This is a genomic window from Micromonospora coriariae (assembly GCF_900091455.1).
In the GTDB taxonomy this organism is placed as follows: Bacteria; Actinomycetota; Actinomycetes; order Mycobacteriales; family Micromonosporaceae; genus Micromonospora; species Micromonospora coriariae.
On sequence record NZ_LT607412.1, the window covers coordinates 1,593,825 to 2,506,537 of the forward strand.

Annotated in this window: 855 protein-coding genes, 10 tRNA genes, 1 other RNA gene, 12 pseudogenes and 2 riboswitches (1 of these 880 only partly in view); of the genes and pseudogenes, 368 read left to right on the forward strand and 510 right to left on the reverse strand. The window is 71.7% G+C overall.

The window, feature by feature from the left end:
- The 4 genes in view from GA0070607_RS07405 to GA0070607_RS07420 are tightly spaced (each overlapping or abutting the next) and all read right to left on the reverse strand, a layout consistent with a single transcriptional unit that may run on beyond the window.
- Positions 1-802 carry the 5' portion of an AAA domain-containing protein gene (locus GA0070607_RS07405; RefSeq protein ID WP_089017521.1) on the reverse strand. It extends 521 nt beyond the left edge of the window, so the window shows 802 of its 1,323 coding nt (coding positions 1-802); the start codon lies at positions 800-802; the stop codon falls past the left edge of the window.
- Positions 799-2,313, reverse strand: coding sequence for a hypothetical protein (locus GA0070607_RS07410; protein ID WP_089017522.1), 1,515 nt, complete (start codon positions 2,311-2,313; stop codon positions 799-801). The genes GA0070607_RS07405 and GA0070607_RS07410 overlap by 4 nt, the downstream gene beginning before the upstream one ends.
- Entirely contained in the window at positions 2,310-3,440 is a 1,131-nt protein-coding gene (locus GA0070607_RS07415) for a hypothetical protein (RefSeq protein ID WP_089017523.1), read from the reverse strand. The genes GA0070607_RS07410 and GA0070607_RS07415 overlap by 4 nt, the downstream gene beginning before the upstream one ends.
- Positions 3,437-4,237, reverse strand: a complete 801-nt coding sequence (locus GA0070607_RS07420; protein ID WP_089021708.1) for a hypothetical protein — start codon at positions 4,235-4,237, stop codon at positions 3,437-3,439. Before GA0070607_RS07420 ends, GA0070607_RS07415 begins: the two co-directional genes overlap by 4 nt.
- Before the next feature lie 103 nt (positions 4,238-4,340).
- On the opposite strand from GA0070607_RS07420, the gene GA0070607_RS07425 reads away from it, so the two are divergent.
- The 3 genes from GA0070607_RS07425 to GA0070607_RS32265 all read left to right on the forward strand — a co-directional run bounded on the left by GA0070607_RS07425 (position 4,341) and on the right by GA0070607_RS32265 (position 7,536).
- Complete coding sequence (locus tag GA0070607_RS07425) at positions 4,341-6,803, forward strand: AAA family ATPase (RefSeq protein ID WP_089017524.1); 2,463 nt, start codon at positions 4,341-4,343, stop codon at positions 6,801-6,803.
- Positions 6,800-7,213: a hypothetical protein gene (locus tag GA0070607_RS07430; RefSeq protein WP_089017525.1), complete on the forward strand. Its 414-nt coding sequence runs from the start codon at positions 6,800-6,802 to the stop codon at positions 7,211-7,213. The genes GA0070607_RS07425 and GA0070607_RS07430 overlap by 4 nt, the downstream gene beginning before the upstream one ends.
- 170 nt (positions 7,214-7,383) lie before the next feature.
- Complete coding sequence (locus tag GA0070607_RS32265; RefSeq protein ID WP_157743100.1) at positions 7,384-7,536, forward strand: hypothetical protein; 153 nt, start codon at positions 7,384-7,386, stop codon at positions 7,534-7,536.
- 55 nt (positions 7,537-7,591) lie between these two features.
- Here GA0070607_RS32265 and GA0070607_RS07435 read toward each other — a convergent pair whose 3' ends face one another.
- From GA0070607_RS07435 to GA0070607_RS07450, 4 genes are read right to left on the reverse strand one after another with little or no spacing between them, the layout of a single operon-like run.
- Positions 7,592-8,002, reverse strand: a complete 411-nt coding sequence (locus GA0070607_RS07435) for a GIY-YIG nuclease family protein (RefSeq protein ID WP_089017526.1) — start codon at positions 8,000-8,002, stop codon at positions 7,592-7,594.
- Between the two features lie 9 nt (positions 8,003-8,011).
- Positions 8,012-8,275 carry a hypothetical protein gene (locus GA0070607_RS07440; RefSeq protein WP_089017527.1) on the reverse strand — a complete coding sequence of 88 codons (264 nt, stop codon included), beginning with the start codon at positions 8,273-8,275 and terminating at the stop codon, positions 8,012-8,014.
- Positions 8,272-8,535, reverse strand: coding sequence for a DivIVA domain-containing protein (locus tag GA0070607_RS07445; protein WP_089017528.1), 264 nt, complete (start codon positions 8,533-8,535; stop codon positions 8,272-8,274). Before GA0070607_RS07445 ends, GA0070607_RS07440 begins: the two co-directional genes overlap by 4 nt.
- Positions 8,532-8,786, reverse strand: a complete 255-nt coding sequence (locus GA0070607_RS07450; protein WP_089017529.1) for a protein kinase family protein — start codon at positions 8,784-8,786, stop codon at positions 8,532-8,534. Before GA0070607_RS07450 ends, GA0070607_RS07445 begins: the two co-directional genes overlap by 4 nt.
- A 239-nt stretch (positions 8,787-9,025) precedes the next feature.
- On the opposite strand from GA0070607_RS07450, the gene GA0070607_RS07455 reads away from it, so the two are divergent.
- Positions 9,026-10,273, forward strand: a complete 1,248-nt coding sequence (locus tag GA0070607_RS07455; RefSeq protein ID WP_157743101.1) for a helix-turn-helix transcriptional regulator — start codon at positions 9,026-9,028, stop codon at positions 10,271-10,273.
- Positions 10,270-10,800 (forward strand): flavoprotein, encoded by a 531-nt coding sequence (locus GA0070607_RS07460; RefSeq protein WP_089017531.1) that lies wholly within the window; start codon positions 10,270-10,272, stop codon positions 10,798-10,800. Before GA0070607_RS07455 ends, GA0070607_RS07460 begins: the two co-directional genes overlap by 4 nt.
- A 288-nt stretch (positions 10,801-11,088) precedes the next feature.
- Here GA0070607_RS07460 and GA0070607_RS34080 read toward each other — a convergent pair whose 3' ends face one another.
- The 7 genes and pseudogenes from GA0070607_RS34080 to GA0070607_RS34090 form a co-directional block, all read right to left on the reverse strand.
- Entirely contained in the window at positions 11,089-11,427 is a 339-nt protein-coding gene (locus GA0070607_RS34080; RefSeq protein WP_456299228.1) for a helix-turn-helix domain-containing protein, read from the reverse strand.
- Entirely contained in the window at positions 11,333-11,797 is a 465-nt protein-coding gene (locus GA0070607_RS34085; RefSeq protein WP_456299229.1) for a helix-turn-helix domain-containing protein, read from the reverse strand. The genes GA0070607_RS34080 and GA0070607_RS34085 overlap by 95 nt, the downstream gene beginning before the upstream one ends.
- A 104-nt stretch (positions 11,798-11,901) precedes the next feature.
- The gene (locus GA0070607_RS07475) at positions 11,902-13,980 is read right to left on the reverse strand and encodes an AIPR family protein (protein ID WP_089017534.1); all 2,079 of its coding nucleotides are present in this window, start codon (positions 13,978-13,980) and stop codon (positions 11,902-11,904) included.
- The gene (locus GA0070607_RS07480) at positions 13,973-14,962 is read right to left on the reverse strand and encodes a PD-(D/E)XK motif protein (RefSeq protein WP_089017535.1); all 990 of its coding nucleotides are present in this window, start codon (positions 14,960-14,962) and stop codon (positions 13,973-13,975) included. Before GA0070607_RS07480 ends, GA0070607_RS07475 begins: the two co-directional genes overlap by 8 nt.
- Positions 14,962-17,676, reverse strand: coding sequence for a Z1 domain-containing protein (locus GA0070607_RS07485; protein ID WP_089017536.1), 2,715 nt, complete (start codon positions 17,674-17,676; stop codon positions 14,962-14,964). Before GA0070607_RS07485 ends, GA0070607_RS07480 begins: the two co-directional genes overlap by 1 nt.
- On the reverse strand, positions 17,676-19,178 hold the full coding sequence (locus GA0070607_RS07490; protein ID WP_157743102.1) for an ATP-binding protein: 1,503 nt from the start codon (positions 19,176-19,178) through the stop codon (positions 17,676-17,678). Before GA0070607_RS07490 ends, GA0070607_RS07485 begins: the two co-directional genes overlap by 1 nt.
- Before the next feature lie 268 nt (positions 19,179-19,446).
- Positions 19,447-19,766, reverse strand: a pseudogene (locus GA0070607_RS34090) (helicase); the annotation flags it as partial.
- A gap of 346 nt (positions 19,767-20,112) precedes the next feature.
- On the opposite strand from GA0070607_RS34090, the gene GA0070607_RS07500 reads away from it, so the two are divergent.
- Positions 20,113-20,586 (forward strand): very short patch repair endonuclease, encoded by a 474-nt coding sequence (locus GA0070607_RS07500; protein ID WP_231931127.1) that lies wholly within the window; start codon positions 20,113-20,115, stop codon positions 20,584-20,586.
- A 42-nt stretch (positions 20,587-20,628) separates the two neighbouring features.
- On the forward strand, positions 20,629-21,933 hold the full coding sequence (locus GA0070607_RS07505; protein WP_089017538.1) for an ATP-binding protein: 1,305 nt from the start codon (positions 20,629-20,631) through the stop codon (positions 21,931-21,933).
- 18 nt (positions 21,934-21,951) lie between these two features.
- Here GA0070607_RS07505 and dcm read toward each other — a convergent pair whose 3' ends face one another.
- A complete protein-coding gene (gene dcm / locus GA0070607_RS07510; RefSeq protein WP_231930891.1) occupies positions 21,952-23,739 on the reverse strand; it encodes a DNA cytosine methyltransferase in 1,788 nt (595 codons plus the stop codon).
- 503 nt (positions 23,740-24,242) lie between these two features.
- Here dcm and GA0070607_RS07515 point away from each other — a divergent pair.
- The 5 genes from GA0070607_RS07515 to GA0070607_RS07535 are packed head-to-tail and all read left to right on the forward strand — an operon-like array spanning position 24,243 to position 34,381.
- Complete coding sequence (locus GA0070607_RS07515) at positions 24,243-25,721, forward strand: ATP-binding protein (RefSeq protein ID WP_089017539.1); 1,479 nt, start codon at positions 24,243-24,245, stop codon at positions 25,719-25,721.
- 47 nt (positions 25,722-25,768) lie between these two features.
- On the forward strand, positions 25,769-28,567 hold the full coding sequence (locus GA0070607_RS07520; RefSeq protein WP_089017540.1) for a Z1 domain-containing protein: 2,799 nt from the start codon (positions 25,769-25,771) through the stop codon (positions 28,565-28,567).
- On the forward strand, positions 28,564-29,571 hold the full coding sequence (locus GA0070607_RS07525; RefSeq protein ID WP_089017541.1) for a PD-(D/E)XK motif protein: 1,008 nt from the start codon (positions 28,564-28,566) through the stop codon (positions 29,569-29,571). The genes GA0070607_RS07520 and GA0070607_RS07525 overlap by 4 nt, the downstream gene beginning before the upstream one ends.
- The gene (locus GA0070607_RS07530; RefSeq protein ID WP_089017542.1) at positions 29,568-31,577 is read left to right on the forward strand and encodes an AIPR family protein; all 2,010 of its coding nucleotides are present in this window, start codon (positions 29,568-29,570) and stop codon (positions 31,575-31,577) included. Before GA0070607_RS07525 ends, GA0070607_RS07530 begins: the two co-directional genes overlap by 4 nt.
- A gap of 38 nt (positions 31,578-31,615) precedes the next feature.
- Positions 31,616-34,381 carry a sigma factor-like helix-turn-helix DNA-binding protein gene (locus GA0070607_RS07535; RefSeq protein ID WP_089017543.1) on the forward strand — a complete coding sequence of 922 codons (2,766 nt, stop codon included), beginning with the start codon at positions 31,616-31,618 and terminating at the stop codon, positions 34,379-34,381.
- 130 nt (positions 34,382-34,511) lie between these two features.
- Here GA0070607_RS07535 and GA0070607_RS07540 read toward each other — a convergent pair whose 3' ends face one another.
- Complete coding sequence (locus tag GA0070607_RS07540; protein WP_089017544.1) at positions 34,512-40,058, reverse strand: AAA domain-containing protein; 5,547 nt, start codon at positions 40,056-40,058, stop codon at positions 34,512-34,514.
- A 409-nt stretch (positions 40,059-40,467) separates the two neighbouring features.
- Here GA0070607_RS07540 and GA0070607_RS07545 point away from each other — a divergent pair, with 409 nt between their 5' ends.
- A complete protein-coding gene (locus GA0070607_RS07545; RefSeq protein ID WP_157743103.1) occupies positions 40,468-41,430 on the forward strand; it encodes an HNH endonuclease signature motif containing protein in 963 nt (320 codons plus the stop codon).
- 324 nt (positions 41,431-41,754) lie between these two features.
- On the opposite strand, the gene GA0070607_RS07550 is transcribed toward GA0070607_RS07545, so the two are convergent.
- Positions 41,755-42,645 carry a replication-relaxation family protein gene (locus GA0070607_RS07550; protein ID WP_089017546.1) on the reverse strand — a complete coding sequence of 297 codons (891 nt, stop codon included), beginning with the start codon at positions 42,643-42,645 and terminating at the stop codon, positions 41,755-41,757.
- Between the two features lie 218 nt (positions 42,646-42,863).
- On the opposite strand from GA0070607_RS07550, the gene GA0070607_RS07555 reads away from it, so the two are divergent.
- Positions 42,864-43,217, forward strand: a complete 354-nt coding sequence (locus GA0070607_RS07555) for a nitroreductase/quinone reductase family protein (RefSeq protein WP_089017547.1) — start codon at positions 42,864-42,866, stop codon at positions 43,215-43,217.
- Here the strand turns inward: GA0070607_RS07555 and GA0070607_RS32950 are convergent.
- On the reverse strand, positions 43,199-43,462 hold the full coding sequence (locus tag GA0070607_RS32950; protein ID WP_197701243.1) for a hypothetical protein: 264 nt from the start codon (positions 43,460-43,462) through the stop codon (positions 43,199-43,201). The genes GA0070607_RS07555 and GA0070607_RS32950 overlap by 19 nt on opposite strands.
- Before the next feature lie 124 nt (positions 43,463-43,586).
- Between GA0070607_RS32950 and GA0070607_RS07565 the strand changes: the two genes are divergently transcribed.
- Positions 43,587-44,216 (forward strand): hypothetical protein, encoded by a 630-nt coding sequence (locus GA0070607_RS07565; protein ID WP_089017548.1) that lies wholly within the window; start codon positions 43,587-43,589, stop codon positions 44,214-44,216.
- A gap of 323 nt (positions 44,217-44,539) precedes the next feature.
- A complete protein-coding gene (locus GA0070607_RS07570) occupies positions 44,540-45,625 on the forward strand; it encodes an endonuclease/exonuclease/phosphatase family protein (protein ID WP_157743104.1) in 1,086 nt (361 codons plus the stop codon).
- A gap of 96 nt (positions 45,626-45,721) precedes the next feature.
- On the opposite strand, the gene GA0070607_RS07575 is transcribed toward GA0070607_RS07570, so the two are convergent.
- The 4 genes from GA0070607_RS07575 to GA0070607_RS07590 form a co-directional block, all read right to left on the reverse strand.
- Positions 45,722-47,062 (reverse strand): nicotinate phosphoribosyltransferase, encoded by a 1,341-nt coding sequence (locus GA0070607_RS07575; RefSeq protein WP_089021711.1) that lies wholly within the window; start codon positions 47,060-47,062, stop codon positions 45,722-45,724.
- Between the two features lie 44 nt (positions 47,063-47,106).
- Positions 47,107-49,215, reverse strand: coding sequence for an MMPL family transporter (locus GA0070607_RS07580; RefSeq protein ID WP_231930892.1), 2,109 nt, complete (start codon positions 49,213-49,215; stop codon positions 47,107-47,109).
- A 201-nt stretch (positions 49,216-49,416) separates the two neighbouring features.
- Positions 49,417-50,061 (reverse strand): LuxR C-terminal-related transcriptional regulator, encoded by a 645-nt coding sequence (locus GA0070607_RS07585; protein WP_089017551.1) that lies wholly within the window; start codon positions 50,059-50,061, stop codon positions 49,417-49,419.
- A 205-nt stretch (positions 50,062-50,266) separates the two neighbouring features.
- Positions 50,267-51,535 (reverse strand): SdrD B-like domain-containing protein, encoded by a 1,269-nt coding sequence (locus tag GA0070607_RS07590; protein WP_089017552.1) that lies wholly within the window; start codon positions 51,533-51,535, stop codon positions 50,267-50,269.
- 249 nt (positions 51,536-51,784) lie between these two features.
- On the opposite strand from GA0070607_RS07590, the gene GA0070607_RS07595 reads away from it, so the two are divergent.
- The 3 genes and pseudogenes from GA0070607_RS07595 to GA0070607_RS07605 all read left to right on the forward strand — a co-directional run bounded on the left by GA0070607_RS07595 (position 51,785) and on the right by GA0070607_RS07605 (position 52,873).
- Positions 51,785-52,105 carry a GYD domain-containing protein gene (locus GA0070607_RS07595; protein WP_089017553.1) on the forward strand — a complete coding sequence of 107 codons (321 nt, stop codon included), beginning with the start codon at positions 51,785-51,787 and terminating at the stop codon, positions 52,103-52,105.
- Positions 52,106-52,238: 133 nt separating this feature from the next.
- Positions 52,239-52,421, forward strand: a pseudogene (locus tag GA0070607_RS07600) (VOC family protein); the annotation flags it as partial.
- 14 nt (positions 52,422-52,435) lie between these two features.
- Positions 52,436-52,873, forward strand: coding sequence for a VOC family protein (locus GA0070607_RS07605; protein ID WP_089017554.1), 438 nt, complete (start codon positions 52,436-52,438; stop codon positions 52,871-52,873).
- A gap of 12 nt (positions 52,874-52,885) precedes the next feature.
- Here the strand turns inward: GA0070607_RS07605 and GA0070607_RS07610 are convergent, their stop codons facing one another.
- The 5 genes from GA0070607_RS07610 to GA0070607_RS07630 all read right to left on the reverse strand — a co-directional run bounded on the left by GA0070607_RS07610 (position 52,886) and on the right by GA0070607_RS07630 (position 58,130).
- The gene (locus GA0070607_RS07610) at positions 52,886-54,142 is read right to left on the reverse strand and encodes a hypothetical protein (protein ID WP_157743105.1); all 1,257 of its coding nucleotides are present in this window, start codon (positions 54,140-54,142) and stop codon (positions 52,886-52,888) included.
- A 92-nt stretch (positions 54,143-54,234) separates the two neighbouring features.
- Entirely contained in the window at positions 54,235-55,035 is an 801-nt protein-coding gene (locus GA0070607_RS07615; RefSeq protein WP_089017556.1) for a PPOX class F420-dependent oxidoreductase, read from the reverse strand.
- 85 nt (positions 55,036-55,120) lie between these two features.
- Positions 55,121-56,269, reverse strand: a complete 1,149-nt coding sequence (locus GA0070607_RS07620) for an epoxide hydrolase family protein (protein ID WP_089017557.1) — start codon at positions 56,267-56,269, stop codon at positions 55,121-55,123.
- Positions 56,270-56,399: 130 nt separating this feature from the next.
- Positions 56,400-56,927 carry a WapI family immunity protein gene (locus GA0070607_RS07625; protein WP_089017558.1) on the reverse strand — a complete coding sequence of 176 codons (528 nt, stop codon included), beginning with the start codon at positions 56,925-56,927 and terminating at the stop codon, positions 56,400-56,402.
- A 54-nt stretch (positions 56,928-56,981) separates the two neighbouring features.
- Complete coding sequence (locus GA0070607_RS07630) at positions 56,982-58,130, reverse strand: hypothetical protein (RefSeq protein WP_089017559.1); 1,149 nt, start codon at positions 58,128-58,130, stop codon at positions 56,982-56,984.
- Between the two features lie 233 nt (positions 58,131-58,363).
- On the opposite strand from GA0070607_RS07630, the gene GA0070607_RS07635 reads away from it, so the two are divergent.
- Positions 58,364-59,914, forward strand: coding sequence for a gluconokinase (locus GA0070607_RS07635; RefSeq protein WP_197701244.1), 1,551 nt, complete (start codon positions 58,364-58,366; stop codon positions 59,912-59,914).
- Positions 59,915-59,983: 69 nt separating this feature from the next.
- Positions 59,984-61,276 carry a serine hydrolase gene (locus tag GA0070607_RS07640; RefSeq protein WP_157743106.1) on the forward strand — a complete coding sequence of 431 codons (1,293 nt, stop codon included), beginning with the start codon at positions 59,984-59,986 and terminating at the stop codon, positions 61,274-61,276.
- A 7-nt stretch (positions 61,277-61,283) separates the two neighbouring features.
- On the opposite strand, the gene GA0070607_RS07645 is transcribed toward GA0070607_RS07640, so the two are convergent.
- The 4 genes from GA0070607_RS07645 to GA0070607_RS07660 form a co-directional block, all read right to left on the reverse strand.
- Entirely contained in the window at positions 61,284-62,069 is a 786-nt protein-coding gene (locus GA0070607_RS07645; RefSeq protein WP_157743107.1) for an LppX_LprAFG lipoprotein, read from the reverse strand.
- A gap of 120 nt (positions 62,070-62,189) precedes the next feature.
- Complete coding sequence (locus GA0070607_RS07650) at positions 62,190-62,948, reverse strand: MerR family transcriptional regulator (protein ID WP_089017562.1); 759 nt, start codon at positions 62,946-62,948, stop codon at positions 62,190-62,192.
- A gap of 50 nt (positions 62,949-62,998) precedes the next feature.
- Entirely contained in the window at positions 62,999-65,383 is a 2,385-nt protein-coding gene (locus tag GA0070607_RS07655; protein ID WP_231930898.1) for a putative bifunctional diguanylate cyclase/phosphodiesterase, read from the reverse strand.
- A gap of 707 nt (positions 65,384-66,090) precedes the next feature.
- Positions 66,091-66,324 (reverse strand): zinc-ribbon domain-containing protein, encoded by a 234-nt coding sequence (locus GA0070607_RS07660; RefSeq protein ID WP_089017564.1) that lies wholly within the window; start codon positions 66,322-66,324, stop codon positions 66,091-66,093.
- Positions 66,325-66,438: 114 nt separating this feature from the next.
- Here GA0070607_RS07660 and GA0070607_RS33235 point away from each other — a divergent pair.
- Positions 66,439-66,808, forward strand: a pseudogene (locus GA0070607_RS33235) (type II toxin-antitoxin system RelE/ParE family toxin).
- On the forward strand, positions 66,805-67,122 hold the full coding sequence (locus GA0070607_RS33240) for a helix-turn-helix domain-containing protein (RefSeq protein WP_231930899.1): 318 nt from the start codon (positions 66,805-66,807) through the stop codon (positions 67,120-67,122). The pseudogene GA0070607_RS33235 and the gene GA0070607_RS33240 overlap by 4 nt, the downstream one beginning before the upstream one ends.
- Before the next feature lie 94 nt (positions 67,123-67,216).
- Here the strand turns inward: GA0070607_RS33240 and GA0070607_RS07670 are convergent, their stop codons facing one another.
- From GA0070607_RS07670 to GA0070607_RS07685, 4 genes are all read right to left on the reverse strand, one after another.
- Positions 67,217-68,095 (reverse strand): SRPBCC family protein, encoded by an 879-nt coding sequence (locus GA0070607_RS07670; RefSeq protein ID WP_089017566.1) that lies wholly within the window; start codon positions 68,093-68,095, stop codon positions 67,217-67,219.
- Positions 68,088-68,645 carry a winged helix-turn-helix domain-containing protein gene (locus tag GA0070607_RS07675; RefSeq protein ID WP_089017567.1) on the reverse strand — a complete coding sequence of 186 codons (558 nt, stop codon included), beginning with the start codon at positions 68,643-68,645 and terminating at the stop codon, positions 68,088-68,090. The genes GA0070607_RS07670 and GA0070607_RS07675 overlap by 8 nt, the downstream gene beginning before the upstream one ends.
- Positions 68,646-68,747: 102 nt before the next feature.
- Positions 68,748-70,091, reverse strand: coding sequence for a class I SAM-dependent methyltransferase (locus GA0070607_RS07680; protein WP_089017568.1), 1,344 nt, complete (start codon positions 70,089-70,091; stop codon positions 68,748-68,750).
- Positions 70,088-71,485: an FAD-binding oxidoreductase gene (locus GA0070607_RS07685; RefSeq protein ID WP_089017569.1), complete on the reverse strand. Its 1,398-nt coding sequence runs from the start codon at positions 71,483-71,485 to the stop codon at positions 70,088-70,090. The genes GA0070607_RS07680 and GA0070607_RS07685 overlap by 4 nt, the downstream gene beginning before the upstream one ends.
- A gap of 93 nt (positions 71,486-71,578) precedes the next feature.
- Between GA0070607_RS07685 and GA0070607_RS07690 the strand changes: the two genes are divergently transcribed.
- From GA0070607_RS07690 to GA0070607_RS07700, 3 genes and pseudogenes are all read left to right on the forward strand, one after another.
- On the forward strand, positions 71,579-72,049 hold the full coding sequence (locus GA0070607_RS07690) for an aminoacyl-tRNA deacylase (protein WP_172899003.1): 471 nt from the start codon (positions 71,579-71,581) through the stop codon (positions 72,047-72,049).
- 52 nt (positions 72,050-72,101) lie between these two features.
- Entirely contained in the window at positions 72,102-72,386 is a 285-nt protein-coding gene (locus GA0070607_RS07695; RefSeq protein ID WP_089017571.1) for a DUF427 domain-containing protein, read from the forward strand.
- A gap of 128 nt (positions 72,387-72,514) precedes the next feature.
- Positions 72,515-73,045: pseudogene (locus tag GA0070607_RS07700) on the forward strand (GlxA family transcriptional regulator); the annotation flags it as partial.
- Between the two features lie 6 nt (positions 73,046-73,051).
- On the opposite strand, the gene GA0070607_RS07705 reads toward GA0070607_RS07700, so the two are convergent.
- The 8 genes from GA0070607_RS07705 to GA0070607_RS07740 all read right to left on the reverse strand — a co-directional run bounded on the left by GA0070607_RS07705 (position 73,052) and on the right by GA0070607_RS07740 (position 81,678).
- On the reverse strand, positions 73,052-73,513 hold the full coding sequence (locus GA0070607_RS07705; protein WP_089017572.1) for a hypothetical protein: 462 nt from the start codon (positions 73,511-73,513) through the stop codon (positions 73,052-73,054).
- Between the two features lie 28 nt (positions 73,514-73,541).
- Positions 73,542-75,494 (reverse strand): vWA domain-containing protein, encoded by a 1,953-nt coding sequence (locus tag GA0070607_RS07710; RefSeq protein ID WP_089017573.1) that lies wholly within the window; start codon positions 75,492-75,494, stop codon positions 73,542-73,544.
- A gap of 2 nt (positions 75,495-75,496) precedes the next feature.
- Positions 75,497-77,002 carry a sigma 54-interacting transcriptional regulator gene (locus GA0070607_RS07715; RefSeq protein ID WP_089017574.1) on the reverse strand — a complete coding sequence of 502 codons (1,506 nt, stop codon included), beginning with the start codon at positions 77,000-77,002 and terminating at the stop codon, positions 75,497-75,499.
- Positions 77,003-77,070: 68 nt separating this feature from the next.
- A complete protein-coding gene (locus tag GA0070607_RS07720) occupies positions 77,071-78,147 on the reverse strand; it encodes a hypothetical protein (protein WP_089017575.1) in 1,077 nt (358 codons plus the stop codon).
- A gap of 76 nt (positions 78,148-78,223) precedes the next feature.
- On the reverse strand, positions 78,224-78,874 hold the full coding sequence (locus tag GA0070607_RS07725; protein WP_089017576.1) for a response regulator transcription factor: 651 nt from the start codon (positions 78,872-78,874) through the stop codon (positions 78,224-78,226).
- Positions 78,871-80,130, reverse strand: a complete 1,260-nt coding sequence (locus tag GA0070607_RS07730; protein ID WP_089017577.1) for a histidine kinase — start codon at positions 80,128-80,130, stop codon at positions 78,871-78,873. The genes GA0070607_RS07725 and GA0070607_RS07730 overlap by 4 nt, the downstream gene beginning before the upstream one ends.
- A 64-nt stretch (positions 80,131-80,194) precedes the next feature.
- Positions 80,195-80,692 (reverse strand): hemerythrin domain-containing protein, encoded by a 498-nt coding sequence (locus GA0070607_RS07735; RefSeq protein ID WP_231930900.1) that lies wholly within the window; start codon positions 80,690-80,692, stop codon positions 80,195-80,197.
- A 5-nt stretch (positions 80,693-80,697) separates the two neighbouring features.
- The gene (locus tag GA0070607_RS07740; RefSeq protein ID WP_089017579.1) at positions 80,698-81,678 is read right to left on the reverse strand and encodes an aldo/keto reductase; all 981 of its coding nucleotides are present in this window, start codon (positions 81,676-81,678) and stop codon (positions 80,698-80,700) included.
- 70 nt (positions 81,679-81,748) lie between these two features.
- Between GA0070607_RS07740 and mgrA the strand changes: the two genes are divergently transcribed.
- The gene (mgrA, locus tag GA0070607_RS07745; RefSeq protein WP_089017580.1) at positions 81,749-82,744 is read left to right on the forward strand and encodes an L-glyceraldehyde 3-phosphate reductase; all 996 of its coding nucleotides are present in this window, start codon (positions 81,749-81,751) and stop codon (positions 82,742-82,744) included.
- 29 nt (positions 82,745-82,773) lie between these two features.
- On the opposite strand, the gene GA0070607_RS07750 is transcribed toward mgrA, so the two are convergent.
- Positions 82,774-83,703 carry a lytic polysaccharide monooxygenase auxiliary activity family 9 protein gene (locus GA0070607_RS07750; RefSeq protein ID WP_089017581.1) on the reverse strand — a complete coding sequence of 310 codons (930 nt, stop codon included), beginning with the start codon at positions 83,701-83,703 and terminating at the stop codon, positions 82,774-82,776.
- 110 nt (positions 83,704-83,813) lie between these two features.
- Here GA0070607_RS07750 and GA0070607_RS07755 point away from each other — a divergent pair, with 110 nt between their 5' ends.
- Positions 83,814-84,917 (forward strand): RNA-guided endonuclease InsQ/TnpB family protein, encoded by a 1,104-nt coding sequence (locus GA0070607_RS07755; RefSeq protein ID WP_197701245.1) that lies wholly within the window; start codon positions 83,814-83,816, stop codon positions 84,915-84,917.
- Positions 84,918-85,178: 261 nt separating this feature from the next.
- Positions 85,179-85,301 carry a ribosomal protein bL36 gene (locus GA0070607_RS07760; RefSeq protein ID WP_089017583.1) on the forward strand — a complete coding sequence of 41 codons (123 nt, stop codon included), beginning with the start codon at positions 85,179-85,181 and terminating at the stop codon, positions 85,299-85,301.
- 89 nt (positions 85,302-85,390) lie between these two features.
- Here GA0070607_RS07760 and GA0070607_RS07765 read toward each other — a convergent pair whose 3' ends face one another.
- The 3 genes from GA0070607_RS07765 to GA0070607_RS07775 all read right to left on the reverse strand — a co-directional run bounded on the left by GA0070607_RS07765 (position 85,391) and on the right by GA0070607_RS07775 (position 86,584).
- On the reverse strand, positions 85,391-85,732 hold the full coding sequence (locus GA0070607_RS07765) for a VOC family protein (RefSeq protein ID WP_089017584.1): 342 nt from the start codon (positions 85,730-85,732) through the stop codon (positions 85,391-85,393).
- Between the two features lie 91 nt (positions 85,733-85,823).
- A tRNA-Ala gene (locus GA0070607_RS07770) sits at positions 85,824-85,896 on the reverse strand.
- Positions 85,897-85,993: 97 nt separating this feature from the next.
- Positions 85,994-86,584 (reverse strand): YqgE/AlgH family protein, encoded by a 591-nt coding sequence (locus GA0070607_RS07775; protein ID WP_089017585.1) that lies wholly within the window; start codon positions 86,582-86,584, stop codon positions 85,994-85,996.
- Between the two features lie 355 nt (positions 86,585-86,939).
- Between GA0070607_RS07775 and mdlC the strand changes: the two genes are divergently transcribed.
- A complete protein-coding gene (mdlC, locus tag GA0070607_RS07780) occupies positions 86,940-88,535 on the forward strand; it encodes a benzoylformate decarboxylase (protein ID WP_197701246.1) in 1,596 nt (531 codons plus the stop codon).
- A 27-nt stretch (positions 88,536-88,562) separates the two neighbouring features.
- Here the strand turns inward: mdlC and GA0070607_RS07785 are convergent, their stop codons facing one another.
- The 11 genes from GA0070607_RS07785 to pruA form a co-directional block, all read right to left on the reverse strand.
- Positions 88,563-89,519 (reverse strand): hypothetical protein, encoded by a 957-nt coding sequence (locus tag GA0070607_RS07785; RefSeq protein WP_089017587.1) that lies wholly within the window; start codon positions 89,517-89,519, stop codon positions 88,563-88,565.
- A 55-nt stretch (positions 89,520-89,574) separates the two neighbouring features.
- On the reverse strand, positions 89,575-90,090 hold the full coding sequence (locus GA0070607_RS07790) for a hypothetical protein (RefSeq protein ID WP_231930901.1): 516 nt from the start codon (positions 90,088-90,090) through the stop codon (positions 89,575-89,577).
- A 134-nt stretch (positions 90,091-90,224) separates the two neighbouring features.
- Positions 90,225-90,905 carry a hypothetical protein gene (locus GA0070607_RS07795; protein WP_089017588.1) on the reverse strand — a complete coding sequence of 227 codons (681 nt, stop codon included), beginning with the start codon at positions 90,903-90,905 and terminating at the stop codon, positions 90,225-90,227.
- 125 nt (positions 90,906-91,030) lie between these two features.
- Positions 91,031-91,406, reverse strand: a transfer-messenger RNA (tmRNA) gene (gene ssrA, locus GA0070607_RS07800).
- 104 nt (positions 91,407-91,510) lie between these two features.
- The gene (smpB, locus tag GA0070607_RS07805) at positions 91,511-91,990 is read right to left on the reverse strand and encodes an SsrA-binding protein SmpB (RefSeq protein ID WP_089021714.1); all 480 of its coding nucleotides are present in this window, start codon (positions 91,988-91,990) and stop codon (positions 91,511-91,513) included.
- A 149-nt stretch (positions 91,991-92,139) separates the two neighbouring features.
- Positions 92,140-93,015 carry a permease-like cell division protein FtsX gene (gene ftsX / locus GA0070607_RS07810; RefSeq protein WP_089017589.1) on the reverse strand — a complete coding sequence of 292 codons (876 nt, stop codon included), beginning with the start codon at positions 93,013-93,015 and terminating at the stop codon, positions 92,140-92,142.
- Positions 93,016-93,082: 67 nt separating this feature from the next.
- The gene (gene ftsE / locus GA0070607_RS07815; protein WP_030331491.1) at positions 93,083-93,763 is read right to left on the reverse strand and encodes a cell division ATP-binding protein FtsE; all 681 of its coding nucleotides are present in this window, start codon (positions 93,761-93,763) and stop codon (positions 93,083-93,085) included.
- 118 nt (positions 93,764-93,881) lie between these two features.
- Complete coding sequence (gene prfB, locus GA0070607_RS07820) at positions 93,882-95,003, reverse strand: peptide chain release factor 2 (RefSeq protein ID WP_089017590.1); 1,122 nt, start codon at positions 95,001-95,003, stop codon at positions 93,882-93,884.
- Between the two features lie 64 nt (positions 95,004-95,067).
- Positions 95,068-95,583 (reverse strand): PadR family transcriptional regulator, encoded by a 516-nt coding sequence (locus GA0070607_RS07825; RefSeq protein WP_089017591.1) that lies wholly within the window; start codon positions 95,581-95,583, stop codon positions 95,068-95,070.
- 143 nt (positions 95,584-95,726) lie between these two features.
- Positions 95,727-96,530 (reverse strand): tryptophan 2,3-dioxygenase, encoded by an 804-nt coding sequence (locus GA0070607_RS07830; protein WP_089017592.1) that lies wholly within the window; start codon positions 96,528-96,530, stop codon positions 95,727-95,729.
- A gap of 62 nt (positions 96,531-96,592) precedes the next feature.
- Positions 96,593-98,221 (reverse strand): L-glutamate gamma-semialdehyde dehydrogenase, encoded by a 1,629-nt coding sequence (pruA, locus tag GA0070607_RS07835; protein ID WP_089017593.1) that lies wholly within the window; start codon positions 98,219-98,221, stop codon positions 96,593-96,595.
- A gap of 352 nt (positions 98,222-98,573) precedes the next feature.
- Between pruA and GA0070607_RS07840 the strand changes: the two genes are divergently transcribed.
- A complete protein-coding gene (locus tag GA0070607_RS07840; RefSeq protein WP_231930902.1) occupies positions 98,574-99,638 on the forward strand; it encodes a hypothetical protein in 1,065 nt (354 codons plus the stop codon).
- Positions 99,639-99,656: 18 nt separating this feature from the next.
- On the opposite strand, the gene GA0070607_RS07845 is transcribed toward GA0070607_RS07840, so the two are convergent.
- The gene (locus GA0070607_RS07845) at positions 99,657-100,166 is read right to left on the reverse strand and encodes a DUF6912 family protein (RefSeq protein ID WP_089017594.1); all 510 of its coding nucleotides are present in this window, start codon (positions 100,164-100,166) and stop codon (positions 99,657-99,659) included.
- Positions 100,167-100,382: 216 nt separating this feature from the next.
- On the opposite strand from GA0070607_RS07845, the gene GA0070607_RS07850 reads away from it, so the two are divergent.
- A complete protein-coding gene (locus GA0070607_RS07850) occupies positions 100,383-100,610 on the forward strand; it encodes a helix-turn-helix transcriptional regulator (RefSeq protein WP_089017595.1) in 228 nt (75 codons plus the stop codon).
- A gap of 101 nt (positions 100,611-100,711) precedes the next feature.
- Positions 100,712-101,302 carry an Rv3235 family protein gene (locus tag GA0070607_RS07855; protein ID WP_089017596.1) on the forward strand — a complete coding sequence of 197 codons (591 nt, stop codon included), beginning with the start codon at positions 100,712-100,714 and terminating at the stop codon, positions 101,300-101,302.
- Positions 101,303-101,600: 298 nt separating this feature from the next.
- Here GA0070607_RS07855 and secA read toward each other — a convergent pair whose 3' ends face one another.
- A complete protein-coding gene (secA, locus tag GA0070607_RS07860; RefSeq protein ID WP_089017597.1) occupies positions 101,601-104,528 on the reverse strand; it encodes a preprotein translocase subunit SecA in 2,928 nt (975 codons plus the stop codon).
- A 168-nt stretch (positions 104,529-104,696) separates the two neighbouring features.
- On the opposite strand from secA, the gene GA0070607_RS07865 reads away from it, so the two are divergent.
- The gene (locus GA0070607_RS07865; RefSeq protein WP_089017598.1) at positions 104,697-105,845 is read left to right on the forward strand and encodes a GNAT family N-acetyltransferase; all 1,149 of its coding nucleotides are present in this window, start codon (positions 104,697-104,699) and stop codon (positions 105,843-105,845) included.
- 2 nt (positions 105,846-105,847) lie between these two features.
- Complete coding sequence (locus tag GA0070607_RS07870; protein WP_089017599.1) at positions 105,848-106,954, forward strand: GNAT family N-acetyltransferase; 1,107 nt, start codon at positions 105,848-105,850, stop codon at positions 106,952-106,954.
- Between the two features lie 78 nt (positions 106,955-107,032).
- Here the strand turns inward: GA0070607_RS07870 and hpf are convergent, their stop codons facing one another.
- From hpf to efeU, 8 genes are all read right to left on the reverse strand, one after another.
- The gene (hpf, locus tag GA0070607_RS07875; protein WP_089017600.1) at positions 107,033-107,677 is read right to left on the reverse strand and encodes a ribosome hibernation-promoting factor, HPF/YfiA family; all 645 of its coding nucleotides are present in this window, start codon (positions 107,675-107,677) and stop codon (positions 107,033-107,035) included.
- A 247-nt stretch (positions 107,678-107,924) separates the two neighbouring features.
- On the reverse strand, positions 107,925-108,632 hold the full coding sequence (locus GA0070607_RS07880) for a ComF family protein (RefSeq protein ID WP_408630870.1): 708 nt from the start codon (positions 108,630-108,632) through the stop codon (positions 107,925-107,927).
- A gap of 4 nt (positions 108,633-108,636) precedes the next feature.
- Positions 108,637-110,421, reverse strand: coding sequence for an LpqB family beta-propeller domain-containing protein (locus tag GA0070607_RS07885; protein ID WP_089017602.1), 1,785 nt, complete (start codon positions 110,419-110,421; stop codon positions 108,637-108,639).
- Positions 110,418-112,175, reverse strand: coding sequence for an MtrAB system histidine kinase MtrB (mtrB, locus tag GA0070607_RS07890; RefSeq protein WP_089017603.1), 1,758 nt, complete (start codon positions 112,173-112,175; stop codon positions 110,418-110,420). The genes GA0070607_RS07885 and mtrB overlap by 4 nt, the downstream gene beginning before the upstream one ends.
- Positions 112,176-112,187: 12 nt before the next feature.
- A complete protein-coding gene (mtrA, locus tag GA0070607_RS07895) occupies positions 112,188-112,877 on the reverse strand; it encodes an MtrAB system response regulator MtrA (protein WP_089017604.1) in 690 nt (229 codons plus the stop codon).
- A gap of 219 nt (positions 112,878-113,096) precedes the next feature.
- Positions 113,097-114,374 (reverse strand): iron uptake transporter deferrochelatase/peroxidase subunit, encoded by a 1,278-nt coding sequence (gene efeB, locus GA0070607_RS07900; protein ID WP_089017605.1) that lies wholly within the window; start codon positions 114,372-114,374, stop codon positions 113,097-113,099.
- Positions 114,375-114,399: 25 nt separating this feature from the next.
- Positions 114,400-115,533: an iron uptake system protein EfeO gene (gene efeO / locus GA0070607_RS07905; protein ID WP_089017606.1), complete on the reverse strand. Its 1,134-nt coding sequence runs from the start codon at positions 115,531-115,533 to the stop codon at positions 114,400-114,402.
- Positions 115,534-115,555: 22 nt separating this feature from the next.
- Positions 115,556-116,500, reverse strand: a complete 945-nt coding sequence (gene efeU / locus GA0070607_RS07910) for an iron uptake transporter permease EfeU (RefSeq protein WP_089017607.1) — start codon at positions 116,498-116,500, stop codon at positions 115,556-115,558.
- 157 nt (positions 116,501-116,657) lie between these two features.
- Between efeU and GA0070607_RS32735 the strand changes: the two genes are divergently transcribed.
- Entirely contained in the window at positions 116,658-116,810 is a 153-nt protein-coding gene (locus tag GA0070607_RS32735; RefSeq protein ID WP_172899004.1) for a hypothetical protein, read from the forward strand.
- A gap of 92 nt (positions 116,811-116,902) precedes the next feature.
- On the opposite strand, the gene ahcY is transcribed toward GA0070607_RS32735, so the two are convergent.
- The 14 genes from ahcY to GA0070607_RS07980 form a co-directional block, all read right to left on the reverse strand.
- Positions 116,903-118,402: an adenosylhomocysteinase gene (gene ahcY, locus GA0070607_RS07915; protein ID WP_089017608.1), complete on the reverse strand. Its 1,500-nt coding sequence runs from the start codon at positions 118,400-118,402 to the stop codon at positions 116,903-116,905.
- 275 nt (positions 118,403-118,677) lie between these two features.
- Positions 118,678-119,841: a mannose-6-phosphate isomerase, class I gene (gene manA / locus GA0070607_RS07920; RefSeq protein WP_089017609.1), complete on the reverse strand. Its 1,164-nt coding sequence runs from the start codon at positions 119,839-119,841 to the stop codon at positions 118,678-118,680.
- Between the two features lie 3 nt (positions 119,842-119,844).
- Positions 119,845-120,852, reverse strand: a complete 1,008-nt coding sequence (locus GA0070607_RS07925) for a cation diffusion facilitator family transporter (RefSeq protein WP_089017610.1) — start codon at positions 120,850-120,852, stop codon at positions 119,845-119,847.
- 58 nt (positions 120,853-120,910) lie between these two features.
- Positions 120,911-122,107 (reverse strand): SIS domain-containing protein, encoded by a 1,197-nt coding sequence (locus tag GA0070607_RS07930; protein WP_089017611.1) that lies wholly within the window; start codon positions 122,105-122,107, stop codon positions 120,911-120,913.
- Positions 122,104-122,289: a Trm112 family protein gene (locus tag GA0070607_RS07935; RefSeq protein ID WP_030490836.1), complete on the reverse strand. Its 186-nt coding sequence runs from the start codon at positions 122,287-122,289 to the stop codon at positions 122,104-122,106. The genes GA0070607_RS07930 and GA0070607_RS07935 overlap by 4 nt, the downstream gene beginning before the upstream one ends.
- Positions 122,290-122,350: 61 nt before the next feature.
- On the reverse strand, positions 122,351-123,736 hold the full coding sequence (locus tag GA0070607_RS07940; protein ID WP_089017612.1) for a phosphomannomutase/phosphoglucomutase: 1,386 nt from the start codon (positions 123,734-123,736) through the stop codon (positions 122,351-122,353).
- A 68-nt stretch (positions 123,737-123,804) separates the two neighbouring features.
- A complete protein-coding gene (locus tag GA0070607_RS07945; protein ID WP_197701247.1) occupies positions 123,805-124,863 on the reverse strand; it encodes a hypothetical protein in 1,059 nt (352 codons plus the stop codon).
- A gap of 163 nt (positions 124,864-125,026) precedes the next feature.
- On the reverse strand, positions 125,027-125,659 hold the full coding sequence (locus tag GA0070607_RS07950) for an endonuclease V (protein ID WP_089017613.1): 633 nt from the start codon (positions 125,657-125,659) through the stop codon (positions 125,027-125,029).
- A gap of 158 nt (positions 125,660-125,817) precedes the next feature.
- Positions 125,818-126,096, reverse strand: a complete 279-nt coding sequence (locus GA0070607_RS07955) for a hypothetical protein (RefSeq protein ID WP_157743108.1) — start codon at positions 126,094-126,096, stop codon at positions 125,818-125,820.
- A 27-nt stretch (positions 126,097-126,123) separates the two neighbouring features.
- A complete protein-coding gene (locus GA0070607_RS07960) occupies positions 126,124-126,225 on the reverse strand; it encodes a mycothiol transferase (protein WP_231930904.1) in 102 nt (33 codons plus the stop codon).
- Positions 126,226-126,398: 173 nt separating this feature from the next.
- Complete coding sequence (locus tag GA0070607_RS07965; RefSeq protein WP_089017616.1) at positions 126,399-126,839, reverse strand: hypothetical protein; 441 nt, start codon at positions 126,837-126,839, stop codon at positions 126,399-126,401.
- A complete protein-coding gene (locus GA0070607_RS07970; RefSeq protein WP_089017617.1) occupies positions 126,836-131,134 on the reverse strand; it encodes a toxin glutamine deamidase domain-containing protein in 4,299 nt (1,432 codons plus the stop codon). The genes GA0070607_RS07965 and GA0070607_RS07970 overlap by 4 nt, the downstream gene beginning before the upstream one ends.
- 16 nt (positions 131,135-131,150) lie before the next feature.
- Positions 131,151-131,483 (reverse strand): hypothetical protein, encoded by a 333-nt coding sequence (locus GA0070607_RS07975; protein ID WP_089017618.1) that lies wholly within the window; start codon positions 131,481-131,483, stop codon positions 131,151-131,153.
- Positions 131,480-131,902, reverse strand: a complete 423-nt coding sequence (locus GA0070607_RS07980) for a YbaB/EbfC family nucleoid-associated protein (protein WP_089017619.1) — start codon at positions 131,900-131,902, stop codon at positions 131,480-131,482. Before GA0070607_RS07980 ends, GA0070607_RS07975 begins: the two co-directional genes overlap by 4 nt.
- Positions 131,903-131,980: 78 nt before the next feature.
- On the opposite strand from GA0070607_RS07980, the gene GA0070607_RS07985 reads away from it, so the two are divergent.
- On the forward strand, positions 131,981-133,225 hold the full coding sequence (locus tag GA0070607_RS07985) for an SUKH-3 domain-containing protein (RefSeq protein ID WP_089017620.1): 1,245 nt from the start codon (positions 131,981-131,983) through the stop codon (positions 133,223-133,225).
- Here the strand turns inward: GA0070607_RS07985 and GA0070607_RS07990 are convergent.
- Positions 133,220-134,659 carry an aldehyde dehydrogenase family protein gene (locus tag GA0070607_RS07990; protein ID WP_089017621.1) on the reverse strand — a complete coding sequence of 480 codons (1,440 nt, stop codon included), beginning with the start codon at positions 134,657-134,659 and terminating at the stop codon, positions 133,220-133,222. The two genes, GA0070607_RS07985 and GA0070607_RS07990, sit on opposite strands and share 6 nt — an antisense overlap.
- Before the next feature lie 141 nt (positions 134,660-134,800).
- Here GA0070607_RS07990 and GA0070607_RS07995 point away from each other — a divergent pair, with 141 nt between their 5' ends.
- Both GA0070607_RS07995 and gabT read left to right on the forward strand, forming a co-directional pair.
- On the forward strand, positions 134,801-136,237 hold the full coding sequence (locus tag GA0070607_RS07995) for a gamma-aminobutyraldehyde dehydrogenase (protein ID WP_089017622.1): 1,437 nt from the start codon (positions 134,801-134,803) through the stop codon (positions 136,235-136,237).
- 5 nt (positions 136,238-136,242) lie between these two features.
- The gene (gene gabT / locus GA0070607_RS08000; protein ID WP_089017623.1) at positions 136,243-137,514 is read left to right on the forward strand and encodes a 4-aminobutyrate--2-oxoglutarate transaminase; all 1,272 of its coding nucleotides are present in this window, start codon (positions 136,243-136,245) and stop codon (positions 137,512-137,514) included.
- A gap of 97 nt (positions 137,515-137,611) precedes the next feature.
- On the opposite strand, the gene GA0070607_RS08005 is transcribed toward gabT, so the two are convergent.
- From GA0070607_RS08005 to GA0070607_RS08030, 6 genes are all read right to left on the reverse strand, one after another.
- Entirely contained in the window at positions 137,612-138,289 is a 678-nt protein-coding gene (locus tag GA0070607_RS08005; protein ID WP_089017624.1) for an RlpA-like double-psi beta-barrel domain-containing protein, read from the reverse strand.
- Between the two features lie 63 nt (positions 138,290-138,352).
- Positions 138,353-139,024, reverse strand: a complete 672-nt coding sequence (locus GA0070607_RS08010; RefSeq protein WP_089017625.1) for a M15 family metallopeptidase — start codon at positions 139,022-139,024, stop codon at positions 138,353-138,355.
- Positions 139,021-140,151 carry a D-alanine--D-alanine ligase family protein gene (locus tag GA0070607_RS08015; RefSeq protein ID WP_089017626.1) on the reverse strand — a complete coding sequence of 377 codons (1,131 nt, stop codon included), beginning with the start codon at positions 140,149-140,151 and terminating at the stop codon, positions 139,021-139,023. Before GA0070607_RS08015 ends, GA0070607_RS08010 begins: the two co-directional genes overlap by 4 nt.
- On the reverse strand, positions 140,148-141,176 hold the full coding sequence (locus GA0070607_RS08020) for a threonine ammonia-lyase (protein WP_089017627.1): 1,029 nt from the start codon (positions 141,174-141,176) through the stop codon (positions 140,148-140,150). Before GA0070607_RS08020 ends, GA0070607_RS08015 begins: the two co-directional genes overlap by 4 nt.
- A 122-nt stretch (positions 141,177-141,298) precedes the next feature.
- Complete coding sequence (locus tag GA0070607_RS08025) at positions 141,299-142,363, reverse strand: sensor histidine kinase (RefSeq protein WP_089017628.1); 1,065 nt, start codon at positions 142,361-142,363, stop codon at positions 141,299-141,301.
- On the reverse strand, positions 142,360-143,025 hold the full coding sequence (locus tag GA0070607_RS08030; protein WP_089017629.1) for a response regulator transcription factor: 666 nt from the start codon (positions 143,023-143,025) through the stop codon (positions 142,360-142,362). The genes GA0070607_RS08025 and GA0070607_RS08030 overlap by 4 nt, the downstream gene beginning before the upstream one ends.
- 153 nt (positions 143,026-143,178) lie before the next feature.
- On the opposite strand from GA0070607_RS08030, the gene GA0070607_RS08035 reads away from it, so the two are divergent.
- From GA0070607_RS08035 to GA0070607_RS08045, 3 genes are read left to right on the forward strand one after another with little or no spacing between them, the layout of a single operon-like run.
- The gene (locus GA0070607_RS08035) at positions 143,179-144,456 is read left to right on the forward strand and encodes a GAF domain-containing protein (RefSeq protein WP_089017630.1); all 1,278 of its coding nucleotides are present in this window, start codon (positions 143,179-143,181) and stop codon (positions 144,454-144,456) included.
- Between the two features lie 48 nt (positions 144,457-144,504).
- A complete protein-coding gene (gene adh, locus GA0070607_RS08040) occupies positions 144,505-146,010 on the forward strand; it encodes an aldehyde dehydrogenase (protein WP_089017631.1) in 1,506 nt (501 codons plus the stop codon).
- Positions 146,010-146,354: a DUF779 domain-containing protein gene (locus tag GA0070607_RS08045; RefSeq protein WP_408630871.1), complete on the forward strand. Its 345-nt coding sequence runs from the start codon at positions 146,010-146,012 to the stop codon at positions 146,352-146,354. Before adh ends, GA0070607_RS08045 begins: the two co-directional genes overlap by 1 nt.
- Positions 146,355-146,508: 154 nt before the next feature.
- On the opposite strand, the gene GA0070607_RS08050 is transcribed toward GA0070607_RS08045, so the two are convergent.
- The 7 genes from GA0070607_RS08050 to GA0070607_RS08080 all read right to left on the reverse strand — a co-directional run bounded on the left by GA0070607_RS08050 (position 146,509) and on the right by GA0070607_RS08080 (position 154,305).
- Positions 146,509-147,261 carry a G5 domain-containing protein gene (locus GA0070607_RS08050; RefSeq protein WP_231931129.1) on the reverse strand — a complete coding sequence of 251 codons (753 nt, stop codon included), beginning with the start codon at positions 147,259-147,261 and terminating at the stop codon, positions 146,509-146,511.
- Positions 147,262-147,593: 332 nt separating this feature from the next.
- A complete protein-coding gene (locus GA0070607_RS08055; RefSeq protein ID WP_089017633.1) occupies positions 147,594-148,796 on the reverse strand; it encodes a saccharopine dehydrogenase family protein in 1,203 nt (400 codons plus the stop codon).
- Positions 148,796-150,217, reverse strand: coding sequence for an NAD(P)/FAD-dependent oxidoreductase (locus tag GA0070607_RS08060; RefSeq protein WP_089017634.1), 1,422 nt, complete (start codon positions 150,215-150,217; stop codon positions 148,796-148,798). Before GA0070607_RS08060 ends, GA0070607_RS08055 begins: the two co-directional genes overlap by 1 nt.
- Positions 150,214-151,056, reverse strand: a complete 843-nt coding sequence (locus GA0070607_RS08065; RefSeq protein WP_231930906.1) for an ABC transporter permease — start codon at positions 151,054-151,056, stop codon at positions 150,214-150,216. Before GA0070607_RS08065 ends, GA0070607_RS08060 begins: the two co-directional genes overlap by 4 nt.
- Positions 151,053-151,967 (reverse strand): ABC transporter permease, encoded by a 915-nt coding sequence (locus tag GA0070607_RS08070; RefSeq protein WP_089017635.1) that lies wholly within the window; start codon positions 151,965-151,967, stop codon positions 151,053-151,055. The genes GA0070607_RS08065 and GA0070607_RS08070 overlap by 4 nt, the downstream gene beginning before the upstream one ends.
- The gene (locus GA0070607_RS08075) at positions 151,964-153,115 is read right to left on the reverse strand and encodes an ABC transporter ATP-binding protein (protein WP_089021717.1); all 1,152 of its coding nucleotides are present in this window, start codon (positions 153,113-153,115) and stop codon (positions 151,964-151,966) included. The genes GA0070607_RS08070 and GA0070607_RS08075 overlap by 4 nt, the downstream gene beginning before the upstream one ends.
- Positions 153,116-153,120: 5 nt before the next feature.
- Positions 153,121-154,305, reverse strand: coding sequence for a polyamine ABC transporter substrate-binding protein (locus GA0070607_RS08080; RefSeq protein WP_089017636.1), 1,185 nt, complete (start codon positions 154,303-154,305; stop codon positions 153,121-153,123).
- Positions 154,306-154,511: 206 nt separating this feature from the next.
- Between GA0070607_RS08080 and GA0070607_RS08085 the strand changes: the two genes are divergently transcribed.
- The 3 genes from GA0070607_RS08085 to GA0070607_RS08095 all read left to right on the forward strand — a co-directional run bounded on the left by GA0070607_RS08085 (position 154,512) and on the right by GA0070607_RS08095 (position 157,936).
- Positions 154,512-155,024 carry an Lrp/AsnC family transcriptional regulator gene (locus GA0070607_RS08085; protein ID WP_089017637.1) on the forward strand — a complete coding sequence of 171 codons (513 nt, stop codon included), beginning with the start codon at positions 154,512-154,514 and terminating at the stop codon, positions 155,022-155,024.
- Positions 155,025-155,198: 174 nt separating this feature from the next.
- Entirely contained in the window at positions 155,199-156,545 is a 1,347-nt protein-coding gene (locus tag GA0070607_RS08090) for an aspartate aminotransferase family protein (protein WP_089017638.1), read from the forward strand.
- Complete coding sequence (locus GA0070607_RS08095) at positions 156,530-157,936, forward strand: NAD(P)/FAD-dependent oxidoreductase (RefSeq protein WP_089017639.1); 1,407 nt, start codon at positions 156,530-156,532, stop codon at positions 157,934-157,936. Before GA0070607_RS08090 ends, GA0070607_RS08095 begins: the two co-directional genes overlap by 16 nt.
- A 31-nt stretch (positions 157,937-157,967) precedes the next feature.
- Here the strand turns inward: GA0070607_RS08095 and GA0070607_RS08100 are convergent, their stop codons facing one another.
- Positions 157,968-158,342, reverse strand: a complete 375-nt coding sequence (locus GA0070607_RS08100) for a DUF3499 domain-containing protein (protein WP_089017640.1) — start codon at positions 158,340-158,342, stop codon at positions 157,968-157,970.
- Between the two features lie 154 nt (positions 158,343-158,496).
- On the opposite strand from GA0070607_RS08100, the gene GA0070607_RS08105 reads away from it, so the two are divergent.
- Positions 158,497-158,946: a metallopeptidase family protein gene (locus GA0070607_RS08105; protein WP_074316962.1), complete on the forward strand. Its 450-nt coding sequence runs from the start codon at positions 158,497-158,499 to the stop codon at positions 158,944-158,946.
- Between the two features lie 54 nt (positions 158,947-159,000).
- On the opposite strand, the gene GA0070607_RS08110 is transcribed toward GA0070607_RS08105, so the two are convergent.
- The 6 genes from GA0070607_RS08110 to GA0070607_RS08135 all read right to left on the reverse strand — a co-directional run bounded on the left by GA0070607_RS08110 (position 159,001) and on the right by GA0070607_RS08135 (position 165,487).
- Positions 159,001-159,258: a WhiB family transcriptional regulator gene (locus GA0070607_RS08110; RefSeq protein ID WP_007455784.1), complete on the reverse strand. Its 258-nt coding sequence runs from the start codon at positions 159,256-159,258 to the stop codon at positions 159,001-159,003.
- Between the two features lie 468 nt (positions 159,259-159,726).
- Positions 159,727-160,056: a phospholipase gene (locus GA0070607_RS08115; RefSeq protein ID WP_089017641.1), complete on the reverse strand. Its 330-nt coding sequence runs from the start codon at positions 160,054-160,056 to the stop codon at positions 159,727-159,729.
- Between the two features lie 17 nt (positions 160,057-160,073).
- Positions 160,074-161,468 carry a DUF4331 domain-containing protein gene (locus GA0070607_RS08120; RefSeq protein WP_089017642.1) on the reverse strand — a complete coding sequence of 465 codons (1,395 nt, stop codon included), beginning with the start codon at positions 161,466-161,468 and terminating at the stop codon, positions 160,074-160,076.
- 49 nt (positions 161,469-161,517) lie between these two features.
- Entirely contained in the window at positions 161,518-161,796 is a 279-nt protein-coding gene (locus tag GA0070607_RS08125) for a hypothetical protein (RefSeq protein ID WP_089017643.1), read from the reverse strand.
- 161 nt (positions 161,797-161,957) lie between these two features.
- Entirely contained in the window at positions 161,958-164,468 is a 2,511-nt protein-coding gene (locus GA0070607_RS08130) for a bifunctional FO biosynthesis protein CofGH (RefSeq protein WP_089017644.1), read from the reverse strand.
- A gap of 77 nt (positions 164,469-164,545) precedes the next feature.
- Positions 164,546-165,487, reverse strand: coding sequence for a hypothetical protein (locus GA0070607_RS08135; RefSeq protein ID WP_089017645.1), 942 nt, complete (start codon positions 165,485-165,487; stop codon positions 164,546-164,548).
- A 98-nt stretch (positions 165,488-165,585) separates the two neighbouring features.
- Here GA0070607_RS08135 and cofD point away from each other — a divergent pair, with 98 nt between their 5' ends.
- Both cofD and GA0070607_RS08145 read left to right on the forward strand, forming a co-directional pair.
- A complete protein-coding gene (cofD, locus tag GA0070607_RS08140) occupies positions 165,586-166,533 on the forward strand; it encodes a 2-phospho-L-lactate transferase (protein WP_089017646.1) in 948 nt (315 codons plus the stop codon).
- A complete protein-coding gene (locus GA0070607_RS08145; protein ID WP_089017647.1) occupies positions 166,530-167,618 on the forward strand; it encodes a coenzyme F420-0:L-glutamate ligase in 1,089 nt (362 codons plus the stop codon). The genes cofD and GA0070607_RS08145 overlap by 4 nt, the downstream gene beginning before the upstream one ends.
- A gap of 16 nt (positions 167,619-167,634) precedes the next feature.
- On the opposite strand, the gene GA0070607_RS08150 is transcribed toward GA0070607_RS08145, so the two are convergent.
- Positions 167,635-168,621 carry a winged helix-turn-helix domain-containing protein gene (locus GA0070607_RS08150; protein ID WP_089017648.1) on the reverse strand — a complete coding sequence of 329 codons (987 nt, stop codon included), beginning with the start codon at positions 168,619-168,621 and terminating at the stop codon, positions 167,635-167,637.
- Positions 168,622-169,058: 437 nt separating this feature from the next.
- On the opposite strand from GA0070607_RS08150, the gene GA0070607_RS08155 reads away from it, so the two are divergent.
- Entirely contained in the window at positions 169,059-169,676 is a 618-nt protein-coding gene (locus GA0070607_RS08155; protein WP_089017649.1) for an NUDIX hydrolase, read from the forward strand.
- Here GA0070607_RS08155 and GA0070607_RS08160 read toward each other — a convergent pair.
- Positions 169,645-170,736 (reverse strand): mannose-1-phosphate guanylyltransferase, encoded by a 1,092-nt coding sequence (locus GA0070607_RS08160; protein WP_089021718.1) that lies wholly within the window; start codon positions 170,734-170,736, stop codon positions 169,645-169,647. The genes GA0070607_RS08155 and GA0070607_RS08160 overlap by 32 nt on opposite strands.
- A 62-nt stretch (positions 170,737-170,798) precedes the next feature.
- Entirely contained in the window at positions 170,799-171,944 is a 1,146-nt protein-coding gene (locus tag GA0070607_RS08165) for a glycosyltransferase family 4 protein (RefSeq protein WP_089017650.1), read from the reverse strand.
- 154 nt (positions 171,945-172,098) lie between these two features.
- Between GA0070607_RS08165 and GA0070607_RS08170 the strand changes: the two genes are divergently transcribed.
- A complete protein-coding gene (locus tag GA0070607_RS08170) occupies positions 172,099-172,788 on the forward strand; it encodes a TIGR03089 family protein (RefSeq protein ID WP_089017651.1) in 690 nt (229 codons plus the stop codon).
- An 18-nt stretch (positions 172,789-172,806) separates the two neighbouring features.
- Here the strand turns inward: GA0070607_RS08170 and GA0070607_RS08175 are convergent, their stop codons facing one another.
- Both GA0070607_RS08175 and GA0070607_RS08180 read right to left on the reverse strand, forming a co-directional pair.
- Positions 172,807-174,786: an acetoacetate--CoA ligase gene (locus GA0070607_RS08175; RefSeq protein ID WP_089017652.1), complete on the reverse strand. Its 1,980-nt coding sequence runs from the start codon at positions 174,784-174,786 to the stop codon at positions 172,807-172,809.
- Between the two features lie 230 nt (positions 174,787-175,016).
- Positions 175,017-175,535, reverse strand: a complete 519-nt coding sequence (locus GA0070607_RS08180; protein WP_089017653.1) for an acyl-CoA thioesterase — start codon at positions 175,533-175,535, stop codon at positions 175,017-175,019.
- A 23-nt stretch (positions 175,536-175,558) separates the two neighbouring features.
- Between GA0070607_RS08180 and GA0070607_RS08185 the strand changes: the two genes are divergently transcribed.
- Positions 175,559-176,224 carry a hypothetical protein gene (locus tag GA0070607_RS08185; protein WP_089017654.1) on the forward strand — a complete coding sequence of 222 codons (666 nt, stop codon included), beginning with the start codon at positions 175,559-175,561 and terminating at the stop codon, positions 176,222-176,224.
- A gap of 51 nt (positions 176,225-176,275) precedes the next feature.
- Here the strand turns inward: GA0070607_RS08185 and GA0070607_RS08190 are convergent, their stop codons facing one another.
- Positions 176,276-177,568, reverse strand: coding sequence for a Bcr/CflA family efflux MFS transporter (locus GA0070607_RS08190; RefSeq protein ID WP_231930909.1), 1,293 nt, complete (start codon positions 177,566-177,568; stop codon positions 176,276-176,278).
- 256 nt (positions 177,569-177,824) lie between these two features.
- The gene (locus tag GA0070607_RS08195) at positions 177,825-178,994 is read right to left on the reverse strand and encodes an acyl-CoA dehydrogenase family protein (RefSeq protein ID WP_089017655.1); all 1,170 of its coding nucleotides are present in this window, start codon (positions 178,992-178,994) and stop codon (positions 177,825-177,827) included.
- A gap of 249 nt (positions 178,995-179,243) precedes the next feature.
- Here GA0070607_RS08195 and GA0070607_RS08200 point away from each other — a divergent pair, with 249 nt between their 5' ends.
- Together GA0070607_RS08200 and GA0070607_RS08205 are read left to right on the forward strand one after the other, a co-directional pair.
- On the forward strand, positions 179,244-180,671 hold the full coding sequence (locus GA0070607_RS08200) for a UDP-glucose dehydrogenase family protein (RefSeq protein WP_089017656.1): 1,428 nt from the start codon (positions 179,244-179,246) through the stop codon (positions 180,669-180,671).
- 150 nt (positions 180,672-180,821) lie between these two features.
- Positions 180,822-185,717, forward strand: coding sequence for an SCO7613 C-terminal domain-containing membrane protein (locus GA0070607_RS08205; RefSeq protein ID WP_089017657.1), 4,896 nt, complete (start codon positions 180,822-180,824; stop codon positions 185,715-185,717).
- Between the two features lie 435 nt (positions 185,718-186,152).
- On the opposite strand, the gene purE is transcribed toward GA0070607_RS08205, so the two are convergent.
- From purE to mca, 6 genes are all read right to left on the reverse strand, one after another.
- Positions 186,153-186,644, reverse strand: a complete 492-nt coding sequence (gene purE, locus GA0070607_RS08210) for a 5-(carboxyamino)imidazole ribonucleotide mutase (protein WP_089017658.1) — start codon at positions 186,642-186,644, stop codon at positions 186,153-186,155.
- A 53-nt stretch (positions 186,645-186,697) separates the two neighbouring features.
- A complete protein-coding gene (locus tag GA0070607_RS08215) occupies positions 186,698-187,873 on the reverse strand; it encodes a 5-(carboxyamino)imidazole ribonucleotide synthase (RefSeq protein WP_089017659.1) in 1,176 nt (391 codons plus the stop codon).
- 151 nt (positions 187,874-188,024) lie between these two features.
- Entirely contained in the window at positions 188,025-190,061 is a 2,037-nt protein-coding gene (locus GA0070607_RS08220; RefSeq protein ID WP_089017660.1) for a thioredoxin domain-containing protein, read from the reverse strand.
- A 74-nt stretch (positions 190,062-190,135) separates the two neighbouring features.
- The gene (locus GA0070607_RS08225; protein WP_172899171.1) at positions 190,136-192,616 is read right to left on the reverse strand and encodes a putative bifunctional diguanylate cyclase/phosphodiesterase; all 2,481 of its coding nucleotides are present in this window, start codon (positions 192,614-192,616) and stop codon (positions 190,136-190,138) included.
- Between the two features lie 232 nt (positions 192,617-192,848).
- Positions 192,849-193,142: a hypothetical protein gene (locus GA0070607_RS08230; RefSeq protein WP_089017662.1), complete on the reverse strand. Its 294-nt coding sequence runs from the start codon at positions 193,140-193,142 to the stop codon at positions 192,849-192,851.
- Between the two features lie 48 nt (positions 193,143-193,190).
- Positions 193,191-194,072, reverse strand: coding sequence for a mycothiol conjugate amidase Mca (mca, locus tag GA0070607_RS08235; RefSeq protein ID WP_089021720.1), 882 nt, complete (start codon positions 194,070-194,072; stop codon positions 193,191-193,193).
- A 197-nt stretch (positions 194,073-194,269) separates the two neighbouring features.
- Here mca and GA0070607_RS08240 point away from each other — a divergent pair, with 197 nt between their 5' ends.
- Together GA0070607_RS08240 and greA are read left to right on the forward strand one after the other, a co-directional pair.
- The gene (locus tag GA0070607_RS08240) at positions 194,270-194,710 is read left to right on the forward strand and encodes a DUF4307 domain-containing protein (RefSeq protein WP_089017663.1); all 441 of its coding nucleotides are present in this window, start codon (positions 194,270-194,272) and stop codon (positions 194,708-194,710) included.
- A gap of 169 nt (positions 194,711-194,879) precedes the next feature.
- Positions 194,880-195,377, forward strand: coding sequence for a transcription elongation factor GreA (gene greA / locus GA0070607_RS08245; protein ID WP_089017664.1), 498 nt, complete (start codon positions 194,880-194,882; stop codon positions 195,375-195,377).
- 60 nt (positions 195,378-195,437) lie between these two features.
- On the opposite strand, the gene ilvA is transcribed toward greA, so the two are convergent.
- The 4 genes from ilvA to GA0070607_RS08265 form a co-directional block, all read right to left on the reverse strand.
- A complete protein-coding gene (gene ilvA, locus GA0070607_RS08250; RefSeq protein WP_089017665.1) occupies positions 195,438-196,658 on the reverse strand; it encodes a threonine ammonia-lyase in 1,221 nt (406 codons plus the stop codon).
- Positions 196,655-197,557 (reverse strand): DUF4328 domain-containing protein, encoded by a 903-nt coding sequence (locus GA0070607_RS08255; RefSeq protein ID WP_231930911.1) that lies wholly within the window; start codon positions 197,555-197,557, stop codon positions 196,655-196,657. Before GA0070607_RS08255 ends, ilvA begins: the two co-directional genes overlap by 4 nt.
- A gap of 73 nt (positions 197,558-197,630) precedes the next feature.
- Entirely contained in the window at positions 197,631-199,040 is a 1,410-nt protein-coding gene (locus GA0070607_RS08260) for an amidase (protein ID WP_089017667.1), read from the reverse strand.
- Between the two features lie 12 nt (positions 199,041-199,052).
- Positions 199,053-200,195: a cystathionine gamma-synthase gene (locus tag GA0070607_RS08265; RefSeq protein ID WP_089017668.1), complete on the reverse strand. Its 1,143-nt coding sequence runs from the start codon at positions 200,193-200,195 to the stop codon at positions 199,053-199,055.
- A gap of 68 nt (positions 200,196-200,263) precedes the next feature.
- Between GA0070607_RS08265 and GA0070607_RS08270 the strand changes: the two genes are divergently transcribed.
- The 5 genes from GA0070607_RS08270 (at position 200,264) to GA0070607_RS08290 (ending at position 204,344) form a co-directional block, all read left to right on the forward strand.
- A complete protein-coding gene (locus GA0070607_RS08270) occupies positions 200,264-200,713 on the forward strand; it encodes an HIT family protein (protein WP_089017669.1) in 450 nt (149 codons plus the stop codon).
- Positions 200,714-200,767: 54 nt separating this feature from the next.
- On the forward strand, positions 200,768-201,430 hold the full coding sequence (msrA, locus tag GA0070607_RS08275) for a peptide-methionine (S)-S-oxide reductase MsrA (protein ID WP_089017670.1): 663 nt from the start codon (positions 200,768-200,770) through the stop codon (positions 201,428-201,430).
- A 395-nt stretch (positions 201,431-201,825) separates the two neighbouring features.
- Positions 201,826-202,755 (forward strand): ribonuclease Z, encoded by a 930-nt coding sequence (locus GA0070607_RS08280; RefSeq protein WP_089017671.1) that lies wholly within the window; start codon positions 201,826-201,828, stop codon positions 202,753-202,755.
- A complete protein-coding gene (locus GA0070607_RS08285; protein ID WP_089017672.1) occupies positions 202,752-203,267 on the forward strand; it encodes a GNAT family N-acetyltransferase in 516 nt (171 codons plus the stop codon). The genes GA0070607_RS08280 and GA0070607_RS08285 overlap by 4 nt, the downstream gene beginning before the upstream one ends.
- A gap of 120 nt (positions 203,268-203,387) precedes the next feature.
- Complete coding sequence (locus GA0070607_RS08290) at positions 203,388-204,344, forward strand: S1C family serine protease (protein ID WP_089017673.1); 957 nt, start codon at positions 203,388-203,390, stop codon at positions 204,342-204,344.
- Between the two features lie 92 nt (positions 204,345-204,436).
- Here the strand turns inward: GA0070607_RS08290 and GA0070607_RS08295 are convergent, their stop codons facing one another.
- Entirely contained in the window at positions 204,437-205,807 is a 1,371-nt protein-coding gene (locus tag GA0070607_RS08295) for a cystathionine beta-synthase (RefSeq protein ID WP_089017674.1), read from the reverse strand.
- A gap of 72 nt (positions 205,808-205,879) precedes the next feature.
- On the reverse strand, positions 205,880-206,236 hold the full coding sequence (locus GA0070607_RS08300; RefSeq protein ID WP_089017675.1) for a YkvA family protein: 357 nt from the start codon (positions 206,234-206,236) through the stop codon (positions 205,880-205,882).
- A 149-nt stretch (positions 206,237-206,385) separates the two neighbouring features.
- On the opposite strand from GA0070607_RS08300, the gene GA0070607_RS08305 reads away from it, so the two are divergent.
- The 3 genes from GA0070607_RS08305 (at position 206,386) to GA0070607_RS08315 (ending at position 209,588) form a co-directional block, all read left to right on the forward strand.
- The gene (locus GA0070607_RS08305) at positions 206,386-207,438 is read left to right on the forward strand and encodes an SGNH/GDSL hydrolase family protein (protein ID WP_089017676.1); all 1,053 of its coding nucleotides are present in this window, start codon (positions 206,386-206,388) and stop codon (positions 207,436-207,438) included.
- Complete coding sequence (locus GA0070607_RS08310; RefSeq protein ID WP_089017677.1) at positions 207,435-208,247, forward strand: SGNH/GDSL hydrolase family protein; 813 nt, start codon at positions 207,435-207,437, stop codon at positions 208,245-208,247. Before GA0070607_RS08305 ends, GA0070607_RS08310 begins: the two co-directional genes overlap by 4 nt.
- Before the next feature lie 78 nt (positions 208,248-208,325).
- The gene (locus tag GA0070607_RS08315) at positions 208,326-209,588 is read left to right on the forward strand and encodes an acetyl-CoA C-acetyltransferase (RefSeq protein ID WP_089017678.1); all 1,263 of its coding nucleotides are present in this window, start codon (positions 208,326-208,328) and stop codon (positions 209,586-209,588) included.
- A 12-nt stretch (positions 209,589-209,600) separates the two neighbouring features.
- Here GA0070607_RS08315 and GA0070607_RS08320 read toward each other — a convergent pair whose 3' ends face one another.
- The 4 genes from GA0070607_RS08320 to GA0070607_RS08335 all read right to left on the reverse strand — a co-directional run bounded on the left by GA0070607_RS08320 (position 209,601) and on the right by GA0070607_RS08335 (position 211,916).
- Positions 209,601-209,921: a hypothetical protein gene (locus tag GA0070607_RS08320; RefSeq protein WP_089017679.1), complete on the reverse strand. Its 321-nt coding sequence runs from the start codon at positions 209,919-209,921 to the stop codon at positions 209,601-209,603.
- Positions 209,922-209,965: 44 nt separating this feature from the next.
- Positions 209,966-210,724, reverse strand: coding sequence for a Bax inhibitor-1/YccA family protein (locus GA0070607_RS08325; RefSeq protein ID WP_089017680.1), 759 nt, complete (start codon positions 210,722-210,724; stop codon positions 209,966-209,968).
- 188 nt (positions 210,725-210,912) lie between these two features.
- The gene (locus GA0070607_RS08330; RefSeq protein ID WP_089017681.1) at positions 210,913-211,728 is read right to left on the reverse strand and encodes a Bax inhibitor-1/YccA family protein; all 816 of its coding nucleotides are present in this window, start codon (positions 211,726-211,728) and stop codon (positions 210,913-210,915) included.
- 107 nt (positions 211,729-211,835) lie between these two features.
- Positions 211,836-211,916: transfer RNA gene (locus GA0070607_RS08335), tRNA-Leu, on the reverse strand.
- Between the two features lie 101 nt (positions 211,917-212,017).
- On the opposite strand from GA0070607_RS08335, the gene GA0070607_RS08340 reads away from it, so the two are divergent.
- Positions 212,018-213,892 (forward strand): hypothetical protein, encoded by a 1,875-nt coding sequence (locus GA0070607_RS08340; protein WP_089017682.1) that lies wholly within the window; start codon positions 212,018-212,020, stop codon positions 213,890-213,892.
- Between the two features lie 91 nt (positions 213,893-213,983).
- Here GA0070607_RS08340 and GA0070607_RS08345 read toward each other — a convergent pair whose 3' ends face one another.
- The 14 genes from GA0070607_RS08345 to GA0070607_RS08415 form a co-directional block, all read right to left on the reverse strand.
- On the reverse strand, positions 213,984-215,315 hold the full coding sequence (locus GA0070607_RS08345; RefSeq protein ID WP_089017683.1) for an NAD(P)/FAD-dependent oxidoreductase: 1,332 nt from the start codon (positions 215,313-215,315) through the stop codon (positions 213,984-213,986).
- 102 nt (positions 215,316-215,417) lie between these two features.
- The gene (locus tag GA0070607_RS08350) at positions 215,418-215,978 is read right to left on the reverse strand and encodes a hypothetical protein (RefSeq protein WP_408630899.1); all 561 of its coding nucleotides are present in this window, start codon (positions 215,976-215,978) and stop codon (positions 215,418-215,420) included.
- 61 nt (positions 215,979-216,039) lie between these two features.
- Entirely contained in the window at positions 216,040-217,473 is a 1,434-nt protein-coding gene (locus GA0070607_RS08355) for a DUF58 domain-containing protein (protein WP_089017685.1), read from the reverse strand.
- Positions 217,473-218,480: an AAA family ATPase gene (locus GA0070607_RS08360; RefSeq protein WP_089017686.1), complete on the reverse strand. Its 1,008-nt coding sequence runs from the start codon at positions 218,478-218,480 to the stop codon at positions 217,473-217,475. Before GA0070607_RS08360 ends, GA0070607_RS08355 begins: the two co-directional genes overlap by 1 nt.
- The gene (locus tag GA0070607_RS08365) at positions 218,480-219,064 is read right to left on the reverse strand and encodes a hypothetical protein (protein ID WP_089017687.1); all 585 of its coding nucleotides are present in this window, start codon (positions 219,062-219,064) and stop codon (positions 218,480-218,482) included. The genes GA0070607_RS08360 and GA0070607_RS08365 overlap by 1 nt, the downstream gene beginning before the upstream one ends.
- Before the next feature lie 55 nt (positions 219,065-219,119).
- A complete protein-coding gene (locus GA0070607_RS08370) occupies positions 219,120-219,917 on the reverse strand; it encodes a DUF4129 domain-containing protein (RefSeq protein WP_089021721.1) in 798 nt (265 codons plus the stop codon).
- A gap of 20 nt (positions 219,918-219,937) precedes the next feature.
- On the reverse strand, positions 219,938-220,678 hold the full coding sequence (locus tag GA0070607_RS08375; RefSeq protein WP_408630872.1) for a uracil-DNA glycosylase: 741 nt from the start codon (positions 220,676-220,678) through the stop codon (positions 219,938-219,940).
- A complete protein-coding gene (locus GA0070607_RS08380; RefSeq protein ID WP_089017689.1) occupies positions 220,671-221,357 on the reverse strand; it encodes a dienelactone hydrolase family protein in 687 nt (228 codons plus the stop codon). The genes GA0070607_RS08375 and GA0070607_RS08380 overlap by 8 nt, the downstream gene beginning before the upstream one ends.
- 210 nt (positions 221,358-221,567) lie before the next feature.
- Positions 221,568-222,050 (reverse strand): LppU/SCO3897 family protein, encoded by a 483-nt coding sequence (locus tag GA0070607_RS08385; RefSeq protein WP_231930912.1) that lies wholly within the window; start codon positions 222,048-222,050, stop codon positions 221,568-221,570.
- Between the two features lie 130 nt (positions 222,051-222,180).
- A complete protein-coding gene (locus tag GA0070607_RS08390; RefSeq protein WP_089017690.1) occupies positions 222,181-223,164 on the reverse strand; it encodes an HAAS signaling domain-containing protein in 984 nt (327 codons plus the stop codon).
- On the reverse strand, positions 223,161-223,493 hold the full coding sequence (locus GA0070607_RS08395) for a PadR family transcriptional regulator (protein ID WP_089017691.1): 333 nt from the start codon (positions 223,491-223,493) through the stop codon (positions 223,161-223,163). The genes GA0070607_RS08390 and GA0070607_RS08395 overlap by 4 nt, the downstream gene beginning before the upstream one ends.
- A 59-nt stretch (positions 223,494-223,552) precedes the next feature.
- Positions 223,553-223,798, reverse strand: a complete 246-nt coding sequence (locus GA0070607_RS08400) for a hypothetical protein (RefSeq protein ID WP_157743110.1) — start codon at positions 223,796-223,798, stop codon at positions 223,553-223,555.
- A gap of 394 nt (positions 223,799-224,192) precedes the next feature.
- Complete coding sequence (locus tag GA0070607_RS08410) at positions 224,193-225,122, reverse strand: Ppx/GppA phosphatase family protein (RefSeq protein ID WP_089017694.1); 930 nt, start codon at positions 225,120-225,122, stop codon at positions 224,193-224,195.
- Positions 225,123-225,162: 40 nt separating this feature from the next.
- Positions 225,163-226,197 carry an ArsR/SmtB family transcription factor gene (locus GA0070607_RS08415; protein WP_157743111.1) on the reverse strand — a complete coding sequence of 345 codons (1,035 nt, stop codon included), beginning with the start codon at positions 226,195-226,197 and terminating at the stop codon, positions 225,163-225,165.
- Between the two features lie 109 nt (positions 226,198-226,306).
- Between GA0070607_RS08415 and GA0070607_RS08420 the strand changes: the two genes are divergently transcribed.
- Positions 226,307-227,185 (forward strand): alpha/beta hydrolase family esterase, encoded by an 879-nt coding sequence (locus GA0070607_RS08420; protein ID WP_089021723.1) that lies wholly within the window; start codon positions 226,307-226,309, stop codon positions 227,183-227,185.
- On the opposite strand, the gene GA0070607_RS08425 is transcribed toward GA0070607_RS08420, so the two are convergent.
- The 4 genes from GA0070607_RS08425 to eno are packed head-to-tail and all read right to left on the reverse strand — an operon-like array spanning position 227,182 to position 230,269.
- The gene (locus tag GA0070607_RS08425) at positions 227,182-227,724 is read right to left on the reverse strand and encodes an amino-acid N-acetyltransferase (RefSeq protein ID WP_089017696.1); all 543 of its coding nucleotides are present in this window, start codon (positions 227,722-227,724) and stop codon (positions 227,182-227,184) included. The genes GA0070607_RS08420 and GA0070607_RS08425 overlap by 4 nt on opposite strands.
- Complete coding sequence (locus tag GA0070607_RS08430) at positions 227,721-228,278, reverse strand: DUF501 domain-containing protein (RefSeq protein ID WP_089021724.1); 558 nt, start codon at positions 228,276-228,278, stop codon at positions 227,721-227,723. Before GA0070607_RS08430 ends, GA0070607_RS08425 begins: the two co-directional genes overlap by 4 nt.
- A gap of 34 nt (positions 228,279-228,312) precedes the next feature.
- A complete protein-coding gene (locus GA0070607_RS08435) occupies positions 228,313-228,954 on the reverse strand; it encodes an FtsB family cell division protein (RefSeq protein ID WP_089017697.1) in 642 nt (213 codons plus the stop codon).
- Between the two features lie 31 nt (positions 228,955-228,985).
- Positions 228,986-230,269, reverse strand: coding sequence for a phosphopyruvate hydratase (eno, locus tag GA0070607_RS08440; RefSeq protein WP_089017698.1), 1,284 nt, complete (start codon positions 230,267-230,269; stop codon positions 228,986-228,988).
- Between the two features lie 213 nt (positions 230,270-230,482).
- Here eno and GA0070607_RS08445 point away from each other — a divergent pair, with 213 nt between their 5' ends.
- Both GA0070607_RS08445 and nudC read left to right on the forward strand, forming a co-directional pair.
- Complete coding sequence (locus GA0070607_RS08445; RefSeq protein ID WP_089017699.1) at positions 230,483-231,175, forward strand: hypothetical protein; 693 nt, start codon at positions 230,483-230,485, stop codon at positions 231,173-231,175.
- A gap of 11 nt (positions 231,176-231,186) precedes the next feature.
- Positions 231,187-232,038: an NAD(+) diphosphatase gene (nudC, locus tag GA0070607_RS08450; RefSeq protein WP_089021725.1), complete on the forward strand. Its 852-nt coding sequence runs from the start codon at positions 231,187-231,189 to the stop codon at positions 232,036-232,038.
- A gap of 22 nt (positions 232,039-232,060) precedes the next feature.
- Here nudC and GA0070607_RS08455 read toward each other — a convergent pair whose 3' ends face one another.
- The 4 genes from GA0070607_RS08455 to mfd form a co-directional block, all read right to left on the reverse strand.
- Positions 232,061-233,680: a DUF885 domain-containing protein gene (locus GA0070607_RS08455; protein ID WP_089017700.1), complete on the reverse strand. Its 1,620-nt coding sequence runs from the start codon at positions 233,678-233,680 to the stop codon at positions 232,061-232,063.
- Between the two features lie 98 nt (positions 233,681-233,778).
- The gene (locus GA0070607_RS08460) at positions 233,779-234,786 is read right to left on the reverse strand and encodes a nucleoside triphosphate pyrophosphohydrolase (RefSeq protein ID WP_089017701.1); all 1,008 of its coding nucleotides are present in this window, start codon (positions 234,784-234,786) and stop codon (positions 233,779-233,781) included.
- 2 nt (positions 234,787-234,788) lie between these two features.
- Positions 234,789-235,577, reverse strand: a complete 789-nt coding sequence (locus tag GA0070607_RS08465) for a hypothetical protein (RefSeq protein ID WP_089021726.1) — start codon at positions 235,575-235,577, stop codon at positions 234,789-234,791.
- A gap of 48 nt (positions 235,578-235,625) precedes the next feature.
- Positions 235,626-239,267, reverse strand: a complete 3,642-nt coding sequence (mfd, locus tag GA0070607_RS08470) for a transcription-repair coupling factor (RefSeq protein ID WP_089017702.1) — start codon at positions 239,265-239,267, stop codon at positions 235,626-235,628.
- Between the two features lie 253 nt (positions 239,268-239,520).
- Between mfd and GA0070607_RS08475 the strand changes: the two genes are divergently transcribed.
- Positions 239,521-240,435 carry a cyclase family protein gene (locus tag GA0070607_RS08475; protein WP_089021727.1) on the forward strand — a complete coding sequence of 305 codons (915 nt, stop codon included), beginning with the start codon at positions 239,521-239,523 and terminating at the stop codon, positions 240,433-240,435.
- A gap of 19 nt (positions 240,436-240,454) precedes the next feature.
- Here GA0070607_RS08475 and GA0070607_RS08480 read toward each other — a convergent pair whose 3' ends face one another.
- Both GA0070607_RS08480 and GA0070607_RS08485 read right to left on the reverse strand, forming a co-directional pair.
- On the reverse strand, positions 240,455-241,105 hold the full coding sequence (locus GA0070607_RS08480) for a response regulator transcription factor (protein ID WP_089021728.1): 651 nt from the start codon (positions 241,103-241,105) through the stop codon (positions 240,455-240,457).
- Between the two features lie 5 nt (positions 241,106-241,110).
- The gene (locus tag GA0070607_RS08485; protein WP_089017703.1) at positions 241,111-242,385 is read right to left on the reverse strand and encodes a sensor histidine kinase; all 1,275 of its coding nucleotides are present in this window, start codon (positions 242,383-242,385) and stop codon (positions 241,111-241,113) included.
- Between the two features lie 189 nt (positions 242,386-242,574).
- Between GA0070607_RS08485 and GA0070607_RS08490 the strand changes: the two genes are divergently transcribed.
- The gene (locus tag GA0070607_RS08490; RefSeq protein ID WP_089017704.1) at positions 242,575-243,735 is read left to right on the forward strand and encodes a serine hydrolase domain-containing protein; all 1,161 of its coding nucleotides are present in this window, start codon (positions 242,575-242,577) and stop codon (positions 243,733-243,735) included.
- Between the two features lie 34 nt (positions 243,736-243,769).
- Here the strand turns inward: GA0070607_RS08490 and GA0070607_RS08495 are convergent, their stop codons facing one another.
- Positions 243,770-244,810, reverse strand: coding sequence for a S66 family peptidase (locus tag GA0070607_RS08495; protein ID WP_089017705.1), 1,041 nt, complete (start codon positions 244,808-244,810; stop codon positions 243,770-243,772).
- 223 nt (positions 244,811-245,033) lie between these two features.
- On the opposite strand from GA0070607_RS08495, the gene ppc reads away from it, so the two are divergent.
- Positions 245,034-247,820: a phosphoenolpyruvate carboxylase gene (gene ppc, locus GA0070607_RS08500; protein WP_089017706.1), complete on the forward strand. Its 2,787-nt coding sequence runs from the start codon at positions 245,034-245,036 to the stop codon at positions 247,818-247,820.
- A 68-nt stretch (positions 247,821-247,888) separates the two neighbouring features.
- Here ppc and GA0070607_RS08505 read toward each other — a convergent pair whose 3' ends face one another.
- On the reverse strand, positions 247,889-248,722 hold the full coding sequence (locus GA0070607_RS08505; RefSeq protein WP_089017707.1) for a hypothetical protein: 834 nt from the start codon (positions 248,720-248,722) through the stop codon (positions 247,889-247,891).
- A 54-nt stretch (positions 248,723-248,776) separates the two neighbouring features.
- Between GA0070607_RS08505 and GA0070607_RS08510 the strand changes: the two genes are divergently transcribed.
- Positions 248,777-249,940, forward strand: coding sequence for a DNA recombination protein RmuC (locus tag GA0070607_RS08510; RefSeq protein ID WP_089017708.1), 1,164 nt, complete (start codon positions 248,777-248,779; stop codon positions 249,938-249,940).
- A 58-nt stretch (positions 249,941-249,998) separates the two neighbouring features.
- Here GA0070607_RS08510 and GA0070607_RS08515 read toward each other — a convergent pair whose 3' ends face one another.
- Together GA0070607_RS08515 and GA0070607_RS08520 are read right to left on the reverse strand one after the other, a co-directional pair.
- Positions 249,999-250,427, reverse strand: coding sequence for a hypothetical protein (locus GA0070607_RS08515; RefSeq protein WP_089017709.1), 429 nt, complete (start codon positions 250,425-250,427; stop codon positions 249,999-250,001).
- Between the two features lie 58 nt (positions 250,428-250,485).
- Complete coding sequence (locus tag GA0070607_RS08520; protein ID WP_089017710.1) at positions 250,486-251,472, reverse strand: 4-hydroxy-3-methylbut-2-enyl diphosphate reductase; 987 nt, start codon at positions 251,470-251,472, stop codon at positions 250,486-250,488.
- Between the two features lie 185 nt (positions 251,473-251,657).
- Here GA0070607_RS08520 and xseA point away from each other — a divergent pair, with 185 nt between their 5' ends.
- Positions 251,658-252,872, forward strand: coding sequence for an exodeoxyribonuclease VII large subunit (gene xseA / locus GA0070607_RS08525; RefSeq protein WP_089017711.1), 1,215 nt, complete (start codon positions 251,658-251,660; stop codon positions 252,870-252,872).
- A gap of 46 nt (positions 252,873-252,918) precedes the next feature.
- On the forward strand, positions 252,919-253,140 hold the full coding sequence (locus GA0070607_RS08530; RefSeq protein WP_053655421.1) for an exodeoxyribonuclease VII small subunit: 222 nt from the start codon (positions 252,919-252,921) through the stop codon (positions 253,138-253,140).
- Between the two features lie 43 nt (positions 253,141-253,183).
- On the opposite strand, the gene GA0070607_RS08535 is transcribed toward GA0070607_RS08530, so the two are convergent.
- Together GA0070607_RS08535 and GA0070607_RS08540 are read right to left on the reverse strand one after the other, a co-directional pair.
- On the reverse strand, positions 253,184-254,035 hold the full coding sequence (locus GA0070607_RS08535; protein ID WP_089017712.1) for a hypothetical protein: 852 nt from the start codon (positions 254,033-254,035) through the stop codon (positions 253,184-253,186).
- Between the two features lie 219 nt (positions 254,036-254,254).
- Positions 254,255-255,031 (reverse strand): DUF4245 domain-containing protein, encoded by a 777-nt coding sequence (locus GA0070607_RS08540; protein WP_089017713.1) that lies wholly within the window; start codon positions 255,029-255,031, stop codon positions 254,255-254,257.
- 159 nt (positions 255,032-255,190) lie between these two features.
- Between GA0070607_RS08540 and glpX the strand changes: the two genes are divergently transcribed.
- The gene (gene glpX, locus GA0070607_RS08545) at positions 255,191-256,222 is read left to right on the forward strand and encodes a class II fructose-bisphosphatase (RefSeq protein WP_089017714.1); all 1,032 of its coding nucleotides are present in this window, start codon (positions 255,191-255,193) and stop codon (positions 256,220-256,222) included.
- Positions 256,219-257,190, forward strand: coding sequence for a DMT family transporter (locus GA0070607_RS08550; protein WP_089017715.1), 972 nt, complete (start codon positions 256,219-256,221; stop codon positions 257,188-257,190). Before glpX ends, GA0070607_RS08550 begins: the two co-directional genes overlap by 4 nt.
- A 35-nt stretch (positions 257,191-257,225) precedes the next feature.
- Here GA0070607_RS08550 and GA0070607_RS08555 read toward each other — a convergent pair whose 3' ends face one another.
- On the reverse strand, positions 257,226-258,143 hold the full coding sequence (locus GA0070607_RS08555) for an NAD-dependent epimerase/dehydratase family protein (protein WP_089017716.1): 918 nt from the start codon (positions 258,141-258,143) through the stop codon (positions 257,226-257,228).
- A 139-nt stretch (positions 258,144-258,282) separates the two neighbouring features.
- Between GA0070607_RS08555 and GA0070607_RS08560 the strand changes: the two genes are divergently transcribed.
- Entirely contained in the window at positions 258,283-258,978 is a 696-nt protein-coding gene (locus GA0070607_RS08560) for a TetR/AcrR family transcriptional regulator (RefSeq protein ID WP_089017717.1), read from the forward strand.
- Positions 258,979-259,005: 27 nt separating this feature from the next.
- Here the strand turns inward: GA0070607_RS08560 and GA0070607_RS08565 are convergent, their stop codons facing one another.
- The 6 genes from GA0070607_RS08565 to GA0070607_RS08590 all read right to left on the reverse strand — a co-directional run bounded on the left by GA0070607_RS08565 (position 259,006) and on the right by GA0070607_RS08590 (position 264,351).
- Entirely contained in the window at positions 259,006-259,974 is a 969-nt protein-coding gene (locus tag GA0070607_RS08565; protein WP_089017718.1) for an NAD(P)/FAD-dependent oxidoreductase, read from the reverse strand.
- 105 nt (positions 259,975-260,079) lie between these two features.
- Positions 260,080-260,733 carry a rhomboid family intramembrane serine protease gene (locus GA0070607_RS08570; protein ID WP_089017719.1) on the reverse strand — a complete coding sequence of 218 codons (654 nt, stop codon included), beginning with the start codon at positions 260,731-260,733 and terminating at the stop codon, positions 260,080-260,082.
- Between the two features lie 114 nt (positions 260,734-260,847).
- Positions 260,848-261,525, reverse strand: coding sequence for an aggregation-promoting factor C-terminal-like domain-containing protein (locus GA0070607_RS08575; protein WP_089017720.1), 678 nt, complete (start codon positions 261,523-261,525; stop codon positions 260,848-260,850).
- Between the two features lie 277 nt (positions 261,526-261,802).
- On the reverse strand, positions 261,803-263,218 hold the full coding sequence (locus GA0070607_RS08580; protein ID WP_089017721.1) for a PhoH family protein: 1,416 nt from the start codon (positions 263,216-263,218) through the stop codon (positions 261,803-261,805).
- 421 nt (positions 263,219-263,639) lie between these two features.
- Positions 263,640-263,975: a hypothetical protein gene (locus GA0070607_RS08585; RefSeq protein ID WP_074316807.1), complete on the reverse strand. Its 336-nt coding sequence runs from the start codon at positions 263,973-263,975 to the stop codon at positions 263,640-263,642.
- Positions 263,976-264,006: 31 nt separating this feature from the next.
- Positions 264,007-264,351: a hypothetical protein gene (locus GA0070607_RS08590; RefSeq protein WP_089021729.1), complete on the reverse strand. Its 345-nt coding sequence runs from the start codon at positions 264,349-264,351 to the stop codon at positions 264,007-264,009.
- Between the two features lie 264 nt (positions 264,352-264,615).
- On the opposite strand from GA0070607_RS08590, the gene GA0070607_RS08595 reads away from it, so the two are divergent.
- The 3 genes from GA0070607_RS08595 (at position 264,616) to otsB (ending at position 266,467) form a co-directional block, all read left to right on the forward strand.
- On the forward strand, positions 264,616-265,059 hold the full coding sequence (locus tag GA0070607_RS08595) for an XRE family transcriptional regulator (protein ID WP_089021730.1): 444 nt from the start codon (positions 264,616-264,618) through the stop codon (positions 265,057-265,059).
- A 162-nt stretch (positions 265,060-265,221) separates the two neighbouring features.
- Positions 265,222-265,575 (forward strand): hypothetical protein, encoded by a 354-nt coding sequence (locus GA0070607_RS08600; RefSeq protein WP_074316803.1) that lies wholly within the window; start codon positions 265,222-265,224, stop codon positions 265,573-265,575.
- A gap of 67 nt (positions 265,576-265,642) precedes the next feature.
- On the forward strand, positions 265,643-266,467 hold the full coding sequence (gene otsB, locus GA0070607_RS08605; RefSeq protein WP_089017722.1) for a trehalose-phosphatase: 825 nt from the start codon (positions 265,643-265,645) through the stop codon (positions 266,465-266,467).
- Between the two features lie 5 nt (positions 266,468-266,472).
- On the opposite strand, the gene GA0070607_RS08610 is transcribed toward otsB, so the two are convergent.
- The 4 genes from GA0070607_RS08610 to GA0070607_RS08625 all read right to left on the reverse strand — a co-directional run bounded on the left by GA0070607_RS08610 (position 266,473) and on the right by GA0070607_RS08625 (position 271,578).
- On the reverse strand, positions 266,473-267,243 hold the full coding sequence (locus tag GA0070607_RS08610; protein ID WP_089017723.1) for an isoprenyl transferase: 771 nt from the start codon (positions 267,241-267,243) through the stop codon (positions 266,473-266,475).
- A 31-nt stretch (positions 267,244-267,274) separates the two neighbouring features.
- Positions 267,275-268,417, reverse strand: coding sequence for an NAD(P)/FAD-dependent oxidoreductase (locus tag GA0070607_RS08615; RefSeq protein ID WP_089017724.1), 1,143 nt, complete (start codon positions 268,415-268,417; stop codon positions 267,275-267,277).
- 418 nt (positions 268,418-268,835) lie between these two features.
- Positions 268,836-269,696 carry a hypothetical protein gene (locus tag GA0070607_RS08620; protein WP_089017725.1) on the reverse strand — a complete coding sequence of 287 codons (861 nt, stop codon included), beginning with the start codon at positions 269,694-269,696 and terminating at the stop codon, positions 268,836-268,838.
- A gap of 37 nt (positions 269,697-269,733) precedes the next feature.
- Entirely contained in the window at positions 269,734-271,578 is a 1,845-nt protein-coding gene (locus GA0070607_RS08625) for a phosphoenolpyruvate carboxykinase (GTP) (protein WP_089017726.1), read from the reverse strand.
- 383 nt (positions 271,579-271,961) lie between these two features.
- Between GA0070607_RS08625 and GA0070607_RS08630 the strand changes: the two genes are divergently transcribed.
- The 3 genes from GA0070607_RS08630 to GA0070607_RS08640 all read left to right on the forward strand — a co-directional run bounded on the left by GA0070607_RS08630 (position 271,962) and on the right by GA0070607_RS08640 (position 273,880).
- Positions 271,962-272,552 carry a GtrA family protein gene (locus tag GA0070607_RS08630; RefSeq protein WP_408630873.1) on the forward strand — a complete coding sequence of 197 codons (591 nt, stop codon included), beginning with the start codon at positions 271,962-271,964 and terminating at the stop codon, positions 272,550-272,552.
- Between the two features lie 63 nt (positions 272,553-272,615).
- Complete coding sequence (locus GA0070607_RS08635) at positions 272,616-273,329, forward strand: GtrA family protein (RefSeq protein ID WP_089017727.1); 714 nt, start codon at positions 272,616-272,618, stop codon at positions 273,327-273,329.
- Positions 273,326-273,880: a MaoC/PaaZ C-terminal domain-containing protein gene (locus GA0070607_RS08640; RefSeq protein WP_197701249.1), complete on the forward strand. Its 555-nt coding sequence runs from the start codon at positions 273,326-273,328 to the stop codon at positions 273,878-273,880. Before GA0070607_RS08635 ends, GA0070607_RS08640 begins: the two co-directional genes overlap by 4 nt.
- Before the next feature lie 43 nt (positions 273,881-273,923).
- Here GA0070607_RS08640 and GA0070607_RS08645 read toward each other — a convergent pair whose 3' ends face one another.
- Both GA0070607_RS08645 and GA0070607_RS08650 read right to left on the reverse strand, forming a co-directional pair.
- Entirely contained in the window at positions 273,924-274,496 is a 573-nt protein-coding gene (locus tag GA0070607_RS08645) for a PH domain-containing protein (protein ID WP_089021733.1), read from the reverse strand.
- Positions 274,497-274,582: 86 nt separating this feature from the next.
- A complete protein-coding gene (locus GA0070607_RS08650; protein WP_089017728.1) occupies positions 274,583-275,458 on the reverse strand; it encodes a biotin--[acetyl-CoA-carboxylase] ligase in 876 nt (291 codons plus the stop codon).
- 84 nt (positions 275,459-275,542) lie between these two features.
- On the opposite strand from GA0070607_RS08650, the gene GA0070607_RS08655 reads away from it, so the two are divergent.
- The gene (locus tag GA0070607_RS08655) at positions 275,543-277,126 is read left to right on the forward strand and encodes an acyl-CoA carboxylase subunit beta (RefSeq protein ID WP_089017729.1); all 1,584 of its coding nucleotides are present in this window, start codon (positions 275,543-275,545) and stop codon (positions 277,124-277,126) included.
- An 8-nt stretch (positions 277,127-277,134) separates the two neighbouring features.
- On the opposite strand, the gene GA0070607_RS08660 is transcribed toward GA0070607_RS08655, so the two are convergent.
- From GA0070607_RS08660 to GA0070607_RS08675, 4 genes are all read right to left on the reverse strand, one after another.
- Positions 277,135-278,004, reverse strand: a complete 870-nt coding sequence (locus GA0070607_RS08660) for a hypothetical protein (protein WP_089017730.1) — start codon at positions 278,002-278,004, stop codon at positions 277,135-277,137.
- Positions 277,997-278,497, reverse strand: a complete 501-nt coding sequence (locus GA0070607_RS08665) for a SigE family RNA polymerase sigma factor (protein ID WP_089017731.1) — start codon at positions 278,495-278,497, stop codon at positions 277,997-277,999. Before GA0070607_RS08665 ends, GA0070607_RS08660 begins: the two co-directional genes overlap by 8 nt.
- A 62-nt stretch (positions 278,498-278,559) precedes the next feature.
- Positions 278,560-279,543, reverse strand: a complete 984-nt coding sequence (locus GA0070607_RS08670) for a ketopantoate reductase family protein (protein ID WP_089017732.1) — start codon at positions 279,541-279,543, stop codon at positions 278,560-278,562.
- Positions 279,544-279,574: 31 nt separating this feature from the next.
- Positions 279,575-280,318, reverse strand: coding sequence for a M50 family metallopeptidase (locus GA0070607_RS08675; protein ID WP_089017733.1), 744 nt, complete (start codon positions 280,316-280,318; stop codon positions 279,575-279,577).
- 101 nt (positions 280,319-280,419) lie between these two features.
- On the opposite strand from GA0070607_RS08675, the gene GA0070607_RS08680 reads away from it, so the two are divergent.
- Positions 280,420-280,971: a Uma2 family endonuclease gene (locus GA0070607_RS08680; protein WP_089017734.1), complete on the forward strand. Its 552-nt coding sequence runs from the start codon at positions 280,420-280,422 to the stop codon at positions 280,969-280,971.
- Positions 280,972-281,098: 127 nt separating this feature from the next.
- The gene (locus GA0070607_RS08685) at positions 281,099-281,854 is read left to right on the forward strand and encodes a GH25 family lysozyme (protein WP_089017735.1); all 756 of its coding nucleotides are present in this window, start codon (positions 281,099-281,101) and stop codon (positions 281,852-281,854) included.
- A 108-nt stretch (positions 281,855-281,962) separates the two neighbouring features.
- Here the strand turns inward: GA0070607_RS08685 and GA0070607_RS08690 are convergent, their stop codons facing one another.
- Together GA0070607_RS08690 and GA0070607_RS08695 are read right to left on the reverse strand one after the other, a co-directional pair.
- Complete coding sequence (locus GA0070607_RS08690; RefSeq protein WP_089017736.1) at positions 281,963-282,196, reverse strand: hypothetical protein; 234 nt, start codon at positions 282,194-282,196, stop codon at positions 281,963-281,965.
- Positions 282,197-282,273: 77 nt separating this feature from the next.
- Positions 282,274-284,259, reverse strand: a complete 1,986-nt coding sequence (locus GA0070607_RS08695) for a serine/threonine-protein kinase (RefSeq protein WP_089017737.1) — start codon at positions 284,257-284,259, stop codon at positions 282,274-282,276.
- 90 nt (positions 284,260-284,349) lie between these two features.
- On the opposite strand from GA0070607_RS08695, the gene GA0070607_RS08700 reads away from it, so the two are divergent.
- The 5 genes from GA0070607_RS08700 to GA0070607_RS08725 all read left to right on the forward strand — a co-directional run bounded on the left by GA0070607_RS08700 (position 284,350) and on the right by GA0070607_RS08725 (position 289,233).
- Complete coding sequence (locus GA0070607_RS08700) at positions 284,350-284,562, forward strand: acyl-CoA carboxylase subunit epsilon (RefSeq protein ID WP_089017738.1); 213 nt, start codon at positions 284,350-284,352, stop codon at positions 284,560-284,562.
- 88 nt (positions 284,563-284,650) lie between these two features.
- Positions 284,651-285,109 carry a hypothetical protein gene (locus GA0070607_RS08705; protein WP_089017739.1) on the forward strand — a complete coding sequence of 153 codons (459 nt, stop codon included), beginning with the start codon at positions 284,651-284,653 and terminating at the stop codon, positions 285,107-285,109.
- 1,372 nt (positions 285,110-286,481) lie between these two features.
- Positions 286,482-287,624, forward strand: a complete 1,143-nt coding sequence (gene mycP / locus GA0070607_RS08715) for a type VII secretion-associated serine protease mycosin (protein ID WP_089017741.1) — start codon at positions 286,482-286,484, stop codon at positions 287,622-287,624.
- A gap of 290 nt (positions 287,625-287,914) precedes the next feature.
- Positions 287,915-288,583, forward strand: coding sequence for a Maf family protein (locus GA0070607_RS08720; protein ID WP_089017742.1), 669 nt, complete (start codon positions 287,915-287,917; stop codon positions 288,581-288,583).
- Positions 288,580-289,233: an O-methyltransferase gene (locus GA0070607_RS08725; RefSeq protein ID WP_089017743.1), complete on the forward strand. Its 654-nt coding sequence runs from the start codon at positions 288,580-288,582 to the stop codon at positions 289,231-289,233. The genes GA0070607_RS08720 and GA0070607_RS08725 overlap by 4 nt, the downstream gene beginning before the upstream one ends.
- A gap of 75 nt (positions 289,234-289,308) precedes the next feature.
- Here GA0070607_RS08725 and GA0070607_RS08730 read toward each other — a convergent pair whose 3' ends face one another.
- From GA0070607_RS08730 to GA0070607_RS08740, 3 genes are all read right to left on the reverse strand, one after another.
- Positions 289,309-290,064: an ABC transporter permease gene (locus tag GA0070607_RS08730; RefSeq protein ID WP_089017744.1), complete on the reverse strand. Its 756-nt coding sequence runs from the start codon at positions 290,062-290,064 to the stop codon at positions 289,309-289,311.
- A gap of 17 nt (positions 290,065-290,081) precedes the next feature.
- A complete protein-coding gene (locus GA0070607_RS08735; RefSeq protein ID WP_089017745.1) occupies positions 290,082-291,041 on the reverse strand; it encodes an ATP-binding cassette domain-containing protein in 960 nt (319 codons plus the stop codon).
- A 121-nt stretch (positions 291,042-291,162) separates the two neighbouring features.
- Positions 291,163-291,762, reverse strand: coding sequence for a PadR family transcriptional regulator (locus GA0070607_RS08740; protein WP_089017746.1), 600 nt, complete (start codon positions 291,760-291,762; stop codon positions 291,163-291,165).
- A gap of 148 nt (positions 291,763-291,910) precedes the next feature.
- Between GA0070607_RS08740 and GA0070607_RS08745 the strand changes: the two are divergent.
- Both GA0070607_RS08745 and GA0070607_RS08750 read left to right on the forward strand, forming a co-directional pair.
- A pseudogene (locus GA0070607_RS08745) lies at positions 291,911-293,661 on the forward strand (acetyl/propionyl/methylcrotonyl-CoA carboxylase subunit alpha).
- Positions 293,662-293,797: 136 nt separating this feature from the next.
- Positions 293,798-295,237: a GuaB1 family IMP dehydrogenase-related protein gene (locus GA0070607_RS08750; RefSeq protein ID WP_089017747.1), complete on the forward strand. Its 1,440-nt coding sequence runs from the start codon at positions 293,798-293,800 to the stop codon at positions 295,235-295,237.
- Between the two features lie 66 nt (positions 295,238-295,303).
- Here GA0070607_RS08750 and GA0070607_RS08755 read toward each other — a convergent pair whose 3' ends face one another.
- Entirely contained in the window at positions 295,304-295,882 is a 579-nt protein-coding gene (locus GA0070607_RS08755) for a TetR/AcrR family transcriptional regulator (protein ID WP_089017748.1), read from the reverse strand.
- An 81-nt stretch (positions 295,883-295,963) separates the two neighbouring features.
- Here GA0070607_RS08755 and GA0070607_RS08760 point away from each other — a divergent pair, with 81 nt between their 5' ends.
- The 4 genes from GA0070607_RS08760 to GA0070607_RS08775 are packed head-to-tail and all read left to right on the forward strand — an operon-like array spanning position 295,964 to position 300,657.
- Positions 295,964-296,410, forward strand: a complete 447-nt coding sequence (locus GA0070607_RS08760; RefSeq protein ID WP_089017749.1) for a DoxX family protein — start codon at positions 295,964-295,966, stop codon at positions 296,408-296,410.
- Between the two features lie 25 nt (positions 296,411-296,435).
- Complete coding sequence (locus tag GA0070607_RS08765; RefSeq protein ID WP_089017750.1) at positions 296,436-296,918, forward strand: MarR family winged helix-turn-helix transcriptional regulator; 483 nt, start codon at positions 296,436-296,438, stop codon at positions 296,916-296,918.
- A complete protein-coding gene (locus tag GA0070607_RS08770; RefSeq protein ID WP_089017751.1) occupies positions 296,912-298,645 on the forward strand; it encodes an ABC transporter ATP-binding protein in 1,734 nt (577 codons plus the stop codon). The genes GA0070607_RS08765 and GA0070607_RS08770 overlap by 7 nt, the downstream gene beginning before the upstream one ends.
- Positions 298,642-300,657 (forward strand): ABC transporter ATP-binding protein, encoded by a 2,016-nt coding sequence (locus GA0070607_RS08775; protein WP_089017752.1) that lies wholly within the window; start codon positions 298,642-298,644, stop codon positions 300,655-300,657. The genes GA0070607_RS08770 and GA0070607_RS08775 overlap by 4 nt, the downstream gene beginning before the upstream one ends.
- 59 nt (positions 300,658-300,716) lie before the next feature.
- Here the strand turns inward: GA0070607_RS08775 and thrS are convergent, their stop codons facing one another.
- Entirely contained in the window at positions 300,717-301,934 is a 1,218-nt protein-coding gene (thrS, locus tag GA0070607_RS08780; protein ID WP_089017753.1) for a threonine--tRNA ligase, read from the reverse strand.
- A gap of 517 nt (positions 301,935-302,451) precedes the next feature.
- On the opposite strand from thrS, the gene GA0070607_RS08785 reads away from it, so the two are divergent.
- Both GA0070607_RS08785 and GA0070607_RS08790 read left to right on the forward strand, forming a co-directional pair.
- Positions 302,452-303,072 carry a DedA family protein gene (locus GA0070607_RS08785; protein WP_089017754.1) on the forward strand — a complete coding sequence of 207 codons (621 nt, stop codon included), beginning with the start codon at positions 302,452-302,454 and terminating at the stop codon, positions 303,070-303,072.
- A 115-nt stretch (positions 303,073-303,187) separates the two neighbouring features.
- Positions 303,188-303,826: a DUF998 domain-containing protein gene (locus tag GA0070607_RS08790; RefSeq protein WP_089017755.1), complete on the forward strand. Its 639-nt coding sequence runs from the start codon at positions 303,188-303,190 to the stop codon at positions 303,824-303,826.
- On the opposite strand, the gene GA0070607_RS08795 is transcribed toward GA0070607_RS08790, so the two are convergent.
- The gene (locus tag GA0070607_RS08795) at positions 303,799-305,202 is read right to left on the reverse strand and encodes an NAD(P)H-quinone dehydrogenase (protein WP_089017756.1); all 1,404 of its coding nucleotides are present in this window, start codon (positions 305,200-305,202) and stop codon (positions 303,799-303,801) included. The two genes, GA0070607_RS08790 and GA0070607_RS08795, sit on opposite strands and share 28 nt — an antisense overlap.
- 106 nt (positions 305,203-305,308) lie before the next feature.
- On the opposite strand from GA0070607_RS08795, the gene GA0070607_RS08800 reads away from it, so the two are divergent.
- Complete coding sequence (locus GA0070607_RS08800; RefSeq protein WP_089017757.1) at positions 305,309-305,764, forward strand: gamma-glutamylcyclotransferase; 456 nt, start codon at positions 305,309-305,311, stop codon at positions 305,762-305,764.
- A gap of 237 nt (positions 305,765-306,001) precedes the next feature.
- Here GA0070607_RS08800 and GA0070607_RS08805 read toward each other — a convergent pair whose 3' ends face one another.
- The 4 genes from GA0070607_RS08805 to GA0070607_RS08820 form a co-directional block, all read right to left on the reverse strand.
- Positions 306,002-306,961 (reverse strand): GNAT family N-acetyltransferase, encoded by a 960-nt coding sequence (locus GA0070607_RS08805; RefSeq protein ID WP_089017758.1) that lies wholly within the window; start codon positions 306,959-306,961, stop codon positions 306,002-306,004.
- 44 nt (positions 306,962-307,005) lie between these two features.
- Positions 307,006-307,746, reverse strand: coding sequence for an SCO6745 family protein (locus GA0070607_RS08810; RefSeq protein WP_089017759.1), 741 nt, complete (start codon positions 307,744-307,746; stop codon positions 307,006-307,008).
- Between the two features lie 104 nt (positions 307,747-307,850).
- Entirely contained in the window at positions 307,851-308,825 is a 975-nt protein-coding gene (locus GA0070607_RS08815) for a coiled-coil domain-containing protein (RefSeq protein WP_089017760.1), read from the reverse strand.
- A 4-nt stretch (positions 308,826-308,829) separates the two neighbouring features.
- A complete protein-coding gene (locus GA0070607_RS08820) occupies positions 308,830-309,459 on the reverse strand; it encodes an MBL fold metallo-hydrolase (protein WP_089017761.1) in 630 nt (209 codons plus the stop codon).
- 93 nt (positions 309,460-309,552) lie between these two features.
- Between GA0070607_RS08820 and GA0070607_RS08825 the strand changes: the two genes are divergently transcribed.
- Positions 309,553-310,515 carry a DUF4349 domain-containing protein gene (locus GA0070607_RS08825; protein ID WP_172899174.1) on the forward strand — a complete coding sequence of 321 codons (963 nt, stop codon included), beginning with the start codon at positions 309,553-309,555 and terminating at the stop codon, positions 310,513-310,515.
- Here GA0070607_RS08825 and GA0070607_RS08830 read toward each other — a convergent pair.
- Entirely contained in the window at positions 310,472-311,731 is a 1,260-nt protein-coding gene (locus GA0070607_RS08830; protein WP_089017763.1) for an amidohydrolase, read from the reverse strand. The two genes, GA0070607_RS08825 and GA0070607_RS08830, sit on opposite strands and share 44 nt — an antisense overlap.
- A 544-nt stretch (positions 311,732-312,275) precedes the next feature.
- Entirely contained in the window at positions 312,276-313,859 is a 1,584-nt protein-coding gene (locus GA0070607_RS08835) for an acyl-CoA mutase large subunit family protein (RefSeq protein ID WP_089017764.1), read from the reverse strand.
- Positions 313,860-314,065: 206 nt separating this feature from the next.
- Here GA0070607_RS08835 and GA0070607_RS08840 point away from each other — a divergent pair, with 206 nt between their 5' ends.
- Together GA0070607_RS08840 and GA0070607_RS08845 are read left to right on the forward strand one after the other, a co-directional pair.
- Positions 314,066-316,123, forward strand: coding sequence for a serine/threonine-protein kinase (locus GA0070607_RS08840; protein WP_089017765.1), 2,058 nt, complete (start codon positions 314,066-314,068; stop codon positions 316,121-316,123).
- A 47-nt stretch (positions 316,124-316,170) separates the two neighbouring features.
- Positions 316,171-317,838 carry a phospho-sugar mutase gene (locus GA0070607_RS08845; protein WP_089017766.1) on the forward strand — a complete coding sequence of 556 codons (1,668 nt, stop codon included), beginning with the start codon at positions 316,171-316,173 and terminating at the stop codon, positions 317,836-317,838.
- 181 nt (positions 317,839-318,019) lie between these two features.
- Here the strand turns inward: GA0070607_RS08845 and GA0070607_RS08850 are convergent, their stop codons facing one another.
- Positions 318,020-318,697, reverse strand: a complete 678-nt coding sequence (locus GA0070607_RS08850) for a GOLPH3/VPS74 family protein (RefSeq protein WP_089017767.1) — start codon at positions 318,695-318,697, stop codon at positions 318,020-318,022.
- A gap of 76 nt (positions 318,698-318,773) precedes the next feature.
- Positions 318,774-319,406, reverse strand: a complete 633-nt coding sequence (gene upp, locus GA0070607_RS08855; protein ID WP_089017768.1) for a uracil phosphoribosyltransferase — start codon at positions 319,404-319,406, stop codon at positions 318,774-318,776.
- A 136-nt stretch (positions 319,407-319,542) separates the two neighbouring features.
- Between upp and deoC the strand changes: the two genes are divergently transcribed.
- From deoC to GA0070607_RS08905, 10 genes are all read left to right on the forward strand, one after another.
- Complete coding sequence (deoC, locus tag GA0070607_RS08860) at positions 319,543-320,502, forward strand: deoxyribose-phosphate aldolase (RefSeq protein WP_089017769.1); 960 nt, start codon at positions 319,543-319,545, stop codon at positions 320,500-320,502.
- Between the two features lie 4 nt (positions 320,503-320,506).
- Positions 320,507-321,937: an aldehyde dehydrogenase family protein gene (locus tag GA0070607_RS08865; RefSeq protein ID WP_089017770.1), complete on the forward strand. Its 1,431-nt coding sequence runs from the start codon at positions 320,507-320,509 to the stop codon at positions 321,935-321,937.
- Positions 321,930-322,754, forward strand: coding sequence for an aldehyde dehydrogenase family protein (locus GA0070607_RS08870; protein ID WP_089017771.1), 825 nt, complete (start codon positions 321,930-321,932; stop codon positions 322,752-322,754). The genes GA0070607_RS08865 and GA0070607_RS08870 overlap by 8 nt, the downstream gene beginning before the upstream one ends.
- Positions 322,755-323,177: 423 nt before the next feature.
- Positions 323,178-323,645, forward strand: a complete 468-nt coding sequence (locus GA0070607_RS08875; protein ID WP_231930913.1) for a BlaI/MecI/CopY family transcriptional regulator — start codon at positions 323,178-323,180, stop codon at positions 323,643-323,645.
- Between the two features lie 10 nt (positions 323,646-323,655).
- Positions 323,656-324,561, forward strand: coding sequence for a M56 family metallopeptidase (locus GA0070607_RS08880; RefSeq protein WP_089017773.1), 906 nt, complete (start codon positions 323,656-323,658; stop codon positions 324,559-324,561).
- 190 nt (positions 324,562-324,751) lie between these two features.
- Positions 324,752-326,002, forward strand: a complete 1,251-nt coding sequence (locus GA0070607_RS08885; RefSeq protein WP_089017774.1) for a cytochrome ubiquinol oxidase subunit I — start codon at positions 324,752-324,754, stop codon at positions 326,000-326,002.
- 10 nt (positions 326,003-326,012) lie between these two features.
- The gene (locus GA0070607_RS08890) at positions 326,013-327,020 is read left to right on the forward strand and encodes a cytochrome d ubiquinol oxidase subunit II (RefSeq protein WP_089017775.1); all 1,008 of its coding nucleotides are present in this window, start codon (positions 326,013-326,015) and stop codon (positions 327,018-327,020) included.
- Complete coding sequence (cydD, locus tag GA0070607_RS08895) at positions 327,017-328,693, forward strand: thiol reductant ABC exporter subunit CydD (protein WP_089021734.1); 1,677 nt, start codon at positions 327,017-327,019, stop codon at positions 328,691-328,693. Before GA0070607_RS08890 ends, cydD begins: the two co-directional genes overlap by 4 nt.
- Complete coding sequence (gene cydC / locus GA0070607_RS08900; RefSeq protein ID WP_089017776.1) at positions 328,690-330,540, forward strand: thiol reductant ABC exporter subunit CydC; 1,851 nt, start codon at positions 328,690-328,692, stop codon at positions 330,538-330,540. Before cydD ends, cydC begins: the two co-directional genes overlap by 4 nt.
- Positions 330,541-330,608: 68 nt before the next feature.
- A complete protein-coding gene (locus GA0070607_RS08905) occupies positions 330,609-331,283 on the forward strand; it encodes a permease prefix domain 1-containing protein (protein ID WP_089017777.1) in 675 nt (224 codons plus the stop codon).
- 97 nt (positions 331,284-331,380) lie between these two features.
- On the opposite strand, the gene GA0070607_RS08910 is transcribed toward GA0070607_RS08905, so the two are convergent.
- The gene (locus tag GA0070607_RS08910; protein ID WP_089017778.1) at positions 331,381-331,722 is read right to left on the reverse strand and encodes a PadR family transcriptional regulator; all 342 of its coding nucleotides are present in this window, start codon (positions 331,720-331,722) and stop codon (positions 331,381-331,383) included.
- Positions 331,723-331,894: 172 nt separating this feature from the next.
- Here GA0070607_RS08910 and GA0070607_RS08915 point away from each other — a divergent pair, with 172 nt between their 5' ends.
- Together GA0070607_RS08915 and GA0070607_RS08920 are read left to right on the forward strand one after the other, a co-directional pair.
- The gene (locus tag GA0070607_RS08915; RefSeq protein ID WP_089017779.1) at positions 331,895-332,857 is read left to right on the forward strand and encodes a DNA primase; all 963 of its coding nucleotides are present in this window, start codon (positions 331,895-331,897) and stop codon (positions 332,855-332,857) included.
- 39 nt (positions 332,858-332,896) lie between these two features.
- Positions 332,897-335,293, forward strand: a complete 2,397-nt coding sequence (locus GA0070607_RS08920; protein WP_089017780.1) for a transposase — start codon at positions 332,897-332,899, stop codon at positions 335,291-335,293.
- A gap of 189 nt (positions 335,294-335,482) precedes the next feature.
- Here the strand turns inward: GA0070607_RS08920 and GA0070607_RS08925 are convergent.
- From GA0070607_RS08925 to GA0070607_RS08940, 4 genes and pseudogenes are all read right to left on the reverse strand, one after another.
- Positions 335,483-336,075, reverse strand: a pseudogene (locus GA0070607_RS08925) (GTP-binding protein).
- A gap of 1 nt (position 336,076) precedes the next feature.
- Entirely contained in the window at positions 336,077-336,448 is a 372-nt protein-coding gene (locus tag GA0070607_RS08930) for a DUF742 domain-containing protein (RefSeq protein ID WP_089021735.1), read from the reverse strand.
- 98 nt (positions 336,449-336,546) lie between these two features.
- Positions 336,547-336,951, reverse strand: coding sequence for a roadblock/LC7 domain-containing protein (locus GA0070607_RS08935; protein ID WP_007455462.1), 405 nt, complete (start codon positions 336,949-336,951; stop codon positions 336,547-336,549).
- On the reverse strand, positions 336,948-340,604 hold the full coding sequence (locus tag GA0070607_RS08940) for a nitrate- and nitrite sensing domain-containing protein (protein WP_089017781.1): 3,657 nt from the start codon (positions 340,602-340,604) through the stop codon (positions 336,948-336,950). Before GA0070607_RS08940 ends, GA0070607_RS08935 begins: the two co-directional genes overlap by 4 nt.
- 503 nt (positions 340,605-341,107) lie before the next feature.
- Between GA0070607_RS08940 and GA0070607_RS33250 the strand changes: the two genes are divergently transcribed.
- Entirely contained in the window at positions 341,108-341,401 is a 294-nt protein-coding gene (locus GA0070607_RS33250) for a hypothetical protein (protein WP_231930914.1), read from the forward strand.
- 4 nt (positions 341,402-341,405) lie between these two features.
- Here GA0070607_RS33250 and GA0070607_RS08950 read toward each other — a convergent pair whose 3' ends face one another.
- Positions 341,406-342,485, reverse strand: coding sequence for an adenosine deaminase (locus GA0070607_RS08950; RefSeq protein WP_089017783.1), 1,080 nt, complete (start codon positions 342,483-342,485; stop codon positions 341,406-341,408).
- A gap of 52 nt (positions 342,486-342,537) precedes the next feature.
- Positions 342,538-342,951, reverse strand: a complete 414-nt coding sequence (locus tag GA0070607_RS08955) for a PPOX class F420-dependent oxidoreductase (protein WP_089017784.1) — start codon at positions 342,949-342,951, stop codon at positions 342,538-342,540.
- A gap of 143 nt (positions 342,952-343,094) precedes the next feature.
- On the opposite strand from GA0070607_RS08955, the gene GA0070607_RS08960 reads away from it, so the two are divergent.
- Positions 343,095-343,592, forward strand: coding sequence for a MarR family winged helix-turn-helix transcriptional regulator (locus GA0070607_RS08960; protein ID WP_089017785.1), 498 nt, complete (start codon positions 343,095-343,097; stop codon positions 343,590-343,592).
- 1 nt (position 343,593) lies between these two features.
- The gene (locus tag GA0070607_RS08965) at positions 343,594-344,604 is read left to right on the forward strand and encodes a putative RNA methyltransferase (protein ID WP_089017786.1); all 1,011 of its coding nucleotides are present in this window, start codon (positions 343,594-343,596) and stop codon (positions 344,602-344,604) included.
- Positions 344,605-344,606: 2 nt separating this feature from the next.
- Here GA0070607_RS08965 and GA0070607_RS08970 read toward each other — a convergent pair whose 3' ends face one another.
- The 4 genes from GA0070607_RS08970 to GA0070607_RS08985 form a co-directional block, all read right to left on the reverse strand.
- On the reverse strand, positions 344,607-345,287 hold the full coding sequence (locus tag GA0070607_RS08970; RefSeq protein ID WP_089017787.1) for a DUF4272 domain-containing protein: 681 nt from the start codon (positions 345,285-345,287) through the stop codon (positions 344,607-344,609).
- Positions 345,288-345,398: 111 nt separating this feature from the next.
- Positions 345,399-346,679 carry a thymidine phosphorylase gene (locus tag GA0070607_RS08975; RefSeq protein ID WP_089017788.1) on the reverse strand — a complete coding sequence of 427 codons (1,281 nt, stop codon included), beginning with the start codon at positions 346,677-346,679 and terminating at the stop codon, positions 345,399-345,401.
- A 70-nt stretch (positions 346,680-346,749) separates the two neighbouring features.
- Positions 346,750-347,457, reverse strand: coding sequence for a cytidine deaminase (locus GA0070607_RS08980; protein WP_089017789.1), 708 nt, complete (start codon positions 347,455-347,457; stop codon positions 346,750-346,752).
- A 141-nt stretch (positions 347,458-347,598) separates the two neighbouring features.
- Positions 347,599-348,075, reverse strand: a complete 477-nt coding sequence (locus GA0070607_RS08985) for a hypothetical protein (RefSeq protein WP_089017790.1) — start codon at positions 348,073-348,075, stop codon at positions 347,599-347,601.
- 382 nt (positions 348,076-348,457) lie between these two features.
- Between GA0070607_RS08985 and GA0070607_RS08990 the strand changes: the two genes are divergently transcribed.
- The 4 genes from GA0070607_RS08990 (at position 348,458) to GA0070607_RS09005 (ending at position 355,544) form a co-directional block, all read left to right on the forward strand.
- Positions 348,458-353,083: a golvesin C-terminal-like domain-containing protein gene (locus tag GA0070607_RS08990; protein ID WP_089017791.1), complete on the forward strand. Its 4,626-nt coding sequence runs from the start codon at positions 348,458-348,460 to the stop codon at positions 353,081-353,083.
- A 192-nt stretch (positions 353,084-353,275) separates the two neighbouring features.
- Positions 353,276-353,902, forward strand: coding sequence for an SMI1/KNR4 family protein (locus tag GA0070607_RS08995; protein WP_089017792.1), 627 nt, complete (start codon positions 353,276-353,278; stop codon positions 353,900-353,902).
- 202 nt (positions 353,903-354,104) lie between these two features.
- Complete coding sequence (locus GA0070607_RS09000) at positions 354,105-355,022, forward strand: AfsR/SARP family transcriptional regulator (protein WP_172899006.1); 918 nt, start codon at positions 354,105-354,107, stop codon at positions 355,020-355,022.
- A 120-nt stretch (positions 355,023-355,142) separates the two neighbouring features.
- Positions 355,143-355,544, forward strand: a complete 402-nt coding sequence (locus GA0070607_RS09005) for a peptidoglycan-binding domain-containing protein (RefSeq protein WP_089017794.1) — start codon at positions 355,143-355,145, stop codon at positions 355,542-355,544.
- An 88-nt stretch (positions 355,545-355,632) separates the two neighbouring features.
- On the opposite strand, the gene GA0070607_RS09010 is transcribed toward GA0070607_RS09005, so the two are convergent.
- The 9 genes from GA0070607_RS09010 to GA0070607_RS09050 all read right to left on the reverse strand — a co-directional run bounded on the left by GA0070607_RS09010 (position 355,633) and on the right by GA0070607_RS09050 (position 367,517).
- Positions 355,633-356,913, reverse strand: a complete 1,281-nt coding sequence (locus GA0070607_RS09010) for an ABC transporter permease (RefSeq protein WP_089017795.1) — start codon at positions 356,911-356,913, stop codon at positions 355,633-355,635.
- A 3-nt stretch (positions 356,914-356,916) separates the two neighbouring features.
- On the reverse strand, positions 356,917-358,272 hold the full coding sequence (locus GA0070607_RS09015; RefSeq protein WP_089017796.1) for an ABC transporter permease: 1,356 nt from the start codon (positions 358,270-358,272) through the stop codon (positions 356,917-356,919).
- A complete protein-coding gene (locus tag GA0070607_RS09020) occupies positions 358,269-359,945 on the reverse strand; it encodes an ABC transporter ATP-binding protein (RefSeq protein ID WP_089017797.1) in 1,677 nt (558 codons plus the stop codon). Before GA0070607_RS09020 ends, GA0070607_RS09015 begins: the two co-directional genes overlap by 4 nt.
- 123 nt (positions 359,946-360,068) lie before the next feature.
- Positions 360,069-361,136, reverse strand: coding sequence for a BMP family lipoprotein (locus GA0070607_RS09025; protein WP_089017798.1), 1,068 nt, complete (start codon positions 361,134-361,136; stop codon positions 360,069-360,071).
- Between the two features lie 276 nt (positions 361,137-361,412).
- Positions 361,413-361,754, reverse strand: a complete 342-nt coding sequence (locus GA0070607_RS09030; protein ID WP_089017799.1) for a hypothetical protein — start codon at positions 361,752-361,754, stop codon at positions 361,413-361,415.
- Positions 361,755-361,816: 62 nt separating this feature from the next.
- Positions 361,817-363,622 carry a glycoside hydrolase family 13 protein gene (locus tag GA0070607_RS09035; protein WP_089017800.1) on the reverse strand — a complete coding sequence of 602 codons (1,806 nt, stop codon included), beginning with the start codon at positions 363,620-363,622 and terminating at the stop codon, positions 361,817-361,819.
- Between the two features lie 78 nt (positions 363,623-363,700).
- On the reverse strand, positions 363,701-364,636 hold the full coding sequence (locus GA0070607_RS09040; RefSeq protein WP_231930915.1) for a sugar ABC transporter permease: 936 nt from the start codon (positions 364,634-364,636) through the stop codon (positions 363,701-363,703).
- Positions 364,633-366,270, reverse strand: a complete 1,638-nt coding sequence (locus GA0070607_RS09045) for an ABC transporter permease subunit (RefSeq protein ID WP_089017801.1) — start codon at positions 366,268-366,270, stop codon at positions 364,633-364,635. The genes GA0070607_RS09040 and GA0070607_RS09045 overlap by 4 nt, the downstream gene beginning before the upstream one ends.
- Complete coding sequence (locus tag GA0070607_RS09050; protein ID WP_089017802.1) at positions 366,270-367,517, reverse strand: sugar ABC transporter substrate-binding protein; 1,248 nt, start codon at positions 367,515-367,517, stop codon at positions 366,270-366,272. The genes GA0070607_RS09045 and GA0070607_RS09050 overlap by 1 nt, the downstream gene beginning before the upstream one ends.
- 199 nt (positions 367,518-367,716) lie before the next feature.
- Here GA0070607_RS09050 and GA0070607_RS09055 point away from each other — a divergent pair, with 199 nt between their 5' ends.
- From GA0070607_RS09055 to GA0070607_RS09065, 3 genes are all read left to right on the forward strand, one after another.
- Positions 367,717-368,763: a LacI family DNA-binding transcriptional regulator gene (locus GA0070607_RS09055; RefSeq protein ID WP_089017803.1), complete on the forward strand. Its 1,047-nt coding sequence runs from the start codon at positions 367,717-367,719 to the stop codon at positions 368,761-368,763.
- 32 nt (positions 368,764-368,795) lie between these two features.
- Entirely contained in the window at positions 368,796-370,430 is a 1,635-nt protein-coding gene (locus GA0070607_RS09060) for a glycoside hydrolase family 13 protein (RefSeq protein WP_089017804.1), read from the forward strand.
- A gap of 206 nt (positions 370,431-370,636) precedes the next feature.
- Positions 370,637-371,008, forward strand: a complete 372-nt coding sequence (locus GA0070607_RS09065) for a VOC family protein (protein WP_089021737.1) — start codon at positions 370,637-370,639, stop codon at positions 371,006-371,008.
- Positions 371,009-371,054: 46 nt separating this feature from the next.
- Here GA0070607_RS09065 and GA0070607_RS09070 read toward each other — a convergent pair whose 3' ends face one another.
- The 6 genes from GA0070607_RS09070 to GA0070607_RS09095 all read right to left on the reverse strand — a co-directional run bounded on the left by GA0070607_RS09070 (position 371,055) and on the right by GA0070607_RS09095 (position 375,762).
- Positions 371,055-371,492: a hypothetical protein gene (locus GA0070607_RS09070; protein ID WP_089017805.1), complete on the reverse strand. Its 438-nt coding sequence runs from the start codon at positions 371,490-371,492 to the stop codon at positions 371,055-371,057.
- 81 nt (positions 371,493-371,573) lie between these two features.
- On the reverse strand, positions 371,574-371,960 hold the full coding sequence (locus GA0070607_RS09075) for a GntR family transcriptional regulator (RefSeq protein WP_089017806.1): 387 nt from the start codon (positions 371,958-371,960) through the stop codon (positions 371,574-371,576).
- Positions 371,960-372,883 carry a YhjD/YihY/BrkB family envelope integrity protein gene (locus tag GA0070607_RS09080; protein ID WP_089017807.1) on the reverse strand — a complete coding sequence of 308 codons (924 nt, stop codon included), beginning with the start codon at positions 372,881-372,883 and terminating at the stop codon, positions 371,960-371,962. The genes GA0070607_RS09075 and GA0070607_RS09080 overlap by 1 nt, the downstream gene beginning before the upstream one ends.
- A gap of 79 nt (positions 372,884-372,962) precedes the next feature.
- Complete coding sequence (locus tag GA0070607_RS09085; RefSeq protein WP_231931131.1) at positions 372,963-373,427, reverse strand: 2'-5' RNA ligase family protein; 465 nt, start codon at positions 373,425-373,427, stop codon at positions 372,963-372,965.
- Between the two features lie 130 nt (positions 373,428-373,557).
- Positions 373,558-374,583, reverse strand: a complete 1,026-nt coding sequence (gene trpS / locus GA0070607_RS09090) for a tryptophan--tRNA ligase (RefSeq protein WP_089017809.1) — start codon at positions 374,581-374,583, stop codon at positions 373,558-373,560.
- 33 nt (positions 374,584-374,616) lie between these two features.
- Positions 374,617-375,762, reverse strand: coding sequence for a hemolysin family protein (locus GA0070607_RS09095; protein ID WP_089017810.1), 1,146 nt, complete (start codon positions 375,760-375,762; stop codon positions 374,617-374,619).
- 246 nt (positions 375,763-376,008) lie between these two features.
- Here GA0070607_RS09095 and galE point away from each other — a divergent pair, with 246 nt between their 5' ends.
- Entirely contained in the window at positions 376,009-376,938 is a 930-nt protein-coding gene (gene galE, locus GA0070607_RS09100; RefSeq protein ID WP_231931132.1) for a UDP-glucose 4-epimerase GalE, read from the forward strand.
- Between the two features lie 232 nt (positions 376,939-377,170).
- Positions 377,171-378,340, forward strand: a complete 1,170-nt coding sequence (galK, locus tag GA0070607_RS09105) for a galactokinase (protein ID WP_089017812.1) — start codon at positions 377,171-377,173, stop codon at positions 378,338-378,340.
- Here galK and GA0070607_RS09110 read toward each other — a convergent pair.
- The 8 genes from GA0070607_RS09110 to GA0070607_RS09145 form a co-directional block, all read right to left on the reverse strand.
- On the reverse strand, positions 378,337-379,632 hold the full coding sequence (locus tag GA0070607_RS09110) for a sulfate adenylyltransferase subunit 1 (RefSeq protein ID WP_089017813.1): 1,296 nt from the start codon (positions 379,630-379,632) through the stop codon (positions 378,337-378,339). The genes galK and GA0070607_RS09110 overlap by 4 nt on opposite strands.
- Positions 379,632-380,543, reverse strand: a complete 912-nt coding sequence (gene cysD / locus GA0070607_RS09115; protein WP_089017814.1) for a sulfate adenylyltransferase subunit CysD — start codon at positions 380,541-380,543, stop codon at positions 379,632-379,634. Before cysD ends, GA0070607_RS09110 begins: the two co-directional genes overlap by 1 nt.
- Before the next feature lie 73 nt (positions 380,544-380,616).
- A complete protein-coding gene (locus tag GA0070607_RS09120) occupies positions 380,617-381,447 on the reverse strand; it encodes an inositol monophosphatase family protein (RefSeq protein WP_089017815.1) in 831 nt (276 codons plus the stop codon).
- A gap of 134 nt (positions 381,448-381,581) precedes the next feature.
- Complete coding sequence (gene pth / locus GA0070607_RS09125; RefSeq protein WP_089017816.1) at positions 381,582-382,172, reverse strand: aminoacyl-tRNA hydrolase; 591 nt, start codon at positions 382,170-382,172, stop codon at positions 381,582-381,584.
- Between the two features lie 94 nt (positions 382,173-382,266).
- Entirely contained in the window at positions 382,267-382,953 is a 687-nt protein-coding gene (locus tag GA0070607_RS09130; RefSeq protein WP_089017817.1) for a 50S ribosomal protein L25/general stress protein Ctc, read from the reverse strand.
- Between the two features lie 308 nt (positions 382,954-383,261).
- Complete coding sequence (locus GA0070607_RS09135; protein WP_074316637.1) at positions 383,262-384,242, reverse strand: ribose-phosphate diphosphokinase; 981 nt, start codon at positions 384,240-384,242, stop codon at positions 383,262-383,264.
- Between the two features lie 57 nt (positions 384,243-384,299).
- Positions 384,300-385,838 (reverse strand): bifunctional UDP-N-acetylglucosamine diphosphorylase/glucosamine-1-phosphate N-acetyltransferase GlmU, encoded by a 1,539-nt coding sequence (gene glmU, locus GA0070607_RS09140; RefSeq protein WP_089017818.1) that lies wholly within the window; start codon positions 385,836-385,838, stop codon positions 384,300-384,302.
- Between the two features lie 106 nt (positions 385,839-385,944).
- Positions 385,945-386,016 (reverse strand) — tRNA-Gln (locus GA0070607_RS09145).
- A 485-nt stretch (positions 386,017-386,501) separates the two neighbouring features.
- On the opposite strand from GA0070607_RS09145, the gene GA0070607_RS09150 reads away from it, so the two are divergent.
- Both GA0070607_RS09150 and GA0070607_RS09155 read left to right on the forward strand, forming a co-directional pair.
- A complete protein-coding gene (locus tag GA0070607_RS09150; protein WP_089017819.1) occupies positions 386,502-387,467 on the forward strand; it encodes an acyl-CoA desaturase in 966 nt (321 codons plus the stop codon).
- Positions 387,468-387,691: 224 nt separating this feature from the next.
- Positions 387,692-388,372, forward strand: a complete 681-nt coding sequence (locus GA0070607_RS09155; RefSeq protein ID WP_089021738.1) for a TetR/AcrR family transcriptional regulator — start codon at positions 387,692-387,694, stop codon at positions 388,370-388,372.
- A 6-nt stretch (positions 388,373-388,378) separates the two neighbouring features.
- Here the strand turns inward: GA0070607_RS09155 and GA0070607_RS09160 are convergent, their stop codons facing one another.
- The 6 genes from GA0070607_RS09160 to GA0070607_RS09185 form a co-directional block, all read right to left on the reverse strand.
- Positions 388,379-388,858, reverse strand: coding sequence for a DUF4383 domain-containing protein (locus GA0070607_RS09160; RefSeq protein WP_089017820.1), 480 nt, complete (start codon positions 388,856-388,858; stop codon positions 388,379-388,381).
- Positions 388,859-389,038: 180 nt separating this feature from the next.
- The gene (locus GA0070607_RS09165) at positions 389,039-389,494 is read right to left on the reverse strand and encodes a DUF4383 domain-containing protein (RefSeq protein WP_089017821.1); all 456 of its coding nucleotides are present in this window, start codon (positions 389,492-389,494) and stop codon (positions 389,039-389,041) included.
- Positions 389,495-389,595: 101 nt separating this feature from the next.
- A complete protein-coding gene (locus tag GA0070607_RS09170; protein ID WP_089017822.1) occupies positions 389,596-391,413 on the reverse strand; it encodes an ABC-F family ATP-binding cassette domain-containing protein in 1,818 nt (605 codons plus the stop codon).
- 134 nt (positions 391,414-391,547) lie between these two features.
- The gene (locus GA0070607_RS09175) at positions 391,548-392,498 is read right to left on the reverse strand and encodes a 4-(cytidine 5'-diphospho)-2-C-methyl-D-erythritol kinase (RefSeq protein ID WP_089017823.1); all 951 of its coding nucleotides are present in this window, start codon (positions 392,496-392,498) and stop codon (positions 391,548-391,550) included.
- Positions 392,499-392,607: 109 nt separating this feature from the next.
- Positions 392,608-393,477 (reverse strand): 16S rRNA (adenine(1518)-N(6)/adenine(1519)-N(6))-dimethyltransferase RsmA, encoded by an 870-nt coding sequence (gene rsmA / locus GA0070607_RS09180; RefSeq protein WP_089017824.1) that lies wholly within the window; start codon positions 393,475-393,477, stop codon positions 392,608-392,610.
- 46 nt (positions 393,478-393,523) lie between these two features.
- A complete protein-coding gene (locus GA0070607_RS09185) occupies positions 393,524-394,423 on the reverse strand; it encodes a TatD family hydrolase (protein WP_089017825.1) in 900 nt (299 codons plus the stop codon).
- A gap of 154 nt (positions 394,424-394,577) precedes the next feature.
- Between GA0070607_RS09185 and GA0070607_RS09190 the strand changes: the two genes are divergently transcribed.
- The gene (locus tag GA0070607_RS09190; protein ID WP_089017826.1) at positions 394,578-395,825 is read left to right on the forward strand and encodes a hypothetical protein; all 1,248 of its coding nucleotides are present in this window, start codon (positions 394,578-394,580) and stop codon (positions 395,823-395,825) included.
- A 60-nt stretch (positions 395,826-395,885) separates the two neighbouring features.
- Here GA0070607_RS09190 and metG read toward each other — a convergent pair whose 3' ends face one another.
- Complete coding sequence (gene metG / locus GA0070607_RS09195) at positions 395,886-397,688, reverse strand: methionine--tRNA ligase (RefSeq protein ID WP_089017827.1); 1,803 nt, start codon at positions 397,686-397,688, stop codon at positions 395,886-395,888.
- Positions 397,689-397,846: 158 nt separating this feature from the next.
- Here metG and GA0070607_RS33255 point away from each other — a divergent pair, with 158 nt between their 5' ends.
- On the forward strand, positions 397,847-399,022 hold the full coding sequence (locus GA0070607_RS33255) for a hypothetical protein (protein WP_231930916.1): 1,176 nt from the start codon (positions 397,847-397,849) through the stop codon (positions 399,020-399,022).
- A gap of 75 nt (positions 399,023-399,097) precedes the next feature.
- On the opposite strand, the gene rsmI is transcribed toward GA0070607_RS33255, so the two are convergent.
- Positions 399,098-399,937, reverse strand: a complete 840-nt coding sequence (rsmI, locus tag GA0070607_RS09205; RefSeq protein WP_408630874.1) for a 16S rRNA (cytidine(1402)-2'-O)-methyltransferase — start codon at positions 399,935-399,937, stop codon at positions 399,098-399,100.
- Between the two features lie 93 nt (positions 399,938-400,030).
- On the opposite strand from rsmI, the gene GA0070607_RS09210 reads away from it, so the two are divergent.
- The 3 genes from GA0070607_RS09210 (at position 400,031) to GA0070607_RS09220 (ending at position 404,241) form a co-directional block, all read left to right on the forward strand.
- The gene (locus GA0070607_RS09210) at positions 400,031-401,740 is read left to right on the forward strand and encodes a dolichyl-phosphate-mannose--protein mannosyltransferase (RefSeq protein ID WP_089017829.1); all 1,710 of its coding nucleotides are present in this window, start codon (positions 400,031-400,033) and stop codon (positions 401,738-401,740) included.
- 435 nt (positions 401,741-402,175) lie between these two features.
- The gene (locus GA0070607_RS09215) at positions 402,176-403,459 is read left to right on the forward strand and encodes a VWA domain-containing protein (protein ID WP_089017830.1); all 1,284 of its coding nucleotides are present in this window, start codon (positions 402,176-402,178) and stop codon (positions 403,457-403,459) included.
- Positions 403,459-404,241, forward strand: coding sequence for a peptidase (locus tag GA0070607_RS09220; RefSeq protein ID WP_089017831.1), 783 nt, complete (start codon positions 403,459-403,461; stop codon positions 404,239-404,241). The genes GA0070607_RS09215 and GA0070607_RS09220 overlap by 1 nt, the downstream gene beginning before the upstream one ends.
- Before the next feature lie 50 nt (positions 404,242-404,291).
- Here GA0070607_RS09220 and GA0070607_RS09225 read toward each other — a convergent pair whose 3' ends face one another.
- Positions 404,292-404,561 carry a hypothetical protein gene (locus tag GA0070607_RS09225; RefSeq protein ID WP_089017832.1) on the reverse strand — a complete coding sequence of 90 codons (270 nt, stop codon included), beginning with the start codon at positions 404,559-404,561 and terminating at the stop codon, positions 404,292-404,294.
- 206 nt (positions 404,562-404,767) lie between these two features.
- Here GA0070607_RS09225 and GA0070607_RS09230 point away from each other — a divergent pair, with 206 nt between their 5' ends.
- The 3 genes from GA0070607_RS09230 to GA0070607_RS09240 all read left to right on the forward strand — a co-directional run bounded on the left by GA0070607_RS09230 (position 404,768) and on the right by GA0070607_RS09240 (position 406,876).
- Positions 404,768-405,424 (forward strand): 4'-phosphopantetheinyl transferase family protein, encoded by a 657-nt coding sequence (locus tag GA0070607_RS09230; protein WP_089017833.1) that lies wholly within the window; start codon positions 404,768-404,770, stop codon positions 405,422-405,424.
- Positions 405,425-405,626: 202 nt separating this feature from the next.
- Entirely contained in the window at positions 405,627-406,550 is a 924-nt protein-coding gene (locus GA0070607_RS09235) for a DUF4352 domain-containing protein (protein WP_089017834.1), read from the forward strand.
- A 134-nt stretch (positions 406,551-406,684) separates the two neighbouring features.
- Positions 406,685-406,876, forward strand: a complete 192-nt coding sequence (locus GA0070607_RS09240; RefSeq protein WP_089017835.1) for a general stress protein CsbD — start codon at positions 406,685-406,687, stop codon at positions 406,874-406,876.
- Between the two features lie 290 nt (positions 406,877-407,166).
- Here GA0070607_RS09240 and GA0070607_RS09245 read toward each other — a convergent pair whose 3' ends face one another.
- On the reverse strand, positions 407,167-408,252 hold the full coding sequence (locus tag GA0070607_RS09245; RefSeq protein WP_089017836.1) for a Gfo/Idh/MocA family protein: 1,086 nt from the start codon (positions 408,250-408,252) through the stop codon (positions 407,167-407,169).
- 107 nt (positions 408,253-408,359) lie between these two features.
- On the opposite strand from GA0070607_RS09245, the gene GA0070607_RS09250 reads away from it, so the two are divergent.
- From GA0070607_RS09250 to GA0070607_RS09260, 3 genes are all read left to right on the forward strand, one after another.
- Positions 408,360-409,127 carry a hypothetical protein gene (locus tag GA0070607_RS09250; protein ID WP_157743113.1) on the forward strand — a complete coding sequence of 256 codons (768 nt, stop codon included), beginning with the start codon at positions 408,360-408,362 and terminating at the stop codon, positions 409,125-409,127.
- A 73-nt stretch (positions 409,128-409,200) separates the two neighbouring features.
- Positions 409,201-410,052: an LLM class flavin-dependent oxidoreductase gene (locus GA0070607_RS09255; protein WP_089017838.1), complete on the forward strand. Its 852-nt coding sequence runs from the start codon at positions 409,201-409,203 to the stop codon at positions 410,050-410,052.
- Positions 410,049-410,474, forward strand: a complete 426-nt coding sequence (locus GA0070607_RS09260) for a nucleoside deaminase (RefSeq protein WP_089017839.1) — start codon at positions 410,049-410,051, stop codon at positions 410,472-410,474. The genes GA0070607_RS09255 and GA0070607_RS09260 overlap by 4 nt, the downstream gene beginning before the upstream one ends.
- 164 nt (positions 410,475-410,638) lie before the next feature.
- Here GA0070607_RS09260 and GA0070607_RS09265 read toward each other — a convergent pair whose 3' ends face one another.
- The 3 genes from GA0070607_RS09265 to GA0070607_RS09275 are packed head-to-tail and all read right to left on the reverse strand — an operon-like array spanning position 410,639 to position 412,348.
- Positions 410,639-410,956 carry a hypothetical protein gene (locus GA0070607_RS09265; protein WP_089017840.1) on the reverse strand — a complete coding sequence of 106 codons (318 nt, stop codon included), beginning with the start codon at positions 410,954-410,956 and terminating at the stop codon, positions 410,639-410,641.
- 31 nt (positions 410,957-410,987) lie between these two features.
- A complete protein-coding gene (locus GA0070607_RS09270) occupies positions 410,988-411,488 on the reverse strand; it encodes an anthrone oxygenase family protein (protein ID WP_089017841.1) in 501 nt (166 codons plus the stop codon).
- A 5-nt stretch (positions 411,489-411,493) separates the two neighbouring features.
- Entirely contained in the window at positions 411,494-412,348 is an 855-nt protein-coding gene (locus tag GA0070607_RS09275) for an NAD(P)H-binding protein (RefSeq protein ID WP_089017842.1), read from the reverse strand.
- Positions 412,349-412,444: 96 nt separating this feature from the next.
- On the opposite strand from GA0070607_RS09275, the pseudogene GA0070607_RS34270 reads away from it, so the two are divergent.
- Positions 412,445-412,540 (forward strand): annotated as a pseudogene (locus tag GA0070607_RS34270) (AraC family transcriptional regulator); the annotation flags it as partial.
- 50 nt (positions 412,541-412,590) lie between these two features.
- Here the strand turns inward: GA0070607_RS34270 and GA0070607_RS09280 are convergent.
- The 6 genes from GA0070607_RS09280 to GA0070607_RS09305 all read right to left on the reverse strand — a co-directional run bounded on the left by GA0070607_RS09280 (position 412,591) and on the right by GA0070607_RS09305 (position 419,513).
- Positions 412,591-412,664, reverse strand: a tRNA-Ala gene (locus tag GA0070607_RS09280).
- A 431-nt stretch (positions 412,665-413,095) separates the two neighbouring features.
- Positions 413,096-413,878, reverse strand: a complete 783-nt coding sequence (sepX, locus tag GA0070607_RS09285; protein WP_172899007.1) for a divisome protein SepX/GlpR — start codon at positions 413,876-413,878, stop codon at positions 413,096-413,098.
- 218 nt (positions 413,879-414,096) lie between these two features.
- Positions 414,097-414,747, reverse strand: coding sequence for a GNAT family N-acetyltransferase (locus GA0070607_RS09290; RefSeq protein ID WP_089021740.1), 651 nt, complete (start codon positions 414,745-414,747; stop codon positions 414,097-414,099).
- A gap of 147 nt (positions 414,748-414,894) precedes the next feature.
- A complete protein-coding gene (locus tag GA0070607_RS09295) occupies positions 414,895-416,208 on the reverse strand; it encodes a molybdopterin molybdotransferase MoeA (protein ID WP_089017844.1) in 1,314 nt (437 codons plus the stop codon).
- Positions 416,205-417,167, reverse strand: a complete 963-nt coding sequence (locus GA0070607_RS09300) for a UTP--glucose-1-phosphate uridylyltransferase (protein ID WP_089017845.1) — start codon at positions 417,165-417,167, stop codon at positions 416,205-416,207. The genes GA0070607_RS09295 and GA0070607_RS09300 overlap by 4 nt, the downstream gene beginning before the upstream one ends.
- A 9-nt stretch (positions 417,168-417,176) precedes the next feature.
- A complete protein-coding gene (locus GA0070607_RS09305) occupies positions 417,177-419,513 on the reverse strand; it encodes a diguanylate cyclase (protein ID WP_089017846.1) in 2,337 nt (778 codons plus the stop codon).
- Between the two features lie 85 nt (positions 419,514-419,598).
- On the opposite strand from GA0070607_RS09305, the gene GA0070607_RS09310 reads away from it, so the two are divergent.
- Together GA0070607_RS09310 and GA0070607_RS33265 are read left to right on the forward strand one after the other, a co-directional pair.
- A complete protein-coding gene (locus GA0070607_RS09310; protein ID WP_089017847.1) occupies positions 419,599-420,276 on the forward strand; it encodes a 5-formyltetrahydrofolate cyclo-ligase in 678 nt (225 codons plus the stop codon).
- A pseudogene (locus tag GA0070607_RS33265) lies at positions 420,273-420,479 on the forward strand (FmdB family zinc ribbon protein); the annotation flags it as partial. The gene GA0070607_RS09310 and the pseudogene GA0070607_RS33265, both read left to right, overlap by 4 nt.
- Positions 420,480-420,493: 14 nt before the next feature.
- Here GA0070607_RS33265 and GA0070607_RS33270 read toward each other — a convergent pair.
- Positions 420,494-420,697 (reverse strand): hypothetical protein, encoded by a 204-nt coding sequence (locus GA0070607_RS33270; RefSeq protein ID WP_231931242.1) that lies wholly within the window; start codon positions 420,695-420,697, stop codon positions 420,494-420,496.
- Between the two features lie 209 nt (positions 420,698-420,906).
- Here GA0070607_RS33270 and GA0070607_RS09320 point away from each other — a divergent pair, with 209 nt between their 5' ends.
- Entirely contained in the window at positions 420,907-421,455 is a 549-nt protein-coding gene (locus tag GA0070607_RS09320; RefSeq protein ID WP_089017849.1) for a flagellar biosynthesis protein FlgA, read from the forward strand.
- 55 nt (positions 421,456-421,510) lie between these two features.
- On the opposite strand, the gene GA0070607_RS09325 is transcribed toward GA0070607_RS09320, so the two are convergent.
- The gene (locus tag GA0070607_RS09325; protein WP_074316562.1) at positions 421,511-421,693 is read right to left on the reverse strand and encodes a hypothetical protein; all 183 of its coding nucleotides are present in this window, start codon (positions 421,691-421,693) and stop codon (positions 421,511-421,513) included.
- A gap of 104 nt (positions 421,694-421,797) precedes the next feature.
- Here GA0070607_RS09325 and GA0070607_RS09330 point away from each other — a divergent pair, with 104 nt between their 5' ends.
- On the forward strand, positions 421,798-422,118 hold the full coding sequence (locus GA0070607_RS09330; RefSeq protein WP_089021741.1) for a hypothetical protein: 321 nt from the start codon (positions 421,798-421,800) through the stop codon (positions 422,116-422,118).
- Between the two features lie 19 nt (positions 422,119-422,137).
- Here the strand turns inward: GA0070607_RS09330 and GA0070607_RS09335 are convergent, their stop codons facing one another.
- On the reverse strand, positions 422,138-422,620 hold the full coding sequence (locus GA0070607_RS09335; RefSeq protein ID WP_089017850.1) for a DUF2231 domain-containing protein: 483 nt from the start codon (positions 422,618-422,620) through the stop codon (positions 422,138-422,140).
- A gap of 195 nt (positions 422,621-422,815) precedes the next feature.
- Here GA0070607_RS09335 and GA0070607_RS09340 point away from each other — a divergent pair, with 195 nt between their 5' ends.
- Together GA0070607_RS09340 and GA0070607_RS09345 are read left to right on the forward strand one after the other, a co-directional pair.
- Positions 422,816-423,244 carry a Fur family transcriptional regulator gene (locus tag GA0070607_RS09340; protein WP_089017851.1) on the forward strand — a complete coding sequence of 143 codons (429 nt, stop codon included), beginning with the start codon at positions 422,816-422,818 and terminating at the stop codon, positions 423,242-423,244.
- A 61-nt stretch (positions 423,245-423,305) separates the two neighbouring features.
- The gene (locus GA0070607_RS09345; protein WP_089017852.1) at positions 423,306-424,169 is read left to right on the forward strand and encodes an oxygenase MpaB family protein; all 864 of its coding nucleotides are present in this window, start codon (positions 423,306-423,308) and stop codon (positions 424,167-424,169) included.
- Positions 424,170-424,188: 19 nt separating this feature from the next.
- Here the strand turns inward: GA0070607_RS09345 and GA0070607_RS09350 are convergent, their stop codons facing one another.
- From GA0070607_RS09350 to GA0070607_RS09395, 11 genes are all read right to left on the reverse strand, one after another.
- Positions 424,189-425,142, reverse strand: coding sequence for a RecB family exonuclease (locus GA0070607_RS09350; RefSeq protein WP_408630875.1), 954 nt, complete (start codon positions 425,140-425,142; stop codon positions 424,189-424,191).
- A gap of 12 nt (positions 425,143-425,154) precedes the next feature.
- Positions 425,155-425,769, reverse strand: coding sequence for a MarC family protein (locus GA0070607_RS09355; RefSeq protein WP_089017854.1), 615 nt, complete (start codon positions 425,767-425,769; stop codon positions 425,155-425,157).
- A 40-nt stretch (positions 425,770-425,809) separates the two neighbouring features.
- The gene (locus tag GA0070607_RS09360) at positions 425,810-426,682 is read right to left on the reverse strand and encodes a PHP domain-containing protein (RefSeq protein WP_089021742.1); all 873 of its coding nucleotides are present in this window, start codon (positions 426,680-426,682) and stop codon (positions 425,810-425,812) included.
- 70 nt (positions 426,683-426,752) lie between these two features.
- The gene (locus GA0070607_RS09365; RefSeq protein ID WP_089017855.1) at positions 426,753-427,952 is read right to left on the reverse strand and encodes a hypothetical protein; all 1,200 of its coding nucleotides are present in this window, start codon (positions 427,950-427,952) and stop codon (positions 426,753-426,755) included.
- Positions 427,953-428,008: 56 nt separating this feature from the next.
- A complete protein-coding gene (locus GA0070607_RS09370) occupies positions 428,009-428,752 on the reverse strand; it encodes a SigE family RNA polymerase sigma factor (protein ID WP_231930917.1) in 744 nt (247 codons plus the stop codon).
- Between the two features lie 103 nt (positions 428,753-428,855).
- The gene (locus GA0070607_RS09375; RefSeq protein WP_089017856.1) at positions 428,856-429,731 is read right to left on the reverse strand and encodes a PH domain-containing protein; all 876 of its coding nucleotides are present in this window, start codon (positions 429,729-429,731) and stop codon (positions 428,856-428,858) included.
- Positions 429,732-429,737: 6 nt separating this feature from the next.
- The gene (locus GA0070607_RS32740; RefSeq protein ID WP_165942702.1) at positions 429,738-429,896 is read right to left on the reverse strand and encodes a hypothetical protein; all 159 of its coding nucleotides are present in this window, start codon (positions 429,894-429,896) and stop codon (positions 429,738-429,740) included.
- 116 nt (positions 429,897-430,012) lie between these two features.
- Positions 430,013-430,759 (reverse strand): DUF6758 family protein, encoded by a 747-nt coding sequence (locus GA0070607_RS09380; RefSeq protein WP_331716446.1) that lies wholly within the window; start codon positions 430,757-430,759, stop codon positions 430,013-430,015.
- Positions 430,760-430,771: 12 nt separating this feature from the next.
- On the reverse strand, positions 430,772-431,395 hold the full coding sequence (locus GA0070607_RS09385) for a TrmH family RNA methyltransferase (protein WP_089021743.1): 624 nt from the start codon (positions 431,393-431,395) through the stop codon (positions 430,772-430,774).
- A gap of 53 nt (positions 431,396-431,448) precedes the next feature.
- The gene (locus GA0070607_RS09390; protein ID WP_089021744.1) at positions 431,449-431,964 is read right to left on the reverse strand and encodes a hypothetical protein; all 516 of its coding nucleotides are present in this window, start codon (positions 431,962-431,964) and stop codon (positions 431,449-431,451) included.
- A gap of 103 nt (positions 431,965-432,067) precedes the next feature.
- Entirely contained in the window at positions 432,068-432,583 is a 516-nt protein-coding gene (locus tag GA0070607_RS09395) for a MaoC family dehydratase (RefSeq protein ID WP_089017858.1), read from the reverse strand.
- 548 nt (positions 432,584-433,131) lie between these two features.
- Here GA0070607_RS09395 and trxA point away from each other — a divergent pair.
- The 3 genes from trxA (at position 433,132) to GA0070607_RS09410 (ending at position 435,030) form a co-directional block, all read left to right on the forward strand.
- A complete protein-coding gene (trxA, locus tag GA0070607_RS09400) occupies positions 433,132-433,494 on the forward strand; it encodes a thioredoxin (protein WP_030329190.1) in 363 nt (120 codons plus the stop codon).
- 154 nt (positions 433,495-433,648) lie between these two features.
- Positions 433,649-434,089, forward strand: coding sequence for a hypothetical protein (locus GA0070607_RS09405; protein ID WP_089017859.1), 441 nt, complete (start codon positions 433,649-433,651; stop codon positions 434,087-434,089).
- Positions 434,086-435,030: an HTTM domain-containing protein gene (locus GA0070607_RS09410; protein ID WP_089017860.1), complete on the forward strand. Its 945-nt coding sequence runs from the start codon at positions 434,086-434,088 to the stop codon at positions 435,028-435,030. Before GA0070607_RS09405 ends, GA0070607_RS09410 begins: the two co-directional genes overlap by 4 nt.
- Here the strand turns inward: GA0070607_RS09410 and GA0070607_RS09415 are convergent.
- Positions 434,994-435,413, reverse strand: a complete 420-nt coding sequence (locus GA0070607_RS09415) for a thiol-disulfide oxidoreductase DCC family protein (RefSeq protein ID WP_089017861.1) — start codon at positions 435,411-435,413, stop codon at positions 434,994-434,996. The two genes, GA0070607_RS09410 and GA0070607_RS09415, sit on opposite strands and share 37 nt — an antisense overlap.
- Before the next feature lie 93 nt (positions 435,414-435,506).
- Here GA0070607_RS09415 and GA0070607_RS09420 point away from each other — a divergent pair, with 93 nt between their 5' ends.
- Positions 435,507-437,573: an intein-containing Rv2578c family radical SAM protein gene (locus tag GA0070607_RS09420; RefSeq protein WP_089017862.1), complete on the forward strand. Its 2,067-nt coding sequence runs from the start codon at positions 435,507-435,509 to the stop codon at positions 437,571-437,573.
- 26 nt (positions 437,574-437,599) lie between these two features.
- A complete protein-coding gene (locus GA0070607_RS09425; RefSeq protein WP_089017863.1) occupies positions 437,600-438,007 on the forward strand; it encodes a CoA-binding protein in 408 nt (135 codons plus the stop codon).
- Positions 438,008-438,083: 76 nt separating this feature from the next.
- Here GA0070607_RS09425 and GA0070607_RS09430 read toward each other — a convergent pair whose 3' ends face one another.
- Positions 438,084-439,280, reverse strand: coding sequence for an acyl-CoA dehydrogenase family protein (locus GA0070607_RS09430; protein WP_089017864.1), 1,197 nt, complete (start codon positions 439,278-439,280; stop codon positions 438,084-438,086).
- 177 nt (positions 439,281-439,457) lie between these two features.
- Between GA0070607_RS09430 and GA0070607_RS09435 the strand changes: the two genes are divergently transcribed.
- A complete protein-coding gene (locus GA0070607_RS09435) occupies positions 439,458-439,994 on the forward strand; it encodes a DUF4190 domain-containing protein (protein WP_089017865.1) in 537 nt (178 codons plus the stop codon).
- Between the two features lie 37 nt (positions 439,995-440,031).
- Here GA0070607_RS09435 and GA0070607_RS09440 read toward each other — a convergent pair whose 3' ends face one another.
- The gene (locus GA0070607_RS09440; RefSeq protein ID WP_089017866.1) at positions 440,032-440,937 is read right to left on the reverse strand and encodes an SDR family NAD(P)-dependent oxidoreductase; all 906 of its coding nucleotides are present in this window, start codon (positions 440,935-440,937) and stop codon (positions 440,032-440,034) included.
- Positions 440,938-441,052: 115 nt separating this feature from the next.
- Between GA0070607_RS09440 and GA0070607_RS09445 the strand changes: the two genes are divergently transcribed.
- The gene (locus GA0070607_RS09445) at positions 441,053-441,571 is read left to right on the forward strand and encodes a DUF4190 domain-containing protein (RefSeq protein ID WP_089017867.1); all 519 of its coding nucleotides are present in this window, start codon (positions 441,053-441,055) and stop codon (positions 441,569-441,571) included.
- A 45-nt stretch (positions 441,572-441,616) separates the two neighbouring features.
- Here the strand turns inward: GA0070607_RS09445 and GA0070607_RS09450 are convergent, their stop codons facing one another.
- Complete coding sequence (locus tag GA0070607_RS09450; RefSeq protein WP_089017868.1) at positions 441,617-442,573, reverse strand: HpcH/HpaI aldolase/citrate lyase family protein; 957 nt, start codon at positions 442,571-442,573, stop codon at positions 441,617-441,619.
- 129 nt (positions 442,574-442,702) lie between these two features.
- Here GA0070607_RS09450 and GA0070607_RS09455 point away from each other — a divergent pair, with 129 nt between their 5' ends.
- Positions 442,703-443,527: an SDR family NAD(P)-dependent oxidoreductase gene (locus GA0070607_RS09455; protein ID WP_089017869.1), complete on the forward strand. Its 825-nt coding sequence runs from the start codon at positions 442,703-442,705 to the stop codon at positions 443,525-443,527.
- 10 nt (positions 443,528-443,537) lie between these two features.
- Complete coding sequence (locus GA0070607_RS09460; protein ID WP_231930919.1) at positions 443,538-443,813, forward strand: hypothetical protein; 276 nt, start codon at positions 443,538-443,540, stop codon at positions 443,811-443,813.
- 141 nt (positions 443,814-443,954) lie between these two features.
- Here GA0070607_RS09460 and GA0070607_RS09465 read toward each other — a convergent pair whose 3' ends face one another.
- Positions 443,955-444,914, reverse strand: a complete 960-nt coding sequence (locus tag GA0070607_RS09465; protein WP_089017871.1) for a DMT family transporter — start codon at positions 444,912-444,914, stop codon at positions 443,955-443,957.
- A gap of 104 nt (positions 444,915-445,018) precedes the next feature.
- Between GA0070607_RS09465 and GA0070607_RS09470 the strand changes: the two genes are divergently transcribed.
- The gene (locus GA0070607_RS09470; RefSeq protein WP_089017872.1) at positions 445,019-445,726 is read left to right on the forward strand and encodes an HAD family hydrolase; all 708 of its coding nucleotides are present in this window, start codon (positions 445,019-445,021) and stop codon (positions 445,724-445,726) included.
- A gap of 18 nt (positions 445,727-445,744) precedes the next feature.
- Here the strand turns inward: GA0070607_RS09470 and GA0070607_RS09475 are convergent, their stop codons facing one another.
- Both GA0070607_RS09475 and GA0070607_RS09480 read right to left on the reverse strand, forming a co-directional pair.
- Complete coding sequence (locus GA0070607_RS09475) at positions 445,745-446,275, reverse strand: hypothetical protein (RefSeq protein ID WP_089021745.1); 531 nt, start codon at positions 446,273-446,275, stop codon at positions 445,745-445,747.
- A gap of 15 nt (positions 446,276-446,290) precedes the next feature.
- Positions 446,291-447,160: a PhzF family phenazine biosynthesis protein gene (locus tag GA0070607_RS09480; RefSeq protein ID WP_089017873.1), complete on the reverse strand. Its 870-nt coding sequence runs from the start codon at positions 447,158-447,160 to the stop codon at positions 446,291-446,293.
- Positions 447,161-447,193: 33 nt separating this feature from the next.
- On the opposite strand from GA0070607_RS09480, the gene GA0070607_RS09485 reads away from it, so the two are divergent.
- The 3 genes from GA0070607_RS09485 (at position 447,194) to GA0070607_RS09495 (ending at position 450,358) form a co-directional block, all read left to right on the forward strand.
- A complete protein-coding gene (locus GA0070607_RS09485) occupies positions 447,194-448,480 on the forward strand; it encodes a magnesium transporter MgtE N-terminal domain-containing protein (protein WP_089017874.1) in 1,287 nt (428 codons plus the stop codon).
- The gene (locus GA0070607_RS09490; RefSeq protein ID WP_089021746.1) at positions 448,473-449,123 is read left to right on the forward strand and encodes a DUF1003 domain-containing protein; all 651 of its coding nucleotides are present in this window, start codon (positions 448,473-448,475) and stop codon (positions 449,121-449,123) included. Before GA0070607_RS09485 ends, GA0070607_RS09490 begins: the two co-directional genes overlap by 8 nt.
- A gap of 86 nt (positions 449,124-449,209) precedes the next feature.
- On the forward strand, positions 449,210-450,358 hold the full coding sequence (locus GA0070607_RS09495; protein WP_089017875.1) for an Mrp/NBP35 family ATP-binding protein: 1,149 nt from the start codon (positions 449,210-449,212) through the stop codon (positions 450,356-450,358).
- Positions 450,359-450,411: 53 nt separating this feature from the next.
- On the opposite strand, the gene GA0070607_RS09500 is transcribed toward GA0070607_RS09495, so the two are convergent.
- Together GA0070607_RS09500 and GA0070607_RS09505 are read right to left on the reverse strand one after the other, a co-directional pair.
- Entirely contained in the window at positions 450,412-450,834 is a 423-nt protein-coding gene (locus GA0070607_RS09500; protein ID WP_089017876.1) for a Sec-independent protein translocase family protein, read from the reverse strand.
- A 76-nt stretch (positions 450,835-450,910) separates the two neighbouring features.
- A complete protein-coding gene (locus tag GA0070607_RS09505) occupies positions 450,911-452,371 on the reverse strand; it encodes a S1C family serine protease (protein ID WP_408630900.1) in 1,461 nt (486 codons plus the stop codon).
- Positions 452,372-452,670: 299 nt separating this feature from the next.
- Between GA0070607_RS09505 and GA0070607_RS09510 the strand changes: the two genes are divergently transcribed.
- Positions 452,671-453,240 carry an O-methyltransferase gene (locus GA0070607_RS09510; protein WP_074319132.1) on the forward strand — a complete coding sequence of 190 codons (570 nt, stop codon included), beginning with the start codon at positions 452,671-452,673 and terminating at the stop codon, positions 453,238-453,240.
- A gap of 6 nt (positions 453,241-453,246) precedes the next feature.
- Here GA0070607_RS09510 and GA0070607_RS09515 read toward each other — a convergent pair whose 3' ends face one another.
- On the reverse strand, positions 453,247-454,722 hold the full coding sequence (locus tag GA0070607_RS09515) for a leucyl aminopeptidase family protein (RefSeq protein WP_089021747.1): 1,476 nt from the start codon (positions 454,720-454,722) through the stop codon (positions 453,247-453,249).
- A 146-nt stretch (positions 454,723-454,868) separates the two neighbouring features.
- The gene (locus GA0070607_RS09520) at positions 454,869-455,036 is read right to left on the reverse strand and encodes a DUF3117 domain-containing protein (protein WP_007455245.1); all 168 of its coding nucleotides are present in this window, start codon (positions 455,034-455,036) and stop codon (positions 454,869-454,871) included.
- Positions 455,037-455,226: 190 nt separating this feature from the next.
- On the opposite strand from GA0070607_RS09520, the gene GA0070607_RS09525 reads away from it, so the two are divergent.
- Positions 455,227-456,045, forward strand: a complete 819-nt coding sequence (locus GA0070607_RS09525; RefSeq protein ID WP_089017878.1) for a PaaX family transcriptional regulator — start codon at positions 455,227-455,229, stop codon at positions 456,043-456,045.
- A gap of 4 nt (positions 456,046-456,049) precedes the next feature.
- Positions 456,050-456,841 carry an enoyl-CoA hydratase-related protein gene (locus GA0070607_RS09530; protein ID WP_089017879.1) on the forward strand — a complete coding sequence of 264 codons (792 nt, stop codon included), beginning with the start codon at positions 456,050-456,052 and terminating at the stop codon, positions 456,839-456,841.
- A gap of 24 nt (positions 456,842-456,865) precedes the next feature.
- Here the strand turns inward: GA0070607_RS09530 and GA0070607_RS09535 are convergent, their stop codons facing one another.
- From GA0070607_RS09535 to GA0070607_RS33955, 4 genes are all read right to left on the reverse strand, one after another.
- Positions 456,866-457,489 (reverse strand): hypothetical protein, encoded by a 624-nt coding sequence (locus GA0070607_RS09535; protein WP_089017880.1) that lies wholly within the window; start codon positions 457,487-457,489, stop codon positions 456,866-456,868.
- A 13-nt stretch (positions 457,490-457,502) separates the two neighbouring features.
- Positions 457,503-458,084 carry a DNA-3-methyladenine glycosylase I gene (locus GA0070607_RS09540; protein ID WP_089021748.1) on the reverse strand — a complete coding sequence of 194 codons (582 nt, stop codon included), beginning with the start codon at positions 458,082-458,084 and terminating at the stop codon, positions 457,503-457,505.
- Positions 458,085-458,150: 66 nt separating this feature from the next.
- Positions 458,151-458,645 carry an SRPBCC family protein gene (locus GA0070607_RS09545; RefSeq protein WP_089017881.1) on the reverse strand — a complete coding sequence of 165 codons (495 nt, stop codon included), beginning with the start codon at positions 458,643-458,645 and terminating at the stop codon, positions 458,151-458,153.
- Positions 458,642-459,241: a DivIVA domain-containing protein gene (locus tag GA0070607_RS33955; RefSeq protein WP_089017882.1), complete on the reverse strand. Its 600-nt coding sequence runs from the start codon at positions 459,239-459,241 to the stop codon at positions 458,642-458,644. The genes GA0070607_RS09545 and GA0070607_RS33955 overlap by 4 nt, the downstream gene beginning before the upstream one ends.
- A 155-nt stretch (positions 459,242-459,396) precedes the next feature.
- Here GA0070607_RS33955 and folP point away from each other — a divergent pair, with 155 nt between their 5' ends.
- Entirely contained in the window at positions 459,397-460,266 is an 870-nt protein-coding gene (gene folP / locus GA0070607_RS09555) for a dihydropteroate synthase (protein ID WP_089017883.1), read from the forward strand.
- Between the two features lie 67 nt (positions 460,267-460,333).
- On the opposite strand, the gene ndhC is transcribed toward folP, so the two are convergent.
- Positions 460,334-460,711: an NADH-quinone oxidoreductase subunit A gene (ndhC, locus tag GA0070607_RS09560; protein ID WP_089017884.1), complete on the reverse strand. Its 378-nt coding sequence runs from the start codon at positions 460,709-460,711 to the stop codon at positions 460,334-460,336.
- A gap of 129 nt (positions 460,712-460,840) precedes the next feature.
- On the opposite strand from ndhC, the gene GA0070607_RS09565 reads away from it, so the two are divergent.
- The 3 genes from GA0070607_RS09565 to GA0070607_RS09575 all read left to right on the forward strand — a co-directional run bounded on the left by GA0070607_RS09565 (position 460,841) and on the right by GA0070607_RS09575 (position 465,540).
- On the forward strand, positions 460,841-462,289 hold the full coding sequence (locus GA0070607_RS09565; protein WP_089017885.1) for a hypothetical protein: 1,449 nt from the start codon (positions 460,841-460,843) through the stop codon (positions 462,287-462,289).
- Between the two features lie 376 nt (positions 462,290-462,665).
- Positions 462,666-464,513, forward strand: a complete 1,848-nt coding sequence (locus GA0070607_RS09570; protein ID WP_089017886.1) for a 2-oxoacid:acceptor oxidoreductase subunit alpha — start codon at positions 462,666-462,668, stop codon at positions 464,511-464,513.
- Positions 464,506-465,540 (forward strand): 2-oxoacid:ferredoxin oxidoreductase subunit beta, encoded by a 1,035-nt coding sequence (locus GA0070607_RS09575; protein ID WP_089017887.1) that lies wholly within the window; start codon positions 464,506-464,508, stop codon positions 465,538-465,540. The genes GA0070607_RS09570 and GA0070607_RS09575 overlap by 8 nt, the downstream gene beginning before the upstream one ends.
- Positions 465,541-465,636: 96 nt before the next feature.
- On the opposite strand, the gene GA0070607_RS09580 is transcribed toward GA0070607_RS09575, so the two are convergent.
- Together GA0070607_RS09580 and GA0070607_RS09585 are read right to left on the reverse strand one after the other, a co-directional pair.
- Entirely contained in the window at positions 465,637-467,439 is a 1,803-nt protein-coding gene (locus GA0070607_RS09580; protein ID WP_157743116.1) for a trypsin-like serine protease, read from the reverse strand.
- Positions 467,440-467,797: 358 nt separating this feature from the next.
- Complete coding sequence (locus tag GA0070607_RS09585; RefSeq protein WP_089017889.1) at positions 467,798-468,442, reverse strand: FMN-dependent NADH-azoreductase; 645 nt, start codon at positions 468,440-468,442, stop codon at positions 467,798-467,800.
- A gap of 82 nt (positions 468,443-468,524) precedes the next feature.
- On the opposite strand from GA0070607_RS09585, the gene GA0070607_RS09590 reads away from it, so the two are divergent.
- The gene (locus tag GA0070607_RS09590; RefSeq protein ID WP_089017890.1) at positions 468,525-469,010 is read left to right on the forward strand and encodes a MarR family winged helix-turn-helix transcriptional regulator; all 486 of its coding nucleotides are present in this window, start codon (positions 468,525-468,527) and stop codon (positions 469,008-469,010) included.
- An 8-nt stretch (positions 469,011-469,018) separates the two neighbouring features.
- Here the strand turns inward: GA0070607_RS09590 and GA0070607_RS09595 are convergent, their stop codons facing one another.
- Positions 469,019-470,032, reverse strand: a complete 1,014-nt coding sequence (locus GA0070607_RS09595) for a potassium channel family protein (protein ID WP_089017891.1) — start codon at positions 470,030-470,032, stop codon at positions 469,019-469,021.
- A 168-nt stretch (positions 470,033-470,200) separates the two neighbouring features.
- Here GA0070607_RS09595 and GA0070607_RS09600 point away from each other — a divergent pair, with 168 nt between their 5' ends.
- From GA0070607_RS09600 to GA0070607_RS09625, 6 genes are all read left to right on the forward strand, one after another.
- Entirely contained in the window at positions 470,201-470,713 is a 513-nt protein-coding gene (locus tag GA0070607_RS09600; protein ID WP_231930921.1) for a SigE family RNA polymerase sigma factor, read from the forward strand.
- 11 nt (positions 470,714-470,724) lie between these two features.
- Positions 470,725-471,840, forward strand: coding sequence for a hypothetical protein (locus GA0070607_RS09605; protein WP_089017892.1), 1,116 nt, complete (start codon positions 470,725-470,727; stop codon positions 471,838-471,840).
- 114 nt (positions 471,841-471,954) lie between these two features.
- The gene (locus tag GA0070607_RS33960) at positions 471,955-472,452 is read left to right on the forward strand and encodes a helix-turn-helix domain-containing protein (RefSeq protein ID WP_157743117.1); all 498 of its coding nucleotides are present in this window, start codon (positions 471,955-471,957) and stop codon (positions 472,450-472,452) included.
- Between the two features lie 137 nt (positions 472,453-472,589).
- Positions 472,590-473,189 carry a ClpP family protease gene (locus GA0070607_RS09615; RefSeq protein WP_089017893.1) on the forward strand — a complete coding sequence of 200 codons (600 nt, stop codon included), beginning with the start codon at positions 472,590-472,592 and terminating at the stop codon, positions 473,187-473,189.
- A 339-nt stretch (positions 473,190-473,528) separates the two neighbouring features.
- Positions 473,529-474,281 carry a hypothetical protein gene (locus GA0070607_RS09620; protein WP_089017894.1) on the forward strand — a complete coding sequence of 251 codons (753 nt, stop codon included), beginning with the start codon at positions 473,529-473,531 and terminating at the stop codon, positions 474,279-474,281.
- 161 nt (positions 474,282-474,442) lie between these two features.
- Positions 474,443-475,012, forward strand: coding sequence for a YcxB family protein (locus GA0070607_RS09625; protein WP_089017895.1), 570 nt, complete (start codon positions 474,443-474,445; stop codon positions 475,010-475,012).
- A 576-nt stretch (positions 475,013-475,588) separates the two neighbouring features.
- On the opposite strand, the gene GA0070607_RS09630 is transcribed toward GA0070607_RS09625, so the two are convergent.
- From GA0070607_RS09630 to GA0070607_RS09650, 5 genes are all read right to left on the reverse strand, one after another.
- Positions 475,589-475,664 (reverse strand) — tRNA-Arg (locus tag GA0070607_RS09630).
- 312 nt (positions 475,665-475,976) lie between these two features.
- Positions 475,977-477,203 carry an MFS transporter gene (locus tag GA0070607_RS09635; protein WP_089017896.1) on the reverse strand — a complete coding sequence of 409 codons (1,227 nt, stop codon included), beginning with the start codon at positions 477,201-477,203 and terminating at the stop codon, positions 475,977-475,979.
- Between the two features lie 101 nt (positions 477,204-477,304).
- A complete protein-coding gene (locus tag GA0070607_RS09640) occupies positions 477,305-477,646 on the reverse strand; it encodes a GMC oxidoreductase (protein ID WP_089017897.1) in 342 nt (113 codons plus the stop codon).
- Positions 477,647-477,655: 9 nt separating this feature from the next.
- Positions 477,656-479,047: a glycoside hydrolase family 6 protein gene (locus GA0070607_RS09645; RefSeq protein ID WP_089017898.1), complete on the reverse strand. Its 1,392-nt coding sequence runs from the start codon at positions 479,045-479,047 to the stop codon at positions 477,656-477,658.
- Between the two features lie 234 nt (positions 479,048-479,281).
- Positions 479,282-479,932, reverse strand: coding sequence for a CGNR zinc finger domain-containing protein (locus GA0070607_RS09650; protein WP_089017899.1), 651 nt, complete (start codon positions 479,930-479,932; stop codon positions 479,282-479,284).
- 325 nt (positions 479,933-480,257) lie between these two features.
- On the opposite strand from GA0070607_RS09650, the gene GA0070607_RS09655 reads away from it, so the two are divergent.
- On the forward strand, positions 480,258-481,478 hold the full coding sequence (locus GA0070607_RS09655) for an MFS transporter (RefSeq protein ID WP_089017900.1): 1,221 nt from the start codon (positions 480,258-480,260) through the stop codon (positions 481,476-481,478).
- Positions 481,479-481,553: 75 nt separating this feature from the next.
- On the opposite strand, the gene GA0070607_RS09660 is transcribed toward GA0070607_RS09655, so the two are convergent.
- Positions 481,554-482,045, reverse strand: coding sequence for a MarR family winged helix-turn-helix transcriptional regulator (locus GA0070607_RS09660; protein WP_089017901.1), 492 nt, complete (start codon positions 482,043-482,045; stop codon positions 481,554-481,556).
- Positions 482,046-482,084: 39 nt separating this feature from the next.
- On the opposite strand from GA0070607_RS09660, the gene GA0070607_RS09665 reads away from it, so the two are divergent.
- From GA0070607_RS09665 to GA0070607_RS32280, 3 genes are all read left to right on the forward strand, one after another.
- The gene (locus GA0070607_RS09665) at positions 482,085-482,711 is read left to right on the forward strand and encodes a mycothiol-dependent nitroreductase Rv2466c family protein (protein ID WP_089017902.1); all 627 of its coding nucleotides are present in this window, start codon (positions 482,085-482,087) and stop codon (positions 482,709-482,711) included.
- A gap of 80 nt (positions 482,712-482,791) precedes the next feature.
- Entirely contained in the window at positions 482,792-483,127 is a 336-nt protein-coding gene (locus tag GA0070607_RS09670) for a GNAT family N-acetyltransferase (RefSeq protein WP_231930922.1), read from the forward strand.
- A gap of 168 nt (positions 483,128-483,295) precedes the next feature.
- Complete coding sequence (locus GA0070607_RS32280; RefSeq protein WP_157743118.1) at positions 483,296-483,481, forward strand: hypothetical protein; 186 nt, start codon at positions 483,296-483,298, stop codon at positions 483,479-483,481.
- Between the two features lie 259 nt (positions 483,482-483,740).
- Here the strand turns inward: GA0070607_RS32280 and GA0070607_RS09675 are convergent, their stop codons facing one another.
- Positions 483,741-484,049 (reverse strand): helix-turn-helix domain-containing protein, encoded by a 309-nt coding sequence (locus GA0070607_RS09675; RefSeq protein ID WP_089017903.1) that lies wholly within the window; start codon positions 484,047-484,049, stop codon positions 483,741-483,743.
- 683 nt (positions 484,050-484,732) lie between these two features.
- On the opposite strand from GA0070607_RS09675, the gene GA0070607_RS09680 reads away from it, so the two are divergent.
- Complete coding sequence (locus GA0070607_RS09680) at positions 484,733-485,533, forward strand: SDR family NAD(P)-dependent oxidoreductase (protein WP_089017904.1); 801 nt, start codon at positions 484,733-484,735, stop codon at positions 485,531-485,533.
- Positions 485,534-485,559: 26 nt separating this feature from the next.
- Here the strand turns inward: GA0070607_RS09680 and GA0070607_RS09685 are convergent, their stop codons facing one another.
- The 6 genes from GA0070607_RS09685 to GA0070607_RS32745 all read right to left on the reverse strand — a co-directional run bounded on the left by GA0070607_RS09685 (position 485,560) and on the right by GA0070607_RS32745 (position 491,680).
- Positions 485,560-486,627 carry a DUF2855 family protein gene (locus GA0070607_RS09685; RefSeq protein ID WP_089017905.1) on the reverse strand — a complete coding sequence of 356 codons (1,068 nt, stop codon included), beginning with the start codon at positions 486,625-486,627 and terminating at the stop codon, positions 485,560-485,562.
- Between the two features lie 115 nt (positions 486,628-486,742).
- Entirely contained in the window at positions 486,743-488,212 is a 1,470-nt protein-coding gene (locus tag GA0070607_RS09690) for a glycoside hydrolase family 130 protein (RefSeq protein WP_089017906.1), read from the reverse strand.
- On the reverse strand, positions 488,209-489,261 hold the full coding sequence (locus GA0070607_RS09695) for a glycosyltransferase (protein ID WP_231930923.1): 1,053 nt from the start codon (positions 489,259-489,261) through the stop codon (positions 488,209-488,211). Before GA0070607_RS09695 ends, GA0070607_RS09690 begins: the two co-directional genes overlap by 4 nt.
- Entirely contained in the window at positions 489,258-490,394 is a 1,137-nt protein-coding gene (locus GA0070607_RS09700; RefSeq protein ID WP_089017907.1) for a glycosyltransferase, read from the reverse strand. The genes GA0070607_RS09695 and GA0070607_RS09700 overlap by 4 nt, the downstream gene beginning before the upstream one ends.
- Before the next feature lie 111 nt (positions 490,395-490,505).
- Entirely contained in the window at positions 490,506-491,510 is a 1,005-nt protein-coding gene (locus GA0070607_RS09705; protein ID WP_089017908.1) for a glycosyltransferase family 4 protein, read from the reverse strand.
- Complete coding sequence (locus tag GA0070607_RS32745) at positions 491,507-491,680, reverse strand: hypothetical protein (protein ID WP_167517360.1); 174 nt, start codon at positions 491,678-491,680, stop codon at positions 491,507-491,509. Before GA0070607_RS32745 ends, GA0070607_RS09705 begins: the two co-directional genes overlap by 4 nt.
- Positions 491,681-492,294: 614 nt before the next feature.
- On the opposite strand from GA0070607_RS32745, the gene GA0070607_RS09715 reads away from it, so the two are divergent.
- Together GA0070607_RS09715 and GA0070607_RS09720 are read left to right on the forward strand one after the other, a co-directional pair.
- Complete coding sequence (locus tag GA0070607_RS09715) at positions 492,295-492,846, forward strand: DUF5994 family protein (RefSeq protein WP_157743119.1); 552 nt, start codon at positions 492,295-492,297, stop codon at positions 492,844-492,846.
- 170 nt (positions 492,847-493,016) lie between these two features.
- On the forward strand, positions 493,017-494,198 hold the full coding sequence (locus GA0070607_RS09720) for a low temperature requirement protein A (RefSeq protein WP_089017911.1): 1,182 nt from the start codon (positions 493,017-493,019) through the stop codon (positions 494,196-494,198).
- Positions 494,199-494,255: 57 nt separating this feature from the next.
- Here GA0070607_RS09720 and GA0070607_RS09725 read toward each other — a convergent pair whose 3' ends face one another.
- Both GA0070607_RS09725 and GA0070607_RS09730 read right to left on the reverse strand, forming a co-directional pair.
- Positions 494,256-494,588: a nuclear transport factor 2 family protein gene (locus tag GA0070607_RS09725; RefSeq protein WP_089017912.1), complete on the reverse strand. Its 333-nt coding sequence runs from the start codon at positions 494,586-494,588 to the stop codon at positions 494,256-494,258.
- Between the two features lie 39 nt (positions 494,589-494,627).
- Positions 494,628-495,407 (reverse strand): SDR family oxidoreductase, encoded by a 780-nt coding sequence (locus GA0070607_RS09730; protein ID WP_089017913.1) that lies wholly within the window; start codon positions 495,405-495,407, stop codon positions 494,628-494,630.
- A gap of 115 nt (positions 495,408-495,522) precedes the next feature.
- On the opposite strand from GA0070607_RS09730, the gene GA0070607_RS09735 reads away from it, so the two are divergent.
- A complete protein-coding gene (locus GA0070607_RS09735) occupies positions 495,523-496,038 on the forward strand; it encodes a winged helix-turn-helix transcriptional regulator (protein WP_089017914.1) in 516 nt (171 codons plus the stop codon).
- 89 nt (positions 496,039-496,127) lie between these two features.
- Here GA0070607_RS09735 and GA0070607_RS09740 read toward each other — a convergent pair whose 3' ends face one another.
- On the reverse strand, positions 496,128-497,597 hold the full coding sequence (locus tag GA0070607_RS09740) for an MFS transporter (RefSeq protein WP_231930924.1): 1,470 nt from the start codon (positions 497,595-497,597) through the stop codon (positions 496,128-496,130).
- Positions 497,598-497,885: 288 nt separating this feature from the next.
- On the opposite strand from GA0070607_RS09740, the gene GA0070607_RS09745 reads away from it, so the two are divergent.
- On the forward strand, positions 497,886-498,365 hold the full coding sequence (locus GA0070607_RS09745; RefSeq protein WP_089017916.1) for a winged helix-turn-helix transcriptional regulator: 480 nt from the start codon (positions 497,886-497,888) through the stop codon (positions 498,363-498,365).
- 9 nt (positions 498,366-498,374) lie between these two features.
- Here the strand turns inward: GA0070607_RS09745 and GA0070607_RS09750 are convergent, their stop codons facing one another.
- Positions 498,375-499,550, reverse strand: a complete 1,176-nt coding sequence (locus tag GA0070607_RS09750) for a zinc-dependent alcohol dehydrogenase (RefSeq protein WP_089017917.1) — start codon at positions 499,548-499,550, stop codon at positions 498,375-498,377.
- 170 nt (positions 499,551-499,720) lie between these two features.
- On the opposite strand from GA0070607_RS09750, the gene GA0070607_RS32285 reads away from it, so the two are divergent.
- Positions 499,721-499,864 (forward strand): hypothetical protein, encoded by a 144-nt coding sequence (locus tag GA0070607_RS32285; RefSeq protein ID WP_172899008.1) that lies wholly within the window; start codon positions 499,721-499,723, stop codon positions 499,862-499,864.
- A 53-nt stretch (positions 499,865-499,917) separates the two neighbouring features.
- Here the strand turns inward: GA0070607_RS32285 and GA0070607_RS09755 are convergent, their stop codons facing one another.
- The 5 genes from GA0070607_RS09755 to GA0070607_RS09775 are packed head-to-tail and all read right to left on the reverse strand — an operon-like array spanning position 499,918 to position 507,307.
- Positions 499,918-502,134 (reverse strand): glycoside hydrolase family 27 protein, encoded by a 2,217-nt coding sequence (locus tag GA0070607_RS09755; RefSeq protein ID WP_089017918.1) that lies wholly within the window; start codon positions 502,132-502,134, stop codon positions 499,918-499,920.
- Positions 502,135-502,181: 47 nt separating this feature from the next.
- Positions 502,182-504,275, reverse strand: a complete 2,094-nt coding sequence (locus tag GA0070607_RS09760; protein WP_089017919.1) for an alpha-galactosidase — start codon at positions 504,273-504,275, stop codon at positions 502,182-502,184.
- Positions 504,272-505,093 (reverse strand): carbohydrate ABC transporter permease, encoded by an 822-nt coding sequence (locus tag GA0070607_RS09765; protein ID WP_157743121.1) that lies wholly within the window; start codon positions 505,091-505,093, stop codon positions 504,272-504,274. Before GA0070607_RS09765 ends, GA0070607_RS09760 begins: the two co-directional genes overlap by 4 nt.
- Positions 505,093-506,010: a carbohydrate ABC transporter permease gene (locus GA0070607_RS09770; RefSeq protein WP_089017920.1), complete on the reverse strand. Its 918-nt coding sequence runs from the start codon at positions 506,008-506,010 to the stop codon at positions 505,093-505,095. Before GA0070607_RS09770 ends, GA0070607_RS09765 begins: the two co-directional genes overlap by 1 nt.
- 1 nt (position 506,011) lies before the next feature.
- Positions 506,012-507,307 (reverse strand): ABC transporter substrate-binding protein, encoded by a 1,296-nt coding sequence (locus tag GA0070607_RS09775; RefSeq protein ID WP_089017921.1) that lies wholly within the window; start codon positions 507,305-507,307, stop codon positions 506,012-506,014.
- A 147-nt stretch (positions 507,308-507,454) separates the two neighbouring features.
- On the opposite strand from GA0070607_RS09775, the gene GA0070607_RS09780 reads away from it, so the two are divergent.
- From GA0070607_RS09780 to GA0070607_RS09820, 9 genes are all read left to right on the forward strand, one after another.
- On the forward strand, positions 507,455-508,213 hold the full coding sequence (locus GA0070607_RS09780; RefSeq protein WP_231930926.1) for an SDR family NAD(P)-dependent oxidoreductase: 759 nt from the start codon (positions 507,455-507,457) through the stop codon (positions 508,211-508,213).
- Between the two features lie 37 nt (positions 508,214-508,250).
- On the forward strand, positions 508,251-508,961 hold the full coding sequence (locus GA0070607_RS09785; RefSeq protein ID WP_089017923.1) for a FadR/GntR family transcriptional regulator: 711 nt from the start codon (positions 508,251-508,253) through the stop codon (positions 508,959-508,961).
- Positions 508,958-510,103, forward strand: a complete 1,146-nt coding sequence (gene dgoD, locus GA0070607_RS09790; RefSeq protein WP_089017924.1) for a galactonate dehydratase — start codon at positions 508,958-508,960, stop codon at positions 510,101-510,103. Before GA0070607_RS09785 ends, dgoD begins: the two co-directional genes overlap by 4 nt.
- Positions 510,097-510,945 (forward strand): aldose epimerase family protein, encoded by an 849-nt coding sequence (locus GA0070607_RS09795; RefSeq protein WP_089017925.1) that lies wholly within the window; start codon positions 510,097-510,099, stop codon positions 510,943-510,945. Before dgoD ends, GA0070607_RS09795 begins: the two co-directional genes overlap by 7 nt.
- Positions 510,946-510,956: 11 nt before the next feature.
- A complete protein-coding gene (locus tag GA0070607_RS09800) occupies positions 510,957-511,580 on the forward strand; it encodes a bifunctional 4-hydroxy-2-oxoglutarate aldolase/2-dehydro-3-deoxy-phosphogluconate aldolase (protein ID WP_089017926.1) in 624 nt (207 codons plus the stop codon).
- Positions 511,577-512,518 carry a sugar kinase gene (locus GA0070607_RS09805; RefSeq protein WP_089017927.1) on the forward strand — a complete coding sequence of 314 codons (942 nt, stop codon included), beginning with the start codon at positions 511,577-511,579 and terminating at the stop codon, positions 512,516-512,518. Before GA0070607_RS09800 ends, GA0070607_RS09805 begins: the two co-directional genes overlap by 4 nt.
- 29 nt (positions 512,519-512,547) lie before the next feature.
- Positions 512,548-513,432, forward strand: a complete 885-nt coding sequence (locus GA0070607_RS09810; protein ID WP_089017928.1) for an SMP-30/gluconolactonase/LRE family protein — start codon at positions 512,548-512,550, stop codon at positions 513,430-513,432.
- 103 nt (positions 513,433-513,535) lie between these two features.
- On the forward strand, positions 513,536-514,639 hold the full coding sequence (locus GA0070607_RS09815) for an L-dopachrome tautomerase-related protein (protein WP_089021753.1): 1,104 nt from the start codon (positions 513,536-513,538) through the stop codon (positions 514,637-514,639).
- A gap of 70 nt (positions 514,640-514,709) precedes the next feature.
- Positions 514,710-515,237, forward strand: coding sequence for a DUF421 domain-containing protein (locus GA0070607_RS09820; protein ID WP_089017929.1), 528 nt, complete (start codon positions 514,710-514,712; stop codon positions 515,235-515,237).
- 39 nt (positions 515,238-515,276) lie between these two features.
- On the opposite strand, the gene GA0070607_RS09825 is transcribed toward GA0070607_RS09820, so the two are convergent.
- The 8 genes from GA0070607_RS09825 to GA0070607_RS09860 all read right to left on the reverse strand — a co-directional run bounded on the left by GA0070607_RS09825 (position 515,277) and on the right by GA0070607_RS09860 (position 525,607).
- Positions 515,277-516,032, reverse strand: coding sequence for a dienelactone hydrolase family protein (locus GA0070607_RS09825; protein ID WP_089017930.1), 756 nt, complete (start codon positions 516,030-516,032; stop codon positions 515,277-515,279).
- Positions 516,033-516,144: 112 nt separating this feature from the next.
- Positions 516,145-516,825, reverse strand: a complete 681-nt coding sequence (locus tag GA0070607_RS09830) for a response regulator (RefSeq protein ID WP_089017931.1) — start codon at positions 516,823-516,825, stop codon at positions 516,145-516,147.
- Positions 516,822-519,374, reverse strand: a complete 2,553-nt coding sequence (locus GA0070607_RS09835; RefSeq protein ID WP_089017932.1) for a sensor histidine kinase — start codon at positions 519,372-519,374, stop codon at positions 516,822-516,824. The genes GA0070607_RS09830 and GA0070607_RS09835 overlap by 4 nt, the downstream gene beginning before the upstream one ends.
- Positions 519,375-519,450: 76 nt before the next feature.
- The gene (locus tag GA0070607_RS09840) at positions 519,451-520,332 is read right to left on the reverse strand and encodes a potassium-transporting ATPase subunit C (RefSeq protein ID WP_089017933.1); all 882 of its coding nucleotides are present in this window, start codon (positions 520,330-520,332) and stop codon (positions 519,451-519,453) included.
- Positions 520,332-522,527 carry a potassium-transporting ATPase subunit KdpB gene (gene kdpB / locus GA0070607_RS09845; RefSeq protein WP_089021754.1) on the reverse strand — a complete coding sequence of 732 codons (2,196 nt, stop codon included), beginning with the start codon at positions 522,525-522,527 and terminating at the stop codon, positions 520,332-520,334. Before kdpB ends, GA0070607_RS09840 begins: the two co-directional genes overlap by 1 nt.
- A gap of 20 nt (positions 522,528-522,547) precedes the next feature.
- Entirely contained in the window at positions 522,548-524,203 is a 1,656-nt protein-coding gene (kdpA, locus tag GA0070607_RS09850) for a potassium-transporting ATPase subunit KdpA (protein WP_089017934.1), read from the reverse strand.
- Entirely contained in the window at positions 524,203-524,292 is a 90-nt protein-coding gene (gene kdpF / locus GA0070607_RS09855) for a K(+)-transporting ATPase subunit F (RefSeq protein WP_089017935.1), read from the reverse strand. The genes kdpA and kdpF overlap by 1 nt, the downstream gene beginning before the upstream one ends.
- A gap of 274 nt (positions 524,293-524,566) precedes the next feature.
- The gene (locus GA0070607_RS09860) at positions 524,567-525,607 is read right to left on the reverse strand and encodes a TRM11 family SAM-dependent methyltransferase (protein ID WP_089017936.1); all 1,041 of its coding nucleotides are present in this window, start codon (positions 525,605-525,607) and stop codon (positions 524,567-524,569) included.
- Between the two features lie 72 nt (positions 525,608-525,679).
- Between GA0070607_RS09860 and GA0070607_RS09865 the strand changes: the two genes are divergently transcribed.
- Entirely contained in the window at positions 525,680-526,492 is an 813-nt protein-coding gene (locus GA0070607_RS09865; RefSeq protein WP_089017937.1) for a zf-HC2 domain-containing protein, read from the forward strand.
- A gap of 8 nt (positions 526,493-526,500) precedes the next feature.
- Here the strand turns inward: GA0070607_RS09865 and GA0070607_RS33285 are convergent, their stop codons facing one another.
- From GA0070607_RS33285 to GA0070607_RS09880, 3 genes are all read right to left on the reverse strand, one after another.
- The gene (locus GA0070607_RS33285) at positions 526,501-526,707 is read right to left on the reverse strand and encodes a CGNR zinc finger domain-containing protein (RefSeq protein ID WP_331716456.1); all 207 of its coding nucleotides are present in this window, start codon (positions 526,705-526,707) and stop codon (positions 526,501-526,503) included.
- Positions 526,708-526,793: 86 nt separating this feature from the next.
- Positions 526,794-527,456 carry a TetR/AcrR family transcriptional regulator gene (locus GA0070607_RS09875; RefSeq protein WP_089017938.1) on the reverse strand — a complete coding sequence of 221 codons (663 nt, stop codon included), beginning with the start codon at positions 527,454-527,456 and terminating at the stop codon, positions 526,794-526,796.
- A 51-nt stretch (positions 527,457-527,507) separates the two neighbouring features.
- Complete coding sequence (locus tag GA0070607_RS09880; RefSeq protein WP_089017939.1) at positions 527,508-527,765, reverse strand: hypothetical protein; 258 nt, start codon at positions 527,763-527,765, stop codon at positions 527,508-527,510.
- Positions 527,766-527,906: 141 nt separating this feature from the next.
- Here GA0070607_RS09880 and GA0070607_RS09885 point away from each other — a divergent pair, with 141 nt between their 5' ends.
- From GA0070607_RS09885 to GA0070607_RS09930, 10 genes are all read left to right on the forward strand, one after another.
- On the forward strand, positions 527,907-528,122 hold the full coding sequence (locus GA0070607_RS09885; RefSeq protein ID WP_089017940.1) for a helix-turn-helix transcriptional regulator: 216 nt from the start codon (positions 527,907-527,909) through the stop codon (positions 528,120-528,122).
- Positions 528,123-528,463: 341 nt separating this feature from the next.
- The gene (locus GA0070607_RS09890; protein WP_089021755.1) at positions 528,464-529,630 is read left to right on the forward strand and encodes an acyl-CoA dehydrogenase family protein; all 1,167 of its coding nucleotides are present in this window, start codon (positions 528,464-528,466) and stop codon (positions 529,628-529,630) included.
- Positions 529,620-530,834 carry an acetyl-CoA C-acetyltransferase gene (locus tag GA0070607_RS09895; protein ID WP_089017941.1) on the forward strand — a complete coding sequence of 405 codons (1,215 nt, stop codon included), beginning with the start codon at positions 529,620-529,622 and terminating at the stop codon, positions 530,832-530,834. The genes GA0070607_RS09890 and GA0070607_RS09895 overlap by 11 nt, the downstream gene beginning before the upstream one ends.
- Positions 530,835-530,848: 14 nt before the next feature.
- The gene (locus GA0070607_RS09900; protein ID WP_089017942.1) at positions 530,849-533,005 is read left to right on the forward strand and encodes a 3-hydroxyacyl-CoA dehydrogenase NAD-binding domain-containing protein; all 2,157 of its coding nucleotides are present in this window, start codon (positions 530,849-530,851) and stop codon (positions 533,003-533,005) included.
- Positions 533,002-534,147 carry a CaiB/BaiF CoA transferase family protein gene (locus tag GA0070607_RS09905; RefSeq protein WP_089017943.1) on the forward strand — a complete coding sequence of 382 codons (1,146 nt, stop codon included), beginning with the start codon at positions 533,002-533,004 and terminating at the stop codon, positions 534,145-534,147. Before GA0070607_RS09900 ends, GA0070607_RS09905 begins: the two co-directional genes overlap by 4 nt.
- 253 nt (positions 534,148-534,400) lie before the next feature.
- Positions 534,401-535,720, forward strand: a complete 1,320-nt coding sequence (locus GA0070607_RS09910; RefSeq protein ID WP_197701250.1) for a reverse transcriptase family protein — start codon at positions 534,401-534,403, stop codon at positions 535,718-535,720.
- Between the two features lie 138 nt (positions 535,721-535,858).
- The gene (locus tag GA0070607_RS09915; RefSeq protein WP_157743122.1) at positions 535,859-536,317 is read left to right on the forward strand and encodes a YbaB/EbfC family nucleoid-associated protein; all 459 of its coding nucleotides are present in this window, start codon (positions 535,859-535,861) and stop codon (positions 536,315-536,317) included.
- Positions 536,318-536,321: 4 nt separating this feature from the next.
- Positions 536,322-536,663, forward strand: a complete 342-nt coding sequence (locus tag GA0070607_RS09920) for a WXG100 family type VII secretion target (RefSeq protein WP_089017945.1) — start codon at positions 536,322-536,324, stop codon at positions 536,661-536,663.
- Positions 536,647-537,723 carry a WXG100-like domain-containing protein gene (locus GA0070607_RS32955; protein ID WP_456299230.1) on the forward strand — a complete coding sequence of 359 codons (1,077 nt, stop codon included), beginning with the start codon at positions 536,647-536,649 and terminating at the stop codon, positions 537,721-537,723. The genes GA0070607_RS09920 and GA0070607_RS32955 overlap by 17 nt, the downstream gene beginning before the upstream one ends.
- Positions 537,724-537,737: 14 nt before the next feature.
- A complete protein-coding gene (locus GA0070607_RS09930) occupies positions 537,738-538,007 on the forward strand; it encodes a hypothetical protein (protein ID WP_089017946.1) in 270 nt (89 codons plus the stop codon).
- Here GA0070607_RS09930 and GA0070607_RS09935 read toward each other — a convergent pair.
- Positions 537,905-538,846: a cytochrome c oxidase assembly protein gene (locus GA0070607_RS09935; protein ID WP_231930931.1), complete on the reverse strand. Its 942-nt coding sequence runs from the start codon at positions 538,844-538,846 to the stop codon at positions 537,905-537,907. The genes GA0070607_RS09930 and GA0070607_RS09935 overlap by 103 nt on opposite strands.
- Positions 538,843-539,334 (reverse strand): DUF2243 domain-containing protein, encoded by a 492-nt coding sequence (locus tag GA0070607_RS09940; RefSeq protein WP_089017947.1) that lies wholly within the window; start codon positions 539,332-539,334, stop codon positions 538,843-538,845. The genes GA0070607_RS09935 and GA0070607_RS09940 overlap by 4 nt, the downstream gene beginning before the upstream one ends.
- Positions 539,335-539,521: 187 nt before the next feature.
- Here GA0070607_RS09940 and GA0070607_RS09945 point away from each other — a divergent pair, with 187 nt between their 5' ends.
- From GA0070607_RS09945 to GA0070607_RS09960, 4 genes are all read left to right on the forward strand, one after another.
- On the forward strand, positions 539,522-540,778 hold the full coding sequence (locus GA0070607_RS09945) for a DUF2786 domain-containing protein (RefSeq protein WP_089017948.1): 1,257 nt from the start codon (positions 539,522-539,524) through the stop codon (positions 540,776-540,778).
- 148 nt (positions 540,779-540,926) lie between these two features.
- Complete coding sequence (locus GA0070607_RS09950) at positions 540,927-541,283, forward strand: YciI family protein (protein ID WP_231931134.1); 357 nt, start codon at positions 540,927-540,929, stop codon at positions 541,281-541,283.
- Positions 541,280-542,533, forward strand: coding sequence for an RNA polymerase sigma factor (locus GA0070607_RS09955; protein ID WP_089017950.1), 1,254 nt, complete (start codon positions 541,280-541,282; stop codon positions 542,531-542,533). The genes GA0070607_RS09950 and GA0070607_RS09955 overlap by 4 nt, the downstream gene beginning before the upstream one ends.
- A gap of 35 nt (positions 542,534-542,568) precedes the next feature.
- Positions 542,569-543,195 carry a dihydrofolate reductase family protein gene (locus tag GA0070607_RS09960; protein ID WP_231931135.1) on the forward strand — a complete coding sequence of 209 codons (627 nt, stop codon included), beginning with the start codon at positions 542,569-542,571 and terminating at the stop codon, positions 543,193-543,195.
- Positions 543,196-543,358: 163 nt separating this feature from the next.
- Here the strand turns inward: GA0070607_RS09960 and GA0070607_RS09965 are convergent, their stop codons facing one another.
- The 4 genes from GA0070607_RS09965 to GA0070607_RS09980 form a co-directional block, all read right to left on the reverse strand.
- A complete protein-coding gene (locus tag GA0070607_RS09965; RefSeq protein WP_089017952.1) occupies positions 543,359-543,532 on the reverse strand; it encodes a CsbD family protein in 174 nt (57 codons plus the stop codon).
- Positions 543,533-543,616: 84 nt separating this feature from the next.
- A complete protein-coding gene (locus GA0070607_RS09970; protein WP_089021758.1) occupies positions 543,617-545,872 on the reverse strand; it encodes a heavy metal translocating P-type ATPase in 2,256 nt (751 codons plus the stop codon).
- Between the two features lie 12 nt (positions 545,873-545,884).
- Positions 545,885-546,865: a hypothetical protein gene (locus GA0070607_RS09975; RefSeq protein ID WP_089021759.1), complete on the reverse strand. Its 981-nt coding sequence runs from the start codon at positions 546,863-546,865 to the stop codon at positions 545,885-545,887.
- A 14-nt stretch (positions 546,866-546,879) separates the two neighbouring features.
- The gene (locus GA0070607_RS09980; protein WP_089017953.1) at positions 546,880-547,089 is read right to left on the reverse strand and encodes a heavy-metal-associated domain-containing protein; all 210 of its coding nucleotides are present in this window, start codon (positions 547,087-547,089) and stop codon (positions 546,880-546,882) included.
- 153 nt (positions 547,090-547,242) lie between these two features.
- Between GA0070607_RS09980 and GA0070607_RS09985 the strand changes: the two genes are divergently transcribed.
- Complete coding sequence (locus GA0070607_RS09985) at positions 547,243-547,539, forward strand: metal-sensitive transcriptional regulator (RefSeq protein ID WP_030329541.1); 297 nt, start codon at positions 547,243-547,245, stop codon at positions 547,537-547,539.
- A 31-nt stretch (positions 547,540-547,570) separates the two neighbouring features.
- Here GA0070607_RS09985 and GA0070607_RS09990 read toward each other — a convergent pair whose 3' ends face one another.
- The gene (locus tag GA0070607_RS09990) at positions 547,571-549,664 is read right to left on the reverse strand and encodes a heavy metal translocating P-type ATPase (RefSeq protein ID WP_089017954.1); all 2,094 of its coding nucleotides are present in this window, start codon (positions 549,662-549,664) and stop codon (positions 547,571-547,573) included.
- A 311-nt stretch (positions 549,665-549,975) separates the two neighbouring features.
- Between GA0070607_RS09990 and GA0070607_RS09995 the strand changes: the two genes are divergently transcribed.
- Both GA0070607_RS09995 and GA0070607_RS10000 read left to right on the forward strand, forming a co-directional pair.
- Positions 549,976-551,352 carry a YibE/F family protein gene (locus GA0070607_RS09995; protein ID WP_089017955.1) on the forward strand — a complete coding sequence of 459 codons (1,377 nt, stop codon included), beginning with the start codon at positions 549,976-549,978 and terminating at the stop codon, positions 551,350-551,352.
- Between the two features lie 166 nt (positions 551,353-551,518).
- Positions 551,519-551,649, forward strand: a riboswitch (cyclic di-AMP (ydaO/yuaA leader).
- Between the two features lie 4 nt (positions 551,650-551,653).
- Positions 551,654-552,673 carry a coiled-coil domain-containing protein gene (locus tag GA0070607_RS10000; protein ID WP_089017956.1) on the forward strand — a complete coding sequence of 340 codons (1,020 nt, stop codon included), beginning with the start codon at positions 551,654-551,656 and terminating at the stop codon, positions 552,671-552,673.
- 57 nt (positions 552,674-552,730) lie between these two features.
- On the opposite strand, the gene GA0070607_RS10005 is transcribed toward GA0070607_RS10000, so the two are convergent.
- Positions 552,731-553,450, reverse strand: coding sequence for a carbonic anhydrase (locus GA0070607_RS10005; protein WP_089017957.1), 720 nt, complete (start codon positions 553,448-553,450; stop codon positions 552,731-552,733).
- 199 nt (positions 553,451-553,649) lie between these two features.
- Here GA0070607_RS10005 and GA0070607_RS10010 point away from each other — a divergent pair, with 199 nt between their 5' ends.
- Complete coding sequence (locus tag GA0070607_RS10010; RefSeq protein WP_089017958.1) at positions 553,650-553,988, forward strand: helix-turn-helix transcriptional regulator; 339 nt, start codon at positions 553,650-553,652, stop codon at positions 553,986-553,988.
- Between the two features lie 51 nt (positions 553,989-554,039).
- On the forward strand, positions 554,040-555,287 hold the full coding sequence (gene mycP / locus GA0070607_RS10015; protein WP_231930933.1) for a type VII secretion-associated serine protease mycosin: 1,248 nt from the start codon (positions 554,040-554,042) through the stop codon (positions 555,285-555,287).
- A 97-nt stretch (positions 555,288-555,384) separates the two neighbouring features.
- Here mycP (GA0070607_RS10015) and GA0070607_RS10020 read toward each other — a convergent pair whose 3' ends face one another.
- The 7 genes from GA0070607_RS10020 to eccCa all read right to left on the reverse strand — a co-directional run bounded on the left by GA0070607_RS10020 (position 555,385) and on the right by eccCa (position 564,186).
- Entirely contained in the window at positions 555,385-556,740 is a 1,356-nt protein-coding gene (locus GA0070607_RS10020) for a WXG100 family type VII secretion target (protein WP_089017959.1), read from the reverse strand.
- Positions 556,741-556,756: 16 nt separating this feature from the next.
- Positions 556,757-557,323: a WXG100 family type VII secretion target gene (locus GA0070607_RS10025; protein WP_089017960.1), complete on the reverse strand. Its 567-nt coding sequence runs from the start codon at positions 557,321-557,323 to the stop codon at positions 556,757-556,759.
- Between the two features lie 37 nt (positions 557,324-557,360).
- Positions 557,361-558,887 (reverse strand): S8 family serine peptidase, encoded by a 1,527-nt coding sequence (locus GA0070607_RS10030; RefSeq protein WP_089017961.1) that lies wholly within the window; start codon positions 558,885-558,887, stop codon positions 557,361-557,363.
- Positions 558,888-558,970: 83 nt separating this feature from the next.
- Positions 558,971-559,249: a WXG100 family type VII secretion target gene (locus GA0070607_RS10035; protein WP_074316323.1), complete on the reverse strand. Its 279-nt coding sequence runs from the start codon at positions 559,247-559,249 to the stop codon at positions 558,971-558,973.
- 25 nt (positions 559,250-559,274) lie between these two features.
- Positions 559,275-559,583: a WXG100 family type VII secretion target gene (locus GA0070607_RS10040; RefSeq protein ID WP_074316322.1), complete on the reverse strand. Its 309-nt coding sequence runs from the start codon at positions 559,581-559,583 to the stop codon at positions 559,275-559,277.
- Positions 559,584-559,757: 174 nt separating this feature from the next.
- Positions 559,758-560,009: a hypothetical protein gene (locus GA0070607_RS10045; protein WP_172899009.1), complete on the reverse strand. Its 252-nt coding sequence runs from the start codon at positions 560,007-560,009 to the stop codon at positions 559,758-559,760.
- Positions 560,010-560,223: 214 nt separating this feature from the next.
- Positions 560,224-564,186 (reverse strand): type VII secretion protein EccCa, encoded by a 3,963-nt coding sequence (eccCa, locus tag GA0070607_RS10050; RefSeq protein ID WP_089017963.1) that lies wholly within the window; start codon positions 564,184-564,186, stop codon positions 560,224-560,226.
- A 169-nt stretch (positions 564,187-564,355) separates the two neighbouring features.
- Between eccCa and eccD the strand changes: the two genes are divergently transcribed.
- Positions 564,356-565,753, forward strand: a complete 1,398-nt coding sequence (gene eccD / locus GA0070607_RS10055) for a type VII secretion integral membrane protein EccD (protein ID WP_089017964.1) — start codon at positions 564,356-564,358, stop codon at positions 565,751-565,753.
- A 58-nt stretch (positions 565,754-565,811) separates the two neighbouring features.
- On the opposite strand, the gene GA0070607_RS10060 is transcribed toward eccD, so the two are convergent.
- Positions 565,812-566,999, reverse strand: coding sequence for a type VII secretion protein EccE (locus tag GA0070607_RS10060; protein WP_089017965.1), 1,188 nt, complete (start codon positions 566,997-566,999; stop codon positions 565,812-565,814).
- A gap of 162 nt (positions 567,000-567,161) precedes the next feature.
- Between GA0070607_RS10060 and eccB the strand changes: the two genes are divergently transcribed.
- From eccB to GA0070607_RS10100, 8 genes are all read left to right on the forward strand, one after another.
- A complete protein-coding gene (eccB, locus tag GA0070607_RS10065; protein ID WP_089017966.1) occupies positions 567,162-568,688 on the forward strand; it encodes a type VII secretion protein EccB in 1,527 nt (508 codons plus the stop codon).
- 87 nt (positions 568,689-568,775) lie between these two features.
- Positions 568,776-569,144: a hypothetical protein gene (locus GA0070607_RS10070; protein WP_089017967.1), complete on the forward strand. Its 369-nt coding sequence runs from the start codon at positions 568,776-568,778 to the stop codon at positions 569,142-569,144.
- The gene (locus GA0070607_RS10075; protein WP_089017968.1) at positions 569,137-570,429 is read left to right on the forward strand and encodes a WXG100 family type VII secretion target; all 1,293 of its coding nucleotides are present in this window, start codon (positions 569,137-569,139) and stop codon (positions 570,427-570,429) included. Before GA0070607_RS10070 ends, GA0070607_RS10075 begins: the two co-directional genes overlap by 8 nt.
- Positions 570,430-570,631: 202 nt before the next feature.
- A complete protein-coding gene (locus tag GA0070607_RS10080; protein ID WP_157743124.1) occupies positions 570,632-570,991 on the forward strand; it encodes a hypothetical protein in 360 nt (119 codons plus the stop codon).
- Positions 570,992-571,262: 271 nt separating this feature from the next.
- Positions 571,263-572,057, forward strand: a complete 795-nt coding sequence (locus GA0070607_RS10085; protein WP_089021761.1) for a hypothetical protein — start codon at positions 571,263-571,265, stop codon at positions 572,055-572,057.
- A gap of 128 nt (positions 572,058-572,185) precedes the next feature.
- Positions 572,186-572,527: a YkvA family protein gene (locus tag GA0070607_RS10090; RefSeq protein WP_089017970.1), complete on the forward strand. Its 342-nt coding sequence runs from the start codon at positions 572,186-572,188 to the stop codon at positions 572,525-572,527.
- Between the two features lie 32 nt (positions 572,528-572,559).
- Positions 572,560-572,967: a pyridoxamine 5'-phosphate oxidase family protein gene (locus GA0070607_RS10095; RefSeq protein ID WP_089017971.1), complete on the forward strand. Its 408-nt coding sequence runs from the start codon at positions 572,560-572,562 to the stop codon at positions 572,965-572,967.
- Positions 572,968-573,331: 364 nt separating this feature from the next.
- Complete coding sequence (locus tag GA0070607_RS10100) at positions 573,332-573,994, forward strand: C39 family peptidase (protein ID WP_089017972.1); 663 nt, start codon at positions 573,332-573,334, stop codon at positions 573,992-573,994.
- A gap of 9 nt (positions 573,995-574,003) precedes the next feature.
- Here GA0070607_RS10100 and GA0070607_RS10105 read toward each other — a convergent pair whose 3' ends face one another.
- Entirely contained in the window at positions 574,004-575,308 is a 1,305-nt protein-coding gene (locus tag GA0070607_RS10105) for an FUSC family protein (RefSeq protein WP_089017973.1), read from the reverse strand.
- A 48-nt stretch (positions 575,309-575,356) separates the two neighbouring features.
- The gene (locus GA0070607_RS10110; RefSeq protein ID WP_256482448.1) at positions 575,357-575,527 is read right to left on the reverse strand and encodes an antitoxin; all 171 of its coding nucleotides are present in this window, start codon (positions 575,525-575,527) and stop codon (positions 575,357-575,359) included.
- A gap of 203 nt (positions 575,528-575,730) precedes the next feature.
- Here GA0070607_RS10110 and GA0070607_RS10115 point away from each other — a divergent pair, with 203 nt between their 5' ends.
- A complete protein-coding gene (locus GA0070607_RS10115; RefSeq protein ID WP_089017974.1) occupies positions 575,731-576,849 on the forward strand; it encodes an AI-2E family transporter in 1,119 nt (372 codons plus the stop codon).
- On the opposite strand, the gene GA0070607_RS10120 is transcribed toward GA0070607_RS10115, so the two are convergent.
- Complete coding sequence (locus tag GA0070607_RS10120) at positions 576,844-577,521, reverse strand: dienelactone hydrolase family protein (RefSeq protein WP_089017975.1); 678 nt, start codon at positions 577,519-577,521, stop codon at positions 576,844-576,846. The two genes, GA0070607_RS10115 and GA0070607_RS10120, sit on opposite strands and share 6 nt — an antisense overlap.
- A 168-nt stretch (positions 577,522-577,689) precedes the next feature.
- Here GA0070607_RS10120 and GA0070607_RS10125 point away from each other — a divergent pair, with 168 nt between their 5' ends.
- Positions 577,690-577,947 (forward strand): hypothetical protein, encoded by a 258-nt coding sequence (locus GA0070607_RS10125; protein WP_408630876.1) that lies wholly within the window; start codon positions 577,690-577,692, stop codon positions 577,945-577,947.
- 110 nt (positions 577,948-578,057) lie between these two features.
- Here the strand turns inward: GA0070607_RS10125 and GA0070607_RS10130 are convergent, their stop codons facing one another.
- The 10 genes from GA0070607_RS10130 to GA0070607_RS10175 all read right to left on the reverse strand — a co-directional run bounded on the left by GA0070607_RS10130 (position 578,058) and on the right by GA0070607_RS10175 (position 591,624).
- The gene (locus GA0070607_RS10130; RefSeq protein ID WP_089017976.1) at positions 578,058-580,430 is read right to left on the reverse strand and encodes a glycoside hydrolase family 65 protein; all 2,373 of its coding nucleotides are present in this window, start codon (positions 580,428-580,430) and stop codon (positions 578,058-578,060) included.
- Positions 580,427-581,221: an HAD family hydrolase gene (locus GA0070607_RS10135; protein ID WP_089017977.1), complete on the reverse strand. Its 795-nt coding sequence runs from the start codon at positions 581,219-581,221 to the stop codon at positions 580,427-580,429. Before GA0070607_RS10135 ends, GA0070607_RS10130 begins: the two co-directional genes overlap by 4 nt.
- Positions 581,222-581,282: 61 nt before the next feature.
- Complete coding sequence (locus GA0070607_RS10140) at positions 581,283-581,747, reverse strand: DUF4442 domain-containing protein (protein ID WP_089017978.1); 465 nt, start codon at positions 581,745-581,747, stop codon at positions 581,283-581,285.
- A 63-nt stretch (positions 581,748-581,810) separates the two neighbouring features.
- Positions 581,811-582,797 (reverse strand): hypothetical protein, encoded by a 987-nt coding sequence (locus GA0070607_RS10145; protein ID WP_089017979.1) that lies wholly within the window; start codon positions 582,795-582,797, stop codon positions 581,811-581,813.
- A gap of 93 nt (positions 582,798-582,890) precedes the next feature.
- Positions 582,891-584,240, reverse strand: coding sequence for an ABC transporter ATP-binding protein (locus GA0070607_RS10150; RefSeq protein ID WP_408630877.1), 1,350 nt, complete (start codon positions 584,238-584,240; stop codon positions 582,891-582,893).
- Between the two features lie 75 nt (positions 584,241-584,315).
- Entirely contained in the window at positions 584,316-586,526 is a 2,211-nt protein-coding gene (locus GA0070607_RS10155; protein ID WP_089017980.1) for a bifunctional glycosyltransferase/CDP-glycerol:glycerophosphate glycerophosphotransferase, read from the reverse strand.
- A gap of 15 nt (positions 586,527-586,541) precedes the next feature.
- Positions 586,542-588,611, reverse strand: coding sequence for a DUF5941 domain-containing protein (locus tag GA0070607_RS10160; protein ID WP_172899010.1), 2,070 nt, complete (start codon positions 588,609-588,611; stop codon positions 586,542-586,544).
- Complete coding sequence (locus GA0070607_RS10165) at positions 588,608-589,354, reverse strand: ABC transporter ATP-binding protein (RefSeq protein ID WP_089017981.1); 747 nt, start codon at positions 589,352-589,354, stop codon at positions 588,608-588,610. Before GA0070607_RS10165 ends, GA0070607_RS10160 begins: the two co-directional genes overlap by 4 nt.
- 1 nt (position 589,355) lies before the next feature.
- On the reverse strand, positions 589,356-590,183 hold the full coding sequence (locus tag GA0070607_RS10170; protein ID WP_089017982.1) for an ABC transporter permease: 828 nt from the start codon (positions 590,181-590,183) through the stop codon (positions 589,356-589,358).
- Between the two features lie 70 nt (positions 590,184-590,253).
- Positions 590,254-591,624: an L-serine ammonia-lyase gene (locus GA0070607_RS10175; RefSeq protein WP_089017983.1), complete on the reverse strand. Its 1,371-nt coding sequence runs from the start codon at positions 591,622-591,624 to the stop codon at positions 590,254-590,256.
- 315 nt (positions 591,625-591,939) lie between these two features.
- Here GA0070607_RS10175 and GA0070607_RS10180 point away from each other — a divergent pair, with 315 nt between their 5' ends.
- Positions 591,940-592,149, forward strand: a complete 210-nt coding sequence (locus GA0070607_RS10180; protein ID WP_007454856.1) for a PspC domain-containing protein — start codon at positions 591,940-591,942, stop codon at positions 592,147-592,149.
- Positions 592,150-592,420: 271 nt separating this feature from the next.
- On the opposite strand, the gene GA0070607_RS10185 is transcribed toward GA0070607_RS10180, so the two are convergent.
- The 7 genes from GA0070607_RS10185 to pdxH all read right to left on the reverse strand — a co-directional run bounded on the left by GA0070607_RS10185 (position 592,421) and on the right by pdxH (position 598,537).
- Positions 592,421-593,236 (reverse strand): DUF4230 domain-containing protein, encoded by an 816-nt coding sequence (locus GA0070607_RS10185; RefSeq protein ID WP_089017984.1) that lies wholly within the window; start codon positions 593,234-593,236, stop codon positions 592,421-592,423.
- Positions 593,237-593,335: 99 nt separating this feature from the next.
- Positions 593,336-594,499 carry an acyl-CoA dehydrogenase family protein gene (locus tag GA0070607_RS10190; protein WP_089017985.1) on the reverse strand — a complete coding sequence of 388 codons (1,164 nt, stop codon included), beginning with the start codon at positions 594,497-594,499 and terminating at the stop codon, positions 593,336-593,338.
- Positions 594,500-594,543: 44 nt separating this feature from the next.
- On the reverse strand, positions 594,544-594,849 hold the full coding sequence (locus GA0070607_RS10195; protein ID WP_007454850.1) for a type II toxin-antitoxin system VapB family antitoxin: 306 nt from the start codon (positions 594,847-594,849) through the stop codon (positions 594,544-594,546).
- Between the two features lie 188 nt (positions 594,850-595,037).
- Complete coding sequence (locus GA0070607_RS10200; protein ID WP_089017986.1) at positions 595,038-595,640, reverse strand: nitroreductase family protein; 603 nt, start codon at positions 595,638-595,640, stop codon at positions 595,038-595,040.
- A gap of 24 nt (positions 595,641-595,664) precedes the next feature.
- Entirely contained in the window at positions 595,665-596,594 is a 930-nt protein-coding gene (locus GA0070607_RS10205) for an aldose 1-epimerase family protein (protein ID WP_089017987.1), read from the reverse strand.
- An 18-nt stretch (positions 596,595-596,612) separates the two neighbouring features.
- A complete protein-coding gene (locus GA0070607_RS10210; RefSeq protein WP_089017988.1) occupies positions 596,613-597,911 on the reverse strand; it encodes an MFS transporter in 1,299 nt (432 codons plus the stop codon).
- Positions 597,908-598,537, reverse strand: a complete 630-nt coding sequence (gene pdxH / locus GA0070607_RS10215) for a pyridoxamine 5'-phosphate oxidase (protein WP_089021764.1) — start codon at positions 598,535-598,537, stop codon at positions 597,908-597,910. The genes GA0070607_RS10210 and pdxH overlap by 4 nt, the downstream gene beginning before the upstream one ends.
- Before the next feature lie 280 nt (positions 598,538-598,817).
- Here pdxH and GA0070607_RS10220 point away from each other — a divergent pair, with 280 nt between their 5' ends.
- The 3 genes from GA0070607_RS10220 to sepH all read left to right on the forward strand — a co-directional run bounded on the left by GA0070607_RS10220 (position 598,818) and on the right by sepH (position 602,587).
- A complete protein-coding gene (locus tag GA0070607_RS10220; RefSeq protein ID WP_089021765.1) occupies positions 598,818-599,924 on the forward strand; it encodes a citrate synthase 2 in 1,107 nt (368 codons plus the stop codon).
- Positions 599,925-600,194: 270 nt separating this feature from the next.
- A complete protein-coding gene (gene serC, locus GA0070607_RS10225; RefSeq protein WP_089017989.1) occupies positions 600,195-601,322 on the forward strand; it encodes a phosphoserine transaminase in 1,128 nt (375 codons plus the stop codon).
- A gap of 185 nt (positions 601,323-601,507) precedes the next feature.
- On the forward strand, positions 601,508-602,587 hold the full coding sequence (gene sepH / locus GA0070607_RS10230; protein ID WP_089017990.1) for a septation protein SepH: 1,080 nt from the start codon (positions 601,508-601,510) through the stop codon (positions 602,585-602,587).
- A 96-nt stretch (positions 602,588-602,683) separates the two neighbouring features.
- Here sepH and thpR read toward each other — a convergent pair whose 3' ends face one another.
- From thpR to GA0070607_RS10255, 5 genes are all read right to left on the reverse strand, one after another.
- Positions 602,684-603,262, reverse strand: coding sequence for an RNA 2',3'-cyclic phosphodiesterase (gene thpR / locus GA0070607_RS10235; protein ID WP_089017991.1), 579 nt, complete (start codon positions 603,260-603,262; stop codon positions 602,684-602,686).
- 11 nt (positions 603,263-603,273) lie between these two features.
- A complete protein-coding gene (locus GA0070607_RS10240) occupies positions 603,274-603,783 on the reverse strand; it encodes a hypothetical protein (protein ID WP_089017992.1) in 510 nt (169 codons plus the stop codon).
- A gap of 157 nt (positions 603,784-603,940) precedes the next feature.
- On the reverse strand, positions 603,941-605,224 hold the full coding sequence (locus GA0070607_RS10245; RefSeq protein WP_089017993.1) for an MFS transporter: 1,284 nt from the start codon (positions 605,222-605,224) through the stop codon (positions 603,941-603,943).
- A 71-nt stretch (positions 605,225-605,295) separates the two neighbouring features.
- Positions 605,296-605,745: a MarR family winged helix-turn-helix transcriptional regulator gene (locus tag GA0070607_RS10250; RefSeq protein WP_172899011.1), complete on the reverse strand. Its 450-nt coding sequence runs from the start codon at positions 605,743-605,745 to the stop codon at positions 605,296-605,298.
- Between the two features lie 118 nt (positions 605,746-605,863).
- On the reverse strand, positions 605,864-607,342 hold the full coding sequence (locus GA0070607_RS10255) for an NCS2 family permease (RefSeq protein WP_089021767.1): 1,479 nt from the start codon (positions 607,340-607,342) through the stop codon (positions 605,864-605,866).
- Between the two features lie 88 nt (positions 607,343-607,430).
- Between GA0070607_RS10255 and GA0070607_RS10260 the strand changes: the two genes are divergently transcribed.
- Positions 607,431-607,676: a DUF2530 domain-containing protein gene (locus GA0070607_RS10260; RefSeq protein WP_089017994.1), complete on the forward strand. Its 246-nt coding sequence runs from the start codon at positions 607,431-607,433 to the stop codon at positions 607,674-607,676.
- A gap of 37 nt (positions 607,677-607,713) precedes the next feature.
- Here the strand turns inward: GA0070607_RS10260 and GA0070607_RS10265 are convergent, their stop codons facing one another.
- Positions 607,714-608,643 (reverse strand): DUF3027 domain-containing protein, encoded by a 930-nt coding sequence (locus GA0070607_RS10265; RefSeq protein WP_172899178.1) that lies wholly within the window; start codon positions 608,641-608,643, stop codon positions 607,714-607,716.
- Between GA0070607_RS10265 and GA0070607_RS10270 the strand changes: the two genes are divergently transcribed.
- Complete coding sequence (locus GA0070607_RS10270; RefSeq protein ID WP_089017996.1) at positions 608,642-610,243, forward strand: MFS transporter; 1,602 nt, start codon at positions 608,642-608,644, stop codon at positions 610,241-610,243. The genes GA0070607_RS10265 and GA0070607_RS10270 overlap by 2 nt on opposite strands.
- Complete coding sequence (locus GA0070607_RS10275) at positions 610,240-610,890, forward strand: futalosine hydrolase (RefSeq protein WP_089017997.1); 651 nt, start codon at positions 610,240-610,242, stop codon at positions 610,888-610,890. The genes GA0070607_RS10270 and GA0070607_RS10275 overlap by 4 nt, the downstream gene beginning before the upstream one ends.
- Positions 610,891-610,904: 14 nt before the next feature.
- Here the strand turns inward: GA0070607_RS10275 and GA0070607_RS10280 are convergent, their stop codons facing one another.
- Positions 610,905-611,747 (reverse strand): helix-turn-helix domain-containing protein, encoded by an 843-nt coding sequence (locus GA0070607_RS10280; RefSeq protein WP_089017998.1) that lies wholly within the window; start codon positions 611,745-611,747, stop codon positions 610,905-610,907.
- Positions 611,748-612,252: 505 nt separating this feature from the next.
- On the opposite strand from GA0070607_RS10280, the gene GA0070607_RS10285 reads away from it, so the two are divergent.
- Entirely contained in the window at positions 612,253-613,101 is an 849-nt protein-coding gene (locus GA0070607_RS10285) for a 1,4-dihydroxy-6-naphthoate synthase (RefSeq protein WP_089017999.1), read from the forward strand.
- On the opposite strand, the gene GA0070607_RS10290 is transcribed toward GA0070607_RS10285, so the two are convergent.
- Together GA0070607_RS10290 and GA0070607_RS10295 are read right to left on the reverse strand one after the other, a co-directional pair.
- Positions 613,062-613,448 (reverse strand): cold-shock protein, encoded by a 387-nt coding sequence (locus tag GA0070607_RS10290; protein WP_088986676.1) that lies wholly within the window; start codon positions 613,446-613,448, stop codon positions 613,062-613,064. The genes GA0070607_RS10285 and GA0070607_RS10290 overlap by 40 nt on opposite strands.
- 27 nt (positions 613,449-613,475) lie before the next feature.
- Positions 613,476-614,099 carry an HAD family hydrolase gene (locus GA0070607_RS10295; RefSeq protein WP_089018000.1) on the reverse strand — a complete coding sequence of 208 codons (624 nt, stop codon included), beginning with the start codon at positions 614,097-614,099 and terminating at the stop codon, positions 613,476-613,478.
- A gap of 83 nt (positions 614,100-614,182) precedes the next feature.
- On the opposite strand from GA0070607_RS10295, the gene GA0070607_RS10300 reads away from it, so the two are divergent.
- A complete protein-coding gene (locus GA0070607_RS10300) occupies positions 614,183-616,669 on the forward strand; it encodes a helicase-associated domain-containing protein (protein WP_089018001.1) in 2,487 nt (828 codons plus the stop codon).
- A 15-nt stretch (positions 616,670-616,684) separates the two neighbouring features.
- Here the strand turns inward: GA0070607_RS10300 and GA0070607_RS10305 are convergent, their stop codons facing one another.
- Positions 616,685-616,921 (reverse strand): hypothetical protein, encoded by a 237-nt coding sequence (locus tag GA0070607_RS10305; protein WP_089018002.1) that lies wholly within the window; start codon positions 616,919-616,921, stop codon positions 616,685-616,687.
- Positions 616,922-617,016: 95 nt separating this feature from the next.
- Positions 617,017-617,901, reverse strand: coding sequence for a L,D-transpeptidase family protein (locus tag GA0070607_RS10310; protein WP_089018003.1), 885 nt, complete (start codon positions 617,899-617,901; stop codon positions 617,017-617,019).
- A 173-nt stretch (positions 617,902-618,074) separates the two neighbouring features.
- Here GA0070607_RS10310 and GA0070607_RS10315 point away from each other — a divergent pair, with 173 nt between their 5' ends.
- Positions 618,075-619,754: a DNA repair helicase XPB gene (locus tag GA0070607_RS10315; protein WP_089018004.1), complete on the forward strand. Its 1,680-nt coding sequence runs from the start codon at positions 618,075-618,077 to the stop codon at positions 619,752-619,754.
- A gap of 337 nt (positions 619,755-620,091) precedes the next feature.
- Here GA0070607_RS10315 and GA0070607_RS10320 read toward each other — a convergent pair whose 3' ends face one another.
- Positions 620,092-620,778, reverse strand: a complete 687-nt coding sequence (locus GA0070607_RS10320) for a hypothetical protein (protein ID WP_157743125.1) — start codon at positions 620,776-620,778, stop codon at positions 620,092-620,094.
- A 194-nt stretch (positions 620,779-620,972) separates the two neighbouring features.
- On the reverse strand, positions 620,973-621,929 hold the full coding sequence (locus tag GA0070607_RS10325; protein ID WP_089018006.1) for a zinc metalloprotease: 957 nt from the start codon (positions 621,927-621,929) through the stop codon (positions 620,973-620,975).
- A gap of 246 nt (positions 621,930-622,175) precedes the next feature.
- On the opposite strand from GA0070607_RS10325, the gene GA0070607_RS10330 reads away from it, so the two are divergent.
- Positions 622,176-622,661 carry a carboxymuconolactone decarboxylase family protein gene (locus tag GA0070607_RS10330; protein ID WP_089018007.1) on the forward strand — a complete coding sequence of 162 codons (486 nt, stop codon included), beginning with the start codon at positions 622,176-622,178 and terminating at the stop codon, positions 622,659-622,661.
- Between the two features lie 61 nt (positions 622,662-622,722).
- Here GA0070607_RS10330 and GA0070607_RS10335 read toward each other — a convergent pair whose 3' ends face one another.
- A complete protein-coding gene (locus GA0070607_RS10335) occupies positions 622,723-623,475 on the reverse strand; it encodes a TIGR03089 family protein (protein WP_089021768.1) in 753 nt (250 codons plus the stop codon).
- Between the two features lie 143 nt (positions 623,476-623,618).
- Here GA0070607_RS10335 and GA0070607_RS10340 point away from each other — a divergent pair, with 143 nt between their 5' ends.
- Entirely contained in the window at positions 623,619-624,623 is a 1,005-nt protein-coding gene (locus GA0070607_RS10340) for a hypothetical protein (RefSeq protein WP_089018008.1), read from the forward strand.
- Positions 624,624-624,712: 89 nt separating this feature from the next.
- On the opposite strand, the gene ligD (GA0070607_RS10345) is transcribed toward GA0070607_RS10340, so the two are convergent.
- Positions 624,713-625,624 (reverse strand): non-homologous end-joining DNA ligase, encoded by a 912-nt coding sequence (ligD, locus tag GA0070607_RS10345; RefSeq protein ID WP_089018009.1) that lies wholly within the window; start codon positions 625,622-625,624, stop codon positions 624,713-624,715.
- Entirely contained in the window at positions 625,614-626,555 is a 942-nt protein-coding gene (gene ligD, locus GA0070607_RS10350) for a non-homologous end-joining DNA ligase (RefSeq protein WP_089018010.1), read from the reverse strand. The genes ligD (GA0070607_RS10345) and ligD (GA0070607_RS10350) overlap by 11 nt, the downstream gene beginning before the upstream one ends.
- Positions 626,556-626,640: 85 nt before the next feature.
- Between ligD (GA0070607_RS10350) and ku the strand changes: the two genes are divergently transcribed.
- The 6 genes from ku (at position 626,641) to GA0070607_RS10380 (ending at position 632,079) form a co-directional block, all read left to right on the forward strand.
- Entirely contained in the window at positions 626,641-627,672 is a 1,032-nt protein-coding gene (gene ku, locus GA0070607_RS10355; protein WP_089018011.1) for a non-homologous end joining protein Ku, read from the forward strand.
- A gap of 73 nt (positions 627,673-627,745) precedes the next feature.
- Positions 627,746-628,384, forward strand: a complete 639-nt coding sequence (locus GA0070607_RS10360) for a DUF4241 domain-containing protein (protein ID WP_089018012.1) — start codon at positions 627,746-627,748, stop codon at positions 628,382-628,384.
- A gap of 111 nt (positions 628,385-628,495) precedes the next feature.
- A complete protein-coding gene (locus GA0070607_RS10365; RefSeq protein ID WP_089018013.1) occupies positions 628,496-629,209 on the forward strand; it encodes an FKBP-type peptidyl-prolyl cis-trans isomerase in 714 nt (237 codons plus the stop codon).
- Positions 629,210-629,395: 186 nt separating this feature from the next.
- Positions 629,396-630,220 (forward strand): SCO6745 family protein, encoded by an 825-nt coding sequence (locus GA0070607_RS10370; protein ID WP_089021769.1) that lies wholly within the window; start codon positions 629,396-629,398, stop codon positions 630,218-630,220.
- A gap of 32 nt (positions 630,221-630,252) precedes the next feature.
- Positions 630,253-630,909 carry an HAD family hydrolase gene (locus GA0070607_RS10375; protein ID WP_089018014.1) on the forward strand — a complete coding sequence of 219 codons (657 nt, stop codon included), beginning with the start codon at positions 630,253-630,255 and terminating at the stop codon, positions 630,907-630,909.
- A gap of 159 nt (positions 630,910-631,068) precedes the next feature.
- The gene (locus GA0070607_RS10380; RefSeq protein ID WP_089018015.1) at positions 631,069-632,079 is read left to right on the forward strand and encodes an NADPH:quinone reductase; all 1,011 of its coding nucleotides are present in this window, start codon (positions 631,069-631,071) and stop codon (positions 632,077-632,079) included.
- Between the two features lie 187 nt (positions 632,080-632,266).
- Here GA0070607_RS10380 and GA0070607_RS10385 read toward each other — a convergent pair whose 3' ends face one another.
- Positions 632,267-633,901, reverse strand: coding sequence for a fatty acid--CoA ligase (locus GA0070607_RS10385; protein WP_172899179.1), 1,635 nt, complete (start codon positions 633,899-633,901; stop codon positions 632,267-632,269).
- Positions 633,902-633,972: 71 nt separating this feature from the next.
- On the opposite strand from GA0070607_RS10385, the gene GA0070607_RS10390 reads away from it, so the two are divergent.
- Positions 633,973-634,464 (forward strand): NUDIX domain-containing protein, encoded by a 492-nt coding sequence (locus GA0070607_RS10390; protein ID WP_089018017.1) that lies wholly within the window; start codon positions 633,973-633,975, stop codon positions 634,462-634,464.
- Positions 634,465-634,512: 48 nt separating this feature from the next.
- Here the strand turns inward: GA0070607_RS10390 and GA0070607_RS10395 are convergent, their stop codons facing one another.
- Positions 634,513-635,544, reverse strand: a complete 1,032-nt coding sequence (locus GA0070607_RS10395; RefSeq protein ID WP_089018018.1) for an aldo/keto reductase — start codon at positions 635,542-635,544, stop codon at positions 634,513-634,515.
- 117 nt (positions 635,545-635,661) lie between these two features.
- Here GA0070607_RS10395 and GA0070607_RS10400 point away from each other — a divergent pair, with 117 nt between their 5' ends.
- Entirely contained in the window at positions 635,662-636,294 is a 633-nt protein-coding gene (locus GA0070607_RS10400) for a TetR/AcrR family transcriptional regulator (protein WP_089018019.1), read from the forward strand.
- Positions 636,295-636,351: 57 nt separating this feature from the next.
- Here GA0070607_RS10400 and GA0070607_RS10405 read toward each other — a convergent pair whose 3' ends face one another.
- The gene (locus GA0070607_RS10405; protein WP_089018020.1) at positions 636,352-638,028 is read right to left on the reverse strand and encodes an MDR family MFS transporter; all 1,677 of its coding nucleotides are present in this window, start codon (positions 638,026-638,028) and stop codon (positions 636,352-636,354) included.
- A gap of 239 nt (positions 638,029-638,267) precedes the next feature.
- Between GA0070607_RS10405 and rfaE2 the strand changes: the two genes are divergently transcribed.
- Positions 638,268-640,115 (forward strand): D-glycero-beta-D-manno-heptose 1-phosphate adenylyltransferase, encoded by a 1,848-nt coding sequence (gene rfaE2 / locus GA0070607_RS10410; protein WP_089018021.1) that lies wholly within the window; start codon positions 638,268-638,270, stop codon positions 640,113-640,115.
- Complete coding sequence (locus GA0070607_RS10415; RefSeq protein ID WP_089018022.1) at positions 640,112-640,990, forward strand: glycosyltransferase family 2 protein; 879 nt, start codon at positions 640,112-640,114, stop codon at positions 640,988-640,990. Before rfaE2 ends, GA0070607_RS10415 begins: the two co-directional genes overlap by 4 nt.
- A 55-nt stretch (positions 640,991-641,045) precedes the next feature.
- On the opposite strand, the gene GA0070607_RS10420 is transcribed toward GA0070607_RS10415, so the two are convergent.
- The 3 genes from GA0070607_RS10420 to GA0070607_RS10430 are packed head-to-tail and all read right to left on the reverse strand — an operon-like array spanning position 641,046 to position 643,213.
- Positions 641,046-642,152, reverse strand: a complete 1,107-nt coding sequence (locus GA0070607_RS10420) for a glycosyltransferase family 9 protein (RefSeq protein WP_089018023.1) — start codon at positions 642,150-642,152, stop codon at positions 641,046-641,048.
- A gap of 9 nt (positions 642,153-642,161) precedes the next feature.
- Positions 642,162-642,710 (reverse strand): Hsp20/alpha crystallin family protein, encoded by a 549-nt coding sequence (locus GA0070607_RS10425; protein WP_089018024.1) that lies wholly within the window; start codon positions 642,708-642,710, stop codon positions 642,162-642,164.
- Positions 642,710-643,213, reverse strand: coding sequence for a DUF2231 domain-containing protein (locus tag GA0070607_RS10430; RefSeq protein ID WP_089018025.1), 504 nt, complete (start codon positions 643,211-643,213; stop codon positions 642,710-642,712). The genes GA0070607_RS10425 and GA0070607_RS10430 overlap by 1 nt, the downstream gene beginning before the upstream one ends.
- A gap of 166 nt (positions 643,214-643,379) precedes the next feature.
- Here GA0070607_RS10430 and GA0070607_RS10435 point away from each other — a divergent pair, with 166 nt between their 5' ends.
- Positions 643,380-643,997 carry a pyridoxamine 5'-phosphate oxidase family protein gene (locus GA0070607_RS10435; RefSeq protein ID WP_089018026.1) on the forward strand — a complete coding sequence of 206 codons (618 nt, stop codon included), beginning with the start codon at positions 643,380-643,382 and terminating at the stop codon, positions 643,995-643,997.
- A 51-nt stretch (positions 643,998-644,048) separates the two neighbouring features.
- On the opposite strand, the gene GA0070607_RS10440 is transcribed toward GA0070607_RS10435, so the two are convergent.
- Positions 644,049-644,456 carry a VOC family protein gene (locus GA0070607_RS10440; RefSeq protein WP_089018027.1) on the reverse strand — a complete coding sequence of 136 codons (408 nt, stop codon included), beginning with the start codon at positions 644,454-644,456 and terminating at the stop codon, positions 644,049-644,051.
- Between the two features lie 234 nt (positions 644,457-644,690).
- On the opposite strand from GA0070607_RS10440, the gene GA0070607_RS10445 reads away from it, so the two are divergent.
- From GA0070607_RS10445 to GA0070607_RS10470, 6 genes are all read left to right on the forward strand, one after another.
- Entirely contained in the window at positions 644,691-645,164 is a 474-nt protein-coding gene (locus tag GA0070607_RS10445) for a hypothetical protein (RefSeq protein WP_157743126.1), read from the forward strand.
- Between the two features lie 15 nt (positions 645,165-645,179).
- Entirely contained in the window at positions 645,180-645,824 is a 645-nt protein-coding gene (locus tag GA0070607_RS10450; RefSeq protein ID WP_089018029.1) for a class I SAM-dependent DNA methyltransferase, read from the forward strand.
- Between the two features lie 100 nt (positions 645,825-645,924).
- Positions 645,925-646,293, forward strand: coding sequence for a DUF4267 domain-containing protein (locus GA0070607_RS10455; RefSeq protein WP_231930935.1), 369 nt, complete (start codon positions 645,925-645,927; stop codon positions 646,291-646,293).
- A 180-nt stretch (positions 646,294-646,473) separates the two neighbouring features.
- Positions 646,474-646,905 carry a hypothetical protein gene (locus tag GA0070607_RS10460; RefSeq protein ID WP_231930936.1) on the forward strand — a complete coding sequence of 144 codons (432 nt, stop codon included), beginning with the start codon at positions 646,474-646,476 and terminating at the stop codon, positions 646,903-646,905.
- A 110-nt stretch (positions 646,906-647,015) separates the two neighbouring features.
- Positions 647,016-647,429, forward strand: coding sequence for a PH domain-containing protein (locus GA0070607_RS10465; protein ID WP_089018031.1), 414 nt, complete (start codon positions 647,016-647,018; stop codon positions 647,427-647,429).
- Positions 647,430-647,589: 160 nt separating this feature from the next.
- Positions 647,590-647,859 (forward strand): hypothetical protein, encoded by a 270-nt coding sequence (locus GA0070607_RS10470; RefSeq protein ID WP_157743127.1) that lies wholly within the window; start codon positions 647,590-647,592, stop codon positions 647,857-647,859.
- Positions 647,860-647,932: 73 nt separating this feature from the next.
- Here GA0070607_RS10470 and GA0070607_RS34100 read toward each other — a convergent pair.
- Positions 647,933-648,112: pseudogene (locus GA0070607_RS34100) on the reverse strand (DUF2716 domain-containing protein); the annotation flags it as partial.
- A 129-nt stretch (positions 648,113-648,241) separates the two neighbouring features.
- On the opposite strand from GA0070607_RS34100, the gene GA0070607_RS10480 reads away from it, so the two are divergent.
- Entirely contained in the window at positions 648,242-648,682 is a 441-nt protein-coding gene (locus GA0070607_RS10480; protein ID WP_197701252.1) for a tyrosine-type recombinase/integrase, read from the forward strand.
- Between the two features lie 245 nt (positions 648,683-648,927).
- Here GA0070607_RS10480 and GA0070607_RS10485 read toward each other — a convergent pair whose 3' ends face one another.
- The 3 genes from GA0070607_RS10485 to GA0070607_RS10495 all read right to left on the reverse strand — a co-directional run bounded on the left by GA0070607_RS10485 (position 648,928) and on the right by GA0070607_RS10495 (position 651,084).
- On the reverse strand, positions 648,928-649,236 hold the full coding sequence (locus GA0070607_RS10485) for a hypothetical protein (protein ID WP_089018035.1): 309 nt from the start codon (positions 649,234-649,236) through the stop codon (positions 648,928-648,930).
- A 487-nt stretch (positions 649,237-649,723) separates the two neighbouring features.
- Entirely contained in the window at positions 649,724-650,524 is an 801-nt protein-coding gene (locus GA0070607_RS10490) for a hypothetical protein (protein ID WP_157743128.1), read from the reverse strand.
- Positions 650,521-651,084, reverse strand: a complete 564-nt coding sequence (locus tag GA0070607_RS10495) for a hypothetical protein (protein ID WP_089018037.1) — start codon at positions 651,082-651,084, stop codon at positions 650,521-650,523. Before GA0070607_RS10495 ends, GA0070607_RS10490 begins: the two co-directional genes overlap by 4 nt.
- A gap of 305 nt (positions 651,085-651,389) precedes the next feature.
- Between GA0070607_RS10495 and GA0070607_RS10500 the strand changes: the two genes are divergently transcribed.
- A complete protein-coding gene (locus tag GA0070607_RS10500) occupies positions 651,390-651,746 on the forward strand; it encodes a tyrosine-type recombinase/integrase (RefSeq protein WP_089021771.1) in 357 nt (118 codons plus the stop codon).
- Between the two features lie 17 nt (positions 651,747-651,763).
- Here the strand turns inward: GA0070607_RS10500 and GA0070607_RS10505 are convergent.
- Positions 651,764-651,837: transfer RNA gene (locus tag GA0070607_RS10505), tRNA-Thr, on the reverse strand.
- Between the two features lie 143 nt (positions 651,838-651,980).
- Between GA0070607_RS10505 and GA0070607_RS10510 the strand changes: the two genes are divergently transcribed.
- Positions 651,981-653,744 carry a metallophosphoesterase family protein gene (locus tag GA0070607_RS10510; protein WP_231930938.1) on the forward strand — a complete coding sequence of 588 codons (1,764 nt, stop codon included), beginning with the start codon at positions 651,981-651,983 and terminating at the stop codon, positions 653,742-653,744.
- A gap of 156 nt (positions 653,745-653,900) precedes the next feature.
- Here the strand turns inward: GA0070607_RS10510 and GA0070607_RS10515 are convergent, their stop codons facing one another.
- The 6 genes from GA0070607_RS10515 to tmk all read right to left on the reverse strand — a co-directional run bounded on the left by GA0070607_RS10515 (position 653,901) and on the right by tmk (position 659,854).
- Entirely contained in the window at positions 653,901-654,740 is an 840-nt protein-coding gene (locus tag GA0070607_RS10515; RefSeq protein ID WP_089018039.1) for a PSP1 domain-containing protein, read from the reverse strand.
- Between the two features lie 299 nt (positions 654,741-655,039).
- Positions 655,040-655,720 carry a hypothetical protein gene (locus GA0070607_RS10520; RefSeq protein ID WP_089018040.1) on the reverse strand — a complete coding sequence of 227 codons (681 nt, stop codon included), beginning with the start codon at positions 655,718-655,720 and terminating at the stop codon, positions 655,040-655,042.
- The gene (locus GA0070607_RS10525; RefSeq protein ID WP_089018041.1) at positions 655,720-656,025 is read right to left on the reverse strand and encodes a hypothetical protein; all 306 of its coding nucleotides are present in this window, start codon (positions 656,023-656,025) and stop codon (positions 655,720-655,722) included. Before GA0070607_RS10525 ends, GA0070607_RS10520 begins: the two co-directional genes overlap by 1 nt.
- 1 nt (position 656,026) lies before the next feature.
- The gene (locus GA0070607_RS10530) at positions 656,027-656,356 is read right to left on the reverse strand and encodes a YbaB/EbfC family nucleoid-associated protein (protein ID WP_053659404.1); all 330 of its coding nucleotides are present in this window, start codon (positions 656,354-656,356) and stop codon (positions 656,027-656,029) included.
- A gap of 145 nt (positions 656,357-656,501) precedes the next feature.
- Positions 656,502-657,758, reverse strand: a complete 1,257-nt coding sequence (locus GA0070607_RS10535) for a DNA polymerase III subunit delta' (RefSeq protein WP_089018042.1) — start codon at positions 657,756-657,758, stop codon at positions 656,502-656,504.
- Positions 657,758-659,854 (reverse strand): dTMP kinase, encoded by a 2,097-nt coding sequence (gene tmk, locus GA0070607_RS10540; RefSeq protein WP_157743346.1) that lies wholly within the window; start codon positions 659,852-659,854, stop codon positions 657,758-657,760. The genes GA0070607_RS10535 and tmk overlap by 1 nt, the downstream gene beginning before the upstream one ends.
- 309 nt (positions 659,855-660,163) lie before the next feature.
- Here tmk and GA0070607_RS10545 point away from each other — a divergent pair, with 309 nt between their 5' ends.
- The gene (locus GA0070607_RS10545; RefSeq protein WP_089018043.1) at positions 660,164-661,372 is read left to right on the forward strand and encodes an amino acid deaminase/aldolase; all 1,209 of its coding nucleotides are present in this window, start codon (positions 660,164-660,166) and stop codon (positions 661,370-661,372) included.
- A gap of 42 nt (positions 661,373-661,414) precedes the next feature.
- Here GA0070607_RS10545 and GA0070607_RS10550 read toward each other — a convergent pair whose 3' ends face one another.
- Positions 661,415-662,020 (reverse strand): TetR/AcrR family transcriptional regulator, encoded by a 606-nt coding sequence (locus GA0070607_RS10550; RefSeq protein WP_089018044.1) that lies wholly within the window; start codon positions 662,018-662,020, stop codon positions 661,415-661,417.
- A gap of 226 nt (positions 662,021-662,246) precedes the next feature.
- Here GA0070607_RS10550 and GA0070607_RS10555 point away from each other — a divergent pair, with 226 nt between their 5' ends.
- Entirely contained in the window at positions 662,247-663,590 is a 1,344-nt protein-coding gene (locus tag GA0070607_RS10555) for a D-arabinono-1,4-lactone oxidase (RefSeq protein WP_089018045.1), read from the forward strand.
- Here GA0070607_RS10555 and GA0070607_RS10560 read toward each other — a convergent pair.
- The 7 genes from GA0070607_RS10560 to GA0070607_RS10590 form a co-directional block, all read right to left on the reverse strand.
- Positions 663,566-664,792: a CapA family protein gene (locus GA0070607_RS10560; RefSeq protein ID WP_231930939.1), complete on the reverse strand. Its 1,227-nt coding sequence runs from the start codon at positions 664,790-664,792 to the stop codon at positions 663,566-663,568. The two genes, GA0070607_RS10555 and GA0070607_RS10560, sit on opposite strands and share 25 nt — an antisense overlap.
- A gap of 80 nt (positions 664,793-664,872) precedes the next feature.
- Entirely contained in the window at positions 664,873-667,713 is a 2,841-nt protein-coding gene (gene topA / locus GA0070607_RS10565) for a type I DNA topoisomerase (RefSeq protein ID WP_089018046.1), read from the reverse strand.
- A gap of 422 nt (positions 667,714-668,135) precedes the next feature.
- Entirely contained in the window at positions 668,136-668,885 is a 750-nt protein-coding gene (locus GA0070607_RS10570) for a hypothetical protein (protein WP_089018047.1), read from the reverse strand.
- On the reverse strand, positions 668,876-669,418 hold the full coding sequence (locus tag GA0070607_RS10575) for a nucleoside/nucleotide kinase family protein (RefSeq protein ID WP_089018048.1): 543 nt from the start codon (positions 669,416-669,418) through the stop codon (positions 668,876-668,878). Before GA0070607_RS10575 ends, GA0070607_RS10570 begins: the two co-directional genes overlap by 10 nt.
- A 116-nt stretch (positions 669,419-669,534) precedes the next feature.
- Positions 669,535-671,883, reverse strand: a complete 2,349-nt coding sequence (locus GA0070607_RS10580) for a sodium-translocating pyrophosphatase (RefSeq protein ID WP_089018049.1) — start codon at positions 671,881-671,883, stop codon at positions 669,535-669,537.
- Positions 671,884-672,207: 324 nt separating this feature from the next.
- Positions 672,208-672,645 (reverse strand): ATP-binding protein, encoded by a 438-nt coding sequence (locus GA0070607_RS10585; protein WP_089018050.1) that lies wholly within the window; start codon positions 672,643-672,645, stop codon positions 672,208-672,210.
- Positions 672,642-672,998: an STAS domain-containing protein gene (locus GA0070607_RS10590; protein WP_089018051.1), complete on the reverse strand. Its 357-nt coding sequence runs from the start codon at positions 672,996-672,998 to the stop codon at positions 672,642-672,644. The genes GA0070607_RS10585 and GA0070607_RS10590 overlap by 4 nt, the downstream gene beginning before the upstream one ends.
- A 140-nt stretch (positions 672,999-673,138) precedes the next feature.
- Between GA0070607_RS10590 and GA0070607_RS10595 the strand changes: the two genes are divergently transcribed.
- The 3 genes from GA0070607_RS10595 (at position 673,139) to GA0070607_RS10605 (ending at position 676,469) form a co-directional block, all read left to right on the forward strand.
- Positions 673,139-675,517 carry a DEAD/DEAH box helicase gene (locus tag GA0070607_RS10595; RefSeq protein ID WP_089021774.1) on the forward strand — a complete coding sequence of 793 codons (2,379 nt, stop codon included), beginning with the start codon at positions 673,139-673,141 and terminating at the stop codon, positions 675,515-675,517.
- A 95-nt stretch (positions 675,518-675,612) separates the two neighbouring features.
- Positions 675,613-675,816: a hypothetical protein gene (locus tag GA0070607_RS10600; RefSeq protein ID WP_089018052.1), complete on the forward strand. Its 204-nt coding sequence runs from the start codon at positions 675,613-675,615 to the stop codon at positions 675,814-675,816.
- 74 nt (positions 675,817-675,890) lie between these two features.
- Positions 675,891-676,469 carry an LURP-one-related/scramblase family protein gene (locus GA0070607_RS10605; RefSeq protein WP_089018053.1) on the forward strand — a complete coding sequence of 193 codons (579 nt, stop codon included), beginning with the start codon at positions 675,891-675,893 and terminating at the stop codon, positions 676,467-676,469.
- 319 nt (positions 676,470-676,788) lie between these two features.
- Here the strand turns inward: GA0070607_RS10605 and GA0070607_RS34105 are convergent, their stop codons facing one another.
- The 7 genes and pseudogenes from GA0070607_RS34105 to ssd form a co-directional block, all read right to left on the reverse strand.
- Complete coding sequence (locus GA0070607_RS34105; protein ID WP_089018054.1) at positions 676,789-677,262, reverse strand: Rv3654c family TadE-like protein; 474 nt, start codon at positions 677,260-677,262, stop codon at positions 676,789-676,791.
- Positions 677,263-677,276: 14 nt separating this feature from the next.
- Complete coding sequence (locus GA0070607_RS10615) at positions 677,277-677,723, reverse strand: TadE family type IV pilus minor pilin (RefSeq protein ID WP_269458420.1); 447 nt, start codon at positions 677,721-677,723, stop codon at positions 677,277-677,279.
- A complete protein-coding gene (locus GA0070607_RS10620; protein ID WP_081883916.1) occupies positions 677,720-677,887 on the reverse strand; it encodes a DUF4244 domain-containing protein in 168 nt (55 codons plus the stop codon). The genes GA0070607_RS10615 and GA0070607_RS10620 overlap by 4 nt, the downstream gene beginning before the upstream one ends.
- Positions 677,888-677,907: 20 nt before the next feature.
- On the reverse strand, positions 677,908-678,588 hold the full coding sequence (locus GA0070607_RS10625; protein WP_231930940.1) for a type II secretion system F family protein: 681 nt from the start codon (positions 678,586-678,588) through the stop codon (positions 677,908-677,910).
- A pseudogene (locus GA0070607_RS10630) lies at positions 678,588-679,481 on the reverse strand (type II secretion system F family protein); the annotation flags it as partial. The pseudogene GA0070607_RS10630 and the gene GA0070607_RS10625, both read right to left, overlap by 1 nt.
- A gap of 341 nt (positions 679,482-679,822) precedes the next feature.
- Positions 679,823-681,034: a TadA family conjugal transfer-associated ATPase gene (locus GA0070607_RS10635; protein WP_089018055.1), complete on the reverse strand. Its 1,212-nt coding sequence runs from the start codon at positions 681,032-681,034 to the stop codon at positions 679,823-679,825.
- Positions 681,031-682,134: a septum site-determining protein Ssd gene (gene ssd / locus GA0070607_RS10640; RefSeq protein WP_089018056.1), complete on the reverse strand. Its 1,104-nt coding sequence runs from the start codon at positions 682,132-682,134 to the stop codon at positions 681,031-681,033. The genes GA0070607_RS10635 and ssd overlap by 4 nt, the downstream gene beginning before the upstream one ends.
- 294 nt (positions 682,135-682,428) lie before the next feature.
- Between ssd and GA0070607_RS10645 the strand changes: the two genes are divergently transcribed.
- Positions 682,429-683,103, forward strand: a complete 675-nt coding sequence (locus GA0070607_RS10645) for a TMEM175 family protein (protein ID WP_231930941.1) — start codon at positions 682,429-682,431, stop codon at positions 683,101-683,103.
- Positions 683,104-683,196: 93 nt separating this feature from the next.
- Here GA0070607_RS10645 and GA0070607_RS10650 read toward each other — a convergent pair whose 3' ends face one another.
- Positions 683,197-683,781, reverse strand: a complete 585-nt coding sequence (locus GA0070607_RS10650; protein WP_089018057.1) for a hypothetical protein — start codon at positions 683,779-683,781, stop codon at positions 683,197-683,199.
- Positions 683,782-685,320: 1,539 nt separating this feature from the next.
- Between GA0070607_RS10650 and GA0070607_RS10655 the strand changes: the two genes are divergently transcribed.
- Positions 685,321-688,344, forward strand: a complete 3,024-nt coding sequence (locus GA0070607_RS10655; RefSeq protein WP_197701253.1) for an N-6 DNA methylase — start codon at positions 685,321-685,323, stop codon at positions 688,342-688,344.
- 67 nt (positions 688,345-688,411) lie between these two features.
- Here the strand turns inward: GA0070607_RS10655 and GA0070607_RS32290 are convergent, their stop codons facing one another.
- From GA0070607_RS32290 to GA0070607_RS32295, 4 genes are all read right to left on the reverse strand, one after another.
- Positions 688,412-689,089: a hypothetical protein gene (locus tag GA0070607_RS32290; RefSeq protein ID WP_157743129.1), complete on the reverse strand. Its 678-nt coding sequence runs from the start codon at positions 689,087-689,089 to the stop codon at positions 688,412-688,414.
- A gap of 783 nt (positions 689,090-689,872) precedes the next feature.
- On the reverse strand, positions 689,873-690,274 hold the full coding sequence (locus GA0070607_RS10660) for a hypothetical protein (protein ID WP_089018059.1): 402 nt from the start codon (positions 690,272-690,274) through the stop codon (positions 689,873-689,875).
- A gap of 204 nt (positions 690,275-690,478) precedes the next feature.
- On the reverse strand, positions 690,479-691,030 hold the full coding sequence (locus GA0070607_RS10665) for an NUDIX domain-containing protein (RefSeq protein ID WP_231930943.1): 552 nt from the start codon (positions 691,028-691,030) through the stop codon (positions 690,479-690,481).
- A 10-nt stretch (positions 691,031-691,040) separates the two neighbouring features.
- Positions 691,041-692,372, reverse strand: coding sequence for a helix-turn-helix domain-containing protein (locus tag GA0070607_RS32295; RefSeq protein ID WP_157743130.1), 1,332 nt, complete (start codon positions 692,370-692,372; stop codon positions 691,041-691,043).
- Positions 692,373-692,592: 220 nt separating this feature from the next.
- Between GA0070607_RS32295 and GA0070607_RS10675 the strand changes: the two genes are divergently transcribed.
- From GA0070607_RS10675 to GA0070607_RS10735, 13 genes are all read left to right on the forward strand, one after another.
- On the forward strand, positions 692,593-692,913 hold the full coding sequence (locus tag GA0070607_RS10675) for a hypothetical protein (RefSeq protein WP_089018061.1): 321 nt from the start codon (positions 692,593-692,595) through the stop codon (positions 692,911-692,913).
- A gap of 244 nt (positions 692,914-693,157) precedes the next feature.
- Positions 693,158-694,081 (forward strand): hypothetical protein, encoded by a 924-nt coding sequence (locus tag GA0070607_RS10680; RefSeq protein WP_231930945.1) that lies wholly within the window; start codon positions 693,158-693,160, stop codon positions 694,079-694,081.
- A gap of 85 nt (positions 694,082-694,166) precedes the next feature.
- A complete protein-coding gene (locus GA0070607_RS10685; RefSeq protein WP_089018063.1) occupies positions 694,167-695,036 on the forward strand; it encodes an FtsK/SpoIIIE domain-containing protein in 870 nt (289 codons plus the stop codon).
- Positions 695,033-695,242 (forward strand): hypothetical protein, encoded by a 210-nt coding sequence (locus tag GA0070607_RS10690; protein ID WP_089018064.1) that lies wholly within the window; start codon positions 695,033-695,035, stop codon positions 695,240-695,242. Before GA0070607_RS10685 ends, GA0070607_RS10690 begins: the two co-directional genes overlap by 4 nt.
- An 86-nt stretch (positions 695,243-695,328) precedes the next feature.
- Positions 695,329-695,769: a DUF6197 family protein gene (locus GA0070607_RS10695; protein WP_089018065.1), complete on the forward strand. Its 441-nt coding sequence runs from the start codon at positions 695,329-695,331 to the stop codon at positions 695,767-695,769.
- Positions 695,766-696,068, forward strand: a complete 303-nt coding sequence (locus GA0070607_RS10700; protein ID WP_089018066.1) for a hypothetical protein — start codon at positions 695,766-695,768, stop codon at positions 696,066-696,068. Before GA0070607_RS10695 ends, GA0070607_RS10700 begins: the two co-directional genes overlap by 4 nt.
- A complete protein-coding gene (locus GA0070607_RS10705; RefSeq protein ID WP_089018067.1) occupies positions 696,065-696,469 on the forward strand; it encodes an RRQRL motif-containing zinc-binding protein in 405 nt (134 codons plus the stop codon). Before GA0070607_RS10700 ends, GA0070607_RS10705 begins: the two co-directional genes overlap by 4 nt.
- Complete coding sequence (locus tag GA0070607_RS10710) at positions 696,469-697,164, forward strand: hypothetical protein (RefSeq protein WP_089018068.1); 696 nt, start codon at positions 696,469-696,471, stop codon at positions 697,162-697,164. Before GA0070607_RS10705 ends, GA0070607_RS10710 begins: the two co-directional genes overlap by 1 nt.
- Positions 697,161-697,427 carry a hypothetical protein gene (locus tag GA0070607_RS10715; protein ID WP_089018069.1) on the forward strand — a complete coding sequence of 89 codons (267 nt, stop codon included), beginning with the start codon at positions 697,161-697,163 and terminating at the stop codon, positions 697,425-697,427. Before GA0070607_RS10710 ends, GA0070607_RS10715 begins: the two co-directional genes overlap by 4 nt.
- Positions 697,427-699,220: a replication initiator gene (locus GA0070607_RS10720; protein ID WP_089018070.1), complete on the forward strand. Its 1,794-nt coding sequence runs from the start codon at positions 697,427-697,429 to the stop codon at positions 699,218-699,220. The genes GA0070607_RS10715 and GA0070607_RS10720 overlap by 1 nt, the downstream gene beginning before the upstream one ends.
- A 29-nt stretch (positions 699,221-699,249) precedes the next feature.
- On the forward strand, positions 699,250-699,522 hold the full coding sequence (locus GA0070607_RS10725) for a helix-turn-helix domain-containing protein (RefSeq protein WP_089018071.1): 273 nt from the start codon (positions 699,250-699,252) through the stop codon (positions 699,520-699,522).
- On the forward strand, positions 699,522-700,793 hold the full coding sequence (locus GA0070607_RS10730) for a tyrosine-type recombinase/integrase (protein ID WP_231930947.1): 1,272 nt from the start codon (positions 699,522-699,524) through the stop codon (positions 700,791-700,793). Before GA0070607_RS10725 ends, GA0070607_RS10730 begins: the two co-directional genes overlap by 1 nt.
- Before the next feature lie 351 nt (positions 700,794-701,144).
- Positions 701,145-701,948 carry an HAD family hydrolase gene (locus GA0070607_RS10735; RefSeq protein WP_089018072.1) on the forward strand — a complete coding sequence of 268 codons (804 nt, stop codon included), beginning with the start codon at positions 701,145-701,147 and terminating at the stop codon, positions 701,946-701,948.
- Between the two features lie 81 nt (positions 701,949-702,029).
- On the opposite strand, the gene GA0070607_RS10740 is transcribed toward GA0070607_RS10735, so the two are convergent.
- Complete coding sequence (locus tag GA0070607_RS10740) at positions 702,030-702,776, reverse strand: Fic family protein (RefSeq protein ID WP_089018073.1); 747 nt, start codon at positions 702,774-702,776, stop codon at positions 702,030-702,032.
- Between the two features lie 387 nt (positions 702,777-703,163).
- Here GA0070607_RS10740 and acs point away from each other — a divergent pair, with 387 nt between their 5' ends.
- The 6 genes from acs (at position 703,164) to GA0070607_RS10770 (ending at position 715,267) form a co-directional block, all read left to right on the forward strand.
- Positions 703,164-705,128, forward strand: coding sequence for an acetate--CoA ligase (acs, locus tag GA0070607_RS10745; RefSeq protein WP_089018074.1), 1,965 nt, complete (start codon positions 703,164-703,166; stop codon positions 705,126-705,128).
- Positions 705,129-705,396: 268 nt separating this feature from the next.
- Entirely contained in the window at positions 705,397-708,192 is a 2,796-nt protein-coding gene (locus GA0070607_RS10750) for an immune inhibitor A domain-containing protein (protein WP_089018075.1), read from the forward strand.
- A gap of 372 nt (positions 708,193-708,564) precedes the next feature.
- The gene (locus GA0070607_RS10755; RefSeq protein ID WP_089018076.1) at positions 708,565-710,871 is read left to right on the forward strand and encodes an immune inhibitor A domain-containing protein; all 2,307 of its coding nucleotides are present in this window, start codon (positions 708,565-708,567) and stop codon (positions 710,869-710,871) included.
- 322 nt (positions 710,872-711,193) lie between these two features.
- On the forward strand, positions 711,194-713,587 hold the full coding sequence (locus tag GA0070607_RS10760) for an immune inhibitor A domain-containing protein (protein WP_089018077.1): 2,394 nt from the start codon (positions 711,194-711,196) through the stop codon (positions 713,585-713,587).
- 157 nt (positions 713,588-713,744) lie between these two features.
- A complete protein-coding gene (locus GA0070607_RS10765) occupies positions 713,745-714,257 on the forward strand; it encodes a hypothetical protein (protein ID WP_197701254.1) in 513 nt (170 codons plus the stop codon).
- Between the two features lie 77 nt (positions 714,258-714,334).
- Positions 714,335-715,267: an alpha/beta fold hydrolase gene (locus tag GA0070607_RS10770; RefSeq protein WP_089018078.1), complete on the forward strand. Its 933-nt coding sequence runs from the start codon at positions 714,335-714,337 to the stop codon at positions 715,265-715,267.
- A gap of 4 nt (positions 715,268-715,271) precedes the next feature.
- Here the strand turns inward: GA0070607_RS10770 and GA0070607_RS10775 are convergent, their stop codons facing one another.
- Complete coding sequence (locus GA0070607_RS10775; protein ID WP_089018079.1) at positions 715,272-715,637, reverse strand: hypothetical protein; 366 nt, start codon at positions 715,635-715,637, stop codon at positions 715,272-715,274.
- Complete coding sequence (locus GA0070607_RS10780) at positions 715,634-718,543, reverse strand: SseB family protein (protein WP_089021780.1); 2,910 nt, start codon at positions 718,541-718,543, stop codon at positions 715,634-715,636. Before GA0070607_RS10780 ends, GA0070607_RS10775 begins: the two co-directional genes overlap by 4 nt.
- Positions 718,544-718,695: 152 nt before the next feature.
- Between GA0070607_RS10780 and mycP (GA0070607_RS10785) the strand changes: the two genes are divergently transcribed.
- Positions 718,696-719,913, forward strand: coding sequence for a type VII secretion-associated serine protease mycosin (gene mycP, locus GA0070607_RS10785; RefSeq protein WP_089018080.1), 1,218 nt, complete (start codon positions 718,696-718,698; stop codon positions 719,911-719,913).
- A 114-nt stretch (positions 719,914-720,027) separates the two neighbouring features.
- Here the strand turns inward: mycP (GA0070607_RS10785) and GA0070607_RS10790 are convergent, their stop codons facing one another.
- Together GA0070607_RS10790 and GA0070607_RS10795 are read right to left on the reverse strand one after the other, a co-directional pair.
- Positions 720,028-720,321, reverse strand: coding sequence for a WXG100 family type VII secretion target (locus GA0070607_RS10790; protein WP_089018081.1), 294 nt, complete (start codon positions 720,319-720,321; stop codon positions 720,028-720,030).
- Positions 720,322-720,344: 23 nt separating this feature from the next.
- A complete protein-coding gene (locus GA0070607_RS10795) occupies positions 720,345-720,665 on the reverse strand; it encodes a WXG100 family type VII secretion target (RefSeq protein WP_089018082.1) in 321 nt (106 codons plus the stop codon).
- Between the two features lie 426 nt (positions 720,666-721,091).
- On the opposite strand from GA0070607_RS10795, the gene eccE reads away from it, so the two are divergent.
- The 4 genes from eccE (at position 721,092) to rarD (ending at position 724,887) form a co-directional block, all read left to right on the forward strand.
- Positions 721,092-722,891: a type VII secretion protein EccE gene (eccE, locus tag GA0070607_RS10800; protein WP_408630901.1), complete on the forward strand. Its 1,800-nt coding sequence runs from the start codon at positions 721,092-721,094 to the stop codon at positions 722,889-722,891.
- A 61-nt stretch (positions 722,892-722,952) separates the two neighbouring features.
- Positions 722,953-723,339, forward strand: coding sequence for a phage holin family protein (locus tag GA0070607_RS10805; RefSeq protein ID WP_089018084.1), 387 nt, complete (start codon positions 722,953-722,955; stop codon positions 723,337-723,339).
- 127 nt (positions 723,340-723,466) lie between these two features.
- Complete coding sequence (locus tag GA0070607_RS10810; protein ID WP_089018085.1) at positions 723,467-723,943, forward strand: GNAT family N-acetyltransferase; 477 nt, start codon at positions 723,467-723,469, stop codon at positions 723,941-723,943.
- A 17-nt stretch (positions 723,944-723,960) separates the two neighbouring features.
- Complete coding sequence (gene rarD, locus GA0070607_RS10815) at positions 723,961-724,887, forward strand: EamA family transporter RarD (RefSeq protein WP_089018086.1); 927 nt, start codon at positions 723,961-723,963, stop codon at positions 724,885-724,887.
- 7 nt (positions 724,888-724,894) lie between these two features.
- Here rarD and GA0070607_RS10820 read toward each other — a convergent pair whose 3' ends face one another.
- The 3 genes from GA0070607_RS10820 to GA0070607_RS10830 all read right to left on the reverse strand — a co-directional run bounded on the left by GA0070607_RS10820 (position 724,895) and on the right by GA0070607_RS10830 (position 727,142).
- Positions 724,895-725,602, reverse strand: a complete 708-nt coding sequence (locus GA0070607_RS10820) for an anti-sigma factor family protein (RefSeq protein ID WP_089018087.1) — start codon at positions 725,600-725,602, stop codon at positions 724,895-724,897.
- On the reverse strand, positions 725,599-726,114 hold the full coding sequence (locus GA0070607_RS10825; RefSeq protein ID WP_089021781.1) for a sigma-70 family RNA polymerase sigma factor: 516 nt from the start codon (positions 726,112-726,114) through the stop codon (positions 725,599-725,601). The genes GA0070607_RS10820 and GA0070607_RS10825 overlap by 4 nt, the downstream gene beginning before the upstream one ends.
- A 245-nt stretch (positions 726,115-726,359) precedes the next feature.
- Positions 726,360-727,142 (reverse strand): IclR family transcriptional regulator, encoded by a 783-nt coding sequence (locus GA0070607_RS10830; RefSeq protein ID WP_089018088.1) that lies wholly within the window; start codon positions 727,140-727,142, stop codon positions 726,360-726,362.
- Between the two features lie 154 nt (positions 727,143-727,296).
- Here GA0070607_RS10830 and GA0070607_RS10835 point away from each other — a divergent pair, with 154 nt between their 5' ends.
- Positions 727,297-728,526, forward strand: coding sequence for an MFS transporter (locus tag GA0070607_RS10835; RefSeq protein WP_089018089.1), 1,230 nt, complete (start codon positions 727,297-727,299; stop codon positions 728,524-728,526).
- Here GA0070607_RS10835 and GA0070607_RS10840 read toward each other — a convergent pair.
- The 25 genes from GA0070607_RS10840 to paaA form a co-directional block, all read right to left on the reverse strand.
- Complete coding sequence (locus GA0070607_RS10840; RefSeq protein ID WP_089018090.1) at positions 728,502-729,575, reverse strand: polyprenyl synthetase family protein; 1,074 nt, start codon at positions 729,573-729,575, stop codon at positions 728,502-728,504. The genes GA0070607_RS10835 and GA0070607_RS10840 overlap by 25 nt on opposite strands.
- A 101-nt stretch (positions 729,576-729,676) precedes the next feature.
- On the reverse strand, positions 729,677-731,230 hold the full coding sequence (gene nuoN / locus GA0070607_RS10845) for an NADH-quinone oxidoreductase subunit NuoN (protein WP_089018091.1): 1,554 nt from the start codon (positions 731,228-731,230) through the stop codon (positions 729,677-729,679).
- Between the two features lie 52 nt (positions 731,231-731,282).
- Complete coding sequence (locus GA0070607_RS10850; RefSeq protein WP_089018092.1) at positions 731,283-732,818, reverse strand: NADH-quinone oxidoreductase subunit M; 1,536 nt, start codon at positions 732,816-732,818, stop codon at positions 731,283-731,285.
- Positions 732,819-732,882: 64 nt separating this feature from the next.
- A complete protein-coding gene (gene nuoL, locus GA0070607_RS10855; protein WP_089018093.1) occupies positions 732,883-734,808 on the reverse strand; it encodes an NADH-quinone oxidoreductase subunit L in 1,926 nt (641 codons plus the stop codon).
- Positions 734,809-734,819: 11 nt separating this feature from the next.
- A complete protein-coding gene (nuoK, locus tag GA0070607_RS10860; protein ID WP_089018094.1) occupies positions 734,820-735,137 on the reverse strand; it encodes an NADH-quinone oxidoreductase subunit NuoK in 318 nt (105 codons plus the stop codon).
- The gene (locus GA0070607_RS10865; protein WP_089018095.1) at positions 735,137-735,907 is read right to left on the reverse strand and encodes an NADH-quinone oxidoreductase subunit J; all 771 of its coding nucleotides are present in this window, start codon (positions 735,905-735,907) and stop codon (positions 735,137-735,139) included. Before GA0070607_RS10865 ends, nuoK begins: the two co-directional genes overlap by 1 nt.
- Positions 735,904-736,545 (reverse strand): NADH-quinone oxidoreductase subunit NuoI, encoded by a 642-nt coding sequence (gene nuoI, locus GA0070607_RS10870; protein WP_089018096.1) that lies wholly within the window; start codon positions 736,543-736,545, stop codon positions 735,904-735,906. Before nuoI ends, GA0070607_RS10865 begins: the two co-directional genes overlap by 4 nt.
- A gap of 1 nt (position 736,546) precedes the next feature.
- On the reverse strand, positions 736,547-737,899 hold the full coding sequence (gene nuoH / locus GA0070607_RS10875) for an NADH-quinone oxidoreductase subunit NuoH (protein ID WP_089018097.1): 1,353 nt from the start codon (positions 737,897-737,899) through the stop codon (positions 736,547-736,549).
- Complete coding sequence (locus tag GA0070607_RS10880; protein ID WP_089018098.1) at positions 737,896-740,403, reverse strand: NADH-quinone oxidoreductase subunit G; 2,508 nt, start codon at positions 740,401-740,403, stop codon at positions 737,896-737,898. Before GA0070607_RS10880 ends, nuoH begins: the two co-directional genes overlap by 4 nt.
- A complete protein-coding gene (gene nuoF / locus GA0070607_RS10885) occupies positions 740,403-741,719 on the reverse strand; it encodes an NADH-quinone oxidoreductase subunit NuoF (protein WP_089018099.1) in 1,317 nt (438 codons plus the stop codon). The genes GA0070607_RS10880 and nuoF overlap by 1 nt, the downstream gene beginning before the upstream one ends.
- A complete protein-coding gene (gene nuoE, locus GA0070607_RS10890; RefSeq protein ID WP_089018100.1) occupies positions 741,716-742,882 on the reverse strand; it encodes an NADH-quinone oxidoreductase subunit NuoE in 1,167 nt (388 codons plus the stop codon). Before nuoE ends, nuoF begins: the two co-directional genes overlap by 4 nt.
- On the reverse strand, positions 742,879-744,204 hold the full coding sequence (locus GA0070607_RS10895) for an NADH-quinone oxidoreductase subunit D (protein ID WP_074316043.1): 1,326 nt from the start codon (positions 744,202-744,204) through the stop codon (positions 742,879-742,881). The genes nuoE and GA0070607_RS10895 overlap by 4 nt, the downstream gene beginning before the upstream one ends.
- Positions 744,201-744,938 carry an NADH-quinone oxidoreductase subunit C gene (locus tag GA0070607_RS10900; RefSeq protein WP_089018101.1) on the reverse strand — a complete coding sequence of 246 codons (738 nt, stop codon included), beginning with the start codon at positions 744,936-744,938 and terminating at the stop codon, positions 744,201-744,203. The genes GA0070607_RS10895 and GA0070607_RS10900 overlap by 4 nt, the downstream gene beginning before the upstream one ends.
- Positions 744,935-745,612 (reverse strand): NuoB/complex I 20 kDa subunit family protein, encoded by a 678-nt coding sequence (locus GA0070607_RS10905; protein ID WP_074316038.1) that lies wholly within the window; start codon positions 745,610-745,612, stop codon positions 744,935-744,937. Before GA0070607_RS10905 ends, GA0070607_RS10900 begins: the two co-directional genes overlap by 4 nt.
- Before the next feature lie 14 nt (positions 745,613-745,626).
- The gene (locus GA0070607_RS10910) at positions 745,627-745,992 is read right to left on the reverse strand and encodes an NADH-quinone oxidoreductase subunit A (protein WP_007454588.1); all 366 of its coding nucleotides are present in this window, start codon (positions 745,990-745,992) and stop codon (positions 745,627-745,629) included.
- Positions 745,993-746,126: 134 nt separating this feature from the next.
- Positions 746,127-747,404: a geranylgeranyl reductase family protein gene (locus GA0070607_RS10915; RefSeq protein WP_089018102.1), complete on the reverse strand. Its 1,278-nt coding sequence runs from the start codon at positions 747,402-747,404 to the stop codon at positions 746,127-746,129.
- Positions 747,405-747,542: 138 nt separating this feature from the next.
- The gene (locus GA0070607_RS10920) at positions 747,543-747,767 is read right to left on the reverse strand and encodes a hypothetical protein (protein WP_089018103.1); all 225 of its coding nucleotides are present in this window, start codon (positions 747,765-747,767) and stop codon (positions 747,543-747,545) included.
- Between the two features lie 88 nt (positions 747,768-747,855).
- Positions 747,856-748,566: a demethylmenaquinone methyltransferase gene (locus GA0070607_RS10925; protein ID WP_089018104.1), complete on the reverse strand. Its 711-nt coding sequence runs from the start codon at positions 748,564-748,566 to the stop codon at positions 747,856-747,858.
- A gap of 113 nt (positions 748,567-748,679) precedes the next feature.
- Positions 748,680-749,990 (reverse strand): LPXTG cell wall anchor domain-containing protein, encoded by a 1,311-nt coding sequence (locus tag GA0070607_RS10930; RefSeq protein ID WP_089018105.1) that lies wholly within the window; start codon positions 749,988-749,990, stop codon positions 748,680-748,682.
- A gap of 489 nt (positions 749,991-750,479) precedes the next feature.
- Positions 750,480-751,670, reverse strand: coding sequence for a cyclic dehypoxanthinyl futalosine synthase (gene mqnC, locus GA0070607_RS10935; protein ID WP_089018106.1), 1,191 nt, complete (start codon positions 751,668-751,670; stop codon positions 750,480-750,482).
- A gap of 174 nt (positions 751,671-751,844) precedes the next feature.
- Positions 751,845-752,954: a 1,2-phenylacetyl-CoA epoxidase subunit PaaE gene (paaE, locus tag GA0070607_RS10940; protein WP_089018107.1), complete on the reverse strand. Its 1,110-nt coding sequence runs from the start codon at positions 752,952-752,954 to the stop codon at positions 751,845-751,847.
- A complete protein-coding gene (gene paaD, locus GA0070607_RS10945; protein WP_089021782.1) occupies positions 752,951-753,427 on the reverse strand; it encodes a 1,2-phenylacetyl-CoA epoxidase subunit PaaD in 477 nt (158 codons plus the stop codon). Before paaD ends, paaE begins: the two co-directional genes overlap by 4 nt.
- Positions 753,421-754,146 carry a 1,2-phenylacetyl-CoA epoxidase subunit PaaC gene (gene paaC, locus GA0070607_RS10950; RefSeq protein WP_089018108.1) on the reverse strand — a complete coding sequence of 242 codons (726 nt, stop codon included), beginning with the start codon at positions 754,144-754,146 and terminating at the stop codon, positions 753,421-753,423. The genes paaD and paaC overlap by 7 nt, the downstream gene beginning before the upstream one ends.
- Positions 754,143-754,430 carry a 1,2-phenylacetyl-CoA epoxidase subunit PaaB gene (paaB, locus tag GA0070607_RS10955; protein WP_089018109.1) on the reverse strand — a complete coding sequence of 96 codons (288 nt, stop codon included), beginning with the start codon at positions 754,428-754,430 and terminating at the stop codon, positions 754,143-754,145. The genes paaC and paaB overlap by 4 nt, the downstream gene beginning before the upstream one ends.
- Complete coding sequence (gene paaA, locus GA0070607_RS10960) at positions 754,427-755,494, reverse strand: 1,2-phenylacetyl-CoA epoxidase subunit PaaA (protein WP_089018110.1); 1,068 nt, start codon at positions 755,492-755,494, stop codon at positions 754,427-754,429. Before paaA ends, paaB begins: the two co-directional genes overlap by 4 nt.
- 372 nt (positions 755,495-755,866) lie before the next feature.
- Here paaA and GA0070607_RS10965 point away from each other — a divergent pair, with 372 nt between their 5' ends.
- Positions 755,867-756,853, forward strand: a complete 987-nt coding sequence (locus GA0070607_RS10965) for a serine hydrolase (protein ID WP_089018111.1) — start codon at positions 755,867-755,869, stop codon at positions 756,851-756,853.
- Positions 756,853-757,815 carry a serine hydrolase gene (locus tag GA0070607_RS10970; protein WP_089018112.1) on the forward strand — a complete coding sequence of 321 codons (963 nt, stop codon included), beginning with the start codon at positions 756,853-756,855 and terminating at the stop codon, positions 757,813-757,815. The genes GA0070607_RS10965 and GA0070607_RS10970 overlap by 1 nt, the downstream gene beginning before the upstream one ends.
- 49 nt (positions 757,816-757,864) lie before the next feature.
- Here GA0070607_RS10970 and GA0070607_RS10975 read toward each other — a convergent pair whose 3' ends face one another.
- Genes GA0070607_RS10975 through GA0070607_RS10985 form a run of 3 tightly spaced genes read right to left on the reverse strand, consistent with a single transcriptional unit; the run spans position 757,865 to position 760,665 of the window.
- Complete coding sequence (locus tag GA0070607_RS10975) at positions 757,865-758,716, reverse strand: menaquinone biosynthetic enzyme MqnA/MqnD family protein (protein ID WP_089018113.1); 852 nt, start codon at positions 758,714-758,716, stop codon at positions 757,865-757,867.
- Positions 758,668-760,041 carry an MFS transporter gene (locus GA0070607_RS10980; protein WP_089018114.1) on the reverse strand — a complete coding sequence of 458 codons (1,374 nt, stop codon included), beginning with the start codon at positions 760,039-760,041 and terminating at the stop codon, positions 758,668-758,670. The genes GA0070607_RS10975 and GA0070607_RS10980 overlap by 49 nt, the downstream gene beginning before the upstream one ends.
- A 39-nt stretch (positions 760,042-760,080) precedes the next feature.
- Complete coding sequence (locus GA0070607_RS10985; RefSeq protein ID WP_089018115.1) at positions 760,081-760,665, reverse strand: winged helix-turn-helix domain-containing protein; 585 nt, start codon at positions 760,663-760,665, stop codon at positions 760,081-760,083.
- Positions 760,666-760,844: 179 nt separating this feature from the next.
- Between GA0070607_RS10985 and GA0070607_RS10990 the strand changes: the two genes are divergently transcribed.
- Together GA0070607_RS10990 and GA0070607_RS10995 are read left to right on the forward strand one after the other, a co-directional pair.
- On the forward strand, positions 760,845-761,909 hold the full coding sequence (locus GA0070607_RS10990; RefSeq protein ID WP_231930950.1) for a DUF222 domain-containing protein: 1,065 nt from the start codon (positions 760,845-760,847) through the stop codon (positions 761,907-761,909).
- A gap of 16 nt (positions 761,910-761,925) precedes the next feature.
- The gene (locus GA0070607_RS10995; protein ID WP_231930951.1) at positions 761,926-764,106 is read left to right on the forward strand and encodes a HelD family protein; all 2,181 of its coding nucleotides are present in this window, start codon (positions 761,926-761,928) and stop codon (positions 764,104-764,106) included.
- On the opposite strand, the gene GA0070607_RS11000 is transcribed toward GA0070607_RS10995, so the two are convergent.
- Positions 764,086-764,691 (reverse strand): hypothetical protein, encoded by a 606-nt coding sequence (locus GA0070607_RS11000; RefSeq protein ID WP_089018116.1) that lies wholly within the window; start codon positions 764,689-764,691, stop codon positions 764,086-764,088. The two genes, GA0070607_RS10995 and GA0070607_RS11000, sit on opposite strands and share 21 nt — an antisense overlap.
- 198 nt (positions 764,692-764,889) lie before the next feature.
- Between GA0070607_RS11000 and GA0070607_RS11005 the strand changes: the two genes are divergently transcribed.
- The 5 genes from GA0070607_RS11005 (at position 764,890) to GA0070607_RS11025 (ending at position 768,402) form a co-directional block, all read left to right on the forward strand.
- Entirely contained in the window at positions 764,890-765,528 is a 639-nt protein-coding gene (locus GA0070607_RS11005) for a transporter (RefSeq protein WP_089018117.1), read from the forward strand.
- Positions 765,525-765,836, forward strand: coding sequence for a transcriptional regulator (locus GA0070607_RS11010; protein ID WP_089018118.1), 312 nt, complete (start codon positions 765,525-765,527; stop codon positions 765,834-765,836). The genes GA0070607_RS11005 and GA0070607_RS11010 overlap by 4 nt, the downstream gene beginning before the upstream one ends.
- On the forward strand, positions 765,833-766,783 hold the full coding sequence (locus GA0070607_RS11015; protein ID WP_231930953.1) for an ABC transporter ATP-binding protein: 951 nt from the start codon (positions 765,833-765,835) through the stop codon (positions 766,781-766,783). The genes GA0070607_RS11010 and GA0070607_RS11015 overlap by 4 nt, the downstream gene beginning before the upstream one ends.
- Positions 766,784-766,797: 14 nt before the next feature.
- Entirely contained in the window at positions 766,798-767,535 is a 738-nt protein-coding gene (locus GA0070607_RS11020) for an ABC transporter permease (RefSeq protein ID WP_089018119.1), read from the forward strand.
- Between the two features lie 93 nt (positions 767,536-767,628).
- Complete coding sequence (locus GA0070607_RS11025; protein ID WP_089018120.1) at positions 767,629-768,402, forward strand: VOC family protein; 774 nt, start codon at positions 767,629-767,631, stop codon at positions 768,400-768,402.
- Between the two features lie 41 nt (positions 768,403-768,443).
- Here the strand turns inward: GA0070607_RS11025 and GA0070607_RS11030 are convergent, their stop codons facing one another.
- The 4 genes from GA0070607_RS11030 to GA0070607_RS11045 all read right to left on the reverse strand — a co-directional run bounded on the left by GA0070607_RS11030 (position 768,444) and on the right by GA0070607_RS11045 (position 773,606).
- A complete protein-coding gene (locus GA0070607_RS11030; RefSeq protein ID WP_089021784.1) occupies positions 768,444-769,256 on the reverse strand; it encodes an ABC transporter ATP-binding protein in 813 nt (270 codons plus the stop codon).
- Positions 769,256-770,362 (reverse strand): FecCD family ABC transporter permease, encoded by a 1,107-nt coding sequence (locus GA0070607_RS11035; protein ID WP_089021785.1) that lies wholly within the window; start codon positions 770,360-770,362, stop codon positions 769,256-769,258. Before GA0070607_RS11035 ends, GA0070607_RS11030 begins: the two co-directional genes overlap by 1 nt.
- 82 nt (positions 770,363-770,444) lie before the next feature.
- On the reverse strand, positions 770,445-771,380 hold the full coding sequence (locus GA0070607_RS11040) for an ABC transporter substrate-binding protein (protein WP_089018121.1): 936 nt from the start codon (positions 771,378-771,380) through the stop codon (positions 770,445-770,447).
- A 112-nt stretch (positions 771,381-771,492) separates the two neighbouring features.
- Positions 771,493-771,558, reverse strand: a riboswitch (cobalamin riboswitch).
- A gap of 170 nt (positions 771,559-771,728) precedes the next feature.
- Positions 771,729-773,606 carry a M14 family zinc carboxypeptidase gene (locus tag GA0070607_RS11045; RefSeq protein WP_089018122.1) on the reverse strand — a complete coding sequence of 626 codons (1,878 nt, stop codon included), beginning with the start codon at positions 773,604-773,606 and terminating at the stop codon, positions 771,729-771,731.
- 211 nt (positions 773,607-773,817) lie between these two features.
- On the opposite strand from GA0070607_RS11045, the gene GA0070607_RS11050 reads away from it, so the two are divergent.
- The gene (locus GA0070607_RS11050; protein WP_089018123.1) at positions 773,818-775,173 is read left to right on the forward strand and encodes a C39 family peptidase; all 1,356 of its coding nucleotides are present in this window, start codon (positions 773,818-773,820) and stop codon (positions 775,171-775,173) included.
- Between the two features lie 62 nt (positions 775,174-775,235).
- Here the strand turns inward: GA0070607_RS11050 and GA0070607_RS11055 are convergent, their stop codons facing one another.
- The 3 genes from GA0070607_RS11055 to mqnE all read right to left on the reverse strand — a co-directional run bounded on the left by GA0070607_RS11055 (position 775,236) and on the right by mqnE (position 777,228).
- Positions 775,236-775,526, reverse strand: a complete 291-nt coding sequence (locus tag GA0070607_RS11055; protein WP_089021786.1) for a DUF4229 domain-containing protein — start codon at positions 775,524-775,526, stop codon at positions 775,236-775,238.
- A gap of 71 nt (positions 775,527-775,597) precedes the next feature.
- On the reverse strand, positions 775,598-776,035 hold the full coding sequence (locus GA0070607_RS11060; protein ID WP_089021787.1) for a hypothetical protein: 438 nt from the start codon (positions 776,033-776,035) through the stop codon (positions 775,598-775,600).
- Positions 776,036-776,058: 23 nt separating this feature from the next.
- A complete protein-coding gene (gene mqnE, locus GA0070607_RS11065; RefSeq protein WP_089018124.1) occupies positions 776,059-777,228 on the reverse strand; it encodes an aminofutalosine synthase MqnE in 1,170 nt (389 codons plus the stop codon).
- A 235-nt stretch (positions 777,229-777,463) separates the two neighbouring features.
- On the opposite strand from mqnE, the gene GA0070607_RS11070 reads away from it, so the two are divergent.
- The 4 genes from GA0070607_RS11070 to GA0070607_RS11085 all read left to right on the forward strand — a co-directional run bounded on the left by GA0070607_RS11070 (position 777,464) and on the right by GA0070607_RS11085 (position 783,685).
- Positions 777,464-779,038 carry a C40 family peptidase gene (locus GA0070607_RS11070; RefSeq protein WP_089018125.1) on the forward strand — a complete coding sequence of 525 codons (1,575 nt, stop codon included), beginning with the start codon at positions 777,464-777,466 and terminating at the stop codon, positions 779,036-779,038.
- 114 nt (positions 779,039-779,152) lie between these two features.
- A complete protein-coding gene (locus tag GA0070607_RS33295; RefSeq protein WP_089018126.1) occupies positions 779,153-780,715 on the forward strand; it encodes a hypothetical protein in 1,563 nt (520 codons plus the stop codon).
- A 196-nt stretch (positions 780,716-780,911) separates the two neighbouring features.
- Complete coding sequence (locus GA0070607_RS11080) at positions 780,912-782,957, forward strand: DEAD/DEAH box helicase (protein WP_089021788.1); 2,046 nt, start codon at positions 780,912-780,914, stop codon at positions 782,955-782,957.
- Between the two features lie 107 nt (positions 782,958-783,064).
- Complete coding sequence (locus GA0070607_RS11085) at positions 783,065-783,685, forward strand: putative glycolipid-binding domain-containing protein (RefSeq protein ID WP_089021789.1); 621 nt, start codon at positions 783,065-783,067, stop codon at positions 783,683-783,685.
- A gap of 25 nt (positions 783,686-783,710) precedes the next feature.
- Here GA0070607_RS11085 and cds1 read toward each other — a convergent pair whose 3' ends face one another.
- The 3 genes from cds1 to GA0070607_RS11100 all read right to left on the reverse strand — a co-directional run bounded on the left by cds1 (position 783,711) and on the right by GA0070607_RS11100 (position 786,220).
- Positions 783,711-784,802 carry an L-cysteine desulfhydrase Cds1 gene (gene cds1 / locus GA0070607_RS11090; RefSeq protein WP_089018127.1) on the reverse strand — a complete coding sequence of 364 codons (1,092 nt, stop codon included), beginning with the start codon at positions 784,800-784,802 and terminating at the stop codon, positions 783,711-783,713.
- 31 nt (positions 784,803-784,833) lie between these two features.
- Positions 784,834-785,664: an SDR family NAD(P)-dependent oxidoreductase gene (locus GA0070607_RS11095; protein ID WP_089018128.1), complete on the reverse strand. Its 831-nt coding sequence runs from the start codon at positions 785,662-785,664 to the stop codon at positions 784,834-784,836.
- Between the two features lie 97 nt (positions 785,665-785,761).
- The gene (locus GA0070607_RS11100; RefSeq protein WP_074315983.1) at positions 785,762-786,220 is read right to left on the reverse strand and encodes an Lrp/AsnC family transcriptional regulator; all 459 of its coding nucleotides are present in this window, start codon (positions 786,218-786,220) and stop codon (positions 785,762-785,764) included.
- A 269-nt stretch (positions 786,221-786,489) separates the two neighbouring features.
- On the opposite strand from GA0070607_RS11100, the gene GA0070607_RS11105 reads away from it, so the two are divergent.
- Complete coding sequence (locus tag GA0070607_RS11105; protein WP_007454516.1) at positions 786,490-786,756, forward strand: BldC family transcriptional regulator; 267 nt, start codon at positions 786,490-786,492, stop codon at positions 786,754-786,756.
- A gap of 101 nt (positions 786,757-786,857) precedes the next feature.
- Here GA0070607_RS11105 and GA0070607_RS11110 read toward each other — a convergent pair whose 3' ends face one another.
- A complete protein-coding gene (locus GA0070607_RS11110) occupies positions 786,858-787,487 on the reverse strand; it encodes a UbiX family flavin prenyltransferase (RefSeq protein ID WP_089018129.1) in 630 nt (209 codons plus the stop codon).
- 162 nt (positions 787,488-787,649) lie between these two features.
- Between GA0070607_RS11110 and GA0070607_RS11115 the strand changes: the two genes are divergently transcribed.
- The gene (locus GA0070607_RS11115) at positions 787,650-788,612 is read left to right on the forward strand and encodes a terpene synthase family protein (RefSeq protein ID WP_089018130.1); all 963 of its coding nucleotides are present in this window, start codon (positions 787,650-787,652) and stop codon (positions 788,610-788,612) included.
- Here the strand turns inward: GA0070607_RS11115 and mqnP are convergent.
- Entirely contained in the window at positions 788,609-789,520 is a 912-nt protein-coding gene (mqnP, locus tag GA0070607_RS11120; protein WP_089018131.1) for a menaquinone biosynthesis prenyltransferase MqnP, read from the reverse strand. The two genes, GA0070607_RS11115 and mqnP, sit on opposite strands and share 4 nt — an antisense overlap.
- A complete protein-coding gene (locus GA0070607_RS11125; RefSeq protein WP_089018132.1) occupies positions 789,520-790,980 on the reverse strand; it encodes a menaquinone biosynthesis decarboxylase in 1,461 nt (486 codons plus the stop codon). The genes mqnP and GA0070607_RS11125 overlap by 1 nt, the downstream gene beginning before the upstream one ends.
- A 164-nt stretch (positions 790,981-791,144) precedes the next feature.
- On the opposite strand from GA0070607_RS11125, the gene GA0070607_RS11130 reads away from it, so the two are divergent.
- Together GA0070607_RS11130 and GA0070607_RS11135 are read left to right on the forward strand one after the other, a co-directional pair.
- Complete coding sequence (locus tag GA0070607_RS11130; protein WP_089018133.1) at positions 791,145-792,020, forward strand: alpha/beta fold hydrolase; 876 nt, start codon at positions 791,145-791,147, stop codon at positions 792,018-792,020.
- Positions 792,021-792,142: 122 nt separating this feature from the next.
- A complete protein-coding gene (locus tag GA0070607_RS11135; protein WP_089018134.1) occupies positions 792,143-792,958 on the forward strand; it encodes an alpha/beta fold hydrolase in 816 nt (271 codons plus the stop codon).
- A 34-nt stretch (positions 792,959-792,992) separates the two neighbouring features.
- On the opposite strand, the gene GA0070607_RS11140 is transcribed toward GA0070607_RS11135, so the two are convergent.
- Positions 792,993-793,547, reverse strand: coding sequence for a carboxymuconolactone decarboxylase family protein (locus tag GA0070607_RS11140; protein ID WP_089018135.1), 555 nt, complete (start codon positions 793,545-793,547; stop codon positions 792,993-792,995).
- 106 nt (positions 793,548-793,653) lie between these two features.
- Between GA0070607_RS11140 and GA0070607_RS11145 the strand changes: the two genes are divergently transcribed.
- Positions 793,654-794,130, forward strand: coding sequence for a MarR family winged helix-turn-helix transcriptional regulator (locus tag GA0070607_RS11145; protein ID WP_089018136.1), 477 nt, complete (start codon positions 793,654-793,656; stop codon positions 794,128-794,130).
- A 22-nt stretch (positions 794,131-794,152) separates the two neighbouring features.
- On the opposite strand, the gene ccsB is transcribed toward GA0070607_RS11145, so the two are convergent.
- Genes ccsB through hemL form a run of 6 tightly spaced genes read right to left on the reverse strand, consistent with a single transcriptional unit; the run spans position 794,153 to position 800,205 of the window.
- Positions 794,153-795,130, reverse strand: a complete 978-nt coding sequence (gene ccsB, locus GA0070607_RS11150; protein WP_089018137.1) for a c-type cytochrome biogenesis protein CcsB — start codon at positions 795,128-795,130, stop codon at positions 794,153-794,155.
- Complete coding sequence (gene resB, locus GA0070607_RS11155; RefSeq protein ID WP_089018138.1) at positions 795,130-796,785, reverse strand: cytochrome c biogenesis protein ResB; 1,656 nt, start codon at positions 796,783-796,785, stop codon at positions 795,130-795,132. Before resB ends, ccsB begins: the two co-directional genes overlap by 1 nt.
- Positions 796,785-797,648: a cytochrome c biogenesis CcdA family protein gene (locus tag GA0070607_RS11160; RefSeq protein WP_089018139.1), complete on the reverse strand. Its 864-nt coding sequence runs from the start codon at positions 797,646-797,648 to the stop codon at positions 796,785-796,787. Before GA0070607_RS11160 ends, resB begins: the two co-directional genes overlap by 1 nt.
- Positions 797,648-798,214 (reverse strand): TlpA family protein disulfide reductase, encoded by a 567-nt coding sequence (locus tag GA0070607_RS11165; RefSeq protein ID WP_089018140.1) that lies wholly within the window; start codon positions 798,212-798,214, stop codon positions 797,648-797,650. Before GA0070607_RS11165 ends, GA0070607_RS11160 begins: the two co-directional genes overlap by 1 nt.
- On the reverse strand, positions 798,214-798,861 hold the full coding sequence (locus GA0070607_RS11170; RefSeq protein ID WP_089018141.1) for a histidine phosphatase family protein: 648 nt from the start codon (positions 798,859-798,861) through the stop codon (positions 798,214-798,216). Before GA0070607_RS11170 ends, GA0070607_RS11165 begins: the two co-directional genes overlap by 1 nt.
- A 6-nt stretch (positions 798,862-798,867) precedes the next feature.
- On the reverse strand, positions 798,868-800,205 hold the full coding sequence (hemL, locus tag GA0070607_RS11175; RefSeq protein WP_089018142.1) for a glutamate-1-semialdehyde 2,1-aminomutase: 1,338 nt from the start codon (positions 800,203-800,205) through the stop codon (positions 798,868-798,870).
- 164 nt (positions 800,206-800,369) lie between these two features.
- Between hemL and GA0070607_RS11180 the strand changes: the two genes are divergently transcribed.
- Positions 800,370-800,705 (forward strand): STAS domain-containing protein, encoded by a 336-nt coding sequence (locus GA0070607_RS11180; protein WP_007454492.1) that lies wholly within the window; start codon positions 800,370-800,372, stop codon positions 800,703-800,705.
- 204 nt (positions 800,706-800,909) lie between these two features.
- Here GA0070607_RS11180 and GA0070607_RS11185 read toward each other — a convergent pair whose 3' ends face one another.
- The gene (locus GA0070607_RS11185) at positions 800,910-802,523 is read right to left on the reverse strand and encodes an ABC transporter permease (RefSeq protein ID WP_089018143.1); all 1,614 of its coding nucleotides are present in this window, start codon (positions 802,521-802,523) and stop codon (positions 800,910-800,912) included.
- The gene (locus tag GA0070607_RS11190; RefSeq protein WP_089018144.1) at positions 802,520-803,419 is read right to left on the reverse strand and encodes an ABC transporter ATP-binding protein; all 900 of its coding nucleotides are present in this window, start codon (positions 803,417-803,419) and stop codon (positions 802,520-802,522) included. Before GA0070607_RS11190 ends, GA0070607_RS11185 begins: the two co-directional genes overlap by 4 nt.
- A gap of 91 nt (positions 803,420-803,510) precedes the next feature.
- Here GA0070607_RS11190 and GA0070607_RS11195 point away from each other — a divergent pair, with 91 nt between their 5' ends.
- On the forward strand, positions 803,511-804,005 hold the full coding sequence (locus tag GA0070607_RS11195; protein ID WP_089018145.1) for a GbsR/MarR family transcriptional regulator: 495 nt from the start codon (positions 803,511-803,513) through the stop codon (positions 804,003-804,005).
- 9 nt (positions 804,006-804,014) lie between these two features.
- Here the strand turns inward: GA0070607_RS11195 and GA0070607_RS11200 are convergent, their stop codons facing one another.
- Together GA0070607_RS11200 and GA0070607_RS11205 are read right to left on the reverse strand one after the other, a co-directional pair.
- Entirely contained in the window at positions 804,015-804,569 is a 555-nt protein-coding gene (locus GA0070607_RS11200; protein WP_089018146.1) for a response regulator, read from the reverse strand.
- Positions 804,566-808,933 carry a HAMP domain-containing protein gene (locus tag GA0070607_RS11205; protein WP_089021790.1) on the reverse strand — a complete coding sequence of 1,456 codons (4,368 nt, stop codon included), beginning with the start codon at positions 808,931-808,933 and terminating at the stop codon, positions 804,566-804,568. Before GA0070607_RS11205 ends, GA0070607_RS11200 begins: the two co-directional genes overlap by 4 nt.
- Positions 808,934-809,271: 338 nt before the next feature.
- On the opposite strand from GA0070607_RS11205, the gene GA0070607_RS11210 reads away from it, so the two are divergent.
- Positions 809,272-811,347: a SpoIIE family protein phosphatase gene (locus GA0070607_RS11210; protein WP_089018147.1), complete on the forward strand. Its 2,076-nt coding sequence runs from the start codon at positions 809,272-809,274 to the stop codon at positions 811,345-811,347.
- Between the two features lie 83 nt (positions 811,348-811,430).
- Here GA0070607_RS11210 and GA0070607_RS11215 read toward each other — a convergent pair whose 3' ends face one another.
- Positions 811,431-812,789, reverse strand: a complete 1,359-nt coding sequence (locus GA0070607_RS11215) for an FAD-binding oxidoreductase (RefSeq protein WP_089021791.1) — start codon at positions 812,787-812,789, stop codon at positions 811,431-811,433.
- A gap of 96 nt (positions 812,790-812,885) precedes the next feature.
- Between GA0070607_RS11215 and GA0070607_RS11220 the strand changes: the two genes are divergently transcribed.
- Positions 812,886-814,982: a S9 family peptidase gene (locus tag GA0070607_RS11220; RefSeq protein ID WP_089021792.1), complete on the forward strand. Its 2,097-nt coding sequence runs from the start codon at positions 812,886-812,888 to the stop codon at positions 814,980-814,982.
- A gap of 19 nt (positions 814,983-815,001) precedes the next feature.
- A complete protein-coding gene (locus GA0070607_RS32305; RefSeq protein ID WP_157743131.1) occupies positions 815,002-815,178 on the forward strand; it encodes a hypothetical protein in 177 nt (58 codons plus the stop codon).
- Positions 815,179-815,233: 55 nt separating this feature from the next.
- Here the strand turns inward: GA0070607_RS32305 and GA0070607_RS11225 are convergent, their stop codons facing one another.
- The 6 genes from GA0070607_RS11225 to GA0070607_RS11250 all read right to left on the reverse strand — a co-directional run bounded on the left by GA0070607_RS11225 (position 815,234) and on the right by GA0070607_RS11250 (position 821,419).
- Positions 815,234-817,357, reverse strand: coding sequence for a bifunctional polysaccharide deacetylase/glycosyltransferase family 2 protein (locus GA0070607_RS11225; RefSeq protein ID WP_089018148.1), 2,124 nt, complete (start codon positions 817,355-817,357; stop codon positions 815,234-815,236).
- A 2-nt stretch (positions 817,358-817,359) separates the two neighbouring features.
- Positions 817,360-817,782: a superantigen-like protein SSL4 gene (locus tag GA0070607_RS11230; protein WP_089018149.1), complete on the reverse strand. Its 423-nt coding sequence runs from the start codon at positions 817,780-817,782 to the stop codon at positions 817,360-817,362.
- A gap of 113 nt (positions 817,783-817,895) precedes the next feature.
- Positions 817,896-819,419: an FtsX-like permease family protein gene (locus GA0070607_RS11235; RefSeq protein WP_089018150.1), complete on the reverse strand. Its 1,524-nt coding sequence runs from the start codon at positions 819,417-819,419 to the stop codon at positions 817,896-817,898.
- Complete coding sequence (locus GA0070607_RS11240; RefSeq protein ID WP_089018151.1) at positions 819,416-820,117, reverse strand: ABC transporter ATP-binding protein; 702 nt, start codon at positions 820,115-820,117, stop codon at positions 819,416-819,418. The genes GA0070607_RS11235 and GA0070607_RS11240 overlap by 4 nt, the downstream gene beginning before the upstream one ends.
- A complete protein-coding gene (locus GA0070607_RS11245) occupies positions 820,114-820,650 on the reverse strand; it encodes a PadR family transcriptional regulator (protein ID WP_089018152.1) in 537 nt (178 codons plus the stop codon). The genes GA0070607_RS11240 and GA0070607_RS11245 overlap by 4 nt, the downstream gene beginning before the upstream one ends.
- Before the next feature lie 199 nt (positions 820,651-820,849).
- Positions 820,850-821,419 (reverse strand): TIGR03086 family metal-binding protein, encoded by a 570-nt coding sequence (locus GA0070607_RS11250; protein WP_089018153.1) that lies wholly within the window; start codon positions 821,417-821,419, stop codon positions 820,850-820,852.
- Between the two features lie 31 nt (positions 821,420-821,450).
- Here GA0070607_RS11250 and GA0070607_RS11255 point away from each other — a divergent pair, with 31 nt between their 5' ends.
- Positions 821,451-822,248: a helix-turn-helix domain-containing protein gene (locus GA0070607_RS11255; RefSeq protein WP_089018154.1), complete on the forward strand. Its 798-nt coding sequence runs from the start codon at positions 821,451-821,453 to the stop codon at positions 822,246-822,248.
- Between the two features lie 28 nt (positions 822,249-822,276).
- Here GA0070607_RS11255 and GA0070607_RS11260 read toward each other — a convergent pair whose 3' ends face one another.
- Genes GA0070607_RS11260 through GA0070607_RS11285 form a run of 6 tightly spaced genes read right to left on the reverse strand, consistent with a single transcriptional unit; the run spans position 822,277 to position 827,872 of the window.
- Entirely contained in the window at positions 822,277-823,815 is a 1,539-nt protein-coding gene (locus GA0070607_RS11260) for a SpoIIE family protein phosphatase (protein WP_089018155.1), read from the reverse strand.
- A 2-nt stretch (positions 823,816-823,817) separates the two neighbouring features.
- Positions 823,818-825,179 (reverse strand): sensor histidine kinase, encoded by a 1,362-nt coding sequence (locus GA0070607_RS11265; RefSeq protein ID WP_089018156.1) that lies wholly within the window; start codon positions 825,177-825,179, stop codon positions 823,818-823,820.
- Entirely contained in the window at positions 825,176-826,198 is a 1,023-nt protein-coding gene (locus GA0070607_RS11270; protein WP_408630878.1) for a SpoIIE family protein phosphatase, read from the reverse strand. The genes GA0070607_RS11265 and GA0070607_RS11270 overlap by 4 nt, the downstream gene beginning before the upstream one ends.
- Positions 826,186-826,605 carry an ATP-binding protein gene (locus GA0070607_RS11275; RefSeq protein WP_089018157.1) on the reverse strand — a complete coding sequence of 140 codons (420 nt, stop codon included), beginning with the start codon at positions 826,603-826,605 and terminating at the stop codon, positions 826,186-826,188. The genes GA0070607_RS11270 and GA0070607_RS11275 overlap by 13 nt, the downstream gene beginning before the upstream one ends.
- Complete coding sequence (locus tag GA0070607_RS11280; protein ID WP_089018158.1) at positions 826,602-827,012, reverse strand: STAS domain-containing protein; 411 nt, start codon at positions 827,010-827,012, stop codon at positions 826,602-826,604. Before GA0070607_RS11280 ends, GA0070607_RS11275 begins: the two co-directional genes overlap by 4 nt.
- Positions 827,012-827,872: an STAS domain-containing protein gene (locus tag GA0070607_RS11285; protein ID WP_089018159.1), complete on the reverse strand. Its 861-nt coding sequence runs from the start codon at positions 827,870-827,872 to the stop codon at positions 827,012-827,014. The genes GA0070607_RS11280 and GA0070607_RS11285 overlap by 1 nt, the downstream gene beginning before the upstream one ends.
- A gap of 165 nt (positions 827,873-828,037) precedes the next feature.
- Here GA0070607_RS11285 and GA0070607_RS11290 point away from each other — a divergent pair, with 165 nt between their 5' ends.
- Positions 828,038-828,394, forward strand: a complete 357-nt coding sequence (locus GA0070607_RS11290) for an STAS domain-containing protein (protein WP_089018160.1) — start codon at positions 828,038-828,040, stop codon at positions 828,392-828,394.
- A 13-nt stretch (positions 828,395-828,407) separates the two neighbouring features.
- On the opposite strand, the gene GA0070607_RS11295 is transcribed toward GA0070607_RS11290, so the two are convergent.
- Positions 828,408-829,559: an MFS transporter gene (locus GA0070607_RS11295; RefSeq protein ID WP_231931142.1), complete on the reverse strand. Its 1,152-nt coding sequence runs from the start codon at positions 829,557-829,559 to the stop codon at positions 828,408-828,410.
- A 173-nt stretch (positions 829,560-829,732) separates the two neighbouring features.
- Here GA0070607_RS11295 and GA0070607_RS11300 point away from each other — a divergent pair, with 173 nt between their 5' ends.
- From GA0070607_RS11300 to GA0070607_RS33300, 4 genes are all read left to right on the forward strand, one after another.
- Positions 829,733-830,425 (forward strand): FadR/GntR family transcriptional regulator, encoded by a 693-nt coding sequence (locus GA0070607_RS11300; protein WP_089018162.1) that lies wholly within the window; start codon positions 829,733-829,735, stop codon positions 830,423-830,425.
- 39 nt (positions 830,426-830,464) lie between these two features.
- Positions 830,465-830,938: a large conductance mechanosensitive channel protein MscL gene (gene mscL / locus GA0070607_RS11305; RefSeq protein ID WP_089018163.1), complete on the forward strand. Its 474-nt coding sequence runs from the start codon at positions 830,465-830,467 to the stop codon at positions 830,936-830,938.
- Between the two features lie 79 nt (positions 830,939-831,017).
- Complete coding sequence (locus tag GA0070607_RS11310) at positions 831,018-831,269, forward strand: hypothetical protein (protein ID WP_089018164.1); 252 nt, start codon at positions 831,018-831,020, stop codon at positions 831,267-831,269.
- Between the two features lie 83 nt (positions 831,270-831,352).
- Positions 831,353-831,724 carry a hypothetical protein gene (locus GA0070607_RS33300; RefSeq protein WP_231930955.1) on the forward strand — a complete coding sequence of 124 codons (372 nt, stop codon included), beginning with the start codon at positions 831,353-831,355 and terminating at the stop codon, positions 831,722-831,724.
- A gap of 95 nt (positions 831,725-831,819) precedes the next feature.
- On the opposite strand, the pseudogene GA0070607_RS11315 reads toward GA0070607_RS33300, so the two are convergent.
- Positions 831,820-832,890: pseudogene (locus GA0070607_RS11315) on the reverse strand (benzoate/H(+) symporter BenE family transporter); the annotation flags it as partial.
- Positions 832,891-832,945: 55 nt separating this feature from the next.
- On the opposite strand from GA0070607_RS11315, the gene GA0070607_RS11320 reads away from it, so the two are divergent.
- From GA0070607_RS11320 to GA0070607_RS11350, 7 genes are all read left to right on the forward strand, one after another.
- On the forward strand, positions 832,946-833,506 hold the full coding sequence (locus tag GA0070607_RS11320; protein ID WP_231930957.1) for a helix-turn-helix domain-containing protein: 561 nt from the start codon (positions 832,946-832,948) through the stop codon (positions 833,504-833,506).
- Between the two features lie 79 nt (positions 833,507-833,585).
- Positions 833,586-834,305, forward strand: coding sequence for a PP2C family protein-serine/threonine phosphatase (locus GA0070607_RS11325; protein ID WP_089018166.1), 720 nt, complete (start codon positions 833,586-833,588; stop codon positions 834,303-834,305).
- Between the two features lie 102 nt (positions 834,306-834,407).
- Positions 834,408-834,746 carry a PadR family transcriptional regulator gene (locus GA0070607_RS11330; protein WP_089018167.1) on the forward strand — a complete coding sequence of 113 codons (339 nt, stop codon included), beginning with the start codon at positions 834,408-834,410 and terminating at the stop codon, positions 834,744-834,746.
- Complete coding sequence (locus GA0070607_RS11335) at positions 834,743-835,588, forward strand: ATP-binding cassette domain-containing protein (protein WP_089018168.1); 846 nt, start codon at positions 834,743-834,745, stop codon at positions 835,586-835,588. The genes GA0070607_RS11330 and GA0070607_RS11335 overlap by 4 nt, the downstream gene beginning before the upstream one ends.
- Positions 835,585-836,277, forward strand: a complete 693-nt coding sequence (locus GA0070607_RS11340; protein ID WP_089018169.1) for a hypothetical protein — start codon at positions 835,585-835,587, stop codon at positions 836,275-836,277. Before GA0070607_RS11335 ends, GA0070607_RS11340 begins: the two co-directional genes overlap by 4 nt.
- Positions 836,278-836,345: 68 nt before the next feature.
- Entirely contained in the window at positions 836,346-837,536 is a 1,191-nt protein-coding gene (locus GA0070607_RS11345; RefSeq protein WP_089018170.1) for a GNAT family N-acetyltransferase, read from the forward strand.
- A gap of 80 nt (positions 837,537-837,616) precedes the next feature.
- Positions 837,617-838,828 (forward strand): hypothetical protein, encoded by a 1,212-nt coding sequence (locus tag GA0070607_RS11350; protein WP_408630879.1) that lies wholly within the window; start codon positions 837,617-837,619, stop codon positions 838,826-838,828.
- Between the two features lie 12 nt (positions 838,829-838,840).
- Here the strand turns inward: GA0070607_RS11350 and GA0070607_RS11355 are convergent, their stop codons facing one another.
- Together GA0070607_RS11355 and GA0070607_RS11360 are read right to left on the reverse strand one after the other, a co-directional pair.
- Positions 838,841-839,923 (reverse strand): NAD-dependent epimerase/dehydratase family protein, encoded by a 1,083-nt coding sequence (locus tag GA0070607_RS11355; RefSeq protein WP_089018172.1) that lies wholly within the window; start codon positions 839,921-839,923, stop codon positions 838,841-838,843.
- 117 nt (positions 839,924-840,040) lie between these two features.
- The gene (locus tag GA0070607_RS11360; RefSeq protein ID WP_231930958.1) at positions 840,041-840,418 is read right to left on the reverse strand and encodes a hypothetical protein; all 378 of its coding nucleotides are present in this window, start codon (positions 840,416-840,418) and stop codon (positions 840,041-840,043) included.
- Between the two features lie 149 nt (positions 840,419-840,567).
- On the opposite strand from GA0070607_RS11360, the gene GA0070607_RS11365 reads away from it, so the two are divergent.
- Positions 840,568-840,639: transfer RNA gene (locus tag GA0070607_RS11365), tRNA-Lys, on the forward strand.
- A gap of 85 nt (positions 840,640-840,724) precedes the next feature.
- On the opposite strand, the pseudogene GA0070607_RS11370 reads toward GA0070607_RS11365, so the two are convergent.
- From GA0070607_RS11370 to GA0070607_RS32310, 3 genes and pseudogenes are all read right to left on the reverse strand, one after another.
- A pseudogene (locus tag GA0070607_RS11370) lies at positions 840,725-840,937 on the reverse strand (site-specific integrase); the annotation flags it as partial.
- Between the two features lie 1,484 nt (positions 840,938-842,421).
- Positions 842,422-842,841 carry a hypothetical protein gene (locus GA0070607_RS11375; protein ID WP_157743132.1) on the reverse strand — a complete coding sequence of 140 codons (420 nt, stop codon included), beginning with the start codon at positions 842,839-842,841 and terminating at the stop codon, positions 842,422-842,424.
- A 357-nt stretch (positions 842,842-843,198) separates the two neighbouring features.
- Positions 843,199-843,924, reverse strand: coding sequence for a hypothetical protein (locus tag GA0070607_RS32310; protein WP_157743133.1), 726 nt, complete (start codon positions 843,922-843,924; stop codon positions 843,199-843,201).
- A gap of 1,127 nt (positions 843,925-845,051) precedes the next feature.
- Between GA0070607_RS32310 and GA0070607_RS11380 the strand changes: the two genes are divergently transcribed.
- Together GA0070607_RS11380 and GA0070607_RS11385 are read left to right on the forward strand one after the other, a co-directional pair.
- Positions 845,052-847,691: a TIM-barrel domain-containing protein gene (locus tag GA0070607_RS11380; protein WP_231930960.1), complete on the forward strand. Its 2,640-nt coding sequence runs from the start codon at positions 845,052-845,054 to the stop codon at positions 847,689-847,691.
- 254 nt (positions 847,692-847,945) lie between these two features.
- A complete protein-coding gene (locus GA0070607_RS11385) occupies positions 847,946-848,863 on the forward strand; it encodes an META domain-containing protein (protein ID WP_157743134.1) in 918 nt (305 codons plus the stop codon).
- Positions 848,864-848,889: 26 nt separating this feature from the next.
- Here the strand turns inward: GA0070607_RS11385 and GA0070607_RS11390 are convergent, their stop codons facing one another.
- The 5 genes from GA0070607_RS11390 to GA0070607_RS11410 all read right to left on the reverse strand — a co-directional run bounded on the left by GA0070607_RS11390 (position 848,890) and on the right by GA0070607_RS11410 (position 851,088).
- On the reverse strand, positions 848,890-849,261 hold the full coding sequence (locus tag GA0070607_RS11390) for a hypothetical protein (RefSeq protein ID WP_089018177.1): 372 nt from the start codon (positions 849,259-849,261) through the stop codon (positions 848,890-848,892).
- 64 nt (positions 849,262-849,325) lie between these two features.
- A complete protein-coding gene (locus GA0070607_RS11395; protein ID WP_089018178.1) occupies positions 849,326-849,652 on the reverse strand; it encodes a hypothetical protein in 327 nt (108 codons plus the stop codon).
- Positions 849,639-850,370 (reverse strand): hypothetical protein, encoded by a 732-nt coding sequence (locus GA0070607_RS11400; RefSeq protein ID WP_157743135.1) that lies wholly within the window; start codon positions 850,368-850,370, stop codon positions 849,639-849,641. Before GA0070607_RS11400 ends, GA0070607_RS11395 begins: the two co-directional genes overlap by 14 nt.
- Positions 850,367-850,729, reverse strand: coding sequence for a WXG100 family type VII secretion target (locus GA0070607_RS11405; RefSeq protein ID WP_089018180.1), 363 nt, complete (start codon positions 850,727-850,729; stop codon positions 850,367-850,369). Before GA0070607_RS11405 ends, GA0070607_RS11400 begins: the two co-directional genes overlap by 4 nt.
- Positions 850,726-851,088: a hypothetical protein gene (locus tag GA0070607_RS11410; protein ID WP_231930962.1), complete on the reverse strand. Its 363-nt coding sequence runs from the start codon at positions 851,086-851,088 to the stop codon at positions 850,726-850,728. The genes GA0070607_RS11405 and GA0070607_RS11410 overlap by 4 nt, the downstream gene beginning before the upstream one ends.
- A gap of 269 nt (positions 851,089-851,357) precedes the next feature.
- Between GA0070607_RS11410 and GA0070607_RS11415 the strand changes: the two genes are divergently transcribed.
- From GA0070607_RS11415 to GA0070607_RS11450, 8 genes are all read left to right on the forward strand, one after another.
- Complete coding sequence (locus GA0070607_RS11415) at positions 851,358-851,774, forward strand: YbaB/EbfC family nucleoid-associated protein (RefSeq protein ID WP_089018181.1); 417 nt, start codon at positions 851,358-851,360, stop codon at positions 851,772-851,774.
- Between the two features lie 3 nt (positions 851,775-851,777).
- A complete protein-coding gene (locus GA0070607_RS11420; RefSeq protein WP_089018182.1) occupies positions 851,778-852,098 on the forward strand; it encodes a WXG100 family type VII secretion target in 321 nt (106 codons plus the stop codon).
- A gap of 9 nt (positions 852,099-852,107) precedes the next feature.
- Positions 852,108-852,596 (forward strand): WXG100-like domain-containing protein, encoded by a 489-nt coding sequence (locus tag GA0070607_RS11425; protein ID WP_231930963.1) that lies wholly within the window; start codon positions 852,108-852,110, stop codon positions 852,594-852,596.
- Complete coding sequence (locus GA0070607_RS11430) at positions 852,589-853,077, forward strand: hypothetical protein (RefSeq protein ID WP_089018184.1); 489 nt, start codon at positions 852,589-852,591, stop codon at positions 853,075-853,077. The genes GA0070607_RS11425 and GA0070607_RS11430 overlap by 8 nt, the downstream gene beginning before the upstream one ends.
- Positions 853,074-853,430 carry a hypothetical protein gene (locus GA0070607_RS11435; RefSeq protein ID WP_089018185.1) on the forward strand — a complete coding sequence of 119 codons (357 nt, stop codon included), beginning with the start codon at positions 853,074-853,076 and terminating at the stop codon, positions 853,428-853,430. The genes GA0070607_RS11430 and GA0070607_RS11435 overlap by 4 nt, the downstream gene beginning before the upstream one ends.
- 200 nt (positions 853,431-853,630) lie before the next feature.
- Positions 853,631-854,086 (forward strand): MarR family transcriptional regulator, encoded by a 456-nt coding sequence (locus GA0070607_RS11440; protein WP_089018186.1) that lies wholly within the window; start codon positions 853,631-853,633, stop codon positions 854,084-854,086.
- Between the two features lie 71 nt (positions 854,087-854,157).
- A complete protein-coding gene (locus tag GA0070607_RS11445; protein WP_231930964.1) occupies positions 854,158-855,363 on the forward strand; it encodes a low temperature requirement protein A in 1,206 nt (401 codons plus the stop codon).
- Between the two features lie 55 nt (positions 855,364-855,418).
- Positions 855,419-856,462, forward strand: coding sequence for a P1 family peptidase (locus tag GA0070607_RS11450; protein ID WP_089018188.1), 1,044 nt, complete (start codon positions 855,419-855,421; stop codon positions 856,460-856,462).
- On the opposite strand, the gene GA0070607_RS11455 is transcribed toward GA0070607_RS11450, so the two are convergent.
- Entirely contained in the window at positions 856,416-857,609 is a 1,194-nt protein-coding gene (locus GA0070607_RS11455) for a low temperature requirement protein A (RefSeq protein ID WP_089018189.1), read from the reverse strand. The genes GA0070607_RS11450 and GA0070607_RS11455 overlap by 47 nt on opposite strands.
- Before the next feature lie 276 nt (positions 857,610-857,885).
- Between GA0070607_RS11455 and GA0070607_RS11460 the strand changes: the two genes are divergently transcribed.
- A complete protein-coding gene (locus tag GA0070607_RS11460; RefSeq protein WP_089018190.1) occupies positions 857,886-858,350 on the forward strand; it encodes a hypothetical protein in 465 nt (154 codons plus the stop codon).
- Between the two features lie 40 nt (positions 858,351-858,390).
- Here GA0070607_RS11460 and GA0070607_RS11465 read toward each other — a convergent pair whose 3' ends face one another.
- Positions 858,391-860,793 carry a glycoside hydrolase family 65 protein gene (locus tag GA0070607_RS11465; RefSeq protein ID WP_089018191.1) on the reverse strand — a complete coding sequence of 801 codons (2,403 nt, stop codon included), beginning with the start codon at positions 860,791-860,793 and terminating at the stop codon, positions 858,391-858,393.
- A gap of 173 nt (positions 860,794-860,966) precedes the next feature.
- On the opposite strand from GA0070607_RS11465, the gene GA0070607_RS11470 reads away from it, so the two are divergent.
- The gene (locus GA0070607_RS11470; RefSeq protein ID WP_089018192.1) at positions 860,967-861,593 is read left to right on the forward strand and encodes a phosphatase PAP2 family protein; all 627 of its coding nucleotides are present in this window, start codon (positions 860,967-860,969) and stop codon (positions 861,591-861,593) included.
- Positions 861,594-861,628: 35 nt separating this feature from the next.
- On the opposite strand, the gene GA0070607_RS11475 is transcribed toward GA0070607_RS11470, so the two are convergent.
- The gene (locus tag GA0070607_RS11475) at positions 861,629-862,465 is read right to left on the reverse strand and encodes a prepilin peptidase (RefSeq protein WP_089018193.1); all 837 of its coding nucleotides are present in this window, start codon (positions 862,463-862,465) and stop codon (positions 861,629-861,631) included.
- A 590-nt stretch (positions 862,466-863,055) separates the two neighbouring features.
- Here GA0070607_RS11475 and GA0070607_RS11480 point away from each other — a divergent pair.
- From GA0070607_RS11480 to GA0070607_RS11535, 12 genes are read left to right on the forward strand one after another with little or no spacing between them, the layout of a single operon-like run.
- Positions 863,056-863,622, forward strand: coding sequence for a hypothetical protein (locus tag GA0070607_RS11480; protein WP_089018194.1), 567 nt, complete (start codon positions 863,056-863,058; stop codon positions 863,620-863,622).
- A complete protein-coding gene (locus GA0070607_RS32965; protein ID WP_089018195.1) occupies positions 863,616-864,584 on the forward strand; it encodes a hypothetical protein in 969 nt (322 codons plus the stop codon). Before GA0070607_RS11480 ends, GA0070607_RS32965 begins: the two co-directional genes overlap by 7 nt.
- Positions 864,581-865,234 carry an SAF domain-containing protein gene (locus GA0070607_RS11490; RefSeq protein WP_089018196.1) on the forward strand — a complete coding sequence of 218 codons (654 nt, stop codon included), beginning with the start codon at positions 864,581-864,583 and terminating at the stop codon, positions 865,232-865,234. Before GA0070607_RS32965 ends, GA0070607_RS11490 begins: the two co-directional genes overlap by 4 nt.
- A gap of 2 nt (positions 865,235-865,236) precedes the next feature.
- The gene (locus GA0070607_RS11495) at positions 865,237-866,037 is read left to right on the forward strand and encodes a P-loop NTPase family protein (RefSeq protein WP_089018197.1); all 801 of its coding nucleotides are present in this window, start codon (positions 865,237-865,239) and stop codon (positions 866,035-866,037) included.
- Complete coding sequence (locus tag GA0070607_RS11500) at positions 866,027-867,568, forward strand: CpaF family protein (RefSeq protein ID WP_089018198.1); 1,542 nt, start codon at positions 866,027-866,029, stop codon at positions 867,566-867,568. Before GA0070607_RS11495 ends, GA0070607_RS11500 begins: the two co-directional genes overlap by 11 nt.
- A 4-nt stretch (positions 867,569-867,572) precedes the next feature.
- Positions 867,573-868,475: a type II secretion system F family protein gene (locus GA0070607_RS11505; RefSeq protein WP_089021796.1), complete on the forward strand. Its 903-nt coding sequence runs from the start codon at positions 867,573-867,575 to the stop codon at positions 868,473-868,475.
- A 5-nt stretch (positions 868,476-868,480) separates the two neighbouring features.
- Positions 868,481-869,350, forward strand: coding sequence for a type II secretion system F family protein (locus GA0070607_RS11510; protein ID WP_089021797.1), 870 nt, complete (start codon positions 868,481-868,483; stop codon positions 869,348-869,350).
- A 24-nt stretch (positions 869,351-869,374) separates the two neighbouring features.
- The gene (locus tag GA0070607_RS11515; protein ID WP_089018199.1) at positions 869,375-869,578 is read left to right on the forward strand and encodes a hypothetical protein; all 204 of its coding nucleotides are present in this window, start codon (positions 869,375-869,377) and stop codon (positions 869,576-869,578) included.
- A 5-nt stretch (positions 869,579-869,583) separates the two neighbouring features.
- The gene (locus tag GA0070607_RS11520; RefSeq protein ID WP_089018200.1) at positions 869,584-870,027 is read left to right on the forward strand and encodes a TadE/TadG family type IV pilus assembly protein; all 444 of its coding nucleotides are present in this window, start codon (positions 869,584-869,586) and stop codon (positions 870,025-870,027) included.
- Positions 870,024-870,491, forward strand: coding sequence for a TadE/TadG family type IV pilus assembly protein (locus tag GA0070607_RS11525; RefSeq protein ID WP_089018201.1), 468 nt, complete (start codon positions 870,024-870,026; stop codon positions 870,489-870,491). Before GA0070607_RS11520 ends, GA0070607_RS11525 begins: the two co-directional genes overlap by 4 nt.
- Positions 870,488-870,931, forward strand: coding sequence for a pilus assembly protein TadG-related protein (locus tag GA0070607_RS11530; RefSeq protein WP_089018202.1), 444 nt, complete (start codon positions 870,488-870,490; stop codon positions 870,929-870,931). The genes GA0070607_RS11525 and GA0070607_RS11530 overlap by 4 nt, the downstream gene beginning before the upstream one ends.
- Positions 870,932-870,945: 14 nt before the next feature.
- Positions 870,946-872,031 (forward strand): LysM peptidoglycan-binding domain-containing protein, encoded by a 1,086-nt coding sequence (locus tag GA0070607_RS11535; RefSeq protein WP_089018203.1) that lies wholly within the window; start codon positions 870,946-870,948, stop codon positions 872,029-872,031.
- 22 nt (positions 872,032-872,053) lie between these two features.
- Here the strand turns inward: GA0070607_RS11535 and GA0070607_RS11540 are convergent, their stop codons facing one another.
- Positions 872,054-872,905 (reverse strand): Rieske 2Fe-2S domain-containing protein, encoded by an 852-nt coding sequence (locus GA0070607_RS11540; protein WP_089018204.1) that lies wholly within the window; start codon positions 872,903-872,905, stop codon positions 872,054-872,056.
- 153 nt (positions 872,906-873,058) lie between these two features.
- Between GA0070607_RS11540 and GA0070607_RS11545 the strand changes: the two genes are divergently transcribed.
- Positions 873,059-873,874, forward strand: coding sequence for a crotonase/enoyl-CoA hydratase family protein (locus GA0070607_RS11545; RefSeq protein WP_089018205.1), 816 nt, complete (start codon positions 873,059-873,061; stop codon positions 873,872-873,874).
- Here GA0070607_RS11545 and GA0070607_RS11550 read toward each other — a convergent pair.
- The 8 genes from GA0070607_RS11550 to GA0070607_RS11585 form a co-directional block, all read right to left on the reverse strand.
- On the reverse strand, positions 873,861-877,562 hold the full coding sequence (locus GA0070607_RS11550) for a discoidin domain-containing protein (RefSeq protein ID WP_089018206.1): 3,702 nt from the start codon (positions 877,560-877,562) through the stop codon (positions 873,861-873,863). The genes GA0070607_RS11545 and GA0070607_RS11550 overlap by 14 nt on opposite strands.
- Before the next feature lie 85 nt (positions 877,563-877,647).
- Positions 877,648-880,512: a galactose-binding domain-containing protein gene (locus GA0070607_RS11555; protein ID WP_089018207.1), complete on the reverse strand. Its 2,865-nt coding sequence runs from the start codon at positions 880,510-880,512 to the stop codon at positions 877,648-877,650.
- Positions 880,513-880,670: 158 nt separating this feature from the next.
- Positions 880,671-882,338 (reverse strand): glycoside hydrolase family 13 protein, encoded by a 1,668-nt coding sequence (locus GA0070607_RS11560; protein ID WP_089021798.1) that lies wholly within the window; start codon positions 882,336-882,338, stop codon positions 880,671-880,673.
- 99 nt (positions 882,339-882,437) lie between these two features.
- Complete coding sequence (locus tag GA0070607_RS11565) at positions 882,438-883,325, reverse strand: carbohydrate ABC transporter permease (RefSeq protein ID WP_089018208.1); 888 nt, start codon at positions 883,323-883,325, stop codon at positions 882,438-882,440.
- A 12-nt stretch (positions 883,326-883,337) separates the two neighbouring features.
- On the reverse strand, positions 883,338-884,291 hold the full coding sequence (locus GA0070607_RS11570) for a carbohydrate ABC transporter permease (protein WP_089018209.1): 954 nt from the start codon (positions 884,289-884,291) through the stop codon (positions 883,338-883,340).
- A gap of 86 nt (positions 884,292-884,377) precedes the next feature.
- Positions 884,378-885,757 carry an ABC transporter substrate-binding protein gene (locus tag GA0070607_RS11575; RefSeq protein ID WP_089018210.1) on the reverse strand — a complete coding sequence of 460 codons (1,380 nt, stop codon included), beginning with the start codon at positions 885,755-885,757 and terminating at the stop codon, positions 884,378-884,380.
- Positions 885,758-886,133: 376 nt separating this feature from the next.
- On the reverse strand, positions 886,134-887,135 hold the full coding sequence (locus GA0070607_RS11580; protein WP_089018211.1) for a LacI family DNA-binding transcriptional regulator: 1,002 nt from the start codon (positions 887,133-887,135) through the stop codon (positions 886,134-886,136).
- 160 nt (positions 887,136-887,295) lie between these two features.
- On the reverse strand, positions 887,296-888,771 hold the full coding sequence (locus tag GA0070607_RS11585) for a dihydrolipoyl dehydrogenase family protein (RefSeq protein ID WP_089018212.1): 1,476 nt from the start codon (positions 888,769-888,771) through the stop codon (positions 887,296-887,298).
- 93 nt (positions 888,772-888,864) lie between these two features.
- On the opposite strand from GA0070607_RS11585, the gene GA0070607_RS11590 reads away from it, so the two are divergent.
- Positions 888,865-889,965 (forward strand): serine hydrolase domain-containing protein, encoded by a 1,101-nt coding sequence (locus GA0070607_RS11590; RefSeq protein ID WP_089018213.1) that lies wholly within the window; start codon positions 888,865-888,867, stop codon positions 889,963-889,965.
- Between the two features lie 38 nt (positions 889,966-890,003).
- Here the strand turns inward: GA0070607_RS11590 and GA0070607_RS11595 are convergent, their stop codons facing one another.
- The gene (locus tag GA0070607_RS11595; RefSeq protein ID WP_089018214.1) at positions 890,004-890,924 is read right to left on the reverse strand and encodes a phytoene/squalene synthase family protein; all 921 of its coding nucleotides are present in this window, start codon (positions 890,922-890,924) and stop codon (positions 890,004-890,006) included.
- 65 nt (positions 890,925-890,989) lie between these two features.
- On the opposite strand from GA0070607_RS11595, the gene GA0070607_RS11600 reads away from it, so the two are divergent.
- From GA0070607_RS11600 to GA0070607_RS11650, 10 genes are all read left to right on the forward strand, one after another.
- Positions 890,990-892,132: a polyprenyl synthetase family protein gene (locus GA0070607_RS11600; protein ID WP_089018215.1), complete on the forward strand. Its 1,143-nt coding sequence runs from the start codon at positions 890,990-890,992 to the stop codon at positions 892,130-892,132.
- A gap of 28 nt (positions 892,133-892,160) precedes the next feature.
- Complete coding sequence (crtI, locus tag GA0070607_RS11605) at positions 892,161-893,642, forward strand: phytoene desaturase family protein (RefSeq protein WP_089018216.1); 1,482 nt, start codon at positions 892,161-892,163, stop codon at positions 893,640-893,642.
- A complete protein-coding gene (gene idi, locus GA0070607_RS11610; RefSeq protein WP_089018217.1) occupies positions 893,639-894,259 on the forward strand; it encodes an isopentenyl-diphosphate Delta-isomerase in 621 nt (206 codons plus the stop codon). The genes crtI and idi overlap by 4 nt, the downstream gene beginning before the upstream one ends.
- Positions 894,249-895,193, forward strand: coding sequence for a MerR family transcriptional regulator (locus GA0070607_RS11615; protein ID WP_089021799.1), 945 nt, complete (start codon positions 894,249-894,251; stop codon positions 895,191-895,193). The genes idi and GA0070607_RS11615 overlap by 11 nt, the downstream gene beginning before the upstream one ends.
- Positions 895,194-895,269: 76 nt before the next feature.
- Entirely contained in the window at positions 895,270-895,926 is a 657-nt protein-coding gene (locus GA0070607_RS11620) for a polysaccharide deacetylase family protein (protein ID WP_089018218.1), read from the forward strand.
- A gap of 154 nt (positions 895,927-896,080) precedes the next feature.
- Positions 896,081-896,153, forward strand: a tRNA-Glu gene (locus tag GA0070607_RS11625).
- Positions 896,154-896,184: 31 nt separating this feature from the next.
- Positions 896,185-896,258: transfer RNA gene (locus GA0070607_RS11630), tRNA-Asp, on the forward strand.
- 99 nt (positions 896,259-896,357) lie between these two features.
- Positions 896,358-896,431: transfer RNA gene (locus GA0070607_RS11635), tRNA-Phe, on the forward strand.
- A gap of 749 nt (positions 896,432-897,180) precedes the next feature.
- Positions 897,181-898,065 (forward strand): hypothetical protein, encoded by an 885-nt coding sequence (locus GA0070607_RS11645; protein ID WP_089018220.1) that lies wholly within the window; start codon positions 897,181-897,183, stop codon positions 898,063-898,065.
- Positions 898,066-898,327: 262 nt separating this feature from the next.
- Positions 898,328-898,750, forward strand: coding sequence for a tyrosine-type recombinase/integrase (locus GA0070607_RS11650; protein WP_231930968.1), 423 nt, complete (start codon positions 898,328-898,330; stop codon positions 898,748-898,750).
- On the opposite strand, the gene GA0070607_RS11655 is transcribed toward GA0070607_RS11650, so the two are convergent.
- From GA0070607_RS11655 to GA0070607_RS11665, 3 genes are all read right to left on the reverse strand, one after another.
- Positions 898,747-899,073, reverse strand: a complete 327-nt coding sequence (locus GA0070607_RS11655) for a hypothetical protein (protein WP_089018221.1) — start codon at positions 899,071-899,073, stop codon at positions 898,747-898,749. The two genes, GA0070607_RS11650 and GA0070607_RS11655, sit on opposite strands and share 4 nt — an antisense overlap.
- A gap of 235 nt (positions 899,074-899,308) precedes the next feature.
- Positions 899,309-899,689, reverse strand: a complete 381-nt coding sequence (locus GA0070607_RS11660) for a VOC family protein (protein ID WP_231931144.1) — start codon at positions 899,687-899,689, stop codon at positions 899,309-899,311.
- A 54-nt stretch (positions 899,690-899,743) separates the two neighbouring features.
- Positions 899,744-900,607 (reverse strand): hypothetical protein, encoded by an 864-nt coding sequence (locus tag GA0070607_RS11665; RefSeq protein WP_089018223.1) that lies wholly within the window; start codon positions 900,605-900,607, stop codon positions 899,744-899,746.
- Positions 900,608-900,773: 166 nt separating this feature from the next.
- Here GA0070607_RS11665 and GA0070607_RS11670 point away from each other — a divergent pair, with 166 nt between their 5' ends.
- Positions 900,774-901,301: an SRPBCC family protein gene (locus GA0070607_RS11670; protein ID WP_089018224.1), complete on the forward strand. Its 528-nt coding sequence runs from the start codon at positions 900,774-900,776 to the stop codon at positions 901,299-901,301.
- A 23-nt stretch (positions 901,302-901,324) separates the two neighbouring features.
- Here GA0070607_RS11670 and GA0070607_RS11675 read toward each other — a convergent pair whose 3' ends face one another.
- Entirely contained in the window at positions 901,325-902,029 is a 705-nt protein-coding gene (locus tag GA0070607_RS11675; protein ID WP_089018225.1) for a DUF2786 domain-containing protein, read from the reverse strand.
- Positions 902,030-902,155: 126 nt separating this feature from the next.
- On the opposite strand from GA0070607_RS11675, the gene GA0070607_RS11680 reads away from it, so the two are divergent.
- Entirely contained in the window at positions 902,156-902,578 is a 423-nt protein-coding gene (locus GA0070607_RS11680; RefSeq protein ID WP_089018226.1) for a hypothetical protein, read from the forward strand.
- 55 nt (positions 902,579-902,633) lie between these two features.
- On the opposite strand, the gene GA0070607_RS11685 is transcribed toward GA0070607_RS11680, so the two are convergent.
- Positions 902,634-903,023, reverse strand: coding sequence for a hypothetical protein (locus tag GA0070607_RS11685; protein ID WP_089018227.1), 390 nt, complete (start codon positions 903,021-903,023; stop codon positions 902,634-902,636).
- 155 nt (positions 903,024-903,178) lie between these two features.
- Here GA0070607_RS11685 and GA0070607_RS11690 point away from each other — a divergent pair, with 155 nt between their 5' ends.
- Positions 903,179-904,522, forward strand: coding sequence for an ABC transporter substrate-binding protein (locus GA0070607_RS11690; protein ID WP_089018228.1), 1,344 nt, complete (start codon positions 903,179-903,181; stop codon positions 904,520-904,522).
- 64 nt (positions 904,523-904,586) lie between these two features.
- Here GA0070607_RS11690 and GA0070607_RS11695 read toward each other — a convergent pair whose 3' ends face one another.
- Positions 904,587-905,333 (reverse strand): enoyl-CoA hydratase/isomerase family protein, encoded by a 747-nt coding sequence (locus GA0070607_RS11695; RefSeq protein ID WP_408630880.1) that lies wholly within the window; start codon positions 905,331-905,333, stop codon positions 904,587-904,589.
- Positions 905,330-906,187: a 3-hydroxyacyl-CoA dehydrogenase family protein gene (locus GA0070607_RS11700; RefSeq protein WP_089018230.1), complete on the reverse strand. Its 858-nt coding sequence runs from the start codon at positions 906,185-906,187 to the stop codon at positions 905,330-905,332. The genes GA0070607_RS11695 and GA0070607_RS11700 overlap by 4 nt, the downstream gene beginning before the upstream one ends.
- A gap of 176 nt (positions 906,188-906,363) precedes the next feature.
- Between GA0070607_RS11700 and GA0070607_RS11705 the strand changes: the two genes are divergently transcribed.
- Positions 906,364-906,666 (forward strand): hypothetical protein, encoded by a 303-nt coding sequence (locus tag GA0070607_RS11705; RefSeq protein WP_089018231.1) that lies wholly within the window; start codon positions 906,364-906,366, stop codon positions 906,664-906,666.
- Between the two features lie 70 nt (positions 906,667-906,736).
- Here GA0070607_RS11705 and GA0070607_RS11710 read toward each other — a convergent pair whose 3' ends face one another.
- Positions 906,737-907,516: a class I SAM-dependent methyltransferase gene (locus GA0070607_RS11710; protein WP_089018232.1), complete on the reverse strand. Its 780-nt coding sequence runs from the start codon at positions 907,514-907,516 to the stop codon at positions 906,737-906,739.
- A 53-nt stretch (positions 907,517-907,569) separates the two neighbouring features.
- Here GA0070607_RS11710 and GA0070607_RS11715 point away from each other — a divergent pair, with 53 nt between their 5' ends.
- Positions 907,570-907,959: a PPOX class F420-dependent oxidoreductase gene (locus GA0070607_RS11715; RefSeq protein WP_089018233.1), complete on the forward strand. Its 390-nt coding sequence runs from the start codon at positions 907,570-907,572 to the stop codon at positions 907,957-907,959.
- Positions 907,960-908,038: 79 nt separating this feature from the next.
- Here GA0070607_RS11715 and GA0070607_RS11720 read toward each other — a convergent pair whose 3' ends face one another.
- Together GA0070607_RS11720 and GA0070607_RS11725 are read right to left on the reverse strand one after the other, a co-directional pair.
- On the reverse strand, positions 908,039-908,248 hold the full coding sequence (locus tag GA0070607_RS11720; protein ID WP_007073996.1) for a BldC family transcriptional regulator: 210 nt from the start codon (positions 908,246-908,248) through the stop codon (positions 908,039-908,041).
- Positions 908,249-908,498: 250 nt separating this feature from the next.
- Positions 908,499-909,338 carry a hypothetical protein gene (locus GA0070607_RS11725; protein WP_089018234.1) on the reverse strand — a complete coding sequence of 280 codons (840 nt, stop codon included), beginning with the start codon at positions 909,336-909,338 and terminating at the stop codon, positions 908,499-908,501.
- 193 nt (positions 909,339-909,531) lie between these two features.
- Here GA0070607_RS11725 and GA0070607_RS11730 point away from each other — a divergent pair, with 193 nt between their 5' ends.
- Both GA0070607_RS11730 and GA0070607_RS11735 read left to right on the forward strand, forming a co-directional pair.
- The gene (locus tag GA0070607_RS11730) at positions 909,532-910,614 is read left to right on the forward strand and encodes a Glu/Leu/Phe/Val family dehydrogenase (RefSeq protein ID WP_089018235.1); all 1,083 of its coding nucleotides are present in this window, start codon (positions 909,532-909,534) and stop codon (positions 910,612-910,614) included.
- 299 nt (positions 910,615-910,913) lie between these two features.
- Positions 910,914-911,129, forward strand: coding sequence for a DUF3073 domain-containing protein (locus GA0070607_RS11735; RefSeq protein WP_074315844.1), 216 nt, complete (start codon positions 910,914-910,916; stop codon positions 911,127-911,129).
- Between the two features lie 164 nt (positions 911,130-911,293).
- On the opposite strand, the gene amcA is transcribed toward GA0070607_RS11735, so the two are convergent.
- Entirely contained in the window at positions 911,294-911,530 is a 237-nt protein-coding gene (amcA, locus tag GA0070607_RS11740; RefSeq protein WP_089018236.1) for a multiple cyclophane-containing RiPP AmcA, read from the reverse strand.
- On the reverse strand, positions 911,499-912,602 hold the full coding sequence (gene amcB / locus GA0070607_RS11745; protein WP_331716457.1) for a cyclophane-forming radical SAM peptide maturase AmcB: 1,104 nt from the start codon (positions 912,600-912,602) through the stop codon (positions 911,499-911,501). Before amcB ends, amcA begins: the two co-directional genes overlap by 32 nt.
- Between the last annotated feature and the right edge of the window lie 111 nt (positions 912,603-912,713).

Genomic DNA, 912,713 nt, shown 5'->3' on the forward strand with positions numbered 1-912,713 from the left:
GCGCCCACCCGGTCGACGCGGCCATCTCCACGGCCGCGTCGACCGGACCGTGACCGAACCCCGAGGTAGCGAACGACAGCGACCGCTCGCCGGCGGTAGTGCCAGCTTGGAAACCGGTGAACGGGTAGAACGCCTCGGCCACCACCGGCGCCGCCGAGGGCGGCAGTCGCCAGGACACCGGCAGCCGGTGCACCGGCAGCTCCGGGTTGTGCCGTAGCAGCGCCGCCACCGCCGACTGCATCGGATCCCAGGTCAGGCCAGTCCACCGCTCGGTCTCGACGGTGGAGAACGGATCCAGTTGGCCGGGGTCGCCGACGAACAGGGCCCGCTCGAACCTGGCGGCAACGCGCAGCAGGGCGTCGGACCGCATCTGGTACGCCTCGTCAACGATCGCCCAGGGCCAGCAACCTTCCGACACCATCGACCACTTCGCGGCCGTACCGATGATGACGGAGGGGCCGCCCAGGTCGGCGACCTTGGCGGCGACCCGGACCGTCCCGTACTGCTTGATCCGCTCGCTGGCCGTGTAGTCGTTCGCCGAGAGCCGGCCGATGTGCAGGTCCGGCGCCTTCTGGGCGAGCCGGTCGACCAGGTCGTCGACCTGCTCGTTGGTCTGCGCGATGACGATCAGCGGCTGGCCGGCCCGGGCCAGCTCGATGGCGGCGCGTACCACGAGGGTCGACTTGCCGGCCCCGGGCGGCGAGTCAACCACCACGCCGAGATGCTTGCCGGAGCGCAGATCGGCCAGGACGTCGGTGATCACCTGCTCCGCCTGCTCCGCAGGGGTACTGAAGCCGGTCATGACCACTCCTCGCGTGCGTCCTCGGCGGACGGAGCACCGTCGTCGAAGGGTGCGGGCGGTCCGCCGTGTGTCCACGGCGTCTCCTCCCGCGTCGGGAAGGCGCCGGCCGGGAAGAACGTGTCGGTGAGCGTGGTGTAGCAGAGCCGCTCCCCCACCCCAGGCACGCTGCCCGGCGGCGGGGTCAGCGACGACCCCATTCCGCCGGCAAGCTCCAGCACCACCTCGGCGCTGCCGTCGTCGTTGCGGGCCATCGAGACGACCGTCGCCTTCTGGTTGCCGGGCCGGTCCGGCGAGAACAGCTTCGTACCGGGGGTGACCAGCACGGGGTCGGCCGTGGTGACCGTGATCCAGGGGCGCAGGACCCGCTTCTTGCCGCTGCTGTCCACCCGGGTCGGGTCGGCCGCGGTCACCTCGCCGACGAACGCCTCGCCGGTGAGCCGGTAGTCGGCCATCACCATCGGATCGTCGTAGGCGCGCTGCACGTCGTACGACGCCTGGGCCCGCTCCAGCCGGTGCAGCCGCTTGGCCGCCGCCACCGCTCCGTCCCGGCGGGCCTGCGGAAAACCGCCCCCGTCGACGTACTCAGTGAAGTTGGTGAAGGCATCGCGGTCCTCAGCCCAGCGCCCGGCGACCCGGGACCCGACGGGCAACTCGCGGAGCAGCGACACTCCCTGCCACATCAGCCGCCAGGTCGGCTCGAGCTGCGACCGCAGGAGGTCTTCCAGCTCGGCGCGTCTCCGGTCGACCAGCGAGTCGGTGCTGACCGCCCGCTGGTACGCGGTCATCGCCGGCGCCAGGACCTCGTTGTCGAAGCTGGGGTCGGTGATCGGGCCAGCCGGCGGCCAGGTCACAGGGTCCTCGGCGGCCGCCGCCGCCTGTGCGCCGGTCAGGCCGTCCGGCGGTGCGATCCATGCCAGGAGCGCGGCGAGCTGAGCGTCCTCGAGCGGGCTCTGACCGGTCGCCCAGTGCAGGGTCAGCGCCTGCGTCATCGCGACGAGCGAGCAGGAGCCGGGATGTTCGGCCCGCTCGGCGAAGTAGGTCAGCCAGCGGCCGAGCAGCGGCACGGACGGGTGCACCGGGTAGTCGCCGTCGGTGCGCCGGAACCGGGTGGAGCGGCCGAAGAGGCGGGTGAAGCCGGCGCCGCCCGGGTTGGGGACGAGCAGTTGGGGCGCGTCGGCGTACCGGATCCGGATGTCTTTGCCCCGATTCACCGACACCGCTTCCAGCTCACCGCGGAAGCTGTCGATGTACGGTAGGACGACGGCGGCGAGCTCGGCGGCGAAGGCGAAGCGCTGATCCCGGTTCCGCGGCTGCGGGACGATCAGCAGCGTCGGGGCGTCCGGGTCGTCGCCGACCATCGCGGCGAGCGGCGCGTTCGCCTCACCGGCCATGGTCAGCGGGATGAAGACCAGGGGCCGCTCGGTGACGTGCGTGTGGCGGACCAGGGTGGTTCGCTGTGCGCGGCCTTCGACAACGGCTTCGGCGCGCGCCAGGGTGGTGAGGGTGGTCATCCGGCCACCCCGCTGATCAGCTCGGCCCGGAGTCGGGCGGCGGCCCGCAGCAGTTCCGCGGCCTCGTGCTGGTCCGCGGCGGGCGCCCGCTGGTCACGGGCGATAGCGAGGGCCGTCTCCACCCGGTCGATGCCGCCCATCTCCTCCAGGGCCGCCTTGCCGAGGGCGGCGGTGCACCCGCGGGCCTCGTGCCGGCAGAGGTACGCCAGCTCGCAGCTGGCCAGGCACTCCGGCGAGTACCGGGCCTCGACCTCTTCAAGGGCGGCGATGAGCGAGGCGGGCGAGCGGGTGGGCACGCCCTTGTCGTCGGGCGCCAGGTCGAAGGTCAAGTCGGCGGGCAACTCGGCGAGCAGGGCGTCGACGCGGGTCATCCGGGTCAGCTGCCGGCGTACCACGGCGAGTTGCTTGCGCACGTCGACCCGGACGGCCATCGGCTGGTTGGAGAAGTCCCGGGGGCAGACCAGCACCACGTCGTGGGACACGACCTCCGGGTCGTAGCCGGCCTCACCGAGCATCTCCCGCATGGCGAGCACGTAGACGGCGGCCTGGGTGGCTGCGGCGGCTACCTTGCCGGAGTCGGCCTGCCCGTCGATGACGGCGAACGACTTGATCTCGACGACGTGGAAGAGGCCGTCGTGCTGGAACGCGATCAGGTCGGGTTCCAGGTAGGCCTGCTGACCGGCGACCTCGAGCCGCAGCAGCGGGTGGTCGAAGAGCGTGCCAGCGCCGTCAGCCTGGGCCGCGGCCCGAGTCAGCAGGGCCTTCGCTCGGGAGTAGCGCACGTCCTGGCTCTCCCGGCCCGCCACCGATTCGAGGTCGTCGTAGGACACCTCAGGGACGCTCAGGTCGAGCAGGTCGCGGAGCAGGCTGAGCAGCTCGGCGCAGCCGTTGGCCTTGACCTGCGCCTCGAAGACGTTGCCGCGGGTGATGGCGAACTGCGACTGGCCGAACCGGGCGGGGTAGTCGACGTACGCGGCGAGGCGCTGCTTGTCGACCCCGGCGCAGTCCAGAACGGCGCGGCGGGCGCAGCCCGGGTTGCCGGTGAGGGCAGCGATGGTGCGGGCGTTGTGCCGGGCGGGCTCGACGCCGCCCCGGATCGCGGCCAGCCGCTGGCTGGTGCTGGTCATGCCAACCCCCTGATGACCCTCAGCCGGCTACCGAAGAGTTGTTCGGCCTCGTCGAGCTGGGCTCGCGCGCGGTCCGCCGCCGCGGCGCGCTGCGCCCGGTCGGCGTCGGCGTGCACCTCCAGCTCGGCATGAGCGGCGTTGATGACGATCGCCGGGTCTGCGGCCTCGTGCCCGTCGACCGCGCCGGGGATGCTGGTGGCGAAGCGGCGCAGCAGGCGGGCCACCGTGAGGGTCCGCTCCGGCATGCGCCCGACCTGCTCGGCGACCTTGATGGCGGCCGTCAGGAAGTCCACCCGGGGGCTGAGCGGGCCGATGATGCGCCGCTCCAGCGGCCAGGTTGACACGCCGAGCAGGCCACGGGCCGGCGCGAGGTGTTCGGCGGTCAGCGCCGAACAGAGGTAGTAGGGCCGAGAGTGCCGCGCGGTGCGAAACGAGCGTTCCTCGTCGCGTCGCAGGTGGGTCAGCTTGGCTGCGGCGAGGCCAGGACCGGCGGCGCCGAAGAAGGCGTTGTGCACCTCGGTGATGAGCTTCGGCGCGGTGGGAGCGGACAGGAGCGTGAGAGCGTGGTGGACCTGGTCGCGCACCGACACCAGGGGTGCCTCATCCGCCGCCGGCTGACCGGCGTCCGGCGTGTCGTCAGCCAGGTCGGTGAGGGCCCGCTCCCAATCGCGCTCGGCGGACCGTAGCTCGGCGCGCAGGGCCCGGGCTCGGGCCTGGTCGCGTGCCACGACTGCCCGTCGGACCGCCGCCCGCAGGTCGTCGATCCGACGTTCGAGGTTCTCTATGGACTCAGCCACATCGAGCATGCTACAAGTTCCAGTGTTTCCCAGCAATCCCCCGTAACCAGGATTGTTGATACGGGGAACACTACTTACGGTTACGCCTGGAAGGGAGACCCGCATGGCCTGGGACCAATCCCTACTTGACCAGGTTTTTGACCGGTTGGCTGAGAGCAACGTGGCCGACGACGTAATCGACCTCGTCCTTGCGGCCTACGTCGGCGACGTCGCCCTCGACGGAGTCCTCGCCGGCGAGGCCGTCGACCTTCCGGAGCGGGACCCCGCCCTCCGCTCACGGCCGCGACCGCTCTACCTGGAGTCCATCACCGTCGCGGGCTTCCGGGGCGTCGGTCCACAACAGGCTCTTCGGCTCCAGCCGCACGCCGGGCTCACCCTCGTTGTCGGCCGTAACGGCTCCGGCAAGTCCAGCTATGCGGAGGCCGTCGAGCTCGCCCTCACCGGCGACAGCGCCCGCTGGGCCGACCGCAACAGCGTCTTCAAGGACGGCTGGCGCAACCTGCACTGCGGGTCGCCCTGCGAGGTCGAGGTGCAGCTCCGCGCCGAGGGAGCCAGCAAGCCCATTCGCGTACGGCGAAACTGGCACGACGAACACACCCAGGCCCACCAGGGCATCGGCAGCGTCTTGACGGACGACGGGGAGCGCTACACGGAGACGGCGGAGCTGGGCTGGCGCGAGCCACTCGACACGTACCGCCCGTTCCTCACCGCGAGCGATCTCGGCCGCCTCGTCACCTCCACCCCCAGTGGCCTCTTCGACGCCCTCGCACCGATCCTCGGCATGGATCCGGTCGTCGAGGCGGACAAGCGGCTGATGCGGGTCCGCCGTGAGTTCAACGAGCAGATCACGTCGGTCAAGACGGCCCGCGATGCGCTGCGTACGGCGCTTGTGGGGGTCGACGACCATCGGGCGCAGGCCATCGCCGCGCTCCTGGCGAAGCGGACCGTCGATCTCAACGCTCTCGACCAGCTACTCGCCGACGCCGGAAGCGACACCAACGACCCGCTCGCCGTGGCGGCCCGCCGCGTGGTCGCCGTCGCTCTCCCCGACCACGGATACGCCCTCGAGGTTGCGAACGAGCTCGCCGCCGCGGCGGCGCAGATCGCGGAGCTCTCCACCACCCGCGCCGGCACCGCGGACCAGGCGGCCCAAGTGCTACGGATGGCCGTCGCCTTTCATGACGAGCACGGCGAGAGCCCCTGTCCGGTCTGCGGCAGCGGAGCACTGGATGCTGCCTGGCGCGCTCGGGCCGGGGACACTCTGGATCAGCTTCAGCGCGACACGGTCGCCGTTGACCAGGCGCACCGCCGGCTGCAGGACGCGCGGTCCCGCGCCGCGCGGCTGCTCGATCTCGACCGGCGGGTCAGCGCCGACGACTTGGAGGCGATGGCCGCCGCCCTCGACCAGCCCGAGGCGGTGAAGCGGTTCCGCACCAAGGCCGACGAGCTGCGCATCCCCGCTGCCGAACTCACCGCCGAGCAACTCGCGGCGCACCTACGGGCGGCGTATCCGCCGCTGGTCGAGGCGTTCGCGGCGGTGCAGGACGAGGCGAGCGCCTGGCTGCGGCAGCGCCACGACGCCTGGCGTGAGCATGCCGCCTCGTTGCAGGACTGGCTCAACCGGGCCCGCACCGGCGCCGAGAACGACGCGAAGCTGAAGCGGGTCAACGCCGCCCGCGACTGGCTGCGGAGCGCGATCACCGCGCTGCGCGACCAGCGGTTCGAGCCCTTCGCCCAGCGCTCACAGGAGATCTGGGACGAGCTGCGTCAGGAGAGCAACGTCGAGCTGAGTGGGATGCGGCTCGACGGCACCAACACCCGCCGCAAGATTTCCTTCCCGGCCAAGGTCGACGGCACCACGACGTCCGCGATGGCGGTCATGAGCCAGGGCGAGCTCCAGGCGCTCGGCCTGTCCGTGTTCCTGCCCCGCGCCTGCGCCGACGACAGCCCGTTCCGGTTCGTCATCATCGACGACCCGGTGCAGAGCATGGACCCGTCGAAGGTCGACGGCCTGGCGCAGGTGCTGGCCGGCTTGGCGCAGACCCGGCAGGTCGTGGTGTTCACCCACGACAACCGGCTACCGGAAGCGATCCGCCGGCTGCGCATCGAGGCCACCATCTGGGCGGTCACCCGGCGCGACGAGTCGGTAATTGAGATCCGGAAGAACAGCGACCCGACCGAGCGGTACCTCAACGATGCCACCGCGATCCTCAAGGCGGAGGGGCTGGCCGACAACGCCCGCTACCCGCTGGTGTCCGGCTTCTGCCGGTCGGCGTTGGAGGCGGCGTGCCACGAGCGGATCCGACGGGAGCGCATCAGCCGCGGCGAACGGCACGGCGACGTCGAGGAGCTCATCGAGAAGGCGCTGACGCTCAACCAGGTGGCCGCCCTGGCGCTCTTCGGTGACATGCACCAGGGCGGCAAGGTTCTCAGTCGGCTCAACAAGTTCGGCGGGTGGGCCGGTGACGCGTTCCAGGCCTGCAAGCAGGGCGTACACAAGCCCGGAACGTTCGATCTTGAGGTGCTCGTCCGTGACTGCCGCCGCCTCGTCGAGGAGTTGCGATGACCACTCCGACCGCCGCCTCGGCGCAGAGTTGCCTGGACACCGCCGACCAGCTGCTGACCAGCGTCATGCGCGGTACTCGTGGCGCCTGGCCGCGCGCCTGCGCCTGGCTGCTCCGGCTGGCGTTGGAGACCGCGATGGACGACTACTGGCTGCGGTCGCGCCCGGAGATCGTTTCGATGCGCGCCCGGTCGCCCCAATTTCTCGTCCTTGACCGCTACGCCGGCCGGCACATCGCCGCCCGGGCCGGTTACGCCTGGTCGGCGCTGTCCAGGGCGGGCCATCACCACAGCTACGAGCTCGGCCTCACCGCAGGCGAGCTCCGCCGGCTGCGGGAGATGGTGGCAGCAGTGGTGCACGACTTGGCGCGCGCGCAGGTCGAGCAGGCGCGGGGAGCCGATGACGGTGCTTGACGTGGAACGCCTCCGGCGCGTCGCAGCGGCTGCCGATCGCTGGGCCAAGTCCCTCGGGTCACCCTGAGCCGCCGCCAGGCTGACGACGTTCAGCCGGGCTCCACCTGCATCGACGACTGCCCGTTCCGGCTGTGCCCGTTCCGCCGAAGGGGGACAAGTTGCCGTACTAGATGGACGAGACCTTCTGCGCCCACCAAATCGACCTCGTCGGGCACTGGTTTCGCTCGCCCGGGCGGGCGGACTGGCAGGCGGTCAACCGGGAGGACCTGCGGACGTTCTCGCGCGAGATGTCCGAGCGGATGGCCCCCGCCTGGCGGAAGTGAGCGTTGTCAGCGCAGCAGGTGGCCCACGAGCGTCTTTGGCTGGCTGCCGCCTCCGTTACTCGCCACCGCCTGCCGCGCGGCGGGGCCTGGGGATCTGCCGGTTGAAGCGTGGCTTCAGGGCTAGGACCAAGGCTTCCTTCGCACCCTCCGGGTTGTCGGTCTCCTGCCATCGGACCTTGCACCGACCCAGCCAGCCCGCGATGTCTGCGGCCGACGCCGCGTTGTGCGGAGTGTCGAGGAGCTGTCCGACCTGGTCGTGCAGCACCGATGACTCGCGGTTGCCGGTCAGGTGCTGCCGGAGACGACCCCGTAGACCCCGCCTGGTCCGGCCGACGTAGATGACCACGCCGCCGTCGAGGACCACGTGCACGCCGGGCGCGCGGGGAGCGTCGGCGACGGTCTCCATGGTGTACGGCTGGGGAGCCGTGAAGCCGGCCAGCAGGTCGTCGTGGGTGGCGTCGGGCATCCCCGGAGGCTACCGGCGTGGGCCCTCATCCGTGGCCCCGCAGGAGCCGTCGTGGTCGTCGCGGCGTCGACAGCGGCCGGCTCCGTCGAGCTTGGCGTCACACCAGATTCGGGCACGCAGGAACTGTTGATCCTCCTCGCTGAGGGTGGTCTCGCCGAAGTCGATGGCGGTGACGTGGCCGAGCGAGTCGCGTAGGGCTGCGGCGAGGGCGATGGCCCCGTCGAGGCTGGTCAGGGTGGTGGGGAGGTGAATGATCCAGCGGGGTGAGGTCATCGCTGCCACCGACTGTTCGGTGAACCTGGATCGGTGTGGCGGCAGCCGGTGTGCCGGGACTGCCACTGCCGCAGCGCCTGGCGGATGCGTTCGGCCTCGGTGTTTGCCGTGGTCAGGTCGCGGTGCAGTCGTTCGAGTTCGTCGGCTAAGCGGTTGAGGTAGTCGTGCACCTGAGCGGGGTCGAGGCCGCGCCAGCGCGTGTCGAAGGAGGCAATGCGGGCGTGGTGTGGGTGCAGGCGTTCCCCGGTCACGTAGATCATGGCTGCGACACATTCTGCTCGGCGATCAGCCTGCGGATCTGCCGGTCGGTGAGGCCGCGTTGGTCGAGGACCCGGCGACCCCAACGGTGCAGCCGGCAGGGGTGGGAGGCCCGGTCGTTGCGGCAGCGCGGGCCCTCGGGCCACTGCTCGGAGACGTGCACGGTGATCGCCTTCACGGCGAAGGTGATGTCTTCGGCGGTGACGTAGGGCGGTAGGGGTAGTTCACCGAGGATCTCGTCGATGGAATCCATGGTCCTTCCTGGTTGTCGGGTTCGGCGCCGAGGCGGGCGGGGACGGCGGCTCGCCGTTCGGGGGACGACGGGATACCGGAGCCCAGCACCCGCCCCGGGCCATGCCCCCAGCTTCGGCAAGAAGCTGACCAGGAACTACAGCGTCCGAGGGGCCTCGGTGACGCAGAAATGAGGCGTCTCCGTACCCCCTGATCGACGGACTGTTACTACAGTGGCGGCAGACGGAGGGAGATCGGCTCGTGGCCGTGAAGCGACATCGGCTCTGCCAGCGACGCAAAGCCCTCGGGTATAGCCAGGAGCGCTTTGCCGAGATTCTGGGCGTGGAGCGGTCAACCGTGGTGCGCTGGGAGAACGCCGAGACGGATCCTCAGCCCTGGCATCGAACCCGCATCGCCTCCGCGTTGGGAGTTACGCTCGAACAGCTCGACGACATGCTTGTCGACGTGTCGGTGGCAACACATCGAGGGCAGGCCATGGGAGATGAGACCCCTAATCCCGCTTCCGGCGCTGCCCGGCTGGAGCTGTTGAACGGCCTCCGAACCTACCTGACCAACTACCTCACAGCACCCGCTGGGCCAGCTCAGTCGCTCCTCGAGGTGCGGCGAAGCGTTGGCCGAGCGCACAACCTCTACCAGCGAGCGAGCTACACATCCGCCTCCCGCTTGCTGCCGGACGTGCTCAGCCAGGCGACGGACCTGTCCAGCAGGTCCACCGGGATGCATCGCAGCAGTTCTTTCCGGCTGCTCGCCGCGGCGTACATCGCGGCGTCAAAGCTGGCAACCAAGGTGGGCGACGGCGAGACCGCCTTACTGACCGCCGACCGGGCTTCCACGGCGGCGCGGCTCGCCGACGACCAGCCGCTTGCGGCCGTTGCGGCATACCAGGCGGCGTGTGGTCTCATGCGGCTGCCCGGACGGGTAACCGAAGCCGAGCAGGTCGTGCGGACCAGCATCGTCCGGCTGACAACCACCGCCCCCGCAAACGACCCCGACCTGCTCTCCGCTCAGGGCGCATTGCTGCTTCTTGCTGCCGTGATGATGGCCGGACAGGGCAACCCGAAGGAAGCAGGTCAGTTCCTGACGCAGGCCGAAGGGCTGGCAACGACGCTGGGCTCTGACCGCAACCGGTTGTGGACAGGCTTTGGCCCGACAAACGTCGTTATCCACGCGGTCTCCGCCGCGGTTCGGGCTGGCAACGCGGACCGGGCGCTGGAGATCGGAGCGCGGCTCGACACCTCGCGGCTGCCGACGGGGTTGGTTGGCCGAAGGGCACAGGTGCACGTCGACTTGGCGGCAGCGACGATGAGGTCGGCCGGCGACAGATCGGTATCGGTCCTGCACCTGCTCGAAGCCGAGCGGATAGCCGCCGAGATGGTCCACGCCAACGTCCAGGCGCGCATGCTCCTGCTCGACCTGCTGTCCAAGGAGCGACGAGCGGGGACACCGGGGCTGCGGCCGCTGGCTGAACGGGCCGGGCTGCTCGCATGACTCGACGGGGTGTGTTGTCTCTGGTCGCCTGCGCCGCTCCTCCCGTGCTGCGCATCGGCGAGCTGATTGAGTTGCTGCAGGAAGACGGGTGGATCGTATGCGTCACCGCTAGCCCGACGGCTGCCACTTGGATCGATCGGGAAGCGCTACAGCGGCAGACTGGCTATCCGGTCCGGGTCGAGTGGCGGATGCCCGGCGACCCTGAGCCGCACCCCCCGGCGACCACCGTTGCCGTCGTACCGGCCACGTTCAACGTCATCAACAAGTGGGCGCAGGGAATCAACGACGCGCTCGTGCTTGGCATCCTCAACGAAGCGCTTGGCGCTGGCATCCCGGTGTACGCGTTTCCGAACGTCAAAGCGCAGCTCGCCAAGCACCCAACCTATGACCGGCACCTGCAGCTACTCCGAGAGGCGGGCATCATCATGACGCCGCTGCCCGCCGACGTGGACTGGCGAATGGTCGCGGACAGCCTCCAAGCCCCCGCGCACGGCAGTTCTGGCGCTGCGGCTGGGCTAAACAGCTGACGTATGCGCGCCTTCGACCGGCGTTCAACCATGCGAGCGACGGCGGGTTCAAAGGGTGTGCGCAAGGAGTTCGGCGAGCTTCTCGGATGGGTGCTTCGCTCGACCAGGGTGCCCACTGCGGACTTGATGTCTTTGCCGAGGATCAGATCGCCCTCCCAGTGGCCGGGCACCGCACGATCGTCGGCCTCGGCGGGCCGTTCGCTGATCATGACCATGTCCGGGATCCGGCCGGTGTTCTCGTACCGCCGGCGGGCACGGCGCTGACTCGGCCGGTGCGCAGGCAGCGAGCTAGTTCTCGGCGTAGCTCACCGCGGCCCTGCACGAACAGCGCCTGATAGATGGTTTCAGAGGATCGCGGGGAAACTCGATTGGCAAGCGCCGCGAGATCTCTTGCGGTGGCCAACCGGCCTGCAGGCACTCGGTGACCTTCCCGGCCAGCCGCGCACAGGCCAGCTTCGGCGTCTTCGGCCGTCGGGCCCGCGCTCGCGCTCGCTGGTGAGCCCGCCAGGCACGGTAGTCGGTCCGGCTGCCGCTACCACCCACTTCCCGGGACACCGTCGAGGTGGCCTTGCCGAGCCGGGCAGCGATCGCCGTGAACGACTCGCCGCCACGCAGGCCAAGACTGATTTCCTCCCGGTCGGCAAGAGGCGGATCGCACCGGGCGTTTCGATTCGTGGCGCACGACGGTTCGGACGATCTCATGCGAGCAGCCGACCTTGCGGCCGATCTCCCTCAACGACAAGCCCTTAGCGCTCAACCGGCGGGCCAACTGCCGTTGCTCCACAGTCAGATGGGCGGTCATCAACAACTCCCTCGATCGAATCGATGCATTCTCATCGACTCGTCGAGCCCATTGCGCTGACCGACTGAACCCGCCCCCTCTGCTCCTGCCGAATGTTGACCCCCTCGCTGGTTGTTGATGTTCAGCTGTGGGTCTTTGATGGCCGGGGACGCGACCGAGGCTGCGGTCTTCGACTCGGCAGCTGTCGCCCTCCATTGAGGTGACTTCGGTTGCAAACGCCCGCGCCACGGCGCCGGCTCGATTCCGTGCGCGCGACGGAACGCGAAATCGACCAACTGCCCAAGCCGCCAGACTGGTAGCTACCGGGAATCATCCGGCAGCTCTACCGGCAGCCCCAACGCGCGTAGGCGGCCGTAGGTCTCAAGCGCGACCAGACTCTGAGCCTCGGTAGGGATCTTGATCGGTAGGGCACCACATACGTTGAGAATTCCGACCTCCTTAGGGGTGACGTGGCGGCGTTCCCGGCCCCATCTAAGAACGTCCTGCCAGAAGGTTCTGCCTGCCGTAACGACGGTGGTCTGAGCCGCGATGCCATTGAGGATGCGCTGGTCCTGTGCGCCGTCCCTTGCGCGGGCAGATGCTTCGCGGCCCTCGATGGTGGCCTTCCGCAAGTCAGGATGCCAATCCACGTGAACCTTGCTGACGGCCCGCCAACAGTCTTCGTGTTTGGCCCATTCAGTGACGTTTGCGCGGTTCCCCTCGGGACGTTGTAGGATCGTCAGAACAGCTCTACCGGCCTTCACGAGACCATCTCTGACAATCGATGGCAGAGCTTGATCCCGCCATACGGCTTCGAAGTCGAAGGCGCGGCCAAGACGCCTCAGATCAAAAGCGAGCTTGGCGATCGCATATGCGACGATGTTCGCTCGATACCCACCCTCGTACCAATCTTGTTTCGGGATCAACAATTCAAGGTTCTTCCATACGATCGCCTTGGCGATCGACGCCCGGTAGTAAGACTCGGAAAAGTAATCAGGCGAGTCTTCCCACTTCTTCGAGACGTCGGCGGCAAAGGCTGCGAAGTTCCGTTGAGCGCCTCTGCTTACGACGTGAGGCTGCTCAGCCCAAGCCATCGAATATTTTGCAAGGTCTGTCTTGCCGAACAGTTGCTCGCGGGGATACTCGAGATCAAATTCCTTCCGCTTCTTCGCCGTCAGTCCGGACCTGGCGTCTAGGTACTGTCCGCGCGCTCTCTCGTAGAACCACTTGGACTGCTTCAGCGAACCGTCGAGTGATGGAGCGTAGACACGCCGCGAGAATTGCTCAATCCGAACATGGAAAGGGTGGTTGGAGAAGAAGTCCGCTTGACTCACGCGGTTCTGACTGTTCGCGTACTCCGAAATCTTCGGCACCACATCGGCCGCATTGTTCGAGTCGACGATCGACAATTTCATCTGAACGAATACATCGGAAAGGTCAACGTTGTTAACGAATGCCGCATGGATGGAAGCTGTAGTCTGGCCACCATTGACGATCTGGAGATTCCGGATCTTTGTGAGCCGGGCGGTGGTGCCGTCAGAGTCGAGTTCCACAGCCTCCGCCGTGGCCGATATGCCGTTGTTATAGGCGAAAAACATCTGTGGAGCCGATTCCAGCGTCGTCTTGATTCCTCTGTTGACTGAGCCACGCGACTGCAGAAAGACTCGCACATTCTGCTCTAGCAGGCGAGTACCCCATCGATCGTAAATCGCCGCGAGTTGGGCACCCGGAATGACTACGAGGTAGCCGTCGTAATCGGCCCCCTTCACGGCAGCACGGAGCGCCGGAAGTGGAGCAGGAAGGTCATTCACCAGATCGAGCTCAAGCTCCTCGCGCTCACCCCCGGCCACGACGTACCGGTGCAGGCGTCCGAGATCCCAGACGTTGTGGGTAATCGGTACGCCGTCTATCTCGCCAGCTGGGACGCTGTCGACCCGGCTGCTCAGCACCCGGTTGGTGATCACGATGATTCGAACTTTGTTGACGACAGCCCACGTCGTCGCAATCATCTCAGCGAGATCAAACGCCGGTTGAGCCTGCTCCAAGCCGTCCCTGAAAGTAGGGTCGAGCGAACGGAGGATGAAGTTGCGGGCACGATTGTTGATGGCGCGGAGGTCGGTTGCGGTCAGCGTCTCCGGCCGCTCTGCCTGCCGGAAGTCGACGATGATCAGGGTTAGCACGCCGACGGCTTCCCGAGGATCGCCGGCGTAGCCGTCGACGCGGACGCCACGGACGCCCAAGTAAGGCGCCCGATCGGCGGTTTCGATCTCCCCGGCCGTTATCAGGTATTCCGTCACGACGTCAAAGAACGAGTCCTCGGCAAACGATCCCGTGGCTTCCGAGTGCGCGAGGACCTCTTGATAGAGCTGGTTGTGGTAGATGTCCAGCGCGTTATCCACGGGCAGCCTCCAGATCGGAGAGCATCGTCTCAAGCGTGACGACGAAGCTGTCAATCTCTTTAAGTTCAACCTGATATCTGACTCTACCGATGCCAGTCCGTAGGATGTCGGGAGTGATCCTCGGGAAATCTGGTCTGACCTGATATATCGACATTCCGTCGATAGACCAGATGTTGGTATACGAGTCTTCCTCCCGATAACCAGTTGCCGCCAGCCGAGACTCCAGCAGGTCACTGGCCCACGGCGCATGGTCCTCGAAGCAAGTTCGCAGGCGACTCACCCAGCCGTGGAGCGTAGTCGCGTCAGCGCCCTCGCGAGGTATCTCGTTGACCGAGAAGACCACTAGGTAGAGGGCTTCGAACGACACCATGTCCAACTGGTGCTCGGAGCTGATGCTGACCGCCGGTACGGCTCCGCCCCGCTGCGTCTTCACCTCGATGGCAGTCGGAGAAAACTCGAAGTCCTTAGGCCCGTCCAGCGGACCCCACCATCCCGTTACCGCCTCTTTAGCGCCGATCGACGGAATCAGATGCTCCTGAATGAGCCTGAGCTCGCCGACCAATCCCTTCTGCTCCGAGTTGGTGAGGACATGTGAAGGAGCTCCCCGCATGAGGTGGTGCCAGCGCCAGGTTCGGGCAATTACCCTCCGGACCGCGTCCGACTCAGTAGGAGCCAGGCCGGCTGCCTCCATAATGTCGACGCAGAGGCGGTGGAATAGGTCCGTCGACCCCGCATCCTTCAGCGCAAGCCAGAGGTGCACCTTGCCCGCTTTGTCTGCGTCGCCGAAAGAAAGCTCGACGCCACGCAGTTCCGGCAGCGTCGCGTCGCCGATCGAGGACGGTTGAACGGACATGGTCCAAGCCCTGCGCCCCCTAGCGTCCCTCGCCCAGTAGCAGTCCCAGCGGTGGCCCGGATCGGCTCGGACTGCTGTGGCGGTACCCATCGTGGTCGCGGGGCGCAGACCCGCCCAGGGATCGCTCATCAGTCTTCGCCCTCAAGCTCGTCGTCCGAGTCGACACCGAAGTGTTCGCGGAACCAGACGGTGTTCACGACAAACTCGACTCGCTTCTCCGACTGTCCCGGAGGTGACGGCGGGAAGCTGATCCCCCAAGCGGCCACAAGAGCCGGTAAGTTGGGCCCGCCGCCGTCGCTCGAAGTCGTTAGGCGTACCAGGTGCAACATGAGCAGTGGCTTCGCCCGGAAACGGCGGTATGCGACGTCAGGATAGTTCACAGGATCCCCGTCCGGCGAGGGGTTGTCTCGCCGATAGTGCTCCTCTGCAGCCTCGCGCTGGGCGTCCGGCATACCAGCGCGTTCGATGCCCCGTGATGCCACCTTTTGGTTGTTCCCGATGTACAAGGTGTTCCCGCTCGAGCGGGACCCGGTAGACCGCTTCTGATAAACGACGCGCAGATCGTTCAAGGTCTCGTAATCGGCTCGCTCAACCAGCGGCTCCTTCACGCTGGGTTGCCGGCCGACGAGCAGGACGTCCCAACTCCGAAGCGTGGACGCAGCACGCTCTTCGATGTAAGCGACGACGGGTCCGCTCTGCGTCTTGGTCGAGCCTGGATCCTGCTTGTAATCGCGCACGAATGATGCCACGAGTTCCGGCGAAACACTGGAAAATAGCCAGCTGCCGCCGAGAGGTATTGGTGTTACGCCGGAGGCGTGGACGGCGGTCACAAGTGAACGGATGCGCCGGACGTTGTAGTCAGAGTCACGTGCAGACACGGGTGTGGTTTCGATTTGCGACCCGCCGAGGCCGATGCTGACGACGAAGCGCTTGCCTGTCCCCATTTTGTTACGCGCCGTAACGATGAGACTGTCTGGATGGCTTCTGACCCGCAAACCAAAGTCCTCAGGAGTGGCGCCCGAGGCCTCCATATCTTTCAAATCGTCGCGTAACATCTCGATCGACTCGGCGATGTGTGCGTACCATCCCTGCGCGTCCTCCGGCATCCAAATCCGGCAAAGGTCCTCGTAACCGGGTCGGTAGCCGAACCAGCGGCCCATCTGCATCAATGTGTCGTACATGACCGAGCTACGTAGGAAGTACGTGATGCTGAGGCCTTCCAGGGTCAGACCTCGGGAGAGGGAGAATCCGCCAACCGCGATGACGTTGAGGCCGTTCTCGAAGTCGCTGTAGTTCAGCTTACCGGCCGACTTGTTGTTGACCTCAACGACGCGGATGGGCGCGGCGGCATCGTGGAGGACTCTGAGGACATCCTCCCACCGTTGACCGGCCTCGCCGTACTCGGTCTTCCAAGTGTTCTCCAATTCAAAAATCTCGGGCACTGCACGAGCCTCGACCGGATCGAGCGCCCCGCTGATACGGAGCGCGTTCTGCAGCTCCTCAAGATAGGAGTGCACGTGATTCCGGAGTTGGGACTGCACTCGGGTGAACCGAGACGCGTTGATCAGCATCGAATTGTGTTCCAATGCCCCTCCGCGGAGGATCCGGATGGCTCTGACCAGCAAGAACGCCCGCACAGCGAACCGCAGGCTGTCAGGCAAACCTTCGATGATTTGCGTTATCCGGTGTTTGACCGGGATGACGTCGTCCGAGTCGTTAATGGGTCGCAAAAACTCGTCCGGCGATTCGAGGAACACCCTTCTGGCACCAAGGTAGTTGCTAGGTGGGTCCAAGCTGACGATGAAATCGCGCGGGAAGAGGTCTTGGCCAAGCATCTCATCATCGCTCTCAGGGTCGATGAAGATGTTGGCGAAAGGCGTGGCGGTGTAGCCTACGTACGAACTGCGCTCGAACATGGCGAGAAGCTCTCTGATCTGCGCATTGATGGTGGACGCCGCGTTGGGATTTTGGCTGACGTTAATCGATGCGTTGTCTGCCTCATCGTCGATCAGCAGCAGGGGAGAGTTGATGCGGCCGCCCTGCAGGCTGGTTTTCAGCCACTGGGTCAGGTTGGCAAGAGTGTTGGCATTCTTCTTAATAACGAACACGGCAGGCTCGTTCAGATTCTGCAGTGGAACGCCTACCTGACTGGCTGCGGCTTGGCTGAAGTCCTTCGTCGAGCTGGTGAAGTGTGAAGGGCGGCGCTGCAGATCGATCCGGCCGACGCCTACGACCTTGCCGAGCTTGTTTTTGCCTGCTCCCTTCTCGAAGCCGATGAACCCCTCGTCCACCCTGGATTGCGTCTGGTTTCGGAGGTTGTTGTGGATTCCCGCGATGACAATGATCACCCGGTAGCCTGCGTCGGCGGCCTTGCAGACCAGTCCGAGGTAGTTCGCTGTCTTGCCGGACTGGACGTTTCCGAGCACCAGACCCTTCCGGGCCCACACACCAGCTTCCCGAGGATTTCCCAGCAAGCCGAGAGTGCGGTCGGACACTTCGCCCAGTGTCGCCAGGACGGGGACACCCATGCCCTTCGTGGACAACAGCTTTCTGTACCTCAGCCAATAATAGGGATCGATGGACGCCTTAGCGTCCGGGAGCCAAGGTTCGTGCTTCACCTTGACGACGTTCCCGATGGTCAAGATCACAGCATGTCGGGTCTCAAGAAGACGCGCGAGTTGTTCGGCGTCATCGTCCGAGACCGAACTGAATTTGGGCAGCGGCCGGAAGTCATCAATTGTCGTACGGATCAATTGAGGAGTAAGCTGGTCCGCCGGCAAGCTGGTCAGCTCGGCGGTGACCACTCGGTCTAGAGCGTCGATCACTCCAAGCTCGGCTGACATCAGGTTTCCTCCGTCATTATCTGGTCGACGACTCTTGCGGTCTCTTCCCAATTGGCGTCGAACGGAGGGGATGACTTCAGCATCCTCGTGATCCGCTCCCAGCTGAGCCCGCGCTGCAGCAGCGAGGCGACCGTACTCCGAGTGATCTCGCTCAGCTCTTCGACGCTGACCGAAGCGGCGTTGACTCGGTCGGGTGCCTCACTCATATCGTGCAGGAGGCTGTCCACTGGCAGGGTCCGCGAGAACACGTTCAGGACAGTCAGGAGCTGGGTGCGGCGGTCGGCGGGGAGATCCGCGAGCATCGACTGGATCAGAGGGTGCTCGGAGTTGATCTGATAGCGGATCCCGGTGCGAGTGTGAATTCGTTGCCATGTCGGAATCTCTGCCAGCGCAGCTTTCCGGACTCCCCGATGTGTGTAGATTCTTTTCGATGTCGCGACAATCGCCTCGATCAGAGTCTTGAGGCGTCGTCGCACGTAGTCCGGCGGCTCTGCACTGGCCTTCAAGACGTTGATCTTCCAAGATTCGTCCAGTGAACTCGGAATATCGAGTAGGACCCTGGTCAGCTTGGTCCTCTCAGTTTGCTTCGCGATACCGAACCAGGTCCCCCACATGATCAGGCGACGAGCCCGGTAGAGGTAGAACCCCTGGTTCTTGATGAATCCATCCCGTCCACCTAGGCGCTCCCACGCGTCTTGGTCCACGTTGCTGTGATGTGGGAGGGTGAAGGGCTGCATCGTTACGGCGCCGGCTTTGGTCCAAATTTTCTCCACGGGTCCGGCGATGGTCGCGGCGTACTTGCGGGCGAAAGGATCGAACGCAGCGAGCTCTCGGCTGTTGACTGAGATTCGTATGGTGCGATGACCGCCCTCGCGCTCCAAAAATCGGTGAAAGACCATCTCTAGATGACATGCCGCCTCGGAGACGCGCCTTGCAAATGTTCGAGAGTCGTTTCCATCGTCAGTTCCGCTGACAATGCGGTCCAAGTTCTGCCAGACCACCAGCGTGCCTGTCTCGCCGACACGGTCGGACCAGGGGACTTCGGTGGCTGGGGGCCGGCTGACGTACCACTCGTCTCGGCGGCTGACCTCGTCCAGGTCCCACCGGGCGGTACTGATGACCTCCGACTGCTTTGTCAGCACCGTCATCCGTCGGCACTGGGAAAACGATGCAGTCTTCATGCCCATGCCGAATCGTCCTAGGTCGTCGGGCTGGCGTCCTTCGGAGGGGCTGGTGCTCGCGAGGCGCATCGCCAGGTGCAGTTGCTCAGCGCCCATGCCGTACCCGTCGTCCAAAATCCCGATGGCGGAGTCGGATCCATCGAACTTGGCGAAGATTTCGACACGCGTTGCGTCGGCAGATACGGAGTTGTCGACGATGTCGGCAAGGGCGGTCTCCAAGCTGTAGCCAAAATCGCGCAGGCTCTCTACCAGGCTTGCCGCGCTCGGACGCGCCTCGAACCCGAAGTTCCCGGCGTCCGACGGAACGTTTCCGTCTAGCAAGCTTCCCCCTCGTGTCCCTGAACCACCCCACGTGCCACCTATGATGATCTTCAGGGTGGTTGTTGCAGTCCACTGTTCAGGTACGTTGTCCTAGACGAGTAGTTCCGACTGCCGGTTAGTGGTCGAACGGTCAGTGGTCGAAGGCGATCAGGGATTGGGTGGCCTGGGTCGGCGCCGGGCGCGTGGAGGCGGTCGCCGCCGCGGCGCTCCCCCAGCCGGGATTCCTGCTGGACTGTCCCGGATCGGCCAGGGCCACGAGGGGGTCTGGGGCCCTGACCAGCTCGGACGGCTTGTCGTCCGCGGCGGACAACCGGCCGATGCGTAGCTCGGCCGCCGTGCGGCCAGGCGGTCGACCAGGTCGTCGACCTGCTCGTTGGTCTGCGCGATGATGATCAGCCACTCGCCGGCGGCGGCCAGATCGAGGGCGGCGCGCACCACCAGGGTCGCGCCGGCCCCAGGCGGCGAGTCGACCACCATCCCACGGTGTTCACCGGAGAGTAGATCGGCCAGCACGGCCTTGATCACCCGTCCCGCCTCGACCGCGGGCGGTCTTCCAGCCCGGCAAGCATCGGTCCCACCTCCCCACAAAGGCGTCCCCGGACACTACCGGCGAAATTCCTGCTAGCGGGACCCCCGATCTCTTTCCGGCAAGCTGGACCAGGGCCTTCGCACTCAGGACTGGACCAACGATGTTGCCTGGAGCGACAACCTCCTCTGAATTGGCAGCACGGAGAGGCTCAACCCTGTGAGCTGCAGCACTGGCACGATGACGGCTCGCAAACGAGGAGTCACCCCCCTGCCTCTGAAGGCTGCATTCCATCGACGGAAGCGGCAACTGTCCGGAATCTGACAGCGCTAGGGTTGTCCGACACGAGTGATAGGGATGACGCGTGCAGCAAACATGGTCGCTGCGACGGAGCGTGGGGGCGTGACGATGACCAGCGGCTCTGGGGAGTCGGCCGCTCGTCGGCCAGCTCCGTTGAGTGAAGCGGTCTCCAACCAGATGAAGCGAATGCGCCGGGCCTCCACCAAGCCGGAGCTACTCATCCGCCGAGAACTGCACCGCCGCGGCCTGAGGTTCCGGATCAACCATCCTGTACTGCCGGGACGACCTGACATCGCCTTCACCAGAGCACGTCTCGCGGTCTTCGTTGATGGGTGCTTCTGGCATCAGTGTCCGAAGCACGGGGTGATGCCGAAGAACAACCGTGAGTGGTGGCAGGCGAAGCTGCGTCGGAACGTCGAACGGGACAGGGAGAAGGACGCGGCACTGACGGCGCTGGGCTGGCAGGTTCGGCACTTCTGGGAACACGAGGACCCGGTGGCCGTGGCGGATGAGGTGGAGCAGACATGGCGACATCTACGGACACCGCCGGCGCCTGTTTCAAGATCAGGACGTAGGTTGTGACATCCTGGTCGTCACCAGGGACGAGCTGACGGAGGTGGGCAGATGCCCGGCAAGGCGTGGTTCGACGTCGCACCCTCGGCTGCACGCTTGACCAACTCGCTTCGCGACATCGGTTATGACTTCCCGACCGCAGTGGCCGACATCGTCGACAACAGCGTCGCCGCCGGCGCCTTGCGCGTGGAGGTGATGATCGAATTTGCCGGGTCGAAGACCCGGGTCTACATCGCCGACGACGGACGCGGCATGTCTCCCGGTGCGCTGCTGGAGGGGCTCCGACTGGGCACGCGTCGCTCCTACAAGACAGGGGATCTCGGCCGCTACGGGTTGGGTCTCAAGACCGCGTCCCTGTCGCAGTGCCGTTCGGTTGCAGTGATTTCCCGCAGCACCCCCGACGTTGTGCGGACCTCAGCCCGAGTCCTCGACCTTGACGTGGTCGAGGAATGGGATCAGTGGATCGTGATTGATCCCGGCGCGGATCCGGATATCGCCAGAGCCCGTCAGTGGCTGGCCGAGGGCACCGGGACTGTCGTCCTCTGGCGCAACCTCGACCGGGTGCTGCCGGAGAAGCGTCCCGAGGGGGGCTGGGCACGCCGGCGACTGGAAGCGCTGGCAACAAAGACGGCGGAACATCTCGGAATCGTGTTCCATCGATTCCTCGAAGGCGTCGGCGGACGCACTCCGCTCGTCATCACCGTCAACGGTCAGAAAGTGCGGGCATGGAACCCGTTCGCTCCTGACGAGGACTGCCTTTCCGAGCTGCCCGCGCAGCGCTTTGAGATCGCCGCCGGCGATGTCTCGGGCCATGTTGACCTTCGCCGTTTCATCCTGCCGTCCCGTGACAGATTTTCCAGTCCAAGCGAGTTCGAGCGACTGTCGGGGCCGTTGAACTGGAACCGGCAGCAGGGTCTCTACGTCTACCGGGCCGACCGACTGGTTCAGTGGGGCGGCTGGAGTGCCATCCGCGGCATCGACGAGCACACCAAGATGGCCCGGGCCTCGCTCGACTTCAGCACGGACCTCGACTCGGCCTTCAATATCAACGTCGCGAAGATGCGGGTGTCGCTACCGGCCCAGTTGCGTCAGATGCTGGAGGTGCCGGTCAACGAGCTGTGCGGCTACGCCAACGACGCTTACCGCAAGAGCGCCCGGGTGAAGGCAAAGCCCTTGCCCCTGGACCTCAGCGCGTCAGCCGACGTGCGGTCCGCCACACAGGCGGCGACGACCACCGGGCTCGCCCTGCGAGCGGCGGCGATGCAGTCCGGCGAGTGGGCCGCCTGGCAACGAATCGCGGCGACCCTGCGCAAGGACGCCCCGGAGATCGCCCAGTCGTTGGGATTGGAGCCGTGAGCCGTTGACGGACCCGGCTCAGAAGAGCCGTAGCGGGTCCGCGCGGGACTCCGAGCAGAGCTTCTGGAGCGGGCAGGCGTTGCATTCCGGATCCACCGGTCGGCACAGACTGTTGGCCAGCTCGACCAGACCCAGATGGGCTCGCCGGGCGTCCGAATCAGCGCCGATCATTCGGGCGATCTCCAAGCGGCCGTCCGTGAGCCGGTTCCGACGATCGACAGGATCACCGCTGAAGCGGGCGGCAACCCGGAGTACGCCCTTCGTCACAAGAACGGGCTCCTCGGACTCCTCTTCGCTGTGTGCGGGCACCACGAGAATCGCGAGATCGGCCACCGCTTCGGTGAGCCCCGGGACTTGGCGGAGCTGGTCGTCGTCATGGAGCAGCTCCGGGTTGTCGGCGAGCCGGCCGGCCAGTTCCAGAATCGCCCCGGCTCGGCCCGGCCGCCCAGCCCACTTGCTGATCTCCAGCAGCTCAGCCTCCGCGAGGACGGTCTCCTGCGGCTCACGCCAGCGGGCCAGGAGTGGCCAGATGAAGCGCACCACCTCGGCCGGCGCGCGGTCCAGAAGCATTTCGGCCTGAATCACCTGCCAGCGGGTTTCCGCCCTCAGCCACGGAAGGCCGCGGACCGCAGCGCTGTCGAACCACGCGGCGAGAAGCGCAGCGATGTCCTGCGTCGTCGCGGGCACCGGTCGCGGATCGTCCAGAGCCGCGCGGACAGCGCCGGCGAGATGCTCCCCCAGCAGCGGGGGAACGGCATTACCGATCTGGCGGAACGCCGCAGACGGTGGCCCGGCGAAGCGGAACCAGTCCGGGAACGTCTGAAGCCGCGCCGCCTCGCGAACCGTGATGGTGCGGTTCTGCCGCGGATGGATGTACCAGTAGCCGTCCTTGGCGATGTGTGCCGTGATCGTGCGCGACAGGTTATTTTCGTCGAGCCGCTTGTACTTGTCGTCGAAGATGTCCTCGCGGTATCGCTTGACGTCGTCCGGGAGATCCCGGTACCGAGTGGTGGCGTCCATCGCCTCGAAGGCGCGAGCGTCGTCTTCGCGGACGGGCCGCGTGACGTGGTCGAAGATCTTGTTTGCGTCGTCCTCGGGCACCGACTTCCGCATGCGCCGCTGGAACTCGCTCTGCGGTCGGTCGTAGTCGGTCCAGCCCTCCGCGCCACCCGCCGGCCGCCATCCGCCTTCCACTTCCGGGAGGTCGCCGATGGCATTCCAGACCGTCACCCGCTCGCGCTGTTCCTGAGGCCATGTGAAAGCCGCGCCGTCGCGGAGCGCCACCAGGATGAGTCGTTGGCGGAACTGCGGAACGCCATAGCGGAAGGTCTCCACCGAGCGTTCCTCGACCGAGTAACCGATCGACTCCAGCTCATGGACCATGGTCCGGAGGATGAACATCTCCTTGTCCAGTGCCATGTCCGGCACGTTCTCCATGAGAACAGCCTGAGGGCGGGCGATGCGAGCGATCTCAAGGTAGGAGCGCCACAGGTCCCGGCGCTCGTCGTACGGGTCACGCAGCCCGTGACGGACCCGGTGCCTGATCTTCGAGCGCCCAGCCTTTGAGAACGGCTGGCAGGGAGGGCCGCCAGCGAGGAGTTCCACTCCCGCCGCCTTGATCAGTTCAGCCACCTGCCGAACCCGCTCCGGATCCCCTAGGTCCCAGTCGACGCTCATCCCGCCGTGGTGATGTCGGTGGGTCTCGATCGCTTCCTCGTCATGGTCGACCGCGATCACGACCTGGTATCCAGCGGCTTCGAGTCCCAAACTGAGACCGCCAGCACCGCTGAACAGGTCGGCGGCCAAACGGCCGCCACTGGCCCTGAGCCTCGATGCCAAGGAGACGAGCTCCTCGGGCTCCGAGCAGGCGTCAGGGTGAGGAGCGAGGCGAAGGAAAGGACCGCGAACCAGCTTGACCCCGTACCCGCGGCGACGAACAGGGGCGGCTGGGGGCTGGTCTTCACTGGTCACGATCAGGCAGATTACCGCCAGGTCGCCTGTGTCGACGATCGCCCATCCCGACACACCGCCGACTCATTGCGTGCTGCTGTCAACCCGACCGTTGACCTGAGCAACCAACCATCCATACGGTTGGAAGCATCGTGTGCAAAAGGCATGTAACGACCGGAAGCGCAATAAACGATCTTGGCGCACCGCGTGAGAGGAGCATCACCTCCCTATACTCGCGCTGTCTGTATCCAGGTCCAACGTTGCGCCCGCACATCGGGGAGGCGCTGATCCGGTCGGACAGCAACGAACGCAACTGTGCGGCGCCCCCGAGCTCCGTGCCCGACTGGAGCCGACCTGCTTTGAGCTACGACATCGCCAACCCGGATCCCGCCGGAACCATCACATCCCTCCGGTCCTTCGGGTACAGCGTCGAGGCCGCCGTGGCGGACCTCGTTGACAACAGCGTCTCGGCCGGCGCCCGGCGTATCGACGTCTACTTCACCTGGGCGGGCCCTGCCTCGTGGGTGGCGGTCGTGGATGACGGCAGAGGCATGACGACCGAGGACCTTGTCAGCGCGATGACGGTCGCCGCCCGCGGCTCCTTCAAGGCTCGCGCATCTGAGGATCTGGGCCGGTTCGGTATGGGCCTGAAGAGCGCATCGTTCTCGCAGGCCGCCCGACTCACGGTTGCGACAAGCCCCGAGGCCGGCGCAGCTGAGGCTGTCCGCACCTGGGACCTGGCGGTCGTGTCCGCCACCAGCGAGTGGCGCCTGCTGCACGGCACCGATGACGAAACCGCTGAAACTCTGGCCCGGCTGCGACCGGACGGGGGTGTCGGCACAACCGTGATCTGGCGAAGTCTGCACCGGTTCGACGTCGACGGCCTGGCGGTGGAGGACACCCGCGCGCAGAAGCAGTTCTACACCGAGGTGACCCGCGTCGAGGAGCACCTCGGTATGGTCTTCGCCCGTTTCCTGACTGGCCGGAACCGGATCACGATGGCGGTCAACGGCACTCCGGTAAAGGCGTGGGATCCGTTTCTGAGCGGCCATCCTTCGGTTCAGCGACTTCCCGCCGAAGAGTTGCCCGTCGGTTCGCACACCGTGCGGATCGAGCCGTTCATCCTGCCCCATCCCAAGAAGCTCGACTCCGAGCAGCAGGAACAGGCCGCCGGTCCAGCCGGCTGGCTCGACCAGCAAGGGTTCTACGTCTACCGGCGGGACCGGCTGATCGTCGCTGGCGACTGGCTCGGCATCCGCGGTTTCCGCCGCGACGAGCGGTACAACTTGGCGCGGATCGTGGTGGACGTCCCGGCTGAGGCGGACGCCGAATGGGCCATCGACGTGCGGAAGTCGACGGCAGTGCCTCCGGTAGGTGTTCGACGCCATCTCCAGCGCATCGGCACAGCGACCCGCAGCAGGGCCGCCGAGGTGCTCAGCCACCGCGGTCGGATCGCCGCCCGGGAGCACGGCGCCGAGTTCATCTACGCCTGGCGGGTGGACAAGCGCGACGGCAGCATCCGATGCCGCATCAACCGCGACCATCCGCTGGTGCGGGAGGTCATGCAGGGCGGCCCCGATGCGGCCGTCGACGCCAAGGCGCTGATCAGGCTGCTTGAAGAGACCGTCCCGGTGGCCGCGCTGCGGATCATGCACGACGGTGACGTGGCGGATGACCCCGAGCCTTTCCTCGGAGCGGCACCCAAGGAAGTGGGCGACGTGGCGAACCGCATCTACGCCGCGTTCGTCGCCCAGGGCCGCACCCCTCGCGAGGCGAAGGAGCGCCTCGCGCTCATGCCGCCCTTCGACCAGTTCGACGGCTTCTGGCAACAACGCTGACGGCCCTACCGCCGCCGACCGCACATCAGATCAACGGGGAGGGCCACATGACCGCGCAGACGCAGGACAACCATGACGCGATGCAGCAGGCGATCCGGCTCGTGCTCGCACTGCTTCCTCAGGACCGTCAGGCAACGCACGACGAGATCGCGGAGAGCGTCGATCCGATCTGGGTGATGCAGCAGTCCCGCGGCCAGTTGCTTGACCGGGACGTCCTGCTCAAGGAGATCGAGTCGCGGGTTGCGGTGTGGCAGGACGACTCGGTCGGTTTGAAGGACGATCGCAACCACATCGAATGGCTCACCGAGGCTCAGCTGGAGCGCAGCTGGGACTTCTGGGACCGCTACCGCCGGTATCTCGAGGATGTCCGCCTGATGCCGCCGCGGGTCGTCCGGCGACTGGACCAGAGCACGGACCGCATCCTGCGCCAGATCGAGGACCCCCGACGTCCGGGCGCCTGGCGTCGTACCGGCCTCGTGGTCGGCCAGGTGCAGTCGGGCAAGACCGGCAACTACATCGGCTTCGCCAGCAAGGCGGCCGATGCCGGTTACAAGCTCATCGTGATCCTGGCCGGCATCCACAACAGCCTCCGGAGTCAGACCCAACTCCGGGTCGATGAGGGCCTGCTCGGCTTCGACACGCAGTACCAGCAGCGCTATGACGAAGCCACGAACACCGCACGCATCGGCGTCGGCGTGATGCCCGGCGTGAAGCGGCTGAAGATCGCCTCACTGACGAACAGCGCGGAAGGTGGGGATTTCAAGCAGCAGATAGCCAGGAACCTCAATCTGCCGATCGGTGACTACCCGGTCGTTCTCGTAATCAAGAAGCACAAAAGCATCCTTGAGAACGTCCGCAAGTGGATCGTCGAGGTTGAGGGCGTGCCCGTCGGGGACGGTAAGTCCAAGGTCGTGCGGGACATTCCTCTCCTCGTCATCGACGATGAGGCGGATCACGCGTCCGTCGACACGACCAAGGACGATGACACTGACCCCTCGACGATCAACCGGTCGATCAGGCATCTGCTCAACAGCTTCGACAAGGCTGCATACGTCGGATACACCGCGACGCCCTTCGCCAACATCTACATCAAGCCGAAGGCGGACCACGACACGTTCGGGCTCGACCTGTTCCCCGAGAGCTTCATCGAGAGCCTGCCTGCGCCTTCGAACTACCTCGGCCCGGAGCGCGTGTTCGGGCTGAACGCGACGGACCCGGATGACGACGGGATCAGAGCTCTTCCGATCTTCCGCCCCGTCCATGACCACGAGGCCTGGATGCGTCCGCGGCACAAGAAGGAGTGGGTGCCGCCGGAGGAACTTCCCCCGTCACTCCGCGAGGCGATCGACTCCTTCATTCTGACGTGCGCCGCCCGTCGGGTACGCGGACAGGGTTCGCAGCACAACTCCATGCTCGTCCACGTCACGCGGTTCGTCAGCGTGCAGAACCGGATCCGCGACCAGATCGACGAGCACGTCAGCCTGACGCGTGACCGACTCCGCGACGGCATGGGCGGCGAAGCCACCCACGTGCTCGCCCGACTCCGACTCCTGTGGGAGAGGGACTTCACCACCACCAGTGCGACGTTTTCGGCGGAGGAAGCCTCGCCGGTCCAGTGGACCGACGTAGAGAAGGAGCTGCGACCGGCTCTCCGGAAGATCGATGTCCGGGCTGTCAACGGCACCTCCCGCGACGCGCTCGAGTACTACGAGAACCGCAAGGCCGGTCTGTCCGTCATCGCCGTGGGTGCGGACAAGCTCTCCCGCGGCCTGACGCTGGAAGGCCTCAGCGTCAGCTACTACCTGCGCACGTCGAGTATGTACGACACGCTGCTGCAGATGGGCCGCTGGTTCGGTTACCGCCCCGGCTACGAGGACCTGTGCCGGCTGTACACGACGCCCGAGCTCTTCAACTCGTACGGTGAGATCACGGCAGCGGACAACGAGCTCCGTCAGGACTTCGCGGAAATGGCGCGCCTCGGCCAGACGCCGGAGAGCTTTGGACTGCGCGTGCGCGCTTCTCCGGCCGGGCTGGCGGTCACCGCCGCCAACAAGATGCGACGCGGCGTCAAGGTGCGGCTCAGCTACTCCGGCGAGCTTCCTGAGACGACGGTCTTCAGCCTGCATGCCGAGGCTGTCCGGCGGAACTTCGACATCCTCGAACGCTTCATCACCGGCTTGGACGAGCAGAACGCTCCTGTACTCGACGGGACCAGCCTGGTTTGGCAGGGCGTGCCGCCCACCGAGATCATTGACGGTTTCCTCGACGGATACATTTCCGACCGCGGCTCCTACCGGGTGCGCCCGGCGCTCATCGCGCAGTACATCCGTGGCTGCATTTCGGTGGGCGAGCTGTCGCGTTGGACGGTGAGACTGGTGGGCACGCCCACCGGAAGGCCGCGCAAGATTGGCACTCAGCGACTTCGCCTCGTGACCCGTTCCCGTCCGGATGGCTTGCAACCGGAAGAAGGACGGCACACCATCAAGCGCGTGCTCAGTCCAGCGGACGAGAGCAGGGATCTCTCCGGTGAGCTCCGAACACGCGCGCTGGAAGCGACGAGCGCAGCGCGTCGGCTCGAAGCCGACCGCAAGGGGAAGGAGTTCAAGGAGCCGAACATCCCCACCGGGCAACCACTCCGGAGGTTCCGGCCCGTGCAGGAGCCGTTACTCCTGATCTACCCGATCGAACACCCCGAGGCTGAGAACGACGCCAACCTTCCTCCGTTGGTCGGCTTCGCGATCAGCTTCCCGTTCTCGGAGCACCCGACCGAGACCGAGTACGTTGTCAATGACGTCTGGAGGCAACTCGAGATCGATTTCTTCGATGACGAGGATCCGGACGAGTGACGATCCGAGAAGAAGACTGGGGGCCCCTCGAGGCTGAACACCACCCGTACGGCATCGTCGCCCGACGGCTTTTTCCACAATCGCCGCACGACATCTTCCTGGCGGTTCAGCAGCCAACCGGGAGACGGGTGCTCCTTCTGCGGGTGCCGGCATCTGCCGGTCAGACGGTGGTCGATCAGTTTCCGTCGTTGCCCAGCACCCGCGGTCTTGTGATCGAGTTCGCGACGGCGCCCGACGGCAGCACCGAGCTTCGGGTCGTCCTCACCGTGGACGAGCGGCGCGAGGTCTTCAATCCGCTGATCGCCGACATGGCTGCGACCGCACAGGCAGCGGTGGGCCCCGTTGAGGCTCTGACTGCGGCCATCGAGCGCTTCGAACACTGGCGTCATCTCCTCCAGTCCATCCGCGACACGGGGCTCAGTGAAGAGGCACGACGCGGTCTGTTCGGGGAGCTGATCGTCCTACGCGACCACCTTTGTCCGGTCCTGCCGCCTCAGGAGGCGGTGTCGGCCTGGCGTGGGCCGATCGGGACGAATCAGGACTTCGAGCTGGCCAACTGTGCCATCGAGGTCAAAACGGGGACGGGGAGAAACCCTCGGAGCATCGTCATCGCGAGCGAGCGTCAGCTCGATGACACCGGGACAGACCACCTGCTGCTGGCCCACCTGTCGCTGGACGAACGTCGGGGCGGCTCGGGCGAGTCGCTCAATGCCGTCGTCGACTCCCTGCGTCAGGCGTCACCGTCCGCGGCGGTACGAGCAGAACTTGATGATCGGCTCATCCGTGCCGGCTACCTTTCCGAACACCGGCATCTGTACGACGAGCTCCGCTACACCGTCCGGGGAACGGACTTCTGGCACGTCACCGACGACTTTCCGCGCATCACGGAGGCTGACCTACGGCCAGGGGTCGGGGGCTGCCGCTACCGAATCAGCACTGTCGGACTGGACCAGTACGGTGTATCCGCCGAGCGGGTCGCCAGGATTGTCAAGGGGGAGGCATGAGCCAGACCAGCCTGTCGGCTTACGCGCAGGAACTCGTCGCCGACGTGCTCGCCACAGCCGAGGCGGAGAACGCCACCGCTCCGGACACCTTCACCCGACGTGTTCTGGATGAGTTGGAGCAGGCCGGCGAGGTGGAGAACACCTTCACCGCGTACCACAAGGCCCTCGGTCTTGAGGTCAACGGCTACGGAATGAACGAGTCCCTCGGGACCCTGGATCTGTTCATCACCCAGTTCAGCCTTCAGCCGGAGGAAGCTCGCCTGACTCGGAGCCAAGCTGAGGGGCACTTCAAGCGGCTGCTGACCTTCGTGCGCAAGTGCCGTGACGGTCTCGCCAGGGACATTGATGAGTCGTCGGACGTGCATGACATGTGTGTCGCGGTTGAAAAGGCTCTGCCCAACGCTCCGCGGATCCGACTGTTCCTCCTGACGGACACCGTCAGCGCGGTTTCGACGCTGCCGCCCGGCGAGCTGGACGGTCTCACCGTCACCCACGAGGTCTGGGACATCAACCGGCTCCACCGGCTGGCTTCCTCGGGGACGCTCAGCGAGCCGATCGCGGTCGAGTTCGATCCACCGCTCCCCTGCCTCGCGACGCCCGAGACCGACCGCAACTACTCCGTCTTCCTAGCGATCATCCCGGGACAGGAGTTGGCCGACCTCTACGGCCGGCACGGCACACGGTTGCTGGAGCTGAATGTCCGGTCGTTCCTGCAGACCAAGGGTGGGGTCAACAAGGGGATCCGGGACACCCTTCTGCACAACCCGGACCGTTTTCTGGCCTACAACAATGGCATCACCGCCACAGCTTCGACCGTCGAGTTCACTGAACTGCCCGAGGGCGGTCAGGCGGTCAGCAAGATCCATGATCTGCAAATTGTCAACGGCGGTCAGACCACGGCCTCGATCCACTACGCGCACACGCGTGACAAGGCGGATCTCAGCCGCGTCCATGTACAGATGAAGCTGACCCGGGTCTCCCCCGACCGCCTGCAGGAAATCGTTCCGGAGATCTCCAAGTACTCGAACACCCAGAACAAGGTCACGGTCGTCGACTTCAGCTCGAACCACCCGTTCCACGTTGCCATCGAACAGGTCACGCGATCACTCTGGGCACCGGCTGCGGACGGAAGCGGGCAGGAGACGAAGTGGTTCTACGAACGCGCCCGAGGGCAGTACACCGACGCCCTAGCCCGCGAACGCACCCCAGCCAATCAGCGCAAGTTCAAGAGCCTGCATCCGACCGCGCAGAAGTTCACCAAGGCTGATGCTGCCAAGTTCATTCACTCATGGGCCGGACTTCCCTACCTGGTGAGTCGAGGGGCTGAGAAGAACTTCCGCGAGCTCATGATGCGGATGGGTGACAATGCCCCGGAGGTTGACAAGAGCTACGCGCAGCGTCTGCTCGCCAAGGCAATGCTGTTCAAGGCCACCGACAAGATCGTTGCAGCGCGAGACTTCGGCGGCTACAAAATCAACATCACCTCATATTCGATAGCTCGGCTCGTGGAGGCCACCAACCGGCGGGTGGACCTGGACCGCATCTGGCGGGAGCAGGGGCTGTCGCCCGCGCTCGCCGCTGCTCTCGACGACCTGTGCGCGCCCGTCCGCGAGGTGATCGTCAACCCGCTCCGAGGAGGCGCCAACATCGGCGAATGGGCAAAGCGTCCGGACTGCTGGGAGTCGGTGCTCGCCATCCCATGGACGGTCCCCGACGATCTCGCGGCCGAACTGGCGGACCAGCCGCTGGAGGACAGCGCTCCGACAGCTTCGGATGAAACCACCGCAGGCGATGTCGCTCTGGTGATGGCTGTCTCCGCCCCCGGATGGTTCGCTCTGGCCAAATGGGCCAAGGAGACGAGGAATCTCCAGCCCTGGCAGCGACAACTGGCGGAGACTGTCGGCCGCTATATCAACAACAGCTGGCCGGTTGCCGAAAAGCAGGCATCGCAGGTACTGCGGGTCATGGCCGAGGCACAGCGGCTCGGGTTCAAGAGCGCGCCCTGACGTCGTGGCGCGCACCGAACGAGAATGAAAGGAACACTGTGACCAGCGCGGCATTCGCGGATCTACCTCCCGAGGCGTACCACGACGCGTCCTGGATCCAGGTGCTGCCCTGGCTCACTCACCACACTCCCGCAACCGCACGGGAACTCACCGAGCTCACGCCCTCGCCGGACTGGTGGCTCACGGAGTCGCCTGCGGTCACGACGATGACGGCCCAGCATGACGCTCTCTGTCGTTACCTCGCCCGACTCTTCTTGGTACGGCACTCGGAGGAGGTTTTCGGACCCAGCTTCCCGACCGTCCCCCGCAGCCTGCCCCTGTCCACCCTGTCGAGCGGAGCCCGGGCCAGAACCGCGTTCCAGAGACTTCAGGCGCAGAACTTCGCTGATCTTGAGTCGTTGTCGGTCAGGGACCTGTATGACGTCCGCGGCACGGGACAGGGCACGGTCGAGGAGGTCATCTCCGCGCTCGTGTCCGCCGCCATCATCCGCTCGGGTGATCCGAACGCCAGCGACCGCTTCGAGAGCGAGGAGCAAGCGGAGACTGCGTCGGCAGCAGTGCTGCCCCCGGCGCAGGCACAATTGCTCGAGGACCTCGGGCAACTGGCAGCGTGGCGCCACATCCGACAACGCGGCGAGCAGTCGCTGCTGAAGGTCGTCATCGACGACGGTGCGCCCGAGCAAATCCAGGAGGTGGCGCTTCGGCTGAACTCCCTGACCGCCGGAGACATCGCCGCAGACAGCGGCAGCTCCGATCCCGTCCTCGAGTTCACCGCCCTCCTGTCGGAGTTCGATGATCGACAGTTGCGGATCCTGCGGGACAGATTCCTCGGCAGACCCCCGAAAAAGCTCGCCCAACTTGCGAGCGAGTTCGATTTATCGCGCGAGCGTGTGCGTCAGATCGAGAACAAGATCAGGGACCTGCTCGCCGGGAGCTTCCACTTCGGCACCAGCATTGGCAATCTCCTCGCCAGTCTCCGAGCTGAAATCCAACCGATCGCCGCGCTGGACCGCCTGATCACGCTGCACCCTGATCTCGCCCGTGACGTTCCCGGCGTCGACGTGCCGCTGTGGCTGGTGCTCGACCGCCTCGATGACTACTTCGAGGTCACCGACGGGTGGGCCGCCGCGCCCGACGTGAATACAGCCCGCGAGCAGACGCGAACGCTACTCGAGGACTTCGCAACTGAGCACGGTCTGGTTGACCTCGCCGCGGTCACCGCAGCCACCACCATGCCCAGGACCGAGCTGCTCGCCTGGTTGACCTGGTGCGGCTACACGCTGCACAACAACCAGATCCTGACCCGCATCCGATCGCTCAGCGACCATGCGGCAGGGCTGCTGGCAGCGACGGGCGAGCCTCTCCACATCGACGAGCTGCAGCTGCACATGGGCCGGGACAACAGCATCCGTAGCCTCGCCAACCAGCTGGGCGAGGACGAGCGCTTCGTCAGGACCGACCGGGCGACGTGGGGGCTCGCCAGCTGGGAAATGGAGGAGTACACGTCCATCCGGCAGCAGATCGGCCTGGAGCTTGCAGCAACGGGAGGCGAAATCGAGATCGGCCGCCTGATCGAGTCGATCACCAGCCGCTTCGACGTATCTCCCAGCAGTGTCCAAGCCTATGCCGGCAACGGCGACTACGAGATCGCACAGGGCGTCGTGCGACGTCGTGAATCGCCGGTGGCACCGCGTAAGGCCCCAACCGCCACCCGCCGACTCTTCCGACACGACGACTGGTGGAAGTTCCGCATCACCATCACCCGGGACCACCTTCGCGGATCCGGCTTCCCTGTCCCCTCTGGCGTGGCAAACCTCGTCGGATGCGCTCAAGGGGAGGTGGTGGAGCTGGAGTCGGATCTCGGCACTCAGAGCATCCGATGGACAGGGCTCCAGCCTGCGAGCGGCACCATCAAGAGGTTCCTGGATCGGCTCGAAGCGCGCGAGGGACAGATGGCGTTCCTCGAGTTCGGTCCGTACGAGCGCTTCAACCTCTCCATCGAGGATCCGGTCGACCCGGAGGCGGACCAGCTCGACCAGGCCGTGGCCTTGATCGGCGCCGAGGGAGTCGGGACCCCGGAAGAGGCGACGATGGCGCTCGCCGACGCGGCTGGTCTTCCGCTCGATGCGAAGCCTCGTCGTATTCTTGCGGCCTACCGGCAGCGCGGCGACGACGACATCGCGGGGCTCCTGGAGCAGGTTTGGACACGCCCCCGGCATCAGTGGGCGAACCAGGCTGAGGTCGTTGATCGCGCCGCTGCGGAGACAGCGCAGAGCGGACCCGGCGAGGCAGATGGCGGGAACGAGACAACGGCCAATGACGACCTAGACAACCACAGCACAGGCACGGACGAGCTGACCGAGAGCGGATCCGTGGATCAGGACGACGATCAACTCCTGGCCGGCAAAGGCTGGGTGCCGGTGCCGACGGGCTATCGCAGTGTCGGCTGGGTTCGGCCGCACGAGGCGGAGGCGGCCGTGCTGGCCTACCAGCTGCACGCCGATGTTCCCGTGCATGACGGCGAAAAGATCACGGGCTGGGCCAGGTACGTCGATGACAGCTCTGTGGACGCCTCAAGGTTCCGCGCGAACGTCACAGTCTGCAGGTCCCGGACGCATGGGGAGCGGATCGTCTGCTGGATCCGCGAGCATGAAGCGTTCAGCATCACCCAGGCTGCGGCTGAGATGCGTTCGGTGTCGATTTTCGGCCCTGATGACACGACGGCGGGCCTCGTTGAGTACTTCGAGCCGGGCAGCGCGGCGGCTGAACGCTACAGGAGCACGACCCGGCTCCTGCGTGCGTAAGGCGAACGGCAACACGGCTGACGGAGACGACGCAAGGGGCCGCTGGCGGCCCGATCGCTGGTCGCTCGCGACGACCGAGGCGGCCGTGACCCCATCCGAAGGTGGAGGTGACGGCCGCCTCGGCGTCCGGTCACGAGTGGTTGGAAGATGCGTCAGCCACCCGGCTGCTGGCAACAGCCAGTTCCTCGGCGGTGAAGAGCGATCGGAACTGCGGATGCAGTACGACCGCCTCGGCTGTCAGATCCACGCGACCCCGCTCCCAGAGGGCCGTGAACCCGTCAGAGACGGCAGGGTTGGCCAGCAACTGTCGGGCCGTCGCCAATCCGCCCTTCGCAGTAACCATCCTGAGCAGCAGACCTGCGTTGTAGTTCGCCTCGTCCCGCGCCCGCTCGTAGGTCTTCACCATCGCCGCGTGAAAGACCGCTTCCAGCTCCCGTCCCTCCAGCTCAGCCCTGGACGGTGCCTGTCTGGCCGGTGGACGTCCTGTCACAGCTTCGGCTGAGAGCCTCTGTGTACTTCCGCCCTGAGCGATCAGCCTCAGCAGCCGGGTGACACTCCGGTACCGGTTCGCCGCAGCACTACCCGGGGCAAAGTACTGGACCATTCCTTCCGGCGAGCCGTCGCGGTCCTCGACCGGGCTGTCCTGTCGGTTTCTCGCCGCTTCCACGACGGCCTTGGCCTCGTTCTGGCGTACCCAGCAGACCACTCGGGGCCCGCCGGGCTCCGCCCGGTCGATCCGGACGTTGGCCCGGTGTTTCCGCGCCTCCGCCGACGTGATGGGGTGGAATCTGGCCCAGCCGAGCATCTTGCCGTCGTGCCGGACCGGCACGTCCTGGCGATGCCGGTAGCTGCTGATCACCGCTCCCGCCTCATATGGACGCAGCCAGGCGACACTTCGATAGCCGGCCGGCACCGGCGCGTCCGGATCATCCTCCGTCTCCTGCTGTTCGCTCCCGGCCCGGTCCCGGGTTAGCGGCCGTGAGTCGGACAGGGCGGTGGCAGGTCCGACACCCGTCGGCGAGGAAGCCGTTTGCGGCTCGTCGCTGCCCTGCCGGGCCCCTGTCGGCGACCCGGGCGCAGGTGCTTCCGCTTGCTTGGGGACAGCAGGCGTCTTCGCCGTCTCAAGCTCTGATGGGTCGTCTCGTACGGAAACGCCAAGAACCGGCTGCGATGCAGGTGTTTCGTACCCGTCCACCGTCGGATCCTCGACCGATGCCTCCTGCTCAGTGCGCTCCTTCACCGGCTCGGCGTCAACGACCGATCCGACCTCGTCGCGCCAGTGCCGATCCACGACAACCACCAGCCGATCCTGCTGAGGCAGGGACGGCACGTCGATGACCGGCGTGGCGTCGATGAACGTTGCCCCGTCCACGGCAGGTGCGGGGGCGGCGACGGGCGGGGCGACGCCGATACCCAGCTCCTCGATGCGCTGCCACAGCGGCTCCATCGCCGCCTCCGGATCTCGGCTGAACACGCTCCCCCGGATCCGCACGAACACGCAGTTGCCAACCCGCTCCAGCACCGCCTGGCGGCGCATGTCGCTCTCCCACTGCTCCGGCCCGTGGTAGGCGTCGCCGTCGCATTCGATGGCGAGGCGGCGGCCGTTCGGGGCGGGCAGCACGAAGTCGATCCGGTAGCTGCCGATGCGGAACTGCGGCAGCGGCCGGTAGCCGCGCAGCAGGATGCGGCGCAGCACCGCACGTTCGAAGTCGCTGTCGCAGCGCTTCTCCAGGTCGTCATACGCCTCGTCGGCGACGGTGACGTTCTGACAGTAGGTGAGCAGCAGGCCGCGGGCGTCGTCCTCGCGCATGTCGGCGGGTTGCACGGAGTGGAAGACCCAGAGCTGGTCGCGGGCCCGTGACGCGGCCACGTTGACTCGGCGGTGGTGGTCTCGCTTGGTGAATGCCGACACGGGTCCCTGGTGCGGGGACACGACCAGGGAGACCAGCACGATGTCACGTTCGTCGCCCTGGAAGGTGTACGAGTCACCGACGCGCAGCCGGCGGCGTTCCATCTCCTCCTCGCCGACGGTCTCGCGAATCCGGGTGAGCAGGTAGAGGGCCTGTCCACTGGTGCTGAGCAGGCTGACCACGCCGATGGTCCGGCCGGCGTACACGGGGTCGGCGACGATCGCTGCGACCCGTGCGACCAGGGCCTCGGCCTCGGCGACGTTGACGTTGCCGTAGGTGGTGAGGTCCTGCCGGATGCCATCGGGCACGTGCACCGCGATCACCGGGTCGCCGATCCCGGCGGGGCGGTCGGTGCGCAGCGGCTCGATCTCGCCGCCGTAGTAGGTCTGGCTGGAGAAGCCGATGATGGCCGGCACGGAGCGGAAGTGCTCAGTGAGCAGGATGCGTTCGGGCGAGCGGCGGACCGCGTGGTCGTAGAGGCTGCTCTCCGGGTCGAAATGCTCGGCCGATGGCACGTCGACCAGATGCGAGTTGATCAAACCGGTGACGGCGCCGACGAACGACAGCTGCGGACCGATCTGCTGGTCGTCGCCGACGACCACGGCCCGCTCGGCGAGGCTGAGGATGGGCAGCGAGAACACGTCCGCCTGGGACGCCTCGTCGACAATCACCACGTCGAAGTGGGCGCCACCGGCGAACTGTTCGATGGCCCGGTCCACGGACATGACCCAGACCGGCACGGCGTCCACCGCCGCGCTCATCGCCCGCTGGGCGTGGGCCTGCCACAGGGCGGCGTTCTTCCCCGTACCCTTGCCGATCTTGCGCAGCGCGGTGGTCCAGTCGGCGAGCGCCGCCCGGCGGCGGTCGTCGAGGGCCTTTGAGACCTCCAGCCAGGAGGAGGCGACGACGAGTTCCTGGGTGAGGCGGCGGATGCGCTCCCGGATCTGCTCGACGCGCCGGCCGAGGGCGACCGGGTCGACGCTGCCGACCACCGTGTCGAACCAGGTCTGCGCCTGCCGCCACTGCCACCGGTGCAGGCAGTCCATGCCGTTGTCGGCGAGCGTGGGCGCGGTGCCGTCGTCGATGCTGGCTGCCCACGCGGGCGCTGCCTCCCGCAGCCGGGCCGACAGCTCACGGAAGCGTCGCGCGTCGGGACGCAGCGCGGCGAGCCGGCGCACCTCGTCGAGGTACGAGTCCCAGCGATCGAGGTCGGCGCTCTGCCGGCTGAGGTCGAGCAGCCGCCACAACTCGCTGGCATCCGTACCCGACATGCCGGCCTGAAGCGCGGCAGCCACCTCGCGTTCGGCGGCGACCAGGCGGTCATGGGTGAAGACGGTGGCGCAGCGGGTGACCAGGTCCGCGATGGTGGTCAACCGCTGGGTGTCCACGGTCGTCGCGATGGCCGGGAGCAGCCCGCGCAGGGTGGCGTGCAGCGCCGGCCAGCGGCGGCGGTCCCAGTCGAGAGCGGACTCGGCCTCGGCGAGCAGCCGGCCGGCCCACGTCTCGGGATTCGCCGCGACCGGGATGGTGAGCTCGAGCGGCTGGGTCCACTCCTGCCAGCGGGTGGTCAGCTCCTGGCGCAGCCGCTGCCGTCCGACGTAGGCGACGACGATATCGACGTCGTCGGTGGTCCGCAGGATCTCCCCGTCGATGCGGCAGTCGGCGGCGAGCTTGGCCAGGGTGCCCTGAAAGACTCGGCTGACGCCCTTGCCGGCGGCAAAGCGTTGCCGCAGCTCACCGAGCTGCGCGAGCAGGCGGCGGGGCTCGGCCAGGTGAGCGTCGGGCACGGTGACCTGGTGGCCGGCGATGACCCGGGTGGCGGCGGTGAGTTCGCCGAGGGCCCGCTGGCAGGCCTCGACGTGGTCGTGCCACATCTGCTGCCAGTTGGGGTCGGCTTGGAGCAGGGTGCCGAGCCGGTCCGTCCAGGAACCCTCCCGGGCGGCCAGCACGGTCAGCGCCTCGCGCAGCTGCGCGGCGAGGTCGTCGAGGGGCTGCGGGCCGAATGCGCGGACCTGCGGCAGGGCCGCGCCGGCGGCGGCAAGCTGGTTCAGCTCGCGGGTTGCCTCGTCCAGCCGCCGTCGGTCGCCGAGAACGGCCGCCGCCGGTGGCAGGTCGGCCGCCGTCGGCAGGTGGCGCAACGCCTGCAGCCGATCCTGCTTGACGGTACGGCGGGCGATGTCGAGCAGCTCGGTGAACTCGTCGGCGCTCAGCGGCGCCTTGAGGTGCGGTGGCAGGTCGTCGGGGATGTCGCCGTAGCGCTCGGCCCGTTCCCGCAACCAGACGCCGACGTCGCTCGGGGAGAGCCCGATGCCGTCGATCTCGTGGTGGGCGGCCTCATTCTCGGCCATGGTACGCAGGCCGCCGAGGGCCTGACCCAGATCGCGTTCGGCCTCCCCGAGCTGGCGGCGCAGCCGGTCCACCCGCTGCTGTTCGCTCCGCTTGTCCAGGGTCGCCCCGCGGTCGGAGAGTTCGCGGGCAGCCAGTTGGAGCTGCACGAGCTGGTCGGTGGAGCGGCCCAGCACAGCCAGGCACAGCGACTGAATCTCCTGCGGCAGCCCGTCGCGCAGGACCCGCAGCGGGTCCTCCTTCTGCGCGACCACCAGCACCCGCTTGCCGTGGGCCATCAGGTGGCAGATGAGGTTGCGGATGGTGTGCGTCTTGCCGGTGCCGGGCGGGCCCTGCACTGCGACGTTGCGGTGCTGGGCGAGCCGGCGGGCGATCGATTCCTGCGCCTCGTTGGTGGGCAGCGGCATCAGCAGACGCTCACCCAGCGGCGTCCAACGTTCCGGCTGGTCCTGCGGCATCTGCAGCTTGCTGGGTTCGTGCGCGAGGATCGCGGCGAGCGCGCCGATGCTGGCGTCGTCGCCCGCGAGCAACCGGGCGCGCAGCTGTTCCAGGAAGCGGCGCAGCATCCGCTGCCGCGGCCGGGTGAACAGCACGCCGGTGTCGTGCACATGCGGGCCGGTGGGGGCGGGCTGGTCGGCGTCCCGGACGACCGGGTCCTGGCCGAGGCGGCGCAGCGCACGTTCGAGGAACTCCCGGCGGGTGAACTCGTCCCACACGTCGAGGTCGAGCTGGCCGCCGGAGCCGGCGAGGGCGAGCAGCTGAGCGAGGTAGCGTTCGTCGAGGCCGCTCAGCGGGTCGGTCTGCAGCCGGGCCGCGCCTTGGGGGACCACCGTCACCAGGGACCGGTCGGCGTCGAACTCGATCGCCACCGGGGTGACGATGAGCGGGTACTGCACCCGGTGCCCGGCGACCTCCGTCCGGATGACACCGTGACCCCAGACCAGCTCGTCCGAAGCCGCGTTCATGTCGACCCGATGCTTCAGGTCGAACAGACTGCGGTGCAGCTGGCGTACCTCCTCGATGCGCCGGGCCTGCTCGGCCCATGGCCGCCACTCCTGCTCCCGCCACGCCTCGAGTCGCGCCCGCAGCGGCTCAATCTCCTCCTCCGCGCCGACCAGTCGGGGTTCCGTGCCGTACCCGAGAGGGCCGTTCAGGTACGGCGCGAACTGCGCGGGCACCCGCAGCGGACGGGCCGGTGCCGGCAGCCCCACCCGCAGCCAGCTGGCGCCGTCGGCGGAGACACCGACCTCGCAGGCCGGGTGATCGGGGAACGCATGCTGCCAGAAGGCGCCGACGGTGGGGACCGTCCGGGCGGGCTTCTCCATCTGCGCCCGCACGGCCATCAGGTAGTCGACCAGCGAGGTGGCCCGGTCGAGGATCAGCTTGGGCGACTCGGCGGAGGACGTGGAGCGGGAGAGCATGGATCACCTTCGCTGGTTGCAACATGTGGATTCTGACAAACCGACAGACCTCATCTGGCGGCTATCCAGTCGTGCTGGGGAGGAAATCGATATCGAAGCCAAAGCTTGCACCCAGCCCGGCGCCATCGCCTGTTCAGAGCACCTCGTACGCGGCTTGGCTCAATCGCGGCGCTGCTACTTGATATCGCCAGCCTTCACTCACACCTAAGCCCGACGCACATCACTCCCGACCTCCCCGGTGGCGGTCCTCGCACACTACCTGCACCGGTCCTGCAGACGGGATCCCCCAACCGTCAGAACTTCAAGCGGGACGACGGCTTGAGCAGGAACGATCGACTGCCCGAAGCGCCCCATGAGTTCACTACCGAGGGGCAGCGAAGCTCGTGCGGCTGCTGTAGAAACCTCTGCCATGAACCGTGCATGGAGTCTGCTGACCATCGACGAGTCGGAGCGGCAGTTCGCCGGAAACCTCGGGTACACCGACGTTCTGGGCAGCAGGTATGCCTGGGACAGCACCGTCCCGAACCACCGCGCTGTTCAACCGGGTGATTTAGCCGTCCTGCGCAACGGTAGCCATGTGCTCGGCGTCGGCTGGATCGACGACGTGCAGACCGAGACAGCAACGAAGGTAAGGCGTCGCTGCCCAAGCTGCGGCAATACCGCGTTCAAGACACGGAAGCAGTTGACCCCGCGCTACAAGTGCTCGCCCTGCCAGAACCTGTTCGACGAGCCCTCTCAGGAACAGATAAATGCCACTGTCTATATGTGCGACTACGCTCGCACCTGGAGGCCGACGACAGACGTCCGGGTGACGAATGTAGCGTCTGCATATCTCAATCGCTCGGCCCAGCAATCGATACGGCCACTGGACCCTGAACTGATCACCCGGCTGCTCGGACAGGCCTACGATCCCAGCCTCCGATGGTGGGTTGAAGCCACCGACCCGCAGCTACCGGCTGGCCATCGCCCCAGACTGGGTCATGTTCGCATCGGCCAAGCTCAGTTCCGGCAGGTACTGCGCCAACGATTCGGGGACCGCTGTCTCATAACCGGACCGCAACCCGCGCAAGCCATCGAAGCAGCCCACCTATACCGCTATTGCGACACGCCGAAGCATGACATCGCCGGCGGCGTCCTCCTTCGCCGAGATCTCCACTCGCTGTTCGACGGCTTCCTCCTCGCCATCGATCCCTCGGACTGGGTGGTGCGGCTGAGCCCTTCTCTCGACCCGTTTCCAGATCTGGCTCAGCTCGGCGAAAGGCACTTGGCCATCCCGCCCCAGGTCCGCCCGCGCGAGGAGTACCTGGTGGCTCATCTGAGATGGGCCACAGATCTCTGGAAACCAAAAAACGACAAGCGGGACGCCGGATAGCGTTCCCGCGGATCAGGTGGACCGGCACTACCCGAAGCGCGACGTCGTATGCCGCTCATGGGATCTGTCACGGCGGGGTGGTTGGTGTGAGTGTCGGGGCGGTCGCCAGTTCTGTCGCCGGAGGCCGACCCTGACAGATCCGTGAGAGCTGTTGAGGTACGCCGGGCGCTGCACGGGCGACCTGCAGCCCCGCGCCCCTGTCCCGCCCCTCGGGGCCATACGACGCGCGGCTTTCGCTGCGTACTAGGTGGCGGGTGTGGGCGCGCGGGGCCGCGTATGGGCCACCTACACCACGCGACGCGTCCCGTCTGCCCCGCCGCCCCATCAGGGGGCCCGCCCGCCCGCTCGGGCGGGCTCGGCGAGGTTGGGTAACTCGGCGTCGTGGGCGGTGTCGGTGTAGGGCAGATCAATGAGGCGGTGCCGGCAGGCGCCGAAGCCGGACAGCTGCCACACCTGCTCGGCGGGGCTGGCGCCGGTGGCGGCGCGCAGTTCGGCGGTGGTGGTGGCGATGATCGCCTGCGGACCGACCTCGGCGAGGCGGTGGTGCAGGTTCGCCTCCCGCCGGGCGGAGGGTAGATGGAACAGGACTGGCCACGCCCAGTTGCTCAGGCGGACCAGCCGTTCGTACTTGGCGATTTTCTCGGTGAGGATGTCGAGGCGTTCGCGGCCGGTGTCGTACTCGAGAAAGAACGGCACGGACCGTCCGTGCTCGGTCCACACCCCGGCGCCGTCGGGGCGGGGCAGTCCGGTCGGTCCGTGGACCATCATCTGCGGGTTGCCGCCTCGGCGGTAGAACACGCCGGGCTCGTGGAAGGCCGACGTGGGCTGCCACCGGTCCAGGGCCGTGTCGGGGTAGGTGCGGGCGTGGGCGGCGAGGCCGATGAAGACCTGGTTGCCGCCGAGCAGGTGCGGCAGGTCCGGCCGTGCGGTCAGGGACTGCTTTCGGCGGCGGGCCTGGTCCCGGCGTGGTCGTCCGAGTCCACGTTGGGCGTGGACGTGGTCGTAGCCGAGCTGGTCCAGGACGTAGTGGTACGGGTAGGAGCCGCCGTAGGCCCGGTTGGGTCGGAACCGGTCTGTCGCCCGCAGGACGGTGAGGCGGCGTAGCCGGCGTTGGGCGAAGTCCAGGGACGGGAACAGTGCGGCGGCGATCTGGGCGGTGGTGAGGACTCCATGGTCGTAGAGCCAGCCGAGGAGGCGGTCGTCGCGGGCGGTGATGCCTCAGCGCGCTTCCGCTCCTCCTCGGCGATGAGCGCCGCGCGCATATCCGCCTCGGCGTCGGACAGCTCTGCACCACGTCGTGGCGGAGCAGGTCCGCAGCCGCAGCGACTGGATCCGCCTCGTCAATGCGGGTGTCCCGGATCCGCCGCGAGCGCCCGCCAAGGCTCATAGCCTGGGAAGCGGGAGCACTTCCGGCAGGATCGACGGAGGACACCGTGACCGAAGCCATCAGGGACGCCCTGGAGGGCGTCAGCGAGATCGACCTCACCGTGACCGGCCGGAAGACCGGGCGGCAGATTTCGCACCCGGTGTGGTTCGTGCAGGAGGACGAGAGCCTGTTCCTGGTCCCGATCACCGGCTCGGACAGCGACTGGTACAAGAACGTGCAGCGGACACCGATGATCCAGGTGGCCTCGAACGGCACGGCGTTGAGTACGAGCGCCACCGCGATCACCGACGCCGACCGGGTCAACCACGTCGTGGAGATGTTCTGCGACAAGTACGGCGCGGATCAGGTGCAGGCGCATTACCCGAAGCGCGACGTCGCCGTTCAGGTCGCGCTCGGGTAACCCGGTGCAGAGGTGGTACCCGGGGCCAGGGTGGCGCTGACCAGCACCGGTGCCGCCGGCGGTATCCGTCGGTTGGCGACCAGCGCGTCGCGCCGGCGGAGAACCAGGCGACCGGCGCGCTCCCGCAGCTCCCGCGCCGTCTGGCCCAGCTCGAACGCGATCCGGGCCGCCTCGTACGCCTCGGCGGCGCCCGGCTCCGCCATCCGGCGCTCGCGCAGGTCGTCCCAGTCGGCCCGATCATCCATCACTCGGTCCCCTCGCCCATGATCGGCATCTCTGCGAGCCATCGCTTAAGAGCCCCACGACGCACCGGGCGGCGGCGCTGTTCGTCACGTCCAGTTCCTCCACGGTGATCGATCGACTTCTAAGATGCACGTCGTGCGCGATGATGGTGAGCTCCCCGCGGGCCAGGACGGTTCGGGTCGGCGGTGGCTGGGCCGTACCCGGCTGGTCCTGGTGCTGTGTGGCGCGGTCGTCGCCGTCGTGGCCGCCACCGCGGGTGTCAGGTGGTTCGTCGGCGAACCCGATCCGGCCGCGGGTGGGAAGCGGTCGATCGGCTACGGCTGCCCCGTGTTCGGCTCGGACCCGGGTCCTCCGAAGGAGTGCGGTCCGCCCGCGGCCCTGGACCCGCGCCGCGCACCGGTGACCGAGGGGCAGCGGACGGCGGTCAGGGACAGGGCCAGGGCCATTCGCCTCGCCGCGTCGCACGCCGGCTGGTGCATGACCGGCGCCCAGCCGGAATGTGCCCGTCAGCCGGCGTCACACGAACCGACCCAGCACGATGTCGACGCGGCTCGGCTGTGGCTGAGCCGGACGGAGGCCTCTGCGAGCACGGCACGGCTGGCTCGTCCGGGCGATCCAGGTCATGTGGGCGGGCTGCTCTACGCGGCTCGCCTCGATGACGTCTGTGTCATCGGCCATTTCGAGCAGGTGCCGAGCGGTGTGAGCGGCGAGGAGATCGTCGGCCTCCTTCCCGACGGGACCTGTCTGCCCGACTGACGAGCCGAGCGTCGCCGCCGACGCAGGCGGGCAGCCGACCGGACCGGGCTCCGCTCCGACAGCCGCCGCCCTGATCGGCGTCCGCCGGCCCGACGCGGATGCCGACGTCAGCGTCGAGTACCCGTACCGGTTGGCGGGTGGGGCCGAACCGCCGATATCCACGGCTGTCTCCGACCGCCTCGCGGCGATACGGTGCACGCACACCGCCTCGGGCCGCGCCCCGCCGACAGGTCGCGACGCCGCCTTCCGCGTCCCCATCCGCACCACCGGATCGATCTCACGTCCGACGCCGGCGTAGTCGCCGGGAGAGAGGATCGACAAGGATGCTCCCGACACCCACCACCTCCTGGCGAGCGGCGAGGGTCACGCTCGCAGCCGCCATCGCCCTGGTCAGCCTCGGCGTTTTCGGCGCACCCGTGCACGCCGAAGGTAAATCCAAGGTCACCGTGATGACCCGGAACCTCTTTCTGGGCGGCGATCTGACGCCATCCATCGGCGCGCCGACGCCGGGGGCGTTCCTGGCCGCGAACTCCGCGCTGTTGAGCCACGTCGACCTGGTCGACTTTCCCGCCCGGGCGAAGCTGCTCGCCCGCGAGATCACCAAGAACAAGCCGGACCTGGTCGGACTGCAGGAGGTCGCCCTGTGGCGCACCGGCACGTTCGGTGACCCCGCACCCGCCACCGAGATCCGGTACGACTACCTGGCCCTGCTGATGGGCGAGCTGAGCCGCTCCGGTCACGCGTACGACGTCGCGGTCGTACAGGCCGAGGCCGATCTGGAGGCGCCGGCGGGCGCGCCGCACTTGCTCGACGTCCGGCTCACGATGCGCGACGTGATCCTGGTGCGTCACGGCGGCCGGGTGAAGGTGACCGACTCCTCGTCCGGCACCTTCGTCAACAACCTCACCTTCACGCTCGCGGCGACGAACGGGACCGTGACCAGCACCCGCGGTTGGACCGCTGTGGACGTGGTGCACGGGCGACGCCCGTTCCGGTTCGTGAACACCCACCTGGAGGCCTTCCACCCTGGTGTGCGGGTGCTGCAGGCGCGCGAGCTGCTGGCCGGCCCCCTCGCCACAGCACCGGGTGACGTCATCCTCGTCGGGGACCTCAACACGGGCCCCGAGCTGCCCGTCGCCGAGAACCGGCTCGCCTACGCCGCGCTGGTGGCCGGTGGGATGCGGGACACGTGGCAGATCCTGCATCCGGGTGAACCGGGCTACACCGCGGGTCTGGGCGACGACCTGAACCAACCCGCCGACGCGGTCGAGCACCGCATCGACATGGTCCTGTTCCGGGGGGCGGTCGTTCCCGTCTCGAGCCTCATCTTCGGCACCGAGCGGCAGACCCCCGACGGCCGGTGGGCATCGGACCACCTCGGCTACCTGGCCGTGCTGGCCTTGAAGTAGCGCGAACGCTGCTCCGGGCTGGCGCCGACGCGCCAGCCCGGAGTTGCCGCCGGCCCGCCGCGATGACCGCCCCGACAAGTCCGCCCGGCCTGGCTGTCAGTACGTTCCGCCCCGCCCCACCTGCGCGGACACCCGCTCGTGCAGCGCGGTCAGGGCCGGGCTGACGGCGGCGGTGAGCGGCTCCGGGTCCGCCAGCCGGCGCGCCGGCTCCGGTAGCCAGGCGAGGTCCGCGTCGAACCGGCCGCGCGCGGCGCGTACCTCACCGGCCGGGTCGGTGTCGGCCAGGCGACGGCCGCCGCGCATGACCGGGACGAGCAGCGGCTCGCGGTCGCCCGGTGGCGGTTCGTCGCGCAGCCCCACCACGTCGCCGTCGGCGCCGGTGGGATCGCGGAAGACCTGCTTGGGACCGGGCAGGGTGGCCTTGCCGGGAGAGAGCTTGAGCACCGGCCGGTCGCCGACGGCCACCAGCTTGTAGGCGCTGTCCAGGGACGGCGCGTCGAACGAGACGCCCATGCGGGTGCCGACGCCGTACGCGTCGATCGGTGCGCCCGCGGCGACGAGGGCCGCTATGACGTTCTCGTCGAGGCTGCCGCTGGCCACGATCTGGGCCTGGGTCAGCCTGGCGTCGTCGAGGATCGCGCGGGTCTGCACGGCGAGCGCGGCGAGGTCTCCGGAGTCGAGCCGCACGCCCATCGGGCCGGTCAGTCCCAGCTCCGCGATGACCTCGACGGCGGCTCGTACTCCGGCGGGCGTGTCGTAGGTGTCGACGAGGAACACCGGGTTCGTCGGGAAGTCGGTCGCGAACGCGCGGAACGCGGCACGCTCGTCGGGGAACGCCTCGACGTACGAGTGGGCCATGGTCCCGGACGGCGGCAGTCCGTAGCGTCGGGCGGCCTCGACGTCGCTGGTCGCGGCGAAGCCGGCGATCGCGGACGCCCGGGCCACGCCCGCGCCGGCCTCGATGCCGTGCGTGCGGCGGAATGCGAAGTCGACAAGCTGCGCGTCGCCGGCCGCGACGCGGCACCGGGCGGCCTTGCTGGCGATCGTGGTGTGGAAGGTGATCAGGTTCAGCACGCCGGTCTCCACCAGCTGCGCCTCGGCGATCGGCGCGGTGACCTCCAGCAGCGGTTCGTCGGCGAACACCACGCGGCCCTCCGGCACGGCCCAGACATCACCGGTGAACCGCAGCCCCGCGAGCGCTGCAAGCGTCGCTTCGTCGAGCCCGACGGTGTCGCGCAGGTAGCCGAGTTCACCCTCGTCGAACGCGAAACCCTCCAGGAACGCCAGCGCCTCGGCCAGCCCGGCGGCCACCAGGAAGCCACGCTGCGGCGGTAGGCGGCGGACGAACAGGCTGAACGTCGCGCGCTCCACCATGTCCCGGCGCAGGTAGCTGGCCGCCATCCGCAGCTCGTACAGGTCGGTACGCAGCCCGGTCACGGTTCCTCCATCGGCACTGGCACGGTCGGCGTTGACAACTCGCGCTACCCGTTCGCCACGGTCGCCGGCTCCGGCGGGGTGCGCGGTCCGCCGGCCGGCCGCTCGTCGCCGTGCCCCGGCCACCACGCCTTGTGCCCGATCAGCGCGGTCAGTGCCGGAACGAAGAACATCGACATGACGAACGCCGACAGCACGATGCCGATCGCCACCGCGAAGCCCATCTGCTGCAGGAACGAGATCGGCGCGAGCAGCAGCACCGCGAACGTCCCGGCCAGGATCAGTCCGGCCGCCGCGACGGTCGGGCCGGCGTGTTCCACACCGATGGCGGCAGCCTCGTGGGGCGCGTTGCCTTCGCGCGCTTCCTCGCGTAGTCGGGCGATCATCAGGATGTTGTAGTCGGTTCCGATCGCCACCACGAAGAGGTAGAGGATGATCGGCAGTTGGAAGGTGACACCGGGCTCGCCCCGCAGCCCTTGGAAGAGGTAGACCGTGGCGCCCAGCGTGGCGGCGAAGTTGAGCAGCACCGCGATCACGAGGTAGATCGGCGCGACCAGGCTGCGCAGCAGCAGCGCGAGGATGAGCGCGATCAGGCCGGCCGCGACCGGCAGGATCACCGACAGGTCTCGGTTGTTCGCCGAGTTGATGTCCGCGAAGATCGCGGTGGTCCCGCCGACCAGCGCCCGGGTGCCGGGCGGTGCCGCCGCGTGCACGGCATCGCGCAGGTCCTCGCGGACGAGGGTGATCGCCTCGTTGGAGACCGGGTTCTCGTTGAGCAGCAGGTTGACCCGGGCCACACTCGGGTCGGTGCTGCGCTCCGGGGGCTGTGCCTGGCCCACACCCGGGGCTTTCGCTACGGCCGCCGCGAAGTCGTTGACCTGCTGCTCGGTCAGCGGCGACCCGTTACCGGTGGTCAGGTAGACCTCGGTGGGGGCGAGCGCGCCGGCGGCGAACCCGCGCTGCAGGTCCTGCGCGGCCTTGGCCGACTCGGTGTCCTGCGGGAAGCCGGCGCTGAAGTCGTAGTCGGCCTTGTAGCCGAGCACGCCTGCGGCGAGCGCGACCAGCAGGACGCCCGATGCCGCCGCGACGAGTGCCGGCCTGCGCCCGACGAGCGTGCCGAGCCGGTGCGAGATGGTGGCCTTGGGCGCACGCTGCCACGCCTTCGACGGCCAGAAGACGTATCGGCCGAGCAGCGAGACGACCGCCGGGATGAGAGTGAGTGAGGTGATCAGCATGACGCCGACCGCGATGGCGAGCGCCGGGCCGAGCGAGCCGAAGAAGCCCAGGGAGGCCAGGAGCAGCACGAGGAACGCGACGATGACCGCTCCGGCAGCCGAGGTGATGACCTCGCCGACCCGCTGGACGGTGACGATCATCGCGGTGCGCTTGTCGTCACCGGCGCGCAGCCGCTCCCGGTAGCGGAAGAGCAGGAACAGGATGTAGTCGGTGCCGATGCCGAACAGCACGATCAGCAGGATCGTCTGCAGGTCCTGGCTGACACTGAGGTCGAATGCCTTGCCGGCGGCGGCGACGAGACCGGTCGTGATGCTCAGGACGACGCCGACGACCACCACGGGCAGCAGCGCGGCGATGGGGCTGCGGAAGATGATCAGGATCAGTCCGATGATCAGGATGATCGTCGCGATGCCGACCACGGCGAAGGCATTGTTGAAGGTGTCCTCGTTGTCGACGAAGCTCGCCACGTCGCCGGCCACGCCCGCGGTCAGCCCACTGTTCGCCAGCTCCGGGCCGATGTCCGCGCGCAGATCGCGTACGGCGTCGAGCAGCGCTGGATCGTCTGGGGCGGGGGCGTCGAGCCCGACGTTGATGATCTGCACCGACTTGTCCGGCGCGACAGCTGGCGGACCGGTCAGGTAGCCGGACGTGTGCGGGATGTTCTTGCCCTTGAGCGACTGGGCGAGCTGGCCCACCTTCGCCTCGTCCGCCGGCGTGAGCTTCTGCCCGTCGGCGCGCTTGACCACGATGATCGCCGTTGCGGTGGCCTGCTGCGGAAACGCCTTCTGCCCGAGCTCGGTGGCCTGCACGGACTCGTACGAGCGGGGCAGGAAGCTTTCCTGATCGGCGGAGGTGATGTCGCTCAGCGACGGTGTGGTGAGGATGATGGCGGCTGCCGCGAGCACCCACCCGGCAATCACCCACCACGCTCTGCCCACAACGAACCTGCCCAGCCGCTCGAACATGGTTTCCCCCGCGTGTTCGGCACCACCGACTCTGGGCCCGTAGCGCCCAGGGCACCCCGCCCGTCACTCTGCGGGCAGTCCTCGCTACCCGTGGTGCAGAGTACCGTCGCCCGGCACTCCTTCTCGGATGGTTGGGCTCCGGGGAGTACGTGAGTTTCAGCTGTTCAGGTACGCGAGCGCCGCGAGCACCCGCCGGTTGTCGTCGTCCGACGGTGGCATCCCGAGCTTGCTGAAGATGTTGTTGATGTGCTTGCTCACCGCCTTGTCCGTGACGAACAGCCGGCCCGCGATCGCCGCGTTCGACCGCCCCTCGGCCATCAGACCCAGCACCTCCCGCTCCCGGGCGGTGAGGTCCCGCAGTGGCTGCATGCCGGAGTTACGGGCCAGCAGTTGGGTGACCACCTCCGGGTCCATCACCATCCCGCCGCCAGCCACTCGGCGTAGCGCGTCGATGAACTGGCCGACGTGGGACACCCGGTCCTTGAGCAGGTAGCCGACTCCCCCGCTGCGGCCGGCGAGGAGTTCGCGGGCGTACAGCTGTTCGACGTGTTGGGACAGCACGAGGACCGGCAGCCCGGGCATCTGCATCCGGGCCGCGAGGGCGGCTTGCAGGCCTTCGTCGGTGAAGGTGGGTGGGAGGCGTACGTCGACGACGGCGATGTCGGGGCGGTGCCGGGTCAGCGCCGGCAGTACGGACGGCCCGTCGGCGACGGCCTCGACGACCTGGTGTCCGTTCGCGTGCAGGATGTGCGTCAGTCCGTCCCGGAGGAGGGCAAGGTCCTCCGCGATGACAACTCGCACGGCAGCTCCATGACAGCCTGCTCGTCCCGGCGCTGGCGCTGCACATCGGCCCCCGCACCTGGTGGCCGAGCGCCCTGGCGCGGCCAACGTTCCGGCCGGTCGCGGCGCCGCCGGTCGAGCGGGCACCGGCGGCGTAGGAGATCCCGCAGGAGACGGGGCCCTGACCGGCGACAGCGCGCCGGTCAGAGCCCCGTGGGCGACCTGGTCAGCCGACGCTGACCAGACCGATGTCGAGGACCGTCTCCGCGCCCTGCGCGAGCTGCACCACTTCGGACTGCGCCGACTGCTGGTCCGGCCCGTCGAAGGTGACGAAGACGTCGGAGTCGGTGGCGTCGTCACCGGTGTCCGGTGTGGTGAACCGGTACGTGGTAGAGAAGAGTTCGGCGAGCAGCTCGTGCTGCCCGTCGCGCAGCGCCACCCGGTAGGTGCCGTCCGCGTTGACTGTGATGTTCCGCGTGGGGCCGTCGGACGGCAGCACCGACAGGGCCAGTTCACCGGTGGACAGCCCGGTCTCCTCCGGGTCGCGCTGGCCGTCAGCGTCCGCGTCGAGCCAGACCCGGCCGGTCAGGTACGCGGCGGTGCCGTAGACGAAGCCGCCCTGGTACGTGTTGCCGCGCGGGTCCTCGCCGGGAGTACTGGTGGAGAGGGTGACGGTCACCGGCAGCGGGTCGCCGGGCTGGCCGCCCTCCGGCACCTGGCCGCTGAATGAGAGCACCGGGGTCTGCGCGCCCGGCGCGAGCGGGCCGTTGACGCATTCCCATTCCTGATCGGTGGCGACAGTGGTGCACTTCCAGGACGGGTCGGACTGGTTGCCGACGCCCCCGAACAGGCCGGCGGCAGCGACGACCCGGACCCGAACGTCCTCGGCGGTCTGGGTGCCGTTGTTGGCGAAGTGCATCGGGTGCTTGACCCAGTCCCCGGCCAGTACCTCGTACCCGGGGATCTGCACAACGCTGGAGACGTAGAGGTCGGGGTAGACGACGCCGGCGTCGTAGGTGACGGTCTGCCGGGTGGTGTTGTTGCGGGTGCTGGACTCCCTGCTGGTCGACGAGACGGTGGCGATGATGTCGCCCGTCTCGCCGTCGGCGCCGGGCCGGAACCGCACCCCGAAGGCCATCGGGGCGGCCTTCTGCCCAGCGGGCAGCGCGGCGTGGGTGCAGACCAGGCTGGCGCTCAGCGCGCACTGCCAGCCGTCCGCCGCCGGGCCCTCGCCGTCGACGTACGCGTTGGCGGGCAGGTCGACGGTCACGGTGACCCCGTCGGCGGTCGCGACCCCCGCGTTCGCGACCGTCATGTCCGTCATCACGGTCTCACCCTGCACGGGGATCCGCGACCGGTCGACGGTGAGCCCGACCGTGAGGTCGGCACGATGCACGGCGGCCGACGCGGGGTTCGCGACGCCCACTGACCCGAGGGTCGTGGAGAGGACTGCCAGCGCGAGTACCGCGCCGACCCGTCGGTGGAGGATGCTCATGCAACTCCCTGTCTGTAGGGACGGTGGCCTGCTGTGGCCACCCCGCGGCAATCCGGACAGACCCAAGATCACCGATACTTCCAGACGTTTGGCGACGGTCGCCGACGCGTCGTTACATCGGGCGGGGGAGGAATCCGTCCCCGCTTCGGCGACCAGCCCCGGGGTCATGACTAGCCGCCCGGGGAACGGGTACGCGCGACCGTGGTGGCGACCGGGCAGTGCTGACACCCTCTGGCAGGAGGCACACGCATGGCGAAGTTCCTGTTGAGATCGACCTACACCATCGAAGGGGTCAAGGGGTTGGCCAACGACGGCGGCACGAAGCGCGCCGAGGTCGTCCGCAAGTCGATCGAGGCGGCCGGCGGGCAGATGGAGTCGATGCACTTCGGGTTCGGTGATCACGACACCTTCGTGTTGTGTGACCTCCCCGACAACAGCGCGGCGGCCGGGTTGGCCATCGCGATCCGAGCGGCGGGCGGCGTGGACACGAGGATCACGCCGGTGCTGACCCCGAAGGAGGTCGACGAGGCGACCCAGCGCAAGGAGGAGTACCAGCCCCCAGGGAGGTGAGCGTCCGCTGATCCGGCGCACCCGCCGGTTGACGCGCGGCTCGGCCGGGACTCGGGCGGAACGGCGGGACGCTGTCCCGTGGCCAGCCGCTACGCGGGCGCGTCGTACCCCGTCGCTAGCGTGGCGTCAGCCCCTGGCCTTCACCGCCGACGACCGGGCCGCCGTCCAGGCGTTCCACGACGCCGCAGTGAAAGCCGGCGCGGAGGTGCTGCACGCGCCCCGCGTCTGGCCGGAGTACCCCCCGACCTACTTCGCCGCGTTCGTCCGCGACCCGGACGGCAACAACGTCGAGGTCGTCTGCCACACCCCCGAGTGATTGGACCTACCGACGTGGAACAACGGATCAGCCTGGTCACCCTCGGAGTCGCAGACGTGGCGCGCGCAAAGGCGTTCTACGAACACCTCGGCTGGCGCGGCCAGGAGGTCGAGGAGACGGTGTTCTTCCAGGCCGGCGGCCTGGCGGTGGTGCTGTGGGGCCGGGACAAGCTGGCCGACGACGCGGGCGTCGACGATCCGGGCACCGGCGGCTTCGGTGGGGTGACCCTGGCGCAGAACGTCCGCTCGCGGGTCGAGGTCGACGAGGTGATCGCGGCGGCGGTGGCCGGCGGCGCCGAGGTGACCAAACCGGCCCGGGAGACGTTCTACGGCGGCTACGCCGGCTACTTCACCGACCCGGACGGTCACGTGTGGGAGATCGCCTGGAACCCCGGTTTCCCCCTCGCCGAGGACGGCACCATCACCGTCCCCGACTTCGGCACCACGGACTGAGCCGGAGAACGATCACGGTCCGGTCGTGGGGCAGAGCAGCCGGTCCAGCAGCGGTAGTTGCAGGGGATCCAGGCAGAGCGTGATCAGGGCCGCGGCCTCCGGCGACGCTGATGGACTGGGCGAGGCCGGAGCGGTCGGTGTGGGCGACGCGGTGGGCATGATGGGACGGTTCACCGGGGGCGGGTCCGTGGTCGGAGCCGGCCCGGGTGTCGGCGCGGTACTGGTGGGCGGGACCGGCGCGCTCGGCGGCCCCACAGTGGTCGGCGGGCCAACGGCGGTGGGCGGTGCCGGCGCGACCGGCACCGTCGGCCGCACGGAAGTCGTGCTCGGTGCGGCGTACGGCGCGCCGCCGGTGGTTCGGGCCGGCAGCGTACGGCCGACCGACCCGGCCCAGCCCCGCTCCGGTGCCACCGGCCCGACGGGAAGGACCGGGAGAAGGTCGCCGACGGCCTTCGGCACGTCCGCGGCCACGACGATGCCCGCTTCGGCCCGTTGCGCTGGGCCGGTCGTTTGCGGCCCGAACGCTCCTGGGCCGAGTGTCGCGACCACCACCGTCGCGACGGTGGCGACGGCGACCCCCCGGCGATCGGGGCGCAGCGCCGTCCACGGCGCTTCCTGGGGTCCAACGAGCGGCGGCGGTGTCGGCCGTGCGCCCTGGTGGACGTCGAGCAGGGCGTCGATCTGCGCGGTGACGGCGGCGCGTTCCCCGGCGGCGGCAGCGATGGCGAGGGTGAGGTAGAAACGGGCGTTCACCGCGGCGGTGGCCGGCACGAGCAGCCCGCCGAGCGGGCTGCGGTCGGTGGTGTGCAGCAGGGTGAGGGGTACGTCGGGGTGGTGGGCGGGGGCGGCCAGGTCCGCGTACCGCCATTCGCGCCGGTGCTCGCCCCCGGCGAACGCCACCCGGTGGCTGGTCACGACGGCCACGCCGGCGTCGACGACCCGCAGGCCGGTCGGCGGGGCGCCGTCGGGTGTGTCGGCGAAGGTGACGGGGCCCGGGGTCGGCAGGCCGGCGACGTGCCGCGCCTCGGCCTCGACCAGCTCTGCCATGGGGAGTACGCGGAACACGAGTTCGTCGTCGGCGAGATCCACGGGCAGGCCGGTGCGCGGCTGCGTGCACCCGAGGAACCCGGCGGCCTCGATCCGCAGCCGGCTCAGGTGGTCGTTGCGCCGGAGCCAGGCGTCGGTCTCGGTGCGGTACTCGCGTCGTCGCCGCTCGTTTTCGCGCTCGGCCCAGGCGATCCGCCAGGGGGAACATGCCAGTGAGGTCACGGTCACACGCGGTACAACCGCTCATCTACGGGACAGGCAACGCGGACGGGATCGATGCTTCCCTTTGTTCCCGAAAGGCGAGAATTGACAGACTAGAGCACCTCAAGCCGTGCCGTCGCCTCAGCGGGGACGATCGCGAAGTGCACGGTCCGGCCGGTCCTGCGCCGTCCGAGGCGGTGCATCAGTGGCACGAGCACCCCGTGCAGCAGCGGGTACTTGCGGCGCAGCGTGCGGGCGGCGTCGCCGTACTCCGGGCCGGTCAGCCGGCGGGCGGTGGCCTGGATCGCCGGGCCGGTCGGCACGCCGCGCGCGGTCGAGGCGGCGACGGTGACCGTCGGGTTGTTGCCGATCCGCCGGGTCTTCCAGGCCCGTTCGAAGCTGCGCACGTACGCCCGCTCGCCGGCCACGGCGATGCTCACCGGCGTCGCGACCGGGCGGCCGTCGCGGCGGTACGTGGTCAGCAGGACCGTCTTCTGCCCGCCGAACGGGGTCAGCTCCGGCACGCTGGACGGCGAGATCGTGCCCAGTACCCAGCCCCGCTCCCGCCACCGGTACGCGAACGCCACAGCGGCCACCACCACGGCACCGGCGATCGCGAGGGTCTGCCCGGTGGTGCCGCCGAGGTTGCGGTCGGCGACGTGCACGACCGTGTGGGCCGTCCCGCCGACCGCGTAGCCGGCCAGCGCCACGGTGAACGCGTCGGCCCAGATGGTGGCGAGCAGCACTGTCACGCCGATGCCGAGTTGGAAGGCGCCGACGTCGTGCACGAAGTGTCGGTGCGGCGGAAAGTCGGCCCAGGCGCTGAACGAGGCCGGCGCGAGCAGCGCCCACACCCCGACGATGACGCTGGCCAGGCCGAGCAGGGCGGCGGCGGGTCGCACGATTGATCTCATGCAGACCTGACGAGGCAACGCTGCCGGGCGTGACAGGCCAAGGGTGGAGCCGGGCCGACGAACGGCCCGGCTCCACCAGCGGTCACTACGGGCGCAGCGAGGTGAAGAACTGCCTCATCTCACCGGCGAGCAGGTCCGGCTCCTCCAGCGGCATGAAGTGCCCGCCCCGGCCGGGCTCGCTCCAGTGCCGGATGTCGGTGCAGGCCCGCTCGGCGCTGGAGCGGGGCATGTCGGCCTGCGAGGGTTCGGTGCTCACCGTGAACGCGGCGGGCGCGGTGATGTCGGGTCGTGGGGTGTTGAGGTCGAAGTCGAAGTACTGCCGGAACGACGAGCCGATCGTCCCGGTCGCCCAGTAGAGCGTGATGATGGTGAGCAGGGTGTCCCGGTCGAAGCTGTTTCCCAGGTCACCGTGGTTGTCGCTCCAGTCCCGGTACTTGTCGACGAGCCAGGCGGCCAGCCCGACCGGGGAGTCGACAAGCGCCGCCGCGAGGGTGTCCGGCCGGGTGCCCATGATGGCGCTGTAACCGCCGTCGGTCTCGTCGTACGCGGCCTCGGCGTCCAGGTAGGCCTGCTCGGTCGGGGACAGCGGACGGGCGTCGAAGCTGGCCGGGAACGGTGGGTGGATCATGTGGATGCCGGCCACCTGCTCCGGGTACAGGGCACCCAACCAGCCGGTGGCCACCCCGCCGATGTCGCCGCCGAAGGCGCCGTAACGCTCGTAGCCGAGCACGTCGGTCATCAGCTCGTGCAACGTACGGGCCAGCACCGCCCGGGTAAGCGGTTCCTTCGGCAGCTCCGACCAGGCGAACCCGGGCAGGGACGGCACCACCACGTCGAACGCGTCGGCCGGGTCGCCGCCGTACCGGCCGGGGTCGGTGAGCCGGTCGACCAGCGGCAGCATCTCGACGAAGCTGCTGGGCCAGCCGTGGCTCAGGATCAGCGGCAGCGTCGTGGGCGCGCCGGCCGGACGGACCGCGCGGACATGCAGGAAGTGCAGCTTGCGGCCGCCGACGACGGCCAGGTGGTGCGGGTACGCGTTGAGCTCCGCTTCGCGGGCCCGCCAGTCGAACCCGTCGCGCCAGTAGGACACCAGGTCCCGCAGGTAGTCCGGGTCGGCGCCGCCCTGCCACGGCTGGTCGCCGCTGCGGTCGGTGAAGCGGGTACGGGCCAGCCGGGCCCGCAGATCGTCGAGGACCGCATCGGACACGTCGATGCGGAACGAGGAGAAAGACATTGGTCCTCCGATTAAGGAGGGCGCTCCCCGACGCGAGAGGTCAGCTGAGGGGGACGGCCGAGAAGAGCGCCCAGGAATGACGATTGGTGGTCACCGGGCTCACCTCCTCTCGTGGCTGACGGAGATCACCTTACCCGAACGGGCCGAGCATCGGACCCCGGGCCGGGAATCGGGACGGCGCGCGCGGCGGGTACGCCTCGCAGTGCTCGGTCCACTGCTCGGCGGCGACGGCCAGCACGTCCGCGGAGACGGTGAGGATCAACGGGTAGATCGCGGTGGACGGCCGGCGCATCCACGGCGGCAGCGACTCGGCGGAGAACTCCACGATCAACTCCAGCCGGCGACGGCGGATCACCCGGCTCCGCAGGGCCAGGTTCGGTTCGGTGAAACGGACCATCGCCGGTGTCGGGCTCGGCCCGCCGGCTGCCTTCGCCTGCCCGCGCAGCCAGCCGCCCAGCGCGCGGGCCTCCTCGACCATCAGGCTCGGGTAGTGGTGCGACCAGGTCTGACCGTCTGCGGTGCGGGCGTCCACCTCGATGAGCAGCCAGTCGTGCCAACCGGGCGCGGCCCGGTCGGGGTCGTCGGGCGGGTCGATGCCGGGCTGGTAGCCGACCGGGCGGATCCGCACCCGCGCACCGTCGTCAGACCGGATCTCCACCCGGTGATTCTGGCCGATCGAACCCGACGGGCGGGCCAAAACCGGATTAAACGGTCACTTCGCGACGGTTCGCCGCACGCCTCGGTGCTCGGCGCAGGCGTTCGACCGGCCGCCGGTCAGGCTGATCGAGCCGTCGCGGCACTGCACCAGGTAGCCCCGGCCGGCCCAGAACTGCGGCACACAGTCGAACCAGTCGCACACCTCGGCGGCCGGCCGGCGGATGCGGGTGCCGCCGCAGAAGTCGTACCCCAGCGGGTTCACCGGCGCCCCGCAGCGCGGGTCGCGTGTCGTGGTGGGCGACGGGCGCGGCGACTTCGCCGGCTTGGGCGACGTGCGGGGCGCCGGCGGTGTGGCCGCCGGGCGGACCAGCGCGGGAACCACACTGGGAGTGGGCGCGGGGGTCGCGGCGACCGCGACCTCGGCGCCACCGGTCGGGTCGGACGGGTCCGACTCGATCAGCGCCGCCGGCACCAGGAGCGCGACGGCCGCGGCCACCGCGACGGTCCGCCGACCACCGGGCACCAGCGCGGAGAGCCGGGCCTGCGCGGGCGTGGCCGCGGCCGGCCGGAACGGCTTGAGCTGTGCATGCTCGGCGATCAGCTCGTCGAGCTGGGCGAGCACCGCGGGACGCTGCTCGATCGCGTCGGCGAACGCCAGGGTGAGCTTGAACCGGAAGTCCGCCGCCGCGTCGGTGGGCAGCATCAGCCCGGAGGTACGCCGCCGGTCCAGCACCTGGATCAGGGTGACCGGGGCCGCCGGGTCGTGGGCCAGGCCGGTCATCCGGCCGTACGCCCAGTCGCGCCGACCGCGACCGCCGAGCAGCACCAACCGACGGCTGGTGATCACCGCCATGCCGGCGTCGGCGACCCGGACGCCGTCGGGGCGGCGCGGGCGCAGCGGCCCGGACGGCGGGGCGACCGTGAGATCCGGCGCGGGCAGCACAGTGGTGTGCCGCACCTCGACCAGCTGCGCGGCCGGCAGCGCCCAAAGCACCACCTCGTCGGCGGCCAGCTCCAGCGGCAGGCCGGCACCGGCCGCCACGGAGCCCTGGAAGTCAGCGGCCAGTGCGCGCAGCCGCCGCAACTCGTCGTCGCGTCGCCGCCACGCCGCCTCCGCGCCACGGAACGTGCTGACCCGCCGAACGTTCTGCCGGTGCGCCCACCGGTACCGCCATGTGGAACCCGTCGAATCAGTCTTTGCCACGCCGACTCCTTCGCCGCGCAGGCCACCAACCGGGGTGTCACACGTGTTAACAGCGGCGGCGCGCCACCCGGACACGCTAGAAAGGGGCGAAGTAACCGATCGGTGGAGTAAACCGAACGATTGGGCGATGGTGCACCTTCCCCCGTGTCCTGCGGGGACGGTCGCTGTCTCGGTAACGTCAGCCGCAGCCGGGGGCGACGCCGGGGCACCGCTGCGCGAAGGGGGTGACGATCGTGCCGCAGGGCACCCGGTTCGGGGTGGTGGTCGGCGTCGACATCGGCACCACCAGCACCAAGACGGTCGCGTACGACACCGGTGGACGGCAGCTCGCCAGCCAATCGGTCGGCTACCCGCTCAACAACCCTGAGCCCGGGTACGCCGAGCAGGACCCGCACCTCATCCTCGACGCGGTGCTGGAGTCGATCCGCGCGGTGGTGGCCGAGCTGGACGAGCCGGTGGCCGGACTGTCGTTCGGCTCCGCAATGCACAGCCTGATCGGGCTCGACCCGGCCGGCAACCCGCTCACCCCCTCGTTGACCTGGGCCGACGCGCGATCCACCAGGCAGGCCGAACGGCTGCGGGCGGTCCCGTCCGGCCTGGCCCTGCACCGGCGGACCGGGACACCGATGCACCCGATGTCGCCACTGCCCAAGCTGCTCTGGTTCGCCGAGCAGGAGCCGAAGCTCTTCGAACGGGTCGCCCACTGGGTCGGCATCAAGGACTGGGTGCTGCTGCGGCTCTGCGACGCGCTGGTCACCGACCACTCCGTCGCCTCGGCCACCGGCCTGATGGACATCCACAAGCTGGAGTGGGACAGCGAGGCGCTGGCCATCGCCGGCATCACCGAGGACCAACTGCCCCAACTGGTCTCCACCACCACCGTGCTGCCCGGGCTCACCGCACGGGCCGCGGCGGCGACCGGCCTGCCGCAGCGCACCCCGGTGGTGGTCGGCGCCGGTGACGGTCCGCTGGCCAACCTGGGCCTCGGCGCGGTGCAGCCCGGCATGGTGGCCTGCACGATCGGCACCAGCGGCGCCATGCGGGTCATGGTCGAACGGCCCGGCGTGGATCCACTCGGCGGGGTGTTCTGCTACGCGCTGACCGAGGACCGCTGGGTCGTCGGCGGCGCGATCAACAACGGTGGCATCGTGTTGCGCTGGGCCGGTGAGGCGCTCGCCCCGGACCTGGGCGAGCGCTCCGAGCAGGAGCTGGTGGCACTGGCCGCCCGGGCGCCGGTCGGCTCGGGCGGGCTCATCATGCTGCCGTACCTGCACAGCGAACGGGCGCCACACTGGAGCGCGCTGCCGCGCGGCGCGTACGTGGGGCTGACCCACGCGCACCGCCGGGAGCACCTGGTACGGGCCGCGCTCGAGGGAGTCTGCCAGCAGCTCGCGCTGGTGCTCAGCTCCGTGCGCGCGGCCGGCAACGAGGTCCGCGAGATCCGGGCCGGCGGTGGTTTCGCCCGCAGCGGCCTGTGGCGGCAGATGCTCGCCGACGTGCTCGGCCTGCCGGTGAGCTTCCCGGCCGGGCACGAGGGGTCGGGCTTCGGCGCGGCCCTGCTCGGCATGCAGGCGCTGGGGTTGATCCCCAGCATCGACGTGGCCACCGACCTGGCGCGCATCGAGGAGACCGTCCGCCCCGACCCGGCCGCCGCCGCCACGTACGCGGCGCTGCTGCCGCTCTTCGCCGAGCTGTACGACGCGCTGGCGCCCACATTCTTCTCCATGCGCCGGCTCGCGCCCGGCCTGCCCACGGAGCGCTTCCCCGCGGCGCCACCGATCTGACGACCGCCCGGACGGGTGACGCCGAACGCGACGACCCCAGCCACCGCCCGCACTTCATATCGTGCAAACGTGAAAAAAAGCGACAAGCAGCACTCATCTTCTCAGTTGGCCCGCGTACCCCTGAAGTGGCTGATCGCGGCGGTCGCGCTGATCATGGTCGCGACGACCGGGCCGGCCACCGCGGACGGTCCCGGCCCGGGGGACGAGCCCGGGGTGGAGCCGACGCCGGAGCGGGCGCCGACCAGCGAGGTGTCCTGGCTGTCGTTCCCCGGTGGGGTGTTCGCGGTGGACCCGCTCGGGCACACCGTGCGGTACCGGGCCTGCGACGGCGACACCGGCCGGGTCGCCGACCCGGACATGATCGTCGCCGCCGGGGTGGCCAGCGGCGAGGTCACCGTCGAGGACAGGAGCTACCGCTACCGGGTGCCGCTGATCGGGCGGAGCCAGGGCACGCTCGCGGTGATCCGCCGCCACCACCCGCTGACCGAGCTGACCGGCGAGGTGGTCACCAGCCCGCAGCCACCCACCGATCCGGTCGCGGGAGCCCGGCTGTTCCCACTCAGCGGGCAGCTCGCCCGGGTGGTCGCCGACGCGAGCCTCAACCCGTCCGGGGTCACCGTCCGGGACCTGTCCGGCCGGTACGGCGATCAGCAGATCGCGGTCAACGGCTCGCTCCGCCCCAAGGCGGCCAGCGTGATCAAGCTGTGGATCCTGGTCGAACTGCTCCGCCGCGTCGACTGTGGACAGGCCTCCCTCGACGACGGCGTACTGGTCACCCCGGCCGACGTGGTCGGCGGCACCGGCCAGCTGCAGTTCGAGACCTTCCCGCAGGTGGTCACCCTGCACCGGCTCGCCCAGTACCTGATCAAGTACAGCGACAACATCGCCGCGAACGTGCTGATCACCTACCTGGGCGGGTTCGCCCCGGTCAACGCCCTGATCGACTCCATGAACCAGCGCTCCACCATCCTGGCCCGCCGGATGCTCGACAGCGCCGCCGCCCAGCGCGGCGAGGAGAACTACACAAGCCCCGACGACGTGGTGTCATTGCTCGGCGCGGTCTGGGACGGCGACATCCTCAGCCCCGCCTCCCGCGACCTGATGATCGGCTTCATGCGGGAGCAGACCCTCAACACGAAGATCCCCGCGGCGCTGCCGCCCGGGGTGCCGGTGGCGCACAAGACCGGTGACCTGCCCGACGCCTCACACGACGTCGGCTACTACCTGATCCCCGGCACGGAGACCGCCGTCGCGTTCCTCACCGCCGGACCGATGGATACCGGCGACGAGACGGTCCGCCGGATGGCCCGCACCGTCTACGACTACCTGGTCACCCCGACGGACGGGGCCTATGAGGAGTGAGCCGGGCTCAGGCGCCGGGGATGTTCGCCGGCGGGTCCTCGCCGACCAGGTCGGCCGCCGGCGGCTCGGCCGTCACCGGCTGCCCGAAGTCCGAGTACGTCAGGTCCAGCTGCGCGGTCTGCGACTGCTCGCTGGCCAGCTCGATCCGGTAGCGGACCAGCCGCCCCTGCTCGTCGACAGTGGCGGTGAACGGCACCGCCGCCGCCCTGTCGCCCAGCACGGCCCCGACCCCGCTGCCCAGCACCGCGCCACTCGCACGCAGGTCCAACGTGCCGGCGTACTCCCGGACACCGGTCTGGCGAACCTGGGCCGGCGCGGTCAACGTGCCGGCCAGCCGGGTGTTGTCCAGGCCCTGCTTGGCGGCGGGCGATCCCTCGGCGCCGACGTGCCACCAGGTGCGGCCGTCCCAGACCGGCACCCGGCGGTCCGGGGCGGTGACCCGCACGTAGACGTCCGGCCCGGTGGTCAGCCGCTCGATCTTCACCTCACCGGTCGGCACCTTGAGCGAGGTGGTCTCCAGGCCGCGCCGCGCCTTCGGGTCCCAGAGCACCACAGTGCCGTCCCCGCCCGCCTCACCGCCGGCGCCTACTGTCAGCTTGTAGGTCTGCTGGTCGATCTTCGCCGCCGCGGCGACCAGCACGCTGACCGGGTCGGTCGCGGCCGGGGCGGGTGACGCGCCGGCCGCCGGGCGACCCGCGTCGGGCTCGTCGCCCCCGACGGCCAGGGCCCACACTCCGGCGGCGATCGCCACGGCCAGGACGGCGCCCGCCGCGACCAGCTTCGGCTTGTTCACGGTCATCTCCCCCGAGCGGCGCGCCCGCCGGCCGGTGGCCGATCGACGCTGACCGCGGTGCGGTCCGGCCAGACTAGCCGGACCGCACGGACCGCTGTTTCCGGTCGGCCTCCCGGCCGATCAGGCGCGGCTGATCGCGTTGGCGTGGATCGCCTCGTTCAGGTACGCCGCCAGCCCCGGCGCCATGTTCTCGTAGTGCCCGGTGAACCGCTCGTCGGCCAGGTACATGTCGGCCAACCCGGTGTGCATCTCGTACGAGCACTCGTAGAACCAGCGGCCGATGATCTGCCGGTGCTCCTCGGCCAACTCCATCGCCTCGGGGCCGTCCGCCGGGGCGCCCGAGGCCAGCACCGCGACGATCCGCCGGCCCCAGTCCTCGTTCTCCGCCTTGATCCGCAGCCAGTCGTCCTTCGTGTAGCGCGACGCCCGCCGGTTCGACTCCCGGTACGCGTCGGTGTCACCCCAACGCTGCTCGGCCTCGACCTCGTGCTCCTCGGGGTTGAAGTCACCGAAGACCTCGAACCGCTCCTCCGGAGTGAGTTGGATGTTCAACTTGCTCGCCTCCATCGCGAACTCGATCGCCGTGACCATCTCCTGCAACCGCTTGATCCGTACCGTCAGCAGCTCGTGCTGGCGACGCAGGTGCGCGGCCGGGTCGGCCGCCGGGTCGTCGATGATGGCGGCGATCTCCTCAAGCGGGAAACCCAGCTCCCGGTAGTACAGGACGAGCTGCAACCGTTCCAGGTCCGCGTCGTCGTAGCGGCGGTAGCCGGCCGTGGTCCGCCCGCTCGGCGAGAGCAGCCCGATCTCGTCGTAGTGGTGCAGCGCCCGTACCGTCACGCCGGCGACCTTCGCCACCTGACCCACCGTGTACGCCATGGTTCCCCTCCCTTCCGGAAACCAGGCTCCCGCCTGCCGCTACGTCAGGGTCAAGGCCGATTCTGACCCACCGTGCCGGGGCCGTCCGGGCGCCCGTACAGATAGCCCTGACCGCGTGGGCAACCGATCGCGGTGACCGCCGCGTGCTGGCGCTCGGTCTCCACCCCCTCGGCGACCACGGCCAGGTCGAACGCGCCGGCCAGCCGGGTGACCATCTCCACAGTGGCGTACGCCCGGTCGTCCGTTCCCAGCCGGGCCACGAACGAACGGTCGATCTTCAGCTCGGTGGCCGGGATGCGGTGCAGGTAGCTCAGCGACGAGTAGCCGGTGCCGAAGTCGTCGATGGCGATGCCGATGCCCAGTTCCCGCAGCTGACGCAGCCGCTCCAGCACCGCCTCGGTCCCCTCGATCAGCGCCGACTCGGTCAGCTCCAGGGTCAACGCGCGCGGCGCCAGCCCGGCGCCGGCGGTGGCCTCGGTGACCGTGGCGATCAGGTCCGGCCGGCGCAGGTGCGCCGCGGAGATGTTCACCGCGACGGTCGCCTCCGGCGCCCGGTCCCGCCAGGTCGCCGCGGCCCGGCACGCCTCGTGGATCACCCAGCGGTCGATCGGCAGGATCAGCCCGGTCTCCTCCGCCAGCGGCAGGAACCGGGCCGGCGCCAGCATCCCGAGCCGGGGATGCCGCCAGCGCACCAGGGCCTCGGCGCTGCGTACCGCGCCGGTCGCCAGATCGACGATGGGTTGGAACTCCAGGCGCAGCTGCTCCTCGTCGACGGCCCGACGCAGGTCGGCGATCAGCTCGGCCCGGGAGACGGCCGATTCGCGCAGCGCCGGGGTGCACGTCCGGTACGCGGACTTCCCGGCCGCCTTGGCCGCGTACATGGCGATGTCGGCGTCGCGCAGCAGGTCGGTGTGGGAGGCGTGCTGCGGCCCGTACTCGGCGATGCCGATGCTCGCCGACGGGTGCACGCCGACGTCCTCGTCCCCGTCGGAGGGTTGCAGGGCGTCCAGCAGCCGTTCGGCGAGGCGCTCCGGGGGTACCGGTCGGTCGCCGTGGACCAGCACCGCGAACTCGTCGCCGCCGAGCCGGGCGATGGTGCCGTCACCGTCGACCGCGGCCCGCATCCGGGCTGCCAGCCCGGTGAGCAGGGTGTCCCCGGTGGCGTGCCCGAACCTGTCGTTGACCTGCTTGAACCCGTCCAAGTCGAGCAGCAGGACGGCCACCGGCCGGCCGTCGCGCAGGGCCAGACGCAGCCGCCGGTTGAACAACAGCCGGTTGGGCAGACCGGTGAGCTGGTCGCCGTACGCGAGCCGGCGCAGCCGGGCCACCAGGCGCAGGTTCTCGTTGGCGGCCAACCCCTGGCGTACCGCGAGAGCCGCGAGCAGCACCATCATCGTCACGAAGACCAGCGGCGGCGTCTGCCCGGTGGGCCGGCGGGCCAGCACCACCGCGATGATCGCCCCGCCCACCGGCAGGTACGGCAGCGCCACCCGCCACCACGGCGGCGGCGACGACTCGGCGGTGTCGTCGGTGCCGTCGCAGTCCGGCGGCGGCGGGTACCCGGCGGCCAGGCCGATCAGCAGGTAACTCAGCGGCCAGCACAGGTCGATCAGGTGGCCGGCGGCGTAGTCGGCGCGCGCGACCAGCGAGACGTACCCGACATCGGCGACCACCCGGATGGTGAGGCTGGCCGCGAGCACACTCAACGGCCGCCACACCGGCCGGGCCGGACCGACCACCGCGACCAGGATGGTGAGCTGCATCAGGTCGAACATCGGATAGAGCAGCCCCAGCGTGCGGTCCGGGTCGGCCAGCTCGGCGGCGGCGACGCCACGGAACACCAGCACCCAACCGATCGGCACCAGCGCCAGCGCGACGATCACCCCATCCAGCAGCGTCCGGGCCCGCCCGACGGCGGTCCGGGGCGCGGAGGGCGAACAGAGCAGCGCGGCGGTGCCGGTGAGGATGCCGGCGGTGAAGACCGCCCCGACAAGCGGCGTGTGCGGCAGGTCGCCGCCAACGACCCGTTGCGCCGTCCAGATCGCCCGGCCGAGCGCGGCGAGCACCATGGTGGCCGCGAGCAGCGTCCAGAACCGGCGCAGTGGAACTGGTTGACGGCGAGCGGCCCCGACGCAGGCAACGGTGGCCCAACCGGCGACCAGCAGCGCGCCCAGGTCACTGACCAGCGCGACGCCGGGCAGCGCGGCGACCAGCCAGAACGACTCCGCGACCAGGACCGCGCCCGCGAGAAGCAACCCGGCGCGGCCCGATCCGGCCAGCGCGACGCCCATCGACTGTCCGCCCGCGGCCGCCCCGGTCGCTGGCGCTGCTGCGGCCGGCGCCGGGATGGTCGGGTCGCCGGGTGCGGGTGGCACGCCGTTCAGCTCCGCGGGAGTGCGCTCCCCCGCAGTCTGCTTCACGTCCTGTCGCGACACGGTCGCTCCGGCTCTTCGTCGTGCGTGCACCCTCGGCGGACCGGTCCACGGCAAACCCCGAAAGCCTAGTCAGCGTCCGAGGTGCCCGCCAGGGACCGGACGCGCGCAAATCGAGCCGGTCCGGCCACAAAGGAGACCGCGTCGGGACGGGCCTCCTCTGGTACGCGCCCCTGTAGAGCTGCCCCAGGAATGGGGCAAGCGGAGTGCCGGGGGCGGGCTCTTTTCTGGTCGGGATGGCCCGGGTCGCTCGGGCTGGCCCGGGTTCCTCAGGTTCGCCATGTGTCCTAAGGCTCGCCCGGCTTGCTCCGCTGGGCCCGCCGGTGGTTGTCCGCGTGGGGCCGGGCAGGTCGTGCCCGGTGCCCCACATTCGGGGCAGCTCGACAGGACGCGAGGGTGACACCTGCCCCTCGCCAGAACACGGCGAGCACCGGCGCGGCCGACGCCCTTTTGGACGCGAGGTGCTCGCCGGCCCCCGGGAGGGGGCACCACCACGTCGGCGGCGGTAGGTGTGCGACCGGTGCGGTCAGCGGCCGGCGGAGCGGTTCCAGGGTGAGCGGGGCAGCCTGGTGCCGGCCAGCGGACGGCGGACGCGGCGGTGCTTTCGTCGCCCCGGGGTGCAGGGCGGACGAGGGGCGGTGTGCACCGGGAGGCCGGACGACGGCGGCGGCCGGCGGATCAGCCAGCACAGGAAGCGGGCCATCGGCGGCTCAGCCGACCGGGAGACGGTCGGCGTCGGACTTGGAGATCTCGTACTGCGCCCCGCAGAACGTGCACTGCTGTGCATACCTGGTGCGGATCGGGATGAGCGGGATGAAGAACAGGGTGAACCTGGTCGACCGTCGGGTGATCACCTGCGCCGCGTGGTTGCCGCAGTTGCGGCAGACCTCCTGCACGACACCCGAACGGTCGACCTTGGTACGTAGACCAAAGATGAAGAACATCGCACGCCAGTACCCACTCCAGCCGGATAAGTCACCGAATCCGGCCAGCGAATCGTCACAGCCGTGAGCTGCTGATCGCAGCCAGACAGGTTTAGTGATTGGTATACTGATGAGGTGCGCCAGGAGGAGTGGGAGGTCTTCGTCGTCGACGAGGTTCGGGCCTGGATCGACAGCCTGGACCAGGCGACGTTCGCCCGGGTTGTGCAGGCGATCGACGCGCTCGCCGAAGCCGGACCAGGGCTGGGCCGGCCGTTGGTCGACACGATCACCGGGTCGTCGATAGCGAACCTGAAGGAGTTGCGGCCGGGCACAGTCCGCATCCTCTTCGTCTTCGACCCTTGGCGCGCGAGCATTTTGCTCGTTGCCGGGGACAAGGCGGGCCAGTGGTCGAGTTGGTATCGACAGGCCATCCCGCCCGCTCGCCGAGCAACGCTACGAGATCTACTTGAAGGAACGCGCACATCAGGAGGGGGGACGGCGGTGAGTGGTCACGTGCGGTGGGCGGACATCCGGGCGGAGTACGTGCAGCGCGCTGGCGGCGAGGCGGCTGTCCAAGCGGGCAAGGAGGAGCTGCTCTCGCAGGTCGTCGGGCACCGTCTCGCGGAGGTGCGACGGGCCCGTGGTTTCACTCAGCAACAGATCGCTGAGCGGATGGGCGTGACCAAGGGCCGGGTGTCCCAGATCGAGCAGGGCCGGATCTCCGGTCAGGACGTCGTGGCCAGGTACGCCGCCGCACTCGGCGGCCGGCTGCACCAGGCCATCTACTTCGATGACGGAGACATCGCCGCCATCGCCTGAGCCATCAGCGGACCCCTGACCCCCGCATGGGCCGACGCGCGGCGAGCGCCGGCCCGTGGTGCGTGGGCCGGCGCTCGTAAGGGCCGTTACCGCGTCAGCTGGCCGCTGCGGTCGCCTCGGTTTCCAGGCCGGGGACCTCGGCGGGGAGCCAGATCGGCTGCCAGTCGGGCACCTCGTGGAAGCGGCGCAGCTCCGCCAGGCCGGCCACCGACCCGCTCCAGGCCGCGTACGGGGGGTTGCCCTCGTCGAAGCCGCTCTGCACGAAGGTCAGCGTGGTCCGGCCACCGGACTCGGCCAGCTCCCAGGTCGAGACGCCGGTGGGCCCCCAGTCGACGGACATCTTGCGGCCCGGCTCCAGGTCGACCACCTTGGCCGCGTACCCGGCGTCGAAGCCGCCCATTGCGTACCGGCCGCCGACCCAGGGCTCGATGCCGATCGGGAAGCCGAACCAGGCGCTGGCCTGCTCGGAGTCGGTCAGCGACTGCCACACCTTGTCGGCGGGGGCGGCGATGACCAGTTCGCCGCGCAGGTCGGCGGAGGTGAAGTCGGTGCGCGGCAGCGGCGGCCGGCCCTCCAGGTGGGCGGCCAGGTTGGCGATGGCCAGCGCCCAGTAGGTCTGGAGCACGCCGCGGATGCTGGAGCCGCTCATCGCCTCGGCGAAGTCGAAGTGGCTCTGCGTCAGCGTCAGCACTGTGCTGTCGGCGCCCTCGGCGGTCAGCTGGAACTCGGTGGTGGTCTCCACCCCGTCCAGCAGCCAGGTGAAGCGCAGCGTGTCGTCGTCGGCGTGCACCAGCCGCTGGTGCGCGGCGTCGCCCTCGGGGGTGTACCGGCCCCAGAACTCGTACCGCTGAGGCAGCTCGACCTCGGCGTGCTCGGCCAGCCAGCGGCGCAGCTCGGCCGGGTCGGTCAGGGCCTGGCGGACGCGCCCGACGGGCGCGGAGAGGCGGGCCTGAACCTTCATCGGCTCACTCATGGTTGTTCCCTTTCGGATAGCAGGCCACGGCGAGCTTGAAGGCATCCCCTTCGCTGCCGCCGTAGCGGGTGAACAGGTCCTGAAGTGCGGTTTGCAGGTCGTGCAGGAACTGCTGGCGTTGCTCGGCCGGCACCCGGATCTCGCCGGAGACCCCGATCGAGGGCAGCTCGGGCGCCGCCCGGTCCAGGGCGGCGATGTCGGCCTGCACCTCCTCCATCAGGTCCAGCAGGTAGCCCAGGCTCAGCTCGTCGCGGGCCCGGCGCAGCCCGATCCGGCCGACCAGCCGGGGCGAGAGCCAGTAGGAGCGCGCGGCGGCCTGGTAGATGCCCTCGGTGATGCCGCGGACCTTGCGCTCGTTGACCAGCTCGACCAGGCCGGCCGCGACGAGCTGCTTGACGTGGTAGTAGACGCGCTGCGGCGTCTGGTCGAGCCGGGCCGCGACCTCGGTGCAGGTGCGCGGCTCGGCCAGTTGCCGCAGCACCTCGACACGCTGCGGCTTGAGCAGGACTTCGGCCTGCTCGATCTGCTCCAGGTACAGGACGTCTCTCATGGCAAAATCAGTTTGTACGTACAAAATTTGTTTGTCAATGGCTTCGCGAGAAGCCGCGCCGACTTTTCGGCGCGGCTTCAGGCGACGGCGGTCACGAGACCATCAGGGCAGCCAGTCGGGCCGCAGCGGATAGCTGCTCCTAACCTCCGGGCCGTTTTGGGTGGCCAGCACCTGGTGCAGCTGGATGCCGTTGCGCTCGAACGCCATCCGCGACCCGGCCATGTACAACCCCCACACCCGGGCGGTGCCCGCACCCACCTCCGAGACGCAGAAGTCCCAGTGCTCGACCAGGTTGCGGCACCAGGCGGCCAGCGTCAGCGCGTAGTGCTGGCGCAGGTTCTCCTCGTGGTGCACCTCCAGCCCGGCGTCGTGCACCTCGCTGATCAGCCGACCCGGGCCGGCCAGCTCCCCGTCCGGGAAGACGTACCGGTCGATGAACGCGCCGGAGCGGTGCGGCGCCCGATTGTCCGCCCGCGTGATGCAGTGGTTCAGCAGCCGCCCGTCCGGCCGGAGCCGGTCCCGCAGAGCCCCGAAGTACGCCGGGTAGTTGCGCACCCCGATGTGCTCGGTCAATCCGATGGAGGAGATGGCGTCGAACTGCTCCGCCGGCGCGTCCCGGTAGTCCAGGTGCCGCACCTCGGCCAGCTCGGTCAGCCCCTCCCGCTCGATCGCCGCCTGCGCCCACTGCGCCTGCGCCTTGGACAGGGTCACCCCGAGCGCCTTGACCCCGTACTCGCGCGCCGCGTGCCGGACCATGCCGCCCCAGCCGCAGCCCACGTCCAGCAGCCGCATCCCCGGCTTGAGCGCGAGCTTGCCGGCGACCAGGTCGTACTTCGCCGCCTGGGCCTGCTCCAGCGTGTCCTCCGGAGACCGGAACACCGCGCAGGTGTACGTCATCGACGGGCCGAGCACCTTCTCGTAGAAGGCGTTCGAGACGTCGTAGTGGTGCGAGATGGCCGTGCTGTCCCGGATGCGCGAGTGCCGCAGCCCGTTCACCACCCGCTTCCAACGCGGTTGCGCCTCCTGCGGCGGAGCCGGCGGCGGCAGCAGCCGCTCCCAGCCCAACCCCCGGACCAGCGCCAACCCCTCGGCCAGCGACGGTGGGCGCAGCTTCAGCTCGTCCTTGAGCACCCGCAGCGCCTCGTACGGGTCGCCCGGATGCAGCCCCTGCAACGCCAGGTCACCACTGACGTAGGCCCGGGCCATGCCCAGGTCGCCGGGGGCCGTGAGCAGGTACGACAACCCCCGCTCGGAACGGATCGACAGGGTGATGCCCGCGTCGGACGGGCCGACGGCGCTGCCGTCGTACCCGGTGATCCGCACCGGCAGCGGCCCCGCGGTGACCGCGCGGATGACATCCGCCACGGTCGGACCCGTTCGCCGGCCCCCCGCCGGCGGGGTGGCGGGGACGCTCGCCGCCCCCTGATCTCGGTCGGTCAGGCTCATGCTCGTGCTACCGCCTTTTCGTACAGTCCCGTCAGCCGGTGGTCCGGGTCGTAGCGGTCTTTCACCGCGCGCCACGTGTCGCCCCCGTAGAGGCGATCGAAGGCGTCCCGGTCGTAGTACGCGTCGGAGTAGAGCGACTTGTGCCCGCCCGACTCCGACACCCTGCGTTCGATCGTGCGGTTGACGTCGCCGTCGGCGGCGCCGGGCGCGATCGGCACGCTCCCCCAGAACCCAATGTTGACGTAGTCCTGCCCCGGCTGGAGGGGATACAGCGGCCAGGACCGCGCCGAACCGGGACCCGCCGGCTCGCGCAACCGCAACGGACAGAGCCACACCGGGTTCATCCCCACCGCGCCGGCGAACCAGCGCAGGAAGTCGGCGGTACGTTCGAGCGGGATCTCCACATCCTGCACCACCCGCTCCCGGGCCGGCTGGCCGCGCAGCCGGTCGATCCGGGCCGCCACCTGGTGCCGGTGCTCGAGCCGGACCAGCCGGTGGTAGACGTCGCTGCGCCGGTAGCGCGCCGGCCAGAGCCGCCGCACCACCGGGTGCTGGGCGCCGAACGCCGCCGAACACCAGAACCAGTCGGTGTCCCAGCGCCACAGGTAGTCGTACCCGGTGAGCACGTCACGGGTCCGTTGGCGCAGCGACCGGTAGTAGATCGCCTGGCCGGTGTAGTCGCTGGGCGGCTCGGCCGCGTCGGTGAACGTGGCCAACACCAGGTACGCCTCGCCGGGGCTGAACATCACCCCGTCCATCGCGTCGACCGGTTCGCCGGCCCAGGACCGGGTCGCGGTCACCTCGGCGATCGCGTCGGTGAGCGCCTCCAGCCGGGTGAACCGGATGTTGCGCAACGCCACGTACCGGCCGATCGGTTGCAGCTCGATGCGTAGCCGGGTGGCGTAGCCGAGGCTGCCCAGGGAGTTGGGGAACGCGGTGAACAGGTCCGCGTGCTCGCCCTCCGGCCGGGCGGTGACGATCTCGCCGGAGCCGGTGAGCACGTCCAACTCCCGTACCGACTCGTGCGGCAGGCCGTTACGGAAGGAGGTCGACTCGATCCCGAGGCCGGTGACCGCCCCACCCAGCGTGATGGTGCGTAGCTGCGGCACCACCAGGGGCATCAGCCCGTGCGGCAGCGTCGCGTCGACCAGGTCCTCGTACGTGCACATGCCCTGCACGTCGGCGGTGCGCCCGGTCGGATCGACCGACAGCACCCGGTTGAGGCCGCTCACGTCGAGCCCCGGCGTCCGGGGAGCGGACCGGGGTCGGAACAGGTTGGAGGTCCGTTTGGCGAGCCGGACAGGCTCGCCCGTGGGCACCGCGGCGTACGACCGCCGCAACGTGTCCACCGCTTGATCATGGTCAATCGAGTGATCCACACGCTCAGCGCGCATGTGATCACCTTACGCCCGTCCCCCGGGAACCGTGGGATGTCGACGGTGGCCATTTCCCGTCCGGTGCCTGGCCCGGCGGTTACCGTGGCGAGCATGCCGTCGCCCGCGATCACCGCCCTGGACGCCGCCGGCCTGCCCTACCGGCTGATCTCGCACGGCGCGGTCGGCAGCCTGGCGGAGGCGGCCGCCGTCCGGGGCGTGGCCGTCCCGGACGTGGTCAAGACGATCGTGGTCCGCCGTGGCGCGGACGACCACCTGTTCGTGCTCACCCCCGGCGACCGGGTCATCTCCTGGCCCAAGCTGCGGGCCCTGCTCGGCGTGCACCGACTCTCCATGCCGGACGCGGCGGGCGCGCTGGCCGCCACCGGCTACGAGCGCGGCACCATCACCCCGTTCGGCGCGAGCACCGCCTGGCCGGTGGTCGCGGACGAGCGGCTGCGCGGCCGGGAGATCACCCTCGGCGCCGGCGAGCGAGGCCTCGCCGTCGCGGTCGACGCCGACGCCGCGATCGCCGCCCTCGACGCCACCGTGGCCGACGTCACCGATCCACAGCCGACCCGCTGAGCCGCCGGGGCGACCGCTGCCGCCGTCGGCGCCAGGGCCTAGTCTTGGTCGTATGCCGAAAGCCGTGTGGAACGACCTGGTCGTCGCCGAGAGCGACGACACCGTGCTGGTGGAGGGCAACCACTACTTTCCCCGCTCCGCCCTGCGCGACGATCTGATCCGCGAGTCCGCGACGCACACCGTCTGCCCGTGGAAGGGCACCGCCTCCTACTACACCCTGGCCCACGAGGGCAGCACCAGCGAGGACGCGGTCTGGTACTACCCGGAGCCGAAGCCCGACGCCGAGATGGTGCGTGACCGGGTGGCGTTCTGGAAGGACGTCCGGGTCGTCGACTGACGGCCATCTGGCACCGGCTCGCGGTGGCCCTCGGCTTACCGTCCGGCCGGCTCTCGTCGCGTTGCCTCAGCCCCGGTAACTCCAGGCCCGGGGTGCGGTCGCGGCGACCAGCACGGCCTCAGCCACCCGCCGGGCTGCTCGACGGGCGTCGCGCCACCACCCACTGGGCGTACGCCGAGCGGTTCCGCCGCCTGCACGTCATCCGCCATGACCACGGCAGCGAGGTGGCCAACCGGGCGGCTCGCCGCTGCGTGATGCCGCCGTGGCGGGATGGCGGCCAGGCGCAGTACATCGAACGGCCGGTGCCGAAGGCCACCGACACCAGCACCGCTGGCGCCCGGGAGTGGGCCCGGCAGCGGCTGCACGAGCCGATCGCGCTGCGGGACCTGGCCGAACAGGCCCGGATGAGCGTGCGTACCTTCACCCGGCGCTTCCGCTCGGAGACCGGCCTGAGCCCGGCGCAGTGGCTGCTCCAACAGCGCACCGACCACGCCCGCCTGCTGCTGGAGACGACCGACCTCACCGTCGACCAGATCGCCAACCGCAGCGGCTTCGGCACCACCGCCGCCCTGCGCCAGCAACTCCACCTGCGCATCGGCGTCGCCCCCTCGGCCTACCGCCGCACCTTCCACCCTCGCGCCGAGCTGCTCAAGAGCTGACGCGACTCAGGTGCGGAGCATGTGGAGTTGGGCCTGATGCTTGGGGAGGTGGACCCGGGTGTGCAGGTCCAGGGTGCGCGACCAGGGCAGCGTGTCCTCGACGTTGAGGTCGAAGCCCTCCCGCAGGTGGGTCTCGACCGGGGTCTCCGCGGCCAGGCCGAGCTGGTCGACCAGCTCGCACAGGCGTTCACTGGTGCCGTGCAGCAGCGCGGCCAGACCACGCAGGCCACCCTGCTCGGCGACCAACGCGTCGAGCTGCGGACGGTGCATGTCGTCGAGGTCGTAGTACGCGAACGTCGACCCGGCCAGCAACGCCTCGGTGGCCTGGATCATCAGCTCGTCGTTGGCCACCAGGTGCGCCACGATCTGCTCGGCGCTGAGCTGCCCCTCCGGCGGCGGACCGAAACTCGCTCCGTCGATCTCCGCGAACACCGCGTCGTACGCCCGCCGCAGCCCCCCGCTCTCCACACCCCCAGTCAACCCCGCCGGGCGGGGGTTAGCGGCGGGATTGGCGGGAGCGGAGGTAGTCGCTGACCACGTACTCGCCCAGGTCGTCGGTGTCCGGGGTGAACATGCGGCCCCGGCTGCGCCGGGCCACCGCGTCGACGAAGCGGCGCAGGCCCGGGTCGTCGCCGAGCATGAACAGGTTGAGGGTGGCGCCGTAGCGGCTGAGCCGGTCCACCTCGCGGACGGTCGCCTCGATCGTCTCCGGCAGCGGCGGCCAGTAGAACAGCGCCTCCCCGTCGTCCGGATCCAGGTGAGCTGTCGGCTCGCCGTCGGTGACCACCAGCACCACCGGCTCGGCGTCCGGATGCCGACGCAGGTGCCGACCGGCCAGCCGCAGCGCGTGCTGGAGGTTGGTGCCCTGCTCCATGTCCGGCTCCACGGCGGCCAACTCCTGCTGGCTGAGCGTCATCGCCTCCCGGCCGAAGCCGACGATCTGCAGGGCGTCCTGCGGGAACCGCGTCTCCATCAGGTGCGCCAGCGCCAGCGCCGTCTGCTTCATCGGCCCCCAGCGCCCCTGGGAAATCATCGAGTACGACAGGTCGACGCAGAGCACCACCGCCGCGGACGCCCGCCTCTCGGTCTCCACCACCTCGAAGTCGTCCACCGCGAGCTGCACCGGCACACTCGGCCCGGCCCGGCTCACCGCCCGGGTGAGCGTACGGACCACGTCCAACGGCTGCTCGTCGCCGTACTGCCAGGGTCGGGACCCGCCGCTGACCTCGCCGGCGGCACCCGCCGAACGCAGATCGTGCTGGCCGCGCGGGCCGGCTGTCAGGTCGGCGAAGACCCGCCGCAGAGCGGTCCCGCCGAGCCGGCGCAGCGCCTTCGGGCTCAGCGTGAGCCCATCCGCGTCCCGGCTCACCCAGCCCTGCCGGCGTAGTTCCCGCTCCAGCTCCCGCAACCGGCGCACATCGTCGGCGGCGCTCCGGCCCAACGTCCGGGCCACCGCGTCGACGTCCACGTCGTCCAGGGTCGCTCCGGGGTGCTCCTGGTCGAGCTGGTCCAGCAGGTCGTCCAGCTCGCCGATCTCGCCCAACGCGCCGGCCGCGTCGGCGTAGCCCAGCGGCTGATCGCCCCGGACCCGCTCGCCGCGCCCCCACCGCAGGTCCGGCCGCAACGCCCGCAGGTTCGCGTCCAGCGCGGACATCTCCCCGGCGAGCTGGTCGCCGAGCGACTGCCGCATCAACCCGGCCAGCTCCGCGCGCTGCCGGTCGGAGAGCGAGTTCATCAGCCGCTCACCGGCCGCCGAACGCCGGGCCAACACGTCGATCAACTCGTCGACGGTCTCCGGCCGCTCCGGGAAGAAGTCACCGTGCCGGCGCATGAACTCGGCGAACGCGTCGGTGGTGTCCTCCGCGCGGCCGTGCCGGGCCAGCAGGTCGTTCAGGTCGCTCATCATCTCGGCGAGCCGCCGCTGGACGGCGGGGTCGGCGGAGGCGCGCACCGCGTCGCGCAGGCCGGCGAAACGCTGGCCGAGCACGTCGCCGCGAAGCTGGTCGAGGATCTGCTGGTACGACCGCCGGGCGTCCTCGCTGGCCCACTGGTAACCGGCCAACTCCTCCACCGCCCGCGCGGTGGAGCGGGGCAGGTTGTCCAGCACCGACTCGGCGAACCGCGCGCCCTCGTCGTCGCGGCCACGAAGCTCGTCCCGCTCGGCGGCGAGTGCCTGGTCGAGCAGGGCTCGCGCCCGGGTGACCGCACCGTCCAGGTCACCCCGGCGCAGCGCCTCCCGGCGCAGCCGGCGGGCCCGGGCCGCCAGGTCGTCCAGCCCGCCACGCCCCTGCGGACCACGGCGCAGCAGGTCGCGCAGCGCCTCCCGCAGGCTGCCGCCGGCCAACACCTCGGCGCCGACCGCGTCCACCGCCTCGCGCACGTCGTACGGTGGCGCGAGCGGGTCGGGGCCGCCGCGCCACTGCCCGTACCGGAACCGGTTGCCGGCCACGGTCAGCCCCGGCCGCCGTAGACGGTGCGCCCCGAGTCGGTGACGTCCTTGCCGAGCCGGCGGGTCAGGTGCAGCCCCTCCAGCACGAACTCGACACCAGCGGCGGCCTCCTCCGGGGTGGGCGCGTCACCCAGGCCGAGCCGGTCCAGCACCTTCGCCAGCCCGGGCACGGTGCCCACCTGGCGCAGCAGCTCGGCAGCCCCGACCAGCTCACCGGTCTCGATCGCCGCGCCGTCCTCGACCAGGCCGGTGAAGCCGGACAGGTCCAGCCCGGCCAGGTGGGCCCGGAACGTCTCGGCAGTCGCGGTCCGCAGCAGGTGGGCCAGGATCTCGATCTCCCGCCCCTCCTCGCCGCTCTCGAACTCCACCTTGCCGCGCAGGGTGCTGGTCACCGACACCGCGTCGCCGACTCGAGCCACGGCAGCCTCCGATGCAAGGAAGGGCCCCTTGTTATCGCCTTCGGTTGTAGAGGGGCCCCCTTTTAACACCTCGCCGGAGGCGGCGAGCAGGCCGGCGCGGCGCAGCGCGGCAGCGGCCACGGTCTCGGCGGCGGCGATGGCGAACCGGGCGGAGACGCCCGAGCGCGGGTCCACCGACGGTGACTCGCGCACCGCGCGGGCGAACCGGGCCAGGACCTCCAGGACGTGCTCCGGCACCTCGGCGACCAGGTCGGCCTCCTGCCGGATCAGCTCCAGCTCCAACTCCAGGTCCAGCGGATAGTGGGTACGGATCTCCGCACCGAACCGGTCCTTGAGCGGGGTGATGATCCGGCCCCGGTTGGTGTAGTCCTCCGGGTTGGCGCTGGCCACCAGGAGCAGGTCCAGCGGCAGCCGCAGCTGGTAGCCGCGGACCTGGATGTCCCGCTCCTCCAGCACGTTGAGCAGCGCCACCTGGATCCGCTCGGCCAGGTCGGGCAGCTCGTTGACGGCGAAGATGCCCCGGTTGGTGCGGGGCACCAGCCCGAAGTGAATGGTCTCCGGGTCGCCCAGAGTGCGGCCCTGGGCGATCCGGATCGGGTCGACGTCACCGATCAGGTCACCGACGCTGGTGTCCGGGGTGGCCAACTTCTCGCCGTAGCGCAACGAGCGGTGCAACCAGCCGACCGGCTGGTCGTCGCCGGCCTCCGCGACCTGGGCGCGGGACGCCGGGGTGAGCGGGTGCATCGGGTGCTCGTTGAGCACCGAGCCGGGGATGACCGGCGTCCACTCGTCGAGCAGCGCGCCGAGGGAGCGGATCAGCCGGGTCTTGCCCTGGCCCCGCTCGCCGAGCAGCACCATGTCGTGCCCGGCCAGCAGCGCCCGCTCGACCTCGGGCAGCACGCTGTCGTCGTACCCGACGATGCCGGGGAAGCGGGCCTCGCCGGCACGCATCCGGGCCAGGAGGTTGTCGCGGAGTTCCTGCTTGACGGTGCGGTACTGGTGACCGGCCGCCCGAAGCGCGCCGAGCGTGCCGGGCAGGTCGGCCGGTGGAACCGGGATTACCGGGGAGGGCGCAGTCACCCGACCCACGCTAGCTCACGTTAAGAAGGGACCCCTATACAACGAAATCCGTTAACAAGGGTCCCCTCCTTACACGCTCAGGCGTGACCGCAGCGTCGGCAGGCGCCGCGGCGGCGCAGGTGGTACGCGTACGTGGCGGCGCCCAGCGCCACCCCCCAGAACGGCCAGAGCAGCATCGGCGCCCCGGCCAGGCTGAACCCGCGGGTGAGCTGCCAGAACTCGGGGTTGCTGAGCAGCCCCAGAGTGGCCGCGGTCACCGCAACGGCGACCAGGGTGGCCGGCACCACGGCCAGCTTCACCGGCACCCGGCGGCCGGCCAGCCCGGGCATCCAGCGGGGGAACCGCTCGCCCCACCGCTGCACCAGCCCGAGGGTGAGGATCGCGCCGACGGTGGCGAACGCGCCCAGCCCGAACCCGGCCCACACCAGCCCGGTGTCCCGCATCTCGGTCAGGAACTCCCGGGAGATCCCCAGCGGGATGCCGGCAGCCCAGGCGAACCGGGTCACCGCGTACGCCAACGGGATGGCCGCGGCGATGCCGGCGGCCCACCGACCCCAGCGCGCGGCGGCGGCCGGGGTGGTCCAGCCCCGGTCGGTGTCGTCGCGACCGCAGCCGACACACGCCCCGGTGGTGCGGCGCTGCCACGCGAGCAACGCCCCGGCCAGCAGCAGCCCGCCGACGAGGGCGGCGAACCGGGCGTACAGCGCCCAGTTGAAGATCTCCGCGTAGTCGACCGGCGGCCAGCCGAACGGCGCCCCGATGATCAGCATCGGCAGGTAGCCGAGGACGACCAGCACCCGGGCGTCCGGAACGACCACGGCGAGCACGAACGCCACAGTCCAGCCGTAGCCGGCGAGCAGCGCCCGCAGCGGGCCGGGCGGGCGTACCGCCGGGCGGCTCATCGCCAGCGCGGCCACCGCGGCGGTCAGCAGCACCCCGGCGAAGAGCGGCGTGGCCAGTTCCACCGGCACCAGGCGCAGCAGGTTGACGTCGCCGCCGTGCGGGTCGTTCACGCCGAACGGATAGCCGGCGCCGGTGAGCGTGCCGAGCAGGGCGAGGACACCCCACAGGCCGAGCCAGCCGGCGGCCAGCGGGGCCAGCCGGTCGGGCCAGCGGGAGTCGGTACGGGGTCTGGAATCATTGATCGTCGTCATGCTCCCAGCCTCGGCCGGCAGCCGGTCGGGCCCCTCCCGGGCAGCGGTGAATCCGCTCCCCCCTCCGAGGGACCGGTCAGCCGGACGGGGTGACGAAGCCGGACTCGTAGGCGGCGATCACCGCCTGGGTGCGATCACGGACACCCAACTTGGCCAGCACGTTGCCGACGTGCGTCTTGACCGTCTCCACCCCGACCACGAGGTGCGCGGCGATCTCCGGGTTGGACCGGCCGGTGGTCATCAGCCGCAGCACCTCGGCCTCCCGCTCGGTGAGCCGGGCGGCGGCCAGCCGGTCACCGCCCGCCGGCCCGTACGCGCCGGCCAGCCGGCGGATCGCGGCCGGGAAGAGCAGCGACTCCCCCGCCGCGACCACCCGGACCGCCTCGACCACCTCGGCCGGCCGGGCCCGTTTGAGCAGGAACCCGGCGGCGCCGGCGCGCAGCGCCTCGTAGACGTACTCGTCGTTGGCGAAGGTGGTGACCACCAGCACCCGGGGCGGATCGGCGGAGGTGGCCAGCAGGTGACGGGTGGCCTGGATGCCGTCGATGCCGGGCATCCGCACGTCCATCAGCACCACGTCCGGCCGGTGCCGGGCGACCAGCGGCGGCACCTCGGCGCCGTCGGCGGCCTCGGCGAGCACACGGAGGTCGGGTTGGGCGTCGATGATGGCGCGCAGCCCGACCCGGATCAGCTCGTCGTCGTCGACGATCAGCACACCGGTGGTCATCGCGTCCCCTCGTACGGCAGGCGGGCCCGGATCAGCCACCGGCCGCCGTCCGGGCCCACGCTGAGCCGGCCGCCGAGCAGCAGCACGCGTTCCCGCATCCCGTCCAGGCCGCGGCCGCCACGGCCCGGGTCGGCCCGTCCCGCGTCGGCGCGACAAGCGTGGCGCACCGCGTTGGCCAACTCCAACTCCAGCGCGTCCGGGTGCAGGTCCAGCCGCAGCGTCACCGGCCCGTGGCCGTACCGGGCGGCGTTGGTCAATCCTTCCTGGACGATCCGGTAGCCCTCCCGGGAGACCACCGACGGCACCTGCGACACGTCGCCGGCGCGGTGCGCGTGTACCGCCAGGCCGGTCGCGCGGGCGTCGCTGACCAGCCGGTCCAGGTCGGCGAGGGTACGCTGCGGCGCCACCGCAGGCCGGTCGCCGCCGGTCTCCCGGAGCAGCCCGAGGACGTGGTCCAGCTCGTCCATCGCGGTCCGCCCGGCCTCCTCGATGGCGGTGAGCGCCCGCCGGACGAACTCCCTGTCGGTGTCGAGCACCTCGCGGGCGGCCCCGGCCTGCAGGGTGGCCACGGTCAGCGCGTGACCGACCGAGTCGTGCAGTTCCCGGGCCAGCCGGTTGCGTTCGGCGAGCCGGGTGGCCCGCACCTCCAGCGCGGCGATCCGCTCCGCCGGGGCCGGGCCGAGCAGCACCGGCGCCATCGACCCGGCGAGCGCGCCGAGCCCGGCGACGGCGTAACCGAGCCCGACCAGCAGGACCACACCGGTCAGCGTCAGCCAGCCGGTGTCCCGCCCGTCCAGTGGCCCGAACCGTTCCCGGCTGACCAGGTCGGCGCCGATGCCGAACTGCTGCGCGATAAAGGCCAGCGCCATCGGCACCGCCGTGATCAGTGCGACCATCACCAGCGCGCCGATGATGAGGTGGGTGGCGATCCACAGCGCGCTGCGCAGCCGGGTGTCCCGGTCGCCGCTGTGCCCGGGCGCGGGGTCGGGCAGGTCGACGCCGAGCAGCGCCCGCACGGCGGCGATCTCCAGCGCCCGGCTGCCGTCGAGCAGCAGCGGCACCACGGCGATCACCAACGCGATCACCAGCAGGGCGAACACCAGCGGACGGGGGATCTCCGAGCCGGTGAGCAACTGGACGAAGGTCACCCCGAGCAGGCCGTACGGGAGCGCCAGCACCCCGCCCAGCAGCAGGAACACGCCGCGCCGCCAGGTGCTGCCGGCGACCAGTGGGGCCAGCGCCGCTCGGGGAGTCACCCCGCCATTCTGCTGCCGTCACAGGCGTCCGCGACTCCCCCGTGCCGGGGAGATCGGACCGCGTTCAGCGGTGGTCGGCCACGTACGACTGCGGGTCCTTGTCCCGGAAGGGCAGGTCACGCCCGTTCTTGTGCTCGCCGTAGAAGGTCAGCCAGCGGTGGCCCAGCTCGGCGCGCAGCTCACTGCTGGCATGCCGGCGGAAGTCGGGCAGGGCCTCGTCCTCCTCCTCGGCCAGGTGCTCGCTGTTCTCCCGGCGGGCCGTGCCGACCGCCGCCCACCAGCGTTCCGAGCCGACCGGGTGCAGCTTGGATTCGGCGATGGCGTCCCGGATCTTGTTGTGGTCGCCGATCGCGTCGGCGGTCTCGTCCTCGCCGTCGTCGCCGTGCTTGACCAGGTGCGGGTAGAGGATCGCCTCCTCGGCCTCGGCGTGGATGTCCAGGTGCAGGGCGAGTGCGTCCCAGATCGCCAACAGTTCCTGCTCGTCGCGGGCATCGTCCAGGCGGGCGAAACCGCGCCGGAAGGCGGCGTGGTCGTCCAGGATCAGTGCGGTGATTTCGTCCACTGTGCTCACTTTCCCGTCAGGCCGGTGAACCGGGCGCGCAGCATGCGGGGCATCGCGGCGAGGCCGGTGACCGGGCGGAACCGTTTGGCGGCCTCGACCAGCGCGGCGTACTCGTCGTCGGTAAGGTCGATGTCCGCGGCGGCGGCGTTGCGTTCCATCTGCTCCACTCCGGACGCGCCGGGGATGGCCAGCACGTTCGGGTGGCGCAGCACGTAGGCCAGCGCGATCTGGCTGGGGGTGGCGTCGTGCGCGTCGGCGACCTGGCGCAACGTGTCGATCAGGGCGGTGCCCCGCTCCAGGTTCTCCGGCAGGAAGTACGGGTTGGCCCGCCGGACAGCGCCGGTCGGCGGGTTTCCCGCGTCGTACCGGCCGGAGAGGAAGCCCTGGGCCAGCGGGCTGTACGCGATGACCACCCGGCCGGCCTCCCGGGCGTACGGCAGCAGGTCATGCTCGGGCGCGCGGTCCAGCATGCTGTAGCGGACCTGGTTGCTGAGCACCCGCCGGCCGAGCGCCGCCTCGGCGACCTGCCAGCGGCGCAACCCGTAGTTGCTCACCCCGACCTCGCCGACCAGCCCAATGTCCTGCAGGACCCGCATGCCGCGCATGGTGCTGTGGTCGGCGACGAGCGGGTTGGGTTGGTGCACCTGGTAGAGGTCGATGCTGGTGACGCCGAGCCGGGCCGCCGAGGCGACCGCCCGCTGCTGCACCACCGCGGCCACCGGCAGCACCGGCAGGATCTTGCTGGCGATCACCACCTTTGGCCGGTCGTCGCCGAGGGCCGCGCCGAGGATCCGTTCGCTGCGCCCGAAGCCGTAGATCTCCGCGCTGTCGAAGACCGTCACGCCCAACTCGACGGCCCGCCGCACGATCTGCGCCGCCTGCCGCTCGAAGTCCGGGCCGTACCCCCACTCCCGGGAGCCGAACTGCCAGGTACCCAACCCGATCTTGGAAAGCGGTTTGGGGGTGTCGAGCGCAATGAAACGCATGGTGCCGAAACTACCCCGATGTCCCGGTTCACACGCCCGATCCCCGGCACGGTGGGCCGGAGTTACCCTCATGATCGTGACCTATCTCGCCGCGGATGACCGCTACGACACAATGACCTACCGGCGCAGCGGACGCAGTGGCCTGCGGCTGCCCGCCGTCTCCCTCGGCCTGTGGCACAACTTCGGCCCGGACCGCCCGTTTGAGCGGCAGCGCGACATCGTCCGGCGCGCCTTCGACCTGGGTGTCACCCACTTCGACCTGGCCAACAACTACGGCCCGCCGCCCGGTGCCGCCGAGGAGAACTTCGGCCGGATGCTCGCCACCGACCTGAAGCCGTACCGGGACGAGCTGGTGATCTCCAGCAAGGCCGGCTACCTGATGTGGCCCGGCCCGTACGGTGAGTGGGGCTCGCGCAAGTACCTGATCTCCTCGCTGGACCAGTCGCTGAGCCGGATGGGGCTCGACTACGTCGACATCTTCTACTCGCACCGGTTCGACCCGGACACCCCGCTGGAGGAGACGATGGGCGCGCTCGACGCCATCGTCCGCTCCGGCAAGGCCCTCTACGTGGGCATCTCGAACTACAACTCCGAGCAGACCGCTCGGGCCGCCGCGATCCTCGGCGAGCTGGGCACGCCGCTGCTGATCAACCAGCCGTCGTACTCGATGCTCAACCGGTGGACGGAGGCCGACGGCCTGCTCGACACGCTGGAGCAGGTCGGGGCCGGCTGCATCGCGTACAGCCCGCTGGCCCAGGGTCTGCTGACCGACCGCTACCTGGGCGGCATCCCGGCCGACTCCCGGGTGCGCACCAGCGTCTTTCTCAACGAGAGCGACCTCAGCGAGGAGAAGATGGCCACCATCCGGGGGCTGGGGGCGGTTGCCGAGCGGCGCGGCCAGTCACTGGCCCAGCTCGCGCTGGCCTGGGCGCTGCGCGACCCGCGGATGACCAGCCTGATCATCGGGGCGAGCAGCGTCGGGCAGCTGGAGACGAACATCGCCGCGCTGGACAATCTCGACTTCAGCGCCGAGGAGCTGGCCGAGATCGACCGGCACCTGGCCTGAGCAACCGCCGGGTCGAGGGCGGGCCCGGGTCACCAGATCCGGCGCCGCCCGGCCCGGTGGTTGCGCACCCCGCACTGCCGACCGACCGGCACGGCACCGGTGCGGCGCAGCCGACCCGCGCCGACCAGCAGCGCGATGAGCAGCACGGCGGCGGCACCGGCCAGCACCGGCCACCGGCCTCGGAGGTCGGTCACCGACGCCACGGGCACGCCCGGGTCGGCCGCCGCCGCGACCGCCGGCTCGGTGGCGGCCGGCCGGCTCGCGGCGGTACGCGGCACCACCGGTGCCCCCTTCGTCGCGGCGGCCGGTTTCGGGGTGCCCGTCGCCGTGCCACCACGCGCCGCGCGGAACACCACGTCCGAGCAGGAGTAGTAGGTGTCGGGCGTGTTGGAGTTCTGCCAGATCGTGTAGATCAGGTGTCGACCGTTCCGGCCCGCCGGCAGCCGGCCCGGCAGCTGGTACGCCCCGGCCCGCACCGGCGGGTCGGTCACCGTCAGAAACGGGCGCGACTCCAGATCAGCCCAGGTCAGCGGTGCGCGCGGGTCGTAGCCGGGCCCTGTGACATAGAGCCGGAAGGTGCCCCGGTGCTCGATTGTGGTCCGGTACCGGAAGGTGAACCGGGCGCCGGCGGTCAGCTCGGTGCTCGGCCAGTCGCTCCGGGGCAGGTCCAGCCCCCGGTACGCGGAGAGTCCCCCGCTGCACAGCTCACCGTCCGGGATCTTCTCGCGGTCCCGGCCGTTGATCGCGGCGACCCGGACGTTGTCCCACTCGCGCACCGCCGCACCCGCCTCGACCGCGGCCCGGCAGGCGCTGGTGGCCGCGGACCGGCCCTCGGGTCCGCAGGCCGCGGCCCGGCTGATCGGGCTGGTCGGGGCGCCGTGCGCGGCGGCGGGCGCGGCGCTGAACGGCACGGCCGCGACGGCGACCAGCACGGCGGCGAGCACTCGGCGCACGCTCATCGGTGTCGCGGCGTGGATACCCCTGCCTTCAGGCGGGGGAGGAAACGCCGCTTCCTCCCCTCAAGCGCAGAGTCATATAGGCAAATGCCAGAACGTGAAGCGTGGGTGAGGTGGTGAAGCGAGCGTACAAGTACCGCTTCTATCCGACCCCGCCGCAGGCTGAACAGTTGAACCGCACCTTCGGATGCGTGCGTAAGGTGTACAACCTGGCGCTGGATGCGCGCACCCGTGCGTGGGCGGTCGACCGGCAGCGCAGCACGTACGTGCAGTCGTCGGCGTGGCTGACTGAGTGGAAGCGCACCGAGGAGCTGGTGTTCCTCAATGAGGTCAGTTCCGTGCCGTTGCAGCAGGCGTTGCGGCACCTGCAAGCCGGGTTCGCCGCGTTCTGGAACAAGCGCGCCAGGTACCCGCGGTTCAAGTCCAAGCGCAAGTCTCGGGCGTCGGCGGAGTACACCCGATCGGCGTTTCGCTGCCGGGACGGGCAACTCACCCTGGCCAAGATGGACGCCCCGCTGACCATCGTGTGGTCCCGGCCCCTGCCCGACGGCGTCGAGCCGTCCACGGTCACGGTGTCCCGCGACCCGGCCGGTCGGTGGTTCGTGTCCCTGCTGGTCGAGGATCCCACCGTCACGCCGCTCCCGCCGGTCGACACGGCGGTAGGGGTGGACGCGGGCATCACCAGTTTGCTCACCCTGTCCACCGGGGAGAAGATCACCAACCCGCGGCACGAGCGCGCCGACCGGCGCAAACTGGCCAAAGCGCAACGCAACCTGTCCCGTAAGGCCAAGGACTCCGCCAACCAGGCCAAAGCCCGCCTTGCGGTGGCCCGCATCCATGCCCGCATCGCCGACCGGCGCCGCGATCACCTGCACAAGCTGTCGACTCGACTCGTCCGCGAGAACCAAACGGTCGTGATCGAAGACCTCAGCGTGCGCAACATGCTGCGCAACCACTCGCTGGCCCGCGCCATCTCCGACGCGGCGTGGACATACCTGCGCAGCATGATCGAGTACAAGGCCGCCTGGTACGGGCGGCAGGTTATCGCCGTCGACCGCTGGCATCCGAGCACGAAGACCTGCTCGGCGTGCGGACGGATCAACACCGCCATGACCCTCGGCGTCCGCGCCTGGACGTGCCCCGGCTGCGATGCCGTGCACGACCGGGACGTCAACGCCGCCCGCAACATTCTCGCCGCCGGGCTGGCGGAGAGGTAAAACGCCTGTGGAGGGACGATAAGACCCGACCCGCGCAAGCGGTGAAGGCACGGCCCGGTGAAACAGGAACCCCCTCGGGTGACCGAGGGAATCCCCGCCCTTCACGGCGGTCGAAGATGTCAAGGTGTGACCTCCCGCGCAGTGGTACGGGCGCGGGGCGGCAAAGGTTCGACGCCGGACGGCCGGGAATCGCGGCACCGGCCACGGCGTTCCGATACGCGGTACGGATCGAGGCCGAACCCCCAGGCCGAGGAGGCAGACATGAAGGTACGCACCTCGTTGCGCGCGCTCAAGCAGAAGCCGGGTTCGGTGGTGGTCCGCCGGCACGGCAAGGTGCTCGTGGTGAACCGCGCGAACCCGCAGTGGAAGAGCCGCCAGGGCTGATCCCACTCCCAGACATACCGTCGAAAACGCCCTGACCGGACCATTTCCGGGCAGGGCGTTTCACGTGCGCGGGCGGTACCGGCCTGGCCTCAGACGGGCTCACCGCCGAATCCGATCTCGTTGCCGTCCGGGTCACGGAAGGTGGCCTTGCGGACCCCGTTGTCGTAGGTCTCGCGCTCGGACGGCTCCAGGCCGCGCTCGGCGATCTGTGCGATGCGGGCGTCGAAATCGCTCACGAAGACGGTGTGCATGGCGTGCCCGGCATGTTCGGGCCGCACCTCGATGAAGACGTACCGGTGGTCGGCCAGTTCCCACACCGCCTCGATGTCGTTCGGCAGGAACGACGGTGGGGCGCCGAGGAGTCGCTCGTACCAGGCCGCCGCGGCGGCGCGGTCGCGGACGGGGATGCCCGCGAACAGGTCTACGGTCATGAGGCCATGCTAGGGGGCGCGGCCACAGAAGATCAGAAATGACAAACGCCCTGGCGCGGGATCAGATCCCGGACCAGGGCGTTTCGCAAGGTGGAGCCGAGGGGACTCGAACCCCTGACCCCCACACTGCCAGTGTGGTGCGCTACCAGCTGCGCCACGGCCCCTTGCTGTGTCCCGGTCGCCCGGGCACTGGGAAACTATACACATCCCGACCGGCATGGTCATCTCGCGGGGTCCCCGCCGACGCCACCCCCGGGCCGGTCAGTTGAGCGCCACGTCCGGCGGGAAATGGGCGACGGCGGCCATCATCCCGCCCTGCCGGCGCAGCACCATCGGCCACAGGTCGTCCGGCCGGTCGACGAAGGCGTCACCGGGCAGCGCGTCCAGCAGGAACCAGGAGCCGTCGGCGATCTCCTGCTCCAACTGGCCGCTGCCCCAGCCGGAGTAGCCGGCGAAGACCCGGATGCCGCCGATGCTCTCCCGCAGCCGCTCCGGGTCGACCGAGAGGTCGATCGTGCCGACCGCCCCGGATACCTGGTGGAAGCCCTTGACCCGGCGCAGCGGCTGGCGCATCCGCGCCAGGCAGATGGCCGAGTCGGGCTGCACCGGGCCGCCCTCGAAGAGCACCGCCGGGTGGCGGGCCAGGTCGTTCCAGTCGCCGAGCACGTCGGCGACCGGCACCTCGGTGGCCCGATTCAGCACCACGCCGAGCGCGCCGCCCGGCTCGTGGGCGACCAGCAGCACCACCGTACGGTCGAAGTTCGGGTCCTTGAGGGCCGGAGTCGCGACCAGCAGCCGCCCGGTCATCGACTCCATCGCCCGTCCGCCGATCGCCTGGCCCTCTCCCTGCATCCCACACACCCGTCAACCGTGAACCCGCGCCGGGGATCCGTCACCCACCGGATCCGCACGGTGCACCGGGATCATCCGTGCTGTCAACGCCATGCCTGGCACCATAGCCTGCGTCCCGGGTGCTGGCTAAGGTCTGACCGGCGGGTGATCGGACAGTTGAGACGGAGGGCCGATCGGCACCGACTGCGGCGGCCGCGGCGATCGACGGCGTCGCGCTGCCCTCCTCGGGGTACGCCAGGGTGCGCCCGGTCACGACGCTCGGGAAACGCCCGAAAGGTCCGTCACATCCCGATAGATTCGGCTGATCGAGAGGGCGGCGCGGTCGTCCCTGCGCGCGACACGGAGGCAGGTGGCGATGGCAACGGTCCGGGACGCGACGTACGACGTGCTCCGCACCCTCGGCATGACCACCATCTTCGGCAACCCCGGCTCCACCGAGGAACCGTTCCTGCGGGACTTCCCGGCCGACTTCCACTACGTCCACGCCCTGCACGAGGCGACGGCCGTCGCGATGGCCGACGGCTACGCCCAGGTCACCGGCGCACCCGCCCACGTCAACCTGCACACCTCCCCGGGCACCGGCAACGGCATGGGCAACCTGGTCACCGCCTGGCACAACAAGACGCCGCTGATCGTCACCGCCGGCCAGCAGACCCGCGAGATGCTGCTGCTCGAACCCCGGCTCACCAGCCGCCGGGCCGCCGAGCTCCCCCAGCCGTACGTGAAGTGGGGCTACGAGCCGGTCCGGGCGCAGGACATCCCGGCGGCGCTGCTGCGCGCGTACGCGACAGCGGTGCAGCCGCCGGCCGGGCCGGTGTTCCTCTCCCTGCCGATGGACGACTGGGACCAACCGGCCGACTCCCCACCCGCGCCGCGCACGGTGGCCACCCGGTTCGCACCGGACCCGCAGCGACTGGCCGAGTTCGCCCGAGCCCTGGCCGGCAGCCGGAACCCCGTCCTGGTGTTCGGGCCCGGGGTGGACCGGTCCGGGAGTTGGTCGACCGCGATCGCGCTGGCCGAGCGGCTGGCCGCGCCGGTCTGGTCGGCCCCCGCGCCGGAACGGGCCGTGTTCCCGGAGGACCACCCGCAGTTTCGCGGGGTGCTGCCGTTCGCCATCAGGCCGCTGGCCGAGGCGCTGCGTGAACACGACACAGTGCTGGTGGTCGGCGCTCCGGTGTTCCGCTACTACCCGCACGTGCCGGGCGATCATCTGCCCGCCGGTGCCCGCCTGCTGCACGTCACGGACGACCCGGACGAGGCCGCCCGGGCCCCGGTCGGGGACAGCCTGCTCGGCGATCCCGGGCTGACCCTGGCCGCGTTGCTCGACCTGGTGCCGCCGGCCGACCGGCCACCACCGGCACCCCGGGCCGTCCCGGCGCCGCCGGAGGTCACCGCACCGCTGAGCGCCGACGCCCTGTTCGCCGCGCTGGCCGCGCACTGGCCGGCGGACGGGGTGCTGGTCCAGGAGTCACCGTCCAACCTGTCCGCACTGCGCCGCCGGCTGCGGATCACCCGCCCGGCGTCGTACTTCACGATGGCCAGCGGCGGGCTCGGCTACGGCCTGCCGGCCGCGGTCGGGGTGGCGCTGGCCGAACGGGACACCGGGCGCGGCCGACCGGTGGTGGCGGTGGTCGGCGACGGCTCGTTCCACTACTCGGTGCAGGCGCTGTGGACCGCCGCCCGGCTGTCCCTGCCGGTGGTGGTGGTCGTTCCGGTCAACCAGCAGTACGCGATCCTCAAGGCGTTCGCCGAGCTGAAGGAGACGCCCGGGGTGCCCGGACTGGACCTACCGGGCCTGGACATCACGGCGATCGCGGCCGGCTACGGATGCGCCGCCGAGGTGATCGAGTCACCCGACCAGCTCGGCTCGGCGCTCACCGCCGGACTGCGTGCCGACGGTCCCACCGTGCTGCCGGTGCCGATCAGCACCGACGTGCCCAGCATCCTCTGACCGGCACGTCCGGCCCACCTCAGCCGGTCAGCGCGGAGCGATCGACAGCGGGGTGCCGGTGGAGACGTCCAACACCGGCCGTGCGCCCAGCGGCGCGGCCAGGGTGACGGTGACCGGCTCCAGTTTGAGCAGGTCGGGGCAGGGGCCGGTGGACCGGGCGGTGAAGCCGCCGCCGACCACCACCACGTCCGGCCGTTCCTGCACGAGTGGAGTGATCCCGGTGTCGCAGGCGCCCACACCGAGCCGGACGGTCAGCCGCGCGCCGTCGACGGCCATCAGGTCCTGAGCGGACAGCAGTCCGTCCGGCAGCGGTCGCGCCGGGGCGGTGGGGTCGGGGACGGGAGTGATCGCCGTCGGCGCGACGGCGAGCCGCGCCACCGGAACGGCCAGCTCCTCGACGGTGAACAGCCAGGCCGGGACCTGCGCCTCGCCCCGGCTGGTGCGGACCGGCACGGTGCCCAGCGTGACGCCGGTGACGGTCAGCGGAAGGCAGGCGGTCTCGGGGCCGCTGCTGACCCAGCCGTCCGGGCCGGGTTCGACGGTGGGGCCGGGAGTCGGCAGTCCCGGTCGCTTCGGCCGCCCGGGGCAGGGCAGCGGGTCACCCTGGTCGAGCTGCCGGTACGCCTCGGCGGCGCTGACCAACGGCAGTGTCAGTCGACCGTCCGGGAAGCGGATCTCCCCGCCGACCCGGGTGGGCGGGATGGGCACCTGCTCCCGGTACCAGCCGGCCCGGAAGGCGGCCTCGGTGTCGGGGGTGAAGCGTGGGTCACCGATCAGCACGGTCGGCCCCTGCAACGGGACGTACCCCGTGCGCCACCCGGGGCCGGGCCGCCACGCCTGCGCGACCTCGGTGGCCCGCTGGTCGAAGGCCTCCCACCGGTGCGCCGGAGCGGTGGGTCCATCAGCCGGCCCGCCGCCAGTCGGGGCGCAGCCGGCCGCGAGCAGCAGCAGGGGCAGACCGAGGAGCAGAATCGATCGACGCATGCGGGGTTCGACGCTTCCGTCGACGCCCCGGTTCCCGCCGTCGGCGGGCCCACCCTCAGGTCTCGCCGCCCAGATCCATCTGGTACGCCTGCCACAGCAGATCCGCGCCGCGCCGCCGGTGCCGTGCCAGCGTCCGCAGCAGGTACGCGGCCCGGTGCCGCAGCTCGTCCGGGCTGGCGTCGGCCTGCTCGGCGACCCGCTGCACGGCCAGGAGCGCGGCGCCGATCGCGGTGTGCTCCCGGGTCAGCAGCCGGACTCCGTGGCAGAGCCGGGGCGCGTGGGTGAGCAGTTCCCGGTAGAGCCCGCCCGGACCCTCAGTGACCTGCACGTGCTCGGTGAAGCCCTGTCCTACCGGGTGCAGCCGCAGCAGCACCCGTTCACGCCAGTGCGGCTCGCTCGGCGCCGCGGCGACGGCTCGGGCCAGCGCGTGCAGGTCACCGGCGAGCCCCGCCGGGCGGGGGTCACCGGGCAGCCCGGTGGACTGCCGTTCGCTGGGGAGGCTGGCCGGATGCGGTCGCGCGGCGGGCGGCCGGGCGACGACTGACGGCTGCTGAACCGGACCGGTGACCATGGGCACCTCCCGCGCGTGCGCTGCTACCGCATACCGCGATGGTGAACCCGCCCGTCCGCCCCTGTCCAGGGCCCCTGGCCGCCTCTTCTGCCCCACCCGCCGCACCCGTCCCGCGGGCCCCACCCGTACGCGGCTCAGCCGCCCAGCGGGTGCTCCGCGAGGCGACGCAGTGCGCCGGCGACGGCATGGGCGTCGCCGTCTCGGCCGTCGGTGGGGCGCCCGGTGGTGATCGCGTCGGCCAGCGCCCGCAGCTCGGAAGGGGGCAGGGGCAGGCCCATGCCGTGCAGCGGGATGGTGACCCGCCGTCCACTGGTCCGGTCGGTGGCGACGATGATCGGCTGCCCCCGCGCCGGCCGGTCGTGGCCCTCCGCCTCGCGGTGCGGCACCATCCCGGCGTCGATCCGGGCGGTGGCGAGGTCGACGGTGCGGCTGCCGAACGCGCCGCGCACCCGCGCCCGGCTGCCGTCCAGCCAGGCGGCCGTCCGCAGCACCCGCAGCACCAGGTAGACGCCGAGCAGGGCGAACGGCAGCCCGCACAGCCCGACGAGCCGGACCGATCCGGGCTGGTCCCAGCCGCCACCGCCACCGGAATCCTGCAGCTCGGGCGGCAGCATCCCCGGTGGCAGGTCGCGGGCCTGCTCATAGGAGGCGAACCCGTCGCCGGGGCCGGTCAGCTGGCGCAGCAGCCCGTCAGCGACCAGGGGCAGCAGCACGAACGCGGCACCAACCGCGGCGATGAACACGCCGGCCAGCACCGAGACGGTGCGCTGACCGGGTGACGCGCCGACCGACAGGCGCAGTTCTTCGATTCGCACAGTCGGCAGCGTAGGCGAGCCGGGCTGCGGCCGCGTCCCGGCGTCCGCCGGGGGTGCGAACACCCGGGGACCCCCGGATACGACGATGCGCCCCGGCCGGTGGCCGGGGCGCATCGCTTTCGAGGTGGTGGAGGTGCCGGGAATCGAACCCGGGTCCTTCGCCGGTTTGTCAGGGCTTCTCCGAGCGCAGCTCGCTGTGCCTCTACTCGGCCCCACCGCTCACGCGAGCAAGTTGGTGTGACGGGCCCAGTCGCTGATTGATCTCGCCGCACGGACCCCGCGACCGGGTCCGATTGGCCAGCCTTCTAGCTGATGCCGGCTACTGGGACGAAGGCGTTCCCAGGCCGACAGACTTAGCTACTCGCCTCAGGCGGCGAGAGCGAAGTCAGCGCGATTGTTCTTGGCGCTTATAAGTTTCCGACGACCGATTCTCGAGACGACGTCGGCTTCCTCGGCTCGCTTCCCCTGTCGCTGCGTACGAAGTCGAAACCAGTCACCCCCTCGACAGGCCGCCGATGTGGCGGCACTGACAAGACTAACGCCTGCCGCAACGGGTTTCATCCCGAGCCCCGGGCCGGCGTGCCGACCCGGACAAACGGGACAAACTAGTCGTCCATGCCCTTGCCGCGACGGCCGCTGACCCGGGCGATCTCCCGGTCCGCGTCCCGCTTGGCGAGGTCCTGGCGCTTGTCGTACGACTTCTTGCCCTTGGCCAGGGCGATCTCCACCTTGGCCCAGCCGTCGGAGAAGTAGACCTGCAACGGGACCATTGTCAGGCCGCCCTCGCGGGTCTTGCCGATCAGCCGGTCGATCTCCCCACGGTTGAGCAACAGCTTGCGGGTACGCCGGGGCTCGTGGTTGGTCCAGGTGCCCTGGGTGTACTCCGGGATGTGCATCGCGTGCAGGAACAACTCGCCGTTGCGCTCCTGGGCGAACGCGTCCACGAGCGACGCCCGCCCGGCCCGCAGCGACTTGACCTCGGTGCCGGTCAGCGCCATGCCCGCCTCGTACGTGTCGAGGATCGAGTAGTCGTGGCGCGCCTTCTTGTTGGAGGCGACCACCTTGCGCCCCTTTTCCCGTGGCATCGGCGCCACCCCCTCTCCTGATCATCGCCCACCGGGGTGACCCCGGCCGGACAACCGATCATGCTACCTGAATCACAAGGACCCTCCCGCGCCGTTTATTTCCGGCGCGGGAGGGTCCCCGGGAGACGACGGGACGACCCGTACGGTCGCTACACCCGCAGGTAGAAGCGGAGGGTGGTCCAGGCGGTGGCGGCGCTGATCAGGCCACCGACGCCGGCCATCAGCGGGAAGATGAACAGGATGTCGCCCCAGCTGATCGGCGAGAGCAGGCCCTCCAAGGCCTTGAGCGACCCGTCGAAGAGCAGATACTTCGCCGCTATCAGTGCCACCAGGCCGAGCAACGAGCCGATCAGGCCGGCCACCACGGCCTCCAGCACGAACGGCGCCTGGATGAACCAGTTGGACGCGCCGACGAGCTTCATGACCGCCACCTCACGCCGCTTGCTGTACGCGGCCACCTGAATGGTGTTGGCGACCAGCAGCAGCGCGGCGACCGCCATCACGATGGCGGCGGCCAGGGCGATGTTCTGGATCGCGGTGAGGATGTTGAAGACCTTGTCCAGCAGTCGGCTCTGGTCGATGATCTCGTCGACGCCCTCGGTGTCCTTGTACTGGTCGTAGATGTTCTTGTACTGCTCCGGGTTGTTCAGCTTGATCCGGAACGACGGCGGAAGGCTGTCCTCCTTGACGGCGCTGATCAGGTCAGGCGCGTCCTGGAACATCTCCTGGAACCGCTTGTACGCCTCGGCCTTGTCGACGTAGATGACCTCGCTGACCAGCGGGTCGGCCTCGAGCTTCGCGTTCATCTGCTCGCGCTGCTCGTCGGTCACGTCGGTCTGCAGGAAGATCGAGACTTGGATGTTCTTGTAGTAGAGGTCCTTCATGTCGTCGACCTGGCGGTACATGAGACCGCTGGCGCCGAGCATGGTCAGCGAGACCGCCATCGTGATGATCATCGCGATGGTCATGGTCACGTTGCGCCACAGTCCGACCAGTACCTCGGACAGGACGTATTTCACGCGCATCGGGGGTTCCTCCGGGTCTCCGGCATGAAGTGTTCGTCGTCAGGCTGCGCAGGGGTGGAGCGCCGGCTCACCCGTAAACGCCGCGGGCCTGGTCACGGACGATGCGACCGCTCTCAATCTCTACGACGCGGCGGCGCATCTGGTTCACGATGTTGGAGTCGTGGGTGACCATCACGACGGTCGTGCCGGTGCGGTTGATCCGGTCCAGCAGACGCATGATCTCGATCGAGGTGTCCGGGTCCAGGTTTCCCGTGGGCTCGTCCGCGAGGAGGATCAGCGGACGGTTCACGAACGCCCGGGCCACGGCGACCCGCTGCTGCTCACCACCGGAGAGCTCGTGCGGGTAGCGGTGCTCCTTGCCACCGAGCCCGACCAGCTCCAGCACCTCCGGCACGACCCGGCGGGCAACCGCCTTGGTCTTGCCGATCACCTCAAGGGCGAACGCCACGTTCTCGTACGCGGTGCGGTTCGGCAGCAGCCGGAAGTCCTGGAAGACGCAGCCGATCGAGCGCCGGAAGTGGGGTCGCTTCCAGGAGCGCATCGAGGTGACGTCCTTGCCGTTGACGACGACGCGCCCCTTGTTGGGGGCGACCTCGTGCAGCAGCATCTTGATGATCGTGGACTTGCCGGAGCCGGATGGACCGATGAAGAAGACGAACTCGCCCTTCTCGATCGAGACGGACACGTTGTCGAGCGAAGGCCGGGACGCCTTCGGGTACGTCTTCGTCACTTGCTCAAGCTGAATCACGGGTGGTGAGTCTACGCGGTGTGACGACAGAGCCAAGCCCCACGCCCCGCACAGGCGGCGCGCGTCCTCGAATTAGGGCTTAACCAGGAGATCGACGACGCGCTCCGCCCGCGTGTGATCACGCACCGTCGCCGGCGAGCTGTCGCTGCTTGCGCCAACGGATACCCGCTTCGATGAAGCCGTCCAACTCGCCGTCGAAGACCGCGCTCGGATTGCCGGTCTCCTGCTCGGTTCGGAGATCCTTCACCATCTGATACGGGTGCAGGACGTAGGAGCGCATCTGGTCGCCCCACGAGCCGGCCGCGTTCTCCTTGAGCCCCTCGAGCTTGGCCTGCTCCTCCTGGCGCTTGCGCTCCAGCAGCCGGGCCTGGAGCACCCGCAGCGCGGAGGCCTTGTTCTGCAGCTGGGACTTCTCGTTCTGGCAGGTCACCACGATGCCGGTCGGAATGTGGGTGAGCCGGACCGCCGAGTCGGTGGTGTTGACGCTCTGCCCGCCCGGGCCGGAGGAGCGGTAGACGTCGACCCGCATCTCGTTCTCCGGGATGTCGATGTGGTCGGTCTGCTCGGTGACCGGCAGGACCTCCACGCCCGCGAAGCTGGTCTGCCGGCGGCCCTGGTTGTCGAACGGGCTGATCCGGACCAGCCGGTGGGTGCCCGACTCGACGCTGAGCGTGCCGTACGCGTAGGGCACCTTCACCGCGAAGGTGGCCGACTTCAGGCCCGCCTCCTCGGCGTACGAGGTCTCGTAGACCTCGGTCGGGTAGCCGTGCCGCTCCGCCCAGCGCAGGTACATCCGCAGCAGCATCTCGGCGAAGTCCGCCGCGTCCACGCCGCCCGCGCCGGCCCGGATGGCGACCAACGCCTCCCGGGAGTCGTACTCGCCGGAGAGCAGGGTGCGGACCTCCATCTCCTGGATGGCCTTGGTCAGCCCGGTGATCTCCGATTCGACCTCGGTCAGCACGCCCGGGTCCGACTCGGCCTCGGCCAGCTCCAGCAGCACCTTGGCGTCGTCGAGCTGCGAACGCAGGCTGCCCAGCTTGCTGATCTCGCCGTTGACGTACGACAGCTGCGAGGTCACCTGCTGAGCCTTGGCCTGGTCGTCCCACAGGTCCGGGGCGGAAGCCTGCTCCTCCAGCCGAGCCTTGTCCTCGTGCAGACGGTCAAGGTTGAGGACGGCCTCGATGTTTCGCAGGGTCGCGTCGAGTTCCTTGAGCTGTTCGGCGTAATCGGCAGCGGTCACGACAGACAAGCGTACTGTGTCGCGGGCGCAGCAGCTCGTTCCCTATGCGCGAACCCGCCGCTGGTCACCCGACGGGAGCGGACTTCAGCCACGACAGGGCCGCGCGGTGGTAGGCGACGGCGAACTCCAGCGCGCTGGCGTCGTACGTCTCCCCGTCCCGTTTGGCGTTCTTCACCTGTTCCCGCACCTGGGCGAGGGCCTCGGTGTGGTATTCGTTGGCGGAGGCGTACAGGCTCTTGAGCTGGCTGGCGGAGTGCAACTCGCCGAAGGCCATCCGAAGCGCTATCGGGTTGCGGATGGTGTCCCGCCCCGGGTTCTCCGTCAGCCAGCGGGAAAATGTCCGTTTCCCGCTGGCGGTGAGCGAGTACGGCTGGCTCATCCGCGGCCCCGGCTTGCCGAGCCGCACCAGACCCCGCTCGGCCAGCACCGGCAACTCGCGGTAGACCTGGCTGCGGGTCATCGACCAGTACGGCGCCAGCCGGCGCTCAGCGGCGGCCATCAACTGACCACCTGTCATGGGACCCTCGTGGAGCAGCCCGAGCAGGGCCGCCGCCGTGGGGTTGACTCCGGAATCCGCCATGCCCACTACGCTGCCACTTTGCGCTCGCGGCGTCCAGGATTTGACGGTTTGCCACCCGACAGGACTTCCTATGTGCACTGTCGGTCGCAGACTGTCCGTTGAGGACTATCGATGGATTGCGCGGGCCGGTCGCGACGACCCGGTCAGAGCCGGCTGCGCAGCTCCCACAACTCCGGATAGAAGCGCGTCTCCACCCGGGACCGCAGGTAGGCGCCGCCGGCCGACCCGCCGGTGCCCGGCTTGGTGCCGATCTGCCGCTCGGCCATCAGCACGTGCCGGGCCCGCCACAGGGAAAACGCCTGATCGTGGGCGACCAGCGCCTCCGCGAGGTCCCAGAGCGGCCCGAACCGCTCCCGGTCCGCGGCGATCCTGGCGTACGCCGCGAAGCGCGCCTCGGCGTCGCCGACCGGGAACCCGGCCCGGGCGAGCACGGCCAGGAAGCCGTCCCAGAGGCTCGGCTCGACCAGTCGCCGCTCCAGCCGGTCCCGTTCGGTCGGCGGCAACCGGCGGAACCGGTGCAGGAAGTCCGGGTCCTTGAGCCCGGAGAGGAACTCGATCTCCCGGAACTGCACCGACTGGAACCCGCTGGCCGGGGCGAGCTTGGTGCGGAAGGCCAGGAAATCCTGCGGCGTCATCGTGTCGATCACGTCGACCTGGCCGACCAGCACCCGCTCCACCACGTGGCAGCGTTCCAGCCGCACCCGGGGCAGGTAGGTCTCGCCGGCCAGCATCCGGTCACGGGCGTCGGACAGCTCGGCGAGCAACAGCTTGAACCACAGCTCGTACACCTGGTGGATGGTGATGAAGAGCAGTTCGTCGTGGGAGGCCGGGTCGGACTCCGGCACCTGCGCGGCGAGCAGATCGGCCAACCGCAGGTAGTCGCTGTAGGTGAGCAGGCCGCCCTGTTCCCCGAAGCGGGGATCGGGCGCGGGGGTGGGGTGCGTCACCCCGGCCAGGCTACCGCCGGCGGCAGCGCCACGCGCGCCGCCGGCGGTCGTCGCCGGTCAGCTCAGCCCATGTGCGGGTACGTGTGGTCGGTCGGTGGAACGAACGTTTCCTTGATCGTCCGCGGCGACACCCAGCGAACCAGGTTGAGCCAGGAACCCGCCTTGTCGTTGGTGCCGCTGGCCCGGGCGCCACCGAAGGGCTGCTGCCCGACCACCGCGCCGGTGGGCTTGTCGTTGATGTAGAAGTTGCCGGCCGCGTACCGCATGCGCTCACCGACCGCGTCGATCACCCGGCGGTCGGTGGCGAACACCGACCCGGTCAGCGCGTACGGGGCGATCGACTCGGCCTGCGCGACCACGTCGTCGAAGCGGGCGTCGTCGAAGACGTGCACGCCCAGGATCGGCCCGAAGTACTCGGTGGTGAACGTCTCGTGGGCGGCGTCGCTGCACTCGAAGAGCGTCGGCCGGACGAAGTATCCGACCGAGTCGTCGGCGGTCCCGCCGGCCAGCACCCGGCAGGTGTCGTCGCCGGAGATCAGTTCCAGCGCGGCGGTGTGCCGGGAGAACGCCTTGTCGTCGATCACCGCGCCGCCGAAGTTGCTGAAGTCGGCCACGTCGCCGTAGGTGAGCGAATCGGTGGTGGCGGCCAGCCGGTCCCGCAGGCCACCCTCCCAGAGCGAGCGCGGCACGTACGCCCGCGAGGCCGCCGAGCACTTCTGGCCCTGGTACTCGTAGGCGCCGCGGATCAGCGCGGTGTGCAGGGCGTCCACGTCGGCGCTGGTGTGCGCGACCACGAAGTCCTTGCCACCGGTCTCGCCGACCAGACGGGGGTAGCCCCGGTAGCGGGCGATGTTGTCGCCGACGGTCCGCCACAGCTGCTGGAAGACCTTGGTCGAACCGGTGAAGTGGATGCCGGCCAGGTCCGGGTCGGCGAGCACGACGTCCGAGACCTCCTCGCCCCGGCCGGTGACCATGTTGATCACGCCGGGCGGCAGGCCGGCGGCCTCGAACAGCCGCATGGTGAAGTGCGCGGCGAACTGCTGGGTCGGGCCCGGCTTCCAGATCACCGTGTTGCCCAGCAGCGCCGGCGCCGAGGGCAGGTTGCCGGCGATGGCGGTGAAGTTGAACGGGGTGACCGCGTAGACGAAGCCCTCCAGCGGGCGGTGGTCGAAGCGGTTCCAGACGCCGGGCGAGGAGCTGGGCTGCTCCTCGAGCAGGCGCCGGGCGAAGTGCACGTTGAACCGGAGGAAGTCGATGAACTCGCAGGCCGCGTCGATTTCCGCCTGGATCGCGGTCTTCGACTGCCCGAGCATGGTGGCGGCGTTGAGCGTGTCCCGCCACGGGCCGGCGAGCAGCTCGGCGGCACGCAGGAAGATCGCGGCGCGCTCCTCGAACGGCAGCGCCCGCCACATCGGGGCGGCGTCCTTGGCCGCCTTGATCGCGGCGCGGGCGTCATCGTGGGTGGCGTGCGCGGTCACACCGAGCACGTGCGCGTGCCTGTGCGGCTGCACGACGTTGATCGGGTCGCCGGCGGCCATCCGCTGCTCGCCGCCGATGGTCATCGGCAGGTCGATGCGCTCGGCGGCGAGCTCGGTCAGCCGCCGCTGGAGCCGGTCCCGGTCGGGGCTGCCCGGCTCGTAGTTGCGAACCGGCTCGTTGCGCGGCTCGGGTACGGAGAACACGGCATCCATCAAGGCTCCTGGCGATCTCGACAGCGGTGGCGAAACCGGACCCGCGGGCACCGACCGGACGGCCGGACACCGGACGCCACGCGGGAGGGCCGAGCAGCGGCGGGACCTCCCACGATTCTTCCATGCGGGGGTGCCCGCCTCACCTGCACCACCGCCCTCGCGCCAAGGACCGCCCCACCCCTCCTCTCCTTACCGCGAAGGCGCGGGCGGGTGGTCCGGCCCGGACAGCGGGCACCCGTCCGGCGTCAGCCGCACCGGTCGGCACCGGTCGCGGCCGTCCCGTGACGGCGGAAGGTCCATCGGGCCCGCGTACCCTGAATGGTCGGTGACCTGCCGCCTCGAAGGGGAGACGATGACCAAGCAGCCCGGCCGCGTCCCGGCCGCGGAGTCGGACGAGCCGGTGGTCGACCCGGCCATCCCCAGCGGTCGGTCCATGCCCGCGCCCGGCGCGGCCGCGCTCGCGCTGCTGGCGCTCGGTTGGCTGGCCGCCATGCTCTGGTCGACCCGGGAGGCGATCGCCTCGTCGGCGGCCGGGGTCACCGCGATCAGCCTCTCCGCGTTCGCCCTGCCGGGCGTGATCTCCGCCGCGCTGGTGGCGGGGGCTGCCGTCGCCCTGGCGTTCGGCAACCTCCTGTTCCGCCGGTACGGCGACGGGGTCACCCTGCGCTTCGTCGGCGCGATCGGGGCGGGGATGGTGGTCGGTCTGGCCGCCGCGCTCGCGATCAACCTCACCTACTTCGACACCTCGACCACAAACGTGATCGCGGGCACCACCGCCGCCGCGGCGATCATCGGTGGCGCGGTGGCCGGCGCGCGGACGGCACCGGCGGTCGGCGCGGTGACGGCCGCCGCGCTGGGCACTCTGGTCTTCGTGGTCGCGTTCAGCCGCGCCCGGGACCCACTGTTCGACCTCTTCGGCGCGGGCGACAGCCAGGAGTCGCTGGTCAACGCGGCGAAGTGGGTGTCGCGCACCGAGTCGCTCGTCGCCGGCGTGCTGGCCGGGCTGCTCGCCTTCGGCTACCTGAGCTGGGCACGGCGCCGGGCCGTGCGACGCGATCCCGACGCGCCGGCGCTGCGCTGGCCCGCGTACCTGCTCGCCGGGGCCGGGCCGGGGCTGCTCCTGCTGCTCGCCGAGGTGATCATCCGGATCGGTGGCCGGTCGCTGCTCGACCTGGCCGGCGCGCTGAGCGAGGCGGACGCTGTGGCGCAGACCTCGCTGGGCACCTCGCGGGTGGACAACGGCATCTGGGTGCTCTTCGTGGGGGCGCTGACCGCGCTCATCGCGTTCGGCCGCACGCTCGGCCCGGCCCGATCCGATGACGAACCCGTTGCGGCCGACGACTCCCCCGCACCGGACACGGACCACCAGCCAGATCCGGCCGACGCGGACCCGGCCGAGGCGGACCGGGCCCGCTGACCCCGGCCGGCGTGCGGCTCAGCCGGCGGCGCGCAGCAGCAGGTCCAGTTCGCTGACGTCGTACCACTCCAGCTCGTGGTCCTCGGCGCCGTCGACGGTGAACTGGGCGTCCGGGTCACCGGCGGCGGCCTCGGCCACCACGTCGGCCGCGGCGGCGACCTCCTCGACCGCGTCCGTGCCGTCCACGTGGATCGCCGCGACGGCACCCACCGGCACCGCGTCGGCCAACGTCACAGTGCTGGAACCCAGCTCACCATCACCCCGCCCCAGCGCGGCGCGCGGCAGGTCGGCCGAGACGACGACCCGGCGGCGGGGCGCGGCCGGGTCGGCGCGGAGCAGGTGCAGCGCGTCCTGGGCGGCCCGGGTGAACGCGACGTACTCCAACTCCTCCTCATCGCCCTCGGCGTACCACTCGCGCAGCGCCGGGGTCACCGCGTGCGCCTGGTCGGCGGTCAGCCCCTGCTCACGCAGGCGGGCCAGCATCGGTACGGTCGCCGGCACGTACACCCGGACAAGCTCGTCGGTCACCGGTCGTCTCCCCGCTCAGTCCTCCACCGGCGGCCGCCGGCACGGGCGCAGATCATGCCGCACGCCGTGACCGTCATACACCTCGCCTCCGGCCGGTGGAAGTTCCCCGCCGGTGTGTCCCGCCGAGCCTGGTTCGCCGCGGGGCCGTACGGGTGCTGGGCGGTCCGGGCTGTCGATGGCAAACTGAGGCAAACGACATCAACACCGGGAGTTCCTGTGGAGCCGAGGTTCCTGCTGCTCTCCGACGTCGCCGCCGAGCTGAACGTGTCGGACTCGCAGGTCTACCACATGGTGCGCAGCGGGGAGCTGCCGGCGATCAAGATCGGTGGCCGCGGTCAGTGGCGGGTCGAGCGCGCCCGGCTGGAGGAGTACATCGCGCACAAGTACGCCGAGACCGCCGACTGGGTCCGTGGCAACCCGCTCGTCGACCGCGACAGCGAGTAGCCACAGCCACCTCTTGCGCCATTGACCGGGGCCGTTCCATCACTCAGAATCGTGCGTGTCGAAGGCAAACGAAAGCAAACGCAGGATCAGAAGGGGCAGCGATGAGTGAGTCGCGATCCGGTCCGTCCCGGCCACCCGTGCGGCTGCGGCCCGTCCCGCCCATCGACCCTCCGTACGCCGACGAGGCCGACGGGGCGTACTGGCCGGCGCCGACCCACGGCCAGCTCGCCCTCGACCTGTTCGCCTCGACGCGGCCAGATCCGGTCCGGCCGTCGGACCGGCGCGCCGCCCTCCGCCGGATGCCCACCCGGCCGGCCACCCACCCGGGCACGCCGCTGCCGTCGTCGACCGTGACGGAGGCGACCCGCGTCGCGCACCGCTTCGTCGGCACCTGCCTGGAGGTGGTCAACGGCTACCGGTCGCCGGCGCAGTTGCGGCCACTGCTCGACCCGGCTCAGGCCAGCGACCTGCTCACCGAGCTGGCCCGGGCGTCCGGGCGAGCCGGGTCACCCCGCCGCCGCGCCGCACGGCCGGCGGTCCGGCTGCGCCGACTGCGCGCCTGCGAGCCGCGGGAGGCCGCCGTGGAGGCGGCCGCGGTGCTCACCGGCGCGGGCGGCCGGAGCTGGGCGATGGCGGTCCGCCTCGAGCACCGCCGAGGCCGCTGGCTCTGCACGGCACTGCACGTCCTCTGATCGAGGCCTTCGCCGACCGGAGACGCCCGGTCGGGGCCGGGGAGGGCTGCCCGGCGGCCGGTCCCGGGATTGATCGACTCCATGTCGCCGACATCGGGGCATCTCGACGCCACGACACCACGACATCGCCGATATCGAGTCGATCACCTCGTCCAGCGGGCCCCGATCCCACCCCGTGCGGACCCGGCACGGCGGCCCCGCCGGGCCCCGATCCCGCCCGGTCTGCGCCGGCTCTCCCGCTGGAGACACGGACGGGCCCCGGCCAGATCGGCCGGGGCCCGTCGCGCTCTGCTGTCGGTCAGTTGCCGCCGTTGGGGGCGCCGTGGCAGCGCTTGTACTTGCGGCCCGAGCCACACGGGCACGGCGCGTTACGGGACGGACCGTTGCTGGCCTCCGCCTGGTTCGGCGCGGGCCGCCGGGCGGGAGCCGACGGGACCGCCGGGCCACGCAACCCGGAAGCCGGCCGCTGCGGAGCCGACGGAGCCGTCCGACCCGGCGCCGCCGGGGCACCCGGAGCCGGTCGACCCACACCGAGCGCCGGGGCCTGCTGCTCGGCCTGCTCGACGGCCACCGCACCGGGGCTGGACTCACCGTCGATGGTGGGGGCGGAGTATTGCAGGCCCTGCCGCTGCGGCGCGCGGTTGAGGCCCTTCGCCCGGATCTCGACCGGCTTGTCGAGCAGCGTGACCTCGTCCGACTCCGCGGCCGGCTCCGGCTCGGTCACCTGGACGTCGACGTTGTAGAGGAAGCCGACCGTCTCCTCCTTGATGCCGTCCATCATGGTGGCGAACATGTCGAAGCCCTCGCGCTGGTACTCCACCACCGGGTCGCGCTGGGCGTACGCCCGGAGGTTGATGCCCTCCTGGAGGTAGTCCATCTCGTAGAGGTGCTCGCGCCACTTGCGGTCGATCACCTGGAGCAGCACCATCCGCTCGAGCTGGCGCACCCCCTCGGTGCCGAGCTGCTCCTCGCGACGGTCGTACGCGGCGTGCGCGTCCTCCTTGAGGCGGGCGACCAGGAAGTCGGCGTCCATGCCGGCCCGGGAACCGCCGGCCTCCTCCTCCAGCTCCTCGATCGTCACGCCGACCGGGTAGAGCTGCTTGAGGCTGGACCAGAGCTGCTCAAGGTCCCAGTCCTCGCCGTAGCCCTCGGAGGTGGCACCCCGCACGTACGCCTCGACGGTGTCGTCGATCATGTTGCGGACCTGGTCGGAGAGGTCCTCGCCGTTGAGCACCCGCAGCCGCTCGGCGTAGACGACCTGGCGCTGCTTGTTGAGCACCTCGTCGTACTTGAGCACGTTCTTGCGGATCTCCGCGTTCTGGCCCTCGATCTGGGCCTGGGCGCTCTTGATCTGCCGGGTGACCATCTTCGACTCGATGGGCACGTCCTCGGGGATGTTGAAGCGCTCCATCACCGCCTCGACCGCGCCGGCCCGGAAGCGCCGCATCAGCTCGTCCTGGAGCGACAGGTAGAAGCGGGACTCGCCCGGGTCACCCTGCCGGCCGGCGCGACCCCGCAGCTGGTTGTCGATCCGCCGGGACTCGTGCCGCTCGGTGCCCAGCACGTACAGGCCCCCGGCCGCGGCGACCTCGTCCGCCTCGGCGTCGCAGGCCTGCTTCCAGTTGGGCAGGACCTCCTCCATCGCCTTGGCGTACTCCTCCTCGTTCTCCACCGGGTCGAGGCCGCGCTGGCGCAGCTCGTTGGCGGCGAGGAACTCGGCGTTGCCGCCGAGCAGGATGTCGGTGCCACGGCCGGCCATGTTGGTAGCCACGGTGACCGCGCCCTTGCGCCCGGCCTGGGCCACGATCTCGGCCTCCCGGGCGTGGAACTTGGCGTTCAGCACGTTGTGCGGGATGCCGCGGCGGCGCAGCAGCTGGGAGAGGATCTCGGAGTTTTCCACCGACACGGTGCCGACGAGCACCGGCTGGCCCATCTGGTGCCGCTCGGCGATGTCCTCGATCACCGCGTTGAACTTGGCCTTCTCCGTCTTGTAGATGACGTCCGGCCGGTCCTCGCGGACCATCGGTCGGTGGGTCGGGATGCTCACGACGCCGACCTTGTAGACCTTGTTGAACTCGCTCGCCTCGGTCTGCGCCGTACCGGTCATCCCGGACAGCTTGTTGTAGAGGCGGAAGTAGTTCTGGAGGGTGATGGTGGCCAGGGTCTGGTTCTCCTGCTTGATCTCCACCCCCTCCTTGGCCTCGATCGCCTGGTGCATGCCCTCGTTGTAGCGACGGCCGTGCAGGATGCGGCCGGTGAACTCGTCGACGATCAGGACCTCACCGTCGCTGACGATGTAGTCCTTGTCGCGCTTGTACAGCTCCTTGGCCTTGATGGCGTTGTTCAGGTAGCCGACCAGCGGAGTGTTCACCGACTCGTACAGGTTGTCGATGCCGAGCCGGTCCTCGACCTTGGCGACGCCGCGTTCGGTGACCGCGATGGTGCGCTTGGAGTGGTCGACCTCGTAGTCACCCTCGCCGTCGGTGCCGGGCTGGAGCCGGGCCACCACGCCGGCGAACTCGCCGTACCAGCGGGCCGAGTGCTCGGCCGGACCGGAAATGATCAGCGGGGTACGGGCCTCGTCGATCAGGATCGAGTCGACCTCGTCGACCACCGCGAAGTTGTGCCCCCGCTGGACCAGTTCGTCCTTCGACCAGGCCATGTTGTCGCGCAGGTAGTCGAAGCCGAACTCGTTGTTGGTGCCGTAGGTGATGTCGCACTCGTAGGCGGCCCGGTGCTCGCTGGCCGGCCGGTTGGGCAGCACCACGCCGACGGTCAGCCCGAGGAACTCGTGCACCCGGCCCATCCAGGCCGCGTCGCGCTGGGCGAGGTAGTCGTTGACGGTGACCACGTGCACGCCGTCGCCGGAGAGCGCGTTGAGGTAGACGGCCATGACCGAGGTCAGCGTCTTGCCCTCACCGGTCTTCATCTCGGCGATGTTGCCGAAGTGCAGCGCCGCGCCGCCCATCACCTGGACGTCGTACGGCCGCTGGCCGAGCACCCGGGCGGCCGCCTCGCGGGCCACCGCGAACGCCTCCGGCAGCAGGTCGTCGAGGGTTTCGCCGTCGGCGAGCCGCTCGCGGAACTGCTCGGTCATGCCGCGCAGCTCCTCGTCGGTGAGGTTGACGTAGTCGTCCTCGATCGAGCTGACGGCATTGGCGATGGCCTTGAGCCGACGCACCATGCGGCCTTCGCCCGCGTTAAGGACCTTTTCCAGAATCGACACGGATCAACGCTCCCCTAGACAGTCTCGAACCATCGTAGGCGCTCCATCGGCGCGATGGTCACTGGTGGCGGCGGTCCACCCCGCCGAACCCGACATAACTCGCGCACCGGGTGCGTACCGCAGGTTATCCGGTTACGCCGTCGGCGAACGTTCCGGCACGATGCACGGGTGGAGCCTGTGGAGATCATCGAGGACGGCCTGCTGCTGCGGCCCTGGCGGGACACCGACGCCGACGCGGTGCACCGCGCGTGCCAGGACCCGGACATCCAGCGCTGGACCACCGTACCGCGCCCATATCTGCCGGAACACGCTCACGGATTCGTGACCGAATTGAGCGGGCGGGCCTGGGCCGAGGGCACCGGGGCGCCACTCGCGGTCTGCGACCCGGTCACCGGCGACCTGCTCGGCTCGTGCGGGCTGGTCTCCATCGCCGGCGGCACCGGTGAGATCGGCTACTGGACGGCCCCGTGGGCGCGCGGCCGGGGGGTCACCGTCCGGGCCGCCCGAGCGTTGGCCCGCTGGTCCTTCGACACGCTCGGGCTGCGCCGGCTGGTCTGGCAGGCCGAGGTGGGCAACCACGCGTCCCGGCTGGTCGCGCTCCGCGCCGGGTTCCGGATCGACGGCCGGCTGCGGTTGGCCGACCCGGCGCCCGGCGGTGCCGCGGACGGCTGGGTCGGTTCACTGCTACCCGGCGAGGTGCCCGCCCCCGGGGCCACCGGCCCGGCCGGTCCGGGCACCCTGGCTGCCCGGCGAGCCGCCGTCTTCGGCCGCCCCCAGCCCACCCTGTTCGCCACCGCCGGGGCCGGCGAGCTGCCGCTACGGCCGATGGAGGAGCGGGACCTGGACGCCGTGGTGGAGACCTGCCGCGATCCGGAGACCATCCGCTGGACGACGGTGCCGGACCCGTACGAGCGCGCCGACGCGCAGTGGTACCGCGGCTTCAGCCGGGAGGCCTGGGCCCGGGGAGACGCCGCCTGCTACGTGCTCGCCGACCCGGACGACCGGTACGCCGGCTCGATCGACCTGCGGCTCTCCCCCGCCGATCCGCTGCTGGCCGATGTGGGCTTCATGACCGCCCCGGCGGCCCGCGGCCGGGGTTACATGCCGGCCGCGCTGGCCGCGCTCAGCGCGTGGGGCTTCACCACGCTGGGCCTGGCTCGGATCGAATGGAAGGCGAACGTGGGCAACACGGCCTCGCGCCGGGTGGCGGAGAAGGCGGGTTTCGCCTTCGAGGGGACCGCCCGGGGCGGGGTGCAGCACCGGGGTGAGCGGGTAGACGCCTGGGTGGCCGCACTGCTCGCCGAGGACCTGACGTGACAATGAGGCACGTCGTCGAGGCGCACGGGATCCGCCTGCGCCCGTTCCGCGCCGACGACGCCGCCGACGTGGTCGCCGCCTGCGCGGACCCGGTGAGCCAGCGGTTCGTGCCGAGCCTGCCGGCGCCGTACACCGAAACCGACGCCCGGTGGTGGATCGACTCCGGTGCCCCGGCGACCTGGACCGGGGGCGGTGCGGCGTACGCGGTCGCGGACCCGGCCACCGACCGGCTGCTCGGCGGGATCGGGCTGAACAACCCGGCGCCCGACCGGGGCCAGGTCGAGATCGGCTACTGGGTGCGGCCGGAGGCGCGCGGGCGGGGGGTTGCCACAGCCGCCACCCGCGCGCTGAGCGAGCACGCGTTCGCCACCGGGACGATCCGGCTGGAGTTGCTCACCGACCCGGAGAACGGGCCCAGCCAACGGGTCGCGCTGGCCGCCGGTTTCCGGTACGAGGGGGTACGCCGGTCGGCCGGCCCGAGCCGGGGCGACGGCCGGCACGACCTGCTGGCCTGGGTACGCCTGGCCGGCGACCCGCCCGGGCCGACCGCCCGGCTGCTGCCCGACCTGCCCGGCGGGATGCTCACCGATGAGGTGGTGGCACTGCGCCGGCTCGCCCCAAACGACGCCGAGCTGATGTACCGGCTGCACAGCCGACCCGAGGTGGTGGCGAACCAGGCGCCACCTGTGCCGCCGGAACGGGCCGCGATCGAGCGCCGCTGCCGGCTCGCGGAGAGCGGGTGGCTGACCGGCGACATCGCCCGACTGCTGATCACCGACCGGGACACCGGCGAGCCGGCGGGCAGTTGCGGGTTGTCGTACACGGACGTGGCCAGCGGGGAGGCGTCGCTGGGCTACGCGTTGCTGCCCGACTGGCGGGGCCGGGGGTACGCGACACGGGCCGTCCGGCTGCTCGCCGGGTGGGCGTTCGGGCCGGCCGGTATCGCTCGGCTGACCGCCGGCACCGTGCCGGAGAACACCGCCTCCCACCGGGTGCTGGAGCGGGTCGGCTTCCACCGCGAGGGCTTGCAGCGTGCCCGGCTCCCCGGCCTGGCCGGCACCCGCCTCGACGACCTGACCTTCGCCCTGCTACCCGCCGACCTCCGCTGACTGATCAGGGAGTCGTGGTGGGCGGTCGGCACCGTTTCGCGGCCTCCCCGCCCACCACGACCCCCGTGATCGACGTGGTCAGGGCCGGTCGGTGGCGAGGGAGATGATGCCGTAGTCGTAGGCGTGGCGGCGGTAGACGACGCTGGGTCGCCCGGACTCCTTGTCCTGGAACAGGTAGAAGTCGTGGCCGACCAGTTCCATCTCGAAGAGCGCGTCGTCGATGGTCATCGGTTCCGCCGGGTGCACCTTCTCCCGGGCGATGTGCCACGGCTGCCCGTCGTGCTCGTCCTCGACCCGCTCCACGAGGGCCGTGCCAGAGCGGGCACCGTCACCCGGCGCGCTCAGCGGGGCGGCCACCAGGTCCTCGACCGGCAGGCCGGCGGTGGCGGCGGCGACGGAGATCGGCGCGTGCCGACCCCGGTGTACGCGGCGGCGGTCGGCCGCACGGCGCAGCCGGGTGTCCAGCTTCGCGATCGCCGCGTCGAGTGCGCTGTAGAAGTCGTTCGTGCACGCCTCGGCCCGGATCACCGGGCCCCGGGAAACGCAGGTGATCTCCACCCGCTGGCAGTGGTCGGCCTGGCGCGGATTGCGCTCGTGAAACAGCTCGACATCGACACGAATGAGTTTGTGGTCGTAGCGTTCGATCTTTGCGAGTTTCTCGGCTACGTGCACCCGGTAATGGTCCGGCACTTCGACGTTTCGGCCCTTGACCACGATGTCCACGTGACCTCCCTTGTTCGGACGGTCTTCGATCCGGTTACCCGGCCGCGCGCCCTGGGGAGCCCCCGCTGGCGTCGACCGGTCAGTGCGGCTACGCCTCCTCTCACCGCCGAGGGCGGGTGGGATTGACCTCCTACCCCCGACAGCGAAACGCTAACTCGTGTTCGCCCGGCAGTCACCCCATGTTGCCGAGACCGCCGGTGATTTTTCGCAGCTCATACACCAACGGGTGAAACGGAAACACGAACGGTTACGAAGGTCGTTTCTTCTCGGTTGCCGCGAGCACAGCGGCGACGCCCGGCGCCTGCCCGGTCGCGGCCAGCACGCGGGCCGACGCGGCCAGGGTCACCCCGGTGGTGACGATGTCGTCCAGCAACACGACGACGGGCGCCACACCCGAGGTGCCACCCCCGCGCCGAGCACCGGACCGGGGTTGGAAGGCCGCCTCGGCAGCCGCCGCCCGGCCGGCGCTGTCCAGCGTCACCGAATCGGGCCGGGGCAGCGCCCGCAGCGGCCGGTGCACCCGGACCGGCCAGCCGGCACGGCTCAGTCGCGCCGCGCAGTGCCGGGCCAGCCGGTCCAGGTGGTCGCCGTAGCGGGCCCGGGCCGCCGCCGCGGTGTCCGGCACCGCCACCAACGCCAGCGGACGGGCCCCGCCGACCGCCGCCGCGACGACCTCGGCGAGCAGCGCGCCAAGCGGGCGGGCCAGCCCGTGCCGGCCGTGGTCCTTGTACGCCAGCAGCGCCTCGCGCAGCGGGCCGGCGTACGGGCCGAGGGCGACGCAGGGCGGCAGGCCCGCTGGAGCGGGGGTGGGACGGACGGAACGGGGACGCAGCGCGCCGAGCGTCGTCACGCAGGTCGGGCAGATTCCGTGCCGCAGACCGGGCCGACGCTCCCGGCAGCCCGCGCAGTCGGTGGGCAGGACCAGGTCGCCGAGGTCGGCCCAGAGCCCGCGCACGATGTCAGTAGAGAAAGAACGGGGCCGACGGGTTGCTCGGGCGGAGCCCGGCCGGCGGTGGAGCGACGTCCCGGACCCGTGCGGCCTCGATCCGCTCGAACGGACTGCTGCGGTAGGCCACCCCGTTCGCCTCGTACATGTACCCCCCGCTGGGCGACAGCACCTCCGGGGGCGCCGTCAGGTGGTTGACCTTGGCACCCACGTCGGTCTTCAGCGGCGTCTCCAGGGCTCCGTCCACGCTGATCCCGTAAATCGCCGGCTGACCGGCCGACCCGGCCGCCACCAGGCTGTCCTCGCCGTTCCAGTCCACTGCGCTGAGGCCGGTCAGCGAGGTGACGAGTGCCCGGGGCGGGCCGATGGAGACCCCGCCGCCGTCCAGGTTGACCGCCGCGACGTAGAGCCGGCCGCCGGCGATCAACGCGACCCGCTGGCCGTCCAGCGATGCGGCCACCGCTGTGACCTCGGGGGTGGGGAGGTTGAGCGGCACCTGGTACATCCCGGCGTCCTCGTCGAAGCGGTAGAGCCGGCCATCGGCCACCACCAGGCCCCGGCCCGGTCGGGCGTCGACGGTGCGCAGCCAGACCGGGCGGCTGATCGAGGCGTAGTCGTCCCCGCTCCGTTTGAGCCCGGGGCCGGTGCCCACCGCGAGTCGCTGCCGATCCCTGCCGGCGGCGACCACCATCGCTGCGAGGATCCGGCCCTCGGCCCGCGCGAGGCCCGCGGACACGATGTTGCGGTTGACCTCGGCCGACAACGGCACGTCGCCGCTGGGCTCGCCGGCGAAGTCGAGCGGGCGGATGGCGCCCTCGTAGACGCCGAACCGCTGCGGGTCCTCTCTGATCGGGTAGAGCGGCTCGGAGTCCCGGCGCGCTTGCAGATCCTGCACGGGCTGCGAGTTGTTGCGAACCTTCAGCTCCAGCTCGCCCCGCAGGTCGCCCAGCGACCAGGCCAGCTGGGTGATCAACCGGTCGATCTGGGTCTGGTCGTCACCGGACATGTCCAGGTTGACTTCCCACCGGTTGTTCGCGCCGGTGGCGTTGTTGACCAGCTCGGTGCGGTCGGGCAGCCCGACGACACCGGGGCGCAGCCAGTCGGACGGGCCACCGACCAGCCACTTCACCACCTCGTTGACCCGGCGTTCGTCCGGTACGGCCATCGGCAGATAGCGCTGATCGGGCACCAGACGGCTGCCGTCGGAACTCCAGAAGTAGATCGACTCGTCCTGGTAGTACCGCTGAAGGGCGTTGTCGCTGAGCAGCAGCACGTTCGGCGGGTCGAGGACGTACAGGCCGGCCCGCTCGTCGTCACCGCCGAACACCGCGCTGCGCACCCGGAACTCGTACCCCGTCTCGGTCGCCACCGGCGGGGCCAGTGTGCCGTTGGCCCGCAGCAGGCCGAGCTGCTGCACCTTGATCTTCACGGTGGTGGTCGAGTCGCTGTTGCCGGTGAAGACGGTCTCACCCAGTCGGACCACGTTCAGCGCGACCTCGCTGCCCTTCTTCTCCTGCAGTTTGGTCTGGTGCTCCGGAGCCACGAACAGCTTGACCCGCTCGTAGGCCCGGTCCGGCTCACCGGCGGCGGCGGCCAGGAAGTTGCGCACGAACGCGTCGATGTCGCTGCCGCTGGCCGTGCGCGTCGGCGGCTCACTGCGCTGGCCGTTGATCGAGCCGGCCTCCGTCGCGGTCCCGCCCTTGCCGTCCACCCGCACGTCGGACGACGCCGGGATGCCGCACCCCCCACCCAGCAGCAGCGCCGCGCCGAGTGCCCCGACCAGGACCTGCCGCCTCACGATCGCACCTCCGCACGCTGGGCGTCCTCGGCCGACGCCGGGTCGCTCGCCGGCGTGCCGCCGGTGCCGGGACCGATGGCCAACGGGCCGCCGACGCGGGGGCCACCGAACGGCAGCGCGGCATCGGCGGGCACCAGCCGCAGCGGCGAGGTGGTCAGCCGGTCCCCCGCGCGGGCCGGCAGGGTGAGCCGGAACTGCGCGCCCTGCCCCGGCGCACCCCACGCCTCCAGCCAACCGCCGTGCAGCCGGGCGTCCTCGAGGCTGATGGACAGGCCCAGACCGGTGCCACCGGTCTGCCGGGCCCGGGACGGGTCCGCCCGCCAGAACCTGTTGAACACCAACTTTTCCTCGCCCACCTTGAGCCCCACGCCACGGTCCCGGACCGTGATCGCCACGGCGGTCTCGTCGATGCCGAGAGTGATCAGCACCGGCCGCGCCTCACCGTGCTCGACGGCGTTGCCGACCAGGTTGCGCAGCACCCGCTCGACCCGGCGCGGGTCGACCTCGGCGATCACCGGTGTGCTCGGCAGGTCCAGCTCGATCGGGACGCCCACCCGCTCGGCCAGGCCGGCGAGCCGGTCGACCACCCGGTGCACCACCGGCACCAGGTCGGTCGGCTCGGCGTCCAGCATGGCGAAGCCCGCGTCGAACCGGCTGATCTCCAGCAGGTCGGTGAGCAGTTCCTCGAACCGGTCCAGCTCGGCCTGGAGCAGCTCGGCGCTGCGCGCCACCGCCGGGTCGAACTCGTCACGCTCGGCGAAGATCAGGTCGGCGGCCATCCGGACCGTGGTCAACGGGGTACGCAGCTCGTGGGAGACGTCGGACGTGAACCGGCGCTGCAACCGGGACATCTCCTCCAGGCGGAGGATCTGCCGTTGCAGGTTGGTCGCCATCTGGTTGAACGACGCGGCGAGCAGAGCGAGGTCGTCCTCGCCGTTGACCACCATCCGCTGGTCGAGCAGGCCGGCGGAGAGCCGCTGGGCCGTCCGCGCGGCGACCCGGACCGGATTGACCACCAGCCGGGTGACCAGGGCCGCGAGCAGCCCGAGCAGGATCACCAGGGCGACCCCGGTGGCCACCACTGTGGCTCGGGCGTCGGCGGCGGTGCCGTCCTGCCGGGTCAGGGGCACGAGGTAGTAGAGCTCGATCTGGCCGAACTGGGTGGGCACCGGCGAGCCGTAGACCAGGTATTTGGTGGATTTTCCGGTCAGTTGGCCGGTGCGGATCTGGCTGGCCACCTTGCCGCTGGCGACCGCGGCCCGCAGCTCCGGGCTGATCAATGGCTGGACGTTCGCCGCGGGCGCGGTGCGGGTCTGGATGACGTTCGGATAGCCGTCGGCGGTGATCGCCACCACCACACCACTGATCTGCTCGGGGTCGCCGCCGGCCAGGTAGTTGACCGTGTCCTCGATCGTCTCCTGGAGCTGCGCCTCCTGCGGCTGGCCGTACAGGGAGACCTGCTTGGCCGCGTAGCCGGCGCCGCTGTTCACGCGCTGCTGGACGTCGGTGCGGGCGCTGTCGAGCAGGATCGTGGTGATCTTGTCAGCGATCAGGTACGCGAAACCCCCGACCAGCAGGCTGGAGGCGACCAGCGTGATGGTCACCACCCGCACCTGAAGCGAGCGGCGCCAGGTCTGGTGGACCCGCGCCACAGTCCGGGCGGCCTGCCCGCTCAACGCACGCCAGAGCTCCCAGCCGGCGTGGGGCCGGCGGGCAGCCGTCGTCTGAGGGTGCGGGGGCGGGGAGGTTGACACAGTGTGACCAGGTTATCCGGTCCCCGCCTTATAGCCCACGCCCCGCACGGTGAGGATGATTTCCGGCCGCTCCGGGTCCGGCTCGATCTTGGCGCGGAGCCGCTGTACGTGCACGTTGACCAGCCGGGTGTCGGCCGCGTGCCGGTAGCCCCAGACCTGCTCCAGCAGCACCTCACGGGTGAAGACCTGACGCGGCTTGCGGGCGAGCGCGACCAGCAGGTCGAACTCCAGCGGCGTCAGCTTCACCTCCTCGCCGTTGCGGCTGACCGTGTGCGCGGGCACGTCGATGGTGATCTGGTTGCCGGTTGGCCCGATGGTCAGCATCTCCGGCGCCACGTCCTCGCCCCGGCGCAGCCGGGCCCGCATCCGGGCGACCAGCTCCTTGGGCTTGAACGGCTTGACCACGTAGTCGTCGGCGCCGGACTCCAGGCCGAGCACCACGTCGACGGTGTCGCTCTTGGCGGTCAGCATGACGATCGGCACGCCGGACTCCGCTCGGATCGACCGGGCCACGTCGATGCCGCTCATTCCGGGCAGCATCAGGTCGAGCAGGACGATATCGGGACGACTGTCGCGGAACGCCGCCAACGCCCGCTCGCCGTCGGCCACGAACGAGGGCAGGAAGCCCTCGCTACGCAGCACGATGCCGAGCATCTCGGCGAGCGCGGGGTCGTCGTCGACCACCAGTACCCGGGCTCTCATGGGATTAATATTGCATCCCCGTTCAGTTCGGTGGGACCGGCGTCACCCGGTAACGGATAGCGCCGCCGGCAAGCATGTCACCGCGACCCGCGGCGGCGGCGCCACGTGGTGCGGGATCCGGCACGGATGAATCCCCGCCGGGTTACCCATGATCCCCCTCGGTGCCGCCCGGCGCCACCGCTGCTTCGGCCGGTCGCCCTGTCGCGATCCGGACGGCCGTCAGCCGAAGAGCGCCCGCCCCCAGTGGTCGCCGCCGTCGCGCACGCCGGGCGGACAGGCGAACAGGCCGCTGGAGACGTGCCGGAGGTATTCGTTCATCACGTCGTGCCGGGCCAACCGGGTCTGGATCGGCACGAACTGCCGGCGCGGATCCCGCTGGTAGGCGATGAAGAACAGACCCGCGTCGAGCCGGCCGAGGCCGTCCGAGCCGTCGACGAAGTTGTAGCCGCGGCGTAGCAGGTGGGCGCCGTTGTTCCGGCTGGGGTGGGCCAGCGTGACGTGGGCGTGCTCGGCGATCAACGGCTGCCCGTCGGCATCGCGTGCGGCGAAATCCGGCTCGTCGAACTCGTCGGTGCGGCCCAGCGGGGCGCCGCTGCCCTTCGTCCGGCCGACGATCTCCTCCTGCTCGGCCAGCGAGGTCCGGTCCCACGTCTCCACGAGCATCCGGATCTTGCGGGTGACCAGGTACGAGCCCCCGGTCATCCAGTCCGGCCCGTCGCCCGGCTGCACCCACAGCTGGTCGCGCAGCAGGTCGGTCTCCTCGGCCTTCAGGTTGGCCGTGCCGTCCTTGAAACCGAACAGGTTGCGCGCCGTGGCCTGATCGCGGGAGGTCGACGAGGTACGGCCGAAGCCGAGCTGCGACCAGCGGACGCTCACCACACCCATGCCGAGCCGCGCCAGGTTGCGGATCGCGTGCACCGCCACCTGGGGATCGTTGGCGCACGCCTGCACACAGAGGTCGCCCCCGGAGAGCTGCGGCTGCAACGCGTCGCCGGGGAACTTCGGCAGCTCGGCCAGGGCGGCCGGGCGCCGGTCGGCGATGCCGAATCGGTCCCGGCCGTCGGCGTCGCGGAACAGCGTCGGCCCGAAGCCGATGGTCAGGGTGAGCTGCGAGGGGGGCAGGCCGAGCGCTTCGCCGGTGTCGTCCGGCGGGGCCTCCGGCATCCCACCCACCGCACCGAGCACCCCGGCGTCCCGCCCGGCGGTCATCCGCGCGGCGGCCGCCGTCCACTCCTGGAGCAGCTCGACCAGCCGGCCGCGATCCTTGGTGATCACGTCGAAGGCGACGAAGTGCAGCCGGTCCTGGGCCGGGGTGACGATGCCGGCCTGGTGCTCGCCGTGGAACGGCACCGCCTGCGCCGGGTGGTCACTGGCCGCGGCCGGGTCACGGGAGCCGCTGATCAGCGCGCCCGCGCCGGCCGCCACCCCGGCGACTCCGGCCACCCCGGCACCGGCGAGCGTGATCGCTCGCCGCCGGGTCAACCTGCTCCCGCTCATCGACTCGACCCTCCCTGACGTCCGGTCACCGGGCGACGACTGCGGCGACCTTGCTGATCGGCTCGGCGAGGGCGTTGATGCCGTCGGAGAGCGCCTTGAGCTCGGCCTTGCTCAACGCGGTGTGCAGCTTCCACCCGTCGCCGTCGCGGTGCTCGCCGAGCAGCGCCTCGACGTTTGTGAACTCGGTGTCCAGCTGCTTGACCAGCTCCGGCGAGCGCTGCTCCAGCGCCGGGCGGAGGGCGGACACGGCAGCCTTGGAACCTTCCAGGTTGGCGGCGAAGTCCCACAGGTCGGTGTGCGAGTAACGGTCCTCCTCGCCGGTGATCTTGCCGCTGGCCACCTCGTCGAGCAGTTCCTTGGCCCCGTTGGCGAGCTGGAGCGGGGAGAGCTTCTCCGCGTTGGCCTTGGCCACGATCTCCTTGACGTCGACCAGCAGGCGGTCGGCGATCGGGCCGTCCTTGCTGATGTCGCCGGACTGCCAGAGGTCCTTCTCGATCCGGTGGAAGCCGGTGAACTCCATCCCCTCCTCGATGACCTCCTCGCGGCCGTCGATCTTGGGGTCGAGGTCACCGAAGATCTCGGCCACCGGCTCGATCCGCTCCCAGTAGGTGCGGGCCACCGGGAAGAGCGCCTTGGCCTTCGCCACGTCGCCGGCCTTGACCGCTGCGACGAACTCCTCGGTCTTCTCCAGCAGCGCGGCGGTCTGGCTCTTGACGTAGCGCTGGTAGTTGTCGGTCGCGCCGGCCAGCGCGGCGTCGGCGGTCAGCGGCTCGGCGGACCCGCTGACCTTGAGCGCGCCGCGGATGCCCTTGCCGCTCATCCCCGGCTTGCAGGCCGTCTCGTACGTGCCGGCCGGCAGCTCCACGTGCAGCTCGCGGCTCAGCCCGGGGGCGATGTTCTCGACCTCGCCCATCACCCGGTCGCCGGAGGCGTACACGTAGAACTCGGTCACCTTCGCGCCCGAGTTAGTGATCTTGAAGGTGGCGGTGCCGGCGCCGAGGTCGGTGGTGCCGACCTCACAGGCGGTGTCGGTGGCCTTGACCACGATCGGGCCGCCGGCCTCGGCCGCGTCACCCTTCTCGGAGTCGGAGCACGCGGCGACACCTGTCGTCGCCAGCACGCCGGCAGCGGCCAGCGCGAAGAATCGGGTGGTACGCATCTGGGCTGTCTCTCCTCGTGGGTCAGGCACGCTGCGGCGTGGACGCCGCCTCGGCCCCGGTGCCGGTGTCGGCCCCGCGCTCGGGAACGGTGGTGGTGGTCGCGCCGGTCGTCGGCGCCGTCTCGGCCTCGGGGCCGGCCGGCGCCGCGACGGGTGCCGGCGTACGGCGGGTCGGGCGCAGGAAGAGCAGGAGGACCGGTACGGCGTACCCGATCCAGGCGATCGTCTCCAGCACGGTGGGCGCGGGGGTCACGTTGAACATTCCGGCGAGCAGCGCGGCGTACCAGGTGCTGGGGTCGAGCGCGGTGGTGATGTCGAAGGCCAGGTCGTTCAGGCCGGGCAGGACCCCGGCCTCCTGGAAGTCGTGCACGCCGTACTTGAGGATGCCGGCGGCTACCAGGATCAGCAGCGCCCCGGTCCAGGTGAAGAACTTGCCGAGGTTGATTCGCAGGGCGCTGGCGTAGAGCAGCACGCCGAGCGCCACGGCCGTGGCGATGCCGCCGATCAGCGCGAGCAGCGGTCCGCTGTCGCCGGCCGCGCCCTGGGCGGCGGAGTAGAAGATCAGCGCGGTCTCCAGGCCCTCCCGGATCACCGCGAGGAAGGCCATCCCGGCGACCGCGAGGGACCCGACGGCCAGCGCCTCGGTGAGCTTGCCGCGCAGCTCGCCGGCGATGGTGCGGGCGGCCCGCCGCATCCAGAAGATCATCCAGGTGACGAAGACCACTGCGGCGACGGAGGTGATCGCCTCGAACAGCTCGCGGTCCTCGGAACGGGCCAGCAGCGAACTCGAGGTGTACTCGATCAGCCAGCCGAAGAGCACCGAGAGGGCCACTGCCAGGGCGACGCCCGCCCACACCTGGGGCAACCGGTCCCGGCGCTGCGACTTCACCAGGAAGGCGACGAGGATGCTGACCACCAGGGTCGCTTCCAGGCCCTCCCGCAGGCCGATCAGGTAGGTGGCGAACATCGGAGCTCCGGGATCGTTAGGTATGGCTCAGCTAACTTAGGACAGCCATACCTTCCCCCAGTTCAGAGGCCTCGTCAAGTCGTTCTTTACATGCTCAGCGACCGTCCGTCGGTCGACGATCAACCACCCGCGGTCCGGCTGTGGGAGGATCCCCGCCGTGAAGGCATTCCTGCCGTGGCTGGCGGTGCTGGCCGTGGTGCTGCTGCTCAGCGCGCTGCGCCTGCGGCCACTGGCCACCGCCGTGTCGCTCGGCTGGCTGGCCTGGTGCGTCTGGACCTGGTTCCGACCCACCCGCCGCCGCTCGGGCTGACCCGGCGCCCCAGCTTCGCCCGCCCACACCGGGTGCGGAGACGACGAACCGGGCCGGCCGCGAGAGCAGCCGACCCGGTACGGAAACGTCGATCAGTAGCGGTAGTGGTCCGGCTTGAACGGCCCTTCGGTGGAGACGCCCAGGTAGGCGGCCTGCTCCTTGGTCAGCGTGCTCAGCTTGGCGCCGAGTGCGCCCAGGTGCAGCCGGGCCACCTTCTCGTCCAGGTGCTTGGGCAGCACGTAGACGCCGATCGGGTACTCCTCGGTCTTGGTGAACAGCTCGATCTGCGCGATCGTCTGGTTGGCGAACGAGTTCGACATCACGAAGCTCGGGTGCCCGGTGGCGTTGCCCAGGTTCAGCAGGCGGCCCTCGGAGAGCACGATGATGGCGTGGCCGTCGGCGAAGCGCCACAGGTCGACCTGCGGCTTGATGTTGACCCGCTCGACGTCGGGACGCTTGGCCAGGCCGGCCATGTCGATCTCGTTGTCGAAGTGGCCGATGTTGCCGACGATGGCCTGGTGCTTCATCCGGGCCATGTGCTCGTTTGTGATGACGTCGAAGCAGCCGGTGGCGGTAATGAAGATGTCCGCCTGCTCGACCACGTCGTCCAGGGTGGCCACCTGGTAGCCGTCCATCGCCGCCTGGAGCGCGCAGATCGGGTCGACCTCGGTCACCACGACCCGGGCGCCCTGGCCGCGCAGCGACTCGGCGCAGCCCTTGCCCACGTCGCCGTAGCCCATCACGACGGCCATCTTGCCGCCGATCAGCACGTCGGTGGCCCGGTTGATGCCGTCGATCAGCGAGTGCCGGCAGCCGTACTTGTTGTCGAACTTGCTCTTGGTCACCGAGTCGTTGACGTTGATCGCCGGGAAGAGCAGCGTGCCGGCGCGGTGCATCTCGTAGAGCCGGTGCACACCGGTGGTGGTCTCCTCGGTGACGCCCTTGATGCCGGAGGCGATCCGGGTCCAGCGCTGGTTGTCCTCGCCGAGCGAGCGGTGCAGCAGCTCGAGGATGACCGCGTACTCCTCCGAGTCCGCGGATTCGACCGGCGGGACGGCCCCGGCCTTCTCGAACTCGGCGCCCTTGTGCACCAGCAGGGTGGCGTCGCCGCCGTCGTCGAGGATCATGTTCGGGCCCTGCCCGTCCGGCCAGGCGAGCACCTGCTCGGTGCACCACCAGTACTCCGGCAGGCTCTCGCCCTTCCAGGCGTAGACCGGGACGCCGGCGGGGGCGTCGGGGGTGCCGTTCGGGCCGACGACGATCGCGGCGGCGGCGTGGTCCTGGGTGGAGAAGATGTTGCAGGACGCCCAGCGCACCTGCGCGCCGAGCGCGACCAACGTCTCGATCAGGACGGCGGTCTGGATGGTCATGTGCAGCGAGCCGGTGATCCGCGCGCCGGCGAGTGGCTGTGCCTCGGCGAATTCCCGGCGGATCGACATCAGGCCGGGCATTTCGTGCTCGGCGAGCTGGATCTCCTTGCGCCCGAACTCGGCGAGCGACAGATCCGCCACCTTGAAGTCGCCTTCGGCGAGCGTGCTCGGCCGGGCCTCGGACGGCGTACCGCTGGCGGACGCCGGGAGGGTGCTGGTCATGAAAGCTCCTGTCGAACGATGTCTGCGCCGACCCTCCACCTTACGCGCGCCAGCGACGGGCGCCCGGGGGACGGTCGACGGACAGCGCACGGGGCGGTCGGTGATGGACGGAAACACCGTCCACTCCCGCCGCCCCGCGCATCCCCCCGGTTTGGTTCCCCGCACGTTGTCGGACCGTCGTCGCGATAACGCTGCGTACTCATAGAGTCACACTCAGCCAGAGCAGCGTCAAGCTATTCCGGGAAAGTCCGACTTGCGGCGTGGCGCCGGGTACGTCAGCCCAGTCCTGCGGTGGCAACGTAGGCCTCACCGTCACCGCTGATCCGTAGCGGCTCGCCGGCCGCGGTGCCGATCGCGGCCTGGCCGGACACGAGCGTCAACGCCCCCGCCCCGTCGTCCACGGTGACCGAGCCGGCGCCGCAGAGCACCACCCGGGGGCCGGGAAGCGGCAGCGTCACCGAGGGCACGACCGTCCCGACCCGCACCCGGTGCAGCGCGAAGTCGTCCACCGGCACCGGCCAGCACTCCACCCCCGGCCCGACCGGCTGAGCGGCCCGTACCGGATCCTCGAGCACCTCGAAGCGCAGCACCCGCAGCAGCTCGTCGACGTCGACCCGCTTCGGGGTCAGCCCGCCGCGCAGCACGTTGTCGCTGGCCGCCATGATCTCCACTCCGCAGCCGCTCAGGTAGGCGTGCAGGTTGCCGGCGGGCATCCAGATCGCCTCCCCCGGCGTCAGGCGCAGGTGGTGCAGCAGCAGCGCGACCAGCACACCCGGGTCCCCCGGGTAGGCCGCAGCCAGCCGGCGGGCCAGCTCCGCGTCCGAGCCGTCGGCCGACGCCGCCAGCACCGAGCCCAGCAACTCGTCGCGCTCGGAGACCGGCCAGGCGAGCAGCGTCTGCACCGCGGTGCGCAGCCCCACCGTCCCCGTCCGCAACGCCGCGACCACCGGCGCCAACGCCGGTACGCCGAACGCGGCGAGCGCCTCGGCCGACACCATCGGGTCCCGGAAACCGCACAGCGCCTCGAACGGGGTGAGCGCCACCAGCAGCTCCGGCTTGTGGTGCGGGTCGGAGTAGTTGCGCTCCCCCGGCGGACGCCCGGCGTCCGCCGCGTAGCCCACGCGGGCCTGCTCGGCGTCCGGGTGGGCCTGCAGGCTCAGCGGAGCGTCGGCGGCGAGCACCTTGAGCAGGAACGGCAGCCGGGTGCCGAAGCGCTCGGACACCCGCTGGCCGAGCCACTGCCCCGGCTCGTCGCGTACCAGGTCGCAGAGACTGACACGGAGGCCCGCCCGCTCCACGCTGGCCGGGGCGCCCGGGTGGGCGCCCAGCCACAGCTCCGCCTCCGGGCCGGCACTGGGCACCGGCCGCCCCTGCAGCAGGGCGATCGCGGAGCGGGACCCCCAGGCGTAGTCCCGGATCGGCCCGTACAGCAGCTCCACCCGTCAGCCCCCGGGCCGCCCGGCCGCCTCGCCGGACGCACCCTCGGGTTGCGGTACGGCGGTGTCGGCGGCGGCACCGGTGCCGGCCTCGGCGGCGGCGGCGCTGAAGATGTCCGGCTCCAGATAGATCACCCGGGCGATCGGCACGGCGGCGCGGATCCGCGCCTCCGCGGCGTTGATGCCCCGGGCCAGGTCCTGAGCGCTCTCGCAGGCCGGCACCCCGATCTTCGCGGCCACCATCAGCTCCTCCGGGCCCAGGTAGAGCGTCTTCATGTGGATGATCCGCTCGACCTCTGGACCGTTGGTGATCGCCCGCTCGATGGCGTCCAGGTCATGCTGCTCGGCACCTTCACCGAGCAGCAGGCTCTTGGTCTCGATGGCCAGCACGATGGCGATGGTCACCAGCAGGATGCCGATCATCGCGGTGCCGGCCGCGTCCCACTCGCCGTTGCCGGTGATCAGCGTCATGGTGACGCCGAACAGCGCGAACACCAGGCCGACCAGCGCGCCGAAGTCCTCCAGCAGCACCACCGGCAACTCCGGCGCCTTGGCGCGGCGGATGAAGCGCACCCAGGACTGGTTGCCCCGGATGTGGTTGGACTCCTTGATCGCGGTCCGGAAGGAGAACGACTCCATGATGATCGCCGCCACCAGCACCACCACCGGCAACCAGTGCCAGGACTCGATTCCCCCCTTGTGGTGCCACTTGTGGTACGCCTCGTACAGGGCGAACAGGCCACCGACGCTGAACAGCACGATCGACACGATGAACGCGTAGATGTAGCGCTCCCGGCCGTACCCGAACGGGTGCTGCGGGGTCGCCTCCCGCCTGGCGCGCTTGCCACCGAGCAGCAGCAGGCCCTGGTTGCCGGAGTCGGCGACCGAGTGGATCGACTCGGCCAGCATCGACGACGAACCGGAGAGCAGGAACGCGACGAACTTGGTGACTGCGATGCCGATGTTGGCCAGCAGGGCGGCGACGATCGCCTTCGTCCCGCCGTTCGCGCTCACGCCACCGCTCCGCTTCGCCGCATGGCTCCGCGCGTGCCGCGCCGCCGCCTACATCCGTTCACTGGTTCGACAGCTCCTTCATCTCGGTGATGGCCGGCACCGCCATCGGGTCGAGCCCGTGGGCCAGGGCAAGGTAGATCGAGGCGAAGTCCGGTACGGCGATCAGCGACGCCAGCCGCTCCAACGCCGACCCGCCCTCGGCGGTCACCACGTCGCAGCGCACACCGCGGCGTTCGGCGAGGGTCTGCACCGCGTCCGCGCGGCGCTCCTCGACCGCCAGCGGCTCGTCCGTGTCGTCCTCGGCGTTGAGCCCGCCGTCGCGCAGCAGCACCAGCCGCAGCCGGGTGCCCTCGCCGTCGTCCTCCGCGGGATCGGCGAAGATGTCCCGCTCCCCCTCGGCCAGACCACCGAAGACGCCGTCCAGCAGCCCGACCCGGCCCCGGCCGGCCTCGCCGAGCGCCCCGGTGACCACCGGGTAGCGGGCGTTCGCCGACAGGGTGTCACCGAACCGGCGGGCCGCCACGGTGGCCAGCGGCGACGAGCCCCAGACGATCGGAACCGAGCCGGCCAGGCCCAGGGCCAGCGACTTCGCCGGGTTGACGAAGGACTCCGCGGTGGAGCGGCAGCGGTCCGCGTCCGCGTCGAGCCGCGCCGCGGTCTCCGCCAGGTCCGCCTCGTTGACCTTCACGAGCCCGAGCGAACGGGCGGCGAGCAGGACCGGCACGGTGAGCGCCCAGAGGCTCGCCCGGGCCGGTGCGCGCCGGGGGACCGGGATGAACGGCGCCCGGGCCCGCTCGGCGACCGACTGCAACTGCGAGTCGGGGGCACCCACCGCGACCAGCCGGGCGCCACGCCGGTGCGCCGCCTCGGCGGCGCCGAGCGCCTCCGGGCTACGACCGGACGCGCTCACCGCGATGACCACGTCGGCCGCGCCGACCCAACCGGGTACGCCGGCGCTGCGGTGCGCGATGACCGGCACCGGGCAGCGCGGCCCGGCGACCGTGGCCAGCACGTCCCCGGTACGCCCGGCGGTGCCGATGCCGGCGATGACCACGGCCCGGGGCCGCCCGTCGTCGGCGAGCACCGCCAGGTTCGCCTCGGCGGCCAGCGCGGCCGACTCACGGACCTGCGCGCCGGCCGAGGCGGTGTGCCGCAGCATGCCGCCCGGGTCGTGCTCGGCCAACGCCTCCGGGCTGTCGAGCAGGGCCTCGTCGGCATCGCGGCGTCCGCTGACCCCGGCCGTACCGTCGATCATGACGGCTGTCCGGGGCCGCCGCGCGCCTCGTCGAGCAGCAGCACCGGCACGTCGTCACGGACCTCGAAGATCCGGCCGCACTCCGTACAGGTAAGCGTCTGCGCCTCGGCGTCGTAGGTCAGCGGGGCGTGGTGCGTGTCCGGACAGGCGAGAATCTCGAGCAACTGCGGATCCAGGGCCATGGCACGGCTCCTTCCACGTGTGCGGCTTCACCGGCGGCGGTGCCGACCGGCGCAGGCGATCTTATCGGCGAACCCGGCCCAGCACCTCGTCCCGGAGCGAGACCATCCGCTCACGGGTGGGCGCCTCGACGTTGAGCCGCAGCAGCGGCTCCGTGTTGGAGGCTCGCAGGTTGAACCAGGCGCCGTCCGGGAAACGCAGGGTGAGCCCGTCCATCTCGTCGGCCACCGCCTCGGGGTACGCGGCCCGCACCTCGGCCACCGCCGCCGTCTGGTCGACGACCGTCGAGTTGATTTCACCGGAGGCGATGTAGCGCTCGTACTCGCCGGCCAGCACGGACAGCGGCAGCGACTGCTCGCCGAGCGCGGCCAACGTGTGCATCGCGGCGAGCATCCCGGTGTCGGCGAACCAGAAGTCCCGGAAGTAGTAGTGCGCGGAGTGCTCGCCGCCGAAGACGGCGTTGGTGCGGGCCATCTCCGCCTTGATGAAGGAGTGCCCGACCCGGGCGACCACCGGCTCCCCGCCGTGCTCCCGGATGATCTCCGGCACCGCGTTGGAGGTGATCAGCCCGTGGATCACGGTGGAACCCGGGTGCTTGGCCAGCTCCCGTGCGGCCACCATGGCCGTGATCGCCGACGGTGAGACGGGCTCACCACGCTCGTCCACCACGAAGCAGCGGTCGGCGTCGCCGTCGAAGGCGAGCCCGATTTCCGCTCCGTGCTGGACCACCGCGCGCTGAAGGTCGACCAGGTTCGCCGGATCCAGTGGGTTGGCCTCGTGGTTGGGGAAGGTGCCGTCCAGCTCGAAGTAGAGCGGCACGATCTCCAGCGGCAGGGCCGACAGGGCGGCGTCGCCGAGCACGGTGGGGACCGTGAATCCGCCCATCCCGTTGCCGGCGTCGACCACCACCTTCAGTGGCCGGATACCGGAGAGGTCGACCAGCTTGCGCAGGTAGGCGGCGTAGTCGGGCAGCAGGTCGCGCCGCTCGGCCGGCCGGACCGGATCGCCGGCCGGGCGGGCCTCGCCCGAGTCCAGCAGGGCCTGTGCCCGCTCACGGATCTCCGCCAGACCGCTGTCCTGCCCGATCGGGCGGGCACCCGACCGGCACATCTTGATGCCGTTGTACTGCGCCGGATTGTGACTGGCGGTGAACATCGCACCCGGCAGATCGAGTGAGCCGGACGCGAAGTAGAGCAGGTCGGTGGAGGCCAGCCCGATCTCGATCACCGAACGTCCCTCGGCGCGGACGCCGGCGGCGAAGGCTGCGGCCAGCCCGGGCGAGGTGGCCCGCATGTCGTACCCGATGACGACCGCGTCGCCCGGCTCGTCGGTGCTGTTGAGCAGCTGGGTGAACGCGGCTCCGAGGGCTTCGGCGACCCGTTCGTCCCACTGGTCCGGCACCGTCCCTCGGACGTCGTACGCCTTCACGATCTGGGACAGATCAGACACAGCTTTCGCTCCTTGGCCGCAGGTTCCACCGGACCTGAGCGTATCGGAGCGTCCGGGTCCGGCCCCGCTCAGCCGGGCAGCCGAGGCATGATCACGGTGTGGTCGCCACCAGCGGCGGCGGGCGGGTCGCCGGGGCCGGGCCGACCATCCGGAGTGCCCGGCATGGCCTGCGTGGCGTCGGGCGGCGACGGGGGGCCGGCCGGCCGGGCGCCGTAGACCCCGCCGGTCGCGGGCCGGGGTGCCGGCACCGCGGTGTAACCGCCGGACGGCGCCTGCTGCCCGTACACCGGGCCAGGCTGGCCGGGCGCGGCCAGCGGCCCACTCCCGGAGCGGTAGGTGGTGCCACCGGGGTTGCCCGGCAGCGGCCCGGACAGCCCGTCGGCCGGCTTCCGGTCCTGACGCGAGCGACGGAACAGCAGCACGATGAGCAGCAGGCCGACCGCCACCATCGCGATGCCGAAGAACATCACAGGCGAGCCGCCGGATGATTCGGCTGCGGTCGCCGTGGTGTCGGGTGCGCCGGAGACGCCACCCACCACGGCCTGGTTCACCGCATCGTCGGCCGGGGCGGCCTCGGTGGTCGCGCTCGGGGTGGGCGACGGTTTCTTCGACGGGGTGGGCGACGCCGAGGCCCGGCTGGTCAGCCTCGACGAGTCGGAACCCCGACCCAACTCGTGACCGGTCGCGGTGAGCGCCACGCCGGTCACCGCGAGCCGGCCAGCCGGCGCGCCGGCGGTGAACGCCACCCGGTACCGCACTGTGATGCCCTTGCCCTTGCACAGGGTCGGCTTCGTCGGCGAGGTCTGCGCGGTCGCCACGCTGCCACCACCACCGGTGAGGGGCACCGGGAACCAGCGCCCGCCCGCGTTGACCTGCACCCTCACCTGATCCGGCTCGAGGCCCGAAAGACGCAGACCCAGGGCGCTACGCAGCAGGACGCACCCGTCGGAGCGCTTGCGCACCGCGACGTTCACCCCCTGCGGGGAGCCGCCGGCGGCGAAGCTGCTGGCCGCACCCACCCGGACCGAGTCGTCGTCGGCCAGCGCGGGGGACGCACCGAGCATCACCAGACCGCCCACCAGACCGCAGACCGTCGCGAGACGCGCCGCGCGCCGACGTACCGTCATGATCACCTCACCGTTCCTCCCCGGGTGGGGTCCGCGGGTCAGGCTACTACCGGGCCACCCCCACCACCTGTCATAGAGCGGCCCGCATGTGTGCGGCGTTACGGTTTCCGACCCCAACCCGCCGACCTGCTACGGGTGCCTCGCGCCGCCGGTTTCCGACTGGTCAGACCGCCGCCGCGAGAGCGTCCCGGCAGAGCCGGTCAGCGGTACGGGTGGTCTCCGGCAACCGGTAGCGCGGGGCCAGCGCGAGCACCTGCGCGGTGGCGTTGGCCAGGCTCATCCGGTGCCCGACGCTGACGAAGACGGGCTTCACCCCGGCCTGGGTCCGCAGCACCCGACCGACGACGTCTCCCCCGTCGCGCAGCGGCGACCAGGCACCCCGCTCGGTGGGCGGCGGAACCCACTCGCCGACCAGCGGCGTCTTCCCGACCCCGATCGCGGGCAGACCGGTGACCACCCCGAGATGACAGGCGAGCCCGAACCGGCGCGGATGGGCCAGCCCGTGCCCGTCGCAGACCAGCAGGTCCGGGCAGGTGGTCAGCCGGTCCAGCGCGGCGAGCAACGCGGGCAGCTCACGGAAGGCGAACAACCCCGGGACGTAGCCGAACGCGGGTCGGCCCACGCTGACCGCCGAGTCCACCACGGCCAGCGTCCGGGCGTCCAGCACTGTCACGGCCGCCGCGAGCAGGTCACCACTCTTCGCGTACGCGACGTCCAGGCCAGCCACCGTGGCCGGCGCGGTCGGCCCCGGCCCGACCAGGTCGACCAGCGGCCGCAACTCCTCCTGTACGGCCACCGCGGCCTCGTACTGTGCGGCCTCTTGCCGTGCGGCCTCTTGCTGTACGGCCTCTTGCTGTAGGGCCTCCGCGGCGTCTTGCGATGATCCACTCGACATCGGCGACATCGGGCTGTCCCACCGCCTTCGATGCCGCGATATCCCCGATCCGGAGTCGATCACCCTTGGCGCGGGCCGTCGGCGTCGTCCCCAGCGGCGTCGCCCTCCGGCCCGCCCCGAGTCGGGCCGCTCCCGGTGGTGCCGGCGTCGCCGGTGTGGCCCTCGGCAGGCTTCCCTGTCGCACCGAAGGCGATCGCGAAGGCGATGCCGATGGCGACACCGAAGGCGACACCGCCCTTCGAACCAAACGAGGGGATGCCGATCGCCAGACCGAGCAGGATGCCCACCGGCCACGCCCACGCCTGGGACTTGCCGTTCACCCTCTTCGGCTCTGCCATCCCTCGATGTTATTCGGCCGCCCCCGATCACTGACCGACCCGTCCGTCGATCCGCTCGCGAAACAGGTCGGCGTGGCCGTTGTGCCGCGCGTACTCCTCGATCACGTGCACCAGCAGCTCACGCAGCACGATGGTGTTGCCCCTGGGCTGCCGCCCTGCACCCCGAGATCGGACGCCTCGACGAACCGTTCGGCGAAGTCCACCTCCGACCGCCAGTCACGCCACGCCTGCGCGACCACCTCCGGATCGGCCACCGCACCGTCGAAGTCGGGATCGTCGTCCGGTACCAAGGTTGCGCCTCCCTAACTGGACGCCAGGTCGGGGTCCGCGCCTGGATCGCCAACGGCGCGGAGCTGCTCCTCGAACATCACGAACGTCCGCTGTCGGATTCCTCGGATGAGAGCCTGTTCTCTAGGCGTCAGGTGACGCCCTTCGGCGTCTGCCAGGTCCTCAATGGACCGCACCGTCTCATAGAGGGCGAAGATCGGCCCCTCACCGCTCAGATAGTGCGCCCGAAATGCTTCCACCTCCTGTACGAAGTCTTCCCTGGTACGGCCGAAAATTTCGCCGCCGACGCCCAGGGTGATTTCCACGAAGAGGTCGTTCTTCTCCTGCCACCCGCCGGTGTCGATAGCCACGCGCCAGACCCGGGCGCCACCGTCAGGGGTCTCCACGATCTTCACGGGCGACTGGTAGTAGAGATAGAAGGAGGGGAGCCTCAGGCTGCCGGGTGCATCGGTCACTTGGGCTTCTCCTCGAACGTCGACTGCAATGCCTGCCAGAACAGCTGCTGCTCGCGAAGGCGAAGGCCATCTGCGATTGCTCGCTCACGTTCCGTCAAGGGTCGGCCCTGGGCGAGGGCTTCCACGTCGCGACGCACCTCATAAAGCACATGCTCCCAAACTGCGACAGCATCAAGCGCGGCCAGGTGCAGGCGGAACTCAGCTATGTGGCCGTTGCGCATCCGCAGCCCGAGCTGCACGTCGCGGTAGCCGCTGCTCATCGGAAACAGGAATCGGTCCTCAAAACTCACGATCACGACGTCTGGGCGATCGCGTAGCCGGGCCAGGGCCGCGTAAAGATCACCGAGACAGCGAAACTCGACCTTCGCCGCGGCAAGGTCGAGCACCTTCGACGCATCACCCTGATGCTTGTTCACCTTGTCCAGCGCACGGCGACGATCCTTTGGTTGAGGACGCCAGCCGGGCTCACCGACACGCAGGTCGCCGATTTGGGCCAGAGACACCGCGAGCTGGTTCAGGTCAACTTGCGCCACGGCCGCCGCCGAGTAGAGGTCGTCGAGGTAGTGGCTTACATAGGTACCGTCGGCGCGCCGACGGTCGTCGAATCCTGCCTGGGCGACCAGACCGTGCCGCACGCGAATGCTGGCGCTGATCAATCGCTGCTCGTCGGTGAGAGGGGTCGGATCTGGCTGGGGTACCCCGTGGGTGTTCCTCGGCCCCAACTCTGCTGCGTCCTGCTGGGAGACGTCGTCGAGCACCTCTGCCAGCACGTCGATGGCCTGCTGATGAGTCGCCAGGTGCAGCAGGGTCAGCGGACGGGCCGTCAGCGAGGTCGCCAGCTCGGGCGTGGTCAGGATTATCCGCGCCAGGCGCGGCTGCCGGACCAGCTGCCTGACCAGCAACTCGGCCAGTTTCGGCTCGGCGTGCGGCGGCTCCCGCCCAGCGCTGTCCAGCATGTCGCGGACCCGGACGTCGGTGAACAGCCGCGCCACATCGCGGGCCGAGGCCTCGTCCAACTCCGGCAGCAACCGGCGGAGGGTCGGCGGGTCCACGGCCTCCGCGAACTCAGCGGCAATCACGCCAGCGGCGAAGACCTCGTCCAGGCTGCCGGCCAGCGAGACCGTCCGGGCCTGGCCGCCTCGGGCGATCGAATCAGCGGAGGACGAAGCATCGGCAGGTTCGCCGTCCGGTGACGTCAGGGCCGGATCAGCCGAGCCCGGACCGTCCAGCAGCAGGTGCATCCGGTTGATGTACGGGTCGCCCTGGCCGCCGTCGTCGCGCGCCGGTGGGTGGTCCGGCAGGTCGGGGCGTTCGCTGAACCGGCCCCGGGGCAGCCCGCCGAGCGGCATCGGCCGGCCGTCTCCGCTCAGTACCAGCGCGTCGATGCCGACCACGTCGGGGTACAACGGCCGGTCGCGGATGAGGCCGGTCTGCGGGTCGACGTAGAGCACCGTGCCGTTCTGGTTGAGCGCCACCCAGGCGTGCGAGCCACCGTGCGCCCACTCGGTGACCAGGAACGCGTAGCTGCCGTGGCCACCCAGCAGCAGTTGGTCGTGCAGGTTGGCGTAGCCCCGCTCGGCGGTGCGCCGTGCCTGCGCCGGGTGCGGCAGTTGGCCGGCGGGCGGGGCGAGGAGTTGCTGGAAGCGTCCGCCGGTCACGTCCTCGACCCGGCCCGGGCCGCCCGCCTCGCCCCGGATCGGGCGCCGGGTGTCACCGTCGAGGTAGCCGTCGAAGGTGCGCGGCGCCGACACCCGCGGTCGCCCGTGCACCCACGTCTCGAACAACGACAGGGTGCAGTCCAGGCAGTTGATGCCTCGGGTCGCGTCGGCGCGGGGGCCGCCGTCGTTCAGCAGCCGGAACCAGCCGCCCCGGCGGGGGTCGGCGGTGCGGGTGACGGTGCCGTCCGGCTCGCGGGGCATCCGCCGTTCGACGTCGACCTGGTGCAGGGCCAGCGGCGGACGGAGCCCGCCGGGCCGCCCGTACGGCCGGGTGTCGTCGATCGGCGGTGGCACGTCGTCGCCGGTGAGCACCGACCGGTCGACGGTCTCCACAGCACCGAGTGCGAGTGCGCCGACGTCCTCGTTGGCCTGCCGGAAGTGGGCGTCGCCGACGTCCACGACCCGCGGCGCCGTGGTGCCGGCCAGCACCGCGTCGGCCAGGTCATGGCATTCGGAGTACGCGCGCAGCTCGTCGTATGCGGTCCGCTGCCAGCCGTCGGCCCAGCGGGGATGCCCGGTTTGGCGCAGCTGCCGGGCGTAGCTGGCGTACTCGGCTGCCCGTCGGTCGTGCTCGGCGGCCCGGGTGCGCAACCGATCGGCCTCGGACTGCCGGCGGTTGTTCTCGAACGAGGTCCGCTGGGACTCGTAGTAGCCCTGGTAACGCCGCCGCTCGACGGCGTCGGCCTCGGCGGCCCACCGGGCCGCGTACCAGTCGCTGTTTTCGAGGTCGGGCAGCGACGGATCGTCGGACGCCGCCACGTCGGCGGGGATCGGCGCGCGGCCGCGAGCCGGTTGGGCGGGTACGCGGATCGGCGCGGGGGCGTCCCGCGTCGGGAAGCGCGATCGGGCGGTGGATCCATGCTGCGCCGAACCGGTGGCCGTTGCGCTCCAAGCGCCGGTCACCGGCGTACCCGGGGTGGTCACGACACCGGGCGGCGAGCCGGCCGCCGGGCCGGTCGACGTGATCGGCGGCGGCGGGCCGGTCATGGTCGGCGCGACCGCGCCCGGCGTGGTGGCCTGCGGGCTGGCCGGGTTGCCGGTGGCGACACCGGCGGCCGGCCCGCTGCTCGCATCGGGGGTGGCGGGCATGGGCGCGGCGACCGAGGAGAGGGTGGGATCGGCTGCGGCGGGGGTGAGCGTCGGATCTGCCACGACCGGAGGCGGTGCACCCGGCCGTTCGGCCGGCTGCCGCTCAGCGACGTCGCCCGGCTGGTTCGACGACGGCCCGGTCTCGGGTGGGAGCAGCGGATGGGCCGCCCCGTTTACGGACGGCCCGACGGCGGCCAGCGGCGGCGGCCCGGGCTCGGGCGGGACCACCGGCGACGACGTGTGGTCGGGCGCCACCGGCACCGCCGAGGCGACGACGTCCACCCCGGCGACGGCCGCCGCCGACGCCTGCGCCGGAACCACCGAAGACGGAACCGCCGAAGACGGGACCGCCGACGACGGAACGACTGCCGGCGAAGCCGCAGCGGACGAGCCCGCCTCCGGAGAGGCCAGCCCGGCACCGGTCATCGGGGCGACGGGTGTGAGGGTGGGGCCGAGTGGGGAGCCGGCGAGGGCGGCGGCCTGCGCGTCGAGCCGAGCGTGCAGCGCGCGGTCGGCCTGCCCCGTCGCCGAACCGGTGGCCCCGGACGCGGCGGCCCGCGCCACATCCTCCACCGAGGTCAGGCCCTGGCCGGTGGCGAGGCTGGCGGCGCTCTCGGCGAGCACCTCGCCGGTCATCTCCCGACCCAGGTGCTCGCCGACCCGCGCCGCGCGCCCGGTCGCGTGCCGACCCAGGCCGGCCAGCGGCGCGACCGCCCCGCCGGCGAGGCCGCCGACCGCCGATGCGCCGAGGTCGGTCAGGTCCACGCCGTGCGCACGCCCGGTCGAGTTCTGGTACGCCTGGGTGGCGAGGCTGACCCCGGCCTCCTCGGCGGCCTCCTCCAGCCCTCCGCGGGCGGCTCGCGTGGCGAGCCCGCGCACACCGCCCCGGGTGACCTCCTTGGCCGCCCGCTCGCCGGCTTCCTTGAGCCCGTGCCGGAGGGACTTGCCGGCCAGCTGCCCCGTCAGTCGTTTGACGATCTGCTGGATCAGCAGCCGGGTCGCGGTGATCGCCGCGCCCGCCGCCGGGGATGCGGCACCGGCGGTGAGCAGCGCTGCCACCGCCACCGAGAGCAGCTCGATGACCAGGATGCCCAGCTCGATCCAGACTTCCAGCTTGGCGCCCTCGATGTCGCAGCCACACTCCTCGACCAGGCGGCCCAGGTCGGCGGTGACCGCGAGCAGCACCGGCAGCGGCGCGTCGTCGCCGTCCGCGATCCCCCGCCAGGCCGCCTCGAACGCGGCGTCGACCATTCCGACGCCGCCGTATCCGCTGCGCACCTCGGCGGCGGCCGCGGCCGCGTCGGTGTGCGGGCCGGCGAGTACTGCGGCGACGTCGTACCACCGGTCGGCGACGTCCCAGACGGCCCGCTCGTTCCCCTCCGGCCACTGCACGCCGACCGCCCAGTCGAGGGCCTCGTAGATCCAGCCGGGCACGTCCCAGGGTGCGTAGTCCAGTGGGTGCGGAATCGGGCTGGGCAGCACGCTCATCCGGATCGCCCCGCCGTCAGCGCTGGTCGGCGGCCCGGTCGAGCCGGGCGGAGCTGGCGCCGTCGGTCTGCACGCTCGCGTCGACCGCGAGGACCACGTCGGTGCCCAGCTCGGTGAGCCGGTGCCCGACGCCCGTCCAGGCCCGCAGCACGGTCTGCTCGATGCCGCGGTAGCTCCGCTCGAACGCGGCGCCGATGTCGTCTTGGCCCCAGGGCCGGGCGCCGCTGGCGGCCTCGATCTCGCCGCCCTCCGCCGCGCGGCGGGCGGTCACCGCCTCGCCGGCGAGGGCCAGGTCGGCACCGCCCCGGCGGGCCCGCGCCGGATCGAGCCAGAGCTGCCCATCGGTCACGACGACTCCTCGCGCCGCCCGAGCACGGCGTCGGCGCGGCCGAGCAGGGCACCGTAATCCCCGGTGCGCAGGAACTCCGCCGACCCGGAGCCTGCGGGCATGCTGGCGGTGACCAGTTCACGGGTGGCTTCGGTGGCGGCGACCGTGGCGGCGCGGACCGTTTCGGTGATCTTCCGGCTCAGCGCCTCGGCATTCCGGTCCCGGTAGACGGCCGGGTCCAGCTCCACGGCGACCAGCTCACCCCGGGCGCCGACGGTCGCGCTCACCTGGCCGTCGGCGGACCGCCGGGTCACCCGCAGCTCGGCCAGCCGCGTCCGCAGATCGTCCAACTTGGACCTGAGCTGCTGGTACTGGCCGTACACGTCGTCGAATCGGGCCCGTAGCTCGCGATTGGCGTCCCGGTCCACGCGTTCGCTCACCGCCGCTCCTCCCGTCACCGTCGGTAGGCCGAACCATACCGGCTGCCACCGGTCCGCGTAGTCCGGTAGTTTCGGTGCGTGATCGACCGTCAACAGGCCGAGCAGCTCGCGGCCGCCTGGGCCCATCGGGATTCGCTGCGGCTCGGCTACGAGTGCACGCCGACGGTCGACGAGTTCGACCTCGGCTACGTCATCCTGTCCGCTGTGGCCACCCGAGAGCGTGCGCTCCCCGGTGACCTGCCGACCACCGTCGTCGACAAGGCGACCGGCGAGGTGACCACCTGGCCCAGGGTGCCGACGCAGGTGGTGGCGGAGATGTACCGGCGCAGCCGGCCCGACGGTCCCACCGCTCCCCGCACCGTCGACCCGGAGGGCCGGCTACTGCGGGAGATCCACCGGCTGCCGACCCCGGACACCGTCGCGCACCTGACAGTGGGGGGCCGGATCTGGACGGCCCAGGGCGCGAAGGGGGACGGACGACCGCGTCACCATCCGCTGGTGCGGGCATACCTCGACGAGTTGCCGGCCGGTGCGCTGGTCCGCGGCGGCGACCGGCACGCCGAGCTGATCGTCGTCTCCGACGTCCTGCACGAGTACGACCACCGGCGGACCGCCGAGGGCATCGCCCCGATGGGTCCGGGCGAGGCGGCGACGCTGCTGGAGGACGCCCGGTTCGAGACCTTCCGGATCCGTGAGCCGGGCGACCCCGCTGGCGGCCCGGCGGAACGCCCCTGCGATTCGTGCGTCAACTTCCTCGTGCACGCCAACGTGCTGCCGATATCGCATCGGGCCTTCTCGCAGCCGTGGCGACCGGAGCCCGCGCCCGACCCCGACCCGGGCCGCTTTCCGCCCGACGTCGCCAACGCGCTGGTGGCGGCCGGTTGGCGACCGCACATCGGGGATCAGATCATGGCCGCCGCGGCGGTGCGGGACGTCACCGCCGTGCCGGGACGGGCCCACCGGCACGCGGCCTTCCCGGCCGCCGTGGAGGCGCTGACCGCGTTCCCCAGCCTGGTCGGCGCGCGGCGAGGCCCGGGCGAGCAGGTGCGGATCTCCCGCTTCGACATCCGCCCGCACACCATCGCGCACACCGCCGACACGCTCGCCGACTTCGGGGCGGTGCTCGGCGTACGGCTCTTTCCGATCGGCACCGAGCAGCAGGACAGCATCCTTGCGGTGGACGAGCGTGGCCGGGTCTTCGCACTGGACCAGGCCGGCGAGTGGTTCCTCGGCGACACCATCGACGCCGCGCTCACCACCCTGCTGCTCGGCCGCGCCCCCGCCCGGGTCCGTGACGACGGCACCTGGCAGGGCGCCCTATAGCGCCAGGCCGGTCAGCACCATGACCCGTGGCTCGGTGTAGTCGTCCATCGCGCTGCGCAGCCCCTCCCGGCCCACGCCGCTGCCCTTGACGCCGCCGTACGGCATCTGGTCCGCCCGGTACGACGGCACGTCTCCGACGATCACCCCGCCCACCTCCAGCGACCGCGCGGCGGAGAAGGCCACGTCCAGGCGCCGGGTGAACACGCCCGCCTGCAACCCGTACGCCGAATCGTTGACCGCGGTGAACGCGGCCTGGTCGTCGGCGACGGGGGCGACCACGAGCACCGGGCCGAACACCTCCTCGGCGACCACCTTGGCGCCCGCCGGCACGCCGGTGAGGACCGTCGGAGGGTATGTCGCGCCGTCGCGCTCGCCGCCCACCTGGACGGTCGCGCCGGCAGCCACCGCCTCGGCCACCCACGTCTCGACCCGGCGGGCCGCGTCCTCGGACACCATCGGGCCCACGTCCGTCTGCTCGGAGGCGGGGTCCCCGGTGCGCAGCGCGCGCACCGCCGCCACAAGCCGGGGCAGGAAGTCGGCGAAGAGGTCGTGGTGCACGTACACCCGTTGGACGGCGATGCACGACTGGCCGGCCTGGTAGTTGGCGAAGGTGGCGATCCGCTGCGCGGCGAAGGCCAGGTCCTCGTCCGCCGTCCAGTCCGCGCAGATCACCGCGGCCGCGTTGCCGCCCAGCTCCAGCGTCACGTGCTTCTCCGGCGCCTGCCGACGGATGACCGCGCCGACCGGCCCGGACCCGGTGAACGACACGACCGGCAGCCGGGGATCGGTGACCAGTTCGGCGGCGCGGGAGTTCGGCAGCGGCAGGACCGAGAACATGCCGGCCGGCAGGTCGGTCTCGGCCAGCAGTTCGCCGAGCAGCAGCGCGGACAGCGGTGTCGCCGGAGCGGGCTTGACGATGATCGGCGCGCCGACCGCGATGGCCGGTGCCACCTTGTGCGCGACCAGGTTGAGCGGAAAGTTGAACGGCGCGATGCCCAGCACGGGCCCTCTCGGCACTCGCCGGACCAGCGCGATCCGCCCGCTGGCGGTCGGGTCGGTGTCGAGGCGTTGCAGCTCACCGGAGAACCTGCGGGCCTCCTCGGCAGCCCAGCGGAAGGTGGAGACGGCCCGCCCGACCTCGGCGCGGGCCCATTTCAGCGGCTTGCCGTTCTCGGCGGTGATCAGGGCGGCGACCGGGTCGGCGCGTTCGGCGAGCCGCCGGGAGACGTGGTCCAGGGCCGCCGCGCGGGCGTGCGCGGGTAGGGCCGCGGCCTGCGTGGCCACTCCGGCGGCCGCGGCGACGGCGGCCTCGACCTGGTCGGCGGTGGCGAGGGTGGTACGTCCCACCGGTCGACCGTCGTACGGGTGGTGGACGGTCAGCTCGCCCTCGCCGTGGGCGGGGCGGGAGGCGACGAAGAAGGGTGCGGGCTCCACGCCGAGCAGCGTAGACGAGGAAGCAGCCGACGGAAACAGTCGCCGCAGCCCTTGTCTGCCGCGAATTCAGTAGCCAAGATGGCAGACAGATTGCGATAACCACCGCAGACCGCACCCGGCCCCCCTCGGAGAGACCCAGCCATGAGTGACCAGCAGCAGCTGCGCAACTTCGTCAACGGCTCCTACGTCGAACCGGCCGACGGTGGCTACGCCGACCTGATCGACCCCTGCACCGGTGAGGTGTTCGCCCAGACCCCGGTCTCCGGCGCGGCGGACGTGGACGCGGCGATGACCGCCGCCGCGACCGCCTTCGAGAGCTGGCGGGAGGTCACCCCCGCCGAGCGGCAGCGGGCGATGCTCAAGCTCGCCGACGCCGTGGAGGCTCGGGCGGCGGAGCTGGTCGACGCCGAGGTCCGCAACACCGGCAAGCCGCGCCAGCTCACCGCCGAGGAGGAACTGCCGCCGGCGGTGGACCAGTTCCGCTTCTTCGCCGGCGCCGCCCGACTGCTGGAGGGGCGGTCCGCCGGGGAGTACATGGCCGGGCACACCTCGTACGTGCGACGCGAGCCGATCGGCGTCTGCGCCCAGGTCACCCCGTGGAACTACCCGCTGATGATGGCGGTCTGGAAGATCGCCCCGGCGCTCGCCGCCGGCAACACGGTGGTGCTCAAGCCGTCGGACACCACGCCGGTGTCGACGCTGCTGCTCGCCGAGATCGCCGCGGAGTTCTTCCCACCGGGAGTGTTCAACGTGGTCTGCGGGGACCGGGACACCGGTCGTACCCTCGTCTCGCATCCGACCCCGCAGCTGGTGTCGATCACCGGCTCGACCCGCGCGGGCATGGAGGTCGCCGCCGCGGCGGCCCCCGACCTGAAGCGGACCCACCTGGAACTGGGCGGCAAGGCCCCGGTGGTGATCTTCGACGACGCGGACGTGGCGGCGGCCGCCGAGGCCATCGCGCTGGGCGGCTACTTCAACGCCGGGCAGGACTGCACGGCGGCCACCCGGGTGCTGGCCGGGCCGGGCATCCACGACGACTTCGTGGCGGCGCTCGCCGAGCAGGCCCGCTCCACGAAGACCGGCGCACCGGACGACGCCGACGTGCTCTACGGCCCGCTGAACAACGCCAACCAGCTCGCCCGGGTCAGCGGTTTCGTCGACCGGCTGCCGGACCACGCGGCGATCCAGACCGGCGGCTCCCGCCAGGGCGAGCGCGGCTACTTCTACGCGCCGACCGTGGTCTCCGGGCTGCGCCAGGCCGACGAGATCATCCAGGACGAGGTGTTCGGGCCGGTGATCACCGTGCAGCGGTTCTCCGACGAGGACGAGGCGGTGCGCTGGGCCAACGGCGTCGACTACGGCCTCTCGGCGTCGGTCTGGACGAGGGACCACGGCCGGGCGATGCGGATGACCCGGCGGCTGGACTTCGGCTGCGTCTGGGTGAACACGCACATCCCGTTCGTCTCCGAGATGCCGCACGGCGGATTCAAGCACTCCGGGCACGGCAAGGACCTCTCGGTCTACAGCCTGGAGGACTACACCCGGATCAAGCACGTCATGCACAACATCGAGAGCTGATACCTGTGACCTCATCCGAAGAGCTGCACAAGCGGCGCGGGGCGGCGGTCGCCCGGGGCGTCGGTAGCGTCATTCCGTCCTACGTGGACAGAGCTGGTGGAGGGACCCTCACCGACGTCGACGGCCGGGAGTGGATCGACTTCGCCGCCGGCATCGCGGTGACCAGCGTCGGCAACTCCGCGCCGAAGGTGGTCGAGGCGGTACGCGCGCAGGTCGAGAGGTTCACCCACACCTGCTTCATGGTCGCGCCGTACGAGTCGTACGTGGCGGTGTGCGAGCAGCTCAACGCGCTGACGCCGGGCGGATTCGAGAAGCGCTCGGCCCTGTTCAACTCCGGCGCCGAGGCGGTGGAGAACGCCGTGAAGATCGCCCGACACGCCACCGGGCGGCCGGCGGTCGTGGTCTTCGACCACGCGTACCACGGCCGGACCAACCTGACCATGGCGTTGACCGCGAAGAACATGCCGTACAAGCACCGGTTCGGGCCGTTCGCGGGTGAGATCTACCGGGTGCCGATGTCGTACCCGCTGCGCGACGGCGGGCTGTCCGGCGCGGACGCGGCGGCGCGGGCCATCGAGATGATCGAGAAGCAGGTCGGCGCGGAGAACGTCGCCGCGCTGCTGATCGAGCCGATCCAGGGCGAGGGCGGCTTCGTGGTGCCCGCGCCGGGTTTCCTGCCGGCACTGAGCCGCTGGGCGAGGGCGGCCGGGGTGGTCTTCGTCGCCGACGAGATCCAGACCGGCTTCTGCCGTACCGGCGACTGGTTCGCCTGCCAGCACGAGGGCGTCGAGCCCGACCTGGTCACCCTGGCCAAGGGCATCGCCGGCGGCCTGCCCCTGGCGGCGGTGACCGGCCGGGCCGAGCTGATGGACGCGGTGCACGTCGGCGGGCTCGGCGGCACGTACGGCGGCAACCCGCTCGCCTGCGCTGCCGCGCTGGCCACCATCGAGACCATGCACGAGCTGGACCTGGCCGGCGCGGCCCGTCGGATCGACGCCGTGCTGACACCCCGGCTACGGGCCATCGCCGAGCGGGACCCCCGGATCGCCGAGGTACGCGGTCGCGGCGCGATGCTCGCCGTCGAGCTGGTGCAGCCCGGCACGCTCATCCCCGACCCGTCGGCCACGGCGGCGATCTCGGCCGCCTGCCACGCCGCCGGCCTGCTCACCCTGACCTGCGGCACGTACGGCAACGTGCTGCGCTTCCTGCCCCCGCTGGTGATCTCCGACGCCCACCTGACCCGGGGCGCGGACATCCTCGACGCCGCCTTCGGCTGACCGAAGGAAGGGCCCCTTGTTAACGCCTGGTGTATAACAAGGGACCCTTCCTAACGGCGGGGTGAGCGGAACGGCGGGGTGAGCGGAACCGGCAGGGTCAGCGCAGGACCTCGACGGTGTTGCGGCGGACCACGTTCTTGCCCGGCTCACGGATCTGGTCCATCGCCGCCGTGTTGAGCAGCACGCAACTGCCCGACGGGCCGGTGACAGTCACCGTGGTGGCCTTGTTGTTGTCCAGGTTCGTCACCCGCAGCCGGGTGCCCACCGGGAACTGCCCGCTGGTCGCCGCCGGCGCCGCGCCCTCGGCGAAGAAGGTGATCGCGCCCGAGCAGGCCGAGCGGGGCGCCGGGCCCGGCGCGCCGGGAGACGCGGACCCGGGCCGGACCGTGCCGGCCGCCGGCGGCGCGGCGGGCGGTACGGCCTCACCGTCCAGCCGTTCCACGACGTTGCGGCGGATCACGTTCTTCCCCTTTTCACGGACCAGCTCCATCGCGGCGGCGTTGAGCAGCACACAACTGCCCGACGGACCGGTCACCGTCACCGTGGCCGCCCGGTTGTTGTCCAGGTTGGTCACCCGCAGCCGCGTACCCACCGGGAACCGGTCGCTGGTCGCGGCCGGCGCTCCGTCCTCCGCCGAGAAGGTGACCGAGCCCGTGCAGACGGACTGCCGCGCCGGTGCGGTGCCGGCGAACCCGAAACCGGTCCCCACCGCCACGCCCGCCGCGGCGAGCACCGCCACGGTCGCCGCCAGCACGTGCTTGCGCTGCACCCTCATCGCCGTCACTCCCGTCCTCGGTGTGTCCTTCACCGCGTGGTACGGACGGGAGCGCCCTACCGTTCAGCCGACGCCAGCACCGATCGCCTCGGCGGCCAGATCCACCGGTCCGTACCGGGTGCGTGGCGCCCCGGTGATCACGGCCCAGTAGCGGTCCCCGTACGACCAGTGCCACCACTCGGTCGGGTAGTTCACCAGTCCGGCGCCGCCGAGCGCCTCCACCATGATCTGCCGGTGCCGCCGGGCGGCCCCGTCGATGGTGGGGGCGTCGGTGAAGCAGGCGTCCGCGCTGTCCTCCGGCGTGGCGTCGACGGCCGTGCCGAGATCCAACTCCACGCCGTCGTCGGTGCACAGGGTCAGATCCACGGCCCCGCCGGTGCTGTGCGGGGCCACCTCGACCGGCGAGACGAACTTGGTGGTCTCCCGGTGCAGCCGCTCCGGCGACCAGTCCGGGTGCCGCCGGCGCAGCTCGTCCCGGTAGCCGGTGAAGATGGTCAACTGTGCCCGGTACGGCCGGTACCCCTCGATGACCAGCAGGCGCATCCCGGCGGGCAGCGCACGCTGCGCGGCCAGCAGCCGGTCCGCGACGCCTACGCGCAGCCGGGCGTACGCGCCGGACGGGTCGGCGGCGCGCCGGTCCAGCCGCAGTTCGGGCAGCTCGCGCAGGTCCACCAGGGGGTCGCCGTCGTCGGCGCTGGGTACCGCCGCCACCCGGGGATCGGAGAGCAGGATCACCGGGTGCCCCGCGTGGCGGTCACGGGTCGGGACGCGTGCCGGGTACGGGCCAGCTCGACCAGCCGGTCCACCACCTCCCGGTAGCCGACGCCGGCCGCCGCCCACACCTTCGGATACATCGAGTGCGCGGTGAAGCCGGGCATCGTGTTCAGCTCGTTGACGTACAGCTCACCGGTCGTCTCGTCGTACAGGAAGTCGACCCGGGCCAGGCCCCACCCGCCGATCGCGGCGAACGCGCGCAGTGACAGCTCGCGTACCCGCTCGGTCACCTCGTCGGGCAGCACAGCCGGGACGATCATGGGGTCGGCGTCGCCGAAGTACTTCTGCTGGTAGTCGAACCAGCCGCCGGTGACGCGCACCTCGCCCACGGCCGACGCCTCCGGGCGCCAGCCGCCGAGCACCGCGCACTCCAATTCGCGGCCGGTGACCCCCTGCTCGACCATGACGAGCTGGTCGTGCCGGAGCGCCTCCTCGACGGCGACGGCCAGGTCGTCGCCCTCCGCGACCCGGGAGATGCCGATCGAGGAGCCCATGCTGGCGGGCTTGACGAACAACGGCCGGCGCAGGCCGAGCACCAGCTTCTCCGGGTCGTCGGCCGCGCGGTAGGTGTGCGCGTCGAACGCGACGTGCGGTGTGATCGGGATGCCGTCGGCGCGCAGCGCCCGCTTCATCGCCACCTTGTTCATGCCGACGGCGGAGGCCAGGATGCCGCACCCGACGTACGGCACGTCCAGCGACTCCAGCAGCCCCTGCACCACCCCGTCCTCACCGAACGGGCCGTGCAGCACGGGGAAGACCACGTCCAGCTCCGCGTGCACCGCGCCGGGGGCGTTCACCGCGGACACCTGCACGGTGCCCGGACGCGGGCCGGAGCGCAGCTCGACCGCCGGTCCGGTCACCGCCAGCCGGTCGTCGATCGCCCGCTCGGCGGCGGGCCGGTCGCGCAGCTCGGCCAGCACCGCGTCGGGCATCAGCCGGTATGCGCCGGTACGGGTGACGCCGATGGCGACCGTGCGGTACCCGCCGCCGGCGAGCGCCCGGGCCACGCCCAGCGCGGAGGCACAGGAGACCTCGTGCTCCGCCGACGGACCTCCGAACAGGATTCCGATCCGAGTTGGCGCGCTCATGCCGCCGCTCCTTCCACAGTCGCCAGCTCGGCGAGCCGCTGGACCGTCAACCGGGCCACCAGCGCCGCCTCCACATTTCCGCCGGTCAGCACCACACCGACCGTTCGTCGCCGCGCCGCACCGGCCTCGGCGGCGAGCCGGAGCGCACCGGCCAGACCGGCCGCCCCGGACGGCTCGACCAGCACCTTCAGCTCCATCAGGAGCAGCCGGAAGGCCGCCGCGATCTCGTCGTCGTCGACCCGGACGACCCCGCGCAGGGCGGTCCGCAGGATGGCGAACGGCAGTTCACCCACGCAGGACGGCCGCAGCCCGTCGGCGATCGTGGGCGCCGGGGTGACCGGAACCCGCTCGCCGGCCGCGAGGCTGCGGGCCAACGAGTCGCAGCCCACCGGCTCCACGCCGTACACCTCGATATCGGTGTTGGCGGCGGCCAGGCAGGCGCCCGCCACCCCGCCGCCGCCACCCACCGGGACCACCAGCGCGTCCAGCGGGGTGCCGATGCGCTCAGCCTCCTCGATCAGCTCAAGGCTGGCGCTGCCCTGCCCCGCGATCACGTCCGGGTGGTCGTACGCGTCGATGACGGGGTGACCGGTCTGCTCGCTGAGCCCCCGGGCCGCCGCCACCCGCTCGTCGACGCTGGTGCCGGCGAACACCACCCGCGCCCCCGCCGCCCGGGCCCGCTCGACCTTTGTCGGCGCCGCGTCGACCGGCAGCACGACGGTGGCCGCGAGCCCGTGCTGCCGGGCCGCCAACGCCACGGCCACCGCGTGGTTGCCGGTGCTCTGCGCGATCACCCCGTCCCGCCCGGCCGTGGCGAGGCGGCCGACCGACCGCAGCGCGCCGCGCATCTTGTACGAGCCGCCGTCCTGGAGGTTCTCCGCCTTGAGCAGGACCCGGGCCCCGGCCAGAGCGTCGATCACCGGGGACCGCAGCACGGGGGTGCGGACCACCCGGCCGGAGAGCCAGTGGGCGGCCTCCTCGACGTCGGCACGGCACAGACCCGCCGGAGCAGCGGTGCGGGGCATGGGTTCTCCTTCTGTCGGGCTGGGGCCGGGACCGGGCCCACGGCTGGCGGACGGTTGTTTTCGGGCACGCCGGAGGCAGGGATGCCGCGACACGCGGACCCCGGGGACGGCGGATGGGAGCGCTAGGGCGGGGTGGGTAGCTGGACGTCCACCCGCAGGCCGCCCTGCTCGCCGGGTCGGGCCGCGATGATGCCGTCGTGCGCCTGGGTGATCGAGCGGGCGATGGCCAGGCCGAGGCCGGCACCGCCGCCCTGCGAGGTGCGATCCCGGGCGAGGCGGCGGAACGGCTCGAAGAGACCGGCCACCGCCTCGGCCGGCACGGGCTGACCGGTGTTGACCACGGACAGCGCGGATGTGCCGCCGACCGTGACGGTCAGCGAGCCGCCGCGCCGGTTGTACTTGATTCCGTTCTCCACCAGGTTGGTGACCAGGCGTTCGAGCAGCACCCGCTCACCGACGACGACCCGGGGCGCCAGGTGGGTGTCGATCGTCACGGCGGCCTCCCGGGCGCGGTCGCGGTATCCGGCGAGCACCGCGGCGGCGATCTCGTCGAGCCGCTGCGGGGTACGCGAGCGCAGGCCCTGGTCGCTCTCGCTGAGCGCGAGCAGGCCCTCGATCAGCCGCTCGTTGCGCTCGTTCGTCTCCAGCAGCTGGCCGGTCAACAACTCCAGTTGCTCAGCGGTGAGCGACCGCGCCATCCCGACCTCGATCAGCGTCCGCTGCACCGCCAGCGGGGTGCGCAGTTCGTGCGAGGCGTTCGCGGCGAACCGCCGCTGCCCCTCGTACCCGGCGGAGACGCGCTCCATCATCTCGTCGATCGCCCGGGACAGCCGGGCCAGCTCGTCGCGGCCCCGGGGCCGGATCCGGTGGCCGAGGTTCTGCGGGCCGAGGTGCCCGATCGGCTCGGCCAGGTCGCGGACCGGACGCAGGCACCACGCCGCGCCGAACCAGAGCGCCACCAGGGTGGCCAGGACCACGACCAGCGTGGCCACCAGCGGCAGCACGAACCCGCCCCGGTGTGCCGGCGCGCAGACCTCCATCAGGCCGGGTACCGGCAGTTCGCAGAGCTGCTGCCCGCGGGCCCAGATCAGCCGGCTCAACCACCTGCCGACCGTCGGCAGGAGCGGCCCGGCCAGCAACGCCAGCAGGCCGACGAGCAGCACCCGGCGCCGGGGGGTCCAGCTCACGCCGGGCCACCGAGGCGGTAGCCGGCCTTGGGCACTGTGTGGATGACCGCCGGGTCGCCGAGCTTCTTGCGCAGGGTCATGACGGTGACCCGTACGGCGTTGGTGAACGGGTCGGCGAACTCGTCCCAGGCCTGCTCCAGCAGCTCCTCGGCGCTGACCACCTGCCCGGAGGCGCGCAGCAGCACGTGCAGCACGGCGAACTCCTTCGGGCTCAGCGCCAGCGCCCGGCCGTCCCGGGTGGCCACGTGCCGGGCCACGTCCAGCACCACGCCGTCCTGCGCAAGCACCGGCGGGAGCGCCGGGGTGGACCGCCGGCCGAGGGCCTGCACCCGGGCGACCAGCTCGGCGAAGGCGAACGGCTTGGTCAGGTAGTCGTCCGCGCCGAGGTCCAGACCGGCCACCCGGTCCCGGATGCCGGCCGCCGCGGTGAGCAGCAGCACGCGGGTGCCCACCTGGGAGTCGGCGATGCTGCGGCACACCTCGTCGCCGGTGTGCCCGGGCATGTCCCGGTCCAGGACCGCGACGTCGTACCGGTTGACCCCGATCCGCTCCAGCGCACCGTCGCCGTCGTAGCAGACGTCGACGGCCATCGAGAGGCGCCGCAGCCCCTCGGCCACCGTGTCCGCCAGCAACCGCTCGTCGTCCGCCACCAGCACCCGCACGTTTCCGCTCCCCCTGGTTCCGCTCGTCCGGCATACCGTCGCAGGCCGGGGTTAAGGGTTCTGTAAGAACTCTGCGCCATCCGTCGCGGAGGGACCGGGCGGTTGGCGATCCGGGGTGAGCTGCGTCACGATGGGGGCCGAGGAGGTCGCCCGATGGCTGACCCGTGGCTCGCCCTGGAGTTCGGCGTCGATCCGGCGGAGCGGATCGCGCAGGTCGGCGCCGCCCACGAGGCGTTCCTCGCCGCCGGCGCCGCGCCGCACCGGGTGCGGGAGGTGGTACGCCGCTCGTGGGAACGTTCGGCGCGGCTCGACCCGGAGGCCACCCCGCCGGTCGACCTGACCGACGACGCGCTGGCGGGCTACCGGGCCGCTCACCCGCTGGCCCGGGTGCTGCCGCTGTTCCGGGACCTGCTGGGCGGCATCGCACAGGACGGCGCGCACCTGATGGCGGTCTGCGACGCGTACGGACGGCTGCTCTGGGTGGAGGGCCATCCGGGAGTGCGCCGGCACGCCGAGCGGATGAACTTCGTGCCCGGCGCACTGTGGGATGAGAGGCACGCCGGCACCAACGCCCCCGGCACCGCGCTGGCCGTCGACCACAGCGTGCAGATCTTCGCCACCGAGCACTTCAGCCGGCCGGTGCAGCGCTGGACCTGCGCCGCGGCGCCGATCCACGACCCGATCACCGGGCGGCTGCTCGGCGCGGTCGACATCACCGGCGGCGACCACCTGGCCAACCCGCACAGCCTGGCGCTGGTCCGGGCCACCGCCCGGGCCGCCGAGGCACAGCTCGCCAGCGACCGACCGGTGGAGCCGGGCGTCGCCACGGTGACCGCGCTGGGCCGGGACGAGGCCGAGCTGCGGTTCGACGGGCGGCGGATCCGGCTCGGCCGCCGGCACAGCGAGCTGCTGGTGCTGCTGCTGCACCATCCCGAGGGACGCACCGGCGAACAGCTCGGCCTCGACCTGTACGGGGACGACCGACTGCACCCGGTCACCCTGCGCGCGGAGCTGTCCCGGCTGCGCCGGGTGCTCGGCCCCGAGCTGCTCGACTCCCGCCCGTACCGGCTGCGGGGCACCGTCCGCGCCGACTTCACCACCGTCGCCGACCGGTTGGACCAGGGCGATCCGGCGGGCGCGCTCGACGCGTACTCCGGGTCGTTGCTGCCCGGCTCGGACGCACCGGGAGTGACGCGACTACGCCGGCTCATCGACGGCCAGCTCCGCGCGGCCGTGCTGGCCACCGCGGACCCGGCGCTGCTCGCGACCTGGACCGCGACGTCCGCCGGGGCCGACGACCTGACCGCCTGGCAGGCCCTGGCACGGGCGTTGCCGGCGGGCGCGCCACGCCGGCCGCTCGCGCTCGCCCGCGTCGACCAGCTCGCCGGGGAGTACGACCTACCGCGCGCAACGTGGCTGCAACGTTCCTGAAACTACCGTCGCCGTCGGCACACCCGCACAACGACGGCGGAGGTAACCATGACGCGCTACGACGCGCCCACCCACTGGCAGTCCCGTTACGACCACTTCATCGGCGGCGAGTACGTCAAGCCGCACGGCGGCGCCTACTTCGAAAACCCGACCCCGGTCACCGGGCAGACCTTCACCGAGGTCGCCCGGGGCACCGCACCCGACGTGGAGAAGGCCCTGGACGCGGCGCACGGCGCCGCCGACGCCTGGGGGCGCACCTCGGTGGCCGAGCGCGCCCTGATCCTCAATCGCATCGCGGACCGGATGCAGGAGAACCTGGAGTCGCTGGCCATCGCGGAGAGCTGGGAGAACGGCAAGCCGATCCGCGAGACGCTGGCCGCCGACATCCCGCTCGCCATCGACCACTTCCGCTACTTCGCCGGGGCGATCCGGGCGCAGGAGGGCTCGCTCGGCGAACTCGACGACGACACCGTCGCGTACCACTTCCACGAGCCGCTCGGCGTGGTCGGGCAGATCATCCCGTGGAACTTCCCGATCCTGATGGCCACCTGGAAGCTGGCGCCCGCGCTGGCCGCCGGCAACGCCGTGGTGCTCAAGCCGGCCGAGCAGACCCCGGCGTCGATCCACTACTGGCTGTCGCTGGTGGCGGACCTGCTGCCGCCGGGCGTGCTCAACATCGTCAACGGCTTCGGCGTGGAGGCCGGCAAGCCGCTGGCGTCCTCGGCACGGGTGGCCAAGGTGGCGTTCACCGGTGAGACCACCACCGGGCGGCTGATCATGCAGTACGCCAGCGAGAACATCAAACCCGTCACCCTCGAACTGGGCGGCAAGAGCCCGAACATCTTCTTCGACGACGTCAGCGCTGCTTCTGATGACTTCCTGGACAAGGCGCTCGAGGGCTTCACCATGTTCGCCCTCAACCAGGGCGAGGTCTGCACCTGCCCGTCGCGGGCGCTGATCCAGCAGGGCCACTACAGCGACTTCCTCGCCGCGGCCGTCGCGCGCACGGAGGCGATCGTCGCCGGGCATCCCCTCGACACCGACACGATGATCGGGGCGCAGGCCTCCAACGACCAACTGGAGAAGATCCTGTCCTACCTGGACATCGGCCGGCAGGAGGGCGCCAAGGTGCTCACCGGCGGGTCCCGCGCGGACCTGGGCGGCGAACTGTCCGGCGGGTACTACGTCCAGCCCACGATCTTCGAGGGCGACAACTCGATGCGGGTCTTCCAGGAGGAGATCTTCGGACCGGTGGTCTCGGTGACCTCCTTCGCCGACCTGGACGACGCCGTCAAGACCGCGAACGACACCCTGTACGGGCTGGGCGCGGGCGTCTGGACCCGGGACATGAACACCGCGTACCGGGCTGGGCGGGCCATCCAGGCGGGCCGGGTGTGGACCAACTGCTACCACGCGTACCCGGCGCACGCCGCGTTCGGTGGGTACAAGCAGTCCGGCATCGGCCGGGAGAACCACAAGATGATGCTGGAGCACTACCAGCAGACCAAGAACCTGCTGGTCAGCTACTCGACGCAGAAGCTCGGCTTCTTCTGATGTCCGTCGTCTCCATCACCCCCGCGGCGGCCGAGTTGATCCGGTCGCTGCGGGGGCGGCACGGGCCGCTGATGTTCCACCAGTCCGGCGGCTGCTGCGACGGCAGCGCCCCGATGTGCTACCCGGCGGGCGAGTTCCGCACCGGCGGGTCCGACGTCCTGCTCGCCTCGCTGGCAGTGGACGGGGTGCCGGAGCCGGTCGAGTTCTGGATGTCGACCGCCCAGTGGGAGCTGTGGAAACACACGAGGCTGACCGTCGACGTGGTTCCGGGGCGCGGCAGCGGCTTCTCCCTGGAGGCCCCGGACGGCGTCCGCTTCCTCATCCGCTCCCACCTCGCCGCCTAGGTCACCCCTCTCCGGCGGCGTGGGCGGCGGAGGCATGCCGCACTGGAAAGCGTGATACCTCTGAGGCATCAAAATGACTCAGAGGTATCACGCTCGGAACCCAGTCCTCCGCCGCACGGGATGACGCTGCGTGACCGTCGGGCGCGCCGCAGGATCAGTCGCAGGCGGTGCCGTCGCCGTCGCGGTCCAGGTCGTAGATGTCATCGCCGATCACCCTGATGGGTCCGCTGACGTAGGCGGGGCCGTTGCCACTGCCGCCCGAGCAGTCGACGTCACTGGCAATCGGGACACAGCCGCTGTAGTTCGGGTCGCAGTTCGCCTGCGGTGCCTTCTTCGTGCCGACAGCGACGACCTGGGTCACCGGTTGCTTCGTCACGACGGACCTGACCAGCTTCTTGGCAGTCCGCACGCCGTCGGTGGTGGTCACCTCGTACGTCAGGGTCTTGACACCGTTGACGCCCTTGGTCCGCACGACCCGCTTGCCCACGGCGAGGGACGAGTCCTTGACGGTCCGCTCGCCGTACCGGATGGTGGCCCGCTCCGTCACGGTCGTCACCTGCACGACCGGCGCGGCCACGGCGGTGGACGTGGTCGGGGCCGGCGAGGAGGCGGCGGGGTCGGCGGAGAGGGAGGGTTCCGCCACCGGCGACAACTCCTGCGCGGGGGCCTCCTCGGTCGGCTCGGCGGGCGCGGCCACGATGGGCTGCTGCGGCTCCTCGGCCGCGGTGCCGGTCCGGGTGGGCTCCGGCTCGCCGACCAGCGCGCCGACGATGGCGGTGCCGGCGCAGCAGAGCAGCAGGATCGACAGGGCCACCGAGCCGAGAATCACGGCGAGACGGCGACCCGGGCTCGCCCGGCGGAACCAGTTCGGGGCGGCGGGCGGTCGGGGCGCGGGCGGTGGATACATGGTCACGGCGATGAGTGTCGTCGCAAACACTGCGTGCAATATCCGCCGTCGCGCTCGTCACCTGCGCCGTTCCGGTCCCCGCCGCTGGTCGGAGGGCGACCGCCGGGCAACCGCTCGGTCCGGGTGGACGGGCCGATCGTGCGGCACGACGATGCACAAAATACGCAAAGGGCCGCTTGTCGGCACAGTGCACGGCCGATCCACACAGGACAGCTCGGAACGACCGATGACCGTCAGGTAGACGACACCATCCCGTCAGCGGGCGTCGAGGAGGGGCTGTCGTGGATTCCAGGGTGGACCTCCGGCCGGCCCGTACATGGCCCCGTAGCGGCTCATCGCTCCTCCATCCCCCAAGGCGAGCCGTACGCGTTCAGCAGGTCGAGGAAGGGCATCGGGGGCAGCGCCTCCGGGCCGAGCACCCCGACGCCGGACCAGGTGCCGGTGGCGAGCAGTTCCAGCGCCACCACCGGGTTGACCGCCGTCTGCCAGACCACCGCCTGGTGGCCGTACTCCCGCATGGACCACTCGTTGTCGACGACGTGGTAGAGGTAGACCTCCCGGGGCTGCCCGTCCGGGCCCAGGCCCCGCACCCAGGTGCCGGCGCACGTCTTGCCGCGCATCCGCTCACCGAGGGTGGCCGGGTCGGGCAGGCAGGCGGCCACCACGTCCCGCGGCGACACCTGGACGCCGCGCACACTGACCGGCGCGGTCGAGTCCAGGCCGAGCTTGTGCAGCGTCCTGAGCACCTCGATGAACTCGTCGCCGAGGCCGTACTTGAAGGTGACCCGGCGGGCCTTGACCCAGCGCGGGATGAGCAGCACCTCCTCGTGCTCGACGTTGACGCACTCGACCGGCCCGATCCCCTCCGGGAAGTGGAAGACCTCCGGTTCGGAGAACGGTTCGGTGGTGTACCAGCCCCGGTCCTGCTCCCAGACCACCGGCGGGTTGAGGCACTCCTCGATCGTGGTCCAGATCGAGAACGAGGGCGCGAAGTCGTAGCCGTCGACTGTGAGGTTCGCTCCGTCCCGGACGCCGATCTCGTCGATCTCGCTGAACAGCTCGTCGGCGGCGTACCGGGCAAAGACGTCGGACAGGCCGGGTTCGACACCGATTCCGCACAGCGCCAGCCGGCCGGCCGCGGACCAGTCGTCGGACCGCGCGAACTGCGCGTCGCCGAGCAGCACCCCGGTCTCGGCGTACGGGCGGGACGGGTGCGGCTGGGACAGCGACATCGCCATGTCCAGGTAGTCCGCGCCGGCCGCGAACGCACCGTCGAAGATCGGCATGACGAAGCGTGGGTCGACGGCATTGAGCACGTGGGTGATCCGGTGCTCCCGGCAGAGCGCGGCGACCCCGTCGGCCGAGGACGCGTCCACCTGGGCGGCGACGAAGCGGTCCCCGTGCCCGGCGACGGCGCGCTCGGCGCGCGCGGGGTCGTGGTCGGCGACCACCATCGTGTCGAAGAAGGACCGTCGGGCGGCGATGGCTACGGCGGCGGAGCCGACGCCACCGGCGCCGACGAGCAGGACACGCATCAGGAATCAAACCCCAAACCGAGACGATCGAGAGTACGGAGCCAGAGGTCGCGCCGGCCCTCGCGCGCGTCGGCGCGGGCCAGTGACCAGCGGGTGAGATTGATGCCGACCGAGCGGACGGGTTCCGGTGGGAACGGCAGTGGCTTACGGCGGACCAGATCGAGCCCGGTCAACGGGGTGTCCCCGCCGGCCAGCAGGTCGAGCAGCACCCGGGCGCCGAAGCGGGTGGCGCCCACGCCGAGACCGGTGTAGCCGGCCGCGTACGCCAGCCGACCGCCGTACGCGGTGCCGAAGAACGGGCAGAACCGGGTGCAGGTGTCGATGACGCCACCCCAGCGGTGGCTGAAGCGCACGTCGGCGAGCTGCGGGAACGTGGTGAAGAAGTGCGTCGCGAGGGTGGCGAAGGTGGCCGGACGCTGCTCCAGCTCCGGCGCGACCCGGTTGCCGTAGTGGTAGACCGCGTCGTACCCGCCGAAGAGGATCCGCCCGTCGGAGGTGATCCGGTAGTAGTGGAACTGGTTGCCGGTGTCGGCCAGTCCCTGCCGGTTGCGCCAGCCGACCGCGTCCCGCTGCGCCGGGGTGAGCGGCTCGGTCATCAGCACGTGGTCGTAGACCGGCACCAGGTACGCCCGCAGCCTGCGCAGCAGCGGCGGGAAGGCGTTGGTGGCCAGCACCACCCGCCGGGCCCGTACCGACCCGGGCGCGGCGTCCGGCCCGCCTGCCGTCCGCGCCCGCAGCGCGCCGCCGTCGGCGCGCAGCCCGGTCACCCGCGTGTGCTCGTGCACCCGGACGCCGAGGTCGAGGCAGGCACGGCGCAGCCCCCACGCCAGCCTCGCCGGATCCAGCATGGCCACCCGGCCGGCGTCGAACATCCCGCCCAGGTACGTCGGCGAGTTCACCTCGGCGCGCACCTCGTCGCGGTCCAGCAGCCGCACCTGGTGGCCGTACCGGCGGGCCAGCTCCGCGTCGGCGGCGAGCCCGGCCAACTGGTACGGCTCGACGGCCACGGCCAGCTCGCCGGTGCGCTCGAAGTCGCAGTCAATGCCGAATTCGGCGACGGTGGCGGCGATGGCGTCCAGGTTCTCCCGGCCGAGACGCTCCAGCTCGCCTACCTCGTCGGGGAACCGGTCGACGCCGTTCGCCAGGCCGTGGGTGAGCGAGGAGGCGCAGAACCCGCCGTTGCGCCCGGACGCGGCCCAGCCGCAGGTGCCCGCGTCGACCAGCAGCACGTCGCGGTCGGGCTCGGCCTGCTTGGCCAGCAGGGCGGCCCAGAGCCCGCTGTACCCGCCGCCGATCACCAGCAGGTCGGCGTGCTGCGGGCCGGCGAGCGGTGGCAGCGGGTCGGGGCGGTCCGGGCGGTCGAGCCAGTACGGCAGCGGGGCCGCGTCGGCGAGCGCCCGGCCGGTATGCGGGACGGTCATGACTGCCGGCGCGCCTGGGCGACCGGTGCCGCGCTGGCCAGCAGGTTGGCGCGGCGGGAGCGCCGGCCGCGCAGCGAGCTGAGCCCGACCAGCAGCAACGCGATCGCGAACATCGCGGTGCCGATGACGTTGACCTGCGGCGGGATGCCCCGCTGGGCGGCGCCCCAGACGTACATCGGGAACGTGACTGTGGTGCCCGCGTTGAAGTTCGTGATGATGAAGTCGTCGAAGCTGAGCGAGAAGGCCAGCAGCGCGGCGGCCACGATGCCGGGCAGCACCAGCGGCAGGGTGATCCGCCGGAAGGTCTGCCACTCGCTGGCGTACAGGTCCATGGCGGCCTCCTCCAGCCGCCGGTCCATCCCGGCCAGCCGCGCCTTGACGGTGACCACCACGAACGAGACGCAGAACATCACGTGCGCGATGACGATCGTCCAGAAGCCCTGCGGCACCCCGGCGGAGACGAAGAGGGCCAGCAGCGAGGTGCCCATCACCAGCTCCGGGGTGGCCATCGGCAGAAAGATCAGCACGTTGATCCCGGACCGACCCCGGAAGCGGTGCCGGACCAGCGCGAACGCCATCAGGGTGCCGAGCACTGTGGCGACCACCGTGGCGATGAAGCCGATCTGCACGCTGCGGACCACCGCGTCGCACATGTCCGACGTGGCGCACGGCTGACGCCAGTTGTCGACTGTGAACTCGTTGAAGTCGTACGACAGCCGGCTGGACGGGCGGTTGAACGACAACCCGGCCACCACCAGGATCGGCAGCGCCAGGTAGCCGAGCACCAGCAGCGCCACGATCATCACCCAGCGGTCGGCCAGCCAACGGGAAAGCCTCACAGCACCTCCTCCGTGCCGGCCCTGCGCAGGTAGCCGAAGACCACCGCGAGGATCGCCGCCATCAGCAGGAACGACAGCGCGGCGCCCTGCGGGTAGTCCAGCCGGACCAGGAACGCCGAGTCGATGACGTTGCCGATCATGTACTCGTTCGGGGTGCCGAGCAGCTCGGCGTTGATGTAGTCGCCGCTGGCCGGGATGAAGAACAGCAGCGTGCCGGCGACCAGGCCCGGCATGGACAGCGGCAGGGTCACCCGGCGGAACGCGTGCAACGGGCTGGCGTACAGGTCGCTGGCCGCCTCCAGCAGCCGGTGGTCGAGCCGCTCCAGGCTCGCGTACAGCGGCAGCACCAGGAACGGCAGGAAGTTGTACGTCAGGCCGAGCACCACCGCGAACGGGGTGGCCAGCAACCGGCCGTCCGGGGCGAGCAGGTGCACGTCGCGCAGCAGGCCGACCAGCGCGCCGTTGTCCGACAGGATGGTCTTCCAGGCCAGCGTACGGACCAGGAAGCTGGTGAACATCGGCGCGACCACGCAGACCAGCAGCAGGTTCTTCCACCGGCCGGCCTTCTGCGCGATGGCGTACGCGAGCGGGTAACCCAGCAGCAGCGCCAGCACCAGGGCCACGCCCGCGTAGCCGAACGAGCGCAGGAACTGCGGCCAGTACGCCTGCAACACGTCCGGGTAGTTGCCGAACGCCCAGGTGAACGCGTACCCGGTGGAGAGCGAGCCGCTGGGGTCGTAGAGGCTGGCCGCGGCGAGCTGCACCAGCGGCACGCCGAAGAACACCAGCAGCCAGGCAGCGCCGGGCAGCAGCAACAGGTACGGCAGCAGGCGGTGCCGCCCGGACCGGGCGGCCGGCGGCGTGGGCGGCGGCTGCCCCGATCCCGTGGGCACCTGGGCCAGGACGGTCACGACGACGCACCCACCGGCTCGTCGACCACCGGCGAGGTCCGGTCGCTGTCGGCGGCGTCCCGGGGCAGCAGGAACGCGTGCCGTGGATCCCAGTACGCCACGGCTTCGCTGCCGACCGGCACCTGAGCCGCCGCCCCGCTGTTGGCCGTGAACACCGACAGCTCGGTGCCCCAGCCGGTGCGCAGCAGGTACTGGGTGCTGACCCCGACGTAGGAGGCATCGGTGACGACTCCGGTGACGTGCTGGTGACCCGCAGGCACCTGGTCGGCGGAGCCGACCAGATTCAGCTTCTCCGGGCGTACCCCCAGGTGGACCGGGCCACGTTCGGCCCGGGACCGGCCGGCGGGCACCGAGAAGCGCGCGCCGTGCGCCGTCACCGCCACCTCGCCGGCAGCGGTGCCGGCGGCCTCGCCGGCGAGCAGGTTGGACTGGCCGAGGAAGTTCGCCACGAAAGCGGTGGCCGGGAACTCGTAGATGTCGGCCGGGGCGCCGAGCTGCTCGATCCGGCCGGCGTTCATCACCGCGACGGTGTCGGCCATCGTCATGGCCTCCTCCTGGTCGTGCGTGACGTGCACGAACGTGATGCCCACCTCGGTCTGGATCCGCTTCAGCTCGATCTGCATCTGCCGACGCAACTTGAGGTCGAGAGCCCCCAGCGGCTCGTCGAGCAGCAGCACCTGCGGCTGGTTGATGAGCGCACGGGCCAGCGCGACCCGCTGCTGCTGACCGCCGGAGAGCTGGGCCGGGCGGCGGTTGCCGTAGTCGTCGAGCTGCACCAGCGACAGCATCCGCATGACCTCGTCGTCGACCGAGCGGATGCCGCGACGACGCAGCCCGAACGCCACGTTCTCGAAGATGTTCAGGTGCGGAAAGAGCGCGTAGCTCTGGAACACGGTGTTGACCGGCCGCTTGTACGGCCGCAGCCGCGCGATGTCGCGGTCGCCGAGCAGCACCTGACCGCTGGTCGGCTCCTCCAGGCCGGCGATCATCCGCAGCGTGGTGGTCTTGCCGCAGCCGGACGCGCCGAGCAGGGCGAAGAACGAGCCCTGCGGGACGGTCAGGCTGAGGTCGTCGACCGCGGTGAAGATGCCGAACCGCTTGGTGAGGTTGGCCAGGCGCAGGTCGCCGGCCGGTGTCTCGCGCGTCATCCCCGTCACGCCCCGATGACCTGCTGGAACTTGCCCTCGTACTCCTTCTCCTGCTTCTCGTCCAGGGCCATGAACACCTTGGACTTCGACAGCAGCGCATCGTCCGGGAAGATCAGCGGGTTGGCGGCCAGCTCGGGGTCGATCTTCTCCATCTCGGCCTGCGCACCCTTGACCGGGCAGATGTAGTTGACGTACGCGGCGAGCGTCGCGGCGACGGCCGGCTCGTAGTAGTAGTTGATCAGCGCCTCGGCGTTGCCCTTGTGGGTGGCCTTGTTGGGGACCATCATGTTGTCGCTGAACAGCATCACGCCGGAGTCGGGCGCGACGAACTGCACCTTCGCGTTCTCGCTGGAGAGCTGGATGACGTCCCCGGACCAGCCGATGCACGCGGCGATGTCACCCTTGGCCAGGTCGGGTGCGTAGTCGTTGCCGGTGAACTTGCGGATCTGCCCGGAGTCGACGGCCTTCTTGAGCTTGTTGAGCGCGTCGTCGAACTGGGCGGTGGTGAAGTTGGCCGGGTCGTGCCCGTTGGACCCGAGCAGCAGGCCCATGGTGTCGCGCATCTCGCTGAGCGCGGTCACCTTGCCCTTGAGATCGGGACGGGTGAGCAGCTCGTCGACGGTGCGCAGCTCCTTGGTGACGCTGCCGTTGTACGCCAGGCCGGCAAGGCCGGACTGCCACGGGATGGAGATCCGGTTCTCGGGGTCGAAGGAGCGCTTGAGCAGCGACGGGAGCAGGTTGGCCTGGACGTTCGGGATCTTCGCCGGATCGAGCTTCTGGATCCAGCCGAGCCGGATCATCCGGGCCGCCATCCAGTCGGTCAGCACGATGAGGTCCCGGTCCGTGCTCTGGCAGGCCGCGAGCTGGTTCTGCACCTTGCCGAAGAACTCGTTGTTGTCGTTGATGTCCTCGGTGTACGTGACCTGAATGCCGGTCTTGGTGATGAATCCGTCCAGGCTGGGCCGCTTGGACTCGTCCTTCTCGTCCACGTCCATGTACTGCGGCCAGTTGGAGAAGGCAAGCTTCTTCTCGGTGCCGGAAAGGTCTTCGCTGACGCAGCCGGCCTCGGTCTGCTGCGCGCCCTTGGTGCCGCAGCCGGCGAGGCTGCCGCCCGTGGCGAGGAGCGCGGCCGAACCGAGAGTGCCGGTGAGCAGTCCACGCCGGGTGAGGGGCCGGAGGGGAGTACGCATGACGACTCCTAAGGGGTCATCGTCGGCGGGCGGGACGAGGGTGGCGCGCCGGCGGGAGGGTCAGGTGCCATGGACGACTGATCCTGACATGAGGTGACCTTCCTTACAAGGGATTCCGTTGCGGGAATAGCGATGCACGACGAAATACGCCAGACTGCGCGAGGACACACGCGCGACATCACGATTCAGGACATGGGGAGCGGACGATGACGAACCGGCAGCACGAGAACGGCAACGGCGGTCGACGCGTCGCTGTCCGTGAAGGTGCCAATCACGCTCTGCTGGATGACGTGGCCAAGCGGATCATCGAACAGCTCCAGGAGGACGGCCGGCGACCGTACGCCACCATCGGCAAGGCGGTCGGGCTCTCCGAGGCGGCGGTACGCCAGCGGGTGCAGCGGCTGCTCGACTCCGGCGTGATGCAGATCGTCGCGGTGACCGATCCGCTCCAGCTCGGCTTCCCCCGCCAGGCGATGATCGGCCTGCGCACCGACGGCGACCTGGAGGCGGTGGCCGACCGGCTGGCCGAGCTGGAGGAGGTCGACTACGTGGTCATCACCGCCGGGTCGTTCGACCTGCTCACCGAGGTGGTCTGCCGCAACGACGACCACCTGCTGGAGATCCTGCAACGACTGCGCGCGGTGCCCGGGGTGCTGTCCACCGAGGCGTTCGTCTACCTCAAGTTGCGCAAGCAGACCTACACCTGGGGCACGGCCTGACGCCACCCAGGGTGCGAATTCCGTTGTTGGGACTCTAACCGCTCGCTGATTCCGTTGCGTACTAGCCAATTGACCATCGATACCACTTGCCCCCGAACCCGATACTGTGCGATAACCGTGGGCAGAGCGGCCGGCCTCACCCCTTTGACCGGCCCGACGACCGATGGGGCTGACATGGCCAACGCCACCGACCACCTCTGGATGCACTTCACCCGGATGGCGAGCTACTCCGCCGGCGAGGTGCCGACCATCGTGCGCGGCGAGGGCGCGTACGTGTGGGACGCGCAGGGCCGCCGCTACCTGGACGGGCTCGCCGGGCTCTTCGTCGTCAACGCCGGCCACGGCCGCACCGAACTGGCCGAGGCGGCCGCCAAGCAGGCCGGCGAGCTGGCCTACTTCCCGCTCTGGTCGTACGCCCACCCCAAGGCCGTCGAGCTGGCCGAGAAGATCGCCTCGCTCACCCCCGGCGACCTCAACCGGGTCTTCTTCACCACCGGCGGCTCCGAGGCCGTCGAAGCGGCGTGGAAGCTGGCCCGGGCCTACTTCAAGCGCACCGGCCAGCCCAACAAGTACAAGGTGGTCAGCCGCTACATCGCCTACCACGGCACCTCGATGGGCGCGTTGTCGATCACCGGGCTGCCCGGCATCAAGAGCGACTTCGAGCCGCTGGTGCCCGGCGCGATCAAGGTCCCGAACACCAACTTCTACCGGGCACCGGAGCACGGCGACTCGCCCGAGGCGTTCGGCCGCTGGGCCGCCGACGAGATCGGCCGGGCGATCGAGCGGGAGGGGCCGGACACGGTTGCCGCGGTCTTCCTGGAACCGGTGCAGAACTCCGGCGGCTGCTTCCCACCCCCTCCCGGCTACTTCGAGCGGGTCCGGGAGATCTGCGACGCGTACGACGTGCTGCTCGTCTCCGACGAGGTGATCTGCTCGTGGGGGCGGCTCGGCGAATACTTCGGCGCCGTGCGCTACGGCTACCAGCCGGACATCATCACCACCGCGAAGGGCATCACCTCCGGGTACGCCCCGCTCGGGGCGATGATCGCCAGCGACCGGCTGATGGAGCCGTTCCTCACTGAGACCGGCATGTTCGCCCACGGGGTGACCTTCGGTGGCCACCCGGTCTCCTGCGCGGTCGCCCTGGCCAACCTGGAGGTCTTCGCCCGCGAGGACCTGGTCGGGCACGTACGCGCCAACGAGGACGCGTTCCGGTCCACTCTGGAGAAGCTGAACGACCTGCCGATCGTCGGCGACGTCCGCGGCGACGGCTACTTCTACGGCATCGAGCTGGTCAAGGACAAGACGACCCGGGAGACCTTCGACGAGGCCGAGTCGGAGCGGTTGCTGCGCGGCTTCCTCTCCACGGCCCTGTTCCAGGCCGGGCTCTACTGCCGGGCCGACGACCGGGGCGACCCGGTCGTGCAGCTCGCCCCGCCGCTGATCGCCGAGCAGCAGCACTTCGACGAGATCGAGCAGATCCTGCGCACGGTGCTCACCGAGGCATGGGCACGACTCTGAGCGGCGACCCCGCCGGGCACTACCGGGAGCTGTCGCACTGGCTGTCCACACTGGATGAACCGCTGATCCCACGACCGGCGCTGCCCGGCGACGCGGACGCCGACGTGGCGATCGTGGGCGCCGGCTACACCGGGCTGTGGACGGCGTACCACCTGGCCCGGGCCGAGCCGACGCTGCGGATCATCGTGCTGGAGAAGGAGATCGCCGGATACGGCGCGTCCGGTCGCAACGGTGGCTGGTGCTCGGCGCTCTTCCCCACCTCGCTGACCGGCCTGGCCCGCCGGCACGGCCGGGACGCGGCGATCGCCATGCAACGGGCCCTGCATGAAACGGTGCGCGAGGTGGGCCGGGTGGTCGCGGCGGAGGCCATCGACTGCGACTGGGCGGACGGCGGCACGGTCACCCTGGCCCGCACCGGCCCCCAGCTCGCCCGGGCCCGGGCCGCCGTGGACGAGGCCCGCGCGTTCGGCTTCGGCGCGGAGCATCTGGCGCTGCTCGATACCGGCGAGGCCGCCGCCCGCTGCGCCGCCGAGGGGGTACGCGGTGGGACGTACACCCCGCACTGTGCGGCCGTGCACCCGGCGAAGCTGGTCCGTGGCCTGGCCCGGGTGGTGGAACGGCTCGGGGTCACCATCCACGAGCGGACGCCGGTCGCCGCGATCCGGGCCGGCGCGGCGGCCACCGCGGCCGGGACGGTACGGGCGCCGGTGGTGGTCCGGGCGACCGAGGGGTACACGCCCACGCTGCCCGGTCAGCGGCGGGCCGTGGCACCGGTGTACTCGCTGATGGTGGCCACCGAGCCGCTGCCAGCGGAGACCTGGGCGCGGATCGGGCTCGCCCAGCGCGAGACGTTCTCCGACCATCGGCACGTGATCATCTACGGCCAGCGCACCGCGGACGGCCGGCTGGCCTTCGGCGGGCGTGGCGCTCCGTACCATTTCGGGTCCCGGGTCTCCCCCGGCTACGACCGCGAGCCACGGGTCTTCGCGGCGCTGCGCCGGACGCTCGGAGAGCTCTTCCCGGTGCTCGGCCAGGACGTGCCGGTGACGCACACGTGGGGTGGCCCGCTCGGGGTGGCCCGGGACTGGGCGGCCTCGGTCGGCTTCGACCGGGCCAGCGGGCTGGCCTGGGCGGGCGGCTACGTCGGGGACGGGGTGGGCTCCAGCAACCTCGCCGGCCGCACCCTGGCCGACCTGATCCGCGGCGAGCGCACCGAGCTGACCGCCCTGCCCTGGGTCAACCACCGCTCCCGGCGCTGGGAGCCCGAGCCCCTGCGCTGGCTGGCCGTCAACACCGCCCTACGCCTGATGACCAGGGCGGACGCAACAGAACTCCGCACCAACCGCCCCTCCCGCCAGGCAAAAACCCTCTCCCGCCTCCTGGGCAACTAACCCACCCCCCGGAGGCCGGGACGGCGGTGGGTCAGTGGTTGGGGGGGATCACGCGGAGGTGGCCTCGGCGGCCGGTGGAGTGGGACTGGTCGGGGTGGGACCGGTCGTGCGGGTCCTCGGGCGGCCTCGGGGCCGGGCGGGCGGCCTCGCGGACCGCCTCGGCGAGCGCCACCAGATCGTCGGTGGTGGGCGGCGGGGGCTCGAACTCGCCCTCGTGCCGGACCACGTCCCAGCCCCGCGGCGCGGTCAGGCTGCGGGCGTGCGGCTCACACAGGTCGTACGTGTGCGGCTCGGCGAAGGCCGCCAGCGGACCCACCACCGCCGTCGACTCGTTGTAGACATAGGTCAATGTGGCGACCGCTTGCCGGGGGCAGCCGTTACGGGAGCAGCGCCGTGGTGACCTCACGGCGGCAGGGTATCTCCATTACCGGGTCCGGCGCATCGCTTCGCGTTGCGACACGCCCGTCGTGGTGATCACAATCCACCCGTCCGGCTCACGCCGCGCCACGCCAAGCGGCGCTGCCGCTGACCGGCCCGACGCGAGGGCTACCCTTTCCCTCATGACGAGCCCGGAACACCGCCGCCCCGGTTCCGGCCGGCGCGCCCATCGCGACCGGCATGGGCGCGGGCTGCGTGGGCGGTTGGTACCGGCGACCGTGCCGCTGGCGCGGACCAAGGCGGAGGTCTTCGACGACCTGGTTCTGGACACCGTCGAGACGCTGGAGCGCCGGTTCGCCAAGGAGTTGGCCGGCGTCGAGTTCGCGGTCGAGGACGTCCCGCCGGACCTGAACGTGTACGACTCCGATGTGCTGGAGGACGGCGAGGTCCCACTGGCCCGGCTGCTGCCGGGCCGTCCGGGCCGACAGGAGGTCCCGCCGCGGATCGTGCTGTACCGGCGGCCCCTGGAGTTCCGGGCGATGGACCGCGAGGACCTGGCCGACCTGGTGCACGACGTGATCATCGAACAGGTGGCGAACCTGCTCGGGGTCGACCCCGACGAGTTGGCCTGAGCCGTCCCCGCGCGGGCGAGCCGGGCGGCCCCCACCGCCCCGACTCCGCACCGCTCAGGCGGCCCGCCGCTTCAACTTGCGCCGCTCCCGTTCCGAGAGCCCACCCCAGATGCCGAACCGCTCGTCGTGACCGAGAGCGTATTCGAGGCATTCGGTCTTGACCTCGCAGCGCGAGCAGATTCGCTTCGCCTCGCGGGTCGAGCCGCCCTTCTCGGGAAAGAACGCCTCGGGGTCGGTCTGCGAGCACAGCGCCCGCTCCTGCCACTCCGGCGCGTTTCCGAGCAGGTCGGCCACCTCAAGCTGGCCGTCCATCAAATGCCTCCTTGTCGCGCACCGGCGTCATCGCCGCTGCAACCCCCCACGCGAAAGGCGTGCTTGTCCGTCCGGTCCCATTTTGTTGCGTTCCGTGCGAACAACCCCATTCAAATTACACGCGTGTAATGCGTGCGCCGTCAAGCCAAACTTGATAATGGAGTCGCCCTCCCGACACCCCCGGCCGACCACTCGGGCCGTCCAGCCTCGCAACCTGCCCTATCGATTCAGACCCCGGCCGAGTAACGCCCTCTCCGGCGAGTTGCCCGACTTTTCTGCCGTGGCGCTCCCTCGGGAGGCCACCCCCGCGACGACGGCTGGAGCACCGAACGACCCCTTCCAACAAAGCTGATCTTGGTGGGAGAAAGGTTAACGCGGCGCGGCCAAGACCGCCCGTCGAGCGGCGGACACCGCACGCGCCCCGTCCACAATGTGGACGGGGCGCGACGGACAGAAGGCGCGGTATGGTCAGCCAGCGGCTCCGAACCCGCTGCTCGGCCACACGAACTCGGCTATCGCTCCACCATGGACGGAAACCGTCCCCACTGGCGTACTCTCGTCCCACCAGACGGTATAGATGCCGGCCGGGAGATCGGGGTAGACCGCACTGTGGAACGAGCCGTCCCGCACCCGACGCTCCCGCACCGCCGAGTGGGTCCGCCGGTCCTCGGCCCGACTGATCTCGATTTCCCGGCCGTGCAACTCCCGGCCGGTGTAGACGATCAGGGCGCCCGTCTCGCCGCCCAGATCGAGCACGACGGTCCCGGTCTCCGACGGCCCGTACGCGTGCTCGTGCATCCGCCGCCCCCCCGCGGTCAGGACGACGCCGACGGGTTGTTGAACCCGTCGTACGGCGTACCGAGGTAGGGGAAGTTCCCGAGGAACGGCGCGGTCACGTCGGCGGCGCTCAACCCCGGGGTGACCGCCAAGGCCGCAGCATCCGGGCGGAACGTCTTGTCCACCAGCGGAACGGTCACCCCGGCGATCGCCCGCAGCGCGATGCTGACCACGTCGTCGCCGACGCGCCGGCCGTTCGGGAAGCCGGCCAGGTCACCGCCCAGCACACCGAACCGGTCCGGACGCCGGCTGGGCGGGATGGCGGTGTTCAGCCGCAGCATGTCGGCCTGCACATCGCCGGTGGCGTTCGTGAACCCGTCGATCAGCCCGGCCGGCACGCCGGTGAGCAGGATCGCCACCAGATCCGCCCGGGGCTTCTTCGCCTTGCTGAGCTTGTCCAGGTTGGGAAAGACGTCCGGGTAGAGCGCGGGCAGCAGCGCGGCCAGCTCCGGCTGCTCGACGAACTGCGCGAACCGCTTGTCCTCCGACGGCGGCAGCGAGTTCCACAGGTCCTTCTTGGACATCGGCACGATGACCTCGTTGAACAACGGGTTGCCCAACCGAGACACCTGGGTGAACGGGCCGGCGGAGGTGTCCGCGGCCGCCCCGTCGCCGAGCACCCGGACCTGCCGCCGCGACGCCGACGTCCACACGCCGATCACCGACGCCCGGTCGGCCGCGCCGTACCGGTTGGCACGCCGGCGCACCCGGCTCAGCGGCACCTGCACGGCGATGCTGTGCACGTTCATCCGGTCGGTGGCGTTGACCGGCTCCCCCTCGGCCTTGAAGACCTTCTTGCCGGCCACGTGCAACTGTTGGAACGGCCGGAGCGTACCGAGGTCGAAGATCGCCCCCAGGTCGACGAAGAAGCCGTCCGCGCGCTGCCCGGCGAAGACCCGCTCCCCGGTGGAGAGCGAGTAGGTGGCCTGCCGGACCAGCTCCGCGTACTTCGGTGTGGACAGCGGGCCGACGTTGCACGGCGGGCACTGCAGCTTGTGCGCCAACCGGTGCTCCCGGCCGTCGGCCACCCGGGTCAGGCTGTAGAACTGCCGCCGGTTCCAGTTCTTGCTGTCCAGCGAATCGATCGGGCCCGTGTTGTAGAGAAAACTGTTCGGATTGGTGATCTCGGTCGTGAATTCGAACCGGTAGGTGACATCCGGATGGCCGTCGCCGTCGTTGTCGATATGGATCTCGTACCGCACGTCGTCGCCGAACTCGAAGAAGTTCGGGCCCCCGGAGGGGAGCTGCAACGGCACGTAGTTGGCGATCAGCGTGACCGAGTCGGGCTTGTCGGGGCTGACGAACGCGTACAGGTCGGAGCTGTCGGCGACCGGATCCTTGGCTATCTCCGGGGCCTCACGGTGGGAAGACATGGCGGACCAACCTCACTGGGCGGGGACAGGATGGCGAGCGGAACGTCGGTCAGCGCCGGGCGGCGCGCCGCAGCCGATCCGCCAGGCCGCGGTCGCGTACCTCGATCCGGGAGTCACCGACGAAGACGTCCATCGTTCCGGAGGCCGCGTCACGCAGGTGCACGACGATCGGGTCGTCGGCCCGACCGGCCGCGCCCGGAGCGTTCTGCGCGGCCGACAGGCCCGGCACGGTGAGCGCGGCGGCGCCGAGGGTGGCGCTGGCCGCGGCGGTCAACGTCTGCCGGCGGGTCAGTCGCGGCCACTGCCGCTTCCGCTGATCACTGGTCATGGGCACCCTTTCCGGCGGTGGCGCGAACGCGCCCGCGGGGACGGACGGGTCCGGTGCCGCCTACCGACGCCGCCGGGCCCGTGGGGGACACCGGCGGCGGTCCTCGCCGCGACCGCCACCGGCATCGCTTGGTACGGCCGGCGGCGGGAAAAGGTTCGAACTCAGGGCCGGACGTGACCGTACGCGGTCGTGCGCTTGCGGGCCGGCCGACCGGCCGCCGTGGCGATCGCCCGCAACTGCTCCTCGGTCCGCGCCGAGCCGTTGCCGGAGCCGGCCATCCGGGAGATGGTCTCCTCCATCAGCGTGCCGCCCAGGTCGTTGCAGCCGCCCTGGAGCATCGCCACAGTGCCCTCGTCGCCCAGCTTCACCCAGGAGCACTGGATGTTGTCGATCCGGCCGTGCAACAGCAGCCGGGACATCGCGTGCACCACCCGGTTCTCACGCCAGGTCGGCCCGGGCCGGGCGATGCCGGCCAGGTAGATCGGGGCGTTGGTGTGCACGAACGGCAGCGCGACGAACTCGGTGAAGCCGCCGGTGCGGTCCTGCACGCCCGCCAGCACCCGGAAGTGCGCCAGCCACTGCCCGGGATGGTCGACGTGGCCGTACATCATCGTGGAGCTGGACCGGATGCCCAGCTCGTGGGCGGTGCTGACCACCTCGACCCAGGCGGCGGCCGGGAGTTTGCCCTTGGTCAGCACCCAGCGCACGTCGTCGTCGAGGATCTCCGCGGCAGTGCCCGGGATGGTGTCCAGCCCGGCCTCGCGCAGCTGGGTCAACCACTCGCGCACCGGCACGCCCGCCTTCGCCGCGGCGGTGACGATCTCCATCGGGGAGAACGCGTGCACGTGCATCCCCGGCACCCGGGCCTTGATGGCGCGCACGATGTCGGCGTACCCGGTGACCGGCATCTTCGGGTCGATGCCGCCCTGAAGGCAGACCTCGCTGGCGCCGGCCGCCCACGCCTGCTCGGCCCGGTCGGCGACCTGGTCGACGGAGAGACGGTACGCGTCGGCGTCCCGCTCGCGCTGCGCGAAGGCACAGAACCGGCAGCCGACGTAGCAGACGTTGCTGAAGTTGATGTTGCGGTTGACCACGTAGGTGACGTCATCGCCGACCGCGTCCCGACGCACGTCGTCGGCGAGCCGGCACAACTCGTCGAGCGCCGGCCCGTCCGCGCCGAACAGCGCAAGCGCGGCATCGGTGTGCCCCGGCTCCAGCAGCGCGGCCGGGTCGTCGGCGGCGAGCCGCAGCCCGGCCCGCAGGTCGTGGTCGCCAACCTGGGCGGCCGGCCCGGCGGTCACCTTCGTGGCCACCTCCACCCAGTCACCGTAGACGCTGTCGAAGTCGCCGCGGCGGTCCTCCGTACGCCCGGTGGTGTCGATGGTGGCGTGCAGGTCGGTCCGCCCGCCGAACACCTCCTCCGGCTCCTGCCAGGGGCGGCCCTGCGGCATCGCGGACTCGACGGCCATGCCGGAACTCGGGTCGGCCAGCGCGGTCACGTGCGGCAGCAGCCGGGGGTCGAGCCAGGGGTCGCCGGCGCGTACGTACTCGGGGTAGATGGTCAGCCGCTCGCGCAGCGTGAACCCGGCCAGCTCGGTGTGCCGGGCCAGCTCCTCGATCTGCGGCCAGGGGCGCTCCGGGTTGACGTGGTCCGGGGTGAGCGGGGAGACACCGCCCCAGTCGTCGATGCCGGCCCGCAGCAGCAGGTCGTACTCGCCGGCGATGAGGTTCGGCGGGGCCTGGATGCGGGCCTTCGGCCCGAGCAGCAGCCGGGCCACCGCCACCGTGGCGGCCAGGTCGTGCAGCTCCGCGTCGGGCATCCCACGCATCGCGGTGTCCGGCTTGGCGCGGAAGTTCTGCACGATCACCTCCTGGAGGTGCCCGTACTCCCGGTGCGCGCGACGGATCGCGAAGAGCGCGTCGACCCGCTCGGCCGGGGTCTCCCCGATGCCGATCAGGATGCCGGTGGTGAACGGCACCCCGACCCGGCCCGCGTCGTCGAGCACCCGCAGCCGGACCGCCGGCTCCTTGTCCGGTGAGCCGAAGTGCGGGCCACCCGGCTCCGACCAGAGCCGGGTGGCCGTGGTCTCCAGCATCATGCCCATGCTCGGCGCGACCGGCTTGAGCCGTTGCAGCTCCGACCAGGACAGCACCCCGGGGTTGAGGTGCGGCAACAGCCCGGTCTCCTCCAGCACCGCCACCGCACAGGCGCGCAGGTAGTCCAGAGTGGAGTCGTAACCGCGCTCGTCCAGCCAGCTCCGGGCCGCCGGCCAGCGCTCCTCCGGCCGGTCGCCGAGAGTGAACAGGGCCTCCTTGCAGCCCTGCTCGGCACCCGCCCGGGCGATGGCCAGCACCTCGTCGCGATCAAGGAACGGCGCCGGCAGCCGGTGCGGCACTGTGGCGAACGTGCAGTAGTGGCAGCGGTCCCGGCAGAGCCGGCTCAGCGGGATGAAGACCTTCTTGGAGTACGTGACCACGCCGGGACGGCCGGCCTCGCGCAACCCGGCGTCGCGGATCCCGCCGGCCACCCGGAGCAACTCGTCGAGCGCGTCACCGCGGGCGGAGAGCAGCGCGGTCGCCTCGTCGACGTCCAGCGCCCGCCCGGTCGCGGCCCGACCCAGGGCACGCCGCACGCTCGCCTCGCTCGGGCCGGAGTGGGTGCGATCAACCATCCGCTCAGCCTATGCGCTGCGCTCGCCCGCCCCACCGCTCCCCACCGACACCCGCACCTTCTCCCCCGCGGGGACGGTCAGCGGGGTGGTTGTTGGGGGTTGTCGCCTGGGTTGATGTGCTGGGTGCGGTCGGCGTCCGTGTCGCCGGGGCGGGGGATCGCCTGGGTCGGGTCGGCGGACTGGCGCGGAATCGCCTGGGTCGGGTCCGCCGACGGCGGCTGGCCGAACGGCGGCGCGGCCGGTGGGGCGGACTGCGGGGCGAACGGCGGGGCGGACTGCGGGGCCGGGTTGACCGGCGGCGGCGACTGCGGCGCGGACCCGAACGGCGGTGCCGACTGCGGCGCCGACCCGAACGGGGGCGAGGGCTGGCCGTACTGGCCCGGGTGCTGCGCCGGCGGGTATCCGCCCGGCTGGCCCGGAGCGGGCCAACCGCCGCCCGGCTGGGCTCCGGGCTGCCCCGGGGCCGGCCAGCCGCCCTGCTGCTGCGGCCAGCCCGGCTGCGGCTGGCCGTAGACGCCCGGCTGGGGCTTCGGCCGCGGCACGTAGTACAGCTTCCGCCAGACCGCGTAGACCACCCAGGCGGCGGCCGCGAAAATCATCAGCCAGGCGAACCGGGTGAGTACGCCGAGCAGCGCGTCGAGCACCTCGGCCTCGGTCAGCCGGCCCACCGTCCAGATCAGCATGGTCAGCGTGCCGAGCAGCGCGCTGACCGCGTACTCGCCGAGGGCCATCTGTGTGATCAGCTTCGCCTTCGGCAGCACCGGCGAGACGTGGGTGGCCAGCAGCACGGCCAGCAGTGGCAGGCCCACCGCCTCCAACCCGATGAACGTGAAGAAGGCACTGCCCGCACGCTCGGTGAACGAGATGTAGTCGTTCGGGCTGAGCAGCCGGAGCAGGCCCACGAAGAGGAACACCGCGTTGGCGCCGAGCAGCGCGAGCGCACCCAGTTCGCGTAGTGGCTTGGTCAGCTGGCGGGCCTGGGACGCGTCGGTGGACGCGGGCTCGGCGGGGCTGGTCACGAACTCCCCCTCGGGGCATGGACGGACAGGGCGCACGTGAGCCTAGTCTCCCGGACCACCGGCGGACCGGAGGCGTCACGTGCGCGAGGATGGTCGACATGCGCATCGTGGTTCTGGCTGGCGGCATCGGCGGCGCCCGGTTCCTGCTCGGCGTCCGGGCGTACGCCCGAGAGGTCGGCGCCGAGGTGACCGCCGTCGTCAACGTCGGCGACGACCTGTGGCTGCACGGGTTGAAGATCTGTCCCGACCTGGACAGCGTCATGTACACCCTCGGCGGCGGCGCCGATCCCGAGCGGGGCTGGGGCCGGGTCGGTGAGAGCTGGACCGTCAAGGAGGAGCTGGCCGCGTACGGGGCGGAGCCGACCTGGTTCGGCCTCGGCGACAAGGACATCGCCACCCACCTGGTGCGCAGCACAATGCTCAACGCCGGCTACCCCCTGCACGCGGTCACCGAGGCGCTGGCGACCCGCTGGGAGCCGGGCGTACGCCTGCTCCCGGCGACCGACGACCGGCTGGAGACGCACGCGGTCATCGACGATGACCAGGGCCAGCGGGCGATTCACTTTCAGGAGTGGTGGGTGCGGTACCGGGCGGACATCCCCACCCACCGTTTCGTCTTCGTGGGGGCCGAGACGGCCAAGCCGGCGCCCGGGGTCCTGGAGGCGATCGGCACCGCCGACCTGGTGCTCATAGCGCCGAGCAACCCGGTGGTGAGCGTGGCGCCGGTGCTGGCCGTGCCGGGGCTCCGGGAGGCGGTGGCGGCGGGTCCGGCCCCGGTGGTGGGCGTCTCGCCGATCATCGGCGGTGCGCCGGTCCGCGGGATGGCCGACCGCTGCCTCGCCGTGCTCGGTGTGGAGTGCAGCGCGGCCGGGGTGGGCCGGCTCTACGGCGGCCGGGCGGCCGGTGGGCTGCTGGACGGCTGGCTGGTTGCCGAGGAGGACGCGGGCACCGTGGTGCCGGAGGTGACGGTCCGCGCGGTGCCGTTGCGGATGACCGACGAGGCGGCGACGGCGGCGATGGTCCGCGCCGCGGTGGAGTTGACGTGAGGCTGGAGATCCTGCCGGTGCTGGGCATCGGCCACGTGACCGAAGGCGACGACCTGGCGGCACTGATCGCCGGCGCCGCGCCCTGGCTGCGCGACGGCGACGTGCTGGTCGTCACCAGCAAGATCGTCTCCAAGGCGGAGGGGCGGTTGGTCGACGTCCCGGCGGACGGACCCGAGCGGCTCGCCGCCCGCGACGAGGTGCTGGCCTCCGAGACCGCCCGGGTGGTGGCCAGCCGGGGGCCGACCCGGATCGTGCAGACCCACCACGGCTTCGTGATGGCGTCCGCCGGCATCGACGCGTCGAACGTGGACAAGACCCGGCTGGTGCTGCTGCCGGTGGATCCGGACGCCTCCGCCCGGGCGCTACGCGCCGCACTGCGCGCACGCTACGACCTGGACCTCGCCGTGATCATCACCGACACCATGGGCCGGCCCTGGCGCAACGGGTTGACCGACGTGGCGCTCGGGGTGGCCGGGATGCCGGCCATCCGCGACCACCGTGGCGAGGTCGACCCGTACGGCAATGAGCTGCAGCTGACCCAGATGGCCGTGGTGGACGAGCTGGCGGGCGCCGGCGAGCTGATCAAGGGCAAGTGCGACCAGGTCCCGGTGGCGGTGGTGCGGGGCTACCTCTCCGCCACCAGCCCGGACGACTCCGCCGGGGCGCAGGCACTGGTCCGCGATGCGGCGCAGGACCTCTTCTCGCTCGGGACCGCCGAGGCGCGGGCGGCGGGGCTGGCCGACGCCGCCACCCTGACCGACGCTCCCGGGCCCACGCCGGCCGACCCGGCCGCCGCGCGACGTGCGATCGACGCGGTCGCCGGGGTGGTCGCCCCCGGCACGGTCTTCACCCTGGTCGACGAGGCGGACGTACGTGCCGGCCTGATCGCCAAGGTGCCCGGCTGGCCGGACGGCGCGACGGCCCTGGTGCTCGGCTCGCCACCGGCTCCGGTGGATCCGATGGACCTGGTCCGCTTCGGCGCCGACCTGCACCGGCTGCAGGTGGCCCTGGCCGCCGAGGGCGTCGGGTCGACAGTGCTGCCCCCGCCGGCCGGCAGCCCGGCCAGCGCCACACTCGCCCTCTGACGGCCGGCCGGCCGGGTCAGGCGTCCAGCATGGCCCGGCCGAGTGGGGTCAACGTGTGCAGCACGGTGTTGCGGTCCCGGTGGCTGACCAGCAGGCCGGCGTTGCGCAACACGGTCGCGTGCTGACTGGCCGCCGCCGCTGAGATGTTGAGCCTGCGGGCCACCTCTCCCGTGGTGCAGCCGTCATCGCTGGCCTGCAAAACCGCCGCCCTGGTCCGGCCGAGCAGCGCGGCGAGCGAGTCGCGGCCGGCCGGGCCGGCCCCGTCGGTCGCCGCCAACCCGCCCAGCCGGTCCACCGGGTAGACCAGCACCGGCGGCAGCGCCGGGTCGAGCAGGGCGACCGGGGTGGCGGCGCAGAAGAACGACGGCACGAGCAGCAGGCCCCGGCCGTCCAGGTGCAGCTCCCGGCTGTGCGGGTAGTCGCGCACCTCGAGCACACCGTTCTCCCAGCGCATCGCCGGCCGGAGGCTGGTGAGCAGCCCCTCCATGCCGCCGTCGAGCAGGGCCCGGGCCCGGCGGGACCGGTCCGCCGCCACCGCGGACTGGATCCGGCTCCAGTACGGGCTGATCGCCAGCGACCGGTACTGCTCCATGGACTCGGCGAGGTGGCGCAGCGCCACCACCTCGCCCCGAGCCAGCGCGCCGGCCGAGGACGGCAGCGGGTTCTCGGTGGCCAGCACGCTCAGGTCGCGGTGCAACCGCTCGGTCGGGGTGCTGCGGACCGCTTCCAACCCGGCGTCGAAGCCCTCGACGCTGGCATACGGGGTGAGGAAGTCGGGGAAGTAGCCGCGCGGCGGGCTCAACGCGAAGAGCAGCCGGAGCTGGTCGGAGGCCGCGTCCTGGCGCAGCCCTCGGGACACCGTGCGCCGCCAGTTGTCGGTCAGCGGATCACGGCCGCGGCCCTGCAACAGGTGCAGGCTGAGGACCAACTCCCAGACCGGGTCCGCCGCCGGCGCCACCCGGGTCCGGAGGATGTCCTCGCCAGAAAAGTGGATCTTCAGCATGCAGCGCTCCTGAGCCGCCGGGCAGGGGGATGCCGGGTGGCTGTTCGACTCTACCTGGCCGGCACTTATCTCCATCTTTAAGCCTGGACTGAAAAACCTCGACGCTTCCCGGGGCGGTTCGGCATGCTTCCAGTGCCCGAGCACGGCACCCACGCGTCACGCACGCGCGCGGCGCCTGGCACCGGGACCGGGGGAGGACCGGTGATCGGGCGGCACCACGAGGGTCTGCGGCCCTTGCTCCGCAGAGGTGCCGTCCGGTCACTCCGTCGTCGCATCACCTGCTGCGCGGCTCAGCCGACCCAGAGCGCGACCCGGTGGTCCTCGTCGGTGACCCGCGCCGGCAGCAGATCGCTGGCCTCGTTGCCGGCCACCACGAATTCGGGGACTCGCAGAGTCACCGCGCCAGCGTACGGAGCGCGCGCTCGTAGAGTGGCGGGGTGCCCGACACCGCGCTCACCGGACCCCCCGCCCACCCGACCGACCCCGACACGTACGCGGCGCTGCACGCCGACGCCACCGCGCTGCTCGACGGCTGGCGGCCCACCAGCCCCGCCGCTGCCGCCGCCCGGGACCGGACCCGCGAACTGCTCGACGGCGGGCCCGTCACGATGAGCCGGCCGCACCGCCCCGGGCACGTCACCGCCAGCGCGCTGGTGCTGGACGCCACCGGCTCGCGGGTGCTGCTCTGCCTGCACGTCAAGTTCGGGCGCTGGGTGCAGCTCGGCGGGCACTGCGAGCCGACCGACCGGACCCTGGCCGGCGCCGCGCTACGCGAGGCCACCGAGGAGTCCGGGATCGCCGGCCTGCGCATCGACCCGGTGCCCATCGACGTGGACATCCACCCGGTGGGCTGTCAGGGAGGCTCCCTGCACCACGACGTCCGGTTCGCCGTGCTCGCCCCGCCCGGTGCCGTCGAGCAGGTCAGCGACGAGGCCGAGGCGCTGGGGTGGTTCCCGCCGGACCGCCTCCCCGAGCCACTGGCCGGCGGGACCGTGCAACTGGTCGCGCCGGCCCTCGCGGCCCTCAGACGTAGCCCTCTTCGCCTCGCTCCTTGAGCTCGTCGACCAGGGCCTTGACGTCCTGGGCCCGGTCCCGTGGGCAGACCAGCACCGCGTCCGGAGTGTCCACCACGATCAGGTCACGCACCCCGAGGGCGGCCACCAACCGGCCGGACTGCGGCACCACCACCAGGTTGGAGCTGTCCCGCAGCAGCACCCCCGGCTTGGCGTCGGCGCCGAGCACCACGTTGCCAGACGCGTCGGCCGGCAGCACCTCGCCGAGGGTGTGGAAGTCACCGACGTCGTTCCAGCCGAAGTCACCCGGCACGGTGGCCACCCGGCCCGCGGTGGCCGCGCCCTCCATCACCGCGTAGTCCACGGAGATCTTCGGCAGGGTCGGCCAGACCGTACCGAGCACGTCGTCCTGCTCCGGGGTGCCCCAGGCGGCGGCGATCGCGGTGACCCCGGCGTGCAGGGCCGGCTGCTGGCGGAGCAGTTCGGCGAGGAACACGTCCACCCGCCAGACGAACATGCTCGCGTTCCACAGGTGCCGGCCCGAACGGACGTACGCCTCGGCCACCTCGGCGGCCGGCTTCTCCTTGAACTCGGCCACCGGACGCCATGGGGCGTCCTCGGTCGGATCGCCGGTCTCCAGGTAGCCGTAGCCGGTCTCCGGCCGGGTCGGGGTGATCCCGACCGTCATCAGCATGCCCCGCTCCGCGCCACGGACCGCCTCCCGGACCGTCCGCACCCAGCTCTCCGGGTCGCCGATCAGGTGGTCGGCCGCGAAGCTGCCCATCACCGCGTCCGGATCGCGCAGCGCGATCACCGCGGCGGCCAGCGCGATCGCCGCGCAGGAGTCCCGGGGTGAGGGTTCGACCAGAATGTTCTCCTCCGGCAACCCGGTCAGCTGCCGGGCCACCGCCGCGACGTGCGCGGCTCCGGTGACCACGAGGATGCGGTCCGGTGTGGTCAACGGCGCGAGCCGCGCCACGGTCGCCTGGAGAAGCGATGCGTTGGAGCCAGTCAGCGGATGGAGGAACTTGGGGTGACCAGCTCGGGACAACGGCCACAACCTCGTGCCGCTGCCACCTGCCGGGATGACCGCATAGAGCATCCGCACATCATGCCCGACGGACCCCGGCAGGGTGGGCGGCTCGCCATCCGGCGCCCGGACGGTCACGAGCGGGCGCGGCTCCACGCGGCGATGTGCACCTCGGCGCTGGACTCCCAGGTGAACTCCTTGGCCCGGTCGAAACCGGCCTTCGCCAGCGACAACCGGCGCTGCTCGTCGTCCAGCAGGGCGGCCAGGTCGGTGCCGATCTGCTCCGGATCCTCCGAGGTGTACGCGACGGCGTCGCCGCCCACCTCGGGCAGCGAGAGCCGGGGCGTGGTCAGCACCGGGGCGGCGCAGGCCATCGCCTCCAGGATCGGCAGCCCGAATCCCTCGCCGTAGGAGGGGTAGGCCGCGACCAGCGCGCCGCCGAGGAAGCCGGGCAGGTCGCCGTAGCGCAGGTAGCCGGGGCGCAGCAGCCGCAGGTGGGACGGGACCTCGGCCACCGCCCGATCGATGTCGTCGTCGTGCCCCTGCCCGCCGGCGATCACCAGGGCCGGTGGGTCGACCCGGTCGGCCACCGCCTTGGCCCAACCGCGGATCAGGTTGGGTACGTTCTTGCGCGGCTCCTTGGCGCCGAGGAAGGCGACGTAGCTGCTGTTGCCCAACCCCAGGCGGGCGCGCACCCGGGCCTTCTCCTCCTCGCTGGGCGCGTGGAAGGCGGCGTGGTCGACCCCGTGGTAGGCCACGTCGATCCGCGTCGGGTCGGCGTCGAGCAGCCGGATCAGCTCGTCCCGGGTGGCCTTGCTGGGCACGATCACCCGGTCCGCCCGGCGCAACGAGGTCTTGATGGCGCTGCGGAAGAAGGTCCGGCGGGACTTGTCGTAGTGCTCCGGCTCGGTGAAGAACGTCGCGTCGTGCACGGTGACCGTGACCGGGCACCCCGCCCGCAGCGGGCAGGTGTAGAAGGGCGAGTGCAGGACGTGCGCGCCCACCTGCTGAGCGAGCAGCGGCAGGCCGGTCTGCTCCCAGGCGAGCCGCGCCGGGCGGTGCGCCACGGCGGCCGGGGCGGGGATGATCTCCGCGCCGGGCAGCATCCGCGTGTACCGCTCGAGGTCGGTGCGGAGGCTGACCACCGCCAGCTCCACCCCCGACCCACACACCTTGCCGAGGGCACCGAGCAGACCATCGACGTATCGACCGACACCACCACGGTCGGCGGGGACACTCGTGGCGTCGATGAGCACGCGGGGCGGGCGACCGGCGGTCACGGGGCGACTCCTTGCACTGGCGGGTCTGTGGGGAACAACACTCCGGGGGCCAAGCCTACGCCGGAGCACGGGGCCGACGCTGACTGCGACCCGACGGTACGCCGACTTGTCATCGTCTTCGAGTACGGCCCACAGGGGCGTATCGTTCGCGCCGATGGCCGACAACATTGCCCGGGTGTTCGCCGACGCGATCGCGACCGACCCGACCCGACCGTTGCTGACCTGGTACGACGACGCCAGCGGCGACCGCACCGAACTCTCCGGCGCCACACTGGCGAACTGGGTGGCGAAGACCGCCAACCTCCTCGTCGACGAGGTGGCCCTCGCCCTGGGTGATCCGGCCGGCGTGCTCCTGCCGCCGCACTGGCAGACCGCGGCGGTGCTGCTGGGTTGCTGGTCGGCGAAGCTGAGCGTGGTCGACACGCCGGGCGACGTGGACGTGCTCTTCGCGGCGGCCGACCGGCTCGACGAGGCGCAGTCCTGGTCCGCCGGTGAGCGGTACGCCCTGGGGCTGTCGCCGCTCGCCGCCCCGCTGCGGCAGGTGCCGCCCGGGTTCGCCGACTACGTGGTCGAGGTTCGCCGGCACGGCGACCACTTCACCCCGCAGCCCGGGCCGGGCCCCGCCGACACTCCCCTGCTGGCCCGCGCCGAGGCCCGCGCCACCGAGCTGGGCATCGCGCCCGGCGCCCGGATTCTGGTCGACGCCGCGGCGTACCCCGACCCGGTGGACTGGCTGCTGGCCCCGCTGACCCGGGCCGCCACCGTCGTCCTCTGCGCCAACCTCGACCCCGCACGGCTGTCCGCACGGCTGAACGCGGAACAGGTCACCCACCCGCTGCCGTGACCCACCACCCGCCAGCGGTCAGGCGGGGGTGGCGTCGGGGGCGCGGCGTTGGGCGAACGCGACGAAGGCCGTGAGGGACTCGGGATTGGCCAGGGCGCCCTTCGCGGCCGCCGAGTCGACCGGGGTGCCGGTGAGGATCTTCTTGACCGGGACCTCCAGCTTCTTCGCCGAGAGGGTGCGGGGCACGGCGCGCACCTGATGGATCTCGTCGGGCACGTGCCGGGGAGAGAGCGCCGTACGCAGCTCGCGGCAGATCTTCGCGCGCATCGGGTCGTCCAGCTCCAGACCCTCGGCGAGCACCACGAAGAGCAGCAGCTCGCCGGCGCCGCCCTCGTCATCCTCCAGGTGCACGACGACCGAGTCGACCACCTCGTCCAGCCCCTCGACCACCGAGTAGAACTCGGCGGTGCCCAACCGCACCCCGCCACGGTTGAGAGTGGCGTCCGAGCGTCCGGTGATCACGCAGCCGCCCCGGTCGTTGATGGTGATCCAGTCGCCGTGCCGCCAGACGCCCGGGTAGACGTCGAAGTAGGCCTCGGAGTAGCGGGTGCCGTCCGGGTCGTTCCAGAAGGCCACCGGCATGCTCGGCATCGGCTCGGTGATCACCAGCTCACCCAGCTCGCCGATCACCGGGGTGCCGTCGGCGGAGCGAGCCTCCACCTTGGCGCCCAACGCCCGGCAGGCGATCTCGCCGGCGTACACCGGCAGCAGCGGCACCCCGCCGACGAAGCCGGTGCACACGTCGGTGCCGCCGGACAGGGACTGGAGTTGGAGGTCGTCGCCGACGGTCTCGTACACCCAGGTGAAGCCCTCGGCGGGCAGCGGCGCACCGGTGGAGCCGACGGCGCGCAGCGCGGACAGGTCGGCGACCTCCCGCGGCACCAGCCCGGCCTTGCGGCAGGCCAGCAGGAACGGTGCCGAGGTGCCGAAGTACGTGGTGTCGGTCTCCGCCGCCAGCCGCCACAGCCCACCCAGGTCGGGGTGGCCCGGGTTGCCGTCGAAGAGCACGATGGTCGCGCCCACCGCCGGGCCGGAGACCAGGAAGTTCCACATCATCCACCCGGTGGTGGTGAACCAGAAGAACCGGTCGGCCGGGCCGAGGTCGTGGTGCAGGGCGAGCATCTTCAGGTGCTCCAGCAGGATGCCGCCGTGGCCGTGCACGATCGGCTTGGGCAGCCCGGTGGTGCCCGAGGAGTAGAGCACGTACAGCGGGTGGTCGAACGGCACCGGCGTGAACGTCAGCGGCTCGTCCGTGGGCGCGGCCAGGTCGACCCAGCCCAGGGCGTCCTGCGGAGCGGCCTTCGGGTCCAGGTAGCCGATGCTGACGGTGTGCCGCACCGACGGCAGGGCGGCCCGGATGGCGGCGACCTCGGCGCGCCGGTCCACCGGCTTGTCGCCGTACCGGTAACCGTCCACGGCGACCAGCACTGTCGGTTCGATCTGCTGCCAGCGGTCGGTGACGCTGCGGGTGCCGAACTCGGGCGCGCAGGACGAGAAGATCGCGCCCAGGCTGGCGGTGGCCAGCAGCAGGACGTACGTCTCAGGAATGTTCGGGGCGTACGCCGCCACCCGGTCACCGGCGGTGACGCCGAGTCGGCGCAGCCCGGCCGCGACCCGGCGGACCTGCTCGCGCAACTCCCCGGCGGTCAGCGTGACCGGCGCCCGGGTCTGCCCGTGCGCGATCACCACCGGGTCGTCGTCGGCCCGCCCCGGCATCCGCAGCACGTTCTCCGCGTAGTTCAGCGTGGCCCCGGGGAACCAGCGGGCACCGGGCATCCCCCGCTCGGCCAGCGTGGCGGTCGGCGGGGTGTGCGCCACCACCTCGAAGTGGTCCCAGATGGATCGCCAGAACCCGTCCAGGTCGGTGACCGACCAGCGCCACAGCGCGTCGTAGTCAGCGAAGTCCAGGCCGCGGTGCTCCCGCAGCCAGCGCAGGTAGCCGCCGATCCGGGACCGCTCGCGTACGTCCGCCGGCGGCGTCCACAGCACATCACCCACTGCTCCACCCTCCCCTGGCCCGGCACGACACTGTGAATGGGCCGTGGCGCCATCTTGCCCTACCTGGAAGCGCCATTCTGCGCACCGGGTACGAGCACCGACGCGTGCCCACCCCACACTCCACGCCCCCAACCCATGTGGGAAGAAGGAAGGGCACCTTCTTAACGCCTGGAGTTGTACAGGGGCCCCCTATTAACAGCTGGCGTTAGTAAGGGGCCCTTCCTTACACCTCAGCCGGCGCGGTGGGCCTGGATGGCGCGGCGGCGGGCGAGGCGATGCGCCCGGCGGATCTCGGCCTCCCGGTACCGGCGCTCGTCCTCCGGCGTCTCCGGGAGCACCGGGCGGACCGTCCGCGGCGCCCCGCCCACGTCCACCCCGACGAAGACCAGGTACGCGGTGGCCACCCGGACCGGCGCGTCCTCGGCGGAGTCCCACCGTTCGGCGACCACCCGTACGCCCACCTCCATCGAGGTCTGCCCGGTCCAGTTCACCTGGGCGTGCGCGTGCACCAGGTCACCGACCCGTACCGCCTCGGAGAAGACGATCTCGTCGATCGCCGCCGTCACCGCGGTCCCGCCGCTGTGCCGGGCTGCCGCGGCCCCCGCCACGTCGTCCACGAACTTCATCAGGACCCCGCCGTGCACGGTGCCGTACAGGTTCACGTCGACTGCGGTCATGATCTTGCTCAGGGTGACGCGGGAGTACGACGTCGGCTTGCCGGTCGGAGCGGCGGAGAGGTGCTCGGTCATGCCGGAAACGGTACGGTGCCCGGATGCGACATCTCTGGAGCTTCCTCGCCGGGCTGGTGGTGGTGCCCATCACCTGGGTGCTGGTCACACTCGGACAGGACGGGTCGAGCCGGACGGTCGACCGCTGGGTGGAGATCGGCACGTTCAACACCGCCAACCTGATCGAGCCGGCCGTGTACCTCGGTGTCGGCGGTGTCCTGCTGGGCCTGCTCGGCACACTGCGCGTCTCGCCGCTGGGCCCGCTGGTCGCCGGGCTGCTGCTGGTCACCCCGTACGTCGGGATGTTCGTGGCGCCGTTCGAGGTACGGGATGCGATCCCGCACGGGTGGAAGGTGTTCGGCGACCCGCTGCCGCTGCGGCTTCCGGTGGAGAACGGCACCCTCTTCCTGATCGGCCTGCTGCTGCTGATGGCGGCGTTCAGCAGGCAACGTTGGCAGCAGTGGCCGCGTCCGGTGACCGAGCCGGCCATGGCAGCGGCGCCGACGGGTGGCCCCCGCAGCGACGACTTCACCCTGACCGACTGGCCACCCGCCGAGCCCGCCGAGCGCGACACCACCCCGCCCACCCTCGGTTACCCGGCCGATCCGACGCCGACCGACCCACTGCCCCGCCGGGTGGGTGGCGAGTCGCCGTGGTCCGCGCCGCCGCGCGGCCAGCCGCGCCCCGAGGACACCACCGAGATCCGCTGACCGTGGGGCGGGCCGGGCGATCGGCCCGCCCCCAACCCGGAACCCGCCGTGCTAGTGCAGTGCGACGGCCAGGTCCGCATCGACGGTGCCGAGGTCGGCGCGGGGAACGACGAAGAGCATGACCAGCGTCGCGGCGGCCATGCCGCCCGCGATCACGATCGCCATCGGCACGCTCCCGGTGCCGAACAGGCCGACCAGCGGCGCCGACAGCGCGCCGACGCCGAACTGCACGGCGCCGAGCAGCGCGGCGGCGGTTCCGGCGGCCTCGCTGTGCCGGGTCATCGCCAGCGCCGGCGCGTTCGGCAGGGCCAGGCCCGCCGCGGCGAGGACCAGCCACAGCGACGCGAGCAGCGTGCCCAGACCACCGAGGCCGGTCGCGGCGAACATCACCAGCAGCAGCCCGGCCGCGGTCCCGGCGATCAGGGCGCTGATCAGGATCTGCTGCGGGGTGTAGCGGCGCAGCAGCCGGACGTTGAACTGGGTGGCGCCGATCAGGCCGACCGCGCCCGCCCCGAAGGCCAGCCCGAACTGCTGCTCGTTCAGGCCGTACTGCTCCTGGAGCACGAAGGACGAACCGGAGACGTACGCGAACAGCGCGGCCATGGCCAGCCCGGCGACCAGCACCAGACCGACGAACGCCCGGTCGTTGAGCAGCCGCCGGTAGTCCCGAATGGTGGCCCCCACCCCGCCGCGCCGACGGCGGGTCACGGGCAGGGTCTCCGGCAGCCGCAACGCGGCGACGACGATCAGCAGCGCGCCCAGCACGGCCAGCGCCGCGAAGACGCCCCGCCACTCGGTCCAGCGCAGCAGGCCACTGCCCAGGGTCGGCGCGAGGATCGGGGCCAGCCCCATGACCAGCATCAGCCGGGAGAAGATCCGGGCGAACGAGGCGCCGCTGAACAGGTCGCGCACGACCGCGGTGGCGACCACTGTGGCGGCCGCCACGCCGAGCCCCTGGAGCACGCGCAGGGTGCCGAGCACGGCGATGTTGGGCGCGAAGACGCACAGCACGGACGCCACGACGTGCGCGGCCAGCCCGGCCAGCAGCGGCACGCGCCGGCCCACCACGTCGGAGAGCGGCCCGATCAGCAGCTGGCCCAGCGCGAGGCCGAGCAGCGTGCCGGTCAGCGTCAACTGCACCGCGGTCTCGGTGGTCTGCAGGCCGGCCGTGATGGCGGGCAGGGCCGGCAGGTACATGTCGATGGTCAGCGGCCCGACCGCGATCATCGCGCCCAGCACGAGCACGAGTTGCGCCCGCTGGCGGTTGCTCATCAGGTCGCCGGGCAGCACCTCCCGCTCGGAGGCGGTGTCCGGGGCGGTCTTCTCCACCAACTGCTTCATCATCTCGATCTCTCTGCGTGGCTTCGGACGTCGTTGGGCGTGCCCGACGTTGGGCAGCGAGTGGATGGCGAGGCGGGGTCGCGGCGGACGCGCGGCCAGGGTGAACGGAATGGTCGATCAGGCTCGGTGATTCTCCCTTCCAACCAACATCGTTGACCCGCTCAACGATGTCGGTGTGTGGGGACTCACGTACGAACGCCGACCGCCTCACCGCCGGGCGGCGGTGAGGCGGTCGGTCTCGAAGTCAGGTGGCGGGCGCCTAGACAGCGCCGCTGAGCAGTTGTCGCGCCATGACGATCCGCTGCACCTGGTTGGTGCCCTCGTAGATCTGGGTGATCTTGGCGTCCCGCATCATCCGCTCGACCGGGTAGTCCCGCGTGTAGCCGTACCCCCCGAGCAGCTGCACCGCGTCGGTGGTGATCTCCATGGCGGCGTCCGAGGCGAAGCACTTCGCCGCCGCGCCGAAGTAGGTCAGGTCCGCGTCGCCGCGCTCGGACTTGCCGGCCGCGGCGTAGGTGAGCTGCCGGGCCGCCTCCAGCTTCATGCCCATGTCGGCGAGCATGAACTGGACGCCCTGGAACTCGGCGACCGCCTTGCCGAACTGCCGGCGCTCGGCGACGTACCCCTTGGCGTAGTCGAGCGCGCCCTGCGCGATCCCGATGGCCTGGGCGGCGATGGTGACCCGGGTGTGGTCGAGGGTCTTCATCGCGGTGGCGAAGCCGGTGCCCTCCGCGCCGATGATGCGATCCGCCGGAATGCGTACGTTGTCCAGGTAGACCTCGCGGGTGGGCGAGCCCTTGATGCCGAGCTTCTTCTCCGGGGCGCCGAAGCTCACCCCGGCATCGGACTTCTCGACCACGAAGGCCGAGATTCCCCGGGACCGGGCCGTCGGGTCGGTGACCGCGAAGACGGTGTAGAACTCGGAGACGCCGGCGTTGGTGATCCAGCGCTTCACCCCGTTGAGCACCCAGTGATCCCCGTCACGCACCGCGCGGGTGGTCATCGAGGCCGCGTCGCTGCCCGCCTCCGGCTCGGAGAGGCAGTACGAGAACATCGCGTCCCCAGCCGCCACCGGCGTCAGGTAGCGCCGCTTGAGCTCCTCGGAGCCGGACAGCAGCAGCGGCATCGTGCCGAGCTTGTTGACCGCCGGGATCAGCGAGGAGGACGCGCAGGCCCGCGCCACCTCCTCGATCACAATGGCGGTGGCCAGGGCATCCGCGCCGGCGCCGCCGTACTCCTCGGGGATGTGCGGGGCATGGAAGTCGGCCGCCCGCAGAGCGTCGTAGGACGCCTTCGGGAACTCACCGGTCTCGTCGGCCTCGGCGGCGTGCGGAGCCACCTTCGCCGTGCAGACCTCCCGGACCGCCTCCCGGATCGCCTCGTGCTCCTCCGGCAACCGGTAGACGTCGAACGACTCGCCTGCGGCCACGTTGGCCCTCCTCTTCACCGCTATCATGCGCAGTCTGTAGCCTCCGCTGACCGCGACCGCGCAGACTGAAGGATAGCGACTGCAGTTCAGGTGGATGTTACCGGCGCGTAGGTACAGGTTCGACGGAGCACCCCGGCCGCCGAGCGATGATGGAAGACAGACAATGAGCCACCCCTCCGGTGCCCGGCCAGGCGCCGCAGCAGAATGCGACGCGACGAAGCGCCGCCAGTGCGAGCGGAGAAGACAGGCGTGACGATCCCCTATCCCACCATCCAGCCGACCCCCGCCATCGCCACGGTGTCGCCGCCCTCGGGCGCGCCCCGTCCGCGGGTGACGTTCCTGGGGACCGGTTACCTGGGTGCGACGTACGCCATCTGCTACGCCGAACTGGGCTACGAGGTGCTCGGCTTCGACGTGGACGCAGACAAGATCGCGATGCTGAACGCCGGTCAGGTGCCGATCCACGAGCCGGGCCTGGACGAGCTGCTCAAGCGCAACCTGGCCGCCGGCCGGCTGCGGTTCAGCACCGACATCGCGGAGACCGCCGAGTTCGGCGACGTGCACTTCATCTGCGTCGGCACCCCCCAGCGGGCCGACGGAATGGGCGCCGACCTGTCGTACGTCGAGGCGTCGGTGACCAGCCTCGCGCAGCACCTGACCCGCAAGTCGCTGATCGTCGGCAAGTCCACCGTGCCGGTGGGCACCGCCGACTGGGTGGAGCAGCTGGTCGGCAAGCACACTCCCAACGACCTGGGCGTCGAGGTGGCGTGGAGCCCCGAGTTCCTCCAGGAGGGCTTCGCCGTCGACGACGTGCTGCGCCCGAACCGGATCGTGGTCGGCGTGAAGAGCGAGTGGGCCAACGGCATGCTCTACGCCGCGCACAAGGGCGTGTTCGACCTGGCCGCCACCGAGGACCGCGAGGTGCCCCTCGTGGTCACCGACTTCGCGACCGCCGAACTGGTCAAGGTCGCCGCGAACGCGTTCCTGGCCACCAAGATCTCCTTCATCAACGCGATGGCCGAGGTCTGCGAGGCCTCCGGCGGCGACGTCACCCAGCTGGCGCGGGCGATCGGCTACGACCCGCGGATCGGCAACCGGTTCCTCCAGGCCGGCCTCGGCTTCGGCGGCGCCTGCCTGCCCAAGGACATTCGGGCCTTCCAGGCACGGGCTCAGGAGCTGGGTGCCGGGGAGGCACTGCGCTTCCTGCACGAGGTCGACCTGATCAACCTGCGCCGCCGTACCCGGGTGCTCCAGCTCGCCGCGGACCTGCTCGGCCGCCGCTCCGGGCCGGCCGGCCCGGACTTCTCCGGCACCCGGATCGCCGTGCTGGGCGCCACCTTCAAGCCCAACACCGACGACGTCCGCGACGCCCCGGCGCTCGCCGTCGCCGCGCTGCTGCAGAAGGCCGGCGCCGACGTGCACGTGTACGACCCGCAGGGCACCGAGAACGCTCGCCGCGCGGTACCCGAGCTGACCTACGAGACCGGCATCAACGAGGCGGTCACCGGCGCCGACCTGGTGTGCGTCCTCACCGAGTGGGCCGACTTCCGCAACGCCGACCCGGTCGCCCTCGGCGAGCTGGTCGCCGGCCGCAAGGTGGTCGACGGCCGCAACTGCCTCGACTCCGCACTGTGGACCCAGGCCGGCTGGGAGTACCGGGGCATGGGCCGCCCCTGACGGATCCCACCCATCGGCCGGTCGCGGAGTACATCTCCGTGGCCGGCCGGTGTCGTTGTTTGCCCCGGACCCGCCGACAAGTGTCGAAATCCGCGCCAGCTTTGGGCATGCTGCGACAGTGGGAGTCCACAGTGCGGGTGGAGGGGTGTCGTGGCGACGTTTCAGTGCTCCTCGTGCGGCCGGGAGATCAAACCGGCCGTCCGCTGCCCGCACTGTGGGGCCGATCAGGCCCAGTGGGTCGAACACCTGGCCGACATCGAACGCTCGATCGCGGAGATGAAGGCGCGCGACGCCGCCATCGCCCGCGAGCAGCGGCAGATCGCCGCCAAGATGCAGGCCGCGCTCTTCCAGCGGGACATCCTCGCGCACGCCGGTGAGGAACGACTCAAGCAGGCCACCCGGCCCCGGCGGGTGCTGCGCCGCCGTCCCAGCCGCCGGCCACCGACCGCCGCCACCGGCGCCCCACCCCGGGTGCCCCGTCAGGGCACCCCACCCATCGGGGAGGACCCGCCGCCGCTCCCGCCCCAGGCGTCCTGGCTCGATGCGGACGACCCGGAGCACCCACCGGAGGCGTCCTCCCGCGAGGTGCAGAACATCCCCCTCGGGCTGGGCGCGCTGCTGCTCGGGGTCGCCGCGGTGGTCTTCGCCGCGGTGGCGACCAGCTCGATGGACGCGCTGGCCCGGCTCGGCATCCTGCTCCTCGCCACGGTACTGATGCTGCTCGCCCCGCCGGCGCTGGCCCGACGCGGGCTCACCTCGACCGCCGAGACGATCTCCGCGGTCGGCCTGCTGCTGGTGCCGCTTGCCGGGAACGCCCTGTGGGCGGTGGACCGGATCGGCAACGGCGGGGCCTCCGGCGCGATCTTCGCCGGGGTGATCTTCGCGGTCACCGCCGTTGTCGCGTTCGGATACGCCGGCTGGACGGGCCTGCGTACACCCCGGTTCGCCACCGTGCTCGCCGCGCAGCCGGTGCTGCCGCTGCTGGCCTACGACCGGGTCACCGGGCCGGGCGGCTGGGCCCTGGTGCTCACCCTGGTCGCAGTCCTCGACCTCTGGCTGACCCGCTCCGCAGTGACGGTGGAGCGACCCGTCCGGCAGGACCTGCCGGACCCGGGCACGCCGTCCGCGCCCCGGCAACGCGCCGCCGAGAGCCGGCCCGAGGGCGACCCGGAGGAGGCCGCCGAGCTGATCGACGCCGGCCCGGGGGCCGCCGACACCCGGCCGGTGCGCCCGGTGCCCGGTCTGCGGGAGCTGATCTGGCTGCTCCACGGGGTGGCGGTCGCCGTCGCCCTGGCGTACGCCGTCACCGCCCTGCTCCGGGCGGAGACCGTGCCGGCGGCGACCGGTGCCGGGATGGCGCTGTTGCTGGCCGCCACGGTCGGGTTGGGCGGCGCGCTGGTGCTGCGCCGCCCACCGCTGCCCGACGTCGCGGCCGGCATCCTCACCCTGGCCGTGATCGGGACGCTCGGCCGGATCGCCTCGGTGGCGCTGCCCGGCCGGGCTCTGCTGCTGATCGCGGCGGTCATCACGGTGACCGGGCTGGCCGTGCGCGCGGTCCCCGAGGCCGCCCGGCGCGGCCCACAGGTCGCCTCGGCGGTGGCGCTCACCGTCAGCGGACTGGTGGTCGCGGGGGGCGCGCTGCGCGCCGGCGTGGCCCCGGTCCGGGCGTCGCTGCCGGCCTGGGGCGCCGACCTCGACCGGTATCCGGCCGAGTTGGCCGCCGCGGTCGGCCCGACGACCTGGCAGCTCGCAGCCGCCGCGTTCCTGCTCACCATCGCCGCGGTGCTGGCCCTGCCGCCGGACATCCGCCGCGAGTTCGCGGTCGCCGGGGCGGCACTGACCGCGCTGGCCGTGCCGGCCTCCTTCGGTCTCGGCTGGGCGTCGGCACCCTGGCCGATGGTGCTCACCGCCGTCGGCATCGGGGTGACCGGCCTCTCCGCGCGGACCAGCCGGGCCGCGCTGGCGCACGCCGTCGGGGCCGCCCTGGTGGGCCTGCTCGGAGCGGGCGCCAGCCTGGCCGGGCCGACGCTCACCGCCGCGGTCCTGCTCACCCTCTTCGCGGCCGGCGCTCTGGTCGCGCTGGCACCCCGGGTCCGGATCGCCTCGGCCGCCGCCGACACGGTGACCGCCTGGGCCGCCGGGGGCGCCGCGTTCGCGCTGCCCGGGGCCGTCGCCGCGTTCGTGGCCGCCACCGTACCCACCGACCCGACCCCCACCCCGGCCAGCCTGCGCGAGGTGACCGTCCCGGTGCTGGCCGCGAGCTTCCTCGCGGTCTGCGTGACCCTCGGCTACGCCGCCGTGGTGCAGGTGTCCCAACGGCGCATCCCGGCGCCGCTGTCCGTCGGCACCGGACTGGGCGCACTGGTGGTCACCGCCGCCGCCTTCGGCGCGCCCGGAGCGACAGTCGCCGACGCCTGGGTCGGCGCCCTGCTGCTGGTCGCCGCTGTGCTGCTCTTCCTGGCACCGTCGATCGACGCGGGCCGCCGCTCCGACCTCACCCTGGACGGCTCGGACCTGGCCGCCGCAGCGGTCACCACCGCCCTGATCGCCACACTGGTCCGGATCGCCGCCGTGCTGACCCCGGGCGGGCAGTTGGCGGTGGCCGCCGGCCTGGTGCTGCTGGTCGCCGTCGGCGCCCGCGCCATGCCCGAGGAATGGCGGCGCGGGCCCATTCTCGGCATCACCGTCGGCGGCCTGCTGATCGGCGTACTCGCCGGGTGGACGGCGCTGCGCGGGGGACTCGGCGTGCTGGCGACCCCCGGCCCGATCTGGGACGGCGACCTGAGTGGCTGGCCGGCCGCGCCGACCGGTGGCGCCACCTGGCAGGCCCCGGTCGCGTTGGCCCTGCTGTCCATCGCCGCCGGCATTCTGCTCCCCCCTCCGTGGCGGTGGGACGTGTCCGGCGCCGCGGTGGTGCTGGCCACGATCGGCGCGCCCACCGCGTTCGACCTGCCCTGGTGGTCACCGGTCCTGGTCGGCGGAATGGTCGCCACCGTCTACGGGATGGCCGCGGTGGCCACGGAGGAGGCCCGCGCCGGACTGTCCCGGGCCACCGTGGCCGGAGTGGTCGCGCTGCACGCGGCCGGCGCCGGCCTGGTCCGGCCGTGGACCACCGCGCTGGCGCTGGGCAGCATCGCGCTGATCGGCGTGGTGGTGGCCGCGCTGGCCCGCGTACTGGCCGGCCCGCAGGTGACCGACATCGCGACCGAGGGGATGCCGCCGCACCTGGTGCAGATCGGCGGTGCGGCGGCCGGCGCCGCGCTGCTGGCTCTGCCCGGCGCGGTGGCGGCTCTGGCCGCCGAATTCGAACACTCGGCACAGGTGGTGCTGACCGCCGCGCTGGCCGCGTCCAGCCTCGGCCTGGCCGCCGTGGCCGCGGTCCGCAGGCACGTCCCGCAGTACCTGCCGTGGGTCAGTGTGGCAGTGGTCGGCGGGGCCACCATCAGCGCGCTCGCCGCCATCCCCACCGGCCTCGCGTCGGGCGTCTACGCGGCCGCCGCGGCGCTGCTCGGCGTACTGGCCGAGCTGGTCCGCGCGGCCACCGTGCCGCCGGCCGGCTCGGCCCAGCCGGTCCGGCGCTGGGCGGTCCTGCTCGACGGCGCGCTACGGCGGTTGCCGGACGACCCGGAGCGGCGGCGGTGGCGGGTCAGCCCGTCCGCCGGCGCGCTGGCCGCGGCGGCCCTGCCGACCGCCCTCGCGCTCGCCTCGATCACGCCTGCCCTGGTCACCGCCCTGGTCGATCCGCACCGCACGTTGACCCGCATCTGGGAGGGACCGCCACCGGAACTGCTCAGCCCGCCACCGGACGTCGTCGACCCGACCCATGTGCTGACCGCGCTGCTGCTCACCGCGACCGCGGCGCTCGCCGCCACCGGGTTCAGCGGCGGACGGCGATCCCGGGCCGTGCCGGTGGTGCTGCCCGGCGCCGCCGTCACGCTGCTGATCACGCCCATCGCGCTGGGCAACGGTTGGCCGGCAAGCGCCCTCGCCGCGCTCTCGGTCTTCACCATCGCGATGCTCGGTCTCGCACTGACCCCGCCTCCGCCGCTGGTCGAACCGGCCCGCTCGCTGCGGTTGGCCCGGGTGCTGGTCTTCGTCATCGGCCTGGCCGCCGGGGGCGCCGGGCTGGCCGGCAGCCTGGCCACCCGGGAGCTGACGCTGTTCACCCTCGGCGGCGCGGTCGGCGTGGGCGTGGTGGCGGCGCTGTACGGCGCCACCCAGCGGGCCCGCATCCTCGGCTGGCTCTTCGCCTCGCTGATGGCGCAGCTCTTCGTGCTCACCGCCGGCCTGGTCGCCGGGCTGGCCGCGGTCTGGTCCGCGTTCGGGGTCCTCGCGGTCGGAGCGGTCCTGCAGGTGTTCGCGGCGACCCTGCCCCGACTGCGCCGCCCGGAGGCCCAGCGCGAAGCCGCGACCGTGGAGTGGAGCGGGTACGCGGCCGCGCTGATCGCGCTGGCCCTCGCCTTCGACTCGCCCCGGCACATCGCCGCCCTGCTGGCCGCCTGGGGCGCGGTCCTCGGGGTGGCGGCGACGCGACCCGGTCGCCGGCCGGTGGAGCGGCGAATCCTGTTCTGGGCCGTGGTCGCCTGCGAGATCACCGCCTGGTGGATCCTGATGCGGGTCGCCGACGTGGCGCTGCCCGAGGCGTACACGCTGCCGTTCGCCGCGCTGGCTCTGCTGGTCGGGGTGTTGGAGCTGCGCCAGCGGTCGGACATGAGCAGTTGGGTGGCGTACGGGCCGGCCCTGGTCGCCGCGTTCGTGCCCACTCTGGCGATCGTGCTGGCCACCGAGTCCAGCACGCTGCGGCAGATGCTGCTGCTGCTCGGCGCGGTCGCGGTGCTGATCTTCGGCTCGTCCAGCCGGCAGCAGGCGCCGGTGATCGTCGGCTCGTCGGTCACCGCGATCACCGCGATCCACGCGCTGTTCAGCCTCGGCCCGTGGCTGGCACTGATCCCGGTGGGCATCCTGCTGCTGATCCTCGGCGCCAGCAACGAGCGCCGCCGCCGCGCCCAGGAACGCCTGCAGACGGCCCTACGCGGCATGAGATGAATTCGAGGGTCCCTGCGGCGTGCGTGGGTGGGCACCGCAAGCGTGCCAGGTACGCGCGCCGGCTCCGGTAAGCGTGGGGGTGGGTGCGCCGGCAGCGGTGAGCGTGGAGCCTGGCCAACCTTCCGGACAAGATGACGCACCACAGCGGCCAAGATCCGCACCACAACAGGGAAAGTGCTGCCTCTGAAGCGCCCGAGGCAGCACTTTCCCTGAAAGTGCGCAAGACCCGGGCACCCCACAGACACCCCGCTGGCCGGTGACCCGACGAAGGGCAGCGCCAGCAGGACCGCGACACCCGGTCGGACCCGTCGGCGCACAGGGTTTCGGGGGGAGCCCGCCCGCGGAGGGATCAAGCCTGACCGCCCGGAGCGGGCGGGCTCCCCCCGAAACCCCACGGCCGAAACCCCACGGCCAACACCCCACGGCCAGCCGAGATCAGCTGATACTCGCCCGGAGGGCGGCTTCCTTGGTGGCCACCAGCTTCTCCAGGTCCTGCTGGTAGGTCGTCATCTTGGCGCGCAGGTGCTCGTCGGCCGCGCCGAGGATCCGCACGGCGAGCAGGCCGGCGTTGCGGGCATTGCCGATCGAGACGGTGGCCACCGGGATCCCGGCGGGCATCTGCACGATGGACAGCAGCGAGTCCATGCCGTCGAGGTGCTTCAACGGCACCGGCACGCCGATCACCGGCAGCGGGGTCACCGAGGCCACCATGCCGGGCAGCGCCGCGGCCCCACCGGCACCGGCGATGATCACCTTGAGACCCCGGTCGGCGGCGTCACGGCCATACTCGATCATGGCGACCGGGGTCCGGTGCGCCGAGATCACCCGGACCTCGTACGGCACCCCGAAGTCGTCGAGCACCTCGGCCGCGGCCCGCATGGTCGGCCAGTCCGAATCACTGCCCATGATCAATCCGACCGTGGCCACTCCGGTACCCCCTCCGTTCGCGACCGCGGGGCTCGCGGGCTCACGCTTCGCGGTCACTCGTGCCCCTCGCGCAGCCAGCGCACGGCCCGCGCGGCCCGCGCCCGTACGTCGTCCAGGTCGTCACCGAGCACCGTGACGTGCCCGATCTTGCGGCCGGGCCGCACCTGCTTGCCGTAGAGGTGCACCTTGGCGCCCGGCTCGGCCGCGAAGAGGTGGTGCAGCCGCTCGTCGATCGACATCCCGCCCGGCTCGCCGCCGAGCACGTTGGCCATCACCACCACCGGCGCGGCCAGCGCCGTGTCACCCATCGGGTAGTCGAGCACCGCCCGCAGGTGCTGCTCGAACTGGGAGGTCCGGGCCCCCTCGATGGTCCAGTGCCCGGAGTTGTGCGGACGCATCGCCAGTTCGTTGACCACGATCGCCGGCCGGCCGGTCGCGTCGCGCACCTCGAAGAGTTCCACCGCGAGCAGGCCGACCACGCCGAGCGCGGTGGCCAGGTCGATGGCGAGCTGCTGGGCGGTGACCGCCAGTTCCTCGTCCAGGCCGGGCGCCGGGGCCAGGACCTCCACGCAGATGCCGTCCCGCTGCACCGTCTCGACGACGGGGTATGCGGCCACCTGGCCGAACGGCGAGCGGGCCACCTGCACGGCCAACTCCCGGCGCAGCGGCACCCGCTCCTCGACGATCAGCCGGGTGCCGCCGGCGAGCAGCGTCCGCGCCAGCTCGGTGGCCTGGGCGGCGTCGTCGACCAGCCAGACCCCCCGGCCGTCGTAGCCACCCCGGGCCGCCTTGAGCACCACCGGCCAGCCGACCTGCTCGCCGAAGCCGACCAGGTCGGCGGGCTCACCCACCGGCTGCCACGCCGGGTTGGGCGCGCCCAGCTCGGCCAGGCGTTCCCGCATGACCTGCTTGTCCTGGGCGTGCAGCAGCGCGTCCGCCGGCGGGTGCAGGGTCACGCCCTCCGCCGCCAGCGTGCGGATGTGCTCGGTGGGCACGTGCTCGTGGTCGAAGGTGACCACGTCGCAGCCCTTGGCGAAGGTGCGCAGTGCGGCGAGGTCGGTGTGGTCGCCGTACTGGACGTCGGCGGCGACCAGCGCCGCGCCGTCGTCGGGGGCGACCGCGAGCACGCGCAGTGACTGGCCGAGGGCGATCGCGGCCTGGTGGGTCATCCGGGCCAGCTGGCCGCCACCCACCATGCCGACAACAGGCAGACCGGTACGGGAATCCATAGCGCGGCCAGCCTATCCGGGCCGCCGGTGCGGCCCCCCGCAGGGCCGGCGCTCCCACCGTCGACCCGTCCGGGCGCTGCCCCCGACGCGAACGAAGGGGCGCAAGCGACCTCGCGGGCGCTACACGGGGCAACCATCGGGCGGGGGACGCTCAGCGGAGCTCGGCGACCAACTCCTCGACCGACGTGACCGGGCGCTGGCAGACGAAGCCCCGGCAGACGTACGCGGCGGACCGCCCGTCGACAAGCGGCCGGTCGGCCAGCAGCGGCACCCCGGGCTGGTCCGGGCGCCCGGCGACCACCACCGCGCCGGGCGGGGCGTGCCGGTGGGCCGCCGCCACCAGTGGGTCGCCGGTCGGGTCGTCGGTCGCCACGGCGATCTCGTACGGCCCGGAGAGCAGCGCCTCGCCGACCGTGGCGGCGTACCCGGTGAACCGGGCGTGCTGCCCGACGATCGGCGCGACCGTGCCGAGCGCCACCTCGGCGGCCTCCCGGTAGCGGGGCTCCCCGGTCAGCGCCGTGTACGCGACCAGCCCGGCGATCAGCGCCGACCGACCGGACGGGGTGGCGTTGTCGGTGGGGTCGGCCGGTCGGGTGACGAGTCGCTCCGCGTCGTCGGCGGTGTCGTAGAAGGTGCCGCCGGGCGCGGCGAAGTGCTCCAGCGCGGTGTCCAGCAGCCCGCCGGCCAGGGTGAGCCAGCGCCCCTCTCCGGTGAGCTGGTGCATCGCGCAGAACGCCTCGGCAACGCAGCCGTAGTCCTCCAGCACGCCGGCCGGTTCACCTACCGCACCGCCCCGGGAGACCCGCCGCAACCGGCCATCGACCAGGTGCACGGTCGCCAGGTGCTCGGCGGCGTCGCGCATCGCACCGTCGGCGACGATGACGACGCCCTCCATCAGGTTGGCGTCCTCGTCCTGCGGCGACGCGTACAGGGCGACGACCTGCTGAAACTCGACGATGGCGGTGATCGCCAGGCCGTTCCAGGCCGCCACCACCTTGTCGTCCCGGGCCGGCTGTGGCCGGTTGTCACGGGCCGTGAGCAGCCGCCCCACGACCTGCTGCCAGCGAGCCCGGATCTCGGGTGCGACATCGTCGACGTCCCGGGCGAGACGGAGCACGCTCATGCCGTGTTCGAAAGTGCCCTCCTCGGTCACGGCGAACAGGTCGGCGGCCCAGCGGCCGTCCTCCTCGCCCAGCACCTCGACGAGTTGGGCCGGCGTCCAGGCGTAGGTGAGCCCCTCGACGCCCTCGGTGTCGGCGTCCAGCGCCGACGCGAAGCCCTCCCCCGGCCGGTGCAGTTCGTCGGCGAGGAAGCGGGCGGTGTCCCGGGCGATCCGGCGGGCAAGCGGGTCGCCGGTCAGCCGCCAGAGCTGGGTGTAGACCCGCAGCAGCAGCGCGTTGTCGTAGAGCATCTTCTCGAAGTGCGGCACCGTCCAGTGCGCGTCCACCGAGTACCGGGCGAAGCCTCCGGCGAGCTGGTCGTAGATGCCGCCCCGGGCCATCGCCTCGGCGGTGTGCCGGACGATCTCCAGGCTGCGCGGGTCGTCCGTCCGCTGGTGGTGACGCAACAGGAAGAGCAGGTTCATGTGCGGCGGGAACTTCGGGGCGCGCCCGAAGCCGCCGTTGGTCGCGTCGTACTCGCCGGCCAGGTTGGCGGCCGCGGCGTCGAGCAGCGGGGCGTCCAGCGGCGTGCTGGGCCCGCCAACGGCCTGGGCGCCGCCGATCGCCTCGACCACCGCGGCGCCCTGGCGCAGGACCTCCTCGCGCTGGTCCCGCCACGCGGTGGCGACGGACTGGAGCAACCGGACGAAGTTCTCCCGCGGAAAGTAGGTGCCGCAGAAGAACGGGGTGCCGTCCGGGGTGGCGAAGACGGTCATCGGCCAACCGCCGTGACCGGTCATCGCCTGGGTGGCGGTCATGTAGACCGCGTCCACGTCCGGGCGCTCCTCACGGTCCACCTTGATCGACACGAAGTCGTCGTTCATCAGGGCGCCGACGTGCTCGTTCTCGAACGACTCGTGCGCCATCACGTGGCACCAGTGGCAGGCGGCGTACCCCACCGAGATGAGCACCGGCACGTCCCGCCGCTTCGCCTCGGCGAACGCTTCGTCGCACCAGGGCCACCAGTCGACCGGGTTGTCGGCGTGCTGGAGCAGGTACGGACTGGTGGCGCCGGCGAGTCGGTTCACCCGACGACCATAACCAGCCCGGGTCGGTCACGCCGGGCGGTCACCCGCCGAGCATGCCGGAGCCGGGCTGGCGGTCAGGAGGCGCCGTCGGCGCGGAGCCGGAAGACGTTCGACTCCGCCGAGTCCCGCAGCGACCCGAGCACCGCACTGATCTTGTCGGCCGGCATCGGCTTGAAGAAGTGGTAGCCCTGCGCGGAGGTGCACCCCAGCTCGGCCAGGGCCAGCCGCTGTTCGGCGGTTTCCACCCCCTCGGCCACCACCCGCAGCCCCAGCTCGTGGGCGAGACCCACGGTGGTCCGGACGATCGCCGCCGCCTCCGGCGAGTCCGCCATCCGGATCACGAAGGAGCGGTCCACCTTCAACTCGTCAACCGCGATCCGGGTGAGGAAGGTCAGCGAGGAGAAGCCGGTGCCGAAGTCGTCCACCGCGAGCTGCACACCCATCGACCGGAGTGTGGCCAGCACCTCGTCGATGACCTCCAGCTCGCTCATCACCACCGTCTCGGTGATCTCCAGGACCAGCCGGCGCGGCGGCACCTGGTGCCGGCGCAACGCGTCGGCGATCTCCGCCGGCAGCCGGGGATCGAGCAGGCTACGCGCCGACAGGTTCACCGAGATCGGGACGTCGAGCCCCTCCCGGGCCCATTCGGCGGCCACGCCGAGGGCCTTGTCCAGCACGTACCGGGTGAAGGTGCCGAGTTGCTCGCTGTTTTCCACAGGGCGGATGAAGTCGGCCGGGCCCAGCCAGCCGCGCCGGGGATGCCGCCACCGGATCAGCGCCTCCACACCGGTGGGCGCGCCGGTGGCCAGGTCGACCGCCGGCTGCAACGCCAGCACCAGCTGGTCGTCGACCTTCAGCGCCTCGCGCAGCTCGGCCAGCAGGGCCAGTTGGTCGGTGCTGGCCGCGTCCCGGGTGCTGTCGTACGCGGCGACACTGCCGCCACCCTCCTTCGCCTGGTACATCGCGATGTCGGCCCGGCGCAGCAGCTCGGTCAGGTCGGCGGTGCCGGCGTCGGCCACCACCACCCCGACGGAGACTTCGATCGACATCCGCACCCCAGCCACCTCGGTGGGCGCGGCCAGCCGTTCGGCGATCTCCCGGGCCTGGCGCAGCGCGTGGGCCATCGGTGCGGCCCGGTCGCCGAGCACCGGCACCGAGGTGAGCAGCAGAGCGAACTCGTCGCCACCGAGCCGGCCGAGCAGGTCACCGGGGCGGGCCAGCGCGCTGAGCCGGTTCGCGGTCAGCCGTAGCAGTTGGTCACCTGCGGCGTGCCCCAGCGTGTCGTTGACTTCCTTGAACTGGTTGATGTCCAGCAGCAGCAACGCCACCGGGTGGTCGTGCGCGAGCTGCCGCAGCGCCTGGTCGCCCTTGCCGAGCATGGCGGCCCGGTTGGCCAGCCCGGTGAGCGGGTCGTGCACCGCCTCGTACGACGACCGGGCGGTGACCAGCCGCAGTTCGCGGTGGGTCGCGGCGTCGTGCAGCGCGGCGGCGAGCGCGTCGCCGAACGCGGCCACCGCGTCGCGTTCCCGGGCGGCGGGCGGGGCGGACCGGGGGAACCGGACCCGCAGCCGACCGACCGGCGCGGCACCCACTGACAGCGGACGGATCAGCTCGTCCTCGCCGGGTTCCGACCGGTCCGGCGGGCCCACCTCACGGTCGACCAACTGGCCGCCGGCGTCGCCCCGGTAGCGGCGCCACCGGCCGTCGGCCCGGGCCACGTCCACATCGACCAGCTCGGCGTTGAACAGCGCCAGCGCGCCGGTCACCGCCGCGCTCGCCACGCCCCGCTCGTCGAGCTGGTTGAGGGCCGCGGTGGCCTCGGCGAAGGCCCGCCACGTCCGGCGTTCCTGGTCGGCGCGCAGCCGGAAACGGTAGGTCTGCTGGAGCAACCAGAGCAGCGGTGGGAGCAGCAGCAACCAGCGCGGGTCGAGCTCCAGCAGCGCGACCACCACCAGGCCGACCGCCACGTTGCCGACGAACATCAGCAGCTTGCCGCGCAGCGCGGCGAGCAGCGGCGGCCCGATCGGCAGCCCGTGCCGCAGGCCCAGCGTCACCCCACCGAGCCAGGCGGTCACCAGGAGGTACGTCACCGAGCCCGCGATCACGGCCAGCGCCAGCATCGGGGTGGGCGCGGCGAGCAGCGGGTGACCCAGCGCGGTGGCCACGGACACGGCCAGCGCCGACGCGGCGGCCAGCGACGCGGCGATCCGGACGATCTCCAGCATCGGGCGGCGGTCGTTGTGCAGGGAGAGCACCGTCCAGGCCAGCCCGGCGCCGAGCAGCGTGGCCGACGGCAGCCAGCCGGCCGGGGCCAGGTAGAGGCAGACGATCAGCGCCGCCTCGCCCCAGGTGATGCTGACCATGCCGGCGGCCGAGCGGAACCGCAGCCGTGCGAACTGGGCGACGGCGAAGACGGCGACGGCTATGCCGAAGCGGGCCGGACCGCCGAGCGGATCGTCGGCCGGCAGCCTGTGTGGGAGGGTCAACCCGACCGCCGCGGCGACCAGGGCGGTCAGCGTCACGGCAGCGGTGAGCACGAGCAGCCGGGTCGGCATGCCGCGCACCCCGAGCCGGTCGAACGGGTCGCCTGCCGGACCGGAGGTCATCGACCTCCCCCGTCAGCCGACCGACCGACGACGGCACGGCGGGCGGCCGGTGCTGTGACCGTCATCGGCGCCCCCTTCCGCGCACGGCTCGGGACTTTTGGTCCCCCCGGCGGAAGGCTAAGCCAAACCGGGTGGTCGCAACAGGGGGCGACCACCCGGTTCGGCGTGAATCATGCGCGGACTACCCGTTCCGGTGCTGCTGGTGCCCGTTGGGAGCGGGCGTGGAGGAATCACGCGCTCCGGTCCCGTCTGTCGGATCGGCGACTGCCGCTTCGGCCCTGGTCGGGTCGGTCGGCGACGTCTGCTGCGGAAACCGGTCGGGCAGCCGGCGCAGCCGGGCGTTCATGTTGCGGATCAACAGGATGGTCGCGGTGGCCAGCAGCAGGATGAGGAACAGGCCCATCGGACCGGCCAGGCCACCCGTGCGGGTGTCCCCGAAGTTGTTCTCCGCGAGCACCTGGGCAGCGGTCAGCATGGCGTTCCTCCGATGTGCGGTTGGTTACCAGAGTAGCCCCGCGTGGAATCAGCGCGCGTGCGCCGTCTCCCGCACTCCCGCGAAGAGATCGGACTCGGGCATCGGGCTGTCCACCACCGAACGGGCGAGCTCGAAGTCCTCCGTCGGCCAGGCACGCTGCTGGAGCTCCATCGGCACGTGGAACCAGAAGCCGTCCGGGTCGACCTGGGTGGCGTGGGCGCGCAGCGCGTCGTCGCGGACCGGGAAGTGTTCGGCGCACTCCACCCGGGTCGTGATCCGGGGGCCCTTGTCCGGCCGGTCCTCCCAGCGCTTGAGCCACTCCTCGTAGGGCGACTCCTGGCCGGCGGCCAGCATACCCTCGTGCAAGGCCATGATCTTGGCCTTGGAGAAGCCGATGTCGTAGTAGAGCTTCAGTGGCTGCCACGGGGCGCCCAGCTCCGGGTAGCGCTCCGGGTCGCCGGCCGCATCGAACGCGGCCACGCTCACCTTGTGGCACATGATGTGGTCGGGGTGCGGGTAGCCGCCCTCTTCGTCGTACGTGGTGACCACGTGCGGACGGAACTCGCGCATCAGCCGCACCAGCGGGCCGGCGGCCACCTCGACGTCCTGGAGGGCGAAGCAGCCCTCAGGCAGCGGCGGCAGCGGGTCACCCTCGGGCAGCCCGGAGTCGACGAAGCCGAGCCAGGCCTGGTCGACGCCGAGGATCGCCCGGGCGGCGTCCATCTCGGCGCGGCGGATCTCACCGATGTTGGCCCAGACGTCGGGGCGGTCGAGCTTGGGGTTGAGCACGCTGCCGCGCTCCCCGCCGGTGCACGTCACGACCAGGACATCCACGCCCTCGGCGACGTACTTCGCCATGGTCGCCGCACCCTTGCTCGACTCGTCGTCCGGGTGCGCGTGGACGGCCATGAGACGCAGCTGTTCTGCCAACTTCGGCACTCCTCGTCTGTGCCGGCCGGTGGACCCGACCGGGCTCGACCGGCTGACCTGCCGGAATCCTCCGCACCCGCCGCCGATCGGCACCACGGGTGCCCGACCTGCCATTCCTGCCGCTGGGCCGGGCTGGGAGGATGGACTCTGTCATTCTTGCTGATGCGGCCGACAACAACGCCAGGAGATACCCGCCGGTGACCGAGACGCACGCCACAATTTCACCGGACGCGCCGGTTTTCCCACCCGGCCGCTACGGCCGCCGTCGGGCGACCGGTGGCAGGCGCCGCCGCACCATGCTGGCCGCGCTGGTGCTGCTGGTGCTGGTGGGAGCGCTGAGCCTGATCTCGTTCCGGCTCTACCGGCAGTACGGCGACCCCGTCTACGACGCCCAGGTGATCACCTACACCGACATCACGGACAATCAGGTGCTGGTCGACTTCCGGGTGACCGTGCCACCGGGCGGATCGGCGGTCTGCGCGCTGCGCGCACGCGACCGCGCCGGCGCCGAGGTGGCCCACGAGGAGGTCACGGTGACCGCCGAGCCGGGTGACCGGCACGTGACCGCGCGGCACCGCCTGACCACCACCGCGCGGCCGTTCATCGGCGAGGTGCTGCGCTGCCGAGCCCCGGCCTGAGCCGCCCGGACAGCACCGCGGCCGGCCGCCGTGACGGGCCCGTACGGGCACCTGCCGCCCGGTGTTGGATGCGGACACCAGCGGTGATCGCCGACACCCTGTGTCGTACCGCACTGGTAACTTGGTAGTTCACCTGTCAGCCAGCCACGCACAACTGAGGAGAACGCCTGTGTCCACTGGCAACGAGGCGCCCGCCACCTGGCTGTCCCAGGACGCGTACGACCGCCTCCAGGCCGAGCTCGACGAGCACATCGCCAACCGCCCGGCAATCGCGGCGGAGATCAACGCCCGGCGCGAGGAGGGCGACCTGCGGGAGAACGGCGGCTACCACGCCGCCCGCGAGGAGCAGGGCAAGGCCGAGGGCCGGATCCGCTACCTGCAGGAGCTGCTGCGCACCGCGAAGGTCGGCGAGGCGCCGACGACGGACGCGGTGTCCCCCGGCATGGTGGTGACGATCTACTTCGACGACGACACCGAGGACACCGAGACCTTCCTGCTCGGCTCCCGTGAGATCGCGGCCACCACCGACCTGACCGTCTACAGCCCCGAGTCGGCGCTCGGCAAGGCGATCCTGGGCGGTCGGCCCGGGCAGACCTGCACCTACACGGCACCGAGCGGCGCCGACATCAAGGTGACAGTGGTCAGCTTCGAGCCGTTCTCCGGCTGATCGCCACCGGCAACACCACACGCCGAGGCGTACCGCCGCCGGGCGTGACACCAGCGGGTGTCACGCCTCGCCGGCGAAGACCACCTGGTATCCGCTGGCTCGCAGCGCGCTGATCAGCGTGTCCGAGTGCTCGACGCCCCGCGTCTCCACCGACAGCGCCACCTCCACCTCGCCGAGGCTGAGGTGCGGGTTGGCCCGCTGGTGCTCCACGTCCACCACGTTGGCCCGGTGCTCGGCGATCTGGGTGAGCAGCGACGCCAACTGCCCGGGTCGGTCCGAGCAGCGCACAGTCACCCGCAGGTAGCGACCCGCGGCGGCCAGACCGTGCTCGATCACCCGCAGCATCAGCAGCGGGTCGATGTTGCCGCCGGAGAGCACCGCGACCACCGGGGCCTCCACCTGCACCACACCGGCCAGCAGCGCGGCCACGCCGACCGCGCCGGCCGGCTCGACCACCTGTTTGCCCCGCTCCAGCAGCATCAGCAGCGCACGGGAGATGTCCTCCTCGGAGACCGTGACGATCTCGTCGACCAGCTTGCGGACGTGGCTGAAGGTGAGCTCCCCCGGCCGGCCGACCGCGATGCCGTCCGCGATGGTCGAGAAGGCGGGCAACCGGACCGGTTCCCCTGCCACCAGTGAGGGCGGGAAGGCCGCGGCGCCGGCCGCCTGCACACCGATGATGCGGACGTCGGGTCGCAGCGCCTTGGCGGCCACCGCCATGCCCGAGATCAGACCGCCGCCGCCCACCCCGGTGATGATGGTCCGCACGTCCGGGCACTGTTCGAGAATCTCCAGCGCCACCGTGCCCTGGCCGGCGATCACGTCCGGGTGGTCGAACGGGTGGATCAGCACCGCGCCGGTGCGCTCGGCGTACGTGTGCGCGGCGACCAGCGCCTCGTCGACCGTGTTGCCGGCCAACTCGACCTGCGCGCCGTACCCCTTGGTGGCCGCCACCTTCGGCAACGGCGCGTTGACCGGCATGAAGACCGTCGCGTGTGTGCCGACCAGTCCGGCGGCCAGCGCCACGCCCTGCGCATGGTTGCCCGCGCTCGCCGCGACCACACCGCGTTCCCGCTCCGCCGCCGACAGCCGGGAGATCCGCACGTACGCGCCGCGCACCTTGTACGAGCCGGCGCGCTGCACGTTCTCGCACTTCAGCCACGTCGGCCCACCCAGCGCCGCGCTCAGCGGCCGGGAGGGCTCCAGCGGGGTGGTCCGGGTGACGCCGGCGAGGAGTTCCCGCGCGGCTCGCACGTCGTCGAGACCGACCAGTTCCGTCATGCCCCGATCGTGCCACCCGACTCCGGCGCCCCCTGCGGCGACACCGGGGTCGTCGGAGGCAACGCGGTCGGCACGGGTTCGCCCGGCACCGGCGCGCCGAGGACCGGGGGCGCCGGCCAGCCCGGGGCGGCGGTCGGCCAGCCCGAAGCGGCGGTCGGCCAGGCCGGCATCGCGCGGGCGATGCGCGCCTCCTGCATGGTGGAGATCCGCCGGACCAGCACGATCAGCGCCCCGGCGGCGATCACACAGGCCACCGCGGGCACGGCGTTGCGGAGCAGAGAGTCCGGGTAGTAGTCGAGGTACGCCTGGTAGTCGGCGTCGGTGGAGGGGTTCTCCGGCAGCTTGTCGTACGCCCGGCCGTCGAGTCGACTGACAAACCGCTCGCCGACGCTGAACACCAACCAGGCGGCCCACCAGACGTACACCAGGTCCGGCGTGAACCGCCGCCAGAGGCTGTCCCGGGCCACGTTCGCCACCACCCGGGCCGGCACCACGAAGTTCGCGAACGGCACCAGCCAGCCGGCGATCGCCCAGCCGGCCCCGAGCGTCGGCAGCGAACCCGGGAACGCCTCGATGTTCTTCCGCGCCCGCCACGTCCAGATGATCACCAGCACGGCGGCGGTGAGGTACGCGGCCACCATGGGCAGCGCCATCAGCGCCTCGATGACCACCGCGGCGAGCAGCAGATTCGGGTCACCGTCGGCCCGGGCCTGCCGGGCCATCACCAACCCCACCAGCGGAGCGAGTGCCGCTACGAGGTACAGCACAGCGGTCGCGCCGACCGCGATGCCGGCAGCCAGGCCGATGCCGCGTACCGAGTAGGTCGGCAGCCCCGGAGTGACGGAGGGCTGACCGAACGGCGTGTAGCAACGCTGGCATTCGTGGTGCTCGGGGGACATGGCGTCCCCACAGGTCTGGCAGCGCATTGATGTCCCTCGGGTCCGCGCGACGATGCGCGCACACCGTAGACGATCATGCGGTGGCCGGCGACCCCGTTCCGACCCGGGGATAGCCGGGGGCGTGTCGGGACCACGGCGCGGCCATCTCGAACTGACCGGCCACGCCGAGCAGCAGCAGCTCCGAGCCGGGCGGACCGACCAACTGCACGGCGACGGGCAGCCCGTCCGGGCGGCGACCCACCGGCACCACGATCGCCGGCAGACCGGCGATGTTCCACGGTGCCGCGTACGGGGCGTACCGGATGTTGGCCGCCATGTTCGCCCGCCAGGACCGGTCGGACCAGCGTGCCGCCTCCGGCGGCGCGCTGGCCAGCGCCGGGGTGAGCAGCAGGTCGACGGAGTGGTCGGTGAAGAAGTCGGTCGACCGCTGCCGCCAGGCGGCCCGGTCGGCCTCCCGGACGTAGCCGCGACGCTGCGCCCACTCGCCCAGCGCGACGTGGCGCCGTGTACGCCGTTGCAGGTCGCGCCGGTCCAGCCCGGCGGCCCGGACGTCGGCGGCCGCGGCGGCGAACCAGGTGGCGATGCCCTGCAGGCCGAGCGAGGTCGGATAGACCGGATCGGCCGGCACGGTGTCGTGCCCGGCGGCGGCCAGCAGCCGGCCGGCGGCGGCCACCGCGTCGCGGTTGGGTGCGTCCGGCGAGACACCGCGCACCGGGGAGCGCAGCGAGACGCCCACCCGCAGCCGCTGCGGCGGGACCAGCTTCTCCGGTCGCCGACCGGCGAGCACCGAGAAGCTGACCGCCGCGTCGGCCACCGTGCTGGTCAACATGCCGTGCTCGGTGAGGCCGAACCAGTCGTCCGCGCCGAGCTGGCACGGAACCACGCCCCGGCCGGGCTTGAGCCCGACCAGCCCACAGCACGCCGCCGGGATCCGGATCGACCCGAGGCCGTCGTTGCCGTGCGCGATCGGCACCAGCCCGGCGGCCACCGCGGCGGCGGCACCGCCGGAGGAGCCGCCGGGGGTACGCCCGCTGTCCCAGGGATTGCGCGTCACCGCACTGTTGTCGTCGGTGAGTGCCCACAGCCCCAGCTCGGGCATCCGGGTCACGCCGAGGATCACCGCGCCGGCGCCGCGCAGGCGGCGCACAACCTCGTGGTCGGCCTCCGCCACGTCGGTGCGCACCGCGGCGGAGCCGTTCCAGGTGGGAAGGCCGGCGACCGGAGTGTTCTCCTTGACCGCCACCGGCACCCCGGCCAGCGGCAGGTTCGCCAGGTCCTCCTGCTCGTCGACCTTCTCCGCCTCGGTGATCGCCTCACCGCCGCGCACGGCGCGGAACGCGGCCAGCTCGCCGTCGGCCCGCGCGATGTACTCGAGGTGGTCGGCGACGACCTGGGTGGCCGAGACGTCTCCCCTGCGTACGCCCCGGGCGATCTGCTTGGCGGTCGTCCCGACCCAGGTCGCCATGATGTCCTGCACGGCCATCCTCCCCAGCGGTCAGCCCAGTGCCTGCTCCAGATCGGCGAGCAGGTCGTCGACCGTCTCGATGCCGACAGACAGTCGCACGAGATCGCCGGGAACTTCAAGCGGCGAGCCGGCAGCACTTGCGTGTGTCATCCGGCCCGGGTGCTCGATCAGGGATTCCACCCCGCCCAGCGACTCGGCGAGCACGAAGAGCTTCGCCCGGTTGCAGATCTCCACCGCGTGGTCCTCGCCGCCGGCGGCCCGGAAGGAGATCATGCCGCCGAACCGGCGCATCTGCTTGACGGCCACCTCGTGACCAGGGTGCGAGGGCAGCCCGGGGTAGATCACCTGGGCCACCTTGGCGTGCCCATCGAGGTATCCGGCGAGCCGCTCCGCGTTGTCGCAGTGCCGGTCCATCCGTACCCCGAGTGTCTTGATGCCGCGCAGGGTGAGCCAGGCGTCGAACGGCCCGTTGACCGCGCCCATCGCGTTCTGGTGGTAGCGCAGTTCCTCCCCGAGCGCGGCGTCGGCGACGACGAGCGCGCCACCCACCACGTCGGAGTGCCCGCCGATGTACTTGGTGGTGGAGTGCACCACGACGTCCGCGCCGTGCGCGATCGGCTGCTGCAGGTACGGCGAGGCGAAGGTGTTGTCGACCACCAGCAGCGCGCCCGCGTCGTGCGCCACGCCGGCCAGGGCGGCGATGTCGGCGATGCCGAGCAGTGGGTTGGTCGGCGTCTCCACCCAGACGATCTTCGTACGGCCCGGCTGCACGGCGGCCCGGACAGCCGCCGCGTCGGACACCTTGGCCGGCGTGAACTCCAGGCCCCAACGCTGGGCGACCCGGGCGAAGAGCCGGTACGTGCCGCCGTACGCGTCGTCCGGGATGACCACGTGGTCGCCCGGCTGGCAGACGGCCCGCAGCAGGGTGTCCTCGGCAGCCAGGCCGCTGGCGAAGGCGAGCCCCACCGGCCCGCCCTCGAGCGCGGCAAGGCACTCCTGGAGCGCGTCGCGGGTCGGGTTGCCGGAGCGGCTGTACTCGTAGCCGAGCCGGGGCGCGCCGACGGCGTCCTGCGCGTACGTGCTGGTCTGGTAGATCGGTGGAATCACCGCGCCGGTGCGGGCCTCAGGGTCCTGACCGGCGTGAATGGCGAGCGTCTCGAAGCCGTGGTTCATTCTGGTGAGGCTAGTGCCCCGCCCGGCGCTTCGGGGCGGGGCCGGGCAGCCGGCATTAGCCTGGACCGATGAGCGGGTGCGTGTTCTGCGGAATCGTGGCCGGCGAGGTGCCCGCGTTCCGGGTGGCCGACGAGCCGGACGGGGTGGCGTTCCTGGACACCCGCCCGGTCTTCGCGGGGCACGTGCTGGTGGTCCCCCGGGTCCACCTGGTGACCCTGGCCGAGCTGCCGGCCGACCTGCTGCCGGGCTACTTCGCGCTGGTCCAGCGACTGGCGGTGGCGGTGGAGACCGGTCTGGGAGCCGGTGGGACGTTCGTGGCGATGAACAACAAGGTGTCCCAATCGGTGCCGCACCTGCACACCCATGTCGTCCCCCGGACCAGGGGGGACGGGCTGCGCGGGTTCTTCTGGCCGCGTACCCGCTACACCAGCGATCAGGACGCCCGGGACATCGCGGCCCGGGTGGCCGACGCCCTGCCGCGCCCGCACCGCCGGCCTGACTCCAGCCTGGGCGGGTAAGCAACCTGGGCCCGCCGGCGTTGCATACGGCAGAGGTACGAGAGGAGTTCCACCGTGTTCCTTCGCCAGTCCAAGGCCCAGCTGCCCACCCCCGACCAGGCCCTGCCGGGCCGCTCGATCGCCATGCCGGTCGCCGACCGGCACGAGGTGCTGGGGACCCCGCTGAAGGGCCCGTACCCGGAGGGCCTCCAGGTCGCCGTCTTCGGCATGGGCTGCTTCTGGGGCGCTGAGCGACTGTTCTGGACGCTGCCCGGGGTGTTCACCACCTCCGCCGGCTACGCGGGTGGCATCACCAAGAACCCGACGTACGAGGAGACGTGCTCCGGCCGGACCGGGCACGCCGAGGTCGTCCAGGTGGTCTACGACCCGAGCAAGATCGCGTATGAGGACCTGCTGAAGGTCTTCTGGGAGAACCACGACCCGACCCAGGGCATGCGCCAGGGCAACGACGTGGGCACCCAGTACCGGTCGGCGATCTACACGACCACCGACGAGCAGCGAACCATCGCGGAGTCGTCCCGGGACGCGTTCCAGCCCATCGTGAAGCGGGCCGGCAAGGGTGAGATCACCACGGAGATCGCCCCGCTCGGCAGCTACTACTTCGCCGAGGACTACCACCAGCAGTACCTGGCGCCGACGAAGAACCCGAACGGGTACTGCAACCACGGCCCGAACGGGCTGAGCTGCCCGGTCGGTGTGGCCCGTACCGCTGGCTGACCGCCAGCCACCCGCACGACCACGATGCCCGGCCGCCGAGAGGTGGCCGGGCATTCCCGTCCGGCGTGTGATCGAAATCCGTTGCCGAGCCCGCCGGGGACTCGATAGCGTGGCGGTACACGTGAAAGGAGGTGGTCCAGACTTGTATAGCAATCGGACTCGTGAGGTGGCTGTCCGCTAGCCGCTGTCCTCGACAGTGATCGGTCCGCCGCGAGGCGGGCACCAGTACCAACGTCGAGACCGTGTGGCAGCGGTGCGGCGAATCCACGACAGCCACCCGACCCCCGGGGCGCCGGCCCAGTCCAGCCGGCCCGTGCGAAAGCGCGGAGCGCCCCGGGGGTCGCTTCATCTGCCGGCGGCGGCCGGGCCGGTCAGCTCAGCCGGAGGAGAGCACCGTGTCGATGCGCGAGCTGGTGGTGCTCGGGACGGCCAGTCAGGCACCGACCCGGCGGCGCAACCACAACGGGTACGTGCTGCGCTGGGACGACGAGGTGATCCTCTTCGACCCGGGCGAGGGCAGCCAGCGGCAGCTCCTGCACACCACGGTCACCGCCACCGACCTGACCCGGATCTGCGTCACCCACTTCCACGGCGACCACTGCCTCGGTCTGCCCGGCACCATCCAGCGGCTCTCCCTGGACCGGGTGGCGCATTCGGTCGCCGTGCACTTCCCGGCCGGCGGCGCCGAATACTTCGCCCGACTGCGGCACGCCACCTCCTTCTACGAGACCGCCGAGCTGCGGGTCGAGCCGATCGAAGCCGACGGGCAACGGATCACCCTGGGGTGCGGCACGCTGGAGGCCCGCCGGCTGCGGCACCCCATCGAGACGTACGGCTACCGGCTGGTCGAGCCGGACGGCTACCGGATGCTGCCGGAGAAGCTGGCCGCGTACGGGATCGCCGGACCGGCCGTCGGTGAGCTGATCCGCGTCGGCCACCTCGACCTGGACGGACGTCGCGTCACCCGGGACGAGGTGAGCGTGCCCCGGCCGGGGCAGCGGTTCGCCTTCGTGATGGACACCGGCCTCTGCGACGGGGTCTACGCCCTCGCCGAGCACGCCGACCTGCTGGTCATCGAGTCGACGTTCCTGGAATCGGAGGCCGCGCTCGCCGCCGAGGTCGGCCATCTGACCGCGGCGCAGGCCGCCCGGGTGGCGACCGAGTCCGGGGTACGGCGACTGCTGCTCACCCACTTCTCCCAGCGGTACCCGGACCCTCGCCGGTTCCACGACGAGGCGCGCGAGCACTTCGACGGCGACCTGATCATCGCCGAGGATCTGACCACCGTGCAGCTCCCACCACGCCGGGTAGCCTCGGCCGGGTGACCGTCACGCTCCGCCCCGCCACCGGTGACGACCTGATGGAGGTGGGTGCCCTGCACCAGCGCTCCCGGGTCGCCACGTACTCCTCCTTCCTGCCCGCCGAGGCGTTGGCCGACCCGACGCCGGAGGCGATGGGCCGGTACTGGACCGAGCGGTGGACCTGGGAGCAGGACACCCACCGGATGACCGTGGCGGAACGCGCCGGGACGCTCGTCGGGTTCAGCTATCTGGGCCCGGACGACGAGGACGACCCGTCCACCGGGCTGCTCAACGCCCTTCACCTGGACCCGGCCGAGCAGGGACGGGGCACCGGCCGCACGCTGATGGTGGACGCGCTGGACGCCATGCGGGCCCGGGGCTGGCGGCGAGCGGTGCTCTGGGTGCTCCGGGACAACACGCACGCCCGGGCCTTCTACCAGCGGGGCGGCTGGACCCCCACCGGCGTCGAACGCGAGGAGCACATCGGCGCCGTCCTCACCCCCCAACTCCGCTACACCCGCCCGCTGACCGTGTAAGGAAGGGCACCTTATTAACGCCCCCGGTTGTACAGGGGCCCCTTCTTAACACGGCACCGCTCGATGTTCGCTGTCGGCGGATCAGGGCATGCCGGAGCGACGGGCGGCGTTGCCGGGTGCATGGACACCGATCACACCAGGTCCGGCCCGGCCGAGGAGGCCGCGCTGGACGCGTACTCCCAGGTGGTCACGACCGTGGCGGCCCGGGTGCTGCCCAGCGTGGCCGCGCTGTCGGTGCGGACCGCACGCGGCGCGGGCGCCGGCTCCGCTGTCACCGTGGGCACCGACGGCCTGCTGCTGACCAGCGCACACGTGGTGCAGGGTGCCGCCGGCGGCTCGGCGGCGTTCGGCGACGGCACGGAGACGACGTTCCGGGTGGTCGGCGCCGACCCGCTCTCCGACCTCGCCGTGCTGCGGGTCGACGAGACCACCGTGCCCCCGGTGGAGCTGGGCGACGCCGACGCACTGCGGATCGGCCAACTGGTGGTGGCCGTCGGCAACCCGATGGGGCTGGCCGGTTCGGTGACCGCCGGGGTGGTCTCCGGGCTCGGCCGCTCGCTACCCGCCCGGGACGGGCGCGTCACCCGGCTGATCGAGGATGTGATCCAGACCGACGCGGCGCTGAACCCGGGCAACTCCGGCGGCGCGCTGGCCGACTCCGCCGGACGGGTGATCGGCGTGAACACCGCCGTCGCAGGCTACGGACTGGGGCTGGCGGTGCCGATCAACGCCACCACCCGACAGATCATCGCCGAGTTGACCAGCGCCGGCCGGGTCCGCCGCGCCTGGCTCGGCGTGGCCGGCGTGCCCGTTCCGTTGCCGCCCGAGGTGACCGCACGTACCGGTCAGCGACGCGGGCTGCGCGTGGTGGAGGTGGTGCCGGGCAGCCCGGCCGGGGTGGCCGGTCTCTACCTGGGCGACATCATCCTCAGCGCCGGCGGACGAGCGGTGGCCGACGGGCAGGGGTTGCAGCGATTGATGCTCGGGCCCGCCATCGGCACCCGCCTGCCGGTGACCGTGTTGCGCAAGGGCGCGTTCGTCGACGTCGTCGCGGTCCCTACCGAGCTGCGCGCCTGACGCTCCCGGCCGCCGGGTGTCCGACGGCCGGGGGCGTTAACAAGGGGCCCCTGCTCTACACAGGGCGTTAATAAGGTGCCCTTCCTTACCGCTCAGTGGGCGCCGAGGTGGGACAGGAGGTCCTGGCGGGTGAGGACGCCCTTGGGCTTGCCGTCGACGAGGACCAGGGCGGCGTCGGACTTCTCCAACAGGCCGACGGCCTCGCTGACCGGCTGGCCGCCACCGATCATCGGCAGCGGGTCGCCCATGTGCCGCTCGATGGTGTCGTGCAGGTGCGCCTGACCGGTGAACAGCGCGTCGAGCAGGTCCCGCTCGGCGATGGAGCCGGCGACCTCGCCGGTCACCACCGGCGGCTCGGCCTTGAGCACCGGCAGCTGCGAGACGCCGTACTCGCGCATGTAGTCGATCGCGTCGCGGACCGTCTCGGTCGGGTGCACGTGCACCAACTCGGGCAGCCCGCCCGGCTTGCTCGCCAGCGCGTCGGCCACCGTCGGCTCGGTGCCGGAGTTGTCGAGGAAGCCGTAGCGGGCCATCCACGAGTCGTTGAAGATCTTGGAAAGGTAGCCCCGGCCACCGTCCGGCAGCAGCACGACCACCACGTCGTCCGGTCCGGCCCGGCGAGCCACCTCCAGCGCGGCGACCACCGCCATCCCGCAGGAGCCGCCGACCAGCAGCCCCTCCTCGCGGGCCAGCCGCCGGGTCATCTCGAAGGACGCCTTGTCGGACACCTCGACGATCTCGTCGGCGACGCCCCGGTCGTACGTCTCCGGCCAGAAGTCCTCGCCGACGCCCTCCACGAGGTACGGCCGGCCGGTGCCGCCGGAGTAGACCGAGCCCTCCGGGTCGGCTCCGATGATCCGCACCCGGCCCTCGGAGGCCTCCTTGAGGTACCGGCCGATGCCGGAGATGGTGCCGCCGGTGCCGACGCCCGCCACGAAGTGGGTGAGCCCGCCCTCGGTCTGCTTCCACAGCTCGGGGCCGGTCGTCTCGTAGTGCGAACGCGGGTTGGCCGGGTTGCTGTACTGGTTCGGCTTCCAGGCGCCGGGGATCTCCCGGGTCAGCCGGTCGGAGACGTTGTAGTACGAGCGCGGGTCCTCGGGGGCGACGGCGGTCGGGCAGACGACCACCTCTGCGCCGTACGCCCGGAGCACGTCCTGCTTGTCCTGGCTGACCTTGTCGGGGCAGACGAAGACGCAGCGGTAGCCCTTGAGCTGGGCCACCAGGGCCAGCCCGACACCGGTGTTGCCGCTGGTCGGCTCGACGATGGTGCCGCCGGGCTTGAGCAGGCCGGCCGCCTCGGCGTCCTCCACCATCCGCAGCGCGATCCGGTCCTTCACCGAACCGCCCGGGTTGACGTACTCGACCTTGGCGAGCACGGTGGCCTGGATGCCCTCGGTGACGTTACGCAGACGTACCAGCGGGGTGTTGCCGATCATGTCGACGACGTTGTCGTAGTACTGCACGGTGTGCCCTTCGTTGCGGCGCCGGCGATGGCGGCCGGGCAGACGTTTCCTCGCCGCCCAGGGTACGTGCCGTCAGGGCACCAGCCCCCCGGGGATGACCGAGCTGCGCCGGGCCTCCCACTCCAGGAAGCGGTCGGTCTCGGCGAGGACGCTCCCGGCCAGCCAGGTGATCATGACCGCGTCGTCGGCCAGCCCGAAGATCGCCAGTGGGATCTCGGGGAGCAGGTCGATCGGCGAGACGATGTACGCCGTCGCCGCGGTCATCAGGGCCAGCCGGAGGCCCCCGTCGTACTGCCCACGGGCGGTGGCGCGGATCATCCGGGGCAGCGCCGCCAACCGGGCGCCCAGCGACGGCCCGCCGCGTGCCCCGGACGCCAGTGCCCGGGCCAGGGCCGCGAACGCCGCGCTGCGCTTCAGTGTCTTCCCCATCGTCGCGCTCCTCTCCGCCGGATCAGCGTGGCGGGTCGGCGCAAGTCGGCCGGCCTCCCCCGACAGGTACCCCGTCGCGTCGGTTTCCAGGCACCCGTGAGCCGTCACGACGACAGCGGCGTGTCGGCCCGGCGAGATAATGTCGTGGAATGGGGGTGGCTGGTTCCGTCGTACCCGTTGATCCGCGCTGGCGGCAGGCCCGGCGGGTCGCCCGCCTGGCGGCCATCGGGACGGGCGCCACCGCGGCGGCCGCGATCGCGACCGGCGGGGTGCTGCTCGGCCAGGCCCGCCAGGCCCGGCGCACCATCCCGATGGCCGAGGCGCCACCGCCGCGCTGCGACGGGATCTACGGCGCCAAGTTCCCCGGCCCGGCGCTCACCATGGTCGTGCTCGGCGACTCGTCGGCGGCCGGCTACGGGGTGCACCGCCGCCGGGAGACACCGGGCGCGTTGCTCGCCACCGGCCTGTCCCGACGGCTGCATCGGCCGGTGCGGGTGCACCGTTTCGCGGTGGTCGGGGCCATCTCAGCGGTGCTCCGGCACCAGGTGGAGGCGGCGCTGGAGCGCGAGCCCGACATCGCGGTGATCCTGATCGGCGGCAACGACATCACCAACCGCACCCCGCGGGGGCTGGCCGTGCGCTACCTGGTCGAGGCGGTCCGCACGCTGCGCGACGCCGGTTGCGAGGTGGTCGTCGGCACCTGCCCCGATCTGGGCGCGATCCGCCCCATCCAGCCACCGTTGCGCTGGCTGGCACACCGGTGGAGCCGGCAGCTCGCCGCCGCCCAGACGGTCGCCGTGGTCGAGGCCGGCGGGTGGACGGTGTCCCTCGGCGACCTGCTCGGCCCCCGCTTCGCCGCCGAGCCGCACCGGATGTTCGCCTGGGACCGGTTCCATCCCTCCGCCGAGGGGTACGCGGTGGCCGCCGCCGCGCTGCTGCCGACGATGCTCTCCGCGCTCGGCGCGGGGCAGGAACGACGGGCCACACCGACACCGGGCGAGGGCGTACGGTCGCTGCCGGAGGCCGCTCAGGAAGCGGCCCGGCACGCCGGCACGGAGGTCAGCGGCACCCAGGTCCGGGGCCACGACCACGGGCCGGCCGGCCGGTGGGCGCAGTTGCGCCGCCGGGCGTTCTTCGGTGTCGGTGCGGTGCCGCAGCGCGGGTCCGCCCCGGACACCTCGACAGTGGAGGGACTGGCATGAACGAGCGCAGCGAGCGGGACGTGACCGCCGGTTTCCCGGTCCGACTGGGTCGGGCGGCGGCGCTCTCGCTGCTCGCCGGCACCGTGGGCGGCGCTGCCGTCCTGGCCGGCGAGGCGTTCGTCGCCCGGCACCGGCGCTACGCCCAGCCGGAGCTGGGGCTGGCGCTGCGGGCCACGATCGGTCGGGCGGGCGCGCCGCCGCTGCGGCTGGTGCTGCTCGGCGACTCGTCGGCGTTGGGCGTGGGCGTGGACCGACTCGAGGACACCATCGGCGGGCAGTTGGCCAACCTGCTCGCCGAGGGCCCGGCCGGGCGGCGGGTGCACCTGTCCAGCGTCGGCGTCTCCGGGTCCCGCTCGACGGACCTGACCACCCAGGTGGCGCGGGCACTGCTCGGCGAGCGGCCCGACGTGGCGCTGATCCTGATCGGGGCGAACGACGCCACCGGGCTGCGCCGGCCCGCCGACGCGGCGGCGTACCTCGGTGCGGCGGTGCACCGGCTGCGCGAGGCGCGGGTCGAGGTGGTGGTGGGCACCTGCCCCGACCTCGGCGCCGTACGGGCCATCGCGCCCCCGTTGCGCCAACTGGTCGGCTGGTCCGGGCGCCGCGTTGCCCGCGCCCAGACGACGGCCGTGCTCGATGCCGGCGGCGCGGTGGTCGATCTGGCCACCGAGACCGGGCCGGTGTTCCGGGCCGACGCGGGGACGCTCTGCCACGACGGCTTCCATCCCTCCGCCGACGGCTACCGGGTGTGGGCGCACGCCCTGCTCCCCGCCGTCGCGACCGCTGCGGCGGTCGCCTCCCGGCGCTAGATCGACCCGGCTCGGGGTGACATTTCCCGCCGGGCCGGCTTCTTCCGCGCCAAGTTACCGGCGGGTTAACGTGGGTCCATGCCGATTGAGTCGTCCCGCGACGCCGTCATCGTCGCCACCGCCCGCTCCCCCATCGGCCGGGCGCACAAGGGGTCCCTGCGCGACGTCCGCTCGGACGACCTCGCCGCGACCATCGTCCAGGCAGCCCTGGACAAGATCCCCCAGCTCGACCCGACCACGATCGACGATCTCTACCTCGGGTGCGGCCTGCCCGGTGGCGAGCAGGGCTTCAACATGGCCCGCGTGGTGTCCACCCTGCTCGGGCTGGACACCGTGCCCGGCGCCACGCTGACCCGCTACTGCGCCTCCTCCCTGCAGACCACCCGGATGGCCATGCACGCGATCCGGGCCGGCGAGGGTGACGTGTTCGTCTCCGCCGGCGTGGAGATGGTCTCCCGGTACGCTCGGGGCAGCTCCGACGGCCTGCCCCCGGAGGCGCAGGCTCTGGTCGGCGGCAGCTGGGAGAACCCGCGCTTCGCGGCGGCCGGCGAGCGCTCCAAGCGCCGCGCGCAGGGCGGTGCCGAGGTGTGGGCCGACCCGCGCGAGTCCGGCGAGCTGCCGGACATCTACCTGACCATGGGGCAGACCGCGGAGAACCTGGCCCAGGTGTACGACGTCAGCCGCGCCGACATGGACGCGTTCGGCGTCCGCAGCCAGAACCTCGCCGAGAAGGCCATCGCCGACGGTTTCTGGGCCCGGGAGATCACCCCGGTCACCACGCCGGACGGCACGGTGGTGAACACCGACGACGGCCCCCGGGCCGGGGTCACCCTGGAGGGCGTGACCGGCCTGAAGCCGGTGTTCCGTCCGGACGGCCGGATCACCGCCGGCAACTGCTGTCCGCTCAACGACGGCGCCGCCGCAGTGGTGGTGATGAGCGCGCAGCGGGCCGAGGAGCTCGGGCTGACCCCGCTCGCCCGGATCGTCTCCACCGGCGTGACCGCGTTGTCGCCGGAAATCATGGGTCTCGGTCCGGTCGAGGCGTCCCGGCAGGCGCTGCGCCGGGCCGGCATGACCATCGACGACGTCGACCTGGTCGAGATCAACGAGGCGTTCGCCGCGCAGGTCATCCCCTCCTACCGGGAGTTGGGCATCCCGGAGGAGAAGCTGAACGTGATGGGCGGCGCGATCGCAGTCGGCCACCCGTTCGGCATGACCGGCGCCCGGATCACCGGCACCCTGCTCAACGCACTCGAGTGGCACGACAAGACCATCGGCCTGGAGACCATGTGCGTCGGCGGCGGTCAGGGCATGGCCATGGTGCTGGAACGGCTCAGCTGAGCCGACCGTCTCTCACAGCGCGCTGCGGGTCGCCGTCACCTCGGCGGCGGCCCGCGCCAACACCTCGGCACCCGGCCCGGCGGCGACCAGGTCCGCCGCCACCACCCGCACCTGGTCGGGCAGGGCCAGGTCGTTGTCCAACCGGGGCACCACCCGGCGGGGTTCACCCTCAGCGTCGGCGGCCAGATTTGCGATCTCCTGCACGAGCCGGTGCACCAGGTCCGCGCGGGACATGTTGCCGGTGGTCGCCACCGCCGCCCAGCGAGGCTGCTCCCAGTGCCCGACCTGACGGACCAGCAGCCGCACTGCCTGGTCCAACTCCGCTGCGCTCATCGCCGCCGAGTCTACGGCCGGTGCCGGGCGAGTGACGCCGGCCGTCAGCGGCGCAGGTAGCTGAGCAGCCGAAGCAGCTGCCAGTACAGAAAGACCAGGCCGGTGAGCAGGCCGAACGCGCTCAGCCACGCGTACCGGCGGGGTCGGCCGTCGCGCACCGAGCGCTCGACGAGGTCGAAGTCGAGGATGAAGCTGAGCGCGCCGGCGACGATGGCCACGACCGAGAAGGCGTACGGCAGCCAGCCCACCTCCGCACCGACGCTGTAGACCGCGAGCCCCGGCCGCCCCGAGATCAGGTACGACACCAGGTTGACAACGCTGAGCACGGCGATGCCGAGCAGCGTGCCGATCACCAGGCGGGCCAGCCGGGGCGTCGCCCGGATGATCCGAGCGCGGTAGAGCGCCGCCATGCCGAGGAAGACGCCGAAGGTGCCGGCCACCGCCTGCACCACGATGCCCGGATAGACCAGCTCGAAGGCACGGCTGGCCACCCCCAGCAGCAGCCCCTGGAGCAGTGCGTAGCCGACGATCGGCACCGGGTTGGTGATCCCGCGCAGCGAGATGACCAGGACCAGCACGATCGACGCGAGAGCGCTGCCGGCCAGCGCGGCGGGCACCCAGGCCGCCTCCGGCACCACCGCCCAGGAAACCGCCGCCGCCGCGCCGGTGAGCAGCAGCAACCCGACAGTGCGGACCACCACGTCGTCGACGGTCATCGGCTCGACGTCACGGGCGCCGAGCACCCGGGCTTCCAACCGGCCGGTCTCGTCCAGCCGGTTGAGCACCGGGTTGTTGCTGCGCACCGCCGCCTCCTTCGCCGCGTACCCCCAGGGCTTGTGTCAAGCCCCTGGCCGGCCGGGGCTTTGCCACGCCCTCGCAGTCACTCTGCCCCGGGCGGACCGGCGGCGGCGGGTAAACGGCACGGCCCACGAAGACGACGGCGCCCGCCCCCGGGAGCGGGGGCGGGCGCCGGTCAGGGGCACGGACGAGATCAGTCGTCGCCCTGGAAGTAGCTCAGCAGCCGGAGGATCTCGATGTAGAGCCACACGAGGCTGACCAGGATGCCGAAGGCGGCCGTCCAGGAGTAGCGCTGCGGCAGGCCCATCCGGACGCCGTCCTCGATCTCCTTGAAGCTGAGCACGAAGCTCAGCGAGGCGACCACGATGCACACCAGGCTGAACCCGATCGCCAGCGGGCTGCCGTCGCGCAGGCCGGTGTTGACGCCGAACAGCGCCAGCACCAGGTTGATCAGCATGACCGCGAAGAGACCGGTCATCACCGCGATCATGCCCTTGACGAAGACCGGGGTGGCTCGGATGACCTTCGCCCGGTAGAGCATCGCCATCAGGAAGAAGATGCCGAAGCTGGCCGCGGCGGCCTGGAGCACGATGCCGTCGTACGCCGTCTCGAACGCCTTGCTGACCATGCCGACGAAGACGCCCTCGACGACCGCGTACGTGATGACCAGCGCCGGGTTGGCCATCCGGGAGAACGAGATGATCAGGCCGAGCACCAGGCCGACGACCGCCGCGCCGATCCAGGCGGCGCCGACCAGCGCGTCGGGCACGAGCACCCAGGCGGCCGCGGCGGAGACGCCGAGGATGCCGAGCAGGGCGACGGTCTTGACCACCACGTCGTCGACGGTCATGGGCGCCACGGTCGGCGGCGCGACCGGGTAACCGGCCTGGGACGGGTACTGCTGCGGAATGCCGGGCTGTCCGTACGGCCCGGTCGGGGCGTACCCGGCGGAACGCTCCCGCTCGGCCGCCTGGCCGAGCCGGGCGAGCACCGGGTTCGAGGTCTTCACTGTCTGGCCTCCCTCAGGGGGTCGTTTGCACGTGAACGTGCCCTCCAAGAGTAAACGGCCCGACCAACTCCTGGTGATCACGAATGAGAATGCGTTCAGCCCGCCGGTGCCCGGGGCGGGGGTCGAACCCGCACGCCTTTCGGCAGCCGCTTTTAAGGCGGCCGTGTCTGCCGTTCCACCACCCGGGCGGGTGGCACCGGCGCGCCGACACGCACGGTGCAGTGTCACCGTAGCCGGTTCGCGGCGACCCGGCGTACCCCGCCGGGCTGCCCGCATTAGGGTCGATGCCGTGAGCAGCGCAGCCCCCACGGCCCCCGACGCCGCCCCTGAGCAGGCCTTCCGCCTCGCCGATCAGGTCAACCGCCAAGCCTGGGCCGTCCGGCTGCTGACCGCCGTCCGCCGGCACCGGGCGGACCTGCTCGTCGCGCTGATCTGCACGGTGGTGGCCGGTTGGCTCACCCACGGACTGTGGCCGGACCCGGCCGGCCGGATGCTGGCGCTGAACCCCGAGGACCAGACCCTCTACGAGTGGTTCCTCGCGGTCGACGCGCGAGCGCTGCTCGGTGACTTCAGCCTGCTCACCGACCGGCTCAACGCCCCCGACGGGGTCAACCTGATGACCAACACCACTGTCATCGCGCTCGGCATCGTCTTCGCGCCGATCACCCTGCTGCTCGGCGCCCCGGTCACCTTCGCGCTGCTCGCCGCGGCCAACCTGGCCGGCACCGCCGTCGCCTGGTACCTGCTGTTCCACCGGGTGATGCGCGCCCGCCGGCTCGCCGCCGCCCTCGGCGGAGGGCTGTGCGGGTTCGGCCCCGGCATGATCTCGCAGACCAACAGCCATCTGCACATGACCGCCCAGTGGCTGGTGCCGGTGATCGTCTGGCTGGTGCTCCGGCTGCTGCGGGCGTCCGACCAGGCGCCCACCCCGCCCGCCACCAGCGCCGGGCCCAACCGCGCCCTGCCCGCCGGACCGGACCGGCGGCGCATCCTCAGCTCCGCGGTCGGGCTGGCCGCGGCGGTCACCGCGCAGGTCTTCATCGGCGAGGAGGTGCTCTTCCTCGCCGCCGTCACGCTGCTGGTGATGGCGGTCAGCTACGCCGTGGCGGACCGGGACCTGGCCCGCCGGGCGCTGCCCACCTTCGGCGGCGGGCTGGCGGTCGCCGCCGGGCTGGCTCTGCTGGTGCTCGGATATCCGCTGTGGTTCCAGTTCGCCGGGCCGCAGGGCGTCGCCGACGGAATGTTCAGTCCGGCCTACTTCTCCGCCGACCTGAGCAGTTGGTGGACCGTCTCCCCGCTGTCGGTGGCCGGCAGCGACGAGTCCGCCCGGCTGACCACCGGCCCGGCCGAGTACAACACCTTCCTCGGCTGGCCGCTGCTGCTGGTCACCGCCGCCTGTGCGATCTGGATCTGGGCGGGGCGACGCCGGCTGGTGCTCGCCTGCGTGGTCGCGGCGCTGGTGATGGGGGCGCTCTCGCTCGGACCGGAGGTGGTGCTCGGCGGCACCAGGACCGCGCTGCCCGGCCCGTACGCCCTGCTGGCCGGGCTGCCGGTGGTGGACGGCGCGCTGCCGATGCGGTTCGGCCTGGCACTGCTCCCGATCATCGCGACGCTGTTGGTGCTGGCGCTCGACAAGGCCCTGCGGAGCACCGGTCGGGCGCGGCGGCTGGTGCCACTGGCCGTCGTCGCGGCGTTGCTGCCGATCTTCCCGACCCCGCTGCCGACGGCCGAACGGCCCGCCGTGCCGGAATTCGTCACCGGCGGGCACTGGCGGCAGTGCGTCCAGCCCGGCGGGGTGCTGGTCCCGGTACCGCTGCCCACGCCCAAGGAACCATGGCCGATGCGCTGGGCAGCCGCCGCCGACGCGGGCTTCGGCCTGCCCGAGGGGTTCTTCATCGGCCCGTACGGGCGCGGCGGGACCGCGGCGATGGGCACCTTCAAGCAGCCCACCTCAGCCCTGCTGGCCGACGTCGCGCGGCGCGGCGACCAGCCGGCCATCGGCGACGAGCAGCGCCGGCAGGCCGCCCGGGACGCGGACTTCTGGGGTGCCTCCTGTGTGGCACTGGCGGACGACGCCCCACACGTGGAGAGCCTGCGCGCGACCCTGGAGCAGCTCTACGGCCCGGCCACCCGGATCGCCGACGCCTGGACCTGGCGGGTCTGAGCCACCAGCGCCCCCGCGACGTGCGCGGGCGTTAAGAAGGGGCCCCTCCTCTACCGGAAACGATAAGAAGGGGCCCCTGCTTACAGCTTGGTCAGACGCGGGGGGCGCCGACCGGCTGGGACGCCTCGACGAACTCCTCGCGCGGGTCGTGCAGCTGGCCCAGGGCGACCACCTCACGCTTGAGGAAGAACGCCAGCGACCAGTCCACCACCACCCGTACCTTGCGGTTGAACGACGGGATCCGGCTCATGTGGTACGTCCGGTGCATGAACCAGGCCGGCCAGCCCGTCATCTTCACGCCGTACACCTGGGCGACGCCCTTGTGCAGGCCGAGGCTGGCCACGCTGCCGACGTGCTTGTGCTTGTAGTTGACCGGCTCGCGGCCCCGGATCACCGCCGCGATGTTGTCGGCCATCAGGGCGGCCTGACGCACCGCGTGCTGGGCGCTCGGCGAGCAGAAGTTGCCCGGCTCCTTGGTCAGGTCGGGCACCGCCGAGCAGTCGCCGGCGCTCCACGCGCCCTCGACCACCCGGTCACCGTCGACCACCTGGAGGGTGGGCAGGCAGGTGACCCGCCGGCGGTCGTCGCGCGGGAAGTCGGTGGCGTCCAGCATCGGCGACGGCTTCACGCCGGCCGTCCAGACGATGGTGTCGGAGCGGAAGCTGTCACCGTCGGAGAGCTTGACCACCCCGTCGACGCAGGACTCCAGCCGGGTGTCCAGCCGGATGTCCATGTTCCGCTTGAGCAGCTGCTGCACCGTGTAGGCGCCCATGTCCCGGTCCACCTCGGGCAGCACCCGCTGGGTGGCCTCGACGAGCACCCACCGCATCTCCTCGGGCTTCAGCTCCGGGTAGTAGCGCAGGGCGTCGCGGGCCATGTCCTCCATCTCGGCGAGCGCCTCGATGCCGGCGTAGCCACCACCGACGAAGGTGAAGGTCAGCGCCGACCGGCGGACCTCCGGGTCGGGGGTGACTGCCGCCACGTCCAGCCGATCCAGCACGTGGTTGCGAAGGTAGATCGCCTCGCCGATGGTCTTGAAGCCGATGCCGTGCTCGTGCAGGCCGGGGATCGGCAGCGTCCGGGATACCGAGCCCGGGGCCACGACCACGTGGTCGTACGCGATCTCCCGGGGCGGGCCGATGATCGGCTGCACGGTCGCCACCTTGCGGTCGTGCTCGACACGGGTGACCGTGCCCGCCACCACCGTGCACCGCTGCAACTCCCGCCGCAGAGGCACCACGGCGTGCCGGGGGGAGATGTTGCCGGCCGCGGCCTCGGGCAGGAACGGCTGGTACGTCATGTGCGGCTGGGGGTCCACCACGATGACCTCAGCCTCACGGGCGCTGAGCTTCTTCGACAGGCGCAGGGCGGCATAGAGACCGACGTGCCCGGCACCCACCACAAGGATCCGCTTCGGATTCACGTCATCTATCTTTCCCCCGCCGGCTCAGGTAATCCCGCTCGCGGCCCCGATCTGTGACGGAACACAACCCCTGTGACCTGGGTAACCCCGCTCGACCCACAACTACCTGCGGCGCAGGAGCCAACCCAGCAACGCGGCTGTCCCCACCGCCAGGAGCAACCCGAGCACTGTGACCCACTGGTGGCCGCTCTCCCCACCCATGCCCGCGACCTGCAACAGCAGCACCCCCAGCACGGCGGTACCCAGCAGCACCGCGGCCGCCCGCAGCAGCCAGCGGGTGATCAGCTCCGGGTCCACCACCGCGTCGTAGGGCAGCAGCGCGGCCAACGCGCAGAGGGTGTGCCCCAGATAGAGCAGCGCGGCGAGGGCGAGCAGCCGCCAGAGCGCCACCGGCCGGCCGTAACCGTCGGTGGCGAGTAGCCAGCCGCCGACCATGACCAGCGCCGCGAAGGTCGGCCAGACCCGGCGCGGACCCACCGCGGGCAGCAGCGCGGCCACCGCCAGGAAGCCGAGCGGCCGGCCGGACAGCACCTCGGCGGGGAACGCCAGCGCGAACCCGGCCAGCACGGTGACGAAGATCCCGGCCCGAACCATGAGCGGGGCGGCGCTGATCCGGGCGAAGGCGTCCTGGGCCGCCCTGACCCGCCCGGTGACGGCGTCGATCATCTATGCCCACCCTCGTTCGCGGCCGCGCCCATCGGGCCGCTTTCGTTCGCGACGGCACTCATCGGGCGCCAACCCTCGGGGCCAGCGCCAGCCGCGCCACATCCCGCAGCACCTGGTCGAGGCTGCCGGCACCCGCCCAGCGCACCACGGGCACGCCGTGCTCCCGGAGCTGGCCGATCATGACTTCCCGGTCCAGCCGCCACAGCCGGTACGCCACCTCGGCCCAGCCCCGGTCCCTCGGAGGCGTCAGGTCGGTCGGCAGCGTGTCGACGGCCACCACGAACCGTCCGGCGCGGGCCAGCCGGGCCAGCATCTGCGCCGACCGCTCGTCCAGCAGTGGGGTGAGCACCACGACCAGCGCGTCCGAGGAGAGCAACTGCGGGCCGAACACCTGGTCGTACGGCTCGTGCTGGGAGGCCTGGGCGCGTACGTCGAGCAGCCACTCCAGCACGGTCAGGTACTGCCGGCGACCGGCGGCCGGACGCAGCCGCCGCGCCGCCGGCCCGTACTCCAGCAGCGAGACCCGGTCGCCCCGGTGCAGGTAGTGCTCGGCGATCGCGGCGGTGGCCCGCACTGTGGTGTCCAGCACCGAGGCGGCGCCGCCAACCCCGCCCGAGCGGCCTGCCTCGGCGAGCACGTCGAGCAGCACCACCACCTCGGCGTCCCGGTCGGAGAGGGTGGCCGCCACGTGCAGTTGCCGGGCGCGCAGCGACACCCGCCAGTCGATGCGACGCAACCGGTCGCCGGGCGCGAAGATCCGTACGCCGGCCAGCTCGCCGCCCTCGCCGGGCCGGCGAGAATGGTGCGCCCCGACCAGGCCGGCGGCTCGGGGCATCGCCTCCACCGCCTCGAACGGCTCGGTTCGCGGATAGACCCGGACCCGGACCGGCTCGGTGATCACCGCCCGGGAGACCAGCAGGCCACCCGCCGTGGCGACCCGCGCGCCGGCCGGACCGACCGGATGCCGACCCCAGCGCAGGGCTCTGCCGGCCAGGCCGAGGTCCACAACCGTCGCCCTGGGCACCGATGTCACGAACGGCCGATCAGCCACCGAGCGCCCCGTGCCACCGGCCGGTGCCCCACCACCGCTGGGCGTCGCATCGTCGAGCGACCCGTCGAGGGCGAAGCCGGCCCGCTCGATCCGCAGCCACGGCGAGACCCGGGACCGCACCACCGCCAGGTCGTAGTCGACCGTGTCCGGGTTGCCGACGCTCACCGCCGCCGTCACCTCACCGCCCTCGACCAACGGCCCGTCGTCGCCAGAGGTGATCCACACCTGCGGCAGCACGGAGGGCCGGCGGCGCAGCGCGTACGCGGTTCCGAGCGCGAACGGGGCGGCCAGCACGATCAGGTCGACCCGCCCCAGCAGCACCCCCGCCACCAGCAACAGGCCGGCGAGCAGCACCGCCCGGCCGAGTGCCCAGGTGGGCGCCCAGCCGGTGGCCGGCTCCGGCTCGGCGGATCGCGGCGCGGGCACGGTCGGTCCGGTCATCAGCGCCGGGGCCCGCCGGCGGCGTAGCTGGGCAGCGCGCCGCTGGCCGGCGCCGGAGTGCCCTCCAGCACCTCACCGACCACGAACGCCGGGTCGACCCGCCGCAGCCACATCTCCGGACGCAGGGTGATCCGGTGGGCCAGCGCGGGCGCCGCCACCTCCTTGACGTCCTCCGGCACCACGTAGTCCCGGCCGCCGAACACGGCACGGACCCGGGCCAGCAGCAACAGCGCCAGCGAGCCCCGCGGCGACGCGCCGACCAGCACCGACGGGTGCTCCCGGGTGGCCGCGGTGAGCGCCACGATGTAGCGGCCGACCGAGTCCTCCACCACCACGTCCTCCAGTGCGGCCTGCATCGCCCGCAGGGTGGCCGCGTCGACCACCGGCTTGATCTCCGCCTCCTCGCGGCGGCGGCCCATCCGGCGACGCAGCACCTCCCACTCCTCGTCGTGCTCCGGATAGCCGAAGGAGACCCGGAGCAGGAACCGGTCCAGCTGCGCCTCGGGCAGCGGATAGGTGCCCTCGTACTCGATCGGGTTGGCGGTGGCCAGCACGTGGAACGGCTCGTCCAGCTTGTAGGTCACCCCCTCCACCGAGACCTGCTTCTCCTGCATCGCCTCCAGCAGCGCGGACTGGGTCTTCGGGGGCGTCCGGTTGATCTCGTCGGCGAGGAGCAGGTTGGTGAAGACCGGGCCGGCACGGAAGGCGAAGTCGCCGTTGCGCTGGTCGTAGAGGAACGAGCCGGTGACGTCGGCAGGGAGCAGGTCGGGGGTGAACTGGAGCCGGCGGAAGTCCAGCCCCAGCGCCTGGGCGAAGGAACGCGCGGTGAGCGTCTTGCCGAGACCGGGCAGGTCCTCCAGGAGGACGTGCCCACCGGCGAGGATGCCGGCGAGGACCAGCTCCAACGCGTCCCGCTTGCCGACCACGACGGTGCCGACCGCGTCCAGCACCGCCCGGGCCAGACGGCCGACCTCGGCGGCGGGCATGCTCCGGTCCACGTCGTTCATCAGATCTTCTCCAGTTCGGCGACGATCACCGCGAGGTCGCGCGGCGACGGGGGGCGGCGGGGCGGGTTTTCCAGGAACGTCCACAGCCGCTCGCCCAGCAGGGCACGGGAGCGGGCCGGGTCCGACTCGCGGGTGACGCCGTGCTTCAGGCGCATCCGCTCGTCGGCCAGTTCACCGATCCGGGGCAGGACGACTCCGGTGAAGCGTTCGGGTCGGGTAGTGGACCAGTCGAGCGGCCATTCCCAGCGGTTGATCGCGGTCCGCAGCGCGTCCCGGGAGCCCCAGTTGTAGCTGCCGTCCTCCTCGCCCGTCGTCATCCGACCGGCCGGCGGCGGCGGGGGTGGCGGTGCGAGCAGGCCGGTGACCCGGCGGACCGCCAGCACGGCGAGCACCCCGGCGATCAGCACGGGCAGGGAGACCTGGAGGCCGATCGCGCGCAGCCCGGCGACCAGCACCGCGACCAGGGCGGCCGCGATCGCGAGCGAGCGCAGCACCAGGCGGGCCTTCCCACCACGCGACCGCGGGTCGGCCCGTGCCGGTTCCTCCTCGAAGGCGAGCAGGTCGTCGATGCTGGTGCTGCTCACGGTGCCACCTTTGTTCGCGACTGCGGGGCTCGCAAACCCGGCTCACTCCTCGCGCTCACGGTGCCACCTGCGGACTGGGGGCCACCGCGGCCAGTTCGTGGCGCAACCGGCGCAGCGCGGCTCGGGCCTGGTCGCGGGTGCGTTCGTCGACCGGGCGGGTGGCGTACCGGGCCTCCCGGTAGACGTGCGCGAACTCGGCCAGGACGTCGGCGCTGACGATGGCCGGCACCCCGGCCGACGGGTCGCCGCGCAGCAACCGGGTGACCAGGTCGGTGGGGGTGTCACCGGGCCGCCGGGGAACACCGGCCGTGGCGGCGGCCTCCTCCAGGCGTACCCAGCAGGCGATCACCGCGACCCGGGGATCGCTGTCCTGGTCGTCCAGCTCCACCAGGCCGGCGTCGAGCGCGGCGACCACCTCGCGAGCGGTGCCCTCGGCCGTACGCCGGGAACCCTGTGCCGGCAGTGCCCGGGTGGTACGGCGCACCGCGCCGCGAACGAGGATCCAGGTGAGGTAACCCAACACGGCGGCGATGGCCAGCCCGAGCAGCACAAGCGCCACCGTGGCGATCCACTGCGGGATGTGCGCCTGGGTGGCCTCGCCGGCTTCGCGCGGCTCCACCGGGATCGACGGCGGCGGCTCGGCGGTCGGGTACTCGGGAACCCACGGGACCTGTTCCACCGGCGGGATCCGGCTGGCCCCGATCGACGAGTGGGCGGAGGCCAGCGCGGCCCCGGCGAGCAGAACGGCGACAGCACCCACCGGCCACCATCGGCGGAGCAGGCCGAGCGCCTGGCGCAGCACCCCGGGCTGGCCGGCGGGGTACGGCGTGGGCGGGCGCGTTCCGTCCGTCATGGCCACCGCCCCACGCACTCTCAGTCCACTCCGGCCAGCTGCTTGGCCCGGCCGAAGACGTCGTCCAGCATCCCTGGTGTCAGCCGCCCGGTGAAGGTGTTCTGCTGGCTGACGTGGTAGCAGCCGAGCAATTCCGGTGCGGCCGTGCCGGACCAGTGTGCCCCATGGCCGAACCTCGGTCGCGGGCTGGGCGGGCGCTGCCCGTACACCTGGTGCAGCACCGGCCACCACGCTGCCCAGGCGAACGCGCCCAGCGCGACCACGACGCGCAGGGTGGGCCGGATGAGCGTGACCTCGCGCTGCAGCCAGGGCGCGCAATTGTCCCGCTCTTCCGGGGTGGGCTTGTTGTCCGGCGGCGCGCACCGGACGGCCGAGAAGATGCGGATGTCCCGCAGAGCCAGCCCGTCGTCGGCGGCGACGCTTGTCGGCTGGTTGGCCAACCCGGCCCGGTGCAGGGCGGCGAACAGCACGTCACCCGATCGGTCGCCGGTGAAGATGCGGCCGGTGCGGTTGCCACCGTGCGCGGCGGGCGCCAGCCCGAGGATGGCGATCCGCGCGTCGGCGGCGCCGAAGCCCGGGACCGGCCGGCCCCAGTACTCCTGGTCACGGAAGGCGGCCCGGCGTGTGCGGGCCACCTCCTCCCGCCAGCGGACGAGCCGAGGGCAGGCGAAACAGTCGCTGACCGCCGCGTCCAGATCGGCCAGGTCGGTCGCCCGCGCGGCGCGGGCGACCACCTGATCGGGGGTACGCGACTCAGCCAAGCTTGGCCCGGAAGAGTTCCAGGGTGCGGGCCCAGGCGCTGGACGCGGCACGCTGGTCGAAGGCCTCCGGCCGGTCGTCGTTGAAGAAGGCGTGCGAGGTGCCCGGGTAGTCGTAGAGGTGGCAGGTGCCGCCGGCCTCCTCGATGGCCCGGCGTGCGGTCTGCACGCCCTCGGCGGCCGACGTGCCGTCCTCTTCGGAGCAGTGGATGACGGCGGCCTTGCCGGCGTAGTCGACCCACTCGGGGCGCATCGACTGCCAGGGCAGCACGGGGTAGAAGCCCACGCTGGCGACGATGCGCTCGGAGAGCGTTGCCGACCAGAGAGCCAGGCTGCCGCCGGCGCAGAAGCCCACCGCCCCTACCTTGCCGGTGACCTCCGGCCGCCCGGCCAGGTAGTCGGCCGCGCCGGCGATGTCCTTCGCCGCCTCGTCCATCCGCATCGCCATCAGCAGCCGCTGCGCCTCGTCCGGCTCACTGGTGGTCTCACCGTGGTAGAAGTCCGGGGCGAGGGCGACGAAGCCGGCCTCGGCGAACCGGTCCGCCACCGACCGGATGTGCGGGACCAGGCCCCACCACTCCTGGATGACGATGACGGCGGGGCTGGCGACGCCGCTGGCAGGTATCGCGAGATACCCCTCGCTCATGCCCCCGTTGCTGCGGTAGCTCACCATCTCGCCCATCGGCCCGTCCTCCTAGCGGTCAGTCATCGTTGGCTGGTCGCCCAGTGGTCCTACGTGCCGGTAGCCTGCCATGCCGCGCCGCCGCCGGGGAAGACGCGGGAACAGTGGCATTCACCTCCCGTTCGCCGGGTCGTGACTCCACGTACGCCGACGGCGGCGGAGAAGGCTCCCCGCCGCCGTCGGTGCCGCTGCCCGGCTGCTGACGCCCGGTCAGGCCTTCTTGGTCAGGCAGAGCAGGTAGCCCGTCTTGCCCGGCTCGATGCTGTAGAAGACGTACCCCTCCTCGCCCTCCTTGAGGAACTCGTCGCACGCGGTGCCGGCCTTGGCCTGCGCCTCGGTCTGCCCGTCGACGCGACCGACCACGTTGTACGCCGCGTCGGTGGAGGTGCACTCGACGACCTTGGCGCCGTCGACCTCCTCCTCCTCGGTGCCGGTGACCTCGGGCAGCTCGGCGATGCAGTCGCCGGCCTTGGCGTCGGCGGTCTCGTCCTTGTTCAGGAAGTTGCCGATCGCGCTGGCGACGCCGAACTTCAGGCCGGCGATGACGACGAACACGAGGATCGCGCCGATGATGCCGAGGGCCTTCTTTGCACCGGGCTTCTTCGCCTCCGGTTCGACCGGCGACGGCGTCTCGACGGCCGGCTGGGGCGGCGCGACGTCGGACGCGGGGGGCGGTGCGACCTGCTCTGACACGGGGGTTCCTTCCGAGGGGTTGATGAGCAGACGACACCGTAACGATCATTGATTTCCGGCGTCGTCCCGCTCGCCTCGTCCGTTCAGCTATTTCCCAGCTTCCTATGCATGATCCAGTTCACATCGTTGATCAGCCCGTCGGGGTGGGGGTCGGCGTCACTGTCGGGCCCACCGTGGGCCCACTGGCCGTCCCGGTCGGCTCGGGCGTCACTGTGGGGGTTGTCGTCGGCGGCGCGGGCGGGACCGTCGGCGCCGGTGCGCCCGGAGCCCTGGGGCCGAAGGGCGCCTGGTCGATGCAGTACGGGTACGGCCGCAGCAGCGGGTTGCCGTAGGCGTCGATGGGGCCGGAGCAGTCTGGATAGCCCAGACGGATCGGGTTGCCGTTCTGGTCGAAGAGCCGGGCGTTCTCCACCAGTCGGCCCTCACTGTCGTAGACGAAGACATCCCGGACCTGGCTGTACTGGCTGTCGACCGAGGTCTGGTCGTAGTAGTAGCCGCTGTAGCCGAGCCGGTCCTCTGCGTTGGCCAGCGCGGCGAGCGCGAAGAACACGAGCACCAGGCTGCCGGCGTGCAGTGCCCAACGCGGCCAGCGGGTCAACCGCTCGGAGCGGCGACCGAGCCAGATCGAGGCGAGCACAAGACCCACCAGCATGATCAGGCCGCCGAACAGCTCTCCACCGAACCGGGGCAGCAGCCCGAATTCGCCGCCAGTGGTGATCATGGTGACCAGCATCGCCGCCAGGTAACCGCGCAGCACCCACCAGCCGGGACGCAGCAGCCGGAGGAAGGCGCTGGCCGTCTCGTACCCCAGCGGTGGGCCGAGCCGGGAGTCGATCGAGCGCAGTCGCCTGCGGGCCCGGACCACCGCGGTGGCGACCCGCTGGTCGAGGTTGCGCCCACCGCCCGGTGCGCCGGCCGCGGCGCGCAGCTCGGCGGCGTACGTCTCGGGCTCCCCGAGCCGCTCGACGAGGGTGCCGTCGGCCTCGGCGGCCACCTCGGCGAGGTGATCGGCGAGATCCTCGGTCAGCTCGTCGCGTTGGGTGGGCGGCAGGTCGGCCAGCGCCGCTCGGACCCGCGCGACATAGTCCGTGATTTCCTGCTCCGTGACGGTCATGCCGCCATCCCCCGATCGTCGAGCAGACTGTCCATTGTGGTGGCGAACGAGCGCCAGAGCTTGCCGGAGCGGGTCAACTGGTCGCGCCCGGCCGCGTTGAGTGCGTAGTACTTGCGGTGCGGCCCGGATTCGCTGGGCACGACGTAGGTGGTGAGCAGGCCGGCCGCGAAGAGGCGGCGCAGCGTGCCGTAGACCGAGGCGTCGCCGACCTCTTCCAGCCCGGCCTCGCGGAGCCGGCGCAGGATGTCGTAGCCGTAGCCGTCCTCTTCCCGGAGCACGGCCAGGACGGCCAGATCGAGCACGCCCTTCAGTAACTGTGTGGTGTCCACGCACTGCACACTACTGTGCAATGCGAAATAGCGTCAACGATTCCGCCTCGCCCGGCGCGTCAACATTCGCTCTCCCCTCGGTGCGCGAACTCCTCGAGGGAGAGAACCTGCTGCGCCTCCTCGCCGATCGCCGTGACCAGAACCGATCCGACTGCCAGTTCGGTCAGGTCGCCGAGGCGGAAGGACACCCGGTGTGTGGTGAAGCTGCTGTCGTCGGCGACTCCGTACATGTCGAAGGCGACGTCCGGGTCAGCAGCCGACTCTGGCGGGAAGCCGTCCAGGGGCACGGTGGTGGGCGAAGTCACGGCACGCGGCACTGTGAATTTCCGTCTCGGCCACCTCGGCCACGACGTCGCCGGAACCGACGGGGCCGGCGACGCCGACAGGGTTGGCGACGCCGACGGGCTTGGCGATGCCGACCCCCGGACGGAGAAGAGCACCACGATGTCGGGCGGTCGGTCCGAACACCAGGCCAGCGCCGCGAGCGGGTGGCCAGCGGCGTCGACGGTCAGGCCGGTGACGCCCTTCAGCTCCGGCGAGCAGGAGGTCAGACCGCCGAGTATGAGTGCCGCCACGGCCAGAGCGGCCGCCCGGCGCGTCGTCGTCTGCGCTTGAAGACCCATCCTCCGACGGTCGCAGCGCAACGTCGACTCAGAGCATCAACGTCGTCACGGTTCGACGACGATCAGTGCCACGTCCTTACTGAAGACCCCAGGCGATGCCGTCGAGGATGTCGTGCTCCGAGGCGACCACCGACGGCATATTGGCCCGCTCCATGATCACCCGGAGCACCAGCGCGCCCGCGCCGATCACGTCGGCCCGGCCCGGGTGCATCACCGGGATCGCCAGCCGCTGCTCACGGGTCCGACCCAGCAGGTCGGCCGTCACCTCGGCCACCGCGTCGTAGGAGACCCGGGCGTGGTGGATCAGCTCCGGGTCGTACTCCCCCAGGCCCTGGGCCATGGCGACCACGGTCGTGACCGACCCGGCGAGACCGACCAGCGTGGCCGCCTCCCGGCCGGGAACCGCCGCGAGCGCCCGGTCCACCGCCGCCGCGATGTCGGCCTGCGCGGCGGCGATCTGCTCCGGCGTCGGCGGATCGCCCGGCAGGTGCCGCTCGGTCATCCGGACGCACCCGATGTCCACCGAGATCGCGGCCCGCACCCCGCCGGCCCGGTCACCGACCACGAACTCGGTGGAGCCGCCGCCGATGTCCACGACCAGGAACGGCTCCTTCGCGTCCGCGGGAAGGCCACGCACCGCACCGGTGAAGGACAGCCGCGCCTCCTCGTCACCGCTGACCACCACGGGCGCGACCCCGAGGGTGCGCCGCACCATCTCGGTGAAGTCGGCGGCGTTGGTCGCGTCCCGGGAGGCCGAGGTGGCGCACATCCGCACCCGCTCCGCACCCAGCTTCTCGATGTCCGCGGCGTACGACGCCAGCGCAACCCTGGTCCGCTCGATCGCCTCCGGCGCCAACCGGCCGGTCCGGTCCACGCCCTGCCCCAGCCGGACGATCTCCATCCGTCGGGTCAGGTCGGTCAGCGGAGCCTGCGGTCCGGCCGCCGGGTCGGGCAGTTCGGCGACCAGCAGTCGGATCGAGTTGGTCCCGCAGTCGATGGCCGCCACACGCGTCGTCACGGCAGCAACCCTACGGCAGGCCAGGCGGTCACCCGGCGGGTTGTCCGGTCGAGGGCCACGCCGCCGAGAGGTCCGCCACCGACGCCTCCGAGCCAGCGTCCAGCAGCCGCGCACCGAGCGGTGTCAGGTGGTGCCGGACGGCCCCGCCGTCCCGCTCGCTGGCGATCAGCCCGGCCGAGCGCAGCGCGCTGGCGTGCTCCGACGTCGAGGAGAGACTGATCCCGACGGCCCGGGCCAGCACCGTCGTGGTCAGCCCGCCGTCGTCCGCGAGCCGGCGGAGCACAAGCGCCCGAGTGGTGCCGAGCAGCCGTCCGAGGGAGTCGACCCCCGCGGAGGTCGCCCGGCGAGGCATCGGCACCGGGTAGACGAGCAGGATCGGCCGACCCGGCTCGAACAGCACCCGGGGCCGGGGACCCGCCAACGGGGAGGGCGACAGGATGAGCCCGTGCCCGGTGCCGGTCAGCTCTCCGTGCCACCAGGTCCGCACCTCCAGCACCGGTTCCCGCCAGCGGATCGCCGGGTGCAGATCGTCGAAGAGGTTGGTCAGGCCGTGCCGCGCCAACCGCTGGCTGGCGCAGGTCACCTGCTGGCGGTACCCCGCCACCAGATCGGGCCAGTGCGGCGCCAGGACAGCCTCGAACCAGGTGCGCACGGCACCGCCGAACAGGTCCAGCGTCTCCGGGTCGGCCGCCGCGAACCGTCGCCGCAGCGGGCTCGCGGCCACATCGGCGTACGCGGCGGTGACGTCGGCCCGGACCCGGCGCGCCGGGGTGGCCCGGATCGCCTCGAGACCGGCCGCCAGCGACTCCATGCCGTCGAAGGGGGTGACGAAATCCGGCAGGCTCCCCCGACCGGGCAGGAGGTGCCGCAGAATCGTGGTGGCCGTCTGGGCGACGCCGACAGTCTCGACAGCCCCCGCGTGCTCGGCCAGGGACGGCGCCATCATCGCGACCGTGGGATCACGCAGCCACTGACTGGCCAGCAGCGCGGTCCCGACCGGGTGCAGCCGGTCGGCGAACCGCACCCGGCACAGGTCCGCCGGCCCGAGCTCGAGGCGAAGCATGGGGACAGCCTGCCTGCCTTCGGCCAGGACCGAAAGGGTTGATCCACACGCCGGCTGCCTCCAGGCTGGACGTCGGAATCGACGGGGGGTGGCCGGCGTGCGTCGGACGATGGCATTTTTTACGGGGCTCTGTCTCATCGTGGCCGTCGCGGCCTGCGAACGGGGGCAGCCGTCGGCCCCTCCAGCCGCACCCTCCCCGTCGGCTGAACGCCCAGCGCCGGGCGATCACCGGCTCACCCTGAAGCACAACGGGCTCGACCGCGCCTACCTGCTGCACGCACCAGCCGGGTACGACCCCAGCCGCTCACCCGCACTGGTCATCGCGCTGCACTTCTTTCCCGGAACCGGCTCCGCCATGCGGGAGCTGACCGGTCTGGACGTCAAGGCCGACAAGGACAACGTCCTGGTCGCCTACCCCGACGGGCAGGGTGGCGGCTTCAACGCGCTGATCTGCTGCGGCAAGACGGACGACGTCGACTTCCTCAACGCACTCACCGACCACCTGGTACAGACGTGGCGGGTCGACCCGGCCCGGGTCTTCCTCACCGGCATCTCGAACGGTGCCGACATGAGTTTCCGGGCGGCGGTGGAGAGTACGGGCCGTTTCGCCGCGATCGGGGTGGTCAGCGGCGGCTACATCGGCCCTATGACCACACCCGACAACTACATACCGAAGAGCCCCGTTTCGGTGATCACCTTCATCGGGTCGCAGGACCGGAACGACTCGGTCTTCGAGGCGGGCATGCGGACCTGGCAGCAGCGACTCCGGTGCAAGCCCAGCCCGAAGGCCTCCGGAGTGCCGGGGGTTACCCGGACCATGGCCCGCTGCGCGGACGGCAGCGAGGTCAGCATCTACACGATCGCCAGCATGGGCCACAGCTGGCCGGGGGCGACAACCGGTCAGTTCGCCGCACCCACCGCCGGTCTGTCGGCCACCGACCTGATGTGGGAGTTCTTCGCCGCGCACCCCCGCAAGGCCACGCCCTAGAGCCGCAGCAGCATCCGGGTGTTGCCCAGCGTGTTCGGCTTCACCCGCTCCAGGTCCAGGAACTCCGCGACACCCTCGTCGTACGAGCGCAGCAGCTGCTCGTAGACCGGCTGCGGCACCGGCGCGCCGTCGATCGCCTGGAAGCCGAACGAGGCGAAGAACCGGGTCTCGAAGGTGAGCACGAAGATCCGGGCCACGCCCAGTTCCCGAGCCGCGTCGATCAGCTCACCGACCAGCCGGTGCCCGATCCGCCGGCCCCGGCAGGACGGGTCCACCGCGACCGTGCGGATCTCGGCCAGGTCCTCCCACATCACGTGCAGCGCGCCGCAGCCCACCACGGCGCCGTCCTCGGCGCGGACCGCCACCCGGAACTCCTGCACGTCCTCGTAGAGGGTGACGGTGGCCTTGCTCAGCAGCCGCCGGTCGTCGGTGTACGTGTCGACCAGCCGCCGGATGCCACGCACGTCCCCGGTGCGGGCCCGCCGCACCAGGATCTGGCTCTCGGCAACCGGTGCCGACGACCCGGCGTCCGCGCTCATTCGCCCGCCGGCACGTCCACGCACGGGCCGGCCGTCCACCAGGGTTCGACCAGCGCCAGCGTCTCGTCACCGAACGGGTTCACCCCGGGGCCGGCACCCAGCGCGTGCCCCAGGTGCACGTGCAGGCACTTCACCCGGCCCGGCATGCCGCCGGCCGAGATGCCGGCGATCTCGGGCACCTCGCCGATCGCCTCGCGACGGGCGAGGTAATCCTCGTGCGCCGCCCGGTAGTGGGCGGCCAGCTCGGGATCCGTCGTCAGCCGGTCGGCCATCTCCTTCATCAGCCCGGCCGACTCCAGCCGGCTGCACGCCGCCGTGGCCCGGGGGCAGGTCAGGTAGTACAGCGTCGGGAACGGCGTGCCGTCGGCGAGGCGGGGCGTCGTCTCCACCACGTCCGGCAGACCACACGGGCAGCGATGCGCCACCGCCCGGGTCCCACGGGGCGGGCGGCCGAGCTGCGCGCCCACCGCGGCCAGGTCGGCCTCGGTGGCCGGCTCGCGGTGCGGCAGGGGTACGGAATCCGCCGCCGATTCCGGCGGTGGTGCGACAGTCACGGTGCCCATCTCTCCTGGTGCGCTGGTCGGTGCTTCACTTGCCCGGCTGCTGGCTGTCCGCCGCCTGAACGCTCGACCAGAGCGTGTCGTACCAGGTCACCGGCCCGGCCGGGGCGGATGGCCCGGCCGACTTTCCGGCGTCCCGGGCAGCGCCCTCCGGGTCGTGGAGCACCACCATCATCTTCTCCCCCGGCCGGCCCATGAAGAACCGTTCCCGGGCCTGGGTCTTGATGTACTCCTGGTCCTGCCACTTGGCGGCCTCGGCGGCGAGCTTGCCGATCTCTTCCTCCTGCGCCGCCTGGGCGGCCTCCATCCGCTCGATGTCGGCCTGCTGGTCCAGGTAGACCCGGACCGGGTAGGTGTAGGCCAGAGCGAGCGCGATCAGGACCGCGAACAACACGGTGGCCCGACCGGTGAAGCGACGGGGGTGGGGCGCGGCGAGCCGCTTGACGGCACCACCGGCGCCGGTTCGCCGAGCGGCGGCCGGACGGTTCGCGGAGCGAAGCCCCTCGGCGCCCCGGGCCGCGCCCGGCGCCCGACCAGCGGTGCCGCGCGGCTCGGCGCGTACGCCGGCCTCACGGACCGATCCCCGTGTGGCGCGGCCGCCACCCGGCCGACCGGACTGACCCGGCCGGCGGGCGGGACGCTGACCACCCGGTGTGCGGCGCTGCTGCATCGTCACACCCCTCCCCCGAGGCTTACGCGGCTCAGGCCGAACGGTAGCGCGGGAACGCGCCGGCGCCGGCGTAGCGCGCCGCGTCGGCCAGCTCCTCCTCGATCCGGAGCAGCTGGTTGTACTTGGCGACCCGGTCCGAGCGGGCCGGCGCGCCGGTCTTGATCTGGCCGCAGCCGGTGGCCACCGCCAGGTCGGCGATGGTGGTGTCCTCGGTCTCGCCGGAGCGGTGGCTCATCATGCACTTGAAGCCCGCCCGGTGGGCCAGGTCCACCGCGTCCAGGGTCTCGGTCAGCGAACCGATCTGGTTGACCTTGACCAGGACGGCGTTCGCCGCCTTCTCCGCGATGCCGCGGGCGATCCGCTGCGGGTTGGTCACGAACAGGTCGTCACCGACGATCTGCACCCGGTCGCCGATGGAGGCGGTCAGCGTCTGCCAGCCGGTCCAGTCGTCCTCCGCCAGCGGGTCCTCGATCGACACGATCGGGTACTCGTCGGCCAGCTTCGTGTAGTAGGTGCTCATCTCGTCGGCGGACTTCGGGCTGCCCTCGAAGGTGTAGGTGCCGTTGTCGAAGAACTCCGTCGCCGCCACGTCGAGCGCGAACACGATGTCGCTGCCGAGCCGGTAGCCGGCCTTCTCGACCGCCTCGGCGATCAGGTCCAGGGCCGCCGCGTTGGTCGGCAGGTTCGGGGCGAAGCCACCCTCGTCGCCGAGCCCGGTCGACAGGCCCTTCTTCTTCAACACCGACTTGAGCGCGTGGTAGACCTCCGCGCCGGAGCGCAGCGCCTCACGGAAGGTGGGCGCGCCGATCGGCGCGATCATGAATTCCTGGATGTCGACGTTGGAGTCGGCGTGCGCGCCACCGTTGAGGATGTTCATCATCGGCACCGGCAGGAGATGCGCGTTCGGGCCGCCCAGGTAGCGGAAGAGGCTCAGCTCGGCGCTGCCGGCGGCGGCCTTCGCGACCGCGAGGGAGACGCCGAGGATGGCGTTCGCGCCCAGCTCCGACTTGCTGTCGGTGCCGTCGATGTCGAGCATCTTCTGGTCGATCAGCCGCTGCTCGCTGGCCTCGTACCCGATGATCTGGTCGACGATCTTGTCTTCGACGTTGGAGACCGCCTTCTCCACGCCCTTGCCCTGGTAGCGGTCGGCGTCACCGTCGCGCAGCTCGATCGCCTCGAAGGCGCCGGTGGAGGCGCCGGAGGGCACGGCGGCGCGGGCCACCGTGCCGTCGTCCAGGCCGACCTCGACCTCGACCGTGGGGTTGCCCCGCGAGTCGAGAATCTCCCGGGCGACGATTCCCTCGATGGTTGCCACTGAGTCGCTCCTCGTTGTTGTGATCCGGTCCGTGGGTGGGCCGCGACGGTGCGGCTGAGGCAGGTGTTGAACGCAGCGTATCGGGCCACGAGAACGGGCACGGCGTCGCCCGCGTTCCCGAGTCGCCCCACGGTGACGGACATTCCCGGATTTCCGGGCCTCAACCGGCAACGGGTTTGCGCTGCGCGGACCCGATCCACCAGGCTGGTCGCCATGCCCGCCGCCTCGACCACCCTCCGCATGCTCGCCGTGTCGGTCATCGCGTCGCTCACGGTCACCGGCTGTCAGACATTCGAGGACGCCGGACGCGCCATGGGCCGCTCCGATCTGGTCAACGACCTCGCCGCCCGGCTCGACCGGGCGCTGGAACTGACCTACTCGGCCGAATACCAGCTCCCCGGCGGCGAGACCGCCGCGATCGTGCAGGCCCAGGACCCGGCCCGCTCCACCTACAGCTACCCTGGCGGACGACTCACCGTCACCCCGGAGGGCGTCACCCGGTGCACGACTGCCGGCGGCCGCACGGCGTGCACGCTTGTCACGCCGCCCACCCCGGGCAGCAAGCCCACAGTCGCGCTCTTCGCCGAGGCGAACCAGCACGGCCTGGTCACCCCGCCGGTGGTGGTGGGGCTGCTGACCGCCGCCGCGCTGGACCCGCAGGCGGTCATCGAGCAGAGCGACACCACAGTCGCCGGGCAGCACGCCACCTGCGTCGAGGTGCAGCGGCCGGACGGTGGCCTCACGGCCTGCGTGACCACCGACGGCGTGCTCGGCAGCTTCACCGGGACCGTCGACGGCAAGCCGATGGAGCTGGCGCTGAGCAGCTACTCCGGGACGGTGGCGAAGGACGCGTTCGACCCTCCCGCCGGTGCCAGCGTGGTGGACCACCGGCCGGGCGGCTCGTGACCGATCCGGCCGTGCGGTCCGTTCCCACCGCGCGGCGCGCCGGGTTCCAGCCCGGCGCCGACCTCGGCCACCCACCAGCGCCCACCGACCTGGCCCTGCCGGTGATCGGAGCGAAGCTGCTGACCAACGCCGACGGGACGGTGGCCCGGGTCGCCGACCTCCCCGCCGACACCCCCTGGGTGCCGTTGGGCATCCTCGACGGGGTGCCAGCGTGGGCGACCGACCTGACCACGGCCGACGGCGTCCCCGGCCGGGTACGTGGCTGGGCGTCACTCGCCGCCGAGGTTCCCGAGCCGCTCGCCACGCTGGCCGGACGGGCGTTGGCCGTGGTCACCTGGCGGCGTACCCACAGGTGGTGCGGCGCCTGCCGTGCCGAGTTGACCGACCAGCCCGGCGAGACCGCCCGGCGCTGCCCCGACTGCGGCCTGTACGTGCCGATGCAGCTCTCCGCCGCGGTGCTGGTAGCGATCACCCGACCCGGCCCGGCCGGCCGCGCCGACGAGCTGCTGCTGGTTCGGCACGCCACCGGGCCGAGCGGGTTGTGGGCACTGGTCGCCGGCTTCGTCGAGGCCGGCGAGACCCTGGAGGCGGCCGTGCACCGGGAGGTCGCCGAGGAGGTCGGGCTGGGCGTCGACCGGCTGACCTACTTCGGCAGCCAACCGTGGGCGATCTCCGGCCCCGGGGTGCTGCTCGCCGGCTTCACCGCCCGCGCCGCCGACCCGCACGCCGAGCCGGTCGTCGACGGCCGGGAGCTGACCCAGGCTCAGTGGTTCGGCGTGGATGCGCTGCCGGCGCAACTGCCGCCCGCGTACTCCATCTCGCGCTGGCTGATCGACGCGACGGTGAGCGCCGCGCGACGGTGACCGGTGCGGGCGCTGGTGTTGCTCAGACGCCGAGCAGGGTGCGTAGGTGGCGCGGGGGCGGGCAGTCGTGGGCGAGCATCGCGTCGTGCCAGTCACGCGCCGACATCCCGTGCGGGCGGGCGGCGGCGATCTCGGCCACCTCGCTGTACCCGACGAAGTAGGTGGAGAGCTGGGTGGAGGTGAGCAGCGACCGCCGCCACTTGCCGGCGGCCTCGCCCTCCTCCTGGAAGCCGCGCCCGGTCATCAGCGCCATCGCCTCCGCCTCGGGCAGGTCATCGGCGTGCACCAACTGGTCGAGCAGCGCGTTGATGGTCATCCGCAGCTGCATCTTGAGCTGCTGCAACCGCACCGGCAGGCCGCCGAAGCCGAGCCCGGCCATCAGCTCCTCGGCGTACACGGCCCAGCCCTCGATGAACGGGCCCGACTCGGCCAGCGCCCGGACCCGGGTGCCGCCGACGTAGCGGCGCGCGTGGGCGAGCTGGAGGAAGTGCCCGGGCATCGCCTCGTGCACCGTCAGGTTGCGGATCATGTGGTCGTTGTACTCGCGGTAGAACGACTCGACCCGGTGCGCCGGCCAGTCCACAGGCGTGGGCGCGATGCAGTAGAACGTCGGCAGTGCCGCGGTCTCCAGCGGGCCGGGCGAGTCGCAGTACGCCACCGCGACTCCCCGGGCGAACTCCGGCATCTCCTGGATCACGCACCGGTCGTCGACCAGGGTGACCAGATCGTGCGCGCGGACGAAGTCGGTCGCCTCGTCCAGGGTCACCCCGGCCAGCTCGACGATGGTCCGGTCGTCCGGGTGTTCGGCGGCGAGCACGTCCAGCGCCCGGCGTACCGCCGCGTCGTCGGCCCGGCCACCGACCAGCTCGACGGACGCCTCGCGGATCTCCGCGGTGACCCGGTCCAGGTTGGCCCAGGCACGGCGCTGGATCTCGGCGGCGCCCAGCTCGGTGTCGAGGGTGTGCCAGAGCCGTGCCTCCCAGCGGCGGCGGCCCAGGCGGGGGTCCCGGCCGGGGCCGCTGTCGGCGGCGAGGCCGGTGCGCAGCCAGGCGACGAACTCCTCCAGCGCGGCGATCGCCGCGGTGGCCGCCGGTTCCACCCGGTCGAGGCTGCCGGGCGCCTCGGCGAGCAGCGGCGGCAACTCGTCGCGGATCAGCGCGGCCGTGCCGGTGAACTGCCCGACCGCCGTCTCGGCGTGGATCCGCGGCATGTCCCGCAGCGTCGCGCGGGCGGTGGCGAGGGCGTCCGGTACGGCGGCGAGGCGACCGGCCACGTGGGTCAGCCGCACCTCGGCCGAGGCGTACGGGCGGGCCAGCAGCGGATGCAGCAGCGGGCCGGGGTTGTGGCGCAGCGGGTCCCACTCGTGCGAGCGGATCTCGGTCAGCTCGAACAGCTCCCGGTCCACGAATGAGGTGAGCAGCGCATGGTCCACCTGCTCCTCGACGTCGAGCGAGTCCGGGTCCAGTTCGGACAGTGCGTTCGCCGCGTCGGACAGCATCGCCCGATCGGTGGCCAGCGCGTCGGCGGACAGGTCCGGCAGCCGGTCGTCGTACCGATGGTCCCCCGCCGCGGTGGCGACCCCCGGCCGCGTCTCCAACAACGCCTCGACGACCCGCTCCGCCAATACCCCAAACGCTTCCACCCCCCGACCCTACCGACCGCCCCCTCCCACACCGCCACATCGGTCGATCATGAAGTTATTGCCGCCCACCTCGGCGTGTCCCGGCAACAACTTCATGATCAACTTGGGTCGGCGGGTGGGGTGGTGGGGGATGGGGAGGCTTGCTCGGCGGCGCGGACTGCTTCGGCGTAGGCGAGGGTGGTGCGGCGGAGGGCGGCCTCCGGGTTCAGGTCGGCCTGACGGGCCGCCGCGACCGTGGTCAGGAGGCTGGCGCCGAGCCTCGCCTCCGCGTCGACCTGGGAGTCGGCCAGCGGCGGGGGGACCGCCAGGCCGATGCGGGCGGCGCGGTCCAGGATCTGCGCCGCCAGAGCCAGTGCGGGCTGGCTCAGCGCCACGCCGTCCAGCACCGAGTCACGCGCCTTCTCGGCCCGCTTGATGCGCTCCCAGTTGGCGGTGATCTCCTCCAGCGTGCCCGCCTCGGCACCGGCGAAGACGTGCGGATTGCGCCGGATCATCTTGTCGACCAGGCCACCCGCCACGTCGTCGACGTTCCACCGCTCGCCCTCGGGCAGCTCCTCGGCGAGCCGGGCGTGCAGCACCACCTGGAGCAGCACGTCACCCAACTCCTCGCGCAGCGCGTCGGTGTCGCCGGCGCTGATCGCGTCGTACGCCTCGTAGCTCTCCTCCAGCAGAAACCCGGCGAGGCTGCGGTGCGTCTGCGCACGCTTCCACGGGTCTCCCCCAGGCGACGCCAGCCGGTCCAGCACGGCCACCGCGTCCAGCAGCCGGGCGCCCGGCGGATCCCACGAGCCGTACATCAGCTCCAACTCGGCCAACCCGGGCTCCCGCGCCAGCCGCAGGCCCAGCTCCCGGGCCAGCGACTCGTCGCCGGCCGGGCCGGCCAGCCACACCGCGGCGCCGTGCGCCGCCACCGCGTCCAGCAGCGGCTGCGTCGCCGGGCCGTCCACGACGGTGACAGTGGCGCCCGCCTGGCGCACGGCCGTGGCCAGCTCGCTCTCCGCGCCGGTCAACACCGGATGCTGGCGTACGACATCCCAGGCAGCCGAGGTCAGCAGACCGGCCGGCAGCCGGGGCGAGGTGACCAGCAGGACGATCCGTGCCGTCATGCTCAGCTGGCCGTGCCCTCGGCCTCCGGCGCCGCGCTCGACGACGCCGGCTCCGGGGTGGAGATGTCCGTGACCGGACCGTCCTCATTGATGTACGGCAACGAGTAGAAGACCAACGACTGACCGGTGCTCACCACCGACGGCACCCCGACAGCACGGTAACGCGGGTTGATGGAGACGTCAGCCCGGCCCGCCTCATCCTCCAGCGCGACGCTGAGCGCGGTGGCGGCGCGGACGAAGCCGCCGTCGCCGAACGCCCGGCGGACGTCGGCCACCGACAGCCCACCCTGGATCTCTCCGGTCTTCGCGATGGCCTGGTAGACGGCCATCATCGAGTCGTCGCTCAGCTCGGCCGGCGGAAGCTGCTGGTTGAGCACCTGGAGCAGGTCGATCCACTCGCCCCAGAGCTTGGCGTACTCGGTGCTGGCCGGCACCCGCAGGTTCTGCTCCAACTGCTGCGGACTGACCTCGTCGGGCACCTGGAGGTTCTTCGCCGCCGCCACCCGCTTGCCCAGCTCCAGGCTGACCAGCAGGTTCACCACGTCCTGCCGGGTGACGGCGGAGCGCAACTGCTCGGGCGCGGGCGTCGCACCGGCCTGGCTGGCCTCCTGCCGGACGGCCTCGCCGAACTTCGCCTGCACGTCGTCGTAGATCGCGTCGACCCGGTCCACCGAATAGGTGGTGTCACCGACGTACACGGCGACGGCCGGCGCGGACTTCCCGCAGGCAGCGAGGGAGAGGACACCCAGGGCCGCGACGCTGGCGGCGGCGATCAGACGACGAGCACGCATGCCGGTCACTCTCTCATGCCCTTTCCCACGCTGTGACGGCCCCCACCCTCAGCCGGCTGCCGCGACCAGCGGGGCGGGGGCGCCCAGCACGTCGGAGAGCAGTTGGGCGCACCACTCCAGCAGGGCCTGGTCGCGCAGCGGCTCGCCACCGACCCGACGCGTGCTCGGTCGGGGCACACTCACCTGGTCGGTGGCCTGCTTGTAGACCGCGTCCGGGTGGTAACGCTTGAGCCGTAGCTGCTTCGAGTCGGGCAGCGGCAGCGGCCCGAACCGGACGTGCTTGCCCTGCATCGACACGTCGGCCAGGCCGTACCGGCGTGCCAGCAGGCGGAACCGGGCCACCGCGACCAGGTTCTGCACCGGGGCCGGTGGCTCGCCGTACCGGTCGGTCATCTCGGCGACCACCTCGCGCAGCCGCTCCTCGTCGCGCGCCTCGGCGAGCTTGCGGTACATCTCCAACCGCAGGCGCTCCACCCCCACGTAGTCGTGCGGCAGGTGCGCGTCGACCGGCAGGTCGATCTTGACATCGGCCTCCTCCTCCGGCCGCTCGCCCTTGAACGCGGAGACCGCCTCACCGACCATCCGCACGTACAGGTCGAAGCCGACACCCTCGATGTGCCCGGACTGCTCGCCGCCGAGCAGGTTGCCGGCGCCCCGGATCTCCAGGTCCTTCATCGCCACGTACATGCCGGCGCCCAGCTCGGTGTGCTGGGCGATGGTCGCCAGCCGCTCGTGGGCGTGCTCGGTGAGCGGCTTCTCCGGCGGGTAGAGGAAGTACGCGTACGCCCGCTCTCGGCCCCGGCCCACCCGGCCACGGATCTGGTGCAACTGGGCCAGGCCGAGCAGGTCGGCCCGCTCCACGATCAGGGTGTTGGCGTTCGGGATGTCGATGCCGGACTCCACGATCGTGGTGCAGACCAGCACGTCGAACTCCTTCTCCCAGAAGCCGACCATGACCTTCTCCAGGGCCTCCTCGCCCATCTGGCCGTGCGCCACCGCGACCCGCGCCTCGGGCACCAGCTCGCGCAGCCGCCGTGCCGCCCGGTCGATCGACTCGACCCGGTTGTGCAGGTAGAAGACCTGTCCGTCGCGAAGCAGCTCCCGGTGGATGGACGCGGCCACCTGCCGGTCGTCCTGTGCGCCCACGAAGGTGAGCACCGGGTGCCGCTCCTCCGGCGGGGTGGCGATGGTCGACATCTCCCGGATGCCGGTGATCGCCATCTCCAGGGTGCGCGGGATCGGGGTCGCCGACATGCTCAGCACGTCGACCGAGGCACGCAGCGTCTTCAGGTGCTCCTTGTGCTCGACACCGAAGCGCTGCTCCTCGTCGACGATCACCAGACCCAGCTGCTTGAAGCGGGTGGCGGTCTGGAGCAGCCGGTGGGTGCCGATGACGATGTCCACCGTGCCGTCGGCGACCATCTCCAGCGTCCGTTCGGTCTCCTTCGGAGTCTGGAACCGGGACAGCTGCCGGATCTGGACCGGGAACTGGCTCATCCGCTCAGCGAACGTGTTGTAGTGCTGCTGCACCAGCAGCGTGGTCGGCACCAGCACCGCCACCTGCTTGCCGTCCTGTACCGCCTTGAACGCGGCCCGGACCGCGATCTCGGTCTTGCCGTAGCCGACATCACCGCAGATCAACCTGTCCATCGGGACGGTCTGCTCCATGTCCCGCTTGACCTCGTCGATCGCGGCGAGCTGATCCGGCGTCTCCTGCCAGGGGAAGGCGTCCTCCAGCTCCCGCTGCCACGGGGTGTCCGGGCCGAACGAGTGCCCCTTGGACGCCTTGCGGGCGGCGTAGAGCTGGATCAGCTGCGCGGCGATCTCCCGCACCGCCTTGCGCGCCCGGGCCTTGGACTTCTGCCAGTCCGAGCCGCCCATCTTGTGCAGGGTCGGCTGCTCGCCGCCCACGTAGCGGGAGAGCTGATCGAGCTGGTCGGTCGGCACGAAGAGCCGGTCACCGGGCTGGCCGCGCTTGCTGGCCGCGTACTCGATGACCAGGTATTCCCGGCTGGCGCCGTTGACGGTGCGCTGCACCAGCTCGACGTACCGGCCGATGCCGTGCTGCTCGTGCACCACGTGGTCGCCGGCCTTGAGCTCCAGCGGGTCGATGGTGTTGCGCCGCCGGCTGGGCATCTTGCGCATGTCCCGCGTGGAGGTGCCCCGACCCCCGGTGACGTCGTTGCCGGTGAGCAGCACGAAACGGGACGCCTCGTCGACGAACCCGCTGCTCAGCGCGCCGCAGGTGACCACCAGCTCGCCGGCGGCGGGCGCGGTCGGCACCTCCTCGGCGAGCCGTGCGCCCAGCCCGGCGTCGCGCAGCACCTCCACCGCCCGCTGGGCGGGGCCGTGCCCCTCGAAGACCAGCGCGATCGACCAGCCCTCGCCGGCCCAGCGCTTGAGGTCGTCGACGACACGCGCGGTCTCACCGTGATAGAGCGGGGCCGGTTGGGCGGAGAGGGTCACCGCGATGGCGTCGTCCGGAGTAACCGCAGCCTGCTCCGGCGCGTCCTCCCAGGGCTGCCGGGTCTCGGCGGTCTCCGCCTCGACCAGGCCGAACGGGGACAGCGTCCACCACGGCTGGCCGAGCTTGCCGGCGGCGGCGCGCACCTCGGCCAGGGTGCGGAAGGCGGCGGCGCCGACATCCACCGGCGCCTGCCCGCCGACCGCCGCGGCGGCCCAACTGGCCTGGAGGAACTCCTCCGAGGTACGGACCAGGTCGTGCGCCCGGGTGCGGATCCGCTCCGGGTCGCAGAGCAGCACGTGGGTGCCGGCCGGCATGGCGTCCAGCAGCAACTCCAGCGAGTCGGGGCCGACCAGCACCGGCGCCAGCGATTCCATCCCCTCCACCGGGATGCCCTCGGCCAGCTTGTCCAGGATCTCGGCCAGCTCCGGGTGCTGCTCGGCGAGCGCGGCGGCCCGCTCACGGACCGCCGGAGTGAGCAGCAACTCCCGGCAGGGCGGCGCCCACAGCAGCGGGACCTGCTCGATGGTCCGCTGGTCGGCGACGGCGAAGGTGCGGATCTCCTCCACCTCGTCGCCCCAGAACTCGACACGGGAAGGGTGCTCGTCGGTCGGCGGGAAAACGTCCAGGATGCCGCCGCGTACCGCGAACTCGCCGCGCTTGGTGACCAGGTCGACCCGGGCGTACGCCATGTCGATCAGCCGGCGGGCGACCTCCTCCAGGTCCGCCTCCTCGCCTGCGGCCAGCTGCACCGGCTCCAGGTCGCCGAGCCCCTTGAGCTGCGGTTGGAGCAGCGAACGAACCGGGGCCACGACCACCCGCAGCGGCCCGGTGCTGCCGTGCGCGTCGGCCGACTCCGGGTGCGCCAGCCGGCGCAGCACGGCCAACCGCCGGCCGACGGTGTCCGAGCGCGGGGAGAGCCGCTCGTGCGGCAGCGTCTCCCACGATGGGAAGACCACCACCTGCTCCGCCGGCAGCAGCCCACCGAGCGCGGCGGCCAGGTCGTCGGCCTCGCGGGTGGTGGCGGTCACCGCCAGCACCGGCCGCCCGGCCCCACCACCGGGGCCGTCGGGGTCGGCGGCGACGGCGGCCACCGCGAACGGGCGCAGCGCCTGCGGGGCGGTGATGTCGAGGCCGTCGACCTGGGCGGCACCGGAGCGCGCCAGGTCACGCGCCCGGACCAGCCCGGCGTCGGCCAGGGCGGCGGAGAACAGACCGGTGAGCATGCGAGATCACTTCCCACGGATGGCACGACGATCACCCCGCGTCCAGGACGGACGGGGGGTGCACCCGGCAAGCCTATCTCCGTCGACCGACCATCTCCGGTTTCCCGCCACCTGCAGCGTCAGCGGGTTCGCAGAGGTCAGGCCAACTCGCCCCGCACAGGGCCCGCTGGCCGTTGCAAGATCCTGCTTCATCCAGGAAATAGTGGTCTACGCGGATCTTGACCGGCCGCTGGCGGCGTGGTCGGGTTTCGGGATGGGTGAGCAGTGGCGGGCACAGTTCGACGCGGAGGTGATCTTCGCCAACGGCGGCGGGCTACGCACCGAGGGGTTCCGGCTGGACATCCCCGGTCAGGAGATCACTGACGACGACCTGGCGGCGTTGTTCGTCCGGCACCTTGGGCTGCTGTTGGTCGCCGAGGTTCGGATCAGCGCGAAAACGATCATCGAAGAGCCGCACAAGGGCGGCCGGGGTGTCGCCGTCGATCGGCCGGCGCCCGCGCACCGGCTGGTCGAGCTGAGTCATGTGATCAGCGACGGGATGACCACCCTGCCCGGTTGGCCGGCGCCGGGAATCACCGACTGGCTGACCTTCGCGGCATCCCGCGAGCGGTACGCCCCGGGCACCGAGTTTCACGTGGCCCGGATCGACATGATCGCCAACACCGGCACGTACCTGGACACTCCCGCACATCGCTGGGCCGGTGGCGACGACCTGGCCGGGGTGTCGCTGGACCGGCTCGCTGACCTACCCGGGGTGGTGGTTCGGGTGCCGGCCGGCACCCGGGCCGTGGACCGGCTGATGCTGGCGCCGTACGAGGTGGCCGGGCGGGCGGTGCTGCTGCACACCGGGTGGGATGCGCACTTCGGCACCGAGCGGTACGGCTCGCCGGAGGCGCCGTACCTGACCGGGGACGCCGCCCGGGCGTTGGCCGACGCTCGCGCCGCTCTGATCGGCATCGACTCGATCAACATCGACGACATGAGCCCGACGGCCGGAGGCGGACGCCCGGCGCACAGCACGCTGCTCGCCGCCGGTATCCCGATCGTGGAGCACCTGACCGGCCTGGACGCGCTGCCGCCGAGCGGGTTCCGGTTCACCGCGGCCCCGCCGATGGTGACCGGAATGGGCACCTTCCCGGTTCGCGCCTTCGCCGTCGTCAACCCCTGAAACCACCGACGCTGATGCGTCAGGTGCCGGACTGGAGGTAGCGCAGGACCGCGAGGACCCGGCGGTGATCGGTCTCCGTGGGGGGCAGGTCGAGCTTGCCGAAGATGCTGGTGATGTGTTTCTCCACGGCCCCCACGCTGAGGAACAGCGCCGAGGCGATCGCCGCGTTCGACCGTCCCTCGGCCATCAGGGCCAGCACGTTCCGTTCCCGTTCGGAGAGGCCGGCCAGCTCCGCGACGCCCTGGGCCGCGCCGAACAGTTGCGTCACCACCTCCGGGTCGAGCACGGTCGCGCCACCGGCGACCCGGGTGAGCGCGTCGACGAACTCGCCGACTTCGGCCACCCGGTCCTTCAGCAGGTACCCGACGCCTCCAGCACCCCCGGCGAGCAGCTGCGCCGCGTACCGGGTCTCCACGTACTGGGAGAAGAGCAGCACGGGCGTACCGGGATGGGCGGCGCGTACGGCGAGTGCGGCCCGCAGCCCTTCGTCGGTGTACGTGGGTGGCATCCGAATGTCGATCACGGCCACGTCCGGGCGGTGTTCGTCGACGGCGATCCGGAGTGCCTCCGGGTCGGCCACCGCGGCGAGTACCCGGTGCCCCCGGTCGACGAGCAGATAGCTGAGCCCGTCGCGCAGAATTCCGGAGTCCTCGGCGATGACCACTCGCAGCCCGGTCACGGCCGTACCGGGAATTCCAGGGTGACCAGCGTCGGCCCGCCGGGTGGGCTGTCGATCCGCATCGTGCCGTCCACGGTACGGGCCCGGTCGTGCAGCCCGACCAACCCGCCGCCGGACAACCCACGGGCCGCCGACCCGATCCTGGCTCCTCCGCCACCGTCGTCCCCGACCTGCACCCGCAGCAGACCGTCGTGTTGGCGCAGGTCGACGGTCGCCCGCCGGGCCGTGGCGTGTTTGGCGACATTGGTGAGCAGCTCGGCGACGCAGTAATAGACGATCGTCTCGACGGCCGGTGACGGTCGGTCGCCCACCTCGACCCGTAGCTCGACGGGCACTGTGCCCCGCGCCACCAGGGTGCTCAACGCGGCCTCCAGACCACTGTCGAGCATTGGCGGGTGGATGCCCCGGGCCAGGTCACGAAGGTCGGTGATCGCGGTCTTCGCGTCCCGGTGTGCGGTCTCCACGAGCGCCCTGGCCTCGGGCGCGGCGCCTTCGGCGAGCTTCTCCTTGGCCAACCCGAGCTTCATGGCCAGGGCGACCAGCTGCGCCTGCGTGCCGTCGTGCAGGTCACGCTCGATCCGACGCAGAAGCGCGGCGGCGTCGTCGACGGCCAGGGCACGGGCCTCCTCGAGGTTGTCGACCCGCTCGTCGAGGCTGGTCGGGCCGAGCAGGCCACGGATCAGCAGCTCGTCCAGGAGCAGGACCAGGCGCAGCAGCGAGGGGCCGGCGAGAAGCATCCCGGCCCCGATCCCGGCCAGCAGAAACGATCGGGGCCAGGTGTCGAAGAAGAAGTCGCCGAGTTGCAGGGCGGCGCGGTGCGGCCGACCCAGGCTGTCGGTGTTTACCGGCTGGATGAACTTCCACCAGAGGGGATGGCTGAGCAGAAACACCGGGTAGCAGAGGAAGACCGCGATCACCGCCGCCGCGAGCAGGGTCACCGGCAGCTTGACGACCAGGTAGGCCAGTGCCCGCCAGCCCGTGGCATCGCCGAGGCCGGTCCGGACGTACCCCACCGGCCCGGGCCGTCGCCGGACCGGACGTGGGTCGTCGACGCGCAGGCCGAGCGTCGCGCGGGCCAGCGCGCGGTGCAGCCGGCCCCAGCCGCGAGCGCCGAGGACGCCGGAGGACATCAGCGGCAGGCCGAGCAGCGTCAGCGAGGTCAGGCCGCCGACCACGACCGTGAGACCGGCGTACGCGAAACCGGCGACCGCCAGCGGCAGGCCGACCAGCGCGTACCCAACCTGGTTGCGGAGGTGCCGGAGACGCGTCATCTGATCCTCCCGACCAGCCGAACGACATGCCGGCTCAGCATGCCCGGCCACGGGCCTGCTGTGCAGCCGGGCAACCCGCCGTGATCCGTCGGGTTAACCCCACCCGACCGGCGGGAGAGCCGCATTCACCTGCGGTCCGCACTTCGGCAGGGTCGACGGGGATATTCGTTCCGTCGATTGGAGCAGGTCATGTCGCGTCCGCTATGGACCGTGGTGGTGTCGGTCGGCTCGTTGGTCGCCACACTCGCCGTTCCGCCCCCACCGGCCGGTGCCGACCGTCCGGGAGCGGAACGGCGGGCACTGGCTGTCGCGCTCGACCAGTTGGTCGCGGACGGCTTCCCCGGTGCGGTGGCGTACGGCCGCGTGGACGGCCGACGGTGGCAGGTGGCGGCGGGGGTGGCCGACCGGGTCACCGGGGCGCGGGCCCGGCCGGACGACCGGTTCCGGATCGCCAGCAACACCAAGGCGTTCGTGTCGACCGTGCTGCTGCAACTGGTGGGTGAGGGTCGACTCACCCTCGACGACACGGTCGAGCGGTGGCTGCCCGGGGTCGTCCGAGGTAACGGCAACGACGGCTCGACGATCACCGTCCGGCAGTTGCTCAACCACACCAGCGGCATCTGGGACCCGACCGGCGAGCGGAGCTTCTGGGCCCCGTACCTCGACGACCACGACTGGGACCGGGTCATCACGCCCCGCACGGTGATCGCCCTGGCGGTGGCGCACCCGCCGGACTTCGCCCCCGGCGCCTCGTGGGGCTATTCGAACACCAACTACCTGTTGGCGGGCCTGATCATCGAGGCGGTCACCGGCCGGGACGCGGAGAGCGAGGTGCTGCGGCGGATCGTCGGCCCGCTCGGCCTGGCTCAGACCTCGTTCCCGGTCACCGATCCGAAGATCCACGGCCGGCACCTGCACGGCTACGACCTGACGGGCCGCGATGTGACCACGTTCAGCCCGTCGTACGACTGGACCGCCGGGGCGATGATCTCGACGGCGGCGGACCTGGCACGGTTCCACCGGGCGCTGTTCGGCGGGCGGCTGCTCGCGCCGGCGCAGCAGCGTGAGTTGGAGACCCTGGTGGCGACGGACGGCGGGCCGGACGGGTACGGCCTGGGCGTGCAACGGATGACGGTCCCCTGTGCCGCGGGTCCGACGGAGGTGTGGACGACCGACGGCGGCGGGCCCGGCTTCACCAGCATCGCGGTGACCAGCCTGGACAACTCCCGACAGCTTGTCCTCGCCGGCAACGTCTACGACATCGACCGGGACGTTCGGGGCCTGCCGCCGGTGCCGGCGAGCGCGGGTTCCCTGGCCGCGATGCAGTCGGTCCTCTGCACGACAGACTGAACCCGACCGGCGGCGAGATCCCCGCGCCGGCGCGTCAGTAGCGCACCGCGATCCGGCGGTCGACCGCGTCGACCAGGATCTCGCCGCCGTACGGGATGATCAACTGCGGGTCGGTGTGACCGAGGTCGACGTCGAAGACCACCACCGCGTCCGGGTTGTACGGCGTGAGGGCGTGGATGATCGCCTCCCGCTGGGCCGTTCCCCACGCCGACCGCTCCGGTACCGACAGCGGCCGGTCGAAGTTCCACGCCTTCGGCCGGCCGACGACGATCGCCGGGAAGGCGGCGAGCAGCCCTCGCTCCCCCATGTTCCGCACGATCCGGAACACCTCCTGCGCGCTGGGCATCTCCTGGGAGGTTTCGAAGAGCAGCACGGACCCGTCCAACTCGGCGACGGTCGGCACCCGGTCGGTGGCCATCAGCCAGTGCAGGATCTCCAGACAGCCACCCCAGGTACGCCCTCGCACCACCCGTTCCGGCCCCTGCCACCGCCAGCCCTCGCCGGGCAGCATCTCCGGCTCGTACTCCAGCGTCTCGGGCTCGGTCCACGGGTTGGGCCGGTCCCCCCAGGCGGGCGCGGGCGTCAGGTCGTACCACCCGGAGGTGAACAGCGCCGCCCGCAGCGAGTCGAAGGTCAGCGGGTGCGGCGCGCCCGGCCGGCCGAGGTGCACCAGCACCGACCCGCCGTGGTAGGCGACGATGCCCAGCCGGTACAGGTGGTTGAGCACGTTGGTGTTGTCGGAGTAGCCGAAGTATGGCTTCGGGTTGGCCCGCAGCACGTCGTCGTCGAGGTGCGGAGTGACCGTGATCAGGTCGTCTCCGCCGACGGTGGCGAGCACGGCGGTGATCCTCGGGTCGGCGAACGCGGCGGTCAGGTCGCGGGCCCGGTCGCGCGGGTCGGCCCCCATCACCCGGGTGGTCGGGTACTCCACCGGCTCCAGTCCGAACTCTTCGCGCAGCCGGCGCAGCCCCAACTCGTACACATGGGGGAAGAGGCCCGGCAGACCGGCGGAGGGTGAGACGATGGCAACCCGGTCGCCGGGCTTCGGTTTGGTGGGATAACGCGGCGCGTCCATGATCGAACGGTAGCGTTGAGAGCCAGCGGATTACCGTCATCGCCGCCCACGGGACGTGCGCCGGGACCGACAAGATCAAAACCGTGGGCCGTTGAGGTGATCTCCGAGGTGTTCCGCGTCACGGCGCACCATGCGGAGAGCCCCTCCTGCCATCCGGCCCGGCGCGGATACCATCCAGGGAGTCGGACAGCGCTGTCCTTCGTACTCACGTAAGGAGCGCATCGTGACCGACCAGCACGACCACGACGGCCCGGACGCCGCTCTACGCGCCGACATCCGCCGGCTCGGCACCCTCCTCGGCCAGACCCTGGCCCGCCAGGAGGGCCGACCGCTGCTCGACCTCGTCGAGGAGATCCGCGCCCAGGTCCGCACCGACGCCCCGGCGGCCGCCCAGCGGCTCGGCGGCCTGGACGTGACCACCGGCACCAAGTTGGCCCGCGCCTTCTCCACCTACTTCCACCTGGCCAACATCACCGAGCAGGTGCACCGCGCCCGGGACCTGCGCCGCCGTCGCGCCGTGCAGGGCGGCTGGCTGGACCAGGCGGCCAAGATGATCGCGGAGCGCGGGGTGCCGGCCGAGGAGATCGCCAACGCGGCACGTCGGCTGGCGGTCCGGCCGGTCTTCACCGCGCACCCCACCGAGGCGGCCCGCCGCTCGATCCTGTCCAAGCTGCGGGCCATCGCCGACGAGCTGGACACCGAGACCGCCAACGCGATCCTCTACGGGGCCAGCGACGAGGGCCCGGCCAACCGCCGACTGGCCGAGCTGCTGGACCTGATGTGGCAGACCGACGAGCTGCGCCTCGACCGGCCGGACCCGACCGACGAGGCCCGCAACGCCATCTACTACCTGCGCGACCTGTACGCCGAGGCCGCCCCCCAGGTGCTCGACGACCTGGCCGACACCTTGCGCACGCTCGGCGTGGAGACCTCGCCGACGGCCCGCCCGTTGAGCTTCGGCACCTGGATCGGCGGTGACCGGGACGGCAACCCCTTCGTCACCCCGGCGGTCACCCGCGAGGTGCTGACCATCCAGCACGAGCACGGCATCGCGGCCACCGAGAAGGCGATGGACCACCTGATCAACGAGGTCTCGGTCTCCCGCCGGCTGCGCGGGGTGTCACTGGACCTCTCCGCCAGCCTCGCCGCCGACCTGGACGCGCTGCCCGAGGTGGCGCCCCGGTTCCGCCGGGTCAACGCCGAGGAGCCGTACCGGCTCAAGGCGCGCTGCGTGAAGGCGAAGCTGGCCAACACCCGGCAACGGTTGCGCCAGGGCACCGCGCACGTGCCGGGCCGGGACTACCGGGGCTCCGCCGAGCTGATCGCTGACCTGGAGCTGCTGCGCGCGTCGCTGGCCCGTAACTCCGGGCAGCTCACCGCCGTGGGCCGGCTGGCCTCCACCATCCGTACGGTCTCCGCGTTCGGCCTGCACCTGGCCACCATGGACGTCCGGGAGCACGCCGAGGCGCACCACGCGGTGCTAGCCCAGCTGTACGGGGCGGTCGGGGAGGTTTCCGACTACCCGGCGCTGAGCCGCCTGGAACGCACCAAGCTGCTCGCCGACGAGCTGACCGGCCGCCGGCCGCTGTCCACGCTGGACACTCCGCTGTCCGAGTCGGCCCGCAAGACGTTCGACGTGTTCGGCACCATCCGGGAGGCGCAGGACCGGTTCGGCACCGAGGTGATCGAGTCGTACATCATCTCGATGACCCTCGGTGTGGACGACGTGCTGGCCGCCGTGGTGCTGGCCCGCGAGGCCGGGCTGGTCGACGTGCACAGCGGCCGCGCCCGGATCGGGCTCGTGCCGCTGCTGGAGACCCCGGCCGAGCTGAACGCCGGCGGCGAACTCCTCGACGAACTGCTGTCGCTGCCCGCGTACCGGGCGCTGGTGGCCGCCCGGGGTGACGTGCAGGAGGTCATGCTCGGCTACTCGGACTCCAACAAGGAGGCCGGGATCACCACCAGCCAGTGGTCGATCCACCGGGCACAGCGCGCGCTGCGCGACGTGGCCGCCCGGCACGGCGTGCACCTGCGGCTGTTCCACGGCCGGGGCGGCACTGTGGGTCGCGGCGGCGGGCCGACGCACGAGGCGATCCTGGCCCAGCCGTACGGCACGCTGGACGGCGCGATCAAGGTGACCGAGCAGGGCGAGGTGATCTCCGACAAGTACAGCCTGCCCTCGCTGGCCCGGGAGAACCTGGAACTCACGCTCGCCGCGGTGCTCCAGGCGACGCTGCTGCACACCGGCCCCCGGCAGCCGGCGGAGATGCTCGAACGCTGGGACGCGGCCATGGACGTGGTCTCCGAGTCGGCGTACCGGTCGTACCGGTCGCTGGTCGAGGACCCGGACCTGCCGGCGTACTTCTGGGCGTCCACCCCCACCGAGCTGCTCGGCGCGCTGAACATCGGCTCCCGGCCGGCGAAGCGCCCGAACACCGGTGCCGGGCTGTCCGGGCTGCGGGCCATCCCATGGGTGTTCGGGTGGACGCAGACGCGGCAGATCGTGCCCGGCTGGTTCGGCGTCGGCGCGGGGCTGGCCGCCGCCCGCGAGGCCGGGCTGGCGGACGTGCTGGCCGAGATGCACCGCAACTGGCACTTCTTCCGCACGTTCCTGTCGAACGTCGAGATGATGCTGACCAAGACCGACCTCAGCATCGCCCGCCGGTACGTCGAGACGCTGGTGCCGAAGAAGCTGCACCCGATCTTCGAGCAGATCGAGCGGGAGTACGAGCTGACCAAGCGGGAGGTGCTGGCGGTGACCGCCTCGCCCGCCCTGTTGGAGAACTCACCTGTGCTCCAGCGCACCCTCGCGGTGCGGGACACCTACCTGGAGCCGCTGCACCACCTCCAGGTGGCGCTGCTGCGGCAGTACCGGGAGTCCGGTGCCGCCGGACGGGCTGTGGCGACCGCGCCGGGCGGCCGGCGCGCCCCGAGCGACGGCACGGCCCTGGAGCGGGCGCTGCTCACCACGGTGAACGGCATCGCCGCCGGAATGCGCAACACCGGCTGAGCTACGGCACGTAGGAACGGGCCCCGGTCTGCGTGACCGGGGCCCGTTCGCGTGTCACTCAGCGGCGCTCACCAGTCGCCACCGCCGAAGTCACCACCACCGAAGTCACCGCCACCGCCGAAGTCACCACCACCGAAACCGCCGCCACCGAAGTCGCCACCCGCGTAGTCGCCGCCGGCATAGTCGCCGCCGCCCTGGTCGCCGCCGTCGAAGCCCTGGTCGCCGCCGTCCGCGCCCTGGTCGACGCCGTCGCCGAAGCCCTCCTGGTAGCCCTCGTCGTAGCCGTAACCCGGGTCGGCGAAGGCGGGCGAGAACAGCGCGTCGGCGATCAGGATGCCGCCGAGCACCCCGGCGCCGGCGCCCAACGCCGTCTTCCACCACGGCGTCGAGTACCAGCCCGCCGGCACCGGCCGGCCCTGGTAACGGCCACCGGGGTAGTAGTAGGGCGTTTCCCGGCCGGGTTGCGGGCCGGCCCGGAAGGTCTGCCCCTGCACGTCGACCTCGCGCTCCTTGGTGAGCTGCCCGACCCCGCGCGCCGCGGCCAACTGCGGCACCTCGGGGCCGGGATCGATGCCCAGCGCCGTCCGTGCCGCCCGGATGTACGCCAACCCCTCCAGCGCGGTCTCCCGGGCCAGCGCGAACTGGTTGGGCGTACGCGCCTGCTCCAGCTGCGAGCCCGCCGCGTTGTACCGCTCACCGGCGTCGGACAGCGCCTGGCGGACCGCCGGCTCGTCGCCGTGCAGGTTCATCAGCTGGCCGCCGAGGCGCTCGTACCAGCGTTGCGCCTCCGCGCGAGCGTCACCGAGTTCGGTGCGCTGCCGGGCGGTGGCCTGGGCACGGATGATCGCCGCGGCGCCCAGCACGCCGACCACCACGATGGCGAGGCACAGCAGAGGTTCCATGTCTCCGAACGTACCCCCGGGCGTCACGTCGTATCCGTCTGGCAAGCTCCGGTGATGGACGTCTCGACGCTGCTCCTGGTGATCGTGTGCCTCGGCGCCGGCGGGGCGGTGGGCTGGCTCGCGGCCCGGTCCCGGTCGGCGGCCGACATCGCCCGGCTGGACGCCACGCTGACCGCCACCCGCGAGGGCGAGGGGCGCCTGGAGCAGTCCATGCGGGCGCTGAGCTACGAGGCCACAGCCCAGTCCCAGGAGGCGGTGGCCCGGGCGGTGGCGCCGCTGCACGAGACCCTGCGCCGCTACGAGCAGCGGGTCGCCGATCTGGAGCACGATCGGGTCGACGCGTACGCCGAGCTGCGTGAGCAGGTCCGCTCGATGAATGCCGTGTCCGGCGAGCTGCGCACCGAGACCAAGCAGCTGGTGGCGGCGCTGCGCGCGCCCCAGGTGCGGGGCCGCTGGGGCGAGCACCAGCTACGCCGGATCGTCGAGGCGGCCGGCATGCTGGAGCACTGCGACTTCTCCGAGCAGGTCACCGCCGCCACCGACGAGCAGGTCGTCCGCCCGGACCTGGTGGTCCGGCTGCACGGCGGCCGGTCGGTGGTGGTGGACGCCAAGGCACCGTTCGACGCGTACCTCACGGCGATGGAGGCTCGCGACGAGCGCGGCCGGGACACCCACCTCGACGCGCACGCCCGGCACCTGCGGGGGCACGTCGACGCGCTGGCCGCCAAGTCCTACTGGGCGGCGTTCGACAGCTCGCCCGAGTTCGTGGTCCTGTTCGTACCCGCCGACCCGTTCCTCGACGTCGCGCTCCAGCGTGATCCGACGCTGCTGGAACACGCCTTCGCCCGCAACGTGGTGCTGGCCACGCCGGCGACCCTGGTCGCCCTGCTCCGCACGGTGGCCTACTCCTGGCGGCAGGAGGCGCTGGCCCGCAACGCGCTCGCGGTGCACACGCTCGCCCGGGAGCTGTACGGCCGGCTCGCCACCCTCGGCGACCACGTGGGCAAGCTCGGCTCGTCGCTGGCCGGCGCGGTGACCGCGTACAACCGGGCGGTCGGCTCGCTGGAGGCCCGGGTGCTGGTCAGCGCCCGCAAGCTCGCCGAGCTGGGCGTCTCGGACGAGGAACTCGCCAGCCCGGCCCAGGTCGAGCTGACCCCCCGTCAGCCCCAGGCTCCCGAGCTGCTGGACGACGTCGTCCCGGTCGACCGCGACCGCTGACCGCTTTCGCCGGCAGCTGACCGGTTCGCCGGGCGCGTCATCCGCTGGGCACGCCGGGTCAGCTCCGGCGCGCCCCCTCGACGACGAACGGGGTGCCCTGCTGGCAGGTGGTCATCATGCCGGGCTCCACGCGACCGGTGACGGTCACCTTGGCGCCCGCGGTCAGCACGTCCCGCGGACCGCCGATCAGCAGGTAGCCGTCGAGCAGCACGCAGTTCGGCTCCACGCCAGGGGTGATCGTGCCGGTGAGTTCGGTGGCTCCGACCGGCGGTGGCAGGGTCGGACCGCCGGGCGGCTTCGGCGTCTTCGGCGTTGGCCCGGGCGCGGTGGGCGTCGTGGGTGCGCCCGTCGACGGGGTCGCCGCGGACGGCGTCGGCTGCCCGGTCGCCGGTGACGATCCGCTCGGGGCGGGGCCGTCCGTTCCGCCGCAGGCGCTCAGCGCCGAGCAGAACACCAGGGCGGAGACGACGAGCCGAAAGGTCCTCATACCGGTTTCGACGCGCCGGAGTGCCGGGGCGTTCCCGCCGGAACCCGGACGACGCCGCTCAACCGCGAGCCGCCGCGGCCTTCATGTCCCGCTTCAGCTCCTGCGGCAGCGAGAAGGTGAGCCGCTCGTTGGCGGTGGTGATCTCCTCGACGTCGGCGAAACCGCGCGCGGCCAGGTGGTCCAGCACCTCCAGCACCAGGTCCTCCGGGACGCTTGCGCCGGAAGACACGCCGACCGTACGCGCGTCGGCCAGCCAGGCGTCGTCGATCTCGTGGGCGAAGTCGACCAGGTGACCGGCGCGGGCGCCGGCGTCCAGGGCCACCTCGACCAGCCGGACCGAGTTGGAGGAGTTCGTCGAGCCGACGACGATCACCACGTCGCACTCCGGGGCGATCTCCTTGACCACGTGCTGCCGGTTGGAGGTCGCGTAGCAGATGTCGTCGCTGGGCGGGGACTGAAGCAGCGGCAGCCGCTGCTTGAGCCGGGCGACCGTCTCCAACGTCTCGTCCACCGAGAGCGTGGTCTGGGAGAGCCAGACGACCTTCTCCGGGTCGCGAACGGTGATCTTGTCGACGCCGTCCGGCCCGTCCACCAGCTGGATGTGGGCGGGAGCCTCGCCGGCGGTGCCGACGACCTCCTCGTGCCCCTCGTGACCGATCAGCAGGATGTCGTAGTCCTCGGCGGCGAACCGCTTCGCCTCCTGGTGCACCTTCGTGACCAGCGGGCAGGTCGCGTCGATCGCCTTCAGCGAGCGCGCCTTCGCCTGCTCGTAGACCTCGGGGGCCACCCCGTGCGCGGAGAAGATGACGGTGGCGCCCTCCGGCACTTCCTCGTTCTCCTCCACGAAGATCGCGCCCTGCGCCTCCAGGGTCTGCACGACGTGCTTGTTGTGCACGATCTGCTTGCGGACGTAGATCGGGGCGCCGTAGAGCTTCAGCGCCTCCTCGACGGTCTGCACCGCGCGGTCGACGCCCGCGCAGTAGCCACGGGGCTTGGCCAGGAGCACGCGCTTACCGGTCTGGGGGGTCGCCTGAGCCTCGGTCACCCGTCCATCGTACGTGTCCGATTTCCCCACCGCCCCGCCCGCAACCCCACCCCCCTGCCCGTCCCCGGTCCCCCCAGGCCCGAGATCCGCCGGTTGATCATGAAGTTATTGCTGCGACACGTCGACACGGAGGGCAGTAACTTCATGATCAACGGGTCGGGTGGGGTGGGTCGTACTGTGGGCGGGTGAGTGACGGGGCGCGGAGCAGCGCGGAGGAGCCGTGGCCGGTCCGGGTGGTCAGCCAGAAGGTGGGCGCCTGGATCGCGAAGCTCGGCTGGGTGTGGGTGGACGGGCAGGTGGCGCAGATCAGCCGTCGACCCGGGGCCAGCACCGTCTTCCTCACCCTGCGTGACCCGTCGGCAGACCTGAGCCTGACCGTCACCACCAACCGGGACGTACTGGACGCCGGTGCGCCCGAGTTGCGCGAAGGCGCCCGGGTGGTGCTGCACGCCAAACCGGAGTTCTACGCCGCCCGGGGCACGCTGAGCCTGCGTGCCGACGAGATCCGCCAGGTGGGGCTGGGTGAGCTGCTGGCCCGGCTGGAGAAGCTCAAGAAGCTGCTCGCCGCCGAGGGGCTGTTCGACCGGGCCCGCAAACGCCGACTGCCGTTCCTGCCCGGCCGCATCGGGCTGATCACCGGCCGGGCGTCGGCCGCCGAGCGGGACGTGCTGACCAACGCACGCCGGCGCTGGCCGGCGGTGGACTTCCGTACCGTGAACGTGGCCGTGCAGGGCCCGTCCGCGGTGCCGCAGATCATCGACGCGCTCAAGGTGCTGGACGCCGACCCCAGCATCGACGTGATCATCATTGCCCGGGGTGGCGGCGGCATCGAGGACCTGCTGCCCTTCTCCGACGAGGCGCTCTGCCGCGCGGTGTTCGGCTGCCGTACCCCGGTGGTCAGCGCGATCGGTCACGAGACGGACGCGCCGCTGATCGACTACGTCGCCGACGTCCGCGCGTCCACCCCGACCGACGCGGCCAAGCGGGTGGTCCCCGACCTCACCGAGGAGGTACGCCTCATCGGTCAGGCCCGGCACCGCCTCGAACGCGCGGTGCGCAACCTGGTCGACCGGGAGTCCCACCGGCTCGACGGGCTGCGCTCCCGTCCGGTGCTGGCCCGGCCCCAGGTGATGGTGGAACAGCGGGCGACCGACCTGGGTGCGCTGCGTCAGCGGGCCGGACGGTGCCTGGCCCACCGCCTGGCCGCGGCCGACGACGAGCTGCGACACACCCTGGCCCGGCTACGCGCCCTCTCGCCCGCCGCCACCCTCGACCGGGGGTACGCGATCGTGCAGCGCGCGGACGGCCATGTGGTCCGCGCCGCGGCCGACGTCGGCAAGGGCGACCCGCTGCGCGTCCGCCTGGCCGACGGTGAGCTGGCCGCCACGGTGGACGGCTGAGTGGCGGGGCGCGGCGACCGGAGGGTGGTGTGCTGAGATGGACGCGATGACTGACGACACGAAGGCCGGGCCGGACGAACGGCTCAGCTACGAGCAGGCCCGTGCCGAGCTGGCCTCGGTGGTCGAGCGGTTGGAGGCCGGCGGCACGTCCCTGGAGGAGTCGCTGGCGCTCTGGGAGCGCGGCGAGGCGTTGGCGGTGATCTGCCAGCGGTGGCTGGACGGCGCCCGGGCGCGGATCGAAGCCGCCCGGCAGGAGCCCGCCTCCTGACCGCCGGTGGGGCGACCGGAGCCGCCCCACCCGCGTACGACAGTCAGTTGAACAGGCTGTACAGCTCGGCTGGCGCCTCGACGACCTGGTTCGCCGGCGGCTTCTGCGCGGCGGTGGCGGCACCGTAGTCGGAGTACGTCATCCGGATCTCCTGGGCCGCGGTCTGCCCGGCGGCCGGGAGTTGCAGCACCAACTCGCTGAGCCGGCCCTGCGGATCCACCTTCGCGGTGAACGGAACCGTCTTCGCCTGCGTGCCCAGCGCGGCGATCGTGGCGGCGTTCAGCGAGCCGGCCTCGGCCGCCTTGGTGACGTCGATGGTGCCAGCGTACGTGCCGGTGCCGGTGCTGCGGACCTCGGTGATGCCCTGGGTCAGCACGGCGCTGCCGGCCGGGTCGACCTTCTCGAAGTCGAAGCCGAGGCTCCGGTTGCCCTTGATCCGGGCCTGGTCGAGGTGCTGGTACTTGCCGAGGTTGAGCTGCTTGATGGCGGGCAGGCTGTCGGCGGTGGGGCCGGCCAGCTCCAGCTTCACCCAGCTGTCCGGCTTGAAGTGGATCACGTCGAGCTTCATGGCCAGGTCGGACGAGGGACCGCCGATGGCGATCTTCATGGCCGCGCTCTGACTCGGCTGGTGCACCTGGCCCTCGGCAGTGGAACCGGCGCCGGCGAGGGTGAAGCGGAAGTTGCCGTTGCTGATCTCCCTGGTGGAGTCGAGCAGGGCCTGCTTGGCGTCGCCCGCCACGGGCGAGCCGGACGGGCTCGGCGCGCCGGACGCGCTCACCGTCGGGGACGCGGTCGATCCGGCGGTAGAGGTCCCGCTGCTGTCGCAGGCGGCCAGGCCGGGCGTGAACAGGGCGGCGGCCACCAGGCCGGCACTGAGTCGTCGTCGAACAGTCATACGTGTCTCCCAAGGGGGTCACCCGACGACCAGGACGGCGCCGGAAACCGGGCGACGCAGCAGCACCCTCGGCTGCGCCGCGCGACCCGGGCCGTACGCGCGCCCGGATCACTCCCTCTCTGTTCCCTGTCGACCGGTCGGACAATCACCCTTCTGTCCGGTTGCCCGGGCCAGGACGGCGCCGGTGGGACCGCGGGCGGCGCGAGGCCACCCCGCCCGTCAACGCAGCGAGCCGGCGAGTTGGCGCAGTTCGTTGTCCCGGGCATCACCGATGATCAGCACCGTCCGGGCCGGCTCCAACAGCACCAGCGCCTGCTGGTTGCCCCGCGCGGTGTAGCGCTGCCAGGTGCGTCCGGCCAGCTCCGTCGGGCCCTGCGGCTGGCCCTGGTCGGTCAGCTCGGCCGGGAGCAGCCGCTCCGCCGGCACGCTGCTCTGCACCAGCTGCACGCCGCGACCCTCCGGGGTGAGGTACCCGATGCGCAGATTCGCGCCGTCCTCGACGGTCTGGAAGCGGGCGCTTACCGTGCGCCAGCCGGAGCTGAGCCCCTGCGGCCGGCTCACCGGGAAGGCGTTCGCCGACTGGGCCTGTTCGATCGCCGGCGCCGGATCGACAGTGGTGGGCTCGTCGCCGCCGAGGAATCCCCGGTAGAAGGCCAACAGCAGCGCGATCGGGATCAGCAGCACCAGCAGCGAGATCGCCATGTCCTTCGGCGACCGCTCGGATTTCACGGATTCCGTCCGCGGCGGCGGCGCGGGCCGCTCGCCGGTCTCCGCCGCGACGTCGATTCCGGCGGCGGAGCCGTCCCGGACCTGCTCGTCCATCGGTGGTGTGGCGGCCGGACCCGACGCGACCAGGGCCGGCTCGTCGGCCGGCGGCGGCGTCCGGTCGGTCGCGGCCTGCTGAGCACCGGAACCGGCGGGGAGGTCCGCCGGCGGCTGGCCGCCGGGCGGCGTGGGGTCGTCGGGTACGCGGTCGGCTGGCTGTGCGGGTTCCACCCCGCCATCTTCGCAGCCGCCCGACCGGCGGTATCCGGCCCATCACCGCCCCGCGCCGACGCCGGGTCAGCCATCGTGTGAGGATCAGCGACAAAGCCGGCAGCGGGAGGCGTCCCGCCGTCGGTCCACCCCGCACCGTCGCGAGGAGGAGCAGCCGTCATGACGAACACCAGGACGCGGATCCCACAGGATCTCGACCGTAACCTTGCCCTCGACCTGGTCCGGGTCACCGAGGCCGCGGCGATGGCCGCCGGCCGTTGGGTCGGCCGGGGCGACAAGGAGGGCGGCGACGGGGCCGCCGTCGACGCCATGCGCAAGCTGATCAACTCGATCCAGATGCGCGGCGTCGTGGTGATCGGCGAGGGCGAGAAGGACAACGCCCCGATGCTCTTCAACGGTGAACAGGTCGGCGACGGCACGGGTCCGGAGGTGGACGTCGCGGTCGACCCCGTCGACGGCACCACGCTGATGAGCAAGGGCATGCCGAACGCGCTGGCTGTGCTCGCCGTCTCCGAGCGCGGCGCGATGTTCGACCCGAGCGCCGTCTTCTACATGGAGAAGCTCGCCGTCGGGCCGGCGTACGCCGACGTGATCGACATCAACGCCGGGGTGGCCGACAACCTGCGCCGGATCGCCAAGGTCAAGGGCACCGACGTGTCCGAGGTGACGGTCTGTGTGCTGGACCGCAGCCGCCACGCCGACCTGGTCACCCAGATCCGGCGCACCGGGGCGGGCATCCGGTTCATCTCCGACGGGGACATCGCCGGCTCCATCGCGGCGGCGCGGGGCGAGTCGGACGTCGACGTGCTGATGGGCATCGGTGGCACCCCCGAGGGCATCATCTCCGCCTGCGCGCTGAAGTGCATGGGCGGGGCGATGCAGGCCAAGCTCTGGCCGCGCGACGACGAGGAGCGGGAGAAGGCGCTCGCCGCCGGGCACGACCTGGACCGGGTGCTGGGCACCGACGACCTGGTCACCGGGGACAACTGCTTCTTCGTGGCGACCGGTGTCACCTCCGGGGATCTGCTGCGCGGGGTGCGCTACCGGGCCGGCGGCGCGTACACCCAGTCGATCGTGATGCGGTCGAAGAGCGGCACCATCCGCGTGATCGACTCGTACCACCGGCTGGAGAAGCTGGCGCTCTACTCCGCGGTCGACTTCGACGGTCGTCCACTGGCCGAGCAGGAGTGAGCGTCACCGGCACGGCGACGCCGCAGACCTTGTCAGCCACCCGCCGGATCACCGGTGTCGCGCTGGCGTCGGTCTCCGGGCTCGCGGTGGCGGTGCAGTCTCGGATCAACGGCGAGCTGGGGGTACGCCTGGCCGACGGCTTCGCCGCCGCGGTGATCTCGTTCGGCGTCGGCCTGCTGGTGCTGCTGGTGCTGGTGCCCGCCACCCCCGGCGGGCGGCGGGGGCTGCGCGCGGTGCGGTCGGCCCTCACTTCGGGCACGCTGCGGCCCTGGCAGTGCCTCGGCGGGGTGTGCGGAGCGTTCCTGGTGGCCACCCAGGGGTTGACCATCGGTTCGTTGGGCGTGGCGGTCTTCACCGTGGCGGTGGTCGCCGGGCAGACCGGCAGCAGCCTCGCGGTGGACCGGGCGGGGATCGGGCCGATGGGCCGGCAGCCGGTCACCCGGCAGCGGTTGGCCGGTGCGGTGCTCACCGTACTGGCGGTCGGCCTGGCGGTCGGCGACCGGTTCGGTGACCCGGGCGCGCTGGCGCTGGCCCTGCTGCCGATGCTCGCCGGGGTGGGCATCGCGTGGCAGCAGGCGGTCAACGGCCGGGTCCGGGCGGCGGCCGACAGCGCCCTGACCGCCACTCTGGTCAACTTCGGCGTGGGTACGGTCGCCCTGCTCGTCGCGTTCGCGGTCGACACCGCGGTACGCGGCTGGCCGGCCGGCCAGCTGCCGACCGAGCCGTGGCTCTACCTGGGTGGCCCGATCGGCATCGTGTTCATCGCGATCGCCGCGGCGATCGTGCGCTTCACCGGTGTGCTGCTGCTCGGCCTGGCCACCATCGCCGGTCAGATCGTGGGGGCCGTCCTGTTGGACCTGCTGCTGCCCACCGCGGCGTCGCACCCGGGCGCGAACACCCTGCTCGGGGCCGCGCTGACAATGGTGGCCGTGCTGATCGCGGCGCTCGCACCGCCCGCCCGCCGCTGAGCCGGACCGCTCTCGCGGCGGGTGACGGGCGGGGTTCAGCCGTGCAGTGCCTCGACGATCTCCTTCAGGGCGCGGTCCAGGGGGGTCGGCTCGACGCCGAGGGTGGCCGTGGTGGTGGTCGAGTCCATCAGGAACGGGCTGTCGAACTGGTAGGCGGTCTCCCGCAGCTCGCGGATGAACGGGCTGGTCAGGCCGCCCAGCCACAACACCGGGTAGGGCATCCGGATCAGCTTCGGCGTGGGCGCGCCGGCCAGCGCCGCCGCCCGGGTGGCCAGCTCGCGCATCGGTGCGGCCGGCGAACTGGGCACGTGCCAGGCCCGCCCCCAGGCCCGCTCTTCGGCGGCTGCCGCGACGAGGGTACGGGCGACGTCGGCGATGTACGTCCAGGTGTGCGGGGCGTCCCAGTTGACGGGCAGGAAGACCCGCTGCCCGGCGAGCACCCGGGGTAGCACCATCATCGCCAGCGAGGTGCCGCCGACGCCGATGTAGTCCGAGCCGCGGACCTCGGTGACCCGGACCCGGCCGGCCCGGTGGGCGGCGAGCGCGTCGGCCCACATCCGATTGCGTACCTGTCCCTTGGTGCCGGTCGCGTTCGGCGGGGTCTGCTCGGTCATCGGGCCGTCGACGGGTCCGTACCCGTAGAGGTTGCCGACCGTGGCGAGCACCGCGCCGGTCCGCTCGGCGGCGGCGAGCAGCGCGCCGGCCAGCGGCGGCCAGTCGATGGGCCAGCGGTGGTAGGCCGGGTTCGCGCAGTTGTACAGCGCCCGCGCGCCGTCGGTCAGCACGCTGAGCCGGTCGGCGTCGGCGGCGTCGGCGGCGATCCGTTCGATGGCGGGGTGCTCCGGCCCGGCGCCTCGGCGGCTGATCACCCGGACCTGTTCACCTCGTTCGGCGAGAAGAAGTGCGGTCGCTGTGCCGACCGGGCCGGTGCCGACGATCACGTGCAGGGCCATGGGAACTCCTCCGAAGCGGGGATCCGAAACGAGAGCGGTGCTCTCTGCTACTCACCCAGCATGGCCCGCCACCGCGGCAATAGTCAAGAGCAGCGCTCTCTTTTTTGATTGGTGCTTCCACGCGTGGCAGACTGACCCCATGCCCGCTTCCTCGATCCGCGCCCGGGTCCGCGCGGAGATGCTCGACGAGATCAAGGCAGTGGCCCGCCGGCACCTCGCCACCGACGGCGCGAACCTCTCGCTGCGGGCGGTGGCCCGGGACATGGGCATGGTCTCGTCGGCGATCTACCGCTACTTCCCGAGCCGGGACGACCTGCTCACCACACTGATCATCGAGTCGTACGACGCGCTCGGCGACGCGGTGGAAGACGCCGCCGCCGCGCCCGACCGGCTCGACCTCCGCGCCCGCTGGCAGGCGGCCTGCCGGGCGGCCCGGGCCTGGGCGCTGGCCCACCCCGCCGAGTACGCGCTGCTCTACGGCAGCCCGGTCCCCGGGTACGCCGCTCCTCAGGACACCGTCCTACCGGCCCAGCGCCCCCCACTGGCCCTGGTCGGCATCCTGCGCGACGGCCTGGCTGACGGGCGGCTCACCGTCCCCGCCGACGACCTGCCGACGCGGCTGCACGACGACCTGACCGAACTGGCCGACATGTTCTTTCCCGGCATGCCACCCGCTCTGCTGGCCCGGGGCATGGCTGGCTGGACCCAGCTCTTCGGGCTGATCAGCTTCGAGCTGTTCGGCCGGTTGAACGGGACCGTCACGCACCGGGACGCGTACTTCGACCACCAGGTCGGGTTGCTGGCCGACCTGATCGGCCTGCCCCGGCCGGAGTGAACGACCGGCCCGCTGCCGGCACCGCGGTCAGCCCGCGTCGGAGGAGTGCCCGGGGAACAGGTGGGCGCTCGGGTCGATGGCCACCGCCGCGTTGTTGACCGCCGTCGCGGCCTCGCCGAAGCCGGTCGCGATCAGCCGGACCTTGCCCGGATACTCGGTGATGTCACCGGCCGCGAAGACCCGGGGCAGGTTCGTCGCCATGGCGCTGTCCACCAGGATGTGCCGGCGGTCCAGCCGCAGCCCCCACTCGGCGAGCGGGCCCAGGTCGGCGGTGAAGCCGAGCGCGGCCACCACGGTGTCCACCGGCAGCGTCTCGGTCGCGCCACCACGAACGGTCACCTCGGCGCCGGTGACCGTGGACTCTCCGAACAGCCGGGTCACCTCGGCGTTGACCACCACCCGCACCGGCAGCGACAGCACCCGGGCGACGGTCGAGGCGTGCGCCCGGAACTTCTCCCGCCGGTGCACCAGGGTCACCGAGCGGGCCAGCGGTTGCAGCGTCAACGCCCAGTCGAACGCGGAGTCGCCGCCACCGACGATCAGCACGTCCCGGTCGGCCAGCTCGGTTGGCTCGGGTACGAAGTAGACGATGCCGGCGCCGGGCGCGCTGTCGGCGCAGGGCAGCGGCCGAGGGCTGAAGCTGCCCAGCCCGCCGGTGATCACCACCGCGCCGCAGCCGAGCTGCTCGCCACCGGCCAGCCCGAGCACCGGGCGCTCCTCGGCGTACGAGAGCTTCTCGGCCCGGGTGCCGAGCAGGTAGTGCGGGCCGAACGGGGCGGCCTGAGCCACCAGGTTGGCGACCAGGTCGCGGCCCTTGACGGCGGGGAAACCGGCCACGTCGAGGATCAGCTTCTCCGGGTACATCGCGGTGACCTGACCGCCCGGCTCCGGAAGCGCGTCGATGACCGCCACCGACAGCCCTCGGAACCCGGCGTAGTACGCGGCGAAGAGGCCGGCCGGACCGGCCCCGATCACGGCAACATCGACCTCACGCATGGCGTACCGTCGCTTTCCGCTCACGGATCAACGCTTGCTGATCACGACGGTAGGCGGGTGGCAGCGGTCCGGCAAGCACGTCCCAGAGGCGCGCCGAGGAACCGGTCAGGGCAGGCTGAGCGTGGACCCCGTGTAGTCCGAGCCGCCGACGACTGGCCGGCGGCGACGGAACAGGATTGCGGCCACCACCCCGCCCAGCAGCCCGAACAGGTGCCCCTGCCAGGAGATCCGCTCGTCGGTGGGGAGGATGCCGACCAACTGCCAGCCGTAGAGCAGGCCGACCAGCAGGAAGACGGCGAAGTTCCACCAGCTGCGCTCGAAGATGCCACGGGTGAGCAGGATGCCCAGGTACCCGAAGATCACCCCGCTGGCGCCGACCACCACCGAGTTGGGTGAGCCGGTGAACCAGACGCCGAGCCCGCTGACCAGAATGATGATCAGGGTCGACCAGAGGAACCGGCGGGCGCCGGCGGCCAGCACGAAGGTGCCCAGCAGGATCAGCGGGATGCTGTTGCTGTAGAGGTGGTCGAAGCCGTGGTGCAGGAACGGGGAGAAGAAGACCCCGTCCAGCCCGTCGATACGCTTCGGGATGATGCCGGCGGTGGCGTCCAGGCCGAACTCGAGCCCCTGGTCGACGGCCTCGATGAGAAAGAGGAACGGGACCACCGCGCACATCGCGACGAAGGCCCGGCCGAGCGCGGCGTAGAACGCCTCGGTGCCGAACCGGTGGGGGTCGCCGCTTCCAGGGTGCAGGGTCACCCCCCAACTGCTATCAGCAAAAGGGGCCGGCCGCCACTCGCGTCCCGTCCGCGCCGGCCCGGTACGCACAAACGGCGGGGCCGGTGGTCGCCCACCCGCCCCGCCGTCGACACGTCAGTAGTGGCCGTTGCTCTGGAAGTAACCCCAGGCTCCGCAGGGCGTGTCGTACCTGCCCTTGATGTAGCCCAGACCCCACTTGATCTGGGTGGCCGGGTTCGTCCGCCAGTCGTCGGCGACGGTACCCATCTTGCTGCCCGGCAGGGCCTGCGGGATTCCGTACGCACCGGACGAGGAGTTGCTGGCCTTGTGGTTCCAGCCGCTCTCCTTGGTCCAGAGCTTCTCCAGGCACGGGAACTCGGCGATGCCGAATCCCGCGTCGATCATCATGGCGCAGCCGACCTTGCGGTTGCCGCTGTACTCGGCGCAGGACGCCGGGATCGGCCCGTCGTACGGCTTGGGCTTCTCCGCCGCCTTCCGCTCGGCCGCCTTGCGCGACGCCGCAGCGGCCTTGGCCTTGCGGGCCCGCTCGGCGGCCTCCTTGGCGGCCTGCGCCGCCCGAAGCTTGGCCTCGTACTCGGCGGCCCGCTGCTTGGCGAACTTCACCCGGTGGGCGGCCTGGCGCTCGCGCTGGTAGGCCAAATCGGCGCGGTCGACCTCAAGGCCGACCTGCGCGGTCAGGCCCTGTTGCTGGGTTTCGCGGTCTTCGCCCAGGTAGAAGCCACCGGCAACGCCCACGGAGAGCAGCGCGACAGCAGCCGTACGGGCGCCCAACCGGCTCCACAGCCGACTCACGAAGTGGTCCCTTCGTCGGGGGCAAGGACGCGGCGCGGCGCGGGCCACACGAGGGCCGTCAGCCGTGCCGCGAGCGCCCCGACCGGTTGCCGGTCGCGCCGCCGCACCGGCCTTCGACGATGTCGTCCATCTCGGGACGAACGATCATCAACGATTCCTGTGGTGCGTGGGCGCTCGTTGGACACCATCGCGCACAGTGAGGCCGATGGGAAACCAACCGAGCCGTTTGTGATCTGCACCACAGAAAAAATGCGGACGAATCCCTACATAAGCACCATCAGAGCGGGATGTCCTCCAGTAGATCCGTCACCATGGCGGCAATCGGCGACCGCTCCGAACGGCTGAGTGTGACGTGGGCGAAGAGCGGATGGCCCTTGAGCGCCTCGATCACCGCGGTCACGCCGTCGTGCCGCCCGACCCGCAGATTGTCCCGCTGGGCCACGTCGTGGGTGAGCACCACCCGGGAGCCCTGCCCGATCCGGGACAGCACGGTCAACAGCACGCCGCGCTCCAACGACTGGGCCTCGTCCACGATCACGAAGGCGTCGTGCAGGCTCCGCCCACGGATGTGGGTCAACGGCAGCACCTCGAGGATGCCCCGCGAGGTCACCTCCTCCAGCACGTTCTCGTGCACCACAGCGCCGAGCGTGTCGAAGACCGCCTGGGCCCAGGGCGACATCTTCTCCGACTCCGACCCGGGCAGGTAGCCCAGCTCCTGGCCGCCGACCGCGTACAACGGGCGGAACACGATCACCTTCTTGTGCCGGCGGCGCTCCATCACCGCCTCCAGCCCCGCGCAGAGCGCCAACGCCGACTTGCCGGTGCCGGCGCGTCCACCCAGCGAGACGATCCCGATCGACTCGTCCAGCAGCAGGTCGAGGGCGATCCGCTGCTCCGCCGAACGGCCGTGCAGCCCGAACGCCTCCCGATCACCCCGGACCAACCGGACCGACTTGTCCGGCAGCACCCGGCCCAGCGCGGACCCGCGCCCCGAGTGCAGCACCAGGCCGGTGTGGCAGGGCAGCCCGGCCGCCTCGTCCACGTCGAGCGTCTCGCCGGCGTACAGGCGGCCGATCTGCTCCTCGCCCAACTCCAGCTCGGACATGCCGGTCCAGGTCGGGTCGCTGGCCTGGCCGTGCCGGTATTCGTCCGCCCGCAGGCCCACCGAGGCGGCCTTGACCCGCAGCGGCATGTCCTTGCTGACCAGGGTGACCTCCCGCCCCTCGGCGGCGAGGTTGAGAGCCACGGAGAGGATCCGGGCGTCGTTGCTCTCGGTGCGGAACCCGGGCGGCAACACTCCGTCGTCGGTGTGGTTGAGCTCCACCCGCAACGTGCCGCCGTGGTCGTTGGCGGGCACCGGGCGGTCGAGTCGCCCGTGCCTGATGCGCAGTTCGTCGAGCATCCGCAGCGACTGCCGGGCGAACCAGCCCAGCTCCGGATGGTGCCGCTTGCCCTCCAACTCGGTGATGACCACGAGGGGCAGGACCACCTCGTGCTCTGCGAACCGGTGGAAGGCCGCCGGGTCGGACAGCAGCACGGAGGTGTCCAGGACGAAGGCCTGGCCGGCTGGTCGCGGCTCCTTGGGGTCGGCCGGCGCGGCGGCCGCCGCACGGCGGCCCCTGGTGGCGCGGCGGGTCGTGGCAGTCGCGGCCGGGGTCTGATCGGCACCGGCGGTCGAACGACGAGTCGTCACAGGCCTGCTCCGACGGATGGGCACCCGCCACCCGTGTTCCGCCTCCTCCGGTGCCCGGGGACACGGGGTCGGATGCGGAACCCCGTGCGCGAGGTCGCAGATCCGGGCGGACCGGCTGGCCCGGGAGAACCCCGTGCCATGCCTAGACGCTAGCGGCGGCGGACCGTCCCGGCTAGAGGGCGATCGTGGATCTCCGGAGACCGCCGTGTGAACAGCGACCAGCCCGACGCGGGGCGGCTCGGCCGGCGCCGGCGGGGCGCGGCGGAACCGGCCGGGATGCATGCCCCCTGCGCGCATCCCGGCCGGTGGGGCCACCGTCACCGGTCTGACGTGGCCCCGACGGTGCGTGTCCGCCGCGGACGACGCACCGCGCTCGTGGCGCCGGTCGGCCGAACCGCCCCCGGCGGCTCGCCGACCGGCCTCAGCCGGTCCGTCGAACGAGCGTGCCGGTCGGGTGCCGCCCGGTGATCGGAGCGGCCGGCGCGGTGAACGACGAGCCGGTGTAGGTGGTGCCTGGGCGAGCGACAGTGCCCGCGGAGCGCACGACGCCCGCGGGGGAGACCGACAGGGCGGAGGCGATGGCCGCCTGGGCGTCGCGTCGCCGTCGGTTCCACGCGCCCCGGTCGCCGTCGAAGTAGCCCTGCCGGTAGCCGAAGCGGTAGCCGATGCGGTAGCTGAGCTGGCCGTGCAGCCGGCCGGCGGCGTAGCTGGTGGCGCCGAGCACCAGGACGAGGAAGACCGCGAGGAACGGGCTCATCGGGCGGCCCCGGCCCGGCCCGGACGCCCGGTCATCGCTCCTCCGGCTCGACCGCTGTCGGGTCCGCGACGAGCAGCCGGTCCAGGTCGTCGGTGCTGACCTCCTCGACCAGCTCGACGCTGATCCGGCAGCCGTCCACCACGACCTCGGCCACCGAGGAACGGCGGATCTCTCCGCCCGCGTCGTAGACCCGCACGCTCAGCTCCGGGCAGCCGAGATGGGTACGCCAGGCGTTCCACTCGGTGCGGTCGCCGACGCTCAGCGACAGGTAGCGGCAGCCTCGGGCGAGGTAGAGGCGCCACGGGGCGGTCAGCCCCGCGGCCACTCCTTCGGCAATCAGCCCGAAGGCCTGGGCTCGGGTGGCGAGCTCGGTCACCACACCCCCCTCGCGCCGGGGGCGTGACGCATGTGAGCACCAGTCGTCTCATGCACGTGACACACCGTAGATTGTCCCATGGGCGTGACAGTATCAGCTTTTCGTCCGTTTACCGCGGCCCCTAAAGGCATCTATTCTGCCCGGGTGACACCCCTCAACAGTGGCACAGGATCGTTTACCGGAAATCCGAGGAACCCGTCACGTCTGCGTGACGACGGCGTGCCCGGGCGCACGCCAACGGCCGACTGGCCGTACCGTCACGGGGTGACCGAGACGGCCAATGCGCGGAAGATCGCCTTCGCCACCTTCGTCCGGCGCGCGCTGGACGAGGCCCGGGCGACGCGGGCCTGGAGCGGCACCGAGGTGTCCCGGCGCACCGGCGTCTCCCGGCAGACCATCAACCGGTGGGTCCGCGGCGACTGGGCCAGCGACCCGGAGGCCGAACGTGTGGTCGCCTTCTGCGAGGGCCTGGGGCTGAACCCCGCCGCGGCCTTCGCCGCCCTCGGCTGGGACCGCACCGCCGCCGGCCCGCGTGCCGGCCAACCGGCGCCGCCGATGGACCCGGACGTGGAGGCTCTGCTGCGGCGGCTGGTCGACCCGAACGTGTCGGACGCGGAGAAGTTCCACATCCGCGAGACCATTCGATACCTCGCATATCGCCCTACGCTGCCGGTCGATGTCCGAAAGAGAGGGAATCAGGCCGGCTAGTTCCTCAGATGGCGAAAGAACGCCTGGTCAGGTTCATTCGTTTGGCTCCGGGGCCGGAACGGGCACGCTAGCGTCCCTATTCGTACTGCTTGGGCTCGTCGTCGGCGGGGGGACGGGACAAGGCCGAACCCAGCCCTGCGGGACAGAAGGAGGGGTCTGTCCATGACCCTGAAGTGGTTGGCAGTCGTGGTCGCCACGGTGTCGATGACACTGTGGGCGACCGGCAACGTGGTGACCCTCGTGGTCAACGGCGGGCAGCTTCCGCTGCTCGTCAACCTCCTCGCGCTCACCAGCGCCGGCACCGCGGTCATCCTGGCCGTCGTGGCGGAGCTGCACGAGCGGCTGAACGACCGGATCAGCGCACTCACCGAGTTCCTGGTGGCACGGCTCAACGAGATCGAGAACCACACCGGCGATCGCAACACCGGGTTCGTGGAGGGCTATCTGCTGAGTCATGGCCAGGAGGCGGCGGTGGTGCCGTTCGGCCGCCGCGGACGAGGAGCCGCCGAACGCTGACCATGCGCCTCCGAGTGGGCCCGCTCGGCCAGGAATGACCCTCCTTCGCCGGGGTACGCTGACGCGCGTGCCGCCGTTGAATCTGGGCAATCAGCAGCCGAGGACCCCGTTGAACGCCGACCAGGCCTGGCGGATCACCGCCGGCCGGGCCGCCGGGACCGTCCTCTTCTTCGACTTCGACGGCACGCTCGCGCCCGTCGACGACGATCCGACCGCAGTACGCCCCGCTCCGAAGGCGCTGGCCGCGATCGAGGCGCTGGCCCCGGTGGTGCAGCGGGTCGCGATCGTCTCCGCCCGACCGGTCGAGTTCCTCCGGGACCAGCTCGGCGGGCTCGCCGGCGTGGACCTCTACGGCCTCTACGGGCTGGAGCACAGCCACTCCGGCGGGGAGACGGTCACCGAGCCGACCGCGCTGCCCTGGGTGCCGACCATGGCCGAGCTGGCCGACCTGGCCCGCGCGGAGCTGCCGCCCGGCACGCTTGTCGAGTACAAGCGGCTCTCCGTCGCGCTGCACTGGCGTACCGCGCCGCAGCTCGGCCCGACCATGCAGCAGTGGGGGCAGGCGCAGGCCGACCGGCTGGGGCTGCGGGTACAGGCCGGGCGGATGGTGCTGGAGCTCAAGCCGCCGGTCGACCGGGACAAGGGCATGGTCATCGGCGAGGTGATCCGGGAGGCCACCGGGGCCTGGTACTTCGGCGACGACGTCTCGGACATCAAGGCCTTCGCCGCGCTGCGCGCCCGAGCCGCGGCCGACCCGGACTTCTTCGGCGTCTGCGTGGCGGTGGCCAACCCGGAGACCGGCCAGGAGGTGGCGAACGCCGCCGATCTGACAATCGAGTCTCCGGCCGCCCTGGGCGACTTCCTCACCCGGGCACTGACCCACCTGCCCTGACCGGGTCAGGCGCCGTAGCGACGTTGCCGGGTGGCGTACGAGCGCAGCGCGCGCAGGAAGTCGATGTGCCGGAAATCCGGCCAGTTGAGTTCGCAGAAGTAGAACTCCGAGTGCGCGGACTGCCACAGCATGAAGCCGGAGAGCCGCTGCTCGCCGCTGGTGCGGATGACCAGGTCGGGGTCGGGCTGGCCGCGGGTGTAGAGGTGCTCGGCGATGTGCTCGACGTCCAGCACCTCGGCCAGTTCCTCGATGGTGCCGCCGGAGGCGGCGTGCTCCAGCAGCAGCGAGCGCACCGCGTCGGTGATCTCCCGCCGGCCGCCGTAGCCCACCGCGATGTTGACCTCGGCACCGCCGCTGCGCTCGCGGGTGCGCTCCTCGGCGCCCTTGAGCGCCGCCGCGGTCTGCGCCGGCAGCAGGTCGAGCGCGCCGACGATGCGCAGCCGCCAGGGGTTGCCCTCCTCGGCCAGCTCCACCACCAGGTCCTCAATGATCTTGAGCAGCGGGTCCAGCTCGCTGGCCGGCCGGCGCAGGTTGTCGGTGGCCAGCAGGTAGAGGGTGACGTGCCCGATACCGGCCTGGTCGCACCAGCCGAGGACATGCTTGATCTTCGCGGCGCCGACCCGGTGCCCGTCGTTCGGGTCGACGAAGCCCATCTCCCTCGCCCACCGGCGGTTTCCGTCGCACATCACCCCGACGTGCCGGGGCACCGGCTTACCCGCGAGCTTCGCCGTGAGCCGGCGCTCGTACACGGAGTAGATAAGGTTCCGCAGCGTCATCACCTAGCAGCGTAGCGACCCGCCCGGCGGATCACCGCCTCGGAGGCCGATCCCCGCCGGGGAGCCCGATGCCGATCATGGCCAGGGTACGGGCGGTGAGCCGCCCGTCGCCCAGCCCCAGCTCGACCACGTCGTCGAACACCCGGTCGTCCCGACGGGCCGCCCGGACCGCCGCGTCGACCACCCATCGGCGCCGCGCCAGCCAGGCCGCCACCGAGCTGTGCCGCAGGTGGGTGCCGAGGCGGCGACGGAGTCCGTCGGCGTAGCGGCGGGCGGCGGCCTCGGGTGCGCCGGCCGCCGCCGCCCCGGCCAACGCACCGGAGAGCAGCGCGTAGAAGATGCCCTCCCCGGTGAACGGATTGATCAGCGACAGCGCGTCCCCGGCGAGCAGGGTGCGGCCCTGCCCCGGCGCCGGCCGGTGGGTGGACAAGGGCAGGTGGTGGGCACGCAGCGCGGTCACCGTCGCGAGGTCGGTGCCGGGCAGCAGCGCGGCCAGCCGGTCCAGCAGGTACCCCCGGCTCAGCGGCTCACCGCGCAGCACCTCCCCGTACCCGACGTTCGCCCGCCCGTCGCCGATCGGGAACGACCAGGCGTACGCCGGCCAACGAGCCTGCGAGGTGACGATGAGCTGCTCGGACGGGCCGGGCAACGCCGGCGCGTACCCCCGGATGGCCAGCGCCAGGTGCCGGTCGGGGTTCACCGGGTGGCCGAGCGCCCGGCGCACCACCGACCCGGCGCCGTCCGCGCCCACCACCACACGGCCGGACAGCTCCCCGTCGAGCACCACCCGGTCGGCGCGCGGCTCCACCCGTCGGACGGTGTGCCGGCGCAGCTGCGCGCCGGCGGCCACCGCGGCCGCCACCAGCCTCGCGTCGAAGACCTGCCGGGGCACCGTGTACGCCGGGCGGGGCAACGCCCGCGCCACCGCTCCCCCGCCCGGGGCGATCATGCGCAGCGCCGGCAGCGGTGCGTAGCCCGCCACCGCCTCGGTCACCCCCAGGTCGGCGAGCACGTCCACCGAGTGCGCGGCGATCCCGTCACCACACGCCTTGTCCCGGGGAAAGTCGGCCCGGTCCAGCAGCAGCACACTGGCACCCGCCCGGCGGGCCGTCAGCGCGGCGGCCGCTCCGGCCGGCCCCGCTCCCACCACCACCACGTCGAACTCGTCGCCCACCGCGAGCCTCCCTCCGGCCGGTGCGGCGCGGCCGGGGCCGCCCCGCCGGCGATCCGCCTGCGCCGCCGACGCCTGTCGCTGTGACCGGCGCCACCCGCCATCCTGCCTCCTGCCCGCTCGAGTCGACCGGCACCCAAGCGCCCGATCTGCCCAGATGCCCCCGCGCGGTCGGCACCCCCGCGCGGCGAGCGGGCCCACGGCTGGTCCAGGGCAGGTGCATGTGCCGGGCCCTGTAGAGCTGCCCCACACCTGGGGCACGCTGAGTGCCGAAGTGCCTGACGGCCCAAGTTTGGGGCAGCTCGACAGGCGCCGGGAAGGGCCAGCAGACGGCCGGAGTACCCGACGGCTCACATCTGGGGCAGCTCGACAGGACATCGGGGAGGCGCGGCCGGCCGGCACGGGAGCCACGCCGAGGAGGTCAGGCCGGGGCCGCGGCATCCTGGGCGCGAGCCGCGCGCCGTAGCCCGTACAGCGTCAGGGCGGCGGCGGTGAGCAGCGGGCCGCCGTCCCGGACCAGGCCGTCCAACCCCAGCAGCCACCAGCACAGCGGCAGGTCCACGGCGAGTACGGCAATCGTGACGACGACCAGCAGGCCGCGCGCCCAGTGCTTGCCGCGCATCAGGAACGCGGTGCAGAACAGCACCGCGTAGCTGGCCGCGATCCCGGCGCCGAACCAGAACAGCACGGCCGGCACCGCGGTCAGCCGGTCGTCCAGGATGGATCCTCCGGCCACCAGGGCCGGCACCAGCATCAGCGGGCTGTAGGTGAAGGCCGCCACCCGGCTGGTCAGCAGCCAGGCACTGGCCTCCGGTCGGCGTGGAGGAGTCTCCCGCCAGGAGATGCCGTCCCGGTCGATGACGAGGCGTGGACGGTGCCGGACCAGGTGCCCGGCCAACGCCGACGAGCGGTAGAGCAACCAGACCACCGCGACACAGAGCGCCGTGAGAATGGCGAAGCCGAGCAGGCCGGGCAGTGGCGGCACCCCCTGCCGGGGCACGATGAGCCGGCCGACCGCGAAGATCGTGGTGACCGCGAGGATCAGCCCGAACGGGCGGGCCACCGTACGCCCCCGTCGCACGTGCCCGATCAGCAGCAGGAAGCCGAATGAGCGCAGCATGGCCCACCCGGTCCGTACGGCCAGCCCGAAGCCCTGCTCCGGGGCGTACCACCAGTTGAGCAGCTCGACCACGAGGGTGGCCGCCGCGGTCGTCGCCAGCAGGGTGGTGAGCACCCGGACGGCGGACGGCCGCCGGACCTGGGTCTCGGCGGCCGTCCTCATGAAGTCCGATGTTGCCCGCGAAGGGTCTCGTTCACACCTACCGTTGCGGCTGCGCGGCGTCCAGGCGGGCCCGCAGCGCGTCCAGCTCGGCCCAGAGCACGCCGGGCAGCTTGTCACCGAACTTCTCGAACCACTCGGTGACCAGCGGCAGCTCGTTGCGCCACTCGTCCGGGTCGACCTTCAGCGCGATCCGGACGTCCTCCGGGGTCATGTCCAGGCCCTCGACGTCCAGTGCGTCCGGAGCCGGAACCATGCCGACCGGAGTCTCCACCGCCTCGGCCCGGCCCTCGATCCGCTCGACGACCCACTTCAGCACCCGGGAGTTCTCCCCGAAGCCTGGCCAGAGGAACGAGCCGTCCGGGTCCTTACGGAACCAGTTGACGTAGTAGATCTTGGGCAGCTTGGCCTCGTCGCCGTCGGTGCCCTTGCCCATCTCGATCCAGTGCCGGAAGTAGTCACCGGCGTGGTAGCCGATGAACGGCAGCATCGCCATCGGGTCCCGACGCACCACGCCGACCGCGCCGGACGCGGCGGCGGTGGTCTCCGAGGAGAGGGTGGCACCCATGTAGACGCCGTGCACCCAGTCACGAGCCTCGGTCACCAGCGGGATGGTGTCCTTGCGACGGCCGCCGAAGAGGATCGCGTCGATCGGCACGCCGTTGGGGTTGTAGTAGTCCTCGGCCAGGATCGGGCACTGGGTGATCGGGGTGCAGAACCGGCTGTTCGCGTGGGAGGAGAGGCTGTCGCTCTCCGGCGTCCAGTCGTTGCCCTTCCAGTCGATCAGGTGCGCCGGGGGCTCACCCATGCCCTCCCACCAGATGTCCCCATCGTCGGTGAGGCCCACGTTTGTGAAGATGGAGTTGCCCCGGTCCAGCGTCCGCATCGCGTTGGCGTTGGTCTTCCAGTCGGTGCCCGGCGCGACGCCGAAGAGGCCGTACTCCGGGTTGACCGCGTAGAGGCGACCGTCCTCGCCGAACCGCATCCAGGCGATGTCGTCGCCGATGGTCTCGACCTTCCAACCCGGGATGGTCGGCTCCACCATTGCCAGGTTCGTCTTGCCGCAGGCGGAGGGGAACGCGCCGGCGATGTGGTAGACCTTCCCCTCCGGCGAGGTGATCTTGAGGATCAGCATGTGCTCGGCGAGCCAGCCCTCGTCGCGCCCCATGACGCTGGCGATCCGCAGCGAGTAGCACTTCTTGCCGAGCAGCGAGTTGCCGCCGTACCCGGAGCCGTACGACCAGATCTCACGGGTCTCCGGGAAGTGCGAGATGTACTTCGTGTCGTTGCACGGCCACGCGACGTCCTGCTGGCCCGGCGCGAGCGGGGCGCCGATTGAGTGCAGCGCGTGCACGAAGTCCGCGTCGTCACCCATCGCCTCGAGGATCCGGGCGCCCATCCGGGTCATGATGCGCATCGAGGCGACCACGTACGGGCTGTCGGTGATCTCGACGCCGAACATCGGGCTCTCCGCCTCGACCGGGCCCATGACGAACGGGATGACGTACATCGTGCGACCGCGCATCGAACCGCGGTACAGGTCGTTCATCGTCCGCTTCATCTCGGCCGGCGCCATCCAGTTGTTGGTGGGGCCGGCGTCCGCCTCGTCGACGGAGCAGATGAAGGTGCGCTCCTCGACCCGGGCGACGTCCGTGGGGTCGGTACGCGCGTAGAACGAGTTGGGCTTCTTCTCCGGGTTCAGCCGGAGCAGGGTGCCGGCCTCGACCAGCTCATCCGTGAGGCGGCGCCACTCCTCGTCGGACCCGTCCACCCAGACGACCCGGTCGGGGGTGGTCAGTTCCGCGACCTCACGGACCCAGGCAAGCAGTTTCGGATGGGACGTCGGGGCCTGATCGATACCCCGCACAACAGCCGGAGCAACCATGACACATCTCCTTGTGGTCGACGCTGACCGATCTATGGGATGCACGAGTCTCAGCGGCGCGATGCGTCGCCTTCGTGGAAACCTGGGATTGGGCTCAGCGTAAACCGGGCAGCCTTCCGAGTCAGTGGGACTGGTTGTGAAGAACTGCACAAGCTACGGCCACGCTGCGGCATTGGGAGCTGATACCCGCTTTCCCGCGCAGTTTCACGCAAATCTTGTTGTGCACCCCGTCGACGTGAGTTGCGGTCGAGCGGCGAACCGGCCCCGCCGACCGGTGCGTGGATTCCCGTTCCGGGACGCGTCAGTCCTCCCGTTGGTTACGCTGAGTTCAGCAGTGCGGCACCCGGCGCACGTCCGGTAGAAGCGACCACGCCTGCTCGCCGTTGCTACCCCGCCGACTGGTCGCCAGCCGGTACGCTCGGCCCGTGGCCGCCACGATGACCGGGGAGCAACCGGGTCCCCGGCAGACCCGGCCGGGTCTGGTCCGGGCACTGCTCGACCGTTTCGGTCACCTCGTGCGCGAGTTGAGCAAGTTCGCCACGGTCGGCGGCATCGCCTTCCTCCTGGACTTCGCGCTGTTCAACTACCTGACGACCGCGCGTGGCGTCGAACAGGTGACGGCGAAGACCATCTCCACCGTCATCGCGGCCACCGTCGCCTTCGTCGGCAACCGGTTCTGGACCTGGCGGCACCGCCAGCGCAACAATCCGGCCCGGGAGTACGCGCTCTTCTTCTTCTTCAACGCCGTCGGCCTCGGCATCGCGGTGGCCTGCCTCGCGATCAGCCGGTACGGGCTCGGCAGCATCTGGCCGGCGGTGTTCCAGACGCCGCTGGCCGACAACATCGCCAGCTTCGTCGTCGGCACGGGCCTCGGCACGCTCTTCCGATTCTGGTCCTACCGGCGGTTCGTCTTCGTCGAAGCGGGAACCCGGACCGTTCCGCAGGTGACGCACGACCGAGACCACGGCGCGTGACCTGCCGCCCACCTCGTCCGGCCGGTGATCGCCGGCTTCACCGACTGCCCTAAGGTGTTTCGCATGCGTCTTGTCCGTCTGCTGCCTGAGCGCTGGCAGAAGTTCATCCGCGAGGCGCTCAAATTCGGCATCGTCGGCGGCATCAACACCGTAATCAATTACGCGGTGTTCAATGTCCTTGCACTCACCGTCTTTGCCGATGGTCAGTTGAAGGCCACCGTGATCGCGACCATCGTCGCCACGATCACGTCATATCTCATGAATCGTCACTGGACGTACCGGGACCGCCCGAAATCGGCGCTCCGGCGGGAGTACGTCCTGTTTTTCCTATTCAACGCGACCGGCCTGCTCATTGAACTGGGCGTGCTCGCCGCGGCCAAGTACGGCCTCGGCGTACACGGCCTGCTGGCTCTGAATGTCGCGAAGACCGGTGGCGTGCTGCTGGCCACCCTGTTCCGGTTCTGGTCGTACCGGACCTTCGTCTTCCAGCCCGTCGTACCGGCCGAGACCGAGGCGAAGGCCGAACCCACCTGGCACAGCATCCCGCGTGACGAGTGGGACACCATGGCCGAGATGGACCCGGTCGCCGAGCTGGCCGAATCCGTCTCGGAACTGGAGGAGTCCGAGTCCGACGACCGCCCGGCGACCGCACCCGGCCCGATCGGCGCTCCCACCCAGGGGAGGCCCACGCCGCTGAGCGCTGGTTTCTCCGCCGACCTGGACGCGGAACTCGCCGCGGAGCTGCACGCCGGCACCCGCCGCGCGCCCCGCCGGTGACACCACCCGCAGCCCGTTCCGGCACCGGGGCACGCGCCGAGCTGTTCTTCGAGGACCTCGTCCCAGGGCTCACCGTCGACCTCGGCGTGGTCACGGTGGATGGCGACGAGATGGTCGCCTTCGCCCGCCGCTTCGACCCGCAGTGGTACCACGTCGACCCGGAGCTGGCCGGAGCGAGCCGGCACGGCGGGCTCATCGCCAGCGGTTTCTACACGGTCAGCCTGTTCATGCGGGCGTACGTCGACCACCTGCTGTCCCGCGCGGCGGCGGACGCCTCCCCCGGCCTGGAGGAGCTGCGCTGGCTCGCCCCGGTGCGCGCCGGAGATCGACTCGCCGTCCGGGTCGACGTGATGGGCGCCCGGCCGTCCACCGCCCGCCCGGGCCTCGGCACCGCCAGCCTCACCGGCACCATGCTCCGCCTCGGCGCGGACGACCGGCCCGAGCAGGAGGTGTTGCGCACCCGCTTCCGCGGCTGGTTCGCCCTGCGCCCCCCGTCACCCGAGACCGAAGGGTCCGACACGGATCCGTCCGGGACGCAACCCCCCGCCTGAACCGCCCCGACACTGTGGGCCGGGGCGGTCGCGGGAGTCGGGATCAGCTCGTGGTGTCGCGCAGCGGCTTGCCCTCGCGCATGTCGGCGAGGATGTCGCGCATCTCCCCGTCGCCCAGCGAGTGCTTGTCGTGCTGCGCCTCGACCAGCTCGTACAGGGTCGTCTGCACCTGTCCGACCCCCGGGACGTCGGCGAGCACCGACTGACCGCGTTCGCCGGCGGACTCGATGGTGAGCGTGCCGCAGCCGAGCAGCCGCTCGATGAAACGCTGGTTCATCGAGTGGTCGTTGATCCGGGTGAGCGGGAGGTCCCGCCGGTCCCGGGAGAAGACACCCTGCTGGAGCAGCACCCGCTCATTGGTGAACAGGTAGTGCGTGGTGCGCCAGACCAGGAAAGGCCACAGGCCGAGCCAGAGCACGGCGACCAGGGCGAGCACGCCGATCACGGCCAGCGCGATCGAGCCACCGCCGCCAGCCGGCAGCAGGAGCACGCCAGCGACTACCGCCGCGATGGCCAGCACCAGCACCGCGATCGGCCGGATCAAGGCCTTCCAGTGCGGGTGCAGGTGCAGCACGACGTGCTCGTCCTCGGTGAGCACGTCTTCGGGGAACGCCACGGGAACCTCCATCGCCATTTTTCCGACGCGCAGACCGTAACCGGTCCAACCCTCCTAGCGGATCAGCCGCACGGGGTGGGTTGCGTTCACCGGAGGTGCAGGACGTCGCCGGCGGCCAGGACCCGGTCGCCGGTGTGGGTGGTGACCAGGAGCTGACCGTCGGGATCCACGCCGGTGGCGGTGCCGGTCAGGTCGTCGCCGCCCGGAAGCAGGACCCGCACCTCGCGGCCGACAGTGGCACAGGCCGCCAGGTAGGCGTCGCGCAGGCCGCTGGCAACGGCGTCCCCGCCAGCGGCGCGCCAGCGGTCGTACCAGTCGGCGACCGCGCGCAGCAACGCCCGCAGCAGCGGGTCCCGGTCGGTGGCCGCCGCGCCGGCCAGCTGCAACGAGGTGGCCGGCAGCCCGGTCGGGTTCACCGGCAGCTCGTCGGCGCGCAGCGTCACGTTCAGCCCGATACCGACCACGATCGCCGGGGGCTGGTCCGGTGCGCCCCCGGGCACCGCCTCGGCGAGCACGCCGGCGCACTTCGCGTCGCCGATCAGCAGGTCGTTGGGCCACTTCAGGGTGGCCTCCAGCTCGGCCAGCCGGGCCACCGCCTCGACCAGCGCGACGCCGGCCAGCAGCGGCAGCCAGCCGTACCCGGTGGGCGGCGCGGCCTGCCAACCGCGGTCCGGCACGGCCTCGCCGGGCCGCAGCAGCACGCTGGTGGCGATCCCGGCCCGCGCCGGCGACTGCCAGACGCGACCGCGCCGGCCGCGACCGGCGGTCTGCCGCTCGGCGACCACGACCAGACCCTCCGGCTCGCCGGCCCGGGCCGCCTCGGCCACGTCGGCGTTCGTGGAACCGGTCTCGGTGCGCAGCTCCAACCGGGCCCACGGGCCGTGCGGCGCGACCAACGCGCGCCGCAGCCGGGCCGCCGACAACGGCGGGCGGTCCAGATTGGTGTACGGGGAGCCCGGCATCCCGCCAGCCTACGACGGTGGCCGCACCGGCACTGAGGCGTACTGCACAGCGGCGTCGGCCTGAACCATCGTTATATTCCCTGGGTGACTACCGAGACCGGGACCAACATCCACAGCACCGCGGGCAAGCTGGCGGACCTGGAGCGCCGGGTCGACGAGGCGGTGCACGCCGGCTCGGCGCGGGCGGTCGAGAAGCAGCACGCCCGGGGCAAGAAGACCGCCCGCGAGCGGATCGAGATGCTGCTCGACGAGGGCTCCTTCGTCGAGCTCGACGAGCTGGCCCGGCACCGGTCCACGGCCTTCGGGCTGGAGAAGAACCGCCCGTACGGCGACGGTGTGGTCACCGGCTACGGCACGGTGGACGGCCGGCAGGTCTGTGTCTTCGCACAGGACTTCACGGTCTTCGGTGGCTCCCTCGGTGAGGTCTTCGGCGAGAAGATCGTCAAGGTGATGGACCTGGCCATGAAGATTGGCTGCCCGGTGGTGGGCATCAACGATTCCGGCGGGGCGCGCATCCAGGAGGGCGTGGTCTCTCTCGGCCTCTACGGCGAGATCTTCTTCCGCAACGTCCGGGCCTCCGGCGTCATCCCGCAGATCTCGCTGGTGATGGGCCCCTGTGCCGGCGGCGCGGTCTACTCCCCGGCGGTCACCGACTTCACAGTGATGGTCGACCAGACCTCGCACATGTTCATCACCGGTCCAGACGTGATCAAGACGGTGACCGGCGAGGACGTCGGCATGGAGGAGCTGGGCGGGGCCCGTACGCACAACTCGCGCAGCGGCAACGCGCACTACCTCGCCGCCGACGAGGAGGACGCGGTCGACTACGTCAAGGCGCTGCTGTCGTACCTGCCGTCGAACAACCTCGACGAGCCGGTGGTCCTGGAGGCTCCCGCCGACCTGGAGATCAGCGACGAGGACCGGGAGCTCGACACGCTGATCCCGGACTCGGCCAACCAGCCGTACGACATCCACCGGGTGATCGAGCACGTCCTCGACGACGGGGAGTTCCTGGAGGTCCAGCCGCTCTACGCGCAGAACATCGTGGTCGGTTACGGCCGCGTCGAGGGGCGCCCGGTCGGCGTGGTGGCCAACCAGCCGATGCACTTCGCCGGCACGCTGGACATCGCCGCCTCGGAGAAGGCCGCCCGGTTCGTCCGCACCTGCGACGCGTTCAACATCCCGGTGCTGACCTTCGTGGACGTGCCCGGCTTCCTGCCCGGTACCGGTCAGGAGTGGGACGGCATCATCCGTCGCGGCGCCAAGCTGATCTACGCGTATGCCGAGGCGACAGTCCCCAAGGTCACCGTGATCACCCGCAAGGCGTACGGCGGGGCGTACGACGTGATGGGCTCCAAGCATCTCGGCGCGGACCTGAACTTCGCCTGGCCGACCGCTCAGATCGCGGTGATGGGCGCGCAGGGCGCGGTGAACATCCTCTACCGCTCGGAGCTGGCCGGCGCCGAGGATCCGGCGGCGGTTCGGGCCGAGAAGATCGCCGAGTACGAGGACACCCTGGCCAACCCGTACGTGGCCGCCGAGCGCGGGTACATCGACTCGGTGATCCCGCCGCACGAGACGCGCACCCAGATCGTCCGGGCGCTGCGTGTGCTGCGCACCAAGCGGGAGGCGTTGCCGCCCAAGAAGCACGGCAACATCCCCCTCTGAGGGTGGTGTCAGCAGGCCGGGTTGGCGGCGGCGCACATCCGGGCCGCCGCCGCCACGGCGAGTTGGCGGAGTTCGGCTTCGGTGCCGTCGTACCCGAGGCGGAGCACCGAGACGGTGTCGCCGACCCGGACGACGGCCAGCAGGATCGGCGGCGGATCGTCGCCGTCTGTCTGCCCGGTCTTCACGTCCCTGGCGGCCGTGAGCGAGTCCCGCAGGATGGCGGCGTCGTCGCCGGCGAAACCCCGCTGCGTCACCGCCCACCGGTGGACGGCTTCTACCGTGCTGAGAACCCCCGCCGTGTCCAACTGCCCGACGCTTCGCCATTCGGCGCACGGGGCGATCAGGTCGTCCAGACCGGCGAAGAGCTGTGTGGCCGCCTCGGGCGTCAGCCGGTAGAGGTCCTGCGCGACGAGGGCGTCGCCCTCCGTGCGAGGGCCCGGAGGGTGCTGCCGCAACAGCGTCTGCGAACGGGACACGATTGACATCGGCCAGCCCAGCGACAGCCCCTGACTCGTCCGGCACTCGGCAAGCAGGTTATCCAGCCGAACCGGCTCCCCCAGCCCCGATTGGCTGAGCTGCCAGGGGTACGACGGCGGGGCGACCTGCTGCGTCAGGTCGGCCGGCTGCAGGAGTGCGTCGGTGCTGATCTCGTGCCGGGTCGGCGAGGCGGAGGCGGCCGGCAGGGCCGGTGACGGGGACTTCCTCGGAGCGGCGACCGCTGCGGCGGAGACCCCGGCGAGGGCCAGCACGACGGTGGCCACCACGATCCTGCGCTGGCTGCGGCGGCGGGCCCGGGCGCGGATCTCCTCCGGGCCGGGCCAGTGCACGTCGCGCAGTTCCCGCTGGATGTGTTCGACGAAGGTCGGGTCGTCACGCATCGGTTGCCTCCTCGAGATCAGAGACGGCGAGCAGACCGGCGAGCGCGGCGCGCCCCCGGGAGAGGCGGGCCTTGACGGTGCCCACCGGGGCCGCGGTTTCCCGCGCCACGTCGGCGACCGGCATGCCGACCAGGTAGTAGAGGGCGATGGCGACGCGTTGCTCCTCGGGCAGTCGGCGCAGGGCGGCGACCACCGCGACGGTGTCGGTGCCCGGCCCGGGAACGCTCTCGATTGCCCCGTGCCGCAGGTACGCGCGGGCCCGGCTGCGCAGGCTGCGCCACCGGCTGACCGCGATCCGGCTGGCCACCACCCGCACCCACGCCTCCGGGTCGTCGTACGCGCTGACCGTCGACCAGCGCTGCCACGCCCGGATGTACGCCTCCTGCACGGCGTCCTGCGCCTCGCCCCGATCACCGGTGAGCACGTAGACGAAACCGAGCAGCCGTTGCCGACTCCCCCGGTAGAACTCATCGAACCCGTCGACGTCCGGCACCCGTTACCTCCCCGTGTCGGTCGCTGGGAACACGCCCCGGATGGGTTCGGCGGTTGCCTCGATCAGGCCATCATCTTCTCCAACTCGGCGAGCGGGAACGCGCCCGCTCCGATCCGCTCCCGCACCGCCCGGCGTACGGCCCGCTGCACGGCCACGTTTGCCGGCGTCGGTACGCCGTGGAGCCGACCGAGCAGCGCGATCTCCCCGTTGAGATGGTCGACCTCGGTCGAACCGGTGCCCCGGGCCAGGCTCTGCCAGGTGGAACCGCCGGAGCGGTCCGCACCGGCGACCGGGCGCTGCCCGACCAGGTCACCGCGTTCGGCCTTCTCCTCCTCGGGCGAGGTGTGCGCGATGCCGGCGGCGGCCAGCGCGGCGACGCCTTCGGCGCGTACCCGCTCGGCCAGCGCGTCCGGGATGTCCCGGCCGAGCAGCGCCTGAAGGCCGTTGCCGAGGTTGGCGAGCAGCTTGCCGTACTTCCAGCGCAGCACGTCCTGCCGGACCGGGGCGACGAACCCGGCGGCGGTCAGGTCGGCGGCGATCGCCTGATCGGTGTCGTCGGCGCCGGCCGGGTTCCGCCCGATGTGCAGCATTCCCGGGTGCGGGTAGCCGTTGGACACCACCACGCCCGGATCCAGATGGGTGGCAGGCAGCCAGACGCAGACCGGGTGCACGTCGGCGAAGAGCCGCAGCGCGGCTCGCTCGTTGGCCACCCCGTTCTGTGCGGTGACCAGCGGCAGCCGCTCACCCGCCGTGCCACCTCCGTCCACCGGCGCGTCCACCCAGGCGGCCAGCGCGCCCGCGGTGTCCTGCGACTTCACGGTGAGAATCAGCACCGTGTCCGCCGGCAGCGGCTGATCGCCTGGCCCGTCCACGGCGGCGAGCCGGGCGGTCAGGTCGCCGTCGGGCCGACGCAGGGTCAGACCCCGCTCGCGGATCGCGTCCAGGTGCGCGCCCCGGGCCACCAGCGTCACGTCCCTGTCGGCCTCGGCCAGCCGCACCCCGATGGTCCCGCCGACCGCACCCGCCCCGATGATCACGTATCGCATGGGCCCATTCTGCCCGCCCGGACCCTCGTGGTCAGGGAGTCAGGCCGGCGTTGGTGAGGATCGGGCCGGCGAGCAGCAGCGCGCCGGCGACGAGCGCGACCACGTTGACCAGGGCGAAGAAGAGCACCCAGAAGAACGCCGGGAACGGGGTGAGCCCGGCGAGCTGGTCGGCGTCGGACGCGGGCATCCGGCCGCGCGAGCGCAGCCGTTGCAGCTCCACCACCGGCCGCACCCCGCCGAGCAGCAGGAACCACACCCCGGTGTACGCGAAAGCGGCCTGTACCTGCGGGGTGGCGTACCACGAGACGGCGAGCACCAGGGCGCCGGTGACCAGCAGCGACACCACGCCGAAGGCGTTGCGGATCATGACGAGCATGGCGAGCAGCAGCGCCACCGCGACCCAGAGCAGCAGTGTGATCCGGTTGCCGCCGAGCAGCCAGGCACCGGCCAGCCCGACCAGCGGTGGGGCGACGTAGCCGGCGAGCAGGGTGAAGATCATGCCGGGCCCCGAGGGCCGGCCTGCGGAGAGCGTCAGCCCGGAGGTGTCCGAGTGCAACCGGATCCCGCGCAGCTTACGGCCGGTGAGCAGGGCGACCAGCGCGTGCCCGCCCTCGTGGGCGATGGTGATGGCGTTGCGGGCGACCCGCCACGGCAGTCGGGTACTGACCACCACCAGCGCGACGGCCGCGGTGATCAGCACCAGCAGCGGGGGCGGGTCCGGCTGAGCGCCGAACAGCGTGTCCCACAGGTCGCCCAGCCCGTCGATCGACATCATGGGGCGCGAGCCTACCGGCGGCGTTCGGTGTCGGTGCCGGGCCACCGCCTCGTGTGGTGTGAGACTGATCGGGTGGCGAGCGGAGCGGGAGGTGAAGGCAGGTGAGCGCAGCGCCCCTGGAGCCGCACATCGGCCTGTGGACCGAGGCCGACTACTTCGCGTTGGGTGAGACCCCGGACCGGATCGAGCTGCTCGACGGGAGCCTGATCGTGAGCCCTGTCCCGAGCAAGCGACACCAACTGGTGTCGTGGAACCTCGTCGACAGCCTTCGGCCAGCCGCACGGCCGCTCAACCTTCTTGTGTTCGAGGCGGTCAACGTGCGGCTCGGGGTGGACCGGATCGTCATGCCGGACGTGGTCGTCGCAGACACCGACGACGAGGGCACCGTGGTGGAGGCCGCCGAGGTGGTCCTGGTCTGCGAGATCGTCTCGCCCGGCAACGCCGCCGCTGACCGGCTGGTCAAGATGCAGCTCTACGCCATCGCACGGATTCCCTGGTACCTGCTGGTCGAGCAGGACGGCGACGGTCACTCGTTGCGGCTGTTCCGGCTCGACGGCGAGCACTACGTCGAGGACCAGGTGGCCAAGCAAGGCGAGGCGCTGACCATCGTGGAGCCGTTCCGCTGGCAGCTCGACCCCTCTGCCCTGCGCTGAGCCATCCCATCGCAACGTTCAGTGCCCACCGACACCCGTCGATGAAAGTTTCTTCAACAACTCTTGCGATCTAGGGCAGTTACCTCCAAAGATGGGCGTCAATAGACCGACGTCCTTGGAGGCAGCCATGGCCCGTACCAGATCACCGCTGCGCCGCGTGCTCGCGGCCGGCCTCACCCTGCTCGCCACCGCGGCGGCGACCCTGGTCGCGACCGCCGGCCCGGCGGCCGCCGCCACCACGCCCGGCGTCGACGTATCGCGCTACCAGGGCAGCATCAACTGGACCAGCGTGCGCAACGCCGGCATCCAGTTCGCCTTCATCAAGGCCACCGAGGGCACGAGCTACAAGGACCCGAACTTCAACGCGAACTACGTCAACGCGTACAACGCCGGGGTGATCCGCGGGGCGTACCACTTCGCCCGGCCGAACATCTCCGCCGGCTCCACCCAGGCCAACTACCTGGCCTCCAACGGCGGCGCCTGGTCGGCGGACAGCCGGACCCTCCCCGCCGCGCTGGACCTGGAAGCCAACCCGTACGCCGGCGGCTACTGCTACGGCCTGAGCACCACCGGGATGCGCAACTGGGTCCAGGACTTCCTGAACACCTACCGCTCCCGCACCGGCCGCTACGCGGTCATCTACACCACGACCAGCTTCTGGAACCAGTGCACGGGCAGCTGGACCGGCCCTTGGGCGAACCACCCGCTCTGGCTGGCCCGCTGGGCGAGCACGCCGGGCGCCCTACCGGCCGGCGCGCCGGTGTGGAGCTTCTGGCAGTACACCAGCACCGGCGCCGTCTCCGGGATCAGCGGCAACGTGGACCGCAACTACTGGAACGGCGACCGGTCACGGCTGATCGCACTGGCCAACAACACGGCCTGACCCGACCGGTCCGCCTGATCCGCCTGGGGAGGCAGTTGGCGGCAGCGGGATCGGCTGTCACCGCACGGTCGACAATCGGTCCGGCTGCCGCCACACCACCGGTACGGGTCAGACCCGCCGTCGGCTCATCGCCGGCACCACCATCGGAGTGTCCTCACTGGCCAGAGCGCTCCGCCGGGTCAATCGCCAGGCAGCCACCCCGCAGACGGCAACGGTCACGACGCTGAGCAGCGCGATGAGGGCCCAGATTCCCGCGCTGACCAGCAGCAGGACCGCGTCGCCGAGCGCCACCAGCATCCACAGTGCCAGCCGGGGCCGGGCATCCCTCCGTCGGTAACCCATGTCGTACCTCCTTCCGTCGTCGAAGGTCAGATACCCCGGACGACGCAAGGTCATGCGAATGGATCTCCCGCCGGCGTTCAGTCCTGGCGGTCGGGCACGAAGCCCTTGGCGATCCGGTCGAAGTTCGGCAGGTTGGCCTGCCAGTCCTTCTCCGCGATCTCCCACCGCAGGGCGTAGCCGCGGTTGGTGGCGGTGACGAAGCCGCGGTTGCGGACGTGGATGCGGGTCCCGTCCCGGGTCTCCAGCCACTCCCAGTCGCCGCAGGTCTTCCAGAAGTCGCAGGGCTTGATGCTGAGGTACTGGTAGTTGTTGACGCGACTCTTGCGGCTCGGCTCCTGCGCCTGCCAGTCCTTGACCGCGTCGTCCTTCGGCGTGTTGGTCCACTGCACGAGCAGCTCACCCGGCCCGTTGGACTGGTCGAACAGAACGGTGCTGCCGTCGGCCTGCCGACGTACCCAACCGTCAGGAATCGGCAGAGCGAAGCCGGCCGGGTCCTTGTGCAGCTTCCAGCCCGCCGGCAGCGCGTTCGGGTCGACCGACGCACTGGCCGACGGCGTCGGACTGGGCGCGCCGGCGGCGGGCGGAGGCACCGCCGGAGCCGTGGTCTGTGGCGGCGCCGTGGTCGCGCCAGCCGCGGTCGGGCCGGCCTGCGGGCTCTTGTCGCCGTCGCCCTCGCCCTTGGTGAGCAGCGGCACGATCACCACGAGGCCGATCAGTAGCAGGGCCACCACGGCCCCGATCAGCAGGTTGCGTCGGGTGTTGTTCGGCTTCGTACCGTCCGACAGCGGCACAGCCGCGCGCCCGGCGGGGCTGACCGGGGGCATCACCGACGTGGGAGTCGGGGGCCTGCGCTGTTCCGGCGCGACCGGCGGACCGTCGACCTCGGTCGGCTCGTCGCCGGCCTTCGTCGTACCGTCGGCGGGTGCGTCGCCCGCGGCCGTCACCTTCGCCGTCGGGTCGGCCTCGGCGGTGTCCGGGCGGTCGATCGTGGCGGTCGGCTCGGCCGGCACCAGCGCGGTCGGCTCGGCGTCCGCACCGGAGGGCACAACCGCCGTCGGAGTGGCGTCACTCGCGGACGTGACGGCCGCGGCGGCCGGCGGGGTCCGCGGGGCCGGCGGTGACACCGGGCGGTCGGCGCGCTCCTCGGCGGGGCGCGGGGCCGGCACGAGCGGCGGGCGCGGCTCGCGCGGGCCGTTCGGCCCAGGCCGGCGTACGCCATCCAGCAGCGAAATGCTGCGCGCCCGCTTGCCACCGGCGCGGCGCAACAGCCGCTCCGCCACCTCGGCGTTGATCCGCTCGTTCGGGTCCTTGCGCAGCAGGCCGTTGAGCACCGGCTTGAGCGGGCCGGCGTTCTTGGGCGGCGGCATCGGCTCGGTGGCCAGCGCGGCCAGCGTGGCGATCGCCGACGGCCGCGCGTACGGCGACTTGCCCTCGACCGCCGCATAGAGCGTCGCGCCCAGCGACCACAGGTCGGCTTCCGGCCCGGCCGTGCCCTCCCGGGCACGCTCCGGAGAGATGTACGCGGGCGAACCCAGGACCATGCCGGTGCGGGTGACGTTCGGGTCGCCCGGGATGGTGGCGAGACCAAAATCGGTCAGCACCACCCGGCCGTCGTCGCCGAGCAGCACGTTGCCCGGCTTGACGTCGCGGTGCATGACGCCGGCCTTGTGCGCGGCGTTGAGGGCACCCAGCACGCCGAGGCCGATCTCGACCGCGCGAGCCGCCGACACCGGCCCGTCCTCGGCGAGAGTGTCCTGCAACGACTTCGACGCCACGTACTCCATGACGATCCACGGATCGCCGTCGGTACGCAGCACATCGAAGATGCGGACCACATTGACGTGGTTGAGCCGGGCGATCGCCCGGGCCTCGCGCAGCGAACGCTCCCGCATCTCGCGGCGTTCCTCGTCGGTGAGGCCGGGCGGCGGCACCAACTCCTTGATGGCGACGTCCCGGTGCAACACCTCGTCGCGCGCCTTCCACACCCGACCCATGCCGCCCTGGCCGAGCGGCGACAGAAGCCGGTATCGGTCAGCGACAAGGTGGGGAAGCGCGTTCGACATCGGTGAGACGGTACCCGGACGCGCCGATCGTCACACCGCCGGCACGCCACTCTGCGTTCCCGGTAACTTCCCGACGCGTACCCTGGCGTCATGTCTGCCGAAGAGCCGTTGTTCCGGGTCGTCCGCGGCGTGCCCACCGCCGAGGAACTGGCCGCCCTCGTGGGGGCGATCGTCGTCCGGTCCCGCCCGGCCGCCGCCCCCGCGCCGGTGGCTACGTCGGCCTGGGCTCGCAGCGGTCGACCGGCCGGCGCGGCGCCGACGGCCCGCCCGGGCGGATGGCGCTCCGCCGGTCTGCCCCGCTGACCCGACCCGCCGTGCGGGGGCTGCCAGTGTCGCTCCCAGCCGTTAACCTCACTCAGGGAAACGGTGCCGTGACGGGTAGGGAGGATCGATGATCCCCGAAGAGGACCGGCCAACCCCCTGGCTGCGCAACTACGGCGGCATCGAGGCCGACATCCGCCAGCTCCGGGAGTTCGCCGACCGGCTCGCCGCGGAGGTCGAGAGCAACTACGCGCCACACCTGTCGTACATCGCCGACGACATGTCCGCGCAACTGCCCAACCCGTGTGACGCCTTCATCGAGCTGGTCACCTTCCTGCAGGCGCACCACGAGACGCAGCAGGCCACCGCCGACATGGTGTACGCCGTCCGAGGCGCCACCGGCCACCTGGCCGCCGTCGCCGACCGGGTCGCCACCCGGTACTCCGATGCCGACGCCTTCTCCGCCGCCCGCGTCGTGGACGTGCAGCGGGCACTCGCCGACCCGGGGACCGTCCTGCCCGGAGGCCCGACCCCGATGCTGCCCGACCCGACCGGCCCCGACGGGGACAGGCCGGTGGTGCTGCCGTGATCGAACGGGGCAGCGGCCGCACCTCCGGCGTCACCGACTGGCAACTGATGGACGTCAACAGCATGTGGGCCTGCCTGCAGGACCACGACACCGCCAACCACTGGAAGCAGGTCGCCGGCTGGCGCAAGGTCTGCGACCTGGCCCAGATCCACCTCGGCCGACTCCAGGAGTACCGGCGCGGGCTCGCCGAGGCGTGGCCGCCCGACACCAGCGCTGCCTCCCGCACGTACCTCGCCCAACTCGATGAGCTGATCGACAAGGTGCGGCACACCCACGACGCCGCCGCCGCCAACTACACCGCGCTCTCCGCCGCCACGCAGGCCATCGGCACCACCCGCGCCGAACTTCGCAAGGTTCATGAGGAGTACGCGACCAAGCTCCGGCAGAAGCAGGCGTACGAGGCGACGGCCGCCGATCCGAAAGCGGTCATGGGCAGCCGGGTTACGCAGTCGCCGGTGACCGACGCCGAACTGGAAGGGCTGAACACGCGGGCGCGGGGCATGATGTTCAACCTCAGCGGCGAACTCCAACAAGCCCAAGCCACCCTCCAAAAACCACCCGCAATGCCGAAGATTGCAAGGCAGCCGGACGACCCCGATGTGTATGGCGGTTACGCCGCGCCCGCTATTCCCCCGATCGTGCCGGTGCCGCTTTCTACCCGTGCCACCGCTCACGCCCCCAGCGCCAGTGCCGGACGGCCAGTGCCGGTACCCGCAGCGTCGGGGATAGGCCCTGTACTCGGCGGAGCCGCATCCGGATTAGTCCCGACACCCGTCATCACAACCCCTCCCAGCACCCAAACCCCAGGCACGGTTGGCCCGCCAGCCGCTATCGAACTTGGGCTAACACCCAAGCCGCCAGGGGTATCCGCGGGCCTATCGTCATCGCCGCCTCTGCGGACAACCCAGCCGGGGACAACGGGAAAGCCGGTCAGCGGGGGTTTCGATGGTAAATCCCCCCATCCCACACTGCCCACTCGCTCTGCCCCTTCTGCTGGAGGCTTGATCGGAGGGACACCAGGCCTTAGCCCGGGGCAGCCCATCAACAACTCGGGTTCCCCGAGAAGGGTGAATCCCATTGGCGGTGTCATTGGCGGCGGCGGTGCCGGCACTGCACCAACTGGAGCAGCAGGAACTCGGCCCGGTGGGGGCCGCAGCTTCGGTGGGACCCCGAGCAGCCTCCCGATCGGCGGGGCACCTGGGTCACGTGGAAGCGCCGGTCGGCCGGAAGTACGGCCCGGGGATGGAGCCGAGCCCCCCCGCCGTTGGGACCCGGACCACCCATGGGAGGTGGACCAAGGCGTTCCTCCCGTGGTCCTCCCTCCGGACAGAGACGATCCAATCGACCCTGGTCCGGCTATCGGTTTTAACAGATGATTAGGCGGCTCCGAGTCAGCATCCTTAAGCTGGCCCTAGCCACCACCCTGCTGCCGGCGAGCGCGGTCGCGGCGCCATCAGACGCAGACCTTGTACGCGATGACCAGTGGCATCTCCCGTTCCTACGTATCCAGCAGGTCCATTCAGTAAGTCAAGGATCTGGGGTAGTCGTAGCGGTCCCGGACACAGGGGTAGATCCTCATCCCGACCTACGCGAAAACCTCCTGAGCGGCACCGATGTAATTCCCGGAGGTAGCGGCGACGGTCGCCAAGATCGAGACAGCCATGGGACCTCAATGGCGGGCCTCATAGCTGCTCACGGGAGGCCGAACAACCAAGGTGCCCTCGGCATTGCTCCGAAGGCAGAGATTCTTCCAATACTTGACACACCGCTTGACGGCCAGGGTGATCCTGATGCACTGGCCGCCGCTATCGAGTTTGCCGTCGCGAGAGGCGCCGATGTCATAAGTATTTCCGCCGTTGCAGGAGCCAGCGTGCGGCTTCAGCAAGCGTTAAAGGTTGCGCAGGACGCCAATATTATCGTTGTTGCCGCAGCGGGTAATCGGCCGCCGGACGCCAGTGTGCGATACCCGGCCAGCGAGACTGGGGTAATCGCCGTAGGTGGCGTCGATCGGACGGGAAAGCATGCGGCTGTCTCGGTGACTGGACCGGAAGTCGACGTAGTAGCACCTGCGGTCGACATCTACAGCACCAGCTACGACGGAAAGTACTCGAAGGGCACGGGGACCTCGAGCGCGACGGCGATCGTGGCGGGGGCGGCGGCCTTGATCAGGTCGAAGTACCCCTACCTGCCCGCGCAGGAGGTGGCGCACCGCCTGACCGCCACCGCCATAGACAAGGGTCCGCCGGGGCGCGACGACGAGTACGGCTATGGCGTGATCGATCTCGTGGCGGCGCTGACGGCGGACGTACCCCCGTTGGGGTTCGAGTCGGCGAGCGCGCCGGCCGACGGTGGCCCGACCACGACGGCCGGCGCCCAGCCGGACAACGGCGGCGGCGGCAGGACCACACGTGGTCTGGCCACCCTCGGGGTGATCGTGGCTGCCGGTGTCGGGTGGGCGCTGGTGGTGCGGCGAAGGCGGCGGGACGACGATCCGCCGCCCCGTATCAGTCGCTGACAGGTCGACGACCCGTGATCGACTCGGGTTCGGTGGTGTCGCGGTGTCCTCGGCGCTGGGACAGCCCGGTATCAGCGAAGCCGAGTCGATCGAGGCCGGCGGCCCGGGTGATCGACTCAAGGTCGGCGATGTGGGGGTGTCCGCGCGATGGGAAAGCGCGATGTCGGTGATGTGGAGTGGATCAACCCCGAGACGAACGCCGAGCGCCGAGCGACGAGCGACGAGCGTCGAGCGGGAGCGCGTGGGTCGGATGGTCGTGGCCGGGGTGGCGAGCCGGTAACGTCGGTCGGGTGTCTGCATCCCTGCCGCTCCGCCTCGTGCTCGCCTCGGCGAGCCCTGCCCGTCGCAAGTCGCTCCAGGCCGCCGGCATCGAGCCGGACGTGCTGGTCAGCGGGGTGGACGAATCTCTGGTCGTGACCGATCGGGCCGAGGAGCTGTGCCTGGAGTTGGCGCGACTCAAGGCACAGGCTGTGCTGACCCGGCTGAGCCCGGCGAGTGACCAGCGGACGTTGGTGATCGGCTGCGACTCGGTGCTCGCGTTCGACGGGGAGATCCTCGGAAAGCCGGCGGATCCGGCGGACGCCACCCGGCGCTGGCAGCGCATGCGGGGGCGCAGCGGCGTCCTGCACAGCGGGCACTGTCTGATCGACGTTGTCGCCGGGCGGCGCGCCGAGGCGGTGGCTTCGACCACCGTCCATTTCGCCGACATCAGTGACGAAGAGATCGCCGCCTACGTGGCCAGTGGCGAGCCGCTGGCCGTGGCCGGCGCGTTCACCATCGACGGGCTGGGCGGGCCGTTCGTGGAGCGGATCGAGGGTGACCCGGGGACGGTGATCGGATTGTCGATGCCGCTGCTGCGCCGGCTCCTCGCCGAGTTGGACCTGCGGATCACGGATCTGTGGACGAAGGTCGCGCCGGGCGGCCAGTCGGTCGAGCCGCTCGGTAACGTCCGGTCATGACCACCAAATCGATCCCGCTCACGGACGAGCTGCACGCTTACCTGGTGGCGCACGGCGCCCCGCCGGACGAGATCATTCGGGACCTGGCCGAGGAGACCCGGTCGGTGCTGCCGGAGCACGCCACGATGCAGGTGGCTCCGGAACAGGCCGCGTTCCTGACCTTCCTCACCCGGCTGCTCGACACGCGGCAGGCCGTCGAGGTCGGCACGTTCACCGGGCTCTCGTCGCTGGCGATCGCCCGCGGGTTGCCCGAGGGTGGGCAGTTGACCTGCTTCGACATCTCCGAGGAGTTCACCGGCATCGCCCGGCGCTACTGGGCTCGTGCCGGCGTGCAGGACCGGATCGATCTGCGTATCGGCCCGGCCGGCGACCGGCTGCGGGAGCTGCCGCACGAGCGGTACCTGGACTTCGCCTTCATCGACGCGGACAAGACCGGCTATCCGGTCTACTGGGCTGAGCTGGTGCCCCGGATGCGCCCCGGCGGGGTGATCGCCGTCGACAACGTGCTGCGCGGCGGTCGGGTGATCGCACCGCAGAACGAGGCCGACCGGGCCATCGCCGCCTTCAACGACGAGGTTCTGGCCGACGTACGGGTGGACCCGGTGATGCTGCCGGTCGCGGACGGCCTGACCCTCGCCCGGGTGCGCTGAACGCAGGCAACCGTTGAACGCGGATGTCGGGGTGTCCTCGCGTGAAGGACACCCCGACATCCTGGAAAGTGAGCGTCAGCGGACGCTGCGGGCGAACTGGCGTGCGGCCCAGACGACCCCCGCTGCGGCGAGCACCGCGGTGATGGTCAGGCCCTGCCAGACCTTGTCGCTGGCGAGGTCGCCGGCGAACAGCGCCCGGGTGCCGTCGACCGCCCAGGAGAACGGGTTCCAGTCGGCGATGGCCTGCAACCAGCCGGGCGCGAAGGTCAGCGGCAGCAGGATGCCGGAGAGCAGCAGCACCGGCTGCGCCACCGTGTTCATGAGCGGGGCAAGCGCGTCCTCGCTCTTGACCTTGAGTGCGACGCCGTACGAGACGGCCGAGGTCATCAACGCGATCAGGGCGAGCATCAGGTACGCGAGCAGCAGGTCCCCGATGAACACCCGCAGATCGAACAGGAGCGCCAGCAGGGTGATGATGACCGCCTGCACGATGAGCGAGACCACGTCGCGCAGCGAGCGGCCGAGCAGCAGGGCGAGCCGGCTGATCGGGGTGACCCGGGAGCGTTCGATGACCCCGGCGCGCAGCTCGGCGATCAGGCCGAAGCCCTGGAACAGGCCACCGAAGATGGCCAGCAGCACCAGCAGGCCGGGTACGAAGATCTTGTAGGCGGCGGCCTGGGTTGGCGCGTTCAGCGCCGGCTTGAGCAGCGGGGCGAAGAGCAGCAGGTACATCACCGGCTGGAAGACGCCGACGAAGACCCACACCGGGTTGCGCAGCAGGAGCTGGGTCTGCCGCTGGAAGATCAGCCAGGTGTCACGGGCGAATTTCATGAGTCGTCTCCGGGTGGTCAGGACTCGCGCAGCGAGCGGCCGGTCTTGGTCAGGAAGACGTCGTCCAGGCTGGGCCGGTGCAGCTCGATCGAGCGCAGGTCGAGCCCGGCGTTGTCGAGTCTGCGCAGCACCTGCGGGATGGCGACGGCGCCCTCGTCCACGTAGAGGCGCAGGCCGCCCTCGTCGACGGTCTCCAGCTTGTTGACGTACGGCTCGCCGTCGAGCGACTGGGCTGCCTGCGGGGTGGCGGCCAGGTCGAGGCCGACCAGCACCACGTCGCCGGAGATCTCCCGCTTGAGCTCGGCCGGAGTGCCCTCGGCCACCACCTCGCCGTTGTCCATGATCGCGATCCGGTCGCAGAGCGCGTCGGCCTCGTCGAGATAGTGGGTGGTGATGAAGACGGTCATCCCGTCCCGGCGCAGCCGCCGGATCTCGTCCCACATGTGCGCACGGCTCTGGGGGTCGAGGCCGGTGGTCGGCTCGTCCAGGAAGACGATTTTCGGCTCGTGGATGATGCCGAGCGCGATCTCCACCCGCCGGCGCTGGCCGCCGGAGTAGGTCTTGCACTTGCGGTCGGCGTACTCGGTGAGCTGGAAGGCGTCCAGGGCGCGGGCGGCGCGCCGCTGCGCGTCGGCCTTGCCGATGCCGTACATCCGGGCGTGCAGCACCAGCTCCTCGCGGGCGGTCGACTCGTCCCAGGTGCTGCCGCCCTGGGGGACGTAACCGATCCGGCGGCGCACCTCGGCCGGGTCCTTGCGCAGGTCCGCGCCGGCGATGGTGGCCTCGCCGCCGTCCGGCTCGATCAGCGTGGCGAGCATCCGCAGCGTGGTGGTCTTGCCGGCGCCGTTCGGGCCGAGGAAGCCGAAGATCTCGCCCTCGGCGACCTCAAGGTTGACGCCCCGCACGGCGTCCACCGTCTTCGTCTCTCGACCCGCGCGGGAGCGGAACGACTTCCGCAGCCCCCTGGTCTCGATCATCTCTGCTCCTGGTCGTCCGGGCCGGTCGCGCCGGCCGTCGAAGGGGACGACGCCGAACGGCGCACTCCCCCGCTGTGCCGTCAGCAGGCTAACGCGATATAGCTTTTTTAGTCAACGTTGATTATTTCGCGTCTGGCACGCCGTCGTTCCAGCCGGTCCAACCCTCCGCGTTCTCCAGTTCAGCAGGGAGGTACGACACACCGGATTCGATCCGGTCCGCGATCCGCTCGCACCAGCCCAACTCCGCCTCCGCCCGCTCGGACCAGAGTTCGAACAACCAGGCGACGTGCACCGGCTTGCTCTTGCGTATCCAGTCGGACTCCAGCGAGGCCCGCATCGAGGCGACGCTGGCGCGCAGCAGGTTGGCCCGGTTACGCAGGGCCGCCGCCGCCTCGGAGCGGGGCAGCGCCGGCAGAAAGCCGAACGCCGCGGAGAACGGGTCCAGCGGCTCGGACAAGCCCCACCAGAAGCCCCGCAGCAGGCCCTGGAACTCGTCCTCCCCCACCGGCGTCACCTCGTACGTGGTCCGGGCCGGACGGGCACCGACCTGCTCGGTCGCGACGGCGCGGAGCAGACCTTCCTCGGTGAGCTTGCGCAGGGCGTGGTAGATCGAGCCGGGCTGCACGTTCGCCCACTTGTCGGCACCCCAGCTCAGCAGCTCACGGCGTACGTCGTAGCCGTGCACGGGCTGCATCCACCGCACCAGACCGAGGATCATCAATCGAGTCGAAGACACACCACAAGCGTAATAGCCAAGTTTGACTAAACCGTGGCGGCACAGTGCGGCATCCCACACTGAGCGATCGTTAGGGTTCCCAGGGTGGCCGATACACTCCCCGTCAGTAACCTGCCCGGGAGGAGCCACGAAGGTGCGCAAGGTACTCATCGCCAACCGCGGCGAGATCGCCGTCCGCGTGATCCGGGCCTGCCGCGACGCCGGCCTGGGCAGCGTCGCCGTGTACGCGGACTCCGACCGCGACGCCCTGCACGCCACGCTGGCGGACGAGGCGTACGCGCTCGGCGGGGACAGCGCGACCGAGACGTACCTGCGCATCGACAAGCTGCTCGACGTGGCCGCCCGAGCCGGCGCCGACGCCGTGCACCCCGGCTACGGCTTCCTGTCCGAGAACGCCGACTTCGCCCAGGCGGTCATCGACGCCGGGCTGACCTGGATCGGCCCCACCCCGCAGCGATCCGCGACCTGGGTGACAAGGTCACCGCCCGGCACATCGCCCAGCGCGCCGGCGCGCCGCTGGTCCCCGGCACCCCGGACCCGGTGGCCAGCCCGGACGAGGTGATGGCGTTCGCCGTCGACCACGGCCTGCCGGTCGCCATCAAGGCCGCCTTCGGTGGTGGCGGGCGCGGGCTGAAGGTGGCCCGGACCATGGAGGAGATCCCCCAGCTGTTCGAGTCGGCCACCCGGGAGGCGGTCGCCGCGTTCGGCCGGGGCGAGTGCTTCGTCGAGCGCTACCTGGACCAGCCGCGGCACGTCGAGGCGCAGGTCCTCGCCGACCAGCACGGCAACGTGATCGTGGTGGGCACCCGGGACTGCTCGTTGCAGCGGCGGCACCAGAAGCTGGTCGAGGAGGCCCCCGCGCCGTTCCTCAGCGACGCCCAGCGGGCCCAGATCCACGAGAGTGCCAAGGCGATCTGCCGCGAGGCCGGGTACCACGGCGCCGGCACTGTGGAGTACCTGGTCGGCGTGGACGGCACGATCTCCTTCCTGGAGGTCAACACCCGGCTCCAGGTCGAGCACCCGGTCACCGAGGAGACCGCCGGCGTCGACCTGGTCCGCGAGCAGTTCCGGATCGCCGACGGCGAGAAGCTGCGCAGCACCGAGGACCCGACGCCGCGCGGGCACTCGATCGAGTTCCGGATCAACGGCGAGGACCCGGGCCGCAACTTCCTGCCCGCCCCCGGCACCGTCACGGCCCTGCGGCTGCCCACCGGCCCCGGCGTCCGGGTGGACACCGGGATCTCGGCCGGCGACGTGATCGGCGGTAACTTCGACTCCCTGCTGGCCAAGGTGATCATCACCGGTGAGACGCGAGCCGAGGCCCTCGAACGGGCCCGCCGCGCGCTGGACGAGATGGTGCTCGAGGGGATGGCCACCGCGCTGCCGTTCCACCGGCTGGTGGTGCGGGACGAGGCGTTCACCGCCGAGCCGTTCACCGTGCACACCCGGTGGATCGAGACGGAGTTCCACAACACCGTGTCGCCGTTCGCCGCCGCCGCCGGCGCCGCCGAGGCGCCGGCCGAGCGCGACACCGTGGTGGTCGAGGTGGGCGGCAAGCGGCTGGAGGTAAGCCTCCCCGCCGGCTTCGGCGGGGGTACGACCACCGCGGCGCCCGCCTCCCGCAAGCCGACCCGGCGCGGTGGCGGAGCGAAGGCCGGCGCACCGGTCGGTGGCGACACGCTCGCCTCGCCGATGCAGGGCACGATCGTCAAGATCGCGGTGGCGGACGGCGACACCGTGGCCGAGGGCGACCTGGTGGTGGTGCTGGAGGCGATGAAGATGGAGCAGCCGCTGCACGCCCACAAGGCCGGTACGGTCAGCGGACTCTCCGCCGAGGTCGGCGCCGTTATCACCGCCGGCGCCCCCATCTGCACCATCGCCTGAAGGAAGGGCACCTTATTAACGCCTGGTGCATAAGAAAGGGCCCTTCCTAACACTTTGTCCGTGCTGGGGATTGGCGCGGGGGTGGTTTGCGGCACCGACGTGGGCGAAGGCGGCCGGGGCCAGCAATGATGGCCGGGTGCAGTTCCTTCACGGCGCGGTCCCCGCGCACGACCTGACCTACACCGACGTCTTCATGGCGCCGGCCCGCTCCGACCTGGGCTCCCGGCTCGATGTCGACCTGTCCACCGGCGACGGCACGGGCACCACCATCCCGTTGGTGGTGTCGAACATGACCGCTGTCGCCGGTCGGCGGATGGCCGAGACGGTGGCCCGGCGCGGCGCGATCGCCGTGATCCCGCAGGACATCCCGATCGAGGTGGTGGCGAACGTCGTCGCCTGGGTCAAGCAGCGGCACCTGGTCTACGACACGCCGATCACCCTGGGCCCGACCGAGACCGTGGGTGACGCCATCCACCTGCTGCCGAAGCGCTCGCACGGCGCGGTGATCGTGGTCGACGAGGCCGGCCGGCCGATGGGCGTGGTCACCGAGGCGGACACCATGGGCGTGGACCGGTTCGCCCAGTTGCGGCACGTGATGTCCACCGAGCTGCACACCGTCCCGGCGGACGCCGACCCGCGTACCGGCTTCGACCTGCTCTCCGCGGGCCGACGCCGGCTCGCCCCGGTGGTGGACGCCGACGGCCGACTGGTCGGGGTGTTGACCCGTCAGGGCGCGTTGCGCGCCACGCTCTACACGCCGGCGGTGGACGACCGGGGTCGGCTACGTATCGCGGCCGCGGTCGGGATCAACGGGGACGTCACCGGCAAGGCCGCCGCGCTGCTGGAGGCGGGGGTGGACACCCTGGTCGTGGACACCGCGCACGGCCACCAGGCCCGGATGATCTCGGCGCTGCAGGCGGTCCGCAAGCTGGACCCGGGGGTGCCGATCGCGGCCGGCAACGTGGTGACCGCCGAGGGGGTACGCGACCTGGTCGAGGCGGGTGCCGACATCATCAAGGTCGGCGTCGGCCCGGGGGCGATGTGCACCACCCGGATGATGACCGGCGTGGGCCGACCCCAGTTCTCCGCCGTGCTCGACTGCTCGGCGGCGGCCCGCGACCTCGGCCGGCACGTCTGGGCCGACGGCGGCGTACGGCACCCTCGTGACGTGGCCCTCGCGCTCGCCGCCGGCGCCTCGAACGTGATGATCGGCTCGTGGTTCGCCGGCACCTACGAGTCCCCGGGCGACCTGTACACCGACGCCGACGGTCGGCGGTACAAGGAGAGCTTCGGGATGGCTTCGGCTCGGGCGGTCAGTGCCCGTACCGCCGATGACAGCCCGTACGACCGCGCCCGCAAGGCGGTGTTCGAGGAGGGCATCTCCTCGGCCCGGATGTACCTGGACCCGGCCCGGCCCGGCGTCGAGGACCTGATCGACGAGATCATCGCCGGGGTACGCAGCGCCTTCACCTACGCCGGCGCGCGGGACCTGGCGCAGTTCCACGAGCGGGCGGTCGTCGGCGTGCAGAGCGCCGCCGGCTTCACCGAGGGGATGCCGCTGCCCACCAGCTGGTGAGCCTTGCGGGCGGCAGCTCGCTCAGCGCGATCGGGCGGCGCTGCCGTACCCCTTGTTCTGGCTCCTTTACCTGTCGCCAAGGTCGGCTCGGCGGAAGAGCCGGCTCACCACCGCGCGGGCCGCCTCGCGTGGGTCGTCGCCGACCCGGGGCGGCAGCGCGCCGGCGAGCCACAGGGTGGCGAAGCCGTGCACGATCGACCAGGCGGCGAGTGCGTCCCGCTCGGGGTCGGCGCCGGGGTCGTTGGCCGGTAGGGCGGTCACGCCGGAACGGAGCGCGGCGCCCGAGCGTCCCCGGGCGGCGACCAGCTCGGCGTCGTCGGCCCGGTAGAGCTCGGGCCGGAACATCACCTCGAAGTGCGCGCGGTGCCGGACGGCGAAGTCGACGTACGCGACACCGGCGTCCAACAGGTTGTCGGGCGCGCTCAGCTTCTGCGCCAACAGGTCGAAGCCCTGGGCGGCCAGCGCGGTGAGCAACCCGGCCTTGTCGCCGAAGTGGTGGGCGGGCGCGGCGTGCGAGACGCCGGCTCGGCGGGCCAGGTCGCGCAGGCTCAGCGCGGCCGGTCCCACCTCCTCGATCGCTTCCACCGCGGCGGCGAGCAGGGCGTTGCGTAGGTCGCCGTGGTGGTAGGCGCGCGTTCCGGTCATGCCCGAATCCTATCTTGCCATTGACAAGATGCCACTCATCGAGGCAATCTTGCCACTGACAAGTTCACGAGGAGGATTCCGATGGCACCCCTGATCGCCCTGCTGGTCGGCACCGCACTGGCCCGTCTGACCGGCTTCGCCGGCGTCGCCGCGCTGGACGGCTGGCACCCCGCACTACGGGTCGGCCTGGCCCTGATGTTCACGCTGACCGCCGTGGCGCACTTCGCCGGCCAGCGCCGCACCGGCCTGATCGCGATGGTCCCGCCCGGCCTGCCCCGCCCGGAGCTACTGGTCACCGTCACCGGCGTGCTGGAACTGGTCGGCGCGGTCGGCCTGCTGATTCCGGCGACCGCCCGCCTCGCCGCCGTCGGGCTCGGCCTGCTGATGCTCGCGATGTTCCCGGCCAACGTCTCGGCCGCCCGCCGGAAGTTGACCCTGGCCGGGCAACCGGTCACCCCGCTCGTCCAGCGCACCGCTCTGCAGATCGTGTTCGTAGCCACTGCTGCGGCTATTTCGTTTGGCCCCTGACTATCAGGGGGCTAACCTACTTGCCGTGGAACTCGTCACCTTGAAGGATGTGCCGCTCGGCCGGCTACTGGTCGTGGCCGGGCACCTCGTCGGGCAGCGGTGGAACCGCTACCTCGCCGAGGAGCACGGCCTCACCCAGGCCGGCATGGTGACCCTGATGACGCTCGCCCGGCACGGCGAACTGCCCCACCGCGAGGTCGCCGAGAAGGGCTTCGTACGCCCGGCGACCCTGACCGGCATCGTGGACACACTGGCCCGCGAGGGGCTGGTCGAGCGGCAGCGCGACGACAGCGACCGACGCAGCGTCCGGCTGGCCATCACCCCCGCCGGGCGGGAGCGGGTGGCTGCGCTCACCACGCTGATGCACTCCGGAAGGCCGCTCACCTCGGTCGACGCCGAGCCGGCGAAGGCGCAGGTGATCCGTGACTTCCTGCTCGAGGTCATCGGCAGCGGGGACGACCCGCGGATGACCGGACGCCCTACCGAACCGAAGGATCCGGCGTGCTGATCCGACTGTTGCGCAACCAGTTGCGCACCTACCAACGACCGCTGCTGGCGGTGGTGCTGCTCCAGTTCGTGGGCACCATGGCCTCGCTCTACCTGCCCAGCCTCAACGCGGACATCATCGACCAGGGCGTGGCCCGGGGCGACACCGACTACATCGTGCGCACCGGCGGCTGGATGCTGCTGGTCAGCCTCATCCAGATCATCTGCTCGATCGCCGCGGTCTACCTGGGCGCGCGGATCGCGATGGGCTTCGGCCGAGACGTCCGCGCAAGCCTGTTCGGGCACGTCAACCGCTTCTCCGCCCGCGAGGTGGCCCGGTTCGGCGCACCATCGCTGATCACCCGCAACACGAACGACGTGCAACAGGTGCAGATGCTCGTGCTGATGAGCTGCACCATGCTTGTCGCCGCTCCGATCATGAGCGTGGGCGGTGTGGTGATGGCGCTCCGGGAGGATCTCGGGCTCTCCTGGCTGATGCTGGTCAGCGTGCCGGTGCTGGCCGTCGCGCTCAGCATGATCATCCGCCGGATGGTGCCGGGCTTCCGGCTGATGCAGACCCGGATCGACACGGTCAACCGGGTGCTGCGCGAGCAGATCACCGGCATCCGGGTGGTCCGCGCCTTCGTCCGCGAGCCGTACGAGACGGACCGCTTCGGCGTCGCCAACGCCGACCTGACCGCTACCGCGCTGCGTACCGGCCGACTGCTGGCGCTGATCTTCCCGGTGGTCATGCTGGTGCTGAACGTCTCCAGCGTGGCGGTGCTCTGGTTCGGCGCGCAGCGGGTGGACTCCGGCGCCATCCAGGTCGGCGCGCTCACCGCCTTCCTCCAGTACCTGATGCAGATCCTGATGGCAGTGATGATGGCCACCTTCATGCTGATGATGGTGCCCCGGGCCGCGGTCTGCGCCGAGCGGATCGTCGAGGTGCTGGACACCGACTCCTCTGTGGTTCCCGCAGCCGAGCCGGTCGCCGAGCCGCCCACCAGGGCCGAGCTGGAGCTGCGCGGGGTGCGCTTCCAGTACCCGGGCGCGGTCGAGCCGGTGTTGCGGGACGTCTCCTTCCGGGCGACCCCCGGCACCACCACCGCGATCATCGGCAGCACCGGTGCGGGCAAGACCACCCTGCTGTCACTCATTCCCCGCCTGGTCGACGTCACCGCCGGCGCGGTGCTGGTCGACGGCGTGGACGTGCGGGAACTGGCGCCCGACGAGCTGTGGCGGCGCATCGGCCTGGTGCCGCAGCGTCCGTACCTGTTCACCGGCACGGTCGCCAGCAACCTGCGCTACGGCAACCCGGACGCCACCGACGAGGAGCTGTGGCGGGCCCTGGAGATCGCCCAGGCCCGCGACTTCGTGGCCCAGATGCCCGGCGGGCTGGAAGCGCCGATCGCCCAGGGTGGCAGCACCGTCTCCGGCGGGCAGCGCCAACGCCTGGCCATCGCGCGGGCCCTGGTCCGGCAGCCGGAGATCTACCTTTTCGACGACTCGTTCTCCGCGCTCGACCTCGGCACCGACGCGCGGCTGCGGGCGGCACTGCGGCCGGTCACCGCGCAGTCCGCAGTGGTGATCGTGGCCCAGCGGGTCTCCACGATCGTCGACGCCGACCAGATCATCGTGCTTGAGGACGGGGGGGTCGTCGGAGTGGGACGACACGAGGAGTTGCTGGAGAGCTGCCCGACGTACGCCGAGATCGTGGCCTCCCAGCAGACGGCGGAGGTGCCGGCATGAGCGAGCCCGACGCGCCGCGGACCGCGTCCGTACCCACGCAGAAGCCGGCCGGCGACGGGCCGACGCCGAAGCGGCTGCCCCCCGGCCGCCAGGGCGGCGGGCCACCGTGGGCGGGCGCCGGGATGCCCGCCGAGAAGTCGATGAACTTCGGGCCGTCCGCCCGGCGGCTGCTCGGCCGGCTGCGCCCGCACCGGCTGCACCTGGCCGCCATCATCACCCTGGCCGTGGTGAGCGTCGGGTTCAGCGTGGCCGGACCGAAGATCCTCGGCCACGCCACCGACCTGATCTTCAACGGGGTGATCGGCCGGCAACTGCCGGCGGGCACCAGCGCCGAGCAGGCCGTCGCCGCGGCCCGGGCCAGCGGCAACGACAGCTTCGCCGACATGCTGGCCCGGATGGACGTGGTGCCCGGCGTGGGCATCGACTTCAGCGCCCTGAGCCGGGTTCTGCTGCTGGCGCTCGGGCTCTACCTGGCCGCGAGCGTGCTGTCGTGGTGGCAGGGCTGGCTGCTCAACGGGGTTGTCCAGCGCACCGTGCTGCGGCTGCGCGCCGAGGTGGAGGAGAAGCTCAACCGGCTGCCGTTGCCGTACTTCGACCGGCAACCCCGGGGTGAGCTGCTCAGCCGGGTCACCAACGACATCGACAACATCTCGACCAGCCTCCAGCAGACGCTCAGCCAGCTGCTCACCTCGCTGCTGACCGTCATCGGCGTGCTGGCCGTGATGTTCTGGATCTCGCCGCTGCTCGCCCTGGTGGCCCTGGTCGCGGTGCCACTGTCGGTGCTGGTCACCCAGCGCATCGCCAAGCGTTCGCAGAAGCAGTTCATCGCGCAGTGGAAGCACACCGGCGAGCTGAACGGCCAGATCGAGGAGGCCTACACCGGTCACGAGCTGGTCAAGGTCTTCGGCCGGCAGCGCGAGGTGGAGGCCGCCTTCAACGCCAAGAACGAGGAGCTGTTCCGGGCCAGCTTCGGCGCCCAGTTCATCTCCGGGATCATCATGCCGTCGATGATGTTCATCGGAAACCTGAGCTACGTGGCGATCGCGGTGGTCGGCGGGCTGCGGGTGGCTTCCGGGACGATGAGCCTCGGCGACGTGCAGGCGTTCATCCAGTACTCCCGCCAGTTCACCCAGCCGCTCACCCAGCTCGCCTCGATGGCCAACCTGCTCCAGTCCGGAGTGGCCTCGGCCGAGCGGGTCTTCGCGGTCCTAGACGCCGACGAGCAGAGCCCCGACCCGGTTCAGCCCGCCCGGGTCACCGACCCGCACGGTCGCGTCGAGTTCGAGCACGTCTCGTTCCGGTACGAGCCGGACAAGCCGCTGATCGACGACCTGTCGCTGGTCGCCGAGCCAGGGCACACGGTGGCCATCGTCGGCCCGACCGGGGCCGGCAAGACCACACTGGTCAACCTGGTGATGCGGTTCTACGAGCTGGACGCCGGCCGGATCACCCTGGACGGCGTGGACATCACCACCATGCGCCGCGACGATCTGCGCGGTCGGATCGGCATGGTGCTCCAGGACACCTGGCTCTTCGGCGGCACCATCCGCGACAACATCGCGTACGGCCGGCCGGACGCGACTGAGGAGGAGATCCTCGCCGCGGCCCGGGCCACCTTCGTGGACCGGTTCGTGCGCAGCCTGCCGGACGGCTACGACACGGTCATCGACGAGGAGGGCAGCAACGTCAGCGCCGGGGAGAAGCAGCTCATCACCATCGCCCGGGCGTTCCTCGCCGAGCCGTCCCTGCTGATCCTGGACGAGGCGACCAGCTCGGTGGACACCCGCACCGAGGTGCTGCTCCAGCGCGCGATGGCCGCGCTGCGTTCGGACCGGACCAGCTTCGTCATCGCGCACCGGCTTTCCACCATCCGCGACGCCGACCTGATCCTGATGATGGAGAACGGCCGCATCGTCGAGCAGGGCACCCACGAGCAGCTGCTAACCGCCCGCGGCCCCTACCACCACCTCTACCGCTCCCAGTTCACCGCCGCCCAGCCCGCGTCGATCTAGGGCGAATCGTCGTGAACGGAGATCCACTCACAGCGATTCGCCCTAGATCGGCGGGTGGGTCAGTCGGCGGGCAGGAGGTCGGCGGCGCGGGCGGCTACCTGGCGGGTGATCAGGGCGAGCGCGGTGGCGGCGGGTATTGGGGGGAGGGTGCGGCTGTCGCGGAGGCGCAGCGCGAGGTGCCCGTCGGCCGCCTCCCGGGAGCCCAGCACCCCGAGGTACGGGACGCGGCGGCGGGTCGCGTCCCGGATCCGGGCGCCCAGCGAGCCGGCGGCGGCGACCTCGACCCGCAGGCCGTCGCCGACGGCACGCCGGGCCAGCTCGGCAGCCGCCTCCGCCTGCCCGTCGTCCACCGGAAGCAGCACCAGCTGGACCGGCGCGTACCAGGCCGGGAAGGCGCCCTGGTGCACCTCGATGAGGTACGCGAACAGCCGCTCCATGCTGCCGACCAGGCTGCGGTGCACCATCACCGGCCGCCGTCGGCTGCCGTCCGAATCGGTGTACGACAGGTCGAACCGTTCCGGCTTGTCGAAGTCCAGCTGAATGGTGGAGATGGTCGACTCCCGACCGGCCGCGTCGACGATCTGGATGTCGATCTTCGGGCCGTAGAACGCGGCCTCCCCGGGCGCCTCGACGTACGCCACCCCGGCCAGCGCGCCCCGGAGCAGTTCCTCGGCGCGGGCCCACTGCGCGTCGTCGCCGACGTACTTGTCGCCGGGCCCGCGCAGCGACAGCCGGACGCCGGCCGGGCGGACGCCGAGCGCGGCGTGCGCGGCGCGGATCAGCCCGAGGATCTCCGCGACCTCCGCGCCCACCTGGTCGGGGGCGCAGAAGGTGTGCGCGTCGTTGAGCGAGATGGCACGTACCCGGGACAGCCCGCCGAGCACCCCGGAGCGCTCCGCGCGGTACATCCCGCCCAGCTCCGCGATCCGCAGCGGCAACTCCCGGTAGGAGCGGCCCCGGGCCCGGAAGACCAGCGCGTGGTGCGGGCAGAGCGCCGGCCGGAGCACGAACTCGTCGTCGGCGCTCAGCCGCATCGGCGGGAACATGTCGTCGGCGAAGTAGCCGAGATGCCCGGACAGCTCGAAGAGTTCGCGCTTGCCCAGCGGCGGCGAGTAGACGTGCTGGTGGCCGGATCGGCGCTCCAGCTCACTGACGTACTCCTCGACGGCGTGCCGGGCGGCGGCGCCGGCCGGCAGCCAGATCGGCAGGCCGGCGCCGGCCAGCGGATCGGAGACGAAGAGGTCCAGCTCCCGGCCGAGCTTGCGGTGGTCGATCATGTCGTGCTCCTGGATCGGGTACGACCCGGAGGCGACCTGGACTCCGAACGCCGCGCGGCCCTCGGGGCGGATCGCCCCGGGGCCTGGTCGACGGTGGTTACGTCAGAGCGGCACGCCGGGGACACCCGGCGTCGTGGTCACCACTACCGCGCTGCGCATGCGGCGACGGTACCCGTCGGGCGATCGGGAACGCACCCGGATTTGGCGTGGCGGAGGGGAGGGAGGGCCGCCGGCGCGGGACCCGCCGGCGGCCCTGGGCGACCCGGATCGTCAGGAACGGGGGACCCGACGGTGCTGGGGCCGCGCGGACAACGGTACGCCGACGTACGCCGATCCGCCGACCTGCGCGGGCCGGGCGGACGGCCGCCGAGGCGTCACCCGAGGGTCGTTCGCCTCGTTGTACCTGGGTGGCCCGGTCGTGTCGACGGTCACGGCGGCGTGGGGCTGTCCACGGTGACGCCGGACACGCCGTCAGGCTCGAGACACCCAATCGGCCGCATCCGGCGAGGTGGCACGTGTGCCCGAACTACTGACTGACGTCGCATCGCCGACGTGGGCGTACCTCGTGCTGCTCAGCCTGCTGATCGCGGATGCCTTCGTCCCGGTGATTCCCACCCAGATCATCATGATCACCAGCGGTGCGCTCACCGTCTACGGCGGGCTCAGCCTGCCGGTCACCATCGTCGTCGGCGCGCTCGGCGTCTTCGCCGGTGACCTGGCCTGCTACCTGCTCGGTCGCGGCGCACCGGACCGGCGTGCCCCCCGGCACGCGGAGCCGAGCCGGGCACGACGGGTCGCCAGCCGGGTCACCCAGGGGTTGCGGCAGCCCGGGCCGCTGGTCATCCTGCTCTGCCGGTTCGTGCCCGGCGGGCGGATGGCCGCCTGCTTCTCCGCCGGCCGCAGCCGCTACCCGTACCGGCTGTTCGTGCTCTACGAGACGGTGGCGGCGTTGGGCTGGGCCACCTACGGCGCGCTGGTCGGGCACCTCGGCGGCACCGCGCTGACCGAGTCGGCCTGGCGGCTGGCCATCATCGCCACCGCCGCCGCGGCCGGCTTCGCCGCCGCCGGGTGGGCAATGACCCTGGTCAGCGCACGGCACGCCCGGGCCGCAGCGGCAGCCGACATCCCCATCGACTGAGCGTCGGAAGCGGCACACCCCGACCGGTTCCGGGTGCCTCTAGGGGTAGTCCCCCGGGACGATTTCGGTGGCCGTCCCGGATCCGGCTCGGGCCTCCGGAGCGACAGGCTGAGGCATGCCTGGAACCCGGAACACCGGCCTGGTCGCCCTCGGCGGGATCGCCCTGGCGGCACTGCTGACCGTGATCGGCCACCTCGAAGTCAACGACGACCTCAACCCGTGGGCGCTCACCATCAGCGACTTCGCGGTCTCCGACCGGGGCGGCGTCATCGACATCGCGATGGTGGTGCTCGCGCTCGCCACCGTGGCGCTGCTGTACGGGCTGCGCCGCACCGGCCCACCCCAACCGACCCCCGGTCGGCCGGCCGAGCTGCTGCTCGGCGCGTGGGTGGCCGGGCTGCTGCTGGCCGCCGTGGTGCCGACGAACGAGCCGGGCACCGCCATGACCACCGCCGCCTACCTGCACAGGTACGCCTCGGTCGTCGCCTTCCTGGCGCTGCCGGTCGCCGGCTGGCTGCTCGCCCGCCGCCCCGACCTGGCGCCCGCCGCCCGGATGCTGCGCACCCTCGTCCTGCTCAGCCTCGCTCTGGCCGCGGCGATGATCTGGTCCGCCTACCCCGGCGACCGCGTGCTGATCGGCCTGGTCGAACGCCTGCTCATCCTCACCGAGGTCGCCGTGCTCGGCACCGTCGCGGTAACCCTGACCCGGACGTCCGTCGCCCGCCGTCACTCCAACTCGTGGAGCATGAGCTGACGGGCGGCCTCAGTGATCGAGCCCGACAGGCTCGGGTAGATGGTGATCGTCTGCGCCAACTCGTTGACGGTGAGGTTGTTCTCCACCGCCATGGTGATCGGCAAGATCAGCTCGCTGGCCTTCGGCGCGACCACCACCCCGCCGACGACCTGGCCACTGGCCGGCCGGCAGAACAGCTTCACGAAGCCGTCGGACAGGTCGTCCATCTTGGCTCGGGCGTTGCCCGACAGCGGCAGCATCACCTGCCGGGCCGGCACCTTGCCGGCGTCCACCTCGTCCTGGGAGACGCCCACGGTGGCCAGCTCCGGGTCGGTGAAGACGTTCGCCGCGACGGTCCGCAGCCGCAGCGGGCGGACCGCCTCGCCGAGGGCGTGCCACATGGCGATCCGGCCCTGCATGGCGGCGACGCTGGCCAGCAACAACACCCCAGTGCAGTCGCCGGCGGCGTAGATGCCGGGCACGTTGGTCCGGGACACCCGGTCGACCGTGACGTAGCCGCCCCGACCCAGCTGCACCCCGTACTCGGTCAGGCCCAGGTTGGCCGTGTTCGGAATCGAACCGACCGTGATCAGCGCGTGCGAACCGGAGACCTTGCGGCCGTCGGAGAGCTCCACCTCGACGCCGTCGGCCGTACGCCGGACCGCGTCGGCCCGAGAGTTGTTGAGGATGCTCATGCCCCGGTTGCGGAACACCCGCTCGATGGCCGACGCCGCGTCGGCGTCCTCGTGCGGCATGACCCGGTCGCGGCTGGAGACCAGGGTGACCTGGACCCCCATCGCCAGGTACGCGCTGGCGAACTCGGCGCCGGTCACGCCGGAGCCGACCACGATCAGATGCTCGGGCAGCTCGGGCAGGTCGTACACCTGGCGCCAGGTCAGGATGCGCTCGCCGTCCGGTACGGCGGTGGGCAGCTGGCGGGGCGTCGAGCCGGTGGCCACCAGCACGGAGGAGGCGTCGATCCAGTATTCCTCCGCGCCGTCGGCGGGGGTGACGACGACCCGGTGGGTGTGCCCGAGAGCGTCCTCGCCCAGCCGGGCGGTGCCGGCCACGAAGGTGACCCCCGCCTTGAGCAGCTTGGCGTGGATGTCGGCGGACTGCGCTAGCGCCAGCCGCTTGACCCGGTCGTGCACCGCCCGCGCGTCGACGGTGACCGCCTCCAGGCCGTCCGAGTGCACGCCGAACTCCTCGGTGTCCCGGTAGCCGGTGACCACCCCCGAGCTGGCGATGAAGGTCTTCGAGGGAACGCAGTCGGAGAGCACGCAGGCCCCGCCCGCACCGTCGGCCTCCACCACTGTGACATCGGCGTCGAGCTGGGCGGCGACAAGCGCCGCCTCGTACCCGGCCGGTCCCCCGCCGATGATCACGATCCGGCTCACAGCGTCTGCCCTTCCTCGATGCTCACAGTGACTTTCTTCTCCCGAACGCACCCGACACGCACAGTCGTATTCTCCCCCACCCGCCAGCCGGGCTATCGTCATCGCCGTGGGTCATCACGCCGCCTACGGCTCAAACCTGGATCCCGCCCGGATGCGCGCCTACTGCCCGCACTCGCCGATGGTGGGCACCGGCTGGTTGGAGGGGTGGCGGCTGACCTTCGCCGGCGCGGACGTGATCGGCTGGGAGGGTGCGGTCAGCACCCTGGTCGAGTCCCCCGGTGAGCGGGTCTTCGTGGCGATCTACGACATCCACCCGTACGACGCCGCCCAGCTCGACGAGCTCGAGGGGGTGACCGCCGGCACGTACCGCAAACTGCACGTGCGGGTCTCCACCCTCGACGGCGACGTGACCGCGTGGATCTACGTCTTCGACGGGTACGAGGGCGGCCTGCCGACCTCGTGGTATCTCTCCGAGATCGCGAACGCCGCCGAGAAGGCGGGCGCGCCGGACGACTACGTCACCGAGCTGCGGTCCCGCCCCACCGGCACCGCGTCGGCCTAGGCCGTGTTTCGGAAGTGTCGGTCGAGCCGAGCCGGAGTCCAGGCGTTGTCCGGCAAGGCGGAGCGGTGTCCGGATACCGGTGTTGTATCCGGACACCGCGACAACGCCGCCGGACGACGCCTGGGCCCGGCGCAGGCCGGCCAGCACTTCTGAAACACGCCCTAGAGGCTGTCGCACGCTCCCAGTCTGCTACCGACGCCGGCCGGACCGTCCGCCGGGCCCGACCAGCGTCGTCAATCACACACCGGCGGCCGGTACGAGCAGTTGGTACATGTCCGTCCACCGGGTCTCCCGCAGGCCCACTGCCCGGTAGAGCGACAGCGGGGCGGTCGGGTTCGTGAGGTCCAGCCCCAGGCCGGCCGCCTGTCGGCCCTTCTCGGCGTAGCGGGCGAAGGCGCGGCGCAGCAGCGCCGCGCCCACCCCCCGCCGGCGGTACGCGGGCAGCACCGCCAGGCTCCGCACGAAGCCCTCCTGCTGGTCGAGCGCCTGATCCGAGGACTGCAACGCGCCCGCCACCACCCCGTCGACCTCGGCGACGAACCACTCGTCCCAGGCGGTCAGGTCACCGATCCGGGCCCGCCACCGCTCGTACGACAGCGGCTCGTGGTCCGGCATGTCGCGGAAGGCGGTGTCCTGGATCCGGTGGAACTCCCGGAGTTCGGCCTCGTCGTCCGCGCGGACCGGCCGCACCGTCACCCCGGGCGGCGGGGACGGTTCGGCCGGCAGATCGGCCAGCGGGCGGCGCATCCGGACGTACCGCTTGGCCAGGGTGAACCCGACCGCCCGCAGGTCGCGTTCCCAGTCGCGTTCCGGCGCGAAGACCGCGCAGCGGACGGTGAGCGCGGGCAGCCCCCGCTCGGCCGCCCGCTCGGCGACCCGGTCCAGTTGCCGGGCCAATAGCGGCGCCCGGACCGCGGCAGCCCGCTCCGGATCGACGTAGACCTCGACGAACTCCCTGCCCACCCCGGTCGGGTTGTCGACGGTCGCCCAGCCCACCACTGTGTCTTCCGGGTCCACCGCCAGCCAGGAGTCACGAGCCGGGTCGAAGAAGGGGCCGGTCAGCGACTCGGCGACGTCCTCGGCGTCGAAGTCGGGATAACCGAGGGCGAAGGTGTCGGCGGCGTGCACCACCGCGAGGATCGCCGGCACGTCGTCGAGGGTGGGCCGGCGCGTGGTCCAGCCAGCTGGAAGGGTCACGGCAGCTGATCCTGGCAGCCAAGCGCCGCCGACGCCGCCCATTTTTACGCGGCGGCGAGGTCGGCCCGGGTCTGGTGCAGCAGTTCCACCAGCTCGATGCCGTCAGCGGGGCCGAGTGCCGCAAACGCCGGTGCGGCCAGCCGGTCGGTGACGGCCTCCGCCCAGAGCCGCCGGCGCACCAGCGGCCCGACCGGCGGGTACGGCGGCGACCAGCCACAGGCCACCGCGCCGGCCTCCCCCTCCGGCCCGGCCAGCACCGCCTCAAGCGGCGTCATCCCGGCGGCGCGTACCGCCAGCAGGTAGGCGCCGGTGAAGTGTTCGCGCAGCAGCCGCAGCCCGGCGGCGCTCCGGGCGCCCGGGGAGAGATCCGGCAGTGGCATGGCCCGCCACGCGGCGAAGAGCGGCATGCCGCTGGCGTCCGCCGCCGCCACCGCCCGCTCGACCAGCCCGGCGAGGCGCTCGACGGTGGGCAGCGCGCCCAACCGCTGCACCCCCCACCGGCAGCACTCGGCGAGGCTCGCGGCGGCGACCTCGGCCGGCCGGAGGACCCGGGCGGCCGCGTCCCAGCCGTCGGCGACCGCGTCCGGGGCGATGAAGCCGAGGGCCGCGGCCGCCGTCTCGGCCCGTACGTCGCCGAGGGCACCCGCCCGCCCGCTGATGTAGAAGGCCCAGCCGGAGATGCCGAGCAGTCGTGCCCGGCGCAGCGTGGTCGGGCACCTGCTGAATCCGTCGCCCAGGTCGAGCGCGACGGGCTTGCTGGCGGCGGCGACCTGCTCCGGTGTCATCTGGGCGCCATCCTCGGCTGCCTCGACCCGCCGCCCACGGCGGCTTCCGGACCCGGGACCTCGGACCCGGGTCGGTCCGGCCACTCGTCGTCGTCCATCGATGCTCAGTCTGCCGGGCCACCGCCCGCGTCCGCATCCCCCTCTTCGGCCGCCAACGCCTCGACGGCCGCCTCCACCTCGCCGGCACGCCGCCGGGCCACGGTGACGGCCCGCTCGGCCGCCCGCCGGGCCAGCTTGGCCCGGCTGAGATCCTGCTCCGCCACCGCTCGCCGCCGCTCCAACTCGGCCAGTTCGGTCTCGATCCCGTCGAGCACGGCGGCGCCGTCCCGTTCCTGCCCGGTCGCCTCGGTCAACTCGGCCTCGGCCCGCTCCTGGTCGGTCCGGGCCCGGACCAGTTCCCGGTCCAGTGCCCGGCGCTGCCGCGCCCGCTCGGCCCGGGCCGCCCGCTGTGCCGCCCGCTCGGCGCGCTCCGCGGCCCGGTCGGTACGGGGCGCCTCCTCAGGTGCCGTCCGCTGGGCGCCGGGTCGGCGGGCCGGGCGTTTCTCGGCCCGCTCCTCGTCATCGCCGGTGACCAGCCGCAACTGCGGGCGGGGTACCTCGCCGAAGCCCGCGTAGCTGGCCGACCGCAGCAGACGCCCGGACCGGACCTGCTCGGCGACCTCGGCGTCGGAGAGCGCCGCGTTCAGGGTCGCCTCCACCTCGGCCAACGGCAGCTTGCCGGCCGACGGCGCGTCCGGCTCCGCCGCTGCGAGCTTGCGAACCTCGGCGACCAGCGCGCCGACCACCGCCCGGCGTTGCGCGGACAGCTCCCGGAGCCGGGGCCCACGCAGCTCCCGCTGGGCGGCCCGCAGCGCATCGGCGAGCTGAACCAGGTCGGCCACCAGATCGGGACGGTGGATGGCGAGCAGGTTCACCAGCCAGGCGGCCACCGTGGGTCGGCGCAGCCGGGCCAACTGCCGGGCGGTGGCCGGGTCGCCTGAGCGGCGGGCCTCGGCCACGGCGGCGTCCCGGGCGGCCACGAACCGCTCCGGTGGGGTGCGGTAGAGCTGCTGCACCAGCTCCGGGGAGGGGCCGGACATGGCCTCAGACGTCCACCCGGCTACCGGGCTCCAGACGCTGGTACGCGGTGCCGGACAGCGCCGAGTACTGCCGGTTCAGCACGCCCAGCCCGGTGTCGTTGAGCAAGGCGTCGTGCAGCGCGTACGCGCGGCGCGGGGCGACGGCCCGGATGAAGTCAACCACCTCGGAGAACTTCGACCAGGGAGCGTGGATCGGTGCGAAGAGCGTGTCGACCGGCGTCTCGTCCGGCACCACCAGGGCGTCGCCGGGGTGGTAGACGACGTCGTTGATCAGGTAACCGAGGTTGTCCACCACCGGGATGTCCGGATGGATCACCGCGTGTCTCCCGCCGTAGGCGCGGACGGCCACCCCGGCGGCGGTGAAGGACTCACCGACGGTGACCGGACGCAACGCCTCCGCCGCGTCGCCCAGGGTGCCGGCCAGCGAGGCGGGCCCGTGGATCGGGAACGGTCGCCTGTCGAGTTGCAGGCGCACCGCCGCCACGTCGAGGTGGTCGGGGTGTTCGTGGGTGATCAGCACCGCGTCCGCACCGTCCAACGCCGCGGGGTCGCTGAACACCCCGGGGTCGACGACGAGCACTCCCCCGTCGTGTTCCACGCGGATGCAGGAGTGGGCGTACTTGGTGAGCCGCATCGTGACTCCTCGATTATCGAATCGTGACGTCCTCAGCGCAGTCTGCCGGAACCAGCCGACGAGCGCGCCGCGTCCGAGGTATCGCCACACCGGCTGACGACGATGGGAGCGGGGATGGACGAACGGACGGGACGGCGCCGCGGCGCACTGCTGGCGGCAACGGCACTGGCTGCGGTGCTCGGGTTGACCGGGTGCGGCGCCGGCGACAGCGGATCACGGGACGCGGCGGACACGGCGGCCGAGGCACCGGCGGCGAACGGCGGCGCGGCGGACAAGGACAGCGCCGCCGGAGCACCGGGGGCCGCCGGAGCCGGCGCTCCGGACCTGCGGGTAGACCAGCGGGCGATCATCTACACCGGAACGATGCGGGTCCAGGTGGACGATGTGGACCGCGCCGCCCGCGAGGTCGCCGCCGCGGTCACCCGCGCGGGTGGCTTCATCGGCGGTGACCAGCGGCGCAGCGCCGAGGCCGACGCGGTCGCGGAGTTGCAGCTGCGGGTGCCGGCACCGAAGTTCGCCGGCGTGGTGGATGAGGTCGCGCAGCTCGGCAAGCAGCAGAGCCGGGAGATCAGCACCCAGGACGTCACCGAGGAGACCGTCGACCTGGACGCCCGGATCATCAGTCAGCGGGCCCGGGTGGACAGCGCCCGCCGGCTCCTCGCCCGAGCCACCTCGATCACCGACCTGGTCTCGCTGGAGAACGAGCTGGGTCGCCGCGAGGCCGACCTGGCGTCGCTGGAGGCCAAGAAGCGGCGGCTGGCCGACCTGACCGCCCTCTCCACGATCACCGTGTCGCTGGCCGGGCCGGCGGCCAAGACCCCCGAGGAGAAGACCGAGATCGGCTTCCTGGTCGGGCTGGAGGGCGGCTGGAAGGCGTTCGTCGCCTCGCTGACCGTCCTGCTCACCGTGCTCGGCGCGCTGCTGCCCTGGCTGGTGGCGCTCGGCGTACCGCTGGCGTTGCTGCTGGTGCTGCTGCGCCGGCGGAGGAAGACCCCGGCCCTGGTCGCTCCGGTCAGCGCACCGCCGCCAGTGCCCTCAGCGCGGTCTGCACCATGACGCGTACGCCGGCCGGGATGGCGCCCTCGTCCACGTCGAAGGACGCGCGGTGCAGGTCGACGTTGGGGCCGGAACGGCCCACGCCGAGCCGGGCGAGGGCGCCGGGGACGTACTCCAGGTACCAGGAGAAGTCCTCGCCGCCCATGCTCTGCGGCGTCTCGGCGATCCCGTCCGGGCCGAGCGCGGCGGCGGTGGCGGCGGTCAGCACCTGGATGGCCCGCGCGTCGTTGCACACCGGCGGCCGCCCGCGCAGGTATTCCAGGTCGACCGTGGCGCCGGTCGGCGCGATCACGTCCCGGACGACCTGAGCCACGATCTTGGGAGCCTGTTCCCAGGTGTCGCGGTCCATCACCCGCAGGGTGCCGGAGGCGGACGCCTCGGAGGGGATGACGTTGTAGCGGGTGCCGGCCGAGGCGTGGCCGAAGACCAGCAGCAGCCCGCTGTTGGCCGGCACCCGGCGGCTGACCAGGGCCGGCACCTCGGTGATCAGCCGGCCGAGCGCGTCCACCAGGTCGACGGTCAGGTGCGGGCGGGCGGTGTGCCCGCCCGGGCCGCTGAGCCGGACGGTGACGTTGTCGGCCGCCGCGGTGATCGGACCGACCCGCAGGCCGACCCGACCCACCGGCAGGTTCGGGTCGCAGTGCAGCGCGAAGATCTGCACCACGTCGTCCAGGCCGCCGGCCTCGATGACCTCCAGCGAGCCGCAGGGCAGGATCTCCTCGGCCGGCTGGAAGATGAGCCGGACCCGGCCGTCCAGCTCGCCGAGGTCGGCGAGCTGGGCCAGCAGCATGCCGACACCGAGCAGGATCGAGGTGTGCACGTCGTGCCCGCAGGCGTGGCAGACGCCCTGCACCGTGGACCGGTAGGGCACGTCCTTGGGGTCGTCCAGCGGCAGGGCGTCGATGTCGGCGCGCAGCGCGACGACCGGGCCGTCCGGGCGGCCGTTGACGTCGCAGATCACGCCGTTGCCCTTGGGTAGCAGTCGCGGCTTCAACCCGGCCAGGGAGAGCTCCCGGGCGATCAGCGCGGCCGTCTCGAACTCGGTGCCGGAGAGCTCGGGGTGCGAGTGGATGTGACGGCGGGTGGCGATCAGCCCGGGTACCCGGAGCGCGAGGAGGTGGTCCAGGTCGCGGGGCAGGGGCTGGGACCCGGGCGGCAGCTCCGGCCAGGACGACGCCAGCTGGCTGCCGGTGGGCAGCGTCAACGCACTCGTCACGTCGAATTCTCGATCACTAGAGATGGATGGATCATCGGGAACAGCAGACAGCCTAGACCTCCGGCGGTGACGCTGCGCAACCTCGTTACGGTGATGATCAGACCGCACAGCGTCACGTATGCCCTGCTGAGGGCGCTCGGAGATGCGTGGGACAGCAGGTAGATCGCGGTCGAAGGCCGTCATCTGCCCCTCACCTCCTACAACGCGTAACCGATCTCGGCGGTCACGAATCCGGCGCCACTCGTGGCCCCGTGTTGCGAATTGTCGCATTAGTCGGGGTGATGAACTGACACTCCGACAATAAGCCGACCACGCTCCGCAACGGTCCGGAAAAGACGCTCACACGCGCCGGTCCGCCATGACCGCACACGGTGTGCGTCAGCGATCACCCGGTCGGGGTACCCCCAAACCTGATGGACACACCCCGGACGCCGTCGGGGGCAACGCCGCCCTCGGCCCGGCCGGTGGAGGATCCGCCTTCGACTGTAGCTCTGCCAGGGTCGAATAAACCCGCCCTGACCTGCGAGAACAGTCGGTCGGCCGATCAGAACCGATCGGTGGGCCGGTACAGCCCCCACACCTCGCGCAGCGTCCCGCAGACCTCACCCACCGTGGCGCGGGCCCGCAGCGCCTCCTTCATCGGGTACAGCACGTTCTCCGTGCCGTCGGCGGCGGCCCGCAGCTCGGCCAGGGCCCGCGCCACCACGTCGGAGTCCCGTTCGGCGCGCAGCCGGGCCAGCCGGTCAGCCTGGGCCGCCTCGATCGTCGGGTCGACGCGCAGCGGCTCGTACGGCTCCTCCTCGTCGACCGCGAACCGGTTGAGACCCACCACCACCCGGTCGCCCGAGTCGATCTCCTGGGCGATCCGGTACGCGGACTGCTCGATCTCGCGCTTCTGGAACCCGGCCTCGATCGCGTCCACCGCCGAGCCGTGGTCGGCCACCCGCTCCATCAGCTCGACGGCCGCGGCCTCGATCTCGGCGGTCATCGCCTCCACCACGTACGAGCCGGCGAACGGGTCGACTGTGGCGGTCAGGTCGGTCTCGTACGCCAGCACCTGCTGGGTACGCAGCGCGAGCCGGGCGGCCTTCTCGGTGGGCAGCGCGATCGCCTCGTCGAAGCTGTTGGTGTGCAGCGACTGGGTGCCGCCGAGCACCGCACCGAGCCCCTGCACCGCGACCCGGACCAGGTTCACCTCCGGCTGCTGGGCGGTGAGCTGCACGCCGGCGGTCTGGGTGTGGAAGCGCAGCATCATCGACTTCGGATCCTTGGCGCCGAATTCGTCACGCATCAGCCGGGCCCAGATCTTGCGGGCCGCCCGGAACTTCGCCACCTCCTCGAGCAGCGTCGTGCGGGCCACGAAGAAGAACGACAGCCGGGGCGCGAAATCGTCCACCGCGAGCCCGGCGGCCAGCGCTGCGCGGACGTACTCCACACCGTTGGCCAGGGTGAACGCGATCTCCTGCGCGGGCGTCGCGCCGGCCTCGGCCATGTGGTAGCCGGAGATGGAGATGGTGTTCCACTTCGGCACCTCCTTGCGGCAGTACGCGAACGTGTCGGCCACCAGGCGCAGCGAGGGCTTCGGCGGGAAGATGTACGTCCCCCGGGCGATGTACTCCTTGAGGATGTCGTTCTGAATGGTGCCGTTGAGCGCCGAGCCGGGCACCCCGTTCTCCTCGGCGACGAGCTGGTAGAGCAGCAGCAGCACTGACCCGGGCGCGTTGATGGTCATCGAGGTGGACACCTTGTCCAGCGGGATGTCGGCGAAGAGCAGCCGTATGTCCTCGATGGAGTCGATGGCCACGCCCACCTTGCCGACCTCGCCGTGCGCGATCGGCTCGTCCGAGTCGTAGCCCATCTGGGTCGGCAGGTCGAACGCGACGGAGAGGCCCATCGTGCCGGCCCGCAACAGCTGGTGGTACCGAGCGTTGGACTCGGTGGCGGTGCCGAAGCCGGCGTACTGGCGCATGGTCCACGGACGGGAGGTGTACATCGTGGGGTAGACCCCCCGGGTGTACGGGAACTCGCCCGGGCCGCCCAGCCGGGAGTCGAGGTCCTCCGGAAGGTCGGCCGCCGTGTAGACGCCCTTGATCGGGAAACCGGACTCGCTTGACCGCCGTTCGCTCATCCCCGGATGGTAGGACGCCCGGGCGTGTCGTCGGGTGAGGGATACCGCACAGTGCGTCCCGACCTGTCGACAGGAGGTGAACGACAGGGCACGTTCCGTGGACTTCGATAAACGTCCGACGCGTCGGCTTTCGCATCGGGCGTCGGAACCAGCAAGATAGGGGGGTTGTGTCCCAGCCCCCCTCGATTTCCCCCGGTGGCTTTTCTGTGACTCAGATCCCGACGTGGAGCGGCGGACAGGTAAGTCCCGCCAACGGACGAGCAGCGCCCGGCACCACAATTGGTGGCCGGTACTCGCTGCGGTCCTCGGTGGGCAACGGCGGCATGGGTACGGTGTGGCGCGCCACAGACACACTGCTGCGCCGCGACGTGGCGGTGAAGGAGGTCGTCCTGCCCCCGGGGCTGGCCCCCAGCGACCGCGACGCCATGTACGAGCGCACGCTGCGCGAGGCCCGCGCCGCCGCCGCCATCCAGCACCCCGCGGTGGTGCAGGTGTACGACGTGGTCACCGAGGCCGGCCGGCCCTGGATCGTGATGGAGCTGCTGGACGCCCGCAGCCTCGCCGACATGGTGATCGAGGACGGGCCGGTCGCGCCCCGCGCGGTCGCCAAGATCGGCATCGCGCTGCTCGGCGCGCTCGAGGTCGCGCACGCGATCGGCGTGCTGCACCGCGACGTCAAACCGGCAAACGTGCTGATCTGCACCGACGGGCGCTGCGTGCTGACCGACTTCGGGGTCGCCCGGATGCCCACCGACGTGCAGCTCACCACCCCCGGCATGGTGCTCGGCTCGCCGCACTTCATCTCGCCCGAGCGGGCCATGGGCCAGGAGTTCGGCCCGCCGAGCGACCTGTTCTCGCTGGGCGTGACGCTCTACACAGCGGTCGAGGGGCGGCCCCCGTTCGACAAGGGTGACCCGATCGAGACCATGCACGCCGTGGTCGAGGACCCTCCCGCCCCACCGCAGCGCAGTGGCCCCCTGACCCGCGTGCTGATGGGCCTGCTCGAGAAGGACCCGGCCCGGCGGCTGGACGTGCACACGTCCCGGGCCATGCTGCGCGAGCTGCTCGCCGGCCCGCTGGGCAGCACCGCCACGGCTGTGCACTCGGTGACCGACCCGTACGCGGTGGTGCCGGTGCAGCAGCGCCCGGCACCCGTCGCCCCGCCGGCCCGGCCCGAGCCGAAGCCGGACAGCCAGATCGGCGGCCGGGCCATGCTGGCCCCGAACGAGTCCCTGAACGACCGCCTGGCGTCGCTGCGCCGGGGCGAACGCCCGCAGCCCGCCGACGCGGGCGGCACCACGGGGCTCGACGACACCAGCACCGACGCGCTGGCCGGCCCCCTGCACACGCCCACCGGCGCGATGCCCGTCTCCGGCCGACCCGCCACCGGGCGTACCTACGGCGGCCCGGCCGACGCCACCCAGCGGGTGGACGCCGGCGGATACCCGGACACCACCCAGCGGGTCAGCTACGGCAGCCGGCCCGACGCCACCCAGCAGGTCGGCTACGGCGGCGCGCCGGAGGCCACCCAACGCATCGGCGGCACGTACGGTGGCGGCAACCAGTGGTCGGTGCCGGGAACCGGCCAGCCCTGGGCCACGCCCGCGACGGCCGGCGGCGGGGCACTGGACAAGGTCCGCGCCACCGGAGGCCAACTGGTCACCACGGTCAAGGGTTGGCCGCGCAAGGTGCAGCTCGCCGCGGCCGGCGGACTGGCCTTGGTGCTGCTGCTCACCGTGGTCGCGCTGTCCAACGGCGACGACGAGCCCGCCCCGCGCGTCCCGCAGGCGCAGCCCACCGAGTCCGCCGCGGCCGGTCCAGCTCTGGAGACGCAGGAGCACACGGCCCGCGGCATCCAGATCATGGTGCCGAAGGGCTGGACCAAGGCCACCGGCGGCGTCTACTTCGACTACGTCGACCCGGAGGACAATAGCCGGAAGGTGCGCGTCCTCACCGAGGATTTCAGCACCACCTCGATGCGCTGGGCCGAGGTCGCCGAGGGCGGTCTCAAGAAGGCGAAGTCGTGCCCCAAGCCGTACAACCGGGTCGCGATGGCCGAGAAGGACCTGGCCGGCAAGCCGGCCGCCGAGTTCGAGTACACCTGCGGCGAGGGCGAAACGCAGCGGCACGGCATCTGGCGCGGCGTGGTCACCGAGGGCAAGGTCTACTCGTTCTACCTCACCTCGAACGACGCCAAGTTCGCGGAAAGCAAGCCGATCTTCGACGAGATGGTGCGGACGTTCCAGCTCACCGGGGACGGCTGAGCCGGAGGGAACCGCCAGCGGTGATCGCCGCCGTGCTATCAAGAGGCATGGCGGCGGACACCACTGACATCGACGACATTCGCGAACAAGCCCGGCGCTGGCTCGCCGACGACCCCGACCCGGTCAGCCGGGACGAGCTGACGGCGGTGCTGGACCGGCTGCCGACGAGCGCCTCGGACCTGGCCGACCGGTTCGCCGGGCCGCTGACCTTCGGCACCGCCGGCCTGCGCGGCCCGTTGCGCGCCGGCCCGAACGGAATGAACCTCGCCGTGGTCACGCAGGCCGCCGCCGGCCTGGTCGGCTGGCTCGCCGCCCAGGGCGGCACCGGCCCCCTGGTGATCGGGTACGACGCCCGGCACGGCTCCCGCCAGTTCGCCGAGCGGACCGCCCAGGTGGCCACCGGGGCCGGCCGGCCGGCGCTGCTGCTGCCCCGCCCGCTGCCCACCCCGGTGCTGGCGTACGCGGTGCGCCAGCTCGGCGCCGTGGCCGGAGTGATGGTCACGGCCAGCCACAACCCGCCGCAGGACAACGGCTACAAGGTCTACCTCGGTGCGGAGCTGGGCGGGGAGCTGGGCGCCGGAGCGCAGATCGTGCCACCGGCCGACGCCGGCATCGAGGCCGCCATCCGGGCGGTCGGCCCGCTGACCGAGGTGCCGCTGGGCCGGCCCGGCGACGTGCTCGGCGACGACCTCGTCGCCTCGTACGTCGAGCGGGCCACCGCGGTGATCGCGCCGGACGGGTCGCGGGACCTGACGGTGGCGTACACCCCGCTGCACGGGGTGGGTGCCGCGGTGCTCACCGCCGCCTTCGCCCGGGCCGGGTTCCCGGTGCCCGGGGTGGTACCCGAGCAGGCCGAGCCGGACCCGGAGTTCCCGACCGTGTCGTTCCCCAACCCGGAGGAGCCGGGGGCGGTGGACCTGCTGATCGCGCTGGCCAACTCCACCGGCGCGGACCTCGCCATCGCCAACGACCCGGACGCGGACCGCTGCGCGGTGGTGGTCCGTGACGGCGACACGGGCTGGCGGATGCTGCGCGGCGACGAGGTGGGCGCGCTGCTCGCCGACCACCTGATGCGTCGCGGGGTGACCGGGCTGTACGCCACCACCATCGTCTCGTCGTCGCTGCTGCGGGCGATGTGCGCGGCCCGGGGCCTGGCCTACGACGAGACGCTGACCGGTTTCAAGTGGATCGTCCGGGCGGGCGGCGGGAGCGCGCCGCTGGTCTACGGCTACGAGGAGGCGCTCGGCTACTGCGTCGCCCCGGACCACGTCCGGGACAAGGACGGCATCACCGCCGCGCTGACCGTGGCCGAGCTGGCCGCCGGCCTCAAGGCGCAGGGCCGCACGCTGACGGACCGGCTGGACGAGTTGGCCGCCGAGTTCGGCGTGCACCACACCGACCAGCTCTCCGTCCGGGTGGACGACCTGCGGGAGATCGCCGAGGCGATGGCCCGGATCCGGGCGGCCACCCCGACCACGCTGCTCGGAGACCCGGTCGACAGCACCCAGGACCTGCTCCCCGAGGCGGACGTGGTGATCCTGCGCACCGGGGCGGCCCGGGTGGTGATCCGCCCCTCCGGGACCGAGCCGAAGCTCAAGGCGTACCTGGAGGTGGTGGAACCGGTCGTGGACGGTGACGTCCAGACGGCCCGTAGCCGGGCGGCGTCGGCCGTCACCGCGCTGCGCGCCGAGGTCAGCGCTGCTCTGGGCATCTGAACCCCACAGACCACCCCACCCGACAACACGTCCGCCCTTTGCTCTGCACCCGCGGAAGCGCCATGCACCTGCCGGTCGGTGGTGCCTGGACGGGTGCAGAGCAAAGGGCGCGCCGAACGGCCGGTGGTGCCTGGACGGGTGCAGAGCAAAGGGCACGCCGAACGGCCGGTGGGCTCGACGGTCAGCGGCGCGGCCCGAGGGCCTGGTCGACGGCGCGGCCCAGGGCCGCGACGACCAGGCCCACCGACGGGCGTACCACGGAGTCGTCGATGCTCACCTCGCCGGAGAACCCGGCGCCGGTGGCAATCTCCTCCAGCCGGCGGCGAGCGTCGGCGGCGGCCTCGCCGCTGACCCCGAGGGCGGATTCCATCCGCAGCACCACAACGAGGGTGGCCAGCGCGGCGGTCCGCTCGTCCGGCGCCGCCGCGCCGGTCAGCGCCTCCGCCAGCCGCTGCCGGGTGTCCGCCTCCACGGAGGCGTCCACCACCGGGTAGCGGTGCACGTGGATGAAGCCCAGTTCGGTCTCGTCGATGTCCCGGACCACACCCTGCTCGCACAGGTCACCGAGGATCCGGTCCCGCAGTCCGTGCCGCAGGCGCTGCACCCACGAGGCCGGCGTGTGCGGGGTGTCGCCGGCGATTCGGCCCAGCACCTCGTCGGCGACCCGCTCGCCGGTGGGCGTCGGGTCGACCACGGTCAGGGAACCGTCGGCGTACGCGATCCGGCCGGCCAGGGCCAGCTCGACCAGCACCGCGGCGGCCATGCCCAGGTCCAGGCTGATCCGCGGCATCGTCGCCTTGCCGGTCGTGTCGTCGTAGGCGAGGAGCAGCAGCTCCTCGGCGAGCGCAACACCAGTCATGGCCGGAGACGGTAGCGGGTCCGCGCACCACCGCGTGCGGACCCGCCGGACCCGGCACCGACCGGGGGTGAACGACTCAGAACCGGGGCATGCCGCCGAACTGCCGGTCGCCGGCGTCGCCGAGGCCGGGGACGATGAACATCCGGTCGTTGAGCCCCTCGTCGATCGAGGCGGTGACCAGGCGCAACGGCAGGCCGGAGCGTTCCAGCCGCTCGATGCCGACCGGCGCGGCGAGCACACAGAGCACTGTGATGTCGGTGCAGCCCCGGTCGGCCAGCAGCCGGCAGGAGTGCTCCAGCGAACCACCGGTGGCCAGCATCGGGTCGAGCACCAGCACCGGCTTGCCGGCCAGTTCCCGGGGCAGCGACTCCATGTACGCGCGCGGCTCGTACGTCTCCTCGTCCCGGGCCAGGCCGACGAAGCCCATCGAGGACTCGGGCAGCAGGCCGAGCGCGGCGTCCGCCATGCCCAGGCCGGCCCGCAGCACCGGCACCAGCAGCGGCGGGTTGGCCAGCCGGGTGCCGACGGTGCCGGTGACCGGCGTCTGCACCGGGTACCGCTCGACGGGGAAGGAGCGTGCCGCCTCGTACACCAGCATGGTGGTCAGTTCGTGCAGCGCCGCCCGGAACGTCGAGGAATCGGTGCGCGCGTCCCGCATGGCGGTCAGCCGTGACTGCGCCAGCGGGTGGTCAATGACGTGTACATCCACGATCGCTCAACCTACCGGTCCGTCGCCTGGGACGGTGCGGGTGCGGTCGGACCAGCGATGCCGCTCACGCCGGACCCGCCTCGACGAGACCGCGTGAGCAAGATCACGCAACGGTCCGGTGCGTAGACTTCGGGGCATGACGGCGACAACGACGTCGGCCCGGTCGGAGCTCTCCGAGCTGGGACGATCCGAGACCGCTCTGCGGACCTTCCTGCACGGCCTGCCCGGCGTGGACCAGGTCGGCGCGGAGCAGCGGGCGGCGCAGCTCGGCACCCGCTCCATCAAGACCACCGCCAAGGCACAGGCGATCGACCTGGCGATCCGGATGGTGGACCTGACCACCCTCGAAGGGGCGGACACCCCGGGCAAGGTGCGCGCGCTGGCCGCGAAGGCGGTTCGCCCGGACCCGGCCGACCCGTCCTGCCCGCACGTCGGCGCCGTCTGCGTCTACCCCGCGATGGTCCCGTACGTGGCGGAGGTGCTGCGCGGCAGCGGCGTGCACCTGGCCAGCGTGGCGACCGCCTTCCCGTCGGGCCAGGCACCGCTGGAGATCAAGCTCGCCGACACCCGGGCCGCCGTCGCGGCCGGCGCCGACGAGATCGACATGGTGATCAACCGGAGTGCCTTCCTGTCCGGCCGCTACAAGGAGGTCTACGACGAGATCGTGGCCACCAAGGAAGCCGCCGGGGACGCCCACCTCAAGGTGATTCTGGAGACCGGCGAGCTGGCCACCTACGACAACGTGCGCCGGGCCTCCTGGCTGGCGATGTTGGCCGGCGGCGACTTCATCAAGACCTCCACCGGCAAGGTCCCGATCGCCGCGACGCTGCCGGTGAGCCTGGTGATGCTGGAGGCGGTCCGCGACTTCCGGGCCGCCACCGGGCGGCAGGTCGGCGTGAAGCCGGCCGGCGGCATCAAGACCACCAAGGACGCGATCAAGTACCTGGTGATGGTCAACGAAACCGTCGGCGCGGACTGGCTCGACCCGGACTGGTTCCGCTTCGGCGCGTCCAGCCTGCTCAACGACCTGCTGATGCAGCGCACCAAGCTGACGACCGGCACCTACTCCGGTCCCGACTACTTCACACTGGACTGAGCCGATGTTCGAGTACGCACCCGCCCCCGAGTCCCGCTCGGTGGTGGACCTCAAACCCACCTACGGGCTGTTCATCGACGGCACGTTCGTCGACCCGACCGACGGCGGCAGCTTCAAGTCGATCAACCCCGCCTCCGAGGAGGTGCTGGCCGAGGTCGCTGAGGCCGGCGCGCAGGACGTGGAGCGCGCGGTGCGCGCCGCCCGGAAGGCGTACGAGAAGGTCTGGGGTCCGATGCCGGGCCGGGACCGGGCCAAGTACCTGTTCCGGATCGCCCGACTCATCCAGGAGCGTTCCCGCGAGCTGGCCGTGCTGGAGTCGCTGGACAACGGCAAGCCGATCAAAGAGTCCCGGGACGTCGACCTGCCGCTGGTCGCCGCGCACTTCTTCTACTACGCCGGCTGGGCCGACAAGCTGGAGCATGCCGGTTTCGGGGCGAACCCCCGGCCGATCGGTGTCGCCGCGCAGGTCATCCCGTGGAACTTCCCGCTGCTCATGCTGGCCTGGAAGATCGCTCCGGCGCTGGCCGCCGGCAACACGGTGGTGCTGAAGCCGGCCGAGACCACCCCGCTGACCGCGCTGCTCTTCGCCGAGATCTGCCAGCAGGCCGAGCTGCCGGCCGGCGTGGTCAACATCATCACCGGAGCCGGCGACACCGGCCGGGCGCTGGTTGAGCACCCCGGCGTGGACAAGGTGGCCTTCACCGGCTCCACCGACGTCGGGCGGGCCATCGCCCGGTCGGTCGCCGGCACCCGCAAGAAGCTCACGCTGGAGCTGGGTGGCAAGGCCGCCAACATCGTCTTCGACGACGCACCGATCGACCAGGCGGTCGAGGGGATCGTCAACGGCATCTTCTTCAACCAGGGGCACGTCTGCTGCGCCGGCTCCCGGCTGCTGGTCCAGGAGAACGTGGCCGACCGGGTGCTGGAGTCGCTGAAGCGGCGGATGGCCCAGCTTCGGGTCGGCGACCCACTGGACAAGAACACCGACATCGGCGCGATCAACTCCGCCGCCCAGTTGGAGCGGATCCGCGAGCTGTCCGACGCCGGCTCCGCCGAGGGCGCCGAACGCTGGTCGCCGCCGTGCGAGCTGCCCGACCGCGGCTTCTGGTTCGCGCCGACCATCTTTACCGGCGTCACCCAGGCGCACCGGATCGCCCGCGAGGAGATCTTCGGCCCGGTGCTGTCGGTGCTCACCTTCCGCACCCCGGCCGAGGCCGTGGAGAAGGCCAACAACACGCCGTACGGGCTCTCGGCGGGGATCTGGACCGACAAGGGTTCCCGGATCCTCTGGATGGCCGACCGGCTGCGCGCCGGGGTCGTCTGGGCCAACACGTTCAACAAGTTCGACCCCACCTCGCCGTTCGGCGGCTACAAGGAGTCGGGCTACGGTCGCGAGGGCGGCCGGCACGGGCTGGAGGGGTACCTCAATGTCTGAGCGGGTCGCGGTACGCAAGACGTACAAGCTCTTCATCGGCGGGAAGTTCCCGCGCAGCGAGTCGGGACGGTCGTATCTCGTGCAGTCCTCGAATGTGTCACTGGCCTCCCGCAAGGACGCCCGGGACGCGGTGGTCGCCGCCCGCGCCGCCGTGAAGGGCTGGGCCGGAGCGACCGCGTACAACCGGGGTCAGATCCTCTACCGTGCCGCCGAGATGCTGGAGGGCCGCCGCGAGCAGTTCGTCGCCCTCGGCGTGCCCGGCGACGAGGTGGACGCGGCGGTGGACCGCTGGGTCTGGTACGCCGGCTGGGCCGACAAGCTCGCCCAGGTGTACGGCGGGGCCAACCCGGTCGCCGGGCCGTACTTCAACATCTCCGCGCCCGAGCCGACCGGCGTGGTCGCGGTGGTCGCACCGGAGCGCCCGGCGCTGCTCGGCCTGGTCAGCGTGATCGCCCCGGCGATCGTCACCGGCAACACGGTGGTGGTGGCGGCGTCGGCGACCGAGCCGCTGGCGGCGGTGACGCTGGCCGAGGTGCTGGCCACGTCCGACCTGCCCGGCGGGGTGGTGAACATCCTCACCGGCCGGATCACCGAGACCGCGCCGACGCTGGCCGCGCACATGGACGTCAACGCGATCGACCTCAGCGGGGTCACCGACGCCGAGTTGGCGGCCGACCTGGAGGTCAAGGCGGCGGAGAACCTGAAGCGGGTGCTCCGTCCGGCCTCGGCCGACCACGACTGGTCCGCCGATCCCGGGGTGGTGCGGATGACGACGCTGTTGGAGACGAAGACGGTGTGGCACCCCAAGGGGGTGTGATCGGTCGGTTCCGGCTGTGGGGTTTCGGGGGGAGCCCGCCCGGGTGTTTCATCTCGCTGGCCGGTGCCCCGGGTTGGGTCACCGGCCAGCGGCGTGATGGCGGAGCGGCCTGGATTCCACGCCACTCACCACTTCAAGTCCGCGCAACTTCAGCGAAGTTACTGCCTCTGGGGCGTCTGATGCAGCAACTTCCCCGTTGTTGTGCGGATCTTGGCCGGCTCGTCGGGCCTTTCGCGGTGATCATGAGATTGGCCGGGTGTTTGATCTCGGCGGGGCACGTCAACCTCATGATCACGCGCGGGAGCGGGGCCGGGGCGGGGAGCGGGAGCGGGGCCGGGGCGGGGAGTGGGGGCCGGGGCCGGTGGCGTGGTTCGGGGTGGGCTTGCGGGGTGGGGGGTCTACTACCGGGGGTAGGATTGCGGGGTGACTCGGTTGGGCGATCTTGAGCGTGCGGTTATGGACGTGCTGTGGGACGTGGTCCCGGGCACGTCGGACGGGGTGACCGTGCGCGAGGTGGCCGACGCGCTCGACGGCCGCGAGCTGGCGTACACCACGGTGATGACCGTGCTGGACCGGCTCGCCGGCAAGGGGATGGTGCAGCGGGAGCGGGAGGGCCGCGCCTGGCGGTACCGGCCGGCGGCCAGCCGTGAGGCGCACATCGCCCAGCTCATGCTCGACGCGCTCGACCTGGGCGGCAGCCGCGACGCGGCGCTGGTGCGCTTCGCCCGCTCGGTGACCGGCACCGAGGCCGAGGTGCTGCGCGCGGCCCTGGGGAGCGAGGCCGGGCTGGCCGGGCCGGGCTCGACCGAGGCCGGTGCCGGTGCCGAGTTGACCGATCGGGTGGACGGGCCGGCGGGCCGACGGCCGGCCGGCGAGGCAGCGGAGCGGTAGGGCGCGCGCCATGGCCTACGCCGTGCACTTCGCCGCCACCATGCTGGCCTGCTATCTGACCGCTCAGGTGCTGGCCCACTCCACCTGGACCTGGCGCAGCCCCCGGGTGGCGATCGTGTGCTGGCAGGCGGTCGGGTTGGCGCTGGGCCTCTCGGCGATGGGCCTGCCGATGGCGCTCGGGGTGGCCGCCTACGACCTGCCGACCGGGAGCGCGCTGCTCGCCCTGGCCACCGACCTCGCCCACGGCACGCTGCCGGTCGGGGTGACAGCCTTCCACCTGGCCGGCGTGGGAGTGGGCTTCGGCATCGGCGCGGTGCTGGTCACCACGACCGTGCGCAGCATCCACGGCACGTTGCGCGCCCAGCGTCGGCACCGGGACCTGCTCACCCTGGTCGCCCGGAACGACCCGGCCGCGCCCGGCGCGCTGGTGCTGGACCATCCGAGCGCGGCCGCGTACTGCCTGCCGGGGGTGAAGCCGCAGGTGGTGGTCAGCGCGGGCACGCTGAGTCTGCTGGACCGGGCCGAGCTCGCGGCGGTGCTCAGCCACGAGCGTGCGCACGCCAACGAGCGGCACGACCTGGTGCTGTTGCCGTTCACCGCGCTCTGCCGCGCGTTGCCGTGGTTCCGCTGGGTCCGGGACGCGCACGAGCGGGTCGCCCTGCTGGTCGAGATGCGTGCCGACGACAAGGCGCGCGAGCTGCACGCCGAGGCGCCGCTGGCGGGCGCGCTGCGCCGGTTCGCCGCCGCGGGTCACCGGATCACCCCGGCCGGCGCGCTGGGTATGGGCGACCGCGACCTGGACGTACGCGTGCAGCGGCTGCTGGTGAGCGACCGGCCGCCGCGGGTGCTCGGGGCCACCGCTCTCGCGGTCGCCACCATGCTGGTCGCGCTCCCGATCACCCTCTTTCTGAGCTGACCGCAGCGGCCGCACGGCCCGAGTCGCGGCCATAACTCCCCACGGGCACCCCTCCACGTTGAGGATCAGACCCCCCACAACTACTACGCCTTGTCGTAGAGTTACCTACGACAAGGCGTAGTAACTTACCTGTAGGCAAGCTACGTGTAGGGTGGCTACGACAAGGCAGCCAACCATACGGAGAGCGGTCATGGACACCCTGCTCCTCGCCCGCCTGCAGTTCGCCACCACCACGTCGATCCACTTCCTGTTCGTGGTCGTCACGCTCGGGCTGGTCACCCTGCTGGTCGGGATGCAGACCGCCTGGGTGCTCACCGGCAACCCGAAGTGGGAGCGGCTCACCCGGTACTGGGGCCAGCTCTACGTGATCAACTACGTGCTGGGCATCGCCACCGGCATCGTGATGGAGTTCCAGTTCGGGCTGAACTGGAGCGGCCTGTCGCGCTACGTCGGCAACGTCTTCGGCGCGCCGCTGGCCATCGAGACACTTGTGGCGTTCTTCCTGGAGTCCACCTTCCTCGGGATGTGGATCTTCGGCTGGCACCGGCTCCGCAAGGGCGTCCACCTCGCGCTGCTCTGGGGCGTGGCGCTCACCGCGTACGCCTCGGCGTTCTGGATCATGGTGGCGAACTCCTGGCTCCAGCACCCGGTCGGGTACGAGGTGCGCGACGGCATCGCCCACCTCACCGACTTCGGCGCGCTGCTCACCAATCCCACCCTCGGCATGGCGTTCGGGCACGTGGTCTCGGCCGCGCTGCTGGTCGGCGGGATGCTGATGGCGGCCGTCAGCGCCTGGCACCTGATCCGGCGCACCCCGGACTTCGTGCTCTTCCGCACGTCGCTGCGGATCGGCCTGGTCACCGCGGCGCTGGCGATCACCCTGGTGCAGGGCTTCGGGTTCGCGCAGTTCGGGCCGGTCGGCGAGGTGCAGCCGACCAAGTTCGGCCAGGGCCCGGAAGCCCAGGAACTGATCACCGAGTGGACGGCGCGGTTCGGCCCCGGCGACTACACCCCACCCGTGCTGGCCAACGTCGGGCTGGGCTTCATGATCCTGATCGGCTTCACGCTCGGCTGCGTCTGGCTGCTGCTCCCGCTGCTCTTCCGGGACTGGATCATCCGGCTGCGCTTCCCGCTCTGGCTGGTCCTGCTCGCCCTGCCGCTGCCGTTCGTGGCGGTGATCCTCGGCTGGATCGCCCGGGAGGTCGGCCGCCAGCCCTGGGTGGCGTACGGGCTGCTCCCCACCGATCAGGCGGTCTCCCCGGTCGGCGCACCGGTGATGCTCGCCTCACTGATCGGCTTCAGCCTGCTGCTGGGCACCCTCGCCGTCACCAACTGGGTGCTGCTCGCCCGGCACGCGGCCGGCGGCGCGGGCGACCCGCCGCTCGGCCGCCCGCCGGCAGCGGCAAACGAGCCGGCTCACCCCGAACCCGCCCTGGCCTGAGGAGATCACCGTGGACCTCGCCTGGTACGCCCTGCTCGGCCTCTTCTTCGGCGCCTACCTGGTGCTCGCCGGCTACGACTACGGCGTCGGGCTGCTGCTCGCCCGCGGCGGTGGCCCGGCCGGACGACGGGCCGCGCTCACCGCGCTCGGCCCGTTCTTCCTCGGCAACGAGGTCTGGCTGGTGGCCGCCGTGGGCATCCTCTTCGGAGCCTTTCCGGTACTGGAGGGCGAACTGCTCTCCGGGTGCTACCCGGCGGTCGCCGGCGCGCTGGCCGGTGTGGTCCTGGTGACCGCCGGAGTGCAACTGCGCAGCCGGCCGACCGACGAGCGGATCCGGGCCCGCTGGGACCGGGTGGTGGTGGTCGGCAGCGTGCTCGCCGCGCTGGGCTGGGGCGTGCTGCTGGCCGCGCTGCTGCAGGGCGTGCCCCGCGCGGCCGACGGGCACGTCGTCGGGGTGTCGCATCTGGCCACCCCGTTCGCGGCCGCCGCCGGGCTGGCCATGGTCGCTCTGGTCGCGGTGCATGGTGCGACGTTCCTCACCCTGCGACTGCCGACCGCCGACGCCGCAGTGGTCGGCCGGTCGGCCCGCCGGCTGGTGCCGGTGGCGCTCACCGCGGTCGCCCTGGCCACCGTCGTAGGGCTGCTCTCCGCCCGGGTACGCGACGCCGTCCAGCGGCCGGCGGTGGCCGTACTGCTGCCGCTGCTGCTGGCGGCGGCGCTACTGCTGGCCCGCGCGGCGTTGGACCGGCGGCGGCCGGGATGGGCCCTGGTCGCCACCGGCGCGGCTCTGGCGCTGCCGGTGGCGCTGGTCGGCGCGGCCCTCTGGCCCTACGTGCTGGTGTCCACGACGGACCCGGGCGCCTCGCTGACGGTGGCCGACGCCGCCGCCAGCGCGCCGACGCTGCGGCTACTCGGCTGGGTGGCGCTGCCGCTGCTGCCGGCCCTACTAGGCTTCCAGGCGATGTGTTGGTGGGTTTTCCGGGGACGGACCGACGGCAGGGCACCGGTGTACTGGTGAACCGCCGTCCCTTCGACCCGCGACTGCTGCGCCGGGTCCCCGCGGCCCGGCGCGACCTCGCCGTGCTCGTCGTGCTCGGCGTGCTCGCCGCCGGGTTGATCGTGGCGCAGGCCACCGCGCTGGCAGCGGTGCTGGCCACCGCCGTCGACGGCCGCCTGGACCGGCCTGCGCTGGCCGGCTTCGCGGTGGCGGTCGCCGCCCGTTCGGCACTGGTCTGGGCGCAGGGCACGGTCTCGGCGCGGGTAGCCGCCACGGTCAAGGCCGCGCTGCGGGCCGACCTGCTCGGCGCGGTGGGCCGGCACGGGCCGGGTTGGGTTGCCGGGCAACGGGCCGGCCAACTCGCCACGCTGGCCGGGCGCGGCCTGGACGCGCTGGACGCGTACTTCACCGGGTACCTGCCCCAGCTGGTGCTCAGCGTGACGGTGCCGGTGGCGGTGCTCGCCCGGGTCGTCTTCGCCGACTGGGGCTCCGCGGTGATCATCGCGCTGACCCTGCCGCTGATTCCGGTCTTCGGCGCGCTGCTCGGCTGGCAGGCGCAGGCCGCCACGGAGCGGCAGTGGCGCCGACTCGCCCTGCTGGGCGGGCACTTCCTGGACATGGTCGCCGGGCTGCCCACGCTGCGGGCGTTCGGCCGGGCCCGGGCGCAGACCGAGGTGGTCCGCCGGATGGCCGACGGGCACCGGGTCGCCACCATGAAGACACTGCGGATCGCGTTCCTCTCCGCGCTGGTGCTGGAGCTGGTCGCCACCCTCTCCGTGGCCCTGGTCGCGGTGCCGGTCGGCATCCGGCTGCTCGGCGGGGGGCTGGCCCTGCAGACCGCGCTGCTGGTGCTGCTGCTCACCCCGGAGGCGTACCTGCCGCTGCGGGCCGCCGGCAGCCGCTTCCACGCCAGCATGGAGGGGCTCACCGCGCTGGACGAGGCGCTCACCATCTCCGCCGCGCCCGCCGCACCCCGGGCCGCCGAGGGCGCGGCCATCCCGGACGGGCGGGGCGAGATCCGCTTCGAGTCGGTGACAGTGGCGTACGAGCGGACCACCGCGCTGCGCGACGTGACGCTTACCGTCCGGCCCGGTCAGCGGATCGCCATCATCGGGCCCAGCGGCGCCGGCAAGAGCACCCTGCTCGGCCTGCTGCTCGGCTTCGTGACCCCGACCAGCGGCCGGATCACCGTGGACGGGGTCGACCTGGCCGCCGCCGACCCTGATGCCTGGCGCCGCCAGCTCGCCTGGGTGCCGCAGCGGGCCCACCTCTTCGCCGCCTCGCTGGCCGACAACATCCGGCTCGGCGCACCGGACACCCCGCCCGACGCGCTCGCCAGCGCCGTACACGACGCGGCCCTGGACGACGTGGTGGCCGGCCTGCCGGATGGGCTGGAGACGGTGCTCGGTGAGCGTGGGCACGGCCTCTCCAGCGGGCAGCGGCAACGGGTGGCCCTGGCCCGGGCGTTCCTGCGGGACGCCCCGGTGGTGCTGCTCGACGAGCCCACCGCCCGACTCGACACCGCAGCCGAGGCGGTGGTGCTCGACGCCACCCGCCGGCTGGTCGCCGGGCGGACCGCGCTGCTGGTCGCGCACCGGCCGGCGCTGCTGGCCGACGCCGACCGGATCCTGCGGATCGAGGACGGCCGGGTCACCGAGCTGACGCCCGAGCCGACCGGGAAGGTGGCCCGATGAACGCCGCATCCGAGCCGCTGGCCGGCGGGCGGGGCCCACTGGACGAGCCACCGGAACCGCTGGTCGACGCGGTGCCGACCGGGCGGGCGACCGCCGAGCGGACGGTGCTGCGCCTGGCCCGGCCGTACCTGGGCCGGCTGGTGGGCGCGGGTCTGCTCGCCGCCGCCACCGAGTTCGCCGGGCTCGCCCTGATGGCCACCGCCACCTGGCTGTTGATGAGCGCCGCCGGCCGGCCACCGCTGGACCGGCTCACAGTGGCGATCGTCGCGGTCCGGGCGCTGGCGATCAGCCGGGGCGTGTTCCGCTACACCGAACGGCTCGCCGGGCACGACGCGGTCCTCCGCATGATCACCGACGTCCGGGCCCGGGTCTTCGCCAGCCTCGCCGCCCGCCGCACCGCCGCGCACCGTTCGGGGGACGTGCTGAGCCGGCTGGTCTCCGACGTCGAGGCGGTGCAGGACCTCCTGCTGCGGGTGTTGGTGCCGGGCTCGGCGGCGGCACTGGTCGGAGTGCTGGCGGTGGCCGGGGCGGCGCTGATCTCGCCGCCGGCCGCCGGTGTGCTCACCGCCGGGCTGCTCGTCGCCGGGGTGGCGTTGCCCGCGCTGGCCACCGCGGTCACCAGGCGCAACGCGGCGGAGGTGGCCCCACTGCGCGGCGCGCTGGCCACCGACGCGATCGACCTCACCCACGGCGCCGCCGACCTGGCCGCGTTCGGCGCGACCGACGCCGCCCTGCACGCCGCCGAGCAGCGGGCCGGCCGGATGGCCCGGCTGGAACGCCGCCTCGCCGCCACCGGGTTCGCCGTCGACGCGGCCGGGGTGCTGGTCGCCGGGCTGACCGCCGCCGCGGTGGTGCTGGCCGCGCTGGCCGCGGACGTGCCGGGCGTGCTGGTCGGCGTACTGGCCGTCGGCACCCTGGCGGCCGTCGAGGTGACGCTGGCCCTGGTCTCGGCGGCCCGGCAGTGGACCCAGCTGCGGCCCGGCCTGACCCGGGTGGCCGCCCTACTCGACGTGGACCTGCCGACTGCCCCGCGCGCCGCCGCGGATCCCGGCGCGAATGGCACCGGTGGCCCGGACCGGAGCGGCGCGCACGAGCTGCGCTTCGCCGAGGTGACCGTGCGGTACCGGGCCGGCGCCGCGCCCGCGCTCGACCGGGTGAGCCTGGACCTGCCCGCCGGGCGGCGAATCGCGGTGGTCGGCCCGAGCGGGGCCGGCAAGAGCACACTGGCCGCCGTGCTGACCGGCGCGGTCCGGCCCACGTCCGGCCGGGTCACGCTGGACGGTCGCGACCTGTCGGCGTACGCCGAGGAGGAGCTGCCCCGCGCGGTCGGTGGGCTGCTCGCCGAGGCGTACGTCTTCCACGCCACGGTGCGGGAGAACCTGCTGCTCGGCCGTGCCGGGGCCAGCGACGAGGAGCTGATCGCGGCGACCTCCGCCGCTGGCCTGCTGGAGTGGGTGCACGCCCAGCCGGCCGGATGGGACACGCTGGTCGGCGAGGAGGGCGGTCAGCTCTCCGGCGGCCAGCGGCAGCGACTCGCGCTCGCCCGGGCTCTGCTCGCCGCGCCGCCGGTGCTGGTGCTCGACGAGCCCACCGAGGGGCTGGACCCGACCGCCGCCGACGCCGTGCTCGCCTCCGCCCTGGGCGCCACCCCGGTCGGGCACTCGGTACTCCTGATCAGTCACCGGCTCAGCGGGCTGGCCGAGCTGGACGAGATCGTCGTCCTCGACGGCGGCCGGGTGATCCAGCGCGGCCGGCACGCCGAGCTGGTCACCGCGCCCGGCTGGTACCGGGACCAGTGGCTGCTCCAGGCGGCGGCCGAACGCGGGTACCTGGCTCTGACCCCCTGACCGGGCTCGGGGACGGACCAGGGTTCTCCCGGACGTCGGCGCGCCGCCTTCCGTGGCAGGGTGGTGCCATGCCGCGCTGTGAGGACGTGTTGGTGGAGGAGCACCTGAGGGTGCTTGCCGCCCGGTTGCAGGGCCCGGCCCGACTGAAGTCCGACCTGCTCACCGAGGCCCGGCACGGCCTGCTGGACGCCGTCGAGGCGTACCGCGAGGACGGCCTGCCGCCCACCGAGGCGCAGCGACGCGCGGTGGCCGAGTTCGGCTCACCGGCGCAGCTGCTTCCCTCCTGGCAGGCCGAGCTGGCGGTCGGCGCGCTGCGCGGGCTCTCCCTGAGGATGCTGGCGGTGGCCGGAGTGCTGGTGGTGGCCGGCGACCTGACGTGGCGCGGGGCGAGCTGGAGCGGCGGCCCGCACCCGCCGGCCGTCTACCGGCTGCTCTCCGCCTCGGTCGACTGGATCTGGATCGGCTCGCTGCTGCTCGCGGTGGCTGGCCTGCTGGTGGTGGCGGCGAGCGCCCGGTCCGCCCGGCCGGGCCTGGCCGTTGCGCAGCGCGCGGTGGGCGCCGGCCTGACCGGCACCCTGGTCCTCGGCATGCTGGCCGGCACCGCTCTCTTCGCCTGGTCGATCGGGCTCTGGGACGCGGCGCTGAGCTGGCCACCGATGCTCATCGGGGCGGTGCTGGTCGGCGGCGCCTACTTCTCGCTCGCCCGCGCGGCGCGCGGCTGGCTGCTCGCCACCATCCGCTGAACGGCGGCGACCCGCCGCAGACCCGTCCCGCGAGGCGGTCTGTGACGGTGGCCGGGCCGGGCCGGGCCGGGCCGGCCGGCCACGGCCGCCGAGCGGCTCAGGCCGGGGTGCCGGGTGCGCTGCCGGGGTCGAGGAACCGGCCGACCGTCACGCGGAACTCGTGCCAACCCGCGCGCTCACCGGCCAGCGCCCGCCGGCCGGAGTCGGTGAGCTGGTACGTCCGCCGCTCCCGGCCGTTGACCGTGCTCCAGGTGCTCGCCACGTGCCCGGCGCGCTCCAGGCGGCGCAGCGCCGGATAGATGGTGCCGGTGGGCAGGTCGAGGCTGCCGTCGCTGCGCGCCCGCAGCGCCTCGATGATGGCGTACCCGTGCAGCTCGCCCTGTTCGAGCACGGCGAGCAGCAGTGCGTCGAGGTGGCCGTGCAACTCCTGGGCCTTCATGCGTAGCTACGCTACTTGTCGAACCGCCGGTACGCCACCTGTGGCGTACCGGCGATGACCCGCAGGCCCGACCCGGTGCGCCAGGCGGCCTTCGGGGTGCGGGCACCGGCCGCCCCGGACCGCCGACTAGGGTATGTGCCCAGAGTCACTCGCCGGTCGAAGACGTCGGCGGGTGGGCAACCCGAAGCACACGGAGGTCAGCGTGGCCCGCCAGTCGCCCCAACGGCCCGACGCCGACGAGCCCGAGCTCGACGACACCACCGGCCCGGCCGAGCCAGATCAGGCCGACGAGGCCGAGGAGGCCGACCTCGCGTCGACGTCGGTCGACCGATCGCTCTGGGACGAGCTGCGGATCGACCCGGTGGAGATCGCCCTGCCCGCCGGCTCCGGTTTCACGCTGCGGGCGTACCGGCCGGCGGGGGAGCTGACCCCCACCGACGTGACCGAGCGCGACCAGGACGACCCGTTCCTCGCCCGCCGTCAGGCCATCGAGGAGGAAGAGGACGACGAGACCGTCGTCATCCTCGACGAGGAACTGGCCGAGGAGTTCGCCGAGAGCGACGAGGACGCGGCGTCGCGGCGTCGCGGCCACGCCGACACGGACACCGACGAGACCGACGACGAGAACGCCACGGACGCGGCGGACGACGAGGAGGTGCCGGTCTTCCTCAGCCACCGGGGCAAGCTGCTGCTGTTCAAGACCCCCGAGTCGTTGGTCAGTTTCATCCGGTCCGGCGCCCCAAATGATCTGTCCCAACTGGACAGCTGGAATGAATTGTCCGAACGGGTGGAGCCGGCCGACATCGCGTCGCTCGACGAGGACACCTACGAGCTCGACCTCGTCGTGGAGAACCTGCGCGGCGGGCACGACGCCTGGGATTCGGCCCTGCTGATCAAGGCGGGCGAGGTCGCACGCGACCTGTCGTACGCGTTGCGGCTGCCTGCGGTGCTGGACATGCTCTCCGCCGGCTCCAGCCTCGACGACCTGGACGAGGCGCTGCGGGCGACCGCCAACGGCGGGATCGGCGGTTTCATGGGCCGTCGGCGGCTGAAGAAAATCGGGGCACAAACCGCAAGTTTGGGTTGGCGCACCATTGTCGGCAAGATCTCTGCGGTCGTGGACTGGCGCGACTGACCCGTACCGGGGAGCATCAGTTGCTGGCAGAGGAAAGACCTGTCCCGGGAGGAGGACGACGCCGTGGCGCTCGTGCGCGTGTACTGCGGTCTGGCCTCGGCGGATCCGGCTGACCGACCGGCCTCGGCCGGTTCGACGCTGACGTCCGCTGTGGTCGACGACGCAGGCCGTCTGCTGCATGTCTGCGAGATCGGCGACGACGCGGCTGGCTACGCCCAGCTCGTCGCGCTGCTCGTGGAGCGGTCGGGCGGGCCGAGCGGTGCGGCCATCGCCGCCGACAGCGACGACCACACGGTCATCTCGCTGCTGAGCGCGGCGGGTCGGCCGCTGGCGATCGCGGACGACGACTCGGTGGACGACTTCGCCGAGCGGTTCGCCGACGACGACTCCCTGGAGGAGATGCAGTCGCCGCCAGCCGAACGACGCGCCGTCGGGCTGGCCCGCGCGCTGCAGGCGGGCGCGCTGTCCGCGGTCACCCTGCCGGCACCCCGGGACCTCGCCGGCTACAAGCAGGTGCTCTCCGCGCACGCCGCGCTGGCCAGCGGTCGGCACTCGGCCGCCGTGGCGCTGCGCGAGGTGCTGCGCGAGCTCTACCCGGCGGCGCTGCGCGCATACCCGGACCCGGCCGAGCCGGTCTCGCTGGCGGTGCTGGACGCGCTGCCCGAGCCCGGCATGCTGGGCGGCACCGTCGCCCGGGGCCGCGAGGTCTCGGTGGCGGCGGACGCCATCGCCGCGCACCTCGCCGCGGACGGGGTGGCCGACGCCGAGGAGATCAACGAGGCGGTCACCGCACTGCGGGTCGCCATCTCCGAGACACCCCGCCGCGCCGCGGTGAACCGGGCGCTCACCTCCGCGGTGGCCGAGACCGTCCGGCAGGCGGTCGCCTCGGTACGGGCCTGCGACGCCGGGTGCGAGGCGCTGGTCAGTGCGCTCAGCACGCGGGCCAGCACGCCCGCCACGGCGCCCGGCCGCCGCTCCGCCGCCCGCCGTGGCGAGTCGGTCGGCGAGCTGGCCGGCCTGTCCAACACCGGCACCGGGCTGCGCGCGGTCCGACCGACCCCGGTCGCCGCCGAACCCGCCCCCACCGGTGGCCGACGCAGCCGCCCCGAACCGATCCCGGGTGGAGCCCCGCTGGCGTCGCCGCGCCCGCTCGGGCCACCGCCGGTCGCCCCGGCGCCGATCACCCCGCCGCCGGTCGCGCCCGCTCCGGTTGCCCCCGCAGCGGTCGCCGGCCCGGCGATGTCCGCCCCTCTGGGGCGCGGCGAACCCCTCCCGAGCCGCATCGACGGTCCGACCAACCGGCCGGTCTCCTCGCCGCCGCCCCCGCCGCCCGGGATCACCCCGATCGCGCCGGCGCAGCGCGGCGCGGTGCCGCCGGCCGAGGCGGGCGAGCCGTTCCGGCCGACGCTGACGACCGCGGCGATCAACAACGCGCGGGCCGAGCGGCAACGCACGGTCATCCCGCCCCGCCCCAAGACCAACGGCGAGCCCCGGCCGAGCCACCTGCAACGCCCGATCGACGAGGCTCCCACCGGCGGGTTCAGCGCCACCGACCTCAGCATCCCGGTGCCCACTCCCCGTCCGGGCCAGGAGTCGGCGCCGCCGGGCTCCCGGGCCAACTGGCCGCTGGTCAACAACCCGGAGGATCCGGCCGACAGTTCGCCGAACAACCCGGCCGCCTACTCGTACGGCGGCGGCCGTGGCATCGACGCACCCACCGACCCGGGCCGGGCCGACGGCCGCGTCACCCCACCCTGGCTGGCGGACGACCTGCCGCAGGAGCCGCCCATGCTGCGGCTGGTGGAGCCGCCGCCGCTGGCCGACCGGGCGCTGCGCGAGGGAAGCCTCAACCCGCCCACCGACCCGCGTCTCGAGACACCGCCGCTGCGGCTGGTCGATCGGGAGCAGGCCGCCCGCAACGGCCGCCCCGCGCCCCGCATGGAACGGCCCGTCGAGCACCGGCCGGCACCCCCGGTCGAGCACCGGCCGCCGCCGGTGGCGGACGAGGGTGACGGGGACCTGCTGATCTTCGCGCAGGCCAAGTCGGCCTGGTTCGTCGGGCAGACCGAGGAGTCCGACCTGGACTGGTCGACCACGGCCGACACCGGGTGGCAGGCAGCCGAGCAGGCGGCCCGTCCCGCGGTGGGCGCTGAGACGACGGCCGGTCTGCCGAAGCGCGTGCCGCAGGCCAACCTGGTCCCGGGTTCCCCGTTGCGCGAGGAGCGGCCGCTGCGGATAGTGCGTGACGCGGCGAGCCTCGCGGAGAACACCACCGGCTACTTCCGTGGCTGGCGTCGGGGGCAGGAGATCGGCGGGTTCGCGGTGGGCGGCCGTCCGGGTCGCGAGGCCGCCGGCGGCTGGGACTTCAGCCGCGACCACGGTGACCGCGACGACGATCGGGAATACGAGTACCGGTCCGCCGGCTACCAGTCCTGACCCGTCACCATCACCCACGCGTCGTCCATCCCGCCCTCAGTCAGCTGACTGAGGGCGGGAGCGCGTTCAGGCCCCGGAAGCCCGGGTACGACCAGCGCCGCCTGGTGAAGATCCTGGAAGGGATCCGACTCCGGACAGCACTCAGCGCCCGGTGGCGGCCGGAGCCACCACCGGGCGCGAACCGCCCGGTCAGGCCGGGGCGACGGCGCGCGTACGCCGCATGGTGAGCACATACTCCACCAGCGAGATCAGCACGTGCTTCGTCGACTCCCGGTTGCGGGCGTCGCAGGCCACCACCGGCACGTCGCTCGAGATCGCCAGCGCGTCCCGAACGTCCTGCGGGTCGTGGTACTGCATCCCGTCGAAGCAGTTGATGGCCACCAGGTACGGCAGCCGCCGGTGCTCGAAGAAGTCGATCGCCGCGAAGCAGTCGGCCAGCCGGCGAGTGTCCACCAGCACGACCGCACCGATGGCGCCCGGACCAGTTCGTCCCACATGAACCAGAATCGGGTCTGACCCGGCGTACCGAACAGGTACAGGATCAGGTCACGGTCGATCGAGATCCGGCCGAAGTCCATGGCCACCGTGGTCGTCGTCTTGCCCGGCACCTGCCGGGTGTCGTCGACGCCCACGCCAGCGGAGGTCATGATGGCCTCGGTGGTCAGCGGCGTGATCTCCGAGACCGAGCCGACCAGCGTCGTCTTACCGACGCCGAATCCACCGGCGATAACGATCTTCGCCGACGTCACGCGCCCGCTCGGGTTCGGCGGGCGGTGCGACATGTCAGAGCCTGCGAAGTCCACTCAGCACCCTCTCCAGCAGTTCAGTGCCCACCGCGTCGTCGGAGTCGTCCAAAATGGTCGGCTCGTGGACTGCGACCAGGCCGTCCGTCGCCATGTCGGCGATGAGCACCCGGGCCACACCGAGCGGGAGCTGCATCCGCGCCGCGATCTCGGCGAGCGATTGCACGCGTCCGTCACACAGCGCGGCGATGTACTGGTGTTCGCGGCCACCGTTGCCATTGGCAGCGGCCCGGCCGCGCACCGTCGTCTCGACGAGCGCCTCCAGCGCGATGTCGAGCCGGGGACGGGTACGACCGCGGGTCACGGCGTATGGACGGACCAACGCTCCGGTCGGTTCGTCACGATCGGCCATGTCGCCGCTCACCTCCTTCGTACCCCGCACCGGCTCCCACCGGTGAAACCCGTAGTTGTCGTTGTTGCAGTAGCGCCGACCTCACGATCGGCGAGGCGTCAGCCCAGCATGCCCGCAGCCGCACGCGGCTGCGGGGTCAGCGCGTCGCCCACCCGGTCGACCAGCAACGCCATCTCGTAGCCGACCTGCCCGACGTCCGAGCTGCGGGCGGCCAGCACTGCGAAGGACGAGCCGTCCGAGATGGACATCAGGAACAGGAAGCCATTGTCCATCTCCACGACGGTCTGCAGCACCGCGCCTCCCTCGAAGCAGCGGGCCGCTCCCTGGGTGAGGCTGACCAGACCGGACGCGATCGCGGCAAGCTGATCGGCCCGGTCCCGCGGCAGATCCCGTGACGACGCGAGAAGCAGGCCATCCGCCGAGACGGCGACCGCATGCGCGACACCGGGCACCCGGTCGGCGAAGTTGGCCAGCAGCCAACCAAGATCCTGCGTAGTTGTCATCCTTCTTGCTCCTTCTGCCCGCTCCCGGCCGCTGGGCCTGAGCCAGACTGCGAGGATTGCTGCCCTCCCGGAGTCGCCTCCGGGCTGGTCGGGTTGTCCGAGGTGCTACGCCCTCGCTGCACGCCCCGGTGGTAGGCGGAGAGCAGGCCGCGGACCGCCTCCGGGGAACGCCGCTGGACCGAGGTGGTGGGCTTCTCCACCGCGCCGGGGACCAGCTGCGCCATCGGCTTGCGCTTCGGCAGACCGGTCGTGGTGGTCTCGCTCACCGGGACCGCGCTGGCCGCTGCCGTGGCGGCACGCCAGCCGTCGTCGGCGGCGGTCTGCCAGCCGTTGGTCTGCGGCGGTTGGGGCCGGCGGTTCGGCAGGCTCTCGGCGAGGCTGGGGCGGGCGCCCCCGTTCGCTGTCGACCCGTTGTCCCGCGGCGCTCCTCCGGCCGTCGGAGTGTCTGCCATCGGTGTGTTACCTGTCGTCCCGGGTGGTGTCTTGTGGACTGCCCGACCGCTGGCCTCGACCGTCGCGAACTGCTGGGTCGCGGTGCCGCCATTCGCCGCCGGTTGGGCGGCCGGTGCGGCGGCCTGAGCGGCCGCCGCCTCCTCCGGACCAGGCCGACGGGTACGGAACCAGGCCGACTCGAGCTCCCGGAAGATCGGCAGCTCCATGGTCTCGTCCGCGTACCGCTGCCGGTTCTGGGCCTGCGGCTGCTGTGGCGCCGGCCGGCTCTGCGCCGGTGCCGCCGAGGTCGGTGCCGTCGGCTGAGCCGTGGCGGCCGGTTGCTCGGTGGGTCGCTGCACCCGTGGCAGCTCCGTCGTCATGTCCAGGGCGGCGGCGAGCCGCTCGGGCACCGGTGGGGTGGCCGCGTCCCGGTCGCCACCGGGCACCGGCGGCCAGGCCGGCGGCGCGGGGGCGTTGGGCGCCTGGGCGGGCGGAGCCGATCGGGGCGCGAAGCCGCTGAACGACTGGGCGGACGCCGGCGGCGCCGAGTACGGCTGACTCGATGCCGGCGGGGCCGAATAGGGCTGACCAGCCGGCGGCGCCGAGTAGGGCTGACTGGCCGGCGGCGCCGAGTACGGCTGACCGGCGGGCGGTGCCGAGTAGGGGTGACCGGCCGGCGGCGCCGAGTACGGCTGACCGGAGGCCGGTGCGGCCGACACCGGCGGACCGGCGTACGGCGCACCCGAGTAGGGCTGCGCGGAGTACGGCTGGCCGGACGCCGGCGAGGCGGAGACCGGCGCGCCGGAGTAGGGCTGCGCGGAGACTGGCGGCTGCGAGTACGGGTGCGCCTCGGGACTGCTGGGCAGCTGCCGCGGGATGGCCGGCTGCTGGCCCGCGTCCGGAGAGTCGTCGCCGGCGCGGCGCTGCGGCAGTGGGTCGATCGGCTGGCCGTTGGCCGTCCGTGGGGTGAATCCGTCGCCGCCGTTCGTGCCGGCCGCACCGGTCAGGTCCGACCAGGCCGGCATCGAGCGGTACACACCCGTGTTGGCGGGGGTGCCGGCGCCGTTGCGCGACGCCGGATCGAACGGGCGACCACCCAGGGTGACCTGGTTGCCGGACTCGCTCGGGCGAGGGCCGTTGCCCAGCGCGGGCAGCGCGCCGAAGGCCGGCACCGGGCCGTCGTGCTGCGGGCCACCGGCCGCGGGCAGCGCCGGCGGCTGCTGGACCCGGCCGGAGAGCGCCCGGGGCACCAGCACCGAGGTCGGCAGGGTCACGTCGGCGACAGTGCCACGGTCACCGCCGGGACGCAGCTCGACCCGTACGCCGTGCCGGGAAGCCAGCCGGGCGACCACGACCAGGCCCATCATCCGGGACACGGCCACGTCCACCTGCGGTGGCGTCGCGAGACGCTCGTTCAGCTCGTGCAGTTGGTCGTTGCTGATGCCGATGCCGCGGTCCTCGACGTAGAGCGAGGCTCGGTCGCCGACCCGGCGGGCCTCGACCATCACCTGCGAGTCCGGCGGCGAGAACGCGGTCGCGTTGTCGAACAGCTCGGCGACGAGGTGCACCAGGTCGTTGACCGCGTGCGCGGCGACCTCGATGTCCCGGTCGATGACCCCGAACTCGATCCGGGTGTAGTGCTCGACCTCGGACTGCGCGGCACGCAGCACGTCGATGAGCGCCGCCGGCTCGCGCTGCACGCGGGTGGAGTCCGCGCCGGCGAGCACGAGCAGGTTCTCGTCGTTGCGGCGCATCCGGGTGGCCAGGTGGTCGAGCTGGAACAGCTCGGCCAGCCGGTCCGGGTCCTCCTCGCCGCGCTCCAGCCGGTCGAGGTGCCCGATGAGGCGGTCGACCAGGATCTGCGAACGGCGGGCCAGGTTGACGAACATGGTCGCGACGGACGCGCGCAGCGCCGCCTGCTCGGCGGCCGTCCGGACGGCTTCCAGGTGGACGGCGTTGAACGCCTCGGTCACCTGGCCGAACTCGTCCTTGCTGCGGACCGGGAGCGGCTCGGCGATCTGGTTGGCCAGCTGCACCGGGGAGAGCTGCCCGACGACCTGGGGGTCACGCAGTCGGGCGACCGCCTGCGGCAGGCCGTACTGGGCGACGGAGAGAGCGCCCTGCCGCAGCTCACGCAGCGAGCGGGCCATCGAGCGGGCGACCAGGTACGCGAAGAGGATGGCCAGCAGCAGCATGCTGAGCAGCAGGCCGGTCTCCAGGAACACCTGACGCTGGACGTCCGAGCGCAGGTTGTCGGCCTCGGCGACCACGTCGCGGTCGAGCTTCGTCTCGACGGCGCGGATCAGCTTGGCGTTGGCCGTCATGGCCGAGTCCCACTGGTCCGGACCGAAGATCGCGCCGCGCATGTCGCCTGTGGTGTTGCCGTCCATCCAGCCGATGTAGTTCTGCGCCTCGCGGCGGTCACCGCCGGCGATCGTCTGATCGTGGAACGCAGCCTCTTCGGGGGTGGCGACGGCCTTGAAACTCTGCTCCGCCTGCTGCTGGCCGGTGCCGCTGGCGATGTAGTCGGTGCGCAGCACCGGGGTCAGCTGCTTCTGGTCCAACGCGCGGTGCACGACGACCCGGCGTACGGAGAGGAACTCCTTCTCCCGGGCGACGGCCGCGGCGGCTCGCATCCGGTCGCTCAGCTCGTTGTCACCGGCGAGCTGGGTGGCCGACTCACGGATGGCGAGCAGGTTGTTGATCAGGCCCTCGTACGCCTGGACGGTCTCGGTGAGCTTGAGCTTGCTGTTGAACACCTGGCTGCGCGCGCCCGGCAGGTCCTTCAGGTCCTGGTCGATCTGGTCGAGCAGGCCCTCCAGGCTGGCTGGCAGGTCCTCGATCTCGGCCCGCTGTTGCAGGTAGGGGCCCTTCGCCTGGTCCACCCGGGAATTCACCCGGTTGAAGGCCTCCTGGTACTGCGCCTTCGGCTGCAGCCCGTCCGCCGCCGACAGCAGCACGGCAGCGGTCCGCTCATCCTGAAGCGTGTCGACCAGGTCACCTGAGTAGCTCGACAGGTTGGCCAGGTCACCGGCTCGGTTGGCATTGTTGAGCGTCTCCAGGTGGTCGACGAGACCACTGGTGCCCACCACGACCGTGGCGATGGTCGGCACGATCATGATGAGACCGAGCTTGGACCAGATCGGCATGTCCCGGAGCCGGCTGGCCGGTCGGCGCAGCCGCGACAGGAAGGAGCCCGCCGTCTTTGGCCGTTTGCTCACGTCACCGCCCTCGCGATTACAGCTTGAACGCGTTGCCCCCGCGCAACGCCCAGCGTCCGACCCGGCGGGTCGGACCCCCGAGATTCCATCACGACGCCCGGCAAGAAGAAAGCCCAGGTTGTCACCCGCCGAAGGTGTGATGAGATGTTGATGCGATTTGATAGCAGTCCGTCTGGCCGGAGTAACTGAAGGTAATGAAACATCCGCACCGCGTTGTCCTGCTCGCCGGCCCTTCTGGCTCTGGAAAGTCGTACATAGCACAGCAAACCGGCCTACCGGTGCTCTGCCTGGACGACTTCTACAAAGATGGCGATGACCCTACGTTGCCGCAACGAAACGGCCAGGTGGATTGGGAATCGCCCGAGTCGTGGGACGCCACGACGGCTGTCGAAACGATTGCCCGACTGGCTCGCGAGGGTCGCGCCGATGTGCCGGTTTATGCGATCGGCGCGGATCGACGGGTAGCCACACGGCCATTTGATGTCGCCGGATCGCCACTTTTCGTGGCCGAAGGGATCTTCGCCGCCGAGATCGTCGATGAGTGCCGCCGTCTTGGGTTGCTCGCGGGCGCGTACGCGCTGCGCCGGCCGCGCGGGGCGACCTTCCTCCGCCGGCTGGCCCGCGACCTGTCCGAGCAGCGCAAGGCGCCACGGGTGCTGGTCCGGCGCGGGGTGGCGCTGCTGCGTGCCGAGCCTGCGGTGCTGCGCCGGCAGACCGGACTGGGCGCGGAGGCGGCCCGAGCCCGGGAGGTGCTGCGCCGGGTGGCCGGCCTGCTCGCCGGCCATCCGCACGGCTGACCACTCAGGCCAGCAGCTTCGCGTACGCCGGCTTGATCACCTCATCGATGATCCGCAGCCGCTCGTCGAACGGGATGAAGGCGCTCTTCATCGCGTTGATGGTGAACCACTGCAACTCCCGCCAGCCGTAGCCGAACGTCTCCACCAGCAGGGCCATCTCCCGCGACATCGACGTGCCGCTCATCAGCCGGTTGTCGGTGTTGACGGTGACCCGGAACCGCAGATCCCGCAGCAGGCCGATCGGATGGTCCGCGATCGAGTCCACCGCTCCGGTCTGCACGTTCGACGACGGGCACAGCTCCAGCGGGATCCGCTTGTCCCGGACGTACGCGGCCAGGCGGCCGAGCACCGGCAGCGTGCCGGGGGTGATGTCGTCCACGATCCGCACGCCGTGGCCGAGCCGGTCCGCGCCGCACCACTGGATCGCCTGCCAGATCGACGGCAGGCCGAACGCCTCGCCGGCGTGGATGGTGAAGTGGAAGTTCTCCCGCTGGAGGTACTCGAAGGCATCCAGGTGCCGGGTGGGCGGGAAGCCCGCCTCGGCGCCGGCGATGTCGAAGCCGACCACCCCGGAGTCCCGGTGCCGCACGGCCAGCTCGGCGATCTCCTGCGAGCGGGCCGCGTGCCGCATCGCGGTGAGCAGGGTGCCCACCCGGATGCTCAACCCCGCCTCGACGGCCTGCGCGGTGCCCTCGGCGAAACCGGCCAGCACCGCCTCGACCACCTCGTCCAGGCTCAGGTCGCGTTCCAGGTGCTGCTCGGGAGCGAACCGCACCTCGGCGTAGACCACGCCGTCGGCGGCCAGGTCCAGCGCGCACTCGCGGGCCACCCGGCGCAGCGCCGGCGCGGTCTGCATGACCGCCACGGTGTGCGCGAACGTCTCCAGGTAGCGCTCCAGCGAGCCGGAGTCGGCCGCGTCGACGAACCAGCGCCCCAGCGCCTCGGGGTCGGTGGTGGGCAGCTCGTGGCCCACCTCCGCGGCCAGCTCGACGATCGTCGCCGGCCGCAGCCCGCCGTCGAGGTGGTCGTGCAGCAGCGCCTTCGGGACCTTGACGATGTCCTCGTACCGGATAGTTGCGACCATGCTCAGACCCTAGTCAGCGGCCCTCGCGGACCGGGACGGGACCGGCCGGGAGTCACGGTCGCCAGCCGTACACCCGGTGCACGTCGAGGCGGATCACGAGCCGCCGGTCGGCGACCATGGCAGCACGGTAGTCCGCCCAGTCCGGGTGCTCGCCACGAATCCGCCGGTAGACCTCAACCAGCTCGTCGACAGTCGCGTCGACGGTGGCCGCGGCCGGCTCGGTGAGGGTCACAGTGCCCTCGGCCACCGCGTACGCGCCGCCGTCCGGCGTGGTCACGTGAAAGCTGGCCCGGGGATCGCGGCGCAGGTTGCGCACCTTCGCCCGGTCCCCCGTGGTGGAGCAGCGGATCAGCCCCGGCTCGGCCAGGTAGTCGAGGTTGGACAGCTGGGGTCGGCCGTCGCGGCGCACTGTGACCAGCACCCCGCGCCCCCGCGTGCCGAACAACTCCCACAGCCGGGCGTTCACGCCGCCACCCGACGGCGGCCCGACCTCGGCGAGGTCGACCAGCCGGACGTCTTGGGGGCGCCGCCCTCGGAGAAGTTCGTTGACATGTCATCAATCTAGACGGCAGGTCGATGACATGTCAACCAAACCGCTAGACTCCAGGTATGGACACACCGCGGTGGCTGGACGAACGGGAGGACAGCGCCTGGCGTGGCTATCGCCGGATGCGCCGGCTGCTCGACCTGGAGCTGGCCCGGGACCTGAGCCAGGACGCCGGCCTGTCCGAACCTGACTACGACGTCCTCTCCGACCTCTCCGAAACCCCGCAGGGACGGCTGCGCCTCAGCGAGCTGGCGGACAGGATGCTGTGGTCGCGCAGCCGGCTCTCGCACCACCTGAGCCGGATGCAGCAGCGTGGCCTGGTGACCCGCGAGGAGTGCGCCGACGACGCCCGGGGCTCGATCGTCGTGCTCACGCCGGCGGGTCGGCAGGCCATCGAGTCCGCCGCCCCCGGCCACGTGGCCGCCGTCCGGCGGCACCTGATCGACCTGCTCACCCCGGCGGAGGTCGACGCCCTCGGCGCGCTCACCCACCGGGTGGTCGACCACCTCGCCGGCCCCGAGGCTCGGACCACCCGCCCGCAGCCCGAACGCGGGGCCTGACGTGGACCCGCGCATCCTCGACCGGCTGCGCTGCCCGGTCTGCGGCGAACCGCTGGCCGAGTCGACAGCCGGCACCGCCCGGGCGCTGCGCTGCCCGCGCCGGCACAGCTTCGACATCGCCCGGCAGGGGTACGTCAACCTGCTCGCCGGACGCGCCCCGCACGCCGGCGACAGCGCCGAGATGGTGGCCGCCCGGGCGGACTTCCTCGCCGCCGGGCACTACGACGTCATTTCGGCCGCCCTCGCCGCCGCCGCGACGGAAGCCGCCGGCCGGCTCCGTGCGACGCCCGCCACGCACTCGGGACCTATCCCGTCCGCCCTTTGCTCTGCTTCAACCGACGCAACGGTTTCCGCACCGAACTGTTGCGCGGAGGTAAGCAGAGCAAAGGACACAACGGCAGAGGTACGGGCTGCGCCACCGACGCCCGACTTCGAGGCGTACCCCCTGGTGGTGGATGCCGGCGCCGGCACCGGCCGGTACCTCGGCGCGGTGCTGGCGGCGCTGCCGGACGCGGTGGGTCTGGCCCTGGACGTGTCCAAGCCGGCGCTTCGCCGCGCGGCGAACGCGCATCCCCGAGCGGCCGCGGCGCTCGCCGACACCTGGCAGCGGCTGCCGCTCGCCGACGCCTCGACCTCCGTGCTGCTGAACGTCTTCGCCCCGCGAAACGGCGCGGAGTTCCACCGGGTGCTCGACCCGACCGGCACGTTGCTGGTGGTCACCCCCGCCGCCGACCACCTCGCCGAACTGGTGGACGCCCTCGGCCTGCTGCGGGTGGACCCGGACAAGGCCGACCGGGTGGCCGGCAGCCTGGGCGGGCACTTCACCGCGGTCAGCTCGGCCGTACACCGGGCGGAACTGGCGCTGACCCGGCCGGAGGTCGCCACCCTGGTCGGGATGGGACCCAGCGCGTGGCACACCGACCCGGCCGCTCTCGCCACCCGGCTGGCCGCGCTGCCCGAACCGGTCCGGGTCACCATGGCGGTCCGGCTCGACGTTCAGCGACCCCGCTGAGCTCAGGTGGAGAGGTCGACCTCTTCCCAGCCGGGCGGTTCATCGTGGTACGGCCCGCGCAGGATCACCGCCCACTCCAGCGCCCAGCGCCGCTGACCGATCGCGTTCGCGTCGACCAGCCCGGGCAGCGACCGCCCGACCCGCTCGGTCTCCAGGTAAGCCCAGTCCAGGCAGTAGTGCAGGTCGAGCAGGGCCGCCGCGTCGGCGGGATGCTGCGGCGCGGTGAGGATCCGGGACCGCCAGCGCGGGAAGGTCTCCCCCTCGGCGATGTGCGGCAGTCGCTCGACCAGCCGCTCGTCCACGGCGAGGGTCGGGTCGAGCTGCTTGCTCAGCCCGAGCACCCAGGCCAGCGCGAAGAGCGCGTCGTGGTGCAGCACGAACGAGCGGTGGTCGCCCTTGCCGCCGATCACGAACTGCCACTCCGGCGGGGTCACCATCTCCATCAGGTGCGAGCCGAGCAGCCAGCTCATCGCCGCCTGCGGGGGCATTCCGAAGCAGCGGGCCAGGATCAGGTGCAGCACGGCGATCCGCGCCTCGATCTCCGCTGTGGGGCGCAGCTCGATCTTGTCACCCGGCTCCCAGACGAGCGGGAACTGCTGAGGCGGCAACGGCAGGCCGAGCCGGGACAGCTCGTCCAGGCTCGCCTCGCGTACCTCGCGTGGGTCGGGGGCAGGTACGGTCACGGCGCGTTTTCCTGTCTGCTCGCGACGGCTCAAGGCCGGCTATCCCCCCTTGGCCTGCGAGAATAGCGCTCCCTGGTGACCGGCACCACGCCGCCCCGACCCCGGGTCGGGTCAGCCGATCCGCTCGATGACCAACGGCGTCGGCACCGGCGCGATCGGCGCGATCCGCACCGCGCGGGCGGCCTCCGCGAGCGCCGCCGGGATCCGCGCCGGGTCCTCGGCGCGCAGCTCGTAGAGGGCGTCGCCGGCCCGCACCGGGTCGCCGGGTCGCTTGTGCAGCACCACCCCGGCCGGCACGCTGACCGGGTCCTCCTTGCGGGCCCGGCCCGCGCCGAGCCGCCAGGCCGCCACCCCCATGGCGTACGCGTCGACGGCCGCGACGTGCCCGTCCTGCTCGGCGCGTACCACCTCGACCTCCGGGGCGACCGGCATCGGTGCGTCCGGGTCGCCGCCCTGCGCCCGGACCATCGCCCGCCAGGAGTCCATCGCCCGGCCGTCCCGCAGAGCCGCCGCCGGATCGGCGTCCGGCAGGCCGGCGGCGTCGAGCATCTCCCGGGCCAGGGCCAGCGTCAGCTCGACCACGTCGGCCGGCCCGCCTCCGGCCAGCACCTCGACCGACTCGGTCACCTCGACCGCGTTGCCGATCGCCAGGCCGAGCGGTGTGGACATGTCGGTGAGCAGGGCGACCGTCCGCACGCCGTGCGCACCACCCAGCTCGACCATGGTGCGGGCCAGCTCACGGGCCTGGTCGACGGACTTCATGAAGGCGCCCGAGCCGACCTTGACGTCGAGAACCAGCGCACCGGTGCCCTCGGCGATCTTCTTACTCATGATCGAACTCGCGATCAGCGGGATCGCCTCCACCGTGCCGGTCACGTCGCGCAGCGCGTACAGCTTCCGGTCGGCGGGTGCCAGGCCGGCGCCGGCCGCGCAGATCACCGCGCCGACGTCGCCGAGCTGGCTGATGAACTCGTCGTTGCTCAGCGCGGCCCGCCAGCCCGGGATGGACTCCAACTTGTCCAGCGTGCCGCCGGTGTGCCCGAGGCCGCGCCCACTCAGCTGCGGCACGGCCGCGCCGCACGCCGCCACCAGCGGAGTGAGCGGCAGGGTGATCTTGTCGCCGACGCCGCCGGTGGAGTGCTTGTCGACCGTCGGGCGCCGTACCGCCGAGAGATCCAGCCGCTCACCGCTGGCGATCATCGCGGCGGTCCACCGGGCGATCTCCGGGCCGGTCATGCCGTTGAGCAGGATCGCCATGGCCAGCGCCGACATCTGCTCGTCGGCGACCACCCCCCGGGTGTACGCGTCCATCACCCAGTCGATCTGCGCGTCCGACAGCACACCCCCGTCCCGCTTCACCCGAATAACGTCAACAGCAGCAAAACTCATCAGAAGATCTTCCTAGTCCCTTGGCGAACCGACGCACGGCGTTGCCGACGCGGGGTGGGGGCCGCCCCCAAGCTCAGCCACCAGACCACCGAGTCGGGATCTCCAAAGGCGGCTCACCCTCACCGGCCCAGAAGATGGTCCCGGTCGCGTCGACCACCACCACCCGGGGCGTCCGGGCCATCCCCCAGGTGATCGCCTCGGCCGGGTCGTCCCAGCTCGGGGCCTCCTCCAGCACGCCGGTCTCGGCGCCCGCGTCGTCCCCAGCCGAGCGTTCCCAGTACGCCGTCCAGACCTGCTGCCCGGCGGACATGTCCGGGTGCACGAAAACTGTGCCGCGCCCTCGCCAGGCGGCCAGCCGCTCCGGGACCACCGGCACCGGCGTCTCGCCGGTCACCGCCTCCAGGTCCTCCACGCCGAAGGCGTGCGGCAGCAGCTCGGCCATCCGCAGCGCGCGACCCTTGGTCTCGATCAGGCACTCCGGCCCGCCGTGCTCCCAGAGCAGCTGCCGGCACCTGCCGCACGGCATCAACGGCTCACCTGTGGCGTCGACGCAGGAGAGCGCGACGAGGCGGCCACCCCCGGTGGCGTGCAGGCTGGACACCACCCCGCACTCGGCGCAGAGGGTCACCCCGTACGCGGCGTTCTCCACGTTGCAGCCGACCACCACGCGGCCGTCGTCGACCAGCGCGGCCGCGCCGACTGGGAACGTCGAGTACGGCGCGTACGCGTGCCGCATCGCGTCCGTGGCGGCGGCGCGCAGTCGCGCCCAGTCGATCTCCATGCCCACAATTCTGCCGCATCGGCCACACGACCTGCGGCTGGGCTCGAATAGCCGGCCTCATGTCCGACCCGGGCAGCCCGGACATGACGAGGCGCGGCCGGTGGGGACGTCCCCCACCGGCCGCGCCGTGGACCCGTCGGCTCAGTACCGCCAGGCGGTGCAGTTCGGCCAGCTCGACGGGGCCTTCCAGCCACCGCTGTACGTCGCGTAGCCCCAGCAGATCCGGTGTCGGTCGCTGTCCGAGCTGGTGTTCGTGGTGTGGCTGGTGTTCCAGGTGCCCTCGGCGCCGACACCCGAGATCTTGTTGTAGGCCGCCTGGAGGTAGTAGCCGTACGGCGACTTGATCTCCCGCTCGACCCGGATGGCGTAGGGGATACCGGTCGGGTCGGGCTGGTAGTCGACGGTGATCTGGCCCCAGCGCTCGGTGCAGGCGCTGTTCTGGACCAGCTTCCAGCCGGCAACGATCGAGCCGTTCGTCGTTGCGTACTTCGCGTCCACCACGGAGCTGCAGGCCGCGGCGGCGGGAGTGGCCGGCGCGATGACGGTGCTGAGCCCAGCAGCGGCGACAAGGGCGATCGCGATACGCGCGCCCTTGCGGACGATTGATGACTTCTGCACTCTCAGGTCCTTCCCCGAAACAGACGCCGAGGTGTCGACGTCGCGCCGGACGCTACGGACGGCCACCATCACGGCGACATCGCGCCGCCACTGCCGAACCCCCGGCTTTCGACCCGACGGCAACCGGCGTCCCGGGCGGCAGTTCCGTGTTCAAGCCGCCAGAAAACAGGCCGTATACGGCATCGACCGTCATCAAAGCAGGTGGGCTTCCCCCTCGCCGCCCAACCGGTGGCCGGTCCGCCGGCCCGGTGATGGCCCGACGATGAGCCCGCTCCGAATGATTTCGCCCGCCGTCACATCGGCGGCCCCTGCTCGCGGTCCGGAGACGGGGAGACATCAGGAGGACGGCTTGCTGACAAGACGATCTACGAGAAAGTGGCGGATGCTGGCGGCCATCACCGCCGTGGCCGCCGCCAGCATCACGATTCCGTTCGGCGCACCGCAGGCGCGGGCAGCGGAACCCGAGAGTCAGGCCGCACGGGCGGAACCGGCGGTCCCGCCGAAGGGGACGGACACCCGCCACGACACGGTCGCTCCCGAACGACGAGACGAGGTACTGGCACCCGGCTGGCGTACCTCGGCGGACCTGAGCTGGACGACCTCGGGCGACGTCCGGGGCTTCCACGTGCTCGCGGCGACGGCTCGCAGCGGATACACCTGGCGGACGGTGGCGACGCTTGCCGAACCAGGCTTCGACGCGGACCAGTGGATCGGCAACGCCTGCCTCACCGGATCGGGCCGGCGGCTGGTCGTCGTGTACGCGCCACGGACGTTCACCAACAAGGCCGACCTCTTCGACCGGGGAGGCTTCACCGCGGTGGTGGACCTCGTCAGCGGCAAGGTCACCAAGCTGCCGGTGCAGAGTTCACTGGCGTACTTCAACCCGGGTTGCGGCACCGGCGAGAGTGCCGTCGTCGCTCAGTTCGACGGTGAGCGGATCGACAGGCCCACGGTCAGGACGGTGCGGAGCCGACTGCTGACGGTGGACGCCGAGGCTGGATCGGTGTCGGCACCGATCCAGCTCGAGACGGAACTCAGCTCGGCTGTGCCGACCCGGGACGGCATCGTCGCGGCTGGCGGTGGCCGGCTGCTGCGCGTCGGTACGAACGGCAGCCTCACCCCGCTCGCCGCCACCGAGGGAACCGCGTTCCGGCTGGTGCCCGACAAGACGGGCGGGGTGCTCTTCATGGACCGGGCCGGCGATGGTACGCGGGTCAAGCGCACCCTGCCACGACCCGGATCGGCCGTGACCACGCTCGCCGAAGGCAAGCTCAGCGACCTCGGGCTCGCCCGGGGGTCGGACGGCCGCGCCTTCCTGACCGGTGCGGCGACGCGGGTGGCGACGCTGCCGACCAGCGTGCGGCGTCTGGACGTCCCCGCAGGCGCGGAGCTCTCCTCCGAAGGCGCCGTGGCGCTCACCAGGATCAGCCAGAACCGGATCAGCGGCGCCCCGACCGCCCGGACGGTGACGCCGGACAGCCCCGAGCCGGTCCGGATCGAGGCCCGAGTGACCGCGACCGGCGACGCAGTGGCCTTCGAGGTCGCGCCGGTGGCGACGGGTGCCGCCGCCGCGTCCGGACGAACCCCCCACCCCAAACTCGGCCGGCCCGCCGCCCGAGGCAAGTCGCAGCAGGGCCGGGCGCCCGGCGCGGAGCAGCGGGCGGCCGCCTCGCCGAACGACCCGGTCGAGGCCGAGCGCACGTGTTCGGTGCCCCGCAACGACCCGCGTAACCAGGCTCTGCAACCCAAGCCACGGCAGGTGGAGTGGGCCGTCGACCAGGCGATCACCGACTCCCTGCACAACACCCGGGAGGCGAACTGGAAGAACCTCGGGATGCCCGCCTACAGCCCGCAGGGACTCTTCCCCTCCGTGGAGCTCACCGGCGGGGGTCGCGTTCCCGCGCAGATCATGCTCGGCATCATCGCGCAGGAGTCCAACATGTGGCAGGCGGCGCGATTCGCGCTGCCCGGCGTCACCGCGAACCCGCTGATCGGCAACTACTACGGCATCGACATCTACAACGCCAGCACCGGTGACGACTGGGACATCAACTGGGCCGACGCCGACTGCGGCTACGGCGCGACCCAGGTCACCGACCACATGCGACTCGCCGGCAAGGAGAAGGGGCCAGGCGACGAGGCGTGGGATTACCAGACGCAACGGGCGGTCGCCCTCGACTTCGCCACCAACGTCGCGGCCGGCCTGCAGATCCTGCAGAAGAAGTGGAACGAGACGAAACAGGCCGGCCTGACCGTGCACGACGCGGACCCCGCCGCCATCGAGAACTGGTTCTTCGCGGTCTGGGCGTACAACTCGGGCTTCTACCCGAACAAGGGTGACGGTCAACCATGGGGCGTGGGCTGGCTGAACAACCCGATCAACCCGCGTTACGACCCGCAGCGCCTGCCGTTCCTGGAGGTGACGTACGACGACGCCCGCACCCCGCAGAAGTGGCCCTACCCGGAGAAGGTGATCGGCTGGGCGGGCCACCCGATCGAGCTGAACGAGTCTCCGGAGACCCTGGTGGCCGGCTACCGGGCGGCCTGGTGGACCACCGTTCCGATGCGGGTGCTGGCCAAGCCGCCGCTGGACCTCTTCTGCAACCAGTCGAACCACTGCGACCCCGCCAAGACGATCACCCCGGACGATCCTGACGTCATCGGGGAACCCGCCGGACCGTGCGAGAACAAGAACGCGGCCGGCTACTACGACCTGCGATGCTGGTACAACCAACCGGTCGGCTGGAAGGCAGAGCCCGGGGAGGCCTGCGTGGCCTGCGGAAACGAGGTGCTGCGCTTCGACCCCGGGTACGCGTACCAGGATGACGGGACCAGCTTCCCACCGAAGTGTGACCTCTCCGGCTTGCCGGCGGGCGCCAAGGTGATCGACGACGTGCCGGACGGCACCCCGTCGATCCGGCCCAACTGCGGCCGGCCGTGGTCGAACGCGGGAACCTTCCGCCTGGACTTCGCCTCGGACAGCGGGGGCCGGTACCCGGCCAAGGTCGACCTGCACCAGATCGGCGCCGGGTTCGGGGGGCATTTCTGGCGTGGCCACACCCGGACGGCAACCGACGAGGGCGGGAAGCTGAGGACCACCGGCACCTGGGCCCTGTCCCAGCCGATGAGCGGGTGGACCAGGGTCATGGTCTCGGTGCCGGACCACGGTGCGTGGACCGGCCAGGCCAGGTACACGATCAACCTTGGCAATGGCAAGAGCCGCTACCGGGTGGTCAACCAGACCTGGCAGACGAACCGCTGGGTCGACCTCGGCACCTTCAATCTCGCCGGCAACGCCAGCGTCTCGCTGAGCACGGTCACCGCCGACGGACGCGGCGAGGACAGCATCATCTTCGACGCCGTCGCCTTCGCGCCGACCAGCAGGCCGTCGGCGTTCTACGTCGCGATGGGCGACTCCTACTCCGCCGGGGAAGGCGGCGCTCCGTACGACCGGAACAGCGACTACAACCGGGAGAGCGACAGCCCGCTCGACAAGAACGCCTGCCACCGGTCCCAGCAGTACGCCTACCCGCGGTTGGTGACCCTGCCGGGCCAGACGCAGCCGATCGCGTCGCAGGCGGCCGAGGGCAAGGCATCGTTCGCGCTGATCGCCTGCTCGGGCGCGATGACCACGAGCGTGACCACGGACGCGGTCAACAGCCCGCCGAGCGCGGACGACCAGCGGGGCAGCACCGTCTGGGGCAGCAAGGACTATCACTACGGTGAACTGACGCAGGTCGACCAGGGTTATCTGGACGAGGACACCACCCACGTCAGCATCTCCATCGGCGGCAACGACGCCCGCTTCGGGGACGTGATGAAGGCCTGCATGCTGGCCATCGGCAGCTGTGACGACGACGACTTCCGGGTGACCCGGCAGAACGACGTGGTGGACCCCGCACCGCTCAAGCAGTACGAGACGAACCTGATCCGCAACCAGCTTCCGTCCCACCTGCTGGCCACCTACCGGGCGATCCACGCGAAGGCGCCGAACGCCCAGATCGTGGTCGTCGGCTATCCGCAGCTGTTCGACGACCACCCGTCGGGTGGCTGTTATCTCATCACCCCGGAGGAGCAGCAGCTGCTCAATTCGTTCGGCACGTTGCTGAACATCAGCATCGCGAAGGCCGTCGAGACGGTCCACGGTCAGGGCGTCAACATCCGCTTTGTCGACCCCAACCACCGGTGGCGTATCGGCACCGGCCCCGACACCCACGGCGCGTGTCCGGACGTGGACGGCAGCTGGATACACGCCGTCATCGCGACGTCGGAGTCGGGAAGCGGCCGGGACGTTCCGGGGGCGGGAAGTTGGCACCCGAAGGTGGAGGGGCAGCGGCAGCTCGCCCTGCTGGTGAATTCGAGCCTGGCCGGCTACAGCTCGGCCTCGGCCGTGCAGACCCGGATCAGCAACTACGTGGCCAGCCGGGCAGCGGACGGCTGGACGATCAGCGCCCCGCAGGCGCAGAACGCGGCGGACACCTGCCTGCGGTTGGCACGGGTGGGAGGGCTTGTCGGTGACCCCTGCATGACCATGCCCATCCTCTTCCCGACCTCGGCGGACGCGGCCGGCGCGGCGAACAACGACATGGAGGCGCTGAAGGGGCATCCGTCCTGGGTGGCGCTGCACTACGTCAAGGGCAGCGAGAAGGAGAAGGGATGGTCCCGGAGCTGGATGAACCTTGCCGCCACCAATCAGACGACCTGTCCGACCCCCCGCCCCACGGGCATGCAGTGCGACGAGTTCCCGTTCTACACCAGCGAGCAGGGGGCGGCGTGGGACCGCCACCTTGGCGAGAACTCACCCACCAGCACGAGGCTTCGGCTGGTGCCAACCGCCGAGAATCGAGCTGAGGGGACGATGGTCGGCGCCATGTATACGAAATGCCAGATGGCCAGCGGCACGTACACTGCGCTGGCGCCACGCGTACTGACCGGCAATGGGCAGCCCTACCTGACCATTCCGCTGGTCGGCACCACCAACATCCCCAAGACGTTCTACACCTGCTGACAATCCACTTCGGGCATTGACGGCAGGATGCCGGCCGGTCGGCGCGTTCGGGAAACTTGAGCGCGGCGGCCGGCCAAACCCTTTCCTCCAATGAGGACAGGCTGAGCCCGGGCCGATTCCTACTATCAACTCAGCAGTCGGAATGCACAGGCAGTGATTGCGCTCCCCCATCGCCCGTGCAATCCTGCAACCGTGTCTGACGTCGACCAGGACCTGACCACCATTCTCGGGCAACTCGAATCACAATGGCGCGAAAACGGCGCGCCGATAGCCGGCCGGCTCGCACCTGGGCTTTCCGACGACCAGCTCGCCGCCGACTTCCGGGCCGCGGATCTCCACCTGCCCGACGAGGTACGGCGCTGGTGGGGCTGGCATGACGGGGTGCGCCGCCTGGAGCCCGCGACCCGCCTGGGCGTGGAGAGTCAGGTCGGGCCGGGCGGCTGGGAGTTCCTCACCCTGGCCGAGTCGATGGCCGAGCGCAACCTGATGCTCAGCCTGTGCGGCCGCGCGCACTACCCGGCCGATGACCAGGACTGGGACGGCTACTGGCGGCCGTCCTGGCTGCCGCTGTTCGCCTTCGACTCGAACCTGGTCTTCGTCGACCTCGACCGGTCCCCGCTCGGAAGGGTGCCTGTCCACCTGTGGGCGGCCCAGCCGGAGGACGTCGGCGTTCCGCGCACGACGTCCCTCGCCGAACTGCTGGCGATCTGGGTCCGTCTCCTCGACGAGCGCTACTACTGGTGGTCCGCCGAACAGGGGCGGTGGCAGGACCGCCGGCCGGACGTACCCCCACCGCTCATCGACAGAGGCCTCCTTTGACCGGCGTCCGGAAGGGGCATCCCCGCCCTGACCAGCAAATCTTTGTTATCTTGACACCCCTCAATGTGAGCGGCAGTATGGACGGCCTTGGTACCGCACACCACGGCTACGGGGGCAAGGAATGCGGTTTCGGCTTCTGGGTGCACCATGCGCGAAAGAAGTGTTCGCGGTGGCCGGTCGACGAGCGACCGTTATTGCGGCGATGCTGGCGATAAACCACAACAGGTCGGTTTCCCTTGACCGGCTGGTCGACGCCGTCTGGGAGTCAGCTCCGCCCGCCACCGCCAGAGAACAGGTGCAGAACTGCGTCTCGCTGATGCGGCGTAATCTGCGGACCACTCCGGCGGATCTCATCATCGAACGAAACAGAATCGGTTACCAGCTTCGCGGCGACGATTTCGAGACGGACGCCCACTGTTTCGAGCGCGAGGTGCGGGCGGCCGACGAGCTCCTCACCGAGGGCCGGTTGGCCGACGCCGCCGGCCGGCTGCAACAGGGGTTGGCACACTGGTCCGGGCCTGCGCTCGACGGACTGAACGCCCGGGAGCTACGCGCCCACGCGATCCGCCTCGACGAGTTGCGGTTGGCCGCGATGGAGCGGCTCGCAACGACCAACCTGCGGCTGGGGCGGCACGATCGGGCGATAGCCGAGCTACGTGCGCTGATCGAAATAGAACCGCTCCGGGAGAACATTTCCATACTGCTGATGGACGCGCTGGCCGACAGCGGTCGGTCCATCGAGTCGCTGACCGTCTACCGCGTCTATCGCGACCGGCTGCGTACGGAACTGGGCGTCGAGCCGGGGCCGGTCGCCAAGGCCAGGGAGCGTCAGCTCCTGCAGTCGTTGAACCCGCCTGCCCCGATCGCCGTCGAAAATCGCGTCGGGCCGACCCGGCTCGCCGCCCCGGCGACCCAGCATCGGCACCTGGACCGGGCCGAGGTGAACCTGGACCGGAAGATATCCAGCCACTTGGAGACGGCGTACGCCCACATCCGGGCGGCGTTCGAGCTGCTCGGGGCGGGACCTCCCGGGTACATCGAGCTTCCCGGCCTCACCCCGCCGCACGCCGAGCAACGCAAGACCACGCCGCCCACGTACCACCGTCGCGTCGGCCCTTGATCGCCGTCGGTCGCCGGTGGCAGACCAGTGTCGGAGCGGTGTCGGATCAGTGGCGGGCACGGTCAGGCTGGTCTCCTCGGCTCACCGGCCCTGATCCCGACCAGGAAGGAACGCTCCCTGATGCGTAGGTTCAAAGTAGCGACGGCACTCGCGGTGGTGGTCGCCAGCGCCACCCTGCCGGTGGTCCTGACCGCGAGCCCAGCGGCGGCCGCACCGCAGTGCGTGCTCGCGCTGTATTACCAGAACAACTACGTGCCGGGCAGTGGCGACCTGTCACCGAACTGCACCATGGGCTACGGGGCCTACGGCAACGCGGTCCGGGAACTCCAGAGAAGCCTGAACACCTGCTACCGCAAGGGCCTCACGGTGGACGGGGACTTCGGTGGAAAGACCCGCGACGCGCTGAAGAGCGTGCAGGGCTCGCTCAAGATCTCGCAGGACGGTGTCTACGGGCCGCAGACCGCCCGCGCGATGAACCACATCATCGCCGAGGCCAGCGGCTGCGACCGCATCAGCTTCTAGGCCCTGACTCGGATGCCGGGTCCGCCGCAAACGGCGGCCGACCCGGCATCTGACGCCTTCGTCCGGCGAGCGGGCGCTACCTCGCAGCTCAGCCCTTGATGTACGGCTTGCCGTCCGCGGCCGGTGCCCGGACCCGACCGACAAGCCCGGCGACCGCCAGGATCGTCGCCAGGTAGGGCAGCATCGCCAGGAACTGGCTGGGGATCACGCTGTTGATCGCGCCCAGATAGGTGGCGAGCTGGTCGGCGAAGCCGAAGAAGAGCGCGGCGAGCAGCGCGCCGGTCGGGTTCCACCGGCCGAAGATCAGCGCGGCCAGTGCGATGAAGCCCTTGCCGCCGATCATGTTCTTGGTGAACGAGTAGAGCGCCAGCGTGTAGGACGCGCCACCGATGCCGGCGACCACGCCGGCCAGCAGCACGTTGCGGTAACGCACCCGCAGCACCTTGACGCCGAGTGTGTCGGCGGCGGTCGGGTGCTCGCCCACCGAGCGGGTACGCAGCCCCCACCGGGTCCGGAACAGCCCGATGTGGATCACCAGCACCAGGAGCAGGCCGAGGTAGAGGAAGATGTTGCCGCGGAACAGCGCCGGGCCGAGCACCGGGATGTCCTCGAGCAGCGGGATGTTCCAGTTGCTGAAGCGGGGTGAGCTGTTGTATTTCGTCGCGTCGGTCTGCATCAACCGCTCGTAGAGGAAGCCGGTGACACCGACCGCCAGCAGGTTCAGCACGATGCCCATGACGACCTGGTCGACCAGGTAGCGGATGGCGAAGACGGCCAGCAGCAGCGAGATGAACGCTCCACCGACGGCGGCGGCGACCAGGCCCACCCAGACGCTGCCGGAGATGCTGCCGAACAGCGCGCCGCTGAACGCGCCCATCAGCAACTGACCCTCGATGGCCACGTTGACCACGCCGGACCGCTCGCAGAGCACCCCGGCGAGCGCACCGAAGATCAGCGGCAGGGCCAGGATGAACGTACCCCGGATGATGTTGACCAGCGGCATGAAGTTCTGCCCGACCGGCGCGGCGGAGACCTGCCAGCAGAGGAAGGAGAGCACGAAGCCGACCAGCCCGACGCCGAGCACGGGAAGGAACCAGCGTTTCGGCACCCCCGCGAGCAGCGCCGCGCCGGCGGCGATCGCGATGATCCCGAACAGGATCGCCCCGATCGTGCCGTTGATCTCCAATGCGGCGCCGGCCGCGTCGTCGCTGAGCGTGAACCGGGCCTGCTGGTCGGTGGCGAGCGCGCCGAAGAGCACGGCCGACAGCAGGCCGAGCGCCAGCAGCGTCAGACCGACCTTGCGGCTACGGGTCCAGAAGCCCTCGTCGACCGGGGCGACCGCGATGTCGGGGACAGCCATGGTGGACATGAGTTACCAGCCCTTCGCCAGGCTCGTCTGCAACCGGGCGGCGCGCGCGGCCCGGAGCTGGAAGATCGCCTTCACCAGGGCCGGCGCGGCGATGAAGATGACGATCAGCGCCTGGAGCACGGTCACCAGCTCCAGCGAGATCCCCGAGTACGACTGCATCCGGTTGCCGCCGGCCTGGAGCGCCCCGAACAGCAGGCCTGCCAGCAGCACCCCCCACGGCTTCACCCGGCCGAGCAGCGCCACCAGGATGCCGTCGAAGCCGATCTGCGCGACCACCAGCGGGGTCAGTGCGCTGGCGGTGGAGCCGAGGACCATGTTCGAGCCACCGAGGCCGGCGAGGATCCCGGAGAAGACCATGATCAGGATGTAGGTCCGGGTGACGCTGATGCCCGCGGTCCGGGCGGCGTCCGGGTTGGCGCCGACCGCGCGCAGCTCGAAGCCGAGCGTCGAACGGTTCAGCAGCCAGGCGACCGCCCAGGTGGCCAGCACGGCGAGCAGGATGCCGGCGTGCACCCGCAGGTTGTCACCGAGCAGCCGGGGCAGCTGGGCGGAGGTGTCCACCGCCTTGCTGATCGCGTCGGTCCGGGTCGGATCCTGCACGCCGTTCTGCACGATCAACCAGGTGAGGAAGTACGTGGCGACGTAGTTGAGCATGATCGTGTTGATCACCTCGTGCGCCCCGGCACGGGCCTTGAGGATGCCCGGGATGAAACCCCAGATCGCCCCGCCCAGGCCGCCGGCCAGCACCGCCACCAGCAGGTGCAGGCCGGGGGGCAACGGCAGCAGGAAACCGGCCAGCGCCGCCAGGATCACGCCGACGGTGGCCTGGCCCTGGGCGCCGATGTTGAACAGGCCGCCGCGGAAGGCCAGCGCCACCGCCAGGCCGGTGAAGACCAGCGGCGCGGTGTAGGTGAGGGTCTCGGAGATCGGCGCGAGCACGGCCTGCCAGCCGTTGCTGCCGTTCAGCCAACCGGAGAACGCCTCCGGGTCGAAGATCGAGCCCTTGAACAGGTTCGCGTACGCCTCGCTGACCAGCGTCCAGCTGGCGCTGAAGGCGTCCGACGGGCGGGCGGTGATGTACGAGTAGGTGGAGAGCACGGCCGGATCAGAAATGATCATCAGCACCGCACCGACCACGATCGCCAGCACCAACGACAGCAGGGTCACCGTGAAGGTGTTGGCCGCCCAGAGATTGTCCAGGAACAGCCGGCCCAGGCTGGGCTTGGGCTCCGGTGCCGAGGGGTCCTGCTTGGTCGCCGGCTCGGCCCGTTCGGTGTTGCCGAGCGCGTTCTGCGCGGCCTGCGCCTCGCTCGCCGGCTCCTTGTCCGGGGAGCCGGACTGCGGGATGGGGTCGCTCATGCCTCGTCCTCGTTCGCGGAGCCTGCGTCGCTCGCCGGGCTCCCGTCGGTGGCCGCGCCATCGGTGGGCACGGCGTCCGTACCCGGCTCGTGGGCCGCGTCCGGGCTGATGCCGGCCATCAGCAGGCCGATCTCCTCGCGTGGGGTGTCCGGGCCGACGATGCCGATGATCCGACCTCGGTACATCACCGCGATCCGGTCGGCCAGCCCGATCACCTCGTCGAGTTCGCTGGAAACCACCATGACGGCGGTGCCGATGTCCCGCTCGCGGATGATCCGGCTGTGGATGAACTCGATGGACCCGACGTCGACGCCGCGGGTCGGTTGTGCGGCGATGAAGAGCTTCAGCGGCCGGGACAGCTCCCGTGCCACGATCACCTTCTGCTGGTTGCCGCCGGAGAGGGTGCCCACCGCCGCATCGGCCGATGAGGTGCGGACGTCGAACTGCTCGATCCGCTCCTTCGCCGAGGCCGCGATCGCGTCCGGCCTGAGCGCGAGCCCCGCACCGAACGGCGGCCGGTCGTAGATGTCCAGCACCAGGTTCTCCGCGACGCTGAACTCCTTGACCAGGCCGTCCACGCTGCGGTCCTCCGGCACGTAGCCGACGCCGGCGCGGAGCACCTTCTTGGTCGTCCAGCCGTCGATCCGGTCGCCGCCCAGGCTGACCGTGCCGGCGAGCACCGGCCGCAGGCCCATGATCGCCTCGATCAGCTCGGTCTGACCGTTGCCCTGCACGCCCGCCACGCCGAGCACCTCGCCCGCGCGTACGGTCAGGTCCACCCCGTCGACCGCGCGGATCTGCCGGTCGTCGTCGACGACCAGCCCGGCCACCTCCAGCATCGGCTCGCCCGGTGTGGCAGTGCCCTTGTCCACTGTGAGCCGGACGCTGCGCCCCACCATCAGCGCGGCCAGCTCGTCCCGGCTGGCCTCCGGGGAGGCGGTGCCGACGGTCTTCCCCCGCCGGATCACGGTGATCCGGTCGGCGATGGCCTTGACCTCGCCGAGCTTGTGGGTGATGAAGACGATCGACTTGCCGGCCGCCTTGAGCGACCGCATGACCGTCAGCAGTTCCTCGGTCTCCTGCGGGGTGAGCACGGCGGTCGGCTCGTCCAGGATGAGCAGGTCGACGTCGCGGGTGAGCGCCTTGACGATCTCGACGCGTTGTTGGATGCCGACCGGCAGGTCCTCGATCACCGCGTCCGGGTCGACCTGCAGGTTGTAGCGCTCGGACACCTCGGCGACCTCGCGCCGGGCGCGCCGCCGGTCCAGGAAACCGGCGATGCCGCCCCGGACCTGCTCGGCTCCGAGCATGATGTTCTCGGTGACCGTGAAGACCGGCACCAGCATGAAGTGCTGGTGCACCATGCCGATCCCGGCCGCGATCGCGTCGGACGGGCCCTTCAGCTTCAGCGGCTTGCCGTCGACCAGGATGTCGCCCTCGTCGGGCTGGTACAGCCCGTAGAGCACGTTCATCAGGGTCGACTTGCCCGCGCCGTTCTCGCCGAGCAGGGCATGAATCTCTCCAGGCTCCACCGTCAGATCGATGTGGTCGTTGGCGACCAGATCACCGAACCGCTTGGTGATGCCGCGCAGTTCGAGTCTCAGCGCAACCTCCTGGAGTGCGAGCGATGGTGCAGCGTAGCTGCCGTCGACCCGGCCGGCCGGCCCGGTCACCGTGGCGCGCGATCGGCCGCTCCGGCCCCACGGGTGGTCACCCGCGGCGCCGGAGCGGCCGGATCGGTCGTACCTGTCCCCCGCCGACCCTCCGATGATCTCACCGGAGGGACCGGCCGGTCGTCACTTGGTCGGCTGGGCCTGCGAGGTGACGGTGATGGTGCCGGCGGCGATGTCCGCCTTGATCTTGTCGATCTCGGTCTTCAGCTCGGCCGGAACCTTGCTGTCGAAGTCGTGGAACGGGGCGAGCGAGACACCGTTGTTGGCCAGGGTGCCGACGAAGCCCGGCTTGGCCGGCAGCTTGTCACCGGCGGCGGCCTTGACCACGGCCTCCTTGACGGCGTCCGGGATGTTCTTGACCACGGTGGTGATGATCGCCGCGCAGTCCGGGGTGCTCTCGCAGCCGTCGACGTCCACCCAGATGGTGTTGTACTTGCCGCCCGAGGCCTTGGCCGCGGCGGTCGTACCGAGGCCGGAGCCGCCGGCGACCGGCATGATGATGTCCGCGCCCTGGGCGACCAGCGTGTCGGAGACCTTCTTGCCCTCGTCCTGCTTGGCGAAGTCGTTGGTGAAGGAACCCTTCTGGGCCGCCTTGTCCCAGCCGAGCGCCTGGACGTTCTTCTTCTTGGTGGTGTTGTAGTACGCCACGCCGTCGACGAAGCCGTCCATGAAGATGGTCACCGGCGGGATCGGCAGGGCGCCGTAGGTGGCCACCTTGCCGGTCTTGGTCATCCCGGCGGCCAGGTAGCCCGCCTGGAAGGCGGCCTGCGCGGTGTCGAACTGCATCGGGTAGACGTTGGCGTCACCCGGGTTGGCGTCGACGATGCCGAACTCCTGGTTCGGGTTCGCCTTGGCGATCTTCGAAGTGGCGTTCGACATCAGGCCACCGACGGCCAGGATGAAGTTGCACTTCTGGTTGACGTACTGCGTCAGGTTCGGCTCGTAGTCGGCCTCGGCCTTCGACGCGACGTACTTGATGTCGATGTTGTCGTTGGCGGCCTTGGCCTCCTGCAGGCCCTTCCAGGCCGAAGCGTTGAACGACTTGTCGTCGATGCCGCCGACGTCGGTCACCATGCAGGCGCTGAACTTCTTGGCGCCACTGCCGGCGTTGTTGTCATCCTTGGGGGCCTCGCCACACGCGGCGGCGGTGAGCGCGAGCCCACCCACCGCGAAGATCGAGGCGATCCGCATCCCACGCACCGAGCGCAAGACGTCTCCTTCCCATTGCACACCGCGCCTAGTGCGGTGGCAGCCCATCAGCCGACCTGCGGTGTGCCGCCGGCTGTCCCACGTTACGGACGGGAGCGTACGCCCGCGCCCACCCACCAGCCGACAATCGTGCACGACTGTTGAGCGCCTGTTACCCGGGTGTAATCCGCGCGTGGGGCAAGTCACTCTTCGTGCTGGTAGGCGAGCAGCCCAGTGTCACGAACGTCCGCTTTTCGGGGGCGGCCCCCTCCTCGGACGTTACCGCCAAAAGACCGCGACCGCCGCGTTGACCAGCGTCAGGCCGACGATCGCGAGGAAGTGACCGCGATTGACCACGTCCCGCTTCCGCGAGAAGAAGACCATGACGAAGATCAGCAGCGCGATCACCAACTTCGTCACGAGCTTCGCCGGCGCCGGCTCGTCACCGTCGCGCAGCGGGGCGGAGAGGCCGAGCCCGGTCAGCAACTGGATCACCGACCCCCAGAGCATGGCCTGGTTGATCCGCAGCCGGCCGCTGATGTATTGGGCGATCGAGCCGCCGAGCAGCAGGGCGAAACCGATCAGATGGACATAGAGGAGAATCAGTCGCAGTGCTTCCACGCCGCACATCCTCCCCTATCAACGACAGTTCGTAGTAGGGGGTACCGCGATCGGCGCGTCGTTCAGCACAGCCGCCAGACCTGGAAGGTGGGGCCGTCACCGGGCAGGGTCACCGAGCCGTCCGGGCCGGGCCTGAGCGCCGGCGCACCCCCGTACACGTTCTCCGCCGCCGGAAGCCCGGCCAGCCGCACCGGTCCACCGGGCGCCCGGCGGGCGAGCACCAGCACCGCCCCGGTCGGCGCCTCGCGCAGGAAGACGAGCGTGTCCCTGTCGTGGTGCAGCCGCCGCAGGCCGCCGTGGCGCAGCGCCGGCTCGCCCCGCCGCAGCGCGATCAGCGCCCGGTACGCAGCGAACGTGCCGCCGTCCCAGGTCTGGGGGCGGTGCCACGGCATCGGGGTACGCGACGATTCGCCGTTCGTGCCGGTCAGACCCAGCTCATCCCCCGCGAAGATCATCGGGATGCCGGGCATGGTGGCGAGCAGCCCGGCGGCGACCTCCTGTCGGGCCGCGTCGCCGACCACCGTCCGAATCCGAGCCGAGTCGTGCGAGCCGAGCAGTTGCCACGAGTGCACGTACGAACGCCAGGACACCAGCGACCGGTAGGCGTCCATGGTCGCCAGCACGGCGTCCGCGTCCCGGCGGGGCACCCCGCCCGGAGTGCCGAGAAAGTTGGGCACCGGCTGGTCGCCGTGCCGTAGCCAGGACCAGACCGGGTCGGTGAAGCCGACGTAGTTCATTGTGCCGTGCCAGCCGTCGCGGTCCAGGTCACCGGTGTGGTCGTGGCCGTGCTCGGCCATCAGCAGGCCGTCCGGCCGATCCCGGGCGACCACCGCGCGCAGCAGCGCCGCCACCTCGTGGGTGTACGCGTCGGCGCCGCGGCGGCCGGTCATGTTCGCCACGTCCACCCGCCACCCGTCCAGCCCGTACGGCGGGCGCAGCAAGCGGCGCAGCACCGCGTCCTCGTCGGTGGCGAAGCGGCGGCGTAGCTCGGCGCTTCCCCAGTTCAGCTTCGGCAGCGACGTCACCCCGTTCCACGACTCGTAGTCCCCGGTGATCTCGTCGAAGTAGTACAGCCCCCGTTCGGGCCCGTGCACCTGGGAGGAGGCGGCGGTGAACCAGTCGTGCGCGTCGCCGGTGTGGTTGCTGGTGATGTCGCCGAGCAGCCGCCAGCCCCGGGCCCGTACCGCGTCCGCGAGCCGGGCCAGCGCGGCGTCCCCGCCGAGCAGCGGGTCGACCCGGTCGAAGCTGGCCGCGTCGTAGCGGTGGTTGGAGCGCGCCGGGAAGATCGGGGTGAGGTAGAGCGTGTTCACTCCGAGCCGGTCCAGGTGGTCCAGCCGCTCGGCGATCCCGTCCAGGTCGCCGCCGTAGAGCTGGCGCGGGGTTTCCGGGCCACACCCGATGACCGGGGTGTCCCAGTCGCACGGGATCGCCCAGTCCGGCAGCTGCCGGGCCTCGGCCGCCGGCGAGCGGGCGAACCGGTCCGGGAAGACCTGGTAGATCACCGCGTCCCGCGCCCAGGACGGCGGCGGGGCGTGGCTGACCAGCTTGAAGTCACACTGGTCGGGCACGTCGTGGTCGACCAGCCCGGCGGCGGTCAGCCACCGGGGGCCGCGCCGCCCGGAGAGCAGGAAGCGGTAGTTGCTCACCGGGTTGCGCGCCTCGACCTCGGCCCGCCACCAGACCTCCCGGCCGTCGACGCGGTCCACGCTGGCCTCGCGGAAACGCGGCTCACCGTCACCTGTGGTGCGCACGTGCACCTGCTGGACGTCGGCCCCGGCCGGCACCCGGACGAAGACGTCGACCGTCTCCCCCAGCGTGGGCTCCTGCTGCGGGACGTAGCTGGCGGATCCGTCGTGGTGCGGCTGCACGATCTTCCTTTCCGGGCGGCGTGCGGGAAGGCCTGCGCGGGGGTACGGCCGCACGCCGGGCGGCGCGGCAGGGTGCGGCTACCCCTTCACCGCGCCCGCCGTCAGCCCGGAGACGATGTAGCGCTGCAGGAGCTGGAAGACCAGCACCGTCGGGATCGCGGTGAGCAGGGTGCCGGCCGCGAAGATGCCGAAGTTGTTGTTGCGCTCGTTGCCCTCCAACATCCCGTACATGCCGACCGCCAGGGTCTTCGAGTCGGTGCCGGTGAGGAACACGTTGGCCATCAGGAACTCGTTGATGGTGCCGATGAACGCCAGCAGCCCGGTCACCGCCAGGATCGGCGCCACCAGCGGCAGCATGATCCGGAAGAAGACCTGGGCGTGCGACGCCCCGTCCATGGTCGCCGACTCGTCCAGCTCCCGGGGCAGGGTGTCGAAGAAGCCCTTCATCAGCCAGGTGTTCACCCCGAGCGCGCCGCCCATGTAGAGCAGCAAGAGCCCCCACGGGGTGTTGAAGCCGATCGACGGCCACAGGTCGGTGATCGTGCCGAAGATCAGGTAGATCGCCACGATCGCCAGGAACTGCGGGAACATCTGGATCAACAGCAGGGCGAGCAGCCCCACCCGGCGGCCGCGGAACCGCATCCGGGAGAAGGCGTACGCGGCCAACGCGGAGAGGAACACCGACGCGAACGAGGCCACCCCGGCGATCAGCAGCGAGTTGAGGAACCACCGCCCGAAGGCGGTCCGCTCGAACAACCCGCCGAAGTTGCCGAGCGACACCCCGTCGGTCGGCACCAGGTCGGAGGTGGAGAGCGTGCCGAGCGGGTTGAGCGCGGCGGACAGCACGAACACGATCGGGAAGAGGCTGAACAGCACGCCGAGCACGGCGACCACGTGCCGCCAGCCGACCTGCGCGAACCAGCGGTTGCTCCGCCGGCCGGTGACATTGCGGTTGACCGCCGGCGGCGGACCTGCCGGGTCGCCGGTACGCATGGCCCCGGTGAGCGTGGTCACGAGTACACCTCCTCCTGCTGACGGGTCCGCCGGAAGCTGACCGCCGAGACCACCGCGACGATGGCGAAGATGAACAGTGAGATCGCGGCGGCGAAGCCGAACTCCGCGCCCTGCCCGCCGAAGGCGAGCCGGTAGGTGTACGTGATGAGCAGGTCCGTCGCCCCGTTGGTCGGGTTGTCGGCCGGGAACGGCGCACCCTCTGTGGTCAGGTAGATCGCGTTGAAGTTGTTGAAGTTGTACGCGAACGACGAGATCAGCAGCGGGGAGAGCGCGACCAGCAGCAGGGGCAGGGTGACCGCCCGGAAGGACTGCCAGGGCGAGGCCCCGTCGACCGAGGTCGCCTCGGTGAGCTCTCGCGGGATGGCCTGCAACGCACCGGTGGCCACCAGGAACATGTACGGGTAGCCGAGCCAGAGCTGCACCAGGATGACCGCGAGGCGCGCCGTCCACGCGTGGCCGAACCAGTCCACGTCCAGGCCGAACAGGTTGTTGATCAGACCGAAGTCGGCGTTGAACATGTCCCGCCAGGCGAGCAGCATCGCGAACGACGGCATGGCGTACGGCAGGACGAGCAGCACCCGGTAGAGGTTGGTGCCGCGCATCCGGGGCGAGTGCAGCACGAGCGCGATCAGCATGCCGAGCAGGAACGTCCCGCCGGTGGAGGCGACGGCGAAGGTGAAGTTCCAGATCAGCGTGCCGAGGAACGGGCCGGAGATGTTCTTGTCGGTGAGCACCCGGGTGAAGTTGCTCAGCCCGACGCCGACCTTCCAGCCCTGCGCGAGCCGCTCGCCGTCGGCGGCGACGAAGGCGCCCACCTCCTCGTCGGCGGTCCAGGTCTGCCCGGTCTCGGTGTCCCGGACGCAGTCGCAGCCGGCCTCGTACGCCCGCACCGCCTTGCCCTCGTACGCGCGGGACAGGCCGCTGGAACGCAGCGCGCCGCCGGCGGTGGGCACCACCAGGTCGGTGATCTCCTTGCTGCGGGCGCTGGCCTGGCCGAAGTTGAGCACGGTGTAGCCGTCGGCGGCGGTGACCTTGCCGGCCGGGGTGACCGAGACGTCGGCGGCGTCGAGCTGGCGTAGCCCGCCGGTGTCGCCGGCCGAGACCGTGCCGGTGGCGGGGTCGGTGACCAGGAAGACCAGCGGTCCGGTGGCCGGGTCGCCCTTGGTGGCGATCGACAGGGCGTACTCGGCGGAGCCGGGCACCTGGGTGACCGAGGAGGTCTGGATCGCGACGACCGCGTCGTCCTTGCTGCCCCGGTGCCCGTCGCCGAAGTTGGTGAAGGCGGTGCTGGCCGTGTAGAGCACAGGGAAGACCTGGAAGGCGATCAGGAACAGGGTGCCCGGGACCAGGTACTTGGCCGGGATGTGCCGGCGGGTGAGGTACAGGTAGAACAGTCCGGCGGTGGTCGCCGCCAGCAGGGCCAGACCGGCCCACTCCCGTGCGTCGATGAGCGGGAAGGCCGCCCAGACCGCGATACCTGCGGTCAGGCCGAGCAGGAGCACCTTGCCGGCCAGGCCGGTCAGGGTGATCGGCGCGTGGTCACGCGCGGAACGGGAGCGCGGGGGCCGGGAGCCGACGGGCCCCCGGCCCGGGGCCTGCGTGGCAGGCCCCGGGCCGGACAGCGGCGTGCTCATTACTTGATCTGGCCGGAGATGGTCTTGCCGGCCGCGGTGATGGTGCTGGTCGGGTCGGCGCCACCGATGACGGCGGCCTCGGCCTTGCCGAACGGGTCCCAGATCGCGGCCATCGCCGGGATGGCCGGAAGCACCTGGCCGTTCCTGCCGGCCTCCTGGAACTTGGCCAGGTCCGGGTCGCTGGCCTTGACCTGGTCGAGGGCGGCGGTCAGCGCCGGCGGCCGGGGCTCGGCGTTGTACAGCGCGACGGCCAGCTCGGGGGTGGTGGTGTAGTTGGCCACGAACTCCTGGGCCAGCGCCTTGTTCTTGCCCTTGGTGGCGACGTAGAAGGCCTGCACACCCACGAACGGCTGCGCCTCCTTGCCACCGGCGAAGCCGGGGATGGCGGAGATGTCGTACTTGATGTTGGCCTTCTTGATGTCGGCCACCGCCCACGGGCCGGAGACCAGGTACGCACACTTCTTGCTGGTGAAGGTGGCGATCGAGTTGGTGTCCGCGATGGAGCGCTTGAGCACGCCGGCGCCCTTCTCGCCGAGCGCGCCGATCTTCTTGAACGCCTCGATCGACGCGGGCTTGCCCACGCCCAGGTCCTTCGGGTCGTAGTCGCCGTTGGCGCCGGTGCCGAAGAGGTAGCCGCCGGCCGAGGTGTACAGCGGGTAGATGTGGTACGCGTCGCCCTTCTGGCCGACCTGGAGGCAGAGCGTCTCGGTGGCCTTCTTCGCCGTCTTGAGCTGCTTGCCCGTGGCGACCAGGTCCTCAATGGTCTTCGGCGCCTCGGGGGCCAGTTCGGTGTTGCGGATCAGCGCGAGGTTCTCCTGCGCGTACGGCACGCCGTAGACCTGGCCGTTGAAGGTGACCGCCTTGATGGCGGTCTCGTTGAACGCGCTCTTCTGCTCAGCGGCGAGCTGCACGGGGTCGATGGCGCCGTTCTGCACCAGGTTGCCGATCCAGTCGTGCGCGCCGACCACCACGTCGGGGCCGCTGCCCTGCTGGGAGGCGGTGACGAAGTTGGTCTGCAGGTCCTTGCTGACGGCCTCGACCTCGACGGTGACGCCGTTCTCCTGACCGAACTTCTCGGCGAACGGCTTGAGGGCGGCGGTCCGCTTGTCGTCCGCCCAGATCACCAGTTTGCCGCCGGCGGCCTTGGGGGATTCCTTCGCGGCCGGCTCGTCGCTGTCGCCACCACAGCCGGAGGCGGCCAGCGCCAGGGCGAAGAGGGCGACCACACCCGCGGTACGGATGCGCATCGGTACTCCTGTCGTCATGGTGGGTCCGCCGGGGGAAGGGCAGCCCGCCAGTGGGAAGCTCTGGAAGTTCTTGCCAACCGGCGCAGCGATGCCGCGCCGCTGCTCTCGCATGTTGCCGGGACGTTAGCAAGAGGTTGCAGATAATGGAAGGGTTTGCAGAGAGCCCCGCAAGAACTTGCCGGTGGGCTAAAGTGCCGCCATGCGCGCTCGACTGTCCGACATCGCCCAGCAGGCCGAAGTCAGCGAGGCCACGGTGTCGCGGGTGCTCAACGACCGCCCCGGCGTGGCCCCGGAGACCCGGCAGGCCGTCCTCACCGCCCTCGACGTGCTCGGCTACGAGCGACCAGCCCGGTTGCGCAAGCGCAGCGCCGGGCTGGTCGGCCTGGTGGTCCCGGAGCTGGACAACCCGATCTTCCCCGCCTTCGCCCAGGTCATCGAGTCGACGCTGGCGCAGAGCGGGTTCACCCCGGTGCTCTGCACCCAGACCGCCGGCGGAGTCACCGAGGACGAGTACGTCGAGATGCTGCTGGACCGGCAGGTCTCCGGGATCGTCTTCGTCTCCGGCCTGCACGCCGACACCGCCGCCAACCACGACCGCTACCGGGCGTTGATCGCCCGGCCGTTGCCGGTCGTGATGATCAACGGGTACGTCCCCGGCATCGGCGCCCCCTTCGTCTCGTGCGACGACGGGGAGGCCGCCGAGCTGGCGGTGGCCCATCTGGTCGCGCTCGGGCACCGCCGGATCGGCCTGATCACCGGCCCCGACCGGTTCGTCCCGGTGCAGCGCAAGGTGGCCGGCTGGCGCTCCGCGATGACCCGGCTGGCCGGCGTCGCCGAGGCCGACCTGGGCCCACTGGCCGAGCTGTCGCTGTTCGGTGTGGAGGGTGGCGAGGCGGCGGCCGGCCGGCTGCTGGACCGCGGCGTGACAGGTGTGGTGTGCGGCTCCGACCTGATGGCGCTCGGCGCGGTCCGGGCCGCCCGCCAGCGGGGCCTGACCGTCCCCGGCGATCTCTCCGTGGTCGGCTACGACGACTCGCCGCTGATGGCCTTCACCGATCCGCCGCTGACCACCATGCGGCAGCCGGTCATCGCGATGGCGGTGGCCGCGGTCCGGGCCCTGGTGGACGAGATCAACGGGCACGGCGCTCCGCACTCGGAGTACCTGTTCCGCCCAGAGCTGGTGGTACGCGGCTCCACAGCGGTCGCCCCGAGCTCCGCGCGGCTGGCTTACGCAAGATCTGCTTGACTCTTGCAGCGGCGGGCCGGCATATTGCTCGGATGATCAGCACCGCCACCCCGCCCCGCACCGCCGACGACGACTGGTGGCGCGCCGCGGTCGTCTACCAGGTCTACGTCCGCAGCTTCGCCGACAGCGACGGCGACGGCACCGGTGACCTCCAGGGTATCCGGCAGCGCGTGCCGTACCTGCGCGACCTCGGGGTGGACGCGCTCTGGCTGACCCCCTTCTACACCTCGCCGATGATCGACGGCGGGTACGACGTCGCCGACTACCGGGACGTCGACCCGATGTTCGGCACCCTCGCCGACTTCGACGCGATGATCACCGACGCGCACGCCCTCGGCCTGCGGATCATCGTCGATCTGGTGCCCAACCACACCTCCAGCGCACACCGCTGGTTCACCGCCGCCCTGGCCGCCGGCCCCGGCTCGCCGGAGCGGGCCCGCTATCTCTTCGCCGAGGGCCGGGGCGCGCACGGCGAGCTGCCGCCGAACGACTGGGAGAGCATCTTCGGGGGCCCCGCCTGGACCCGCGTCCCGGACGGCGAGTGGTACCTGCACCTGTTCGACCCGGCCCAGCCGGACCTGAACTGGCGCCACCCCGAGGTCCGCGCCGAGTTCGAGGACGTGCTGCGGTTCTGGCTGGACCGGGGCGTGGACGGCTTCCGGGTCGACGTGGCACACGGCATGATCAAGGCCGAGGGTCTGCCGGACGTCGGCTTCAGCACGCTGACCACCGGCCAGCGCCAGGTCGAGCTGCTCGGCAAGGGCCGGCTGCCCTACTTCGACCAGGACGAGGTGCACGAGATCTACCGCGCCTGGCGGCCCATCCTGGACAGCTACCCCGGGGGCCGGATGGCCGTCGCCGAGGCGTGGGCCGAGACCCCGCAGCGGCTGGCCCGCTACATCGGCCCGGACGAGCTGCACCAGGCGTTCAGCTTCGACTTCCTCGACGCGACCTGGTCGGCGGACTCGTTCCGCAAGGTGATCGACACCGCGCTGGCCGAGTCGAGAGTGGTCGGCGCGCCCACCACCTGGGTGCTGTCCAACCACGACAAGCAGCGACACGTCACCCGCTACGGCGACGGGGCCGAGGGGCTGCGCCGTGCCCGCGCGGCCAGCCTGCTGATGCTCGCCCTACCTGGCTGCGCCTACCTCTACCAGGGCGAGGAGCTGGGCCTCCCCGAGGTTCTCGACCTCCCCGACGAACTTCGCCAGGACCCGGCGTTCCTGCGCACCGGCGAGAGCCGGGACGGCTGCCGGGTGCCCATCCCGTGGAGCGGTCAGCTGGCCCCGTACGGCTTCGGGCCGGCCGGCAGCGAACTGAGCTGGCTGCCCGCGCCGGCGACCTGGTCGGCCCTCTCGGTCACCGCGCAGACCGGCGTGCCCGGCTCGACGCTGGAGCTGTACCGCACGGCGCTACGGATCCGGCACGAGCACCCGGCGCTGGCCGCCGACGCCGGCGGGGTGACCTGGCTGGAGAGCGGGCCGGGCGTGCTGGCGTTCTCCCGCGCCGCCGGCGCGACCGTGCTGACCTGCGTGGTCAACCTCAGCGGCGCACCGGTCCCCACCGACGGGTACGGCGAACCGCTCGTCTCCAGCGAGGCGCTCACCGGGCAGGGCTCCGGCCACCTGCTGCCGGTCGACGCGGCCGCCTGGTTGGAACGGCGCTGAGCGGGTAACCCGTCATCGACCTGGTCGTCCGTCGTGCCCCGCGCCGACGGGCGACTGGGCTACCGGCCCCTTGTGGTGGGGGGTGAGGTGGCGCCGGCGCCACGCGGAGTCCGCTCCGCGCGGCGCCGGTGTCCGTCCGGGCCGAGGTGTATCCCGTCGCCACCGGGGGTACCGGACAGGACACCCGCACGGTGGAGGTGACCCCGATGGTGGTACGGATGGCGCAGTGCACCATCGACGTCGAGGACGTGGACCTGATGGTCGCGTTCTGGTCGGCCGCCCTCGGCTACGAGATCGAGCAGGACGGCGACGGCAGCGCGAAGCTCTGGCCGCCGGGGCAGCCCTCCGCCGCGGTGCCCAGCGTCTGGTTGCAGGGCTCCGGCACACCGAAGCGGGGCAAGAACCGGCTGCACCTCGACCTCGTCTCCGACGGCGACCCGCAGGTCGAGGTGCGGCGGCTGATCGAGCTCGGCGCGCGGCAGATCGACGTCGGGCAGACCGGGACCGAGCAGTTCACGGTGCTCGCCGACCCTGAGGGCAACGAGTTCTGCGTTTTGGACTCGCCGCCGACCCGCTGACCGCGCCGTCATCGACGGGCGGGCGGCGTCGCCGGGCCGGAGCCGCTCACTTCGCGGTGAGCAGCGCTGCGATCCGGGTGAAGCCGGCGCGCACCTCGGCCTCGTCCGGCGGCTCGGCGGGTTCGCCATGGCCCGCCTCGTCGGCGGCGGCGTCCAGCTCCTCGTCGATCACGTCCTCGAAGTCGCCGTACAGGTCGGCCCCCTCGACCTGCCGGGCCTCGTCCTCGGCGGCGACCTGCGCGGCGGCGATCTCGCTGCGGATCTCGTCGGCGGAAAGCGCCGGCAGCAGCGGCTCCACCACGGCCATCAACTGCTCCTCAGCCACCACCGCCTCGGCCAGCGCCAACGCGTGCGGCCGCTCGTACGGCCCGCAGACCACCGGCTCCCACTCGTCGAGGTCACCGAGCGGGCCGAAGGTGATGATCCACGGCAGGCCGAGCATCGGCGAGTCGGCCGGCAGGTCCAGTGTCATGAGTGCGCCCACCGGCTCATCATGGTCCGCCAACGCGAGCGGTGACGCCGTTCGCCTCAGTTGTCGCCCGTCCGGCGCCCGATGAGGCTCCGGTCAGCCGGGGCGGGCGGCGTCCAGGGCGGCGCGGACCAGGGCGAGCGCGGTGGCCGGCGGCACGCCGAGCCGGACCGCCTCCGCCGCGTACCCGGCCGCCGCCCGGTGCAGCCGGTCCACGGCGTCGTCCCGGCCCGGGGCCACGAAGGTGCCGTTGCGTCCCCGGGTCTCCAGCAGCCCGGCCGCCTCCAGCTCCCGGTACGCCCGGGCCACCGTGTTCGCCGCCAGCCGCAGGTCGGCGGCGAGCTGCCGGACGGTGGGCAGGCGGCTGCCCACCGGCAACCGGCCGTCGCCGATCAACTCGGCAAGCTGCACCCGCACCTGCTCGTACGGGGGCACCGCCGAGTCAGGATCGACCGTGATCAGCACGTCCGGCACCTCCGCCATCAGCCCGCACCGCCCGGCGCACCGGGATCGGTGTCCTCGTCGAGATTCGGCGGCGGGGCGCCCTCCGCCAGGTCGACCACCCGCCCGCGCGTGCTGGTCGCGAGGAGCGCCGCCCCGAACAGCACCAGCTGGTTGAGCAGGTAGAGATAGAGCAGCAGGCCGACGGCACCGGCCACCACCGTGTACGCCGGGTTCCGCTCGGTGCGCACCACGTAGTACCGCCCGACGGTGTTCAGCAGCGTGATGCCGACCGCGACCAGCACCACCACCGGGCGCAGCCGGGAGCGGCTCACCCGCAGCCGGGGCACCGCGAGCAGCAGTGCGGTGGCGAGCACAGCGTTGATCAGCACGCTGAGCACGGCGCTGATCGTGGTCAGGCCGACCGAGCCGGTGCTGCGCAGCAGGAAGCGCAGCAGCGACTCCAACGCGTCCACCGCCGCCACCGAGACGCCGAGCAGCACGAAGACGCCGATCATCACGCCCAGGTCGACCAACCGCCGGATCACCAGGTTGCCGGGCTGCTGGTTTAGCCGGTACATCAACCGCTGCGAGGAACGGATCGCCTCCACCCAGCCGATCCCGGTGAAGACCAGGATGACGAGGCCGACCACACCGACCGTTCCGCTGGAGTTGGCGATCTGCTGGGCGTCCAGGAACGGCAGGTTGTCCTTCAGGAAATCGGCCGCCGCCGCGCTGACCTCGTCGTTGTCCTCGAGGATCGCGCCGAAGATGGAGTACGCGACCAGCGCGAGGGCGAACACCGCGAAGAAGCCGTAGTAGGCGATCGCCGCCGCCAGCCGCCCGGCCAGCACCTCGGCGTAGAGCGCGCCGGCTCGCCACACGTGGTCGAAGAGCCCCGACCGGCAGCGCGCGGCGCTCACCCAGCGGTCGATGCCCGCCTCGATCCGGCCGATCACGTTCACGCGGTCATCCTCGCCGATCTCCCGCCGCCGTGGTGGCAACCGGCTACCCGTGCTCGCCGGGCGGCGCGTCGCCGGCCGGTCAACCGCCGAGGCGGAAGTCCCGACGCGGCTGCCAGCGGGCCTGCCCGCTGTGCGAGAACAGGGTGAACGACTCGACCTCGAACATCGCGGAGAAGTCCGCCAGATCCTCGTACGCCTTGTCCAGCGCCTCCGGCGCCACGTCCTGCGCCACTGTGACGTGCGGATGGTACGGGAACCGGGTCTGGCGGTGCAGGCCCGGCGTCGCGGCGATGGCGGAGGCGAGCAGCTCGCACTCGCTGATCCCGGCGGCCACCGCCACGAACACCACCTGGGTCACCGGGCGGAATGTGCCGGTGCCCCGCAGGTGCAGCGTGAACGGCAGGTGCGCGGCGGCGACGCTGGCGAGGTGCCGCTCGACGATCGGCAGGTTGGCCGTCGGGATCTCGGTGGGCCCGAGCAGCGTCACGTGCGCGGGTACGGCCAGCGGGTCACCGGCCTCGACCCGCCGCCGGGTGAGCTGCATCCCCCACGGCTCCGGGATGTCCACCGCGATGCCGATCTGGATGGTGTCACCGGTCGGCGGCACCCCACCACTGCGATCCACGCTCCGCGCCGCCCCTTCGGCCACCGACCCGCCCACCCGTCCCGCGGCGCTATTCGCCGCGCACCGGCGGGAAGAACCCGACCCGCTCGTACGCCGACCGCAGGGTGGCCCCGGCCACCGCCCGAGCCTTCTCCGCGCCGGCGGCGAGCAGCTTGTCCAGCTGCGCCGGGTCGTCGAGGTACGTGCTGGTGCGCTGCTGGATCGGGCGGACGAACTCCGCCACCACCTCGGCCAGGTCCTTCTTCAGGTCGCCGTAGCCGCGACCGGCGTACGCGGCCACCAGCTCGTCGATGCCGCGCCCGCTGAGCGCCGAGTGGATGGTCAGCAGGTTGGACACGCCCGGCTTGGTCTCGGCGTCGAAGACGATCTCCCGGCCGGTGTCGGTCACCGCCGAGCGGATCTTCTTCGCCGACCGGGCCGGGTCCTCCAGCAGGTCGATGATGCCTGCCGGTGAGGACGACGACTTGGACATCTTCGCTGTCGGGTCCTGCAGGTCGGTGATCTTCGCGGTGTCCTTGACGATGTGCGGCGCGGGAACGGTGAACGTCGGGCCGAACAGCGAGTTGAACCGCTGGGCCAGGTCCCGGGAGAGCTCCAGGTGCTGGCGCTGGTCCTCGCCGACCGGCACCGCGTTGGCCTGGTAGAGCAGAATGTCGGCGGCCTGCAGGATCGGGTAGGTGAACAGGCCGACGCTGGCCCGCTCGTTGCCCTGCTTCTGCGACTTGTCCTTGAACTGCGTCATCCGGCTGGCCTCGCCGAAGCCGGTGATGCAGCCGAGCACCCAGGCCAGCTGCGGGTGCTCGGGCACCTGCGACTGCACGAACAGGGTGCTGCGCTCCGGGTCCAGACCGACCGCGAAGAGCTGGGCGGCGGCCACCCGGGTCCGCTGGCGCAGCAGCGCCGGGTCGTGTCCCGCCGTGATGGCGTGGAGGTCCACCACGCAGTAGAAGGCGTCGTGGGTCTCCTGCAGGGCCACCCAGTGCCGCACCGCGCCGAGGTAGTTGCCGAGGTGGAACGAGTCGGCCGTCGGCTGGATGCCGGAGAAGACGCGGGGGCGGGCGGGAACGTCGGACATGCCGATAATTCTGTCAGCAAGCAACGGGGTCCGTCATGACGGGCCGGCGGGTCGCCCGCGGCCCGCCGGTGTCGGGGCGTTGACCTCGCGCGCTTCCCTCGCGCCAACCCGGCGGGCGGGCGCGACACCGGCCTCGAGCTGCTGCCCCGCCACCGCCTCGCACGCCTGCCCCGCCCCGGCGTCCCGCGCCGCCGCGCCGCCGGACTCCCGGCGTTGCTCCGGCACCCGCAGGGCGGAGACGGCGACCCGGGCCACCCGGCGTCCGTCGAGGGCCAGCACCCGCAGCAGCCAACCGCCCACCGGGTCGGCCGGGTCGGGTCCGCCGGCTTCGGCCGGCTCAACGGGTACCGGCACCTCGTCGCCGGTGACCGGTAGTCGGCCCAGCGCGGCCATCACGAACCCGCCGACCGTCTCGTACGGCCCGGCGGGGAGCGACACCCCCGTCCGTTCGGCGAAGTCGGCCAGGTTGAGCCGACCGTCCACCACGGCGGGCAGGCCGGCGTGCACCGGGTCCGGCGTGACGTCGTACTCGTCGCGGATCTCGCCGATCAGCTCCTCGATCAGGTCCTCCAGGGTGACGATCCCGGCGGTACCGCCGTACTCGTCGACGACCACCGCGAGGTGCTGACCCTCCCGGCGCATCTCGGTCAGCGCCGGCAGCACCCGCTTGCTGCCGGGCAGCCGCTTCACCTCCCGGGTGAGCTCGCCGACGGTGGCGCACGCGTCGGCGTCCGGGCGCAGCAGCACGTCTCGCAGGTGCACGAAGCCGACCACGTCGTCGTGGGTGCCGTCGGTGACCGGGTAGCGGGTGTGCGTCTCGGCGCGGACCAGCCGGGCGGCCTCGGCGATGGTCAGCCCGGCGGGCAGGAAGACCACCTCGGTGCGGGGCATCATCACCTCACGGACCAGGCTGGCTCCGGCCACCAGAACCTCGTCGATGATCCGCCGCTCATCCGGGTCGAGCAGCGTGTTCGCCGCGACCAGGTCACGCAGTTCGGCCTCGGAGATGCGCTCGCGGCCGGCTGCCGGGCCGGTCCCCAGCAGGTCGGTGACGAGACGGGTGGCGCCGTCGGCGGCGCGGACCACGACCCGGGCGACGGCCCGGGCGAGCGGGCCAGGGTCGCGGCGGGGCCTCCCCCGCGCGCCTCGCCGGAGCCCGGTACGGGCCGCTTCCCGCATGACAGAGATGGTAGACACCGACGGCCCGCCGCACCGGGGTTCGCACGGGACGGACCAAATGTTCGGCTCTGTTTAATCGTGAGAGATTATGATGGAATGGGGGCGGCGGCATGATCGGCCGGGGGCCGCCCGCCACCGTAGGGTGATTCACCGAGGCCACGTCCCGGGTGGGCCAGGCAGGGAGGCAACGACGTGAAACTGCTCGTCACCGGAGGCGCCGGCTTCATCGGCAGCGTAGTGACCCGGATGCTGCTCGACGCGGGTCACCAGGTGGTGGTTCTGGACGATCTGCGTACCGGCCACCGCGAGGCGCTCGCTCCGGATGCGACGCACGTCGAGGCGTCCATCCACGACGCCGCGCGGATCGTCACCCCCGACGCCGGCTTCGACGGGGTGCTGCACTTCGCCGCCCTGATCGCCGCCGGCGAGTCGATGGTCAAGCCGGAGCTGTACTGGCAGACCAACACGGTCGGCACGCTCGCCCTGATCGACGCGGTCCGGGCCGCCGGGGTGCCGAGGATGGTCTTCTCCTCCACCGCCGCCGTCTACGGCAACCCCACCGAGCTGCCCATCCCGGAGACCGCGGTCAAGGCGCCCACCAACACGTACGGCGCCACCAAGCTCGCCGTCGACATGGCGCTCACCTCCGAGACGATCGCCCACGGGCTGGCCGCCGTGTCGCTGCGCTACTTCAACGTGGCCGGCGCGCACCTCGCCGGTGACGTCGCGCTCGGCGAGCGGCACGACCCGGAGACGCACCTGATCCCTATCGCGTTGGAGGTCGCCGCCGGCCGACGGGAGAAGCTCCAGCTCTTCGGCGACGACTACCCCACAGTCGACGGCACCTGCGTCCGCGACTACATCCACGTCGCCGACCTGGCCCGGGCCCACCTGCTGGCGCTGGACGCGGCGACCGCCGGCCAGCACCGGATCTACAACCTGGGCAACGGCAACGGCTTCACCAACCGGCAGGTGGTCGACGTGGTCCGCGAGGTCACCGGGCACGCACTGCCGGTCGAGGTGGCACCCCGCCGCGAGGGCGACCCGGCGGAGCTGGTCGCCTCCTCGGCACTGGCCCGTGACGAGCTGGGCTGGGTGCCGCAGAAGCCGACCCTGCACGACATGGTCGGGGACGCCTGGGCCTTCTACCGCACGCACATCCTGGAGCAACTGTGAGCGCGAGGAGTGAGCCGGGGTTGCGAGCCCCGCAGTCGCGAACGGAGGAAGCACTGTGAGCGCGAGGAGTGAGCCGGGGTTGCGAGCCCCGCAGTCGCGAACGGAGGAGGCACTGTGAGCGCGAGGAGTGAGCCGGGGTTGCGAGCCCCGCAGTCGCGGACGGAGGAGGCACTGTGAGCGCGAGGAGTGAGCCGGGGTTGCGAGCCCCGCAGTCGCGAACGGAGGAGGCACTGTGACCGACCCGACCGGTGACGTCGCCGAGCGGGCCGCCGCCGGCTTCACCACCCGGTACGGCCACCAGGCCGCCGGCCGCTGGGCGGCTCCCGGGCGAGTCAATCTGATCGGCGAGCACACCGACTACAACGACGGGTTCGTGCTGCCCTTCGCGCTGCCACTGCGGACCATCGTCGCCGCCGGCCGGCAGGACGGCGAGCGGTGGACGGTCTGGTCCGAGCTCTCCGATGAGGCGATCACCTTCGGCGCGGACGACGTCGCCGAGCCGGGCCGGGTCACCGGCTGGGGCGCGTACGTGGCCGGCGTGGTCTGGGCGCTGCGCGAGGCCGGCCACCCGGTGCCCGGCGCCCGGCTGGCGATCGCCTCCGACGTGCCGCTGGGCTCCGGGCTCTCCTCCTCAGCCGCGCTGGAGTCGGCCGTGCTCGCCGCGCTGCTCGACCTCGGAGGGCTGGAGCTGCCCGCCGAGCGGCAGCCCCGGCTGGCGCAGCGGGCGGAGAACGTCTACGTCGGCGCGCCGACCGGGATCATGGACCAGTCCGCCGTGATCCGCTGCCGCGCCGGGCACGCCCTCTTCCTCGACTGCCGCGACGAGTCCGTCGAGCACATCCCGTTCGACCTGGGCGCCGCCGGGCTGGCCGTGCTGGTGATCGACAGCCGGGCGCCGCACCGGCACGCCGACGGCGAGTACGCCGCCCGCCGCCGGTCCTGTGAGACGGCGGCCAAGGCGCTCGGCGTCTCCGCGCTGCGCGACGTCGCCGTCGACCAACTCGACGCCGCGCTCGCCCGGCTCGACGACGAGGAGACCCGGCGGCGGGTCCGGCACGTGGTCACCGAGGACCAGCGGGTGCTGGACACGGTGGCGTTGCTGCGCGCCGGCCGGGTCCGGGACATCGGCCCGCTGCTCACCGCCTCGCACGTCTCGATGCGCGACGATTTCGAGATCACGGTGCCCGAGATCGACACCGCGGTGGAGGCGGCTCTTGCCGCTGGCGCGCTGGGTGCCCGGATGACCGGCGGCGGATTCGGCGGGTGCGTCCTCGCCCTGGTCGACACGGACCGGGCCGACGCGGTCGCCGCCGCGGTGACCGCCGCCTACGCCGAGCGCGGCTTCACGGCGCCGAGCACCGTCCCGGTCCTCCCCGCCCCCGGCGCCACCCGCCTCGACTAGCTCGCTTCGACGATCATGCCGGCGCCGACGGTGCGGTTGGTGGCCTCGTCGATGATGACGAAACCGCCGGTGGTCCGGTTGCGCCGGTACTCGTCGGCCAGCAGTGGCACCGTGGTCCGCAGTCGCACTCGGCCGATCTCGTTGAGCCGCAGCGCGTCGGCCGTCTCGTCGCGGTGCAGCGAGTTGACGTCCAGCCGGTAGTGCAGCCCGCGCACGATCGCCCGCGCCGACCGGGTGGTGTGCTTGATCGCGTACCGGCCGCCGACCTGCAACGGGCGGGTCTCGTCCATCCAGCAGACCATCGCCTCGATGTCCTGGGCCACCGCTGGCGCGTTGTTCGGCCGGCAGATCAGGTCACCCCGGGAAATGTCGATCTCGTCGACCAGCCGTACCGTCACCGACATCGGTGGGAACGCCTCCGCGACCGGCCCGTCGGCGGTCTCCACCGCGGCGATCCGGCTGGTGAAGCCGGACGGCAGCACCATCACCTCGTCGCCCGGCTTCAGCACGCCGGAGGCGACCTGGCCGGCGTAGCCGCGGTAGTCGGTGACCGTGGTGGACTGCGGTCGGATCACGTACTGCACCGGGAACCGCACGTCGACCAGGTTGCGGTCGCTGGCGATGTGCACCCGCTCCAGGTGGTGCAGCAGCGACGGGCCCTCGTACCACTGCATGTTCTCCGACCGGGTGACGATGTTGTCGCCGCGCAGCGCGGAGATCGGCACCACCGTCAGGTCCGGCACGTCGAGCTTCGCGGCGAACGCGGTGAACTCGTCGGCGATCCGCTCGTAGACCTCCTGCGACCAGTCCACCAGGTCCATCTTGTTGACGCAGAGGACCAGGTGCGGCACCCGCAGCAGGGAGCAGAGGAACGCGTGCCGACGGGACTGCTCGACCAGGCCCTTGCGCGCGTCCACCAGGATCAGCGCCAGGTCGGCGGTGGACGCCCCGGTGACCATGTTGCGGGTGTACTGGATGTGCCCGGGGGTGTCGGCGATGATGAACTTGCGTCGCGGCGTGGCGAAGTACCGGTACGCCACGTCGATGGTGATGCCCTGCTCCCGCTCGGCGCGCAGGCCGTCGGTGAGCAGCGCCAGGTTGGTGTACTCGTCCCCACGCGCCGCGCTGACCGCCTCCACCGCGGCCAACTGGTCGGTGAAGAGCGACTTGGTGTCGTAGAGCAGCCGACCGATCAGGGTCGACTTGCCGTCGTCCACGCTGCCGGCGGTGGCGAACCGCAGCAGGTCCATCGGGCGGGCCTCGGTAGCCGGGGCCACGATCTCGGTGGTCATCAGAAGTAGCCCTCCCGCTTGCGGTCCTCCATGGCGGCCTCGCTGACCCGGTCGTCACCACGGGTCGCGCCGCGCTCGGTGATCCGGGTGGCCGCCACCTCCTCGATGACCTTCTCCACGGTGTCCGCGTCCGAGCGGACCGCCGCCGTGCAGGAGGCGTCGCCCACTGTGCGGTAACGCACCTGCGCCTTGAAGCGCTCCTCACCCGCCCGGGGACGGAAGAACTCGTTGACCGCGTAGAACATCCCGTCCCGCTCGATCACCTCACGCTCGTGCGCGTAGTAGATCGACGGCAGCGGGATCCGCTCCCGGGCGACGTAGTGCCAGACGTCCAGCTCGGTCCAGTTGGACAGCGGGAAGACCCGGATCGACTCGCCCGGATGGTGCCGGCCGTTGTAGAGCGACCACAGCTCCGGCCGCTGGTTCTTCGGGTCCCACTGGCCGAACTCGTCGCGGAAGCTGAACACCCGCTCCTTGGCCCGGGCCTTCTCCTCGTCCCGGCGGGCACCACCGAACAGCGCGTCGAAGCGGTGCTTCTCCACCGCGTCCAGCAGCACCGGCGTCTGGATCCGGTTGCGCATGCCGTCGCCGGACTCCCGTACCAGCCCACTGGCCAGCGCCTCCGGCACGCTCGCCACGACGAGCTGCAACCCCAGCTCGGCGACCCGCTGGTCGCGGTATTCCAGGACCTCGGGGAAGTTGTGCCCGGTGTCCACGTGCATGACCGGGAAGGGGATGTTGGCCGGGGCGAACGCCTTCTGCGCCAGCCGCAGCATGACGATCGAGTCCTTGCCGCCGGAGAAGAGCAGCACCGGGCGCTCCATCTCGGCGACCACCTCGCGCATCACGAAGATGCTCTCCGCCTCCAGCGCGTCCAGATGGGAGACCCGGTAGGCCGCGGGGGTGGTCATGACACCGGCTCGATTCGCTTGCTCATCCGATTTCCAGACCTTTCCGGTCGGGCATGTCAAGAAGTGCCTCAGGCTACCCGGAATGCCTCTGCAGCGCTGCAAGCAACCGGCTGGCGAGATCCCTGCGGCAGACCAGCAGGTCCGGCAGGCGCGGATCCGCCTCGTTGTATCTCAGCGCAGAACCGTCGATACGGGAAGCATGCAGTCCGGTGGCCGTCGCCACAGCCACCGGCGCCGCCGAGTCCCACTCGTACTGCCCGCCGGCGTGAATGTAGGCATCCACCTCACCGGTGATCACCGCGGCGATCTTCGCCCCGGCCGACCCCATCGGCACCAGTTTCGCCCCCACGTCCTCGGCCAGGTCGGTGAGGAACACAGGTGGTCGGCTCCGGCTCGCCGCCAACCGGAGCACCCGCGTGCCGGCCGTCGCGGCCTCCACCGTCATCGGCGGGTACGCCGGCGGATAGTCAGTGCCCAGCACCCGGTGCTGCGCCGGCAGTCCCACCGCACCGGCGACGAGCCCGTGCGGACTCGGCGCGCTGCGGGCCCAGAGCGCCACGTGCACCGCCCAGTCCGAGCGGCCCTCCTCGGCGAACTCCCGGGTGCCGTCCAACGGATCGATGATCCACACCCGGTCCGCGGCCAACCGGGACACCGCCTCGGCGTTCACCTCGGCCGCCCAGGCGAGCCGCGACCCCTCGTCCTCCTCGGAGAGCACCGCGTCGCCCGGCCGCCACTTCGCCAGCTCCGTGCGGATCAGGTCGTGCGACACCTTGTCCCCGGCCGACTTCAGCGCGCCGGCGTCCGCGAAACCCAGATCCGCCCGCAGGTCGAGCAGCGCCTGACCGGCCCGGCCCGCCAACCACCGGGCGAACGCGCCGTCGATCATCGGAGGACTGCTCATTGCCCGCTCCCGTCGCCTCGCCGCGACCCCTGCCCACCCGGATCGCTACGCCGCGACCCGCGTCGCCGGTCGCGGCACGCCGAAAGGCGCAGACTACCGGCCCGCCAACCCCGATCCGGTACGCCCCGCCCGGCTCAGCCGCCGTGGTAGAGGTTCTGCGTCGGCTCCACGCCCTTGACGATCACCGACTCCACCACGTCGGCAGCCCGGTCCACCAGGAAATCCAACTCCTTGCGCTCCGCCGCGCCGAAATCCGACAGCACGTAATCCGCCGGGTCCTGCCGCCCCGGCGGCCGGCCGACGCCGAACCGCACCCGGACGTACTCCTTGGTGCCCAGCGACTTCGACATCGAGCGCAGGCCGTTGTGCCCACCCTCGCCGCCACCGCACTTGACCCGCACCTGGCCGTACCCGATGTCCAGCTCGTCGTGCATCGCGATCACCTGCGCCGGCGGCACCTTGTAGAACTGCGCCAGCGCCGCCACCGGCCCACCTGACAGATTCATGTACGTCAACGGCTTGACCAGCACGAGCTTCGGCCCGCCGAATCCGAGTCGCCCCTCGGCCACCTCGGCGACCGCCCGCTTGTGCCGGCCGAACCGAGCGCCGATCCGCCGGGCCAGCAGGTCCGCCACCATGAACCCGACATTGTGCCGGTTGCCGGCGTACTCCCGACCCGGGTTTCCCAGGCCGACCACCAGCCACGGCCCTGCCTCGTCCGTCACGACCCGTCCCTCCCGACGTCCGTCCCACCGACTCCCGATACGACGACAGGCGCCCCCGAACGCTCGGGGACGCCTGCCGCACAGTACGAACCGATCAGGCCTCGGTACGCGCCTCGGTGTTCTCCTCGCCCTCGGCGTCCGCGCCCTCGGAGCCCTCGGTGACCTCGCCGACCTCGGCCTCGGCCTCCTCGGTGGCCACCTCGACCTCGGGCAGCGTCGCCTCGAGCTGCTCGGCGGTCGGCGCGGCGGTCACCGCGGCGACCGTCAGCTCCGGGTCGACGGCCAGCTCGACGCCGGCCGGCAGCTGTACGTCGCCGGCGGACACCTGGGCGCCCGCCTCCAGGCCCTCGATCGACGCCTCGAGGTGGTCCGGCACCTTGGTGGCGTCGGCGGTCACCGAGAGGGTGTCGTGGTCGTGCACGATCAGGGTGTCCCGCGCGGCCTCGCCGGTCAGCTGGATCGGAACCTCGACGGTGACCTTCTCGCCCCGGCGGACCAGGATGAGGTCCACGTGCTCGAAGGTGTCCTTGATCGGGTCACGCTGGATCGCCTTCGGCAGTGCCAGCACCTGGGTGCCGTCGGTGATGTCGATCGCGAAGAGCTGGTTGGCGCCACCCTTGCGGATCGCCGCGGCGAACTCCCGGGACGGCAGCGCGATGTGCTTGGGCTTCTCGCCGTGGCCGTACAGCACGGCGGGCACCTTGCCGGCCCGGCGGGTACGACGGGCACCACCCTTGCCGAACTCGGTGCGGGGCTCGGCGCTGATCTTTACCTCGGACACGGGGAAACTCCTGATGCTTTCGCTGCGGCGGCTTGTCGTCTTGCGGTGCTGGGGCGAGGGGCTCGCTGGGGCTCATGCGTCTTGAACGACTGCCCGGAGCACCGCGTCGATGACGGTGCCTCCGTGCGGCGCTATTCAGCGGCCCGCCGGGCACCCTCGCCGTGGCAACCGCACCAGTCTACCCGAGCTGATTCCCAACTTTCCGGCAGTCCCCGGTCACCGCTGCCGCCGATGTGTTAGGAAGGGCCCCTTTACCCCCATGAGGCGTTAACAAGGGGCCCTTCCTTACGCTCGCCGCAGCGCGACGCTCAGCTCAGGCCACCGAAGAGGGTGGTCACCGAACCGTCGTCGAAGACCTCGCGGATCGCCCGCGCCAGCAGCGGCGCGATCGACAGCACGGTCAGCTTGTCCAGCTGCTTCTCGGGCGGCAACGGCAGCGTGTTGGTCACCACGATCTCGCTGATCGGGCTGTTCTTCAGCCGCTCGGTCGCCGGGTCGGACAGCAGCGCGTGGGTCGAGGCCACCACGATCTCCGCCGCGCCCGACTCCTTGAGGATGTCCGCCGCCCTGGCGATCGTGCCACCGGTGTCGATCATGTCGTCGACGATCAGGCAGACCCGACCCTCGACGTCGCCGACCACCCGGTTCGCCACCACCTGGTTCGGCTTCATCGGGTCACGGGTCTTGTGGATGAACGCCAGCGGGCAACCGCCCAGCCGGTCGGTCCACCGCTCGGCCACCCGCACCCGACCCGAATCGGGTGCGACCACTGTCATCGGCCGGCCGGCGTACTTGTGCTCCACGTACTCGGCCAGGATGTCCATCGCGAAGAGGTGGTCGACCGGACCGTCGAAGAAGCCCTGGATCTGCGCGGTGTGCAGGTCGACGGTGAGGATCCGGTTCGCGCCGGCCGTCTTCAGCAGGTCCGCCACCAGCCGGGCCGAGATCGGCTCCCGACCCCGGTGCTTCTTGTCCTGCCGCGCGTACGGGTAGAACGGCAGCACCACGGTGATCCGCTTGGCCGACCCCCGCTTCAGCGCGTCCACCATGATCAGGGTCTCCATGACCCAGGTGTTCACCCCGTGCGTCACGGACTGCACCACGAAGGCGTCCGAACCACGGACCGAGTCCTTGAACCGTACGAAAATCTCGCCGTTGGCGAACTCGTACGCGTCGGCGGGCGTCGGCGCGACGCCGAGCACCTCGCCGATCTCCTTGGCCAGCTCCGGAAAACCACGTCCGGAGAAGAGCATCAGGCTTTTGCGGTTTTCGGCGACGATGCTGCCCATGGGCCCGTCTGCTCCCGTTTGTCGGTGGTACCCGGCCCGGTGGTGGTGGGTCGGGGACTATTCGGTTGCAGTATCTCCCGTGCCGGAGGCGCCGCCCACCGTCTCGGCCTGCCCGTGCGTTGCCTCACTGTCGCTTGCGGCGCCGGCCACTCCCGACGCATCCTCGGCAGCCCGCAGCGCACGCTCGGCCGCCGCCGCGGAGACCGTTCCGGGGCGTTTGCGTGCCACCCAGCCCTCGATGTTGCGCTGCGGCGCGCGGGTCACCCCGAGCGCGCCCGGCGGCACATCCTGGCCGATCGCGCTGCCCGCCGCCACGTACGCACCGGCGCCCACCTCGACCGGCGCGATCAGGCTCGTGTCGCAGCCGACGAACGCACCCTCGCCGACGATCGTCCGGTGCTTGTTCACCCCGTCGTAGTTGACGAAGATCGTCGCCGCGCCGATGTTCGCCTTCGCGCCGATCGTCGCGTCACCCACGTACGACAGGTGCGGCACCTTCGCACCCGGGCCGACCTCGGAGTTCTTCACCTCGACGAACGTGCCGACCTTGGCCTTCTCCGCCAGCCGCGCGTCCGGGCGCAGGTACGCGTACGGCCCGACGCTGGCGCCCGGCCCGACCTCGGCGCCGACCGCGTGGCTGCGCAGCACTGTCGCGCCCGCGCCGACCACCGTGTCGATCAGCGTCACGTCCGGGCCGACCAAGGCGCCGGTGCCCACCACCGTGCCGCCGCGCAGCTGGGTGTTCTGGTCGATCACCGCGTCGCGGTCCAGGGCGACCGTCACGTCGATCCAGGTGGTCGCCGGGTCGAGCAGGCTCACGCCGGTGCGCATCCACGCCTCGTTGACCCGGTCGCGCAGCAGCCGGCGCAGCGTCGCCAGCTCCACCCGGTCGTTGCAGCCCAACGTCTCGACGTGGTCCACGGCCACGTGCACCGCGACCGGCTCGCCGGCCGAACGGAGCAGGCCGAAGACGTCGGTCAGGTATTCCTCACCCTGGTCGTTGTCGGTGGAGAGCTTGCCCAGCGCGGCGCGCAGCCGCACCGCGTCGAACGCGTAGATGCCGGCATTGATCTCCCGGATCGCGCGCTGCGTCGCGTCGGCGTCGCGCTCCTCGACGATCTGCTCCAGCCGGCCGTCGGCGTCCCGGACGATCCGGCCCAGCCCGGTCGGGTCGGGCACCTCGGCCGCCAGCACGGTGGCCGCAGCGGCGGCCTCCTCGTGCGCGGCCACCAGCGAGCCCACCGTCTCCGGCCGCAGCAACGGCACGTCCCCGTTGATCACCACGACGGTGCCGGCGCCCTCCGGCACGGCGTCCAGCGCGATCCGGACGGCGTGCCCGGTGCCGAGCTGCTCTGCCTGAAGCACCGGCGTGGCGTCCGGGGCGACCTCGGACAGGTGTCCCCGGACCTGGTCGGCGCCGTGCCCCACCACGACGACTGTGCGGTCCGCGGCCAGCGGCGCGGCGGCGCTCAGCACGTGACCGAGCAGGGTCCGGCCGAGCAGGGGGTGCAGCACCTTGGGCAGTGTCGACTTCATCCGCTTGCCCTCACCGGCGGCGAGCACGACGACGGTACGAAGGTGGGGTTGGGGCACGATGTGGCTCCCGTCGGGACGGCGGACACTCTCGCGGCCATGCTAACCGCGGCGCCCGGAACGTCTCCGCCTTACCCCCACCGGAACCTAAACCGGACTTAGGGGGCAGCTCGGCCGCCAGGGTTCGAACCTGAAATACGGGTACCAAAGACCCGGGTGTTGCCAATTACACCACGGCCGATCAGCGACGCGAGCGCGTCACATCCGGGGATGGGGATCCCGCCGCTACACCTTAGCGCCCCGCCCGCCGGACGCCATCGCTCATTCCGGCACGCCCGGACGGCGGCGGCCCGGACGGGCGGCGTCCGGGGCGGACCGGACGGACGCCGCCCGGAGGTCGGCGACGAACGACCAGAGGTTGTACCCGCCGGCGCTGGTCGACCCGGGTCGCGGACTACAGGCCGTCGCAGTTCGGCCCCGCCCGTTCGAGGCAACGCCGGTCCTCGATGCCTTCCGGCCGCGCGGCGCGACCCGCAGCGCCGCCCCGGCGCTGCCCGGACGCGGCCGACGGCGCCCTTGCCGGCAGCCCTGATCAGGGCCCTGGCCTGGTCATCAGCACTGTCGCGCGAAGGCTTTCGGAAAGTTCCCCGTGCGATCTACGGAGCCGTAAGTTACGGTGACGTAGGCGTAGCTTTGTGATCGTTCCCGTCCCCTCTGCGAGGTCCCATGTCGACCGCTCTGCTCGAACCCAACACCGCCGGGCCCGGCCCGAAACCCCTCACCGACGGCAGCCAGTCCCCCGGGATCCTGGTCGCCCTCTGGGCCTTCGTCGTGATCCCCTTCGTCGCCCTTCTGGTCGCCGTGCCGGTGGCCTGGGGCGGCTGGCTGGGCTGGACCGACATCGCCATCGGCCTGGTCTGGTACGTGGTCTCCGGGCTCGGCATCACGGTCGGCTTCCACCGCTACTTCACGCACGGCTCGTTCAAGGCCAAGCGGTGGCTGCGGGTGACGTTGGCGGTCGCGGGTTCGCTGGCGGTGCAGGGCGAGATCATCCAGTGGGTGGCCGACCACCGACGGCACCACGCCTTCTCCGACCTGGAGGGCGACCCGCACTCGCCGTGGCGCTTCGGCACCAGCCTCTGGGCACTGACCCGGGGCCTGTTCCACGCGCACGTCGGCTGGTTGTTCCGGCGCGAGCTGTCCAACCGCGAGCGGTTCGCCCCCGACCTGCTGGCCGACCGCGACATCCGCCGGGTGGACCGGCTCTTCCCGCTGCTGGTGGCCATCTCGCTGCTCGGCCCGGCGCTGATCGGCGGCCTGGTGACCTGGTCCTGGCAGGGCGCGCTCACCGCGTTCTTCTGGGCCGGGCTGGTCCGGATCGGCCTGCTGCACCACGTCACCTGGGCGATCAACTCGGTCTGCCACGTCTACGGCGAGCGTCCGTTCGCCATGCGCCAGGGCGACCGGGCGTCGAACTTCTGGCCGCTGGCGATCCTGTCGTTCGGCGAGAGCTGGCACAACCTGCACCACGCCGACCCGACCAGCGCCCGACACGGCGTGCTGCGTGGACAGGTGGACATCTCCGCCCGGGTGATCTGGCTGTTCGAGAAGATCGGCGCGGCGTCGCAGGTGCGCTGGCCGAAGCCGGAGCGTCTCGCGGCGAAGCTGGTGAAGCCGGTCGCACCCCGTTAAAAGCGGGCGGTGCTCCGGGAGGCCGCCTGGCAGGATGGCTGGGTGACCGAGCGACGCGGGGGGACCGGACGGCTCGGCGGCCGGGGGGCCGGACCCGATCCGGGTACGGTCGGACGGCGCGGCTGGGCGGTCGGACCGCCCGCCAGTGAGGCGACGACGTGAACGGGCACAGCGGAGGCACCATCCCACGGCAGGGCGTGACCGAGCGCCAGCGAGGCGGCGACATGCCTGAGCTCACCGACGGAGTGGGGGGCCGGCGTGCTGCGCCGGCTCCACCACCCAAACCCACCTCACGGGTCCGCATGTCAGCGGCCCAGCGGCGGGAGCAGTTGATTGCGACCGGCCGGCAACTCTTCGCCGAGCGCGGTTTCGACGCCACCTCCATCGAGGAGGTGGCGGCCCGCGCCAAGGTCTCCAAGCCGGTGGTGTACGAGCACTTCGGCGGCAAGGAGGGGCTCTACGCGGTGGTGGTGGACCGGGAGGTCCGGGCACTGCTCGACCGGATCACCACGGCCTTGACCGCCGGGCACCCGCGGGAGTTGCTCGAGCAGGCGGCGATGGCCCTGCTGGGCTACATCGAAGAGGAGACCAGCGGGTTCCGGGTGCTGATCCGCGAATCGCCTGTGATGTCCGCGACGGGCAACTTCAGCAGCGTGATGAACGACGTGGCACACCAGGTCGAGCACATCCTGGGTGCCGAGTTCAAGAGCCGCGGGTACGACCCGAAGCTGGCCGAGCTGTACTCCCAGGCGCTGGTGGGCATGGTCGCGCTGACCGGCAGTTGGTGGCTGGAGGTGCGCAAGCCGCGTAAGGAGACGGTGGCGGCGCACCTGGTCAACCTGGCGTGGAACGGGTTGTCCCACCTGGAGGCGAAGCCGACGCTGATCACCGCCCGCCGCCGCTGACCACGGTCAGCGGCGGGTGTGCACCTCGGCCACCGGGTGACTGCGGTTGCGGCGTTCCGCCTCGGCGTGGTCCTCGGGGCCGACCTTGTCGTACAGGCCGGTGCCGAGCAGGATCAGGCCGAACAGCATCGACACGATCACGGTCGACATCGAGAAGTTGAGGAAGTTCGCGTCGGTCTGCAGCACGGACATCATCAGGATGCTGGTCACCAGGAACACCACGCCGGCCGTGAGATTCATGTAGTGGCCGAGGTTGGTGCGCCGGGACGCCCCGATGATCAGAACGACTCCGAAGACCACCGAGGCGAGCGAGAAGGCCAGGTTGGTGCGCAGCCCGAGCACCCAGTTGCTGTCCCGGCCGAAGAGCGGCTCGCCGATCGTCTGGACGACGCCCCAGACGCCGAAGACCAGGATGTAGACGCCGATCAGGCCGGCGAGGACCCGGTAGAGCGGCCGTGCCGGATGGTTCACCGGAAAGTGCGCCATGCCCTGATCCCCATCCACCTGAGTTGACCGTTTCAGGAGGATTGTCACCCGAGGTGAGGGAAGCTGTCCGCCGAACAGGCAAAGGCGGCAGGGCCCGCCGGAGCCCGAGCTGCGCAGGGATCAAGCCTGACCGCCCGGAGCAGCTCGGGCTCCGGCGAAAACCCACAAGCCCAAGCAGGATCAGAGCACGAGGCGAGCCTTCTGGAACGCCTCCGCCTCCTCCTCCGTGCCGACCTTGCCGTACATGCCGACCATCAGCAGCACCACGGCCGCCGCCATCACGACGACCACTGTGGTGATGGTGAAGTTGAAGAAGTTGGCGTCGGTCCGGATGAACGCGAGGCCAGCCAGGCTGACCACCATCAGGGCGTACGCCAGCCACTGGTTGATCGCCACGTCGATGTTGCGGCCGAGCGCGGTGCCAGCCAGCACGAGGAGCCCGAGCAGCACGCAGAGCAGCGAGAAGCCGAGGTTGGTGCCCTGGCCGAGGACCTTGGTGTCGTCCTGCGCGAAGATCTCGTTGCCGGCGCTCGCGATGATGCCGAGCGCACCGAAGACCACCAGGTACAGACCGGTCAGCCCGCCGAGAGCCCGGTAGATCGGCCGCGCGGGGTGGTTGACGGGGGTGTGGGCCATCTGAGTCTCCAACGCCGTGGGGTGAGGTGTCGCGGACGATTGTCCCGCACGTGGAGGTGTGACGCCGCACACGGCCCCCGCGCGGGCGCGCCCGACCCGGATCAGCTCTCGGGCAGGTCCTCGGCGAGCGTCATCCAGGTCTCCTCGATCCGCTCCCGCTCGGCGCGCAGATCCTTGAGCTGGGTGTCCAGTTCGGCGACCCGGGCGTAGTCGGTGGCGTCGGCGGCGAGCTGGCCGAGCAGCGTCGCCTCGCGCTGGTCGAGCTTGCCGAGCTGGCGTTCCAACCGGGTCAACTCCTTGCGGGCCTGTCGGACCTCGGCGGCGGACATGCCGGTCGCGCTTGTGCCGCCCGGCGCGGCGGCCGGGCCGGTGCCCGGGGTGGTGCCAGCCCGGGAGGGGCCGGCCCGCTCGGCGGTCCGGGCGAGGTACTCGTCCACGCCGCCCGGCAGGTGCACCAGCCGACCGTCGCCGAACATCCCGTACGCCGTGTCGGTGACCCGTTCGATGAGGTAGCGGTCGTGGCTGGCCACGATGATCGTGCCGGGCCAGGAGTCGAGCAGGTCCTCCAGGGCGGCCAGGGTGTCGGTGTCCAAATCGTTGGTGGGCTCGTCGAAGAGCAGCACATTGGGCTCCCCGGCGAGCAGCCGCAGCATCTGCAGACGGCGGCGCTCCCCGCCCGAGAGGTCGCTGACCGGCGTCCAGAGCCGTCGGTCGTCGAAGCCGAAGACCTCGGCGAGCTGGGCTGCGGAGACCTCCCGGTCGCCGAGCTGGACCCGGCGGGCGACCTCCTCGACGGCTTCGAGCACACGCAGGTGCCCGGGCAGCTCGGCGAGCTCCTGGGAGAGGAACGCCGGACGCACTGTGGAACCGGTGCCGAGTCGGCCACCGTCGGGGCGGGTGATGCCGGCGAGCATCCGCAGCAGCGTGGTCTTGCCGGCGCCGTTGGCGCCGAGGATGGCGATCCGGTCGCCGGGCCCGACCAGCCAGGTGACGTCCCGCAGGATCTCCTTCGGGCCGGCGTGCAGCTCGACGTTCTCCAGGTCGTAGACCTGCTTGCCGAGCCGGGAGGTGGCCATCCGTTGCAGTGACATGGTGTCGCGCGCCGGCGGCACGTCGGCGATCAGCGCGTTCGCGGCGTCGATGCGGAACTGGGGCTTGGAGGTACGCGCCGGCGGACCGCGGCGCAACCAGGCGATCTCCTTACGGAGCAGGTTCTGGCGGCGGGCCTCGGTGGCGGCGGCGACACGCTCGCGCTCGGCGCGGGCCAGGGTCCAGGCGGCGAAGCCGCCCTCGTAGGCGCGGACGGTCTGGTCGGCGACCTCCCAGGTGGTGGTGCAGACCGCGTCCAGGAACCACCGGTCGTGGGTGACCACGACCAGGGCACCCTTGCGACCGACCAGGTGCCGGGCGAGCCAGTCGACGCCACCGACGTCGAGGTGGTTCGTGGGCTCGTCGAGGATCAGCAGGTCGGAGTCGCGCACGAGCAGCGCGGCGAGCGCCACCCGGCGCCGTTCGCCACCGGACATCGGGCCGACCGGCTGGTCGAGGCCGAGGTGCGGCATGCCGAGACCGTCGAGGATGGCACGCACCCCCGCGTCACCGGCCCACTCGTGCTCGGCGCCCATGCTCTGGCCGAGCCAGGCGGTGCCGAGCACGACGTCCCGTACGGTGGCCTCGGGGGCGAGGGTGAGCTGCTGCGGCAGCCAGAGCACCCGCAGGTCGCGGCGGTGGGTGGCCCGGCCGTCGTCGGGATCCTCCTGCTTGGTGAGCAGCCGCAGCAGGGTGGACTTGCCAGCGCCGTTGAGGCCGACCACGCCGATCCGGTCGGCGTCGTCCAAGCCGAGCGAGACGTCCGTGAGCAGCGGCCCGGCGGCCCCGTACCCCTTGGACACCCGGTCCAGGTTGACGATGTTGGCCACGCTCCCACCCTTCATGATCAAGGCGTCCCGGTGCCGGCGGGCACCTGGACGCCTTACCCAAGGGTACGCGGACCCCGCGGTGGCCCGCGCCGCGCGCCCGCAGGGTCGCTGCGGCGCCCCGGTGGTACGCGGGGTCAGCCGACGCGTGCGCCGGCGACCGGGCCGTGCGCGACCCGGGCCTCCCGGCACACACCCCCGGCGGTCAGCTCGGCGGCGATCCGCTCGGCGTCCGGCGCGCCGGCGGCGAGGAAGACACAGGTCGGGCCGGAGCCGGAGACGATGCCGGCGAGCGCACCGGCCGCCTCGCCGGCCTTGAGGGTGTCGGCCAGCGCCGGGCGCATGGCCAGCGCCGCGTCCTGGAGGTCGTTGCCGAGCGTGCGGGCGAGCACCCGGGGGTCACGCTGGCGCAGCGCGCCCAGCAGCGCGTCGGTGCTGCCCAGCGGGGCACCGGCGGTGCCGGCGTCGCGGAGCCTGTCCAACTCGCGGTAGGCGGCCGGGGTGGACAGGCCGACGTCGGCGATGGCGACCACCCAGTGCCAGGAGGTGGGGCGGACCAGCACGGGGCTGACCGCCTCACCCCGGCCGGTGCCCAGCGCGGTGCCACCGTAGATCAGGAACGGCACGTCGGAGCCGAGGTCGGCGGCGATCCCGGCCAGCTCGTCGCGGGACAGCCCGGTGCCCCAGAGCGCGTCGCAGGCCACCAGCGCGGCGGCCGCGTCGGCGCTGCCGCCGGCCAGCCCGCCGGCGAGCGGGATCTGCTTGCGCAGGTGCAGCCGTGCGTGCGGCGGCACCCCGGCGTACCCGGCCAGGGCGTGCGCGGCGCGGATCACCAGGTTGCTGTCGTCGAGCGCCAGCTCGCCGGTGCCCTCGCCCTCCATGGTCAGGGCGAGCGTGTCGCCCCGACGGGCGGTCAACTCGTCGTAGATGGAGATCGCGTGGTAGACGGTGTTCAGCTCGTGGTAGCCGTCGCGGCGCAGCGGGCCCACCCCGAGGTGCAGGTTGACCTTCGCGGGCACCCGCACCCGCACCGGGCCGACGGCCCCACGTCGCTCGTCCTCGTCGTCCGGTCGCCAGGCCTCGGTCACGGGGCGATGTCCCGCACGGCCAGGCGGATGTCGAACGACTTGATCACGATCAGCTCCTCGGCGTGGTCAGCATTCACCCGTACGCCTCCTCGGCGGGCACGGCGTCAGCCTACTTCGCGGCCGGCGTACCGACCGGAGCCGACGCGGCGATGGCGGCGAACTGCTCGACGGTCAGCGACTCCCCCCGGGCGCCGGGGTCGACGCCGGCCGCGGTGAGCGCGGCGGCCGCCCGGTCAGCGCCTCCGGCCCAACCCGCCAGCGCGGCGCGCAGCGTCTTTCGGCGCTGCGCGAACGCGGCGTCCACCACGGCGAAGACCCGTTGCCGGGGTACGTCGGCCCGGGGTGGTTCGCGCCGGGTGAAGGCGACCAGGCCGGAGTCGACGTTGGGCACCGGCCAGAAGACGTTCGGCGGCACCCTGCCGGCGCCCCGGGCCTGGGCGTACCAGGCGAGCTTGACCGACGGGATGCCGTACACCTTGGAGCCGGGGCCGGCGACCAGCCGGTCGGCGACCTCCTTCTGCACCATCACCAGGCCCTTGCGCAGGCTGGGCAGCTCGGCGAGCAGGTGCAGCACCACGGGCACGGCCACGTTGTAGGGCAGGTTGGCCACCAGCGCGGTCGGCGGCGGGTCGGCCAGCTCGGCGGCGTCGATGCGCAGCGCGTCGGCGCGGTGCACTGTGAGCCGGCCGGCGTCCGCGCCGGCGTGCCGGGTGGCGGTCTCCGGCAGCGCGCCGGCGAGCACCGGGTCGATCTCCACGGCGTGCACGTGCCCGGCGACCGGCAGCAGCCCGAGGGTGAGCGAGCCGAGCCCGGGGCCGACCTCCAGGGCCACGTCGTCGGGGGTCAGGCCGGCGGCGGTGACGATGCGGCGCACGGTGTTCGGATCGTGCACGAAGTTCTGGCCCAGCTTCTTGGTGGGCGCGACGCCCAGCCGGGCGGCGAGTTCCCGGATCTCCGCCGGGCCGAGGAGTCCGGTCATGGCTGGCAGCGTAGCGGCGGCGTCGGTGCCGACCGTGGGGCCGGGCTCACCACGGGCCGAAGACGCGGTCGCCGGTGGCGGAGATGGCCGCGCACAGCTCATCCAGGTCGGTGCCGGTGGTCGCGGCGAGCGAGCGGACGGTGAGCGGGATCAGATATGAGGCGTTCGGCCGTCCGCGGTGCGGCATCGGGGTGAGGTAGGGGGCGTCGGTCTCCACCAGGATCTGGTCCACGGGGGTGAGCGCGGCGGCCTCGCGCAGAGCGCCGGCGCTGCCGAAGGTGACGGTGCCGGCGAAGCTGAGCAGGTAGCCGCGGCGGACGCACTCGCGGGCGAAGCCGGCGTCACCGGAGAAGCAGTGCAGCACCACGGTGTCCGGAGCGCCCTCGTCGTCGAGGATCCGCAGCACGTCGGCGTGCGCGTCCCGATCGTGGATCACCAACGCCCGGTCGTACCGCTTGGCGATCGCGATGTGCGCCCGGAAGCTCTCCTCCTGCGCGGCGCGCCCCTCGTCGCCGGTACGGAAGAAATCCATCCCGGTCTCGCCGATCCCCCGGACCCGGTCGCGGGCGGCGAGCGACTCGATCTCCCGCAGCGCCTCGTCCAGGTCGGCGAGCCGGGGCGCCTCGTTGGGGTGCAGCGCCACCGTGGCCAGCACGGCGGGATGCCGGTCGGCGATCTCCGCGCCCCACCGGGAGGAGGTCACGTCCACCCCCACCTGGACCAGCCGGTCCACGCCGACCTTCGCGGCCAGCGAGATCGCCACAGCGACCGGGTCATCGGCCGGCCCGCCGCCGGGTACGCCGGCCTCGCTGACGGTGATGTCCAGGTGGGTGTGGCTGTCCAGCACCGGCCGGGGCAGCGGCTCGGGGGCGGGCGGGAACTCTCCGGCCCGCCGTGCGGCACGCTCTCGGCGGGTTTCAGTGGGCTCGCTCATCAGCGACAGCATCACACACCGGGGCTGTCCATCCGCCCGCCACCCGACGTTCACCTCGCCTACGCCGCGCGACTCTACCGTCGCCGCGTGGGCGGACTGAGTGCGCCACCGGGCCGACGCGACAGCGTGACGGCCCGCATCTCACCGAGCGGAGGGAGGTGACGGCATGAGCGTCACTCCCCGGGCCAGCGGCGCCGCCAGCGAACGCACCGGACTGCGCGTGGCGTTCGGCGGCGGCGTCTACCCGGCCGAGGAGATCGCCCGCGGCGCCGCGTACGAGCTGTTCAGCGCGGACGAGGTGCCCGGTTTCGAGTGGGCTCCCCGACCGGGCAGCGCCCTGCCGTGGCACCGGTTCGTGCACGTCACCGAGGTGACGGCGGTGCACGGGGCGGTGGAGCCGGCCGAGGAGCCGGACACGCCGCTGATGCTGCCGGCACACCGGGAGCGGGGGTGGGCACAGCTGCAGCAGCTCAGCCAGCAGCCGTCCGCGGCGGGTGACCCGATGCTGGCGGCGGCGCGTGCGTCGGCGGTGGTCCGGCGGGGCACCCGGATGGTGAAGGTGCTCTCCCCACGACAGCTCGCCGGGTACGTGCGGGGGTGGTTGCCACACGGCTTCTGCTACCGGGAGCACGACGTGGCACACCTGCGTACGCCGGCGGCGACCACTGTGCTGCGCACCGACGGCGAGGTCGGCCGGGACGGCCTGGATGTGGCGTACGCCCTGCGCTGGCGGGCCGCCGACGCGGGCGACTACGACGTGCCGGTCGGCGAGGCGCACCACGGCCTGACCGCGCTGGCTCCCCGGGACCGGCTGGGCCCGCCGGTCCTGGGTACGGGCTTCGTGCCGAGCAACGCCCAGCTCATTCCCGAGTTCGTCACCCGGGACTTCGCCGACCTGCCGATGCCCGCGAACGCCGCACTGCTCGCGTACCCGGCCGAGGGGGTGGAGGTGGTGCTCTACACCTACCAGGCCGAACAGCGCGGGTGGCTGCGGATGGTGGGCCCGCAGTGGCGGCACCTGTTGGCCGCGGTGCCGGGTCTCTCCCCGGACCAGGAGTACGTGCCGACCGGGGACGCGCCGCGCTCCACCCAGCTGGTCGGCGTGCACGGCGACGGCGAGTACGAGGCGGTGGCGGACCTGCCCGGCGGGTTCCGGGTGCTGGCGATGACCCGGGCGGCCCGCTACCCGGTGGAGGCGGTGGCCCGCCGGGTCAGGTTCGCCCGGTGGCGGGGCGTGCCCTGCCTGGTGCTGCGGGAGGAGGCCGGTTGGCTGCGGCTGAGGCTGCGCCAGCCGGATCCGGACACGGTGCTCACGACCGGCGCGCAGTGCCACGATCGTGGCGTCTACGAGACCTGGGCGCCGGGCGCCGAGGTGACCGACGATCAGGTGATGGACACCCGGTACGCGCTGTGACACCGGCGGCGGCCGGCGCCCGGGTGGGCGCCGTGCCGCCGCACGGCGACGCTCGTGCGCTCAGCCGGCCAGCCGGGCCAGCTCCTCGTCGACGATCGACGGGTCGAGCTTGCGGAACACCGGCTTCGGCGCGGCCAGCGGCCGGCCGGCTTCCACCGGCACCGACTCCCAGCGCGCGCCGACCGTGTAGTCCCCGGTCAGCACCGGGTACGCCGGCCCGCCGTCCAGGTCGTCGACCTGCTCGATGACGGGCATCGGCGCGTGCACGCCGGTGCCGCCGAGCAGCTCGTGCACCCGCTGCGCGGAGTGCGGCAGGAACGGGGTGAGCAGCGTGTTGGCGTCGCTGACCACCTGGAGCGCGACGTGCAGGATGGTGCCCATCCGAGGCTTGTCCGCCTCGTCCTTGAGCTTCCACGGCGCCTGCTCGGAGAGGTACTTGTTGGCCTCGGCGACCACCTTCATGGCCTCGCCGATCGCCTGCTTCTGCCGGTGCCGGCCGATCAGGTCACCGACCGTGGTGAAGCCGGCGCGGGCCACCGCGAGCAGCGCCTCGTCGGCCTCGGTGAGCCCGGCCGGGTCGACCGGCGGGATCGCGCCGAAGTTCTTCGCCGCCATCGAGACGCACCGGTTGACCAGGTTTCCCCAGCCGGCAACCAGCTCGTCGTTGTTGCGGCGGAGGAACTCCGCCCAGGTGAAGTCGGTGTCGTTGCTCTCCGGGCCGGCGGCGGCGATGAAGTACCGCAGCGCGTCGGCGTCGTAGCGCTCCAGGAAGTCCCGGACGTAGATGACCACCTTGCGGGACGAGGAGAACTTGCGCCCCTCCATGGTCAGGTACTCGCTGGAGACCACCTCGGTGGGCAGGTTGAGCTGGCCCAGCTCGCCCGGCTCACCGTCACGGGAGCCCTCGCCGGAGTATCCGGAGAGCAGCGCCGGCCAGATCACCGAGTGGAAGACGATGTTGTCCTTGCCCATGAAGTAGTAGGACCGGGCGTCCTTGCCCTCACCGTCGGCGGACCACCACTTCCGCCACGCCTCGGGATCGCCGGTGCGGCGGGCCCACTCGATCGAGGCGGACAGGTAGCCGATCACCGCGTCGAACCAGACGTAGATCCGCTTGTCCGGCCGGTCCCGCCAGCCGTCCAACGGAATCGGTACGCCCCACTCCAGGTCCCGGGTGATCGCCCGCGGCTGGAGGTCGTCGAGCAGGTTGCGGGAGAACCGCAGCACGTTGGGCCGCCACCCCTCCCGGGTGTCCAGCCACTGCCGCAGCACGTCGGCCAGCGCGGGCAGGTCCAGGAAGAAGTGCTCGGTCTCGACGAACTTCGGAGTCTCCCCGTTGATCCGCGACTTCGGGTCGATCAGGTCGATCGGGTCGAGCTGGTTGCCGCAGTTGTCGCACTGGTCGCCGCGGGCGCTGTCGTACCCGCAGATCGGGCAGGTGCCCTCGATGTACCGGTCGGGCAGGGTGCGCCCGGTCGACGGGGAGATCGCGCCCATGGTGGTCTTCGGGACGATGTAGCCGTTGCGGTACATCCCCTCGAACAGCTCCTGCACCACTGCGTAGTGGTTGCGGGTGGTGGTGCGGGTGAACAGGTCGTAGGAGAGCCCCAGGCCGTGCAGGTCCTCGACGATCACCCGGTTGTACCGGTCGGCCAGCTCGCGCGGGGTGACCCCGTCGGCGTCGGCCTGCACCTGAATGGGGGTGCCGTGCTCGTCGGTGCCCGAGACCATGAGCACGTCGTGGCCGGCCATCCGCATGTACCGGGCGAAGACGTCGGAGGGAACGCCGAAACCGGAAACGTGACCGATGTGGCGTGGGCCGTTGGCGTACGGCCAGGCCACTGCCGCGAGAACGTGACTCATGAGCAGCAAGCCTAGTGACCTCTCCGGGAGACCCGCGAACCAATGGGGGGTGCCGGGTCGGCGGACCGGGCCAGCCACCCCGCCCATTGGTCCGATTTGTCGCCGACACGCACTCAAGCTGCCCGGTCCGGCTCCGGTGCCGGTGTGCAATGAACGTCGTGACTGGCAGACGAGCGGCCCGGGACCACGATGACCGTCCCACCGGGCCGACGGTCGGCGACGACCCCAGCCCCGAGCCCGGCGGGGCGCGTGGCGGAACTGTCGCGCCCCAGCCCCGACCGGTGCCCGGCGCCGAACCGAGCCGTACTCCGGACGATTCCGCCCCCCGACCGGGCGTCACGGCGCAGACCGGCCCGAGCCCCCGACCGGGCGCCACCGCTCCACCGACCCCCGCCGCCAGCCGGCCGGGCAGGCAGCGGCCCACGCCGGCGGGGCGGGCGGCCACGCCGAAACCGGACGGCGCGGCGGCGACCACCGCGACTTCGGTCCCTCCCACGCCGGCCGCGCCGGCACCGGCCCCGGGTCGTCCCACGCCGGCGGACCCGTCGGGCGGCGGGGCACCGGCCGGCGGGGATCCCGCGCCGGCCGTCGAGCTGGAGCCGACCACCGGGGCGCCGGTGGACGCGGTGCCGCGCCGGGTGCCGGTCCGGCAGCACAGCCGCTGGCACCGGGGCGCCCGGCGGGCCGACGGCGACGCGCCGCCGGACGGTGACGACGGCACCTACTGGGCGCCGATCGAGCAGGTGCACTGGGACGGCACACCGGTCCGGGAAGATTCCGCACCGGAGCGGGACCGCGGCTCCGGCACAGCCCGGCGCCGCACTCCGGTCCGCACCACTCCACCCCCCGACCCGCTGCCCGGGCTCGCGGTGCTGGTGCTGCTGAGCCTGGTCGCGGCCTTCTTCGCCTGGGTCAGCGCCGGCCCGTTCTGGCTCGCGGTCGGGCATGCCCGGGTCGGCGCGGTGGTGATCGACGACTGCACCGGCGGTGGGCTCACCCAGCGCTGCCGGGGCATCTTCACGGCGGACGACGGTCGGTTCCTGGCACACGGGGTACGGGTCGGCGGCGTACCCGCCGGCCGGGACGTCCCCGGGACGGTGCTTCCGGCGCGGATGGCCGGCCCTGACGGCGGCACCGCGTACGTCGACAGCGGCGCGGCCCGGCACCTCCGCTGGCTGCCCGGCCTGCTGGTGGTGCTCGGGTGCGCCGCCGGTATCGCCCGGTGGACCGGAGCGACGCGGCTGCCCGGCCGGCGGAACCGCCGCTGGGCGGTCGCTGTCGCCGTCGCCGGCCCGGTGCTGATCACCCTCGGTTTCCTCGCCGCCGCGTGGTGACCCGTCCGCCCGGTGAGCTGCCGCCTGCTGGCCCGGCCACCGGGTGAACCGGACCGGCGCGCCGCGAAACGCGGGTCAGCTGTGCACGATTGTGTACACGTCACGGCGGCGCAGGGCGTACTCGGTGGCGACATCGGTGATGGCGTCGCGGCGGGACCGGCCGGCCGCCTCCCGCTCGGCGACCGCCGCGCGCAGGGTGTCGTCGTCGGGGCGTTCCGCGGCGGTCACCGGCGCCCCCGCCACCACCAGGGTGATCTCCCCGCGCGGATCACCCTCGGCGGCCCACCGGGCCAGCTCGCCGAGCGGACGGCGCAGGACCTCCTCGTAGGTCTTGGTCAGCTCCCGGCACAGCGCCGCCGGCCGGTCCGCGCCGAACGTCTCGGCCAGGTCGGCGAGTGCCGCGCCGATCCGGTGCGGTGCCTCGAAGAAAACCAGGGTGCGCTCCTCGGCGGCGAGGGCGCGCAGCCGGGATCGGCGGGCACCGGGGGTACGGGGCAGGAAGCCCTCGAAGCAGAACCGGTCGCAGGGCAACCCGGAGATCGCCAGGGCCGTGGTGACAGCGCTCGGCCCGGGCGCGACGCTGACCGGCGCCCCGACGTCCAGTGCGGCCCGGACGAGCCGGTAGCCGGGGTCGGAGACGCTCGGCATGCCGCCGTCGGTCACCAACGCCACCACGTACCCGCCGAGGATGACCTCGACCAGCTCGGGGGTACGCCGCTGCTCGTTGCCCTCGAAGTAGGAGACGATCCGGCCGCCGACGGTGATGTCGAGGTCACGGGCCAGCCGGGTGAGCCGGCGAGTGTCCTCGGCGGCCACCACGTCCGCGCTGGTCAGCACCTCCCGGAACCGGGCCGAGGCGTCGGCGGGGTTGCCGAGCGGGGCACCGAGCAGGATCAGGCGCCCAGCTTCGGACATTTCACCCACAGGATCGTCTCCTTCGTTGACAGCGGATACCGGTATCAGGGACGACGGGCGCCACCGGACACGTTGGCAGCCTACGATCGCCGGGTGACGAGTGCGTCGACAGCGCAGAGCCCGAGCGCCGATCCGGCAAAGATGGTCGAAGTGACGAGCGACCAGAGCCCTGACCAGGGGTCCGCGCCGCCCCGCACCGCAGGTGGCGCGGTGTCCGGCGTGGTCCGTCGACGGTTCGCCACCGTCGACACCCGGCTGGACCGCTTCTCGTGGCTGGCCACCGCCGTCGTGGTGGCCATCGCGGCGATCCTGCGCTTCGTCGGCCTGTCCAGCCCGAAGGGCAAGATCTTCGACGAGACGTACTACGCCAAGGACGCCTACGGGCTGATCAGCCGCGGCGTCGAGTGGAACTACAAGGACAACGCCCCGTCGTACGTGGTGCACCCGCCGCTGGGCAAGTGGCTGATCGGCATCGGCGAGTGGGCCTTCGGCTATCAGGACGTCGAGTCGAAGGTCTCCGTCCCCGGGCACCTGATGACCACCGCCCCGGAGTTCGGCTGGCGGTTCTCGGCGGCAGTGGTCGGCACGCTGTCGGTGCTGCTGCTGGTCCGCATCGGGCGGCGGATGTTCCGCTCGACGGTGCTGGGCTGCGCGGCAGGCCTGCTGCTCGCTCTGGACGGCTTCCACCTGGTGCTGTCCCGCGCGGCGCTGCTCGACATCTTCCTGCTCTTCTTCGTGCTGGCCGCGTTCGGCGCGCTGGTGCTGGACCGCGACGCCCGCCGCCGGCGCTGGGCGCGGGCGCTCGACGACGGGCTCGACCCTTCCCTGCCCGGCCGCGCCGGCCGACCGCCGACCGGCTGGCGCACCTGGCCGTGGTGGCGGCTCGCCGCCGGGGTGCTGCTCGGCTGCGCCTGCGCGGTGAAGTGGAGTGCGCTCTACTTCGTGCCGGCCTTCGCGCTGCTGGTGCTTCTCTGGGAGGTCGGCGTCCGCCGCTCGGCCGGGGTCCGCCGGCCCTGGCGGGACACAGTGCTCGACGAGCTGCCCTGGCTGGTGCTGGCCGGCGTGCTGATGGTGGGCACCTACCTGGCCACCTGGTCGGGCTGGCTGCTCAGCGACGACGGCTACTACCGGCTCGCGTCGTCCTATCCGAACGCCCCGCTCAGTGACGCCCCGGTGATCGGCCCGCTGATCAACCTCTTCGAGTACCACCGGGCGGCGTACGGCTTCCACACCGGGCTGGACGACGCGCACAAATACCAGTCGTGGCCATGGCAGTGGCTTCTGCTCGGCCGCCCGGTGGCGTTCCACTGGTCCGGCGAGGGCGCCTGTGGCGCGCCGTCCTGCGCCTCGGAGATCCTGCTGCTCGGCACCCCGCTGCTCTGGTGGTCGTTCCTGCCCGCCTTGGTGGCGCTGATCTGGCTCGGGGTGGCTCGCCGCGACTGGCGGGCCGGGGCGCTCCTGCTCAGCGTGGCGGCCGGGCTGCTGCCCTGGTTCGCGTTCGCCCTCGAGGGCCGGACGATGTTCTCGTTCTACGCCGCGCCGGCACTGCCCTTCCTGGTGCTGGCCGTCGTGTACGTGCTGGGTGCGCTGATCGCCCCGGCCGGGGGTGACGTCGGCGAGGTCGCGCCGCTGGTGCCCGGCGACCCGGGCTACGAACGCCGGTTGGTGGGCAGCGTCGCGGCCGGGGCGTACGTGCTGCTGGTGGCGCTCTGCTTCGCGTACTTCTATCCGATCTTCGTGGGCCGGCTGATTCCGTACTCGGACTGGCTGTCCCGAATGTGGCTGGACGGGCGCTGGATATAAGCATCGGCAGGCGACGCGCCGCTCAGCGCGACGGAAACGGGCCCGCACGCTTGCGCGTGCGGGCCCGTTCTACAAAGATGCGCGCCCCGATCGCCTGCCACGGGGGAAGCGGGCGATTGGGGCGCGCACGAGAAGCTTAACCACCGCGCACCACCGGCACAACGGGTCGACTTGGGTCAGATTTCCGACGGATGTGGGCAGGGCCGACGCCTCCCCTCCGGCCGTTGACCGTGGGTGACCCGGCGTGGACTCAGCGCCCTGAACGGGCAGGTCCGAGGCCGCGTGACCCGCTCGTCGCACCCCGCCCGGCACCCGCTGCCGGACCAGCGGCGCGTCTTCGCCGGGCGCCGCGGGCGGGAGCCGGACCCGCCGCTCGGCGGCCACCAACCACCACCCAAATGATCATCCAAAGTGGATCTAGCTACACTGCGGGCCGTGATCAACTTCAGACGATCGGCGGCCGTCCTTCTCGGACTGCTGGCGACCACCGCGCTGACCGGGCCGGTCCCGGCGGCGGCCGACGAGGAGCCGGTGGCCGAGCCGCCCCGGGTCGAGCTGGTGCTCGACGTCAGCGGCTCGATGCGCGCCGCGGACATCGACGGGCGCAGCCGAATCTCGGTCGCCCAGCAGGCGTTCAACGAGGTCGTGGACGCGCTACCCGCGGAGACCCAGCTCGGCATCCGGGTGCTCGGCGCGACCTACCGGGGCAAGGACAAGAAGGTCGGCTGCCAGGACACCCAGCAGATCGTGCCCGTCGGGCCGGTGGACCGGGCCCAGGCCAAGGCTGCGGTGGCGACGCTGCGACCGACCGGGTTCACGCCGGTCGGCCTCGCGCTGCGCTCCGCCGCGCAGGACCTGGGCACCGGGGCAACCACCCGACGGATCGTGCTGATCACCGACGGGGAGGACACCTGCGCTCCACCGAACCCGTGCGAGGTAGCCCGCGAGCTGGCCGCCCAGGGCACCAGCCTGGTGGTCGACACGCTCGGCCTGGCCCCCGACGAGAAGGTCCGCCGGCAACTGCTCTGCATCGCCGGCGCGACCGGCGGCACCTACACCGCGGCGCAGAGCGCCGAGGAGCTGACCGACCGGATCAAACAACTCGTCGAGCGCGCTGGTGACACGCACACCCGGGCCCCGACCGTGGTCGGCGGCGCGAACGCCTGCGACTCGGCGCCACTGCTGGCCCCCGGCGTCTACGCCGACCGGGAGGCGTTCTCCGAGCACCGGTACTACCGGGTGCCGGTGCGCCCCGGGCAGGAGCTGCGCGCGTCGGTGAGCATGGCCCTGGACCGACCGGTGAACCGGGACTACGGGGTGCTGCTGCGGGCCACCGCGGTGGACGGCCGGGAACTGGTCCGTGGCGCGGACGCCGGCAGCGGGCGCGCCGACGTGCTCTCCGCCGGGCTCCGCTGGTCGGCCAGCGCCGACGACAAGAACGCCGTCGAGGCCGAGGAGACCGCCACCGCGGCCATCGAGCCCACCACCGTCTGCCTGGTGGTGAGCAACTCCTTCGCCCCGCGCCCCGGCACGGCGGCGACGCCCGGTATGCCGGTCGAGCTGACCGTCGACGTGGTCGCCGCGGCGCCCGCGCCGGACGGGCCCGACCTCGGCCGAGGCTGGGCGCTGCTCGCCCTGCTCACCGTGGCCGGCCTGCTCACCGGACTGCTCGCCGGCCTGCTCACCCGCTGGTGGGTCGCCACCTGGAGGGAGAACTGATGCGTACCGCACTGTTCCGGTCGCTGGCGGCGGTCCTCGCCGCCGGCGGGTCCGCGCTGCTGCCCGCGGCAGCCGTCGCCGCCCCCACCCCCTCGCCGGGGGCCACGCCGGTGACCCGGGCCGGCACGTCGTTCCTGACCGCCACGCCGATCACCGCCGGGCAACCGGTGCGGGTGGACGCCTCGGTCGGTGACCACCTCTACTGGTCCTTCCCGGCAACGGCCGGGCAGGTGCAGGAGATCAGCGCCACCGTCACCTTCCCGAAGGCGCGCAGCGGTGCCTCCACCTGGACCGTCGACGTCTTCGACGGGTTGCGCCGGCGACAGGCGTGCACCGCCGGAGCGCAGACGCCGACTGTGGACGCGCGGGCGTCGAGCGTGGCGCTGGGCTGCACGTTGCGCGAGGTACGGCCCTGGGCAGAGCCGTGGTCGGCCGATCCGTTGCCCGGCGCGTACGTCATCCGGCTCTCCGTGGTGGACCTCCCGGAGCCGGACCTGGGCGCGCCGATCGACGTCGACCTGTTGGTCGGCACAGTCGCCGACCGGGGCGCATCGGCCGACGACGGCGAGCTGGCCGCGCCACTGGTGCTGAACACCAAGGCGGGCACTGTGCTCACCGCCGTACCGGCGGCCGACGCGGAGGCCGACGACGAGGGCGACTCGCCGGCGGACTGGCTGCCGGATCTCGGCTCGCGCTGGGTCTGGACCGGCATCGGCGGTGTGCTCGCCGCGGTGGCCGGCGTCGTCGGCTTCGCCCTGACCCGGCGACCCCGGCGCGGCTGAACGAGCCCGACCCCCGGTGGCCCCGCCCGGCGGCGGGGCCACCGGCGGGCTCAGCCGCGTCGCGAACCGCGCGGCAGCCAGCCGATGAACCGATCCTGGAGGGACATCACCGGGGCGGCGCGCAGGTCCTCCGCGGCGGCGGCGAGACAGGAGCCCAGGTAGACGCTGAGCATCGCCCGGTCACCCCCGTATTCGGCCAGCAGCCGGCTGCGCTTCGTCGCGCACGGCCACTCGTCGCCGCAGGAGCCGCAGCTCCAGCCGGGGGTTGTCGGCGCGTGATCGTCAGCCCGCCCCCCCGGCCGTTCCGCACCATCGGTCATCGCACGTCCTCTCCAATGTCCGTGGGGTGGCGATTGCCATGCCCCGGTCAACGGTGATGGTGGCCCCCGCTCCCATCAGTGCGAGCGCCGTGCGTCCCTCCGGTGTTACATCCTTCCGGTACGTTCTCCCCTCGTGGCAGTCGGAAAGTTGACGGTCGACCCGAAGTCGGCGCAGCGCGTCCCTATCTACCGACCGGTAGCCGGCGATGCGTGACCTGCTGCCCGCGACGGTGGCGGTAGCCGTCGCCGGCCCGGACGACTGGGTCGGGGAGCTGCTCGCCGCCGAGCAGGCCTGCCTGGGCGAGCGGGCGGTCCAGACCCGTCGGCGGGACTTCACCGCCGGGCGGATCTGCGCACGCCGGGCCATGGCCGGCCTCGGCCTGCCACCGGCCGCCGTGCCGGCCGCCGCCGACCGCGCGCCCGTCTGGCCGGCCGGGGTGGTCGGCAGCATCACCCACACCACCGGCTACTGCGCCGCCGCCGCCGCGCGCAGCACCGAGTTCCGGTCCGTCGGCATGGACGCGGAGCGGCACCGCGAGGTCAATGAAGGGGTACGCCGGCTCGTGCTGCTGCCCGAGGAGGAGGAGGCCTGCGCGCGGCTGCCCCGCGGCATCTCCTGGCCGGTCGTGCTGTTCAGCGCCAAGGAGACCGTCTACAAGGTCTGGTACCCGATCGTCGGAAGCTGGCTGGACTTCCACGACGCCCGGCTGGAGCTGGACCCGGACGCCGGCACGTTCACCGCCCGGATCGCGCCGGCCCGGGTGGACGCGGCGGCGGTCACCGACCCACCGGCCACGGTCAGCGGCCGATTCGTGGTCGCCGACGGGCTGGTTCGCACCGCCGCCGTTCTCCCGCTCCGCTGACGTCCGGACGCTCACCTCACCCCGTGCCGGCCTTTCCTGGTGCTCAGCTCGCCTTTGACGACCGTCCACGATGGTCCGTTGCCGCGCGCCGCGTCGGGCCCCTGGCGTGGGACGGGATCCGGCGCGGCGATCGTGGGATCGTCGACGCACGGTAGCGTCGGCGGGTTCGCGAACCGCACGTACCGAGGCGCCAAGGAGTACGGTGACCCACCCCCAGCCCCCCGTCGGGCCGCAGGACCCCCACCAGCCGAACCCGGAGCCGCCGACGCAGCCGTTCCCGGCGACGCCGCAACAGTCCGCCGCGGAGCCGACGGTCCCGCAGGCACCCGCGCCGCCCAACCCGTGGCCGGCAGTGGGGAACCCGCCGCAGGCGCCGTACGCCAGCCCGCCGTATCCGAGCGCGCCGGGCCAGGCCTGGCCGCAGCCGCCGTTCTCGGGCGGCGCGTACCCCGGGGCGGGTGGCGGCGCGTACCCGCCACCCGGCGGGCCGCTGACCATGCCGCCGCCCGTACCCGCCAAGAACTCCAAGAAGACGGTGGTGGTCATCGCTGTCACCGCGGCCGTGCTCACCCTGCTGTGCTGCGCCGGCGGCATCGTGGCGGTGGTCATCGGCGCGAACCATGCCGCCAACGACGTGACCGGCGCTCTCCCCACCCCGGGCGTGACGCGGGGCGTGGGGCAGCCGCCGAGCGGCGCTCCCTCGTCGGCCCCGCCCTCGACCGGCGATGACACCCGGAACATGTCGCCCGGGGACACCCTGGTCATCGACGGCGACGACGGCACCGTCGAGGTCACGGTGACGAAGTTCAGCACCTCCACCAAGCCCTGCAAGTCGTACGGCCTGAAGCCGGACGAGGGCATGTACGTGATCGCCGACGTAACTTTCACTGTCACCAGGGGCACCGGCTCGACGAACCCGCTCTACTTCCAGTGGGTCGCCGCCGACGGCACCGAGACCAACGCGATCGGTGGGGCCTTCTCGGGCTGCGGCAAGCCCATGCCCGCCGGCAACGACCTGACCGCCGGCACCAAGCGCACCGGCAGCGTCGTGTTCGACGTGCCCGACACCAAGGGCGCGCTGGAGTACCAGCACGAGTTCGAGACCGCCGGCTCCTGGAAGCCGTGACGCCCCGAGGCGGAGCCGGTTCACCCCTACCGGCTCCGCCTACCCATTCCTCGAAACCCCGCCCGGTGGTTTTCGCCAACGGAGGGCGGGGACGCGGGTCAGCAGAGGCATCCGCCGAGCGAGAGGGAGGCGACATGAGCGTCGAGAGGGCCAACGACCAGATCGAGCGCGTGGCCGGTCCGGCCAGGGCGGCGGTGGGCAACATGACCCAGGACGAGCGGTCGCAGGCGGATCAGGTGGCGCAGCGGGATGAAATCCGGGGCAACAAGCCCGGCGAGCACGTCCAGGAGGACGCCCGGGACGTTTCGGACGACTTCACCAGCTGACCCACCACGACGTGGCGCCCCCGGCCTACGCGTCGGGGGCGCGAAGGACGACGGTCAGCCGGAGGGCGGTCACGAACGCAACTGCTGCCGGCCTCATCGGCGAATCCGGTCCGCCCGAGGTCGTGGGAGACTGGCCGGCCCAGTCGCTCCACCGGCGACGGCCCACGGCCCCCAGCTCCGCCGGCCAACGACCCGGACGGCGTGTGCATCGGTGGCGTCATACCCGGCACGCTAGCCACTGTGAGTCAGGACCCGAACACGACCGGAGCACAGCTCGGTCTCGGCCACGGCTACCGTGCCCACGTCTCCTTGGCGGTGACGACCGGACGGCCGGTGCGTACCGACTCCTCGATGGCGAGGCTGATGAGGTGGTCCTGGCACGCCTCCGCCAGGGGATACGGCGCCGGGCCTTCCTCCCGTGCCCAGGCACCGGCGCGAGCCATGATGTCGGCCACCGCGATGTCGTCGTCGGACATTCCACTGCCGACGAACGGATTGCGGTAGACCACGCTGCCGTCGAAGCTGATGTGCTTCAGGTCGAGCCCTTCGAGGTTCAGGTCGACGCCGGTCTGCCGCCGCACCAGGGACGACTCCACCGGCGTGGTCGGGTCGACCAGGCGAACCACCCGATCGTCCACCAGTTCGCCGAGCGACCCCCGCACCACCAACCGGCGGGTACGCAGGGGATTCCACCACTGGTTGTCGGTGAAGTCGTACAGCCCCATCCGCCCGCCGAAGTCGATGGTGGCGAGGGTGGTGGAGAGCTGCTGCGGGGTGGCGTCACCACTCCAGCCGGCGGGTGACAACGGGTTGGCCAGCGGCGCGACGAACGCCCGCGCGTTGACCTCGACGACGTCGTACCCGACGCCGAGCAGACCACGGATCAGCGAGACCGCGTGGTACAGGTGCGTCGAGGAGATCTGGACGGAGGTCGGTTCACCGAGCACTCCGGCGCGGATCACCTCCAGCCGGGCCGCGTGCCCGGGCATCAGCAGGTACTGCTCGGCGACCTGCACCAGGCCGCTGTCTCCGACGTCGGACCAGAGGGACCGCAGACCCGCCAGGTCGGGCGCCGGCGGCGTCTCGGCCAGCACCGGCACCTTGGCCGCGACCAGGTCGCGGGTCACCTCGGGCGTCACCGACCAGGGCACCGACACGATGACGAAGTCCGGCCGCTCGTGGGCGAGCAGTTCGGCCGCCGTGCGAAAGGTCCGCACGCCCCACTCGGCCGCCACCGCCGCACCGCGCGATTCGGTACGCGTGACCACAGCTGTCGCCCGGAACCGCTCCGGTAGCAGGCGAGCCAGCCGGAGGAAGAACTCACCCCGCCAACCACTGCCGACGAGGCCGAACCGGGTCTGTGCCGTGGATGTCATGGGGGCTCCTCACGTCGACACCGGATGCTAGTCGCCGTGGACTCCGCCTCCCTTCGCTACCGTGGCCCGGAATCCCCGACAGAGACAGAAGACGGAGGATGTGGCTGATGCCTGCCGGTCCGCTTCGCGCCGCACCTGTGACGACGCTCGTCGAGGCGACCGAGCCGCGACCTCCGCTCGACTACTACCTCGTCCTGGCGAAGCCGGGCGACCGCGGCCCGGCCGCTGGCGTGGAGGGGATCGTCGTCGAGGAGTTCACCCGTCACGCCGACTTCTCGACGGCTGGGCTGGACAGCGCGGGCTGGACGCCTTCAGGTGACGGCTGGTGGAGTTCCGCTTCGTTCAGCCGGAGCATGCGCACCGATCGAGAGGCGCTGGCGCGGCTGGTTCCCTCCTCCCGCAGGGATGCCGACAGCGCCTACCGCCAGCTCGGCGGAGGGCAGCTGCCCTCCGAGGCGGTCCTGCGCACGTACTTCCGCGACCACCAACCGTTCGCTTCCGCTCCCCCGCTGCGGCTCGGCCCCGCACAGCCACCCACCGGATTCCACGAGCGGCGCGTCTACCGCGTCCTCTTCGCGAAGGATCTCCGCGCGGATCAGGTGGAGAGCCTCAGAACGCTCTGGCGGACAACAGGCGACGGGGCTCCTGCCGATCCGCGCTCACCAGGAGCGGTCGTCGCCGGTTGCCTGGACGAGGACGGCGACCGGTTCGCCTGGGACGTGCGCCGGGTTGGCAGCGGGCTCGCCTGGTGCCTCGACGTGACCGTCCTGTTGAGAACGAAGGCCTCCGGCACGTTGGGCTCGACGCTGCACAACCTGACGACCGTCATGAGGCAGCACGGCTTGATACCCGTGACGACCGAGCGGTTTTCCTGACCACCGGGATCGTCCGACCGGATCCGTCAACATGATGTTCACAAACCGGATTCGCGCTGACTAGCCTCGACGTGTGCAGATTGGCGTGAACGTACCGAACTTCGCTCCGGGCACCGACCCCGAGGTGCTGCGACAGTGGGCGCAGACGGTCGAGGGCCTCGGCTTCGACCTACTGATGGTCTCCGACCACATCGCGGTGACCCCGGACGTGGCCGAGCAGTACCCCGCCCCGTTCTACGAGCCGTTCACCACGCTGTCCTGGCTGGCCGGGGTGACCCGCCGCGTCCGGCTGGGCACCACCGTGCTCATCGTCCCGTACCGGCACCCGCTGCTCACCGCCCGGATGGCGGCGAACCTCAACCGGCTCAGCGGCGGCCGGCTCGTCCTCGGCGTCGGCGTCGGCTGGGCCCGGCAGGAGTTCGAGACGCTCGGCGTGCCGTACCGCCGGCGCGGCGCACTGACCGACGAGTACCTGGACGCGATGCGTGACGCTTGGCGCAATACCGCCGACTACGACACGGAAGCGATCCCGATCTGGGTCGGCGGCAACAGCGACGCCGGCATGCGCCGGGCGGTACGACTCGGAGACGCGTGGCACCCGCTACGGGTCACGCCCGGATGGCTGACGGAGGCGGCCGGGCGACTCAAGGCCATCGCCGACGAACTGCGTCGCCCGGTGCCCGCGTTGGCACCGCGCATCGCACTCCGCGAAACCCGTGAACCGGTCACCGCCCCGGACCGGCCCGCCGGGGTCGGCACCATCGAGCAGATCACCGGTGACATCGATCAGATTCGTCTGCTCGGCGCGGAGACTGTGGTGCTCGACCCGTTCAACGGCGACCTGACCGAGATCCGCCAGCCCGAACGCGCCTGGCGGACACTCGCGGCCGTGGCCGCGTACCAGAAAACCCAGGAGGACCGATGACGACCGACGACGAGAAGTTTCTCCGCCGCGCCGTAGACATTGCCAGTCAGGCCGGAGCCTCCGGCGAACGGCCGTTCGGCTCGTTACTTGTCGATGCGGACGGCACCATTCTGGCCGAGGACCACAACACCGTGGTCTCCGACTCGGACATCACGGCCCACCCGGAGCTGAAGCTGGCCCGCTGGGCGGCCCGGGAACTCGCCCCGGACGTGGCGGCCGGCACCACCATGTTCACCAGCTGCCAGCCGTGCCCGATGTGCGCGACCGCGATCGACCGGTCCGGTCTCGGCCGGGTGGTGTACGCCCTGTCCACCGAACAGTTCGAGGAGGTCAAGCCAGCCACCCCGCCACTGCCTCCGGTGCGGTACGAGGGCCCTGCGCTTTTCGACGAGGCCCGCCGGCCGATCGACGACCACTACTAGTGTTCGTCCGCTTCGCGCTGAATCCACACGGTCGAAAAGGAGTTAGTAGGTCACCGAAGGGCATGTGACGCGATGACTATGCCGCCGCCGTGAGAGCTGTCTGGTTCATGTGGGCAGGTTCGTTCCTCAGCCTCACCAACATCGCGGCCGGTTGGAGCTGGGCCTTAGCTGACGCCGATCTTCGTGTTGGAACCTCCGCCCCCGCAGGGCATCGACTGGAGCCAGGCGAGCGTGTTGTTGGGCGTACCGGCCGCGGTGACGGTCGCTTTGATGACGGCCACTATCCGTCGTTCACGCCGCGACACCCGACACTGAGGCCGACCGCTGTGGCCCGCCGGCCCCATCCCGACTTCACCGTCGAGCGGTACCGCGACCGGCTCGCCGCCCCGCACGAGCGGATCCAGTCCGACGGACCCTTCGTCGCGCACGCCCAGCGGATCCTGGTCGAGGCCGCAGGCCCGGTTGACCGATCCGCTGGGCATCGCCCGATCCGTGCGCCGCGGGGTGACGTGGTCACCGCTGGCTGCCCCAGAGGTAGACGCCGAATCCGGCAAGCAGCAGGCTTACCACGCTCGCCCCGGCGCGCACGGTGTTCCACCAGGTCCAGCGAGAGGTGTAGTCCGCCCAGATCCGCGCCGCCTCCGCCGGGTCGGTCGGCACACCGGTCGCGTCGAGCGCATCGTTCATCGGCACGTTGAGGGCCACCGTCGGGATGAACGCGCCCACCAGGTACGCGGCCCCGGCCAGGAAGAACAGCAGTGCCGCCGGACGGTGGCCGAGGATCAGCAGCAGTACGCCGGTGATCGCAGCCGCGATGATGGGACCGAAGAAGGTGACGAAGAAGAGGGGATTCTGGATCTTCTGGTTGATGCTCGTCATGGCTCGGATCGCGGTGCCGGCGTCGGTCGCGTTCAGACCGGGCATCACGGACACGGAGAAGGCGTAGTAGACCCCGGCGATCAGACCGGTCACCGCGAGGGTCACCGCCGCCGACCAGGCTGCCAGCGTGTTCATGACGATCAGCCCCGATCCGGTTGTTCGGTCGCCCAGACGCCGGTGGCGGCGGCGTCCCGCGCGTAGTCCGCGAAGTCCCTCGGCCGGCGGCCCAGAGCGCGTTGCACACCGTCGGTCAGGTGGGCGTTACGCCCGTCCAGAACCTTGCCGAACAGGTCGGTCAGGACGGCCACCAGCTCGGCGGGCACCTGGTAACGCGCCATTACCTCGGCGTACTCCTGTGGGGAGACCGACTGGTAGGTGATCGGTCGCCCGACCGCCTTGGCGATCTCGTCGGTCGCCTCGGCGAAGGTGAGCAGCCGGGGGCCGGTCAGTTCGTAGAGCTGACCCACGTGGCCCGCCTCGGTCAGCGCCGCGACCGCGATCTCGGCGATGTCGTCGGCGTCGACGAAGGGCTCCCCGACGTCGCCGGCTGGGAGCACGATCTCGTCGCCGCGCACCGAGTCCACCAGGAAATCCTCGCTGAAGTTCTGGCTGAACCAGCTCGCCCGCAGGATCGTCCATTCCGCGCCGGATCGCTGTACCACCTGCTCGCAGAGCTGAGCCGCCTCCTCGCCCCGGCCGGAGAGCAGGACGATCCGCTCGACGCCGCCGGCCACTGCCTGCTCGACGAACGCGCGGATCGTGGCGGGGGCGTCCGGTGCGGCCAGATCCGGGTAGTACACCAGGTACACCGACCCGACCCCTTCCAGCACGCCGGCCCAGGTGCTCTGGTCGGTCCAGTCGAACCGTGGCTCGCCGGAGCGGGAACCGACCCGTACCGGACGGCCGAGGGCGGTGAGGCGGTCCACCACGCGACGACCGGTCTTGCCGGTGCCGCCGAGGACCAGGATGGGCTGTTGGTGCACGTTCTCTCGCATGTCACCAGTCAAGCCGGACGGGCCCCGATCGGGAATGAGTGAGACGCTCGGCTCCATGTCCGGGCGTCTCACCAGGGTTCTTCCAGCCTGCGGTGTGTGGACGCACTGGCGGGGCTGTTGGACGGGCCGAGAGCGCGGGGCGCGTTCCTGCGACGATCGATGTTCGACCCGCCGTGGTCGGTATGCTGTAAAACATCGAAAAAGGCCGTCTCCCACGATGGGAAACGGCCTTTGACCTGGGGTGGAGCTGAGGGGATTTGAACCCCTGACCCCCTCGATGCGAACGAGGTGCGCTACCAGTCTGCGCCACAGCCCCTCCGCCGGCGAACCGGCTTCGGTCCCACCCGGCTTACACCGGGCGGGCCGGCAGCAAGGCTAACAGGTCGGCGGCCCCGACCGCGAATCCGCCCCCGGCGCGGCGCTCATCCCACCGAAAGATCCACTCGACATCGCGGAAGTCGGGGCATCCGGGGCGTCGCGACACCCCCACCTCCAGCAACCCGAGTCGATCACGCGCAAGCGCTCACTCTGTATCGCCGATGTGGGGGCATCACCGCGGGCGGATACCCCCACATCGGCGACGTGGAGTCGATCATGCGCCGGCACCGCGCCCGTCGCAGCGGACGGGCCCGATCACGCGCCGGCACCGCGCTCGTCGCGGCGGGCGGGCACGCGCCGGCACCCCGCCCGCCGCAGCGGGCCGCCGATCACGCGCCGGCAGCGCCACGTCGGAGCGCGGCGGGCTGGTCAGGCGCCGCGACCGGCCTCGTAGGGGCGTCCGCGCAGCCCACCCGACCGCCGGTAGGAGACCGACCCGCCGTTGACCGCGGCCGGCAGGTCCCCCGAGCGGTCCAGGCCCATCGCGGCGCGGCGTACACCCTCGCGCTGGGCTGCCAGCCGGCGCTGCGCCTCCCGGCGGGCCGTGGCACGGCGAGCCTGCTCGCGGCGCACCTCGGCCTGCCGGGTTGCCAGCCAGGCCGCCTCCCGGGCCCGCGCCCGGCGTCGCCGGCGGCCGGCCAGGGCCCGACCGCGCAGGTGGACGACGTATACGGCCAGCAGCATGAAGGTGACCGAGAAGCCGATCCAGAAACCGGGGCTGACGAACAGCACGCCGATCAACTCGACGACGTTGAGCAGCAGCAGGGCGGCGAGCACGCGGCGGCGCCGGTACACGGCCGGGGTGTGTTCCCGGCGGGACGGCGGGCGGCGGCGGGACCGCTTCGGTGCGGGCGGCACGGCGCGCAGTCGGCCGGAGCGGCGGCCCGCCGGGGGTGCGGAGACCGGCGCGGTCAACGCTCCGGTAGTCGCATCTTCACTGAGGGTGACAACAAGTGAGCGCGGCGGGTGCACGGGTCGCCGCCCCGGCACAGTGCGGCGCCGTCGGCGGCGCTGGAGCACCCGCGCCGTCGACTGCGCCCGCTCCGCCACCAGCCGCTCAGTGGCGTCGTACCGGCGGACCAGCGCCGGGGCCAGGGCGAGCAGGCCGGCGGCGGCGAGGACGGCGAGGAGCACCGAGGTCGGCACCCTCACCCCTCCCGTCACCGAATTCGGAGCAACCACCACCCGACCGCAGGATCTTCCACCGATCGCGCCTGGTTGCGTGGATCGTCCGGATGGGCAGTGCTTGCCAAAGCTTGCAGTTACTTGAGGTTACGGCGCACCGACCGGGATGCCGCCGCGCCGCGCCGATCCCGTGCGTGGGACGACTGCGACGCGGTCGGGAATTGCCGGGATTTCCCGACGGCCTCTCACCGCGCGCTGGCGCGAACCCGGTGCCATCGGGCCAGCAGGCCACCCTCGGCAGCGATTTCCTCACTGGTCATCGCGTATCCGATGTGGTCCCGCCACGCGCCGTCGATGTGCATGTAGCGCACGTGGTACGACTCCTCGCGGAAGCCCAGCTTCTCCACCACCCGCCGGGACGGCCGGTTCTCGGGGCGGATGTTGACCTCCACCCGGTGCAGCCCGCCCGGACCGAACGCGTGATCCACGGCAAGTGCGAGCGCGGTCGGCATCACACCCTGGCCGGCCACCCGGGCATCCACCCAGTAGCCGACGTACCCGGAGCACAACGCTCGCCGCACGATGCTGCCGATGTTGAGGTGCCCGACCAGCCGGTCGCGGTCGGCCTCGCGCAGGCAGACCGCGAACGGCATGCCCTCGCCCTCCCGGGCCGAACGCCGCTGGTCACGGTGCACCCAACGGAACGCGGCGGGCGAGTTCAGCTCGTCCCAGTCGCCGGCCAGCGACGACTCCCAGGGTGACAACCAGGCCCGGTTGGCCCGCCGCACCTCCGACCACGCCGCCGCGTCGGAGCGCCGGTAGGGCCGAAGCAGCACCGGGCCGTCGACCAGCACCGCCGGCCAGCCGGGCGCCCGCTCGGGGCCGAAGAGACTCACCCGCACAGTCTCCCGTGCGGGACCGTGCCGCGCGCAAGTGGACCCACCGCCCTCGGCGCAGGAGGCCTCATGATCGCCAGCCGGGGCGGCGGACCAGCGACCGGCCGGACGCACCGCCACACCTGCCAGAGGACGACCGGAACACCGTCACCGGCGACGGTCGAGCAGCAGGACGTCCACCGTGGAGCCGGCGGCGGCGGTGGTGACCCGCTCGCCGAGCACCAGCAGCCCGTTCGCCTCGGCCAGCCCGGAGAGGGTGAACGGCCCGCCGCTGAGCGGCTGCACCGTGTACCCGCCGCCGCGCCGCTCGGCGACGTGGGCGGGCCGGAACTCGCGCAGCCCGCCCGGTGACGACACGGTCTCCAGCAGGTGCGCCCGCACGCTGGGCCGGAACACCGGCTCGGCGCCGGCGAGCAGTTGGATGGCGGGGCGGGCCAGCACCTCGAAGCCGATCAGCGCGGCGCCGGGGTCGCCGGGCAGGCAGACCACCGGCACCTCCTCGGCGCCGACGGTGCCGAACCCGAGCGCTGTGCCGGGATAGAGCGCCACGTCGGTGAAGGTGACCGGCCCCGCCCGGCCGCCCTCCCGGCGGGACAGGATCCGGCGCACCATGTCCCCCGGACCGGTGCCGGTCCCCCCGGTGGTGATGATCAGGTCGGCGCGCAGGGTCTGGTCCTCCAGCAGCCCGCGCAGCCCCTCCGGGTCGTCGTCGCAGATGCCCACCCGGTACGCCAGCGCCCCCACCTCGGCCGCGGCGGCGGTCAGCGCGTGCGAGTTCGCGTCCACCACCTGCCCGGGCTGACTGCCCCGGCCCACGTCGACCAGCTCGTCGCCGGTTGCCACGATAACCACGCGTGGGCTGGGCCGGACCACCACGTGCCCGATGCCGGTGGCGGCGAAGACCGCGACCAGGGCCGGGGAGACGTACGTGCCGGCCCGGGCGAGCAGGGTGCCGGCGGGCAGCTCCTCACCGGCGCGGCGTACCCCGTACCCCCGCTTGGGGGTGCGGAAGATCTCCACCGCGGCCATGCCCTGGTCGGTCCACTCCACCGGGACGACCACGTCGGCGGCGACCGGCAGCGGCGCCCCGGCGGCCACCGAGAAGCACGAGCCCGGGGTGAGCCGGACGGGCCGCCAGCTCGCCGCGCCGAGGTCGCCGACCACGTTGAGTCGGATGGTCCGGCCGCCGGGCGTGCCGGAGGGGGCCGGGACGTAGCTGGGGCCCCGGCCCCCTCCGGAAATGTCCTCCCAGCGGGCCGCGTACCCGTCCACGGCCGCCTGGTCGAAGGCCGGGAAGGCGTGCGGCGCGACGACGTCCTCGGCGAGGACGTTGCCGTGCGCCTGGGTGAGGTCGAGGTCGAGTGGCGGCAGCGCTCGTAACCTGCGCAGCACGCTGCCCAGGTAGTCGGCGAGCGGCGTCAACTCGTTCGCGGCCGCCTCGGCGTCGGCCGTCGCGGTCATGTACCAGATCCGCCTGCCGCGTCGGCCTTGACGAAGTCGGCCAGCCAGGAGCGGAACTCGGCGCCCATGTCGTCGCGCTCGGCGGCGATCTGCACCACCGTCTGGAGGTAGCCCAGCGGCATCCCGGTGTCGTAGCGGGTGCCCCGGTAGACGATCGCGTGCACCGGCGTGCCCTCGGTGCGCAGCAGCTCCATCGCGTCGGTCAGCTGGATCTCACCGCCGCTGCCCGGCTTGGTCCGCCGGATCGCGTCGAAGATCGTCCCGGGCAGCACGTAGCGGCCCAGCACCGCGAGGTTGCTCGGCGCGTCCTCCGGCTGCGGCTTCTCCACCATGCCGGTCACCTTGACGATCTCGCCGATGTCGGTGAGCTCCGCCTCGGCCGGCTCGACGGAGGCGATGCCGTACCGCTTGGTGTCGGCCGGGTCGACCTCGAAGAACGCGAGCACCACACCACCGGTGCGGGCCTGCAGCTCCAGCATGGCCGGCAGCAGCGGCTCGGACGGCTTGACGAACTCGTCGCCGAGCAGCACCGCGAACGGCTGGTCGCCGACGTGCGCCTCGGCGTACCCGACGGCGTGGCCCAGCCCGAGCTGCTCCGGCTGCCGGACGGTGTAGATCTCGGCCAGGTCGCTGGGCCGGCGCACGGCGGCCAGCCGCTCGGCGTCGCCCTTCTCCTCCAGCCTGGTTTCCAGGTCGGGGCGACGGTCGAAGTGGTCCACCATCGACGTCTTACCCCGGCCGGTGATCAGTAACACGTCGCCGATGCCGGCCTGGGCGGCCTCCTCGACGATGTACTGCAACACCGGCCGGTCCACCACCGGCAGCAGTTCCTTGGGCACCGCCTTGGTGGCCGGCAGGAACCGGGTGGCCAGTCCGGCGGCCGGGATAACGGCCTTGACCGCCAGGGGACGGCCGGTTGCGGCGACCGTCGATGAGGGGTTCGCTGAGTGCTCCGACATGCCGCGAGACTATCGGCCACGGCTCTGCCGCGGCGGGTGTGGCCCAGAAGACGCGCCGCCGCCTGACCCCGGCCCGCCGGCGCCCGGGCCGGGTCGGGCGGCATCGCCGGCGCTGTCCGCCCCGCCGTCGGCCGGTTCCGGTCGGGCGTGCGACGGCCCCGCCGACGACGATTCGGGTACGCCCGCGGCCGGGTCCGACCGGGCGGGCCCGCCCGGCTCCCGGGCGACCTGCACGGGCGGGCCGGCGCGGGGCAGCCCGTCCGGTGGGCTCACCGCCCCCGCCGGGACCGGAATCTCCCGCCTCGGCACGTCCGGGCACACCTCGGCGACCCGGTAGGTGTCCCGGCCGGCGGCCTTCGCCGCGTAGAGCGCGTCGTCGGCGGCCTCCAGCACCTCCCGTCCGGTGCTGCCGTGGTCCGGATAGACGGCGATGCCGACCGACACGGTCACCACGACCGGCCCCGCGTACGCCTCGACGGCGACCGGCGTCTCCCGGACCGCCGCGCCCAGCCGTTCCGCCACGATCGCCGCGCCCCGGGCGTCGGTCTCCGGCAGCAGCAGCACGAACTCCTCGCCGCCCTGCCGGAAGGCGAGGTCGACCTCCCGGATCTCGCCGCGCACCCGCCGGGCGAACTCGGCCAGCACGGTGTCCCCCGCCGCGTGCCCGTAGGTGTCGTTGACGTCCTTGAAACGGTCCAGGTCCAGGGCGAGGACGCTGAGCATCCGGCCGAACCGGCTGGCCCGTTCCACCTCCCGCCGGATCGACTCGCGCAGGTAGCGGTAGTTCCACAGCCCGGTGAGCGGGTCGGTGAGCGAGAGCCGCTGCGCCTCCTCGTGCACCCGGACGTTGTCCACCGCCACCGCCGCGTGCCCGGCGAAGGTGCGCAGGGTGACCAGGTCGTCGTCGTCGAACTCGTCCGCGCCCAGCCGGTCGTAGAGGGCCAGCACGCCGAGCGCCGCCGCCGGCGCCCCGGCCTCCTCACCGGTGCCGCCGACCGGCGCCGCTGGTGCGGCCGTGGTCGTCGTGGTGCCGCCGCCCGGCGTGGCGAAGGGGACCGCGACGTACGTCTGGCAGCGCGGCTCGCCCGCCTGGGCCTCGGTCGGCTCCACCCGCCCACGCTGGGGCTCCCCGGTGGCGGCAACAGCGCCGACGACGCCGACGCCCACCGGCACCCGTAACGTCTCCGTCCCGTCCCCGTCCGGCCAGCGCCCGTCCAGCCCCTCGGTGCACTGTGCGACCAGCACCCCACCGGCCTCCACCAGCAGCACCGCGCCGGCCCGCGCCCCGGTGGCCGCGATGGCGCTGTGCAGGATCACCCGCAGGATGCGTTGCAGGTCGTGCGTGCTGGCCAGGGTGTCCCCGAGGACGGCGAGGTGGCCGCGCAACTGGTCCCGGCTGCTGGTCAGCGCCGCCACGTACGACCCGGTCTCCCGGGTCATCCGGTTGAACGCGGCGGCCAGCCGGCCCAGCTCGTCCCGGGTGCGCACCGGCACCCGGGCGGTCAGGTCGCCGTGCGCCACCCGATCCACCGCGCCGGCCAGCTCCACCAGCGGCCGGGTGGTCACCCGGGCCAGCCGCCAGGCGGTCAGCACGGCGAGCAGCCCGGCCAGCACGACCACGCCGACCAGCGTGACGTGCAGCGCGGGTGGCCGTTCGCTCGCCACGGAGAGCACCAGCGGCAGCGGCTGCCCGGAGGAGGGCCCGATGCGTCGCACGTACCGGCCCTCGGAGGTCTCGGTGACCCGCTCGCCGCCGGTGGCGCTGGCGGCGGCAAGCACCGCGTCGCGTACCTCACGGGATTCGGTGGTGTGGGTGACCCGCCCGGCGCTGGCACCGCCGTCGAGCAGGGTGACGGCCACCCCGGTCACCGCGGCCAGCCGGGCCACGAAGGCCGGGTCGACCAGTTGCGCGGCGGCCACCGTGCCCTGCAACGTGCCGGCCCGGTCGCGCAGGTCCACCCGGGCGGCAAGGGCGCGGATCGGGCCGGGCGGCGCGGCCGGGCCGGAGCAGTCCCGCCAGGGGGTCGACGGCGCCCCGGGCGAGGCGTACGTAACCTGGCCGGTCACGTCGGTGATCAGCACCCCGGCGGCCAGCCCCCGGCCGACCAGTTGGTCGGCGGTGCCGGCCGGGTCGCCGGTGAGGGCCACGGCGTCGGCGGTGGCGCGTAGCTGCTGGCAGAGCGCGTCGACCGAGGTACGCACTGTGGACGCCGCCACGGCTAGGCGCTCGGTGGAGCGGCTGCGGTCGACGGCGGCGACGATGGAGGCGACAAAGAAGGCCCCGAGCAGGACCGGCCCGAGCACCACCACGAGGAAGGCTGCTGTCAACCGCCCGCGTAGCGTCACTCGGTCCCCCCGGACGGTCCGCTTTCGTTGCTTGCGATGCTGACACAGAGCAACCGTGGGAGAGGCGTTGCGTCAGGAGTGTTGCGTGCCGGAATTTTCTGATGAAGCGGAAGTGACCCGGGTGGCGAAGCGGGACACGCGCGCCGAGCTGCTCGCCCGCCGTCGGGCGCTGAGCGGTCCGGCCCGGGCCGCCGCCGCCGGGCGCGTCCAGGCCGAGCTGGTCGCGCTGGTACGCCGGCTGCGCCCGCGCCGGATGACGGCGTACGTGCCGGTCGGCTCCGAACCGGGCGGGCCCGACCTGCCGGAAGTGCTGCGGGCGGCGCTGCCGGCCGACGCCGCGCTGCTGCTGCCGGTGCTCCGCGCCGACCTCGATCTCGACTGGGCGGCGTACACCGGGCCGGATGCCATGATCGCGGCCGGGCGGGGTATCCGGGAGCCGGTCGGCCCCCGGCTCGGGGTGGCCGCGGTGAGCGGCGCGGGCCTGCTGGTCGTTCCGGCGCTGGCGGTCGACCGGCGCGGCCGGCGGCTGGGCCGCGGCGGTGGCTCGTACGACCGGGCGCTGGCCCGGGTGCCCGAGGCGACGCTGACCGTGGTCCCACTGCACGACGGTGAGCTGGTCGAGGCGCTCCCGGTGGAGCCGCACGACCGCCCGGTCCGAGCGATCGTCACCCCTGCCGACGGGGTGCGTACGCTTGACGACGGCCCCGGTGCGGCGCATGGTGTCGCGCCCCACACGTCCGCTGGACGAACCCGGGGCGAATGACGCACCATTGGCACTCGAATAGGTCGAGTGCCAACTGGCTGAGCCCAGATCCGGAGGAGAACGTGCCCACGTACCAGTACGCCTGCACCGCGTGCGGTCACCAGCTCGAGGCGGTCCAGTCCTTCTCTGACGCGCCGCTGACCGAGTGCCCGACGTGTGCGGGGCGGCTGCGCAAGGTCTTCAACTCGGTAGGCATCGTCTTCAAGGGCTCCGGCTTCTACCGCACCGACTCCCGCGCCTCCGGCTCGGAGACGTCGGCCGGCGGCACGGCGGGCAAGCCGGCCAAGTCCGAGTCGTCCTCGTCGTCCTCGGGTGGAGACTCCGGGTCGTCGTCGGGCTCCTCGACCGGGTCGACGTCCTCGTCGTCCGGATCGTCCTCGTCGTCCGGCTCCTCGTCGTCCGGTGGGTCGAGCGGCGGCAAGGCCCCGGCGGCGACCTCCGCGTCCTGACCGCTGCGCCCGAGCGGCGTGGTCGTCCCGTGTCATAGCAGGTCCGGCCGGTCGGTGGGCGTTGTCCACAGGCCGGCCGGTTGTCCACAGGCACCGGCGGACGATCAGCTGACCGGGCCCCGATCGGCCTAACCTGCCGTCCACGGGTGTCGCTGCGGCACCCGGTGACGGGAGGCGGCAGATGGCGACCGGCGATCCGGACTCCGCTCGGGCGTTGCGGCCGCTGCGGCGGCTCGCCCTGCCCGGCGGGCGTACCCTGCTCCGGGCCGGGCTGGTAGCCGCGTTGCTGGGCCTGGCCGCCGCCGTCCTGCACACCCCCGCCGGCTGCCCGCCGACCACCCGCGCCACCCCATCCCCCGGCCCGGCCCGCGCCGGACCGGTCGACGGGCCGCAGCCGACCGACACGAGCGCAACCACGGCCGGGCAGCACCCGACGGCCGGCCCGTTACCGCTGCCCAGCGGCGCGGTCGGGGTGCCGGTCCGGTTGGCCGAGCCGGCCGCGCTGGCGGTGGTCCGCCCCGGAGCCCGGGTCGATCTGCTCGCGGCGCCGCCGGGCGGGGCGGGCACCGAAGCCGCCCTGCTCGCCCCCCGAGCGCTGGTGCTTGACGTGCTGGGTGCCGGCGCGACCGACGGGTCGTCCGCCCTCTATCTGGCGCTCCGCCCCGACCAGGCGCAACGCGCGGTCGGGCTGCCCGAGGGGAGCCGCTTCGCGATCGTCGTCCGCGGTTGACCGCGCACACCGCCGAGAGCGACGGCGGAGCCGGACGCCAGGACGGGGAGCGGGGTCAGCCCCAGTGCGGTGGGCGTTCGGCGAGCAGCCAGTCGTCGTTGCCGCCGGGCCGCTCGCCCCAGCCGCGGTCGGTGTCGTCGGCCGTCTGCTCGGGCAGCACCACGAAGTCTTCGCTCAGGTCGACGGTGCGATCGTCGTCGCCGCGCGCGCCCTGCGTGCCGGGGTCCTCGGTGCTCACGAGCGGCAAGACTAGCGCAGCCGACGACGGCGGACCGGTGGCAGACGGTGGCGCGCCGGCCAGAAGCGACCGAGCCGCCGGCCGCGTTGGTAGCGTCGGACGGCGTGACGACCCCCAGCGGTGGCAGCACCCCGGACGACTACTGGCGGCGGCCCGGGACCGGCGGCGAGGAAGCACCGGACCACGCCGCCGCCGCGCCCGCGAGCGGGTACGCCGGTCCACCGCCGAGCGTGCCGCCGCCGGCGGGCTGGCGTCCACCCGTACACCTGGAGCCGGCGCCGCCCCGGCGGCTGCCGCCGCAGGACATGGCCGGCCTCGACGTGGCCGAGCAGCGCGCGCAGCGGGTCACCTACGGGTTCGGCGCGGCGGTCGGCGTGGTGCTGGTGGTCCTGGTCTGCCTGCTCTGCTCGCGGGTTCTTTTCTGACCCCCGCCTCGACCGACGGTCAGAGCGTCGTGCCCCAGACGGCCTGGGCGCCGGAGTGGCCGGTCAGGTAGACGTAGACCAGAGCGGCGATGGAGAGCGCGACGACCGCCACCGCCAGCACGGGGGTCACCAGTGCCGGCAGCCGCGGCACCCGGGGGTGCCCGCTGGTCGCCACCAGCAGCAGAATGGCCACGATCCCGAGCGGCACCACGATCCGGAACAGGATGTCGCCGTAGCGGGAGTGCTCGAAGATCTGGTCGAGGAGCGGGCCCTGGAAGCCCCGGGCGACCAGCGCGTCGGTGAACGCCTCACCGGACTGGATCGCCACGAAGGCGGTCAGCGGAGCAGCCACGGCCAGGATGGCCACCGCCCAGTCCAGCCGGTGCCGCCAGCGCGGCAGTCCCACGTACGCGACGGCCAGCACGGCCAGCAGCGGCACGAACAGGACCACCGCATGGACCACCAGGACGTGTACCGGTAGACCCTGGATCTCCTCGAACATCGACACCCTCCAGGTGGATCACGGTCACGGGGTGGCCAACGTACGGTTCGCCGGTCCCCAGGCTCTCGACCGGAGACACGCGCGGCCCCTCGATCGGGTTCACCTCGCCCCGATCCGGCCACCGCCGGCTGTGTCCGTGGCCACCCCGACCGGACGTCGGTTGTCGGCACAGGTCGCACGTGCTGTCATTGGCGCATGTCCGGTGCCGAGGAACTGCTGCGATCGAGGGGCCTGCGCGTCACCCGACCGCGTCTCGCGGTGCTCGACGTCCTGGCCGGTGGCGGTCACCTGGAGGTCGACGAGATCACCCGGCAGGTCCGCGAACGCCTCGACTCGGTCTCCACCCAGGCGGTCTACGACGTGCTCGGGGCGCTGTCCCGGGCAGGGCTGTCCCGCCGGATCGAGCCGGCCGGCAGTCCCGCCCGATACGAGGCGCGCGCCGGCGACAACCACCACCACGTGGTCTGCCGGGGCTGCGGCGAGATCGCCGACATCGACTGCGCGGTGGGCAGCGCTCCCTGCCTCGAGCCGAGCGTCTCGCACGGCTTCGAGGTGGACGAGGCGGAAGTGACCTTCTGGGGTCTCTGCCCGGGTTGCCAGGCCCGCCGCTCCGCCGACAGCTGACGGGTCATTCGGGCCGGGAAAGGTGACCGGCGAGGTCTGCCGGGCGTGGCACTCTTGGGCGGTGAAGTCCGATGACCTCGGCCTCTTCGGTCCGGGTTCGGTCACGTGGAAGGTGCACGAGGAGCCGATCCTGATCGTCGCCGGCCTACGCTCGCTCTACCTCCAGGCGTTGCACCCACGGGCGATGGCCGGGGTCGCGCAGAACAGCGACTACCGCACCGATGCCTGGGGCCGCCTGGTCCGCACCGCCACCTACGTGGCGACCACCATCTACGGCACGACCGCCGAGGCGGAGGCGGCCGGGGCACGGCTGCGCCGGCTGCACGACCGGATGCGGGCCACCGACCCGAACACCGGCGAGGAGTTCCGGATCGACGAGCCGGATCTGCTGCGCTGGGTGCACGTCGCCGAGGTCGAGTCGTTCCTCAGCACGGCCCGGCGGGCCGGGCTGAGGCTCACCGACGACGAGGTGGACGGCTACTACACCGAGCAGCGCCGCTCCGCCGCCCTGGTCGGCCTCGACCCCGACAGCGTCCCGGGCACCGCCGAGGAGGTCGCTGAGTACTACCGCGCGGTGCGGCCGGAGCTGCGGATGACCCGGGAGGCCGCGGAGACCGCGCTCCTGCTCACCGCCCCGCCGCTGCCGTGGAAGCTCAGCCTGCCGGCCCGGCTGGGGCTCAGCCTCGGGCCACCACGCTGGGCGTACCTGGGGATCGCCGGCACCGCGCTCGCGCTGCTGCCGGCGTGGGCTCGCCGGATGTACGGCGGGCTCGGGCTGCCCACCACCGCCCTGTCGGCGGACCTGACCGTGCGCGCCCTGCGGCTGGCACTCGGCACTGTGCCCCGGCGCTACCGGGAGGGGCCGATCCTGCAGGCCGCCCGACAGCGGGCCGAACGCCTCACCGCCACCCCGCTGGCCGGCTGACCGGGCACCGCCGGAGGTTTCAGCCGTCGGTGGGCCGGTCCACCGCCGCCCACGGCTCCCTGCCCGGCGTCTGCGCCCCCGTTGGGCAGTGCCGCCGGTAGTCGCACCAGCCGCAGCGCGGGCCGGGCGCCACGGGGAACGCCTCATCCGCGTCGCCGCCGTCGGCGACCGCCCGCTCGGCGGCCATGATGTCGCGGGCCGTCTCCTCGGCCCGGGCCAACTGCCGGGCCAGTGACTCGACGGTGTGGTCGTGGCCCGCCACCGTGCCGGTCGGCAGGTGGTGCAGCTCGACCCGGCGACACGGGCGGCGGAACACCCGCTCGGCCGCGTACGCGTAGAGCGCCAGCGCCTGCGAGCCCCGGGCGTCGTCGGCGTCCAGCCCGGTGCGGCCGGTCTTGTAGTCGACGATCACCAGCTCCTGGCCCTCCGGCCCGGGCCGGGAGTCGATCCGGTCGGTGCGGCCGTTGAAGGCCAGCACTGCGGTCTTGACGGCCACCACCCGCTCCACGCCGAGCGGGTCGGCATCCGGCTCCAGCGTCTCGACGTACGCCTCCAGCCAGCCCAACGCCCGCCGGTAGGCGGCCCGCTCCTGCTCGTCGTCGCGGTAGCCCTCGCGGACCCAGGTGCCCTTGAGCAGGGTGGCCAGCGCCTCGGGACGGCGCCGGTCGGCGGGCAGCGCATACCAGTTCTTCAGCGCGGTGTGGACGCTGGCGCCGAGCGAGTTGTGCGCCCACGGCGGGCCCTTCGGCGGGGTCGGCCGGTCGACGTAGGAGTAGCGGTAGCGGCGCGGGCAGTCCGCGTACGCACCGAGCTTGCTCGGGGTGCAGACGAAGAGGCGCTCCGGCATGCCCTCGAAGCCGAGTTGCTCGGCGCCGCCGGCACGTTGCTGGGGGGCCCGGCCGCCGGCGGCCGGTCGTCCGGCTGAAGAGGATCGTCGCACGCCTGCGATCCTGCCATCCGCCCCCGACAGCATGGGGGTGCCCGGTCAGGTCATGTTCACGTACTGCGTGACGAAGGCCGCCACCGCGTCCGCGATGAGCTGCACGGCGATCGCGGCCAGCAGCAGGCCGGCGATCCGGGTCAGCACCTCGATCCCGCCGGGGCGCAGGATCTTCACGATGCCGCCGGAGAAGCGCAGCACGATCCAGACCGCGACCATCACGGCGAGGATCGCCGCGGCGATGGCGGTGAAGTCGCCCAGCCCGTCGGCCTGCTGGACGAAGAGCATTGTGGCGACGATGGCGCCGGGGCCGGCCAGCAGCGGGGTGCCCAGGGGCACCAGCGCGATGTTCGAGGTGACCTGCTGGCTGGGGTCGTCGGCCTTGCCGGTCAGCAGTTCCAGGGCGACCAGCACCAGCAGCAGGCCGCCGGCGGCCTGCAGTGCGGGCAGGTCCACGTGCAGGTAGTCGAGCAGGGTCTGCCCGGCCACCGCGAAGATCACGATCACGCCGAGCGCCAGCGCCACCGCCTGCCAGGCCGCCCGGTTCCGGTCCCGGGCGGGCAGCGGGCCGGTCAGCGCGAGGAAGATCGGCATCATGCCCGGCGGGTCGGTGATCACCAGCAGGGTCACGAAAACCTCTCCGAACAGCTTCAGATCCACGTGATCAACCTAGCCGCGCCGTTGTGGACCGAAACCCGGATCAGCCCGAAGCGACCTCGGTCACCCCCGCGGCGACGATCCGCTCGTACGCCTCCACACCGGTGCTGAACGCGCCGAGCTGGACGGTCTTGTGGGTGCCGTGGAAGTCCGAGGAGCCGGTGACCAGCAGACCAAGCTCGGCGGCGAGTGCCCGTACGTGCGCCTGCTCGGCCGGGCTGTGGTCCTCGTGGTCGGCCTCCAGCCCGGCCAGCCCCGCGGCGGCCAGCTCGGCGATCAGCTCGTCGGGCACCACCCGGCCGCGTCGGGTGGCGCGCGGATGGGCGAAGACCGGCACCCCACCGGCCGCCCGGACCAGCCGGATCGCCCGGAACACGTCGATGTCCTCCTTGGGCAGCCGGTACCGCTCGCCCAGCCAGTCCGGACCGAACGCCTCCCCGGTGCTCCCGACCAGGCCGGCCCGGATCAGCGCCTGCGCGATGTGCGGCCGGCCCACAGTGCCGCCTCCCGCGCCGGCCAGAATGTCCGGCCAGCTCACGTCGACGCCGTCGGCGCGCAGCAGCCCGACGATACGTTCGCCCCGCTCCTCGCGGGCGGCGCGCACCCGGGCCAGCTCGGCGACCAGCTCCGGGTGGTCCGGGTCGAACAGGTACGCCAGCAGGTGCAGCGGCACCGGCGGCTGCGTGCCGGACCAGCGACAGGACAGTTCCGCGCCCCGGATCAGGCGCAGCCCGGGCGGCAGCGCCCGCACGGCCGGCGCCCAGCCGGCGGTGGTGTCGTGGTCGGTGATCGCCAGCACGTCCAGCCCCGCCTCGGAGGCCGCGCGGACCAGCTCGCCCGGGCTCAGCGTGCCGTCGCTGGCCGTCGAGTGGGCGTGCAGGTCGATTCGCGGGGCGGAGCCGGTACGCGAGGTCACCACCCGACGCTACCCAGCGCCCCCGACCCCGTTTGGTCGAGGCCTACCCGCTCACGTCCGGTGCAGGTGGTCAGGAGCCCGTCACCACGACCGGCCGGTCCCCCGGCTGCACGCCGGGCACCGGGACCACCTGGGCCTGCTTTCCGGCCCGCACCTGACCGACCTCGACCCGGACCAACTGGCCGGCGCCGTCGACGTAGGTGGCGTCCGAGTCGGTCGTCCAGGCGATCGCGCCGGTCGCGGGCGGCCCGGCCGGCACGGCGGTCATGTCCGGTCCGAGCCGCTGGAGGTCGACCAGCAGTGCGCGGGCGGCCTTGCCGACCTGCCCGTTCACCAGCAGCCACCGCCCGTCGGCGGAGATCCCGCCGGCTCCGTCCCGGCTCAGCTGCGGACCGCAGCCGGTGCTGACCCGCTTGAGGTCACGTTTCGGGTCCAGTACGGCCAGGCAGGTCCGGCCCGTGTCGCCCGCGGCGAACTGGCCGACCAGCCGTCCGTCGGGCAGCGCGCCGTAGACGCTCAGCGTGGTCCGATCGGTTCCCACGGTCAGCGGCCCGGTGCCGGGCCGCCACAGGGCGTGGCCCGCGCCGTCCGGGTCGAGGCGGACCAGCACGCTGTCGCCGACGAACCGGACCGGTTCCGCGTCGGCGGGCAGGGAGGTGCGCACCGGCCCGATGAGCTGGGTGCCGATCACCCCCGCCACCAGCAGGCCGCTGCCGTCGCGCCAGGCGACCTGGCGGCCGTCGGGTGCCACGATGATCGCGCCCGCCCCGGCCAGCAGCACCTGCACCAGCCCGTCGCGCTGCGCCACCCAGAGGGAACGGCCAGCGGTGGTCGGCGCGCCGACCACCAACCAACCGCCGCCGCCGGGCAGCAGGTGGGCGGCCTCGGCGGGCCCGACGTCGGGCAACTCCAGCCGCGCCCCCTGCGCGCTGATCAGCGCCCCGGTGACGAGCACGTCGACGGACGTCCCGGGCGAGGGCGCGGGGCCGGGGATGGCCGAGGGAATCGGCCGGGCCGACTGGTTCGGGTCACCGATCACGACGATGGGTGTGCCCTGCCCACCGGAGCCGTCACCGAGCTGCGCCAGGCCGCTGCTGACCAGCACCGTGGCGACGACCCCGAGGGCGAGGCCGGCAGCGGTACGACGGCGCCGGATCCGGTTCGCCCGGCGGATGGCCTGGCCGGCCGGATCTGCGGTCAGTGGGCGCGGCGCGGCGACCTGGTGCGAGAGGGTCTCCCGCACCGCCCGATCCAGCTCGTCAGGTCGCACGTGGTAGGGACGCGGCGGGTGGCCCGTCAGGTTGCCTGACCGACCCGGGAATGCTCTCACCGCTGCTCTCCGGTGCCCGTGCCGACAGGCACGGCCGCCGGGTCGACGGCCAGCTCGTCCGGCAGCTCGACCGGACGGGGGGCGACCGGGCGGGGCACGGCCGGACGGGACGACGGGTTGGTTCTCGCCCGGGGCCGGCTGGGCGCGGCACCGCCGGTGGCCGTGACCTGCCCGTTCAGGCTGTTCGCGCCACCGGCACGCGCGGTGCCCGCGCCGCTGGTGCTGAACTCGGCGGCCAACTCGGGCGCGGCCGCGCCCATCCGCTGGCGGAGCGTGGACAGCGCCCGGGAGGCCTGGCTCTTCACGGTGCCCGGGGAGATGTTCAACATCGCGGCGGTCTGCGCCTCGGACATGTCCTCGTAGTAGCGCAGCACCAGTACCGCTCGCTGCCGGTTGGGCAGCTCCCTGAGGTGCCGCCAGAGCAGGTCGCGGTCCAGCTGCTGTTCGATCTCGTCGACACCGGCGCGCTCGGGCAGCACCTCGGTGGGGCGCTCACCGTGCCAGCGCCGCCGCCACCAGCTCGTCGATGTGTTGACCATCACCCGCCGGGCGTACGGCTCGACCGCCTCGATCCCACCGAGCCGCTTCCACGCCAGATAGGTCTTGGTCAGCGCCGTCTGGAGCAGGTCCTCGGCCGTGGCCCAGTCGCCGGTGAGCAGATACGCGGTACGCAGCAGGGCGGCGGAGCGAGCCGCGACGAATTCGCGAAACTCCTCCTCCAACGGGTCCCTGCTCGCCACCACGCACCTCCGCACCCCAGCCGTCCTGGCAGAGTGCCACGTCAGAGGCGCTCCGGTCCATGACGAAAGGTGCGCACTTGCTCCGATGTTCGGACGAAAACCTTCACGCCCCGTCGTCGGCCTTGGCCTCGTCGGCTTCCTTGCCCAGCCGGGCCTCGACCGCCTGCGGCTCGTACATCTCTTCGACCACTCGCAGGTAGAGCTCGTTCGGGTTGGGCAGGTTCTTGATCTCGCGCAGCGCCTGCTCCTGGCCGGCGGACTCCAGCACGAAGGTGCCGTAGTTGAGCGCCCGGCCGGAGGGGGTCTGCTCGTACTTCATGTCGGTGACCCGGACCAGCGGCATCATTGCCACCCGCCGGGTGATGATGCCGTTGACGACCATGACCCGCTTGTTGGTCAGGATGAACCGGTCATACCACCAGTCGGCGACCTTCCACGCCACCCAGCCCATGACCGCGAACCAGAGCAGCACGGCGATGGTGGTCAACGCGCCGACGTTCTGCCCGGCGAGGAAGCCGGAGAGGTAGCCGAGCACGAAGGTGGCCGCGATGCCGACCAGCAGCGGGGTGGTGAGGTGGATCCAGTGCCGCTTCCACTCACCCCGGTAGCGCTCGGTGGGGAAGAGGTAGCGGGCGACCAGCGAGCTGGGCTCGTCCTCCAGCGGCAGCACCCGCCGGGGAGTCGCGCCGGTCGCGTCGGCGCGCAGCCCGGCCAGCTCGTCCTCGGAGATCTGCGGCGGCTGGTAGCCAGCCTCCGGATCACGGATCCAGGCCCGGCCGGAACGACCCTCACCGGCGTAGCCCGGCCCGTCGCCGTAGCCGACGTCGTCCGATAGGGACGGACCGTCGGACAGGCCGGGGCCGGCACCGTAGCCCGGGCCATCGTCGGGCCCGATTCGTGGGATCGGCTCGGTGTCGCGCTCGCGGCGCTCCCGGTCGGGGTCGTCCGGGTCGAAGGGTGGACCGGAGGGGCTGCCCATTGGCGGTTAGGCGACGAGGCTGGTGAAGAAGTCGCCGAACCCCTGGGCAATGTCGACGATCCCGCCGCCGAGCGACTTGAACACATCCGCCGCAGAGTTTGGCCGGTAGGCGACGAAGAAGATCAAGAATGCGATTCCGGCCCAGGTGAGGACCTTCTTGACCATGGCGGGCCATCCTCTCGCGCGGCGCCGGGTCCCATTACCGCAGCGGCACCCAGAGTATCAGTGTGGTGTCGTACAGTGAATATCTGCGTCCGTTCTCCGTCAATCCGGGAGCCACGTCAAGCTCTCCCGGGTAGGTACGGGGACGGTGCGCCGTACACGAGCTCGGGCGGAGTCCACTCGGTCAGGTCGTGCAGCACGACATCTTCCGCGAGCAGGTGACCCGCACTCGCCGGCCAGGCTATCGCATGCAGCCACATTCCCCGAGCCTCGCCGGCGTACGCGCTTCGATCCTTCGGTGAATTCACCAGCCACAGTGGAGTCGGGTGCCCACCGACCCGGATCCTGGCCTGCCCGACGTGCTCGGGGTGACCCGGCCCAGGGTCGGTCAACGCGCCGGCCAATTCCGGTCCGGGGTCCGGGCCGGACAGCCCGGCCAGCCGGGTGCCCAGGCCGACGCCCGGCTCCTCGGCCACGAAGACCAGGTCGGCCGGGCCGCCACCGAGCGGCGCCGGGCCCGCGCAGGCCACCGCGGTCGCCCGCACTCCGGTGCGGTCGTCCCCGGCGTACGCCACGCCGGTGAGGGTCCAGCCGGGCGGCAGCGGCCACGGGCACCACAACGGCGTGCCGGGGGCATCCGCGGTCGCGGTGATCCGGTCCACCACGCTCGCCACGATCTCCGCTCCGATGTGCTCGGGCACGTGCAACGGTGGCACCGGGCCACAGTGCAGGCACCTCGACTCGGTGTGCATCAGATCCGGCGCCCGTACCGGGCCCCCGCATCTCGGACAACTCACCGCGACACTCACATCCCCACCGTCACCCCGGACCGCCGGCCCGTCAAGCCGGAACGTCCGATTCGGCACCCAGGGAGGTGGTCAGTCCGGTGGCGACCCGGCGTGGGTGCGGATCCACGCGTGCATGGCGATGCCGCTGGCCACGCCCGCGTTGATCGACCTCGTGGAGCCGTACTGGGCGATGGAGTAGAGCTGGTCGCAGGCGGCGCGTGCCGGTTCGGAGAGACCCGGCCCCTCCTGGCCGAACAGCAGCACACACTCCCGGGGCAGTGCGCCGGTCTCCAGTGGGCGCGATCCGGGCAGGTTGTCGATGCCGAACACCGGCAACCCCTGCCCGGCCGCCCAGCCGACGAACTCCTCGATCGTCTCGTGGTGCCGGACGTGCTGGTACCGATCGGTCACCATCGCGCCGCGTCGATTCCACCGTCGCCGTCCGACGATGTGCACCTCGGCGGCGAGGAAGGCGTTGGCGTTGCGGACCACGGTGCCGATGTTGAAGTCGTGCTGCCAGTTCTCGATGGCGACGTGGAACCCGTGCCGGTGCCGGTCCAGGTCGGCGACGATGGCCTCGTGTCGCCAGTAGCGATAGCGGTCGGCCACGTTGCGCCGGTCCCCCTCGGCCAGCAATCGCGGGTCGTAGCGCGGGTCGTCCGGCAGGTCCCCCGGCCAGGGGCCCACGCCCACCTCAAGCTGGTCGTCGGTCACGGTCATCAGAGAGTACGGACCCGTCCCGCGCTCGCCACCGACGGCCTGCCGGTTCACCCCAGCCCGAGCGCGCCACCGAGCCGGTCCAGGAACCGCCGGTCGGCCGGGCTCGCCGACTGGCCGGCCGAGGGCTCGCCGGGGGCGGGCACCGCCCGGCAGACCCGGGCCGCGACCGACTGCACCCACTGGCGGTACGCGGCCGAGTCGGCGGGGTCGGCGCGCCGGTGCAGGACCCGCACCGCCGCACGGCAGGCGGCCAGCAGGTCCACCAGATCGGTGAGCCGTTCGGTCGGGGGCTGGGTGCCGTCGTGGCGGGCGTAGATCGCGGCGACCACCGCGCGGACCAGATCACTGTCGGACGCCCGGCCGGCGGCCACCGCGTCCAGGCCGGCCAGGCCCGCCATGACGCCCCGCGCGGGGCGGCCGGGGCCCGGGGCGGCGGTGGCCACGAGGACCTGGCCGGGCAGGCTCGTGAGCAGGTCCCACTCGGCGGCGGAGTAGACGGCGGTGGTCAAGGGTGCGGCTCGGCGACCGGCAGAGGGCGGCTCTCCGGCGACGGAGTGGCTCATCGGAACCTCCGGCGCCAGCATATGCCCCGAAACGGGAATAGGGCCCCTTCCCCATCAGAACCTGATGTGGAAGGAGCCCGGCGGCGGCCGACCCGCCGCGGTCTCAGCGCGGCTCGGGGAAGCTGGGCCGCTCCGGGTCCACTCCCTCGGGGACGTTGCTGGCCGCGTACTCCCGCTTCGGGACCATGACCTTGCGGCGGAAGACGCAGACCATTGTGCCGTCCTGGTTGTAGCCGCGGGTCTCCACCGACACCACGCCCCGGTCGGGCTTGGAGCCCGACTCCCGCTTGTCCAGCACGGTGGTCTCGCCGTAGATGGTGTCGCCGTGGAAGGTGGGGGCCACGTGCCGTAGCGACTCGACCTCCAGGTTGGCGATCGCCTTGCCGCTGACGTCCGGCACCGACATGCCGAGCAGCAGCGAGTAGATGTAGTTGCCCACCACGACGTTGCGCTTGAACTGGCTGGCCGTCTCGGCGTAGTGCGCGTCCATGTGCAGCGGGTGGTGGTTCATGGTGAGCAGGCAGAAGAGGTGGTCGTCGTACTCGGTGACGGTCTTGCCCGGCCAGTGCCGGTAGACCGCGCCGACCTCGAACTCCTCGTAGTAACGGCCGAACTGCATCCTGGTCCCCTTCGACGGGCGGCGATGGAGTTCGGCACAGCATGCCTTACCGGTGGTTAAGGTGAGCGGCGGGGCGCGACTCCGGCGGAAAAGTCACACCGGTCACTCGCTCGGGGGGAGACGCAATGAGCGGCGGGGCCCTCCCCGGCACCCGCCGCCCACGCTCTGATGCGGTGAATTCTGCCCTACGGAAGCGTAGGTCCGACAGAGACCGGCGTCACATTTATTCTTTTGTAACACTACTCTCTGTGACCACATGCGGGTTGATCGGCGATCTCCGCAGGCCCGATACCTGCTTGTCAAGGGGCAAGTTACCGATTCGTAGTGCTCGATCGAGTGGATCTCTCTGGAAACGCTCCCATCACGTCGGGTCACGCAAGTGCGTCATGCACTTGCGTTCCGCAGATCGGGACGCACAGACGCGGGTCGATGACTCTCAGTGCCCGCAGGAAGCCCGCAGCACGTTTCGTGCCCGACCGCCCGGGAATTCGATACGGTCAGCCCTGGTTCTACGGGACGTAGACAAACCGCGGTGATCGGAGAGTGCAATGGCAACCGTTGAGCTGACCTCGGCGAACTTCGACGAGGTGACCGGCAACGACGGAATCGTCCTGGTCGACTTCTGGGCCGACTGGTGTGGTCCGTGCAAGCGGTTCGCCCCGGTCTACGAGCGTTCCTCGGAGAAGCACCAGAACATCGTCTTCGGCAAGGTCGACACCGAGGCCCAGCAGGAGTTGGGCGCCAAGTTCGACATCCGGTCGATCCCGACGATCATGGCGATCCGCGACGGCGTCATCGTCTTCGCCCAGCCCGGCGCTCTGCCGGAGTCCGCGCTGGAGAACCTGATCGAGCAGGTCGAGGCGCTGGACATGGACGACGTCCGTAAGCAGCTGGCCGAGCACAACCACTGAGCCGTCCGCGCGACGGCACGCGCGAGGCCGGGCCCGGTCGGGCCCGGCCTTCGTCGTACCCCCGGCGCGGTGCGCCCGATCGTCGACCCGGGCAGCGGAAACTGACCGTCGGAGGGACCAGAGGCGGCCGGTACATCCCGTATCGTCACGGCCGATGGAGAACTTGACCACCCGCGGGCGCGCCACCCGGTTGGGCGCGACCGCACTCGGCCTCGCCCTGCTGCTGGTCGGCACCCTCTGGGGCAGCGACGACGATTTCCCGTTCGGCCCGTTCCGGATGTACTCGACCTCCAACCCGCCGAACGACCCCGCCCCGGACACCCGGGTGGAGGGGGTGAACAGCACCGGCACCGTCGTCGACCTCGACCAGGACGCGACCGGCATCCGCCGCGCCGAGATCGAGGGCCAGCAGGCGCGGTACGCCGCCGACCCGGCGCTGCTCGCCGAGGTGGCCGACGCGTACGCCGAACGCCATCCGGACGCCGCCGAACTGGTGGAGGTCCGCATCGTCATCCGCTGGCACGGCATCCGCGCCGGCCGGCCGACCGGCCGGCACACCGACGAGACCGTGGTCCGCTGGCAGGCCTCCCGATGAGCCGCTGGCTGACCGAGGCGGTACCGCGGGGACGGGTGGCCGCCTTCCGGACCCTGATCTACCTCTTCGTCGCCGCCGACCTGGTCGTCTTCACGCCCTGGGTGCGGACCAGGGCCAGCGTGCCCGGCGAGCTGTACCAGCCGCTGCTGGTCGGCCGGATCCTCCCGCTGCCCACCCCGACCCCGGCGATGGTTGCGGTGATCTTCTGGGCGCTGCTGCTGCTCGCCCTGCTGGCCGCGACCGGACGGGCGCCCCGGCTGCTCGGCTGGTCGGTCTGCGCGCTGTACCTGGAGTGGATGATCATCGCGATGAGCTACGGGAAGGTCGACCATGACCGGTTCGGGCTGCTCGTCGCGCTGGCCGTACTGCCCACCGCCGGCCGGGCCAGGCACGGCGACACCACCCGCACCGAGGCCGGCGGCTGGGCGCTGCGGGTCACCCAGATCGCGGTGATCTGCACGTACTTCCTGGCCGCCTGGGCCAAGCTGCGCTTCGGCGGGCTGGACTGGCTGACCGGCTCGGTGCTCGCGCGGGCCATCATCCGGCGCGGCACCGACCTCGCGGACCTCATCGCCCAGGTGCCGCACCTGCTGATCGTCGCCCAGTTCGGCATCGTGGCCTTCGAGCTGTTCAGCCCGGTGGTCTTCCTGCTGCCGGCCCGCTGGCGGCTGGCCATGGTCGGCTTCTTCTACTCGTTCCACGTGGCGACCATCGCGACCATCACCATCTCGTTCGCACCGCACCTGGCAGCGATGACCAGCTTCCTGCCGCTGGAGAGGGTCCGCCCGCTGGTCTGGGCCCGCCGGCTCGTCGGCCGTGGAACAGCAGGGCCCCAGGACCCGGCGGGACCCAGCGCGGACCCGGTGCCGGTCGGGCGTGACGCCGAGCCGGCTCCACTCGGCGGTCAGCCGCCGGCGGTCGGGCGACCGGTCGGGCCGTAGAGCCGCTCCCGTGCCTCCTGCGGCAGAGCACAGGCGGCCGTGCCACCCGGCAGTCGGTGCCGGTTGCGCGCCACCCAGCGGTACGCCGGCCAGGCCGCGGCACGCGCCGGCGGGAAACGCAGCCCGGCGCCGGCGACCCGCCAGACCGGTCCGCTCGCGGCGAGCAGCTTCGCGATGGCATCCGGCCCGGCGGCGCGTGAGCCGTCCGCACCGACCCACTGCACGGCCTCCTCGCACTCGGCGGCGGTTAGGCCGAGCGCGTCCAGGTCGGCGAACTGCCAGGGCACCACCCGCGCGGCGGTGGGGATGCGGCGTTCGATGAACTCCGCGCACCGGGTGCAGAACGCGCAGTCCCCGTCGTAGACGAAGGTCGACGTCTTCATGCTGTCCATCCTCCCCTCCCGGAGCGCGCGATCAGGCACCGGTGTCCGGCGGGTCACTTGCGCTTCACTCGTACACGTGTTCGAATAGTGGCCATGCGCTGGGACAACCTCACCGCTCCCCCGGTTGAGGGAGACCCCGAGCGGGCAGCGCCAGCGACGCCACCCCTGCCGCTGGCGCTGCCCGGCGCCGTCGCCCGCACCTTCGACACCCCGGAGTTCGCCGGGATGACGTTCTACGAGGTGCAGGCCAAATCCATAATCAACCGGGTGCCCGGGCAGTCCCGCGTCCCCTTCGAGTGGACCATCAACCCCTACCGGGGCTGCTCCCATGGGTGCGTTTACTGCCTGGGCGGGGACACCCCGATCCTCATGGCGGACGGGCGCACGAAGCCGATCAGCGAATTGGAGCCGGGCGACCGCATCTACGGGACGGAGCGGCGCGGCGCGTACCGGCGATACGTCGTCACCACGGTGCTGGACAAGTGGTCGACCGTCAAAGCGGCCTACCGGGTAACCCTGGAGGACGGCACGACGCTCATCGCCAGCGGCGACCACCGGTTCCTCTCCGAACGTGGCTGGAAGTACGTCACCGGAGCCATGCACGGCAGCAACCGACGCCCCTACCTGACCACCAACAATCGCCTGATCGGCACCGGCCGTTTCGCCGCCGGCCCCAAGGAGTCACCGGACTACCGCCGGGGCTACCTCTGCGGCATGGTGCGCGGGGATGCGCATCTCGGCACCTTCTCGTACTCGTACGGGGTGGTGCACCGGTTCCGCCTGGCGCTGTGCGACGACGAGGCGTTGAGCCGTAGTGAGCGCTACCTCGCCCACGAAGGGGTCGCGACGCAGCGCTTCACGTTCACTCAGGCCAGCACCGGGCGGCGAGCGATGACCGCGATCCGCACCTCGAAGCAGCGGGACATCGAGACGATTACTGACCTGATCCGCTGGCCGGTGGATCCCAGTGACGACTGGCGGCTGGGCTTCCTGGCCGGGATCTTCGACGCCGAGGGCAGTTGCAGCAGAGGTGTCCTACGTATCACCAACAGCGACGACGCCATCCTCGACCAGACGACGGAGGCGCTGCGGCGGTTCGGGCTCTCCTTCGTGCTCGAAGATCGCGGCCAACCCAACCGTGTGCGGGAAATCAGACTGACCGGGGGGCTGGCCGCCCGGCTCCGGTTCTTCCACCTGACTGACCCCGCCATCACTCGCAAGCGGTCGATCGAGGGCGCCGCGCTGAAGCATCAGACCGCGCTCAGGGTGGTGGACATCCAGGCGCTCGGGCTGGAGCTGCCGCTGTGGGACATCACCACCGGCACCGGGGACTTCATCGCCAACGGGGTGGTCAGCCACAACTGTTTCGCGAGGAACACTCACACCTATCTCGACCTGGACGCCGGCGCGGACTTCGACCGGAAGGTGATTGTCAAGGTCAACGCTGGGGAGCTGGTCCGGCGGGAGCTGGCCGCGCCGAAGTGGCGGGGCGCGCACGTCGCGATGGGCACCAACGTGGACTGCTACCAGCGCGCCGAGGGCCGCTACCGGCTGATGCCGCAGATCATCGCCGCCTTGCGGGACTTCGCCAACCCGTTCTCGATCCTCACCAAGGGCACGCTGATCCTGCGGGACCTGCCGCTGCTGCGCGAGGCCGCCGAGGTGACCAGGGTCGGCATCTCCTACTCGGTGGGGTTCGTCGACGAGCAGCTCTGGCGTTCCGTCGAGCCGGGCACGCCGCACCCCCGCCGTCGGCTGGACGCGGTCCGGGCGCTCGCCGACGCCGGCTTTCCCGTCGGGGTGCTGATGGCCCCGATCCTGCCCGGGCTGAGCGACGGCGACGAGTCGATCGACGCCACGGTGTCGGCGATCGCCGCCGCCGGGGCGACCAGTGTGACCCCGCTGGCGCTGCACCTGCGCCCCGGCGCCCGGGAGTGGTATGCGCACTGGCTGGCGCGGGAACACCCGCACCTCGTCCCGCGCTACCGCGAGCTCTACCGGGCCGGTGCGTACGCCCCGCAGGCCTACCAGCGGGAGCTGACCGCTCGGGTGCGGATCGCGGCCCGTCGGCACGGGCTGCACCGCGCTGAGCTGGGCGACAACCGCAGCCTGCCCGAACCACCACCGCCGCCGGCCGCTGAGCAGCTGACCCTGCTCTAGCCCGAGGGCGGCGCTACAGTCGGCGGGTGCGTACCGCTCAGCAGATCCTCGCCGACTCCGCCGTGATCGCCGTCGTGGGCGCCTCCCGCGACCCGTTGAAGGCCGCGCACGGCGTGCCGTTGCAGATGCAGCAGTACGGCTGGCGGATCATCCCGGTCAACCCGACGGTCGACGAACTCTTCGGGGAGCGGGCGTACCCGACGCTGGCCGACATCCCGCACCCGGTCGACCTGGTGGACGTGTTCCGGCCGGCGGCCGACGCCGTGCAGGTGGTCCGGGACGCGGCGGCGATCGGCGCCCCTGCGGTCTGGCTGCAACTGGGCATCGTCTCCGCTGAGGCGCGGCGGATCGCCGAGGCCGCCGGGATGGACTACGTCGAGGACCGCTGCCTCATCGTCGAACGCGCCGCCGCCAACCTGACCCGCCTCGGCTGACTCGCCCCCAGCCTCCACCGTTAGGAAGGGACCCTTCCTATGCACCAGGCGTTAACAAGGGACCCTTCCTTTCAGCTCAGAGCTTGTATTCCTTGAGCAGGCCGCGGGAGATGATGGTCTTCTGGATCTCGGAGGTGCCCTCGCCGATGAGCAGGAACGGGGCCTCCCGCATCAGCCGCTCGATCTCGTACTCCTTGGAGTAGCCGTAGCCGCCGTGGATGCGGAACGCCTCCTGGACGACCTCGGCGCAGTACTCGGACGCGAGCAGCTTGGCCATCCCGGCCTCGACGTCGTTGCGCTGGCCGGCGTCCTTGAGCCGGGCGGCGTTGACCATGAGGGCGTGTGCGGCCTCGATCTTCGTGCCCATCTCGGCGAGCTTGAAGGCGATGGCCTGGTGCTTGGCGAGCGGCTGACCGAAGGTCTTGCGCTGCTGCGCGTAGCTGACCGCCAACTCGAAGGCGCGGATGGAGATGCCGCAGGCGCGGGCGGCCACGTTGACCCGGCCCACCTCGATGCCGTCCATCATCTGGTAGAAGCCCCGGCCCACCTTGTCGGCGCCGCCGAGGATCGCCGAGTCGGGCACGGTCACCCCGTCGAGCACCATCTCGGTGGTCTCGACGCCCTTGTAGCCCATCTTGTCGATCTTGCCGGGGATGGTCAGCCCGGGTGCGGTCTCCCCGAAGCCCGGCTCCTTCTCCAGCAGGAAGGTGCTCATGTTGCCGTACACCGACTCGGCGCCGGTGTCGGTCTTGACCAGGGTGGCCACCACGGAGGAGTACGCCCCGTTGGTCAGCCACATCTTCTGACCGTTGAGCACGTAGCGGTCGCCGTCGCGGACGGCCCGGGACTTGATGGCCGAGACGTCGGAGCCGGTCTCCGGCTCGGACATGGAGAACGCGCCCCGGACCTCGCCGGTGGCCATCTTCGGCAGCAGTCGGGCCTTCTGCTCGGCGGAGCCGTGCTGGGAGATCAGGTACGCCACGATGAAGTGGGTGTTGACGATGCCGGAGATCGACATCCAGCCTCGGGACAGCTGTTCCACCACCAGCGCGTAGGTGAGCAGCGACTCGCCGAGGCCCCCGTACTCCTCGTCGATGGTGAGACCGAACAGCCCCATCTCGCGCATCCCGTCGAGGATGTCGGTGGGGTATTCGTCGGCGTGCTCCAGCCGCTGAGCGTGCGGGATGATCTCCTTGTCGGCGAACTCCCGGACGGTCTCCAGGATCGACCGCTGCACATCGGTCAGGCCGGGTGTCTGGGCGAGTCGAGCCATCTCAGCCTCCGGGGATCTGCGCACTACTCGTGGGTAACTGAACGCTGGGTCAGTATCGGCCTCCGGAGCCGGCGAGGCCAAGGTGACCAGTCCACACAACCGCTGTGAAAAGGTTCACCGCTCCGGGTAGCGTCCGGCAAGAAGGACTTTTCCGGCACCGGCAGGAGGAGGACAGCCGTGAGCTACCCGCCGCCGTCGGGACCGCCCGGGGACGAGCAGCCGCCGTCACCCTACGAGCCACCCCCGGACCAGTCGCCCTACGCGCCGCCGCCGGCGGGCCAGTCGCCGTACCCGCCGCCGCCGGACCAGTCGGCCTTCGGGGCGCCGGAGCGCTCGCCGTACGGGCCGCCGGCGGACGAGCCCTCGCCGTACCAGCAGCAGGGGCCGCACCAGCCGGCGCACTGGGGGCAGCAGCCGCCGTACCCCCCGCAGGGCCCCTACGGGCAGTACGGCCCTCCGTCGTCCGGACCGGGTCGGGGCACAAACGTGCTGGCGATCCTGTCGCTCGTGTTCGCCTTCGTGTTCCCCCCGGCCGGCGTGGTCCTCGGCCACGTGGCCAAGCGACAGATCCGTACCAGCGGCGAGGAGGGCGACCAGCTCGCCACCTGGGGTCTGATCCTCGGCTACGTCTTCACCGGGCTCACCGTGCTGGCCTGCTGTGGTTGGCTGGCGCTGGTCCTCATCGGCACCACCGGCGACAACGGCGGCTACTGATCGGCGGCCAGGTCCCGTCCCATGTGGACGCGACCGGTCACCGGAACCGGGCCTCGCGGACGCTGTTACCGCCGTCCACCACCAGCATCTGACCGGTGATGTACGAGGCGGCCGGCGAGCAGAGGAAGCTGATCGCGGCGGCGACCTCGTCCGGAGTGCCAGGTCGACCGACCGGGGTGCCCAGACCCTGCTTGATCTCCGCCATCGTGGACGCCGCGGTGTAGATGGTGCCGGGGGCCACCGCGTTCACGGTCACCCCGTCGGCGATCATCTCCATGGCCAGTGCCCGGGTCAGCCCGACCACCCCGGCCTTCGCCGCCGCGTACGCGGCCTCGGTGGGCAGGGCGTTGACCGGGCCGGCGGTGGCCGCGAGGTTGACGATCCGCCCCCAGCCGCGCTCGGCCATCCCGCTGATGAACGCCCGGCTGCACAGGAACGCGGTGGTCAGGTTGCGGTCGATCTCGGCGCGCCACTCGTCGTAGGTCAGCTGCGCGACCGGTCGCAGCACCTCCGGGCTGGCGCGGCTGGCCAGGCCGGCGTTGTTGACGAGCACCTCGACGTCGCCCAACTGCTCGGCGACCGCGTCGGCCAGCGCGCCGACCTCGGACTCGTCGGTCAGGTCCGCCACGAAACCGGTCACTCCCAGTTCGCCGGCCCGCTCGTGGATGCGCCGGGTGGTGGAGACGATGGCCACCCGGGCGCCCAGGTCGGTGAGGCGGCGGGCGGTGGCGTACCCGATGCCGTCCGGGCTGCCCGCTCCGGTCACCAGGGCGACCCGTCCGTCGAGTCGCATGGTCACCGGGTCGGCGAGCGCGACCGGCTCGTCCGCGCCGGTGGCACCGGCCGGTGTGGCCGCACGGCCGCGCCGGCCGGCGCCGGGGCGGCTGACGTCCCGTCTCGGTCGACTACCGGAACGATCGGCGGCGCGCGCATCCATTGCCATGCCAGGATCCTGCCCGGTCGGACGGGCCCGGGCAACGCGGCACCCGGGAGCGGGGGCATCGGGTTTGGTCGCCGCTGGCTACCCTGACGGCGCACCCGACATGACGGAGAATCGCATGACCAATCCCCCGCCCCCCGGCGGCTGGCAGGACCCGGCCTCGTCGGGTCAGCAGTTCGGCGATCCCACCCTCGTGGTGGGTGGCCAACCGGTTCCCGCCCAGCCGACCGTCCCGAACCCGTACCCGGCGACCGATCCGTACGCCAGCAACGTGCCGCCGGTCCAGGCCGGCCCGTACGGCTACCCGCCGGTCGGCTACCCGGGTTACGGGTACCCGCCGGCGCCGAAGCAGAACGGCCTGGCCATCGCCGCGATGGTCGTCGCGATCATCGGCGCCCTCGGCCTCTGCGGCTACGGCCTCGGCGGCTACATCGGCGCGGTCGGCGCGATCCTCGGCCACGTGTCCCGTAAGCAGATCAGGGAGCGCGGCGAGGGTGGCGAGGGCTTCGCCACCGCCGGCATCATCGTGGGCTGGATCGCCACTGCCCTGGCGGTGCTGGCCACCATCGCTATCGTGATCTTCTTCGTCTGGTTGGCCAACCAGGATCCGTCCAGCTACGACAGCGGCACCTACTGAGTTCGGCGGGCCGCCCCGGTCAGCGACGCGGGGCGGCCCGGCCGGTCACTCCGAGGGCGGGGTGAACGACGAGGTACGGCTCATCCCGGCGGCCCGGCCCTTGGCGGCGATGACCAGCGCCATCTTGCGGGACGCCTCGTCGATCATCTCGTCGCCGAGCATCACGGCGCCGAGCTTTCCGCCGGCCTCCGAGGTGTAGTGCTGGTACGCGTCGAGGATCAACTCGGCGTGGTCGTAGTCGGCCTGCGCCGGCTGGTAGACCTCGTTGGCGGCGTCGATCTGGCCCGGGTGCAGCACCCACTTGCCGTCGAAGCCCAGCGCCGCCGAACGCCTGGCCACCTCACGGAAGGCGTCCACGTCCCGGATCTGCAGGAACGGGCCGTCGATGGCCTGCTTGTCGTGCATCCGCGCGGCCATCAGGATGCGCATCAGGATGTAGTGGTACGGGTCGCCCGGGTAGTCCGGGATCAGGCCCCCGACCACCATCGACTTCATGTTGATCGAGGCCATGAAGTCGGCCGGACCGAAGATGATGGTCTCCACCCGGGGCGAGGCGGCGGCGATCGCGTCCACGTTGACCAGGCCGGCGGCGTTCTCGATCTGCGCCTCGATGCCGATCCGGCCGACCTCCAGGCCGAGCGTCTTCTCGATCTGGGTGAGCGTCAGGTCCAGCCACTGCACCTGCGCGGCGTCCTGCACCTTCGGCAGCATGATGCAGTCCAGGTTCGCGCCGGCACCCTCGACCACCTCGATGACGTCCCGGTAGGTCCACGGGGTGGTCAGGTCGTTGACCCGGACCACGCGCGTCTTGCCCGCCCAGTCACCCTCGTTGAGCGCGGCCACGATGTTCTTCCGCGCATCCGGCTTGGCCAGCGGGGCCACGGCGTCCTCCAGGTCGAGGAAGACCTGGTCGGCCGGGAGTCCCTGCGCCTTGCCGAGCATCTTGACGCTGGAACCCGGTACCGCGAGGCAGGACCGGCGGGGACGACCGACTCTGGCCATGGATGCGCTCCTTCCAGCGTCCGGCGGGCACGCCGACGCCACCTGACGACAGATCCGAGAAACTTAACGATCCCAAAGGGCGTGGTGACGCCACGGTAACCTCGCGCCATGACCGGGGTGAATGGACCTGTGGAAGATCTCACTGGGCGTCGACTGGTGGTGGTGACCGGTGCCAGCTCCGGCATCGGGCTGGCCGCCGCCGTGGACCTGGCGTGCCGCGGTGACCGGGTGGTGCTGGTCGGGCGGGACCCGGCCCGGTTGCAGGCCGCGGCGGAACGGGTACGGGAGACGTCGGGCGAGCGTCCGGAGCTGTTCCGGGCCGACTTCGCGGTGCTCGACGACGTGCGCCGGCTCGCCGGGCGGCTGCGCGACGCGTACGACCGGATCGACGTGCTGGCCAACAACGCCGGTGCCATCGCACTCCAGCCGCTCACCACCGTCGACGGCTTCGAGCTGTCGATCCAGGCCAACCATCTGGCGCCGTTCCTGCTGACGAACCTGCTCGCCGACCGGATCGGCCGGATCGTGGTGACCGCCTCCGGCGCGCACCGCTTCGGCACGCTCGACCCGGACGACCTGAACGCGCCGCTGCGCGGCTACCGACCGATGGGCGCGTACGGCACAAGCAAGCAGGCGAACATCCTGTTCACCGGCGAGGCGGCCCGGCGTTGGCCGGGCATTCCGGCACACAGCTTCCATCCCGGAGTGGTGCGCACACGGTTCGCCAACGACAGCCGGCTGGTCGCCCTCGGCATGCGGCTCCTGCCGTTCCGCAGCCCCGAGAAGGGTGCCGAGACCCTGGTCTGGCTCGCCAACCAGGACCGGTCCCGGCTGGTCGACGGCGGCTACTACCACGACCGGCGGCTACGCCGGCCGTACCGCAAAGCCGCCGACCCGCAGCTGGCCGCCCGGCTCTGGGCGGCCAGCGCCAAGGCCGTCGGCATCGCGGACTAGCGTGACCACCGTGCTGACGCTTGTCGCGCTCGTCGAGTTCACCGCCGGGGCCGAGGCCGCCGGAAAACACTACGAGGACACCGTGCTGGCCCTGCTCGGACGGCACGGCGGCCACCTGGAACGTCGGCTGCGCGGCATCGACGAGCGGGCCGAGGTGCACGTCATCCGGTTCGACGCGCGAGCCGGGTACGAGGCGTTCCTCGCCGACCCGGAGCGTTCCGCGCTGCGCGCCGCGCTCGGCGGGTCCGCGCCGACCACCCGCGTGATCGAGGTGTACGAGGCGTAGGGCGTGTTTCAGGCGCGCCTGCCGAGCCGCCGAGCCCGCCAGCGCCACGACCCGCGCAAGACGCCGGGCGGGCCCGCCCCGGAGGGAACCGCAAGCGGTGTTCCTCAGGTCGTCCCGGATTCGCCCGGGCCGGGCGGGCGGTCAGTCTTTCAACGGGGCGGCGTCGGCGGGGAGCGGGGTGGGCGGCGTGGCGCGGCGACCGGCCCGGGCGCCACCGAGCACCACCACGGCCACCCCGACCAGCAGCAGCGCCATTCCCAACAGCGCGTACGGGCGGGGCAACTGCCCCAGCCAGACCCAACCGAGCAGCGCCGCGCCGGGCACCTCCAGCAGGATCAACACGCTGACCGTGGTCGCCGGAATCCGGCGCAGGGCGTAGTTGAACATCGAATGGCCGAGCAGTTGTGCGCCGGCCACCAGGGCCAGGATGGCCAACCAGGTACGCCCGTCGAAGCCGGTCATCCGGACCCCACCGAGCAGGCAGACCACCAGCAGGATCAGCGCGCAGATCCCGTAGCAGATGGTGGTGTACGTGGTGGTGCTGATGCTGGCCCGGGCCCGCTCACCGAAGGCGGTGTAGACGGCGGCGAACAGGCCACCGGTCAGCGCGAGCAGGTCACCGACCACGGCCCGCCCGGAGATGCCCACGTCCGCGCCGGTGGCGATCACTGCGCCGCCGACCGCCACCGCGATGCCGATCCAGACCACCGGGGGCAGCCCACGGCCCTGGGCACGGGCGATCAGCCCCTGCCAGACCGGCTGGGTGGCGACCAGGGCGGTGGCCGTGGCGACCGAGGTGAGTTGCGCGCTCGGCATCCAGGTGGCGAAGTGCGCGGCGAGCGCGACCCCGGAGAGCACGCAGTACAGCCCCTCCCGCCGGCCTGCGCGGCCGGCCAGCGCACGGAACTCGGCGCGACGCCGGGCCAGCGAGAACGGGCTCAGCACGGCCACCGCGAGCAGGTTCCGCCAGAACGCGATGGCCAGCGCGGGAGCGGCGGCGTAGGCGATCAGCGGCGCGGACGACGACACGGCGACCACGGCCAGGCCGACCGCGCCGGTGGTCAGCGGATCCGGGGGCGGGCGGTGTGAGGAAGGGGGCACGGGAAGCAATCCTCACATGCTCGCGAACAACACGGAACGTCAGCACTCCGTTACGATCACGCGGTCCGCGCCGGCGACCCTCGACCGCCCGGAGGCGCTCCCCCATGCCCAACTACCAGGCGGTGCTGTTCGATTTCTTCGGCACCCTGACCCGTCCGGTCCAGCGCGGTGCCGCCCACCTCGGCACCGCGGAGCTGCTCGGATGCCACACCGACACGTTGACCGAGGTGCTGGACCGCACCTACTACGAGCGGGCCACCGGCCGGCTCGGCAACGCGGAGGCGACGCTGCGGTGGGTCTGCGGCCAGGCCGGCGTACACCCCAGCGACCACGCGGTGCGCGCGGCCGTGGCCTCCCGGCACCGCGCGGTCCGCGCGGACACCCGGCTGCGGGCCGACGCGGTGCCCGTGCTGGCGGCGCTACGCCAGCGCGGCCTGTGCACAGGCGTGATCAGCGACTGTACGCACGAGCTGCCGGCCTTCCTGCCACAGCTCGCGGTCGCCCCGCTGCTCGACGTGCGGGTCTTCTCGGTGCAGGTCGGACGGTGCAAGCCGGATCCCGCGCTCTACCTGACCGCCTGCGGGCGACTCGGGCTCGCGCCGCGCGACTGCCTGTACGTCGGCGACGGCGGCAGCCAGGAGTTGACCGGCGCGGAGCGGGCCGGGATGACCGCCGTCCGACTCGCCGCGCCCGACCTCGCCGAGCACATGGTGTTCAACGCCGACCGGGACTGGCGCGGCCCGACACTCAGCACATTGCGCGACGTGCTCGACCTCGTCGACGCCGAGGTCATCGGCGTGGGGGTCGGCTGACCGCACAGCGGCGGCGGGTCAGCGGCGGCGGACCCGGTGCAGGCGGAACGGCTTGCGGGCGGCCCGGACCGCCGGGGTCTCCCGGGGCGGTTCGGCCTGCGCGTCGGCCGGCAGGTCGGCGCCGGAAAGCGGGTCACCGGCCGGGGCGAGCCGGTTCACCGCGCAGCCGTCGGCGGCCCACCGGGCCACCAGGTCGGCGGTCGGGCCGGGCGCGTTCAGCCGCTTGCCGGCCACCAGCGGCGCTGCTGTGTCCCATGCGTCGGTGCCCGGTCGCAGCCGGGTCACCCGCGCCGGCCAGGTGACGATCCGGCCGCCGTGGTCACCGCGCAGGCTGACCTGCGCCTCGGCCGCGTCGGCCAGCCCCGGTGCGGCCTGCTCGCCCGGCCCGCTGACCACGAACAGGGCGCCCTCCAGCGGGGCGCACCAGAGTGCGAGCGCGGGCCCGCCGGCCACGCTGACCCACGCCACCGCGGCCTTCTTCATCGCCTCGTCGACCAGTGGCGTGCCTCGGGGGGCGTCCTCGTCCGTCACACCCGCATTGTCCCGCATGAACACCCCCGCCGGTCAGCCCACGAACGGTGGCACGGCGATCTCACCCCGGGCCACCGGCATCACCTGGCCGGCGACCGTCGCACCGACCACCACGCCGTTCTCCGCGGTGACCGTGCAGGCCAGCGCGGACGGACGGTTCATCTCCACACCCTGGCGCACGGCGTATCGGGACAGCCCGTCGGCGGGCAGCAGGCCGCTGGCCACCAGCCAGACACCGAGACCGAGTGCCGCCGAACCGGTCGCCGGGTCCTCCGGTACGCCGAGGCCGGGCACGAAGACCCGGGCGTGCGCGGTTTGCGCGGTCGGATCCCAGGAGAAGACGCTGACGTGCGCCACCCCGTACCGCTCCGCCGCCGCCGGATTCACCCGGGCGCGGGCCACCGACTCCGGCCGCACCGGCAGGTACGGGAACTCCAGCCCGCAGCCGGCGACCCGTGGGGGCGGCCCCATGTGGTCGTCCGGGGCCAGCCCGGCGATCTCCAGCAGCGGCTCCGGGTCCAGCTCGGGGCCGAGGGTCGGGCTTCCACCGGTGAGGGTCGCCCCGGACGCGGTCACCTCGATCGGCAGCACACCGGCGCCGCACTCCTGCATGACCTGCCCCACACCGAACATCCCGCGCCGGCTCGCGGTGACCGCGGCGCCGACGCTGGGATGCCCGGCGAACGGCAACTCCTCCACCGGGGTGAAGATCCGTGCCCGGTATGTGGCGCCGACCTGGGTCGGGGCCAGCACGAACACCGTCTCGGAAAGGTTGAACTCCAGCGCGAGCGCCTGCATCTGCTCCGTGGCCAGCGCCTCCGCGCCGAACACCACGGCAAGCGGGTTGCCGGCGAAAGGGCGATCGGTGAAGACGTCCACGATCTCGTAGGCCAAGGTCGACATGTTGATAAACACTAGGCGCTTAGGCTGGTGCCCGTGAGTACGCCGACCCGGGTTTACATCGCCCGCCTCGCCGGAGTCGCCGTCTTCGATCCGAACGGCGACCAGGTGGGCCGGGTTCGTGACGCGGTGGCCCGGCTGCGGGCGACCAAGCGTCCACCGGAGGTCGTGGGCCTGGTCGCCGAGATGCCGATGCGCCGGCGGATCTTCCTGTCCATCAACCGGATCACGTCCATCGACGCCGACGCGGTCGTGCTCGGCTCCGGCACCCTCAACCTGCGGCGCTTCGAGAAGCGCCCGAACGAACTGCTGGTGCTCCAGGAACTGCTGGACCGGCGGGTTCAGCTCGAACCCAGCGGCCAGCCCGGCGCGGTGGTGGACGTCGCCATGGAATGCTCCCGGGGCGGTGAGTGGTCGCTCACCCGGGTCGCGGTCCGCGAGCAGACCGGCCGGCTCACCCGCCGCGGCCACCTGCACCAGGTGGAGTGGGACCGGGTGCGCGGGCTCAGCGGCATCGCCGACAACCGGGGTACGGCGAATCTGCTCGCCGTACTGGAGGACATGCGCCCGGCCGACCTGGCCAACGCCCTGCAGGACCTGCCCGACGCGCGGCGCAACGAGGTCGCGGCGGCTCTGGACGACGAGCGGTTGGCCGACGTGCTCAGCGAGTTGCCGGAGCACGACCAGGTGGAGATCCTGGCCGCGCTGGACCGGGAACGGGCGGCGGACGTGCTGGAGGAGATGGACCCGGACGACGCGGCGGACCTGCTCAACGAGCTGCCCCCGCCGGAGCAGGACGTGCTGCTGGACCTGATGGAGCCGGACGAGGCCGACCCGGTGCGCCAACTCCTCAAGTACACGCCCGGCACGGCGGGCAGCGTGATGACGTCGGAGCCGGTCATCCTGCCGCCGGACGCCACAGTCGCCGAGGCGCTCGCCCGGATCCGGGAGCCACAGCTCTCCCCCGCCGTCGCCGCGCAGGTCTTCGTGACCCGGGCCCCACAGAACACCCCGACCGGCCGGTACCTGGGCATGGTGCACTTCCAGGCGTTGCTGCGCGAACCCCCGGCCGACCTGCTGGGCAAGGTCGTAGTCAACGACATCGACCCGCTGCGCCCCACCACCCCACTGCCGGAGATCACCCGCCGGATGGCCACGTACGACCTGGTCGCCATGCCGGTGATCGACCGGAACAACCGGCTGGTCGGCGCCGTGACGGTGGACGACGTGCTGGACCATTCACTGCCCCGGGACTGGCGGGACCGGGACGCTCTGGGCTCCATGAACGCCCCCGACCTGGCGGCGGATGGCGCGGATGGCTGACCAGCGGCGGGCCGAACGGCTCGACCAGCCACGCGAGCCTCGGGGGATCAAGCTGCCCCGGTTCGACGCGGAGGCGTTCGGGCGGTGGTCCGAGGGCATCGCACGGGGCATGGGCACCGCGAACTTCATAGTCGTCATGACGGTGGTGATCGCGATCTGGTTCGGCTGGAACACGCTGGCCCCGGCCCAGCTGCGCTTCGACCCGTACACCTTCACGTTCCTCACCCTGGTGCTGTCGTTGCAGGCCAGCTATGCGGCGCCGTTGATCCTGCTGGCGCAGAACCGGCAGGCCGACCGGGACCGGGTGGCGTTGGAGGAGGACCGGCGGCGGGCCACCGCGCAGAAGGCGGACACCGAGTACCTGGCCCGGGAGATCGCCGCGCTGCGCATCGCGCTGGGCGAGGTGGCGACGAGGGACTTCCTGCGCTCGGAGCTGGCCCGGCTGGCCGAGGAACTCGACGAGGCGGGGCAGCGCCGGCAACGGTTGGAGCGCCGCCAGCAGGAGAAGGACAGCCGGCAGGAGAGGCGTGGCCAGCGGCCGACCGACGGTGCCGGGCTGGACGAACCCCGCGACGACCTGGACGGCGACTTCGCCCCCGAAGCCCGGCCGGACGCCGCCGGCCCCCGCGCCCAGGACGGCTGACCGGAGGGTCGAGCGGGCCATCGATTCGCTCACACCGTTCCCGGGCAGCGGCCTGAGCGGATGCCCCGCGACGTAGCATTGCGGGCATGTCAGCACCCGTCAGCACCGTCGAGGACGCGATCCAGGCCGCCCTGGCCACCGTCAACGACCCGGAGATCCGCCGGCCGATCACCGAGCTGGGCATGGTCCGCTCCGCCACGATCGACGCCAGCGGCGTCGTACGGGTCGAGCTGCTGCTCACCGTCGCCGGTTGCCCGCTCAAGGACAAGCTGCGCACGGACATCACCGCCGCGGTCGCCGCGGTGCCCGGGGTGACCGGTGTGGAGATCGACTTTGGTGTGATGAGCCCCGAGCAGCGGCAGTCGTTGCAGTCGCAGCTGCGCGGCGGGGGTGCCAGCGAGGAGCCGGTCATCCCGTTCGCCCAGCCGGGCTCGCGGACGCGGGTGTACGCGGTGGCCAGCGGCAAGGGCGGCGTCGGCAAGTCCAGCGTGACTGTCAACCTGGCGGCGGCGCTGGCCGCCCGCGGGCTCTCGGTGGGCGTGGTCGACGCAGACATCTACGGCCACTCGGTGCCCCGGATGCTGGGCGCGGACGGTCGGCCGACCCGCGTCGAAGACATGATCATGCCGCCGCAGTCGCACGGCGTGAAGGTCATCTCGATCGGCATGTTCACCTCCGGCAACGCCGCGGTGGTGTGGCGCGGCCCGATGCTGCACCGGGCGTTGCAGCAGTTCCTGGCCGACGTCTACTGGGGCGACCTGGACGTGCTCCTGCTCGACCTGCCCCCGGGCACCGGCGACGTGGCCATCTCACTGGCCCAGTTGCTGCCCAACTCGGAGATCCTGGTGGTCACCACCCCGCAGGCCGCCGCCGCCGAGGTGGCGGAGCGGGCCGGTGCGATCGCACTGCAAACCCATCAGCGGGTCGTCGGCGTCATCGAGAACATGTCCTGGCTGGAGCTGCCGGACGGCTCCCGGATGGAGATCTTCGGTGCCGGCGGCGGCGCGGCGGTCGCCGAGTCGCTGAGCCGGACCATCGGCGCCCAGGTGCCGTTGCTCGGGCAGATCCCGCTGGACACCCGCGTCCGCGAGGCCGGGGACGCCGGTAACCCGATCGTGCTGGCCGAGCCGGAGTCGCCGGCCGCACAGGCGCTCGGCACGATCGCGGATCGACTCGCGGTGCGTCGGGAGTCGCTGCTCGGCAAGCCGCTCGGCCTCAAGCCCGCCGGGCGCTGAGCGCCCGGTTCGTCGTTCACCCGCCGGCCGTCCGGCCGGCGGGTGCGGGCCGGTCAGGTGGCGTCGTCGTAGCTGGCTCGGGGAGCGGGCGCCGACGGGGTGCCGGTGGCCGTGCCGGACCGGGTCCCGTTCGTCCGCAGGTCCGCGGCGTTGGCCACGTCCTTCAGCTCGTTGTGCACGCCGCCGACATCCGCGCGCAGGTTGTCGTAGACGCCCTGCAACGGCTTGCGGATCGCCGCCTCGTCCTCCTCGCTGAGGAGGTGCTTGCGGATGAAGGCCTTCGGGTGCAGATCCTCGAGCTGGATGTCGGTGCCCAGCTCACGGCTCAGGTCGCCGGTGGCGTTGCGGGCCATGTTGCGCAGGTTGCGCACCATCCGCAGGCCGTCGGTGATCACGGCGGGCAGCCGGTCGCCGAAGATCAGCAGCGCCAGGAGCAGCAGCGCACCGATCTCCCACCAGTTCAGGTTGTCGAGCATCCCGCGGGCCTCCTCTCGGCGTCAGCAGCAAGACTACGCACGTCGGACGGCTTTCGGGCAGGGGGTGACCCGCTGCTCACTTGGCATCCGCGGCAAGGGTGACCGAGGTGTTCTGCCGATCGGCCCCGCGCCGGAACTCGACGGTCACCACTGAACCGGGCGCGAACTTGCGGACCAGGGCGATCAGGTCCGTCGGCTCGGTCATCGGCCGTCCGTTGAGCTTCAGGATCACGTCGCCGACCCGAAGTCCGGCGCCGGCCGCCGGACCGGACGGCTCCACCGCGGCGAGCCGTACGCCGCCGCTGGCTCCCGCGCCCGGACCGCCGACCTGGGCGCCGATCACCGTACGCCGGGCCTTGCCGGTGCCGATGATGTCCTGGGTCACCCGTTTGGCCTGGTTGATCGGGATGGCGAAGGCGAGCCCGATGTTGCCGGCCTCCTGCCCCTCGGCGACCAGCGACTTGATTGTGGAGTTCACCCCGACCACCCGCCCGGCGCCGTCGACGAGCGGTCCACCCGAGTTGCCGTGGTTGACCGCCGCGTCGGTCTGGATGGCCGCGTAGTACCGCACCGGACCTCCCGGCTCGCCGGCCTGCATCGTCCGGTCCAGGGCACTCACGATGCCGGCGGTGACCGTGTTGGCCAGCGAGAGCGGCGAGCCGATGGCGAGCACCGGGTCGCCGACCGCCAACGCGTCGGAGTCGCCGAACTCCACCGGCCGCAGCCCGGTCCGGCTCACCTTGATGACCGCGATGTCCGACTCCGGGTCCTGGCCGACCACGGTCGCCGCCGCGGAGCTGCCGTCGTTGAAGATCACCGAGGCCTTTCCGCTGCCGCCGGCCACCACATGGTCGTTGGTGATCACGTGCCCGTCGGCGCTGGCGATGAAGCCGGAGCCCTCACTCGTCCCGCCGAGACTGCTCACCCGCACGGTGACCACGCTGGGCAGGACCCGTTCGGCCACCCCGGCCAGCGACTCCGGCTTGCGCTGGGCCAACGCCGGCGGCTGCGCCGGCTCGGCGCCGAGCACCGTCCCACCGGCTCCGCCACGTACCGCGAACGCGTAACCCAGCGCGCCGCCGAGGGTGCCGGCCAGCAGCGCGGTGATCACCGGGATGAGCAGCAGGTGACGCAGCGTCGGTCGGCCCGGCGCGTCGGGGTCGGTGACCGGCTCGGGCTCGGTGCCCGCCGCCACCACCCCGGGCACCACCACCGCGGCCGGCGCCGCCGGATCCCGCCACGGATCGGAGAGCGCGTCGGACCACCAGGGCGACGTGCCGGCGGCGCCGGGCTCTGCCGGTGCCGCGGTCGATGCCGGCGCCGCGGTCGATGCCGGCCAGGCGGCCGGCGGCGCGGTAGATGCCTGCGGGCTCCCGGCCGTCGATGCCACGTCGGACGACGCCACGGGCACGCCGCCGGCCCCCGGCGCGGTCGGCGACCCCGCCGGCGGGGCCTCTGCCCCGGGCGGTCGTGCCGGAGCCGGAGTCTCACCGCCCCGGCGCCAGTCCCAGCCGTCGGTCACGTCGGTGCCTCCCAGTCCGTCCCCGGATCCCGCGCCGCGTCGTCCGGCCACCGACCGGCGCGGTCGCGGCTGACGGGATACCGCCTCCAGGATTGCACGGATGCACGCGGTGGAGTCAGCGGTTGCCCCCGGTGATCGCCGGGGGTGGAGGCGCGGCTGCGCCGCGCGACGGCCGCCTCTACGCTCACAGTGCCAACCCGCCCCCGCACCACCACCGCCCCCGGAGGTGCCCCATCGCCACGGTCGCCGGTTCCGGCAGTTCGACGACCCAGGCTCAGCAGTTCGCCGAGTCGTACGTCACCGAGGATCTCGTCCTGCGCACCGCCCGCAGCCTGGCCCACGAGGTGGGCCTCGACGCGGTCACCCCCGGCGCCGGAGCGGCGCTACGGCTGCTCGCCGCGGCCGGCAACGCCCGCGCGGTCGTGGAGATCGGCACCGGCACCGGGGTGAGCGGTCTCTGGCTGCTCCGCGGCATGCGCGCCGACGGCGTGCTCACCACCATCGACGTGGAAGTGGAGCACCAACGGATCGCCCGGCGGATCTTCAGCGAGGCCGGATTCGCCGCCGGCCGCACCCGGATCATCACCGGTCGCGCCCTCGACGTGCTGCCCCGGCTCGCCGACGGGGCGTACGACCTGGTCTTCGTGGACGCCGAGGCGACCGGCTTCCACGCCTGTGTGGAGGCCGCGCTGCGGCTGCTGCGCCCGGGGGGCGTGCTCGCGCTCAACGGCATGCTGGCCGGCGGTCGGATCGGTGACCCGGCCGCCCGGGACGCGGAGACCGTGACGGTCCGGGAGACGATCAAGGCGGTGCGGGAGTCCGAGCACTGGATCCCCGCCCTGCTCCCGGTCGGGCACGGGGTGCTCGCCGCGGTGAAGTGCTGACCCCGGTCAGTCGACGCTGGCGAGCCACCGCAGGAGCGAGCGGACACCCCAGCCGGTCGCGCCCCGGCTGACTTCGGCGTGGTCGCCGTCCGCCCAGGACGGTGCCGACATGTCCAGGTGCAGCCAACGGTCCCGCAGATCGCCGGTGAACTCGCGCAGGTAGAGCGCGGCCACCACCGACCCGGCACCCTGCGTCGGCGCGCTGTACAGGTCGGCGATCTCGCTGCCCAGGTACTCGACGTAGTCGGTGGGCAACGGCATCCGCCAGGCCGCCTCGCCGGCCGCCTCGGTCGCGGTGAGCACATCGGCGGCCAGCCGGTCGTTCTCGCTATACAGGGCGGCGGTCCGCTTGCCCAAGGCCACGGCGTTGGCCCCGGTGAGGGTGGCCAGGTCGAGCAGCAGGTCCGGCGCGAGCTGCCGCACCGCGTACGCCAGCGCGTCGGCGAGGACCAGTCGGCCCTCCGCGTCGGAGTTGGTTGTCTCGCTGGTCATCCCGCCGTAGTGCCGGACGATGTCGCCGGGACGGAACGCCGAGCCGCTGACCATGTTCTCGGCCAGCGGGGCCAACGCGGTGACCCGGACCGGCAACCGCAGCGTCGCGGCGCCGAGGGTGGCGGCGACGACCGCGGCCGCGCCGGCCATGTCCTTGCGCATCAGTTTCATCGCCGGCACCGGCTTGATCGAGATCCCGCCGGTGTCGAAGGTGATGCCCTTGCCGATCAGCACCACATGGGTACGCGCGCCGGCCGGGTGCCAGTCCAGCTCCACCAGACGGGGGCCGCTGGCCGAGCCGCCGCCCACGGCGAGGATCCCGCCGAAGCCCTCGGCGGCCAGCTCGTCCGGCTCACGGACCCGTAGACGCAGGTCCGGCAGGTCGGCCGCGGCCTCGGTCACCTGGTCGGCGAACCACTGCGGGTTCTTCACCGAGGAAGGCGTGTTGGTCAGGTCGCGGGCGAGCCGGGTCATCGCGGCGGTGGTCCGGGCCGTGGCGACGGCGGCCTCGTGCGCGGCCGGGTCGGCGAGCAGCAGGTCGACGCCGGCGAGCGCGGGCGGGTCACCGGCGTCGGTCAACCGGAACCGGTACGAGGCGAGCAGCAGCCCCTCGGTCAACCCGCGAACTGCGGCCGATGTGACCTCCGCCGGAAGGGCGAGTGTGATGTGCGTCTCATCTACGGCGGCGCGGGCCAGGGCCGCGCCGGCGGTCCGCCAGGCCGCCTCGTCGCCGTCGCCGATGCCGAGCAGGAGCAGTCGGCCCGGGGTACGCCCGGGGCACAGGTGGGTGCGGATCTCACCGGCCCGGCCGGTCAGCCGGGCGACCGGTGCCAGCGCGGCGGCCTCCTCGGCGACACCGTCCGGTAGTGCGACAGCTGTGGGCACCGGTACGGCGGAGGCGTCGCCATCCGCCGCCGGATCGGCGGGACGGACGGGCAGGACGAGGACGTCGAGCCGGTCGGGCTCGGCGATCGGACGGATGGCGAGCACGCGGAACCGCACCTCCAGGAAAGTGTCGCGGAGCGGGGCCGGGCCCGTCTCTCCGCACAGATGAAGACCCTGAGCCACCGGCGATGCCGGTGGCTCAGGGACCGAGGAAGGTCCGGGCGGCGTGCACCGCCCGGATCATTCCTCACTCAGCCGGCGGCCGCCTTCAACGCGTCACCGAGCGCGTTGGCCTCGTCGGGAGTCATCTCGACGACGAGCCGGCCACCGCCCTCCAGCGGGACCCGCATGACGATGCCCCGACCCTCCTTGGTGACTTCCAGCGGACCGTCGCCCGTCCGCGGCTTCATCGCCGCCATGTTGTCTCCCCTCAGACCTACACCAGGGTCGGTGGGTTGCCCCACAGCCACTTCGTCACGACCACCCGCAACGGTCGCGGGGGTGTCGACAAACGATTTTCCCTGATGAACACCGCCGGACCCAAACCGGAGCAGCATTGATGTAACAGCATCTAGCTTATCTTGAGAAGGCCTGTCACAATGTGCGGTCATGCAGGCACGGTCGGCACTCTTCGACCTGTACGGCGACCACCTCCGGCCGAGGGGTGGCCGCGCACCGGTCGCCGCCCTGGTCAAGCTATTGGCGCCGTTGGGAATTGCGCCGCCGGCAGTGCGCACCGCCGTGTCCCGGATGGTGCGTCAGGGCTGGCTCGACCCACTCCGGCTGGCGTCCGGACCGGGATATTCGATCACACCGAAAGCCGCCCGGCGACTGGACGAGGCGGCGGCCCGGATCTACCGGACCGGCCGGGTCAGCTGGGACGGCCGGTTCGACCTGCTCGTGCTGGAGGCCCTCGGCTCCCGGCGGGACCGGCAGCGACTCGCCGCCAACCTGAGCTTCCTGGGCTACGGGACGCTGGACGAGCAGACCTGGGTGGCCACCCGGCCCGCCGAGGACGTCGACCTGCTGCTCGCCGAGGCCGGTGTCCGGTTCGAGCGATTCACCGCCTCGCACTTCGCCGGCACCCCCGGCGCGATGGGCGTGGTCCGCCGGGCCTGGAACCTCACCGAGATCGGCCGGGCCTACGAACGGTTCGTCGCCGACCAGCGCACGCTGCTCGCCGCGGTCACCGCACGCAGCAGCGACGAGGAGGCGTACGCGGCCCGGTTCCGGCTCGTGCACGCGTGGCGTACCTTCCTGTTCCGGGACCCGCAGCTGCCCCCGGCGCTGCTGCCCGAACGCTGGCCCGGCACCGCCGCGGCCAGCTTCTTCGACCGGCACGCGGCCCGCCTGCGTCCGGCCGCCGACCGGTACGTCGAGCAGTGCCTCGACGCCGGCAACCGCATCGTCCGACAGAAGGGTCGTTAGACACGTGACCGAACCGTTGCTGGTCGACCGGACCGACGCCGTCGTCACCCTCACGCTGAACCGGCCCAACGCGATGAACGCCCTCGACGTGGCGCTCAAGGAGGCCCTGCGGGACACCCTCGCGGAGCTGGAGACCGACCGGTCCTGCCGGGCGGTCGTGCTGGCGGGCGCGGGTGGGTCGTTCAGCGCCGGTCAGGACCTGCGCGAGCACGTGTCGACGCTGCAGGGCGCCTCGGGCAACCCGCTGGACACCGTCCGGGCGCACTACAACCCGATCGCCGCCCGGCTGGCCAACCTGCCCAAGCCGGTGGTGGCCGCGGTCCGTGGGATGGCCGCCGGGGCGGGCGCGTCGCTGGCCTTCCTCGCCGACATCCGGATCGGCGGCCCGACCACGAGCTTCCTGATGGCCTTCGCCAAGGTCGGCCTCGCCGCCGACACCGGCGCGTCCTGGACGCTGCCGCGACTGGTCGGACACGCCAAGGCGGTGGAGCTGCTGATGCTGGCCGAGCCGGTACGCGCCGAGGAGGCCTGTCGGCTGGGGCTGCTCAACCGTCTGGTGGACGACGACGAGCAGGTGCTGCCGACCGCGCAGGAGCTGGCCGCACGCCTCGCCGCCGGCCCCACCGTCGCGTACGGGGCGATCAAGCGGCAGCTCTCCATCGCGGACGCCGGCACCCTCGCCGACGCGCTGGCCGCCGAGGCGCAGGCGCAGTCGATCTGCGGCGCCACCGCCGATCACCGGGCGGCCACCCTCGCCTTCGTCGCGAAGCAGAAACCGGTCTTCGAAGGACACTGAACCCGGCAGCCCGACCGGCCGGCTCTAGTCGTCCTCTTCCGGGTCCTGGTTGGCCTCCGCGCCCAGCACGAACGCCTGCATGGCCAGCTCGTCCCCGGAGGGTGACACGAAGGCGGGCAGCTCACGCGGGCCCAACTCCTGCACGTAGGACCAGAAGAGCCGGACCGCCTCGGCCGGGGTGCCGGCCTCGATCGGCAGGTCGAGGCTGACCAGCCAGGTGCGCCGCGCCGGAGGCGGGCCGAGCCGGTCGGCCAGCGCCCGGAAGGCCGCCGGGTCCAGCGCGGTGAGGGGCCCGTCGAGCGTCAGCCGATCGGCCGGGACCGGCTCGTCGAAGGCCCGCCGGGTGTACGCCACGACGAGCACCCCGGGCTCGACCGGGGACTGCGGATCGTCCGGGTCCTCCCGGTGCCGTTGGGCCGGCGCGGTGACCCGGCCGAGCGCCACCAGCCGGGGAGGCGTGTCGGCCAGCACCGCCACCCGGTCACCGGGGCCCGGCCGGCTGATGCCCGTCAGCCCGGTCAGCTCCAGCGTGTCGTGGTGCACGAGCCGCTCGGCCTCGTACCGCTCGGCGGGCAGCAGCACCGCCCAGGTGCCCGTCCCGTCCACGTGGCCGGCCTCGTCGGCCCGGTGCGCGGTCTCGGTCCTCATGCCTGCCATCCCATCACGCCGCGGGTGGCAGCGTGACGTGGCAGCCGACGATGTGATCGTCGACCATGCCGGTGGCCTGCATGAGCGCGTACGCGGTGGTCGGGCCGACGAATCGGAAGCCGCGCTTCTTGAGCGCCTTGGCCATCGCCGTCGACTCGGGGGTGATCGCCGCGAGCTCGGCGAACGAGGCGGGGCGGGCCGGCCGGGGCGCCGGGGCGAAGGACCAGAGCAGCGCGGACAGCCCGTCGGGCAGCTCGAGCGCGGCGCGCGCGTTGGCGATCGCCGCCTCGATCTTGGCTCGGTTCCGGACGATGCCGGCGTCGGCGAGCAGCCGGGTCACGTCGGCGTCGCCGTAGCCGGCGACGGTCGGGATCCGGAACTCGTCGAAGGCCAGCCGGAACGCCGGACGCTTGCGCAGGATGGTCAGCCAGGACAGGCCGGACTGGAACGCCTCCAGGGTCATCCGCTCGTAGAGCGCGTCGTCGCCGTGCAGCGGCCGCCCCCACTCGGTGTCGTGGTAGACGGCGTAGTCGGGGGTGCTCGACCCCCAGGCGCAGCGTGGCAGCCCGTCGGCGCCGATCACCAGGTCAGTCACCTCGTACACGCTAGGCCATCGGGCCGACAGCCCAACGCCGCCGGCCGGCGGCCGGCGCGAGCGTGGTCAGGGCAGCCGGCCCTGCTCGACCAGACGGGCGAACCTCTTCAGCGACTGGGTGAGGCCGACCTTGGAGCCGGGCCAGAGCACCGGCCACGCCAGCCGACCGGCCGGGCCGCCCGGCAGGTGGAACCACTCGTGCCAGACCACCTGCGTGCGGGACCGGTCCATCTGGGTGCAGCGCAGCACACCCGGGCCGCGCAGCAGCCGGCCGCAGTGCACCACGCCGATCTCGTACGGCTCGTCGACCCGGACCACCCGCATCTCGTCGCGCAGCACCACCGGGCCGAGCGCGGTCACCGCCTCGATCAGGCTGCCCTCACGGCCGTCGCCCTCGACCACCCGCAGTCGGGTGAACGGGATCCAGTCGGACTGACGTTCCCAGGCGAGCAGCGCGGTGAAGACCCGCTCCGCCGGGGCGTTCACGATCACCGTGGCGGTCACTTCGCCGGCTCCGGGTTGGGCAGCCTCGCGGAGATCGTCGGCGCCGGGGTCGGTCACGTCGACTCCGACCGGACCACCGCGCCGTGCTGTCCGGTGCCGTCGGCCGACTCACCGTCGGCCGGCTCGTCATCCGCCGGCGCGACGGCCGGGGCCACGCCGTCGGCGTCCGCCGGGGAGGAGGTGACAGCGGGCAGCGGGCCGGCGACGGCCGAGCCGACCGGGGCAGCGCCGGAGCCGGCGTCGGCGCCCGGCCGCTCAACCTGACGAGCCGCCGCATCCTCATTCGTCGCCGCGCTGGCGGACTGCTCACGGGCCTGACGCAGCGCGTCCGCGTCGGCGGTGCGTCCCGCACGCAACGCGATGACCTCCGCCTCCAGCACGCCGATCAGCTCGGATTTGTAGCCGATGTCGTAGGCGGCACGACGCATCGCCTGATCGACCTGGGCCATCCGGTACCCGCGCAGCCCGGTGTCGAAGCGGACCACGCCCACATCGGATTCCCGCAACGGCCGGGTGACCGGCAACGCCACGGCCTGCGAGTCCGGCTCGGCGGGCGCCAGGCCCGGATCACGACCGGTGACCAGCACCGTCACGCCGAACACCACCGCCGCGACGGTCAACGCCACGACCAGGAAGAGCAGAAGCTGACCCATGCACTGATCGTGGCATGGCGACCGGCCGTGAGCGAGCCCACCACCCACCCCGATCACGATCAGCGCCGACGCCGCCCAGCGTCCCGGTCGGCCGACCGGCTAGCGTCGGGACCGGCCGACGCGGCGGCGACGGTGCGGACTCTCAGGAGGCGGACATGGCCGGGGCGCTTCGGCTGGGTAGGCGGACGTTCGCCCCCGGCGAGCTGGTGGTGATGGCGATCGTCAACCGCACGCCCGACTCGTTCTTCGACCGGGGCGCCACCTTCGCCGCCGACAGCGCGCTGCGCGCCGTCGAACGGGCCGTGGACGAGGGCGCGGCGATCATCGACATCGGCGGGGTGAAGGCCGGACCCGGCGCCGAGGTGGACGTCGCCGAGGAGATCCGGCGCACGGTGGACACCATCGCCGCCGTCCGGGCCGCGTTCCCGGAGGTGGTCATCTCCATCGACACCTGGCGCGCCGAGGTGGCGGTGGAGGCCGTGGCGGCCGGCGCCGACCTGCTCAACGACACCTGGTCGGGGGCCGACCCGGCGCTCGCCCAGGTGGCCGCGCAGACCGGCGCCGGCCTGGTCTGCTCGCACGCCGGCGGGCTGGTCCCGCGGACCCGGCCGCACCGGGCCGCCTTCGACGACGTGGTCGCCGACGTGGTCGCGACGGTGACCGGGCTCGCCGAGCGGGCGGTGGCGGCGGGGGTACGTCCGGACGGAATCCTGATCGACCCGGCACACGACTTCGGCAAGAACACCCGGCACTCCCTGGAGATCACCCGCCGGCTCGACGAGTTGACCGGGACCGGCTGGCCGCTGCTGGTGGCGCTCTCCAACAAGGACTTCATCGGCGAGACGCTTGACCTGCCGGTGGCCGAACGGCTGGAGGGAACGCTCGCCGCGACGGCGATCTCCGCCTGGCTCGGTGCCCGGGTGTTCCGGGCCCACCAGGTCGCGCCCACCCGCCGGGTGCTGGACATGGTGGCCTCGATCCGCGGCGACCGGCCGCCCACGGTGGCCCGCCGGGGCCTGGCCTGACCGCTCGTCCCGACAACCGGCCGCGAACGGCCGGACGGACCGGCACGATCGCCGGAGGCCCGGGCGGTCAGGTCCAGCGCAGGATGTTCCTACGCCAGGCATAGAGGATTCCCAGTGCGAGCACAGCGACGAACACCGCCATCTCCACCACAGTGACCAGGCCGAAGCCTGGCCGGTCGAAGACGACCGCCCAGGGGAAGAGGAACACCGCCTCCACCGCGAAGAGGACGTAGAGGTAGGCGTAGACGTAGTAGCGGATCTGCATCTGCGCCCAGTCCGCGCCGACCGGGTCGAGCCCGCACTCGTAGCTGGTCCGCTTGCCGTACGGCTCGGCCGGCCGGGCGGGGCGTAACACCCGGTTGGCCGAGAACGCCGTAACGAAGAACAGGACGCTGGCGAGCAGCAAGAGCCCGAGCGTCGCGTACGAGCCCAGGTAACCGGTCACGTCCGGGAGCCTACCGCCCGCCCGGAACGGGCGTCCCGAACACGTTACGGATTTGTTTCCGAATGGGACTAGTGCTCCAAGGCAACTGTTACCGAATACTGGACCCCCACCCATGTCACCGGAGGACAGATGGCCAGCGTCCAGGTTCCGCCAGGCTCCCGGGCGGCGGGGTGGCGTCCCGCGCCCCTGCTGGCGACCTCGCTCGCGCTCGGCCTGCTCGCGGCGCTCGCCGTGGCACCGGCCTGGGCCGGCGCGGCGGTGCCGGACGCCAGCCCGGTCGCGGTGGGGAGCGATCCGGCGACCGAGCCCGAGCCCGTCCCCGAGACCACCCCGGCGGAGGAGCCCACTCCGACCGAGGAGCCCGGCGGCGACCCCGCGCCGACCGAACCGGCCCCGGAGACCACCGCACCGCCGCCGGAGACGACGCCACCGGCACCGCAGACCACCGCGCCGGACCGACCGCCGGCACCATCCACCACCGCGCCCGCGCCGGGCAGCAGCAGCAACCGGCCGCCCATCCCCACGCCGCCGCCCCCGGCGCCAGCGCCGTCGACGCCCCCGGTCCGTCCGCCGGCACCGGGCCCGGAGGCGCCGCCGCGGAACCCGCTGGGCGTACGGGTCACCACCGAGGACGTCACCCTCACCGGCGCGTACTGGAACGCGGCCAGCACCGCCACCGCGCTACGGGTCACGGTGACGAACACCGGCACCACCGCCCAGCGGATCCGGCTCTCGTACGCCCTGCCCGCCGGGCTGACCGACGCCGGCACGAAGGGCTGCGCCGCCACCGGTGGTGGCGCGTACCGCTGCGGGGCCTGGACGGCCGAGGCGGGCGCACGGTTCAGCAGCCTGCTCCGGCTGCGGGTCGCCGGTACCGCCTGGAAGCGGATGCCACTCAGCGGCTCCGTGCGGGTCACCGCGAACGCGCCGGGAGTCACCGGCGAGGCGGAAGACGTCCAGGGCTTCGCTGTGCTCTTCCCGCCGGGTCCACCGGTGCCGGGGATCTCGCTGGCCGCCGACGAGGTGAGCTTCGACATCAGCGGCGCGGCGAGCACCCTCTCGGTCCGGCTGGGCAACACCGGAACGGTGGACGCGGTCGGTCGGGTCGAGGTGATCCTTCCGGCCGGGGTGAGCGTGCCGGCCCCACCGGAGGGCTGCGTGGCGATCGGCCCCACCCGCACCCGGTGCGACACCGGCCCGGTGCCGGCGGGCAGGACCGCTGACCTGCGGCTGCCGCTGGAGGCGACCGCGCAGGCCCAGCGGGATGCGCCGCTGTCCGGCGCGGTGATCGGGCAACTCGACCCCCGCAGCGGCCCGACCCGACAGGTGCAGATGAGTTTCCGGATCACCGCGGCCGCCGCGCTGGCCACGCCGGTGGTCTCCCCGCCCGCGCCCACCGGCTCGCAGGGCGTGCTTCCCGCCGGGGGCTCCGCCGACGACGGTGGGATGACCTCGGTGCAGCGCACCGCGATCACCCTGATCGCGGTCTCCGCGTTGCTCGTGGTGCTGGCCCTCACGCTGGCCACCACCTCGCTGCGTCGCCGCCTCACCGACCCGACCACGATCCGCACCGACTGACCAGCCACACCGCGCGTCCGCCGCCATGGGGAGGGCCGCCGGCGGGACGTCGACGGTGATCTGGATTACGGCGGGCTGGTTGAAACGCCGCAATACCCCACAATTCTCAACCGGATCCGGTCCCAGTCGGCGGACCTCCGGGGAGGGTCGGGGGTCCGTTCGACGTAGGCTCTCAGGTGAGGAACAACAGCGGACCGGACCAGCCTGGAGCGGTGCGGTGCAGCGTTGCGTCAAGGAGGTCCCGTGACCGGGCAAGGCGAGGTCACCATGATGTTCAGCCGCCCGCGCGACCGCGCGCAGCGAAGCGAGGTGCAGGCGTGAGCGCGAGGAGTGAGCCGGTTTTGCGGGCCCCGCAGTCGCGAACGAAGGTGGCACAGTGACCAAGCAGATCCGTCAACTCGACCGGGTGGTCATCCGGTTCGCCGGTGACTCCGGCGACGGCATGCAGCTGACCGGCGACCGGTTCACCTCGGAGACGGCGCAGCTCGGCAACGACATCTCGACACTGCCCAACTTCCCCGCCGAGATCCGGGCGCCCGCCGGCACCCTGCCCGGCGTGTCGAGCTTCCAGGTGCACTTCGCCGACTACGACATCCTCACCCCGGGCGACGCGCCCAACGTGCTGGTGGCGATGAACCCGGCGGCGCTCAAGGCCAACCTGGCCGACCTGCCCCGCGGCGCGGACATCATCGTCAACACCGACGAGTTCACCAAGCGCAACCTGGCCAAGGTCGGCTACCAGGCCAGCCCACTGGACGACGACTCGCTGGCCGGGTACGTCGTACACCCGGTGGCGCTGACCTCGATGACCGTCGGCGCCCTCGCCGCGTACGACGTGTCCAAGAAGGACGCCGAGCGGTCGAAGAACATGTTCGCCCTCGGGCTGCTCTCCTGGATGTACTCCCGGCCGTACGAGTCGACGCTGCGCTTCCTGGAGCGCAAGTTCGCGGCCCGTCCCGAGCTGGTCGCGGCGAACGTGGCCGCCTTCAAGGCCGGCTGGAACTTCGGCGAGACCACCGAGGACTTCGCGGTCCGCTACGAGGTCAAGCCGGCGAAGATGAAGCCGGGCACCTACCGCAACATCACCGGCAACGCGGCGCTCTCGCTGGGTCTGGTCGCCGCCGGAGTCCGCTCCGGGTTGCCGGTCTTCCTCGGCGCGTACCCGATCACGCCAGCGTCGGACATCCTCCATGAGCTGAGCAAGCACAAGCGCTTCGGCGTGCTCACCATGCAGGCGGAGGACGAGATCGCCGCGGTCGGCGCGGCGCTGGGCGCGTCGTACGGCGGGTCGCTCGGGGTGACCACCACCAGTGGCCCCGGCGTGGCGCTCAAGAGCGAGACGATCTCCCTCGCGGTGGCGCTGGAGCTGCCGCTGGTGATCGTGGACGTGCAGCGCGCCGGCCCGTCGACGGGCATGCCCACCAAGACCGAGCAGGCCGACCTCAACATGGCGCTCTACGGTCGGCACGGCGAGGCACCCGTCGCGGTGATCGCGCCGAGGTCGCCGTCGGACTGCTTCTTCGCCGCGCTGGAGGCCGCCCGGATCGCGCTGACCTACCGCACCCCGGTGATCCTGCTGTCCGACAACTACGTCGCCAACGGCTCGGAGCCGTGGCTGCTGCCCGACGTGGAGTCGCTGCCCGACCTGCGGGTGGAGTTCGCCACCAAGCCCAACGGCGAGGACGGCACCACCTTCCTGCCGTACCTGCGCGACCCCGAGACCCTGGCGCGGCCGTGGGCGATCCCGGGCACGGCGGGCCTTGAGCACCGCATCGGCGGCCTGGAGAAGGCCGACAAGACCGGCGACATCTCCTACGACCCGGCCAACCACGACTTCATGGTCCGCACCCGCGCAGCCCGGATCGAGACGATCCCCGTGCCGGACATCGAGGTGGAGGACCCGGACGGCGACGCCCGGGTGCTGGTGCTCGGCTGGGGCTCGACGTACGGGCCGATCGGTGCGGCGTGCCGGCAGCTCCGCCAGCGTGGCCTGTCCATCGCCCAGGCGCACCTGCGGCACCTGGCCCCGATGCCCGCCAACCTGGCCGAGGTGTTGCGCTCGTACGACCGGGTGGTCATCCCGGAGATGAACCTGGGCCAGCTCGCCCACGTCATCCGGGCCCGCTACCTGGTCGACGCGATCAGCTACAACCAGGTCCGCGGCCTGCCGTTCACGTCCACGGAGCTGGAGACGACGCTGGAAGAGGTGCTGAAGAATGTCTGAGCCCGTCGCCCTCAAGCTGACCGCCAAGGACTTCAAGTCCGACCAGGAGGTCCGCTGGTGCCCCGGCTGCGGCGACTACGCGATCCTGGCGGCCATCCAGCAGTTCATGCCGGAGCTGAACATCCCGCGGGAGCGGACTGTCTTCGTCTCCGGCATCGGCTGCTCGTCCCGCTTCCCGTACTACATGAACACGTACGGGATGCACTCGATCCACGGCCGCGCTCCGGCGATCGCGACAGGTCTCTCGGTGTCCCGGCCCGACCTGTCGGTCTGGGTGGTCACCGGTGACGGTGACGCGCTCTCCATCGGCGGCAACCACCTGATCCACGCGCTGCGACGCAACGTCAACCTCAAGATCCTGCTGTTCAACAACCGGATCTACGGGCTGACCAAGGGGCAGTACTCGCCCACCTCCGAGGTCGGCAAGGTCACCAAGTCGACCCCGGCCGGTTCGGCGGACGCCCCGTTCAACCCGCTCTCCCTCGCGCTCGGCGCGGAGGCCAGCTTCGTCGGCCGGACCATCGACTCGGACCGCAAGCACCTGCAGTCGGTGCTGCGGGCCGCCGCCGAGCACCAGGGCTCCGCGTTCGTGGAGATCTACCAGAACTGCAACATCTTCAACGACGGGGCGTTCGACCAGCTCAAGGATCCGGCGACCCGGGACGACTACCTGATCCGCCTGGAGCACGGGCAGCCGATCACCTTCGGCGCCGACGGCCGGTTCTGCGTGGTGCACCCGCCGGGCGGGTTCGGCCTGGAGGTCCGGGAGACCAGCTCGGTCCGCCCGGAGGAGATCGTCGTGCACGACGCGACGGTGGCCGACCCGGCGTACGCGTTCGCGCTGTCCCGGCTGCCCGGCCTGGACCTGCGCAACACCCCGATCGGAGTGTTCCGCTCGGTGGACCGGCCGTCGTACGACAGCGTGGTGCAGGAGCAGCTCGCCGCCGCCAAGGCGAAGGTCACCGAGACGCCCGAGCAGCAGCTCGCCGGCCTGCTGGGCAGCGGCGACACCTGGACCATCCTCTGACCCTCGCGGCCGCGCCCGAGTGCGGCCGGGCACGAGAAGGGGCCCGCAACCGATCAGGTTGCGGGCCCCTTCCGTTCGCGGTGGCGCAGCCCTCGATCAGAAGATCGGGTTGAACCCGCCCCAGCCGCCGGAGATCACCTTGCCGCTCGCGTCGAGCCACTGGCCATGGCCGTTTGTGGTGTAGAGGCGCATCTGGTTGCTGCTGTTGACGCCCAACAGATCCATCATGTTGTCGCCGTTCCAGTCACCCGGAACCATGATGCTCTTGTAGTTGGCCCAGCCGCTGCCGATCTGGGTGCCGGACGGGTTGGTCCAGCCCCCCTTGCCGTTGGACTGGTACATCCTCAGCAGGCCCTTCGAGGTGCGACCGATCAGCACCTCCAGCCCGTCACCCTTCCAGGCGCCCGGGGTGAGGAACAGGTTGAACCCGTTCCAGCCGGTGCCGATCCGGGTGCCCGACGGGTTCTCCCAGCCGCCCGCACCGTTGCTGGTGTAGCGGATCAGGTCGCCGTTGGACCTGCGGACCATCAGGCTCGGCCGGTTGTTACCCAGCCAGTTGTTCGTCACCATGAGAGCGGTGAAACCCGCCCACCCGGTGCCGATCTTGCGGGCCCCGCCGACGAACTTGCCCGCGCCGTCGGTGTTGTAGATGTACAGCTCACCGTTCGGCTTCATGGCGATGATGGACGGCTTGTTGTCGCCGTTCCAGTTGTAGACCCGGAAGACCCGGGTGAAGCCGGACCACCCCGCGTTGATCTTCTGCTTGTAGTAGAAGCCGCCGGCACCGTCGTTGGCGAAGCCGCTGCCGTAGTACAGCTGAAGGTTGCCTGCGCTGTCCCGACCGATCAGGTCGGTGTGCCCGTCGCCGGACCAGTCGGCGTTGATCAGCTTCGGCCGGGTCAGGTCCGCCTTGATGGCGTTGCTGTAGTAGCTCAGCCGCTCGTAGTAGCCCGGGGAGGATCCGCACGGCTCGAAGCCCCAGTCGGTGATACCGACCTGGACCCCGTTGACGAGCAGCGGGCCGCCCGAGTCGCCCGCGCAGGTGTCGCTGCTCGGCGTGGTGTCGGTGCCCGAACCGGCACAGATCATCCGGTCGGCGCGGTAGCGCGCGCCAGCCGCGCAGTCCGCGTTGGACCGCATCGGGACGGTCGCCTTGCGCAGACGGCTGTCCGGGTCGGCGTCGTTCGACGAGGTGACGCCGTAGCCCGCGATCTGGGCCGAGGTGCCAGCCGCGTACGGGCGCTGGTCACCCTGGGCGCTCAGCGCCACCGGCTTGTACTCGCTGGGCAGGTTCTGCTTGAGCGTGAGGACCGAGACGTCGTCCAGAATCGGTGCCTTGGGGTCCGCGTACTGCTGGGTGATGTTCCAGCCCTGGTGGGTCCAGGTTGAGCCGACCTCGGCGACGAAGCCGCTGCCGCCGATGATCTGACCGTTGCTGTCGAACAGGCGGTCCTTGCCGGCGAGGACCCGAGTGGTGCCGGGCCCGTCGGCGGTGCAGTGCGCGGCCGTCAGCACCTTGTTGGGGGCGATGATCGTGCCGGTGCACCAGTACCAGTACCAGTACGCACCCTCCTGGAAACTCGTGACGATGCCCACGATGTACGGGAACTCGGAGGCGCTTGCCAGGCTCCCCTGGAAGACCTTCGGAGAGGCACCCGTTCCGGACTGGAACCTCGGGCCCTTGGCGCCCGGCTCTGGGAGCGTGAGCTTCCCCTTGTGCAGGTTCGGCAGCTTGCTGAACCGGTCCGGTTGGGAACTGCTCGCCGCGTCGTACACGCCGCCCCCGGCGGGGGCGGCGTGAGCACTGGTCGCGGGTGCGACCGCCGCCGCGCCCGCGAGAGCGAGGCCCGCCGCGACACCGGCGTACCACCGCCGTCGGGCTCCTGCGGATGTTGCCACTTCAGCCACTGATTGTTTCCCGTCGTCCGATTAACGAGGTGCTCGGAACGGCCCGGATGAGATGCGTCCGAACGGACGGGAAGATGACGACCGACGCCAGGAGCCTGTGGCCCCGTGCAAAATTTGTTTCCCCCGTCGTGCCTGCGCCAACGACACCGCGCTGAGCACTCGCTGCGGCGACCTCATTGACAGTTCCAAGCCGCCACACCGTAGCAAGCATCACTGCGCGAAAGAAGCTCCAAATAGAGGGTCTTCACTCGGCCTCGGGGTCGAAACGCACAGCCCCAACATCATCGGTCGGAGGTGGCTGGCCTTTCGGTGTGGAACGGCCAGCCACCGTCCAGACGGGAGGTCCTGCTCAGCGCTGCGCGGAGGCCGGCAGCCAGAGGTTGTCGATTTCCTTCTCGGCCGCCGCGAGGCTCGCCTCGTGCAGCGGGATCAGCTCGGCCATCGCCGGGACCGTGGGCGCGAGGGTCAGCTCGGCGCTGATGAAGCGCGGCTCCATGCCGGTCAGCGAGAGGCCGTGCGGAAGCCACGGCTCCGCGTGGTCCCAGCCGTTGCGGGGCGTGCCCTCGCCGTAGCCACCACCACGGGTGGCCAGCACGACGAACTCCCGCCCGCCGAGCAGGCCCTCCTGGGTTGTCGGGTCGTACGCCAGGCCCGGGACGATCAGGTGGTCGACCCAGGACTTGACGCTGCTGGGCGCGCCGTAGTTGTAGAGCGGCAGCCCGAGCAGCACCACGTCGGCCTGCTTCACCTCGTCGACCAGCCGCTCGCTGAGCTCCCAGGACTCACGCTGCGCCGGGGTGTGCTGGTCGGCGGGCGTCATCCGCGCCAGGCCACCCGCCGCGTCCAGGTGCGGCAGCGGCTCGGCGCCCAGATCTCGGTACGTCACCTTGCCGCCGGGGTGCGCGGCCTGCCAGACGGCGACAGCGCGGGCGGTGAGCCGCCGACTGACGGACCAGTCACCACGGATGCTCGAATCGATATGCAGCAGGTTCATTGTTCCCCCTCCAGGGATCGTATGTGAGGCACCAACTATTTATAGCAGGCCGATGTTCCTCCGGCTCGGTAGACTGGCTCACATGTCCGCCGCGCCGCTCGACCCCTCGGAGCACCGTTCGGGCGCGCTGCTGGACCACCTGGCCCGGCGGATGCGGCTGCGGTCGGAGTCGGTGCTGGCACCGCTGGGCCTACGCCCGCGGCACCTGGTCGCGCTCACCGTGCTGCGGGACGGCGGCGGAACCAGCCAACAGGCGCTCGCGAGCACCCTGGAGATGGACGGCACCAACATCGTCGGGCTGCTCAACGACCTGGAGGCGAAGCAGCTGATCGAGCGGCGACGCTCGCCCGAGGATCGTCGCCGGCACGTCGTCGAACTCACCGAAGACGGGGCAAAACGCCTCAGCGAGGCCGAATGCGCCCTCGCCGGCGCCGAGAACGAGGTGTTGGGGGCGCTGGAGTCGGACGAGCGGGAGACGCTCTACCTACTGCTCCGGCGGGCCACCGGTGCGGCGCTCAACTGCAGCGTGGCGATCTGTTCCGACGGGTCGCCCGACGACCAGTGCTGAGCCGCTGCTCAGATCGCTGAGGTCGACTGCGGGCGGTCGTCGCGGACGTGCACCAGCATGTCGCCGGTCTCGATCACCGCGCCGGCCCGGTCGGCCAGGCTGACCACCTTGCCCCGCCGGACCAGCGCGATCACCAGCGACTCCAGCTCACGCGGCGAACGACCCACCTCGTCCCGCTCCGCCGACCGCATCGCCAGCGCCATGCCCTGCCCGGGGGTGAGCAGATCCTCCACCACGTCGATGAGCGGCGGCGCCGAGGTCGAGAGACCGAGCAGCCGACCGGCGGTGGCCGAGGAGACGATCACGTGGTGCGCACCGCTCTGCTTGAGCAGCGGGGCATTCTCCGCCTCCCGGGCAGCGGCGATGATGCGGACCTGACCGGCGGTGAGCTGCCGCACGGTCAGCGCGACCAGCACCGAGGCGTCGTCACTGTCGGTAGCGATGATCACTGCCTTCGCGTGCCGGACGTGCGCCTCGTTGAGTACGGACGACCGGGTCGCCGAGCCCTCGATCGCGACCAGCCCGGCCGAGGTGGCCTGCCGCAGTGCGGCGCTGCTGCGCTCCACCACCACGATTCTCGACCGGTCGAGGCCGTTCTCCATCAGGGCGGAGACCGCGCTGCGGCCCTTGGTGCCGTAGCCACAGATGATGACGTGGTCCTTCACGGTTCTCCTCCACCGCGACAGGCGACGGCCGGTCCGGTACTGCTCGGTCAGGACTTCCAGGGTGGTACCGACCAGGATGATCAGGAAGAGCACCCGGGCGGGCGTGACGAAGAGGACGTTGACCAGCCGGGCCGACGGCGCGGCCGGGGTGATGTCCCCGTAGCCGGTGGTGGAGAGCGAGACGACCGCGTAGTAGAAGCAGTCGAGCAGCGTCAGGCCGTCCTCGTTGACGTCGCGGTAGCCGTCCCGGCCCAGGTAGACCGCGCTGACCACGGCCAGGACCAGGCCCAGCGCGGCGGCCAGCCGCAGGCTCAGCGCGCTCAGCGGACCCCGTCGCTGCGCAGGAAAATGGATCACCCTCGGACCCGCTCCACCACTGTCACCTGCACGCCCACAACATAGCCGGTAGGCCGTACACCGCACGTCCGGGTCGCGCAGCGGACAACCGACCCCTGGCCCGCACCCGACTACCTGACGACAACGACGAACCGGTGCAGGCCGGCAGACGGAGGGGGCGCGACCCTCGTGACGACGAGCGGCGGACGGCGAGCCGAGGCCGACGACGAATACACCGAGTACGTGAGATCCCGGATGGTCCAGTGGCGGCGGACCGCGTACCTGATGTGCGGGGACTGGGACCGGGGCGACGACATCCTGCAACGGGTGCTCACCGAGCTGTACCGCTCCTGGAGCCGAATGCGGCAGGCCGACCACCTGGACGCGCTGGTCCGCACCATGCTGCTGCGACGGCTGATCGACGAACGGCGGTTGCGCTGGTCCCGGGTACGGCTCGGCACCGCACTGCCCGACGTGTCGACGACCGCCACCGACCCGACCGACCGGATCACCCTGGTCGGCGCGTTGCGCCAGGTACCCCCGCGTCAACGCGCGGTGCTGGTCCTGCGGTACTTCCAGGACCTCAGCGTCGACGAGACCGCGCGGGTCATGGGCTGCACGACCGGGACCGTCAAGAGTCAGACCGCCAAAGGTCTGGCCACCCTGCGCGCCCTGCTGACCCCCAGCCTGACCGGCAACTGAGAGGAGCGACGATGCTGGATGAACGCCAGATTGGCGACCTGATGCTGGCCGAGATCGAATCGGCGGAGCGACCCTCCGCGCTGTTGGACGTGGGCCGTGCGATGACCACCGCGCGGCGGCAGCGCCGCCGCGCTCAGGGGCTCGGTGCGGCGCTGCTGGTGGCGGCGCTGACCGTCGGCGGGCTCACCGTCCCGGACCTGCTGATCCCGGACCGGCCACCGGCCACCGCCCCGATCGGTGCGGCGCCGGCCGGCGGCGAGACCGGCCTGCCGGTCGCGCTCACCACGGTTGACCCACAGCAGGTGTACGTCCGATTCGGTTGGCTGCCGGACGGGTTGCGCAATCTCCAGTACCAGGCCGGGCTGCTCCTCTCCGGTCCCGGCGTGCACCTAAGCGCGTCCAACGGCCGCACCGACGACCAGCGGCAGTTCGTGGCGGTCTCGCTCCTCCAGAAAGGCGTACAGCCGTCCGCCCCCCAGCGGGACAGCGGGCAACCCGCCACCGCGACTGGCACCAGCGCCGGTCCCGAACTGAACGGCGGGCCCAGCGTCTTCACCAACTATTCCGGTGCCGAGAAGCCGGAGGCGATTCTGCGCTGGGAGTACGCCCCGAAGGGCTGGGTGCAGGTTCGGGTGTTCGGGGTGGGACCGGATGCACCGAGCGTTGCGGTGCAGGTGGCCCGTGGGCTGCGGTTCGACACGGGCCCCGTCCCGATGCCGGCGGCGGTAACGGGCGTGCCGGCCGACCTCGGGCTCATCACCGTCGACGTGAGCGAGTCACTGGACGAGCCCCGGGGCTGGTACGCCGGATGGACCTGGACCGCGGAGCCCGGTACCGACCCCGGCCGGCAGCGGGCACGGACACTGACCGTCGGCGTCTCCCGGTACCGCCACATCACCGATCCCGCCGACAAGGCATACGTCAACCCGAACACCACTGTCGACGGGCACCCGGCGCGGTTCGGTGGACAGAACGGCAACGAGTCGCTGACCGTCTACGACGTGAACGGGGCGAACGTGACGATCGATGACAGCGCACTGCTTCCGGCCGGCGGCACCCGGGCGCTGTTTCCGGCGGTCACGCTGGTGGCCGAACCGGCCGCCTGGCACACCCACCTGTACCGCTGAGGTGTCGGGCCCGCGCCGATTCGACGGTGCGGGCCTGCACGGGTCGGTCCGGACGGCCGGCGACGGGCATGATGGGGTTGTGCTTCCGACGACGACAGCGAGAGTGAGGCCGGCATGTCGTTGCTGCGACGAGTGATTGGCGGTGTGCTGCGCCGCCACCGTCAGCGCCAGGGCCGCACGCTGCGCGACCTGGCCCAGTCGGCCGGCGTCTCCGTGCCCTACCTCTCCGAGGTGGAGCGGGGCCGCAAGGAAGCCTCCTCGGAGGTGCTCGCGGCGATCTGCCGGGCGCTCGGCATCAGCCTCTCCGACCTGCTCGGGGAGGCCCGTGACGACATGCGCCGGGTCGAGCCCCGCCTGCCGGCCGCGCCGCGGGCGATGCTGACCCGACTGGAGCGGGTCGAGGTGACCCGGCGCGACACCGGCAACGCGACCCTGCTGGTGGGCCCGCGTACCGGCGGGCTGGTCCTGCACCGGGGGCCAGCGGAGAGCACGTCGGTCCTGCGCGTCGGCGCGTTGGCCACCAGCGGTGGCTCCCACCCCGGTCCGCGTACCGCAGCTCTGTCGGGTGGCCCGCAGGCCCGGGCGGGTGCGCGGCGGCTGACCGCCGCGTAGGCCGCGCCGGTTCTGCCGTCGGCGGATCTGCCGCCGGCAGAATCCCTGGGCCAGCCACCATCGCCGCGCGCACGCTGGACGGGCCGGTCCACCGGGCGGTCCCACCGCCCAGCCGGCACGGCGGAGGGCGGCTACGAATGATCGACAATGGTGTACGGATGCTGGACGGCGGGCAGCCGTCCTTCGGTGACCAGGTGTTCGAGCGGCTGCTGCGGGAGCGCATCGTCTTCCTCGGCACCGAGGTGACCGAGGAATCGGCCAACCAGATCTGCGCGCAGATCCTGCTGCTCGCCGCCGAGGACGCCGAGCGGGACATCTACCTCTACATCAACTCGCCGGGCGGCTCGGTGAGCGCCGGGATGGCCGTCTACGACACGATGCGCTACGTCCGCAACGATGTGGCCACGCTGGCACTGGGGTTCGCCGGTTCGATGGGGCAGTTCCTGCTGTGCGCCGGCGCGGCCGGCAAGCGGTACGCGCTGCCGCACTCGCGGGTGATGATGCACCAGCCATCCGGCGGGATGGGCGGCACCGCCGCGGACATCACCATCCAGGCGGAGAACATGCTGCACGTGAAGCGGACCATGCAGGAGCTGATTGCACAGCACAGTGGACGGACGCTGGACGAGATCCAGCGGGACTGGGACCGGGACCGCTGGTTCACGGCCGAACAGGCCCTGGAGTACGGCCTGATCGACCACGTGCTCACCAGGGCCGAGCAGCTACCGTCGGTCTGACCTGTGCCAACGCCGGACGCGGCCCCCTCGATCCGCGTCCGACCAGGCACGGGCGAGCCTGAGTGGTGCCGGCCCCGATACGTCGGAGCCTATTCCCACCAGTGGGAATGGGCTCGGCTGGAAAGGCGCAGCGCATTTACGCAGATTCTCGTTACAGAGATAAGGGTGAATTCGTTGTGCCCGCCGGCCAGCTCCAGCCTTCCCGTTGGCGGCGTTCCGGCCGTGCGGGGCTCGGGGCCCGCGCGACCGATCAGCATCGGCGGCTGACTGCACCCCAGCATCGCGATGGGGGTGATGCCGGCGGCAATCGGCCAGCGGCGGCCCGTTAGGGTCACGTCTATGCGTCGACTGATCCCAACCCTTTCGATCGCCCTGGCCGTCGCCCTCGTGGCCGGCTGTGGCACCAACTCCACCGGCGACTCCACCGCGCCCGCAACGTCCAAAGCGGACCCGGTCACCGCCATCCGGCAGGCCATGGATCGCAGCCTCGCCGACACGGTCACCCTGGACGCCTCGATCAAGGCCGGCACCCAGTCGATCACGCTCAGCGGAAAGATGGACCCCGCCTCCCGGGCGGTCCAGGTCACCGGCAACGCCCCGGAGCCGATGGAGGCCCGGCTGATCGGCGACGCCGCCTACATCAAGTCGGACTCGCTCGAGGGCGAGAAGCCGTGGATGAAGATCGACCTCAGCAAGCTCAAGCCGACCAGCTCGCTGCGCCAGTCCTTCGACCTCAAGGCGCAGACCGGCATCATCGGCGGCGTCGTGTCCGCGCAGGAGGTGGGCGACGGCCGTTACACCGGCACTGCCGACCTGAGCAAGGCGGCTGAGGCCGCCAGTTCCGATGGCGGCATGCGCGAGGGCCTGGAGTCGACGGCGAAGCTGGCGAAGGACCCGAAGGCGGTCCCGTTCGAAGCGACTGTCGACGCCGACGGCCGCCTCACCGCACTGTCCTACACGGTTGCCACGAAGACGGTGGGTGACCTGGTCACCGACATGCGTATGAGCAACTTCGGCGAAAAGGTGACGGTGACCGCGCCGCCCGCCAACGAGACCGAGGCCGCCTCCGCGGAGATGTACAAGTTCTTCTGAGCGGTCAGCACGTCCCCGGCGTCGCCGGAAGCGTGGGCCGCGGGTGTTTCCGCAGCCCACGCTTCTGTCGCCCGACCGTCGAACGCGAGGGCCCAGTTGTCAGCCGACCAGGCATACCCATCCGCCAGACGGACGGGACGCTGGGAATACACTGCCCTGCCATGTCATCCGAGCAGGTCACCGTCGGCCCGGTCGAACTCAGCTACACCCTCACCAAGGACGACTGGCTCGACGGCTTCGTCGCCCACCGGCGCCATGTCCGGCGTCCCTGGCTGATCCCGGTACTCATCGTCGCCGCGCTCGTCGGGCTCCTCCCCGGGCTCATCTCTTCTGGCGGCCCCCGCGCCATGTCGGCGGCCGACGTCGCAGCCGTCGCCATGGTGGCTCTCGTCGGCCTCGGGCTCGGCCTGCTGCTGTTTCGGTTCATGGTCTCCGCCCGCTGGATCTATCGCTGGCAGGTACGGCTGCTGATGCGCGGGAATCCCTGGCTGTCCGAGCCCATCCGAGCCACCGTGGATGACACCGGGCTACGTCTCACCAGCGCAAGCCGAAGCGAAACAGCCGCCTGGTCCCAATACCTGCGGTATGTCGAGACGGAAAAGTCGTTCGTTCTGCGCGCGTCTGAGCGGCTTGGTGCAGCGGTACTCGTGCTGCCCAAGCGCGGCCTGGTGACCGGCGATCCCGCGCGGCTACGGTCGTTGCTCGAGACAAACTGCCACCGGCGCGCTTGATCACCAGCCCGGCGCCATGCAGGAAAACCCGCGCATCTGTGCCGTCCTGATGGCCAGGCATTTTCGCCCGGTCCCCCTGGCCCTCACCAGACCTTTTTGGTCGTCGCAAGATGCTCATCGGATCCAGCCCGGGAAGCGGGTCATGATTGTTCGGGCCTGCCGGCCGGTCACCCACTCCACCGGCCAGCACGGGTACGGCACCAGGCGCGGCAGCCAACGCGCATGCAGTGCCGCCCCCGGCCCAGTCCCCGCCATGGACGCAGCCCCGCCGCCTCCTCTCGGACGGTGGTCGCTGTGGTGAGCCTCGTTCACGGTGATCGACTCGATGTCAGCGATGTCGGGGTGTCCCGGGCGGCCGGATGGCCCGATATCGGCGACACCGAGTCGATCTACCTCAGCCGGTCGAGCTGGGTGCCGGATGAGCGGTGTCGACTGTTCCTGGTCGCCTTTCACTGCGCCGCCTCGGCACCGGATCTCCCTCGTCGATTGAGAGGGACGCGGCGACCAGGTGATTCTGCACCGCCCGCGGGCGGAACGGTGATCGGTGATCGGTGATCGGTGATCAAGGCTCTGACCTGGTGCCCCCGGCAGGATTCGAACCTGCGACACACGGTTTAGGAAACCGATGCTCTATCCCCTGAGCTACGAGGGCGCGAGGGCCCAGTCTAGCGACCTGGGGTTCACCTGGGCTGGCAGGGAGTGGCCCACATTCACCCACGTCATCCGGACCGCCGTTCTCCCAGCCCAGGACCACACCCGAGCACCCGAACCCCGGGTTACGAACGGCGGTCGGCCGCAGTGATCCGCGTTGGCACCGGTTGGCATCCGCTGGAGCAGCCTCCGTGTGGCCCCCGTTGATCTTGGTGGACATGGTGGGACGGCGGGCTGGACCGGGGGTGGCTCGTGTCGATTCCTTCCGAGCCGATGGGACGGATGCGGGCGAAAAGGACGTGTCGTCGTGCTCCTATCCGCGATTTTCGGTGTGCGCGTAGTCCCGAGGGGGTTCGGTCTGCGTGCGCCGGCCGCGGTCCTCGCGGCGGCGGGCGGCGGCCGCGGCGAGTGCGGCCGGCACCATGAGCATCGCGACGACCCCGATGAACCCGACGGCGACCGACAGGTTCGTCAGTTCCGCCACCCCGCCGATCATGGGCGGACCGATGAGGAACCCCGAGTAGGCGATGGTCGTGACGAACCCGATCTCCCGCTCGCCGCCGGTGCCGTCGCTGCGCCGGCCGACGGCACCGGCCAACTCGATCACCACCGGGAAGGCGAACGCCACGCCGCCGCCGGCCAGCACGTACCCGGCGTAGGTGAGCCAGGCCACCGGCACGATGGCCGCCATCAGCAGACCGATCCCGGCGAGCAGCGAGCCGGCTACCAGGATCCGGATGGCGCCGAAGCGGCGTTGGATCCGTTCGCCGAAGAGCCGGACCACTCCCATGGCGAGGCAGAAAACGGAGTACATGATGGCGCCGGCCGCCTCGGACATGCCCCGCTCCCGGACCGCGAACAACGCCGACCAGTCGCCGTTGGACCCCTCGACGACGGCGGAGATGAACGCGACGCTGCCCAGCAGCCACAGGACCGGGCGGCGCAGCATGCTCCGGTCGAGCCCGCCGCGCTCACGGAGGGCGCCGGTGGCCGGCTCCGCGGTCGGCACGAACCGGATCACGACGGCGGTCACGGCCAGCGACACGAGCGCGACCAGGGTGAAGTAACGAAGCAGGTCCACGCGGTGCCCGGCGGCGACCGCGGCGGCCAGCGAGCCACCCAGCGCGCCGAAGCTGAAGCCGGCGTGGAAGACCGGCATGAGGGGCCGGTCCGCGCGGCGGATGACGGTCACGGCGGCGACGTTTATCGACACGTCGAACACGCCGAAGGACGCGCCGAGCAGGACCAGGACGAGGGCGAGTTGTACCGGCGAGGTGACCAGCGCGAGGACGGGCAGCAGGCTCCCGGCCGCGACGGCCGACACCAGGATCATCACCCGGGCGCCGAAGCGGGCGCACAACCGGCCCGCGACCGAGGCCGCCGCCGCCAGCCCGACGCTCGCGCCGAGCAGGACTAGACCGAGCACCCCCGGGCTGGCGCCGATCTGTTCGGCGAGGCTAGGCATACGCGCCGCCCACGAGCCGGCGATGATCCCGTTGAGCAGGAAGACGACGAACACCGGAACGGCCCTCGTACGCACCTGGTCATCCCCTCTCCGGCGGGCGGTCGACGCCGTCGATCGCCCGCCACGCCGGCCCCACCGTCGCCACCTCGGCCCTCAGGTCGATCCCGTCCCCTCCCTCACCCGATGGACTCCGCCAGGCGAGCGGTGAGCGGGACAGTGGTCAGGTGGGTGTTGGCCCGTGGGATCACCGGCATCAGCGAGGCGGCCGCGACGTACACGTTGGACAGTTTGTGTATGCGCCCGCCGGCACCCGCCACCACCGCGGGACCACTGTCCGGTCCCGTCGCGCAGGTATCGACGGGATGCCAGTACCCACCGGACATCTCGGCAATCGCGGCGTAGTCCCACGCATTGTCGGAGTAGGCGCCCAGGCGTCGTAGTCGGTTGGCGCGCCGATGGTGGTCCGGCAGGGACGGGCCCGGCGCGGAGAGTGGTTCCTCCGCGCCGGGCCGTGGCATTGGGTGGGGTTAATTGACCGCGCAGGTGGCCGTCGCGCCCGGGCCGGTGCCGGTGCCCTGGAAGCCGAAGTTGGTCGACTGCCCGGCGCCGACGCGTCCGTTGTAGCTGACGTTGGTGAACCGGACGGTTCCGCTGGTGCCGCTGGCCTGGGCGTTCCAGGTGCTGGTGACCGCGGCGCCGCCGGGCAGCGCGATGGTCACGGTCCAGCCGTTCATGTCCGCGGAGCCGGCGGTGACCGTCACGCTCGCGGTGAAGCCGCCGGACCACTGGTTGACCGACACCGACGCGGAGCAGCCGTTACCCGTCGGTGGCGGCGTGGTGGGGGGAGCTGTGGTCGGCGGCGCGGTCGTCGGCGGGGTTGTGGTCGGCGGCGCGGTGGTCGGGGGCGCGGTGGTCGGCGGCGTGGTTGCGGGCGGATTGGGCGCGCCGTTGGCCAGGCTGAAGGCAAGGTCGGGCTGGAACGAACCGGCCGTGAAGCGGCAGCCGTCCGCCTCCCCCGGCGGCTTCACCCAGAGGTACGCGTCGATGTTGTAGTCGCCGGTGTTGGTAGTCGGGTACAACCCGATGCGCCGGTCGGTGTTGTCGTCGGCGCACCAGTCCCCGCTGGCGCCCCCGTTACGGCTGGTGTCGATGACCTGGCGCTTGCCCGGGATGCCCATGCCGGCGAGGGCGGCGATGATCGCCCGGCCGAAGTTCGCCTCGCCGGAGGTGGAGTTGAAGTTCGACACGTTTGTGAAAAAGCCGTCGGCGTACTGGACGCCGGCCGCGCGGAGCCGGTTGGCCTGCTCACCCGCGCTGTTCCAGGTGGAGTGGCCGCCGTCGAGGTACACCTTGGCGTTGGGGTTGGCCGACTTGATGGTCCGGGTGGCCGTCGTGATCGCCTGGTTGCGTGCGTTGATCTCGTCGCCGCTCAAACATGTCTGCAGGGCGAGCGAGTCGGTTTCCAGGATGATCATGACCGTCTGGTTGCCGAGTCCTCTGGCGAAGTTGGACACCCACGTCTGGTACTGGTTGAGGTCCGGAGCCCCACCGGCGCTGGCCCCGCCGCAGTCCCGGTTGGTTATTTCGTACACCGCCAGCACCGGGATCTGCTGCGCCGCGTTGGCAGCGCCGACGAATCCGGAGACCTCGGACTGGACTGTCGACGGGTTGAAGTTGGCGAACCAGCGGGCCTGCGGCTGACTCGCGATCTTGTCGCGGATGACGGCGGTACGCGAGTCGCCGGGGTTGGCGGCGACCCAACGGACAACTGCCGAGCTCGGGTCGCGGTAGAGCGATCCGGACACCGCGCCGGCGGAGGCGCCGCCGACGGCAAGGCAGACGCTGGCGGCGGCGGTGCCCGCGATGGCCGCCACACTGATGGCTGCCGATCTGCGGCGGAGCGAGGAGAGGGTAGGCACGGCGTGTTGCCTCCTGATCACATAGATGTTGCTAAGTTTATGGGAGCGTTCCCATGGACCGTAGCGGAGGCGCGCGCCGCTGCCAAGATGTGAAGACTCGTCGTTGAGGCAGCGACTGCGTTTGCGTCGAGGCTTGCCCGGGATCCGCGGGAACGACGACCGTCCCAGCGGTGACCGCGTGTCCGGCAGCGCTACCTCTGGGCCCTCGAAGAGGCTTTCCTCGTCGTCGACTGCCTACGAGCGTGGTGGCCGGGCGGCACGGCGACGCTCGGTGAGCCGTCGCGCCTTGACCGCGTTGCCGCAGTCGGCCATGCGGCACCAGCGACGGGAACCGTTGCGGCTCTGATCGAGGAACAGCCAGCCGCAGCCACCTTCGAGCACCGGGCAACGGCGCACCCGGGTCAGGTCGGCCGCCAGCATGACGTCGAGGGCGGCCTCGGCTATCCGGTCGGGCAACAACATGGCCGGCACCGTGCCGTAGGCCAGCCGTACCCGCGACGAATCGAGCACGAATCTTGCTCGGGCAGCCGCGCCGGACCAGCGCTGATGTAGTGCGACCAGCGCGGCGCCGGCCGCGACAGGGTCACCCGCCGTACCACCGTCCGCGTCAGCGATTACCGCAAGCATCACGAGGTACAGCCCTTCACGGATGTCCCGCACGGCTGCCAGTCCCGCGTGCGCCGACGCGGGCTCCTCGCGCCACGCCCGGCCAACCTGGTCCGCCTCCACATCGATGATCATCCCCACCCGGACCGACCAGCGCAGCAACGCGGAACCGTCGGACAGGAAGTCGTGAGGCGAACTGCCCCCTCGCTCGAGGGTGTTGACCAGATCGAGTGCCGTGTGCCCGCCGACCAACGGCAGCTGACACACGTCGAGTGGCATACCCAGAAGGCTACCATCTAGACCGTCCACAGAGGTTGTGATCTGTTCAATCCAGGGCCACTGAGCGCGGGTCGATGGCAACGCGCCTAACTGGACTTGCGACCACTGTGGCACCCCCGCACCCGACTGGCAGTCGGCGATAGTTTCGCCGCTTGATTACGGGAGGAACATGCGGTGACCACATGCTACCGTCAAACATGCCTTAGCCGGAATCAGGCGAGCGCACTGCGACTGAGTAGCGCCATCGAGACGATCGGGTGTCCACTGCCTACCGCTTCCGTGGCGGCTTCCTGCTACACCTCGTTCAGGAACTGGGAGGTAGCCAATGGCGCACCAACGGCGCGCGGTCTATGCCCTCGCCGCGCTGTCCGCCGCCACTTTCTGTTACGTCACCACCGAGGTGCTTCCGATCGGGTTGCTTACGCTGATCGCACCGGACCTGGGACGCTCCAGGTCCGAGGCCGGTCTGCTGGTGACCGGGTACGCCGTGGTGGTCATGATTGTGGCGCTCCCGCTTACCCGGGTCACTCGGCGAGTGCCCCGGCGCCCGCTGCTCGCCGGCTCCCTCGGTGTGTTCGCCGCGGCGACGGCGGTGTCGGCCTTCGCAACCTCCTATCAGGTGTTGCTCGCCGCGCGGCTGTTGTCCGCCACCACCAACGGTGTCTTCTGGGCGGTGGTGTTCCCCGTAGCGATCTCGATGTTCCCCGCGAACATCCGAGGCCGCATCGTGGCCCGGCTGTCGATCGGTAACGCTCTCGGCCCGGTCCTCGGCGTGCCACTGGGCACCTGGTTGGGCGGGCAGGCCGGGTGGCGGGCCGCCTTCGTCGCGATGGCCGTCCTCGGTTTCCTCACTTGTATCGCGGTCGCCCTGCTCCTGCCGAGCGTCGAACCGCAACAGAGCGCGGGGGACATCGGACCAACGCCGGATCGGCACCGCTTCGTAGTGCTTCTCGTCGCCACCATCCTCGCGGTCACCGGCGCCATGGGCGCGTTCACCTACATGACCGTCTTCCTCCTCGACGTCAGCGGGTTCGCCGCAGCATCTCTCGGCATGCTGCTCTTCATCCAAGGCTCGTTCGGCGTCGTCGGCACCTGGGCGGTCGGCCGGGTCCTGGACCGGTTTCCGCTCGGTGTCGTGCTGGGTCTACTCGGGCTCATTACCGCCGCGATGCTCGGCCTCTACGCGGTTGGCGCGAGCAAGGCATTGACGATCCCGTTGCTCGCCCTGGCGGGGATGTCGTTCAGCTCGCTGATCGCGGGAATCCAGCACCGCATCATGCAGGTGGCCCCGTCGACCACCGACATGGCGTCGGCCAGCCTCAGCGTCGCGTTCAACTTCGGCCTCGCGGCCGGCTCGTTCATCGGCGCCGGCCTGCTGACGATGGCCGAGGTGCGCGTCATCCCGTTGTTCGGCGGCCTGCTGACGGCCGCGGCGTTCGCGTTGCTCGCCTGCCACGAGATGTCCCGCAGGAGAAGGAGAGGGCGAGTAACTGTCCGTCGTAATCCCGACCTACAACCGGTCAGAAAATCTACAGCTCACACTTGAGCCCCTTGTCCATCAGGACCTGGAAGAAGTACGTGGACCAGATGAACGTCCGCTACTCATCCCGAGCCCGGAAAATCAGGAACCCACGGTTCGAGCCAACGTCGCCAGTAGGCGCTCAAGTGCTCTGCGGTCGCTGTCGGTGAGGCCACGGAGGATGGCCGCCTCGTTGGCCAGATGTTCCTCGATGAGCCGGTCGATCAACGCGACACCGGCAGGGGTCAACCCGACCACTCTGCCGCGCGCGTCGGCTTCGTGCACCGAGCGCGACACCAGCCCCCGGGCGATCAGCCGATCCACCCGCTTGGTCACCGCTCCGGTGGTGACCAGCATCCGTTGGCTCAACTGCCCGGCCGTGAGCGTGTACGGCTCACCCTCGCGGCGCAGCGCCGCGAGCACGTCGAACTCACCGTTCCCGAGATCCGCTGCGGCAAATGGCGGCCGCAGGGCCGCGTCGAGCACGTCGGCCAACTGCTGGATCCGACCGATGATCAGCAGCGGGCTGGGGTCGAGGTCCGGTCGTTCACGGCGCCACTGACCAACGATCTCGGCGATGCGGTCGTCATCCACTGTTGCATCTTACCTTCCATGGAAGGTAGTTTTCCTTCCATGGAAGGAAAATTTGCCGATGCGCCGTCTCCATCGGTCACGGCGTACGTCGACCCGTCCTGTCCGTTCGCCTGGATCACCTCTCGCTGGCTCCTGGAGGTGGCGCGGATGCGTCCGATAGCCCTGCGGTTCGAGGTGATGAGCCTCGCGGTGCTCAACGAGCATCGCGAACTGGAGCCCTGGTACCGCGAATTCAACGACCGGGCGTGGGGGCCGGCGCGGGTGTGCGTGGCGGCTACCGAACAACACGGCCCCGCCGCCCTCGCGCGTCTGTACCCGGCACTCGGTCGCCGGATCCACGACGACGGCGACAAGGACTTCGACACCGTCATCCCAGCAGCCCTGGCCGAGGCGGGCCTTCCCCTCGACCTGGCCGACGCCGCCCATCGGAGCGACGTCGACCCACAGATGCGGGCAAGCACCGCCCGCGCACAGCAACTCGTGGGCGAGGACCTCGGCACCCCGACGGTGGTGGTCGACGACGTGGCCTTCTTCGGCCCCGTGCTGAGTTCGATCCCGCGCGGCGAAGAGGCCCTGCGCGTCTTCGACGGCGCACGCCTGCTCGCCGGCTGCGGAGCCTTCTCCGAACTCAAACGCGCCCGGGCCGACGGCCTCAGTTTCGCGTAGTCCCATCCTGGCGACCGGCCCGGCTCGATGCGCAGCCGCAGACCGGGGTACGCGTCGAGGACATCCGCCAGAGCGCGCCGGTGACCGTCGACCCCGACCGGCACGCCGAACTCCTGCACGCCTGGGTTACCCGCCCCCGCAACTCCTTCTGGGGAATGGGGTGGCACACGCTGGAACAGGTACGCGAGATCTACGCCTTCGTCGACAGCCTGCCGACGCTACCCCGTCCAGGGGCGACGGGCGGATGCACCGGCTGCTCAGCCCCGACCGGCGGCTCGCCCAGGGCCTCACCCGTGCCCAGCTCGCTTTCCTCACACGCCCGCGGTTCGAATCGGACCACCCGACTCCGGCCTGACTGCGGACTCGACCGGCGGCGGAGGGCGGTCGCGCACCTGAGGGCATGTGGCCGCGCATGACCTACGGCGACGCCGGGTATGGTGCGGTGTGTTGGTGTCACCGGGCCTACGTTCGGGATCGAGACACCGCGCTCTGGCGCCAGTGCGAGCGCCGCGTTCGTCACGAGGTCGTGCGGCAGGAGTTGCCGACGGCCCAGACTCACTCCTTGTTGAAGACAGGACTCGTGCATGACATCGAACGGCAATGATCGACCCGTGTTGTTCCTCGCCAACGCGACCACCGACGGGCTGGACAGCTCGGACGTGACCTTCGACGGCAGCGAGGAGGCCATGCGGCGCCTACGTCACCCGTTCGCGGTGAAGCCGACCCGGCCGACCACGGTGGCGGGCGACCACCCGGATCAGCGGGACTGATCCAGGCCCCGCCCTCGCCGCGCTGCCGGACGCGGTGGCGCAGGGCCCGAACCCGCGCTCTCACGGCAGCTTGACCCCGGCAACAGATCGCCGACCAGACGCGGCAGCGCCGAGATGCACGCCTCCCGGCTGATCACTCAGTCGTTGGCCAGGCTGCGCGGCGACGTCTCCACCGACCGCGCCTGGACCGCCGGTTCCGAATCTTCGACTGCACCTGCCCATGCTCGTCATGCCGACCATCGGCGAGGGCAGGCGGCCGTTACGTCCCGTTCTGCCGCTTCTCGTTCTGCCGCAGGGCTTCTTCGAGTTGGTCTTCGAGGATGATGATCCGGCAGGCGGCCTCCAGGGCCGTGCCCTGATCGACCATCTCCCGGGCCCGGGCGGCCAGGCGGAGTTGGTACCGCGAGTAGCGGCGGTGCCCGCCTGCGGAGCGGTGGGGGTGGATCAGTTTCGCCTCGTCCAGCCGGCGCAGGAAGTCCTGCGAGGCGCCGAGCATCTCCGCCGCCTGACCAATGGTGTAGGCGGGGTAGTCCTCATCGCCGAACATGTCATCGGGGTTCAGCCCCATGTCACCTCCACGTCGAGGGCCCCGGCGCTTACGCGCCGGGGCCCAGGGTTTGCGGGTCAGAACACCATCTGCCGACAGGAGCGTCGGCTTGTCGTATCCGCACCAGCCCTCAGAACAGGCATCGGGTGCGAGGATCGCATATGCGTGACCGGAGACCACCTCTCGTTCGATGGAAACTGCGGTGTCCGCCCGGCCTGTCATGACGGCCAACGGCGGGCGATCCAACGGTGTACGCCCTCCCTTTCCTCTGCTTGCTGTTTCCTTCTTGACGTGCGGTCCGCCGGTGGCGGAGCCCACGCGACTTCATGGCCCCGCACACGTACGGCGGAAATCAAGCGGAGCCCCGAAAACAGCCTTGGCCCCGCCTGCGGTATCCCGTCGCCCGTCGTGACCTCACGGCCGGGCGGCCCGTCTGCGTTCTTGCAACTCTCTGCTGTCGACTCGCAGAACATTACCTCGGCTTGCCGAGGATATCTACCTGGTCCGGCATAGATTTTCTGAGCCGGACGCGGCCAGTTTCGGCGGCGAGGTCCGACACCAATCCGACGGACGGGCTGTCCCGAGCCTGCCGGGATTCGCCCGGCTCACGCTGCCGGGTTCGGCCGGCACCGTTACGGTCGAGGTTGCCGGAAGCGGTCCCCCGACCCGGGGTGGCCGGGGAAGCACAAACGAACAGGACAGCCATGACGGTTCAGATCGATCTCACCGGTAGGACCGCGCTGGTCACCGGTTCGACCCAGGGGATCGGCGCCGCCATCGCCGCCGGCCTCGCCCGCGCGGGGGCCCGGGTGGCGGTCAACGGCCGCACCGCCGCCAGCGTCCAGCAGGCGGCGGTGGCGTTGCGGAGCGAGGTCTCCGGCGCCGACGTGATCGAGGTCGATGCCGACGTGGCCAGCGACGAGGGCACGGCCCGGACCCTCGACCTGCTGCCCGCCGTCGACATTCTCGTAAACAATCTCGGCGTCTTCGGCCCCACTCCCGCGCTGGAGATCTCGGATGACGAGTGGCGTCGCTACTTCGAGGTGAACGTCCTGGCCGGCGTCCGACTGACCCGCGCCTACCTGCCCCGGATGATGGAACGCGGCTGGGGACGCGTGCAGTACATCGCCAGCGACTCGGCGGTCGCGATCCCGGCGGAAATGATCCACTACGGTGTCTCCAAGACGGCACTGCTCGGCGTCTCGCGCGGGTTCGCGAAGGCTGCCGCCGGCACGGGCGTGACGGTCAACTCCGTGCTCGCCGGGCCCACCCACACCGGCGGCGTCGAGGCCTTCATCTCCGAACTCATGGGCGACAAACTGCCGTGGGACGAGGCGCAGCGGGAGTTCATGCGACAGCACCGGCCGCAGTCCCTGCTTCAGCGGCTGATCGAACCCGAGGAGATCGCCAACATGGTCACCTACCTCGCCTCTCCCCTCGCCTCCGCGACGACCGGCGCCGCGGTCCGGGTCGACGGCGGCTACGTCGACGCGATCATCCCGTAAACCGGTTCCGGTCGGCCATCGACCAGTCAGAACTGGACGACGTGACCCACCCGTGGTGGCGTACGGCCGCCGAGGACCTCGAGCCACGCGTGCCGCAGGGCTTCCGGGCCCGCACCGACCCGGACGTCGAGCCAGCCGCTCACCACGGCGGTGAACCGTTGCCAGGCCTCGGTGAACCGTTGGTCGAGCCCTTCGCGGCCCCATTCCTGGCTGCGCTTGCGCATCTGGACCGGCGCGAAGAACACCTCCTCGGCGGCGTCGGCGTTCGGGGTCTGGTTGGTGAGCCCGACCGCGATGTCCCGCACGAGCTGGCCACCGAGGTGTCGTCGCAGAGCGGTACGGGTCGACGGTGCGCCGGACAGATCGAGATAGGCGGTCGGAGCCACATCGAGGACACCGATGTCGTCGTAGGAGAGGACCTCGTCGTAGCAGCCGAGTGAGCGGGTGAAGGCGAGGTTGCCCGGTGCGGTGAGCCCGACCAGGCGTGGGCCACGGCCGTGCAGTTCGAACGCCGTGGCGTAGGCGGTCTTGCTGGACGCCGACGACATCACCAGCGAGGTCGCGCCGTAGAAACCGTTGTCGGCGACCTGGTCGGCCAGCATGAAGGAGGTGAAGAACAGCGGCCGGAACAGGACCAGCAGATCCTCCTGCTCGGGCCGGTACGCCGGGTCGCCGGCCGTCGACCGGTAGGCGTTGTACGGCGAGGGCAGCTCGGCCCGGTGCGCGCTCGCGTCGCGGAACCCGGACGCGTCCACCCGCTGCGGCCGCACCACGAGGTGACCCGCGGGCGGGAGGTAGCCGTAGACCCGCTGCCCCTCCGCGATCTCCGGAACCGTCGACGCGACCACCTCGGCGAAGCCCCACAGCGGCGGGAGCCCCCACTGCGGTCCGAGCCCACGGGCGTCCGGCGGGAAGAACTGCCAGTAGCGCATCGAGTCACCGAGCACCGCGTAGGTCACGTTGTTGGCGGTTAAACCGACACGGTCCACCCGGAGCAGCGCCGCACCGTCGGGCAGAGCGGAGGTCGCGCCATCGACGATGGTGGTCCGGCCGAGGTCGCCACGGGCCACGGCGAATGTCCATGAGGCAGGCATGGTCTGACGCTAGACAGCCCAGGAAACGGAGACAAGTGCACTCTCAGTGCAAAATCCCACTCACCGCGGCTCGGGGCGGCGCGACGGCCGGCCCTCATGCGTCCCTGCCGTTCGTCTATGGGGACTCCACCATTGCGGCAAGGAGGGCGGCGACCGGCACGGTTGCGAAACCGACCCGGGTGTCGCTGGCCCCGTAGGGCAGCCACAGCTCGCCGTCGTGGATGAGCCCGCCGCAGGAGTAGACGACGTTGGGTACGTACCCGTCCCGGTCGCCCTGGTCGGGTGACAGGAGCACGCCGGGCAGGTGCGCGAGGACCCGCTCCGGTCGGTGCAGGTCGAGCAGGAGCGCGCCGATGGCGTACCGGCGCATCGGCCCGACACCGTGGGTGAGCACGAGCCAGCCCGCGCGGGTTTCGATGGGAGACCCGCAGTTGCCGACCTGGATCAACTCCCAACTGTCCCGCGGGGTGTGTATGGGGACCGGGAGCTGCCAGCGGTTGTCGCCGTCCAGCACGGTCAGACCGATGGTCTCGCCGTCGGCGCGGCAGAGAGCCAGGTGCCGGCCGCCGACGGTACGGGGGAACAGCGCGATCCCCTTGTTGCGGGCGCCCGGCCCGCGCATCGGGGTCATCTCGAAACGGCGCAGGTCGCTGCTGGCCAGCGCGCGGGTGGCGATGTTCGAACCGTCGTACGCGGTATAGGTCGCCCGGTACACCGGACCGGACTCGTCCACGAACCGAACGAACCGGGCGTCCTCCATGCCGTTGCTCTCCGCCGGGGTGGCCGGCCAGAGCACCCGTTCGTGCAGAGCCGTGTCGGCGGGAAAGGCCGTGGCGTAGCTGCCGGCGTTGGTGCGACGCAGGTGCTCGAGGGTGCCCATCCCGGTGCTGCGGGAGAGCAGATCCGCTGGCAGGTCACCGAGCACCCGCTCGAAAGTGGCCTCGTCATACCGGTCGGGCAGGGCGTCCAGCACCGTGGCGCTGACCTCGTTGTCGACGTCCTCCTCGGCCAGCCCGGCAGCGAGCAGGTCCCGGCGGTGCCGTACGCCCGTCCGCTGTCCAACGGCCAGAGGGCCGGACCGGTCGGCGACCACGAGCTGGCGCCCGGGTCCGAGGACCGCGGTGGCGAAGCCGATGGACGACAGGTGGCCCTCGCCGATCTGGCGCAGGCTGACCGCGACGCGCAGCTGCCCGGCGCTCAACTCGGTCTGGTCGGGATGGGCCACCATTGACGGGTTGCACAGGGCGGCCGACTCGACCGCGTACTCGTGACTGAAGTAGGCGCCCACCAGGAGCCGGCTGGTGGGGGAGAGATCCCAGGCCCGCGCGGCGCGGTGCCGGACGAGGCCGTAGTGGTGGTGGAACGTACCGGCCAGGTCGCGGTGCCGGGGGCCGAAGCGGTCGAAGGTGTCCCTCAACAGCCTGCCGGTCTCCTCGTCGTCGAGGCGCGCCACACGGTCGATGAGCGCACCCGCGCGGCTGCGTACCACCGCGGCGTCCTCACCCGGGACGAAGAGCTTGACGATGACCCGGCGTGGATCCGGCGTGAGGATGCGGTCCTGCCGGACGACGCGGATGCCGGTCACGACAACCGCCGGGCGTGCTGCAGGGTGGAGATGAGCGCGAGCGTGGATTCGGCGCCCTGGTTCAGGTTGGGTCCGTGCGGGGTCAGCCCGTCGTAGCCGCCGCCGGTCGCCGGATCCCACATCGGCGTGCCGAGGTCGTTGTCGCCGAGGAACCACCCGACCGCCTGCCGTATCCCGGTCTCCCAGCCAGGGTCGCCGGTCACCGTGGCGGCTGTGGCGCAGGCATCGGCGAGGGCTGCGACCTCGATCGGCTGCTGGTCATGGTGGAGTCGTACGGCACCGTGCCGCCATCCCTTGACGGGCACGACTGACAGTCGTCCGTCGCGGAGTTGAACCGCCCGCAGCCAGGTCAGCATCCGCAGACCGTCGTCGAGGGGCGGACCGCCGTGGCGCAGCTGGCTGGCGGCGATGATCACCTCAGCGAGGGCCGGGTTGGCGTAGGTCAGGTGCTCACGCGGCCAGGGCCACCGCGGGTCGGATCCGGGGGCGCCGACCCTGGTGGCCGCGTCCGCCAGCAGCGTGGCCGCGGCGACGTGGCCCGGGTGGCGGCGCAGCACCTCGGCCGCGCCGAGACCGGCGAAGGCCATCGCGTGCGGGGCCGGGGAGCGCCGCGCGGCCCCCCTGCTGAAGGCGACCAGCGCCTCCTCCCGTATCCAGGCTGCGGGACTGCGGGCGGCGGCGGTGCCCAGCCCCCACAGTGCCCGGCCCCACCAGTCGCCGAGCCCGGGATCGTCGGCCCAGCGCCGATCGTGGCCGAGCCGGTTGCGGAAGGCGCCGCCGTCGTCCTGGGCGTGGGTCAGGAAGGCCAGGTAGCGCTCCGCGAGCCGGAGCACCTCCTCGGTCGGTTCCGGCTCGCGGCTGATCACGACAAGACCGCGGGCCACGTCGTCGGTGCAGTAGCCGTGCTCGCGGCGGACGATGGCGTGCCGCGCGTGCTCGAACAGGCCGGTGTCATCGCTCAGCCGAATCAGGTGCGCGAAATCCGGCGCCGGCGCCGCCGCCCAGCGTCTGGCGGCCGCCATGGTGGGGCGGCCGGTGGTCGCGGTCACGCCGACGCCGCGCCGACGACGGCCGGGCGGGCCTCGGTGAGCCGCTCGGCGAGCGTGCCGTACCGGGCCGCCACCGCCGGCCAGCGCAGATGCGCGGCCAGCGGTCGGACGCGGCCGGCCAGCCGGGCGGTCAGACCGGGCTCGATCAGGATCCGCCGGATCGCCGCGGCCAGCGCCGCCGGATTCTGGTGGGGTACGACCAGACCGGGTCCACCGGTGAGCAGCTCGACGGCGTGCGGGAACGCCGTGGCCACCACCGGCACTCCGGCGGCCACCGCCTCGATGAGCACGCCGGAGGTGACCTGTTCGCGGGAGTCGTACGGCAGCACGACCACGTCGGCGGACCGGATCAACCGGCCCAGTGCCTCCAGGTCGTGGTAGACGTCCTGGTAGTCCACGGCGTGCGCGATGCCCAGTTGCGCACCGAGCCGGTGCAGCCCCGACCGGTACGTCTCGCCCTGGTGCTCGATCACCTTGGGGTGGGTCCGGCCCGCGACGGTGTAGGTGGGTGTCGGTTCCAGGTCCTGCAACCGCGCGAGGGCCTGCAACGACCACTCGATGCCCTTGCCGGGACCGAGCAGCCCCCAGGTCAACAGGTGCGGGCGGGCACGTCGGTCGACGCGTACGCCGACGTGCTCGGCGGCGCCGTGCGGGATGACCGTGACCTTGCCGGGCGACACGGCGTAGCCGACGAGGAGCCGGTCACGGGCGGTGTCGGTCATCGTGACGACCGCACCGGCGGTGGCGACGATCTGCTCCAGCAGGGACTTCTGCCGGGCGGAGGGCTGGCGGAGCACGGTGTGCAGGACCACGATGCTCGGCACGGTGAGCCGGCGCAGCAGCGGCAGGACGTCCTCGCCGTCGTTGCCCGGGTAGATGCCGTACTCGTGTTGGACGATGGCCACGTCGAAGGTGTTCAGGACCGCGGCGGCGTCCCGCCAGCCGGCCGGGGTGTGCGCCGACCAGGTGTGCACCACCCCGGGTCCGGGCCGCTGGTCATCGCCGTGGTCGGTGACCCGCACGATGCCGCCGCGCGCGCCGTCGGCGGTCAACTGGGCGGCGAGGGCGGAGTTGAAGGTGGCAAGTCCACACCGGGTCGGTGGGTGGGTGCTGAGGAATCCGTAGCTGGGCATGGGTGTCGGGCCTTCCGGTTGTCGGCCGCCCCGGGAGTACGAGGGACGAACCTCACGCGTGACGGCGCACACCGGTCAGCGTGTGTGACCGGCGGAACGGATTCGAGGGGTTCAGCGGTGCAGGAGGCGGTCGTAGACGGCGAGATAGTCGGTGACCATCCGGTCCGCGCTGAAGCGCTGCTGAGCCCGCGCCCGGCAACCTTCGCGGTCGAGGCGGGCGGCCCGGGTCACCGCGTCGACGGCCTGCTCGACGGTGTGGACGAGGAATCCCGTCACACCGTCGTCGACAACCTCCGGCATGGACCCTCGCGCGTACGCGACGACCGGCGTACCGCAGGCCATCGACTCCACGACCGACAGTCCGAACGGTTCGTCGAAGGCGATCGGGTGCAGCAGGGCGGTGCTGGCGCCCAGCACCTCCGCACGCCGGCGGGGACCGACCGATCCGAGGAAGACGACCTGGTCACCGTCGATGTGCGGGGCCACCTGCTCGGCGAAGTACCGCTCGTCCTGCACGATGCCGCAGATGGTCAGAGGCCGGCCGGCGCGGCGGGCGATCTCGATGGCGGTGTGGGTGCCCTTGTCGGGATGGATCCGGCCGAAGGCCGCCAGTCCGGGGCCGGCATCGCTGGTGAACGGCAACCCGGTGAGGTCTACGCCGTGCTGCACCGTGGCGAGGTAGTCGAGCTCGGGGGCCCGGTCGGCGTCGGAGATCGACACGTAGGACGAGCGCGCTCGGGCGTAGGCGGGCAGGATCCCCGCGCCGGAGAAGCCGTGAACGGTGGTGAGCAGCGGAGCGCGACAGTGTTCCGCGAAGGCCAGCGGCAGCCAGTCGAGGTGGCTGTGCACCAGGTCGAACTGCGCCGAGCGGGCCAGCGCGTAGGCGACGTGCATCGCCTCCCACACCCGGCCGTCCATGTCCGGGGCGTCCGCGTACCCACGGGGGCAGACGCCGTCCAGCTGGGCCGACGTGACCGAGTCCAGCGTCGCGAAGAGCGTCACGTCGACGCCGCGGCTGACCAGCCCCTCGGCGAGCAGGCCGGTCACCTGCTCCCAGGGGCCGTAGTGGTGCGGAGGCGTACGCCAGGCGACTGGTCCGAGCAGCGCCACCCTCACGGAGAGGGCGCGTCGGCGAGGTCAGCCGGGTCGAGATGCAGGGTGGCGAGCAGGCCGGAGTGCTTGGCCGGGTCAACCCGCTCCGGCAGCTCGCGCTCGACCCAGTCGGCCCTGGCCTGCTGGCCGCGGTCGCGAAGTGCGCTGACGATCCTGTGCCTGGCAATCCTCATCTGGTGCTCCCTTGTTGAGCCGTCCGAAACGGTCATGCTCGAGGACGGCGGTGTGAACGGGTCGGAATCCACCACCGGCCATCGCGCCGAACCCGAATGTGCGGTGACCGGTGAATCCGACGGCCGGACGTGGTCGGTGATCAACCAACACGACCAGCACCTCGCGGCGATGGGGATGACGATCGTTAACGCCCCTCATGGGCTGGTGGCGACGGCATCTGGCGGCCACCGGGGTCCCGGGCGACATGTTCACCGTACGCCCTCGGCCTGTGCAGCTGCACCCGCACGGTGGCCGGGCGCGCCGGAAACGCCTGCACAGCGGCGCCGGCCGCGCGGCGTACGCTGAAATCACCAGCCGCCGCACATCCATCGACCAGGTCGCCGCCTCTCCGCGGCGCCGATGGCCGGCCCCTCCCCCCGACCTGCACTCCCGGGCCCCGACAGTCTGTCGCCGCTCGCCCAAAGCCCTCGCCCCGCTGGCGCACACAGACGGCCAGCTACGCCGGGCACCCATCGGAAGGCGGCGGCTCGTCATGACCGCACCCCGAGACAGGCACGTCCAACCCTCCACCGTCAACGGACACACCGGCCCCACCAGGAAGGCTGAGCGAGCCATGTCCGTCACCCAGCGAAACGCCGCCACGGCCTCCGCTTCGACGCCGGCCGCACCTCGGCTCGTCCTCGCCACCGATCCGGGAAGCACAGTGCTCGACGGCGGCTGGTGGCCGCGGTCCTGGGACCCGACCGCCGAACTCCCCGGCCTTCTGCACGCCCTGGCTGAACGACATGGCCGGATCCGGCATCTCATGCTCAACATCCATGCCTGGGACGCCCGGCTCCGGCGGTTGACCGTGGGGCCGGACGTGGTTCATCTTGGTTGGTTCGACACTCTTGACCCGGCCGTTCTTGTCGCCACCACGGGCCGGGACATCCAGGTCGACCTGCTCGTGGTGCCACCCGCCACCCCACGGGCGGCAGCCGAGTGGGCGATGACGACCGCCGCCGACCCGGCCAACCTCAGACACGCGCCGGACATCCTGGCTGCCGCCCTGGCGCGAGCGGGCGCGGCGGCGACTACGAACGCCGATCGGCACGAGGTCTGGGACAACGAAGGTGGTAGCGACGGAGTCGCCATGAGGGGCCGGGAGCATCAGGACAGGAGATGACAGGGGCGTCCGGTCGGGCGGAGACGAGAACATCCCATCTGCCCTAGTTGCGGCTGCTGCTCCCGTAACATCATTCGGGGCCTTCCCGCCGCATACGACTCGGCCCGTTCTCCCTGTCGCAAGCCGCTCTCGAGTCCCACCAGACCTCGGAGTCAGTAGACGGGCACCTGATGACGATCGATCAAGCTGTAGGGCTGATCCGTAGGGATGAGGGGCCCCAGCGGGCCACCCTGCTGGAGTTGTTTCTCGATCTGGTGTTTGTCGCTGCGCTCGCCCTGACGTCACGAACCCTGGCGCAGCGTCTCGACTGGATCGGGGGTTTCCAGGCCCTGCTGCTGCTGATGGCGATCTGGTGGGTCTGGTCCGCCACCGCGCTGGCAACCGACGTCTACCACGCGCAGCGGCCCCCCATCTTCGTCACGACGCTCTGGGTCATGCTCGGGACCATCCTGATGGCAGGCTCACTGCCCGGAGCCTTCACCGCGCACGCCCTGCTCTTCGCGGGCGCATACGTGGCGATCCAGGTGGGACGTGGCATCTTTCTCGTCGCCTCGCTGCACGGCCGCGCGGCGCGACTACCCCCCAGCCGGTTCATCTTCTGGTTCGTCGTGTCCGCCGTACCGTGGCTCGCCGGCGGTTTCGTGGCAGGCCCGGCGCGGGGCCTGCTGTGGGCCGGTGCGCTCGCGATCGACTACGGGTCAGCCTGGCTCCGCTACCCCACGCCGCGGCTGGGCCGGGTGCCCATGCCCCAGTACGCGGTGGCAGCCGACCACCTGGCGGAGCGCTACCAGCAGTTCTTCACTCTCGCCCTCGGGGACCTCATCCTCGTCACCACGCTGACCTACGCCGACAACGACCCGACGACCGTCCGTACGGTGGCGCTCCTGGTCGGCTTCGCCGCCACCGTGCTGCTGTGGCAGATCTACGTCCACCGCGCCGGGGCCCTCCTGCAAGCTGCCATCGAAGCATCCCGGGATCCAGGCAGATTCGTACGGTCCGCGCCCTACACGCACCTGCTCATGGTGGCCGGTGTGGTCGCCACCGCCGCCGGTATCGAAGTCGTCATCGCCCACCCCACCGAGCAGACGGCGCCCTGGCTTGCCGGCGTTCTCCTCGGTGGGCCCGCGTTGTTCCTGGCCGGACGCGCCCGATTCGAGTACGAGGTGTTCAGCCGGGTGTCGCCGTCCCGGCTGGTCGCGCTGCTCGTGCTGGTGGTCGCGGCCCCCGTCCTGGTGCTCACGCCCACGCTGGTTGCCGGCCTCACCGCCACCCTCGTACTCGCCGGGGTTGCCGTCACCGACAGCATCCGAGCCCACGGAAACCCACCCGAACCACCGATACCCTCGACGTAGGGCGACAGCCCTCTTGGGCAGACCGACGAACCTCCGGCGCAGACCGCCGAGAGGTCGTCAGGGCGCGATGCGGAGGGCCCTGATCGTGCTGTCGTCGTAGTCGCTGAAGCGGTACCTGAGCCCGGCGAACGGGCTGCCGGGAAAGTCCCCGGTGATCGTCGTGGTCACGATTGTGCCGGCGGGCGTGTCCTCCACGTCGGTGATCTCGTACGACACCAGCGGCACCTCGCGGCGCCACCTGCGGATGGCTCCGATGCCCCGGTACTCGGTCGACTCGTCCTCGACGACGGCGTCCTGCGCGAAGAGGGCGAAGTAGTCCTCGGAATCCGGCTGGCCGGCAAGCTCGAAGTAGCGGCGGATGATGTCCGGCGTCACCTGGTTGACGGTCATGGTTCGGTGTCCCTTCTGGATGCTGCGGTGCGGGTCGGGTCAGACCGTCGGGATGGTGCCGCCGTCGATCACGTGCTCCGCGCCGACGATCGCCGAGGCGCGGTCGGAGACCAGGAAGGCCACCAGGTCGGCCACCTCGGCCGGACGCGCCGGGCGGCCCAGCGGGATCCCGCCCAGGGAGTCCATCAACTGCCCGAGGGCGGTGTCGCGGTCGACGCCGTTCCCGGCGGCGAGACGGTCGACGAGCGCGTCGGCGGCGGTGGTCTGGATGAAGCCGGGTGCCACGCTGTTGACCCGGATGCCGTACGGCGCGAGCTCGTTGGCCAGGCCCTTGCTGTACGCGGTCAGCGCCGCCTTTGCGGCCGCGTACCCCAGGGTGGCCTCGTACATCGGCTTGCGGCGCTGGATCGAGGAGACGTGCACGATCGCACCCGTACGCTTTTCGATCATGGCTGGAACGAGGTGTCGGTCGAGGCGTACCGCGCCCAGGAGGTTGAGGTTCAACTCCTCCATCCAGGCCTCCTCGGTGAGCGCGGCGAAGCCACCGGCCGGGGCGTTCGACCCGCCGACGACGTGCACGACGATGTCGGCGCCACCCTCGCCGAGCAGGCGCTCGGCCACCGCCTCCGCGCCGTCGACGCTCGACGTGTCGGCGGCGATGAACCGGTCGGAAAACTCGAACCCCTCGGGCTCGCTGCGGGCGCTGACCCACACGTCCGCACCGACCTCGCGCAGCCGGGCGGCGATCGCCGCACCGGCACCCTTCGTTCCCCCGGTTACCAGGGCGCGTCGGCCGTGCAGTGAGTCCCGCTCGGACATCTGTTACTCCTGTCTGTGCAGCATGGGGCGAGCGCCGTCACGACGCCGTATAGTTACTTCTGAAACAGCACCTACTGACTTCGACACTAGCACCGACTCGGGAGAGGGCACATCCGTGGCAGGAAAGATCCGGTTGGAGGACCGCGAGTGCCCGCTGTCCAGCGCGCTGGGCTACGTGGGCGAGTGGTGGACACTCCTGATCTTGCATGACGCCTTCGACGGGTACACCCGGTTCGACCAGTTCCAGGCGAACCTGGGTGTCTCATCCAGCATCCTGACCAGCCGGCTCAGGACCCTCACCGGCCAGGGGCTGCTCGAACGACGTCGCTACCAGACCAGGCCGGACCGCTACGAGTACGTCCTCACCGACCTTGGCCGCAGCCTGCGACCGGTCGTCGTCGCCCTGGCCGCGTGGGGCAACTCCCGCCTGGACCCGAGTGAACGCAGCATGATCCTGGTCGACCGGAACACCGGCGTGGAGGCCGATCCGGTGATCGTGGACCGCAACACCGGACGCCCGCTCGACGACGCCGACTTCGTCTTCGCCGCCGGACCGGCCGCCGGCGAGATCATGCGCAAGCGCTACGAGCACATCCCGACCCAGCCGGCACCCCGCCAGCACCAGCCCTGAGCCCTCCGGTCACGCAGCCGCCGCTCCGGCTCGGTGGGCTGCCGTCCGAGGCGATCCGGGCCTTGACACCGGCGGCGGGTGTGACAGCCCTAGTGCCGGTGCGGCCGGTTCCGGACGAGGGCGAGGGCGAGCACGGCGGTCGCGAGGAAGACGATGCCGTTGACCCGCAGGCCGGCCTGCACGCCGGCGGTCAGCGCCTCGGCGAGCGCTGATCGGACCGGCTCGGGCAGCGCCGGGCCACCGCTGGCGCCGCCGACCACCGCCGTCCGCACCGCCGTCCGGGTGGGCTCGCCCACCTGGTGAGCGGCGAGCCGGTCGGGCAGGTCGGCCAGCATCGTGGTGGTGAGCAGCGTGCCCAGCAGGGACGAGCCGAGCACCGAGCCGACCTGGCGAGCGGCGTTGACCGCGCCGGACGCCATGCCCGCCTGGGCGGGCGCGACGCTGGCGAGCGCCGCCGCGGTCGCCGGGGCCACCACGAGGGCGCTGGCGGCGCCGAACAGCGCCAGCAGCGGCCAGCGGTGGTCGAACGGGGTGGTCGGGCCCTGGGCTGCCAGACCGAAGCTGGCCAGGGCACCGAGGACGAGACCGACGGTGAGGGGAGCCTTGAACCCGGTACGGCGGATCGTCCGCCCGGCGGCGAAGGCGACGACCGCGTAGACACCGAAGAGCACCAGCATCCGCCAGCCGGTGTCCAGCGGGCTGAGCGCCTGAGCACGTTCGTGGAACAGGACGAGCAGGATCGCCACGCCGGTGAAGCCGAACAGCGACACCGCCGCGACGACCATGACGGCGCTGAACGACGCGGACCGGAACAGCCGTACGTCGAGCATCGGCGCGCTGGTACGCAGCTCGACCAGCACGAACCCGACCAGCGCGGCGGCGGAGACGATCCAGGTCGTCGCCACGACCGGGCTGGTGTAGCCGTCCCGGCCGCCCCTGATCATGGCGTAGACGGCTGCGGCGATGGCGATGGTGCCGAGCAGCAGGCCGGGCACGTCCAGGCGGCCCGCGCCCTGGCGGGACTCGGCCACCCCGATCGCGGCCACGACCAGGGTGACCACGCCCAGCACGATCGCCGACAGAAAGACGCTGTGCCAGTGGAAGTGCCGCAGCAGCGTGCCGGCCATCAAAGGCCCGACCGCCAGGCCGATGCCGGAGGCGGCCGACCAGGCGGTGATGACCTCGGTGCGTCGGTGCGGGTCGGTGAAGGTCGCGCCGAGGATCGCCAGGCTGTTCGGCAGGCTCAGGGCCCCGCCGAGGCCCGCCACCAACTGCCCGGCGATCACCCAGGCCACGGTGGGGGCCTCGGCGACCACGGCACCGCCAAGGATCATGGCGAGGATGCCGGCCGCGAACATCCGCTTGCGCCCGTACCGGTTGCCCAACGTCGCGGCGGACAGGACCAGACTCGCCACCACCAGGGTGTAGGCGCTGGGAATCCAGATCAGGGTGGTCGGATCCACGCCCAGGTCCCGCTGGATGGTGGTCAGGGCGGAGACGGTCGCGGTGATCTGGAGGAACGTGATCATCGAGCCCAGGCACATGGCGATCAAGGTCACCGCGTGGGAGCCCCGAACGGATGGGCGCGCGGTGGCGGCCGACGCGGGCGTGCTCGCGTGGCGCGGGAGTGCTGATCCGCTCGGGGCCGTGGTGCGCTGGTCGGTCACAGGGCGTCCTAGGGGTTCGATCCGCGCGGGTGCCGGGGTCGACGGCGCACGGCGGGGAGGCGGACGGCGCCGATCAGGCAGCGCCGGTTGAGATGTGCTGACTTGCGCACAGCGAAGTCAGCATGCCCCCAGTGAAGCACCTGACTAGCAGTTGCGCAAGTCAGGTCGTACGCTTGTGGCATGGCGGATCTACTTGACGACCGTGACTCCTGGTCGATGGCGAACTGCTCGGTCGCCCGCGCGATGGACATCGTCGGCAGCAGATCGACCATGCTGATCATGCGTGAGGCATTGCTCGGTACGCGCCGTTTCGATGACTTCGTCCGCCGGGTCGGGGTCGGTGAGCCCGCCATGGCCGCGCGGCTCAAGGAACTGGTCGCGGCCGGCCTGCTCGAACGGATCCCCTACCGGGAGCCGGGGCAGCGCACCCGCCACGAATACCAGCTCACGCCCAAGGGCCGTGAACTGCTCCCGGTGGTCACCGCCCTGCGCAACTGGGGTGACACCTGGGCCGCCGACGACACCGGCCCCGGCCTCCTCGTCACCCACCGCGGTTGCGGCAAGCCGATCCGCGCGGTGCTCCGCTGCGAAGCCGGCCACGACGTGAAAGAGAACGAGACCGACATCCTCGCCGGGCCGGGCCTGATCCGACGCGGGTGACCGCGGGCGTCATCCGGCGGGTTCGAAGACGGCCCGTACGCAGCCGTCGATCTTGTTCTTGAACATGTTGTAGCCCTGCGGAGCCTGGTCGAGCGGCATGGTGTGGGTCGCCAGGTGCTCGGTGACCAGTTCGTCCCGCGCCATCCGTTCGAGCAACATCGGAATGTAGCGGTGGCCGTGCTGCTGGGCGCCGCGCAGCGTGAGGCCCTTGTTCATCACCGCGCCGAGCGGGAACCTGTCCACCAGACCGGCGTAGGCACCGAGCAGGAACACGCTGCCACCCTTGCGGCAGTTGTGGATCGCGTCCCGGGCGGCGACCGGTCCGTCCGACTCCGGCCGCAACTGCTGCTTGATCTGGTCGTACCAGGATTGCGGGCCGGTGCTGTGCGAGTCCATCCCGACCGCCTCGATGCACACGTCCGGCCCCCGCCCGCCGCTGCGTTCCAGCAGCTCGCCGCCCACATCGTGGCTCTGGTAGTTGAGGGTCTCCACCCCCAGGTGCGTCTCCGCCATCCGTAGCCGGTCGTCGAAGCGGTCGATCACGACGACCCGCTCGGCGCCCAGCAGCACCGCTGCCCGCGCCGCCATCTGGCCCACCCCGCCGGCTCCCCACACCGCCACCACGTCACCGGGCCGGACACCGCCCAGGTCGGCGCCCATCCACCCGGTGGGAGCGGCGTCGGAGGCGAACAGCGCACGCTCGTCGCTCACCCCGTCCGGAACGGGAAACGCCCCCTGGTCCGCGTAGGGGACCCGGATGTACTCCGCATGACTGCCCGCGAAGCCGCCGAGGGCGTGGGAGTAGCCGTAGCAGCCGCCCGGTATCGGACCCCGGGCGCTCTCGGTGGCCGCCGGGTTGGTGTTGCCGTTGTCGCACAGCGAGAACTGCTGCTGCTGGCAGTACCAACAGCGCCCGCACGAGATGAACGAGCAGACCACCACCCGGTCGCCCACCCGGTGCTTACGCACCTGGGGGCCCACCTCGACCACCTCACCCAGGAACTCGTGGCCGAGGACGTCACCGCGCTCCATGAAGGGGATGTAGCCGCCCAGCAGGTGCAGGTCGGAGCCGCAGGTCACCGTCTTGCGCACCTGGATGATCGCGTCCTGCTCGTTGCGCAGCTGCGGCTCCGGCACCTGGGTCACCGCCAGTTCGTCGGCGCCCTGCCACACCAGTGCCTTCACCGCCGCCCCTCCCGTCGGCCCCGCCGCGTCCCGTCCGGTCCGACGCTAGCGGCGAGCCGACGCGGCGGCGGGTGGTTCAGCCCGGGCCGGCGGTCCAAAATGACGCGCAAAGTACCCGTGACGTTACTAGCTTGTTTCCAAGGTTTCCGGCAGGTTACGAGGCCGTCCTGGTGCTGGCCGAGGCGGCTGTGGCGGCGGGCGAACCGACGCGGGCCGCGTCGGCGGTGGCCGAGCTGGAGGCCGGCATCGAGGGCCGCGACGCACCACTCGCCTGGGCCGTCCTGCGCCGGTGCCGGGAACTCGTGCCGGCCTGACGCGGATGGCGTGCCGCCGGCGAACGGAGCCGCCGACGGCACGCCACAATGGATCAGAGAACGATCTGGTGCACCCGGTCGTCGACGCCGCGTACGGCCAGCCAGGCGCTGCCGTCGGCGCCGGCCGCGGCACCCGGTGCGCCCCGGAACGCGTCGGTGGCGAACTCGCCACGCCGGAACCAGCCGCCCCACGCCCCGTCGACCAGATTGCGCTGCCAGAGCCGGTTGTCGGCGGCCAGCGCGAAGAGGTAGACCCGTCCCTCGGTGGCGAGCAGGGTCGGGCTGCCGCTGGTGGTGCCGCCGAGGCTGGTCCAGGCCGACCAGGTGGTGCCGGTCCGGCTGCGCCACCACAACTCGTCGGTCCGGCTGCGCACCGCGACGTGCAGCACGCCGGCGTCGTCGACGACGGCACTCGGCCGTCCGTAGATCGGCCGGTCCTCGGGTGCGCCGATGCCCGTCCAGCCGCTGTTCGGGGTACGCGAGAAGAGCTTGCCGTCGGCACCGCGGACGATCAGCGTCCACCCGGTCGGGCTGGTCCAGGCCACCGTGGGCCCGTCGGTCACCGAGCCGCCGAGGCTGCGCCACGGCCCCCACTTCCCGGCGACGTAACTGCGCTGCCAGGCCGCGTTGTCGGTGCCCCGCACGAACACGTCGATCCGTCCGCCGGCGGAGCCGTACGCCGCCGGCTGGCCGAGGATCCGGCCGCCGACCGGGCCGCCGAGGGAGGTCCACCGGGTTCCCCAGGTCGCGCCCGAGCGGGTGTTCACCGCCAACGCGCCCTGCGTCGTGCGGACGAAGGCGGTGGCGTGCGTGTCGTCCACCCGGACCAGCGCGGGGCTGGCGCTGGCGGAGCCGCCGAGGCTGGCACCGGCGACCTGGTCGGCGCCGGTCAGGCCGAGCATGGCCACCCCGTGCGCCGGCACCTGGACGGTGTACGAGCCGGTGAACGGCTGGACCCCGGCCGTGCCGGGCTCGGCGTCGACGGTGGTGCGGGCCCACAGGTCGCGGACCGCGACCGGCCCGCCGAGCGCGACGTCCGCGAAGTTGACAGTGATCTCCTGGGCGGTGTCGTGCCGGTTCAACAGCGCGACCGCCCGCCGGCCGGAACCGGTGAGCACCTTGCTCCAGACCTGCGCGTCGACCCCGGTGTCAGCGACCTTGACACCCTGCCGGACCAGCCGGTCCTGGTTCACGGCGATGATCTCCGGATTGGTCAGCGCCGAGATCATCTCGCTGGGCAGACCGCGCGGGTCGGAGCCGATGACCAACGGAGCGGCCATGATGGACCACATGCCGAGCTGCGTCTTGGACTCATCCAGGCTCAGCTCGTACCCGCCGCCGGGCAGCGGACGCATCGGCAGCAGGTAGTCCGGGTCGTTGTAGTGACCCGGCCCGGTGGCCGCCGGGTGGTACGCGTTGACGTCCATGTTGCGCAGCACCCAGGGGAACGCCCACTGCGGCGTCGGGTCGGTGAGCCCCACGTCGGTGTAGGTCCGCCAGGAGTCGGCCACGGTCGGCGCGTACGTGTAGGTCCAGGTGGAGAGCTGCTCCGGGGTGTACGGGCCGCCGCCCCAGTCGGAGCTGACCGGGTTGCAGATGTTGAGCAGCATCGGCCGGGGCGACTGGCGTACCGCGTCGGCGAGCTCGCGGAAGGTCGCCTCCGGGTCCAGGCCGGCGGCACGGCCGCAGAGCCAGTCAGCCTTGAGCGCGTCGAAACCCCAGCCGGCGAACTGGGCCACGTCGGCCCGGTAGTGGCCGTTGCTGCCCAGCCCACACTGCCCGGGCAGGTACGGCCCGGCGTCGGTGTAGATGCCGGCCTTCATCCCCTTGCTGTGGATGTACGCGGCCAGTGCGCCCATCCCGCCGGGGAACCGGGCAGAGTCGGCGACCAGCCGGCCGGCCTCGTCACGCGGGGTGGGCGCGGCCCAGTTGCCGTCGATCCAGACGTAGGTGTAGCCGGCGTCCCGCAGGCCGCTGCTGACCATGAAGTCGGTGACCGACCGGACCTCGGCCTCGGTGGGATCGCCACCGAGACCGAAGTAGGTGTTCCAGCCCTGGTAGGGCGTCGGGGCCAACCCGCTGTTGAAGAAGGTCGGCGCCCCCTGGTCCTCGGCGCCGGTGGCGGCCGGGGTGTGGCCGGGCCGGCCGTGGCCGTGGCCACCTGCCTGGGACGGATCGGCGTGCGGTGGACCGGCCGTGGCCGGCAGCGGGCCGACCAGGCCCAGGCCGAGCACGGCCAGGGCGACGGTCAGCGGTCGGATCAGGCGCATGGGGGTACTCCTGTCCCTCGAGGGTGGGGTGCGGTGGTGCCCCGGCCTCAGTCGCGGCTCAGCACGATGAGGTCGGCGTCGTGGGTCGCGCTCCAGTGCACCGGCAGGCCGACCGAGCTGAGGTGGCTGCCGGAGTAGTGCCGGTCGCCGTGCCGGTAGCGGGCGGCCGGGTCGAGGCCCCGCAGCGGCAGCCGGACCGGGCGGGACGGGAGCAGGCCGGCGCCGTCGAGCCGGCCGGTGTGCCAGGCCAGCACGACCACGCGGCGCTCGTCCGGCGCGGTGTACTGCACCGCGCAGCGGGCCTGGTCGGGCCCGCCGATCAGGTGCGCCTCGCCGTACGTGACGACGTCCCGGATCTCCTTGTACCTGGCGATCCAGCCGGCCGCCTCGGCCCGCTCGACGGCGGTCCAGGCCCGGATGTCCGCGCCGATGCCGAGCACGCCGGCCATCGCGAGCACGAACCGGAACGCCAGCGAGCGCGGACGCGGATCGAACAGGCCGGGCGCGTCGGTGACCCAGGAGCTGAGCAGGTGCGGTGCGTTGGCATGCAGGAAGCCGTACTGGATGGCCAGCCGGTCCAGCGGGCCGGTGTTGTCGCTGGGCCAGAACACGTCGGCCCGGGCGGCCATCGCCAGGTCGGTCCGCGCTCCCCCGCCGGCACACGCCTCGATCAGCACGCCGGGGTGGTCCCGGCGCAACCGGTCGTAGATCCGGTGCAGGTTGGTCACGTGCGCGCCGTCCAGGTCGAGCGGGCCGACCCCGTCCGGACGCCCCGGCTCGGTACGCGGCCGGTTGAAGTCCCACTTCAGGTAGTCGATGTCGTACCGACGGAGCAGATCATCCACTGTGGAGTGGACGAACTCTGCGACCTCCGGCCGGCCCAGGTCGAGCAGGTACTGGTTGCGTACGGGGGTGAGCGGACGGCCGTGCACGGCATAGACCCACTCCGGGTGCTCGGCGTAGAGCCGGGACCGTGGGTTGACGCACTCCGGCTCGACCCAGAGCCCGAAGTTGAGCCCGAGCGCGCGGACGTCGGCGATGAACGCGTCGAACCCGGCCGGGAACTTCGCCGGATCCGGCGTCCAGTCGCCCAGCCCGGCGGTGTCGTCGTCGCGGCCGACGAACCAGCCGTCGTCCACCACGAACGTCTCCACGCCCATCTCGGCGGCGATCTCGGCGAGCGCCAACTGGCTCTTCGCCTCGACAGCGAAGTAGGTGGCCTCCCACGAGTTGTAGAGCACCGGGCGCGGCGTCAGCCGCTCCCCGGCGAGCAGCCGCTGGTGGGTGTGCCAGACCCGGGCCAGGCCGTCCAGGCCGTCCAGGCTGTACGCCCCGGTGGCCACCGGCAGCGTCAGTCGGTCGCCGGGGCCCAGCTCCAGCGGGCCGTCGACCAACTGGCGGCCGGCGCGGACCCGGGTCAGGCCGCCGGTGTCCCGCTCGGCGCTGATCTCCCACGAGCCGGTCCAGGCCAGCGCCATCGCCCAGGCCGGGCCGGTCGGCTCGGCGGCGTCCCGCACGGCCAGCCAGGGCACGTGCAGGTGCCCGGGCACGCCCTGCGCGCTGCCGATGGTGAACGTGCCGTGGCCCAGCTCGACGTGGGAGAGCTGGAACTCCTGTGCCCACTGCCCCCACTGGTGGCTGAGCAGCGCGCCGTGCGGTGTCGGCACGCAGAACCCGGCCGACCCGGCCCGGACGACCCGCAGTGAGCCGGTGCCGTCGTTGATCAGCTCGACCCACCGCTGCACCACGTCGGTCCCGGCGGGCACCCGGTAGTGCACGATGGCGCGCAGCCCGGTGACCGGGTCGGCGAAACCGACCGCCAGCTCCCGCTGGTCGGCGTCGATCCGCACGTCGGTGTGGCCGAACCCCACCCGGCGCTCCCCGCTGGCGGTCTCCACCACCAGGTCGGCGCCGGTGAACGGCCGGTCGGCGTCGGTCGCGTACTCGATCGGGGCGGCGTCCCCGGCGGTGAGGAACGGCACAGGGCCGTCGTAGGCGACCGGGGACGGGCCGTCGGACACGCCGTGCGGACCCCACGCGACCAGCTCCAGCCAGCGGCCGTGCGCCGGCACGGTCACGGTGTACTCGGTGTGCGCGCCGCGCAGCGTCCAGCGCTGCCCGCCCGGCGCGGGGGCGGTCACTTGACCGCCCCGAGCGCCAGGCCGGAGACGAAGTGCCGCTGGAAGCGCAGGAAGACCGCGACGGTGGGGACGGCCGCGATGACCGTGCCGGCGGCGATGACATTCCAGGACGAGACGAACTGCCCCTGGAGGCCGAGCAGCGCCGGGGTGACCGGCATGTTGTCGTCGGTACGCAGCACGGTGATCGCCCAGAGCAGGTCGTTGAAGATCCAGGTGAAGGAGAGCGCCCCGAGCGCGGCCAGCGCGGGCCTGGTCAGCGGCAGCATCACCCGGGTGAAGATCTGCGCCGTGCCGGCGCCGTCGATCGTGGCCGCCTCCTGGATCTCACCCGGCAGGTCCCGCATGAAGCCGTGCAGGACGAAGGTGTAGAAGCCGAGCCCGAAGCCGACCTGTACCGCGATCAGCGCCCACAGCGTGTCGTACAGGCCGGTCAGCTCGCTGAACTTGGACACCGGGATGAGCAGGATCTGCGGTGGCAGCAGGTTGCCGGCGAGCATCAGCAGCAGGATTGTCCGCCGGCCGGGGATCCGGAAGCGGCTCAGCGCGAACGCGGCCATCGCGGCCAGACCCAGGCTCAGCGCCACCGACGGGATGGTGACCAGCATGCTGTTGATGAGGGCGCGCAGCTCGCCGCCGTCGGTCCACGCCTGCCGGTAGGTGTCCAGCGTGAACGAGCGGGGCAGGCTGCCGACCCCGTGCGCGGCGATGTCGTCGAACGACCGGGTGGACATCACCACGACCCAGAGCACCGGCCCGAGCCAGAGCAGCGAGAGCAGGATCATTCCGGTGTGGAAGGCCCCGGTGCGGAGCTTGTTCATCACGCTTCCTCCCGGAACGCGCGGACCAGGTAGCCGAGGATGACCGCCAGCGCCAGCACGAAGATCACGACGGCGATCGCGGAGGCGTAGCCCAGCCGCAGGCCCTGGAACGCTGTCGAGTACATGTAGGTGCTCAGCAGCTCCGACGAGTGGTACGGCCCGCCCTTGGTGAGCGACCACACGATGTCGAACGAGCGCAGCGAGTCGATCACGATGACCGAGAGCACGACCGCGTTGACCCCCTTGAGCTGGGGGATGGTCACGTGCCGCAACCGCTGCCACGAGTTGGCGCCGTCCATCCGGGCCGCCTCGTGCAGCGCCGGGTCGATCGCCTTCAGCCCGGCCAGGAACAGCACCATCACGTAGCCGATCTGCCGCCACAGCGCGGGCAGGATCACCGCGTACAGCGCGGTCTGCGGGTCGGCGAGCCAGGGCCGGATCAGCTGCTCCAGGCCGATGGCCCGCAGCAGCGTGTCGGCGATCCCGTCGGGTTGGTAGAAGACCCGCCAGACCAGCGCGGTCACCACCAGCGAGAAGACCACCGGGGTGAACAGCGCGGCCCGGTAGAAGCCGACCCCGCGTCGCTCCTTCTGCAGGACCAGCGCCATGCCGAAGCCGCCCAGCACGGAGAGGCCGCCGAAGAGGACCAGCCAGATCACCGTGTTGAGCAGCGCGCCCCGGAAGGTGGCATCGCCAGCCATCTCCACGTAGTTGTCGACGCCGACGAAGGTGGGCGGCGACATGCCGTCCCAGCGGGTGAGGGAGAACCAGAAACCCTGGACCGCCGGCCAGAAGACCCAGACGCTCTCGACCAGGAACGGCACGAGGACGAACGCCACCAGCAGCGGCGACAGTCGGGCCGACCGTCGCCGCCGCCGGGTGGGGGTGACCGAAGTCGTGGAGATCGTTGCTGTCACGTCAGCCCTTGAAGACCTTCTCGGCGCTGCTCTGCCACTCCCGCAGGATCGCGTCGATCTGGTCCGGCTTGTCCATGAACTTGGTCAGCGCGGTGTCCGCGGTCGGCTGGAGCGCGTCGCTGGAGTCGCGGTTGAAGAACTGGGTCAGCTCCTTGGCCTCGTCGAGCATCGCCTTGCCCTTGACCACCAGCGGCGAGTCGGATGCCTTGGCCTTCGGGTTGGCCGGCAGCACGATGCCGGAGCTGGCCTTGACGTACGCCTCCTGCGCCTCGACGCCGGCCAGGTAGGTGAGCAGAGCCTTGGTGCCGGTGGGGTTGGCGGTCTTCGCGCTGGCGAAGAAGCCGTCGGTCGGGGCCTCCTCGGCCAGCGGCACCGCCGGGTCGATGATCGGGAACCGGAAGAAGTCCAGGTCGCCGAGAGCATCCTTGGGCGCCGCGTCGGCGAAGAAGGTGCCGATCAGGAACATGCCGGTCTTGCCGGCCAGCAGGGCGGTGGTCGCCTCCTGGAACGGGTACGCCTTGCCCTTGGGGTCGAAGTAGGGCAGGGCCTCGCGCCAGCGGGTGAAGACCGCCTTGACCTTGGGGTCGTCGAAGCGCTGCTTGCCGGCGAGCAGCTCGCGGTGGAACGGGGCGCCGTTGATCCGGATGTTGAGGTAGTCGAACCAGGCGGACGCCACCCACGGGGTGTCGCCGAGACCGATGCCGATGGGCGGAATGCCCTTGCTCTTCAGCGTCTCGCACAGCGCCAGGAACTCGGTCCAGGTCTTCGGCTCCTGCACGCCCCACTTGGCGAAGTTGGACTTGCGGTAGAAGAAGCCCCACCAGTAGTTGTTCATCGGCACGAAGACCTGCTTGCCGCTGGCGTCGGCGGAGAGGGTGCGCAGCGACTGGGGGTAGTCGCCCAGCGACTTCCAGACGTCGGAGACGTCCAGCAGGAGGTTGCGGCTGGCGTAGTCGTTGGCGACCGAGCCCGCGTACCAGGTGTAGAGGTCCGGCGGGTTGGCCGAGGTCAGGTACGTCGGCAGCTGGGTCCGGAAGGTCTCCGAGGCGATCGTGTTGAGGCTCGCCGTGCCCTTGCCCTGCGCGTTGAAGTTCGCGATCAGCTTCTCCATCGCCGCCTTGGCCTGCGGCGAGGAGAGATTGGACTGGATGGTGACCGCGCCGGAGCCGTTGCCCGCCGTCGGCCCGCTCGCGGAGCTGGCGCACGCGCTGAGGAACGAGCTGGCGCCGAGGGCGCCCAGGCCGGCGAGCCCGAGGTGGCCAAGGAATCGCCGGCGACCGGGGTCGAAGTCGCTCACGGGGGGTGTCCTTCCTCTACGACACGTAGCGTCACGGCGCAATGTGTCGGCCATGTGAATGGTGTGACCAGAAGGTTGCATCGGCCCTCGGCGGCTGTCAAGATATCTTCGTAATTAATGATTAGATGAGATCAAGGCGAGGGTCAGGTGGATCAGCTTATGCGCCGGCTTGAGGGCAAGAACGCGCTGGTCACCGGCGCGATGGGCGGGATCGGCCAAGCCATCGCCCGACGGCTCGCCGCCGAGGGAGCGACAGTCGCGCTGTTCGACGTGGCCGATTCGACCCCGCTGGCCGACGAGCTGACCGCCCGGGGCGATCGAGCACTGTCCGTAGTGGGCGATGTCAGCGACGAGGCCGACTGGTCGGCCGCCGTGGCGGCGGTGCACGGCAGCCTCGGCCCGGTGGACATCCTGGTCAGCACCGCGTACGCGGTGCAGGTCGCCCCGGCACACGAGACCAGCCGACAGTCCTGGGACCACCAGCTCGGGGTCAGCCTCACCGGCTCGTTCCTCGGCGTACGCGCCTGCCTGGACGACCTGCGGGCACGCGCCGGCGCGGTGGTGCTGATCTCCTCGGTGCACGCGCTGGTCGGGCTGCCCGGCCGGCCCGCGTACGCCGCGGCCAAGGGCGGCCTCGTCGCGCTCGGCCGCCAGCTCGCCGTGGAGTACGGCCCGCAGGTGCGGGTCAACACCGTGCTGCCCGGGCCGATCCTCACCGGCGCCTGGGCCGAGGTGTCCGAAGAGGACCGCCGACGCAGCGTCGCGGAGACCGTGGCGAAGCGGTTCGGCACGCCGGACGAGGTGGCCGCGACGGTGGCCTTCCTCGCCTCACCGGACGCCGCCTACGTCACCGGCGCGAGCCTGGTGGTGGACGGTGGCTGGACAGCGGTGAAAGCCTCGGCCTGAGAGATCGATACCGACCAGCGAGAAGGCCAGGAGAGCATTGGCACAGTACGCACGCCGCGGCGTCCACGGGCAGACCGTCGAAGCCATCGCCCGCCGCATCCTCACCGGTGAGATCCCCGCCGGGGCGACCCTGAACATCGTCGCGCTGCAGGAGGAGTTCGACGTCAGCCTGACGGCGCTGCGCGAGGCGCTCAAGGTCCTCTCGGCCAAGGGCATCGTCGACGCCCGGCAGAAGCGCGGCACGTTCGTCCGGCCGCGGGCGGACTGGAACCTGCTCGACGGTGACGTGATCCGCTGGCAGTTCGCCGAGGGCCCCCACGAGCGCCTGCTCGACCAGCTGCACGAGGTACGCGCCATCATCGAGCCGGCCGCCGCACGGCTGGCCGCCAGCCGGGCCACCGAGGATGACATCGCCGCGCTCGACCGGGCGCTGGTCGAGATGGCCGAGGCCAACGGCGATCCCGCCGCAGCCGTCGCCGCCGACCTCTCCTTCCACCGCGCGCTGCTCGCCGCCACCCACAACGAGCTGCTGGAGCGCATGGAGGTGGTGATGGAGACCGGGCTCGCCGAGCGGGACCGGCTGGTGCACGGCGGCGCGCCGCACGACGACCCGGTGCCCAGCCACCGCGCGGTGGTCGACGCGCTGCGCGCACGCGACGAGACGGCGACCGAGACCGCCATGCGTGAGTTGCTGGACAAGGCCGTCCGGGACGTCGAGAAGGCACGGGGACAGAGGGGCAGTCAGTGAAGATCGAGCGGATCGAGACCTTCCTGGTCGCGCCACGGTGGTTGTTCTGCCGGGTGGAGACCGACGACGGGCTGGTCGGGTGGGGTGAGCCCGTGGTCGAGGGGCGTGCCGAGGTGGTGCGCAGCGCGGTCGAGGTGCTCTCCGAATACCTGATCGGCGAGGATCCGCTCCGGATCGAGCAGCACTGGCAGGTGCTCACCAAGGGCGGCTTCTACCGCGGCGGTCCGATCCTCTCCAGCGCGGTCGCCGGCCTCGACCAGGCGCTCTGGGACATCGCCGGGCAGGCGTACGGGGCCCCCGTGCACGCGCTGCTCGGTGGGGCCGTGCGGGACCGGGTGCGGATCTACTCCTGGATCGGCGGGGACGAGCCCGACGAGGTGGCCGACGCCGCCGCCGCGCAGGCCGCCGCCGGTCTCACCGGGGTCAAGATGAACGCCTGCGGTCGGCTCTCCGCCATCCCCACCTCCGCCGAGGTGGACGCGGTGGTCGGTCGGGTCGCCGCCGCCCGGGAGGTGCTCGGCCCCGACCGGGACATCGCACTGGACTTCCACGGCCGGGCCGGGCTGGCCGCGATACGCCGGATCCTGCCCGAGCTGGCCCCCCTGCGTCCCTTCTTCGTGGAGGAACCGGTCCTGCCCGACCAGGCCCACCACCTGCGCGACATCGTCGCCGGCACGCCGATCCCGGTGGCCACCGGGGAACGGCTCTACGGCCGCTCCGAGTTCCTCGGCCCGTTGCAGGCCGGGGTCGCCGTGGTGCAGCCGGACCTGTCGCACGCCGGCGGGATCTCCGAGGTGCGCCGGATCGCGGCACTGGCCGAGACGTACGGCGCGTTGCTGGCCCCGCACTGCCCGCTCGGCCCGATCTCGCTGGCGGCCAGCCTCCAGGTGGCCTTCGCGACGCCGAACTTCCTGATCCAGGAGCAGAGCATCGGCATCCACTACCACTCCGGCTCGGAGCTGCTGGACTACCTGGTCGACCCGGAGCCGTTCCGGTTCGTGGACGGGCACATCGCCCGGCCCGACCGGCCCGGGCTGGGCATCACCGTGGACGAGGCGGCGGTGCGGCAGGCCGCCCGTACCCCGCACGCCTGGCGAAACCCGGTCTGGCAGCACCGCGACGGGTCGTTCGCCGAATGGTGACCGGAGCGGCCGGGCCCGTGCCGGTGCCGCTGCGGGTGGCGTACGACCCGACGCGCGGCGGCCGGTGGACCAGCCTGCGCGGCGGCGGCCGGGAGTGGCTCTGGCGGGGGCCGGAGCCCGGCCGGCACGAGGTACGCCCCGGCGCCGCGTTCATCGACGCCGGAGGGCTGGAGGAGTGCCTGCCCACAGTGCGTGGTCGGCCCGACCACGGCGAGGTGTGGTCCCGGCCCTGGCGGACAGCCGGTCCCGGCACGGTGGTCATCGAGCGCCCCGCGTTCACGTTGACCCGCCGGATCACCGAGCGGAACGGCGTTGTGGTGGCCGACTACCGGCTGGCCGCTGAGCCCGGCCACCGATTCGTGTGGGCGGCGCACGCCCTGTTCGACCTCACCGAGGGGGCCCGTCTCGACGCACCCGCCGGCACCCTCACCCGGCTGCACCCGGAGGCCGCCGCGCTGTTGCCCCCGGGCACCTGGCCCGCCGGCAGCCCCTGGCTGACCGGCCCCTGGCCGGCACCGGCCGGGCTGACGCTGGATACGCTGGGCCCGGACGACGGGACCGCGCTCGGCGCCGTGCTGCTCGACTGCCCCCGCGTTCAGGTCACCGACGGCACCGACCGGCTGACGCTTGAGCTGGAGTGCGCCGGCCAGCCCCGCAGCACCGCGCTCTGGCGCAACCTGGGCGGCTGGCCCGCCACCACGCCCTACCGCAGTATCGGTGTCGAGCCGATGCTCGGCGCCGCCTTCGACCTGGCCGATGCCGGGTCGTCCGACGCGGCGGTCGTCCCGCCCGCCGGTGAGGTCGCCTGGCGGCTCACCATCTCCGCCCACCGCTTCCACTGAGGACGATCGCGATGAACCTGCTCGACGAGTTGCGCACCCACCGACTGCTGGCCATCGTGCGCGGCCCCGACCCGGCCGCCGCGCTGTCGGCGGTGCTCACCCTCGCCGAGAGCGGCGTCGCGCTGGTCGAGGTCTCACTGACCGGGGCCGACGCGCTCGGCACCATCCGACGCGCCCGAGCCGCCCTCGGGCCCGACTTCGCCCTGGGCGCGGGCACCGTGCTCAGCGTCGAGGACGCCCGCGCGGCGGCCGACGCCGGCGCCGGGTTCCTGGTCACCCCGGCGGTGGCGCCGAGCGTCACCGAGGGCGGCCGGCTCGGGCTGCCGGTGCTGGCCGGCGCGCTCACCCCCAGCGAGGTGGTGCAGGCCAACAACGCGGGAGCCGCAGCGATCAAGCTCTTCCCGGCGGGCTCGATGGGCGGGCCCGACTACCTCGGCGCGCTGCGCGACCCGTTCCCCGGCACCGCGTTCGTGCCGGTCGGCGGGGTCGACGCCGACGGCGCACGGCGCTACCTCGACCGTGGGGCCGTCGCGGTCGGCGTCGGCTCCCCGCTGCTCGGCGACGCCGTCCGCGGCGGCGACCCGGCGGCGCTGCGCGAGCGCGCCGCAGTCTTCCTGACGGCGGTCCGGCCGTGACCGACCTGCTCACCCTCGGCGAGACGATGGCGGCCTTCCGCACCACCGGTCCCCTGCGGCTGGGCGGCACCGCCGGGATCTCGGTCGCCGGGTCCGAGTCGACAGTGGCCATCGGCCTGGCCCGGCTCGGCCACCGGGCCGCCTGGGTCGGGGTCACCGGCGCCGACGAGCCCGGCGAGCTGGTCCGCCGCACACTGCGCGCCGAGGGCGTCGACCTGACCTGGTCCCGGGTGGACCCGACGGCCCCGACCGGACTGATCCTCTTCGAGTCCCGGGTCGCCGACATCAACCGGGTCACCTACCACCGCACCGGGTCGGCCGGTTCCCGGCTGCGCTCCGCCGACGTCACCCCCGCCTTCGACCCGTCCCGGCCACCGCCCCGGCTGCTGCACATCACCGGCATCACCTGCGCGCTGGGCGCCGAGCCGTACCAGGCCGTCGTGGCGGCCGTACGACTCGCCCGCACGGCGGGCAGCACCGTCTGCCTGGACGTCAACCACCGGCACCGGCTCTGGTCGGTCGCCGAGGCCGGTGCCGCGCTACGGCCGCTGCTGCCGTCGGTCGACCTGGTGGTCGCCTCCGACGACGAGCTGGCCGTGCTGACCGACGCCGCCGACCCCGTCGCGGACCTGCTGGCGGCCGGCGTGACCGAGGTCGTGGTGAAGCACGGCGCCGACGGAGCGACCAGCCACAGCGCGGACGGCACAGTGCACCGGCCCGCCCGCACGGTGCCGGTGGTGGACACCGTCGGCGCCGGCGACGCCTTCGTGGCCGGTCTGCTCTCCGCCTGGCTGGACGGGGCCGACGCGCCGGCCCGGCTGGACCGGGCGGTCACCACCGGCGCGTTCGCGGTGGCCACCCGGGGTGACTGGGAGGGCCTGCCCGACCGGGCCGAGCTGACGCTGCTCGACCACGGCCCCGGCGGCACCGTGCGCTGACCACCGGGACGGATCTTTGAAGGAGCGAAATGGAGCTGACCGAACCGACCGTGTGGAGCGCCGACCGGTTGGAGCTGGGCGAGGGGCTACGCTGGGTGGCCGACCGGCTGGTCCTGGTCGACCTGCTGGCCGGTCGGCTGCTGGAGACCGCCGGCGACCGGCGCGGCCCGCTGCGGGAGCTGCGCCGGCTTGACGTCCCATTGGGCGCGGTCGCCCCGGTGGCCGGCAGTCCCGGCGGCTGGCTCGCCGCCGCCGGCACCGGCGTCGCGCTGCTGCCCGCCACCGGTGACCCCCGACCGGTCGCCGACCTGGTCTCCGGCGGACCCGAGCCGGCCCGGATGAACGACGCTGTCGCCGACCCGCACGGCCGGTTCTGGGCGGGCAGCATGACGTACGCCGCGGTGCCCGGTGGGGGCACGCTGTACCGGCTGGCTCCCGGCGCGGCCCCGGTGCCGGCCGTGACCGGTTTGACGGTGCCGAACGGCCCGGCCTTCGACGCCGCCGGCACCACCATGTACCTGGCCGACTCGCCGCGCGGCGAGGTCGATCGGTTCCGCGTCGACCCGCACACCGGCGCACTGCACGGGCGGGAGCCGTTCCTGCGGCTGACCACCGCCGAAGGCGGCCCGGACGGGATGACGGTCGACGCGGCAGGTCACCTCTGGGTCGCGCTGTGGGGCGGCTCGGCCGTGCGCCGCTACCGACCGGACGGCACGCTGGACCGGGAGATCCGGCTGCCGGCGACGCAGCCGGCCGGCATCTGCCTGGGTGGCCCGGACCTGCGCCGGCTCTTCATCGGCACCGCCCGGTACGGGCTCGCGCCGGCCGGACCGCTGGACGGCGCGCTGCTCGCGGTGGACGTCCCGGTCCCCGGCCTGCCCACCGCGCTCGCCGCCGCGCCCGACGTCAGCTGACCGGAGGCATATCGGACGCCGGGGTGGGAATGACCACCTGCGGTCGGCGTGGGCCCGGCCGACCGGTAGGGGGCGAGGCGATGAGATCCGTGCGGTGGGCGTCATGAACGGGCCGGTCGGCGACGAGCCGCTCGGCGAGCTGGAGCTGGTGCACACCTTCACCGGCGCGATGCCGACCGGGGTGAGCGTCTCGCACCGGGGCCGGATCTTCGTCAACTTCCCCAAGTGGGGTGACGAGGTGCCGGCCACCGTCGTCGAGCTGCGCGACGGCCGGGAGGTGCCCTACCCCGACCAGCCGTGGAACGACCCGTCGGGCGATGACGACGCGGACGCGTTCGTCTCGGTGCAGAGCATCGTGGTGGACCCGGCCGACCGGCTCTGGGTGCTGGACACCGGCAGCCCGATGTTCCAGCCGACGAAGCCGGGCGGGCCGAAGCTGGTCCGGATCGATCTGGACACCGACATGGTGGCCCAGGTGATCACCTTTCCGCCGGACGTGGCGCTGCCCACGACGTACCTCAACGACGTCCGCTTCGACCTGCGGCGGGGCGAGTCGGGGGTCGCGTACATCACCGACTCGGCGAGCACGGGGCCGAACGGGATCATCGTGGTGGACCTGGCCAGTGGGGCCTCCTGGCGGCGGCTGCACGACCACCCGTCGACGAAGGCGGAGCCGCTGACAACGTTCCGCCCGGTGGTCGAGGGCCGGCCCTTCCTCGAGCGGCCGGCGGACGGGCCACCGAAACCCGTGTCGATGGGCGCCGACGGCATCGCCATCTCGGCCGACGGCACCCGGTTGCACTACTGCCCGCTGGCGTCCCGGCGCTGGTACAGCGTGTCCACCGAGGCGCTGGCCGACCCGGCGGTCACCCAGGAGGCGGTCGCGGCGACCGTGGTCGACGAGGGTGACAAGGGCACCGCGTCCGACGGGCTGGAGACCGACGACGCCGGGCGGCTCTACCTGACCTCGTACGAGCACAACGCGGTGCTGCGCCGGCGGCCGGACGGCGAGTACGAGACCCTGGTCCACGACCCTCGACTGCTCTGGCCGGACACCATGTCGGTGGCCGCCGACGGGCACCTCTACGTGACAGCCAACCAGCTGCACCGGCAACCGCAGTACCAGCGGGGGCAGGACCTGCGGCGCCGACCGTACGCGCTGTTCCGCACCCGGATCGACGCCGGGCCGGTGCTCCTGCGCCGCTGACCGCACTGGAGCTGCCCGTCGGTCGAGCGGGTGGCAGGCATGGCGGGGCGGCCGGCGGGTAGCCCGCCGGATGGCCGACTGGTCAGAGGTGTTACTCCCGGACACCCCGCTGTTGGAGATCGTGGTCCGGGGCAGCGTCATGTACCTCGCGCTCTTCACGCTGCTGCGGGTCATCCTCAAGCGGGAGAGCGGCACCACCGGCGTCAGCGACCTGCTGGTGATCGTGCTGCTCGCCGACGCGGCGCAGAACGGCCTGTCGGGCGGCTACAGCTCGGTCACCGACGGGGTGCTGCTGGTCGCCGTGATCATCGGTTGGTCGTACCTGTTGAACGCCGTCGCCTACCGCTGGCCCGCCGCCGCCCGGCTGGTCCGGCCGGGCTCGCTGGTGCTGGTGCGGGACGGACGGATCATGCGCACGAACATGCGGCGCGAGCTGATCACCGACGAGGAGTTGCACGCCCTGCTGCGGAAGCAGGGCGTCACCGACCTCGCCGAGGTCCGCGAGGTGCGGATGGAGTCCGACGGCCAGTTCAGCGTCACCACCCGCACGCAAGGCCGATCCCGGAACGCCGGCGACGCGTCGGGCGGCCCGGGCTGACGACCGGCCGGCGTGCCAAATCAGGCAGCTCGGGGTGGGTCAGCGGGTCGGCAGGGCCCGGTCCAGCAGGTCGAACAGGGCTGCCCAGTGCCGCTCGGTGGCCTGCTCGTCGTACGCCGGGGTGTCGGCCATGGTGAAGCCGTGGTGCGCACCCGCGTTCAGCTCGGAGCGGTACCGCACGCCGGCGGCATCGAGCGCCTTCTCCAGCGTCGCGATCTGCTCGGGCGTCATCGACTGGTCCTTGTCGGCGTGCCCGAAGTACACCTCACCGGTGATCGAGCCGACGCCCAGGTGCGGGCTGTCCGGTGCCTCGGTGACGATCCGCCCGCCGTGGAAACTCGCCGCTGCGGCGATCCGGTCCGGGTGCGCCTCGATGGCCCGCAGGGCGTTCGTGCCGCCCATGCAGTAGCCGGTGATCGCCACGGGGCCGGGCCGCACGTCGTCGCGGGCCGCCAGGAAGTCGAGGTACGAGCCGGTGTCCCGGCTGACCACGTCGGCGGTCAGCCCCCGGATGAACGGCATGACCTTCTCGACGATCGCGCCGCGCTGGTCCGCCTCGCCGAGGCGGGACAGGTCGGACAGCGGCGCGCGGCCGGCCCGGTACAACAGGTGGGGCGTCAGCACCAGGTAACCCCGGGCGGCGATCCGCTCCGCCATCTCCACCAGGCGCGGACGCGGGCCGAACGCGTCCTGGAAGAGCAGCACCGCCGGAAACGGGCCGTCCCCGTCCGGCCGGGTGAGGCACGCGTCCGCGACCCCGTCGCCGGTCGGGATGTCCACAGTCGTCGTCTGCACCAGGTCCTCCTCGTACGCCCACCGTTGATCCGTTCGGAACGCTACCCGGCACGTCGGGTCGCCCCACCGGCAACCGACGTGAACAGGGCGTCAAGGATTGGCGGTGGCCCAGTCAGGGCCGGTAGCGGTAGCCCATTCCCGGCTCGGTGATGAGATGCCGGGGTCGGGCCGGGTCGTCCTCCAGCTTGCGGCGCAGTTGGGCCAGGTACTGCCGCAGGTAATTGGTCTCGTTCTGGTACTCCGGCCCCCACACGTCCTGGAGCAGCTGGCGCTGGCTCACCAGCTTGCCGGGGTGGCGCAGCAGCTTCTCCAGCACGCTCCACTGGATGGGGGTCAGCTTCACCTCGGTGCCGTCGTCCCGCCGGACGGCGTGGTCGGCGAGGTCGACGGTGTGTTGGCCGATCCGCAGCGCGGGTAGCGCCTCACTCGACGCGCCGAGCCGCCGGGTCACCGCGCGGATGCGGGCCAGCAGCTCCTCCACCCCGAACGGCTTGGTGATGTAGTCGTCCGCGCCGGCGTCGAGCGCGGCGACCTTGTCCTCGCTACCGGCCCGCCCGGAGAGCACGATGATCGGTACCGCGGTCCAGCCGCGCAGGCCGCGGATCACCTCGACCCCGTCGATGTCCGGCAGCCCGAGGTCGAGCACCACCAGGTCGGGCGGATGGCTGGCGGCGGACTTCAGCGCGGCCGCCCCGGTGCCGGCGATGTCCACGTCGTACCGACGGGCACGCAGGTTGATCCGCAGGGCCCGCAGGATCTGCGGTTCGTCGTCGACGACCAGGATGCGCGTCATTCCTGCGGCCCCTCCGAGCTGGTCTGCGCGGCGGCGGGCAGCCGCAGCACCATGGTGAGCCCACCGCCGGGCGTGGTCTCGGGGCTGATGCTGCCACCCATCGCCTCGGCCAGACCCCGGGACAGGGCAAGCCCGAGGCCGACACCGGTCTGGTTGTCCCGGTCACCGAGGCGCTGAAACGGCAGGAAGACGTACTCCCACTGGTCCTCCGGGATGCCCGGCCCACGGTCGATGATCCGCAGCTCCACCTGGCCGGCGTGCGCGCTCGCCGTCACGGTGGGCGGCTGCCCGGACGGGCTGTACCGCAGCGCGTTCGCGATGACGTTGACCAGCACCCGCTCCAGCAGGCCGGGATCCGCGGTGGCCGCGGGCAGGTCGGCCGGGATGTCGGTCACGACCGCGGCGGCCGGTGGGCCGAGTTCGTCCAGCGCCCGGGGTACGGCGTCCTCCAGGCCGATCGCAGTCGCCGTGATGCCGAGGACACCGGCCTGGAGCCGGCTCATGTCCAGCAGGTTCCCGACCAGCCGGGCGAGCCGGTCCAGCGACTCCTCGGCGGTCTCCAGCAGTTCCGCGCGGTCCTGCTCGTCGAACTCGATGTCGGGGCTGCGCAGGCTGGTCACGGCCGCCTTCGCCGACGCCAGCGGCGTACGCAGGTCGTGGCTCACCGCGGCGAGCAGCGCGGTACGCATCCGGTCCGCCGCGGCCAGCGGCCGAGCGGTGGCCGCCTCCTCGGCCAGCCGTTCCTGGCGCAGCGCGACGGCGGCCTGGGCGGCGAACGCCTCGACGATCCGCCGGTCAGCCGCCTCCAGCCGCCGGCCACTCAGCACGACCGTGATCCGCTCGTCCACCGGTACCGCCGTCTCACCGCCGTCCGGCGTGCAGGCCGGCCGCTCGCCGACGCTGGCCACAACGCACCAGGCGTGTTCCTCGCGGGCTCGATCGGGGCGGCCACCGGCCTCCTCGGCCAGCTCCAGCACGCTCACCGCCCGAAGCCCGAAGGTCTCCCGGAGCTGATCCAGCAGCGCGGGCAGCGGGCGTTCTCCGCGCAGCACGCCACCGGCGACGGCGGCGAGGGTGTGCGCGTCGGCCGCCGCCCGCGCCGCCTCGCGGGTCCGCCGCGCCGCCACGTCGACGATCCAGCTCACCGCCAGCGCCACGCCTACGAAGACGGCCAGGGCGAGCAGATTGTCCGCCTCGGCGATGGTCAGCGTGCGGTACGGCGGGGTGAAGAACCAGTTGAGCAGCAGCGAGCCGCCGAGCGCGGCGACCAGGGCCGGCCACAGCCCGCCGACCAGGGCGACCGCCACCACGGCCACCAGGAAGAGCAGGATGTCGTTGGTCAGAGTCAGGTCGGGCAGCGACCTCAGCAGCAGGGTGAGCGCCGGCACGCCGAGCACGGCCAGGGCGAAGCCGAGCAACCTGCGGCGCCGGGACAGCGCCGCCGGCACGGCCCCCGCCCGGCGTCCCCTGCCGGCCTCGGTGTGGGTGACCAAATGCACGTCGATCGAGCCGGAGAGCGCGGTGGTCGTCACGCCGACGCCTCTGGCGAAGAGCTGCGCGAAGCGGCCTCGGCGGCTGGCGCCGAGCACCAACTGGGTGGCGTTCACGCCACGGGCGAAGTCCAGCAGCGCGGCCGGCACGTCGGCGCCGAGCACCTGGTGGTAGGTGCCGCCGAGGCTCTCCACCAGCACCCGCTGCCGCGCCAGCTGCGCCGGGTCGGCACCGGCGAGGCCGTCGCTGCGGCCCACGTGCACCGCGAGCAGGTCCGCGCCCTTGCTGCGGGCGGCGACCCGGGCTGCCCGGCGGATCAGCGTCTCGCCCTCCGGGCCACCGGTCAGCGCCACCACGACGCGTTCCCGGGCCTCCCAGGTGGTTTCGATGCCCTGCTGGCTGCGGTACCTGTCGAGTTGCTCGTCGACCTTGTCGGCCAACCAGAGCAGCGCCAGCTCGCGCAGCGCGGTGAGGTTCCCGACCCGGAAGTAGTTGCCCAGCGCGGCGTCGATCTTGTCGGGGCGGTAGATGTTGCCGTGCGCCATCCGCCGGCGCAGCGCCTCGGGAGTCATGTCGACAAGCTCGACCTGCTCGGCGGCGCGGACGATCTCGTCCGGCAGGGTTTCCCGCTGAACCGTGCCGGTGATCTGGGCGACGACGTCGTTGACCGACTCCAGGTGCTGCACGTTGACCGTGGAGAGCACGTCGATCCCCGCGTCGAGCAGCTCCTGGACGTCCTGCCAGCGCTTGTCGTGCCGGGAGCCGGGCACGTTGGTGTGCGCCAACTCGTCGACCACCGCGATCTCCGGCCGGCGGGCCAGCACCGCGTCCAGGTCCATCTCGGTGAACTCGGCGCCCCGGTAGTTCATCGTGCGGCGCGGGACCTGCTCCAGGTCCCCGAGCATGGCCGCGGTGTGCTGGCGGCCGTGGGTCTCCACGAAGCCGATCACCACGTCGGTGCCGCGCGCGGCCCGCCGCCGCGCCTCCTCCAACATCGCGTACGTCTTGCCGACGCCGGGGGCGGCCCCGAGATAGATGCGCAGTTCTCCGCGTGGCACGAACCCATCCTCTCCGATAGGAAGGAAGGGTCCCTTCTTAACGCCAGGCGTTAAGAAGGGACCCTTCCTTCAACGCTCAGCGGGCGGCGAACCGCTTGTCGAGGGCGATGTTGAGCTCCAGCACGTTGACCCCGGGCTCGCCCATGAAGCCGAGCCCCCGCCCGGTGGTGTGCTCCTTCACCTGCTTGCGGACCGCCGCCGGGTCCGCGCCGCGTTCCCGCGCGACGCGGTTCACCTGCAACTCGGCGTACGCCGGGCTGATCTGCGGGTCGAGGCCGCTGGCGCTGGCGGTGACCGCGTCGGCGGGCACCGCCGGGTCGGCGGGTGCGTCGCCGCGGATCGGGGTGACCACCCCGCCAGCGGCCACGTAGTCCTCGCCGGGTTGGGCGGGCTCCACCGTCACCCCCTCGTACGAGGCGACGAACGGCGTCGCCGGGGCGGCCTGGTTGACGCTGACCACCCGGGTGACCGGGCCGGTCAGACCGTCGGCGCGGAAGACCGCGAGCACGGCGCCCACCCCGTCGTCGGTGCAGAAAGGACGTCGGCCGTCGACGCCGTTGAGCTCGCCGACCTCCTTGCTGCGCCCGCAGACCTGGGTGAGCAGGCTCTCGCTGGATTCCTCCGGGTCGGTTGCGAGGGTGTCGACCACGCTCTCCGGGCCCAGGTTGCTGGCCGAGGTCGAGGTCGGGTCGTAGCCGTCGCCGGCGGCGGACGGACGGGACTGGAAGTACCGGGCCACGGGGTTGCCGTCCGCGTCGGTGAAGGACTGGCCGATCAGCGCGCTGCCGACCGTCGTTCCGCCCGAGGAGATCAACGAGCCGTCGGTCTTGTGGTTGAGGCCGGGTAGCTGACCAACCGCTACCAGGGCCAGCGGGTAGACCAGGCCGAGCAGCACCGTGAAGACGAGTACGGCGCGCAGCGCGGCGAGGTGTTGGGCGATCCAGGTGGGTAGGCGCATCATGAAATCCCCGGGATGAACTGGATGAGCAGGTCGATGATCTTGATCCCGATGAACGGCACGATGATGCCGCCCAGTCCGTACACCAGCAGGTTGCGGCTGAGCAGCTTCGACGCGGCGGCCGGCCGGTACCGCACGCCCCGCAGGGCGAGCGGGATCAGCGCGATGATCACCAGGGCGTTGAAGATGACCGCGGACAGGATCGCCGACTCCGGGCTGGACAGCCGCATGATGTTCAGCGCGTCCAGGCTCGGGTAGAGGCCGGCGAACATGGCCGGGATGATCGCGAAGTACTTCGCGATGTCGTTGGCGATGCTGAACGTGGTCAGCGCGCCACGCGTGATCAGCAACTGCTTGCCGATCTCCACGATCTCGATCAGCTTGGTCGGGTCGGAGTCGAGGTCGACCATGTTGCCGGCCTCCTTGGCGGCCGACGTGCCGGTGTTCATCGCCACCCCGACGTCGGCCTGGGCGAGCGCGGGAGCGTCGTTGGTGCCGTCGCCGGTCATCGCGACCAGCCGGCCACCCTCCTGCTCCCGCTTGATCAGCGCGAGCTTGTCCTCCGGCGTCGCCTCGGCCAGGAAGTCGTCCACCCCGGCCTCGTCGGCGATCGCCTTCGCGGTACGCGGGTTGTCGCCGGTGATCATCACGGTTCGGATGCCCATCCGGCGCATCTCGTCGAAACGCTCCCGCATACCGGACTTGACCACGTCCTTGAGGTGGATGACGCCAAGCGCGCGGGCGGGCTCACCGTCGACCTGCTCGGCGACGACCAGCGGAGTGCCGCCGGTGCCGCTGATCGCGTCCACGATCTCGCCGACCTGCTCGGTCGGGTGACCGCCGTTCTCGCGGACCCACTTCATCACCGCCGCGGCGGCCCCCTTGCGGACCCGGCGGGCCGTGCCCACCGCGCCAGCGTCCACGCTGGCGTCCGGGGTGAGGTCGACGCCGCTCATCCGGGTCTGCGCGGTGAACGGTACGAAGGTGGCGTGCGGCATCACGCCGGGCTCGCGCTCACGCAACCCGAACTCGTTCTTCGCCAGCACCACCACCGAGCGCCCCTCGGGGGTCTCGTCAGCCAGGCTGGACAGCTGCGCGGCGTCCGCCAGCGCCGCGGGGTCGACCCCTTCGACCGGTACGAACTCGGCGGCCTGCCGGTTGCCCAGCGTGATGGTGCCGGTCTTGTCCAGCAGCAGGGTGTTGACGTCGCCGGCCGCCTCGACGGCCCGGCCGCTCATGGCCAGGACGTTGCGCTGCACCAGCCGGTCCATGCCGGCGATGCCGATGGCGGAGAGCAGTGCGCCGATGGTGGTGGGGATCAGGCATACCAGCAGCGAGATCAGCACCACCCCGGTGACACCGGAGTCGGTGATCGCGCCACCGTCCGGCGCGGCCGCCTGGTACGCCTTGGAGAAGATGGCCAGCGGCTGAAGGGTGACCACGGCCAGCAGGAAGATGACAGTGAGCGCGGCGAGCAGGATGTTCAGCGCGATCTCGTTCGGCGTCTTCTGCCGGTTGGCGCCCTCGACCAGGGCGATCATCCGGTCGATGAAGCTCTCCCCCGGCTTCTGGGTGATCTTCACGATGATCCGGTCGGAGAGCACCTTTGTGCCGCCGGTGACCGCGCTGCGGTCGCCGCCGGACTCCCGGATCACCGGGGCCGACTCGCCGGTGATGGCCGACTCGTCGACGCTGGCGATGCCCTCGACGATGTCGCCGTCGCCGGGGATGATCCCGCCCGCCTCGACCAGCACGATGTCGCCCTGGCGCAGCTCCGGCGCGGGAACCGCCTCGTCGGAGTAGGTGTTCACCCGGGCGCCCGGCGTCCAGTTGATCAGCCGGGTGGCGATGGTGTCCCGCTTGGCCTGCCGCAGCGCGGCGGCCTGGGCCTTGCCCCGGCCCTCGGCGACCGCCTCGGCCAGGTTGGCGAAGAGCACTGTCAGCCAGAGCCAGATGGTGATCGCCCAGGCGAAGACCGACGGGTCGGTCACCGCCAGGACGGTGGTGAAGGCCGCGCCGACCTCCACGATCAGCATCACCGGGTTGCGCCACAGCGTGCTGGGGTTGAGCTTGCGTACCGCGTCCGGCAGGGACCGGATCAACTGCTTGGGGTCGAGCAGGCCCCCGCCGATCCGGTTGCCCTGGGTGGCGGGCGTGCCGGGGAGTTGCTCTGTTGGGGCGGACGTGACGGACATGTCCTCGTTCCTCATGATGGTCACAGCCCCTCAGCCAGCGGGCCGAGCGCGAGTGCGGGAAGGAAGGTCAGGGCGACGAGGACCACAGTGACGCCGACGACCATGCCGATGAACAGCGGTCGGTGGGTCGGCAGGGTGCCCTCGGACGCGGGGGTGGGTGCCTGGCGGGCCAGCGAGCCGGCCAACGCGAGCACGAAGATGATCGGCAGGAACCGGCCCAGCAACATGCACAACCCGAGCGCGGTGTCCCACCAGGTGGTGTTGACGGTGATACCGCCGAAGGCGGAGCCGTTGTTGTTGCTGGCCGAGGTGAACGCGTACAGCACCTCGGAGAGGCCGTGCGGGCCGACGTTGAGCGCGGTGGAGTTGTTGCCGGTGGCGAACGCGGCCGCCGTACCGACCAGCACCAGGATCGGCGTGATCAGGAAGTAGAACGAGGCGAACTTGATCTCCCGCGAGCCGATCTTCTTGCCCAGGTACTCCGGGGTGCGGCCCACCATCAGGCCGGCCACGAAGACGGTGATCACCGCGAGGATGAGCAGGCCGTAGAGACCAGAGCCGGTACCGCCCGGGGCGACCTCGCCGAGCATCATGTTGACCATCGCCATCATGCCGCCGAGCGAGGTGAACGAGTCGTGGAACGAGTCCACCGCACCGGTCGAGGTCAGCGTGGTGGCGGCGGCGAAGGTGGCCGAGTTCGACACGTCGAACCGCACCTCCTTGCCTTCCAGCGCCGCGCCGACCGCCTGCGGCACAGTGCCGTGGCCGGCCAGCTCAAAGGCGTTGGTGATGACCACGCTGGCGAACGCGAGGATGCCCATCACCGCGGCGATGGCGTAGCCCTGGCGGTTCTGCCCGACCATCCGGCCGAAGACCCGGGGCATGCTGAACGGGATCAGAAGAATCAGGAAGATCTCGATCCAGTTCGTCCACGTCGTGGGGTTCTCGAACGGGTGGGCGCTGTTCACGTTGTAGAAGCCGCCACCGTTGGTGCCCAGCAGCTTGATCACTTCCTGGCTGGCCACCGGGCCGCCGGTGACGGTCTGGGTGCCACCGGTCAGCGTGGTCACGTCGGTGCCGGCCGAGAGGTTCTGCACCACCCCGCCGATCATCAGCGCGATGGCGCCGAGCACCGCGACCGGCAGCAGGATCCGCAGCGTGATCCGGGTCAGGTCGACCCAGAAGTTGCCGAGCTGCCCGTTGCGGCTGCGTGCGAACCCGCGCAGCAACGCCACCGCCACCGCGATGCCGACCGCCGCCGAGACGAAGTTCTGCACCGCTAGACCGGCCATCTGCACCAGGTGGCCCATCGTCGACTCACCCGAGTACGACTGCCAGTTGGTGTTGGCCACGAACGACACGGCGGTGTTCCAGGCGCCGTGCGGCACCACCGGGTCGAACCCGAGCGCCAGCCACAGGTGGTTCTGCACCCGCTGGAACAGGTACAGGAACAGGATCGAGACCGCGGAGAACGCCAGCACGCTGCGGGCGTACACGCCCCAGGTCTGCTCGGCGGCCGGGTTGACCCCGACCAGACGGAAGATGCCCCGCTCGACCCGGGACTGCCGGGTGCCGGAGACCGCCCGGAACATGTAGTCACCGAACGGCTTGTAGACGGCGACCAGGGCCGCCACCAGCGCCAGCACGAAGATGACACCCGCTGTAGTCATCGTCATCAGAAGCGCTCCGGGAACAACAGGGCGAACACCAGGAACGCGCCCAGGACGATCGCGAGCACCAGGCCCACGGCGTTGACGGCACTCACAGCTTCTCCACCGCCCGCACGACCAGGGCGAGCGCTGCGAACAGCGCCACCGTCAGGAGCACGAACACCACGTCAGACACGCTGACTCCTCATACCGGAAAGGTTCGTTCGCGACCGCCTCCCGGTCGCGCCGGGCAATCAAAGCCCCACGACCTCACCGACGACAGGGCCCATAACGCGGCCATGACGGTGGTGAACCTTTTCTTGACGCGCTTTTCACAACCGCACCCTGAACAGGTGAAATGCGGCACGAATCGCCCAGGGAGCGGGCGGGTCAGACCGACCGGCGGGCCACCAGCACGTCACGCATGATCGACTGGTCCACCCGGTGCCGCAGCGCCAGGTACGGCTCCGCGTCGACCACTGTCAGGCCGGCGGCGGCCAGCGCGTCCGCCGCGTCGTCCCGGCTCGCGACGTGGGTGTTCCAGGAGATGCCGAGCGCCCCGCCGGGGCGCAGCAGCCGCGCCCAGACCGGCGCGGCGTCCGCGAGCAGCGCCAGCGGATCGCGGGTCAGGCCATGGTCGGCGGTACGGCTGCCGTGCTGCACGCCGTACGGGGCGTCCGCGACGATCAGGTCGACGGTCTCCGGCCGGAAGAACTCCCCGGCGCGGGTGGTGTCAGCGTTGACCACGTCGAGCAGTTGGAGATCCCCGGCCTTGTGCGCCTCGCGCGTAGGCGCAAGCTCGATCCGCACCCGGCGACCGACAACCTTGCGCTCCCGTCGCACCGGCCCCGACTCCAGCACCCGGTGCTTGATCCGCTTCTGCTTCAGCCAGGTGGTGAGGAACGCCCGGTAGGCTTCGACGTCCTTCTGGTCGCGCTCCACCCCGGCGGCGTCGAAGCCGTACATCAGCGCCTGGTTGAGGGTGGTGCCGCGACCGGCTAGCGGGTCGAGCACCCGGAAGCGGCGGCTGGTCATCTCGGCCGCCCAGTCCGAGGCGAGCAGTGTGACGTTGAGCAGCAGTTTGGTGAACTGCTCGTTGGTCTTGCCCGGGTACTTCTGGATGGTGATCAGGTCATCGTCGTAGCGGTCCAGCCGGCTCCACTCGATGGGGCGCAGCAGCTCGCCGACGATCTCGAACAGCGCGTACCCGGCGGAGAGGTTGCCCAGCATGGCCAGGTCCCGCTCGGTCAGCCCGTCGCCGGTGAAGGTGACGTAGCTGGCCCCTCCGACGACCTCGGTGTCCAGGTCACCGATCCGCCCGTCAAGCGCCGAACGGCCGAAGATCTCCAGCTCGGCCCGGGTGAGGTCGATGGCGGAGCGGGCGTACACCCGGTTGGCGGAGGGCAGGATCAGCAGGCCGTAGCGCGTCATGGTCCGGCGAGTATTCCACAGGCCGGCCGGAGGCCCGGGAACTGGAGCGGGGGCCGGACCGACTACCCGTACATGGGGTGTGAGCAGTGGCGGGAGGTCCTGTCCGCGCAACTGGACGGGGAGGAGACCGCGGCCGAACTGACGGCGGCGCAGGGGCACCTCGACGGGTGCGCCGAGTGCCGGGCATGGTTCGCGGCCGCGGCCGCGGTGACCCGTCGGGCCCGTACCCGGTTGGTCACCGAACCGCCCGACCGGACCGACGCGATCCTGGCCGCCGCCAGCGCGGCCCCGGCCCGCCGGTTGCGGTGGCGGCGTTCGGACGGACGTGGCCCGCTGGTCGCCGGCCTGCGGTCGGCGCTCGGGTTGCTCGGCGCTGTGCAACTGGTGCTCGGTCTGGCCCAGGTGGGCCGGGGCGCGACCGCCGACCACCTGCACCCCACCGGCCAGCACCTGTGGCACGAGTCGGCGGCGTGGAACGTGGCAGTGGGCGCGGGCTTCCTTTTCGTGGCGCTGCGCCGCAGCCCGCCCGCCGGGCTGCTGCCGATGCTCAGCGCGTTCGTCGGCACGTTGCTGCTGCTGTCGGTCAACGACCTGGCCACCGGTTCGGTGGGCGGGGAACGGCTGATCAGCCACGGCTTCCTGGTGGTCGGCTACCTGATCACCGTGTTGCTGTCCCGGCCCGGGCTGCGCCCTGGTGGCCCGGCACCACAGCGGCAGCCGACAGCGTCGCGCTGGCGGTTCGGGGCCGACGAGGTGGACCGGCCGCTGCGGGTGGTACGCCCCGAGTCCTACCCAGCGCAGGCGGCCGACCGGTACGCCGCTCCGGCGGCGCATGCCGGTCGATCCACCCGCACCGGCGAGGCCGACGAACGCCGGGCCGCCTGATGGCTGAGTCAGCCCACCTGCCGCTGCCGCGCCCGGTGCGCGCGCAGGTTGGTCGGGTGCCCACAGGCGCGTACGGAGTGCCAGACTCCGCTGTTGTTGCGTGAGCGGTCGTAGAACGCCACTCGGCAGCGGGGGTTGCGGCAGGTCTTGATCCGCCGCCCGACGTCGGCGAGCTGCGCCTCGAACAGCGCGGCGAGGACGAGCGAGACCAGCAGATCGGCACCGACCCCGGCCGGGTCGAGGTGGACGGATCCGTTTCGATCGAGGCGGAGCGTGGCAACGGCGGAACGAGATCTGCGCCCTACACCGGAGGCCCGGCCGGGTGAGCTGGCCGGGTCGAATCGTCACCGGCAAGGACCTGCGGGATGACCTGCTCGACGATGGTCAGCAGAGTCGTGGTGAGCAACAGGTGCACCTGGGCACGGGTCAGCGCGCCACGCTGGAGCCATTCGCGGGCGGTCGAGGTGGCCAGCCCGCAGTACGCCCGCACCATGCCGCGAAGCTCCTCGTGGTGCGCCGCCTGGCCAGCCAGCCCGACGGCGACGAGCATCCGGTCCGCGGCGACCTCCTCGGCCTCGGCGAGCACCCGCTCCACGTCGGCGTCGCCGCCCATCCCCCGGGCGGTGACCGCCGCCAGCCACGAGGTGCTGTGCCGGGACACCACGTCGAGGAACCAGGTGACGCTGGCGTCGACCCGGGTCCGGAGGTCACCCTTGGGCAGCCGCTCCAGGGCAACCTCGGGGATGGTCACCATGACCCGGACGACCTCCAGGTAGAGGCCCTTCTTCGCACCGAAGTAGTGGTTGACCAGGCCGCGAGCGACACCTGCCTCGCGGGCGACGTCGGTGGTCGACACGTCCGCGTACGGGCGCTCGCCGAACAGCCGGACCGCGCAGGCCAGGATCTGCCCACGCCGGGCGTCCGGCTCCAAACGGCGGCGGCGCGGAGCCGTCTCGACACTCATCTGCCCGACCCTATCGACAGCTCTCCGACCAACCGCCGTTCCTCACCTTCATCACCGCTCGCCCCGCCGACGCCGAACCACGTGTCGTCCCAGGTGGCGCAGATTGGACGCCTGGGAGTAGAGCGCCGCGTTGATCGCACCCAGGGCCACCCCGGGCGCTCGCTGCACCCGGTCGACGTCCTGGACCACCCGGCCGATCAACGTCAACCGACAACGGAGATCGAACAACTCCCTCCGCGCGCAGTGCAGCGCTGTCTCCAATCCCCCAACCCGCTCCCGCAACCACGCCAACTCCGTCGCCTGATCCATCGGGCACCCTCCCAATGCTCGCGATCGCCGCCCGGGCGGCCCGGCCACAGTCGGACCGTCACGTTCACCCTCACCCATTCGAGACGACTGCGCAAGTAGGTAGACGCAATTAGGCATGCCCGATCGCCCTACCGTCAAGTGATGGGTGACGTCCCGGGTCCGCTGGTCGGTCCTCACGAGCTGCAAGACCTGCTCGGCGTGAGCCGGACCCGCATGCGCCAGCTCATCCGCTACCCGACCTTCCCCGCGCCGTTCCAACGGCTGCACGGCACGACGGTGTGGCTGCGCGCTGATGTGGAGGCGTGGATCGCCGAGCACCGCCCGCCGCGCCCCACCGATGGCGACGAGGCCGAGTAGTTCGCACTCCCCGCTTCGCACCCGCCCACTCGCCGCCCGCCCGTAGTGCCTGACAACACCGGGTTCGCACGATTGGTCCACCTACCCAACCCCCGCGTCCAGCAGGGCGCATGCTCCGCGCACCCGGTCACGGTGATCGATGCACCCTCGCCGGCGCGCAGCCCGCCTGTCCGCGTGCCACCCCGGGCGGCGACCTCGGGCAGCGACCCAGAGCGACAGCCCAGAGCGACAGCCCAGAGCGACAGCCCAGAGTGGCGGCTCCAGGCACCCCGGCGACCCCCGCACCGGCAGCTGAACACGGCTTATTGACATGCCGCCAACAGGGCGCGAGGGTGATGCACATGCCGATCCCCCCGCCCGACGGTTCCCCCTCGCCCTGGCGCGAGGCGGAGCACGACGACCTGGCCGATCTCGCCCGCACCTTCTTCACCAAGGAGGTGCTGCCGCACGCCGACCGCCTGCTGGCCCAGGGCCATCCGGACCGCGAGCACTACCGGCGCGCCGGCGAGCTGGGGCTGCTGGGCCTGTCCGTCCCGGAGGAGTACGGCGGCGGGGGCGGCGGCTTCACCCACGAGGCGGTCATGCTGCACGAGCAGGCGTACACCGGGGAGAGCAGCCTCGGGCTTGCCGTCCACAGTGGCATCGTCACCGGCTACCTGGCGGCGTACGGCAGCGAGGAGCAGAAGCGCCGCTGGCTGCCCGGCCTGTGCAGTGGTGAGCTGATCGGCGCGATCGCGATGACCGAGCCGGACGGCGGCTCCGACCTCCAGGCGATGCGCACCCGGGCGGTCCGCGACGGTGACGACTACCTGGTCACCGGGGCGAAGACGTTCATCACAAACGGGGGCCTGGCCGACCTGATCATCGTGGCCGTGAAGACCGACCCCGAGCAGCGGGCCGCCGGTGTCTCGCTGCTGGTCTGCGAGGTCGGCGGCGACCCGGCGGGCTTCCGCCGGGGCCGGCTGCTGTCCAAGATCGGGCTGCACGCCAACGACACCGCCGAGCTGTTCTTCGACGAGTTCCGGGTGCCGGCGGCCAACCTCCTCGGCGGCGCCGAAGGGCTGGGCTTCGTCCAGCTCATGCAGCAACTCCCGCAGGAACGACTGGTGATCGGCGTCGGCGCGGTCGCCGCGATGGAGCGCGCGATCGAGCTGACCGTCGCGTACACGAAGGAGCGGGCCGCCTTCGGCAAGCCGCTGATGGGCCACCAGAACACCCGGATGGTGCTCGCCGAGTGCGCCACCCGCACCCGGGTCAGCCGGGTCTTCCTGGACGACTGCATCGTCCGGCACACCCGGGGCGAGTTGGACGTGGCCACCGCCGCGATGGCGAAGTACTGGCTGACCGACGGCCAGTGCGAGGTCATCGACCGATGCCTGCAACTGTTCGGCGGCTACGGCTACACCACGGAATACCCGATCGCCCGGATGTACGCCGACGCCCGCGTCCAGAAGATCTACGGCGGCACCAACGAGATCATGAAGGAGCTGATCGCCCGTGCCCTCTGAGGCGTACGTCTACGACGCGGTCCGCACCCCGCGCGGACGCGGCCGGGACACCGGCGCGCTGCACGGGGTCAAGCCGATCTCCCTGGTGGTCGGCCTGATCGACGCGCTGCGCGAACGCAACCCCGGCCTGGACGTCGACCGGCTGGAGGACCTGCTGCTCGGCATCGTCACCCCGATCGGCGAGCAGGGCGGCGACCTGGCCCGGGCCGCGGCGCTGCTGGCCGGGCTGCCCGACCAGGTGGGCGGGGTGCAGCTCAACCGGTTCTGCGCCTCCGGGCTGGAGGCGGTCAACTCCGCCGCGGCGCGGATCCGCTCCGGCTGGGAGCACCTGCTGCTCGCCGGCGGGGTGGAGTCGATGTCCCGGGTGCCGATGGGCTCCGACGGTGCGGCCTGGGCCACCGACCCGCAGACCGCGCTGGCCACCTCGTTCGTGCCGCAGGGCGTCAGCGCCGACCTGATCGCCACCCTGGAGGGCTTCACCCGCGACGACGTGGACGGCTACGCGCTGCGCTCGCAGGAGCGGGCCGCCAAGGCGTGGGCGGGTGGGCACTTCGCCCGCTCGGTGGTGCCGGTCCGCGACGGCAACGGGCTGGACATCCTCACTATGGACGAGCACCCCCGCCCGGAGACGACCCGGGAGGCGTTGGCCCGGCTCACCCCGTCCTTCGCCACCATCGGCGAGGCGGCCGGCTTCGACGCGGTCGCGTTGCAGAAGTTCCACTGGCTGGAGGCGATCGAGCACGTCCACCACGCCGGCAACTCCTCCGGCATCGTGGACGGCGCGGCGCTGGTCCTGATCGGCTCGGCGGAGGTCGGTCGGGACCTCGGCCTCACCCCGCGCGCCCGCATCGCCGGTGCGGCGGTCAGCGGCGCCGACCCGACGCTGATGCTGACCGGCCCGATCCCGGCCACCCACAAGGCACTCGCCGTCGCCGGGCTGACTCTCGCCGACATCGACCTGTTCGAGATCAACGAGGCATTCGCCGCGGTGGTGCTCAAGTACGTCCGCGACCTGGGCCTGGACCCGGACCGGGTGAACGTGAACGGCGGCGCGATCGCCCTCGGCCACCCACTCGGCGCGACCGGAGCGATGCTGCTCGGCACCGCGTTGGACGAGTTGGAGCGCCGCGACCTGCGCCGCGCCGTGGTGACCCTCTGCATCGGCGGCGGCATGGGCGTCGCCACCGTTCTCGAGCGCTGCTGACCCGGAGGACGACCATGACCGACACCATCCGGTACGACCGCGGCGCGGACGGGATCGTCACGCTCACCCTGGACGATCCCGACCAGTCCGCCAACACGATGAACCGGGCGTACGCCGCGTCGATGAGCGGGGTACTGGACCGGCTGGAGGCCGAGCCGGATCTCGCCGGAGTCATCGTGACCAGCGCGAAGTCGACGTTCTTCGCCGGCGGTGACCTGCCAGAGATGATCCGGGCCACCCGGGACGACGCGCCCGCGCTGGCTGAGCTGCTCGGCACCATCAAGCGGGACCTGCGCCGGCTGGAGACGCTGGGCCGGCCGGTGGTCGCGGCGGTCAACGGTTCGGCGCTCGGCGGCGGCCTGGAGATCGCGCTCGCCTGCCACCACCGGGTCGCGCTGGACGCTCCCGGCAGCCGGCTCGGGCTGCCCGAGGTGACCCTGGGCCTGCTGCCCGGCGCCGGCGGCGTCACCCGGACGGTGCGGATGCTCGGCCTGGCCGGGGCGCTGACCACGGTGCTGCTCACCGGCCGGCGGATGCGCCCGACCGACGCCCTGTCCGCCGGTCTGGTCGACGAGGTGGTGGCCACCCCGGCGGAGTTGCTGGACCGGGCGCGGTCCTGGATCGCCGCCAATCCCCGCCCGAGCCAGCCGTGGGACCGTCCGGACTACCGGATGCCCGGCGGCACCCCGGCCAGCCGGTCGCTGGCCGCGCAACTGCCGGCCTTCCCGGCCACCCTGCGCAAGCAGCTCAAGGGTGCCCGGCTGCCCGCGCCGGAGGCGATCCTGGCCACCGCCGTCGAGGGTGCCCAGGTCGACCTGGAGGCCGCGTTCACCGTAGAGACCCGGCACCTGATCGGCCTGCTCACCGGGCAGATCGCCAAGAACATGATCGGCGCGTTCTTCTTCGACCTGAAGGCGGTCAACGGCGGCGCGGCCCGACCGTCCGGGGTGGACGCCGCGCCGGTGCGCCGGGTCGCGGTGCTGGGCGCCGGCATGATGGGCGCCGGAATCGCGTACGCCTGCGCCAGCGCCGGCCTGGACGTGGTGGTGAAGGACGTCTCGCCGGAGGCCGCGGGCCGGGCCCGGGAGCACGCCGAACGGCTGCTGGCGCGGAGGGTCCGCAAGGGCCGCGCCACGGAGGCGGACGCCCGAGCCGTGCTGGACCGGATCACCACCACCGACCGGGTGGACGCGCTGGCCGGTTGCGACGCGGTGATCGAGGCGGTCTTCGAGGACCCGGCGCTGAAACGGTCGGTCTTCGCCGAGGTGCTGCCGGTGCTGGCGCCGGACGCCCTGCTCGCCTCCAACACCTCCACCCTGCCGATCACCGGACTGGCGGCCGGGGTGGGCCGCCCGGCCGACTTCATCGGCATGCACTTCTTCTCACCCGTGGACCGGATGCCGCTGCTGGAGATCGTGGTCGGCGAGCGAACCGGCGACGCCGCGCTGGCCCGGGCGTTCGACCTGGGCCGGCGGATCGGCAAGACCCCGATCGTGGTCAACGACGGCCGGGGCTTCTTCACCAGTCGGGTCATCGGCCGGTTCATCGACGAGGCGGTCGGCATGGTCGCCGAGGGGGTGCCGGCCGCCTCGGTGGAGCAGGCCGCCCTGCAGGCCGGCTACCCGACCGGGCCGCTGGCACTGGCCGACGAGGTGAGCCTCACCCTGATCCAGCGGATCCGCCGGCAGTTCGAGGCGGCCGGTGAAGGCTTCCTGCCGCTGCCGGCGCACCGGCTGGTGGACGAACTGGTGGACGCGTACGACCGGCCGGGGCGCGCCGCCGGCCGCGGCTTCTACAGGTACGCCGACGGCACGCGGGGCCGGTTGTGGACCGGTCTCGCTGAGCTGACCACCGACGCGGGCCGGGCGGTGCCGTTCACCGACCTCCAGGAACGGATGCTCTTCGCCGAGGCGCTCGACGCGCTGCGCTGCCTGGACGAGGGGGTGCTGCGGACCGAGACCGACGCCAACATCGGCTCGATCCTCGGCATCGGCTTCCCGGCCTGGACCGGCGGGGTGATCCGCTACGTCCGGCAGTACGCGGGCGGCGCGGCCGGCTTCGCGGCCCGGGCCACGGAGCTGGCCGACCGCTACGGTGACCGGTTCACGCCCCCCGCCGACCTGGTCGACCGGCTCGCCAGCCGCCCGACCGAAGCGGTGAGCGCCGCGTGACGGCGACCGGCGGGACGGCGGACGAGCCGGGGCGCGATGGTCCGCTGGCCGGGGTACGGGTGGTCGAGCTGGCCAGCCTCGCTCCGGCGCCGTTCGGCTGCATGGTGCTCGCCGACCTCGGCGCGGACGTGGTGCGGGTGGACCGGCCGGGCGGCCCGGCGGCGGGGAGGCTGGCCGCGCCGACGGGCGGACCGTTGCAACGCGGCCGGCGGGTCACCGCGCTCGACCTAAAGTCCCCGGCCGGGGCGGCGGACCTGCTGCGCCTGGTGGAGCGGGCGGACGTGCTGGTCGAGGCGTACCGTCCCGGGGTGGCCGAGCGGCTGGGCTTCGGCCCGGAGATCTGCCAGGCCCGCAACCCCCGGCTCGTGTACGCGCGGATGACCGGCTGGGGTCAGGACGGCCCGCTGGCAGCCCGGGCCGGACACGACATCGACTACATCGCGGTGGCCGGGGCGCTGGAGCCGCTGGGTCGGGCCGGCGAGCGTCCGTACGCCCCGATGAACCTGCTCGGTGACTTCGGCGGGGGCGGCATGCTGCTCGCCGTGGGCGTGCTGGCCGCGCTGCTGGAACGGGAACGATCCGGCGTCGGCCAGGTGGTCGACGCGGCCATGGTGGACGGTTCGGCCCTGCTCACCGCGTTCCTGCACGGGTTGCTCGAAACCGGCCTGTGGGCCGCGCCCCGTGGGCGCAACATGTTCGACGGCGGGGCACCGTTCTACGACACGTACCGCACCGCCGACGGCGGCTTCATGGCCGTCGGTGCGATGGAACCGGCCTTCTACGCCGAGCTGCTGACCGGCCTCGGCCTCGCCGAGGACCCGGACCTGCCCGCCCAGTACGACCCGAGCGGCTGGGACGAGCTACGCCGGCGGTTCACCGAGCGGTTCGCCGAGCGGAGCCGGGACGAGTGGACGGCCGTCTTCGCCGACCTGGACGCGTGCGTCGCGCCGGTGCTCGCCCCCCGCGAGGCGCACCGGCATCCGCACAACGCCGCCCGGGGCACCTTCGTCGACGTGGGCGGCGAAATCCAGCCGGCCCCGGCACCCCGCTTCGACCGGACGCCGACCGGCCGGCCAGCCCCGGCGCCGGACCCGGAGCACGACGTCCTACCAGTCGACGCGATCCTCGCCGACTGGCGGTGAGCCGCGGCGGGCCGGGGGCAAGGACCCACCCGCCACCGGCTGACCGGGGATACGCTGCCCCGATGGCAGCGTGCCCCGAGCTGACCTGGCCGCGCCCCCACCGGGGACGCGGTCGGAGTCTCTCCGGGGCAACCCCGGGGGCGGCACATCCACCTGGGCACCACACCACAGGTGCGTCGGCACGCTCCGCGAGCCTGTGCACCCGTACGACCGGGATTCGTCGGGGCACGCTGTCATCCACCCTGGGCCGGCCGTGACGACGGTCGGCTCCCTGGCCGTCGCGCTCGCCGACGCGTTCCTCGCGGCCGACCGGTGGCTGCGCGGCGACCTGGTCGCATCCGGCGGGCGGGTGCTGGGGGTACGCCGCCGGTGGCTGTGGCCGGTGGCGGACGCCGCGCTCGCCGCGTACCCCCGGGCCCCGCGCGACCGGCCCCGGGAGCTGGCCGCCTTCCTCGCCAACCTGGCGCTGCTGGCCGAGGTGGTCGGCGCGGCGCGGCAACGCGGCCACACCGTCGCGGTCCGCGCCCGGCCGGTGACGCCGACCCGCACGGTCCGCCGGCCCTGGTCGACTCCGGTTCTGGACGACCTGGCCGACCTGGCCAGGCTGCTCGACGTGACCCCGGACCAGCTCGACTGGTACGCCGACCGGCGCGCCATGAACCGTCGCGCCGACGATCAGCGTCTGCACCACTACCGGTACCGCTGGACCGTCGCCGGCCGGTTGATCGAGGCGCCGAAACCACGGCTGTGCGCGCTGCACCGGCGGCTGCTCGCCGAGGTGCTGGGCCCGCTGCCGGTGCACCCGGCGGCGCACGGGTTCGTGCCGGGTCGGTCGGCGCACACCTTCGCCGCCGCGCACGCCGGGCGAGCGGTGGTGGTCCGGATCGACCTGGCCGCGTTCTTCGGCAGCGTGCCGGCGCGCCGGGTGTACGGGCTGTTCCGCACCGCCGGGTATCCGGAGCCGGTCGCGCATACGCTCACCGCGATCTGCACCACCCGGACCCCGGCGGCGGTGCTTCGTGCCGCGCCGGTCGACCTGCCCGACCGGGTCTGGCGGCTGGCCGCGCTGCGCGGCGGGCACCTGCCGCAGGGCGCGCCCACCTCGCCCGCGCTGGCCAACCTCTGCGCGTTCCGGCTCGACCGCCGGTTGACCGGGCTGGCCGCCGCCTTCGACGTCGACTACCAGCGGTACGCCGACGACCTCGCCTTCTCCGGCGAGTTGCCGCCCCGGCGGGTCGCCGACCTGCTCGCCGCGGTGACCGAGGTGGTTCGGGACGAGGGCTTCCGTGTGCACACGCGTAAGACCCGGGTGCGTGGCCGGGCCGACCGGCAGCTCCTTGCCGGGCTGGTGGTCAATGAACGGCCGGCGGTGCCCCGCGTCGAGTACGACCGGCTGCGCGCGATCCTGCACAATGCCGCCCGCACCGGGCTGGCCGCCCAGAACCATGCCGGCCACCCGGCCTTCGCCGAGCACCTGGCCGGCCGGGTCGCCTGGGTCGGCCACACCCATCCCGGCCGAGCCGCGAAACTGGCGGCGCTCCTGGCCGCCGCCCTGGCCTCCCCACAAACCTGACCGGCAGGTCGCGTACGACGACCCGCAGGTCATCGACCGTTCGCTCTATCCACAAAGGACTTCGGCCCGCGAGGGCAGGCGTCACGTTGCTACTGTCGCTCACCGGGGAAGAGAACTGCGAGTCGTAGGGGGACGCGCATGGCGAGCGGAATCGATCCGTCCGGCCTGAGTCGCTCGCTCGAAGAGGCGATGCGCCTGCTGAGCCAGGCCACGGGGTCCGCCTCGGCACAGCCGGGCGGGGGCGACGATCAGGGCGACGAGGGTTTACCAGCTGTCGAGCAGATGGTGGGGCGGGGCACCGGCGGTGACGGTCTCGTCGAGGCGGAGGTGTCCGCCTTCGGCGGCCTGGAAACTCTGGTGATCGACCCGAGCCTGTCCCGTGCCGGCACCAGCGCCATCGCCGAGTACGTCCTGGAGGCGGTCAAGGCGGCACAGGCCGACGAACGCGCCCGGCGCGCCGAGCTGACGGCCGCCGTCGGTGCCGACGCCACAGCCCTGACCCGGCAGCTCGAACGTGTCTCGGAGGACGCGTTCCGCGGGTTCGAGCAGATGATCGGCGACCTGGACGCGGTCACCCGCCGGATGGATCGACGCTGAGCCCATGTCCGACGGGATTCAGGTCGACGTCGACGCCCTCCACGCCGCGGCGGGCTCGCTCACGGCCACCGGTCAGCAGCTCGGCGCAGAGGTCAGCAGCCTCGAGTCGACGGTGAACGGCGCGGGTAATCCGTGGGGCGCCGACGAGGCGGGCTCACTCTTCGGAGCCGTGTACGTCGAGGTGCTCACGCATGCGCTCGACGTGTACCGGTCGATGGCCGACCAGTTGCTGGAGGCCGCCGCGAACCTCGACCTCGGTGCCGACGCGCACGAGGCGACCGACATCGCCAACGCGGAACTCTTCACGAGGATGGAGCTGCCCGGTGGGTATGCAGCTACCTCCTGAGCTGGTCGAAGCTCTGGGCTGGGTCGGCTTCACCTGGCCGACCGCCGACGAGGAGCTGCTGTTCGAGGCGTCGCAGCTGTGGTTCGCGTTCGCCGGCCGGCTGCGTACGGCGGTCGGGGAGGCGGAGGCTGGCGCTGCGAAGGTCGGGGCGACCAACATCGGTGACGACGTCCGGGCGTTCGAGCAGGCGTGGCAGGGCGAGGAGGGCCCGCCGCGCCGGATGGAGGACGGCGCGCAGGCCGCCGAGCTGATCGGCATGGCGTTGCTGGTGATGGCCATCATCACTCTGACGCAGAAGATCCTCGTCATCGTCCAGCTGACGATCCTCGTCGTGCAGGTGGCGATCGCCCTGGCGGCGGCCGCACCCACCCTCGGTGCCTCGCTGGCTCAGATCCCCGTCTCGATCGGCCTGGCCCGGATGGCGATCCAACGGATCATCAAGGAGGTCATCGAGCGGGTCGTCAAGGAGATCATTCCGCGGTTGCTGAAGCGGGCGAAGACGCTGCTGCGCCGTTTCGCGCGCAAGGGCCCGAAGCGCGGCCCGGGACGACCGAACGTGCCCGGCCCGCACACCACGCCCCGCTACCACAACACCAAGCCGATGCTCGACAAGTACCGGAACGAGCACCTGCCGGGAGGGCATTTCCCGACGGCGGTGCGCCGACTCAGTCCGGAGGAACTCGAACAGCACCGGGTGTTCTTCGACAGCAACGGCGTCCTGCGCAGCGCGAAGAACGGCGAGCCGTTCGACACGTCGAGCGCCCAGACCGTGTTCAGCGGAAACGGCCAGGCGATCTTCGTGATGGACCGGAACGGCAACCTCTACGCGTCCAACTATCAGAAGGTCGGCGACTTCCACCACTCGACGCTGGGTAACGGGCAGCCGGTCGCGGCCGCGGGCGAGCTGGTCGTCAAGGACGGTATCGTCCAGCACGCGACGGCGCGCAGCGGTCACTACCAGCCCGAAGTGAGCCACATGGGCAACCTCGATGCCGAGTTCAAACGCAACGGCCTCAACAACGTCCCGATCATGGGCTGGGACGGCAGACAGATCTTCTAGGGGAGTCCACAAGCATGGGTACGAGCAGTTGGAAGGGCCACGTCAACGGGATCCTCTACGGGATCCAGTTCGACCGGGCGCTCGACGACACCGTGGTGACGCGGGTCGCCGACGGCGTGGTCGGTGGGCTCTACCCGGGTGACCGGGCCGAGACGCTGGACGCGCTTGATCAGGCGCTGCGCTACTCGGGCCCCCTCAACGACCAGGCCGAGACGCACCACAGCGAGGAGAACATCCGGGCGTTCCTCGGCCGGCTCTCCACCGCCCTGGCCGCGCGCGGCTGACCCCCGGGCCTCTTCTTCATCGACCGAGAAGGTCGCGCCGGGTGGCGACGGAAGGGTCGGTGGTACCAGGTGGCGAAGAGGGCGACGGCGAGCAGCAGCTCGGCCACGTCCCCGCCGTAGTACATGAGCTGGGCGGCGGAACGGAACGCCGCCGGGTCGGGGTCGGCCAGCCCGGGCGGCAGGGCGCCGGCGTGCGCGTAGAGGTACTTGGCGAGCGCGGAGTGCCCGGCCGCCGCGCCCAGCAGCGCGCCGAGCCGCACGGCCAGCCCGGGGCGGCGGGGGGCCGGGTCCGGGCCGGCCAGCGACCAGGCGAACAGGTATCCGGCGGCCAGGTAGTGCAGGTGCAGGGCGTGGTGCAGGGTGGGCTGGCGCTCCGCCGCCGCGTACAGCGGGGTGAGCAGCACCAGGGCCAGCCCGCCCGTGCTGAGCAGCGCGGCGGTGACCGGGTGGGCGATCAGGTGCAGCGGGCGGGCGCGCAGCAGCCGGCCGATGAACCGGCGCCTGGGCGTGGACGCGATCCGCAGCAGCAGTGTCACCGGGGCGCCGAGCACCAGCCCGAGCGGGGCCACCATGCCGAGCAGCAGGTGCTGCGTCATGTGTCCGCGCGGGTCGTCGGGGAGCTGCGCGAGCGGCCCGACCGCGACCGCCAGCACGGCACAGCCGGCCAGCCAGGCAGCGCTGCGCCGGTGGTCCCAGCCCCTCGGATCCCGCGCGGCGGCCACGAGGTAGCCGCCGGCCAGCAGGCCGACCGCCACCAGCGGAAACCAGCCCGGGCCATCCGCCACGTGCCCCCCGTGCGCGAGCCGGTCCGTCGCGCCGGGAACGAGCGTCGCCGTCACCGGGAGCCGCCACGTGGCGGGCGGGACCGGGCCCGCCAGACCAGCGCGGCGCCCACGAGCAGCAGTATCGCGCCGCCCACGTTCCACACCACGTCGTACGGCACCAGGTGGACGCCGTACCGGATCTGGTGCAGCCGGAGCACCTTGTGGTCGACCAGCCCGTCGAAGAGCTGGAAACCCCCGGCGCCGAGCAGGAATCCACCCCAGGCGAACCGGGCCGCCAGTGCGCCGCGCCGGCGCAGGTCGGCGAACCAGAAGAACCCGCCGACCAGGGCCAGCAGCTCGGCGGCGTGCAGCAGCCCGTCGGAGAGCAGGCCCACCGACAGGGTGGACCGGTCGTAGAAGTGGTGCCAGGCCAGCAGCTGGTGAAAGACGATCTGGTCCACCGCGGCCATCACCGCGACGCCGATCAGGACACCGGCGAGGGTGGACGAGCGGGCATCCGGCAGGGCGGTGGCGCGCGCGTCCGGCGGGTGGAAACCGGTCATCGCACACCTCGCATCACATCGGGTCAGCCCCGAACTACCCGGAACGGGACAGACCATGCCGCCACGCCGTCGGAGACACCCGATCGGCAACATCCCCGTTCCGAACCGCCGGCACGGTTACCGGCATGATCATGGAGTTGGGGCGGCCGGAGCCGCTCCGGCAGCGAACCCGCAGGAGGAGGTGCACGTGCCGGACCCGGACGAACTCGTCGCCGATGCGCTCGCGGCGGTGCGCGGCACCGACGTACGGCAGGCCGAACGGCAGCTGGACCGGCTGATGGTCGGCACCGGCGCGGCGGACGGCACTACGGCGGTGGACACGGCGCTGCTGCGTCGCCTGATCCGCGGCGTGGCGCGGCTGTGGCCGCGCGGCTGGCAGCCGGCCGACCTGGACCGGCTCACCACCCGGCGGCTCGGCGCCCGCTCGGCCCGGCTGGTGCGGGACGCGTTGGCCGCCCAGCGGCGCGAGCAGGCCGGGCCGGTTCCGGCGTGGTGGGACGAGCAGTTGCGTGAGCTGGCCGCCGAGGTGTGGTGGGACGACGACCGGAGCGTGCTGGCCGGCTGGTCCGCCCGGGAGGGGCTGGACCGGGTCGACGCCCTGCGCACGGCGGTGGACACCCTCGTCCTGGTGGAGAGCCTGCCGCCGATCGCGGTGCTGCGTCCGCCACCGGGCACGACCGGTGCGGCGGCGACGGGCCGCCCGACCGGCGCGGCCCGCAGTGGGTCCGGGATGCTCGAACGGGTACGGGCGCTGCTGGCCAAGGCCGAGTCGACCACCTTTCCGGCCGAGGCGGAGGCGCTGACCGCCAAGGCGCAGGAGTTGATCGCCCGGCACAGCATCGACGAGGCGCTGCTGGCCGCCGGGGCCGACCGGGGCGACCTGCCCGGCGGGGTACGGCTCGGCACCGACGCCCCGTACGCGGGAGCGAAGGCGCTGCTGGTGCAGGAGGTCGCGGCGGCGAACCGCTGTGAGGCGGTCTGGTCCGACGACCTCGGCTTCGCCACGGTGCTGGGTTGGCCGGCCGACCTCGTGGCGGTGGAGCTGCTCTACACCTCGCTGCTGGTTCAGGCCACCGCCGCGATGCTGCGCGGGCGGGCTGAGCGGCGACCGGGGGCCGGGCGGCGGACCCGCGTCTGGGACGAGTCCTTCCTCAACGCGTTCGCGCTGCGGATCGGCGAGCGGCTGCGCGCGACCACCGACGCGGCGGACCGGGCGGCGGCCGAGACGGCCGGCCCGGAGCGGCTGCTCCCGGTGCTCGCCGCGCGCGGTGCGGCGGTCCGGGAGCGGCTCGACACCCTCTTCCCGGGCGTGACCCGGCACCGGCTCAGTGTCCGTGACGCCGAAGGCTGGTCGTCAGGCACCTCCGCGGCCGACCGTGCGTCACTGGACGTCGGCGGCGGGCCACCGCCCCGACAGGTGCCGGGACGACCTGACCCACGGTGACCCAGGCGGCGTGGAGCCGCCACCGTGGAAAAAATTCTGCGATGTTCTTCGGTAGGCGGTAGGGAACGGAGCTTCGGCTCCGACCCTCCGGTGAACCGCGCCCCGACCGGGGCGCGACCAGGACTCGAGGAGCATCGCCGTGAAGTACATGCTGCTGATCTGGAACCGGCCCGGCTTCACCGAGGAGCTGACCGAGCGGGAGCGCACCGCCCTGTTCGGCGAGGTCGACGAGATCATGAAGGAGCTGACCGAGTCCGGCGAGCTGGTCGGTGGCCAGGCGCTGGCCGACCCGTCGCAGACCCAGACGGTCCGGCTCGCCGGCGGCCACCCGGAAGTCATCGACGGGCCGTTCATGGAGAGCAAGGAACAGTTCGCCGGCTACCTGACCGTCGACTGTGACAGCCCGCAACGGGCCGCCGAGATCGCCGCCCGCTGGCCGGACGTGCGCTTCGGCGGCGCGCTGGAGGTCCGCCCGATCATGGACGAGGCCGGGACGGAGATGTGACCGACGACCGGACGGTCGAGGACCTGCTGCGCACGCTCGCGCCGCAGGTCCTCGGCCTGCTGGTCCGCCGACACGGGCAGTTCGACAGGTGCGAGGACGCTGTGCAGGAGGCGCTGCTCGCCGCCGCGACGCAGTGGCCCGGGCAGGGCGTGCCGGACAACCCGCGCGCCTGGCTGCTCACCGTGGCCACCCGTCGGCTCACCGACGAGTGGCGCAGCGAGCGCGCCCGCCGGGACCGCGAGGTGGCGGTGGCGCTGCGCGAGCCGGCGTACGCCGGGGTGGCGCCGGCGGCCGACGCGGAGCCCACGGTGGCGGACGCCGACGACACCCTGACCCTGCTCTTCCTCTGCTGCCACCCGGCGCTGGCCCCCTCGGCGCAGGTGGCGCTCACCCTGCGCGCCGTCGGCGGGCTCAGCACGGCACAGATCGCCCGGGCGCACCTGGTGCCGGAGGCGACGATGAGCCAACGGATCCGCCGGGCCAAACAGCGGATCGAGGCCGCCGGCGCCCGGTTCAGCATGCCCGCGCCGGCTGAGCGCGACGAGCGGCTGCGGACTGTGCTCCGGGTGCTCTACCTGATCTTCAATGAGGGGTACACCGCGTCCAGCGGGCCGGACCTGCACCGGCTCGAGCTGACCGGCGAGGCGATCCGGCTCGCCCGCGTCCTGCACGGGCTGCTGCCCGGAGACGGCGAGGTGGCCGGGCTGCTGGCGCTGATGCTGCTCACCGACGCGCACCGGGCCGCCCGGGTCGGCCCGGACGGCGAACTGGTGCCGCTGGCCGAGCAGGACCGGACCCGGTGGGATCGGACCGCCATCGAGGCCGGCGTCGCGCTGATCACCGAGGCGCTGACCTGGTCACCGCCCGGCCCGTACCAGCTCCAGGCGGCGATCGCCGCGGTGCACGCCGAGGCGCCGACGGCGGCGGCGACCGACTGGCGGCAGATCGCCGCGCTCTACCGGCTGCTCGCCCGGATCGCACCGAATCCGATGGTCACCCTCAACCAGGCGGTGGCGGTGGCCATGGTGGACGGGCCCGAGGCCGGGCTCGCCCTGCTCGCTCCGCTGGACGCCGACGAGCGGACCGCCGGGCACCACCGGCTCGCCGCGGTCCGGGCCCACCTGCTGGAGCTCGCCGGGCAGCTCGCGGCGGCGCGGGACGCGTACCTGGCGGCGGCCCGGGGCACCACCAGCCTGCCCGAGCAGCGTTATCTGGAGCTGCGGGCCAGTCGACTGGCCGGACCGCGATGAGTTCCGGCGGTGGCGGGAGTCGACGTGGCATGGGAATGGTGAGCAGTCAGTTGTCGATCTCGCTGGACGGGTACGTGGCCGGACCGGACCAGAGCCGGCAGGATCCGCTGGGCCGGGGCGGGCTGCGGTTGCACGAGTGGTTCTTCGGCCTGGACAGCTGGCGGGCGCAGCACGGGCTGACCGGCGGCGAGCGGGGCGTCGACGCCGATCTGGTCGAGGAGCTGACCCGCGACGTCGGGGCGTACGTGCTGGGCCGGCGGATGTTCGGCGGCGGCGACGGCGACTGGGACGAGAGCTGGCAGGGCTGGTGGGGCGACGACCCGCCGTTCCAAACCCCGGTGTTCGTGCTCACCCACCATCCCCGGGCACCGCTGGTGATGCGGGGCGGCACCGAGTTCCGGTTCGTCACCGACGGGATCGGGTCGGCGCTGCGGCAGGCCCGGGAGGCGGCGGGTGACCGGCAGGTGTCGGTCGGCGGCGGCGCGAGCACGGTCCGGCAGTACCTGGCCGCCGGGCTGATCGACACGTTGCATCTGCACCTGGTGCCGGTCCTGCTCGGGGCCGGCGAACGGCTCTTCGACGGAATCGCGCCGCGGCTGGAGCAGGTGGCGGTGGTGGCCGGGCCGACAGTGGCGCACCTGCGCTACCGCGTCCTGCGCTGATCGGGGCACCGGCCCCGGTGGCCGCGAGGCGACCGGGGCCGGCACCCGGGCGGCGGTCGGGAGCGGGAACGGAATCAGGGGATCTCAGGGTGCACCGGGGGCCGGACAGACAGCACGCCGGGCCGGTGAGATCACCGGCCCGGCGTGCGGAGTGCGTCGTACGTCAGCTCTTGAAGGCGTCCTTGATCTTCTCGCCGGCCTGCTTGAGCTTGGCTCCGGCCTGGTCGTTGCGACCCTCCGCCTCAAGCTGCTCGTTGTCGGTGGCCCGACCGGCGCCTTCCTTCAGCTTGCCGGCCGCGTCCTCGCTGGCGTTGTTGATCTTGTCGTCGATACCCATGTGCCAACCTCCATCGCGAGCGTCGCTACGCCACCAGCAGTACCCCTGCCATCGCCGGCCCAACCATCCCGGTCGGCTCCGCCGCTACACCCCGTCAACCGGAGCGGCCGGGCGGAACCGGCGCAGGCGCAGGCTGTTGGCCACCACGAAGACCGAGGAGAGGGCCATCGTGGCACCGGCGATCATCGGGTTGAGCAGCCCGGCGGCGGCCAGCGGCAGGGCCGCCACGTTGTAGCCGAAGGCCCAGAACAGGTTGCCCCGGATGATGCCGAGCGTGCGGCGGGAGAGCCGGATGGCGTCCACCGCGGCGTCCAGGTCGCCCCGGACGAGGGTGAGGTCGGACGCCTCGATCGCCACGTCGGTGCCGGTGCCCATGGCCAGCCCCAGGTCCGCCTGGGCCAGTGCCGGCGCGTCGTTGACCCCGTCACCGACCATCGCCACCGACCGCCCCTCAGCCTGGAGACGCTTGACCACGTCGACCTTTCCGGCCGGCAGCACCTCGGCGATCACCTCGTCCACGCCGACCTCGGCGGCGACGGCGCGGGCCACTGTCGTGTTGTCCCCGGTCAGCAGGACCGGGGTGAGCCCCAGGGCGCGCAGCCGGGCCACCGCCGCCCGGCTGGTCGGCCGGACCACGTCGGCGACCGCGAGCACACCCCGGGCCCGCCCGTCCCAACCGGCGACGATCGCCGTCCGACCTGTCGCTTCCGCGTCGGCGACCGCCCGCTCGACCTCCGGCGGTACGTCGAACCCGCGCTCGCGCAGCAGCCGGAGCCGACCGATCAGCACACTCCGGCCGTCCACCGTGGCGCTGACGCCCAGCCCCTCGACGTTGGCGAAGCCGGTCACCGGGGGCAGCGCCCCGGCCTCGGCGGCACCCGCGGCGACCGCCCGGGCGATCGGGTGCTCGGAGGCGGCTTCGACCGCCCCCGCGAGCCGGAGCAGCTCGGCACGGTCCGCACCGGCCGCCGGCACCACGTCCACCAGGGTCATCCGACCGGTCGTCACGGTGCCGGTCTTGTCCAGCACCACGGTGTCCACCCGCCGGGTCGACTCCAGCACCTCCGGTCCCTTGATCAGCACGCCGAGCTGGGCGCCCCGGCCCGTACCGACCAGGAGTGCGGTCGGCGTGGCCAGGCCGAGCGCGCAGGGGCAGGCGATGATCAGCACGGCCACCGCGGCGGTGAAGGCGGCGGTCGGCCCGGCGCCGGTGCCGAGCCACCAGCCGAGGGTGCCCACGGCGAGCGTGATGACGATCGGCACGAACACGCCGGAGATCCGGTCCGCCAGCCGCTGCACGGCCGCCTTGCCGCTCTGGGCCTGCTCGACCAGGTCGGCCATCCGGGCGAGCTGGGTGTCCCCGCCGACCCGGGTGGCGGTGACGACGAGCCGACCGCCCGCGTTGATCGTGGCACCCACCACGCCGTCTCCCGGGCCGACCTCGACCGGGACCGACTCGCCGGTGAGCATGCTGGCGTCGACGGCCGAGGTGCCCTCGTCGACGACGCCGTCAGTGGCGATCTTCTCGCCGGGGCGGACCACGAACCGGTCACCGACGGCGAGTTGGTCCACCGGGATCAGGGTCTCCACCCCGTCGCGGAGCACCGCCACCTCCTTGGCGCCCAGTTCGAGCAGGGCGCGCAGGGCGGCGCCGGCGGTCCGCTTCGAGCGGGCCTCGAAGTAGCGGCCGGCCAGGATGAACACCGTCACCCCGGCGGCGGCCTCAAGGTAGATGTTGCCGGCGCCGTCGGTGCGGGTGATGTCGAAACGGAACGGGTGCGTCATCCCGGGCATCCCGGCATCGCCGAGGAAGAGCGCCCAGAGCGACCAACCGAACGCGGCGAGGGTGCCCAGCGAGACCAGGGTGTCCATGGTCGCCGCGCCGTGCCGCAGGTTGGTCCAGGCGGCCCGGTGGAACGGCAGCCCGCCCCAGACCACCACCGGGGCGGCCAGCGTCAGCGACAGCCACTGCCAGTAGTCGAACTGCCAGGCCGGCACCATCGCCAGCACGACCACCGGCACGCTGAGCGCCGCCGACACCCAGAGTCGGGTACGCGGGCCACGCAGCGCGTCCACCGGTTCCTCGGCCGTGGACGGCGGGGACGGCAGAGCGGCCGTGTAGCCGGTCTTCTGCACCGTGTCGATCAGGTCGTCCGGCGTGACGCCGTCGACGTACCGGACGGTGGCCTTCTCGGTGGCGTAGTTGACGGTCGCGCTGACCCCGTCCATCCGGTTCAGCTTCTTCTCGATCCGGGCGGCGCAGGCGGCGCAGGTCATTCCGCCGATCGCCAACTCGATCCGGTTCGGCGCCTCGGGCAGCGATCTGCTGGTGGTGGTCATCATCTGGTCCCGTCAGTTGTGCCCGTGCCCGGGGGTGCCGTGGTCGGCGTCCCCGGTCGGCGCGGGTCCGGTCGGGGTGGGATCGCCACCGGTCGTCGGTGCGCCGGTGGGCGGGGTGCCGGCGACCACTGTGAACTCGGCAGTGTGCACCGACCCGCCGTGCCGGAAGTCGAGGTAGAGCCGGTAACTGCCGGCCGAGGGCACCTCGGCGAAGAAGGTGACGGCCGGACCGGGCGGTGTGCGCCCGTCGCCGGGTGTCCCCTCCGGGTGCACGTGCAGGTACGCCAGGTCACCGCGGCGCAGCGCCACGAGATGGCCGTACGCGCCCAGGTAGGGCTCCAGGTCGGTCACCGGCTGCCCGTCCCGGCTGACGGTCAGCGTGAGCGGCGACGTGCGGCCGGGCTGCACCTCGCCGGCCAGGGTGACCGTGTAGCCGTCGACGGTCGTGCTGGTCACCGGCGCGGGCAGCGGCCGTTCGGCCAGCGTTCCGGGGACCGTCACGTCCACACCGAGGGTCAGTGGCTCTCCCCCGGTCGGGGCGAAGTCGGCGAACGCCCGCCACTGACCGGGGCCGGCCAGCGGGGTGGCGACCCGCCAGGTGCCGTCCGGGGCCAGGTCGGGATGCACGTGGCGGAAGCCGGAGAGGTCCCGCCGGGCGACGATGAGATGCATCCGCTTGTCATGCGCCACGTCGAACCGGGTCACCGGTCGACCGTCCGGGCCGCCGATCCGGAAGGCGAACTCGCCGGCCGGCGCGGCTACCGGTTGGAGGGTGTAGCCGCGGTCGGAGACGAGCAGGCCGCCGGGGAGCCGGTCGGCCGCCTCGCCGTGCTCTCCCTGGCCGGTCGGGCCCGGCTGGTGGCCGGCGCCGTCGTCGTGCCGGCTCTCGGCGACCGGGGCGGCGGGACCGGCCACCTGACCGATCCCGTACGCCGCCCCGAACACCGCCGCGAGGCCGAGGGCGAATCCGCCCAGTCTGGTCACCGTGTTCATGCCGGGCCTCTCGATCACGCCTCGACGAGGTCGTAGCCGGCCTCGTCGACGGCGGCCCGGACGACCTCCACGTCCAGCGGCTGGTCGCTGCTGACGGTGACCCGGCCGGAGCCGAGGTCGACCTGAACCTCGCGCACACCGGCGATGGCGCCGACCTCGGCGCTGACCGCGCTCACGCAGTGCCCACAGGTCATGCCCTGCACCTGGTACGTCGTGTTGACCATCGAACCGTCTCCCTCCGCCACCTCCGAGCATATACCCCCCAGGGGTAATTCGAAGGCGGACCTCTGCCCTTGTGTTGTACCGGTACCCGGTGGGGGTATTCCGACAGGAAGGGACAGTACCATACCCCCCAGGGGTAGGCTATCCTGGTCGCCATGACCGCACCCACTCCGATCCGCGGATACACCGCCAGCAAGGACCAGCTGCTCGCGCGGCTCCGCCGTGTCGAGGGGCAGGTCCGGGGCATCGAGAAGATGGTCGACGACGACCGATACTGCATCGACGTGCTCACCCAGATCTCCGCGATCCAGGCCGCGCTGGACAAGGTGGCGCTGGGGCTGCTCGACGGGCACGCGCGGCACTGCATGCACGAGGGCGCCGCCGAGGGCCGGGCCGACGAGATGGCCACCGAGATGATGGCGGCGGTCGGCCGGCTGATGAAGCGCGGTTGAGACCCGGTGACGGCCCGGCCCGACCGGGCCGTCAGTCGGGCTCCGGGTCCAGGCGCACCCCACGCAGCAACTGGGCGTTGAGCGCCACCACGATGGTGGACGCGGACATCAGCACCGCGGCCAGCGCCGGGCTCAACGCCACCCCGGCCGACGCCAGCACCCCGGCCGCCAGCGGCAGCGCCACCACGTTGTAGCCCGCCGCCCAGGCCAGGTTCTGCCGCATCTTGCGGTACGACGCCCGGGAGAGCCGGACCACGGCACCGACCCCGCGCGGGTCCGACGAGGCCAGCACCACCCCGGCGGACTCGATCGCCACGTCGGTGCCCGCGCCGATCGCGATGCCGACGTCGGCGCGCGCCAACGCCGGCGCGTCGTTCACCCCGTCGCCGACCATCGCCACGGTCAGTCCCCGCCGCTGAAGCTCAGCCACCCGGCCGTCCTTCTCCGCCGGCAGCACCTCGGCGAAGACCTCGTCGACTCCCCGCCGGAACCCCAGGTCGGCGGCGACCGCCTCGGCCACCGGACGGGCGTCGCCGGTGATCATGGCGATGGTGCGGACACCCGCGGCGCGCAGCTCGACGATGGCTTCCCGGGCCTCCGGACGCACCTCGTCGGTCAGTGCGAACGCGCCGAGCACGGCGGCCGGCATCCGTACCAGGTACAGCACCGCGGCGCCCCGCGCCGACCACTGGCCGATCGCCGCATCCAACTCGGCCGGGAGCGACAGGCCCAGCTCCCGTACCAACGCCGGCCCGCCCACCGCGTACTCCGTACCGTCGACGGTGGCCTGCACCCCGCGGCCCGGCAACGACCGGAACCCGGCGGCCGCGGCCGGGCCGACGCTCCCGGCCGCCGCCACGATCGCCCGGGCCAGCGGGTGCTCGCTGTCGGACTCCACGCCGGCCGCGATCCGTAGCACCTCGTCCCGCCCGACGCCGGGTGCCGTCACCAGGTCGGTGACCACGTGCTCGCCCCGGGTCAGGGTGCCGGTCTTGTCGAACAGCACAGCGTCGACGGTCCGCATCCGCTCCAGCGCCAACCGGTCCTTGACCAGGATCCCGGACCGCGCGGCCAGTGCGGTGGAGAGCGCGACGACCAGCGGAATGGCCAGTCCGAGCGCGTGCGGGCAGGCGATCACCAGGACCGTGACGGCGCGGACCACCGCCTCGTCGGGCCGGCCGAGCGCGGTCCAGACCAGCACGGTCAGCACGGCGGTGCCGGTGGCCAGGTAGAACAGCGCGGCGGCGAACCGGTCGGCCAGCAGCTGGGCCCGCCCACCGGAGCGCTGCGCCTGCGCGACCATCCGCTGGATGCCGGCGAGCGCGGTCTGCTCGCCCAGCGCCTCGACGCGGACCCGGATCGCCGAGTCGGTGGCGACGGTACCGGCCACCACCCGGCCCCCTGCCGACCGGGCGACCGGACGCGACTCTCCGGTGATCATCGACTCGTCCAGCTCGGCGGCGCCGTCGACGATCCGGCCGTCCGCCGGAACCCGCCCACCGGGCCGGACCAGCACCACGTCGCCGACCCGCAGCTCGGTCACCGACACCGGCTCGACCCGCCCGTCCGCCGCTACCCGCTCGGCATCGTCGGGCAACAACGCGGCCAGTGCCTCGAGCGCGCCCCTGGCCTGACCGATGGCCTTCATCTCCTGCCAGTGCCCGAGCAGCATGATGGTGACCAGCGCGGCCAGCTCCCACCAGAAATCCAGGTCGAAGGCACCCACGCTGGTGGCCAGTGACGCGGTGTAGGCGACGGTGATGGCCATCGCGACCAGCAGCATCATGCCGGGCGCCCGATCGCGGACCTCGCGGACCGCGCCGACCAGGAACGGCCAGCCGCCCCACCAGAACACCACCGAGCCGAGCACGGGCCCGACCCAGGACCGGCCCGGGACGTCCAGCCCGAGGCCGAGCCGGTCCAGCACCAGGTGGCTGGTCAACACCACCGGCACGGTGAGAGCGAGGCAGACCCAGAACCGGCGGCGGAACATCGCCGGGTCGTGACCGGCGTGCTTGTCGTGCTGATGCGGCCCGCCGTCGGCGTGTCGCTGATGGCCACCGGGCCCGGCGTGGCGCTCGTCGCCGGCGGGACGATCGGGGTCGGGCGGTGACGGAGCGGGCATGGCTCCAACATGCCGCTCCGGCAACCGCCACGCGGGCGGTTCGACCACTCCGACACTCCGCCACGACCTGCGTCCCCGGGTCGGGCTGGTTAGCATTCCGACGATGGCCCTCCGGATCCCGCTACGCAGTTGGGCAGAGGTGCCGCCACGCTGTGGCGTCGCCTCCGGCCGACCGGGCCGAGTTCTCACCCTTCGTGATCATGCGGTCGCCATCCAGCGATCCTGCGCGCTCGCCGCCGCTTTCCCGCGGCGGCGGTGAACCGACCGGCCCGTCGGCACGTACCCCGCACCGGATCGTTGGGAGTCTCGCATTGGGTTCCGACCACACCCGCTCCGCTCCGTCCGCCCCGCCCCGGGTGCGACGGATCCTCGTCGCGACGGTGGTGCCCCTCTTCGTCGCGACCGTGGTCGCCGCGGTCGTGCTCTGGCCCCGCGACGGGTCACCGCGGACCGACGGCGGCACGAACGTGCCGCGCTACCACGGCACGGTGACCCGGGTGGTGACCGAGCCGTGCCCACCGGCGGCGCCGGGCCCCGAGGGCACACCGAGCGTCGGGGATGGGCCGTGCGGCACGGTGGACGTCCGGGTGAACGACGGGTCGGCCTCCGGCCAGCGGGTCCAGACACCGGTGCCGGCCGGACCCGGCGCGCCCCGGGTCGAGGTCGACGACGAGGTGATCCTGGTCGAACTGACCGACCCGACCGATCCCACCGCCAGCAGTTGGAACATCGCCGAACACCAGCGCGGCACGCCGCTGCTGTGGCTGGCGGTGATCTTCGCGGCCGCGATCGTCGCGTTCGGCCGGTGGCGGGGGCTGGCCGCGCTGGCCGGCCTGGCCGCGAGCTTCGCCATCCTGCTCACCTTCGTGCTGCCCGGAATCGGCGCCGGCCGGTCACCGCTGCTGGTAGCGGTGGTCGGCGCCGCGCTGATCATGTTCGTGGTGCTCTACCTGACGCACGGGGTCAGCGCGCAGACCTCGGTCGCGGTGCTCGGCACCCTGGGCAGCCTGGTGCTCACCGGCGTACTGGCCACCATCGTCAGCGGTGCCACGCACCTCACCGGCTTCGGCAGCGAGGACGCCACCGCCCTGTCGATGTTCCAGGCCGACGTGGACCTGCACGGCCTGCTGCTCGCCGGGATCATCATCGGCTCTCTCGGCGTGCTGGACGACGTGACGGTCACCCAGGCGGCCACCGTGGCCGAGCTGGCCAACGCCAACCCCGGGTTGACCCGGTTGCAGCTCTACCGGGCCGCGACCCGGGTCGGCCGGGCACACATCGCCTCCACCGTCAACACCATCGTGCTGGCGTACGCGGGCGCCTCGTTGCCGCTGCTGCTCCTGCTCACCGCCGACTCGCGACCGATCGGACAGATCCTGACCAGCGAGTTCCTCGCGCAGGAGATCGTTCGCAGCGGCGTCGCCACGCTCGGGCTGATCGCCGCCGTACCGCTGACCACCGGGCTGGCCGCGATGGTGACCGCAGCCGGCCGGCAGCCCACCGCGCGCGCCGCCGAAGCGCCCGCCCCGCGACCCCAGCCCGACCGCGCCGAGGCACTGGCCGCACTGAGCTTCCCGCGCACGGGTCGGTCCGACCCCACGTCGCCCGACCCGGCGCGGACCACCCCCTCATCCACCGCCACCGACCGGTGGCCAGAGCCGAACAGGAGCACGGATACGGCATGGTGACACTCCTCAACGTGACCGGATGGGGCGTCCGCCCTGAGAACCGCATCACTGGTCACTCAGCGCCATGGCGAAATGACGCTTTTAGTCGGTATCAGGGCGTAGCTCAGCCGGTGGGCTCTCGGGTAACCTCGCTGCCGGTTACCGATGTAGGCGCTAAGCGGCGCCTGCGGTGCCACCGCCCAATCGCCAACCGGCGAGCCGGGAACCCAGGTACGTGGGGTGAATCCGCGACAGCGGTAGGGGCCACTTCCGCCCCGAACCCGTCAGCTAACCCGGTCGGCGGTCGACGGAAGGGAACATTGTGACGGCACCCCTACGCCGCTGGTTGACACCCGTGGTGGCCGTGATCGCCGCACTGACCGTGCTCGCCGGCCCCCTCCCGGCCCACGCCGCCCCGACGACCCCCACACCGTCCGGGCACGAGGAGGACGGCGAGCCCGCGCTGCTCAACGACGTGATCGAGCAGACCAACCGCAAATACTCGGCGGCCAAGTCCAAGCTGAACAAGTCGAAGCAGAAGCAGCTGCAGCTGGCGCTGGAGGTCGACAAGGCCAAGGCCGACCTGGCCGCACTGGCGCCGGAGGTCGGGCAGATCGCCGCCCAGTCGTACCGCACCGGCCGGATCGGCCCGATGGCGATGCTGCTGGAGAGCGAAGCCCCCGACTCGTTCGTCCAACGTGCCGCCGCGCTCGATGAGATGAACATGGTCAACGAGAAGAAGCTCGCCGAGGTCAACGCGGTGAAGGCCCGCGCCGAGCAGGCCAAGCTGGCCCTCGACGTGGAGGTCCGCGAGCAGCAGAAGCAGACCGCCCTGATGGCCAAGGAGAAGCGCGACGCGGACAAGGCGCTCGCCCTGGTCGGCGGGAAGGGCTTCACCGGCGGGCTGGTCTCGGCGACCTCGCCGGTCGCCCGGCTCGGCCCGGGCCGGACCTCCGACGGCGACTGGAAGTCCGAGTCGTGCAGCGAGAACGACCCGACCACGTCCGGCTGCGTCACCCCGCGCACGCTGCACGCGTACAAGGAGGTCAAGCGGGCCGGCTTCAACCGGTTCGTCGGCTGCTACCGATCCGGGGGGCCGTGGGAGCACCCGAAGGGCCGCGCCTGCGACTGGTCCCTGCAGAAGAGCGGCTTCAGCCCGTGGCACAACGAGGACACCCGGACGTACGGCAACAACGTCGCCGCGTTCCTCATTCGCAACGCCGACCGGCTCGGCATCTACTACGTGATCTGGAACCGGCAGATCTGGTTCCCGGCGACCGGCTGGAAGTCGTACAGCGGGCCGTCGAACCACACCGACCACGTGCACATGTCACTGCTCTGACCCACGCGTTCCCTGTCGAGGGCCGTCCCGCGTCACGCGGGGCGGCCCTCGACGCGTTCAGGCTGCGGGCGCGGCGGGCGTGCCGGCGTCGATCGGTACGTCGAGCGTCGTGGCCGGCACGGCGGCCACCGGACGCACGACTCCGGCGGAGAGCCGGTACGACACCCCCACCACCGCGCACCGCCCCCGCGCCACCTCGGCGGCCAGCACGGGCGACTGCCCGAGCAGCGCCTCGACGGTCTGGGCGATGTGGATGTCGACTATGCCGTCGATGTCGTCCACCCCCTCCTCCTCGGCCCGACGCAGGCTGGGCAGCACGGCGTCGACCACCGCGCGCAGGTGCCCCTGGGGCGGGGTGCCGGTGGCCGCCGACTCCCGGGCGGCCTGCACCGCACCACACGAGTCGTGCCCGAGCACCACCACCAGCGGGGTGCCGAGCACGGTCACCGCGTACTCCACGCTGCCCAGCACCTCCGGGCCGGTGGTGTGCCCGGCGGTACGGACCACGAACAGGTCGCCCAGCCCACGATCGAAGATGATCTCGGCGGCCAAGCGGGAGTCGGAGCAGCCGACGATCACCGCGAAGGGGTGCTGCCCGTCGGCCACCGCGGCCCGGTGTCCGGCATCCTGGTTGGGGTGACGGGGTGCGCCGCGGACGAAGCGCCGGTTTCCGGCGGCCAGCTCGGCGTACGCCTGGGCCGGCTCGGTGAGCGCTGGAGTCGGGTCGGCAGTACGCTGCGAACCCGGCTGCCGGCCGGGTGTACCGGGATTGCTCATCCCCGCACCTCTTTCCACGCGTTTGACCTGCTCAACCGACTCATCAGCGGGGCGGCGGCGGGCGCTGGTCCGGGCTCCACGGTCACACGCACCACAAGATGCGTCAAGCTATACGTGATATAGATTTCATACGTTGCCCCTCGGGCCGGTGCTCCGGCGGCGCTCCGGGGGCACGAGGTACGGGAGAGGCGGACCCACGATGGCGAGCTCGGCGACGGCGGCCGGCGACACCGGCGGCCGGAACTGGACGTTCCTCACCAACCACGGGCACGTGCTGCTGGCCATCGGCCGCGACCCCACCGCGCGGCTGCGCGACGTGGCGGCCGAGGTCGGCGTGACCGAGCGGGCCGCGCAGGCGATCGTCGCCGACCTGGAGGCCGGCGGCTACCTGCGCCGCACCCGTGTCGGGCGGCGCAACGAGTACACCCTCAACCCGGCCGGCCACTTCCGGCACCCCGCCGAGGCCGACCGCCAGGTCGGCGCCCTGCTCGCGCTCTTCGCCGAGACACCCGCCCCGGAGGCCGCCCGCCGCGCCTGACCGCAATCGCCGGGCCGTTGCCCGACCGGGACACAGCGGTAATCTCTGCGGGTGCGCGAATGCCTGCCGTTGAGCGCGACCGACCCGTCCCGCCGCCGTACCGGACGTGCCGTCCGCGCCGTCCTCAGTGGAACGCTGGCGGTCCTGCTCGGCGCCGCCCTGGTGGCCGTACCCTCCCCGGCGGTCGCGGCGCCGCCCACCTGCGGCCCAGCTGGCGAGGACGGCCTGGTGGAGATGCCGTGGGCACTGCGCCGGCTGGACCCGGCCTCGGCCTGGCCGCTGTCCCGGGGCGACGGCGTGACGGTGGCGGTCATCGACTCCGGGGTCTCTGCCGCCCACCCGCTGCTCAAGGGCCAGGTGATCGAGGGCCGGGACTTCAACGGCCTGGAGGCCAAGCAGGGCCAGTGCGACATGGCCGGGCACGGCACGATGGTGGCCGGCATCATCGCCGGCAAGGAGGGCACCGGCGTACCGTTCAGCGGCATCGCCCCGGCCGCCCGCATCCTGCCGATCCGGGTACTGCCGGACACCAGGGGCACAAACGACGAGGCGCTGCCCGGGCAGATCGCCGCGGCCATCGACTACGCGGTGCAGCAGGGCGCCGATGTGATCAATCTGTCCCTGGTGACCCTGGACCGCCCCGAGCTCAAGGCGGCGGTCGAGAACGCGCTCGCGAAGCGGGTGGTACTGGTTGCCGCCGCCGGCAACCGGCAGGAGCAGCAGCAGGAAAAGACGGGCTACCCGGCCGCGTACGACGGTGTGATCGCCGTGGCCGGCGTCGACGAGCAGGGCGGCCACGTGGGCACCTCGGTCAGCGGCGCCTACGTCGACGTCGCCGCGCCGGGGTTGAACATCGTCGGCCCGGCCCCGCGCGGCACCGGCTACCGCGCCGAACCGACCGGCGGCACCAGCTTCGCCGCCGCGTACGTGTCGGGAGTGGCCGCGCTCGTCCGGGCCGCCCACCCGGGACTCGACCCACACCAGGTCGCCGACCGGCTGGAACGGACCGCGGACAACCCGCCGGACGGGCACAACGCGGAGGTCGGCTACGGCGTGGTCAACCCGTACCGGGCCGTGTCGAGCCTGCTGGGCACCCGTACCGATCCGCCCGCCGGTGCGCTTCCGGCGCCCGCCCGGTCGGACGACCCGCTGAGCTGGCAACGCACCGCCGCGATCTGGGCCGCCGCGATCGGCGGGCTGCTCGCCGCGCTGCTGCTGGCCGCCCGGCCGATCGTGAACCGGGGCCGCCGGCGCGGCTGGCGCCCGGGCCGGCGCACCGACTCACCGATCACCAACTGACCGGCGCCGGTTTGATCGCGCCTGACTCGCCGGGCGGTGGTCGTGCGCACCACGGCACCGACGGGTCGTCCTCGTCGATGCCGTGGTGTCCCGACGATCAGCGCAGGATGCCGGAGGTGCCACCGCCGTCGGCGCCCCACACGTCCTCGTCCTCCTCCAGCCAGGTGTTGCGGGGAGCCTCCTCCTCGCCGTAGCCGGCGCCCGCACCGGCGCCCATCCCGGCCATACCCGCGCCTCGCGCACCCGCGCCGCGGCCGCCGGCCCCGGCACCCGTCGCGCCCCGACCGGCACCACCCCGGCCGGCACCGCCGCCGGCGGCGCCACCCATCCCGGGTGCCATGCCGCCGCCCGCGCCCAACTTGCCGCCCGCGCCGACGCGACCGCTGCCCCGGCCACCGCCGCGGCCGGCGCCCGCCGCGCCACCACCCATCATCGGGCCCATGCCGGGGGAAACCGCCCGACCGAGCGCGCCGCCGCCCGCGAGAGCGCCGGTGCCAGCGCCCGCGCTACCCAGGCCGCCGCCGCTGCCGAGCCCACCGGCACCACCCAGACCGGAGGAGCCCAGCCCGCCGCCGCCCAGGCCGGAGCCGAGACCGGGCGCGCCGCCCCCGCCGGCACCCGCCAGCCCGCTGCTGTAGTCGTCCGGCAGACCGCCGGTGCCCGGCACCCCGCCGGTGCCGGGGTAGGCGCCCGAACCGGTGTCGTAACCGCCGGAGAGGTCGGGGTGCGCGCCGGAACCGCCGGGCAGGCTACCCGTGTCCGGCATGCCCTTGGCGTCGATCGAGGGCTTGCCGCCCAGGTCGCCGATGGACGGTTTACCGCCGATGTCCGGTACGGAGCCGACCCCGCCACCACCGCCGCCACCGTTGTCCAGCTTGGGAATCTCGGTCTTCGGTGTCTTGTTCTCGAAGCCGCTCGCGTCACCCGGGGTGCCCGGGGCGATGTTCTGGTAGTCGCCGCTGACCCGCTGGTAGACGCCGGCCGCCTCCTCGGACCGGTCGTTGATCCAGTCGGCGACCGCGGTCACCGGATCCAACCAGCCGAGGAAATCCGGCGCGACCTTGGCCTCGAAGAAACCCACGCTGAGGGTCAGCTTGGCGTTCCGTGCCTCCAGCACGTCGTTGACGCAGGTCGCCGGGACCGGAAAGTCCCGCTGGGCGGCGGTGAGTTTCTCGGCGGCGCTCTTGAGCGACTGGACGATGCCGGTGCCCTTCTCGGCATCCGCCACGATGTTCCCGGTGTCCTTGGCGATCTGCTCGACGTGACCCTTGAACGCCTCGTACGCCGGGCCCTTCCAGACCGTGCCCAGGTCCTTGATGTTGGTGTCGAGACTCTGCTTGACGTTGTTGAGATTCTTGATCAGCTGTTCCCAGCCGAGGGCGGCGCTCTCCACGTCACCCGGCCGGCCGTCGATGACGACCTTCTGGCACATCTCTTCCCAGCTCAGGCCCATCTGCGTCCTCCCCGTTCTAGCGACCGTCGCCGTTGCCGGCCACGTCGCCGAAGACCCGCTGCATGTCGGCGGCGGACATCGCGTTGGCGTGCTCCGCCGTCTCGTAGTTTTCCTTGACCTGACGCAGTGCCTCCGCCGCGTCGTACAGGCTCTGGGAGAGCCGCCGGACGCCGCTCTCGGTGCCCTGGTAGAGCCCCTGGTGCTTGGCTGCCAACCGGCCGGCCCAGTCGAAGCCGCCGAGCGGGCTCGCCGGGCCACCGGGCGCCCCGGCCGCCGCGCCGGCACCCGCACCGCCCATCAGGTCCTGGATGTCGACCATGTCGTAGGAGAGCTTGTTCAGGTACGCCGCATGGGTCTCCAGCCAGTCGATGGCCGAGTCCAGGCTGGTGGCGTCCCACTCGGTCTTGACGCCGGCCTCGCCGGGCGCGGTGACCAGACCCTTCGGCGTCGCGGCATGGTTGACGTTGTCGATCTCGAAGCCGGTCACTGCCAGACCCGGCGTCATCACCCCGGCCGCCGGAACCGGGATGTAGATGTCGTTTGCCTCGAACCGTTCCGGCTGCTTGGTCGTGTCGTCCGTCATCGGTCCCCTCCCCAAAAACCTGACTGGTGGTCCGCGCTCACTGCTGCTGTGGGCCGGGTGGCGGTGGAACGTGCCCCGGGCCGGCACCCGGCCAGCCGGGCCCGCCCGTCGGCGGTGCCGGGGCGGCCTGAGCCGGCGGATAGCCGGGCGCGGGTTGGCCCGGCGGCGGATAGCCCGGCGTGGTCTGAGCCGGCGGATAGCCCGGCGGTGGGTACCCCGGCGCGGGCTGGCCCGCCGGCGGACCGTAGCCCGGGCCGGGCTGTTGCGGTGGAGCCTGAGCCGCTGGTGTCGGCCAACCGGGCGGACCCGCGGGCCAACCGGACGGCGGCCCCGGAGGGCCGGGAAGCGGGCCGCCGACGGCCGCCCGCGCGCGCCGCTTGCGACGCCGCAGCACCACCAGCAGGATGACCAGCGCGACAATCGGCACGGCCAGGCAGAGCCCCACCTGGACGATGGCACCGGCCCTGTTGCTGACCCCGAACTCGACAGCCGGACCGTCATCGTCGCCGGGCCGGGCGGCACCGCCACCGGGCCGGGTCGGATCGGCCGCCGCGCCCTCCAGCAGCGGATTGGCCGTGACCGCCGGCACCGAGCGGGTCAGCGCGGCGAGCGGGTCGACCGCACCGAAGCCGAACTGCGGGTCCCGACCGGCCGGCCCGGCATCGCGTGCGGTCTTGACCAGCCGGTTGATGACGTTGACCGCGTCGAGGTTCGGATACCTGGCCCGGACCAGCGCCGCCACCCCGGAGAGGATGGCGGCTGCCGAGCTGGTGCCGCTGGCCACCGTGTAGCCGTTCGGCGAGACCGCCTTGGGCGCCGGCCCGATGATGCTCTCCATGGGCGCGGCGAGCACGATCTCCGGACCCTGCACCGAGCCGGCGAAGAAGCCACCGCGCTTGTTCAGCCCGGAAACGGCGATCACGCCGGGGATGTTGGCCGGAACGGTGACCTGCCGGTCGCCCTCCTCGACGTTTCCGGCGGAGACGACCACCACCGCGTCCTTGCCCAGGGCGTACTTCACGGCGTCCGTCAGGTCCGGGTCGGGGCGAGCCGGGTCACCACCGTAGGAGATGTTGATGACGTCCGCGCCCGCGTCCGCCGCCCAGCGGATCGCGAGGACCATGTCGATGCCGGCCGCACGGGGCCCCATGGAGACCGGGAGGATCTTCGCGGCCGGCGCGATGCCCAACTCCCGTGTCGTGCTCCCACCGCGGCCGGCGATGATGCCGGCCATCGAGGTGCCGTGCCCGGACTCCGGGTCGTCGTCGCGCCGCCCGTCCGGAGCGGCGGCGGCATTCACCCCGTGCCCCGGCAGCACCTGACCGCGCAGGTCAGGGTGCGAAGGGTCCACACCGGAGTCGATGACCGCGACCACCACGCCCTTGCCCTGGGTGATCTTGTGCGCCTGGGGAATCTTCAGCGAGTCGAGATACCACTGCAGGCCACGGACCGTGTCGGCGGCGTGGGCGGGTGCCGGCACCACGGCGGAGGCCATCGCGGTACACAACGCCAACACGGCCGCGGCGGTGAACCGCGCCGAACGGAAAGACTTCCCCGTACCCATCGCTCTCCCAGAACCTGTGTCGACGCCAACGCAGTGCGGCTCCGGTCCGGTCGAACCGGACCGGAGCCGCACCGGTGATTGTCTCAGCCCCACACCTTGGCGTTGCTCATCTCGGTGGAGACGTAGTTCTCGCGGGCGATGCCGACAGCGCCGCCGATCTCGTTCAGGATCCGGTTGATGTCCCGGACCGACGAGTCCCACTTCGCCTGGTGCTGCTCGTAGGCCGCCCGGTCCTCGCCGTCCCACTGGAGCTTGGACAGCATCGACCGCAGCGTGTCCAGCTTCTCGTCGATGGTCTTCGAGATGGCCTGCATCTGCTGGTTGCTGCTCTCGAGGACCGCGTAGTCAACCTTGATCGTCACGATTTCCTCCTCTGCTAACTACGGATCACGGGTTGAGAGCAGAGTGGAACTTGTCCAGCATCTGCTGCTGCTCTTCGTCGTTGACCTGGTGCGTCGTACCCGACTTGTCGAGCAGGTCAGCGATGCTGTCCATCGCCGTCAGCAGGTTGACGGTGTCCTCGTTCCAGCGCTGCATGAGCGACTGGAAACCAGTGGACGCCTGACCCTTCCACGCCATGGCCAGGTCGTCGACTACGTTCCACAGCTTCTTCAGCTCGCCGTCGACCTCGCTGCGCGTGGACCGCACGTCACTCGCGGCGGTATGCAGAGTCGCAGCTTCGACCTCGAACGCCATGCTTCACACCCTTCCGTCATGTTGTGGCGGCGGCTTTGCCGCGCCCCTCCCCCGCGGCAAGGCAGCAACACCCCACCGACGGACACTCCAGTGAAGACCGTAGCGGAACGGGTCCAGCCCGCGCAGCCCTGACCGGCCGCGTTCGATGGATAGTGGTGAATCAGGGCATGCAAATCAGGAACGTGACCGGAGTTGCCTCGCCACGCTGACCGCCAGCACGACCACCAGCAGAGCCACCGCCAGCCAGAGCGCCGGTACTTCCAGCGCCCGGTGCGCCACCACCGGAGTGAGCGCGACGACGCCCGTGACGAGCACCAGCTCGCCGGCTCGTCGGACCCGCGTCGACCTGCCGATCTGGGCGATCAGGGCCAGGCCGAGGAAGGCCGGGATGGTCAACAGGAAGTACCCGAACAGGTAGACCAACACCTGCGGCATCATCCCCCCGTCCGATGGTCAGCGTTCGGTCGAGCGTTCCGTGCCCTCGCCGATCCTGCTGCCCCTGCCACCCCGGGCGCGCCCGGGGCTCGACCGGGACGGGAATCCGACACGGCCGCGAACCGGTCGCCCCGACGGTCGCCGGCGACAGTGGTGAACGGCACTCCGCCGGCGACCGGAACGACCGGGCCCGAGCCGACCCTCGTCACGACGGCTCGGACCAGGCGGTCTGGATCAGCTGCTGGCCATCCCGACGGCGGACGAGAGTGCCCCGGCCGGGCGGCTGCGGGCTCGGTCGCAACGTGCCGAAGACCGCGCCCTCCTCCCGGTTGCCGGACATCAGCAGACCGGGCGAGTCCAACTCGCGCAACCGTTGCAGCACCGGCTCGTAGAGCGCCCGGGACACACCGCCGACCCGGCGGGTGATGATCAGGTGCAGGCCGATGTCGCGGGCCTGCGGCAGCAGCTCCTGAAGGGCGCTGAGCGGATTGCTGCCGCCGGACGCCACCAGGTCGTAGTCGTCCACCAGGATGTACAGGTCCGGGCCCTTCCACCAACTGCGGTCGCGCAGTTGCGCGGTGGTGACGTCCGGGCCGGGCAGACGGTTGGCCAGCGCGCTGCGGATCGAGCCGAGGCCCTGGGCGAACGCCTGGTTGGATGGGGCGTAGTCCAACAGGTGGTCGCCCTCCACCGCGCCCAGCAGCCCGCGCCGGTAGTCGGCGATCACCAGACGGGCCTGCGCGGGGGTGTACCGCTCGGTGATGCCCCGGGCGATCAGCCGCAGCAGGTTGGTCTTGCCGCACTCGGCATCGCCGAAGACCGTCAGGTGCGGCTCGTTGGCCAGATCCAGGTAGACCGGCGCGAGCGCGGACTCGTTGACCCCGATCGGCAGGCCGGGCGCCGACCGGTCGATGATCCGGGCCAGTTCGGCCACGGGCAACCGGCGCGGCAACAGCCGCACCTTCGGCGCCGGCCGGCCCGGCCAGTTGTCCGCCACGTGCCCGGCCAGGGCGATCGACGCCTCACTCAGGTCCTCGATGTCCCGGCGGCCGTCGATCCGTGAGATGGCGGTGAGGAAGTGCAGCTTGTCGCGGGTCAGACCACGACCCGGCGCCTTCTCCGGCACGTTCGTCGCCGCGCGCCGGTCGATCTCGGACTCCGACGCGTCACCCAGGCGCAGCTCCAGCTTGGTGCCGAGCAGGTCCCGCATGTTGATCCGGATCTCCGCCCAGCGCACAGCGGTGAGCACCACGTGCACGCCGAAACCGAGGCCCCGGTTGGCCAGCGTGGTGATGGTCTGCTCCAGCTCCTCGTACTCCTGGCGCAGTGTGTTCCAGCCGTCCACCACCAGGAACACGTCGCCGAACGGGTCGTCGGCGAACTCGCCGGCGGCCCGGCGGCGGCGGTAGCTCGCCACCGAGTCGATGCCGTGCTGGGCGAAACGCGTCTCCCGGTCGTCCAGGACGGCGACCACCTCGGCCACCGTACGGCGCACCGCCTCGACGTCCCGCCGGCCGGCGACCCCGGCCATGTGCGGCAGCCGCTCCAGGCTGCGCAGCGCGCCGCCGCCGAAGTCCAGGCAGAAGAACTGCACCTCGCGCGGAGTGTGCGTGAGCGCCAGCGAGGCGAGCAGCGAACGCAGCATCGTGCTCTTGCCGCTGAGTGAGCGGCCGACGATGACCACGTTGCCGCCGGCACCGGCCAGCTCCACCATCATCGGGTCGCGGCGCTGCTCGTACGGGCGGTCCACCACACCGACCGGCACGGTGAGCCGTCCCCGGCCCGGCCAGGACGCGGTGCACAGCCCGTACGTCGGGTCGACGGCCAACTGGCCGAGCAGCTCACCGAGGCCCGGCGGGTCGGCCAGCGGCGGCAGCCACACCTGGTGCGCCGGCCGGCCCCGGCCCGTGAGCTGGTCGATCAGCACGTCGAGCATCGCCACGGCCTTGCCGTCGGCCGGCTGCTCCGGCTCCGGCGCGGTGTCCACCGGCAGCTGCGGGGTCTGCGCCGGGATGAAGTCGACGCCGTACGGCACGATCCGGCGCTGCACCAGGGCCTGCGACGCGGACGCCTGCTGCCCCGGCGCCCGGTACGGCCCCGACACGTACGCGGCCCGGAACCGCAGCATAGTGCTGGTGTCCGTCTTCAGGTAGCCGTGGCCCGGCGCGTTCGGCAGCTCGTACGCGTCCGGCACGCCGAGCACGATCCGGCTCTCCACTGCGGAGAAGGTGCGCAGACCGATCCGGTACGACAGGTGGGTGTCCAGGCCGCGCAGCTTGCCCTCCTCCAGCCGCTGGCTGGCCAGCAACAGGTGCACGCCGAGCGACCGGCCCAGCCGGCCGATCATCACGAACAGGTCGATGAAGTCGGGCTTGGCGGCGAGCAGCTCGCTGAACTCGTCACAGATGATCAGCAGGCTGGGCATCGGCGCCAGCGGTTCGCCGGCCGCCCGGGCCTTCTCGTACTCGAAGCGGGAGACGTAGTTGCCGGCCGCCCGCAGCAACTCCTGCCGGCGCACCATCTCGCCCGCGAGCGCGTCGCGCATCCGGTCGACGAGCGGCAGCTCGTCGGCCAGGTTGGTGATGACCGCGCTGGTGTGCGGCAGCGCCTCCAGCGAGGCGAACGTCGCGCCGCCCTTGAAGTCGACCAGTACGAAGTTCAGCTCCTCCGACGAGTGCGTCACCGCCAGCGCGGCCACCACCGTACGGAGCAGCTCGCTCTTGCCGGACCCGGTCGCACCGATCACCAGGCCGTGCGGGCCCATGCCCTCGTGCGCCGACTCCTTGAAGTCCAGCTCGACCACGTTGCCGTCCGGACCGACGCCGAGCGGGATGCGCAGCCGGTCCCGGTGACCGCGCGGACGCCAGGTCTGGTGCACGTCCACGGCCGCGGCGTCGCCCACGCCGAGCAGGTCGGGCAACTCCATGCTGCGGGCCAGCGGCTCGTCGTTGCTGGCCTGCTGCTGGGACAGCCGGTAGGGGGCGATCTGCCGGGCCAGCCCCTCGGCGGCCTCGGCGGTGAGCCGGTCCGGCCGGCCCAGGCGGGACGACGAACTGCCCCGGACCAGCTCGAGGTTGCTTCCGTCGCCCACGTCGAGGCAGAGCAGCCAGCGCCCGGCGTCGCGCGGCACCGTCCCGGACAGGTCGATCAGCGTCGCGCCGAGCAGCCCCTGACCCAACAACTGGCAGGTCGGCGCGATCTCGCCGCCGTCGACCACCACGACCACGTGCGGTGCGGTGGTCAGCGGCTTGGCCTCGGACGCGAACCGGGGCCGCCCGGACAGCTCCCCGGCGAGTGACTCCTCGGCCTCGGCCAGGCTGGCGAAGACCATCCTGCGGGCGCCGGCGGCGTCGGTGCGCCCACTGTGGTGGGCGTGCGGCAGCCACTTGACCCAGTCCCAGGCCGACTGCCGGTCCGGCGCGGCGACCACCGCGATCACCAGGTCGTCCGGGGCGTGGAAGGTGGCCAGCTGGCCCAACGCCGCCCGGGTCAGGTCGAGGACCGGCTCCCGGTCACCGCGCAGCACCACCCGGCTGAACGCGCGCACCGACAGCGCGGTCGGCAGGTCGGGCACGGTGGAGTGTGCCCGGACGAACCGGCGCAGCGCGATGGCGCTCATCGGCTCCAGGTCCTCGACCGGCTTCGTCTCCGGCGGAACGATCTCCACCGCCAGCCGCTGCGGGCCGAGCGCGATCCGGGTCTCGCCGAAGTCGTCCTCGGTGATCCGCCGCTCCCAGAGCCGCCGGGACGCGGCGATCGACCAGAGCGCGTCGGGCTCCGGGTGCCGCCAGGCCATCGCCGCCCGCTGCTGCCCCGCCGCACGCCGGGTGCGCTTGCGCATCTGGGCGAGGTAGCGCATGTAGTCGCGGCGATCGGCGTTCAGCTCCGCCTTGTCGTTGCCGCCGTTGCTCAGCGACCCGATCGCCATCCCGAGCATCGAGACACCGAACAGGCCGCCGGCGACGTACGTCATCATGCCGCCGCCCCGGCCGGCGTAGAGGAAGGCCATCGCACCGACCCCGCAGACCATCGGCAGGATCATGAGCAGCTGCCCCATCCCGCGGGGTGTCGGCTCGGGCAGCTCGGGCGGGGACTCCAGCAGCACCTCACCGCGCGGCAAGGCCGGCCCCGGCTGACGCGGGAGCCGGCGGAACACCACCGTGCTCACGGCTGTCTCCTCCCCAGAAGCGGCCTCAACGACCTGCCGTCGCGGACCCAAGTCCGCGGGTGGGCATCGTACGTGCCCGTCATCGTAGGTAATCTCCCGTGGGCGCGGTGGACCCGCACCGCGCGGCACCGCGGGCCCGCTGATCGTAGAAGGACACCAGGAGGCCACTGTGGCAACGAAGACGGCGACCGGTGGTCTGAGCCGGATCACCATCGTGGCTCCCCGTACCCGAATGGATCTGGCCCTGCCGTCGGACGTGCCGATGGCCGATCTGCTCCCCACCCTGCTGCGCTACGCCGGTGAGGACCTGGCGGACGAGGGGGTGCGGCACGGCGGGTGGGCACTGTCCCGGTTGGGCGGTGCGCCCCTGGACGGTGGGCGTACCGCCGGGCAGCTCGGCGTCCGCGACGGCGAGGTGCTCTACTTCAACCCCCGGTCCGCCGCCGCCCCGGAGGTCGTCTTCGACGACGTGGTGGACGCGGTCGCCACCGCCACCAACGAGCGCCCCGGCGCCTGGCAGGTCGGCGCGACCCGTTCGTTCGCGGTGTTGTTCGCCGCGGTGGCGCTCGGCGCCGGCGCGCTGGCCGCGCTCTTCGCCGGCCCGCCGCACCTGCCCGGCGCGCTGGCCGCCCTGCTGGTCGCGGTGGCGCTGCTGGTCGGCGCGGCGGTGCTGTCCCGGGCCGCCGGTGACAGCCGGACCGGCGCCGTGCTGGCCATGGTGGGTCTGCTGTACGCCGGCACCGGCGGCCTGCTGCTACTCGCCGGCGATCGCCCGCTGACCGACCTGGCCAGCCCGCACGTCCTGCTCGCGGCCACCGCCGTGGTGATCGCCGGGGCGGTCGCCGCGCTGGCCGTCGGCGACCGCTACCCGCTCTTCTTCGCCGCGCTCGGCGTGGGCGCAGCGATCGGCCTGGGCGCGCTGCTGTGTCTGGCCTTCGGCATGGATGCGCCCGGCTCGGCAGCGGTCGTGGCGGCGGTCGCGTTCGGCCTGGTGCCGGCGCTGCCGATGGTCGCCTACCGGATGGCCCGGCTGCCGGTGCCGTCGATCCCGACCGGCCCGGAGGACCTGAAGACCGACAGCGAGTCGGTCGACGGTCGGCAGGTGCTCCAGCAGAGCGAACGGGCCGACGAGTTCCTCACCGGCCTGCTGTGGACCGTGTCGCTGCTGGTGCTCGGCGCGCAGCTGGTGCTGGCCCTGGACGGACGCCTCCCGGCGGTGCTGCTCTGCCTGGTGCTGGCCCTGCTCTCGCTGCTGCGGGCCCGTCCGCTGCTGGGCCGGGCCCAGCGCACCCCGGTGCTGCTCACCGGCACCGTCGGGCTGGGCCTGGCCGCCGCGGCCACCTTCGCCAACGGGTCGCTGCCGGTCCGGCTCGGTCTGATCCTCGGCGGGCTGCTGCTGGCCGCCGTGATCAGCCTGATCTACGGGCTGACAGTGGCCGGTAAGCCCATCTCCCCGGTCTGGGGCCGGCTGCTCGACATCGTCGAGATCATGCTGATCATCTCGCTGGTCCCACTGGCCGTCTGGGTCTGCGGCCTGTACGGCTGGATCGTCAACCTGCGACCCTGACCGAGGGCCTTCCCGCCCGCGGACCAACGAGCCGGACGGCTGGTCGGCGGGCGGGCGGTCAGCGCGGCTGCGGACGGACTGAACCGCCAAGCACAGCGGCCACCGGCGCGCTGGCGTAGACACCCGGGCCGTGCTGGCCGTCCACCGGCCGAGCCGGCGTGCCAGCTCGCTGCGCGATGTCCCGGACCACCTTGACGAGCGCCTCGACGTGGTTGTCCATCGCCGCGACGCGCAGCAGCGGCGCCGCCACCCGGCCGTCCGGCGACACCGCCGCGGCCACCGTGTGCGACGGCGCGGAGGTCGCGGTGATCGCGTCCACCAGCGGGCCGAGCGGGGCGTCCGACCGGCCGCGCAGACTCAGGCAGCGGTGCGTCCAGCCGCCGCCGCGCAGCCCCTGCCAGGATTCCGCCGGTGGCTCCGGCACCAGGTCCAACCCGGCGGCCGAGACCACTGCCGCGCGCAACTCGTCGCGGCCCAGTGGCCGGTGGGCCAGGCCGGCGGCGGTCAGCGCCTTGCCCAGCCGGCCGATCCCGGCGGCCAGTGTCCGGTGTACGCCAGGCAGCCCGCCGCCCCGGCTCACCGCCTCGACCCGCGCGTCGCGGACGGTGAGCCGCAGTGCGACCCACACCGTCCGGTGCGCGGCCGGCGGCGCGCCGGGCGCCGGATACCAGACCAGGGTGTGCGCGACGACCTGAGCCCGGGAGACCGGGGCGGCGAAGTCCGCGAGGACCCGCAGCGCCTGATCCACCGTCGACGCCTCCACCGAACCGACAACCGCGCCGGTGGTGGGCTGCAGCGCGACCGCCGCGAACCAGCCCTGGTCGTCCTGTCCGATGCCGAGCCGGGTGCCCCGGTCGGTCAGCTCGATGACGCTCAGCTCGGGGGCGAGCGCGGCCAGGCGCGGATCCGACACGGCACCGCCGGCCAACGCCGCCGCCGCCCGTTCCCGGCGCCGCCGCAGCCGTCGGCGCAGCAGCAGGTCCTCGAACCACCAGCGGCCGCCCCGGCGGGCGAACGTGGCCAGAACGACAAGCGCCGCCGCCGTGCCGACCGTGGCGAGCAGCCAGCTGGGCCCGGTCCCGGCGGCCCAGACGGCGAGCGCGCACAACTCCAGCACGACGAGCTGCCCGACCAGCACCGGACCGACCCGTCCCCGGCCGGGTCGGTCGGCCGGCGGCGTCGCCCGCGCCGGAACGTCGGACGGGTTCGTGGCCACTCGGGCGGGTCGCGCCTGGACCTGCGTCATCGGTGACTGTCCCTCCTGCACGGTACGGCTCCACGCCGGGTCGGTCCGGCGCCGGCCACGGGCGGTGGTCCCAAGGACCCGCCGTCGGCCCCTTATCGTAGGGAAGCCCGCGACGGCACCCCGACCCTGATCGTCGCGGATCCACCCCGCCGGAGGTAAGTCATGCGGACCCGCCGCGATCAGGTGCAGGCGTACCGCTTCGTCACCCGCCGGATCGTCTCCGCGTTGCTGTCGGGCGATCCGGAGACCACGAACCTGCCGATGCGACGGCTCGGCATGGCCGTCTTCGGCAGTGTGATCGCCGCTGCCGTGGTGCTCGGCGGGGTCGGCGCGTACGGCCAGTTGACCGGGAACACCGCGCCGCTGGAAGAGAACACGCTGGTCATCGAGCGCGAGACCGGCGCGACGTACGTGTTCGTGGAGGGGCAGCTGCACCCGACGCTCAACTACACCTCGGCACGGCTGATCCTGAACGAGGCGGACCCGGCGGTGCGCACGATGTCCCAGGCGTCGCTGCGCGACCGGCCGCGGGGCCGCACGGTGGGCATCGTCGGCGCGCCGGACGCGTTGCCGGACCGCAAGTCGTTGACCGGGTTGCCGTGGTCGGTCTGCGACGTGCCCGATCCGGCCGACCCGCGCCGCTCCTCCACCCGGGTGGTCATCGACCGGGCGCTGCCCGGCGGCACGCCGCTGGGTGACCGCGCGGTGCTGGTCACAGTGGACAACCAGCGGCACCTGCTCACCGGCAACGCCCGCCTCCAGGTGCTCGGCGGCGACCCGGCGATCGCGGCGCTGCGGATGACCGGGACGGCACCGCTGCCCGTCGGCCAGCAACTGCTCAACGCCGTGCCGGCCGGGCCGCCGTTGCGTAAGCCGTCGCTGCCCGGCCGGGGCGAACGCAGCGGGCTGAGCCTGGCCGGCAAGCCGGCCTTCGTCGGTCAGGTGTTCCGGGCGGCCGGGCAGCACTACGTGCTGACCCGGGAAGGGCTCGTCTCAATTTCTGAGATCACCGCCCTGCTGATGATCAGCGGCGGCGGTCAGATCATTGACATCACGCCGGATCAGGCCGGCCGGCTCTACACCGACCAGCGGCTGGACGAGGAGGGGCTGCCGCAGGCGCTGCCCGCCCTGTACCAGGCCAGGTCCGGGCAGACGGTGCTGTGTGCGACGTACCGGGCCGGCACCGGTGGCGGGCCGCCGACCACCACCGTTGAGGTCTTCGACCGGGCGCCGGCGGAGCTGACCGCGAGCGAGTCGGGCCCGGTGCCGGTGCGGCAGACCACCCGGGACGCGCTACGCACGGCCGAGGCCGTGCTGCTGCCCGGCGGCAAGGGAGTCCTCGCCCAGGCCGCGCCCGGCGCCGGGACCAGCGGATCCGGTGCCGCCGGGTCGACCGTCTACCTGATCAGCCCGCAGGGCGTCCGGTACCCGCTCGGGTCGGGCGAGACCCTGGCCGTGCTCGGCTACGGCGGGGTCACCCCACTGGCGGTGCCCGGCTCGCTGCTGGCGCTGATCCCGACCGGGCCCACCCTGAGTCGAGAGGACGCCTCGACCTACTTCTCACCCGGCGGGGCGCCGTCGGTTGCGCCGACACGGGAGCCCACGCCGTCGACCTCACCCAGCGGCGCTCCGGCGACCGACGGAACGGGCGGTGGAGTGGCCACGGCATCGATCGAAGCCGAGGACTGAGCGGCCCGGACGGGTCGCCCCGGATCGCACTGGTGGACTAACCTGGGCTCGCTGACGGTTGTCAACCAGAACGACGGGGATGTTGCCATGACCGGGCGTACGGAAGTCGACCTGCTGTCCCTTGAGGACTTCCACCGACACCTGGCGGCACGGCTGAGCCAGGCCGAGTCGGTGCTGCGCAAGCTCAACACCGAGATGCAGTGCAGCCCCCCGGCGTTGGGCTCGTTCACCGACGCCACCCACAACGCGCGTCGCTACAGCGAGGTCCACCAGTCCTATGTCGACCAGGCCGAGCGGCTCCGGCAGGCGGTGCTGGCCGCGCAGCAGGCGACCAGCAAGATCCTGACCAACTACCGCACCGCCGAAGCGCGTAACGCGGCCAACGCCACCGACATCACCGCCGCGCTGACCGGCGTCGACCGGGCGTTGCAGCCGAAGGGGGACGGGCGTGTCTGAGTACACCCAGCGCTACCAGGGCAGCAGCCACCAGCAGCTGTACGACGCGGTGATGGCCGGCAAGCCGGAGCAGATCGACGGCGTGGCCGCCCAGTGGGCTTCGCTCAAGGGCATCCTCGACGGTCTCGGCCGGGAGCTGAGCGGCGACCTCGAGAAGCTCGGCCACACGTGGACGGGCTCCGCAGGTCGGGAGTTCCAGCGGCGGCTGACCCTGATCGTCGACCACGCCGAGGCGCTGGGCGAGGGGATGGCCGGCGTCAAGCAGGCGCTGACCATGATGGCCGGCCAGTTGCGCACCGCGCACAAGCAGGCGGAGAGCCCGGACGAGACCGACGACAACGACAAGGCGGTCTCCGGGGCGCTCAAGGGCGCCGCCTTCGGTCTGCCCGGCGCTGTCGTCGGGGGCATCATGGGCCACCAGCAGGACAAGGAAGAGCAGGAGAAGGCCCACCAGCGGATGGTGAACGTGGTGGCCGAGCTGGCCGCTGGTTACGACCTCTCCGCCTACGACCGGGTGGTCAACCCGCCCCCGCCCCACCCGGACACGCCGAAGACCACCAACGACGACGCGACGACGCCACGCAGCGTGCCGTCCACCGCCACGCCGACCGCCGCGCCCAACGCCACCCGCAGCACCGCGCACACCGGTGGCGCGACCATCGCGACGCCCGACGGAGTTGCTCCGCCCCCGGTCGCCGGCGGCGGGTCCGGCACCGGCCAGGACGGCACGGGCACCGGCGGCACGCCGGCCGTTGCCACCGGCCCGGGCGGCGGCGAGGGTGGCTTCACCACCTCCCTCGCCGGTGCGGATCCAGTGGTCGGCGGTGCGCTGCTCGCCGGCGGCGCCGCCGGGCTGGCCGGCCTGTCCGGGCCGACCACCGTGGCCGCCAGCGCCGGCACCGGGCCGGGTCTGCTCTTCGGAGCGCAGGGCGGGGCACCGGCTGGCGGGGTGCTGCGGACATCCGCCCTCGCCGGTTCGGGCAGCACGCCCACCACCCCGGTCCGGGCGACCACCGGTGGTGCGGCCGCGGCTGACAACCGCGCGGCCAGTGGAGTCGGGCGCAGCATGGACGGTCGGCGCGCCGAGTCCACCGGCCGGTCGGCGGCGGCCGGTCGGCAGGGTGCGGCGGGCGGCAGGGGGGCCGGTCGCCCGGGGGTGCTCGGCGGGCACGGCCGACCGGAGTCCGAGGAGTCCGACGAGCGGATGACCTGGCTGACGGAGGACGAGATGGTGTGGCGGGACGGCGGAGACGCTCCGCCGTCGGTGCTCGGCACCGCCGACTGATTCGCGTCGCCCACCGGCGCGCCGCGCCGGTCGCGGCGCCGTACGAACGTGCCGTGGTGGCCCCTGCCGTACCAGATCCGGCGGGGGCCGCCGCTGTTTCTGCTCCCCAGCCCCCGTCCACAGTGCACAGCGTGGTGACGGTCACGCCCGAACGGGCCGTTGCCGAGCTGCGTCGACGCGGGGTGGGCGTTAGGTTTGTCGGGTGTCCTCCGCAGCGCCCGTCCGCCCAGCCCGGTGGGCCATGCTGCGGTCACTGCGGGAGCTGACCCGGCTGGCGGTCACCGCTCTGGTGCTCGCGGTCGGCCTCGGCGGCACCCTCGCCGCGACCCCGCCCCCGGCACCGACGCCACTGCGGCCCAGCGTCGTGAGCAGCCGGGTGGAAACCCTCCGGCCCGACGCGGTTCCGGTTGCCCAGCGGGCCGACCAGCCGGCCGCGTCCCGGCCGGTCAGCACTGTCGACATCGTCGCGGCGGCCGGCCCGGTCACCGCGGGCCCGGAGCACGCGCCGGCCGATCAGCCCGGGCGTGGTATCCCGCCCCGGCGCGGCCCGCCCACTCGCTGACCCCGGCCGACCACCGCCCGGCGATTCACGCGGGCCGATCCGGCTCATCCGTCCGGGCGCACCCGTCGCCGTCGTCGACGTGACCATGCCGCAGGAGATCACCGAACGGTGACCAGCCGAGGCGGGCATCGCCGGCGGTGACCGCCCGAGGCGTGGTCCGGTCGTCCCGGCAGCCCATCGCGACCATTTCGGCTACGAGCCGCCGGTGCCGTCGAAACATCCGTCCGCCGTCACCCGTCGATACCCGTCGTTCGACCCTGAGGTGCTGATCATGCAGACCGTCCTCTCCACCGTCCTGCCCGACGTGCCCCGAGCCGCCGCCATCTGGCTGAGCCTGCTCGGGGTGGTCGCTGTCACCGTCGCCGCCCTGCTGGTGCGGCCCGGCCAGCTCCGTCTCGATCCGGGTGCCCGGATCCGCCGTGCGGCCATGCCCAGCCAGCTTGAGCAGGTGCAGGAGGAACGGGAGCAGAGCCGCTACGCACAGGAGGTCGCGGTGGCCGCCGAGCGGGCCACCACCACCGCCCAGCGCCGCCGGGCGGAGTGGGTCGCCGCGCAGGAGGAGGTCGAGGCCGCCTGGCAGGCCTACGAGGCAGCCGAGGCGGCCGTACGGCGACTCAGCGCCGCCGCCGCGATGCCGCTGCCGCACACCGCCCGGACCCCGGCCGAGTACGTCGACCGCGAGCGCTACCTGCACCGGGCGGCGCTGGACGCGTACTGGCGGCGGGAGCTGTCGGTGGAGCAGCTCAGTGACGTCTTCGCGCATCGCGACGGCTGGGACCCGCGGCTGCACCCGGTCGAGCAGGAGCTCGTCCTGCAGCGGGCGATCCGGGACAATCTGGCGGCCCGGCACGCCGCCGCGGGAGAGCGGGAGCACGCCGCGTGGCGCGCCGCCGAGCTGGCCGTGGCCGCGGCGCGGAGCCTGCGGGAGGAGGCGCACGCGGCGATCGGACGGCGGGTCGCGGAGTCGGCTTCCGTGCTGCCGCTGAGCGAGGTCGTCCCGTCGGTCGAGCAGACCCGGGAGACCCAGGTGATCGCCCGCGGCCGCGCGGCGGTACCGGCGTTCTGAACGGGTTCGCATGACGTGACCCGCTGCCCGGCGGGAATTCCGGACCGGAGAACCTGGCCGGGTCGTGGCGCCGCCGCGCCGGCCCTCGTCACCGGGCCGTGCGGGCTTCGGTGGGTTAGCGTGACGGCATGTCCCGACAGGCGTGGGTCCTCGTGGTGATCGCCGGCATTCTGGCGATCGCCACACTTGTCGGCGCGGTGGTGTTGGCGGTGCGGGTGGTGCGCACCCGACGGCTGCTGGCCGGGCTCGGCGCGGGCGGCAAGGTCGCCTTCTACGGGGCGCTGATCTACACGATCTTCCCGGTCGACCTGCTCCCGGACCCGATCTACCTGGACGACATGGGTGTTCTGGCGGGCGCGTTGATCTACCTGACCCGCCTGGTGCACCAGCGCCGGGCGGCCGACCGCCGGCTGCCCGGGCAGCCGGACGCCCCGCCGGACCCGGACCGGGTGCGCCGTTCCGTGCCATGATCGTGGTCGGGTCGGCGGGACGGGGGACGGTCATGGCGGGCGATCACCGATTGGACGTACGCGACGAGCGCGTTGCCGCGTTCTGCGCGGAACGGCACCTCGCGACGCTGACCACCGTGCGCGCCGACGGCACCCCGCACGTGGTGCCGGTCGGGGTCACCCTCGACCCCGAGGCCGGGCTGGCCCGGGTGATCACCTCCCGCGCCTCACGCAAGGCCCGGCACGTGGCTGCCGGGGGCGCGTCGGGCGTCCCGGTGGCTGTCTGCCAAGTGGACGGCCGACGCTGGCTGACCATCGAGGGCCGGGCGGTGCTCCGCTCGGACCGCACCGCCGTCGCGGAGGCGGAGCGCCGCTACGCCGAGCGGTATCGGACCCCGCGTCCGAATCCGGAGCGGGTGGTCATCGAGATCACCGTGACCGGTCTGCTGGGCAGCCTCTGAACCGCCGCCGCACCTGAACCGGCCCGTCATTCGCGCCGCGCCCGATCGGGACGCCGCGGCCTGATGACCGTTTCATGCCCTGACGCTTAGCTCGCCCGATTTTGGTCACCGTATCGGCGCTGGCTCGTGGACGGCGGCACATCGTCTCCGGAATCCCGCCCGACCGGCAGCCGTTGCACCTGGGCACGACGACCGTCCCGGGCAGCCGGCAGCGGAATGCCGGCCGGAGCAGGGCCGTTACACCCCCGGTACGCCGCGGCCGAGACGGCCGCGGTCGTCGCCCCGTGCTGAGCCGAGCGCCATTCCCGGTGCTGCCGCCCTCCGCCCACTCGGAGGCGCCAACCCCCTGAACGGAGACTCGACAATGAATCCGATCATCCAGAAGAGTGGCCTGTCCGTCGCCGGCATGCTGGTCGCCGGCGGTTGCGTCCTCGGCCCCGCGGTGGCCGCGCAGGCCGCCCCGGTGCAGGGCGCACCGACCGCGGCGAGCCAGAGCGGCCGGGGCGGCCAGGTCGACAGTTCCGCCGAGCGGATCCTCGGCATCGACTACCAGGCCCAGCCGAACTTCTACTACTGCGGGCCGGCCGCCACCCGCATCGCGCTCTCCGCCCAGGGCAAGGCGCTCTCCCAGGACGAGGTGGCCAAGCTGCTCGGCACCACCGAGGCGGGCACCCCCTCGGCCCTGGACACCACCCGGGTGCTCAACGAGCTGACCGGCGGCAAGTACCGGACCACGGAGATCCGTGACTCGGTGGCCCGCCCCGAGCAGGTTGAGCAGCTGCGCCGGGACGTGCTGGCGGCGGTGGACGCCGGCCGGCCGGTGGTCGCCAACATCAAGGGCACGACCGTGGACACCGACGGCAACCCGCACTCGTACGAGGGCGGCCACTACCTGACCCTGGTCGGCTACCGCGACGGTGGCGACCTGATCCGGATCGCCGACCCGGCCGACCCGGCGCTGGGCGAGTACTGGATGACCCTGCCGAAGGTCGCCAACTGGATCGCCGAGCGGGGCTACTCGTCCTGATCCTGCCGTTCACCGGGCCGGTCTCCCCCTGTCGGGGAGGCCGGCCCGCTCGTCGTCACGGTTGCGGGCGGCGAGGTGCGACCGCCGTCGGGCCCGTGCGGCCCGGGTCGGCCGGGACCGGTGCAGGCGTCGCCGGAGCGGCGGGCGGACGTTCGCCTCGCCGCCCCCGGCCGCCCGGCGCACGACCTGGTTCGCGTCGTCCGGCTCGCAGCCGGCGGCCCGGAGCAGGTCGCTGGCCGCGGTACGCAAGCCGGTGATGAGCGCCTCGCCGAACGACTTCACCCCCGTCGCGGCAGCCCTACCGGCCAGTTCGGCACACTGCTCAACCAGCTTGCGGGTGCACTCGGTGTCATTTCCGACCCGGCACTCCTTGCGCATCTCCGCCACCGCCTGGCCCAGCCGGGCGATCGCGTCCGGCAGCTCCGGCGGGATCGGCTCGTCGTACTGGAGGGCGGTCGTCGACCAGCGGGCGATGGCCCGGCTGTCCAGCATCAGCCGCTGAAGATGATCGGCACTGCGGGCGTACCTGTGGAACTGCTGGCGGCGGTGCCAGCGGACCGGCGCGATCGTCACCACCTCCTCCGCCCCGCTCAGCGAATCGTTCAGCCGACCCAGATCACCCTCGGTGCCGCGGAGCCGTTCCAGGACGCGCATCGTCCGGTCGGCGTCGCGCTCCCGCAACGCATGTGCCAGCTCGTCGAGCTGCTCGCAGAGGACCGCGAAGATCGGCGTCGCGGCGCGGTCGAGCGTCCGCATCGGGTTGATCGGCAACAGCAACGCGACCACCACCAGGCCGACCGCCCCACCGACCAGCGCGTCGAAGATGCGGGGCAGCTCCAGGCCGCGCTCCATCGGGGCCAGCGTCGCGATCAGCACGGCGGTACCGCCGGCCTGACCCACGAGTTGGCCACCCTTTCCGGCCACCAGCAGCGCGCTGGCGATGGCGAGGGCCACCACCAGGCCGGTCTGCCACGGCCCCGAGCCGAGGAAGAAACGCAGCGTGTCGCCGATGACGATGCCCAGGCCCACGCCGGCCAGCAGCTCGAAGGTGCGCCGGGCACGCTGGCCGATGGCGGTGGCGATCGTACCGACGGCGGCGGCGGGTGCGAACACGTGCGCGCCGGGGCCGAGCAGGTGCTGGGCGATCAGGGCGGCGAGCGCCGCGGCCAGCCCGGCCTGGACGGCGATCACCAGGGTGACCTCCCACTGCCGGGCTCGGACCCGACCGGCCTCCCCGCCGCGGTGCAACGCCCTCTCGGCAACCTGGTCGAGCCGTGACCGGTCGCGCTCGGCTGGTGGTCGGTCCTCGGCCATGGCGACGGTTACCCGGACGGCAGGGGGGCAATCGTTCCGACCGGTACGTCAGCGAACCTGGTCGCCCTCGCCGGTACGCGCCTGAGCCTGGTCCACACCCTTGTCGATCTGGTCGTCGTACTTCCCGCCGGTGCGCTTGTCGGCCATGTCGCCGGCCTTGTCCAGCCCCTGGTCGACCTGCTTGTCGTGCTTGTCCGCGAAGTCCTTGGCCTTGTCCATGAAGTCACCCACGACGCTCCTCCTCCACTCTGGTCACTCTCGTCAGCGTTCCCGGGGCCCGGCAGCGCAAACCGGCTGCACGGACTCGTCGGGACCGTCCTGGCAGCACCCGCCACGCCGGCCGTTCGCCCGCCGTTGAAGCGGTACGGGTGTCGGCGCACGCCGAGCCGGGTACCGACCTCGCGAGATCGAGGAGGGCCGACATGACGGCAGACGAGCCCGCAGCGGGCACCGGGGCGACAACGGGCGGCCCCGGGCCGCGTCAGGCGTGGGCGGCACTGCCCTGGCTGGTCCGGACTGCGGTGCTGTGGAGCGCCTGCCTGGTGGTGGTCGTCGCCGGGCTCTACCTGCTGGGCCGGATCGCCGTGCTGCTGGCGCCGTTGGCCATCGCGCTGGCCGCCACCATCTTCCTCACCGCGCTGCTCGACCCGGTGCTGCTCCGGTTGCGCCGGTTGCGGTTGCCCGCGGCGCTGGCCGCGCTGCTCACCGTACTGTTGCTGCTCGGCATCCTGGTGGGTGTCGGCGCGCTCGTGTGGAACCTGACGGCCAGCCAGTTCGACCAACTCAGCCAGGAGCTGACGCAGGGGCTGGACCGTAGCCGGGACTTCGTCACGTCCACCCTGCCGGTCACCGACGCGCAGCTCGACCGCCTGGTCGACCAGGCGCGGCAGGGGCTGAGCGGGAGCTCCCCCGACCCGGTGGCCGGCGCGCGGACGGTGACCGAGGTGCTGGGCTCCGCGTTGCTCGCCCTGGTGCTGCTCTTCTTCCTGCTCAAGGACGGCCGCTCGATGTGGCACTGGGTGCTGTCCCGGACGACCGGCCCGAACCGGCCCGTTGTGGCCGAGGCCGGCCGGGCCGGCTGGCGGACGTTGGGCGCGTACAGCCGGGGCACCATGCTGATCGCCGCGATCGACGCGATCGGCATCGGCCTGGCCCTGGTGGTGCTGCGGGTGCCGCTCGCCCTGCCGCTGGCGCTGATCACCTTCCTCGGCGGTTTCGTGCCGATCATCGGCGCGACGGTGGCCGGCGCGGTGGCGGTGCTGGTGGCCCTGGCCGCCAACGGGCCGACCACGGCGCTGCTCACCCTGGCCGCCGTGATCGCCGTGCAGCAGATCGAGGGCAACCTGCTGGAGCCACTGGTCATGAAACGGCAGGTCCGGCTGCACCCGGCGGTGATCCTGGTGGCGGTCACCGCCGGCACACTGATCGCGGGCATCGCCGGCGCCTTCGTCAGTGTTCCGATCACCGCCGTCCTCTGGCGCATCATCGACACCGTCCAACGCCACCACCCGGTGCCGTCCGACGACCTGTCGACCTCATGACCGACGCGACGGGGCGGTCGCACGGGTGAGGTGAGTGGTGAACCAGGTGCCGGCATGATCGGCGACCTGTTCGAGGGTGCCGGGCTCCTCGAAGAGGTGGGTGGCACCGGGCACCACCCGCAGCTCGCCGACCTCCCCCAGCTCAGCCAGCGCATGCTCGTTGAGCACGATCACCTCTTCGTCCAAGCCGCCGACCAGTAGCAACGTCGGCGTACGCACCTGGGCCAGAGCGGCGCCGGCCAGGTCCGGTCGGCCGCCCCGGGACACCACCGCACCCACCTTGTCCGCGCGGGACGCCGCCGCGACCAGGGCGGCGGCCGCACCCGTGCTCGCACCGAAGAGGCCGATCGGCACGTCACCGGCGGGGCGCTCGGCCGACAACCAGTCCACGATCCCGGCCAGCCGGCTCGCCAACAGCCCGATGTCGAAGCGCAGTTCGGCGGTGCGCGCGTCCACCTCGTCCTCGGCCGGGGTGAGCAGGTCCACCAGCACCGTGCCGAGCCCACGAGCGTTCAGCGTCCGGGCCACCGCCACGTTGCGCGGGCTGTGCCGGGAGCTGCCGCTGCCGTGCGCGAAGAGCACCACGCCCACCGGCTGAGCGGGCAGCATCAGGTCCGCGGGGAGTTGTGCGTCCCCGACCGGGATGGTCACCGTGCTGCGCTGCTCGTCCATGCCGCACCTCCCCGTACTCGCCTGTGCTGTGGGTACCCACACCGTCGCGCCGCACGCACCGCCGCCGGGCCGGGTCAGCGGACGCGACGAAGGGTCGCCGCCGGCTGCCAGCGACCGCACGGGTGCGCGGATACACGGTCAGGGTCGAATGCGTGTGGTGTTTGCCGGGTGGACCGCCGGGTAGCCGAGGGGCGACCGCAGACCGTGTCGGCGCACACCGCGCCCCGACGGATCGCGAGGATCGTCATGGCCCAGCAGCAGACGTCGCGGCAGCAGCAGATGGACGAGCGGAACCGGCGGGAACAGGACGCCGAGCGAAGCCGGGACTGGGGGGACGAGGCCGCGCAGGCGCGAACTCCCGAAGATCCCCGGGCGATGGCGCCCAGGGACGCGTTGGGACGCCCTTCCACCGGCGAGCCCGTCTGACGCACCGGCCGGATCCACCGATCCGACGGCCCCGGGCGGACCCGGCGCTCCATGGTCGGGAGCCCACATGAGAATCGGCGGCTGGGACGGGAGCAATCCCGTCCCAGCCGTCACTCCTCGTGCTCGGGCAACCGCAGCAGCGGTGACCTGCCTGGCGGCTGCTCCGGCTGCGGCCCGGACGGATCGGCCGGCGGCACCGGCACGGTCACCGGCTCGTCGCAGGTGACCCGCAGCACCTGGTCGTGGTGGCGCAGCTCCACCACGTCATCCGGGCCGCCGTGGCGTAGCGAGTACGTCGTCTGGTGCGGCCGGACGTCCACCCGCAACGCCAGCCCGCGCCACTGGAGCGAGAACTCCAGACGGCTGAGTCGGCTGGAGAGCCGGGGCGCGAACGACAGCTGACCGTCGTGGTCCCGCAACCCGCCGAGCCCACCGACCAGGGCGAGCCATGCGCCGGCCAGCGAGGCCATGTGCACGCCGTCCCGAGTGTTCTCGTTGAGATCGTGCAGGTCCATCAGCGCGGCCTCGCGCAGGTAGATGTGCGCCAACTCGGGATGACCCACCTCGGCGGCGAGCACCGCCTGAGTGCAGGCCGACAGTGACGAGTCACGTACTGTGCGGCGCTCGTAGTACAGGAAGTTGCGCACCTTCTGGTCCGGGGTGAAGGCGTCCCCCCGCCAGTGCATGGCCAGGACCAGGTCGGCCTGCTTGACCACCTGCTTGCGGTACAGGTCGAAGTACGGGTAGTGCAGCAGCAGCGGGTACTTCTCCGCCGGCGTGTGCGCGAAGTCCCACTCCTGCAGCCGGGTGAACCCCTCCGTCTGCTGGTGGACCTGGAGCTCTTCGTCGTACGGGATGTGCATCGAGCTGGCCGCGTCCCGCCAGCTCGCCGTCTCCTCGTCGGTGACCCCGAGGCGGAACGCCTCATCCTGGTAGCGCATCACCACGTCGGCGGCGGCGAGCAGGTTCCGCTGCGCCATCAGGTTGGTGTAGATGTTGTCGTTCTTCACCGCGGTGTACTCGTCGGGGCCGGTGACCCCGTCGATGTGGAATTTCCCGTGCCGGTCGTGGTGGCCGATCGAGCGCCACAGCCGGGCGGTCTCCACCAGCAGCTCCAGCCCGATCTCCCGTTCCAGATCGGTGTCCCCGGTGGCCAGTACGTAGCGGCGCAGCGCGTCGGCGATGTCGGCGGCGATGTGGAAGGCCGCCGTTCCCGCCGGCCAGTACCCGGATGATTCCGGACCTTCGATGGTCCGCCAGGGAAAGGCGGCACCCTTGAAGTTGAGGGTCTCGGCCCGTTCCCGGGCCTGGTCCAGGGTGCTGTGGCGCCAGTGCAGCGCGTTGCGCACGGCGCTCGGCTGGGTGTAGGTGAGCACCGGCAGGACGAACATCTCGGTGTCCCAGAATGCGTGCCCGTCGTAGCCGGGGCCGGTCAGCCCCTTCGCCGAGATCGGCCGACGCTCCGCACGGGCACCCGCCTGGAGCACGTGGAAGAGGCCGAAACGGACGGCCTGCTGCACCTCCGGGTCGCCCTCGACCCGCACGTCGGCGGCGTCCCAGAACTCGTCGAGGTAGCCGCGCTGCTCGCGGCAGAGCCCGTCCCAGCCGTCCAGTCGGGCCCCGGCCAACGCCGCGCCGACCTGGTCCCGCAGGGCGGGCAGCGAGCGTCGGCTCGACCAGCCGTACGTCAGGTACTTGACGATCCGTAGTTTCTCGCCGGGCTTGAGCACGCAGGCGACAGTGGTGCGGACCCAGTCCTCGTACCCCTCGGACTCGATGGTGGTGCGGTCCGGGCCGTGCACCTCGTGCTCCATCGCGGCGGCCACCCGCAGGCCGGAGACCTTGGTGCGGTGGATCAGCTGCCCACCGTCCGGGGTGGTCAGCTCCTCCTCGGCCTGCAACGGCGATTCCAGCACCGCCGCGACCCTGGGGTCCCTGCTCTGCGCGGGCAGCGTCTCGTTGGCGACCAGCTCGGACTGCACGATCAGCCGGAGCGGGCCGTCGACGGCTTCCACCTCGTAGCTGATGGCGGCGACCGACCGCTGGGTGAACGACACCAGCCGGGTGCTGCGAACCTTGACCTCGTGGCCGGCCGGCGAGCGCCAGTGCAGCTCCCGGTGCAGGGTGCCGGCACGCATGTCGAGGATGCGCTCGTGGGACAGCAGCTCGCCGTAGCGCACGTCAAGTGGTTCGTCGTCGACCAGCAGCCGGATCAGCTTGCCGTTTGTGACGTTGACGATGGTCTGCCCGGACTCGGGAAAGCCGTAGCCGGCCTCCGCGTACGGCAGTGGACGCAGCTCGTAGAACGAGTTGAGGTAGGTGCCGGGCAGGCCGTGCGGCTCGCCCTCGTCGAGGTTGCCGCGCAGCCCGACGTGCCCGTTGGAGAGCGCGAAGACGGACTCCGACTGGGCCAGCACGTCCATGTCGAGCCGGGTCTCCCGGACGTGCCAGGGCTCGACCGGATAGGCCCTCTCCCGGATCACGCCGGACCCCGCTCCGCCGTCGGGCGGCCTGCTGCGGGCGGGTCGACATCACCCGCGTCCAGCAGGTCGGCGAGGTCGGTGACCACGACGTCGGCGCCGTGCGTGCGCAGCTCGTCGGCCTGACCGACCCGGTCGACGCCGACCACGTAACCGAAGCCGCCGGCCCGGCCGGCGGCCACCCCGGAGAGCGCGTCCTCGAAGACGGCGGCCTGCGACCGGTCGACGCCGAGCAGCCTGGCCCCGGCGAGGAAGGTGTCGGGGTGCGGCTTGCCGCGCAGGCCCTGGGACCGGGCGACCAGCCCGTCGACCCGCACCTCCAGCAACGGTTCCAGCCCGGCGGCGGCGACCACCTCGCGCCCGTTGGCGCTCGCCGTCACCACGGCCCGGCGCAGCCCTGCGGCGGTCGCCGCCCGCAGGTAGCGCACCGAACCCGGGTAGACCTCGACGCCGGAGCTGCGCAGGCGTCGCAGCAGCAGGACGTTCTTGCGGTTGCCGACCCCGTTGACCGTGTCGGCGTCCGGCGGGTCGTTCGGGCTGCCCTCGGGCAGCACGATCCCGCGGGAGGCCAGGAAGGACCGGACGCCGTCGGCGCGGGGTCGGCCGTCGACGTAGCGGTTGTAGTCCGGGCCGGGGTCGAACGGCTGGAACGGCTCACCGGTGGCTGTGGCGCGCTGCCGCAGGAACTCGTCGAACGTCTCCTTCCAGGCGGCGTTGTGCACCTTGGCGGTCTGCGTCAGCACACCGTCCAGGTCGAAGAGACAGGCGGTCACGTGAGCAGGTAGGCCCAGCACGTTACGAATCTAACCATCTGTCCGGGTCGGCAAACCCCGTTTCCGCCGCCACCGGCGGGGCTCAGTTCGGCCGCAGCGTCCAGATCACGGTCATCGCCGAGGTGGGCGTGCCGTCCTCGGTGGCGATCTCGATCTCGACCGGAAATTCGGGCCGCCTGCCGGACTCCAGCTCGTCGATCACCTCCCGAGCCGGCCGACCGAGCCGCGCGGTGGCCAGCACCGGGCCTCGTGCCAGCTTGCGGTACGCGATCTCGGCACGGACGGCCAGCGGCACGGCCCGGTCCAGCAGCTGCCCGAAGGCGGCCAGCACCACCGCGCCGGAGGCCGTCTCACCCAGGGTGAACATGGCCCCGGCGTGCGGCCCGCCGACGTGGTTGTGGGTGGCCGGCGAGTCGGGGAGCCGGACGACCGCCCGCACCCCGCCCTCCGCCTCGGGTGCCACCTCGACAAATTCGAAGCCGAGCGTACGGGCGAACGGCACCGCTTCCAGCATGCCGGCCGCCACCTGGCGGGAGTCGATGGTCATGACCTGACGTTACTAGCCGGTAACCAACCCGGCAACCAGGGATTTCACGGGTCTGGACGGCGCTCAGAGGTTGGCGATGGTGCGCAGGATCTCGGCGTAGAAGTTGCCGTCGATGCTGCGGAAGAAGGCGAAGTCCTGACCCGGGTCGCCGAAGAACGGACGCAGCGTCCAGGCCAACTGGGTGCCGACGAAGCCGAAGAGCAGGATCCAGATGTACAGCAGGGTCATGCTGGCCGGCCGCTGCGTCGGCTCGCCACGGCGGACCGGCGGGTTGACCCACGCGCGCTGCGGCTGCGGGTAGCCGGGCGGCAGCATGCCGGGCGGGAACGAGGCGTCGGCCGGCTGCCCGCCCCCCTGGGTGGGGACCTGCGCCGGGACCTGCGCGGCCGGCGACCCGGCCTCGGGGGCGGCGCCGTTCGGGACCGTACCCGCCGACCCGGCCGCCGTGGCGCCAACCGGCACGGCGACCGGCTCGGCGACCTGGCCAGCCGGCGCGGCGGCCGGCACCGCACCGGCGGGCACTGCGGCCGGCACGGCCTGCGCCGGGGCGAGCAGCCCGTGGTCGTTGAGCACCTGCATCCCACCGGTCAGGAAGCGCAGCCCGACAAGCGCCGACAGGGTCAGGATCGCCACGTTGAGCAGCTTGAAGAAGCCGTAGTCAGGCGCGGTGATCAGGAAGAAGAGGCTGATCGGCGCGAACGCCACGGCGAGCATGGAGGTGACCGTGATCGCCACCATCACCAGTGCCAGCGACTGGCGCACCGAGAGGCGGGCACCGAAGACCAGATTGAACAGGTAGAGCGTGGGCAGGCAGATGGCCAGCGTGACCAGGAACAGCAGCGGCAGCTTCAGCGCGGAGGTCAGCGCCATCAGCGGACTGTGAAAGGCACCCAGGACCGCGCCGTAGCAGGCGAGCGCGATGGCGGAACTGGCCAGCATGCGCCCGGTCAACGCGTTCAGGTCGCGCTCGGAAACGATCTGCTGCCAGATGCCCTGCCGGTCACGGAGGATGCGCTCGATGACGAGCGGGCTGGGACGGTCACCCGACACGGGTGCACCCCTCTCGGTGGTCTTTCACGATGGACTGGGTGCGCAGACCGTAGGACACCGGCGGCGCCTTCGCCACCCCGCTACGGCGTGGTGTCAGCGCCACCCCACGTCGATCCGGCCCCCGCGCTCGTCGAAGAAGTGCAGCGCGTCCATCCGGACCCCCACGGCGAGCGGGTGACCCGCGGCGACCGCCGGGTACGGCGCCAACCGCACCGCCAGCTCCGCGGGGCGGCGATGGTGCCGACCGGGATCGGGCAGGACGCTCGTTTGGGTGCCACCACCGGCGCCGTCCGCCTCCACGGGCTTGCCGGTCAGCCGCTGCATCACGGAGCTGAACCGGCGCAGGCCACGCTGGCCCACCGGCGGATTGTCCAGCGGCGCACCCATCTCGTCGACCACGATCGCGGTGGCTCCGATGTCGAGGAACGCCAACGACTCGTGCCCGTGGTGCTCCAGGTAGCGGATCCGGCCGCGCAGCACGTCGCCGGGGCTGTCCGGGGAGACCGGGGTGAGGGCCTCGGCTCGCATGCCGACCACGATCCGCTCGCCGTGGTAGTGCGCCACGGCCCGGCTGCGGATGTCGTCCCAGGGTAGGTAGAGCGACTGCTCGCCGAGGTTGAGCGTGACGTACCGGTCCAGGTGCACGTAGACCGACGCCTCGAGCAGGTTCATCCGCGGGCTGCCCAGGAAGGCGGCCACGTAGAGAGTCGCCGGCCGCCCGTACACCTGGGTGGGCGTGCCCACGTCCTGGAGCACGCCGCGGCGCATGATCGCCACCCGGTCGGCCATGGTGAGGGCCTCGGCCTGGTCGTGCGTGACGTAGACGGTGGTGACGCCCAGCTCCCGGGTGAGGCCCGAGATCTCCGCACGCAGCTCCGCGCGCAGCCCGCTGTCCAGGTTGGACAGGGGTTCGTCCATCAGGAACAGCCCGGGTCGGCGGACGATGGCCCGGCCCATCGCGACGCGCTGCCGCTGCCCGCCGGAGAGCTGACCCGGCTTGCGGGCGAGCACGTCGCCGATGCCCAGCGCGCTGGCCACGTCGGTGACCCGCTCACCCCGTGGCGTCGGCTCCACCCCGGCCAGGCGCAGCGGAAAGGCGATGTTGTCGCCCACCGTCATGTGTGGATAGAGGGCGAAGTCCTGGAAGACCATGGCGATCTTCCGGTCCCGCGGCGGCAGGTCGTTCGCGAGCTCCCCGTCCAGCAGCACCGCGCCCTGGCTCGGGTCCTCCAGACCGGCGATCATCCGCAGCACTGTGGACTTGCCGCAGCCGGACGGGCCGAGCAACACCATGAACTCGCCGTCGTTCACGTCCAGATTGATGCTGTCGACGGCCAGCGTGCCGTCCTTGAAGACCTTGGTGACATCCTTGAGCGCGACGGTGGTCACCGTCTCCTCCCCCAGCTCGTCGACCGAACCCCAGAAGACTGTGACCAGGATCATTGAATTAGCACATCGGGTGAACGTCTCATGTTCGACTCATGACGCTGCCATTAAGCGACACAAGGGCCGGCGCGATCAGCAGCGCGGGGCCCTCTCGTCCGGCTCACCCAGGAACACCCGGCGTACCACCCGCTCCGCGGCGCGCCCGTCGTCCAGGCCGCAGAACCGGCCCCGGAAGTGCGCGCGGGCCTTGGTCGCCGCGTCCGAACGCACCGCGTCGGTGCGGAACAGGTCGAGCAGGTCGGCGAACGTGGTGGCCACCGCCCCCGGCGGCTCCGCCGTGACGTCGAAGTAGACGCCCCGGGCCAGCCGGTACGCCTCCCAGTCCGGGGCGTAGAGCACGATCGGCCGGTCCAGCACCGCGTAGTCGAACATCGCCGAGGAGTAGTCGCTGACCAGCACGTCGGCCACCAGGTAGAGGTCCTCCACCCGCTGGTGGCCGCTGACGTCGCGGACCCGGTCCCGGTCCACGGCGCGGCGGGGGCTGCGATCCCGGTCGTGGAAGTAGTGGCTGCGCATCAGCAGTCGACAGTTGTCACCCAGCGCCTCCACGAACCGGTCCGGGTCGAACGGTGGCCGGTAGCCGGGCAGGTGCTCGCGGTGCGTCGGGGCGTACAGCACCACCTGCTCGTCGGGGCCGAGGCCGAACTCGGCGCGCAGCCGGCGTGCCTCGTCGGGGCCGGCGTTGACCAGTCGGTCGTTGCGCGGGTAGCCCACCTCCAGAGTGGTGTACGTGGCCGGGTACGCCCGATCCCACATCTGGGTGGAGAAGCTGTTGGCGCTGACGCTGTAGTCCCAGCGGTCCACCCGGCGCAGCAGCCCCGCGAAGTCCATCCGGCCGGCACCGATCGGGTAGCGCTGCTGGTCGAGCCCCATCACCTTGACGGGCGTGCCGTGATGGGTCTGCACGTGCACCTGCTCCGGCCGCTTGCGGACGAAGTCCGGGAAGTTGACGTTGTTGACCAGCCAGCGGGCCCGGGCCAGCGCCCGGTAGTAGGCCGGGGTGCCGGCGACCACGTACTCCGCACCGGCCGGCACGGTGTCCACCCGGTCCCGGCGCACGATCCACACCCCGCGCACACCGGGGGCCAGCCGGCGGGCCACCTCGTAGATCGCCGCCGGGTTGCAGGCGTACCCCCGGTACCAGTACGCGGCGTACACCGCGAGCGTCGGATCCACCGGTCGGCGCAGTTCGGCGCGGTAGTACTCGCGCAGCAGTCCGTCGCGGGTCAGTCGGGCGCCGCGGCGGACGGCCGGCCCGACCCGGCGCCGGGTGGTACGAGCCTGCCGGCGAGCGGTGTCGCGGGCCCGGCTCGCCGCCCGCAACGCGCTGAACGTCCGCCAACGGCCGGTGGCGACCAGCCGGTGCTTGATCCCTTCCACCCCGCTCGGCGCCGGGTACCCGCCGTCCGGCAGCCAGCGCGCGTAGTCGGCGGTGATCTGCGCGAAGAATGCGGGCCGCAGCTCCGGGGCGATCCGCTGGCCGTTGCCGAGCACTGTCAGGTAGTGCCAGATCATCCGCTCGAAGACCGCCGGGCGCAGGGCGTCCACCGCCGGCCCCCAGCCGTCCATGAGGTGGAAGACCCGGTGCCACTGCGGGAACACCTCGAAGTGCCGGTCACCGCGGGTCCGGGTGATCGCGCCGGCCCGACGCTGCCGGTAGTTGACGCAGACCCGATCCAGTACGCCGATCCGCTCCGCCGCCATCAGCACCGGGTAGCTGAACGAGACATCCTCGTACCAGCCGGGCGCGAAGCGCAGCCCCAGGTCGACGAGGAACTCCCGGCGTACCAGCCGGTTCCACGCGGTGTGCAGCAGCCGCATCGCCTCCGGCCGGTCCCGCAGTCGGAAGGTGGCCGCGCCGGGCGACTCCGGGAACACGTCCGCCATCGCGCTGCGCGTGGCGGTGTCGTTCCAGTGCGTCCGGACGTGATCGACCAGCAGCACATCCGGCCGGGTGGCGCGCAACCGCTCAGCGACCTCCGGCAGGCACTCCGGCGCCAGCCAGTCGTCGCCGTCGAGGAACCAGACGTACTCCCCGACGGCCCGGTCCAGCCCGACGTTGCGGGCCGGACCGAGGCCCACGTTCTCCGGCAGCCGGACCGACCGGACCCGCTGGTCGCGGGCGGCGTACTCGTCGATGATCTCGCCGCTGGAATCCGGCGAGCAGTCGTCCACCGCGATCACCTCGAGGTCGGTCTCCGGCTGGCCGAGGATCGAGTCCAGGCACTCGCGCAGGTATCCCTGCACCCGGAAGGCCGGCACCACGAAACTGATCAGGGTCATCCGGCCGTCCCTCCGTCAGCGCGGTGCGCCACCTCCCGCGCCCGCCGGCGCGGCCGACGCCCGCGCGCTACGGGCCGGCCGGACGAACCAGGCCAGGACGACGCTCGCCACGAAAACCACGAGAAGGTATGTACCGAGTGTAGCCATGCCGATACTCACGATTCCGGCAATCGCCGCGAGGGCCAGCAGCACCGAACGTCCCTCCCAGCCCAGCGTCGCCGGGTGCAATGGGGGTGCCTCCTGCCGCTTCTCCAGCCGGGCGGTCAGGTCGTAGTGGTGCACGGTGAGCACGAAGACGTAGCCGAAGATCAGCCACCCCGGCGCGCCGCCGACCACCCCGACCGCTATCGCGAACAGGTACTCGGCGGCCCGCAGCGCGGCGGGCACCAGCCAGTCCAGCGGACCGTTGTGCGCGGCCCCGGCGCCCAGGCCACCGACCAGCAGTACCAGCAACGCCACCGGCACCGCCCAGCGCAGCCCGTCGGTCGCGTCGCCCAGCAGCGCCGCGACCAGCAGCGCCGCCGAACCCAGCGCGGCGATCACCGCCAGGGTGAGCGGCCCCATCGGGCGGACCACCGGCAGTCGGCGGGCCAGCGGGCCGTCGTCGCGGTGCAGCGTGGCATCGACCGTGTCCAGCACCGGCACCCACATCCAGCGGGCCCGCAGCGTACGCAGAGCACCGGTGTACGCGAACGCCAGCACACCCCACACCAGCACCGCGATCAGGCTTACCAGCGGGTTGAACAGCGCCACGGTCAGCGCGATCAGCGCCCACCGCTCGCCGATCGGAAAGACCACTGTCCGCTTCAGCCAGTACGACAGCGAGCCCGTGTCCGCCTGCACCCGGGTCGACGCGGCGTTCAACCGGTCACCGATCCCACCGCTGGCACCCGTCGCCGAGCGGGGCCGACGCGCCGCCTCGTCGTGCAGCACCCCGTACCAGGTGTCGGTCATGTGCCGGACGGTCTGCAACGTCATCGCGGCGATCGCCAGCGCCCAGCCGTTGCCCAGCCCGGCGTGGCTCACCCCGAAGCCCAGCCCGGCGTAGACCAGGTACTCCTTGGCCCGGTCGGCCATCGTGTCCAGCCAGCCACCCCAGGCGCTGAAGTGCCGGGTGTACCGGGCCAACTGGCCGTCCACGCAGTCCAGCACGAAGCCCAGGTAGAGCAGCACCGCCCCGCTGACCAGCGCGGGCCGCCCGCCGATCCCGAACAGCACAGCGGCGGCCAGCGCGAAGAGCACCGAGATCACCGTCACCCCGGTCGGGGTGAGCCGGAGCCGGGCCGCCACCCGCACCACGTACGGCGACCAGGTGCTGACGAAGTAGGTCGAGAAGAAGTCGTCCTTCTCCTTCACCGCCAGCCGCAGCTCAGCCCGGTCCTCGTCGACGGCGGTCACCGCCGCCTCGGCGGCGGCCAGCCCAGCGGCGTCGTCGACCCGGTGCGCGACGAGCAGACGTACCCGCTGGGCGAAGATCAGGGTGCCGAGCGCGGCGAGACCCGCGACGAGCCGGTCCACGGCGGACCCGGGGCCGCCGGCCGGAACCGGAGCGAGACGCCCGGCCGGCCCGACGCCCTCGGTGGGCCGGAACACGGAGACATCCCCGGGCGGGCCGAGGGGGGTGGCGACCGGCAGCATGCCGATCGCGGCGGCCCGGGCGGCGGCGGCCACTGTCGGCAGGTCACCCACGCCGACCCGCAGCGCACCGCCGAAGACGCCGGTGGCGTCGCCGTCCAGGGCGTCCACCGCGCCGGCGTCGACCACCTGGCCACGTTCCTCGCGCACGGCGGTCCGCCCGGGCACCGCCGGGTCGGTCAGCACCAGTGCCACCGTCGGCCCCACCGGGCTGGTGGCCAGGTGTCTCAGCACGGCGGTGTGCGCGACCAGGTCGGTGCCGGTGATCAGCAGCGGGCCGGTGGCGTGGTCGGCCAGCGCGGCCAGTTCGTCCAACCCGGCGGCGAAACGCACCTCGTCCGCGCCGGCCCGCCGCAGCTGGGCGGCGAGCCGGTCGGCCAGCGGCTCGCCGGTCGCGGTGGTCAGGCCCGCCGCGGACGTCCCGGCGGCGAGCACTATCGCGAGCGTCACCGCGGGACCGCGGCGTGGTACGCGTCGAGCGCCTCGGCGATTGTGCCGTCGAGCATCAACCGGCCCGCGTCGAGGTACAACCCCCGACGGCAGAACCGGGTCAGGTCCTTTTCGTTGTGTGACACCAACACCAGCGTGCGCCCCTCCCCGAGCAGACGATCAATCGTCGCGTAACACTTCTTGCGGAACTCCGCGTCCCCGACCGCGGTCACCTCGTCCATCAGCAGAACCGGGTGCGGCAGGTGCGAGATGATCGCGAAGCCGAGCCGCACCTTCATCCCCGACGAGTAGTGCCGCACCGACGTGTCGATGGCCCGTTCCACCTGCTCACCGGCGAACTCGACGATCTCGTCGAAGTGCCGCTTCAGATAGCCCGTCGACAGCCCGTGCAGGCCACCGACCAGGTGCAGGTTCTCCCGCCCGGTCAGGTCGTTGGAGAAACCGGCGGAGAGCTCCAGCAGTGGTGCCACCGCGCCGTTCACCCGGATGCTGCCCTCGTCCGGAATGAGCACTCCGGCGATCAACCGCAGCAGTGTGCTCTTGCCTGTGCCGTTGCGGCCGATCACCCCGACCGTCTCACCCGGCTCGACGGTGAACGACACGTCGCGCAGCGGCCAGAACTGGCCGGGCAGGGCACCTCGACCACCCCGGTGGATGAACAACTCCCGCAGCCGCAGTTGCCGGCGGCGGTTGCGGACGAACCGGATACCCAGGCCGTCAGCCTCGATGATCGGCGCGGCCATGTCAGAGTTCCTTCAGCACTGCGGGTTCCAACCGGCGGAACGACCACCAGCCGGCGGCCAGCACCAGCAGGCTGCCGACGACCGTGGTGGCGAGCAGCCGAGCGTCCGGGAACTCGTCCGGGTACCAGATCGCGTGGTGCAGCTGGAAGATCCCCACCAGCGGGTTCAGCTCGTACGCCACCTTCAGCCAGCCCGGCAGGCCGGATTCCCGCACCAGACTCAGCGGGTAGATGATCGGGGTGGCGTAGAAGAGCACCCGGATGATCAGCCGCATGAACCGCTCCACGTCACGCATCAGCACGTTCCACGCGGACAGCAGCAGGGCCAGCCCGACCAGCAGGACGGCCTGGACGGCCACCGCGAGCGGCAGGGAGAGCAGCGACCAGCCGGGATGGATCCGGCCGTGCGCCGCGTAGATCACCGCGATGGCGATCAGGATCGGCAGACCGGCCGCGTACTCGGCGAACCGGCCGGTGACCCGGCCGATCGGGAAGACCTGGCGCGGCACGTTCATCGTGGTGATCAGCCGGGACTGACCGGTCAGCGCGTTGGTGGCCTCGCTCAGCGCCGAACTGGTCCACATCCAGGCGAAGATCCCCGTGATCAGGAACAGCGGATACGATCCGGCCGCCTCGCCGAGGTGCCGCCCGGTGTCCCGCGAGTAGAGCACGCCGAAGACGAACCAGTAGATGGCGCCCATGCCGAGCGGCTCGATCAACGACCAGAGGTAGCCCAGCACCGACTGCTGGTACTTGACCGCCAGGTCCCGTCTGACCAGGATGCGCAGCGAGTTGCGGTGCGACCACAACGCCGCGACGCCAGAGGTCACCGCTGCCTCCCGCCTCCTGAAACGGACGACAGGTTAGCAGTCGGTGAACGAATGCCCCGAGTCGACCAGATCAGCACTCGATCACGTTGACGGCCAGGCCGCCCCGCGCCGTCTCCTTGTACTTGACCTTCATGTCGGCGCCCGTCTCCCGCATCGTCTTGATGACCTTGTCCAGCGACACCGCGTGCACACCGTCGCCGCGCAGCGCCAGCCGGGCGGCCGTGATCGCCTTGATGCTAGCCACCGCGTTCCGCTCGATGCACGGGATCTGCACCAGGCCACCCACCGGGTCGCAGGTCAACCCGAGGTTGTGCTCCATTCCGATCTCGGCGGCGTTCTCCACCTGCTGCGGGGTGCCGCCGAGCGCCTCGGCGAGACCCGCCGCGGCCATCGAGCACGCCGAGCCCACCTCGCCCTGACAGCCGACCTCCGCGCCGGAGATCGAGGCGTTCTCCTTGAACAGCACGCCGATCGCGCCGGCCGCCAGCAGGAACCGCACCACGCCGTCGTCGGACGCACCCGGCACGAACCGGGTGTAGTAGTGCAGCACCGCCGGGATGATCCCCGCCGCGCCGTTTGTCGGCGCGGTGACCACCCGGCCGCCGGCCGCGTTCTCCTCGTTCACCGCCAGGGCGAACAGCGTCACCCAGTCCATCGCGCGCAGCGGGTCCGTGGTCGCCGTGTCCGCCTCCAGGCTGCGCCGCAGCTCCGCCGCGCGCCGCCGGACCTTCAACCCACCAGGGAGTACGCCGTCCCGCTCGCAGCCACGCTCCACGCACTCCCGCATCACCCGCCAGATCTCCAGCAGGCCGGCCCGGATCTCCGCCTCGCTGCGCCAGGAACGCTCGTTGGCCAGCATCACCTCGCTGATCGAGAGGCCGGTGGAGGTGGTCACCTCCAGCAGCTGCGCCCCGGTCAGGAACGGGTACCGCACCCGGGTGCTGTCCGGCTTGATCCGATCCGCGCCGGCCGCCGCCTCGTCCACCACGAAGCCGCCACCGACCGAGTAGTAGGTGCGGCTGCGCACCTCGGCGCCGGACCCGTCGTACGCCGCGAAGGTCATCCCGTTCGGGTGGTACGGCAGCGACCGGCGGCGGTGCAGCGTCAGGTCCCGGTCCGGGTCGAAGTCGATCTCGTGCGCGTCCAGCAGGCTGATCCGCCGCTCCGCCCGGATCCGCTCGACCCGGGGGCCGACGGTGTCCGTGTCGACCGTCTCCGGTGCCTCGCCGGCCAGCCCGAGCAGCACCGCCCGGTCGCTGCCGTGGCCGTGCCCGGTGGCGCCCAGCGAGCCGAACAGTTCGGCCTGCACCCGCGCGGTGTCGGTGAGCAGCCCGTCGGCCTTGAGCCCGGCCACGAAGGTGCGGGCGGCCCGCATCGGCCCCACCGTGTGGGAACTGGACGGCCCGATGCCGACGCTGAAGAGGTCGAAAACACTGATCATGGCTGCGCTGCGCTTCCTCGCCGTCGTCCCGTGGTGCGGGATCCGGCCCGGTCGTGGCCACCGGTCAGGCGGCCCCGCTCGTGGCCGCCCGGTCGGGTGGCCGCCGGCCACCCGGGGTGTGGGTGCCCAACCAGCGAGCCTACCCGCCCAGTTCAGGGACGCGGTGCGGCACCGGAGGCGTCGGGCGGAGCCGCACGGGTAAGTACCTACGGGTCCACGGGTTGCGGATCGTCCTCGGGACCGAGGGCGAGCTGGCCGTCCCTTTCTACCGTGGATTGCAGACGCGGCGTACCGCCGCAGAGTGGGAGTACGACGATGAGTCGCAAACTGGTTCGGCCCCGCCAGGGGCGCATGCTCGCCGGTGTCTGCGCCGGCCTCGGTCAGCGGTTCGGCATGTCCGCCGGGATGGTCCGGCTGCTGTTCCTGCTGTCGCTGCTGCTGCCCGGCACCCAGGTGATCGTCTACCTGATCCTCTGGATCCTCATGCCGAACGAGGACCGCTACCTCGCCTCCACCGGGCACTGACCCGCACCCCGCATCCCACCCACCGCCGACGCCCCCCGGGCCCGAGGCCCCCGCCGAGGCAGCAACTTCAGGGAAGTTGCTGCCTCACGACCGCCGGAGACACCAACATCCCTGAAGTTGCGCGGATCTTGCGCCGGGGCGCGCGGCGTGAGGCGCGACGCGGCATGAGGCCCTGCGAGCACGGGGACGCGGCGGCGCGGAGAGTCCAGTAACGGAAGCGCCCGCCCTGACGGTCGTCGGGGCGGGCGCTTCGACGTGCGGGGTGCGGCGGTCAGGGAGCGGTGTACGTGACCGTGACCTGCTGGTAGCCGAGGGAGCGCAGCAGCCCCTCCAGCATCTTGCGGGTGTTCTCCTCGGCCCGGGCGGAGAGCCCGCTGTCCCGGGCGGCGGCGGTGATCCGTTCCTCGGCGAGCTGGTAGACCTGCTGCTGCCGGTTGGGGTCGTTGCCGACCAGGTCACCGAGCCGGTTGAGCAGACCGCGCTGCTCGGAGAACACGTAGCTCTTTTCCAGGTCGAGGTTGGTCTCGCCGAGCTGCGGCGCGGGCAGCTTGATCTCGACCGAGGTCCCGTCGGCGGACTCGACGACAGCACCCTCACCGATCTTGCCGAAGTCGACGTACGCCTCGACGCTGCCCGCCCCGACGAACAGGGTGCGTTCGTTGAGCAGGAAATCCGGAACGTTGCGCCGGTCGTTCTGGGTGTCGACCACGACCTGGAAGTTGCCCTCGGCGGCCACGTAGCGGCTGAGGTCCTGGATCGACTTCAGCAGCGGCGGCTGGCTGCGGTCGGTCTGCTCCTTGGCGAACGGGTTGCGGAACTCCGGCAGAATGCCGGTCGCCTGCACGCCGAGCAGCACCACCACGGCCAGCGCGGCGGCCCCGAGCAGCACGAGCAGGCCGCGGACCGGCCCACCGGAGCCGCCGCTCGTCGGCCCACCGGAGCCGCCGAGGTCACCGGAGTCACCCGGGCCGCTCGGGCCGCCCGGCACGGGCTCCGTCGGGGTGTCCGACCGTTGCCGGAGATCGTCGCCCGTGGGGTATCCGGGGAACTCCCTCGTAGGCTCGTTGATGCCAGCGTCGCGGGCCATCACGCTCACCGTCCTCGTCAGACACGTCGTCTGTCATTGACGGTACGGCCCCCGTACGACACCCGCGCGTCGAGCGCCCGGAAAGAGCGAACGGGCAGGTCAGGCGAAGGCCGAGACCCCGGTGAGCCGCTGTCCGACGACCAACTGGTGGATCTCCGAGGTGCCCTCGTACGTCAGCACGCTCTCCAGGTTGTTCGCGTGCCGCATCACCGGGTACTCGCCGGAGACGCCGTTGGCGCCGAGGATGGTGCGACACTGCCGGGCGATGGCCAGGGCCTCCCGCACGTTGTTCAGCTTGCCCACGCTGACCTGTTCGGGCCGCAGCCGGCCGGCGTCGGCGAGCCGGCCCAGGTGCAGCGCGAGCAGTTGCCCCTTCACCAGCTCGACGGCCATGTCGGCGAGCTTCGCCTGGGTGAGCTGGAAACCGGCCAACGGGCGACCGAACTGGGTGCGCGTGGTGGCGTACGCCAACGCCGTCTCCAGGCAGTCCCGGGCAGCGCCGACCGAGCCCCACACGATGCCGTACCGGGCTTCGGTGAGGCAGCTCAGCGGGGCCTTGAGCCCGACCGCCTCGGGCAGTTGGGCGTCCGCCGGGAGCCGGACGTCGTCCAGCACGATCTCGCCGGTCACCGACGCCCGCAGCGACATCTTGCGGCGGATCTCGCGGGCCGCGACACCGGGCGTGTCCATCGGTACGGCGAAACCTCGCACGCCGGCGTCGGTGCGCGCCCAGATCACCGCGACGTCGGCGATCGGCGCGTTGGTGATCCACATCTTGCCGCCGGTGAGCACCCAGTCGTCGCCGTCGCGGCGGGCCCGGGTGGTCATCGACGCCGGGTCGGAGCCGTGGTCCGGCTCGGTCAGGCCGAAGCAGCCGATCGCCTCACCGGTCGCCATCGACGGCAGCCAGCGCTGCTTCTGCTCCTCGCTGCCGTAGCGCCAGATGGCGTACATGGCCAGGGAGCCCTGCACGGAGACCAGGGAGCGGACGCCGGAGTCGCCGGCCTCCAGCTCCTGGCAGGCCAACCCGTACGCGACCGCGGAGGCGCCGGCGCAGCCGTACCCGGTCAGGTGCATGCCGAGCAGCCCGAGCTTGCCGAACTCCCGGGCCAGCTCACGGGCCGGCACCCGGCCCTCCTCGTACCAGTCGGCGACGTGCGGGCGCACCCGGTCGTCGATGAGCTGGCGTACGACGTCGCGGATCTGCCGCTCCTCGGCGGTGAGCGACGGGTCCAGGTCGAGCAGGTCCAGTGGAGCGGTCATGGACGCCACCTTAACGAAGACTCAGGCCGATGGGTGCGGACGCGTCATTCGATCGGCTCGGAGAGCACCAGCACCCGGGCGTGGATCTGGTTGCGCTGCTGCAGGGCGGCGCGCAGGGCCCGGTGCAGCCCGTCCTCCAGGTAGAGCCCGCCGTTCCACTGCACCACGTGCGGAAAGAGGTCGCCGTAGAAGGTGGAGTCCTCGGCGAGGAGCTTGTCGAGCGCCAGCTCACGCTTGGTGGTGATCAACTGATCCAGGCGCAGGGGTCGCGGCGGGATCTCCGCCCACTGCTTGAGCGTCAGGTTGTGCTCCGGATAGGGACGCCCGTCCCGGACCGCTCTGAAGATCACGACGGCACGCTCCCCTCCCCGTGGCCGAGCCGACCGGCGGCGCCGAGCCGGGTCGCGGCGGGCACCGCGCGGCGCGGCACCGATGACGCGTGCCAGCCTAGCCGCCCAGCGCACCCCACGTTCTGCTCCCTGATGTCAGTTTCGCTACCGCTCGTCCGATCCTCAACCGGACGAACGGGACGCCGCACTCAACTCCACCGACCGCGCCGTACCACCTCGTCCACCGGACGACGACCTCGGCGCAGCGACGGTGACCTATGGTCGGGTGCGCGGTAACCGATTGTGATGGCTCCGACGGGTCGATGGTCCGCCGGCACGCCGAACGCGTCCCGGTAGGCGACCAGCCGCTGCGGCGGGATGCCGAAGAAACACGCACCCAGCCCCTCGTCCACCGCGGTGAGCAACATCAGCAGCGCGGCGAACCCGGCGTCCACGTACCAGTAGGGCACCGGCCAGCGGTCAGTGGACAGGTCCGTCCAGCCCTTGTCCGGCTCCGCGTACCGCTGGAGGTAGGCCGACTCGTTGGCGTGCGGCACCACGATCAGCGGTGCCCGGCGCATCCCGGCCAGCCAACGCTCGCGCCCGCCGCCGTCCGGGGTGGTGGCGGCCCAGAACCGCTCCCGGTCGGCCGCCTCCTCCAGCACCAGGAAGCCCCAGCCCTGCGCGAACCCGGCCGACGGGGCGCGTACGGCGTGGTCGAGCAGCCGGTCCACCACGTCGGGCGGGACCGGGCGGTCCGGGTCGTAGTTGCGCACCATGCGTCGACGCCTGACGACCTCGGCGAACTCCATCCCGCACCTCCCCGCCGGCCCGGCTCAAGCCCCGGGGCGGATGCCCCAGGCGCCCCGCCAGGTCGCGCCGGGCTTGAGCGTGAGTAGGTCCTTGCCCGAGCGGAACGCGTCCGGCGGGCAGGTCATCGGCTCGATAGCCACCGAACGACGGTGCCGTTCGCCGGTGAGCGCGTCCCCGGTGAACACCTGCCACCAGCCGAACTCCTGGTCCGCCCAGATGCGCACGCCGGACGAGCCGTCCGGCGCGGCAAGGCTGACCGACGAGCCGCCGTCGGCGTCGGCGATCACCTGGCCGAAGCAGAGGTCCAGCTGGGCACGGCCGATCCGGCGGGGGCTGGTCCAGTCGTACTCGGTACCCGCCACCGGGGTGGCGCCGACCGGCAGCAGACGCCCGTCCACCAGCAGCCGGGTACGCGTCGGCAGCCGCATGACCAGGTCGTCCACCGCGACGCCCGGCAGTTGCAGGTACGGGTGCACGGAGAAGCCGAACGGCGCCACCGCACCGCCGGTGTTTGTCACCTCGTGCTCGGCGCGCAGCCCGGCCGGGCCGACGCTCCACCGGCTGCGCAGCCGCAGCGGCCACGGGTAACCGGGCTGCGGCGGCAGGTCGTAGCCGACCGTCACCGCGTCCGCCGACTGCTCCAACAGCTGCCACGGCACCCAGTTGACCAGCCCGTGGATGGCCACGTGCCGCTGCGGCTCGGTCAGCGGGAGCTGGTGCGTCCGGTCCCCGAAGGAGTAGCGGCCGTCGCGGATCCGGTTCGGCCAGGGCGCCAGCACCTGCCCGGCGCAGCCGGGGCAGACCTCGTCGGTCTGGTACCCGTCGACCAGGTCGACCCCGTCGTGCCGGTACGTGCGCAGCCCGCCGCCCACCTCCACGATGACGGCCTCGTGGCCGGCGGCGGAGATGGTCCACTGGGCGCCGGAGAAGGGGCGCTGGTCGGGGCTGTCCATGCCGGCGACCCTAACCGGTCACGTCCGGTCGCCGCTCGACGCCGCCGCCCGGTACCGCAGCAGCGCCGGGAAGGCTGCCGCCAGCACGACCACGAGCACCGCCGAGGCCAACCCGCCGGCCACCCAGGCCACCCCACCGCCGAACCCGGCGGCCATCGTGCCGGCCCGCAGGTCGCCCAGTCGCGGGCCGCCGGCCACCACCACCGTGTTCACCCCCTGCAACCGGCCGCGCATCCGATCCGGTGCGTAGATCAGCAGCATCGACTGGCGCAGCACCGAGCTGACCAGGTCGGCGGCGCCGGCCACGGCCAGCAGGGCGATCATCAGCCAGAGCTGACGGGCCAGGCCGGCCGCCGCGATCGCCACCCCCCAGCCGACCACGGCCAGCACCAGACCTAGCCCCTGCCGGCGAAGCCGGCCGATCCAGCCGGAGGTGAGCCCGCCGATCATCGAGCCGATCGCGATGGCGCTGTAGAGCCAGCCGACCGCGGCGGGATTGCCGAACCGCTCGGTGGCGATCTCCGGGAAGAGCGCGCGGGGCATGGCCAGGATCATCGCGATCAGGTCCACCCCGAACGAGAGCAACAGCACCGGCGTGGTGGCCAGGTACCGGAACCCGTCGATGACGCTGCTCAGGCCGGCCCGACGCGGACCGTTCTCGGCCGCCGGGTCCGGTTCGGGTGGCATCGCCGGCAACCGCCACGTCGCCCAGAACGAGGCGCCGAAGAGCACCGCGTCCACCGCGTACGCGATCGGCAGTCCCACATCGGTCCGCCAGATGGCGAAGATCAGCCCGGCGGCGAGCGGTCCGAAGACCGAGGTGGCCGTGAAGGTGGTGAAGTTCAACGTGCTCGCGGCCGGTACCAGCTCGTCCGGGACCAACCGGGGCAGGATCGCGCTCCGGGTCGGCGAGGTGATCGCGAAGGCGGTCGACTGCAACGCCACGAGCAGCAGTAGGAGCAGCGGGCTGCCCAGCCCGAGCAGAGCGTGCGCCAGCAGCGCCACCGTCGATGCCCAGAGCAGCACCCCGCCGCCGAGCAGCACCCGGCGCCGGTCCCGGGCGTCGGCGACCGCACCGCCCCACAGGCCGAACACCAGCAGCGGCAGGAAACCCGCAACACCGAGCAGGCCTACCCAGAACGATCCCTTGGTCAGCCCGAACATCTCCACCGGCACGGCCACCGCTGTGAACTGGAAGCCGAACATCGCCACGCTGTTGCCGAACCACACCCGCCGGTACGCCGGCACGCGAAGCGGACGCAGATCGATCGCCCAGCGGCGCGCACCACGCGGCCGGGCCTCCTGCACACCGGTCACGGTGCCAACCGCTCGACGGTCCAGACGCCCTCGTCGAGCAGGCGGAAACGCAACCGGTCATGCAACCGACCGGCCCGGCCCTGCCAGAACTCCACAGTGTCGGGCCGGACCCGCAGCCCACCCCAGTGCGGCGGGGTCGGGATCACCGGCTCGCCGTCGAACCGCTCGGCAGCCGCCCGGTAGCTCTCCTCCAGCGCCGCCCGATCCGGCACCACCTGGGACTGGGGGCTGGCCCAGGCGCCCAGCTGGGAGCCGCGCGGGCGGCTGGCGAAGTACGCCTCGGCCACCGCACTGTCGACCGGGGCGACGCGGCCGGTGACCACCACCTGACGCTGCATCGGGAACCACGGGAAGACCAGGCTGGCGTACGGGTTCGCCGACGCCTCGACACCCTTGCGCGACAGGTGGTTGGTGAAGAAGACGAAGCCGTCCGGGTCGTACCCCTTCAGCAGGACGGTCCGCCCGCTCGGCCGGCCGGTGGCGTCGGCGGTGCCCACCACCATCGCGTTGGGTTCGGGTAGCCCGAAGGCCACCGCGTCGGCGAACCAGCTGTCGAACTGGGTGTGCCAGTCGGCGGCCAGGTCAGCCTCGGTCAGGCCCAGGTCCGCGGCGTACTCGTTACGCATCGCGGCCGGGGCGGGTGTGTCGCCCGTCACGTTCCCACTCCTTCTCGGCGGCCCCGCCAGCGCCCTCCCGCGCTGGCCAGCACGCACCGCCCAGTCTCACCGAGCGGCGCGGGAAATGCGCGTGCGGGGATGTCGTGTGCAGCACAGTGGCAGCGGGTCGCGTATCCAGTTACTCAGCAGGCAAGATGTTCCGAACACATCCCTGAGGGTCGCCTGAGGCGCTCGGCCGACCGGGCCGAATGAGCTGACCGGGCGCACCGACCAGATGCAGGAGAGCGACATGGCCGATTTCAAACCCGGGCTGGAGGGCGTAGTCGCCTTCGAGACCGAGATCGCCGAACCAGACCGTGAGGGTGGCGCGCTGCGCTATCGCGGGGTCGACATCGAGGATCTGATCGGCCAGGTCTCGTTCGGCAACGTGTGGGCGCTGCTGGTCGACGGCCGGTTCGGGCCGGGCCTGCCGCCGGCGGAGCCGTTCCCGGTGCCGGTGCACTCCGGCGACATCCGCGTCGACGTGCAGTCCGCGGTCGCCATGCTGGCCCCGTACTGGGGGCTGAGCCAGCTGCTGGACATCTCCGACGAGCAGGCCCGCGAGGACCTCGCCCGGGTCTCGGTGACCGCGCTCTCCTTCGTCGCCCAGTCCGCCCGGGGCCTCGGCCTGCCGGCGGTGCCGCAGAAGGAGATCGACAAGGCGCAGACCATCGTCGAGCGGTTCATGAAGCGCTGGCGGGGCGAGCCCGACCCGCGGCACGTCAAGGCCGTCGACGCGTACTTCATCTCGGCCGCCGAGCACGGCCTGAACGCCTCCACCTTCACCGCCCGCATCGTCGCCTCCACCGGGGCGGACGCGGCGGCCTGCATCTCCTCCGGCATCGGCGCCCTCTCCGGCCCGCTGCACGGCGGCGCCCCGTCCCGGGTGCTCAGCATGCTGGAGGCGGTGGAGCGCAGCGGGGACGCCGAGGGCTACGTCAAGGGCGTGCTGGACCGCGGCGAGCGGCTGATGGGCTTCGGCCACCGGGTCTACCGCGCGGAGGACCCCCGCGCCCGAGTGCTCCGGCGTACCGCCAAGGAGTTGGGCGCCCCGCGCTTCGAGATCGCCGAGGCACTGGAGAAGGCGGCGCTGGCCGAGCTGCAGGCCCGCCGCCCGGACCGGGTGCTGGCGACCAACGTCGAGTTCTGGTCGGCCGTGGTGCTGGACTTCGCCGAGGTGCCGGCGCACATGTTCACCTCGATGTTCACCTGCGCCCGGATGGGCGGCTGGAGCGCGCACATCCTGGAGCAGAAGCGCCTGCAGCGGCTGGTCCGCCCGTCTGCCCGCTACATCGGCCCGGCCAGCCGCAAGCCCAGCGACGTCGAAGGCTGGAGCGCCATCCCCCACGGCGTCTGATCGGTAAGGAAGGGCCCCTTCTTAACGCCTCGCGTATAGGAAGGGGCCCTTCCTAACCGCAGCCGGGTGAGCGGCGCCGGATGTGGCGAAGGACTCAGGCCGGCCCTCGGGACCCCGAGCTCCACCGCCCGGGTCGGGTGCGAGGATGGGGGCCGGCAGTGTCGCCGGATCGCCGGCACGGATCCCGGCCCGCCGTGCGCCCCGCGTACGCGCCCGCCGCCGGTCCGCACCGGGCCCCGCCCTCGCCCATGCGGAAGGACCTTCAAGACCGTGGCTGACGCACCGCTCATCCGGATTCCCGACGAGATCAAGCCCGCCGACGGACGCTTCGGCTGCGGCCCGTCCAAGGTCCGTCCGGCGGCCGTGTCCGCCCTCGCCGAGGTGGCCACCAGCTACCTGGGCACCTCGCACCGGCAGAAGACGGTCCGCGACCAGGTCGCCCGGCTGCGCTCCGGCATCGCCGAGTTCTTCTCGCTGCCCGAGGGGTACGAGGTGGTGATCGGCAACGGGGGCACCACCGCGTTCTGGGAGGTCGCCACCTTCGGCCTCATCCGGGACCGGGCACAGTTCGCCAGCTTCGGCGAGTTCGGCGCCAAGTTCGCCAAGTCGGTCAAGGACGCCCCGTTCCTGGGCGAGCCGACCATCCGCAAGGCCGACGCGGGCAGCGCGCCGACCCTGGTCGCCGAGGCCGGCGTGGACGCGTACGCGACCCCGCAGAACGAGACCTCGACCGGCGTGGCCGTGCCGATCAGCCGGGTGGCCGGGGCGGACGAGGGCGCGCTCCTGCTGGTCGACGCCACGTCCGGCGCCGGTGGCCTGGAGGTCAACGTCGGCGAGACCGACGTCTACTACTTCGCGCCGCAGAAGTGCTTCGGCTCCGACGGCGGTCTCTGGCTGGCCCTGATGTCACCGGCAGCGCTGGACCGGGCCGCCGAGATCAAGGCCTCCGGACGGTACGTTCCGGCCTTCCTCGACCTGGTCACCGCGATCGACAACTCGCGGCTGGAGCAGACCTACAACACCCCGGCGTTGGCCACCATCTTCCTGGCCGCCGAGCAGACCGACTGGATGAACGCGCAGGGCGGGCTGGCCTGGGCCGCGAAGCGCACCGCGGAGAGCGCCGCGACGGTGTACGGCTGGGCGGAACGGTCCACCGTGGCCACACCGTTCGTCAGCGACCCGGCGCTGCGGTCCAACGTGGTCGCCACCATCGACCTCGTCGACGAGATCGACGCCACCGCCGTCGCCAAGGCGCTGCGCGCCAACGGCATCGTGGACACCGAGCCGTACCGCAAGCTCGGTCGCAACCAACTGCGGGTGGCGCTGTTCCCGGCCATCGAGCCGGCCGACGTCGAGGCGTTGACCGCGTCCATCGACTACGTGGTCGAGCGCCTCTGACGATCGTCACGGTCGGTGTCCATCAGGGCCCCGGCGGACACCGACCGTGATCATCGTTGCAGCTCAGTCGCGACATGCGGGGTGTCGCTTCCCCCACCCCGAGACAGATGCGCGTACGGTGGTCCGAGACGCCTGGGTGGCCGACTCGTGGCGTGCGGCCAGCGAAGCGGGACGGAGGCAACGCTATGCGCCCAGTACGCTTCGTCGCCCTCTCCGAGGACGGCCATGCTCTGGTTCTCGCCGACGAGGTCGGGCGGCTGCTCGCCCTGCCGATCGACGACCGGATCGCCGGCGCACTGCACGCCGAGCCGGGTGCTCCGCCGCTCCCGGTGGCGCCGACCGCCGCCGACCCGGTTCCCTCACTGTCCCCCCGGGACATTCAGGCCCGCATTCGCTCCGGCGAGTCCGCCGAGGACGTCGCCCGGATCGCCGGGGTGCCGGTCGACCGGGTCCTGCGCTACGCCGGCCCGGTGCTCCAGGAGCGGGCGATGCTCGCCCAGCACGCCCGCCGCACCCGGCTCAAGGGTGCGGAGAAGCCCACCCCGCTGGCCGAGGTGGTCAACGGCCGGTTGAGCCAGCACGGCATCGACACCGAGAAGATCTCCTGGGACGCGTACCGCCGCGACGACGGCACCTGGCGGATCATCGCCACCTGGCCGTCCGGCAAGGCCACCGCGCAGGCGATCTGGGATCTCGACAAGACCCGGCAGGCGGTCACTCCGCACGACGACATGGCGCAGTACCTGTGCGCCGAGCGGCCCACGCCGATCCTCGGCCAGGAGCCGGCGCCGGAGCGGGGCGGGCACGCCCTGCCCGGTCCGTCGCGCGGCGAGCCGAGTCGCGGTGGGCACGGCTTGCCGGCGGCTTCCGAGCACCCGCGTCCGGGCCGGGACCCGATCCGGGCCGGGCGGGACGCACTGCTCGCCTCGCTGGACCGCCCGCTCGGCGCCTCGTCGGGCCGCGGCCTGGAGCCGCGTACCCCGGCTGCCCTCGCCGGGTCGGACGCGCCCCGGCAGCGGCCGGTCGGTGGTGGCGCCGCGGCGCTGCTCGGCGGCGGCCAGGGGTCGGCCTTCGACGACGACTCGGACGCGCCCAAGGAGGTGCCGGCCGTGCCGTCGCTGGCGGTGCTGCGGCCCCGCCGGACGGGCGCCGCGGCGGCTGCCGGCGGCGAGTCCACCGATGCCAACGGCAAGCCGCGCAAGCGGCTGCCGAGCTGGGACGACGTGCTCTTCGGCAGCGGTCCGGCCGCGCGCGAGTCCTCCTGACGCTTCGCGTTGACGGGTGGCGGTTCGCCGCCCGTCAGCGCGAGGCACGCTTACCCCGCAAGGTGCGTCCGCCGGGTGGCGGTGGCGCGGGCTGAGTCAGAGCGGCCAGGCGGCGAGGCGGTCGTAGCGCGGCACGGGGCCGAGGTGGCTGCGGACCAGCAGCAGCTCGGTCGCCGCCCACTGCGGGCCCTGGTAGTCGTCCAGGGTGGCCCGGTCGGCGTCAACGTCAGCCACGTCCACCCGGTCGCCGGGCCGAGCGACGGTCAGGTGCGGGCGGAACGGCTTGTCGTCGTGCGGCAGCCGCGCGTGCCGCAGCCGGGACCGGATCAGTCGCGCCAGTACGTGCAGCGCCTCGACGTCACCCTGGAGATCCACCCACAGCACGGTGAACCGCCCCTGACCGAACCGGCCACCCCCGCCGAGGCTCAGCCGGGGCGAGGCGTCCCGGCCGTCCCGGAACCACTCGGCGGCCAGCCCGAGCGCGCTCTCCACCTCGACCAGCCGGGACGTCTCGACGTCACCGAGGAAGGCCAGGGTGAGGTGCAGGTGGGCCGGGTCGGCGAGCCGGACATTGGTGCCGGCCGCCGCTGCCGCCCCGACCCGCAGTCCGGCGACCTGCGCGCCGAGGTGGGTGACGGCTTCGATGGGCGGATAGACCGCAACGAATAGCCGCAACCGTCGACCGCTCAGCGGTGCTGCTGCCGGTGCCCGGCCCGGGCCGCCGGCAGGGCCAGCCCGGCGGCGTGCAGCACGCCTTCCACCCGCACCCGCTCGATCTCCTGGTCGACGCCGCTCAGCTCGGCGAGGTGTTCGGTGACGCCGAGGGCTCGGCAGGCCAGTCGGAGCCGGTCGTCGTACGCCTGGACCACCGCGCCGTGCCAGACCATCGACCGGCCGGTGCCGCCGAGCCGCTGGCCGCCGAGCCGCCGCAGATCGGCGGCGAGCTGTTCCAGGGGCCGCCGATCGGTGCGGTCGAACTCGCTGAGGTCGATGTCCCGAGTCAGGGCGTCGGCCTCGATGGCGCGGTCGAGACGGGCGATGGTGCGTCGTTCCCGTCGGCGCTCACGCCACTCCGACCAGCCACAGACCACCCGATCCAGAATCTCGTCGGCACAGAAGAGCAGGGCGAACGCCGCCGGAAGGCTGGCCACGGCGAGGAACGCCAGGGCCAGCATCAGCGCACGTCCGACTCCCACGTATCGACGCTAAGCCCCGTCGTGCCGGCCCGCCACCTGATTGGCCGCATCCGCGCCATCCGCTCAACAGGACGCGCTCACGGGCCCCGGAGCGACAACGGTTAGGAAGGGGCCCTTGTTATACAGAATCCGATAACAAGGGGCCCTTCCTTAAACCTCAGCAGTCGGTGGAGGTGACGTAGAAGCGGGGCATCGGCAGCACCCGGAAGCGCAGCCGGGCGCCGGAGCGGCGCAGCTGCCAGGTGAGCGCGATCAACGCCGTGGCCAGCGAGATCAGCCCGCCCATCCAGATGCTGGCACCGGCGCCGAAGCGCTCGGCGATCCAGCCGATCAGCGGCGCGCCGACCGGGTTGGTGCCCAGGAACACCAGGACCCACAGGGCCATCACCCGACCCCGGAAGGCCGCGTCCACACCCAGCTGGACCCGCTGGTTGGCGGCCTGGGCGAAGAAGACCATGAAGAAGCCGGTGGGCACCAGCAGCGTCACGACCAGCCAGTAGGTCGACGCGAAGCCGACCAGGGTGCCGAAGGTGGCACAGGCGATCGCGGCACCGAGCACCAGCCAGACCGACGGGCGGCTGCGCCGGCCGGTGCCGCTGAGCGCGCCTCCCAGCGCGCCGACCGCCAGCGCGGTGCTGAACAGGCCGAACGAGGCGGCACCGGTGTGGAAGACCGTCTTGGCCAGCGCGGCCAGGGTGAGCTGGAAGTTGAACAGCGACATGCCGATCACCGACATCACCGCCATCGGCAGCAGCAGGTCCGGGCGGCGCCACACGTACCGCAGCCCGTCGACCACCCGGGCGGAGGCCCGCTCGTCCCGCGGCAACAGCGCGTCGCGGTGCAGGTCGGCCGTCCGCATCCGCACCACGTTGACCAGCGGCGCGATCGAGCTGAGCCCGGTGAAGAGGAAGACCGGCCCCACGTCGAAGGCGGCGATGGCCAGGCCGGCGACGGCCGGGCCGACGATCCGGGCGGAGTTGAACACGGCCGCGTTCAGCGACAGCGCGTTGGGCAGCAGCGGCATGCCGACCAGTTCGGAGACGAACGCCTGGCGGACCGGGGTCTCCACGGCGTTGGCCGTGCCGAGCAGCGCGGCGAAGGCGAAGACGTGCCAGAGCTGCACGAGGTCGGTGAGGACCAGCAGGGACATGCCGAGCGCCAGCACGGTCCAGAAGGCGTTGGCGGCGAAGAGCAGCACCCGCTTGTCGTACCGGTCGGCGAGCCGACCGGAGAGCAGCGTGAGCAGCAGCACGGGGGTGAACTGGAGCGCGGTGACCACGCCGAGCGCGGTGGCCGAGTTGTCGGAGAGCTCGAGGACGAGCCAGTCCTGGGCGATGAACATCATCCAGACGCCGATCAGTTTGATCAGCTGGCCGGATGCGAATAGCCGGTAGTTGCGAACCTGCAGGGACTGGAACATCGTGCTCAACTTGGCCCGCACTCTTGGTGCGCCTCCTCCGGGACGTACGCGTCATCGACAGGTGACGGCACGGCCCGTGGCGCGGGCGCGGCTCAGGCGCGAGCGAGCTGCTGAAGAATCTGGGCAGCCCTCTGCAGGGTCTCCCGTTCGTCCTCGTCGAGCGCGGCCAGCCGGTGGGCCAGCCACTCATCGCGGGCCCGCTCGAACTGGTCGAGCACGGCCTGCCCTCCTTCGGTCGCCGCGAGGATGACCTGCCGGCCGTCGGTCGGATGGGGGGTCCGCTGCACAAGGCCGCGGTCCTCCAACTTCCCGACGATCTTGGTCATCGTCGGTGGCTGCACCCGCTCCACGTCGGCCAGTTCCCGGGGCGTCAGCGCGCCCGCCAGCCGGAGGCTGGTGAGCGCGGAGACCTGGGTGACCGTGAGGTCGCCGACCGGTCGGGCCTGGCGGACCCGCCGGTTGAGTCGGGTGATCGCATCACGCAACTGGGGAGCCAGTCGCGCCGGTGGCACGCGTTCCGCCGTCACCGTCCGCTCCGTCACGATAGTTAGCTTAACTAATGAGCCTGGCTAACGACTCCTGATATGACCAGACTCACGAGGACGTTCGTACTGTTCCCGGCGGGGAAATCCGGTTCGGATCCCCCCGCCCGGACGTGCGTCAGAGCACCAGGGACTCGATCGGCCCGCGCAGGAAGTACAGCACGAACAGCGCGGCGACCCCGTACAGCAGCGGGTGGATCTCCCGGGCCTTGCCCCTGGCCAGCTTGACCACCACGAAGGTGATCAGGCCGGCGCCGATCCCGTTGGAGATCGAGTAGGTGAACGGCATCAGCACGATCGTGAGGAACGCCGGGATCGCGATCTCGTAGTCGGACCAGTCGATCGTCCGCACCGCGGTCATCATCAGGAACCCGACCACCACCAGCGCCGTCGACGCCGCCTCGAACGGCACGATCACGACCAGCGGCGCCAGGAACATCGCCAGCAGGAAGAGCACGCCGGTGACCAGGTTGGCCACGCCGGTCCGGGCACCCTCCGCGACACCGGCGGCGCTCTCGATGTACGACGTGTTGCTGGAGGTGCTGGCCGCGCCGCCGGCCGCGGCGGCGATCGAGTCGACCAGCAGGATCTCCTTGGCCTTCGGCGGGGTGCCCTTCTCGTCGAGCAGGCCACCTTCCTGACCGACCGCCACCATCGTGCCCATGGTGTCGAAGAAGTCCGTGATCAGCAGCGTGAAGACGAACATCAGCACGACCAGCCAGCCGGCCCGGCCCCACGAGTCGAGCACGTTGAACTTGCCGAGCAGCGACAGGTCGGGCAGGTCCACCACCGTCTTCGGCAGCTCCGGCACGTTCAGCGACCAACCCTTCGGGTTGGGCTGACCGTTGACGAAGGACGGGCCGATGTTGCCGATCGCCTCCACGATCACCGCCAGCACGGTCGAGGCGAGGATGCCGATCAGGATCGCGCCCTTCACCCGGCGGACCACCAGCACCAGGGTGAGCAGCAGACCCACCACGAAGACCAGCATCGGCCAGCTCACCAGCTTGCCGCCGATACCCAGGCCCACCGGGACTGTGGTGTTGGCGGCGTCCGGGATCCGCCGGACGAAGCCGGCGTCCACCAGACCGATGATCGTCAGGAAGAGGCCGATGCCCACCCCGATCGCGGTCTTCATCTGGGTGGGCACCGAGCGGAACACGGCGGTCCGCAGGCCGGTCAGCACCAGCACCGCGATGATCACACCTTCGATCACCACCAGGCCCATCGCGTCGGCCCAGGTCATCTCCGGCGCGATCTCGTACGCCACCAGCGCGTTGACGCCCAGACCGGCGGCGAGCGCCAGCGGGAACCGGCCCACCACACCCATCAGGATCGTCATCAGGCCGGCGACCAGCGCGGTCGCCGCGGCCAGCGCGGGGATCGGGAGGGTCTTGCCGTCGCCGTCGACGGCACCGCCCAGGATCAGCGGGTTGAGCACCACGATGTACGCCATCGTGAAGAAGGTCGCCAGGCCACCGCGTACCTCGCGGCTCAGCGTCGAGCCGCGGGCGGTGATCTCGAAGAACCGGTCGAAACCGTTACGCGGATGAGCGGGGTCGGGTGGTGTGCCGTTCTCGGGCGGCGTTACTGCCATCAGGTCCTCGCAGGTGATCTTCCGGTTGTCGCGCGCATCGTCCCAGATCACCAGCGGGCAGGGGAAGTAGATCGCGTACGCTTGCCCGATGCCGAACGAGCAGCCTCCGCGGCCCGCGCCGCTGGACCCGCCGATGGTGCCGTTCGCCGTCGCCGGGCTGATCGGCTGGGCCGTGGCCGGGCTGGTTCTGTTGATCTTCTTCCGGGGCTGGCTGACCGAGCACGATCACGAGAACTGGCTCTGGACCTGCCTGGCCGGATTCCTGTGGGGCTTCCCCGGCCTCGCCGTGATGATGCGGCACGACGCCAACCGACGCCGCCGCCGCGCGAGCTGATCCTGCCGAGCGCGCCCGCGCACCCGGCGTTGAACGGTCAGGGGTGCCCGTACGGCTCCGCCGGTTCGGCGGCCTCCACCGAACCCGGGGCGCGGCTCACCGACATGGCCTCCACCGCGCTGTCGTCGTAGACCGTGGGCAGTTCCTCCACCGCGGTCTCGGCCGCCTCGATCAACGTCTCGGAGTGGGCGCCGCAGCCGTGGTCGGCGCTCACCACCCGGCCGTCGTCCGGAGCGTAGAAGTTGCCGCACGCGCCGAAGGCCAGCCGCATAGCGCCGGCCAGCGGCAGGTAGAAGCCACAGGTGCCGCAGCGGGCGGCGGCCGGGGCAGCGGCGGAGATCGCCGCGGCCGGGCCGTGATCGCCGTCGTACCAACGCTGCGCCGCGTCGGCGCGGCCCTCCCGGGAGAGCACCCGGGCCCGACCGAGGCCCAGCTCCCAGGCCGTCTCCTCGACCGCCGGGTCATCGGAGAGCAGGTAGGCGGGGGCCAGCCGCTCATCGTCCGGCGCGGTCGGCAGCAGGTCGCCCGGGCCCAGGTCGCCCGGCTTGAGCCGCTCCTGCCAGGGCAACCAGCCGGGCGCGAGCAGCGCGTCGGGGCCGGGCAGCAGCACCGTCTCGCAAATGGTCACCGTGCGGCTGCGCGGCACCCGGGTGACGGTGACCGCCCACCGCCAGCCGTTGTAGCCGGCGAGCCGGCATTCAAAGTAGTGGGTGACCAGCCGGTCGCCCTCGGCCACGACCTGCAGGTGGTCGCCGACATCGTCGGCGTCCACCTCGGTGATGCCGGCGCGGGCCACCTCGACGGCAGCGGCGCAGACCTGGTCGAGACGGGCGGCACGGGTGGAGGCGGGCCTGGTCACCTCACCATTGTTCCCCATGCGCCGAACAGGGGTGACAGGGACTCCCGGGGAACCTTTCGCCGCAGTGCTGCGGCGTACCCCGATCGGATGGGCGAGGATGGTGAGCATGCCGTCGTACTCCCGCTCCGGGCGATCCGTCCTCGGGCGCACCGTCGGCACCAGCATCCGCACCATCCGGCTGCTGTTGCGTGGTTCGGTGGGCAGCGGACGCTGGGTGACCCGCCGGGCCGGCCGGGCCCGCGCCCGGGGCGCCGGCGGCGAGGTCGGCATGGTCCGCCTGTTCGACCTGCACGCGGTGTCCTGCGCCGGAGACACTCTGATCGCCATCGGCCTGGCCGGGACGATCTTCTTCAACGTGCCGTTGGGCGAGGCCCGCAGCAAGGTCGCGCTCTACCTGCTGGTGACCATGGTGCCGTTCGCGATGCTCGCCCCTGTGGTGGGCCCGCTGCTGGACCACTTCCGGCACGGCCGGCGGTACGCCCTGGCCGCCACCATGCTCGGCCGGGCGTTCCTGGCCTGGTTGATCTCCGACTACATCCACGGCTTCGGGCTGTACCCGGCCGCGTTCGGGGTGCTCGCGCTGTCCCGGGCGTACGGCGTGGCCCGGTCCGCGGCGGTGCCCCGGCTGCTGCCGGAAGGGCTCGGCCTCTCCCAGGTGGGCGCGCGCGCCAGCGTCTACGGCACGGTGGCCGGCGCGCTGGTGGCCCCGATCGGTCTGGCGGCGTTCTGGTTCGGGCCGCAGTGGCCGCTACGGGTCGCGTCGGTGATCTTCCTGATCGGCATGGTGATCTCCCTGCGCCTGCCGCCGAAGGCGGATTCGGAGCCACCGGAACGGGTCCCCCGGCCGCTGCGCGCGCTGGGCCGCCGCCGGGGCGACCGCCCACTGGGTCGGGGCCGACCCGCCGGCCGGCTGGTGATCGCCACCCTGATCGGCTCCGCGACGCTGCGCGCGGTCTACGGCTTCCTGCTGCTGTTCCTCGCCTTCGCCATCAAGAAGGGCGACCTGACAACTGTGATGTTCGGCCGGGACCTGGGCGCCGAGTGGGCGCTGGGGCTGGTCGGCGGCGCGCTGGCGGTCGGCAGCTTCCTGGCCACCGCCGTCGGCACCCGCCTGCGCATCCACCGGCCGACCGCCATCCAGTCCAGCAGCATGATCATCGTGGCGGGGGTGGCCGTGCTCACCGTCATCCGCTTCTCGCTGCCGATGGTGGCCCTGCTCTGCCTGGTCACCGCGCTGGTCAGCGGGGTGGCCAAGCTCGCCGTGGACGCCTCTATCCAGGAGCGCATCCCGGAGCGGCTGCGGGCCAGTTCCTTCGCCCACTCGGAGACGGTGCTGATGCTGGCCTTCGTGGCCGGCGGCGGGCTCGGGCTGGTGCCGTTCGACGGCCGCACCGGCATCGCGGTCGCCGCCGGGGTGGGCGTCCTGGCCGCGGCCCGCGGTGTGCTGGTCGCCGCACGGCTGCGCGGCGAGAAGCTGGCCGGCCGGCCGCTGGGCGACGACGAACTGGCCGACGACGAGTCGACGGACGACTTCGGGGACCGAGCGCCCACCTCGCCGGCACCGACCCAGGCCGGCTCGCCGCAGTACGACGACCCGGGCCTCGCACCACCGGGCTACCACATCTACCGCCCCTCCTCAGCGGTCGGCGGACCGGGTGGCGGCGCGGACGACGAGACCCGCCGGGAGTCCCCCGGACCGCTGTCGTGACCGGCCTGCTGGTGGTGACCGCGGTGCCCGCCGAGGCGGACGCGGTCTGCGCGGGGCTGACCGACGCCACCGTCACCGTGGCCCCGGTCGGGGTGGGCCCGGCCGTGGCCGGCGCCGCCACGGCGCGACTGTTGGCGCTGGCCGAGGCGGCCGGGCGCCCGTACCGCGCGGTGGTCAGCGCCGGCGTGGCCGGCGGTTTCGTCGGGAGGGTCGAGGTCGGTGACATCGTGCTCGGCACCGCCAGCATCGCCGCCGACCTGGGAGCCGAGTCACCGGACGGCTTCATCCCCGTCGACGAGCTGGGCATGCCGCCCGCGCTGCTCGGCAACGGCAGCGTGGTGCCGGTCGACCCACGGCTGCTGGCGGCGCTGCGGGCCGCTCTGCCCTCCGCCGCGACAGGCGCGGTGCTCACCGTCAGCACGGTCACCGGCACCGCCGCCAGCACCGAGGAGCTGCGCCGCCGGCATCCGGGGGCGGTCGCCGAGGCCATGGAGGGGTACGGGGTGGCGGTCGCCGCGGCGCAGGCGGGGGTGCCCTTCGCCGAGCTGCGCACCATCTCCAACCCGATCGGCCCCCGCGACCGGGATGCCTGGCGGCTACGCGAAGCCCTCACCGCCCTGACCACGGCGGCCCCGGCGCTGCGCTGACCCCGCCGGGCGGCTCAGACTTCGAGGGTCAGCGCTGACGGCCGACTCGCCTGCAGCTCGAACCCGCAGGCGAGCAGAAACTCGACGTTGCCGAACTCGGCAATTGCGTGGGCGGTCCGAATGCCTGCCAGCGCCATCTCCCTGCCCAACAACCCGATCAGCTGCCGCCCGATGCCGAGAGCCCGTAGCCCGGGAGCAACGACCACGCTCTCCAACACCAGCTCACGCTGATCGCCCAGCTCCTCGCCCAAGAGGAGGTCCACGCTCCGCTCGTGGGCCCTCAGCTCACCGACCGGCCCGGCCCCGGGCACCTCGGCAAGAAGGCGCCAGGACGTGGCCGGCAGTCCTTCGGAGGCACGTCGAAACCTCACCTGGGCGCGCGTCCGGTTACGCCACCGCCGCTCGTCTCGCCGCGCTCGATCCAGGTCGTAGGTCAGTTCCGGAACACGCACCGGCCACAACCGCTCCGGGAGGGTGTACGAATGCACCCACCAGGCGCCCGGCCAGTCCCGCAGGGTCCGGACCCGACGAACGTCGAGGTGTGCGGGGTACCGGCGCCCAGCCTCGTCCCGCGCCTCGTCGTCCCGCGCCTCGTCGTCCGGCAAGCTCGGCGATCCGCCGCTTGCGGTGGAGCGCGGGTCGCCGGGCAGCCTGAGCGCAAGCTCACCGCCTGCCGCCCGAACCAGACGCTCCACCGTCCGGAACGCCGGCTCGCAGCCCTGGCCCGCCTCGATCCGAGCCAGCGTGCTCTTCGGGACGCCGGAGCGCTCGGCCATCTCGCGCTGGCTCAGGTCAGCACGTCGACGAAGATCCCGCAGAGCCGCCCCCACGTCGATCGCACCCGTCCCGGCCGCCACCCGTTCATGGTTTTCCCCTCAACCCGGGATCGTCAACAACCTCCCTTCCATCTGTGGATAACCCTGTGGACAGCGCCGCCGCCGCGGTGCGTAGTCCCTTCGTCGGCGCCTGTAGAGCTACCCCATTGATGGGGCGAGCCGACGGACACCTGGGACACATCAACACTCGGGCACCATCACAGCCAGGCACCACTCGCCACCCGCGACCCCAACCAGCCGCCGCCGTTGCCACCAGCCGCCGAACCCGGTACAGCCACCCACGGGCACGGCGCCCCACAGATGGGGCAGCTCTACAGGGAGCAGCAGTCACCTCCGACACCCCGACGGTGCCCGCCGAGCAGCCGACAGTGAGCGCAAGGGCGTGCGGCGGGGGTGGCAGGGCGGGCGCTCGGCTGGTGAATCGACCAGGCCGATGGTTGTCTGACTCAGCCTTGGCGACCCCGGCAGGTCACAGTGGGCCGGGTGGGCGCGCGGGAGCGTGCGGGGGCAGGGCTAACGTGGAGGCGTGGCGCTCTCCCTGGCGATCTCGCCCTGCCCCAACGACACTTTCGTCTTCGACGCCCTGGTGCACGGCCGGGTGCCCGGTGCACCGCCGGTCGAGGTGACGTACGCCGACGTCGACGTCACCAACACGGCGGCCGAGCGGGGCGCTTTCGACCTGGTGAAGGTGAGCTTCGCGGCGCTGCCGTGGCTGCTCGACGACTACCACCTGCTGCCCTGCGGCGGCGCCCTCGGCCGCGGGTGCGGGCCGCTGGTGCTCACCCGGGGCGACCGCGCCGGCGGGCCGGACCGCACCGACCTGACCGGCGCCACGGTGGCGGTGCCGGGTGACCGGACCACCGCGTACCTCTTGTTCCGGCTCTGGTCGGCGGGCCGGCCACCGGCCCGGATCGAGGTGGTCCCGTTCCACGAGATCATGCCGGGCGTCGCGGCCGGCCGCTACGACGCCGGGCTGGTCATCCACGAGGCACGGTTCACCTACCACCGGCACGGCCTGACCGCGCTTGTCGACCTCGGCGAGTGGTGGGAGGCCGACACCGGCCTGCCCATCCCGCTCGGCGCGATCCTGGCCAAGCGCGGCGTGGTGGACCCGGAGGCCGCAGCCGGCTGGGTCCGCGAGTCGGTCCGGCAGGCCTGGGCGGACCCGGCGGCCAGCCGGGAGTACGTGCTCGCGCACGCCCAGGAGATGGAACTCGACGTGGTGGACCGGCACATCGGCCTCTACGTCAACGAGTTCACCGCCGACCTGGGCGAGGCCGGTTTCGCCGCTGTGACGGCGCTGCTCGACCGGGCCGCCGACGCCGGGCTGGTGCCTCAGACCTCCAGCTCGCGCGCCACCGCGTGGACCAGCTGAGCGATCTTCTGCGCGGTCTTCTTGTCCGGATACCGGCCCCGGCGCAGGTCCGGCTGGACCTTCGCCTCCAGCACCTTGATCATGTCCTCGACGAGGCCGTGCAGCTCCTCGGCCGGCCGGCGCCGCAGCTCCGCCATCGACGGCGGCGCGTCCAGCAGCTTGACCCCCATGGCCTGCGCGCCCCGGCGGCTGTCAACCACGCTGAAGTCGACCCGCTGACCACCCTTGAGGTCGGTGACGCCCGCCGGCAGCGCACCCTTGGGCAGGAACACGTCGCCGCCCTCGTCACTGGTGACGAAGCCGTATCCCTTGGCCGTGTCGTACCACTTCACTCGACCCGTAGGCACCTGAAAACCCCTGCTTCACTTGAGCCGCTACTGCTCCAAGGCTAGCTGGATCATGCCGTCGAGCGCCGCTGGGAATCCGGTGAGGTCGTCCAACACCACTTCCGCGCCGGCGGCGCGCAGCTCATCCGGGGAACACGGCCCGGTGGCGACGCCGATTCCGGGCACCCCGGCCACCCTCGCCGCCACCATGTCCGCCACGTGATCCCCGACGTAGTGGGTCGCCCCGTGCTCCCGCAGGGCAGTCGCCTTCTCCTCGGCGAACAGGTCACCGGCCAGCTCGTCGACCGCGAGGCCGAGGTGGTCCAGGTGCAGGCGGGCCAACCGGCCGATCTTGGACGTGACGACCAGCACCCGGCCGCCTCGAGCGCGGATCGCGTCGATGGCCGCCCGCGCGCCGGGCAGCGGCACCGTCGGGGTGATCGCGTACGCCGGGTACAGCTCGCGGTACACGTGCACGGCCGACTCGACCTGCTCCGGCGGGAACCAGTGCGCGATCTCGGTGCGCAGCGGCGGACCGAGCCGGGACACCGCCAGGTCGGCGTCCACCGGCACGCCCGTCCGGGCGGTCAGCGCCCGGTAGGTCGCGGCGATGCCGGGGCGGGAGTCCACCAGCGTCATGTCGAGGTCGAATCCGACGGTCAGTGCGGGCATGCCGAGAAACGTACCGGCGACTCCCGGCCGGGCGGACGTCCGAGGGGCGCGACGGCCCGGTGCCGGGCTAGCGTGGTAAGACGATGACCACCTCACTCGCCGACCACCTGCGGTCGCTGCCCGACGAGTCGCTGGCCGCGCTCCTTCAGCTGCGGCCGGACCTCGTCGTGCCCGTGCCGGCCGACATCTCCGCCCTGGCCATCCGGGCGCAGTCCCGGGTCTCGGTGGCCCGCGCGCTGGACGGGCTGGACCAGTTCACCCTCCAGATCCTCGACGCCGCCCGGCTCACCCGGGACCCGGACGAGGGCACCACGGCCACCGAGGCGGTGCTCGCAATGGCGACCGCCGGGCCCCACCCACCGGCGCCGACGGCCGTCCGGGCCGCCGTCGGCCGGCTGCGCGCCCTCTTCCTGCTGTACGGCCCGGAGCACGCGCTCCAGGTGGTGCCCGCCGTCGACGAGGTGGCTCCGTACCCTGCCGGGCTGGGCCGGCCAGCCGCGGAGCTGGACCCGCGCACGGCCGCGCTCTGCGCGGACCCGGCGAAGCTCCGGCGGACGCTGCTCGCCGCTCCTCCCTCGGCCCGGGCGATCCTGGACCGGCTGGCGGCCGGGCCACCGGTGGGCAGCGTGCCCCCGGGAGCGTTGCAGGCACCGCCGCTCGGCGCGGACGACGCCGTGCTCTCGGACCCCACCAACGGTGGCGCGCCGACCGGCTCCCCGGTGCGCTGGCTGGTCGACAACCGGCTGCTGGTCCCGGTCTCGACCGGCTCGCCTACGACCACCGGCACGGTCGAGCTGCCCCGCGAGGTCGGCCTGCTGCTGCGCCGCGACAGTGGCCCGCTCGGGCCGCTGCGCACCAGCCCTCCGCCGGTGGCCGCCGCGCCACGCGAGGCGAAGGCGGTCGACTCCGCCGGGGCCGGGCAGACGATGGAGGTGGTCCGGCACACCGAAGGGCTGTTGGACCAGCTCGCCGCCGAACCCGCGCCGGTGCTGCGCTCGGGCGGCATCGGCGTACGGGACCTGCGCCGGCTGGCCCGCACCGCCGGGCTGGACGAGCCGACCACCGCGCTGCTGCTGGAGGTGGCGTACGCGGCGGGGCTCGCCGGCGAACTGGAGCTGCCCGGCGCGACCACCACCCGGTACGGGGCGGATCAGCAGGTGCTGCCGACCGGCGGGTACGAGGTGTGGCGGGCAGCCTCGCTGGCCCAGCGCTGGGAGCAACTGGCCCGCGCCTGGCTGACCATGACCCGGCAGGTCGGACTGGTCGGTCGGCGCGACGACCGGGACCGGCCGATCACCGCGCTCTCCGCCGAGGCCGAGCGCGCCGGTGCGCCGGGCACCCGACGGGCTGTGCTCGCCGTGCTCGCCGACCTGGAACCGGCGACCGCACCCACTCCGGACGAGGTGCAGGACCTGCTGGACTGGCGGGCGCCGCGACGCAGCCGGGGCCGGGAGGCCGCCCACCGGGAGGTGCTGGCCGAGGCGGCGCAGCTCGGCGTCACCGGCCTGGGTGCGCTCACCTCGTACGGCCGGCTGCTGCTGGCCGACCTGACCTCGGCCGACGAGCCGGGCGGCGAGGACCCGCTGGGGCTGCACGCGGACGCCGAGAGCGGTGACCCGTCCAGCGCGGCACGGGCGCTGGACGCGCTGCTGCCCGCCCCGGTCGACCACTTCCTGGTGCAGGCCGACCTGACGGTGGTGGTGCCCGGGCCACCCGAGCCGGCGCTCGCCGCCGAGCTGCAGGCGATGACCGAACTCGAGTCGGCCGGCGGGGCCAGCGTGCACCGGGTCACGACGGCGAGCGTGCGGCGGGCGCTGGACGCCGGCTACTCGGCCGACGACCTGCATGACGTGTTCCGGCGGCGGTCGCGTACCCCGGTGCCGCAGGGTCTCACCTATCTGGTGGACGACGTGGCCCGCAAGCACGGCGGGCTGCGGGTCGGCCTGGCCGGGGCGTACCTGCGCAGCGACGACGAGACGCTGCTCAGCGAGGTGCTCGCCGACCGGCGGCTGGAGTCGCTGACGCTGCGCCGGCTCGCCCCGACGGTGCTGACCACCCCGTACCAGGTCGGTCGGCTGCTGAGCGCGTTGCGCGACGCCGGGTACGCCCCGGCGCAGGAGGATGGCAGCGGCGGCACGGTGCTGTCCCGGCCACGGATCCGGCGGGCCCCGGCCCGGGTGCCCGTGACCACCCGGACGTTGGATCCGCTGGCCGCCCCGAAGCTGCCGATGCCTCGGCTGCTGGGCGTGGTGGAGCACATCCGGCGGGGTGAGGCGGCGGCGCGGGCGGCCCGGCGGGCACCGGCGGTGGTGCGCGGCGGGGCGGCCGGCCTCGGCGGCGGTCCGGTGCCGGCACACACGCACAGCGAGGCGCTGGCCGTGCTCCAGCAGGCCGTGCGGGATCGGGCGCTGGTCTGGGTGGGTTACGTCGACGCGCACGGGGCGACCGCGTCGAGGCTGGTCAAGCCGGTCTCGATCGGTGCGGGCTACCTACGTGCCGAAGACGAACGGACCGAGATGCTGCACACCTTCGCGCTGCACCGGGTCACCGCGGCAGTGTTGGCGGACTGACCGGAGCCGCGCCGGTCAGCGTCGACTGCGGCGTACTGTGCCGACAACCGAGATGATCAGCAGCAGCGCGAAGCCGGCGCCGGCGGACTCCCCGACCGAGTCGACGAAGCCCTGCCGCAGCACCAGCCAACCGAAGAGGAACCAACCGACGAGGAGCGCCGCCGCGACGGCGTACGCGACCACTGTCACGCGGGACACCTCGTCGGGTTGAACCTGGTCGTGCGCTTCGATCACGTCACGGTCGACCGTCATACCCAGCCTCCCCGCCCGGTCCGGCCCTGGACTCCCAGAGTGTCACTAGGGGGACCGGTGTGACAGGGGTTAAAACCCCGATTCGGGCGGGTCGCTCAGGTGCCGGGGCGGCGGCCGATCAACACCACCCGGGTGCCCACCTTCCCCAGTTCCCACATCCGGACGGCGTCGGCGTGCAGCAGGTTGACGCAGCCGTGCGAGCCGATCGACTTCTCGTGCAGGTAGGTGGTGGTCTCGTGGAAGCCCATCCCCTGGGTGAAGTGCTGCCAGTACGGCAGCCACACCTCGTACGGATCGGACCATTCCTTCGGGTTGCGGTAGTTGACCTTGTAGGTGCCGGCCGGGGTGCGGTACCCGCCCATCCCGGTGCGGGTCACCGTCGGCGCCATGATCACCTTGCCGCCCCGGACCGCCCAGACGGTCTGCCGGGTCAGGTCCACGCAGAACGTGGTTCCCGTGCCGGCCGTGCAGCGAGCCGTGTCGGTGGTGGCGAGCCGCTGGGCCACGTCGTACGTGGTCGGCCCGGCGCGACCCTGGACGGGGCGGATGCCGTACCGCCGCTGGAACTTCTTGATCGCGGCGCAGTCGGCGGCGGACTGCCGGCCGTCCACGGTCACCGGCCCGAACCCACCCAACCGGGCCAGGTAGGTCTCCACGGCGCGCTGGTGCTCGCCCTGCGGGCAGCCGGCGGCCGGCTTGGCGGTGCTGGTGGCCGGCGGCGTGCTGCGGGTCGGCTTCGGCGTGGCGCTCCTGGTGGGCTTCGGCGTCGGCGTCCGTGTCGGCGCGGTCGTCGCGGGCCGGCCGCGCTGGTCCGGCCCGGGCGTGCCGCTCGCCCCCGTTGACTGTTCCGCCGCCCCAACCGGGGCGGCTCCCCCGCCGCCACCCCCGCCGGCCTGCGGATCGAACGCACACGCACCGGCACCGACCAGCGCGACCACCACCAGGGCGACAAGTCGGGAAGTGATCCGGACACGCTTCATGGCACCTCCCCTGGGCCGTCGTCCCTTTGCTAGACGTTCGTAGGTGCCATGTCGGTTGCGCCCGGTGAGCATCTTTCTTCCGACAGTCCGCACCGTGCAACACTGGATGGTCGGCCAGCGGCGGGTATGCAGGCGCCACGACCGGACAGCCAACCGGAGGAGAGGACCCTGGCGTGAGCGGTGGACCACTGATCGTGCAGTCGGACAAGACCCTGCTGCTGGAGATCGACCACCCGGACGCGCAGGCCTGCCGAATGGCCATCGCGCCCTTCGCCGAGCTGGAGCGCTCTCCCGAACACGTGCACACCTACCGGCTGACCCCGCTCGGCCTGTGGAACGCCCGCGCGGCGGGGCACGACGCCGAGGGCGTGGTCGACTCGCTGATCAAGTACTCGCGCTACCCGGTGCCGCACGCGCTGCTGGTGGACGTGGCCGAGACGATGGACCGGTACGGCCGGCTCCAGCTCGCCAACGACCCGGCGTACGGCCTGGTGCTGCGTGCACTGGACCGGCTCGTGCTGATCGAGGTGGCCAAGAGCAAGAAGCTCGCCGGCATGCTCGGCAACAAGATCGACGACGACACCATCCAGGTGCACCCGTCCGAGCGCGGCCGGCTCAAGCAGGCCCTGCTCAAGCTGGGCTGGCCGGCAGAGGACCTGGCCGGCTACGTCGACGGTGAGGCGCACCCGATCGAGCTGGCCGAGGCCGGCAAGGACGGCAGCAAGCCGTGGACGCTGCGGTCGTACCAGCGGGAGGCCGTCGAGGCGTTCTGGGCCGGCGGGTCGGGCGTGGTGGTGCTGCCCTGCGGCGCCGGCAAGACCCTGGTCGGCGCGGCGGCGATGGCCGAGGCGAAGGCCACCACGCTGATCCTCGTCACCAACACCGTCGCCGGCCGGCAGTGGAAGCGGGAGCTGATCGCCCGAACCTCACTGACCGAGGAGGAGATCGGGGAGTACTCCGGCGAGCGCAAGGAGATCCGCCCGGTCACCATCGCCACGTACCAGGTGCTCACCTCGCGGCGCGGCGGCGCGTTCACCCACCTGGACCTGTTCGGCGCCCGCGACTGGGGCCTGGTCGTCTACGACGAGGTGCACCTGCTGCCCGCGCCGATCTTCCGGTTCACCGCGGACCTCCAGGCCCGCCGCCGGCTCGGCCTGACCGCCACCCTGGTCCGCGAGGACGGCCGCGAGGGTGACGTGTTCAGCCTGATCGGCCCGAAGCGGTACGACGCGCCGTGGAAGGACATCGAGTCGCAGGGATGGATCGCCCCGGCCGAGTGCACCGAGGTCCGGGTGACGTTGACCGACGCGGAGCGGATGTCGTACGCGACGGCGGAGGCCGAGGAGCGCTACCGGATGGCGGCGACGGCACGCACCAAGCTGCCCGTGGTGAAGGCAGTGGTCGACCGGCACCCGGACGACCAGGTGCTGGTGATCGGCGCGTACATCGACCAGCTGCACCAGCTGGGCGAATACCTGGACGCGCCGATCATCCAAGGCTCGACCACCAACAAGGAGCGGGAACGGCTCTTCGACGCGTTCCGGTCGGGGGAGATCCGCACGCTGGTCATCTCCAAGGTCGGCAACTTCTCCATCGACCTGCCCGAGGCGGCGGTGGCGATCCAGGTGTCCGGGACGTTCGGGTCGCGGCAGGAGGAGGCGCAGCGGCTCGGCCGGGTGCTGCGACCGAAGGCCGACGGACGGCAGGCGCACTTCTACACGGTGGTGTCCCGGGACACGATCGACACCGAGTACGCCGCACACCGGCAGCGCTTCCTGGCCGAGCAGGGGTACGCGTACACCATCGTGGACGCCGACGACGTCCTCGGCCCGAAGCTGCCGACGGTCGACTGACGCCCCCGCGGCCTTGATCGACTCGGTTTTCAGGAATTCGCGGTGTCCGGGGCGCTTCGATGCCCCGGTTTCCTGAAACCCGAGTCGATCGGCCCGGTGGGTGCGGGCGCAGGGCAGGGACTGGGTGTCTCGCGCGCTCGCTATGGAGCTGATGTCGTAGACGAATCAGCCGTCCGGCGTGGATGCGACGTATACCGCCGCGACGTCGGCGACCGCCTGCCGGGGACTGGCGGCCGAGGCCCGGGCCGCGGCCAGGGGGTTGAAGGCCGTCGCCTTCGGCATCCACTTCCCCACCGCCGCAGTCGTCCTCCTGGACGCCGCCCTGCAAGTCAATGGGTCACGGCGTGGGGGGTGGGCAGCGGTCGGGGAGGGTGACCTCGCCGGGGCGGTGCTCGAAGGTGTCCAGGGTGAACCACTCGTCCAGCTCCGGGTCGAAGAGGTTCTGCAGGCCGAACTGCAACACCTGCCGCCAGCGGCTCGGGTCGTGCTGGTCGACGTAGATGTCGCCGAGCGCGAGCGGGAACCGGAAGAACTCCCCCGGCACGGTGGAACCGCCGACCACCCCGACCCGCCAGTGGTCGACGTGCCGGTTCTGGTCACCCTGAAGGATCTCCGGTCCCACGTACCGGGCGGTCTTCAGCTTGTCGTTGAAGATCTGGCGGTTGAAGAACCCCGGGACCTTGCTGCACAGCTGCGGCGGATACAACGGGATGTTGGGCCACCTGTAGGTGAGCGTGTAGAGCGTGTTCTCGTAGATCAGGTTCGTGAACCAGATCGGGTGGTCCGGGCCGCCGGCGGTCATCTGGCTGTTGCCGTCCCTGCCCTGCCAGGTGAACGGCACGTCGATGCCGAGGTCCCGCACGATGTACCGGCCGGTGCCCTGGAAGTCGGCCGGGAGCAGCGGCGGGCGCGGCTCGCGCGGGTCGGGGGCGGTGGGGCCGTCGGCCTGGGCCGCGCGGGGCAGCGGCGCCGCCTCCGGACCCGGCGCGACCACCCCGAGCGCGAACAGTCCACCGGCGACCACCGACACCAGTGTCCGACGTGTACGCCTCGACGCCATGTGTCCTCCGCCGGTGAAAGTGCCAGATGCCTTCGGCGAAGCGTAGGAGCAGGCAGGACGTGCAGATCGAAGGAATTGTCATGCTCCACCGGAAGGGTGAAGCGAACGGGGCCGGCGGCTCGCCGCAGAGCGACCCGCCGGCCCCGACTGCCAGTGGGCTATCCGGCGCCGCCGGCCCGGAACGCCAGCCAGGCGTCGCTCATCCGGTCCGCCTGTCCGACGGTGAACATGTTCATGCAGGAGTCCTGCGTGTAGTCCATGAAGTTGTGGATCGGGTCCAGCCCGGGTGCGGTGCAGGTGTCCGCGCCCACCGGGCAGTCGAACTGCGGCGCCGCCTCCCGCGGAGTGTCCGCGACGAAGTCGCCGGCGGCGGAGCACCCGTGGGCGAAGGTGTGCTCCAGCATCAGCCAGTGCCCCACCTCGTGCGTCAGGGTGTCACCGAGGGAGTACTTGCCGGCCGTGCCGCCCGGCATCGACTCGTCGAGCATCACCACGCCGTCGATGTAGTCCCGGCCGTTGTTGTAGTCCTTCGGGAAGTACGCCCAGCCGAGGAGCCCGCCGCCGATGTTGGCCGCGTACACGTTCAGGGTTTCCGAGTCGCCGGCGTACAGCGCCTTCTTCATGTCCCGCTCGTTCTTGCCCGGCTCGACCGTGTACCAGGCGCTGTTCACCGTCCACGTCGTGTCGACGAGGTCGAAGCGAAACGGCGTGTCGGAGGCGTTCGCCGCGGTACGACCGGCGAACGAGTCGTTGAGCACCGTCATCTGCGCCGCGATCAGGGTGTTCCACCTGGCCGTCTCGGCGGCGCTGAGCGGGTGGTCGGAGACCATGTGGAACACCGTCGGCACGTTCACGCTGCCGTTGGCCAGGCGCGGGGCGTCCTTGATCACCCCGTAGGCGTTCGCCTCGTTGTCGGAGTACAGCTTCGGCTCCTGCGCGGTGGCGCCCTTGGCGACCCGGGCCGCGCTGTGTGCCTCGGAACCCGGCTCACACGCGCCGACACCCGGGGAGACGGGAGCGGGTGCCGCCACCGCGGCGTAGCCGCCACCGGACGCCAGGAGCGTCGCGGCGGTGGCGGTGAGGACTGCCAGTCGGAAGATTGGTCTCCTGTGCATCGGTGCACCTCTCGAGGGAATGGAGACGGCGCGGAGCCGCCGTGATCAGCGCGACGACGTCGTCTTCCCGGTATGAGACCACGTCGGTGGCACCGGCAAAAGGCCTGCTTACGGCCCTGATGTGGGGTGTAACGGCAGGGGGCCGGAGAGCGCTGTTATCGCCGTCACCCTGCCGGGCTGTCACAGGGCTCCGCTCGCCGGCATCTCATGTTCGTCCGATCGAACACCGAAGCGAAGGACGGAACCATGGACGCCCGATTCAACATGTTCGACAACGAGACCGCCATGAAGTTCTTCAAGCGGTTCGCCAACGCCGGCATGGTGGTCCAGCAGTCGCCGCTGCCGAAGTCCACGCAGGAGCTGGTGTCCCTGCGGGCCAGCCAGATCAACGGCTGCGGCTGGTGCATCGACATGCACACCAAGGAGGCCGTGGCGGCCGGTGAGAGCGCGGTCCGGCTCAACCTGGTCGCCGCCTGGCGCGAGTCCACCGTCTTCACGGAGGCGGAGCAGGCCGCGCTGGCGCTCGCCGAGGAGGGCACCCGACTCGCCGACGCCTACCAGGGCGTGTCCGACGAAACCTGGGCTCAGGTGCGCAAGCACTACGACGACGATCAGATCGCCGCGCTGGTCTCCCTGGTCGCCCTGATCAACGCGGCCAACCGGCTCGCCGTGATCGTGCACCAGCGGGGCGGTTCCTACGAGCCCGGCATGTTCGCCGCCGCGTTGGACTGAATCGGAACCAGACCGGCCCGGGATCGTTCGGTCCCGGGCCGGGCGCCCCTCGTGCCGGGCCCTAGAGAATCCGGGTGACCTGCTCGGCGGCGACCACCGCGTCCCGCCGTGCCGGGTCGAGGTTGGCGCTGATCACCACGGACGCGCCAGCGGAGAGCGGAGCCAACAGCCATTTCAGCGGCTGCTCGTGCTCGGCGGCGTCGACCAGCAGCCGGTCGCCGGCCCGCAGGTCCAGCATCTCGGCGATCCCCTGGGCGAGCGCGCCCCACTGACCGTAGGTCGTGCCGTCCGCGCTGGCCGGGTCCGATGGGTGGATGGCGGTGTGGTCAGGCGTGGCGTCCGGGTGGCGGAGCACCTCGGCGGACCAGTCGAGCCAACCCAGTGGCACGTCGGCCAGCGACCCCGGGCCGGTGCCGACGAGGTAGCGGTGTGGAGCGTCCGGCACGTCCTCCAGCCAGTCGTCCTGCCGCTCGGGGGTCACGAAGACCGCGTCGAACGGCCGGTCGCCGCCCGGTTCGAGGACCGGCAGGCCCGCGGTGGCGCGAGGCCGGAACGACACAGCCAGGCCGGAGGCCCAGGCGCCCAACAACACCGCGGCGGTACGCCAGTGCGGCGGCAGCAGCACCGCTACGCGGCTGCCCGGACCGAGCCCACAGCCGTCCCGCAGCAGACTGGCGCTGCGTGCCGCCCAGGCACCGACCTGGTGCGCTGTCAGGTCGACCCGCTCGCCGGTCGCCTCGTTGCGGTAGCTGAGCATCGGATGCTCGGCGTCGGTGGGCGGAACCGACAGGTCGTCCGTGGCGGTTGGCTGCATCTCCACGCTCCCCGGGGTGACGGCGTCGAACCACACTACTCAACGACTTTGGTCGCGCCCGTCGTCGGCCGATGGCCGTAGCGGCCGTCCGGGTGACCGGCGCACGGTACGGGTGACCCCGAAGCGCCGCCGAGGAGCCGCCCGTGCCGACCGAGCCCCGCCCCGCCACCGCCGATCGTCTTCCGCTGTGCCGCCGACTCCTGCCGGTGGTCGCGCTGCTGCTGCTCGCGCCCTGGGCCGCCGAGTGTTCCTGGGGCGGCTTCACCCTCGAAGACTTCGTCCCCGTGCTGATCTTCCTCGGCCCGATGTACGGCGGGGCCGCCATCCTGATCCGGGAGACAGCCCGGCACCTCGGCGCGGGCTGGCCAGCGATCGTGCTGCTCGCCGCCGCGTTCGGCGTGCTCCAGGCCGGCCTGGTCGACCAGTCGCTGTTCAACCCCGGCTACCTGGACGACACCGAGTACGCCGACACCCGGGCCGCCGCCGAGGCGACGCTGGTGCCGGGACTCGGGTTCAGCGTCCGACAGGCCTTCGACTACGTGGGCAACCACATCACGTTGACCATCTGCGCGCCGATCGTGATCGTCGAGTCGTTCCTCGGACGAGACCGTCGGCTCCGCCCGTGGCTCCGCCGGCCCGGGCTCGTCGTGGTCGGCGTGATCTACCTGCTCGGCAGTCTGCTGATCTTCTCGGACAGCGGCCGGAAGGGCTTCCTGGCCAGCCCGCTCCAGCTGACGTTCGCCGCGGCGGCGGTCCTCGCCCTCGTCGCGGCGGCCCTGCTGCCGCGCTGGCGCCATGCCCACCCGCGGCGCGCCCGTCGGGTGCCCGGCCCGATCTGGGTGGGCCTGGTGGTCGTCCTCGTCCACCTCGGCACCGATCTGACACCCGGCTGGCCGGGGATGGCCATCGCGCTGGCGCTCGCCGCCAGCACCGGAGGGCTGATCGCGTGGTGGTCGTCCCGCGCCGGCTGGGGGCAGCGGCACGTGCTCGCCGCCGGCTCGGGGAGCCTGGTCAGTGCCGCGGCGTTCGCGTACCTGGTGCCGCCGTACTCCCCGGCGAGTCCGGCGGCGGCGCTGGCCGGCGACGTGGCGGTCACCGTGATCACCGTGGTTCTGATCGGTGGCGCCTGGTGGCGGCTGCGCGGCTGACCCGTCCCGCGTACCTCCCGGCCCGGTGCCCACCGCAAGTGGGCGCGCCTCGGCGAGACAACCGCGAGGGCACGACGACCGGCATCGCCTCAGACGGGCAGTTCCGGGCCGCCCTCGAGGAGCGGGGCGAGCAGGTCGCCGTACTCCTCGACCCGGTCCAGCACCTCGGGGGCGGTGAACTGGCGGACGGCCGGCTTGCGGCCGCGGGCGCCGGCCTCGACCTCGTCCCAGGTCAGCGGCGTCGACACCGACGGCACGTCCTGGGCCCGCAGCGAGTACGGCGCCACAGTGGTCTTCGCCGCGTTGTTCTGGCTCCAGTCGATGAAGACCTTCCCCGGGCGCAGGTTCTTGGCCATCTTCGACACGATCAGCTTCGGGTGGGCGCGTTCCAACTCCTGCGCGATCCGCTTGGCGTAGTCAGAGACGAGATCGGAGGACTGGGTGCCGGCGATCGGGCAGCAGAGCTGCATGCCCTTCTTGCCGGAGGTCTTCGGATAGCTGTCGATGCCGTCGTCGGCGAGCCGGTCGCGCATCAGCACCGCCACCGGGCAGCACTCGGCGAGCCCGGCCGGCGGCCCCGGGTCCAGGTCCACCACCATCATGTCCGGGTGCTGGCCGACCTTCCACTGCGGCGTGTGCAGTTCCAGCGCGGCCAGATTGGCCAGCCAGACCAGCGTGGGCAGATCGTCGGCGACCACGTAGTCGATGGTCTCCCGGCCCTTGCTCGACCCGGGCGCGGGCAGCGTCTCCAGCCGTACCCAGTCGGGGGTGGCGGCCGGGGCGTTCTTCTCGAAGAACGAGCCACCGCCCACGCCGTTCGGGAACCGGATCCGGGTCAGCGCCCGGTCCCGCAGGTGCGGCAGCAGCGCCGGCGAGATCCGCGTGTAGTAGTCGATCACTTCACCCTTGGTGAAGCCGGCCGACGGATAGAGCACCTTGTCCAGATTGGACAGCTCCAGCGCGCGGCCCTCGACGTCCACCCGCAACCGTTCAGCCGGCATCGTCGACCTCCTCCGGCGGCTTGTCCGGGCGCAACCGCAGCACCCGGGGGAAGCGCAGCCGGCCGTCGGGGGTGCGCTGGCCGTACTTCACCTCCACCACCACCCGGGGAGTTACCCAGATGGCACCCCGGGCATCCTCGCGCGGCACACCCGGCGCGAACGGTGACACGCCGGAGCGCAGTGGCTCCAGCTCGGCGAGGAGCTGCCGTTCGATGGCCGCGCCGATCCCACCGCCGACCCGGCCGCGGTAGATCAACCGGCCGTCCGGCCCGGGCACCCCGACCAGCAGCCCACCGATCCGGCGCGCGCCCGGTCGCCAGCCACCGATGACGAAGTCGCCGGTCACCTCCAGCTTGACCTTCACCCAGTCCGGCGAGCGCACCCCGGGGCGGTAGACGGCGCCGACCCGCTTTGCCATCACGCCCTCCAGGCCGTGCTCGCCGGCCGCCTCGTAGGTGGCCAGACCGTCGGCGAAGACCGGCGGCACCGCCCACCGGGCACCGCCCAGGGCGAGCCCGTCCAGGGCTTCCCGACGGCGCTCGTACGGCCAGCCGGTCAGATCGTCGCCGTTCAGCCGGAGCAGGTCGAAGATCATGTACGTCACCGGCATGACCGCCGCCAACCGGGCCGCCCTGTTCCGGTCCCGGACGTGCATCCGTTCGGCCAGCGCGGTGAACGACGGTTGCCCGCCCTCACCGAGCAGCACCACCTCACCGTCGAGCAGCGCGTCGTCGACCTGCTCGGACAGGGTGGCCAGTTCGGGGTACGCGGCGGTGATCTCCACGCCGGAGCGGGCGTACAGGTGCTGACCGCTGGCGGAGATGTCGGCCAGCGCGCGAACCCCGTCCCACTTGAACTCGTACGCCCAGCCGTCACCCGCCGGGAGCGGCCCGGTCATCGCGAGCATCGGCTTGAGCGGCGCGCCGGGCACGACCCGACTGTAGTAGCAGGCCGAACACCTCGCGTCCGGTTCCTTCGGATGCGAGCATGGTCGATACCGGGGAAGGGAGCAGAGGATGCGCGCGATCTGGAAGGGAGCCGTGTCGTTCGGGCTCGTCTCGATCGGGGTGAAGCTCTACTCCGCGACCGAGGAGAAGGACATCCGGTTCCACCAGGTGCACCGTGAGGACGGTGGCCGGATCCGGTACAAGCGCACCTGCTCGGTCTGTGGCGAGGAGGTCACCTACGACGACATCGCCAAGGGCTACGACATCGGCGGCGGCGAGATGGTGATCCTCACCGACGAGGACTTCGCCGACCTGCCGCTGACCAGCTCGCGCGCGATCGACGTACTGGAGTTCGTCCCGGCCGACCAGGTGGACCCGATCCTCTACAACAAGGCGTACTTCCTGGAGCCGGAGGGCACGGCGACCAAGCCGTACGTGCTGCTGCGCGACGCGCTGCTCGACTCGGAGCGGGTGGCCATCGTCAAGGTCGCGCTGCGCCAGCGGGAACAGCTCGCCACGCTCCGGGTCCGCGAGGGCGTGCTGCTGCTCAACACCATGCTCTGGCCGGACGAGATCCGGACCGCGGATTTCGGTTTCCTCGACGAGGACCTCAAGGTGCGCCCGCCGGAGCTGGCGATGGCCAGTTCCCTGATCGACTCGATGACCGGTGAGTTCGAGCCGGACGTCTTCACCGACGACTACCGGGCGGCGTTGCAGGAGGTCATCGACGCCAAGGTGGAGGGTCGGGAGGTCGTGCAGCCGGAAGAGGTGGAGGAGGCTCCGGCCGCGGCGGTCGACCTGATGGCCGCGCTGAAGGCATCGGTGGACCGGGCCCGGTCGGCCCGCGGCGAACAGCCGGCCCGTGGTGGCGGGGGCGAGCCGACGCCCATCTCGTCGGCCCGCTCGGCCAAGAAGGCGGCCGAGAAGAAGGCGGCGAAGGCGCCTCCGAAGAAGACCACGGCGAAGAAGACCGCCGAGAAGAAGACCGCCGCGGCCAAGGCCGAACCGGCGAAGAAGACCGCCAAGAAGACTCCCGCGAAGAAGGCGGAGCCGGCGAAGAAGACGGCGGCCCGGAAGACGGCACCCCGCAAGACCGCCTGACCGCACGGCAGCGACGGAGGCGTCGGCCGGACCGGGTACGCTCCGCCGGCCGCTGGCCACCGGAGGAGCCGTCATGCCGTACACCCCTGACCTGGACCGGTTGTTGACGCCCGGCGCACGCTTCACCGACGCGCACGGCTCGTACCTGATCGAGGCCCACCCGGTGGGCGACATCGTGCTGCCGACCGGCCAGGTGGTCGGGTGTGACCCGCTGGTCTGCCCGGAGGCCGAGCCGTTCACGGTCACCGTGCCCCCGGGACGGCATCCCGCCCGTGCCTGGGTGGCCGTGGTGCTCCGGGAGGACGCCGAGGTGGACCGCCGGGTGGCCGCGCTGGAGCTGGTGGTCCGGGACGCGCCGACGGTCAGCTGGGAGCCGGCCGTCGCCGGCGACCAGGACATCGCGAGCCTCGGCGCGGACGACTACTTCGGGTACGGGGTGGACGCCGGTGCCGGCACCCTCGCCGACCCGACGGCGCTCACCGTCCTGGAAACCTGGGATGAAGACCAGGTGGAAGCGGTGTTCATCCCGGCCGAACCGCCTGCCGCGCCGGTCCCGGGGTTGATCACGGCAGTGCTGGACGAGGCCACCGGCGCCAACGTGGTCACCGTCGCCACGGGCTGGGGTGACGGCTGCTACGGCACCTGGATCGGACGCGCCGCCGACGGCCGGGTGACATCGTTCGTGACGGACTTCATGGTGGTCCCGGAATAACCGCCACGCCGGCTCGTGGCGAGCGGCCGCAGAGCGATCCGGGCGGTCCGGGGTGGGCACGGTGGGCCGTCAGGCGGGTACCGTGTGCGTCGGCTTTCCCCCCGGCACCGGGTGCCGGCCACACCTTCGCAGCAGGGAGTCGACGACGTGAGCGAGCGCACGCAGCAGAACCGGTCGGAGGGCCAGAGCCCGGCAACCAAGGCGGGGCGGCGGCTTGCCGCCCAGCTGGCAGCGCAGAAGGCGGCCGAGGCGAAGCGGCGCCGTCAGGCGTGGGCCGGCGGCCTGGCCGGCGTCGCCGTGGTGGCGGTGCTGATCACCGTCTTCGTGCTGGTCGGTGGGGGCGACGACAAGCCCGCGAACAATGCTGACGCGACCCCGTCCGCCTCCGCGTCCGCGCCGGCCCCGGACGAGGCCGCCGCGCCTCCCGCACCGCAACTGCCGGCGGGCGCCGACCCGGCGCTGGGCAGCAAGCCGACCGTCGAGGCGGGCAAGGGCGAGCTGAAGAAGCTCACCGTGACGCCGGTGATCAAGGGCACCGGCCCGGCGGTGCAGAAGGGCCAGACCATCACCACGAACTACGTGGGCGTCTTCTACAAGGACGGCAAGGAGTTCGACTCGTCCTGGAAGTCCGGCCAGCCGGCCACCTTCGCGATCGGCGTGGGCCAGGTCATCCCCGGCTGGGACCAGGGCCTGGTCGGCGTGACGCTGGGCAGCCGGGTGCAGCTCGACATCCCGTCCGAGCTGGCGTACGGCAAGAACGCCGCCGCCATGGGTCGGCCGGAAGGCCCGCTGCGCTTCGTGGTGGACGTGCTCGCCGCCCAGTGACCCGTCCGGATCGCCCCGGTGTTCGCCCGGGCGCGATGGAGTTGTTCACATGGGGCTTCCGGCCCGTCACCCACCGGCAGTAGGTTCGGCTTCACCCCGGGCGGTTCGCCGCCGGGGTGAGCATCCGGACGGGACGCGGAGGTGCACGTGACGGCGCTGGACGAGCCCGGGCGGACCGCTCGGTTGATGTGGACGCACTTCGAGCCGGTGCACGCCGTCACCTACTTCCATCCCCGGGCGCGAGCGGCGTACGAGGCGGTCGGGCTGCGCGGCTACTGGCGGGGTTACTTCGCCGGGCGGGCCGCGCCGTTGGGCGCCACCGACGCGGCCCCGGTGATCGCCGCCTTCTTCAACTTCGCGCCGCCGATGGTGAGCCGGGCACTGCCGGCGGTCTGGCGGTTGGCCAGCCCGCAGGAGGCGTTGCGGGCCCGGCTGACCGGTGCCGTGCAGGCCCTCGCGGAGCTGACCTACGAGCTGCCGGAGGCGCACCTGGCGGAGGCCGCCGACCTGCTGGAGCGGGCCGCCTCGGCGACGCAGACCGCCGGCCGGGTGCTCGGCGCGGTCAACGCGGCGTTGCCGCTCGGGGAGTACCCGCTGGCCCGGCTCTGGCAGGCCGCCACCACGCTGCGCGAGCACCGGGGAGACGGGCACGTGGCCGCGCTGGTCGCCGCCGGCCTGGACCCGGTGGAGACGCTGGCCTGGCGGGTCGCGGTGGACATGTCGCCGCAGAACCTGCTGGGCCGGGGCTGGTCCGAGGAGCAGTGGCGGGCCGCCCGCGAGCGGCTGGCGCAGCGAGGCTGGCTGACCACGGACGGCGAGGCGACCGAACACGGCCGGGCCGGTTTCCAGGCGGTCGAGGACGCCACCGACCGGGCCGCCGAGCACCCGTGGCGGACGCTCGGCCCGGACGCCACGGACCGGCTGCGCACCCTGCTGGAGCCGATGGCCCGGGCCGGTCACACCGTGATCCCGGCCGGCAGCCCGATCGGGCTGCCCGCGCTGCCCGGCTGACCGGCAGCCCCCCGGTCCGGCAGGATGGTGCCGTGGTGGATGCGGTGGTCTTCGACCTGGACGGCGTGATCGTGGATTCCGAACCGGTGTGGGAGGAGGTCCGGCGGGCGTACGTGGCGACGCACGGCGGAGCCTGGCAGCCGGACACCCAGCGCCGGCTGATGGGCATGAGCACCAGCGAGTGGGCCCACTATCTCAGCGGTGAGCTGGGCGTGGCGCGCACCGCCGGGCAGGTCGCCGACGAGGTGGTCGAGGAGATGACCCGGCGCTACCGGGAGCACGTACCGCTGATCGACAGCGCCGACCAGGTGGTGCGCCTGCTGGCCGCGCGGTGGCAGCTGGGTTTGGCCAGTTCCTCGCCGACCCGGCTGATCGCGGCGGCGTTGGCCGCCACGGGCCTGACCGACGCGTTCGCCACCACCCTGTCCACCGAGGAGACCGAGCGGGGCAAGCCGGCCCCGGACGTGTACCTGAGTGTCGCGGGGCGGCTGGGCGTCGACCCCGCCCGCTGCGTGGCGGTGGAGGATTCCTCCAACGGAGTGCGTTCGGCCGCGGCGGCGGGGATGCGGGTGGTGGCGGTGCCGCATGGTTCGTATCCGCTGGACCCGGACGCCGCCCGGCTGGCCGCGGCGACGTTGGGCGCGATCGGCGAGCTGACCCCGGAACTGGTGGACAAGCTGGCCGGCTGATGTACGACGCGTCACCCGCTGTCCGGTCCCTCCCGCCTCGCGTGCGGTTATACGGTTTCCACGGACCGGTGGGGCCGGCATGACGGGGACTGAGCGGGGTACCGCAGCCGGCGGTGCTCGACCCGGGTGCCACCCGCCGGACGGGTGAGGAGACCACTGATGAAAGCCATCGTTTACGAGCGCACCGGCGATCCTTCGGTGCTGCAGTTGGTCGACCGGCCGGTGCCGGAGCCGGGGGCGGGCGAGGTCCTGGTCCGGATGGCGGTCTCCGGGGTGAACCCGACGGACTGGAAGGCCCGCAGGTCTTTCCCCTTGCCGGCCGGCTGGCAGATCCCCGGACAGGACGGGGCGGGCGTGGTGGAGGCCGTCGGCGCCGGGGTGGACCCGGACCGGATCGGCGAGCGGGTCTGGATCTGGGAGTCGGCCTGGCAGCGGCCGTGGGGCACCGCGGCGGAGTACACGCTGGTGCCCGTCCGGCAGGCGGTCCGTCTCGGCGACGCCTCGTTCGACCTGGGCGCGAGCCTGGGGATTCCGTTCCTCACCGCGCACCGTTGCCTGACCGCCGGTGAGTTCATGCCGGACACCTTGCGGGCCGGCGCGCTGGCCGACCACACCGTGCTGGTGCAGGGCGGGGCCGGCGCGGTCGGCAACGCGGCTGTTCAGCTCGCCCGCTGGGCCGACGCCACGGTGATCACCACGGTCAGCAGCGCGGAGAAGGCGCAGCTCGCGGCGTCGGCCGGCGCCTCCTTCGTGATCAACTATCGCGAGCAGGACGTGGTCGAGGAGGTCCGCAAGATCGCTCCCGACGGGGTGCACACGATCGTCGAGGTGTCCCCGTCCCGTAACGCCGCGACTGACGTGCAGGTGCTCCGGAACGCTGGCGCAGTGTGCGTCTACGCCGACGACGAGCCCGAGGTGAGCATCCCGGTCCGGCCGTCGATGATGCGAAACGCCCGGTGGCAGTTCGTGCTGGTCTACACGGAGCCGACGGTGGCCAAGGCCCATGCCGTGCGGGACGTGGCCGCGGCGGCCGAGCAGGGTGGCATCCGGGTCGGCGTGGACGCCGGGCTGCCCCTGCACAACTATCCGCTGGCCGAGACGGCCGCGGCGCACCAGGCGGTGGAGAACGCGACGGTGGGCAAGGTGCTGATCAGCACGAGTGACGCCTGATCAGGTCGCGGACCACCCGATTTCCCCGTCATCAGGACACAGGCGAAGAAGTTTCGCAACAATGACGGTGCGGGTCGCCCCGCGTGAAACGGGCGGCCCCGGCGCGGTGCGAACGCCGGGGCCGCCCCTGGGGAGGAATGTTTCAGGAGCACCCCTGTCCCAACAGGCGACGGTGCCCGGTAAAACGTTACGGGGCTGTCAGCTCCCGGACAGTCAGCTCGCCCCCGGCGTACCGCGAACGGACGACCTTCTTGTCGAACTTGCCGACGCTGGTCTTCGGCACGGTGTCGATGAACGCCCACCGCTCGGGCAGTTGCCAGCGGGCCACCGAGCCGGCCAGGAAGTCACGCAGCTCCTCGGCGGTCACCGAGGCGCCCTCCCGGACCACCACTGTCGCCAGCGGCCGCTCGTCCCACCGCTCGTCCGGCACACCCACCACGCACGCCTCCAGCACCGCCGGGTGGGCCATCAGCGCGTTCTCCAGCTCCACCGACGAGATCCACTCACCGCCGGACTTGATGACGTCCTTGGCACGGTCGGTCAGCGTGATGTATCCGTCCGGCGAGAGGGTGCCCACGTCGCCGGTACGCAGCCAACCGTCCCGGAACTTCTCCTCGTCGGGGGCGTCGTCGCCGACGTACCGGGCGGTCACCCACGGCCCACGGACCTCCAGCTCGCCCACGGCCTTGCCATCGGCGGGCAGCGGCTCGCCCAGCGGGCCGACGATCCGCGCCTGCACGCCCGCCGGCACACGGCCCTGGGTGTAGCGGTAGCGCCACGCCCGCTCGCCGGTCACGCCGGCCGGCGGACGGGAGACCGAACCCAGCGGGGACATCTCGGTCATGCCCCAGGCGTGGATGACGTCGATCCCGTGCCGCTCGTCGAACGCGTGCATCAGCGCCGGAGGGCAGGCCGAGCCTCCGACGATCACCTCCTTGAGCGAGGAGGTGTCCACGTCGTGGCTGTCCAGGTAGGCCAGCAGGTCTGTCCAGATGGTCGGCACCGCGCCGGCCAGGGTGGGCCGCTCGGCGGCGATCATCTCGGCGATCGGTGCGGCCTGGAGGAAACGGTCCGGCATGATCAGCGACGCGCCGGAGAGGAACGCCGCGTACGGCAGACCCCACGACATGGCGTGGAACATCGGGACGATGGCCAACTCCCGGTCGGTCGGCCCGAGACCGAAGCCCTCCGGCATGCACACCTGCAGCGAGTGCAGGTAGATCGAGCGGTGCGAGTAGGCCACGCCCTTCGGGTTGCCGGTGGTGCCGGAGGTGTAGCAGAGCGCCGCGGCGTCGCGCTCGTCCACCCCGGGCCAGTCGAACACCTCGGGCCGGTCGGCGAGCAGCGCGTCCCAGTGGTGCACGGTGATCCGGTCGCCGGCCGCCGCCACCAGCGGTGCCGGGTCGCCGCCGCCGACCACCACCACGTGCCGCACGGTGGCCAGCTCGCCGATGACCCGGGCCAGCAGCGGGATGAGCGTGCTGTCGACCAGCACCACCCGGTCCTCGGCGTGGTTGGCGATGTAGGCGACCTGGTCGGGAAAGAGCCGGATGTTGAGGGTGTGCAGCACCGCACCCATGCTCGGCACCGCGAAGTAGGCGACCAGGTGCTCGTTGTTGTTCCACATGAAGGTGGCGACCCGCTCGTCGCCGGTCACCCCGCACTCGTCGCGCAGCGCGTGTGCCAGCCGGGCGGCCGCACGGCCCACCTCGGCGTACGTCATCCGGCGGGGTTCGGCGCCGGTCCAGGTGACCACCTCGGCCGTGCCGTGCACTGTGGCGCCATGGTCGAGGATCCGGGAGATCTGCAGGGGGGCGTCCATCATCGTGCTACGCATGGGTAACAAGCTAGTGTCGCCGGTCACAGCTTGGGAACCCCCGTAAATTGTCGCAGGTGAGCATCTCCTGGGCCGACTCGTACGTAGGGCAGTTGCGCGCGCTCGCCGGGGACCGGACGCTGATGTTCGTCGGCGCCCGCGCCGTCGTCCGTGACAACGCCGGACGCATCCTGCTGATCCAGCGCTCGGACAACGGTCAGTGGGCCATGCCGGCCGGGGCGATGGAGTTGGGCGAGTCGATCGCGGACTGCGCGGTGCGGGAGGTCCGCGAGGAGACCGGACTACGGGCCCTGCGGGTCTGTGCGTTCGCCCTCTACACCGGCCCGGACCGGACCAGCACCAACATGTACGGCCACACCTACCAGGTCTTCACCACGGCGTTCCGGGTCGAGGAGTGGGACGGGCAGTTGTCGCGGGTCACCGACGAGACCACCGACGCCGGCTTCTTTCCCCGGGACCGGTTCCCCGCCCCGCTCTCCACCTCGGTCGCCGAGACCCTGGCCGACCTGGACGTCTTCGAGCAGACCAATCGACTGATCCTCAAGTAGGTGGGCCCGCCCGGCCCGGCGGGGTGAATGCCGGACCGGGCGAACGCCTCACTGCGGCAAGCGGGTCCCCGCGAACGCGTCCTGGATCCAGTTCGGGTACGCGACAGGCATCTTGGAGACCTCGTCCAGCTCGCTGAGATCCTGGGCGGTCAGCGTGAGGTCGGTGGCGGCGATGTTGTCCACCAGCTGTTCCTGCTTGCGGGCGCCGACGATCACGCTGGTCACGGCCGGCCGGGAGAGCAGCCAGGCGACCGCCACCCGGGCGGGGCTGACCCCGTGCCGCTCAGCGACGCCCTTGAGAACGTCGATCACCGAGAAGCCGTGCTCCGGGTCGAACGGGGTGAAGCTGGTGTAGCCGGGCTGGGCGCTGCGCGAGCCGCTGTCGGAGACCACGCTGTCCCGGCCGACCTTGCCGGAGAGGAAGCCACCGGCCAGCGGGCTCCAGACGGTGAGTCCGACGCCCTCGTCGAGCGCCATCGGCACCACGTCGCGCTCCACGTCCCGGCCGAGCAGGGAGTAGTACGACTGCACCGAGACGAACCCGGACAGCTTCTCCCGGGCAGAGATTCCCAGCGCCTTGGAGATCTGCCAGGCGGCCAGGTTCGCGCAACCGACGTAACGCACCTTGCCCTGCCGGACCGCGTCGTCCAGCGCGCGCAGTGTCTCCTCCATCGGGGTGACGTGGTCGAAGTTGTGGATCTGGTAAAGATCGATGTGATCGGTGCCGAGCCGCCGCAGGCTGTCCTCCAACGCCTGCATGACGTGCAACCGCGAGGTGCCGACGTCGTTCGGGCCGGGACCCGTCCGGGCGTGCACCTTGGTCGCGAGCACCACGTCGCGACGCCGCTTGCCGAGCGCCTGGCCGAGCAACTCCTCGCTCTCGCCGTCGCTGTACATGTCGGCGGTGTCGACGAAGTTGACGCCCGCGTCCAGCGCGGTGTCCACCAGCCGCTGGGCGTCGGGCAGCGCCAGCGCCCCCAGACTGCTCCAGATCGGGTGCCCACTGCCGCCGAAGGTCATCGTGCCGAGCGAGATCTCCGAGACGTACACCCCGGTGTTGCCCAGCAATCGGTACTTCACGTATTGCTCCTCGCTGGTAGGGGGCCGACGCCGGCTCCCTGGTCACTATGTCGGACATTATGTCCGGCAAAAAGCGTACGTCGCCGATCCCGCAGCCGGCCACCTAGGATTTCGACCATGCCCTCGATCACCCGACGCCGCCCGCGCAACCCTGACGGGCGGGCCGCCGTCGAAGCGCGGGTGCTGGCCGCCACCGAGCGGCTGCTCCAGGAGGGGGCCCGCTTCACCGACCTCGGTGTCCAGCGCATCGCCGCCGAGGCGGGGGTGGCCCGGTCGACCTTCTACATCCACTTCCGGGACAAGAGCGAGCTGCTCATGCGCCTGGCCGGCAGCATGCGTGAGACCTCCTTCGACCGGGTCCACGAGTGGGATCCGGCCGACCCCGGGGACCCGCTCGACAGGCTCACCGAGGTCTTCACCGACGTGATCCGGATCTACCGGACGTACGCCCCGGTCCTGGCGGCGATCACCGAGGTCGCCGCGTACGACGAGATGGTGCGGGAGTACTGGGCGGCCGGTTTTGAGCGGTTCATGGCGCGTACCGAGGAGGTGCTCCGCGCCGAGCAGCGGGCTGGTCGTACCCCGGCGGGCCTGGACCCGCCGACCGCGAGCCGGCTGATCGTGCTCGGCGGCGACCGGTTCCTCGCTCACCATGTCGCAATGACCCCGGCCGACCCCGAGGCCGATGGTGCGGCCGCACGGGAGTTGGCGGCGACCTGGTGGTACGGCGCCTACCGCCGCCCCGCCTGACCACCGACCGCCCCGGTCCGGTCCGGTCCGGTCCGGGGCGGTCGGTGGACGACGCGGTCAGATCATCGTCTGGGACTTGGCCTCCATGTCGGCGGCCGCCTCCTCCTTCGACTCGCGGGTCAGCGGCTTGCCGCCCGACGCCGGGGCCTCACCGCCGAGCGGGTCGGCGCCGCCCTTGGCGCCCTGCGGGCCGGCGCCCCGTAGCTGTTCGTTCGGCAGCGCGACGGTGACCAGCACCGCCACGATCGCGATCAGGCCGGCGGTCAGGAAGACCATGTCCAGCGCGTCGACGAACGCGTTCTGGATGGCCGACCGTACCGGCCCGGGCAGGGCCATGATGGTCGCCGGATCGTTGATCGAGATGTTCGTGCCGCCCCTCGCCGCCACCTCGGCCTGCTGCTGCGGCGGAAGCTGGGCGATCGCGCCGGGCAGCCGGTCGCCCAGCCCTCCGGCGAGCCGGGACGAGAGCACCGCGCCGAGAATCGCCACCCCGAACGAACCGCCCAGTGAACGGAAGAAGGTGGCCGAGGAGGTGCCGGCGCCCAGGTCGCGCACGGACACCGCGTTCTGCACCGCGAGGACCAGCGACTGCATGCACAGCCCCAGGCCGACGCCGATCACCACCATGTAGCCGAAGGCGATCCAGAGCGAGGTGCCCACCGACAGTTGGGTGAACAGGAACATGCCGACCAGCAGGGTCACCGACCCGGCCACCGGGAACCACTTGTACCGGCCGATCCGGCTCATCGCCCGCCCGGTGAGGATCGAGGTGACGATGATGCCCGTCATCATCGGCAGCATCAGCAGACCGCTGCGGGTCGGCGAGGCGCCCTTGACGATCTGCAGGTACAGCGGGATGAAGATGATCGACCCGAACATCACCAGACCGAGCACGAAGCCGGCCGCGTTGGCGAGCGCGAAGGTGGCGCTGCGGAACAGCCGCAACGGGAGGATGGGCTCGGCGACCCGGGCCTCCTGGAGCACGAAGAGAACGGCGAGCACCGCGCCCGCCACGAAGAGACCGATGATCACCCCGGAGCCCCAGGCGTACTCGTTGCCGCCCCAGCTCAGCGCCAGCAGCAGAGAGCTGACCCCGGCGACCAGCAGGCCGGCGCCGAGCCAGTCGATCGCGTGGTCCCGACGTTCGAACGGGATGAGCCGCATCACGTGGTAGCAGACCACGATGGCGAGGATCGCCAGCGGCACGTTGATGTAGAAGATCCACCGCCAGTCGGTCTCCGCGAAGTAACCACCGACCAGCGGTCCGGCCACCGACGAGATCCCGAAGACGGCCCCGAAGAGACCCTGGTACCGGCCCCGTTCCCGCGGTGAGACGACGTCCGAGATGATCGTGAACGCCAGCGTCAACAGACCACCCGCGCCGATGCCCTGGATGCCCCGGGTGACGATCAGCTGGGTCATGTTCTGCGACAGGCCGGCCAGCAACGACCCGACCAGGAACGTGCCGATCGAGAAGAGGAAGACCGGGCGGCGCCCGTACAGGTCGGCCATCTTGCCGTAGAGCGGCGTCGACGCGGTCGAGGCGAGCAGGTACGCGGTGACGACCCACGAGTAGTGGTTGATCCCGCCCAGCTCCCCGACGATGGTCGGCAGGGCCGTACCGACAATGGTCTGGTCCAGGGCGGCCAGCAGCATGCCGGTCATCAGACCGATCATGAGCAGCCGGATCTGCTGGCGATTCAGCACCGGCGCGGCGGAGGCTTCGGTGGTCATGGGCCCTTCTTTCCCGACCAACGCGGAACATGCGTCGAACCAGGAAAACCGTCCCTACCTCCGCCTGGTTCGATCATGGTGCGCGTCCGGCACGTCGCACCGGCACGCAGTAAGGAAGGGCACCTTCTTAACGCCTGCGGTAGAGGAAGGGACCCTTCTTAACAAAAGGGCGACACGCCGCCGATGCGGTGGATCTTCACGGAGGTTTGACCCCGGAGGCGCTGGGGACCCGGGGAGGCATGGCAGGAGCAGCAGCGGAACACCGCCGGCTCGCCACCGTCGTGGAGAGCTGGCTGGGGCGCCCGGTCCTGATCGTCGGCGACGCCATGTTGGACGAATGGCGGTTCGCCGACTCCGACCGGCTCTGCCGGGAGGCGCCCGCCCCGGTCCTCACTCTGCGGCGGCGGATCTCCGCCGCCGGCGGGGCCGCGAACACCGCAGTCAACGTCGCCACCCTCGGTGGACGGGCAGTGCTGGTGGCACCGGTCGGCGCCGACGTCGCCGGTGACGAACTGCACGACTGTCTGGACCGCGCCGGCGTCTGGGACCGTACGGTCAACCAGCCCGGTCGACCCACCCCGGTGAAGCGGCGGATGCTGGCCGGCAACCAGATCCTGCTCCGGGAGGACTCCGGCGACCCGGACGACGCGCTCGCCCCGGACGGGGTGGGCCGGCTGCTCACCGCGCTGGACTGCGCCACCGAGGAGCTGCGCGCCGCCGCCGGCGGGGAGGCACCGACCCTGGTGGTCTGCGACTACGGCCTGGGCGCCCTGCCCGCGCCGGTGCGCGCCTGGCTGGTGGAGCAGCGGGAGCGCTACGCCACTGTCGCGCTGGACGCCCACGACCTGGCCGACTGGCGGGGGCTCGCACCGACCGTGGTCACGCCCAGCTTCGCCGAGGCGACCCGGCTGCTGGCCCGCGCCGGCGGCGCGACCCGCCCGACGGCCGGCGTCGAACTGCACCTGGAACACCCCGACAGCGACCCGGCTGACGGCCCGTCCGAGCTGAGCGTGGGTGCCGCCCCGGGTGGGGCGCGGGCCGACGCTGTCAGCGCCGGCACCATCCCGGACCCGACGCGGGCCGGCCATCCGGGACCGGTCGGCGAGCCGACGCTCAGCGAGGGCCAGGTGGCCCTCACCGGCGATGGACTCAGCGTCACCGGCGCCGGCGTGACCGTGAACACCGAGGCCGGAGAGGGCGTCGACCGGGCGGTGCTGGCCGAGGCACGCCTTGCCGAGCTACGTGCGCACACCGGCGCCGACGTGGTCGCGGTGACCCTGGACACCGAGGGCGCGGTGGTCGGCGGCGCCGACGGCGAGCCGCGGCGCAGCCACAGCACCCCGGTGCCGGCGAGCCACGCCGTGGGCGCCGGCGACGCGTACCTGGCGGCGATGACGCTGGCCCTGGCCGCCGACGCGCCGCTGCCCACCGCCGCCCAGCTCGCCCAACTGGCGGCCACCATCACCGTGTCGGACACCGGCACCTGCGTGTGCCGGCGGGAGGATCTGCTCACCGCGCTCGACCAACCGCCGGAGACCACCGGGCACCCGGTGCTCGTCGGCACCGACGAGCTGGACGCGATAGTCGCCGAGTATCGCGACGCCGGACGGTCGGTGGTGTTCACCAACGGCTGCTTCGACGTACTGCACCGGGGGCACGTGCGCTACCTGGAGCAGGCCCGCGCCCTGGGCGACCTGCTCATCGTGGCGGTCAACTCGGACGGCAGCGTACGTCGGTTGAAGGGGGCGGACCGTCCGGTCAACCCGGTCGAGGACCGGGGCGCCCTGCTCGCCGCGCTGTCCTGCGTGGACCACGTGGTGATCTTCGAGGAGGACTCGCCCGCCGCGCTGATCGAGGCGGTCCGGCCGGACGTGTACGTCAAGGGCGGGGACTACCCACCGGAGCTGGTGCCCGAGGCGCCGCTGGTGCGCCGGCTGGGCGGCCAGGTGCGCACCCTGGGGTACGTGCCGGACCGGTCCACCTCCGCGATCATCGAGCGGATCCGGTCACACAGTCAGGACCGGGAGCCCGACCGTACGTCGCACGGCCATGATCCGTCGCTCAGCACCCGTACCCGAACGTCGTGAACCGCCCACTCGACCTCGACACCGCGGAGGCGTTCCGCACCGAGCGGCTGGTCGACGTGCTGATCCCGACCCGTAACCGGCCCGCCGAGCTGGCGGTCACCCTGGCCGGCCTCGCCGCGCAGGAGGGCGTGCCCGGCTTCGGGGTGGTGGTCAGCGACCAGTCGGACGGGGATCCCGCGTACGCCCACCCCGCCGCCGCCACCATGGTCCGGGCGCTGCGCCACCGGGGTCACCCCGTGCTGCTGACCCGTCGGCTGCCCCGGCGAGGGCTGGCCGAGCACCGGGCGTACCTGCTGGCCGCCTCGGCCGCCCGGTACGTGCTCAGCCTCGACGACGACGTCTGGCTGGAGCCGGGGGCGCTGCATCGGCTGGTCACCGCGATCGGGGAGCTGGGCTGCGGGTTCGTCGGCAACGGCGTGCACGGGCTCTCGTACACCGATGACCGGCGGCCGGAGACGCACGGGCACTACGAGGAGTGGATCGGCCGGCCGACACCGGAGCGGATCCGGCCGGGCACCCCGGAGTGGGACCGGGCCCGGATCCACTCGGCGGCCAACCTGCTGCACGTCACCGGAGAGTTGGCGCTGCCGCCGGGTGCGTGGCGCGCGTACAAGATCTCCTGGATCGGGGGGTGCGTGCTCTACGACCGGGCCAAACTCGTCGATTCCGGCGGCTTCGACTTCTGGCGGAAGGTGCAGGAGAAGCACCAGGGCGAGGACGTGGCCGCCCAGCTCTCGGTGCTGGCCCGGCACGGAGGGGCTGGCATCCTGCCCAGCGGCGCCTACCACCTGGAGTCCCCCACCACGGTCACCGAGCGGGACGTCGAGGCGTGGGAGGTCGTACTCGCCGACGAGGACACCCCCCAGCCCGCCTGAGTTCTGTTAAGAAGGGGCCCCTGCTCTACCGCAGGCGTTAACAAGGTGCCCTTCCTTACGTCTGGAGCAGCTCGCGGGCGGCTTCCAGCACCTCGATTGTCGGCACGTCGCTGACGAAGGAGTCCCGGTGCGGGCACTCGCCGTCGCCGGGCCGGTGCGGATAGATGCCGGGCGTGCAGTCCACCCCGCAGACCGGGCAGTGCACCATCCAGGAACAGATCGGCCGGTGCCGACCCCGAAGCGGGTTGGCCGTGTTGATCAGGTTGCCGACCCAGTAGACGCCGACCGTCGGCGTGCCCACCGCGGCGGCCAGGTGCAGCGGACCGGTGTCGTTGGAGACGACCAGGGCGCAGCCGGCGTAGCAACCGGCCAACCCACCGAGACTGAGCGTGCCCACCTGCGGCCGGACCGGCACCCCCGACGCCGCGACCACCCGGTCCACCACCTCCCGCTCGCTCGGCGTACCGGTGACCAGCACCTCGTAGCCATCGCCGTGCAGCTCGCGGGCCACCTCGGCGAACCGCTCGGCCGGCCAGCGGCGGCGGGTGTCACTGGCGCCCGGATGCAGCGCCACCCGGGGTCGGTCGGGTGGGCCGAGCACCTGGTTCGCCTCCGCACGGTCGGCGTCGGTCACGGCCAGCGCCGGCACGATGGTGGTCGCTGGCGCACCCACCAGGGCCACCGCCTCCAGGTAACGGATCACCTCGTGCTGGTAGTAGACGTACCGGATCCACCGGTCCAGCGGGGGCGCGTCGTCGGCGCGCAAACCCACGGTGACCCGGGCGCCGAGGCGGCTGACCAGCGGGTTGGAGTTGGCGCCGCCGCCGTGGATCTGCACCGCCAGGTCGAAGCCCTCGCCGGTAGCCATCGCCAGGAAGTCGTCCATCGACGACTCCGCCTCACCCGCCTCCGGCGTGCGAATGCCGGGCGCCGGCGGCACCACCAGCACCCGATCCACCGGGCCGGGCCGGTCGCGCCAGAGCTTCGCGTGCCACGGCGCGCCGAGCAGCACGATCTCCGCCTCCGGGTACGCGGCGCGCAGCGCCTCCAGCGCAGGCAACGCGAACAGGAAGTCGCCGAGCGCGTTGGCGCGCAGCACGGCGATCCGCCGCACGTCGGGAACGTGCCCGGCCGTCGGGCCGAGCAGGGACGGGGTGACCACGCGGTCCCGCTACGACCGGTCGATCTCGCCGACGGTGTCCGGGCGGTGCAACTCGCGGTCGGCGGCGGGATCGGCCGGCATCGGCGTACCGGTGGAGAAGTCTCCGGAACGCGGTCCGGTGCGGCCGACGGTGATTGTGCGCGGCCTGGGTCGGACCGCCCGGGGCAGCCGGACCCGGAGCAGGCCGTGGTCCATCACCGCGTCGATGCCCTCCGGGTCCACCCGGGACGGCAGGTCGATGCGGTACTCGAAGCCCCGGGTCTCGAAGCCGCCCGGGATGCCCTGGTCGGCGTTGACCTCCGCCTCGGATCGGGCCCGTACGCACAGCTCCCGGTCGTCCAGCTCGACCGCCACCTCCTCCGGCGCCACCCCGGGCAGCCGGACCACGACGTCCCAGCCGTCCGCGGTCTCGGTCAGCTCGACGTCGGACGTCCCGGCCCGGCCACCGACCAGCCGGCTCAGCTCGGCGCGCAGCGACTGCAGCTCGCCCATCGGGTCCCAGCCCTGCTGCCGGCCCCGCCATCCCCGGCCGAAGCCACCGGTCTGCTGCTCGGTCATCACACCTCTCCGATCCGCCGGGCGGCCGCGGGCGGCCGCAGTGAGCTGGGCGCGTCCAGACCGGCCTCACGGTCGACGCCCACGCCGAGCCGGTCGACCAGCTCCCCGCCGAGCCAGGCACTGATGCCGAGAATGGCGACCGCCACCACCTCGATGGCGATCAGCGCGCCGCCTGCGGCCCGGGAGTCCGCGTTGAGCCGGACCGCCCAGACGGCGGCGAAGAGCAGGATCACGGCGACGTTCGCGCTGGCGTGCAGCAGGCCCACCCGCTTGGCGCGGGTGCCGGTCGGGATCGCCAGCAGGTCGAACGAGCCGGCCGCCGCGGCGAGCAGACCGCCGACCAGGCCGACGGTGATGTTCCAGTACGCGACCTCGCCGAGGAAGTCAGGCCCGCCGACGGTGTCCACCACGTCGAACAGCACCGCCGTGGCCAGCAGCGCGACCGGGAACATGACCAGCATCGGATGGACTGGATGACCCAGCACCTTGAGTCGGCTCTCCATCTCCCGGCCTCCACTGGTCGGCGTCCTGCGGAACGGTCTCGTGCGGCGGGCGCGTCGGGTGAGGCCGTACCCCGGGCGACCGGGGACAAACCTCGCGCTGGTCACGCCCGCCTAGGCTGACGAAGGGTGGCCCCGCCACCCGGGTCAACGGCTGGGGGAGGATCACGTGACGGTGGAGATCACCTCGCACGAGGAACTGCGCGAACTGCTCGGCGTGCCGCACCCGCGGGCCGCCAACAAGGACCGGCCCCGCCTGCACGAGCGGGACCGGCAGTGGCTGGCCGCCTCGCCGTTCTGCCTGGTCGCCACGGCCGGCGCGGACGGCAGCTGCGACGTGTCACCCAAGGGCGATCCGGCCGGGTTCGCCCTGGTGCTGGACGACACGACCATCGCGCTACCCGAGCGGCCGGGCAACAAGCGGGCGGACGGCTACCGCAACATCCTGGACAACCCGCACGTCGGGTTGCTTTTCATGATCCCCGGGCGGACCGACACGCTGCGAATCAACGGACGGGCCCGGCTCGTGCGGGACGCCCCCTGGTTCGACGACATGGTGGTCAAGGGGCACCGGCCGGTGCTCGCGGTGGTGGTGGAGATCGAGCAGATCTTCTACCACTGCGCGAAGGCGTTCCTGCGGTCCGCGCTGTGGCAGCCGGAGACCTGGCAGCCGGAGGCGCTGCCCTCCCGGGCACGCCTCATCAAGGAGGTCGAGGCGCCGAGGGAGAGCCTCGAAGACCTGGAACGGCACTACGGCCCGGAGTACGCCAAGAAGATCTACGTCTGAGCCCGCCGCCCGCGGCGCGACCCACACTGACGCCGACGGACGTCCCGCCGGTCAGGGCGCCGGCTCGGCGTGCACCATCCACAGGTGGCCGTCCGGGTCGGCGAAGGTGCCGGCGTACCCCCAGGGTTGTGCCTCCGGCTCGGTGACCACCTCGGCGCCGGCGGCGCGGGCCCGCTCGATGATCGCATCCGCGTCGGCGGGCGAGGCGACGTCGAGGCTGAGCACGCACTCGCTCTGCCCCCGCGTGGCGACCTCGTGCCGGCCGATCACCCACCCGAAGCCGCCGGTCGGGATGAGCATCAGCCGCAGCCCGTCGTTGACGACGAACTGCAACGGCTCCGGGATGCCATCGTCGGCCAGCTCGCCCACCGTCTCCAGACCGAGACCGTCCCGGTAGAAGCGGTGTGAGGTCGGACGGTCGGCGATGGGAAGACTGATGGTCACGGGCGCGAAGGTCATGGGACGGGCTCCAGGGTGTCGGACGGACACGGTCTCCAGGATGGACGCGACCCGGCCCCGAAAGTCATCGGACGCGCCGGTAGGACACCGAGACCGTGGACACGCATCCGCGCGCCCGATGGCGCGATGAGTAGCGGCACTCAGGCGCATGGCGGAGAGTTACGAAATTCTGCGCTGATGCCGTCCGCAACCCCGTCGCCGTCGTCCGTTCCGGCACCGACCGTGCCGCGCCTGGTGAATCCACACCGCCTGGCCGTAGGGCAGATGGTCGTGGTCGGCGCGTCGGCAGCCCTGTTTCTGCGCGGAACCACAAGTGGCCCGTGGGTGCTGTTCGTACTCTTCGTCGGCCTGGAGGTCGTGCTGCTCGGAGGCGCGGTGGCGCTGCTGACGTTGACCTATCTGCTCGGCACCCTCACCCGTCACGGGTCGCGGCTGACCGAGAGCCCAGGTGGCCGGTGTGCCTGGACCCTGGCCGTCTGGGCCGGCGGTGCGGCACTCGTCGGCTTCGGCCGCGCGGCCCTGGGTCACCTGGGCTTCGAACCCGACCGTCATCCCGAGGTCGGCCACTGGCTGCTGGGCCTGGGGGTGGCGCTGGTGGTGGGCCTTCTCAGTCGATCACGACAGGTACGTGTCGGCTCGGCCGCACTGATCGGGCTCTTCGTCGTGGTCACCGCCGCGCTGCCGAGCCATCCGCTGAGTGGCCGCTGACCTAGCGTTGCCGCCATGAACGATGACGACTGGTTGGCGGACACCCGCACTTCCTACGACACTGTCGCCACCAGTTATGCGGACCTGCTACGCAACTTCCTCGCAGAAACGCCGTACGAGCGAGCGATGCTGGCGTTGTTCGCCGAGCTCGTCCACGCCGGCGGTGGAGGGCCGGTCGCCGACGTGGGCTGCGGGCCAGGGCGCATCACCGCCCACCTGCACGGGCTCGGCATCGACGCCTTCGGGGTCGATCTGTCGCCGGGGATGATCGAGGTGGCTCGGCGCGATCATCCCGGTCTGCGGTTCGAGGTGGGTTCCATGACCGATCTCGACCTCGCCGACGCTTCGGTCGCCGGCCTGGTCGCCTGGTATTCGCTGATCCACATCCCCGACGACCAGGTCGGCTCGGTCTTCGCGCATTTCCGGCGGGTGTTGCGGCCCGGCGGCCTGCTGCTGCTCAGCTTCCACGTGGGCGACGAAACGAGGCTCAAGACGCAGGGCTACGGCGGCCACCCGATGAAGGTCCACGTCCACTGTCGCCAGATCGGCAAAGTGGCCGGTTGGCTGCGCGGAAGCGGATTCGCGGTCGAGGCGCAGATGACACTCACCTCCGCCGAGAGCCGGCTCGGGGGAGTCATCTTCGGGCGCCGCCAGTCCTAGCCGACCGGTGCCGTCGACGACTGAAATCCTAGCGTCGCTAGATGTAGTGCCAACGCTATGCTAGCGTGGACCTCGCCCCTAGCACCGCTAGAACTCGGAGATGCTCATGCTCACCCCTGCCGCGTACGGCCTGGCCATCGCCCTCAACCTGTTCGTCGTCTTCATCGGCGCCCGGTTCCTGCTGCAACCCGAAGCCGCAGCCGCCGGGTACGGCGTACCGGCCAAGCCCGGTGCCTATCTGACCATCAAGGGCCTACGCGACCTCAGCTACGGCATCCTCGGCCTGGCCCTGATCGCCTTCGTCGGACCCCACGCGGCAGCCTGGTTCATGCTCATCGTGGCGCTGAACCCGCTCGGCGACACGCTGATCGTGCTCCGCAATGGAGGCACCAAGGCCGTCGCCTTCGGCATTCACTTCGCCACCGCCGTCGTGGTCCTCATCAGCGCCGCCCTCCTGTTCGCCGTCTGACCGCCCGCCAACAGAGGGAGTCAAGAGATGTCGCTGATCGTCCCCGACTTCACCGAATCCGTCGTCGTACGCGTCCCACCTGACATTGACAGCTCATCGAGAAGGGTCCCGGCGGCCTTACGGCTGCGACGGGCACGCGGGCATGAGCGACGGGTCGGACGATCCGCTACCGTCCGGGTGGTGGCCGAAGCAGCGGGAGCGTTTCGTCGGACAGCGATCGAGCGATCGGATCAGCGCATCGCCTGGGACCGGACGGACCAGGCCTTCTTCGCCGCCGGGGCGTGCCACATCCTGGCCTGGGTGTGCCGGGATTCCTACCCGGATCGGCCGATCGAGATCGCTGGGGTGCGCTTCGCGGACGGTTGGCAGGTCTTCCACGCCTACGCGCTCTGGGATGGCTGGGCGTTCGACCACTCGGGCTGGAATCCCGAGCCGGAATTGCTGGCGGCCAACACGGCCTTCGAGGGGCGCCCGCTGGAGCGCGTCACGATCGTGGACAGTCTCGCCGATTTCTGCGAGACGCACCACTCCCGCATGCCGCACCAGTACTGGCAGGACCCACTCCCCCGTGCTCGCGACTACCTGAGCCGGTACACCCCACCCTGGGCATAGCGCCTCCGATCACCGACGGCCGGCGACCCCGGCTAGGTGGTTCCTGAGGTCGTGGGCTGCCTCAGCCGGCGAACCCTTAAGCTGCTCGATACCCCGTATGATCCCGGCTCGTGTATCAGGTCTGGAAGGTTTCACCGCTTGGGCGGTTCGGCGTACTTGCTCTCATTCCCCTGCTGGGCACCTTTACATGGCTGGCCTGGGGCAACGTGTTCGTGAGTCTTCTCGCGGGCCTCGGCGGGCTGGTCAGTTGGTTCCGGTTCGCGTTCCGCCCCGCAGTGACCCTGACGGACACGGAAGTGATCGTGCGGAACCCCAACGGCTCGCAACACGTCAGCCTCAACGACGTGGCGAAAGTCGAGCCTGGATACGGCGGTTTGACCATCACGACCTCGACGGGGGGACACGTCGTCGCGTGGGCGGTGCAGAAATCCAACCTCGCCAAGTGGACGGGCAGGCAAACTCGGGCCGACGAGGTAGCGGCCTCGATCACTGCGGCCAGCCGAAGTCGCGCTGTGACTCGGTGAGGAGTCTGCTACTGCTGCTGCCACCCGACGGCCACGGCGGCGATATCTGCTGGCTTGGCTGCGCGAGTCGCTGCCCGACCGCTGTGAGGGCGTCCACGGAGACGGTCCTCGGGAGCTTCCCGGGTCAGGGTAACCGTCAGTGTTGTGGGAGGCTGCCGCGATGTCGCGTGCTCGCCTGCTGACGGTCGTCGGGGTCCTCCTGATGCTGGCCTCGTGTCTGCTTCCCTGCCTTACGATCGTGAACGGGATGACCCTGCCTGACCAGGACCCGACGCCTGAGGCCATCCAGCAGCAGAACGCGGACGCCCTTGCGTTCGAGCAGAGGTTCGAGGTGGTTGCGTGGATCGCTGCCGCTCTGGCGATCCTTGGCCTCGCAGCCTTTATCTACGCGTGGAAACACCGCCGGCGGTCGACCAACCTCCCTGGGTAATAGACCTCGGACGATTACAGGCGTGAACGCTTGACCGGCATCCACCTTGTGAGCAGGGGCTCCAACTGTGGCATCAGGCGGGGGCCGAAGATGCAGAGTGTCTGTTCCAGGGATGGCCGAAGGCGCCTTCGGTCATGTCCTCCGTGAGGAAGGCGTAGTAGTCGCCGTCGGGAAACACCTCGACCGGCCACGCCTGCCTCGCCGGCCACATCTGGTCGTCGCCTGTGGCCTGGCGGTGGCGCCAGAACCAGTAGCTGGGATGTTGTCAGTCCAGCACGAGGAGCTGCTCGGAGGCGGGGAAGGCCCGCGTCATGGCCAGTAGCGCGAGGGCGTTGATCGCCGCTTGGCCGGCCGCGAACGTGGGGCGCGAGCTGGCGAACAGTTGGCCGAGGTCGATGGTGACCGAGGGCCGGGGCTCGACGACCGCGGGACCCGGTTCGGTGTAGCAAGGAGTGAAGTCGAACCTGGCCTCGAACGGCGCCGGGGGGGTCGCGACGAACTGGTGTTCACCGCCCCGAACGGCGGGCCGCTGCGCAACACCAACCTTCGTTCGCGGGTGTTCCTGCCGGCGGCAGCGTCCATCGGGCTGGCCGGCGTGACTCCTCACGACCTCAGGCACACGGCAGCGAGTCTGGCCGTGGCGGCGGGCGCCAACGTGAAGGCGGTACAGCGAATGCTCGGTCACGCCTCGGCCTCGATGACCCTGGACGCGTATGCCGGCCTGTTCGGTGACGACCTGGACGCGGTCGCCAACCGCTTGGACGAGGCGGTCGCCGCACGGGACAGGACCATCCAAGGACTCGACGGACCAGCGGCGACGTGATCGACCTCGGGAAACGGCGAAGCCCAGGTCTTTGACCTGGGCTTCCGTACCGAGCCGCCTGACGGAATCGAACCGTCGACCTACGCATTACGAGATCAAAATGCCCGCCGCGCCGACCTGGCCACATGGCGGGCTAGCAGTGGAAACACCTCGCGGCATCTCACACCACTCCCCTGCTGTCGGTCGGCCTCTTGCGGACTAGATGCGGACCGCTCGCCTGGCAGGTCCAGACGCCCGCGGCTTCCTCACCGGCTCGACGGCATCGGCTCGCCGGACAGGCTGCCGTAGACGAGAACGATCAAGAACATGACGCCGACCGCAGCGAAGCTCATGCCAATCACTCGTTCCAGCAGGACGAAACGCGCCAGACGCTTGTCGTACTGGGCATCCGGTAGCCAGCGCCACGGCGGAACTCGCCGTAGCACGCTCGCGGTGGCCATTGACCGCCGCACGTGCCACTCCGTCACGCCGCGAAAGTTGATGGCCAGGGCGACACCGATGAGGCCCACGGTCAGGCTCATCATGACAGCGGCCACGAAGCGCCATTTCTCCATCTGACCTCCTCGGCGCGGTCACCGGGTCATATGTGGCCCTGCTTCGCAAAGATCAAGACCGCTGTCGGCCGACGTCGGTCACTGCCGCTGACCTGCTCGCCGTGTCGCCTACCGTCGACGCCGGGCCGCATGCGTCGGCGGGCTTGGCTGTACGGATGGCTGTACAGCCACCTTCTGACGCTTCCGTAGATTCCCAAGGCCATGTCCAGGCCGTCCGGGTCGGTCCGCCTGGTCCTGGTCCTCGGGCGCTCGGCAACTCGATCCGTCCCGTCCCGTCCGGTCCAGTCCGCCCCGGTGGCTCCCACGGGTGGCTCCCAGACTGTCAGCTTGGGAATCGCACAAGACCGGCTTGGAACCGCGTGTAACGCCTGTTCGACGCGCTCTCAGTTGGCGAGGTGCTCACCCGGGAACTGCGCAGCTACTACGGCTGACCCGGCCCGCTGCCGCAACCAGCGGTAGATCCGCCGGGCGGACCGGGTCTTTTGCATCAGGGATAGAGGGTCAGGCCGGGTGCCCGGGCGATGGCGACGAGCTGATCCATGGTGAGCAGTGGCTCGTCCGCGGTCAGCGTCTGCGTTACCTTGTTTCCGACCACGTTGTTGTGGATGTTGTTGGTGATGACCAGCACCGAGTTCCCTTCGGCCCGGTGCACCAGCGCCCGGAGCTGCCGACCGCCCGGTACGTCCTCGTGGATGCTCAGTACGGCCGCCGAGCCGTCCGGATAATTCTCGATCTCGCAGCTGCGCTCGTTTTCAGGGGGAGGGGCGTCGCTGCAGACATCGTCCACGCTTCTGTCGGTGCCAGTCGGGCTCACCCGGAGCAGGAAGAATCCGAAGTCATCGCCGCGCCGGAGCGTCGCGTCGATCGAGTACTCCCGGTAGCTCGGGTGGTACTGGAATTGCGGCTCGGCGCAGCTCTTCTGGGCCGGCTCCACTCGCACGCCGGGCGGCAGTGCGGTGCGCAGGGTGTCGCGGAACGCCCCGGTCAGCCGGGCCACCCCGTCCGCTGGTGACTCGGTGGGGCGGGCGCGGGCGGTGTCGTACGACTGTGTCGGTGGCTGCGGGCCGGTGGGCTTCGGGCTCACGCCCGTGCAGTGCGGCGGAGCGGGGTCCGGCGGCGAGACGGCCGGCGGCGGCCCGAAACCAGCCGGTCCGGGAGCAGCGCCGGTGTCCGCCAGCAGCGTGGGCGCGACCAGGACGGCAGCGAGGGCGGCGGCGACCCCGGTGCCCATCAGCGCCCAGGCGCGGTGGCGCCGCCGTCGCGCGTCGGCTTCGATTAGGTGGTTCACGTTGATGCGGGTGGACGGGCGAGGACACCCATGCGCACTACATAGGACAGGGCAAAACCCGACAACAAGACCACCAGCAACGGCAGTAGGCCGGCATCCTGGGACATTCGAACCCACAGCGGTGTCTCGACCCCGCTGCCGGGCTCACCCAGATTCTTCACCGCGCCCGTCATCGCAGCGGGCAACCACAGCAGCGCATACTCCCGTGGCGCCTCCGTCGCACTGAACCTGGCAACCACAAAGGTGATCACCGCCGCGTGTATCGCGATAACTCCACCCACCACACCGACCACGATCGCAAGGCGTGGGCGTGAACGCCTTACCAACATGACGGTGGCCAAAAGCACGGCACCCCACAGCAAAGCAGCAAGCGCCATCGCCAGCGACCGGGCACCGAGCGGCCCCGTCATCACCGTCAGCACTATCACCGAGGCGACAAGGGCTCCCATCAGGGGCAGGAGCTCCACGCGACGCCGGTTGGCCAGCATCCTGCCAAGCAGCACCCCACCCGCTAACAACACAACCGCAGCCCCGGAAAAAAACAAGACCTCGGACGACATCGTTCCGGCACCTCCTCCCGTAGGCATCCGATAGCGCGACAGTGGACGATACCGGTAGCACCGCCGGCTTCGCGGTCCCTGAGAGCGGATCTCCTCGTCGGGCAGTCGTAGACCGTCCAGCCTCCGGTGCCTGGCGAGGTGATCCGCGGCGGCATCTCTGAGGAGGGTCGGGGTTCGGGGCGGAGCCCCGAGGTCTTCGTGGTCCTAGGTGTCCGTCAGAGTGGCCGGCCGGCCCGGCCGATGCCGGCCGGAGGTCGCCAGCAGGCCGGGGCCGGGCCGGCGCGGCCCGCTTGCGGGCCGCCTTGATGTTCACCGCCCCGAACGGCGGGCCGCTGCGCAACACCAACTTCCGGGCTCGCGTCTTCGCGCCGGCTGCGGCGTCGGTCGGGCTGGCGGGGCTGACACCGCACGACCTGCGGCATACGGCGGCGAGTCTGGCCGTGGCGGCGGGCGCCAACGTCAAGGCGGTACAGCGGATGCTCGGGCACGCCTCTGCGTCGATGACGCTGGACGTGTACGCGGGGCTGTTCGGTGACGATCTGGACGCCGTCGCCAACCGGCTGGACGCGGCGGTCGCGGCGCGGGATGCGGACTATTTGCAGACTGGCACGGCCGACGGCGCTCTTGTCGACCTTGGGAAACGGCGAAGCCCAGGTCTTTGACCTGGGCTTCCGTACCGAGCCGCCTGACGGAATCGAACCGTCGACCTACGCATTACGAGTGCGTCGCTCTAGCCGACTGAGCTAAGGCGGCAACGATCGTCAAGTGTACGGCACCCCACGGCCGTCGCCCGAACGGGATACCCCTCCCTGCCCGCTGCCTCCAACCGGACAACCGCCGTCATCTGGACGTTTACCGGACAGCGGATCATCGGCGTCGGGACTACGCTGCGGCGGGTGAGCGACGATCACACCCCCCTCGACGGCCCCGGCCAGCAGGAGCCGGCGGACGGACGTCCCGATGGCGCGTCGGCCGGGGAGCGGGTCGCCCATCGGCCCCGCACCGCCGACCCGCTGGAGCTGGGCTTCACGCCGCGCAAGCCGGTGCCGTGGCTGGCCCCGTTCCTGCTGATCAGCACGGGCATCCGGACGCTGCTGGCGATGCTCTTCGGGGCGTACCTGGACAAGCGCGAGTTGCAGAACGCGTTCGGCGGCGACGCCTTCCGCCAGGCCGGGCCGGACGGCGGGCTGTGGCTGGACTACGTGGCCGACCTGGGGGACGGCTTCAACGCCACCTACTCAGTGGCGTACCTGCTGGCACAGCCGGAGCTGACCGTGGACGGGCACCGGCTGCCCCGGGCGCAGACCCTGGTGATGGGTGGCGACCAGGTGTACCCGTCGGCGGCGTACGCCTCGTACGAGGATCGGTGCAAGGGCCCCTACCAGGCCGCGCTGCCGGCGACCCCGCCGGAGCGGCCCACCCTCTTCGCGGTGCCCGGCAACCACGACTGGTACGACGGCCTGACCGCCTTCCTGCGGTTGTTCGTCCGCTCCCGGGATCGGCACTTCGGCGGCTGGGGGACCGGGCAGTCGCGCTCGTACTTCGCGGTGGAGCTGCCGGCCGGCTGGTGGCTGCTCGGCGTCGACGACCAGTCCGGCTCGTACCTGGACGACCCGCAGCTGGCGTACTTCGACGAGGTGGCCCGACAGCTCGGCCCGGAGTCAAAGGTGATCATCGCGACGCCGGCGCCGACCTGGGTCAAGGCCGCCGACCATCCGACGGCGTACGACTCGGTCGACTACTTCATCCGGACGATCATCGACCCGACCGGGGCGCAGGTCCGTCTGCTGCTCTCCGGCGACCTGCACCACTACGCCCGCTACTCGGGGCCGACCCGGCAGCTGATCACCTGTGGCGGCGGCGGGGCGTACCTCTACCCGACGCACAAGCTGCCGGAGCGCATCGAGGTGCCGCCGCGGGACACCCTGGCCCGGCGGGCCAGCCGTGCCCAGCCGTACGACCTGGTGGCCCGCTATCCGGACGCGGCCCGCTCCCGCCGCTACGGCTGGGGCATCTTCCCCCGGCTGCCGTTCCGCAACCCCGGTTTCACCACCCTGCTCGGCACCCTGCACACGCTGCTGATGCTGGCCATGGCGGGCGCGGCCGCGAACTGGGCGGACGCCACCGATCAGCGGCTGTTCACCGTCCCGCTGGTGCTGATGCTGCTCGTGACGGTGCTGGCGGCGGCCCTGTTCGCCAAGCCACCCAGCGCGAGCGGCAAGCGGCACGCACGGCACTGGATCCTCGGCGTCAGCCATGGCCTGGCACACGTCGGGCTGGCCGCCGCCGGCACCTGGGCCTGGTTGGCGCTGCCGTTCTACGACTGGCCGTGGCCACTGCCGGTGGTCGCCGCGGCGGTGCTCTACGGTCCGGCGAGCGGCCTGCTGGCCAGCCAACTGGTGGCGGCGTACCTGCTGGTGGCGGGGTCGTTCGGGGTGAACGTCAACGAACTCTTCGCCGGTCAGGGCATCGAGGACTCGAAGGCGTTCCTGCGGCTGCGCATCGACCCCGACGGCACGCTCACCATCTACCCGATCGCGGTCGACCGGGTCTCCCGCGACTGGCAAATCAACCCCGACCAGTCCCCCACCGCCAGCTGGCTGACCCCGAAGACTCCCCTGACCCCCCGCCTGGCCGAACCCCCAATAGTCCTCACCTGACCCCACCCCACCCCGCACCGTCCCCGACGGGCCCCGCCCCCACCCTGGTCGATCATGAAGTTATTGCCCCGACACGCCGCACCGGCGGGCAATAACTTCATGATCGACGGGGGGCGGCGCGGGAGGCGCGGGGCGGCGCGGGGCGGGCGCGCGGGGTCAGGGGGTGTAGTGCTGGTCGTGGGCCTGGCGGGGGGCGCAGACGGAGGCGCGGGAGCAGGAGCAGCGGGAGCCGTCGGCGTCGAGCCGGACCGTCACCGCGTCACGGGGGACGCTGTGGCCGACCACGCGGCCGTCGCCCTCCGGCGTCGAGACCCGGCTGCCGATGGTCGGGGCGGTCTCCTGGAAGCGCTGGTAGAGCGGGTGCTCGTACTTCAGGCAACACATCAGCCGGCCGCACGCGCCGGAGATGCGCAGCGGGTTCAGCGGCAGGTCCTGGTCCTTGGCCATCCGGATGGTCACCGGCTCGAAGTCGGTAAGGAAGGTGGCGCAGCACAGGTCCCGCCCACACGAGCCGATGCCGCCCTGCACCCGCGCCGAGTCCCGTGCGGAGAGCTGCCGCAGCTCGACGCGACAGTGCAGGGTGGCACCCAGATCACGGACCAGGGAACGGAAGTCGACCCGGTGCGGCGCGGTGAAGTAGACGGTGCTGCGCTCGCCGCCGCTCTCTGCGGAGCCGAGCACGTGGTCGACGGCGACCACCTTCATCGGCAGGCCGTGCGCGCGGATCAGCCGCTTCGCGGCCACCTTGGCCTCGGCCTTGCGCCGACGCAACGCCTCGTCCCGACGCAGATCGTCGTCGCCGGCCAGCCCCACCAGCCGGGGGAAGCCTTCGGTCTCCTCGGTCACCCACTGCGCGGCCCAGACGCACTCGGCCACCTCGGGCCCGTCGTCGGTCGGCACCAGCACCTTGTCGCCGACCTGCGGGCGCAACTCTCCGGGGTCGAGGTAGTAGAGGCGCCCGTACCGGTTGAAGCTGACCGCGCAGAGCATGCCCATGCACCCCACCCTACGACGGATCCCCGCCGGAGGGCGCGCCGGCCGTCGCCGGACGACTACCCGCCGCTGCCATCCATGACCGTCGACTTGACCGATTGCCGGGCCACCCCTCGTGCCGTTGCTCCTCGCCCGGACGGTTGAATCCGGGCCGCGGTAGGGGACAAACGCGTCCGGGCGGCGTTGAGTGGAGGCAGACCTGCGGGGGGTGCAGGGGGAAGACCACGGCGTCGCCGTCGGTGCCGGCTCAGGCCGGGCGCCCGCGGGCGACGCCGTGGCCTGTCCGGGGTGCGGTCGGCCGGCTACCAGCCGACCCGGGTGGCCTGGTCGTACCGGGGCCGACCGTCCACCGGCGGCCGCCAGGCGGACTCGGCCAGGCTCGGCGCCCACTGGCGCAGCAGCGTCTCGGCACCGTCGTACGCGACGCAGAGCACCGCCAGCACCCGCGCGGCGATCTCGGCCGCATCGGCCACGCCGGGCCCCACCGGGCCGGGCCGGAGCGGCGTGCCCGTGCCCGTGGCGGCGACCACGGCGACCGCCTCGGCCGAGCGGAGAATGTCGGCCAGGGTGCGGGCCAGGGCGAGGCGGGTGCCCTCCACCCAGTCGGCGAGCGCGTCGGCGTACCCGGCCGTGGACTCGAGGCGCCCGACCAGGCTCTCCGGCCCCTCGTCGAGGTGACGCAGCAGGGCCGCCCGCTCCTGCCCGTACGCCGAGGCGGCCGGGCCGGACCAGAGCACGGGGTCGCTGAGCGCGGCGGAGACGTCGTCGTACCCCCGGACCAGCCGGCGCACCGCGTGCCCGGCGCCGGCGAGCGGTGCCGGATGAAGGTCGAGGAAGCCGCGGACCGCGTCGCCCGGGAGCACCTGCATCCGGCGCAGCAGCGGCCAGACCCGGTGCCCCTCGGGGACACCGGCGGCGAGCAGCGTGTCCACCCGGCGCAGCAGGTCCAGGCCGGGATCGGCGAGCCGGTCCAGCGGGTCCATCAGGGCTCCCCGGTGATGCGGCGGCGGGCGGCCCGGTCGACCTCGCCGTAGCGGTCGGCGGCCTCGCGCACGGCCGAGGCGGCGGCGGCCAGCCGACCGGCGGCGGCGCGTGCCTCGCGGGCCCGGTCGTCGGTGGCGGCGGTCCACTGCCGGTGCAGGGCGCGGCCGATCTCGCCGGGTCGCCCCGGGGCGTCCGTGCCGAAGGCGGCCTGAGCCGGATCGCTGGCGGTGACCGTGCGGGACAGGGCGGTGAGGGTGCTGCTCGCCTCGTCCAGCCGGGCGGCGAGCGCGCGCAGTGTGTCCATCTCAGGCCCCCGCGAGCGGTCGGTAGGCGGCGAACGTCTCGTTGTGCAGCTTCTCCCGGGCCCACTCGGCGGCGTCGGCCGCCGCGGTGACCGCGGCCTGCACGGAGCCGGCCACGTCCCGCGGGCTGCGGCTGTGCAGCGGCCCGAGGAACCGGACGTCGGTGATCCGCCCACCGGCGGTGACCACCACCTCGACCAGCCCGTCCGGCGACCGGACGGTGACCTCGACGGTTGACACCGCCTGGTCGAACTCGGCCTGGAGCGACTCGATCCGGCGGTAGCGCCGCACCGCCTCCTCGATCCAGGCTTCGTCGATCTCCCCCCGCGGCATCGGCCGACTCCTCCCGGATGACCCCTCACTGAGCGTGCTGTCACCGTCACAACAGCACACCGGACCGTACCGCACAGCAATCGCGCGTGTCGATGCCTGTGGATGACCGGTCCGCCGGGAGGGACCGCGGCACGGAGGGTGCGGGTCAGCCCTTCCAGAGGGCGAGCATCATCGCCTCGACGGCGATCCGTGGCTTGACGTTCGCTTCGATCGCCGCCCGGCAGGCGAGCACGGCCTCCAGCCGGCGCAGCGACCCCTCGGCGTCCCACTTCTGCGCCCCGGCGCCGGCCAGCGCGGCGGTGTCGGTGTGCACCGGGGCGACCGGAGCGCGCAGCGCCATGGTGAGCGCGTCCCGGTAGAAGCCGGCCAGGTCGACGAGCGCCCGGTCCAGCGCGTCCCGCTGAGCCCGGGTGGCCCGCGACTTCTGCCGCTTCTCCAGCTCCTTGAGTTGCCCGGCGGCGCCGCGCATCGCGCCGGCGGCGCCCCGGCCGGTGCCGCCGGCGCCGAGCGCGGTCTCCAGCGCCGCGCGTTCGGCCGTGTCGGCGTCGGTGACCGACGCCTCCGCCTCCGCCTCGGCCGCCTCGATCAGCGCGGACGCCGCGTCGAACGCCGCGCCGACCCCGGTCAGCCGGCGAGGCACGGCGAGCACCGCCTCGCGCCGCTTACGGGCCTCCGGGTCGCGTGCCAGCCGGCGGGCCCGACCGACGTGCCCCTGCGCGGCCGCCGCCGCCCACTGCGCCACGTCGGGGGCGATGCCGTCCCGGCGGACCAGCACCTCGGCCACCGCAGCGGCCGGCGGCTGCCGCAGGGGTACGACCCGGCAGCGCGACCGGATGGTCACCGAGATGTCGTCCGGGTGGGTGGACGGGGCGCAGAGCAGGAACACGGTACGCGGCGAGGGCTCCTCGATCGCCTTGAGCAGCGCGTTGCCAGCCGCCTCGGTGAGCCGGTCGGCGTCCTCGATGACCACCACCTGCCAGCGCCCGCCGGACGGGGTGCTGGCCGCGCGGAGCACCAGCGCGCGCATCTCGCCGACGCCGATGGAGAGCCCCTCCGGCACCACCATCCGGACGTCGGCGTGGGTGCCACCCATCGTGGTGTGACAGCCGGGGCACTCGCCGCAGCCGGTGCCGTGGACGCACTGCAGGGCGGCGGCGAAGGCCCGCGCGGCGATCGAGCGGCCGGAGCCGGGCGGCCCGGTGAAGATCCAGGCGTGGGTCATCCCGGCGCTCGGGTCGATCCCGGCCGGCGCACCGGCCGCGCCGTCCACGCCGGCGGCGACCAGCGCTGGTGAACGGTCGGCCGCGCCCACGCGCAGCACGGCCGCCGCCGAGGCGGCGGCCCGACGCAGTTCGGTCACCGCCTCGTCCTGGCCGACCAGGTCGGCGAAGACCTCCGGCATCAGGTTCGATGCTCCATCGTCACCAGCTCCGCGTCGGATAACTCCGGCTGCACCGAGGTGTCCGGACCCTGCGCCGGCCTGGGGTGCACGATGCCGCTCGGATTTCCGAGCATCTCCTCGACGCGTCGGACCACCTGCCGGGTGATCTCCTCGGCCGGCCGGGACCCGTCGAGGACCAGGTAGCGCTTCGGGTCGGCGGCGGCCAGGTCGAGGAAGGCGTACCGGACACGCTCGTGGAACGCGATCGACTCGGCCTCCAGCCGGTCGACGCCCGCACTGCGCGATGCCACCCGGGACAGGCCGGTCTGCGGCTCGACGTCCAACAGCACCACCAGGTCGGGCTTGAGCCCACCGGTGGCCCAGGAGGAGAGCCAGGAGACCTCGTCGACCGGAAGTGTCCGCCCCGCGCCCTGGTACGCCAGGGACGAGTCGACGTACCGGTCGCTGATCACCACACCGCCCCGGACCAGCGCGGGCCGCACCACGGCGGCCACGTGGTGCGCCCGGTCGGCGGCGTAGAGCAGCGCCTCGGCGCGCGGCGAGGGCGCCTCGTCGCCGGAGGTCTCCAGCACCAGCGACCGGATTCGTTGACCGACCCCGGTCGCCCCCGGCTCGCGGGTGACCACGACGTCGCGCCCCTGGCCGCGCAGCCGCTCGGCGAGCGCGGCCAGCTGGGTGGACTTGCCGGCGCCCTCACCGCCCTCGAAGACCACGAAGAGCCCGGCGGAGACGAACGGCTCGGCCGGCATCAGCGGGCGACCCCGGATGGAGCCCCAGAGGTCGGCGAGGACCGGGACGCCCTTCTTGTCGTCCATCTGGCCGAAGGCGCTGATCCCGGCGAAGATGCCGGCGGCGCCAGCGGCGAGCAGCAGCAGCCGGGTGGAGGAGACGGAGATGCCGAGGTCGGCGATGGTCAGCTTGCGGGAGCCGCCGACACCGACCAGGAGGCTGCTCAGCCCGATGGCCAGGATCAGCACCAGCCGGGTCCCGATCTGCACCACGGCGAAGACCCGTCCGCGTACCTCGTCCTTGATCTCGCCGCCGAGCAGGGTGGTGCCGGCCAGGAAGGCCATACCGGCGCCCGCGCCGACCAGCACCGCGCCGACGATCGCCATCGACAGGTGGATGGCGAAGGCGAGGGTCATCACGGCGGCGCTGGCCAACACGATGCTCATGCCGAACCAGCGGCGCCGGGACATCTCCTTGACGATCATCGGGCCGAGGCCGATGCCGATGGACAGGCCGATGAAGATGGCACCGAAGAGCAGGTAGAAGGCGGCGTCACCCGCGCCGAGCGAGGCGGCGAAGAACTTCGCCGTGCCGATCACGATGCCACCGCCGGCGAACGCGCCGAAGATGCCGAGCACCAGGCCGCGGACGAGCGGCGTCTGGCCGATGTACTTCCAGCCCTCGGCGAACTGGCGCCGCATGCTCTGCCCGGTGCGCTCCCGCTCGCCGGTCTGCGCCTGGCTGATCTCCTTGATCCCGAATGCCACCACGAGGGCGGTGGCCAGCCGGGAGAAGGAATTGACCCAGAGTGCGAGTTGGGCGGGCTCCGCCCAGCCGAGGTCGCCGCCGGCGACGGCCCGGACACTGCGGTCGAGCACCGCGGCGACGAGCGCCGCGAGGATCGGGGTGAGGCCGTACGTGGTGATCAGCGTGAGCTGGTTGGCCGCCTCCAGCCGGGCGCGCGGGATCAGGTTGGGGACCGCCGCCTCCTTGGCCGGAATCCAGATCAGCGTGATCGACTCGATCAGGAAGGTCGCGACGGTCGCCCAGAGGACCACCACCGCGCCGCTGGCGCCGGCCAGCGCCACCATCGGGATCGAGGCGAAGAGCACGAACCGGAGCACGTCACAGATGACCATCGTCCAGCGGCGGTCGAACCGGTCGGCGAGCACGCCGGCGATCGGCCCGAGCACCAGCGCGGGCAGCAGCCGGATCGCGATGACGCCACCGAAGGCCGCGCCCTTCGCGGTGCTGCCCTGCACCTGGGAGGCGGCGAAGACCGAGGTGGCCAGCAGGCCGAGCCAGTCACCGAAGGAGGCCGCGCCGAGCACGATCCAGAGCCGTCGGAACGGCTGGATCCGCAGCACCGAGCGGATGGCGGCATAGCCCGACGGGTCCACCTGGCCCCCGCCGGACTGGTTGGCGGCGTTGCCCGACTGATCGTCGGAGCGCGACACGCCGCGCGACTCGCCGCTGTTCTGGCTTTCGATGGCCGTACCTCCACGTGCCGGCCCATCGCTGGGCACCCCCGGTGGAACACTCTAGACCCGGTGGGGAGCCACCCCACTCGCGACATTCTCCTGCTCGCTGAGCCTAGGCCGCCGAAGGCGCCGACCGCAGCCCGGGCCGTACGCGAGGGTGTTTCGCATTCGCCGTCAGACAGTTAGCGTGCACACGTGGCCATCGAAAGCGACAAACTTCGCGAGCGCCTGGATCGGGCGACCGCCCATCTCGACCCGCCGTACGCGGTGGTGGATCTCACCGCCTTCGACGCCAACTCGGCCGCCCTGGCCGACCGCGCCGCCGGCAAACCGGTCCGACTGGCCAGCAAGTCGGTCCGCAGCCGGGAGCTGATCAGCCGGGCACTCGCCCGGCCGGGTTGGCGGGGCGTGATGGCGTTCACCCTGCCCGAGGCGATCTGGCTGGTCCGGGCGGGGGTGAGCGACGACGTGCTGGTCGCGTACCCCAGCGCGGACCGCTCGGCGCTCGCCGAGCTGGCAGCCGACCCGGCGCTGGCCGCCGCGATCACCCTGATGATCGACGGCAGCGGGCAGCTCGACCTCATCGACACCGTGCGAGCCCCCGGCCAGCGCGCCGAGCTGCGGCTCTGCCTGGACCTGGACGCCTCCTGGCGACCGCTGCGCGGGCGGGTGCACGTCGGCGTCCGCCGTTCACCGGTGCATAGCGCCCGAGCGGCCGGCGCGCTCGCCGCCACCGTCGCCGGCCGTGCCGGCTTCCGGCTGGTCGGCCTCATGTCGTACGAGGCGCAGATTGCCGGCCTGGGCGACGCGCCGCCGGGGCAGGCGCTGCTGGCCGGCGCGATCCGGCTGGCCCAGCGCGGGTCGTACCGCGAGTTGCTGGCCCGCCGGAGCGCGGCGGTGGCCGCGGTCCGTGAGCACGCCGACCTGGAGTTCGTCAACGGTGGCGGCACCGGCAGCGTGGCCGCGACCAGCGCCGATCCCGCGGTCACCGAGGTGACCGCGGGATCGGGCCTGTATGGGCCGACGCTGTTCGACGCCTACCGTGCCTGGCGGCCCACCCCGGCGGCGTTCTTCGCCTGCGCGGTGGTCCGTCGACCGACGCCGGAGCTGGCGACCGTGCTCGGCGGCGGCTGGATCGCCTCCGGCCCGGCCGCCGACAGCCGGCTGCCCCGACCATGGCTGCCGGCCGGCCTGAAGCTGGTCGGCACCGAGGGGGCCGGCGAGGTGCAGACCCCCCTGGCCGGCGCGGCGGCGGCCACCCTGGCCATCGGCGACCGGGTGTGGTTCCGGCACGCCAAGGCCGGTGAGCTGTGCGAGCGGGTCAACGAGCTGCACCTGGTCGACGGGGACGCGGTCGTGGCGACCGTGCCCACGTACCGGGGTGAGGGGCGGGCCTTCCTCTGAACGCCAACCCCGCTGCCCGGTCCGCCCACCCGGCGGGCCGGGTCAGGCGGGCTGGGCGGCCGGGGCCTGCTGCTCGGCGGTCGAACGCGCACTCTCCGGGCCGTCGACCTGGCGGTGCAGGTACTCCCGGATCAGCGCCTTCGCCTCGAGCAGCACCCGCTCGTCGCCGTCGGACCTCCGCCGGAACGCGAGCTTGATCAGCGCGTCGGCCGCCTCCACCGCGATCTCCAGGACGAAACGGAGCTTCGGGACGTCGGTCAGCCCGAAGCGCTCGGTGAGCACCCGCGCCAACTGGTCGGCGATCACGCCGTTGTTGTCCCGCTGCTCATCGAGCAGGTGCAGGTCGACCACGTCGCCGAAGTGCAGGGTACGGAAGCCGGGGACGGTGCGGTGCATCGTGATGTACTCATCGATCCCCGCGTCGACGCCGTCCCACCAGTGGGTCATCTCGTCAGAGGCGAACCGCTCGTCGAGCCGCTGGAGGTAGGACTCCATCGTGCGCAGGGTCAATGCCTGCACGATCGCCCGCTTGTCCGGGAAGAACTGGTAGACCGACCCGATCGCCACCTCGGCGCGCTCGGCGAGCAGGGTCGTGGTCAGCCCTTCGTACCCCACCTCGTCGACGAGTTCGGCGCAGGCGTCCAACATGCGCTGTACCCGCGCGACACTTCGACCCTGCACCGGTACGCGGCGCAGCGGCCCGGTCGTGGCGGCTGGTGTGGACACTCGGCGCCACCCCCCTTCGACGGATGAACATATCTCCACGTCACGAGTCCGTGACTACCGGTACAACGAGCGGACCGCAATTGCGGTATTTACCAGCTACAACGTTCCTGATATGAAGTCAGTTCATATTCATCTTCGAGGAGCGCGCATGGTCGGCACGGCACCGCTCACCGCCCGCTGGTCCAACTGGGCCGGTAACCAGCGTGGCAGCGCCACCGCAATCCTCCGCCCCGGCTCGCCGGCCGACGTCGCCGAGGCCGTGCGAGCCGCCGCCGCCACCGGCGGCCGGATCCGGGTGGCCGGCAGCGGCCACTCGTTCACCGCCATCGCGCTCGCCGACGACCGGCGAATGGAACTGTCCGAGCTCGACACCTTGGTCAGTGTCGACGTCGAGCGCAGGCTCGTCACCGTACCTGCGGGGATGACCCTGCACACCCTCAACGGCCTGCTCGCCCGACACTGCCTCGCCCTGCCCAACCTCGGCGACATCGACGCCCAGACGGTCGCCGGGGCGATCTCCACGGGCACCCACGGCACCGGCGCCGGCTTTGGCTGCCTGTCCACCTTCGTCGAGGCGATCACTCTGGTCACCGGCACCGGGGAGGTGCTGCGCTGCTCCGCCGACGAACACCCGGACGTCTTCGCCGCCGCCCGGGTGTCGCTCGGCGCGCTCGGTGTGCTGGTCGAGGTGACCCTGCGCTGCGTGGACGCCTTCGTGCTGCACGCACACGAACGCCCGGCCGCGCTGGCCGACGTGCTCGACGACCTGCCGGCACTGATCGGCGACCACGACCACGCCGAGTTCTACTGGTTCCCCTACACCTCCCGGGTCCAGGTCAAGACCAACGACCGGGTACCCGCCAACGACCGCCCACTGCCCAAATGGCGCGGCTGGCTGGACGACGACTTCCTGGCCAACACCGTCTTCGCCGGCGCCTGCCGGCTCGGCCGGGCCGTGCCGCCGCTGGCCCCGAGGATCAGCGCCGTCTCCGCCCGCGCGCTCACCGAACGCCGGTACACCGGCCGCTCCGACCGGGTGTTCTGCACCCCGCGCCGGGTCCGCTTCGTGGAGATGGAGTACGGCCTGCCTCGCGAGGCGCTACCCGAGGCGCTGGCGGCGCTCCGGCGGATCGTGGACGGGCTGCCGTTCAAGGTGCTCTTCCCGGTGGAGGTGCGGTTCACCGCCGCCGACGACATCTGGCTGTCGCACGGCTACGGCCGGGACTCCGCGTACATCGCCGTGCACCAGTACGTCGGCATGCCGTACGAGCCGTACTTCCAGGCCTTCGAGGAGGTGGCCGCCGGACTGGGCGGCCGCCCGCACTGGGGCAAGCTGCACTACCGCGACGCCGCCTCGCTGGCCGGCGCGTACCCGCGCTTCGCCGACTTCCAGGCCGTCCGCGACCGCCTGGACCCCGACCGCGTCTTCACCAACCCCCACCTCGACCGCGTCCTCGGTGGCGGCGCTCAGCCGCCCGACGCCACCACCTGATCCGGACCGGCGCCGAGGGACCGGACGTAGCCGAGCACCCGCTGGTACGCCGCCCGGTATTCGCCCCGCAGAGCCGGCGGGGTAGCCGGGTCGGCCAGCGCTGCGGTCAGGTCGACCAGCCGGAGGGCCGGTGCCAGGTCGGTCCAGGTTGGCAGCGCCTCCATCCGGGTCACCGTCCAGCGCCCCGGGGCGGTCTCGGTGAAGGTCGCCCGCGCCATCACACCCTCGCGGTTGTCGTCGATCGGCTCCGCGTGCCGCGCCAGTTCGTTGCCCATGCCGAAGACCACCCACTTGTCGCCGAAGCGCTGGAACGGCTGGACCACGTGGGCGTGGTGGCCCAGGATGAGGTCCACGTCGGGCGAAGAGATCAACTGCTGTGCCCAGGCCCGCTGGTCGGCGTCCGGCAGGTGCTGGTACTCCGTACCCCAGTGCAGGCTGAGCACGACGATGTCGGCGCCGGCGGCGCGCGCCTCGTGGGCGGCGGCGAGGATCTCGGGCGGATCGATCAGGTTGGCCAGCCACGGCTGGCCCGGCGGACGGCTCAACCCGTTGAAGTTCAGGCTGTACGCCAGGTGGGCGATGCGGACGTCGCCGACCTGGTAGATCCGGGGCGTGGCCGCCTCGGCGGCGCTGCGCGCGCTGCCCGTGTGCCCCAGCCCGGCGGCGTCGAGCGCGCGGACCGTCCGAGCCACCCCGTCGGCGCCCTGGTCGAGGGTGTGGTTGGAGGCGGTCGAGCAGCCGTCGAACCCGGCGCCGCGCAGCCCCTCGAGCACCTGCGGGGGCGCGTTGAACGACGGATAGCCGGCGAACGGGCCGGCGGGATCGGCCAGTGGCGTTTCGAGGTGGCACAGCGCCAGGTCGGCGCCACCGACGGCTGGGGCGATCCCGGCGAACATCGGTGCGAAATCCAGGCGGCCGGCCCGGGCGCCGTCCCGACGCGCCTGGTCGGTCACAGCGGGATGGACCAGAACGTCACCCGCGGCGACGAGTCGCACGGTCCGCCGGTTGGCGGCATCCCGGGTCGGCCCGGTGGACGACACCGGGGCGGCGGTCTGCGGGGCAGCCTGTGACACGGTGGCCCCGGCCGGCGCGGAGCTCTCGGCGTCCATCGCCCAGGTGCCGACTGCGGCCACGGCAAGCAGCAACGCTCCCGCCGAGGCGCTGACGAGGACACGGCGACGCGTGGCAGCGGTGGCGAACATCCCCTCACGTTAGGGAACCTCCACCAAGCCCTCGTCCTAAATGGGACGTTTCATCCATTAGGGACAGGGGCCGGTGACCGTCACTCCTCGGCGGGCCGGGCGGCGGCGGCCTTCTTCGGGGCCGCCTTCTTCGCCGGGGCCGCCTTCCTGGCAGTGGTCGCCTTGGCGGTCGTGGTCTTCTTCGCGGCGGTGGACTTGCTGGCAGCGGCCGTCTTCTTGGTGGCCGTGGCCTTCTTCGCCGGAGCCTTCTTCGCCACCGCCTTCTTCTTCGGCGCCGGACCCTTGGCCCGCTTCTCGGCCAGCATTTCCGACGCTTCCTCGATGGTCAGCGCCTCCGGGGTCTGCGCACGCCGCAGCGACGCGTTGAACTCCCCGTCGGTGACGTACGGGCCGAACCGGCCGTCCTTGATCACCAGCGGCTTCTCGGTCAACGGGTCGACGCCCATCTCCCGCAGCGGCGGTGCCGCAGCCCGTCGTCCACGGGCCTTGGGGGCGGCCAGCAGCGCCAGCGCCTCGTCCAGGCCGACAGTGAACATCTGCTCCTCGGACTCCAGCGACCGGAACTCCTCGCCCCGCTTGACGTACGGGCCGTAGCGGCCGTTGTTGGCGAACACCTCGACCCCGTCGGGCGCGACGCCGACCAGCCGGGGCAGGCTGAGCAGCTTGAGCGCGTCCTCGAGGGTCAACGAGTCCGGCGTCTGGGAGCGCAGCAGCGAGGACTTCCGCTCGCCGCTGGACACGTACGGGCCGAACCGGCCGGACTTGAGCACGATCGGCTCGCCGGTGCCCGGGTCGTCGCCGAGCTTGCGCTCGCCGCTGCCACCGAGGAACAGCTCGTGCACCTTCTCCGGGGTCAGCTCATCCGGGGCCAGCCCCTCGGGGATCGGCGCCCGGTCACCCTGGGTGCCACCCTCCTCGCCCTCGGCCGGTGCCGCCGCCTCGCCGCCGGGCAGCTCCCGCTGGAGGTACGGCCCGTACCGGCCCACCCGGACCACGACCTCCCGGCCGTCGTCGTCGGTGAAGAGCGGGATGGAGTTGACGCTGCGCGCGTCGATGTCGCTGAGGTTCTCGGTGACCAGCTTCTTGAGCCCACCGGAGCGAGCGATGCCCTGGTCGCCGGCACCGTTGGCGCCGCCGAAGTAGAACGCGGTGAGAAAGTCGACGGCCGCGTGGTCACCGCCGGCGATCTCGTCCAGCTCGTTCTCCATAGTGGCGGTGAAGTCGTAGTCGATGAGGCGCGGGTAGTGCCGCTCCATCAGGCCGATCACCGCGAAGGCCAGGAAGGTCGGGATCATCGCCTGGCCGCGCTTGGTGACGTACCCCCGGTCCTGGATCGTCTGCATGATCGACGCGTACGTGGACGGACGGCCGATGCCCAGCTCTTCCAGTGCCTTGACCAGCGACGCCTCCGTGTAGCGCGACGGCGGCTGGGTGTGGTGGCCCTGCGCGGCCAGCTCGTCGGCGGTCAGCGGCTGGTCCTTGACCAGGGTGGGCAGGCGGCGCTCGGCGTCCTCGGCCTCAGCGTTCTCGTCGTCGCTGGACTCGACGTACGCGCGCAGGAAGCCCGGGTCGGTGATGGTCTTGCCGGTGGCGCCGAAGTCGGCTTCCTCCTGGGAGGTGGAGACCGCGCGGATGCGCACCGAGACGCTGGAGCCGACGGCGTCGGTCATCTGCGACGCGATGGTGCGCCGCCAGATCAGCTCGTAGAGCTTGAACTCCTCGGCGGACAGCTCCTTGGCCACCTCGCCCGGGGTGCGGAAGTTGTCCCCCGCCGGGCGGATCGCCTCGTGCGCCTCCTGCGCGTTCTTCACCTTGCCGGTGTAGCGGCGCGGCTCCGGTGGCACGCTGCGCTCGCCGTACAGCTCGACGATCTGCCGGCGGGCCGCCGAGATGGCGGTCTCCGACAGGTTCACCGAGTCGGTACGCATATAGGTGATGTAGCCGTTCTCGTACAGGCGCTGCGCCGTGCGCATCGTCTGCTGCGACGACAGGCGCAGCTTGCGGGCCGCCTCCTGCTGGAGCGTGGAGGTGATGAACGGCGCGTACGGGCGGCGGCGGTAGGGCTTCTCCTCGACCCGGGTGACGGTGAACGGCCGTCCCTCGAGCCGGGCCGCCAGCCCACGGGCGCCGCCCTCGTCCAGGTGCACGACGCCGGCCCCGGGCTTCACCCGGCCGGTGGTCGGCTCGAAGTCCTTGCCGGTGGCGATCCGGTCGCCGTTCAGCGCGATCAGGGTGGCGTTGAACGCGCGCGGCCCCTCGCCGGCGTTCGCCACTGCGAGAGTGGCCAGGATGTCCCAGTATTCAGCGGTGCGGAAAGCCATCCGCTGCCGCTCCCGCTCGACCACGATCCGGGTCGCCACGGACTGCACCCGGCCCGCCGAGAGCTTCGGCATGACCTTCTTCCACAGCACCGGGGAGACCTCGTAGCCGTAGAGCCGGTCGAGGATCCGCCGAGCCTCCTGCGCGTCGACCAGATCGCGGTCGATCTCCCGGGGGTTGGCCACCGCCGCCTGGATCGCCGGCTTGGTGATCTCGTGGAAGACCATCCGCTTGACCGGCACCTTCGGCTTGAGCGTCTCCACCAGGTGCCAGGCGATCGCCTCGCCCTCGCGGTCCTCATCAGTCGCCAGGAAGATCTCGTCGACCTCCTTGGCCAGCTTCACCAGCTTGCTGATCTGCTGCTTGCGGTCGGCGGAGACGACGTAGAGCGCGTGGAAGCCGTTGTCCACGTCCACCCCGAGGCGGGCCCACGCCTCGCCCTTGTACTTGGCCGGCACGTCGGCGGCGTTGCGTGGCAGGTCGCGGACGTGACCGAAGCTGGCCTCCACGACGTACCCCGGGCCGAGGTAGCCCGAGATCGTCTTGGCCTTCGCCGGTGACTCGACGATGACCAGACGGGTGGTTCCAGCGTTGCTCGGCACGTCTCTCCCCGACCTCACTCCTGCTCGTGGTCTGCCGGCGCCCGGACAGCGACCGCTCTCGACCCCGCCGTCGCACCGGCGGTCCGGATGTCCAACGTAACGCGCCGTCCGCGTTTCGGGTTTCGCGGGCGGCAATCCGCTCCGGCGCGGCGGTCTGTTCCCGCCCCGCCGCGCTCGGCACTGCCGGACGGCGCCACCGTACACCGTGGGTAGGGCTCGAAGCGGGTCACTGTGACGATGGCGGACCGTCGGCCGAGGTCCGACCCGCCCGTTTTCCGCCCGGATCAACCCGCCGGCTGTCCGGCACCAGACACCCGCTGCCTCCCGCCGAACCGCGTCGATCATGGCCTTGTGGTGGCGTTTTGACCCCGGACGAGCAATACGTCCACCAGCGCACCTTCATGATCGACCCGGGTGCGGGGCTAGGGAAGGGGTGGCCAGGCTTCGGTGGGCGCTGTGCGCGGGGGGTCGCCGACCAGCTCCGCGAGCCGGGCCAGGGGGCGGCGGCCGGTGATCCGGTAAGCCGGGCCGCCATCGGCCGGGCCCAGCAGCGTGCCGGCGAGCCCGACGGCGGCGAGCGCCGTGCCGACCGGGCCCCAGCACTCCTGGTCGTCGGCCCCGAGCCGGAGCAGGAAGCTGTCGGGCGGCTCCGGCGTCCCGGCGGCGGCGAGCCACAGCCGCAGCCGCCGGCCGGTCAGGTGAAAGGTGGCCGGCGGGCGTTTCGTCGGGCCGTGCAGCCAGGCGACCGCGAGCGGCTTCAGGACCCGGGTGTACGAGGTACGGACGGCGTGTCGCGCGTCCCCGGTCGGCTCCCAGCTCGCCGCCAGCCCGCGCAGCGCCAACTCCGCGACCAGCACGTGCACCCGCCAGGCGGCGTCCACGTGCACCGAGAGGCGGGCGGTGCCGCCCATCCGCACCATCTCGCCCGGCCCGGCGAGCAGCCCGGCCAGGTCGGCGACCGTCGGTTCGGCCGCCTCCGCGCCGAAGAAGACCAGCTGGCGCCCCGTGTCGTCGGTCTGCGCCGGCCCGGAGGGCGGCCCGCTCGACCCCTGTCGGGTCGGGCCGCTCCGCCGTCGCGTTGGCTCGGCAGCCGGCGGGTCCGGCTCGGGCGCCGGGAACAGCGCCGGGGGCGGCTGCGCCGCTCCGGTGTCGCCGAGCCCGCTCAGCGACACTCCGGCACCTCGTCGAAGGCTTGTTTCAGCTCCTCGGAGTTGAGCCGGCTGGTGTCCAGCGCGCTGGCGTCGTACTCCTTGTTGAGGGTGTCCACCGCGGCCCGCACGCCGTCGTAGAAGACGGTCGGCTCGCCGGTGCCCAACTTGTCGATGGTGTCCCGGGCCCGGCCGTAGGCGTCCCGCATCTTTCCCAGGGAGCTGCGGAAACCGGCGGAGATGGCCTCGCCGTTGTCCGTCTCCGGGACGCCGGCCTGCTCCACCTTGCGGCGCGCGGTCTCGCTGGCCTGCTCCGCCCCACCGAAGAGCCGCACCAGGTTCTCCTTGGCCTGCGCCGGCGTGGTCTGCGCGGTCATCTGCTCATCCGTGCTGCTGGTCAACTTGCTGATCTCGGAGCGCCACGGGGTGAGCGCACCGCAGACCGTGGCCGCCCAGGCCCGTGGGCTGGGCCCGCCACCGCAGCCGGAGAGGACGACGACGAGCGTGGCCAGGACCACCGTGAGCTTTCCGGCGGCAGACGCCTGGCACGTACGCATGCGTTGCAGCGTACGACCTCCGCCCAGGCGTGGCACCGGTCAGACGGCCCCGGAGGAGGAACGGACGGTCCCCGGCCGGCGTGGCACGCCGACCGGGGACCCGGTGCCGAGGATGGTCAGGCGTTGACCGTCTCCGGCCGGTGGTCCGTGCTGCCCGCACCGGTGTCGGAGTCGTCCATCGCGATGCCCTTGCGCTTGCTGAACACCACCGACGCCACGATGATCAGCGTGGCCACCACCGCGATGGCCACCCGCACGGGGGTGTTCCGGTCGTCGCCGATGCTGAACGCCACCACGGCCGGCGCGATCAGCAGCGAGACCAGGTTCATCACCTTGAGCAGCGGGTTGATGGCCGGGCCGGCGGTGTCCTTGAACGGGTCACCGACGGTGTCGCCGATGACCGTCGCGGAGTGCGCCTCGGAGCCCTTGCCCCCGTACGCGCCGTCCTCCACCAGCTTCTTGGCGTTGTCCCAGGCACCACCGGAGTTGGCCAGGAAGACAGCCATCAGCGTGCCGGCCCCGATCGCCCCGGCCAGGTACGCCGCGAGCGCGCCGGGCCCGAGGCCGAAGCCGACCGCGATCGGCGCCAGGATGGCGAGCAGGCCCGGGGTCATCAGCTCGCGCTGTGCGTCCCGGGTGCAGATGTCCACGACCTTGCCGTACTCCGGGCGCTGCGTGCGGTCCATGATGCCGGGCAGCTCACGGAACTGCCGGCGAACCTCCATCACGACGGCACCCGCCGAGCGGGACACCGCGTTGATGGCCAGCCCGGAGAAGAGGAACACCACCGCCGCACCGATGATCAGGCCGACCAGGTTGCGCGGGTTGGCCACGTTCAGCGAGTTGAGGATCTCCGTCCCGACGTCGCCCACACCAGCGTCCGCGTACGCGCTGCGCAGCGAGTCGGTGTACGAGCCGAACAGCGCGGTCGCGGCGAGCACCGCGGTGGCGATCGCGATGCCCTTGGTGATCGCCTTGGTGGTGTTGCCGACCGCGTCCAGCTCGGTCAGTGTGCGAGCGCCGTGCTCGTCGATGTCACCGGACATCTCGGCGATGCCCTGGGCGTTGTCGGAGATCGGCCCGAAGGTGTCCATCGCGACGATCACGCCGACCGTGGTGAGCAGGCCGGTACCGGCCAGCGCCACCGCGAACAGCGACAGCGTGATGGAACTGCCGCCGAGCAGGAACGCGCCGAAGACGCCGGCCCCGATCAGCAGTGCCGAGTAGACCGCGGACTCCAGGCCGATGCTGATGCCGGCCAGGATCACGGTGGCCGCACCGGTCTGCGAGCTCTTGCCGATGTCCTGCACCGGGCGCCGGTTGGTCTCGGTGAAGTAGCCGGTCAGTGCCTGGATCGCGGCGGCCAGCACGATGCCGATCACCACCGCGCCGATGGCCACCAGCCGCGGGTTGCGGTCGACGTCGGTGAGCCCACCCTCGAACTCGGCGAAGGTCGCCGGCAGGTAGGCGTAGGCGGCGATCGCCACCAGCACCGCGGAGAGCACCGCCGAGATGTAGAAGGCCCGGTTGATCGCGGTCAGGGCGTTGCGGTCGGACGAGCGCAGCCGGGTGATGAAGACGCCGAAGATCGCGACCAGCACGCCGATGGTGGAGATGATCAGCGGGAAGACCAGGCCGTCCTCGCCGAACGCGGCGCGACCGAGGATCAGGGCGGCGACCAGCGTGACCGCGTACGACTCGAACAGGTCGGCGGCCATGCCGGCGCAGTCACCGACGTTGTCGCCCACGTTGTCGGCGATGGTGGCGGCGTTGCGCGGGTCGTCCTCCGGGATGCCCTGCTCGACCTTGCCGACCAGGTCGGCGCCGACGTCAGCGGCCTTGGTGAAGATGCCGCCGCCGACCCGCATGAACATGGCGAGCAGCGCGGCGCCGAAGCCGAAGCCCTCCAGCACGGTCGGCGCGTCGCCCCGGTAGACCAGGACGACAAGCGCGGCGCCGAACAGGCCGAGGCCGACGGTGAGGAAGCCCACCACGCCACCGGTGCGGAAGGCGATCTTCATGGCGGCCTCGCGGCCACCCTGTCGCTCCCGGGCGGCGGCGGCCACGCGCAGGTTGGCGCGGGTGGCCAGCCACATGCCGGCACCACCGATGGACGCGCTGAACAGGGCGCCCACCACGAAGAAGAGCGAGCGGCCGAACTTCACAGCGGTCTCGCTGCCGTCGGTGTCGTGCACCGGCAGCAGGAAGAGCAGCACCACGGCGATGACAACGAAGATCGCCAGAGTGCGGAATTGGCGGAGCAGGTAGGCAGAGGCGCCCTCCTGGACCGCCCCCGAGATCTCCTGCATGTTGGTGGTGCCCTTGCCGGCTGCCAGCACCGCCTTTGTCAGGGCGGCGGCGAAGACGAGCGCCACCAGCGCGATTACCGCAGCGATGACGACGTACGTGACATTGCTTCCGGTAAGGGAAAGCCCGCCGCCGTCGGCGGCCAAGGTCTCGGACATCTGTGTCCTCCTGTTACCGAACACTCGCGCCGGTGAGTGGAGACGCACCGACCGGCGCCTGAACGCGGACTCGCAAGCGCGCGCCAACCCACCCCAGCGGACCAGCGATGACCACCCATTCCCGCTGGCTGCGGGATGGATCACTTGCTGACAACCCGGGTACTGTAGCCCTCCGGAGTGTTGGAGGTCACACCGAGGTGGCACCGTGTCTCGATGATCTTCGTCGCTGTGTTATGAAACGAAATCTGATATAGGGCCCGGTCCATGACAAGGAGGCCGCACCCCGGCGGGGATACGGCCTGCGGAAAGAACAGAACGAACGGGTCAGCGGCCGACCGGCCACACCATCCGCACCTCGGTGCCGACGCCCTCGTCGACCGGACGCACCTGAAGGTCCTCGACGAAGCCGGCGAGCAGGGCGAAACCGACCCCGGTGGTCAGCGCCTCATCGGTGAGCGACTCGTTGGCCAGCTCGTCCGGCGGCAGCGCGGCCAGCCCGATGCCGGCCTCGATCGGCGCCCGGTCCACCACCCGCACCGCGTACGACCCCGCGTCGGACATCTCCACCAGCACCGGGTCGGCCAGGCCGTACTGGCGGTGCAGGGCCACCGCCCGGGTACACGCCTCGCCGATGGCCAGGCGCACCTCGTCCAGCAGATCCTCACGGACCCCCGCGCGCCGGGCGACGGCGACGCCGACCAGCCGGGCGGTACGCACGTGCACCGGCGCCGGGGAGAAGGAGAGCTTGACTGTCGCCATCACGCGCCGGCACCGGTCGGTTCCGCGCCGACCGCCGCGTCGACCGTGGGGTGCAGCGGGAACACCTGGTCCAGCGCGGTGATCCGGAAGATCTTGAGCAGTGGCTCCTTGTCGCAGACCAGGGCGAACGAGCCACCGGCCGTGCGGAGCCGCTTGAGCGCGCCGACCAGCACGCCCAGCCCGGTGGAGTCGAGGAAGTCCACCCGGCCGAGGTCGACCACCACGTGCCGGGCGCCGCTGTCGATCAGTTCGAGGAGCCGTTCGCGGAGCCGGGGCGCGGTGTAGACGTCCACCTCACCGCCGACCTCGAGCACCGTGTGCTCGCCCACGGTGCGGGTCGCCAGCGACAGCTCCATCGGTCCTCCTCGCCAGAGCCGTAAACTCTCCTGGGCATCTAACCACTACCGCTGGGCCACCCTGCGGTCGCCAACGGAAGCTCCCCCTTACCCCCCGGCCCGACTTTTCATCTCCGAACACCAGTGCGAGAGTGCAGGGCGTGTCGTCCGCAGCCACCGTATCCGCAGATCCCGGCCCCGAGCCATCGCCGGTCGACCTGCTGCGCCGGCTGCGCGCCCGGAGCGCCGGCGACCCGGTCACCCACGTCGAAAGGGTGCCGGCCCGCGCCGGGGTGCCCGCACCGTGGCCGTCGTGGGCACCCGCGGAGCTGCGCGAGGCGTTCGCCCGCCGCGGCGTGGTCGCGCCCTGGCGGCACCAGGCCGAGGCGGCCACCCTGGCGTACGACGGCGGCCACGTCGTGGTCGCCACCGGCACCGCGTCCGGCAAGTCCCTGGCGTACCAGCTTCCGTCGCTGGCCACGCTGCTCGCCGACCCCCGGGCCACCGTGCTCTACCTGGCGCCCACCAAGGCGCTCGCCGCCGACCAGCTGCGGGCCGTGGCCGGGCTGGAGCTGGAGGGGGTACGCCCGGCCTGCTACGACGGGGACACTCCGCGCGCCGAGCGGGAGTGGATCCGCCGGCACTCCCGGTTCGTGCTGACCAACCCGGACATGCTGCACCACGGCATCCTCCCCGGGCACGCCCAGTGGTCGGGCTTCCTGCGCCGGCTGGCGTACGTGGTGATCGACGAGTGCCACACCTACCGGGGGGTGTTCGGCTCACACGTCGCGCACGTGCTGCGCCGGCTACGCCGGCAGTGCGCCCGGTTCGGGGCCACCCCGGTGTTCGTGCTCGCCTCGGCGACCTCCGGTGACCCGGCGACCGCGGCCGGACGGCTGACCGGCCTGCCGGTGACGGCGGTCACCGAGGACGCCTCGCCGCGCGGCGGGGTGACCTTCGCGCTCTGGGAGCCGCCGCTGCTGCCACCCGAATCGTCAGCGGCCTCCTCCCCGGCGCCCGCCCAGGCGGCGGGCGGGCACGACGACGTGCCGGACCTCATCCAGGTCCGCCGATCGGCGCTGCGGGAGACCGCGGACCTGCTCGCCGACACGGTCGCCGAGGGGGTACGCACGCTCGCGTTCGTCCGGTCCCGCAAGGGCGCCGAGGTGGTGGCGGCCAGCGCGCGCCGGGCGTTGGACGAGGCGGTGCCGGGGCTCGGCAAGCGGGTGGCCGCCTACCGGGGCGGCTACCTGCGTGAGGAGCGGCGTGAGCTGGAGCGGGCGCTGCTGCACGGTGACCTGCTCGGCCTGGCCTCCACCAACGCGCTCGAACTGGGCGTGGACCTGATCGGCCTGGACGCGGTGCTGATCTGCGGATATCCCGGCACCCGGGCGTCGCTCTGGCAGCAGGCGGGCCGCGCCGGGCGCTCCGGACAGGAGGCCCTCGCCGTGCTGGTGGCCCGGGACGATCCGCTGGACACCTATCTGGTCCACCACCCGGAGGCGATCTTCGGGGCGCCGGTCGAGGCGACGGTGCTCGACCCGGCCAACCCGTACGTGCTGGCCCCGCAGCTCGCCTGCGCCGCGGCCGAGGCCCCGCTGACCCCGGCCGACCTGACGCTCTTCGGTGACGGGGCGAAGGAGGCGATCGACGAGCTGGTGGCGGCCGGGGCGCTGCGGCAGCGGCCCACCGGCTGGTACTGGCGGCACCGGGAGCGCCCCGAGGTGGACCTGCGCGGCGAGGGCGGCGCCCCGGTCTGCGTGGTGGAGTCGGCCACCGGCCGCCTGCTGGGCACGGTCGACGGCGGCTCCTCGCACTTCCTGCTCCACCCCGGCGCGGTCTACCTGCACCAGGGCGTCTCGTACGTGGTGGACGAGCTCGACCTCGCCGACGGCTGCGCGCTGGTGCACACCGAGGAGCCGGACTGGTCCACCCACGCCCGGGACGTCACCGACCTGTCCGTGGTGTCGGTGCGCTCCTACGTGGACGCCGGGCCGGTCGGCATGTTCCTCGGCGAGGTGGATGTGACCAGCCAGGTGGTGTCGTACCAGCGACGCCGGATCGCCACCGGCGAGGTGATCGACACCCGGCCGCTCGACCTGCCCACCCGGGAGCTGCGCACGGTGGCGGTCTGGTTCACCCTGTCGCCGCAGTCACTGGCCGCAGCCGGTGTGCAGGCCCCGGACGTGCCGGGTGCGCTGCACGCGGCCGAGCACGCCGCGATCGGCCTGCTGCCGCTGATGGCCACCTGCGACCGGTGGGACATCGGCGGGCTCTCCACGGCGGTGCACCCCGACACCGAGGCACCGACCGTCTTCGTCTACGACGGGCACCCGGGCGGCGCGGGCTTCGCCGAGCGGGCGTACGGGACGGCTTCGGCGTGGCTGCGGGCCACCCGGGACGCGATCGCGGAGTGCGGCTGCGAGACGGGCTGCCCGTCCTGCGTGCAGTCCCCGAAGTGCGGCAACGGCAACAGCCCGCTCTCCAAGCCGGACGCGATCCGGGTGCTCGACGTGGTGCTGGCGAATCTGCCCTCCTGAGCCACCTTGCATGATCCCGAGCGGAACGGGGCACAATGATGGGAGCGCTTCCATCGATGTCTGACTTTCCCCCCGTCCGTGCCCAAGGAGGAGCCGTGGCCGACACCATCGCCGAGACCGTCGACCTGCTCTACACCATTGACCAGGAGAGACTCACCCTCGACCAGCAGATCGCGCTCGGATCCGCGCTGGCCGCGCTGGCCCAGGCGGAACGGCTGGAGCAGATCAACGAGCGGCTGCAGGGCATCCACCAGGTCCTCAACGGCTGGGCCCTGCGCGTCACAGTCGACGGCCGCTGACCTCCGGGACGCGGGCCGGCGGCGGTCGCCGTGCTGTGCGAGACTCCGGCGCACAATCCCCCTGAGGAGACCAGATGCAGCTCGACAACTTGCAGACCCTGCAGCAGTTCCACATCCGCCAGCGGCTGCGGATGATGGTCAACCAGTACGAGGTCCGGGCGGTCGCGCCGGACGGCACCGAGGGTGAACTGCTGGCCTTCGCACAGCAGAAGCGGCTCGCCTTCAAGGAGCAGGTGACGATCTACACCGACGACTCCAAGCAGCAGCCCCTGCTCGGCTTCAAGGCCCGCCAGCGCATCGACCTGGGCGCCACGTACGACGTGACCGACGCGGCCGGCATCCCGATCGGCCTGTTCCGCAAGGACTTCGCCCAGTCGCTGCTCCGCTCCACCTGGCACGTCGAGCAGGCCGGGCTGCCGCAGGTGACGGGCCAGGAGCGCAGCATGCCGGTCGCGCTGCTGCGCCGGTTCGTCGACTCGCTGTCCTGGCTGCCGTACCACTTCGACTTCACCGCCGGAGGCCAGCCCGTCTTCTCGGTCGTGAAGAAGTGGGGCCTGCGCGACAAGTACATCGTCGAGGTGCAGAACCCGCAGATCGACCGCCGCCTGGTCATCGCCATGGCCGTCGCTCTCGACGCGCTCCAGGCCCGCTGACGCACCCCGGCTCACCGAGCCACCCACCTTTCACCCGCTGGCCGGGACACGGGCCCATCGGTCCACGTCCCGGCCAGTTGGCTGTCGGGCTCCCGGCCGGCGGGTGCCGGCGGCCGGCTGCGTTGGCGGCCGAGTGCGGGGCGGCCGACTGCCTGGCGGCTCCTTTGGACCTGATGTCGTATACGCATCGCGGCTGATGTCGTCACCGGCTCAGCTCCACAGTGTCTTTCCGGCCACGCTCGCCGGAGCCCAGTCCGGTGCGTGGTCCGACCGCCGGTCGAGTCCTGGCCGTGGTCGATAGGGCCGAGGCCGCATACGATCAGCCGCGTACCGGGCCGGCGCGGGCCATCGACGCCACGACCCGGGTCAGACCAGGCAGTGGCGTGATCGCCACCTCGACGGTCACCAGCACATCCAGCCCGTCGGACCGACAGTCGACCAGCCGGCCACCGTTGCGCCCGGCGATGTCCGCGGCGGACGCGCACGCCGCCGCGTCGCCGTCGAGCACCCTGGCCGCCCCCGCCAGCGCACCCAGGTCGGCCGCCACCGCCGCCCGTTGCGCCGCCATTCCGGCCGCGGCGACGGCGGCGCCGAACGTCCCCACCAGCACGAAGACCAGACCCATCGCGAGCAGGAGCACGGTTGCTCCACCTCGCTCAGAGTCCGTCCGCTCGGCGTCGGGCCTCTCCCCGTGCGGCCACTCGGTCTCTGGTGGTTCGGGGTGCGGCCGCTCGAGGTGCGGCCGGTCATGGCGGAGGTGCGCCTGGCCCGGCCTGGTCTGGTGCTCGGGCATCCCTGGGCACCGGTTCATCGGCTGCCCTCGGTGGCCCCGGGTTCCACGGCCGCGACGGCGGTGGCGACCACGGTGATCCGCGGGAGGCGACCGCCCAACGCGCGTACCGGCGCTCGGACCGTCGCCTGCGCCCGGTCACCGTCGATCGACACCGACACCTCCGCTCCCGGTGGCGCCGCACGCAGACCGTCGGCGCTGCCGTCCGCGCCCCGGGCGGCGGCAAGCGCCGCCTCCCGGGCCGCGTGCAGGCAGCTCGCCCGGGTGCTGACCGCGTTGACCGCGGTCAGGCCGGTGAGCAGGAGCAGGAGCAGCGCCGGCAGGCCGGCCGCCAGTTCGGCGGTGAACGACCCCCGGTCCCCACCGACTACCCGGTCGACGACACGGGATTCCCGTCGGCCGCCGGCCGTCCACCCGGTGGTGCCGGACCGCCGACAGCGGCCGGTCCGCCGGCGCCCGATCACTTGAGCGCCCGGTCGATCACGGCGGTCAACGCCGACTGGACGTTGCCGGAGGTCAACACCTTCAACAGGATCCCCGCGAAGGCGACGGCGGCGAGGGTGCCGACGGCGTACTCGGCGGTGTTCATCCCGGCGTCGCCGCGCAGGCGGGCGATGAGTTTGCGCATGCTGTTCCTTTCTCGATGGGTCAGAGCACGTCGCCGAGAACGGCGACGATCACCGGCACCAGGCCGGCGAGAATGAACGCCGGTAGGAAGCAGAGCCCCAGCGGCAGAACGATGAGCACGCCAGCCCGGCGGGCCGACGCCTCGGCGGCGGTGGCCCGGTCGGCGCGCAGGTCGTCGGCGAGCCGGGTCAGCGCACCGGCCAGGGCGGCCCCGCTGTTGGCCGAGCGGAACGCGGCCGCGGTCAACCGCTCCCCGCCCGGCACCCCGTCCAGCGCGGACCACGCCTCGGCCGGTCCGCCGCCGAGCAGCAGGGTGCGGCCGACCCGGGCCAGCCGGCTGGCGAGCGGGCCGTCCAATGCCTCGGCGACGGCAAGCACGGAGCGGTCCACCGGAGCGCCGGCCCGCATCGCCGCCGCGAGCAGGTCGGCGGCGAGGGGCAGATCCGCGGCCTCTCGAAGCCGCCTCTTGCGGGCGGCCGGCGATTCGATTCGCCGCAGCAGCAGGTCCAGGAGGAACGCGGTCGGGACCGCGCCGAGCAGCCCGAACCAGCCTCCGACGACCACGGCCACGGCGAGCCCGCCCAGACCTGCGGCGAGCCGGATCGCGTCCGGCCGTCGGTGGCCGTCCGTTGCGTCCACTCCCGGGCTGACCGACGAGCCGGTCCGCCCTGTCCAGTTGGAGCCCGCCACCGTCCGGGACATCAGCCGGCCCGCCCTGGCGTCGCGCCCAGTCGTTCGGCCCAGAGCAGGCCGATGACCTGCAGGACGACCGCGAGGACAGCACAGACCCCGCCGACCGTGCTGTGCAGGAGCACCGCCACGGGATCCACGCCGATCCCGTAACCGAGCCCGATGCCGCCGATCGGCAGGGCCGCGAGCAACCAGGCCGTGGCCCGCGCACCGGCCGCCTGTGCCGCAGCGGCGGACAGCCCTCGGTCGGTCGCCCGGGCGTCCGCCTCGATCCGCTCGACGAGTTCCGCCAGCGGCGCGCCGGTCCGGTCCGCCAGCCGCACCGCCGCCGAGGTCAGCTGGGCAAGTCGGTCCAGGCCGTCCGGTCCACTGACGGTGGGGATCTCGATGGCCGGCGGAACGGGCAGGCCCGCCCTGAGATCCGCCGCGAGACCGCAGAGCTGGTCCAACCCGCGCCGCCGGATCCGCTCAGCGTGCCGGTTCGCCCGCCAGCGCAGCAGAGCGCGCATGGCCAGGGTGCCGTAGCCGCCCACCGCGACCGCGGCCACCGGACCGGCGACGGCGGCACCGACGCCGGCCCCGACCAGGCCGACCAGCAGCAGGCGTACCGACGATCGCGGGGCGCGCACCGAGGAGTCTGTGGCTCGCGCTCCGCGAGGCCCACCGGCGGTCGGGATCATCGGATCGACCGCTCCGTTTCCGCCGCTGTCGACGTCCCCGCGGCCGTCGGCCGTCGCCACGCCTGACGCATCAGCCCGGTCCAGCACGTCCGCTTCGATCACGCGCGCGGAGACAGGCATGGCTGCCCGCCGTTCGGCGTCCGGGGCGATGGCCACCGGCCCTGCGGTGCCAGCCGGGCCACGGGGGTCGCGCCGAGTCGGCGGACGTGCCGGACCTGCGGGTCGCGTGGACCCGACTGACCCGCCCGCCACTCTGGGCCAGGGCTGGCCGACGTTGACGCCCCTGGTGGACCACCCGACCAGCGTCCGCCCGCCGCCGAAGCTCGGGGCCACGGGCGGCTGGTGGCCCGAGGAAGGCAGACTGCCGAGCCCATCGGGCGGAGCGTCCAGCCCGCGACCGAGCCCTCTGATCCATTCCACAAGCGCCTCATCCGGATCAGCACCGACGTTCTCAGCTACCTTTGGCGCCAGCACCCGACGGCGGCGGGCCCGGATGCTCCGCACGGGCCAGGCCACCAGGACTGCGGCCGCCAGCAGCAGCGCCGCCACCAGCAGCGCCCCGCCGGTCATGCCGGGCCTGCCGATCCCGGCCACGGCTCGCTGAGGATCGGCGGCACCGCCACGCCACGGTCTCGCAGCAGCGCGCCCAGCGCACGGGCGGCGAGCCCGAGCCCACGACCGCGGACCCAGGCGGGCACCACGGACACCACCCGGTCGGGCCCCTCAGGGAGCAGCAGGCAGATCGACTCCAGAACGCGGCCGCGCTCACCACGTCGTACCTGAAGCAGCACCTGCAACGCGGCGGCCACCTGGGCGTGCAGCGCGGCGCGGGGCAGCCCACCCAGCATGCCGAGCGCCTCGAGTCGGGCCGGCACGTCGGACGGGGTGTTGGCGTGGAGCGTGCCCGCGCCTCCGTCGTGGCCGGTGTTCAGCGCGGCCAGCAGGTCGACCACCTCACCGCCCCGGCACTCCCCGACCACCAGCCGGTCCGGGCGCATCCGCAACGCCTGCCGGACCAGGTCGCCGAGGCTGACCACGCCCGTTCCCTCGACATTGGCGGTACGCGCCTGGAGGCCCACCACGTGCGGATGCCCCGGGTGCAGCTCGGCGGCGTCCTCCACCAGCACGATCCGCTCGGTCGCCGGGACCAACCCGAGCAGCGTGTTGAGCAGCGTCGTCTTGCCCGACCCGGTGCCGCCGGTGACCAGGTACGCCAGCCGGGCCGCGACGACGGCGGCGAGCAGTGGTGCCACCGGTCGCGGCACGGTCCCCTGGCGCACCAACTCGTCGAGGGTGAACGGTCGGTGCCGGAAGGTCCGCAGGGACAGGTAGGGGCCCTCGGTCGCCACCGGAGGCAGCACGGCGTGCAGCCGGGTGCCGTCGGGGAGCCGCGCGTCCGCGTACGGGGAGCCGTCGTCGAGCCGCCGCCCGGCGCTGGCGATCAGTCGCTGCGCCAGCCGGCGGACATCCTCCACCGAGCCCACCGGCACGGCGACCTGGTGCAACCCCGAACCTCGGTCGACCCAGACCCGGGTGCCATTGACCAGTACGTCGGTCACCTCCGGGTCGGCCAACAGCGACGCCAGTGGCCCGGCGCCGACGAGGTCGTCGTGGACCCGGTCGGCGATCCGCAGCACGGCGGTGTCACCGAGCACCGCGGTGGTGGGCTCGGCCCGAACCGCCGAGACGATCGCCGCCGGGGTGACCGGGGTGGTGTCGGCGGCGATCCGTTGCCGCACCCGGGCGGCGAGTGTGCGCTCCTCCGGCCGGCCGGTCATGCCGCACCCGTCGCGGGCACGCCGGTGAGGTCGGCGACGATCCGCTGGCAGAGCGTGGCCAACGGTCCCTTGCCGGCGGCGGCCGGCGCCTCGCCCCGTTCCAGGCCGCGGCAGAGCCCCGGCTCGGGCCGCAGCGTGCCGGCGAGGGGAAGACCGAGTGCACGCGCCACCTCGGTCGCCCGTAGGTGGCCGGGTGCGGGGCCGCGCACCACCACCGAGAGCGCGGCGCAGTGCGGGGCGGCGGCGGCCACCACCCGCGCGGCGGCCGCCGTGGCACGCAACTCGGCCGGGACGACGACGAACGCCTGATCGGCCGCCTGCAAGGCGATCACGGCGGCGTCGTCCAACTGCCGAGGGAGGTCGACGACCACGAAGTCCCGACCGCGCCGAGCGGCGTCGACGGTGGCGGCCATCGCCGCCGCGGGCAGGGCCAGCAGGTCGCCGCGGTCCCACGAGAGCACCACCAGGTCGCCCCGGCTGGGCAGCGCCCGGACCAGCGCGGGGGCGTCGACCCGCCCGTCCGCTCCGGTGAGCGACGGCCAGCGCATCCCGTCCAGTTGCTCCCAGCCCAGGACGAGGTCGAGGCCACCCCCGAGCGGATCGGCGTCGACGAGCAGGGTGCGCAGCCGCGCCCGGGCGGCGGTGACGGCGAGCCCGCCGGCGAGCACGCTCGCCCCGGCGCCGCCCCGGCCACCGAGCAGCGCGACGATCCGGGCGCCGGAGCCGTCCGGCCGGTCCGGGCCCTGCTCGGCGAACCGATCCACAAGCCACGGCTCCGCGGCGGGCAGCGTGGCGACGTGCTCGGCACCGATCAGCTCGGCGATCTGCCAACCGGGGTCGAGCTGGCCGGTCCGGCCGACCAGCACCAGCCCGGGTCGCTGCGGCAGCCGGGCCCGCAGGCACGGCTGCGCCTGATCGGCGCCGAGCAGTACCAGCGGTGCGGGAAGCCAGCGGGTGCGGGCGGCGGCCGGGTCGGCGGCGAGCTCCACCTCGGTGCCGCCGGCGGCAGCGAGCCGGAGCAGGTCGTCGAGCAGGTCGCCGTCCTCCGTGACGACCAGCGGTAGCCGGCGGATCGGCGGTACGGAGGTACGGGGTGGCATCGCGGCCTCCAGCGGTCGGGCTCGGTTGTGCAGCCGACCCTGCTCGGAATCCGCCCCACAAACCGCCCCGGCCAAGCTGCCTGTGGACAACACCGCGGGCTGTGGACAACGCCCCGGCGAGACAGTTGATCTGCTACGTGCGCGGCCTGCCCGACCGACGCTCCGCGACTCTCACCACGGCTTGCGTCGTGTGCGCGCGAGGATCGCCGCACGGCGGGGCGGCCGGCGGGGCCGGTGGGTGACACGCCCGCCCGGCTGCACGGATGGGCCGCTCCGGTGTCTCAGGCTTGGGCGGTGACAGAACCCGTTCGCGAACCAGCGAGATCAGTGGCCTTCGGCCTGGAGCGCACACCCGTGCGGCTCGTCGCCTTCAGTGATGCGGTCTTCGCGATTTCCATCACCCTGCTGGTACTGGAGATCCATTCACCGACGGACACCCGGCACCTGGCCCAAGGGCTCGCTGCCTTGTGGCCGTCCTATCTGGCCTACGCCCTCACCTTTCTTCTCATCGGGCAGGTGTGGGCCAACCACCACGTCATGTTCGACCACCTCCGCGCCGTCGACCGGGTGGTCCTGTTGCTCAACACGCTGCTGCTGATGACCATCGCGTTCCTACCGTTCGCCGCGTCCGTGCTGGCCGCCGCGTTCCGCGACGGACATGGGCAACGGGCCGCCGTGGTGTTCTACGGGATCGCGCTCGGAGTGGCAGCTTCGCTGTTCAACGGGATCTGGGCGTACGCGCGCCGTGATCGCCGGCTGCTGGGCACCGTGGATCCGGCCGGTGCGAGAGCCATCAGCAGGCGGTTCCGGATCGCGCCCTTCTGGATCGCCGCCGGAGTTGTGCTGGGCGCCCTGGTCCCCGTCCTCGGCGTCGCCGTGATCACCGCGTTGATCCCCTTCTACTGGCTGCCGATCGCGGGTGAGATCGCCCGGCCGAAGCGCCGGCGCGGCGCCCGCGGTCGGGAGTGACCCGTCGGAGGGGAGCGGCGCTGTTCGTCCGGAGACTTTGCGGCTGGGTCGTCACCTCGGATCATCGGCCGGCAGCGGTCGCGTCGTCTGTTCTCATCTCGGCACGTTGCCGTCGATCACCGCTGCTTCGTCACGCCTCCACAACCGGTACCCCACGATCACATTGCCGACGCCGAGCAGTGCCAGGACGCCAACGGTCAGCCAGAACCCGACGGCCGGTACGGCGGTCATGGCCTCGTCGAAGGGTGGCGGATCGAAGCGACGCAGTACGCCCCGCAGGCCGAGGGCAAGCGCCACCGCCGCGACGAACGCCGCTACCGCCGAGACGACCAGGCGGGAACTGACACTGGCCAGGATCCGGGCAAGCACGCCGGCCGCGACACCCAGCGCGGCGACCATGAAGAGCGGTTGCGCCGGCAGGTAGATGGGCTCTTCGGGACCGATCTGCGGCGCCTCGTTCGGCACCTCCTGCATGACGTACTGACCAAGGTTGCCATCCCAGAGCAGCGTCTCCAGGTGAACCTGAGGCCCGCCACCGACGGTCAGTCCCCAACCAGTCCAGGTCACCGCCACACGCCACTCCTCGGCCTCGCCCTTCAGCTCCGCGAACGGCAGAGCGAACAGGAGAGCGACAGCAGCGAACGCCACCGGACTCAGATTCGTTCGGATCCAGTCCATGGCCATCTCCTCGACTGATCGACAAGCCGCCGAAACGCCCTCTCAGGACGGCCTGGACGGACCGGAAGACGACCTCTGACAGTGGGGCGCGCTCCCAGTACAAAGGGACGACCCCCGTCGGGGGGAGCCGGGCACACCTCGTCAGCCCGTACCGAGCGGTGCCAACGGGTGCGGTCGAGCAGCTGACGCTAGGCGTCCTCTGCTGTCTCCTGCCCGTCTGAATCAAAGGGCTCGCTGCCTCATCGCTGCCTCCGCCCTCGGCCTGGTCGTCGCCCTAGCCCTGAACCTACGGGTTGCCGGTGAGGCGGTTGCGGATGGTCCGGTAGGCAGGTTGCCAGCCCTCGCCGAGCGCTGTACTTACACGCAGTAGGGCCATGGGTATATGGCACCTACTCGTGCCACCACACCGCAAGGAGATGAGCCGCACCTGCTCGACGGGCTCTCCAAGTCAAGCACTGATCGAGCTTGCCCACCTGCGCTCGCAGGTCGCGGGCGGCGGGAGCCGACAGCATGGCGTTCTCCAAACTCCTGCGTCCGAAGTCGGTCGGGCCGCAACAGTCGCATCCGTCGTAGAACTCTCCCACATCTCCGACAAGTGCAATGCGGTCCAACGTTCTTAGGGGTTCTCGAACGAAGCGGCCCCATCGCTCCCAAGCAGCTTGCACGTCTCCTGGGCAGAGCCGGCTTCGCTCCAAGCGCGAGATCTCTGCGACCGTGCCGCTGGAAAGGCCAGGAATCCTGGAAGTCGTCTTCGACGCCCGCGCCCTGACACGCTCGCGACGAAGGCTGTTGGGCCGCCTACGCGGCATGGCCCCTTAGATCGATCATCCCGCCATGATGATCGACCGCGAGCGCCGCCGCAACGGTCAGAAGCTGCGATGCAACCAGCCGGCCTTCTAGGCGGCACACAGTTTAGGAATCCTCGGCGTTGCAAGCCAAGCACCCTCGCCACCTGCCGCTACCGCTGGCCAGACAGGCTGCCGGCCGTCAGGCGTTGACCGTGGTTACCCGTCGGTGACCGCGAGATCGGGCACGCAACGGGCACGACGCCACCACCTCGCCCGCTGTTGGCTGCACGACACCCCGTTCGTCACGGAACCGGGCCACATCGCAGGAGGACGTACGATTCGTGAATGGACATCCGAGTGCAGCGATCTGAGCCCGATGACCCCTGGAGCTCGCGTACGTGGCCTGTCCGCGTATCCGGGCGAGACGAAATCGGAACGGTGATCCAGACCGGGGCTGTGGGAAATCCGGTCCTCGGCCTATCAGGTCATCTTGTCTACTTCGAAAGCACGGGAGAGTGCGTCTGGTACCTGGCGAAGCGTGTGACGCGGGTCCGGGCGGAGCCGTAGACGGGTTGTTGTCCTGACTCTCGCCGTGTTCGGGCAGTTCTATCCCACTGGGCGGCGCAACGCAGTGCGCCCGCTACCCGGGCACGCCCAAGCGGCGTAGGCTGCCCCTGGATCTTCTTGGGGAGGGCGTGGCGTGCCATCAGATGTAGTCCTTGATGCCGTCGCGAGGCTGGCCTCGCGCGACATGACTCGAACCGAGGCTGACCTACAGGCCGACATCTACCTCCTCCTTACAGCGGGAAGTCTGGCGCTAAATGCCGCACAGGTGGCTCGTTTGGAAGTACCTACCGGAGACGGCACACGTCGCCGCCTCGACGTAGAGGTGGGGCATTGCGTTATTGAAGTCAAGAAGGATCTGCGTAATGCCAATATATGCCGAGACGCGGAGACGCAACTAGAGGGTTACGTTGCCATTCAGAGCCAGCGTCTGGGAACGCGATACGTCGGCATCTTGACCGACGGCACGGATTGGCATCTATACCACCTGACACCTGGCGGACTTACGCAGGTCGCGACCTTGACGGTAAGTAGCGCTACCGTTGATTGTGAAAAGCTCTTGGTCTGGCTAGAGGCGATCCTGGCAACTCATGAGGCCGTCAAGCCCACACCTGAGGCTATCCGGCGTCGACTCGGCGCTTCCTCTCCGGCACACCTCCTCGACCACGCTTCGTTGGCTACACTATATGACCAGGCTTCATCAATCCCCGAAGTCGAATTGAAGCGGCAGCTTTGGTCCAAGCTGCTTCGAACCGCCTTCGGTAAAGCATTCACTGACGACCAGAAGCTGTTCGTTGACCACACCCTGCTCGTGCTAACGGCCGAGATAATCGCCCATGCTGTTGTTGGCTTTGACGTCTCAGCTACAGGCGAACTTACACCAGCGTCTCTTGCTCAAGGCGTGGTCTTCTCGGGCGCCCAAATCCACGGGGCAGTCGAGGCAGATTTCTTCGACTGGGTCCTGCACGTCGAGGGCGGACCTGAGTTTGTACGACAGTTGGCCGATCGGGTCGCGCGTTTCGACTGGGGCCAGGTCGAGCATGACGTCCTGAAGGTCCTCTATGAAGAGGTGATCCCTCAGGAGGACCGCGCCAGCTTAGGCGAGTACTACACACCGGATTGGCTGGCAGATCGAATCGTGGCGTCTGCCGTCACCGATCCGCTCAACCAGCGTGTACTGGACCCATCCTGCGGCTCAGGAACCTTTCTGTTTCACGCAGTCAAAGCTTATCTCACGGCTTGCGACGACGCTGCTGTAGCAAATTCGAAAGCCGTTGCAGGCGTTGCGCAGATGGTTTATGGGATCGATATCCACCCTGTAGCAGTCACCTTGGCGCGCGTCACGTTCCTGCTGGCAATCGGAAGCAAGCGTCTCGCCGACCCCGACCGCGGGCCGCTGTCAATCCCGGTGTACCTCGGGGACTCGGTTCAGTGGGAGCAGAGGCGAGACCTCCTAGGCGGGAGCGAGGAGGTGAGGATTTCGACCACGGGGGACGAGCTAGTTGAGGGCGGCGGCGGGCTGCTGTTTGGTGACGACCTAGTCTTCCCACGCAACGTGCTTCGCGACGCTGGAAGTTTCGACCGGCTTGTCAACGCCATGGCAGAAAAGGTCCTCTCGACCTCGACCAGGAGAAGCTCAGACCTTATTGCACCGGTGCTGCGTCAGTTCGGTATACACGCCAACGACGCTCCGATACTCGCCAACACTTTCGACACCATGCGCCGGCTGCATGCTACCGGCAGAAATCATATCTGGGGATACTACGCGCGAAACCTCATCCGTCCTTTGTGGCTTTCCGAACTCGACCAACAGGTTGATGTGCTTATCGGAAACCCGCCCTGGCTCCGCTACTCGAAGATGACCGCAGCAATGCAGGAAAAGTATAAGGACCTGTCGAGGGAGAGGGGTCTCCTGACTGGAGGGCTGGGCGCGTCTGGCCGTGACTTGTCCACCCTTTTCGTCGTCAGAGCAGTCGAACTGTACCTAAAGCCGTCCGGGCGATTTGCATTCGTGATGCCGCACGGGACGCTTACACGGAAACCCCACGAGGGCTTCCGGTCAGGGAGATGGGGCGGCGATGTTGCGGTGCAGTTCGCAGAACCGTGGGACCTAACGCGGGCTCCCACTGGCTTTCCGATGGTTTCGTGCGTCGTCGCGGGTCAGTCGCGGCCTAACACACCTCGCAGAATGCCCGCGAAGGCTTTGGCTTGGTCCTCCCGCAGTCGTAATCCAAATATGAGCTGGGGGACCGCTAAAGAAGGATTTACCACTACTCCTGTCACCCTTTCCGTTTTGGGGAGCGATAACCTCCCGCCTGCCTCACCGTATAAGCGTCGCTTTCGCCAAGGGGCTGTCCTCGCGCCACGTGCTCTACTTTTCGCCGAAGAGGCTGCGTCCAGCCCAATCGGCTTTGGAGCAGGACGCATTGCGGTCCAGGCTCGTCGGACACCCTTTGAGAAAGCGCCATGGAAGGGCGTGCGGACACTTCGACAGACTGTGGAACGGGCCTTCGTCAGATCAGTCCATTTAGGCGAAACGCTGGTACCGTTCCGCATGCTCCAGCCACTTCGCGCGGTACTACCTCTCGGTCCTAAAGGAATCCTTGAAGCCGAAAGGGTGGAGGACTACCCAGGGCTAGCGTCTTGGTGGAGCGAAGCCGAAGAAATCTGGCGAGCCAACAAGGTCGAAAGCGATGACTCCAGCCTGCTGCAGCGTATTAACTTCCATGGTCAGCTCGGTGCACAAATCCCAACAGGTAGCCACCGCGTTGTTTACAGCAAGGCAGGCAATAGCATTGCGGCGGCACGCCTGAATGATTCGCAGCCGATTATCGACCACAAACTGTACTGGGCGGCTGTCAGTGGGGCAGAAGAGGCTCGCTACCTGGTTGGTATCCTGAACTCGACGATGGTCCTAGAGCGGGTTCGACCCCTGCAGGCTCTTGGTCTTTTTGGTGGCCGGGACATCGACAAGAACGTTTTCGCGGTACCGATCCCCTCGTACGATGCCGAGGACAAGAACCATCAGGAACTGGCGAGCCTGTCACTTGAGGCCGAGGCTGTAGCGGCTGCGGTCGACCTCAGCGCAGTCGCGGATTTCAAGCGCGCGAGACGCGTAATCAGGCAAGAGCTTGTGCGCTGTCAGCTCGCTCAGCGCATTGACGACGTAGTCGCGCGAGTGATTCCGCCAGTGCAGGCAGATGCGGAGTAGCGCAAAGGCATCGCAAGGATGAGCAGACGTAGTCCGTCATCAAGCCGCCGCCCGCCGCTCAGTACCGCTAGCTTTCACGGGACTCGGCGTCGACTTCGTCGCACAAAGCGAGTAGTTCCACCCCCAGGTTTGTTGTCTGCCACTCCAGCAGGCTCAGGATTGTCTTCTGGTCTAGAGTTTCAGGCACACCTGACGGTGACTTATTCACCAAACCCATCGATTGCAGCCGAACCAAGGCAGCGAGAACAACGGACCATTCAGCAGCGGCGCTCTCAGCAATTTCTGGGACCTGCGCCCCCCTCTTTACGAGTGCGGTGTTGCTCTTAGGCCTGTTCACGACGTTACTTATTTCTTCAAGGATCTTCAAGATCCTTAGGTGTACAGGCTCAAGCTGCGTCGTGAGACTGATCATGAACGAGACAGTTTCGATCCGAGCGTCGTCTTTGAATGCGGCTGCTACGAGTCGGGCAAGCGCCCCCCTAAGATGCGGATCACCGGTAGCGATTGACTTCTCGCCAGCCGCTGTAAACGCGTCCGCAAATAGTTCGTTCTCGCTGGACCAGCTGAGCATTTCTCCGGGCTCAACCCCCGCGTGGCGCGCACTGTCCTCGATGAATCGCCGCCCACGATCCTGGCGGCGATGTGTGTAGCCAACCTTCAGTGCAGGTGCGATAGGAGCAAGCCAGTCAGGGGTGGATAGTTCGATTGAAAACTCGTGTTCTTTATTGCTTTCGGGTTCAATCATTGGAGCGGCTCCTGTCACGTCGTCAGAACCAAAGTGTAGGAAACGCCAGCGAACCGGGATGGCCCACACGCGCCGGGGTGGCGAGCGCTTCCTGTGCGCTGTTGACTGCCACGCACCGTCGGGTAGCGATGTCAAGTGGACGTTGACACTGCCCCACGCAACGAGGCTGTGGTGGGGATGCGGCGCGTGCTATCCGGGCAGGCCCCCGCCTGCCGGCAACGCCGGCCCGAGGGGTCGCAGAGGCTCCGGGGTCAAGGGCGGCCCGCAGGGCCGTCGCGCAGCGATGCGAAGCACCCTTGAGGTCGGAGGGGCGGCCCCGCATCCTCCGCGCCGCATCCCCACCACAGCCGGCGGTGACTCGCCCCACGGCGCGGCGGTGCGACGGCCGCCGCGCCTCGGCCGGCTGCCGGCCCACAAGCCGCAACCACTCTCGGCGCTACCGTCTGCGGCGGCCCCGGGCTTCCCGCTCTCCGCGCCAGCCGCCGGGCGTGTTGTGTGGCCGGCGTGGAGCGACAGCGGAGCGTCGGACGCGCGCCCAGGCGGCGGCGCGTGCGGCCCGTTACGGGCCGCCTTGAAGACGTACAGAAAGTTTGAACCACTTCGCCGGCGGCCGGCCGTGTCGTGTCACGGCTGATGCTTGACATTCGCGTCCCACCAGATGCTTGACATGATCCTCAGGACGATCCCGGAGGCCCCTTACGGTCCACGACAGGGCCGGCTCATCGCAGCACGAGCGGGGCGCTGATCAAGCGGTGCTGACGACCAAGACGACACTGCGCTGGCTCAGAGCCGAACCCATTCTCCGAGTCGTTCGGCTGGAGCACCTTCGATGAAGGCCGTGATCGCCGCCCTTGCCCTCGCCACGCTCATGACGAAGTCACCCGAGAAGGTGCGGTCGCCGTCGAGCACCGGCACGTCGATGTTTCTCGTCGCGGGCAGCCCTCCATCCCCACGGAGTAGGCGGCAGTCGTCTGGCGACTCAAACAGGTGCATGACCCCGTAGTTCCCTCTGAACGAGAACGTTAAGAGGGGGTAGTCCACCTCGACGCGGCGCACCTCCGTGTATCCCTCCCCGGCGAGCAGAAGGTGCTGGAGCCGGGACATGAACCCGTCGGCGTCAGACCGGGTCTCCGTGGCGGCCAGGTCGCCACTCTCGGGATCGATCGCGGTCCAGGCCACGTCCATGTGTGTCTCCAGGCGGGTCAGCAGTCGCACGTGGTGTCGCACACGAGCGGATGGGTGCGTAAGCCCACCGCCACCACCGCTCGATGGTCACTGAAGGTACTCAGGATGATCGAGTAATCAAGGCGGACTGTCGTGCATGTGCTGGGACGGATTCGTCAAGCATGTGCTGGGACTAGACACGCCGGCGGCCGGCCGCCCGCTTGGCTACTGGGACCGGCCGAACTCGGCGTAGTGCGGATGGTCATCGTCGAGTGCGTCGAGCGCAGCTTGCACCCTGCGTGCCATGGACGGCCGGAGAAGCGGCACCGCGTCGTCGTAGGCCAGGAACCGTAGACCTTTGAGTTCGTCGTCGGTCGGCTTGAGGGCAACGGCCTGGTCCTCGTCGAGCTGCCCGCCGTCAAAGATGAACATGATGCCGTCGGGCCAGACGCCGTGAGCCGGAATCCAGTCGACCACCAGCAGCCGTCTGACAGGCAGATCGAGACCGATCTCCTCGCGGATTTCCCGGCGACACGCGGCCAGCGGTGATTCACCGGCGTCGGCCACGCCTCCCGGGATGTCGAGGAACGGCTTGTAACCCGGCACGACGAACAGCACCCTGCCAGCGGGATCACGGATCAGGGCGCCGCCGGCCACCCGCTTGCGGGGCAGCCGCCCAGCAATGCCTGGGTTGAACTCGCGTTCCGGCTCGCCCTCAGCGAGGAGATCCTCGGCCAACGTCACGGCCTTACCGTACTGAACTCCCAGCAGGGTCACCTCATGCACCTCAGCTGGCCAGGAGCAGATCAGCGCGCCGCTGAAAGTCCCTGACGGCGACGTGCCGCTCGTGCGGTGCGAGCTGCTTCCGAAGCTGTGTCAGATGCTCTCGGGATCGATGAGACGTCAGTCCGGTGGCCGATTCCACTGCCGTCGTGGCGAAGGCTGTTGACTGCTCGATGTCCCCGTCAAGGAGTGCCACCCGAGCCAGCTGGACGGCACCGTAAACGCGGCGGCGGGCTTGGTCCCTCGTGTTGTCCCAGACCAGTTGCAGCATGGGCCGCGCTTCCTTAGCCTTGCCGAGCTCGACCCAGCACGTGCCCGCGTGGCTGGCGAACAGCACATCGCCCCAGTGCCTGCTCCACTCCGGGCCTTCTTCTGGGACGACCTGGTTGAAGCTCTGCTCTGCGCGAAGCAGCGCCGCGGTGCAGCCCGCTTCGTCGCCTTGGGCGGCAAAGGCTCGTGCTTCGAAAATGCATGCTTCGGTAACTGCGACCGGCGTGCCGGCCCGGGTGCTTGTGTCCCGGGCTACCTGGGCGAGTCGGAGTGCCTGGTCGGGTCGGCGAAGGTACAGGGCCTGGTCAGCCATGCTGGTCAGGACGTAGGCAGCATAAGCCTGGTCGCCGGCGGCCTCCGCAAAACGTAGCGCCTGAATGAAATATCGCTGCGCCAAAGAGTGCCGTGACGTGTCGTAGGCCATCCATCCGATCAGCTCACAAAGCACTGCGGTCGCGCTGAAAAGTTCCCGCTCAATAGCTGACGGCTTCGTCGCATGAACCTTCGGAATGACGCGGTCTCGCAGATATCGCACTGCCATCATTCGGCAGTGCTCGCCACCAAATTTCCGGTCAAGCCCGTCAAACGTGCTAGTCATCGCTCGGACTTCGTCTACATCTTGTGGAGAGACTGCACCGCCGCGCGTCGGGAGGTCTGTCACAGAAGCGCCAAAGAGCCAGTCGAGGCATGCTGCGTTGAGCGCGTCCGGCATGTATTTGCCGAGGGTCACGGCGGTGTGTTTCATGTCGTCGAACCGCGTCAAATCGCCGAGGGTTGACGCGGCCTGACTTAGCGAGGCGCTGTAGGTGAGGCCGATGTCAGAGCGGACTCGGTCCGTTCCGCCGCTGAGCCCTAGCTCGGCAGCGTCCTGCGCGTATGCCTCGCACAGCAGTGAACGGTACGGGTCAGACGCGTCTCGTTCGCCGCTTTCCCATGCCGAGATCATGCGTAGCAGGCTGGCCCGTGTCGCCAGTGCATGCCGTCCCTGCGCCAGCCGCTCCAGTTCGTGGGCCAGCCGCGCTTTCGACCAACCCTTGTCTTGTCGCGCTTGCCGTAGCGGCGTCATGAACCATCCCCGATCGATGCGCAGACACAATTCGCCCGATCCACCATGCCCTATTTATTGCGCCGAATGCAAGAGGTGCGTCATCCCTAGTCACTACCAGCCATCCCTCGCCGTGTGCGCCCTGTCTCGCCACCTGCTCGGTCAGCCCGGCATGCGTTTTTCTTGATGCACGGGTGAGAGACACCCCGGGGCACCCAAGCCCTCTGCCAAAGGAGCAGACATGAAGCTGTACGTGGACACCCAGAGCAAGCAGGTCCAGGTGACGAAGGACCCGGAGCCGAAGAACGACCAGAACGGCAATCAGCGGTCGGAGAAGAACACTGGCCGGCTCATGTGGTCGACCCAGGTCTTCGTTCTCGACGAGACTGGCGGCGAGATCATCACCATCACCACGGCGGGTGAGAAGCCGGGCGTGACGGTGGGACAGCTCGTCGCTGTCGAGCAGTTGGAGGCCATCCCGTGGGCGACCAACGGGCGCAACGGCGTCGCGTTCCGTGCGATCTCGCTGAAGCCGAAGGCTGGTAACTCGGCGACCAAGTAGGCCCTTCGATCACCGTGCTGTGTCTGCCACTGGTGTCCGTGGCAACCCCAAGCGGCCTGAGGTCCGCTGACCCACCAACTGAAGAAGCAGTCCGAGGGCGGCTCTGGCGTCCAACGTTCTCGGCCTGGTGACCACGATCGGTGGTCACATCCCGCAAGAGCTGGCGCGGGGTCGGTACTGGCGTCCAAACCTGCCGACCCCGTGCCCTCCACTCATCCACCCCTTGTGCAAGGGAGGACTCGTCGTGTCCAAGTCTAGCCCCCGCCGCCCCTTCGGGCGGAACACCGGAACAGTGACGGTCATCGAGGCCAAGATCCACCGTTCCTCGGCCCGCAACGCCCGGTTGGCGTTCATCCTCACGGCGGTCATCGTCGGCCTGCTCTCGGCCGTGGTGGCCGCTTCCTACATCCACCCGATCCTCGCCGTGTTCGTCGGCGCGCTCATCGGCGTACCGACCGGCGGCCTCGTCTGGGTGCTGGTGCGGATCTGGCCGGTGCTGCGGCTGCTGTGGTGGTGGACCCCCGAGATCGGGCTCACCACGCTCCTCGGCTCCGGCTGGGTGCAGCTGGCCAACCACACCCCAACCTTGGTGACCCTGCTCGTGGTCGCCCTGGTCGTCGGCGTTCCCGCCGCCATCCCCGCCAGCCGCCGCCAGGTCATCGCCTGGACCTGGTGCCTCGTGGTGCGGCATCGGCTGCGCGTGTGCTTCGCGCAGTTCATCATCGCCAACCAGTCCGGTTCGCTGCCGCTGATCCTCTGGGCTCGTCCCACCCCGGTCGGTGAGCGGGTCTGGGTCTACCTGCGACCCGGCCTCTCGATGGCCGACCTGGAAGGTCGCCTGGACCGCATCGCGGTCGCCTGCCACGCCGCCACCGCCCTGATCGAGCGCGCCTCGGACGGCAACGCCGCCTACCTGCGGTTCGACATCAAACGCCGCGAAGTCCTCACCGCCCAGGTGAACTCTCCGCTGGTCGACGTCATCCACCCGGACACCCCCACCGCCGACCGGCCCATGCCGGTCATCCCCACGGCGCTGGACCTGCCCGACGTCGACGCACCCACCATCACCCTGCCGGCCCAGACCAAGAAGCCGGCCACCACCGCCAACGGCAGCAAGCCCGCGGCTTCCTCGGCACCTGACGCCGAGGACGTTTCCGACTGGATCTGACCCACCCCAACGCCTGGACGCGGGGAGCCATAGCGGCTCGTTCGTGTGGCTCTCCGCGCCCACCCATCGCCCAAGGAGGGCACTCATGACCACCACGGCACCCGCCCCGACGTCGGGGGTTCCGGTGGGGCCTGGCCTGTCGATGTTCGACCCCATCTTCGTCGGCATCGACGAATTCGGTCAGCCCGTCTACATCACCCTCGCCTACCGCAACCTGCTCGCCGGCGGCGAACCCGGCGGAGGCAAATCCGGCCTCCTGAACTGCATCGCCGCCCACGCCGCCCTCGCCGTCGACTCCCGCCTGGTCCTGCTCGACGGCAAGCTCGTCGAACTCGGCCAGTGGGAAGACTGCGCTGACGCGTTCATCGGCCCCGACATCACCGCCGCGCTGACCGTCCTGCGACGGCTCCAACAGGTGATGAACAACCGCTACGCCTGGCTCCGCGCCCATGGGCGCCGCAAGCTCACCGCCGCCGACGGCCTGTCCGTCATCACCGTCCTGGTCGACGAGATCGCGTTCTTCTCCGCCACCGTCGGCAGCAAGCAGGAACAAGAAGAGTTCGTCGCGCTCCTGCGGGACCTGGTCGCCCGGGGCCGCGCCGCCGGCATCCCAGTGGTGGCCGCGACCCAGCGGCCGTCCTTCGACATCATCCCGACCTCGCTGCGGGATCTGTTCGGCTACCGGGCCGCGTTCCGGTGCACCACCCCGAACAGCTCCAACATCGTCCTTGGTCACGGCTGGGCCGAGCAGGGCTACTCCGCTACCGACATCTCGCCCAGCAACCAGGGCGCGGCCTACCTCATCGCTGAAGGCGGCGTGCCCCGCCGCATCAAGGTCGCCTACCTGTCGGATGCCCAGATCTCGGGCATCGCCGACTACGCCGCCTGGATTCGCCGGCCCACCGGCTTATCCGTCCCGGCTGGCACCGCCACCGAGTGGGAGGCCGTGGCATGACCACCCGCGAACGCACCTACGCCAAGGCCAACAACCAACGGGCGGCGCAGTTCGTCGAGCTGTGGATCGTCGCCCAGCCGCACGAGATCGCGGCCATGGTCCAGGTCGCCTCGGCCAGCGGCCGACTCGTCTACCTGTCCCCGCCGACCTCGATGGGCGGCGACGACACCCGCCACCGCCGCTACCTGCGGCTACGCACCACCTGAAACGGCCGACAGGACCGGAATCGCCTCGCAAGCTCGCCGGTCCTGCCGACCTCCACCAACAGCCCTACCGAAAGGACGTGGCTGCCATGAAGGCTACCCAAAACCCACCCACCACCGTTCAGGTCACACCCGCTGACCTGCTGCGGATGGCCGCCCTCTACCTGCGCCGACACGGCTGGCACCAGGGCACCTACTACGCCAACACCACCGACAACCCGACCCCGCCGGCCTGCGCCGCCGGGGCCATCGGCATCGCCTGCGCCGGATACCGCGTCGAGCGCTTCTCCCAGCTCGACCCCGACGCCCTCGCCGACTACCTCGCCGCCCTCGGCGTGTTCGTCGACTACCTCGACACCACCGCCCCCGTGTTCTTCATCGACGAAGACGGCTACCTGCTCGACGAGCACACCTCGCCCTACTCGTGGAACGACGACCCGGCCCGCACCGCCGAGCAGGTCATCACCGCCCTCACGGCGGCTGCCGCCGAGTGGGACTCCCTCCGCAACGCCGGAGGTGAGAACGCATGAGCACCGTCAAGAAGACCTTGACGCCGTTCGGGCAACAACTGAAGCACCGGACTGTCGTGGAGAACGACGAGTTCGCCGGCTTCGCGCGCCGCATCATCCGCGCCCACGGCCGTCGCGTCGCCACCGGCGACGTCGAAGCCCTACGCGACCTCGTCGCCCTGTCATCGGTCATTGACGACGCGATCGGTGAGGCCGTGATCGGCCTGCGGGCCTTCGGCTACTCCTGGGCCGAAATCGGCTCCCGCCTCGGCATCTCCCGCCAAGCCGCGCAGCAGCGCTGGGGCGGTGAGAAGCCATGACCGACCTGCGCAGCAACGAGCTAGACCAGCTCGCCGACCGCACCGGCATCCGGGTCGAGTTCTACGACCCGCTCGGCACCCGCTTCGGGTTCCCCACCTTCCCCTACCAGGCCGCGCCCGACGGCCTTGCCACCCGCAGGCAGCTGCGCGCTGCCGGCCTGCGTCCTGGAGGGCATGACCCGGTCGCTCAAATCCTCTGGCGACACCGAAGCAACCGCCGGGTCGCTTACCTCTACCGCGCCGACCTCGCCGCACCCAAACGGACCGCCACGCCCGCCCAGCGGGAGGCCATCGCCAAAGCCCTGCTCGCCCGCCGCACCTGCCGCGTGTGCCAGCAGGTGAAGCCCTACTACATCCCCCGCCGTTACGGCTGCTGCCTCGACTGCCACGGAGGCCACTAATGCCCGCTAACACGCCGGCCAGCGCCGGCACCCGCTTGGAGGGCCTGGTCCTGGTCCTCATCCTCATCGTCGTCGGCGGCTCCGCCGGGGCCGCGTCCTTCACCCACGTCCACGACTGGACCATGGCCAACAGCCCCGCCAACACCCCGGGATGGTTCGGCTGGGCCAACGCCGTCATCTCCGAACTCGTCCCCATCGCCGCCCTGCTCACCATCCGGCGACGCCGCCGGGTTGGTGCACCCATCGGCTACCCGATGGTCCTGCTCATCGCCGCCGCCGGCCTCTCCCTCGCCGCCCAACTCGCCGTCGCCAAACCCGGCCCGTCCGGGTGGCTCCTGTCCGCCGTTCCCGCGCTGGCGTTCATGGCCCTGGTCAAACTCGTCCTCGCCCCCGCGCCGGCCCCGCAGCACCTTCCGCCGGCCGCTGAGCCGGCGCAGCCGATCCGCGTTCAGGTGGCCGAGCAGGTCACCGCCGAGCCGGCACCACCGGCAGCCATTACCCCGGCCCCCGAGCCGACCCCGGCCGTCGAGCCGGTCGACGTCCCCGCCCACCTGCTGCCCACTGCTCGCTTCGCGGCCGTGCAGCACGAACAAGCCACCGGAGCACCCATCACCCCCGCCGAGCTGGCCGACCGGCTCGACGTCACCCCGGCCGTCGCCGGGAAGGTCCTCGCCACCATCGGTGGTGTCCGATGACCATCTACCTGGTCGACATCGAGCAGGTCACCCACACCTGCCCCGCCTACCCCGACGCACACCCGTTCGACATCCGACGCACCCTCGTCGACGTCATTCCCGGCGGTCCCTGCCGGGCATCGGTCACCATCCGCTGCGGCGACACCACCGCCGTGATTCCCTGCCGTCGGCACGAGCCGGCCAAGCGCCAGTGCGGTGCCTGCCGGGCCATCGTCACCGAACGCACCATCACCACCCGCCACCTCACCGAGGTACGCGGCTGATGGCCTCGACGCTGGACCTCACACCCCGAGCCGCGGCCCGGGGTGTGGGCTCGAACGCCGACACCGTCGCCCCCGTCTACGGCTACACCGCCGCCGGCTCCGCCTTCGCACGCGCCACCCGCCCGGACTACTTCGGCTGGCTGGAACACGTCCGGGCCGCTGCCGGCTGCACCCGCCCCATCCGCCTCGCCGGGCAGCTCCTCACCGTCGACTCGTCGACCGGCCGGGTGCTGGACCAGAGGCACACCGACGCGATGCCCGACGCCGCCATCTACACCGCCTGCGGCAACCGACGCGCCACCGTCTGCCCCGCGTGCGCCCACACCTACCAGCGCGATGCGTTTCAGCTCCTGCGCGCCGGTCTCATCGGCGGCAAAGGCGTCCCCGAGACGGTGTCCCGGCACCCGGCGGTGTTCCCCACGTTCACTGCACCGTCGTTCGGGCCGGTCCACGTTCGCGTGGTGAAGCGGCACACGTGCGCCAACCGGAAGCGCTGCGACTGCCGGGCCGATCCGTGTCACGCCCGCCGCGACACCGGCCTCTGCGAGCACGGTCGACCGGCGGTCTGCTGGGCACGCCATGAGACCGGGGACCAGGTGCTCGGACAGCCGTTGTGCCTGGACTGCTACGACCACACCCACCAGGTCGTGTGGAACCTGTTCTCCGGCGAACTGTGGCACCGCACCAAGCAAGCCGCGGAACGCCACCTGGCCAAGCTCGCCCGCCGTCGTGGCATTCCTCGCGTCGAGGTCGTCACCGCCTCCGGCAACACCCGCAGGGTTCCGCCGGTCCGCCTGTCGCACGGGAAGGTGGCCGAATTCCAGGCTCGGGGCGCGGTGCACTTCCACGCCCTGGTGCGCCTCGACGGCGTCGACGCGTACGACCCCGCCGCCGTGGTGCCCCCGCCTGCCGGATTCAGCGTCGCTGACCTGGAAGACGCCCTCCGGCACGCCGCCGAGCAGGTCGGCTTCGCCACCCCGGGTCACCCCGACCGGCCCGAGGGCTGGCTCATCGGCTGGGGCGAGCAGGTCGACATCCGACCCATCTCCCTCACTGGAGATGGCGAGGTCACCGACAGCATGGTCGCGGGCTACCTTGCCAAGTACGCCACCAAGAGCACCGAGGTAACCGGGCACCGCTCCGTCAGGCTCGACGCCGATTCGATCGGCGACTACGCCGACCCCGGCGGCGACCACACCGCCCGCCTCATCGACGCCTGCTGGCGCACCGGCCGACCCACCAGCACACCCGTTCCGCTCTCCCAGCGGCCCCGGGACCAACGGCCCACACCCGGCTTCGTGGACCGCTGGGAGTGCCCCGACTGCGGCACCCACACCCGATACGCCGCCTGCCCCGTCTGCGTCGCCCAGCGTCAAGCCGCCCTTGACACCCAACCGGCCAGCAGACCACAGGCCACCAATCCCTACGCCCGGCTGCGCCGGTGGGCTCACATGCTCGGCTTCGGCGGCCACTTCCTCACCAAAGCCCGCCGCTACTCCGTCACCTTCCAACTCCTGCGCGACACCCGCGTCACCTACCGACGCCACGAACACGAGGACCAGGCCGACGAGCAACCCAGCACCCTCCGCGCCGTCGACCACCTCGACGACGACGACACCACGCTCATCGTCGGCACCCTCACCTTCGCCGGAGTCGGCTGGCACACCACCGGAGACGCACTCCTGGCCAACACCGCCGCCGCTATGGCCCGCGAGCGACGAACCACCGGCTGCGAAGAACTTGCCCACGAACGCGGCACCATCCCCGCCGGCACCGTGTCGGCTGCTGCTTGACCCCGACAGACCTGAGGAGGTCGCCCGTTATGAGCACCACCGCCCGACCCAGCCCGGCTGTTCGGCTCGTCCCTCGCACCGGGGCGGTCGTCGTCGAGCCGGTCACCTACACCGTCCGGGAAGTTGCCAAGCTGCTCGGCATCTCGCTCGGAAGCACCTACTCCCTCGTCCGGGACGGCACGATCCCGGCGACCCGCCTCGGCGGTCGCTGGCTCATCCCTCGCGCCCGGTTTCACTCCTGGCTCGACGGCGTCACCGACCAACCCACCGCCACCGGCACCGAGCACGGGCGGAGGTACTGATGGGCTTCGTTCGCAAGACTCCGGCTGGCACCTTCCGCGCCTGCTGGCGCGACCCTGCCGGTGGGCAGAAGTCCAAGAGCTTCCGCACGAAGCGGGAGGCCGTTGCCTTCCTGACGGAGGTCGAGAGCGGCCTGAACCGGGGCACCTACGTCAACCCGCACGCCGGCCGTACCCGCTTCGGTGACTTCGCTCAGCAGTGGCTCGCCACTCGGGCCGTCGAGGCGCGTACGACCGAGCGCACTGTCTCGATGCTTCGCACGCACGTCCTGCCAAAGTGGGGTGACTGGCCGCTCGGGAAGGTCGACTTCATGTCGGTGCAGGAGTGGGTGACTGGCCTGGGCAGGGACCTCGCTCCCACCACCGTGGCCAAGTGCTACCAACTGCTGTCGATGATCCTCCGCACGGCGGTTCAGGCGCGGCTGATCGCCACCAACCCGGCCGAAGGGGTAAAGCTGCCGCGTGACCGGTCCCGCGACGTCAAGCCGGTCACAATCAGCCGGGAGGACTTCTTCGGCCGGCTGCTGCCCGCCGTCCCGCCTCGGCACCGGGCAATCGTCTCGGCCGCCGCCGGGGCCGGTCTGCGCTGGGGTGAGTGCGCCGGGCTGACGTGGTCCTCGGTCGACCTCGACCGGGCATTGCTGCGCGTGGTCCAGGTGGCCGAGGAGACGCACGGCGGGATCGTGCTGCGTCCGTACCCGAAGAGTCGCGCCGGAGTGCGGAGCGTGCCGCTGCCGGGCTTCCTTCTGGCCGCGCTTCGCGAGCTGCACACCGACGCCGACGACCCGGACCCACGCACGCTCGTCTTCCGCGACCGGGTAGGACGCCCACTACGCCGGTCGAACTTCCGCCGCCGAATCTGGCTGCCCTCGCTCGTCCGCGCGGGTCTGCTCGGCCAGGTCGCCAACACTGGGCCGCACCGGTACCGCGCGGTCTGGCCCGATCGGGAGGGCATCGAGTGGTCGGCCGAGTTCACCACCGAGCGGGAGGCCGTTGCCTGCGTGGCGGCCAAGGCTGCCGGCGGGATGCGGTTTCACGATCTGCGGCACGCCTACGCCACCTGGCTGGTCACCGACGGCGTCCCGATCAACCTGGTGCAGCGGGTCATGGGCCACGAGCAGGCGTCGACGACACTCAACCGGTACACCCACACCCCGGCCGACTACGCGGCCCGCGTCCTGGATGCGTTCGACGGCTCTGCTGCCTCTCTGCTGCCTCCGGCTGCCGAAACGCCGTCACTGGGCGGCCTGGACGGGCGGGAGAACGACCTGTGACCTGCGGCGGAGCAGCGCTCCCAGAAAGGGACGACCCCCGTCGGGGGGAGACGGGGGTCGTCGAAGGTTCGGCTCCGGGGGGGTCGAGCCGAACCACTCAGCGGTCACGGGGGGTGCAACCGCCGAGGGTCTGTCTGTTTTCCGAGATATGAAAGCTCGTCGTGCGGACAAGTCTGCCTGAGCGGGCCCGTCACGTCGAGTGGTGTCCACTCCACTCACCGCGAAAATCTCCTTGCGGAGTGTGAGTGCGATCACGCTGAGCGGAGGTGGTGGCGCCGGCCCGCAGGTCCGAGGGGTGGCCTGACCCCGGGCACCCGCCGACCATAGACCATCCGGCTAGACTTTCGCGCCGTGGGCCGAAGTGCCGCTTTCTTCGATCTGGACAAGACCGTCATCGCCAAGTCGAGCGCCCTGGCGTTCGGTCGGCCGTTCTACCGGGACGGGCTGATCACCCGGCGTGACGTGGTCAAGTCGGCGTACGCGCAGCTGATGTTCCGGCTGGGCGGCACCGACGAGCAGACCATGGCCCGAACACGGGACTACCTGGCCGCGCTCTGCAAGGGCTGGCCGGTGGAGCAGGTCCGCCAGATCGTCGCGGAGACGCTCCATGAGCTGATCAACCCCTACGTGTACGCCGAGGCCGCCGCGTTGATCGTGGAGCACCAGGCGGCCGGCCGGGACGTGGTGCTGGTCTCCGCCTCCGGCGAGGAGATGGTCCGGCCGATCGGTGAACTGCTCGGGGTGACGGATGTGATCGCCACCCGGATGACGGTGCGGGACGGCCGGTACAGCGGCGAGGTCGAGTTCTACGCGGCCGGCCCGAGCAAGGTCGAGGCGGTCAGCGAGCTGGCCACCGCCCGGGGTTACGACCTGGCCGACTCGTACGCCTACTCGGACTCGTACAGTGACCGACCGCTGCTGGAGTGCGTGGGCCACCCGAGTGTGGTCAACCCGGACCGGCAGCTGCGCAAGCTGGCCTCGGAGAACGCCTGGCCGGTGTTGGAGTTCCGCCACCCGATCCCGCTGGGCCGTCGGCTACGGGAGCGTCCGGCCGTCCCGGTGGCCGCGGCGGCGCTGGGCGTCGGCGTGGGTGTGGCCATCGGCATCGCCTGGTACGGCCGGCACCGCCGCACCCGCGCCGCCGCCACCGCCTGACTCCCCATCCCCGGCCGATGGTGGACCTGTGCTGGGGGTATTGGCACTCTTCGCGTTCTTTGTGAGGCACCACAAACCGGATCAGGCTGCGGCGAGGATCTCGTCGCCGATGATGGTGAGCTGGTCGGCGCCGACCTCCACGGCCGCCATGTAGTGGCGCAGCCAGGAACGCAGCCCGTCCGGGGTGCCGGTGGCGAAGGCGCCGGCCGAGCCGACGTACTCGGGTTCCCGCTCGCGGTGACCGACGTCGACGGCGAGCAGGCCGCGCGGGTCGAGGCCGCTGGCGAGCAGCACCAGGCGCGCGGCGCCCCGGGCCACCACGCCGGACGGTCCGGCGAACGGGCGCAGATTCAGCAGCTCCCCGTGGACCACGGCGGCGAGCACCAGCGGAGAGACCTTCGTGCCGCCGGCGACGAGCCCGGCCAGCCCGTCCAACCGGGCGGCGACCACGGGGTCGGTCACCGGGCGACCCAGCTCGTCCTCGGGCACCAGGTCCCGGGCGGCGAGCACGTGCAGCTTCGCGAGTGCCTGCCGGGGTGCTCTCGGCCAGAGCTCGCTCAGCCCGGGCAGCGCCCCCGCGACCCGCAGCGCCCCCTGGAGCACCGGGTCGGTGACGGTGCCGGCGCGGACCGCCTCGCGCTCGTGGGTGGCTCCCTCGAGGGCGGCGCTGGCCACCGCGGACCGGAGGCTGACCTCGGCTGCGACCTGGCCGCCGTGCCGGCGCAGCGCGCGGTGCCCGAGCGCCTGGTCGAACCGCTCGCGGGCCCGCTCGACGGCGGGAGCGATGTCGGCGAGCGCGAGCAGCGGGGCGAGCGGGTCGGTGGTCACCCCGCCACGCTAACGACCCGGCCCGACCTCGCGGGTCGCACCCGCCCGTAACGCGACCCGAGCCACCCGACCACGCCCACGCGGCCCGACCACGCCCACTCGACGAGCCCGATCAGGGCAAGGTCAACTCGAGATCGCCGATGTCGGGGCAACCCCGTCGCCCGGATACCGCGATATCGCCGACCTCGTGTCGATCAAGCCCGGCGCGCGAGTCGATCGAGGCCGCCCGACTCAGCCCGCCCGACGCGGGCACGTCCGCGCGGGCCGTCGGGCGCGCGGCGGGGGCCGCTCGGCGCGGGGGAGCGGGCAGCGGTCGCCTGCTGGAAGCCCCCCGACTACCCTCGTGCCCAGCGAGACGCAGGTCACCCGAGGACGAGGAGTCACGGCATGAGCGAGGCATTGGCCAATCTGCTGAACGAGACGCGCCAGTTCCCCCCGCCGGCCGAGCTCGCCGCGCACGCCAACGTCACCGCCGACGCGTACGCCGAGGCCGCCGCCGACCCGCTCGCCTTCTGGGCGAAGCAGGCGGACCGGCTGGCCTGGTCGAAGAAGTGGGACGAGGTGCTCGACTGGTCGAACCCGCCGTTCGCCAAGTGGTTCGTCGGTGGGCAGCTCAACGTGGCGTACAACTGCCTGGACCGGCACGTCGAGGCGGGCCGGGGCGACAAGGTCGCCATCCACTGGGAGGGCGAGCCGGGCGACACCCGCACCATCACCTACGCCGAACTGCACGAGCTGACCTGCCGGGCGGCGAACGCACTGACCGAGCTGGGTGTCACCGCCGGCGACCGGGTGGCGATCTACCTGCCGATGATCCCGGAGGCGGCGGTCGCGATGCTGGCCTGCGCCCGGATCGGCGCCGCACACAGCGTCGTCTTCGGCGGCTTCTCCGCCGACTCGCTGAGCAACCGCATCCAGGACGCCAGCGCCAAAGTGGTGATCACCGCGGACGGTGGTTACCGGCGGGGCAAGCCGTCGGCGCTGAAGCCGACCGTGGACGAGGCGGTGGCGAACTGCCCCTCGGTGGAGCACGTGCTGGTGGTCCGCCGCACCGGCGAGGACGTGTCCTGGTCGTCGAAGGACCGCTGGTGGCACGAGACGGTGGAGACGGCTTCGGCCGAGCACACCGCCCAGCCGTTCGACGCCGAGCACCCGCTGTTCATCCTCTACACCAGCGGCACCACGGCCCGACCGAAGGGCATCCTGCACACCACCGGCGGCTACCTCACGCAGACGTCGTACACCACGCACGCGGTCTTCGACCTGAAGCCGGAGACGGACGTCTACTGGTGCACCGCCGACATCGGCTGGGTGACCGGCCACTCCTACATCGTGTACGGGCCGCTCTCCAACGGCGCCACCCAGGTGATGTACGAGGGCACCCCGGACACCCCGAACAAGGGCCGGTTCTGGGAGATCGTCGACCGGTACGGGGTGACCATCCTCTACACCGCCCCCACCCTGATCCGGACGATGATGAAGTGGGGCGACGACATCCCGGCCGGCTTCGACCTGTCCTCACTGCGGCTGCTCGGCAGCGTCGGCGAGCCGATCAACCCGGAGGCGTGGATCTGGTACCGGCAGAACATCGGCCGGGGCGAGCTGCCCGTCGTGGACACCTGGTGGCAGACCGAGACGGGCGCCATCATGATCTCGCCGCTGCCCGGGGTGACCGCGGCCAAGCCGGGCTCGGCGATGACCCCGCTGCCTGGCATCGCGGCCGACGTGGTGGACGACCAGGGCCAGTCGGTGCCGAACGGCGGTGGCGGGTACCTGGTGCTGCGCGAGCCGTGGCCGTCGATGCTGCGCACCATCTGGGGTGACGACAACCGGTTCCTGGAGACCTACTGGAGCCGGTTCGAGGGCATGTACTTCGCCGGTGACGGGGCGAAGAAGGACGACGACGGCCACATCTGGCTGCTGGGTCGGGTGGACGACGTGATGCTGGTGTCCGGGCACAACATTTCCACCACCGAGGTCGAGTCGGCGCTGGTGTCGCACCCGTCGGTTGCCGAGGCGGCCGTGGTGGGCGCGACCGACCCGACGACCGGCCAGGCGATCGTGGCCTTCGCCATTCCGCGCGGCAGCACCGACATCGCCGGTGCGGCGGGTGAGCAGCTGATCGCCGATCTGCGCAACCACGTGTCGAAGACGCTCGGCCCGATCGCCAAGCCCCGGCAGATCATGCTCGTGCCGGAGCTGCCGAAGACCCGCTCGGGCAAGATCATGCGCCGGTTGCTGCGCGACGTGGCGGAGAACCGGTCGCTCGGCGACGTGACCACGTTGCAGGACTCGTCAGTGATGGAGCTGATCTCCTCGGGGATGAGCGGCGCGAAGTCCGACGAGGACTGACGGCAGGCGTACACATCGGAGGGTGGCGGTCCGTGCGGACCGCCACCCTCCGTCATTTCTTACGGGTACGACCCACACCGCCTCACCACTGTCACATCGGTCAGTCGGACGAGTCCGGAGAAGCTGAACGGACATACGCGGCGGGCCGCCTCTGTCCTTTGGGCCGGTTGTGATTTAGGTTCACGCAGGTTGGGGGAGTTCGACACATGTCACATCGATGGTCGGCCACCCCCACGTCCTCCTCCCCATGCCCGAGAAATGGAGCGGCATGAACCACAAACCGCAGTCCGGGTCGCGACGACGACTACTCGTCGCGCTGCCCGCCATCGCCCTCGCGGCCACGTCACTGACCGTGACCGGCAGCGCGGCAGCTCAGACGTCGTCCGCCACCCCCCGGGCGGTGATCGGGGCCGACGAGCACTACATCAACTACGCCGAGCCCGAGGTGCAGCCGGACACTTCCGGCCGCGAGGTCAAGGGCAAGGGTGGCGTCTACACCCCCGCCGTCGACGACGCGCGCGCGTTCGATCAGAAGCATGCGCGGGGCAACCCGGTGACCGCCCGGCAGCTGGCCAAGATCGAAGCCAAGTCGATCAAGACCGGCAAGAGCCCCCGGAAGATCAAGCAGTCGCCGACCACACAGACGGCGAAGCTGCTGACGCTGCTGGTGGAGTTCAACGACCAGGCGAACGACGACTTCACCGGGGTGATGGTCCCGAAGACGGTGTTCGAGGACCGGACCTGCGTCCCCGGCACTGTGCAGAACGGCCCGAAGCACAACAACATCCCGAACCCGGCGACCCTGCCGCACGAGGACAACAACTCGATGTGGGTGCCGGACTTCTCGCCGGCCCACTTCGACAAGATGCTCTACAGCAAGAAGGGCATCACCGAGCGGGTGCGCAAGGACCTGCGGGGGCCGGACGGCAAGCAGGGCATCGACCTGTCCGGTCGCACGATGCACAACATGTACCTGGAGATGTCGAAGAACGCGTACACGGTTGCCGGGCAGGCCAGCCCGTGGGTCACAGTGCCGCACTCGGAGGGTTGGTACGCCGCCAACCGCTGCTTCCAGGACGAGAACGGCAACTGGGTACCGGGCCGTGAGCAGTCGATGAACGGCCACCCGGAGAACCCGGCCGGCGCCGGCCGGCTGGCGACCGATGCGATCGACGCGCTCGCCACGACGGACCCGAACTTCCCCTGGGCCGACTACGACATCGAGGACCAGGCCGACCGGGACGGGGACGGCAACGTCTTCGAGCCGGACGGCGTGATCGACCACCTCGTGCTGGTGCACGCCGGGCAGGGCAAGTCCCGCGGTGGCGGTGCCGAGGGTGTGTACGCCGTCTGGGCGCACTCCTCCACGGTCGCCGGTGGCTACACCATCCCGGGCACGAACATCAAGGTGTCGAACTACATCGTGCAGCCGGAGGACGCCGGTGTCGGCGTGTTCGCGCACGAGTTCGGCCACGACCTGGGCCTGCCGGACCTCTACGACACCTCCGGCAACGCCGACTCGGACGTGGACTTCTGGGACCTGATGGCCTCGGGCTCGCACTCCGGTGAGATCTTCCAGGCGCTGCCGACGCACATGGGCATCTGGGACAAGTGGGTGCTCGGCTGGGCCGACCCGTTGACCATCCGCCCCGGGTCGAACCCGCGCGAGGTGAAGCTCGGGCAGAGTTCGCGTACGCCGATCGACTCCGAGGACGGCATCAAGGTCGACCTGCCGGACAAGGTGACGACGCTGGCCACGCCGCACAGCGGCACGAAGATGTGGCACAGCAACAACGACCAGGAGTGGGCGGACGTCAAGCTGAGCCGCTCGGTCGACGTGCCGGCGGCCGCGGACGCGAAGTTCTGGATGTGGAACAACTACATCATTGAGGACGACTGGGACTACGGCTTCGTCGAGCTCTCGACCGACGGCGGCACCACCTGGACCGAGCAGAAGGTGTACGACGAGGGCGGCACGGTGGTCACCACGCCGGACGGCTACCCGGACCCGAACGGCCGGATGAACGACTTCGGCGGCAAGAAGTACGGCCTGACCGGCAGCACCGACGGCTGGCGTCACGACTACGTCGACCTGTCGGCGTACGCCGGGACGACCGTGCAGTTGCGGCTGCGCCAGGCCACCGACGAGGCGTTCCAGGAGCGCAACTGGTTCGTCGACGACTTCTCGCTCACCGGCGGCGGTGCCATCACCTGGAGTGACGACGTCGAGGGCGACGCCAACGGCTGGACGGCCACCGGCGGCACCTTCGTCGACACCACCGGCGGCGGCTGGAAGGTCTCCAGCGGCACCGAGATCCACGCCCAGTTCTACCTGGCGGAGTGGCGCAACTTCGACGGCTTCGACAAGGGCCTGAAGTACGCCTACGACACGATCTACTCGCACGACGCGTGGAAGGTCGACCGCATCTCGTACAACGCCCCGGGCATGCTGGTCTGGTACCGGGACACCGCGCTCGGCGACGTCAACCACGTCACCGGGCAGATGACCGCGTTGCCCAGCTACGGCGCGAAGGGCGGGCTGCTCGTCGTCGACTCGCACTTCGACCCGTACCGGCGCACTGGCGAGGCGGCCGTGAAGGACCCGTCGGTGACGGACAACCTGCCCAGCCGTCCGCAGTCGGCGAACGCGGCGTTCACGCTGCAGAAGACGTACCCCTTCACGGAGTGCCTGGAGGCGGCGGACGAGCCGTACAGCGCCTACTGCACGAAGTTCAAGGCGCAGGCGGCTGTGAAGTCCTTCACCGATGCCAAGACCTGGTACCCGGGCATCGAGATGCGGGACGGGGCGGCGTACGCCCGGGACAACGACGCCTCGGTGGTGCTGCCGTCGCGGAACAACGCGCCGTACACCACCCGGGTGACCCACCCGGACGGCAGCCCGGCGCCGGAGTTCTACGGCGTGACCCTGGGCGGCGGCGCGATCGTGCTGGGCACCGGTAACCCGGGCGACCAGGGCGTCAACTTCGGGGTCTCGCTCACCATCAAGAAGGCGGCACGGGACAACTCGTCCGCCACGGTGTACGTCACCCCGGCGAGGAACTGACCGCAACAGGTCCGTCGTCCGACGGATCAACGGACGGCCCGCTCGGAGCACGACGCTCCGGGCGGGCCGTTCCGCGTTCGGTCCCACCGCGCGGCGTGACGTTTTCGTCGGCTCGGGCGCTGGATATCGGGAACCTCATAATCCCGTGCAGAATTGATGATCTTGATAGAACCGTGATGAAAATAGTTGCCTGAGGCCACGACTATCTGGTCATGATTTGTCGTCCCAGAACCCTCCAAAACCACCTTCGGCTCGCTTGATCGACTCGTGACAACCGGCCGGGCTCTCTGTAAAGGTGTGTGGCGCACATCATGACAGTGATTGCTTCGACGATGACTGTCATGTAACACAGGTCCACAAAGGAGGAGACCTTTGAGGAGACGAGTCACAGCCGGTCTGGCCACCGCCACGGCCGCGCTGCTGGCGGCGGGAGTCGTGGCGACGCCGGCCTCCGGCGCTCCGGCGGCAGGACCCACCCCCGGTTCCGACAAGGCGAAGCAGGGCAGCGACAACCGCCCCGATCCGGTCGCGGATCAGCAGCGGGAGATCCGGAAGCGGGCCATCGCCGACCTGCTCGCCGGCAAGGCCAAGCTCCAGACGCGCAACGGCTCGAAGGTCATCCAGGTCAAGGACGACCTGTTCGTGGAGTACCAGCAGCCCCCGAAGACCGACCCCATCTTCACGATGCTGGTCAACTTCGGCACCCGGACCGACCCCCGCACCGGCGGCAACCCCGGCCCGGTGGTCAACCAGATCCAGGAGCCCGACCGCACCTGGGACGGCGACGCCACCGACGACAACAGCACGCTCTGGCGGCCCACCTTCGACCGGGCCCACTACCAGGACATGTTCTTCGGCGACGGCGAGTCGATGCGGGACTTCTACCTGAAGCAGTCCGGCGGTCGGTACACCGTCAGCGGCGACGTCACCGACTGGGTGACCGTGCCCTTCAACGAGGCGCGGTACGGCAGCAACGCCATCCCGGAGAGCGACGGCTCCTGGAACTTCGTCAAGGACAGCGCCACCTCCTGGTACGACTCCCAGATCGGTGCGGGCAAGACCCCGGAGCAGATCAAGCAGTACCTGAGCCAGTTCGACATCTGGGACCGGTACGACTTCGACGGCGACGGCGACTTCAACGAGCCCGACGGGTACATCGACCATTTCCAGGCGGTGCACGCGGGTGAGGGCGAGGAGGCCGGCGGCGGCGCCGAGGGCGAGGACGCCATCTGGTCCCACCGCTGGGCGGCGTACCCCAACCTGGCCGGCAGCGCCGGACCGGCGGGCAACAAGGCCGGCGGTGTGCAGATCGGTGACACCGGGATGTGGATCCGCGACTACACCACCGAGCCGGAGAACGGCGGGCTGGGCGTCTTCGCCCACGAGTACGGCCACGACCTGGGCCTGCCGGACCTCTACGACACGGTCGGCGGCGACAACGGCGTCGGCTTCTGGAGCCTGATGTCCTCGGGCTCGTGGCTGAGCCACGGCACCGACGACATCGGCTCGACCCCGGGCTACATGGACCCGTGGTCGAAGCTCTTCCTCGGCTGGCTCAACCACTCCACAGTCGAGTACGGCAAGGGCACCACCCAGGTGACCCTCGGCCCGGCCGGTGACAGTGACGGGCCGAAGGCCCAGGCGGTGGTCGTCAACCTGCCGTCGCAGACGCAGACCACCAGCTACAACACGCCGTACGGCGGGTCGAACGAGTGGTGGGGCGGCAGCGCCGACGACCTGAACACCACGCTGACCCGCCAGCTGGATCTGACCGGGACGACCACCGCGTCGATCACCGCGAAGGCCTGGTACGACATCGAAGAGGACTACGACTACCTCTACGCGGAGGTGTCGACCGACGGCGGCGCGAGCTGGAAGGCGCTCACCAACTCGCTGGTGGACACCGGTGAGACCGGCGTCGACGGCTCCACCAGCGGCAGCTGGGTCGACCTGAGCTACGACCTGTCGGCGTACGCCGGGCAGACGGTGCAGTTCCGCTACCGCTACCAGACGGACGGCGGCGTGCACCTCGCCGGCGCGTTCCTGGACGACGTCTCGCTGGTCAAGGGCGGTGCCACCGCCTGGACCGACGACGCGGAGACCCTGGCCGCGGAGTGGACCGCCAAGGGCTTCACCCGGATGGGTGGCTCGGTGACCGACACGTACCCCCGCTTCTACATCGCGGAGAACCGCAGCTACGTCGGCTACGACGACACCCTGCGGACCGGCGGGTACAACTACGGCTTCACCAACACCCGGCCGAACTGGGTGGAGCGGTTCGCCAACCAGCCCGGCATGCTGGTCTGGTACGTGAACTACGCCTACGGCGACAACAACACCTCGGAGCACCCGGGCTTCGGCCTGAACCTCCCGGTGGACGTCCGTCCGGGCGCGATCACGGTCAAGGGTCAGGGCACCATCACGAACCGGCGCAACGGGTACGACGGCACCTTCAGCCAGTACGCCAAGCCCGCGCAGACCTTCCACCTCAACGGGGTCGCGGTCACGGTGCCGAAGTTGAAGGCCAACCGGGTCTTCGACGACAGCGCGGTGAACCGCTACTGGACGGCGGGCAACGAGCAGAACTCGGTGCAGGTGGCCGGCAGCGGCACCCGGATCGAGATCGTCAAGCAGGGCAAGAAGCCGACCGATGAGATGGTCGTGCGGATCAGCAACTGATCTTCAGTTGGATGGGTGGGGCCGGTGGCGGAGACGCCGCCGGCCCCGCTGTCGTATGCCCGATCACATTGATCGAAATACGTCACTAAAAGAATCCTCGGCCGATCCATGCTGGTCAGCGTCGCTGATGAAGTGCGGGGGTGTGACGGTGAAAAGCATTCCCAACAAAATCTTGCAACAAATCGACGTATGCGTCTTCCCACCCGTCCCGGCAGTGTCTATGTTCACCATTGGTCCCACTAGTGGGATCGATCTGTCACCGGCCCGTACCCCCGTTGGGTCGGTTCCCTCACACCGGAGGTACCACGTGCGCAAAGTCGCAGTGGGTCTGCTCGGGCTCTCACTGACGGCGACAGGCCTGGCGTTCGGACCGTCCGCCAGTGCCGCGCCGCAACCGAAGTTGCCGACGGCCGCGCCGTCGGTCGCCGAGCCCGCCTATGCGGACCACGACCTGCCGAACCCGCTGGAGGACAAGCGGCGCGCGCTGCGCCAGGAGGGCCTCAGCGAGGTCCTGTCCGGCAAGTCCAAGGCGGAGAAGGTCAACGGCAGCACGGTCGTCAAGGTCGGCAAGACCCAGGCCGACGGGGCCACCGCCCGCGCGGCCAAGGCGGGTGCGGCCAAGACGAAGGATCAGTACGTCGAGCTCTCCCGGGAGCGGACCGACAAGATCTTCGTGATCCTCGCCGAGTTCGGTAACGAGCGGCACCCGAGTTACCCGGATCAGGACACTGACCCGGACACCGCTGGTCCGACCCGCTTCGATGGGCCGCTCCACAACGAGATCCCGGCCCCCAACCGGGCGGTGGACAACTCCACCGTCTGGCAGCCGGACTTCAACGCGGACCACTACCGGCAGCTGTACTTCGGCACCAACCCGGGTGACGAGTCGCTGAAGCAGTACTACGAGGCCCAGTCCTCGGGTCGCTACAGCGTCGAGGGTGAGGTCACCGACTGGGTAAAGGTCCGGTACAACGAGGCCCGCTACGGTCGTTCCGGCGGCTACCCGTGCGCCTCGAACGTCTGCACCAACACCTGGGCCCTGGTCCGCGACGCCGCCAACCAGTGGGTCGCCGACCAGAAGGCCGCCGGCCGGACCGACGCCCAGATCGCCGCCGACGTCAAGTCGATGGACGAGTGGGACCGGTACGACTTCGACTCCGACGGCAACTTCAACGAGCCGGACGGCTACATCGACCACTTCCAGATCGTCCACTCCGGCGGTGACGAGGCCGACGGTGACCCGCACCAGGGTGAGGACGCCATCTGGAGCCACCGCTGGTACGCCTTCGCGTCCGACCAGGGCAACACCGGTCCGGTCAACTTCCCGGCCGGCGGCACCCAGATCGGCGACACCGGCGTCTGGATCGGTGACTACACGATCCAGCCGGAGAACGGCGGCCGTAGCGTCTTCTACCACGAGTACGGCCACGACCTCGGTCTGCCGGACGACTACAACGTCGTCAGTGGTGGGGACAACAACAACGAGCACTGGACCCTGATGGCCCAGAGCCGGCTCGGCGCCAAGAACGACGCCGGCATCGGCGACCGTGGCGGCGACCTCGGCGCGTGGAACAAGCTCCAGCTCGGCTGGCTCGACTACGAGGTGGTCGTTGCCGGGCAGAAGCGCACCATGACGCTCGGCCCGCAGGAGTACAACTCGCCCGAGGCGCAGGGCGTCGTGGTCGTTCTCCCGCCCCGGGAGTACACCTTCGAGAACGGCGCGCCGTTCGAGGGGACCAAGCAGTTCTTCTCGGGCAACCAGGACGACCTCAACAGCTCGATGACCCGGACCGTGGACCTCACCGGGAAGTCGACGGCGTCGCTGTCGATGAAGGGCCGCTACAGCATCGAGGCCGGCTTCGACTACATGTTCTTCGAGGCGTCCCTCGACGGCGGTCAGACCTGGACGCCCCTGCCGGGCACCGTCAACGGCCAGCCGCTCCCGGAGATCTCTCCCGGACGTCCGGCGCTCGACGGCAGCAGCAACGGCCAGTGGGTCGACATCAACATTCCGCTGAACGTGGCGGCGGGCAAGGTCGCGCAGTTCCGGCTGCGGTACCAGACCGATGGCGGTGTGTCCGAGGGCGGCTTCTACGGTGACGCGATCACCGTGACCGCTGACGGTCAGACCGTGCTCTCCGACGGCGCCGAGACCGGCGCGGCCGGTTGGGTGCTCGCCGGTGGCTTCGAGATCGTCGCGGCGACCTACACCCGCGAGTTCGACAACTACTACGTCGCGGGCACCCGGTCGTACACCTCGTACGACAAGTACCTGAAGACCGGCCCGTACTTCTTCGGCTACGCGAACACCCGCCCGGACTGGGTGGACCACTACGCGTACCAGGAGGGTCTGCTGATCTCCTACTGGAACCTGCGGTTCGCGGACAACGACACGTTCGAGCACCCGGGTGAGGGTCGGAACATGATCATCGACGCGCACCCGCGGCCGATCTACAACCTGACCGGTGCCGCGTGGCGGGCCCGCGTCCAGGTCTACGACGCGCCGTTCAGCCTGAAGAAGGCGGACTCGTTCACGCTGCACCTCAACAGCCAGCCGCAGTACATCCGCGGCCAGGCGGCGCAGCCGCTGTTCGACGACACCGACCAGTACTGGTACCCGGAGCTGCCGAACCACGGTGTCAAGCTCCCGGCCACCGGCACCAAGATCAAGGTGCTGGAGCAGAACGGGATCAACACCAAGATTCGCATCTCCTGATCCTCGGTACACGCGACACCCGCACCACAGCGATGCCCGGGCAGGTCACCTGCCCGGGCATCGCCCTTTCCGTGCATATCGCGCGAAAACCCGAGAAGGACAGCGACCAGTGCAGCCCTGGCGGAACCCCGGCCAGCCCCAGCGCGTCCGATCGCTCGTGCATCCGCGAACCCGCACCACCCTGACCGGCGCCGGCCTGGCCCTCACCCTGGCGCTGACCGGGTGCGCCGACACCCAGGACGGAGACGCCGTGTCCGCCGAACAGAGCCCCTCTGCCAGCCCGTCCGATGGCGCACAATCACCCGCCCCCGCCCCGCCCGCCGCCGCCCCGGCGAGCCCGCCCACCGACCCGACGCCCTCGTCCCCCGCCGGCCGTCCAGCACGACCCCGTACGCCACTGCCCACCCTGAGCCCGCCCACCGGGCCACCCCGCAATCCGACCGACGTGCGGAAGGCGAACCTGGTGGCCGGCCGGATCAACCGGGGCGGCGACGGCCCCTGCTACGGGCTGGTCACCGACGACGGCCGGCAGTACGCGCTGCACGGGACGGGCATGGGCAGCTTCGCTGTCGGCACGGTCGTCCGGGTCACCATCGGGCCGGCCGATCCGGCGGCCGACTGCGGCCCCGGCACCCCGGCCAGCATCGTAAAGATCAACTCCGTCATCTGAACCCCCGAGCCGCCGGTCCCGGCCGCCAGCGGAGTCGGCGAAATGGCCGATCGACACCAGGGCCCTAGGCTGGGCGCATGACCGAACAGCGCGGCGGAGCAGTCGACGAGTCCTGCGTCCTCACCGAGGGGCCGTGGACGCACCGCTTCGTCGGCGCCAACGGCACCCGTTTCCACGTGGTCGAGGCCGGCACCGGACCGATGGTGCTGTTCCTGCACGGCTTTCCGGAGCACTGGTGGGCGTGGCACCAGATGCTGCCGGCGGTCGCCGACGCCGGCTTCCGCGCGGTCGCGGTCGACCTGCGCGGCTACGGCGCCAGCGACAAGCCACCCCGGGGGTACGACGGGTACACCCTCGCTGCCGACATGGCCGGACTGATCCGCGCGCTCGGCGAGCGGTCGGCGACCCTGGTCGGCAGCGGTGTCGGCGGCATGGTCGCCTGGACGGTGGCCTCGTTCCACCCGTCGCTGGTCCGCCGGCTGGTGGTGCTCGGCGCACCACACCCGCTGCGGCTGCGCGCCGCCATCTTCGCCGACCCGCGCGGCCAGTTCGCCGCCTCCACCCCGGCGCTGAAGTTCCAACTCCCCCGCTACGAGCACGTGCTGACCCGGGACGGCGCGGCCGCTGTGGCGGAGATCCTGCACCGGTGGGGTGGGCCACGCTGGGTGGCCGGGCCGGACTTCGACGCGTACGCCGAGCGGTGCCGGGAGGCGATGCGCATCCCGCAGGCCGCGTTCTGCGCACTTGAGGGATACCGCTGGGCGTTCCGCTCGCTGCTGCGGCTGCACGGCTACCGGTTCGTCCGCCTGATGCAGAAGCCGCTTGTCACCCCGACGCTTCAGCTGCACGGCGCGTTGGATGTCGCCGCCCTGCCACGTACCGCCCTGGGCTCCGGTCGGTACGTCGTCGCGCCGTACGAGTGGCGGCTGCTCGACGGGGTCGGGCACTTCCCGCACCTGGAGGCACCGGAGCTGGTGCTCGGCGAGATCCTGCGGTGGGCCAAGTCCTGACCGGTCAGACCCGCTGCTCCCGCAGGTCGGTGACCTCGGCGGCCGGCGCCCAGCCCTGGTAGACGCCGAAGTCGAACACCTCCAGCCGCATCGCCTCGGCCACCGGCCAGCGGCCACCGGTGTACTCCACACGCAGCCAGGCGTCGTGTTCACCGAGCACGATGAACGGCTGCCCCTGCCAGGTGCAGGTGGTCCGCACGTACGCCAGATCCTCGATCTCGGTCGCCGGCAGCACCCGCACGTACCGGCCGGCGCGGACCTCCTCGAAGCCCTCACCCGGCTCCGGCTGGTAGATCCGGATGTCGTCGCCGTCGGGGCTGGCCTGGTATTCCCGGCCCTGCCAACGGGCCACGTAGCCGTCCCGCATCACGCCTCACCGACCCGTCGCCACAGCACCGCGTCCGTGTCGAGCACCGCGACCACCCGCTCGGTGCCATCCGCGCCGATCCGCCAGAGCTGCGCACCGTACGGCAGCCGAGCACTGTCCACCTTGAACTCCGCCACCACGTCGCTACTCTCGCCCGGCGCGAAGCCGTTGCCTCGGAACGGCGGACGCTCGATGACCCAGCCCTCCATCGCGCGCATCGCCGGCTCGTTCTGCCCCCCGTAGGGAATCCGGTAGAGGCTCGGCCGGTGCGCCGGCCAGCGCAGCACGTAGATTTCCTCGGCGTCGCGGGCGAACGGCGAGCCCGGGTAGCTGAGGCCCAGCGCGTCGTACAACTGAGCCGGCGTGGTCAGGTGCGCCAACTCCCCGGCCCGGTGCACGAAGCCGGAGACCCGGTCGTACCCCCGATCCAGGTAGTACGCGAGCTGGCTGGGCGCGATCGCCTTCTGCATCACTGTCGGTCGGGCCGGGTCGACCGCTGCTGGGGCGTACCGGGGGCGGGCCGCGGGCTCCGCCACGACCGGCTGCTCCTCCGGGTCCACCTCCAGGTCGTCCCCGAGCCCCACCTCGGCGGCCCAGTTGGCCAGCGCGACGATCTGCTCGCCGGGCAGCTTCGCGCCGACCGGGGTGCCCGGGTTGACGGCGAACGACCAGTCCTCGTCCGGCCAGCGCCGGATCAGTTGGGCGAACTTCACCCGGACGACGTCGACCTCTCCCTCGGCGTGGTCGGCGAGACGCTCCGGGGAGGTGTAGACCACCACGTACGTCTCGCCGTCCAACTGCGCGGTACGCCAGACGAAACCCGGGTCGCCCGGGCGGCTGCCGCGCACCGAGTCCGGCGCCGCCGGCAGCAGCACACGGGCCAGCAGCAGGGTGGACAGGAAGGTGTCCGTGCTGCCCGCGCCCGCGGCGCCGAGCAGGTCCTCCTCGACCGTGTTGGCGGGCAGGAACTCGACCGGTGCCGGGGCCTCGGCCAACGCGTCCCGCCCGTCGCCATCCGGGACCGCGCGCTCGCCGTCAGCGTCGGGTCGCGCCGGCGCGGCACCGCTGGCCGTCCGAGATCCAGGCGATTGTCCGCCGAGGTCAGCCGGGTCGGCGGCGTCCGAATGGCCTTCGGCCATCTCGTCGGCGCGCACGCTGCCCGGAACAGCGCCCGCCGGACCGCCGGACCCGGGACCGAACGGACCCGGGTCGGATGACGCCGGACCGAACGACGGGCTGAACGGACCGGGGTCGGATGACGGGCCGGACGTGGCCGGATCGGCCGGCGGCGGACCGTACGGGCGCGAGCCGAATGGGTGCGGGGCTGAAGACGGTGGGCCGGACGACGCTGGGGCGGCGGGCCCCGGGCCGGGATTCGGTGGGCCGACCGACGGCGGCGCGGAGGACTCCGGGCCGGGCCGCACGGTCGCGTCGGCCACGCTGCTCGCCTCGGCCGGTTCGGTGAGGTCGCGGGACTCGATGATGGTGCCCTCGATGACGATGGGCGTGAAGCCGCGGCGCGGCGCGGGTGGGCCGGAGACCGGTTCCGCGATGGACGGGGGCAACTCCTCCACCGGCTCGAACCGGCCCGGGTCGCCGGGCTGGCCGCGCGGGATGGCCTGCGTCTCGTCGGCCGAGGGAGCGGGCCGCCCGGCCCGGGCCAGCGGCGGCTCACCGGTGGCCCGACCGGGCGACCGGAAGGCGCGGGTGGGCTCGTCGGCGAGCGGGGCGGGTCGGCGGGGCGGTAGGGGCTGGGTGGGCTCGTCGTCCGGCGCCGGTGCGCGTACTCCTCTGGGCGCGCCCAGGTCACCGGCCGGCGACCGCAGCGGTCGGGTGGCGTCCGGATCCGGCATCGGAAAAGCCGTGGTCGCGCCGTCGCCGGCCGGCGCGTCGGCGGGACGGCGGCGTGGAAACGGCTGGCTGCCCCGCGCGAACCGGGACGGCGGCGCCGCGCGGTCGCCGGCTCGACCGCCACCCGAGGTCGGGACGGCCGCCCGGTCGCGGTCGGACGCAGGTTCGAAGAAGGAGCGCGGGCCGCCCTGGGCGCTGCCGTTGCCGACGGCCGGGCCGTCGACGTCGGAGCCCGGCCGACTCGGAGCCGGCCAGGCCGCGCCGGGAGCCGGCTGGTCGGCCGGGACGACACCGGGGTGGTCGGCGGGCTTCAACGGCGTGAACCGGGACGCGGCGGGCCGGCTCGTGGGTACGGATTCGGCGCCCGGACCGCCGGGTCGGGGCGGGCCGGTCGGGTATCGCTGACCGGCGGCGGGCATGTCCTCGCCGCGCCGCGACAGCTCACCCGGACCCGGCGTGCGGGACGACGTGCCGGGCACCGTCGGAGCGCCCATTCGGGGCACCGCGCCCCGCGTCGGTGCGAGCCGCTCGGGCGGGGTCGCCACCGGGTCGGACCCGGGCGACGTGGACCCCGGGGTGGTCGGAACGTCGCGACCGGTCATACCCGTCCTGGACCGGGCAAGGGTCTCCGCGCGCTCCAGCCGGGCGCGGGCACCCATGGCGCGACCGGGGAGCCGGACGTCACCCCGGGAGAGCTGGGCGACGAACCAGGCCGGGAGGTAACCCTCGACGGGCAGGCCCGGGTTGACCGCGAGCCACCACTCGTGGTTGGGCCAGCCGACCGCGAGTTCCGTGAAGGGGACGCGCCGGTTGCTGCCGGAGTGCTCGCCGAGGCAGGTCCGCAGCGCGGCGGTGGAGGTGAAGGCCAGCACGTGCGTCCGGCCACCGGTGGTCCAGGTGCCCCAGCCGGGGGGTGCCTGACCGGGCGCTGCGGGCGCGGAGACCGGCAACAGCAGATCGGTGCGGGACAGGAGCCGGAAGTACAACTCCTGGTCGTTGGCGCGCAGCGCGTCCCGCATCGCCACCTCGGCCTCCGTGGCCGGCTCCCATTCGGTCACGGCCACCTCTCCTTCCGAGAACAGGCCACAGGTATCGCGTACAACCTACAAGGTGGTATCAAGATCACAATGGCTGGCCGTCGGCGGCCTGCCGGGGGGCCGGTGAGGCGATAACATCCCGTCCCGGAGCCGACACCATACGGAGGCCGTCGATGTCCCGGTCGATCGCACGCCCGGTCCTGGCGGGGTTGGCGGCCACCCTGCTGACCGGCGCGGCCGCCCCGGCCGTCGCCGCCGGTGCGACGCTCCCGGAAGCCCCGACCTGCGCCACCCCACTCGCCCCCGTACGGCCGGTCACGGCCCTGCCCTGGCCGCAGCAACGGTACGAGCCCGCTCGGCTCGCGCCGTTGGCCACCGGCACCGGCGTGACGGTGGCGGTGGTCGACTCCGGGGTCGACCGGGCGCACCCTCAACTGGCCGGGCGGGTGCTGGCCGGCACCGACCTCCTCGACCCCGGCGGGGACGGCCGCAGGGACTGCGCCGGTCACGGCACCGGCGTGGCGAGCATCATCGCCGCGGCACCCCGACCCGGCGTCGCCTTCCACGGCCTGGCACCGGGCGCCCGGATTCTGCCGGTGCGGGTGAGTGAGCAGCAGGTGGTGCAGGGGCGGGAGTCGGGGCGTACGGTCAGCGCCCGCGAGTTCGCCCGGGCCATCCGCTGGGCCGTGGACCATGACGCCGACGTGGTGAACCTTTCCGTGGTGCTGTACGTCGACGACCCGGAGGTCCGCTCCGCGGTGCGGTACGCGGTCGGCCGGGACGTGGTGCTGGTGGCCGCCGGCGGCAACCTGCACGACAGCGGGAACCCGCGTCCGTTCCCCGCCGCGTACGACGGGGTCCTCGGTGTGGGTGCGATCGGGGCGGACGGCGGGCGGGCGGCCTTCTCGCAGACCGGCCCCTATGTCGACCTTGTGGCACCGGGCAGCGAGGTGCTGGCCGCCGCGCCCGGCCAGGGCCACCACCGGGTCGAGGGCACCAGCTACGCGACGCCGTTCGTGGCGGCCACCGCGGCGCTGCTGCGCCAGTACCGGCCCGAGCTGACCGCCGCTCAGGTGGTGGAGAGGATCGTCGCCACCACCGATCCGGCACCCGACGCGGGCGGCGGGTACGGCGCCGGTGTGCTGAACCCGTACCGGGCGGTCACCGAGACCGGTGGCGGGCGACCGGCCGGCCCTCGGGCGGTCGCCGCGCTCGCCGACGACCGGGCCGATCCGGCGCTGGTCGCGCGCCAGGCCCGTCGGGCGGCGGCCCGGGACCGGGCCCTGCTGGTCGGCGCGGTGATCGGCACGACGGCGGTCACTGTGGTGCTGCTCGCCGTGGCGCTGCCGCGAGGTGCCCGCCGACGCTGGCGGCCCGCCGAACCGGTCTGACCCTCGCACCCGACCGCCCCGCTCCCCGATCAGACGCGGCCGGAGCGCCGGCCCACACACGGCCAGCGCTCGCGGCCCGCCTCCGGCGACCGACACGTCTGAAACACGCCTAGATCACTGGAACAGCCCGGTGTTCTTCTTCTCGGTGTCGAGATAGTCGGCGGCCGAGTCGTTCACCGCCAGCCTGATGTCGCGCAGCATCGCCTGGAGGTCCTGCGAGGCGGACCGCCACCGTGCCTGGCGCTGCTCATACGCCTGCCTGGCCTCGCCCGCCCAGCTCGCCACCAGCGGTGCGGCGTCCCGTTCGAGCTGGCCGAGCTGCGAGTCGAGCGTGTTCAGCGCCTTCTGGATGTCCGCGCCGGCCTGCTGAAGCGCGGCGAAGTTGACGACCAGCACACCGTGGTCCATCGGATCTCCCTCCCGAGCGGGGGTCAGAGCGGCAGTTGGATGCCGCCGCGGTTGGTGCCGGCCACCCGGCTGGCCGCCTCGTCGTCCGAGACGTCGTACTGCCGGCCGGCGGTGCGGATCGCCCCGGCGGTTTCGCGCAGCGCCCGGTGCAGCGCCGCCTGGTCCTGTGACCACTGCTGCTTGACCTGCTCGAACGACCGCCCGCCGGAGCCGCGCCAGGCCTGCTGCAACACCTCCAGCTCGGCCAGCAGGCCGGTCAGCATGGACTGCAACGACTGGTCCACCTGCTCGAACTTCGCGGCGGTCTGCTGCATCACCGCGGCTTCTGCCTGAGTCTGGGACACCCGGACGTCACCTCGTTTCCTCGGTCGTGACTGGCCGTCGACGCGCCCACCGTGGGGGTGCGCCGCTCGCATGACCCGGTCGTTGAGGACTGTGGACGCGGGTCAGCGAAGAACTTCGTGGCTGACGGTAGCGGCCCGGTAGCCGTTCTGCTACCCCCCGCCTCTCCCCTGTGGACAACCATGGCGAACATCGGTCGCTTACGATGTGCCGCAGTCACGTCGCGGCGTGTGACGGGCCGCGGGAGCGGCCGGCCGCCCGGCGCGGTCCACACTGCTCGAGGAGGCGCGGTGCCGGCGACAACCACCGGAGGGTCGCACCCGGCGACGCCGGTCGGGCCCGGGCCGGGAGTCGTCGCGCCAGCGACCGGGCCGGGAATTGGCCCGCCGGGGTTCGGGCCGGGCGGGTCCGCCGACACCGACCCCGGAATCGCCGGGCGGAGCACGCCGCACCGCCCGCCACCGATCGCCCGCCGGGCCTCCGTGGGCCGGCGCGGGGGCACCGGGGTGTACGCCGGTCAGCTGGTCACCGGGCAGGTCGCCGTGGCGCTCGTCCTCGCCGCCCTGGGCCGGGGCCTTCCGGTCACGGTCGCGGCCCTGCTGGCAGCGGTGCTGCTGGTGGCGTCCGCCTGGGTCCGGTTCCGCGGTCGGTGGCTCTTCGAATGGCTGGCCACCGCCGCCGGGCACCTGACCCGCCGCCGCGCACTCGCCGGGCCGGCAGGCCCACGCGAGTTGCTCGGCCTGGTCGCCCCCGGCACCGTGGTGCGCTCGACGGAACTCCCCGGCGGGCCGGCCGCGGTGCTGGAGGACACCGGCGGCATGGTGGCGCTGCTGGAGCTCGGCGATTCCGGCGACCTGCTCGGCGACGCGCCCCGGGTCGTCCCCGCGCCGTCCGCGCTGCTTCCGCCGACCGGGCCGGACGTGCCGCCGCTGCGGATCCAGCTGCTGCTCGCGGGGACACCGGCCCCGGTGCCGGCCGTGGGCGGCACCGTCGGCACGTCGTACCGGCAGCTCACCGACGGGCGGCTCGCCGGACGGGAGCGGGCGGTGCTCGCGGTCCGGGTGCTGCGGGTGGACGGCTGGTCCGAGGAGGACCTGCGCCGGGTGCTCGCCGGCACGTTACGCCGGATCGTCCGCCGGATCGGGCCGTTGACCGCCCGGCCGCTCGGTGTGCCGGCGGCGCTGCGCGTCCTGGGCGAACTGGCCCACCACGACGGCCATCCGGTACGGGAGTCCTGGCCGGTGCTCCGGTCCGGCGCTCTCGTCCAGGCCACCTTCCGACTGATCCGCTGGCCGAGCGACGGTGCCGGCGCGCGCCGGCTGGTGCCACGGCTGCTCGCGCTGCCGGCGACCGCGACGACGGTGTCGCTCAGCGCGGGCCCGTCGCCGGTCAGCGGCGTGACGGGTGTGCCGATCGAGCTGACCGTACGACTGGCCGCCGGAACGGCGACGGAGCTGACCGAGGCCGCCGAGGCACTGGATCGGCTGGTGACCGGCCTGGGTGGGGAGCTGAGCCGACTGGACGGCGCGCACCTGACCGGGCTGGCCGGCACGCTACCGCTGGCGCTCGCGACGCCCGGTGCGCAGTCGCGGTCAGCGCTGGACGACTGGGAACTGACCCTCGGCGGAGCGGGGCTGATGGTCGGCACGAACCGGCACGGTGGGGCGGTGACCGTCCGGCTTTTCCGGCCGGAGGGCACGCGGGTGCTGCTGGTCGGCGGGTTGCGTGCCGCCCAGTTGGTGGCCCTGCGCGCGATGGCGCTGGGCGCCCTGGTGGTGGTCCAGACCGGACGCCCCCGCGCCTGGGAGCCGTTCGTCAGGGGTGTGGGCGCGCCGGGCGGGACGATCCCGCTGATTCCACCGGGTCGGCCGGTCGCCGACGGGGTGGGCACGGCGCTGCGGCCGTTGCTGCTGGTGGTCGACACCGGGCCGGTGCCGGCCGACGCCGAGCCGGGCCCGCCCTGGCGGGCCATCCTGGTGGTCCGGGACGAATTGACCCCGGCGGACGTGGATGCCCTGACCCGGGCCGACCTGGCGGTGCTGCAACCGTTGGACGCCACCGAGGCCGCGCTGGCCGGCACCGCGCTGGGGCTGGGCGGCTCGGCCGAGTGGTTGACGCGGATCCGGGACGACATGGTGGCCGTGGTGAACCGGCGTGCGCTGCGCTGGGCGCTGCTGTCCCCCACTCCGATCGAGGCGCAGCTCATCGGACGACCCGCGCGAGGCTGAACCGTTCCGATCGTCAATCGGCGGGTTACGCCGGTGCCCGGTCCGTGGCACGATCCCCGCCATGGGTTTTCTGAAAGGGCTGCTGATTCGGCTGGCCACCACGGCGCTGGCCTTCTGGCTGGCCACACTCCTCATTCCGGGCATCACTCTGGAGTCGACCTCCACCGTCGAGACGGTCACCACGCTGCTCCTGGTGGCAGCGATCTTCGGTGTGGTCAACGCGGTGCTCCAGCCGATCATCAAGACCGTCGGCTGTGGCTTCTACCTCCTGACCCTGGGTCTCATCGCGCTGGTGGTGAACGGGCTGCTGTTCCTGCTCACCAGCTGGATCGCCGACCAGGCCGGGCTACCGTTCTCCGTCGACGGGTTCTGGCCCGCCGCCGTGTTGGGCGCGCTCTTCGTGAGCATCGTGACCTGGGTCCTCGGCGCGATCCTCGACCGGGACTGACGGGCGACCGACCAGGATCGACCCGGACCGCCCGGGCCCCGGCCGTGGCCGGAGCCCGGGCGGTCCGGTGACCAGAGTCCGAGAATTGGCCGGCGTCGGGGCCGGTCCGGACGGCTAGCGTCGTGGGGTGTTCTCGCTGACCCGCTCCGACGGCCACCTCCTCAGCACCGATCCCGCCCGGCTGGATCTGGACCGGGTGCACCGGTGGCTGTCGACCGACGCGTACTGGGCACTGGGCCGGGACCGGGAGACGGTCGTCCGGGCGTTCGCCGGGTCGCTGCCGTTCGGCGTCTACCGGCCCGGGGACGGCCGCCAGGTCGCGGTGGCCCGGGCGGTCACCGACGGGGCCACCTTCGCCTGGCTCTGCGACGTGTACGTGGACCGCGCGTCCCGGGGTCACGGGTTGGGCGGCTGGTTGGCCGGCGCGGTCCGCGACCACCTGGCCGAGCTGGGCGTACGCCGGATCCTGCTGGCCACCAACGACGCGCACGAGGTGTACGCGCGGGTGGGCTTCACCCCCCTGGACGAGCCCACGCGATGGATGCAGCTCGACCGACGTCCACCGGTGACCCCGGTCACCGGAAAGGAACAAAGCGCGGTTTGACCCCTTACGGTGGAGCCGTGACGCCACTCCGCCTGGGATACCTCTACGGCCTCGGCGCGTACCTGCTCTGGGGCTTCTTTCCGCTCTACCTCAAGCTGCTGCGACCGGCCGGTCCGCTGGAGATCCTCGCCCACCGGATCGTCTGGTCGGTGGTCTTCGTGGCCCTGCTGCTGGGCGCGCTGCGCAACGTCGGCTTCCTGCGGGCGTTGCTGCGCCGGCCCTGGGCAGTGGCCGGAATCGTCGTCGCCGCGGCCCTGATCGCGATCAACTGGGGCACCTACATCTACGGGGTCAACTCGGACCGGGTGGTGGAGACCGCGCTCGGCTACTTCATCAATCCACTGGTGGTGGTGCTGCTCGGGGTGACGGTGCTGCGGGAGCGGCTGCGCCCGGCGCAGTGGGTGGCGCTGGGAATCGGCGCGTCGGCGGTCGCGGTGCTCACCGTGGACTACGGCCGGCTGCCCTGGCTGGCCCTGACCCTGGCGTTCAGCTTCGCCGGCTACGGCCTGGTCAAGAAGCGGCTCGGGCTGCCCGCCGCGGAGGGGCTCTTCGTCGAGTCGGCAGTGCTGGCGCTGCCCGCGCTGGGCTACCTGGCCTGGCTGACCCGGCGTGCCGAGTCGACCTTCGGGCACGTCTCGGCCGGGCACACGGCGCTGCTGGTGCTGGCCGGCGCGGCTACCGCGATCCCGCTGCTGCTCTTCGCCGGAGCCGCCAACCGGCTGCCGCTGAGCAGCCTCGGGATGATCCAGTACCTGGCACCGATCCTGCAGCTCGGCTGCGGCGTGCTGATCTTCCACGAGCCCATGCCACCGGCCCGCCTCGCCGGCTTCGCGCTGGTCTGGCTCGCCCTCGTCGTCTTCACCGCCGACGCCGTCCGCCAGTCCCGCCGCACGCGCGCCCGCGCCCGCGCCGCCACCCCCCGCACCCCCGTCCCCGCACCCTGATCCGGGGTCAGGGGACGGCGTACGAGAGGACCGGGGTGCCGTCGGCGCGTTGCAGTTCGACGCTGACCAGTTCCGCGTCGGTGAACCGGGTGGCGCCGGTGAACTGCAGTGCGTCGCCCGGCGCGGCCAGCCAGGAGCCGATCTGCTCGGTCGCGCCGTCGGGTCCACGCGCCACCAACCGGAAGGTGTACGCCTTGCCGTAGCCGGTCCGGGGGTCGTACCCGCAGCGCATGGTCACCTCGGTGCCCCAGTCGGTGCCGGTCAGCCCGATCTCGGCGTGCACCGGCCCGGCGGAGGCCACCGGCCGCATGGCGACCATCGACACCTGCGGCCCGGGAGTGCCCGGGGAGCCCGGGACGCCCGGGGTGCCGCGCAGCACAGTTGCGGTGCCCACGCCGACCACCAGGGCGAACGCGGCGGCGACCAGCCCGGTCAGCGCGTACCGCCGGCGGATGGCCCACCGCTCGCGCCGCCGGCGGGCTCTGGCCTCCTCGAGCAGCGCGGGCACCCGGGGTTCGGTCGGCGGTGGCAGGAACTGCTCCAGACCCGCCGGGTCGAGGCGACCGAGCAGCCCGGGCAGGACGGCGATCTCGGCGACCGCGTCCCGGCAGGAGGCGCAGCCGGCGAGGTGCCGCTCGTAGGCCGCCCGCTCGGCGGGGGCCAGGGCACCCAGCACGTACGCGCCATCGTCGTGCGCGAACTCGCACCGGGTCATCCCGTCACTCCCATCTCAGCCAGGACCAACCGTAGTGACCGCAGCGCGTAGTGGGTGCGGGACTTCACGGTGCCCGGTGGCACCCCCAGCCGGGACGCCGCCTCGGCCACCGACCGCCCCTGGTAGAAGCACTCGACCAGCACCTCGCGGTGGGTCGCGCTGAGCCGGTTCAGCGCCTCGGCGACGGTCCACGCCTCCACCGCGCGCTCGGCCTCGTCGACCACCTCCGGCGGTTCCGGGATCTCGTCGGTGAACACCTCACCGACCCGGGTGGACCGCCGACGCCAGGCGTCGATGGCGAGGTTGCGGGCGGTGGTGAAGAGCCAGGCCCGCACCGAGCCGCGGCGCGGGTCGAGCGACTCCGGATGCCGCCAGGCCCGCAGCAGCGTCTCCTGCACCAGGTCCTCAGCCCGCTGCCGGTCCCCGTTGACCAGTCGGAGGGCGTGGGCGTACAGCGCTTCCGCGTGCTCGTCGTGCAGCGCGCGCAGCAGTTGGGCGTCGTGGTCGCTGATGGCGGTCTCCTCACTCCCGGCGCGCGTCGGGCGGTGCGTCCGCTCGTGAATACGTGCGGTCACGCCGATCGGTTCAGCCCGAGGTCAGACCGGTTGCGTGCGGTCGGTGCCCCCAAGCCGGGCGTGGTGGTCACCTGGCGCCTGGACGGCGGCCCGGTGGGCAGCTGACGTTGCTCCGGCGGTCCGGCGCCGGACCGCCACGAGAGGCCCTCTCCCAGCCGGGGAGAGGGCCTCTCGGCGTCCGGTCAGTGGTCGGCGGCGATGCCGTCGGCGACGGCGCGGGCCACCGTGAGCAGCTTGGCCCGGACCACCCGGGCGGAGGTCATCATCTCGCCGGCGGGCAGCGCGCAGGCCAGCACGACCCGGCGTTCCATGTCCTTGTCCGGCGTGACCAGCACGGCCGCGCAGGCCACCCCCTGGCGGAACTGACCCAGCTCCAACTGCATCCCCCGCCGGTCGCCGGCGGCCAGGTCGGCCTCGAACGTCTCGGTGCTGGTCAACGTGGCTGTGGTGAACGGGCGCATGCCGTATTCCCGCAGGTAGCGGAAGCGTTGTTCGGCGGTGAGCGTGGCGAGCAGGGACTTGCCGAGTGCGGTGGCGTGCGCCCCCTCGTCGAAGCCGGGGACGAGGTCCTCCAGGTAGGGCGACCGGGGCCCCTCGGCGACCGCAGTGAGGGCGACCTGGCCACCGACGAAGCGGCCGAGGTAGTGGCTGTAGCCGGTGTCCGCGGCGGCCCGCCGGAGCGTCTCACCGACCGCCGGCGGCCCCCGGAACGCGGTCACCAGCTCCCGGTAGCGGTCGGCCACCTCCAACCCCACGATGTACGTGCCGTCCTCCCGACGGATCACGTAGCCCTCGTAGGCCAGGGTGCGGACCAGGTGGTACGTGGTGGCCACGGTCAGCTCGCACCGCCGGGCGATCTGCTTGACGGTCAGGCCCTTCGGGGCGCGACCGACCGACTCGAGCACCCGCAGCGCTCGGGACACGCTGCGGATCAGGTCCGAAGGTTCTGCCAAGGGGTCGCGCACAACCACCTCCGCCGCCGGGGACTTACACCATATGAAAAACAGGCCCGGTGCGAAATGCCTGTTCGGGTCGAGGATGCCAGATCACCATCCACGCCTTGTGCACCGCCGGTCACCGGGAGTGGTCCGAGCGCGACTCGCGTAGGTTTGCCGGACGATGAACGACACCACCCGCACCCCCGCCCCCGACAGCGCCCGCACCAGCCCGATCCGGGCCGGCGCCGGCGCTGTGCTCACCACCGTGGCCTGCGTGCTGCCCGTCTTCCTGCTCGGCGGCCTCGCCGTGCAGATGGGCGCCGACCTCGGGTTCTCGCCGGCCGGTCTGGGCCTGGCAGTGGCCGTCTACTTCGGGGTCAGCGCGCTGGCCTCGGTGCCCTCCGGTCGTCTGGTCGAGCGGTACGGGCCGGCAATGGTGGCCCGCTGCGGCATCGTGCTGGCCGCCGGGTCGATGCTTGCCGTGGCGGTGTTCGCCCGGTCGTACCCGGCGCTGGTCGCGCTGCTGGCGCTCAGCGCCACCGCGAACGCCCTCGGCCAGTTGGCCAGCAACGCCGTTCTGGCGCAGCACGTCCCGGCCCGTCGGCAGGGGCTGTCGTTCGGCGTCAAGCAGTCGGCCATCCCGGTCTCCACCCTGCTGGCCGGGGCGGCGGTGCCCACCATCGCGCTCACCGCCGGCTGGCGCTGGGCGTTCGTGGCCGCCGCCGGTGCGGCGCTGACCACGCTGCCCGCCGTACCCCGGCAGATGCCCGACCGCGCCCGGCGGGCCGACGCCAAGCGTGCTGGCCGTGCCACGGTGGCGCTGGTGGTGATCGGTGTGGCGGCGACACTGGCCGCGGCCGCCGCCAACGCGCTTGGCACGTTCCTGGTGGACTCAGCGGCCGCCCGTGGGCTCTCACCGGGCCTCGCCGGTCTCACGCTGACCCTGGGCAGCGCGGTCTGCGTGGTGGCCCGTGTCGGTGCCGGCTGGCTGGCCGACCGCCGTACCGGCGGTCACGTCGCGCTCATCGCCGCGATGCTGGTGGTCGGTGCCGGCGGGTTGGGCCTGCTCGCGTTGACCGGCGCGGTGCCGCTGGTGGCCGGCGTGGTACTCGGCTTCGGCCTGGGCTGGGCCTGGCCCGGTCTGATGAACTTCGCGGTGGTCCGGCTCCACCCGCAGGCCCCGGCCGCCGCCACCTCGATCACCCAGACCGGGGTGTACGCGGGCGGCTGTCTCGGCCCACTGAGCCTCGGCCCGCTCGCCGCCCACCTCGGCTACCCGGCGATGTGGACCACCGCGGCGGTGTCCATGCTGCTCGCCGCCGCTCTGATGCTCGTCGGCAGTCGCCTGCTGACCCGCATCGCCGCCGGGGCGAACCGAACCGGAGATCAGCTGGTGCGGTCGGCGATGTAGTCGCAGAGCGATTCGAGGGCGCGGCGGGACGGGCTGGCCGGAAGCGGAGCCAGGCGCTCGCGAGCGTCCTCGGCGTAGCTGCGCACGGTCTCCCGGGCACGCTTGAGCGCCGGGCTCTCCCGGAGCAGCCCCAGCGCCTCGGCGTGCAGCGCGTCGTCGGTCAGCGGGCCGGTGGCCAGGATCTCCCGCAGCCGCACCGAGGACGCGTCGAAGTCGTCCGCCGCCTGGGCGTAGAGCACCGGCAGCGTGGGGACGCCCTCGCGCAGGTCCGTGCCGGGCGTCTTGCCGGACTGCACCGACTCGGAGGCGATGTCCAGCAGGTCGTCGGAGAGTTGGAAGGCGACGCCGATCGTCTCGCCGTATCCGGCCAGCGCCTCGATGTGCTCGGCGGAGGCGCCACCGAACATGCCGCCGAACTGGGCCGACGTGGCGATCAGGGAGCCCGTCTTCTCGGCGATCACGCTCAGGTAGTGCGCGACCGGGTCGTCGCCGGCGCGCGGCCCGACGGTCTCGGCGATCTGGCCGTGCACCAGGCGGGCAAAGGTCCGCGCCTGCAACCGGACCGCCTCCGGACCCAGCTCGGCCGCGATGTCGGCGGCCCGGGCGAAGAGGTAGTCACCGACCAGGATGGCCACCGAGTTGGTCCAGCGGGAGTTCGCGCTCGGCGCGCCCCGGCGCACGTCCGCCTCGTCCATCACGTCGTCGTGGTACAGCGTGGCCAGGTGGGTGAGCTCCATCACCACCGCCGCGGAGACCACCCTCGGGCTGGTGGCGTCACCGAACTGGGCGCCCAGCGCCACCAGCAACGGCCGGAACCGCTTCCCGCCGGCCTCGAGGAGATGCCGGGCGGCCTCGGTGACGAACGGGTCGGCGCTGGCCACACTGGCCCGCAGCTCGACCTCGACCGCGTCCAGCAGCCTCAGCACGGACGCCTCGACGCGGGGATCGGCGAGATGAAGGCCGAGCGCGCCGAACTGACTCGTGCTCGCCCGACCCCGGCGACCGCCGGAGCCGGTGGCACCTGAACGCTCGCCAGCCGGAATCACCACGCATCAACCATGCCACACCCGTTCTACCTGCTCCGGGCCGGGGATACGCACCGGGGGCCGGCACGCGAACGCGTGCCGGCCCCCGGTTGCCGATGCTCTGGTCATCGGACGAAGTCGGCGGCTCCCGTCGCCAGGTCGAGCAGCGGCGCCGGGGCGATGCCCAGCACCAGGGTGGCCAGCACGCCGATCATCAGCGCGGCGGAGGTGAGGCCGCCGGGCACGGTGACGGTCGGCGTGGACTCGCCCGGCTCGGACAGCCACATCATCACCACGACCCGCAGGTACGGGAAGGCCAGCACCATGCTGGTCAGCACACCGGCGATCACCAGCCACGCCTGACCGCCGTCCAGCGCCGCCCCGAAGACCGCGAACTTGCTCATGAAGCCGCTGGTCAGCGGGATGCCGGCGAAGGCCAGCAGGATGAACGTGAACAGTCCGGCGAAGAACGGCGAGCGCCGGCCCAGCCCGGCCCAGCGGGACAGGTGGGTGGCCTCCCCGTCGTCGTCCCGGACCAGGGTCACCACCGCGAACGCGGCCAGCACCGAGAAGCCGTACGCGACCAGGTAGAACATCGTGCCGGCGAGGCCTTCACGACTCGGCGCCAGCACGCCGACCAGCAGGTAGCCGGCGTTGGCGATCGAGGAGTACGCGAGCAGCCGCTTGATGTCGGTCTGGGTGACCGCGAGCACCGCGCCGACCAGCATGGTCAGCACCGCCACCGCGCCGAGCACCGGAGTGAAGTCCCAGGCGGCGCCGGCGAACGCGACGTGGAAGACGCGCAGCAGCGCGCCGAACGCGGCGACCTTGGTGCAGGCGGCCATGAACCCGGTGACCGGGGTCGGCGCACCCTGGTAGACGTCCGGCGTCCACACGTGGAACGGGGCCGCCCCGGCCTTGAAGAGCAGACCGATGGCGAGCAGCGCCATGCCGGCGAAGAGCAGCACCGGGCTGGCCGGCGACTCGGTCACCGCCGCGTTGATGGTGGCGAAGTCGACCCCGGCCACGCGGCCCGGGATGCCGGCGGTGAAGCCGTAGATCAGGGCCACACCGAACAGGAAGAACGCCGAGGCGTACGCGCCGAGCAGGAAGTACTTCATCGCCGCCTCCTGGCTCAGCAGCCGCCGGCGACGAGCCAGCGCGCAGAGCAGGTACAGCGGGAGCGAGAAGACCTCCAGCGCGATGAACATGGTCAGCAGGTCGTTCGCCGCCACGAAGATCAGCATGCCGCCGATCGCGAACGTGGTGAGCGGGTAGACCTCGGTGAGGCCGTTGCGCCCCTCGGCCTGCCGCCGGTCGTCGGCCGACTCCGCGGTCACCGCAGCCTGGGCGACGAACGCCCCGCCGCGCTCCACCGAGCGGTCACCGATCAGCAGCAGCGCCATCGCGGCCAGCACCAGGATCGCGCCCTGGAGGAAGAGCGTCGGCCCGTCCACCGCGAGGGCCTGACCGGCGGTGATGATCCGGTCGTCGGCGTTGAGGACCACCATGGTCAGCGCGGCGAGGACGGCCAGCAGGGCCAGCGTCAGCTGCACGACGTGCCGCAGGCGCCGGGGAACGAAGGCCTCGACCAGCACGCCGAGCAGAGCGACGCCCAGCATGATCATGATCGGGGCGAGCGCCGCGTAGTTGAGCGACGGCAGTTTCAACTCGGTCATCGGGCCGGCCTTTCGTTCACGACTGCGGGGCTCGCAAGCTCACTCCTCGCGTTCACCGGCGCGCCTCCTGGACGGTGCCACCCACCGACGGGGCGGGGTCGGTCCTGCCGATGTCGTCCATGGTCGCCTGGACGGCGGGGTTGATCACATCAGTGACCGGCTTGGGGTAGAAGCCGAGCAGCACGATCAGCGCGATCAGCGGGGCGACCACGACCTTCTCGCGCAGGTTGAGGTCCCGACGCATGCCGTCGACCTCGGTCAGTGCCGGGTTGAGCGTGCCCTGGGTGGTGCGCTGCACCATCCACAACACGTAGGCGGCGGCCAGGATGATGCCGAGCGTGGCGATGACCGCGACCGGCTTGTTCACCGTGAAGGTGCCGATCAGCACCAGGAACTCGGAGATGAACGGCGCGGTGCCCGGCAGCGCGAGCGAGGCGAGACCAGCGAAGAAGAACACCCCGGCGAGCACCGGAACCAGCTTGCCGGCACCGCCGAAGTCACTGATCAGGGCCGAGCCACGTCGGGCGACCAGCATGCCCACCACCAGGAAGAGCAGGCCGGTGGCCAGACCGTGGTTGAGCATGTAGAGCACCGCGCCGGTGCCGGCCTGGGTGGTGAAGGCGAAGATGCCCACCCCGATGAACCCGAAGTGCGCGATCGAGGTGTACGACACCAGCCGCTTGAGGTCGTTCTGGCCGACCGCCAACAGCGCGGCGTAGATGATGCCGATCACGCCCAGCGCCAGCGCCCACGGCGCGAACCACTTCGACGCCTCGGGGAACAGCGGCAGGCAGTAGCGCAGGATGCCGAACGTGCCGACCTTGTCCAGCACGCCGACCAGCAGCGCCGCGGCGCCCGCCGGTGCGGCGCCACCGGCGTCCGGCAGCCAGGTGTGGAACGGGAAGAACGGTGCCTTGATGGCGAACGCGAGGAAGAAGCCCAGGAACAGCCAGCGCTCGGTGCCGGTGCTGATGTCGACCTGCGACAGCGCCTGCCAGTCGAAGGTCTTCCCGCCGACCACCCACAGCCCGATCACCGCGGCCAGCATGAACAGGCCGCCGACGAGCGAGTAGAGGAAGAACTTCACAGCCGCGTACTGCCGCTGGTGGCCGCCGTAGCTGCCGATCAGGAAGTACATCGGTACCAGCATGACCTCGAAGAACACGTAGAACAGGAAGACGTCGGCGGCGGCGAAGACGCCGATCATCGTGCACTCGAGGACCAGCAGCAGCGCGAAGTAGACGGGCACCGACCGCTTCGACGACTCCGCGTCGTGCCAGGACGCCAGGATCACCAGCGGAACCAGCACCGCGATCAGCATCAGCATCACCAGCGCGATGCCGTCGGCGGCGAAGGTGAAGCTGACGCCCCAGTCCGGGATCCACGAGTACGACTCGCGGAACTGGAACCGGTCACCGCCGGCGTTGAAGCTGACCCACATCACCACCGAGAGCACCAGCACCAGCAGCGACCAGGCGAACGCCACCTGCTTGGCCAGCTCCGGCCGGTGGCGCGGCAGGAACGCCACCACCAGGGCGCCGACCAGCGGCGCCACGGTGAGCACCGAGAGGAACGGGAAGTTGGACATTATGCGGCCTTACCTCCGTCGTCACTGCGTGGTCCGCCGGCGGGGGCGGCCGGAAAGAGGTCGATCACGCCAACCACCCGGCCTGCACCGCCAGGAACGCCGCCATCACCAGCAGCGCACCGGCCAGGATCGAGGTGGCGTACGAGCGGACGAAGCCGGTCTGCAGCCGCCGGAGCCGGCCCGAGCCGCCGCCTACCGCGGCGGCGAGCCCGTTGACCAGCCCGTCGACGCCCCGGTTGTCGAGGAAGACCAGCGCCCGGGTGAGGAAGATGCCGGGCTTCTCGAAGACCGCCTCGTTCACCGCATCGGTGTAGAGGTTGCGCCGGGCGGCGGTGACCAGCACGCCGGCCGGCTGCGGCGCGGTGGCCGTACCGGCCCGGAAGAGGAACCAGGCCAGCCCGGCGCCGAGCACGGTGACGAGCAGCGACAGCGTGGTGATGACGGCGTGCGAGAGGACCGCCTCGTGCTCGGCATGCTCGCCGCCCAACCCGGCGGTCGCCGTCAGCCAGTCCGGCACCGACGTCGCGAGCAGGAAACCGGCGCCGACCGAGCCGACCGCCAGCAGGACCAGCGGGATGGTCATCAGTGCCGGCGACTCGTGCGGGTGCTCGATGTCCTCGGTCCACCGCTTCGGGCCGTGGAAGGTGAGCACGAAGAGCCGGGTCATGTAGAACGCGGTCAGCCCGGCGCCGAGCAGCGCCGCCCCGCCGAAGAGCCAGGCGGTCCAGTCCGCCCGCTCGAAGGCGGCCACGATGATCGGCTCCTTGGAGAAGAAGCCGGAGAACGGGAACATGCCGATGATGGCCAGCCAGCCCATCATGAAGGTCAACCAGGTGATCTTCATGTACTTCGACAGCCCGCCGAAGCGGCGGATGTCCACCTGGTCCTTCATCCCGTGCATGACCGAGCCGGCGCCCAGGAACATGTTGGCCTTGAAGAAGCCGTGCGCCAGCAGGTGCACGATGGCCAGCGCGTACGCGCCGCCACCCAGGCCGACGCCGACGAACATGTAACCGATCTGACTCACCGTCGACCAGGCGAGCACCCGCTTGATGTCGTCCTTGGCCGCGCCGATGATGCAGCCGATCAACAGGGTGAGCGCACCGACGCTGACCACCACGAGCTGGAGCGTCGAGTTGGCGGAGAAGATCGGGTTGGACCGGGCGATCAGGTAGACGCCCGCGGTGACCATGGTGGCGGCGTGGATGAGCGCCGACACCGGAGTGGGGCCCTCCATCGCGTCCGGCAGCCACGCCTGCAGCGGGAACTGGCCGGACTTGCCGGTCGCGCCGAGCAGCAGCAGCAGGCCGAGCACAAGCACGGTCGAGCCGGCCAGCGCGCCGACGCCGTTGAACACCTCGTCGTACTGGGTGGTGCCCAGGGTGGCGAACATGATGAAGATGCCGATGGCCAGGCCGGCGTCGCCGACCCGGTTCATCAGGAACGCCTTCTTGCCGGCGGTGGCGGCGCTCGGCCGCCCGTACCAGAAGGAGATCAGCAGGTACGACGCCAGACCGACGCCCTCCCAGCCGAAGTACAGCATCACGTAGTTGTTGCCGAGCACCAGCAGCAGCATGGCCGCGACGAACAGGTTGAAGTACGCGAAGAACCGGCGGCGGCCCGCGTCGTGCGCCATGTACTCCACTGCGTACAGGTGGATCAGGAAACCCACGCCGGTGATCAGGAGGACGAAGACGGCGGCCAGCGGGTCGAACAGCAGGCCGAAGTCGACCCGCAGATCACCGACCGCGATGAAGTCCCAGAGGCTCAGCTCGACCGACTTGTTCTCCAGGCCACGCAGCTGGAAGAAGGAGGCCAGGCCGAGCACGAACGCGGCACCGATGGCGGCGACGCCCAACCAGTGCCCCCAGCGATCGGCCCGCCGGCCGAGCAGCAGCAGGATGGCCGCGCTGACCAGCGGGATCGCCACGAGCAGCCAGACGCTGCCGAGCAAGCCCGTGGCACCGGCGTACTGCACAGTCTCTTCCACTTGCTTGCCCCTTAGTACTTGAGCAGGTTGGCGTCGTCGACGCTCGCGGAGCGTCGAGTCCGGAAGATCGACATGATGATCGCGAGACCGACCACGACCTCAGCCGCCGCCACCACCATCACGAAGAACGCCATGATCTGACCGTTGAGGTCACCGTTGATCCGGCTGAAGGTGACCAGCGTCAGGTTGGCCGCGTTGAGCATCAGCTCCACGCACATGAACAGCACTATCGCGTTGCGCCGGACGAGCACCCCGGCGGCGCCGATGGTGAACAGCACCGCGGCGAGTACCAGGTAGTAGTTCGGCTCGACCGAGAAGAACCCGTCCATTACTTGTCCGTCCCCTTCAGCGAGGTCTCCTCGGCGGTCAGCTCGCGCTGCGGAAGGATCGCCGGGGTGCTGCGGTCGGTCAGGCGGCCGTCGGGCAGCCGGGCCGGGGTGGCCACCGAGGAAGAGGTCGCGAAGACTCCGGGGCCCGGCTTGGGGCCGGGATAGTTACCCGGAGCGAAGCGCGCCCGCATGGTGGCCGGCTGGTCCATCTTGTCCTGCTTGCGCCGCTCGACGTGCGCCAGCACCATGGCGCCGACCGCCGCGGTGATCAGCAGCGCCGAGGTCAGCTCGAACGCGAAGACGTACTTGGTGAACAGCAGACGGGCGATGCCTTGCACGTTCCCCTCCGCGTTGGCCTGCTCCAGGCCGACCGCGGTGGTCTCGTCCAGCGCCTGGTAGACGCCGCTGCCGATCAGGCCGGCGAAGCCCAGCCCGAGCGCGATCGCGGCGACCCGCTGGCCGCGTAGCGTCTCGATCAGTGAGTCCGAGGAGTCCCGGCCGACCAGCATCAGCACGAACAGGAAGAGCATCATGATCGCGCCGGTGTAGACGATGATCTGCACCATGCCGATGAACGGACCGGCCTGGAGCACGTAGAACACGCCCAGGCAGAGCATCGTCAGCACCAGCCAGAGCGCCGAGTGCACGGCGTTGCGCGCCGCCACCATGCCGATCGCCCCGATCAACGCCAGCGGGGCGAGGATCCAGAAGGTGACCGCCTCGCCGCCGGGCACCGAACCCGCCGCGGCGAGCACCGTCTCCGTGGTCATGCTCCGTCTCCCTTACCCGCGCCGGCTCGCTGGGCCGCCTGCTCGGCGCCCGGGAACGTCACGCCGGGGTGCTCCTCGACCTGGTAGCGGCCGGGGCCCATCGGGGACTTCTCCGCACCGGCGGAGGTGCCCGGGTTGTCCAACGCGCCCACGTAGTAGTCCTTCTCGCTGTCACCCAGACGCATCGGGTGCGGCGGCTGCTCCATGCCTTCGAGCAGCGGTGCGAGCAGCTGCTCCTTGGTGAAGATCAGATCCTGCCGGTTGTCCCGGGCCAGCTCGTACTCGTTGCTCATGGTGAGCGAACGGGTCGGGCAGGCCTCGATGCACAACCCGCAGAAGATGCACCGGGCGTAGTTGATCTGGTAGACGCTGGCGTACCGCTCGCCCGGCGAGAAACGCTGCTCGTCGGTGTTGTCGCCACCCTCGACGAAGATCGCGTCCGCCGGGCAGGCCCAGGCGCACAGCTCACAGCCGATGCACTTCTCCAGCCCGTCCGGGTGCCGGTTGAGGATGTGCCGCCCGTGGTAGCGCGGCGCCGACACCGGCGGCTTGAACGGGTAGTCGGTGGTGACGACCTTCCTGAACATGTGCGAGAAGGTGACCCCGAAGCCCTTGAACGTTCCGGTGATCGTGCCCACGTCACACCTCCCTGGAGTCCGAGCCGGTGGCGATGTTGGCCGGCTCCCGCTCGGCGACCACGCGCGTGATACGCGGGCTCGGTGGTACCTGAAGATCCATCGGTGGCAGCGGGAAGCTCCCGTACGGCCGGCTGTCCACCTTTTCCTGCGTCGTCGGCTTCGGCTGCGGTCGGCGGCTGGGCCAGAACAGCGTGGCGATCAGCAGGATGCCGGCCGGGATGCCGACGGCGATCATCTTGCCGCGCGTGTCCCAGTCCTCGATGGAGCGCAGGCCCGACAGGACCAGGATCCAGACCAGGTTGATCGGCAGCAGCACCTTCCAGCCGAAGCGCATGAACTGGTCGTAACGCAGCCGAGGCAGCGTGCCGCGCAGCCACACGAAGACGAAGACCAGCGCGATCACCTTGCCGAAGAACCAGAGCATCGGCCACCAACCGGAGTTGGCGCCCTCCCAGATGGTGATCGGCCACGGCGCACGCCAACCGCCGAGGAACAGCGTGGTGGTGACCGCCGACATGGTCACCATCGCGACGTACTCGCTGAGCATGAAGAGCGCGAACTTCAGCGAGCTGTACTCGGTCATGAAGCCGGCGACCAGCTCGGACTCGGCCTCGGGCAGGTCGAACGGCGCCCGGTTGGTCTCGCCCACTGTGGCGATGAAGAAGATGATGAAGCTGGGCAGCAGCAGGATCGCGTACCAGCCGGGGGCGGGCAGGTCGAAACCGCCGATGCTCAGCTGCGTCCCGTGCGCCTGCTTGGCGACGATCCCGCTTGTGCTCATCGTGCCGGCGGTCATGAACACCGCCACGATGGAGAGCCCCATGGCGACCTCGTAGGAGATCATCTGGGCGCTCGACCGCAGGCCGCCGAGGAGCGGGTACGTCGAGCCGGACGCCCAGCCGCCCAGCACGATGCCGTAGACGCCCATCGAGGAGCAGGCCAGCAGCAACAGGACCGCCACCGGCACGTCGGTGACCTGCAGCGGCGTGTGGTGGCCGAAGATGCTCACCATCGGGCCGAACGGCACCACCGCCAGCGCGGTGACCGCGCAGATCACCGAGATGGTCGGGGCGAAGAAGTAGACGACCTTGTCGGCCGCCTTCGGCAGGATGTCCTCCTTGAAGGCCATCTTCAAACCGTCGGCGAGGGTCTGCAGCAGGCCGAACGGGCCGACCTGGTTGGGGCCGGGCCGCACCTGCATGTAGCCCACGACGCGCCGCTCGAACCAGACGCCGAGCAGGGTGGCCACCAGACCGAAGGCGAACGCAAAGACGATCTTGATGAGAACCAGCCACCACGGATCGCGACCGAAGTCGGCCAGCGTCGGGTCCTGGGCCAGGTATGACGGAGTCACTGGTTACCCCCGGTGTTGAGGAGCGGACCCGGGAGACCGGCCTCGTCCGCCGCCACCCGCCCGGCCGGAACGACCGCGCTCGGTGCGGGAACGGAGATCCGCACGACCGCGCCGGACGTCGCACCGAGGCTGCGTCGCACGGTCGAACCCGGTGAGTTGGTCGGCAGCCAGACCACGCCGTCCGGCATCTCGGTGAGCTCCGCCGGCAGGGTCAGCGCCCCCCGGTCCGTGCCCACCGTGACCGGGTCGCCATCGGCGACCCCGAGCGCCTCGGCGGTGCCCTTGCCCAGCCGCACCACCGGCGGGCGGGCGGTGCCGGCGAGGTGCTCGTCGCCGTCGGTCAGGGTGCCCAGGTCGACAAGCTGGTGCCAGGTGGCCAGCACGGCCTCCCCGGCGCCCGGGTGCGGCACAGTGCCCGGCGCCACCGACGGCGGGGCCGGCCGACGGGTGCGGGTCGCCGGCAGCGAGCCCAGCTCACGGCGCACGCTCGGCACGTCAGCGGTGCCGAGCCGCACGTCGAGCAGCGCGGCAAGCGCGTCGAGCACCCGCCCGTCGTTCATCGCCGCGGTCTGCAGCACCGCCTCGAACGGACGCAGCCGACCCTCCCAGTCCAGGAAGCTGCCGGCCTTCTCGACCACCGGGGCGATCGGGAGCACCACGTTGGCCCGCCGGGTCACCGCGCTGCCGCGCAGCTCCAGGCTGACCAGGAAGGGCACCGCGTCCAGGGCGGTCTCGGCGAGCCGCGGGTCGGCCAGGTCGGCCGGGTCGACCCCGCCGACCACCAGCGCGCCGAGCTGCCCGTTCGCCGCAGCCGCCAGGATCTGGTCGGTGTCCCGACCGGCCTGGCTCGGGATCACCCCGGCCGGGATGTCCCACGCCTCGCCCAGCTCGGCGCGGGCGGCCGGCTCGGTGACCAGCCGGCCACCGGGGAGCAGGTTGGGCAGGCAGCCCGCGTCGACCGCGCCGCGGTCACCCGCGCGCCGCGGCACCCAGGCCAGCTTCGCGCCGGTACGCCGAGCCACGTCCGCCGCGGCGGAGAGCCCGCCCGGCACGCTGGCCAGCCGCTCGCCGACGATCAGGATCGCGCCCGGCGCGCTCAGCGCCTCGGCGACCGTGGCGTGCTCGGCGAGCACGCTGGCCTCCTCGCCCGGCACCACCCGGGCCAGCTTGGCACCGAGCTTCTCCAGGCCCCGGGTGGCGAACGGCGCCAGCGCGTACACCGTCAGGGTCTTCTTCAGGTACGCCTTGCGCAGCCGCAGGAAGAGGATCGGGCACTCCTCCTCCGGCTCCAGGCCGACCAGCACCACCGCCGGCGCGTTCTCCACGTCGGTGTAGGTGACGTCGGTGACCCCGGCGACCGAGCTGGCCAGGAAGTCGGCCTCCTCGCGGGAGACCGGCCGGGCCCGGAAGTCGATGTCGTTGGTGTTCAGCGCCACCCGGGCGAACTTCGCGTACGCGTAGGCGTCCTCGACGGTCAGCCGACCGCCGGTGAGCACCGCAGTGCCCTGCCCGCTCTCGCGCGCCGCGTGCAGCCCCTCGGCAGCCACGGTGAGCGCCTCACTCCAGGACGCCTCGCGCAGCTCACCGGTCTGCTCGTCGCGGACCAGCGGAGTGGTCAGCCGGTCGGCGGCCCGGGTGTACTGGAAGCCCCACCGGCCCTTGTCGCAGTTCCACTCCTCGTTCACCGCCGGCTCGTCGCCGGCCAGCCGGCGCAGCACCTTGCCGCGCCGCCAGTCGGTGCGCTGCCCGCAACCAGCGGAGCAGTGCTCGCAGACGCTCGGGCTGGAGACCAGGTCGAACGGCCGGGCACGGAACCGGTACTGGGCACCGGTCAGCGCGCCCACCGGGCAGATCTGCACGGTGTTGCCGGAGAAGTAGGAGTTGAACGGCACGTCACCCGCGTCGCCCTCCTCGCCGTACGCGTCGTCCCGGTAGATGTTGATCTCCTCGGCGGACGACCGGCCCATCAGGTCGATGAACTTGTCGCCGGCGATCTCCTCGGAGAACCGGGTGCAGCGCTGGCAGAGCACGCAGCGCTCGCGGTCCAGCAGCACCTGGCTGCTGATCGCCACCGGCTTCTCGTACTCCCGCTTGTGTTCGTGGAAGCGCGAGTCGGTGCGGCCGGTGGACATCGCCTGGTTCTGCAGGGGGCACTCGCCGCCCTTGTCACACATCGGGCAGTCCAGGGGATGGTTGAGGAGCAGCAGCTCCATCACCCCCTCCTGCGCCTTCTTGGCCACCGGGGAGGTGAGCTGGGTGCGGACCACCATGCCGTCGGCGACGGCCTGGGTGCAGGAGGCGACCGGCTTACGCTGGCCCTCCACCTCGACCAGGCACTGCCGGCAGGCGCCGGCCGGTGCCAGCAGCGGGTGGTCGCAGAACCGGGGGATCTCGGTGCCCATCTGCTCGGCGACCCGGATCAGCAGCGTCCCCTTGGGGGCGGTGACCTCGACGCCGTCGATGGTGAGCGTGACGGTCTCGGTCTGCTTGGCTACGTCGGTCATTAGTGGGCTCCCACCAGCTGCTTGTCCGACAGCTTCGGCGCGGTACGTCCCTCGATGTAGTCGAGGTAGTCCTGCTTGAAGTACTTCAGTGACGAGGTCACCGAGCTGGTCGCACCGTCACCCAGACCGCAGAACGAGCGGCCGAGGATGTTGTCGCAGGTGTCCAGCAGGGTGTCCAGGTCCTCGTGGGTGCCCTGGCCGGCGAGGATCCGCCGGTAGACCCGGACCATCCAGTAGTTGCCCTCGCGGCACGGGGTGCACTTGCCGCACGACTCGTGGTGGTAGAAATCCAGCCACCGGTACGTCGCGTAGACCGGGCAGTCCTGGTCGGAGAAGATCTGCGTGGCCGTGGTGCCGAGGATCGAGCCGGCCGCCGCCACCCCCTCGAAGTCCAGTGGCACGTCCAGGTGCTCGGCGGCGAGCAGCGGGGTGGACGAGCCGCCCGGGGTCCAGAACCGCAGGTTGTGGCCGGGCTGCATCCCGCCGGCCAGCTCCAGCAGCTCGCGCAGCGTGACACCCATCGAGCACTCGTACTGGCCCGGGTTGGCGACCCGGCCGGAGAGCGAGTAGATCATCGGTCCGGAGGACTTCTCGGTGCCCATGCTCTTCCACCAGTCGGCCCCACCGAGCACGATCGGCGGCACGCTGGCGATCGTGCCGACGTTGTTCACCACCGTCGGGCTCGCGTACAGGCCGTGGGTGGCCGGGAACGGCGGGCGCAGCCGGGGCTGACCCCGGAACCCCTCCAGCGAGTCCAGCAGCGCCGTCTCCTCGCCGCAGATGTACGCCCCGGCGCCGGAGTGCACCACCAGCTCCAGGTCGTAGCCGCTGCCCAGGATGTTCCGGCCCAGGTAACCCTTGTCGTACGCCTCCTGGACCGCGTTGCGCAGCCGGCGCGCGGCGTGCACCGCCTCGCCCCGGATGTAGATGTAGGCGCGGGCGGCCCGGATCGCGTACGACGCGATGATGACGCCCTCGACCAGCGAGTGCGGGTCGTGGGTCATCAGCGGCAGGTCCTTGCAGGTGCCCGGCTCGCCCTCGTCGGCGTTGACCACCAGGTAGTGCGGCTTGCCGTCGCCCTGCGGGATGAAGCCCCACTTGAGACCGGTGGGGAAGCCCGCGCCGCCCCGGCCGCGCAGCCCGGAGTCCTTGATGAGCTGGATCAGGTCGTCCGGGTGGGCCTTGAGCGCCTTGCGCAGCGCGGCGTAGCCGTCCAGCTGCTCGTACGTGCCGATCCGCCAGGCGTCCGGCGACAGCCAGCGCTTGGTCAGCACCGGCGTCAGCTTGGCCAGCGTCTCCGGGCGGGGAGTGGTCACTTCTGGGCCCCCGTTTCGCTCGCGACGGTGGAGGTCGCGCCATCGGCGCTCGCCGACGCTTCGTTGAGGTTGCGCTCCTGCGCGCCGGTGGAGTCACCGGCCGGCTTGCCGTCACCGGCCGGCGCGTTGGTCGCCACGCCGGCGGCCTCCGCCTCCTGCGCGTCGCGCGGGGCCGGCGGCGAGGTCTCCGCCGGAACCTTGGTGCCGGGTGCGTCGGGCACTGCGGTCGCCGCGTCCGGCTGGCGGGTCTCGGCGGTACGTACCTGCGGCGACTTGTCGTCCGGCGCCTTCACGTCCGGCGCGGTGCTGCCGGTCGCCGCCGCGGCGGGAGCCGGCTGGCCGGCGCCGGCGTTGCCGGGCGTACCCGTCGGAGCGGACGCCCCGTCGCCACCCTTCACCGGGCTGACCTGCGGGGCGGGCGCCTCGGCCGGCTTCGCGGCGGCCTCGGCGGCCTTCGCCTTGGCGGCCGCCTTGTCCGCCTCGGCCTTGCTGCGGATCGGGGTGTTCGGGTCGAAGCCCGGCACCGAGACCCCGTGCTGCTGTGCCAGCCGCAACCCGCGCAGGGTGGGCTCGCCCGGCCCGCCGTCGGCGACCGCGCCGTCCCGCTCGTCGGCGAAACCGGCGAGCTGGACCGCCATCTCCTTGAGCGTGCAGAGCCGGGCGCCCCGGGTCGGCATCGGCCGGCCGCCGGCGCGCAGCTCATCGACCACACCGACCGCTGTGGACGAGTCCACGCCGTCGAAGAAGTCGTAGTTGACGGTCATCACCGGGCCGTAGTCGCAGGCCGCCAGGCACTCGGCGTGCTCCAGGGTGATCTTCCCGTCGGCGGTGGTCTCGTCGTGCCCGACACCGAGGTGCTCGGCGAGGGTGTCGTAGACCTCCTGGCCGCCGAGCACGTTGCACATGGTGTTGGTGCAGACGCTGACCAGGAAGTCGCCGGTCGGCTTGCGCTTGTACATGGTGTAGAAGGTGGCCACCGCGCCGACCTGGGCCTTGTTCAGCCCGAGCACCTCGGCGCAGAACGCGACACCGGCCGGAGAGACGTACCCCTCCTCCGACTGGACCAGGTGCAGCAGCGGCAGCAGCGCCGAGCGGGACCGGTCCGCCGGGTAGCGGGCGATGATCTCGCGCGCCCGCTCGCGAGTCGTTTCAGTGAAAGTCATCGGTCACAACCACCCATCACGGGGTCCAGCGAGGCGCCGCCGGCGATCACGTCGGCGATCAGGCCGCCCTCGGCCATCGCCGGGAGAGCCTGGAGGTTGACGAAGCTCGGTTCCCGGTAGTGCACCCGGTACGGCCGGGTGCCACCGTCGGAGACCGCGTGCACGCCCAACTCGCCGCGGGGCGACTCGATGCCGACGTACACCTGGCCCGGCGGGACCCGGAAGCCCTCGGTGACCAGCTTGAAGTGGTGGATCAGCGACTCCATCGACTGACCCATGATCTTCGCGACGTGCTCCAGCGAGTTGCCCATGCCGTCGACGCCGATGGCCAGCTGCGCCGGCCAGGCGATCTTGCGGTCGGCGACCATCACCGGCCCCGGCCGCAGCCGGTCCAGCGCCTGCTCGACCAGCTTCAACGACTCCCGGATCTCGGCGAGCCGGACCAGGTAGCGGCCCCACACGTCACCGTCCGGGTGCGTCGGCACGTCGAACTCGTACGTCTCGTAACCGCAGTACGGCATGGTCTTGCGCAGGTCCCAGGCCAACCCGGCGGAGCGCAGCACCGGCCCGGTGATGCCGAGCGCCACGCAGCCGGTCACGTCCAGCACAGCGACGTTCTTCGTCCGCTCGGTCCAGATCGGCTGGCCGGAGAGGAGGTCCTCGTACTCCTTGAGCTTCTTCGGCATCATCTTCAGGAACTCGCGGATCTTGACGATCGCCTCGTCCGGCACGTCCTGCGCCACGCCGCCCGGCCGGACGTACGCGTGGTTCATCCGCAGGCCGGTGATGGTCTCGAAGATGTCGAGGATGTACTCCCGCTCGCGGAAGCCGTAGAGCATGATCGAGATCGCGCCCAGCTCCATGCCGGTGGTCGCCAGCCAGACCAGGTGCGACGAGATCCGGTTGAGCTCCATCATCAGCACGCGGATGGTGGTGGCGCGCTCGGTGATGTCATCGGTGATGCCGAGCAGCTTCTCGACGGCGAGGGCGTACGCCGTCTCGTTGAACAGCGGCGCGAGGTAGTCCATCCGGGTCACGAACGTCGAGCCCTGGACCCAGTTGCGGTATTCGAGGTTCTTCTCGATGCCGGTGTGCAGGTAGCCGACGACCGAGCGGGCCTCGCGGACCGTCTCGCCCTCCAGCTCCAGGATCAGCCGCAGCACCCCGTGCGTGGACGGGTGCTGCGGACCCATGTTGACGACGATCCGCTCGTCGTTGATCGGGTCGGTGCTCGAGACGACCGTGTCCCAGTCCCCACCGGTGACGGTGAAGACCCTGCCCTCGGTGGTCTCGCGTTCGGTCGCGTAGTTCGACGTGGTCACTGGTAGGACCTCCTCCGGTCCGGCGGCGGGATCTCAGCGCCCTTGTACTCGACCGCCACGCCACCGAGCGGGTAGTCCTTGCGCTGCGGGTGGCCCTCCCAGTCGTCCGGCATGAGGATCCGGGTCAGGTTGGGGTGGCCGTCGAAGACGATGCCGAACATGTCGTACGCCTCCCGCTCCTGCCAGTCGGCGGTCGGGTAGATCGCCGTCACGCTGGGCAGGTGCGGGCTCTCCACGGAGACGGCGGCCTCCAGGCGAACCCGACGCCGGTAGGTCATCGAGGTGAGCAGGTAGACCACGTGCAGCCGACGCTCGTCGGCGCCGAGGTAGTCCACACCGGACACCGATGAGCACAGCTCGAAGCGCAGCGCCAGGTCGTCCCGCATCACCTGGCAGACCTCGGCGATCCGCTCGGGGCGTACGTGCAGGGTCAGCTCGCCGCGGTCGACCACGACCTTCTCGATCGCGTCGCCGAAGGCCGGGTACGCCTCCTCCAGCGCGTCGCGGACCTCGTCGAAGTAGCCGCCGTACGGCCGGGCGGCCTCCTCGATCGGCTGGCGCGGGCGGACCAGGCCGCCGTAGCCGGACACGTCGCCGGTGCCCTGGTTGCCGAACATCCCGCGGCCGGCCGGGCTGGCCGGCGGGTACTCGGCGGGGGCGGTGCCGCTGGCACCGGCCGGGGTGACCGGTACCGGCACGCCGCCGTCGTTGTTCCTGTCGTTCGGTGCGGTCACTTCGGGCCCCTGTGAGCGTGGAGGTGGTTCTGCGCGTTCATCCAGTTCTCGATTCGCAGCTGCTCCTCGCGCCCCTCGCGGACCGCCCGGGTCCACTCGGCACGCCGGGCCTTGTCGTTGCGGTACGAGGACGGCATGGAGCCGTAGGGCACGACCGGTACGTCGCCACGCTCCTGGCGGGCCGCCAGCATCTTGCGGCCGTTCGGGCCCAGCGGCTCGTACATGATCTTCTCGCGGAGCTTGAGGATCGCGTCGATCAGCATCTCCGGCCGCGGCGGGCAACCGGGCAGGTACATGTCGACAGGTACGACGTGGTCGACGCCCTGCACGATCGCGTAGTTGTTGAACATGCCGCCGCTGCTCGCGCAGACGCCCATGGAGAGCACCCAGCGGGGCTCCGCCATCTGGTCGTAGATCTGGCGCAGCACGGGCGCCATCTTCTGACTCACCCGGCCGGCGACGATCATCAGGTCGGCCTGCCGGGGCGAGGCCCGGAAGACCTCCATGCCCCAACGACCCATGTCGTAGTGCGGGCCACCGGCGGCCATCATCTCGATGGCACAGCAGGCCAGGCCGAAGGTGGCGCCCCACACGGACGACTTCCGGGACCAGTTGACCAGCTTCTCCACCGAGGTGAGCAGGACGCCGGCGGGAAGCTTCTCCTCGATGCCCATCTGACGTTCCTTCCTCAGTCCCAGTCCAGGCCGCCGCGCCGCCACACATAGGCGTACGCGACGAAGACCGCGACGATGAACAGGACCATCTCCACGAAGCCGAAGATCGGCAGGGCGTCGAACGAGACCGCCCAGGGGTAGAGGAAGATGATCTCGATGTCGAAGACGATGAAGAGCATCGCCGTCAGGTAGAACTTGATCGGGAACCGCCCGCCGCCTACCGGCTGGGGGCTGGGCTCGATGCCGCACTCGTAAGCCTCGAGTTTGGCCTTGTTGTAACGACGGGGACCAGCGAAGCGGGCGGCGCCAACGGAGAACAGCGAAAACGCCGCGGCGAGGGCAAACAGCCCGATGATCGGTGCGTAAGGCGAGAGCGACATCGTTTTCTCCTGCTCGTCCTTCCCTGCCCTCGGTGCTTGACGAAAATCACACTATTCACGTCCCTCGCGGGGGCTGCCGGCGGGGGTCGATCTCTGTCCGGTCCGGGGCTGTGACCAGCCCCGACACGGTCCATCTACACCGCTGGCGCTACCTTCGTCATCGCGTTGATGACCCGGTCCATCGCGTCCCCGCCACGCGGGTCGGTCAGGTTGGCCAGCAGCTTGAGTACGAAGCGCATCAGCGTCGGGTGCGGCATTCCGTGCTTGGTGGCGATCCGCATGATTTCCGGACGGCCGATCAGCTTCACGAAGATGCCGCCCAGCCGGTAGTAACCACCGAGCCGGGCCTTCAGCTCGTTCGGGTACGCCATCAGCGCCCGCTCCCGCTCGGGGCCGGCGGGCCGCGCGAGGGCCTGCAACGCGGCCTCCGCGGCCAGCTCGCCGGATTCCATGGCGTAGGCGATGCCCTCACCGTTGAACGGGTTGACCATGCCGCCGGAGTCGCCGACCAGCATCACGCCACGGGTGTAGTGCGGCACCCGGTTGAAGCCCATCGGCAGCGCGGCACCGAGGATCGGGCCGTCGGCGTTGGTCTCGTCGGTCATCCCCCAGTCTTCCGGGGTGTTGGCGAGCCAGTCGGTGAGCAGCCGGCGGTAGTTGGTCTTGCCGAACGCGGAGGACGAGTTGAGCACGCCGAGTCCGACGTTTACCCGCCCGTCACCGAGCCCGAAGATCCAGCCGTACCCGGGCAGCAGGTTGTCGCCGCTGTCCTTGCTGCGCAGCTCCAGCCAGGACTCCAGGTAGTTGTCGTCGTGCTTGACCGGGGAACGGTAGTAGCGGCGGACGGCCACGCCGATCGGCCGGTCCTCCCGCTTGGCCAGCCCGAGCGCGAGCGGGAACCGGCCGGAGACCCCGTCCGCCGCCACGACCAGCGGTGCGTGGAAGGTCGCGGGCTCCTTGCCCGGGCCCACCTCCGCCTCGACGCCGGCCACCCGACCGTCGCCGTCGAGCACCGGGCCCAGCACGTTGACGTTGGTCCGCAGCTTGGCGCCGGCGGCCACCGCCCGCTGGGCGAGCAGGTCGTCGAAGTCGAGTCTGGTGCGCACCAGGCCGTAGTTGGGGAAGCTGGCGAGCTCCGGCCAGTCCAGTTCCAGGCGTACCCCGCCGCCGATCACCCGCAGGCCCCGGTTGTGCAGCCAGCCGGCCTCGGGCGAGGTGTCCACGCCCATCCGGACGAGCTGGCGCACCGCGCGCGGGGTCAGTCCATCGCCGCAGACCTTCTCCCGGGGGAACTCGGTCTTCTCCAGCAGCAGCACCCGTACGCCGTGCCGCGCCAGGTGGTAAGCCGTCGCCGATCCACCGGGACCGGCGCCCACGACGATGACGTCGGCATCGTGTTCCACCGCGGTCATCCGCGCCTCCTCCCGCACGCTCGTGAAATGCTTCACAAGCCAGACGGGACGAGTGTATGACCGGCGTCATACCTGCCCAGGATCAGGGGTACCTAACTCGCCGATGTGACAGTCGATGACCGTCCACAGCAGCAGGTGTCAGGCCGGACTGGGCGCGTCCAGACCCGCATCGACCCGGATGGTCTCCGGCAGGTGCTCGCGTAGCGCGCCGCCGGCCGCCCGGTCCAGCGCGGCCAACACCTCGGCGACGACCTGCCGGACGTCCGCCGGATCGGCGCCCGCCAGCGCGCGCAGCTGCGCGATGAGTTCGGCCGCGTCGTCGTCGGTGGCGGCCACCGGGTCCGCCGGCTCTGCTCGGGTCATGCGGACGAGCGTACGGCGCAAAGTGGACTAAAGACCGATATTCACGAAACCTGAATATTGTCGGTGTCGGGCAGCTGCGAGGGCAGGGCTACTCCCGGATGCCCCGGTGCAGGGCCACCACGCCACCGGTCAGGTTGCGCCACGCCACCCGTCCCCAGCCCGCCGCGGCGACCCGCCCGGCCAGCGCGGCCTGGTCCGGCCAGGCCCGGATCGACTCGGCGAGGTACACGTACGCCTCGGGGTTGCTGGACACCGTGCGGGCCACCGCCGGCAGCGACCGCATCAGGTACGACAGGTAGACCGTCCGGAAGGCGGGGTTGACCGGGGTGCTGAACTCACAGACCACCAGCCGCCCACCGGGCCGGGTCACCCGGGCCAACTCGCGCAGGGCCGCGTCGGTGTCGTTCACGTTGCGCAGCGCGAAGGAAATGGTCACCGCGTCGAAGCTGGCGTCGGCGAACGGCAGCCGCAGCGCGTCTCCCGCCAGCAACGGCACCTCGGGCCGGGCCCGCTTGCCGGCGTGCAGCATGCCCAGGGACAGGTCCGCGCCGACCGCGTACGCCCCGGACTGCGCCAGCTCCCGGGTCGAGACGCCGGTGCCCGCGCCGACGTCCAGCACCCGCTCGCCCGGTCGCAGCCCCAGCGCCGCCCGGGTGGACCGACGCCAGGACCGGTCCTGGCCGAAGGAGAGCACCGTGTTGGTCAGGTCGTATCGCTCGGCCACGCCATCGAACATCGCGGCGACCTCGTGCGGCTGCTTGTCCAGGCTGGCGCGCTGGCCCTGAGGGGTACGGCTCACCCCTCCACTCTGCCAGCCGTCCGCCGCCGGACGGTCGCTGGGTGGCGTGGCAGGGGTCCCGGCACACGAAGAGGGCGGGGGGTCGCCCACCCCGCCCTCACGTCGTGCCCGCGTCAGTCGGTCGACTTCTCGTCGCCCGGAGCGACCAGGACGACCTTGCGTCGGCGGGAGAGCACCAGCAGCGCCCCGCCCGCGAGCAGGATCATCCCGCCGATGCCGCCGATCAGGCCGACCTGCACACCGGTTACCGGCAGCCCACCGTCGCCGTCGCCGTCGCCGCCGCCGCCGCCACCCGCGCCCGGAGACGTGGTCGCACCCGGCGTCGTCGTACCGCCCGGGGTCGTCGTGCCGCCCGGGGTCGGCGTCGCCGTCACCGTTGGCGTGGGGGTCGGGGTGAGCGTCGGCGTCGGGGTCGGGGTGGGGCTCGGGGTGGGCTGCGCGGTCAGGTCGACGAACACGTCGAACTGCGCGAGGTTGTCCCCGTGGTCGGTCTCGGTGAACGCCCGGCGCTGCACGCTGGTCGCCGCCTGCGGCTGCTCCTCAGGGCTGCCCGCAACGGCGTCCAGGCCGGCGGCGAAGAGGAACCCGGGCCGGAGCACCGGCTCGGTCACGTCCGCGCCGACCTTCACCCGGACGTCGGCGGTGTAGAACTGACCCGGCTTCAGCACCACGCCGGAGTCCTCGCAGTACGCGTTCGCCAGACCGTTCAGCGGCTGCTCCACGCAACCCTCCGGCAGCTCGGCGAAGGTGACGCCCGCCGGCAGCGTGAAGCCGTACGCCAGGCCCGTGGCCTTGCGGCTGCCGTCGTTGTAGACCGCCCAGTCCAGCGGGGCGGTTTCGCCGAGCCGGACCGGCTCGCGGCCGGCCTCGCCCGTCTCGTCACCGTCCACCACGACGTCGGCATGGACGTCCTGCACCCAGGTGGTCAGGTCGTAGCCGGGCTTGGCGACGGTGATCTGGTGCTCGACGGTGTTGTCGTCGGTGACGGGATCGGCGGTGGCCGAGCTGACGGTGACCACCAGCGTGCCGGCCGCGCCGCGACCACCCGTCGAGAACAGCGGGATGCCGAAGTCCTCGGTGGTGCCGGCGGCCAGGTCGCCGAGGAGGCAGCTGAAGGTGGTGCCGGCGACCTCGCAGCCGTCCCAGGCGAGCACACCGACCTTGCGGTCCTTCAGGCCCTTGGTCTCAACCGTGACCCGGACGTCCTTGGCGTCGACCGTGCTCCTGGTGTTGTCCACCTGGAACTTGAACGGCTTGGCCTTGGCTTCCTTGACGCCCTTGGCCAACTCGTAGCTGAGCGGCTTGAGGGCCAGGTCGGCCTGGTCGGCGGCCTGGGCCGGGGCGGCCACGGTGGCCAGGCCACCGGCCGCGAGCAGGGCCACGACGCCGGCGCGGGCCAGGGCCGAGCGGTGGAACGGTGTCATCGGTCCCCCGGGGGTAGGGAAGAAAGAATGGTTGCAGACCGAGCGGACGCTATCGAAGGTCGATCTTTCGCGCCAGCAGGCGGGGCCGCTTTCATCCGTCCGGCCGAAAGCGAGCAGACGGTACGGGCGGAATGGTCACCCATCCCGCCCGTACCGCCGTGCGTTATGTGAACGGCCCGCACGGGCCGATGGAGGACCGTCTCGCGCCGTCGCGCGACCCGCACCATCAGACCATCCGCCACCAGCACTGTCGTACCGATTCCACCGATCCGCACCCATCGACGCTGGCGAGCGGTCGCCGGTGTGGATCGTGCACCGATCATGCACCGTGGCGAAGGATATGAGGCGGCACGCTAGCCGCGCACGATGAACTCCACCACCCCGGGCCGGCAGCTTGGCCGCCGCAGCGGCCGGGACCACCCGGACCGCCGAGGCGGCCGGGCGGGAGCACGAGCCACGATCAGCCGAACGGCCGGGCTTCGACCAGGATCAGTTGACCTCGACCAGCGGCAGGGACCGGCCGGCACCGCCGCCGGGCAGCGCGATCGAGGAGAAGTGCGAGACCACCCGGTCGTCGGTCGGGTCGTCGGCCGGCGTGAGGTGCACGGCGAGCCGGTTGTAGAGGGTGTCCCGCTGCGCCGGGATCCGGTCCGCCGAGCGGATCATGCCGATCAGCTCGTGCAGGTTGGAGCGGTGCCGCGCGCCGGCCGAGGAGATGACGTTCTCCTCCAGCATGATCGAGCCGAGGTCGTCGACGCCCATGTGCAGCGCGAGCTGCCCGACGTCCTTGCCGGTGGTCAGCCAGGACGCCTGCAGGTGCGGCACGGTCTCGAAGAAGAGCCGGGCCACCGCGATCAGCCGCAGGTACTCCAGGGTGGTCGCCTGGGTGCGGCCCTTGAGGTGGTTGTTCTCCGGCTGGTACGTCCACGGAATGAAGGACCGGAAACCGCGGGTGCGGTCCTGCACGTCGCGGATCATGCGCAGGTGCTCGATCCGCTCCGCGTGCGTCTCACCGGTGCCCATCATCATGGTCGCGGTCGACTCGATGCCCTGCCGGTGGGCCAGCTCCATGACCTCCAGCCAGCGCTCGCCCGACTCCTTGAGCGGCGCGATGGCCCTGCGCGGCCGCTCGGGCAGCATCTCCGCGCCGGCACCGGCGATCGAGTCGAGGCCGGCGGCCTTGATCCGGGCGATGGCCTCGTCCAGGCTCACCCCGGAGACCTTGGCCATGTGCAGGATCTCGCTCGGCCCGATGGAGTGGATGACCAGCTGCGGGTACGCCTGCTTGACCGAGGCGAACAGCTCCTCGTAGTACTCGACGCCGTAGTCCGGGTGGTGCCCGCCCTGGAGCATCACCTGGGTCGCGCCCAGCTCGACCGCCTCGCCGCAGCGGCGCAGGATCTCCTCGGTCGGGTGCGTCCAACCCTCAGCGTGCTTCGGCGCCCGGTAGAACGCGCAGAACTTGCACGCCGTCACGCAGACGTTGGTGTAGTTGATGTTGCGATCGATCAGGTAGGTGACGACGTTGTCCGGGTAGCGCCGCCGGCGCACCGCGTCCGCCGCCTCGCCCAGCGGGTGGAAGGGCGCCTCGGTGTAGAGCAGCAGTGCCTCCTCGGGCGTGATCCGCCCGCCGTCCGCGCCACGCTGCAGGATGTCGTCGATCTCCCGGCTCACCGTCACACCCCGAGCCTACGTCGCCCGTTCACGGGCCCACACGCCACTCCGGCTCCGGTGACGAGCGCCCCAGCCTCGGGCTCGGTCCATCCCCGGACTCGCCACCGGCAGCCCCACACGGCACGCACCCGGGCCAGCACCCTACTGCTGTGCTGGTTCAGCTCCCGAGCAGCGGCGCGCTCATGCGTCGTAGTCGACCGTGAGCTTGTCGGTGGTCGGGCTGGACTGGCAGGTCAGGACGTAGCCGGCGGCGAGCTCGTCGGGCTCCAGGGCGTAGTTGCGGGCCATCGTGACCGCGCCGTCGACGACCTTCGCCTTGCAGGTCGAACAGACACCACCCTTGCAGGCGTACGGCAACTCACCGCGCACCTTCAGCGCGGCGTCCAGCACCCGCTCCTCGCGGCCCATGGTGAAACTCGACGACCGGCCGTCCAGCACGATGGTGACCTCGGACCCGGCGCCCGCCTGGTCCGTGGGACGGCGCACCGGCTCCGGTGGCTCGTCGACGTGGAACAGCTCCGTGTGCACCGCCGACTCGGGCAGCCCCCGCGCGGACAGCACGGCCCGGACGTCGACCACCATGCCGTACGGGCCGCAGAGGAACCACTCCTCGATCGCGTCGCCCGGCACGATCGTGCCCAGCAACCGCCCCAGCCGCTCGGCGTCGATCCGCCCGGAGAGCAGCGGCGACTCGCCCTGCTCCCGGGAGAGCACGTGCACCAGGTGCAGGCGGGTGGGATACCGGTCCTTCAGGTCCGCCAACTCCTCGGCGAACATCACAGTGTTCGCCGTGCGGTTGCCGTACACCAGGGTGAAGGTGCTGGCCGGCTCGACGGCCAGGGCGGTCGCGACCAGCGCGAGCACCGGGGTGATGCCGGAACCGGCGACGACCGCGCCGTAGTGCCGCACCCGGTCCGGGGCGAAGGCCGTGGTGAAGGTGCCCAGCGGCGGCAGCACCTCGACGGTGTCGCCACCGCGCAGCGCGCCGCAGGCGAACGCCGAGAAGGCGCCGCCGGGGACCTCCCGCACCCCGATCCGCAGCCGGCCGTGCCGGGCCAGGTCGTCCGGTCTGGAGCAGATGGAGTACGAGCGGCGCACGTCCGTGCCGTCCTCGGTCACCCGTCGCACGGTGAGGTGCTGACCGGCGCGGAACGCGAAGGTGTCCCGCAGCTCCTCCGGTACGGCGAAGGTGACCGCCACTGCGTCGTCGGTGAGCCGGTCGACGGCGGCGACCGGCAGCGGGTGGAAGACCGGCCGGCGGCGGACCGGCCGGGTGATGGTGACTGTCACAGCGCCTTCAGGTGGTCGAAGGGTTCGGAGCAGGAACGGCAGCGCCACAGCGCCTTGCACGCGGTGGAGCCGAACCGGCTGACCTGCTCGGTCTCCGGCGAGCCGCAGTGCGGGCAGCGGACCGCGAGGGTCAGCGGCACCACGCCGGCCGCGGGCACCGGGGCCGGCGGGGCGATCCCGGCGGCGGCGAGTTTCGTCCGCCCGCTGTCGGAGATCCAGTCGGTGCTCCACGATGGGCTGTAGACCGTGCGGACCTCGGCGTCCGGGTGACCGGCGACCGCCAGCGCACGCCGGATGTCGGCCCGGATCACGTCCATCGCCGGGCAGCCGGTGTACGTCGGGGTGATGGTGACGGTGACCCGGCCAGTGGCCGGATCCTCCTCGACCGCCCGCAGGATGCCCAGCTCGTCGATGGTGATGACCCGGATCTCCGGGTCCACGACGCTGGCCGCGGCGGCCCGCGCGCTCACCAGTTCGCTCCGGGATGCGCGCGGTGCAGCACCTGCATCTCGGCGAGCAGGTACGACAGGTGCTCGGTGTGCACGCCGGTCCGCCCGCCGGCGGGCGCCCAGCCGCCCTCGGGCCGGGTGAGCGTCGCCTCGACCAGCACCGGGTTGACGGTGTCGTCGAACGCCGACCGCAGGGTGGCCGGGTCGACCGGCGCCGCCGGGTCGGCGGCGAACAGCTCGTGGGTGTACGGCCAGACCTGGTCGACGGCCGCCTGCATCCGGCGGTGCGACTCCTCGGTGCCGTCGCCGAGCCGCTTCACCCACAAGGCGCCATGGTCCAGGTGGTACGCCGACTCCTTGCGTGCCTTGGCGCCGATCGCGGCCAGCCGCTCGTCCCGGCACCCGGCCAGCGCGGTGTACAGCGGCAGTTGGTACGCCGCCAGGAAGAACAGCTTCGCCATGGTCACCGCGAAGTCGCCGTTCGGCAGCTCGACCAGGAGCGCGTTGCGGAACTGGCGGTCGTCGCGCAGGTAGGCCAGCGCGTCCTCGTCCCGGCCGGCGCCCTCCAGCTCGCCCGCGTACGACAGCAGCAGGCGGGCTGCGCCGAGCTGGTCGAGGGCGATGTTGGCCAGCGCGATGTCCTCTTCCATCTCCGGCGCGCGAGTGGTCCACTCGGCCAGCCGTTGCGCGGCGATCAGCGCGTCGTCGCCGAGGGCGAGCGTGAAGTCGACAGGCCCGTTCACAGGTGGGCCACCCCGTCCGGCACCTCGTAGAAGGTGGGGTGGCGGTAGACCTTGTCGGCGGCCGGGTCGAAGAACGCGTCCTTCTCGTCCGGGCTGGACGCGGTGATGGCACTGGCCGGCACCACCCAGATCGACACGCCCTCCTGCCGCCGGGTGTAGAGGTCCCGGGCGTTGCGCAGGGCCAGCTCGGCGTCGGGGGCGTGCAGGCTGCCGACGTGGGTGTGCGACAGCCCGCGCCGGGCCCGCACGAAGACCTCCCACAACGGGGTGTTCTCGGTATTCACGCCGCCACCTTCTCCCTCTGTCCAGCCCGCTTGGCGGCGTACGCCGCGGCGGCCTCGCGCACCCAGGTGCCCTCGGCGTGCGCGGCCCGCCGGCGCGCCATCCGCTCCCGGTTGCACGGCCCGTCGCCGGAGATCACCCGCATCAACTCGTCATAGTCCGGCTGCGTGTAGTCGTACGCCTGCCGCTCCTCGTTCCAGCGCAGGTCCGCATCGGGGATGCGCAGCCCGAGAACCTCCGCCTGCTGGACGCACATGTCCACGAAGCGCTGGCGCAGATCGTCGTTGGAGAAGCGCTTGATCTTCCAGGCCATCGACTGCGCGGAGTGCGTGGAGTTGCCGTCCGGCGGACCGAACATGGCCAGCGACGGGTACCACCAGCGGTCCACCGCGTCCTGGGCCATCGCCTGCTGCGCCGGGGTGCCGTGGGCCAGGGTGTGCAGGATCTCGTAGCCCTGGCGCTGGTGGAACGACTCCTCCTTGCAGACCCGGATCATCGCCCGCGCGTACGGGCCGTAGGAGCAGCGGCACAGGGGCACCTGGTTGACGATTGCCGCGCCGTCCACGAGCCACCCGATCGCGCCCATGTCAGCCCAGGTCAGCGTGGGGTAGTTGAAGATCGAGCTGTACTTCTGCCGCCCGTCGAGCAGCAGCCGGACCAGCTCGTCCCGGCTGATGCCGAGGGTCTCGGCGGCGGCGTACAGGTAGAGGCCGTGGCCCGCCTCGTCCTGCACCTTGGCCAGCAGGATGGCCTTGCGCTTGAGCGAGGGCGCCCGGCTGATCCAGTTCCCCTCCGGCTGCATGCCGATGATCTCGGAGTGGGCGTGCTGGGCGATCTGCCGGATCAACGTCTTGCGGTACGCGTCCGGCATCCAGTCCCGCGGCTCGATCTTCTGCTCCGCGTCGACCACCGCGGTGAAGTACGCCGCCAGGTCCTCGTCCGGCGCGGGCCCGTCGCGCCGCTGCCGCGCGGCGGCCGCGCGTAGCTCCGCCTCGGCTGCCTCGACCTCGCCGAGCAGGCCGCCGCCGGTTGCGTCGTCCGGGGCGGAGAAGTCATTGCCATACATGAGGACAAGTGTTACAGCTTGCGCCGCGATGCACCAGGGGGTGTAACAGGAAACCCGAGTCACGTTCGGTCACCCATGGGCGCTTCCTTCTCACCCAGGGCGACCGGGTCGGCTATGACCTGGCTCACTCGGCAAAGGTGAATCCGCCTAGAAGCCTCATACCGGCGCGACATCCCCCCTTTATCGCGCTTTGCCAGGTGTCGAGCTCTGGCGGTCGACCGGTCCGGACGTAGACTTCTGCCGGTCACACGATCGGCTGCCCAGAATCGCCATCTCCACAGAGGCCACCTCCCCCGGCCTCGGCGATCGCACCGGTCGACCCGGACAACAAGCCGGTCCCCCCGGCCCTGACATCTGGAGCTCACCCAACTCATGCGATCCCGCGTGATCATGGTGTTCGCCGTCGTGGCGGTCCTGCTCGGTGGCGTCCTACTGGTCCCCGCCGCCTACGCCCGGCTCGCCGGCGACGACAGCGGCGGTGGTGGAGGCGGCGCCGGTAGCGTCGCCGCGCCCGCACCGACCCCGCCGCCACCGCCCACACTCGCCGCCGGCCCGGTGTCGGTGACCTTCAAGGGCGAGTTCTTCTCGTGGGCCCTGATGGACCGGCGGACCGGCAAGATCTCCGGGTCGTCGAACATGGCCTCGACCAGCTCCACCGAGTCGATGATCAAAGCCTGGATCGTCTCCGACTACCTGCGGCAGCTCAAGGACAAGGAGCCGACCGCGGCGCTGAAGGAAGCGGCCCGGCTCGCGATCATCGACAGCAACGACACCGCGGCCAACAAGGTCCATGCCGCCGCGGGCGGCTCGTACAAGCCGTCAAAGAGCAGCAAACCCGACGCGGTGATCCAACGCGCGATCACAATCTGCGGGCTGACCGACACCAAGCGCGGCAACGTCGAGCCCTACACCGGCTACTGGAGCTTCACCCGAATGTCCCCCCGCGACGCGGTCCGGCTCGGTGACTGCATCGCCGACGGCAAGGCCGCCGGCCCGAAGTGGACCAAATGGGTGCTGGATCAGATGAGCAAGGTCCAGGGCACCACCGCCAAAAAGGACCAGAAGCGTGAGTCCGGCGGTGGCCGCTGGGGCATCATCAACGGCCTGCCAAAGTCGATCACCGCCCAGGGCCCGGTCAGCATCAAGAACGGCTGGACGCCGATCAACTACGACGGCAACTGGCACGTCAACTGCCTCGCCGTCAACGGCAAGTGGAGCCTCGCGGTGATGCTGCGCTACCCGATCAAGAGCGGGCTGGACTACGGCGCCCAGGTCTGCGCGAGCGTGGCCACCCAGCTCGTCACCCCGCAGCCCGGCGCCGCGTTGAAGGTGCCGCAGCAGCCGGTCGGGAAGCTCTGATGGCCGGTAACCGTCGGGCCGACCGGCGCGGCGGCCGCGATGCATCCCCTCTGCGGCTGATCGCGATCGCGGTCATCCTGATCGGACTGGTCCTGGTGTCGCTGCGGCTGCTGCCCGGGTCACCGTTCGAGTCGGCTGCCGCCGTCCGGTGGGGCGACGCCGACACGACCGGCGACCGGTCCAGCGGCGCGGCCACCAACCGCAGCGCCCGTCAGGCTGCCACGCCGCCGAGCGCCAGCCCGAGCCCCTCGCTGGAGCCGCTGCCGTTCCAGGCCAAGGACCTCAAGCTCGACATCGAGGGCTGGTACTCCTGGAGCGTGCTCGACCGCCGCACCGGGAAGATCATCGGCTCCAAGAACATGGACGAGACCAGCACCACCGCGTCCATGATCAAATCCTGGATCGTCGCCGACTACCTGCGCCGCACGGCCGACGCCGGCGACACCCCGAGCGACGCGAAGCTCGCCGACGCGACACGGATCATCCGGGACAGCGACAACACCCGAGCCGAGCAGTTCTACAACTCGGTCGGCCGCGCCGCCTCCATCCGGCGGCTGCTCTCCATGTGCAAGCTGACCGACAGCAGCGCCGCACCCGACGGCGGCTGGAGCCGCACGGCGCTCTCCCCCCGGGACACCGCCCGCCTGGGCAACTGCATCGCCGACGGCACCGCCGCCGGGCCGAAGTGGACCAAGTGGCTGCTCAACGAGATGAAGCTGGTGCGCGGCGCCGGTGACTTCGGCATCCGCAAGGCGTTCCCGGCCGCCCAGCAGAAGCAGATCGCCATCAAGAACGGGTGGATCGACCGGACCAGGGAGCAGGAGATGCACATCAACTGCCTGGCCATCGGCGCCACCTGGACGATGGGCGTGATGGTCAAGTACCCGATCAACATGGGCTACGACTACGGCATGAAGAACTGCGAGAAGATCACCGAGGCGCTGCTCCTCCCCGGCGTCTGACCCACGCCCACCGCCGCGCCGGGCGGGCTGACCCAACCCGCTCGGCGGCTCAGCCGGCGAAGAACTCCGGGCCACCGTCCGGCAGCGCGGGCGCCTCGCCGATCGCGGCGGCCCGGCGGGCCCACTCGCGCAGCCCGGCGATCTGCCGGTCGCCGAGCGAGAAGTCCAGGGTCCGGAAGTACGTGGCCAGCGTCGCGGCGTCAAACGGCTCCCACCGTGCCGCCGCCTCGGCGACCTGGTCGAGCTCGTCCAGGCAGAGGTCACGCGAGCGCAGGAACGCCTCGTGCACCTCCTTGACCAGACCCGGGTGGGCGGCGGCGAAGTCGCGGCGAACAGCCCACACGGCGAAGACCATCGGCAGCCCGGTCCACTCCCGCCACGCCTGCCCCAGGTCGGTGACTGTGAGGCCACGCTGCGGCGCCTCGTAGAGCGCCCGCAGCGCCACGTCACCGATCAGCACCCCGGCGTCGGCCTCCAGCAGCATCTGGGTCAGGTCCGGCGGGCACCGGAAGTAGTCGGGCCGAACGTTGTACCGCTCGGCGAGCAGCAGCTGAGCCAGCAGCACTCCGGTCCGCGAGGTCGAGCCGAGCGCCACCCGTGCGCCGTCCAGCTCGGTGAGGGGACGGGTGGAGACCACGTTGACCGAGAGCACCGGCCCGTCGCTGCCCACCGCGAGGTCCGGCAGGAGCAGCAACTCGTCCGCGTGCCGCAGATACTCCAACAGCGAGATCGGGCCGATGTCCAGGTCACCGGCCACGAGCGCGGTGTTCAACCGGTCTGGTGAATCCTTGTGCAGGTCGACGTCGAGCAGGGCACCGGAGCGCATCAGACCCCAGTAGATCGGCAGGCAGTTCAGGAACTGGATGTGCCCGACCCGGGGACGTGCGATGCGCTCAGCCATGACCCGACCGTATCGCCGGCTCCCGGCCTCGGCTCGGCGGGCCCGCCCAGAGTGGCCAAGCCCGCATCCGGCCCGGTCCACCGCTGGTGCTGCGGTCCGCCCGGGTCGGTCGGCGACGGCCGGCGTACCGCCCTCGCGACGACCGGCACGAAGACCAGCACCACCAGCAACCCGCCCCCGCCGGCCGCCGCGATCAGAGGCCGAGGCGGGACGACCGTGAGCAGCGCGCCGCCAACCAGGAACCCGGTCATCGAGCCGCCCTGCACCGCGGCGCCATAACTGGCGTACGCCCGGGCCCGCATCGCCTCCGGCACCCGGCGAGCGGTGAGCAGATTGGCGAAGACGTTCTCGCCCCCGTTGGCCGCGCCCGCCACCAGCCAGAGCGGCACCAGCAGGCCCGCACCCGGCACCATCGCGGCGAGCAGCACCATCAGGCTGCACCCGGCCAGCGTGAGCAGCACCCCACGGACCAGGGCGCCGTCGTCGTCCAGCCGGTGCGCGAGCCGGGCTGCCAGCCAGCCACCGGGCAGCATGCCGGCCATCCAGGCGGCACTGACCAGCCCGTAGGTCGTCGGCGAGCCGTTCAGGGTCTCCCGGATGAAGAAGACCTCGATCACGTTGATGCCGCCGATCGCCGCGATCACCACAGCGGTGCTCACCACCATGACGAGCATCAGCGGGTCGCGGCGCAACCGCCAGGCGGGGGCCCTACCGCGTGGGTCGGCCGGGGTGACCACCGCGTTGGTCCGCCGGCCACCGCGCCGCGTCCGCAGCAGCAGGCCGGCGACCACCAGTGCCAGGTAGGTCGCGGCGTCGAGCAGCAGCGGTACGCGGGTGCCGAACTGGCCCACCAGCAGCCCGGCCAGCACCGGACCGCCGAGCGCGCCGAGGGAGACGGCGGTCTGACTGATCGCGCTCGCCTGCGGCAGGTCGCTCGGGCGGACCATCGCCGGCAACAGCGCCGCCAGGCAGGGCTGGGTCACCGCCAGCCCGCAGGCGAGCAGTGCGACGAGCCCCACCACCAGGACCGGGTGGTCGACGAGGGCGAGCAGTGCACAGATCGCGGCCTGGGCCAGCCCGACGGTCACCAGCAGGGTGCGGCTGTCCACCCGGTCGGCGAGCCGGCCGGCGAGTGGGGCGAGCACCACCAGGGGCAGGGTGGCGGCGAGCAGCAGCCCGGACACGGCGAGCCCGCCGGCGCCGGCGCCCTGGAGCGCCAGCGCGAGCGCGGTGGCGGCGAGGAAGTCACCGCAGATCGTGGTGCCCCGCGCGGTGGCGGCGAGCCAGACGTCCGGCCAGCGCGATTCGACAACTGTGAAGGACATACTTCGAAAATATTCCTTCACATCGAACGGCACAAGCCCCTATGGCAGCGGCACCACGTGGTACTGCACCGAGACAGCTCGCGCACCCGACGGCGGATCGGTCCGACGGTTCCGCTGGCGGTACGGCTCCAGCACCGCCGAGACCGCCTCGTTCACCCCAGCCATCTCCTCCGCGGTGAGCAGCAGCAGGGTGTCGCTGAAGCGCGCCACGTCGTACCACTCGGCCGGCTCGTCCCCGGCGCGCCGCATCCAGTCCCGGGTCCGTTCCATGTCCCGAACCGCATGCGCCTCCACCAGCGCCTGCTCGGCCGCACGTGCGTCCGGACCGGCATCGCGACCCGCGTCAACCATCAAGTTGGAGCTGAACGTGCGCCACACCCGCTCGCGCGCGTCCCCCCGACTCGGCGCCTGCTCCACCAGGCCGAACTTCGCCAGCGCCCGCAGGTGGTAGCTGGTGGCGCTCGGTGACAGCCCGGCGATCTCGGCGCACTCGGTGGCGGTCCCGCCACCCTCCCGGCTGCTCAGATACTCCATGATCGCGATCCGGGCCGGATGGGCCAGCGCCCGCATCACCTGCGGGTCACTGATCGTCATCCGGCGCGGCTCGGGGCGGGCCTCGGTCATGCCTCCATGATCCCGGCCGTCGGCGCGTGCCGCCATCACCCCCCACAGGCCGTGCAAGCGTGCCCGCGTCGTCGGCGTTCAGCCGCTTCCGGAGCGCGGGTCACTGCGGCGCAGCGGCATTGCGCAGATCAAGGATCAGGGCAGGCGAAAGTGTCGTACACCTGTTCTATTGTCTCGTCATGTTGGGGGCGTTGGCGCAGGCGGGCGGGGCCGTCGACGACTGCGCCGAGGCAGCCCCGTGGGCGCTCTCCGACGCCGAGTTGCTCGCGTCGCTCGACGCGACGCACACCGTGGCGCAGCGGCTGGCCAGCATCCAGCTCGGGCTCGTGCGTGAGCTCGACGCCCGCGGCCTCGCGGTCGCTCAGGGCGCCTCGTCCACCGCCGTCTGGTTGCGCGAGCGGCTTCGGCTCTCCGGTCGATCCGCCCGCGACCTGGTCCAGCTCGCCGACACCGTCAACGCCGCGCCGCCCGCGGTGCGCGACGCCATGCGCACCGGCACCATCACCGTCGAGCAGGGCCGGGTGATGGCGGAGACGATCCCGGCCCTTCCGGTCGAGGCGGGGCCGGAGGTCGCCGACAAGGCCACCCAGCTGCTCATCGCGTGGGCCGACCGGTTCGATTCGGCCACGCTGAGCCGCCTCGCGGCCCGTGTCCTCACCCACGTCGCACCGGACCTGGCCGACCAGGCCGAGCTGGCAGCGCTCGAAAGGGCCGCCGAGCGGGCCGAGGCCCGCCGGCACGTCACCCTCTCCGAGCAACACGACGGGCAGGTACGCGTCAGCGGCAGCCTCGACACCGAGACAGCGAGCCTGCTCCGCGAGGCCATCGATCCGCTGTGCGCCCCAGCAGGCGCGCACGACGACCGCAGCCCCGGTCAGCGCCGGGCGGACGCGCTCGGCGAGATCTGCCGGCTGGCGCTGCTGACGCGGAGGAGCACAACGCCTCCGCCGTGCGCGGCGAGACCGAACCCACCGTCACCGCAGCGCCGCAGCGCCGCACCCTCACCGCCGCGCCTTGTCGCCCGCCCTCCGCCACGCCGCGTCGCCGCCGCCCTCAACCACGCCGCCGCGGCGCCACGCCGTCTCTATCGGGTGGTCGCGTCGGTAATTCGGTGGAAGGGTCGGGCGCGGGAGCGTAGGGTTGCAGGCCGCTTGACGGCCGAGGTGAGCTGCACCGGAACGGACGTCCACGCGCCGGGTGGCCGGCCATCCGCCCCCGGACACGCGAGCGCGCAGCAGATGTGAACGATGGGACGTCAGCATGCCCGCACTCGACCTCGACACCCACCTCGACACGGATCTCGCCGCCGAGCGCGCACACCTGGCCACCTCGCGGGAGGCGCTACGGCGGATGCGGGAGCGGGCCGAGGCCCTCTTCGCCACCGGCGACCAGGTTGCCGGCGACGCGTACGCCGCGGAGACGCTCGGCCGCACGCTGTCCCGCCGGGTCGCCGAACTGGCCGACGACCCGACCACTCCACTCTTCTTCGGCCGCCTCGATTTCTCCGGGAGCCTGGACAGCGGAGTCGGCGACGATGCCTCGGACACGAGCACGAGCGCCGGGTTGGGCACGACCGGCGGGGCGGCCAGGACCGCAGCCGACACGACCGGCGGGGCGGCCAGCAGCGGCAGCATTGGCGATCATGACGGCCGGCGGTACCACGTGGGGCGGCGGCATGTCACCGACGAGCTGGGCGAGCCGTTGGTGCTGGACTGGCGGGCGCCGGTCTCCCGGTCGTTCTACCGGGCCAGCGCGCGCGATCCGCAGGGGGTGGCGGTCCGGCGCCGGTTCGGGTTCAGCAACGGGGTGCTGACCAGCTTCGAGGACGAGCGACTGGACCGGGGCGAGGAGCTGGGTACGACCAGCCGGATCCTCACCGCGGAGATCGAGCGGCCGCGCGTCGGGCCGATGCGGGACATCGTCGCGACCATCCAGCCGGAGCAGGACGAGCTGGTCCGGGCCGACCTGGCTGACTCGATCTGCGTGCAGGGCGCGCCGGGCACCGGGAAGACGGCGGTGGGCCTGCACCGGGCGGCGTACCTGCTCTATCTGCACCGGGAGCGGTTGCGGCGGGCGGGTGTGCTGATCGTCGGGCCGAACCGGGCGTTCCTGTCGTACATCGCGGCGGTGTTGCCGGCACTCGGTGAGGTCGAGGTCGAGCAGGCCACCGTGGAGGAGTTGATCTCGCGGGTGCCGGTCCGGGCGGTCGAGCCACCGGCGGTCGCCGCGCTCAAGCACGATGTCCGGATGGCCAACGTGCTGCGCCGCGCGGTGCAGGCACAGATTGGCACGCCGACCGAGTCGATCACCGTGTCGGACGGCTCGTTCCGCTGGCGGATCGGGCTGGAGCCGTTGCACCGGATCGTCGAGGAGACCCGTCGGGAAGGTCTGCCGTACGGCACTGGCCGGGAGCGGGTCCGGGCGCGGGTGGTGAGCCTGCTGCAGCGGCAGGCCGAGGCGCGACGGGCGGAGTCGCCCGGCGACGCCTGGCTGCGCCGGATGGGTCGGTGCCGGCCGGTGACCGATTTCCTGGACGCGGTCTGGCCGGCGCTCACTCCCGAGGGCCTCGTACACGGCCTGCTGGCCGACCCGGCGCGGCTCGCCGCCGCGGCGGACGGATTGCTCAGCGACACCGAACAGGCGCTGCTGACCTGGGCGAAGCCGGCCCGTACGGCGAAGGCCACCCGCTGGACCGCCGCCGACGCGGTGCTGATCGATGAGGCGACCGGGTTGCTGGAACGGCTCTCCGGGTTCGGGCACGTGGTGGTGGACGAGGCGCAGGACCTGTCGCCGATGCAGTGCCGGGCCATCGCTCGCCGTAGCGAGCACGGCTCGGTCACGCTCCTCGGTGACCTCGCGCAGGGCACCGCGCCGTGGGCGGCGACGGACTGGCGCGAGTCACTCGCCCACCTGGGCAAGCCCGACGCGGTGGTGGTCCCGCTGACGGTCGGCTTCCGGGTGCCCGCCGCGGTGGTCGCGTTCGCGAACCGGCTGCTGCCGGCGCTCGCGGTGGACGTACCCCCGGCCGAGTCGCTGCGCCGCGACGGCGGCCTGGACGTGCGTACCGTGACCGACCTGACCGCCGCGACGGTGGCGGAGGTGCACGCGGCGCTCGCGCACGACGGCTCGGTCGGTGTGATCGCCGCGGACGACGCGGTCGACGGGCTGCGCGCGGCGCTGGCCGCCGCCGGCGTCCCGACCGCGACCGCCGACGACGTGACCGACGCGGAGCGGGTCACGGTGGTGCCCGCGACGCTGGTCAAGGGCCTGGAGTACGACCACGTGGTGGTGGTCGAGCCGGCCGCGATCGTCGCGGCCGAGGCGCGGGGGCTGCACCGGCTGTACGTGGTGCTCACCCGGGCGGTGTCCCGGCTCGCGGTGTTGCACCACGAGCCGCTGCCCGCGCCGCTGTTGACCTGGTCAGCGACCGGAGAGCGCTGAGGCGATCTCACGCAGCGGCTTGCCGGGCTCGGCGATCGGCACCGTGAACGCCAACCACGAGCCGTCGGTGAACTCCACCCGGAGCCGCTTCGGGTTGAGCCGGTGCCAACCCACCCGCGCGTCGGCCACCGCGGCCCGGGGCGCCGACCAGACGATCCGGGTGCCGGCCACCGCCCGCTCGTCGTCGGCCCGGCTCGACCAGAGCTTCATCGGCCCGGACGCGCACACCAGCAGCCGCCGGTCGGTGACGGCGAGGACCGTGTCGTGGAGCGTGAGCGCCGGAGGCACCGGCCGCCGGGAGTGTTGCAGCGTCGAGGCGAACGAGCCGGGGGCGCCCCGGCCGGCCACCCCGTGGGTGATGCGGTCGACGATCCGGTCCCCCGCCGGGAAGGACAGCAGCGGTGAGATCAGGTTGAGCAGCACGGCGCCGACGTCGACGCCAGCGCCGGAGGACTCCGACTGCTTCGCGGCCGGCGGGTCGGGCGGCCGGACACCGTGGGCGATGTCCGTCTTCGCGACGGCGAGCACCCGTTCCCCCGGCTCGACCAGCTGGGTCAGCCGTTCCTGGTAGCTGATGTGCGCCATCGGCTCAGTGCCGGTCCGCGGTCAAGGCCTCCGGCTGGACCTCCAGCTCACTACTCGGCCTCGACACGGACCCTCCCCTGTGTCCTGTGCTACGGGTCAGCCGCACGGTTCTCCACCATAGGCACTCCGGGCCACTGTCGGTGACCCGACCGCTGAGCGGGACACCGGACATCGGCTTTGCATCGTAAAGTAGTTTGCATGGACTCCGACGACGACCTGCCGCCCTCCGACGCCGCGGCGGCGCTGCGGCTGATCCGCCACCAGCAGGCGGTCACCGCGACTCGGCTGGAGCCCGACGCCCGGCTCGTCTACTGGCCGTGGGGTGTGGCCTGGTTGATCGGCTTCGGCCTGTTCTTCCTGCGTTTCGCGCCCGACGGTCGGGTGCTGGTCCGACTGCCCGACTGGCTGCCACTGACCGCCCTCTTCGTCCTGCTGCTGGCCGCCGGAGCGGTTCAAGCGGTTGCCGGCGCACGGGCGTACGGCCAGGTGACCGGCGACTCCGCCCGGCGTGGGCTCTGGTACAGCTGCGCCTGGGGCCTGGGCTCCGTGAGCGTGTACGCGGCGCTCGGCCGGGTCTCCGAGCACCTGCCACACGACCTGGCCGGCCTGCTCTGGTCGGCGACCGCCGTCGGGCTGACCGGCGCGCTGCACATGGCCGGCGGAGCCATCTGGCTGGATCGGGACCTGTTCCGGCTTGGCATCTGGATCAGCGTGATCAACTTGGCGGGCGCATTCGCCGGGCCGGGCTGGCATGCACTGGTCGTCGCGGTGGCCGGCGGCGGCGGAATTCTGGTCGCCGGAACGGTCGCCCGGCTGCGACAACGGCACCGGCCGTGACCGAACTGGACCCGGTGATCCACGCGCAGGCCCGGCTGCGGGTGGTCGCGAGCCTCTCCGCACTCGGCGACGGCGACCGGATCACCTTCCCCCGGTTGCAGGAGCTGCTCGCGATGACCCCGGGCAACCTGTCCGTGCACCTGCGCAAGCTCGAGGACGCCGGCTACGTCGAGATCAGCAAGACCCACCGCGGACGCACCCCGGCCACTCTCATCCGGCTCAGCCGGCGGGGCCGGCTGGCGTTCGAGGAGTACACCGAGAGCATCCGCGCCCTGCTCGACCCCACCTCGTCGAAGGAGCAATCATGATCCTCGCCCGCGCCGACCAGGCCAGCCGCCGGTACGGCGACGTCCTCGCCCTCGATCGCGTCGACCTGGAAGTCCGGGCCGGTGAGCTGGTCGGCCTGCTCGGCCCGAACGGCGCCGGTAAGAGCACCCTGATGAACCTGCTGGTCGGTCTGCGCCGACCCAACGCCGGGCGCGTCGAGCTGTTCGGCGGCGACCCCCGCGACCCGGCGTCCCGGCGACAGATCGGGGTCACCCCGCAGGAGACCGGCCTACCCGGGACGCTGCGCGTCGGTGAGGTCGTCGACTTCGTCTCCGCGCACTACCCCGACCCGGTGCCCCGGGGAGAACTGCTCGACCGCTTCGGCCTTGGCGACCTCGCCCGACGACAGACCGGTGGCCTCTCCGGCGGGCAGCGCCGCCGCCTGGCGGTGGCGCTGGCGTTCGTCGGCCGGCCCCGACTGGTGCTGCTCGACGAGCCGACCACCGGCCTGGACGTGGCCGCCCGGCACACTCTGTGGGACGCGATCCGGGCGTTCCACGACGACGGCGGGACCGTCCTGTTGAGCAGCCACTACCTGGAGGAGGTGGAGGCGCTGGCCCGCCGGGTCGTGGTGATCGGGCAGGGCCGGGTGCTCGCCGACGACACCGTGGACGCGGTGCGCGACATCGTCGGCGTACGCCGGGTCAGCCTGGTCGCCGACGACCTGCCCGAGCTGCCCGGCGTGGTCCGCACCGAACGGATCGACGGCCGGCTGCACCTGCTCACCACCGACGCCGACCAGTTGGTCCGGGCGCTGGTCACCGCCGGGACCGCCTTCGCCGATCTGGAGGTGCGGCCAACCTCGCTGGAGGACGCGTTCCTGGCCATCACCAACGGGAGCGAGCCCGCCACCGGGCCAGAGCCCACCGGCGGCAAGTCCGCCCACCCCGCAACCGCCGCCGCCGGTGGCCGACCGACCACCGCCTGAGGAGGCGAATCACCGTGCAGCTCGCCCTGGTTCACGCCCGCTACCAGCTCCTGGAGATCATCCGGATCCCGGTGGCCGTCGTCGGCAGCGCCTTCTTCCCGGCCGCCGCCATGATCTTCTTCGTGGTGCCGTTCGCCGGCGACGACCCGGTCGGCGCCACGTTCGCGACCGCGTCGATGGTCACCTTCTCGGTCATGAGCGCCAACATCTTCCAGTACGGCGTCGGTGTCGCCGAGGACCGCGACCAGCCGTGGAATCCGTACACCCGGACCCTGCCGGCCGGGCCGGCACCCCGGTTCGCCGGCCGGGTGCTGGCCGGCCTGGCGCTGACGTACCTCTCGCTGATCCCGGTCGTGGTGATCGGCGCGACGCTCACAGCGGCCCGGATCACGCCGGTGGCCTTCCTGCTGACCGCCGCCACCGTGGCCGTCATCTCGGTGCCGTTCACGCTGATGGGGCTCGCCATCGGCTACTCGCTGCCGAGCAAGGCGGCCATCGTGGTCGCGCAGGTGGTCTTCCTGCCGCTCGCGTTCGGCGGCGGCCTGCTCTCCGCGCCGGGCGACGCACCCGGGTTCATCGAGACGATCGCGCCGTACCTGCCCACCCGGGGCGCGGCGGAGCTGATGTGGGCGGCGGTGGGCGACTACCCCGTCGAGCCACTGTCGCTGATCATGCTCGGCGTCTGGGTGGTGCTGCTCGCCACGCTCGCCGGTTGGGCGTACCGGCGGGACGAGGGTCGCCGGTTCAGCTGACGATTCGTCCGTTTCCGCCCCGGCCCGCGGCGGGACGGTGCCAGGATTCCGGCAGGGGGCCGTCGTGGCCGCCGGGCCGAGAGGGGTCTTGACGTGAGCACCGTCCCGCCGGGTACGCCCTGCTGGGCCGACCTGGCCACCCCGGACCTGACCGACGCGCGGCGCTTCTATCCCGAGCTGTTCGGCTGGACCGGCCGGGTGACACCGGAGCCCGAAGCGGGCGGCTACACCATCTTCCAACTCGACGGGCGGTCCGTGGCCGGAGCCGGGCCGCCGGCGATACCGGACCAGGTGCCGATCTGGTCGACGTACCTCGCCACGGACGACGCCGAACTGGTCGCCGGCCGGGTCGAACGGGCGGGTGGACAGGTCGTGGTGCCGCCGTTCGAGGTCTTCGACCGGGGCCGGATGGCGGTCTTCGCCGACCCGGCGGGCGCCACGTTCAGTGTCTGGCAACCGCTGGCGATGCCCGGCGCCGAGGTGTTCAACGTGCCGGGCGCGATGAGCTGGACGGAGCTGGTCACCCCGGACCCGGAGGGCGCCAAGGTCTTCTACGAGCTGGTCTTCGGCTGGCAGCCGGACGACCAGCTCGTCGGCGGAATGACGTACACCGGGTGGCGGCTCGGGGCGCAGATCGTGGCCGGGATGATGCCACCGTTCGCCGACGACTTCCCGGCCGACCTGCCGGCGTACTGGACGGTGTACTTCGCGGTGGCCGACGCGGACGCCGCAGCGGCCCGCGCCGCCGAGCTCGGCGGGACCATCCTGGTGCCGCCCCGGGACAACCCGGCGGGCCGGTTCGCCGCCCTGCGCGACCCGCAGGGGGCGCTCTTCTCCGTCATCGACCTCGGCCCGGACGGGGATTGACCGCCGGCTCAGCGGGGACGGACGGGGACTGACCGCCCGGCTCAGCGGGGGCGGACGGGGACGACGAGGGGCCCGTGGGCGCCGGGGACGACCCGCACGCTGGCCCGGTAGTGGGTGGCGAGCAGGTGCTCGGTGAGCACCTCGTGCGGACTCCCGACGGCCACCACCCGACCGTCGGCGATCAGCACCATCCGGTCGGCGTACTCGCCGGCCAGGGAGAGGTCGTGCATGGTGGCGAGCACGGTCAGGCCGTGCTCGCGGCGCAACTGGTCGACCAGCTCCAGCACCTCCTGCTGGTGGCCGATGTCCAGTGCGCTGGTCGGCTCGTCGAGCAGCAGCAGCGTCGCGCCCTGGGCCAGCGCCCGCGCGAGGAAGACCCGCTGTCGTTCACCGCCGGAGAGGGTGGCCAGCTCCCGGCGGTGGAAGCCGGTGAGGTCCAGCCGGTCGAGCACGTCGTGCACGGCGGCCACGTCGGCGGCGGACTCCCGGCCCAGCGGCGGGATGTAGGGGGTGCGACCGAGCAGCACGTAATCCAGCACCGACATGCCGGGCGGCACCACCGGGGACTGGGCCACCGTGGCCACCACCCGGGCCCGGTCGCGGCGGCGCAGCGCGGCGCTCGGCGTACCGAAGAGGGAGATCGCCCCCGGTGCGGGCAGCAACCCGCCGACGGCGCGCAGCAACGTCGACTTCCCGGCGCCGTTCGGACCGATCACGGTGACCCACTCGCCGGCGGCGACGGTGAGGTCGACGCCGGTGAGGATCGGTGTGCCCTCCAGGCTGACGTGCAGCCCGCGCACCTCGACCGCCGGCGCATCGGCCGCGCCGTCCGGGACGGCGGCGGGTTCGGGGATCACGTGAGCACCCGCCGGGCGGTACGCAGCACGAGCACGAAGAACGGGCCGCCGAGCAGGGCGGTGACCACTCCGATCGGAATCTCGGCCGGTGCGGCGGCGGTGCGGGCCACCACGTCCGTCAGCGCCAGGAACGCGGCGCCGAACAGCAACGACAGCGGCAGGATCACGCGGTAGCTCGACCCGGCGAGCAGCCGGACGGTGTGCGGCACGATGATGCCGACGAAACCGATCAGGCCGGTCGCGGAGACCGCCGCGGCGGTGCCCAGCGAGGCGGCCGCGATCAGCAGGTAGCGGGAACGCTGCGGGTGCAGACCGAGGCTCCTCGCCTCGTCGTCGCCGACCGCGAGGACGTCCAGCTCGCGACGGTGCAGCAGCACCACCACTGTGGTCAGCACGGCGTACGGCAGCACCAGCAGCACGTCGTGCCAGCCGGCGGTGGCCAGCCGGCCGAGCAGCCAGGAGTAGACCGGCTGGATGCTGTCGGAGTGCCGTTGCAGCAGGTACGTCTGCCCGGCGGAGAGGAACGCGGAGACCGCCACCCCGGCCAGGATCAGCATCGCCGGTGACCGGCTCCGCCCGCCGGCGCCACCGAGCAGGTAGGTCATCGTCACGGCAAGAAGCGAGCCGGCGAACGCGGCCAGCGGGATGGTCAGCGGCAGGCCGGTGATCGCGCCCTGCCGGCCGACGCCGCCGAGCGCGATCACCGCGGTGACCGCGAGCCCCGCGCCGGCGGCCACGCCGAGCAGGTACGGGTCGGCCAGCGGATTGCGGAACACGCCCTGATAGCAACCGCCGGCCAGGGCGAGCAGGCCGCCGACGAGCAGACCCAGCACCACCCGGGGAAGCCGCAGCTCGGTGACGATGGCGATCTCCCGCTCGGTCAGCCCGCTCTCCAGGTGCACCCCGGGTATCAGGTTGAGCAGCTCGGCGGCGACGCTGCCCGGCGGCAGGCTGATCGGGCCGAGCGACACCCCGGCGACCAGCGCGAGGAGCACCGCGAACACGCCGGCGACCAGCCAGCGCTTGCGCAGCCCGGCGGGCCGCGACGCGGGTGGCGTCGCGGCCGGCCGGGTGGACGGCGCCGGGGCGGCCGCCGGCGGCACCCCGGTCACCGTGCCTTCTTGCGATAGCGACTGCGAGGCTCGCAACCCCGGCTCACTCGTCGCGCTCACCGACGGACGACGGTCACGCGGGCACCTTGGCGACCGCGTCGATGATGACCCGGAGCAGGTCCACGACCCGCGGGCCCCAGCGCGAGGCGATGTCGTCATCCAGCGGGACCACCTGATTGTTCTTCACCGCGGTCAGCCCGGCCCAGCCGCTGCGCGCCTTGACCGAGTCGGCGTTCTGCTGGCAGCACTTGGAGTCCGCCAGGAAGACGAAGTCCGGGTTGGCCTTGACGATGAACTCCTGGGACAGCTGCGGGTAACCGCCGTTCTTGCCGTCCGCGTCGGCCGGGTCCGCGATGTTGGCCAGACCGACCTGGCTGTAGAGCGAGCCCATGAAGGTCTTGCTGGTCACGCTGTACAGCTCCGGGCCCAGCTCGTGGTAATAGGTGAGCTTCTCGGCGCGCTGCGGCAGGTCCTTGACCAGCTTGGCGATGTCGTCCTTCATCCGGCTGGCGACGTCGGTCGCCTGGTCGGCGTGGCCGGTCAGCGTGCCCAGCTCGGTGATCTGCCGGTACGAGTCGTCAAGCGTGATCGCCGCCGGGGTGAGGTAGACCGGGATCTTCAGCTTGCCGAGCTGGTCGACGATCTTGTTGGTGTCGTTCGCGAGCACCACCAGGTCGGGGCTCTTGCCGGCGATCGCCTCGGCGTTGGGCTGGAAGCCGGACAGGTCGCTCTTGGGCGCGTCGGCCGGATAGTTCGACTGGTCGTCGACCGCGCTCACCTGCGGGCCGGCGCCGATGGCGAAGAGCATCTCGGTGGCGGTGGGCGAGAGCGAGATGATCTTCTCGGGGCGCTTGTCGAGCGTGAGTGAGCCGACCGTCACCGGGTAGCTGGCGGTTGCGGAGCTGCCACTGGCGGCCGGCTCGTCGGCGGTCTTCTCCGCGCACGCGCCGAGGGCGAGTGCGGCGACCGCGAGGGTCGCGGCGAAGATCCGGGGGGTACGTCTGGACATGGGGCCTCCTGTCGGTCGAGGAGTGTGGTGCTTCGCCGACAGGGGACTTTCGTGCGCCCGCCCACGAGGCGCCCTTCCTCGAGAGCGCGTGTCGCGACCGATCCGCAGGCGACCTGGCTCGTCCCCGTCGTCAGGACGGGGCATCACAGTTGCGGGACAGCGCCGGGCTCGCACCGGCTTCGCTGCGGAGTGGTCGCTAAGACGGTAGCGCACCGCCGGGACCATCCCTCGTTGATCTAGGGCTTATCGTCGCGGGTTGATCTCAGATCACGACGATATGCCCTAGATCGACACATCGGATGGGGCGGGTGGTGGGGCCCCGCAGGGGTGGGACGGGGCCCCACCCGACTAGGAGGACGTGATGGTGACGTTGTCCACAGCTGCCTCCACCAGGCTCGCGGTGGAGGCGTCGGCCGCCTCGATCTGGATGCGTACCGACTGGCCGGCGTACGGAGTGAGGTTGAGGTTCGACACCGCCCAGCTCCCGTTGCGGTTGGTCGCCGCGCCGGCCTGGGTGAGCAGCGCCGTGGTGCCGCCGTTGTGGACCACGCTCACCCGCAGGTGGTCCGCCGACGAGGCGTTCGAACCGTGGGCCAGGTACCAGGCCAGCGAGAGGGTCAGCGTGCCGGACGACGGCAGTGTCACAGCCGGGGACCGGGCGCTGGTCACCCCGCCGTCGACGTCGTGGTCACCCGCCGCCGAGCCGGCGAGCCGACCGGTGACCAGGTCGTTGCTGCCGGCGTACGGGGTGAGCTGCTTGGCCCCGGAGGAGGTGGTCGCCTGGGCGGCGCCCCGTTCCCAGGCCCCGAGGGTCGCGGTGTCGGTGCCGGACGGGTTGATGGTCCAGCCGGTCGCGGTCTCGAAGGTGTCCGACCAGACCGTGGTGCCGCCACCACCACCGCAGTACTGCGCCTGCTTGCCGATCGCCCGGTACGGGCAGTCGGCGTACTCGCTGAGCATCAGCACCGCCTCCCGGTTGCGGGAGGTCTGCGCGGGGATCACCTCGTCGGGCGGGTAGAAACCACCGCCGCCGGACGAGCCCGGGTACATCTCGAAGGTGTACGCCCAGATGCCGTGGGTGGCCCACATCCAGTCGATGCTGTCCCCGTCGGTGATGTAGAGGTCGCTGGACTGCTCCGGGGTGTAGCTGTTGGTGGCCGCCATCTGCCGGCCGATGGTGGCGAAGGTGTTGTACTGGTCCGCGCTCATTCCGGGCCCGGTGTTCGCGGTTGTGTAGCCGTACGGCCAGAGCACCAGCTGCGAGTAGGTGTGGAAGTCGATGTTGGCCTTGATCTGCTGCGTCCCGCCGACGACCCGGCTGTTGACGAAGTTGCGCAGCGCCTGCGTCTCCGGTGCGGAGAACGCCGACGGTCCACGGTAGGTCTCGGACGAGGTGGAGCCGGACGAGCCGCCGCAGCAGCCCCAGTTGTAGCCCCAGTTGCGGTTCAGGTCGGTGCCGACCGCGGACGAGCCGCTGTTGGGCTGCCGGTTCTTGCGCCAGGACCGGTACGACCCGGTGGCGATGTCGTACTCGCTGCCGTCCGGGTTGACCGTCGGCACGATCCAGATCTCCCGGCCGTTGACGATGTTGGTGATCCGGGAGTCGGAGCCGTAGCTGTCGGTGAAGAGGTTGAGCAGGTAGATCGCCATTTCGACGGTCAGGTGCTCGCGGGCGTGCTGCTGGGCGTTGAAGAGAAGCTCCGGCTCGCCCTCGTCGGTGCCCACGTTGTCGGAGATCTTCACCGCCATCAGGTCGCGGCCCTCGTACGACGTACCGATGCTGATCTTCCGGGCGATGGCCGGGTGATCGGCGACGGTCTGGTTCACCACGGCGGTCAGCTCCGCGTAGTCGTGGTAGTTGGAGTCGGCGGGCGGGAAGGCGAGGGTGCCCATTTCGCCGGCACCGCGCTCGGCGTTCGGCGGTGGGGCGAGCGGTTCCAGTCGGAAGCCGAGCCGGGTGATGGCGGCGGCCTCGCTGGCGGTGGCCGAGATGTGCAGCACGCCGTGTTCGGAGTAGTCGATGGCGGCCCCGGTGCGGGCCACCGCGGTGCGGTCGGCGGAGGTCCGGGGGCCGAGCACCCGGTAGCCGGCGGCGGCCGGCTCGGCGGTCCGGTCCGGTGCCGGTCGGGCGGAGACCGGGCCGGTGGCGACGGTGACGATTCCCAGCCCGGTGACGACGGCGAGCACCAGGACGCGGCGGAGAGGGATGGGCGTGCGGAGGGCCATGGACTACCTCCTCGAAGGGCGGGAGATCCCGCTCGGTGGAGGACACTTCACCACCTGTCACATGGTCATATCAATATTCATCGCTGGCTCTTGCATCCCAGGCAGATCATCGCGGCGGCAATGATTTTCCACCCGTCGAGATCTGGCGAAACTTCCTTCCGAGCGCGACACTGACCAGCAACGATGTCCCTCTCGACACCGCGGAGCCCTCATGGCCAGATCCCGTTTGCGCACCGCCGCCCTCGCCGGCGTCACCGCGCTCGCCCTGCTCACCACCGCCGCACCCGCGGCGGTCGCCGCACCACTCACCGGCGGCCCACCACCCGCCACCGTCCACGACGAGCAGATCACCTTCCAGGACTGGTCCGGGCCCGCCGACTGGCACCGGGGCAGCCGGGCCGGCACCCGCGTGGTGCCCGGCGCCCGATCGGGCGTCACGCTGGCCCGCCCGGCCGGCACCACCGAGTACGCCGACCCGCACACCGGCGTCACCCGCAGCTGGGAGTACGGCACCTGGACCTCCCCGGTGACCCGGGTCGGCTTCGACGCCACCGAGCTGATCGCGTCCTGGAACGCCGAGACCCCCGCCGGCACCTGGATCCAGGTGGAGATGCAGGGCAGCTACACCAGCGGTGACCAGACCCCGTGGTACGTCATGGGTCGCTGGGCGTCCGGCGACAGCGACATCAAGAGGACCAGCGTCAATCGGCAGGGCGACCCCTGGTCGACGATCTGGACCGACACCTTCAGCATCGACGACGCCACCGTCGGGGTGCTGCTGCGGTCGTACCAGCTGCGACTGACCCTCTACCGGGCGCCCGGGCAGACCGCCGCGCCGGTGGTCCGGATGCTCGGCGCGATGAGTTCGACCGTGCCGGACCGCTTCACCGTCACGCCGAGCGCCGGGCACATCGCCTGGGGCCGCGAGCTGCCGGTGCCCCGCTACTCGCAGAACGTGCACTCCGGGCACTACCCGGAGTACGACGGCGGCGGTGAGGCGTGGTGCTCCCCCACCTCGACCGAGATGGTGGTCGAGTACTGGGGACGCGGGCCGTCCGCGGCCGACACCTCCTGGGTGGACCCGACCTACCCCGACCCGACGGTCAACCACGCCGCCCGGATGACCTACGACTACACGTACGACGGCGCGGGCAACTGGCCGTTCAACACCGCGTACGCGGCCAGCTTCCCCGGCCTGGAGGGGCGGGTGACCCGACTGCACTCACTGGACGAGCTGGAGCGTTTCATCGCCGCCGGCATCCCGGTGGTGACCAGTCAGTCCTTCCTCGCCAGCGAGCTGGACGGCGCGAACTACGGCACCTCCGGGCACCTGTTCGTGGTGGTCGGCTTCACCGCCGACGGCGACGTGATCGTGAACGACCCCGCCTCGTCGAGCAACGACGTGGTGCGCAACGTCTACAAGCGTGCCCAGTTCGAGCAGATCTGGCTGCGCACCAAGCGGATCAACGCCACCGGCGGCGTCTCCGGCGGCTCGGGCGGCGTCGCGTACCTGATCAAGCCGACCAACAAGCCCTGGCCGAAGGTCTCGGGTTCCACCAACTGGTAGAGCGCGGTCGATCATGAAGTTATTGCCCGATCACCCGGCGTGTCGGAGCAATAACTTCATGATCAACGCGGGGGGTGGTCGGTGGGCGGCTCGGGGTCGGTGGAGGGCTGGTCGTCGCCGGCGAGAGCGGAGCGGAGCCGCTCCTTCTCGTCGCGGCGACGCGCCGCCGCGCCGGCCATCTCCTCGGCCATCTCGTCCCGCCACCCGCGCAACAGGAAGAAGGAGAGCGCGGCGGAGAAGGCCAGCGCCAGGATCAGCTTCAGGAACACGCTCATGTCGACCAGCCAGAGGCCCGCCAGCACGGCGACGAACAGCCCGATCCGGCCCAGCGTGTACTTGACCGACGCGCTCACCTGCACCACTCCGTTCTCTCCGTCACCCGCCGAGGCCGGCGGAAGGTCGATCCACCCGGCGGGCGGTCGGGTCAGCCGGTCCGGCGGGCCAGCCAACGGACGCCCGGGAACCAGACCGTCGCGTACGCCACGGTGAACGCCGCCGCCGCCAACGTTCCGGACAGCAGCGGCGGTAACCCGGCGCCCAGACCGGCGATCAGCAGCCCCGCGAACACCCCGACGGCGGCGGCGGCCAGCGCCGCCACCACCCGGGCCGCGCCGAACTCCCAGGCCCGGAAATCGTCCCAGAACAGCCACGCCGGCAGGATCACCGCCAGCCAACCGTTTGTGTGCCCGAAGTCGCCGGCACCGATCGAGGCGAACGCCCAGTCGAACAGCACGAGCGCCAGCGCACCGATGACCAGGCCGGCCAGGCACACCCCGAGCAGATCACCAAGGGTACGGACGCGCCCCTCGGCGTCCCGTCGGGGAAAGCCGCCCTGCCGTTCCGGTCCTCGTTGCTCGGTCATCGACTGCGAGGGTACGTGGCGGTTCAGGCCCACACCTGCTGCGGCTCGGCGCGCCGCTCGGCCAGCGACGGGGCCTTGTCGTACTCCCGGACCACGTTGTAGCGGGTGTCCCGCTCGACCGGCTGGAAACCGGCGTCCCAGATCAGGTGCAGCAGGTCGTCACGGTGCATTGTGCTCGGGGTGCCGTACGAGTCGGCGTCGTGGGTGATCTTGTATTCGACCACCGAGCCGTCCAGGTCGTCCACGCCGAAGTTCAGCGACAGCTGGGCCACCGAGAGCCCGTGCATCACCCAGAAGTTCTTCAGGTGCGGCACGTTGTCGAAGAGCAGCCGGGAGACGGCGAACGTCTTCAGCGACTCGGCCGGCGAGGCCATAGTGGTGCGCGCCTGGATCTTGTTACGGATCTTGCCGTCCGCCGAGTCCACGAAGTCGTGCTGGTAGCGCAGCGGGATGAAGACCGCGAAGCCGTTGGTCTCGTCCTGCAGCTCGCGCAGCCGCAGCACGTGGTCGACCCGGTGCCGGGGCTCCTCGATGTGGCCGTACAGCATTGTCGCCGGGGTCTTCATGCCCTTGCTGTGCGCCAGAGCGTGGATGCGCGACCAGTCCTCCCAGTGGCAGGCGTGGTCGACGATGTGCTGGCGGACCTCCCAGTCGAAGATCTCCGCGCCACCACCGGTCAGCGACTCCAGGCCGGCGTCCATCAGCTCGTCGAGGATCTCGTCGGCGCTCAGGCCGCTGATCTTCTCGAACCACTGCACCTCGGTCGCCGTGAAGCACTTGAGCTTGACGTTCGGCAGCGCCGCCTTCAGCTCACGCAGCACCTTCGGGTAGTAACGCCAGGGCAGCGTCGGGTGCAGGCCGTTGACGATGTGCAGCTCGGTGAGCTGCTCGTCCTCCATCTCCTTGGCCTTGCGGACCGCCTCGTCGATGCGCATCGTGTACGCGTCCTTCTCGCCCGGCTTGCGCTGGAACGAGCAGTACGCACAGGACGCCGAACAGACGTTGGTCAGGTTCAGGTGCCGGTTGACGTTGAACATCACCCGGTCGCCGTTGAGCTCGGTGCGCTTGTGGTGCGCCAGCCGCCCCAGCCAGGCCAGGTCGTCGCTGTCGTAGAGGGCGACCCCGTCCTCACGGGTCAGCCGCTCACCGGCGTACACCTTCGCTTCGAGCTCACGCTTGAGTCCGGCGTCCATGGCACGTCCCTTCCACCTGCGGTCCCGGTCGAGCGTACGTCGGCACGCCGACCGGCCCGGCGGCACGGTCGGCCGCAGCGACCGACTTCACCAGACTCTCAGCCTCCCGTAACCCGGCGATGCATCGACATCACTGTCCCGGTGCGGTAAGACAGGGTGGGGCGGAACACACACTGGTACCGTCCCGACCGCCGTGCCACCGAGCGCGGCGACGGGCAGCGGGACGGGGAGCGGAATGGTCGACAGCGGGCGCGGGCGACGGCAGCGACGACGGAGCCCGGTGATCTCGCCGGTGCTGCGTCCGAGGCTCTGGGCCGCCCTGCTCGGCGCGATCGCCGCCGCCGTGCTCGCCACCCCCGCGTACGCCGAGCCCGGGGTGCCCACCACGGTGCCGGACACCGGCTCGCGCCCGGCGGTGGTCGGCTCGCTCCAACTGCCCGGTGGCGCGCCCGTCGCCGGTGTCCCGGTCCCGCCGGTGGTGAACGTCGGCACCGGCCCGCTGGCCGCCCAGATCGCCGCCGGCGAGACCCAGGTCGGCGCCCTCGGCGAGGCACTGCTGCTGAGCCGGCAGAAACGCGCGGACGCGCAGGCCCAGCTCGAGGCGGCCGGCAAGGCGCTGGCGACCGCGCAGGACAATCTCCTCCGGGCGCAGCAGGCGGCCGACGTCGCCGCCTCGGACGCGTTCAAGGCAGCCGCCGCGCTACCGCCCGGCGACCTGGCCGACGACATCCAGGGGTTGAGCCGGCTCCAGCGGATCGCCCGTGGCGAGAAGGTCGAGCGCGGCACCACGGGCGTGGCCGGGGAGCTGACCCGGGCCCGCAGCGGCGAGCAGCTCGCCTACCAGGCACACGCCACGGCCAAGACCGAGCTCGACGCCGCCGAGGCGGAGTTCGCCGCCGGCGAGAAGGCGCTGCGCGCCGCCGAGGCCAGCCTCCTCAAGCTGCGCCGTGACAACGCCGCGCAGCTCATCGAGATCGAGCGCCAGCAGGAGGCCGCGGAGCAGCAGCTGGGTGCCGGCTACCTCGTCGGCCAGAACGTCAGCGGGATGGCGGCGCACCCGCGGGCGCTGGCCGCGGTCCGGTACGCCCTCGCCCAGCTCGGCGACCCGTACGAGTGGTCGGAGGAGGGGCCCGACACGTTCGACTGCTCCGGTCTGATGTGGGCGGCGTACCGGTCGCCCGGCGCCGACTACTTCCAGCTGCCCCGGGTCTCCCGGGACCAGTACGCCGCCACCCGCTCGCGGACTGTGCCGCAGACCGCGCTGCTCCCCGGCGACCTGCTCTTCTTCGCCTCCGGCAGCAGCTGGACCACGATCCACCACGTCGCCATGTACATCGGCAACGGCAAGATGGTGCAGGCGCCCACCACCGGCGACGTCGTCAAGGTCTCGGTCGTCCGCTGGTCCCGGCTGTACGCCGCCACCCGGGTCATCGGCGCGGTGCCGGCGCCGACCGTGCCGGTCCGGACGCCCAGCGCGCCGGCCAGCCCGACGCCGACGCCCACCACCAAGCCGACGCCCACCACCAAGCCGACGCCGACCACCAAGCCGACGCCCACCACCAAGCCGACGCCGACCGGATCGGCCACCCCGACGCCGTCCCACACCCCGACCCCGACGCCGACGCCGACCGGCAGCACCTCGCCGAGCACCTCGCCGAGCACGGGCGGGACGCCGACGACTGCGCCCCCGCCGCCGACCAGTGCGCCGGCCACCTCGACCCCGGCCGGCTCGCCGTCGGCGAGCCGGAGCGGGGTGGCCAGCGACAGCCCGACCCCGAGCACTGCGGGCAGCCCGAGCACCGGAAGCTGAGCCGCCACAATCGGCTCCGGCTGTCCGCTCGGGGCGATCTGTGGCACCGTGACATCCAGGCACATCCGGCCCGGTGTCACGGGTCCGGGTGCGAGCGTGGCACGGAGGGCGGAGATGGCCGAGCAGAGTGATCCGGCGGACAAGGCCGGCCCCGTCGCGGTCGGCCAGCCGGGACCGGGAACCACTGACCCGGCACCCGGCGCCGACACCGTCCCGGCCGCCGCCGAGGCACTGGCCGACGGTGACGCCGCCGCCGCCGCCAGCGGCGAGGGCACCGGCACCGACGCTCCCGCCGGCACCAGCGCCGCCAACGAAGCGGACGAGGGGAAGCCCGATGCGGCCGACCCGGCCGCCGCCCCGGTGCGGGCCCGAGCCAGTGTCGTCACCGCCGCCGCGGTGCCGGATGACCTCCCGGCCAGCGCTCCCGTGAGCGCGACCACCTATCGGGCGGGCGGATCGACCAACCCGGCCGGCGGGGCTCTGCCCGGGCAGCGGGACGGCTCGAGCTCCCCGGCCCGGGCCAGCGCCACGGTGCCCGCCACCAACCGCGTGACGGCCGGCTCGGTGGGCACCCCGGACTCGCGGGCGAGCGCTCCCGGTGTCTACCGCTCCGCCCCGGTGAGCCCCGAGCCGTCCCAACCGGCGCAGCCTCCGGAGCCCGCCCAGCCGGCCACGCCTCCGACCCCGGAGCCGGCGCCCGCGCCACCGGGCCCGACCCCGCCGCCCGAGCCCGAGCCGGCGCCGAGCCCTGGGCCGTACCCGCCCGGCCCGGTGCCGACCCCGCCACCGAGGCCCCGGCCCACGCCGCCACCCGGCCCACTGCCGCCCGTCCCGGGACCACCCACACCGCCGCCGGCTCCGGTGCCGCCGGTGCCGGGCCCGCCGGCACCGCCCGTCCCGGGCCCGCCGGCACCGCCACCCGGCCCGCCGGTGCCCGGGCCGCCCCCGCCGCCCGGCCCGATGCCGGCACCACCCTTCCCGCCGCCGCCCGCGACGCCCGGCGGCCCGCCGGGCGTGCGAGCCACCGCGTCGGTCTCCGCGCCGCCGGCCAGCCCCACCGGGTGGACCGCCGCGTCGTCCACCGATTCCGCCGGGCGCGGCTCCACGCCGAGCTACGGCTCGTCGTCCGGCCCGGGCGTGCGGGCCTCCGCGTCGCCGGCCGGTTGGTCGTCCCCCGCTGTTGCCCCGCAGCCCACCCAGGGCGGCGGTGGGTGGACGGCGGCACCCGTCTCGGCCCCGCCGGTGGTGCCCGCACCGGCGCTGCCCAGCTGGCCGCCGTCCACCACGGGCGGCGTCCCGGCGGGCGGAAACGACACCGGCGGCTCCCGGCGGCCCAACCCGGCGGGCGGGCCGACTGGACGGGGCTCGGCGGCCGGCCGCGGCGGGCGCTACGACGGCGGTCGCGATCTGGCCGGCACCGTCTACGGCGGCGGCGAGGAGCCCGGCTACACCACTATCGCGCTGCCGGCCAGCGCGGTGGAGAATTCCGGTTCCCTGACCGGGCACATCCTGGCCCAGGGCTGGACGGACACCCCGGCCGAACGGTCTTCCAGCACCGCCCGGGTGGTGATCGTCCTGGCCGCCGCGCTGGGGCTGCTGGTGGCGGTCAGCGTGCTGGTCGTCCTGCTCGCCAACGACGCCCTGGACGGCCTGGTGGGCAACGTGCTCAACGGCTGAGTGGGCGATCGGGGCGATGGTGAGTCCGCCCACTACGGTCGGGCAACCGGCTGGCGGCTCCGCCGGACCGCCGTACACTGGTCGAGATCACTGACCCGGCGCGCGTGATGCGCGCCCATGGGCGATCTTGCGGGCGATCCGGCGGCACAGCCGCGGCAGGCCATCGCGAAGATGCGCCCCGCTCGAAAGGCATTTGTTGACCACCTCTGCTGACCCCAGCATCGTTCCGTCCGTTTTCGATTCCGCCCCGGCGGCGGTCGACGCCGCCGTGGAGACGCCCGACGCCGCCCCGACGGAGGTCGCCGAGCCCGTCGACTTCGCCGCGCTCGGCCTGCCCGAGCCGCTGGTCCGCGCACTGGCGCGGCAGGGCATCACCACCCCGTTCGAGATCCAGAGGGCCACCGTTCCGGACGCGCTCGCCGGCCGGGACGTGCTCGGCCGCGGGCAGACCGGGTCGGGCAAGACGCTCGCGTTCGGCCTGCCCCTGCTGGCCCGGGTCGCCGCCGGCCAGCCGGCCCGGCCGATGCGGCCGCGCGCCCTGGTCCTGGTCCCGACCCGGGAGTTGGCCATGCAGGTCAACGACGCCCTGCTGCCGCTGGGCAAGGCGATCAACGTGTTCCTGAAGACCGCCGTCGGCGGGGTGCCGTACGACCGTCAGATCGACGCGCTGCGGCGCGGCGTGGAGATCATCGTGGCGACTCCGGGCCGGCTCGGCGACCTGATCGAGCGGGGCATCTGCCAGCTCGACGACGTCGAGGTGACTGTGCTCGACGAGGCCGACCAGATGGCGGACATGGGCTTCCTGCCCGAGGTGACCGAACTGCTGGCGAAGACGCCCGCGAACGGTCAGCGGCTGCTCTTCTCGGCCACCCTGGACGGCGACGTCGACGCGCTGGTCAGGCGGTTCATGACCGATCCGGTGACCCACTCCACCGCGCCGTCCACCGCCTCGGTGTCCACCATGGACCACCACATGCTGTTGATCCCGCCGCACGAGAAGTTTCCGGTGACGGCCTCGATCGCCGCCCGGGACGGCCGGACCATGGTCTTCGCCCGGACCCAGCTCGGCGTCGACCGGCTGGTCGAGCAGCTCGCCGCTGTCGGCGTACGGGCCGGTGGCCTGCACGGCGGCAAGACCCAGCGGATGCGTACCAAGACGCTTGCCGAGTTCCGCGAGGGCCGGATGAACGTGCTGGTCGCCACCGACGTGGCGGCCCGGGGCATCCACGTCGACGGGGTCACCCTGGTGCTGCACGTCGACCCGCCGAAGGACCCCAAGGACTACCTGCACCGTGCCGGGCGTACCGCCCGTGCCGGCGAGTCGGGCGCGGTCGCCACGCTGGTGCTGCCCAAGCAGCGCCGTACCACCCTGGCGATGATGGAGAAGGCCGGCGTCGCGCCGGCCGAGAGCCGGGTCCGTCTCGGGGACCCGGCGCTGGCCGAGCTGATCGGCGCCCGCGAGCCCAGCGGTGTCCCGGTCCGCGTGGAGGCGGAGCCCCGCGGCTACGGTGACCGCTCCGGCGGCCCACGCCGGTTCGGCGACCGGCCGGGCGGCGACCGCCGCTACGGCGACCGCCCCCAGGGTGAGCGCCGCTACGGCGACCGCCCGACCGGCGAGCGACGCTTCGGCGACCGTCCGCAGGGTGAGCGCCGCTTCGGCGACCGCCCGACCGGCGAGCGACGCTACAGCGACCGCCCGCAGGGCGACCGGCAGTACAGCGACCGGCCGCAGGGCGAGCGACGCTACGGCGACCGGCAGTACAGCGACCGGCCGACCGGCGAGCGGCGCTACGGCGACCGCCCCCAGGGCGACCGGCAGTACGGCGACCGCCCGACCGGCGAGCGCCGGTACGCCGATCGGGATTCCCGGGGTCACGGCGACCGGCCGCAGGGCGAGCGCCGTTTCGGCGACCGCCCGCAGTTCGGCGACCGGGACGGCCGGGGTGACCGCCCGACCGGCGAGCGGCGCAGCGGCGACCGCCCGCAGGGTGAGCGCCGCTACGGGGACCGGGACGAGCGCGCCTCCGGCGACCGCCGTTTCGGCGACCGGCAGCAGGGCGAGCGCCCCGCCGACGATCGCCGGTTCGGAGACCGACCGGCCGGGGAGCGGCGCTTCGCGGACCGGGACGCTCGGGGTGGTTACCGCCCGGAGAGCCGCGGTCAGGGCGACCGGCAGCGCGACGACCGACAGCGCGACGACCGGCGTGGCTTCGGCGGGCGACCGCCGGCCCGTACCCACTGACCCACTGACCCACTGAACGCCGCCGCGGAGCCGCACGCTTCGCGGCGGCGTTCGCGCATGCCCTGCCGATGTCGGCTCGGTCGCGTAACGTCCGGCTCATGCCGACCATGCCGAAGTCGATCTTCTGGTCCCGGACGGACACCGCCGGCAGTGAGCAGGTCGTGCTCGACGACGGGCACGGGTTGGCGGCCCGGGGCACCCTGCTCGCCGTGGACCCGATCCCCTGGACCGCCCGCTACCAGCTGACCACCGCACCGGACTGGCGCACCAGCCGGGTCGAGGTCGAGGCGGAGGGGTCGGGCTGGCTGCGCAGAGTCACGCTGGAGCGGGCCGCGGACCGGTGGCGGGTGACCACCGCCGAGCAGGGCAACCTGGACGCGGCGCTCGTCGCGGCCGGTCATCCCCCTGCCGGTCTGCCGGGCACCGACGACCCGGATCGGCTGGCCGACGCGCTCGACGTGGACCTGAACGGGTCCCCGCTGTTCAACACGCTCCCGGTCCACCGGCTCGGGCTGGCCGCTCAGCCGGCCGACCTGCCGCACCGGATCACCGCGGCGTGGGTGCTCCTGCCCGGTCTGGAGGTGGTGGCGGCCGAGCAGATCTACACCGGGCTCGGGCCGGGCCGGGTACGGTTCGCCAGCGGCACGTTCACCGCCGACATCGATCTGGACGCCGACGGCTACGTGGTGCGCTACCCCGGGCTCGCCGAACGGATCGACCCGCGCTGAGTGCGTCGAGCCGGCTCGGCCGGGCTCAGGCGGGCCAGGCGCCGCTGGTCAGGAAACGTTCAATGGTGGCCGCGTGCGGGGTCAGGTCGTGGCCCTGCGCGGCCACCCAGTCGTCGGAGTAGTAGGTGTCGGCGTACCGGTCGCCGGCGTCGCAGATCAGGGTTACCACGGATCCGGTCCGGCCTTCGGCGAGCATCCCGGCGATCAGGCCGAACGCGCCCCACAGGTTGGTGCCGGTGGAGCCGCCCACGCGGCGGCCGAGCACCGCCGAGCCGGCCCGCATGGCGGCCAGCGACGCCGCGTCCGGCACCTGGACCATCCGGTCCACCACCGCGGGCAGGAAGGACGCCTCCACGGTGGGACGGCCGATCCCCTCGACCCGGGATCCCTTCCCGGTGCGCACGGACCAGTCGGCGGCCAGCCAGGCCGGGTAGAACGCGGAGTTCTCCGGATCCACCACGCAGAGCTTGGTGGCCAGCCGGCGGTACCGGACGTACCGGCCGATGGTCGCGCTGGTGCCCCCGGTGCCGGCGCCCACCACGACCCAGGCCGGGATCGGGTGCCGCTCCAGTCTCAGCTGGGCGTAGATCGACTCGGCGATGTTGTTGTTGCCCCGCCAGTCGGTGGCCCGCTCGGCGTAGGTGAACTGGTCCATGAAGTGGCCGCCGGAATCCTCGGCCAGCCAGCGGGCCTCGACCACCACGCTCGCCGGGTCGTCCACCAGGTGGCACCGGCCGCCCTGGAACTCGATCTGCGCGATCTTCTCCGGTGAGGTGGAGGCGGGCATCACCGCGATGAACGGCAGCCCGAGCATCCGGGCGAAGTACGCCTCGGAGACCGCCGTGGAGCCGGAGGACGCCTCGACGATCGTGGTGCGCGGCCCGATCCAGCCGTTGCAGAGCCCGTAGAGGAAGAGCGAGCGGGCCAGTCGGTGCTTCAGTGAGCCGGTCGGGTGCACCGACTCGTCCTTGAGGTAGAGGTCGATCCCCCACTCCCGGGGCAGCGGGAACGGCAGCAGGTGGGTGTCGGCCGAGCGGTTCGCGTCCGCCTCGACGGCGGCGATCGCCTCGGTCACCCAGGTCCGGCTGGCCTCGTCGCAGCGGTCGAGATGAGTCACGTCGGCAAGGTAGCAAGCGGGTCTGAGGAGGTCAGCGCCGGTCCGCCGACGTGACCCGGCGCAGCTGGCGGCGCTGGCCGGCCCGTCCGACGGCCCGGACCAGCGGGGTCAGCCCGATGGCGAGCCGAGGCAGGGCGTCCAGCAGCCGGACCTGGGCTCCCCGCCAGCGGGGCAGGCTGACCACCGGGCGCGGCCGGCGGGCCAGTCGGGCCGCCCGGGCGGCCACCCGCTGCGGGGTCAGCATGGACCCGGTGAACGACGCCAGCGCCCCGGGGTCGTCCAACCGGTCGTGCAGCATCGGGGTCCAGATGCCGTCCGGGCAGAGACAGGAGACATGTACCTGCCGATATCCGGCCATCCGCAGGTCGGACAGGGTGCCGAGGCTGAACGCCAGCAGCGCGTGCTTGCTGGCCGCGTACACCGTCTCGCCGGGCGCGGCGACCAGCCCGGCCAGCGAGACCACGTTCAGCACGTGGCCGTGCCCCTGCCCGCGCATCACCGCGAGCGCGGCGAGGGTGCCGTTCATCGCGCCGAGCGCGTTCACGTCGAGCACCCGACGGCGGGTCGGTCCGTCGTGCTCCCAGGCGGGGCCGGTGACCAGGATGCCGGCGTTGTTGACCCAGAGGCCGAGGCCACCCCGGCTGGCCGCCGTCGCGGCGATCTCGGCGCAGGCTGCCTCGTCCCGGACGTCCAGCGCGGCGGACCAGCCGCCGAGCGGCGCGGCGGCGACGGCCACCGCGGCCGGGTCGACGTCGGTGAGCAGCACCGACCAACCGTCCGCGTGCAGCGCGGCGGCAACGGCGCTGCCCAGACCGCCGGCCGCCCCGGTCACCACGGCCGCTCCACGCTCCAGCGAGGTCATCGGCGCACGCTACCGCCGTCCGCCGACACGGCACCAGGGCCGACCGCCCCACGCCGGCGGCGGGTACGGCGCGGGCGGTATCACCACCGCCGCGGAGTCAGGCGGCCGGTGGGCCGACCGGCTGGGGGCGGTTCTCCCACTTGGTGGAGAGGGCGATCGCGGTACGGGTGGAGGCGACCCCGGGCGTCCGGTTCAGCCGCACGATCAGCTGCTCCAGCTCGGCGATCGTGCCGACCCGCGCCTTGAGCAGGAAGGACTCCACACCCGCCATGAAGTAGCAGGACTCGATCTCGGGCAGCACCCGGAGCGACTCGAGCATGTCGTCGCTGTCCGCGCCGGAGTCCTCGACGATGCCGATCAGCGCGGTGACACCCAGCCCGATCGCCTCCGGCTCGACGTCCGCGCGGTAGCCGCGGACCACGCCGCTGCTCTCCAGCTTGCCGACCCGCTCGTGCACTGCCGGAGCGGAGAGGCCGACCTGCCGGGCGAGCTCGGCGTACGAGAGTCGGGCGTTTCCACGCAGCAGGTCGACGAGGCTCAGGTCGATGGCGTCCACGGAGAGTGACCTTATCCCGTTGGGCGTAACGAGATGCCTTCGGCATCCGTTGCACCTAGCAGTGAGTAACTGTTCACAAACTGACGGTCAAGGTAGGGGTTGCACCAGTACCATTTACTAACTTCCCACTCAGTGCATTTTTCGCGTTTGGCGGACAGGCCAGGTCCCTGGTGCTGTAATTGCCATACGTCCCTCATGACGGCTCTGGGCTCGCACCAGCCGGGGGCAGTGTGTTCAGCCAGGGGCTTCGTCGACGCGAGGAGGGGGCTGTGGACACTGGAGATCGCCTGCTGACACCGGGTGAGGTCGCCGCGCTGTTTCGGGTGGACCCGAAGACTGTGACGAGATGGGCGGCGGCCGGCCGGATAGGAAGCATCCGGACTCCAGGCGGGCATCGCCGGTTTCGGGAATCCGAGGTGCGAGCCCTGCTTGAGGGGGAGGGCATGCTGGACGAGGTGGACGAGGTCGGAAAGCCACGCAACGTGGGCCCGGCCGCCTCCACCGGGCCGGGTCCGGCCAACGCCGGCATGTACTGAACTGGTGCGGACAACGCTACGCGGACCGGGCAGCAGTCCGGTCCGCGTCCCGCTACGGTCACCCATCGTGCGCATGACCGGGCGGTGCTGAGCAGACCGGCTCAGCTCCGGGCCGCGCCGAGCTGGCCGGACCACCGCCGGAACAGGGTGTGCGGAACGCCGAGCGCGTCCAGCACCTTGCCGGCCACGAAATCGATCAACTGCTGGGCGCTGGCCGCCGCGCCCGCGCCGTAGAAGCCAGGGCTGGCCGGCAGCACCACCGCACCCGCGTCGTGCAGCGCGATCAGGTGCTCAAGGTGACTGCGGGTCACCGGAGTCTCCCGAGGTACCACCACCACCGGCCGACGCTCCTTGAGGTTGACCTCGGCGGCGCGCTGCAACAGGTCCTTGGAGAGCCCGATGGCGATCCCCGCGCACGCGGCCGTGCTGGCCGGCGCCACCGCCATTCCGCGCACCCGGTAGGAGCCGCTGCTCGGACCGGCCGCCAGGTCTCCCGCCGGCCAGTGCCGTACGTCCGCGCCGGTCAGGTCCCGGCCGAGCCAGGCGGCGAGGTCCTCGGCCCAGTGCGCGTCGCGGAACGGCCGGCCGGTCTCGTCGAGCACAGTGAGCCGCGCCGCCCGGGAGACGATCAGGTCCACCGGTTCGCCCGCGTCGAGCAGCCCGCCGAGCACGGCCGCCGCGTACGGCGTGCCGGAGGCCCCGGAGACACCGACCACCCATGGTTCCCGCATGCCCCCAGCCTGCCTGGTGGGGTTCGTGCGCTGGCCGGCACCCCCGGGCTCGACCGTCGGGTGGTCCGCCCGAGATGTCCGGGCGGGCACCTGCGTATCCCGTGGACCTGCCATGCTGCCGATGGCCATTCGCACCGGCAGCAGATCGCACAGGAGGCATCGGTGACGACCGGCGAGGTCCTCTGGACTCTGCGCGCCGAATGTCCGATCCCGGCCCGGCTCTCGCCGCACGCCGACCGGGTGCACGAGTGGCTGCTCCGCCTGCTGCCCGAGCTGGGCCTGCCACTGGACGACGCCGCGCTGCACCGGCTCAGCCGGGGAGCCTTCGCCCGGTACGCCGGCCGGCTCTACCCGGATGCCACCGAGGCCGACCTGCGGAGCCTGACCGCCCTGTTCACCTGGTTCTTCCTGGTCGACGACGCCTGCGACGGGCCGGGCCGGCTCGCTCCGGAGCAGATCCGCGCACTGCGTGACGGCACGTTGGCGCTGCTGCACGACGGTCCCCGGGCACGGCACGCGGGATTGACCGGACCGCTACGGCGGCTGCTGGTGCTGGCCTGGCGGGAGCCGCGCCGCCGGATGCCGGCCCGGTGGCGGCTGCGCTTCGCCGACGCGGTGGCCCGGCACCTCGACGGGACCTGGCGGGAGGCGGCCAACAAGGAGGCGGGTCGCCGACCCGGTGTCATCGAGTACGTCGAGCTGCGTCGGGCCACATCGGCGGCGGACGTGTCGTACCCGCTGGCGGAGTTCGTCACCGGCCGGCCGCTGCCCGACCCGGTCTACCACCACCCGCTGCTGCGCCGGGTCGCCCGCACCGGCAACGACCTGCTCTCCTGGTACAACGACCTCGCGTCGCTGGACCGGGACCGGGCCACCTCGGGCGGGCACAACCTGGTGCTGGCCATGCAGGACGAGTGGGGCCTGTCGCCGGCGGAGGCGGTGGACCGGGTGGTTGAGCGCTGGCAGGAGTCGATGCGGCGCTTCGTCGCGCTGCGCGCCACGGTGCCGTCGTTCGGCCCCGCGCTGGACACTGCGGTAGGCGACCACCTCGACGGGGTCGCGTACGCGGTGCGCGGCACCATCGACTGGACGCTGGAGAGTGCCCGCTACCCCACCACCGCCTAGGGCCGTAGGTTGAGCCGGATCACCAGGTCGAGCAGGGCGAAGGCGAAGAGCGCGATGCCGACGAAGCCGTTCGCGGTGAAGAACGCCCGGTTGACCTTGCTCAGGTCGGTCGGGGAGACCACCAGGTGCTGGTAGGCGAACGCGACCGCGGTGAGCGCCAGGCCTACCCACCAGAGCCAGCCGAACCCGACCACCGCCCCGAACCAGACGAAGAGCCCGAAGGTCACCACGTGCGCCACGGTGGAGGCGTGCAGCGCGAAGCGCCGGCCGTACCGGGCGGGCACGCTGTGCACCCCGATCTGCCGGTCCACCTCGTCGTCCTGGCAGGCGTAGATCAGGTCGAACCCGCCGATCCACAGCCCGACCGCGGCACCGAGCAGCCAGGCCGGCCAGGAGCCGTCCAGGGTGCCGGTGACCGCCAGCCAGGCGCCGACCGGGCCGACCGCCTGGGCGACCGCGAGGATCGCGTGCGGCCAGTTGGTGAACCGCTTGCCGTACGGGTAGACCACCAGCGGCACCACGGCGAGCGGCGCCAGCACCAGGCAGAGGGGGTTGAGCAGGGCGGCGACGGCGAGGAAGACCACCAGCGCGACGGCCGCGCCGGTCCAGGCCGTCCGCACGCTCACCGCCCCGGTGACCAGTTCCCGTGCGGCGGTACGCGGGTTCCGCGCGTCGATCCGCCGGTCGAGGATCCGGTTGGCGGCCATCGCGAACGTCCGCGCCCCGACCATCGCCACGGTGATCAGCAGCAGGTCCATCCAGCGCACCCGGCCGCCGTTCACCTGCATCGCGGTCAGCGCCGACAGGTACGCGAACGGCAGCGCGAAGACCGAGTGTTCGATGGTGACGAGTTTGAGGAACGACTTGATCCGGCCCGGCCGTTCGGCCGGCGCGTCGAGGACCGCCATCAGATGCCGTACTCCTTCCAGCGCTTGTCGACGAGGGCGGTGACCTCCGGCGACATGCTCATCTCCTCCGGCCAACCGCGGGTGTAACCCTCGGTGGGGAGCTTTCGGGTCGCGTCGACGCCCACCTTGCCGCCCCAGAACTGCTGGTACGACGCGTGGTCGAGGTGGTCGACCGGGCCTTCGGTGAGCAGCAGGTCCCGCGCGTAGTCGACGTTGCCGAAGGCGCGGAAGGCGACCTCGTTGTAGTCGTGCACGTCGCAGTCCTCGTCGACGATCACGATCAGCTTGGTCAGCGACATCAGGTGCGCGCCCCAGATCGCGTTCATCACCTTCTGCGCGTGCTTCGGGTAGCGCTTGCGGATCGACACGATCGCGCAGTTGTGGAAGACACCGGCGGCCGGCAGGTCGTAGTCCACGATGTCCGGGATCAGCAGCTTGAGCAGCGGCTGGAAGATCCGCTCGGTGGCCTTGCCGAGGCCGTGGTCCTCCTGTGGCGGCTTGGACGTGACGATCGAGTGGTAGACCGGCTTGCGCTGCATGGTCATCGCCTCGATGTGCAGCACCGGGAACGGTTCGACCGGCGTGTAGAAGCCGGTGTGGTCGCCGAACGGCCCCTCGGGCAGCCGCTCGCCGGGCTCCAGGTAGCCCTCCAGCACGATCTGCGCGTGCGCCGGCACCTGCAACGGCACTGTGAGGCAGTCGACCATCTCCACCCGCTCGCCGCGCAGGAACCCGGCGAACAGGTACTCGTCGATGTCGCTGGGCAGCGGCGCGCTGGCCGCGTACGAGACGACCGGGTCGCAGCCGATCGCGACCGCGACCGGCAGGCGCTGCCCGAGCCGCTCGGCGACCGCGTGGTGAGCTGTCGAGTCCTTGTGGATCTGCCAGTGCATGCCCAGGGTGTTGCGGCCGTGCTGCTGAAGCCGGTACAGCCCGAGGTTGCGCTTGCCGGTCTCCGGGTGCTTGGTGTGGGTGAGCCCGTAGTTGTGGAAGATCCCGCCGTCACCGGGCCACACCTGGAGCCCGGGCAGCCGGTTCAGATCGACGTCCTCGCCCCGGTAGACGACCTCCTGGCAGGGCGCGGTCTTCACCTTGCGCGGCGGCACCGACTTGAGCTGCATGACCTTGCCGAGGCCCTCGCGGATGCCGGACCAGCCGACCGGCAGTTCCGGCTTGATCAGCGCGCCGATCCGGGCCCCGACCTCGTCCAGCGAGTCGACGCCGAGCGCCATCGCCATCCGCTTCTCGGTGCCGAACAGGTTGATCGCCACCGGCATCTCACCCCGGGTGGGGCGCTCGAAGAGCAGCGCCGGACCGCCGGCCCGCACGGTGCGGGTGACCACCTCGCTGATCTCCAGGGTCGGATCGACCGGGACGTCGACCCGGCGCAGCTCCCCCGCGCGCTCCAGGGCCGCGAGGAAGTCCTTGAGATCGGTGTACGGGAAGCCACGAGCCGCCATGCCCGCCAGTCTCCCGCACCGTGTCCGCCGCGCACGAGGCCGGGTGCTGTGACGTACGTCCGGAACGATCCCCGGTGACATCCGGGGCCCAGCCGAGCCACACGACCGAGCATGTGCGGGGACGGGCGGGGTAGTCGAGCGCCCGGCCGAGCGGAGGAGTGGCGATGGGTGACGGAAGGGTTCCCGACGGGTTCACCGAGCAGCAGGCCCGGGTCCGCGACGTGACCCTCAACTACGTCCGGGGTGGGAGCGGCCCGACCCTGGTGTTGCTGCACGGCTATCCGCAGTGCTGGCACATGTGGCGGCCTGTCCTGCCAGAGCTGGCTCGGCACTTCGAGGTGATCGCGCCCGACCTGCGCGGCTTCGGCGGCAGCGACGCCCCGGAGGGCGGCTACGACAAGAAGACCGTCGCCGCCGACCTGGACGGGCTGCTCGACCAGCTCGGCCTGACCGGTGACCTGCAGATGGTCGGACACGATCTGGGGACCATGGTGGCGTACGCGTACGCCGCCGCCCACCCGCAGCGGGTGAGCCGGTTGGTGCTCAGCGAGGCGCCAATCCCCGACGAGGGCATCTACGCGTTACCCGCGCTCACTGCCGTGGGGCCGGGGGTGTGGAACTTCGGCTTCTTCTCGCTGGGCAACGGTCTGCCGGAGCAGATCGTCACCGGGCGTGAGGCACTCTGGGTGAACAGGTTCACCGACGCCCTGATGGTGCGCAAGGGCAGCATCGGGACGCCGGACATCGAGGAGTACGCGAGCCACCTGCGTGACCCGGCGCACCTGCGGGCCAGCTTCGGCTACTTCCGGGCGTTCGGGCAGGACATCGCGGACAACACGGCGTACCGGGCCACGAAGCTGCCCATGCCGGTGCTGGCGGTCGGTGCCCGGGCCAGTCTCGGGGAGAAGCTGGCCGAGCAGGTCGGCCGGTACGCCGACACGGTTCGTGGCGAGGTGGTCGAGGACTGCGGGCACTGGTTGTTCGAGGAGCGGCCGGACCAGATGCTCGCTCTGCTGCGCGATTTCCTGGCACCGGGCTGAGCCCGGTCGGCGCCGGGCGTGAACTGTGTGGTGCGCCACAGCCGCCGCCGGTCCGGGCCGGATCTGTCGGTGCGGACCGGCACCCTTCTCGGGTCGCGACAAGGCCAGGGGGACAGGACATCATGCCGCACCGCGCGCCGGTGACGTTGAACTTCGTCGAGCACGGCACGGGTACCCCGGTCCTGGCCCTGCACGGTTGGACACCGGACCACCGGCTGATGCTCGGTTGCCTGGAGCCGCTCTTCGCCGGGCGCACCGGTTACCGACGGCTCTACCCGGACCTGCCCGGCATGGGCGCTTCGCCGGCCCCGGCGGAGATCGCCAGCTCGGACGACATGCTCGACGCCGTGCAGGACTTCGTGGACGACGTCCTCGGCGACACGCCCTTCCTGCTCGTCGGTGAGTCGTACGGCGGTTACCTCGCCCGCGCCCTGGCCCGGTCCCGGCCCGAGCAGGTGCGCGGCCTGGCGCTGATCTGCCCCACCGGCACCGCCGTGGAGAACGCGGAGCGCCGGGTGCCGCGTCAGCAGGTGCTGCGGCCCCACCCGGAGTTGCTCGCCTCGACCGACACCCGGACGGCCGCCGAATTCGCGGATGTGGCGGTCGTGCAGACCCCGGAGGCGCTGCGCCGGTTCCGCGACGAGATCCTGGTCGGCCTCGACGTCGCGGACACCACGGCGATGGCCCGCATCCGGCAGCGGTGGACACTCAGCACCGACCCGGAGGACGGCCCGCAGTTCACCCGGCCGACCCTGATCCTCACCGGGCGGCAGGACCACGTCACCGGTTACCTCGACCAGTTCGCGCTGCTGCCGCACTACCCGCGGGCGACGTTCACGGTGCTCGACGTCGCCGGCCACAACCTCCAGATCGAGCAGCCCGGGCTCTTCGACGCGCTGGTGGGCGAGTGGCTCGATCGGGTGGCGGCCGAGGGTTGACCGGCCCCGCCGGCCGGTCATCGGGCGGCGGCCGTCAGGCGGCCGGCTCCCAGGCGTAACCGACTGCGGGCGGGTCGAGCGGGGCGCGGGTGAGCCGGTTGGCGAACGTGGAGATGGTGTACGTCCCGATGCCGAGCACCACGTCCAGGGCGTGGCGGGGCAGGTAGCCGGCGGCCAGGAACTCGTCCAGGTCCTCCTCCGCGACGGCGCCCCGCTGGTCGAGCACGGCGAGCGTGAAGCGGCGCAGCGCCTCCAGCCGGTCGTCGGGCAGGGGCGTGCCGGCGCGCAGCGCGGCGATCAACGTCGGGTCGGCGTCGCGCCGGGTCAGGGTCGCGGTGTGCATCGCGACGCAGAGGTGGCACTCGTTGCGGGTGGCGACGGTCAGCACGACGACCTCACGCTCGACCGGGTCCAGAGCGCAGCGCTCGAAGATGCCGTTGACGGTGAGGAACCCGGTGAGCAGTTCCGGGGATTCGGCCATGAGGCCGACGGCGGCGGGCAGGTGACCGAGCTTCCGGCGTACCCCCTCGATGGTGGCCCGGGCGGCGGCGGGGGCGGTCTCGGTGCTGTGGGGCGTGAAGGCGGGCATGGAGCGGCCTTTCGTCGAAGGAGGGAGTGTGCCGGGGGCGCGTGGGGCCGGCGGTGACGTACGATCGTCAACGTGGTTGACGAAATAGTAAACGAGGTTGTCGAAGATGGCAACGGCTGAGCCGGAACGGCCGGGCTTCCTGCTGCCCCTGCTCCTGCTGGCCGGCTTCCGTACGCTCATCGACGACCTGCACGCCGAGCTGGCCCGGCAGGGCCACACCGAGCTGCGGCCGCTGCACGGCTTCGTGCTCCAGGCCGTCGGGCCCGACGGCACCACCGCCAGCGAGCTGGGGCAGCGGCTGGGCGTCTCGAAGCAGGCGGCCGGCAAGACGGTGGACCGGCTGGTCGCCCTCGGCTACCTGGAGCGGGCCGACGACCCGGAGGACGCCCGGCGCAAGCTGGTCCGGATGACCGAGCGCGGGCACGACGGTCTACGCCGCTCGGCGGTCATCTTCGACCAGCTCCGGCAACGATGGGCGGACACACTCGGCCCGGAGCGGATCAACGCCATCGAGGACGACCTGCGCAGCGTCACCCCCGCGAACTGGTTCCGCCTCGACGTGCCCGGCTGGTTCGGCGCCTGATCCGCGCAGGACCGGCGAACCGTCAGTCGAGGCCGCCGTACGAGTGCAGGCCGGTGAAGAAGATGTTCACGCCGAACAGGTTCATCAGCATGGTGACGAAGCCGAGCACCGCGAGCCAGGTGGCCACATTGCGCTTGACGCTGGGCGTGGCGCGAGCGTGCAGGTACCCCGCGTACACCACCCAGGAGATGAACGCCCAGGTCTCCTTCGGGTCCCAGCCCCACGGCCGTCCCCAGGCCGCCTCGGCCCAGATCGCCCCGGCGATCACAGCGAAGGTGAAGATCGGGAAGGCGAAGGCGTGCAGCGCGAAGGTCAGCCGCTCCAGGCCGACCGCTCCCGGCAGCCGCTTGGCCAGGGTGTACGGGAAGCTCCGCTTGCCCTGCTCGTATCCGGCGCGCATCAGGTAGCCGACCGCCGGCACCACGCCGAGCAGGAAGATGCCCGACGAGAAGACGATCGTCGAGACGTGGATGACGAACCAGTACGAGTTCAGCGCCGGCACCAGCGGCACGATCGGCACGTACAGCACCAGCTCGGCGGTGGCCACCAGCAGCACCATCACCAGGGTGAGGAACAGCCCGAGCTTGCGCAGCGAGGGCCGCTTCCAGAGCACCACCAGCCAGGCCGCGACCCCGATGAACGTCACCGTGAGCACGAACTCGTACATGTTGCCCCAGGGCATCCGGTCGGCAGCGATGCCCCGCGTGACCAGCGCCGCCAGGTGCAGCGCGGCCGCGAGCCCGGTGGCCCCCACCGCGATCAGGCCGGCGATCCGGGCACGTCGCGCCGAGCGGTCGCCCACGGCCGACGGCGGGACCGCCGCGGGCGACGCGGGTACGCCGCCGCCTCCGCCCACCCCGGCACCCACCAGCTCGCGGACGGGAGCCGCGGCGACCCGGGCGCGAGTGTTGCCCAGCGCGTACTCCACGGCGTGGCCGATCATCGCGACCAGGTACACCAGGATCGCGAAGGTCACCAGATTGTCGGAGAGTGCGGACATCACTCGGTCCCTTCTCGCACGCCGGGCCGGTCACTGGAGTCAGCGGCCGTGCCGGCCCGCTCGGTCGTCCGTCCGTCACCGCTGACCGCGGCGACGAGCTGGGCGAACTCGTCGGCGAACCCTGGATAGTCGGTGCGTGGCAACCCGCCGACCTCCATCAAGCTACTACCGCCCGTCGGAGATCCTTCCGCGGGGTCGGCCGGCATCACCCGGAAGAACACCCGGCGGCGCCGCCCGAACAGCGACCCCATCAGCCCGACCAGCAGGAAGCCGCAGCTGACCAGCAGCATCGTCGAGCCGGGGTCGTGCCGGACGGAGAGGGTCACGTACCGCTCGGTGCCCAGGAACTCGACAGTGGTGCCGTCGTCGAGCGTCCAGCTCTCACCCTTGCGGAGCAGCTTGGTGCCGACCTCCTTGACCTTGCCGGTCCGCACCTGCCGCTGGTCGAGCTGGTAGACCGAGCCGGGGATGCCGGCGTCCAGACCGAGGTTGCCCCGGTAGGCGACCAGGTTCAGCGCCGGGTTGCGTTCGGTCGGGTACTCCGAGCGGACGAACGGCGCCTGCTGCGGCGCCGTGGGCAGGTAGATGCCGGTGAACGCCATCTGCTCATCCGGCGCGCGCCGCCCCGTGCGCGGGTCGACGTTCGCGTCCGGGAAGGCCGCCAGCCCCTCGCTGGTCAGACCCATGTCGCCCGTCGTCAGGAACGGCTCGTCGCTGACCTGGCTGCGACCGAACCGGTCGGTGTAGCGGATGACCGGGGCGTACCCGTGGCCGAGCAGGTAGACGCTCGCGCCGCCCAGCCGCAGCGGCGAGTTGACCGAGAAGTCGCCGCTGCGGGTCGGCTCGTCGGGGCCGTCGACGGTCACCCGGGCGTTGAAGAACTCCGGCTGGCCGGACGCCAGGAACCGGGCCTGGAAGTCGTCCAACCGCAGGCAGAAGCGGGGCAGGTCCTCGCTGTCCACCCGGGGGCCGAGCTTCGCCTCGGCGTACTGCTGCCGGGTGTTGCAGAAGGCGTTGTCCGTGCCCGCCACCAGCAGCCGGTTGCCGCTCCAGCCGTACCACGAACCGAGCGCGACGCCGATCAGCACGGCGATCAGCGAGGTGTGGAACAGCAGGTTGCCGGTCTCCTTGAGATAGCCCTTGTCGGCGGAGACCTCGTCGCCGCGCACCTCCACCCGCCACCGCCGCTTGCGCAGCACCTCGGCGATCGCCGCCACGCCACCCGCCGGGGCGGGCAGCACCGCGTGCTGCGGCAACCGCTGCATCCGCTTCGGCGCGGCCGGCGGCCGGGACCGCAGCGCCCGGACGTGGTCGCGCAGGCGTGGCGTGATGCAGCCGATCAGCGAGGTGAACAGCAGCAGGTAGATCGCGGAGAACCAGACCGAGCCGAAGACCTCGAACGCGCCGATCCGGTCCAGCCGAGGGGCCAGGTCCGGGTGGTCGGTGAAGTACTGGTTGACCTTCTCCGGGCTGATCCCGCGCTGCGGCAGCACCGAGCCGGGAATGGCGGCGATCGCGAGCAGGAAGAGCAGGATCAGCGCCGTACGCATGCTGGTCAGCTGCCGCCACGAGTTGCGCAGCAGCGCCAGCAGCCGATTGGGGCGGCGGCGGGGCGCCGGGGCCGCGGTCTCCGGCCGGTCGTCCACGACCGTCATCAGATGCTCACCTCGCCCACCCCGACGGTGGTCTGCAGCCAGATCACGAAGCTCTGCCACCCGCCGGTGACCAGCGCCAGGCCGATCAGGATGAGCAGGGCGCCGCCGACCCGGGTGACCCAGCGGCTGTTGCGCCGGACGGCGCGGAAGACCCCGAGCAGGCGCTGGAAGCCCAGCCCGAAGACGACGAACGGTATCCCCAACCCGAGGCAGTACGCCACGGCGAGCACCACGGCGCGGTCGCTCTGCCCGCTGGCGGTGGCCATGCCCATCACCGCGCCGAGCGTGGGGCCGGTGCAGGGCACCCAGCTGAGCGCGAAGACCGCGCCGAAGACCGGTGCGCCGAGCAGCCCGGCGGAGGGCAGCCGGGAGATCCGGAACTCCCGTTGCAGGGCCGGGATCAGCCCGAGGTAACCCAGCCCGAGCACGATGATCAGCACGCCGATCACGATCTCCAACTGCCGCTCGTAGTCGAAGAAGACCCGGCCGATGCTCGCGAACAGGATCGCGGTGGCGACGAAGACGACGGTGAAGCCGGCGATGAAGAGCAGCGTCCCGGCGAGCACCCGGCCCTTGACCGCCACCGTCGCGGTCCGCTCCCGTACGGCTACAGCCCCGGCGCCATCGCGCTGGGCGGTGGTGTTAACAGGGGACCCCTGCTCTACCGCAGGCGTTAACAAGGGGCCCTTCCTTGCACGGCCTTCCAGGTCGGAGCCGGCAAGGCCGGTGACGTACGAGAGGTAGCCGGGGACCAGCGGGAGCACACACGGGGACAGGAAGCTGACCAGGCCGGCGAGCGCCGCGGCGCCGATGGCGAGCAGCAGCGGCCCGCTCAGAGCCAGTTCACGGAAGGTCTCGCCCATCAGCCCGACGCCGGCTTCTCGGCGGCGATCCGCTCGACGATCGGTTGCAGCCCCTCCTGCTTGACCGCGGCGCGGATCACCGCGGCGATCCGGCCCTCCCGGTCCAGCACCACCGTCGCCGGGACGCTGTTCGGCGGGATGTCCAGGGCGAGCGCCAGCTTGCTCGGCGGGTCGAAGAGGCTCGGATAGGTGACCCGGCCCTCCTCGAACGCCTTGGCCTTGTCCCGCTGGTCCTGCACGTTGATGCCGAGGAAGCTCACCCCAGAGTTTTTGGTGGCCTGATAGGTGGCTTCCAGGTCGTCCGCCTCCGCACGGCACGGCGCGCACCAGGAACCCCAGAAGTTGACCACCACCACCTGGCCGCGGGCCTGGCTCACGTCGTAACTACCACCGGTGAGCAGCTCACCGGCGAGCTTCGGGGGTGCCGAACGCTGGTCCGGAGCGCACTCGATGACCCCGTCGGAGGTGGTCGTGCAGGTCTTCTCCCGGCCCTGCGACGTGCAGCCGACCAGCGCCACCGCGGCGACGGTGGCGAGCAGGCCGGCGGTCCACCTCCGGGCGTTCATCAGGCGCCCTTGGCCGTCCGGGCGGTCGCGGAGAGGGCGATCAGGTGCGCGGCCGGCTCGCTGTAGCCGATGCCCACCACCTTCGCGCCGTCGAAGTGGAACGACGTGAGGCTGGCCAGCCCACACTGCCGCTTGCGCGGGTCGTGCCAGAGCCGCTTGCGCTCGACGTACCGGCGCAGCGTCCAGATCGGGAGCTGGTGCGAGACCAGCACCGCCTCGCGCCCTTCGGCGGCGACCCGGGCGGCGTGCACGGCGGCGAACATCCGCTCCGCGATGGCCCGGTACGCCTCGCCCCAGGACGGGGTCACCGGATCACGCAGCACCCACCAGTTGCGCGGGTCGCGGAACGACCCGTCACCCGGCGACACCTTCTTGCCCTCGAACCAGTTGGCGCTCTCGATCAGCCGCTCGTCCACCCCGACCGGCAACCCGAACTGGGCGGCGATCGGCTCGGCGGTCTGCTGGGCGCGCTCCAGCGGGCTGGCCACCACGTGCACGATCTCCCGCTCGGCCAGCCCCTGCGCGGCGGCCTTGGCCATCTGCACACCCAGCTCGGAGAGGCGGAACCCGGGCAGCCGGCCGTAGAGGATCTGGTCGGGGTTGTGCACCTCGCCGTGCCGGAGCACGTGGACCACCGTCTTACTCACTGCTCGCTACCCCCCGAGACCCGCCGCTGCCGCCGCGTTCGCCGCCGTCGGCAGCGCGGCGGCGATCTGCTCCAGAGCGGCGTCGTCGATCGCCGCCGACACGAACCACGATTCGAACGCGCTCGGCGGCAGGTAGACGCCAGCGGCGAGCATCGCGTGGAAGAACGCCTTGAACGCCGGCACCTGCTGGGTGCGAGCGCTGTCGTAGTCGACCACGTCGGCGTCGGTGAAGAAGATGGAGAACATGCTGCCCGCGTACGACAGCCGGTGCGGGACCCCGGCGGCGGCCAGCGCGTCGCCGGCCAGCTTGCCCACGACGGCCGCGGTCTGGTCGAGGCGGCGGTACAGCTCGTCGTCGGCCAGCCGCAGGGTGGCCAGGCCTGCGGCGCAGGCCAGCGGGTTACCGGAGAGCGTGCCGGCCTGGTAGACCGGGCCCGCCGGGGCGAGCCGCGCCATGATCTCGGCCCGCCCGCCGAACGCGGCGGCGGGCAGCCCACCACCCATGACCTTGCCGTACGTCCACAGGTCGGCGTCGGACGGGTCGAGGCCGTGCCAGCCGGCGCGGGACACCCGGAACCCGGTCATCACCTCGTCCACCACGAGCAGCGCGCCGTGGGCGTGTGCGATCCGGGCGAGCTGCTGGTTGAAGCCGTCGCGGGGGGCGACCACGCCCATGTTGCCGGCGGCGGCCTCGGTGATCACCGCGGCGATGTGCGGACCCTCGGCGGCGAAGGCCTCCTCGACCGCCCTGATGTCGTTGTACGGCAGCACAATCGTCTCGCTGGCCGCCGCGCCGGTGACGCCGGGCGAGTCGGGCAGGCCCAGGGTGGCCACGCCGGACCCGGCCGAGGCGAGCAGCGCGTCGACGTGCCCGTGGTAGCAGCCGGCGAACTTGACGATCTTGGAGCGCCCGGTGAAGCCGCGGGCCAGCCGGATCGCCGACATGGTCGCCTCGGTGCCGGAGTTGACCAGGCGCACCTGCTCCACCGGCGTCCGGTCGACGATCTCGGCGGCCAACTCCACCTCAGCAGGGGTGGGGGTGCCGAAGCTGGTGCCCCGGGCTGCGGCGGCCTGCACGGCGTCCACCACCTCCGGGTGCGCGTGCCCGAGGATCAGCGGGCCCCAGGAGCAGACCAGGTCCACGTAGCGGCGGCCGTCGGCGTCGTGCAGCCAGGGGCCCTCGCCTCGAACCATGAAGCGGGGGGTGCCGCCGACCGCCTGGAAGGCGCGCACAGGGGAGTTCACCCCGCCTGGCACGATGGCGCGGGCGCGGTGGAACAGGGCCTCGGAGGCCGGAGCGTCGGCCGGGTAGCGGCCGGACCCGGCGGAGAAGGTGTCGGTCACGATGCCGCCATTGTGTCAGCGGCGGACGGTCAACCAGCAGCCACCCCGGGCCAGGGTTACCGGGCTCACCCGCCTTCGACACCCGCCAGCGGCGCCGACACGGGGCAGGCGGTAGCTGTCGGCCTCGACAGGCCGGGTCGTCCGGATCGCGCTAGGCTGACCGGGTGGATCGCGCCGAACTGTCCATCACGCTCCACCGGACGGGCGACGAAGCAGTGCTGCGCCTGGCCGGTGAGATCGACATGCTCACGGCCGCCCAGCTCTCCACCGTGGTCAACGAGGTGCTGGCCGATCCGCCCCCGCGGATCGTGCTCGACCTGGGTGGTGTCACCTTCTGCGATTCGCAGGGCCTGGGCACCCTGGTCGTGCTCAGCCGCAAGGCCAGCCACGCCCAGAGCCTGCTGATGCTGACCCACGTGGGCGACTTCCTGATCCGCGTCCTGGACATCACCGGCCTCCGCAGCGCCCTGATGATCCGCAACGACCAACCCACAGGCTGACCCCCCTTCCCCCCTTCCCCCCTCCCCCCTCCCCCCTCCCCCTCCCCTCGCCCGCCCGCCCCTAGCTCTCGTCGATCTAGGGGAAATCGTCGCGAGTTGATCTCCACGGACAGCGATCTGCCCTAGATCGACGGGGCGTGGGGGCGGGAGGGCGGCGAGGAGGGCGGCGAGGGGGGCGGGGGGGGTGGCGAGGGGGGCGGGGGCTTAGGGGGTGGGGAGGTCTCGGGTTTGGAAGGTGCGTAGGGCCAGGGTGAGCAGGGCGGCCGTCACGGCGGTCAGGGCTATCAGTGGGGTGGCGGTCCAGTCGGGGCCGAGGACCTGCGGGGTGTGGGTGAACGGGGAGAGGTCCAGCGCCCACTGGTCCAGCTCCAGCACCGCACCGAGCTGACCGAGCAGCAGGCAGCCGGCGAGCACCGCCCAGGCGCCGGCGGAGAACCGTGGCAGCCAGCCGACCAGCACCGCCGCCAGCCCGGCCAGCACCCAGGCCGCCGGCACCTGGGCCAGCCCGGCACCGAGCAGCCGGGGCAGCTCGCCCCCGACGTCTCCGACGCTGAGGCCGTATGCCAGCCCGGTGGCGAGCCCGGTCACCGAGAGCACCACCGCCGGGCCGAGCAGGGCGAAGAGCAGGTGCGCCATCAGCCAGCGGGTCCGGCTCACCGCCGTGGCGAGCAGCGGTTCGGCTCGCCCGGCGGTCTCCTCCGCCCGCGCCCGCAGCGCGGCCTGGATGCCGTACCCGGCGGCGGCCAACGCGGTCAGGCTCAACGTCCCACCGAGGTACGCCTCGGCGAGCGCGGAGGTGCCGCCCAACCGGGCCAGGATCTCGGCGACCTGCTGATTGCCCTGCACCGCGTCGCCGGCCGCATCCGCCGCGCCCCCGAGCACCAGGCCGAGCAGCCCGAACCCGACGGTCCAGCCGAGCAACTGGCCCCGATGCAGTCGCCAGGCCAGGCCGAACGGCCCCGCCAGCCGCGGCCCCGCGGTCGCCGGGCCGAGCCGGGGCGGGAACACCCCGGCGCCGAGGTCCCGGCGCACCGAGACGGGGTACGCGACGAGCGCGACCACCGCAGTGAACAGCACAGGCAGCAGCAGCACCCACCAGCGTTCGTCGGCGAAGGCCCGAACCCGGGCCGACCAGCCCAGCGGGGAGATCCAGCTCAGCCACTCCGCGCTCCCGCCGGTGCCGCCGGAACCCCCCGCGTCGCCGGCCAGCCGCAGCACGAAGGCCAGCCCGAGCGCGGCCAGGCCGATCCCGCGCGCCCCGGCCGCGCTCTCGGTGAGCTGCGCGGCCAGTCCGCCGATCGTGGCGAAGACGATGCCGGTGAGCGCCAGCCCGGCGCCGAAGATCAGCGATCCGGCACCGGGCAGTCCCGCAGCGACCAGGCCGGCGGCGGTGAGCAGACCGAGCAGCAGGTTCGCGGCGTACGTCACCAGCAACGCGGCGGTCAGCCCGGCATACCGGCCCAGCACTGTGGCGCCGAGCAGCTCGCGCCGGCCGGCCTCCTCTTCGGTCCGGGTATGCCGGACAACGGTGAGCACGCTGACCAGCGCGGCGATCAACGCCAGCAGGCCGGCCCGCTGGGCGGTGAGCGCGCCGACGCTGTCGCCGTACACCGGGCCGAGCAGGGCGACGATCGACGGGTTGCTCGCCGTGCCGGCCAGGTACGTGGCCCGCTCGGCGGCGGTTGGATACAGCTCGGCGTACGTGCCGGCGTAGCTGGCTGGCAGCACGGCCAGCAGCAGGATCCAGATCGGCAGCACGACCCGGTCCCGACGCAGGATCAGTCGCACCAGGTGCCGCGTGCCGGTGAAGGGGCTCACGACCGCACCGCCGGCTCGGCCTGGTAGTGCCGCAGGAACAGCTCCTCAAGCGTGGGCGGCTGGCTGACCAGGCTGCGTACGCCGATCTCGGTGAGTCGGCGCAGGGCGGCGTCCAGCGCGCCGTTCTCCACGTCGAAGCGCACCCGGGGCCCGTCCACCCGCAGGTCGTGCACGCCGGCCAGCTTCCCCAGCCCGTCCACCGGGCCGGTCAGCTCGGCCTCGATCGAGGTCCGTCGCAGGTGGCGCAGGTCGGTCAGGGTGCCCGTCTCGACGTCCCGACCGTTTCGGATGATCGTCACCCGGTCGCAGAGCGCCTCCACCTCGGCCAGGATGTGGCTGGAGAGCAGCACGGTGCGGCCGTCTGCCTTCGCCCGGTGCACCCAGTGCTGGAAGACCTCCTCCATCAGCGGGTCCAGCCCGGAGGTCGGCTCGTCCAGGATGAGCAGTTCGGCGTCCGAGGCGAGGGCGGCCACCAGGCCGACCTTCTGCCGGTTGCCCTTGGAGTACGCCCGACCCTTCTTGCGCGGGTCCAGCTCGAAGGATTCGAGCAGCTCGGCCCGGCGCGCCGGGTCGAGACCGCCGCGCATCCGGCCGAGCAGGTCGATGACCTCCCCGCCGGAGAGGTTGGGCCAGAGCGTCACGTCGCCCGGCACGTACGCCAGGCGGCGGTGCAGGGCCACCGCGTCGCGCCACGGGTCACCACCGAGCAGTCGGACGGCCCCCGCGTCCGTCCGCAGCAGGCCGAGCAGCGCTCGGATGGTGGTGGATTTGCCGGCGCCGTTCGGGCCGAGGAAGCCGTGCACCTCGCCGGCGCGGACGGTCAGGTCGAGACCGTCGAGCGCCCGGGTCCGGCCGAAGGTCTTGACCAGGCCGGACACCTCAATGGGAGTTTCCATGTATCGGAAGCTACACTCGTTTCACAAAGTTGTGAAGACTGTGAGATCCGGGGCACCATCGGGGCCACACAAGCAGGCAGGAGAGATCGCCATGGCAGCCACCGACGGCCACGACCCGGTGCACCTGTTCGTCGAGCGGATGGCCTTGACGTTCGCCGAGGTCGGTTCTCCGCGCATGGCCGCCCGGGTGCTGTTCACCGTGATGAGCGCGGACGATCCGTTGACCGCCGCCGAGATCGGCGAGCGGCTCGGAGTGAGCGCGGCGGCGGTCAGCGGCGCGGTCCGCTACCTCACCCAGTTCGGCATGCTGATCCGCGAACCGGTCCCGAGGTCCCGCCGGGATCGCTACCGGATGCCGGACAACCCCTGGTACGAGGCGACCATCACCAAGACCGGGATCTACAAGACGTTCATCGACGTGGCCGAGTCCGGGGTGACCGCCCTCGGGCCCGACACGCCGGCCGGCGAACGGGTGGCCGAGATGCGCGACTTCTTCCTCTTCGTGCAAGAGGAGATCGACTCGCTGGGCGAGCGCTGGCGGGCCCGACGGGCCGCCACCGGCCACGTCCGGCCCGGCGAGGCCTGAGCACCCTCGTCAGGAGGTGTTGCCCCAGCGGGCCTGCTCCAGCAGCCGCACCGCCCGGTCCCGGCTCTCCGGGTCGTCGGAGCGGAGCAGGGTGGTCGCCTCGTCGACCGCGTCGGTGAGCCGCCGCCACTGCGTGTCGCGCTCCCGCACCAGGTCCGACTGGGCGGCCAGCTGCCGGGTCTTCACCCACAACTCGACGAAGACCGACACCTTGGCCCGCAGCACCCACGGGTCGAACGGCTTGGTCAGGTAGTCCACCGCGCCCACCTGGTACCCGCGCAGGGCGAGCTGGGCGTCCCGGTCAGCGGCGGTGAGGAAGATGATCGGCACGTGCCGGGTCCGCTCCCGGCGCTTGATGTGGCTGGCCGTCTCGAAGCCGTCCATGTCCGGCATCTGAGCGTCCAGCAGGATCACCGCGAAGTCGTCCACCAGCAGTTGCTTGAGCGCCGCCTCGCCGCTCTCCACCGCCACCGACTGGACCGGCAGGCCCTGGAGGATCGCCTCCAGGGCCATCAGGTTTTCCCGCCGGTCGTCCACGAGCAGCGCCTTGGCGATCTGGGTCACGAAGTCTCCTCGGTCCGGCTGCCGCTGATCCAGGACGACATCAGCTCGATCAGATCGTCCAGGTCGACCGGCTTGGTGATGTAGTCGCTGCCCCCGGCCGCGAGCGCCGACTCACGGTCGCCCGGCATCGCCTTCGCGGTCAGGAAGACGACCGGCAGGTCGGCGAACCGGTGGTTGCGCCGGATCTGGCGGGTGGTCTCGTACCCGTCCTGGTCCGGCATCATGGCGTCCATCAGCACGATGTCCACCTCCGGATGCTCGGCCAGCAGGCGGACACCGTCCGCCCCGTTGTCCGAGTACAGCACGGTCATCCCGTGCAGCTCCAACGCACTGGTCAGGGCGAAGACGTTGCGCACGTCGTCGTCCACGATCAGCACGGTCGCGCCGTCCAGCTGCCGGGTGGCCGGCGCCTCCGGCCGCTGCGGCAGCAGCTCCAGCGGCGGCATCAGCAGCGACGACGGCAGGCCGGCACGCTGCGGGGACGGCGGCGCAGGTGCGACCACCGCGTCCGGGGCCAGCACGTGCGGCACGAACAGGGTGAAGGTCGATCCCTGCCCCGGCGCCGACGCCACAGTGATCGTGCCGCCGATCAACCGAGCCAGATCACGGCTGATCGACAGGCCCAGGCCGGTGCCACCGTAACGGCGGCTGGTGGTGCCGTCGGCCTGCTGGAACGCCTCGAAGATGATCGACAGCTTGTCGTCGGAGATGCCGATCCCAGTGTCGATCACCGTGAACGCGATCACCTGCTGGGCGTTGGTCAACGCCGGAACGTCGAACACCGCGTTCTCCGCCGCCGGGGCGATCCGCAGCGTCACCGCGCCGTTGTCGGTGAACTTCACCGCGTTCGAGAGCAGGTTGCGCAGGATCTGCTGCAACCGCTGCGCGTCGGTGACAAGCGCCGGCGGCAGATCCTTGCTCACCCGCACCTGGAAGTCCAGGCCCTTCTCCTCGGCCTGCGGCGCGAACGCCTGCTCCACGTAGCCGCGGATCTCCGCGAACCGGATCTCGGTCGGCTCGACGTCCATCCGACCTGCCTCGATCTTGGACAGGTCCAGGATGTCGTCGATCAGCCGGAGCAGATCCGAGCCGGCGCTGTGGATGGTCCGGGCGAACTCGATCTGCTTCGGGTTGAGGTTCTGCTCCGAGTTCTCCGCCAGCAGCCGCGCCAGCAGCAGCAACGAGTTCAGCGGCGTCCGCAGCTCGTGGCTCATGTTGGCCAGGAACTCCGACTTGTACGCCGAGGCCCGGGTGAGCTGCTGCGCCTTCTCCTCCAGGCCGAGCCGGGCCAGCTCGATCTCCCGGTTCTTCGTCTCGATGTTGCCCTTCTGCTCGGAGAGCAGGGTGGCCTTCTCCTCCAGCTCGGCGTTGGTGCGCTGCAACTCCGCGGACTGCTCCTGGAGCTCGTGCGCCAGCCGCTGCGACTGGGCCAGCAGCTCCTCCGTACGCCGGTTGGCCTGAATGGTGTTGACCGCGACGCCGATGGTCAGCACCAGCCGCTCCAGGAACGACAGGTGCAGCTCGGAGAAGGCCGCAACGCTGGCGAACTCGATCACCCCGAGCAGCTCGCCCTCGAACAGCACGGGGAGCACCACCAGGTCGGACGGGGGCGTCTCGGCCAGCCCGGAGCGCAGGGTGAGTCGGCTGTTCGGGGAGGCGCTGACCCGGATCGTCCGGCGGGAGAGCGCGGTCTGCCCGACCAGGCCCTCGCCCGGCCCGAAGGTGACGTCGTGCCCCCGCGCCACGTACCCGTACGAGGAGGTCAACCGCAGCCGCATGCTGCCGTCGGTGTCGTCGGCCAGGAAGAAGGCGCCGAGCTGGGCGTCGACCAGCGGGGTCACCTCGGTCATGATCATGCGGCAGACCTCGCCCAGGTCCCGCTGGCCCTGCAACAGGCCGCCGATCCGGGCCAGGTTCGAGTCCAGCCAGCCCTGCTCGGCGTTCTTCTTGGTCGTCTCCCGCAGGGTGACGATCATCTGGTTGATGTTGTCCTTCAGCTCGGCGACCTCGCCCTGCGCCTTGACCGCGATCCGCTGGGTCAGGTCGCCACGGGTCACCGACGTGGACACCTGGGCGATGGCCCGCAGCTGGGTGGTCAGCGTCGAGGCGAGCTGGTTGACGTTCTCGGTCAGGTCCCGCCAGGTGCCGGAGACACCCTTCACCTGCGCCTGACCGCCGAGCTTGCCCTCGATGCCGACCTCGCGGGCCACCCGGGTCACCTCGTCGGCGAACGACGACAACTGGTCCACCATCGTGTTCACCGTGGACTTCAGCTCCAGGATCTCGCCCTGCGCGTCCACGGTGATCTTCTGGCTCAGGTCGCCCTTGGCCACGGCCGTGGTCACCGAGGCGATGTTGCGGACCTGGCTGGTCAGGTTCGACGCCATCGAGTTGACGTTGTCGGTCAGGTCCCGCCAGGTGCCGGAGACACCCTTCACCTGCGCCTGACCGCCGAGCTTGCCCTCGGTGCCCACCTCGCGGGCCACCCGGGTCACCTCGTCGGCGAACGACGACAACTGATCCACCATGGTGTTGACCGTGGACTTCAGCTCCAGGATCTCGCCCCGAGCGTCCACCGTGATCTTCTGCGACAGGTCACCCTTCGCCACAGCCGTGGAGACCTGGGCGATGTTGCGCACCTGGGCGGTCAGGTTCGACGCCATCGAGTTGACGTTGTCGGTCAGGTCCCGCCAGGTGCCGGCGACCCCGCGTACCTGCGCCTGGCCACCCAGCTTGCCCTCGGTGCCCACCTCGCGGGCCACCCGGGTCACCTCGTCGGCGAACGACGACAGCTGATCCACCATCGTGTTGACCGTGGACTTCAGCTCCAGGATCTCGCCCCGAGCGTCCACCGTGATCTTCTGTGACAGGTCACCCTTCGCCACCGCCGTGGTCACCGAGGCGATGTTGCGGACCTGACTGGTCAGGTTCGACGCCATCGAGTTCACGTTGTCGGTCAGGTCCCGCCAGGTGCCGGAGACACCCTTCACCTGCGCCTGACCGCCCAGGTTGCCCTCGGTGCCCACCTCACGCGCGACCCGGGTCACCTCGTCGGCGAACGACGACAACTGGTCGACCATCGTGTTGACGGTGTTCTTCAGCTCCAGGATCTCGCCCTGGGCGTCCACCGTGATCTTCTGCGACAGGTCACCCTTGGCGACCGCCGTGGAGACCTGGGAGATGTTGCGGACCTGGCTGGTGAGGTTGCCGGCCAGCTGGTTGACGTTCTCGGTGAGGTCACGCCAGGTGCCGGAGACGCCGCGTACCTGGGCCTGGCCGCCGAGCTTGCCCTCGATGCCCACCTCGCGGGCCACCCGGGTCACCTCGTCGGCGAACGACGACAACTGGTCCACCATCGTGTTGACGGTGTCCTTCAGCTCCAGGATCTCGCCCTGCGCCGCCACCGTGATCTTCTGCGACAGGTCACCCCGGGCCACCGCGGTGGACACCTGGGCGATGTTGCGGACCTGGGCGGTCAGGTTCGACGCCATCGAGTTGACGCTGTCGGTGAGGTCCTTCCAGGTGCCGGCCACGTTCGGCACCTCGGCCTGGCCGCCCAGCTTGCCCTCGGTGCCCACCTCGCGGGCCACCCGGGTCACCTGCTCGGCGAAGAGCCGCAACGTGTCGGTGAGGTAGTTGATGGTGTGCGCCAGCTCGGCGACCTCACCCTTGGCCGACACGGTGATCTTCTGGGACAGGTCGCCCTTGGCCACGGCCGTGGACACCTGGGAGATCGACCGCACCTGGTAGGTGAGGTTCGACGCCATGGTGTTTACCGAGTCGGTGAGGTCCTTCCAGGTGCCCGCGACGCCCCGGACGTCGGCCTGACCACCCAGCTTGCCCTCGGTGCCCACCTCACGGGCCACCCGGGTCACCTCGTCGGCGAACGACGAGAGCTGATCGACCATGGTGTTCACGGTGCGCCCGATGCGCAGGTACTCACCACGCAGCGGCCGGCCGTCGATCTCCAACGCCATGTGCTGGGACAGGTCGCCGTCCGCCACCGCCACGATGACCCGGGCGATCTCGGTGGTGGGTCGGCCCAGGTCGTCGATCAGCGAGTTGATCGCCCGCTGGCCCTCCGCCCAGGAGCCGTCCAACCCCTCGTCGTCGAGCCGCTCGGTGAGCCGGCCGTCCCGACCGACGATCCGGCTGATCCGCCGCAGGTCCAGGTACTGCCGTTCCTGGAGCGAGACCACCTCGTTGAAGGCGTCCGCCACCTCGCCGCCCTTACCGGCGCGGCGGGGCAGCCGGACCTTCAGGTCGCCGCGACGGACCCGTCGCAGCGCCTCGGTCAACTCACCGAGGAGCGCCTCGTGGTCGGCTGCGGACGGATCCGCCACCGACTGCTTCGCCGTGGTCATCATTCCTCGCTCAACTCGGGGGCGCCGGCCCGTACGCACACGCCAGCACCCCATATTGTGCCCGCGCGCGCCGCAGTGCCAGGGTTCGCGACCCGCCGATCGGCTTCGGCGAACCCGCGGATCTGCTCGATGTCACCGATTCGGAACGGCCGGTCACGGACCTCGCGCGGGTGCCGAACCTGCGCGGCACCGACCCGATCGCGCCCTGTCGGTTGGGGAGCGTCCCGTTAAGAGGGGGCCCCTGCTCTACCGCAGGCGTTAACAAGGGGCCCTTCCTTCCCCCGGCGCGATGGCCGATCGGGTTGGCACCCGGTAGGGGGACGGTGGAGGATACGGGAGTGTCAGCCGAGGCGGGGCCCGCGACGGCCGGGGCCCGGAACGGGGCGGTCCGGCGTGTCCGCCTGCCCGCTGACCGGCGTACGCCGGCCGCCGCTCGCGCCGTGGTGCGCTCGGTGCTGGCCGAAGCGCACCTGGACGAGCTGGCCAACGAGGCGCTGCTGCTCACCACGGAGCTGACGACCAACGCCGTCGAGCACGCCCGCACCGAACTGGACATCGAGGTCGTGGCGGACGAGGTCGGGCTGTCCGTGACCGTCTCCGACTTCGCGCCCGGGTCGGGCGACGAGCTGACCGTCGGCACCCGCAACGACGCCACCGAGATCAACGAGGTCTCCGAGCGGGGCCGGGGGCTCCTACTCGTCGACCACTTCGCCAGCCGCTGGGGCACCACGTACCTGCCCACGGGCAAGGGCGTCTGGTTCCGGCTGGACCGCCCCGGCGTCGACCCGCCGGCCGAGGGCACAGCGGGTGGCGAGTCGATGCCCGGCAGCGCCGGCCCGGGGGCCGCCGTCGACAGCTCCGCGCCGAGCGCCAGCGCGATGAGCGAACTCATGCAGACCGCCCCCGACGTGTACGCGGACGATCCGCTGCCCGACTTCGCCACCAACCTGCTCAGCCGGGTCGCCGAGATGGTCGGCGCGGCCGGCGGCATGATCCGTCTGGACCGGGGCGACGGGCAGGGCCGCCAGGTGCTGGCCCGCTTCGGGCGGCAGCCCCGCGCCGACACGGAGTTGCTCCGGGTGCCGCTGTCGGTGCACCGCCCGTACGCGGGCGAGCTGGAGCTGGACGCCGCACCCTCCGCGTACGCCCGACCGCTGGCGGTGCTGACCGCCGAGCGGCTGTCGCTGCACCTGGAGAACGACCGGCTGCGCCGGGCCGATGTCCGCCGGCAGACGTGGCTGACGTTCCTGGCCGAGGCGAGCGAGTTGTTGGCCCAGTCGCTGGACGTCGAGCTGACCATGGCGCTGATTCCGCAGCTGGTGGTGCCGCGGCTCGGCCAGTGGTGTGCGGTGCACACCACTGACGAGTGGGGTCGGCTGCGGCTGGCGGCGGCCAGCCACGCGGACGAGTCGGTGCTGCCACAGCTGCACAAGGTGCTGGCCGAGACGGGTCCGGACTCGATCCAGGCCCGCCTGCGCGAGGCGTCCCGCAGCGCGGCGCAGATCCCGCTGGGCGGGCCGATGGAGGGTTTCGCGGTCCCGTTGATCGCGCGTGGGCAGCGGCTCGGCACCCTGGCCGTGGGGCGGCACCAGCGGCATCGGCACGACCCGGACGAGGTGTCGGTGCTGGAGGACGTGGCCCGGCGCTCGGCTCTGGCCATCGAGAACGCGCGGATCCACGCCGAGCGCCGCCGGGTGGCGCAGACGCTCCAGCAGTCCCTTCTGCCGCCGGTGCTGCCCGTGGTGGACGGGATCGGCTTCGCCGCCGAGTACGTCCCGACCGGCTACGACGCCGAGGTGGGCGGCGACTTCTACGACGTGGTGCCGATGCTCGACGGCCGCTGGCTGGTGGTGATCGGGGACGTCTCGGGCAAGGGCGTTCAGGCGGCCGCGGTCACCGGGCTGGTCCGGGACGTCATCCGGGTGCTGGTCGGCGACGGCAAGCCGTTGCCGGAGGCGCTGGCCCGGCTCAACGAGACGCTGGTCGAGCGGGGCGGCGGCCGGTACTGCACGTTGGCCCTGGCCGCGGTCGGATTGGGCGACGGCGGCCGGCTGGACGTCTCGCTGCACCTGGCCGGGCACGACCGGCCGGTGTTGCTGGCCGCTGGTGGCGGCGCCGGTTTCGTGGGCACCGGGGGCACCGCGCTGGGCCTGCTCGACACGATCACCTCGCCGACGGCGGAGATCACGCTCGCCCCGGGCGACGCCCTGGTCTTCTACACCGACGGGGTCACCGAACGGCGGCGCGGCCGGGAGCTGTTCGGCACCGACCGGCTGCGGGACGCGGCCGCGCCACTGGCCGGCTACTCGGCCGACGTCGTGGCCGCCCGGCTGCGCGCCGCCGCGATCAACTTCTCGGTCGAGCCGCCCCGGGACGACATCGCGATCCTGGTGCTCCGCAACGACGCGGTCTGAGACCGCACCCGGTCATCCCGCCACTGCTCGACACGCACCGGTGGTGGCCGGACTGACGGCCGACCACAGCGGGCGCGCTCGCATCACAGGCCGCCGGGGAGGCGGCCGGGCGCCAGCCGGTGCTCCGGGTCGAGATGCTCCTTGGCGGCCCGCAGCTGGGCCAGGCCGGCCAGCTCGCCCCAGAGGTCGACGGCCTGCCGCACCGGCGCGGGGGCGGACACGACCACGCAGCGGCCCTGCCGGGCCAGCAGCACGCCCCGGACGGCGGCCAGGATGGACGCCACCCGATCGGGGGCCAGTGCGCCGGGCAGCGCCGCGTGCACCACGCCCAGCCCGGCGGAGCCTCGCACCGGAACCGGGGCGCCGGCCGCGTCGCGTAGCGCGTAGACAGCGGCGTGCAGGTCGCTGATCGGCACCTCCAGGCGCAGCGCCGTGTCGCCGGGCGCGAACGGGTAACGGCGCCACCAGGGCGGCGCGGAGTGCGCGACGGTCGCCTCCCCGTGCAGCAGGCCGACCAGGCGCTCTGCGCGCTCCGTGACATCGGGTCGGCCGCCCTCGAGCAGCACCACCAGGCTGCCCGCCCGGGACGGGGCACCGGATCGCCCGGACATCGACGGGTGACGTTCCCGGGCGGTCGTGGCCGGGTGCCCGGGCGGGTACGGCGTGCGCGGCCGGGGCGCCCCGGCCGGAAGGTCCAGCTCGATGGCCGCCGGCTCCAGCCGGGCAGCGAGGATCGTCCGGACCAGGTCATGCACCTCCAGGGGCGTCCACACGGGCCGGGACACCCAGAGCCGGCTGGCCGGCACGGGCTGCACCCGCAGGCTCGCCGACACCAGCACGCCGAGCGCGCCCTGCGAGCCGCAGAGCAGCCGGGCCAGGTCGAGCCCCGGCTCGCCACCGCCGGCGCTGACCAACTCGCCGTCGGCACCCAGGTAGCGGACGCCGAGGAGCTGGTCGCACGGGCTGCCGTGGCGGTGCCGCAGCGGGCCGGCCTCACCGGCGGCGAGCACCCCGCCGAGCGTCGCCCCGGGTGACGGGGCGTCCATCGCCAACCGCTGCCCGGTGCGCTCCAGAGTGGCCTGCACCGCCCGCAGCGGGGTGCCGGCGCCGACCTCGGCCACCGGCGCGCCGACCGGCTCGTGACCGATGCCGGCCAGCCGGCCGGTGTCGAGCATGATGTCGACCTGCACCGGCGTGGCACCCCAGTCGATCTTCGTGCCGGCGCCCCGTGGCACCACCGCCAGGTCGTGCGTGGCAGCCAGCCGCAGCACCTCGGCCGCGGCGTGCGGGCCGCCGGGCACCGCCACCCAGCGCGCCGGCCGCCCGGCGACCTCGTCGGCCGGACCGCCGAGCCGGGCGAACGGCGGACCGCAGATCGCCGTCAACCGTCGGGTGATCTCGAGGGCTCCGGACCGGCCGAGGGAACTCGCTGCTGCAGCCATGCCGGTCATCGTACATGTGTTCGAATGCCGTGGTGGCGACTATCGGGATGCCGCTGGTCCGGCGCGCGGAGCGGGCCGGCCGGTAACGTGGCCGCCGTGACCACCGAGACTGCCCCGCCCACGGCGAAGCGGGTGCCCGCCGAGCGCACCCACCACGGCGACACCGTCGTCGACGAGTACGCCTGGCTCGCCGCCAAGGACGACCCGGAGACGATCGCCTACCTGACCGCCGAGAACGCGTACACCGAGGAGCGCACGGCGCACCTGGCCGCGCTGCGCGCGGACCTGTACGAGGAGATCCGGCAGCGCACCCGGGAGACCGACCTGACCGTGCCGACCCGCAAGGGCGGGCACTGGTACTACACCCGGACGGTGGAGGGGCAGCAGTACGGGGTGCACTGCCGGCGCGCGGTCCGCGACTCCGAGACCGAGCCACCGGTCAGCGCGGACGGCGCACCGCTGGACGGCGAGGAGGTGCTGCTCGACGGCAACCTGCTGGCCGAGGGGCACGACTTCTTCTCGCTGGGCGCCTTCGACGTCAGCCCGGACGGGCGCTGGCTGGCCTACTCCACCGACTTCTCCGGCGACGAGCGGTTCACCCTGCGGGTGAAGGACCTGACGACCGGCGAACTGCTCCCGGACGAGATCCCGGGCACCTTCTACGGCACGGCCTGGTCGACCGACGCCTCTGTGCTGTTCTACGTGACGGTGGACGACGCCTGGCGGCCCAACCGGGTCTGGCGGCACACCCTCGGCTCGGCTGCCGCCGACGACGTGGTGGTCCACCAGGAGGACGACGAGCGGTTCTGGGTGGGCGTGGAGCTGACCCGGTCGGAGAAGTTCATCCTGATCGACATCCACAGCAAGGTCACCAGCGAGGTGCTGGTGATCCCGGCAGCCAACCCGACCGGCGCGCCGGCCGTGATCGCACCGCGGCGGCAGGGCGTCGAGTACACGGTGGAGCACCACGGCCACCGCTTCCTGATCCTGCACAACGACGGCGCGGAGGACTTCGCGCTGGCATTCACGTCGGCGGACGTGCCCGGCGACTGGGTGCCGCTGATCGAGCACAGCCCCGGCACCCGGCTGGAGGCGGTGGACGCCTTCGCGAACCACCTGGTGGTGTCACTGCGTACCGACGGGCTCACCGGGCTGCGGGTGTTGCCGGTCGGCAGCGGCGACGAGTACGACATCGACTTCCCCGAGCCGCTGTACAGCGTCGGGCTGGACGCCAACCCGGAGTACCGCACCGGCCAGGTCCGGCTGCGTTACTCCTCGCTGGTCACGCCGGACTCGGTGTACGACTACGACCTGGTCACCCGGCAGATGGTGCTGCGCAGGCAGAAGCCGGTGCTGCCCGGGCCGGACGGGCGGCCGTACGACCCGGCCGAATACGAGCAGCACCGCGACTGGGCGCTGGCCGACGACGGCACCCGGGTGCCGATCTCGCTGGTCTGCCGGGTCGGCACGCCCCGGGACGGCTCCGCACCCTGCGAGCTGTACGGCTACGGCTCGTACGAGGCCAGCATGGACCCGTGGTTCTCGGTGGCCCGACTGTCACTGTTGGACCGGGGCGTGGTCTTCGCGGTGGCGCACACCCGGGGTGGTGGCGAGCTGGGCCGCCGCTGGTACGACCAGGGCAAGCTGCTGGCCAAGAAGAACACCTTCACCGACTTCGTCGCCTGCGCCCGACACCTGGTCAAGGCCGGCTGGACGGCCAGCGACCGGCTGGTCGCCCGGGGCGCCTCGGCCGGGGGCCTGCTGATGGGCGCGGTGGCCAACCTCGCCCCGGACGCGTTCACCGGGATCGTCGCGCAGGTGCCGTTCGTGGACGCCCTCACCTCGATCCTCGATCCGTCGCTGCCGCTGACCGTCACCGAGTGGGAGGAGTGGGGCAACCCGCTGGAGGACCCCGAGGTGTACGCGTACATGAAGTCCTACACGCCGTACGAGAACGTGGCGCCGGTGGACTACCCGGCGATCCTCGCCGTGACCAGTCTCAACGACACCCGGGTGCTCTACTCGGAGCCGGCGAAGTGGATCGCCCGGTTGCGGGCGGTCGCGCCGGGCGGCGACTACCTGCTCAAGACCGAGATGGGCGCGGGGCACGGCGGCCCGAGCGGCCGCTACGACGCCTGGCGCGAGGAGGCGTTCATCAACGCGTGGATCCTGGACCGCCTCGGCCGCGCCTGACGGTGATCGGGGGGCGGCCATGACCGACGAGGACGAGGACGGCGCGGAGGCCGGCGCGCCGCCGGGTGCGGCCCGGCGCGCGTCCGCCTGGATGATCCTCGCGATCGTGGCCGCCGCCCTGCTCGTCTGCTGCTGCTCGGCCGCCGTCGGCCTGCTGATCTCCTGGTCCGCGGGTCTCTTCCACACCCCGACCTGACCGTCGGCGGCGCGCTCCGCAGCCGGTCAGGTCGGGCGCCAGCCGTGCCGGCCGGTCAACGACGACCGGCGCCGACCAGCGCGGCGGCCTCGCCGGTACGTACCATCCGCTGCCAGCGCAGCCTGTTGCCGACCAGCGCGGTGACCACCGACTGCACCACCACCAGGTACATCAGCTGCCGGTAGACCAACTGCTGCAACGGCAGCGCCCACAGTGGCCCGTACCGCTCCCGATCCAGGTGCAGCGCGTAGCTGGCGGTGGCCGCCTGGAGCAACAGCAGCCCGACCCAGGCCAGGGCGAGGGTCGACCAGGGCAGGAAGAGCAGGCCGTAGACGGCGAACACGTCGACCGCCGGCGCGGTCAGCGGCAGCACGATCTGGAAGACCATGAGGTACGGCAGTCCGCGCCGGCCGAGCTTGCCGCCGGCACCCGACTCACGCGGCGCGTGCCGGTGCTTCCACATCGCCTGCATGGTGCCGTAACACCAGCGGTAGCGCTGCCGCCACAACTGGCGCAGCGAAGAGGGGGCCTCGGTCCAGGCGATGGCCGACTCCTCGTAGATCACCCGCCACCCGGCCCTGAGCACCTGCATGGTCAGGTCGGTGTCCTCGGCCAGCGTGTCCGCCGGCACCCCGCCCACCCGCAGCAGCACCTCCCGGCGGAACGCACCGATCGCGCCGGGGATGGTCGGCATGCAGTTCAGCACGTCGTACATCCGCCGGTCGAGGTTGAAGCCGATCACGTACTCGAGGTGCTGCCACCGGCCGAGCAGCCGGCGCCGGTTGGCGACCTTGGTGTTGCCGCTGATCGCGCCGACCGACGGGTCGGCGAAGCCCTGCACCAGCCGGTGCACGGTGTCCGGCTGGAACACGGTGTCCCCGTCCACCAGCACCAGCAGGTTCGCCCGGGCAGCCCGGATGCCGGTGTTCAGCGCCGCCGGTTTGCCGGCGTTGGCCTGCCGGATCACGCGTACCCCGCGCAGCCGCATCCGCTCGACGATGTCGGCGGTGCCGTCGTCCGATCCGTCGTCCACCACGATCACCTCGAGCAGCGGGTACGCGCTGGCGACCAGGGAGCGGACCGTGGCGGCGATGTTCGCCGCCTCGTTGTACGCGGGAACGATCACCGACACCGGGGCGCGTACCTCTGGCCGGCCAGGCCGGTGCCGGCGGACCCGGCGCACGTGCCGCTGGGCGCAGAACACCTGCACCGCCAGCCGCGCCACGCCGAGCACCAGGGCGACGGCGAGCAGCAGGTTCATCGCACCGGCCGACCAGCGGGCGCCGGTCTGGGTCCAGCGCAGCGCGGTGCCACTCAACCGGGTGCCATCACCTGCCGGAACCATCGACGGCGAGGCGCCGATGCCGGTGGAGACGGTGGTGAACCGGTAGCCCTGGCCGGTCAGAGCGGGCAGCAGTCGGTCCAGCGCGGCCACCGTCTGCGCCCGGTCGCCGCCCCCGTCGTGCATCAGCACCACGGCGCCCTGCCCCCGCCTTGGAGTGGCCGCCTGCACGATGTTGTCGACACCCGGGCGCTGCCAATCCCTGGTGTCCCGGTCAGCGAGCACAGCGACGTGCCCGGTCCCCGCGGCGGCGCGCAGCGCGGCGTACTCGGGCCCGGTCAGCGCCGTCGGCACCGAGGAGAACGGTGGCCGGAGCAGGGTGACCTCCTGGCCGGTCGCCGTGGCGATCGCCTTGCGGGTCAGCGAGAGTTCCAGCTCACGCCGCCAAGCCGGCAGTGCGGCGAGGTCGGAGTGGGTGAAGGTGTGTGACCCGATTTCGTGGCCCTCGGCGAGAATCCGCCGAACCAGTTCCGGATGCTCGTTGACGCGGGCCCCGACCACGAAGAAGGTCGCGTGTGCGCCGTGCCGGCGCAGCACGTCGAGCACCTGCGGGGTCCAGCGCGGGTCCGGTCCGTCGTCGAAGGTCAGCGCGATCGTCCGGTCCGGCAGGGCTCGACTGACCGGCTCTGCCCGATCCAGCCGCAACACCGGGCCGCCCGAGCCGACCTGGGCCGGTACGCCCGGCGTGGCGGAGCCGTCGGCGGCGGGGGCACCGGAGCCACCGGCGAGCCCGGTCACCACGCCGTTGACCGTGAGCGCCGCGAGCAGCAGAAGCAGTCCGAGCAGAAGGAGTAGCCAGTGTGCCCGGGGATCGCGCCGGGCCACGTGTCGCGCCATCGTCACCGGGGCTTACCGGGTGGCCTGCTCGGCTTCGCGGTGTTGCGATGCTGGTCGCTCTGGCCCGGCTGGTCGGTGGCGGTCGGGGCCACCCTGGCCGGCGGGCCGGAACGCCGGGCACCAGCGGTCGGGGTGGGGCTCGGCAGAGGGGTCGACGTGCCGGTCACCGAAGAGGTCGACGGCGGGTCGGCCACCCGCGGCTGGTTGATCGCGTCCACGCCGACCTCCACCGGCCGTGGCGCACGAGGGTCGTCGGACCAGCCGGGCAGCGGCACCGAGGTGTCCAGGAACAGCCCGGCAGCGATGAGCCCGAGGCTGGTGAGCAGGCCGAGAGCCATCGCGGTCCCGGCGACGACGGTCAGGCGGCGACGCCGACCGGTCCCATCGACGAACACCGGCGGAGCGCCGCCCGGTTGATTGTGCATCTGCCGAACTCCCACCGTTACCGCGTCGCGACCGTCCGGTCCGGCGCCCGAAACCCGATGGTCCGGGTCTCCGGTGCAAACAGCGGCACCGCCGCCGGGAGCGTTACATCCGGTCAGGTCGTACGCAGCTCGTCCACCGCCGTGCTGGCGCGCAGGAAGAGCAGGCCGACCCCGACCGTCAACAGCACAGCGGCCAGCGCGGTGCCGCCCAGCCAGGCCAGCTGCTCCAGCGGTACGTCCGGAACCCGCTCGGCCCCGGCGGTCTCCACGATCCGGACGTACTGCTGCCGGGTCGCCGGATCGTCGCAGAGTGCCGCCGTGGCGTCACAGACCTCGGACGACGACATGCCGATCGTCGCCTTCGGGAAAAGCCCGCGGCCGAGCAGCGTGCCGACGCCGAGGGCGAGCACGATCGCCGGCACGGCGGGAGTCAGCGCCTGCCAGGCGACGGAGCGGCTCAGGGTGGCTCGAGGTACGCCGGTGGCGACCAGGGCGGCGTAGGCCCGGCGGCGGGACACGATCCCCTCCACGAGCGCGACGATCAGCCCTCCGGCGGCGATCAGCACGGCCAGCGCGACCGCCGAGTCGACCAGATTCATGGTGGACAGGTAGAACGAGTCGGCACCCGCGTCGACTCCGTCGCGCAGGTTCTGTTCCCGGTCGAGTGCGTCCTGCGCCACGAAGTAGGCGCGCAGCGCGGCCGCGCCGGCACCGAAGATCAGAGCGGCCAGCAGCGCGGCGAACGTACGGCTGCCCGCCCAGGGGTCGGACATCAGCCGGCCCGCGGCGAGCAGCGCCGGCGGACGGCGGGCGTGCCGGCGCAGCAGCCGGCCGCAGGTGTACGAGATCCAGCCGGTGCCGATCACCACCCCGATCATCGCCGCGAGGCCACCTGCCAGGAACAGCAGCGGCACCAGCCAGCTCAGCACCTCATCGTTGCCGTCGAAGCGGTACAGCACCGGCCGGACCGCCGCGAAGGACGCCAGCCCCAGCCCGATCAGCAGCCCCGCCCAGGGGCGTGGTCCGCGTTCCCTCGCGGCCTTGCGGGTCACTCCGAGCGGGCTGGTGGTGACCCTGCGCAGCATCAGGGCGGTGGCCAGCGCCGCTACCACCGGCAGACCGAGCACCACCGCGGCCAGCGCCCCGGCCGACGGCAGCACGTCGGTCGGCAGGGCGAGTTGCCCCTGCGCATCCGGCCGGTGCAGCAGCTCCCGGCCGGCCAGGTAGACGCCCAGCCCGACGACGGTCCCGATCAGGCTGGCCAGCCCGGTCTCCAGCACCGCCAGCCGGGTGACCTGGCCGGGGGTGGCGCCGGCCAGCCGGAGTGCGGCGAGCCGCCGGTCCCGGCTCGGCGCGCCGAGCCGGGCGCACTGGCCGGCCAGTGCCAGCACCGGGACGGTCAGCAGCAGCAACGCGAACGCGGTGCCGCCGCGCAGCCCAGGCTCCCGCAGCAGCTCATTGCGGTACTGCTCGGACTCCGCCCACGCGTCACCGACGGGCTTGTCGATGGCCAGCACGGTGAGCGCCGCCAGACCGGCCAGGGTCGCCAGCAGGGCGCTGAGCGCGGTGAGCACCACCCGGGCGGTGTCGGTGCGGGTGCCGGCCAGCGCGAGCCGGACCAGCGTCGCCGGCCTCACCGGGAGCCGCCGGCCAGCGGCACGTCGAGCCCCAGGCCGCTGTGGTCGACCAGGCCGTCGCGCAACACGATCTCCCGATCGGCGTACGCGGCGATCCGCGGCTCGTGGGTGACCAGCACGACGGCGGTGCGCTGCTCGCGGGCGAGCCGGACCAGCTGGGTGAGCACCTGCTCGCCGGTGAGGGTGTCCAGCGCGCCGGTCGGCTCGTCCGCGAAGAGCACCCGGGGCTCGGTGACGAGGGCCCGCGCGGTGGCGCAGCGCTGCTGCTGCCCGCCGGACATCTCGCCGGGCCGAAGGTCGGCCAGCTCGGCCACCCCGAACCGCTCCAGCCAGGTGAGCGCCGCCGTCCGTGCCTCTCGCCGCCCCGTGCCGGCGAGGAGCAGGGGCAGGGCGACGTTCTCCGCCGCCGTCAGTTCGGCCACCAGCTGGCCGAACTGGAACAGCACACCGAACTCGGTGCGCCGCAGCCGGGACCGGGCAGCCTCCGACAAGGTGTCGATCCGGTGGCCGCGCCAGGTGACCTCGCCGGCGTCGGGCCGCAGGATCCCGGCCAGACAGTGCAGCAGGGTCGACTTGCCGCAGCCGCTCGGGCCGGTGACGGCGACGATCTCGCCCTCGGTCACGTCGAGCGTCACGCCGCGCAGGGCGGGCGTCGGGCCGTACGCCCGAACCACGCCGCGAGCCTGGAGTTGCGTCACGGATGCACCTCCCGGTGCCAGTCGGCGACCCGATCCAGCGTGGTGTGCAGCCACCGCAGGTCCGCGTCGAGGTGGGCGAGCGCGAAGTCGGCCGCGACCACGTCGCTGAGGGTGGCTGCCGGGTCGGCCTTGACGGCGGTCAGCTCACGCAGCCGCGCGGTGTGCGCGGCGCGCTGGGCGATCAGGTAGGACCGGGCCCGGTCGACGTCGGCTACCAGCAGCGCCACCACGACCTTGGCGAAGAGCGTGCTGGCCACATACGGCATCGGGGGCTCCACGGTGGACAGCCACCGGTCGAGCGTGGCCCGACCCTCACCGGTCAGCGCGTACGCCGTGCGGTCGGGCCCGGCCGCACGGTCCTGACCGGCGGCGGCCACCAGGCCGTCGCGTTGCAGACGACCGAGAGTGGCGTAGACCTGCCCGAAGGCCAGCGGCCGAGCCCGGGGCAGCCGCTCGTCGTGCGCACGCTTGAGCTCGTAGCCGTGCCGGCTGCCACCGGCGAGCAACCCGAGCAGAACGTGCGGCGTGGACACCCCTGAACTATTCACCCAGCGAATACCCCTGTCAACACCCCCACCACCCCACCCACCCCACCCTCCGCGCCCCACCCACCCCGGTGATCATGAAGTTATTGCCACGACACGCCGCGCGTGCCAGCAATAACTTCATGATCAACGGGGGCCAGCGGGCCATCGGGGGGCGGGGACCGGGACCGGCCGGAGGCCGGGGGGGTCAGGGCCAGGTGGGGGTGCGGCCGGTCTGGGCCAGGAGGTGGTCCAGGTCTGGCAGGTCCGTGGGGGTGGGGGTGGGTACCGGGTCGGCGAAGACGCCCATCTTGCGGGCGGTCGGGCCCAACTGCTCGACCAGGTTGTGCAGCTCGGCCACCGCCTCGGGGGCCGGCTGGTACGCCTGGCCGGTGGCGACGGCGAGGTCCCAGCCGTGCACTGTCAGGTCAAGCAGCGCCATGCCGCCGACGACGCTCTGCGGCATGCCCATGCCGGGCGACACGCCCTCCAGCGTGGACGGGTCCGACCAGGCGGCGGTCAGCCGGCGGGTCTCCGTCTCGAACCGGTCCCGCCAGCCATCGGCGAGATGGTCGGGCTTCTCGGACCACTCCACCGACCCCTTCACGGCCAGCGCCTGGAAGTTCACCACCACCTCGAACAGGTGGTTGACCAGGTCCCGTACGACGTAGTCGCGGCACGGCGTGGGCAGGTGGAGCTGGTCATCGGCGATGCCGCGCACAACATCGACGGTTCGCGGCGCGGCAGCCGCCAGCAGATCGCTAATGTTAGTGGCCATAGGGCCAGCGTATGAGGGTGGTCTTGAAAAAATGCGACAGCGACCGCGTGGCGACAGCCGGGGCATCCTGGACCCGAGCCGGTTGCTGCGCGAGGTTCACTTCCGGCGGCACCTGCCGGCCGAGTCGCTACGCCCGTGGGTCGAGCACTACTGGCTGATCGACTGGGCGTTGAGCGCACCGTTCGAGCAGCGGATCGTCCCGCACCCGGCGGTCAACGTGGTGTTCCGGCGCGACGGCGACGGGCCGGAGGCCGGTGAGGTGGCCGGGGTGGGCCGCAAGCTGTTCCGAATCACGCTCACCGGCACCGGCCAGGTCTGCGGGGTCCAGTTCCGGCCCGGCGGCTTCCACCCGTTCTGGCGTCGGCCGGTCGCCGAGCTGACCGGCCGCCGGCTGCCGCTGCCCGCCGGCCGGCTGGCCCCGCCCGACGACCCGGTGTGCGCGGGCACCGACGATGAGCGCCGCCACGCGTTGGATGCCCTGCTCACCGCCTGGGCGCCCGAGCCGGACCCGGCAGTGGAGGATGCCGTCCGGCTGGCCGAGGCGATCCGGACCGACCGGACGGTGCTGCGGGTCGACCACTTCGCCGCGCGCCACGACCTCCCGGTCCGCCGGCTGCAAAGGCTGTTCACCGAGTACGTGGGGGTCGGCCCGAAGTGGGTGATCCGCCGTTACCGCCTCCAGGAGGCCGTCGAGCAGGCCGCCGGAGGCCCGCTGAACTGGGCGGGCCTCGCCGCCGACCTCGGCTACAGCGACCAGGCCCACCTGGTCCGTGACTTCACGGCCGTCGCCGGGGTGTCACCCGCCGCGTACGCGCGATCGGTCCACTGAGTGCTCGACGGCCCATACCGACGCCGGGTCAGTGGCGGCGCAGCACGATCACGGCAACGTCGTCCTGGATCTCCGGTGGGGCCAGCTCCACCAGCAGCCGGGCGCAGAACCGCTCCAGGTCGGCGTCCACCGTCCTGGACGACGCGGCGAGCGCGGCCAGCCCCTCGTCGATGGTGGCGTCCCGACGCTCGATCAGCCCGTCGGTGTAGAACACCAGCGTGGCTCCGGGCGGCAGTACGAACTCCAGGTCCGCCGGACGGGGCGCGCGGACGCCGAGCAGCGGCGCCGAGTGCTGCACGAACTCGACCTTGCCGTCCAGGCTGAGCACCGGCGGCAGGTGACCGGCGCTGGCCAGCCGGACCCGCCCGCTCGGCGGGTGCAGCAACAGCACGCAGAGGGTGGCCAGCTCGTTCGGCAGCAGGGTCCGCATCAGCTCGTTGACCCGGTGCAGGATCTCGCCGGGCTGGTGTCCCTCGACCGCGTACGCCCGCACCGCGTGTCGCAGCTCGGCCATGACGGTCGCCGCGTGCAGCGAGTGGCCGGCCACGTCGCCGATCGCCAGCAACAGGTGCCCGTCGAGCATCACCAGCTCGTAGAAGTCACCGCCCACCTCGGTCTGGGCACTGGCCGGCTCGTAGAGCACCGCCAGGTCCAGCCCGGCCACGTCGGGCAGCCGGCGTGGGAGCAGGCTGCGCTGCAGGGTCACCGCGATCCGGTGCTCCTCGTCGAACGAGCGCTGCGCCTCCACCGCCGCCGCCACGGCCTGTGCGAGCTGCACGAGCACCGGGGTCCGGGCGGTCTGGGTGGCGGTCGGCACCACCACGTACAGCGGGGCGCGGTCCTCGCGCAGCCGGGCGGCGGCCACGGTCACCGAGTCGTCCGCCGGCCAGTCGAGCAGCCCCCAACTCGCCGGGGCCTCCACCCGGACGGTGGCGCCGGTGGGCACCCCGGTGTCGTCGACGACCCACGGCACCACGCTGGCCTCGGCGCCGGGCCCCGTGCAGATTCCGGCGAGGCAGTCGCCTTCGAACGTCTCGGCGATCACCGCCGCCGGGCTCTTGAAGATCTGCGCGGCACCCGCCGCGGCGGCTCCCAGCAGCCGCGTGAAGGTCGGCGCGGCGTGCACCGCCACAGTCGTGTCGGCCAGCCCGAGCAGCCGCTCGGCGAGCAGTTCGGCGCGCTGCCGGGCCTGGTAGTAGCGCAGCACCGCCCGGGCGGTGGCGATCAGCTCCTCCGGCTCGATCGGCTCCGTCAGGTAGGCGTCCGCACCCCGGGTCAATCCCTGGGCGCGGTCGGCGACGTCCACGGCGTGCGCCGACACGTGGATCACCGGCATCGCCGGGTGCGCGGCCTTGATCCGTTCGCAGACCTCGTAGCCGCTCACGTCGGGCAGCCGGACGTCGAGCACCACCAGGTCGATCCGGTCCACCTCGACCCGCGCCAGCGCCTCGGCGCCGTTCTCCGCCTCCAGCACTGTGAACCCGGCCCGGGTCAGCCAGCTGACCAGCAGGTAACGCTTTGTACGACTGTCATCGACCACCAGGACGGTCGCCGGCCCGCCGTCCACCGTCACACTCCGCCCACGGGCAGGGAAACCGTGAACGTGCTGCCCCGGCCCGGCTCGCTGGTCAACTCCAGCGTCCCGCCGAGCAGTGTCACCAGCCGCCGGGCGTACGGCAGGCCGAGGCCGGTGCCGCCGACCCGGGTCGCCCCCGGCACCTGGTAGAACTCCTCGAAGATCCGTTCGTGCAGCTCCGGGGCGATACCCGGGCCGGTGTCGCTGACCGTGAAGCTCCACCGGTCGTCGTGCTGTCGGGCCCGCAGTCGCACCTCGCCCCGCTCGGTGAACTTCAACCCGTTGTGCAGCAGGTTGCGCAGCACCTGGCCGAGGAGCACCTCGTCGGTACGCAGCACGGCCGGCGCGGGCGGCTCCTCGACCACCAGCTCCACCTCCGGCCGGGTGGCCAGTGCGCGCAGCGTGCCCCGCAGCTGGCCGAAGACCGGGCGCAGGTCCACCTCTGCCCAGTCCGGCTCGATCCGGCCGGACTCCGCCTTGGCCAGGTCGAGCAGCTCGTTGACAAGCGTGAGCAGGTCCGCCGCCGAGGAGCGGATCAGGCCGACCTGGCGAGCCTGCTCGGCGGTGAGCGGGTCGGAGGAGGAGTCGGCGAGCAGCCGCCCCAGCCCGATGATCGCGGTGACCGGAGCGCGCAGCTCGTGGCTCACGTTGGCCAGGAACCGGCTCTTGGACTCGCTCGCCGCGCGCAGTTGGGCCGACTTCTCGTCCAGCTCGGCGTAGAGGGCGACCACGCCCCGGTTGGTCTCCTCCAGCTCCTCGGTCAGCTGGTTGTAGAGCGCCAACACGCCCCGGTTCGTCTCGGCCAGTTCCTCGTTCAGCACGGCCAGCTCGTCGCGTTGGCTGCGTACCTCGTCGAGCGCCGCGATGAGCTGCCCGTTCTGCACGGTCAGCTCGTCCAGCGCGCTGGCCGGGGCGGTGCGGCCGAGTTCAGCGCGGAACTCGGCGAGCCGCTCCGGGGTTGGCGTCGGCGCGTTGACCGGGACTCGTCGGGACATCCTCACGACCGTAGCCCCCTGGACGCTCGACACGCTCAGCGTGTCGACCAGCCGGGACACCGCGCCGGACTGCGGCTCGTACCGGCCGTCCGGCAGCGGCGCCACCGGAGCCAGGTCGGTGCGGAGGTGGAACCGGCCGTCGACGCCCGCGTCGAGGTGGAAGGAGACGTCCGCTCCCCCGACCGCGTGGAGCAGGTCCCGGGCCACCTCGCTGAGTGCGGTGGCGATCCGGATCTGGTCCTGGTGTTCCAGGCCGACCACGGCGGCCACCTCACGGCCCCGCTGGCGGATCACGAAGATATCCTGCTCGACCCGCAGCGCAATCTGGAGCAGCGGCAGCGCTGTCGGCTCCCCGGTCACGCCCAGGACCTCGCGACCAGCACGCAGGCGTCGTCGCGCCGCACGCCGGCGTCGCGCAGCAGTGTCGCCGCCATCACCAGCGGGGACCGCTCGGCCAGGCCGGGGTAGTCGGTCAACCGCCAGCGGTCGACCACTCCGTCGCTGTGCATCACCAGCCGTGCGCCCGGGCCGAACGGGTAGTCGTACCCCCGGACCGTCGGCCGCTGGTGCCCGGCGATGCCGGGCAGCGACACCAGCCCCCGGCGCTGGCCGTCGCCCTCGACCACCACGCCGGCGATGTTGCCCAGCCCGGCGTAGTGCAGCAACCCGGCTTCCGGCGACAGCTCGGCGACCGCCAGCGCCGCGCCGCGGGTGTACGCCATCGACCCGTGCAGGTGGCTGACGACAGTTGCCGGCGGGCCGGCCGGCGCGTCGCGGAACGCGGCCAGCGCCGCCTCGGTGGCGGCGGCGGCCAACGGGCCGTGCCCCAGGCCGTCGCTGACCAGCACCTGGTGCCGGCCGTCGACGACCCGGACGGCGTACCCGTCACCGCAGACCGTCTCGCCGGTCAGCGGCCGGGTGAGGGCGCCAGCCCAGGACGGCCGGGCCGGCTCGGCCGGCCAGACCTGCACGGCGAGGACTGTGCCGCGGCCGGGCACCGAGTATCCGTCGAACCAGCTCGCCTGTCGGACGATGGCGCCCAGACCGATGCCGAGCGTGCCGCTGGTGGAGTGCCCGTCCTGGGAGGAGACGCTCAGGTCAGCCATGCCGGGCCCGGAGTCGATGGCCAGCAGCTCCACGCCGGCCTGCCCGGCCCGGCGTACCGGCCGGAGCAGCACGACACCTTCGTCGGCGTGCTTGACCAGGTTGCTGGTCAGCTCCGCGGCGACGATGGCCAGGTCGGCGATGCGCGGCTGACCCAGCTGCACCTGCTCGCCGAGGCGCTCGGCGGCGCGCCGGACGGCGCTGGCCGTGCTGCCGGCCTCGACCCGGAACCAGATGCCGCTGTCGGTGACCGCGTCCTCGTTCAACGGGACCACTTGGTGACCGTGATGCGGGTGCCGGTCTCGGCCGATGTCTCGATCTGGAACTCGTCGACGAGTCGCCGCGCGCCGCTGAGACCGAGCCCGAGCCCCCCACCGGTGGTGTACCCGTCGGTGAAGGCCAGGTCGAGGTCGGGGATGCCGGGCCCGGAGTCGACGAAGACGATCCGGAGCCCGCGGCGCCGCCCGTTCTCCACGGTCGTCACCTCCACCGTGCCGCCGCCGCCGTACACCAGTGTGTTGCGGGCCAGCTCGCTCGCCGCGGTGACCACCTTGGTCTGGTCGACCAGGGAGAGCTTGACGGCCACCGCCACGGCGCGGACCAGTTGCCGGACGCGCACCACGTCCTCGTCACCCCGGATCGCCTGCGCCTGCGGGTGACCCAGGTCGAGGCCCGCGGTCACGGCGTGGCCGTCTCGGCGTCCGGATCGTCGTCGAGCTGGTGGTCGAGCTCGTCGGCGCGGGCCGCCGCGATCAGCTCCATGCCGCGCTCGACGTTCAGCGCGGTACGGATGCCGTTCAGCGACAGCCCGAGTTCGACCAGGGTGATGGCGACGGCGGGGCGCATCCCGACCACCACCGTCTCCGCGTCGAGGACCTTGGAGATCGACGCGATGGTGGAGAGCATCCGCCCGACGAAGGAGTCGACGATGTCCAGCGCTGTGATGTCGATGATGACGCCGTGGCAGCCGGTGGCGACGATCCGCTCGGCGAGGTCCTCCTGGAGCTGAATCGCGGTCTGGTCGGACATGTCGAGCTGGATGGAGACGAGCAGGATGTCGCCGATCTTGAGGATCGGCACGCGTTCCATCAGGCGTCCCGGCGCGGCTGACGGCGGGCGGTCTCCACCCCGTTGAGTCGCAGCACGTGGCGCAACGCGTCGGCGAGGCTCGCCTTGGTGGCGATGTCACCGAACTCGATCCCGAGCGCGACGATGGTCTGCGCGATCTGCGGACGGATGCCGGAGATGATGCAGTCGGCGCCCATCAGACGAGCGGCCACCACGGTCTTCAGGATGTGCTGGGCGACCTGGGTGTCGACCGCCGGGACGCCGGTGATGTCGATGATCGCGTACGGGGAGCTGGTGTCGACCAGGGTCTGCAGCAGCCGCTCCATGACCACCTGGGCCCGGGCCGAGTCCAGGGTGCCGACCAGCGGAACGGCGACCACGCCCTCCCAGAGCTTGACCACCGGCGTGGAGAGCTCGAGCAGCTGCTCGGCCTGGTCGGCGATCAGGCTCTCCCGGGTGCGGACGAAGCTCTCGAAGGTGAACAGGCCCAGCTCGTCGACCAGACCGGAGAAGGCGACGTAGTCGCCCAGCGCGTTGTCCCCGCCGGCCTCCTCCACGAGCCCGACCAGCACCTCCTTGAGCGCGAAGACGCTGATCGCGGTCTCCGTGGCGGAGAAGCCCTGCCGGGCCCGGCCGCGGGACAGGTCGGAAAGCGCGGCGCGCAACTCGGCGGCGTTCTCGGAGGACAGGTCGATGGCGCCGTGCTCGCCGGCGGCGACGATGGCGGTGTGCAGATCCTGGACCTGCCGGCGCAGCTCGGCCTGGCTCAACCGGCCGCGCAACGAACCGGAGACGATCTCGGTCCACTGCTGCGTGACCCGCTCGGCGTGCCCGCCGAGCAGCGCGGCGAGCCGACCACTTTCCTCGGCGCTCAACGCCATTGCGGAACCCCCCTCGACCTGGACCGGGCGGACTCTATCACCGGGGGCTGCTGCACTACTTGTCCCGCAGCAACGGAATGACGATGGCCACCGGATCCCGGCTCCCGTTCTGCGTGTGACCCCCATCGTGGGATACCGTTCCCCCGATAACAGGAGGTCTGGCGAATGTCCTTGACGGTGCACACGGAACAGCGCGGCGACGTGGTCGTCGTGTCGGTCGCGGGCGAGCTGGACATGGCGACCGCACCCCAGTTGCAGGACCAGATCACCGACCTGCTCGACAAGGGCCGCAACCGGCTGGTGTTCGATCTGGCGGACGTCTCGTTCTGCGACTCGACAGGTCTGTCGGTCTTCGTCCGCGCCAAGAACAGCTGCGACGAGTCCGGCGGCGTGGTGCGGCTGGCCGCCCCGCAGCGGGGGGTGCTACGCATCCTCGAGGTGAGCGGTCTGGTCGAGGTGCTGCAGACCTACCCGACGGTGGATCAGGCCGTCGCCGGCGACTCGACGCCCGCCTCCTCCTGATCGCTGCCGCTGCTCACTCGTCCTCGACGTAGCGGGGGCGGGCGATCGCCATGCCCGCCGCCGTCTGCACGGCGAGCGCGACCAGCAGGAACCCGATCGGCGCGGTCCAGCCGCCGGTGAGCTCGTAGAGGATGCCGACCAGCAGCGGGCCGAGGGCGGCGATCACATACCCGGTGCTCTGCGCGAACGCGGAGAGCGCGACGGTTCCCTCGGCGGTCCGTGCGCGCAGGCCGATGGTGGTCAGGATCATCGGGAAGGCGCCCTGGCCGATCGCCAGCAGGATCACCCAGAGCAGGGCAGCGCCGTGCGGGGCCAGCGCCAGCCCGAGGTAGGCCAGCGTCGACGCGGTGGTCAGCCCGAGCACCAGCGGGCGCAGCGTCGCGAGGCGGCCGGCCACGGTGGGCATCAGCAGCGCGATCGGCACGCCGAGCGCGGTCACCCCGGCGAGCAGCAGCCCCGCCGACTCGGGCTGGTAGCCGGCGTCCCGGAACAGCTGGGCCAGCCAGCCCATGATCGCGTACCCGCTCAGCGACTGTGCGCCGAAGTAGAGGGCCATCGCCCAACCGAGGCGCGTCCGCTCCGGCCGGATCCGCGCCGCCGGGGCGGCGGCCACCGTCGGGGTCGCCCGCCGCGCGGCCGTCCGGGTTCGCAGCGCCAGCGGCACCCACGGGAGTACGGCCACCGCGGCCATCGCGGCCCAGATGCCGAGCCCGGCCCGCCAGGACCCGAAGGCGTGCGCGATCGGCACCGCGGAGGCCGCGGCCACAGTGGTGCCCGCGGTCAGTGTCATCGTGTACGCCCCGGTGACCAGGCCGGTGCGGTGCGGGAAGTGCTGCTTGACCAGCATCGGCAGCAGGATGTTCGCGACCGCGATGCCGGCCAGCGCCAACGCGCTGGTGAGCAGGAAGACCCAGGTCGAGTCGGTGGCGACCCGCAACACCTGACCGGCGACGAGGGCGAGCATGGCGACCACCAGGATCCGGGCCGGCGCCACCCGGCGGACCAGCCACGGGGTGAGCGCGCCGAGGCCGGCGAACGCGATGGTCGGCAGGGTGGTGACCAGACCGGCGGTGGTTCCGGAGAGCCCCAGCCCGTCGCGCACCTCGTCGAGCAGGGCGCCGAGGCTGGTCACCGCGGCGCGCAGGTTGAGCGCGACCAGCAGCATCCCGACCAGCACGAGCGCGCCGCCGGTCGCCGGGTGGCTCCGACGGCCCGCACCGGGGTCGCGCGCCGGGACGGAATCGGCGGGGGCGGGCGGCGCCGGAGCGGCGGTCGGTGGCGGGGTCATGGCTTCTAACCTACAATCATGGGATGAATTTGGGACCGGTGATGTAACCAGTGCCACCGTCGGTCGATTCCTTCTCCGCGCCGCCGGTGCCGCCCCGCGGCCATCGGGTCCGGCAGACCATCGAGCAGCTCCGGGCCCGGATCCTGGGCGGCGAGTGGCCGGTCGGCGGGCGCATCCCCACCGAGCCACAGCTGGTCGCCGCGCTGGGCGTCGGGCGCAACACCGTCCGCGAGGCGGTCCGCGCCCTGGTGCACGCCGGGGTGCTGGAGTGCCGGCAGGGCTCCGGCACGTACGTGGTGTCCACCGACGAACTGGCGCCGGTCGTGGCCCGCCGGCTCGGCGACGACCGGATGACCGAGGTGATCGAGGTACGGCGCGCCTTCGAGGTGGAGGCCGCCCGGCTCGCCGCCCTGCGGCGTACCCCGCAGGACATGGCGGCGCTCGACGGCGCGCTCGCCGAGCGCGAGGCGGCCTGGCGCGGCGGCCGGGTGGACATGTTCGTCGAGGCGGACGCGGCGCTGCACACCGCGGTGGTCGCCGCCGCACACAACGCCATGCTCGCCGAGCTGTACGCCTCGGTCGGCACCGCCCTGCGCAGCACGGTCGCCCAGGCGATGGGGGACGCGCTCACACCCGAGCGCTACGTCGACCACGCCCGGCTGGTGGAGGCGATCCGGGCCGGCGATCCGGGCCGGGCAGCGATCGAAGCCGGCGCTTTTCTGGAGCCCGCCCCAGGGGCATAGGTTGTGCCGGACGGAAATCCGGACACCTCGGGAGTACGAATGCTCAAGGGCTTCAAAGACTTCATCATGCGCGGCAACGTCATCGACCTGGCTGTCGGTGTCGTCATCGGCGCCGCGTTCACGACAGTGGTCACGTCGCTGACGAACGCGTTCCTCAAACCATTGATCGCGCTGTTCGTGCTGCTGATCACCGGCAAGGACAACGGCCTTGAGGGTGCCGCCTGGACGATCCGCGGCATCGATTTCGACTGGATCAGCTTCGTGAACGCGGTGATCACCTTCCTGCTCACCGCAGCGGCGCTGTACTTCCTCGTGGTGTTCCCGATGAACAAGCTGGCCGAGCGGCGCCAGCGCGGCGAGGAGCCGCCGCCGGCGGCGCCGAGCGAGGAGATCAAGCTGCTCACCGAGATCCGGGACGCGCTGCTCTCCGCCGGCCACGCCACCCCTGGCCAGCAGCGCGGCGCGTTGGACGACGTGCTGGGCCGCCGCACGGAGCCACCGGCGCCGCGCTGACCGCCGGATGCACATCGGCCCCTGTGGGATTCCCGCAGGGGCCGCCCCTTCTCGTACGTGTGTTCGATAGAGTCCGCCCATGGAGCAGCGGAAGCACTGGTGGAACGGGAAATGGGGGCGGCTGGCCCGACGGGACGTCTTCCTCCGGGTGGACGCCGACCGGTGGCACGTCGAGCAGCGGGCCGGCGGCGCCGAGGGCATCTCCCGGTTCTACGAATACGGCAGTGCGGACGAGGCCGAGGAGACGGTCCGGGCGCTGCTCGACGGTCCGGACACCTGGCGCGAGCTGTCCCCGCGCCCGCCGGGCGGCTGGACCCTCCCGAACAGCTGAGTGCCGCTGCTGCCGGGCAGGCTGAGCGCCGGGCGGGGCGGCGACGGCGTTTAGCGGCGTACCGCCCCGGGAACCGCGATGAGATGGATCAGCAGGACGAGCAGCAGGCGACCATCTCGCGGATCACCACCGGGATGCCGGTGATCGACCCCGCCGGCACCGAGGTCGGCACCGTCGATCTCGTCCAACGGGGTGATCCGTACGCGGTGACCGTCCAGGCGCCGGCCGCCGACCCGGGCAGCAGCCTGGACGAGCTGATCGAGGCCACCGCGGTCGAGGAGCCCGATGTGCCGGCCGATCTGGCGGCCCGACTGTTGCACAGCGGCTACCTGAAGGTCTCCACCGAGTTGGTCGACGCCGGCGCGGTGTACGTGCCGGCCGACCGGATCGCCGCTGTCTCGGACGGCCGGGTGCGGCTCGCGGTCGGCGTGTCCGACCTGCCCGCCGAGGAGTGAGTCCCGACCTGATCCCCTGCGCGGCGGAAGAGCAGCAGCATCAGGCAGCCGGCGACCAGTCCCCAGAACGCGCCGCCCACACCGATCAGCGTCACCCCGGAGGCGGTCACCACGAAGGTGACCACGGCGGCCTCCCGGGTCCGCGGGTCGGTCACCGCCGAGGCGAGCGCGGTGGCCAGCGCGCCCAGCAGCGCCAGCCCGGCGACCGCCTCGATGAGGATCGGCGGGGCGACCGCGACCAGCGCGGTGGCGACGCCGGCACCGAGCCCGAGCACGGCCAGGCCGACGCCGGCGGTGACCGAGGCGACCCACCGGCGCTCCGGGTCCGGGTGCGCGTCGGGGCCGGCGGCCAGCGCGGCGGTGATGGCCGCCAGGTTCACCGCGTGCCCGCCGGCCGGGGCGGCCAGCAGGCTGGCCAGACCGGTGGCCCGTAGCGCGGCGCCGAACGGCGGGCGGTAGCCGTAGCCGACCAGCACCGCCATGCCGGGCACGTTCTGCGCCGCCATGGTGACCAGGAACAGCGGGAGGGCGAGCCCGACCAGCGCGGACGCGTTCCAGGCCGGCACGGTCAGGGCGACCGACGGGGTCAGCGCGGCACCGGTCAGGCCCGCCGGCGGCCCGGTCAGCGCGATCGCCGCCACCGCCACCAGCAGCGCGCCGGGCACCGCCCAGCGGCGGGCGTACCGGTGCAGCAGCAGCCAGCCGACCACCACCGGGCCGGCCACCGTGGGCAGCTCGACCAGCGCGCGGACCGGCGCTGTGCACAGCGGCAGCAGCACCCCGGCGAGCATCGCGCCGGCCACCGGCTTCGGGATGGCGGCCACCGCCCGACCGAGTGGCGGGAACAGTCCGGCCGCCACGATCAGCAGGCCGGAGACGAGGAAGGCGCCCACCGCGACCGGCCACCCGCCCGGCGGTGACCCGGTCGCCACCAGCAGTGCCGCGCCCGGCGTGGACCAGGCGACGCTCATCGGCATCCGGTGTCGCCAGCCGAGCCAGGCGGCGGCCAGCCCGGACGCCACGCAGAGGGCGAGCAGGCCGGAGGCCGCCTGCGCGTCCGACGCGCCGGCGGCCCGGAGGCCGGCCAGCACGACGGTGAACGAGCTGGCGAAGCCGACCAGGGCGGTCACCACCCCGGCCAGCAGCGGTTGCGTCCGTCCGGCCATCCCCACCCTCCCGCTGTTCCGTTTACGGAACGACAGCGTGTAGCACGATAGCCGGGTGCCGCACCGACCACCAGCCCGCCGCCCGGGCCTCGACGTGGATCCCGCCGTCGTCGGCCGCCGGGTCCGCGCCCTGCGCGAGGAGCGGGGAATCTCGCTGTCCACACTCGCCCGACTCGCCGGCGTCGGGAAGGCCACCCTCTCCGGCCTGGAGCACGGCACCCGCAACCCGACCCTGGATACGCTCTGGGCGGTCACCGCGCAGCTCGGCGTACCGCTGACCGCCGTGCTGGCCGAGCCGGCCGCCGCGCCCACCGTGCACGGCGCCGCGGTCAGCGCCACCCTGCTGGAGGTGTTCACCGACGCCGACGCGACCTACGAGCTGTACCGGATGCGGGTCGCGCCCGGGCCGGGGCAGCTCTCCCCCGCCCACCAGCCGGGGGTCACCGAGCACGTCACCGTCTTCGCCGGAGTGCTGCGCGCCGGCCCGGCCGACGCGCCGCTGACCGCTCCGGCCGGCTGTCACATCCGCTGGGTCTCCGACGTGCCGCACAGCTACACGGCGGTGGGCGACGAGGAGGTCGCCGCCAGCCTGCTGCTGCGCTATCCACGCCGCTGAGCCACGGCCGGCATCATTTCTCGGCCCTTCGGGTAGTGCGTAGAGACGAAGACGGGGTGTTCTTGGCAAGCTTGACCCCATGACGCTGATCCTCCGCTCGGTCATCCTCAACGACATCGGCCTGATCCGGACCAACAACGAGGACTCCGCCCTCGCCGGTGACCGCCTGATCGCAGTCGCCGACGGCATGGGCGGGCTGCCCGCGGGCGAGGTGGCGAGCGAGATCGTGATCCGGATCCTGGACGAGCTGGCCCCGCCCACCGACCCCGACGGGGCCGCCGACGCCCTGCGGGCCGTGGTCAGCACCGCCAACCAGCGCATCCACGCCGCCATCACCGTCGACCCGACCCGCGAGGGGATGGGCACCACGCTCACCGCGGCGCTGCTGGCCGGCGAGACGCTGGTGCTGGCCCAGGTCGGCGACTCCCGCTGCTACCTGCTGCGCGACGGGGAGCTGACCCAGCTCACCCGGGACGACACCTTCGTCCAGTCGCTGGTCGACCAGGGCACGCTCTCCCCCGAGCAGGCCCGGCACCACCCGCAGCGGTCCCTGGTGACCCGGGCCGTGCAGGGCGCCGACACCCCACCGGCGGTCGGCGTGCTCACCGTGGTCCCGGGCGACCGGCTGCTGCTGTGCAGCGACGGGCTCTCCGACTACGTCGAGGACGAGGCCATCAGCGCGGCACTGGGCATGTACACCGACCGCCAGCAGTGCGGCGAGCAGTTGGTGAAGCTCGCCCACCACGCCGGTGCACCGGACAACGTCACAGTCGTCGTCTCCGACGTCGTCGCCCGCTGACCTCGCCCGGCCTGCTCGGCGGTCCGTGGGACCGGCCGGGTCGGGTTCCGCCGACCCGGTAGGTAGTTGTGCCATCTAGGTTGCGCCGCTAGTGTCCGGCGGGTGGATTCCGACAGGCGCGGGCAGTGGCTGCGGGGGGTGCTCGACATCTGCGTCCTGGCCCTGCTGGCCGAGCGCGAGTCCTACGGCTACCAGCTCGCCCAGGCGCTCGACGCGGCGGGCATCGGGCCGATCCAGGGCGGCACGCTCTACCCCGTGCTGCTCCGCCTGCAGAAGACCGGCATGGTAACCGCGCAGTGGCGGGAGGGAGCCGCCGGGCCGGCCCGCAAGTACTACCGGCTCACCGACGGCGGACACGCGGCACTCCGCGAGGGCGGCAACGCCTGGTTCACCTTCGTCGGGCCGGTGAACGACATCGTCACGAAGGGGGTCGCCCGGTGAACGCCGACGACTGGCTGCGGACGCTCGCGGCCGAGCTGCACCAACGCCGGGTCGCGGCGGACGCGGCCCGGCACGTGGTCGCCGAGGCCGCCACGCACCTGCGCGAGGGGGGCGGCGACCCCTGGGTCGTCTTCGGTCCACCCCAGCAGTACGCGGGCGCGATCGTGGAGAGCATCGGCACCGCGCCCGGACCGCGCCCCGGGCCGGTCCGGCTGCACGCCCAGGGCATCACCAAGCGGTACGGGCGACGGACGGTGCTGCACGACGCGACGCTGACCGTCCGGGCCGGACAGATCGCCGCCGTCATCGGCGCGAACGGCTGCGGCAAGAGCACCCTCCTGCGGATCTGCGCCGGGCTGATGTCACCCGACGCCGGTGACGTGACCGTCTCCGGGCGGCTCGGCTACTGCCCGCAGTCCGGCGGCACCGCCGACTTCCTGCTCGCCGACGAGCACTTCGTGCTGGTCGGAGCCGGTCAGGGCGTGGCCCGGGGGCCGGCCCGCCGCGCCGGTCGCGCGGCGGCCCGACAGCTCGGCTGGGAGGCCGACGGGGACGCACAGGCCCGGCACCTCTCCGGCGGCACCCGACAGAAGCTCAACCTGACCATGTCCACGCTCAGCGAACCGGACTTGCTGCTGCTCGACGAGCCGTACCAGGGCTTCGACCAGGGCACCTATGTCAACTTCTGGGACCAGCTCAGCCGCCTGCGGGACGCCGGCACGGCGATCGTCGTGGTGACCCACCTGCTCAACCAGCTCGACCGGGTGGACACCGTGCTCGACCTGACCCCGGCACGGCAGACCGGTCACCGCGCGCCCGCCGTCCAGGGAGGCCACCCGTGAACCGGCTCGTCACCGTCGCCGAGATGACCCTGCGGGAGCTGCTGCGGCGTCGGGGCGTACTCCTGCTGTTGTTGTTGATGCCGTTGACCTTCTACCTGATCCGGCGGGACGCCTACCTCGGGCAGTCGGTCCGCTCGCTGCTGCTCGGCGTGGGCTGGGCGGTGAGCACAGCGGCGCTCTTCGCCACCACCGCGGCCCGCGAGCTGGAGCCGAGGCTGCGGCTGGCGGGCTACCGCCCGCACCACCTCTACCTCGGTCGGATGCTCGGCCTGTGGGTGGTGGGGCTGGTCCTCTCCGTACCGTTCTTCCTGCTCCCCATGGTCGACGGCGCGGACCTGCGGTACGGCGGCCTGGCCGCCGCGCTGCTCTGCTCCGTCGGGGTGGCGGCGCCGTTCGGGATGCTGATCGGTGCGCTGCTGCCCCGCGAGCTGGAGGGGACGCTGCTGCTGCTCACCGTGGTGACGGTGCAGATGCTGATCGACCCGGCCGGTTCGGGGGCGAAGCTGACGCCGTTCTGGTCGAGCCGGGAGATCGCCACCTGGGCGGTGGACCACACCGACCAGGGTTACCTCGCCCGGGGGGCGCTGCACGGCCTCGTCGTCACCGCCCTGCTGGCCCTCGGCGTGGCCGCCGTGGCCAGCGTCCGACTGCGCCGCCGCCGACACCTGCGGCACCTGCCCGTCGGCTGACCGGTGCCGGCGCCGCGGATCCCGCCAATCCGGTTGCCCGGACCCGCACGGCAGGTTGAGATGAGCGGATGACCATCCGCCGGGTGACCGCCGACGACCGTCTCACCACCAGCTTCCCGCTGGCCGCGTACGCCTTCGAGTCGTCGCCGCTCGGTGCCGCCCGGATCGACGCGTTCCGCGACTACCTGCCCTACCAGGAGGGCAACCGGACGCTGATCGCAGAGGAGAACGGCGAGACGCTGGCCGCCGTCACGGCCATCCCGATGCGGCAGAACCTGCGCGGGGTGGTGCTGCCGATGGCCGGCGTCGCCGGGGTGGCCACCCATCCACTGGCCCGCCGCCAGGGGCACGTCCGGACGCTGCTGCACGAGCTCCTCGACGAGATGCGCGACGAGGGGCACGCGCTCAGCGCCCTCTACCCGTTCCGGCCCAGCTTCTACGCCCGGTTCGGCTACGTCGGGTTGCCCAAGCCGCGCAGAGCCACCTTCACCCCGGCCAACCTGGGGTCGCTGCTCCGCGTGGACCTGCCCGGCGAGGTGGGCTGGGAGCGCATCGCCACCGGCTATCCGGCGTGGCGCGGGTTCACCGAGCGCTGCCTCCACCAGCGGCACGGATTCTCGATCTTCCCGGACTACCGGGCCGTCGGGCTGCGCGACCGGGACGAGTACTGGCTGCTCACCGCCCGGGTGGCCGGCGAGGTCACCGGCGCGGTGACCTACCGGATCGACGAGCACGGCGGCACGCTGCACGGTAACGAACTGCTGGTCACCGACCCGCTCGCGCGGACGCTGCTGTTGCAGTTCTTCTCCCGGCACGTCGACCAGGTCGAGCGGATCACCGTCCAGGTCCCGCCGGACGAGTTGCCGGAGCTGTGGTTGACCGACCTGGACGTGCACGTCGAGGCGCGAACGGTCGTGCCGAGTTCGTCCGCCCCGATGGCCCGGGTGCTGTCGCTGGACGCGTTGCGCGGGCTGCCCGCCGGGCCCGGCCGGGTACGGATCGAGCTGACCGGTGACCGGTGGCTGGCCGGCACCCACCTGCTGGACGGCACGACCGGTGCGCTGGAGTTGGTCGCCGACAGCGCCGGCAGCGCGCCGACCGCCACGCTCACCGCCGGCGGGCTCTCCGCCCTGGCGTACGGGGTGCTGGATCCGGCCGAGCTGCCGTTGCGGGGGCTGGGCGAGGTGCCGGCGGATGCCGCCGCGGAGCTGCGGAGCATATTCCCGCGCGGGGTGCCGTACCTCTTCGCCGACTTCTGATCGCTCACCCAGTCTTAGCCACGGGTTAAACCCGCATGGCGGATTCGCTCCCGCGCCGTCGCGGCTCCTAGCATCACGGGGTGCGCATGACGTCGCTTGTCGCCCTGCTCGTCCTCGGTGTCGCCACCGCGACCCTGCCCGCCTGCGCGTCCGACGACCCGGCTCCGGCCGCCGCGCAGCCCAGCCCGACGGCCGAGCCGGACGCGCTGGCCACCGGCGAGCAGGGTGGCGTCGCCCCGGCGGCCCGGGACGGCCTCGGTGGCCCCGGGGCCAGCCCGAGCCCGAAGCCGGCCGGCAAGGCGCTAGCGGCCGGCAACCCGAAGGGCAGCGCCACCGTGCCCGCCGAGGCGCGGGCGGTGGACACCTCGAAGCCGACCCGGACCATCGGCACCGGCACCCCGGCGAGCTGCACCTCCACGGCGGTGGTGAAGGCCGTCGCCGCCGGCGGCATCATCACGTTCAACTGCGGGCCGGCCCCGGTGACGATCAAGATGGCGGCCACCGCGAAGGTCCGCAACGCCAACGGGCCGAAGGTGGTGCTGGACGGCGGCGGCAGGGTGACGCTGAGCGGCCAGGGGAAGCGCCGCATCCTCTACATGAACACCTGCGACGAGGCGCAGGGCTGGACCACCTCGCACTGCCAGAACCAGGACCACCCGCAGCTGACCGTGCAGAACCTGACCTTCGCCGACGGCAACTCGACCGGGGACAAGGTCGAGGGCGGCGGCGGTGGGGCGATCTTCGTACGCGGCGGGCGGTTCAAGGTGGTCAACTCGCGGTTCGTCCGCAACCGCTGCGACCGGACCGGCCCGGACCTGGGCGGCGCGGCGATCCGGGTGCTGAGCCAGTACGAGAACAAGCCGGTGTACGTGGTGGACAGCACCTTCGGCGGCGCCGCCGGCCAGGGCGGCGTCTGCTCCAACGGGGGCGCGCTGAGCAGCATCGGCGTCTCCTGGGTGGTGCTGAACAGCGTGCTCAGCCACAACGAGGCGATCGGCAGCGGCGCCAACCCGGCCAAGTCCGGCACGCCCGGCGGCGGCAGCGGCGGCGCCATCTACTGCGACGGCAACGAGTTCACCGTGCGGATCGCCGGGACCATCATCGAGAACAACAGGGCCAACGAGGGCGGCGGCGCGATCTTCTTCGTCAGCAACAACCGCACCGGCACCATGACGATCGAGAAGTCCACCCTGCGCCGCAATCCGAGCGGCAAGTTCGAGACCCGGGGCTTCCCCGGCATCTTCTTCCTCGGCGCCCGCAACCCCACCGTGAGCGGCTCGAAACTGAGCTGACCAGGGCGTACCTCAGTAGGGGTTGCCCTGGCCGGCGGCGCGGGCGCGGAGCAGGCCGCCCGGCCGGCCGGGCAGGTTCGACGCGCCGGACAGCGGCGGGCTGGTGGTGTGGTCGCCGCCGGCCATCCCGGCGAAGAGTTCCCTGAGCGCGGTGAGTGAACTGATCTTGGGCTGCCAGCCCAGCTCGGTCTCCGCCCGCTCGCTGGACATCAGCGGCGCGTTCAGGCCCAGCTCGACCCAGCCCGCGTCGACCGGTTGCAGCCGCGCCCGCCAGGTGAGCGCCGCCGCTACCCGCAGCACCGGCGCGGCGACGGGCACCGTCCAGCCGTGGAAGTGCCGGGCCACCAGCTCCGGGGTGAGCACCGGGTCCGCGGCGACGTTGAACGCGCCGCGCGCGTCACCCAGCACCGCCCGGGCGTACGCGTCGGCCACGTCGTCGGCGTGCACCGCCTGCATCCGCAGCCGGCGGTTGGTGGGCACCAGCGGGATCCGGCCGAAGCGCAGCAGCCGCACCGGCGCCAGCGGGCCGAGAAAATAGCGGGTGATCTCCACGCCGGCGTCCCGCTGGAAGATCAGCCCGGGTCGCAGCCGAACCACCCGGAGCGCCGGGTGGTCCCCCTCGATCCCGTCCAGCAGCGCCTCCACCTCGGCCTTGTGCTCGCTGTACGACGAACCGGGCACCCCGGTCGCCGGCCAGCGCTCGCTCACCGGATGGTCCTTCGGGCCGGGCGCGTACGTGCCCACCGAGGAGGCGTACACCAGCGCCGGCACGCCCACCCGGACCAGCGCGTCGAACACCGCCCGGCTGCCGTCGACGTTGGTGCGGCGCAGCACCCGCTGGTCGTGACTGGGCTGAATCTGCCAGGCCAGGTGCACCACCGCGTCCGCGCCGGCGAACACCTCGGCGAGCTGCCCGACCGCTCCCGGCGCGCCGATGTCGCAGGAGTGCCACTCCACCTGGTCGTACGGCTCGCCAGCCTCCGGCCCGGGCAGCCGCCGAGCCACCCCGACCAACTCCACGCCCCGTTCCCGGCGCAGCCGCCGCAGCAGCGCCGTTCCGACGTTGCCGCTCGCCCCCACCACCACGATCCGCATGTCCGACCCCGTACCCGTCCAGCAGCCCGTCAACCGCCGCCCCGGCCGACCTCCTTGATCGACTCGACATCCTGAAAGTCGGGGCGTCTCGCGCCGGCTTCTCGAGGATCGAGTCGATCAAGGGCGAGGCGACTGCCGGATCCAGCCGTGCTTCTCCTTGCCCCGCCGCCCGGCCGTCGCCGCCAGGCAACGCGGGCAGATCCAGCCGACCGGGTCGGCCTCGGTGAGCACGTCGGTGCCCGAGTAGTCGAAGCGCACATGCGGAAAGCGCCGCAGCCGGGTACGGCTCAGCGCCAGGCCGCACACCGTCTGGTTCTGACCGGGCAGCCAGGCGTGCACCTCCCCGCCCGGCTCACGTACGCCGTCCGGCCCGATCTCCTCCCCGGACGCCGCCACCGCCGGAGTGCCGCCCACCTTCATGCCCGTTCTGGTTCCCCACCCGCCCGCACCCATGCCCGGCGGCGGCAGCCACATGCCGGTTGATCCACTCGCCATCGCCGACCTGGGGGTATCCAGCTCGCCGGACACCGCCAGGTCGCCGATCTGGTGTTGATCAGGTGCGGTGGGCGGCGGTGGGGCTAACATCGACGGCCGGCCGGAAGCCGAGAGTCGTCGGCGGGCACGGTCCGGTAACCTGAGCGCGCGGGCCGCTAGCTCAATGGCAGAGCTGTGGACTTTTAATCCATAGGTTCAGGGTTCGAGTCCCTGGCGGCCCACTTTTACGCAGGTCAGCGGCCCCGACCGGGGTCGCTGTTGCCGTGGCCGGGGCCGGTACAGCAGCGAAGTACAGCAGTGAGCCGGTCATCGGTCGAGCGCCTTGCCGAGCCGCTTGAGTGCGTCGCGGGTGGCCGCCGAGGAGACCACCGTGTAGATCTCCATGGTGATGGCGAACTGGGCGTGCCGGAGGATCTGCATCGCCACCCGGGGGTGCACGTCCAGGTCGGCCAGGAGTGAGGCGCAGGTCCGCCGGGCATCCCGGACCGTGATCCGCCGGGCTCCGGCCGCGTCACAGCGCCGCCCCGCAGCGGGCATACGTCAAGGCAGACTTGACGAAGCCCCTGGATTAGCGGGATGGCGTCCAGTTGAAGTACATGCCTACTCTGCTGCCATGGTGCCCTCCCGTCGACGGATCGGCGATCGTATGTCGCAGCGGCCGACTCGGACAGAGTCCAATCGAGTGTCGCTTGACTCTGCGCGTCGTGCTTCATGGGTAGGTGTGGCTTTAGCGATGATCGGTGTTGCGGTTGCTGCAATGGCCCTTGCTCGAGACCTGTGGGAATTCCAGGTCACCCCGCTCCCGACTCCGTCAGTCCCGGCTCAAACATCCCCGCCAGCGGGTTCTCCAACGGCGCAGCCATCGCCATCCTCGCCGCCCCCTCCGACTGTGACCCCATCAAGTGCCAATCCAGCCACTTCGGTTCACCGAGTCGAGATCGTGATCATCCAAGGCTCGCCGCCATCCGTCCAAGGCGTAAACTCTTCCGATCCCATAAGTCAAATTGCGCTTCTTGTTACATCTTTTGGGACGCTGCTTGCAGGCGTAGGCGCCCTCGGAGCCCTTGCGGCACTCCGTCGACGCAATAGTCAGGATGTGGCGGCCCAGGCCGGGGATCAGATGGGTTCAGGTACCGCCCCGGTCGATGGGCTAAGGGATGCAAATGATGATCCGCCTCAAACGGCTGAGTGACCAGATGAGTGACGACGAGGGAGAGCAAATGAGTGATCCCTCCTTCGGGAGACAAGGTGGGTCAGTCGTGCCCGATCCGTGCCCGACGCTGGAGGTTGACGCAGACCGCCACGGTATCGGCAACAGCAAGGTCCGAGGCTTCGCCAAGGGCACAGGCCAAACCGCACCGATCCAGGCTGCTCCCCCAGGGCCTCAACGAGCCAGCCGTCGCAACCGTGCGCGCCGCGATCGAGCACAGGCTCGGCCGCAAGCGCGAAGGAACCGAGAGTGTGTAGCGGGCCATACCGCTGGAAGTCGCGCCAGTAGGTCCCAGCCGGCCAGGAACCGAGACTGGGCAGCGAGGAGGCAGCGAAAGCCTCAACGACGGCCGTGGGGCTTGTCAACGAACCGCGGGCAGGCATTTCCCCGCGTCGCTGTTTGCGCCGAACGTCACTCGTCGACAGCCCGTACCCGGCTCCCCCCAGCGGGGTTCAGGCCGATGGGCTGTCGACAGCAGCGCTGACAGCAACTGCGCTGGACAACAGCGCACGAGCGCGGGTGAAGACGGACAAGGCTCCGAGCTAACGGCCGTTCCCGGACCGTGGCGGACGACCTGCACAGAGCTCAGACGGAAGTAGCCCCAGGCGTGAGTGAGATGGACCAGTCTGGGCTACTTCCGGGCAGCCGGGGTGCCGCGCCAGCGGGATGTTCCTCTTGTAAGCGAGACGTCGCGGCTCGATCTCGGCTGGCTCAACGTGGCGGCCAGTGGCGCGAGCAGCGGGCGACGCGGACAGCCAGGCGCGAGATGAGGCCGGCCAGCTGCCAACGTGTCTTAGTCGAGGAGCCAGCTGAACAGGGCCTTGACCGGTGGAGTCAACGAGGAGGCGGCAACGAGGGTCGCGAGAACCGTGCTAACGATCAGGTTTCGCCGGTGCACGGAGGTCCGCATCCCGGCCGTCAGGAGCCTGGTTACGGCGACGAGCGCTGCCACTGCAGCGACGTACGGCGCTACGCCGATCACGACGATCATCGCCAGCGCCGCCGGCGCCCAGAGGCCCGGCCAGAGATTAGCGCTGCCGGTGTACTCGTCGCCCTGATGAGGCAGGTAGAGGTACCCGGAGAAAGAGGCGGCCCGGCCGAGGGCGACACCGATGGCGCCGACGTAGACAGCGGCCAGGGCGAATTGCGTACGCGTCAAGGTCCGGCCGGAAGAACCCGGTGCAGGGGTTGGATCGACATCGGCGGTCGTCATGGAGCGCATGCTAGACCCGGTCAGCCGGGCCGGTCGTGCCCGACGACCTCTGCCAGTGCCGAGCAGCCAAACGAGCAGCCAAACCGGCGAGCGACAGCGGACGAGCGCGGACGCGGACACCACGTCGAACAGGACGACCAAACGGCTGACCAGCGCCCCGGGACTGACTCGTAATGCGTAGATCCGCGTGGAGGACGGCGCGGCCCCGTACAACTGCACCGTCCTACCCGTGGTTGCGAGCCGGACGCCGCGCTTCCGGCAGCGCGAAGTCGGACGTCCCATTGAGCTGACGATCCTTCCTAGACACGGAAGCACTCGCTGTACGGAGCTTGTAGACGAGTCGCCTTGCGGCTGGGGTCAGGGGCCAAACCTAATTTCGACCTCGGCCTTCGCAAGGAATGGGATGGCCTTCAACTCGCCCTTGATCGACCATTCCTTAGGTTTCAAAAGCCCCGATATGAGATCCCATAGATACCCCATGGCCTTTCGGATCCGCTGGAGGATTCGGGCAAACCCTGCGGTCTTATGAGGAGATGTTATCGTAACTTCTTGGTCCACTCCATCCGGGTTATTGAGTTCGTGTTGAAACTCCGTGACCTCAGTCTGCAGAGACTGCATCGCCAATGCCATTGACGATACAGCCTGACTTTGGGTTTCACCGTCCTGCACCAACAAGGCTCTAAGCTGGTCAGTTAGGAAGTCGCAACTCACGTTGACGTTCTCGATGAAGCTGTCTAGCTTCGGAGCCGGCACTTCGTCTGCTAAGTCGCGCAATACCGCCTGTGCGGCCTCTTTAACGCCACTTACCGCCTCGGTAAAGCGGGCCTCTCGGTTCCGGAAGAACTCTCGGGCAGCCGCGCTCTTTCCTGGAAGCTCACGTGGCCTCGGTATATCACTGCTTTCGGCTACCCTAGTTGCCTCGGGCGTCTCGAACGTGCGTGGGCGAGCAACGACTGTAGGTTCCGGGATTTCTTCGGACGATCGCCACAATGCAGGCGGGACGATGCGGGGACGTTCGGTCCGCCGCAGCATTTCCGAATTTGAGCGCGAACGTTCGCTCTCGTCGCCTCCGAGTTCTCTCATGGAGGGATCGTCCTACACTTGACTTAGGTCTACTGTCGGCTTGTTGTCTGATGGTTGAGGTAACGATGGCCTGGTGTATGCCTGCACGCTTGCTAGAAGATCCGGCCGGCGTAAGCGAGGGCGCTCAGCAGCGGTCATGTAGGTGAGGCTTGCCCACCATATGACCAAGCGAGTACTGCAGGGGAGTGCAGCAAACGCTTGTCGGCCGCCCCAGCGAACGCGATCGACCCCGACGGCAACGCCGAATATCGCATCAACCGGCATGCAGCCGCCTGGCCAGGCTCTACAGACCAGAAGGTGGCGCGTCAGCAGATAGTCAGCGAACGCTGTGCTGCGCGACCGACTCCAATGGTCACAGCCGGCATGACACCGAAGGCAGGACCACAGGGACCGACACCCGCTGACACTGGCCGACAACGCCGACCAGGCTCCCCCGGCGGGGATCGAAGCTCCGTCTCGACCTGGTCGCCGTACAGCACGGAAGTACAGCAACCCACCGCACCGTCACAGCCCTTGACCGACCGGCCGAGGCGCGCGACCTGCGAACCAGGCCGTCTGCAACCGCCTCGCCGGTAATCCATAGGTTCAGGGTTCGAGTCCCTGGCGGCCCACTCTTCCGCAGGTCAGCGCCCCCGTCGGGGGACGCTGTTGCCGTGCCGGGGCCTCGTACGGCAGCGAAGCCGCTCCCGATCGGATGATCTCCCGAGGCCGGGCCACTCTGCCGATCGGCGGGAGTGAGACAGCGAACGCGCCTGGAGGCCTGGCCCCAATCCTGGCGTGGGAGGAGCCGAAGTGTCCGCGCGACCCCGCTCGGCTTGCCGGGTTGGCGGGCCGGCGATGGGCCTGTCGGACGAGTACGGCCGCTGACGGAAGAGAGAAGGGACACTCTCCAAGGTCCGTTGACATGTGTTTCGGTCTAGTGACAGCGTTGTCATCGACTCATTTCCTCCATATGAGACGAGGAGCGCATCTTGCTCTATCGGGATTCACGCCGCCGCGGCGCGACAGCAGCCGCCGCAGCCGGCATTCTCATCACGGGGCTGATACTCGCTCCATCCGCGCCGGCCCAGGCCAGCCATGACCAGGCGAAAAACGGAGCCGTCCGGTCCGGGAACGCGCGCTTCGAAGTGCTGTCCCCGACCCTGATCCGCACCGAGTACCAGAAGGACGGCAAGTTCACCGACGCCGCCACGTTCAACGCCGTCGGGCGTGACGATTTCTCCCGTACGCGTTTCACCAAGCACGTCGAGCACGGCTGGCTCACCATCGACACCGGCGCGATGACGTTGCGTTACCAGGTGGGCTCGGGGGCGTTCACCGCCGACAACCTCACTGTGCAGCTCAAGGCCGGCAAGCAGACTGTGCAGGGCCAGCCCTGGGCCGGCCACACCGCCCCGGCCTGCGCTTTCGGCGCGCTCTGCGAGGCCGAATCGCTACAGTTGAACGGCCCCGGCGTGGCCACCGACCACCAGGGACATACCGGACGCGGCTTCGCGGCCGGTTTCGCCTCGCCCGGCGACTCGGCCACGTTCGCGCTCGACGTGCCAGAAGGCGGCACGAAGCAGCTCACCGTCCGCTACGCCAACAGCACCGGCGGCGACGGCCAGAACGTGGCCCGCACCCTGACCGTTCAGGTCGACGGCGACGCCGCCCGCACGCTGACCCTGCCGCCCACTGCGAACTGGGACACCTGGGCCCTGGCCAGTGTGCCGGTCGACCTCACCACGGGCCGGCACGAGATCAGCGTCGTGCGAGGTCCCAACGACTCCGGCAATGTGAACATCGACAGCCTCGCAGTGGTCAACCCGGGTGATGTGTTCCCGGCGCCAGCCACGCCCCAGCCGCAGCCCCTGCGGTTCGGCACGCTGGGAGAGGCCGAAACCGGCGCGCTGACCGGCGGTGCGAAGCCCGCGAACGACCACAACGGCGCTTCCGGTACGGGATTCCTGGCCGGCCTGGAAAGCACCGCGTCCGCCGACGCGCTCACCGTGACGGATGTTCCGTCGACGGGCGACTACCGGGTGCAGATCCGCTACGCCAATGGCCAGGCCGGCTCCCAGCCGAGCCAGGCGCGCACCATGTCGGTTACGGCGGGAACGGCGGCGCCGGTCACGGCGACCCTTCCGCCGACCAGCGGGTGGGACTACTGGAACACGGTTTCCGTTTCGGTCCACCTCGACCGCGGCACCAACACCGTGACGCTGGGCTGCCCCACGGATGCCAGCTGCAACGTCAATGTGGACACGGTCGCCGTCACGAGTACGGACTCTCCGCTGCTCGCTCCCCACGCGCCGCTCGGCGGCTACCGCCGGGGCCTGGACGGCGTGGACGGTTCCGCGCTCACCGCTCCGGGCCTGCTCTACCAGGACGGCTGGTACCTGCTCGACGACTCTGCCTCGGCCCTGAGCAACACCAAGCCCCGGCCTGCCCCCGAGCAGGACGGCTACGTCTTCGCGTACGGGCAGGACTTCACCCGTGCTTTGAAGGACCTGTCGACCCTGACCGGGCCCACGAAGCTGCTGCCGAAGTGGGCGTACGGGGTGTGGTATTCCGAGTACTACGACCGCACCGCGACCGAGTTCCAGAACCTGGTGACCCGGGCCAAGGCCGAGGGTGTGCCGATGGATGTGCTTGTCCTCGACACCGACGTCAAGGCGCCGGACAAGTGGAACGGCTGGAGCATCGACCCCACCCGGATCCCCGACCCGAAGGCGTTCTTCGACTGGGCCAGGAAGCAGGGCCTGCACACCGGCATCAACATCCACCCGAGCATCCTTGGCTCCGACCCGAAGTTCGCACAGGCGCAGGCCACCGCGAAGGGGAAGCTCCAGCGCGTCGGCTGCAACGGCGGTGCCGACTGCTACGCGTTCGACTTCGGCGACCCGGACCAGCTCAAGGCGTACATGCAGCTCCACGACGGGATGGTGCCGAAGGGCAGCAAGGGCCCGGACCTCTGGTGGTTGGACTGGTGCTGCGACAACACGAAGTCCTCGCTCGCCGGGGTGACCGCGGACGCGTGGATCAACCAGCAGTACGCCGACAAGACCGGTTTCGCGTTCTCCCGGGCGTACGGCTCGTTGCAGGCCGGCGGCTACGGCAGCCCGACCCCGGTGTCGACCGGACCGTGGGCCGACAAGCGCACCACGCTGCACTTCACCGGCGACACCACCTCGGACTGGCAGACCCTGCAGATGGAGGTCGGCTACACGCCGGGCGAGTCGGCCGCGACCGGGCTGGCCGCGGTCAGCCACGACATCGGCGGGCACACGGGCGGCCTCCAGGAGCCGGGCAGCGAACCGGGCAGCACGAAGCTGCCCGACGACCTCTACGCCCGGTGGGTCCAGTTCGGTACGTTCCAGCCCATCGACCGGCTGCACTCCAACCACAGCGACCGGCTGCCCTGGCAGTACGGCCCGGCGGCGGAGGCGTCGGCCAAGAAGTTCCTGAACCTGCGGGAGAAGCTGCTGCCCTACACCTACGCCGCCGCCAAGGAGGCCACTCGCACGGGTACGCCCATCGTCCGGTCGATGTACCTGGCGTACCCGAATGAGCAGGCCGCGTACGCCACCGCCGGTTCCGAGTACCTCTACGGTCCGGACTACCTGGTGGCACCGGTGACGACGCCCGGCGACACCGCCACGACGTCGGTGTGGTTCCCGCCGGGCAACAGCTGGACCGACATCTTCACCGGGAAGACGTATCGGGGCGGCACCACGCAGGACATCACCACCACGCTGGACACGATGCCGGTGTTCAAGAAGCACTGAGACGGTCAGTCCCAGACCGCACCCATCAGTGCCAGCCTTCCGGGCCGGCTTCCAGGACGGGTCCGGACGCCGGCCGGGTGGGTTCCCCCCACCCGGCCGGCGTGCCGTTCTTCCAACCGAGTGCTCAGCGCGGTCCGAGGGGATTGGCGCTGCGGGATGCCCGGGCGAGGGAACCGATGACCGCGGCTGCTCGTCCAATCAGCTCAGGTCCGGGCCGCTGAACCGCCCGGCGGGTGTTGGTACGGGGAGAGAAGATGAGCGGACGCAGGTACCTGATAGCTGTCGCGGCGGTCGGTATATTGCTCGCGGGCTGCAGTGAGCGGGTCGGGTTGGACACGGCGGCTCCGGGTGGTTCCCAGGCCGCCGCTTCGGGACCTGCATCGGCTGTTTCGCCGCAGACCGATCCTGTCGCGCTGATCGGTACCTGGAAGCTGGCGGAGGTCGCCGAAGGCGCGGGTGACATTCTGCAGCTCACACCCGACAAGCACGACGGCCTGCTGCTGTTCGACAGCTGTGGCGTGATGATGGGGACGTGGCGGGCCAACGTCGACGGCCTCTTCGTCGCTGGCGCCTCCGGACGTTCGGTTTCCGACAACGACTCCCGGAAGTGCCGTCCCGGGTCTGAGATCATGACTCCGGCCTGGCTGCGTCGGGCCAGCGCCTTCCGGGTGGAGGGGAACAGCCGCGTTCTGCTCGACGACCAGGGCGGGCACGTCGCCCGGCTGCTGCCCGGCGCGAAGCCCACCCCCAGGCCGAACCTGTTGCCGTCTCCGTCGGTGCCCGTGGTCACCGACGAGGTCCGGCGTGCGTTCGCGCCGGCCGCCGCGCTGCCGGCGGCTCTGACGCCAGCGCGCCGTGATGCGCTGCTCGGTCGGTGGGTGCCGGTTGATGCTAGGCCGGGCAGGTTCAGGTCCGGGGGGCCGTACGTGGAGCTGCTCGACGACGGCACATGGCGCGGTTCCGACGGCTGCAACGGTGACGGAGGGCGATGGGTCGCCGGACCGGCGGGCGACTTCCTCGCCACCAGCGGACCCACCACGGCAATGGGCTGTGCGAACGTTCTTGTGGGCGTCTGGCTCTCCAAGGCGTGGCGGGCAGGGCTGGACGGCGAAGTGCTCGTGCTCCTCGACGCCCAGGGCGGAGAGACGGGCCGGCTGCAGCGCGACAGTTGAGGTCGCCGACGTGCGCTCGTTCGGACTCAGTCGCCCCAGTCCAACTGGTGCTCCGGAACACCCACTGACTTGCCGTGCTCGACAGCCTCGGCTCGCCCTGCTCGATCGCCCCTGCGATAGCGGAAGACCTGGTTGGGAAAGACCACGACGCGGTCGTCACCAATGGTGAAGTCGGCGTACCAGCCGCCGTCGGTGGCCAGCGACCCGGCGAGCGCACGGCCGATCTCGTCGGCTGCCGCGTTCGCCGCCTCGAAGTCGAGCAAGGTCCACACCTTCGGCTGGGTATCCGAGGCCGAGTCCGATACGTCCTGCCGGCGGACCCGGACGATGTTCAGCCCTGCCACCCGGAGGTCGGTCGATGGGCGCAGGCTCTCGGCGATCAACGTCCCTCGAATCATGAGCTCAGCCTGCCAGCCACCTACGACGTCGGCGGGGTCCGACAGCGCCCCAACCAGTGGCCGCCTACTGCTGTTCCTGAGTGCCCAGGTCCGCGGCGAGCTCGGTCGCCTCGTCGGTGATGCGTTGCCGCTCGTCCGGGTCCAGGTCCTGTTCCCAGGCTCTGAACCGGTGGAAGCGGTCGAGGAGTTCTCCGCCGTAGGCGTCGTTGGTGGCGATCTGGCGTAGGTCGGCGTGGCCGGCGAGGACGTCGCGGGCCATCTCCTGGAGGTCGCCGCCGCCGACTCCCTCGCGTAGCCGGGTGAGGCTGGCGTGGAGGAGCCGGGCGAGGCCCGGGTCGCCGTCGGTAAGGTCGAGGAACTGCTGCTCTGATGGTGGTTCAGGTTGCGTCATTGAGCACCCGGCTCGTGTAGGGCTGGTCGGGCAGGGGCACCTGGGACAGGTCGCCACCCTGTTCGGCGAGGGTCTTGAGGAAGCTGAAGAAGCCGAGGATCGCGGTGCCGGCGGCTTGGATCTTCAGTGCGGCGTCGTTGACCTTCTTGACCAGTTCGATGGCTTGCCAGGCGGCGACCCCGTAGCCGACGACGGCACCGGCACCGGTCTCGATGAGCGCGGTACCTGCGGCGGCGCTGACCCCGATGATGATGGCCTTGTCGATCATCATCTTGACCAGGCCGCCGATCATATCGGCCAGCAGCCAGATGGCGCGCGCTGCCTCGTGGTACTTCTCTTTGATCTGGATGAGGGCGAGGTTCTGCTGAACGAGTGCCTTCGTGAGCTGACGGAAGTAGACGAAGGCCGCGTCACCAGCCCGACCGTCCCACTGCTGATCCATGTGGGAGGCGGTCAGACTGACGTTCTGACCGAGGGCCTGCAGACTCTGGCCGAGGTTGCCGTAGGCGTCGCCCGCCTTGTAGAAGCTCTCCCAGTCTCCGACCAGGGCGTTGCTGATGGTGCCGATGACGTCGTAGCCGGCGCAGTCCTTGATGATCTGGTTGACCCAGTGCGAAATGGAGATCGCGTCCAGGACGCCGATCGGGTTGGCGAAGCCCTTCGTCATCGTGGGATCAGGCTCGCTGGGCTCGACGAGGAAGTCGGTCGGCTCTCTCACGGCAGGTTCCCACCCGTCGGGTGCCCGCTGGGAAGCTCATAGCCGCTGCGGTCGACGGTCGGGTAGGTCGCGTCCAGGCGGGCCGCGCTGCCGGTATCGGTGCGCCGGTAGTAGTCGGCGGTCTCCTGGAGCACGTCGCGTGACTTGCCGAGCAGGTCCATCAGGTGGGTGAGCCGCTTGTTCATCTCGTCGACGAGCTGTTGGTGTGCGGGCCACGCTTCGTTGAGCAGGCCCTGGCCGTGCCATGGCATGTCGGTGTGCTTGAGCGTGTACGCCTTGGCGGTCTGGGCGTCGAGGGCGGCGTCGTTGAGGCGGGAGACGGCGCGCTCCAGGGCGCTGGGTTCGACGGAGAAGCTCACAGACGATCCCCGATGATGCCCGTCACCACGAGCAGGACCGCGGCAGCGAGCAACGCGAGCGCCATGATCCGACCGCGCCGTTTCGACACCGCATTGGTGCTGGCCTGGTAGACGCCGAGGCCGGCCACGGCAGCCACCCCGAGGGGTGCCGCGACCGACATGAAGCGGAAGAACGACCAGACGCTGAAGGTGCCGTCGTCCCCCACGATCGCCAGTTGATAGACCAGGAAGCCGAGGCCGACCACGCAGAAGAAGAACAGCACCATCGACACCAGCGCGACGCTCCTGCGGAAGTCATGCCACTGATCCAGCTTGTCCGGCACCGCCGTCACCGGATCCGTCCGCCCCGTGTCGCCCACGACCGCACGATGCCACAGCCCGACCACGCACCGCGACCCCGCCTTCAGGCCAGACCACGAGAGGCCGGGGCCGACCGCGCGACTCGGCACGCCGGCACGCCTGGGTCCCGGGAGACGGCGCATGCGCCGCGGGCGTCCCGCGCGGCGGCGAACGATCGGGTACGGTCCGTTCCAAGCCGTTCACCAATGGTGGTACGAGGGCCCACGCCACCGTCCACTGAGGTGAATCGCTGGCGGGAAGCCGCTGGCCGGCTGGAGAGGAGCCCTTCATGACGGCCAGCGCAGACGAGTTCCGCCAGTCGATGGATGACGCCCTGCGTGCCTTGCACGAGTTGCGGGCCAACCGCCCGGCGGAGGAGAGCGTCGAGACCCGCGGTGAAGCCAGCGCGGCGGACGGCCGGATCACCGTGGTGGCCGCTCCCGGCGGTCGGATCGAGTCGATCACCGTGTTGCCGCAGGTGCTGCGCGAGGGCGGCGACTACCTTGCCGAGCAGTTGACGATCGCCGTCAACGCCGCCCTCGACGACCTGCGGGCCCGGACGGTCACCGACGCACCGGACGTCCCGGACCCGTCCGTGCTGCTCGAGCGTCTCGAAGGCGTGCAGCAGCAGTCGGTGCGCCAGATGCAGTCGTTCCTGAGCACTCTCACCGCCGCTCAGGCCCGGATCGCGCGGTCAGCGGGCTGACCAATGTCGTTGGAGATCGATCCCGATCAGGTGCGGGCGGCCGGCACTCGGCTCGTCGACGTGGGTGAGGGCCTGGCGACGGCACTCGAAGGGCTCGACGCACGGCTGAAGGGCTTCGGCGAGCCGTGGGGCGGAGACATGCTCGGCACCCTCGTCGCTGCGTCCTTTCCGGTCGTCTCCCGCTACCTGTTGGAGTGCTGCGCCGCGATGGCCGACGAGTACCAGAGCAGCGGCGAGGATCTGATGGCCTTGGCGGACGACATGACAGCCGTCGAGGAGGAGCTGGTCGGCCGCTTCCGCGCGCTGGCCGGGGAGTTGGGCTGACCGTTGGGCATGACGATCCCGGGTGAACTCGCCTCGCTGCTCGCCATGATCGGGTACGACTGGCCGGAGGGCGACGAGGCGAAGCTCTTCGAGCTCGGACAGGTCTGGTTGGACTTCGCCACCACCGTCGAGCAGATGGGCCGGAAGGCCGACGAACTGGCCGCGGAGGTGACCGGCGCCAATCGGGGGGAGGTCGTGGCCGCCTTCAGCGCCTACTGGTCCGGCGGCGAGGGGCCGGGCGGGGTGCTGGCCGGGAACACGACCGCCACCACCGTGCTGGGCGCCGGCTACGTCGTGGTCGCCGCGGTCGTACTGGCGCTGAAAGTTCAGATCATCGTTCAATTGATCATTCTCGCCATCCAGATCGCCCAGGCGGTCGCCACGGCGGTGGCCACCTTCGGCGCGTCCCTGCTGGAGATCCCGATCTTCAAGATGATCACCAGCTTGATCGTCGACCAGCTCATCGACATGGCCCTGCAGGCGATCCTCGGTGGGTAAGCGCAACCGCAACCGGCACCTACGCGATGCGGCGGTGCCGCCTCAGGTGGAGTCGGCGCTGGTCAAGCCAGTCGCGCAACTCGCCAAGACCCCTCGGGTGCGCCGCGAGTACCACGTCGGCGACGAGCAGCGACCCAAGCACCGGGACACCGACCGCAACCTGGCCATGGGCAGCGCGAGTCGCGCTCCCGCCAACGGTCAGACCGCGCTGGACCGCTCGGTGCAGATCAAGGAGACCAACGAGCGTCGCCGGATCGGCGTCGATCACGAGACCGGCGAGATCGTCATCCTCGACCGGCACCGCCGCATCGAGCCGAGCAATCCCGGCGACGACGTCGTCGAGATCTACCACGGCCACGTGCGCAGCTGGGACGACCACAGCTCGGACGGCCTGAACGACGACATGCGCAACGCCCTCAAGCGAGCCGGGCTGGTAGACAAGAAGGGCCGGCCGACCGCGCCGCCGAAGGATGAGGAATGAGCACACAGCGCAGCTACTACGAGCCGGCACCGGCGACCCACGACGGCGCCACGGCCGCGCTCGCCGCGGGTGACATCGACGCTCTCACCGACGCGATGGTCGGGCTGGCCCTGCACGACGCGGACTGGCGCTGGTGTCAGGACTTCTACCTGCGGCTGCTGGACCACCCGGAGGAGGACGTCCGGGCCACCGCAGCGATCTGTCTAGGCCATCTGGCCCGCATCCACCGTCGCCTCGACACCGACCGGGTCCTGCCAGCCCTGCGCGCCCGGCTGCGCGACCCGGCCGTCGGCGGCACGGTGGAGGACGCCATCGCCGACATCGAGCAGTTCCTCGGCCTTCCGCCCGGCTGAGCTCCGAGCAACATCGGCGACACCTCTGGCTAGCCGGGCGGCTCGGATCCGCGCCGTGGACCGTGTCGGCAACCGCGACTTGAGCACCCATCGATACTTGCGCGCCGATGGTCCCGGTCAACCACTGTCACCTTGACCTCAAGGATGCTTGAACTTCTACGGTGACCGCGTTCGTTCGTCGCTGACAAGGAGCCCGTGCCGTGACCATCAAGGAGTACACCCAGGAGCAGCTCGCCGCGCAGCCCATCGGTTACTGGAGCGGCGAGGCGTACCGTGCCGTGGTCGGGCGCATCCGGGCGGAGCTTGCCGTGGAGCAGCTCACCCAACCGCACTGGTGGACGCTCAACCACGTGGCCGGCGCTCCCGGCAGGTGGAGTCGCACTCAACTCGCCGAACGCCTCGCCCCCTTCGACGACCTCGACATCGATTTCGGAGAGGTCTTCGACGACCTGGTCGCCCGCGGTTGGATGAGCGAGCAGGCCGACACCCTGTCCCTCACCGAGGCCGGGGAGGCTGGGCGCCTCCGCGCCAAGGAGCGAAACGCGCGGGCGCACGAGCAGATGCACCAGGGCATCGCGACAGAAGACTATGTAGCGGCCCTCAACGTGCTGCGCCGCATGATTGCCAACCTGGGCGGCAACAGCGACCTGCCCTGAGCTGTCAGGGCAGGGGCCGCGGTTCCGGGGTCATCGGCCCCGTCACATGGTACGAATGCCTCATTACGGGCATGAGCCACAGGACGGGCGAGCCGATGACGACGAGCAGGGCGGGCAAGCTGCTCCGGAAGCCCGGGGATCCGCAACGGGCCACGTTCCTGGAGCTGTTCTTCGACCTGGCGTTCGTCTACGTGCTCACCCAGCTCTCGCAGGTGCTGAGTCGGGACCTCACGTGGCGTGGCGCCTTCCACACGCTGGTGTTGCTGCTGGCGGTGTGGTGGGTCTGGTGCAGCACGGCGACGGTCCCGGACAGGTTCGACCCGCAGCGGCCGACGATCCAACTGCTGGTCATCGCGACCCTGGTCGGCAGCCTGGTGATGGCTGTCGCCCTGCCGGCGGTGTTCGGCGCCCAGGGCCTGGTCTTCGCGGGCGCGTACGTCGCCGTCCAGGTCGGTCGCAGCCTCGGCCTTCTCGTCGCCCTGCGGGGTCACGAGTTGCAGCGCGGCGCGCTACGGGTGGTCATCTGGTTCTGCGCGTCTGCCGTGCCGTGGATCGCGGGGGCGCTGGTGCACGGCACCGCCCGCGAGGCACTGTGGACGCTGGCGGTGGCCATCGACTACCTGGCGGGAAAGCTCCGCTACCTCACACCGGGCCTGGGCCGCTCGCCGCCCGCGGAGTTGCCGAGCGCGGCCGAGCACCTGGCCGAACGCCACCGGCAGTTCTTCATCATCGCGCTCGGCGAGTTGATCCTGGTCTCCGCTTCAACCCTCGGCGGCAGCGGCTTCGCGCCCGACCGGACTGCGGCGTTCCTGGTGTCGATCGCCACCACGGTGCTGCTCTGGCGTATCTACATCTACCGCGCCGGGGAGTTGTCGGCCGGCGCCATCGCGGGCTCCCCCGATCCTGCCCGCCTCGGCCTGTCGGCCTTCTACGCCCACCTCGTCATGGTCGCCGGCGTCGTCGTCACCGCGGTCGGCGCGGAACTCGTCATCGCCCATCCGTCCGGGCACCCTCAAACGGCCTGGATCGCGGTCATCCTCGGCGGACCCGCGCTGTTCCTGGCCGGGCGCGCCCGCTTCGAGTACGCGGTCTTCAGCCGGGTGTCCCGGGATCGACCGATCGGGCTGCTCGCGTTGGCCGCCCTGGCACCGGTGATGCTCCTCGTACCACCGCTCGTGGCCGCCCTCGCCGCCACCGCGGTCCTGGCCGGGGTCGCCATCTCGGACGCCGCCCGCGCGCGAGGGCACCCACCTGAGCCGCCGTCACCACCCGGATAGCCTGGCGCGTCCGCTCCCCGCATCGCCGCAGGGCAACAACGACGACAGGAGCTTCATGGACCAGCTGACCCGCCGCGCCCGCGACCTCGGGATCGTCGTGGGGGCGCTGCCCACCGGGCGGGACAACGCGATCACCGACGTCGGCGGAGTCCTGGTCGGGCACACCACCATCGACGACGGCGCCGACCTGCACACCGGCGTCACCGCCGTCGTACCGAGTCAGCTCGGCCCCGGACGATGGACCCTGCCGGCCGCCGTGTACACGGGCAACGGCTACGGGAAGCTCGTCGGCTCGACGCAGGTGGACGAACTCGGCGTACTGGAGTCACCGATCGTCCTGACCGCCACGCTGTCCGTGTTCCGGGCCGCGGACGCGCTGCTGGGTCACCTGATGGACCGTCGCCCCGACGGTCTGTCGTTCAACCCGCTGGTCGGCGAGACCAACGACGGCCACCTCTCCGACATCCGCCGCCGCCCGATCACCGAGGGACACGTGCTCGCCGCCGTCGTGGGGGCTTCCGGCGGGCCACCGGCGGAGGGCTGCGTCGGGGCCGGCACCGGCACCACGGCGCTGGGCTTCAAGGGCGGCATCGGCACGTCGTCGAGGACGGTACGGGTCGGCGACCGACCGGGGACGATCGGTGCGCTCGTCCAGTCGAACTTCGGCGGCGTGCTCACGGCGCTCGGCGTACCGCTGCCGGTCGGTGAAATGATCCCGAACGCCGACCGGGCCGAACCGTCCGGCAACTCCTGCATGATCGTCGTCGCCACCGACGTACCCCTGGATGCCCGGCAGCTCGGACGACTCGCCCGGCGGGCGGTCTTCGCGATGGGCCGGGTCGGGGCGTCCTACAGCAACGGCAGCGGTGACTACGCGATCGCGTTCAGCACGGCCGAGCCAGACCAGCGACCAATCCCCGACGGCGAGATCAACCCGGTCTTCGCCGCCGTCCTGGACTCGGTCGAGGAGGCGCTGCTCAACTCGCTCTTCACCGCCGCCACCACCACCGGTGTGGCCGGTCGTACCAGTCACGCAGTGCCACACGCAGCGGTCATCCGGCGGTTGTCGGCGGCCGGCCGGCTGGCGGAGCCCGCCTGATCCCGGAGGCGGTGAAGATCCCGGCGTGGTCGAGCACGGCCACCACGACCAGCACCCCGGCGGCGATCGCGCTGACCGCGACCAACGGCAGGCGCAGGACGACCGCCGCGCCGATCAGGACGAACAGGCCGATCACCCGCGGCCAGGAGAGTCGTCGGTGGATCGCCAGGGAGAACAGGATCCGCCCGACGAGGAAGAGGGTGGGCCCGCCCAGGACGACCACGACGGCGGCCGTGTCACCGATCTCGGTGGGGTGGGCGATGCTCACCTCTGCCCCGACGGCGGTGACCACTATTCCGGCGATCATCACCAGGTGCAGGTAGCTGGTGGCGACCCCGAGCCGGGACGGGTCGGCCCGCTCGATGGCCGGGCCGAGGTGCTGACCGGCGGGCGTCACGTAGAGCAGACCGATCAGCACGGCGGTGGCGAACACCAGCAGGAAGGCGGCGGTCTCCGGGAGGCTGAGGCGGGTGCCGGCGTACGTGAGACCGGCGACCAGGACGAGTTCGCCGAGCGCGATGATCATGATCTGCTGGTACCGCTCGGCGAAGTGTTCGCCGGTGAGGTGCAGCTCCTCCTGCCGGGCCCGACCCATCCGGGGTATGGGCCAGCCGAGTCGCGGGCCGATGAGGTCGATCGCGAGAGCGAGCAGCCAGAGCGGCACCCGCCACTCCGGCAGGAACGCGCCGACCAGCCACGGTACGGCCGAGACGGCGTACCAGCAGAGGATCCGCAGCGCCCGGCTCTGCCGCGGGTGACCGCGCAACATGAGGCCGGTGACCGTGCCCCGGGCGAGGTGAACCGCGACGTACGCGCCGGCGAAGAGCACGCCCCGCCCGTCCAGCGCCTGCGGGATCGCCACCCCGGCCAGCAGGCTGCCCAGCGTCGCGCCGACCAGCAGCCCACGCAGCGCCTGGGTCTCCGGGTCGTACCAGTCGGCCAACCAGGTGGTGGTCACCCAGATCCACCAGACCGCGGCCAGGAGCAGCGCGGTGCGCAGCGCGCCCACCAGGGTGAGGTCGGCGAGGAAGTGCTGAGCCAGTTGGCTGAGGGCGAGGACGAACGCCAGGTCGAAGAAGAGTTCCAGGAAGGAGGCGCTGAGCGGGACGTCCTTGCCTCGCAGCAGCCGTTCGGGCCTGCTCACCATCAGCGCTCCTCCCGGTGGCACGCCCTGCGTCCGTCGTACCACCCGGGACCGGCCGCCGCGGCGAAAGCCGGCAACCGGACGGGTCAGCGGCGCGTGGGGAGGAAAAGGTCGCCGGTTCGCCACCTGCCGCCCGATCCGGGGTGCGGCCGGTCCGGCACCGGCCGCACCCCGATCTTCCGGCGGGGGGACTGGTCGGCCCGCCGTGTCGTTGATCCGGTTGTAGCCCGCCCCCACCAGGGACGACGGTGGGGGCACCGACCGTCGAGGGGGACGCCGATGACCAGTCAGCGGGAGACCGTGCAGGTCGACCACGACCTGTTCCGCGCCGTGTACGACTCACCCGCGTCGCTGCCGGGCCGGCACCGGTGGACCACCCCCGAATCGGACGTCCGGCGACTGGAGAAGCTGCTCGGCATGCCGGCGCGCACCATCGGCGCCCCGCTCTGGGTCAGCGGCGACCAGCCGGACTGCCCGAAGTGCGGCCGGCGGATCACCTGGTACGACATCGTCTCGTCGGCGCTCTCCGGCCTGCACGACAAGGCCATGATCGCCACCGTCATCCTCGGCGAACGCAAGTACGTCAACACCGAGATCCCGGACGCCATCCCCGGTGTGCGCTGCGCCGACTGCCACACCACCATCGACGGCCTGCGCAGCTTCAAGTGCCACAACTGGGCGTACGCCTTCGAGGCGCTGGAGGCCGTCCGCGAACGGATGGCCGGCGGCCTGGGGCCGACCTGAGGCGGGTCGTCGCCGGTGTGCACGAGCAGCGGGCGGCGGGTCAGCCGGCCGAGCGGCGGGTGGGGCGGCGACCGGGCGGGGAGTGCGGCTCCGGCCCGGGGTCGGGCACCGGCGGCATCGGCCGGATGACCGGCGCCGCGCCGGTGACCCGGAACTCCGCGCCGTGGTGCCGCAGGTCGATCGTGGCGTCCGGGTCGGCGTCGGGCAGCTCGTAGCGGGCCTCGGCGCGGGTCAGCGTGACCCGCAGCCGACGCCCGCGCCAGCGCAGGCTGAACACCAGCCGGTCGATCCGCCGGGGCAGCCGGGGGTCGAAGGAGAGCACCCCCCGGTCGTCGCGCAGCCCGCCGAAGCCCTGCACCAGCGCCAGCCACGACCCGGCCAGCGAGGCGAGGTGCAGCCCGTCGGCGGTCTTGTCGCCCAGGTCGGCCAGGTCCTGCAGCACCGACTCGGCGAACAGGTCGTACGCCAGGTCGAGGTGCCCGACCTCGGCGGCCAGCACCGCCTGCGGTGCTGCCGACAGCGATGAGTCGCGGACCGTGCGGGCCTCGTAGTAGGCCAGGTTGCGGGCCTTCTCGTCGGCGGTGAACTCGCCGGGACAGAGCTGCATGGCCAGCACCAGGTCGGCCTGCTTGACGACCTGCCGGCGATACAGCTCCAGGTACGGGTAGTGCAGCAGCAGCGGGTAGTCGTCCTCGCCGGTGTTCGCGAAGTCCCACTCCGGCTGCTCGGTGAACCCGGCGGCCTGCTGGTGCACGCCGCGCTTACGGTCGTACGGGATGAAGACCGCGTCGGCGGCGGCCCGCCAGCCGGCGATCTCCGCCGGCTCCACCCCGAGCCGGCCGGCCAGGTCGGGGTGGCGTTCTGCGGCGTCCGCCGCACCGCGCAGGTTGCGCCGGGCCATCAGGTTGGTGAAGACGTTGTCGTTGACCAGCGCCGCGTACTCGTCGGGGCCGGTCACCCCGTGCAGGTGGAATGCGCCGGTGTCCGACCAGTGGCCGAAGCCGTGCCAGAGCCGGGCGGTCTCCACCAGCAGTTCCAGCCCCGCCTCGGCGAGGAACCGCTGGTCGTCGGCGGCCGCCAGGTAGCGCAGCACCGCGTCGGCGATGTCGGCGTTGACGTGCAGCGCGGCGGTGCCGGCCGGCCAGTAGCCGGAGCACTCCCGGCCGCCGATGGTGCGCCACGGGAAGGTGGCGCCGGTCAGCCGCAGCTCACGGGCCCTCTCCCGGGCCTCCGGCAGGTGGGCGTGCCGCCAGCTCAACGCCGAGCGGGCCACCGCCGGAGCCAGGTAGGTGAGCACCGGCAGCACGTAGCTCTCGGTGTCCCAGAGCACGTGCCCGTCGTAGCCGTTGCCGGTCAGGCCCTTGGCGGGGATGGTCCGGCCGGAGTCGGGGCGGCCGGCCTGGATCAGGTGGAACATCGCGAACCGGGTCGCCTGCTGGAGTTCCGGGTCGCCGTCGAGCAGCACGTCGGCGACCTGCCAGGCGGCGTCCAGGGCGGCGCGCTGGTCGGCGAGCAGGGCGTCGAAGCCGTCCGCGCGGGCGGCGTCCGCCTCGGCGGCGACCAGGTCGGCCAGCTCACCGGCGGGCATCCCGCCGACCGACGCGCACTCGTACGCGGCGAACTTGGTCAGCCGCAGCCGCTCGCCCGGGTGCAGCGGGCCGGCCACGGTGAGCCGAACCCGGTCGGGGGTGCGGTCACCGGTGGTGGCCAGCGTGTCCGGCGCGTCCAGCAGGTGGCTGACCGCCACCGCGACGCGCTGACCGCTGTGCTCGGTGCGGTGCACCAGCACCCCGTCGAGGCCGGCCGCACGGTACGCCTCGGCGGTCAGCGGATCGGTGATCACCGAGGCTGCCCGGGGATCGTCCGAGCGCTCCGGCACCCGCTCGTTGGCCAGCAGGTCCGAGCAGACCCGCAGTTCGACGGGCCCGTCCAGCGCCTCCACCTCGTACCGGACGGCGGCGACCGGACGGCGGGGCAGAGACACCAGTCGGGTGCTGCGGACGCGCACCCGCCGCCCAGCCGGCGAAACCCACTCGGTCTCCCGGCGCAGCACGCCGGCGCGCAGGTCGAGCACCCGCTCGTGCACGTGCAGCGTCCCGGTCCGGATGTCCAGCGGCTCGTCGTCGACCCAGAGCCGGATCAGCGCCGCGTTCGGCGCGCTGACCAGGGTGTCGCTGGCCTGCGGAAAGGCGTACCCCTCCTCGGGATAACTCAGCTCGCGCCGCTCGTGGAAACCGTTGACGTAGCTGCCCGGCATCGCGCACGGCGCACCCTCGTCGAGGACGCCACGCCAACCGACCCACCCGTTGCCCAACGCGAAAATCGACTCGGTCTCGCCGAGCCGATCCAGGTCGGCCGCGGTGCGCCGGATCCGCCAGGTCTCCTCGTCGTCGACGCTGCCGACGGCGGGCGACGGTTGATCGGTGGCCGAACCGGTGTGCACGGATGCCTCCTCCGCGGTGGCGATGTCCCTGAACCAGCCAAGCAGAGCCGGCTGTGCGATCCCTGGACGAAGGTCGATAAGCCCTCCCGACCTTCGACTCCTGCGCGGCCGCCTGCCGCGTTCCTACCTTGTCTCCCAGATGGACCGGGTATGAACATCTGGTGAGGTGATGCATGGTCGACACCGGCAACATGGACGTTCCGGAGATCAGTGCCGAGTGGTACCGCGACGTCATCGGCGTCGCCGCCGACAGTCCGCCCCCGGTGCAGTGGTTCGTCGGGCACGCCACCGAGGGGGTGATCCTGCTGCTCGGCGCGCTGCTGCTGGTGGCCGCGCTGAGCCGCCTGTCCGGCGGATCGCACGATCGCGCACTCGCAGTGGTCGCGCCGGTGCCGACCCTCCTGGCGTACGCCGGCAGCGAATTGCTCAAGACCGTGGTGGACGAGGATCGACCGTGCCGGACGGTGGGCCGGGTCATCATCGCGGGCAGCTGCCCACCGCCGGGCGACTGGTCGTTTCCCAGCAATCACGCCACCCTGGCCGGCGCGCTGGCGGTCACCACGCTGCTGCTCTCCCGCCGACTCGGGCTGGTCGCGCTGCCGCTGGCCGCGCTGGCCGCGGTCTCCCGGGTCTTCGTGGGCGTGCACTACCCGCACGACGTGGTCGCCGGGCTGCTGCTCGGTGCCCTGGTCGCCGCGCTGGCCACCCCGTTGCTGGCCCGCCCGACCGCCGAAGCGCTACGCCGCCGGGCCGACGCCCGTCGCCCGGTCCCCGACCTGGCGGGCCGACCCCGCCCCTGACCTCCCGCCCGTCCCGCCTGACGGGCAGCGGGCGGTCAGGTTGCCAGCAGGAGGGCGCCGAGCGTGCCGAGCAGGAGGAACGGGCCGAACGGCAGATGGGTGGACCAGCGGGCCCGTCGAGCGGCGAGCAGACCCAGGCTGACCAGCGCGGAGAGCCCGAACGCGAGCAGCAGTCCGAACAGCAGGAACGGCCAGCCGTACCAGCCGAGCAGCGCGCCCACGCTGAGCGCCAGCTTGGCGTCGCCCAGCCCGAAGCCACGGCGGCCGAGCAGCAGCGTGCTGCCGGCGAAGAGCACCGCCAGCCCGGCGCCCGCGGTGACGGCCCGCAGCCAGGGCCCCGGCTCGGGGCCGCCGAGCACGGCCGCGCCGAGCAGCAGCCACGTCCCGGCAGCCGCCGGCAGCGTGAGCCGGTCCGGCAGGCGGTGTACGGCCAGGTCGACGAAGACCGCCGGGACCGTCCAGCCGAGCCACCAGGCCAGCGCCGGCGGCGCAGCGCCCGGCGGACCGGCCAGCGCCAGCAGCACCACCGTGGCGAGCCCGACGATCGCGGCCAGCTCGACAGTGCCCGGCGGCGGCCCGACCCGGGCCCGGCAGCGACCGCACAGGCCGACCGGGCCCAGCGCGGGCCAGGGCCGGGTCAGCCCGACCGGTGCCCCGCAGGCGTCGCAGCCGGTCCGGCTGGCGGTGCCCGACGGTACGGCGTGACGCAGGACGGCCAACCGCAGGAGCGGGCTGACCGCCACGGTCGCCAGCACGGCGGGGAGCCAGGGGCGGGCGGGGCGCCGCGGCGCGGATGACGGCGAGGGTGCGGGGAGCCGATCGGGTGGGTTCTCCTGACCCGGTACGGCCGCCGGGGGGCCGGTCAGCGGCATGTCGGCACCCCCACGGCCCCGGCATCGAGCGCGACGGCGAACACGGATCGTGACTGAACGATCGCTTGGGTGTAGCGGATGGCGCAGAAAGAGACCTGTGCGGCCGGTCGTTCGGCGGCCTCCCGGGGCGAGCCCGGCTCGACCGTCCCGCCGACCGGTGCGGTTCGTCGATGGGCCGCCGGCTCCGACCGGATGCCGGGATGACGCCGCGATGTCCCGCTCTCGGGACCGGCGGAGCGGCCCCGGCGGACCCGTCCGCGTTGAAGTGGGCAGGCCCCCGCCCGCCCCTCGGCCGGCCATTGCTCGAAGCGTGGCACAGACACCCCTCACCACCACCTGTCATCACGCAGAGTGTTCACTTGAATTGCCTCTGTTGCATCGGCGAGCGTCAGCCTATGCTCGCCCCTTGGGTGTGACGCAAGCCTCACTGCAACAACCAACCGACACAGGACCATTCATTTGTAAAAGATCCGTAACGGTGAATGCAGAAGCGCACTGAACGGCTCCGGATGTGCTGATCCGGGCGCGCTTCCGCATGCCCGGCGGCGGTGATCCGTCGCCGCACCGGGCGACCACGAGGAGGCTCGACGGTGCGCGGACGACAGCTCGGGCGAGCGGCAATCTGCCTGCTAGCGGTCGTGGTGGCGGTGCCAGTCGCCGCCTGCGGCAGCGGGCGGGAGGCCGTCGAACGGCCGGGGCCGGCCCTGGTCGACGGACAACAGGCGGACCGGGACGTCGAACGGCGGGCCGCGGAAAAGGCGGCGCTCGACGCGTACTCCGGTTATCTCGCCGCCTCGCGTACGGCGAGTCGACGCAGTGATCCGCGCGCGCCGGAACTGTCCCGGTATCTCGCCGATCCACTGCTCACTCGGGTGCGAATGTCCATTCGCGAGGCAAAGGAGCACGGCGCGATGCGTACCGGGACGCTGAAATCCGACCCGACCGTGACCTCGATCAGCCTGGACTCGACCCCGGCCAGCGTGGAGATCCAGGACTGCCTGGACGCGAGCGGCTACCGGCTGGTCTACGCCAAGGACAAGCGGGTGGTCCCGGGCAGCGGCGGCAGCAGACACCTGGCCACCGCCACCGCGACCCGCTATCCCGACGGCCGGTGGCTGATCAACTCCAGCGCCGCGCACCGGGACCAGCCGTGTTGACCTGGGGAGGAAGGGGCGCCCCGGCTCGTACCGCCCGGGCCGGGACGCCCCGCCGGGCGCTCACCGGGATCGGCCTCGCGCTGCTGCTGCTGGTCGGCGCAACAGTGCCGGCCGGCGCCGCCGGGCGCGCCGACCCGGGGGCGGAGTGCCCGCTCGACCAGCCGGACTGCAGCGTCTGGGACGACGAGCCCGGCACGCCGGGCGGTCCCGGCGGTGGCGGCGACAACGGCGGCGGCGGGGACTCCGGCGGCGGTGGGGGCGGCGGTGTCTGCCAGTGGGGCGGGCGGACCATCGCCTGCTACGACGACCTGCTGGGCTGGTTCGACAACGGCGACGGGTGCTACTACAAGCTGACCGAGGGGCCGGTCGAGCCGCCCGAGGGTCAGCAGTGGTATTTGCAGACCTGCAACGGCGGTGATCTGGGCGCCCAGGACGTGGTGCTGTTGGACGGGCCACCGCCCGGCTACGGCGCGCCGCCCGACCCGGAGGAGCTGGCCCGCCGCGCCCTGGCGTCGATCAAACTGCTGCCGGCCCGGCTCCGGGTGGCACCCCGCAAGAGCGTCGGCCCCGGGCTGGTCGGCCTGCCCGTCTGGATGTGGGCGACGCCGAGCGCCAGCTACTTCGGCCCGCTGCGCGCCTCCGCGTCCGACCGTGGCCTGACCGTCTCCATCGAGGCGAAGGTCGACCGGATCGTCTGGGACATGGGCAATGACGAGACGGTCCCCTGCCCGGGTGCCGGCACCCCGTACGACCCGAAGGGACCCCGTGCCGGCCAGACGTCCCCGGACTGCGGCTACGACAGCGGCTACCCGAAGGCCGGGACCTACCGGGTCGGCGCCACCACGCACTGGACGGTGCGGTGGTGGACCGACGATGGCGTCGAGGGCGAACCGATTCCGCAGACCCGGACCAGCGGCACAGTGCCGATCCTGATCAACGAACTCCAGGTGGTGAACAGGTGAGCCTCGCGACGCGCAACGGAACCCCGGTGGACGCGCCGGTCAGCCCGCCCAAGGTGGTCCGGCAGCGCCGGGTCCGCCCGGGGCTGCTGGGTCTGGCCGTACTCCTGATCGCGCTGGGTGGGCTGGGCGCGGCGTTCGCGGTCACCTCGGTCCGGGCCACCGGCAGCTACCTCGCGGTGGCCCGGCCGGTGGAGGTGGGCCGGGAGATCAGCGCCGCTGACCTGGTCGCCGTGCAGGTCGCCGGCGGCCAGGGGCTGCGCCCGGTGCCCGCCGGCCGGCTGGACGAGGTGGTCGGCAAGCGCGCCGCCGTGGCGCTGGTCCCGGGCACCCTGCTCACGCTGGGGCAGGTCACCGACGACCCGCTGCTCGGCCCCGGCCAGCAGCAACTCGCGCTCGGCCTGAAGACCGCGCAGGTGCCGGCGCGTGAACTGCACCCCGGCGACAAGGTCCTGCTGGTCAGCACCCCGGACGACAACGCGTCCGGAGCGGCCGCCGCCGGCACCCGCTTCTCCGCCACCGTGATCGACATGGTCAGCCCGGCGAACGACGACAAGGTGCTGTACCTGGCGCTCACCATCCGGGACGTGCCCGCGGTGGTGGCGCTGGCCGCGCAGGAGCGGATCGCCGTCGTGCTGACCGAGGTGGCCTGAGCATGGCGATCATCGCGCTGGTGTCCGCGAAGGGTTCGCCCGGCGTGACCACCTCGGCGCTGGCCTGCGCGCTGGCCTGGCACCGACGACTGGTGCTCGCGGAGTGCGACCCGGCCGGCGGGTCGATCCTCGCCGGCTACCTGGGTGGTCAGCTGGACGGACCGCGCGGCATCGGCGAGCTGGCCGTCGGAGAGCTGCGCGACGGCAACCTGGAGACCGCCTTCTGGTCCCAGCTGGTCGACCTCGACGCGCCCCGGCGGGAACGGCTGCTGCTGCCCGGGCTGGTCGACCCGACACAGGCCGGCAGCGTCACCCCGCTCTGGCAACGCTTCGCCGACTACTTCAACGCCCTCGACCGCGGCACCCCCGGCTACGACGTGCTGGTCGACTGCGGCCGGCTGCACGTCAACGGCCCGCCGTGGCCGGTGCTGCGGGCCGCCTCGGTGGTGCTGCTGGTGACCCGGGCCGAGCTGCCGGACCTCTCCGGCACGCGGGCGGTGGTCAGCGCGATCGAACGGGACTTCGCCGAGCACCGGGTACCGCCCGGCACCCTGCGGCTGCTGCTGGTCGGCAACGGGCACGGGCGGGCCGAGATCAGCCGTGCGCTGAAACTGCCGGTGATCGCCCGGCTGCCGCACGACTCGCGTACCGCCGGGGTGCTCAGCCTGGGCGGGACGGTGCGGGCCGGACGGCCGCTGCTGCGCGCGGCGGCCGCGCTGGAGGTGCCGGTCGGCGCGCTGCTGGAGCGGCGGCGCGCCCGGCTGGCCTGGCCGGTGCAGCAGGGGGTGCCGGATGCGGTTTGAACCAGTCTCCGCCGACCCACGCCAACAGCCGCCGGGCGTCACCTCCACGACGCCGCCGCTGGCCGCGCCGAACGGCCGCAACCACCACGCGGTGCCGATGCCACCCCCGGCACCCGCGGCCAGCCCGCCGCCGGAGCCGCCACCCCGCCCCCGGATGGACTTCCAGGTGGTCCGGGAACTGCGCCGGGAACTGACCGAACGGCTCACGCTGTGGCAGCGCGGCCGTGAGTTCACCGTCGACGAGGAGGACACCGAGCGCGCCCGGCTGGCCGTCGCCGTGGTCGCCGAGTACGCGGACGCGGTCCGCCGGGCCGGCACGCCGATGGCTGCCGGCGAGGAACGCCTGCTGCTCGACCAGGTGACCGCCGAGCTGGTCGGACTGGGCCGCCTGCAGACCCTGCTGGTCGACGACACCATCGAGGAGGTGCACATCCTCGGCTGCGACCAGGTACGCATCACCCGGCACGGCGGCGGGGTGGACTGGGCCGAACCGATCGCCGACAGCGACGCGGAACTGGTGGAGATCCTCCAGGCGGCGGCACGCCGTGCGGGCGCGACCGAGCGGTCACTGTCCACCGTGAAGCCCACCCTCGACCTGCAACTGCCCGACGGCAGCCGGCTGGCCGCGGTGTTCCTGGTCAGCCACCGCCCGTACGCGGTGATCCGCAAGCACAACACCCTGGACGTGAGCCTGGACGACGTGGCCGGGGCCCGGGGTGACCTGGACGAGATGATCGACCCACTGTTGCGGGACTTCCTCCGCGCGGCGATGCGCGCCGGGCTGAACATCATGGTCGCCGGGCTGGCCGGCGCCGGGAAGACCACGATCATCCGGGCGCTGATGAACGAGATCCCGACCGACGAGCCGTACGTGCTGCTGGAGGAGAGCCGGGAGCTGCTGCCGGCCCGCCGCCGGGAGCGGCACCGGGCGGTGATGAGCTTCGAGGCCCGCGAGGGGCACGGCGAACGTGGCTTCGACGGCCGACCGGCCGGCGAGGTGACGATCGCCGACCTGATCCCGCTCTCGCTCAGGATGGGCGTGCTGCGGATCATCGTGGGTGAGGTTCGGTCCCGGGAGATCGTGCCGATGCTCCAGGCGATGACCACCAGCCGGGGCTCGATGTGCACCATCCACGCCCGCACGTCCGCCGGCGTCGGTGAACGGATCGTCGAGTTGGCCCTGGCGCACGGCCGCGAGATGACCGTCGACCAGGCCCGCCGGATGGCCGGCAACGCCCTGGACCTGATCGTCTACGTCACCGTCGAGGACGAGACCGCGATCGGCGGTCGCAAGCACCGGTTCGTCTCCCATGTGGAGGAGGTGATCGGGGCCGGCGAAGCCGGGCGCATCACCACCACCACGGTCTTCGGACCCGGCCCGGACGGCCGCGCGGTCCCCCGGCACCTGCCCGAACGGGTACGCGACCAACTGCTGCGGGTGGGCTACGACGCCCGGCTGCTCACCCGGTGGATCGAGGCCGGCGCCGGTGCCTGGCGCCGCCCCCGGCAGACCCGACTGGCCCGGCGGTGATCAGGTGCGGGGCAGCCTGGAACTGATAGCGGTGGTCTCCGGCGCCGCCTGCGTCGCGGGGCTGCTGCTGGCCGTTGTCGCACTGGTCGGCACCCGACGGCCCGCCGGCCCCGGCCCGGGCGCCGGACCGGGTCTGGGTCGGCTCTGGCGCGGCTCCGGCGCCACCCCCGGCGAGCGGCGGGCCTACCAGGCTCTGCTGATCACCGCGCTGGTCGCCGGCGCGCTGGCCTTTCTGCTGACCGGGCTGCCGGTGGTGGGTCTGCTGGTGGCGGTGGCGGTGCCCGGCACCCCGTGGCTGTTCGCGGTGGGCAAGGCCGAGCAACGGGCGATCGCCCGGATCGAGGCGGTCGGCGAGTGGACCCGCCGGCTCAAGGACGTCTCCGGCACCGGACAGGGCCTCCAGCAGTCGATCATCGGCACGATCGGCAGCGTGCCACCCGGCATCGAGGACGAGGTACGGCTGCTCGCCGCCCGGTTGCAGGCCGGTTGGTTGGCCCGCTCCGCGCTGCTGGCGTTCGCCGACGACATCGGTGACCCGGTCTGCGACCAGGTGGTGGCGGCGCTGATCCTGCACCTCACCGACCGGGGCGAGCGGCTGGGTGACGTGCTGGGCTCGATCGCCGGCGCGGCGGCCGCGGAGGTCGCCACCCGGCGGGAGATCGAGGCCAAGCGCACCCAGCCCCGGTTCGCGGTCCGCTTCCTCACCGGAATGACGCTCGCCACCCTGGCGTACGGGCTGATCAACACCGAGTACATCGAGCCGTACGGCACGCCTGTGGGTCAACTGGTGATGGCCGCCCTCGGTGCCGCCTTCATCGGCCTGCTGGCCTGGGTGCGGTCGATGAGCCAGCCGCAGCGGCCGGCCCGCTTCCTGCCGTCGCCGGACCCGCAGGAGGTGATCGCGTGACCGTGATCGTGAACTGGCACCTGGCCATCGCGGTGTGCGGCGGAGCCGCCGTGGGTCTGGGCCTGTTCCTGGTGGTCCGCGAGCTGGTGCCGGCGGCCCCGGCGCTCGGGCCGGCACTGCGCCGGTTGCACCAGCCGGCCGGCACCGGCCGGGTCGCCGCTCCCGCGTCCCGGCAACTGGACTGGTTGACCGGGCTGGCCCGCTGGCTGCGGCCGCCGCACCGGCAGCTCGCCCTGATCGACCAGACCTCCGAGCAGTACGCGCTGTCGGTGCTCCTCTCGGCGCTGATCGGACTGGCCGTGCCGACCCTGCTCGGGGTGGCCCTGTTCGTGCTCGGCATCTCGCTGCCGCTGGTCGTACCGGTACTCGGCAGCCTCGGCATGGCGCTGATCGCCGGGCTGCTGGCACACCGGTCGGTGCTGGCCAAGGCGGACGCCGCCCGGGACGAGTTCCGCCAGGCCGTCTGCACGTATCTGGACCTGGTGGCGTTGCAGCTCTCCGCCGCGCACGGGCCGGTGCAGTCGCTGGAGCGGGCCGCGGCGGTGTGCGACGGCTGGGTCTTCGACCGGATCCAGGAGTCGCTGCGGATCGCCCAGATGCAGATGCACGCGCCCTGGGACGAGCTGCGCGACCTCGCCGACAAGATCGGCATTCCGGAGCTGGGCGACGTCGGCGCGATCATGCGCTCCTCCGGAAGTGAGGGAGCGCAGGTGCACGAAACCCTGCGCAGCCGGGCCGACTCGCTACGCGACCAGATCCGCACCGACAACCTCGCCCGCGCCGAGGGGGTGACCAGCAAGCTCGACATTCCAGGCGCACTGCTCGTCTTCGTGCTGCTCGGCTTCGTCGTCTACCCGTTCATCGCCCGTGTCTGATCCGACCCCCAGAAGGAGTACGCCATGTCCCTCATCAGCTACCTGCACGTCGTGATGACGACGCGCCTGGCCGAGCTGCGTCGCGACGGCGAACGCGGCGACAGTCCGGTGCCGACCGCGGTGATCATCTTCGGTCTGGTCTTCGTGGCGACCATCGTCACCGGCCTGGCCCTGGGCAAGGCCAACGACTGGATGAAGGCAATCCCGAACCACACGAACCCGAAGTAGCGGACATGCGCCGAGCCGCGTTCCCGAGGTGCCGCCGGGCGATGGCCGGTGCCCGGCGCCACCTCGCGGCCGGCGACCGGGAGCTGGGAGCCAATCCGGTGGAGCTGGCCGTGGTGATGCCGCTGATCCTGGTGCTGCTCTTCGCCTCGCTCCAGGTCGCGGCCGTTTTCCTGGCCCGTTCCACGGCGTTGAACGCCGCCCAGGGCGGGGTCAACGCCCAGCGGTTGTACGACGCTCCGGACGACGCCGGGGTCGTCAGCGCCACCCGCTTCCTGAACGCCACCGGCGGCTGGCTGGTGGGCTGGGCGAAGACTGGTCCGAGCTGCGTGACCACCGATACCGAGGTGACCTGCACGGTGCGCGGCCGGTCCCTGTCGGTGGTGCCCGGCGTGGACTTCGCGGTGCGGCAGACCGCCCACGGCACAGTGGAACGGGAGACCACGCCGTGAGCCGCGGCGCCGAGCGGGGCTCGGTCTCCATCGAGGTGGCGGTGCTCGCACCCGCGTTCATCGCGCTGATGGTGCTGGCCGGCGTGGCCGGGCGTAGCGCGGTGGCGGCGGAGGCGATCGACGCCGCCGCGCACGACGCGGCCCGCGCCGCCTCGATCTCCCGGAACGCCGACACCGCGCGGACCGCGGCGCGGGAGGCCGCCCGCAAACAACTGGACTGGCACGGGCTGGCCTGCGCCAACGACCTCGATCTGAAGTTCTCCGGCTGGGTGGCCGGCGAGCCCACCAGCTTCAAGGACGCCTTCAGCAGCTCGGTCGGTACGGACGCCTCGGTGACGGTGGAGATCAGTTGCCTGGTGTCGTTCAAGGACATCTCGCTGAACGTCGTGCCCGGGATGCCGACCGACAACCGGATCACTGTGGACTTCACCTCTCCGCTGGACCGTTACCGGAGCCGGCAGTGACCGCCTTTGCTCCCCGACGTCCGCACACCGGTGAGCACGGCCGGGTCAGCATCTTCCTGGCGGTGGCCATGACCGGCGTGCTGGCCATCGTGGGCCTCTCCTTCGACGGCGCCGGGCAGTTGCGCACCCTGCAACGCGCCGACAACCTGGCCGCCGAGGCGGCCCGGGCCGGTGGTCAGGCCATCGACCGGGCCACCGCGATCGAGGGCGGGCCGACGCGGATCGACCGGCCGCAGGCCCGCGTCGCGGTCGCCGACTACCTGGCCGCCGCCGGCACCACCGGTCACACCGTGAGCTTCCCGGAAGTCGCCGGGGAGACCCTCGTCCGGGTACGCGTCACGATCACCTACCGCCGATCGATGCTCGGGCTGTTCGGCTTCGCCCGCACGGTCACCGTCACCGGCGAGGCGACCGCACGGCACATCACCGCAGGACCGTAGGAAGGAAGGCAGCCATGCCCGCATCGGGTCGGTCCGTCGTACGGCGGACCGGACGGATCATCACCGGCCTCGGCGCGCTGGTCGTGCTCTGCACGCTGCTGGCCGGCGCGCCGGTGGCACTGCTCGCCTTCGCGGGCAACCCCCTGCCGGACCACCTGCCGAGCATCGCCGAGGTGGGCACCACGCTGACCAGCCGGGACGACGGCCGGCTGTTCCTGCGGGCGTTGGCGCTGGCCGGCTGGTTCGGCTGGGCCACGTTCGCCTTCTCGGTCCTCGTCGAGCTGGGCGCCCAGAGCCTGCGCCGGCCGGCGCCGAAGCTGGCGGGGATGAGCCGCCAGCAGAAGGCCGCCGCCGCCCTGGTCGGCTCGGTGGCGCTGATCCTCGCGGCCAGCCCGGCCGCCGCCAGCGCCGCCGCGATCCATGCCGGCCCGGCGTACGCCCACCCGGGCACTCCGGCGGTCGCCGCCCTGGCCGGGCCGGCGGCGAATGACGAGGCGGCACCGGTGTACCGCGTGGCGCGGGGCGACTACCTCGGCGAGGTGGCCGAGCGTTACCTGGACGAGTTCGCCGACTACCGACGGCTGGCCCAGCTGAACCGGCTCGACGACCCGAACCGGATCCGTCCCGGCCAACTGCTCCGGCTGCCCGCCGAGGCCACCGACCAGGGCGCCCGCTCGCACGCCACCGGCCGGCTCGTCGGCCGCTCCGCACCCAAGCCGCCGGCGCCCCGGCCGGCACCCGAGCGGGTCGCGCCGGAGCGGGTGGCACCGGCGGTGCCCGGTGGTACGGAGTCCGCCGGTCAGCCGCCCGCGATGACAGTCGGCGCCGCCCGGGTCGGCGCGACCGACCGGGTCAACCGACCGCTGGCGGTCTCCGCCGTGCTGGCCGTGGCGAGCATCGTCGGCGCCCAGATCGGCGCGGTGCTCGGGCTGCGCCGCCGTCCGGCCGCCGCCGGTGCGGCCTCCCGGTTGGCCGCCGCCACCCGCACACCCCGGGTCGGCGGTGCGGGACCTGCGGGCAACGGGATGGCAGCGGCCGGCGGGCCCGGCCTGGACTCCGTGCCGGACGGACCGCAGGCCGGTCGGCACCGGCGCGGCTGACCGGCGCTCAAGCGCGCGACCGTCAGGGTATGCGGGTCTGCAGCACGCCGTCCTGGATCCGGGTGGGCAGGATCTGCTGGTCGTTGCCGGACGGCCCCTGCACGACCTCGCCGCCGTTCAGTCGGAAGGCGCTGCCGTGCCACGGGCAGACCACGCAGGCGTGGCCTTCGATCTCCTGCACCTCGCCCTCGCCGAGCGGCCCGCTCTGGTGCGGGCAGCGCTCCAGCATCACGGTGACCTCGTCACCGTGCCGGTAGAGGATCACCGAAACGTCGTCCACCTCCCGGGTGACAAGCGTGCGCTGCGGCAGCGTGGCCATCTCGACCAGTGAGTGCCAGCCGTCGCTCATCCGGTGCAGCTCGGAGATGCTCTGGTTGACCTGCGCACCCTGCTTGTACGCCAGGTGACCGCCGATGTACGCCCCGAGGCTCGCGGCGGAGAGCCCCAGAAAGCCGAGGGCACGGCCGACGCCGTGTCGCCCGGACATCCGTGCGGCCAGCGAACCGGCGTAGAGCGTCACGCCTACCGTGTTCGCGGCGGCGTGCACCAGGCCGACCCGGCGCTGGTCCCGGGAGAGCGCCGCCCAGTCGTTCAGCCCGGCGACCGCCGCCGGCAGCGCGCTGACGGTGCCCAGGCCGACCAGCACGGTGGCGGGACGGCGCTGCCCGGGCATCAGGTCCAGCACCGCGGCGCTGATCCAGGCGCCCACCGGCACCTGCACCATTGCCGGATGCAGCGGATGCCCCAGCGTCACTCCGTGTAGCAGGTCCCGCAGCCGCCGCGGACGCAGCGTGCCGAGGACCGCCCGCTGTAGCCGGTCACCCACCCGGTCCAGCCTTGAATCCTGCTCAACTCTCGTCAATAGCGCTCGCACCCGTACCGACTTCCCGGCTGACGCGGTCGCAAACCGGTCGGCGGTGACAGACCTGTAGCGCGGCCTGTCGGCGGCGCTTTTCGCGCGCTCCGACCCACCATCTGGTCGGGTTGGGGGTCTGCGGGACCGGCGGATGGCGGGCATGCTGGGCCGATGGGTGTACGGGTGGAACGCGCCGGGCCGGTGACGACAGTGGTACTGGACCGACCGGCGGCCCGCAACGCCGTCGACGGGCCGACCGCGCGGGCGCTGGCCGACGCCTTTCGGGCCTTCGACGCCGACCCCGACGCGTCGGTCGCCGTGCTCTGGGGAGCCGGCGGCACGTTCTGTGCCGGCGCCGACCTGAAGGCGATCGGCACGCCGAGCGGCAACCGGGTCGAGCCGGAGGGGGACGGCCCGATGGGCCCGACCCGGATGGCGCTGAGCAAGCCGGTGATCGCGGCGATCTCCGGGTACGCGGTGGCGGGCGGGCTGGAGTTGGCACTCTGGTGCGACCTGCGGGTCGCCGAGTCCGACGCGACGCTCGGTGTGTTCTGCCGCCGCTGGGGGGTGCCGCTGATCGACGGCGGCACGGTCCGGCTGCCCCGGCTGATAGGTGAGAGTCGTGCTATGGATCTGATCCTCACCGGCCGGCCGGTGCCGGCGGACGAGGCGTACGCGATGGGTCTGATCAACCGGGTGGTGGCCCCCGGGCAGGCGCGGGCCGCGGCCGAGGAGCTGGCGGCGGCGATCGCCCGGCATCCGCAGACCTGCCTGCGCAACGACCGGGCGGCGGTGCTGGCCGGCGCGGGGCGAGGAGAGCCGGAGGCGCTGGCGGCCGAGTTGGCGTACGGGATGAACTCACTGGCCACGGACGCGGCGGCCGGCGCGGCCCGGTTCGCCGCGGGCGAGGGCCGACACGGCGCGACGCCGCCGGGAGGGGTGCACCCCCCGGCGGCGTCAGCTACCGGCCAGCTCAGTTGCGGTTGATGGTGAAGGTTGTCGTGGTGTTGCGGATGTCCTGGTAGTTGTTGGTCAACCGCAGGTTGTTGAAGGTGACCGAGCCGACCGCCGGACCCTGACCGGGTTCCGGCATCTCGTTGGCCCAGATCGCGAACCCGGACTTCGCGTCGTACGCGTCACCGCTCTTGCGGACACCGCTGATCGAGACGTTGGTGAAGACCGTGTCGGTGATCGGGTTCTCCGGCTGCGACCCGTTGTACTTGGTCTGGAACATGATCCCGGTGTACGTCGGATCGACGATGTCCACGTCGGACACCCGGATGCCGCGGAACTCCTTCGAGGCGGAAAAGACCCAGATCGCGGGGAATGTCTGGGAGCCCCAGAAGTGCCCACCGGCCCGGATCAGCGAGATGTTCTGGAACTGGGTCGGCGGGCTGGCCCCGAACCCGATGAACGGGTAACCGAAGTCCAGCGAGCTGATGGTGATCCCCGAGTACGTCAACATGTCCGCGATGTACAGGTTGCGGAAGATGTTGTTGTAGCCGCCGTAGACCGCCAGCCCGGCCGCCCGCCAGGTCAGCGTGGCCGAGAGGTTCTCGAACACGTTGCCGTTGTTGCCTGTCGACGCACCCTGGTCGGTGGCCGAGAAGAGGGCGAACGCGTCATCGCCGTTCGACCGCCCCTCGGTGTTGGTGACCAGGTTGTTGGTGCTGCCGTTGGTCAGGTTCACACCGTCGGCGAAGGTGTTGCGGAAGCGGCTGTTGCGGATGGTCAGCCCGCTGACGCTCACCCCCCAGTACGCGCAGACGGTGTGCTCGACCCAGACGCTGTCCAGTGTCATGTTGTCGACGTCCTTCAGCTCACCCCAGACCTTGCCCGGCCCGTCGATCCGATTGGTGTAGTTGCCGAAGAAGGCCAGGTGCGCGAAGGACGACCCGCTGGCCGAGGACTCCACCCGGAAGCCCGCGTCGGTGTTCTGCTGACCGGTCGGCGTCTGGAAGCGGGTGTACCACATGCCCGCGCCGACCACGGTTATCGGCTTGCCGTACACCTGGAACTTCTGTGCGGTCTCGTACGTGCCGGCCGGCAGGTAGACACCGATCAGGTTGCCGGTGGTGTCCATGCGAACCGCGTCCAGCGCGTTCTGCACGTCCTGGTGGCTGAAACCGGTCGGCACCCGGTACCGGGCCGGGTCCGGGTTGGCGCGCGGTGCGACCAGCTCCAGGTTGATGAAGTCGATCGCGTACGTGGTGGTGTTGGCCGGGTCCTTCTGCAAACGGATCCTGCTGCCGGCAGGGATTGTCGAGTTCAGCATCACGTTCGCCTCGTCGTACAGGTGCCGGGGCGGGCCGGCGCTCGGCGAGTCGCTCGGGCCGGCCTCCGCGCCGTACAGCCAGATGTGCTTGGAGGTCAGGTTGATCGGCTTGTGCAGGGTGCCGTTGACGTAGATGTTCAGCGTCGAGTCGATGCCCCCGCCGCCCGGCGCGTCGGGGATGGAGAAGCGGGTGACCAGGGTGTTGGTCGCCGCGCGGGTGGTCCACTCGACGTACGAGCCTGTGCTGTTCAGGGTCACCGCCCGGCGTCCGGACGCCTCGCCACCGAGGTTGCCGATGTCCCGGTTGGGCCCGACCTGCCCGGCGCCCCCGCCGGTCGTGCCGTCCTCGGCCTCGTACATGTCGTAGCCGAGGTTGGCGCCGCGCCCCACGAAGAGCGGACGGTCACTTGTGTTGTTGGTCTGCTTGACCGGCAGCTCGTTGCCGTCGACGGCGAGCACCACCCGGACGGTGTACCTGCCGTTCGCGGAGGTCCAGGTGCCCAGGCTGATCGGGCCGACCGTCGCGCCGGCGTTGATCACTCCGGAGTACGAGCCGGTCAGGGTGCGGACCACGGCGCCGGATTCGTTGAGCACGGTAAGGGTGATGCCGTGCGCACCGGACGCGGACGCCTGGTTGCCGGCGTTGCGGATCGACACGGAGAAGTTCACAGTGCTGCCGGGCGGCGGGTTGCCGGGTGACCAGTCGACCGCGGAGGCGACCAGGTCGGAGCTGGCGACCGCGCTGACCACCAGCGGGCTGGGGTTGGTGTAGCTGTTGTTGGTGTCGTCCTGCTCGACGACGGTGTTCGACTCGTCGACCTTGGCGCTGAGCGGGTAGCTGCCCGCGTCGCGCGTGCCGATGTTGGCGTTGACCGTGGTCGAGGCGCCGGCAGCCAGGCCGCCGACCGTCGCGGTGCCGACCCGGGTGGCGCCCAGGTAGAAGTTGACGTTGGTGGCACCGGAGGACGCCGAGCCCGCGTTGCGTACGGTCGCCGAGAGCGTGATGGTGCTCGTCTCGACCGGCGCGGACGGCGTGAACGACATGCCGGTCACGGTCAGGTCCGGGTTCGGTGCCGGCGTGCCGATGACCTGGAACTCGGCCACCTGGCCGGCCGGGGCACCGGTGTTCGAGGCGATCGAGAGCCGCACGTCGGCCGCCGCACCGGAGACCGGGATGGTCACAGTGTTGCCACTGGCCGGGTTGAAGCTGTAGTTCGCCGCGCCGACCAGTGTGGTGAAGCTCGACGAGCCCTGGTCGCGACCGAGCACAGTGATGTTCTGGGTACGCGGCCCCCAGACGGCGTCCGGGTTCAGCTTCAGCACGATCTGGCTGAGGCTCGCGTTCGCGCCGAGCTGCACGGTCAGCGTGCTCGGGTTGCCGTTGCCCTCCCAGTAGGTGGCCACGTTGTTGTCGTTGGCATTGGTGGCCACGAACGTGTGCACGTACCCGGAGGCGGTGATCGGCTTGCCGACCGCCAGGTTGGTGCCGACCGGCGGGTTGCCGGTGCCGGTCCGGGTCACGGTGTTGCTGTTCGCCGACTGGTTGCCCGCCGCGTCCTTGGCCCGGACCTGGTAGGAGACCGTGGCGCTGTCCGGCTGGCTGTCGGTGTACGTCAGGGTCGAGCCGTTGACGCTGCCGCGCAGTCCGCCGTTGGCGTAGATGTCGTACCCGGTCACCCCGACGTTGTCCGTGGACGCGGACCAGGTGAGCCGGATCTGCCCGCTCGCGGGCTGGGTGTACGCCAGGTTGCCGGGGACGCTGGGGGCCTGCGTGTCGGGGCTGCCGACGGCGCCGTAGACCTCGACCTCGGAGAACTGGGCGGCCGGCCAGCCGGTGTTGCCGGTGACCTGCACCCGCACGTAGCGGGTGCTGGCCGCGGTGAAGCTGACGGTCGCGGTGTTGCCGCTGGCCGGGTTGAAGGTGTAGCCGGCGGACGCCTTCAGGGTGGTGAACGACGAACCGTTTGTGGAGCCGAGCACCGACAGCGTCTGGGTGCGGGTCTGCCAGGCCGACGCGGGCGGCAGCTTGAGCACCACCCGGTCCACGCTGACCGTGCCGCCGAGGTCAGCCTGGATCCACTGCGGGAACGCGTTGTTGGCGCTCTCCCAGTAGGTGTCCGCGTTGCCGTCGTTGGCGTTGCCCGCCACGTAGTTCTGGTTGTGGCTGCTGGCGGTCATGGTGGCGGAGAGCCCGGCGAGCATGGCCACCCGCGCGGCGGCCGCGGACGGGTCGGCCACCGGTGCCGCGCTGGCCGCGGGGGTGACGACCGGGGCGGTGACGAGGAGCGTTCCGGCGAGCACTCCGGCGAGCAGCCGCCGTTGGCCGGTGCGGGTGGTTCGGGGGACGGAACTGGGCGCGCCGGATGGCGGCGTGCCGCGTCTGGTGCCGTTGCTGGACATGGGGTCGCTACACCTCTTTCGGGGGTGGGTGGGGTGTGGTGCCCGGAGCCGGTGCCCCCGCCCCGGCTGGGCGGGGGCCGCCGGCCTAGCTGGAGTAGACCTCGAACTCGCTGAGCTGACCGGCGGGCCAGCCGCTGTTGCCGGTGACGGTCAGCCGCAGGTACCGCTGGCTGGTCGCCGTGAACGTCACCGTGACCGTGTTGCCGCTGGCCGGGTTGAAGGTGTAGCCGGCGGACGGCTTCAGGGTGGTGAACGACGAGCCGTTGGTGGAGCCGAGCACCGACAGCGTCTGGGTGCGGGTCTGCCAGGCCGACGCGGGCGGCAGCTTCAGCACGACCCGGGACACCGACCGGGCGGTTCCCAGGTCCACGGTCACCGACTGCGGGAAGGCGTTGTTGGCGCTCTCCCAGTAGGTGGCCGCGTTGCCGTCCACCACGTTCGGCGCGGCGTACACGTCGGCGTGGCTGGTCTCGGTGACCGGCCGACCGGCCGCCAGGTTGCCGGTGGGTGGCGGTGTGGTCGGGGGCGGTGTGGTCGGGGGCGGAGTGGTGGGCGGCGGGGTCGTCGGCGTGCCGCCGTACACCTCGACCTCGGAGAGCTGCGCGGCTGGCCAGCCCGTGTTGCCGGTGATGCTCAACCGGATGTAGCGACGGTCACCGGCGGGCAGACCGATCGACACGCTGTTGCCCGTGCCGGGGTCGAAGACCCGGCCGGCGGAGGCTGCCAGGGTGGCGTACGACGACCCGTCGGTGGAGCCGAGCACGGACAGGGTCTGGGTACGGCGCTCCCACCCGGGGGGCAGCTTGAGCACCACCCGGTCGACCGACCGTGCCGAGCCCAGGTCGACGGTCACCGTCTGCGGGAAGGCGTTGTTGGCGCTCTCCCAGTAGGTGGCCGCGTTGCCGTCCACCGCGTTCGCCGCGGTGTAGCTCTGGTTGGTGCTGGTGGCGGTCGCCGGCCGGTTCAGCGCCAGGTTTCCGCCGGCAGGCGGTGGCGTGGTCGGTGGCGGAGTGGTCGGTGGCGGCGTGGTCGGCGGGGTGCTGGGTCCACCGCCCCACTGCGGGTCGGGCCACGGGCCGCAGTACGGGGTCGGGGTGAACCAGCCGGAGTTGCCGGCGCCCTGGGTGATCTGGAAGCCGCCGCCCACGCAGTTGTGGATCGGGTTGCTCTGCGCGATGTTGGTGGCCCGCACGTTCGTGAACGACACCTGGCTGGGTGCCTGCACCTGGAGGGCGTACGTGCCAGCGCCGTCGATCCGTACGTTGTTGAGGTTGATCCCGTTGGTCTGCCCCTCGATCCAGTGCAGCGCCGCGTACGAGCTGTCCAGGATGTCGGTGTCGGTGATGTTGATGGTGGGGTTCTGGAACGCCTCGTTGAGTGCGGAGAACCAGATCGCCCCGACGCCGAAGTTCCAGTTGTAGTCCGAGTTGCCGTTGCGGATCAGCGTGTTCCGGGCGATCGTCCAGGTGCCCTGGACTCCGGTGGCCCCCTGCACGCCGGGGTAGCGGTTGGCGACGTGGATGCCGCCACCGTTGGTCAGCGAGTCGGCCGTCACGTTGTCGGTGATCTTGATGTCCCGGCCACCGTAGCTGACCAGGTGGTTCGCCAGCAGGGTCACGCCGATTGTGTTGTGCGTGAAGGAGTTGTTGACGTTCGGCACGCTCTGCGCCCACATCGCGAGCGCGTCGTCGCCGGTGTTGCGGACGAACGTGTTGGTGACCGTCGAGTTGGTCACGCCGGTGTGGAAGTTCACCCCGTCGGCGGTCTGGTCCAGGATCCGGCTGTTACGGATCGTGAAGTTGTCCATCGGGCCGTCCATCCAGGCCCCGACCTTGGTGTTCTCCAGCCAGAGGTTGTCCACCACCGAGTTGGTCATCGCCCCGCCCAGCGCGTTGACCTGGTCGTCGTCCACCCGTTCCCGGATGTCACCGATGATGGCGAAGTCCCGCAGTGTCACGTTGCGGCTCGGCCCGCCGGCCTCGTGCGGACGGACCGCGCCGGTGTAGCCACCGCCGGGGACGTACTTGCCGTAGATGCCGGCGGCCCGCTTGCGGTCGGTGGGGTGCCGGCCGCCGAGTACCGAATACCACGGGCCGGCGCCGCGCAGGGTCACCCCGTCGACCACCACGTGGTCCCAGAGGGTGAAGGTGCCGGTCGGGATCCAGACCGCCCGGCCCTGGGCCTTTCCGGCGTCGACCGCCGCCTGAAACTTCGCGGTCGAGTCGGTCGCGCCGCTCGGGTCGGCACCGAAGTCGGTGACCACGTCGAGCACACCTGTGGGCTTGTCGATCGGCCCGCCGACCAGCTCGAAATCGGCCAGGTCGATGGTGAAGCTTGGCGACTGGGCGGTCGAGGAGACCTGCAACCGGATCTTGGCGCCGGCCGGGTAGGTGCTGCCGAACATCGCCCGGGTCTCGTCGTAGAAGTGGTGCGGGTTGGTGTCGCCCGGGTTGTTGTTGAACGGGTAGCCGCCGTAGTACCAGCCGTACCTGGAGGTGACCGGGACCGACTTCAGCAGGCTCCCGTTGGCCCGCAGGTCGATGGCGGCGTCCCGGCCGGTGCCGGCCGGGCTGTCCGGCAGGCTGTGCCGGAAGGTGACCGCGTTGGCGGGGGCGGTGAGGGTGAACTCGACGTACTCGCCGACGGAGTCGAGGGTGACCGCCTCGCGGCCGGACGCCTCGGACGGCAGCCTGCCGTAGCGCCGGTCCGGGCCGATCTTCGTGCCGTTGTGGGCGGCCTTCTCGGCCTCGTGCTCGACGAACGGGACGGTGGCGCCCCGGCCGGGGATGTCGAAGGGGGACAGCCCGGCTGCCGAGGCCGGGGTCGCGGTGCCGGTGATCGCGACGGCGGTCAGCGATGTCGCGGCGAGCAGGGTGGCGGCGATGGCGGCCAACCCTGCCCGGGTCGGGTGTCGGAGATGGTGCGGGGTGCCGGTGGTGTGGTTGGCCATGAGCTGCGCTCTCCCTTTCGTCAGGCAGGCCAGATCCCCCCGTGTCCGTGCGGCGTGGCGTTTCCCCCGTCGTTCCTCCTTTCTTCCGTCGGCCGGCGCGGTGCCGGGATGGGTGGTGTGGTGCCGGCGGCCGGGACGGGCCGCCGGCACCACGGCGATCAGGTCAGGCCGGGTCTGTTCGTCGCGCGCGGCTCGTCCGCGGCTTCGGCGGTACGCAGCCAGACGGCGGTGTCCGACGGCAGCAGGCCCTCGTCGAGTGGCCCGCTGGCCAGCAGCAGGTCCCCGTCACCGGGCAGCGGCACCGGTGCGTCGGTGAGGTTGACCAGGCAGCGGAAGCCACCGCCACGGCTGAAGGCGAGCACGCCGTCCGGGGCGGGCAGCCAGCTCATCTCGCCGTCGCCGAGCGCCGGGTCGGCCCGCCGGATCTGGATCGCCGCCCGGTACAGCTCCAACATCGAGGCAGAGTCGCCGGTCTGCGCCTGGGCCGTGCGGTCCTTCCAGTCGGCCGGCTGGGGCAGCCATGGCGCTGCGGCGCCGTCGGGGCTGAACTCGAACGGGGGCTCGTCACCGGCCCACGGCAGCGGCACGCGGCAGCCGTCCCGACCGGGGTCGATCCGGCCGGAGCGTTCCCACATCGGGTCCTGGCGCAGCGCGTACGGGATGTCCTCGACCTCCCAGAGCCCCAGCTCCTCGCCCTGGTAGATGTAGGCGGCGCCGGGCAGCGACAGCGACAACAGCGCGGCGGCCCGAGCGCGGCGGGTGCCCAACTCCAGGTCGGTGGGGATCCCCTCGCGCTTGGCGGCGAAGCTGAACGTGGTGTCCGCCCGGCCGTAGCGGGTCACGTGCCGGGTGACGTCGTGGTTGGAGAGCACCCAGGTGGCCGGCGCGCCGACCGGCGCGTGCGCGCTCAGCGTCCCGTCGATGCTCTCGCGCAGGGCCGAGGCGTCCCAGGCGCAGCCGAGGAAGTCGAAGTTGAACGCGGCGTGCAGCTCGTCGGGACGCAGGTAGTTGGCGAACCGCTGCCGGTCCGGCATCCACACCTCACCGATCAGGGCCCGGTCGCCGGGGTACTCGTCGGCGACCCGCCGCCAGCCCCGGTAGACGTCGTGCACCCCGTCGAGGTCACGGAACGGGTGCGGCTGGTCCGGGCGGACCTCGGGCAGCGTCCCGTCCTTGACCAGCAGCCCGGCCGAGTCGATCCGAATGCCGTCCACGCCCCGGTCGAACCAGAACCGCAGGATGTCCTCGAACTCGGCTCGCACCGTGGGGTGGTCCCAGTTGAAGTCCGGCTGTTCGGGAGCGAACAGGTGCAGGTACCAGTCGCCGGGGGTGCCGTCCGGGTTGGTGGTCCGGGTCCAGGTCGGGCCGCCGAACTCACCGACCCAGTCGGTGGGCCGCTGGTCGCCGTTCGGACCTCGGCCCGGGCGGAACCAGAACAGGTCCCGCTCCGGCGCGCCGGGCCCGCCGGCGAGCGCGGCCTGGAACCACGGGTGCGCGTCCGAGCAGTGGTTGGGCACCACGTCGACGATGGTGCGGATGCCGAGCGCGTGTGCCTCCGAGATCAGCGCCTCCGCCTCGGCGAGAGTGCCGAAGACGGGGTCGATGTCCCGGTAGTCGGACACGTCGTAGCCGGCGTCGGCCATCGGGGAGGGGTACCAGGGACTGAACCAGATCGCGTCGATGCCAAGCGCGGACAGGTGATTCAGCCGGGACCGGATGCCCGCGATGTCGCCGACGCCGTCGCCGTTGCCGTCGGCGAAGCTACGCGGATACACCTGGTAGATCACCGCTCCACGCCACCACGGACTGCTGTCTGCTGTGGACACGAGCACCTGCTTTCTGTTTCAGTACGTCGGCGGGTTCGCCGGACCTGAGAGTGTGTCGGGCGAACGGCCGTTGTTCGCCACGGGAGGTTGCGCTGGTCGTTATCCCTTGAGGCTGCCTGTGGTCAGACCGGACATGATGTTCCGCTGGAAGATCAGGAAGACGATGACGGTCGGGATCGCGGCGATGACCGACGCGGCGATGACCACGTTCATGGGCGTGCCACCCGCGAAGGCGTAGATGCCGACGCTGACGGTCCGGGTCTCGGGCGACGGCATGACCAGCTTCGGCCACAGGAAGTCCTTCCAGACCGCCGTCACGGCGAAGATCGAGACTACGCCGAGGATCGGACGCGACATCGGCAGGATGATCGACCACAGCGTGCGCAGCGGCGTCGCCCCGTCCACCAGGGCGGCGGACATCAGCTCCTCGGGAATCGAGTCGAAGAACCGCTTCAGCAGGAAGATGTTGAAAGCGTTCGCGACCAGGGGCAGCCAGATCGCGAACGGCGAGTCGAGCAGGTTGATGTGCAGGATCGGCAGGTCGATCACGGTCACGTACTGCGGGACGATGAGCACCATCGCCGGAATCATCAGCGTCGCCAGCATCAGGGCGAGGATCACGTTGCCGAACATCGGCCGCAGTTTGGACAGGGAGTACGCGGCGGCGGTGTCGAGGACGAGCTGGAACACCACCGCGCCGGCCGCGTAGTAGAACGTGTTGAACAGCAGCTTGGCGAGGGCCAGGTTGTTCCAGGCGTCGATGTAGTTCTGCGGCTGCGGGTCCTCCGGAAACAGCGACGGCGGAGTCTGGGCGATCTCCTGACCGGACTTGAGCGCGCCGGTGACCATCCAGTAGAGCGGCCCGAGGAAGACGAGCGTGAAGCCCACGACGACGACGGTGAGCAGAGCCCAGTAGATGAACCTGCCGCGCCCACGGCGGAGCTGCGCGTGAGAGATGAGGGTCCGGGTGCCGGAGTCCTGTGCCATGTCTCGCCCGTCCTAGTCCTGTTTCGCGCTCAACCGCAGGTAGGCGGCGGAGAAGCCGGCCAGCACCACGAGCATGAGCACGCCGAGCGCCGCGGCGCCGTTGAGGTCGTTCTGGAAGAAGCCGTGCTGGTAGATGAGGTACGCCACGGAGGTCGCGGAATCCTCCGCGCCCGCGCCGTTGGCGAGGATCAGCGGCTCGATGAAGAGCTGCATCGTGGCGACGATCTGGATCATCGCCAGGAGCGCGAGGATCAGCCGGGTCTGCGGGATCGTGACGTGCCGGATCCGCTTCCAGATCCCGGCGCCGTCGAGCTCGGCAGCCTCGTAGAGTTCGCCCGGGATGTTCTGCAGCGACGCCAGGTAGATCAGCACGGCGCCGCCCATGTTCATCCAGGTCGACGCGAGCACCATCGCCGGCATCGTCATCTCGGGGGACTGCATCCACTGAGACGTGGGCAGGTGCAGCGCCTTGAGGATCGCGTTGAAGAGGCCCGCCTCGCTGGGGTCGTACGCGTAGAACTTGAAGAGGTACAGCGCCGAGGCCGGCGGCAGCATCACCGGCAGGTAGACCAGGATCCGCAGGTACCCCTTGGCGTGGCGGAACTCGTTGAGCAGGATCGCCACGAAGAACGGCACCGCGTACCCGAGGACGAGCGCGAGCAGTGTGAAGTAGAGCGTGTTCTGCCAGGCGGGCCAGAAGCTGGGGTCGGCGATGATGCGGGAGTAGTTGTCCCAGCCCACCCAGGTGGTCTCGCCGCGTCGCGTGCGCTGGAAGCTCATCACGATGCCGCGGACCATCGGGTACCAGGAGAAGACGACGAAGCAGAGCACCGCCCCGATCAGGAACGCGTGACCGGTGAGGTTGTCCCGCACCTTGCGGCCGAGGCTCGTACGTTGCGGCCCGGTGTGGGGCGGCGTGGGACGTCCCGGCTTTCTGGTGGTACCCGGGACGGTGGTGATCGCCAAGGCAACTCCTGGTGAGTCAGTGACCGGAGGGTGTGGCGCGGATGGGGTGGGGGCCGGATCGGCGTACCGGCCCCCACCTGACCGGATCAGCTCTCGGCAGCCAGGAGCTGGTTGACCTTCTCCTCGGCCGTCTTGAGCAGCGCGTCGATGTTCGAGTTCGGGTTCGTCAGCACACCGGACATCGCGGCGTCGAGCACCGCGTAGATCGCCTGTGCGTTGCGCGGCTCACCCTTGATCGGCACCGGGGTCGCCTCGAAGAGCGCGAAGTTCGCCGTGTCGACGTTCGCGTTGGCCTTACGCAGTTCGAGCTCCTGCTTCTGCGCGTCGCTGCCGTTGGCGAAGAGCAGCGGCTGGGGCAGACCCACCGGGTAGTTCTGCGGCTTGGCCCGGACGTAGTCGAACTGACCCTTGCCCGGGGTGAGCTTCTGGTACGCGATCCACTTCAGACCGGCCTTGACCTGCTCGGGGGTGAGGTCCTTCTTGAAGAAGTAGCCCTCGCCACCACCGAGCGTCCCCTTCGCCGCGCCGTCCTGGCCGGGCAGCGGGGCCATCGCCCAGTCCTGGAACTTGCCCTGGAACTGGCTGACGATCGCCTGGGTGGCGTCCGGCGCGCCGATGAACATGCCGACCTTGCCGGCGCCGGCGTTGGTCAGCAGGTCGCCCCACTGGAGCAGCTGACGGGCACCCATGCTGTTGTCGCCGTACCGCATGTCCTTGATGTTCTGCAGGACCTGCTTACCCATGGGGTTGTTGAAGTCGGCCTTCTTGCCATCCGGGGTCAGCACCTGGCCGCCCTGCGAGTAGAGCAGGGAGGTGAAGTGCCAGCCGCCGGTGTTGCCGGCGCTGTACTCCGAGTAGCCCGCGATGCCGTTGCCGAGCGCGGAGATCTTCTTGGCGGCGGCCCGGACGTCGGCCCAGGTCTTCGGCGGGTTGTTGACGTCGAGCCCGGCCTGCTGGAACAGGACCTTGTTGTAGACCAGACCCATCGAGTAGTTCTTCACCGGGACGGCGTAGAGCTTGCCGCCGTCGGTGAAGACGCCCTTGAGCGCCGGGTCGACGCCGTCCCAGGTGGGGATGGTGTCCTTGCTGACCTGCGAGGTGATGTCCATGGCCTGACCGGAGTCGAGCACCTGCTGGAGATCGGTCATGTACCCGTAGAACACGTCGGTGACTGTGCCGCCGGCGAGGCGGGCGGTGAAGTCCGGCGGGTTGTTGCACTGCTCGCCGACGCTCACGCTCTTGATGACGATGTTCGGGTTCAGCCGCTGGAACTCGGCGACATCATCGTTCCAGTTCTTCAACAGCTCTTTCTGAGCGCCGACGGGCTGGCAGTCGACCGTGATGGTGACCTTGCCGCCTGCGCTCGTGTCCTTGTCGTCGCTCTTCGTGGAGCATGCCGTGAGGCTGAACCCCAGGCCGGCCACGAGCGCTAACGCCGCAGCCTTTCGGTATTGCGGTACGGACATCTGTCCATCCCTTCGGGAACGGGTGTCTCCATGACGTTCGATGAGCTGCGGTGATGCGACCTGACCGCCGGTAACTGCGCCGGAGCCACGTGTGAGTGGAGTCACTGTAACGAGGCCGACTCATTCCGGCAAGGTATCGATCCTGTTGTGAAAGGACACGACTTTCTAACGGCAGATGTCGACAGAGCCTCGAAACGAGCCGGAGTTGACGGCTTTTGCTCCCTTATGGCCCATCAGCAGACCGGGCCGTCCCTGCGGGATTCGAGCAACAACGAGAACGGCCGCCGACCGCGAGAAGCGGTCGACGGCCAGAGCGTCGTCTCAGGGGCTCGGAGGAGCGCTGCGTGTCCCGGCGCAGGCGCGCCGGGAGGGCCAGTCAGCGGCCCGGCGCGGGGGCGGTGGAACCGCGTACCACCAGCTCGGGCTCGAAGAGCAACTCGTCCTGCAGTACGCCGGCGCCCTCGATCTGGGTGACCAGCAGGTCCACGGCGGCCTGCCCCATCGTCTCGATCGGCTGTCGCACGGTGGTCAACGGCGGATCGGTGCACGTCATGAAGGCCGAGTCGTCGTAACCCACCACCGACACGTCGGTCGGCACCACACGACCCAGGCGGCGCGCGGCCCGGATGGTGCCCAGTGCCAGCACGTCGCTGGCGCAGATGATCCCGGTGACGCCACGCTCCACCAGCTTCGTGGCGGCGACCCGCGCCCCCTCCATGGAGAAGCTGGAGCGCTCGACGTACTCCGTGTCGTCGGTCCAGCCCGCGGCGCGGATCATCGCGTCCAGCTTGCGTCGGGACGGCACGTGCCCCTCCGGGCCGAGCACCATCCCGATCCGCTCGTGCCCCAGCGAGCGCAGGTGCCCGTACGCCTGCTCCACCGCCACCGCGTCGTCGGTGGAGACCCGGGGGAAGCCCAGCTCGTCCACTCCCGCGTTCACCAGCACCACCGGCAGGCCCCGGTCGGTCAGCCGCCGGTAGTGGTCGTGCCGCGCGTCGGCCAAAGCGTACGAGCCACCGGCGAAGATCACCCCGGAGACCTGGTGGTCGAGGAGCATCTCCACGTAGTCCATCTCGGAGACGCCACCGATGGTGCGGGCGCAGAGCGCCGGGGTGTAGCCACGCTGGGCGAGCGATCCGGTGACCACCTCGGCGAGCGCCGGGAAGATCGGGTTCTGCAACTCGGGCAACACCAGCCCGACCAGCCGGGCACGCTCGCCGCGCAACTTGGTCGGCCGCTCGTAGCCGAGCACGTCCAACGCGGTCAGCACGGCCGTCCGGGTCGCCGCGGAGACTCCGTCCCGACCGTTGAGCACCCGGCTGACGGTGGCCTCGCTGACGCCCGCCTTCTTGGCAACTTCAGTCAACCGCTTGGTCACGGCCGCAATCGTACGTCACCGAAATGAAAGAAATGAACAGCGAAGTGCCGGGTAGTTGCTTCTTCGCTGCGCGCTGATGGCTCGGCCCAGTTACCCGGGTGTCACGCCGCTTCGGTCGGATGTTGCGCCCACGGACGGATGGGTGACCGTTGGGCACACGTCACCGCAGGTTGCGCAGGGCATCCTCGATGGCCCGGTGGAACGTCGGATAGGCGTAGATCATGTGCCGGAGCTGGCTCAGCGGCACGGCCGCGTGCACCGCCACCACCAGCGCGGAGAGCACCTCGCCGCCCGCCGGGCCGACCGAGGTCGCACCGATCAGCACGCCCTGGTCGGCGTCCGCGATCAGCTTGATGAACTCCTCGTCGCCGACCCGGTGGATCCAGCCCCGGGTCGAGCTTCCCAGCTTGGTGAACCCGACCTGCACGTTGATGCCGCGCTCCCGGGCCTGCCGCTCGGTCAGCCCGACCGCGCCGACCTCGGGGTCGGTGAAGGTGACCCGGGGCAGCGCACGGTAGTCGGCGCGCGGCACACTGCCCGCGGATCCGCTCGACCCGCTCGCGCCCAGCGAACTGGCCGCGCCCATCGCGCCGCCGACCACGCTGGCGGTGCCGCTGGCGTCCGGCCCCGCGTTCGCCTGCCGGGCCTGGGCCAGCACGTCCGCGATCACGATCGCCGCCTGGTACATGGCGATGTGGGTGAACGCACCCTCGCCGGTCACGTCACCGACCGCCCAGATGCCATCGGTGACGTGCAACCGATCGTCCACCGGCAGGTAGCGCTGGGCGGCGTCCACGCCGACCGTGTCCAGCCCCAACTCGTCCAGGTGTGCCCGGCGGCCGGTCACCACCAGCAGCCGGTCGGCGGTGAACTCCGCCCCGCCGACGCCGTGCAGGGTGAACCGGCTCCCGTCGTGCTCGACCCGCTCAGCTCGTACCCCCGTGTGGATCTCCACGCCGTCGGCGCGCAGCGCCGCGGCGGCCGCCTCGGACGCCTCCGGTTCCTCGACGGCCAGCACCCGGTCCAGCGCCTCCACCACCGTGACCCGCACCCCGAACCGTGCGAAGACCTGCGACAGCTCCAACCCGATGGCGCCGCCGCCGAGCACCAGCAGCGACTCTGGCAGCTGCTCGACCTCGATCGCCTGGTGGTTGGTCCAGTACGGAGTGTCGGCCAGACCTTCGATCGGTGGCACCGACGGTCGGGTGCCGGTGCCCAGCACGATCCCGTGCCGGGCCTGAAACACCTGGTCGCCCACCCGGACCCGGCCCGGACCGTCGAGTCGGCCGCTGCCCCGCACGAACCGGCCACCGCGAGCCGTCAACCGCCGCACCGCGACCGTGTCGTCCCAGGTGTCGGTGGCCTCCTCGCGGATCCGCTTCGCCACCGGCGCCCAGTCCGGCTGAACCTGCGCCGTACCAGCCAGCCCGTCGACCCGACGTGCCTCGGCGAGCGCGTTGGCTGCTCTGATCATCATCTTGCTCGGGATGCAGCCCCAGTACGGGCACTCCCCGCCGACCAGGTCCCGTTCGACGCCGACGACGCTCAGGCCGGCCTCGGCGAGCCGTCCGGCCACCTCCTCGCCGCCGACCCCGAGCCCGACCACGACCACATCCACCAGCTCCGGCTCCGCCACCCCGACAGCATCCCCCAGCGACCCGGCCCCGACCACCCGAGGTCCGGGAAAAGTCGGCGCGCACGCCCGGGCCGGAACGCCTACGGTGGCCGGATGCACGCACGCTTCGCCCCGGTCCGGGACTGCTTCCACGACCTGCTCACCACCGGTCGGGAGACCGGCGCCAGCCTGAACGTCTGGTACGACGGCCATCCGGTGATCGACCTGATCGGCGGCTCCCGCACCACCGCCGGATCCAGCGGTGGGGCCGACCGCCCGGCCGGCGGCGACCCGTGGCGACCGGACACGCTTGTCAACGTCTACTCGGTGGGCAAGCCGGTGGCCGCGCTCTGCCTGTTGATGCTGGTCGACCGGGGTCGGGTCGATCTCGACGCGCCGGTCGCCCGATACTGGCCGGAGTTCCGCACCCCGGCCACCGTGCGTCAGGTGTTGTCGCACACCGCCGGGCTGCCGGCCTTCCCGGTGCCCCGACCGGCCACCGCCATCGCCGACTGGGCGCTGCTGACCGGCGACCTCGCCGCCGCCGACCCCGAGTGGGCGCCCGGCTCGGTGGCCGGAGAGCACGCCTGGACGTACGGGCACCTGGTGGGCGAGCTGGTCCGCCGGATGGACGGCCGGTCGGTGGGCCGATTCCTGGCCGAGGAGATCGCCGGCCGGTGGCTGATCGACCTCGGCTTCGGGCTGTCCGAGGCCGATCAGCGGCGCTGTGCGGACCTGCGCTACGGCGACCCGGAGTGGCCGACGAGGATGCTCGGCGAGCCCGGCTCGCTGCGTGCCCGCTCGATGGACAACCCACCCGGCGGACGGGACCTGGCCATGCTCAACAGCCCGCTCTGGCGCGGTGCCGAGGTGCCCGCGGTCAACCTGCACGCCACCGCGTCCGGCCTGGCCCGGCTCTACGCCGGCCTGCTCGCCGGCGGTGTCCTGGACGGCGTCCGGCTGGTCAGCCCGGAGCTGGTGGCCGAGGCGACCCGGGTCCAGTACGACGGGCCGGATCTGGTGCTGGACCGTCCGGTCCAGTGGACGCTGGGCATGCAGTGGGAGCCGGACGGCAGTTGGGGCATGGGCGGCATCGGCGGCAGCAGCGCGTGGGCCGACCCGGAGCGCGGATACACCTTCGCGTACGCCACGGCGCAGTTGGCCGAGCACGACCGGGTGGACGAGCTGGTCGAGGCGCTGCACTCGTGCCTGTGACCGACCGTTAGGAAGGGCCCCTTGTACAACACCAGGCGTTAATAAGGTGCCCTTCCTTTCGGGCCGGGGATGGCGACCGGGGTGCCGGCCGAGGTGAGCAGGGCGCGGGCGGCCACCGCCATCCTGCGCCGCTGCGGCACCAGGGCCCGCCGGGCGAAGACGTCGTATCCCTGCGCGGCCACTTCGTCCAGGATGCCGCCGTAGAGGGCGTACGCGGTGCGCATGCAGGCCTGCGAGGCCGGCGCGAGCATGGTGATGCCGGGCGCGGCGGCGGCGTAGTGCGCCAGGGCCCGGGTCACCTCGTACTCGATCAGCTCGCGGATCCGGGGTGTCCCGCGACCCCGGGCGCGGGCGTGGACCAGCTCGTCGTTTGTGACGCCGAACTTCGCCAGGTCCTCGTCCGGCAGGTAGGTGCGGCCCCGGTCGAGGTCCTCGGCGACGTCCCGGATGAAGTTCGTGAGCTGGAAGGCGAAGCCGAGCTGCCGAGCCGGCTCCCGGGCCGCGACCGGGTCGGAGCTGCCCAGGATCGGCAGCATCATGGTGCCGATGACCGCCGCAGAGCCCTCCATGTAGTCGAGCAGATGGTCGTAGGTCGGGTACGCGGTGACCGTCAGGTCCATCGCCATGCTCTTCAGGAACGATGCGAAGTCGTTCCGGTCTAGATTGAAGACGGCGATCGTGTGCAGCACGGCCGGCAGCAGCGGGTCGTCGACCGACGCGCCGTGCAGGCCCGCCATGAAGCGGCTGGCCCAGTAGTCCAGCCGGGCGGCCCGCTCGGCCGGCGGCAGGTCCTCGGTCCGGTCCACGATCTCGTCGGCGTAGCGGGTGAATCCGTAGAGCGCGTGCACGTGCCGCCGTTTCCAGGCGGGGAGCAGCCTGGTGGCGAGATAGTAGGTGCGACCGTGGCGCCTGTGCAGCTCACGGCACCGGTCATAGGCAGCGGTGAGATCTGGGTCCACCGGCCCTCCTCGTTTATCGACGCACCAATCGACGCAACTCGTAAGCCTAGGGTACGCTCGGCCGCATGGCCAACGAAGCAGTTGCCGGTAGCGCGATCCGCGTGGCGCCGGCACGGCCGGGCGATGGGGACAATCCGGTCCGCGCCGTGCTGGCCGCGTACACCCAGGACCTGATCACGGCGGTGGACGACACTCTGACCACCTTCCTCACCGCCGAGGTCGACTCGCTCGCCGAGATCGACGCGGCGATGGGCGAATTCGCGGCCTCCGCGCGAACAGCCGTGCTGGCCGGCGGCAAGCGGATCCGGCCCACCTTCGCGTACTGGGGCTGGCGCGGGGCCGTCGGTGGCGGCGAGCCACTGCCACCGGTGCTGCCCGCGTTGGCCGCCCTCGAGCTGCTGCACACCTTCGCGCTCGTGCACGACGACGTCATGGACTCCTCCACCACCCGCCGCGGCCGGCCCACCACCCATGTCGCCCTCGCCGCGAAACACGTCGCCGCCGGCCACCGGGGCGACCCCGGCCGGTTCGGCGAAGCGGTCGCGGTGCTCATCGGCGATCTCTGCATGGTCTGGGCCGATCGGCTGCTGGCGTGTGCCAGCGTGGCGCCGGCCCGACTGTTCGAGGTCCGCCGGTGCTACGACCAGATGCGGGTGGAGACGATCGCCGGGCAGTATCTGGACGTGCTCGGCGAGAACGACGTGGCCAACTGGTCGATCGATCGCGCGCTGCGGGTGGCCCGCTACAAGACGGCCAGCTACACGGTCCAGCGACCGCTGCTCTACGGCGCCTGCCTGGCCGGGGTGTCCGCCGATGACCCGCTGGCCGCCACGTACACCCGCTACGGCCTGGCCGTCGGCGAGGCGTTCCAGCTCCGCGACGATCTGCTCGGCGCCTACGGCGACCCGGCCGCCACCGGCAAGCCGTCCGGCGACGACCTGCGCACCGGCAAGCCGACCGCGTTGCTCATGCTGGCCCGGCAGTTGGCCACCCCGGCCCAGCTCAGGGAGTTGGACCGGGCCGGCGAGGGCCGGGTCGACCGGCTGGCCGAGCTGATCGCCGACACCGGGGCGGTGGCCCGGGTGGAGCGGATGATCGCCGAGCGGGTTGGTGACGCGCTGGCCGCGCTCGACGCCACCCCACTGGACCGGACGGCACGAACCGCGCTGACCGGGCTGGCCACCGCCGCCACCAACCGGCGGGCCTGATGAACGACTTCTCCAAGGAGGTGGCCGCGTGCGGACGGTGACGGGACGGACGGATCGGGTGGTGGTCGTCGGCGCCGGGTTGGGTGGGCTGGCCTGCGCGCTGCACCTGGCCGGCAGCGGCCGGCAGGTGACCGTGCTGGAACGGGAGCCGGTGCCGGGCGGGCGGGCCGGGCGGCTCACCGCGGACGGCTACGAGTTCGACACCGGCCCGACCGTGCTCACCATGCCCGAGCTGATCGCCGAAGCGCTCGGCGCGGTCGGGGAGGAGCTGCGCGACTGGCTAGACCTGACGCCACTCGACCCGGCCTACCGGGCGTACTACCCGGACGGCTCGACCCTCGACGTGCTGACCGACACCACCCGGATGGCGGCCGAGATCTCCCGGGTCTGCGGGCCCCGCGAGGCCGACGGCTACCTGCGCTTCGTCGACTACGCGCGGGAGCTGTGGCGGCTGGAGCGGGCCGACTTCATCGAGCGCAACCTGGACGCGCCGACCGACCTGATCACCGGCAACCTGCTCAAGCTGCTCGCCGGCGGCGCATTCCGCCGACTCCAGACGAAGATCAACCAGTTCTTCCGCGACCCGCGCACCCAGCGGATCTTCTCCTTCCAGGCGATGTACGCCGGGCTCGCCCCACACGACGCGCTGGCCATCTACGCGGTCATCGCGTACCTCGACTCGGTGGCCGGGGTCTACTTCCCGCGCGGCGGCATCCACGCCGTCTCCCGGGCGATGGCCGGCGCCGCCGAGAAACACGGCGTGCAGATCCGGTACGACACCACGGTGACCCGGGTGGAGACCGCGAACGGCCGGGCCACCGGCGTACTCACCGCCGACGGCGAGCTGGTGCCGGCGGACGTGGTGGTGCTCAACCCCGACCTGCCGGTCGCGTACCGGGACCTGCTCCCCGCAGCCCGCCAGCGCCGGCTCACCTACTCGCCGTCCTGCGTCGTCCTGCACGTCGGGTCACGGCAGGGATATGCGAAGATCGCCCACCACAACATCCACTTCGGGCGCGCGTGGAAGGGCACCTTCGATGAGGTCATCCGCCGGGGCGAGCTGATGACCGACCCGTCGCTGCTGGTCACCAACCCGAGCCGGACCGATCCGTCGGTGGCTCCACCGGACCGGCACACCTACTACGTGCTCGCCCCGGTGCCCAACCTCGACCGGGCCCCGTTCGAATGGCGTGGCGACCTGACCCGGCGCTACGGCGACCAGCTGATCGGCACCCTGGAGGAGCGCGGCTACGTCGGCTTCGGCGCCGGGGTGGAGGTGCTGCGGGCGATCACGCCAGCCGAATGGGCGGAGCAGGGCATGGCCGCCGGGACCCCGTTCGCCGCCGCGCACACCCTCTTCCAGACCGGTCCGTTCCGCCCGTCGAACCTGCACCGCGACCTGTCGAACGTGGTCTTCGTCGGTTCCGGCACCCAGCCCGGGGTCGGCGTGCCGATGGTGCTGATCTCCGGCAAGCTGGCCGCCGGCCGGATCACCGGGGAGGGCCGGTGAGCAACCGCGAGGAGCACCTCGTCGAGCTGGTGGACGACGCCGGCCGCGCCCGCGGCGAGATCACCGTCGCCGCCGCCCACCAGCCGCCAGGGCATCTGCACCGGGCCTTCTCGGTGCTGCTGGTGGACCCGGACGGTCAGGTGCTGCTCCAGCGGCGGGCAGCGGTCAAGACGCGGTTCCCGCTGCGCTGGGCCAACTCCTGCTGCGGCCACCCCCAACCTGGCGAACCGCTCGCCGAGGCGGCCAACCGGCGGCTGCGCGAGGAGCTGGGCACCGGCCCGGTCGAGCTGACCGAGGTGGGTGTCTACGTGTACTACGCCGAGGACCCGGCCACCGGGCGGGTCGAGTTCGAGTACGACCACGTCCTGCGCGGCGAGTTCCGCCCCGCCGCACCGCTGCTACCCGACCCGGACGAGGTGGCCGAGCTGCGCTGGGCCGACCCCGCCGCCCTGGAGGCCGAGCTCGACCGGGACCCCCGGTCGTACGCACCCTGGCTGGGTGGGGTGGTGAACCGGCTGCTGCGCCCCTCGGAGTCGACGTCCGGCGCACCCGACCCGGCCGTGACCCCCTCCGGATCGTCGGCGGATGACGCGGCGGAGCGGTCAGGTGGCCGATGACGCGCTGAGCGCGGGCGCGGTCGCACGCCGGCTGGGGGTCGCGGTCACCACGCTGCGCACCTGGCACCAGCGCTACGGGCTCGGTCCCAGCGAGCACATCCCGGGCCACCACCGCCGGTACACGCCGGCCGACCTGGCCCGGCTCGAAATCATGCGACGGCTCACCGCCGAGGGGGTCAGCCCCGCCGAGGCGGCCCGTTGGGCCCGCCAGACGCCCGATCCCACGCCCGCCGACGCCGTCACCCGGAGCCGGATCCGCCCGCCGGCTCGCGACGGCGGCGGAACCATCCCGGTAGGCCGTGCCGGCCCGGCCGCCAGAGGGCTGGCCCGGGCCGCCATGCGGCTGGACGCGGCGGCGATCAGCGAGACGATCGCGCAGGCCCTGGCCGCCGGCGGAGTGGTCGAAACCTGGGATCACCTGCTGCGCCCGGTCCTCGTCGGCATCGGTGACCGGCACGCCGCCACCGGCGGCCTGATCGAGGTGGAACACCTCGTCTCCCGCTGCGTGTCGGAGGCGTTCGCGGCGAGCAGCCGGGCCGCCGCGGCCGGCGGACCGGCCCGGATCCTGCTCTCCTGCGCCGATGAGGAGCAGCACAGCCTGCCGCTGGAGGCGTTGGGCGCCGCGCTCGCCGAGGCCGGGCTCACCTACCGGATGCTCGGCGCCCGGGTGCCGGTGGCCGCCCTCGTCGAGGCGGTGACCCGGACCGGGCCGGCCGCTGTGGTGCTCTGGTCGCACACCCGGGCCACCGCGGACCCGGCTCAGCTCAGCGCGCTGCTCGCCGCACCCCGCCGCCCGCTGCTGGTCCTCGCCGCCGGCCCCGGCTGGCTGGCCGAGACTCTGCCCTCCGGGGTGGTGCGGCCGGGCGACCTGACCGAGGCGGTCTCGCTCGCCGTCGCGGTCCGTGACTCGCTGGACCAGGCGACGGGAGCCTGACCGGGGCTGTCGGCCCTCAGCGGCGTCCACTAGCGTCGGGGCGTCCGCCTACCCCGACCCCTCCGGGAGCGAACAGATGCAAGCCCGCGCCGTCCTGGCGTCCGCCCTCGCCATGGTGCTGACCCTGGCCGGCTGCGCCCAGCCGGACGGCACCCTCGCACCCATCGGCGCGCCGCAGCCGGTGGAGTCGACCGTGCCGCCCACTCCGTCGCCGCGCCCCACCCGCGCCAAGCCGCCGAAGCCCACCCTGCGGCCGCTGCCGGCCAAGCTCCCGGCCGGCCTGCGGCGCAGCACCGGCGTACGCCCGGTGGCCCTGACCTTCGACGACGGGCCCAGCCCGGCCTGGACGCCCAAGGTGCTCAACCAACTGCGGGCGGCCCGGGTGACCGCCACCTTCTGCGTGGTCGGCCGTGAGGTGCAGCGCCACCCGGAGCTGGTCCGGCGCATCGTCCGGGAGGGGCACCAGCTCTGCAACCACAGCTGGCGGCACGACCTTGAGCTGGCTCGCCGGCCGGTTGCCGAGATCCGGGCCGACCTGTCCCGGACGAACAAGGCCATCCAGGCGGCTGTCCCGGGCGCGAAGGTTCGCACCAAGCGGGTCCACTCCGCCGCCCGCCCCGGCGCGGTAGTGCTGCTGCACGACGGCGGCGGCAACCGGGGCGAGACGCTCGCCGCCTGCCCGAACGTGATCGCCGACCTCAAGCGCCGCTTCGGCGTCACCCGACTGCGCTAGACCGGTCCTGACCTGCGGTTACGCGTCGAACTGCGGCTCCGGCCATACCGGTTTTGTCGACCGACCACGCATCACGTATGCTTTCCAAGCCTCCGGCGGGGCCGGATGGGAGCAAGTCCGCTTGAAGTTGCGAATGTGCAATGATGGCGGGGCCGCCCTCATCGTCTAGCGGCCCAGGACGCCGCCCTTTCAAGGCGGTAGCACGGGTTCGAATCCCGTTGGGGGCACGACCGGCGCAAGCCGTAGCAACACAAGCTAGGTCCTGTGGAGCAGTTGGAGTGCTCGCCGCCCTGTCAAGGCGGAGGTCGCGGGTTCAAGTCCCGTCAGGACCGCAGCGCCGACGCCGCGCCCAGCGCGGCGTTCTGCGTATCGGAGCGTGTGACCCTGCCAGCGGCCCATCCGGTTGGCGGGTAGCATGAGCCGAGCGATACGGCCAGGTAGCTCAGTTGGTACGAGCGTCCGACTGAAAATCGGAAGGTCGGCGGTTCGACCCCGCCCCTGGCCACATAGCCTTTCGCCGGGCTACATGAGCGCCGATCAGCGGAAACGCCGGTCGGCGCTCTGCTTTTCGCCCCGGAAGCCCCTCTGTCCGGTCTGACCCTCGTTGACCCCGGAATCCCTCTGCTGGCCACCCCTTGTCGCACGTAGATCGCACGGCCACTCGGCATCCCGGCCTGGGCCGGGAGAGCGTCACCCACCGACCCTGCCTTGCAAAGATCAAGAGTGCTGTCGGCCGGCGTCAGCCACTGCGGCTGATCTGCTCGATCTATCTGCTGCCGCAGCTCCTCATTTGCTTCTGTAGGTTCGCTTGGCTGTACGGACGGCTGTACCGCTCACCCACGGGGGTAGCGGCCACGCTCAGCGCTGCCTAGTGTGCAGCCCATGATCTTGGAATCTTCGCTCGCAGCCGCGTCGTCGGGCTCCGCTCTCGGGGACCTGCTCTCCTCCGTGGCCGTGTGGATCATCGGTTTTCTCGTCCTGTACGGAGTGATTCGGATGGCCGTTCGTCATGGGATCCAAGACGCGGACCGCCGTCGCACCCACGGCCACCTCAGGGACAAGGTCTAATCCGACTCGCAGCTTGGGAATCGCACAAGATCGGCCGCGAGGGCGGGCTGACGCCTGCTCGACGCGGTCCGGCGCGGCCTGGTTTGGCCCCCGATGACACCGCCTTGTGGCCCGTGGATGGCCCGGCCACGAAAAGCGGGCGCGCCGCCCGACCTCTCGTAACCCTCTGTGTCGGAGGAGCGCTTTATGCTGATGGCCATGAGTGGACCGCACGGGAGCGATGCTGAGGTTGTGACTGATGGCTCCGCCGCCAGCTCAGCGGCCCCCGATCCCGGCTGCGGCCGAACCAATGTCCTGGCCGGAAGCGCCACGGCGTCGATCACCACCATGGCCGACAGCCTCAGGCTCATCGGCACCGCGGCGGACTGGACCGCCGGAAGCGCCACGGCCTCGATCACCACCATGGCCGACAGCCTCAGGCTCATCGGCACCGCGGCGGACTGGACCGCCGGAAGCGCCACGGCCTCGATCACCACCATGGCCGACAGCCTCAGGCTCATCGGCACCGCGGCGGACTGGACCGCCGGAAGCGCCACGGCCTCGATCACCACCATGGCCGACAGCCTCAGGCTCATCGGCACCGCGGCGGACTGGACCGCCGGAAGCGCCACGGCCTCGATCACCACCATGGCCGACAGCCTCAGGCTCATCGGCACCGCGGCGGACTGGACCGCCGGAAGCGCCACGGCCTCGATCACCACCATGGCCGACAGCCTCCGACCGGTCACCTCTGTCAGCGGCTTCCTCACCGGCGCCCGGTCTCATCTCCAAACCGCAGGCAACGGCCAAATCGCCGAGGTCTCGGGTTGGGACCTGACTGTGAGGGAGTTGGGCCAGCGGGGGCTTGCTCAAATTTGGGCGCAGGCGGCACTCAGTCTGGCAATGATGTTGACCCAACCGCGCGCGAAGGCCGTCGGCATTCCAACGGCTCTCTACCTCGTCACAGCCTGGTACCTCAGCTTCAAGAGCCAGCATCCTGCCGTGGCGGAGGAGCTGAAGGATCCGTTCTGGGTGATGGTGTCCCTTGTGCTTGGAGGCTGGCTTGCAGTCCCGCGGCTACCCCGCAGCTGACGCACGCCACTCGCGGTCGGGCAGCGAAAGCGGTAGGCGCTGGAGCCTGGGCGGATCTCCTCGTCGGGCAGTCGCCAGACCGTCCAGGCTCCCCGGACGGGGACAAGGTGGAGCGCCCTACTGGACGAACGACCTTGGCCCCGTCCGGGGAGCCTGGTAGCCCTTGTGGTGCCCGGCGAGGTGATCTGCGGCGGCATCTCTGAGGAGGGCCGGGGTTCGGGGCGGAGCCCCGAGGTCTTCGTGGTCCAGGTCGTCCTCAAGTGTGGCCGGCCGGCCCGGCCGATGCCGGCCGCAGGTCGCCAGCAGGCCGGGGCCGGGCCGGCGCGGCCCGCTTGCGGGCCGCCTTGACACGTACGCGGGCAAAGATCGGCTGTTTGTCAGCCGCGATGGAACGCCGCTGCGGGGCAACACCTTGTATCAGGCGTTCGTCCGGGCACGGAAGAAGGTCGGCCTTGATGATCTGACTTTCCACGACCTGCGGCACACCGGCCAGACCCTCGCCGCACAGACCGGCGCGACCCTGGCCGACCTGATGAAGCGACTCGGGCACTCGTCCATGGCGGCGGCCCGGCGGTACCTGCACGCCGTCGACGGCCGTGACCGCGAGATCGCTAAAGCCCTCTCGGAACTCGCGGCGCACGGTGATGTCGCACGGCTACCCCGGCACATCACCATGCGCAGCTAGCGACGGAGCAGCGAAAACGCGCCCGCCGCCGTCAGCAGCAACAGCAGTGACACCGCGAACAGAGTGCGTCCAAGAGGAAGAGGCATGGAGATGAAGAACGGTGCCTGGACGATCAACAGACTCACGCCGATCGTGGCCTGGGCGATGCCCACCTGCACGGGCTCGGACCGCTCGTCCAACTTCACGCGTGCAAGCCGAACCCAGGCTGCGGGAAACCGTCGTGACACGGCCACGCGCACCCCGAGTACAACCGCTCCCAGGCTGAGGACCACGACCCCCACCCGCAAGGCGATCGTGACTGGGTCCTCGTCATACAGGCTCATGTGGCCATCATCAGAGGGGCGTCAAGCTCGCAATCGCATGACAGATCGCACGGAGGCCTCCGCGGGCTTCCTGACCTGCGGAAATGTACGTGCCTGAAAATCGGAAGGTCGGCGGTTCGACCCCGCCCCTGGCCACATAGCCTTTCGCCGGGCTACAGAGATCCCCACCAGCGGAAACGTAGGTGGGGATCTTGCTGTATCCGGTCCGGCTGCGCCAATCGCCGATGCCTGCGGATCAGAGCGGCTGGACGATCTGGATCGGGTTGCCATCGGGGTCGGCGGTCCATGCGATCAACAGGCGACCGAGCCATTCGTGGGGTGCCGCCAGGGCCGGAGCCCCACTCGCGGTCACCTCCGCGTACGCGGCAGCCGTGTCATCGGTCCACAGGATCACGGCGGCCCGCTGCCCCTCGGGCACCGGGTCGAGGCCGTGATCATCGCGGCTGGAAGCGACCGAGGCGATCCCGATCTTGTAACCGTCGAGCGCGAGATCGACGTGGATCGGCTCACCCTCGGTCGGCACTCGGAACGTCTCGGTGAACCCGAGACGCGAGTAGAACCTGACGGCGCGCGGAACGTCGGCACTGAAGAGGATGACCTGCGGAGTACGGAACATCGACACGGCTGGAAGCTATCAGCGCAGTGGTGGCCAGTCACCTGGCTGGTGCCGTCAGCCGTCCCGGTGTCCCTGCTGACGGTGCTGTGCCATACCGCCCTGGATCGCCTCCCACACGCTGCGCCCGGCCTGCCGCAGTGTCTCCCCCGCCTGCTCGGCGAGTTGCGCCGCGTTCTGCGCCGCAGCCTGCGCCCCACCCGGCGCACCGCCGCCGTCCCGACCGCCCTCACCATTCCCGGACGGGCCGCGATCGGGGGCCGCCGACCCACCCGCCCGGTCAGGGGCCTGCCGCTCGGTCCCCTGACCCTCCGGCCGCTGCCGCTCGGGCCGCTGCTGCTCGGGCCCCTGCCGCTCTGGTGGGCGGCCTTCCGGTCGGCGTCCCGCCGGACCGGCGGGTTCCGCCCGGTCCGGCTCGCCCTGCCCCGGTCGGCTGGGACCCGGTCGGGGCCGGTCGGCGGCCGCGCCGCCCTGCCGGCCCTGTTGGTCGAGTACGTCGCGGGAGCGCAGCGCCGACCCGGTGACCTCGGCGGCCCCCGCGGCCAACTGCTGCGCGCCGCGGTTGACGTCGTCGATCGCGGTGCCGGCCGTCCGCGAGATGGCCTCGATGATCTGCGGGTTGTTGTCGATCGTGTCGAGCGCCCGGCCGAGAATGGCCACCAACTGCTCCAGCCGCACCCGCAGCTGCGCCTCGGCGTGCACCCCGTTGATGTCCAGCTCGACGCCCTGCAGGTGCACCCGTACGCCGGCGTCGAGCTGGAGCAGGTTGGCCAGCCGGGCCCGCAGGGACAGATCGGCGTCCAGCCCGTCCACGGCCAGCCGGATCGAGTCGACCGAGACTTTCGGAATGTCGAGCAGGACATCCGGATCCCCACCGCCGTCGGCCCGGTCCGGCTCCCGCTGCTGCGCGCTCTCGCTCATGCTCTCCCGCTCCACCGCACTCCCGCCCGGCTGGTCCGGGCCGTCCGGCGCGGTTACCCGCTTTCCGGCGGGGCATCCCGTCCGTGACGGCCCGACGACCCACTGTCCGGAACCGGGCACCTCGCGAAGCTGCACACCCGCGCATCAGCCGGTATGGTCCGGGCCTATGGGACAGGGGATGACTGATCCGCCCGACATCCGGCAGGACCTGGAACGGTTCTCCTTACGGTGCACACTCCTCGTCCCGGGTCCCGCCGAGCACGCGTTCGCGGTTTTCACCGCCGACCTGACCGACTGGTGGGTCACCGAATACACCTGGTCCGGCCCCGAGGCCCTGGCCGAGCTGGGCATGGAACCGCGGGCCGGCGGAATGCTCTACGAGATCGGCCCGTACGGCTTTCGCGCCGACTGGGGCCGGGTGCTCACCTGGGATCCGCCGCGTCGGCTGGTCTTCGTCTGGCAGATCGGTCCGGACCGGGTGCCGGTACCGGACCCGGCCCGGGCCAGCGAGGTGGAGGTGCTGTTCCTCCCCGACGGCCCCGAGCGCACCCGGGTCGAGCTGGAGCACCGGCACTTCGACCGGCACGGTGAAGCGGCCGAGGGGTACCGCAAGGCGCTCACCGCCGGCTGGCACGAGCTGCTCACCCGCTACCTCGCCGCGGTGTCGCGCCGCGACCCCACCACCGCTGCCTGACCGACGGGCCCCATTCCGGTAGGTCAGCGGCCGAGTTGTCGTTCGGTGGCCGTGCCGCCGAGGTCCCGGCCACCCAGGTCCGCGCGGCGTCCGGCCTGCGCCCCGGACCCGAAGCCGGTGCCGGCCAGCCGGCGCGGCGGTGCGGTGCGCAGCCGCGGGTACTGCTCGGCGAGTCGCCGTTGCACCCGGTCGGAGCGGTCGGCCAGCACGAGTGCCACCGACGGCGTGCCCGAGTCACTGGCCGCCGCCGTTTCGGCCGCCCAGAGCCGCCCCCCGATCACCTGCGCGAACCCGGCGAGCCAGGACCGGCGGAAGGCGGCCGGATGCTCGCCGGCCGGCACCGCCGTGCCGGCCAGGCCGTGCGCCGCCTGCACGAGCAGCGACGTGAAGAGCAGGTCCACCCGTTCCAGGTCGCTGGCGAAGCCGAACAGGTGCAACGCGAACCCGTTGCCCTGCCGACGGCGTACGCAGCGGCAGCGCAGCGGTTCGGCGACCGCGGCGAGCAGGCCGACCTTGTCCCGGGCGTACGGAGCGACGATGTCCATTACGCGGTCGCCGACCGGGTCGGTGGCCGGGTCCCGGGCGGCGAGCAGTGCCCGGTCCACTCCGTAGCGGGCGATCAATTCGGTGGCCTTGGCCGTGAACGCCGCGGACTCGGCGGGCGTGCAGGCCGGGTCCTCGGCCTGGGCCAGCAGTTTGCGCACCTTGCTGAGCATGGCCTCGGACATGCCCCCAGAGCTATCACATCCACCGCCCGGCACGGGGCCGCGCCGGCATCGATCGATCCGTATCATCGTCACGATCGACTCCAGCGTCCGATACGGACGGTCAGATCAACTGTTCCGGAGGCAAGCATGTCATCCCCGAGCGCCCGCCTGTTCGCCACCGCCACGGCCGCCGCGCTGTTCTCGATCGGCGCACCCGCCGGGGCCGCGCAGGCCGCCCCCGAGGTGAACCTCTCCGCCCCGCTCGCCACCTGTTACGGCGGGGCCGTCCGCTCCTACTTCCAGACCGGCGGCTACGGCGGCCAGGCCGGCACGTACCGCACCACGAGCCGCTGCGGGGACATCAACGTACGCAACGCCAGCGCGTACGGCACCGAGGCGTGCGTGATATTCGTCGACAAGACGGGCGCCTGCAACTACTGGACCTACCTACCGGCCAGCTCAGGCTGGGTCGTGGTGGCGACGAACGTCCGCGACGGGGTCAACTTCCGGGTCCGCTTCGACAACCTGCGCTACGAGTACGAGCCGCTGGTCGCCTACCACGCGTTCTGAGCGATCCACCCGTCGCGACGTCCGACCCCGACGGCCGTCGCGACGGGCGACGCCGTCAGGCGCCCCTGCTGCGCAGGGTGGCGATCGTCGACCCGGCGAGGGTGAGCAGGCAGTCGGGGAGCAGCCCGTCGGCCTCCGCCGCGCCGAACAGCGCCTCCCCGGTCGGCACGTCCCGGTTCGCGTACGCGCTGACGAAGCGCGCCACCCAGCGGGTGTCGTAATCCGCCTGATCGATTCCGGGGAAGTCCAGGGCGCAGCCGCTGCCGGGCGGCGCGTCACCGAGCATCGTCGCGGCCAGGCACCAGGCGACCCCGTAGGCGCCACTCAGGCCGGCGCGTTCGACGACCGCGTCGAATGTCCCCACCACCGCGTCGCCATCCCCGGCGAGCGCCGAACGGAGCACGGCGGCCGCGTCATCGAACGTCTGCTGTGGTAGGTCGGTCACTCAGCGCACAGTAGGAGGGCCGGTCAAGGCACCTGTCGATCGTCACTCTCCGTGTTCAAGGCGGGCGACCTGCGCATTACGCCACCTCCACGGTCCCGCCGCTGGGCCCGGCACGCTAATGTGCGCAGCGGACCTTCGCCGGAGGAAGGACGACCATGCTCGTATCACGCCGCTCGCGGGTGGCCTCACTGGCCGCCTGCGCGACGATCCTGCTTGCCACAAGCGCCTGCGGGAATGACAAGGCCGAGGAGAAAAGCGCCCAACAGGTGCGCCTCTATGGCACGGACGGCAACATGCTCAACTCCTACCCTGCGGAGTTGAAGGAACGTGCCAATCTCGTCGATGGAATGAAGGGAACGACGCCGCTCACCCCGCTACCGGAGGACTTCAAGAGCCGGCTACGGTCCGTCGATCCGGCGCTGACGGACTACCTCTACTCCGCCGAGACGTACGACGCGGTCGTGATCGGGGTGCTCGCCGCCCAACTGGCCGGGAGCACCGACCCGGCGGCCATCGCGAAGCAGATCATCGGCGTGACCAACAACGGTCAACGCTGCGAGGACCCGGCGAGTTGCCTGGCGCTGGCCCGCGCCGGGCAGGACATCGAGTACCGCAGCGTGTCGCTGACCCGGGCGGGCTTCACCGACAAGGGCGAGCCGGCCACCGCGAGCTACGCGACGCTGACCTTCGACGGGCAGCAGATCAACGACGGCAAGACCGAGTTCGTCGGGGCGGGCACCGAGTCGGCGGCGAGCACCAAGGCCCCGCCGAAGCCGCGGAAGCAGCCTGCGGGCGGCAAAGACGACCAGGAGCCGCTGGTTCTGGGCGGCCTGCTGCCGAAGACCGGCGACCTGGCGATCTCCTATGCGCCGATGGCGGCCGGCGCGGCGCTGGCGATTCAGGAGGTCAACGCCGCTGGCGGCGCGCTGGGCAAGCCGGTGACCTGGCTGGACGGCGACGACGGCACCAACCCGGAGGTGGCCAAGGCGACCGTGGCCAAGCACGTGGCGGACGGCGTCAGCCTGATCATCGGCGCCGGTGCATCCGGTATCTCCCGGGAGGTGCTGCCGGACGTGGTGAAGGCCGGAAAGATTCTCTTTTCGCCGTGCAACACCGACGCCAGCCTGACCGACGTGGAGGACAAGGGTCTCTACTTCCGGACCGCCCCGCCGGACAGCCTCCAGGGCCGGGCGCTCGCCGACGTGATCCTCCGCGACGGGTCGCAGAAGATCTCCATCGTCGCCCGTAAGGACTCGTACGGCGAGGGCCTCCAGGCCACCGTCCGCGACGAGTTGCAGAAGGCCGGCATCGCCGAGGACCGCATCAAGCTGCTCACCTACGACCCGCCGGCCGACGCCAAGGCTGCCCCGGTCGACTTCGCCGGTGGCGCGAAGGAGATCAAGGACTTCGGCGCGGACGCCGTGCTGGTCATCGGCTTCGGCGAATCCGCCCAGGTGATCCGGGCGCTCGCCGACAGCGGAGTGCAGATCGTGCACTGAGCACCGACAGCGGACTCGACGGCCGCACCGGCATCCCGCCGGTGCGGCCGTCTCCGTCCCGGGGTCACCGGGGCCGGCGGCGCTCCAGGAACTCGGTCATCCGGCGGTGCTTCTCCTCGTCCTCGAAGAGCACCGCCTGGCTGACCAGGTCGAGCTGCGGGTGCGCGGCGGCCGGCGCGTCCACCGCCAGCTTGGTCAGCCGCAGTGCCAGCGACGAGCCCTGGGCCATCTCGTCCAGCAGCCCGTGCGCCACCGCCAGCAGGTCGCCGGGCTCGTCCACCACCCGGTTCACCAGGCCGATCCGCAGCGCCTCGGTGGCATCCACCCGCCGGCCGGTGAAGAGCAGCTCCTTGGCCCGGGCCTCGCCGATGAGCGCGGGCAGCCGGTGGGTCGCGCCGGCGCCGGCCAGGATTCCCAACCGGACCTCCGGCTGGCCGAAGACCGCCCGCGCCGTGCACACCCGCAGATCGCAGGCGTACGCCAGTTCCGCGCCGCCACCCAGCGCCGGACCGTCCACGGCAGCCACGCTCGGCATCGGCAGCGCCCTGATCCGGGCGAAGGCGGCCGAGTTGATCGCGGCCAGGGCGTCGGTGCGGCCCCGCTCACGGAGCTGACCGATGTCGGCGCCACCGGCGAAGATGCCCGCCGTGCCCCCCGTGAGCAACAGCAGGCGGGGGCGCGCCTCCAACTCGGCACAGACCTGGTGCAGCTCGGCGATCAGGTCGGCGTCGATGGCGTTGCGCTTCTCCGGCCGGTCCAGGGTGACCACCAGCCGGTCCGGCCGCTCCTCGATCCGCAGTCCCCCGCTCACTGCTTGGCACCGCCGTCCCACCTGTAGAAACCGTGCCCGGACTTCTTGCCCAGCCGTCCGGCGGCCACCATCTCGAGAAGCAACGGCGGCGGCGCGAAGCGATCGCCGTACGCGGCCTGGAGGGTGCGGGCGATGTCCAGCCGCACGTCCAGGCCGACGAGGTCGGTCAACTCCAGCGGCCCGATCGGGTGCCGATAGCCCAGCACCATCGCCTTGTCGATGTCGGCCGGGCTGGCCACCCCGTCGGCGACCATCCGGATCGCCTCCAGGCCGAGGGTGACCCCGAGCCGCGAGGTGGCGAAACCCGGCAGGTCGCGTACCACGACGGGGTCCTTGCCCAGCCGGGCGGCGAGCGCGACGGCCGCGGTGGTGGTCTCCTCGGCGGTGGCCGGGCCGACCACGATCTCCAGCAGCGCCATCGCCCAGACCGGGTTGAAGAAGTGCAGACCGAGGAAGCGCTCGGGCCGGTCCAGACCGGTGGCCAGGTCACCGATGGCGATGCTGGAGGTGTTGCTGCCCAGCAGCGCCGGGTGCAGCGCGGCGGCGTCACGCAGCACCGCCCGCTTCAGGTCGAGCCGCTCCGGCACGGCCTCCACGATCACCTCCGGGGCGGGGGCGACCTCGGCGAGAGTCGGGCGCAGTGTCACCCGCTGACGGTTCGCCGCCGCCTGGTCGGCGCCCAGTTTCCCGCGCTGCACGGCCCGCTCCCACAGCTCGGCGAGCCGGTTCAGCGCGGTCGCGCCCCGGTCCGGGTCCACCTCGACCAGCTCGACGGCGTGCCCGGCCCCGGCCGCCACGTACGCGATGCCGAGCCCCATCGTGCCCGCACCGACGACCACGAAACGATCGCTCATCACGCCTCCCTGTCCCGCCCGGCGACGCGCGGGGTCCCCGCCACGCCGGCCCGGGTGATCCGCCTGGTCCGCTCGCTCATGGTGCGACCCTATTCAGCACGTGGACCCGGCCCATGCGTGGGGGAGCATGGGATCGGGTACAGACGCCCCGTCAACCGAGGGAAGGACCAGTCGACATGAGCCAGGCACCGGAGAGCGTCACCGACCCGGGCAGCACCGACTCCGAGACGGTGGAGACCCGGGGAGACGAGCGCGTCGACCTGCTGCGCGCCGACACCAACAACGACGGCCAGACCGACGTGTGGGTGGTGGACACGGACGGCGACGGCAAGGCCGACCTGTTCCAGTTCGACACCGACGGTGACGGCAAGGTGGACATCACCATGGTCGACATCGACGAGGACGGCACCCCCGACGAGGTGGTCGACGGCGACGGCGGCCTCCCGCCCGAGCAACTCCCCCCAACCGTCCAGGTCTGAGGTGTAAGGAAGGGTCCCTTGTTATCGCCTGGCGATAACAAGGGACCCTTCCTTACACCCGGGCGGTCGGTCAGTCGGCGAGGCGCAGGGTGGCCAGGTAGTAGGGGGCGTCCCGGTCGTCCACATCGGTCAGCCGCCAGGCGCTGCCCCGCACCAGCTCGGCGAACTCGTCGGCAGAGCAGACCAGGTAGTCGAACCACTCGGTGCCCAGCTCCCGGTAGCGCAGGCGGAGCCGGAGCTGGCCGCCGAGCCTGCCCCGGCGGCGGTTGCGCTCGTGGTAGCCGGTGTGCAGCGGGTCGCGGGTGCCGTACGGGTCGGTGCCGTGCGCGATGATCTGCGCCCCGGGCCGGGCCAGCGCGGCGAGCGCCGCCAGGAACTCCGGTGCCCGCTCCCGTCCCTCGAACAGGCCCAGGTTGTTGCCGAGGAGCAGGAACGTGTCGTACCGCTGGCCGTCGGCGACGTGCGTGTCCACGGTGCCGTGCACCAGCCGCTGGACCCCGCGGCGCCGGCTCACCTCCAGCGCGCCGGCCGAGGTGTCCAGCCCGGTGACCGGTACGCCGCGCTCCTGCAGCAGCAACGCGATCCGGCCGGCGCCGGTGCCGATGTCCAGCGTCTCGCCCCGGACCCGGTCCACCGCCCGGTGGTCGTACGGCTGCCAGTCCGCTGGCCCGTCCAGGTAGTGCGCTGCCGGCGCACCGTTGATCAACCCGTCGTCCCGCTCAATGATCTCGATGACCGGTCGGGGCAGCCGTCCGCCGACCAGCGGTCGAGGGCCCACCCCCGTGGCCACGGCGAGCGTGTCCCGCAGCAGTTCGCCGATCACGTCACCGATTTGAGGCTCCCCCGTCATGACGTCACGCTATCCGGCCACTCAGCGGCCCGCAGCGGCCGTATCCTGGCGGCGTGACCACGCTGGACCGACTGTCGGTGGAGAAGTACATCCTGCTCACGACCTTCCGCAAGGACGGTCGGGCGGTGCCGACTCCCGTCTGGTCGGTCCGCGACGGCGACGCGTTGGCGGTCTGGACCCGGGCCGACTCCGGCAAGGTGAAGCGGATCCGCCGCAACGGCGACGTGACAGTGGCGCCGTGCGACGTTCGGGGTCGGCCGCACGGTGCGGAGGTGCCCGCCCACGCGACGATCTACGGCAACGGCGACACCGGCCGGGTGCGCGACCTGCTCAAGCACAAGTACCGGCTGCTCGGTCGACTGAGCCTGCTCGGCAGCCGGCTGCGCCGGGGCGAGGGTGGCACGGTCGGCATCCGGGTGACGCTGGCCGAGGAGCAGGGCTGAGGCCCGGATGACGCCGGTCGGACATGGAAAGGGGCGGCGGATCGCGATCCGCCGCCCCTTTCCGCAAACTACTGCCGGCTCAGTCGCCCTGCCGCTGCTGCGGGATCTGGCCCTGCAACAGCGCCCTGACCTCCGACTCGCGGTATCGACGGTGACCACCCAGCGTGCGGATGGCGCTGAGCTTGCCAGCCTTGGCCCACCGGGTCACCGTCTTCGGGTCGACACGGAACATCGACGCCACCTCGGCCGGCGTGAGTAGCGGCTCTGGTTCGTGCGTTCGCGATGCCATCGGTCACTCCTCCACATGTATAGACATCGGCCGGGGTCCCGCCGGCCGACGCGTCTCCCATGGTCCGGCTAGTCCCCGATGTCCGACATGGGCCGAACGGATGAAGGTCCCTAGACGGACGGATGAACCATGCCCGATTTTTACGACTTTTACACGGCAGAAAGTACCTTATTCGGACTCATGATCACGGTTCGTGATGCGTCAATTACGAGTGCACCTCGCCTTGAGAGCGCTCTACGGGCGATTTGCCTCAGTTGCACCGCTCCAGCAGCTGCACCGCGCGCCACCGTGCCACCAGCTTGTCGTACGCGGCGGACGCCTCGTCCGCCTCACCACGGGACAGCCCGGCGAGACCGCCGGCGACCAGCTCAGGGGAGTCGTCCGCGGCCAGCGTCTCATCGGAGAGCAGGTCGACCAGACCGCCGTAGTCCAGCTCCACCACCGAACGCGGGTGGAACTCCTCCAGCCAGCGGGCCGCCTCCTCCACCGCCTCGGTGATCGGCGCCTCGCCCACCGACTTGCGCAGCACCGAGAGTGCCCGCGACGAGCGGCGGCGGGCCTTGGAGATCTCGGTGCGGTAGCGCAGCGCCCGACGGCCCGGCTGGGTGACCAGGTCCCGCTCCGCCGGGTCGAAGAGCACGAACCAGCGCAGCGGCACACCCCAGGTGGCGATCTGCTCGTGCACCCGGGGCACCCCGTGCTCCAGCACCCGGGCGCCACTGCGCCAGTCGTCCACGACCGCCCTGGCCTGCCCGGCCAGCACCGGCGGCACGAAGGCGTCGGCGAGCACCGAGGGCACCCCGTCCCGGGCGCTGAGCGCCGCCTCAGCGACCCGGATCCGCAGGTTCCATGGGCAGACCAGCAGGCTGTCGTCCGTCTCCAGGACGTACGCCTCCTCCGGCGGGTCCGGCAACCGCGTCCAGCCCGCACCCAGCGCCTCGATCACCGCCGTCCGCTGCCGGCCGGGGCCCTCCACCGGGGCCACCGCCCGCCCCTCGGAGACGTAGCGACGCCAGTAACTCTGGCGGTCCCGGTCGAAGGCGGTCAGCGGTTCGTACACGCGCAGGTAAGAAGCGAAGAGCGACGGCACGGCGCGATCCTCCCACGAACCGCACCCCTACGCGGTCAGCGGCCGGACCACGCGCGCCGCAACGTGAGACGGCAGCGGCGCGTCGGGCGACGCCACGACGGCCGATACTAGGCTCGACCACACCGGCAGCATCCCCGCCGGGGTCCACCAGGTCCGCGTCCCACAAGGGCGCACACCACTCCAGGAGCAAGCCATGGGCGTATTCGCGAGCACCGACGACCCGGTATCGACCGGTCACGAACAGATCGTGTTCTGCCAGGACAAGCAGAGCGGCCTGAAGGCGATCATCGGGATCTACTCCACCGCGCTGGGGCCGGCGCTGGGCGGCACCCGCTTCTACCCGTACGCCAACGAGGACGCGGCGCTCGCCGACGTGCTCGACCTGTCCCGCGGGATGGCGTACAAGAACGCTCTCGCCGGGCTTGACCTGGGCGGCGGCAAGGCGGTCATCTGGGGCGACCCCGAGCAGATCAAGAGCGAGGCGCTGCTGCGCGCGTACGGCCGCTTCGTGGAGTCGCTGGCCGGCCGCTACTACACCGCCTGCGACGTCGGCACGTACGTGGCGGACATGGACGTCGTGGCCCGGGAGACCCGCTACGTGACCGGCCGCAGCGTGGAGCACGGCGGTGCGGGCGACTCCTCGATCCTGACCGCCTGGGGCGTCTTCCAGGGCATGCGGGCGGCCGCCGAGCACGTGTGGGGCACCCCGAGCCTGCGCGGCCGCCGGGTCGGTGTGGCCGGTCTGGGCAAGGTCGGCAAGTACCTGACCGGGCACCTGCTGGAGGACGGCGCCGAGGTGGTGGCCACCGACGTCAACCCGAAGGCGCTGGAGTGGGCACGGACCAACCACCCGCAGGTCACCCTGGTGGACGACGCCGCCGCGCTGGTCGCCGCCGACATCGACGTGTACGCGCCGTGCGCGCTGGGTGGCGCGCTGAACGACGAGACCGTGCCGGCGCTGCGGGCCAAGGTTGTCGCCGGCGCGGCGAACAACCAGCTCGCCCACCCGGGCATCGAGAAGCTGCTGGCCGACCGGGGCATCCTGTACGCCCCGGACTACGTGGTCAACGCTGGCGGCGTGATCCAGGTGGCGGACGAGATCGAGGGCTTCAACTTCGACCGGGCGAAGCTCCGGGCCACGCGGATCTACGACACCACCCGGCAGATCCTGCACCTTGCCGACGCCGAGGGCGTGCCGCCGGCGGTGGCCGCGGACCGGCTGGCGGAGCGGCGGATGGCCGACGTCGGCCGCCTTCGCACGATCCACCTGCGCTGAGCGTTCCCGGAGGCGGACCGACCGGATCCGCCTCCGGGCCCCGCGCCGGCCCACGATCGGTAGGCTGGGGCCGGGTCAACTTCAGGGTGTTTTGTCCGGTGTCACGGGTGCTCTCCGCTCCGCTCCTTACCAGGTACACTGGGTGACGGCCGGATCGCCGCGACTCGCAGAGCCGGCTGACGGTAACCCGAGGTGCCGAACGATGGCATCCCCATGTACCGTAAGAGCCACGAGAGATGCCTGACGTCATCGGGGCCCGCCTTCGGGCTGCCCCGCATTCTGTGCGAGGGGGTCGAGCCATGGGGCGCGGCCGTGCTAAGGCCAAGCAGACGAAGGTGGCCCGGGAGTTGAAGTACCACTCCCCGAACACCGACCTCACCGCCTTGCAGCGTGAACTGGCGGGTGCTGGTAAGTCTGAGCACCACTTCGACGACGACTCTAAAGAGTTCGTCGACGACGATGATGAGGATCACGCGGACGACGACCCGGATCCCTGGATCCGTCCGACCCGCTGACCTCTCGACGTAGCTGAGCACGCGGTGACCCCCGCGTGCTCACGCATGTGCCGTCGGGAGCGACAGCATGTGCCGTCGGGAGCGACACCGTGCCGACGATCAGGGGCCTGCCCGGGCCGGATACCACTCCGGCCCGCCGACAGGCCCCTGATCGCGGTCACCCGTCAGCGCGGGCGGTTGTTCCAGTTGTAGAAGGTCGGGATGTTCTCGAAGTGGTTCCAGGCGCAGACGGCGCTGGCGCCGCCTCCGCCCGGCACCTCCGCCCGCAGCCGTCGCGCGTCCTCGGCCTCCTGCAGGAGCGCGACGAGCCCCGGGGCCACGTCCCGCACCCGCTCGGCGACTCCGTCCGGAGCGTCATCCGCTCCGCGCTCAGGGCGCCGGTGACTGGTGGTCTCGGGCATGCTCCAACACTCCCTCCAATAGGCGGATCTTGCTGTTGCGGCAGTGCTCGGTCTCCGTGCCGTCGAAACGCCCCAACTCGAAGTAACGGTTGGCGGCATGACCACCGCCACAGAAGCCGAAGTACGGGCAGGACGCCCGACACGCCTCCACCCCGGCCAGGAACTCGCGCACCCACGGGGTCGCCCCGGCGCCGGTGAGAATCTCGGCCAGCGGGGTGGTCAGCACGTTACCGCTGCTGAAGTCGCCGTAGCGGGCGTCGGTGAAGCCGGCGAGTTCCGGGGAGAGCACGGTCACCGATCCGTCGTGCCCGATGGTCGGGATCGGGTCCAGCCGGCGGGGCAGCACCGCGTCCGCCGAGTTGTCGAGCACCGCCGCCGCATAGCGCAGCGACCACTCGATCTCGCGCAGGTGGATCCGCGGCTCCCGGCGCCAGGCCGCCACCAGCTCCGCCCAGAACGTGGTCACCGCCGCCCGGTCGTGGCGGTTGTCCCGGGTGTTGACCCCCTCGGTCTCCTCGATGTTGATGCCCAGGACGTCGCAGCCCAGGCCGAGGAAGTAGTCGTACAGCTCGGCGGCGAGCCCCGGCTCCGGCCGGGACACCACGGCCAGCGCGGAGAAGGGCAGGCCGTGTCGGCGCAACGCGTCCACCCCGCGCATGATCCGGTCGTACGCGGGCTGGCCACCCCGGTTGACCCGGTCGCCGTTGCGCTCCCGGGGCCCGTCGACGCTCACGCTCACCCGCACGTCATGCTCGGCGAAGAAGGCGCACCATTCGTCGTCGATCAGCGTGGCATTGGTCTGCACGTGATGCTCGACCTCGGGCCCGAACGGCGCGATCAGGTCGGCCAGCCACTCCCGGCCGGTCGCCAGCGGCTCTCCGCCGTGCCAGACCACCGAGAACCGGCCGGCCGCCGCCCACGGGTTGACCGCCGCCGCCACCGCCTCGGCCACCGGCACCGGCATCCGGCGGTCGGCAGCCCGGAAGGGCAGGTAGCAGTACGCGCAGTCGAGGTTGCACAGCGTGGTGGGCTGCATGACGACGTACGACGGGACCGTGGCCAGGCCACGCATCCCGCTGAACGACTGTCCCCGAGCAGCCATCGCCCTCCTCCGCCTAGCCTGAGGGTGCCCTTCAGGCTAGGCGGCATTGGCCACTCGGGTGAAGCCCTGATCAGGTGCCCG

Bases quoted from the DNA above. Each gene is read 5' to 3' on its own strand.
- GA0070607_RS09810 (WP_089017928.1), top strand. From the start codon at position 512,548: ATGGAGCTGACCGAACCGACCGTGTGGAGCGCCGACCGGTTGGAGCTG.
- GA0070607_RS08020 (WP_089017627.1), bottom strand. From the start codon at position 141,176: ATGCCCCGCACCGCTGCTCCGGCGGGTCTGTGCCGTGCCGACGTCGAG.
- GA0070607_RS10500 (WP_089021771.1), top strand. From the start codon at position 651,390: ATGTTCACCGCCCCGAACGGCGGGCCGCTGCGCAACACCAACTTCCGG.
- GA0070607_RS11070 (WP_089018125.1), top strand. From the start codon at position 777,464: ATGGTCGACAGCGGGCGCGGGCGACGGCAGCGACGACGGAGCCCGGTG.
- GA0070607_RS09890 (WP_089021755.1), top strand. From the start codon at position 528,464: ATGCCGATCCCCCCGCCCGACGGTTCCCCCTCGCCCTGGCGCGAGGCG.
- GA0070607_RS10485 (WP_089018035.1), bottom strand. From the start codon at position 649,236: ATGGAGAAATGGCGCTTCGTGGCCGCTGTCATGATGAGCCTGACCGTG.
- GA0070607_RS08850 (WP_089017767.1), bottom strand. From the start codon at position 318,697: ATGACTGGTGTTGCGCTCGCCGAGGAGCTGCTGCTCCTCGCCTACGAC.
- GA0070607_RS11190 (WP_089018144.1), bottom strand. From the start codon at position 803,419: ATGGAAACTCCCATTGAGGTGTCCGGCCTGGTCAAGACCTTCGGCCGG.
- GA0070607_RS33955 (WP_089017882.1), bottom strand. From the start codon at position 459,241: ATGGGTCAGCTTCTGCTCTTCCTGGTCGTGGCGTTGACCGTCGCGGCG.
- GA0070607_RS11680 (WP_089018226.1), top strand. From the start codon at position 902,156: ATGTCATCCCCGAGCGCCCGCCTGTTCGCCACCGCCACGGCCGCCGCG.
- GA0070607_RS09450 (WP_089017868.1), bottom strand. From the start codon at position 442,573: ATGGCCAGAGTCGGTCGTCCCCGCCGGTCCTGCCTCGCGGTACCGGGT.
- GA0070607_RS10380 (WP_089018015.1), top strand. From the start codon at position 631,069: ATGAAAGCCATCGTTTACGAGCGCACCGGCGATCCTTCGGTGCTGCAG.
- GA0070607_RS09665 (WP_089017902.1), top strand. From the start codon at position 482,085: ATGGAAGGAAAATTTGCCGATGCGCCGTCTCCATCGGTCACGGCGTAC.
- ssd (WP_089018056.1), bottom strand. From the start codon at position 682,134: ATGCCACCCCGTACCTCCGTACCGCCGATCCGCCGGCTACCGCTGGTC.
- GA0070607_RS08475 (WP_089021727.1), top strand. From the start codon at position 239,521: ATGGGTGAGCAGTGGCGGGCACAGTTCGACGCGGAGGTGATCTTCGCC.
- GA0070607_RS09060 (WP_089017804.1), top strand. From the start codon at position 368,796: ATGATCAGCACCGCCACCCCGCCCCGCACCGCCGACGACGACTGGTGG.
- GA0070607_RS07680 (WP_089017568.1), bottom strand. From the start codon at position 70,091: ATGAGCCTGACCGACCGAGATCAGGGGGCGGCGAGCGTCCCCGCCACC.
- GA0070607_RS11045 (WP_089018122.1), bottom strand. From the start codon at position 773,606: ATGGCCCTCCGCACGCCCATCCCTCTCCGCCGCGTCCTGGTGCTCGCC.
- GA0070607_RS08775 (WP_089017752.1), top strand. From the start codon at position 298,642: ATGAGCGAGCCCGACGCGCCGCGGACCGCGTCCGTACCCACGCAGAAG.
- GA0070607_RS07685 (WP_089017569.1), bottom strand. From the start codon at position 71,485: ATGCGCGCTGAGCGTGTGGATCACTCGATTGACCATGATCAAGCGGTG.
- GA0070607_RS07855 (WP_089017596.1), top strand. From the start codon at position 100,712: ATGAGTGAGTCGCGATCCGGTCCGTCCCGGCCACCCGTGCGGCTGCGG.
- GA0070607_RS08980 (WP_089017789.1), bottom strand. From the start codon at position 347,457: ATGGAGATCGACTGGGCGCGACTGCGCGCCGCCGCCACGGACGCGATG.
- GA0070607_RS10520 (WP_089018040.1), bottom strand. From the start codon at position 655,720: ATGGACCCGCTGGACCGGCTCGCCGATCCCGGCCTGGACCTGCTGCGC.
- folP (WP_089017883.1), top strand. From the start codon at position 459,397: ATGGCCGGGGCGCTTCGGCTGGGTAGGCGGACGTTCGCCCCCGGCGAG.
- GA0070607_RS08950 (WP_089017783.1), bottom strand. From the start codon at position 342,485: ATGGTCGCAACTATCCGGTACGAGGACATCGTCAAGGTCCCGAAGGCG.
- galE (WP_231931132.1), top strand. From the start codon at position 376,009: ATGCTGCTCGACGCGGGTCACCAGGTGGTGGTTCTGGACGATCTGCGT.
- GA0070607_RS07520 (WP_089017540.1), top strand. From the start codon at position 25,769: ATGACCGCGCAGACGCAGGACAACCATGACGCGATGCAGCAGGCGATC.
- GA0070607_RS11085 (WP_089021789.1), top strand. From the start codon at position 783,065: ATGCCGAAGTCGATCTTCTGGTCCCGGACGGACACCGCCGGCAGTGAG.
- GA0070607_RS10405 (WP_089018020.1), bottom strand. From the start codon at position 638,028: ATGACCACCGAAGCCTCCGCCGCGCCGGTGCTGAATCGCCAGCAGATC.
- GA0070607_RS07530 (WP_089017542.1), top strand. From the start codon at position 29,568: ATGAGCCAGACCAGCCTGTCGGCTTACGCGCAGGAACTCGTCGCCGAC.
- GA0070607_RS09500 (WP_089017876.1), bottom strand. From the start codon at position 450,834: ATGCTCGACAACCTGAACTGGTGGGAGATCGGTGCGCTGCTGCTCCTG.
- GA0070607_RS11555 (WP_089018207.1), bottom strand. From the start codon at position 880,512: ATGGCCAACCACACCACCGGCACCCCGCACCATCTCCGACACCCGACC.
- GA0070607_RS09375 (WP_089017856.1), bottom strand. From the start codon at position 429,731: ATGGGCAGCCCCTCCGGTCCACCCTTCGACCCGGACGACCCCGACCGG.
- GA0070607_RS07670 (WP_089017566.1), bottom strand. From the start codon at position 68,095: ATGAGTGAGCCGATGAAGGTTCAGGCCCGCCTCTCCGCGCCCGTCGGG.
- GA0070607_RS09965 (WP_089017952.1), bottom strand. From the start codon at position 543,532: ATGGGTATCGACGACAAGATCAACAACGCCAGCGAGGACGCGGCCGGC.
- cydC (WP_089017776.1), top strand. From the start codon at position 328,690: ATGAACGCCGCATCCGAGCCGCTGGCCGGCGGGCGGGGCCCACTGGAC.
- GA0070607_RS08460 (WP_089017701.1), bottom strand. From the start codon at position 234,786: ATGACGGCACGGATCGTCCTGCTGGTCACCTCGCCCCGGCTGCCGGCC.
- GA0070607_RS09440 (WP_089017866.1), bottom strand. From the start codon at position 440,937: ATGGCAATGGATGCGCGCGCCGCCGATCGTTCCGGTAGTCGACCGAGA.
- GA0070607_RS09445 (WP_089017867.1), top strand. From the start codon at position 441,053: ATGACCAATCCCCCGCCCCCCGGCGGCTGGCAGGACCCGGCCTCGTCG.
- GA0070607_RS11475 (WP_089018193.1), bottom strand. From the start codon at position 862,465: ATGCCGCTGACCGGCCCCCCGGCGGCCGTACCGGGTCAGGAGAACCCA.
- GA0070607_RS07725 (WP_089017576.1), bottom strand. From the start codon at position 78,874: ATGACCACCGGTGTGCTGATCGTCGACGACGACGAGCTGATCCGGGTC.
- GA0070607_RS10430 (WP_089018025.1), bottom strand. From the start codon at position 643,213: ATGGAGAGCCGACTCAAGGTGCTGGGTCATCCAGTCCATCCGATGCTG.
- GA0070607_RS10060 (WP_089017965.1), bottom strand. From the start codon at position 566,999: ATGACGCAGGTCCAGGCGCGACCCGCCCGAGTGGCCACGAACCCGTCC.
- GA0070607_RS10025 (WP_089017960.1), bottom strand. From the start codon at position 557,323: ATGACGGACGACACGACCAAGCAGCCGGAACGGTTCGAGGCAAACGAC.
- GA0070607_RS08910 (WP_089017778.1), bottom strand. From the start codon at position 331,722: ATGAAGGCCCAGGAGTTGCACGGCCACCTCGACGCACTGCTGCTCGCC.
- GA0070607_RS32955 (WP_456299230.1), top strand. From the start codon at position 536,647: ATGCAGCTACCTCCTGAGCTGGTCGAAGCTCTGGGCTGGGTCGGCTTC.
- GA0070607_RS08865 (WP_089017770.1), top strand. From the start codon at position 320,507: ATGTTCGAGTACGCACCCGCCCCCGAGTCCCGCTCGGTGGTGGACCTC.
- GA0070607_RS11310 (WP_089018164.1), top strand. From the start codon at position 831,018: ATGGAGCAGCGGAAGCACTGGTGGAACGGGAAATGGGGGCGGCTGGCC.
- GA0070607_RS08555 (WP_089017716.1), bottom strand. From the start codon at position 258,143: ATGGCCCTGCACGTGATCGTCGGCACCGGCCCGGTCGGCACAGCGACC.
- GA0070607_RS09745 (WP_089017916.1), top strand. From the start codon at position 497,886: ATGGCGGATCTACTTGACGACCGTGACTCCTGGTCGATGGCGAACTGC.
- metG (WP_089017827.1), bottom strand. From the start codon at position 397,688: ATGAGTCACGTTCTCGCGGCAGTGGCCTGGCCGTACGCCAACGGCCCA.
- GA0070607_RS10660 (WP_089018059.1), bottom strand. From the start codon at position 690,274: ATGGACGTGGCCTGGACCGCGATCGATCCCGAGAGTGGCGACCTGGCC.
- GA0070607_RS08035 (WP_089017630.1), top strand. From the start codon at position 143,179: ATGGCTGACCCGTGGCTCGCCCTGGAGTTCGGCGTCGATCCGGCGGAG.
- GA0070607_RS08110 (WP_007455784.1), bottom strand. From the start codon at position 159,258: ATGGACGGCCAGCTTGAGGTGGCCGACCTGCTCGGAAACGCGCCGGAG.
- GA0070607_RS10155 (WP_089017980.1), bottom strand. From the start codon at position 586,526: ATGACCCTGATCAGTTTCGTGGTGCCGGCCTTCCGGGTGCAGGGATAC.
- GA0070607_RS08105 (WP_074316962.1), top strand. From the start codon at position 158,497: ATGACGAGCCCGGAACACCGCCGCCCCGGTTCCGGCCGGCGCGCCCAT.
- GA0070607_RS09010 (WP_089017795.1), bottom strand. From the start codon at position 356,913: ATGTCCACCATGGCTGTCCCCGACATCGCGGTCGCCCCGGTCGACGAG.
- GA0070607_RS10850 (WP_089018092.1), bottom strand. From the start codon at position 732,818: ATGTCCAACTTCCCGTTCCTCTCGGTGCTCACCGTGGCGCCGCTGGTC.
- GA0070607_RS07995 (WP_089017622.1), top strand. From the start codon at position 134,801: ATGAGTGACCAGCAGCAGCTGCGCAACTTCGTCAACGGCTCCTACGTC.
- GA0070607_RS08485 (WP_089017703.1), bottom strand. From the start codon at position 242,385: ATGACGCGTCTCCGGCACCTCCGCAACCAGGTTGGGTACGCGCTGGTC.
- GA0070607_RS10110 (WP_256482448.1), bottom strand. From the start codon at position 575,527: ATGGACAAGGCCAAGGACTTCGCGGACAAGCACGACAAGCAGGTCGAC.
- rsmA (WP_089017824.1), bottom strand. From the start codon at position 393,477: ATGACCGGACTCCTCGGCCCGGCGGAGATCCGGGAACTCGCCGCCCGG.
- mtrA (WP_089017604.1), bottom strand. From the start codon at position 112,877: ATGAGAGCCCGGGTACTGGTGGTCGACGACGACCCCGCGCTCGCCGAG.
- efeU (WP_089017607.1), bottom strand. From the start codon at position 116,500: ATGTTCGCCACCTACCTGATCGGCCTGCGGGAGGGCCTGGAAGCGACC.
- GA0070607_RS09800 (WP_089017926.1), top strand. From the start codon at position 510,957: ATGAACCTGCTCGACGAGTTGCGCACCCACCGACTGCTGGCCATCGTG.
- GA0070607_RS09265 (WP_089017840.1), bottom strand. From the start codon at position 410,956: ATGCCCAGCGGATCGGTCAACCGGGCCTGCGGCCTCGACCAGGATCCG.
- GA0070607_RS09295 (WP_089017844.1), bottom strand. From the start codon at position 416,208: ATGACCGCGACGGCCGACGCCGAGGCGGCCGCGAACGAGTTGACGCCG.
- GA0070607_RS09950 (WP_231931134.1), top strand. From the start codon at position 540,927: ATGCTGCTGATCTGGAACCGGCCCGGCTTCACCGAGGAGCTGACCGAG.
- GA0070607_RS08160 (WP_089021718.1), bottom strand. From the start codon at position 170,736: ATGCTCTATGCGGTCATCCCGGCAGGTGGCAGCGGCACGAGGTTGTGG.
- GA0070607_RS09605 (WP_089017892.1), top strand. From the start codon at position 470,725: ATGCTGGATGAACGCCAGATTGGCGACCTGATGCTGGCCGAGATCGAA.
- GA0070607_RS07785 (WP_089017587.1), bottom strand. From the start codon at position 89,519: ATGCGTCGATCGATTCTGCTCCTCGGTCTGCCCCTGCTGCTGCTCGCG.
- GA0070607_RS11420 (WP_089018182.1), top strand. From the start codon at position 851,778: ATGTCGTTGGAGATCGATCCCGATCAGGTGCGGGCGGCCGGCACTCGG.
- GA0070607_RS11195 (WP_089018145.1), top strand. From the start codon at position 803,511: ATGGCAGCCACCGACGGCCACGACCCGGTGCACCTGTTCGTCGAGCGG.
- GA0070607_RS09260 (WP_089017839.1), top strand. From the start codon at position 410,049: ATGACGACCGACGACGAGAAGTTTCTCCGCCGCGCCGTAGACATTGCC.
- GA0070607_RS10205 (WP_089017987.1), bottom strand. From the start codon at position 596,594: ATGGACAGCCCCGACCAGCGCCCCTTCTCCGGCGCCCAGTGGACCATC.
- GA0070607_RS11390 (WP_089018177.1), bottom strand. From the start codon at position 849,261: ATGATTCGAGGGACGTTGATCGCCGAGAGCCTGCGCCCATCGACCGAC.
- GA0070607_RS10535 (WP_089018042.1), bottom strand. From the start codon at position 657,758: ATGCCGGAGGTCTTCGCCGACCTGGTCGGCCAGGACGAGGCGGTGACC.
- GA0070607_RS11165 (WP_089018140.1), bottom strand. From the start codon at position 798,214: ATGAACGCCCGGAGGTGGACCGCCGGCCTGCTCGCCACCGTCGCCGCG.
- GA0070607_RS09525 (WP_089017878.1), top strand. From the start codon at position 455,227: ATGCAGGCACGGTCGGCACTCTTCGACCTGTACGGCGACCACCTCCGG.
- GA0070607_RS11205 (WP_089021790.1), bottom strand. From the start codon at position 808,933: ATGACCACGGCGAAGCAGTCGGTGGCGGATCCGTCCGCAGCCGACCAC.
- GA0070607_RS11295 (WP_231931142.1), bottom strand. From the start codon at position 829,559: ATGCTGCTGGTCGCGCTCAACCTGCGCGCCGCGGTGACCAGCCTCGGC.
- GA0070607_RS10915 (WP_089018102.1), bottom strand. From the start codon at position 747,404: ATGACCGCGGTGGAACACGATGCCGACGTCATCGTCGTGGGCGCCGGT.
- GA0070607_RS32290 (WP_157743129.1), bottom strand. From the start codon at position 689,089: ATGATTGAACCCGAAAGCAATAAAGAACACGAGTTTTCAATCGAACTA.
- GA0070607_RS09480 (WP_089017873.1), bottom strand. From the start codon at position 447,160: ATGTCGACCTTGGCCTACGAGATCGTGGACGTCTTCACCGATCGCCCT.
- GA0070607_RS08535 (WP_089017712.1), bottom strand. From the start codon at position 254,035: ATGACTGTTCGACGACGACTCAGTGCCGGCCTGGTGGCCGCCGCCCTG.
- GA0070607_RS10605 (WP_089018053.1), top strand. From the start codon at position 675,891: ATGCAGCTCGACAACTTGCAGACCCTGCAGCAGTTCCACATCCGCCAG.
- GA0070607_RS07415 (WP_089017523.1), bottom strand. From the start codon at position 3,440: ATGACCAGCACCAGCCAGCGGCTGGCCGCGATCCGGGGCGGCGTCGAG.
- GA0070607_RS11460 (WP_089018190.1), top strand. From the start codon at position 857,886: ATGACCAGTCAGCGGGAGACCGTGCAGGTCGACCACGACCTGTTCCGC.
- GA0070607_RS10010 (WP_089017958.1), top strand. From the start codon at position 553,650: ATGGCGAGCTCGGCGACGGCGGCCGGCGACACCGGCGGCCGGAACTGG.
- GA0070607_RS08270 (WP_089017669.1), top strand. From the start codon at position 200,264: ATGAGCGGGTGCGTGTTCTGCGGAATCGTGGCCGGCGAGGTGCCCGCG.
- ahcY (WP_089017608.1), bottom strand. From the start codon at position 118,402: ATGACCAGCACCCTCCCGGCGTCCGCCAGCGGTACGCCGTCCGAGGCC.
- smpB (WP_089021714.1), bottom strand. From the start codon at position 91,990: ATGCCACGGGAAAAGGGGCGCAAGGTGGTCGCCTCCAACAAGAAGGCG.
- GA0070607_RS11000 (WP_089018116.1), bottom strand. From the start codon at position 764,691: ATGGCGCACATCAGCTACCAGGAACGGCTGACCCAGCTGGTCGAGCCG.
- GA0070607_RS10185 (WP_089017984.1), bottom strand. From the start codon at position 593,236: ATGGCCCGCGACGCTGGCATCAACGAGCCTACGAGGGAGTTCCCCGGA.
- cysD (WP_089017814.1), bottom strand. From the start codon at position 380,543: ATGACCACCCCCGCGGCCTACCGGGTCTCCCATCTGGACGCGCTGGAG.
- GA0070607_RS10120 (WP_089017975.1), bottom strand. From the start codon at position 577,521: ATGGACGAGCAGCGCAGCACGGTGACCATCCCGGTCGGGGACGCACAA.
- GA0070607_RS09875 (WP_089017938.1), bottom strand. From the start codon at position 527,456: ATGAGTGTCGAGACGGCTCCGCGCCGCCGCCGTTTGGAGCCGGACGCC.
- GA0070607_RS08515 (WP_089017709.1), bottom strand. From the start codon at position 250,427: ATGAGGACCTTTCGGCTCGTCGTCTCCGCCCTGGTGTTCTGCTCGGCG.
- GA0070607_RS07790 (WP_231930901.1), bottom strand. From the start codon at position 90,090: ATGGTCACCGGTCCGGTTCAGCAGCCGTCAGTCGTCGCCCGGCCGCCC.
- GA0070607_RS10560 (WP_231930939.1), bottom strand. From the start codon at position 664,792: ATGTTCGCCACCGCTGCCACGCGTCGCCGTGTCCTCGTCAGCGCCTCG.
- GA0070607_RS10970 (WP_089018112.1), top strand. From the start codon at position 756,853: ATGGCCGGTAACCGTCGGGCCGACCGGCGCGGCGGCCGCGATGCATCC.
- GA0070607_RS08060 (WP_089017634.1), bottom strand. From the start codon at position 150,217: ATGACCGTCCCGCATACCGGCCGGGCGCTCGCCGACGCGGCCCCGCTG.
- GA0070607_RS10270 (WP_089017996.1), top strand. From the start codon at position 608,642: ATGCCGTCGTACTCCCGCTCCGGGCGATCCGTCCTCGGGCGCACCGTC.
- GA0070607_RS09615 (WP_089017893.1), top strand. From the start codon at position 472,590: ATGATCGACAATGGTGTACGGATGCTGGACGGCGGGCAGCCGTCCTTC.
- GA0070607_RS10910 (WP_007454588.1), bottom strand. From the start codon at position 745,992: ATGTCGCTCTCGCCTTACGCACCGATCATCGGGCTGTTTGCCCTCGCC.
- GA0070607_RS10805 (WP_089018084.1), top strand. From the start codon at position 722,953: ATGGGTTTTCTGAAAGGGCTGCTGATTCGGCTGGCCACCACGGCGCTG.
- GA0070607_RS32280 (WP_157743118.1), top strand. From the start codon at position 483,296: ATGACATCGAACGGCAATGATCGACCCGTGTTGTTCCTCGCCAACGCG.
- GA0070607_RS11140 (WP_089018135.1), bottom strand. From the start codon at position 793,547: ATGCCCGCCTTCACGCCCCACAGCACCGAGACCGCCCCCGCCGCCGCC.
- GA0070607_RS11545 (WP_089018205.1), top strand. From the start codon at position 873,059: ATGGGTGTACGGGTGGAACGCGCCGGGCCGGTGACGACAGTGGTACTG.
- GA0070607_RS32310 (WP_157743133.1), bottom strand. From the start codon at position 843,924: ATGAGAGAACTCGGAGGCGACGAGAGCGAACGTTCGCGCTCAAATTCG.
- GA0070607_RS09395 (WP_089017858.1), bottom strand. From the start codon at position 432,583: ATGCAGTTCGGCCGTTACTACGAGGAGTTCGAGGTCGGCGCGGTCTAC.
- GA0070607_RS09755 (WP_089017918.1), bottom strand. From the start codon at position 502,134: ATGCGCCTGATCCGACCGCTGACCGTCGCCCTGGCCGTGCTCGGCCTG.
- GA0070607_RS10200 (WP_089017986.1), bottom strand. From the start codon at position 595,640: ATGGAGTTCGCCGAGGTCGTCAGGCGTCGACGCATGGTGCGCAACTAC.
- GA0070607_RS10140 (WP_089017978.1), bottom strand. From the start codon at position 581,747: ATGACCATCGACTCCCGCCAGGTGGCGGCCGGCATGCTGGAAGCGGTG.
- GA0070607_RS08215 (WP_089017659.1), bottom strand. From the start codon at position 187,873: ATGGATTCCCGTACCGGTCTGCCTGTTGTCGGCATGGTGGGTGGCGGC.
- GA0070607_RS08650 (WP_089017728.1), bottom strand. From the start codon at position 275,458: ATGCCGGGCTCCCCGTACACCAATCTGGACCGCCCGCCGTTGTCGGCG.
- GA0070607_RS11550 (WP_089018206.1), bottom strand. From the start codon at position 877,562: ATGTCCAGCAACGGCACCAGACGCGGCACGCCGCCATCCGGCGCGCCC.
- GA0070607_RS11375 (WP_157743132.1), bottom strand. From the start codon at position 842,841: ATGACGACCGCCGATGTCGATCCAACCCCTGCACCGGGTTCTTCCGGC.
- GA0070607_RS07410 (WP_089017522.1), bottom strand. From the start codon at position 2,313: ATGACCACCCTCACCACCCTGGCGCGCGCCGAAGCCGTTGTCGAAGGC.
- GA0070607_RS07570 (WP_157743104.1), top strand. From the start codon at position 44,540: ATGCTCCCGACACCCACCACCTCCTGGCGAGCGGCGAGGGTCACGCTC.
- GA0070607_RS11690 (WP_089018228.1), top strand. From the start codon at position 903,179: ATGCTCGTATCACGCCGCTCGCGGGTGGCCTCACTGGCCGCCTGCGCG.
- GA0070607_RS10470 (WP_157743127.1), top strand. From the start codon at position 647,590: ATGTCGCGTGCTCGCCTGCTGACGGTCGTCGGGGTCCTCCTGATGCTG.
- GA0070607_RS11005 (WP_089018117.1), top strand. From the start codon at position 764,890: ATGGACTCCGACGACGACCTGCCGCCCTCCGACGCCGCGGCGGCGCTG.
- GA0070607_RS08300 (WP_089017675.1), bottom strand. From the start codon at position 206,236: ATGGGGAAGACACTGAAGCGCAGCGCGGCGTTCGCGGCCCTGGCCCGG.
- GA0070607_RS09320 (WP_089017849.1), top strand. From the start codon at position 420,907: ATGGCGACCGGCGATCCGGACTCCGCTCGGGCGTTGCGGCCGCTGCGG.
- GA0070607_RS08705 (WP_089017739.1), top strand. From the start codon at position 284,651: ATGATCCCCGAAGAGGACCGGCCAACCCCCTGGCTGCGCAACTACGGC.
- GA0070607_RS09415 (WP_089017861.1), bottom strand. From the start codon at position 435,413: ATGAAGACGTCGACCTTCGTCTACGACGGGGACTGCGCGTTCTGCACC.
- GA0070607_RS33300 (WP_231930955.1), top strand. From the start codon at position 831,353: ATGGATCAGCAGGACGAGCAGCAGGCGACCATCTCGCGGATCACCACC.
- paaA (WP_089018110.1), bottom strand. From the start codon at position 755,494: ATGTATGGCAATGACTTCTCCGCCCCGGACGACGCAACCGGCGGCGGC.
- GA0070607_RS08835 (WP_089017764.1), bottom strand. From the start codon at position 313,859: ATGAGCGAACGGCGGTCAAGCGAGTCCGGTTTCCCGATCAAGGGCGTC.
- sepH (WP_089017990.1), top strand. From the start codon at position 601,508: ATGCGCCCAGTACGCTTCGTCGCCCTCTCCGAGGACGGCCATGCTCTG.
- GA0070607_RS09275 (WP_089017842.1), bottom strand. From the start codon at position 412,348: ATGCGAGAGAACGTGCACCAACAGCCCATCCTGGTCCTCGGCGGCACC.
- GA0070607_RS09620 (WP_089017894.1), top strand. From the start codon at position 473,529: ATGCGTCGACTGATCCCAACCCTTTCGATCGCCCTGGCCGTCGCCCTC.
- GA0070607_RS09390 (WP_089021744.1), bottom strand. From the start codon at position 431,964: ATGAGCCACTCCGTCGCCGGAGAGCCGCCCTCTGCCGGTCGCCGAGCC.
- GA0070607_RS07650 (WP_089017562.1), bottom strand. From the start codon at position 62,948: ATGGCGTACACGGTGGGTCAGGTGGCGAAGGTCGCCGGCGTGACGGTA.
- GA0070607_RS09830 (WP_089017931.1), bottom strand. From the start codon at position 516,825: ATGACGCGCATCCTGGTCGTCGACGACGAACCGCAGATCCTGCGGGCC.
- GA0070607_RS08905 (WP_089017777.1), top strand. From the start codon at position 330,609: ATGCCGCGCTGTGAGGACGTGTTGGTGGAGGAGCACCTGAGGGTGCTT.
- GA0070607_RS09190 (WP_089017826.1), top strand. From the start codon at position 394,578: ATGAGCGTCACTCCCCGGGCCAGCGGCGCCGCCAGCGAACGCACCGGA.
- GA0070607_RS11535 (WP_089018203.1), top strand. From the start codon at position 870,946: ATGCCCGCATCGGGTCGGTCCGTCGTACGGCGGACCGGACGGATCATC.
- GA0070607_RS08935 (WP_007455462.1), bottom strand. From the start codon at position 336,951: ATGACAACTACGCAGGATCTTGGTTGGCTGCTGGCCAACTTCGCCGAC.
- GA0070607_RS10150 (WP_408630877.1), bottom strand. From the start codon at position 584,240: ATGATCCTGGTCACAGTCTTCTGGGGTTCGGTCGACGAGCTGGGGGAG.
- GA0070607_RS08610 (WP_089017723.1), bottom strand. From the start codon at position 267,243: ATGACGCTGCGGAACCTTATCTACTCCGTGTACGAGCGCCGGCTCACG.
- GA0070607_RS09865 (WP_089017937.1), top strand. From the start codon at position 525,680: ATGGGGTGTGAGCAGTGGCGGGAGGTCCTGTCCGCGCAACTGGACGGG.
- GA0070607_RS10550 (WP_089018044.1), bottom strand. From the start codon at position 662,020: ATGTTGGACGCCTGCGCCGAACTCGTCGACGAGGTGGGGTACGAAGGG.
- GA0070607_RS08130 (WP_089017644.1), bottom strand. From the start codon at position 164,468: ATGGTTGATCGCACCCACTCCGGCCCGAGCGAGGCGAGCGTGCGGCGT.
- GA0070607_RS08005 (WP_089017624.1), bottom strand. From the start codon at position 138,289: ATGAGGGTGCAGCGCAAGCACGTGCTGGCGGCGACCGTGGCGGTGCTC.
- glpX (WP_089017714.1), top strand. From the start codon at position 255,191: ATGACGAACACCAGGACGCGGATCCCACAGGATCTCGACCGTAACCTT.
- GA0070607_RS10715 (WP_089018069.1), top strand. From the start codon at position 697,161: ATGACCATCTACCTGGTCGACATCGAGCAGGTCACCCACACCTGCCCC.
- GA0070607_RS08290 (WP_089017673.1), top strand. From the start codon at position 203,388: ATGGACACCGATCACACCAGGTCCGGCCCGGCCGAGGAGGCCGCGCTG.
- GA0070607_RS07500 (WP_231931127.1), top strand. From the start codon at position 20,113: ATGACCAGCGGCTCTGGGGAGTCGGCCGCTCGTCGGCCAGCTCCGTTG.
- GA0070607_RS08190 (WP_231930909.1), bottom strand. From the start codon at position 177,568: ATGATGAAGCAGTTGGTGGAGAAGACCGCCCCGGACACCGCCTCCGAG.
- mgrA (WP_089017580.1), top strand. From the start codon at position 81,749: ATGATCGTGACCTATCTCGCCGCGGATGACCGCTACGACACAATGACC.
- GA0070607_RS07485 (WP_089017536.1), bottom strand. From the start codon at position 17,676: ATGTCAGCCGAGCTTGGAGTGATCGACGCTCTAGACCGAGTGGTCACC.
- GA0070607_RS11095 (WP_089018128.1), bottom strand. From the start codon at position 785,664: ATGACCTCGCTGGAGCGTGGAGCGGCCGTGGTGACCGGGGCGGCCGGC.
- GA0070607_RS09230 (WP_089017833.1), top strand. From the start codon at position 404,768: ATGCGTGACCTGCTGCCCGCGACGGTGGCGGTAGCCGTCGCCGGCCCG.
- GA0070607_RS07435 (WP_089017526.1), bottom strand. From the start codon at position 8,002: ATGCCCGACGCCACCCACGACGACCTGCTGGCCGGCTTCACGGCTCCC.
- GA0070607_RS10580 (WP_089018049.1), bottom strand. From the start codon at position 671,883: ATGTCCGAGACCTTGGCCGCCGACGGCGGCGGGCTTTCCCTTACCGGA.
- GA0070607_RS10990 (WP_231930950.1), top strand. From the start codon at position 760,845: ATGTTGGGGGCGTTGGCGCAGGCGGGCGGGGCCGTCGACGACTGCGCC.
- mycP (WP_089017741.1), top strand. From the start codon at position 286,482: ATGATTAGGCGGCTCCGAGTCAGCATCCTTAAGCTGGCCCTAGCCACC.
- GA0070607_RS11675 (WP_089018225.1), bottom strand. From the start codon at position 902,029: ATGTCCGAGGCCATGCTCAGCAAGGTGCGCAAACTGCTGGCCCAGGCC.
- GA0070607_RS10105 (WP_089017973.1), bottom strand. From the start codon at position 575,308: ATGGCCGAGGACCGACCACCAGCCGAGCGCGACCGGTCACGGCTCGAC.
- GA0070607_RS10880 (WP_089018098.1), bottom strand. From the start codon at position 740,403: ATGACCGACGTAGCCAAGCAGACCGAGACCGTCACGCTCACCATCGAC.
- GA0070607_RS09055 (WP_089017803.1), top strand. From the start codon at position 367,717: ATGCGCGCTCGACTGTCCGACATCGCCCAGCAGGCCGAAGTCAGCGAG.
- GA0070607_RS34105 (WP_089018054.1), bottom strand. From the start codon at position 677,262: ATGCCCGAGCACCAGACCAGGCCGGGCCAGGCGCACCTCCGCCATGAC.
- GA0070607_RS08635 (WP_089017727.1), top strand. From the start codon at position 272,616: ATGCGTCTTGTCCGTCTGCTGCCTGAGCGCTGGCAGAAGTTCATCCGC.
- GA0070607_RS10085 (WP_089021761.1), top strand. From the start codon at position 571,263: ATGCAGACCGTCCTCTCCACCGTCCTGCCCGACGTGCCCCGAGCCGCC.
- GA0070607_RS08310 (WP_089017677.1), top strand. From the start codon at position 207,435: ATGAACGAGCGCAGCGAGCGGGACGTGACCGCCGGTTTCCCGGTCCGA.
- GA0070607_RS09820 (WP_089017929.1), top strand. From the start codon at position 514,710: ATGGCCGACTGGTCAGAGGTGTTACTCCCGGACACCCCGCTGTTGGAG.
- GA0070607_RS09940 (WP_089017947.1), bottom strand. From the start codon at position 539,334: ATGACCGGTTTCCACCCGCCGGACGCGCGCGCCACCGCCCTGCCGGAT.
- ligD (WP_089018009.1), bottom strand. From the start codon at position 625,624: ATGCCGGCTGAACGGTTGCGGGTGGACGTCGAGGGCCGCGCGCTGGAG.
- GA0070607_RS10710 (WP_089018068.1), top strand. From the start codon at position 696,469: ATGCCCGCTAACACGCCGGCCAGCGCCGGCACCCGCTTGGAGGGCCTG.
- GA0070607_RS11415 (WP_089018181.1), top strand. From the start codon at position 851,358: ATGACGGCCAGCGCAGACGAGTTCCGCCAGTCGATGGATGACGCCCTG.
- GA0070607_RS08180 (WP_089017653.1), bottom strand. From the start codon at position 175,535: ATGACCGAGCACCTCTCCGCCGCTCCGACCGGCAAGCCGACGTCGTAC.
- GA0070607_RS10835 (WP_089018089.1), top strand. From the start codon at position 727,297: ATGAACGACACCACCCGCACCCCCGCCCCCGACAGCGCCCGCACCAGC.
- GA0070607_RS07695 (WP_089017571.1), top strand. From the start codon at position 72,102: ATGCCGAAAGCCGTGTGGAACGACCTGGTCGTCGCCGAGAGCGACGAC.
- GA0070607_RS09840 (WP_089017933.1), bottom strand. From the start codon at position 520,332: ATGCGCCTACCCACCTGGATCGCCCAACACCTCGCCGCGCTGCGCGCC.
- GA0070607_RS08015 (WP_089017626.1), bottom strand. From the start codon at position 140,151: ATGAGCGCGCCAACTCGGATCGGAATCCTGTTCGGAGGTCCGTCGGCG.
- GA0070607_RS08185 (WP_089017654.1), top strand. From the start codon at position 175,559: ATGCGACATCTCTGGAGCTTCCTCGCCGGGCTGGTGGTGGTGCCCATC.
- GA0070607_RS11670 (WP_089018224.1), top strand. From the start codon at position 900,774: ATGGGACAGGGGATGACTGATCCGCCCGACATCCGGCAGGACCTGGAA.
- GA0070607_RS10685 (WP_089018063.1), top strand. From the start codon at position 694,167: ATGACCACCACGGCACCCGCCCCGACGTCGGGGGTTCCGGTGGGGCCT.
- GA0070607_RS08230 (WP_089017662.1), bottom strand. From the start codon at position 193,142: ATGCTGACCGCTGCCCAGGTGCTCGCGGAGAACAACTTCGGGGACACC.
- GA0070607_RS09815 (WP_089021753.1), top strand. From the start codon at position 513,536: ATGAACGGGCCGGTCGGCGACGAGCCGCTCGGCGAGCTGGAGCTGGTG.
- GA0070607_RS08625 (WP_089017726.1), bottom strand. From the start codon at position 271,578: ATGGTTGCTCCGGCTGTTGTGCGGGGTATCGATCAGGCCCCGACGTCC.
- GA0070607_RS11040 (WP_089018121.1), bottom strand. From the start codon at position 771,380: ATGTCCAGACGTACCCCCCGGATCTTCGCCGCGACCCTCGCGGTCGCC.
- GA0070607_RS09675 (WP_089017903.1), bottom strand. From the start codon at position 484,049: ATGGGGCTGAACCCCGATGACATGTTCGGCGATGAGGACTACCCCGCC.
- GA0070607_RS09250 (WP_157743113.1), top strand. From the start codon at position 408,360: ATGCCTGCCGGTCCGCTTCGCGCCGCACCTGTGACGACGCTCGTCGAG.
- GA0070607_RS10300 (WP_089018001.1), top strand. From the start codon at position 614,183: ATGACCACCTCACTCGCCGACCACCTGCGGTCGCTGCCCGACGAGTCG.
- amcB (WP_331716457.1), bottom strand. From the start codon at position 912,602: ATGCGTGGCCTGGCCACGGTCCCGTCGTACGTCGTCATGCAGCCCACC.
- GA0070607_RS09065 (WP_089021737.1), top strand. From the start codon at position 370,637: ATGGTGGTACGGATGGCGCAGTGCACCATCGACGTCGAGGACGTGGAC.
- GA0070607_RS10985 (WP_089018115.1), bottom strand. From the start codon at position 760,665: ATGACCGAGGCCCGCCCCGAGCCGCGCCGGATGACGATCAGTGACCCG.
- GA0070607_RS09110 (WP_089017813.1), bottom strand. From the start codon at position 379,632: ATGACCACCGAGATCGTGGCCCCGGCTACCGAGGCCCGCCCGATGGAC.
- GA0070607_RS08505 (WP_089017707.1), bottom strand. From the start codon at position 248,722: ATGGAACCTCTGCTGTGCCTCGCCATCGTGGTGGTCGGCGTGCTGGGC.
- GA0070607_RS11050 (WP_089018123.1), top strand. From the start codon at position 773,818: ATGGCCAGATCCCGTTTGCGCACCGCCGCCCTCGCCGGCGTCACCGCG.
- GA0070607_RS09930 (WP_089017946.1), top strand. From the start codon at position 537,738: ATGGGTACGAGCAGTTGGAAGGGCCACGTCAACGGGATCCTCTACGGG.
- GA0070607_RS11325 (WP_089018166.1), top strand. From the start codon at position 833,586: ATGACGCTGATCCTCCGCTCGGTCATCCTCAACGACATCGGCCTGATC.
- GA0070607_RS10070 (WP_089017967.1), top strand. From the start codon at position 568,776: ATGACCGGGCGTACGGAAGTCGACCTGCTGTCCCTTGAGGACTTCCAC.
- GA0070607_RS10260 (WP_089017994.1), top strand. From the start codon at position 607,431: ATGCCGAACGAGCAGCCTCCGCGGCCCGCGCCGCTGGACCCGCCGATG.
- GA0070607_RS08075 (WP_089021717.1), bottom strand. From the start codon at position 153,115: ATGACGCGCGAGACACCGGCCGGCGACCTGCGCCTGGCCAACCTCACC.
- GA0070607_RS11495 (WP_089018197.1), top strand. From the start codon at position 865,237: ATGGCGATCATCGCGCTGGTGTCCGCGAAGGGTTCGCCCGGCGTGACC.
- GA0070607_RS11255 (WP_089018154.1), top strand. From the start codon at position 821,451: ATGCGACAGCGACCGCGTGGCGACAGCCGGGGCATCCTGGACCCGAGC.
- GA0070607_RS08260 (WP_089017667.1), bottom strand. From the start codon at position 199,040: ATGGCCGTGCAGGACATCATGGCGACCTGGGTCGGGACGACCGCCAAG.
- GA0070607_RS10305 (WP_089018002.1), bottom strand. From the start codon at position 616,921: ATGACGGTCGACCGTGACGTGATCGAAGCGCACGACCAGGTTCAACCC.
- rsmI (WP_408630874.1), bottom strand. From the start codon at position 399,937: ATGTCCGAAGCTGGGCGCCTGATCCTGCTCGGTGCCCCGCTCGGCAAC.
- GA0070607_RS10090 (WP_089017970.1), top strand. From the start codon at position 572,186: ATGTCCCGACAGGCGTGGGTCCTCGTGGTGATCGCCGGCATTCTGGCG.
- GA0070607_RS08960 (WP_089017785.1), top strand. From the start codon at position 343,095: ATGGACACACCGCGGTGGCTGGACGAACGGGAGGACAGCGCCTGGCGT.
- GA0070607_RS09725 (WP_089017912.1), bottom strand. From the start codon at position 494,588: ATGACCGTCAACCAGGTGACGCCGGACATCATCCGCCGCTACTTCGAG.
- GA0070607_RS09155 (WP_089021738.1), top strand. From the start codon at position 387,692: ATGCCTGAGCTCACCGACGGAGTGGGGGGCCGGCGTGCTGCGCCGGCT.
- GA0070607_RS32950 (WP_197701243.1), bottom strand. From the start codon at position 43,462: ATGGATGATCGGGCCGACTGGGACGACCTGCGCGAGCGCCGGATGGCG.
- GA0070607_RS09410 (WP_089017860.1), top strand. From the start codon at position 434,086: ATGAGCCGCTGGCTGACCGAGGCGGTACCGCGGGGACGGGTGGCCGCC.
- GA0070607_RS10930 (WP_089018105.1), bottom strand. From the start codon at position 749,990: ATGACACCGTTCCACCGCTCGGCCCTGGCCCGCGCCGGCGTCGTGGCC.
- trpS (WP_089017809.1), bottom strand. From the start codon at position 374,583: ATGTCCGACGTTCCCGCCCGCCCCCGCGTCTTCTCCGGCATCCAGCCG.
- mqnP (WP_089018131.1), bottom strand. From the start codon at position 789,520: ATGGCGGTCCTCGACGCGCCGGCCGAACGGCCGGGCCGGATCAAGTCG.
- GA0070607_RS08420 (WP_089021723.1), top strand. From the start codon at position 226,307: ATGGCATTTTTTACGGGGCTCTGTCTCATCGTGGCCGTCGCGGCCTGC.
- GA0070607_RS10690 (WP_089018064.1), top strand. From the start codon at position 695,033: ATGACCACCCGCGAACGCACCTACGCCAAGGCCAACAACCAACGGGCG.
- GA0070607_RS10555 (WP_089018045.1), top strand. From the start codon at position 662,247: ATGGTCGGCACGGCACCGCTCACCGCCCGCTGGTCCAACTGGGCCGGT.
- GA0070607_RS11145 (WP_089018136.1), top strand. From the start codon at position 793,654: ATGGCAACGGCTGAGCCGGAACGGCCGGGCTTCCTGCTGCCCCTGCTC.
- GA0070607_RS11060 (WP_089021787.1), bottom strand. From the start codon at position 776,035: ATGACCGAGCAACGAGGACCGGAACGGCAGGGCGGCTTTCCCCGACGG.
- GA0070607_RS07615 (WP_089017556.1), bottom strand. From the start codon at position 55,035: ATGAGATCAATCGTGCGACCCGCCGCCGCCCTGCTCGGCCTGGCCAGC.
- GA0070607_RS09495 (WP_089017875.1), top strand. From the start codon at position 449,210: ATGTCAGCACCCGTCAGCACCGTCGAGGACGCGATCCAGGCCGCCCTG.
- GA0070607_RS11600 (WP_089018215.1), top strand. From the start codon at position 890,990: ATGGCCAACGAAGCAGTTGCCGGTAGCGCGATCCGCGTGGCGCCGGCA.
- GA0070607_RS11225 (WP_089018148.1), bottom strand. From the start codon at position 817,357: ATGGCGCGACACGTGGCCCGGCGCGATCCCCGGGCACACTGGCTACTC.
- GA0070607_RS11290 (WP_089018160.1), top strand. From the start codon at position 828,038: ATGTCCTTGACGGTGCACACGGAACAGCGCGGCGACGTGGTCGTCGTG.
- GA0070607_RS32265 (WP_157743100.1), top strand. From the start codon at position 7,384: ATGGACGAGACCTTCTGCGCCCACCAAATCGACCTCGTCGGGCACTGG.
- GA0070607_RS08080 (WP_089017636.1), bottom strand. From the start codon at position 154,305: ATGCGTACTCCCCTCCGGCCCCTCACCCGGCGTGGACTGCTCACCGGC.
- GA0070607_RS09135 (WP_074316637.1), bottom strand. From the start codon at position 384,242: ATGGGCAGCATCGTCGCCGAAAACCGCAAAAGCCTGATGCTCTTCTCC.
- GA0070607_RS32745 (WP_167517360.1), bottom strand. From the start codon at position 491,680: ATGAGGATTGCCAGGCACAGGATCGTCAGCGCACTTCGCGACCGCGGC.
- kdpB (WP_089021754.1), bottom strand. From the start codon at position 522,527: ATGTCCGTCACGTCCGCCCCAACAGAGCAACTCCCCGGCACGCCCGCC.
- GA0070607_RS11345 (WP_089018170.1), top strand. From the start codon at position 836,346: ATGACCATCCGCCGGGTGACCGCCGACGACCGTCTCACCACCAGCTTC.
- GA0070607_RS09700 (WP_089017907.1), bottom strand. From the start codon at position 490,394: ATGCCCAGCTACGGATTCCTCAGCACCCACCCACCGACCCGGTGTGGA.
- GA0070607_RS10675 (WP_089018061.1), top strand. From the start codon at position 692,593: ATGAAGCTGTACGTGGACACCCAGAGCAAGCAGGTCCAGGTGACGAAG.
- GA0070607_RS07765 (WP_089017584.1), bottom strand. From the start codon at position 85,732: ATGACCGTAGACCTGTTCGCGGGCATCCCCGTCCGCGACCGCGCCGCC.
- GA0070607_RS08360 (WP_089017686.1), bottom strand. From the start codon at position 218,480: ATGAACGACGTGGACCGGAGCATGCCCGCCGCCGAGGTCGGCCGTCTG.
- GA0070607_RS08815 (WP_089017760.1), bottom strand. From the start codon at position 308,825: ATGTCCGGCCCCTCCCCGGAGCTGGTGCAGCAGCTCTACCGCACCCCA.
- GA0070607_RS08675 (WP_089017733.1), bottom strand. From the start codon at position 280,318: ATGATGTCGATCGACGGGCTGGGCGACCTGTGGGACACGCTGTTCGGC.
- GA0070607_RS09900 (WP_089017942.1), top strand. From the start codon at position 530,849: ATGACCGACACCATCCGGTACGACCGCGGCGCGGACGGGATCGTCACG.
- GA0070607_RS10650 (WP_089018057.1), bottom strand. From the start codon at position 683,781: ATGGACTGGATCCGAACGAATCTGAGTCCGGTGGCGTTCGCTGCTGTC.
- GA0070607_RS10220 (WP_089021765.1), top strand. From the start codon at position 598,818: ATGGCCGATTTCAAACCCGGGCTGGAGGGCGTAGTCGCCTTCGAGACC.
- GA0070607_RS09025 (WP_089017798.1), bottom strand. From the start codon at position 361,136: ATGCGGATCGCCTCGATCTTCGCGGTGGGTGGGCTCGCGCTCACCGCC.
- GA0070607_RS09585 (WP_089017889.1), bottom strand. From the start codon at position 468,442: ATGAACCTGCTGCATATCGATTCGAGCATCCGTGGTGACTGGTCCGTC.
- GA0070607_RS10655 (WP_197701253.1), top strand. From the start codon at position 685,321: ATGACTCGAACCGAGGCTGACCTACAGGCCGACATCTACCTCCTCCTT.
- GA0070607_RS07740 (WP_089017579.1), bottom strand. From the start codon at position 81,678: ATGCGTTTCATTGCGCTCGACACCCCCAAACCGCTTTCCAAGATCGGG.
- GA0070607_RS09085 (WP_231931131.1), bottom strand. From the start codon at position 373,427: ATGCAGCTCACCCGGCGGCGGGTCGAGGCCGGTGACCCGCTGGCCGTA.
- GA0070607_RS10265 (WP_172899178.1), bottom strand. From the start codon at position 608,643: ATGCTCACCATCCTCGCCCATCCGATCGGGGTACGCCGCAGCACTGCG.
- GA0070607_RS10330 (WP_089018007.1), top strand. From the start codon at position 622,176: ATGGACGCCCGATTCAACATGTTCGACAACGAGACCGCCATGAAGTTC.
- GA0070607_RS08055 (WP_089017633.1), bottom strand. From the start codon at position 148,796: ATGCGTGTCCTGCTCGTCGGCGCCGGTGGCGTCGGCTCCGCCGCCGTA.
- GA0070607_RS10965 (WP_089018111.1), top strand. From the start codon at position 755,867: ATGCGATCCCGCGTGATCATGGTGTTCGCCGTCGTGGCGGTCCTGCTC.
- GA0070607_RS08115 (WP_089017641.1), bottom strand. From the start codon at position 160,056: ATGCACGAGCACGCGTACGGGCCGTCGGAGACCGGGACCGTCGTGCTC.
- GA0070607_RS11620 (WP_089018218.1), top strand. From the start codon at position 895,270: ATGCAAGCCCGCGCCGTCCTGGCGTCCGCCCTCGCCATGGTGCTGACC.
- GA0070607_RS07775 (WP_089017585.1), bottom strand. From the start codon at position 86,584: ATGCAGGGAGAGGGCCAGGCGATCGGCGGACGGGCGATGGAGTCGATG.
- GA0070607_RS08315 (WP_089017678.1), top strand. From the start codon at position 208,326: ATGCCGATTGAGTCGTCCCGCGACGCCGTCATCGTCGCCACCGCCCGC.
- GA0070607_RS08355 (WP_089017685.1), bottom strand. From the start codon at position 217,473: ATGACCGGACCGACCGTGCCCGCGCCGCGATCCGCCGAGCCGGAGCCG.
- GA0070607_RS08820 (WP_089017761.1), bottom strand. From the start codon at position 309,459: ATGCGGCTCACCAAGTACGCCCACTCCTGCATCCGCGTGGAACACGAC.
- GA0070607_RS07840 (WP_231930902.1), top strand. From the start codon at position 98,574: ATGACCAAGCAGCCCGGCCGCGTCCCGGCCGCGGAGTCGGACGAGCCG.
- GA0070607_RS08885 (WP_089017774.1), top strand. From the start codon at position 324,752: ATGGACACCCTGCTCCTCGCCCGCCTGCAGTTCGCCACCACCACGTCG.
- GA0070607_RS08255 (WP_231930911.1), bottom strand. From the start codon at position 197,557: ATGTCCCCCGAGCACCACGAATGCCAGCGTTGCTACACGCCGTTCGGT.
- GA0070607_RS08990 (WP_089017791.1), top strand. From the start codon at position 348,458: ATGCTGGCGGCCATCACCGCCGTGGCCGCCGCCAGCATCACGATTCCG.
- GA0070607_RS11520 (WP_089018200.1), top strand. From the start codon at position 869,584: ATGCGCCGAGCCGCGTTCCCGAGGTGCCGCCGGGCGATGGCCGGTGCC.
- GA0070607_RS09220 (WP_089017831.1), top strand. From the start codon at position 403,459: ATGCGTACCGCACTGTTCCGGTCGCTGGCGGCGGTCCTCGCCGCCGGC.
- GA0070607_RS08435 (WP_089017697.1), bottom strand. From the start codon at position 228,954: ATGCAGCAGCGCCGCACACCGGGTGGTCAGCGTCCCGCCCGCCGGCCG.
- adh (WP_089017631.1), top strand. From the start codon at position 144,505: ATGACGCGCTACGACGCGCCCACCCACTGGCAGTCCCGTTACGACCAC.
- GA0070607_RS11230 (WP_089018149.1), bottom strand. From the start codon at position 817,782: ATGCACAATCAACCGGGCGGCGCTCCGCCGGTGTTCGTCGATGGGACC.
- GA0070607_RS10450 (WP_089018029.1), top strand. From the start codon at position 645,180: ATGAACGATGACGACTGGTTGGCGGACACCCGCACTTCCTACGACACT.
- GA0070607_RS10440 (WP_089018027.1), bottom strand. From the start codon at position 644,456: ATGACCTTCGCGCCCGTGACCATCAGTCTTCCCATCGCCGACCGTCCG.
- GA0070607_RS11730 (WP_089018235.1), top strand. From the start codon at position 909,532: ATGGGCGTATTCGCGAGCACCGACGACCCGGTATCGACCGGTCACGAA.
- GA0070607_RS10455 (WP_231930935.1), top strand. From the start codon at position 645,925: ATGCTCATGCTCACCCCTGCCGCGTACGGCCTGGCCATCGCCCTCAAC.
- GA0070607_RS09405 (WP_089017859.1), top strand. From the start codon at position 433,649: ATGGAGAACTTGACCACCCGCGGGCGCGCCACCCGGTTGGGCGCGACC.
- GA0070607_RS09005 (WP_089017794.1), top strand. From the start codon at position 355,143: ATGCGTAGGTTCAAAGTAGCGACGGCACTCGCGGTGGTGGTCGCCAGC.
- GA0070607_RS10770 (WP_089018078.1), top strand. From the start codon at position 714,335: ATGACCGAACAGCGCGGCGGAGCAGTCGACGAGTCCTGCGTCCTCACC.
- GA0070607_RS09000 (WP_172899006.1), top strand. From the start codon at position 354,105: ATGCTGGCGATAAACCACAACAGGTCGGTTTCCCTTGACCGGCTGGTC.
- GA0070607_RS32295 (WP_157743130.1), bottom strand. From the start codon at position 692,372: ATGACGCCGCTACGGCAAGCGCGACAAGACAAGGGTTGGTCGAAAGCG.
- GA0070607_RS08560 (WP_089017717.1), top strand. From the start codon at position 258,283: ATGCCCGCTTCCTCGATCCGCGCCCGGGTCCGCGCGGAGATGCTCGAC.
- GA0070607_RS09165 (WP_089017821.1), bottom strand. From the start codon at position 389,494: ATGGCCCACACCCCCGTCAACCACCCCGCGCGGCCGATCTACCGGGCT.
- GA0070607_RS08880 (WP_089017773.1), top strand. From the start codon at position 323,656: ATGGCCTACGCCGTGCACTTCGCCGCCACCATGCTGGCCTGCTATCTG.
- GA0070607_RS09765 (WP_157743121.1), bottom strand. From the start codon at position 505,093: ATGAACAAGCTCCGCACCGGGGCCTTCCACACCGGAATGATCCTGCTC.
- GA0070607_RS09590 (WP_089017890.1), top strand. From the start codon at position 468,525: ATGTCCGCCGCGCCGCTCGACCCCTCGGAGCACCGTTCGGGCGCGCTG.
- GA0070607_RS10980 (WP_089018114.1), bottom strand. From the start codon at position 760,041: ATGTCCTTCACAGTTGTCGAATCGCGCTGGCCGGACGTCTGGCTCGCC.
- GA0070607_RS08755 (WP_089017748.1), bottom strand. From the start codon at position 295,882: ATGACCGGAACGCGCGCCTACCACCACGGCGACCTACGCAACGCCCTG.
- GA0070607_RS09915 (WP_157743122.1), top strand. From the start codon at position 535,859: ATGGCGAGCGGAATCGATCCGTCCGGCCTGAGTCGCTCGCTCGAAGAG.
- GA0070607_RS10575 (WP_089018048.1), bottom strand. From the start codon at position 669,418: ATGCGTACGTGCCAGGCGTCTGCCGCCGGAAAGCTCACGGTGGTCCTG.
- pdxH (WP_089021764.1), bottom strand. From the start codon at position 598,537: ATGCGTAACGAGTACGCCGCGGACCTGGGCCTGACCGAGGCTGACCTG.
- GA0070607_RS11655 (WP_089018221.1), bottom strand. From the start codon at position 899,073: ATGAGCCTGTATGACGAGGACCCAGTCACGATCGCCTTGCGGGTGGGG.
- GA0070607_RS34085 (WP_456299229.1), bottom strand. From the start codon at position 11,797: ATGGAGGGCGACAGCTGCCGAGTCGAAGACCGCAGCCTCGGTCGCGTC.
- GA0070607_RS10700 (WP_089018066.1), top strand. From the start codon at position 695,766: ATGAGCACCGTCAAGAAGACCTTGACGCCGTTCGGGCAACAACTGAAG.
- GA0070607_RS10635 (WP_089018055.1), bottom strand. From the start codon at position 681,034: ATGACCGGCCGGCCGGAGGAGCGCACACTCGCCGCCCGGGTGCGGCAA.
- GA0070607_RS08050 (WP_231931129.1), bottom strand. From the start codon at position 147,261: ATGTATCCACCGCCCGCGCCCCGACCGCCCGCCGCCCCGAACTGGTTC.
- GA0070607_RS08380 (WP_089017689.1), bottom strand. From the start codon at position 221,357: ATGGGCGAGATGGTGAGCTACCGCAGCAACGGGGGCATGAGCGAGGGG.
- GA0070607_RS10730 (WP_231930947.1), top strand. From the start codon at position 699,522: ATGGGCTTCGTTCGCAAGACTCCGGCTGGCACCTTCCGCGCCTGCTGG.
- GA0070607_RS09430 (WP_089017864.1), bottom strand. From the start codon at position 439,280: ATGGCTCGACTCGCCCAGACACCCGGCCTGACCGATGTGCAGCGGTCG.
- GA0070607_RS11280 (WP_089018158.1), bottom strand. From the start codon at position 827,012: ATGGAACGCGTGCCGATCCTCAAGATCGGCGACATCCTGCTCGTCTCC.
- GA0070607_RS11130 (WP_089018133.1), top strand. From the start codon at position 791,145: ATGGGTGACGGAAGGGTTCCCGACGGGTTCACCGAGCAGCAGGCCCGG.
- GA0070607_RS10310 (WP_089018003.1), bottom strand. From the start codon at position 617,901: ATGAAGCGTGTCCGGATCACTTCCCGACTTGTCGCCCTGGTGGTGGTC.
- GA0070607_RS08870 (WP_089017771.1), top strand. From the start codon at position 321,930: ATGTCTGAGCGGGTCGCGGTACGCAAGACGTACAAGCTCTTCATCGGC.
- GA0070607_RS10625 (WP_231930940.1), bottom strand. From the start codon at position 678,588: ATGTCCCGGACGGTGGCGGGCTCCAACTGGACAGGGCGGACCGGCTCG.
- GA0070607_RS11645 (WP_089018220.1), top strand. From the start codon at position 897,181: ATGCTGATGGCCATGAGTGGACCGCACGGGAGCGATGCTGAGGTTGTG.
- GA0070607_RS07505 (WP_089017538.1), top strand. From the start codon at position 20,629: ATGCCCGGCAAGGCGTGGTTCGACGTCGCACCCTCGGCTGCACGCTTG.
- GA0070607_RS07440 (WP_089017527.1), bottom strand. From the start codon at position 8,275: ATGACCTCACCCCGCTGGATCATTCACCTCCCCACCACCCTGACCAGC.
- nuoE (WP_089018100.1), bottom strand. From the start codon at position 742,882: ATGACTTTCACTGAAACGACTCGCGAGCGGGCGCGCGAGATCATCGCC.
- GA0070607_RS07595 (WP_089017553.1), top strand. From the start codon at position 51,785: ATGGCGAAGTTCCTGTTGAGATCGACCTACACCATCGAAGGGGTCAAG.
- GA0070607_RS11355 (WP_089018172.1), bottom strand. From the start codon at position 839,923: ATGCGGATCGTGGTGGTGGGGGCGAGCGGCAACGTCGGAACGGCGCTG.
- rfaE2 (WP_089018021.1), top strand. From the start codon at position 638,268: ATGGCAGGAGCAGCAGCGGAACACCGCCGGCTCGCCACCGTCGTGGAG.
- GA0070607_RS09470 (WP_089017872.1), top strand. From the start codon at position 445,019: ATGCCCAACTACCAGGCGGTGCTGTTCGATTTCTTCGGCACCCTGACC.
- GA0070607_RS09980 (WP_089017953.1), bottom strand. From the start codon at position 547,089: ATGGTCAACACGACGTACCAGGTGCAGGGCATGACCTGTGGGCACTGC.
- GA0070607_RS08425 (WP_089017696.1), bottom strand. From the start codon at position 227,724: ATGAGCGCGGACGCCGGGTCGTCGGCACCGGTTGCCGAGAGCCAGATC.
- GA0070607_RS09650 (WP_089017899.1), bottom strand. From the start codon at position 479,932: ATGCCACTCGACGTGTGTCAGCTGCCGTTGGTCGGCGGGCACACGGCA.
- GA0070607_RS10180 (WP_007454856.1), top strand. From the start codon at position 591,940: ATGAGTCGCAAACTGGTTCGGCCCCGCCAGGGGCGCATGCTCGCCGGT.
- GA0070607_RS09655 (WP_089017900.1), top strand. From the start codon at position 480,258: ATGGCGCACCAACGGCGCGCGGTCTATGCCCTCGCCGCGCTGTCCGCC.
- GA0070607_RS09970 (WP_089021758.1), bottom strand. From the start codon at position 545,872: ATGACCACCACCAGCAGATCGCTGCCCGAGGCGCCGAACCGGATCGAG.
- GA0070607_RS07425 (WP_089017524.1), top strand. From the start codon at position 4,341: ATGGCCTGGGACCAATCCCTACTTGACCAGGTTTTTGACCGGTTGGCT.
- GA0070607_RS11700 (WP_089018230.1), bottom strand. From the start codon at position 906,187: ATGAGCGATCGTTTCGTGGTCGTCGGTGCGGGCACGATGGGGCTCGGC.
- deoC (WP_089017769.1), top strand. From the start codon at position 319,543: ATGACGGCGACAACGACGTCGGCCCGGTCGGAGCTCTCCGAGCTGGGA.
- GA0070607_RS07935 (WP_030490836.1), bottom strand. From the start codon at position 122,289: ATGGCCCTGGATCCGCAGTTGCTCGAGATTCTCGCCTGTCCGGACACG.
- GA0070607_RS11395 (WP_089018178.1), bottom strand. From the start codon at position 849,652: ATGACGCAACCTGAACCACCATCAGAGCAGCAGTTCCTCGACCTTACC.
- GA0070607_RS09625 (WP_089017895.1), top strand. From the start codon at position 474,443: ATGTCATCCGAGCAGGTCACCGTCGGCCCGGTCGAACTCAGCTACACC.
- GA0070607_RS11215 (WP_089021791.1), bottom strand. From the start codon at position 812,789: ATGGCTGCAGCAGCGAGTTCCCTCGGCCGGTCCGGAGCCCTCGAGATC.
- GA0070607_RS08930 (WP_089021735.1), bottom strand. From the start codon at position 336,448: ATGGCCGATCGTGACGAACCGACCGGAGCGTTGGTCCGTCCATACGCC.
- GA0070607_RS10005 (WP_089017957.1), bottom strand. From the start codon at position 553,450: ATGAGCAATCCCGGTACACCCGGCCGGCAGCCGGGTTCGCAGCGTACT.
- GA0070607_RS09270 (WP_089017841.1), bottom strand. From the start codon at position 411,488: ATGAACACGCTGGCAGCCTGGTCGGCGGCGGTGACCCTCGCGGTGACC.
- GA0070607_RS11425 (WP_231930963.1), top strand. From the start codon at position 852,108: ATGACGATCCCGGGTGAACTCGCCTCGCTGCTCGCCATGATCGGGTAC.
- GA0070607_RS11710 (WP_089018232.1), bottom strand. From the start codon at position 907,516: ATGACGGGGGAGCCTCAAATCGGTGACGTGATCGGCGAACTGCTGCGG.
- GA0070607_RS10095 (WP_089017971.1), top strand. From the start codon at position 572,560: ATGGCGGGCGATCACCGATTGGACGTACGCGACGAGCGCGTTGCCGCG.
- mdlC (WP_197701246.1), top strand. From the start codon at position 86,940: ATGGCAACGGTCCGGGACGCGACGTACGACGTGCTCCGCACCCTCGGC.
- GA0070607_RS08760 (WP_089017749.1), top strand. From the start codon at position 295,964: ATGGCACCCCTGATCGCCCTGCTGGTCGGCACCGCACTGGCCCGTCTG.
- GA0070607_RS09730 (WP_089017913.1), bottom strand. From the start codon at position 495,407: ATGTCCGAGCGGGACTCACTGCACGGCCGACGCGCCCTGGTAACCGGG.
- GA0070607_RS10360 (WP_089018012.1), top strand. From the start codon at position 627,746: ATGCCGTACACCCCTGACCTGGACCGGTTGTTGACGCCCGGCGCACGC.
- GA0070607_RS07955 (WP_157743108.1), bottom strand. From the start codon at position 126,096: ATGGCAGAGCCGAAGAGGGTGAACGGCAAGTCCCAGGCGTGGGCGTGG.
- GA0070607_RS11285 (WP_089018159.1), bottom strand. From the start codon at position 827,872: ATGGCGTTGAGCGCCGAGGAAAGTGGTCGGCTCGCCGCGCTGCTCGGC.
- GA0070607_RS08695 (WP_089017737.1), bottom strand. From the start codon at position 284,259: ATGTCGAACGCGCTTCCCCACCTTGTCGCTGACCGATACCGGCTTCTG.
- GA0070607_RS09150 (WP_089017819.1), top strand. From the start codon at position 386,502: ATGTCGACCGCTCTGCTCGAACCCAACACCGCCGGGCCCGGCCCGAAA.
- GA0070607_RS11015 (WP_231930953.1), top strand. From the start codon at position 765,833: ATGATCCTCGCCCGCGCCGACCAGGCCAGCCGCCGGTACGGCGACGTC.
- GA0070607_RS09985 (WP_030329541.1), top strand. From the start codon at position 547,243: ATGACCGCACCCACTCCGATCCGCGGATACACCGCCAGCAAGGACCAG.
- GA0070607_RS10385 (WP_172899179.1), bottom strand. From the start codon at position 633,901: ATGGACGCCCCCCTGCAGATCTCCCGGATCCTCGACCATGGCGCCACA.
- GA0070607_RS09045 (WP_089017801.1), bottom strand. From the start codon at position 366,270: ATGAGCACGCCGCTGTCCGGCCCGGGGCCTGCCACGCAGGCCCCGGGC.
- GA0070607_RS11590 (WP_089018213.1), top strand. From the start codon at position 888,865: ATGCACGCACGCTTCGCCCCGGTCCGGGACTGCTTCCACGACCTGCTC.
- GA0070607_RS07450 (WP_089017529.1), bottom strand. From the start codon at position 8,786: ATGGATTCCATCGACGAGATCCTCGGTGAACTACCCCTACCGCCCTAC.
- GA0070607_RS09520 (WP_007455245.1), bottom strand. From the start codon at position 455,036: ATGGCGGCGATGAAGCCGCGGACGGGCGACGGTCCGCTGGAAGTCACC.
- GA0070607_RS08670 (WP_089017732.1), bottom strand. From the start codon at position 279,543: ATGCGATACGTGATCATCGGGGCGGGTGCGGTCGGCGGGACCATCGGG.
- GA0070607_RS07970 (WP_089017617.1), bottom strand. From the start codon at position 131,134: ATGAGCGTGCTGCCCAGCCCGATTCCGCACCCACTGGACTACGCACCC.
- GA0070607_RS11575 (WP_089018210.1), bottom strand. From the start codon at position 885,757: ATGTCCGTACCGCAATACCGAAAGGCTGCGGCGTTAGCGCTCGTGGCC.
- GA0070607_RS10865 (WP_089018095.1), bottom strand. From the start codon at position 735,907: ATGACCACGGAGACGGTGCTCGCCGCGGCGGGTTCGGTGCCCGGCGGC.
- GA0070607_RS10295 (WP_089018000.1), bottom strand. From the start codon at position 614,099: ATGCCCGCACTGACCGTCGGATTCGACCTCGACATGACGCTGGTGGAC.
- GA0070607_RS08225 (WP_172899171.1), bottom strand. From the start codon at position 192,616: ATGCCGACCCGGCTGCTCGTGCTCACCGCTGCCGTGACGCTGACCGCC.
- GA0070607_RS09350 (WP_408630875.1), bottom strand. From the start codon at position 425,142: ATGCTGTCGGGGGCGGATGGCAGGATCGCAGGCGTGCGACGATCCTCT.
- GA0070607_RS08170 (WP_089017651.1), top strand. From the start codon at position 172,099: ATGGCCGACAACATTGCCCGGGTGTTCGCCGACGCGATCGCGACCGAC.
- GA0070607_RS11135 (WP_089018134.1), top strand. From the start codon at position 792,143: ATGCCGCACCGCGCGCCGGTGACGTTGAACTTCGTCGAGCACGGCACG.
- GA0070607_RS09120 (WP_089017815.1), bottom strand. From the start codon at position 381,447: ATGAGCAGTCCTCCGATGATCGACGGCGCGTTCGCCCGGTGGTTGGCG.
- GA0070607_RS09720 (WP_089017911.1), top strand. From the start codon at position 493,017: ATGACGATCGATCAAGCTGTAGGGCTGATCCGTAGGGATGAGGGGCCC.
- GA0070607_RS11735 (WP_074315844.1), top strand. From the start codon at position 910,914: ATGGGGCGCGGCCGTGCTAAGGCCAAGCAGACGAAGGTGGCCCGGGAG.
- GA0070607_RS07945 (WP_197701247.1), bottom strand. From the start codon at position 124,863: ATGACGGTACGTCGGCGCGCGGCGCGTCTCGCGACGGTCTGCGGTCTG.
- GA0070607_RS07675 (WP_089017567.1), bottom strand. From the start codon at position 68,645: ATGAGAGACGTCCTGTACCTGGAGCAGATCGAGCAGGCCGAAGTCCTG.
- mfd (WP_089017702.1), bottom strand. From the start codon at position 239,267: ATGCTCACCGGTCTGTTCTCCGCCGCCCTGGCCGACGCCGGGCTGGTC.
- GA0070607_RS09075 (WP_089017806.1), bottom strand. From the start codon at position 371,960: ATGGCGGAGGTGCCGGACGTGCTGATCACGGTCGATCCTGACTCGGCG.
- GA0070607_RS10425 (WP_089018024.1), bottom strand. From the start codon at position 642,710: ATGACCGAGCAGCAGACCGGTGGCTTCGGCCGGGGATGGCGGGGCCGG.
- GA0070607_RS11435 (WP_089018185.1), top strand. From the start codon at position 853,074: ATGAGCACACAGCGCAGCTACTACGAGCCGGCACCGGCGACCCACGAC.
- GA0070607_RS08120 (WP_089017642.1), bottom strand. From the start codon at position 161,468: ATGTCTTCCCACCGTGAGGCCCCGGAGATAGCCAAGGATCCGGTCGCC.
- GA0070607_RS07750 (WP_089017581.1), bottom strand. From the start codon at position 83,703: ATGAGCGTGCGCCGAGTGCTCGCCGCCGTGCTGGTCGCCGTCGCGGCC.
- GA0070607_RS07825 (WP_089017591.1), bottom strand. From the start codon at position 95,583: ATGGCGGATTCCGGAGTCAACCCCACGGCGGCGGCCCTGCTCGGGCTG.
- nuoK (WP_089018094.1), bottom strand. From the start codon at position 735,137: ATGGACGGGTTCTTCTCGGTCGAGCCGAACTACTACCTGGTACTCGCC.
- GA0070607_RS10115 (WP_089017974.1), top strand. From the start codon at position 575,731: ATGACGGCAGACGAGCCCGCAGCGGGCACCGGGGCGACAACGGGCGGC.
- GA0070607_RS08810 (WP_089017759.1), bottom strand. From the start codon at position 307,746: ATGACACCGGAGCAGGTCGCCGCCGCCAGCAAGCCCGTCGCGCTCGAC.
- kdpA (WP_089017934.1), bottom strand. From the start codon at position 524,203: ATGACGATGACTACAGCGGGTGTCATCTTCGTGCTGGCGCTGGTGGCG.
- GA0070607_RS10590 (WP_089018051.1), bottom strand. From the start codon at position 672,998: ATGGAGCTGTCGCTGGCGACCCGCACCGTGGGCGAGCACACGGTGCTC.
- GA0070607_RS08730 (WP_089017744.1), bottom strand. From the start codon at position 290,064: ATGAAATTCGCCCGTGACACCTGGCTGATCTTCCAGCGGCAGACCCAG.
- GA0070607_RS10255 (WP_089021767.1), bottom strand. From the start codon at position 607,342: ATGGCAGTAACGCCGCCCGAGAACGGCACACCACCCGACCCCGCTCAT.
- mscL (WP_089018163.1), top strand. From the start codon at position 830,465: ATGCTCAAGGGCTTCAAAGACTTCATCATGCGCGGCAACGTCATCGAC.
- GA0070607_RS09420 (WP_089017862.1), top strand. From the start codon at position 435,507: ATGCGCTGGGACAACCTCACCGCTCCCCCGGTTGAGGGAGACCCCGAG.
- GA0070607_RS08735 (WP_089017745.1), bottom strand. From the start codon at position 291,041: ATGATCGAGACCAGGGGGCTGCGGAAGTCGTTCCGCTCCCGCGCGGGT.
- GA0070607_RS11660 (WP_231931144.1), bottom strand. From the start codon at position 899,689: ATGTTCCGTACTCCGCAGGTCATCCTCTTCAGTGCCGACGTTCCGCGC.
- GA0070607_RS11125 (WP_089018132.1), bottom strand. From the start codon at position 790,980: ATGGCGGCTCGTGGCTTCCCGTACACCGATCTCAAGGACTTCCTCGCG.
- GA0070607_RS11720 (WP_007073996.1), bottom strand. From the start codon at position 908,248: ATGGCATCGCGAACGCACGAACCAGAGCCGCTACTCACGCCGGCCGAG.
- GA0070607_RS09225 (WP_089017832.1), bottom strand. From the start codon at position 404,561: ATGACCGATGGTGCGGAACGGCCGGGGGGGCGGGCTGACGATCACGCG.
- GA0070607_RS07460 (WP_089017531.1), top strand. From the start codon at position 10,270: ATGACTCGACGGGGTGTGTTGTCTCTGGTCGCCTGCGCCGCTCCTCCC.
- GA0070607_RS07870 (WP_089017599.1), top strand. From the start codon at position 105,848: ATGAGGCACGTCGTCGAGGCGCACGGGATCCGCCTGCGCCCGTTCCGC.
- GA0070607_RS08790 (WP_089017755.1), top strand. From the start codon at position 303,188: ATGCCTGGAACCCGGAACACCGGCCTGGTCGCCCTCGGCGGGATCGCC.
- GA0070607_RS10525 (WP_089018041.1), bottom strand. From the start codon at position 656,025: ATGGACACACTGCGCGCGCTCGCCGCCCGGCTGGACGAGGCGAGCAGC.
- GA0070607_RS09240 (WP_089017835.1), top strand. From the start codon at position 406,685: ATGAGCGTCGAGAGGGCCAACGACCAGATCGAGCGCGTGGCCGGTCCG.
- ilvA (WP_089017665.1), bottom strand. From the start codon at position 196,658: ATGACGGAACTGGTCGGTCTCGACGACGTGCGAGCCGCGCGGGAACTC.
- GA0070607_RS10975 (WP_089018113.1), bottom strand. From the start codon at position 758,716: ATGGCTGAGCGCATCGCACGTCCCCGGGTCGGGCACATCCAGTTCCTG.
- GA0070607_RS10725 (WP_089018071.1), top strand. From the start codon at position 699,250: ATGAGCACCACCGCCCGACCCAGCCCGGCTGTTCGGCTCGTCCCTCGC.
- GA0070607_RS09685 (WP_089017905.1), bottom strand. From the start codon at position 486,627: ATGCCTGCCTCATGGACATTCGCCGTGGCCCGTGGCGACCTCGGCCGG.
- GA0070607_RS10165 (WP_089017981.1), bottom strand. From the start codon at position 589,354: ATGGCCGCGCCGATCATCGAGGCTGACGGCCTGGGTATCCGGTTCGTC.
- GA0070607_RS08495 (WP_089017705.1), bottom strand. From the start codon at position 244,810: ATGGACGCGCCGCGTTATCCCACCAAACCGAAGCCCGGCGACCGGGTT.
- GA0070607_RS09795 (WP_089017925.1), top strand. From the start codon at position 510,097: ATGGTGACCGGAGCGGCCGGGCCCGTGCCGGTGCCGCTGCGGGTGGCG.
- efeO (WP_089017606.1), bottom strand. From the start codon at position 115,533: ATGCGTACCACCCGATTCTTCGCGCTGGCCGCTGCCGGCGTGCTGGCG.
- GA0070607_RS09885 (WP_089017940.1), top strand. From the start codon at position 527,907: ATGGGTGACGTCCCGGGTCCGCTGGTCGGTCCTCACGAGCTGCAAGAC.
- GA0070607_RS08320 (WP_089017679.1), bottom strand. From the start codon at position 209,921: ATGAGCGCAGCGGAGTTGGACCAGGCAGTGCGGCTGCTGGTCCGTCAG.
- GA0070607_RS11385 (WP_157743134.1), top strand. From the start codon at position 847,946: ATGAGCGGACGCAGGTACCTGATAGCTGTCGCGGCGGTCGGTATATTG.
- GA0070607_RS09880 (WP_089017939.1), bottom strand. From the start codon at position 527,765: ATGGATCAGGCGACGGAGTTGGCGTGGTTGCGGGAGCGGGTTGGGGGA.
- GA0070607_RS08620 (WP_089017725.1), bottom strand. From the start codon at position 269,696: ATGAGGACGGCCGCCGAGACCCAGGTCCGGCGGCCGTCCGCCGTCCGG.
- mqnE (WP_089018124.1), bottom strand. From the start codon at position 777,228: ATGGACGCCGGACTCAAGCGTGAGCTCGAAGCGAAGGTGTACGCCGGT.
- GA0070607_RS33960 (WP_157743117.1), top strand. From the start codon at position 471,955: ATGTCGTTGCTGCGACGAGTGATTGGCGGTGTGCTGCGCCGCCACCGT.
- GA0070607_RS08685 (WP_089017735.1), top strand. From the start codon at position 281,099: ATGGCCCGTACCAGATCACCGCTGCGCCGCGTGCTCGCGGCCGGCCTC.
- GA0070607_RS07720 (WP_089017575.1), bottom strand. From the start codon at position 78,147: ATGACGACGATCAATGATTCCAGACCCCGTACCGACTCCCGCTGGCCC.
- mycP (WP_089018080.1), top strand. From the start codon at position 718,696: ATGTCCCGGTCGATCGCACGCCCGGTCCTGGCGGGGTTGGCGGCCACC.
- GA0070607_RS10705 (WP_089018067.1), top strand. From the start codon at position 696,065: ATGACCGACCTGCGCAGCAACGAGCTAGACCAGCTCGCCGACCGCACC.
- GA0070607_RS08490 (WP_089017704.1), top strand. From the start codon at position 242,575: ATGTCGCGTCCGCTATGGACCGTGGTGGTGTCGGTCGGCTCGTTGGTC.
- GA0070607_RS09475 (WP_089021745.1), bottom strand. From the start codon at position 446,275: ATGCGGGACAATGCGGGTGTGACGGACGAGGACGCCCCCCGAGGCACG.
- GA0070607_RS08690 (WP_089017736.1), bottom strand. From the start codon at position 282,196: ATGGGTTACCGACGGAGGGATGCCCGGCCCCGGCTGGCACTGTGGATG.
- GA0070607_RS08390 (WP_089017690.1), bottom strand. From the start codon at position 223,164: ATGACCGTCACGGAGCAGGAAATCACGGACTATGTCGCGCGGGTCCGA.
- GA0070607_RS07545 (WP_157743103.1), top strand. From the start codon at position 40,468: ATGAACCGTGCATGGAGTCTGCTGACCATCGACGAGTCGGAGCGGCAG.
- pruA (WP_089017593.1), bottom strand. From the start codon at position 98,221: ATGGATGCCGTGTTCTCCGTACCCGAGCCGCGCAACGAGCCGGTTCGC.
- GA0070607_RS11565 (WP_089018208.1), bottom strand. From the start codon at position 883,325: ATGGCACAGGACTCCGGCACCCGGACCCTCATCTCTCACGCGCAGCTC.
- GA0070607_RS09160 (WP_089017820.1), bottom strand. From the start codon at position 388,858: ATGGCGCACTTTCCGGTGAACCATCCGGCACGGCCGCTCTACCGGGTC.
- GA0070607_RS11515 (WP_089018199.1), top strand. From the start codon at position 869,375: ATGTCCCTCATCAGCTACCTGCACGTCGTGATGACGACGCGCCTGGCC.
- GA0070607_RS09960 (WP_231931135.1), top strand. From the start codon at position 542,569: ATGGTGAGCAGTCAGTTGTCGATCTCGCTGGACGGGTACGTGGCCGGA.
- GA0070607_RS09095 (WP_089017810.1), bottom strand. From the start codon at position 375,762: ATGCGGGAAGCGGCCCGTACCGGGCTCCGGCGAGGCGCGCGGGGGAGG.
- GA0070607_RS08530 (WP_053655421.1), top strand. From the start codon at position 252,919: ATGACTGACGACACGAAGGCCGGGCCGGACGAACGGCTCAGCTACGAG.
- GA0070607_RS33295 (WP_089018126.1), top strand. From the start codon at position 779,153: ATGGCCGAGCAGAGTGATCCGGCGGACAAGGCCGGCCCCGTCGCGGTC.
- GA0070607_RS11500 (WP_089018198.1), top strand. From the start codon at position 866,027: ATGCGGTTTGAACCAGTCTCCGCCGACCCACGCCAACAGCCGCCGGGC.
- GA0070607_RS09680 (WP_089017904.1), top strand. From the start codon at position 484,733: ATGACGGTTCAGATCGATCTCACCGGTAGGACCGCGCTGGTCACCGGT.
- GA0070607_RS08565 (WP_089017718.1), bottom strand. From the start codon at position 259,974: ATGCGTGAGGTCGATGTTGCCGTGATCGGGGCCGGTCCGGCCGGCCTC.
- GA0070607_RS09640 (WP_089017897.1), bottom strand. From the start codon at position 477,646: ATGCCACGGCCCGGCGCGGAGGAACCACTCTCCGCGCCGGGCCCGTCC.
- GA0070607_RS11360 (WP_231930958.1), bottom strand. From the start codon at position 840,418: ATGGCGAGTGGATCAACCGGCATGTGGCTGCCGCCGCCGGGCATGGGT.
- amcA (WP_089018236.1), bottom strand. From the start codon at position 911,530: ATGCCCGAGACCACCAGTCACCGGCGCCCTGAGCGCGGAGCGGATGAC.
- GA0070607_RS08095 (WP_089017639.1), top strand. From the start codon at position 156,530: ATGGGCACGACTCTGAGCGGCGACCCCGCCGGGCACTACCGGGAGCTG.
- thrS (WP_089017753.1), bottom strand. From the start codon at position 301,934: ATGATCGACCACCGCAAGCTCGGCCGGGAGCTGGACCTCTTCGTCTCC.
- GA0070607_RS09535 (WP_089017880.1), bottom strand. From the start codon at position 457,489: ATGAGGACCGAGACCGCGCACCGGGCCGACGAGGCCGGCCACGTGGAC.
- GA0070607_RS08370 (WP_089021721.1), bottom strand. From the start codon at position 219,917: ATGACGGACGGAACGCGCCCGCCCACGCCGTACCCCGCCGGCCAGCCC.
- GA0070607_RS08510 (WP_089017708.1), top strand. From the start codon at position 248,777: ATGGACGTCTCGACGCTGCTCCTGGTGATCGTGTGCCTCGGCGCCGGC.
- GA0070607_RS08415 (WP_157743111.1), bottom strand. From the start codon at position 226,197: ATGCTTCGCCTCGAGCTCGGGCCGGCGGACCTGTGCCGGGTGCGGTTC.
- GA0070607_RS10995 (WP_231930951.1), top strand. From the start codon at position 761,926: ATGCCCGCACTCGACCTCGACACCCACCTCGACACGGATCTCGCCGCC.
- GA0070607_RS07445 (WP_089017528.1), bottom strand. From the start codon at position 8,535: ATGATCTACGTGACCGGGGAACGCCTGCACCCACACCACGCCCGCATT.
- GA0070607_RS09015 (WP_089017796.1), bottom strand. From the start codon at position 358,272: ATGAGCGACCCCATCCCGCAGTCCGGCTCCCCGGACAAGGAGCCGGCG.
- GA0070607_RS09340 (WP_089017851.1), top strand. From the start codon at position 422,816: ATGTCCGGTGCCGAGGAACTGCTGCGATCGAGGGGCCTGCGCGTCACC.
- GA0070607_RS08845 (WP_089017766.1), top strand. From the start codon at position 316,171: ATGGCGGCGGACACCACTGACATCGACGACATTCGCGAACAAGCCCGG.
- GA0070607_RS08660 (WP_089017730.1), bottom strand. From the start codon at position 278,004: ATGCGTGACGACCCGACCTTCGTCGAACACATCCAGCGGGAACTGCGC.
- nuoN (WP_089018091.1), bottom strand. From the start codon at position 731,230: ATGACCGAGTTGAAACTGCCGTCGCTCAACTACGCGGCGCTCGCCCCG.
- GA0070607_RS10335 (WP_089021768.1), bottom strand. From the start codon at position 623,475: ATGCAGCCAACCGCCACGGACGACCTGTCGGTTCCGCCCACCGACGCC.
- GA0070607_RS10400 (WP_089018019.1), top strand. From the start codon at position 635,662: ATGCCCTCGATCACCCGACGCCGCCCGCGCAACCCTGACGGGCGGGCC.
- GA0070607_RS09860 (WP_089017936.1), bottom strand. From the start codon at position 525,607: ATGACGCGCTACGGCCTGCTGATCCTGCCCTCCGCCAACCGGGTGTAC.
- GA0070607_RS10100 (WP_089017972.1), top strand. From the start codon at position 573,332: ATGAATCCGATCATCCAGAAGAGTGGCCTGTCCGTCGCCGGCATGCTG.
- GA0070607_RS09185 (WP_089017825.1), bottom strand. From the start codon at position 394,423: ATGCTGTCGCTGATGAGCGAGCCCACTGAAACCCGCCGAGAGCGTGCC.
- GA0070607_RS08600 (WP_074316803.1), top strand. From the start codon at position 265,222: ATGACCCTGAAGTGGTTGGCAGTCGTGGTCGCCACGGTGTCGATGACA.
- GA0070607_RS11470 (WP_089018192.1), top strand. From the start codon at position 860,967: ATGGTCGACACCGGCAACATGGACGTTCCGGAGATCAGTGCCGAGTGG.
- GA0070607_RS11110 (WP_089018129.1), bottom strand. From the start codon at position 787,487: ATGCGGGAACCATGGGTGGTCGGTGTCTCCGGGGCCTCCGGCACGCCG.
- GA0070607_RS07620 (WP_089017557.1), bottom strand. From the start codon at position 56,269: ATGTCTTTCTCCTCGTTCCGCATCGACGTGTCCGATGCGGTCCTCGAC.
- GA0070607_RS09975 (WP_089021759.1), bottom strand. From the start codon at position 546,865: ATGAACACGGTGACCAGACTGGGCGGATTCGCCCTCGGCCTCGCGGCG.
- GA0070607_RS07930 (WP_089017611.1), bottom strand. From the start codon at position 122,107: ATGATCGACGGTACGGCCGGGGTCAGCGGACGCCGCGATGCCGACGAG.
- GA0070607_RS10325 (WP_089018006.1), bottom strand. From the start codon at position 621,929: ATGCACAGGAGACCAATCTTCCGACTGGCAGTCCTCACCGCCACCGCC.
- ccsB (WP_089018137.1), bottom strand. From the start codon at position 795,130: ATGTCCGCACTCTCCGACAATCTGGTGACCTTCGCGATCCTGGTGTAC.
- GA0070607_RS09565 (WP_089017885.1), top strand. From the start codon at position 460,841: ATGGCCAGCGTCCAGGTTCCGCCAGGCTCCCGGGCGGCGGGGTGGCGT.
- GA0070607_RS08085 (WP_089017637.1), top strand. From the start codon at position 154,512: ATGACGAACCGGCAGCACGAGAACGGCAACGGCGGTCGACGCGTCGCT.
- eccB (WP_089017966.1), top strand. From the start codon at position 567,162: ATGCGGACCCGCCGCGATCAGGTGCAGGCGTACCGCTTCGTCACCCGC.
- GA0070607_RS07590 (WP_089017552.1), bottom strand. From the start codon at position 51,535: ATGAGCATCCTCCACCGACGGGTCGGCGCGGTACTCGCGCTGGCAGTC.
- GA0070607_RS10040 (WP_074316322.1), bottom strand. From the start codon at position 559,583: ATGGCGTTCGAGGTCGAAGCTGCGACTCTGCATACCGCCGCGAGTGAC.
- GA0070607_RS11450 (WP_089018188.1), top strand. From the start codon at position 855,419: ATGGACCAGCTGACCCGCCGCGCCCGCGACCTCGGGATCGTCGTGGGG.
- GA0070607_RS09920 (WP_089017945.1), top strand. From the start codon at position 536,322: ATGTCCGACGGGATTCAGGTCGACGTCGACGCCCTCCACGCCGCGGCG.
- GA0070607_RS07690 (WP_172899003.1), top strand. From the start codon at position 71,579: ATGCCGTCGCCCGCGATCACCGCCCTGGACGCCGCCGGCCTGCCCTAC.
- GA0070607_RS08585 (WP_074316807.1), bottom strand. From the start codon at position 263,975: ATGAGCCCGTTCCTCGCGGTCTTCCTCGTCCTGGTGCTCGGCGCCACC.
- GA0070607_RS08445 (WP_089017699.1), top strand. From the start codon at position 230,483: ATGCCCGCCGCCTCGACCACCCTCCGCATGCTCGCCGTGTCGGTCATC.
- GA0070607_RS07480 (WP_089017535.1), bottom strand. From the start codon at position 14,962: ATGAGCGATCCCTGGGCGGGTCTGCGCCCCGCGACCACGATGGGTACC.
- GA0070607_RS10020 (WP_089017959.1), bottom strand. From the start codon at position 556,740: ATGGGCCTGAGCTGGGAAGAGATGTGCCAGAAGGTCGTCATCGACGGC.
- GA0070607_RS08125 (WP_089017643.1), bottom strand. From the start codon at position 161,796: ATGACCAGTGATCAGCGGAAGCGGCAGTGGCCGCGACTGACCCGCCGG.
- GA0070607_RS11250 (WP_089018153.1), bottom strand. From the start codon at position 821,419: ATGGCCACTAACATTAGCGATCTGCTGGCGGCTGCCGCGCCGCGAACC.
- GA0070607_RS09990 (WP_089017954.1), bottom strand. From the start codon at position 549,664: ATGCCCGCTCCGTCACCGCCCGACCCCGATCGTCCCGCCGGCGACGAG.
- GA0070607_RS07760 (WP_089017583.1), top strand. From the start codon at position 85,179: ATGAAGGTACGCACCTCGTTGCGCGCGCTCAAGCAGAAGCCGGGTTCG.
- GA0070607_RS08725 (WP_089017743.1), top strand. From the start codon at position 288,580: ATGACCACCAAATCGATCCCGCTCACGGACGAGCTGCACGCTTACCTG.
- GA0070607_RS10190 (WP_089017985.1), bottom strand. From the start codon at position 594,499: ATGACCGCTCCACTGGACCTGCTCGACCTGGACCCGTCGCTCACCGCC.
- GA0070607_RS09245 (WP_089017836.1), bottom strand. From the start codon at position 408,252: ATGACATCCACGGCACAGACCCGGTTCGGCCTCGTCGGCAGTGGTTGG.
- GA0070607_RS07540 (WP_089017544.1), bottom strand. From the start codon at position 40,058: ATGCTCTCCCGCTCCACGTCCTCCGCCGAGTCGCCCAAGCTGATCCTC.
- GA0070607_RS08150 (WP_089017648.1), bottom strand. From the start codon at position 168,621: ATGCTGAAGATCCACTTTTCTGGCGAGGACATCCTCCGGACCCGGGTG.
- GA0070607_RS32740 (WP_165942702.1), bottom strand. From the start codon at position 429,896: ATGGTCAAGAAGGTCCTCACCTGGGCCGGAATCGCATTCTTGATCTTC.
- GA0070607_RS08465 (WP_089021726.1), bottom strand. From the start codon at position 235,577: ATGCGTGCTCGTCGTCTGATCGCCGCCGCCAGCGTCGCGGCCCTGGGT.
- GA0070607_RS08045 (WP_408630871.1), top strand. From the start codon at position 146,010: ATGTCCGTCGTCTCCATCACCCCCGCGGCGGCCGAGTTGATCCGGTCG.
- GA0070607_RS11705 (WP_089018231.1), top strand. From the start codon at position 906,364: ATGAGCCAGGCACCGGAGAGCGTCACCGACCCGGGCAGCACCGACTCC.
- ftsX (WP_089017589.1), bottom strand. From the start codon at position 93,015: ATGCGCGTGAAATACGTCCTGTCCGAGGTACTGGTCGGACTGTGGCGC.
- GA0070607_RS08090 (WP_089017638.1), top strand. From the start codon at position 155,199: ATGGCCAACGCCACCGACCACCTCTGGATGCACTTCACCCGGATGGCG.
- GA0070607_RS09300 (WP_089017845.1), bottom strand. From the start codon at position 417,167: ATGTCGGAGCACTCAGCGAACCCCTCATCGACGGTCGCCGCAACCGGC.
- GA0070607_RS09575 (WP_089017887.1), top strand. From the start codon at position 464,506: ATGTCTGAGCCCGTCGCCCTCAAGCTGACCGCCAAGGACTTCAAGTCC.
- GA0070607_RS10920 (WP_089018103.1), bottom strand. From the start codon at position 747,767: ATGACCCGAGCAGAGCCGGCGGACCCGGTGGCCGCCACCGACGACGAC.
- GA0070607_RS10370 (WP_089021769.1), top strand. From the start codon at position 629,396: ATGTGGACGCACTTCGAGCCGGTGCACGCCGTCACCTACTTCCATCCC.
- ku (WP_089018011.1), top strand. From the start codon at position 626,641: ATGCGCGCGATCTGGAAGGGAGCCGTGTCGTTCGGGCTCGTCTCGATC.
- acs (WP_089018074.1), top strand. From the start codon at position 703,164: ATGAGCGAGGCATTGGCCAATCTGCTGAACGAGACGCGCCAGTTCCCC.
- cofD (WP_089017646.1), top strand. From the start codon at position 165,586: ATGCGCATCGTGGTTCTGGCTGGCGGCATCGGCGGCGCCCGGTTCCTG.
- GA0070607_RS10790 (WP_089018081.1), bottom strand. From the start codon at position 720,321: ATGGACCACGGTGTGCTGGTCGTCAACTTCGCCGCGCTTCAGCAGGCC.
- GA0070607_RS10695 (WP_089018065.1), top strand. From the start codon at position 695,329: ATGAAGGCTACCCAAAACCCACCCACCACCGTTCAGGTCACACCCGCT.
- GA0070607_RS11455 (WP_089018189.1), bottom strand. From the start codon at position 857,609: ATGGTGAGCAGGCCCGAACGGCTGCTGCGAGGCAAGGACGTCCCGCTC.
- efeB (WP_089017605.1), bottom strand. From the start codon at position 114,374: ATGAGCGGGAGCAGGTTGACCCGGCGGCGAGCGATCACGCTCGCCGGT.
- GA0070607_RS07430 (WP_089017525.1), top strand. From the start codon at position 6,800: ATGACCACTCCGACCGCCGCCTCGGCGCAGAGTTGCCTGGACACCGCC.
- GA0070607_RS10515 (WP_089018039.1), bottom strand. From the start codon at position 654,740: ATGGGCATGCTCTGCGCGGTCAGCTTCAACCGGTACGGGCGCCTCTAC.
- GA0070607_RS32305 (WP_157743131.1), top strand. From the start codon at position 815,002: ATGACCGACGAGGACGAGGACGGCGCGGAGGCCGGCGCGCCGCCGGGT.
- GA0070607_RS07660 (WP_089017564.1), bottom strand. From the start codon at position 66,324: ATGTTCTTCATCTTTGGTCTACGTACCAAGGTCGACCGTTCGGGTGTC.
- GA0070607_RS11445 (WP_231930964.1), top strand. From the start codon at position 854,158: ATGAGCCACAGGACGGGCGAGCCGATGACGACGAGCAGGGCGGGCAAG.
- GA0070607_RS10530 (WP_053659404.1), bottom strand. From the start codon at position 656,356: ATGCCGCGGGGGGAGATCGACGAAGCCTGGATCGAGGAGGCGGTGCGG.
- GA0070607_RS09715 (WP_157743119.1), top strand. From the start codon at position 492,295: ATGTCCGTCACCCAGCGAAACGCCGCCACGGCCTCCGCTTCGACGCCG.
- GA0070607_RS10720 (WP_089018070.1), top strand. From the start codon at position 697,427: ATGGCCTCGACGCTGGACCTCACACCCCGAGCCGCGGCCCGGGGTGTG.
- GA0070607_RS09490 (WP_089021746.1), top strand. From the start codon at position 448,473: ATGGCTGACCAGCGGCGGGCCGAACGGCTCGACCAGCCACGCGAGCCT.
- GA0070607_RS10620 (WP_081883916.1), bottom strand. From the start codon at position 677,887: ATGCGCAAACTCATCGCCCGCCTGCGCGGCGACGCCGGGATGAACACC.
- GA0070607_RS11665 (WP_089018223.1), bottom strand. From the start codon at position 900,607: ATGAGCGAGAGCGCGCAGCAGCGGGAGCCGGACCGGGCCGACGGCGGT.
- GA0070607_RS09335 (WP_089017850.1), bottom strand. From the start codon at position 422,620: ATGTTCGAGGAGATCCAGGGTCTACCGGTACACGTCCTGGTGGTCCAT.
- GA0070607_RS10175 (WP_089017983.1), bottom strand. From the start codon at position 591,624: ATGATCAGTGTTTTCGACCTCTTCAGCGTCGGCATCGGGCCGTCCAGT.
- GA0070607_RS08265 (WP_089017668.1), bottom strand. From the start codon at position 200,195: ATGAACCACGGCTTCGAGACGCTCGCCATTCACGCCGGTCAGGACCCT.
- GA0070607_RS10905 (WP_074316038.1), bottom strand. From the start codon at position 745,612: ATGGGCATCGAGGAGAAGCTTCCCGCCGGCGTCCTGCTCACCTCGGTG.
- resB (WP_089018138.1), bottom strand. From the start codon at position 796,785: ATGACGGTCGTGGACGACCGGCCGGAGACCGCGGCCCCGGCGCCCCGC.
- GA0070607_RS10495 (WP_089018037.1), bottom strand. From the start codon at position 651,084: ATGTCGTCCGAGGTCTTGTTTTTTTCCGGGGCTGCGGTTGTGTTGTTA.
- GA0070607_RS08305 (WP_089017676.1), top strand. From the start codon at position 206,386: ATGGGGGTGGCTGGTTCCGTCGTACCCGTTGATCCGCGCTGGCGGCAG.
- GA0070607_RS07565 (WP_089017548.1), top strand. From the start codon at position 43,587: ATGCACGTCGTGCGCGATGATGGTGAGCTCCCCGCGGGCCAGGACGGT.
- GA0070607_RS08700 (WP_089017738.1), top strand. From the start codon at position 284,350: ATGTCTGCCGAAGAGCCGTTGTTCCGGGTCGTCCGCGGCGTGCCCACC.
- GA0070607_RS10030 (WP_089017961.1), bottom strand. From the start codon at position 558,887: ATGGGTACGGGGAAGTCTTTCCGTTCGGCGCGGTTCACCGCCGCGGCC.
- GA0070607_RS10820 (WP_089018087.1), bottom strand. From the start codon at position 725,602: ATGACCCGGTGCGAGTTCGCGCACGACGATGGCGCGTACGTGCTGGGT.
- GA0070607_RS10750 (WP_089018075.1), top strand. From the start codon at position 705,397: ATGAACCACAAACCGCAGTCCGGGTCGCGACGACGACTACTCGTCGCG.
- trxA (WP_030329190.1), top strand. From the start codon at position 433,132: ATGGCAACCGTTGAGCTGACCTCGGCGAACTTCGACGAGGTGACCGGC.
- GA0070607_RS11160 (WP_089018139.1), bottom strand. From the start codon at position 797,648: ATGGGCGAGACCTTCCGTGAACTGGCTCTGAGCGGGCCGCTGCTGCTC.
- GA0070607_RS09050 (WP_089017802.1), bottom strand. From the start codon at position 367,517: ATGCGCATCCGTACCGCGGGTGTGGTCGCCCTCTTCGCCCTGGCGCTG.